Annotated in this window: 771 protein-coding genes, 5 tRNA genes, 1 other RNA gene and 8 pseudogenes (2 of these 785 cut by a window edge); 415 read left to right on the forward strand and 370 right to left on the reverse strand. The window is 59.9% G+C overall.

Annotated elements, in window-relative coordinates; translation table 11 throughout:
- Positions 1–2,637 carry the 5' portion of a carboxypeptidase regulatory-like domain-containing protein gene (locus tag MOP44_RS12965; protein WP_260796458.1) on the reverse strand. It extends 1,053 nt beyond the left edge of the window, so the window shows 2,637 of its 3,690 coding nt (coding positions 1–2,637); the start codon lies at positions 2,635–2,637; the stop codon falls past the left edge of the window.
- 389 nt (positions 2,638–3,026) lie between these two features.
- Between MOP44_RS12965 and MOP44_RS12970 the strand changes: the two genes are divergently transcribed.
- The 10 genes from MOP44_RS12970 (at position 3,027) to MOP44_RS13015 (ending at position 17,685) form a co-directional block, all read left to right on the forward strand.
- Positions 3,027–4,475, forward strand: coding sequence for an RHS repeat domain-containing protein (locus tag MOP44_RS12970; protein ID WP_260796459.1), 1,449 nt, complete (start codon positions 3,027–3,029; stop codon positions 4,473–4,475).
- A gap of 56 nt (positions 4,476–4,531) precedes the next feature.
- Positions 4,532–4,966, forward strand: a complete 435-nt coding sequence (locus MOP44_RS12975) for a hypothetical protein (protein WP_260796460.1) — start codon at positions 4,532–4,534, stop codon at positions 4,964–4,966.
- A gap of 97 nt (positions 4,967–5,063) precedes the next feature.
- Complete coding sequence (locus tag MOP44_RS12980) at positions 5,064–6,377, forward strand: RHS repeat-associated core domain-containing protein (RefSeq protein WP_260796461.1); 1,314 nt, start codon at positions 5,064–5,066, stop codon at positions 6,375–6,377.
- Positions 6,378–6,842: 465 nt separating this feature from the next.
- Complete coding sequence (locus MOP44_RS12985) at positions 6,843–7,544, forward strand: hypothetical protein (protein WP_260796462.1); 702 nt, start codon at positions 6,843–6,845, stop codon at positions 7,542–7,544.
- 54 nt (positions 7,545–7,598) lie between these two features.
- On the forward strand, positions 7,599–8,018 hold the full coding sequence (locus tag MOP44_RS12990; protein ID WP_260796463.1) for a hypothetical protein: 420 nt from the start codon (positions 7,599–7,601) through the stop codon (positions 8,016–8,018).
- Positions 8,019–8,440: 422 nt separating this feature from the next.
- On the forward strand, positions 8,441–11,515 hold the full coding sequence (locus MOP44_RS12995; protein ID WP_260796464.1) for an aminotransferase class III-fold pyridoxal phosphate-dependent enzyme: 3,075 nt from the start codon (positions 8,441–8,443) through the stop codon (positions 11,513–11,515).
- A gap of 441 nt (positions 11,516–11,956) precedes the next feature.
- Positions 11,957–16,327 carry an Ig-like domain repeat protein gene (locus MOP44_RS13000; RefSeq protein WP_260796465.1) on the forward strand — a complete coding sequence of 1,457 codons (4,371 nt, stop codon included), beginning with the start codon at positions 11,957–11,959 and terminating at the stop codon, positions 16,325–16,327.
- 23 nt (positions 16,328–16,350) lie between these two features.
- Positions 16,351–16,917: a porin family protein gene (locus tag MOP44_RS13005; protein WP_260796466.1), complete on the forward strand. Its 567-nt coding sequence runs from the start codon at positions 16,351–16,353 to the stop codon at positions 16,915–16,917.
- A 251-nt stretch (positions 16,918–17,168) separates the two neighbouring features.
- The gene (locus MOP44_RS13010; protein WP_260796467.1) at positions 17,169–17,429 is read left to right on the forward strand and encodes a hypothetical protein; all 261 of its coding nucleotides are present in this window, start codon (positions 17,169–17,171) and stop codon (positions 17,427–17,429) included.
- 118 nt (positions 17,430–17,547) lie between these two features.
- Positions 17,548–17,685, forward strand: a complete 138-nt coding sequence (locus MOP44_RS13015) for a hypothetical protein (RefSeq protein WP_260796468.1) — start codon at positions 17,548–17,550, stop codon at positions 17,683–17,685.
- Between the two features lie 179 nt (positions 17,686–17,864).
- On the opposite strand, the gene MOP44_RS13020 is transcribed toward MOP44_RS13015, so the two are convergent.
- The 6 genes from MOP44_RS13020 to MOP44_RS13045 all read right to left on the reverse strand — a co-directional run bounded on the left by MOP44_RS13020 (position 17,865) and on the right by MOP44_RS13045 (position 25,424).
- A complete protein-coding gene (locus tag MOP44_RS13020) occupies positions 17,865–19,028 on the reverse strand; it encodes a VWA domain-containing protein (protein ID WP_260796469.1) in 1,164 nt (387 codons plus the stop codon).
- Positions 19,025–21,313, reverse strand: coding sequence for a DUF5682 family protein (locus MOP44_RS13025; RefSeq protein WP_260796470.1), 2,289 nt, complete (start codon positions 21,311–21,313; stop codon positions 19,025–19,027). Before MOP44_RS13025 ends, MOP44_RS13020 begins: the two co-directional genes overlap by 4 nt.
- A 6-nt stretch (positions 21,314–21,319) precedes the next feature.
- The gene (locus tag MOP44_RS13030) at positions 21,320–22,402 is read right to left on the reverse strand and encodes an ATP-binding protein (protein ID WP_260796471.1); all 1,083 of its coding nucleotides are present in this window, start codon (positions 22,400–22,402) and stop codon (positions 21,320–21,322) included.
- The gene (locus MOP44_RS13035; RefSeq protein WP_260796472.1) at positions 22,399–23,808 is read right to left on the reverse strand and encodes a DUF5691 domain-containing protein; all 1,410 of its coding nucleotides are present in this window, start codon (positions 23,806–23,808) and stop codon (positions 22,399–22,401) included. The genes MOP44_RS13030 and MOP44_RS13035 overlap by 4 nt, the downstream gene beginning before the upstream one ends.
- Positions 23,805–25,208, reverse strand: a complete 1,404-nt coding sequence (locus tag MOP44_RS13040; protein ID WP_260796473.1) for an SWIM zinc finger family protein — start codon at positions 25,206–25,208, stop codon at positions 23,805–23,807. Before MOP44_RS13040 ends, MOP44_RS13035 begins: the two co-directional genes overlap by 4 nt.
- Before the next feature lie 90 nt (positions 25,209–25,298).
- Entirely contained in the window at positions 25,299–25,424 is a 126-nt protein-coding gene (locus MOP44_RS13045) for a hypothetical protein (RefSeq protein WP_260796474.1), read from the reverse strand.
- Between the two features lie 687 nt (positions 25,425–26,111).
- On the opposite strand from MOP44_RS13045, the gene MOP44_RS13050 reads away from it, so the two are divergent.
- Positions 26,112–26,576: a cupin domain-containing protein gene (locus MOP44_RS13050; protein ID WP_260796475.1), complete on the forward strand. Its 465-nt coding sequence runs from the start codon at positions 26,112–26,114 to the stop codon at positions 26,574–26,576.
- Between the two features lie 267 nt (positions 26,577–26,843).
- On the opposite strand, the gene MOP44_RS13055 is transcribed toward MOP44_RS13050, so the two are convergent.
- Positions 26,844–27,044 (reverse strand): hypothetical protein, encoded by a 201-nt coding sequence (locus MOP44_RS13055; protein WP_260796476.1) that lies wholly within the window; start codon positions 27,042–27,044, stop codon positions 26,844–26,846.
- 311 nt (positions 27,045–27,355) lie between these two features.
- On the opposite strand from MOP44_RS13055, the gene MOP44_RS13060 reads away from it, so the two are divergent.
- Positions 27,356–27,610, forward strand: a complete 255-nt coding sequence (locus MOP44_RS13060; RefSeq protein ID WP_260796477.1) for a hypothetical protein — start codon at positions 27,356–27,358, stop codon at positions 27,608–27,610.
- 527 nt (positions 27,611–28,137) lie between these two features.
- Here the strand turns inward: MOP44_RS13060 and MOP44_RS13065 are convergent.
- Together MOP44_RS13065 and MOP44_RS13070 are read right to left on the reverse strand one after the other, a co-directional pair.
- Positions 28,138–28,548, reverse strand: a complete 411-nt coding sequence (locus MOP44_RS13065) for a response regulator (RefSeq protein WP_260796478.1) — start codon at positions 28,546–28,548, stop codon at positions 28,138–28,140.
- 67 nt (positions 28,549–28,615) lie between these two features.
- Entirely contained in the window at positions 28,616–32,044 is a 3,429-nt protein-coding gene (locus MOP44_RS13070) for a TonB-dependent receptor (protein ID WP_260796479.1), read from the reverse strand.
- Between the two features lie 708 nt (positions 32,045–32,752).
- Between MOP44_RS13070 and MOP44_RS13075 the strand changes: the two genes are divergently transcribed.
- Positions 32,753–34,573: a sensor histidine kinase gene (locus tag MOP44_RS13075; protein WP_260796480.1), complete on the forward strand. Its 1,821-nt coding sequence runs from the start codon at positions 32,753–32,755 to the stop codon at positions 34,571–34,573.
- 325 nt (positions 34,574–34,898) lie between these two features.
- Here MOP44_RS13075 and MOP44_RS13080 read toward each other — a convergent pair whose 3' ends face one another.
- The 5 genes and pseudogenes from MOP44_RS13080 to MOP44_RS13090 form a co-directional block, all read right to left on the reverse strand.
- A complete protein-coding gene (locus MOP44_RS13080) occupies positions 34,899–35,093 on the reverse strand; it encodes a hypothetical protein (protein ID WP_260796481.1) in 195 nt (64 codons plus the stop codon).
- 14 nt (positions 35,094–35,107) lie between these two features.
- A pseudogene (locus MOP44_RS28055) lies at positions 35,108–35,632 on the reverse strand (zinc-binding dehydrogenase); the annotation flags it as partial.
- Positions 35,539–35,847, reverse strand: a complete 309-nt coding sequence (locus tag MOP44_RS28060; protein WP_390905493.1) for an alcohol dehydrogenase catalytic domain-containing protein — start codon at positions 35,845–35,847, stop codon at positions 35,539–35,541. The gene MOP44_RS28060 and the pseudogene MOP44_RS28055, both read right to left, overlap by 94 nt.
- Before the next feature lie 385 nt (positions 35,848–36,232).
- Positions 36,233–36,475, reverse strand: coding sequence for an SDR family NAD(P)-dependent oxidoreductase (locus MOP44_RS13085; RefSeq protein WP_260796482.1), 243 nt, complete (start codon positions 36,473–36,475; stop codon positions 36,233–36,235).
- Positions 36,372–36,707 (reverse strand): SDR family NAD(P)-dependent oxidoreductase, encoded by a 336-nt coding sequence (locus MOP44_RS13090; protein ID WP_260796483.1) that lies wholly within the window; start codon positions 36,705–36,707, stop codon positions 36,372–36,374. Before MOP44_RS13090 ends, MOP44_RS13085 begins: the two co-directional genes overlap by 104 nt.
- Here MOP44_RS13090 and MOP44_RS13095 point away from each other — a divergent pair.
- Positions 36,662–37,573 carry a LysR family transcriptional regulator gene (locus MOP44_RS13095; RefSeq protein WP_260796484.1) on the forward strand — a complete coding sequence of 304 codons (912 nt, stop codon included), beginning with the start codon at positions 36,662–36,664 and terminating at the stop codon, positions 37,571–37,573. The genes MOP44_RS13090 and MOP44_RS13095 overlap by 46 nt on opposite strands.
- Positions 37,574–38,260: 687 nt before the next feature.
- Here MOP44_RS13095 and MOP44_RS13100 read toward each other — a convergent pair.
- The 4 genes from MOP44_RS13100 to MOP44_RS13110 form a co-directional block, all read right to left on the reverse strand.
- Positions 38,261–39,241 (reverse strand): glycoside hydrolase family 127 protein, encoded by a 981-nt coding sequence (locus MOP44_RS13100; RefSeq protein ID WP_260796485.1) that lies wholly within the window; start codon positions 39,239–39,241, stop codon positions 38,261–38,263.
- Positions 39,238–39,645: a glycoside hydrolase family 127 protein gene (locus MOP44_RS13105; protein ID WP_260796647.1), complete on the reverse strand. Its 408-nt coding sequence runs from the start codon at positions 39,643–39,645 to the stop codon at positions 39,238–39,240. The genes MOP44_RS13100 and MOP44_RS13105 overlap by 4 nt, the downstream gene beginning before the upstream one ends.
- A 146-nt stretch (positions 39,646–39,791) precedes the next feature.
- Positions 39,792–40,094: a beta-L-arabinofuranosidase domain-containing protein gene (locus MOP44_RS28065; protein ID WP_390905494.1), complete on the reverse strand. Its 303-nt coding sequence runs from the start codon at positions 40,092–40,094 to the stop codon at positions 39,792–39,794.
- A gap of 202 nt (positions 40,095–40,296) precedes the next feature.
- A complete protein-coding gene (locus MOP44_RS13110; protein WP_260796486.1) occupies positions 40,297–41,964 on the reverse strand; it encodes an alpha-L-fucosidase in 1,668 nt (555 codons plus the stop codon).
- A gap of 642 nt (positions 41,965–42,606) precedes the next feature.
- Here MOP44_RS13110 and MOP44_RS13115 point away from each other — a divergent pair.
- The 6 genes from MOP44_RS13115 to MOP44_RS13140 all read left to right on the forward strand — a co-directional run bounded on the left by MOP44_RS13115 (position 42,607) and on the right by MOP44_RS13140 (position 48,260).
- Positions 42,607–43,047: a hypothetical protein gene (locus MOP44_RS13115; RefSeq protein WP_260796487.1), complete on the forward strand. Its 441-nt coding sequence runs from the start codon at positions 42,607–42,609 to the stop codon at positions 43,045–43,047.
- 52 nt (positions 43,048–43,099) lie between these two features.
- Positions 43,100–43,489: a hypothetical protein gene (locus tag MOP44_RS13120; protein ID WP_260796488.1), complete on the forward strand. Its 390-nt coding sequence runs from the start codon at positions 43,100–43,102 to the stop codon at positions 43,487–43,489.
- 319 nt (positions 43,490–43,808) lie between these two features.
- Positions 43,809–45,194: an ammonium transporter gene (locus MOP44_RS13125; RefSeq protein WP_390905495.1), complete on the forward strand. Its 1,386-nt coding sequence runs from the start codon at positions 43,809–43,811 to the stop codon at positions 45,192–45,194.
- A gap of 89 nt (positions 45,195–45,283) precedes the next feature.
- Positions 45,284–45,862 (forward strand): hypothetical protein, encoded by a 579-nt coding sequence (locus MOP44_RS13130; RefSeq protein WP_260796490.1) that lies wholly within the window; start codon positions 45,284–45,286, stop codon positions 45,860–45,862.
- A gap of 6 nt (positions 45,863–45,868) precedes the next feature.
- On the forward strand, positions 45,869–47,218 hold the full coding sequence (locus tag MOP44_RS13135) for a cation:proton antiporter (RefSeq protein ID WP_260796491.1): 1,350 nt from the start codon (positions 45,869–45,871) through the stop codon (positions 47,216–47,218).
- A 64-nt stretch (positions 47,219–47,282) separates the two neighbouring features.
- Positions 47,283–48,260, forward strand: a complete 978-nt coding sequence (locus tag MOP44_RS13140) for a serine/threonine-protein kinase (RefSeq protein WP_260796492.1) — start codon at positions 47,283–47,285, stop codon at positions 48,258–48,260.
- Between the two features lie 341 nt (positions 48,261–48,601).
- Here the strand turns inward: MOP44_RS13140 and MOP44_RS28070 are convergent, their stop codons facing one another.
- Entirely contained in the window at positions 48,602–48,856 is a 255-nt protein-coding gene (locus MOP44_RS28070) for a tyrosine-type recombinase/integrase (RefSeq protein WP_390905479.1), read from the reverse strand.
- Positions 48,857–48,903: 47 nt separating this feature from the next.
- Between MOP44_RS28070 and MOP44_RS13145 the strand changes: the two genes are divergently transcribed.
- A complete protein-coding gene (locus tag MOP44_RS13145) occupies positions 48,904–49,068 on the forward strand; it encodes a hypothetical protein (protein WP_260796493.1) in 165 nt (54 codons plus the stop codon).
- A gap of 762 nt (positions 49,069–49,830) precedes the next feature.
- Entirely contained in the window at positions 49,831–50,298 is a 468-nt protein-coding gene (locus MOP44_RS13150) for a hypothetical protein (RefSeq protein WP_260796494.1), read from the forward strand.
- A gap of 31 nt (positions 50,299–50,329) precedes the next feature.
- Here MOP44_RS13150 and MOP44_RS13155 read toward each other — a convergent pair whose 3' ends face one another.
- The 5 genes from MOP44_RS13155 to MOP44_RS13175 form a co-directional block, all read right to left on the reverse strand.
- Complete coding sequence (locus MOP44_RS13155) at positions 50,330–50,815, reverse strand: MGMT family protein (protein ID WP_260796495.1); 486 nt, start codon at positions 50,813–50,815, stop codon at positions 50,330–50,332.
- Positions 50,812–51,861: an ATP-grasp domain-containing protein gene (locus MOP44_RS13160; protein WP_260796496.1), complete on the reverse strand. Its 1,050-nt coding sequence runs from the start codon at positions 51,859–51,861 to the stop codon at positions 50,812–50,814. The genes MOP44_RS13155 and MOP44_RS13160 overlap by 4 nt, the downstream gene beginning before the upstream one ends.
- 237 nt (positions 51,862–52,098) lie before the next feature.
- Positions 52,099–54,504, reverse strand: a complete 2,406-nt coding sequence (locus MOP44_RS13165) for a carboxypeptidase regulatory-like domain-containing protein (RefSeq protein ID WP_260796497.1) — start codon at positions 54,502–54,504, stop codon at positions 52,099–52,101.
- 117 nt (positions 54,505–54,621) lie between these two features.
- Entirely contained in the window at positions 54,622–55,104 is a 483-nt protein-coding gene (locus MOP44_RS13170; protein ID WP_260796498.1) for a DinB family protein, read from the reverse strand.
- A gap of 120 nt (positions 55,105–55,224) precedes the next feature.
- On the reverse strand, positions 55,225–55,935 hold the full coding sequence (locus MOP44_RS13175; RefSeq protein ID WP_260796499.1) for an esterase family protein: 711 nt from the start codon (positions 55,933–55,935) through the stop codon (positions 55,225–55,227).
- 183 nt (positions 55,936–56,118) lie between these two features.
- Here MOP44_RS13175 and MOP44_RS13180 point away from each other — a divergent pair, with 183 nt between their 5' ends.
- The 4 genes from MOP44_RS13180 to MOP44_RS13195 all read left to right on the forward strand — a co-directional run bounded on the left by MOP44_RS13180 (position 56,119) and on the right by MOP44_RS13195 (position 62,062).
- The gene (locus MOP44_RS13180) at positions 56,119–57,075 is read left to right on the forward strand and encodes an alpha/beta hydrolase (RefSeq protein ID WP_260796500.1); all 957 of its coding nucleotides are present in this window, start codon (positions 56,119–56,121) and stop codon (positions 57,073–57,075) included.
- 75 nt (positions 57,076–57,150) lie between these two features.
- Positions 57,151–58,125, forward strand: a complete 975-nt coding sequence (locus MOP44_RS13185; RefSeq protein ID WP_260796501.1) for an ABC transporter ATP-binding protein — start codon at positions 57,151–57,153, stop codon at positions 58,123–58,125.
- Positions 58,118–59,149, forward strand: a complete 1,032-nt coding sequence (locus MOP44_RS13190) for an ABC transporter permease (protein ID WP_260796502.1) — start codon at positions 58,118–58,120, stop codon at positions 59,147–59,149. The genes MOP44_RS13185 and MOP44_RS13190 overlap by 8 nt, the downstream gene beginning before the upstream one ends.
- Before the next feature lie 72 nt (positions 59,150–59,221).
- On the forward strand, positions 59,222–62,062 hold the full coding sequence (locus MOP44_RS13195) for a M16 family metallopeptidase (RefSeq protein ID WP_260796503.1): 2,841 nt from the start codon (positions 59,222–59,224) through the stop codon (positions 62,060–62,062).
- Between the two features lie 69 nt (positions 62,063–62,131).
- Here MOP44_RS13195 and bla (MOP44_RS13200) read toward each other — a convergent pair whose 3' ends face one another.
- Complete coding sequence (gene bla / locus MOP44_RS13200) at positions 62,132–63,007, reverse strand: class A beta-lactamase (RefSeq protein ID WP_260796504.1); 876 nt, start codon at positions 63,005–63,007, stop codon at positions 62,132–62,134.
- An 87-nt stretch (positions 63,008–63,094) separates the two neighbouring features.
- On the opposite strand from bla (MOP44_RS13200), the gene MOP44_RS13205 reads away from it, so the two are divergent.
- From MOP44_RS13205 to rimM, 4 genes are all read left to right on the forward strand, one after another.
- Entirely contained in the window at positions 63,095–63,601 is a 507-nt protein-coding gene (locus MOP44_RS13205; protein ID WP_260796505.1) for a hypothetical protein, read from the forward strand.
- A gap of 262 nt (positions 63,602–63,863) precedes the next feature.
- Positions 63,864–64,121: a 30S ribosomal protein S16 gene (gene rpsP, locus MOP44_RS13210; protein WP_260796648.1), complete on the forward strand. Its 258-nt coding sequence runs from the start codon at positions 63,864–63,866 to the stop codon at positions 64,119–64,121.
- Between the two features lie 166 nt (positions 64,122–64,287).
- On the forward strand, positions 64,288–64,557 hold the full coding sequence (locus tag MOP44_RS13215) for a KH domain-containing protein (RefSeq protein WP_260796506.1): 270 nt from the start codon (positions 64,288–64,290) through the stop codon (positions 64,555–64,557).
- 51 nt (positions 64,558–64,608) lie between these two features.
- Positions 64,609–65,148 (forward strand): ribosome maturation factor RimM, encoded by a 540-nt coding sequence (gene rimM, locus MOP44_RS13220; protein ID WP_260796507.1) that lies wholly within the window; start codon positions 64,609–64,611, stop codon positions 65,146–65,148.
- A 13-nt stretch (positions 65,149–65,161) separates the two neighbouring features.
- Here rimM and MOP44_RS13225 read toward each other — a convergent pair whose 3' ends face one another.
- Complete coding sequence (locus MOP44_RS13225; RefSeq protein ID WP_260796508.1) at positions 65,162–65,554, reverse strand: hypothetical protein; 393 nt, start codon at positions 65,552–65,554, stop codon at positions 65,162–65,164.
- 196 nt (positions 65,555–65,750) lie between these two features.
- On the opposite strand from MOP44_RS13225, the gene trmD reads away from it, so the two are divergent.
- Positions 65,751–66,602, forward strand: coding sequence for a tRNA (guanosine(37)-N1)-methyltransferase TrmD (gene trmD / locus MOP44_RS13230; protein ID WP_260796509.1), 852 nt, complete (start codon positions 65,751–65,753; stop codon positions 66,600–66,602).
- A 74-nt stretch (positions 66,603–66,676) separates the two neighbouring features.
- Here the strand turns inward: trmD and MOP44_RS13235 are convergent, their stop codons facing one another.
- From MOP44_RS13235 to MOP44_RS13250, 4 genes are all read right to left on the reverse strand, one after another.
- Positions 66,677–68,650: a peptidyl-prolyl cis-trans isomerase gene (locus MOP44_RS13235; RefSeq protein ID WP_260796510.1), complete on the reverse strand. Its 1,974-nt coding sequence runs from the start codon at positions 68,648–68,650 to the stop codon at positions 66,677–66,679.
- A 288-nt stretch (positions 68,651–68,938) separates the two neighbouring features.
- Positions 68,939–70,288: a BON domain-containing protein gene (locus MOP44_RS13240; protein WP_260796511.1), complete on the reverse strand. Its 1,350-nt coding sequence runs from the start codon at positions 70,286–70,288 to the stop codon at positions 68,939–68,941.
- A gap of 212 nt (positions 70,289–70,500) precedes the next feature.
- Complete coding sequence (locus tag MOP44_RS13245) at positions 70,501–72,354, reverse strand: sensor histidine kinase (protein WP_260796512.1); 1,854 nt, start codon at positions 72,352–72,354, stop codon at positions 70,501–70,503.
- Positions 72,355–72,425: 71 nt separating this feature from the next.
- Positions 72,426–73,430: a YpdA family putative bacillithiol disulfide reductase gene (locus MOP44_RS13250; protein ID WP_260796649.1), complete on the reverse strand. Its 1,005-nt coding sequence runs from the start codon at positions 73,428–73,430 to the stop codon at positions 72,426–72,428.
- Between the two features lie 335 nt (positions 73,431–73,765).
- Between MOP44_RS13250 and MOP44_RS13255 the strand changes: the two genes are divergently transcribed.
- On the forward strand, positions 73,766–74,683 hold the full coding sequence (locus MOP44_RS13255) for a hypothetical protein (RefSeq protein WP_260796513.1): 918 nt from the start codon (positions 73,766–73,768) through the stop codon (positions 74,681–74,683).
- A gap of 42 nt (positions 74,684–74,725) precedes the next feature.
- Here MOP44_RS13255 and MOP44_RS13260 read toward each other — a convergent pair whose 3' ends face one another.
- A complete protein-coding gene (locus MOP44_RS13260; RefSeq protein ID WP_260796514.1) occupies positions 74,726–75,148 on the reverse strand; it encodes a hypothetical protein in 423 nt (140 codons plus the stop codon).
- Positions 75,149–75,560: 412 nt separating this feature from the next.
- Here MOP44_RS13260 and MOP44_RS13265 point away from each other — a divergent pair, with 412 nt between their 5' ends.
- Positions 75,561–76,691 carry a hypothetical protein gene (locus tag MOP44_RS13265; RefSeq protein ID WP_260796515.1) on the forward strand — a complete coding sequence of 377 codons (1,131 nt, stop codon included), beginning with the start codon at positions 75,561–75,563 and terminating at the stop codon, positions 76,689–76,691.
- A gap of 16 nt (positions 76,692–76,707) precedes the next feature.
- Positions 76,708–77,130: a type 2 periplasmic-binding domain-containing protein gene (locus tag MOP44_RS13270; RefSeq protein WP_260796516.1), complete on the forward strand. Its 423-nt coding sequence runs from the start codon at positions 76,708–76,710 to the stop codon at positions 77,128–77,130.
- Between the two features lie 55 nt (positions 77,131–77,185).
- Here the strand turns inward: MOP44_RS13270 and ppk2 are convergent, their stop codons facing one another.
- Positions 77,186–78,073 (reverse strand): polyphosphate kinase 2, encoded by an 888-nt coding sequence (ppk2, locus tag MOP44_RS13275; protein ID WP_260796517.1) that lies wholly within the window; start codon positions 78,071–78,073, stop codon positions 77,186–77,188.
- 148 nt (positions 78,074–78,221) lie between these two features.
- Between ppk2 and MOP44_RS13280 the strand changes: the two genes are divergently transcribed.
- Complete coding sequence (locus MOP44_RS13280) at positions 78,222–78,773, forward strand: DUF488 domain-containing protein (RefSeq protein WP_260796518.1); 552 nt, start codon at positions 78,222–78,224, stop codon at positions 78,771–78,773.
- A 6-nt stretch (positions 78,774–78,779) separates the two neighbouring features.
- On the opposite strand, the gene MOP44_RS13285 is transcribed toward MOP44_RS13280, so the two are convergent.
- Genes MOP44_RS13285 through MOP44_RS13305 form a run of 5 tightly spaced genes read right to left on the reverse strand, consistent with a single transcriptional unit; the run spans position 78,780 to position 81,241 of the window.
- Positions 78,780–79,700, reverse strand: a complete 921-nt coding sequence (locus tag MOP44_RS13285) for a YihY/virulence factor BrkB family protein (protein WP_260796519.1) — start codon at positions 79,698–79,700, stop codon at positions 78,780–78,782.
- Between the two features lies 1 nt (position 79,701).
- Complete coding sequence (locus tag MOP44_RS13290) at positions 79,702–80,136, reverse strand: hypothetical protein (RefSeq protein WP_260796520.1); 435 nt, start codon at positions 80,134–80,136, stop codon at positions 79,702–79,704.
- Between the two features lie 33 nt (positions 80,137–80,169).
- Positions 80,170–80,400: a hypothetical protein gene (locus MOP44_RS13295; protein WP_260796521.1), complete on the reverse strand. Its 231-nt coding sequence runs from the start codon at positions 80,398–80,400 to the stop codon at positions 80,170–80,172.
- The gene (locus MOP44_RS13300) at positions 80,397–80,840 is read right to left on the reverse strand and encodes a phage holin family protein (protein WP_260796522.1); all 444 of its coding nucleotides are present in this window, start codon (positions 80,838–80,840) and stop codon (positions 80,397–80,399) included. Before MOP44_RS13300 ends, MOP44_RS13295 begins: the two co-directional genes overlap by 4 nt.
- Positions 80,837–81,241, reverse strand: a complete 405-nt coding sequence (locus MOP44_RS13305) for a hypothetical protein (protein WP_260796523.1) — start codon at positions 81,239–81,241, stop codon at positions 80,837–80,839. The genes MOP44_RS13300 and MOP44_RS13305 overlap by 4 nt, the downstream gene beginning before the upstream one ends.
- Positions 81,242–81,547: 306 nt before the next feature.
- Here MOP44_RS13305 and MOP44_RS13310 point away from each other — a divergent pair, with 306 nt between their 5' ends.
- A complete protein-coding gene (locus tag MOP44_RS13310) occupies positions 81,548–83,077 on the forward strand; it encodes a fumarate hydratase (protein WP_260796524.1) in 1,530 nt (509 codons plus the stop codon).
- Positions 83,078–83,111: 34 nt separating this feature from the next.
- Positions 83,112–83,594 (forward strand): cupin domain-containing protein, encoded by a 483-nt coding sequence (locus MOP44_RS13315; RefSeq protein ID WP_260796525.1) that lies wholly within the window; start codon positions 83,112–83,114, stop codon positions 83,592–83,594.
- On the opposite strand, the gene MOP44_RS13320 is transcribed toward MOP44_RS13315, so the two are convergent.
- Positions 83,569–84,312 carry a hypothetical protein gene (locus tag MOP44_RS13320; RefSeq protein WP_260796526.1) on the reverse strand — a complete coding sequence of 248 codons (744 nt, stop codon included), beginning with the start codon at positions 84,310–84,312 and terminating at the stop codon, positions 83,569–83,571. The genes MOP44_RS13315 and MOP44_RS13320 overlap by 26 nt on opposite strands.
- A gap of 296 nt (positions 84,313–84,608) precedes the next feature.
- On the opposite strand from MOP44_RS13320, the gene MOP44_RS13325 reads away from it, so the two are divergent.
- The 6 genes from MOP44_RS13325 (at position 84,609) to MOP44_RS13350 (ending at position 89,768) form a co-directional block, all read left to right on the forward strand.
- Complete coding sequence (locus MOP44_RS13325) at positions 84,609–85,184, forward strand: c-type cytochrome (RefSeq protein ID WP_260796527.1); 576 nt, start codon at positions 84,609–84,611, stop codon at positions 85,182–85,184.
- A 391-nt stretch (positions 85,185–85,575) separates the two neighbouring features.
- Positions 85,576–86,463 (forward strand): hypothetical protein, encoded by an 888-nt coding sequence (locus tag MOP44_RS13330; protein WP_260796528.1) that lies wholly within the window; start codon positions 85,576–85,578, stop codon positions 86,461–86,463.
- Positions 86,463–87,584, forward strand: a complete 1,122-nt coding sequence (locus MOP44_RS13335; RefSeq protein WP_260796529.1) for a PP2C family protein-serine/threonine phosphatase — start codon at positions 86,463–86,465, stop codon at positions 87,582–87,584. Before MOP44_RS13330 ends, MOP44_RS13335 begins: the two co-directional genes overlap by 1 nt.
- On the forward strand, positions 87,581–87,760 hold the full coding sequence (locus tag MOP44_RS13340; protein WP_260796530.1) for a hypothetical protein: 180 nt from the start codon (positions 87,581–87,583) through the stop codon (positions 87,758–87,760). Before MOP44_RS13335 ends, MOP44_RS13340 begins: the two co-directional genes overlap by 4 nt.
- Before the next feature lie 481 nt (positions 87,761–88,241).
- Positions 88,242–89,288: a cyclic dehypoxanthinyl futalosine synthase gene (gene mqnC, locus MOP44_RS13345; RefSeq protein WP_260796531.1), complete on the forward strand. Its 1,047-nt coding sequence runs from the start codon at positions 88,242–88,244 to the stop codon at positions 89,286–89,288.
- Between the two features lie 63 nt (positions 89,289–89,351).
- On the forward strand, positions 89,352–89,768 hold the full coding sequence (locus tag MOP44_RS13350; RefSeq protein ID WP_449290009.1) for a DUF3592 domain-containing protein: 417 nt from the start codon (positions 89,352–89,354) through the stop codon (positions 89,766–89,768).
- A gap of 36 nt (positions 89,769–89,804) precedes the next feature.
- On the opposite strand, the gene MOP44_RS13355 is transcribed toward MOP44_RS13350, so the two are convergent.
- Positions 89,805–90,410, reverse strand: coding sequence for a class I SAM-dependent methyltransferase (locus MOP44_RS13355; RefSeq protein ID WP_260796533.1), 606 nt, complete (start codon positions 90,408–90,410; stop codon positions 89,805–89,807).
- A 495-nt stretch (positions 90,411–90,905) separates the two neighbouring features.
- Here MOP44_RS13355 and MOP44_RS13360 point away from each other — a divergent pair, with 495 nt between their 5' ends.
- The 5 genes from MOP44_RS13360 (at position 90,906) to MOP44_RS13380 (ending at position 95,334) form a co-directional block, all read left to right on the forward strand.
- Positions 90,906–91,955, forward strand: coding sequence for an aminopeptidase (locus MOP44_RS13360; protein ID WP_260796534.1), 1,050 nt, complete (start codon positions 90,906–90,908; stop codon positions 91,953–91,955).
- A 160-nt stretch (positions 91,956–92,115) separates the two neighbouring features.
- Complete coding sequence (locus tag MOP44_RS13365; RefSeq protein ID WP_260796535.1) at positions 92,116–92,598, forward strand: nuclear transport factor 2 family protein; 483 nt, start codon at positions 92,116–92,118, stop codon at positions 92,596–92,598.
- 141 nt (positions 92,599–92,739) lie between these two features.
- Positions 92,740–93,129, forward strand: coding sequence for a hypothetical protein (locus MOP44_RS13370; RefSeq protein ID WP_260796536.1), 390 nt, complete (start codon positions 92,740–92,742; stop codon positions 93,127–93,129).
- A 91-nt stretch (positions 93,130–93,220) separates the two neighbouring features.
- Entirely contained in the window at positions 93,221–94,252 is a 1,032-nt protein-coding gene (locus tag MOP44_RS13375) for a radical SAM protein (RefSeq protein WP_260796537.1), read from the forward strand.
- 98 nt (positions 94,253–94,350) lie between these two features.
- On the forward strand, positions 94,351–95,334 hold the full coding sequence (locus MOP44_RS13380; protein ID WP_260796538.1) for an aldo/keto reductase: 984 nt from the start codon (positions 94,351–94,353) through the stop codon (positions 95,332–95,334).
- Positions 95,335–95,407: 73 nt separating this feature from the next.
- Here the strand turns inward: MOP44_RS13380 and MOP44_RS13385 are convergent, their stop codons facing one another.
- Together MOP44_RS13385 and MOP44_RS13390 are read right to left on the reverse strand one after the other, a co-directional pair.
- On the reverse strand, positions 95,408–95,914 hold the full coding sequence (locus MOP44_RS13385) for a hypothetical protein (protein ID WP_260796539.1): 507 nt from the start codon (positions 95,912–95,914) through the stop codon (positions 95,408–95,410).
- A 336-nt stretch (positions 95,915–96,250) separates the two neighbouring features.
- Positions 96,251–97,027 carry a hypothetical protein gene (locus MOP44_RS13390; protein ID WP_260796540.1) on the reverse strand — a complete coding sequence of 259 codons (777 nt, stop codon included), beginning with the start codon at positions 97,025–97,027 and terminating at the stop codon, positions 96,251–96,253.
- Positions 97,028–97,191: 164 nt separating this feature from the next.
- Here MOP44_RS13390 and MOP44_RS13395 point away from each other — a divergent pair, with 164 nt between their 5' ends.
- The 5 genes from MOP44_RS13395 (at position 97,192) to MOP44_RS13415 (ending at position 101,671) form a co-directional block, all read left to right on the forward strand.
- Positions 97,192–98,154, forward strand: a complete 963-nt coding sequence (locus MOP44_RS13395; protein WP_260796541.1) for a hypothetical protein — start codon at positions 97,192–97,194, stop codon at positions 98,152–98,154.
- Positions 98,155–98,268: 114 nt separating this feature from the next.
- Complete coding sequence (locus MOP44_RS13400) at positions 98,269–99,546, forward strand: hypothetical protein (RefSeq protein WP_260796542.1); 1,278 nt, start codon at positions 98,269–98,271, stop codon at positions 99,544–99,546.
- Positions 99,547–99,796: 250 nt separating this feature from the next.
- Entirely contained in the window at positions 99,797–100,246 is a 450-nt protein-coding gene (locus MOP44_RS13405) for a DUF6223 family protein (protein WP_260796543.1), read from the forward strand.
- Positions 100,243–101,190 carry a sigma-70 family RNA polymerase sigma factor gene (locus MOP44_RS13410; protein WP_260796544.1) on the forward strand — a complete coding sequence of 316 codons (948 nt, stop codon included), beginning with the start codon at positions 100,243–100,245 and terminating at the stop codon, positions 101,188–101,190. Before MOP44_RS13405 ends, MOP44_RS13410 begins: the two co-directional genes overlap by 4 nt.
- Positions 101,191–101,230: 40 nt before the next feature.
- The gene (locus MOP44_RS13415) at positions 101,231–101,671 is read left to right on the forward strand and encodes a VOC family protein (RefSeq protein WP_260796545.1); all 441 of its coding nucleotides are present in this window, start codon (positions 101,231–101,233) and stop codon (positions 101,669–101,671) included.
- 135 nt (positions 101,672–101,806) lie between these two features.
- Here the strand turns inward: MOP44_RS13415 and MOP44_RS13420 are convergent, their stop codons facing one another.
- From MOP44_RS13420 to MOP44_RS13435, 4 genes are all read right to left on the reverse strand, one after another.
- Positions 101,807–105,013 (reverse strand): glycoside hydrolase family 2 TIM barrel-domain containing protein, encoded by a 3,207-nt coding sequence (locus MOP44_RS13420; protein ID WP_260796546.1) that lies wholly within the window; start codon positions 105,011–105,013, stop codon positions 101,807–101,809.
- 134 nt (positions 105,014–105,147) lie between these two features.
- Entirely contained in the window at positions 105,148–106,410 is a 1,263-nt protein-coding gene (locus tag MOP44_RS13425; RefSeq protein WP_260796547.1) for a nitrate/nitrite transporter, read from the reverse strand.
- Positions 106,411–106,442: 32 nt separating this feature from the next.
- A complete protein-coding gene (locus MOP44_RS13430; RefSeq protein WP_260796548.1) occupies positions 106,443–108,647 on the reverse strand; it encodes a molybdopterin oxidoreductase family protein in 2,205 nt (734 codons plus the stop codon).
- Positions 108,644–110,017: a DmsC/YnfH family molybdoenzyme membrane anchor subunit gene (locus MOP44_RS13435; RefSeq protein WP_260796549.1), complete on the reverse strand. Its 1,374-nt coding sequence runs from the start codon at positions 110,015–110,017 to the stop codon at positions 108,644–108,646. Before MOP44_RS13435 ends, MOP44_RS13430 begins: the two co-directional genes overlap by 4 nt.
- A 704-nt stretch (positions 110,018–110,721) precedes the next feature.
- Here MOP44_RS13435 and MOP44_RS13440 point away from each other — a divergent pair.
- From MOP44_RS13440 to MOP44_RS13455, 4 genes are all read left to right on the forward strand, one after another.
- Positions 110,722–111,552, forward strand: coding sequence for a hypothetical protein (locus MOP44_RS13440; protein ID WP_260796550.1), 831 nt, complete (start codon positions 110,722–110,724; stop codon positions 111,550–111,552).
- 91 nt (positions 111,553–111,643) lie between these two features.
- Complete coding sequence (locus MOP44_RS13445) at positions 111,644–113,326, forward strand: uroporphyrinogen-III synthase (protein ID WP_260796551.1); 1,683 nt, start codon at positions 111,644–111,646, stop codon at positions 113,324–113,326.
- 291 nt (positions 113,327–113,617) lie between these two features.
- Entirely contained in the window at positions 113,618–115,399 is a 1,782-nt protein-coding gene (locus tag MOP44_RS13450; protein WP_260796552.1) for a NirA family protein, read from the forward strand.
- Complete coding sequence (locus MOP44_RS13455; RefSeq protein WP_260796553.1) at positions 115,396–117,183, forward strand: sulfite reductase subunit alpha; 1,788 nt, start codon at positions 115,396–115,398, stop codon at positions 117,181–117,183. Before MOP44_RS13450 ends, MOP44_RS13455 begins: the two co-directional genes overlap by 4 nt.
- Before the next feature lie 149 nt (positions 117,184–117,332).
- Here the strand turns inward: MOP44_RS13455 and MOP44_RS13460 are convergent, their stop codons facing one another.
- Positions 117,333–118,325, reverse strand: a complete 993-nt coding sequence (locus MOP44_RS13460; protein WP_260796554.1) for a PhzF family phenazine biosynthesis protein — start codon at positions 118,323–118,325, stop codon at positions 117,333–117,335.
- Between the two features lie 275 nt (positions 118,326–118,600).
- On the opposite strand from MOP44_RS13460, the gene MOP44_RS13465 reads away from it, so the two are divergent.
- From MOP44_RS13465 to MOP44_RS13485, 5 genes are all read left to right on the forward strand, one after another.
- A complete protein-coding gene (locus MOP44_RS13465; protein ID WP_260796555.1) occupies positions 118,601–119,161 on the forward strand; it encodes a hypothetical protein in 561 nt (186 codons plus the stop codon).
- A 19-nt stretch (positions 119,162–119,180) separates the two neighbouring features.
- Positions 119,181–120,053: a DUF3108 domain-containing protein gene (locus tag MOP44_RS13470; protein ID WP_260796556.1), complete on the forward strand. Its 873-nt coding sequence runs from the start codon at positions 119,181–119,183 to the stop codon at positions 120,051–120,053.
- Positions 120,054–120,143: 90 nt separating this feature from the next.
- Complete coding sequence (locus MOP44_RS13475) at positions 120,144–120,767, forward strand: dienelactone hydrolase family protein (RefSeq protein ID WP_260796557.1); 624 nt, start codon at positions 120,144–120,146, stop codon at positions 120,765–120,767.
- A 935-nt stretch (positions 120,768–121,702) separates the two neighbouring features.
- Positions 121,703–122,065, forward strand: a complete 363-nt coding sequence (locus MOP44_RS13480; RefSeq protein ID WP_260796558.1) for a PilZ domain-containing protein — start codon at positions 121,703–121,705, stop codon at positions 122,063–122,065.
- A gap of 33 nt (positions 122,066–122,098) precedes the next feature.
- A complete protein-coding gene (locus tag MOP44_RS13485) occupies positions 122,099–122,848 on the forward strand; it encodes a response regulator transcription factor (RefSeq protein ID WP_260796559.1) in 750 nt (249 codons plus the stop codon).
- Between the two features lie 587 nt (positions 122,849–123,435).
- Here MOP44_RS13485 and MOP44_RS13490 read toward each other — a convergent pair.
- The 4 genes from MOP44_RS13490 to MOP44_RS13505 all read right to left on the reverse strand — a co-directional run bounded on the left by MOP44_RS13490 (position 123,436) and on the right by MOP44_RS13505 (position 127,618).
- The gene (locus tag MOP44_RS13490) at positions 123,436–123,915 is read right to left on the reverse strand and encodes a hypothetical protein (RefSeq protein ID WP_260796560.1); all 480 of its coding nucleotides are present in this window, start codon (positions 123,913–123,915) and stop codon (positions 123,436–123,438) included.
- 640 nt (positions 123,916–124,555) lie between these two features.
- Positions 124,556–126,031 (reverse strand): sulfatase family protein, encoded by a 1,476-nt coding sequence (locus tag MOP44_RS13495; RefSeq protein WP_260796561.1) that lies wholly within the window; start codon positions 126,029–126,031, stop codon positions 124,556–124,558.
- A gap of 286 nt (positions 126,032–126,317) precedes the next feature.
- On the reverse strand, positions 126,318–126,851 hold the full coding sequence (locus MOP44_RS13500; RefSeq protein WP_260796562.1) for a MarR family winged helix-turn-helix transcriptional regulator: 534 nt from the start codon (positions 126,849–126,851) through the stop codon (positions 126,318–126,320).
- A 191-nt stretch (positions 126,852–127,042) separates the two neighbouring features.
- The gene (locus MOP44_RS13505; RefSeq protein ID WP_260796563.1) at positions 127,043–127,618 is read right to left on the reverse strand and encodes a YceI family protein; all 576 of its coding nucleotides are present in this window, start codon (positions 127,616–127,618) and stop codon (positions 127,043–127,045) included.
- A 517-nt stretch (positions 127,619–128,135) separates the two neighbouring features.
- On the opposite strand from MOP44_RS13505, the gene MOP44_RS13510 reads away from it, so the two are divergent.
- The 10 genes from MOP44_RS13510 (at position 128,136) to MOP44_RS13555 (ending at position 142,157) form a co-directional block, all read left to right on the forward strand.
- The gene (locus MOP44_RS13510) at positions 128,136–129,293 is read left to right on the forward strand and encodes a sugar transferase (protein WP_260796564.1); all 1,158 of its coding nucleotides are present in this window, start codon (positions 128,136–128,138) and stop codon (positions 129,291–129,293) included.
- A 210-nt stretch (positions 129,294–129,503) separates the two neighbouring features.
- Positions 129,504–130,502, forward strand: a complete 999-nt coding sequence (locus MOP44_RS13515; RefSeq protein WP_260796565.1) for a Gfo/Idh/MocA family protein — start codon at positions 129,504–129,506, stop codon at positions 130,500–130,502.
- Positions 130,499–132,211 carry an aminotransferase class I/II-fold pyridoxal phosphate-dependent enzyme gene (locus tag MOP44_RS13520; protein ID WP_260796566.1) on the forward strand — a complete coding sequence of 571 codons (1,713 nt, stop codon included), beginning with the start codon at positions 130,499–130,501 and terminating at the stop codon, positions 132,209–132,211. Before MOP44_RS13515 ends, MOP44_RS13520 begins: the two co-directional genes overlap by 4 nt.
- A 9-nt stretch (positions 132,212–132,220) precedes the next feature.
- Positions 132,221–133,186, forward strand: a complete 966-nt coding sequence (locus MOP44_RS13525) for a glycosyltransferase (RefSeq protein ID WP_260796567.1) — start codon at positions 132,221–132,223, stop codon at positions 133,184–133,186.
- 119 nt (positions 133,187–133,305) lie between these two features.
- A complete protein-coding gene (locus MOP44_RS13530; protein WP_260796568.1) occupies positions 133,306–135,045 on the forward strand; it encodes a ChbG/HpnK family deacetylase in 1,740 nt (579 codons plus the stop codon).
- A 15-nt stretch (positions 135,046–135,060) separates the two neighbouring features.
- Positions 135,061–135,999: a hypothetical protein gene (locus MOP44_RS13535; RefSeq protein ID WP_260796569.1), complete on the forward strand. Its 939-nt coding sequence runs from the start codon at positions 135,061–135,063 to the stop codon at positions 135,997–135,999.
- A 37-nt stretch (positions 136,000–136,036) separates the two neighbouring features.
- Positions 136,037–137,416, forward strand: coding sequence for an O-antigen ligase family protein (locus MOP44_RS13540; protein ID WP_260796570.1), 1,380 nt, complete (start codon positions 136,037–136,039; stop codon positions 137,414–137,416).
- Positions 137,417–137,461: 45 nt separating this feature from the next.
- Complete coding sequence (locus tag MOP44_RS13545; RefSeq protein ID WP_260796571.1) at positions 137,462–139,042, forward strand: lipopolysaccharide biosynthesis protein; 1,581 nt, start codon at positions 137,462–137,464, stop codon at positions 139,040–139,042.
- A 74-nt stretch (positions 139,043–139,116) separates the two neighbouring features.
- Positions 139,117–140,328 carry a glycosyltransferase family 4 protein gene (locus MOP44_RS13550; RefSeq protein ID WP_260796572.1) on the forward strand — a complete coding sequence of 404 codons (1,212 nt, stop codon included), beginning with the start codon at positions 139,117–139,119 and terminating at the stop codon, positions 140,326–140,328.
- The gene (locus tag MOP44_RS13555; protein WP_260796573.1) at positions 140,328–142,157 is read left to right on the forward strand and encodes a glycoside hydrolase family 55 protein; all 1,830 of its coding nucleotides are present in this window, start codon (positions 140,328–140,330) and stop codon (positions 142,155–142,157) included. The genes MOP44_RS13550 and MOP44_RS13555 overlap by 1 nt, the downstream gene beginning before the upstream one ends.
- 75 nt (positions 142,158–142,232) lie before the next feature.
- Here MOP44_RS13555 and MOP44_RS13560 read toward each other — a convergent pair whose 3' ends face one another.
- The gene (locus MOP44_RS13560; protein WP_260796574.1) at positions 142,233–144,194 is read right to left on the reverse strand and encodes an alpha-L-arabinofuranosidase C-terminal domain-containing protein; all 1,962 of its coding nucleotides are present in this window, start codon (positions 144,192–144,194) and stop codon (positions 142,233–142,235) included.
- Between the two features lie 111 nt (positions 144,195–144,305).
- A complete protein-coding gene (locus MOP44_RS13565) occupies positions 144,306–145,592 on the reverse strand; it encodes an EAL and HDOD domain-containing protein (RefSeq protein WP_260796575.1) in 1,287 nt (428 codons plus the stop codon).
- Positions 145,593–145,717: 125 nt separating this feature from the next.
- Here MOP44_RS13565 and MOP44_RS13570 point away from each other — a divergent pair, with 125 nt between their 5' ends.
- Positions 145,718–145,912, forward strand: coding sequence for a hypothetical protein (locus tag MOP44_RS13570; RefSeq protein WP_260796576.1), 195 nt, complete (start codon positions 145,718–145,720; stop codon positions 145,910–145,912).
- An 11-nt stretch (positions 145,913–145,923) separates the two neighbouring features.
- On the opposite strand, the gene MOP44_RS13575 is transcribed toward MOP44_RS13570, so the two are convergent.
- Together MOP44_RS13575 and MOP44_RS13580 are read right to left on the reverse strand one after the other, a co-directional pair.
- Complete coding sequence (locus MOP44_RS13575) at positions 145,924–146,568, reverse strand: response regulator (protein ID WP_260796577.1); 645 nt, start codon at positions 146,566–146,568, stop codon at positions 145,924–145,926.
- Positions 146,561–150,328, reverse strand: coding sequence for a CheR family methyltransferase (locus MOP44_RS13580; protein ID WP_260796578.1), 3,768 nt, complete (start codon positions 150,326–150,328; stop codon positions 146,561–146,563). Before MOP44_RS13580 ends, MOP44_RS13575 begins: the two co-directional genes overlap by 8 nt.
- A 241-nt stretch (positions 150,329–150,569) precedes the next feature.
- On the opposite strand from MOP44_RS13580, the gene MOP44_RS13585 reads away from it, so the two are divergent.
- Positions 150,570–151,508, forward strand: a complete 939-nt coding sequence (locus MOP44_RS13585) for a chemotaxis protein CheB (protein ID WP_260796579.1) — start codon at positions 150,570–150,572, stop codon at positions 151,506–151,508.
- A 1-nt stretch (position 151,509) separates the two neighbouring features.
- Here MOP44_RS13585 and MOP44_RS13590 read toward each other — a convergent pair whose 3' ends face one another.
- Positions 151,510–151,725 (reverse strand): hypothetical protein, encoded by a 216-nt coding sequence (locus tag MOP44_RS13590; RefSeq protein WP_260796580.1) that lies wholly within the window; start codon positions 151,723–151,725, stop codon positions 151,510–151,512.
- Between the two features lie 410 nt (positions 151,726–152,135).
- On the opposite strand from MOP44_RS13590, the gene MOP44_RS13595 reads away from it, so the two are divergent.
- The 8 genes from MOP44_RS13595 to MOP44_RS13630 are packed head-to-tail and all read left to right on the forward strand — an operon-like array spanning position 152,136 to position 161,028.
- Complete coding sequence (locus MOP44_RS13595) at positions 152,136–153,071, forward strand: glycosyl hydrolase (RefSeq protein ID WP_260796581.1); 936 nt, start codon at positions 152,136–152,138, stop codon at positions 153,069–153,071.
- The gene (locus MOP44_RS13600) at positions 153,068–154,189 is read left to right on the forward strand and encodes an NAD-dependent epimerase/dehydratase family protein (protein WP_260796582.1); all 1,122 of its coding nucleotides are present in this window, start codon (positions 153,068–153,070) and stop codon (positions 154,187–154,189) included. Before MOP44_RS13595 ends, MOP44_RS13600 begins: the two co-directional genes overlap by 4 nt.
- 23 nt (positions 154,190–154,212) lie before the next feature.
- Positions 154,213–155,298 (forward strand): GDP-mannose 4,6-dehydratase, encoded by a 1,086-nt coding sequence (locus MOP44_RS13605; RefSeq protein ID WP_260796583.1) that lies wholly within the window; start codon positions 154,213–154,215, stop codon positions 155,296–155,298.
- Positions 155,295–156,602, forward strand: a complete 1,308-nt coding sequence (locus MOP44_RS13610) for a TIGR04295 family B12-binding domain-containing radical SAM protein (RefSeq protein WP_260796584.1) — start codon at positions 155,295–155,297, stop codon at positions 156,600–156,602. The genes MOP44_RS13605 and MOP44_RS13610 overlap by 4 nt, the downstream gene beginning before the upstream one ends.
- Positions 156,590–157,681 carry a glycosyltransferase family 4 protein gene (locus MOP44_RS13615; protein ID WP_260796585.1) on the forward strand — a complete coding sequence of 364 codons (1,092 nt, stop codon included), beginning with the start codon at positions 156,590–156,592 and terminating at the stop codon, positions 157,679–157,681. The genes MOP44_RS13610 and MOP44_RS13615 overlap by 13 nt, the downstream gene beginning before the upstream one ends.
- Complete coding sequence (locus MOP44_RS13620; protein WP_260796586.1) at positions 157,671–158,786, forward strand: CgeB family protein; 1,116 nt, start codon at positions 157,671–157,673, stop codon at positions 158,784–158,786. The genes MOP44_RS13615 and MOP44_RS13620 overlap by 11 nt, the downstream gene beginning before the upstream one ends.
- The gene (locus MOP44_RS13625) at positions 158,783–159,904 is read left to right on the forward strand and encodes a CgeB family protein (RefSeq protein ID WP_260796587.1); all 1,122 of its coding nucleotides are present in this window, start codon (positions 158,783–158,785) and stop codon (positions 159,902–159,904) included. Before MOP44_RS13620 ends, MOP44_RS13625 begins: the two co-directional genes overlap by 4 nt.
- The gene (locus tag MOP44_RS13630; RefSeq protein ID WP_260796588.1) at positions 159,901–161,028 is read left to right on the forward strand and encodes a CgeB family protein; all 1,128 of its coding nucleotides are present in this window, start codon (positions 159,901–159,903) and stop codon (positions 161,026–161,028) included. Before MOP44_RS13625 ends, MOP44_RS13630 begins: the two co-directional genes overlap by 4 nt.
- Here MOP44_RS13630 and MOP44_RS13635 read toward each other — a convergent pair.
- Together MOP44_RS13635 and MOP44_RS13640 are read right to left on the reverse strand one after the other, a co-directional pair.
- On the reverse strand, positions 160,962–161,642 hold the full coding sequence (locus MOP44_RS13635) for an HAD family hydrolase (RefSeq protein ID WP_260796589.1): 681 nt from the start codon (positions 161,640–161,642) through the stop codon (positions 160,962–160,964). The genes MOP44_RS13630 and MOP44_RS13635 overlap by 67 nt on opposite strands.
- On the reverse strand, positions 161,639–162,238 hold the full coding sequence (locus MOP44_RS13640; RefSeq protein ID WP_260796590.1) for a glycosyltransferase family 9 protein: 600 nt from the start codon (positions 162,236–162,238) through the stop codon (positions 161,639–161,641). The genes MOP44_RS13635 and MOP44_RS13640 overlap by 4 nt, the downstream gene beginning before the upstream one ends.
- Positions 162,239–162,406: 168 nt before the next feature.
- Here MOP44_RS13640 and MOP44_RS13645 point away from each other — a divergent pair, with 168 nt between their 5' ends.
- A complete protein-coding gene (locus MOP44_RS13645; protein ID WP_260796591.1) occupies positions 162,407–162,679 on the forward strand; it encodes a hypothetical protein in 273 nt (90 codons plus the stop codon).
- Positions 162,680–162,702: 23 nt separating this feature from the next.
- Here MOP44_RS13645 and MOP44_RS13650 read toward each other — a convergent pair whose 3' ends face one another.
- Genes MOP44_RS13650 through MOP44_RS13665 form a run of 4 tightly spaced genes read right to left on the reverse strand, consistent with a single transcriptional unit; the run spans position 162,703 to position 165,758 of the window.
- Entirely contained in the window at positions 162,703–163,494 is a 792-nt protein-coding gene (locus MOP44_RS13650; RefSeq protein ID WP_260796592.1) for a TIGR04290 family methyltransferase, read from the reverse strand.
- A complete protein-coding gene (locus MOP44_RS13655) occupies positions 163,466–164,275 on the reverse strand; it encodes a sugar phosphate nucleotidyltransferase (RefSeq protein WP_260796593.1) in 810 nt (269 codons plus the stop codon). Before MOP44_RS13655 ends, MOP44_RS13650 begins: the two co-directional genes overlap by 29 nt.
- A 40-nt stretch (positions 164,276–164,315) precedes the next feature.
- Positions 164,316–165,419 (reverse strand): CgeB family protein, encoded by a 1,104-nt coding sequence (locus tag MOP44_RS13660; protein ID WP_260796594.1) that lies wholly within the window; start codon positions 165,417–165,419, stop codon positions 164,316–164,318.
- A gap of 12 nt (positions 165,420–165,431) precedes the next feature.
- Positions 165,432–165,758, reverse strand: coding sequence for a hypothetical protein (locus MOP44_RS13665; protein ID WP_260796595.1), 327 nt, complete (start codon positions 165,756–165,758; stop codon positions 165,432–165,434).
- 157 nt (positions 165,759–165,915) lie between these two features.
- Between MOP44_RS13665 and MOP44_RS13670 the strand changes: the two genes are divergently transcribed.
- Positions 165,916–167,370 carry a UDP-glucose dehydrogenase family protein gene (locus MOP44_RS13670; protein ID WP_260796596.1) on the forward strand — a complete coding sequence of 485 codons (1,455 nt, stop codon included), beginning with the start codon at positions 165,916–165,918 and terminating at the stop codon, positions 167,368–167,370.
- A 25-nt stretch (positions 167,371–167,395) separates the two neighbouring features.
- Here MOP44_RS13670 and ssrA read toward each other — a convergent pair.
- From ssrA to MOP44_RS13685, 3 genes are all read right to left on the reverse strand, one after another.
- Positions 167,396–167,750: a transfer-messenger RNA gene (gene ssrA / locus MOP44_RS13675) on the reverse strand.
- A 112-nt stretch (positions 167,751–167,862) separates the two neighbouring features.
- Positions 167,863–168,258, reverse strand: a complete 396-nt coding sequence (locus MOP44_RS13680) for a hypothetical protein (RefSeq protein WP_260796597.1) — start codon at positions 168,256–168,258, stop codon at positions 167,863–167,865.
- Positions 168,255–168,707: a PCYCGC domain-containing protein gene (locus MOP44_RS13685; protein WP_260796598.1), complete on the reverse strand. Its 453-nt coding sequence runs from the start codon at positions 168,705–168,707 to the stop codon at positions 168,255–168,257. Before MOP44_RS13685 ends, MOP44_RS13680 begins: the two co-directional genes overlap by 4 nt.
- A gap of 325 nt (positions 168,708–169,032) precedes the next feature.
- On the opposite strand from MOP44_RS13685, the gene MOP44_RS13690 reads away from it, so the two are divergent.
- The gene (locus MOP44_RS13690) at positions 169,033–169,266 is read left to right on the forward strand and encodes a hypothetical protein (RefSeq protein ID WP_260796599.1); all 234 of its coding nucleotides are present in this window, start codon (positions 169,033–169,035) and stop codon (positions 169,264–169,266) included.
- 24 nt (positions 169,267–169,290) lie between these two features.
- On the opposite strand, the gene MOP44_RS13695 is transcribed toward MOP44_RS13690, so the two are convergent.
- Positions 169,291–169,881: a DinB family protein gene (locus MOP44_RS13695; RefSeq protein WP_260796600.1), complete on the reverse strand. Its 591-nt coding sequence runs from the start codon at positions 169,879–169,881 to the stop codon at positions 169,291–169,293.
- Positions 169,882–170,105: 224 nt separating this feature from the next.
- A complete protein-coding gene (locus MOP44_RS13700) occupies positions 170,106–170,471 on the reverse strand; it encodes a response regulator (RefSeq protein WP_260796601.1) in 366 nt (121 codons plus the stop codon).
- 560 nt (positions 170,472–171,031) lie between these two features.
- Between MOP44_RS13700 and MOP44_RS13705 the strand changes: the two genes are divergently transcribed.
- From MOP44_RS13705 to MOP44_RS13720, 4 genes are all read left to right on the forward strand, one after another.
- Complete coding sequence (locus tag MOP44_RS13705; protein ID WP_260796602.1) at positions 171,032–172,231, forward strand: cysteine desulfurase family protein; 1,200 nt, start codon at positions 171,032–171,034, stop codon at positions 172,229–172,231.
- A 32-nt stretch (positions 172,232–172,263) separates the two neighbouring features.
- Positions 172,264–172,749, forward strand: a complete 486-nt coding sequence (locus tag MOP44_RS13710; protein WP_260796603.1) for a hypothetical protein — start codon at positions 172,264–172,266, stop codon at positions 172,747–172,749.
- A gap of 47 nt (positions 172,750–172,796) precedes the next feature.
- Positions 172,797–173,918 (forward strand): tRNA 2-thiouridine(34) synthase MnmA, encoded by a 1,122-nt coding sequence (gene mnmA, locus MOP44_RS13715; RefSeq protein ID WP_260796604.1) that lies wholly within the window; start codon positions 172,797–172,799, stop codon positions 173,916–173,918.
- 145 nt (positions 173,919–174,063) lie between these two features.
- Positions 174,064–175,263 (forward strand): porin, encoded by a 1,200-nt coding sequence (locus MOP44_RS13720; RefSeq protein WP_260796605.1) that lies wholly within the window; start codon positions 174,064–174,066, stop codon positions 175,261–175,263.
- 332 nt (positions 175,264–175,595) lie between these two features.
- Here MOP44_RS13720 and MOP44_RS13725 read toward each other — a convergent pair whose 3' ends face one another.
- The 4 genes from MOP44_RS13725 to MOP44_RS13740 form a co-directional block, all read right to left on the reverse strand.
- A complete protein-coding gene (locus MOP44_RS13725; RefSeq protein WP_260796606.1) occupies positions 175,596–176,816 on the reverse strand; it encodes an HD domain-containing phosphohydrolase in 1,221 nt (406 codons plus the stop codon).
- A gap of 323 nt (positions 176,817–177,139) precedes the next feature.
- Positions 177,140–177,889 (reverse strand): DapH/DapD/GlmU-related protein, encoded by a 750-nt coding sequence (locus tag MOP44_RS13730; RefSeq protein ID WP_313901007.1) that lies wholly within the window; start codon positions 177,887–177,889, stop codon positions 177,140–177,142.
- On the reverse strand, positions 177,886–179,382 hold the full coding sequence (locus MOP44_RS13735; protein ID WP_260790456.1) for a M16 family metallopeptidase: 1,497 nt from the start codon (positions 179,380–179,382) through the stop codon (positions 177,886–177,888). Before MOP44_RS13735 ends, MOP44_RS13730 begins: the two co-directional genes overlap by 4 nt.
- Positions 179,379–180,935, reverse strand: a complete 1,557-nt coding sequence (locus MOP44_RS13740; RefSeq protein ID WP_260790457.1) for a M16 family metallopeptidase — start codon at positions 180,933–180,935, stop codon at positions 179,379–179,381. Before MOP44_RS13740 ends, MOP44_RS13735 begins: the two co-directional genes overlap by 4 nt.
- A 138-nt stretch (positions 180,936–181,073) precedes the next feature.
- Here MOP44_RS13740 and MOP44_RS13745 point away from each other — a divergent pair, with 138 nt between their 5' ends.
- From MOP44_RS13745 to MOP44_RS13760, 4 genes are all read left to right on the forward strand, one after another.
- Positions 181,074–182,351 (forward strand): amidohydrolase family protein, encoded by a 1,278-nt coding sequence (locus MOP44_RS13745; protein ID WP_260790459.1) that lies wholly within the window; start codon positions 181,074–181,076, stop codon positions 182,349–182,351.
- Positions 182,352–182,361: 10 nt separating this feature from the next.
- A complete protein-coding gene (locus MOP44_RS13750; RefSeq protein ID WP_260790461.1) occupies positions 182,362–182,652 on the forward strand; it encodes an Imm27 family immunity protein in 291 nt (96 codons plus the stop codon).
- A gap of 59 nt (positions 182,653–182,711) precedes the next feature.
- Positions 182,712–183,314, forward strand: coding sequence for a GNAT family N-acetyltransferase (locus MOP44_RS13755; protein ID WP_260790463.1), 603 nt, complete (start codon positions 182,712–182,714; stop codon positions 183,312–183,314).
- Positions 183,315–183,390: 76 nt separating this feature from the next.
- Entirely contained in the window at positions 183,391–185,856 is a 2,466-nt protein-coding gene (locus MOP44_RS13760) for a 3-hydroxyacyl-CoA dehydrogenase/enoyl-CoA hydratase family protein (RefSeq protein WP_260790465.1), read from the forward strand.
- A 29-nt stretch (positions 185,857–185,885) separates the two neighbouring features.
- On the opposite strand, the gene MOP44_RS13765 is transcribed toward MOP44_RS13760, so the two are convergent.
- Entirely contained in the window at positions 185,886–186,533 is a 648-nt protein-coding gene (locus tag MOP44_RS13765) for a flavin reductase family protein (RefSeq protein WP_260790467.1), read from the reverse strand.
- Positions 186,534–186,643: 110 nt separating this feature from the next.
- Between MOP44_RS13765 and phoU the strand changes: the two genes are divergently transcribed.
- Complete coding sequence (gene phoU, locus MOP44_RS13770) at positions 186,644–187,315, forward strand: phosphate signaling complex protein PhoU (protein WP_260790469.1); 672 nt, start codon at positions 186,644–186,646, stop codon at positions 187,313–187,315.
- Between the two features lie 83 nt (positions 187,316–187,398).
- On the opposite strand, the gene MOP44_RS13775 is transcribed toward phoU, so the two are convergent.
- Positions 187,399–187,899 carry a Dps family protein gene (locus MOP44_RS13775; RefSeq protein ID WP_260790471.1) on the reverse strand — a complete coding sequence of 167 codons (501 nt, stop codon included), beginning with the start codon at positions 187,897–187,899 and terminating at the stop codon, positions 187,399–187,401.
- A 157-nt stretch (positions 187,900–188,056) separates the two neighbouring features.
- Positions 188,057–189,043, reverse strand: a complete 987-nt coding sequence (locus MOP44_RS13780) for a bifunctional enoyl-CoA hydratase/phosphate acetyltransferase (RefSeq protein ID WP_260790472.1) — start codon at positions 189,041–189,043, stop codon at positions 188,057–188,059.
- Positions 189,044–189,294: 251 nt separating this feature from the next.
- Between MOP44_RS13780 and MOP44_RS13785 the strand changes: the two genes are divergently transcribed.
- Positions 189,295–190,353, forward strand: coding sequence for a tetratricopeptide repeat protein (locus MOP44_RS13785; RefSeq protein ID WP_260790473.1), 1,059 nt, complete (start codon positions 189,295–189,297; stop codon positions 190,351–190,353).
- 79 nt (positions 190,354–190,432) lie between these two features.
- Entirely contained in the window at positions 190,433–191,131 is a 699-nt protein-coding gene (locus MOP44_RS13790; protein ID WP_260790474.1) for a hypothetical protein, read from the forward strand.
- Between the two features lie 80 nt (positions 191,132–191,211).
- Here MOP44_RS13790 and MOP44_RS13795 read toward each other — a convergent pair whose 3' ends face one another.
- Complete coding sequence (locus MOP44_RS13795; protein WP_260790475.1) at positions 191,212–193,689, reverse strand: ABC transporter permease; 2,478 nt, start codon at positions 193,687–193,689, stop codon at positions 191,212–191,214.
- 389 nt (positions 193,690–194,078) lie between these two features.
- Between MOP44_RS13795 and MOP44_RS13800 the strand changes: the two genes are divergently transcribed.
- On the forward strand, positions 194,079–196,691 hold the full coding sequence (locus MOP44_RS13800) for a hypothetical protein (protein WP_260790476.1): 2,613 nt from the start codon (positions 194,079–194,081) through the stop codon (positions 196,689–196,691).
- A 71-nt stretch (positions 196,692–196,762) separates the two neighbouring features.
- On the opposite strand, the gene MOP44_RS13805 is transcribed toward MOP44_RS13800, so the two are convergent.
- Complete coding sequence (locus MOP44_RS13805; RefSeq protein WP_260790477.1) at positions 196,763–197,836, reverse strand: acetylserotonin O-methyltransferase; 1,074 nt, start codon at positions 197,834–197,836, stop codon at positions 196,763–196,765.
- 243 nt (positions 197,837–198,079) lie between these two features.
- On the opposite strand from MOP44_RS13805, the gene xylB reads away from it, so the two are divergent.
- The 3 genes from xylB to MOP44_RS13820 all read left to right on the forward strand — a co-directional run bounded on the left by xylB (position 198,080) and on the right by MOP44_RS13820 (position 202,189).
- Positions 198,080–199,555: a xylulokinase gene (xylB, locus tag MOP44_RS13810; RefSeq protein WP_260790478.1), complete on the forward strand. Its 1,476-nt coding sequence runs from the start codon at positions 198,080–198,082 to the stop codon at positions 199,553–199,555.
- A 79-nt stretch (positions 199,556–199,634) separates the two neighbouring features.
- Positions 199,635–200,888, forward strand: coding sequence for an acyltransferase family protein (locus tag MOP44_RS13815; RefSeq protein ID WP_260790479.1), 1,254 nt, complete (start codon positions 199,635–199,637; stop codon positions 200,886–200,888).
- 260 nt (positions 200,889–201,148) lie between these two features.
- On the forward strand, positions 201,149–202,189 hold the full coding sequence (locus MOP44_RS13820) for a carboxypeptidase-like regulatory domain-containing protein (RefSeq protein WP_260790480.1): 1,041 nt from the start codon (positions 201,149–201,151) through the stop codon (positions 202,187–202,189).
- Here MOP44_RS13820 and MOP44_RS13825 read toward each other — a convergent pair whose 3' ends face one another.
- Positions 202,190–202,801, reverse strand: coding sequence for a DUF2231 domain-containing protein (locus MOP44_RS13825; RefSeq protein ID WP_260790481.1), 612 nt, complete (start codon positions 202,799–202,801; stop codon positions 202,190–202,192).
- A 128-nt stretch (positions 202,802–202,929) separates the two neighbouring features.
- On the opposite strand from MOP44_RS13825, the gene MOP44_RS13830 reads away from it, so the two are divergent.
- Together MOP44_RS13830 and lptE are read left to right on the forward strand one after the other, a co-directional pair.
- Positions 202,930–203,802 (forward strand): SIR2 family protein, encoded by an 873-nt coding sequence (locus MOP44_RS13830; RefSeq protein WP_260790482.1) that lies wholly within the window; start codon positions 202,930–202,932, stop codon positions 203,800–203,802.
- A 44-nt stretch (positions 203,803–203,846) separates the two neighbouring features.
- Positions 203,847–204,368: an LPS assembly lipoprotein LptE gene (lptE, locus tag MOP44_RS13835; protein WP_260790483.1), complete on the forward strand. Its 522-nt coding sequence runs from the start codon at positions 203,847–203,849 to the stop codon at positions 204,366–204,368.
- Positions 204,369–204,385: 17 nt separating this feature from the next.
- Here the strand turns inward: lptE and MOP44_RS13840 are convergent, their stop codons facing one another.
- The 4 genes from MOP44_RS13840 to MOP44_RS13855 form a co-directional block, all read right to left on the reverse strand.
- Positions 204,386–206,782 carry an ABC transporter permease gene (locus tag MOP44_RS13840; protein WP_260790484.1) on the reverse strand — a complete coding sequence of 799 codons (2,397 nt, stop codon included), beginning with the start codon at positions 206,780–206,782 and terminating at the stop codon, positions 204,386–204,388.
- A 122-nt stretch (positions 206,783–206,904) separates the two neighbouring features.
- Positions 206,905–207,498, reverse strand: a complete 594-nt coding sequence (locus MOP44_RS13845) for a Crp/Fnr family transcriptional regulator (protein WP_260790485.1) — start codon at positions 207,496–207,498, stop codon at positions 206,905–206,907.
- 259 nt (positions 207,499–207,757) lie between these two features.
- Positions 207,758–208,249 carry a Crp/Fnr family transcriptional regulator gene (locus MOP44_RS13850; RefSeq protein ID WP_260790486.1) on the reverse strand — a complete coding sequence of 164 codons (492 nt, stop codon included), beginning with the start codon at positions 208,247–208,249 and terminating at the stop codon, positions 207,758–207,760.
- 193 nt (positions 208,250–208,442) lie between these two features.
- Positions 208,443–209,342: a universal stress protein gene (locus tag MOP44_RS13855; protein ID WP_260790488.1), complete on the reverse strand. Its 900-nt coding sequence runs from the start codon at positions 209,340–209,342 to the stop codon at positions 208,443–208,445.
- Positions 209,343–209,573: 231 nt separating this feature from the next.
- On the opposite strand from MOP44_RS13855, the gene MOP44_RS13860 reads away from it, so the two are divergent.
- Together MOP44_RS13860 and MOP44_RS13865 are read left to right on the forward strand one after the other, a co-directional pair.
- The gene (locus MOP44_RS13860; protein ID WP_260790490.1) at positions 209,574–212,114 is read left to right on the forward strand and encodes a glycoside hydrolase family 3 protein; all 2,541 of its coding nucleotides are present in this window, start codon (positions 209,574–209,576) and stop codon (positions 212,112–212,114) included.
- 158 nt (positions 212,115–212,272) lie between these two features.
- Positions 212,273–212,830 carry a hypothetical protein gene (locus MOP44_RS13865; protein ID WP_260790492.1) on the forward strand — a complete coding sequence of 186 codons (558 nt, stop codon included), beginning with the start codon at positions 212,273–212,275 and terminating at the stop codon, positions 212,828–212,830.
- Positions 212,831–212,871: 41 nt separating this feature from the next.
- On the opposite strand, the gene MOP44_RS13870 is transcribed toward MOP44_RS13865, so the two are convergent.
- Positions 212,872–213,711 (reverse strand): class I SAM-dependent methyltransferase, encoded by an 840-nt coding sequence (locus MOP44_RS13870; protein WP_260790494.1) that lies wholly within the window; start codon positions 213,709–213,711, stop codon positions 212,872–212,874.
- Positions 213,712–213,817: 106 nt separating this feature from the next.
- On the opposite strand from MOP44_RS13870, the gene MOP44_RS13875 reads away from it, so the two are divergent.
- The 9 genes from MOP44_RS13875 (at position 213,818) to MOP44_RS13915 (ending at position 223,007) form a co-directional block, all read left to right on the forward strand.
- On the forward strand, positions 213,818–214,237 hold the full coding sequence (locus MOP44_RS13875; RefSeq protein WP_260790496.1) for an EamA family transporter: 420 nt from the start codon (positions 213,818–213,820) through the stop codon (positions 214,235–214,237).
- Between the two features lie 27 nt (positions 214,238–214,264).
- Positions 214,265–214,822, forward strand: a complete 558-nt coding sequence (locus tag MOP44_RS13880; protein WP_260790498.1) for a shikimate kinase — start codon at positions 214,265–214,267, stop codon at positions 214,820–214,822.
- Positions 214,823–214,992: 170 nt separating this feature from the next.
- On the forward strand, positions 214,993–215,868 hold the full coding sequence (gene cyoE / locus MOP44_RS13885; RefSeq protein ID WP_260790500.1) for a heme o synthase: 876 nt from the start codon (positions 214,993–214,995) through the stop codon (positions 215,866–215,868).
- 8 nt (positions 215,869–215,876) lie between these two features.
- Positions 215,877–216,440: a DUF420 domain-containing protein gene (locus tag MOP44_RS13890; RefSeq protein WP_260790502.1), complete on the forward strand. Its 564-nt coding sequence runs from the start codon at positions 215,877–215,879 to the stop codon at positions 216,438–216,440.
- 6 nt (positions 216,441–216,446) lie between these two features.
- A complete protein-coding gene (locus MOP44_RS13895) occupies positions 216,447–216,725 on the forward strand; it encodes a hypothetical protein (protein ID WP_260790504.1) in 279 nt (92 codons plus the stop codon).
- Positions 216,726–216,924: 199 nt separating this feature from the next.
- Positions 216,925–217,920: a 2-keto-3-deoxygluconate permease gene (locus MOP44_RS13900; RefSeq protein WP_260790505.1), complete on the forward strand. Its 996-nt coding sequence runs from the start codon at positions 216,925–216,927 to the stop codon at positions 217,918–217,920.
- A complete protein-coding gene (locus MOP44_RS13905) occupies positions 217,913–219,178 on the forward strand; it encodes a four-carbon acid sugar kinase family protein (RefSeq protein ID WP_260790507.1) in 1,266 nt (421 codons plus the stop codon). Before MOP44_RS13900 ends, MOP44_RS13905 begins: the two co-directional genes overlap by 8 nt.
- Positions 219,179–219,185: 7 nt before the next feature.
- Entirely contained in the window at positions 219,186–220,208 is a 1,023-nt protein-coding gene (pdxA, locus tag MOP44_RS13910; RefSeq protein WP_260790509.1) for a 4-hydroxythreonine-4-phosphate dehydrogenase PdxA, read from the forward strand.
- 384 nt (positions 220,209–220,592) lie between these two features.
- A complete protein-coding gene (locus MOP44_RS13915) occupies positions 220,593–223,007 on the forward strand; it encodes a hypothetical protein (protein ID WP_260790511.1) in 2,415 nt (804 codons plus the stop codon).
- A gap of 108 nt (positions 223,008–223,115) precedes the next feature.
- Here MOP44_RS13915 and MOP44_RS13920 read toward each other — a convergent pair whose 3' ends face one another.
- Together MOP44_RS13920 and MOP44_RS13925 are read right to left on the reverse strand one after the other, a co-directional pair.
- Complete coding sequence (locus tag MOP44_RS13920; protein WP_260790513.1) at positions 223,116–225,527, reverse strand: glycoside hydrolase family 31 protein; 2,412 nt, start codon at positions 225,525–225,527, stop codon at positions 223,116–223,118.
- 211 nt (positions 225,528–225,738) lie between these two features.
- Positions 225,739–227,679 carry an RICIN domain-containing protein gene (locus tag MOP44_RS13925; RefSeq protein ID WP_260790515.1) on the reverse strand — a complete coding sequence of 647 codons (1,941 nt, stop codon included), beginning with the start codon at positions 227,677–227,679 and terminating at the stop codon, positions 225,739–225,741.
- A gap of 347 nt (positions 227,680–228,026) precedes the next feature.
- Here MOP44_RS13925 and MOP44_RS13930 point away from each other — a divergent pair, with 347 nt between their 5' ends.
- The 21 genes from MOP44_RS13930 to MOP44_RS14030 all read left to right on the forward strand — a co-directional run bounded on the left by MOP44_RS13930 (position 228,027) and on the right by MOP44_RS14030 (position 250,514).
- Positions 228,027–228,272, forward strand: coding sequence for a hypothetical protein (locus MOP44_RS13930; RefSeq protein ID WP_260790517.1), 246 nt, complete (start codon positions 228,027–228,029; stop codon positions 228,270–228,272).
- Positions 228,273–228,494: 222 nt separating this feature from the next.
- Positions 228,495–228,821, forward strand: coding sequence for a helix-turn-helix domain-containing protein (locus MOP44_RS13935; protein WP_260790518.1), 327 nt, complete (start codon positions 228,495–228,497; stop codon positions 228,819–228,821).
- A complete protein-coding gene (locus tag MOP44_RS13940; protein ID WP_260790520.1) occupies positions 228,818–229,075 on the forward strand; it encodes a cupin domain-containing protein in 258 nt (85 codons plus the stop codon). The genes MOP44_RS13935 and MOP44_RS13940 overlap by 4 nt, the downstream gene beginning before the upstream one ends.
- Positions 229,076–229,214: 139 nt before the next feature.
- Positions 229,215–230,759 carry a phytoene desaturase family protein gene (locus MOP44_RS13945; protein WP_260790522.1) on the forward strand — a complete coding sequence of 515 codons (1,545 nt, stop codon included), beginning with the start codon at positions 229,215–229,217 and terminating at the stop codon, positions 230,757–230,759.
- A complete protein-coding gene (locus MOP44_RS13950) occupies positions 230,756–232,624 on the forward strand; it encodes an aldehyde dehydrogenase family protein (RefSeq protein WP_260790524.1) in 1,869 nt (622 codons plus the stop codon). The genes MOP44_RS13945 and MOP44_RS13950 overlap by 4 nt, the downstream gene beginning before the upstream one ends.
- The gene (locus tag MOP44_RS13955; protein ID WP_260790526.1) at positions 232,621–234,138 is read left to right on the forward strand and encodes a phytoene desaturase family protein; all 1,518 of its coding nucleotides are present in this window, start codon (positions 232,621–232,623) and stop codon (positions 234,136–234,138) included. The genes MOP44_RS13950 and MOP44_RS13955 overlap by 4 nt, the downstream gene beginning before the upstream one ends.
- On the forward strand, positions 234,135–235,208 hold the full coding sequence (locus tag MOP44_RS13960; RefSeq protein WP_260790528.1) for a glycosyltransferase family A protein: 1,074 nt from the start codon (positions 234,135–234,137) through the stop codon (positions 235,206–235,208). Before MOP44_RS13955 ends, MOP44_RS13960 begins: the two co-directional genes overlap by 4 nt.
- Positions 235,205–235,684, forward strand: a complete 480-nt coding sequence (locus MOP44_RS13965) for a glycosyl-4,4'-diaponeurosporenoate acyltransferase CrtO family protein (RefSeq protein WP_260790530.1) — start codon at positions 235,205–235,207, stop codon at positions 235,682–235,684. The genes MOP44_RS13960 and MOP44_RS13965 overlap by 4 nt, the downstream gene beginning before the upstream one ends.
- A complete protein-coding gene (locus tag MOP44_RS13970) occupies positions 235,681–236,019 on the forward strand; it encodes a hypothetical protein (protein WP_260790532.1) in 339 nt (112 codons plus the stop codon). The genes MOP44_RS13965 and MOP44_RS13970 overlap by 4 nt, the downstream gene beginning before the upstream one ends.
- Before the next feature lie 712 nt (positions 236,020–236,731).
- Positions 236,732–237,067: a transposase gene (locus tag MOP44_RS13975; protein WP_260790534.1), complete on the forward strand. Its 336-nt coding sequence runs from the start codon at positions 236,732–236,734 to the stop codon at positions 237,065–237,067.
- Between the two features lie 61 nt (positions 237,068–237,128).
- Positions 237,129–237,272 (forward strand): hypothetical protein, encoded by a 144-nt coding sequence (locus tag MOP44_RS13980; RefSeq protein ID WP_260790535.1) that lies wholly within the window; start codon positions 237,129–237,131, stop codon positions 237,270–237,272.
- A 688-nt stretch (positions 237,273–237,960) separates the two neighbouring features.
- Complete coding sequence (locus MOP44_RS13985; protein WP_260790536.1) at positions 237,961–239,520, forward strand: hypothetical protein; 1,560 nt, start codon at positions 237,961–237,963, stop codon at positions 239,518–239,520.
- Positions 239,521–239,889: 369 nt separating this feature from the next.
- The gene (locus tag MOP44_RS13990) at positions 239,890–240,486 is read left to right on the forward strand and encodes a hypothetical protein (protein ID WP_260790537.1); all 597 of its coding nucleotides are present in this window, start codon (positions 239,890–239,892) and stop codon (positions 240,484–240,486) included.
- Positions 240,487–240,499: 13 nt separating this feature from the next.
- Positions 240,500–241,150: a hypothetical protein gene (locus MOP44_RS13995; protein ID WP_260790538.1), complete on the forward strand. Its 651-nt coding sequence runs from the start codon at positions 240,500–240,502 to the stop codon at positions 241,148–241,150.
- A complete protein-coding gene (locus MOP44_RS14000; RefSeq protein ID WP_260790539.1) occupies positions 241,143–242,528 on the forward strand; it encodes a Dyp-type peroxidase in 1,386 nt (461 codons plus the stop codon). The genes MOP44_RS13995 and MOP44_RS14000 overlap by 8 nt, the downstream gene beginning before the upstream one ends.
- A gap of 440 nt (positions 242,529–242,968) precedes the next feature.
- A complete protein-coding gene (locus MOP44_RS14005) occupies positions 242,969–244,111 on the forward strand; it encodes a glycoside hydrolase family 16 protein (protein ID WP_260790540.1) in 1,143 nt (380 codons plus the stop codon).
- A gap of 139 nt (positions 244,112–244,250) precedes the next feature.
- The gene (locus MOP44_RS14010) at positions 244,251–247,160 is read left to right on the forward strand and encodes a sensor histidine kinase (RefSeq protein WP_260790542.1); all 2,910 of its coding nucleotides are present in this window, start codon (positions 244,251–244,253) and stop codon (positions 247,158–247,160) included.
- Positions 247,157–247,789, forward strand: coding sequence for a response regulator (locus MOP44_RS14015; RefSeq protein ID WP_260790544.1), 633 nt, complete (start codon positions 247,157–247,159; stop codon positions 247,787–247,789). The genes MOP44_RS14010 and MOP44_RS14015 overlap by 4 nt, the downstream gene beginning before the upstream one ends.
- A 421-nt stretch (positions 247,790–248,210) precedes the next feature.
- On the forward strand, positions 248,211–248,930 hold the full coding sequence (locus tag MOP44_RS14020) for an alpha/beta hydrolase (RefSeq protein WP_260790546.1): 720 nt from the start codon (positions 248,211–248,213) through the stop codon (positions 248,928–248,930).
- Positions 248,931–249,163: 233 nt separating this feature from the next.
- Positions 249,164–249,934 (forward strand): alpha/beta fold hydrolase, encoded by a 771-nt coding sequence (locus MOP44_RS14025; protein WP_260790548.1) that lies wholly within the window; start codon positions 249,164–249,166, stop codon positions 249,932–249,934.
- Positions 249,935–249,992: 58 nt separating this feature from the next.
- Positions 249,993–250,514 carry a Dps family protein gene (locus tag MOP44_RS14030; protein WP_260790549.1) on the forward strand — a complete coding sequence of 174 codons (522 nt, stop codon included), beginning with the start codon at positions 249,993–249,995 and terminating at the stop codon, positions 250,512–250,514.
- A 285-nt stretch (positions 250,515–250,799) separates the two neighbouring features.
- On the opposite strand, the gene MOP44_RS14035 is transcribed toward MOP44_RS14030, so the two are convergent.
- The gene (locus MOP44_RS14035) at positions 250,800–250,991 is read right to left on the reverse strand and encodes a LacI family DNA-binding transcriptional regulator (protein WP_260790551.1); all 192 of its coding nucleotides are present in this window, start codon (positions 250,989–250,991) and stop codon (positions 250,800–250,802) included.
- A 393-nt stretch (positions 250,992–251,384) separates the two neighbouring features.
- On the opposite strand from MOP44_RS14035, the pseudogene MOP44_RS14040 reads away from it, so the two are divergent.
- The 5 genes and pseudogenes from MOP44_RS14040 to MOP44_RS14055 form a co-directional block, all read left to right on the forward strand.
- A pseudogene (locus MOP44_RS14040) lies at positions 251,385–251,874 on the forward strand (hypothetical protein); the annotation flags it as partial.
- A gap of 111 nt (positions 251,875–251,985) precedes the next feature.
- Positions 251,986–252,423 (forward strand): annotated as a pseudogene (locus tag MOP44_RS28075) (hypothetical protein); the annotation flags it as partial.
- 67 nt (positions 252,424–252,490) lie between these two features.
- Positions 252,491–252,847, forward strand: a complete 357-nt coding sequence (locus tag MOP44_RS14045; RefSeq protein WP_260790553.1) for a hypothetical protein — start codon at positions 252,491–252,493, stop codon at positions 252,845–252,847.
- On the forward strand, positions 252,844–253,356 hold the full coding sequence (locus tag MOP44_RS14050) for a hypothetical protein (protein ID WP_260790554.1): 513 nt from the start codon (positions 252,844–252,846) through the stop codon (positions 253,354–253,356). Before MOP44_RS14045 ends, MOP44_RS14050 begins: the two co-directional genes overlap by 4 nt.
- 748 nt (positions 253,357–254,104) lie before the next feature.
- Complete coding sequence (locus tag MOP44_RS14055; RefSeq protein ID WP_260790555.1) at positions 254,105–254,569, forward strand: single-stranded DNA-binding protein; 465 nt, start codon at positions 254,105–254,107, stop codon at positions 254,567–254,569.
- Between the two features lie 372 nt (positions 254,570–254,941).
- On the opposite strand, the gene MOP44_RS14060 is transcribed toward MOP44_RS14055, so the two are convergent.
- The 4 genes from MOP44_RS14060 to MOP44_RS14075 all read right to left on the reverse strand — a co-directional run bounded on the left by MOP44_RS14060 (position 254,942) and on the right by MOP44_RS14075 (position 258,567).
- On the reverse strand, positions 254,942–255,199 hold the full coding sequence (locus tag MOP44_RS14060; RefSeq protein ID WP_260790556.1) for a hypothetical protein: 258 nt from the start codon (positions 255,197–255,199) through the stop codon (positions 254,942–254,944).
- An 84-nt stretch (positions 255,200–255,283) separates the two neighbouring features.
- Positions 255,284–256,204: a dihydrodipicolinate synthase family protein gene (locus tag MOP44_RS14065; protein ID WP_260790557.1), complete on the reverse strand. Its 921-nt coding sequence runs from the start codon at positions 256,202–256,204 to the stop codon at positions 255,284–255,286.
- Positions 256,186–257,358 carry an NAD(P)/FAD-dependent oxidoreductase gene (locus MOP44_RS14070; RefSeq protein ID WP_260790559.1) on the reverse strand — a complete coding sequence of 391 codons (1,173 nt, stop codon included), beginning with the start codon at positions 257,356–257,358 and terminating at the stop codon, positions 256,186–256,188. The genes MOP44_RS14065 and MOP44_RS14070 overlap by 19 nt, the downstream gene beginning before the upstream one ends.
- Before the next feature lie 3 nt (positions 257,359–257,361).
- Positions 257,362–258,567, reverse strand: a complete 1,206-nt coding sequence (locus MOP44_RS14075; RefSeq protein ID WP_260790561.1) for a proline racemase family protein — start codon at positions 258,565–258,567, stop codon at positions 257,362–257,364.
- Between MOP44_RS14075 and MOP44_RS14080 the strand changes: the two genes are divergently transcribed.
- The 3 genes from MOP44_RS14080 (at position 258,482) to MOP44_RS14090 (ending at position 260,976) form a co-directional block, all read left to right on the forward strand.
- On the forward strand, positions 258,482–258,661 hold the full coding sequence (locus MOP44_RS14080) for a (2Fe-2S)-binding protein (RefSeq protein ID WP_260790562.1): 180 nt from the start codon (positions 258,482–258,484) through the stop codon (positions 258,659–258,661). The genes MOP44_RS14075 and MOP44_RS14080 overlap by 86 nt on opposite strands.
- Complete coding sequence (locus tag MOP44_RS14085) at positions 258,658–259,935, forward strand: NAD(P)/FAD-dependent oxidoreductase (RefSeq protein WP_260790564.1); 1,278 nt, start codon at positions 258,658–258,660, stop codon at positions 259,933–259,935. Before MOP44_RS14080 ends, MOP44_RS14085 begins: the two co-directional genes overlap by 4 nt.
- Before the next feature lie 72 nt (positions 259,936–260,007).
- The gene (locus MOP44_RS14090; protein WP_260790566.1) at positions 260,008–260,976 is read left to right on the forward strand and encodes a COX15/CtaA family protein; all 969 of its coding nucleotides are present in this window, start codon (positions 260,008–260,010) and stop codon (positions 260,974–260,976) included.
- A 77-nt stretch (positions 260,977–261,053) separates the two neighbouring features.
- On the opposite strand, the gene MOP44_RS14095 is transcribed toward MOP44_RS14090, so the two are convergent.
- From MOP44_RS14095 to MOP44_RS14115, 5 genes are all read right to left on the reverse strand, one after another.
- On the reverse strand, positions 261,054–262,208 hold the full coding sequence (locus MOP44_RS14095) for a M24 family metallopeptidase (RefSeq protein WP_260790568.1): 1,155 nt from the start codon (positions 262,206–262,208) through the stop codon (positions 261,054–261,056).
- Positions 262,209–262,286: 78 nt separating this feature from the next.
- Complete coding sequence (locus MOP44_RS14100) at positions 262,287–263,717, reverse strand: L-fucose/L-arabinose isomerase family protein (RefSeq protein ID WP_260790570.1); 1,431 nt, start codon at positions 263,715–263,717, stop codon at positions 262,287–262,289.
- A 33-nt stretch (positions 263,718–263,750) separates the two neighbouring features.
- Positions 263,751–263,966 (reverse strand): hypothetical protein, encoded by a 216-nt coding sequence (locus tag MOP44_RS14105; RefSeq protein ID WP_260790572.1) that lies wholly within the window; start codon positions 263,964–263,966, stop codon positions 263,751–263,753.
- 12 nt (positions 263,967–263,978) lie between these two features.
- The gene (locus tag MOP44_RS14110) at positions 263,979–265,763 is read right to left on the reverse strand and encodes a sodium:solute symporter family protein (RefSeq protein WP_260790574.1); all 1,785 of its coding nucleotides are present in this window, start codon (positions 265,761–265,763) and stop codon (positions 263,979–263,981) included.
- Between the two features lie 232 nt (positions 265,764–265,995).
- The gene (locus MOP44_RS14115; RefSeq protein ID WP_260790576.1) at positions 265,996–267,204 is read right to left on the reverse strand and encodes an ankyrin repeat domain-containing protein; all 1,209 of its coding nucleotides are present in this window, start codon (positions 267,202–267,204) and stop codon (positions 265,996–265,998) included.
- 306 nt (positions 267,205–267,510) lie between these two features.
- On the opposite strand from MOP44_RS14115, the gene MOP44_RS14120 reads away from it, so the two are divergent.
- Positions 267,511–268,722 (forward strand): pyridoxal phosphate-dependent aminotransferase, encoded by a 1,212-nt coding sequence (locus tag MOP44_RS14120; protein ID WP_260790578.1) that lies wholly within the window; start codon positions 267,511–267,513, stop codon positions 268,720–268,722.
- Positions 268,723–269,261: 539 nt separating this feature from the next.
- Here MOP44_RS14120 and MOP44_RS14125 read toward each other — a convergent pair.
- Complete coding sequence (locus MOP44_RS14125) at positions 269,262–270,230, reverse strand: GlxA family transcriptional regulator (RefSeq protein ID WP_260790579.1); 969 nt, start codon at positions 270,228–270,230, stop codon at positions 269,262–269,264.
- Positions 270,231–270,349: 119 nt separating this feature from the next.
- Here MOP44_RS14125 and MOP44_RS14130 point away from each other — a divergent pair, with 119 nt between their 5' ends.
- The 3 genes from MOP44_RS14130 to holA all read left to right on the forward strand — a co-directional run bounded on the left by MOP44_RS14130 (position 270,350) and on the right by holA (position 274,277).
- Positions 270,350–271,357 (forward strand): zinc-dependent alcohol dehydrogenase family protein, encoded by a 1,008-nt coding sequence (locus MOP44_RS14130; protein WP_260790580.1) that lies wholly within the window; start codon positions 270,350–270,352, stop codon positions 271,355–271,357.
- Positions 271,358–271,905: 548 nt separating this feature from the next.
- A complete protein-coding gene (locus tag MOP44_RS14135) occupies positions 271,906–272,877 on the forward strand; it encodes a universal stress protein (RefSeq protein WP_260790581.1) in 972 nt (323 codons plus the stop codon).
- A 236-nt stretch (positions 272,878–273,113) separates the two neighbouring features.
- Entirely contained in the window at positions 273,114–274,277 is a 1,164-nt protein-coding gene (gene holA, locus MOP44_RS14140) for a DNA polymerase III subunit delta (protein WP_260790582.1), read from the forward strand.
- A 155-nt stretch (positions 274,278–274,432) separates the two neighbouring features.
- Here holA and MOP44_RS14145 read toward each other — a convergent pair whose 3' ends face one another.
- A complete protein-coding gene (locus tag MOP44_RS14145) occupies positions 274,433–274,840 on the reverse strand; it encodes a bacteriohemerythrin (protein ID WP_260790583.1) in 408 nt (135 codons plus the stop codon).
- A gap of 283 nt (positions 274,841–275,123) precedes the next feature.
- Here MOP44_RS14145 and MOP44_RS14150 point away from each other — a divergent pair, with 283 nt between their 5' ends.
- A complete protein-coding gene (locus tag MOP44_RS14150) occupies positions 275,124–276,005 on the forward strand; it encodes a CPBP family intramembrane glutamic endopeptidase (protein ID WP_260790584.1) in 882 nt (293 codons plus the stop codon).
- Between the two features lie 105 nt (positions 276,006–276,110).
- Here MOP44_RS14150 and MOP44_RS14155 read toward each other — a convergent pair whose 3' ends face one another.
- Positions 276,111–278,687, reverse strand: coding sequence for a glycoside hydrolase family 2 TIM barrel-domain containing protein (locus MOP44_RS14155; protein ID WP_260790586.1), 2,577 nt, complete (start codon positions 278,685–278,687; stop codon positions 276,111–276,113).
- Positions 278,684–279,406, reverse strand: a complete 723-nt coding sequence (locus MOP44_RS14160) for a TetR/AcrR family transcriptional regulator (RefSeq protein ID WP_260790587.1) — start codon at positions 279,404–279,406, stop codon at positions 278,684–278,686. The genes MOP44_RS14155 and MOP44_RS14160 overlap by 4 nt, the downstream gene beginning before the upstream one ends.
- A 229-nt stretch (positions 279,407–279,635) precedes the next feature.
- On the opposite strand from MOP44_RS14160, the gene MOP44_RS14165 reads away from it, so the two are divergent.
- Positions 279,636–280,292, forward strand: coding sequence for a hypothetical protein (locus MOP44_RS14165; protein WP_260790588.1), 657 nt, complete (start codon positions 279,636–279,638; stop codon positions 280,290–280,292).
- 33 nt (positions 280,293–280,325) lie between these two features.
- Here the strand turns inward: MOP44_RS14165 and MOP44_RS14170 are convergent, their stop codons facing one another.
- Entirely contained in the window at positions 280,326–281,063 is a 738-nt protein-coding gene (locus MOP44_RS14170; RefSeq protein WP_260790589.1) for a CPBP family glutamic-type intramembrane protease, read from the reverse strand.
- A 156-nt stretch (positions 281,064–281,219) separates the two neighbouring features.
- On the reverse strand, positions 281,220–282,182 hold the full coding sequence (locus MOP44_RS14175) for a DMT family transporter (RefSeq protein ID WP_260790590.1): 963 nt from the start codon (positions 282,180–282,182) through the stop codon (positions 281,220–281,222).
- 18 nt (positions 282,183–282,200) lie between these two features.
- Between MOP44_RS14175 and MOP44_RS28080 the strand changes: the two genes are divergently transcribed.
- The 4 genes from MOP44_RS28080 to MOP44_RS14190 all read left to right on the forward strand — a co-directional run bounded on the left by MOP44_RS28080 (position 282,201) and on the right by MOP44_RS14190 (position 285,366).
- Complete coding sequence (locus tag MOP44_RS28080) at positions 282,201–282,512, forward strand: hypothetical protein (protein ID WP_390905434.1); 312 nt, start codon at positions 282,201–282,203, stop codon at positions 282,510–282,512.
- Between the two features lie 170 nt (positions 282,513–282,682).
- A complete protein-coding gene (locus tag MOP44_RS14180; protein WP_260790591.1) occupies positions 282,683–284,023 on the forward strand; it encodes a hypothetical protein in 1,341 nt (446 codons plus the stop codon).
- A 67-nt stretch (positions 284,024–284,090) separates the two neighbouring features.
- Entirely contained in the window at positions 284,091–284,831 is a 741-nt protein-coding gene (locus MOP44_RS14185; protein WP_260790592.1) for a Stp1/IreP family PP2C-type Ser/Thr phosphatase, read from the forward strand.
- Between the two features lie 82 nt (positions 284,832–284,913).
- Positions 284,914–285,366, forward strand: a complete 453-nt coding sequence (locus MOP44_RS14190; RefSeq protein ID WP_260790593.1) for a hypothetical protein — start codon at positions 284,914–284,916, stop codon at positions 285,364–285,366.
- A gap of 235 nt (positions 285,367–285,601) precedes the next feature.
- Here MOP44_RS14190 and MOP44_RS14195 read toward each other — a convergent pair whose 3' ends face one another.
- Positions 285,602–287,371 carry a sugar porter family MFS transporter gene (locus MOP44_RS14195; protein WP_260790595.1) on the reverse strand — a complete coding sequence of 590 codons (1,770 nt, stop codon included), beginning with the start codon at positions 287,369–287,371 and terminating at the stop codon, positions 285,602–285,604.
- A 133-nt stretch (positions 287,372–287,504) separates the two neighbouring features.
- Positions 287,505–288,425: an ROK family protein gene (locus tag MOP44_RS14200; RefSeq protein ID WP_260790597.1), complete on the reverse strand. Its 921-nt coding sequence runs from the start codon at positions 288,423–288,425 to the stop codon at positions 287,505–287,507.
- 157 nt (positions 288,426–288,582) lie between these two features.
- Between MOP44_RS14200 and MOP44_RS14205 the strand changes: the two genes are divergently transcribed.
- Positions 288,583–292,152 carry a glycosyl hydrolase 2 galactose-binding domain-containing protein gene (locus MOP44_RS14205; protein WP_260790599.1) on the forward strand — a complete coding sequence of 1,190 codons (3,570 nt, stop codon included), beginning with the start codon at positions 288,583–288,585 and terminating at the stop codon, positions 292,150–292,152.
- A 58-nt stretch (positions 292,153–292,210) separates the two neighbouring features.
- Here the strand turns inward: MOP44_RS14205 and MOP44_RS14210 are convergent, their stop codons facing one another.
- Positions 292,211–292,972 (reverse strand): hypothetical protein, encoded by a 762-nt coding sequence (locus tag MOP44_RS14210; RefSeq protein ID WP_260790601.1) that lies wholly within the window; start codon positions 292,970–292,972, stop codon positions 292,211–292,213.
- 340 nt (positions 292,973–293,312) lie between these two features.
- Between MOP44_RS14210 and MOP44_RS14215 the strand changes: the two genes are divergently transcribed.
- Both MOP44_RS14215 and MOP44_RS14220 read left to right on the forward strand, forming a co-directional pair.
- A complete protein-coding gene (locus MOP44_RS14215; RefSeq protein ID WP_260790603.1) occupies positions 293,313–296,318 on the forward strand; it encodes a beta-galactosidase in 3,006 nt (1,001 codons plus the stop codon).
- Positions 296,319–296,393: 75 nt separating this feature from the next.
- Complete coding sequence (locus MOP44_RS14220) at positions 296,394–297,482, forward strand: LacI family DNA-binding transcriptional regulator (RefSeq protein ID WP_260790605.1); 1,089 nt, start codon at positions 296,394–296,396, stop codon at positions 297,480–297,482.
- A 59-nt stretch (positions 297,483–297,541) separates the two neighbouring features.
- On the opposite strand, the gene MOP44_RS14225 is transcribed toward MOP44_RS14220, so the two are convergent.
- The 22 genes from MOP44_RS14225 to MOP44_RS14330 form a co-directional block, all read right to left on the reverse strand.
- Entirely contained in the window at positions 297,542–297,688 is a 147-nt protein-coding gene (locus MOP44_RS14225) for a lmo0937 family membrane protein (RefSeq protein WP_260790606.1), read from the reverse strand.
- A 307-nt stretch (positions 297,689–297,995) separates the two neighbouring features.
- Complete coding sequence (locus MOP44_RS14230; protein ID WP_260790607.1) at positions 297,996–299,828, reverse strand: eCIS core domain-containing protein; 1,833 nt, start codon at positions 299,826–299,828, stop codon at positions 297,996–297,998.
- A 45-nt stretch (positions 299,829–299,873) separates the two neighbouring features.
- The gene (locus tag MOP44_RS14235; RefSeq protein ID WP_260790608.1) at positions 299,874–300,764 is read right to left on the reverse strand and encodes an eCIS core domain-containing protein; all 891 of its coding nucleotides are present in this window, start codon (positions 300,762–300,764) and stop codon (positions 299,874–299,876) included.
- Positions 300,765–300,907: 143 nt separating this feature from the next.
- Positions 300,908–303,172 (reverse strand): eCIS core domain-containing protein, encoded by a 2,265-nt coding sequence (locus MOP44_RS14240; RefSeq protein WP_260790609.1) that lies wholly within the window; start codon positions 303,170–303,172, stop codon positions 300,908–300,910.
- A 410-nt stretch (positions 303,173–303,582) separates the two neighbouring features.
- Positions 303,583–306,573, reverse strand: coding sequence for a DUF6519 domain-containing protein (locus MOP44_RS14245; RefSeq protein WP_260790610.1), 2,991 nt, complete (start codon positions 306,571–306,573; stop codon positions 303,583–303,585).
- Positions 306,574–306,600: 27 nt separating this feature from the next.
- Positions 306,601–309,069 carry a hypothetical protein gene (locus MOP44_RS14250; protein ID WP_260790611.1) on the reverse strand — a complete coding sequence of 823 codons (2,469 nt, stop codon included), beginning with the start codon at positions 309,067–309,069 and terminating at the stop codon, positions 306,601–306,603.
- Positions 309,062–311,596 carry a baseplate J/gp47 family protein gene (locus tag MOP44_RS14255; protein WP_260790612.1) on the reverse strand — a complete coding sequence of 845 codons (2,535 nt, stop codon included), beginning with the start codon at positions 311,594–311,596 and terminating at the stop codon, positions 309,062–309,064. The genes MOP44_RS14250 and MOP44_RS14255 overlap by 8 nt, the downstream gene beginning before the upstream one ends.
- Complete coding sequence (locus MOP44_RS14260) at positions 311,593–314,085, reverse strand: baseplate J/gp47 family protein (RefSeq protein WP_260790614.1); 2,493 nt, start codon at positions 314,083–314,085, stop codon at positions 311,593–311,595. Before MOP44_RS14260 ends, MOP44_RS14255 begins: the two co-directional genes overlap by 4 nt.
- A gap of 1 nt (position 314,086) precedes the next feature.
- On the reverse strand, positions 314,087–314,497 hold the full coding sequence (locus MOP44_RS14265) for a GPW/gp25 family protein (protein WP_260790616.1): 411 nt from the start codon (positions 314,495–314,497) through the stop codon (positions 314,087–314,089).
- Between the two features lie 9 nt (positions 314,498–314,506).
- Positions 314,507–314,833 carry a hypothetical protein gene (locus MOP44_RS14270; protein ID WP_260790618.1) on the reverse strand — a complete coding sequence of 109 codons (327 nt, stop codon included), beginning with the start codon at positions 314,831–314,833 and terminating at the stop codon, positions 314,507–314,509.
- Positions 314,833–315,339, reverse strand: a complete 507-nt coding sequence (locus tag MOP44_RS14275; protein WP_260790620.1) for a phage baseplate assembly protein V — start codon at positions 315,337–315,339, stop codon at positions 314,833–314,835. Before MOP44_RS14275 ends, MOP44_RS14270 begins: the two co-directional genes overlap by 1 nt.
- Positions 315,336–316,460: a phage late control D family protein gene (locus MOP44_RS14280; protein ID WP_260790622.1), complete on the reverse strand. Its 1,125-nt coding sequence runs from the start codon at positions 316,458–316,460 to the stop codon at positions 315,336–315,338. The genes MOP44_RS14275 and MOP44_RS14280 overlap by 4 nt, the downstream gene beginning before the upstream one ends.
- Complete coding sequence (locus MOP44_RS14285) at positions 316,461–316,739, reverse strand: LysM domain-containing protein (RefSeq protein WP_260790624.1); 279 nt, start codon at positions 316,737–316,739, stop codon at positions 316,461–316,463.
- A 27-nt stretch (positions 316,740–316,766) separates the two neighbouring features.
- Complete coding sequence (locus MOP44_RS14290; RefSeq protein ID WP_260790626.1) at positions 316,767–317,474, reverse strand: hypothetical protein; 708 nt, start codon at positions 317,472–317,474, stop codon at positions 316,767–316,769.
- A gap of 6 nt (positions 317,475–317,480) precedes the next feature.
- Positions 317,481–317,705 (reverse strand): hypothetical protein, encoded by a 225-nt coding sequence (locus tag MOP44_RS14295; RefSeq protein ID WP_260790628.1) that lies wholly within the window; start codon positions 317,703–317,705, stop codon positions 317,481–317,483.
- 25 nt (positions 317,706–317,730) lie between these two features.
- The gene (locus tag MOP44_RS14300; RefSeq protein WP_260790629.1) at positions 317,731–319,764 is read right to left on the reverse strand and encodes an ATP-binding protein; all 2,034 of its coding nucleotides are present in this window, start codon (positions 319,762–319,764) and stop codon (positions 317,731–317,733) included.
- Between the two features lie 7 nt (positions 319,765–319,771).
- Entirely contained in the window at positions 319,772–321,067 is a 1,296-nt protein-coding gene (locus MOP44_RS14305; RefSeq protein ID WP_260790630.1) for a DUF4255 domain-containing protein, read from the reverse strand.
- A 5-nt stretch (positions 321,068–321,072) separates the two neighbouring features.
- Positions 321,073–321,276: a hypothetical protein gene (locus tag MOP44_RS14310; RefSeq protein ID WP_260790631.1), complete on the reverse strand. Its 204-nt coding sequence runs from the start codon at positions 321,274–321,276 to the stop codon at positions 321,073–321,075.
- 737 nt (positions 321,277–322,013) lie between these two features.
- The gene (locus MOP44_RS14315; protein ID WP_260790632.1) at positions 322,014–322,823 is read right to left on the reverse strand and encodes a hypothetical protein; all 810 of its coding nucleotides are present in this window, start codon (positions 322,821–322,823) and stop codon (positions 322,014–322,016) included.
- A gap of 2 nt (positions 322,824–322,825) precedes the next feature.
- Positions 322,826–323,335, reverse strand: a complete 510-nt coding sequence (locus tag MOP44_RS14320) for a phage tail protein (protein WP_260790633.1) — start codon at positions 323,333–323,335, stop codon at positions 322,826–322,828.
- 62 nt (positions 323,336–323,397) lie between these two features.
- Positions 323,398–325,044: a phage tail sheath family protein gene (locus tag MOP44_RS14325; RefSeq protein ID WP_260790634.1), complete on the reverse strand. Its 1,647-nt coding sequence runs from the start codon at positions 325,042–325,044 to the stop codon at positions 323,398–323,400.
- Between the two features lie 168 nt (positions 325,045–325,212).
- Positions 325,213–326,016 (reverse strand): hypothetical protein, encoded by an 804-nt coding sequence (locus MOP44_RS14330; RefSeq protein ID WP_260790635.1) that lies wholly within the window; start codon positions 326,014–326,016, stop codon positions 325,213–325,215.
- Positions 326,017–326,609: 593 nt separating this feature from the next.
- Between MOP44_RS14330 and MOP44_RS14335 the strand changes: the two genes are divergently transcribed.
- Positions 326,610–329,168, forward strand: coding sequence for an ABC transporter permease (locus MOP44_RS14335; RefSeq protein ID WP_260790636.1), 2,559 nt, complete (start codon positions 326,610–326,612; stop codon positions 329,166–329,168).
- A gap of 70 nt (positions 329,169–329,238) precedes the next feature.
- Here the strand turns inward: MOP44_RS14335 and MOP44_RS14340 are convergent, their stop codons facing one another.
- Together MOP44_RS14340 and MOP44_RS14345 are read right to left on the reverse strand one after the other, a co-directional pair.
- Positions 329,239–329,586, reverse strand: coding sequence for a helix-turn-helix domain-containing protein (locus MOP44_RS14340; protein ID WP_260790637.1), 348 nt, complete (start codon positions 329,584–329,586; stop codon positions 329,239–329,241).
- Positions 329,587–329,723: 137 nt separating this feature from the next.
- Positions 329,724–330,242: a GNAT family N-acetyltransferase gene (locus tag MOP44_RS14345; protein WP_260790639.1), complete on the reverse strand. Its 519-nt coding sequence runs from the start codon at positions 330,240–330,242 to the stop codon at positions 329,724–329,726.
- A 93-nt stretch (positions 330,243–330,335) separates the two neighbouring features.
- On the opposite strand from MOP44_RS14345, the gene MOP44_RS14350 reads away from it, so the two are divergent.
- Together MOP44_RS14350 and MOP44_RS14355 are read left to right on the forward strand one after the other, a co-directional pair.
- Positions 330,336–333,683 (forward strand): TonB-dependent receptor, encoded by a 3,348-nt coding sequence (locus tag MOP44_RS14350; RefSeq protein ID WP_260790642.1) that lies wholly within the window; start codon positions 330,336–330,338, stop codon positions 333,681–333,683.
- A gap of 20 nt (positions 333,684–333,703) precedes the next feature.
- Positions 333,704–335,830, forward strand: coding sequence for a VWA domain-containing protein (locus MOP44_RS14355; protein ID WP_260790644.1), 2,127 nt, complete (start codon positions 333,704–333,706; stop codon positions 335,828–335,830).
- On the opposite strand, the gene MOP44_RS14360 is transcribed toward MOP44_RS14355, so the two are convergent.
- Positions 335,791–335,979, reverse strand: coding sequence for a DUF5522 domain-containing protein (locus MOP44_RS14360; protein WP_260790646.1), 189 nt, complete (start codon positions 335,977–335,979; stop codon positions 335,791–335,793). The genes MOP44_RS14355 and MOP44_RS14360 overlap by 40 nt on opposite strands.
- Before the next feature lie 72 nt (positions 335,980–336,051).
- Between MOP44_RS14360 and MOP44_RS14365 the strand changes: the two genes are divergently transcribed.
- Positions 336,052–336,711 (forward strand): KdsC family phosphatase, encoded by a 660-nt coding sequence (locus tag MOP44_RS14365; protein ID WP_260790649.1) that lies wholly within the window; start codon positions 336,052–336,054, stop codon positions 336,709–336,711.
- A 5-nt stretch (positions 336,712–336,716) separates the two neighbouring features.
- Here the strand turns inward: MOP44_RS14365 and MOP44_RS14370 are convergent, their stop codons facing one another.
- The 3 genes from MOP44_RS14370 to MOP44_RS14380 are packed head-to-tail and all read right to left on the reverse strand — an operon-like array spanning position 336,717 to position 339,611.
- The gene (locus MOP44_RS14370; protein WP_260790651.1) at positions 336,717–337,082 is read right to left on the reverse strand and encodes a DUF1634 domain-containing protein; all 366 of its coding nucleotides are present in this window, start codon (positions 337,080–337,082) and stop codon (positions 336,717–336,719) included.
- A 5-nt stretch (positions 337,083–337,087) separates the two neighbouring features.
- Positions 337,088–337,924, reverse strand: a complete 837-nt coding sequence (locus MOP44_RS14375) for a sulfite exporter TauE/SafE family protein (RefSeq protein ID WP_260790653.1) — start codon at positions 337,922–337,924, stop codon at positions 337,088–337,090.
- 31 nt (positions 337,925–337,955) lie between these two features.
- A complete protein-coding gene (locus tag MOP44_RS14380) occupies positions 337,956–339,611 on the reverse strand; it encodes a ribonuclease J (RefSeq protein WP_260790654.1) in 1,656 nt (551 codons plus the stop codon).
- A gap of 146 nt (positions 339,612–339,757) precedes the next feature.
- Between MOP44_RS14380 and MOP44_RS14385 the strand changes: the two genes are divergently transcribed.
- From MOP44_RS14385 to MOP44_RS14400, 4 genes are all read left to right on the forward strand, one after another.
- Entirely contained in the window at positions 339,758–340,696 is a 939-nt protein-coding gene (locus tag MOP44_RS14385) for an alpha/beta hydrolase (RefSeq protein WP_260790656.1), read from the forward strand.
- Positions 340,697–340,765: 69 nt separating this feature from the next.
- On the forward strand, positions 340,766–341,236 hold the full coding sequence (nuoI, locus tag MOP44_RS14390; protein ID WP_260790658.1) for an NADH-quinone oxidoreductase subunit NuoI: 471 nt from the start codon (positions 340,766–340,768) through the stop codon (positions 341,234–341,236).
- A 209-nt stretch (positions 341,237–341,445) separates the two neighbouring features.
- Positions 341,446–342,342 carry a hypothetical protein gene (locus tag MOP44_RS14395; protein WP_260790659.1) on the forward strand — a complete coding sequence of 299 codons (897 nt, stop codon included), beginning with the start codon at positions 341,446–341,448 and terminating at the stop codon, positions 342,340–342,342.
- Between the two features lie 132 nt (positions 342,343–342,474).
- Positions 342,475–343,419, forward strand: coding sequence for an SDR family oxidoreductase (locus tag MOP44_RS14400; RefSeq protein WP_260790660.1), 945 nt, complete (start codon positions 342,475–342,477; stop codon positions 343,417–343,419).
- A 67-nt stretch (positions 343,420–343,486) separates the two neighbouring features.
- Here MOP44_RS14400 and MOP44_RS14405 read toward each other — a convergent pair whose 3' ends face one another.
- On the reverse strand, positions 343,487–344,830 hold the full coding sequence (locus MOP44_RS14405) for a nucleotide sugar dehydrogenase (protein ID WP_260790661.1): 1,344 nt from the start codon (positions 344,828–344,830) through the stop codon (positions 343,487–343,489).
- A 161-nt stretch (positions 344,831–344,991) separates the two neighbouring features.
- On the opposite strand from MOP44_RS14405, the gene MOP44_RS14410 reads away from it, so the two are divergent.
- Both MOP44_RS14410 and MOP44_RS14415 read left to right on the forward strand, forming a co-directional pair.
- A complete protein-coding gene (locus MOP44_RS14410) occupies positions 344,992–346,368 on the forward strand; it encodes a polysaccharide deacetylase family protein (RefSeq protein ID WP_260790662.1) in 1,377 nt (458 codons plus the stop codon).
- A gap of 60 nt (positions 346,369–346,428) precedes the next feature.
- Positions 346,429–348,501: a site-specific recombinase gene (locus MOP44_RS14415; protein ID WP_260790663.1), complete on the forward strand. Its 2,073-nt coding sequence runs from the start codon at positions 346,429–346,431 to the stop codon at positions 348,499–348,501.
- Between the two features lies 1 nt (position 348,502).
- Here MOP44_RS14415 and MOP44_RS14420 read toward each other — a convergent pair whose 3' ends face one another.
- Positions 348,503–349,441 carry a M23 family metallopeptidase gene (locus MOP44_RS14420; protein ID WP_260790664.1) on the reverse strand — a complete coding sequence of 313 codons (939 nt, stop codon included), beginning with the start codon at positions 349,439–349,441 and terminating at the stop codon, positions 348,503–348,505.
- Positions 349,442–349,548: 107 nt separating this feature from the next.
- The gene (locus MOP44_RS14425; RefSeq protein WP_260790665.1) at positions 349,549–350,022 is read right to left on the reverse strand and encodes a metallophosphoesterase family protein; all 474 of its coding nucleotides are present in this window, start codon (positions 350,020–350,022) and stop codon (positions 349,549–349,551) included.
- Between the two features lie 132 nt (positions 350,023–350,154).
- Here MOP44_RS14425 and MOP44_RS14430 point away from each other — a divergent pair, with 132 nt between their 5' ends.
- The 5 genes from MOP44_RS14430 (at position 350,155) to MOP44_RS14450 (ending at position 355,698) form a co-directional block, all read left to right on the forward strand.
- Positions 350,155–351,546: a cytochrome P450 gene (locus MOP44_RS14430; RefSeq protein ID WP_260790666.1), complete on the forward strand. Its 1,392-nt coding sequence runs from the start codon at positions 350,155–350,157 to the stop codon at positions 351,544–351,546.
- A gap of 171 nt (positions 351,547–351,717) precedes the next feature.
- Complete coding sequence (locus MOP44_RS14435) at positions 351,718–353,091, forward strand: AmpG family muropeptide MFS transporter (protein ID WP_260790667.1); 1,374 nt, start codon at positions 351,718–351,720, stop codon at positions 353,089–353,091.
- A 94-nt stretch (positions 353,092–353,185) separates the two neighbouring features.
- Positions 353,186–353,953 (forward strand): CAP domain-containing protein, encoded by a 768-nt coding sequence (locus tag MOP44_RS14440; RefSeq protein WP_260790669.1) that lies wholly within the window; start codon positions 353,186–353,188, stop codon positions 353,951–353,953.
- 57 nt (positions 353,954–354,010) lie between these two features.
- The gene (locus tag MOP44_RS14445) at positions 354,011–354,664 is read left to right on the forward strand and encodes an MOSC domain-containing protein (protein ID WP_260790671.1); all 654 of its coding nucleotides are present in this window, start codon (positions 354,011–354,013) and stop codon (positions 354,662–354,664) included.
- Positions 354,665–354,675: 11 nt separating this feature from the next.
- A complete protein-coding gene (locus MOP44_RS14450) occupies positions 354,676–355,698 on the forward strand; it encodes an alpha/beta hydrolase (protein WP_260790672.1) in 1,023 nt (340 codons plus the stop codon).
- A gap of 18 nt (positions 355,699–355,716) precedes the next feature.
- Here MOP44_RS14450 and MOP44_RS14455 read toward each other — a convergent pair whose 3' ends face one another.
- From MOP44_RS14455 to MOP44_RS14465, 3 genes are all read right to left on the reverse strand, one after another.
- The gene (locus MOP44_RS14455; protein WP_260790673.1) at positions 355,717–357,216 is read right to left on the reverse strand and encodes a glycosyltransferase family 39 protein; all 1,500 of its coding nucleotides are present in this window, start codon (positions 357,214–357,216) and stop codon (positions 355,717–355,719) included.
- 142 nt (positions 357,217–357,358) lie between these two features.
- The gene (locus tag MOP44_RS14460) at positions 357,359–357,952 is read right to left on the reverse strand and encodes an HAD family hydrolase (RefSeq protein ID WP_260790674.1); all 594 of its coding nucleotides are present in this window, start codon (positions 357,950–357,952) and stop codon (positions 357,359–357,361) included.
- Positions 357,953–358,002: 50 nt separating this feature from the next.
- Positions 358,003–358,599: a carboxymuconolactone decarboxylase family protein gene (locus tag MOP44_RS14465; protein ID WP_260790675.1), complete on the reverse strand. Its 597-nt coding sequence runs from the start codon at positions 358,597–358,599 to the stop codon at positions 358,003–358,005.
- Positions 358,600–358,751: 152 nt separating this feature from the next.
- On the opposite strand from MOP44_RS14465, the gene MOP44_RS14470 reads away from it, so the two are divergent.
- Positions 358,752–358,826 (forward strand) — tRNA-Asn (locus MOP44_RS14470).
- 5 nt (positions 358,827–358,831) lie between these two features.
- On the opposite strand, the gene MOP44_RS14475 is transcribed toward MOP44_RS14470, so the two are convergent.
- Positions 358,832–360,133 (reverse strand): tyrosine-type recombinase/integrase, encoded by a 1,302-nt coding sequence (locus MOP44_RS14475; RefSeq protein WP_260790676.1) that lies wholly within the window; start codon positions 360,131–360,133, stop codon positions 358,832–358,834.
- A 64-nt stretch (positions 360,134–360,197) separates the two neighbouring features.
- Complete coding sequence (locus MOP44_RS14480) at positions 360,198–360,476, reverse strand: helix-turn-helix domain-containing protein (RefSeq protein WP_260790677.1); 279 nt, start codon at positions 360,474–360,476, stop codon at positions 360,198–360,200.
- A 303-nt stretch (positions 360,477–360,779) separates the two neighbouring features.
- On the opposite strand from MOP44_RS14480, the gene MOP44_RS14485 reads away from it, so the two are divergent.
- The 24 genes from MOP44_RS14485 to mobF all read left to right on the forward strand — a co-directional run bounded on the left by MOP44_RS14485 (position 360,780) and on the right by mobF (position 384,584).
- On the forward strand, positions 360,780–361,733 hold the full coding sequence (locus MOP44_RS14485) for a LysR family transcriptional regulator (protein ID WP_260790678.1): 954 nt from the start codon (positions 360,780–360,782) through the stop codon (positions 361,731–361,733).
- A 186-nt stretch (positions 361,734–361,919) separates the two neighbouring features.
- A complete protein-coding gene (locus MOP44_RS14490) occupies positions 361,920–362,489 on the forward strand; it encodes a carboxymuconolactone decarboxylase family protein (protein WP_260790679.1) in 570 nt (189 codons plus the stop codon).
- Positions 362,490–362,596: 107 nt separating this feature from the next.
- Positions 362,597–364,027 (forward strand): alpha/beta fold hydrolase, encoded by a 1,431-nt coding sequence (locus MOP44_RS14495; protein WP_260790680.1) that lies wholly within the window; start codon positions 362,597–362,599, stop codon positions 364,025–364,027.
- A gap of 86 nt (positions 364,028–364,113) precedes the next feature.
- Positions 364,114–364,704, forward strand: a complete 591-nt coding sequence (locus MOP44_RS14500; RefSeq protein WP_260790682.1) for a cytochrome P460 family protein — start codon at positions 364,114–364,116, stop codon at positions 364,702–364,704.
- 43 nt (positions 364,705–364,747) lie between these two features.
- Positions 364,748–365,233, forward strand: a complete 486-nt coding sequence (locus tag MOP44_RS28085; RefSeq protein ID WP_390905435.1) for a c-type cytochrome — start codon at positions 364,748–364,750, stop codon at positions 365,231–365,233.
- A 77-nt stretch (positions 365,234–365,310) separates the two neighbouring features.
- Positions 365,311–365,898: a TetR/AcrR family transcriptional regulator gene (locus tag MOP44_RS14505; RefSeq protein ID WP_260790684.1), complete on the forward strand. Its 588-nt coding sequence runs from the start codon at positions 365,311–365,313 to the stop codon at positions 365,896–365,898.
- An 84-nt stretch (positions 365,899–365,982) separates the two neighbouring features.
- A complete protein-coding gene (locus tag MOP44_RS14510) occupies positions 365,983–367,407 on the forward strand; it encodes a sensor histidine kinase (RefSeq protein ID WP_260790685.1) in 1,425 nt (474 codons plus the stop codon).
- A gap of 292 nt (positions 367,408–367,699) precedes the next feature.
- Positions 367,700–368,032 (forward strand): hypothetical protein, encoded by a 333-nt coding sequence (locus MOP44_RS14515; RefSeq protein WP_260796650.1) that lies wholly within the window; start codon positions 367,700–367,702, stop codon positions 368,030–368,032.
- A gap of 9 nt (positions 368,033–368,041) precedes the next feature.
- Positions 368,042–368,305 carry a VirB3 family type IV secretion system protein gene (locus tag MOP44_RS14520; RefSeq protein WP_260790686.1) on the forward strand — a complete coding sequence of 88 codons (264 nt, stop codon included), beginning with the start codon at positions 368,042–368,044 and terminating at the stop codon, positions 368,303–368,305.
- Entirely contained in the window at positions 368,286–370,655 is a 2,370-nt protein-coding gene (locus tag MOP44_RS14525) for a VirB4 family type IV secretion system protein (RefSeq protein ID WP_260790688.1), read from the forward strand. The genes MOP44_RS14520 and MOP44_RS14525 overlap by 20 nt, the downstream gene beginning before the upstream one ends.
- Positions 370,656–370,672: 17 nt before the next feature.
- On the forward strand, positions 370,673–371,518 hold the full coding sequence (locus MOP44_RS14530; RefSeq protein WP_260790690.1) for a TrbG/VirB9 family P-type conjugative transfer protein: 846 nt from the start codon (positions 370,673–370,675) through the stop codon (positions 371,516–371,518).
- A 2-nt stretch (positions 371,519–371,520) separates the two neighbouring features.
- Positions 371,521–372,780 carry a TrbI/VirB10 family protein gene (locus tag MOP44_RS14535; RefSeq protein ID WP_260790692.1) on the forward strand — a complete coding sequence of 420 codons (1,260 nt, stop codon included), beginning with the start codon at positions 371,521–371,523 and terminating at the stop codon, positions 372,778–372,780.
- A gap of 14 nt (positions 372,781–372,794) precedes the next feature.
- Entirely contained in the window at positions 372,795–373,013 is a 219-nt protein-coding gene (locus MOP44_RS14540) for a hypothetical protein (RefSeq protein WP_260790694.1), read from the forward strand.
- A gap of 24 nt (positions 373,014–373,037) precedes the next feature.
- Positions 373,038–373,826, forward strand: coding sequence for a hypothetical protein (locus tag MOP44_RS14545; protein WP_260790696.1), 789 nt, complete (start codon positions 373,038–373,040; stop codon positions 373,824–373,826).
- Positions 373,827–373,837: 11 nt separating this feature from the next.
- Positions 373,838–374,107: a hypothetical protein gene (locus tag MOP44_RS14550; protein WP_260790698.1), complete on the forward strand. Its 270-nt coding sequence runs from the start codon at positions 373,838–373,840 to the stop codon at positions 374,105–374,107.
- A gap of 23 nt (positions 374,108–374,130) precedes the next feature.
- Positions 374,131–375,051: a type IV secretion system protein gene (locus tag MOP44_RS14555; RefSeq protein WP_260790700.1), complete on the forward strand. Its 921-nt coding sequence runs from the start codon at positions 374,131–374,133 to the stop codon at positions 375,049–375,051.
- 165 nt (positions 375,052–375,216) lie between these two features.
- Positions 375,217–376,026 (forward strand): VirB8/TrbF family protein, encoded by an 810-nt coding sequence (locus tag MOP44_RS14560; protein WP_260790702.1) that lies wholly within the window; start codon positions 375,217–375,219, stop codon positions 376,024–376,026.
- Positions 376,023–377,003, forward strand: a complete 981-nt coding sequence (locus MOP44_RS14565; protein WP_260790704.1) for a CpaF family protein — start codon at positions 376,023–376,025, stop codon at positions 377,001–377,003. Before MOP44_RS14560 ends, MOP44_RS14565 begins: the two co-directional genes overlap by 4 nt.
- A 496-nt stretch (positions 377,004–377,499) precedes the next feature.
- The gene (locus MOP44_RS14570; RefSeq protein WP_260790706.1) at positions 377,500–377,871 is read left to right on the forward strand and encodes a single-stranded DNA-binding protein; all 372 of its coding nucleotides are present in this window, start codon (positions 377,500–377,502) and stop codon (positions 377,869–377,871) included.
- A 181-nt stretch (positions 377,872–378,052) separates the two neighbouring features.
- Positions 378,053–378,910: a RepB family DNA primase gene (locus tag MOP44_RS14575; protein WP_390905436.1), complete on the forward strand. Its 858-nt coding sequence runs from the start codon at positions 378,053–378,055 to the stop codon at positions 378,908–378,910.
- Positions 378,907–379,260, forward strand: coding sequence for a hypothetical protein (locus MOP44_RS14580; protein ID WP_260790708.1), 354 nt, complete (start codon positions 378,907–378,909; stop codon positions 379,258–379,260). Before MOP44_RS14575 ends, MOP44_RS14580 begins: the two co-directional genes overlap by 4 nt.
- Positions 379,261–379,429: 169 nt before the next feature.
- The gene (locus MOP44_RS14585; protein WP_260790710.1) at positions 379,430–379,792 is read left to right on the forward strand and encodes a hypothetical protein; all 363 of its coding nucleotides are present in this window, start codon (positions 379,430–379,432) and stop codon (positions 379,790–379,792) included.
- Positions 379,793–379,794: 2 nt separating this feature from the next.
- Positions 379,795–381,804, forward strand: coding sequence for a type IV secretion system DNA-binding domain-containing protein (locus MOP44_RS14590; RefSeq protein WP_260790712.1), 2,010 nt, complete (start codon positions 379,795–379,797; stop codon positions 381,802–381,804).
- The gene (gene mobF, locus MOP44_RS14595; protein WP_260790714.1) at positions 381,804–384,584 is read left to right on the forward strand and encodes a MobF family relaxase; all 2,781 of its coding nucleotides are present in this window, start codon (positions 381,804–381,806) and stop codon (positions 384,582–384,584) included. Before MOP44_RS14590 ends, mobF begins: the two co-directional genes overlap by 1 nt.
- Before the next feature lie 143 nt (positions 384,585–384,727).
- On the opposite strand, the gene MOP44_RS14600 is transcribed toward mobF, so the two are convergent.
- The 6 genes from MOP44_RS14600 to MOP44_RS14625 form a co-directional block, all read right to left on the reverse strand.
- Positions 384,728–385,498: a hypothetical protein gene (locus MOP44_RS14600; RefSeq protein ID WP_260790716.1), complete on the reverse strand. Its 771-nt coding sequence runs from the start codon at positions 385,496–385,498 to the stop codon at positions 384,728–384,730.
- A 188-nt stretch (positions 385,499–385,686) separates the two neighbouring features.
- Positions 385,687–388,737 (reverse strand): DEAD/DEAH box helicase, encoded by a 3,051-nt coding sequence (locus tag MOP44_RS14605; RefSeq protein ID WP_260790718.1) that lies wholly within the window; start codon positions 388,735–388,737, stop codon positions 385,687–385,689.
- Between the two features lie 433 nt (positions 388,738–389,170).
- A complete protein-coding gene (locus tag MOP44_RS14610) occupies positions 389,171–389,917 on the reverse strand; it encodes a DUF1837 domain-containing protein (RefSeq protein WP_260790720.1) in 747 nt (248 codons plus the stop codon).
- A gap of 186 nt (positions 389,918–390,103) precedes the next feature.
- Positions 390,104–390,781 carry a hypothetical protein gene (locus tag MOP44_RS14615; protein WP_260790722.1) on the reverse strand — a complete coding sequence of 226 codons (678 nt, stop codon included), beginning with the start codon at positions 390,779–390,781 and terminating at the stop codon, positions 390,104–390,106.
- Positions 390,782–390,786: 5 nt separating this feature from the next.
- A complete protein-coding gene (locus MOP44_RS14620) occupies positions 390,787–392,199 on the reverse strand; it encodes an argonaute/piwi family protein (protein ID WP_260790724.1) in 1,413 nt (470 codons plus the stop codon).
- Entirely contained in the window at positions 392,196–393,515 is a 1,320-nt protein-coding gene (locus MOP44_RS14625; protein ID WP_260790726.1) for a DUF4365 domain-containing protein, read from the reverse strand. The genes MOP44_RS14620 and MOP44_RS14625 overlap by 4 nt, the downstream gene beginning before the upstream one ends.
- A gap of 494 nt (positions 393,516–394,009) precedes the next feature.
- On the opposite strand from MOP44_RS14625, the gene MOP44_RS14630 reads away from it, so the two are divergent.
- The 11 genes from MOP44_RS14630 (at position 394,010) to MOP44_RS14680 (ending at position 409,924) form a co-directional block, all read left to right on the forward strand.
- Positions 394,010–394,978 (forward strand): ArdC family protein, encoded by a 969-nt coding sequence (locus tag MOP44_RS14630; RefSeq protein WP_260790728.1) that lies wholly within the window; start codon positions 394,010–394,012, stop codon positions 394,976–394,978.
- A complete protein-coding gene (locus tag MOP44_RS14635) occupies positions 394,978–395,397 on the forward strand; it encodes a DUF6908 domain-containing protein (protein ID WP_260790730.1) in 420 nt (139 codons plus the stop codon). Before MOP44_RS14630 ends, MOP44_RS14635 begins: the two co-directional genes overlap by 1 nt.
- An 86-nt stretch (positions 395,398–395,483) precedes the next feature.
- Positions 395,484–397,073, forward strand: a complete 1,590-nt coding sequence (locus tag MOP44_RS14640; RefSeq protein WP_260790732.1) for a ParB/RepB/Spo0J family partition protein — start codon at positions 395,484–395,486, stop codon at positions 397,071–397,073.
- A gap of 359 nt (positions 397,074–397,432) precedes the next feature.
- On the forward strand, positions 397,433–399,430 hold the full coding sequence (locus MOP44_RS14645) for a type I restriction-modification system subunit M (protein WP_260790734.1): 1,998 nt from the start codon (positions 397,433–397,435) through the stop codon (positions 399,428–399,430).
- A complete protein-coding gene (locus MOP44_RS14650) occupies positions 399,427–400,455 on the forward strand; it encodes a PDDEXK nuclease domain-containing protein (protein WP_260790736.1) in 1,029 nt (342 codons plus the stop codon). Before MOP44_RS14645 ends, MOP44_RS14650 begins: the two co-directional genes overlap by 4 nt.
- The gene (locus MOP44_RS14655; protein ID WP_260790738.1) at positions 400,452–401,789 is read left to right on the forward strand and encodes a restriction endonuclease subunit S; all 1,338 of its coding nucleotides are present in this window, start codon (positions 400,452–400,454) and stop codon (positions 401,787–401,789) included. Before MOP44_RS14650 ends, MOP44_RS14655 begins: the two co-directional genes overlap by 4 nt.
- Positions 401,780–404,797 carry a type I restriction endonuclease subunit R gene (locus MOP44_RS14660; RefSeq protein WP_260790739.1) on the forward strand — a complete coding sequence of 1,006 codons (3,018 nt, stop codon included), beginning with the start codon at positions 401,780–401,782 and terminating at the stop codon, positions 404,795–404,797. The genes MOP44_RS14655 and MOP44_RS14660 overlap by 10 nt, the downstream gene beginning before the upstream one ends.
- Positions 404,798–404,941: 144 nt before the next feature.
- Positions 404,942–405,943 (forward strand): hypothetical protein, encoded by a 1,002-nt coding sequence (locus MOP44_RS14665; RefSeq protein ID WP_260790740.1) that lies wholly within the window; start codon positions 404,942–404,944, stop codon positions 405,941–405,943.
- Positions 405,944–406,497: 554 nt separating this feature from the next.
- Complete coding sequence (locus MOP44_RS14670) at positions 406,498–407,568, forward strand: CHAT domain-containing protein (RefSeq protein ID WP_260796652.1); 1,071 nt, start codon at positions 406,498–406,500, stop codon at positions 407,566–407,568.
- Positions 407,565–408,860 (forward strand): S41 family peptidase, encoded by a 1,296-nt coding sequence (locus tag MOP44_RS14675; RefSeq protein ID WP_260790741.1) that lies wholly within the window; start codon positions 407,565–407,567, stop codon positions 408,858–408,860. The genes MOP44_RS14670 and MOP44_RS14675 overlap by 4 nt, the downstream gene beginning before the upstream one ends.
- Positions 408,861–409,093: 233 nt before the next feature.
- On the forward strand, positions 409,094–409,924 hold the full coding sequence (locus tag MOP44_RS14680; protein ID WP_260790742.1) for a hypothetical protein: 831 nt from the start codon (positions 409,094–409,096) through the stop codon (positions 409,922–409,924).
- An 87-nt stretch (positions 409,925–410,011) separates the two neighbouring features.
- On the opposite strand, the gene MOP44_RS14685 is transcribed toward MOP44_RS14680, so the two are convergent.
- Positions 410,012–411,109, reverse strand: a complete 1,098-nt coding sequence (locus MOP44_RS14685) for a serine/threonine protein kinase (protein ID WP_260790743.1) — start codon at positions 411,107–411,109, stop codon at positions 410,012–410,014.
- A 95-nt stretch (positions 411,110–411,204) separates the two neighbouring features.
- Here MOP44_RS14685 and MOP44_RS14690 point away from each other — a divergent pair, with 95 nt between their 5' ends.
- A complete protein-coding gene (locus tag MOP44_RS14690; RefSeq protein WP_260790744.1) occupies positions 411,205–412,428 on the forward strand; it encodes a DUF4263 domain-containing protein in 1,224 nt (407 codons plus the stop codon).
- A gap of 25 nt (positions 412,429–412,453) precedes the next feature.
- Here MOP44_RS14690 and MOP44_RS14695 read toward each other — a convergent pair whose 3' ends face one another.
- Entirely contained in the window at positions 412,454–412,942 is a 489-nt protein-coding gene (locus MOP44_RS14695; RefSeq protein WP_260790745.1) for a hypothetical protein, read from the reverse strand.
- 200 nt (positions 412,943–413,142) lie between these two features.
- Complete coding sequence (locus tag MOP44_RS14700) at positions 413,143–413,631, reverse strand: sigma-70 RNA polymerase sigma factor region 4 domain-containing protein (protein WP_260790746.1); 489 nt, start codon at positions 413,629–413,631, stop codon at positions 413,143–413,145.
- Between the two features lie 213 nt (positions 413,632–413,844).
- On the opposite strand from MOP44_RS14700, the gene MOP44_RS14705 reads away from it, so the two are divergent.
- On the forward strand, positions 413,845–414,333 hold the full coding sequence (locus MOP44_RS14705) for a winged helix-turn-helix transcriptional regulator (RefSeq protein ID WP_260790748.1): 489 nt from the start codon (positions 413,845–413,847) through the stop codon (positions 414,331–414,333).
- Between the two features lie 497 nt (positions 414,334–414,830).
- The gene (locus MOP44_RS14710) at positions 414,831–415,043 is read left to right on the forward strand and encodes a hypothetical protein (protein ID WP_260790750.1); all 213 of its coding nucleotides are present in this window, start codon (positions 414,831–414,833) and stop codon (positions 415,041–415,043) included.
- Between the two features lie 495 nt (positions 415,044–415,538).
- Here the strand turns inward: MOP44_RS14710 and MOP44_RS14715 are convergent, their stop codons facing one another.
- Complete coding sequence (locus tag MOP44_RS14715) at positions 415,539–416,069, reverse strand: hypothetical protein (RefSeq protein WP_260790752.1); 531 nt, start codon at positions 416,067–416,069, stop codon at positions 415,539–415,541.
- On the opposite strand from MOP44_RS14715, the gene MOP44_RS14720 reads away from it, so the two are divergent.
- Both MOP44_RS14720 and MOP44_RS14725 read left to right on the forward strand, forming a co-directional pair.
- Positions 416,068–416,229 (forward strand): hypothetical protein, encoded by a 162-nt coding sequence (locus MOP44_RS14720; RefSeq protein WP_260790754.1) that lies wholly within the window; start codon positions 416,068–416,070, stop codon positions 416,227–416,229. The two genes, MOP44_RS14715 and MOP44_RS14720, sit on opposite strands and share 2 nt — an antisense overlap.
- A 472-nt stretch (positions 416,230–416,701) precedes the next feature.
- Positions 416,702–417,583: an Ntn hydrolase family protein gene (locus tag MOP44_RS14725; protein ID WP_260790756.1), complete on the forward strand. Its 882-nt coding sequence runs from the start codon at positions 416,702–416,704 to the stop codon at positions 417,581–417,583.
- Positions 417,584–417,732: 149 nt separating this feature from the next.
- Here MOP44_RS14725 and MOP44_RS14730 read toward each other — a convergent pair whose 3' ends face one another.
- From MOP44_RS14730 to MOP44_RS14765, 9 genes and pseudogenes are all read right to left on the reverse strand, one after another.
- The gene (locus tag MOP44_RS14730) at positions 417,733–418,053 is read right to left on the reverse strand and encodes a hypothetical protein (protein ID WP_260790758.1); all 321 of its coding nucleotides are present in this window, start codon (positions 418,051–418,053) and stop codon (positions 417,733–417,735) included.
- Positions 418,054–418,097: 44 nt separating this feature from the next.
- Positions 418,098–418,532 (reverse strand): annotated as a pseudogene (locus tag MOP44_RS14735) (HK97 family phage prohead protease); the annotation flags it as partial.
- Between the two features lie 60 nt (positions 418,533–418,592).
- Positions 418,593–419,057, reverse strand: coding sequence for a hypothetical protein (locus MOP44_RS14740; protein ID WP_260790762.1), 465 nt, complete (start codon positions 419,055–419,057; stop codon positions 418,593–418,595).
- Between the two features lie 33 nt (positions 419,058–419,090).
- Positions 419,091–419,546: a hypothetical protein gene (locus MOP44_RS14745; RefSeq protein ID WP_260790763.1), complete on the reverse strand. Its 456-nt coding sequence runs from the start codon at positions 419,544–419,546 to the stop codon at positions 419,091–419,093.
- Positions 419,547–419,662: 116 nt separating this feature from the next.
- On the reverse strand, positions 419,663–421,075 hold the full coding sequence (locus MOP44_RS14750) for a DUF3631 domain-containing protein (RefSeq protein WP_260790764.1): 1,413 nt from the start codon (positions 421,073–421,075) through the stop codon (positions 419,663–419,665).
- Positions 421,076–421,650: 575 nt separating this feature from the next.
- Positions 421,651–421,875: a helix-turn-helix transcriptional regulator gene (locus MOP44_RS28090; protein WP_390905437.1), complete on the reverse strand. Its 225-nt coding sequence runs from the start codon at positions 421,873–421,875 to the stop codon at positions 421,651–421,653.
- A 237-nt stretch (positions 421,876–422,112) separates the two neighbouring features.
- On the reverse strand, positions 422,113–422,571 hold the full coding sequence (locus MOP44_RS14755) for a sigma-70 family RNA polymerase sigma factor (RefSeq protein ID WP_260790765.1): 459 nt from the start codon (positions 422,569–422,571) through the stop codon (positions 422,113–422,115).
- Positions 422,572–422,798: 227 nt separating this feature from the next.
- Entirely contained in the window at positions 422,799–423,995 is a 1,197-nt protein-coding gene (locus tag MOP44_RS14760) for a tyrosine-type recombinase/integrase (protein ID WP_260790766.1), read from the reverse strand.
- A gap of 610 nt (positions 423,996–424,605) precedes the next feature.
- The gene (locus MOP44_RS14765) at positions 424,606–425,937 is read right to left on the reverse strand and encodes a hypothetical protein (protein WP_260790767.1); all 1,332 of its coding nucleotides are present in this window, start codon (positions 425,935–425,937) and stop codon (positions 424,606–424,608) included.
- Positions 425,938–426,253: 316 nt separating this feature from the next.
- On the opposite strand from MOP44_RS14765, the gene MOP44_RS14770 reads away from it, so the two are divergent.
- From MOP44_RS14770 to MOP44_RS14780, 4 genes and pseudogenes are all read left to right on the forward strand, one after another.
- On the forward strand, positions 426,254–429,841 hold the full coding sequence (locus MOP44_RS14770) for a TonB-dependent receptor (protein WP_260790768.1): 3,588 nt from the start codon (positions 426,254–426,256) through the stop codon (positions 429,839–429,841).
- Between the two features lie 232 nt (positions 429,842–430,073).
- Positions 430,074–430,871: pseudogene (locus MOP44_RS28095) on the forward strand (carboxylesterase family protein); the annotation flags it as partial.
- Positions 430,872–430,956: 85 nt separating this feature from the next.
- Entirely contained in the window at positions 430,957–431,799 is an 843-nt protein-coding gene (locus MOP44_RS14775) for a carboxylesterase family protein (protein WP_260790769.1), read from the forward strand.
- Positions 431,800–431,875: 76 nt separating this feature from the next.
- Positions 431,876–432,760: an SDR family oxidoreductase gene (locus tag MOP44_RS14780; protein WP_260790770.1), complete on the forward strand. Its 885-nt coding sequence runs from the start codon at positions 431,876–431,878 to the stop codon at positions 432,758–432,760.
- 122 nt (positions 432,761–432,882) lie between these two features.
- On the opposite strand, the gene MOP44_RS14785 is transcribed toward MOP44_RS14780, so the two are convergent.
- The 3 genes from MOP44_RS14785 to MOP44_RS14795 all read right to left on the reverse strand — a co-directional run bounded on the left by MOP44_RS14785 (position 432,883) and on the right by MOP44_RS14795 (position 440,680).
- A complete protein-coding gene (locus MOP44_RS14785; RefSeq protein WP_260790771.1) occupies positions 432,883–433,986 on the reverse strand; it encodes an ATP-dependent DNA ligase in 1,104 nt (367 codons plus the stop codon).
- Positions 433,987–434,079: 93 nt separating this feature from the next.
- A complete protein-coding gene (locus MOP44_RS14790) occupies positions 434,080–437,685 on the reverse strand; it encodes a TonB-dependent receptor (protein WP_260790772.1) in 3,606 nt (1,201 codons plus the stop codon).
- Between the two features lie 268 nt (positions 437,686–437,953).
- On the reverse strand, positions 437,954–440,680 hold the full coding sequence (locus tag MOP44_RS14795) for a hypothetical protein (RefSeq protein WP_260790773.1): 2,727 nt from the start codon (positions 440,678–440,680) through the stop codon (positions 437,954–437,956).
- Positions 440,681–441,293: 613 nt separating this feature from the next.
- Here MOP44_RS14795 and MOP44_RS14800 point away from each other — a divergent pair.
- The gene (locus tag MOP44_RS14800; protein ID WP_260790774.1) at positions 441,294–442,094 is read left to right on the forward strand and encodes a sugar transferase; all 801 of its coding nucleotides are present in this window, start codon (positions 441,294–441,296) and stop codon (positions 442,092–442,094) included.
- Positions 442,095–442,241: 147 nt separating this feature from the next.
- Positions 442,242–444,956 carry an SLBB domain-containing protein gene (locus MOP44_RS27875; protein ID WP_313901008.1) on the forward strand — a complete coding sequence of 905 codons (2,715 nt, stop codon included), beginning with the start codon at positions 442,242–442,244 and terminating at the stop codon, positions 444,954–444,956.
- Between the two features lie 88 nt (positions 444,957–445,044).
- Here MOP44_RS27875 and MOP44_RS14815 read toward each other — a convergent pair whose 3' ends face one another.
- The 7 genes from MOP44_RS14815 to MOP44_RS14840 form a co-directional block, all read right to left on the reverse strand.
- Positions 445,045–446,415, reverse strand: a complete 1,371-nt coding sequence (locus tag MOP44_RS14815) for a B12-binding domain-containing radical SAM protein (protein WP_260790776.1) — start codon at positions 446,413–446,415, stop codon at positions 445,045–445,047.
- Complete coding sequence (locus MOP44_RS14820) at positions 446,412–446,795, reverse strand: hypothetical protein (protein ID WP_260790778.1); 384 nt, start codon at positions 446,793–446,795, stop codon at positions 446,412–446,414. Before MOP44_RS14820 ends, MOP44_RS14815 begins: the two co-directional genes overlap by 4 nt.
- Before the next feature lie 281 nt (positions 446,796–447,076).
- The gene (locus tag MOP44_RS14825; RefSeq protein ID WP_260790780.1) at positions 447,077–447,988 is read right to left on the reverse strand and encodes a GntR family transcriptional regulator; all 912 of its coding nucleotides are present in this window, start codon (positions 447,986–447,988) and stop codon (positions 447,077–447,079) included.
- A 29-nt stretch (positions 447,989–448,017) separates the two neighbouring features.
- Entirely contained in the window at positions 448,018–448,716 is a 699-nt protein-coding gene (locus tag MOP44_RS14830) for a carbohydrate-binding protein (RefSeq protein ID WP_260790782.1), read from the reverse strand.
- Between the two features lie 221 nt (positions 448,717–448,937).
- Entirely contained in the window at positions 448,938–449,357 is a 420-nt protein-coding gene (locus MOP44_RS28100) for an STAS domain-containing protein (protein WP_390905438.1), read from the reverse strand.
- 73 nt (positions 449,358–449,430) lie between these two features.
- Entirely contained in the window at positions 449,431–450,810 is a 1,380-nt protein-coding gene (locus MOP44_RS14835; protein WP_260790784.1) for an MBL fold metallo-hydrolase, read from the reverse strand.
- A gap of 482 nt (positions 450,811–451,292) precedes the next feature.
- Positions 451,293–451,670: a hypothetical protein gene (locus tag MOP44_RS14840; RefSeq protein ID WP_260790786.1), complete on the reverse strand. Its 378-nt coding sequence runs from the start codon at positions 451,668–451,670 to the stop codon at positions 451,293–451,295.
- Between the two features lie 239 nt (positions 451,671–451,909).
- On the opposite strand from MOP44_RS14840, the gene MOP44_RS14845 reads away from it, so the two are divergent.
- Positions 451,910–452,290 (forward strand): response regulator, encoded by a 381-nt coding sequence (locus MOP44_RS14845; RefSeq protein ID WP_260790788.1) that lies wholly within the window; start codon positions 451,910–451,912, stop codon positions 452,288–452,290.
- A 58-nt stretch (positions 452,291–452,348) separates the two neighbouring features.
- Entirely contained in the window at positions 452,349–452,519 is a 171-nt protein-coding gene (locus tag MOP44_RS14850) for a hypothetical protein (protein ID WP_260790790.1), read from the forward strand.
- A gap of 547 nt (positions 452,520–453,066) precedes the next feature.
- On the opposite strand, the gene MOP44_RS14855 is transcribed toward MOP44_RS14850, so the two are convergent.
- Positions 453,067–453,156, reverse strand: a tRNA-Ser gene (locus MOP44_RS14855).
- A 185-nt stretch (positions 453,157–453,341) separates the two neighbouring features.
- Between MOP44_RS14855 and galA the strand changes: the two genes are divergently transcribed.
- Both galA and MOP44_RS14865 read left to right on the forward strand, forming a co-directional pair.
- Positions 453,342–455,876 carry a beta-galactosidase GalA gene (gene galA, locus MOP44_RS14860; RefSeq protein WP_260790791.1) on the forward strand — a complete coding sequence of 845 codons (2,535 nt, stop codon included), beginning with the start codon at positions 453,342–453,344 and terminating at the stop codon, positions 455,874–455,876.
- Between the two features lie 187 nt (positions 455,877–456,063).
- Entirely contained in the window at positions 456,064–456,264 is a 201-nt protein-coding gene (locus MOP44_RS14865) for a hypothetical protein (protein WP_260790792.1), read from the forward strand.
- 96 nt (positions 456,265–456,360) lie between these two features.
- Here MOP44_RS14865 and MOP44_RS14870 read toward each other — a convergent pair whose 3' ends face one another.
- Positions 456,361–457,863 (reverse strand): sensor histidine kinase, encoded by a 1,503-nt coding sequence (locus MOP44_RS14870; protein ID WP_260790793.1) that lies wholly within the window; start codon positions 457,861–457,863, stop codon positions 456,361–456,363.
- A gap of 58 nt (positions 457,864–457,921) precedes the next feature.
- Between MOP44_RS14870 and MOP44_RS14875 the strand changes: the two genes are divergently transcribed.
- The gene (locus MOP44_RS14875) at positions 457,922–458,638 is read left to right on the forward strand and encodes a response regulator transcription factor (protein WP_260790794.1); all 717 of its coding nucleotides are present in this window, start codon (positions 457,922–457,924) and stop codon (positions 458,636–458,638) included.
- Between the two features lie 183 nt (positions 458,639–458,821).
- On the opposite strand, the gene MOP44_RS14880 is transcribed toward MOP44_RS14875, so the two are convergent.
- Complete coding sequence (locus tag MOP44_RS14880) at positions 458,822–460,435, reverse strand: ankyrin repeat domain-containing protein (RefSeq protein ID WP_260790795.1); 1,614 nt, start codon at positions 460,433–460,435, stop codon at positions 458,822–458,824.
- Positions 460,436–460,744: 309 nt separating this feature from the next.
- On the opposite strand from MOP44_RS14880, the gene MOP44_RS14885 reads away from it, so the two are divergent.
- The gene (locus MOP44_RS14885; protein WP_260790796.1) at positions 460,745–461,092 is read left to right on the forward strand and encodes an STAS domain-containing protein; all 348 of its coding nucleotides are present in this window, start codon (positions 460,745–460,747) and stop codon (positions 461,090–461,092) included.
- 49 nt (positions 461,093–461,141) lie between these two features.
- Here the strand turns inward: MOP44_RS14885 and MOP44_RS14890 are convergent, their stop codons facing one another.
- Entirely contained in the window at positions 461,142–461,360 is a 219-nt protein-coding gene (locus MOP44_RS14890) for a hypothetical protein (protein WP_260790798.1), read from the reverse strand.
- A 55-nt stretch (positions 461,361–461,415) separates the two neighbouring features.
- Between MOP44_RS14890 and MOP44_RS14895 the strand changes: the two genes are divergently transcribed.
- On the forward strand, positions 461,416–462,795 hold the full coding sequence (locus tag MOP44_RS14895; protein ID WP_260790800.1) for an MATE family efflux transporter: 1,380 nt from the start codon (positions 461,416–461,418) through the stop codon (positions 462,793–462,795).
- Between the two features lie 72 nt (positions 462,796–462,867).
- On the opposite strand, the gene MOP44_RS14900 is transcribed toward MOP44_RS14895, so the two are convergent.
- Complete coding sequence (locus tag MOP44_RS14900; protein ID WP_260790802.1) at positions 462,868–463,926, reverse strand: endonuclease/exonuclease/phosphatase family protein; 1,059 nt, start codon at positions 463,924–463,926, stop codon at positions 462,868–462,870.
- Positions 463,927–464,253: 327 nt separating this feature from the next.
- Between MOP44_RS14900 and MOP44_RS14905 the strand changes: the two genes are divergently transcribed.
- Together MOP44_RS14905 and MOP44_RS14910 are read left to right on the forward strand one after the other, a co-directional pair.
- Positions 464,254–466,095 (forward strand): 2-oxoacid:acceptor oxidoreductase subunit alpha, encoded by a 1,842-nt coding sequence (locus tag MOP44_RS14905; RefSeq protein WP_260790804.1) that lies wholly within the window; start codon positions 464,254–464,256, stop codon positions 466,093–466,095.
- A 3-nt stretch (positions 466,096–466,098) separates the two neighbouring features.
- On the forward strand, positions 466,099–467,136 hold the full coding sequence (locus tag MOP44_RS14910) for a 2-oxoacid:ferredoxin oxidoreductase subunit beta (protein ID WP_260790806.1): 1,038 nt from the start codon (positions 466,099–466,101) through the stop codon (positions 467,134–467,136).
- A 652-nt stretch (positions 467,137–467,788) separates the two neighbouring features.
- Here MOP44_RS14910 and MOP44_RS14915 read toward each other — a convergent pair.
- The 8 genes from MOP44_RS14915 to MOP44_RS14950 form a co-directional block, all read right to left on the reverse strand.
- The gene (locus MOP44_RS14915) at positions 467,789–468,256 is read right to left on the reverse strand and encodes a nuclear transport factor 2 family protein (RefSeq protein WP_260790808.1); all 468 of its coding nucleotides are present in this window, start codon (positions 468,254–468,256) and stop codon (positions 467,789–467,791) included.
- A 31-nt stretch (positions 468,257–468,287) separates the two neighbouring features.
- Positions 468,288–468,923 (reverse strand): pyridoxamine 5'-phosphate oxidase family protein, encoded by a 636-nt coding sequence (locus tag MOP44_RS14920; protein ID WP_260790810.1) that lies wholly within the window; start codon positions 468,921–468,923, stop codon positions 468,288–468,290.
- A 263-nt stretch (positions 468,924–469,186) separates the two neighbouring features.
- Positions 469,187–470,089: a tetratricopeptide repeat protein gene (locus MOP44_RS14925; RefSeq protein WP_260790812.1), complete on the reverse strand. Its 903-nt coding sequence runs from the start codon at positions 470,087–470,089 to the stop codon at positions 469,187–469,189.
- Between the two features lie 195 nt (positions 470,090–470,284).
- The gene (pal, locus tag MOP44_RS14930) at positions 470,285–471,022 is read right to left on the reverse strand and encodes a peptidoglycan-associated lipoprotein Pal (RefSeq protein WP_260790814.1); all 738 of its coding nucleotides are present in this window, start codon (positions 471,020–471,022) and stop codon (positions 470,285–470,287) included.
- Between the two features lie 355 nt (positions 471,023–471,377).
- On the reverse strand, positions 471,378–472,718 hold the full coding sequence (gene tolB / locus MOP44_RS14935; RefSeq protein ID WP_260790816.1) for a Tol-Pal system beta propeller repeat protein TolB: 1,341 nt from the start codon (positions 472,716–472,718) through the stop codon (positions 471,378–471,380).
- A gap of 94 nt (positions 472,719–472,812) precedes the next feature.
- Positions 472,813–473,607: an energy transducer TonB gene (locus tag MOP44_RS14940; protein ID WP_260790818.1), complete on the reverse strand. Its 795-nt coding sequence runs from the start codon at positions 473,605–473,607 to the stop codon at positions 472,813–472,815.
- A gap of 123 nt (positions 473,608–473,730) precedes the next feature.
- Positions 473,731–474,159: an ExbD/TolR family protein gene (locus MOP44_RS14945; RefSeq protein ID WP_260790820.1), complete on the reverse strand. Its 429-nt coding sequence runs from the start codon at positions 474,157–474,159 to the stop codon at positions 473,731–473,733.
- Positions 474,160–474,162: 3 nt separating this feature from the next.
- Positions 474,163–475,023, reverse strand: a complete 861-nt coding sequence (locus tag MOP44_RS14950; protein WP_260790822.1) for a MotA/TolQ/ExbB proton channel family protein — start codon at positions 475,021–475,023, stop codon at positions 474,163–474,165.
- A gap of 481 nt (positions 475,024–475,504) precedes the next feature.
- On the opposite strand from MOP44_RS14950, the gene recN reads away from it, so the two are divergent.
- A complete protein-coding gene (gene recN / locus MOP44_RS14955) occupies positions 475,505–477,187 on the forward strand; it encodes a DNA repair protein RecN (RefSeq protein WP_260790824.1) in 1,683 nt (560 codons plus the stop codon).
- An 89-nt stretch (positions 477,188–477,276) separates the two neighbouring features.
- On the opposite strand, the gene MOP44_RS14960 is transcribed toward recN, so the two are convergent.
- Entirely contained in the window at positions 477,277–477,690 is a 414-nt protein-coding gene (locus MOP44_RS14960) for a response regulator (protein WP_260790825.1), read from the reverse strand.
- Between the two features lie 434 nt (positions 477,691–478,124).
- Between MOP44_RS14960 and MOP44_RS14965 the strand changes: the two genes are divergently transcribed.
- Complete coding sequence (locus MOP44_RS14965) at positions 478,125–478,922, forward strand: LexA family transcriptional regulator (RefSeq protein WP_260790826.1); 798 nt, start codon at positions 478,125–478,127, stop codon at positions 478,920–478,922.
- A 23-nt stretch (positions 478,923–478,945) separates the two neighbouring features.
- On the opposite strand, the gene MOP44_RS14970 is transcribed toward MOP44_RS14965, so the two are convergent.
- Positions 478,946–479,599, reverse strand: a complete 654-nt coding sequence (locus tag MOP44_RS14970; RefSeq protein WP_260790827.1) for a DUF4230 domain-containing protein — start codon at positions 479,597–479,599, stop codon at positions 478,946–478,948.
- Between the two features lie 151 nt (positions 479,600–479,750).
- Here MOP44_RS14970 and MOP44_RS14975 point away from each other — a divergent pair, with 151 nt between their 5' ends.
- Complete coding sequence (locus MOP44_RS14975) at positions 479,751–481,223, forward strand: YXWGXW repeat-containing protein (protein WP_260790828.1); 1,473 nt, start codon at positions 479,751–479,753, stop codon at positions 481,221–481,223.
- Between the two features lie 129 nt (positions 481,224–481,352).
- Here MOP44_RS14975 and MOP44_RS14980 read toward each other — a convergent pair whose 3' ends face one another.
- A complete protein-coding gene (locus MOP44_RS14980) occupies positions 481,353–481,805 on the reverse strand; it encodes an arsenate-mycothiol transferase ArsC (protein WP_260790829.1) in 453 nt (150 codons plus the stop codon).
- 103 nt (positions 481,806–481,908) lie between these two features.
- On the opposite strand from MOP44_RS14980, the gene MOP44_RS14985 reads away from it, so the two are divergent.
- From MOP44_RS14985 to MOP44_RS15000, 4 genes are all read left to right on the forward strand, one after another.
- Positions 481,909–482,937, forward strand: a complete 1,029-nt coding sequence (locus MOP44_RS14985; RefSeq protein ID WP_390905439.1) for a 4-hydroxy-3-methylbut-2-enyl diphosphate reductase — start codon at positions 481,909–481,911, stop codon at positions 482,935–482,937.
- Positions 482,938–483,108: 171 nt separating this feature from the next.
- A complete protein-coding gene (gene shc / locus MOP44_RS14990) occupies positions 483,109–485,115 on the forward strand; it encodes a squalene--hopene cyclase (RefSeq protein WP_260790830.1) in 2,007 nt (668 codons plus the stop codon).
- 196 nt (positions 485,116–485,311) lie between these two features.
- Positions 485,312–486,430, forward strand: a complete 1,119-nt coding sequence (gene hpnH / locus MOP44_RS14995) for an adenosyl-hopene transferase HpnH (protein ID WP_260790832.1) — start codon at positions 485,312–485,314, stop codon at positions 486,428–486,430.
- Positions 486,431–486,602: 172 nt separating this feature from the next.
- Positions 486,603–487,031, forward strand: coding sequence for a hypothetical protein (locus tag MOP44_RS15000; protein ID WP_260790834.1), 429 nt, complete (start codon positions 486,603–486,605; stop codon positions 487,029–487,031).
- Between the two features lie 283 nt (positions 487,032–487,314).
- On the opposite strand, the gene MOP44_RS15005 is transcribed toward MOP44_RS15000, so the two are convergent.
- A complete protein-coding gene (locus tag MOP44_RS15005; protein ID WP_260790836.1) occupies positions 487,315–488,190 on the reverse strand; it encodes a bile acid:sodium symporter family protein in 876 nt (291 codons plus the stop codon).
- Positions 488,191–488,324: 134 nt separating this feature from the next.
- Complete coding sequence (locus tag MOP44_RS15010) at positions 488,325–488,834, reverse strand: flavodoxin domain-containing protein (RefSeq protein ID WP_260790838.1); 510 nt, start codon at positions 488,832–488,834, stop codon at positions 488,325–488,327.
- Between the two features lie 140 nt (positions 488,835–488,974).
- Between MOP44_RS15010 and hpnA the strand changes: the two genes are divergently transcribed.
- The 7 genes from hpnA (at position 488,975) to hpnE (ending at position 496,851) form a co-directional block, all read left to right on the forward strand.
- Entirely contained in the window at positions 488,975–489,964 is a 990-nt protein-coding gene (gene hpnA / locus MOP44_RS15015; RefSeq protein WP_260790840.1) for a hopanoid-associated sugar epimerase, read from the forward strand.
- Between the two features lie 309 nt (positions 489,965–490,273).
- The gene (locus MOP44_RS15020) at positions 490,274–490,996 is read left to right on the forward strand and encodes a phosphorylase family protein (protein WP_260790842.1); all 723 of its coding nucleotides are present in this window, start codon (positions 490,274–490,276) and stop codon (positions 490,994–490,996) included.
- On the forward strand, positions 490,971–492,101 hold the full coding sequence (locus MOP44_RS15025) for a zinc-dependent dehydrogenase (RefSeq protein ID WP_260790844.1): 1,131 nt from the start codon (positions 490,971–490,973) through the stop codon (positions 492,099–492,101). Before MOP44_RS15020 ends, MOP44_RS15025 begins: the two co-directional genes overlap by 26 nt.
- An 11-nt stretch (positions 492,102–492,112) precedes the next feature.
- Complete coding sequence (locus MOP44_RS15030; protein ID WP_313901009.1) at positions 492,113–493,378, forward strand: zinc-dependent alcohol dehydrogenase; 1,266 nt, start codon at positions 492,113–492,115, stop codon at positions 493,376–493,378.
- A gap of 38 nt (positions 493,379–493,416) precedes the next feature.
- Positions 493,417–494,391: a squalene synthase HpnC gene (gene hpnC, locus MOP44_RS15035; protein ID WP_260790845.1), complete on the forward strand. Its 975-nt coding sequence runs from the start codon at positions 493,417–493,419 to the stop codon at positions 494,389–494,391.
- The gene (locus MOP44_RS15040; RefSeq protein WP_260790847.1) at positions 494,388–495,314 is read left to right on the forward strand and encodes a phytoene/squalene synthase family protein; all 927 of its coding nucleotides are present in this window, start codon (positions 494,388–494,390) and stop codon (positions 495,312–495,314) included. Before hpnC ends, MOP44_RS15040 begins: the two co-directional genes overlap by 4 nt.
- Before the next feature lie 121 nt (positions 495,315–495,435).
- The gene (hpnE, locus tag MOP44_RS15045; protein ID WP_260790848.1) at positions 495,436–496,851 is read left to right on the forward strand and encodes a hydroxysqualene dehydroxylase HpnE; all 1,416 of its coding nucleotides are present in this window, start codon (positions 495,436–495,438) and stop codon (positions 496,849–496,851) included.
- Between the two features lie 38 nt (positions 496,852–496,889).
- Here hpnE and MOP44_RS15050 read toward each other — a convergent pair whose 3' ends face one another.
- The 6 genes from MOP44_RS15050 to MOP44_RS15075 form a co-directional block, all read right to left on the reverse strand.
- Entirely contained in the window at positions 496,890–497,294 is a 405-nt protein-coding gene (locus tag MOP44_RS15050; RefSeq protein ID WP_313901010.1) for an EamA family transporter, read from the reverse strand.
- The gene (locus MOP44_RS15055) at positions 497,291–497,731 is read right to left on the reverse strand and encodes a DMT family transporter (protein ID WP_260790849.1); all 441 of its coding nucleotides are present in this window, start codon (positions 497,729–497,731) and stop codon (positions 497,291–497,293) included. The genes MOP44_RS15050 and MOP44_RS15055 overlap by 4 nt, the downstream gene beginning before the upstream one ends.
- A gap of 81 nt (positions 497,732–497,812) precedes the next feature.
- Positions 497,813–499,282 (reverse strand): hopanoid biosynthesis associated radical SAM protein HpnJ, encoded by a 1,470-nt coding sequence (gene hpnJ / locus MOP44_RS15060; protein ID WP_260796657.1) that lies wholly within the window; start codon positions 499,280–499,282, stop codon positions 497,813–497,815.
- Positions 499,283–499,345: 63 nt separating this feature from the next.
- Positions 499,346–500,662, reverse strand: a complete 1,317-nt coding sequence (locus MOP44_RS15065) for a TolC family protein (protein WP_260790850.1) — start codon at positions 500,660–500,662, stop codon at positions 499,346–499,348.
- Positions 500,663–500,694: 32 nt separating this feature from the next.
- On the reverse strand, positions 500,695–501,678 hold the full coding sequence (locus tag MOP44_RS15070; RefSeq protein WP_260790851.1) for a tetratricopeptide repeat protein: 984 nt from the start codon (positions 501,676–501,678) through the stop codon (positions 500,695–500,697).
- Positions 501,675–502,913: an efflux RND transporter periplasmic adaptor subunit gene (locus MOP44_RS15075; RefSeq protein WP_260790852.1), complete on the reverse strand. Its 1,239-nt coding sequence runs from the start codon at positions 502,911–502,913 to the stop codon at positions 501,675–501,677. Before MOP44_RS15075 ends, MOP44_RS15070 begins: the two co-directional genes overlap by 4 nt.
- 109 nt (positions 502,914–503,022) lie before the next feature.
- On the opposite strand from MOP44_RS15075, the gene queF reads away from it, so the two are divergent.
- The 3 genes from queF to MOP44_RS15090 all read left to right on the forward strand — a co-directional run bounded on the left by queF (position 503,023) and on the right by MOP44_RS15090 (position 505,798).
- On the forward strand, positions 503,023–503,424 hold the full coding sequence (queF, locus tag MOP44_RS15080; RefSeq protein ID WP_260790853.1) for a preQ(1) synthase: 402 nt from the start codon (positions 503,023–503,025) through the stop codon (positions 503,422–503,424).
- Between the two features lie 93 nt (positions 503,425–503,517).
- Positions 503,518–504,402 (forward strand): inositol oxygenase, encoded by an 885-nt coding sequence (locus tag MOP44_RS15085; protein ID WP_260790854.1) that lies wholly within the window; start codon positions 503,518–503,520, stop codon positions 504,400–504,402.
- Positions 504,403–504,553: 151 nt separating this feature from the next.
- The gene (locus MOP44_RS15090; protein ID WP_260790856.1) at positions 504,554–505,798 is read left to right on the forward strand and encodes a spinster family MFS transporter; all 1,245 of its coding nucleotides are present in this window, start codon (positions 504,554–504,556) and stop codon (positions 505,796–505,798) included.
- 18 nt (positions 505,799–505,816) lie between these two features.
- On the opposite strand, the gene MOP44_RS15095 is transcribed toward MOP44_RS15090, so the two are convergent.
- The 6 genes from MOP44_RS15095 to MOP44_RS15120 all read right to left on the reverse strand — a co-directional run bounded on the left by MOP44_RS15095 (position 505,817) and on the right by MOP44_RS15120 (position 510,622).
- A complete protein-coding gene (locus MOP44_RS15095; RefSeq protein ID WP_260790857.1) occupies positions 505,817–506,284 on the reverse strand; it encodes a nuclear transport factor 2 family protein in 468 nt (155 codons plus the stop codon).
- A 479-nt stretch (positions 506,285–506,763) separates the two neighbouring features.
- Positions 506,764–508,005 (reverse strand): flavodoxin-dependent (E)-4-hydroxy-3-methylbut-2-enyl-diphosphate synthase, encoded by a 1,242-nt coding sequence (ispG, locus tag MOP44_RS15100; protein WP_260790858.1) that lies wholly within the window; start codon positions 508,003–508,005, stop codon positions 506,764–506,766.
- 120 nt (positions 508,006–508,125) lie between these two features.
- On the reverse strand, positions 508,126–509,034 hold the full coding sequence (locus MOP44_RS15105) for an NADP-dependent oxidoreductase (RefSeq protein ID WP_260790859.1): 909 nt from the start codon (positions 509,032–509,034) through the stop codon (positions 508,126–508,128).
- A 69-nt stretch (positions 509,035–509,103) separates the two neighbouring features.
- On the reverse strand, positions 509,104–509,376 hold the full coding sequence (locus MOP44_RS15110; protein WP_260790860.1) for a GlsB/YeaQ/YmgE family stress response membrane protein: 273 nt from the start codon (positions 509,374–509,376) through the stop codon (positions 509,104–509,106).
- Between the two features lie 95 nt (positions 509,377–509,471).
- Entirely contained in the window at positions 509,472–509,903 is a 432-nt protein-coding gene (gene fucU, locus MOP44_RS15115) for an L-fucose mutarotase (RefSeq protein WP_260790861.1), read from the reverse strand.
- A gap of 68 nt (positions 509,904–509,971) precedes the next feature.
- A complete protein-coding gene (locus MOP44_RS15120; protein ID WP_260790862.1) occupies positions 509,972–510,622 on the reverse strand; it encodes a DedA family protein in 651 nt (216 codons plus the stop codon).
- A 557-nt stretch (positions 510,623–511,179) separates the two neighbouring features.
- On the opposite strand from MOP44_RS15120, the gene MOP44_RS15125 reads away from it, so the two are divergent.
- The 4 genes from MOP44_RS15125 to MOP44_RS15140 all read left to right on the forward strand — a co-directional run bounded on the left by MOP44_RS15125 (position 511,180) and on the right by MOP44_RS15140 (position 515,607).
- Positions 511,180–511,256, forward strand: a tRNA-Arg gene (locus MOP44_RS15125).
- Between the two features lie 248 nt (positions 511,257–511,504).
- Positions 511,505–514,021 (forward strand): TonB-dependent receptor, encoded by a 2,517-nt coding sequence (locus MOP44_RS15130; RefSeq protein WP_260790863.1) that lies wholly within the window; start codon positions 511,505–511,507, stop codon positions 514,019–514,021.
- 143 nt (positions 514,022–514,164) lie between these two features.
- Complete coding sequence (locus MOP44_RS15135; RefSeq protein ID WP_260790865.1) at positions 514,165–515,001, forward strand: HEAT repeat domain-containing protein; 837 nt, start codon at positions 514,165–514,167, stop codon at positions 514,999–515,001.
- Positions 515,002–515,028: 27 nt separating this feature from the next.
- A complete protein-coding gene (locus MOP44_RS15140; protein ID WP_260790866.1) occupies positions 515,029–515,607 on the forward strand; it encodes a DUF1990 domain-containing protein in 579 nt (192 codons plus the stop codon).
- A gap of 21 nt (positions 515,608–515,628) precedes the next feature.
- On the opposite strand, the gene MOP44_RS15145 is transcribed toward MOP44_RS15140, so the two are convergent.
- A complete protein-coding gene (locus MOP44_RS15145) occupies positions 515,629–516,318 on the reverse strand; it encodes a TetR/AcrR family transcriptional regulator (protein WP_260790868.1) in 690 nt (229 codons plus the stop codon).
- Positions 516,319–516,334: 16 nt separating this feature from the next.
- Here MOP44_RS15145 and MOP44_RS15150 point away from each other — a divergent pair, with 16 nt between their 5' ends.
- The 6 genes and pseudogenes from MOP44_RS15150 to MOP44_RS15175 all read left to right on the forward strand — a co-directional run bounded on the left by MOP44_RS15150 (position 516,335) and on the right by MOP44_RS15175 (position 520,819).
- A complete protein-coding gene (locus MOP44_RS15150) occupies positions 516,335–516,715 on the forward strand; it encodes a DUF4267 domain-containing protein (protein WP_260790870.1) in 381 nt (126 codons plus the stop codon).
- Positions 516,716–516,744: 29 nt separating this feature from the next.
- The gene (locus MOP44_RS15155) at positions 516,745–517,209 is read left to right on the forward strand and encodes a hypothetical protein (protein ID WP_260790873.1); all 465 of its coding nucleotides are present in this window, start codon (positions 516,745–516,747) and stop codon (positions 517,207–517,209) included.
- 241 nt (positions 517,210–517,450) lie between these two features.
- Positions 517,451–519,595 (forward strand): alpha-L-arabinofuranosidase C-terminal domain-containing protein, encoded by a 2,145-nt coding sequence (locus MOP44_RS15160; protein ID WP_260790874.1) that lies wholly within the window; start codon positions 517,451–517,453, stop codon positions 519,593–519,595.
- Between the two features lie 53 nt (positions 519,596–519,648).
- Positions 519,649–519,780 carry a hypothetical protein gene (locus MOP44_RS15165; RefSeq protein ID WP_260790876.1) on the forward strand — a complete coding sequence of 44 codons (132 nt, stop codon included), beginning with the start codon at positions 519,649–519,651 and terminating at the stop codon, positions 519,778–519,780.
- Positions 519,781–519,924: 144 nt separating this feature from the next.
- A pseudogene (locus MOP44_RS15170) lies at positions 519,925–520,433 on the forward strand (alpha-L-fucosidase).
- Positions 520,430–520,819 (forward strand): alpha-L-fucosidase C-terminal domain-containing protein, encoded by a 390-nt coding sequence (locus MOP44_RS15175; protein ID WP_260790880.1) that lies wholly within the window; start codon positions 520,430–520,432, stop codon positions 520,817–520,819. Before MOP44_RS15170 ends, MOP44_RS15175 begins: the two are co-directional and overlap by 4 nt.
- Positions 520,820–520,883: 64 nt before the next feature.
- Here MOP44_RS15175 and MOP44_RS15180 read toward each other — a convergent pair whose 3' ends face one another.
- The 8 genes from MOP44_RS15180 to MOP44_RS15215 form a co-directional block, all read right to left on the reverse strand.
- A complete protein-coding gene (locus tag MOP44_RS15180) occupies positions 520,884–521,714 on the reverse strand; it encodes an FAD:protein FMN transferase (protein ID WP_260790882.1) in 831 nt (276 codons plus the stop codon).
- An 8-nt stretch (positions 521,715–521,722) separates the two neighbouring features.
- Positions 521,723–523,210: a flippase activity-associated protein Agl23 gene (locus MOP44_RS15185; RefSeq protein ID WP_260790884.1), complete on the reverse strand. Its 1,488-nt coding sequence runs from the start codon at positions 523,208–523,210 to the stop codon at positions 521,723–521,725.
- A gap of 26 nt (positions 523,211–523,236) precedes the next feature.
- Entirely contained in the window at positions 523,237–523,899 is a 663-nt protein-coding gene (locus MOP44_RS15190) for a discoidin domain-containing protein (protein WP_260790886.1), read from the reverse strand.
- A 4-nt stretch (positions 523,900–523,903) separates the two neighbouring features.
- Complete coding sequence (locus MOP44_RS15195) at positions 523,904–525,241, reverse strand: Gfo/Idh/MocA family oxidoreductase (RefSeq protein ID WP_260790888.1); 1,338 nt, start codon at positions 525,239–525,241, stop codon at positions 523,904–523,906.
- Positions 525,235–525,819, reverse strand: coding sequence for a hypothetical protein (locus MOP44_RS15200; protein ID WP_260790890.1), 585 nt, complete (start codon positions 525,817–525,819; stop codon positions 525,235–525,237). The genes MOP44_RS15195 and MOP44_RS15200 overlap by 7 nt, the downstream gene beginning before the upstream one ends.
- A gap of 51 nt (positions 525,820–525,870) precedes the next feature.
- Positions 525,871–527,286 (reverse strand): Gfo/Idh/MocA family protein, encoded by a 1,416-nt coding sequence (locus MOP44_RS15205; RefSeq protein ID WP_260790892.1) that lies wholly within the window; start codon positions 527,284–527,286, stop codon positions 525,871–525,873.
- Between the two features lie 136 nt (positions 527,287–527,422).
- Positions 527,423–528,958, reverse strand: coding sequence for a Gfo/Idh/MocA family protein (locus MOP44_RS15210; RefSeq protein ID WP_260790894.1), 1,536 nt, complete (start codon positions 528,956–528,958; stop codon positions 527,423–527,425).
- Between the two features lie 422 nt (positions 528,959–529,380).
- Positions 529,381–530,646 (reverse strand): hypothetical protein, encoded by a 1,266-nt coding sequence (locus MOP44_RS15215; protein ID WP_260790896.1) that lies wholly within the window; start codon positions 530,644–530,646, stop codon positions 529,381–529,383.
- Between the two features lie 748 nt (positions 530,647–531,394).
- Between MOP44_RS15215 and asnB the strand changes: the two genes are divergently transcribed.
- Genes asnB through nadE form a run of 4 tightly spaced genes read left to right on the forward strand, consistent with a single transcriptional unit; the run spans position 531,395 to position 536,187 of the window.
- On the forward strand, positions 531,395–533,347 hold the full coding sequence (asnB, locus tag MOP44_RS15220) for an asparagine synthase (glutamine-hydrolyzing) (RefSeq protein ID WP_260790897.1): 1,953 nt from the start codon (positions 531,395–531,397) through the stop codon (positions 533,345–533,347).
- Complete coding sequence (locus MOP44_RS15225; protein ID WP_260790898.1) at positions 533,328–533,588, forward strand: acyl carrier protein; 261 nt, start codon at positions 533,328–533,330, stop codon at positions 533,586–533,588. Before asnB ends, MOP44_RS15225 begins: the two co-directional genes overlap by 20 nt.
- Positions 533,589–533,598: 10 nt before the next feature.
- Positions 533,599–535,176 carry a class I adenylate-forming enzyme family protein gene (locus MOP44_RS15230; RefSeq protein WP_260790899.1) on the forward strand — a complete coding sequence of 526 codons (1,578 nt, stop codon included), beginning with the start codon at positions 533,599–533,601 and terminating at the stop codon, positions 535,174–535,176.
- A 45-nt stretch (positions 535,177–535,221) separates the two neighbouring features.
- Positions 535,222–536,187 (forward strand): NAD(+) synthase, encoded by a 966-nt coding sequence (gene nadE, locus MOP44_RS15235; protein ID WP_260796658.1) that lies wholly within the window; start codon positions 535,222–535,224, stop codon positions 536,185–536,187.
- Positions 536,188–536,218: 31 nt separating this feature from the next.
- Here nadE and MOP44_RS15240 read toward each other — a convergent pair whose 3' ends face one another.
- The 4 genes and pseudogenes from MOP44_RS15240 to MOP44_RS15255 all read right to left on the reverse strand — a co-directional run bounded on the left by MOP44_RS15240 (position 536,219) and on the right by MOP44_RS15255 (position 539,687).
- Positions 536,219–536,953 carry an Ig-like domain-containing protein gene (locus MOP44_RS15240; protein ID WP_260790900.1) on the reverse strand — a complete coding sequence of 245 codons (735 nt, stop codon included), beginning with the start codon at positions 536,951–536,953 and terminating at the stop codon, positions 536,219–536,221.
- An 87-nt stretch (positions 536,954–537,040) separates the two neighbouring features.
- A pseudogene (locus MOP44_RS28105) lies at positions 537,041–538,393 on the reverse strand (Ig-like domain-containing protein); the annotation flags it as partial.
- A gap of 359 nt (positions 538,394–538,752) precedes the next feature.
- A complete protein-coding gene (locus MOP44_RS15250) occupies positions 538,753–539,073 on the reverse strand; it encodes a PilZ domain-containing protein (RefSeq protein ID WP_260790902.1) in 321 nt (106 codons plus the stop codon).
- 29 nt (positions 539,074–539,102) lie between these two features.
- The gene (locus MOP44_RS15255; RefSeq protein ID WP_260790903.1) at positions 539,103–539,687 is read right to left on the reverse strand and encodes a helix-turn-helix transcriptional regulator; all 585 of its coding nucleotides are present in this window, start codon (positions 539,685–539,687) and stop codon (positions 539,103–539,105) included.
- Positions 539,688–540,513: 826 nt separating this feature from the next.
- Between MOP44_RS15255 and MOP44_RS15260 the strand changes: the two genes are divergently transcribed.
- From MOP44_RS15260 to MOP44_RS15285, 6 genes are all read left to right on the forward strand, one after another.
- Positions 540,514–541,017 carry a hypothetical protein gene (locus MOP44_RS15260; RefSeq protein WP_260790904.1) on the forward strand — a complete coding sequence of 168 codons (504 nt, stop codon included), beginning with the start codon at positions 540,514–540,516 and terminating at the stop codon, positions 541,015–541,017.
- Between the two features lie 262 nt (positions 541,018–541,279).
- The gene (locus tag MOP44_RS15265) at positions 541,280–541,876 is read left to right on the forward strand and encodes a hypothetical protein (protein ID WP_260790906.1); all 597 of its coding nucleotides are present in this window, start codon (positions 541,280–541,282) and stop codon (positions 541,874–541,876) included.
- A gap of 140 nt (positions 541,877–542,016) precedes the next feature.
- Positions 542,017–543,042 carry a DsbA family protein gene (locus tag MOP44_RS15270; RefSeq protein ID WP_260790908.1) on the forward strand — a complete coding sequence of 342 codons (1,026 nt, stop codon included), beginning with the start codon at positions 542,017–542,019 and terminating at the stop codon, positions 543,040–543,042.
- Positions 543,043–543,096: 54 nt separating this feature from the next.
- Complete coding sequence (locus tag MOP44_RS15275; RefSeq protein ID WP_260790910.1) at positions 543,097–545,646, forward strand: hypothetical protein; 2,550 nt, start codon at positions 543,097–543,099, stop codon at positions 545,644–545,646.
- Positions 545,647–545,706: 60 nt separating this feature from the next.
- The gene (locus tag MOP44_RS15280) at positions 545,707–546,396 is read left to right on the forward strand and encodes a tetratricopeptide repeat protein (protein WP_260790911.1); all 690 of its coding nucleotides are present in this window, start codon (positions 545,707–545,709) and stop codon (positions 546,394–546,396) included.
- 550 nt (positions 546,397–546,946) lie between these two features.
- A complete protein-coding gene (locus tag MOP44_RS15285) occupies positions 546,947–548,155 on the forward strand; it encodes a DUF362 domain-containing protein (RefSeq protein ID WP_260790913.1) in 1,209 nt (402 codons plus the stop codon).
- A gap of 2 nt (positions 548,156–548,157) precedes the next feature.
- On the opposite strand, the gene MOP44_RS15290 is transcribed toward MOP44_RS15285, so the two are convergent.
- The 8 genes and pseudogenes from MOP44_RS15290 to MOP44_RS15325 all read right to left on the reverse strand — a co-directional run bounded on the left by MOP44_RS15290 (position 548,158) and on the right by MOP44_RS15325 (position 558,100).
- Complete coding sequence (locus MOP44_RS15290; protein WP_260790915.1) at positions 548,158–549,528, reverse strand: mandelate racemase/muconate lactonizing enzyme family protein; 1,371 nt, start codon at positions 549,526–549,528, stop codon at positions 548,158–548,160.
- A 95-nt stretch (positions 549,529–549,623) separates the two neighbouring features.
- Positions 549,624–550,562, reverse strand: a complete 939-nt coding sequence (locus tag MOP44_RS15295) for an RraA family protein (RefSeq protein WP_260790917.1) — start codon at positions 550,560–550,562, stop codon at positions 549,624–549,626.
- 108 nt (positions 550,563–550,670) lie between these two features.
- Positions 550,671–551,957, reverse strand: coding sequence for an enolase C-terminal domain-like protein (locus MOP44_RS15300; RefSeq protein WP_260790919.1), 1,287 nt, complete (start codon positions 551,955–551,957; stop codon positions 550,671–550,673).
- Between the two features lie 182 nt (positions 551,958–552,139).
- Entirely contained in the window at positions 552,140–552,667 is a 528-nt protein-coding gene (locus MOP44_RS15305; protein ID WP_260796659.1) for a 5'-3' exonuclease H3TH domain-containing protein, read from the reverse strand.
- Positions 552,667–553,050, reverse strand: a pseudogene (locus MOP44_RS15310) (flap endonuclease); the annotation flags it as partial. The pseudogene MOP44_RS15310 and the gene MOP44_RS15305, both read right to left, overlap by 1 nt.
- Before the next feature lie 111 nt (positions 553,051–553,161).
- Positions 553,162–553,758 (reverse strand): outer membrane beta-barrel protein, encoded by a 597-nt coding sequence (locus tag MOP44_RS15315; protein ID WP_260790921.1) that lies wholly within the window; start codon positions 553,756–553,758, stop codon positions 553,162–553,164.
- A gap of 12 nt (positions 553,759–553,770) precedes the next feature.
- Positions 553,771–557,688, reverse strand: coding sequence for a DUF7948 domain-containing protein (locus tag MOP44_RS15320; RefSeq protein ID WP_260790923.1), 3,918 nt, complete (start codon positions 557,686–557,688; stop codon positions 553,771–553,773).
- Between the two features lie 91 nt (positions 557,689–557,779).
- The gene (locus tag MOP44_RS15325) at positions 557,780–558,100 is read right to left on the reverse strand and encodes a hypothetical protein (protein ID WP_260790924.1); all 321 of its coding nucleotides are present in this window, start codon (positions 558,098–558,100) and stop codon (positions 557,780–557,782) included.
- Between the two features lie 219 nt (positions 558,101–558,319).
- Here MOP44_RS15325 and MOP44_RS15330 point away from each other — a divergent pair, with 219 nt between their 5' ends.
- The 8 genes from MOP44_RS15330 to MOP44_RS15365 all read left to right on the forward strand — a co-directional run bounded on the left by MOP44_RS15330 (position 558,320) and on the right by MOP44_RS15365 (position 567,026).
- Positions 558,320–560,434, forward strand: a complete 2,115-nt coding sequence (locus MOP44_RS15330) for a winged helix-turn-helix domain-containing protein (protein WP_260790926.1) — start codon at positions 558,320–558,322, stop codon at positions 560,432–560,434.
- A gap of 457 nt (positions 560,435–560,891) precedes the next feature.
- Positions 560,892–561,311 carry a hypothetical protein gene (locus MOP44_RS15335; protein WP_260790928.1) on the forward strand — a complete coding sequence of 140 codons (420 nt, stop codon included), beginning with the start codon at positions 560,892–560,894 and terminating at the stop codon, positions 561,309–561,311.
- 14 nt (positions 561,312–561,325) lie between these two features.
- Positions 561,326–561,841: a DJ-1/PfpI family protein gene (locus tag MOP44_RS15340; protein WP_260790930.1), complete on the forward strand. Its 516-nt coding sequence runs from the start codon at positions 561,326–561,328 to the stop codon at positions 561,839–561,841.
- A gap of 48 nt (positions 561,842–561,889) precedes the next feature.
- A complete protein-coding gene (locus tag MOP44_RS15345; RefSeq protein WP_260790932.1) occupies positions 561,890–564,142 on the forward strand; it encodes a multicopper oxidase family protein in 2,253 nt (750 codons plus the stop codon).
- Between the two features lie 85 nt (positions 564,143–564,227).
- Positions 564,228–565,868: a tyrosinase family protein gene (locus tag MOP44_RS15350; RefSeq protein WP_260790934.1), complete on the forward strand. Its 1,641-nt coding sequence runs from the start codon at positions 564,228–564,230 to the stop codon at positions 565,866–565,868.
- A gap of 6 nt (positions 565,869–565,874) precedes the next feature.
- A complete protein-coding gene (locus MOP44_RS15355) occupies positions 565,875–566,255 on the forward strand; it encodes a hypothetical protein (protein ID WP_260790935.1) in 381 nt (126 codons plus the stop codon).
- Positions 566,256–566,475: 220 nt separating this feature from the next.
- Positions 566,476–566,637: a hypothetical protein gene (locus MOP44_RS15360; RefSeq protein ID WP_260790936.1), complete on the forward strand. Its 162-nt coding sequence runs from the start codon at positions 566,476–566,478 to the stop codon at positions 566,635–566,637.
- 110 nt (positions 566,638–566,747) lie between these two features.
- Complete coding sequence (locus MOP44_RS15365) at positions 566,748–567,026, forward strand: hypothetical protein (RefSeq protein ID WP_260790937.1); 279 nt, start codon at positions 566,748–566,750, stop codon at positions 567,024–567,026.
- Between the two features lie 138 nt (positions 567,027–567,164).
- On the opposite strand, the gene MOP44_RS15370 is transcribed toward MOP44_RS15365, so the two are convergent.
- Together MOP44_RS15370 and MOP44_RS15375 are read right to left on the reverse strand one after the other, a co-directional pair.
- A tRNA-Ser gene (locus MOP44_RS15370) sits at positions 567,165–567,254 on the reverse strand.
- 97 nt (positions 567,255–567,351) lie between these two features.
- Positions 567,352–568,314 carry a hypothetical protein gene (locus MOP44_RS15375; RefSeq protein WP_260790938.1) on the reverse strand — a complete coding sequence of 321 codons (963 nt, stop codon included), beginning with the start codon at positions 568,312–568,314 and terminating at the stop codon, positions 567,352–567,354.
- A gap of 263 nt (positions 568,315–568,577) precedes the next feature.
- Here MOP44_RS15375 and MOP44_RS15380 point away from each other — a divergent pair, with 263 nt between their 5' ends.
- Both MOP44_RS15380 and MOP44_RS15385 read left to right on the forward strand, forming a co-directional pair.
- Positions 568,578–569,654 (forward strand): LacI family DNA-binding transcriptional regulator, encoded by a 1,077-nt coding sequence (locus MOP44_RS15380; RefSeq protein WP_260790939.1) that lies wholly within the window; start codon positions 568,578–568,580, stop codon positions 569,652–569,654.
- 1 nt (position 569,655) lies between these two features.
- Positions 569,656–570,795, forward strand: a complete 1,140-nt coding sequence (locus MOP44_RS15385) for an MFS transporter (RefSeq protein WP_260790940.1) — start codon at positions 569,656–569,658, stop codon at positions 570,793–570,795.
- A 48-nt stretch (positions 570,796–570,843) separates the two neighbouring features.
- On the opposite strand, the gene MOP44_RS15390 is transcribed toward MOP44_RS15385, so the two are convergent.
- Positions 570,844–572,769, reverse strand: a complete 1,926-nt coding sequence (locus tag MOP44_RS15390) for a CocE/NonD family hydrolase (protein ID WP_260790941.1) — start codon at positions 572,767–572,769, stop codon at positions 570,844–570,846.
- A gap of 116 nt (positions 572,770–572,885) precedes the next feature.
- Positions 572,886–574,820 carry a M61 family metallopeptidase gene (locus MOP44_RS15395; RefSeq protein ID WP_260790942.1) on the reverse strand — a complete coding sequence of 645 codons (1,935 nt, stop codon included), beginning with the start codon at positions 574,818–574,820 and terminating at the stop codon, positions 572,886–572,888.
- 238 nt (positions 574,821–575,058) lie between these two features.
- Between MOP44_RS15395 and MOP44_RS15400 the strand changes: the two genes are divergently transcribed.
- Together MOP44_RS15400 and MOP44_RS15405 are read left to right on the forward strand one after the other, a co-directional pair.
- Entirely contained in the window at positions 575,059–578,463 is a 3,405-nt protein-coding gene (locus tag MOP44_RS15400) for a TonB-dependent receptor (protein ID WP_260790943.1), read from the forward strand.
- A gap of 566 nt (positions 578,464–579,029) precedes the next feature.
- The gene (locus MOP44_RS15405) at positions 579,030–582,809 is read left to right on the forward strand and encodes a TonB-dependent receptor (protein ID WP_260790944.1); all 3,780 of its coding nucleotides are present in this window, start codon (positions 579,030–579,032) and stop codon (positions 582,807–582,809) included.
- A 34-nt stretch (positions 582,810–582,843) separates the two neighbouring features.
- On the opposite strand, the gene MOP44_RS15410 is transcribed toward MOP44_RS15405, so the two are convergent.
- From MOP44_RS15410 to MOP44_RS15430, 5 genes are read right to left on the reverse strand one after another with little or no spacing between them, the layout of a single operon-like run.
- Positions 582,844–583,680 (reverse strand): flagellar motor protein MotB, encoded by an 837-nt coding sequence (locus MOP44_RS15410; RefSeq protein WP_260790945.1) that lies wholly within the window; start codon positions 583,678–583,680, stop codon positions 582,844–582,846.
- Between the two features lie 23 nt (positions 583,681–583,703).
- Positions 583,704–584,588 (reverse strand): flagellar motor stator protein MotA, encoded by an 885-nt coding sequence (gene motA / locus MOP44_RS15415; RefSeq protein WP_260790946.1) that lies wholly within the window; start codon positions 584,586–584,588, stop codon positions 583,704–583,706.
- On the reverse strand, positions 584,573–585,475 hold the full coding sequence (locus MOP44_RS15420; RefSeq protein ID WP_260790947.1) for a sensor domain-containing diguanylate cyclase: 903 nt from the start codon (positions 585,473–585,475) through the stop codon (positions 584,573–584,575). Before MOP44_RS15420 ends, motA begins: the two co-directional genes overlap by 16 nt.
- Positions 585,476–585,526: 51 nt before the next feature.
- Complete coding sequence (locus MOP44_RS15425; RefSeq protein WP_260790948.1) at positions 585,527–587,038, reverse strand: ATP-binding protein; 1,512 nt, start codon at positions 587,036–587,038, stop codon at positions 585,527–585,529.
- Between the two features lie 28 nt (positions 587,039–587,066).
- Positions 587,067–588,716 carry an FAD-dependent oxidoreductase gene (locus tag MOP44_RS15430; RefSeq protein ID WP_260790949.1) on the reverse strand — a complete coding sequence of 550 codons (1,650 nt, stop codon included), beginning with the start codon at positions 588,714–588,716 and terminating at the stop codon, positions 587,067–587,069.
- Positions 588,717–589,120: 404 nt separating this feature from the next.
- Here MOP44_RS15430 and MOP44_RS15435 point away from each other — a divergent pair, with 404 nt between their 5' ends.
- Together MOP44_RS15435 and MOP44_RS15440 are read left to right on the forward strand one after the other, a co-directional pair.
- Positions 589,121–589,801, forward strand: coding sequence for a response regulator transcription factor (locus tag MOP44_RS15435; RefSeq protein ID WP_260790950.1), 681 nt, complete (start codon positions 589,121–589,123; stop codon positions 589,799–589,801).
- Between the two features lie 308 nt (positions 589,802–590,109).
- The gene (locus tag MOP44_RS15440; protein ID WP_260790951.1) at positions 590,110–592,368 is read left to right on the forward strand and encodes a DUF3300 domain-containing protein; all 2,259 of its coding nucleotides are present in this window, start codon (positions 590,110–590,112) and stop codon (positions 592,366–592,368) included.
- 158 nt (positions 592,369–592,526) lie between these two features.
- Here MOP44_RS15440 and MOP44_RS15445 read toward each other — a convergent pair whose 3' ends face one another.
- From MOP44_RS15445 to MOP44_RS15455, 3 genes are read right to left on the reverse strand one after another with little or no spacing between them, the layout of a single operon-like run.
- The gene (locus tag MOP44_RS15445; RefSeq protein ID WP_260790952.1) at positions 592,527–593,390 is read right to left on the reverse strand and encodes a PfkB family carbohydrate kinase; all 864 of its coding nucleotides are present in this window, start codon (positions 593,388–593,390) and stop codon (positions 592,527–592,529) included.
- 30 nt (positions 593,391–593,420) lie between these two features.
- On the reverse strand, positions 593,421–593,699 hold the full coding sequence (locus MOP44_RS15450; protein WP_260790953.1) for a hypothetical protein: 279 nt from the start codon (positions 593,697–593,699) through the stop codon (positions 593,421–593,423).
- A complete protein-coding gene (locus tag MOP44_RS15455) occupies positions 593,696–597,307 on the reverse strand; it encodes a glycosyltransferase (protein WP_313901011.1) in 3,612 nt (1,203 codons plus the stop codon). Before MOP44_RS15455 ends, MOP44_RS15450 begins: the two co-directional genes overlap by 4 nt.
- A gap of 28 nt (positions 597,308–597,335) precedes the next feature.
- Here MOP44_RS15455 and MOP44_RS15460 point away from each other — a divergent pair, with 28 nt between their 5' ends.
- Entirely contained in the window at positions 597,336–598,784 is a 1,449-nt protein-coding gene (locus MOP44_RS15460; RefSeq protein WP_260790954.1) for an ArnT family glycosyltransferase, read from the forward strand.
- Between the two features lie 93 nt (positions 598,785–598,877).
- Here the strand turns inward: MOP44_RS15460 and MOP44_RS15465 are convergent, their stop codons facing one another.
- The 4 genes from MOP44_RS15465 to MOP44_RS15480 form a co-directional block, all read right to left on the reverse strand.
- Complete coding sequence (locus tag MOP44_RS15465) at positions 598,878–599,561, reverse strand: LolA family protein (protein ID WP_260790955.1); 684 nt, start codon at positions 599,559–599,561, stop codon at positions 598,878–598,880.
- Between the two features lie 284 nt (positions 599,562–599,845).
- Positions 599,846–600,208, reverse strand: a complete 363-nt coding sequence (locus tag MOP44_RS15470; RefSeq protein WP_260790956.1) for a hypothetical protein — start codon at positions 600,206–600,208, stop codon at positions 599,846–599,848.
- A 40-nt stretch (positions 600,209–600,248) separates the two neighbouring features.
- Positions 600,249–601,574, reverse strand: coding sequence for a serine--tRNA ligase (gene serS, locus MOP44_RS15475; protein ID WP_260790957.1), 1,326 nt, complete (start codon positions 601,572–601,574; stop codon positions 600,249–600,251).
- Positions 601,575–601,738: 164 nt separating this feature from the next.
- Positions 601,739–602,347, reverse strand: a complete 609-nt coding sequence (locus tag MOP44_RS15480; protein ID WP_260790958.1) for a TetR/AcrR family transcriptional regulator — start codon at positions 602,345–602,347, stop codon at positions 601,739–601,741.
- A gap of 125 nt (positions 602,348–602,472) precedes the next feature.
- Between MOP44_RS15480 and MOP44_RS15485 the strand changes: the two genes are divergently transcribed.
- Entirely contained in the window at positions 602,473–603,516 is a 1,044-nt protein-coding gene (locus tag MOP44_RS15485; RefSeq protein ID WP_260790959.1) for an SDR family oxidoreductase, read from the forward strand.
- A 56-nt stretch (positions 603,517–603,572) separates the two neighbouring features.
- Here MOP44_RS15485 and MOP44_RS15490 read toward each other — a convergent pair whose 3' ends face one another.
- Positions 603,573–604,970 carry an NAD(P)/FAD-dependent oxidoreductase gene (locus tag MOP44_RS15490; protein WP_260790961.1) on the reverse strand — a complete coding sequence of 466 codons (1,398 nt, stop codon included), beginning with the start codon at positions 604,968–604,970 and terminating at the stop codon, positions 603,573–603,575.
- A gap of 181 nt (positions 604,971–605,151) precedes the next feature.
- On the opposite strand from MOP44_RS15490, the gene MOP44_RS15495 reads away from it, so the two are divergent.
- From MOP44_RS15495 to MOP44_RS15510, 4 genes are read left to right on the forward strand one after another with little or no spacing between them, the layout of a single operon-like run.
- Positions 605,152–606,117 carry an ABC transporter ATP-binding protein gene (locus MOP44_RS15495; protein WP_260790963.1) on the forward strand — a complete coding sequence of 322 codons (966 nt, stop codon included), beginning with the start codon at positions 605,152–605,154 and terminating at the stop codon, positions 606,115–606,117.
- Entirely contained in the window at positions 606,107–606,889 is a 783-nt protein-coding gene (locus MOP44_RS15500) for an ABC transporter permease (RefSeq protein ID WP_260790965.1), read from the forward strand. Before MOP44_RS15495 ends, MOP44_RS15500 begins: the two co-directional genes overlap by 11 nt.
- Complete coding sequence (locus MOP44_RS15505; protein WP_260790967.1) at positions 606,886–608,067, forward strand: sensor histidine kinase; 1,182 nt, start codon at positions 606,886–606,888, stop codon at positions 608,065–608,067. Before MOP44_RS15500 ends, MOP44_RS15505 begins: the two co-directional genes overlap by 4 nt.
- A gap of 11 nt (positions 608,068–608,078) precedes the next feature.
- Entirely contained in the window at positions 608,079–608,690 is a 612-nt protein-coding gene (locus MOP44_RS15510; protein WP_260796661.1) for a response regulator transcription factor, read from the forward strand.
- Positions 608,691–608,712: 22 nt separating this feature from the next.
- Here the strand turns inward: MOP44_RS15510 and MOP44_RS15515 are convergent, their stop codons facing one another.
- Positions 608,713–610,017: a paraquat-inducible protein A gene (locus MOP44_RS15515; RefSeq protein WP_260790968.1), complete on the reverse strand. Its 1,305-nt coding sequence runs from the start codon at positions 610,015–610,017 to the stop codon at positions 608,713–608,715.
- Between the two features lie 43 nt (positions 610,018–610,060).
- Positions 610,061–610,687 carry a carbonic anhydrase gene (locus tag MOP44_RS15520; protein ID WP_260790969.1) on the reverse strand — a complete coding sequence of 209 codons (627 nt, stop codon included), beginning with the start codon at positions 610,685–610,687 and terminating at the stop codon, positions 610,061–610,063.
- Between the two features lie 154 nt (positions 610,688–610,841).
- Here MOP44_RS15520 and MOP44_RS15525 point away from each other — a divergent pair, with 154 nt between their 5' ends.
- Complete coding sequence (locus MOP44_RS15525; protein WP_260790970.1) at positions 610,842–612,233, forward strand: serine hydrolase domain-containing protein; 1,392 nt, start codon at positions 610,842–610,844, stop codon at positions 612,231–612,233.
- A gap of 79 nt (positions 612,234–612,312) precedes the next feature.
- On the opposite strand, the gene MOP44_RS15530 is transcribed toward MOP44_RS15525, so the two are convergent.
- Complete coding sequence (locus MOP44_RS15530; protein WP_260790971.1) at positions 612,313–613,842, reverse strand: FG-GAP repeat domain-containing protein; 1,530 nt, start codon at positions 613,840–613,842, stop codon at positions 612,313–612,315.
- Positions 613,843–614,022: 180 nt separating this feature from the next.
- Between MOP44_RS15530 and MOP44_RS15535 the strand changes: the two genes are divergently transcribed.
- From MOP44_RS15535 to MOP44_RS15545, 3 genes are all read left to right on the forward strand, one after another.
- Positions 614,023–614,886 carry an alpha/beta hydrolase gene (locus MOP44_RS15535; protein ID WP_260790972.1) on the forward strand — a complete coding sequence of 288 codons (864 nt, stop codon included), beginning with the start codon at positions 614,023–614,025 and terminating at the stop codon, positions 614,884–614,886.
- 155 nt (positions 614,887–615,041) lie between these two features.
- Complete coding sequence (gene ffh, locus MOP44_RS15540; RefSeq protein ID WP_260790973.1) at positions 615,042–616,433, forward strand: signal recognition particle protein; 1,392 nt, start codon at positions 615,042–615,044, stop codon at positions 616,431–616,433.
- Between the two features lie 10 nt (positions 616,434–616,443).
- Entirely contained in the window at positions 616,444–617,106 is a 663-nt protein-coding gene (locus MOP44_RS15545; RefSeq protein ID WP_260790974.1) for a peroxiredoxin-like family protein, read from the forward strand.
- Between the two features lie 100 nt (positions 617,107–617,206).
- Here MOP44_RS15545 and MOP44_RS15550 read toward each other — a convergent pair whose 3' ends face one another.
- The 4 genes from MOP44_RS15550 to trxB all read right to left on the reverse strand — a co-directional run bounded on the left by MOP44_RS15550 (position 617,207) and on the right by trxB (position 619,993).
- Entirely contained in the window at positions 617,207–617,500 is a 294-nt protein-coding gene (locus MOP44_RS15550; RefSeq protein ID WP_260790976.1) for a DUF167 domain-containing protein, read from the reverse strand.
- Positions 617,497–618,279: a YggS family pyridoxal phosphate-dependent enzyme gene (locus MOP44_RS15555; RefSeq protein ID WP_260790978.1), complete on the reverse strand. Its 783-nt coding sequence runs from the start codon at positions 618,277–618,279 to the stop codon at positions 617,497–617,499. The genes MOP44_RS15550 and MOP44_RS15555 overlap by 4 nt, the downstream gene beginning before the upstream one ends.
- A 171-nt stretch (positions 618,280–618,450) precedes the next feature.
- Positions 618,451–618,954 (reverse strand): DUF4188 domain-containing protein, encoded by a 504-nt coding sequence (locus MOP44_RS15560; RefSeq protein ID WP_260790980.1) that lies wholly within the window; start codon positions 618,952–618,954, stop codon positions 618,451–618,453.
- Positions 618,955–619,045: 91 nt separating this feature from the next.
- Complete coding sequence (gene trxB, locus MOP44_RS15565) at positions 619,046–619,993, reverse strand: thioredoxin-disulfide reductase (protein WP_260790982.1); 948 nt, start codon at positions 619,991–619,993, stop codon at positions 619,046–619,048.
- 133 nt (positions 619,994–620,126) lie between these two features.
- Between trxB and MOP44_RS15570 the strand changes: the two genes are divergently transcribed.
- The gene (locus MOP44_RS15570; protein WP_260790984.1) at positions 620,127–620,327 is read left to right on the forward strand and encodes an allantoinase; all 201 of its coding nucleotides are present in this window, start codon (positions 620,127–620,129) and stop codon (positions 620,325–620,327) included.
- Between the two features lie 3 nt (positions 620,328–620,330).
- Here the strand turns inward: MOP44_RS15570 and MOP44_RS15575 are convergent, their stop codons facing one another.
- Both MOP44_RS15575 and MOP44_RS15580 read right to left on the reverse strand, forming a co-directional pair.
- Entirely contained in the window at positions 620,331–620,822 is a 492-nt protein-coding gene (locus tag MOP44_RS15575; protein WP_260790986.1) for an META domain-containing protein, read from the reverse strand.
- A gap of 77 nt (positions 620,823–620,899) precedes the next feature.
- Positions 620,900–622,375, reverse strand: coding sequence for an ATP-binding protein (locus tag MOP44_RS15580; protein WP_260790988.1), 1,476 nt, complete (start codon positions 622,373–622,375; stop codon positions 620,900–620,902).
- A 285-nt stretch (positions 622,376–622,660) separates the two neighbouring features.
- On the opposite strand from MOP44_RS15580, the gene MOP44_RS15585 reads away from it, so the two are divergent.
- Positions 622,661–625,555 (forward strand): IPT/TIG domain-containing protein, encoded by a 2,895-nt coding sequence (locus MOP44_RS15585; RefSeq protein ID WP_260790990.1) that lies wholly within the window; start codon positions 622,661–622,663, stop codon positions 625,553–625,555.
- 48 nt (positions 625,556–625,603) lie between these two features.
- Positions 625,604–626,674, forward strand: a complete 1,071-nt coding sequence (locus tag MOP44_RS15590) for a hypothetical protein (protein WP_260790992.1) — start codon at positions 625,604–625,606, stop codon at positions 626,672–626,674.
- A gap of 26 nt (positions 626,675–626,700) precedes the next feature.
- On the opposite strand, the gene nadA is transcribed toward MOP44_RS15590, so the two are convergent.
- On the reverse strand, positions 626,701–627,825 hold the full coding sequence (gene nadA, locus MOP44_RS15595) for a quinolinate synthase NadA (protein ID WP_260790994.1): 1,125 nt from the start codon (positions 627,823–627,825) through the stop codon (positions 626,701–626,703).
- A gap of 325 nt (positions 627,826–628,150) precedes the next feature.
- Complete coding sequence (locus MOP44_RS15600; RefSeq protein ID WP_260790996.1) at positions 628,151–628,345, reverse strand: hypothetical protein; 195 nt, start codon at positions 628,343–628,345, stop codon at positions 628,151–628,153.
- A 155-nt stretch (positions 628,346–628,500) separates the two neighbouring features.
- Here MOP44_RS15600 and MOP44_RS15605 point away from each other — a divergent pair, with 155 nt between their 5' ends.
- From MOP44_RS15605 to MOP44_RS15620, 4 genes are all read left to right on the forward strand, one after another.
- Entirely contained in the window at positions 628,501–628,995 is a 495-nt protein-coding gene (locus MOP44_RS15605; RefSeq protein WP_260790998.1) for a DinB family protein, read from the forward strand.
- An 89-nt stretch (positions 628,996–629,084) separates the two neighbouring features.
- Positions 629,085–629,729 carry a Sec-independent protein translocase subunit TatA/TatB gene (locus MOP44_RS15610; RefSeq protein WP_260791000.1) on the forward strand — a complete coding sequence of 215 codons (645 nt, stop codon included), beginning with the start codon at positions 629,085–629,087 and terminating at the stop codon, positions 629,727–629,729.
- Positions 629,722–630,522: a twin-arginine translocase subunit TatC gene (gene tatC, locus MOP44_RS15615; protein WP_260791002.1), complete on the forward strand. Its 801-nt coding sequence runs from the start codon at positions 629,722–629,724 to the stop codon at positions 630,520–630,522. Before MOP44_RS15610 ends, tatC begins: the two co-directional genes overlap by 8 nt.
- A 17-nt stretch (positions 630,523–630,539) precedes the next feature.
- Positions 630,540–631,433 (forward strand): M28 family peptidase, encoded by an 894-nt coding sequence (locus MOP44_RS15620; protein ID WP_260791004.1) that lies wholly within the window; start codon positions 630,540–630,542, stop codon positions 631,431–631,433.
- A 342-nt stretch (positions 631,434–631,775) separates the two neighbouring features.
- Here the strand turns inward: MOP44_RS15620 and MOP44_RS15625 are convergent, their stop codons facing one another.
- Positions 631,776–633,191 carry a TonB family protein gene (locus MOP44_RS15625; protein ID WP_260796662.1) on the reverse strand — a complete coding sequence of 472 codons (1,416 nt, stop codon included), beginning with the start codon at positions 633,189–633,191 and terminating at the stop codon, positions 631,776–631,778.
- 526 nt (positions 633,192–633,717) lie between these two features.
- On the opposite strand from MOP44_RS15625, the gene MOP44_RS15630 reads away from it, so the two are divergent.
- The gene (locus MOP44_RS15630) at positions 633,718–634,614 is read left to right on the forward strand and encodes a TerC family protein (protein WP_260791006.1); all 897 of its coding nucleotides are present in this window, start codon (positions 633,718–633,720) and stop codon (positions 634,612–634,614) included.
- A 117-nt stretch (positions 634,615–634,731) separates the two neighbouring features.
- The gene (locus MOP44_RS15635; protein WP_260791008.1) at positions 634,732–635,913 is read left to right on the forward strand and encodes an SH3 domain-containing protein; all 1,182 of its coding nucleotides are present in this window, start codon (positions 634,732–634,734) and stop codon (positions 635,911–635,913) included.
- A gap of 66 nt (positions 635,914–635,979) precedes the next feature.
- Here MOP44_RS15635 and aroE read toward each other — a convergent pair whose 3' ends face one another.
- Positions 635,980–637,497 (reverse strand): shikimate dehydrogenase, encoded by a 1,518-nt coding sequence (aroE, locus tag MOP44_RS15640; protein ID WP_260791010.1) that lies wholly within the window; start codon positions 637,495–637,497, stop codon positions 635,980–635,982.
- Positions 637,498–637,598: 101 nt separating this feature from the next.
- On the opposite strand from aroE, the gene MOP44_RS15645 reads away from it, so the two are divergent.
- The 4 genes from MOP44_RS15645 to MOP44_RS15660 are packed head-to-tail and all read left to right on the forward strand — an operon-like array spanning position 637,599 to position 641,578.
- Complete coding sequence (locus tag MOP44_RS15645; protein ID WP_260791012.1) at positions 637,599–639,602, forward strand: M3 family metallopeptidase; 2,004 nt, start codon at positions 637,599–637,601, stop codon at positions 639,600–639,602.
- Positions 639,603–639,649: 47 nt separating this feature from the next.
- A complete protein-coding gene (locus tag MOP44_RS15650; protein ID WP_260791014.1) occupies positions 639,650–640,060 on the forward strand; it encodes an MmcQ/YjbR family DNA-binding protein in 411 nt (136 codons plus the stop codon).
- 48 nt (positions 640,061–640,108) lie between these two features.
- Positions 640,109–640,750, forward strand: coding sequence for an NADPH-dependent F420 reductase (locus tag MOP44_RS15655; RefSeq protein WP_260791016.1), 642 nt, complete (start codon positions 640,109–640,111; stop codon positions 640,748–640,750).
- Positions 640,751–640,777: 27 nt separating this feature from the next.
- On the forward strand, positions 640,778–641,578 hold the full coding sequence (locus MOP44_RS15660) for an SDR family NAD(P)-dependent oxidoreductase (RefSeq protein ID WP_260791018.1): 801 nt from the start codon (positions 640,778–640,780) through the stop codon (positions 641,576–641,578).
- A gap of 16 nt (positions 641,579–641,594) precedes the next feature.
- On the opposite strand, the gene MOP44_RS15665 is transcribed toward MOP44_RS15660, so the two are convergent.
- Positions 641,595–642,230, reverse strand: a complete 636-nt coding sequence (locus MOP44_RS15665) for a hypothetical protein (RefSeq protein ID WP_260791019.1) — start codon at positions 642,228–642,230, stop codon at positions 641,595–641,597.
- Positions 642,231–642,580: 350 nt separating this feature from the next.
- Here MOP44_RS15665 and pgeF point away from each other — a divergent pair, with 350 nt between their 5' ends.
- On the forward strand, positions 642,581–643,687 hold the full coding sequence (gene pgeF, locus MOP44_RS15670) for a peptidoglycan editing factor PgeF (protein WP_260791020.1): 1,107 nt from the start codon (positions 642,581–642,583) through the stop codon (positions 643,685–643,687).
- 6 nt (positions 643,688–643,693) lie between these two features.
- Here pgeF and MOP44_RS15675 read toward each other — a convergent pair whose 3' ends face one another.
- From MOP44_RS15675 to MOP44_RS15685, 3 genes are all read right to left on the reverse strand, one after another.
- Positions 643,694–644,044, reverse strand: coding sequence for a hypothetical protein (locus MOP44_RS15675; RefSeq protein ID WP_260791021.1), 351 nt, complete (start codon positions 644,042–644,044; stop codon positions 643,694–643,696).
- Between the two features lie 303 nt (positions 644,045–644,347).
- Complete coding sequence (locus tag MOP44_RS15680; RefSeq protein ID WP_260791022.1) at positions 644,348–645,028, reverse strand: hypothetical protein; 681 nt, start codon at positions 645,026–645,028, stop codon at positions 644,348–644,350.
- Between the two features lie 488 nt (positions 645,029–645,516).
- Positions 645,517–647,223 (reverse strand): alkaline phosphatase family protein, encoded by a 1,707-nt coding sequence (locus MOP44_RS15685; RefSeq protein ID WP_260791023.1) that lies wholly within the window; start codon positions 647,221–647,223, stop codon positions 645,517–645,519.
- Between the two features lie 435 nt (positions 647,224–647,658).
- Here MOP44_RS15685 and MOP44_RS15690 point away from each other — a divergent pair, with 435 nt between their 5' ends.
- Together MOP44_RS15690 and MOP44_RS15695 are read left to right on the forward strand one after the other, a co-directional pair.
- Positions 647,659–651,798: a DUF3857 domain-containing protein gene (locus tag MOP44_RS15690; RefSeq protein ID WP_260791024.1), complete on the forward strand. Its 4,140-nt coding sequence runs from the start codon at positions 647,659–647,661 to the stop codon at positions 651,796–651,798.
- A gap of 249 nt (positions 651,799–652,047) precedes the next feature.
- A complete protein-coding gene (locus tag MOP44_RS15695) occupies positions 652,048–652,272 on the forward strand; it encodes a hypothetical protein (protein ID WP_260791025.1) in 225 nt (74 codons plus the stop codon).
- Positions 652,273–652,678: 406 nt separating this feature from the next.
- On the opposite strand, the gene rplS is transcribed toward MOP44_RS15695, so the two are convergent.
- Positions 652,679–653,047 (reverse strand): 50S ribosomal protein L19, encoded by a 369-nt coding sequence (gene rplS / locus MOP44_RS15700; protein WP_390905440.1) that lies wholly within the window; start codon positions 653,045–653,047, stop codon positions 652,679–652,681.
- Between the two features lie 295 nt (positions 653,048–653,342).
- On the opposite strand from rplS, the gene MOP44_RS15705 reads away from it, so the two are divergent.
- From MOP44_RS15705 to MOP44_RS15715, 3 genes are all read left to right on the forward strand, one after another.
- Complete coding sequence (locus MOP44_RS15705; protein ID WP_260791027.1) at positions 653,343–654,881, forward strand: PAS domain-containing sensor histidine kinase; 1,539 nt, start codon at positions 653,343–653,345, stop codon at positions 654,879–654,881.
- A gap of 110 nt (positions 654,882–654,991) precedes the next feature.
- Positions 654,992–655,345 (forward strand): response regulator, encoded by a 354-nt coding sequence (locus MOP44_RS15710; protein ID WP_260791029.1) that lies wholly within the window; start codon positions 654,992–654,994, stop codon positions 655,343–655,345.
- Between the two features lie 54 nt (positions 655,346–655,399).
- Positions 655,400–655,867: a hypothetical protein gene (locus MOP44_RS15715; RefSeq protein ID WP_260791031.1), complete on the forward strand. Its 468-nt coding sequence runs from the start codon at positions 655,400–655,402 to the stop codon at positions 655,865–655,867.
- Positions 655,868–656,146: 279 nt separating this feature from the next.
- Here MOP44_RS15715 and MOP44_RS15720 read toward each other — a convergent pair whose 3' ends face one another.
- The gene (locus MOP44_RS15720; RefSeq protein WP_260791033.1) at positions 656,147–658,303 is read right to left on the reverse strand and encodes a multicopper oxidase family protein; all 2,157 of its coding nucleotides are present in this window, start codon (positions 658,301–658,303) and stop codon (positions 656,147–656,149) included.
- Between the two features lie 409 nt (positions 658,304–658,712).
- Positions 658,713–661,238, reverse strand: coding sequence for a glycoside hydrolase family 2 protein (locus MOP44_RS15725; protein WP_260791035.1), 2,526 nt, complete (start codon positions 661,236–661,238; stop codon positions 658,713–658,715).
- Positions 661,239–661,537: 299 nt separating this feature from the next.
- Here MOP44_RS15725 and MOP44_RS15730 point away from each other — a divergent pair, with 299 nt between their 5' ends.
- Both MOP44_RS15730 and malQ read left to right on the forward strand, forming a co-directional pair.
- Positions 661,538–662,344 carry a class I SAM-dependent methyltransferase gene (locus MOP44_RS15730; RefSeq protein ID WP_260791037.1) on the forward strand — a complete coding sequence of 269 codons (807 nt, stop codon included), beginning with the start codon at positions 661,538–661,540 and terminating at the stop codon, positions 662,342–662,344.
- A 7-nt stretch (positions 662,345–662,351) separates the two neighbouring features.
- Entirely contained in the window at positions 662,352–663,902 is a 1,551-nt protein-coding gene (gene malQ, locus MOP44_RS15735) for a 4-alpha-glucanotransferase (protein WP_260791039.1), read from the forward strand.
- A 12-nt stretch (positions 663,903–663,914) separates the two neighbouring features.
- On the opposite strand, the gene MOP44_RS15740 is transcribed toward malQ, so the two are convergent.
- Positions 663,915–664,460, reverse strand: a complete 546-nt coding sequence (locus tag MOP44_RS15740; protein WP_260791041.1) for a hypothetical protein — start codon at positions 664,458–664,460, stop codon at positions 663,915–663,917.
- 72 nt (positions 664,461–664,532) lie between these two features.
- Between MOP44_RS15740 and MOP44_RS15745 the strand changes: the two genes are divergently transcribed.
- Positions 664,533–665,330, forward strand: coding sequence for an ABC transporter ATP-binding protein (locus MOP44_RS15745; protein ID WP_260791043.1), 798 nt, complete (start codon positions 664,533–664,535; stop codon positions 665,328–665,330).
- Entirely contained in the window at positions 665,318–667,009 is a 1,692-nt protein-coding gene (locus tag MOP44_RS15750; RefSeq protein ID WP_260791045.1) for a hypothetical protein, read from the forward strand. Before MOP44_RS15745 ends, MOP44_RS15750 begins: the two co-directional genes overlap by 13 nt.
- Positions 667,010–667,139: 130 nt before the next feature.
- Here MOP44_RS15750 and MOP44_RS15755 read toward each other — a convergent pair whose 3' ends face one another.
- From MOP44_RS15755 to MOP44_RS15785, 7 genes are all read right to left on the reverse strand, one after another.
- The gene (locus tag MOP44_RS15755; RefSeq protein WP_260791047.1) at positions 667,140–667,727 is read right to left on the reverse strand and encodes a TMEM175 family protein; all 588 of its coding nucleotides are present in this window, start codon (positions 667,725–667,727) and stop codon (positions 667,140–667,142) included.
- Positions 667,728–667,786: 59 nt separating this feature from the next.
- Complete coding sequence (locus tag MOP44_RS15760; protein ID WP_260791049.1) at positions 667,787–668,476, reverse strand: alpha/beta fold hydrolase; 690 nt, start codon at positions 668,474–668,476, stop codon at positions 667,787–667,789.
- Positions 668,473–669,432 (reverse strand): alpha/beta fold hydrolase, encoded by a 960-nt coding sequence (locus tag MOP44_RS15765; RefSeq protein WP_260791051.1) that lies wholly within the window; start codon positions 669,430–669,432, stop codon positions 668,473–668,475. The genes MOP44_RS15760 and MOP44_RS15765 overlap by 4 nt, the downstream gene beginning before the upstream one ends.
- A gap of 104 nt (positions 669,433–669,536) precedes the next feature.
- Entirely contained in the window at positions 669,537–670,055 is a 519-nt protein-coding gene (locus tag MOP44_RS15770) for a YkgB family protein (protein WP_260791052.1), read from the reverse strand.
- A gap of 17 nt (positions 670,056–670,072) precedes the next feature.
- On the reverse strand, positions 670,073–670,759 hold the full coding sequence (locus tag MOP44_RS15775; protein WP_260791054.1) for an RNA polymerase sigma factor: 687 nt from the start codon (positions 670,757–670,759) through the stop codon (positions 670,073–670,075).
- A 99-nt stretch (positions 670,760–670,858) separates the two neighbouring features.
- On the reverse strand, positions 670,859–672,337 hold the full coding sequence (locus tag MOP44_RS15780; RefSeq protein WP_260791056.1) for a dihydrolipoyl dehydrogenase family protein: 1,479 nt from the start codon (positions 672,335–672,337) through the stop codon (positions 670,859–670,861).
- A 252-nt stretch (positions 672,338–672,589) separates the two neighbouring features.
- Positions 672,590–674,671 (reverse strand): sigma-54-dependent Fis family transcriptional regulator, encoded by a 2,082-nt coding sequence (locus MOP44_RS15785; RefSeq protein WP_260791057.1) that lies wholly within the window; start codon positions 674,669–674,671, stop codon positions 672,590–672,592.
- A gap of 419 nt (positions 674,672–675,090) precedes the next feature.
- Between MOP44_RS15785 and MOP44_RS15790 the strand changes: the two genes are divergently transcribed.
- Both MOP44_RS15790 and MOP44_RS15795 read left to right on the forward strand, forming a co-directional pair.
- Entirely contained in the window at positions 675,091–675,693 is a 603-nt protein-coding gene (locus MOP44_RS15790; protein ID WP_260791058.1) for a CGNR zinc finger domain-containing protein, read from the forward strand.
- Positions 675,694–675,872: 179 nt separating this feature from the next.
- Entirely contained in the window at positions 675,873–676,472 is a 600-nt protein-coding gene (locus tag MOP44_RS15795) for a 3-keto-disaccharide hydrolase (RefSeq protein ID WP_260791059.1), read from the forward strand.
- A gap of 9 nt (positions 676,473–676,481) precedes the next feature.
- Here the strand turns inward: MOP44_RS15795 and MOP44_RS15800 are convergent, their stop codons facing one another.
- The 6 genes from MOP44_RS15800 to MOP44_RS15820 form a co-directional block, all read right to left on the reverse strand.
- Positions 676,482–677,162, reverse strand: a complete 681-nt coding sequence (locus MOP44_RS15800; protein WP_260791060.1) for a class I SAM-dependent methyltransferase — start codon at positions 677,160–677,162, stop codon at positions 676,482–676,484.
- A gap of 10 nt (positions 677,163–677,172) precedes the next feature.
- Positions 677,173–677,334: a putative RNA methyltransferase gene (locus MOP44_RS28110; protein ID WP_390905441.1), complete on the reverse strand. Its 162-nt coding sequence runs from the start codon at positions 677,332–677,334 to the stop codon at positions 677,173–677,175.
- Between the two features lie 38 nt (positions 677,335–677,372).
- The gene (locus MOP44_RS15805; RefSeq protein ID WP_260791061.1) at positions 677,373–677,795 is read right to left on the reverse strand and encodes an SRPBCC family protein; all 423 of its coding nucleotides are present in this window, start codon (positions 677,793–677,795) and stop codon (positions 677,373–677,375) included.
- 42 nt (positions 677,796–677,837) lie between these two features.
- A complete protein-coding gene (locus MOP44_RS15810; protein ID WP_260791063.1) occupies positions 677,838–678,443 on the reverse strand; it encodes a hypothetical protein in 606 nt (201 codons plus the stop codon).
- A gap of 56 nt (positions 678,444–678,499) precedes the next feature.
- On the reverse strand, positions 678,500–680,029 hold the full coding sequence (locus MOP44_RS15815; RefSeq protein WP_260791065.1) for an FAD-dependent oxidoreductase: 1,530 nt from the start codon (positions 680,027–680,029) through the stop codon (positions 678,500–678,502).
- Between the two features lie 103 nt (positions 680,030–680,132).
- Positions 680,133–680,597 (reverse strand): carboxymuconolactone decarboxylase family protein, encoded by a 465-nt coding sequence (locus MOP44_RS15820; protein ID WP_260791066.1) that lies wholly within the window; start codon positions 680,595–680,597, stop codon positions 680,133–680,135.
- A 141-nt stretch (positions 680,598–680,738) separates the two neighbouring features.
- On the opposite strand from MOP44_RS15820, the gene pdxR reads away from it, so the two are divergent.
- The 11 genes from pdxR (at position 680,739) to MOP44_RS15875 (ending at position 692,087) form a co-directional block, all read left to right on the forward strand.
- Positions 680,739–682,151: a MocR-like pyridoxine biosynthesis transcription factor PdxR gene (gene pdxR, locus MOP44_RS15825; RefSeq protein WP_260791067.1), complete on the forward strand. Its 1,413-nt coding sequence runs from the start codon at positions 680,739–680,741 to the stop codon at positions 682,149–682,151.
- Positions 682,152–682,210: 59 nt separating this feature from the next.
- On the forward strand, positions 682,211–682,840 hold the full coding sequence (locus tag MOP44_RS15830) for an HD domain-containing protein (RefSeq protein ID WP_260791068.1): 630 nt from the start codon (positions 682,211–682,213) through the stop codon (positions 682,838–682,840).
- A gap of 106 nt (positions 682,841–682,946) precedes the next feature.
- The gene (locus MOP44_RS15835) at positions 682,947–683,474 is read left to right on the forward strand and encodes a dihydrofolate reductase family protein (protein WP_260791069.1); all 528 of its coding nucleotides are present in this window, start codon (positions 682,947–682,949) and stop codon (positions 683,472–683,474) included.
- Between the two features lie 56 nt (positions 683,475–683,530).
- Positions 683,531–684,130: a hypothetical protein gene (locus MOP44_RS15840; protein WP_260791070.1), complete on the forward strand. Its 600-nt coding sequence runs from the start codon at positions 683,531–683,533 to the stop codon at positions 684,128–684,130.
- Positions 684,131–684,156: 26 nt separating this feature from the next.
- Positions 684,157–685,671, forward strand: a complete 1,515-nt coding sequence (locus MOP44_RS15845) for a UDP-N-acetylmuramoyl-L-alanyl-D-glutamate--2,6-diaminopimelate ligase (protein WP_260791071.1) — start codon at positions 684,157–684,159, stop codon at positions 685,669–685,671.
- Between the two features lie 25 nt (positions 685,672–685,696).
- Positions 685,697–687,103 (forward strand): UDP-N-acetylmuramoyl-tripeptide--D-alanyl-D-alanine ligase, encoded by a 1,407-nt coding sequence (locus tag MOP44_RS15850; protein WP_260791072.1) that lies wholly within the window; start codon positions 685,697–685,699, stop codon positions 687,101–687,103.
- Positions 687,104–687,142: 39 nt separating this feature from the next.
- Positions 687,143–687,997, forward strand: a complete 855-nt coding sequence (gene bla, locus MOP44_RS15855; RefSeq protein WP_260791074.1) for a subclass B3 metallo-beta-lactamase — start codon at positions 687,143–687,145, stop codon at positions 687,995–687,997.
- Between the two features lie 120 nt (positions 687,998–688,117).
- Complete coding sequence (mraY, locus tag MOP44_RS15860; RefSeq protein WP_260791076.1) at positions 688,118–689,251, forward strand: phospho-N-acetylmuramoyl-pentapeptide-transferase; 1,134 nt, start codon at positions 688,118–688,120, stop codon at positions 689,249–689,251.
- Between the two features lie 84 nt (positions 689,252–689,335).
- Positions 689,336–690,715 (forward strand): UDP-N-acetylmuramoyl-L-alanine--D-glutamate ligase, encoded by a 1,380-nt coding sequence (murD, locus tag MOP44_RS15865; RefSeq protein ID WP_260796664.1) that lies wholly within the window; start codon positions 689,336–689,338, stop codon positions 690,713–690,715.
- Positions 690,700–691,794 (forward strand): putative lipid II flippase FtsW, encoded by a 1,095-nt coding sequence (gene ftsW / locus MOP44_RS15870; protein ID WP_260791078.1) that lies wholly within the window; start codon positions 690,700–690,702, stop codon positions 691,792–691,794. Before murD ends, ftsW begins: the two co-directional genes overlap by 16 nt.
- Before the next feature lie 71 nt (positions 691,795–691,865).
- Complete coding sequence (locus MOP44_RS15875; protein WP_260791080.1) at positions 691,866–692,087, forward strand: hypothetical protein; 222 nt, start codon at positions 691,866–691,868, stop codon at positions 692,085–692,087.
- Positions 692,088–692,156: 69 nt separating this feature from the next.
- Here the strand turns inward: MOP44_RS15875 and MOP44_RS15880 are convergent, their stop codons facing one another.
- From MOP44_RS15880 to MOP44_RS15905, 6 genes are all read right to left on the reverse strand, one after another.
- The gene (locus tag MOP44_RS15880) at positions 692,157–693,470 is read right to left on the reverse strand and encodes an amidohydrolase family protein (RefSeq protein WP_260791082.1); all 1,314 of its coding nucleotides are present in this window, start codon (positions 693,468–693,470) and stop codon (positions 692,157–692,159) included.
- A gap of 46 nt (positions 693,471–693,516) precedes the next feature.
- A complete protein-coding gene (locus MOP44_RS15885) occupies positions 693,517–694,695 on the reverse strand; it encodes an acyl-CoA dehydrogenase family protein (RefSeq protein WP_260791084.1) in 1,179 nt (392 codons plus the stop codon).
- A 162-nt stretch (positions 694,696–694,857) separates the two neighbouring features.
- Positions 694,858–695,928 carry a DNA topoisomerase IB gene (locus MOP44_RS15890; protein WP_260791086.1) on the reverse strand — a complete coding sequence of 357 codons (1,071 nt, stop codon included), beginning with the start codon at positions 695,926–695,928 and terminating at the stop codon, positions 694,858–694,860.
- A gap of 82 nt (positions 695,929–696,010) precedes the next feature.
- Positions 696,011–696,685 carry an alpha/beta hydrolase family protein gene (locus MOP44_RS15895; protein ID WP_260791088.1) on the reverse strand — a complete coding sequence of 225 codons (675 nt, stop codon included), beginning with the start codon at positions 696,683–696,685 and terminating at the stop codon, positions 696,011–696,013.
- Between the two features lie 62 nt (positions 696,686–696,747).
- Positions 696,748–697,581: an ABC transporter ATP-binding protein gene (locus tag MOP44_RS15900; protein WP_260791090.1), complete on the reverse strand. Its 834-nt coding sequence runs from the start codon at positions 697,579–697,581 to the stop codon at positions 696,748–696,750.
- Positions 697,578–698,357 (reverse strand): MlaE family ABC transporter permease, encoded by a 780-nt coding sequence (locus MOP44_RS15905; RefSeq protein ID WP_260791092.1) that lies wholly within the window; start codon positions 698,355–698,357, stop codon positions 697,578–697,580. The genes MOP44_RS15900 and MOP44_RS15905 overlap by 4 nt, the downstream gene beginning before the upstream one ends.
- Before the next feature lie 241 nt (positions 698,358–698,598).
- Between MOP44_RS15905 and MOP44_RS15910 the strand changes: the two genes are divergently transcribed.
- Together MOP44_RS15910 and MOP44_RS15915 are read left to right on the forward strand one after the other, a co-directional pair.
- The gene (locus MOP44_RS15910) at positions 698,599–700,902 is read left to right on the forward strand and encodes an alpha,alpha-trehalose-phosphate synthase (UDP-forming) (protein ID WP_260791093.1); all 2,304 of its coding nucleotides are present in this window, start codon (positions 698,599–698,601) and stop codon (positions 700,900–700,902) included.
- A 94-nt stretch (positions 700,903–700,996) separates the two neighbouring features.
- Positions 700,997–701,827, forward strand: coding sequence for a trehalose-phosphatase (locus tag MOP44_RS15915; protein ID WP_260791095.1), 831 nt, complete (start codon positions 700,997–700,999; stop codon positions 701,825–701,827).
- Between the two features lie 66 nt (positions 701,828–701,893).
- Here MOP44_RS15915 and MOP44_RS15920 read toward each other — a convergent pair whose 3' ends face one another.
- The 4 genes from MOP44_RS15920 to MOP44_RS15935 all read right to left on the reverse strand — a co-directional run bounded on the left by MOP44_RS15920 (position 701,894) and on the right by MOP44_RS15935 (position 708,353).
- Positions 701,894–703,333 carry a sigma-54-dependent transcriptional regulator gene (locus MOP44_RS15920; protein ID WP_260791097.1) on the reverse strand — a complete coding sequence of 480 codons (1,440 nt, stop codon included), beginning with the start codon at positions 703,331–703,333 and terminating at the stop codon, positions 701,894–701,896.
- Positions 703,326–706,226, reverse strand: coding sequence for an ATP-binding protein (locus MOP44_RS15925; protein ID WP_260791098.1), 2,901 nt, complete (start codon positions 706,224–706,226; stop codon positions 703,326–703,328). Before MOP44_RS15925 ends, MOP44_RS15920 begins: the two co-directional genes overlap by 8 nt.
- 273 nt (positions 706,227–706,499) lie before the next feature.
- Positions 706,500–707,204: an L-ribulose-5-phosphate 4-epimerase AraD gene (araD, locus tag MOP44_RS15930; RefSeq protein ID WP_260791100.1), complete on the reverse strand. Its 705-nt coding sequence runs from the start codon at positions 707,202–707,204 to the stop codon at positions 706,500–706,502.
- A gap of 45 nt (positions 707,205–707,249) precedes the next feature.
- The gene (locus MOP44_RS15935; protein ID WP_260791102.1) at positions 707,250–708,353 is read right to left on the reverse strand and encodes an AI-2E family transporter; all 1,104 of its coding nucleotides are present in this window, start codon (positions 708,351–708,353) and stop codon (positions 707,250–707,252) included.
- Between the two features lie 170 nt (positions 708,354–708,523).
- Here MOP44_RS15935 and MOP44_RS15940 point away from each other — a divergent pair, with 170 nt between their 5' ends.
- The 4 genes from MOP44_RS15940 to MOP44_RS15955 all read left to right on the forward strand — a co-directional run bounded on the left by MOP44_RS15940 (position 708,524) and on the right by MOP44_RS15955 (position 712,037).
- Entirely contained in the window at positions 708,524–709,072 is a 549-nt protein-coding gene (locus MOP44_RS15940; RefSeq protein ID WP_260791104.1) for an RNA polymerase sigma factor, read from the forward strand.
- Positions 709,069–709,506, forward strand: coding sequence for a hypothetical protein (locus MOP44_RS15945; RefSeq protein ID WP_260791106.1), 438 nt, complete (start codon positions 709,069–709,071; stop codon positions 709,504–709,506). Before MOP44_RS15940 ends, MOP44_RS15945 begins: the two co-directional genes overlap by 4 nt.
- A 116-nt stretch (positions 709,507–709,622) precedes the next feature.
- The gene (locus MOP44_RS15950; protein ID WP_260791108.1) at positions 709,623–710,273 is read left to right on the forward strand and encodes a Spy/CpxP family protein refolding chaperone; all 651 of its coding nucleotides are present in this window, start codon (positions 709,623–709,625) and stop codon (positions 710,271–710,273) included.
- Positions 710,274–710,702: 429 nt separating this feature from the next.
- Positions 710,703–712,037: a flagellin N-terminal helical domain-containing protein gene (locus tag MOP44_RS15955; protein WP_260791110.1), complete on the forward strand. Its 1,335-nt coding sequence runs from the start codon at positions 710,703–710,705 to the stop codon at positions 712,035–712,037.
- Between the two features lie 171 nt (positions 712,038–712,208).
- Here the strand turns inward: MOP44_RS15955 and MOP44_RS15960 are convergent, their stop codons facing one another.
- The 7 genes from MOP44_RS15960 to MOP44_RS15990 all read right to left on the reverse strand — a co-directional run bounded on the left by MOP44_RS15960 (position 712,209) and on the right by MOP44_RS15990 (position 719,383).
- Complete coding sequence (locus MOP44_RS15960; RefSeq protein WP_260791112.1) at positions 712,209–712,631, reverse strand: hypothetical protein; 423 nt, start codon at positions 712,629–712,631, stop codon at positions 712,209–712,211.
- A gap of 105 nt (positions 712,632–712,736) precedes the next feature.
- The gene (locus MOP44_RS15965; RefSeq protein WP_260791114.1) at positions 712,737–714,131 is read right to left on the reverse strand and encodes an NAD(P)(+) transhydrogenase (Re/Si-specific) subunit beta; all 1,395 of its coding nucleotides are present in this window, start codon (positions 714,129–714,131) and stop codon (positions 712,737–712,739) included.
- The gene (locus tag MOP44_RS15970) at positions 714,128–714,460 is read right to left on the reverse strand and encodes an NAD(P) transhydrogenase subunit alpha (RefSeq protein WP_260791116.1); all 333 of its coding nucleotides are present in this window, start codon (positions 714,458–714,460) and stop codon (positions 714,128–714,130) included. Before MOP44_RS15970 ends, MOP44_RS15965 begins: the two co-directional genes overlap by 4 nt.
- Before the next feature lie 70 nt (positions 714,461–714,530).
- Positions 714,531–715,679 (reverse strand): NAD(P) transhydrogenase subunit alpha, encoded by a 1,149-nt coding sequence (locus tag MOP44_RS15975; protein ID WP_260791118.1) that lies wholly within the window; start codon positions 715,677–715,679, stop codon positions 714,531–714,533.
- A 199-nt stretch (positions 715,680–715,878) separates the two neighbouring features.
- Positions 715,879–717,657 (reverse strand): winged helix-turn-helix domain-containing protein, encoded by a 1,779-nt coding sequence (locus MOP44_RS15980; protein WP_260791120.1) that lies wholly within the window; start codon positions 717,655–717,657, stop codon positions 715,879–715,881.
- 236 nt (positions 717,658–717,893) lie between these two features.
- The gene (locus MOP44_RS15985) at positions 717,894–719,048 is read right to left on the reverse strand and encodes a DUF481 domain-containing protein (protein WP_260791122.1); all 1,155 of its coding nucleotides are present in this window, start codon (positions 719,046–719,048) and stop codon (positions 717,894–717,896) included.
- Positions 719,049–719,161: 113 nt separating this feature from the next.
- Positions 719,162–719,383, reverse strand: coding sequence for a hypothetical protein (locus MOP44_RS15990; protein WP_260791124.1), 222 nt, complete (start codon positions 719,381–719,383; stop codon positions 719,162–719,164).
- Positions 719,384–719,423: 40 nt separating this feature from the next.
- Here MOP44_RS15990 and MOP44_RS15995 point away from each other — a divergent pair, with 40 nt between their 5' ends.
- The 4 genes from MOP44_RS15995 to MOP44_RS16010 all read left to right on the forward strand — a co-directional run bounded on the left by MOP44_RS15995 (position 719,424) and on the right by MOP44_RS16010 (position 724,627).
- Complete coding sequence (locus MOP44_RS15995) at positions 719,424–720,011, forward strand: helix-turn-helix domain-containing protein (RefSeq protein WP_260791125.1); 588 nt, start codon at positions 719,424–719,426, stop codon at positions 720,009–720,011.
- A gap of 48 nt (positions 720,012–720,059) precedes the next feature.
- Positions 720,060–721,373: a sugar porter family MFS transporter gene (locus MOP44_RS16000; protein ID WP_260791127.1), complete on the forward strand. Its 1,314-nt coding sequence runs from the start codon at positions 720,060–720,062 to the stop codon at positions 721,371–721,373.
- Positions 721,374–721,510: 137 nt separating this feature from the next.
- Positions 721,511–722,386 (forward strand): class II aldolase/adducin family protein, encoded by an 876-nt coding sequence (locus MOP44_RS16005; RefSeq protein WP_260791128.1) that lies wholly within the window; start codon positions 721,511–721,513, stop codon positions 722,384–722,386.
- Between the two features lie 105 nt (positions 722,387–722,491).
- Positions 722,492–724,627 carry a VWA domain-containing protein gene (locus tag MOP44_RS16010; protein WP_260791129.1) on the forward strand — a complete coding sequence of 712 codons (2,136 nt, stop codon included), beginning with the start codon at positions 722,492–722,494 and terminating at the stop codon, positions 724,625–724,627.
- A gap of 64 nt (positions 724,628–724,691) precedes the next feature.
- Here the strand turns inward: MOP44_RS16010 and MOP44_RS16015 are convergent, their stop codons facing one another.
- The gene (locus MOP44_RS16015) at positions 724,692–725,261 is read right to left on the reverse strand and encodes a cupin domain-containing protein (protein WP_260791130.1); all 570 of its coding nucleotides are present in this window, start codon (positions 725,259–725,261) and stop codon (positions 724,692–724,694) included.
- A 65-nt stretch (positions 725,262–725,326) separates the two neighbouring features.
- Here MOP44_RS16015 and MOP44_RS16020 point away from each other — a divergent pair, with 65 nt between their 5' ends.
- The gene (locus MOP44_RS16020; RefSeq protein WP_260791131.1) at positions 725,327–726,025 is read left to right on the forward strand and encodes a TetR/AcrR family transcriptional regulator; all 699 of its coding nucleotides are present in this window, start codon (positions 725,327–725,329) and stop codon (positions 726,023–726,025) included.
- 11 nt (positions 726,026–726,036) lie between these two features.
- On the opposite strand, the gene murJ is transcribed toward MOP44_RS16020, so the two are convergent.
- The gene (gene murJ, locus MOP44_RS16025) at positions 726,037–727,623 is read right to left on the reverse strand and encodes a murein biosynthesis integral membrane protein MurJ (protein ID WP_260791132.1); all 1,587 of its coding nucleotides are present in this window, start codon (positions 727,621–727,623) and stop codon (positions 726,037–726,039) included.
- Between the two features lie 133 nt (positions 727,624–727,756).
- Between murJ and bglX the strand changes: the two genes are divergently transcribed.
- Positions 727,757–730,039, forward strand: a complete 2,283-nt coding sequence (bglX, locus tag MOP44_RS16030) for a beta-glucosidase BglX (RefSeq protein WP_260791133.1) — start codon at positions 727,757–727,759, stop codon at positions 730,037–730,039.
- A 150-nt stretch (positions 730,040–730,189) separates the two neighbouring features.
- On the opposite strand, the gene MOP44_RS16035 is transcribed toward bglX, so the two are convergent.
- The gene (locus MOP44_RS16035; RefSeq protein ID WP_260791135.1) at positions 730,190–730,753 is read right to left on the reverse strand and encodes a dihydrofolate reductase family protein; all 564 of its coding nucleotides are present in this window, start codon (positions 730,751–730,753) and stop codon (positions 730,190–730,192) included.
- 374 nt (positions 730,754–731,127) lie between these two features.
- Here MOP44_RS16035 and MOP44_RS16040 point away from each other — a divergent pair, with 374 nt between their 5' ends.
- On the forward strand, positions 731,128–732,261 hold the full coding sequence (locus MOP44_RS16040) for a DEAD/DEAH box helicase (protein WP_260791136.1): 1,134 nt from the start codon (positions 731,128–731,130) through the stop codon (positions 732,259–732,261).
- Between the two features lie 18 nt (positions 732,262–732,279).
- On the opposite strand, the gene MOP44_RS16045 is transcribed toward MOP44_RS16040, so the two are convergent.
- A complete protein-coding gene (locus MOP44_RS16045; protein WP_260791138.1) occupies positions 732,280–733,530 on the reverse strand; it encodes a glycosyltransferase family 87 protein in 1,251 nt (416 codons plus the stop codon).
- A 667-nt stretch (positions 733,531–734,197) separates the two neighbouring features.
- Here MOP44_RS16045 and rplM point away from each other — a divergent pair.
- The 4 genes from rplM (at position 734,198) to MOP44_RS16065 (ending at position 737,043) form a co-directional block, all read left to right on the forward strand.
- Positions 734,198–734,629: a 50S ribosomal protein L13 gene (rplM, locus tag MOP44_RS16050; protein ID WP_260791140.1), complete on the forward strand. Its 432-nt coding sequence runs from the start codon at positions 734,198–734,200 to the stop codon at positions 734,627–734,629.
- Between the two features lie 114 nt (positions 734,630–734,743).
- The gene (gene rpsI / locus MOP44_RS16055; RefSeq protein ID WP_260791142.1) at positions 734,744–735,139 is read left to right on the forward strand and encodes a 30S ribosomal protein S9; all 396 of its coding nucleotides are present in this window, start codon (positions 734,744–734,746) and stop codon (positions 735,137–735,139) included.
- 158 nt (positions 735,140–735,297) lie between these two features.
- Positions 735,298–736,158: a 30S ribosomal protein S2 gene (gene rpsB, locus MOP44_RS16060; RefSeq protein WP_260791144.1), complete on the forward strand. Its 861-nt coding sequence runs from the start codon at positions 735,298–735,300 to the stop codon at positions 736,156–736,158.
- A 228-nt stretch (positions 736,159–736,386) separates the two neighbouring features.
- Complete coding sequence (locus tag MOP44_RS16065) at positions 736,387–737,043, forward strand: translation elongation factor Ts (protein ID WP_260791146.1); 657 nt, start codon at positions 736,387–736,389, stop codon at positions 737,041–737,043.
- Between the two features lie 100 nt (positions 737,044–737,143).
- Here MOP44_RS16065 and MOP44_RS16070 read toward each other — a convergent pair whose 3' ends face one another.
- Positions 737,144–737,770: a hypothetical protein gene (locus MOP44_RS16070; protein WP_260791148.1), complete on the reverse strand. Its 627-nt coding sequence runs from the start codon at positions 737,768–737,770 to the stop codon at positions 737,144–737,146.
- A gap of 4 nt (positions 737,771–737,774) precedes the next feature.
- Positions 737,775–737,990, reverse strand: a complete 216-nt coding sequence (locus MOP44_RS16075; protein ID WP_260791150.1) for a hypothetical protein — start codon at positions 737,988–737,990, stop codon at positions 737,775–737,777.
- Positions 737,991–738,377: 387 nt separating this feature from the next.
- On the opposite strand from MOP44_RS16075, the gene MOP44_RS16080 reads away from it, so the two are divergent.
- Positions 738,378–738,578, forward strand: coding sequence for a hypothetical protein (locus MOP44_RS16080; protein WP_260791151.1), 201 nt, complete (start codon positions 738,378–738,380; stop codon positions 738,576–738,578).
- 123 nt (positions 738,579–738,701) lie between these two features.
- On the opposite strand, the gene MOP44_RS16085 is transcribed toward MOP44_RS16080, so the two are convergent.
- The 3 genes from MOP44_RS16085 to aceA form a co-directional block, all read right to left on the reverse strand.
- Positions 738,702–739,568: an SDR family NAD(P)-dependent oxidoreductase gene (locus MOP44_RS16085; RefSeq protein WP_260791153.1), complete on the reverse strand. Its 867-nt coding sequence runs from the start codon at positions 739,566–739,568 to the stop codon at positions 738,702–738,704.
- Between the two features lie 213 nt (positions 739,569–739,781).
- Positions 739,782–741,386, reverse strand: coding sequence for a malate synthase A (aceB, locus tag MOP44_RS16090; RefSeq protein ID WP_260791155.1), 1,605 nt, complete (start codon positions 741,384–741,386; stop codon positions 739,782–739,784).
- Between the two features lie 36 nt (positions 741,387–741,422).
- Complete coding sequence (gene aceA, locus MOP44_RS16095; protein WP_260791157.1) at positions 741,423–742,736, reverse strand: isocitrate lyase; 1,314 nt, start codon at positions 742,734–742,736, stop codon at positions 741,423–741,425.
- 252 nt (positions 742,737–742,988) lie between these two features.
- Here aceA and MOP44_RS16100 point away from each other — a divergent pair, with 252 nt between their 5' ends.
- From MOP44_RS16100 to fabG, 3 genes are all read left to right on the forward strand, one after another.
- Positions 742,989–744,614 carry a tetratricopeptide repeat protein gene (locus MOP44_RS16100; protein ID WP_260791159.1) on the forward strand — a complete coding sequence of 542 codons (1,626 nt, stop codon included), beginning with the start codon at positions 742,989–742,991 and terminating at the stop codon, positions 744,612–744,614.
- A 479-nt stretch (positions 744,615–745,093) separates the two neighbouring features.
- Positions 745,094–746,290 (forward strand): beta-ketothiolase BktB, encoded by a 1,197-nt coding sequence (gene bktB, locus MOP44_RS16105; RefSeq protein ID WP_260791161.1) that lies wholly within the window; start codon positions 745,094–745,096, stop codon positions 746,288–746,290.
- A 15-nt stretch (positions 746,291–746,305) separates the two neighbouring features.
- Complete coding sequence (fabG, locus tag MOP44_RS16110; RefSeq protein WP_260791163.1) at positions 746,306–747,088, forward strand: 3-oxoacyl-[acyl-carrier-protein] reductase; 783 nt, start codon at positions 746,306–746,308, stop codon at positions 747,086–747,088.
- A 194-nt stretch (positions 747,089–747,282) separates the two neighbouring features.
- Here fabG and MOP44_RS16115 read toward each other — a convergent pair whose 3' ends face one another.
- The 3 genes from MOP44_RS16115 to MOP44_RS16125 form a co-directional block, all read right to left on the reverse strand.
- Entirely contained in the window at positions 747,283–748,401 is a 1,119-nt protein-coding gene (locus MOP44_RS16115; RefSeq protein ID WP_260791165.1) for an alpha/beta fold hydrolase, read from the reverse strand.
- A gap of 38 nt (positions 748,402–748,439) precedes the next feature.
- A complete protein-coding gene (locus tag MOP44_RS16120; RefSeq protein ID WP_260791166.1) occupies positions 748,440–748,847 on the reverse strand; it encodes a hypothetical protein in 408 nt (135 codons plus the stop codon).
- Positions 748,848–748,995: 148 nt separating this feature from the next.
- Entirely contained in the window at positions 748,996–749,586 is a 591-nt protein-coding gene (locus MOP44_RS16125) for a hypothetical protein (protein ID WP_260791168.1), read from the reverse strand.
- 117 nt (positions 749,587–749,703) lie between these two features.
- On the opposite strand from MOP44_RS16125, the gene MOP44_RS16130 reads away from it, so the two are divergent.
- Complete coding sequence (locus MOP44_RS16130) at positions 749,704–750,300, forward strand: polyhydroxyalkanoate synthesis regulator DNA-binding domain-containing protein (protein WP_260791170.1); 597 nt, start codon at positions 749,704–749,706, stop codon at positions 750,298–750,300.
- A gap of 127 nt (positions 750,301–750,427) precedes the next feature.
- Here the strand turns inward: MOP44_RS16130 and MOP44_RS16135 are convergent, their stop codons facing one another.
- The 4 genes from MOP44_RS16135 to MOP44_RS16150 form a co-directional block, all read right to left on the reverse strand.
- Complete coding sequence (locus MOP44_RS16135) at positions 750,428–752,308, reverse strand: glycoside hydrolase family 35 protein (RefSeq protein WP_260791171.1); 1,881 nt, start codon at positions 752,306–752,308, stop codon at positions 750,428–750,430.
- A gap of 126 nt (positions 752,309–752,434) precedes the next feature.
- The gene (locus MOP44_RS16140) at positions 752,435–752,992 is read right to left on the reverse strand and encodes a porin family protein (RefSeq protein ID WP_260791173.1); all 558 of its coding nucleotides are present in this window, start codon (positions 752,990–752,992) and stop codon (positions 752,435–752,437) included.
- 128 nt (positions 752,993–753,120) lie between these two features.
- A complete protein-coding gene (locus MOP44_RS16145) occupies positions 753,121–754,965 on the reverse strand; it encodes a M48 family metalloprotease (RefSeq protein ID WP_260791175.1) in 1,845 nt (614 codons plus the stop codon).
- Between the two features lie 81 nt (positions 754,966–755,046).
- On the reverse strand, positions 755,047–756,102 hold the full coding sequence (locus MOP44_RS16150) for an energy transducer TonB (RefSeq protein ID WP_260791177.1): 1,056 nt from the start codon (positions 756,100–756,102) through the stop codon (positions 755,047–755,049).
- Positions 756,103–756,709: 607 nt separating this feature from the next.
- Here MOP44_RS16150 and galE point away from each other — a divergent pair.
- On the forward strand, positions 756,710–757,714 hold the full coding sequence (galE, locus tag MOP44_RS16155; protein WP_260791179.1) for a UDP-glucose 4-epimerase GalE: 1,005 nt from the start codon (positions 756,710–756,712) through the stop codon (positions 757,712–757,714).
- A gap of 289 nt (positions 757,715–758,003) precedes the next feature.
- Positions 758,004–758,774, forward strand: coding sequence for a DUF4184 family protein (locus tag MOP44_RS16160; protein ID WP_260791181.1), 771 nt, complete (start codon positions 758,004–758,006; stop codon positions 758,772–758,774).
- Between the two features lie 2,124 nt (positions 758,775–760,898).
- Here MOP44_RS16160 and MOP44_RS16165 read toward each other — a convergent pair.
- From MOP44_RS16165 to MOP44_RS16185, 5 genes are all read right to left on the reverse strand, one after another.
- Positions 760,899–763,187, reverse strand: a complete 2,289-nt coding sequence (locus tag MOP44_RS16165) for a penicillin-binding transpeptidase domain-containing protein (protein ID WP_260791183.1) — start codon at positions 763,185–763,187, stop codon at positions 760,899–760,901.
- A gap of 35 nt (positions 763,188–763,222) precedes the next feature.
- A complete protein-coding gene (locus MOP44_RS16170; RefSeq protein WP_260791185.1) occupies positions 763,223–763,726 on the reverse strand; it encodes an FtsB/FtsL family cell division protein in 504 nt (167 codons plus the stop codon).
- Entirely contained in the window at positions 763,701–764,663 is a 963-nt protein-coding gene (rsmH, locus tag MOP44_RS16175) for a 16S rRNA (cytosine(1402)-N(4))-methyltransferase RsmH (protein WP_260791187.1), read from the reverse strand. Before rsmH ends, MOP44_RS16170 begins: the two co-directional genes overlap by 26 nt.
- A 24-nt stretch (positions 764,664–764,687) precedes the next feature.
- On the reverse strand, positions 764,688–765,140 hold the full coding sequence (locus tag MOP44_RS16180) for a division/cell wall cluster transcriptional repressor MraZ (RefSeq protein WP_260791189.1): 453 nt from the start codon (positions 765,138–765,140) through the stop codon (positions 764,688–764,690).
- A gap of 642 nt (positions 765,141–765,782) precedes the next feature.
- Positions 765,783–766,007 carry a hypothetical protein gene (locus MOP44_RS16185; protein WP_260791191.1) on the reverse strand — a complete coding sequence of 75 codons (225 nt, stop codon included), beginning with the start codon at positions 766,005–766,007 and terminating at the stop codon, positions 765,783–765,785.
- A 143-nt stretch (positions 766,008–766,150) separates the two neighbouring features.
- On the opposite strand from MOP44_RS16185, the gene MOP44_RS16190 reads away from it, so the two are divergent.
- Positions 766,151–767,158 (forward strand): zinc-dependent alcohol dehydrogenase family protein, encoded by a 1,008-nt coding sequence (locus tag MOP44_RS16190; RefSeq protein WP_260791193.1) that lies wholly within the window; start codon positions 766,151–766,153, stop codon positions 767,156–767,158.
- Positions 767,159–767,255: 97 nt separating this feature from the next.
- Here MOP44_RS16190 and MOP44_RS16195 read toward each other — a convergent pair whose 3' ends face one another.
- The 3 genes from MOP44_RS16195 to MOP44_RS16205 form a co-directional block, all read right to left on the reverse strand.
- Positions 767,256–767,819 (reverse strand): BON domain-containing protein, encoded by a 564-nt coding sequence (locus tag MOP44_RS16195; protein WP_260791195.1) that lies wholly within the window; start codon positions 767,817–767,819, stop codon positions 767,256–767,258.
- Between the two features lie 474 nt (positions 767,820–768,293).
- A complete protein-coding gene (locus MOP44_RS16200; RefSeq protein WP_260791197.1) occupies positions 768,294–769,292 on the reverse strand; it encodes an aldo/keto reductase in 999 nt (332 codons plus the stop codon).
- 24 nt (positions 769,293–769,316) lie between these two features.
- A complete protein-coding gene (locus MOP44_RS16205; RefSeq protein WP_260791199.1) occupies positions 769,317–769,826 on the reverse strand; it encodes an O-acetyl-ADP-ribose deacetylase in 510 nt (169 codons plus the stop codon).
- A 213-nt stretch (positions 769,827–770,039) separates the two neighbouring features.
- Here MOP44_RS16205 and MOP44_RS16210 point away from each other — a divergent pair, with 213 nt between their 5' ends.
- Both MOP44_RS16210 and MOP44_RS16215 read left to right on the forward strand, forming a co-directional pair.
- Complete coding sequence (locus MOP44_RS16210; RefSeq protein ID WP_260796665.1) at positions 770,040–771,062, forward strand: LLM class flavin-dependent oxidoreductase; 1,023 nt, start codon at positions 770,040–770,042, stop codon at positions 771,060–771,062.
- A gap of 14 nt (positions 771,063–771,076) precedes the next feature.
- Positions 771,077–771,541: an AI-2E family transporter gene (locus tag MOP44_RS16215; protein WP_260791201.1), complete on the forward strand. Its 465-nt coding sequence runs from the start codon at positions 771,077–771,079 to the stop codon at positions 771,539–771,541.
- 113 nt (positions 771,542–771,654) lie between these two features.
- Here the strand turns inward: MOP44_RS16215 and MOP44_RS16220 are convergent, their stop codons facing one another.
- Entirely contained in the window at positions 771,655–772,218 is a 564-nt protein-coding gene (locus MOP44_RS16220) for a fasciclin domain-containing protein (RefSeq protein WP_260791203.1), read from the reverse strand.
- A gap of 183 nt (positions 772,219–772,401) precedes the next feature.
- Here MOP44_RS16220 and MOP44_RS16225 point away from each other — a divergent pair, with 183 nt between their 5' ends.
- Positions 772,402–772,929 (forward strand): DUF2127 domain-containing protein, encoded by a 528-nt coding sequence (locus tag MOP44_RS16225; RefSeq protein WP_260791204.1) that lies wholly within the window; start codon positions 772,402–772,404, stop codon positions 772,927–772,929.
- Between the two features lie 128 nt (positions 772,930–773,057).
- Positions 773,058–774,143: an undecaprenyldiphospho-muramoylpentapeptide beta-N-acetylglucosaminyltransferase gene (gene murG / locus MOP44_RS16230; protein ID WP_313901012.1), complete on the forward strand. Its 1,086-nt coding sequence runs from the start codon at positions 773,058–773,060 to the stop codon at positions 774,141–774,143.
- Positions 774,144–774,244: 101 nt separating this feature from the next.
- On the opposite strand, the gene MOP44_RS16235 is transcribed toward murG, so the two are convergent.
- Entirely contained in the window at positions 774,245–774,814 is a 570-nt protein-coding gene (locus MOP44_RS16235) for a hypothetical protein (protein ID WP_260791206.1), read from the reverse strand.
- Between the two features lie 280 nt (positions 774,815–775,094).
- Positions 775,095–775,481, reverse strand: a complete 387-nt coding sequence (locus MOP44_RS16240; RefSeq protein ID WP_260791208.1) for a hypothetical protein — start codon at positions 775,479–775,481, stop codon at positions 775,095–775,097.
- 313 nt (positions 775,482–775,794) lie between these two features.
- Between MOP44_RS16240 and murC the strand changes: the two genes are divergently transcribed.
- On the forward strand, positions 775,795–777,165 hold the full coding sequence (gene murC, locus MOP44_RS16245; protein ID WP_260791210.1) for a UDP-N-acetylmuramate--L-alanine ligase: 1,371 nt from the start codon (positions 775,795–775,797) through the stop codon (positions 777,163–777,165).
- A 36-nt stretch (positions 777,166–777,201) separates the two neighbouring features.
- On the opposite strand, the gene MOP44_RS16250 is transcribed toward murC, so the two are convergent.
- On the reverse strand, positions 777,202–777,372 hold the full coding sequence (locus MOP44_RS16250; protein ID WP_260791211.1) for a hypothetical protein: 171 nt from the start codon (positions 777,370–777,372) through the stop codon (positions 777,202–777,204).
- Between the two features lie 268 nt (positions 777,373–777,640).
- Between MOP44_RS16250 and MOP44_RS16255 the strand changes: the two genes are divergently transcribed.
- Positions 777,641–779,080 (forward strand): glycoside hydrolase family 30 protein, encoded by a 1,440-nt coding sequence (locus MOP44_RS16255; RefSeq protein ID WP_260791212.1) that lies wholly within the window; start codon positions 777,641–777,643, stop codon positions 779,078–779,080.
- 42 nt (positions 779,081–779,122) lie between these two features.
- Here MOP44_RS16255 and MOP44_RS16260 read toward each other — a convergent pair whose 3' ends face one another.
- Positions 779,123–780,130, reverse strand: a complete 1,008-nt coding sequence (locus tag MOP44_RS16260) for a cyanophycinase (protein WP_260791213.1) — start codon at positions 780,128–780,130, stop codon at positions 779,123–779,125.
- Positions 780,131–780,332: 202 nt separating this feature from the next.
- On the opposite strand from MOP44_RS16260, the gene MOP44_RS16265 reads away from it, so the two are divergent.
- The 9 genes from MOP44_RS16265 (at position 780,333) to MOP44_RS16305 (ending at position 793,288) form a co-directional block, all read left to right on the forward strand.
- Positions 780,333–781,604, forward strand: a complete 1,272-nt coding sequence (locus MOP44_RS16265) for a cell division protein FtsQ/DivIB (RefSeq protein WP_260791214.1) — start codon at positions 780,333–780,335, stop codon at positions 781,602–781,604.
- 7 nt (positions 781,605–781,611) lie between these two features.
- A complete protein-coding gene (gene ftsA / locus MOP44_RS16270) occupies positions 781,612–782,820 on the forward strand; it encodes a cell division protein FtsA (RefSeq protein WP_260791215.1) in 1,209 nt (402 codons plus the stop codon).
- Positions 782,821–782,846: 26 nt separating this feature from the next.
- Entirely contained in the window at positions 782,847–784,424 is a 1,578-nt protein-coding gene (gene ftsZ / locus MOP44_RS16275; protein WP_260791216.1) for a cell division protein FtsZ, read from the forward strand.
- A gap of 573 nt (positions 784,425–784,997) precedes the next feature.
- Positions 784,998–786,305 carry a penicillin-binding transpeptidase domain-containing protein gene (locus tag MOP44_RS16280; protein ID WP_260791217.1) on the forward strand — a complete coding sequence of 436 codons (1,308 nt, stop codon included), beginning with the start codon at positions 784,998–785,000 and terminating at the stop codon, positions 786,303–786,305.
- Between the two features lie 152 nt (positions 786,306–786,457).
- A complete protein-coding gene (locus tag MOP44_RS16285) occupies positions 786,458–787,429 on the forward strand; it encodes a VTT domain-containing protein (protein WP_260791219.1) in 972 nt (323 codons plus the stop codon).
- Between the two features lie 183 nt (positions 787,430–787,612).
- Positions 787,613–788,743: a cation:proton antiporter gene (locus MOP44_RS16290; protein WP_260791221.1), complete on the forward strand. Its 1,131-nt coding sequence runs from the start codon at positions 787,613–787,615 to the stop codon at positions 788,741–788,743.
- Positions 788,744–788,894: 151 nt separating this feature from the next.
- Entirely contained in the window at positions 788,895–790,520 is a 1,626-nt protein-coding gene (locus MOP44_RS16295) for a UbiD family decarboxylase (protein ID WP_260791223.1), read from the forward strand.
- Between the two features lie 111 nt (positions 790,521–790,631).
- Complete coding sequence (locus MOP44_RS16300; protein WP_260791225.1) at positions 790,632–791,516, forward strand: hypothetical protein; 885 nt, start codon at positions 790,632–790,634, stop codon at positions 791,514–791,516.
- 98 nt (positions 791,517–791,614) lie between these two features.
- Positions 791,615–793,288 (forward strand): YXWGXW repeat-containing protein, encoded by a 1,674-nt coding sequence (locus tag MOP44_RS16305; RefSeq protein ID WP_260791227.1) that lies wholly within the window; start codon positions 791,615–791,617, stop codon positions 793,286–793,288.
- A 412-nt stretch (positions 793,289–793,700) separates the two neighbouring features.
- Here MOP44_RS16305 and MOP44_RS16310 read toward each other — a convergent pair whose 3' ends face one another.
- Positions 793,701–794,090, reverse strand: a complete 390-nt coding sequence (locus tag MOP44_RS16310) for a hypothetical protein (protein ID WP_260791228.1) — start codon at positions 794,088–794,090, stop codon at positions 793,701–793,703.
- Between the two features lie 72 nt (positions 794,091–794,162).
- Positions 794,163–795,977, reverse strand: a complete 1,815-nt coding sequence (locus MOP44_RS16315; protein WP_260791230.1) for an AAA family ATPase — start codon at positions 795,975–795,977, stop codon at positions 794,163–794,165.
- 270 nt (positions 795,978–796,247) lie between these two features.
- On the opposite strand from MOP44_RS16315, the gene MOP44_RS16320 reads away from it, so the two are divergent.
- Positions 796,248–797,888: a S10 family peptidase gene (locus tag MOP44_RS16320; protein WP_260791232.1), complete on the forward strand. Its 1,641-nt coding sequence runs from the start codon at positions 796,248–796,250 to the stop codon at positions 797,886–797,888.
- A gap of 64 nt (positions 797,889–797,952) precedes the next feature.
- Positions 797,953–798,882, forward strand: a complete 930-nt coding sequence (locus tag MOP44_RS16325) for an MBL fold metallo-hydrolase (protein ID WP_260791234.1) — start codon at positions 797,953–797,955, stop codon at positions 798,880–798,882.
- A gap of 9 nt (positions 798,883–798,891) precedes the next feature.
- Here MOP44_RS16325 and MOP44_RS16330 read toward each other — a convergent pair whose 3' ends face one another.
- The 4 genes from MOP44_RS16330 to MOP44_RS16345 form a co-directional block, all read right to left on the reverse strand.
- Positions 798,892–800,523 carry a methyl-accepting chemotaxis protein gene (locus tag MOP44_RS16330; RefSeq protein WP_260791236.1) on the reverse strand — a complete coding sequence of 544 codons (1,632 nt, stop codon included), beginning with the start codon at positions 800,521–800,523 and terminating at the stop codon, positions 798,892–798,894.
- 178 nt (positions 800,524–800,701) lie between these two features.
- The gene (locus MOP44_RS16335) at positions 800,702–801,016 is read right to left on the reverse strand and encodes a hypothetical protein (protein ID WP_260791238.1); all 315 of its coding nucleotides are present in this window, start codon (positions 801,014–801,016) and stop codon (positions 800,702–800,704) included.
- A gap of 51 nt (positions 801,017–801,067) precedes the next feature.
- Positions 801,068–801,886, reverse strand: a complete 819-nt coding sequence (locus MOP44_RS16340) for a VOC family protein (RefSeq protein ID WP_260791240.1) — start codon at positions 801,884–801,886, stop codon at positions 801,068–801,070.
- 78 nt (positions 801,887–801,964) lie between these two features.
- The gene (locus MOP44_RS16345; RefSeq protein WP_260791242.1) at positions 801,965–802,768 is read right to left on the reverse strand and encodes a helix-turn-helix transcriptional regulator; all 804 of its coding nucleotides are present in this window, start codon (positions 802,766–802,768) and stop codon (positions 801,965–801,967) included.
- 168 nt (positions 802,769–802,936) lie between these two features.
- Here MOP44_RS16345 and MOP44_RS16350 point away from each other — a divergent pair, with 168 nt between their 5' ends.
- From MOP44_RS16350 to MOP44_RS16395, 10 genes are all read left to right on the forward strand, one after another.
- A complete protein-coding gene (locus MOP44_RS16350) occupies positions 802,937–803,857 on the forward strand; it encodes a CPBP family intramembrane glutamic endopeptidase (RefSeq protein WP_260791244.1) in 921 nt (306 codons plus the stop codon).
- Positions 803,858–803,883: 26 nt separating this feature from the next.
- Positions 803,884–804,327, forward strand: coding sequence for a VOC family protein (locus MOP44_RS16355; RefSeq protein WP_260791246.1), 444 nt, complete (start codon positions 803,884–803,886; stop codon positions 804,325–804,327).
- 68 nt (positions 804,328–804,395) lie between these two features.
- Positions 804,396–805,031 (forward strand): flavin reductase family protein, encoded by a 636-nt coding sequence (locus tag MOP44_RS16360; protein ID WP_260791247.1) that lies wholly within the window; start codon positions 804,396–804,398, stop codon positions 805,029–805,031.
- 68 nt (positions 805,032–805,099) lie between these two features.
- A complete protein-coding gene (locus tag MOP44_RS16365) occupies positions 805,100–805,924 on the forward strand; it encodes a TatD family hydrolase (protein ID WP_260791248.1) in 825 nt (274 codons plus the stop codon).
- A gap of 105 nt (positions 805,925–806,029) precedes the next feature.
- A complete protein-coding gene (locus MOP44_RS16370) occupies positions 806,030–806,533 on the forward strand; it encodes a YajQ family cyclic di-GMP-binding protein (protein WP_260791249.1) in 504 nt (167 codons plus the stop codon).
- A 67-nt stretch (positions 806,534–806,600) separates the two neighbouring features.
- Positions 806,601–807,590, forward strand: a complete 990-nt coding sequence (locus MOP44_RS16375; RefSeq protein ID WP_260791250.1) for a polyprenyl synthetase family protein — start codon at positions 806,601–806,603, stop codon at positions 807,588–807,590.
- Between the two features lie 24 nt (positions 807,591–807,614).
- Positions 807,615–808,280, forward strand: a complete 666-nt coding sequence (locus MOP44_RS16380; RefSeq protein WP_260791251.1) for an O-methyltransferase — start codon at positions 807,615–807,617, stop codon at positions 808,278–808,280.
- On the forward strand, positions 808,277–809,026 hold the full coding sequence (locus tag MOP44_RS16385; protein WP_260791252.1) for a helix-turn-helix transcriptional regulator: 750 nt from the start codon (positions 808,277–808,279) through the stop codon (positions 809,024–809,026). The genes MOP44_RS16380 and MOP44_RS16385 overlap by 4 nt, the downstream gene beginning before the upstream one ends.
- Positions 809,027–809,098: 72 nt before the next feature.
- Positions 809,099–809,467: a VOC family protein gene (locus MOP44_RS16390; protein ID WP_260791253.1), complete on the forward strand. Its 369-nt coding sequence runs from the start codon at positions 809,099–809,101 to the stop codon at positions 809,465–809,467.
- Between the two features lie 542 nt (positions 809,468–810,009).
- Positions 810,010–810,867 (forward strand): hypothetical protein, encoded by an 858-nt coding sequence (locus tag MOP44_RS16395; RefSeq protein ID WP_260791254.1) that lies wholly within the window; start codon positions 810,010–810,012, stop codon positions 810,865–810,867.
- Positions 810,868–810,952: 85 nt separating this feature from the next.
- Here the strand turns inward: MOP44_RS16395 and groL are convergent, their stop codons facing one another.
- Together groL and MOP44_RS16405 are read right to left on the reverse strand one after the other, a co-directional pair.
- Positions 810,953–812,623, reverse strand: a complete 1,671-nt coding sequence (groL, locus tag MOP44_RS16400; RefSeq protein ID WP_260791255.1) for a chaperonin GroEL — start codon at positions 812,621–812,623, stop codon at positions 810,953–810,955.
- Positions 812,624–812,776: 153 nt separating this feature from the next.
- Complete coding sequence (locus MOP44_RS16405; RefSeq protein WP_260791256.1) at positions 812,777–813,085, reverse strand: co-chaperone GroES; 309 nt, start codon at positions 813,083–813,085, stop codon at positions 812,777–812,779.
- 271 nt (positions 813,086–813,356) lie between these two features.
- On the opposite strand from MOP44_RS16405, the gene MOP44_RS16410 reads away from it, so the two are divergent.
- The 3 genes from MOP44_RS16410 (at position 813,357) to MOP44_RS16420 (ending at position 815,340) form a co-directional block, all read left to right on the forward strand.
- Positions 813,357–813,908, forward strand: a complete 552-nt coding sequence (locus MOP44_RS16410; RefSeq protein WP_260791257.1) for a DinB family protein — start codon at positions 813,357–813,359, stop codon at positions 813,906–813,908.
- 117 nt (positions 813,909–814,025) lie between these two features.
- A complete protein-coding gene (locus MOP44_RS16415) occupies positions 814,026–814,493 on the forward strand; it encodes a carboxypeptidase-like regulatory domain-containing protein (protein ID WP_260791258.1) in 468 nt (155 codons plus the stop codon).
- A gap of 97 nt (positions 814,494–814,590) precedes the next feature.
- The gene (locus tag MOP44_RS16420; protein WP_260791259.1) at positions 814,591–815,340 is read left to right on the forward strand and encodes an SDR family NAD(P)-dependent oxidoreductase; all 750 of its coding nucleotides are present in this window, start codon (positions 814,591–814,593) and stop codon (positions 815,338–815,340) included.
- A 90-nt stretch (positions 815,341–815,430) separates the two neighbouring features.
- Here the strand turns inward: MOP44_RS16420 and MOP44_RS16425 are convergent, their stop codons facing one another.
- Complete coding sequence (locus tag MOP44_RS16425; RefSeq protein ID WP_260791260.1) at positions 815,431–817,056, reverse strand: YXWGXW repeat-containing protein; 1,626 nt, start codon at positions 817,054–817,056, stop codon at positions 815,431–815,433.
- Between the two features lie 208 nt (positions 817,057–817,264).
- Between MOP44_RS16425 and MOP44_RS16430 the strand changes: the two genes are divergently transcribed.
- The gene (locus MOP44_RS16430) at positions 817,265–818,281 is read left to right on the forward strand and encodes an MBL fold metallo-hydrolase (protein WP_260791262.1); all 1,017 of its coding nucleotides are present in this window, start codon (positions 817,265–817,267) and stop codon (positions 818,279–818,281) included.
- A 59-nt stretch (positions 818,282–818,340) separates the two neighbouring features.
- Here the strand turns inward: MOP44_RS16430 and purQ are convergent, their stop codons facing one another.
- The 11 genes from purQ to MOP44_RS16485 all read right to left on the reverse strand — a co-directional run bounded on the left by purQ (position 818,341) and on the right by MOP44_RS16485 (position 827,524).
- Positions 818,341–819,036, reverse strand: coding sequence for a phosphoribosylformylglycinamidine synthase subunit PurQ (purQ, locus tag MOP44_RS16435; RefSeq protein ID WP_260791263.1), 696 nt, complete (start codon positions 819,034–819,036; stop codon positions 818,341–818,343).
- 31 nt (positions 819,037–819,067) lie between these two features.
- On the reverse strand, positions 819,068–819,304 hold the full coding sequence (locus MOP44_RS16440) for a type II toxin-antitoxin system HicA family toxin (protein WP_260791264.1): 237 nt from the start codon (positions 819,302–819,304) through the stop codon (positions 819,068–819,070).
- Positions 819,301–819,516, reverse strand: a complete 216-nt coding sequence (locus MOP44_RS16445) for a 2-phospho-L-lactate guanylyltransferase (RefSeq protein ID WP_260791265.1) — start codon at positions 819,514–819,516, stop codon at positions 819,301–819,303. The genes MOP44_RS16440 and MOP44_RS16445 overlap by 4 nt, the downstream gene beginning before the upstream one ends.
- Positions 819,517–819,552: 36 nt before the next feature.
- A complete protein-coding gene (locus tag MOP44_RS16450) occupies positions 819,553–819,972 on the reverse strand; it encodes an acyl-CoA thioesterase (RefSeq protein ID WP_260791266.1) in 420 nt (139 codons plus the stop codon).
- 78 nt (positions 819,973–820,050) lie between these two features.
- Positions 820,051–821,442, reverse strand: coding sequence for an RIP metalloprotease RseP (gene rseP / locus MOP44_RS16455; protein WP_260791267.1), 1,392 nt, complete (start codon positions 821,440–821,442; stop codon positions 820,051–820,053).
- A 34-nt stretch (positions 821,443–821,476) separates the two neighbouring features.
- Positions 821,477–822,631 carry a 1-deoxy-D-xylulose-5-phosphate reductoisomerase gene (gene dxr / locus MOP44_RS16460; protein WP_260791268.1) on the reverse strand — a complete coding sequence of 385 codons (1,155 nt, stop codon included), beginning with the start codon at positions 822,629–822,631 and terminating at the stop codon, positions 821,477–821,479.
- Between the two features lie 153 nt (positions 822,632–822,784).
- Entirely contained in the window at positions 822,785–823,756 is a 972-nt protein-coding gene (locus MOP44_RS16465; RefSeq protein WP_260791269.1) for a hypothetical protein, read from the reverse strand.
- A 195-nt stretch (positions 823,757–823,951) separates the two neighbouring features.
- Positions 823,952–824,788, reverse strand: a complete 837-nt coding sequence (locus MOP44_RS16470) for a phosphatidate cytidylyltransferase (RefSeq protein WP_260791270.1) — start codon at positions 824,786–824,788, stop codon at positions 823,952–823,954.
- Between the two features lie 57 nt (positions 824,789–824,845).
- Positions 824,846–825,313: an RES family NAD+ phosphorylase gene (locus MOP44_RS16475; protein ID WP_260791272.1), complete on the reverse strand. Its 468-nt coding sequence runs from the start codon at positions 825,311–825,313 to the stop codon at positions 824,846–824,848.
- Positions 825,310–825,744, reverse strand: a complete 435-nt coding sequence (parS, locus tag MOP44_RS16480; RefSeq protein WP_260791274.1) for a type II RES/Xre toxin-antitoxin system antitoxin — start codon at positions 825,742–825,744, stop codon at positions 825,310–825,312. The genes MOP44_RS16475 and parS overlap by 4 nt, the downstream gene beginning before the upstream one ends.
- Positions 825,745–825,817: 73 nt before the next feature.
- Positions 825,818–827,524 (reverse strand): SulP family inorganic anion transporter, encoded by a 1,707-nt coding sequence (locus tag MOP44_RS16485; protein WP_260791276.1) that lies wholly within the window; start codon positions 827,522–827,524, stop codon positions 825,818–825,820.
- Positions 827,525–827,750: 226 nt separating this feature from the next.
- Between MOP44_RS16485 and MOP44_RS16490 the strand changes: the two genes are divergently transcribed.
- The gene (locus MOP44_RS16490) at positions 827,751–829,232 is read left to right on the forward strand and encodes an MltF family protein (protein ID WP_260791278.1); all 1,482 of its coding nucleotides are present in this window, start codon (positions 827,751–827,753) and stop codon (positions 829,230–829,232) included.
- Here MOP44_RS16490 and MOP44_RS16495 read toward each other — a convergent pair.
- Positions 829,229–830,044 (reverse strand): isoprenyl transferase, encoded by an 816-nt coding sequence (locus MOP44_RS16495; protein WP_260791280.1) that lies wholly within the window; start codon positions 830,042–830,044, stop codon positions 829,229–829,231. The two genes, MOP44_RS16490 and MOP44_RS16495, sit on opposite strands and share 4 nt — an antisense overlap.
- Positions 830,045–830,279: 235 nt before the next feature.
- Here MOP44_RS16495 and MOP44_RS16500 point away from each other — a divergent pair, with 235 nt between their 5' ends.
- Entirely contained in the window at positions 830,280–830,657 is a 378-nt protein-coding gene (locus MOP44_RS16500) for a VOC family protein (protein WP_260791282.1), read from the forward strand.
- Between the two features lie 76 nt (positions 830,658–830,733).
- Here the strand turns inward: MOP44_RS16500 and MOP44_RS16505 are convergent, their stop codons facing one another.
- Positions 830,734–831,252, reverse strand: coding sequence for a helix-turn-helix domain-containing protein (locus MOP44_RS16505; RefSeq protein ID WP_260791284.1), 519 nt, complete (start codon positions 831,250–831,252; stop codon positions 830,734–830,736).
- Between the two features lie 198 nt (positions 831,253–831,450).
- Between MOP44_RS16505 and MOP44_RS16510 the strand changes: the two genes are divergently transcribed.
- Positions 831,451–832,053 carry an HAD family hydrolase gene (locus MOP44_RS16510; RefSeq protein ID WP_260791286.1) on the forward strand — a complete coding sequence of 201 codons (603 nt, stop codon included), beginning with the start codon at positions 831,451–831,453 and terminating at the stop codon, positions 832,051–832,053.
- 110 nt (positions 832,054–832,163) lie between these two features.
- Here MOP44_RS16510 and MOP44_RS16515 read toward each other — a convergent pair whose 3' ends face one another.
- Together MOP44_RS16515 and MOP44_RS16520 are read right to left on the reverse strand one after the other, a co-directional pair.
- Entirely contained in the window at positions 832,164–832,922 is a 759-nt protein-coding gene (locus MOP44_RS16515) for a hypothetical protein (RefSeq protein WP_260791288.1), read from the reverse strand.
- Positions 832,923–833,440: 518 nt separating this feature from the next.
- On the reverse strand, positions 833,441–834,427 hold the full coding sequence (locus MOP44_RS16520; RefSeq protein ID WP_260791290.1) for a DHH family phosphoesterase: 987 nt from the start codon (positions 834,425–834,427) through the stop codon (positions 833,441–833,443).
- 227 nt (positions 834,428–834,654) lie between these two features.
- On the opposite strand from MOP44_RS16520, the gene MOP44_RS16525 reads away from it, so the two are divergent.
- Entirely contained in the window at positions 834,655–836,631 is a 1,977-nt protein-coding gene (locus tag MOP44_RS16525) for a DUF4914 family protein (RefSeq protein WP_260791291.1), read from the forward strand.
- A 63-nt stretch (positions 836,632–836,694) separates the two neighbouring features.
- Positions 836,695–838,878 carry a glycoside hydrolase family 36 protein gene (locus MOP44_RS16530; protein ID WP_260791292.1) on the forward strand — a complete coding sequence of 728 codons (2,184 nt, stop codon included), beginning with the start codon at positions 836,695–836,697 and terminating at the stop codon, positions 838,876–838,878.
- A gap of 13 nt (positions 838,879–838,891) precedes the next feature.
- On the opposite strand, the gene MOP44_RS16535 is transcribed toward MOP44_RS16530, so the two are convergent.
- Entirely contained in the window at positions 838,892–841,426 is a 2,535-nt protein-coding gene (locus tag MOP44_RS16535; RefSeq protein ID WP_260791293.1) for a glycogen/starch/alpha-glucan phosphorylase, read from the reverse strand.
- A 123-nt stretch (positions 841,427–841,549) separates the two neighbouring features.
- On the reverse strand, positions 841,550–843,958 hold the full coding sequence (locus MOP44_RS16540; RefSeq protein ID WP_260791294.1) for a phosphoketolase family protein: 2,409 nt from the start codon (positions 843,956–843,958) through the stop codon (positions 841,550–841,552).
- A gap of 312 nt (positions 843,959–844,270) precedes the next feature.
- Between MOP44_RS16540 and MOP44_RS16545 the strand changes: the two genes are divergently transcribed.
- Positions 844,271–846,427: a serine/threonine-protein kinase gene (locus MOP44_RS16545; RefSeq protein ID WP_260791295.1), complete on the forward strand. Its 2,157-nt coding sequence runs from the start codon at positions 844,271–844,273 to the stop codon at positions 846,425–846,427.
- 580 nt (positions 846,428–847,007) lie between these two features.
- Here MOP44_RS16545 and MOP44_RS16550 read toward each other — a convergent pair.
- Positions 847,008–847,083: transfer RNA gene (locus tag MOP44_RS16550), tRNA-Ala, on the reverse strand.
- A 416-nt stretch (positions 847,084–847,499) separates the two neighbouring features.
- On the opposite strand from MOP44_RS16550, the gene MOP44_RS16555 reads away from it, so the two are divergent.
- From MOP44_RS16555 to MOP44_RS16590, 8 genes are all read left to right on the forward strand, one after another.
- Complete coding sequence (locus tag MOP44_RS16555) at positions 847,500–848,189, forward strand: RNA polymerase sigma factor (RefSeq protein ID WP_260791296.1); 690 nt, start codon at positions 847,500–847,502, stop codon at positions 848,187–848,189.
- Entirely contained in the window at positions 848,186–848,866 is a 681-nt protein-coding gene (locus MOP44_RS16560) for an anti-sigma factor (protein WP_260791297.1), read from the forward strand. The genes MOP44_RS16555 and MOP44_RS16560 overlap by 4 nt, the downstream gene beginning before the upstream one ends.
- 93 nt (positions 848,867–848,959) lie before the next feature.
- Positions 848,960–850,732: a tetratricopeptide repeat protein gene (locus MOP44_RS16565; RefSeq protein WP_260791299.1), complete on the forward strand. Its 1,773-nt coding sequence runs from the start codon at positions 848,960–848,962 to the stop codon at positions 850,730–850,732.
- Positions 850,733–850,903: 171 nt separating this feature from the next.
- Positions 850,904–851,701, forward strand: a complete 798-nt coding sequence (gene rnc / locus MOP44_RS16570; protein WP_260791300.1) for a ribonuclease III — start codon at positions 850,904–850,906, stop codon at positions 851,699–851,701.
- Positions 851,698–852,525 carry a signal peptidase I gene (gene lepB / locus MOP44_RS16575; RefSeq protein ID WP_260791302.1) on the forward strand — a complete coding sequence of 276 codons (828 nt, stop codon included), beginning with the start codon at positions 851,698–851,700 and terminating at the stop codon, positions 852,523–852,525. Before rnc ends, lepB (MOP44_RS16575) begins: the two co-directional genes overlap by 4 nt.
- An 88-nt stretch (positions 852,526–852,613) precedes the next feature.
- Positions 852,614–853,432 carry a signal peptidase I gene (lepB, locus tag MOP44_RS16580; protein WP_260791304.1) on the forward strand — a complete coding sequence of 273 codons (819 nt, stop codon included), beginning with the start codon at positions 852,614–852,616 and terminating at the stop codon, positions 853,430–853,432.
- Positions 853,433–853,999: 567 nt separating this feature from the next.
- Positions 854,000–856,567 (forward strand): AsmA family protein, encoded by a 2,568-nt coding sequence (locus MOP44_RS16585; RefSeq protein ID WP_260791306.1) that lies wholly within the window; start codon positions 854,000–854,002, stop codon positions 856,565–856,567.
- 9 nt (positions 856,568–856,576) lie between these two features.
- Positions 856,577–857,257 (forward strand): HAD-IA family hydrolase, encoded by a 681-nt coding sequence (locus tag MOP44_RS16590; RefSeq protein ID WP_260791308.1) that lies wholly within the window; start codon positions 856,577–856,579, stop codon positions 857,255–857,257.
- 44 nt (positions 857,258–857,301) lie between these two features.
- Here MOP44_RS16590 and MOP44_RS16595 read toward each other — a convergent pair whose 3' ends face one another.
- Complete coding sequence (locus MOP44_RS16595; RefSeq protein ID WP_260791310.1) at positions 857,302–858,048, reverse strand: carbonic anhydrase; 747 nt, start codon at positions 858,046–858,048, stop codon at positions 857,302–857,304.
- A 192-nt stretch (positions 858,049–858,240) separates the two neighbouring features.
- The gene (locus MOP44_RS16600; protein WP_260791312.1) at positions 858,241–861,639 is read right to left on the reverse strand and encodes a TonB-dependent receptor; all 3,399 of its coding nucleotides are present in this window, start codon (positions 861,637–861,639) and stop codon (positions 858,241–858,243) included.
- Between the two features lie 416 nt (positions 861,640–862,055).
- Here MOP44_RS16600 and rsgA point away from each other — a divergent pair, with 416 nt between their 5' ends.
- Both rsgA and MOP44_RS16610 read left to right on the forward strand, forming a co-directional pair.
- Positions 862,056–863,081, forward strand: coding sequence for a ribosome small subunit-dependent GTPase A (gene rsgA, locus MOP44_RS16605; protein ID WP_260791314.1), 1,026 nt, complete (start codon positions 862,056–862,058; stop codon positions 863,079–863,081).
- Between the two features lie 154 nt (positions 863,082–863,235).
- The gene (locus MOP44_RS16610) at positions 863,236–864,669 is read left to right on the forward strand and encodes a metallophosphoesterase (protein ID WP_260791316.1); all 1,434 of its coding nucleotides are present in this window, start codon (positions 863,236–863,238) and stop codon (positions 864,667–864,669) included.
- A 61-nt stretch (positions 864,670–864,730) separates the two neighbouring features.
- Here MOP44_RS16610 and metK read toward each other — a convergent pair whose 3' ends face one another.
- Together metK and MOP44_RS16620 are read right to left on the reverse strand one after the other, a co-directional pair.
- Entirely contained in the window at positions 864,731–865,894 is a 1,164-nt protein-coding gene (metK, locus tag MOP44_RS16615) for a methionine adenosyltransferase (RefSeq protein WP_260791318.1), read from the reverse strand.
- Positions 865,895–866,057: 163 nt separating this feature from the next.
- A complete protein-coding gene (locus tag MOP44_RS16620; protein ID WP_260791320.1) occupies positions 866,058–866,717 on the reverse strand; it encodes a GNAT family N-acetyltransferase in 660 nt (219 codons plus the stop codon).
- Positions 866,718–866,815: 98 nt separating this feature from the next.
- Here MOP44_RS16620 and era point away from each other — a divergent pair, with 98 nt between their 5' ends.
- Positions 866,816–867,952 carry a GTPase Era gene (gene era / locus MOP44_RS16625; protein WP_260791321.1) on the forward strand — a complete coding sequence of 379 codons (1,137 nt, stop codon included), beginning with the start codon at positions 866,816–866,818 and terminating at the stop codon, positions 867,950–867,952.
- 63 nt (positions 867,953–868,015) lie between these two features.
- On the opposite strand, the gene MOP44_RS16630 is transcribed toward era, so the two are convergent.
- Together MOP44_RS16630 and ftcD are read right to left on the reverse strand one after the other, a co-directional pair.
- Positions 868,016–870,583, reverse strand: a complete 2,568-nt coding sequence (locus tag MOP44_RS16630) for a glycoside hydrolase family 31 protein (RefSeq protein ID WP_260791323.1) — start codon at positions 870,581–870,583, stop codon at positions 868,016–868,018.
- Between the two features lie 241 nt (positions 870,584–870,824).
- The gene (gene ftcD / locus MOP44_RS16635; protein ID WP_260791324.1) at positions 870,825–872,324 is read right to left on the reverse strand and encodes a glutamate formimidoyltransferase; all 1,500 of its coding nucleotides are present in this window, start codon (positions 872,322–872,324) and stop codon (positions 870,825–870,827) included.
- Between the two features lie 156 nt (positions 872,325–872,480).
- On the opposite strand from ftcD, the gene hutU reads away from it, so the two are divergent.
- Both hutU and hutI read left to right on the forward strand, forming a co-directional pair.
- Positions 872,481–874,142, forward strand: a complete 1,662-nt coding sequence (gene hutU / locus MOP44_RS16640; RefSeq protein ID WP_260791325.1) for a urocanate hydratase — start codon at positions 872,481–872,483, stop codon at positions 874,140–874,142.
- Positions 874,143–874,184: 42 nt separating this feature from the next.
- The gene (gene hutI, locus MOP44_RS16645; RefSeq protein WP_260791326.1) at positions 874,185–875,426 is read left to right on the forward strand and encodes an imidazolonepropionase; all 1,242 of its coding nucleotides are present in this window, start codon (positions 874,185–874,187) and stop codon (positions 875,424–875,426) included.
- Here the strand turns inward: hutI and MOP44_RS16650 are convergent, their stop codons facing one another.
- Entirely contained in the window at positions 875,427–876,848 is a 1,422-nt protein-coding gene (locus tag MOP44_RS16650; protein ID WP_260791327.1) for an APC family permease, read from the reverse strand.
- Positions 876,849–877,109: 261 nt separating this feature from the next.
- Here MOP44_RS16650 and MOP44_RS16655 point away from each other — a divergent pair, with 261 nt between their 5' ends.
- Positions 877,110–877,622 (forward strand): universal stress protein, encoded by a 513-nt coding sequence (locus tag MOP44_RS16655; protein ID WP_260791328.1) that lies wholly within the window; start codon positions 877,110–877,112, stop codon positions 877,620–877,622.
- A gap of 73 nt (positions 877,623–877,695) precedes the next feature.
- On the opposite strand, the gene MOP44_RS16660 is transcribed toward MOP44_RS16655, so the two are convergent.
- From MOP44_RS16660 to MOP44_RS16670, 3 genes are all read right to left on the reverse strand, one after another.
- Positions 877,696–879,138 carry a glutamate synthase subunit beta gene (locus MOP44_RS16660; RefSeq protein WP_260791329.1) on the reverse strand — a complete coding sequence of 481 codons (1,443 nt, stop codon included), beginning with the start codon at positions 879,136–879,138 and terminating at the stop codon, positions 877,696–877,698.
- Positions 879,131–883,678, reverse strand: a complete 4,548-nt coding sequence (gene gltB / locus MOP44_RS16665) for a glutamate synthase large subunit (protein ID WP_260791330.1) — start codon at positions 883,676–883,678, stop codon at positions 879,131–879,133. The genes MOP44_RS16660 and gltB overlap by 8 nt, the downstream gene beginning before the upstream one ends.
- A 260-nt stretch (positions 883,679–883,938) precedes the next feature.
- Complete coding sequence (locus MOP44_RS16670) at positions 883,939–885,777, reverse strand: phosphoenolpyruvate carboxykinase (GTP) (protein ID WP_260791332.1); 1,839 nt, start codon at positions 885,775–885,777, stop codon at positions 883,939–883,941.
- A 189-nt stretch (positions 885,778–885,966) separates the two neighbouring features.
- Between MOP44_RS16670 and MOP44_RS16675 the strand changes: the two genes are divergently transcribed.
- On the forward strand, positions 885,967–887,058 hold the full coding sequence (locus MOP44_RS16675) for an NAD-dependent epimerase/dehydratase family protein (protein ID WP_260791334.1): 1,092 nt from the start codon (positions 885,967–885,969) through the stop codon (positions 887,056–887,058).
- Positions 887,059–887,124: 66 nt separating this feature from the next.
- Here MOP44_RS16675 and MOP44_RS16680 read toward each other — a convergent pair whose 3' ends face one another.
- The 3 genes from MOP44_RS16680 to MOP44_RS16690 all read right to left on the reverse strand — a co-directional run bounded on the left by MOP44_RS16680 (position 887,125) and on the right by MOP44_RS16690 (position 889,882).
- Positions 887,125–888,318 carry a zinc-dependent alcohol dehydrogenase gene (locus MOP44_RS16680; RefSeq protein ID WP_260791336.1) on the reverse strand — a complete coding sequence of 398 codons (1,194 nt, stop codon included), beginning with the start codon at positions 888,316–888,318 and terminating at the stop codon, positions 887,125–887,127.
- 106 nt (positions 888,319–888,424) lie between these two features.
- Complete coding sequence (locus tag MOP44_RS16685; protein ID WP_260791338.1) at positions 888,425–889,072, reverse strand: SRPBCC family protein; 648 nt, start codon at positions 889,070–889,072, stop codon at positions 888,425–888,427.
- A gap of 27 nt (positions 889,073–889,099) precedes the next feature.
- Entirely contained in the window at positions 889,100–889,882 is a 783-nt protein-coding gene (locus MOP44_RS16690) for an SDR family NAD(P)-dependent oxidoreductase (protein WP_260791340.1), read from the reverse strand.
- 110 nt (positions 889,883–889,992) lie between these two features.
- Here MOP44_RS16690 and MOP44_RS16695 point away from each other — a divergent pair, with 110 nt between their 5' ends.
- The 5 genes from MOP44_RS16695 to MOP44_RS16715 all read left to right on the forward strand — a co-directional run bounded on the left by MOP44_RS16695 (position 889,993) and on the right by MOP44_RS16715 (position 897,202).
- Positions 889,993–890,979, forward strand: coding sequence for a DUF72 domain-containing protein (locus MOP44_RS16695; RefSeq protein WP_260791342.1), 987 nt, complete (start codon positions 889,993–889,995; stop codon positions 890,977–890,979).
- 67 nt (positions 890,980–891,046) lie between these two features.
- Positions 891,047–891,817 carry an SDR family NAD(P)-dependent oxidoreductase gene (locus MOP44_RS16700; protein WP_260791344.1) on the forward strand — a complete coding sequence of 257 codons (771 nt, stop codon included), beginning with the start codon at positions 891,047–891,049 and terminating at the stop codon, positions 891,815–891,817.
- A 2-nt stretch (positions 891,818–891,819) separates the two neighbouring features.
- The gene (locus MOP44_RS16705; RefSeq protein WP_260791345.1) at positions 891,820–893,631 is read left to right on the forward strand and encodes a glycoside hydrolase family 15 protein; all 1,812 of its coding nucleotides are present in this window, start codon (positions 891,820–891,822) and stop codon (positions 893,629–893,631) included.
- A 91-nt stretch (positions 893,632–893,722) separates the two neighbouring features.
- Positions 893,723–895,690, forward strand: a complete 1,968-nt coding sequence (locus MOP44_RS16710) for a CocE/NonD family hydrolase (protein WP_260791346.1) — start codon at positions 893,723–893,725, stop codon at positions 895,688–895,690.
- A gap of 54 nt (positions 895,691–895,744) precedes the next feature.
- Positions 895,745–897,202 (forward strand): serine hydrolase, encoded by a 1,458-nt coding sequence (locus MOP44_RS16715; RefSeq protein ID WP_260791347.1) that lies wholly within the window; start codon positions 895,745–895,747, stop codon positions 897,200–897,202.
- 59 nt (positions 897,203–897,261) lie between these two features.
- Here MOP44_RS16715 and MOP44_RS16720 read toward each other — a convergent pair whose 3' ends face one another.
- Positions 897,262–898,017, reverse strand: a complete 756-nt coding sequence (locus MOP44_RS16720) for a hypothetical protein (protein ID WP_260791348.1) — start codon at positions 898,015–898,017, stop codon at positions 897,262–897,264.
- A 274-nt stretch (positions 898,018–898,291) separates the two neighbouring features.
- Here MOP44_RS16720 and ychF point away from each other — a divergent pair, with 274 nt between their 5' ends.
- Positions 898,292–899,389, forward strand: coding sequence for a redox-regulated ATPase YchF (gene ychF / locus MOP44_RS16725; protein WP_260791349.1), 1,098 nt, complete (start codon positions 898,292–898,294; stop codon positions 899,387–899,389).
- Between the two features lie 139 nt (positions 899,390–899,528).
- Here the strand turns inward: ychF and MOP44_RS16730 are convergent, their stop codons facing one another.
- The 3 genes from MOP44_RS16730 to rph form a co-directional block, all read right to left on the reverse strand.
- A complete protein-coding gene (locus MOP44_RS16730; protein WP_260791350.1) occupies positions 899,529–900,107 on the reverse strand; it encodes a cupin domain-containing protein in 579 nt (192 codons plus the stop codon).
- 81 nt (positions 900,108–900,188) lie between these two features.
- Positions 900,189–900,473, reverse strand: a complete 285-nt coding sequence (locus MOP44_RS16735; protein ID WP_260791351.1) for a hypothetical protein — start codon at positions 900,471–900,473, stop codon at positions 900,189–900,191.
- Positions 900,474–900,484: 11 nt separating this feature from the next.
- Positions 900,485–901,219, reverse strand: a complete 735-nt coding sequence (rph, locus tag MOP44_RS16740) for a ribonuclease PH (RefSeq protein ID WP_260791353.1) — start codon at positions 901,217–901,219, stop codon at positions 900,485–900,487.
- Positions 901,220–901,576: 357 nt separating this feature from the next.
- On the opposite strand from rph, the gene MOP44_RS16745 reads away from it, so the two are divergent.
- The 4 genes from MOP44_RS16745 to purU all read left to right on the forward strand — a co-directional run bounded on the left by MOP44_RS16745 (position 901,577) and on the right by purU (position 905,660).
- Positions 901,577–902,473, forward strand: coding sequence for a sensor histidine kinase (locus tag MOP44_RS16745; protein WP_260791355.1), 897 nt, complete (start codon positions 901,577–901,579; stop codon positions 902,471–902,473).
- Between the two features lie 65 nt (positions 902,474–902,538).
- Entirely contained in the window at positions 902,539–903,996 is a 1,458-nt protein-coding gene (locus MOP44_RS16750; RefSeq protein ID WP_260791357.1) for a sigma-54-dependent transcriptional regulator, read from the forward strand.
- Between the two features lie 150 nt (positions 903,997–904,146).
- The gene (locus MOP44_RS16755; protein ID WP_260791359.1) at positions 904,147–904,659 is read left to right on the forward strand and encodes a hypothetical protein; all 513 of its coding nucleotides are present in this window, start codon (positions 904,147–904,149) and stop codon (positions 904,657–904,659) included.
- Positions 904,660–904,799: 140 nt separating this feature from the next.
- A complete protein-coding gene (gene purU / locus MOP44_RS16760) occupies positions 904,800–905,660 on the forward strand; it encodes a formyltetrahydrofolate deformylase (protein WP_260791361.1) in 861 nt (286 codons plus the stop codon).
- 37 nt (positions 905,661–905,697) lie between these two features.
- Here purU and MOP44_RS16765 read toward each other — a convergent pair whose 3' ends face one another.
- Positions 905,698–907,638 carry a glycoside hydrolase family 97 protein gene (locus tag MOP44_RS16765; RefSeq protein ID WP_260796667.1) on the reverse strand — a complete coding sequence of 647 codons (1,941 nt, stop codon included), beginning with the start codon at positions 907,636–907,638 and terminating at the stop codon, positions 905,698–905,700.
- A 329-nt stretch (positions 907,639–907,967) separates the two neighbouring features.
- On the reverse strand, positions 907,968–908,582 hold the full coding sequence (locus MOP44_RS16770; protein WP_260791364.1) for a putative signal transducing protein: 615 nt from the start codon (positions 908,580–908,582) through the stop codon (positions 907,968–907,970).
- Positions 908,583–908,675: 93 nt separating this feature from the next.
- Between MOP44_RS16770 and MOP44_RS16775 the strand changes: the two genes are divergently transcribed.
- A complete protein-coding gene (locus MOP44_RS16775; RefSeq protein ID WP_260791365.1) occupies positions 908,676–909,206 on the forward strand; it encodes a MerR family transcriptional regulator in 531 nt (176 codons plus the stop codon).
- 131 nt (positions 909,207–909,337) lie between these two features.
- Here the strand turns inward: MOP44_RS16775 and MOP44_RS16780 are convergent, their stop codons facing one another.
- From MOP44_RS16780 to MOP44_RS16795, 4 genes are all read right to left on the reverse strand, one after another.
- Complete coding sequence (locus MOP44_RS16780; RefSeq protein WP_260791366.1) at positions 909,338–909,532, reverse strand: helix-turn-helix transcriptional regulator; 195 nt, start codon at positions 909,530–909,532, stop codon at positions 909,338–909,340.
- Complete coding sequence (locus tag MOP44_RS16785; RefSeq protein WP_260791367.1) at positions 909,529–909,933, reverse strand: hypothetical protein; 405 nt, start codon at positions 909,931–909,933, stop codon at positions 909,529–909,531. The genes MOP44_RS16780 and MOP44_RS16785 overlap by 4 nt, the downstream gene beginning before the upstream one ends.
- Before the next feature lie 181 nt (positions 909,934–910,114).
- A complete protein-coding gene (locus tag MOP44_RS16790; RefSeq protein WP_260791368.1) occupies positions 910,115–911,092 on the reverse strand; it encodes a VWA domain-containing protein in 978 nt (325 codons plus the stop codon).
- Between the two features lie 527 nt (positions 911,093–911,619).
- The gene (locus MOP44_RS16795) at positions 911,620–913,299 is read right to left on the reverse strand and encodes an energy transducer TonB (RefSeq protein WP_260791369.1); all 1,680 of its coding nucleotides are present in this window, start codon (positions 913,297–913,299) and stop codon (positions 911,620–911,622) included.
- A 126-nt stretch (positions 913,300–913,425) separates the two neighbouring features.
- Between MOP44_RS16795 and MOP44_RS16800 the strand changes: the two genes are divergently transcribed.
- Together MOP44_RS16800 and MOP44_RS16805 are read left to right on the forward strand one after the other, a co-directional pair.
- Positions 913,426–914,529 (forward strand): DNA polymerase III subunit, encoded by a 1,104-nt coding sequence (locus tag MOP44_RS16800; protein WP_260791370.1) that lies wholly within the window; start codon positions 913,426–913,428, stop codon positions 914,527–914,529.
- A gap of 316 nt (positions 914,530–914,845) precedes the next feature.
- Positions 914,846–915,199, forward strand: coding sequence for an RNA chaperone Hfq (locus MOP44_RS16805; protein WP_260791372.1), 354 nt, complete (start codon positions 914,846–914,848; stop codon positions 915,197–915,199).
- A 56-nt stretch (positions 915,200–915,255) separates the two neighbouring features.
- Here the strand turns inward: MOP44_RS16805 and MOP44_RS16810 are convergent, their stop codons facing one another.
- On the reverse strand, positions 915,256–916,308 hold the full coding sequence (locus MOP44_RS16810; protein ID WP_260791373.1) for an L-threonylcarbamoyladenylate synthase: 1,053 nt from the start codon (positions 916,306–916,308) through the stop codon (positions 915,256–915,258).
- A 113-nt stretch (positions 916,309–916,421) separates the two neighbouring features.
- On the opposite strand from MOP44_RS16810, the gene MOP44_RS16815 reads away from it, so the two are divergent.
- Both MOP44_RS16815 and MOP44_RS16820 read left to right on the forward strand, forming a co-directional pair.
- A complete protein-coding gene (locus MOP44_RS16815) occupies positions 916,422–917,012 on the forward strand; it encodes a class IV adenylate cyclase (protein WP_260791374.1) in 591 nt (196 codons plus the stop codon).
- Positions 917,013–917,109: 97 nt separating this feature from the next.
- A complete protein-coding gene (locus tag MOP44_RS16820) occupies positions 917,110–917,454 on the forward strand; it encodes an energy transducer TonB (protein ID WP_260791375.1) in 345 nt (114 codons plus the stop codon).
- Between the two features lie 89 nt (positions 917,455–917,543).
- Here MOP44_RS16820 and MOP44_RS16825 read toward each other — a convergent pair whose 3' ends face one another.
- From MOP44_RS16825 to MOP44_RS16835, 3 genes are all read right to left on the reverse strand, one after another.
- Entirely contained in the window at positions 917,544–917,909 is a 366-nt protein-coding gene (locus tag MOP44_RS16825) for a DUF6496 domain-containing protein (protein ID WP_260791376.1), read from the reverse strand.
- A 141-nt stretch (positions 917,910–918,050) separates the two neighbouring features.
- Positions 918,051–921,878 (reverse strand): chromosome segregation protein SMC, encoded by a 3,828-nt coding sequence (smc, locus tag MOP44_RS16830; RefSeq protein ID WP_260791377.1) that lies wholly within the window; start codon positions 921,876–921,878, stop codon positions 918,051–918,053.
- A 309-nt stretch (positions 921,879–922,187) separates the two neighbouring features.
- A protein-coding gene (locus tag MOP44_RS16835) for a LysR substrate-binding domain-containing protein (RefSeq protein ID WP_260791378.1) crosses the window boundary here: on the reverse strand, positions 922,188–922,746 show its 3' portion. The gene runs 359 nt beyond the window's last position; the window shows 559 of its 918 coding nt (coding positions 360–918); its start codon lies off the right edge, out of view — the gene reads right to left on this strand; its stop codon occupies positions 922,188–922,190.

Genomic DNA, 922,746 nt, shown 5'->3' on the forward strand with positions numbered 1-922,746 from the left:
GCCCACGTACGAGAGATCGATCTTGATGTCGTGCGGCAGCTGCTGCTGAACGCCCGCAGACCACTGGTCGGCGCGCGGAATCTTGCGATTCACGTTGTTGAAGATGATGCCTTGGCCCATGAACGTTCCCAGTCCCTGAGAACTGCCCACCGGCTGCAGCACCGTCGGGAACGGGTCAGCGAGCGGAGGCGCGTTGGGATCGTTGCCACGCGGAATATAGAGATCGGCCGTTGTGCCGCCGGCAATGTTGTTGGGGATATACGCCGTGTCCTGCGCAAAACCCTGCGCCGCACCGAACGCCGCCTCAGGCAGATAGAACATGCCGAAACCGCCGCGTGCAACCATGTTCTTGAAGATCTGGTATACGGCGCCAACGCGCGCCTGCACGTGGTTGTACTGAGTATTGAACGCGCCCGCCGATTGTCCGCCCACACCGGCAAAGTTAAGACCACCAACCAAGTTCTGGCAGGCAGGGCAAACAGCAGGATCGGCCGCCTGCGCGGCGCCCGCCAGGGGCGAAGTGCCGGTGGTGTTGAATCCACGGTTCATGCGGTTCTGCGACTCCGCAGGCGACCCTTCGATGTCGTACCGCAGGCCGAGGTTCAGGGTCAGGCGGTTCGACACCTTCCAGTCGTCCTGCACGTAGTAGCCCTGGTACCACCAGCGGTACAGAAGGCGCGGCGTGTACTGGATGATGCTGTTGATGCTGCTGTTGGAGGCAGCCGGCGTGCCGAGCAGCAGGCTCGCCGTCGGCGACCCGGAGGTACCGTTGTAAGCAGTCGTCGGATTGGCCTGGGTGAAGTTCGCGTTGAAAGCGAATGCGCCGCCCCCATACACGAACGATCCGCCGCCCGTACCGAACGCGATATTGCGAATGTCGCCGCCAATATGAACGGAGTGCTTGCCGTAGATCATCTGCACGCTGGGCTGGAACCCGATCACCGTGCTGACTCCGTAGCGCGGATTGCGAGTGCCGGCGTCAGGAATGTTGCTCTGGTTGCCGAAGCTGATGCGCGGAGGCACGGGCACGAAGCGCTCCGAGTTGAATCCGCCACTGAAGCCTAGCTTCGTGTCGTCAAAGTTGTAGACCGTCGAGCGATCCACCTTCTCGGTGTAGCGAGCCAGAGAGGCACGGAGATCCATGATTACGCGGGGAGAGAAGACGGTGATGCTGTCCACCACTGCGCTGTCGTTGCTGCGGCCCAGCGGATCCTGTGCGTCATAGAGCGGGCCGGTAAAGTTGTACGATCCGTGATCCACCTGGTTGCGGCGGCCGTGCGCATACCGGAAATACATGCGCTCTTTGTCGCCGAAGCTCTGATCCACGCGACCGAGGTAGTTCTTGAAATGGTCCTCGCTGGTATTCGAGCCGGTCGAGTAGTTGTTCACCAGCAGACCAGTGCCCACATTCGGCTTGGGAAACGCGTTGATCAACTGCATCCCGGGGCTGTTCTGGAAACGCGCCTGCGGGATGATGTTACCCGCAAACGAATCGCGAATGCAGCAATTCCCGTTCGCATCCAGACGGGTTGACCACGGGTCGTAAATGATGGGTTCACCGGCAGCGGAGAAATCGCCCTGTCGTTCCGCAAGCGTAGGAACAGTGGTAAGAGTGGGCGTTGGTTGGACTTCGTGGTAGCTCTCGAAAGATCCGAAGAAGAAGCTGCGATCCTTCTTGATCGGCCCGCCCGCTGCTCCACCCCAGTCGTCCAGGGTATGGCCGCCAAGGTTCTTCCCGGTGACCGGATCCACAGAATAGCGAGGCTGGCCCGCAGCCTTGTTGGAAACGGTGTTCGCATCCCACTGGTAGCGACGCAGGAAGTCGTACACGTCGCCGTGGATGGCATTGGTGCCCGCCTTTGTGGATACGTTGAAGATGCCTCCGCCCGTGCGTCCATACTGCGCGTCGTAGAAGTTGTTGATGACCTTGAACTCCTGCGTGGCGTCAATCGAGGGAATATACGCAACGTTCAGATTGGCATGCGAACGATCGCCCGCGGTGTCGGACACAGCATCGTCCGGGGCGCCGTCAATGAGGAACGAATTCGACTGGCGCAGGCCGCCGTTGATGGAGAAGTTCGCGTTGTCGCCGTTGTCGAACGGGCGCTGGAATGCAGGATTGCCCTGGAACTGGACGCCAGGAACCAGCTGCGCCAGCATGAATGGGTTACGGCCAGCCAGAGGAAGCTGCTGGACCCGTGCTTCGTCAATGAGCGCGCCGCGCGTGGCGGTGCCGGCTTCGAGCAGAGGAGGCGTGTCGCTGACGGTCACAACTTCGCTCACAGCGCCCAGTGGAAGGCTCAGATTGATCTCGATCTTGTCGCCCACATGCAGCACGACGTTAGTCTGCTGTGCGGTCTTGAAACCCTGCGCATCCGCGCTGATCACATAAGTGCCGGGGATAAGAAACGGAATGGTGTAGTTGCCATCTGCTGCCGAGGTAGCCGTGGTGACCACACCCGTCTCGATGTTTTTCGCCGAAACCCTGGCTGCGGGGATAGCGGCCGTGCTGGGGTCTTGAATGCGGCCGCTCACCGTGGCGCGCGTTTCTTGGGCTCCCAAAAAGGCCGGCGCGCAGAAACCCACAACCGCTGCGAACACGACCATCAGAATCTTTCGCGTGAAGCTCCGTGACATGTTTTTTACCTCGGGAGAAGCTTGAGACCTCGAATCGAGCAATTGAAATCGGTTCCAATTGACGAGATGTTAACCATGCGACAGCCGCGACCAAGCTGTCAATGTCATTCTTTATCGCTTCATATTTTTGTTGATAATAAACATTTTAACTCAATATATAGAAGTGGATAAGCTCCTCTGAAGGTAAGGTGGAGTCGATTCCAATATGGTTCGCTTATTAGCCTCATCGCTTCGGTGGTGATGGTGTCAGCTTCACCTGCGCGGCCACGGGCAAGCGCCAGACCATAACCGACGCCAGCGCCACCACCACTTACACCTACGACACCGCCAACGATCTTGGAACCGTCACCTACCTCAACGGCATCCACACCGGCTTTGCCTACGATCAGTTGAATCGCGTCTCCACGGCGGTCTCGCAGGTCGCGGGCTACTCCTACCAGCGCGGCCCCACGGGGAACCTGGCCAACGTCGTCGAGCTGAACGGGCGCACCGTCAACTGGACCTACGACGGCATCAATCGCCTGACCAGCGAGTCCATCACCAGCGATCCGTCAAAGAACAACGGCTCGGTGAGCTATGGCCTCGACCCTGTAGGCAACAGAACGTCGGCGTCCTCTTCGCTCAATGGAATCCCATCCGGCAACTGGAGCTTCAACGCCGACGATGAGGTCTCGAGCGAGAGCTACGACGCCAATGGCAACGTGATCGCCTCGGGCGGCAAGAGCTTCGCCTACGACAGCCAGAACCATCTCATCTCAATGAACGGTGGCGCCGTCCAGATCCTCTACGACGGCGACGGCAACCGCGTAGCGAAGTCAGCAAACGGCATCGTCACCCGCTACCTCGTCGACGACCTCAACCCCACCGGCTACGCCCAGGTCATCGAGGAACTAAGCGGCGCCGGCGTTGTTGAACGCCAGTACACCTACGGTCTGCAGCGCATCAGCCAAAACCAGCCCATCAACAACACCTGGACGATCAGCTTCTACGGTTACGACGGCGGTGGCAATCTCCGCCAGTTGACAGGCGCTTCTGGTGCGGTTACGGACACCTACGAATACGACGCTTACGGAAACCACTGGGCTTCCAGCGGCACGACGCCCAACAACATGTTCTATAGGGGTGAGGAGTACGACTCTGATCTAGGTCTCCTTTATCTGAGAGCCCGGTACATGAACCCGTTGACTGGGAGGTTTGTCTCCCGTGATCCAGACGACGGTGTTCCCACTGATCCCATCAGCCTCCACAAATATCTCTACGGCGACGCCGATCCTGTCGATTTATCCGATCCATGGGGTCTAGCTGCTGCTCCTGTCCTCCCTGTCCCTGAGCCGCCGCCTGCGCCTCAAAAACCCAACCGTGTAAGGCTTGACTACCTCATCATAATTGGCACAATTTCATTGACAGCTCACTATGCCCTGCCTCCACTCAGGAACCAGGTCAATTGCATCTTTGAAGCTGAGGGAGGTGGACTGCGTGCGGTGAGTCAATACCTCGGGGCTCCGCAGGATTTGCTCGTCGATTGGGCATCGTGTTCGGCAATATCAGGTGCCAGAAAACGAGCTCACCAGGATCCACTTCAAGGCCCGTTCCCTCAACCCAATCCGGGGCCAAATCCAGCCCAGCCCAATGGATGCAATCCTTGTCCCCCACTTTCGTGCTACTGGGAACAACAAGGAACCTCACAAGGAAACCATGGATGCCCCGGTAACGTCCATTATCACTGGTACGAGTACAATCAATCGCCTGACTGCAAGTGCCATCCAGACAGAAAGGACGCCTGCGCGCCGCCTGCCAATAGTCAGCTTTGCGGCCCAGGAGCGAAGTGGCCACTATGAGAGACATCACATCAATTATGAATGCGTATCGAGAGTGTTCTCGAAACTTGTGGAACGTGTATTTCGCTCGAAAGGAGAACGTCGGCCCTTCTCTGGACATCTATGAACCGATACGGAAGATGCTTTTTGAATCCATCGTGGTAGATGAACTCTTTTATAAGGGAACTGCTGATGGGACCGATATCCTCCCGCCTGCATTGAAGGTAGTTCCGAAGCATCGCTCCCGACTTCTCGTTAAGGCGCTAGGTAGCCAAGGCAAAGCGAATTATTGGGGAGAGGGTGGAGACTTGTACGTTAGCCCTGACGACATCACGTTGTCATTTATCGACTACTACGATTTCTCAAACATTTCGTTGCGAGATTTTCAATACTACCGTTGTAAGATTCTCCGTTTTCCCAGCCATTCCGACTACGAAGGCAGAGAGGCGCTGCTTCAAGCTATGGATGGGGGGGTATTTCACGATGAGGAGCACGATGATGATCCCTCCTAGATCGACTCTAGCGTTCTGAAGAGGGCGGGTGGCTCAGGTCTGGGGTGCCCTAGGTCTCCCGGTTTTGGAGACCTAGGAGAGATGCGAGCGCCAGACCATGACCGACGCCAGCGGCACCACGACGTACTCCTACGACTCGATGGACCGGCTGACCACCAAGGCTACGCCCGAGGGCACCCTGAGCTACACTTACGATGCCGCCGGCAACCTCGCGTCCATGTCCTCGAACCACACCAACGGCGTCTCCGCTACCTACAGCTACGACGACCTGAACCGCCTGACCTCGGTTGTGGACGCAAACCTCGCCGGAGCAGGCACCACAACGTACACCTACGACACCGCCAGCAACCTCGGAACCGTCACCTACCCCAACGGCATCCACACCGGCTTTGCCTACGATCAGTTGAATCGCGTCTCCACGGCGGTCTCGCAGGTCGCGGGCTACTCCTACCAGCGCGGCCCCACGGGGAACCTGGCCAACGTCGTCGAGCTGAACGGGCGCACCGTCAACTGGACCTACGACGGCATCAACCGCCTGACCAGCGAGTCCATCTCCAGCGACCCCACGAAGAACAACGGCTCGGTAAGCTATGGCCTCGACCCCGTCGGGAACAGAACGTCCGCATCCGCTTCGCTCAATGGAATCCCATCCGGCAACTGGAGCTTCAACGCCGACGATGAGGTCTCGAGCGAGAGCTACGACGCCAATGGCAACGTGATCGCCTCGGGCGGCAAGAGCTTCGCCTACGATAGCCAGAACCATCTCATCTCAATGAACGGTGGCGCCGTCCAGATCCTCTACGACGGCGACGGCAACCGCGTAGCGAAGTCAGCAAACGGCATCGTCACCCGCTATCTCGTCGACGACCTCAACCCCACCGGCTACGCCCAGGTGGTCGAGGAACTAAGCGGTGCCGGCGTGGTCGAGCGCCAGTACACCTACGGCCTCCAGCGCATCAACCAGAACCAGCCCATCAACAATACCTGGACGGTCAGCTTCTACGGCTACGACGGCGGCGGCAGTGTTCGCCAATTGACGAACGCTGCGGGCACGGTCACCGATACCTACGTCTACGATGCCTTCGGGAACTCTCTCCAGACCGGCAATCAGACACCGAACGTTTACCTCTATCGCGGAGAGCAGTTCGATTCCGATCTCGGCCTTTACTACCTCCGCGCCAGATATTACAACCCAATCACCGGCAGGTTCATGGGAAGGGATCCGCTCGGATGGAACCCACTGAGTACGGGGTCAGTGCACAGATATCTCTACGGTCTTGGTGATCCAGTGAATGGTTCAGACCCAAGTGGAGCTTCAGACACAACTGTCGGCAATTTCCCGATCCCTGGAGATCCGGCTCCAACGAGTCCTGACTATGGACCATTGAGACCCACAGGCGCGGTTGAATAAAGGGCTGGTAGTGGGTGCAGTTTCGCTAGGTGCAGTTGCTGGCGTACAGCAATTCGCGGAGGCAGTTGAGTGCACGTATAACACTATTGCCTCATCCTTCAAGGCAATTGTGACATACCGAGTGCCTTACTCGAGCCTAGTCCCAACTGGTCGTTGCACAAAAGGATATAACCAAGACTGCAAACCGTATTACAACGCAATTGACGCAGCCGCAGACGTGGTTAAGACCCGATATTTTGAGATGATGACTGATCCGCTGGATCTCTTCAATACAGCGTACGATACTCCCAACCCGAGCTATCCGAAGGCAGGAACTTGGATCGGTCATCAGACAGCATTTGAAAGTTCGAGAAATAGCCTGCAGAATGCAATTGACGCTGCGGAACGCCATCAATGTCCCGTTAGCCAGTACTATAAGGACCTTGCTGGGCTTCCAACACCCATTCGGCCCTTCTGGAAATGAGCATGATTGACTATCTGACTATGATGCTGAGCACGGATTGGTTCCTGCCGCATTGGCCGATGATTGGCATTGATGTGGAAGAGAGTGCGAGAGTGCCCTTAAAACAGGGGTTTCGCGAGTTGGTTCTGCAAATGATGGGAGGCGTGGATAGCTATTATCTGATCAATTTTTCGCGCCAGCGGAAGGAGGAGACAAGAGCGGAATTCGTACGGCTTGTAACAGAGTCGGGGCAACTTGATCGCTTCAGTGAAGCGATTCAAGAATGGACAGATCTGACGCACGAAGAACTAACAGCGACATGGGTCTTCACGAGGATCACGCGCGAATTGCTTGCAGGTCGCTTACCGCATTATGCGCCTGCACTTGAGCAGGAGCTTCTAGCTAAGATTCAATCCTTCATTCTCGATCCATTGGAAGATGTTGAGTTTTCGCAAATTTGCGCCGACTCACGAACAAAATGGGATCGATATACTCGAACCCTCGAACCAAGCTTACCGGGAGCGCTAGCTGATGTCGCGATTTCGGCGGTCCGCGAGCGTAATTTCAACCTGTTCTGGAACAAGATGAGTATGACACTGTCGGTTGAGGAACGTTATCGCCTTGTAGATTGGTATCGCGCAACCGTGAGATTCCGCGGAGATCGGGAGGATCTCATACCAAGGTGCATGTGCATCTACGATCGCAGAGACGAGAATAGCGGGTGATCCATTAGCTCGGTCGGCCGTGAAGAGCACGCCGCCTGTCGGCGTCGGGAGTGGGTGGACACGTCTCCCCCAGTCGCGGGCTACTCCTACCAGCGCGGCCCCACGGGGAACCTGGCCAACGTCGTCGAGCTGAACGGGCGCACCGTCAACTGGACCTACGACGGCATCAACCGCCTGACCAGCGAGTCCATCACCAGCGATCCCTCGAAGAACAACGGCTCGGTAAGCTATGGCCTCGATCCGGTGGGGAACAGAACGTCCGCATCTTCTTCGCTCAACGCAGTCCCATCCGGCAACTGGAGTTTCAACGCCGATGATGAAGTCTCGAGCGAAAGCTACGATGCCAACGGCAACGTAATCCCTTTCGGGCGGCAAGGGCGTCCGAAGATCCTCCCCACCTTCGTGACCGCGATCACATACACAGCAAGTCCGACGTCCTACTATCAAAGGGCCTTTCAGAAAGGCAGGGAGTAGTGTCTCATGTCTCATCTCCCGCAGCGATCGTTGAGAGAGCGAACCAGAATTGGTCGCGCACTGCCAAAGGAAGGCAAAAAGGGCTGTTAACTAGACTGTAACTGGGGTTACTAGAAAATTAGCTACCCCTCCCCCTGTTTTTACTTCTCCATATGTTCGCCAAAAATCGACCCAGATAATAGATTCCATTCTGTTTATCTCTCTACAAAATCTCATAGCTTCAAAAGAAGTCGTTGCGACAAGGAATGACCGATTGTAGTCTTCAGTAAATAGGTCCGTCGCGGGCCAAAGCTTGGGCCCGAGCAGTGAGTCCATCACCGGCGATCCGTTGGAAAAGGCTGCGGGCTAGGGATGCTCAGAGTTCGATGGTCATCATCGCCTCCGTCGGAGATTGAGAGGGAGATTCCGATAGAGTTGGTCCTATGAACTCAGAGGCCGGATCATCGCAAACGATTTTGCCAGACGAGGCAGTCCAACTGGTGCGGGACCTCTACGAGTTCGAAGTGAGCGCCAGTTCTCTTCCGGGGGAATATGACAACAACTTCCATATCGTCACCTCCGATGGCCGCGCTTTCGTTCTGAAAGTAATGCACTCAAGTCGTGACCGCGCCTTCATTGACATGCAGTGTTCGGCACTGACACACCTCGCCGAGCGCGCGCCCGGTCTGGCGCTGCAGAGGGTTCAGTTAACCCGCTCAGGTGAGGCATTTGTCAGGACGACTTTGCGCAACGGTGAAGAACGCTTCGTGTGGCTTCTCAGCTTTCTCCCTGGGCGCGTTCTAGCGGAGGTGCGCCCGCACACGCCCGAACTGCTTCGCAATTTAGGCAGCCTGCTCGGCCACATCGACCTCGCTCTCCAGGATTTCTCCCATCCCGCTGCAGCACGCGAGTTTAAATGGGACTTGGCACAGGCAGCGTGGATCCGCGAGTACCTTTTCCATATTGAAGATCCGTCGCGTCGGGCGCTGGTTGAACAAGTCCTCGAGCAGTATGAGAAGCAGGTGGTCCCACAGCTTCCGACTCTGAGGAAAAGCGTGATCTATGGTGACGCCAACGATTACAACGTTCTCGTAAGTTGCACGGACGGTCCATCAGGGCAGGGAATTGGCGTCATCGATTTCGGCGACATGCATCACGGGCTTGTCGTGGCCGAACCGGCCGTCGCAGCGGCTTATGCTGTCCTGGGCAAGAGCGAACCGCTGGAGGCGGCGGCCTCACTGGTGGAGGGATTTCACAGCGTGTTTCCTCTCTTGGAGACAGAGCTGGCGATCTTGTTTCCACTGATCCGCATGCGTCTTGCGGTGAGCGTCGTTAACTCGGCCCATCGCAAAACCCTTGTGCCGGACGATCCCTATGTCACCATCTCTGAAGCGCCGGCATGGGACGCACTTGCGCGGCTTGCCAACATTCACGAGCGCTTCGCGCATTACGTGTTTCGAAATGCTTGTGGTTTGCCGCCGATGCGAGGAGGACAGCACTTCCGGCAATCGCTGGCGACAATTGGAAAGACCGCAGCGTCCGTTGTGGATCTTGATCTACGCACGGAGCCGTGTCTCGTATTCGATCTGAGCGTCGCCAGCACGTTCCTGGGAGCGGATCCAAAAGCCTCACAGACGCCTGCACTGACCTTAGCCATTGAGCGCGAATTACGAGCCGCCAACGCTTCCGTTGGCGTCGGCCGGTATGATGAGCCTCGCCTCCTTTACACATCACCTCTGTTCGGGACAAACGAAAACGCTGTTGACGAACGCCGCACTGTCCATCTCGGAATTGATCTCTTTCTGGACGCTGGCTCCAACGCCCGAGCGCCGCTGGACGGCCAGGTGCACATCATTGCCGATAACCTGGCTCCGCTCGACTACGGGCCGATCGTTATCCTGAAGCACCTGACAGATGATGCAGTGGAGTTCTTCACGCTCTACGGCCACCTGTCGAAAGAAAGTATTGCAAAGCTCTCCACGGGACAGCCTGTAACTAGGGGCGAGGCGTTCGCCAACATCGGCGCCGCCGCTGAAAACGGCGGGTGGCCGCCTCACTTGCACTTCCAGATCATTACCGACTTACTGGAACTGAACGAAAAATTTCCTGGCGTAGCTCGGGCGTCGGAGCGCGCGATCTGGACGGATCTGTGCCCGGATCCCAATTTGTTGCTTGGCATTCCTTCCGAGCGTTTCCCTTCGCGAGAGCGGAGCTTGAGCGACACCCTGCTCGAAAGGCGTTCGCTAATGGGGCCTAATCTCAGCGTGTCCTACGAGCGTCCGTTGAAGATCGTGCGCGGATGGCGACAGTACCTGTACGACGATACCGGCCGGGCTTATTTGGACGTATATAACAATGTTCCGCTTGTAGGTCACAGTCATCCCAAGGTAGTGGACGCTGTGCGCAAGCAGTTGGGTCTCCTTAATACCAATACTCGCTATCTGCACGACAATGTTGTTCGCTACGCACAACGACTCACCCGGACGTTACCGGAGCCGCTCCGGGTTTGCTACTTCGTAAATTCAGGAAGCGAGGCGAATGAGCTTGCCCTCAGGCTGGCAAGGACGCACACCAACCGCGATGACATCATTGTGCTGGAGCATGCGTATCACGGCCACACGAACACACTGATTGATATCAGCCCCTATAAGTTCAACGGACCCGGCGGCAAGGGTTGCAAACCCTGGGTGCACGTGGCTCCAATTGCCGACGATTACCGCGGTATTTATCGAAGGGGAGAACCCGGCCTCGGTATCAAATACGCCGGCCATGTCCACGACATTCTGAATCGCCTCCAGATCGAAGGGAGGGGAGCTGCCGCATCCATCGCGGAAACCATGCCGAGCGTGGGCGGCCAGATCGTCTTTCCTCCTGACTACCTCGCTGAAGTCTATCGTCATGTTCGAGCCGCGGGCGCCGTGTGCATTGCTGACGAGGTGCAAGTCGGTTTCGGTCGCCTCGGCACTCATTTCTGGGGGTTTGAAACGCAGGGAGTCATTCCCGATATCGTGGTGCTTGGGAAGCCCATCGGAAATGCCTTCCCACTGGCCGCAGTGATCACCACTCCGGAGATTGCCGCCTCATTCGATAACGGGATGGAGTTCTTCAGCACATTTGGCGGCAATCCAGTCTCATGCGCGGCAGGTCTGGCAGTATTGGACGTACTCGAAGAAGAACAATTGCAAGAGAACGCGTTTCGTGTTGGCAGCGGCCTGCGGCGCAGGCTGAAGGCACTTCAAGAAAGGCATCCCCTGATTGGCGATGTACGAGGTTCCGGACTGTTTCTTGGTTTGGATCTGGTGCAGGACCGAGCCACGCGTGAAGCAGCAACCGAGCAGGCTTCGTATATCTGCAACCGTCTCCGGGAGCGCGGGATACTTACTGGAACGGATGGTCCGTTTCACAATGTAATCAAACTTCGCCCGCCATTGATCTTCTCAGACCACGACACTGAGTTGTTCGTCACGACCCTCGAGACGATCCTTGAGGAGGACCGAGCTCAACCAGGCACTCCCTAGGGGAAGGCGACAACACCTGGATCCACTCGCAACCTTTGCATCTAGCTGTCTCGTGCGTGCCTTCGAAAGGCGCCAAATCATCGAGCCCGCGATCAGGCTCAGCGGATCTGCAGGGTTTAACCCGAATAGCATCCGGGAGAATGCGCCGCCGATAAGTCCAGTGATCGCCACCGGGAGAGACCTGAAAGATGGATGTATTCGTCAGTCTTTCAGGGATCTGAAATTTAAAGTGCGGGTTCTGGACAACGCGACCTGAGCCAACGCCAACACATGGTCGACAGAAGGCGTCGGACGAGAGCTAGTTTTTCATGACCCCTTTTATCAAACAAAGCAACTAGCGTCGTAGCCCGCTCCCGCCGTCCCGCGCTCCTGCGATGCGCCGAATATCTGTTATCCTTAGCTGCTAATAATTCCTTTACATAAGTCCCCAGGGTGTTGTGCATGACAAACGTCAGGCCTTTTTGGGCTCCCGCGCTTTGTGTGTTGCTGGCGTTCTTGGCGCCAGCCGCGGTCGCTGAAACCTTCCGCAATCCTTACCGTATTCCGACGACGGTGGATCCGAGTGCGGTGGCCGCGGGCGACCTCAACGGGGACGGCATTGCCGATTTCGTTTGGGAAGACCCAAGCACCACGCCTGTCACTCTGAATGTGGCGCTCTCGCAACTCACCGGAGGCTGGCTGCCGGGCACAAGCATCACTTACCCCATTGCCGGTACGCGCGGCGCGGCGTGTTCGCTCGCGGACCTCAATAGTGACAAGCGCCTCGACCTCATCTGCGTCAGCGCCGATCAGTTCACTGCCACCATCGAAGTGTTCCTCGGAAACGGCGACGGCACTTTCCAGTCCCCCGTAACCACTGACGCCACCTTCAAATTCACTTCCAATTACGCCTCTCCAGTGGTCAGTGTGCTAGGAGACCTGAACGGCGATGGCTTTCCCGATGTGTTCGAGGAAGATGTCGCAAACTCGCACGCCCAGATCTTGCTCAGTGACGGTAAGGGCGGGTTCAAGGCGTTCCTTCCCATGTTTAACACCGGCATCAATGAAGTACTGCCCATCGCAGCGGCAGACGTGAATGGCGACGGCATCCCCGATCTTTTGTATCCGTTCGGCCCTGAGGTCGCGCTGGGCAAAGGGGATGGCACTTTCGGTGACCTCAAAGGGTATATGACGGAGAGCTACTTCGCTGCCACCTGCGTCTTCCACGACATGGATGGCGACGGTCATCTCGACGCCATCTGCGGGTACCCGGAGACGACCACCGGCGATATCACCGGGGCGACCGATCTCATAATCCTCAAAGGCAATGCCGATGGTTCGTTCAACACTACGCCCATAGCGAAGAAGACGTTCGGCACTCACCTGACGGAATTCAGCGGATTCGGCACCTTTTATGCCCCCCTTACCGTCACGGATCTCAATGGCGACGGAATCCTCGATGTGATCGGCTACTCCGGCGATGGCTTGGCCGTGCTGATGGGCGGTCCGAAACTCACCTACGGTACGCCCCAGCACTATGCCCAGGCTCTCGAACCTCAGTTCGGGATTTTCGGAGCGTTCCAGTGGCAGATGTGTGACGTAAACGGGGACGGAATCCCCGATACTGTCAGCGTTGGTCCGCACGGACTCTACATCAGCTACGGGCGCCGTGACGGGTCCTACTCGTCCCCTTCCGCTCCTGAAGTTGCGGAGACTATCGGCTATCCCACTGTGGCCGACTTCAATGGTGACGGCATCCCCGACATTGCAGCCACGGGCGACCCTGCCATCACGATCAGCCTCGGCAAAGGAGACGGCACCTTTGCCGCGCCTGTCCATCAGCCGAACCGCTCAGGCGCCATCAATTTCAGCACGCCGCTCTCCACCATGAACGCAAAGATCCTTCATGGCGACTTCAACGGCGATGGCAAAGCCGACATCATTGCTATAGGCTCCTCAGGCATATACCAGTACGACTCCTACCTCCTCTTCGGCAACGGAGACGGTACCCTTAAGGAACCCATCCTCATTGCGAACTCCTCCAACATTTACCCCATGTTCGAGCAGCTGAGCGATGCGCTCGTGTACGACATTAATGGAGACGGCCGCAGTGATTTGGTGACTACCGCGGTGGATATAGTCGGCAGCGGGCCCGGCCAGATTATCGCTGCTCTCTCAAGCGGCGATGGCACCTTCAGGGATGTCAGTTCCAGCGTGCCGGTGGACACATCGAACGGATTCGCCTCTATCTCGCCTCCTGCGCTTGCCGATTTCGACGGGGACGGCAAACTCGACGCCGTCTATGGCAGCTACCACCATGCATTCGTCCTCAGAGGCAATGGCGACGGAACGTTCAGCCAGGGTTCCTCGCCTGCTTTGGCGATTCCTCCCGTCGCCGGCGGCGACCCACAGTCCATCATCCAGCTTGTGCCTGGCGACTTCGACCACGATGGCAAGCAGGACTTCGCCGTGCTGGTGCAGTACGGCGGCTGGTCTGACCCTTATCCGACGTCTCTGCCCAAAGCAACCGCGCTCTGGGTGTTCTACGGGAGAGGCGACGGCGGATTCGATGCGCCCGTGCTTGCCTCGACCTTTGATCGTTACTACACCGACTTTGCTGTGTCTGACCTGAACCGGGACGGGCTGCCGGATTTCGTAGCGAAGACCAGCGGCACGCTGGGCGGCGGTTTCACCGTCGGCATCGTGCACTCGCGCACCGGCCGCACCTTCGCGCCTGAGGTGAACTACATTGCCGGGACCGGCCTCGCGGGAATGAGCATCGCCGACCTCAATCGTGACGGGTTCCCCGATATCGTCATCGGCAACGGAGACTACAACATCAGGGCTAGTTCCGTCACCATTCTCATGAACCTCGGCAACACTCCCGCGGTCACGGGAACCCTCGTCGCCAATCCCGAACCCTCGCCCGTCAGCCGATCGTTCACGCTCACTGCCTCGCTTCAGCCGCCGGACTCTGCCGCGTTGAGCGGCTCCGTCGCGTTTCTCGTCGATGGGCAGCCGGCGGGCTCCGGCGCCCTTACGGCCAATAAGGCGAGCGTCACCGTCCCCGCCGGGCTCTCCATCGGCTCGCATTCCATTGCCGCGACATGGGCCGGCAACTCCACGTATCCGCAGATCGACCTCACCGGAACCCATCTGGTCGTCGCCGACTCCACCACCACGACCCTCGTCAGTTCGAAGAACCCCGCCTCCGCCGGAGTGAACATCACGTTCACCGCGAGTGTGACATCCTCTTACGGCAAACCTAGTGGCGAGGTGATCTTTACGGAAAACGGTAATCCGCTCGGAACGGTCGCGCTCGCGTCCGGCGCGGCATCAGTGAGTACTTCCGCGCTCGGCGCCGGCACGCACACCATCCAGGCGGCGTACTCCGGAGACACCACGTTCGATCACAGCTCCGCTTCGATGGTCGAGACCATTGAAGCAGCGCCGTCCAATACAACGCTTGCTGCGTCGCCGAATCCCGCCTACGCGACACAGCCGGTGACGTTGAAAGCTATCGTCAGCGGCACGGGAGGAACCCTGGGCGGTACGGTTGCCTTTTTTGACGGCACAACTTCGCTGGGCAGTGCGGACGTAAATTCCAGCGGAACTGCTTCGCTCACCGTTGCATTCTCCGCGGCCGGGGTTCACGCGCTGGAAGCGCGTTATTCGGGGAACGCATATTTCAGCCCCAGCGCCTCAGCGCAGTTCGATGAGAACGTCATCCGGAATCCCACAACAGTCGCCGTTCAGGCTGCTCCCAGTCCTGGCACTGCCTTTGCCAAAATCACATTCACGGCGGCAGTCAAATCATCAACGAGTAGCACTCCGCCGTCTGGAAACGTGATCTTCACGGTCAACGGTTCGCGACTCGGCAGCGCTTCTCTGCAGGCCGGAACGGCAACCATCGATTCCTCCAGCCTCGCGGCCGGTACTTACCTCGTCACGGTGGTCTTCGGCGGCAGCGCCGCCTTCGACTCCAGCACTTCTCCGCATTTCACTGAGGTGGTCAATCCGCGTGCATCCACCACCGCAGTCACCAGCAGCGGAAGCCCGTCGGTGCTATCAACCGCCGTGACCTTCACTGCCACGGTCTCCTCTGGCACGGGCCCATCGCCCTCCGGCACCGTCCAGTTCTACGATGGTAGCTCCACGCTCGGTCTGCCCATCCCTCTGAGTTCCGCGGCAGTCGCAACCTACGCCACCAGAACCCTGGCGCTCGGCACGCACTCTATAAGCGCGGTCTATTCCGGCGATACCAACACGCAGCCCAGCCGCTCGCCCATTCTGCCGCAGTCTGTCATTGCTTACGCCGGCGACTTCTCCATCACCGTCGATCCGGGGAAGGACAGCCTCTACACAGGCGAGAAAGCCACCATCCACATCACGGTCACAAGCCACGGTGGGTTCAATGAGCCGGTTGAATTGTCCTGCGTGGATCTGCCACCTGATTCAACCTGCAACTTCAGCCCCGCATCGTTCGATAAAGGGCAGGGAACTGCAACCCTGACAATCCAAACCTCGCCCCCTCACCGCACCGCGTCCCGAACCGCCGCGCCTCCCGCGCCCGCCAGACCTGCCGGCCCGTTTGCCCTTGCCGCCATCTGTCTGCTGTTCTTGCCGCTCGGCTATAAGCGCCGCAAGCTTTTCCTTGTGCTTGTGGCGGCATTCACGTTCTTCGCGATCAACGCCTGCAGCTCCGGCGATCCCATCGGAGGCGGCACGCCGCCGGGCAGTTACAACATCCAGGTAAGCGGGGCGTACACGGCGCCCACCCCGCAGTTGCAGCACGCGGCCACAGTGGCATTGAAGGTCAAGTCACTTTTCTGATGCATGACGAAGGGGCTCCATTGATGAATTGCTCTCGATTTGCCATCTGTGTTTTAGCGGCGGCGGCTGTCTTCATGCCCATGCGTGTGCGCGCCCAGGCTGAGCCCTCCGGGTACCAGGACAAGGCCGCGCTTTGGGTCGGCGCCGACTACGCCAACTTCAGCGCCTCTTTCCCCTATCAGAGCGGGAACCGCCTCTCCGGCATCTCCACCTTTGCCGACTTCAACTGGAGCACCCACCTCAGCGTCGAGGGCGAAGCGCAGTTCCTGCACTGGGGAGGGTTCGAGAGCGACTCCGAAAACAGCTATCTCGCTGGGCCACGTTACCGCTTCAATCGCATCGGCCCCCTCCGGCCATACGTGAAAACCCTAATCGGCATCGGGCACATTCACTTCCCGTACGACATTGGCGATGCAACTTACTTCGCCGTAGCTCCCGGCGCGGGCGCAGCGTACCACCTCCGGCACCGCTGGCTCATTCGCGCCGAATACGAATACCAGTTCTGGCTCAACTCCCCCGGCTATGCCGGACAGCCCGACCATCCGTTCCGACCCAACGGCTTCAAAGTCGGCCTCGCCTTCCGGCCGTAGCAAGTCTCCCCAACAATCCCCGAAATGATCGCAATCTGGGCGGCCGGGCCCATACTGGCATGACTCCGAGGTTCATGGCCGAGTTGCAGTAGTGAAACTGCAAGCGGCTTTTGGCAACGAGTAGTTGGCTCTGGGGAGTAACGCTCGGATTGGCGCTTTCAGATGGGATGAGAAGTCCGGTCTCCGGCGGGATGCGTTAAGCTCCCAAGTTATCGACGCGCTCGAGGGCGCATGAGATAAGGAGACCGGCCATGAAGAAGGCTAGCACTACGGCATCGCGCCGGAGCGGAAAACTGCCCGATGGACAGCTGACCATCGGGCTGGATCTGGGTGATCGATCGAGTTTCTACTGTGTCCTGAACCGAGCAGGCGAGGTGATTCAGGAGGAGAGAGTCCCAACCAGCCCGGAAGCGATGAAGAAGAGGTTCGAGAAGATGCCAGCGAGTCGGATCGCGCTGGAAACGGGAACGCATTCGCCGTGGGTGCGTCGACTGCTCACCGAATTTGCATGAGCCGCTCACTATGAGTGCGGATGGAAGGGTGACGACAGCTTAGCTCGACGCGGATGTGGCAGCAACAGGTCGGGCAAGGAGAATATCTGATGTTCTCCTTCGCCCGGAGAGGATCAGTATGGCTGCCTTCGGCGGGCCGTCAAGGCTCAAGATGAACCCGCTGCGCTCGGCCTTGACCGCCACCGCAGACAGCCACAAATCGCCTGATATCCGGGCAAAGGAAAACATCAGATTTGACCTTACCCAACCTCAATAACTCTTGACATCGACCGGCCTTCTCATGGAAGACCGAAACACTCATTCATCTCGCTTTTACCCTAACGGCTTCATAAGTCCATTGAAACGCGCAATGCGTCAATGGATGCAGTAGGCGATGCCAATCGGAACACCTTTGCAAATCGAACGATTATTTCAGGCGGTGCGAGTTGCGGCGGTTCAGCCCCGCACTACGGCGAGATCATTGGCGCCTGCCCATTGGGCGATGTCCTGGTTCGTCAAGGCGGTCGCCATCAGGTCCGGGAACTGGTCGGGCGTACAGGCGAAGACGGGGCAATTCATAGCCGCGATTTTAGCGGCATGGTTCGTGTCATATGCCGCATGGCCGTCGTCAGAGAGCGCTAGCAGCACAATGACGTTCACACCCGCACTCTTCAGTTGAGCCACGCGCGCCAGCATCGATTCCGCATTGCCCCCCTCGAACAAGTCACTGATCAGTACCAGGTGGGTGCGGCTCGGTTGCTCGATGCGCTGCTCGCAGTAAGCCAGCGCGCTGTTTATGTCCGTCCCCCCACCCAGTTGCACTCCGAACAGAACCTCCACCGGATCGCTCAGTTGTTCCGTCAGATCGACCACCGAAGTGTCGAAGCAGATCAACTGCGTCTCTATGCCCGGGACAGAAGCAAGCACGGCCGCGAAAATTGACGCATACACAACCGAGGATGCCATCGATCCCGACTGGTCCACGCAGAGCATGATGCGATGCAGGTTGGTGCGGCTATGCGTCCGCCGCTGATGGCCGATCAGCGTTTCTGGAACCACGGTGGCATGTTCACGTTGGTAGTGGCGCAGATTCGCGGCGATCGTTCGGTGCCAGTCGATATCGCTCGGCCGCGGCCGCCGCGTCCTCTGTGATCGGTTGATCGCCCCCCGGATCGTGCTCACGGTCTTATGTTCGAGGCGGGCAAGCAGCTGATCCACCACGCGACGCACCACCATGCGCGCGGTTTCTTTGGTCTTCTCAGGAATCGCCGACCGAAGCGACATGAGATCTGCAACCAAGTGCACATCGGCCTCGAGCGTCGAAAGGAATTCAGGCTCAAGCATGAGCGACTTGAGATTGAGGCGCTCAAACGCGTCCTTCTGGATGACCTGCACAACGGGTGTGGGAAAAAACTCGCGAATGTCGCCGAGCCATCGTGAAACGCGCGGCGCTGAAGCGCTCAGGTTGCCCTTGCCCTTTCGCTGCGTCGACGGCGTATACAGCGCGTCCAGTGCCGCGCACAGCCGCACGTCGCTCTCGCTCAGGGTGCTGCGCTCCTCATCGCCCAGGGCCAGCTTCCAGCGGCGAAGCCGCTCCTTGTCCGAATCGCCAATGCTCATGCCGCACCCTCCTGCACATCGATCCCAAGAATCTGGCACAGCAGGGGAAGTGCCAGCGCGAACGCATCGTCTGCCGCCCCCTCAGATTGAGTCAACTGCGCCTGCTCGCGCCGTCCATGAGTGATGCGCTGCATCACGTGGCGCCGTGCAACGATGTCAAATTCAGCAAAACTCCTTCTCAGCAGCGGAAGGGATTCTATGAAATCTTGCTCCTCCAATCCGCACAGCCACGCATCAATCAGGTTCAGCAGCGGCTCGTCGTGGAGCAGCACTTCCGACCCTCCGCGCAGGAAGTTCTCAAGGAATGCTCCCGCGCGCTGAGGCGTCTCCCCGATCACATGTCGCGAGAATGCCGATTCCACTTCTTCCCCGGCCCATGTACCAAACTCATGCAGCCGGCGCAGGCTGAGCCCGGCGATGGCCGCAGAGACCTGCGGGTCATCCACCGTGCCGGAGAGATGGTTCTGCCACTGCTCAATCAGAGTCGAATCGGCAAAGAGCCGCAGCGCCTCATCGTACGACTGCATGGCCTGCACGCGCGCTGTCGCCGCCTCGTCATCAAGATTGTGCGAGGCGAGCCGCACACCCGCATTCACCTCCACGCTCAGCGCATGCACCAGCGCGCGCAGTTGTTCTTCAGGAAGCTTGCGCGCAGTGCCGTAGCGCAGCACCCGCACCAGCGGCGGCACGGCCAGCATCAACTCCGTGATCTCCGCCGCCTGCACGGCAGCCGCCTGCAGCCGCTCTATGCACGCGGTCGCGGCATCGGGTAGATCGGCAACGAGCGTCTCGCGTACCATCTCCGCGAGTTCTGAAATCGAATTCGACTTCGCGGCGCGATCGAGCTGCGCATTGCCTGCGGCCTGTTCGATGGTCCCCCCGTACACCAGCGCCTCGGCCAGCGCCACTGATAATTCCGGCGCCCATCGCAGCCGCCACACCTCGCGAAACGTTCCACGGCCTGCGTCCGCTTCCACCAGCTTGCCCCAGGGCACCTTCAGAATCAGCAGCCGGTGCAAAAGCGTAGACTTCAGCAACCCCGCCTCGCTGCGCAAATCCACGCGCTGTTCCGTCTCGACATCTTCAGGCTTGAGCCGCGTCTTCTTCTGCCACAACGCCAAGTCGCGCGCCAGCGGCATCTGCGGCACCGCGGAATCGATCTCTCCTACGCGCTCGCCAACATACAGCTTCCGCTCGATGATGCGCAGCGGCACTTCATCGCCGTGACACAGCGTGGCAAGAGCGGCCTCGCGCATCTCCTCGAGTGCCGGAACCCGCCGCTCCCGCATTGACGCCAGCGCCAGCGAGAGCCGCGCTGCTTCAATCGCCGAAGCGGTCGGCGTGAGGTAGCCTTCTTTGCGCAGCATCCCCGCAGTCTTGGCCTGCCACTGCGCCGCAAACTCCTCTGGCGTAGTGCTCGCCCGGCGCTCATACAAGCTCCATAGATGTGAGTACCATCCAGGAGAGATCACGCCGGCTCCGTACCCTGAAGCAGCACCCAGCCTGCTGTCGGTCCACGGAACCCAGGTGGCTTCCACCTTCGCCCGCGTCAACTCCTTTACTAGCGCCTTATCGCCTGACGCCGTCGCACCAGTCCGTAACGCGCTGGTGTGCCACGCGCCCACAACAGCGGCAATCTTTCCGCTGTGTTCCTTCAGCGCCTGGCGGATGTGAATCCGCATCCAGGCCTCGCGTTGCGACTCTCGCATCCCGCCTCGTTCGCTTCGTTCTTCCGGAGCGGCGGCGCGCACGGCAGTCATTGCAGCCTCGATACCCGCAAACACCTGCAGCGCCTGCTCGCCGGCCGTAGCAGCACTATCCTCCTCCAGCCGCCCCTGCTCTATCAGCGAATTCCAGAAAGCTTCTCCGTCCCCGTATCCCGCCGCCGCCGCGAGCGCGTCCAGCGGATCAGGATCGTGCTCCACCTGCATCTCCTCGGGATCGTTCTTCTGCGCGATGAGCGCGTGAATATGAATGCCGGCGGGCCAGTCGATAAAACGCGCGGGCACATCGCGCCTCAATGCCCACAGCATCGCCTGCCATTCAGGCGAGAACTCCGCCTGCGGAAAGAAGAACGCTGCATTTGCGTCGCTCGCCGCGTGCACCAGCAATGCCAGCGGCGGCTTCATCCCTGGGAGCTGCGCAAACCGGATCAGCTCATCCGCTTCGGGCGGCCCCTCAATCAGCACACACGCGGGCTCCACCGCGTCCAGCGCGCGCACCAGCAGCGCGGCCGAGCCCGGGCCGTGATGGCGAATCCCGAAGATGTGCAGCCGTTCATCCATGCCGCATCACATCACGTCGCGGATGGCGCGATACAGGTCGCCCCACTCGTCACGCCCGCGAACCACGTTTTCGAGGTACTCTTCGAGAGCGACCGTGTCCTGCACCGGGTCCTTTACCACCGCACCAACTACATTGGTCGCCACGCTCTGCGCGTCCATCATGCCATCGCCGAAGTGCGCGGCCTCAGCCCACGCGCTCACCCCCACTGAAATTGCCTCAGCCGTCGACAGCGTGCCTGACGTCGTTTTCAGCTTCATCTTGCCATTCAGCGTCTTGCCCTGGCGCAGTTCGCGGAACAGCACCACAATCCGCGCCAGTTCCTTCTCAGCCGGCTCAATCGGGGGCAGGCACAGGTTCGTGCCGATCTCCGTCACCCGCTTCACTACAATTCCGGTCTCTTCCTCGAGCGTTGCCGGAGAGGGCAGAACCACCACATTAAACCTCCGCTTCAGTGCGGAAGAGAGATCGTTAACACCCTTGTCGCGACTATTCGCCGTCGCAATCACGTTGAATCCACGCGCCGCCTCGATTGCGATATCAAGCTCGGGAATCGGCAACACCTTCTCTGAAAGAACCGTAATCAGCGTGTCCTGCACGTCCGATCCCATGCGCGTCAGCTCTTCCAGCCGCACAATCGTTCCTTCTTCCATCGCGCGCGTCAGCGGCGTCTTCACCAGCGCCTCGCGCGAAGGTCCCTTGGCCAGCAGCAACGCATAGTTCCACCCATACCTGATCTGGTTCTCGTCCGTGCCCGCGGTGCATTGAATCAGCCTCTTCGACGATCCCGAAATAGCCGCGGCCAGGTGCTCTGACACCCACGACTTCGCTGTCCCCGGCAACCCCAGCAGCAGCAGCGCGCGATCGGTCGCCAGCGTCGCCACGGCCGTCTCGATCAGCCGCCGATTGCCAATGTACTTGGCCGAGATCTCCCTCCCGTTCTTCGCCTCGCCGCCCAGCAGGTACGTGACCACGGCCTGCGGAGACAGCCGCCAATTCGGAGGCCGCGAAAGCTCATCCCCTTGTGACAGCGCCTCCAACTCTTCCGCGTACACCTCTTCCGCGCTCACTCGCAGTCTCTCGTTTGTCATCGCACCGCCTCCAGTTTTTCCAGCGTGTCCAGCAGCATTATGCCCATGTCTTTCCTATCCGGATCGATTCCATCCATCTGTTCGCGCAGCTTTTCGCGCATGCCGGCGGGACAAAGCGCGCAGAACGTCTGGATCACTTCTGTCCCTGGCTTCTTCTCGCCGTTCAGCTGATCTGACCACCACTTCGATTTCAGCACCTCGCGCGTCACGCTCTCAGGCAGCGGCCCCTCGATGCGGCGCAGCAGCCATCCCCAGTCGCCCAGCGCGGCCTCCGGCATCCAGTCGCGCGGCCGCACGATCGCTTCTACCCAGCGCGTGCGCTCCTCGTTGTCCGTAACCGACAAATCGTCCAGTCCAGACACGCTCATCCTGCCCCACGCGTCCGGCAGCTCCTTTGCAATCACCGCCACCACATCGAACCGTCGGTCCATGGTTGCCACGATCGCCAGCGCAAACAGAAGATTCGGATCATCCTTGGCCGCGGCGGACAGTTCACCAATTGGAATCTCCAACGTGCAGGACAGCTCTTCAAGCGTGACATCCGCAAACTGCTCGCGAATCCATCGGTCGGCGGTCTGAGCCTTCACATTGGCCGGTAGTTCGAGCTTCAGCGCAATCCTCCGCTTCAGCAATCCCGCCCTCTCCTTCTGGATGCGCTCCAGGCACGCCGCCAGCGCCGGATTGTTCGCAGCCGAACCGCTCAGTCGCGCAAGCAATCGATGCGCGATTGCGCGCACGCGCGGCGCCCGGTCCTTCAACGCCGCTTCAAGAAATCCTCTATCCGCTTCATTGAGTCCGGTCTGCACCGCCCCAATCAGGCGAACGCGCGCCTCGGCGCTCTCAGCGCCCCACGCCTTCTCGAGAATCTCGCGCGCCCTATCCGCGTTCTCTTTGCGCAGTTGTTCGACATACGCCAACCGCGCACCAATTGGCGCCTCAGCCCAATTCTCCACGCTCAACGCATCGTCGTCGAAGTAGCCCGTGCGGCTTTCCGCTTTCGCTTCGCGCTGTGCCCAATACTGTGCCACCACACCCAGGTACCGATTGTGCCGCCGAACGAACGCGTCCAGCCGCGGCAGATCGAATGGATGCGGCCTCAGCTTGTTCCGCGCGAAAGCGAACGCCACCGCCAACTCGGTCTCACTCGTGCACCGATTCGCATTCAGCAGCCGCAACATTTGGGCACGCACATTCTCCGGCACAATGCGCCGCGCGTCGAGCGGCCATGCTTCCACATCGAATTGCGCGGGTCCCTGTGGCATCTCAAAGCGAAGTGCCTGGCCAGCCAGGCTGAGCGCATCCAGTGGCGCGTCCGCTCGCAGCCCTGCAATCTCGGGAAGAGCCTCACGTCGTGTGCCGGCAAGCAGGGCGGGAAGAACACGAACCTGCAAATCGCGCGCATTCATTCCGCGGCCCACCTTCCCAGCGCTGTCTCCGCCACTAGGATTTGGAACTGCGTGCCGTCCCACAATCCCGCGGCGTCCATGCTCTGGAGCGCAACTAGCGGCAACGCCGACGAGAATTGCGAGCCGGCCACCGGCAGCACAGGGCCGTCCCCCGCGCACACAAACAACTGCTCACCGCTCCTTCGAACGCGCGCCCTGCGAAAAGCGATAGGCCATGCGCCGATCCACGGCTTGGCGGCAAGTGCCCGATGATAGCCACGCAATGCTTCAGCGAGCCCCTGGTCCGGGAACTCCACCGCATCGCTCGATTCCTGTGCAGGCGATCGAATCGTCGCAATCACCGCGCGCAGCGGCGCAGGCGAGCGATAAAACACAAACGTCGCCCCGAGCCGTTCTCCCAATAGGTAAGGACTTCGCCCGACACTCGTAGCCACCGGAACAAAATCCACCAGCACCGCAAACTGCGGTCCCTCCTGCCATGCCTCGCGCAAGAACCACGTCTCGACGCGTCGCAGGCGATCCGGCTGCACTTCACTGAGCGTGGCCACCACCCGCCACGATCCGCTCGCCCGCATCGCCGCTTCATCGCTCAGCAGCGCTTCTCGTGTCACGATCCATCCCACCGCCCGCCGGACATCCTCTAGCAGGTCGGCGGAGAGCTTCTCCTGCCTGCGATAAGCCTGCGCAATCACGTGCAGTTGCCCCAGTTCGCGAACCGCCATCTGCGGCCGCGCCGGCTCTGCAAGAGCATACAGGCGAGGCGGCAGAATCTCCAGCCGCGACGCCAGACTCGCAGCCTTCGCGTCCACCATCCTCTGCGCAATCACGTGGCACGCTTTGCCGGCCTGCGCTGGAAATCCCGCCAGCCCCGCTTCTACCTGGTCCGTGATCCAGTGATCCAGATCGTCGAGCCCCGCGGCAATCGCTTCCTCGCGATCCTTGCGCGTGCGCTCGCGCGCCGCGGCCGTCCGCGCCTCCGCCTTGGGATCGGCTTCGGCAGCTTCCTCCCTGCTCGCCAGTGCAATGCTCTTATCGCCGGAAGGTTCCGCCGGCTCTTTGTTATCCGCTGGCCTTCGTCGCCGAACCCAGTCAAGCACCCACTCCGGCGCAGCGCTGGTTTCGAACGCCGCCTTGCCTTCGGCGCGCAGCCACATCAACCCCAGCGCATGCTTGCAGGGAAACTTCCGGCTCGGGCAGGTGCACTTGTACCCGGTATCCGGTTCCGAAATCGTCACCCGATACGGCGTCGCGCCCGATCCCTGGCACTCGCCCCACAGCAGGCCTGCGCCATCCCCCGCCAGCCGTGACCAGAGCCCCGGCTTCAGCAGCTTCCGCGCGGCGCTCAACGATGCCTGGTCGGGTGCAATCGCTTCTATCTTGTCCAGGCTCAAGGCCGCCATCGGGGAGGTCGTCTCCAGCTATCGTCGAGAACGCTTGCGAGCTTCCGCAGAAAGCATACCGCGCCGGCCGTACGGCGATCACCTGGGCTTCTATAGCCTCGGATCCACAGGCTCGCTCTCCAGCGCCAGCACCCCGAAGACGCATTCATGCGTGCGGCGCAGCGGCTCCTTGCGCACAACCGGCTCCAGCGCCTCCATGCCCAGCGCGAACTTCAAGACAGTATATGCAAGGCCTGCGGGCACCCACCTCGAACAGTCCGGACATCCTCTTAACATCGCGCGCCCCCAGATGGTCGGGCTTCGAATTCGGTAAAAAGACGGGACCACCACTCCCTGGATCGCCCGAGCGGGGCACCAAACACAAACCCGGCGGTTGGCCGATTGCTCATTCCTTACCCTGGTCGATCAGTGCATTGGCGATTATGCTGACGAGCATCAGTATCGAGAAGCCCCTATATCGGCACCTATTCGAGGTCTTACCCCTCCGCCATCACGCGGGATGATCGACTTGCCTTGATGGCGACAGTAGAGATGCGAATCACTCGCCGTCTCGACTTGCAGGATAGCGCGAAGCCAAGAGCAATCATCTCCCTGAACGGTTGGTCGTGGGCCGTGAACGCATTTACTTCGACCGTATCTGGGACGATTTCACGGGTGATCCAACCAAACCTGACGATCCGACATGAGACTTCTACGCGGCTACGTACGCGCAGCCTGGAGGAATGCGAGCTGGATTTGCGCAGTTCAGAGCCTTCTCGCAGGATTCTAAGGACAATCAGGTTTTTGAGCAACCAAGCTGTCCATGCCCGTTTTGGCCGTTGGTAGCAACGACCGTAGGGGGAGCCGTCGTCAAGCACTCCGGTCATTGGACTGATGGAAGAGAGGCCAGCGGAAACCGTCGCTTTGATTCGAGGATTCCTTGATGCTTCGCCACAGGAGCGCTTTTCTCCTGCGGACTTCAATTTTCCGGCCGGGGGAACCAGGTACTGGGAGCTCCGGAACTCCGGCATTCAGACAGTCGTGTTGAAGGGCGACCCTGATCGCGCCGGCGTTTACACAATTATGCTGCGCGTCCCGGCTCATACACAAATCCAGGCACACTCTCATCGAGATGACCGCGTGGCCACGGTGACCTCTGGGACCTGGCACATTGGCTACGGTCACAAATTCGATAAGTCGAAACAGAAGGCCCTTCCTCCCGGGAGTTTCTACACCGAACCACCGGGCGAGACTCACTCTGCCGAAACAGGCGATGAAGCCGCGCTGGTCCAGATCACCGGATACGGTCCCTCCTCCACGGACTACGTCAATCGCGGCAACGACCCGCGAGCAATGGCGGTGTCCCAGAGTTCCTCCGGCGGAAAATAATCTCCTGATCAAGCCCCTCTCCAACAAACTCAGCAAACATCGGACTTCCAGGGGATGAAGCCTGCGTAAAAGGAGAAGGGCGTCTTCGAAAGGAAGGAATTGGAATCATGATTCTTGGACTGAGTACAAATGCATTCACGTTGCTGCATGTCACGATCAGCCTTCCTGCCATGGCGTCCGGCATTATCGTGCTTTGCGGGCTGCTCGCAGACCAACTCTATCGGCGCTGGAACGCACTCTTTCTAGCCACGGCATCTCTCACCGACATCACAGGCTTTGCCTTCCCGAAATGCCCACATTACCCCTGGGATCATTGTGGGAGTTTTGTCTTTGATCACGCTGATCTTCGCTGCCGTAGCGCTTCACGCCAGGTTTCCAATGGGTGCATAGCGAGGCATTTTCGTGGTGAGCACTACTCTCGCTCTCTATTTCAATGTCTTCGTTCTGGTAGCGCAGCTCTTCCGGCATGTTGCACTTCTCAAGACTCTTGATCCAGCCGGAGGTGGTCCAGTTTTGCTATCGCGTAACTGCTGGTGATCATCGTATTTACAAGGTCAGGAATAGCCGCGTTCAGAAGATTCACAACCGAATCGTTTACCGTCTCGCAAAGATGCCATACATCTACCCTCAATGGAATCACAAAATGAATGACCCCGTTCAACCGAGTATCCCGCAGGCGCAAATGCTCGTGGGAGTTGAGGATCGACAATGAATATCAATGCTGTTTTGACCCTGTGTCTTCCTTAGACATGGACGATGTCCGGAGCACGTCCCTCTGTATGAGCTGCCATGAGCAAGCTTCTCTGCGCATCCTGGTGGCCGAACTGCTCTATACAAATCACCTTCTTCGGTTCGAGCTTTCTCAGTCGCAGGCATTGGTCGGCCAGCTTCGACTGGTATTTGACGAGGTGCAAGTACATACAGATTCGGCCACGGAACTTCAGAGAGCGTTGAATGGCTTCGACGCTCTTCTGCATCCAGAACTCGGGTTTGGATTCGCAAGGGCGGCTTCGGTGCTGCAGCCGCACAAATAGCGTGATTCAATCTTAATCAGTTCTGCGGAACCCGCTTCCCTCCGACCATACGATGGGTCCGCGCGCCAGATTTCCTTGTGCGAGCTCCACTTTTCCCAACAGCACCAGTTCTCCTGTTTTCTCTGAGTTGAGGAGCGGCGCGGAGGCCATCCTTTGGCGAACACCCATCTCGGAGTCAGCGATTGAAGACGCGGGTGAAAACCCAATGTACTTCAGGGTAATCGCTCCGCAGAACGTGCATGTCGCGGTGTGCAATCACTTTTCGGGATACGTACACTGAAACGAGGTAGGATTTTGCCATCCACGTTGACGGAAAGTCGCCGTTTCGTTCTAGTGCCGCTCCCTGGCGGAGGTCTTCAAGAGCACGCGTCGCCCGTTATTCGTCAACCTGACGGCACACGATCGATGGGTCCTAGCCGAGTTCCCATTCCTTTTCCGGGTCGACGAGTGCATCGACGATTATGCGCTGATCGAAGCCCGGTCTAGGTCTTGGTACGAGCGAGCCGTTTCGGATTACCCGGGGTAGTTCAACCTTCAACGTGAGGGAAAAATTCGAAGCTGACAAACCCCTCGTTCAGCAGTAGTCCTTGCACCGCCATAGGAAGGTCCGCAGTGTCGGACTTTAACAAGTATCCGTGCGCTCCATGTCGCATGGCAGCTTGGATGATTTCGGGAGAGGATTCCTGGCTAACCACCAAAACTTTGGCGCCTGGGACGAGCTGTCGCACCTTTTTGAGGACTTCCATTCCGTTCAATTTGGGTAATCCGAGATCCAGCAAGATCAGATCGGGCTGGAGTTCGTGTGCTTTTTCGAGTGCTTCCAACCCATCTACGGCCACGCCGATGACTTGGCATGGAGTCCGTTCTTCCAACGCGGAGCGCAGGAACAGCCCGAACTGCGCATTGTCATCGACGATTAAAGCTTTGAACCTCGCCACCTTGTGAGGCCGTCCTCAATTCCGCTCTCCGCGGGAATCTAGAATACAGCCGGTACTTGTGTATTTCCTAGAACCTGAAGCGGAGGGCCAACTGCCCTACCCTGGGGTTTACTGCCGTGCTATCGATGATGCCGAAAGTCTGTGAGCTGAAGTTTGCGTCCGGATTGGCAAACTGCGGATGGTTGAAGGCATTGAAGAACTCAGCGCGGAGTTCAATGGAACTGCCATCCTGGGGCCATCCGGACGCAAACACTTTCGAAATTTCCAGGTCCAGATTGGCCTGTCCGGGCCCGTTTACGATGCCGGTGCTGCTGTTCCCGAATCCCGTTCCCTTTCCATCCGTACCAAAGATGGGCGGAGATGCAAAGCACTCTGTGCGGAAGTAGCTGGTCAGTTTCGATTCGACTGTGCCGCTCTTCACAAGCTGCCCTTTCGAACAGGTTCCGGATAGTTGCGCACGGTCTTCACTAATCCCAAACACGTTGTTCGCGTTTGTGTTACTGATGGTGAGGGAGCTTCCCGACTGAATCGTAGTAATCGCGGAAAGCCTCCACTTGCTCAAAATAGCACCGTGAACACCTTCGGCGGAACCAGGAATTTCCCAGGTTCCGCTGAAGATGAAGCGGTCAGGCCGATCAAAACTGGTGCGGCCCCAGCGTTGCGCAGAGGAGTTCTGGTCTCCCAGCGTTAGTGCGTTGGCGGCGGAAGTGCCATTGATGTTGGCCCCATCGGTGTCGAGCGACTTAGAGAACGTGTAGGAGCCCAGGAACTGAAGGCCGTGGTCCAGGCGCTTAGTCAGGCTCACCTCAAGTCCGTTGTACCAGAAGGCGCCCGCCGCTTCTATCTCGCGCAGGCCATCGGGGCGAATTCCAGGTACCGGCACGCGCAACCCGATGTTTGCAATGGTGTTGAAGACCGCGCCGCGAATGGGATGTTCAGGGGAGGCGGCAAGAGCTTGATTGAGTGAACGAAAACGCTGCAGATGTTCCCCGTGAGTTCCTACGTATCCCATTTCCAGCAGCCAGCCTTTTGTGACCTCAGACTGGAGGTTCAACGAGAACTGCTGCACCAGGGCCGGCCTGAACTTGGGGTCCATGGTGTTGAGAGACGATTGGCTGGTGGAAGAGTACGGCACAAACAGAGGAAAAGAGGCGACGGTGGGAAAGGGCTCTGGAAAGGGTGTACTGAAGTTGGCCTGCGCATTTGCAGGTCCGGTGGCGATGCGCGCCACCCCAAATGGCGGCGCGAGCACCGAGGCCGTAAAGGCCTGCCCTGTGGGGCGCGAATAGTAGATGCCGTACCCCCCGCGCAATGCCATGCTGAACGGGCCGGAGGGTATCTGCCAGGCGAAACCGACACGAGGGGCGAGGGCGTTCTGTCCGTCACCGTAGGTCGCGAATGCGTTGTCGGAACGGATTACCCCTGGAGGCGGAGTTCCTCGAAAATTTGAACCGACCACGTATCCGTCGACACTGCCATTGGGGGGCGGATTGGGGTCAGCTTTACTGACGTCGAAGCTGGAGTTTCTGCCTAGGGCGTCCCCATACTGGCCGATGCGTTCATACCGCAGGCCCAAATTCAATGTGAGCGATCGGTTGAGGCGATAGTCATCCTGGGCGAAGAATGAGGCCTCCCAGGTTCTCAGGTCGCGATCGAGAAGACCGTAGGCATCTGAAGACGTGTAGACGTTACTGAACGTCCCGTTTCCATTGTGGGCTGCATCGAGGCCCAGCAGGAAGTCAGGCCAGCTGAGAAAGCCCACAGATGAGTTGATTCCACCGTAGTGGAGAGGCCCGCGCAGGCGAGTGAGAGAGGCTCCGAACCTGAGCGCGTGTGCGCTGCCAATCCAGGTGTACATGTCGTTAAACGTGAAGCTTTCCTGGGTGTAGGTTCGTGGGAATGCCGTGGCCATGCTGACCGAACCCAGGACCTGAAGGCTTGGCAATTGGCTCTGATTGTTCAGGCCGCCCTCCGCCACCCCGATATCAGACCATGCAAAGGGCGCCTTCGCTTCCGTACTGCTGGCCGTGCGAACAAATCCCGCCCTGGCTTCGTTCAAGTGAGAGGCACTCATCACCCGCGTGTAGGCAACGGAAGCCACGAAGAAGGACGAGTCCCCGGGGCTCGTGAATCCGGGAGTATTTCCCACGGGATTGAAACCGTTGCCGGGAAATGTGACCAACTGATCGATTTGAGAAGTGAAGAACCGTAGAGCGATCTGATCCTTTTCCGGGGCAGCCAAGTCTACGTTGGCAAGGAATTGATCCTCGTTGAAGCGGCACGGATCAGACAACTCTGAGAATCCCTGGCTTGGCAACGGTTGGGAAGGGTCTACTGTCTGAGGATTCGGGATGAGGAAGTTTCCACCGGGAAGCTTCATGTTCAACAGTGCCAAGGCCGCAGGGTTGATGTTGGTTCCGTCGGGACTGATCGGGATACCCCCCAGAGCACCCGATAAGCCACCGAATAGGGAGCCGAGCGCAGCGGCCGACCGATCGTTGGTCAACGGAGGTTCTCGCAGGCTCGCGGTGCACGCAATCCGCGATTGTCCCGCGGCAACGCCGTTGATTTGGCGCGTTCCCTGGTAGGAACCGAAAAAGAACAGCCTCCTGTGTCGAATGGGGCCTCCGACACCGGCTCCGAACTGATTCTGCTTAAGTGCCTGGCGCGGCTGCCCCGCTCGATTGAGGAAGTAATCATTCGCGTTGAACGCCTCGTTGCGAACAAATTCAAAGAACGCGCCGTGGAAGCTGTTGCCTCCTGTCCTGGTAATCACACTGACATTGGCGCCGGCAGCACGCCCGAAAACGGCGTCATACTGCCCTGTCTGCACCTTGAACTCGTCGATGGCATCCGGATTCGGAATGGGAATTCCGCCGCTCGCGGAGCCGGTACCGAGTACGTCGGTGACGCTGATCCCATCCAGTTGCCAGTTGCTATCGTAGGACCGCGATCCGTGCACATATAAGCCATCTGCCGACGGACCGATCTGCGCCAGAGCAGTGCCTCCGGCGCCAAGCTCGCCGGCATTATATACGCCCGTAAGCACTCCCGGAGACAGACCGGCGAGCTGCGAGAAGTTTCTGGTGGCTAACGGCAGATGAATTGTTTGCTGATGATTTACGGTTCTGCCGAGCGCAGAACTATCGAGTTGAAGCATCAGAGGGTTAGCGGAAACCGTTTGCGTCTGAATCAGCCTGATCATGGCCAGGTGCAGTTCGAGGCGAAGTGTCTCTGCGACGTGAACCTGAACGCCCGGGAGCGACAATGTGTCGAGATTGGCGCCGGTGGCCTGTAGGTCGTAAATGCCGGGGGCCATGGCGGGGCAGGTGAACCAGCCGTTCACGTCCGATACGCAGGACGTCGCCTTATCGGAGTTCCTCAGCGTGAACCGCACCATTACATCGGGGAGAAGTGATCCGGAAGGGCCAAAGGTGTTCCCGGTAACCGCACCGGTTGAGGATGTCTGGGCGACAGCATGAAGTGAAGAACCCACTCCGAGTACAAGGGAGAAGGTCGCGAGACAGCTGAAGCACAGTCGAACTTGAGCAAGGGCATGGTCCCGGCGGGGCATTGGCACTCATTGTGCCGTGCTCTGTTTCAGTTGGCAAGCTGAGTCGTGGCACTGCCTGCACGAATCAAGTAAGCTGTTCGCGTGTGAATCCAGGCGGGCCGGGGCAGGTCAAGGAGGAACGCCGGGAGGTTGGTCGGCTTCGAACGCTGGTTCAACTGGCCACATGTGAGATTGGCCCCGGCAATTCAGTCGCGCATCGAGTGAGCGAATATGAAAGTCTCGCCCGCATATATTGGGCCCGCAATTCCGCAACCAGCAACGCGAAGTGATGCTGCGACCAATCGCGCCGCGAGGGGTGCTCCGGGGAGCTTGTGGCGTGCTCTTGGGGTGATGACCGTCGTCCTAGGCGCGTTGAATGGCACAGTCACGAGCCAATCCAAGCCCATTCGAAATGTTCTCATTCTCAATGAAGTGGGCAGCTCCTATCCCCTCATTAAACTAGTGGACGAAGGACTCCAACGAGGCTTTGCTGATTCGCCGTACCAGGTACACTTCTATCGCGAGTACCTGGAAACGATTCTGTTTCCGGATCCTGCTGACCAGCAGCTGATACGCGATTTTCTTGTTCGCAAGTATCAGAATCATCCGCCGGACCTGATTGTCACGGTGGGCTCTTCACCGCTGAAGTGGATGGCCGAGACGCACCAGAAGTCGTTTCCGGGCGTGCCCGTAGTCTTCTGTTTTCCGAGCGCGCCGTCGGGCGCCGATTTGTCGCTCGACTCTGGTTTCACGGGCGTCCAGGGCGACATTTCTGCTGCCCGGACGGTCGACGCAGCCTTGCGACTGCTCCCCGATACGAAGCACGTTACCGTCGTCGGTGGCATTGCGCCCTATGACCAGCAGCTGGAAGCAGCCATCAAGAACCAACTGAAGAGCTACGAAACGCGGCTGAATGTTTCCTATCTCACCGAGTTGACTCTCCCGGACTTGCTTAGGCGGCTGCATGAGCTTCCAAGCCACTCCATCGTTCTGATGTCGGCGCTGGGCCGAGACCCGGCAGGAACGACTCTCACGTCGGCTGAATTGGGACCATTGATCGTGGGAGCCAGCAATGCGCCGGTTTTCAGCATGAACGATCGGCATTTCGATCACGGCGAAGTAGGCGGTGACATTTCAAGCGCGATGGAGCAAGGCAAGCTTGCCGCCGGACTCGCAGTTCGCCTGCTCAAGGGAGAGAGGGGACTGACTCCGGTTAAGGATGCCTCCGTCTACATGTTCGATTGGCAAGCGCTCAGGCGATGGGGACTTGATGAAAGGAACCTCCCGCCGGGCAGCATTGTCAAGAACCGGCAACCCGGGTTTTGGGAACAATATAGGCGGTATGCGTTGATCGCTCTAATCGTACTGCTGTCCCAGATGGCAGTCATTCTTGCGTTGCTTATGGAGCGGGCTCGTAGACGGAGAACGGAGGCGGACCTTCGAAGGTCAGAGGAGAAGTTCTCGACGTCATTCAGACAGAGCCCTCTCGCGATAATGATCGTCAGTGCGAAGACCGGCTGTTACATCGAAGTCAACGAAAGTTTTGAATGCCAAACCGGCTGCGATCGACGGGAAGTGCTCGGGCGTACCGTTCGCGATATCGATTTATGGATGCCTCCCCAGGATGGTTCCCTATCGATGGATCAACTGCTCGCGGCCGGCTCGCTGGCGAGTGGCGAAATGCCATTTAAGAGGAAAGACGGGCAGATGCGCACAGCGCTTTTGTCAGTTGAACGGATTGAGGTAAACGGAGAATCGTGCGTCCTCTGCGTGATCGCCGACATTACCGAACGAAAGCGCGCCGAAGAAGCTCTATCGAGCGTCAGCAGGAGATTGATCGAGGCTCAGGAGTCGGAACGTGTCCGGATCGGAAGAGAATTGCATGACGACGTGAATCAGCGGGTGGCAATCATCGCTGTAAGGCTGAAGACGCTGGCCCGTGAACTCCCGCCGTCGGAGAGCCGTACGCTTCGAACCCTTGATCAAATATCAACGGACGTAACGGGTCTAGCCGCGGAAATCCAGGCTCTATCTCATCGCTTGCATTCTTCCAAGCTTGAATATCTTGGGTTGAGTGCGGCCTCAGAGGCGTTCTGCCGTGAGCTTTCGAAACAATATGAGGTCAACGTGCAGTTCCAATCTGACGAACTGCCGGACAATCTGCCCAATGAAATCTCCCTTTGCCTGTTCCGCGTCCTGCAGGAGGCTTTGCAGAATGCCGTAAAGCACAGCGGAGTACGTGATTTCGACGTGTCGCTTAGCAACAGATCCGGAGATGTTGAACTCGTGGTTCACGATTCGGGCGTTGGCTTTGACTTCAATGCCGCAAGGCTTGGTATAGGGCTCGGACTCACAAGCATGAGAGAACGGCTGCGGTTGGTGGACGGACGATTCACGGTGCGGTCCAAGTCTCAGCAAGGAACCACTGTCGTGGCTCACGTGCCGGTTGCCTCGAAAACGGTTGCCAACTGAGTTAATGGCAATTGCTCGCAATAGCGATTCCACTACGCACAGCCGCATGCGCGTCTTACCAATTCCAGCGGATATGGCTGCCGCTCCTAAGGGGAGTCGCCGTTGGAACTCTTTCTCACCTCCCCCAACGTACGGACCTCCTGTTTTCGCCGGTCCAGGTTGAAGACAACAGAAGGCCAAATCGCTCGTCCTGTTCGTCTTGACCTTCGGAACTTGGGATAGGTCCCCTGAAACGGGGTAGGATGCCGCGATCCACCTTGACCAGAAGTCGCCTACGCGCCGTTGTACTTGCGGCTCGGCGTCTCTGCGTCACCCGGCGAGTCCACTAAATCACTTTAATCACAACCTTCCCGAAGGGGTTTCGATTGAAGTGATCGAAGGCCTCTGGAAGATCGTCAAAGGCATAGGTTGTCTCAATGATCGGCTCGATACGATGCTGCTCCATAAACGCGAGAAGCCCCTCGAAGTCCGCGCGCGACCCAACGCTGACGCCTTGCAGCGAGACATTCGTACCCAGCATCCACGGAATCGCGATGGTTCTGTCACGCCGTCGATAAAGCCGATAACAGCGATATGGGCTTCAAAAGCCGATGCCGCGATGGAGTGCTGGAGAGAATTGCCACCGATGGTGTCGATGATGACATCCGCTCCCTTGCCATCCGTGAGCGCGCGAACCTGTTCTTCCCAATTCATATGCGTCGTTGAGTCGATTACATCCGATGCTCCAAGCCTCAGGAGCGAAGCGCTCTTCTCTTTGCTGCGAGACAGGGCGATCACACGATTGCCCGATGCCTTCGCAAGCTGCAGAGCAAAGAGGGAGACACCTCCGCTGCCCTGAATAAGGACATCGTCTCCTGGCACAAGTTGGCCGTGCTTGAAGAGACCAACCCAGGCGGTGAGCGCGGCTATCGGGAGAGTCGAAGCCTGCTCAGCGTTGAGGTACGACGGATACTTGATCGCGCCATTCACATGAACCACCGCGTATTCAGCGAATACCCCCGAAGAGGACCGCCGAGGGTTGCGGTTGTGGCAGCATAAGACACTTTGCCTCCGGTCCATTCCACGTGAAGCCGCGTGACAACCCGATCCCCTATGGACAGAGTACGAACCTTCTCACCAACTGCTACGATTTCGCCTGCCGCACCCGACCCGGGAATCAGGGGTAGAGGCATCGGCACGGGATAGGTTCCTTCGATAATCGCCTTGTCCCTGTAATTCAGCGAAAAGGCGTCCACGCGAAGAACGACCTCATCCGGACCAGGGTTGGAATGGATTGTTCTTCCTGGTGTAGATTGTCGCGACCAATTTCATTGATCTGCCAGACCTTCATGATGACCTCAGTTTTTGTTGCCTGAACATTGGTGGCTCCACGGAAGGCAGGCGAGGCCTTCCAGCCTCGCCCGCAGAACACTAGCTGCTGAAGCTGTCCCAGACCGAGGTCTCTTCAGCTCCAAGGCGGCCGTTGCTTTGGACCTGCAACATCCAGCACGGATACTCGGCGGGCAGCGCACTCACCGTATCGATCTCCTCCGGAGTGAGCCGTATACGGGGGCCACTGCGTTCACGGTGATCCCCCCGACCGCGCAACTCATTGGCCAGTACCGGGACGATCCCTTCGACACCGGCTTTGGAGGCGATGTAGGGCCCGTAGGTTGGGAACTACCTGGCCAGTACGCTGCTCGAGAAGGCGATAATGCGTCCGCCTTCCTTCAGGTGCTGCGCTGCCTGCGCAAATACGAGAAACGTACCGCGAAGGTTGACCGCGATGACTTTATCGAAGGCGTCCGTGTCGCCTTTCTCAATGGCCGACAACGGCATGATGCCGGCGTTGTTGACAACCACATCCACGCGGCCAAATGTTTTCGACGGTCTTCTCGAAAAGCTGCCTGACCTCTTCCACATTGCTCACATCCGCCTTCATGGCGACCGCTTCCCCATCCGCCTTGCGAATCTCGTCGACAACCCTCTGCGCCTCATCGGCCTTGCCTGCATAGTTCACGACAACGGCGAATCCGTCCGATGCCAGTCGCCTCGCGATGCTGCGGCCGATGCCGCGGGATGCTCCGGTAACAATTGCTGTCTTTAGCCATGTTCTTCTCCGTTTTCCGGGCGGCTGGTTCGTCAAGCCGGCCATACACAGAGAATGCGCTGGTCCTGCATATAAATCCAATGGATAGTACTAATATTGGATATCCGTCTAACGCAGCTTCGCCAAGCCGATCTGAACCTACTCGTGGTCTTTGTGGTGTTTGCAGAAGAGCGAAATGTATCGCGGGCCGGCAACCGCCTTTGCTCAGCCAGCCGGCGGTGAGCCGCGCTCTGCAGCGGCTCCGCGACATGTTCCATGACAATCTCTTTGTCCGCACGGCGACGGGTTACGATCTTACACCCCAGGGACACCGACTGCTGCAGGAACTTGAACTCATGCTGCCCAAGCTGGATCGCCTTTTGAGCGGCACAAGTTTCGATCCTGCTGTTGAAGAGGCGAATTTCTGCCTCGCGGTTACAGACAACGCTGCCGCCGTTCTTGTACCAATTCTTTGCCGCAAGGTTCTTCCGGCGGCAAAGAAGGTGCATTTCGATTTCATCGCCTGGCATCGAGGAAGCTTCGATGACGTTGCGCATGGTCGCGTCGATCTTGCCTTCGCTTCAAACGCCGTGGAGGCGCCACCGCCGCTGCAAGGACAGACTATCTATGAAGAGCAGTTTGTTTGTGTCGCGGATGGAAAGCGACGTCTTCCAAGGTCGCTCACACTCGAGCAGTACCTGGAGCTGGAACATATCAGCATCAGCATTCTCGGCGGCATCCAGGTATCTCCGGATAAGGCCCTGGCAGCAATGGGGCATAAGCGCAAAATAGCCATACACGTGCCATACTTCGAAGCGGCAATACGCGCCGTTCAGGGTGATGACGTGGCACCGCGGCTGAATACAGACGCGGCACATGGATGGCTTCGAGAGACGATGCGGCAGGTTGGAGCATGGGTCGCGAGAACTTGAACTACAACGAGCTGTTCGTGCAACCCTTCGACCGTCGTGACCAAGGCTATACGCTCAATGAAGATCATGTGAGTGCTCGTCGCGTTCCTAACAACATGATGCACATTCGTTGATCCTTCTGAAAGTGCCGGCTTGCTCCGCCGTCGCAAAAGAGATTTGTTTGGGACAGTGTGGAGGATCATAGGTCCAGCTCTTTGCGCTCCCGGGTGATTAGTGGCGCGGTTGGCAGCAACAAGGGATTACCTGTAATGGAATCGAGCGATGTAATCGAAGCTATTGATAACAGTCCGAGTCACTCATTCAGATCTGTTGCTTTATCGCGATGTGAATAAGCAGTGGGCCTCGTGAACGGCTCGGCCATTCATCTGGCCGTATGGTCGCCAATGCGCCCTTGTGGCTGCCCGCTGAATGTGCGTTCCGGCAGAAGAGCGGAACGCCCGTTTCTCGTCAACTTGAGCGCCCGCGGATGTACGGACGCCGTCCTCGACATGCTAGTTGCGAAATGCAACGACTGCATTCCGGACCGCTTAGGCATAACAATCTGCGTTATCGTTGGCCGATCGGATTTTGGTTTCATCGAACCCACCAACTAGTGTCCAGACTCGGGTTCCTATTTCGGGCTGAGACCGTTTCAAACCGGTCGCCCCACTTGGTCTAGCGTGACTTACCTTAGTCCCACATCCAAGTTCACTGAATGTTTTGATGGTTTAATTGCCAATATACCGCGTACCTCTGATCTCTAATTTGATACAACGGCATCAGGCTGAAGATTGTACCTTCGCGTTTGGCGCGAAATCGCATCTCTGAAATACTCGCAGGCTGTATCCATTCGACCGCATTGGTGTCGGCGCGAACTGCGATTCTTGGTAACGGATCGGGCGGGGGAATCTCCTTCGGAAATGGATCGTGAATCAGCCGGGTGGGGCCATCCTGAGGTCCGGCACCGAGATCGGCAGCCAGCACGACGGGACCGAACAATGCGGCACAAACAGTGTCATCTCCAGCGAGAGGTTCCGTCCGCAGTTCCATGGGGACACGGATGCCGATGGTATCGCCCTCCTGCCAAGTTCTACGGATGGCGAGGTACGATCCGGGGTCTGAGACTGCTTCAAGAGGACGGCCGTTGATTGTCACTTCAGCGCCGGAGGTGGTCCATGCCGGGATGCGGACGTGAATCGTCGGGATGTGGGGGCGGGATGAAGTGATTTTCAGCGTCGTGCCCTGCTCAATGGGAAATCGAGTCGATTGTTCAATTGCGAAACCTTCGTCCTTCCACTCGAGTGGCGAGGCGAGGAACTGGTTGACGTAGAGATCCGCACCGCGGTGGAAGTAGATGGTGTCAGCGAATTTGGCGGATTCCTCCGCGCCTGTTCCCGTACAACACCAGAAGGACTCTTCCGGTGTGTTGTAGTCGCGCCAGTATCCGGCCGCAAGCGGCACAAAGTACAGTTTCAGCCCTCGGGATTCCTGGGTTCCGAGCCTGCAATTGAACAGCGCCCGTTCGTAGGCGTCCATCCAGCGCGCATCGGCGGTCCACCCGAAGACGAGGCGTTTGAGTTTCATCAGGTTATAAGCCACGCAACACTCGGCGTTTTTCCACGCCAGGGTGCCCTGCAACTGTCCGGCGGGGGTTTTCCAGAACTCATCTACGCTGGTATTCCCGATCACGTAAAATTCCGGGCGGTCAGCACCTCCTCAAGGAAGTACTCGGCGATGTGACGGTAGCGGCGATCGCCGCTGACTTCATACATGCCGGCTGCGCCAATGATCTTTGGTAGGTGTGTATTGGCATGAAGGCCTTGCAGCTCGCCGCGCCGATCGGCCAGCGGATCGAGAAAGCTGGGCTGCTCGAAGAGCCGGGCAGTTTCGAGATAACGGTCTTTCCCGGTTAGCGCCGCCAGATTGACGAGCACCTCGTTCATGCCCCCGTATTCATTCCGGAGCATGCGCTGGCGCTGTTCGGTACCGATGGGCCAAAAGGAGTCTCCCAGCCAGCGGGCCATGTCTTCGGCGATCCGAAGGGCGTCGGAGTTCCCGGTGAGGACGTACATGTCCAGCATGCCGGCCATGATCTTGTGGTAGGTGCAAAAGAGTGCTCAGACTGGCCTACCAGCGGCAAGCCGCTCAAACCAATCCGTGGGGAACGCGCTCAAATTGCCGGTTCCCAACTTCTTCTGGCACTCAGCAAGGCCAGCAACGAGTTTGTCAGCACTGCTCTTCAAGACAGAATTGCAGGAGCCGGCCAGGCCATGGAGGCCGCGGAAAGAAAGTGTCCTCCATTGAAGTGCCCTCGCAGCTCGCAATTCGGCGCCTCCCAGCCGCCGTAAGGCAGGGCGCTCGAGGAGATGCCCGCCGTGGCGCGGAAGCTATAGAGGACCCAGTCCACATCCAGGGAAGCGAGGTAGCGCGCGTTGATCTCCTCCTGTTCCTGGAAAATCCCTGAAGTGAGCCGAACCGCGTTGAGCGGAAACGGCAGCGGCCTTTCGACGGAAGGGGACTGAGCAGCTTCGGACCAGACAATGGCAAAACCGGGTCCGCCCCATCAAGCAGGTTCCCGCAGCACCGGCACTTGATTTGAGAAAAGCGCGACGCGAGTGACTGATCATGATCGTTCTCCTGGTGAACAAAACGCAGCCGTGGTCACCCTCCGTTTCTGCTCTCCGCCATGTTCAGCCCCTCCTTACTCGTCATGGCATCTTCGGCTGAGATCATGCGAGAGTCGATCATGCTGCAGATGGCTTGATCTCGAACACATAAGCATAGTCGCACGGTGGCCTTTCTGGTAGTTTCACGGTGACTCGATCCGCGTTGCGCGACCACTTGAGATTGGGCTCCGATCCCAACATCCCAATTCTGGCGATCTCACCTGGGTAGTGGGGTGAATTCGAACCCAGCGACTTGATCGTCAACTCCCCATTCTCGGGCCATGCCAACGCGACTGCGTAGAGAGTGTCCCTCTTGGTGGTGAATCGGATGTCCGCTGGAACATACTTCGGAAGCGGGCCATATGCTCTCTCGACATGACCTTTGGTCGGACCCTCGCCATAAATTTTCCAGGGACGCGTGGCGTAAATGGCCTCGCTGTTCACCGCCATCCATTGGCCGAATTTATCCAGGAAAGCAAGTTCATCGTCATCGAGCCTGCCGTGACCCGGCAAGGGAATATTCAAAAGCAGATTTCCGTTCTTGCTGACGACGTCGACCAAGTAATGGACCATGAACTCTGGTGTCCGGTACTTGTGGTTCTCGTAAATCGATCTGCTGTAATGCCAAGCCCCGATACAGATGTCGGACTGCCATGGAACTTGTTCGATGTCCCCGGCTTGACTGGCTTCGTGGTCAAGCACGAGGGTACTCATTACAGCTTTCGGGACTTGCTTGATGTTGAATACGGCATCGAGCTTGCCTCCGTTGCGCCTAAGGTTGGAGTTGTAATAGTAGGCCATGATGGGAGGGGTCAACTCGGGCATGCCCAGCCACACTTTCAGTCCCAGTGGCCCACCGTCATCAAAATCCCAATCGCAGTTATCGTCAAAATAGAGTAGATCCGGATTGTATTGATCGATGACGTCCTGGACGCGCAGCATGAATTGCTCGACGAACTCAGGGCAAGGCTCGTATTTGCCATGCGGAATTCCATTCAACTGCCTGGGGTCCATCCCCTGCCACCATTTGCCTTTTCCGTCTGCTGCTGTAACCACACCATCGTAGGGCACGCCCTTGAGTGGTCCTGTTCCATCGCTGTCGTAACGAACCGGCATAAATTCGCGCCAAACGCGGCCGGGCGTCCCATGATAAGTAATTCCGAACCTGAGACCGTGCGCCCTGGCTACTTTTTCCCACGTTCCGACGATATCTTTTTTGGGGCCGACATTCATGCAGTTCCACGGCTGGTGTCGGGAATTCCAGCAGTCGAAATTGTCATGGTGGTTGCCCAAGGCAACGAAGTACTTGGCGCCGGTATTTGCGTAGAGGCGGATCAGTTCTTCCGGATTCCAGATTTCGGCCCGCCAGATGTTGCAGATGTCCTTATATCCAAACCGAGACGGATGACCGTAGGTCTTGACGTGGTAGTTGTATTGGCTGCTCCCCTGGACATACATGCCGCGGGCATACCAGTCTCCCTGCTCGGGCACGCACTGCGGACTCCAGTGAGCCCAGATGCCGAACTTTGCATCGCGGAACCAATCTGGGCATCGATAGGCTTTGAGAGATTCCCAATTGGGCCGGAAGGGACCAGTGATTCGACCACCGGTGAAGTTGGGATCTGTGTAGGTGCCCTCTTGCCCGGATGAGCCGTCCAGGGCGGACGCTTTGTCAGCAAGGGCAAGCAGAGCCGCGCTGCCCGCCACAAACTCTCGCCGGTTAAATCCGCCAGATCCATTGCTCACTGAAGAACTCCTCTCGACTAACTTTAGAGCCTGTAACAAACCCCGTCCATTTGGAGCGGCACTTTTCCGAGGAGTCCGTTATACGGCAAGTTGGCCGTTCTTCATGCCGTCATTATAGAAGCGGAAAAACTATACCAAAGTGTAGGTTGAGCAGAATCGTCGTCAACTCTAGGCTTGCGATAAAGCTGGTCCAAAGGACGCAATCGACGACCATCTGGCGCCCAGTTCAGATTCACTCTTGCGCGTTTCATCGGTCACTGACGCACGTCTCTTCCGACCTAAACAGCTACTGCAGTGCAAATTGCCTTCACCTCATGAGCTTTCCTGTCGGAGGCACACGTTGGGTACACAAGCACTTCTCGTAGAACTTCTCTTATCAGGGTTCTTCGCCGTCGCATGTTTTCGCGCCCGAGCCACCGGATTTGGGAGTGCCGGTGTCATTCCGCACACGCTATTTGCGATGACCGATCGCCTCGAGAGACTTCGCCGCTCGCGGTGGCAGTGGTTTGCAATGGTCCTGCTCCTGTTCGTGGTTCGAATGCAACGCAGCACGCCTATGGTCGCGGAACTCACTGTGCTGGCGCAGTTCGTCGTCTTTCTATGCTTGCCCACTAAAAAGACCGCGGAGGCCGTTCGGAGGCCATGATGTCAGTCTCGCCATTCGCGAAATTCGTGAAGCAGGCCCGAAGCAACCTGCGTACGGGAGATCTGTCGCGCGAACCGGTGAAATTGCTTCGATTGGAGTGGACGCCGGAGAAGGTCGAGTGCGATTGGCTCATGCGACCGGCCGACCCGTGGGATGCGTGTATTCCCGCTCCCAAAGCCAGGGAGAACCAAACATCACAGGCTCTGAAGGATGCGCTCACTTTGCGGAACATGATTTTCAAGGCTTTCCCCGCAGTCGATATGGCAGAGCTTCGGATGTTCCGGCACGATGCAGATCAGCAACTGGAGCTAATGATGACGGGCACCATCGCGCGCAACGACCAGTTCTACGAGCGGGTGTCTTCCATGGCTATGCGAGCGAAACTCTGCGGCTTTCACTTCACTCTCGCAGAGGGAGCTTTCGAGAGACGCTCCTGACTCGCAGACCGGGCCCGACAAAGAATCAACAAAACACTGATTGGAGGACGGAATGGCGGCAACAACTTCACAAGGAAAATCATTTGCGTTGTTTATCGTGGGCCTGACGGTTGGCGCGGCAGGACTCGCGTATGTAGCTTCCGGTACGGGGAAGCTGGCTCTGGTGGTTGGTCTCGCAGCATTGGCTGCGTCATTCGCTTACTTCTTGAAAATCAAGCCCGCCGAAGGCAAGGTCGCCGAGGCTTCGCAACCAGCTTTCCTGAAGCTGCTCGGATTGGGCGCGGCAATCGCCGGCTGGCTGGTTGTGTTGTTCGGCCTGCATCTGGCTCCCAGCGTCGGCGGCCGGATGGCCACCACCTTGATCGGCCTGCTGATCTCGCTTGTAGGCGTGATCGGGATTCTGCCGGCCGCCGCGAACAAGAATGCGATCTGGAAGTCGTAGAGCGCTGACGTTCCGAACCAACTCACACCTTGACGGAGATTGATTGATGAGAATTGTTCGCATTGCATCGTGTGTCTGCGCTCTGGCCTTTGTTCTGGCATCAGGCGCGGGTGTTGTGGCTCGGGCGGACGCCGCACCGTCGGCATCTGCGGCCGAGCTGAAGGATGCCGTTGGGAAGGCTCCGGTGGCTGCAACCCAGGCAAACGGCGATCCCGGCGGTATGATCACCGGAAACGCCAATGACGTTCCGGTTGCCGACAGCAAGGCAGGGCTGACACTGGGCGATCTTGCCAGCCAGATCGGTCAGAACAAGATTGGTATCAACTTCACCTGGACTCTGATCTGCGGCTTCCTTGTCATGTTCATGCAGGCCGGGTTCGCGATGGTGGAAGCGGGTCTTTGCCGCGTCAAAAACTCCAACCATACGTACATGATGAACTTCTTCGTGTACGGGTGCGGCCTGCTTGCCTACTGGCTGATAGGGTTCGCGATCCAGATGGGCGGTTCCGCCGGAAACGGAAATCTGGGTGGGCTGCAGCCGCTGAACAGCGAGCATACCCTGGCGCTCTTCGGCACGACATGGGGCATCTTCGGACAGACGGGTATGTTCCTCTCCGGTCGCGCTTACGACGTAGGCGTGATGGTGATCTTCCTGTTCCAGATGGTGTTCATGGATACGGCTCTCACCATCGTTACAGGCGCGTGCGCGGAGCGGTGGAAGTTCCTCACCTTCGCTGTTTCGTCCGTACTGATGGGCGCATTCACTTATCCGCTGTTTGCAAATTGGGCATGGGGCGGCGGCTGGCTTGCTCAGCTGGGCACAAACTTGGGGCTCGGCAAGGGCTACAGCGACTTCGCCGGCTCGGGCGTTGTCCACGCAGTAGGCGGTGTGACTGCACTGGCAGTGGCTTTGATCGTTGGCCCTCGAATCGGCAAATTCAACCGCGACGGGTCGAGCAACGTGATTCTTGGCCACGACATCTCCGCGGTTCTGATCGGGTGCTTCATCCTGGCGTTCGGCTGGTTCGGCTTCAATCCTGGCAGCACGTTGGGAGCCTCTGGCGCAGGATGCCTTCGGATCGGTTCGGTCGCAGTAAACACAATGCTGGCCGGTTGCACCGGAACCTTCGGAGCCATCCTCTACATGTGGATTCTGAAGGGTAAGCCCGATGCTTCAATGAGCGGCAACGGCCTGCTCGCAGGGTTAGTCGCGATTACTGCGCCAAGCGGCTTCGTCAATCCGATCTGCAGCGGCATCATCGGACTGATTGCCGGTGTTCTGGTCTGCATCAGTGTTGCGTTTGTCGAAAACAAGCTGAAGGTCGATGATCCTGTCGGCGCGATTTCGGTGCACGGTGCCGGCGGCATCTGGGGCGTCATCTCGGTCGGCTTATTCGCAGACGGCACCAGTAACTATGGTGGCGCATGGAATGGCGTCAGCGGCTCGGTGACCGGTTTGTTCTACGGCGATGCAAGCCAGCTCGTCGCGCAGTTGGTCGGTGTTGCGACGCTGGTCGGGTTCGTATTCAGCTTCAGCTATGCACTGAACTGGGTGCTGGATGCTCTGATGGGTCAGCGCGTATCTGCCGAAAGTGAACTTGCCGGACTCGACCTCCCAGAGATGGGGCAGCTCGGATATCCGGAGTTCGTCTTCGTCCCTGAGCCCGAGTACCTGTCCGCCACTCCCAAGATGGCCGTGGCCTAGGGGTTTTATTGCAGCACTCTCAAGCGCAGCAGGGTTACTGCCATACCCTGCTGCACCTTTTCCCTTGATCAAGGAAAGCAAATATGAATATGACGAGCGAATCAACTCTGTCTCTCTCTTCGCATCAGGAGTTATCCCCGCTGGCGGGAGACGCGTCGACATCGGTTCTTACGCGTTTTGTTCCAACCGCGACTTCAAAGCAGCTTTTTCGCATGTTCCGGGATCCTCGCGTCCTTGAAAAAGAAGAACGCGCGGATCTTGTTCGCGAACTGCGCAGCGCGGTTGAACTCGCTCCCGCTGTCGCGGAAGTGCGTGTCCTTTTTGGCATGGCTCTCTGCGTCGATCTTCAGGCTCAGGAGGCCCTCGAGCAACTCAGAATCGCGGTTGAACAGGCGCCGGACTGCTTCATCGCCCGCCTGAAATACGGTGAATTGCTGATGCGGCTCAGAATCTGCGGAAAAGCAGCAGAAGAGACGCACCAGGCCGCAAAGCTCGCTGGCAGCGCGGCGCAGTCTGAGATGGCTCGTCGCCAGGCGACTACCATCCGAACCATGATGCGCGAGGGCGTTGAGCGCGGCGGCTTCAAAGGTCTATTCCCGAGTTGGATGACACCCAAGCGTCGAGTCCGCCGATCGGAATCAGTTACAGCACTTGCGAACTCCAGGTAGGAGAGAATGCCCGCAGATCTGCAACTGGCGCTATTGATCGCCATTCTTCTTCCGGCCAGCAAAATCATCGCGTCGCTCTGCACACGACTCGGAATCCCTCCGATTATCGGGGAATTGATGGTGGGTGTGGCGGCCGGACCCGCCTGCCTGAACATGTTGCACATGCGGTTATTCAGCGGGACTCCCGCAACCGACGCATTCCTGCTGCTGGCGCAGATTGGCGGCTTCGTCCTGATGTTTATCGCAGGATTGGAAACCGACATAGAGCGCATGCGCGAAGCCGGCCCAACCGCATTTCTGGTGGCCCTGCTCGGGGTCGTTTGGCCGTTCTTTCTCGGAGCCGGAACGGCACATCTCTTCGGCATGAGCTGGAACAACGCCTGGTTCCTGGGAGGCGCCCTGACGGCAACCAGCGTCTCAATCTCTGCCCGCACCTTGATGGATGCCGGTAAGATGACCTCGCCCGAAGCCTCGGTCATACTTGGCGCAGCAGTCATAGATGATGTGATGGGTCTGTTCGTCCTGGCTTTTTTGGCGGCAGCATGTAACGCCAAAAGCTCCGCTGCATTTGGACTTGCGCCACAGGTTAGTTCATGGATTCAGACGACGTTCCCAGTCGCCGGAGCTCACCCGCTCGTGGTCGAGATCGCCCTGATCCTCCTCAGTGTCACGTCGTTTTTTGTGGTCGGCTACGGCGCAGCCAAAAAGGTCATCGATCCCCTCATCAGACTATTTCGCAAGATCGACGCCACCGAGGCTGTGACAAGCTGCGTCCTCGCGTTGATGCTTCTGTACGCAGTCAGCGCGGAGTGGCTGGGCAGCATAGCTGGGATCACCGGGGCTTATCTGCTGGGTTATGTGTGCGCCGAGGCAAAGCTAAAGACGCTTGTCGAGCGCACATTCTCTGCCATCGGCCACGGTCTCCTCGTGCCCCTGTTCTTCATATCGATCGGGTTATCCAGCAACTTCAGAGCGCTTGGAGGACACTGGCTATTATTCGGGTCTGTATTTGTGGTGGCGGTGATCACCAAGGTCGTCGGCTGTGGCACAGCGGCGCTGAGCATGGGAATGGGCTCGGTGCAGAGCCTTCGGGTCGGCTGCGGAATGATATCCAGGGGTGAAGTGGGACTGATTGTCACGGCAATGGCCGCAGGCACCGGCATCTTCAATGAGTCGGAGGTGGCCGTGATGGTTGGGGTAGTGCTGCTCACCACCCTTGTCACGCCGCTCATTATGCGAGGCGCCTTCGCCATCCATTGCCCAGAGGATCTCGACGATTCACACCTCGTAACTGCACTCGATGGGCGGCTCATCTCATCCGAGTTGTCCATGGCTGAGGTCGAGTCCCAAAGATGACCCAGGGATAGTTGGGAATCGCGGGCCGTTAATAGGACGAAGATTGTGGTCATCTGGGGTGTCTATGGTTGGAGCAACAAGCGTACTGGAAGCCGGCGATCAAATCGATTCCTATCGAATCGATGAGGTGCTGTCTCGAACCAGATCTTCAAGCGTGTTTCGCGCAACCGATCTGCGCGACGGACGAATTGTCGCATTAAAGCTTCCCGACCCCGAAATGGAAACCGATCCGTTTCTCCTCGAACGCTTTCGACGCGCGGCGGAAATCGGAGAGAAACTAGGGCACCATGGGGTGATGCGCGTTTTCAGCGAGGTGGAGCGCACGCGCGTTTACATGGTGATGGAATGGTGCGAGGGAAAGACCCTGCGGCAACGGATGGACGCAGGCAGAATTCCTCCTGATCGTGCAATGCGCATCGCCATCTCAGTGTTGGAAGGATTGCAGTATCTCCACGACAACGGAGTCGTGCACAGGGCACTCACCCCTGAGTGCATCATGGTGGCCGATAACGATGTGATCAAACTCATCGATTTCGGCCGAGCCTCAGACGCGTTATCCCGGCGGCTGACCTATACCAATCTCGCGGACGAGTTGGGCAGCGTCGACTACGTGTCTCCGGAACAGGTCGCCGGGCGCAGGTGCGACGGCCGAGCAGACATTTTTTCGATGGGTGTGATTCTGTACGAGATGCTTACCGGCAAGCTCCCATTCGAGGGCTCCTCGCCCGCGGAATTGATGAAATCACGCCTCACCGATCCCCCTATTCCGCCGAGCGTAGCCATGCCATCCATTTCACCGCACCTTCAGGAAGTTCTATACCGGGCCTTGGAGAAAGAACCGCGGAATCGATACGCACGTGCGCATGATTTTACCTACGATTTACTGCACCTCGACCAGGTCGGAATTGAGAAACGTGTTGAGCTAAGCAAATGGAACACGAAGGGCGCTCACAGGCTGCGCAAAGTCCTTCTTCTCGTTATCCTGTTGCTTCTGCCCGTGGCGATTTTGGGCCTCATGGTGCTGATGTCGCTCGCCAGGTGAACGTCGAAACAACCACCGCCTTCACAGACAGGTGTGCCTGGATCGAGCGGGGTTCTCGATAGAGGACCTCGGCGTCGACTCTCTTCGTTATGCGTCTCTAGCTTGCTGCGATGACGGATTAAGAACTGAGCAATGGCTCGAATTGCCGAGGACGCTGGGTCTTTACAGTTGAGCTTCGAAGACCCGTGGACGATCGCAATGCGCTCACCGATGGGATGATCTGATGATCAGGCCACCTTGACGCATAGTTGCCTATGCGCCTATTCCGCGGATCTTTGCTATGGTTCGATACCTATGTGTCGTTCACAGCCCCGCGGACTCCGCTGCTTGCGCCCCAGATATCATTCAGTCGTCTGAAAGGAAGCATGTCCGCGTAAGAATCGGATGTGCTCCAGTTCTCCGCCGCACGGGTGGTAGAGTGTGGCGCAAGAGCGCCTCAGATCGTGAGGCGCCACCTGAGCGAGACCCACTGTCTTCGCATACTGCTTTACGACGTGCCACACAACTCGTTTCGAAGCCATATCACCCCAGGTTTGTCCTGCCGGCAGACGCATCGAAACAATCGTCCAGTCGAAACCCCTGCCGCTGAGATCCATAGACCTATGGTCGTCTTGACCCACTCCGGCGCAGGAACCGCCCGAATATGGCCGCCTTTGCCGATGAGATCAACAACCGCCCAATGCTCCTCGCGCAGCTGCAAATTCGTGAACTCCGGATCAGTCAGTTCGGGGCGCTGCAGTCCGCAGCCAAGCAACACGGCGAGTATGGCGCGATCGCGCTTTCCTTTGAGAGTGTCAGCCGGTGGTGACCGCAAGAACCGACGAGTTTCCTCGGCGCTTTGGCTTCGCGGGGCTTTTGTGGATATTTAATTCATTCCAACAGCCTGCAGGCGAACCGGTTGCCCGTTTTACGCTCAGGTGGACTGAATTTGTGAACACTGGCCGACATATGAGTACCGATCGGGAATCGAAGACGATTGCGTTTCCTGATTTACTGATCAGACATCCACTTTGTATCCCAAAGCCAGTTCGTCGCCACATTGGCCCCGGGTTCCCCAATTGCCTTTCGGGGTTTCAAGTATGAAAGCATCGGCAGGTAGGTTGCGGATGTCGTACGCACACGCCCGGAAATAAAGGCATTCGCCTCATCAGTATTTGCATGGACTTCGCGAGATCTTATTTCCCTATTTGCCACCGCATGCAATCCTCTGAACACGATCCGTGCGGCGTGATGAACGGCACGGTTCACGGTTCTTCTCGATACACTGCCGATCCTTGTTTGCTGGGAGTGCCGGAATCTCCAATCGTAGCGGCCAGTTCCTCGTCGGGAGACCATTCAGCAATCCTCCTGGTGTTCGCCTTGCTTGGACAGCACCGCCATTCGCGAGAGAACCCTGGACGCCACTTCGCCGGCCATCAGGGATAGCACCAACCTCTGGAAGATTGGATCGAAGAGAGAATCATCGCTCCAACGACGACCGCAGGTGCCGTCAGAAGCATGGGACGGAAGCGAACCGCGCCCGCATCGACGTCGGCATTCTTCAGGGACATGCATGTTGCAGGAGGTGATCATGGTTGCCGCGGACGTGGACAACGACCTGTTCCGGAGTGGTGAACAGGTGAGCCACGGAGATGGCGAAGGCCTGTCAAACATGGCCTACCGGATCACGGCGTTATATACCGGCCGGGACGACGTGCTGGGCGGCTCGGCTGGCCTGAAGCACTTTGGCAAGCGGCGCCTGGGACGGTCAGGGCTGGACCGAACCTATCCGGTCCCCGACAACGTTTGGGACATCGACTGCACGGCCATCATTCCGAAGGTGAACGGCATTGCGACGCACGGCATTTACTTCGAACCGGGTCCGCAGAACAAGGTGTATGACCTGATGAGGGAGATTCTGCAGGGCAAGGACCGCTCCATTTTGATTCACGAGGGCTTTGTGCCGGATGGCCCTGCGCGCACGCAGCCGACCGTTGCGCCCGATGCCTTGCCGGTTACGGCTAAACCCACTCCGCCGCCGAATACGGCAACGATTTAGAAACAGGCTTGGGGCAGCGTTCCGAAGTAAGCTACGACGCGCGTTCTGCGGCGTAGACTTCCCACGGCTTGAGTTCGTGTTCGAAGCGGCCCATGTCCACGCGGGCGTCGATGCGGCGGGAGAGGAACTCGACGCCTTCGAGTTTTAGGCGAGCGCGCTGTTCGTGCGCGGCGGCTCCGCGGAGCTTGATTTCGCCGCCTGCGCCGAGGACACGATGCCAGGGCAGCGAATCGGGCGGGTCGGTGCGCAACAGGCGGGCCACGGCGCGATGATAGCGCGGGTATCCGGCTGCTGCGGCGACTGCACCATAGGTGCTGACCTTGCCTGCGGGGATGGAGAGGACCATCCGGCGGAACGCAAGGTCGCGCTGCTCGTTGGGGCGAAGGGCGTCGCGGAGGAGCTGGCGCTTGCTGCGCTCGAAGAAGAGCTGGTCCATGACTGGCGCGCTGGAAGGCGAAGCATTGGGTGAGCGTTTCTTCGGCGCGCTAGCGGCAGATTTGGATGCGGCGCGCTTCACACTTCCACGGCAGCTTCTGCAGCGGGAATAACAATCTCTGCGTTTTTCTTCGCTTTCGCTGTGTTGGGTTTCTTCGCGGCGGACTTCTTCGTCGGTGCCTTCTTCTTTGGCTCCGGCTGCATCTTCAGGAACGAGGACCAAATGAGATCGAGGTGCTGCGGGGCCTGTTTGGCTTTGGCGATGGCCAGGTCGGCGACTTCGCGGATGATCCATTCGAAGTTGGCCTGGCCGACGGAATGGAGATCGGCGTCGGGCGCGGGGTTCATGAAGTCGATGGCGTAGGGGATTCCGTTTTCGACGGCGAACTCGACGGTATTGAGGTCGTAGCCGAGGGCCTGGCAGAGCTTGAGGGCATCCTGCTCGACGCGCTTAAGGAGCTTCTTGTCATACGCGGGCGGGCTCTTGACGTAGCGCTCGTGGTGAGGCTGCCGCGGGTCATACGGCATGATGTGGACCTTCTTCTGGCCGACGACGTAGCAGCGGAAGTACTCCTGAAAATCGACGGCCTTCTGGTACATCATGCAGAGATCGCGCGACTGATCGAAGGCGTGGAAGAACTCGTCGCGATTGTGGATGTGGTGCACATCGCGCCAGCCGCCGCCATCGACGGGCTTCATGAATCCATGCTCGCCTACGTAGGCAAAGACGGAGTCCCAATCGAGCGGGTACTCGAGGTTGCGCATGGAGCGGTCGGTCGTGCCTTCGGGGTGCTTCTTGTGCGGCAGGATGACCGTGGGTGGAACGGCGACTCCGAGCTTCTGCGCGAGCGAGTAGTTGAAGAACTTGTCGTCTGCCGACCACCAGAACGGGTTGTTGATGATGAGGGTGCCGTTAAGTGCTGCGTGCTTCAAGTAGGCGCGGTAGAAGGGGATGTCGTGGGAGATGCGGTCGACAATGACGGCGTAGGGAGCGGGCTTGTCCATGTGCGCTGCGCCGGTCTGGACGAATTCGGCCTGAATGCCGTCGAGGTTGCGCGCGTTGATGTGCTCCACGAGTGCGCCGGGAAAGCTGTTTTCCATGCCGAACAGAACGCCGATCTTCTTCATGCAGTCCTCCGCGGAGTGACCGGCGGTGTGCGAGCCCCAGGAGGCGCCGATCACGAACAGTGTAAGGCAACAGGGCACGCGGTTTGTATGATTCGCCTCAGCGCCAGGGACAAGGCTCTCTCGGCCGAGAGTTGTATGGTTTCCCATCCCCGGCCTCAATGGCCGGGATGGGAGAACAACAGCAAGAACAACCGCAGATCCCTCGGCTCCGCTCGGGATGACAGAGTGTTGGAGGCACTATTTCGTTGTGCCTTCGTTCCAGTCGTAGCTGAGGGCGGAGATGACCTTGTCGAGCTTGTCGGTTGCGGCAGCTCGCTGGATTTCGAGGCTGGCGATCAGCTTGCGCGTGGCCTGGAGCTGGTCTTCGGCGTGGTTCAGCTCGTCGACAAAGCGCTTTGCGACGTCATTGCCTTTGAGAGCGGTGACGTTTTCGCGGTAGCGGGCTTCGTCGGCCGCTGCGGTCTCCTCAGCCTTTTTGGCGTCGGCGATCTTTTCGTTGATCTCGGCGAGTGCGTCCTGCGCGTCGAGCACTGGCTGCAACTGTTCTTTCGCATCCGGAACCTGCTTGATGAGCTCCAGCACAAAATCGCGCTGCTCGGGCTGCTGATGCAAATTGGCGATGGTGTACTGGGGGCCGCGTTCGTGCACCTCGAGCTTGGCCGAACTGTGCGCTGGAACGACGAGGCGGAGGCGGTAGAGCGTGGGCGTAGTCTCCGCCGCCTTTAGGTTGCCATCGAGCTTCCAGCCATCCGCGCCCGCGTGGCGCGGATGCTCAATGAGCACCACGCGTTCTTCATCGCCGTCGTTGTTGGCGGTGTAGGTAGCGCCCTGAACCTCTATCCATGTCTCAACAATCGAACCTTTTCGGATGGAGAGGTGATGGATAACACGGTAGTTGGCGCGGTCGGAGATGCCGACTCTCACGGCCTGGTCATTGGCGTAGGAGAGCAGGCGCTTCTCACCCGGATGGATGGGATCGAGCAGGCCCTGGCCGGCGAATTCGCCGCTCTCGAAGATGGAGAAGCTGCCGGCATCGAGCGTCAGCTTCGATTTGTTTTCGAGCCAGACGGCGCGCAGAGGAGAGCGCTGCCTGGGATTCCAGAGGGTGACGTGTTCAGCGGGCAGATCTTGCTGAAGGATCGGCACCATCGCCGACTCGTTTTTGTGGATGGTGACGGGCTGCGTGAGGGAGTACTGAAAGAAATCGTCGAAGGCGTTGGTGGCAACGTCGCCCTCGTTCATCGCATCTGAAGCGCGATAAACGCCGCCGACGTAACCGGTGCCCGTGCCGATGCCGCCCAAGGAGGCCATGTTTCGACCGTTCATGGCGAGGCCGCCGATGGCGGAAGCAGGAGCAGCCATGGGCATGGGCGGCGGAGCTTCGGCTTCAACGGTGACAGTCTGGGTTTCCGATCCGACCTGGAGAGTCGCGTTGACGTTGGCCGCCATCGCGTTGCCGACGCGGACCTTGTTTTGCAGGTACTGCTGGAATCCGGGCGCCATGACATTGACGTTGTAGGTGCCGGGCGGAAGAGACGAAACGCTGAAGCTGCCGTCGGCCGAGGTGCGCGCCTTGGCGACGGTGTTGCCGCCAAGGGCAGTGATGGTGACGGCGGCATTGGCAATGACCGCGCCGGACTGATCCGTGACGGTGCCGGAGATGCCTGCCTGGCCAAAGCCGATGGCGGCTTCGTGGGTCTGCGGACTTGTTTCAACACCGGTGGCGATGGCAACCTGCTGACGGCGCATGTAGAGCGGCTGCGAGAGCGGCTGGATGAAGCTTTGAGGCGATCCGGCGACGAGAGAGAGCTGCACGTTGTCCCAGTCGGCGCCGACTGTGTTGTCGACCACGGCCCAACCCTGGACGATCGCATCTGTGTTGGCGCCGGTGTGCGGGAAGACAATGCGGTAGGTGGATTTCCAGACCGGCACTTCGCTGATGTAGCTGACGCGGAGCTGGCGCTGTCCCTGGCCGAGGGCGTTGAGTGTGAGATGACGCAGGCCGGTGGAGCGAGCCGTCGATAGCAGTTCGAGATAGCGGTCGAGCTGGCCCTGAAGATTCGCATCGAGCGGGCGCACGCTAAGCGTGGGCGTGAGCTCGATGACGCGCACGGCTCCAGATGCGGCGACGACGGTGAGGAAGAACTTTTCAACCGTTGTGTCGTCGTCGCCTTTCTTTTCGGTGCGCGACTCGATGGACATGAGGCGGCCGATGATAGGGCCGCCGGATGCTCCGGTGACTTCGACGCGCTGGCCACGCAGGGCTTGAAAGAGCTCGGTGGATGTGGGGTCGTCGGTCATGCCGAGGGCGAGCGTCTTGAGCTGCTCGGCCAGCGGGGTGGTGGAATTGTAATTCACGCCGGCGATGCGGCCGCCACCCTCATCGAGCACAGTGAGCGATTGCAAGACATCGTTAAGTTGCGGCGAGGTGAAGTCGATGAAGACGCGCTGATTGCCAGTGACGGAGCCGGAGTGTTCGAAATAGCCGACGCCGTTTTTGTAGAGAACGACTTTGCGAACTGGCAGATCTTTGACCACCTGCGGTGGGGCCAACTCTCTGGGTGACGTGCGGACGAAGGCGGGCGATTCGGCGGAGGCTGCGATGGAGGCGCAAAGGCACACGACGGCGAGCAAGCGGTACACGAGGTCCCTCCCGAGTGGAGCTTCTGTCGCTGGACCCTGTGAACTGCGATGTTCCTCAGGGACGCAACATGCGGAGATCGCGTCCCATTGGAGAACTTGCAGAGAATTTCTTCAGGCCTACTGGCCGGCGATGCGCTGGAGCTGGCCGAGGTGGTTGAGATCGTGGCCGGCCATGGTTTCCACGATTGTCTGGAAGGTCATGGTTCCGCGCTCGGGATGGGTGACGGTGCGGTTGGCCGCGGCGGGCAGCGCGCTTTCAAGCATGATGAGGTTCCACTTGCGGAAGGCGGAGAAGGCGGCGCAGGCCTCGGCGGGTTCGATGCCTTTGTAGGTCGCTGCCCATTTGTCCTGGTCGAACGGCTGGATAGTGGGCGAGTCTTCCGCGAGCGTCTGGCGCAGGCGGAAGCCGAAGACGAGCTCACAGTCGGCAAGGTGCGCAACAACCTCTCCGGGGCTCCACTTGCCGGGCGCGGGAGCTTCGTAGGATTTGCCGGGGCCGATGCTCTCAAGCAGCGACCGGATGAGGCGCGGAGTTTCGCTGAGGATATCGAGGACGGGGCGGCCGTCGAGGAAGGTGGCGTAGGGATTGAGTGCGGGCATGAGTGAGTCCTCAGTTGTCAGTTTTCCGTTATCAGTTGCCGACAGACCAGTTCTCAGTTCACAGTTCAAGCCGGCGGCCCGGTCTTCTGTCCCCTGTTTCCTGGTCCCTTGTTCCCTGTTTCAAAGATAATGCTGAACCATCTGCGCCCACGTTGGCCAGTCGTGCGAGTTCCACGTGTCCCATGTGTAGAGCTTGTGGGGGATGCCTTTGTCGTTCATGATGCGGTCCATGTTCTGGTTCTGGACGAGGCATTGGTCGTCCCAGCCGGTAGCCAGCACCCAGGTGTTCTGGCGGTAGCGATCGAGGAACCACGGGTCGCTCATGTTGGGCAGGTACTGCGTGGGCTGATTGAAGTAGACGTCCTGGTCGTGATAACCGCCGAGGAAGCTGGCGATGTCGAACGCACCGGACATGGAGAGCATGCCCGTGAAGATATCGGGGTGGCGCAGCGCGGCATTGAGCGCGTGGAATCCGCCGAAGCTGCAGCCCAGCGCGACTAGGTGCTGGTTCCAGTTCTTCTGCCGGATGAGCGGAACGACTTCGTGGATGAGGTAATCGTCGAACTGCACGTGGCGTGCGATGCGCCAGCGCGGCTGCACGTTGCGGTTGTACCAGCTCTCCATGTCGACTGAGTCGACGCAATAAAACTGCAGGTCGCCTGAATCGATGCGGCCGGCAATGGCGCTGATCATATTTCGATCTTCGAATTCAAAGAAGCGTCCGCCGCTGGTGGGGAAGACGACGACGGGCAGGCCGGCGTGGCCAAAGACGAGCAGTTCCATGTCGCGCCCAAGGCGCGGGGAAAGCCACTTGTGATACTCGCGATTCATTGCGTTCTCCGCTGGTATCGTACTGCGACGTTGGTCGCCGTGCGGCGAGGCCAGATGGAATCCAAAGATGTGCGGGGAGTTGCGGCCGAAGGATCGCACATTGCTGATACTGTAGCAGCCGCCGGGTTGCGGTGTGAGCGGATCGATAAAGGATACTGGTTAGAGTATTGTTCAATTGGCTGAATGGGCTTCCCGCAGGGACTGAAGCCCTTCGTTCCAGTTGTGCTGATCGGCACGACTGAAGTCATGCCCTATTACAAAGCCGCGAGCATCGCAGAGGGATCGTTTTATTTGAAGTTGCAGGTTCAAAACGGAGTACCGCAGGGAGCGGCTGCGGGAGACCTGGAGTCGCCGCTGCATCCGCGGCTGCGGCTGCATCGTGCGTTTCACAGCCGCTTTCTGCCTACCGATCGCGATGTGATTGTGTATCTGCCGCCCGGATATGACGATCACTCGGAGCGCACGTATCCCGTGCTCTACATGCACGATGGGCAGAATCTGTTCGATCCGGCGACGTCGTTTGCGGGCCGCACGTGGCAGGTGCGCGAGCATGCGGATGCGGCGATCGAAGCGGGCGAAGTGGAGCCCCTGGTGATCGTGGGCATCTACAACACAGGCGACAATCGGCTCGCGGAATACACGCATGAACGCGACTGGCAGCGTGGCGGCGGCGATGCGCCGAAGTATGGGCGGCTGCTGACGCAGGAGCTGATGCCGTGGGTGGTGCAGCACTATCGCGTGAAGACGGATCGGGCTTCGACGGGGTTGACGGGGTCGTCGCTTGGCGGTTTGGTGACACTCTATATCGGGCTTCGCCATGCGCAGCATTTCGGAAAGCTGGCGGTGATGTCGCCGAGCGTGTGGTGGAATCACAAGAGCATCCTGGGCTACCTGAACGAGCGCGCGCCGGAGATCTGGGAGCGGCCGCGGCTGTGGCTTGACGTGGGCGAGCAGGAAGGCAAGCGCACGGTGCAGGATGTGGAATTGCTGGCACGGCGGCTCAAGGCGAACCGCTGGATTCCGGGCGAGACGCTGCACGTGGAGAAGATACCTGACGGGCGGCACGATGAGGATAGCTGGGCCGCGCGCGTAAGGCCGATGCTGCGGTTTTTGTTTCCGGCAGGGAAGCCGGAGGTTTAGCTTCGCCGGAGCCCGATAAGCATTTGGATTGCCTCCCTTATTCGCCTTCGCTACTCTTGAGCGAGGTGATCCCGCTTGGATTCCACAAAGACAATCAATACTGAGGTGGTCGGCACCGCGGGCGCTTCGCTTGCCACTACTGGGCTGCGCAAATCCTTCGGCGATGTGAAGGCGGTTGCCGGGGTCGACCTGGAAGTGGCCAGTGGCGAGTGCTTCGGACTGCTGGGACCGAATGGCGCCGGCAAGACAACCACCATTGAAATCTGCGAAGGGCTGACCGAGGCTGATGCGGGCGATGTGACGCTGCTCGGCATGCAGTGGAAGTCTCATGCGAACGAACTGCGGCAGCGCATCGGCATTCAACTGCAGGAAACACAGTTCCCGGACAAGCTGACGGTGGAGGAGACGCTGCGGCTGTTCAGAAGCTTCTTCCGCAAGGGCATCGCGGTGGACGAGGCGATCCGCACCTCGCAGCTTGAGGAGAAGCGCACGGCGCGCGTAGGCACTCTGAGCGGCGGACAGAAGCAAAGGCTGGCGATGGCTTGTGCGCTGGTTGGCGATCCGGAACTGCTGTTTCTCGATGAGCCTACGACCGGGCTCGATCCGCAAGCACGGCGGCACCTCTGGGACCTTGTGGATGATCTGAAGCACGCGGGGCGTACTATCATCCTGACGACTCACTACATGGATGAGGCCGAGCGACTGTGCGATCGCGTGGCGATCATGGATCACGGGCGCGTGATTGCGCTGGGCACGCCGAAGCAGTTAATCGCGTCGATGGGCGGCGATCACATCGTAGAGTTCGCCGTGACCGGCAATGGCGAAGGCAAGGTGGATGCGAAGGCCCTGACCGAAATTCCAGGCGTGCAGTCACATCGCGTCGATGCGGGCCTGCATCAGCTTTCAGTGACGGACCTGCACACGACGGTGCCGCGCATCTTTGCAGCCGTCGATGGAATGGGCCTTGATCTGACGGAGTTCCGCACGCACTCGGCGACGCTGGAGGATGTGTTCGTTTCGCTCACCGGGAGGTACTTGCGCGATGAGTAAGCTTGCGGAGAGCAGCCTGTTTCAGTTGACGGCGACGCGGTTCCGGCTTTTTCTGCGGGAGCCGGAGGCTTTGTTCTGGGTGTTCGCGTTTCCGATTCTGCTGGCGGTGGGCCTCGGCATCGCGTTCCGCAATCGGCCGGCAGATGTGCTGCCCGTGGCTGCGACCACCCCGCAGTTGACGCAGGCGCTGGTTGCGGACAAGGGCCTGAAGGCGACCACGATGGACGAGGCCGCGGGTACGCATGCGCTGGCGACCGGCAATATCACCCTGCTGGCGATTCAGACCGTGCAGGGCGTGGAGTACAAGTACGACGATACGAATCCTGATGCGCGCAATGCGCGGCTGCTGGTGGATCGCGCGATTCAGACAGCAGCCGGGCGTCACGATCCCCTAGCGGCGACGAATGAGCTGATTCACGAGACGGGCGCGCGCTATATCGACTTCGTCATTCCGGGATTGCTGGGCATGAACCTGATGGGCTCGGCGATCTGGGGACTGGTGTTCTCCGTGGTGGAGGGACGGCAGAAGCGCTTGCTGAAGCGCATGGTGGCGTCACCCATGCCGCGGTGGCAATACCTGGCGTCGTTTCTGCTTTCGCGGCTGCTGATGCTGGTCATCGAGGTGGCGGTATTTCTCGGCTTCGCCAAGGTCGCGTTCGGCGTGCCGTTCCGCGGCTCGCTGCTGGAGTTGGGATTTCTCTGCCTGCTGACGTCACTCGCATTCTCGGCGTTGGGGCTGCTGATTGCCTCTCGCGCCAAAACGATTGAAGCGGCCTCAGGTCTGATGAACCTGGCGATGCTGCCCATGTGGATTCTGTCGGGAGTGTTCTTCTCGGCCACGCGCTTCCCGGCGATCATTCAGCCGTTTGTGCGGGCGCTGCCGCTGACTGCGGCCATCGACGCGTTGCGCGGCAACATGTTGCAAGGCATGAGCCTGCCGCAGATGATGGCGCCCACGTCGATTCTGCTGGCTTGGCTGGTGGTGCCGTTCTTTGTGGCGCTGAAGATCTTCCGCTGGCGTTAGGAGCCCCCGCGAAGCCAGCCTTCTAGTATCATCCATGCAATTACGCCCTTATGCTCCAAAGGAGATTCAGCCTTGCGAAAGCACTCCCCGCAATTCTTCTGCGCCCTCGGCGTGCTCATCCTTGCAGGATTGAGCCTGAACGCCGGCGCGCAAGTGCAGCACAAGCTGCCCGAGATTAAATACGAGAAATACACCCTGCCCAACGGGCTAACGGTGATCACGCACGAAGATCACCGGCTGCCGCTGGTGGCCGTGGACCTGTGGTATCACGTGGGTCCGCTCAATGAGCGGCCCGGACGCACCGGCTTTGCGCACCTGTTTGAGCACATGATGTTCGAGGGCTCGGAGCATGTGGGCGAGAAGGCGCACATCAAGTATGTGCAGTCTGCCGGCGCAACGGATGTGAACGGCACCACCAACTTCGACCGCACGAACTATTTCGAGACCATGCCGTCGAATCAGCTCGAGCTGGCGCTGTGGCTGGAGAGTGACCGCATGGGCTTCCTGATGGAAGGCCTCGACCGCGAGAAGCTCACGAACCAGCGCGATGTTGTGCGCAACGAGCGCCGCCAGGGCGAAGGCCGCCCTTACTACGTCGCCGAGGAAGCGCTGTATCACGCGCTGCTTCCGAAAGAGCATCCGTATTACGGCGATGTGATCGGCAGCCACCAGGACATCGAGTCGGCGCGCATTGCCGATGTGCGCGATTTTCACCAGCGGTACTACACGCCCAACAACGCTTCGATCGCCATTGCGGGCGACTTCGATGCGGCGAAGCTGAAGGAACTGCTGACGAAGTATTTCGGGCCGATCCCCGCTGGTCCCAAGGTTGATCCGGTGACGACGAAGACTCCCCCGATCACCGCGCAGAAGCGCGTTACCGTGACCGATACGGTGAAGCTGCCGCAGATCTCGATTGCGTGGCTCACTCCTCCGGCGTTTACGCAGGACGCGTATAACGTGGATGCGGCAATGTTCGCGCTGGGCGGCGCGAAGGCCAGTCGCCTCGACACGGCGCTGGTCTACAAATCGCAGACCGCGCAGAGCGTGACGTGCTACTCGAATGCGCAGAAGCTGACGGGAATTACGGAGTGCTCCATCACGGCCAAGCCAGGCGTGAAGCTGCAAGACCTGGAAGCTACATTCTGGTCTGAGTTGGACAGGCTGCAGAAGGAGGGTCCTACGGCCGAGGAAGTGGAAGCGGCTAAGGCGCTGAACCTGACGCAGAAGATCAGCGGACTGCAGCGGCTGGGCGGCTTCGGCGGCGTGGCAGATACGTTGAACGAGTACAACCAGTACATGGGCGATCCCGGCTTTCTGGCGAAAGACGTAGCGATGGCGGAGGCTGTGACGGTGGCGAGCACCAAGGACGCTGCGGTGAAGTATTTCTCAAAGGATGCCGCGGTTGTGGTGTCGTGCGTGCCGGGCGAAAAGAAGCTTGAAGATGTTCCGCGCAGCCCTGCCGATACCGATGCGGATGTGAAGATCACGAATCCGTACACGCCGGAGTTTGAGAAGGCGCAGGAGTGGCGGAAGAACAAGCCCGCGGCCGGCTCGGCACCGGAGATTCATCTGCCGGTGCCAACGGAGTTCAGCCTCGACAACGGGCTCAAGGTGTTGCTGGTCGAAGGCCACGCTTTGCCGGTTGTGACGGCGGCGCTGGTTTCGCGCGCGGGCAGTGAGAACAACCGGCCCACCAAGGCGGGGTTGGCCACGCTCACCTCGGAGATCATGAGCGACGGCACGCAGTCGCGCAATCTTGAGAAGCTGGCGCAGGATGAAGAGCGGATCGGCGCGCGCGTGGCGGTCAATGCCGGCATGGACTCCGGCGCCGTGTCGATGAGCCTGCTGGCCACGCACGCCGATGAAGGCATGGATATCCTAGCCGACATCGCGCAGCATCCGGCGTTCCGCGCCGAAGACGTGGAGAGGCGTACGAAGCAGCGGCTCGTGCGCATCAGCCAGGAAACCGACAACGTGCAGAGCATGGCATTCCGAGTAGGGCCGAAGCTGGTGTTCGGCGAGACACCATACGGGCTCGCCGCAAACGGGACCGCGGAGAGCGTGAAGGGCTTGACGGCATCGGACATCTCGACGTTCTACGCGGATCACTATGGACCCAACGACTCGGTGCTGGTGCTCGCCGGTGACGTGACGCGCGCTGAGGCCGAGCGGCTGGCAAAGAAGTACTTTGGCGGATGGACGAGTCACGCCGCGGAACCGCCAAGCATTCCGGCGCCGCCCGCGCCAGCATCCACGCACGTGGTGATAGTGGACAAGCCGGGCGCTCCCCAGACGGCGCTCATGGCCTTTGGCGCAGGAGTGTCCGCATACTCGCCGGATACTGACGTGCTGACCGTACTCAACTACACACTGGGGGGCAGCTTCGGCAGCCGCATCAACATGAACCTGCGGGAGCAGCACGGTTACACCTACGGCGCGCGTTCTTCGTTTACCGGGTACCGCGATGGCGGCTTCTTCTTTTCGGGCGGCCTCGTACGCACGGACGTGACCGCTGCGGCCGCGAAGGAGCTAATGCTGGAGATTCGCAATTTCCCCGGCAAGCCTTCAACGGCAGAAGAGCTGGCCGCGGCCAAGGAGGCTTCAATCCGTTCGCTGCCTGGGCGGTTCGAGACCACCTCGGCGATTGCCGATGCGACCAGCGGCATTTTCGTCTACAACCGGCCGCTGGACTACTTCGCGAAGCTGCCGGCTAAGTACGAGGCGATCACGGAAGGCGATATCGCACGCGCCGCGAAGCAGTACCTACATCCGGACCAGCTCGTAATTGTGACGGCCGGCGACCGCAGCAAGATCGAGCCGGGATTGAAAGATGCCGGGCTGGGGCCGATCGAAGTGCGCGATCTGAATGGCAATCCCGTTTCGTCAACCGGAGCAGCGGCGGAACAGTAGTAGCTTATCCGCAGCACAACACAAAAGGGGCGCGGCTGATTGCCGTGCCCTTTGTCTTGCGGCGAACGATTAATGGCTGCGCTGGGATGCGTCGAAGGCCGCTTTGCCGATCTCGCCGATCACGCGCAGGCGCGTCGCTTCATCCGCACGTGAATCCGTGACAAACACGGCTACGGCAAGTTTTCGGCCATCGGGAAGGGTGATCAGGCCGATGTCGTTGGTGGCGTGAGCCAGGCCGTTGTCGACGTCGGAGGTTCCGCTCTTGTGCGCGACGATTGTTCCTGGTGGCAGCTTTGTACCGATGCGCGTCTTCTCCAGTGGCGCGGTCATAATCTCGCGCAAGAACGCGGTGTGCTCGGCGTTCAATGGCGAGTGCTCGTCGATCATGCGGAGCAGCTGAACCGCTCCTGCTGGCTCGAACCAGTTGCCGTATTGCACGCTGGTGGCGTGATGCAGGGCGTTCTCGTTATCGCGCAGGTGAAAGCCGCGGACGCCGAGCGAGGCGATGTAGCGGTCGACCACGGCAGGGCCGCCGCCGACGCGCAGCAGGATGTCGGCCGCAACGTTGTCGCTGAGCGAGACGGTGAGGCGTAGCAGCTCGCGCAGTGGGATATCGACGCCGGCCTGCGGGTACTTGTCCCAGAGCGGGCTGTAGGCGTGGGGAAGGATGCGATCGGAGGGCTCGAACCGAATCTGCTGGTCGAGCGTGAACTTGCCCTGTTCCACCTGATGCAGGATGGCAATGCCCAGCGGCAGCTTGAAGACCGACTGCATGGGTGGATGGTCGTGTTGGTTCAGGTCGCAGTTCAGATCGGAATTGGCCAGGAAACAAGCGGTGGAGACGGTGCCTTGAGCCTCACTGGCGATGGCCCGGACCTGCTGTTGAAGGGACTGCTGCGCGGTGCCGGAGGCTGCCGCCAGAAGAAGCAAGAAGGGAAGACGCATGGGTGCGAGTATAAGGAACTGTGGCGACCCGCAGAGGAATGGAACCAGGCAGGTTCCGGCTTCGTAAACAGGTTGCAGGAGATGGTGATGCGTAAGCTTGTTTCTGTTTCCGCTCTTTCTGTAGTTCTGCTGGCCGGAGTTGTGGCGCACACGGCGCCCCCGGCCAAGACCGGGCCCGGGACTCTCGTCATCGTGTTCAAGGATGGGCACCGGCAGTCGTTCAGCGTGTCCGAAATCGAGCGGGTGGAGTATCCCGCGGGGACGCTGACGGCGGGCGACCTGGGCTCCACCAAGTCCCAACTCACCGCGCGAGGCCGCTATGTGGGCAAGTGGCAGGTGGGCGACGGCGCGGGCAGCGACTTCTACATCACGCTGAACGAGGACGGGAGTGCATACCGCTCATTGGGTGATGTGCACGGGCGCTGGGTCTACTCCAATGGCGACGCGCTGATCACGTGGCATGACGGCAACGCCGACGCTATCCGGCGGGTAGGCTCGCGGTTCCAAAAGTTCGCTTATATGAACGGTAAGTCCTTTAGCGACAACCCCGACAACGTGGCCGAGGCGAAGAACACAAGTCCCAGGCCGATCTAAGAGGCAGGTGTTAGGGCCTAGGGCTTAGTGTCTAGGCGCCTGCGAGATTGGGCAGGCGCTTTTGTGTTCCTAAACCCTAAGCCCCTAAAACCTAAACCCTGCATCATCCCCGCTTGCCTCCGGACCCCACAATCGGCGATACTTAGGTGTTGTGTCTTGCGTTGGCTGGGCGTTCCGTCTGGCCCCTCGGTAGTCGGGCGCGCGGCGCCCTCCCGTGACAAGAACAGAATCAGGTACTTGAAAGGAACCGTATCTCGTGGTCATGATTCGTCTGGCGCGTTTTGGCGCCACCAAGCAGCCCTACTACCGTGTGGTCGTCATCGAGAAGGACCGCGCCCGCAACGGCCGTTCCATTGAGGTCGTCGGCACTTACAATCCGCGGACCAATCCCGCCTCGGTTGACCTGAAGCACGAGCGCATCGCCTACTGGCGCAGCAAGGGCGCGCAGTTCTCTGATACGGTCGCCAAGCTGGTGGACAAGTTCCCGGCCAAGCCGGCAGCCGAACCTACCGCAGCCTAGTTTCTTCCCTCTCCCCCTGAAACCGGGAACGGCCGGATTGTCACCCTTGGCGCTGACAGCGCATGGCCGGCCGTGTACTAATTGCTGACGGCGGTTGTGTTTTGCTGATACTATTCGGCGCACGACCAAAGTCGCCAACAATTCAGGAGAGGTCAGGGGCACGAGCATGACCCAGCACGATATGGTTGCAGTCGAAGAATTGGTTCGCGAAATCGCGCGAGCCCTGGTGGATGAACCGGCAGCCGTGGATGTTCAGTCGGTGAACCGCGAGGAAAACACCGTGCTGAAGCTTAAGGTTGCCCCCAACGACGTAGGCAAGGTCATTGGCAAGCAGGGGCGGACGGCGCGCTCGGTCCGCACCATACTTGGCGCGGTGAGCATGAAATTGCATCACCGGTATACTCTCGACATTCTTGAAGAAGACGAACAGGTCTAGCCTCAATGACAGCGGCGCCAGCCTTGCGCGGGTCCGCGCATGAGCAGTGCTGTGCCTGACTGGGTTTGGCTTGCCCGCGTGCGCAAACCGCAGGGCCGCAAAGGCGAGGTCTTCGCCGAAATCCTCACCGACTTTCCGGAAAAATTCGCCGAGCGCAAGCGGCTTTGGCTGCTCTCAGAGCGGCCAGGGGCCGCACCCTCGCGCGAAATGGAACTCATCCATCACTGGCCGCACAAGGGCGGCATCGTCCTGCATTTTGCCGGCATCGATTCAATCTCTGCCGCGGAGACGCTGGCGGGGCTGATTGTGGCCGTTCCGCACAGCGAGCGCGCCGCTTTGGCCGAGGACGAGGTCCACATCGCAGACCTCATCGACTGCACGCTGATCGATGTTTCTGCCGATCCACCGATTTCGGTGGGTAAGATCGAAAACGTCGATCGAACTGCTGGGCCTACGCCGCTGCTGATTGTGAAGAGCGCGAAAGGCGAGGTGCTGGTGCCATTCGCCAAGAGCTATCTGCGCAAAGTCGACATCGAAAATCAGCGAGTGGAAATGGCATTGCCCGAAGGACTTGTGGATCTGAACGGCTGAGCCGGCTCAGCAATCACCTTTTGGATGCGTCCGCGTGAGTTCGTTGCCAGTTTTGCTCCGCTTCCCGAGCGGCTTCTCGCACCACATCCCTGCCGAACTTCGCCCTGATTCGCTCGTCACTCACCCGGTTATAGGCGTCAGTACGGTCGAGAATCCAGTTGTTTACGATGCATCCTGTCACGGCCCTGTGTTGGATGCCATATCGGTCGTGTAGAGTGGCAGCGTACTCTGGTGTCCACGGAACAGGCAATCCGTATCCCTGCACTTCATAGTGCCCATGCCAGGTGTCCCATCGTGCGGCGAGATTTCCGCTGATGGACGCAATTGGCCAGAGGCCATAGACCCACCACACCAGCAAGCAGAAGATGCTCAACGCGGCCGCCGGAAGGATCAACCACTTCTTCATCACATTTATTCTGACTCCAAAGGAGTCGGTCCGCTTAGGTTATCCATGCTGCAGCCATCACTGACCGTTGACCAGCGTACTGAAGCCAGCGGAACAACAGGCCTTCAGTGTCATTCATGGCTGATGGCCAACATTATAGGCACCCCAAGCCGCCTCAGTGGGGATAAGCGGGGCCGCTATCATCAAGAGAACGAATATGCGCTTCGATCTGGTCACCATCTTTCCGGGATTCTTCGCCGGTTTCTTCGAGCACGGCATCGTGCGCCGCGCGCAGGCCGACGGGCTGGTGGAGATTGGTGTGCACGATCTGCGCAGCTTTACGCACGACCGGCACCGGACAGTCGATGACCGGCCGTTCGGAGGCGGCGAGGGGATGGTACTGAAGCCCGAGCCGCTGGCGCGGGCTATGGAGGCCATGGGGATCGCGCCGAGACAACAGCGGGTCCTTCGCTCCGCTCAGGATGACAAAGCTGAGGGTGAGCCCATTTCAGGTGGAACTCGCGTCATCCTCACCTCGGCGCAGGGCTGCCGTTTCGACCAGTCCGTTGCCCGCGAGCTGGCTCAACTCGACCGCGTCGTCCTGATCTGCGGGCGCTACGAAGGCGTGGACGAGCGGATCAACGAGCTCTACTGCGACATGGAACTGTCTATCGGCGACTATGTGTTGAGCGGCGGCGAGCTGGCGGCGGCTATCGTGCTCGACGCAACGATGCGCTTGATTCCCGGCGTGCTGGGCAATGAAGCTTCAGGCGAGTTCGAAAGCTTCGGCGCGGCAGACGCTTCCATCACGACTGACGTAGAGGGCGTGCCGCGCTCGCAGCACGGCTCCGGAGGCTTGCTCGATTACCCCCATTACACGCGGCCTGCCGAGTTCGCAGGCCTGCGTGCGCCCGAGGTTCTGCTGAACGGCGATCACCAGCAGATCCGCCGCTGGCGCCGCGAACAGCAGTTGCGCAAGACGCTCAGGAACCGGCCCGACCTGCTGGAGCGTGCCCCGCTGAGCGAGGAAGACCGCCGGGTTCTCGAGGCGATCAAGGAACAGGGATAGGGAATAGCGACAGGGCAGGAACGAAAAGGCCCGCGCCGGAGCGCGGGCCTTTGAGTCGAAGTCGCCCGGGAGGCTTACTGGCCGCCCTGATCCGGCTGTTGCTGCATAGCCTTGGCGTTGTAGGCAATCAGGTTCTTCTTCTTATAGGTGTCGGCCACATTCGCGGCAAACACCGAGAACGCCTCGTTGCGGCGCTGGTCGACCATCTGCTCCTTTGCCTGGTCGAAGCTCTTCTGGATGTCCTGATCCGTGGGCGCGACCTTGTCGTCGATCTTGGCCACTACGCCGGTGCGGCCGGCATTGATGGGACCGCTGACGTCGCCGGGCTTCATCTCAAAGAGCTGCGGTGCAAGCTGACCCACCGCACCGAAGTCGGGAACCTGCGCGCTCTGGCCGACGAGGTCGCTGGTCTTCACGGTGGCGCCTTCCTCCTTGGCAGCCTTGGCGAAATCGCCCGCCTTGGCCTTGTTGGCCAGCTCCTGCGTCTTGGCATTCAGCAGTCCGGGAAGTTGCTGGTTGCGGAAGTCGTCGAGCACGTGGCTCTTCCAGTCGGCGAATGTAGGCGCATGCGCCTTCGTGATGTCCGTTACCTGGAAGATGGCGAACCCCTCTCCCGTGGTCGCGGTCTGCGGCTTATCACCCTTGTTGGTCTGGAAGGCTTTCGAGACAAGCTCGGCACCATCAGGCAGCGTGGAGATCGTTCCACCTGCGGCGACCGGCGGTGTGGTTGTTAGTTCAAGGTGATGCGCAGCGGCCGTGGCCTGCAGGCCTTTGGAAGCGGCCTCCTGCTGCAGCTGCTTCGCGTAGTTGTCCTCCGCCTGCGAGACGGACTGGCGGCTCAGCGTGGCCTTGATCGTGTCCGTCACTTCAGCCAGCGACTGAGCGTGCGCGTCCTGGCGCTCTTCCACCTGGACAACGTGATAGCCGAACTGCGACTTCACGACGGCAATGTCGCCGATCTTGTTGTTGAAGATCGCCTTGTCGAACTCGGGCACCATGCGGCCGGGCTGAGCGAAACCGAGCTCGCCGCCGGAGTCCTTGGAGCCAGGATCGTCAGAGTTCTTCTTGGCGAGCTCAGTCCAGTTGCCGCCGTTGCGGAGCTGCTTCGCAATGTCCTCGGCCTTCGCCTTGGCGGCAGCGTCGGTCTTGGCGTCCGCGCCGGCATCCACCTTGATGAGGATGTGGCGCGAGCGGGCCTGCTTGGGCACCTGGTACTCGGACTGGTGCTGGTTGTAGTAGCTCTGGATCTCCTGCTGCGAGGGCTGCGGGATGCCGCCGGGAAGCTGGTTCGGCGTGAAAGCGAAGTAGGTGATGGTGCGCTGCTCGGGAACCGCATTTGCGTAGCGCGCCTGGTTCTTCTGGAAGAAGGCCTGCAGCTCGGCGTCAGACGGGTTGATAGTCTTGCGCAGGTCATCGCCGTTGATCACCGCATAGTCGAACTTGATCTTGGTGTTTTCTTTGCGGTAGCTGTCGCGGACTTCCTGATCGCCGACCGAGACGCTGGCCGTGATCAGCTTCATCAGGCGGTCAATGACGATCTGGCGGCGGATGCCGTCTTCAAAATCAGCCACCGACATGTTGGCGCGGGTGTTCACCAGGTTGGTGTAAGCTGCGTCGCCAATGTAGTTCCCGTTCGGGAAGATAGTCTGGCCCATCATGCCCGTATGCAGGAATTTCTTCACGTCGTCGTTGGTCGCCGTGACGCCGAGCTTGTCTGCTTCGGTGAGCAGGATCTGCTGCTGCACCAGCCGCTGGCCGGCCTGCTGCGTCATGAAGTTCAGAATCATCGGGTTATCCGCGTACTGCGGATACTGCTGCAGTTGCTGGCGCGCGGCCCGCTGCACTTCCTGAAGACTGACCGTGTCGCCAGTGCGGAGAATCTTGCTGTACCAGTGCGGAAACACTTCGGCGTAGGTGTCAGGGGTGGCAGCGGCGGAGTTCATCAGCCCGGGGATCAGGTAGACGACCATGCCGATGGAGGCGGCGCCAATGATGACGATGTAGATGGCCTTCGCCATCTTGGTGTCTTTCTGCAGGAAACGAATCATGAGTGGATTTTCAGACCTTCAGCTCTCTACGCGCGCAGGGCCACCGATTTCAGGCGGCAAACAGCGTGCAGTTCTCGCTCGGCGCGGTTCGATTCATTATAAAGGCAGGGAAGGGAAAGCGGGTAAAAGGGAATAGGGAGTAGGAAGTAGGGAGTAGAAAGGCAAGGGGCAGGGATTAAGCGTTAATTGAACCAGTTGCTGAGGTTGCGGCGAACGCAGAACGGGCATCCCGCTTGGGATGCCCCTTCTTGCTTTCTGTACCTTATTCCCTACTGGCTGATCCCTGCTTTACCGCCAGTAGTAGTATCCGCCGCTATAGACGTACGGGTGGTAGTAAACCGGGCCGTAGGGTCTGTAGTAGCCCGGAGGCGGTGGAGGATAGCCGGGCCGGTAGTAGCCGCGGCGATAAAGCTGCGGGCCGCCGGGGTAGAGACCCTGGGCCAGCCGCATCGCTTCTTCCTGGCTGACCGGGTCGACTGTTACTGGTGCGTTCAGGTGGAAGGTCACGAGTGCCTCGGCGGGGATCCACGCGTGCGGGCCGCCGGCTGCCGAAACGGCTGTGCCTGCGCCGCCACCGGCGACTGCTCCGACCGCTGCGCCTCCACCACCGCCCACCGCGCCGCCGATGATCGCTCCGATGAGGGCGCCACCAATGGCGTTACCCACGGTGTGGCCGGTCTTGCTGGGGCCTTTCACGCGGAACTCGTCCGATTGCAACGGATACTGGCGGCCGTCGATGTCGAGACCGGTTATGGCGAGCGCCAGTTCGGGCGAGCCGGTAAGCTGGCCGGCGTGCTTGCTCTGCGTAACCACGCCGTGCACGATAGCGCCACGCGGAATGGCCAGGTAGCCGTTCACGGCGACGTCCTGAATGACCACGAAGTCCAGCGGCTGGCCGGCGACGGCGTGCTTCTCGTCAATGGCGGCATTGGTGCGCAAATTCAGCGTTGTGCCCGGCAGAATCGTGATCGGCCCCCGGGCGATGGAGTAGCCGCGCCCGTAAGGTTGTGCATATCCCGGCGGAGGCGTCTGCGGCGGATAGTACGGTCCAGGGCCACCCGGGCGTGCGTAGCCGGGACCCTGCGGCGGCTCATACTGGCCAGGCGTCTGGCCGGTGCCGGGAGGCGGCGTCTGCACCTGAGGCTGCTGCTGCTGAGGATAATTTTGGGCCTGCTGGTTCTGGTCAGGGTAGCCCTGCTGCGGAGCCTGATCGGGCGAAGGCGAGTAGCTGGGCGGATTCTGGTTGTCGGGCTGATTTCCCGCCACGGGAGCGCTGCCCTCGTCCGGCGGAGGAACGTTATTCGGATCGTCTGCGGGATTGCCGATCCTCAGCTTGTTGTTCACTTTGGTGACACCGGCGACCTTGCCGGCAATGGACTCGGCGAGCTGCTGGTCGGCCTCGCTGGCCACGGTTCCAGACAGCGTGACCTCGCCCTGGATGGTGGCCGCGGTAATCAGGTCATTCTTAAGGGCGGCGGAGGCATCGAGGGCGTGGACAACGTCCATCTCGATCTGCCCATCCGTGCGCGAGCCCGTGGCCGTACCCGCATCTTGTGCGAGCAAAACTGACCCGGAGAGTGCCAAGGCTGCGGCGGTGGCGAGGACCTGAAATCTTATCTTGTTCAGCCGATCGTTCATATTCGTTCTCCTCTCTTGGGAGGTAAGCCGAACTTATTGCAATGCCTACAGCTTAGACGCACTGCGCCGGTTCGATGTCGTTTCTTCGAACCCCGATTCCGGGGAAAAGTTGTTCTGGCGGTTCTGCCGCGGAGTGACCGTGAACTCGCGCCGTTTCCTATGCGATAGACGCTCTGCGGCCGCCGCAGTTTACCGCCACCTCACCTCGCGCACTACCCGGCGGAACGCTGCCTGGAGGCAAGCGTTTCATCATCGGGCAGGAAGAGGTGGAACACCGTCCCGGAGGGCCCGCCATTTCCCGCGGCCCGGCTGCGCACACTCACGAGGCCTCGGTGCTTCTCGATGATCTCCTGGCTGACCCAGAGCCCGAGTCCGGTACCAATCGCTTCCTTGGTGGTGAAGAACGCCTCAAAAATGCGGCTGCGTACGTCGGGAGACATGCCCGAACCGGTGTCGGCCACCGTGAGGCGGACGCCTTCCGCCTCGCCGTTCGTCCAGCACCGCGAACGCCGAGCCCGCACGATCAGCCGCCCGCCGCTCGCGGTGGCGTCGATGGCGTTGCCCACCAGATTGGCCAGCACCTGGCGGATCTCGCCTTCATAGCAGAAAAGCGTGGCCTCCGGGTCCATCTCGCTCTCAAGCGCGATATTGAGCGTGTGCATCCGCGTTTTGTAGAGGTCGAGGATGGAGTCGACAAGCTCGCCCACGCGGGCGCGCACCGGCAAGGTCGACTGGCGATAAAACCGCAGTGTCTTCTGTGCGATCTCGGCGATGCGGCGCGTTTGGTGCTCCGCCATGTGCACGTAATCGAGGGCCGGACCGCTCAGCCCGCTGAACGTGCGCAGCAGGTAGAGCAAGTTGGTAAGGCCCTCGAGCGGATTATTAATTTCATGCGCGATGGAGGCGGCCAGGCGGCCGGTGGCGGCCAGTTTTTCGGTCTTGCGCAAGGCTTCCTCGGAACGGACGCGCTCGCTGACATCGCGGATGATGACCCCCGCCCAGCGCACCTGGCTGGGACTGGTGCTGACCGGATAGGCGCTGACCAGCCACGTCCAGGGGCCCGGGACGGTAACTCCATGGAATTCCAGGTCGCTCACCGGCTCCTCAGTGATGAAGACCTTCTGAAGCGCCTCATGAAACTGTCCGGCGACTTCGGTAGGAAAGAGCTCCTCGGGCGTGCGGCCCAGCTGCCTGCTGATCGGAATCCCCGTCAGATCGGCGAATATCTGGTTTACGCGCACAGTGCGTGCGTGGCGGTCGTAGAAGGCGAAGCCAACCGGCGCGTACGCCAGCATGGAGTCGAGAAGCGAGAGCGTGTCGCGCAGGCCGGAGCGCTGCTCGTCGACGGCTGCCACCATGCGATTGAACGCGGCGATCAGGTCGCCGATTTCGTTGCTTGTAGTGATGGGAAGCGGAAAGCTCCCGCTTGATTCTGGCGACGAAGCGAGCTCGCGCGTGCCCTTATGCAGCAGAGCCAGCGGCAGGGAAATACCCCGGGTGATAAGCAGCACCAACAACGCAGAGGCGCCGATCCAGATCAGCGCGAAGATGCCGGTCCCGCGCAGCACTCCGTCCAGTTCTTCGGTATCCCAATGGCGGTCCGACTCGATCCACGCATAGCCGTAGAGGTTGGCGCCGGAGTAGATGGGCTTCACCGATTCCCATCGGTCCTTATCGACCGTGATGACTCGTGCCTTCGTGCTGTTGCGAACCAGTGGGATTTGCGCGAGTTCTGCGGCATCGAGCGAGCGGGCGCGCTGGTCGTCGCTGCTCTCGTAGAGGGTGTTGCCCGCCGGATCGGTGACTCGGACGCGAGAGACCGACGGCGCCTGGCTCATCATGTGCGCCGATAGCGCAATCCAATCAGGGCTCTGTTTGCGCAGAGCCTCCTCGGCCTGCTCGACCACTGAGTCGGCCTGGTGCGCGAGCCGGTGCTCGGCGCGGCGATGAATATCCCGCTGCTGCAGGTTAACCAGCAGCAGGGCGAATAGACCGACGGACAGGACCTCAAGCAAGGCGAGGCCGAAAATCATCTGCCATCGGATAGAACGGGGCCACCAACGCATTCGCTGACCTCAGGGAGTTCGATCGGGGGGCGTGTGCCTCAGTGTACAGAAAACGACTTTTTCATCATTCGTTAAGGCGCCGCAAGGGCACGGGCAATCTGCTTGCCGTGAAAGCGGCCATTTTCAATAAAGATCTCATTGGTTCGCGATCCCGCCACAATGACGCCGGCCAGGTAGATTCCTGACACATTGCTACAAAGGGATTCGGAATCGCAGACGGGCAGGCGGTCGGGGCCTTCGAAGCGTACGCCAAGGCTTTCAAGGAAACTGAAGTCGGGTCGGTAGCCGGTGAGCGCAAACACGAAGTCGTTGCGAAGCACCTCGCGTCCGGCGGGCGTTTCCAGAATGGCGGTGTCGGGCGTGATCTCCACCACGCGCGAGTTGAACAAAGCGCGAATCTCGCCGTTCTTGATGCGGTTTTCGATATCGGGCTTGATCCAGTACTTTACGTGCCGGTGCATCTCCGGCCCGCGATGAACGAGTGTCACGCGCGCACCATGCCGCCACAGCTCCAGGGCGGCGATGGCGGCGGAGTTCTTGCCGCCGATGACGACGACGTCGGTCCCAAAGTAGGGGTGGGGATCGTTGTAGTAATGGTGAACCTTGCTTAGGCTCTCGCCAGGAATGTTCAGCAGGTTGGGAATGTCATAGTAACCGGTGGCAATGATGAGCTTGCGCGCGTGCAGCACGCTTGGACGGCCGAAGCGGTCAACCAGATGCGCTGTGAATGCGCCGTCGGCGCCGTCGATGTGCTCCACCCGCTGATACTGGCGCACATCGAGCTCGTAGTGTGCGGCCACCTGTCGGTAATACTCCAGCGCCTCATTGCGGGTAGGCTTGGCATGCGGGCTGGGGAAGGGAATGTCGCCGATCTCGAGTAGCTCCGAGGTTGTGAAGAACGTCATGTGCGACGGGTAGTGGAAAAGCGAGTTGCAGACGCAGCCCTTATCTACCAGGACGACTCGCAGCCCGGCCTTCTGGGTCTCAATTGCGCAAGACAGGCCTGTAGGGCCGGCGCCGATAACCAGCACGTCATACAGCGCTTCCGGCGTGGTTTTCTCGTCCGGGGCAGGCATGGTGAGGGGCCTGCGATCCGGCACGGAGTCGAGCGGGTAATCGGCCATACATATCTAGATTAGGGTACTCAGCTCGGGAGCTGTCGCAAAGCGGGACAACGTCATCGAGCCCGGCACACCGGAACAAGCCCGGGCTCCCATCGCCCTGCCAGACCTATCGCGATTACGGCAAGGGCAGCGGCCATCCTGCGCAACTCAACTTCGGGCAGACGGATATGCGGTTAACAGTGAGCCGACCAGAAGCGCGCTGCTGCGAGCAAGCTGCGGAAGACTCGGCCGCGGTGAGGCCCTGAGGGTGCGCTGAAACAGCTTGCGCATCGTGTATTCTCGTTGCCATGCACGGACAGCAGGTGGAAGGGCGAGTTGCGGGAAAGCGCGTCCCGCGGACCCGAGGCGGCGGGATCGTCGCGCTGATTGGCTTGACGATCTGCGGGTGTGCGGCTCACAGGCCGCTGCAGGTGCCTGTGGCGCAAGCTGCCGTCGTGGTCAGCGGCACGGCGCGCGAGGCTCTTCCCAACGACTATCTGCGTGTGAGCTTTCTGCCCGCAGACGTGAAGGTGACGAGCCTGGGGCGTCCTGGAGCGCTGCGCGCTTTCGTAACAGCAACGCCTCTCTATGCTCCGCCGCTCAAGCTCGCAGACCTTCCCGCCTACTCCGGCCTCGTGAACAACGACGCGAACGTTCTAGTTGCAATGCGCTGCAGGCCTCCGCAACCCGAGAAGGTGGATGCGGTGCTGGCCAGCTGGCCGAACGTGTTTGCAGCGATCCAGCGCGATGTTCCTGTGGATGCAACTGCGTGCAACGGCCAGCCTCCCGATCCGGCCACGCAGATGGCCTGCTACGCCAGGGCGTTCAGCGATCCCCCGTCGGCCGCCGTGCCGGCGTCACTTGCGCACGCGTTCAGCTATGCCGGAGCGCTTTACGATGGGCAACCGCAGCACACCGCGCTAGCCAACTGGCTGCAGTCCAACTACGGCATTTTTCCGGCGTTTGCGGGCACAGGCTATTCGGTGAAGGATTCGTACTATCTCGACAAGCAGCCGATGACGGCGCAGCAGATCCTCGCCAAATCCGTCTCGTCGGAGTACGTCCTCAAGAACGTCTCACTCGCCGATGCGGGTTGCCGGTGCATTTCGGTCGCTTCCTACACCGGGCGTTCAGCAGATCCGCTCGATCCGAATTTCATCGAGCAAGCAGGCGGCGCGGGCGAATGCAAAGCGGTGCCAAAGCTCCAGACGGGCAGGAAGAAGTAAGCTGGGCGGCACCGTGCATCGGCGGCCGCGATAACGCAGGCACTATGACGGTGGCCCGGTCTTCTTGGGCGTTTCCGTCTCCGTCTTGGCTCCGGGAGTGGCCGGCGCGCCGCTCGCAGCCTGCATCTTGTCGATGGCCCGCCCAACCCGCTTGTGGAAGCGGCGCCAGTCGGAGTTATCAGGACCGATCTGGATGATGTTGGTCTTCATTGCGCAGCCGCTATCCGTCGTCCTCAGCTCAACGCGATCGGTGAAGACCGTCAGGTTGCCGAGCACGATGAACGACGCACGCCACTCCACGTTATTCATCGACTGGATGCCGTAATCCCGTGGATTGCTGTAGAGCGTATCCTTCACCGCGCCCCACACCACATCGCAGGAGACCGGATATTCCTCGCTTGATCGCGACCAGGACGGCACGGATGATATCAGCAGAAAAAAGGCAACAAGAACGAGCTTCAACATGGCTTTCCCCGGTGAGCGAAAAGTGACAGCGACGGCGGGAGCAGCTTCGCGTTGAATTGTACGCCGACAAACCGATTTAGCGGCAAATCTCCGGAACGCAAATCTCCGGAACAAAGTTCTGCCCCTGGAGAGGCGGCCGCACGTACGAAGCCGTGCGGAACTGGATCGCGAGCGCCGTTGGCGCAGCTTGCGTGCTGAGAACGGGCTGAACCCGCTTTCAGCGTACCAGGCGCGTGACGGCTCTCACACGAACTGAAGTTTGAGCCGCTTCAGGCGATGAAGACACTGGAGATCATCCAGTGCGCCACCGTGGCGCGATGTGACCTGAATCCGGGGCACCGAAGCTGCTACGCCGCAGTGATTTCCATGGACGTGCGATTCCATGTCCCGAAGGAGTCCCATGAGACTGGGTGTGCCAGCATTCGTCCTGCTCGCCGCTTGCACGCTAAGTTCGGCGCAGACAGCGGACGAGTTAAAGAAACTGCAGTTTCACGGATTCGCCACACAAGCACTGATGGCGACCAGCAACAACAACTACCTGGGCATGGATACCCGGCACGTCAGCGCCGGCTGGACGGAGGCGGCGCTCAACATCAACGACCAGGTGAGCGAAAAGTTCCGTGCCGGGGTGCAGGTGCATTACACCCGCCTGGGCGCGTTCGGCGGCGATAACGTCAGCCTCGACTGGGCCGCCGGCGACTACCGCCCGCGCGAAGCCTTTGGCCTGCGTGCCGGCAGGGTCAAGATCCGCTGGGGTCTATACAACGATACCCAGGATTATGACCCGGGCTACCTGTGGTCGCTGCTGCCGGAGCCGATTTACGCAGTGGACTGGCGCGCCACCAACCTGTCGCAGGATGGTGTGGAGGTTTACGGCAGGCTGCGGCTGAGCGACGCCAACGCACTCCAGTACAGCGCCTACTACGGCGCCTACAGTTGGTCGCCAAATGACGGTTATATGCAGGACTACAAGGAAGGCGGGACGGTCTTCACTTCTCACCCAAGCGGCACAACGCCGGGCGGCGATCTGCGTTGGCTTACTCCGGTGCAGGGCCTCACATTGGGCGCTTCGCTGATGATTTACGATGCGCATGGCCATGTCGAGAACGGTTCTTTTCGAAGTGCCCCAGCCTATTGGCCCGCCTATTACGCGCAATACAACTACCAGAAGGTCTTCGCTTCCGCTCAGTATGCACGCGACATTGAATACGACATTTTTACGGTGGAGGCGGACCGGAGCGTGGAGCTCTCCGATGAGCGTGGCTGGTTCGTCATGGGCGGCTATCATCTGACGCCGAAGTTTCAGGCCGGTGCGTACTACACCCACTATGTGGATGCCGCTGCGGGGGACGATCACGACCCCGGCAACTATTTCGGAGACTGGGCGGTCTCCGGACGTTACGACTTGAACGCGCAGATATATCTCAAGCTGGAAGGGCATTTCATTGATGGCAATGGAGTAGGCTTCTACGAATTCAATAATCCGAGTGGTTTGGCAGCGCGAACCAATGGGGCGATAGCCAAGCTTGGATTCACGTTCTGAGCGGAAGGGAAAACAAATGAAAAGCCTGATTCGTTGTGCTCTTCTGATTTCCGCCGCCATCCTGTGCAGCAGCGCAGGTTACGGCCAGGTCCTGGTGGTCGCAAATCCCAGCGTCGCGGCCGACTCAGTCTCAAAGAGCGAACTGCGCAACGTCTTCACGGGTGCGACAACCAAGCTCAAGGATGGATCGAAGGTGAAGCCCGTGCTGCTGAAGCAGGGGCCGACCCACGCCGCTTTCGTGACCGGAGACCTGTCGTTGAGCGAAGTGGCATTGTTGGTCTCCTGGCGCGGACTTGTGTTCTCAGGCCAGGGAGTGATGCCGAAGACATTCGACAGCGAATCGGCTCTGGTAGCTTTCATCGCGGAGACGCCCGGCGCGATTGGTTATATAAACCCTTCAACGCCGCATGGCAATGTCAAAATCTTGTCGCTGAAGTGAGCTGACCCCTCAAAGCTCGCATGCAGTCGGGCCGCGGCGGCATGCGAGCCGCGGCTTACCGGTAGATCTCCGGAACAAAGTTCTGTTCCTGGATCGGCGGCCGAACGTACTTTGATTTGATCACGGCCGGGAGCGGCTTCGGCTTGGGCGTCAGGTCCTTGTATTTGAACTGCGACAGCAGATGCCGGATCACGTTGAGCCGCGCCGCCTCCTTGTTATCGGAGTTCACCACGGACCACGGCGCCTGCTTGGTGTCGGTAATCGCGAACATCTCGTCCTTGGCGCGCGAGTAGTCGGCCCAGTGTTTGCGCGATTCCAGATCCATGGGGCTGAGCTTCCAGCGCTTGGTTACATTCTCCATGCGCTCCTTGAAACGCCGCTCCTGCTCCTCGTCGCTTACAGAGAACCAATATTTGATCAGTGTGATTCCGGAGCGCACCAGCATCCGCTCGAACTCCGGACAGGTCTGCATGAACTCCTGGTACTGGGCGTCGGTGCAGAAGCCCATCACCCGCTCCACGCCGGCGCGGTTATACCAACTCCGGTCGAAGAGCACCATTTCGCCAGCGGCGGGCAGATGCGCTACATAACGCTGGAAATACCACTGCGTCTTCTCGCGTTCCGTGGGAGTGCCCAGCGCCACAACGCGGCAAATGCGTGGATTCAGCGGCTCCGTAATGCGCTTGATAGCGCCGCCCTTGCCGGCGGCGTCGCGGCCTTCGAAGATCACGACCACCCGCAAGCCCTCGTGCCGAATCCACTCCTGCAGCTTCGCGAGCTCCACGTGAAGCTTGCCTAGTTCCTTGCCATATTTGCAGTCCTGCCCGATGCAAAGGGTCTTTGTGGACGAGTAATGAGCGCTGTCGTCCAGGGGTGTAACGGAGATCTGCCCTTTGCCATTGGGGCTGGAATGACCATTCTGGCCGGCTTTCTTGTTCTTCATCGTCCCTCCTCGCGCCGCAGCTTGCAGGCACACGGACGCTTCCTTTGCTTATCGGCGTTTCCCTGAATTCGTGCGCCATTTTACCCCGAATGGAACGCGGCGCAACTATGCGTTTCGACAGTGTGCGCGCTCGCCGTACCATGGGTCTGTGTCGATCAACACGCTGTTTACCATCGGCCACTCCACCCATCCCATCCAGGAATTCATCGATCTCCTGAAGGCGCACAGCGTGGAACACCTCGTGGACGTGCGGTCGATCCCGAAGTCGCGCCACTGCCCGCAGTTCAACAGCGAGGCGCTCGGGCCGGCACTCCAAGCAGCCGGTATCGGGTACACGCCTATCAAGGCCTTGGGTGGCAGGCGCTACAGCCGAAAGGGCTCCATCAATACAGGCTGGCGCAACGCGTCCTTTCGCGGGTATGCCGACTACATGGCCACGCCCGCCTTCGCGGAGGGCCTCGAGGAACTAACGGCCATCGCCCGTCGGCAAAACACGGCTATCATGTGCGCCGAAGCAGTGCCGTGGCGTTGCCACCGCTCGCTGATCGCCGATGCCATGATGTTGCGCGGGTGGGAGGTGCTTGAGATTATGAGCGCGCAGCCAGCCAGGCCGCACAAGCTCACGCCGTTTCTCAAAGTGGTGGACGGACAGCTCACGTATCCGCCGGAAGGGCCCGAGCAAAGGGAACTCCCTCTCTAGGGCGTGTCAGGCGGCGGCATCGAGCTTGCGCTCGAGGTCGCTGCGCTTCGACTCGAATTCCGCGGCCTTCTTGTCCTCGTTTTCGATTACCCAGTTCACTTCGCCACCCACCAGAATGGCGAAGCCGGTGATGTAAAGCCACAGCATCAGGATCACCACTGCGCCAAGCGAACCGTAGGTCGCACTGTAGCTGTTGAAGAAGTGCAGATAGACACGCAGACCCAGCGAGGCCACGAGCCACATGGCTACGCCCACCGCCGCTCCCGGGGTCACCCAGTACCATTTGCGCTCTTTGAGGTCGGGTCCCCAGTAGTAGACCAGCGAGTATGACAGCAGCATGGCCGCAAACATCACGGGCCACTGCAGAATCTTCCAGGAGATGCGGAAAGCCGCGCCGAGACCAACATGATCGGCGATGAGTTGCCCGATCTGGCCTCCATGGAGCGCCAGCACCACCGCGACAATCATCAGCAGCGCGAGACCAAGCGTGAGCCCGAGAACGGTGAGTTTCTGCTTGATGATCGAGCGCGTTTCCTTGGTTCGATAGATCACATTCAGCGAAGTAATGATCGCGCTCATGCCGCCTGAAGCCGCCCACAGCGCGCCCAGAATGCCGGCGGCAAGCTTTACGCCGCTCGAATGTAGCAGGGTCTGGTTCACTACGTTGTGTACCAGGTCGGAAGCGGAACCCGGCGTCAATTGCGCCAGCGTTGTCATGATCCGGTCGCGAAGCTGCGTTCCCGATTGCGCAAAAAGGCCCAGCAACGACAGCAGGAACACGAACATGGGAAACAGTGCGAGCATGAAGTAATAGGAGAGCGAGGACGAGCGGGTGCTCAGCTCATCCTCGCCCATCTTCTTGATGCCCATCTGCGTGAGACGCAGCGGCGTAAGCCCGCCGAATTTCCAGAGCGATTGCGCTTTCATGTCACGCCGCCTCTGCGTGCGGATGCCTCTTCTCCGGCCGCTGAGGATGCTCCGGGAATCGCGTTACTTCTGCTAGCCCAGTCATGACAGCGCCCTGCAGCAGGAAGAAGCCCTTCTCCTTCTCGTCATTGAATGCCAGGAACTGCGGCATGGTGGCGAACATGGCTGCAAGGCCTGCATCGATCTCGCGGCGCGTCCTGAAGTTGATCACCCGATTCATGCCGGCGGGCGAATCGGTCAGCGCGGTGAGCGCAAGGTCGGTAGCACCGCAGATGAGCGAGGCCACTGCGGCCCGTTTGTTCCTGCGCCAGAACAGGCCGGCGGCAGCCAGGAACGATCCGGCCACCACGTAATTCACAATCGAGTGCCCCTTGGAGGAGACAGTCCGCGGAAATGGCTTGGCCGCGAGCTTCGCGACACTATTCAGCATCGACATCGAAGGTTCTCCCTGCGCGACAGAGCGGCGCGCTTATCGTTCCGTGAAGATTCCGGCGAACGCGAATCCTGAGACCAGGCCCACGCCGGCAACGATGAGCGCGGCCGGCCCGAAGTGCTTGCGTGCCTGCTTCTCCACGTCCAGCGTCTCGCGCGTCGCTGCGAGTTTGGTCTTCAGCTCGTTCGCGCGCTCGTGCAGAAGATGCCGTTCTTCCAGCGCGCGAAGTTCCAGGTTCTCAATCTGCATATGCGGCATGGTGCTCATATCTGGTTCCTCACTTCGCGCTGAATCCACACGGAATCTTCCTTCAGAACGCGCATGGTCTTCTTGGGCATCAGCTGGCGCGTCTCGAATTCGCGCTTGGCAAAGTAAGCCATCACGCCGCCCAGAATCGTCCACAGCACCGCGACCGCCGCGAACGCGATCGCCCAGCGATAAGGATTAGTGGGCAGGAACGCGACCACCAGTCCCACCAGTGCCAGCGTGAACAGCACGTAGGCGGTGAGCAGCATCGTGATGCCGACTGCCGCGAGCGGAGCCGCCACCTTGAGCATCTTCATGTTCTCGCTCATCTCGGTCTTGAGCATCGTGATGCGCGTTTCCACAAACTGCTTCAGTTCCTCTTTCGCATCGAACAGAATCGAGCCGAAGCTGCGGCCATTGTGTACATCGTGGTTGTATGTTTCGTGATTTGTCTGGTTCATGACTGACGCGACCTCCACACGCGAATCCCAACGCCCACTACGAACGCGCTTGCCGCAATAATGCCCAGCACGCGCACCGGATATTTGCGCTGCGCGTATCTGGCCACGTCGCGCGTCTGCCTACTTACTTCGCCGGTGCGCTGCGACAGGCGGGAATAGCCGTCCGCTGCCCGGCGCCGTGCTTCGCGATACAGCCGGCCCGCCGACTGCTTTGTCGTGTGCAGGACATCTCTGGCGCGGTCTATCGTATGGCCAGGGATCATCCCGAAGCCGCGCCGCGTCCGCCAGTTGCGCTCGGTTGGATTGATGGGCATCAGGGTTGGAGGTGGTGGCGGCGCTGGCAAGGTCGTCGGCCCGCTGAGCGTCTCAGTGTAAGTCTCTTCTCTGTTTGGTAGGCCCATATTTATGCACCCGCGCTAAGTTGAAGTTGGCCCTGAGTTACCGTTCTAAGCTATCTGCTGGACGTGCCAGAGCGGCTTGCCTGAGCTGCCGGGTAGGGAATCGTCTCGCTCAGCGATCCCTCCCCGGCATTATCCCCGCTCCAGATCCCGGGAGCCCTCTCGCGCTCCAGTGATCTATCTCTGCGATGCCCCTGAATTCAAGGGTGTTGCACTACGGGTGGATTCGCGCTGTTCCCGTCGCTTGTTCCGTCACCGCCTGGGATCCATTTACCCTAGAGGGGTTACCTCTTCAGGAGCAGTTCCGCAATGACCGTCATCCGCCAGCAGGACCTGATCGACAGCGTGGCCGGCGCGCTGCAGTACATCAGCTACTACCATCCCGTCGACTACATCACCAACCTTGCCAAAGCCTACGAGAAGGAAGAGTCGGCCGCGGCCAAGGACGCCATGGCGCAGATCCTCATCAACAGCCGCATGTGCGCCGAGGGCCATCGCCCTATCTGCCAGGACACCGGCGTGGTCAACGTCTTTCTCAAGGTGGGCATGGATGTGCGCTTCGCAGGACCCGACGGCGGTAGTCCAACGATGACCCTGCAGCAGATCGTCGATGAGGGAGTGCGCAAGGCCTATCTAGACCCTGAGAACACTTTGCGCGCCAGCATGCTGGCCGATCCTGCCGGAGCCCGCAAGAACACCCGCGACAACACGCCCAGCGTAGTGACGGTGGAACTGGTTCCCGGGGATGAAGTGGAGATCACGGTTGCAGCGAAGGGCGGCGGGTCCGAGGCGAAGTCGAAGTTCGCTATGCTCAATCCGTCAGACTCGATAGTGGAGTGGGTGCTCAAGACAGTCCCCACGATGGGCGCCGGCTGGTGCCCGCCCGGCATGCTGGGCATCGGCATTGGCGGCACGGCGGAGAAGGCTATGCTGCTGGCCAAGCAGTCGCTCATGGACCCCATCGACATCCAGGATCTGATCGCGCGCGGCCCGCAAACAACCGCTGAAAAGCTCCGCGTCGAGCTCTATGACAAGGTGAACAAGTTAGGTATCGGCGCGCAGGGCCTGGGCGGCCTCACCACGGTTCTCGACGTCAAGGTGCTCGACGCCCCCTGCCACGCGGCCAACTTGCCTATCGCCATGATCCCCAACTGCGCCGCCACGCGGCACGCGCATCTGGTGCTCGACGGGTCCGGCCCCGTCTACCTTGATCCGCCGTCGCTGAAGGACTGGCCCGAACTGACCTACTCGCCGCAGGGTGCACGCCGCGTCAACCTCGACACCGTCACCCGTGAAGAAGCCGCGACGTTCAAGCCCGGCGAAGTCCTGCTGCTGAACGGCAAGCTGCTCACCGGCCGCGACGCCGCCCATAAGCGCATGACCGATATGCTCAGACGCGGCGAGAACCTGCCGGTCGACTTCCGCAACCGCTTCATCTATTATGTCGGCCCCGTCGATCCCGTCCGCGAAGAGGTGATCGGGCCAGCCGGCCCCACCACCGCCACGCGTATGGACAAGTTCACCCGCCAGATGCTCGCCGAAACCGGCCTGCTCGGCATGGTGGGCAAGGCCGAGCGCGGCCCCACCGCTATCGAAGCCATTAAGGAGTTCGGCGCGGTCTATCTGATGGCTGTGGGTGGAGCTGCCTATCTCGTCTCGAAAGCCATCAAGGGTTCACGGCGTCTCGCCTTCGATGATCTCGGCATGGAAGGGATCTACGAGTTCGAAGTCGTTGATATGCCCGTTACTGTAGCCGTCGACTCCAAGGGCACCAGCGTTCACCAGACCGGCCCCGCCGAGTGGCAGCAGCGCATCGCCGGAATACCGATCCTGCAGTGAGGCACATGAACTCGGGCGTTTTGGAGGCCAAACGATGTACGAAGTCATCCTCAAGCGATTCGACAATCCCGACGAAATCCGCACGTTCGAGAAGGGCAAGTTCGAACTCGTCCACATCGGCGGAATGACCATCGGCCGCGCCACTTACGAGCCCGGCTGGAAGTGGTCAGAACACGTGGGGCGCGCCCTGGGCAAAAAGAGCTGCGAGGTAGAGCACGTGGGCATGGTGATTTCCGGCTGCGCGACGGCCGCCATGGATGACGGTCGCATCATCGAAATGCACGCCGGCGACCTGTTCTTCATCGAACCCGGACACGATAGCTGGGTTGCAGGAAACGAGCCGTACGTCTCAATTCACTTGATGGGCGCAGCCCGACTACGCCGCCAGGAAGTGATCCCCACATCCGCGAGCCAAAGAAAGGGCGCAATCCGCAGATGCGAATTGCGCCCCTTTTTTTGTTACCTGTTCCCTGTTACCTGTTCCCTGCCTTTTACTGCTTGCCGAACCGGTAGATGAATCCAGCCTTGAATCCGCGGCTGCCTTGGAACTCCGATCCAAATCCGGTGAAGAAGTACTCCGGAGCAAGGCGCAGTGCCAGGGAGGGGCTCACGTTATACTCGCCCATGACCTCCGCGCTGGCGGCGAAGGTGTTTCCGTCCGGCCACATGCCCACCGTCGTGCTGCCGTAGCCGTTCGTGTCGCCGGAGAAGTGTCCGTGGGCCAGGCCTGCCATGGCGCGCCCTGAGAACGAGAACTTTGGCTGCATGTAGAACCGGTACTGCGGCCCGGCCATGAAGTTGTACATGCTAATCGACGGCTTGGTCACGTTATAGGGATTCAGGTAAACGAAGGTCGTGCCGTAGTTGCCGCGGGCGTTCAGCGTGACGCCCAGGCGGTCGCTGTAAAAGCGCGTGAAGTCCACATTCCAGGAATAGAACGAGGTGCGCTGCAGGTCCTTGCCGGGCGTGAACCGCATATAGCCCATGCCCAGTTGAACCTCATAGAGGTGCGAGTAGGTGTCGCGAATCGCCGCGGCGCGGCGCGCTTCGCGGCGGGCCTTGAGGCGTCCCTGAACGCTCACCGAGCCCTGCTGTTCGCCGGCCGGCTTCTGCGCCTGCGGCTGGCCCTGCTGGCTGCTGGAACTGCCGCTCGTTGGGGTGTCCTGGGCGAGTGCAAAGTGCGCGGCGGGCAGTCCCAACGCTAGCAAAAGAGCAACACGGCGAAAAGAAAACATCGGTATTGGAAGTCCTCCACGGGATTACGGACGCTGCGCTCAGGCACATTTCCATTGATCCGCGCCATGCCCTGCGGCATCACGGGCGCGGCCGGCTGCAACTTGGCGCTGAGCGGCTATCCCCATAGGTATTAAATCACCTCACAGGGACCGCTGTATTGATCCGGCTCCCCTTTTGGACGCCGCGAATCACGATTCGCTTCCGGGAAATGCCGGCACCCGTCGGTCCTTCAGCCAGAATTCAGCTAAGCCCCATAGGCTACGATCAATAGCAGTTCAGGAGGGTGCGTTTCCCTATGGCCCGTTTCTTGCTCGGACTTCTCATTGGAATCATCGCGGTTCCCCTCTGCGTCTTCGCCTACTTCAAGTGGGGCAAGGTGCCTGTGGCCGTCAACGATCCGCCCTTCCCGCAGGAGCGCCTGATTACGGCCGGGCCGCTGAGCGCGCGCATCGATCGCGAACTGGTCAAGAACCCGCCTATCCAGCCCAACGAGGAGAACTTCCTCTCCGGCGCACACATTTACGCCGACCAGTGCGCCGTCTGCCACGGGTTCCACGGCAAGCCGTCTGTCGTTGGCACGCATGAGTTCCCCACGGCGCCCGCCCTGTGGGAGAAACACCGCCGCGGCGATGTAGTCGGCGTCAGCGACGATCCGCCGGGGGAGACGTATTGGAAGGTCATCAACGGCATCCGCCTCACGGGCATGCCGGCCTACAAAGACGTGCTCAACGACACCCAGGCGTGGCAAGTGAGTTTGCTGCTGGCCAACGCCGACAAGCCGCTGCCGCCCTCCGTCGTGTCCATCCTGAATGGCGAAACCACGACCCAGAGCCCGATGGGCCCTGTGCCCGTGGGGCCGGCACAAAAGTAAGAGAAGGAGATAACCATGGGACTGGGTTCGACTATCAAGAAAGTACTGAAGATCGCGCTCATGAGCCTAGGCGCGTCCAGTCCTCAGAAAAAGCCGTCTACACCGAAATCTGATTCAAAATCCGATTCCGGAGCGGTACACTGAGCGCGGTCATGATCCATGTGGCTCCTTGAGCTCATGTTCGATCTCGTTGCCGCGGCCATCGAAGCCTTCGATACTGTCACGCGTGAAGACCTGAAGAACCGCAACGATCGCGGCCTGCTCAAGAAGTCCTCTGATAAGTACGTCTGCTGATCGCGACCGTTCCCGCTCTTACTCCATTCATTTCATTGCGCCCCCTCCATTCTCCGTGCAATCATCGCTACAATTCACACGTTCCCCGGGGGTCGGAGTGCGCCGCACGGTCAGCTTCCTCCTGCTCATCTTCGCTACGCTGGCCTTGTCCACCTCCGCGCAGGTCTTTGATCTCGCGCAGGACCGTGTTCCCATCACCGAACTCCACGGCATGGTTCGCTTTCACACCGGCGACGATCCCCACTGGTCCGATCCCGCGTTCGATGATTCCCAATGGCCCCTAATTTCCCCTGACAGGAGCTGGAGCGAGCAGGGCTACAGGGATTACGGCGGGTTCGCATGGTACCGCTTCAGAGTGATGCCGGCGCCCGGCCATCGACAGCTTGCCCTTTATATCCCCGGCATACGCACCAGCTACCAGGTGTTCGCCGACGGTAACCTGGTCGGCTCATTCGGCGGCTTTCCTCCAGACGGCGTCGTTATGCGGCTACACCATCACCTGGTTCTGCTGCCCGCGGAGCACGGCGGCGAAATGGAGATCGCCATCCGAGTTTGGCACTGGCCGCATTGGGCGATGTACTTCGGCGGAGGATTTACGGCTGCGCCGCGTATCGGCGACGCCGACCAGCTCAGGTACTGGGCAATGCTCCAAGACAGGGACACCTTCTGGGAACTGTCTGCACAGGATTACCTCGCCCTGCTCAATTTCCTCTATGGTGCCGCCGGGCTGGTTTTGTTCCTCATGCGACGCAAGGAGCGCCTTTACCTTTGGTACGGCTTGACCGGCTTTTTGTTCTGCGGCTGGTCGCTCATGAACGTTTACACGGCGTCTCACGACGTGCCGGAGATCGCGAGCGAAGCGTTAACGAACGGTCTGTTCGCGACCGCAGGATTCTTCACCTTCCTGCTCTTCGTCTGGACGATGCTGGAAGCCGGCGCACCATTTGGATCTGGGTGGGAGTCGCCTGCATCGCGCTTGACCTGATGATGTGGACTCTGCCCCCGCTGCTGCGTCTGCCGGTCTCTGTCGGCAACTTCATCTTCACGCTCATCAATCTGCCCTTCACGCTGATGCCTGTGATCCTGCTCATCCAGGGGTTCAGACGCGGCCATCCCGACGCCCGATTGCTCCTGATTCCGGTGCTTTTGAACACGATTGCCAACTGGATTAATGACGCGCTTTGGGCAATCGCCACTCGCGGCGGCACCTGGATTGTGCCTTACCGCACCTTTTGGAACAGGACCTTCAGCTGGCCGTTCAACTTCGGCCTTTACGAGCTGTCGATTGCCATCCTGCTTCTTGCCATTCTTGCCGTCGTGGTGCTTCGTTTTGCCCGCTCGCGTCGCGAAGAGGAACACATGAGAGGCGAGTTGGAAGCGGCCAGGGCAGTGCAGCAGGTGCTGATTCCGGATGCAATTCCAACTATTCCTGAATTCGCAATCGAAAGCGTCTACAAGCCCGCCGGCGAAGTTGGTGGCGACTTCTTTCAGATACTCGCTACTCCTCAAGGCGGTGTGCTTGTCGTCATCGGCGATGTCAGCGGCAAGGGTATGCCCGCGGCCATGACCGTATCGCTCCTAGTCGGCACGTTCCGCACGCTGGCGCACTTCACGCAAAGTCCAGGGGAGATACTGCGCGCCATGAATCAGCGCATGCTGGCACGCTCTGCGGGAGGCTTTACCACCTGCCTGGTGCTGCGCGTCGATGCCGACGGCGCCCTCACCGTCGCCAATGCCGGCCATCTGGCGCCCTATGCCGATGCTCAGGAACTGCAGATCGAGAACGGGCTTCCGCTTGGATCGATGGCCGACGCCCAATACACGGAATCGCAGTTCAAACTGCCGCCCCGCGGCCGCCTCACTCTCATGACCGACGGCATTGTGGAAGCGCGCAACAAGAGTGGGGAACTCTTTGGTTTTGAGCGAGCGGCGAAGCTCTCTTCCGAGCCAGCAGAAAGAGTCGCCGAAGCAGCCCAGAGGTTTGGCCAGGAGGACGACATCACCGTGCTCACGATTTCGCGGGCGGCTTCCGCTGAAGAGGTGCCGGGGGCAACACGGAGATCTGCATCCTTGACCATGTCGGTAGAATCCAATGAAGCGATATGACCGAGAGGAATGAACCCGTGACCAGCAAGAATGAAGGGAAGAGTTTCTGGCGCGTGTTCTTCGACTGGTTCATTCTCTTCAGCGGCATCTCCACCGCTTCAAACCTCTCGCGCACCCGCAAGGCCCCCGTGGTCGGCCGCGGCCTTTTCCTGTTTCGCAAGCGCGAGAAGCACTGAAGTTTTCAATTTGGGATCTCGGGCCGAATCGAAACCGTCCAAAATTCCTTGTGACGCGAAGCACAGCCGGCGGTGTGGTTTCATCGCACACTGAACCCAGAGGGAGTTTTGTGTGGCTCTGATTCTGCGCCCACGCAGGATGCGCAACGGGACTTCCTGCTTCGGAGGTGGGACGTGGAGTTGGTTTTAACTGAGATCGGGGTGGTTTTCATGATCATGGCAGTCTTGGCTCCTGTGCTGGAAGCATGTACATTACACAGGTTCCCGCGGAGGACGCTCCTTCCGGGTGGGCTCGCGATGATTCTGGGAGTTCTCCTGCTGGCTGCTGCGGAATAGGCCGGCGGCTTCAAATTCCACCTAAAGTCCAACGACGTGCGGGCCCGGCGGCGATCCCGGGGAGTTTCGCTGCTTTGCGGCCTTAATAAGTCCGAATCTCCTTCCGGCCTCACACGCCGAGTGCGCGGCGTTTTAAAATCAAACTATGTCGCTGACTCGCCAACAGGCCCTCGAATACTTCCAGTCCTCTGATCTCATCGGACTGGGCATGGAGGCGGACTCCGTTCGCCGCCGTCTGCACCCCGAGGGCGTGGTCACCTACATCATCGACCGCAATATCAACTACACCAACTTCTGCACCGAGTACTGCACCTTCTGCGCCTTCTACCGGCCGCTCAAAGGACCGAAGGCCAGCGAGGGCTACATCCTCGACTTCGAGAAGATCTACGAGAAGATTGCCGAAACGGTGGAGATGGGCGGCACGGGCGTGCTGATGCAGGGCGGCATCCACCCGGACCTCAAGATCGACTGGTTCGAGAACCTGTTCACGGGCATCAAGCAGCGCTTCCCGCAGATCTGGCTGCACTGTCTGTCAGCTTCTGAAGTCCTGGCCATCGCTGAGTACTCCAACCTGGATCTGCGCACGACGATTGCGCGGCTACGTGACGCCGGCCTGGATTCAATTCCCGGCGGCGGAGCTGAGATCCTCGACGACGACGTGCGCGAGCGCATCGCACGGCTCAAGTGCCGCACCGAGGATTGGCTCAGCGTGCACCGCACGGCCCACCAACTCGGCATGCGCACCACCGCCACCATGATGTTCGGCGTAGGCGAAACCTGGGAGCAGCGCATCAATCACTTTGAGGTTGTGCGCCGCCTGCAGGAAGAGACCGGCGGATTCACCGCGTTCATCCCGTGGAGCTTCCAGCCTGGGCACACCGCACTGGGCGGTCGCGGCTGGGACGAGGCTACCTCTGTTGAATATCTGAAGGTGCTGGCCATCTCGCGGCTCTACCTCGACAACATCCTCAACGTGCAGGCGAGCTGGGTTACGCAGGGGCTCAAGGTGCTTGAGCTCGGCCTCCATTTTGGCGGCAACGACGTAGGCTCGGTGATGCTGGAAGAGAACGTCGTTAAAGCTGCGGGAACTTCGAACTGCACGACCGAAGAAGAACTGCGGCGCATCATCCGCGATGCCGGGTTCAAGCCGGTGCAGCGGGATACGCTGTATCGGACTTACTTCCTGAATTAGCTCGAGATCATGCCGGGAACATCACTGATACGACGGGTTCGCTACGTTGTCAGCCGAGCGTTTATGGCGGGCGGGGTTGGCGTGGCAGTCATTGGAGTCGGTTTCGCAATTCACACAACTCTGTTCTTGCGGAGTGCGCTGTCTGCAACGGGTACTGTCGCTGAACTTCAGTCGCTGAAAGACGATCAGAGTGGTGGGATCGTGTATTCACCCATTTTCCGATTTGCGGCAGCTGACGGCCAAACGTACACGATCACTTCAAGCACGGGATCAAACCCGCCATCGTTCGTCGTGGGGCAGACGGTTCGGGTGCTCTATGAGCGCGAGCATCCAAGCGATGCCTTGATCGACTCATTTGGGCAGCTCTGGCTCTTTCCACTTATCTTTTGTCCACTTGGGATTGCCTTTGCGGCGGCCGGCTATCTGGTGCTGAGATTCGATCGCAGGCTCACGGTGCAAATGGCCGCCACAGCCTTATAGAGCCGAGAGCCACTTTGCACCTAAGAAGCGATCTGATTACATCCCCTTCTGCAGAACCCAGGTTGTCATACATCGCTGATCCTGGACTATCGTCGTCTTCAGCGGATCCACGAGCGTTCCGCCCAGCTCTGCCGTAAGGTCCAGCAGCATCTTCTGGTCGACGAGGAACCACTCGGATCTTCCTACCGCGAAGATTCCCGGCCGCAGCTCCGGGAAGGTCATGCCGATGCGCGAGGCTAGGCGGCAGAACAGCAATCCGCCCGGGCGCAGAACGCGACCGAGCTCGCTGAGCATCGCGCGGAAGTGCTGTTCATCGCGAGCGAAGTGAAGGACCGCGCTGCATATCACCAAGTCCGCGAAGCCGTCTGGAAATGGCATCGACTCTACTGGTCCGATGGAGAAGTTCTCGGGCGGCAGGTCCTGCTGCAGGGAGGCGGCAAGCCTCCGTACCGCGCTGATGGCCGCTGGGTCGGCATCGATACCGAAGACCTCAAAGCCCTGGCGCAGCAGGTAAACGAGATTCCGGCCCACGCCGCATCCGGCATCGAGTACGCGCATTCCTGGCGTGATATTTCCGCGAAGGATTTGATCGAAGAGATAGATGTCGATCTGTCCGAACTGCTCTCGCAGGGTCTGTGTCATTCCGGTCAACTCACTTGATTTGAGCAGGATAGCCGGTTGGGAGGATCGCGTCCATCAGGGAGCCGGGCTGTGGCCTCGGAAGGTGCTAGCTTGTTCAGTTTTGGAGGTGTTTACTCGAAAGTAAAAACGAGCATTCGCTATTGCGAGGAGGGATTTTGCCTCTATGGAATCTAGTAGATTGCTATTCTATTTGGATTGTGTCCATTGCGGAATTTTTGGCGAAGATTTGGAGAAGTAAAAACAGGGGGAGGGGTAGCTAATTTTCTAGTAACCCCATTTACCTTCCAGTAACTCCAGGCCGTTCCTAGTCATGGATTTCCCAACGGGTCGATTATGACGGAACCGTGGGCGGCGACGCTGTATCGGGCGTCACAGAGTGTAGTGATGCCGCTCTTTTGTTCATCTTCCCCTTTACCGACCAACTCCGTTAACCTCGTATGAACACGCATCTCACCCAGAGGGTCCCCAGAAATCTTAGGAGCCGTAGCTTTCCGAATGCTTCAAACTGCCGCACATCTGCTCTCGCTTGCCTTTCCCGCTGAGTTCACCCCCGGCGCCCGCTCGGCCGTCCGAACCTGCCTGCGTATCCAGCCGGAAGAGAAGGTTACGCTGATCACGGACCGCGTCACTTCGGAGATCGCCGCCTCCATCGCGCGCGAGCTTGAAGAGCTGGGCTGCCGCTGGAACGGGTACATCCTTGAGGACCTGGCGCCGCGCCCGCTCACCGACATGCCGGGGGCCGTCCTGGAAGACATGGAGACTTCGGATGTCTCGATCTTTGCCGTGCAGGTGCAGCAGAACGAACTCCGCTCGCGCATGCAGATGACCGATGTGGTGAACCGCCGCCACATGCGGCATGCTCACATGGTCAACATCACGCCCGAGATCATGTGCGACGGGATGCGCGCCGATTACGACCAGGTCGACCGGCTCTCCCAGCAGGTGCTTGATCGTGTCCGCAAAGCGAAGCGCATTCGCGCCACGACGGCCGCCGGAACCGACATCACGTCTGACATGAATCCCGATTACAAGTGGTTCAAGACCTCTGGGATCATCTCGCGCGAGAAATGGGGCAATCTACCGGGGGGCGAATGCTTCACCAGCCCCGGCGAAGTCAACGGCGTCTTTGTCGTGGATGGGGTAGTTGGCGACTGGCTTTGTGCGCGCTATGGCCTGCTGGAGGCTACGCCGCTCACGATCGAGATTGCACAGAACCGCATCGTGCGCTGCTCCAGTGAGAACAAGGATCTGGAGCGCGACTTCTGGGCCTATACCCACACCGATGAGAACTCCGACCGGGTGGGCGAGTTCGCCATTGGCACCAACATCGGCGTGAAGAAGGTCATTGGGAATATTCTGCAGGACGAGAAGTTTCCGGGCATCCACATCGCCTTCGGCAACCCGTATGGCGAGCACACGGGGGCGCCGTGGCGCTCCGGCACGCACATTGACGTGGTCGGACTCGGCTTTAACATCTCGCTCGAATACACCGGCGGCGAAACCGAACCGATCATGCGCGACGGCAAGTTTCTGATCAGCGCCTGATCCTAGACTGTCCGCGTCCGGTCAAGCTTGTCCGCAAGCGGCCACAGATGATCTGGAGCGAGATGGGGAAGTTCAACAAATACGCGGGTTGCACGTTCAAAGATCTGGATCGGCGATTGCAAATGTATGTGTGGACGCAAAAAGCGTTCGAGGAGCGCCCTTGATCCGGAAATTATGGCTGTGCTCACTGCTTGTTGCATTTGCCCTCTCAACCCTGCCGGCGTCCGCGCAGACTGCCGCACATCCTGACCCCCTCTTCAACACCATCAAGGCGCAGGATGCGAAGCTGTTTGACGCTTATAACCGCTGCGATCTGGAAGCCCTGGGATCGATGGTTGGCGATGATCTGGAGTTCTATCACGATCTGACAGGGCTCTCCAAAGGGAAGGCGCCTTTTCTCGCGGCTATCAAACAGAACATCTGCGGAAAGGTGCAGCGGAGTTTGCTTGAGAACACGCTGGAGGTGTATCCGCTGAAGGGCTACGGCGCGGTCGAGATCGGGATCCATCGATTCCACCATCCCAACGAGCCGGCCAATGTGGGAGACGCCAAGTTCGTGAACATCTGGCACAACGATAATGGCCACTGGAAGATCTCGCGCGTGATTAGCTACGAACACAACGAAGGACTTCTCGCGAAGTGATCGTCGTTCTGCCTGAAAGTCCAAACTGCATGCCCGCAGCAGCGTCTCATTACCGCTGATTGCGAAGGCTGGTAGTTCTGCCGCCGATTAGCGTGTGCGCGCATCCAAGCAATACACTGAGATTGGAGCGCTCTTATCGTATTGCGGAATATCATTTCGGGGCTGCTCAAGCTGAGGCTTTTGTCCGGCGCAGGCTGGACGCGTGTCAGGCTAAGCAGGATGCTGCTGGCGCTTGTGGCTGTATGCGTGCTCAGCTCGCCCATAACCCAGCGGCTGTGGGCATGGGATGGATTTCTGCACGGTGGCCAGGACTTTGAAACCGGCGCCTTGTTGATCCTTCTCTCACTCTGCCTGGTTCTGGTGCTGGTAAGAGTGTGCAAATCAGCCTTTGAACGCATGCTCGCTGGTCTTTCGGGCAGGGCTTTCATGTGCCGCACTGCTGCGGAACTCGCTCCGCTTCGCGTGGCGCTCGCAATCCTTCCGTTAGGGTGGGACGCGCACGCTGTTTTCAGCCTGCCTCTTCAGATCTGATTCGTTTCTACCGGCTTCACCTGAGTGGCTGCCTCGCGGCCATTTGCCTGTCGACGTAGGTTTATCCGCCTTGAAATGAAGCGGAGAGGTCATGAAAAAGTCTGAGGTTGTTCGCGCTTGGGGACGCATCCTTACGGGGCGCGCACCATCTTTATCTATCGAAATCACCAAAGAATGCCCTCTGCGTTGTCCTGGTTGTTACGCGTTCGATGACGCGCACCTGGGCGGCTCAACCGGTCTGCGCGAGCTGTCTGATTTCAAGGGAGATGAACTGGTCGCCAGGGTTTTGGCCGTAGTGGATCAACACAAGCCGGTGCACCTTTCGCTCGTGGGTGGCGATCCCCTGGTCCGCTACCGGGAACTGGAGCGACTTTTCCCGGAGCTGGACGCCCGCGGCATTCACACGCAGGTGGTCACGAGTGCGTTCCGTGTCATTCCGGCGGAATGGATGCGCTGGAAAAAACTGAATATCGTGGTCTCAATTGACGGCTTGCCGGCCGAGCACGACGTGCGCCGCAAGCCTGCCACTTACGAACGGATTCTCAAGAACATTGAAGACGCTCGGGTTACGATCCACTGCACCATTACATCGCAGATCGCCGGGCGGCCGGGCTATCTGGATGAGTTTCTCGCGTTCTGGACGGTGCGCAACCAGATATCGAAAGTGTGGTTCAGCCTGTTCACGCCGCAACGCGGCGCCTCGGACGCCGAAATGCTGAGTCCTTTGCAGCGGGCCGCGGTTCTGGCGGATCTGCGCCAGTTGCGGCGCAAATACCAAAAGCTCGAAATGCCTGAGGCCCTCATTCGAGAGATGGAGCATCCGCCTGCGAGCCCGGCGGAATGCATCTTCGCCCGAACTACCGAAACCATCTCAGCCGATTTGAAGTCGCGCATCACACCATGCCAGTTTGGCGGCGATCCCGACTGCCGCCAGTGCGGATGCATTGCCTCCATGGCGCTTGCGGCGGTGGGACATCATCCTGTGCTGGGGGCGCTGAACGCCGGGCATCTGTTCAAAGCTTCGGATCGCGTGGGAAAAGTGCTCAACCGAATGCGCGGCGGCCTGGCGCAAGCTGCACCCGCGGCGCATTTCAACTCGCCTTTCAACATCCTGGAGCCTTGAAGGGCAGAAGAGGCAGACGGAGCTCCCGGAAAAAATTCAAGGGTTGGAGCGCGCTCCACTTGAAGCCTGCACTCGGACCCAGCATCTATGGTGGTGATATGGCGACAACGACGACATCGACTTCGCTTCGCACGCTCGGCAACTCTGACCTTCAACTCACACCGATAGGCTTTGGCGCCTGGGCGATCGGCGGCGGTAACTGGGAATTTGCGTGGGGCCCGCAGGAGGATGACGAATCCATCGCGGCAATTCAGCGCGCCCTCGAACTCGGCGTCAATTGGATCGATACTGCTGCGATCTACGGCCTCGGTCATTCCGAAGAGGTGGTAGCCAAAGCGCTGAAGGGCTGGTCGGGACCGCGCCCCTACGTCTTCACCAAGTGCTCGATGCGCTGGCACGAGGACCGCTCGATCTGGCGTTCATTGAAGGCGGATTCGTTGCGCGAGGAACTCGAAGCCAGCCTGCGGCGTCTGCAGACGGACGTGATCGACCTTTACCAGATCCACTGGCCGAATCCTGAGACGGAAATTGAGGAAGGCTGGGAGGCTCTGGCGCGATTCAAGGAAGAGGGCAAGGTTCGCTGGATCGGCGTTTCGAATTTCAGCGTGGAGCAGATGAAGCGCGTGCAGAAGATCGCGCCCATTACGAGCCTGCAGCCGCCCTACTCGATGCTGCGGCGCGCCATTGCAACGGAGATTTTGCCCTTCGCGCAGGCGAACCAGATCGGGGTCATCAACTACTCGCCTATGCTCTCGGGCCTGCTGACCGGCGCGATGACGGCTGAACGTGCCGCTTCGCTGCCTGGCGACGACTGGCGCCGCCGCAATCCTGAATTCAACGAGCCTCGCCTCAGCCGGAATTTGAAGCTGGTGGAGCTTCTGCGCGAAATCGGCGCAGGCCACAATGTCAGCCCCGGAGTGGTCGCCGTGGCATGGACGCTTCACCATCCGGCGGTGACCGCGGCGATTGTGGGTGGCCGAAGCCCGCAGCAGGTCGAGGGAGTTACTCCGGCACTCCACTTCCGCCTCACCGACGAGGAGTACGCCCGGATCAAGGCATTCCTGGCGGAGATCGGCGCCTGAGTCACCGGCAGGTTACCAGACAGCAAAAAGCCCGGCTGGAAAGCCGGGCTTTTTGTCTGGAGGAGGAGGGTAACTACATTGCGGCGACGAAGTCGGGGAGGATGCCCGCCGCATGATCCTGGAGGAGGGCGGTCAAGCGAGCTGCCATTCCTGCATAGAGGGCCGCGGCGCGAAACGCATTCACGCGGACTCCTTCGCTAGCCTTGGTGAATCCGTACTGTCCGAGCGCCATCAGCACGCAAACCCTGATCTGCATTGCGTCGCTGCGCAGGGTCTCAATGACGAGGCGATCAACGCCGGCGTCGTGCCGGGCGGCAAAGTCAGCCATCTCAAGCATGACACGGGAGTTCTGGTACATGACCCAGAGGCCGCGGGGGCCTTCCATGCGCTGCCAGGCGTCATCGGGAGTGGCGTTCACGCCTTCCTTCCACAGGAACTGGTCGCTGAGCTCCCGCGCGCTCCAGTCGGGCCGCAGCCGCGCCAGGAGCGAATCCCAAGTCTGATTATTGCGTCTCCGCACCGCTGCGCGCCAACGACCGAAGTAGAAGGCCAAGGCAGCAAAGGCGAGAATTTGAATCATCGGCAAGATCATCAGTGATCCCCAGATCGTTCTTTGGTAACCGCTAATCGCACACGCTTACTCGTTCGTTACGGGACGTTCACTTACTAGTAGCAGAATACGTCACCATTACGCCATATATTTTCTGTCGGTTCAAGGGTTTTTCATGGTCAGGAAGTACTCAAAAGGACTATGTACCTAGGTAACGGGTGATTACCACGGCTGGGTTAAATTCGAACACCAGGTGGGCAAGCGAACGGTCGCGCCGGGATTTTCCATGAGGCCTGCATCGCGAGAGGCGCGCTTGGATCGGGATGGAAAGTCGACATGAAGGGCTGGGTTCGCCGCTAAACCCGCCTAGCGTTTGACCTTGCGTCGTTCCTCTTCAAGGCCGACCCGACCCGCGCGGGCGGCGCCCGCTACGGTAAACAACAGGGTCTGCATACGCGGGGAGAACTCCTGGCGGGGGGCTTCCTGCTGGGAGAAGCTGATAACCCAATAGACCAGGGAGCACACGTAGCTGGCGGCAACCATAATGTCGATGGCGTGAAAGAGTGCCTGGGAGGCGTGATGGGTGTGGAGCATCGTGGCACCCAGGAGCATGAGCGAATAGAAGCCAAGTCCGGTGGCGATCTGCAACTCACGGTTGCGCCAGCCGATGCCCAGAACCTGGCTCATTGCGGCGAGCGCGAGAAAGTAGAGAATCCGCAGCGTGGCTGAGGTTTGCTGGATGCGGAGCGGAGCGACCCAATCCTTAGGCACATGCAGGCCAGCCACACCGGTGAAGGGCCATATCGCGCATCCGACAGCGATCACGCCGATTGCGATTCCGAGCAGGATTTTGCGGGAGAGCGAAGAGCGGTACGGCCGAATCACTGACCAGGTGAGCTCGATCAGGACGGCGAGGAGCACGAGCGTGTCGATCGTATTTCCGGTCACATAGTAGCGGAAATATGCCTGACTTGAATATCCGTAGCGTGTCCCGACGAACCGACTTGCGAGGTCGCTGCTGAGGTTCCAGATGCAGAAGATCAGGAAAACTGGCAGAGGGCGGGCAATGCGCCGGTGCACGAGCAGGACGATGATCACTGCTTCGAGCGCGACGCCCAGGAGCCACAGCGCGGTTTCTAACACTGATAGCCTCCGCCCTTCGATGGATCGAATGGCCCGTACGCCTCTAGGTAGACGCAGGATACTTTGAGTCTATCAGCGAAGTCAGATAATTTTACTAGGCAAATGTTGGTCCCGGCGGTGTCGGGGCAGGCGTCATCGGTCCGGCGAAGGTGGGTCCCGGCGGCGTGGGAGCAGGCGTCATCGGGCCAGCGAACGTGGGCCCCGGAGGCGTGGGAGCGGGCGTCATGGGGCCGGCGAAGGTGGGTCCCGGCGGCGTGGGAGCAGGCGTCATCGGGCCAGCGAACGTGGGTCCCGGCGGTGTCGGAGCGGGCGTCATGGGGCCGGCGAAGGTGGGTCCCGGCGGCGTGGGAGCGGGCGTCATCGGGCCAGCGAACGTGGGTCCCGGCGGCGTGGGAGCGGGCGTCATCGGGCCAGCGAACGTGGGTCCCGGCGGTGTCGGAGCGGGCGTCATCGGGCCGGCGAAGGTGGGTCCCGGCGGTGTGGGAGCAGGCGTCATCGGGCCAGCGAATGTTGGTCCCGGCGGTGTGGGAGCAGGCGTCATCGGGCCAGCGAACGTGGGTCCCGGCGGTGTCGGAGCAGGCGTCATCGGGCCAGCGAATGTTGGTCCCGGAGGCGTGGGAGCGGGCGTCATCGGGCCAGCGAATGTTGGTCCCGGAGGCGTGGGAGCGGGCGTCATCGGTCCGGCGAATGTTGGTCCCGGAGGCGTGGGAGCGGGCGTCATCGGGCCGGCGAATGTGGGTCCCGGAGGCGTGGGAGCAGGCGTCATCGGTCCGGCGAACGTGGGTCCCGGCGGCGTGGGAGCAGGAGTCATCGGTCCGGCGAACGTGGGTCCCGGCGGCGTGGGAGCGGGCGTCATCGGGCCAGCGAACGTGGGTCCCGGCGGCGTGGGAGCAGGTGTCATCGGCCCGGCGAATGTTGGCCCCGGAGGCGTAGGGGCAGGCGTCATTGGGCCAGACGCGAATACGTTGTGCGCGAACGCAAAAAGGGAACAAGTAACTACACTGCGAACAATCAATGTGCTTGAATTCATGACACCCAGGCTCCTAACAGTAAGGCTTTGTACGAAAAGAGTAACCCAGATGTGCCAGCACATATACAACAAAGGTAACTTTTTTATGATTCTTTAGGAGGTTACCGTAATTTTCCGGGGTGTATAAACCACTGAATTAGATGTGACCGGAGATGTATCTTCCTCCAAATAACATGGAGGCGGGCATAAGCTGGCCTCTTGAGGGGGGAAGGTGATCGCAGAGTTACGAGAAGCATTCAATCGCGAGTATTCGGCGAAGAAGTATGAGGCACTGCTGGACATGCTGGAGGAGCGGTGCGGATGTCGAGTGGAGTTTCGCGTGGCCGAGACGCCGATTTTTCTGGAACGGGCCTTGCTGGAAAGGATGGCGAAGCTCGGGGCGGACATGACATGCGAGCTGATCGCGGATCCGGTGTATATGGAGGCGGCGCAGCGGGCGATTCCGGCGGAGTACCGGGTGGCGGGGCAGTGCCGGCATCCGCACTTTTTGACGGCTGACTTTGCGCTGGTGCGGGAGGCGGGTGGAGAGTTGACGCCGCGGCTGGTGGAGATCCAGGCGTTTCCTTCAGTGTATGCCTACCAAGCGGTGCTGAACCGCAGCTATCTCCAGGCATACGGGCTGGATGACAAGCGGTTTGGCTGGTATCTGAGCGGGCTGGATCGTGATGGGTTCTGGGAGTTGCTGTCGCGGACAGTGCTGGGCGGGCAGGACCCGATGTATGTGGCGCTGACGGAGATCGATCCGGAACACCAGAAGACGCGGCCGGATTTCGAGATTACGGCGAAGAGGCTGGGTATCGCGGTGGTGGACATACGGCGCCTCGAGGCGGAAGGCAATAAGCTCCACTACCGCAATGCGCAGGGGAAGCTGATACCGATCCACCGCATTTACAACCGAGCGATAGCCGATGAGCTGATTGCGCGCAATGTGAAGTTGCCTTTCGATCTGACAAAGAAGTGGGATGTGGAGTGGGCCGGGCATCCCAACTGGTATTTCCTGATCAGCAAGTTCTCGCTGCCATGGCTGACGCGCAAGGGCGGGTGGGACCGGGTGGTTCCGCCGGCGGTGTTTCTGGACGAGTTCCTGAACGGCGATGGTCGGCAGAGACTGGAGGCGGCAGGGGTAAAGCTGCCGGCGGCGGGGCCGGATGCCCTGTATTCGGAGCTGCTGTTGAAGCCGCTGTTCTCGTTTGCAGGGAAGGGGATTGAGTTTGAACCGACACAGGCTCGGCTGGAGGCGATCCCCGCGGACGAGCGGAAGGGGTACCTGCTGCAGCAGAGGATGCGCTTTGAGCCGACGATCGAGACGCCGTTCGGGATGACGCAGGCCGAGATTCGGATCCTTTATCTATGGCCCGACCGGGGGACGCTGCGGGCGGCGCTGCCGCTGGTGCGGCTGGGCCGGGGCAAGATGATGGGCGTGGACCATAACAAGAACCAGGAGTGGGTGGGCGGATCGGCGGCGTTTTATCCGAAAGGCAGGGAGTAGAAGGACAGGGACAAAGGGACAGAGGGACAAGCAGGATTGCGGAGTGCGCAACGGCTTCAATACGTTCTCCTTCAATTGCGGCGTGCTCTTCGCTCCTAAATGAGTTCCGCGGTCGGCCCTCGAAAAGCCGCTGAGCGCGATTCGCGCAGTCGGTCGCGTCCGCGGGGTATCCCAGCGGTCGTCCAACTTTTGGCATGTCACATTCCTCAACCCTATCCCGTCCCAATATTGAAAACTGGGAAGGGAAACGATGAGACGAACTTTCGCCATTACTCTCTGCATTGTGGCCGCAGCCGCGCTTTTCGTGGGCCTCGTACACATCGTTCTTGTGGCGGCGCATCTCTCTGAGCCGGCAGCGAACACGGTCCACGGTCTTACGATACGGAGGTTGTGGGCCACGGCGGCGTCGTTGCTGGCCCTCGTGGCGGCGGTGGGAGGAGGGATATCCCTCGCGCGTGCGTTCAATCGCTCGCATGCGAACTCTACTCGGCGTTTCGCCTTTTCGGCTCTGATCGCTGGTTCCGTAGCTGCTGCCGCTGGCTGGCTGAATCTCGCTTATGCACGCGGCGGTCCTGGCACCGGTAATGGAGTTGTCGGCGGCGCTGCGGCCTTTGTACTGGGGCTCGTCGCCGTGGCCCTTGGCGCAATAGCGCTTGCTCGCTTTCGTCGGACGGCTCTCAATCCGAGGCAAACAACGTGAGTACCGCAACCGCGATCACCAACCCTGAGGACAGTTTCGAACCGCACCGTCGTCGTCTACTTGGTCTTGCGTATCGAATGCTCGGTTCGATGTCCGATGCAGAAGATGCAGTGCAGGAGACCTATCTGCGCTGGCACGCGGCCGACCGCACCAAGGTTTCTGAGCCAAGGGCATTTCTCATGACGACCACCACCCGAATATGCCTGGACATGCTGACCTCTGCTCGCGCGCGCCGCGAGGAATACGTGGGCCCCTGGCTGCCGGAGCCTGTCTTCGATACGGCTGCGCTCGCGCCCGACAAAGGTACAGAACTGGCCGAGGACTTATCGATCGCGCTGCTCCTCATCCTCGATAACTTGTCGCCGCTTCAACGCGCAGCATTTCTGCTGCATGACGTGTTCGATTTTTCATTCGCCGAAATTGCGATCGCCCTCGGCCGCAGCGAGGCCGCATGCCGGCAGCTTGCCTCCCGTGCTCGCGTAAACGTGCGCGCGGCACGCCCTCGCGGAACCAGCGTGTCTCCGGCACGTCCAGGCGAAATCGACCGGAAACATGCCGAACTTATGTCCGCATTCGCTGCGGCTACAGCTGCGGGAGATCTCAATGCCCTTATGCAGGTTCTCGCCGCCGACGTGCGCGTTGTGACCGATGGAGGCGGAAAAGTTCGCTCAGCGCTCAATGTGATCGAAGGCGCTGATCGCGTTGCAAATTTCCTGGTGGAGGTTACCCGCAAGCGCCCCGATGCCTGGTGGCAAGACGACTTCCGGCTGCGCATGGGCACCGTCAATGGTCTTCCCGGTCTCATTGTGGATTCTCCCGGTGGGCCGGTACAAACGACGGCGTTCGAAATTGAGCATGATCTCATTCGCGCAGTCTATGTTGTGCGCAATCCGGACAAGTTGCGCCATCTGGCCGTGGGCAGACGCCCGACCGCGGGCGAGTAAGCGAAATGTGAATGCAATCTCTATCAGCGGAGTGACTGAAATGACATCCACCCAGCCATCTCAAAATATGTCTTCGCAATCATCCTCATCCGTGGTCTCCATTGTCGGTGTGTGGGGTGTTCGCTATCAGGTCAGGGATGTTCAGCGCGCGATTTCGTTCTACACGCACATGCTTGGATTCAAGCTCGACATGCAGGCTCCGCCAGCTTTCGGCCAGGTATCGGTGAGCGGTCTCAAACTGATCCTTAGCGGCCCCGGAGCATCGGGATCCCGGCCGATGCCTGACGGGCGCGAACAGGAACCCGGTGGCTGGAATCGTGTGCTCCTCCAGGTGCAGGATCTGCCTGTGCGCATTGCCGAGCTCAAAGCTGCAGGTATGCGCTTCCGAAACGAAATGGAGGCCGGACCCGGCGGGAAGCAGATCCAGATTGAAGATCCTGATGGCAACCCCATTGAGTTGTTCGAGCCTGCCGGTCGCTAGGTGCCGCATGCGTCCCAAGTGGCGGCGCTCGAGTGCGCGCCAGTGGCGTTGTCGGCGCTGCCAGGTACGTCGCGCCGCCAGAAAAACAATGGCCGCTGCACAGGGCAGCGGCCATTGCGTTGTTTCAGTTCTCGGCTATTTGCCGGTCAGCGGCTCGAGCCGGAACTTGTATTCATATTCCTTCGCGGGTATCGTGAACTCCTTGTGCACGGGGGCGCCCCAGCTATCGTCGCCTGCGACGCCCATCTGCAGATAATCCAGATTCACGGTGATGTCGTCTGAGTACTCCACCTCGGCTGAGTGCTTGTGCCCGATGTTGACCGGCACCTTCTCGTGTTCGATCTCCGACATGCGGAAGGGCCACGCGCTGAAGTTCAGGAGCGGCATGCCTACAGCCTTCAGGCCAAAGCCCTGGTCGTCCGTGATCGACACCCAGCGGATATCGGAACGATTGCCGGTCTCCTGAGGCTCCACGTAGGGGAACCACATGCGCTCGACCGTGTCACGGTAAATGCCTACGGCCGCGCCGAGTTTGCGGTCCCAGTAGTTCTCTTGCGGACCGCGGCCGTACCACTCCACGTTCTTCAATGACCCGATTACCCGCATCTGCATGCCCAGGCGCGGCAGGTCCGGAACCGGTGTGTTGCCGGGCTTGAACGAACTCTCTACTTCCACGGAGCCATCGCCGTAGATGGTGTACACATAGTTCTGTGTCGCGCCGCCTGCCGGCAGAACATTGCGAGCCGTGATGCGGACGATGTTCGGGGCAACCTGTTCACCGTGCACGCTCACCGTGGTGCGGTGAATGCCCGCAAGCTGCCACACGTTTTGCCGCCGCGGCATCGCGTTGCCGCGATCATTATCAGTAGGCGCGCGCCAGTAATTTGGCTCCAACGGTGCGGTCAGCAACTCCTTGCCGCCCACGTTGTAGGACGAGATCGAGCCGGAGTCCATGTCGACCGCAATGGAGAACTTCTCGCTGGTCGCCACCAACTCGCCCGGAATTCTCGCGAGCGTCACCTGGGGCAGATTCTTCACGTCGCGTTCCGGGGCTGCGGCGGTTTTGAAAGGCACTGCGAACTGATCCCAAGCGACAACGTGACCTTTCGGCGCCCACGGTGTGTCCTCGGCCAACTCGAACTTCACTGTCAGCAGGTACTCCGCGCCGGGAGTGAGGCTCGGCTGCTTCATGCCCAAGTCCACTTCCTTGTCGCTCCGCGGAGCCACATCGCCCAGCGGGACCTCACCATTTTCAACTTGCTTGCCGTTCTCCTCAAGCACCCATGTGCCATGCACAAAGCCAAGGTCCTTGAAGTTGTACTTATTCTTGACGCGGAGCTTGCCGCTCAACAGGTCTACAGCTTCAACCTTGATGTCGGCATAGGATTTCTTCACTTCGGTGAGACCGGGATGCGGCGTGCGATCCGGCAGCACCAGACCGTTGGTGTTGAAGTTGTCGTCGTTCGGTTTGTCGCCGAAGTCACCGCCGTAAGCCCAATAGTCCTTGCCGTTCGCGCCTTTGCGCCGCACGCCCTGGTCCACCCAATCCCATATGAAGCCGCCGTGCGCCCACTCTTTTGACTCGAACAGGTCCCAGTATTGCTGGAAGTTTCCGGTGCTGTTGCCCATGGCGTGCGCATATTCGATTTCGAAGAAGGGACGGCCGTTGCCGTACTTCGCGTAGTAGGACTCGATGTCCTGGGGCCTCGCATACATGGGGCTCAGCGCGTCGCCGTGATGGCTGTTTCCCGGTTCAAAGATGATGTAGAACTCAGGATGGTGCTGTTTGGCCCACTGCTTCGCGGCGGCGAAATTGCGGCCGTAGCCTGCCTCGTTGCCCATGGAAAAACCGATGATCGATGCGTGGTTCTTATCGCGCTCGATGGTGCGGGTCATACGGTCCACAATGGCGTCCAGATAGTCCGGCCCATCGGAGATAGGCTGCACCTCGTTGGATCCGTATCCGTGAGATTCGACGTTGTTCTCGTCAAGGATGTAGAGCCCATACTCGTCGGCGAGGTCATACCACTCGGGCACGTTGGGATAGTGGCATGTCCGCACCGCGTTGATGTTGTTCTGCTTCATCAGCTTGATGTCCGCGATCATTGACTCGCGCGTCATCACCTGACCCAGATCCGGATCGAACTCATGCCGGTTCACGCCTTTGATCCACAGCTTCTTGCCGTTGAAGAGCATCTGGTCGCCTTTGATCTCCGACCACTTGAAGCCCACGTTCTGCGGGATCACTTCAAGCACGCCACCCTTTGCATCCTTCAGCGTGAGCACCAGCTTGTACAGGTTCGGAGTCTCCGCCGACCACTTCTTTGGGCTCTCCACTGGCTGCGCGATGTCGAGCGCAGTCTCCTTGCCCGCGGGAACCGTCAGCTTCTTCGTAGTGGTGAACATTGCCTTTCCATCGGCATCGAGCAACTTCGCTTCCAGCGTGGCCGGGGCGGCCTTTGTGCTGACGTTTTGCACCATCTCATGCAGCTTGAATGTCGCATTTTCATACTGCGCGTCAAACGGGGTCAGCACCTGGAAATCCCGCACGTGCACCGCGGGCCGCGACATCAGTTCAACGTTGCGGAAGATGCCGCTCATACGCCAGAAGTCCTGGTCCTCAATGTAGCTGCCGTCCGACCAGCGATAGACCTCAACAGCAACCGTGTTCTTCCCCGGCTTCAGATACTTCGTAATGTTGTACTCGGAGGTCATGCGGGAGTCCTGGCTATAGCCGACCTTCTCCCCATTGATCCACACGTAGTACGCCGAGTTCACGCCATAGAACACCAGGTACGTTTGGCGTCCATTCCACGCGTCCGGAATGGTGAAGTCGCGTCGATACGATCCGACCGGATCGCGCTGGTCATACGCCGTCCACGAGTGATCGTCGGGTGTTTCGGTCACCTTGGGCCAGTCCCGCTTGAACGGATACGTGATGTTTGTATAGATGGGCACGCCGTAGCCCTGCATCTCCCAGTTCGACGGGACGGGAATCTCTTTCCAGCCGCTCACGTCGTAGTCCGGCTTATAGAAGTCGACCGGCCGCAGGTCGGGCTGCTTCACCCAGTGGAACTTCCACTGGCCATTCAGCGACTGCACCATGGTGGACTCTGCGCCCGCGCGCGTGGCTGAAGCCTCATCCGCAAATGGAATGTAGTGAGCTCGCGCCGGCTCCTTGTTGATGCCGAAGACGTGGGGATTCTCCCAATCAGGCAGGGCGGCGTTGGCGCTCTGCGGAGCAGTGCCTGGGTTCTGCGAGGCGGTTTTCGCGGTTTGCGCAACGTTTACAGTTCCGGATGCAAGCCCAAGCAAAAGGCAAGAGACAGCGAGTCGGTTCATAGGTACGTCCCGATCAAAGGAGAATTGGTGCAGACGCAGCAATTCTATCCTCCCGAGCGCACGACCCTACAGCACTCTTTCGCCGCAGAGCGCTGTAGGGTAATGGATCCCGAAGCGGTGTGTTGCCAGATCAATTAATCCGCTGCAACTTCTCCGATGCGCTCCTTTGTGCCTGTTGCGCGATAGCTGAAGACGCGTGCTCGCGCGATGGCCCCGGCCGGCCAGGAGCGTTTCCAGCGAATTCCGAATTCGAGCAGCAGCATGCAAATGGTTGCGGTGCAGAAAGCGAAACAGGCTATGCCGGCGGCGTAGGTGCCGGTGAGGTCCTTGAGCATGCCGAGAAGGGAAGGCAGGAAAAATCCGCCAAGTCCGCCAGCAGCACCAACGATGCCCGTGACTATTTCAATTTCAACCGGGAAGCGTTGCGGCACCATTTGGAATACCGCTCCATTGCCCATGCCGAGCATGCCCATGACGACAAACAGCAGCGGCACCACGACCATCACGGGAGGAAGCGTGCAGACCAGCAAGAGGCAGAGTGCGACCGCTCCGAAGAGACCCAGCAACATGCGGAAGCCACCGGCTTTATCGGAGAGCCAGCCACCGACAGGACGAAGAAAGCTGCCGGAAAGGACAACGATGGTGGTGAGGTCCCCGGCCGCGATTTTGCTGAGATGGTACTGATCGTGGAAGAAGACCGACAGAAAGCTGGTCATGCCGACGAAGCCGCCGAAGGTGAGGCTGTAAAGCAGGCAGAATCGCCATGTGTCGGCCGTGCGCAGAAGAGTGCCGTAGCTGCTCCAGGGTTTGGGAGCCGCTTTTGATGGGCTGTTTCGCGCGAGCAGGAAGAAGACTGCCAGCACCGCGCAGATGGGCAGCAGAGCCATCGCGAAGACGACATGCCATCCGTAATGCTGCGCGAGGCGCGGTCCGAAGAGCGTGGCGACGAGCGTGCCGGAGTTGCCGGCGCCAGCAATGCCCATAGCTAGTCCCTGATGCTCGGGCGGATACCAGCGCCCGGCGAGTGGAAGGGCCACGGCGAAACTTGCGCCGGCGATGCCCAGCAGAAATCCAACGATGTAGAGCTGCCAGAGCTGCGACGCAAAGTGCCATCCGAGGATGAGCGGAACGAGCGTTAGTGAGAGTCCGAGGATACCGACGCGGCGGCCGCCAAATCGATCAGCGAGGAGACCAAGGATGGGACGGAAGAACGAGCCGCCTAGCAAAGGCACTGCTGTGAGAAGTCCCTTTTGCGTAGCGGACAGGTGCATCTGCTCCGCGATGAAAGGCGTGAGGGGCCCGAAGAGGACCCACACCATGAACGATATGTCGAAGTAAAGGAATGCGGAAACGAGTGTAGGAAGATGGCCGCTCTTTGCGAAAGATGTTTTCTTCATGCGGATGGCTCCTCTTGTATGCGATAGCTGGATCAGGAATGTGCTGTGGGGGACTTTTCAACGCGCACGGCACACTGCTTGAAGTTGGGCTCGCGTGAGATGGGGTCGAATGCGCTCTGCGTGACCTGATTGGCGTTGGTTTCGGCAAAGTGGAATGGCAGAAACACCTGTCCCGCGGCGATGATCTCGGTTACGCGGAGCTCGACACGATTGACGCGGCCGCGGGCGGACACGATGTCGACCCGATCGTGGGGCTTGAGATTGAGCCTGACGGCATCAGTGGGATTCATCTCGAGCCAGGCACGCGGCGACAGTTGCTGCAGGATGGAGATGGCTCCAGTCTTGGTTCGAGTGTGCCAGTGTTCGACTGTGCGTCCTGTGTTAAGCACGAAAGGGAACTCGGAAGAGGGCTGCTCGGGAAAGGGCGCCCAGTGCGTTGGGATGAGCCGCGCGCGAGTGTCTTCGGTTTCGAAATGTCCATCCGCATAGAGCCTGCGCGTGCTTGAAGGATCGTCAGGCGAGGTCGCGGTGAAGGGCCACTGGATGCCGCCGGAAGACTCGATCGCATCGTAGGTCATGCCTGAGTAGTCGCAGAGCCGGCCGCTCGATACGCGACGCCATTCCTCGAAGGCATCTGAAGGCCGCTGCCATTGCGGGAACAGCTCTTCGCGACAGCCGAGCTTGTCGGCAAGCTGGAGGAAGATATCGAAATCAGAGCGCGCCTCGGCGGGCGGGTTGACGGCTTTGTTCACTTTGCTCACGCGGCGTTCTGAGTTGGTGTAGCTGCCCTCCTTTTCGCCCCAGATGGCAGCGGGAAGGACAAGATGAGCGAGTTCTGTTGTGGGTGTGGGATGGAAGCCGTCCTGCACAACGAGGAAGTCCAGATTGCCGAGAGCGTGGCGCAGCACGTCAATGTTGGGAAACGACACGATGGGGTTTGTACCGATGATCCACAGCGCGCGGATTCTTCCGGCGACGGCCGCTTCAATGATGTCGGGATAGGCGAGCCCGCGCGCAGCAGGGATGCAGCTGGCGTCGATGTTCCAGATCTGCGCCAGCTCGTTGCGGTGGTCTTCTGACTCAAACTTGCGATAGCCGGGCAGCGACGAACTGAAGCCGGCTTCGCGCGTCCCCATGGCATTGCATTGTCCGGTGATGGAAAACGGAGACGCGCCAGCGCGACCGACGCTTCCGGTAAGCAGCGCAAGGTTGTTGATCGCGTTTACAGTCTCGGTGCCCTTGGTGCTGTGGTTCACGCCCATCGTCCATCCGATGAACGGAGCGCGCGCGCCGGCACAGAGATGAGCGACGCGGCGGATGAGAGGCTCATCAAGACCTGTGATTCCTGCGGCATACTCCAGCGTGTATGGTTCGAGGGAGCTACGCAGCTCATCGAAACCGCTGGTGTGCGCGTCGACGTAAGACTCGTTGTAGAGGTGCTCGTCGATGATGACGCGGAGCATCGCATTGATAAGCGCGAGATCAGAGCGAGGCTTGATGGGCAGATGAAGATCCGCCATCATCGCTGTTTTGGTGACACGCGGATCCACAACGATGAGCGTCTTGCTCTTGTTCGCTTCGAGGCGTGTACAGAGAATGGGGTGGTTCTCCGCGATGTTCGCGCCGATCAGCAGGATCACATCTGCGAGTTCGAGGTCTTGGTAGGCGCCGGGCGGCCCATCGCTTCCGAAGGAGCGCTTGTAACCCGCGACTGCCGTTGACATGCACAGAGTGGTGTTGCCGTCGTAATGGCGTGTTCCGATGCCGAGCTGAACCAGCTTGCCGAGCGTGTAGAACTCCTCGGTGACGAGCTGGCCGGTGCTGATGACGCCGATCGACTCCGGACCGTGCTTCTCCTGTACTGCGCGGAAGCGTTCGGCCATTGTGCTTAACGCGTCATCCCAACTGACACGAGTGAGGGCTCCGTCTCTGCGCAATAAGGGGTAAAGCGCGCGGCCTTCGGCTTCAATGGCGTAATGCTCGGCCAGGCCCTTGGGGCACAGTTTTCCGCGATTGACCGGATGATGTGGATTGCCGCGCACGCTTACTACTTTGTTCTCGCGTACGCCGAGTTGCATTCCGCAACCGACCGAGCAATAACCGCAGGTGCTGTTCACCCAGCGCTCAGCGTGTTTGCGCGCGGACGTGTAGCCGAGCACCGGATCGTCTGCGTAGGCGTATTTCGCGGCGCGGGTGTCGAGGCCACTTCTGCTGCGGAACCATTGCAGAAGGCTCATGCGGCCTCCTGCGCGAGGTAGCCGCTGGCAATGTTGCTGGGCACGACGCTTACGAAGAAGAGATAGCGTCCAATGAATTCGCCGCCAAGGAGAAGGAGAAGGCCGAGCGTGCGGAAATAGATGCTGTCGGCGGCGACGATGAAGCTAACGCCCACGATGAGCATGAAGGCCCGTAGGAGCAACTTATTCAGCAGGACGGAGGAAAGCAGCTGCCAGCTCGCGAACAACTCATGGCGCGAGGCAAAACGCAACCAGAGAAGCTTGACGGCAACGGCGGCGGCGACGGCAACAGCGGCCAGCAGCAATGCGGTGTTCAGTGCATAGTGGCCATTGCTCAAAGCATCGGCCGCTGACACTCCCAGCAGGAATGTGGTTGCGAAGAACTCGAGGAAGGTGATGGGGCTGTTCCATGCGGGCCGGCCAGGCGCAAGGTAAAGCCGGGCACTCGCAGCTACGCCGCAGGCTCCAAGGAGCACAGTGCAAACACCGAAGAAACCCACGCCCGCAAGGCGGAAGAACAGTGCCGCCGAGTAGATGGTTGCGGCGGCTGCGAACAGCGTGAAGAGGAGTACTTCCCGGCTGAGCCAGGAGCGCCGCCACATTTTCATCGCGCGAGCAGCGTAAATAGGTCTGCCCAGGTGAAGTGTGGACGCGCTGAGAGCAGCGAGCGCGACGACCAAGGCGATAAGCGCCGCTGAATCGTGCGCACCTCTTCCGACAAGCTGCATCCATGCGATCGCTCCGAAGACGCCAACTGAGAGCTGCGTAAGCACGGTCATGAAAATCAGCGGCCAATGTGCATGTTCGATGCGCAGATGTGTGATATCGACCTTGCGAAGATCGCCAGGGGCGGATTTAGGAAGGGTGATGCGAGTTGTCGACAGGCTGTCATCGGCAGAAGGCATGCCGGGCGAGTTGGCGAGGGGCTTGTACTCCGTTCGCCAGTCGGCGATGTTGACAAGCTCGATCTGGATCGCATTTTCAGGGCAGGCTGAGACGCATGCGGGGCTCTGGCCGCGCTCCAGGCGCCCATAGCACATATCGCATTTGCCCACGACGCCGCGTTCCGGGTTGTACTGCGGGACTCCGTAGGAGCAATTCCAGGTGCAGTATTGGCATCCGATGCATGCGTCGGCGCTGTGGCTCACAATGCCGGTGAGGCCATCCTTGGAGTAGGCATCCACGGGGCAGCCGGTCATGCACGTGGGCTCCAGGCAGTGATTGCAGCCGATGGAGAGGTAATGGCGTTGCGTGAAGGGGTATGAGCCTCCTTCGATCTCGCCAACGCGTCTCCAGAGAATGTCGGCGGGGTTGCCATTCTGTTCATTGCAGGCAACCACGCAGCATTTGCAGCCAATGCACTTCGTCATGTCGAAGTGGAATCGGTATTGTTCCCCGGGGCCGGGAGTTGGTAATCCGTGTTGCAATGGCGCAGCTCCACAAAATGCTCCCGCGCCGTCAGTCTCTGGTGCGACTGGCGGGAAGAAAGCGATGGCGGATTCCTGCATTCGTTCGATCAGGGGAAGTTCCACGGTAGCTCCGTTGCGCGATGCGGCGGGGTTGCGAAGAGATACACAGCGGTCCACGCGAGAGCGAATCTCACGACGCGTGCTGCGGATGCATGTTCTATGCGGTAGCTCTTCAGGGAGCCGTAGAGGTTCGCTCAGTGGAACGCGCCGGCAGACAGAGCCGGTGGGGGAAGGGAGAGCGTCAAAACGCTGCTCCGATCAGAGCGATTGCGTTGAGCATAACTGGAGATTGAGTGGTACGCAAGAGCACGGTGCACATTTGCGTAAGGACCGCATGAAGACCGTGCGCGAGCTGAATTTTGCGCTGACTCTCATACGATCCTGATGCGCGTGCGTGTAAACACCAGAGAAGGTCGCATGGTTGCATCAGGCACCGGGATGTGCCGATTGTGATGCAATCGCCTGCCAGCGCAGCCCTCGCGTTCTGCGTTTCTTCCTCTTCGTCATCCGACGGCGATCTCTCACTTCCTCATTCGATTCCATTCAGCGCACGTGGCTGTGCGCATGTGCGTTTCACCTTGTTGTCGCTTTCTTTGGAGGCTGGTATGCGCAAGCTCTTTTATGTAGTTGTGTTCACATCACTCATTGCATCGTGCTATGGGCAGGGGCGTTTCGTGGACGCGTGGCAGAAGCGCGTACGCGTGACATCGTCGCAACAGCCTGGCTGGGCAGTGCCGGTATTCACGCCTTCTTCAGGCCTGGTGCAACTGATCCGCTTTGACGCGATCCGGCAGTACTCGCCCACGCATACCACCACATGGAACGTGGATGGCGGGAAGGGATTCAACATCATTCCCTGGTACAAAACCGAACTGGATTTGAATTTGCCGCCATTCCTACTTCACGATGCCAAGAACACTGTAGATGGGCCGGGCGATTTCAGCCTGCTGCTCAAGTACCGTCTTCTCGGAGCCAATGAGATGAAAGGGAACTATTCGGTCAGCGCGGCTGTGGCGGGGTCGGTTCCCACCGGCAGCCACAAGAACGGAAGTGCGGACGGAACCGTCGCGCCGACGGTGTTTGTGGGCAAAGGCTTTCGTTCGTTCGACGTGCAGAGCGCCGCCGCGATGGCGCTTCCAACCGGGCACACTGCCGCCAGTGGCCGGCCAATCAGCTGGAATACCGCTTTTCAGTACAAGGTCAAGCGCATCTTCTGGCCGGAACTGGAGATAAGCTCCACGTTCTTCCGCGGAGGGCCGCACGACGGCAAAGCCCAGACGTTCCTGGCGCCTGGACTTGAAGTGAGCAAAATCAAGTTGACATCCAATGAAACAAGCAGGCTAGCCGTTGTATTCGGCGCGGGCGAACAGATCGCGGTGACGCACTATCACACATACAATCACGCGCTCTCGTTCACCTCGCGGCTGGTCTTCTAGTGGGACGCAGAGAAAAACTCCGATGGTAGGATAGCCTCAACGCCGCACTTCAATGGCGCAGACGCAGCGTTCAGCGGGCTATCCACATCGAATGAACATCAACCAGTCCAGCCAGAAAAGAGACACGATGCCGGCGGCAAACTTCAATGGTCTTCGAGTTCTGAGCCTGGAATCTCGTCGCGCGGTGGAGACGGCCAAGCTGATCCGCACCTATGGTGGGGAGCCGCTTGTGGCGCCCGCCATGCGCGAAGTCTCGCTGGAATCTCAGAAGCCGGTTCTAGAATTTGCCGAAGCGCTGCTGCGCGGAGCTTTCGACCTGGTGATCTTCACGACGGGCGTGGGCGTGAAGGCGCTGCTCAAGACAGTCTCGGAGCACATGGATCGCGAGCAGTTCCTTGAAGCACTGCGCAAGGTGAGGATTGCTGCGCGCGGTCCCAAGTCATCCAGCGCATTGCGCGAGTTGCAGATACCCATCTCGGTGATTGCGCCGGAGCCCTTTACATGGCGCGCGCTGATGGGTGCGCTCGAGGCGAAGTTCGGGGCAGACCTCGGCGGCATGAATATCGCGGTCCAGGAATACGGAACTTCGAATCCTGAGTTGCTGACGGCGCTCGCTGAAAAGAGCATCTCGATCACGCGTTTGCCCGTCTATCAATGGGCTCTGCCTGAAGATACTCAACCGTTGCGTGAAGCTGTGATCGCACTAGCCCACGGTCACGTGGACGTGGTGTTGTTCATGAATGCGGGACAGGTGATGCATCTGTTCCTGATGGCGGAGCGCATGGGCTACACCGACGCGCTACACGAGGGCTTTCGCACTACGGTGGTTGGATCGATTGGGCCCAGCAACACCGAGGGGTTGAATGCGTACGGAGTGGTTCCTGACTACGAGCCGACGCAATCGAAGATGGGTTTCCTCATCAAGGAACTGGCAGAACGCTCCGCAGAGTTATTGCAGCAGAAGCGAATGGCCGCTGCCTTGCATGTGCCGGACGATGCGCCGCCGCCGCCGATCAGCCCGCTGTTGACCGGTGAATCAGTGGTTGCGCCAGCCAGCAAACCAGAGGCAGTCGGAGTGGATTTTCTGCATGAGATCGGCAGTCGCATAACGGCGGCCGACCCGCTGCACGTGGTGCTGAACCGCATTGTCGATTTCGCCTGTTCGCTAATCAAGTGCGATTCGTGTTTTGTCTACGTCCTTGAAGATGATCAGCTTGTTCTGCGCGCGTCGAAAAATCCGCATTCTGACGTGGTCGATCGCCTGGGCATCTGGCTTGGGCAGGGCATCACAGGGTGGGTCGGATGGCATCGCGAGCCGGTAGCAATTCCAACTAATGCTCTGCAGGATCCTCGATTTAAGCGCTTCAGGAATCTGGCTGAGGACTCCTTCGAGGCGTTTCTCTCGGTCCCAATACTGTGCAGAAGCAAGCTTGTGGGCGTGATCAACCTGCAGCATCGTAAGCCCTACTACCACACCGATCAGGAAGTGCGGCTCCTCTCCGCAGTGGGTTATTTGGTGGGCGCAGAGTTGGAGCGAGCGCGACTTGAAAGCGAGAACTCGGAACTATCTGACCGGCTTGAATCGCGTAAGGTGATTGAACGCGCCAAGGGAGTTCTGCAGCGAGACTTCGGCCTCGATGAAGAATCTGCTTATCGCGCCATGCAACGGGAGAGCCGCCAGCGCAGGAAGTCGATGCGCGAGATAGCAGAGGCTATTCTGCTCAACGAAGATCTGCGTAAGACCCGCTTGAACGGACGCGAAGCCTCAGCGTAGCGAAATAAGGGCGCCGAGCCGAAGTCATCAAGAATTTATGTGCGTTTCCATAAAGGCGGCATGAGGATTTCATTGGCGCGCCTTGTTCGGGATCAGAGGCTGTCGTAGCATAGCTGTACGGGTGAGCCCGTGTAGCGCTCCCCGCGTCACTTCGCTTCGCGCACCATGCCGTGCTGAGGCGTTCTCCACTATCACTACCTTTGCTCCGCGTTGAGCGCTCTGAATCCCGCTATAGCTGCGGGCGTTCGGTTCACAGCAACGCATCTTCCATCACCAGCAAAGGACATCGGCATGGAATCCACGTCAACGTACCCCACCGCATTTACGTCTGATCAGAAGGAGTATCTCGCCGGATTTTTTACCGGCGTGGTGCAGCAGAGGTTCAGGCCTTTTGCGGGCATGACGCCTGAGGGGCTCATTGCAAATGATTCGACGAGCGGCGCGGTCAATCTGGCCGAAGCGGTGGAAGAGACATACCACGGCGTGCCGGTTTCCGATCTGTGCCGCGAGGAGCGTTGGAAAGCGGAAGAGAATCCGCTCGACATCTGGGAGAAATTGCTGGCCCATGCGGATGCGAATCGCGCGCCCGCCGCGGAAGACCTGTTCCGCTTCAAGTTTCACGGGCTCTTCTATGTGGCTCCCGCGCAGGACTCGTTCATGTTGCGTTTGCGCATTCCGGGCGGCAGGCTTACGTCGCATCAGATGCGTGGTCTTGCCGACATGGCGGAGCGCTACGGTTCGGGCCGCGCCGATCTCACCACCCGCGCGAACATGCAGATCCGCGAGTTCCAGCCCAGAGATATTGTGCGTGTCCTCAATACGGTACAGTCGCTGGGGCTGACATCGCGCGGAACGGGCGCCGACAACATCCGCAACATAACGGCTTCGCCAACTACCGGTATCGATCCAAGTGAGCTCCTGGATGTTTCCCCCTTAGCGGAAGGGCTGCACTATTACATCCTCAACTCGCGCGATATGTACGAGCTCCCGCGCAAATTCAATGTCGCATTCGATAGTGGCGGCTCCATCAGCGTGCTCGCGGATACCAACGATATCGGTTTCCAGGCGGTGCGTGTCGGCGGCGGGCGCAGCGTACCCGCGGGCATTTACTTTCGCGTGCTGCTGTGCGGAATCACCGGGCATTGTCAGTTCGCGGAAGACACGGGCCTCCTCATATTGCCGGAACAGGCCGTTGCAGTAGCAGCCGCGATGATTCGCGTGTTCATCGAAAACGGCGATCGCACAGATCGCAAGAAGGCGCGGCTGAAATATCTGGTGGACCGCTGGGGCGTGGAGAAGTTCATTGCTGAGACGGAGAAGCGTCTGGCATTTCCGCTCCTCCGCTGCAGCGCTGAGGAATGCGATCCGCGTAATCCGATTGATCGCGCCGGCCACATTGGCGTTCATCCGCAGCGCCAGCCTGATCTGCATTACATCGGAATCTCTGTTCCCGTCGGTCGCCTTCCGGTGGAACAGATGCGCGCCGTGGCTGCTGTCGCAGACCAATTTGGCACAGGCGAAATTCGTCTCACTGTGTGGCAGAACCTGCTCATCCCCAATGTGCACTCCAGCCGCGTTTCTGAAGCTGTGGAGCAACTTCGCGAGGCGGGGCTCGATTGCGATGCAGGTGCGGTGTTGCGCGGGACGGTCGCCTGCACGGGCAACCGTGGATGCCGCTACGCCGCCACGGATACGAAGTCGCATGCTGTGGAACTCGCCAACTTTCTCGATGCCCGCTTCCAGATACTGCAACCCGTCAATCTCCACGTCACAGGCTGCCCGCATTCCTGTGCACAGCACTGTATCGGGGATATCGGCCTGCTTGGCACAAAGGTGATGGGCGAAGAAGGCTACCAGGTTGTGATTGGAGGCGGCGCTGACAAGGACCAAGGCATCGCACGCGAGTTGATATCTGCGATTTCCTATTCCGATCTTCCGCCGCTTCTGGAGCAGTTGTTTCGAACGTACGTCGAGCGGCGAGCGGGTGAAGAATCATTCCTCGATTTCAGCCGGCGCCACACCATCGATGAACTCAAGTCGTTTCTTGTTTTGAAGGAGGCCGCAACGCGATGAGCAACAGCATTCCACAGATCCCTGACAATGCGCCGTTCAGCCCGGAACAGCGCGCATGGCTCAACGGCTTTCTCGCAAGCTTGTTTTCTTCCGCGCCTGCGGCCGCATCCGTTCCGGCCGGAAAGAGAATCGCGGTTCTCTACGCGTCGCAGTCAGGAACGGCTGAAGGGCTGGCACGGAAACTCGCGAAGGAGTTGAAGGCCCAAGGCCATACGCCTGCGGTTTCAACGCTGGTGGGATACACGCCTGCAGCCCTCGCAGCCGAGTCGCATGCGCTGATTCTAGCCAGCACCTATGGCGATGGCGATGCGCCTGACGGCGTGCAGCCGTTTTACGAGCAGTTGTGTCTCGAGCACTTCCCACGCATGGAGAAGCTGCACTACAGCGTTTTCGCGCTCGGCGACAAACATTACGAACACTTCTGCAAGTTCGGCGCCGACCTCGATGCCAAGCTTGCCGCTCTCGGCGCGAATCCAATCTGCAGCCGAGTCGACAGCGATGTGGAAGTCGAACAGCCCTTCGCGGATTGGAAAGCCGCCGTGCTGGCGCAAGTTAATAAGAATGACGCGGCGAGGATCTTCGCTCCGCCTCCTGCTGCAGCGGCAATCGCCGAGGTCAAGAGCGATGATGCGGTGAAGCCTGCCCGCGTAGCCGAGCCCAGCATTTCGCGCGACAACCCGCTGCTGGCTAGGCTTGTAGACAAGCGAAGCCTGACGAAGGGTGCTGCAGCCAAGGTGACCATCCACCTCGCGTTTTCAACGGAAGATGGCCGCCTGACCTACGAAGCAGGCGATGCGTTCGGCGTTATCCCAAGCAATGATCCCAATCTGGTTGCCGAGATTCTTCAGCGGCTGGGATTCAACGGCAACGAGCAGGTGCCGCGCGGCAATTCAGGATCGACCACTCTGCACGAGGCCCTGCTGCACAATCTGCAGATCACGCGGCTCAGCCGCAAGATCGTTCAGGAATATGCAAAGCGCGGTAACTGCGCGCAGTTGCTTGCCATGCTGCTACCGGAGGCGCAGAGCAAGCTGGAGCAATATGTCTCGGAACGCGGGCTGATCGATTTGCTGGTGGAGTTCCCCGGTGTCCTGGACGATCCGGCGGACCTGGTTGCGATGCTGCCTCGGTTAACGCCGCGGCTTTACTCCATTTCTTCCAGCCCCGCTGCACATGCCGGCCAGGTTCACGCCACCGTCGCCGTGGTTCGGTACTTTGCTAATCAGCGGGAACGCGGCGGCGTCTGCTCCACGTTGCTGGCGGATCGCACGACTCTGTCTGATCGCCTTCCCATCTATATACAGCCCAACAAGAAATTCCGTCTGCCCGCTGATCCAAGCGCCCCCATAGTCATGATCGGGCCCGGCACCGGCATCGCACCGTTCCGCGGATTCCTGCATGAGCGGCGCGCGCTTGGGCACACCGGCCGCAACTGGCTCTTCTTCGGAGGGCGCAGCGCATCGGCCGATTTTCTCTATCGCGAAGAACTCGAAAGCATGCGGGCTGATGGCCATCTAACGCGGCTTGATACGGCCTTCTCGCGCGACCAGGAGCACAAGGTGTATGTGCAGGATCGCATGATGGAGCACTCACGATTGTTTTGGCAGTGGCTCCAGGAGGGCGCCAGCGTTTATGTCTGCGGCGATGCCTCGCGCATGGCGAAGGACGTGAATGCTGCCATGCGGAAAATTGCAGAGCAGGAAGGCGGCTTTTCGCACGAGCAAGCGGAGGAGTACATGGCGCATTTGAAGGACCAGCACCGCTATCATCGCGACGTGTATTAAGGGAGACCAGGAGTCGGTGGGCGGATCGGCAGCGTTCTTCTTGAGAGGCCGGGAGTAGGAATTGGAAGAACAGGGACAGAGGGACAAAGGGACACTGGCAATGTGGCCGAATCGCGAATTTAGGAGTTCTATTCCAGGTTTCGCTCACGCTAGAGAATCGCGACTCCCTCCATCACCTTCACCGCGTATCCGCCGACGCGGACATTATGCACTCGGTCGCCGGTCTTGCTTGCCCGAACGAAAATCTCGCTTGGCCGGTTGGCCTCCACGCCTTGGCGGATCAACGCCAGTTCCTCCGGTTTGATCACGCCATACTTGACCATCCATGCGGCGGTGCAGCCGGAAGCAGAGCCGGTAGCTGGGTCCTCGCCGAAACGATCGATGTTGCGCGCCCGGAGGCAGGCGTTGGAATCGCCGGTCTCGCGGGTGACGTAGTGGAAATCCAGGGCGTTCTCGCCCGCAGCCTGCAAGTACGCGTCATTTTTGTCAAAGTCCAGGTGCAGGCTTTGCAGAGCCTTGAGTGTGCGAAGGGGCACAACTACAAAACCCAATCCCGTCGACACTGTCTGGATGGGCAAGTCTGGATCCAGATCATCCGGGCGAAGGCCGATCAACTGAGCAATCCGGGTTCGATCGTGTGTCTTGCCGAAGACCGGATCCAATTGAGTCATCTCCCCAAAGGCGCCGCGCGCGTCATCGTGAAAGACGACCGGGATCTTGCCTGCCTTGAGGTCCAGCAAAATGGTGGAGGGACGGCTGGTGCCGTGCATGCGCAAAACGTTGGCGGTGCCGAGAGTGGGATGGCCAGCAAACGGCAACTCGCCGGCAGGATAAAAAATGCGGACCTTGGCTCCTTCGCTGCGGTCAGTCGCGGTGTCTCGCGGGAACACAAACGTGGTTTCCTGCAGATTCGTCTCGCGCGCGAGGGCGAGCATCTCTGCATCAGTGAGACCACGCGCATCAGTGAACACGACTAGCTGGTTGCCCTCGAGCCGCTGGGACGTGAATACATCCATCTGCACATAGGGATAGCGGCGAGAGGTAGCAGCCGGGGTGGCAGAGGCTGCTGAGCACTGGATCAGCTGTCCGCCTGCCGTGGAAGCGGCGATACCGCGGATGAGGGCGCGTCGTGAAAGGTTCATCGGTGGCCCAGATTCTATCAGTGCATGGCCGGAAGGCCTGGCGGAAATTCGGTTCCCGAACATCTATGCGCGTTTCGTGTACTTACTGAACAAGCGGGTCAAGTTTGTCTTGAAGCCGGCCGGCAGCTCAGACCATCCCACCTCTGCGGGTTCCTCCTGGGCCTAAGAGGGCGAGCGGAGGCAACCAGCGGATCGCAGCAATGCGCCGAGTAGTTCGTCGCCATCCCACGTATGCATTTCAACGACATCCAACTAGCTCAACCATGAGAGGAAATATGCTGGCCCATTCCATCGTTCTAATCACTCATATTGCAGCCGTCTTTGTACTATGCGCGGTGTTAAGCATCGAAGCGCTTTCTTTGCGATGGTTGAGACGAGCCTCCAATTTTGGCGATGCTCACCCGTGGATCGAACCGGTTCCGCGACTGCGCATGTTCGCAATCGGGTCGGTGCTCCTCATTCAAGCTACCGGTATCGACCTCATTCATCGAACGTCATCTCTGGGGCAGGGCTGGGCACTTGTCGCCATGGGAAGCTTTCCGGTTCTCATGGCGCCGCTCGGAAACCTGACGTCCAGGCGGATGCGCATAATTCGCGCGGCGTTCCGGTCGAGAGATGTGAGCGAAAGCGAAGCCCTCCGCATGTTGCGCGCACCGTTTCTCAAAGTCTCCCTGGCTGTCCGGGTCGCGGCCTTCCTCGGGGTATTTGTTCTGGTGACGGTTAAACCGGGGGCGTGGGCCGCGGCGGGGTTTGTAGTAACCTCACTTAGTCTTGCTCTCCTCGTATCGCTTTCCCCATGGCGGCGCATGGAACCACCCATAGGGCGGAGCGTGTAAATGACCAACATGCGGGCATTTGCCGTCCTCCGCCAGAGGGCGGAACACGGCATCATCCGGACAACATACAGGTGCATCAGGGAAAGGCGTTCAAGTGACATCTCAATCCACTAGAAACAATGCTCATAGGATGGTGGCCTGCGTCAGACTTGTCCTCTGGATCGGCATATCCGGCGCGGTAATGCCTGCAACGAATGCTGCTGATTTGAATCGCGATATCGCGCGGGTGAAGACAGGTGTCTTTGAGTATCGCGACTCGGATTGCGGCAAGAATGTGGGCAATAGCAAGATCACGATTCAACGGCTCTCCGGCTCCGGCAATTTGAGATTCATGAATGAAGCGAACTTTTCGGATGGCTTCTCCGGCTTTGAGAGCCAGAGGTGGGAAGCGGTCACATCGCCGGGATTCCAGCCGATCCTGGCGCGGCTGGCATTTGTTCGCGACGAGGAGCCTTTTCCAATCTTCGATCTGAGCTACGAGTACGGCGAGGTCAAGGGCTTCCTCATGCGTCGTGAAGACGCTTCCGCTCAGCGCGCCAAACAGGCGATCGATGAGGCGGTACCTCCCGGCATCGTAGATCAGAGGATCGACTGGGGCGCGATTCTTGCCAGCGCCCTCGAACCGGGTGAGCGCATCCAATTCGACGTGTTCGACCCGGTGACCGGCGTGGGTCACGTGACTGCTGAAGTTGGGTCGGCTCAACTGATACGGGTCGCCGCTGGAACGTTCCGATGCTACCCAGTTGATTACCAAATCAAGAAGCTCAACAGGACGGAGCACTACCGGCTGTTTGTTTCTATGAGGCTTCCTCACATTATGGTTCGCGAAGATTTTCCAAACGGAGTGGTCTCGGAACTGGTACGAATCCTGGCGGCTGCTGGGGACCATTGAGTTCGTGGTTTTGCCGCGGTCCTCTCAGTATGACCGTTCCACGCGATGTGAATCAGGTGTGATGTCAGACCGGAGCAGAGCGGGGCTTGCATGGGATTTCGTCCTGCAGTGAACACGCCACTTTGGCAGAATGATCCAGTGGAAACAATCGCGATTTTTCATTCTGTTCTCGGGCTTCGGGCGGTAGAGCAGGAGGCGGCGGAACGATTTCGGTCTTGCGGCTTTCGAGTTGTACTGCCCGACCTCTACGCCGGCAGGCGCACTGAATCACTCGACGAAGGGTTCCAAGTGATGGCAGAGATTGGCTGGCCTATGATTTGCCGGCGCGCGGCTGAGGCGATGAGGAATCTACCGGATACCTCGATTCTCGCGGGCTTCTCCATGGGGGCAGGAGTGATTTCCAGCCTGTGGCGCGAACGACCCGCAAGCAGGGGAGTTCTCCTGTTTCACGGACTTGCTGAGGTCCCGAGGAATGTCAGGTCCGGTTTCAGGGTGCAGACTCATATCGCTTCTGTTGACCGATTCGTTTCTGGCGAGCAAAGAGCGCTTTGGTCTGAATCGGGACGAAAAGCCGGTCTCTCGATCGAGGACTTTAGCTACAGTGAAGCAGGCCACTTCTTCACTGATTTCAACTCGACCGATTACGACGCTGCTGCGTCGGAACTCGCATGGAAACGCGCATTGAAGTTTCTACACGAACTGAGTTTGACCTGACTCCAGCGATCGAGATTTTCGCGGATTTATTGAAGGCGTATTGGATCGAAATATCTTCAACGCAGGGGCTGGCCGATTCCTGGGAAAATTCCTCACGCTGTTTTTGAGCCACGCGCCTCTTTCCCCGATTCGCTTGCCGGGAGAATTCTCTTCAATTAGGCGTCCGCATATCGCGACGATGATTCGCTGCCATTTTTGAATGGGAAAGAATCGCTTGCCAGAGTGTAAGTAGATGGCAGAAAATGTCGTGCGTTAAACATATGGACGCGAGCCTCCCCCCTTGGAGCCGTTCGCCATGGTGTGTCGGTGTTGTGGGGCCTTCAATTCACTGCGTCGCGAGCAGCGTGTCGGCTTCTGGCAGAAGAGGTTCTTTCCTCTATTCGGTTTATTTCCGTGGGAATGCGTGTTCTGCCGGAAGGTGAAGCTTTATTTCGCGAAGAAAACGGCGAGGATGCAGGGCGGCGCGTCGAGGTGAGGCGGAGGCGCCCGTCATTACTTTGGTGTGAACTTAGCGCACGTCTTTCGTGCCAGAATTGCGTTCATTCAAATCTCCCCAAGGGAAAGGCTGGTTCTAATGCCCTCATGTTCTTTTGCCTGTAATTGCGCGCTGGAACATAACGCTGAGGCGAGTACCCGGCGGCCGATGCTCGTTTACTGCAAGCCAAAGCAGAATGCGGGGAACCCGGCATTTCGGGGCGCGTGTTATGCGCTACTGCTGGAGGCGACGCTGTGGGGAGCGGCGATGGCAACCGTCGCGGTCTATCGTGTGATGTTTCACCGCTAAGTCCGGAGTACTAAAGGCGATGCACAGGGGGCCGCACGAGGTGGGCAGGCCTGGTTACCTTTTAGCGAACTATTGTGTTCTATCCTTCGCGGTGGAAGTTCGATAGAGTCGGACTGTCCTGCTTGGACTACTGAACGGGGCAGGAGGTCGCATGGGTAGAGCCACCAAAGCGCGTGTAGCGATATTCCCGAAGAGGCCCGGGGCGCCGCCAGTGCAGGAGGTGCGCTGCGCGGTGCGGTTTCCGCTGTCGCTGCCGGTGGTGATCCAAGCGAGGCGGCGACAACACACGGCGCAGACGCGGAATGTTTCAGCGAGCGGCGTGTTGTTCGAAATGGAAAACGGGCTGCCGGTTGGAGAGCACATCAACTTCTCGCTTCGCATGCCGGGTGGCATCCTGGGTACGGCGCACGATGTTCTGGTGGATTGCACCGGACGTGTGGTACGCTGCACGAAGAGCCAAGCCCAGACTCAAGTTGCAGCCACGATCGACGAATATCGGTTTGTGGAGCAATAACTCATATTTTTCCTGGGCGGGCCATAGCAGGTTATGGAATTTCTCGAAGATACACCTGTAGGTGGAAGTGCGGACGATGCCACGAGGCCGGGGAGTATCCGCATCATCCTTGCGGACTCGCAGGCGATCTATCGCGTCGGAATCCGGAAGATATTCGCACTTGAGGACGATATTCGGGTGGTGGCTCAGGCTGATTCACTCGAGAATCTGAAGGGTGCGATCGAGCGCTTTCCTACGGATGTGGTTCTGGTGGAAGGGGCTTTGCTCGCGGCTAGCTCCAGTGCGATCGCGGACATCTTGAAGATTGCGCCGGAGATCAAGCTGATTGTGCAGGCAACTTCGACCGATGAGAGCGCGACGGTGGAGTTGTACCGGCGAGGCGTGCGGGGCATTGTGACGCGCGCGATTTCACCGGATCTTCTGGTGCGTTGCGTACGGCGTATCGCGGAGGGCGAGACCTGGATCGATAACCAGAGCGTGAACTGGGTTATTGAAGCCTATCGCGCGCAGGCGGCTTCGCTGGTGAATCCCAAGACGCAGCCGCGGCTGTCGCCGAAAGAGATGGCGATTATCGCCTGCATCACCCAGGGGAAGCGGAACAAGGAGATTGCGTTCCAACTGGGGACGACCGAGCAGGTTATCAAGAACTATCTGCGCAAGATATACGACAAGCTGGGGGTCAGCGACCGATTGGAACTGGCGCTCTATTGTCTGCATAACAAGATCATCCAGAGCGATGACGCAGATGAGAGCCTGATCGAGCAGAAGCTGGCGCGGCGATAAGTTAATAGTTAGAAGTAAGTTGTGACGCGATCCTTTGGATCGCGTTTTTTATTGGTTGGAAGGCGGCCGTCAGCCGCAGCCTGATGCGCCCAAACCGAATTGTTCTTGTGAATGCTGTTTACTCCATAGTACAAACAGGCGTTGGCTGTAATGAGTACCTTTTTCGGACCTATGTGATTTAGTAGATTGATATGTCGCGTTAGATGAGGTAGTTACGCGAAATTTGGCGAAAATTAGGAGAAGTAAAAACAGGGGGAGGGGCAGCTAATTTTCTAGTAACCCCATTAACTTCTTCGTTAACCCACGTTCGCCCTTGTTTTCCTTGGCCCGGATAGTTCGTGGAGGAGGGAAAAACGAAGCCCGCCGTGATCCGGCGGGCTTCGTTTTCCTTCTCTATATCCAGTATGGCAGATTCGATCAGTAATCGGCAATTATTTTTCCACATTGTGAAGTGATTGGAATGAGCGGTTTAGGTATGTTTTCCACACGGGAGGGGGCTTGACAGGATTTTGGCGATGGTCCGCTGAGCACGCAGATCCCGACAGCAACAGCCGCCAGTGTCTTGAGCAAAGCTGAAAGGGTGATTCTCAATGCTGCTGATTCAATGCCGCCAAGATCTGTTTGCGAAAAGACTCGTAGGGCGTCAGCACGGGGCCGCGCAACGAAATCAATCCGCCTCCACTCTCAACGATTTTCCGCGTTGCGCCATTTGAGAGCGTGAATACCAGCCTGTCAAAGGGCACACCTCTGGGTTCGGATTCGCGGAACACATCGTTGTCCTGATGCTGGTAGTACCACAACTGGAGTACCCAGGAGCAATGGAGGCGTTGCACCTCCGGCACGATATCGCGTTGCAGGGAAGCTGGTAAGACGATGATGTTGAGTTGGGCCTTGTTCCTGAGTCTCTGTCCGGCCAGTTGTTGATACATCCCAATCGCAAACGGTCCGGCAGGAGGGTCGTAAGAGCCGGCTTGATCCGGTTTTGTATCCACAATGCATAGCGAAGTTGGGGGCGGCTGCGAGAACAGGCGATTGGGCGTTGGGATAACCGCAGCCAGAGCTGCCAAGATGAACAGTCTCTTGAATCTCAGCACGATATGCCTGAGATATTTCACGTTGCAAGGGTTCCACGGGAGGCATGATCAGTCAAGCTCCCCGAGAGCTTCGCCGACTCGGCCGTTGAAGCCGTGCCCTTGTTACAAAGCCCGGCAATCCTGTTTTCAGGAAGCTGCCGCAGGGCAAGAGGATCTTTCAGGGCGGATCCTTCGCCTTCACTTCGCTGAGGGGCAGATGACAGCGCCGGGGACGGGTTCGGGAGGCCTGGATTCCCTGCTTCCACGCCGCTCGTCGCCGAGTGCCGGGAATCACAAAAGGACAAGCAAAGGCAAAGGCAACCGCAGATCCCTCGGCTGCGCCTCGGGATGACACCGCTTTGGGGGTAGCGGGCCTGGTGTGGCGGGCGTGAGTGGGATGATCCAATGCCCTGCGGCGAATTACGGCAACAGGAGCAAAGGCAAAGCTAAAGAAGGCTGGGTTCCTGGTTCCCTACGCTTTCGTGGAGGGCGCGAAAGCGTGGCGCACCCGTGGTGCATGGGGGAACTCTCGTGGGCTTGGGGGGCGTGCTGTCCCACCCTCGCGCGGTGACGGGCCATCTAGCGACGAAGACCTGTCGCCGGTGACCCGGCTGCGCACCCGGCGGCAGCTGACTTAGTCGCTGGGCACGTGCGGTGAGGGATTGTCCGCTTTATGGCTCGCAGCCGGTGTGCCGATATGGTCCGCGAGGTTAGCGCCAGTGAAGTTGGAGGTAAAACTTGCATCAATCTCCGGCAGCATTGTCCGGTTCCACGCCGCCCATTCCGCTACTAGGCGACTGTACGTGTCGGGCAGGCGTTCCTTAAGGTTGGCCCTCTCCATAGGGTCATCGACAACGTTGAAGAGGAACGTGTTATCGAGAATCTTGAGGTACTTCATATCGCCATCTCGCACCGCATGCTGGGCGTTCGCTTTGTAGCGCCAAAACACCTTGCGCGAGATGGGCGCAACGCCCGCCGTGAGGAATGGAAGAAGATCGATGCCGTCCGATGGATAGGCGGGATCGGGGGCGGTCCCGGCAGCGGCGAGAAGGGTCGGCACCCAATCCATGCTCATGGCCACCTGACTCGTGGTCTTCCCTGCCGGGAGGCGAGCGGGCCAGGAGACTATAGCGGGAATGCGCAGCCCACCTTCGAGCAATTCGGTTTTACGCCCGGTGAATGGCCAAGTATCGGCGAAGCGTTCGCCCCCATTGTCACTGGTGAAGATCACAATGGTGTTGTCGAGTATGGCGTGCGACCGAAGTGCATCGAGTACGCGACCGACCTGCAGATCGAGATCCTCCAGCATGCGCTGATAAGTGCGTTGCGAACCGCCGTCGAAGTCAGACATGGGACGCCCTACAAGCCTTCGGGATTCGCCTTCATCTTCCGGCCCTTCCCATGGCCAATGAGGTGCGTTGAAATGCAAGCTAAGCAAAAAGGGTCTTCTCTCTTTTGCATAGCGATCGACAACCTGAACGGCACGATCCCCCAGCAGGTGGGTGAGGTACCCGGCCTGTTGCACTTTGACATCCTCATCCCATAGATCATCGGAGTGAGTGAAATAGTCAACCGCACCACCGCGGAACCCATAAAAGTGCTCATAACCGCTCCGCAAAGGTCCGTATTTGGGCAATATTCCCAAGTGCCACTTCCCCACGAGGGTCGTTCCGTAGCCGGCTTTGCGCAGCAACGACGGCAAGGTGGGATGTTCTGGGGGCAAGCCGGTATCGCGATCAACCAGCGGTTCGTCGAGACCGACATCCAGCCGATCCTGATAACGTCCGGTAATCAGGGCCGTGCGCGTTGCCGAGCAGACGGCGGAGTTTGCGTAAGCTTGCGTAAAGCGCACGCCTGAAAGAGCCAGACTATCGATGTGAGGAGTATGCAAATCGGGTCGGCCATAACACGAAACATCGGCGTAACCAAGGTCATCAGCAACGATGAAAACGATGTTGGGCTTGGCCGATGTATGCTCTCCAACCAGTTTTTGAACACCGAACGCAAGCGCAGCGGCCCCCATGCCGGCTTGTCGGAGGACGGTACGGCGTGAAGTGCACGGCATATGGCTCCTGGCACAGGGAAGATCAGGCGAGAAGCTTAGCAGCATGCACGCATGATCGCCGAATCAAATAGCTGGATGCCGAAGTGCGGCGCCTCACTGTGCCCCAGTTTGGGTCAATTACCGGCTATTCGGAGGGGCAGGGGCGGCGCGGGTGAGTGAATTTCGACGCGGCCTTTGTATGTTCTGTTTCGAGGCTTGAGGATGAGTTCACGTTTCGGCGGTGAGCTCGCAAAACGCAACTGCAAGAACAACCGCAGATCCCTCGGCTTCGCCTCGGGATGACACCGCTTTGGGGAGCGGGCCTTGTGGGGAGTTCGCATTGTGTGGAACGTTACGGTTCGGGTGTGCCGTCGCAGGTGACTTTGCTGCTGGTGCCGTCGCAGGTGGGGTGGGCGCGGTCGTCGCAGTGAGCGCGGGCGCGCTCAAGGAGGTCGATGAGGGTGCGGAGGTCGGACTCGCCGAGATGATTGAGCAACTGGCCGGGGAGCTGGGAGATGGTCTCGTCCATTTCAGAGAGCAGGGCCAGGCCGGCGGGGGAGATATGGGTGAGGACGACCCGGCGGTCCTTCTTGTCGCGCTCCTGGCGGATGAACTTGAGGGCCTTGAGGCGGGAGAGGAGACGGGTGATGTCGGGGTCGGCTGTGACCATGCGGTCGCCGATGACGGAGCAGGGAAGGCCCCGGGGGTGAGCGCCGCGGAGGATGCGGAGGACGTTGTATTGCGTGCTGGTGATGTTCCAGCGGCGAGAGCCGCGCTGCATAGCTCGCTGGAGACAGTCGGCGGTGCGGGCGATGTTGAGGAGGGCTTCTTCCGCGGGGCCGCTGAAGGGGCGTTGCTGACCGATCTCGGATTTGAGACTACACACGGTGGCTCCGGGTGGAACAGGGACAAAGGGACAAGGGATTAACGAACAGAGGGACAAAGTTGCAGAGTGGCAAAGTGGCAAAGTTGCGGAGTGCAGCAGTGAAGGAGTGAGCCGGCATTCGAGAAGCCACTGCATTGATCGGTTCTCATGCGCTCATCCTTCACTATTTCACTGCTTAGCTGTTTCGCATGCTACTGCTTGGCGACGTCTAGGTCGATGGTGAGCTTGATTTCGTCGCTGACGATGTTGTCGGGGGTTTTGGCGCCGATGCCGAAGTCCTTGCGTTTGAGGGTGGTGGTGGCGCTGTAGCCGGCGTGGGGTTTCTTATCCATACCGGGGATGGGGCCGGCGGGGCCGTCGACCTCGAGCGTAACCGGGCGGGTGACGCCATGGAGGGTGAGATTGCCATTGACGGTGAGGTGGCCGGCGCTGCCGCTGACACTGGTGCTGGTGAAGGTGGCGGTCGGGAACTGAGCGACGTCGAAGTAGTTCGGGCTCTTGAGGTCGTTGTCGCGAGGCTGAACGCCGGTATCGATGGTGGTGGTATCGATGGTGACCGAGACGGTGGACTTGGTGATGTCGGAGTCGTTGAGAGTAATGGCGCCCTTGAGGCCGCCGAAGTGGCCGTTCACGTTGGACAGGGTCAGATGTTTGACGGTGAAGTTGACGCTGCTGTGCATCGGATCGATGTTCCAGGTGGAGGTCTGAGCCGCGGCGAAGGGAGCGGCGAGGGCAAGAGCGCCGAGCGTGAGAGCAAGACGATGCATGGGGAAATCCTTTCAATGAAGTCCACGTGGGCCGGTGCTTGGAGCGTTCCCACGGATTGCGTGAACGAGGAAGAAAGCCGCGCGAGGGCGGGGGAAGGGGAAGCGCTCACAGAAAGGATGCCACCGGGCAGTTGTTTGTTGCAACAACTATTTTGTGAGGGGTGTGTTTCGCAGGAAATCCGGGAAGAGGTGATGGTGATTTGCAGGGTGGATCAGGGACGCGGGCGGGGTGAGCCTTCAACGTGAAACGCGAGTAACCATTACCTCGGGTGCCGAGGTACTTAGCACTAAGGTGGAATTGAGGACCTCTGGGCAGGTTCCTATGATCCCTATATTGCAATCATCATTCTTAGCCGCGTATGCGGCCTGGAGCATTCGGAACGATTTGCGGTGCAAGCCGACGTGCGGCCGAAGAACGCGGCGCAGTCCAGACGAGAGCATTCAAGGCACCCGCACAGGCCAACCATGGAACGCGCAGCAGGCGCGATGCGATTAGTAAAGTTGCTGGAGATGGTTTGTGAGATCAGTGCGCGTTGAAGATTCCCCGAGGCGAACGAATCCGGTGCTGGAAGCGCTGGCCGGGGACCAGCGGGAGACGCTTGGGGAGAATTCGTTCCGGCGGATGATTGCCGTGGAGCGGAAACGGAGCGAGCGATCGAAGGAGCCGTTCCTGCTGCTGCTGGTGGAACTGGGCGACGAGCAGGAGCCGAAAGACAACCGGAAGGTGCTGGAACGGATGCTGGAGGCTCTGCGGTTGTGCAGCCGGGAGACCGACGTCATTGGTTGGTACAAGGAGCACAGTGCGATTGGGGTGATGTTCACGGGCCTGGTTGTGAAGGACAAGGACCTGATCCGGTCGACGCTGCTCTCACGCGTGAGCGACCTGCTGAGGAATGAGCTGACGTTCGACCAGTTCGACGAGGTGCGGCTGTCGTTCCATTTCTTTCCAGATGCGTGGGATCACGAGAAGGACGGCGATGGGCCCACGAATGTGACGCTGTATCCGGACCTGATGAATCCGCCGGCGAAAAAGAAGTCGCTGCTGATGATGAAGCGGGCGATCGATGTTGTGGCGAGCGGACTGGGGCTGCTGGTGCTGTCGCCGGTGTTTGCGGCGATTGCGATTTTGATCAAGCTGACGTCGAAGGGGCCGGTGCTCTTCAAGCAGCAGCGCGTGGGTCAGTACGGAAAGCTGTTTACGGTTTTGAAGTTCCGCTCGATGTTTGTGAACAACGATCACAGCGTGCACCAGGAGTATGTGACGAAGCTGATCGCGAACCAGGCGCAGCGGCACGGGGCAACGGGCGCGGGCGATGGGGTGTACAAGCTGACAAACGATCGCCGGATCACGCCGCTGGGAGAGTTTCTGCGGCGGACGAGCCTGGACGAGCTTCCGCAGATTTTCAATGTGTTACTCGGGGAGATGTCGCTGGTGGGACCGCGTCCGGCGATTCCTTACGAATTGGCTGCGTACCAGACATGGCACAGACGGCGGATTCTGGAGGCGAAGCCTGGGATTACCGGCCTGTGGCAGGTGACGGGGCGGAGCCTGGTGAAGTTCGACGATATGGTGCGGCTCGATTTGCGCTACGCAAATTCGTGGTCGCTTTGGCTGGATCTTTGGATTCTGGTGCGCACGCCCATGGCAGTGATTCGAGGTTCGGGCGCCTATTAAGCAAGAGACGGGCGCCTCTGCTGCACTTCTCCTAACTCCTAGCGTCTTGATCAGTTTGCGGACTCGAGAGATCGAGCCCTTTTCGACCTAGCCGAGCTCAGCGGCGCTTGACGGATAGTGATGCGGGTCACCCCGCTCACTAACTCTTCTTCTGTGATCCAAATAGAGGCATATACTGCCCTGTGAAAACCTTGAAAGCACGGTGAGCCGGTGAATTTTGGCGTGATCGGTTATGGCTACTGGGGACCGAACGTCGTGAGGAATCTTGCGACGCTGGAGGGGACCCAGGTGTTGGCCATTGCGGACCTGGATGCAGGGGCGCGGCAACGGGCGCAGCGCGCGTATCCGGCGATTCACGTGACGGCGGACGCGCGGGAGGTGCTGACATCGACAAAGATCGATGCGATCGCGGTGATTTCGCCGGTGTGGACGCATTATGAGCTGACGAAGGCGGCGCTCGAAAACGGCAAGCATGTGTTTGTCGAAAAGCCGTTTACGGCTAACACGGCGCAAGGGCAGGAACTGGTGGAATTGGCGGAGAAGCGCAACCTGAAGATCATGGTGGATCACACGTTCCTATTTACGGGGGCGGTGAAGAAGATCAGCCAGTTGATCGATGAGGGGGCGCTGGGGAAGCTGTACTACTACGATTCGACGCGCGTGAACCTGGGGCTGCTGCAGCATGACGTGAATGTGCTGTGGGATTTGGCGCCGCACGATTTGTCGATCATGGATCACCTGATCAAGGAGACGCCCGAGGCCGTCGTTGCCACAGGAGAGAAGCACCTGAACGACTATGAAGACGTGGCGTATATGACGTTGTACTTCCCGGGAAAGACGATTGCGCACATCAACGTGAACTGGCTTTCTCCAGTGAAGGTGCGGATGACGCTGATTGGCGGGGAGAGGAAGATGGTGGTGTGGAACGACCTGGTGGCTGATGAGAAGGTCAGGGTGTACGACCGGGGCGTGCAGACGACGACGCAGGAAGGCATGTATAAGCTGCTGGTGAATTACCGGTCGGGTGATATGTATGCGCCGCGGATTGAACCGGCAGAAGCGCTGACGCAGGAGCTCAAGTATTTTGTGGATTGCATCACAACGGGAACGGATCCGATTAATGACGGGCGGGCCGGGCTGCGGGTGGTGAGGATGCTGGAAGCAGCGACGAAGTCGCTGAGCACACGAGGATCGCTGGTGAAGCTATGAGTACATTCAACTGCATTGCGGATGACGTCAGGCTGGGTGTGGGCGTGAAGCTGGCGAAATTCATCAATTTGTATGGCTGCACGGTGGGCGACGGCACGAAGATCGGCACATTCGTGGAAATCCAGAAGAACGCCACGGTAGGCAAGAACTGCAAGATTTCAAGCCACAGCTTTTTGTGCGAGGGCGTGGAGATCGAGGACAACGTCTTTATCGGGCATGGCGTGATGTTCATCAACGATCGCTTTCCGCGGGCCACGAATGAAGACGGCAGCATGCAGACCGAGGCCGACTGGAAGGTGGAGCATACGCGAATCTGCAAGGGAGCGTCGGTTGGGTCGGGCGCGACGATCTTGTCGAATGTGACGGTGGGTGAAGGGGCGATTGTGGGCGCGGGCAGCACTGTGACGAAGGATGTTCCGGCGCATGCGATTGTGGCGGGAAATCCGGCACACGTGACACGGATGATCAAGCCGGTGGAGGAAGACGCGAATGCGCCGGTGCCGTTTCTTGACCTGGTGACGCCGCACGTGGAGATGGAACAGGAGCTGGTGGCGGCGTTCCGGCATTGCTTGCGGACGGCGTCGTTTGTGGGCGGCTCGCCCGTGACGGAGTTTGAGAAGGCGTTTGCGGAGTTCTGCCACACCAGCGAAGCGGTTGCAGTGAACAGCGGAACGGATGCGCTGCGTTTTGCGCTGATGGCTGTGGGCGTGGGGCCGGGCGATGTTGTGGTGACGGTGCCGCATACGTTCATTGCGACGACGGAGGCGATTTCGCAGGCGGGTGCGCTGCCGGAGTTTGTGGATGTTGACGAGCGGACGTATAACTTGTCTGCCCCGGCGCTGGAGAGGTATCTGACGACCCAGTGCGAGCGCGATGCGGCGGGGCGGGTGATCAGCTTGCGCAGTGGACGCCCGGTGAAGGCAGTCGTACCGGTTCACCTTTATGGGCAGATGTCTGACATGGACGCGATCTGCGCGCTTGCGGAGCGGTACGAGCTGGTGGTGGTGGAAGACGCGTGCCAAGCGCATGGCGCTGAGTACTACTCAGCGAAGCATGGGCGGTGGGTACGAGCGGGCGAGACGGGCGCGGCAGCGGCGTTCAGTTTCTACCCGGGGAAGAACCTGGGAGCGATGGGCGAGGGCGGCGCGGCGACAACGAATGATGCCGCGGTGGCGAAGATTATGCGCCAGCTCAGGGATCACGGGCAGGCGAAGAAGTACTACCACGATATCGAGGGATACAACGGAAGACTGGACTCGATGCAGTGCGCGTTTCTGCATGCGAAGCTGCCGCACCTGGAGGGATGGAATCGGCAGCGGCGGGAGCGGGCAGCGGAGTACAAGAGGCTGCTGGCGGAGGAGAGTGGCGCAGTGCTTCCGTTTGAGCCGGAGGGCTCGCGCGGCGTGTATCACTTGTATGTTGTGCGCACGGCGGAGCGCGATGCGTTAATTGAGCATTTGAAGCACGCGGGAATTGGGACGGGCATTCACTATCCGATCCCGCTGCACCGGCAGAAGGCGTATGCGGGGATGGGCTATGCGGAGGGTGCGTTTCCGGTGACGGAGCGCGTTGCGGCGGAGATTGTATCGCTGCCGATGTTCCCGCAACTGACGGCGGCGCAGCAGGCACGGGTGGCGGCTGAGGTGCGCACGTTCCTGGCGAAGACGCGCGAGGATCTCGCGGTGGCTGAGACCGCGGGGCGCGTGTAGGTGTTGCCGATGATGGACGAACTTCAACTCGAGGCCAGGTCGGCGGGATCCGGCTTGGCGGCTTACGTGCTGGTGACTCCGGCGCGCAACGAGGCGCAGTTCATCGGGCAGACGATTGAGGCGGTGGTTGCGCAGACGGTAAGGCCGCTGAAGTGGGCGATTGTGAGCGATGGGTCTACCGATGGAACCGACGAGATTGTGAGCCGCTACGCCGCGGAACATGCGTGGATTGAACTCGTGCGCATGCCGGAGCGGACGGAGCGGCATTTCGCCGGAAAGGCGCTGGCGGTGCGTGCCGGCGCGGAGCGCATGGTGGGGTTGCCGTACGAGGTGATTGCGAGCCTCGACGGCGATATTGCGTTTGAGGCGGATCATTTCGAATTCTTGCTGCGGAAGCTGAAAGGCGATGCGCGGCTGGGTATAGTGGGAACCCCTTATCGCGATACGGCGAACGAGACTTATGATTTTCGGTTTGTGAGCACGGATCATGTGTCGGGTGCGTGCCAGGTGTTCCGGCGGACGTGCTGGGAGGAGATCGGCGGATACGCGCTGTCGAAGGGCGGGGCGATCGATTCGATTGCGACGCTGACGGCGCGCAGCAAGGGCTGGAAGACGCGGACGTTCCCGGAGAAGATGGCGCTGCATCATCGCGTGGTTGGCACGGCGGAGAACAGCCAGATGAAGTCGCGGTTCATCCTGGGCAAGCGGGATTGGATGGTGGGCAACAGCGCGGTGTGGCAGTTGTTCCGGGGACTTCGCCAGATGACGCAGCGGCCTTATGTGGTGCGCGGAGCCGCGGTTATGGCTGGATATGTGTGGGCGGCGTGTACGGGTGTGGAGAGGCCGGTGCCGGCGGAACTGCGGGCGCTTCGGCGCAAGGAACAGATGGAGCAGCTGGGGAGGTTCTTCCGCGGAAAGACCGGCGCGGAGAGTGCTGCAAACACCGGCGAACACAGCACACAGGCGGCGCGATGAGCACCTGCGGTGCGGCTGGCCGCGGCTTCGCCGCCAGTGGCCGATTGAGGATTGTGGTTTCCCTCCCTCGCGACAGAAAGAAATCGCGAGCATAGGGCACGGGAGATTCTGGGTAGATTATGGGGCGGGGAGTTCAGATTTCGGCGGCGAGTGTGGAAGGGATTCCGCATGCGGCCGAACCGCGCTCGACGATTATTGTGAACGCCGATGACTGGGGCATGCGACTGAAGGCGACGGATCGCATTCTGGATTGCGTTCGGCATGGGTCGGTGTCGTCCACGAGCGCGATGGTGTTCATGGAGGATTCAGAACGCGGCGCGGAGCTTGCGCGCGAGTATGGCGTGGATGCGGGACTGCATTTGAATCTTACGGAGGCGTTTACGGCGAAGGATGTTCCGGCGCGGTTGCGCGAGGAGCACGTGAAGCTGATGCGGTTTCTGCGCAAAGGACGGCGTGGGAAGGTGGTTCCGAATCCGCTGCTGGCTGGAGCGTTCGAGTACGTGGTGAAGGAGCAGCTGGAGGAATTCGAGCGGCTGTATGGCGCAAAGGCGCGGCACATCGACGGGCATCATCATGCGCATCTTGCGGCAAACGTGCGCGGGCAGAAGTTGCTGCCGCAGGGAACCATGGTGCGGCGGAATTTTACGTTTGCGGCGGGCGAGAAGAGCTGGCTGAAGCTGCGCGTGCGCGCGTTCCAAGACAGGCAACTGGCGCGGCGTCATTCGATGACGGAGTATTTTTTCGACATTGCGCCGTTGGAGGAGACGAGGCTGCGCCGGGTGCTGGAACTCGCGCGGACGGCGGATGTGGAGATCGAGTGCCATCCGGAGCGCGATGCGGAGTACGACTTCCTGATGAGCGACGGACTGGCGTGGCTGGGCTATGCGGTGACGGTAACGCAGGGATATCGGCTGCGCGGGAGCCATGTGTCGAATGCACGCGTGCGTGAAGAGGATGCGGTGAAGACGCCGCATGTCGCTGTGTGCATCTGCACGTATAAGCGGCCCGCGGAGCTGAAGCGGCTGCTAAGGGATCTTGACCGGCAGAAGACCGATGGGTTGTTCACCTATTCGGTTGTGGTGGCGGACAACGATGCGGCGCGATCGGGAGAGACCGCGGTTGAAGAGATGCGGGGCGCGATGCGGGTTCCGGTGAAGTATTGCGCGGAGCCTGAGAAGGGAATTGCGAGAGCGCGAAACCGGGTGATTGGAAGTGCGGATGGGGATTACTTCGCGCTGATTGATGACGATGAGTTTCCCGAGCCGGACTGGCTGCTGACCCTCCTGAAGAGGTGCAGAGAATATGGCGTGGATGGCGTGCTCGGGCCAGTGAAGCGGTATCTCGACGACGGTGCGCCGCAGTGGCTGAAGCGGAGTTCGTTGTACGATCGCGCAGTGCAGCCCACGGGGAAGGAAGTGGAGTGGCGCGGCGCGAGGACCGGCAATGCACTGCTGAAGAGCGCGGTTTTTGCCGGCAATGAGCAGCCGTTCGACGTGAAGTTTGCGGCGGGCGAGGACCAGGATTTCTTTCGCAAGAAGATTGAGGAAGGACGGCGGTTCGTGTGGGTGTCGGACGCCGTGGTGTGGGAAGAGCTTCCGCCGGCGCGGTGGAAGCGCAGCTACTTTCTGCGGAAGGCGATGCTTTATGGATCGTATGCGGCGAAGCAGCCGGACTGCGGCGCGAAGAGCGTGTTGAAGTCGCTGGTTGCCATGCCGTTGTATACGCTGGCGCTGCCGTTCGCGCTGCTGGCGGGGCAGCACCGGTTTATGACACTGCTGGTGAAGTTATGCGATCACCTTGGCAAGCTACTTTCGCTGATGGGGATCAGACCGTTTCACGATGAGCATGTAAGCGAATAGAAAAGGGCCCGAGGCATGAAGAGGGATTTGATAGAAGTTGAAGGCCTGGAGATCAGGATCACGGGACGCCGGCTGCGGACGGCGCAGCTCGAGGGAGACTTCTATCAGTTTTTGAAGGATCCGGAGTCGGTAATTGCCGCGTTGCGAGCGACGCCTGATCGGCCGGACCTGTTTACGTTTATGCAGAGCCTTGCGGATGTCACGCCGAAGTACAAGTACCCGATGGAGTGGGACAACATGGCGGTCATCAGTGTGAGCACGTTCGACCACTGGATGAACCATCAGATCTCCGCCAAGCCGCGGAATCAAATGAGGCTGGCGGCTAAGCGGGGCGTGGAATTGCGCGAGGTGCCGTTCAGCGAAGAGCTGGTGCGCGGCATCAAGAGGATCTACGACGAGACGCCGGTGCGGCAAGGCCGCATGTTCCCGCATTACAAAGAGGATTTCGAAAGCGTTTATGCGGCCGAAGCGACGTTTCTGGATCGCGCTATTTTTCTGGGCGCATATCTGGGCGAGGAACTGATCGGGTTTGTGAAGCTGGTGGCGGACGAGGATTGGAACCAGGTGGGGATGATGAACATCCTGTCGCTGATCTCGCAGCGGGATAAAGCGCCGAACAATGCGCTGGTGGCAGAGGCGGTTCGGACGTGCGCGAATCGCGGCATTCCCAACCTGGTGTACTTCCGCTTTGCGCAGGGCAAGCGCCAACGCGGCGGTGTGATTGACTTCAAGCTGCACTGCGGTTTCAGGCGTGTGGATGTGCCCCGGTATTATGTTCCGCTTACGCCGTGGGGCCGAGCGGCGCTGCGGCTTGGATTGCATCATCGGCTGCGCGACCGGCTACCTGAGGGTTTGAGCGAGAAGCTCAAGGAATTGCAGAAGAGATGGCATGAGCAGAGAACGCTCGAGAAAGCGAGCATTGGAAAGATAAACCCATGGAGGCTTTTCGATTGATCGGGCGGGGATCTGGTCGCCGGCTCTTTCACGCTGTATGAAATACGCAGCCACCGCCATCACGGTCGTGTTCATCTGCTGGCTTTTCCAAATGGACCGGCACGAGCAGAGGCGCGCGTCATGGGTTGTATGGATTCCGGTGATCTGGTTCGGCATTATTTGCTCGCGGCCGGTGTCTGTGTGGCTGCAGCCGAACCGCGACACGAACTACGTGGAGCGTTTTACGGAAGGCAGCCCGGTTGATGCGACGGTGTATGGACTGCTCATCCTGGTTGGGCTTCTGGTGCTGAATAGACGCGCCGCACGTATGAAGCAGTTTCTCCAGTTGAACCTGCCGCTGTTGTTGTTCTTCCTGTATTGCGCAGTGAGCCTGTCTTGGTCGGACGCGCCGATGGTGGGGTTCAAGCGCTGGATCAAGGCCGTGGGCGACCTGGTGATGGTCCTGCTGGTGCTCACGGATGTTGATCCGGAGCATGCGATCAACCGGATGTATGCGCGCGTGGGGTTCGTGCTGCTGCCGATGTCGGTGCTGTTCATCGTTGCTTATCCGGCGCTTGGGACGATGTACGACGCGACGGAACACGTGACGATGTACACGGGCGTCACGACATTCAAGAACGAACTGGGTGTGCTGTGCATGGCGTGCGGATTGGGTGCGCTGTGGTCGCTGATCGGGGCGTATAAGGATCGTGCCATGATGAACCGCGGGCGGCACATGATCGCGCAGGGGATTACGTTTCTGCTGGCGCTGGGGCTGGTGATCCGCGCGGATTCGATGACGTCGTTCTCGTCGTTCCTGCTGGCGGGTGCGGTGATGGTGCTGGCATCACTGCCCTGGATGGAACGCAGGGCGCCGGTGCTGGTCGGCGTGTTTGTGACTGCGGTTGCGGCGGCGGGGTTTTCGCTCTTCCTCAGTTCGGGTGCAGGCATTCTGGAGTCGCTGGGGCGGAACTCGACGCTGACGGGAAGGACGACGATATGGAAGGCGGTGCTGGCGCAGAAGATCAACCCGCTGACGGGGGCGGGCTTCGAGAGTTTCTGGATGGGTGACCGCATGGAGGCAGTATGGTCCATGAGCCAGCGAGGGATTCAGCAGGCGCATGACGGGTATCTGGAACTGTATTTGAACCTGGGCTGGATGGGTCTGGCACTGATTGGGGTGCTGATTGTGACTGGGTTCTATGCGGGCCTGGCGCTGTATCGAAGGGATGCGCAGGCGGGACGGCTGCGCATAGCGCTAATGACGGCGGAACTGGTGTATGTGTTCACGGAGGCTGGGTTCCGGATGATGAGCCCGGACTGGTTGGCGTTCCTGCTGGCGATCACTGTGATGCCGTTGGCAGCGGCTCCCGATGCAAATGCGGTTCGCTTGTTTGAGCTGGGGCGGAGGCGCAGGGAAGTTCGCGTTCTGCAGTAGAGGGCGGGAGAGTGTGAGTGATGCACGGCAGATTGAGGAGAGGGTTTGAGGCCGTTTGACGCTAGTGGCGCATTTGCGCCGTCGGTTCCGCGTGGCGGGAAGGCGCTGCGCAGCCTGGCGGTGCGAGGCGCGGGGATGAACATCTTCTCGGGCGTGATGTCGCTGGGGATCCAGGTGGCGGCGACGGTCGTACTGGGGCGCATCCTTGCGCCGCGCGACTTTGGGCTGGTGGCGATGGTGCTGACGTTCAGTATGCTGCTGGCAAATACGCCGAACAACGGATTTATCGACGCTATTCTGCAGCGCAAAGAGATCAACGAATCGCTGGCGAGCAATCTGTTCTGGATCAGCACTGGCATTGCGGTGACGCTGACGGGTTTGTTTGCGCTGGCAGCGCCGCTGGTTGCGCGCTTCTACAACGAGCAGACGGTGATTCGCATTGCCGTCGCGCTGTCGCTGCAGATTCTTCTGACATGCGCGCCGACGGTGCATGCGGCGCTGCTACGGCGAGCGATGCTGTTTCCTTCGCTGGCGATGAACGACATTGTTGCGCGCGCGATGGGCGTGGTGACGTCGATTGTGCTGGGGTTGGCGGGTTGGAGTTACTGGGCGCTGGTGGCCGGGCAACTGATGATGTCGCTGAGCACGGCGGTGGGTGTGTGGATTCTTTGCGCGTGGATGCCGAAGAGTCCGGCGGTTGAGGAGACGCGCGATGCGCTGAGGTTCGCAGGGCATATCGGAGTCCGGTACAGCATCAACTACTTCGTTCGGAACTTCGACAACCTGCTGGTAGGTTGGCGCTTCGGCGCGAATCCGCTGGGGTATTACAAGAAGGCTTACGACCTGTTTGCGATGCCGATGACGCAGTTGGTTTCGGCCAATGCGAACGTGGCGGTGTCGGCTCTGAGCCGGGTGCGCGATGATCGCGCGCAATGGACGCGCTATGTGCTGGGCGCACTGGGGATGCTGGCGTTCATCGGGATGGCGCTGGCAGGCGATCTGACGCTGATTGGCAAGGATGTGATCCGCGTGCTGCTGGGGCCGAACTGGGGAACCGCCGGGTGGATCTTCACGTTTTTCGCGCCGGCAATCGGGATCATGATGGTGAGCGGCGTGCATGGGTGGATCCATGTGTCGCTGGGGCATGCGGAGCGCTGGCTGAAGTGGGGCATCTTTGAGTGGGCCGTGACGTGTGCGCTGTTCTTAGCGGGATTGCCGTGGGGGCCGCAAGGAGTGGCGGTTGCGTGGAGCGCGTCGTTCTGGGCGCTGACGCTGCCTTCACTCTGGTATGCGGGCAGGCCGGTGGATTTTGGAGTGATGCCGGTGGTGCGGGCGATCTGGCGGTATATTGTCGCTTCGCTGGCGGCGAGTGTTGCGGCGTATGCGGTTCTGGCGCACAGCTGGTGGCTGAGGAATCTTGAGGATACGGCCGGGGCGCTGTTGAGGATTGTCTGCGTGACGGCGACGTTCGGCGTGCTGTATCTGGCGGCGGTGGTTGTGCTGCATCGCGGGCCGGCGCCGCTGCGGACGATGGTTACGCTGATAGGCGAGCTGCGGGGGCGAAGGCGGCCGGCCACAGTCGCAAATAACACTTCGAGGGTAGTAACTGCGCCGTCAGTGGAATAGGCAAGGGTGGCGGGGGGCTGTTCTTCTTCTAGATGGGATCGTGTATCGCGGAAGCGACTCAAGGGATATTCAAGATGAAAGTTTGCATGCTCGCCTACTCGTTTTACGACGCTGATAACCGGGTGCGCCGCTATGCCGAGGCGCTGGCGCGGCGTGGCGACGAGGTGGACGCGATCGCGGTAGGGCACGCGGGTCAACCGGCGGTGGAGACGATCAATGGCGTGCGGGTGTTCCGGGTGCAGAGCCGGGTCCGGGATGAGCGGGGGCCGCTCAGCTATCTGTTGAAGATTCTGCTGTTCTTCATCCGGTCCATGTGGTTTCTCACGAAGGGTGCGTTCAGCGAGCCGTACGATCTGATCCATGTTCACAACCTGCCGGACTTCGAGGTATTCGCGACGGTGTTCCAGCGGATGCGCGGGGCGCGGGTGATCCACGATATGCACGAGGTGGTGCCGGAGTTCTACGCGAGCAAGTTCAAGATTGGCGAGCGTTCGATGATCTTTCGGCTGCTGGCCCTGGTGGAGAAGCTCTCAATTGCGTTTGCGGATCACGTGATCGTGGTGAACCACCTGGTGGAGGAGACGGTGCTGAACCGCGGCAGCGTGCGGCCGGAGAAGTGCTCGGTGATCCTCAACTATCCCGACCCACGGATTTTCTGGCGTTCTGCGCGAAAGAGGATGAGCACGGGCAGGGACGGCGAGTTTGTGATCTGCTACCCGGGCACGCTGAGCCGGCACCAGGGAGTGGACCTCGCGGTGGAGGCGGTGGGGCTTTTGCGGGAGAGGGCGCCGGGGCTGAAGTTTTTGATCATCGGCGACGGGCCTGAGCGCGAGAATCTGAAGAAGCTGATTCGGGAGCGCGGTCTTGAGGATCGCGTGTCGCTGACGGGACTGGTTCCGCTGGAGGAAGTTGCTGAGGTTATGGCGACGATCGACCTGGGCGTGGTGCCGAAGCGCAAGGAAGGGTTCGGCGATATTGCGTTCAGTACCAAGACGATGGAATTCATGGCGATGGGTGTGCCGGTGCTGGCGTCGCGCACACGGATTGATGAGTTTTATTTCGGCGGTGGGAAGGTGGAGTTCTTCGAGTCAGGGAATGCGTCCGATCTGGCGGAGAAGATTCTGGCATTGATGGATGAGCCGGAGCGGATGACGGAACTGCGCAGGAACTGCGCAGGGTTCATTGCGAAGAACAACTGGACGGCCAAAGAGGAAGAGTACTTCGCCCTGGTGGATGGGATTACGCGTAAGGCGCGGCCAATGGAGTGTGCGGCGCTGAGCATGTGATGAAGGCTGCGCGGCGGGGAATTCGGTGGTATTCGGGAACGATACTCTTGCTTGCGCTTGCGTCTTACTGCGGCGCGCAGAGCTGGAAGCCGCTTCTGGCGGAGGACCGGGGGATCGACTGGTCGCAGGCTGGAGTAGGAGTGATTCCGGCGCGGGAAGTGAACTGCGCAACACTCAAGCCCACGGCGACTCTTGAACAAATCAATGCTGCGCTAGCGGCCTGTCCTTCGGGGCAGGCCGTGTTTCTTGAACCGGGAACGTATGCGATTGGCGGGACTGTGCGGGTGCCGTCGAATGTAACGCTGCGCGGGGCCGGTGCGGACAAGACGATCCTGAACGCTACGGGCGCGGGAGACGCCGTGATTGCGATGGGGTCAGGCGGTGTGCCGTTTCGTCCTCGGGTGATCAAGGGCGGTGCGGCGCAGAATTCGACGCAGATTGAACTGGTTTCGGCTGCGGGGATCGCGGTGGGGAAGTACCTGGTGATCACGGAGCGGAATGATCCGACGTATGTGACGGCGGCGGGGAGCGGCGGTAATTGCAACTGGTGCGACGGCGGCTGGACGAAAGACGGCAGCATGGCGCGCGGGCAGATTGTGGAGGTGACGGCGGCAATCGGCAATACGCTGACGGTTGCGCCGGCGCTCTATTCGGCTTATACGTATGAGGCCGTTGCGGTGCCGTCCGCGATGGCTGCAAGCCACGCCGGCGTGGAAGACCTTCAGGTGAGGGCGAACAATACCGGATATGCGACGAATTTCCTAATGGACATGTGTGCGTATTGCTGGTTGCGCGGCGTGGAAGGGAACTACGCGGACGGCGACCATGTGACGATCCGGTGGGGATATCGCGATGAAGTACGCGACAGCTATTTCTCGAACGCGTATCTGCATGTGCCGGGCGCGCATGATTCGGATATTGTGCTGGCACTGAAGACGAGCGGGTCGCTGATTGAGAACAACATCATCGAGCGCACACATGAAGCAGTGATGCCGCAGTGGGGCGCAGCGGGGAACGTGATCGCCTACAACTACACGATGGGCGAGTTCGACAGCGATGCCGCGAATGTGATGATCGGCGGGGTGAATTATCACGGCGCGCATCCGCAGTTTAATTTGCTGGAAGGCAATGTGCTGACCGCCATCTATGCGGATTCGGTGTGGGGCAGTTCGAGCGAGACGACGGCATTCCGGAACTGGGTGGTGGGCACGAATCGGATTTGCGGGCCGGTTATGGGGCGCGGGACAGTGGATTGCGGGAAAGGGCACTATGGGTTCCAGGCGGCCAGGGCAGTGCAGTTTTCGTACCTGAGTACGCGAAATAGCCTGATTGGGAACGTGATTGGAAGCGCGCAGATGCAGGCGCTGAAGGGATATTCGACCGCGGTTACGCAGACGCCGGTTCTTGAGTATCCGGAGAAGCGCGTGTACGAGGGGGCGGTGGGGATCACGTTCGGCTACGGCAGCGCCAACGATGATGGAACGGGCGATGGATGCGGCGGCGGAATCGCGCCTTGCCATGCGGGGAAGACTTCAGCCACGACGCGGATGCATGGGAATTTCAATAACGTGAGCGGCGGGATCGAGTGGATGCCCGGTTTGATGCGGAAGCTGCCGGCGTCGTTCTACCTGGCGGGGAGGCCGGCGTGGTGGGGCGCGATTCCGTTTCCTGCGATTGGGCCGGACGTGACGGGTGGAATGGGACCGGGCGGGCACGTGTTTGGGAATCCGGCGCAGGCCTGTTACACGAAGGTTATGAAGGGAACCGATGGCGGAGCGGGGAGTCCGCTGGTGTTTAATGCGGAGCGATGCTATGGGCCGTGGAAGTGAGGGACGACCAGAAAATTGAAAGAGAAAGGCCTCCGCATTCGACGGAGGCCTTTTGGTTTGGCTTGAGTTTGTGAGTCACTGCTGAGTGAGTTCGATGACCTGGATGGAGTAGCCCGGCATGGTGTGGCGGAGGCGCGATCCCTGCACTGGGATGGTGCTCTCCACCGGAACGATGTCCTTAGGGTGATCGATGGTGTTGGTGGCCTGGGTGTCTTTCGCGCTCAGGCTGACGAGTTTTGCAGACGCGGCGAGCTTTGCGGCGGAGAAGTCGATGTCGACGGCCTGCGGAGCGGAAGAGCCGTTGACGAGCTTCAGGTAAAGCTTCTTCTTCGCGGCATCGCCAGTGATGGAGTAGAAGAACTTTCCGTCTGCGCCTTCAACCTTCGAGGCGAGAGTGTGATCGCCGATGTAAGAGCCGAACATGACCTGCGCGTAGTAGGCGGGCGAGCCGTAGCTCTTCGAGGTGTCGTAACCGATGAGGTCGGTTTCCCACTGCATCCCACCGGGATTCACGTTGACGAGCAGCGGTGCGTAAGAAGCCATGATGACGAGATCGCTGTTGCGCTCGAGGCCGGTCATCCAGGCGGCGTCGCCAAGAGCGGCGCCCATGTTGGGCGTGGGCGCACCTTCGCGCGTGGCCCATTCGCCGACGAAGACCTTGGGGCCCTTGCGGTCGGCATGATCGTAGTGTCCGCCGTCCCACTTCATTGGCGAGGAGGAATTTTCGCGGCTCGCGTCGTAGTGGTCTGCGTCCTTGAAGTTTTGCGTGGCGCGGACGTAGTAGTGCTCGTCGAGGACGTCGACGTCTTTGCTCTTTACTGGGGCGGTTGCGATCAACTTCAGATCGGGATACTTGGCACGGATTGCCTTGGCGAACTGCTCGTAGCGTGCGTCGTAGCTGCCGGAGCGATCGAACCACTCTTCGTTGCCGATCTCAACATAGGTGAGCTTGAATGGCTCGGGGTGTCCATCTTTGGCCCGCTCAGCGCCCCACTTTGTGCTGGTGGAGCCGGTCAGGTACTCGATTTCGTCGACCGCATCTTGCACGTAGGGATCGAGGTCGGCGCCGGGATTTACGTGATCGCCGTGCAGGGAGTAGCCGGCGTAGACAGCGAGCACTGGCTGCATCTTCAGGTCCTCGCACCACTCGAGGAATTCGAGGAGGCCCATGCCGTCGGTGGACCAGTAGCCCCAGGGGCTTTCGTGGCCGGGACGATCGACGCGGGGACCGATGGTCTTCTTCCAGTCGAAGTGATCGGAGATGCGGTTGCCCTCGACATAATTGCCGCCAGGGAAGCGCAGGAACTGCGGATGCATCGCGGCCATCTTCTCCATCAGGTCGGCGCGGAATCCGTTGGGACGGTTGTGGTAGGTGGGCGGAAAGATGGAGACGAGTTGCAGCCAGAGGGTTCCGGCATGACCAACGCTGATGGCGAGGTGGTTCGCGGTGGAGGCTTCGATTGCGCCGGTCTTGAGGGTGAAGTTGTACTGCTTCCAATCGGTGCTGACGCTCTCGACTTTCGCGGTGGCCAGGGCTTTGCCGGTCTGGTTGGCGACGAGGCTGACGGTGATGGGGCCCATGTCAGAGGCGCCGGCCTTCGCGTAGAACGAGCCTTTGTACTCAGTGTTGGGTTTGAGGCCAAAGCCCCACCAGCCGGTATTGATGAGGCCAGCCTGGTTCTGGGCGTCGGCCTGCTTGATTTCGAGCTTGAGGCTGGACTTGAGAGCATCGCTGGGGCCGGTGGAGGCGTCATGCTGCATGGTGGCGGAGGCGTTGCCCTGCTCAAGGAGGTACCAGTAGAGGATGCCGCTCCAGTCTCCGCGGAAGGTGGCGTTGCGGACCATCTCGGCGTAGATGCCGCCCTCGTAGGAGTAATTGATCTCCTCGGTCATGAGGCCGTAGAGCATGGGGCTGACGGGAGTGGAGGGCTGATCTGGATGAATGGAGAGGGTAATGGGATGCTGCTGCGCGTTGGCCAGAGAGGCGAGGGCGAGGGCGGAGCAGGCGAGGATGCCGGTAAACGCTTTCTGAAGCATGTAGGTTTAACCCCTGTTCGAGACTCGGGAGGAGTATATCGCACTGGCCTGGAAATGCGATTTACCGTTGCTGAGGACCGCGTTGAGGTTCCGGACGAGGGCGGGGGACTGTCAGGCAGAGGCTGCGATGATGCGATCGGCCCATACAACTGCCTCAGTGAAATCCGCCAGGAGACGACTGTTGTCGAGCCCATGTTGCGCGGCAATCGAGTCAGACTCCGGCCAGTCGCCCCGCTCATGGGATTTCAACCAGGCGAGCCGAGCCTGGATGGAGCATTGTTCGCTTGAGCAGGGACGATCGTCTCGAAGGAGTGCAGTGCGAAGCGGCTCGCTGAGCGAGAGTTCGCGGATCGCATCTTCCATTGGCAACTGCAGCATGGCAGGGAGCATGCTGAACAGGCCGAGCAGATAAGCCTGGCTGGGTTCAAAGTTTGTGCCGATGGAGCCGAGCTCGCAGAAGCGGGCGCGGATGAACGCCATTCGCAGGATCTCTTCAGGGCGGCCGGCATTGAATTCGCTGGCGATGGCGAGCCACGCGATGCGGCGGAACTGATCATCGCCGATTTTTACGATGGCCGACTTGATGGAGGTAACTTCCTGACGGGATGCCATGATGGCGGAATTTGCCAGTCTGATGACGCGGTAGGTCAACGAGGCATCGCGCTTCACCAACTCGCAGACCCTTTGCAAATCGAGAGGCTGCTGTTGCATCGCCTGAAGCAGCTGCATGTGAGCGACGTGATTGGCCGGGACTTTGCGCCTGGTGATTAAGAACGGCTTGCAGAAGAAGTATCCCTGAAAGAGCGTGAATCCTTCTCGCCTGGCCTGTTCGTACTCCTGATGGCTTTCGACCTTTTCAGCGATCAGCGCTCCAGAGAAGTTGCTGAGCCTGGCGAGCGTTTGGCGGCGTGCTTCGGCATCGGTAGAGCGGAAATCGATTTTGATGTAATCAGCCAGACCGATCAAAGGCTCCATCTCCGGCTGCCAGGTAAAGTCATCGAGCGCGATGCGGTAGCCGCCTTTCTTGAATCGGCGACAGGCACTGAGAACCTTGGGCGTTGGTTTTACATCTTCGAGAATCTCGAGTACTGCCATGCCTGGCGGCAGTGCTTCGACCAGTTTTCCCTCAAGCGCGTCGGTTGTGCAGTTGACGAAGGCTGGGAGGCCTCCGGTGAGCATGCGCACGCCGAAGACGACGGTGTTATCGATCATGGTGCGGGTGGCGTCGAGACTGGAGCCGCGGAATTCAGTCTCAGGCCCTGAACGGAACAACAGTTCGTAGGCATATACGCGTCCGCGCATGTCGAAGATGGGCTGACGCGCAAGATAGCGGACCGGAGCTGCCGCCTCTTCGGAGAGGGGCTCGAGCATTGCGTTCTTGCTGCTGCGCGTAGGCATGAGATCAAGCTGCTTATCGGATGAAGACCGCCCGATCGTTAGACGCCGAGGTAACGTGCTGATGGTTGCGGCTCGGCACAGGGAAGTGAATCAGGATTGCGCACTGTGTTTCCCAGAGGACAGAGTTGGCATCCAAGGGACCCATGACTCCCGAGGAGCTGCGGCTCGCGATGGCATTGCTGAAGATCAGCGAGGAGGTGAGCCGGCGAATTCCGCGGGAGCAACTTGCAAAGTGCAAGACGACGGAGGAGCTCTGGAAGCTCGTCCATGAACACATGGACGAATTTGACGGCGGCCAGGAGAAGGACCAACAAACCTGATTCGGAGTTCGCTACTGGTTCACTATGCCCTGGGCGATGGCGTAGCGAGTGAGTTCCGCGATGGTGCGCAGGCCTAGCTCATCCATAAGGCTGCTGCGGTGGAACTCCACTGTCTTGATGGAGATGTTGAGGCAAGTGGAGATTTCCTTGGTGGATTTTCCCTCGGCGACAAGCTGCAGGACTTCGCGCTGGCGAGGAGTGAGCTTGGTCTGGAACAGCTCTGCAGGATTTCTTCTCGGTTCAGCGCGCGCGATTTCGCCTGCCTCGCCGCCCACCAGCGGGCTTACATAGTAGCGGTCCGCGAGGGCCATGCGAATGGCTTCCATCAGTTCCTTCGCGGCGGACTGTTTGGCGACATAGGCTCGCGCGCCGGTCGCAAAGGCCGCATGAACGTAAGCGGGATCAAGTTGCTGCGTGACGAAGATCAGCCTCATCCCGGGGTGAGTTTTTGCCAGGCGGCGCGCGGCTTCGATGCCATTCATTTCGGGCATGCCAATGTCGAGCACGACGACGTCGGGCTGGAGGCGGTCGGCTTCCGCGATCAACTCACGGCCAGTGGTAGCAGTGCCCACCACGTCGAATTCGGTGCTCAGCAGACGCGACAAGCCGTCGAGCATGAGCGAGTGGTCGTCTCCGAGAAGAAGTCGTTTACGCATGGCCATCCACAGGTATGGTGACGGTGATGGTGGTGCCCTGGCCAAGGCCGGACTGCACATCGAGGGTGCCGCCGGCCAGGCGGGCGCGTTCCTGCATGGAGATCATACCGAGGCCGTGAGTCGTGGGGTCCGCATCGCGATCGAACCCGATTCCAAAGTCCATGATTTTCAACTCCACTTTACTGTCTGGCGCGCTGAGGACCACCTTTACGTGCGTCTTGCCGGCGTGCTTGGCTACGTTTCGCAGAGCCTCCTGCGCGATGCGGTAAAGCGCGATGGAAGCTTCCATAGGCACTGTATTGGGCAGATCGTGGCTGGAGTAGTTGGCCGGCATGCCCTCGCGGGCGCCGAATTCCGTAACCAAGGCTTTGAGCGCCGCTGGAAGTCCAAGGTCATGCAAGATGGCCGGATGGAGCCGATGCGACATGGTGCGCACATCGGTGTTCAGCGCGCTCAACTGCTCCCGCAAGGCCTGCAACTTTTCCAGTCCATCCTTTTTGCCTTTGCCGTTTTGGGCGAGAATCTGCTGGAGGTCGATTTCAATCAGGCTGAGCCGCTGGCTGATGTCGTCGTGCAACTCGCGGGCGACCCGCTGCCTCTCTTCTTCCTGCACCGAGAATAGATGCCCGGTAAGGCCGCGCAGTTCCTCCTGGGTGCGGTTGAGTTTGCGGGCGGCGATTGCGATCTCGCCCTCAAGGGCGTGCTTCTCCTGCGTAATGAGGCGTTCCGCTTCGCGGCGGAGGGAGATGTCCTCGATCATCAGCAGCAGAACGCGGTTGCCGTCAGTGGAGAGTGCCTGCGCCTTGATGAGAAGGGTACGGCGCTGCGCCGTGGTCGACTCGTGCTCGAACTCGAGCAGGGAACCAGCCGGGCCGCGCAGCAGGTCTTCCAGCTTTTCGCGAATACCCTGAATGCCCCATAGCAGGGTTGCCAGATCAGGCATCGATCGTCCGACCAGGTCACTTGCAGGCATCTGCGTGAGTTCGCGGAAGGATGTGTTCGCGGTGCGGACGGTGCAGTCCTGATTCAGCACCGCAATCGGCACCGGCACGCTCTCCACCACCGAACTGGCGAAGTCACGGGCGTCGACCAGTTGCTGCTGGCTGCTCCGGAGCTGATCGATATCGAGCAGGAGGACGACGAGGCCTTCAATCTTGTTGTCAGATGTACGATAAGGGCGAACGCGGAGCAGATGCCAGCGGCCTTCTTTATCCTGGACCTCCATCTCACGGGTTCCAAGCGATTCCAATACTTCATTGAGAATGGGTTCGAGATCTTCGATGCTCAACTGCAGGCGGATCTCATTGATGGACCGACCTATATCGGTGGGCCTGACGCTGAGCAGCCGCTGCATGGGCGGGGTGAACTGGCGAATCTGGAACTCGCTATTCAGCATGAGGAGCGGGATATTGACGCTGTTCAGCAGGTTGGTGAGATCGTTGCCTGTCTGCGTGAGCACGTTGTTGCGCTGCTGCAACTCGTCGTTGACAGTCTGCAGTTCTTCGTTGGCGCTCTGCAGCTCTTCCTTCGTGGTCTCAAGCTCTTCGTTGGTGCTTTGGAGCTCTTCATTGGCAGACTGAATCTCTTCATTCGCCGAAACCAGTTCCTGATTGCGGGCGTCGCGCTCTTCGACGAGCGATTGCAGGTGAAAGCGGGTGGAGTTCAGATCCTGGCGAAGCTGCGCGATCAAGCGCTCTTTCTCGTCCGCCGAGAGTTCGGGTTGGAGCACCTGCTCGGGCAGGCGCCGTTCCACTCCTCCCTTCGAGAGGGCTTGGAAAAGAATGAGAAAGCTGCGCGGCCGTGTAGAGGCGCTGGTGATGGGAAGCACGTCAATTTCGATCTGCTGCTCGCCCTTTTGCTCATCTATCAAGGTGACTTGGGTGGAGGCGGGGACGTTGTCACGGATGGCGCGCTGGGCCGCCGTGCGCACGTCATTGACGAGACCGTCTTTGAGCACGCGCAGCAGGTTCCAACTCACCGCGCCGGGAGTGATATCGAGGAACGAGGAGGTCTGACCGCGCGACTGCAGAACATTCATGCGGTCGTCGATGATGAGGCCCGGCGGTCCGAATCGCGCTAGAACAATGCGGTCGGCGGCGCGCTGTAGCTCTTGTTCAGGCCAAATGTTGTTATCGATTTCGACGACGGGCGGCCTAATCGCTCCACCCGCGTGTGTCAGGGCATAGGTGCGCGGCGGCTCGTAGTTGAATGGCAGGTGCGCGCCGGTCTTCATGTAGATCTTGTGCTTTCTGTCGACCGTGTTGAAGACGTCGCCGTAGTCGCGCAATCCTTCGGACATGCCCAGCAGCATGTAGCCGCCAGCCTCGAGAGCATAGTGGAAGGTGAGCATCACCTGGCGCTGCAACACCTGATTGAAGTAGATCATCACGTTGCGGCAGCTCAGGATATCGATGTGGGAGAACGGGGGATCTGCGCAAAGATTCTGCCGGGCGAAGATGCAGGTATCGCGAACACGCTTTGAGACCTGGTATCCGCGGTCGACCTTAACGAAGTAGCGGCGGAGCCTCTCGGGGCTTACCTCACCGGCAATAGTTTCGGGATATATCGCGATCCGCGCGGTCTCGACGGATTGGTCGCTGGCATCTGTGCCGAATATCTGGACTGGAGTATCGAGGGAATTCTGGGAGAGGTACTCGAGAACCACGATGGCGAGAGAGTAGGCTTCTTCTCCGGTGGAGCATCCTGCGCACCAGATGCGGATGGGCTTCTCGGGAGGCCGGTCCTGGAGCAGCACGGGCAGCACATTCAAGCGAAGGGAGTCCCAGAAACCCGCATCGCGGAAGAAATGCGTGACATTAATAAGGACGTCTTCCTGCAAGAGGCGGAGTTCGTCGGTCCGCATCTGAAGGAGCCGATGGTATTCGGACAGGCGATCTTGGCGCAGGAGCAGCATGCGGCGGGCGATGCGGCGGCGAACGGTTTCAGGCTTGTATAGGCGGAGATCGAGGCCGGAGAGTCCGCGCAGCAGCTGCAGGATTCTCTGAAAGGACTGCTCGTCGTCGGGGGCCGCGTGCCCGTCTTCGAGCGAGCGCACCTCGGGCCGCGTGAACTGGTGGCCGAGACGGCCGAGCTCGATGGCGATCTCAGCGGGAGGGAGAACGAGATCAACGTGGTCAGCGGCAATGGAACTGCGCGGCATGCCGGGCTGCATGGCGGACTCGGGGGTCTGGACGATGGCAATGCCACCCTCCGCCTTGATTGCCTTGAGGCCAAGGGCGCCGTCAGAGTCGCCACCCGAGAGCACAACGCCTACGGCGTGATTCTTCTGATCGGCCGCCAGAGAGTAGAAGAAGGTGTCAATCAGGCGGTACGTACGGTCTTCCGGGGACAACTCCTCGACTTGGAAATTGCCCTCGCGGATGGTGAGGCGCTGGCCTGGCTGCAGCACATAGAGGTGGTTTTGTTCCGCACGCAAGCCATTTTCGATGGGAACGACGGTCATCTTCGTGTAGCGCTCGAGAATCTCCGAGAGGAAGCTACGCTGGTTAGGCGCCATATGCGTAACCAGCACGAAGGCCATTCCCGTGTTTGGGTCGAGATTTTCCAGAATTTCGCGCAAGCTGTCGAGGCCGCCAGCGGAGGCTCCGAAGCCGACGACTGGATACATCAAGGCCGGAGCCTGTTGTTCTTCTCCAGCCGATTCAATGCGGGGAGCGAAGGGCAGATTGGGAGATGGGTCCTGCTGGCTAGGCTGCGTGGAATCTTCGGTGGCTAGGGCGCTGGTCTCGTTCGCCGGCACAAGGGCCAGCTCCGATGATTCGGAAGCCGGCTGGGGCGAGGTATCAGGGGAACTTTCTGGGTTGAGATCGTCGGGGGGCATAATCGTACTTTCAGTACATTCACTATACGCTGCATTGTGGTTGCCAAGTGGGCCTGTGAAAGTGGACTTAGTGAGAGAACTCACGCGGCTTATCGAACGGTTTCTGATGAATTCTTAACGACGGTTATGGCGCCGGGTGAGAATCTGCATCTCAGTCGGGGTGGCAGCGCGCGACATTATTGTGGTCGGGGCCTCGGCGGGCGGATTCGAGGCGCTTCAGACCCTGGCGGCAGGTTTGCCAGCCGATCTGAAAGCCGCTGTGTTCGTAACCCTGCACCAGTCTCCACATGGCGAAGGCATTCTGCCTCTTATCCTGAATCGGGCGGGCGCCCTGCCCACCTTGCATGCCGAGGACGGGATGCTCATCGAGGAGGGCCGGATCTACGTCGCCCCTCCCGACCATCATCTGATGATTCGAAATGGTTTTCTGGAACTGGGGCATGGACCCAAGGAGAACCTTCATCGGCCGTGTATCAACGTGATGTTCCGTTCCGCGGCGGCGGCGTACCGGGAGAGAGTAGCGGGCGTAGTGCTTACGGGGCTGCTGGATGATGGAGCGGCCGGTCTGTGGGAGATTCAACAGCACAATGGAACGACCATTGTGCAGGATCCGGAAGAAGCGGCTTACCGCTCCATGCCCGATAGTGCGATCCGTGGATTGAACGTTCAATATATTGTGCGGCTCGGGGAGATCGCACCGCTGTTGATGAGGCTGGCGGTGGAGGATGAACACGCGCCGGTGCCCGCCGTGCCGGATCCAGAACCTGAACCGGCTACCCAGGTTTGCCCAGAATGCGGCGGCGCGATGACGATGACCCGGATGAGCCATCTGCGGGAATTTCGCTGCCATACGGGGCATCGGTTCGGGCTCAAGTCGCTGATTGCCGAGAAGATCACGATTCTGGAGCGCGCGCTTACTGGAGCGCTGGCGCAATCAGAAGAACTCACACAGCTTCTGCGCACGGCCATCCAGCAGGGCGAAACCGAACACGGCAGCGATGCTGCTCACACCATCGAACGGCACCTTGAACAACAAGACATGCTGCGCCACCTGCTTGAAAGCGGCCGGGACACCTCCGAGATTCTTCGAGAGGCGTGATCTAAGCTTCTTCCCTGCGGTCGGTCCAGGGGCGACCAAAGGGGTCAGTCACCAGCCGCTTGGAGCGATCGAGGAGCTTGTACGACTGTTCGATGGTCTGTTGACACTGATTCAGCAACTCGATGGTTCTCGTTACTGAGACCCGCGAACGGTCAACTCTCTCGATGGTCTCTTTGAGGGCAATCTCCACGACGTTTGCAGGATATTGTCTCGACATTCCTCGTGCGGACTCCTCTGCGTGTTGGATGCGGGAAATGATTCACGCGTGAACCATGATAGCGCCGGAATGGCGCGAGGTGAACCTTGTATAGCTGAGGTGAATTTTGGAAGTGTCGTGAAAGGAAAGCAATTGTCTGAATGGGGCCTGCGGCGGCGGCCAAGGGTTATCCCCAGGTAAATAGCAGAGCCATCCCACGATGCGCCCCTTTTGCCGGCAGGGCCGCTGAACACGGGCAACCCGACTAAATGTACTTACCTCTTACGAGCACGTTGGGCCGCACAGGCTAGGGGATGAACTCATGAGAGATCCCGCATCCTCTTGTGCTGTGTCGCCGTTTGTTCGCACGAACGCACGCGGGCAGCTGACCAGGAGTGAGAGATGGCGAACGAGGGATCAGGAAAAAGGGCATGATCGAGGCTTTCGTACTGTGGAACGAGCCTAACAATCTTTCGCATTGGAACTTTCATCTCGACCCAGGCTGGCGAGGATATGCCGAGTTAGTGAAGCTAGGCTCGGAGGCCATTCGCGGCGTGAATCCTGCCGTGCCCGTTGTGCTTGGTGGAGTGTCTTCATGCGATTGCGATTTTCTGCGCAACATGGCGGCACAGGGCGTGATGGATCACGTGGATGCTGTGGGCGTGCATGGGTTCCCACTGGACTGGAATCACTGGCAGATAGACGACTGGCCTGCGAAAGTGGCGGAGGCCTACGACGTTTCCGGCAAGCCGGTGTGGGTGCTGGAGGTGGGAGCATCCTCGTTCGGCGCGGAGGAAGTGCAAGAGTTCGGACTGCGGCGCACGCTGGAACTGCTCAGCGGGCGCGTGGAGCGCATTCACTGGTACAGCCTCTTCGATCTGCCGCCTACGTGGCCGGCTGAAACACGGCATAAGGAAGCTGAGGGCTCTTCCTACTATCGGCACTACTATCTCGGTCTGGTGAAGGATGACGGACGGCCAAAGCTCGCCGAGGGCTGCTTTCCATCAGATGGTTCCGTGGGGATTTGCCAGTGGTTCCATTTCGAGGATCCGCGGTTGGATGACGCAGTGCGCTGGATGAAAGAGCGCGGGGTTCGATATTTGAGAACAGGACTGAGCTGGGCAGACGCATATCGCCCGAATGCCACGGCATGGTTTGACCGGATGATGGCGGCACTTGAGCCGTTCGATGTGGCGCTTACGTTGTGCTTTACGCCGGCGCACCTGGGCATGGAGGAGCATCACACCAGCCCTCCTCGCGATAACGCGCAATTTGCCGAATTCGCTCGATGGGCGGCGGAGCGCTATGGGCCGGCGAGCAGCAGCACCTCAGCCGCAGATGAACAGAAGAGGTTAGCCATTCTATGAGCAAGCAGATATTGATTACCGGCGGAGCTGGGTTTGTGGGGTCGCATCTCGCGGACGGGTTGTTGCGCGCAGGGCACCGGGTGCGGGTACTGGACGAGCTTAATCCGCAAGTGCATCCGGGGGGGCGGCCGGATTACCTCGCCAAAGAAGTTGAGCTGCTCACCGGCGACATGCGCGATCCCAATCGTCTGCGCGAGGCGATGACCGGCGTGGATGTTGTCTTCCACTTTGCGGCGTGCGTTGGCGTTGGGCAGTCAATGTATGAGATCAGCCGCTACATGAGCGTGAACACGATTGGCACTGCAGAACTGCTGCAGTCGATTCTTGATTCGCGCAGCATGGTGGAGAAGATTGTCGTCGCTTCTTCGATGTCGATCTATGGCGAAGGAAGGTATGTTTGTAGCCAGTGCGGACGCCACGCATCGCCACCGGTGCGGCCGGTGGAGCAACTGAAGGCCGGTCACTGGGATATGCATTGCGAAGAATGCGGCGGCGTTCTGAAGCCTGTGCCTACAGACGAGAGCAAGCCATCCGAGATCAACTCGGTGTATGCGTTATCAAAGCGGGACCAGGAAGAGCTGTGCCTGATCTACGGCAGAACCTATGGGCTGCCGGTAACCGCGCTGCGCTTCTTCAATATTTATGGAACGCGGCAGGCGCTCTCGAATCCTTACACAGGCGTCGCGGCCGTGTTTGCTTCGCGCATGCTGAACGGAAAGCAGCCGCTGATCTTTGAAGACGGCGAGCAGATGCGGGACTTTGTTCACGTGTCGGACATTGTGCGCGCCAACATGCTTGCGATGGAAAGGCCGGCATCGAATGGGCAAGTGATCAACATCGGGTGCGGCAAGCCTATCACGATTCGCGAGGTAGCGGAGAAGCTCGCCCGCAGCCTTGGTAAGGATGTATTGCCGGTGATCACGAATAAGTACCGCGCAGGGGACATTCGGCATTGCTATGCAGATATTTCGAAAGCGCGTGTTTTGCTGGGCTATGAACCGCAGATGACCCACGAAGAGGGGTTCCGTGAACTTGCGGAGTGGCTGGGCGAGCAGCAAGCCGAAGACAAGGTAGAGACGATGTTGAGTGAATTGAGTGCATATGGATTGACTGCGTGAGTAACGCGGAGAATGGAAGCGGAATGAAACTGGATGGAGCAGGCCGTTTGGTATTGATTACAGGCGGTGCCGGGTTCATTGGGTCCAATCTGGCTGAGCGTCTGCTTAGGTCGCCCGAGACTCATGTGCGGATCTTCGACAACCTCTCGCGCCGCGGTGTGGAACAGAACGTTGAGTGGCTTCGCGGCATGCAGGGAGGGAGCCGTCTTGAATTTACGCGCGGAGATGTGCGCGACGCGAAAGCAGTGCGACAGGCTCTGGAGGGCGTCACCGATGTTTTTCATCTAGCGGCACAGGTGGCAGTCACAACTTCGGTAGATGATCCGTCTACTGACTTCGAGGTGAATGCGCACGGCACATTCAATGTTCTGGAAGCTGCGCGCAGAAGCGGAAGACGTCCTTTTCTGCTGTTCACTTCGACGAACAAGGTTTACGGATCACTCGATCGCACTCCGACTGAAATTGAAGGCACGCATTACCGCGCATGTGCGAAGGGACTCCGCGGCGTGACGGAGGAGGAGCCCCTCGATTTTCACTCGCCCTATGGCTGCTCAAAAGGAACCGCGGACCAATATGTGCGCGATTACGCGCGCATTTATGACCTGCCGACTGTGGTGTTTCGGATGTCATGCATTGCCGGTCCGCGCCAATTCGGCAACGAGGACCAGGGGTGGGTGGCGCACTTCCTTTATTCGGTGCTTGAGGGATGTCCGATTTCCATTTATGGCGACGGATTCCAAGTGCGCGATGTGCTGCATGTGCACGATCTGGTTGACGCGATGCAGGCTGTTCGGCGCAACATTGAGCGCACGCGCGGGCAGATCTACAACCTGGGAGGCGGGCAGGAGCGTGCCGTTTCCATCATCGAGATGCTGCACATTATGGAAGCCCGCACCGGCAAGCGCCTGAAGCTGAAGTACTGCGAAGTACGGCCGGGCGATCAGCCCTGGTACGTGGCGGACACGGCGAAGCTTGAGCGCGATACAGGATGGCGCCCCAAGCGCAGTCTCGCAGATACTCTTGAGGCGATTTTCGACTTTTGGAAAGCGAAGCAGTCAAAGAGCGCCGCTGAGCCTCGAACTCAGGTGCTGGAGCAGGAGGTCGCATGAAGTATGCGCTTGTGAATCCTCAATGGACTTTTGAGGGCTCGACATATTTCGGTTGTCGCGAACCTCATGTGCCTCTGGAACTTCTGTCGGCGCGAGAAATGCTACGCGCGGCGGGGCACCATGTCCTGCTGATTGACGCCAATATGGAGGAGCTTGCTCCCGCAGATGTGCGGAGTAAGTTGGAGGCATTCGGAGAAGACTTTCTCGTTATTCCAACGGCGCCGTCGTATTTGTTCTGGCGATGTCCGCAGCCTGAGTTGCGCGTTCCTAAGGTGTGGATTGGTTCGCTGGCGCGAGAATCGAAGGTTGTGTTGATTGGGCCGCACGGATCTGCGACGCCGCACGCAACGATGATGAAGACGGGGGCCGATGTCGTTTTGCGCGGCGAACCCGATCAAACGCTGCCGCAACTTAGCTCCGTGCCGTGGGAGATGGTTCCGGGATGCTGCTGGCGGGATGAAGAAGGGCGCTTCCGGGTATCGGAAGGGCTTGGAACTACGGACATGAAGGCCGTGACCATGCTCGACTATTCGGATTACCCTGTGGAACGGCATACGCACCTGCATCATGTCTTTGCGGGCAATGGGGCGGATCACCTGAAGCTGGGCGCAGAAGTGGAGTTCGCACGCGGATGCCCCTATTCATGCACCTTCTGCAACAAGACGCTCTTCCGCAACCAGTTTCGCGAACGAGATCTGAGTCAGGTGCTTCAGGAGATCGATCAATTAATTGCCCGTGGAGTGGATTATGTCTACTTCATCGATGAGATTTTCGGCGTTGGCAAGCAGGTGCGGGTGCTGCTCGAGGAGATTGCGAAGCGTCCACTCGCCATTGGATTTCAGACGCGCATCGATCTCTGGAATGAGGAGTCGCTTGAATTGCTCGGGCGCGCGCATTGCGTTTCATTTGAGTGCGGGATTGAATCGATTACGCACGAGGGTCGAGAAGAATTCAACAAGCATTGCCGATTTACGACCGAGACGATCGAATCTACACTGCTCACGGCGCGGAAGCATATTCCCTGGGTGCAGGCGAATCTGATCGGCACGACTCACGACGATCCCGCGGAAGTCGCGCGCTTCCAGAGGACGCTCAAGGCTGCGGGCGTGTGGGTGAGCGAGCCCGTACCGCTATTTCCATTTCCGGGCAGTCCGCAGTATGTGCAGACATTCGGGGCGCAGCCGGATGAGGGCGCCTGGGAACGCGCGCACCAGTTCTACCTGCAGTTGTTTGGCGACCGCGGGTTCTCCGATATCCAGGATCAGCAACCACGGTCACTGGCGGAGTTGGAATGCGCGCTCTGATCACGACCGACACGGTAGGCGGTGTCTGGCGGTTCACGCACGAGCTTGCGGCGGGACTGCTGGAAGCTGGTGATTCTGTAGCGCTGGTCAGCTTCGGCCAAGCGGCATCTCCGGGCCAATCTGCTGAGTGCGCGGAACTGGCATCGCGGTGGGGCCTTGCTTTTCGTTATGTGGATTCGGATGTACCGCTGGAGTGGATGCAGCACAACGATCGATGCTTCGAAGCAGGAGATCAGCTCATCGGCGCGGTGGCGCAGGAGTTCGATCCTGACGTCTTGCATTCAAATCAGTTCTGCTACGGAGCACTTGAGATTGGTGTTCCGAAGATCGTTACTGCTCACAGTGACGTGCTGAGCTGGGCGCGAGCGTGCCGCGGGGAGACATTGCAGAGGTCGCCATGGCTGGAGAGGTATTGCGCGCTCGTTCAGCAGGGTCTGGACAAAGCGGATGCCGTGACTACGCCAACTCAGTGGATGCTGCGCGCCTTAAAACAGGGTTTTCGAGTCTCGTGTGAGAGCCGCGCGATTCCGAACGGCCGGAAGATTGCGAATGCTGTGCCCGGGAATGGACGACGGATGCAGGCGGTGACCGCGGGTCGGTTGTGGGACGAAGCGAAAGGCGTCACCTTCTTAGAAAAGGTTACCTCTCCGATGCAGCTCGTCATCGCTGGGGCGACTGACTGCGACGGGAGCACTGCACCGGAATTGAAGAACGCCACTTTAGTCGGCCCGCAGAGTGAGCGTGAGTTGCTCCGCTTGTTTCGTGAAAGCGCTGTGTACGTGTGCACTTCACGCTATGAGCCCTTTGGACTCGCTCCCCTGGAGGCGGCGCTTTGTGGGTGTGCAGTGGTGGCGCGGCGGATCGAGTCGCTCGAGGAGGTCTGGGGAGACGCGGCGAGCTACTTCCGCAATGCTGAGGACCTATCAGATATGCTTGCGTGGCTCTGGGAGGATTGCGGCAGGCTCCGAATGGCGCAGCAACGAGCTGCCGAGCGAGCCAGCCGCTACACTCGCGCTGCAATGGTCGCATCTTATCGCGCTCTGTATTCGAGCGTCGCGGAGACGGCCAGTGTCACGTAAGCTGCGGATCGCCTATTTCGCGCATTCCCTTCGCTCCGACTGGAACAACGGGAATGCGCATTTTCTTCGTGGCCTGATGCGAGGGATGCGCGCGCTGGGACATGATGCGGTGGTATTCGAGCCGCGCGCGGAATGGTCGGTGGACAACCTGCTGCTTGAGCCTCGCGGTCAGGAAACACTACGACGATTTGAGGAGGTCTATCCAGATCTGCAGATCGAGCTCTACGAAACCTCGGATGTATCCAGCCAGGGGATGTGGCAGCAACGGTTGGGGGATTTCGATGTGGTGGTTCTTCACGAGTGGAATCCGCCGGCGCTTTCGGCCGTTTTGCTCGAAGTGCGCGAGTATCTCGGCTATCGAATGCTCTTCCACGATACGCACCATCGGGCATCGTCATCGCCGGAGCAAATTCGGCTTTTCGGAGTGGATAAGTTCGACGGAGTGGTTGCGTTCGGAGAAGTATTGCGCAGGATTTATCGAGAGCGGTTTGGAATAAATCGGGTGTGGACGTTGCACGAAGCCGCAGATGTCAGCGTATTCAGACCTGTAGAAGCGCAGGGCAAGCAGCAGGATGTGGTCTGGATTGGCAATTGGGGGGACGATGAGCGCTCAGAAGAGATTCGCCAGTTCTTCCTGCGGCCCGCAGCAGAAATCCCGGAGCAACGCTTCTCGATTTTCGGCGTGCGCTATCCAGAGGGAGCGCTTCGGGAGTTGTGCCACGCTCATGTGAATTACGGCGGGTATCTGCCGAACCTTGAGGCGCCACGAGTCTACTCGGAGTCTCTGATGACGGTGCATGTGCCGCGGCAGGAGTATGCGCGGGTGATGACTGGCATTCCGACGATACGCGTGTTTGAAGCGCTGGCATGTGGAATTCCACTCATCTCGGCTCCCTGGAATGACGCAGAGGGGCTGTTCCGCAGCGGAGACTTTGCGGTGGTACGAAATGGAGCGGAGATGGCGGATGCGATGAGACGGTTTCTCGAATATCCGGACGAAGCGGCGGCGCAGGCTGAGCGTGGGCTTGAAACGGTGCTGGACCGGCACACGTGCGCGCATCGGGCAGCGGAATTGGACGGAATTTGTGAGGAGGTGCTGCGATGAAGATCTTCGCGTTCGGATCGAGCATTGTTTCGTCGTATTGGAATGGAGCGGCGACTTACTATCGTGGCTGCTACAAGTACTTGGCGCGCCGCGGCCACAGCGTCACATTCGCAGAGCCAGATGCATACGGACGCCAGCAACATCGTGATTCCGGCGACTTCTCGTATGTTGAATCAGTGGTGTATCGGCCGACGATTGACGTAGCGGCCATGTTGGAGCGCGCGGCGGAAGCCGATGTGGTGGTGAAGCACAGTGGGATCGGCGCGGATGATGAGTTGCTGGAAGCGCTGGTCTCGGAGATGGGCGCGGAGCGGCCGGTCTTCTTTTGGGACGTGGATTCGCCGGCCACGCTGGCAAGAATGCGCGCAAATGCTGGCGACCCGTTTCGCCAGGCAGTGCCGAAGTTCGACGCGATCCTGAGCTATGGCGGAGGTCCGGCCAGCCGCGACGGTTATCTTCAGTTTGGTGCGCGCGCCTACTACAGCATCTACAACGGTCTTGATCTGGAGACGCATCATCCCGTCGATCCCGATGCTGCACTGAGATGCGATGTCGCTTTCCTCGGTAATCGGCTCCCGGATCGCGAAGCGCGTGTGGAGGAGTTGTTTCTGCGGGCTGCGGAGTTGGCGTCGGGTGCGTCATTCATCCTGGGCGGCGAGGGCTGGGGCGACAAGGCGCTGCCGAAGAACGTGCGATGGATTGGGCACGTTCCAACGGACGATCACAACCGCGTGAACTGCTCGGCGGGTATGGTGATGAACATCAATCGGGCGTCGATGGCGGACTCGGGATTCTCTCCGCCTACGCGCGTTTTCGAGGTTGCAGGTGCGGGTGCATGCTTGCTTTGCGATGATTGGCCGGGTATCGATGACTGCTTTGAGCCGGGCACTGAGATTCTGGTGATACGCCGGGCTGAGGACGTGGTGCAGGCACTCCGTAAATATGACGAGAAGGCAAGGAAGAAGATCGGAACGGCGTTTCGGGAACGCGCGCTAAGGGATCACACCTACGATCTGCGCGCGGCTCAAGCTGAGCACGCGTTCATCGAGTCGCTCGAAAGGCGCAGCGGCGTAGAGCGGGCCTTTCCGACTGCCGAGAGAGTGGAGCAACCTGCATGAAAATCGTGATCTATGGACTTACGATCACCTCGTCATGGGGGAACGGACACGCGACAACTTATCGCTCGTTGGCCAAGGCGTTGGCGGAGCGCGGGCACGTAGTGCATTTTGTGGAGAAGGATGTCGAGTGGTACCGCAGCAATCGTGACTTGCCGGAGCCTGAGTTTTGCTCCGTGCAGATCTACGACGAATGGAAAGTAAGTGAGAAGGCAGTGGCGCGGGCCAGTGCAGACTCAGACGTGATTGTCGTAGGTTCCTATTTCCAAGACGCGATCGCACTAACACGCCGGCTGCTGGATGCGGGACGCGGGCCCATCCTGTTCTATGACATCGATACTCCGATCACGATGGCGGCCCTGCGCGCCTGCGGAGAGACGGAATATCTGGATGCTGCGCTCATACCGCACTATGCCGCATATTTGAGCTTTACGGGTGGGCCAGCGCTGGAAGAACTCGAGACGCGCTTTGGTTCCCCCTGGGCTGTGCCATTCTACTGCTCGGTCGATCCGGAGTTATACAAACCAACGGCATGCCGCGAGGCATTCCGATGTGAGTTGAGCTACCTGGGCACGTATGCAAAGGATCGGCAGCCGAAGCTGGACAGGCTGTTAGGGCGCCCGGCTGCGCTGATGCCGGAACGAAGATTCCTGGTGGCTGGGCCGCAATATCCCGAGTCAACTCAGTGGGGATCGAACGTGGGACGCATCATTCACGTTTCGCCCCAGAATCATCCGGCATTCTACTCGTCCTCGCGGTTTACGCTGAACCTTACGCGAGATGACATGGTGGCGGCGGGCTATTCACCCTCTGTGAGGCTCTTTGAGGCGTCTGCTTGCGGAGCGGCGATTCTGTCGGACAAGTGGCCGGGCCTCGAGACGTTCTTGACGCCAGGGGAAGAGATCTTGACCCCGAAAGATGAATTTGAAGTTAGGTCGATTCTTGTGGACACTACAGAGGAAGAGCGCCGCCGCATTGGGTCAAATGCGCGCGAGAGAATTCTTGCTGCGCATACATCTGCTCATCGTGCTCGCGAGTTTGAGGATGTGGTGGAGCGGGTTCATTCCAACAGGTCGGCGAAGCTGCGGATGCAGAGCGAGGGGCTCTCGGCCGCGAGCGTTTCATAAGCATAGATGCCTGTGGCTACGGCGGCTATAGGAAGATTGTTTGCGCGCGCGGCGGAGATATCGGCCGGGGTGTCGCCGAATGCCAGAATTGCGGCATTGTTGCTCAGACGTTCGCGAATGAGTGCTATGCCGTGACGGAATACATGTTCGCGGTATTCCAGGCCGTCGGACCATGCCCCGAGGGGGAAGAGTTCGAGTAGTTTGGCGGCAGCGAGTTTCTGCTTACCGATGCGCTCCAGATTACCGGTTGCTACACAGAGCAAGGCACCATTCTCGTGCAAATGATGAAGGACCTCGCGAACTTGGGGCAGAGTTGTGATGCAGAGATCGGCTTTTTGTCGCTCTACCTGACAACACATTGCGTCGCATAGCTCCGGCAGACGCGGCCGCCACTCTTGTGGAGAAACGCCGGCAAGCGTGAGGGCATCGCGAAGAATGCCAATGTCCGTATTCCCATGCGCGGTGACACCATCGAGATTCAACTGGCGGCCGGCCACGGTCGAGAGCGCATCGCAGAAGGCAAAGTAGTGCACGGCATCGGTGCAATGGAGTAGCGTTCCGTCTATGTCGAAGAGGTAAGCGTCGAATTGATCCCAGGCGACGGCAAGGCTCATGCTGCCATTCCGGGATTGCTTCGGGTATGTGGGAAGGCTGCAAGGGCGCCGTCGATTTCGCGCGCGACGCTGGGCCAGTCGCCCGAATCAGGCTGGCGAAACAGGCGCAGCGAAGGATACCACGGTGAGTCATCTCGATTGACCATCCAGCGCCAATCAGCTGCGTACTGGAGCATGAGGAAGCATGGCACACCAAGGGCGCCGGCCAGGTGCGCGGCTAATGTGTCGACGGTTATGACAAGATCAAGGTTCGCAATGACGGCAGCGAGCGGGAGGAGCCCGCGGTCCGCGAGCAATGATGTATCGCGCACGTGTTTGCCGAGATGCAACCGGCTCCACTCCTGGCGCACGAAGCCGCCCTGTAAATTCCAGAACTCGAATTCTGGTCTGGCGAGAATCGCGGTGAGTGATCGAAGAGGTATGGAGCGGGAAGGGTTCCACTCGCCTGCAGACCAGACGATGCCGACGCGGGGCTTACCCGATTTTGGTCCCAGTGCGCGGGCGGCGCAGTGCAGCTCTGCGTGTGGCAGTCGGAGATACTGGGTCGTGATGGGAAGGTCGCTGAGCTTGGTGCGAAAGATGTACGGTATTTCCATTAACTCTAGCTGCACATCCCAGGGCCTCGGTTGTTCTTGTGGATCCGCACCCCAGGAAAACACTTCATCGACGCCGGGGACACAGCGGATGAGTTCTACTGCTCGCGGGGCGCACTCCACCATCAGATCAGCCGCGTTGCTCCTGATTCTGGGGGCATATTGGAGGAATTGAACGGCATCGCCGAAGCCATGCAGGCAGCGTACGATAACGCGCTTACCACGCAGGCTCTCGCCAGTCCAGAACCTGTGGGGGTCTGGTGCGCGCCGCAGTCGAATCGCATCACTTTCTCGCCAGGCAGCTTCGAAATCGCCGGAGAGCATGGAGGCCAACCATCGGCCGCCGGCGCAACGATTTCGGTCAGCGCCGCCTTGCGCCTCTGCACGGTTGAAGAGGAATCGCGCGGAGGGCACATGCCGTTGTTCCAGAAGCGACTCGGCTAGCTCAAGAGTGGTGACTCGTTCACTCATAGCTCAACGTTCGTTCGGCGCATGGGATAGACACAATGCGGACCGTCTGGTGGGATTGCGATCTGTTCCCTGCGGCATAGGTAGACTTCGTTCTCAGGCTGCGATTCGATTCGGAAGCCGGATGAACGCAGCATGGCTTCTACGCAGGCGCGGTTCGGGATCCACCAGTTCGTTTCATCGTGCGAGAATCGATGCTCGACGAAGTGCATCTTCGGGTATCCCGGCTCGTCAAACGGCGCGGGTGAATTGAAGTCGTAGTTCTCTTCTACGGAAACGATGTCGAGGCTGCCGCGAGTGAGGCTCTGAAAGAGCAGCAGGTCACGTGCGACATGTTCATGAATAAGATCCAATGCGAGGAGGGGGTGACGCAGGTGGTAGAGCACTCCCATGAAGATGACGAGATCGAACTTCTCGCCGAGCGCCGCCACATCCCACACGGCCATGCGACGGTATTCGATGTTCGTGCCTTGTATCTCCGCGGCAAAGCGAGCCTGGCGAAGGTAATGTTCATCGGTGTCGATGGCGACCACGCGACCGGCTCCACGGCGCTTCATCTCGAGCGAGTAGAAGCCGGCATTGCAGCCGATATCGAGCACGGTCCAGCCTGTCATGTCGGTGGGCAAAGCATCGCGGAACGCTGCGAACTTGATCTCTGGATAGTCGCCGAGAAAGTGATTGGGTGCGGTTTGAATACCGTTGAGCCGGAGATTGTGAAACCAGGGCCCAAGAGACTCGATCTGCTTCTGAAGCAGTTGCTCGTCAATGCCGGTCTGCGGTAGTGAACTCATCTGTGGTGCTCACCTCCTTCTCTGAAATGTGCTCTGAGGCGGGTTGGTATTCGGAGTTGCGCGCGTCTTCCAGCAGGCGCATCGCAGCTCGATAGCCATCGAGAGTCCCTGTATCTACGTATTGGCAGCCCGCCCGCGTGCCGATCGCCTCCCCGCCTTCGTTGAGCCATGCATTGATAAGTGTGCCGAGGTACTCGTCACCACGCTCAGGCCGTAGCCATAATTGGTGCAGGGCGTGAAAGACGCGCCCAGGCATCTTCATTGCTCCCCATATCCATTGGGAAGGCGCGGTGCGTTGTTTCACGTGGATCTCTCGGACGCGGCCTTGCTCATCCGTGGAGACGGCATCGAACAACTCCGGACGAGTAACCGGAAAGAGCAGCAGTGCGAGCACGCCGTCCGGCAGAAGAGATAGAGCGTCCGAAGGGAACCAGATTGTGTCGGGCAGACCAATCAGCACCGCGTCATCCGGATGAATCAGTGGCGCGGCGCGGAAGACAGCATCGCAGAGGCCGCCTGGCGCGGGCTGCACGGTGTAAGCGATGTCTACCCCCCACAGGCGTGACCCATAGTATTGGAGGATGTCGGCCTTCGTGGGCGAAATAATAAAGCAGAGCCGGCTTGCGCCCGCTGCGATCATGCGTTCGACGAGGTATTCGCTTATTGCGCGTGGCCGCTCCGCGCCGTTTTCACAGCGGCTTCCCACCGGAAGCAGTTCTTTTGAAAATGCTAATGGCTGGATGCGGCTGCCAGATCCCGCGGCCGGTATGATGCCCCACATCGTGTGTTCTCCTTCTGTGCGATTGTGCGCGCCGATCAAATCAGCCTTCAGCCATTTCGGGAATTGGCGGTGACGCTGTGGCTATGCTCTGGCAGATCGACTCGAACTCGGCAACACGTTGCTCTGCAGTGTGATGCGCAAGAACGCGAGCGCGTGCGGCCTCAGCAATGCGCATGTGTTCGACGTCGGATAGGGAGAGCGCTCTCACGACATCGGCGCTGGTGGAAGCGGTCAAGATTTCTACGTCAGGTTGAAGGAAAGTCTCAAGGCCAGACCACGTATCAGAGATCAACGGTGTGCCGCACGCGGCTGCTTCAAAGATGCGGCCCGAGGGGCAGAATCCGTATTCGGCCATCGCGCGACGCGTCACGTTGAGCGTAAAGCGGGAAGACGAAAAGAATGCCGGATGCAGAGAGGGTGGCATGTGGCTCACGAAGAAGATGTTCTGAGACCATGGGAAGCTGGAAGGGTACTGTGCGCCCCCGATCAAAAAGCGCTCTTCCGGTAGTCGCCGCGCAGGGATAACAAAGAGCTCTTCGAGCATCTGCTGGCGGTCGTCGGCGTAGGTGCCGAGATAGCTGAGTGCCGATCGATACTCCTCGCATGGAGGCACCGGGAAATGCATTTCAGGGTCAACCCATCCATAGAGTGGAGCCACAGCACGTGCGCCTAGACGACCGGTCAGCTCTTCGAGAGCGCGGCCGCCCGTGTAACTCAACACGATGTCAAATTCTGAAAGCCCTTCAGCAGGGAGGTATGCGACCCGAGCGCCGATGCGTAAGGTGTCCAGTGTCACAGGAGTGTCAAGGTCATAGAACGCGCGGACCTGAGCTCGCGAATCGAGGACCAGTCGCGACGCAGCGTCGCCATCGCCGCAGTAGCTCGTTACGAGGGCTACGTCGGCGCGTGCGAGTTCGCGCGCAGCTTCTGCCTGGATGTTTTCGAACGAGTCGAAGAGCTTCAGCGCAATTCCGGGGGGCGCCTCCCAACCATCACGCGTGGCGGCGTAATATGGGACGTCACGCTCATAGAAGGTGGCCGTGTGGCCGCGGCGGCTCATCGCCTTCAGGAACCCGCGCCAGAGCGTAGCGTGCCCATTGCCCCACGAAGATGAAACAGTAAGGCCGAAGATTACGACGTGCATGGATGTCCGCACCTATGCGGCGTGTTTCTTCTTCTTGTTGGAGGAGTGCGAAGGTTCGTCGGGGTGCACAAGCTCGTTGAAGTTGCTTTGCTCTCCGTCGGCTGTCTTCTCCTGATACACAAGCTCCAGGTTGTTCTCGTCGAACTTCTCGAAGAACGCGTCCCATGAAATTTCCCGCAGATTCGAGTCTTTCTCGCCGGGAGCGTTAGGAAAATGAAGGCGTAGTATTCCTGGTTCATTACCGCTGTGAGTGCTGGCTACCTCAGTGGGCACAGCGCCGCGCTTTTCTGCCCACTTGCGAATTTCATTGTGGTCCTGCGTTGTTTTGCTCGGGGTCATACCCGTGTCTCTCGTTGAGGGTCAAATCGAACATGCGATCTTCACCTGCACCGATGCGAGGATTGAGACCTGCGTTGTATAGATTCACCAAGCATCAACGGATGTGGACAACGGGTTGTGCAGCTCAGGCATCGAAGGTCGCGGGTAAGAAATCAAAATGCCAAATCGCAATCTCGAACTCTGCATGATGGATCGATCAGGCGGCCAGGGAACTCGTATCGCGGTTGTGGGTTGTGGGTACGTGGGGCTGGTCGCGGCAGTTTGCTTCGCCGAGATCGGCCATTCCGTCATTTGTGTCGATAACGACGCCGCCAAGATTCGCGCATTGCAGGCGGGTCAAATACCCATACACGAGGAACATCTGGCTGAACTTCTGGCATTGCAGAGTTCAGCTTCGCTCAGATTCACTACGTCGATAGCCGAGGCTGTGAGGGCATCAGACGCGGTGTTCATCGCTGTGGGGACGCCCCCTCTTGATAATGGCCACGCGGACCTATCATTCATCGAGGAGGTTGCGGCCGAAATCAGTGGAGCCATCGACTCGTACAAGGTGATTGTCGAGAAGAGCACAGTGCCTGTTTATACGAGCGATTGGATCTCCAAGATCCTGCGGCGCAATGGTGTGGATCCGAGTGCAGCAGATGTAGTGTCGAATCCTGAGTTCCTTCGCGAGGGTACGGCGGTACGGGATTTTTTGTGTCCCGATAGAATCATCGTCGGGACTTGCAGCGATCAGGCATTCCGCGTGATGACGTCGATCTATGGCCCACTGCTGGACGGCAGCTATTATCGGCGGCGCGCATCTGCTGATTTTTTGTCGCACAATCCAACGGCGCCTCCACTGGTGCGGACGAGTCCTGCAAGCGCGGAGCTGATCAAGCACGCTTCGAACGCTTTTCTTGCGCTGAAGATCAGCTACGTTAACACGATTGCAAGCATGTGCGAGATTGCTGGAGCAGATGTAGATGAAGTCGCGCATGGCATGGGGCTGGACCGGCGCATCGGTCAGCAGTTCTTGTCTGCTGGGCTGGGCTACGGTGGCTCGTGTTTTCCAAAAGACCTCAAGGCTTTTCGCTCACTCGGCCATGAGATGGGAGTGGATGTGGCACTGCTCCGGGAAGTGGAGCGCATCAATGAGCGTCAGATCGACGGATTCATGGGGAAGATTCGGTCGATCATGTGGAATCTTCGCAACAAGAAGCTAGCTGTTCTTGGCCTGGCCTTCAAGGGAGGCACGGATGATGTGCGCGAATCGCCTGCCATTAAGCTTGTTCGGCAACTGCTCGCGGAAGGCTGCGAAATCGTGGCCTTTGACCCTGCCGCAATGACGACAGCGCGGAGAGTGCTTCCGGAAGAAGGGATTAGCTACGTCGACAACGCACTGGACGCGATGAATGATGCGGACGCGCTGCTGGTGCTGACTGACTGGCCCGAATTCAGAGAGATTGATCCCCAGGCAATGAAAGTACAGCTCGCGCAGCCGATCGTGTTCGATGCGCGCAACCTGCTGGACCGCGAGTTGATGATGCAGCGTGGCTTCACTTACGTCAGCATTGGCCGACCAGCTGTGGAAGAGTGCGAAGAACCGGTTGCGCTGCGAAGAAGAGCCTGAAGGTTTGCGGATGGCGGTGAAGTAATGGTGGAGGCGGCGGGAGTCGAACCCGCGTCCGAAATCGCTGTCAGCCAGGAGCGTTCATGCTTTGTCCGGTTCCGCATGTTTTCGCCTCGGGCACTCAGAACGGACAAGATGCGCCAGAAGCTAGTCCGATTGCTCTCGCTGGAAGCCGCCCGGACCGAGCCGCCCCAACCAGCCTGCTGTGCGACGCTCTGTCTCAGCCCACAGGCAAAGCCGAGCAGAACGGCTACTTAGTTAATTAAGCAGCAAGTGCCAGATTGTCGTTGGCAACTTTTGTTTTGCGAGCGATTACGGGTGCCCACACCCCGACATGCCTCCTGTGCCGCAATCGATCCCGTCGAAACCGTGACGCCCCCAATTGCTGCTGTCTGTTAGATGAAGCAGACGGCAGTTCGGTGCGAGCCGGGCCGGTGGGCCGTGCTGCATGTTCTATCTTACGCTGAAACGGGTTCAGGCCGCTGAAACGCCTCACAGCCCCGAATTGATCACCGACGACTCGATCTTCGATAGTGATCCTTGGGCGTCAAATTGGAAGTTCATGCGGAGACTGGTTTCTCTGAGCGGATTGCTGCCCTTCAGGTCCGGCACGATGGCCTGGATCAAGCGCCAGGCGGGGTAGTACTGATAGGGGATGTGGCGATTCCTCAAGGTCTCTTCGACGGCGCCCTTCGGGGTGCTGAGCGGCAGCGCGGTCCGGAGGTCGCGATCGAAGGCTCCGGGTTCGGTTTCAAGCAGCTGACGATTGCCGGCGGCAACGACCGAACGCAGCCAGTGCAGATAAAAGAGCTCGCAGCCCAGCGCGGCGAGACCAACGCTCAAAGCCGCGATCAGGGCCGCGAGCCGGATCGTACGCGCGATTGTCACTGCTTCTCGAGATCGATGGATTCGTAGGCGTGCTTCGCAATTCCAGCCCGAATCTCCGCCGGGGTCTTACCTAGCTTCGTCTGCTGATAGGCATAAAAGCCTTCTTTTGCGCAGGTGGAGCACTCGGTTCCGTGAAGCGTCTCAAAGCAGCTCCGGAGGCTGGTGTGACCGAGGGCGCGGTCGCAACGGCAGTTGCAGGGAAGCTGATAGATCACGTTTCCGACCTTGGCCGTCTGCTGGTAGACGTGCACCTGCCAGGGATAGCGGAAGTTCTCGCCGGTCAGTTTGTCGCCGGAGAGGACCGGCGGCAGAGCGCTAACTTTCAGCGGCGCCGAAGGATGGTAGGCCGGTACATCGTCCGCCGGGTTTGTCCACTGGGCGTAACTGGCCACTGTGAAGATCACCGCACTTGTGGCGAGGAGTGAGCGGCGGCTGAGAAGTTTCTTCATTCGTAAGTCTCGCTATGAGAATTGTAGACGAAGGACGGATGGCGGCGTGAGCGGCGTCAGACCCCGTTGTCTCGTGGTTTTAGCCAAAAAAAGACGGCACGAACGTTCGAGCTGTTCGTGCCGGGAGGCCAGTGACGCAAACTACTCCCGGCGCCGAAGGTGGCGGAACGTCCACCCTCATCACCGGAATAACTACACATTACTATAGATGCGGATAAATGCAAATACAAAAATCGATATTTTCTGTGGATTTCTTCTGTGAATCGACCTCAGGGTTGAGGAGTCCAATGAGCAGCAATTTCATTTTAGAAACGAGCGGTCGACAATGGACGATCCAAAACATTTAGTTTCTGAGATATCGGACAACATCAAGAGGGCAGGAACTCGTCTGCCTTCCTGGGTGAAGGTCGGCGCGTTTGCGGCTGCCTCCGCCCTGGCGGGCGGGCTGGCAGCCACATGGTTCTATCGCAAGACCCTGACGCGCGTCCAAAATGCCGAATCAGAGCCGGAAAATTCCAATTTCAGGATTCAAAACCGAAGCGTGGACGGTGATTACTGATTTTTCCGGCTTTGCTCGTTGGTCCTACATATTCCCGCCGCGACTGGCGGGGGGTACGATCCCGTTCATCCTGAGGTAGACCACCAGTTGGCCGTAGTGGTCCATCATGTGCGCGAGTCCGAATGAGGTCATTCCTGCCCGGGTTCCATGGGCTGTGGTGGTGAAGGCATTTCCTGCGGTCGTTTCATCCACAAGGGCGTGGGCCTGCTTGAACGAGTCCTTCAGGGCCTGAAGAATGTCGGCCTTGCTGGTGAGCTTCTCGATGGCATCGCTCTTGGTCTTCAACTGCTCATCGGTAATCGTCGGACCGCCGAAGAAGTACCAGTTGGCTTCGGCGATGTGCTTCACCTGGTCGCCGAACGAGCGTACTTTGGCGAATTCTCCGGTGCTGGGCACAAAGCTATATTTGTCTTCGGGCATGGCTTCGGCTAGGTCCACGAACTCCTTCTCCATGCCTGAGAGAAGCTTGCCGTAGATCTGGGCAGGGGGCTGTGCAGTGCCGACGGCGGGCTTGGCCTGCTTACTGTCTGCGCCCTGGGCAGTTGACAGCGCCGGCAGACCGGCCAAAAGACAAACTGCGAGCACGCGGCCCGCGACACGAACGCTGTTTTGCATGGAAATCCTCCGGCAGCGGCCTTCGGCATCCGCACTACGAACGGGCTCGGTCGTCAGGAAAACCGAACGGAAACGGTCCGAAGGGGATACCGAGGCATATTGCTGCGCGAGGGAACTCTAGCAGACCGGGTCCGGGTCGCACATCGCGAAGGCATGAAACGGTGGCTTAGAGGATCAGAACGGCATTGACAGCCGCTTATATGCGAAACGGTCGTCGATTGTCCTCAGGCCGCGGAGGCGCAGGTAGTCAGAAACTGCAGTATCTGTACCGGGTGAATCGGCTTGGGGAGAATCGTGTGATAGTGGCCGCGGCGAACCGACTCCTCAACCAAGCCAAAGCCGATGGCGTTGCCCGAGATGAGGAGCACCTTGCATGTTGGATACCGCTCGGAGAAGTAGATGGCGAGGTCCAATCCGTTCATGCCAGGCATGACCACGTCTGAGATCATGACATCCGGCGTGAACTCATCCGATACAACGATCGCTTCTTCGGCGGAGTAAGCGGCACGTGCCCTGTGGCCTCTGGCCTGGAGAATCAGGCACAGACTATCTGCGATCGATTTCTCGTCATCAACGACCAAGACTCGCATGGGCAAATACACCTTCTAAATAATCGAGTTCCTTGAGGAAGACGCGATGCGCGAACCTGGGTGGCTCAGGCTTCCATCACTATACACAAGGAGTTGTAGTTTTGGAATTTAGGTAAGGTAAGACAAATATTCGATTGTCGAATCATCGGAGTCTCCGTCTCATTTCATCCCCTATGAAACGAGACGGATGCCGAAGATCGCTAAGCGGCCTTACGCCGCTGCTTGCGCAAGTTGACGTGCTTGCGGACCGCGAGCAAAGGTTCGAACTGCCTGAACTGACAGTGTGTGCATCGCACGGGAACTCGAAACCTCACCAATTGGAGAACGTCAGAGAACCGAAGGCGCGAATGGCGAAATTCATCATTGAAGCAATAGGAACATTGCATGTAGACCTCCAACGGGAGCAAACTGCGTTGGCCTTAGGGGAGTGGATGACTGATATCCGAGTCTAACAGCGGGAATATTCCATCTCAACCGCGTATGCAACATTTCGCCAAGCTTTAAATCACCGCCGGTCGGGCGCTGAACTGTAGATTGACGATGCCTGCTACCCTTTCAGTATGGTCGCTTCGCCGGCAGATCCGCGGCTGACCCGGGTCTATATGGATGCCAACGCCACTACGCCTCTGCTGCCGGAAGTGGTGCAGGCGATGCATCCCTATTGGATGGAGCACTTCGGGAATGCATCCTCGATTCACTTGCATGGGCAGCAGGCTCGCAGGGGAGTGGATCAGGCCCGCGAGATACTGGCGGAGTTTTTCAACTGCCATGCTGCGGAGGTGGTCTTCAACTCCGGCGGAACCGAAGGCGACAATAGCGCTATTTTCGGGCTTCTGCGCCGGGGCGATCACTTTGTGACGACGGCGATTGAGCACTCGGCAGTGCTGCAGTCGGCTGAGAAGGTGGCGGAGCGCGGCGTCGAGGTGAGTTATATCGCGCCCCAACCGAGCGGACTCATTGAGCCGGGCGATGTACGTGCTGCGCTTCGGCCCAATACCCGGCTGATCAGCGTGATGCTGGCGAATAATGAGACAGGCGTGATCCAGCCGGTGGAGGAGATCGGAAGGATCGCCAAGGATGCGGGCGCGTTCTTCCATGTGGATGGGGTGCAGGCCGCGGGCAAGATCCCTATCGACGTGCGCAAGATTGGGTGCCACCTGCTGTCAATCAGTGGCCACAAGATGCATGCTCCGAAGGGTGTTGGAGCGATGTTTGTCCGCCGGGGAACACCGGTCGAAAGCCTGCTGGTGGGCGGGAGCCACGAACGGCGACGCCGCGCCGGGACGGAGAATGTTGCGGGGATTGTGGGGCTTGGCAAGGCGGCCGAACTGGCGATGAGCGCTCTCGAGGATGGCACGATTGAGCGGGTCGCCCGGCTGCGCGACCGGTTGGAAGACGAGATTTTGCGGCTGCCGGGTGCAGGCGTGAACGGGGCCGGTGCGGATGGAAGGCCTGTAGCTCGCGTCGCCAATACGACGAATATCTGGTTCAACAACTTGGAGGGCGAGGCGCTGGTGATTGCGCTCGATCTCAAGGGCGTGGCGGTTTCGGGTGGTTCAGCTTGCCACTCGGGGGCCACCGAGCCTAGCCACGTGCTGATGGCGATGGGCCTGGACAAGACGCGGGCGCGGGCGAGCCTGCGCTTCAGCCTGCTGAAGACCACGACCGATGCCGATGTAGACCATGTTCTTTCTGTGGTGCCGGCAGCGGTGAAGCAGCTCAGAGCGGTTTCGCCGGTTGAAGCGGGGACGCTGGGGTGAGATTCGGGGATAGTTCACAGGTCCCCGCCAAGATGACTAGACGTCGAAGAGTGATTGCGATTGTGTCCGGCCTCGTTGCGCTCGCGGCCCTACCTTTGGGGGCTGCTCTCTACGGCAGCGCGGAGCGAGGCTTGAATCCGCTCACTGCATGGACGTGCACCTCGGAAAAGAAGGGCGGCCTCAGCAATGTTTCGGGAGTAGACCTGGAAATTGAGTACACAGCGTGCGATCTTCTGGCAAAAGACGAAGCAATCAGCGTGTACGCCTCACCCTATCAGCCGGGATCCAAGCATGGAACATGGTTTCGAAAGCGGACGCTTATATTCAGGTACGATCCAAGTGGACCGGACGAGTTGCTGCCCGGTTTTGAGTCCATTGGCGCCAATCGGATACTGATTTCCGTTCCCGAGGTCTCTTCCATCTCAGTTCAGCGGCACGTCTATGGCAATACGACCGTAAACTATCACATAGGACGGATCAACTACACGAAACCTACGGGTCTGGAGCACGCTGATTAACTTCCCCGGAGTCCTTAGCTGCCGGCGCGTCATCCAATAGAGAGCAAATGCCATACAACGAGACCATTGCCGTTGCCATGTCGGGAGGAGTCGACTCGTCGACCGTTGCGGCGATCCTCGCGCGGATGGATCCCGGCACATCAGTCGTGGGGCTCACGCTTCAGCTCTGGGACCAGACGCGGCTGGCAGGAAAGCATGGAATTCCCGAGGCTCCGAAGGCCGGACGGTGCTGCTCACTGGATGATGTGTATGACGCGCGGCGCGTGGCTGAGCATCTCGGCATTCCCTACTACGTGGTGAACCAGGAAGAGCGGTTCGAAGCTGATGTGGTGCGGCCGTTCGTGAGCGAGTATCTGGCTGGACGGACGCCGATTCCGTGTTCGCTCTGCAACAACCATCTCAAGTTCGATCAGTTGCTGAAGACAGCGCGGTCGATTGGGGCGAGCCGCATTGCCACGGGGCACTACGCGATCAACGAGTATGACCCGAAGCGTGAGCGCTGGATCCTGAAGCGGCCTGCAGACCTGGCGAAGGATCAGACGTATTTCCTGTTCGGGCTCACCCAGGAGCAGCTTGCGCACACGCTGTTTCCACTGGGGCGCATGGTCAAGCCTGAGGTGCGGGCGGCAGCGCGCGAGCACGGACTGGCGCTAGCGGAGAAGCCGGATTCGCAGGAGATCTGCTTTATCCCGGGCGGCGATTATAAGCAGTTTCTGACGGCTTATCTCGAAGAGCAGGGCGAAGCGATGCCCGACACTGCGGGCGAACTGGTGACTACCGACGGCCGCGTGCTGGGGCGGCATGAGAGCATCTCTGGCTTCACCGTGGGACAGCGCAAGGGATTAAAGGTGGCTTCGCCGACGCCGCTCTACGTGATCCAGATCGACTCGGCGAGCCACCGGGTGACCGTGGGCGCCGACGAGGAACTGGCGACGCGCGAGCTTCGCGCGAACCGGGTGAACTGGATCAGCGTTGCCGAACTGAAGGCGCCGATGCGGGTGAAGATCAAGATCCGCCACCGGCACGAGCCGGCGTGGGCCACGCTTGCGCCTGCCGAGAACGGAGAGGTGACAGCGGTGTTCGACGAGGCGCAGCGGGCGGTGACGCCGGGCCAGTCGGCTGTCTTCTACGACGGAGACGAGGTTGTGGGCGGCGGCTGGATACTCTAGTCCGCGCCGACAGGTATTCAGAGTTAGTCGTCTCCGGCCTGTTGCTTTATGCACTGTTTAGGTGCGATTTATGCAGGCATAATCCGTCACATCGTATTCCTGAGACTGGCTCGGCGCGCTTCAAGCGCGAGCTGGAAGGAACACCGTGTCACGCAAATCGTTCCCGATCTCGCACGCATTCCTCCTCCTGATGTTTCCGATTCTCGCCGCGCCCATCGTTGCCCAAGATCAGCAATCGTCTCAGCCAGCACCGAGTTCGGAGCCTTCCGTTCCGGTGCCGCTGCCGACGCCTTCGATTACCGGGCCATTGCAGGGTGCGCCGCCGCATACGGTGGATTCGGGTCCGCTGGGGAAGATCAGCATCAATGGTGTGCTCACCGGATTTGGCGTGGGTCAGAGCTGTCCCGTGGCGGGAGATAGCGACGGCCATGCGGCGCTGAATAATGGCCAGGTGTGGGCGCAGAAGGTGGATGGTTGGTGGCAGTTCTACGTGCAGGCGGGCGCGTATAACGTGCTCGCGGTTGGAGCGCCGTTTCTCGCGACCGAGAAGAACATTACGGACCTTTGGAGCCCTGTGCCGGTGGCGTATCTGAAGCTGGTTCCGGCGAAGAACACGTCGATCCAGATTGGTTCGCTGCCCGCGCTGCTGGGCGCGGAGTACACCTTCGATTTCCAGAACATGAATGTTGAGCGCGGGCTGCTGTGGACGCAGGCGAATGCAATCAATCGCGGGGTTCAGGTGAACCAAGCGATGGGGAAGTTTGCAGCTTCACTGAGCTGGAATGACGGGTACTATTCGAATCGGTATTCGTGGCTGAGCGGATCGCTGAGCTACACGAACGGGCCGCACAGTATTGCGTTCCAGGGTATGGGAAACCTGTCGCAGACGGCTTACCGGACAACGGCTACGCCGGTGCAGAACAACGGAAGGATGTATGCGTTGACCTACACGTATACGAAAGGCAACTGGATCGTGATGCCGGCGTGGCAGTATGGCGATGTTCCGACGAATGCTGCGGCGGGCGTGGCGCGTGGAGCGGCGACGCAGGGAGGCGCGCTGTTTGTCAGCCGCACGTTCAAGCATGGCTTCTCGCTGGCGGGACGCGGGGAGTATCTCGGGAGCACCGGCTCGGCCGCGGAGAACTCAGTGAATCTGATCTACGGGCCGGGGAGCGCGGCCTGGTCGCTGACAGGCACGCCGGCGTGGCAGAAGAAGGTCTTCTTCATGCGCGGGGATGTTTCGTATGTGCGTGCGAGTTCGATTGCGGCGGATAGTGCGTTTGGAGCGGAGGGGACGAAGGCAGATCAAACGCGCGGAGTGCTGGAGGTTGGGTTCCTGTTCTGAGGCCGGTTGGTCGCACGTGTTAACGAGAAAGTAACATTCGGGAAATATTGACAAGGGATCGCGATGGGCAAATATGGTTTTTAATATCGTCATAAATCTTTTACAAGGAATATTTAAGCCGAAAACAGGCGAAGATATGGAGAAGTAAAAACAGGGGGAGGGGTAGTTAATTTTCTAGTAAACACCCTGCAATTCTTCGTGAGAGATCGTAGATCTGAGCACATCCGAGCACACGACACCCACATGAGCAGGTTAGCGGAAGGTGGCACCCGAGTCTGTGATGGGGGTCACGGCTGTGCTGATTCTTGCAATTGACGCCGAAGGCTCGGGAATCAGGAGGTTTTCTTTTCGGCTTCGGGGCGCGGGAGATTGCGCGGCATGGGCGCGTGGGAGATATCGAAGGTGGAGAAGCGCATGTGCCGGCCGGTGATCTCGTTGCGCAGTTCGTGCCAAAGCTCGTTGGGGATCTTGAGGAACACTTCGACGACGGCGGGATCGAATTGCGTGCCGGAGCAGCGCAGGATTTCTTCGCGGGCCACGTCGAAGCTGCGCGCCCGGCGATAAGGCCGGTCGCTGGTGATGGCATCGAGCGCGTCGGCGACGGCGAAGATGCGGGCTCCGATGGGTATTTCGGCGCCGTTCAGGCCATTGGGATAGCCGGTGCCATCGAATTTTTCCTGGTGGGCGAAGACGATTTCTGCAGCTTCGCTCAGGAACGGAATCTTGCGCAGGATGTGGTAGCCGCGCGTGCAGTGCTCGCGCATGACGTCCTGCTCTTCCTGGCTGAGAGCGCCCGGCTTGCGCAGGATGTCGTCAGGGATGGCCATCTTGCCGATGTCGTGGAGGAAGGCGCCGCGTGCAATCACCTTGATCTCGGCGGGCTTGATTCCCATGGCCCGAGCGAGTGCGATGGTGTAAGCGGTGACGCGCTTGGAGTGGCCTTCGGTCTCGGAGTCTTTGAGATCGAGCGCATCGCCGAGGGCCTCGAGGGTGATATCGTAGGAGTGCTCGAGGTCTTCCATAGCCTGCTGGAGCAGTTCGGTGCGCGCCTGCACGACCTGCTCGAGGCTTAGCTGGTAGTTCTGATTCTCTTCAAGAGCGGTGCGGTATTCGAGGGCACGGGTGACGGTGGCAACCAGGTGCTCGCGCTCGAAGGGCTTGAGCAGGTAGTCATAGGCTCCGCGGCGCATGGAGTCGATGGCAACGCTGATGTCGTGGATGGCCGATACCATCACGACCGGAATTCTGGGGAACTGGGAGCGGATACGTTCAAGCAGGGCGATGCCGTTAACATCCTGCATGACAATGTCGGTGAGTACGAGGTCGAAGGGGGCCCGTTCGAGAGCGTCGGTGGCCTCGCGGCCGCTTCCGGCGAGTTGGACCTGGTAGCCCTGGCGTTCAAGAGTGGCACCGATCATGGAACGAACCGGACCTTCGTCGTCCACCACCAGGATGTGGGGGGCGCGGCGTGTGCGCGACACGGGACGGCCCTCGCGATCCACGAGGGTGAGCGTGGTGTTCTCCGGTGCGGGCTGTGCCAAGTTCAGTGCCAAGGGCAATGTCTCCGGCCGGGCAATCCTGCCAGGCATTCGTGCGTCGTTCTTCACCCGTAACAGTTGCCGACCGGCGACGAAACTTCACAGAGGGAAAAAGGGGAACCTATTCAATCGGTGGCCCTTTTCAATTGGGGTTAAGTTTCGAGACAACGGCAACGTACAACCGAAAGTAGCACTCTGGCAAAGGATGAAAAATACCACCTTTGTGTGCCAGTCTCGAGCGCGCGTGCCATCTATCTCCAGATGGACTATGATGCGACTCCAGAGGGTTTGGTTGCCCTTCAGTTTACAAGGTTTAGGTTTCCTGCAGCAAAACTGGTCTAATCGCTTTTGCAGAGGCGATTCTTGCGCGCTTCGACCCAGCCTTCCCGGGTTACCTGCCGGCTCCGGGCGACTGCCAAGGCACCGGCGGGGACATCGCGGGTAATGCAGGAGCCGGCACCGACATAGGCGCCGTCTTCCAGCCGCACCGGCGCTACGAGGGTGGAATCGCTGCCCACAAAGCACCCCTTCCCAATCACGGTCTGATGTTTATGTACGCCGTCGTAATTGCAGGTAATGACGCCGGCGCCTATGTTGGTTCCTTCGCCCACCTCTGAGTCGCCGAGGTAGGCCAGATGATTGGCTTTAGCGCCCTTGCCGAGACGCGCTTTTTTGGTTTCGACAAAGTTGCCGATATGCGCGTCTTCGCCGATTTCGCTGCCAGGGCGCAAGTGCGCAAAGGGTCCGATCTTTGCGCCGTCAGAGATGGTGCTCTCTGCGAGCACGCAGTTCTGGCGGACGAGTACGTTATCGGCGAGGGTGCAGTTCTCAATCACCGAAAATGACCGAATGAAGCAGCCGGAGCCGATTTTCGTTTTGCCCAGGAGCTGCACGTAGGGTTCGATGACGGCTCCGGGCGCGACCTCAACTTCGGGATCGATGACGCAGGTGTCGGCGCGCCAGATGTCTACCCCGGAGTCGAGCAGCCGGCGGGCCGCGGCAGATTGTGCGGCGATACGGTCCGAGACGCGTTCGGCGATGCTGCCTTCATGAGCCACGGCGGGCTCTGTTGCGTGGTCTTTCTTCACTGCTGATCTCCTCCGGGCCCTTCGCCTGGGCCCATGCCGCCTTTGGGCGCGCCGGGAATGGTGATGTCGATGGTCTTGACGGGGCCGAGCTTCAGGGCGTCGAGGCCGGGCTGGATCTCGGATTGATTGCCGACAACAAGAATGGCGAGTTTCTCGGGGTGGATGTACTTTTTGGCAGCCGCGGTGAGGTCGGCGACGGTCACCTTGCGCAGAGCGGCCTCGTAAGTCTGGAGGTAGTCGGGCGGGTAGCCATAGAACTCGAGGCGGATGCTTTCGGAGAGCACTTTCTCCGGAGTGTCGTAGCGGAAGAGGAAGGTGTTGAGAATGTCGTCTTTGGAGCGCTTCAGCTCTTCTTCTGTAAACGGCCGAGAGTTCATGCTGGCGATCTCGTCTAGCGCCGCTTTGGTGGCGTCGACGGTGGAGGCGCTCTTGGTGAGCACTTCAACGTCGAAGGTGGCTGGGTGGTCATAGGCGAAGCCCATGCCGCCGCCGACGGCGTAGGCCAGGCCGAGCTTGGTGCGGACGGTCTGGAATAGACGGCTGGCGAATCCGCCGCCGAGGATGTCGTTCATGATGGCGATGGACGGCACGTCGGGGTTGCGGCGGTCGGTGCCGAGGCCGACGATCTGGATGTTGGACTGGTTTACGTTCTGCTTGTTGATGAAGTAGACGGCCTGATTGGGCGAGTGGAACTCGTCATCGCGCTTGGAGGCGGGCTTGACGTGCGCGAAGGGCTCGAAGGCGGCGGTGAGCTTGGCCGCCATGGTTGCGGAGTCGAAATCGCCGCCGACGCCGACGATGAGTTTGTTGCCGATGGTCTTGTCGTGCCAGGCCTGGAGGTCCTGCACGGTGACTGCGCCGATGGTCTTGAGCTCGGCCTGACGCGCGTAAGGGCTGTTGGGGCCGTAGACGAGCTTGGTGGCTTCGCGGCTGGCGATCTCGGTTTCGTCGTCGTTGCGGCGAACGATGGCAGTGGCTGCCTGCTGCTGGGCAAGCTGGAGCTTCTGCAGGTCGAATTTGGGATGGAGGAGCAGGTCCATGACGAGGGAAAAGACCTGGTCGGAGTCGCCCTTGAGCGAGTCCCATGAGAGGGAAGTGGACTCGCTCCCGCCGGCGGTCTCGATGTGCGCGGCTTTGGATTCGAGCAGGTCGTCCATCTGATCGCCCGACATTTTGGCGGTGCCGCTGGTGCGCCATGTTTCGCCGTAGAGCGAGACGAGGCCGACCTTGGCTGGGTCTTCATCGCGCGAGCCGCCAGGGATGAGGATGGTTCCGGAGACGAAGGGCAGCTCGTGGTCTTCCTGGAGGAAGATGATGATGCCGTTCTTGAGCTCGATGCGCTTCGGCTGCTTGGGCTTGAACTCCTTGAGCGGAGGGATGGGGATCTTTTCCCACGGCTTGGATTGCTGTGCGCCGGCAGGAACAAGGATGCCGACAGTGGCGAAGGCGAGGAGGCATTTGGCAGCGAGATGTGTGATGGGGAGCTTGTTCATTGCGCGCCGCCTTTCTCGCCGGCGGGCTGCTGTTGTTGAGGCTGTGTAGGTGTAGCCGTTTCGATCCAGGCGCTGGTGCGATTGCTGGATACGAATACTTTGTTCGCAACACGGCGAATGTCGGCCTTGGTCACCTTGTCTACCTTCTCGAGTTGATTGAAGAGCTCGCGCCAGTCGCCGTAGCGGGTCTGGTATTCGGCGAGGGCATTGGCGAGGCCCTGGTTGTCGGCGAGGCCGCGGAGGAGGTCGGCGCGCGTGCGGGTTTTGAACATGGCGAGCTCTTCGTCACTCACGTCGGTGGTCTTGAGCTTGTCGATTTCCTTATGGATCGCGGTAGCCATCTCCTGCGGCGTGTGGCCCGGGATGGGGACGGCGTAGAAGGCGAAGAGGCCGGGGAACTTGTCACCGGGGTAGGGGCTGAATCCTTGTGCCTCGGCGGCAATCTGCTGATCGCGCACCAGGCCGCGATAGAGCCGGGAGACGCGGCCGTTGGACATGATGTCGCTGATGGCGTCGTAGACGGCGTCGTCAGGATCTTTGTAGCTGCCGCGGTGATAGCCCTCGATGTAGAAGGGCTGCGTGTCTTCGCGGATGAAGACGGTTTTTTCGGCGAACTGCTTGGGCTCGACTGTCGTCATGAGCGGCGGCTTGGGGCCGGCGGGGACTTTGCTGAAGTACTTCTCGAGCATCGGCAGGATTTCGGCGGCCTTGACGTCGCCCACGACGGCGACGACGAGGTTGGAGCCGACGTAGTACTTCTTGTGGAACGCCATCGCTTCAGTGGCGGTGATTTGGCTGACTTCGCTGGTCCAGCCGATGCCGCTGCGGCCGTAGGGGTGTGCCACGTAGGCGGTGGCGAGGAATTGCTCGAGGAGGCGGCCGATGGGGTTGGAGTCGGTGCGCATTCGGCGCTCTTCTAGGACTACGTCGCGCTCCTTGTAGAATTCGCGCGGGACGGTCTCAGAGAGGCGGGAGCTTTCAAGCCAGGCCCAGAGCTCGAGGCGGTTTTCGGGCATTGACCAGTAGTACTCGGTTTGGTCGAGGCCGGTCTCGGCGTTGAGGCCTTCGGCGCCGTTGCGTTCTGCTACCTCAGTGAACTGGTTGGGTTCGACGTATTTCTCCGCGTCGGCTTTGGCCTGGTCGAAGGATTTCTCGAGCTGGGCGAGCTTCTGCTTGTCGGGGCCGAGGGGATTGCGGCGCTCGGCTTCGACGGCCTGCTCGGCGGTTTCGACTTTTTCGAGGGCGACTTTCTCATCGGGCCAGTCGTTGGTACCGATCTCGGTGGTGCCCTTGAAGGCGAGGTGCTCGAACATGTGGGCCAGGCCGCTCTCGCCGGAGGGGTCGTTGACGTCACCGGCATCGACGAAGGTGACGTAGCTGAAGACCGGCGCCTCGGGGCGTTCGCAGATCAGGATGGTGAGGCCGTTGGGAAGAACCTTGGTGGTGATGCGCTGCTCAAAGCTCTTGAGGTCCTGGGCGTGCAGGGCTAGCGGTGTTGCGATGGCTAAAACGGCCAATCCCGCCCAGATCCGGGGGAACAATCGGGTGATCATTCACACTCCTCGTGCCGTATGCCGGCACCTTCCAAGCTACCAAACCGCAGGGCGTGGGTGCCCGAAGTCGTTGTGAGCCGGTCAGAACCATCGCTCGCTTGATCTCGTATTCTTCTATGCACGATCTGAAGGATACTCATGCGCAAATTTTTGTTTCGCAGTCTTCTTGCTCTGTGCCTGATCGCGCTGCTGCTGGTTGCGGCGGTGTGGACGATTGAGTTTTATCCGCAGCGGAATTCGCATCCGCCGCTGAAATTGGCGAAGGGGACGCTGGCGATTGAGCATGCGCGGATTTATGTTTCGCCGACGGATGCGCCGATTGCGGATGGGACGGTTCTGATTCGCGATGGGCTGATCGCGGAGGTGGGACCGAATGTTGTGATTCCGGCGGACGCGCAGAAGGTGGCCTGTAACGGTTGCGTGGTGACCGCGGGATTCTGGAACGCGCATGTGCACTTTACCGAGCCGAAGTGGAAGTGGGCGGAGTGGAAGGCGGCGGACAAGCTGGATGCGCAGCTTGCGGATATGTTTCTGAGCCGCGGGTTTACTACGGTTGTCGACCTGGGGTCGAACCCGGCGGAGACGTTTGCGATCCGGCGGCGCGTGGAGCGGGGCGAGGTGCGCGGGCCGTATATCTATACGGCGGGTACGGCGCTGTATCCGCCGCACGGGATTCCCTTTTATTTGAAGGAGACGCTGCCGGGCTGGATGACGGCGATCATGCCGCAGCCGGCAACGCCTGTTGCGGCGCAGGCGGTGGTGAGGAGAAACCTAGGATCGGGTGCGGATGTGACTAAACTGTTCACGGGATCGTGGGTGGAGCGCGGACACGTGCTGCCGATGCCGTTGAACATTGTGAAGGCTGCGGTGGAGACGACTCACCTGAATGGGAAGATAGTGTTCGCGCATCCTTCGAACCTGGCGGGAACGCAGGCCGCGGTGCAGGGCGGCGTGGATGTTCTGGCGCATGTGCCGGACGATACGCGCGGCATTACTCCGGAGCTGTTCACGACGATGGTCAAGCAGAACATGGGCATGGTTCCGACGCTGAAGATGTTCACGACTACGGTGACGAGTGATCCGCACTATATGGATCCAATGTATGCGGAGGTATGGCAGTTCAAAGCTGACGGGGGGACGCTGATCTTCGGGACGGATGTGGGGTACATGACGGACTACTCGACCGAGCAGGAGTTTACGGAATTGGGGAAGTGCGGGCTCGGGTGGCAGGATGTACTGGCGATGCTGACGACGAGTCCGGCTGCGCGGTTGGGGCAGTCGGGGCAGAAGGGGACGATTGCGCCGGGGAAACTGGCGGACCTGACGATTCTGAGCGCCGACCCGGCGGTGGAGTTGACGAACTTCTCGAAAGTCCAGGCGGTGGTGAGGTCGGGTGCGGTGATCTGGCAACGCTAGAATGCAGAACATGGAAATTCGGCCGGAGGAAAGCCTGATCACGGGTGCGTGGGTTTTGGTGGGTGGGCGCGTGGTTAACGACGAATCGCTTGAGCGGATCCACTCCCTGGTCAGCGGTCATTTGGAGCGGGTTGCAACCGGCAACTGGGAAATCCTCTATCGCGATCCAAGGGACGGCCGTTATTGGGAAATGTTCCATCCCCACGGTGAAATGCACGGAGGTGGCCCTGCGTCCCTTCGCGTTCTCGATGTTGAAGCGGCGCGAGAGAAGTACGGTGTCGATCGTCTTCCGGCAAAATAATCTGGCAACGCTGACGTTGGATAGGGTAGGTTGTTACGCAACCGAAAAAAGCGAAAGCGATGTCCCCGATGATCGCCTTCAGCACTGTCCATCTGATTCTCCGCCCGTGGCGCGCCAGCGACCGCCTGCCCTTTGCGAGATTGAATGCGGACCTGCGCGTGATGGAGCATTTTCCGCACCCGCTTACCCGCGAGGCCAGCAACGAACTCGCAGACAAGATTGAGGCGCATTTCGAGAAGTACGGTTTTGGCGCCTGGGCCGCTGAATTGCTCACGACTGGACAGTTCATCGGCTTTATCGGCCTTAACGTGCCGACATTCGAGGCGCACTTCACTCGGCCTGAGTTTCCGGCGGTGGAGATCGGGTGGCGTCTTGCGTCCGAGTACTGGGGCAGGGGACTTGCGACCGAGGGGGCGCGCGCTGTTCTGCGTTACGCGTTCATGAAACTGCAGCTGCCGGAGGTGGTTTCGTTCACCACGGTTGGCAATCACAGGTCGCGGCGCGTAATGCAGAAGCTGGGCATGACGCACAATCCGGAGGACGATTTCGATCATCCCGAACTGGCTGAGGGCGATCCGCTGCGCAGACATGTTCTTTATCGGAAGGTGGCGTATTCGTTTGATTGGACTGAGTTGAAACAGCCAGCGGCGAAGGGCAACTGACAACTGATCACCGGCGCTGCTATTCTCGGCTCACGTTGCGGCGAATGCACCCCCAGTTCGTCCGCGCGGAGACCGCATGAGTACCAGCGCGCCGGCACCGACCCACTCGCTCAATCTTTCTGCTCAACCGCTGCTGGTGCGCCGCGCTGCTGTGCTGGGCGCGGGAACCATGGGATCGCGGATTGCCGCGCACCTGGCGAATGTGGGAATCCCCACGCTGCTGCTGGATATGGTGCCGGAGGGCGCGCATCACAAGAACAAGCTGGCCGTGCTGGCGATTGAGAACCTGGCGAAGTCGAAGCCAGCGGCATTTTATGACGCGAGTTTCGCTGATCGCATCACGCCCGGCAACTTCGAGGATGACCTGCCGAAGCTGGCCGGGTGCGACTGGGTGATTGAGGCCGTCGCCGAGAATATTGCGATCAAGCACAAGCTTCTGGAGAAGGTTGTTGAGCACCTGGGGCCGAATGCGATTCTGACTACCAATACGTCTGGGCTGCCCATCGCGCAAATCGCCAAGCCAATGTTTGCGCCGATACGGCAGCGGTTTTTCGGAACGCACTTCTTCAATCCGCCGCGGTATATGCAGCTTCTGGAACTGATTCCCCTGCCGGAGACGGATCCGCAGATTCTGTCAGCATTTGCGGCGTTTGCAGATCGGCTGTTGGGCAAGCAGGTGGTGCTGGCGAACGACACGCCGAACTTCATCGCCAACCGCATTGGGGTGACGGTGATGTTTACCGCGGCCACCTTGATGCTGCAGCAAGGGCTGACCATTGAGGAGGCCGACGCGCTGACGGGGCAGGCGATTGGATGGCCGCGAACGGGGACGTTCCGGCTTGCCGATATGGTGGGCATTGATGTGCTTGCGCATGTGGCGATGAACTTTCCGCAGGGCGCGGCGCCTGGGAACTTCTTTGATCTTCTTGCGGAGATTGTGAAGCGCGGCTGGCTGGGCGATAAGGCGAAGCAGGGCTTCTACAAGAAAACGCGCGGAGCGGAAGGCAAGGAGCAGCGCGAGGTTCTGGACCTGAAGACGCTGGAGTATCGACCTCTGGCGAAGGCTTCTATTCCGTCGCTGGAGATGGCGAAGAACGCGGCGACGCTGAAGGAGCGGCTCCGGATTTTGCTTGCGAACGATCCTGCGAAGGACAAGGCGGCGGCGTTTCTTTGGCCGCTGCTCTCGACGCTGTGGAACTTCTCAGCCGAGCGGATTGGCGAAGCGGCGAATGATGCGCCGTCGATAGACCGCGCGATGAAGGCCGGCTTCAACTGGGAGATGGGTCCGTTTGAGATGTGGGATGCGGCCGGCGTGCGCGAGACGGTGACGCGCATGAAGGCGATGCAACTGCCGGTGAGTGCGGCTGTCGAGGAGTTGCTCGACTCGGGCAACGAGCACTGGTATGCGCCGGATGGTCCGCACTGCTTCAATCCGGCGAGCGGCGCGTGGGATATGGTTCCGCGGCAGCCGGGGCATGCGCGCGTTGCCGATTATCGGCGCGGAAGGCGGCCGGTGCAGTCGTGCATTGTGCGAGCGAACTCGGGGGCATCGCTGGTCGATATTGGGGATCACATTGGGTGCATCGAGCTGCACTCGCTGAAGAACGCGATTGGTGGCGACGTGGTTTCGCTTGTGTCCTCGGTGCTGAGAGCTGATTCAGATGCGGTGCGGGATTTCGCCGGATTCGTCATCAGCGGGGACCGCGAACATTTCAGCGTGGGCGCAAACCTGATGCAGCTTCTGCTGGCTGCGCAGGAGGGCGAGTGGGACGAGGTGAATGGGGCGATCCGCGGCTTTCAGCAGATGACGCAGCTGATCAAGTTCTGTCCGCGGCCGGTGGTGGTTGCGCCGTTTGGAATGACGCTGGGCGGCGGGGCCGAGATGTGTTTGCACGCGGCGCGGCGGCAGCCGCATGCGGAAACTTATATCGGGCTGGTTGAGGCGGGTGTGGGGTTGATTCCCGGCGGCGGCGGGACGAAGGAGATGCTGCTGCGCTCGGTGGATGCGGCCGCGGCGATCGCGCCGCCTGATCCCAAGGATCCGCCGTCGCGGTTTGCGCAGTCGGCGCAGATGATTGCGGCGTTGCGGCGCACGCTGGAGACGATTGCGATGGCGAAGGTGTCTGCGTCTGCGGTGGATGCGCGCGGACTGGGGCTGTTCTCCGCTGCCGATCGCGTTACGTTCAATCGCGAGCGACTGCTGCTGGATGCGAAGGCCGAGGTGCACGCGCTTATCGAAGGTGGGTATACGGCGCCGGTGCCGCGCGCGGAGATTCCTGCGCCGGGGCTGGCCGCGCTGGCAACGATGGAGTCGGGAATTTTCCTGATGGGCGAGGCGGGCTACGCGAGCGAGCACGACCAGAAGGTGGCGCGCTGGGCGGCGTACATCCTCGCCGGTGGACGGATTACCGCGGGTTCGCTGGTGAGCGAGCAGTATCTTTTGGACCTGGAGCGGGAAGCGTTTCTGTCGCTGTGCGGAGAGCGCAAGACGCAGGAGCGCATTGGGTTCACGCTGAAGACGGGGAAGCCGCTGAGGAACTAACCAGATGTCAGGGCAAAGCCCTGACCTACCTATTTCGGACGGACGAGGTCGATGCGGTCGCGGGTGCGGACCCAGGTGTTGCCCGCCATGCGTCCGACCGCATCGAGGCCCTCGGGGTCGACGCGAAAGTCTTCGATCAGGTCTTGGCGCACGTGGAAACGGACGATTTCGCCGAGCACGATGACGCCGCCGCCGGGCTGCCGGCTGGTGTAAATGACCTGGAGGAGTTTGCATTCCATGTGCGCGGGCGACTCGGCTACGCGCGGGACGCGCACGACTTCGCTGGGAATCGGGGTGAGGCCGGCGAGTGCGAACTCATCCACATGCGGCGGGACATCCGCGGCGGTGATGTTGGCCGCGTGGGCTATGGCCTCGTTGACGACGTTCACGACAAATTCACCAGTGGCTTCGACGTTGGCGAGCGTGTCTTTGCGCAGGGCGGGATCGGCCTGTTTGCCGTGCAGCGATGGGCAGAAGATCAGCGTTGGGGGGACGGAGCCCACTCCGTTGAAAAAGCTGAACGGGGCGACATTCGGGATGCCCTCGGAGTCCACCGTGGAGACAAGGGCGATGGGGCGCGGCACGATGATACCGGTCATCAGCTTGTAGATCTGCCGTGAGGGCTGGCCGGCGGGATCGATGCTCAGCATCGGAGCAGGAGAGGCTATTTCGTTCATCTTCTTGATCGTAGAGCATGCCGCAGGCAGTAACGCGAGTGGCAACCGGCACTGATTTTCGCAGTTGTGTAACATAACATGATGCAAAATCAGTAGTCAGGGGGATTTCCGTGCCGCGCATCCACTTTCAACAGCAACTCGCCGAACTGAAGGACAAGCTCCTCGCCATGGCGGCGCTTTCGCAGCAGGCCGTGGTGTCGGCGGTGGACGCGTATCTCCAGCGGGACGAAGGGCTTTGCGATTACGTACGCCAGAACGAGACGGCCATCAACACGGCCGAGCGCGAACTGGACGAGATGGCCTACGCATTGCTTTCGCGGGAGCAGCCGATGGCGATCGACTTGCGTTTTCTTCTGGCAGTGATCAAGATCAACGGGGATCTGGAGCGGATCGGCGATCAGTCGGTTGGCATTGCGCGGCGCACGCGCGACACGCTGCGCGTGGAACGCGTGGAGCTGCCGGTGGACTTTGCAACGATGGGCGAATGTACAACCCGGATGATCCGGTCAGCGATTCAGTCGCTGCTGGAAGGCGATGCGAGGCTGGCCGATCATGTGCGCGCGATGGATGACGAGGTGGATCGCCTGAACCGACGGGCGCACGCTGACCTGCTCGACTTGATTCAGAAGGATCCGGCGCACACGCAGCAGGCGATGAATGGATTGTTTGTCGCGCGATCACTGGAGCGGATCGCGGATCATGCGTCGAATATTGCGACGGACGTGATTTTCTGGATCCGCGGGGCGGATGTGCGGCACCAGTTGAGCGTGGCGATGGATTAGAAAAGCAGCCGTCAGCTTTCAGCTATCAGCAAAGAAACAGGCGCCATGTGAAGGCGCCTGTTGTTTTTGAGGAGCGAAGGCGTTTAGCGCGTGGATTCGTAGAGGAACCAGGCGCGGCGTTCGGCTTCGTCGATCCAGTTCTCAATCATGCTGGTGGTGGCGAAGTCGCTGGCCTGGCTGGTGATCTCGTGGGCCTCGCGCAGGTTGAGCGCGAGGGCCTGGTTGTCGTCGCGGAGTTCGCGCAGCATCTCTTCGGCGGGTACGAACGGCTTCTCGTTATCGTGGATGCGCTGCAGCTTTGAGATTTCGCCGATGGAACGAAGCGTGTTGCCGCCGATCTTGCGGACGCGTTCGGCGATGTCATCGCTGATGGCGAAGACCTGCGCGGCCTGCTCGTCGAGGAGCAGATGGTAATCGCGGAAATGGGGCCCGCTCATGTGCCAGTGGAAGTTCTTGGTTTTGATATAGAGGGCGAATACGTCAGCGAGCAATGAATTTAACGCGCGCGAGATGCTCTGCACCTGTTCCGGTGTGAAACCGCCGGGGGCGACAGTGTTGGCGTTTTGGACCGCCTGAGTGGCCATGCACTCTCCTTTCATTCAAGGCGGACGCGGGGGGAAAGCTTGTGCGACCGCCGTTTCTGAGATGCCTGGGAAAGCGGTTCGGTCGCGCTGATTGATTTCAAAGCGAAAAAAGCGGCGCCGCTGGATGCGGCGCCGCTTTGCTTCAGCTGAATTGAAGTTAGACCTTGATCACAGGATGGGTGGCGTAGTGCATGAGCACGGCTACTGCGCAGCTTGTGAGGCGAGTTTCCGCCGAGTCAGCGCGGCTGGTGAGGATTGCGGGCACGCGAGCGCCGAGAACCACGCCGGCCATCTGTGCGCCGCCCAGGTACTCGAGCTGCTTGGCGAGCATGTTGCCGCTTTCGAGGTCGGGAACGACGAGAATGTCGGCCTGACCGACCACGGGTGACTCGAGCTTCTTGATCTCTGCTGCGCGGGCGCTTACGGCGGTGTCGAAGGCGAGGGGGCCGTCCAGGATGCCGCCGGTGATCTGACCGCGGTCGGCCATTTTGCAGAGAGCCGCGGCGTCGAGGGTCGACTTGATCTTGGGGTTGACGGTCTCGACCGCGGAGAGCAGTGCAACCTTGGGCTCGGGGATGCCTAGCGCGTGGGCGAGGTCGATGGCGTTCTGGATGATGTGGACCTTGTCTTCAAGCTCGGGTGTGATATTGATGGCCGCGTCGGAGATGAGCAGGGTGCGGTCGTAGGCCGGGGTGTCCATGACGAACACATGGCTGATGCGGCGATTGGTGCGCAGGCCGGTGTCTTTGTTCATGGCGGCGCGCATCAGCTCGTCGGTGTGGAGGCTTCCCTTCATGATGGCCTGGGCGTTGCCGGAGCGGCACATGATGCAGCCGAGCTCGGCGGCCCTGGATTCGGTGTCGGCCTGGAGGATGGGGTAGTTGCTGATGTCTACGCCGATCTCGTCTGCCAGCGCCTTCATTTCGGCTTCGTCGCCGATGAGGGTGGGCTCGATCAGGCCTTCCTCGGCGGCTTCAATGGCGCCCCGCAGCGCGACGCTCGAAAGCGGCCAGACCACGGCGGTGGTGATTGCGGGCAGTTCCTTGCAACGCTCGAGGAAGTTGTGGAAGACGTGATAATCAGCCGGGTGGCCCACAAGTGGGTCAACGGCCACAGCCTCAGCAAGAGGCGCAAGATCGCTCATTGTTTGTTCTCTCCCGGCCGGCATACGAGTAATTATGCGGCCATCCGAGAACATTGTCTGCTGGAAGGGTGTTCAGAGCCTGTGCTGTCGGTCACACTGCGGACTTTGGTACTGGATTGCGGGACGCGCCCGGATTCCGGATTAGCAGTCATCCACCAGAGTCAAATAAGCCGCTTGTGAGTCTCTTCGTAGCCGAGCGATGTAGCGTGCTCGTGCTGTTAGCGTAAAGGGGAAACAGAGGGAGGGCTTCCTTGGAAGGGGAAAAGCGGAGTCAAGCAGGTGATCCGAACCTGATCCGGGTCTTTGATGAGTTTGGTCGCGAGCTTTTCATCACCAAGGAACATTGGCGGACGAGTGTGCTTCCAGGCTCTCTGAAGTCAGATTGGGATTATCCTGATCGGCTTTACGACCTCATCGCTGGTTCACTCAATGATGGACTTCACGCGGATGTGCTGGCTGCGGCTGAACACCTTTACAGGATTGATCCAAAACGGGATCGGGGTGCCTGTACGTACGGTGTTGTCCTGATGAAGAACAACCGGCTGGACGAGGCCGAATCTGTCTTCCGTTCGCATATCAAAGCTTATGGCGAGGAAGGATACATACTGACAAATCTCGCCAAGGTCTTGGCAGCTCGGAACGAAGGTCAAAAGGCTCTGGATACGCTCTGGCACGCGCTTGAACTCGATCCGAATCAGGACAACGGCCTCGTCTGGTACGCATCTATCCACCGTGAGCAGATCGGGCCGAGCGGCTGGGGGCAGGCTTTGAGTCGCGTAGCCGCGCTGCCAAACAGTTGGCGGGCACAAATGTGGTTGGCGAGAGAGGCGCTGGAACGGCAGAATCTGGCAAGCGCTCTTGCGTATTACGATCAGGCGCTGTCGAGGATTGGAGGCACGGTTCCTCACGACGTGTTGATGCAGATGAGCGGTGATCTTGGTAAGCACGGCTATCTGAAGGAGTCTATTCAACTGGCGGAGCCACGATTTGTGCCGCAGGTCCACGGCCTCGCTGTTGGCAACAACTTGATCAAAGCTCATCTCGACCTGGGGCAGACGGAAGATGCCAGAAGAATCCTGGACCAGCTTTACGGGCTTAAGCGTCCGGACTATATGAAGACCTTGAGTTTTTGGGACACCGAGATTGCAAAGGCCCGTCTAGCTCGACATTCTGCGCCGAATGCGTCGCAATTAGAGGTTACGATCGCCACAGTTGAGGGGCCCGTCTGGCTGAAGTCTGCGCCAGGAGAACTCTTCGCGGAGAAACCCTCGGATGCTCTCACAATTTGCATTTCTGGGCTCCACGGTTGAACAGCCCCAAAGGTCAGAGACTATCTTATTGCAGGTCGCAGACGCGCCGGGACGGCTCAGTCGGGCACTCCCGCTGTTCTTGGCTGAACAGGTCTGGTTCGAAACGACAGCGAATGTGAGTACTCTGGTTCCGTTCGTCATGAGCGGGCCCCGAGGGTTCATGCTATCCGGGGTTCCATGGCAAGCGCAGGATGCCGCTAGATATTCACTTCAAGGCTCAATTAGCGCCAGCTTTGTTGTGGTGACGCACATCAACGGTGCAACTGACCCTTGGACGCTAGACTTGCGCATTATTCGGTCATCGGATCACGAGGTTGTTGGCAAACTCAGTGCACCCCTGGATTATGCGAAACCGGAAGATAGCATTCCTGAGCTGGCAAGGCGAACCCTGTCACGGCTCACTGACTTGACCCCTGCGGGTTTTCAGAAGACTTCCGAGATGTACAAGGTTCCGACAGGGGCGCAATTTAGGTTCTATCTTCTTCGCCTGGAGCAACTGCTTGCGATTCGGTTGGCGGGGATGGAAGGCAATGGCTCGAACTTCTTGAATGGCGAGCGCGAGATTCTAGATGGCAACCTTCAGTTGTGTCTCGATTGCCCGAGCAATGTCATAGCTCGAATGCTGTTAGCGAAAACGACGCTTGCGATGAAGAGAATCCGCCCGGAGTTGATAACGGGGTTTAAAGACAAAGTCCTGCTGCTAAACAGGAAGAACCCTCTGGCTGAACCAGCGCGAAGCGTTCTCGATCGTTTGTTTGCGGAAGCGTTTGCGGTTTGATTCTCGCTTGCAATTTACGCGGAGGGGCCTCGAAAAGCTTCGTTGCGGCCTCACCGATGCGATTCGCCGGGAACCTTGAATTATTCCGACCGCAGCGCGCTGACTGGATTTACCACTGCGGCGCTGCGTGAGGGCAGGTAGCTGGCGATCCAGGCGATGGAGAGGATGCAGGCTGTTGCGAGGCCGTATGTCCAGGGATCCATGGCGCTCACCTTGAACAGCAGGGACGACATGAGGCGCAGGGCAACGGCGGCGATCACGATGCCCGAGACCGCGCCGATCCCCGCGAGTGTGAGGCCCTGGCGGACGAACATCGCGGTGAGCTGTTCGCGCTGGGCGCCGAGGGCCATCCGGATGCCGATTTCGCGCGTGCGCTGGGAAACGGCGTAAGAGATGACTCCGTATATACCGACGATGCCAAGCAGGAGAGCCATTCCACCGGCTACGCAGAGGATGACGAGCGTAAATGAAGTGCGGGCCATCGACTTGCGATAGAGCTGGTCGACGGTGTGGGTGTTGGCGAGCGGCAGATCGCCGTCCACCGACCACACGGCCTGTTGCACTTCGCTCATGAACGCGGCCGAGCCGGAGCGCGGTGAGCGGATGATGAAGTTGACGCCGCGGCGGATCATTTCCTTGTCGCCATTGAGGTTGTTTTGGAAGAGGGGCCAGTAGATGGCGGTGGGCGCGGGTTTGTCGACGCCGTCGTCGTAGATGGACTTTGCGACGCCGATGATCTCGCGGTAGTCCTCTGTATCGGTTTCGCGCACGCGCTTGCCGATGGCGTTCTGGGCGCTGCCCCAGTACTCCTTCGCGAAGTTTTCGCTGATGAGGACGACGGGGCGCTTCTGGAATTCGTCGTCCCAGGTGATGTCGCGGCCGGCGACGAGAGGAGAGCCAATGGTGGAGAAGAGTCCCGGGCCGATGAAGCGGAATCGACGCAGCGGAGGAAGTTCGCCCTGCTTATAAGTGTGGTCTTCGGCGGCGACGGGGTTGAACCATTGCGAGCCGTCCATGGGCACGGCGGTGGAGATACCGACTGATTGCACACCGGGCAGGGAGGCGAGCTTTTGCTGGATGGCCTGCTCGGTGCGCAGGACGCGCTCGGCCTGAGCGGCTGGAATTTGCGTGTCGGGGATCCAGACGAAGAAGGAGAGCAGGCTTTTCGGATCAGAGAAGCCCGGGGAGACTTGTATGAGCGCGCGGAAGGTGCGGATCATCAGACCCGAGCAGATAAGCAGCACAAGAGCCAATGCGACCTGCACCACGACGAGGGTCTTGCGCGCGCGATGGCGCTCGCGGCTCTGGCTGAGGGCGCGGCCGCCTTCGCGCAGGCCGGTGTTGAGGTGGACGCCGGAGAACTTGATGACGGGAATGATGCCGATGACGATGCTGACGAACAGAGCCAGTCCCATGGTGAACAGAAGGACAGGCAGATCGATTCCGATGTCGTGCAGGCGGGGCAGGCCGGTGGGCGCAGCGGCCACGAGGACACGGAGCGCCGCAAAGGCAAGGCCCAGTCCGATGAGGCTGCCGACGACGCTGAGGACAAGACTTTCGACGAGCAGGCCGAGGGTGATGTGTTTGCGGCTGGCGCCGAGGGCTGACCGGATCGAAAGCTCCTGGCGGCGGCCTTCGGCGCGCACCAACAGGAGGTTCGCGACGTTGGCGCAGGCTACCAAAAGCACCATGAGGATAGAACCCATGAGCACCCAGAGCACCTTGCCCACATCCCCGATGACGACCTTCTTGAGCGGCTTCAGGTTGGGCTGGAAGTGGGCAGACTCGAACATGGCGACGGGGTATCCGGGAGGCGGCGGGAAGGAGTGCAGAGCGATGGGGAGCATGCGCGCGATGTCGGCGCTCGCCTGTTCGAGGGTGACGCCGGGCTTGAGCCGCGCAATGCCGCTTTCGTTGAAGTTGCCGAGCATGGTCTTGCTGCGATCGAACTGAATGGGCACGAATACTGAGGCTTCGTAGTCATCTAAAAAGTGAAAGTCGCGCGGAAGGACGCCAATGATCTCGCGGGCTGTTCCGTCGATGGTCATGGTCTTGCCAATTGCAGAGTTCGATCCGCCAAAGCGCCGCTGCCAGTAGCCGTAGGAGAGGACGACGGTCTTGGCAGCGTTGGGCTGGTCATCCTGGCGGGTGAACAAGCGGCCGAGCATGGGCTTGACGCCAAGAAGGGGCAGAGTCCCATCGGTAACATCGATGCTCTCCAGATGCTCAGGGTGGCCGAAGCCCGTCACCGTCAGCGCATCGTAGCGGTAGCAGGCGATGTCCTGGAACGCGGTGTTGTGCTCGCGGTAGGTGAAGTACATGAACGCGGCCATGTCGATCTCAGGCAGGTTGACACCGGGCGCGCTGTGCCAGATTCCGATCAACTGGTCTGACTGGGGATAGCTGAGGGGCTGGAGGAGCACACCGTTGACCACGCTGAAGACGACGGTGTTGGCGCCGATTCCGATGGCCAACGTCAGGAGGGTGATGGCTGTGAACAGAGGAGCCTTCGCGAGTCGGCGGAAGACCTGCTTGAGCTGATCGGTAAAGAGTGCCATTCGATACCCCCTGGAGATATTTCAGGAATGCCATGCGGGTGGATCGCTGTTTGATACGCAAGGAGGCTGCGGCTGGTTCACTGGCGTGATCCCGGGCACATCGTGCCGAGGCAAGGATGGCCTAATTTTCGTCTCGGCAAGGGTTGTCGAGATGCGATAGGATTCTCTCGATTCCAGCCCCATGGTATCGGTCGCATTGACCGTTTTTCTCTCCTGATGTTGTGGGATTTTCAGGTCCGGTGATTACCAGTTTGAAGGGATAGAAAGTGAAAAAGACCTTCGGAACAATCATTCCTCTTTTTGCCAGCCTTCTTGTTACGGTTCTAACTGCCTGTGGCGGGGGAAGCGGAAGCAAAAATCCGCCTCCTCCGACTCCGACAACTCCGACCGTGACGGTCACGCCGGCTTCGAATCCGGTTACGGTCGCGCAGTCGCTTGCGGTGAAGGTGGCGGTATCGGGCTCGGGCGGTACGGCGACGGGAAGCGTAACGCTCAGCAGCGGCAGCTATACATCTGCCGCGACGGTGCTGAGTGCGGGCAGCGCCACTATTCAGATTGCGGCAGGGAAGCTAGCGGTTGGGACCGATACCCTAAGCGCGAGCTTCACGCCGGACTCGGCGGGTTCGTCGACCTATAACGCGGCCAGCGGAACGGCTAGCGTCATTGTGAATAAGGCGACGCCCGTGGTTACGGTAACTCCTGCGGTCTCGACCATTGTGCCGGGACGAGATTTGAGCGTGACGGTGGGCGTGAGCGGCGGCACTGGGGCACCGACGGCTACCGGCCAGGTAACTGTGGCTGTGGGGACGTACACCTCTTCGCCGGCTACTCTCTCGAATGGGAGCGCGGCGCTGACGATACCGGCGAGCGCATTGTCGAAGGGGAGCAACTCGATTTCAGCGGCCTTCGCGCCCGACTCGACTGGCCAGAACATTTACGAGACGGCGACTGGAACTGGATCGGTGATGGTTGGCGTCGTGACTCCCATGGTGACGGTGACGCCGGCTTCCACAACCGTCGATACGCAGACCCCGCTGAAGGTGACGGTGACAGTCGATGGCGGCAGCAGCAATCCCACGCCGACCGGTTCGGTGGTGCTGAGCAGCGGAAGCTATACGTCGGGTGCGGCCACGCTTGCGAGCGGTAAGGCGACCATCGATGTTCCTGCGGGCTCGCTTGCAGGGGGTAGCGCGACTCTCAGCGTGGCCTACACGCCGGATGCGGGTAGTGCGGCTAATTTCGGCGCAGCTACCGGGTCAGCCAAAGTCACGGTATCGAAGATTACGCCGACGGTTACGGTGACGCCGGCTTCGACGAGTATCCGGTCTGACCAGGACCTCAAGGTGACGGTAGCGGTGGCCGCACCCACGGGCGATGCGATGCCGACCGGGTCTGTTGTTCTGAGCAGCGGTGCTTACAAGTCAAGCTCGACTGTGCTGGCTTCGGGGAGTGCGACGATCGATGTTCCGGCGGATACATTTACTGCTACAAGCGTGACGCTGACGGCGGCCTACACGCCTGACTCGGCGAGCGTCGGAATTTACAACAGCGCGAGCGGGACCTCCGCGGCGATTGCGGTAACAGCCGTGACGTCGGTTTCGATCAACCAGGCCGTGAGCGGACCGAAGGTCACGGATCAACTGTTGGGCATGAATCTTGCGGACTGGTACGATCCGACCGATCCGGCGATTCTGCCGGCCTTCAAGGCCGCAGGGATCAAGGCGGTTCGGTGGCCGGGTGGATCGTGGTCTGACAACTACCACTGGGAAAAGAACATGTTGTGCTACAGTCCAACTGCCGGTGCGCCTTTGCAGCCGGGCGGGTGGGCGCATCCCAACGGTACTTATGACAAGTTCATCAATGACGTAGAGATTCCGGGCGGGCTTGACGTTGCTCTCACGGCCGACTACGGGACTGACGCGACATGCACCAAGGGCGGCGATCCCACCGAGGCCGCGGCATGGATCACCTTTGCCGAGAAGAACGGCGGTAAGGTGAGCCATATGACGGTCGGCAACGAGAATTACGGGTCGTGGGAAACCGATCTGCACGCGAAGCCGAACGATCCGACGACCTACGCCACAGCGGTCGCGACGGGCTTCTATCCCGATATCAAGGCCGTTGATAAGAACGTGCCGGTGGGGGTGGTGGTGAACCCGGGGAATGTGCCCGACTGGGACACCATCGTTCTGGCTAACGCCAAGTACGATTTTGTGGAGTATCACTTCTATCCGCAGGGCCCCGGACAGGAGAGCGACACGTACATCACGCAGCAGGCGGCGCAGGAATTGACCAAGCAGGTCGAGACACTGAAAGCTGAGCTGAAGACGGCCGGGAAGCCTGATATGCCGATCTACGTGGGCGAAGTCGGGTCAGTCTATACGAATCCGGGAAAGCAGAGCTGGTCGATCACGCAGGGCTTGTATGCAGGCCAGGCGCTGGGCGAGATGATGAACGAAGGCGTCTCGCGGCTGACGTGGTGGATCGGTTTCGGTGACTGCAATCAGGACGACAAAGGCAAGGCGCTCGGCAACATGAGTTCGTCACTCTATGGATGGCAGACCTTCGGCGCGTATAACGTGTTTTCTGACGGGCCCAGCGACGGACCTTGCGGCGTTGGATCAGGCCCGGCGGGGACCATGTCTCCGACGGCGCGGGCGTTCCAGTTGTTCAGCAACGTCGCGGTGAACGGCGAAAGCGTGCTGACGCCTACGGTAGCGGGCGACATCACCAATGTGCGCGCCTATGCGGCGACGCATAGCGGGGGCACCGCACTGGTCTTGTTCAACCTGAACGGCACTGCGAGCGAAGATGTGAAGATAACGTTGTCGGCGCAGAGCTCGAGTTCAGACGTGCAGGTGATCACCTATAGTAAGGCCATCTACGACACCTCGAAGAATGGCAAGTGGGATCCTCCGGTGACGAAGGATATGGGCCCGCAGAGCCTGCCGGTGAAACTCACGCTGGATCCTTGGAGCATGAATGTGGTGATCATCAAGTAAGTGATCAAGTGATCAAGTGATCAGGTGGTGGATAGTGGGCGGCATTGCTCACTTGCCCACCACCAGTAGCGTTACTTTATTGCGACGATCATCGAGTCGGGTCCGACGAGGTGCTCCACATACGCCTCGCGGAAGCCGGCTTCCTTCATCCACGAGATGCCATCGGCGCCGGTGTAGTCGAATCCGCCGTTGGTCTCGATGAGCATGTTGAGACTCATTAGCAGGCCGAAGGCGTTCTTGCGGCGATCGTCGTCGATGATGCAGTCATATGCGAGGAACGCGCCGCCTTGCGGAAGCGCCTCATAGGCTTTGCGTACCAGCATTCGCTTCTGTTCCAGGTCCCAGTCGTGGAGGATGTGGCCCATCATCACGACGTCTGCCTTGGGCAGGGGCTGGTCGAAGAAGCTGCCGCCCTGGAACTTCACACGCTCGGCAAGCCCATTGGCTGCGATGTATTCCTCGAAAACGGGGGCGACCTCGGGCAGATCGAAGCCGATGCCCATCAGATGCGAATTCTTGAGCAGCACCTGGGTGAGCAAGTCGCCCTGGGCGGGGCCGATGTCGACGACGGTCTGGTACTTGCTCCACTGGAACTTGGCAGCGATGGCCATGTTCGCACCGCGACTTACGCCGGTCATACCGCGCAGGAAGACTTTGAGACGTTCGGGGTCGGCGTAGAGAGCCGAGAAGATGTCGGGCTCGCCGCGCGAGGCCTCGTTTTGCGGCTGGCCGGTGCGGAGGGCGGTCGTCAGGTGGTTCCAGTGATGGAAGAGGCGGCGGTTGGCCATCTCAAGAATGCCGCCGACATACGACGGCTTGTGCTTGTCGAGGAATAGATCAGTGGATGGCGTGTTGGAATACACGTCGCCGGAGCGATCGAGGAAGCCGAGAGCGACGAGCGTATCGAGGAAGTCACGGGACGAGCGGGGATGCAGGCCGAGGCGGCCGGCGAGCGAGTCCAGGCTCTCAGGACCCCGAGCAAGCTCGGTGAAGACTTCCATTTCGACTGCGCTGAGGAGGGTCTTGGATGCGAAGAAAGCGAGGCCTGTCTGCAGGATATGTTGAGGGCTGGGGGCGGCGGTTGCAGCGTTTATTTCGGCCGCGGGTTCGACGGTGGCTGCGCACATAGGGATGTGTCCTTTCATTTGGCTGGGAAGATTCCCGTTCGACAGTAGGGAAGTAAGCTAGTTCCCGAGGCGTAAAAGTATTTGGGTTCCGCATCTGGGGAAGTCTGGCTATGTGCGGATGCAAGCGAGTGTAGTCGCGGGCTGGGTTACGCGTCCATGATTATTCTTGCGGAGGGCACTCACGCCGTTTGCATTCCCTGCGGCGGCCCTAAGCTGATATGCTGCGGACGCTCAGGAAAACCGATTTAGGAGTGCGAATTTATGTGGTTCCTTGGAATGGATGTGGGCACGGGCGGCACGCGCGCCGTAATCGTTGACGCCAACGGAAAGCTGGTCAGTGGAGCTTCCAGCGAGCACGCGCCCTTCCGCACTCCTCACCCCGGCTGGGCGGAGCAGGACCCGGAAGACTGGTGGCGCGCCGCACAGGAGGCGATCCGGGCGGCCATTGCCGCCGCGCCCGAGCCGCGGGAACCGATTGCAGCCCTGGGCCTGACCGGCCAGATGCACGGCGCGGTGATGCTGGATGAGAACGGCGCAGTGCTGCGGCCCTCGCTGATCTGGTGCGACACGCGCACGCAGCCCGAGTGCGACTGGCTTCACCAGAAGATCGGCTACGAGAAGCTTATTGAGCTTACGTGCAATCCGGCACTGCCCAACTTTACGCTGACTAAGCTGCTGTGGGTGAAGACGCATGAGCCTGAGATCTTCGCGAAGATTCGCCACATCATGTGCCCCAAGGATTATGTGCGCTATCGGCTCACGGGCGAGTTCGCCATCGATGTGCAGGAGGCCTCGGGCACGCTACTGCTGGACGTGACGCATCGGCGCTGGTCGCGCGAAGTGGCCGAGGCAGCCGGTATTCCGATGGGATGGCTTCCGCAGGTGTACGAATCGCCGGAGGTTTGCGCGAAGATCAGCGACACCGCCGCCGGGCTTACCGGTCTCGCTGCCGGAACGCCCGTTGTGGCGGGCGCGGGCGATCAGGGTGCGGGCGCGGTGGGCATGGGTATTCTGCAGCCTGGTTCGGTCTCGGCGACGATCGGCACGTCGGGCGTGGTGTTTGCAGCGACGGCTGAGCCGACCAAGGATCCCAAGGGGCGTCTGCACACGTTCTGCCACGCGGTTCCGGGGGTGTGGCATGTGATGGGGGTGACGCAGTCTGCAGGCTTGAGTTTGCAGTGGCTGCGCAACACGTTCTTTGCCGGCCAAAGCTACGACGCGCTTAGTGAAGCAGCGGCGAAGATTCCCGCGGGTAGCCAGGGTCTGGAGTGGGCTCCATATCTGCTGGGAGAGCGCACGCCGCATCTCGACCCTGAAGTGCGCGGTGCGTTCGCGGGCATTCACAGCTCGCATACCGCGGCACACTTTACGCGTGCGGTGCTCGAGGGAGTAGCTTATTCGCTGCAGGATACATTCACGCTTTTTGCTGAACTGGGCATTCCGGTTAGCGGTATAAGGCTCGGTGGAGGCGGCGCGCGCGGTCCGCTGTGGCGGCGCATCCAGGCGGGTATCTACGGCCATGCGGTCGAGATTCTCACCGCAGAAGAGGGCGGCGCATTCGGTTGTGCTCTGATGGCCGGGGTGGGCGTGAATCACTGGGCGAATCTCGACCAGGCCTGCGGGCAGGCCATTGAGGTTGCGCAGCGGATCGAGCCTGATCCTGCGGATCGGGCTGCCTATGAGCCGGGCTACGCGAAATGGCGCGAGTTGTATCCTGCGCTGCGCAGCCTGCGATAGCGCTCTTGTCGATCCTACGGCTCCTCGCCTAATGTGGTTGCACGCGCGCACCGCCCGGTGCCGTGCCGAGGAGCCCCGGATGTCTGTTGCCGCAGCGCAAGCTTCATCCCCCATGCAAGCCGGCCAGGCCGAAACCACCATCACTGCGCCGCCTGCCGCGTCGAGTCTGATCCGCAACGTCGCGGTCGACGCTTATCGCGGACTGGTGATGCTGCTGATGATGGGCGAGGTGCTGCGCTTCGCCGAAGTATCGCGCGCATTTCCGGACAGCACCTTCTGGCGCATTCTGGCGTGGAACCAGACCCACGTGGAATGGGCCGGCATGAGCCTCCATGACACGATTCAGCCGGGCTTCACATTTCTTGCCGGAGTGGCGCTGCCGTATTCGATCCGCAGCCGCCAGCGCAAAGGCGAGAGCTTCGGACGCATGCTGTTTCACACCATTTGGCGCAGCGTACTCCTCATCGCGCTCGGGATCTTCCTGCGGTCTACGGAAGGGCCGATCACCTACTTCACGTTCGAGGACACTCTGACGCAGATTGGGCTGGGGTATACCTTCGCGTTTCTGCTAGCTTTTGCGAAGCCGCGGTGGCAATGGATCGCGACCGCGTCGATTCTTTTTGCGTACTGGCTCGCGTGGGCGCTCTATCCAGCACCAGGTGCAAATTTCGACTGGGCTGCTGTTGGCGTTCCCAATGACTGGCATCAGCACTTGTACACAGGATTTGCGGCGCACTGGAATAAGAACAGCAATCTTGGGCAGGCCTTCGACGTGTGGTTCCTCAACCTGTTCCCGCGCACCAGTCCGTTTCGATTTAATGGCGGCGGCTATCTCACGCTAAGCTTCATTCCCACGCTTGGGACCATGCTGCTGGGGTTGATCGGGGGTCGGTGGTTTGTGGAGGCCGCGCCGAAGATTCCGCTGCGCAAATTCCTGCTCGCCGCTGCTGGTCTAATTGCGCTCGGCTGCCTGTTTCACTTCACCGGAATCTGCCCGATTGTTAAGCGTATATGGACACCGTCGTGGACGCTGTTCTCGGGCGGGGTCTGCTTCCTGTTCCTCAGCGCGTTTTCGTGGATTATTGACATGAAGGGCTATCGGCGCTGGGCGTTCCCGCTCGTCGTGGTGGGCATGAACTCGATCGCGGCCTACCTCATTGCGCATCTTTGGGAGGACTTTACACAGAAGAGCTTCCAAATTCATCTGGGCGCGCGGGTGCTGAATATGTTCGGCACGGCGCTGGAGCCTCTGTTTCTTGGAGCTCTGATGCTAAGCGCGTATTGGGTCGTTCTCTACTGGATGTACCGGCGCAAAATCTTCCTGCGCATCTGAGCGGAACTCTTTTCACAACGTGTGAGAAGGCCGCACGATGCCGCTCGCCGTGCTGGTGTTGCTTCGCGTATCAGCGGTTTGCAGCCATGTGTCCCACGAAGTGAACAAATCTTCATCCGCGCTCTAAGCACGTTTCTAAATGCATCCCGTCCAAGCACTGAACCATCCTTCCCCTCAGGAGGTCTTGTCGCTTGCGCATAACAGCCCGTGCACCCAAGTGGGCACTATTAACAATAGGATTACTTCTCGCTAATTTCGGGGTGCATGTCCATGCGCAGTCAGATCGGTCCAACCGTGACGCCGCGTTTGCTCTTCCCGATGCTCCTCAGGCGCAGCAGACGGCGCAGGAGCAGCCAGTCGCCGATCAGCAGCCATCTGCGACTGCCACTCTGTCCGGCACGGTTGTTGACACGAACGGCGCTGTCATTCAAGGCGCCCGCATTACTGTGCGCAGCAGGTCCGGTGCAGAAGCACATACTGTTGCCACCGGTGGCGACGGCCAGTTCGTATTCAGCGGTATACCTGCGGGACACTATGATGTGACTGCCACCGGCGAAGGGATGTCGACCTATACCTCGCCGGAGGTCGATCTCGGCCCCGGCACCGTGCGGATCATGCCTGCCATTCAACTGCGCATTGAAGCCGCAAGCACCAGCGTTACCGTTACTGCCGATTCCGAACAAATCGCGGAGCAGCAGGTACAGATTGCCGTGCAGCAGCGCGTGCTCGGAGTCGTTCCGAACTTCTACACCACCTACGACTGGAACGCGCCTCCCATGCGCGCCAAGCAGAAGTTCAAGCTCAGCCTGCACTCCATGTTCGATCCCACTGCGTTTGTCATCATCGCGGGCGTGGCCGGAGCCGAGCAGTACAAGGATGTGTACCCCGGCTTCGGCGGTGGCTGGGAAGGATACGGCAAGCGCTATGGCGCGACGTTCGCCAACCACGTCAGTGACCAGTTCTTCGCGCATGCCCTCTATCCGTCGCTCTTCCACCAGGACCCGCGCTACTTCTACAAGGGGAAGGGCAGTGTGAGGTCGCGCGCGATGTATGCAATGTCGGCTGCTGTCATTGCTCGCGGAGACGACGGTCGATGGAAGCCGAACTACTCGAGCGTGCTGGGCAAATTCACTTCGGGAGCGCTATCCAATCTTTATTTTCCCGAATCTGACCGCGGGGCTCACCTGGTGTTCTTCAACGCGCTCACGGAACTCGGCACCGATGCTGTCGAGAATCTCCTCGAAGAATTTGTACTCAAGCCCCTCACGTCGCACGCACCGAAGGAGCATGACCAGCCGTAATCAGATGCCGGTTCCACCGGACTCGGCCGGCGCGCTGCCGCCGTTGTCCTGCTGCATGCCCATTTTGTGCTCGTAGACGAGGTTGCCGCCGAGGTGTGCTGACAAGGCCACCACGGCAAACCCTATGCCCGCCAGTGCGCGGCCGTTGTTGCGGTTGCGCTTGCGCACGCATGCGGATGCCGTGAAGAGCGCGGTGGCTCCGATGTTGAGGAGCGCATGCACAGCGCCCACCCGGCGCGGGCGTGGCTCGTCGATGTAGGCCCAGTCCGCTAGACCCGCGGCCGCTGAAGCGATTGCACCCAGCAGGCCCAGCCAGAGCGTGGCGTCTGCCGCTGCGTCCATGCCGCGGCCGGGGCACATGGCGGAGAGAGAGTCCAGCGTTACGGTCGCGGTCCAAGCCCCCACTGGCACATCAGTGATCGCGGAATGCAGCGGCTCGTGCAGCCACTCGCCCTGCAGAAATGACCGCACGCGATCGCCCGCAGGCCCCATCAGCTCAAAACTCGAGTGAATGGCTCCCTGAGCGGTCTTCTCTACTTCGGGACGAATCCAGTCCTGCCGCTCGGCCCAGCGCGCAACCGGGTCCTTGCTCACCGCAATCTCGTCTGCCATATCGCCTCCCGCGTTCTTTGATGCTGAATCTGTAATAGGAACAGCATTCTGCACAACGGTGTCTTGCTGTGGGAGCATCCTAAGGCTTGCGGCGGAGAGGCTCCCGCGATACTGCTGAGACCCTGGTGATGGCCCGCAAATCTGCGCAAACGACTGCCGACAGCGCCTTCCGGCACGAGCTACTGCCGCTTGTGCAAGCTGTGGCGGAGCACCGCCTGATTCTTTTTGTTGGGGGAGGCGTGTCGCAGAACCTTGGTGTTCCGGACTTCAAAACACTTGTCCATCACATGGCATCGGATCTCGGCTTCGCTGGCAATTACAGCGTTGCCGACTACTCAGTGGTGGCCGAAGCCTATCTGGTTAAGCACGCACAACTCGGCGCGCTGCGCAGTTGGATGGACACGAATTGGCATCCGTCCTCGATCAACATCGCGAAGTCAGAGTTGCACAATCTAATCGTCGATCTCGATTTCCCCGTGATCTATACGACCAATTACGATCGGTGGCTCGAGAAGAGTTTCGAGGGCCGCCGAAAGCCCCTCCACAAGGTGACGAACACTGCGGACCTGACGGTACCGGCCGATGGGCGCACCGAGATCATCAAGTTTCATGGCGATCTGGAGGACGACGATTCGCTCGTGCTTACGGAGAGCAGCTACTTCCAGCGGATGCTGTTTGAAACTCCGCTGGATATTCGGCTGCGGTCGGACTCGCTTGCGCGCCCCCTGCTTTTCGTCGGGTACAGCCTGCATGACGTGAACACGCGTTACCTGTTATTCCGGCTGCAGGAATTGTGGAAGAACTCGCCGCATGCGAGCCATCGCCCTATGTCTTACATCCTGATGACGGAGCGCAACCAAGCTCAGGAGATTGTGCTCAAGAGCCGTGGGGTTCTGCCCATTGCACTTGATGAGCGCGACCCCGGGCGTGCAACCACTGTGTTCCTTCGCGATCTGCTCAGGGAGGTTCGGCGCCTGCGACGCCGGAACCGACGTGGATGAGCCGGGCCGGCGAACAGGCTGTGTGCTCCGATTAAGATGGAAGCATGTGCTCACCCCTGGCAGCCTTTTGCCTTGCCGCCGTGCTGGTTCTATCCGGCTGCGGGTATCACACGCTGGGGTCGGCCACGCATCTGGCGCCGGATGTGCGGACATTGTCGGTTCCTCAATTTGCCACACGCACAGAGGCGTATCACACGGAGACAGTGATGACGCAGGCTGTTATCCGCGAGTTTGCCACGCGTACACGGCTGCACGTCACGCCTTCCAGCAGCGGCGAACCAGACGCGGTTCTGCATGGCACGATCCTGCAGCAGACGATTACCCCGCTTACGTACAACACGACCACGCAGCAGTCGTCGAGCTTTCTTATCACGATTGTCGTGTCGGTCACGCTGACGGGTCACGATGGCCGCGTACTCTACGAGAACAAGAACTACGTCTTCCGGCAGCAGTATCAATCCACTACTGACCTTGCGAGCTTCATCGACGAGAGCCCGGCGGCAGAAGAGCGGCTGAGTCGCGACTTCGCGCGCGCGCTGGTGGCCGACGTGATCGAAGGCCTCTGAGCACGAATTAGCTTCGGCTATTCATAGCGGAGCGCCTTGACCGGATCGAGCCCAGCCGCGCGGCGTGCGGGTAGCCAGCAGGCGATGATCCCCACAGTTATCAGTACTCCGGCGACGGTGAGGAAGACCGTTGGATCCTTTGTAGCCACGCCGAACGGAAGTGCACCCAGCAGGCGTACGGCGGGGATGGCCAGGGCCATGCCGAGGATCAGTCCCAGGCCAATCTGCCACAATCCGCGCTTCATCACCAGCATGAGGATGTTACGGACACTGGCGCCCAGAGCCATGCGCACGCCGATCTCCTGTGTGCGGCGGCTGCCGGCATGTGCGATCACCGCGTAGATGCCTACCGAGGCCATGATCAGGCCGATCAGCGCAAAGGTGCCGAAAACTTTCCCAAACACGCGCAGAAACCATGTCTGGTGCTCAAGGGAGGCGCTCAGCGTAGAGACGTCTCGCAACGGCAGCTCGGGATCCATGCTCTGCACCACGCCGCGAATCGCCGATGTCGGATCGCCTGAAGACTCCACCGCGATGGTCCTGCTCCCCCAGCCCCTCTGCCGGTAGGGCACAAAGATCAGCGGCTTCGGATCGTTCGAGATCAGCTCCTGGACGATATTGACAGAAACCCCCACCACCGTCACCCACTCCGTCGGCTTGTTGTCTTCTTCGAACAGCCGGAAACGCTTGCCGACCGGGTCCTGGCCCGGCCAGAAGTGCGCTGCCGTCTCCCGCGTCACGACAGCCGCAAAGTGATGCGATGCTCCATCCGTTTCGTTGAAGTCGCGGCCCTCGACGAGCGGCAGGTGGATCGTCTCGAAATAACCCGGCGAGAGCACCAGGTAAGACACCCACGGCCGCCGTCCCGGTTCGCCAATGGGCTGGCCCTCCAGCTCCATCTGCTGTCGCGCGGCGCCCATCCCTGGAGGCGACAACGTCAGCGCAGCATGACTCACGCCCGGGAGCGCCCTCAACCGTGGCAGCAACTGATCGTAGAACCGCAGCCGTGCATCGTTGTCCTTGTAGCGCGTCTCGGGTAGATCGATCCGCGCCGTCGTCAAGTGCGTAGCAGGTACTGAGGGATTGATCTCCAGGCTCGCCAGCAGGCTCCGCACAAACACGCCAGCTCCGGAAAGAAGTACGAGCGTAAGCGCGAACTGGAAGACAACCAGGGTGCCGGTGAGCCATCCCTCGCGCTGCCGGCCAACGGTGCGAGCGCCATCTTTCAGCATATTGTTGAGATTGGCGCGCGCGGCGCGTAAGGCCGGGGCCGTGCCAAAGAGCAAGCCACTGAAGATGCATAGTCCGGCAAAGTAAGCGAATGCTATCCAGTCGGGGGTGAACGCGATCCACGAAGGCCGGATGTCGCGGGTAGCCAGATCGAACCAGTGCACGCCAAAAGCCGCAAGGCCAAATCCAGCGAGCCCGCCGAGAACGCTGAGCACAACGCTTTCGATCAGGAGCTGCCGAACGACGCGCCACCGCGAGGCGCCAAGCGCGGTGCGAATTGAGATTTCGCGGTTGCGCGTGAGCGCGCGGCTCAGCATCATGTTGGCAACATTGGCGCAGGCGATCAGGAGGACAAAGCCAACGGCCGCGAGCATCAGCAGGAAGATCACACGAATCCCCCCGCCGTTGTAGCGCTCGTGAAAGGTTTGAACGCTGGCGGAGAGATCCTTGTCGGCGGGGTACTGCGCGGCGAGCCGATGGGCGATGCCATCCAGTTCGACCGATGCCTGGTGTTCGCTCACACCCGGCTTGAGGATCGCGAAACCCGTCAGGCTGTGATTGTCGCGTTTCTCCAACTCCGGCGTGGGCACGAGCGGAATCCACATGTCCACTCCGCTGGGGAACTTGTATCCCTCCGGCATCACGCCGATGATCGTGGCGGGTTCGGCATTGACGCGAACCGGCCGGCCGATGATATTGGGGTCGCTGCCGTAACGGTCTTTCCAGATGCCATAGCCGATGACGGCCACCGGGCTGGCTCCTGGCTGTGTGTCGGTTGCGGTAAAACCGCGACCCAAGATGGGGCTGGCATGCAGCATAGAGAAGATGCCGGCGGTCGCGCGCTGCAGATGATAGGGCTGCGGGGGGAGTCTGTTTTCGCTGAGGACCGCTTCTTCATCGATGGCAGCTTCAAAGGCCTCGAATGAAGAGGATTGTGCGCGATAGTCTCGAAATGCGGGTAGAGACATGCCCACCGGATTCTCGTTCGGGGCGGGATTGCGGTTGATGACAGAGACCAGGCGCGCGCCTCCCGGCACAGGCACAGGCTTGAACAGAACGGCGTTGATCAACGTGAACACCATGGCGTTCAGACCAATGCCGAGAGCCAGCGTGACCACCACGGCGGCCGAGAACCACCGATGTGACCAGATCATCCGCAAGGCAAAGCGCAGGTCGTTTCTCATAGAGACCTCCTACGGGAAGACGTATGCGAGAGTTCCGTTGTTAACGCCAGCCTGCGAAAATTCCCTTCGTGCAAACAACAAGGGGAGCCGAAATGGCTCCCCTCTGATTTCGGAGTCACGCTTTAAGCGGTTAGCTTCTCGAGTTGTTCCGGCTTGGTGATGGTCAGGCTGGCGCCGCGAATCTGGATCCACTGATCGCGGCGGAACTGATTCAGGAGCCGCGTCACGGTCTCGCGCGATGTGCCGGCCATGTTGGCGATCTCTTCATGCGTGAGCGCCATGGTGAAGCGGAGTTCGGCGCGTCCGTTCGAAGCGGCGCGACCCCAGTCGAGCAGGAGGCGAGCCAGTCGTCCCGCGGCCGAGCCTGACAACGCAAGCCGCTTGGCGTCGTGGAACACTGTCATGTACTCGCCGGAGAGCGACTGTGCGGCATGCATGCTGGCGATTCCGTGGCGCCCCAGGAAGTCAATGAACTCCTGCTTGCGCATCGTTTTCACCGAGCACGGCTCGATGGCTTCCGCAGTTACTTCGTGCGGAACATTGGCAAGCACGGCGCTGAGCCCCATGACATCGCCGGGGCCGGCGATTTTGAGGATCATCGTCTTGCCGTCGCGCGATGTGGAGGAGATCTTCACCTGGCCGAAGCAGATGATGAAAACGTTGCGCGCCTGATCGCCTTCATTGAACAGCTTGGCGCCGCGCGCGTGGCTCATCATGATTCCAATCCCATCGAAATCTTTCAGAGCCTCCGGTGTCAGATTACAGAACATCCGAAGGTGACGGTGCTCGCAATTCAGACAATCTTCCGGCGGGTGATGAGAGTGCAACGAAGCCATATTTTTTCCCGGTGACTTACTCAGAAGTATAGCGCAAGGAGACGTAAGTTCATCGGTTTTAAGCGATGAAAAGCCCTGTAGGGCCGACATGAGTGCTGTACCTCACTCGTGTGGGCCTAACCGGCTCAAAATGCTCTAATTAGCTCTCGGAAAAACGGCTGCGGCGGGTGCGCGCGCAGTGTGCAAGGCTGCACGCATGATAGGCGCGCGATACCTCGCGGGCCAGTTCTTCCAGTAATTGCATCCTCAACGGCGGATGGCTTTCGAAGGCTTTCTGCAAGGCTTCCATCGGCAACATAAGGAGCGAGCCCGCAACTTGTCCCAGCAGGGAATAGGTATGCAGGTGATCGCCCAGCGCAGCTGCCAGTTCAATCAACTCGCCGGGGCGCGCGGTGCCGAGCGTGATGCGGGAAGTCAACCGCTCGGTGCGCCGCTGAAGCTGGCCCTGGATGACCAGATAGAGCCCCGCGCACGGAGATCCCTGCCGGAAGATAACTTCTCCGGCCTCGAATGTGATGGTCTGGGCGGCCGCCGTCAGAAGGTTGGAAATGGCAGGTGGGCAGGCCAGCAGTTCCGATACCGGGTGCGCTGCCGTAGCTGCCATGATTCTTGCCCTTGCCTCTGCTGCCATAGCCGCATCTCCCCTGCTTCGGGCGCGTTCCTCGCCCCTGCGGTACGATACTGCCGCATTCCATCTGCCCGAGATTCCCTGGTTTTTCATGCAACCAACTCCGAGCAACCCAGGTTTTATCGCGATGCACCAATGCTGGCACCTGTCCGCGCGTACTCCACAGAGGAGAGGCGCGGTGAACAGGCGCAAATTGCTAACCCACGTTAGCCGCCAATTCTGCGTCGGGCTGAATCTTCTCCGTGTCCGCAGGAGCCGGAATGCAGAGCACGGGCGCGCGCGAGCTTGCGAGGAGCGTGAAGACCGTACCGTGCGGGCCCGGCGAATCGCTCTTCCGCTTGACTCCGGTTACCAGAATGCTGGGGCCGTACTGTAGCACCGCGCGCGGAATTGCGTCCTCCGGCGGGCCGTCTTTCACGATGCAGCGCACCGGGAACTCTGCGGATTCCTTGATGCCGAAATCGGCCAAAGTCGTGGCGCATGGGTTCAGGAACGCCGAAGCTTCAGCAGAGGTGCGCGCGTGTACCACGATCAAAGTACGCCTGAATGTGGCTGCCAGCGAACTCGCGACCTCGACGGCGGCCTGCTTCGCATCGTTTTGATCGATTGCCAGCATCACGGGTCCGCCGGGGATGGGACGGTTCTCACCGGCGTTCCAGTCGGCAGCTACCGCCAGGACCGGGCAGGTGGAACGGCGTACCAACTGCTCAACGATGGCGCCGACGGCAACCGGGCCCGCGCCCTGGCTTCCCTTGGTCCCGATGACGATGAGTCCTGCTTCGTACTGGCTCGCTACCTCGAGAAGCATGTCAACGACGGCACCCTGGCGGAGCTCGGAATGGCTGTGAATCCCTTCGCGGATAAGGTCGGCCACCATGTTGTCGAGCACCGAGCGCGCCTGCTCAGAGATGTGCCGCAAGACGTTCCCGGGAACGGAGTCTACGGCGGCGTATTCCAACGGATCTGCCCCATGCGCGAGCACAATGCGCGCGCCATAGGCGCCAGCCAGTTTGCGTGCGTACTCGAGGGCCGCCTCGGACGTCCCTTGCAGGTCCGTCGCAACCACGATGGTCTTCATCCTGTCGGCAAAACTCATAATTGCCTCCCGGCGTCGCAGGGCCCGCAAAGCCGCTCCATGCCCATTGTTTTCCCGAGTGTGCGCTAGTGCGAACAAGGCAGGCAGTGACACGATTCACCTGCTCTTGTGAGCCAGATCACGTATTCGGGAAAAATTGGGTTGGATTTGAACGTTTACGGTCGCAATCGACTCGGCAGTGTGTACACGGGGCTGATCGATGCATTAGGCTGGCGCGTTATGAAAAACCGAATGTCTGCTCAAACGTTTTTCACGGGGGCATTGCTGGGTCTGTGTGGATTGTTATTCGCCGGCGCGGTGCATGCCCAGGCGCCGGTGCCCGATTCGCCCGAGATCGAAGCCAAAGCTCAGGCCATGCTGTCGAAGCTCGGGCTGGAACAAAAGGTCCAACTGATCGGTGGCGTTGACAGCATGTTCACCAATGCGCTCCCTTCTATTAATCTGCCGCGATTCAAGATGTCCGATGCCTCTGTAGGAGTTCGCACCTGGGGGCCGACTACGGCTTACGCCGGCGGGGTGATGCTCGCGGCAACGTGGGATCCTGATTTCGCGCGCAAGCTGGGCGAGAGCCTGGGCAAAGATGCCCGCGTCCGAAGCGTCAACTTTTTGCTCGGACCGGGCGTGAACATTGCGCGGTCGCCCATTGCCGGACGCAACTTTGAGTATCTGTCTGAGGATCCGTACCTGAACTCAGCCATGGTCGTTCCTTATATCGAGGGCGTGCAGTCACAGGGCGTGATCGCGACGGTGAAGCACTACGCGATCAACAACCAGGAGTACAGCCGCCACGACACCGACGTTGAGGTGGACGAGCGCACCATGCGCGAGATCTACTTGCCGGCGTTCGAGGCCGCGGTGACCAAGGGGCACGTCGACTCCGTGATGAATTCCTACAATCTCATCAACGGTCAGCATGCTACTCAAAACGAGTTCCTCAACCTTAAGGTTCTCAAGGGCGAGTGGGGATTCAAGGGCGTGCTGATGTCGGACTGGGACGCGACCTACGATGGCGTGGCCGCAGCGAACAATGGGCTCGATCTGGAAATGCCATCGCCGCGCTTCATGAACGCGAAGACACTGTTGCCCGCCGTCAAGTCCGGACAGGTCAAGGAATCCACCATCGACGACAAGGTGCTGCGCATATTGCGGACCGAGTTGCGTTATGGATTCACCGATCGTCCGCAGTTCGATCCTGCGAATTCGACCTACTCCATTGCCGATCGTGCGGTGGCTCTGCAGGGAGCGCGCGAGGGCATTACGCTGCTCAAAAACGAAGGCAAGATTCTGCCGCTTGATGCTTCGAAGATCAAGACGATCGCGATCATCGGGCCGGACGCATGGCCAGCGGTTCCCGGCGGCGGTGGTTCCTCGAACGCGACGGCGTTTGAGCCTGTCAGCATTGTCACCGGCATCGCCAACCTCGTCGGACCCAACGTCCGCGTGCTCTACACCCGCGGCCTGCCGGAGATCATGGACGTCTTCTGGCAGACCAACTGGAACGGCCCCGTCCAGGTCGCCACGTATTCCAGCAAAGACTTCACCGGAACCCCGCAGACAGCCAATCAGCCGAAGATCGCCGACTACAAGAACGAATGGTGGGGACCCGCCGACAAGGGCCCGCGCAGTGTTCGCTATACGGCTTCCTACAAGGCCGACAAGGCCGGCCGGTACCTGCTGCTCGCCGACGCGGCGGGCGGCGACAAATACACCATCAGCATCGATGGCAAACAGGTCCTCCAGCAGACGCAGGCCGAGGGGCAGGTGGCCGAAACCGCCGCGCTCGATCTCAACGCCGGCCAAACCGTTTCCGTAGTCGCCGACTATAAGCCCGCCTTCGCCGGTACGCGCCTTGGCATCGGCCTGGTCAACGCCGCCAGCGTCATCTCTGAAGAAGTGAAGCGGTTTGCGTCGATGGCGGACGTGGCCATCGTCGCGGTTGGCTACAACTCCGACTCAGAGAGCGAAGGCGCAGACCGCACTTTCACGCTGCCGTTCGGGCAGGACGCGTTGCTGGAGGCTGTCGCGGCGGCGAATCCGCACACCATCGTGGCGCTCACCGCGGGCGGCGCGGTCGACACCAGCCGCTGGCTCGACAAGGTTCCGGCGCTCCTCCACAACTTCTATCCCGGCCAGGAGGGCGGCACTGCGATTGCGGAGGTGCTCTTCGGCAAGCAGAATCCCGAAGGCCACCTGCCGGTCAGCTTCGACAAGAACTGGGAGGACAATCCGTCGTACCAGTACTACTACCCCATCAAGGGCGCCGATACCGTGCTGAAGGTGCCCCAGTCCGACCGACCCGCCACCAACCTCACCATCGGTCACGTGAAGTATGGCGACAAGCTGATGGTGGGCTATCGCTACTGGACGACGACGGGCAAGCAGCCGCTGTTCCCGTTTGGATTCGGGCTCAGCTACGCCACCTTCAGCTTCGCGAACATTCAGGCGCCGTCGACGGGTAAGGCGGGCGAGCCCGTCACTGTCAGCTTCAACGTGACCAATAGCGGCAGCGTGGCAGGAGCCGAAGTTGCGCAGGTTTATGTCTCGGATCCCTCGGCGAAGGCGCTGCGGCCGGAACGCGAGTTGAAGGGCTTCGAGAAGGTGCGGCTCGCGCCCGGCGAGACTAAGCATGTTTCGATTACGCTTGACGCTCGCGCGTTCAGCTACTGGGATGAGTCCTCGCACAAGTGGACCATTGATCCAGGTAAGTTTGTGGTGCGCGTGGGCGACTCCAGCGAAAACACGCCGCTCGCCGCGGACGTCACCCTCAACTAGCCCCTCTCCCTCTCTTTGCCAACTTGGGCCTGCCGCGAATCGGCAGGCCCTTTTTCGCTCCTCAAAATACTGAATATCCTCGGAGCTCTCGCCCCCGGTCCGTGAATCAAGCTGGAACCCGATGACGGAGGTGAGCGTATAAGTTCGCGAGGTGTCTTATGCGTCGATCGATTTTGGGGGTCATTCCGGCCATTGTTCTTTGTGGTGCCGTTTCGCTTGCGATTCCGAGCTTTGGGCAGAATTCGGACTTTAACCTGAACGTCCATGCCAATTCGAATGTGACGGCAAAGGATATTGGGCTGCCGGTATACCCGGGCGCGACGCCATTCAAGGACAAGGACAGCGACTCATCGGCGGCGGACTTGCTCTTTCTGATGAACAGCTTCCACTTCAGCCTGAAGGCAGCAAGCTTTGTGACCACGGATTCGGCGGATCGAGTGCTTGAGTTCTACAAGAAACCGATGTCGAAATTCGGTGAAGTGCTGGAGTGCAGCCACGGGAAGCCGGTGGGATCGCTGACCGTGACGAAAAGCGGGCTGACGTGCGGCGACGGCAAGAGCGGAAACGTGACGGTAAATGGAAGCGACAGCGATCGCGAACTGCGGGCGGGGACGCCTGAGCAGTTCCGGATCGTGGGCGTTGAGGGGACAAAGGACGGCAAGACCAAGTTTGGTCTCGTGGCACTGGTGCTTCCGAAGGACGAGTCGAAGAAGTAAGCGGTCTCGGATCGAGTGCCTGCGGATCGGCGTAGACGTGGTTACTTCCAGGCGGCAACGACAATCCCGATGCGGACTGGTGACAATTTGAGTCCATCGGCACGGTTCTGGAAATAGAGCTGGTTGAGACCTTCGTGATCGAGCTGTTCGATCCTGCGGAAGCCGGCCTGGCGCAACTCATTGTCCATCTGCTCGGGCGTAAAGAAGAGCTGAAACGGCTCGCCGGCCGCCGCTACGCGCTCGGCCAGGCGGTCGAAGATGGCGCGCCGCTCCGGCGTTAGCGTCTCCGGTGGCAGGCTGTAGTCGAAAGCCACGCCGGTTCCTTCGGGCAGAGTTCCGATAGCCGCCAGCGTCGATCGGAACGCCTGAATTGTCAGGTAGGGAGCAACGCCTAACCAACTGAAGAAGGCCGGCGCCGACTGGTTGATGCCGGCGTCAAACAGACTCTCGAGCAGAGTTTTGTGCTCGAAATCGAGTGGGACGAAGGTGAGATTGGGCGGCAGAGCGATGCCGGCGGCAGCCAGCATCTCGCGCTTGGCGTCCTGCGTGGCGGGGAAGTCGGCCTCGAAGACGCGGAGGTCAGGGAAGGGATTGCGGTACGCAAAGGTATCGAGCCCAGCGCCGAGGATGACGTATTGGCGAACGCCCGCTGCGATGGCCTTGACGAGATGATCTTCCGCAAAACGGCTGCGTGCGGCAAGGTAGGCGCGGAAATCACGGGCCACCGTGTGCGACGCCCGTTCGAGGTCGCGTGGATAGTCCTGGCCGATCAGCTTTACGGCGACGGGATCGACGAGCACGGGCGGGTCATCCACCAACTGGTGCGCCGCGCGGCGTATGGCCACGCGCAACGCGGTTCGGCTCGCTTTCCCGTGCTGCATCTGATTGCAGAATAACGGAGCACCTGCGGTGCGGCCACCTGCGGCTTCGCCGCAAAGCGCTTTCAGGCAGTGTAGGACCGGACAGGCACGCACGTAGGATGGGCATATGAACTGGATTTTCTGGGCGCTACTTTCGGCGCTGTTCGCGGCCGCAACCGCGCTGCTGGCCAAGGTTGGCGTGGCCCACGTCGACTCGAATCTGGCTATGGCGATACGGACGACTGTGGTGGTCGTGTTTGCCTGGGGGATCGCGCTCGCGCTGGGCAAACATGGCGAGATACGCGACCTGGACCGGCGAACGATCCTCTTTCTCACGCTGTCCGGCCTTGCGACGGGTTTGTCGTGGATCTGCTATTTCCGCGCGCTGCAGCTAGGGCCGGCGTCGCGGGTCGCTCCCCTGGACAAACTCAGTGTCCCGCTGGTGATGATCTTCGCGTGGTTACTGCTGGGAGAGAAGCTGACGGGGCCGGCTATTCTGGGCGGCGCCCTTATCACTGCTGGAGCCGTCGTGATGGTGCTGGGCTAGGCGAGGCGGGCGATTATCCTTTCTTCAATGACAGATGCTTCAAGAGAGCAGGGCCATGAGCTGGTATCGGTGCGCAGGATTGTGCTGACCGGGTTTATGGGGTCGGGCAAGAGCACGGTGGGACCGCTGGTGGCGGCGCGGCTGGGATGGCGCTTTCTGGATGTAGACGACGTGATAGTGGCCGAGGCTGGCATGGCGATCAGCGACATCTTTGCGCGCCACGGCGAGCTTGCGTTTCGCGAGATCGAGCGGAATACGATTGCGCGCCTTGCTGGCGAGGATGGGCTGGTGCTTGCGCTGGGTGGCGGGGCGATTGAAGATGCCGATACGCGGGAGCTTCTGCTGCATGCGCCTGGGACTATCCTGGTTCATCTTGAGGTGGCACTGGAGACGATGCTGGCCCGATGCTCGGGTACCGACGGTGCACGTCCAGTGTTGGCCGATCGGGCGAATCTTGCTGCGCGGTATGAGCGGCGCCTGCCGCTGTATCGTGCTGCGCATGTGTCTATTGCGGCCGACAGACTGACTCCGGAGCAGGTGACGGACGCCGTGGTGCAGGCAGGCCGAGCACGGCGCTTGGTATGATGGAGAGAAGGCCCTGATGGTGTGGGGCACTTCCCTCTGAGGTTTCTCTTTTCGCCAGAATGGCGCCCCACTCGGCAATCCCGGTAAACCTTGCTCCGGCTTCAACGCCGCATGAGCATCACCATATCCCTGTCCCGCAGCCGGGGGTAACGGCTCGTCTCATATCGGACTTGCGCGAGCTGTTCAAGGTTCGGGTGACGGGACTGGTGGTGATTACCGGATGGGCAGGGTTTTACCTGGGATCGATGCAGTCGGGTATCTCGACTTTGCAACGAGGGCTGATCGACACGCTGGTGGGCATCGGGTTGGTTTCGGCGGGCGCGGGCGCGTTGAACCAGTGCCTGGAGCGGCGGAGCGATGCGCTGATGAAGCGCACGGCCGATCGGCCGCTAGCAGCGGGGCGGTATCCGCTCGGGCTGGGGATTGTTGCTGGATTGGGAGCCCTTGCGCTGGGCGGGGGCTGGCTGGCGCTTCACGCCAATTTGCTGACCGTGGCGCTGGCCCTTTTGACGGCGTTTACGTACGTGGCGATTTACACGCCGCTGAAGCGGGTGACGACGCTGGCGACGTTCATTGGGGCATTTCCGGGAGCGATGGGGCCGATGCTCGGCTGGACGGCAGCGCGCGACCAGATTGAGTGGCCCGCGGTGGCGCTGTTCGCGATTTTGTTCGTGTGGCAGTTTCCGCATTTCATGGCGATCGCGTGGATGTATCGCGACGAGTACGCGAAAGCCGGCATTAAGATGCTGCCGGTGGTGCAGCCCGACGGCTGGTCGACGTTTGTTGAGGCGCTGTTCTATGCCGTGCTGATGATTCCGGTGAGCCTTGCGCCCTGGAGATTGGGCATCACGGGTGTGGCCTATGCGCTTATCGCAGGCCCGCTGGGGCTGGTGTACCTGGCGTATACGATTCGGTTCGGGAAGATTCTGCGCACGAAAGATGCGGCGGAGAGCCGTATGGTGGCGCGCGACCTGCTGAAGGTGAGCGTGATTTATCTGCCGCTGCTGATGACCACGCTGATGCTGTGCGCCATTGCCAAACACTAAGGGACGGAATGACGACTGCGGCACAAACTGAGAAGCGCGGGCCGGTCGCTGCTGCCGGCGTGATTGCGATTCTGGCGATCAGCGTCGCGGCAACGCTGTTCCTGTTCTGGCTGATCTATGTGCATCCCGCGTCTGACCAGGCCGGCGTGCGGATGGCATTTCTGCCTGCGCTGAATGCCTTGCTGAACGGAGCTAGCGCGACGGCGTTGCTGATTGGGTTTCTGTTCATTCGGTCGCGGAAGATTGTGGCGCATCGGCGATCGATGTTGATGGCGTTTGGATTCTCGACGCTGTTTCTGATCGGCTATATCGCGCACCATGCGCTGCATGGAGATGTTCGCTATCCTGCGCAAGCCGCCTATCGCGGTATCTACCTTTCGATTCTGGCCAGCCATATCGTGCTCTCGGCGGTGGCGCTGCCGATGATTCTGATTACCTTCTTCTTTTCGCTCACCGGGCGTTTCCCGCAACACCGGAAACTGGCGCGGTGGACGTTCCCGATCTGGCTGTATGTTTCGGTTACGGGCGTGATCACTTACGTGATGCTGCGCCTGGCGATGAGTGGGAGTTAGCCTGAGATGCCGATGGTGGAGCGCGCGCCAAATCGTACGACGCGGATGACCGATGGGACGCCCGAACTGCTGAAGTGGGGCGGGTCGATCGTTGGAACCGGCGTACTTGCGGCGTTACTGCTGTTGACGGCACTAGGCGGCGTATCGCGGACCGGAGCGCATACGAACGGCGGCTGGTTCGCCCTGATCGTCGCGATGATGTGCATTCCGTTCGGCGGGCTGTTGCTGCTGCTGGGGATCGCGAAGTGGCTGCGGAATCGCTCGCTGGCGCGCGCTCGGCACTGATTGCGCCGCAGCGCGAACGTCGCGGCCCGGCGTTTATACTTTCGAAGATTGCTGGGGATCTCTGAAACGAGTCTGCCGAGGGAGACCGGCTGCTGCGGTGTTCCTGGATGGATTCGCGACAGGGCCGACCGCGCGGCTAAGCCGCGCGACGAGCAGTCGCGGCAGAGAAGATCCCAGTCATCGAGGCCACTGGCGGTCAATGCACCTTCCCATCAAGCGCACACTGGAACGCGTACCGGGCGGCATGATGACCATACCGCTCGGCTGCGGCGCCGTCATCTCCACGTTTGCTCCGCACGCGGGCAGCTTTTTCGGCTCGTTCACGGGGGCGCTGTTTAGCGGTGCGCTGCCCATTCTCGCCGTCTTTTATGTATGCATCGGGGCCACGATTTCGGTGCGATCGCTGCCTGCCGTGGTGCGCAAAGGTGGAGCGATCTTCTGCACCAAGATCCTTCTCGGCATTGCCGTGGGCGTGACCGTCGGCCACTGGATTGGCATCAATCCGATCGCCTCGGGATGGTTTACCGGCTTTTCTACTCTGGCGTTCGTTGCGGCAATAAACGATACCAACGGCGGCCTCTACATGGCCCTTATGACCCAGTACGGCCGGCCTGAAGACGCCGCTGCCTACTCGATCATGGGCCTGGAGTCCGGTCCATTTTTCACCATGGTTACTCTTGGGGTGGCTGGGCTGTCTGCGTTTCCCTGGCAGACCCTCGTCGGCGCGGTCCTGCCTATTGCCGCGGGCATGCTGCTTGGGAATTTGGATCCAGATCTGCGCCACTTCCTTGCGAACGGTGTGCACGTGCTGATCCCATTCTTCGCGTTCGCCCTCGGCGCAACCCTGAATCTCAAACTGGTATGGCGAGCGGGCGTGGCGGGCCTCGCATTGGGAATCGCTGTCCTTGTGGTCTCCGGTTTTTTCCTCGTCCTCATCGACCGTCTCACCGGAGGAAACGGCACGGCCGGCATTGCCGCATCCACCACGGCCGGCAACGCCGCGGCTGTCCCAGCGCTAGTAGCCGCAGCGAATCCACAGTACGCCGCGGCAGCCGCTACTGGCACGCTGCTCGTCGCGTGCAGCGTTATTGTCACTGCCCTCGCCGCTCCCTTTCTTACCGCCTGGTGGGCTTCGCGGAATGGCTCCCGCGGCACCACACTCGAACTCGCCGGCCAGGGAGTAGAGCGTGGCTGAAATCATCATCATCGCCGATGATCTGACAGGCGCGGCTGACTCCGCGGCAGCGTGTGCAGCGCACGGGCCCACGGCTATCGTTACGCTGGGCTTGCCGCAAGACTGCACAACCTTGCCCGACAGCGACATCTTATCCATCGATGCCAATACGCGCTGTCTTTCAGCCGGTCAGGCCGCAGGCATTACTTCCCAGATTGTTCGCGCCCGCCACGACCATCGCGCACTTCGGCCCGGCAGTCTTATCTTCAAGAAACTCGATTCGACTCTGCGCGGCCATTTCGCAGCGGAACTCGCCGCCGTTCTGAGAGAACTGAACGCGATTGCACCGGCCGGCGAAGAGCATTGCATCGTGATGGCACCTGCGCTTCCGGCGCAAGGCCGCATCACCATCGGCGGACGGCAGATCGTCGATGGCCGGCAACTCCACGAGGGCGATATCCCCGCGCAACTCGGTGCAGCGGGGCTCTCGTGCCGCATCATCGACATTGCGACGGTCCGTGCGGATGCACGCAGCCTCGAGCAGTTGATGGTCATGCTGTCGCACCAAACGGACGTGCTCCTCTGCGATGCCGAAAGCGATGACGATCTGCGCCGCATCGCGGAAGCAACCATGGTCCTGGGCGATCGGGCCGTGTGGGCAGGTTCCGCCGGCCTTGCCGCGCATTTGCATCGCGCCGGGCGACTATCTTCAACCACCGGGCAGCCGCAACAAGTCGCGGCGACCTCCAGACGCCCTACTCTGTTCGTGGTGGGCAGCGTCTCGTCCGTGTCGCGCGAACAGGCCGCGCTGCTTTCTGCGCTGCCCGATGTGACCACGTTCCGTCTCACGATGGCGTCGGTGCTGAGCTCCACGGTGAACGTCGCGCCCGTGCTCACGGCGCTGCAATCGCGGCGCGATGTGCTTGTCGCACTCGATGACAACGAGCGCTGCTCCGAAAGCGAATCGACCCTTCTCACAAAGAATGTTGCCAGGATGCTCGGGCCCTGTGCCGCGCTGCCTGGAGCAGTTGTGGCGACGGGAGGCGAAACAGCCCGTGCCCTTCTCGATGAATTGGGCATTCGCCGCCTGCGCATCGTCGACGAAGTTGAGCCCGGCATCCCCTTTTCCATGGCTGAAGGCTGGACGCGTCCGCTGCCGATCATCACCAAGGCCGGCGGCTTCGGATCATCGGGAGCACTGATCCGTTGCCGCGAGTTTCTCTCAGCGCCTGGTCACTCACCCGCGCGTATCCGCGCAGGAAGAACGTCTGTATCCTGAAAACGATATGGCAAAACCCATCATCGCCATCACCATGGGAGATGCCGCCGGCGTCGGTCCCGAGATTATCGTGAAGAGCCTTTCGCACCCGGAGGTGCACGACCTGTGCTGCCCGCTCGTCATCGGCGACGCACAGCGCCTGCGCTCCGCGGCAGAGATCACCCAGGTGCGCATCGAAGTGCGCAGCCTTTCCGATTCCAGCCTCCAGATTGCTCGCTTCGAGCCGCACACAATTGACTGCGTCGATCTTCACAACATCTCCGCCGACCTTGCGTGGGGCAGACTCGCGCGCGATGCCGGCGAGGCGGCCTATCGCTATCTCGAAGTGGCAGCGCGCCTAGCCTTGCAAGGTGAAGTTGCGGCAATCTGTACTGCCCCGCTCAACAAGGAAGCTCTGCACGCTGCGGGGCACAAGTTTCCAGGACACACCGAGCTTCTGGCTTACCTCACCGGCACGCCTGAAGTTTCGATGATGTTGACCACGCCGAAGCTGAAGGTGCTGCATGTGACCACGCACATCGGGCTCATCGATGCGATCCGCCGCATCGAGCCAGGCCTAGTCGAACGCACGATCGCCCGCGGTCACGATGCGCTCGAAAAAGCCGGGATTTCGAATCCGCGCATCGGTGTCTGCGGAATCAATCCACACGCCGGGGAAAACGGATTATTCGGCTACGGCGAGGAGGAAGAGAAGATCGTGCCCGCGATTACAACCTGCCGCAAGCTCGGTTGGAACGTCGAGGGCCCTCTGCCTGCCGATACGCTCTTCTTTCGTGCGCAGCGCGGGGAATTTGACCTGGTGATTGCCATGTACCACGACCAGGGCCACGGCCCGGTCAAGGTCCTGGGTATCGAGTCCGGGGTCAACATCACTATCGGCCTGCCTGTTGTGCGAACCTCCGTCGACCATGGGACCGCCTTCGACATCGCAGGCACCGGAAAGGCCGACGAGCGCAGTCTCATCGAGGCGATCCGCCAGGCGGTGCAGCTCGCACCCGAGTGGAAGTCGGGCAGCCTCGCCTATCGCTAATCCACTCTGGAGTTCTTGCCCATGGAGTCCAATGCCGTACGCAACCTGCAGCGCAGAGAGTTTCTAAAACTGGCTGGTGCCGCGGGGTTTTGCGGTCTTCCGCCAGCCGGTCTTGCCGCAGGTATGGGGCGCGTTTGTCTGATCATCGACCCGGAGAATTCAGGGGCGTCAAGCCCAGCGGCGAAGAGAGCCGCGGAGTGTCTGACAAAAGCGCTCAACGCAAAGGGTATAGCGCACGAACTGGCTCGGGGATCGGAACCGACAAAAGGCGCAGGTTTCTGCATTGTTCTGGCGAACTCTGAATCGCCCCTGGCCAGGGGGTTCCCTCATGCAGAACTGACCAGGGCTGAGAGTCTGCGGATCGCGCCGGGAAGAGTGGGAGGCGTGGCCGGCATTCTCGTTTCGGCAATCGATACAAGGGGATTTGTATACGCGCTGCTCGAATTGGCGGAGCGGGTGCAATATGGTGATGACCCGCTGAAGTCGCTGCAGTTGGCTGCCGCACTGCAAGACCAGCCCGCGAACGAAGTGCGTGGCGTGAGTCGCTATTTCTGCAGTGAGCTGGAAGACAAGCCCTGGTATTACGACAGGAGCTTCTGGAGCGGATACCTGGACCGGCTGGTTGCGAGCCGCTTCAACCGGTTCACGATGGCTTTCGGGCTGGAGTACGATTTTCCGCGCGGGGTGACGGACGACTACTTCCATTTTGTCTATCCATATCTCGTTGATGTTCCTGAATACCCGCAAGTGCGCGTGATTCAAGTTGCCGCCGCTGACGGAACCAGGCTGGCAACTCCGACTCCGCTTAGCGCAGACGAGCGCGCGAAGAATCTGGATATGCTCCGCTTCATTGCAGCCGAAACGGCTGCGAGGGGTTTGCAGTTCCAACTGGGCATCTGGACACACGCATACCAGTGGACAGAAAGCCCGGACGCATATCACCGTATCGAAGGATTGACGCCGGAGAATCACGCGCACTATTGCCGCGACGCACTCGCGATGATTTTGAGATTGTGTCCGGAGATTCAGGGGCTCACCCTGCGCGTGCACGGTGAGAGCGGAATTCCCGAAGGAAGCTACGCGTTCTGGCAAACGGTGTTTGAGGCAATCGCCGGTGCGGGACGGACCATCGAGGTCGACATGCACGCGAAGGGCGTGGATGAAAAGATCATCGACATTGCGGTCGCTACGGGTATGCCGGTGAAATTGGGAGCCAAATACTCGGCCGAGCATCAGAGCCTTGGATATCAGCAGGCCGACATTCGCGCGCTGGAGATTCCTCATGGGCAGTTATCGAAAGCGAATGAAGACCTGTTTCGGTTCAGTAGCGGCTCTAGAAGCTTTACGCGTTACGGCTACGCGGATTTCCTGCGCCAGGGCACGCGTTACAAGTTGTGGTTCAGGCTTTGGCCGGGAACCCAGCGGCACCTGCTCTCGGTGGATCCCGAGATGGCTGCAGCATACGGGCGCACCGCGAGCTTTTGCGGAGCCACAGGCCTGGACCTGATGGAGCCCCTGACCTTTAAAGGGCGCGAGGGCTCAGGCCAGCAGGGAGGACGTTGTGCGTACGTCGATCCATCCCTGAGTCCCAGCCAGGATTGGGAGAAATACGATCTCTATTACCGCGTCTGGGGTCGAAGGCTCTACAACCCGGATGGTGCCCCTGAGACGTGGCGCCGAGCCATGCGCACGGAGTTTGGCTCCGGCACCGAGGCGACAGAGAGCTCACTTGCGCACGCAAGCCGGATTCTTCCTTTGCTGACCTCCGCACATCTGCCTTCGGCAAGTAACCACGATCTATGGTACGAACTCCCGACGAATATGCCGATCGTGGAGGGCAGCGAGCCCTCTCCTTATGGAGACACGCCGGTCCCGAAGATATTCGGGGCCGTCAGTCCGCTGGATCCGCAGATATTTTCGAGTGTGGCCGAGTATGTGCAGTCGCTGGTTCAGGGCGCGCCAAGTGCGAAATATTCACCGATCGATGTGGCGAGATGGCTGGAGCAGTGCGTCAGCAATGCGACGCATTGGCTAAACACAGCGACACGCACAACAACCGCGCGCGGCGGGAGTGCGTTCAGGCGGATCGAGGAGGATGTGCTGATCCAGATCGGATTGGGGACGTTCTTCGCGCATAAGCTGCGGAGTGCGGTGCTCTACGATCTCTTTCAGCGAACCGAGGATACAAGCGCCGGCAATGCGGCGATCAAGCATTATCAGCAAGCGAGAGATGCGTGGTCCTCAATGGCGCAGCGCGCGAAGAACGTTTATCGCGCGAATGTGTCCTACGGCAGCATCCCGAAGCGGAGCGGCCACTGGTTCGACAGACTGCCGGAGATTGATAAGGATCTTGCCGCAATGAAGGCAACGATTCAGTTGAACCAGGCCGAGACAAGCTCCCGCCGAGGGGCGGCTAAAGAGATGAATACCCTCGCGGGGACGCGGCGCCCGATGATTTGCCAACATACGCCTCCGCAAGAATTCGCGCCGGGAGAAGTCCTTGCGTTGAGGCTCTCCGTTCCGGGCCAGGAAGGCACACACGCCTTGCGTACGGTGCGGCTTCGCTATCGGCACGTCAATCAGGCGGAGCGCTGGCAGGTGTTGGACGCGACCAGCGCAAACGGCGCGTATGCGACCGCGATTCCGAAAGAATACACAGAGAGCGGGTTTTCGCTAGAGTATTACTTTGAGCTGGCAGACGGTAACGGAAGATCGTGGATGTATCCGGCGTTCAATGAGAGTCTATCGAACCAGCCTTATTTCGCGGTCTGCAAAAGGGCCGGGCCAAGTACTCTTTGAAATCTGGGCGATGCAGCGTTGGCGATGGCATATTCGGTCCTGCTCTGCGGATTATGCTTGCGCACACATCCGCGACGTGCGCGGGGGCGCACCTTCAGATTGCGAACCTCAAGGACGAATGATCGTCACCACCTTGGAGTCCGGTTCGCTCCACGCGGCCGCTCCCTCGTGGCTCAGGGTCTGCTTCGCATCGTCCCAGTGGAGATGCGTAACTAATCCGGAGCCTTTCTCATACGCATAGGTCGTACCATCGTCAGAAAAGAGGGTGAAGTCCGAGTCTGCTCCCGGGTACACACGAACGGCAGCTATGTCCTGTTTTTCCTGGGTGCTCAGAATGCGCGTGCCGAGCGGCACAATCGAGCCCGCCCGAATGAAGAGTGGGAGCGTATCGATCGGCGCAGCAGCGGTGATGGTTTGTCCACCTTTGATCCGTTCGTTGGTCCAGTAGTTATACCAGTCACAGCCCGCCGGCAGATAAACGCGACGGCTCGTCGCTCCCTGCTCGACCACTGGTGCTACAAGGAACGCGGGGCCGAACATGTATTCATCGCGAATGTCGGCTACGTTCGGGTCATCCGGAAAATCCATGAACAGCGCGCGCATGAAAGGAGCGCCGGTTTGATAACTCCTGTATCCAAGCGAGTAAGTGTATGGCATGAGCTGATAACGCAGGCGCAGATACTTCTCGAGGATGGGTTCGGCCTCTTTGCCATAGGACCAGACTTCATTGTGGTCTCTCTCTCCGTGCGCCCTCATCACGGGCTGGAAGGCGCCCCACTGGAACCAGCGCACAAACAGCTCCGGATAGTCCTCATACCCGTCGACCGTGCCCCGTACATCCGATGCGTCCACCAGCGGCTTGTGTGCGGCGTGATAATTCGCATAAACCTGAGGTGAGAAAAAGCCAGCGATGTCCGTGTCCCAGTACGGCATTCCGCTCGCCGTAAAGTTCAGCCCCGCCGGAATGGAGCGCTTCAGCATGTCCCAGGTGGAAGTGATGTCGCTGGACCAGAAGACGGTCCCATTGCGTTGCGCGCCGAGGTATGCGGCGCGCGCGAGGATCATCACCCGCCGGCTGTCTCCAAAGTCGCGCCGGAACCCCTCATAGACAGAGGCTGTATGAAACAGCGGATAGACGTTGTAATAGCGCGCGCCGGAACCAATGTGGAAAACGTCATTTTGCGGGTCGACGTCCGGCTCCGTCTCGTCCAGCCAGATGTAATCGAACCCGTACGGCTTTACATATCGGTCTCGGATCGACTCCCACCACCACTTCGCCGCTTCAGGATTCGTGGTGTCAAGATTCGGTCCAACCTCCTTCGTGTAGCCACCTCGGTCAGGCTTCCCATCCGCCGTGAGGATCAGCCAGCCGTTCTTCAGGAGCATGTCATAGAAGCGCGTGCCCTCTGAAAAGTGCGGCCATACGCTAAGCAGCGTTTTAATACCCATCGAATGTAGTTGCCGGTTCATTGCCGCTGGATCGGGCCAGCGCGCTGGATCCAGATCCATCTCCCCCTGCTTCGTCATGTTCAGGAAATCGACGACCAGCACATCCAGGGGCAACTTGCGGTCGCGATATCCCTTCGCAACATTTAGAAGCTGTTCCTGCGTGGGATAGATCGCCTTGCTCTGGATGTATCCGTAGCTTGCCTTGGGCAGAAGTGGAGCGGCCCCGGTGAGTTGGCGGTACCCTTCATAAATTTCATCGCTCGTGTTACCCGCGATGACAAAGAACGAAACGCGCTCACCAATCTCCGAAGACCACACGTTCTGCTGATTAAAGCCAAGATCGATCGTCGTCTTCGATGGGTTGTCCCAGACCAGTCCATAGCCGTGGCTTGAGACCATGAACGGCACACATACGTTCTCGCCGCCTATCGCCGAATAGTCGTGCCAGCATCGAATGCGATGATCGCGCAGATCCAGATCACCCTGTTGCTGCTGCCCGAGGCCGTAATAGTGCTCGCCTGTGGGCGAATCGAATGTCGCTGCGATGTGGTACCCGGCATCGCCCTTTGTGTCCTTTGATTTCTCCTCGCCCTTTGCCGCATTCGGGGACATCGACCATCGCCGCATGGTCAGCAGAGGCTTGCCCTCCGCGGTGCTCACTGAAAAGGAATCGTTGTAGGTCCCGCGGCTCTCGTATCCGTAGAAGTAGCGGCCTCTCAGTTTCAGATTCAATTCATCGAGCGGCATCGGATGCGGACCCGGTAGAGTCTCCGGAGCAAGACGGACCACCATTCGGCCCGAGCGAAACACATCGTACCCGTCTCCGTCCTTTTCGCGCGTCCAGCCAGCGATCGACGGCGTACCGACGATTCCGTAGCCCGGCGCCGCAATTGCTGAAGACTTCTCTGCGCTCAGAGTGACGCGAACGATGTTAGGGCCGTATGGCTCCAGGGCAATCGTCCGATCATCGTGCTCGACGACAAACCGATTGGCCTGCTGGCCTGCTACGCATGCTGCGGAAATCACGCCAAGTATGATGACGGCGGCCAGGCGAAAACCGATTTGCCTCATTTCTTCCTGTACTCCCCTCGAACGCTAAATGGCATAAGGCTGGTAACAGTATGGCATCGCTTCACACACCCTATATCACCAGATTGCAAATGGGCGGCGCAAAGACGAGGTCGAGTGTGAACTCCGGCGCAATCCGGGCGATCGCCACTCTAGACGATCGCTGGAATGCGGATTGACGCCGGAAATTATGGAACCGGGGAGGAATCCCAATTCAGTTGTTGAAGGACCAAAGCTGGTTAGCAGCCCCGGTGACCGTTTCCTGATCCAGCCCTGTGCCGTTCAGCAGAGTTCGGGAACCGCTGCCGGAGATAGCCGCGGGAACGCCCAAAGCCAAGCCGCTCTTCTGGCTCAGCAGCTCGTAATTGCCGTTGCCCATACTGACCACCTTCCAAATCTGGTTGGAGGTGTTGGACCAATACCATTGATCGATCTTGGCTCCAGAGCTTGTCGATCCTCCGTACACGTCCATGGCCAGGCCGCTGTAGGCGCTGGTCAGGTAGATATAGTTGTTCCCCAGATTGGTCACGGTCCAGGTCTGGTTGCTACCACCGGTGGCAGGCCACATGTCCAGGTACGTTCCTGCGGTCTTGCTGAACCCGTAATCGTCGATCGTCAGACCGGTCTGATAGTTGGAGATGATGTAGTTGCCGTTGGCGATGAGGTTCGCGGTGTTGGTTGAGGTTTGTGGGATGACCACTGCCACCGAAGTGTAGGCCGGCACCGTGATGCTGAAGTTGTTGCCCACTCCGCTGATGGAACTGGAGCCAATACCGGAGTTCGGCGTGTTGGCTCCTGGGGAGAAGTTGGCGTTGCCGAAGGTGTATTTGGTGCCGATTGTGGAGAGTGCCGCCCCGGAGACGCTTATCGAAACCGTGGTGCTGTTGTTGGGATCGTCGTTGATGAGAACCACGCCGACCTGGCCGTCCGAGCGCCGCACTCCATGCGCGCGCAGCAGCGAATTGGACGAACTGGCCGAGACCAGCCGATCTCCGGGGCGCGCCACCAACGAGTCGAACTGCACGCCATACCACGGGCCGTCGGGCGTGTTCGTCGATGAATCCTCGAAGACCCCGCTATTCAATTCCTGATAGTCGACGTTCGACGCTCCCTGTTCGAACCAGGAGAGGTACTGGTCGGCGGTGAAGAGATAGGGGTAAAGTCCGCCGTTGCGGTTTGCAGCCGCTTCGGTAACCAGAATCTGAATCTGGCTGCCGTTGCCGAGGGTGTAGTACTGCTGGATGGCGGAGCGAAACGTCGAAATCTCGGAACTGACGGTCGCCGGGGCGGCCAAAACCTGCGCATCGGTTCCGTTGGGATACCAGTGATCGATCACGAAATCGAGCGTGTAGCCAGAACCCTGGAGAGCGCTGGAGAGGGCGGTCAGCACGCCCTGATTCCAACCTGGAACATACGGGGAAGTGCTGAGGTATACGCCGCACTTGATATTCGGATCGACCGCCTTCATGGCCTTGATGAACGCCGCAGCGTTGGTTCCATATGCCGAGGGCGAAAGAGCCGAGTTGCCCACGCGGGCCGACGCAGTCTGATTCAGGACGTGCAGGTCGTACTCCCAGTTAAAACCGGAGTAGTAGCCGTTGCCATAGATCTCGTTGCCGATCTCCCAGTACAGAATGCCGTCGTTGTTGGTAATGTTGGCGTACTGCACCCAGCTCGCGGCTGTGCTGGTAGTACCCGGCCCGTTGTTGGTTGTGTTCGAGCCATAGTTGATCGTGATCACTCCCTTGGCTCCGGAGGGCCGAATGAGGTCGGCGATCCAGTTGTCGAAGGTATCTCCGGGGGCGAAATAGCCACCGTTATTCAACGTGTTGTTGCTGCCGCTGATGAAGTTGAAGATGTCGGCATACGAGCCGCCAGGGTAACGGATGGCATTAAATCCGCCCGTTTTCAGCGCGGCTCCAAGCCCCTGGTTGGTCATGTAGCCGTCATAGACCGACGAGCCCACGCCATAACCACCCTGGGACGGGACACTGCCCATGTTCGACGCAGCATTGATGCTGACATTGGCGGACGTCTGGGCCGCTAGGGGCGAAGTCACAAGTCCGCAGCCGAGCAAAATCGCTCCAAGAGCAAACATGCGAACGGCGTGTGAGCGCGCGGCTTGTTGAGACGAATACGAGGGGGAGCTCATCATGAGAAAACGATTCCTTTCCGAATCGAGATGACCGGGGAATCCGGTCTTTCTTCTGTTGCCGTTTGCCAGGACCTTTCGAGAGGGAAGCGACAACGCGGAGAAGTAGAATCTGGTTTTCATATTTTTGGGAAGGTTAAACATGTACGAAGTTGTTCGCGCGTCTAATCGATCTACGGAAGCATGAAAACAAAGGCTTTAGACATGACTGTTAACAGCGCTGCGGGCACACTACCGCGGTTGTTTAACTTGCCGAGCGCGCTTGACTAAAGGTGAGCTTATGTCCGCGAGGCCAAATCCCGTCTGGGGCGGTGATGGTGTCCGTTCCAAGCGTCCAAAGCACGACCGAAATGCGCCCGGCGGCATGCCCGAGGTCGGCCAGCATTGGAGAAAGGCAGATTCTTCACATTGCGCTGGCGGAGTTCCATGCCCGCGATGACGAGTTTGCCGGGTTCGCGATACGGAAGCTGACGAAGCAGGACCGCATTGGCAACGCTGAAAACCGCGGAGCTCGTTTTCACGCCAAGGCCAATGGCGAGCACTGCAACGGCCGTGAAGAGTGGATTCCGGGCCAGGACGCGAACAGCGAGAACTAAGGTGCGCGGGGACATCGGTGACCTAATGCGCAATCGGAAACAGCATCCGGGAACGAGTCCAACCCACGTCGGCCATGGCTTGCATAGATCACCAATCCCTTGACGGTCGCGTAACGACCATTGATTGTCAGTAAAGGAAGTGAGGTGCGGCAGATGGCAAGCCAGAGATTAGGACCTCTCAATGCGACCCAAACTAAAACGAGTGTCAATGAAGCGGGTACAGTGCAGGAAGCGCTTCGGCCTTATGCCATAGCGGACAAGCTGCGCACGCTGCGATTGCGGCGCAGCATGGGCCTGGCGCAGCTTGCGGAACACACCGGCTTTTCGACCGCAATGCTCTCGCGGCTCGAGAACGGGCGGCTGGTTCCGACTCTGCCCACGCTCACTCGTATCGCTCTGGTTTTCAGCGTCGGTCTGGACTATTTCTTCAGCGATCCGAGGAAGAGGCATGTCGTGGCGGTTGTGCGGCGGAATGAGCGCATGCGGTTCCCTTCAGACCCGAATCCGCTCAGGCACCTTGGGATTTCGAGAGCCTTGACTTTCGGGTGAACGAACGCAAGTTGAGCGGCTACCTGGCGCATTTCCATGCTGTCTCCGCCGAGCAGGTCGTCGCGCATTATCACCAGGGCGTGGAACTTCTCTATCTGATCCAGGGCAAGCTGGAGATGATGATCGGAGTCGAGACATTCACGCTTCAGGCCGGAGACTCTATCTACTTCGACTCGATGCAGAAGCACACCTATCGCAGCTTGATCAAGGGAGCTTGTAAAGCAATCGTGATCACAACAGGAACGAGTCGATAGCGCTTGTCCCGGCTTAGCGTATTTCATTGGTTTACCGCGATGCAACAAACTCGCCAACTTTCTGCGCATTACGCAAGCGATTGCAATTCGATACCGCGCTTCGCCTCGATCATCGGCGGATCTCCCCTAGCGTCGAGGAATGGGCGAGTACCGAAAGTCATCGAGTAAACGAAGCGTGATCGTCGTGGGGGCGGGGCCTGGCGGCCTTGCGGCTGCCATGCTTCTTGCGCAGCGCGGCATCAGTGTTCAGGTCTTTGAAAAGCAGGACGTGATCGGAGGTCGCAACGCCGAGTTGCGCCTGGGCGAATACAGCTTCGATCTCGGCCCTACCTTTCTCATGATGAAATTCCTCCTTGACGAGCTGTTCGCCGAGGGAGGACGACGATCGAGCGATTATCTGGCCTTTAAGAAGCTCGACCCTATGTACGCTCTGAAGTTCCCCGACAAGACCATGCTGGTGCGATCGCAACCCGACGCGATGAAGGCTGAGATTGAAAAGCACTTCCCCGGTGACGGCGCGAACCTGGACCGTTTTCTGGCGCGTGAGAGCCTGCGGTTCGCCAAACTCTATCCCTGCCTGCAGAAGCAATACGGAACCGTCGCCAGCATGATGAGCCCGACTTTGCTCGCCGCGGCGCCCCACATCGCTGCCGGCCAATCCCTCTACAGCGTTCTCGGCGATTATTTCCGCTCTGAGGAACTGCGCCTCGCCTTCACCTTCCAGTCAAAATATCTTGGCATGTCTCCGTGGGACTGTCCCGGGCTATTCGCCATGATTCCCTACACAGAACACGCTCATGGCGTTTACCACGTCATGGGCGGCCTTTCGCGCATAAGCCATGCACTGGCCGACGTGGCTGCGTCAGAGGGAGCTGAGATTCACACCTCCTCGCCCGTAGCCCGCGTTCTTCTCGAAGGCCGCCGCGTCGTGGGCGTTGAACTGACAACGGGTGAAAAGGTCTTCGCCGACGACGTTGTCATAAACGCGGATTTCGGCCACGCCATGGCCACCCTGTTCGACGAGAGGGCGCTGGGCCGCCACAAACCTGCGAAGCTGCGCAAGCGAAAGTTCTCGTGCTCGACATTCATGATGTATCTGGGCCTCAATCGCACCTACGACGCGGAACATCACACCATCGTCTTCGCCCGCGACTACAAGCGGAACATTGAAGCTATTTCTCGCGGGCAGGCCTCTTTCGACGACCTGTCCGTCTACGTACGCAATTCCAGCAAGGTCGATCCTTACGTGGCGCCGTCCGGTCACTCCGCTCTGTACATCCTTGCGCCGGTGCCAAACAACATCAGTGGCATCGATTGGGACGAGTACAAGATTGAGATGCGGACGCAGGTACTGCGGACGATTCGGGAACGCACGGAATATGGAGATCTGGCCCCGTATATCCAGCGTGAACTCATCATCACTCCGCGGGACTGGGAGCGGAAACACTCTGTCTTTCTTGGCGCCACTTTCAACATGGCCCATAGCTGGGATCAGATGCTCTACCTGCGTCCGCACAACGAGTTTGAGGAGTTCTCGAATTGCTACCTGGTGGGCGGCGGCACTCATCCCGGCAGCGGTCTGCCTACTATTTTCGAGTCGGCACGCATCTCCGCCAACCTGATCTGCAAGAAATACGAAGTGCCCCACCCGACGGCAAAGCCGCTAGAGGTGGTCCTGGCATGACTTCAGTAGAAGCAGATCGAATCGTCGAACAAGCGCGGCAGGCGCAATCGCGCTGGGGAGCGCTCACAGTGTCTCGCCGCTGCGAGCACCTGTCCCGTCTTCGCCAGGCGATCTCCTCAGAATGCGAAGGCATCGCGATCACGATCGCACAGGAAACCTCAAAGCCGCTGCTCGACTCGCTCTCGGGTGACGTGATGGTGACCCTCGAAATGCTGCGCTACTACGAGTCGCACGCGCCGAAGATCCTGCGTGCTCGCCGACTCAGCAAGCCGGCCTTGTTCTTTCGTGGCATACAATTCGAAAGCCTTCTTGAGCCGTATGGCGTTGCACTTATCTTTGGCCCATCGAATTACCCGTTCCAGTTGGCGATGGTCCCCATGATCACCGCCTTGGCGGCCGGGAATGCGGTCGTGCTTAAAGTATCGGAGCGCGCGCCCGCCACCGCGCACCTGATCGCGAGACTCTGCGCGGAAGCCGGACTTCCTGCAGACGTCGTACAGGTGCTGCATAATGACGCCGCGGACTCCGCTGCTCTGATCGAGGCCCGTCCTGACGTCATCTTCTTTACCGGGAGCACCCGCAATGGGCAGATCGTGGCACTGAGCGCTGCAAAGCACATGATTCCATCAATCCTGGAATTGGGCGGGAAAGATGCCGCCCTGGTGTTTGCCGATTGCCACCTCGAGCGCGCGGTGGAAGGCATAACTTACGGGGCGTATTCGAACTCCGGCCGGGTTTGCGTTGGAACTAAGCGCGCGTTTGTGCAGCAGTCCATCTACGGCGAATTTGTGCTGCGCCTAGGGCTACGGATCGCCCAGCTCAATGTCGATAAAGACATGCATGCCGACCTCTATCCGCTCGGGGAAGAGGAATCGGGTCTGCTGTGCGAACAAGTAGAGGACGCGCTCTCCTGCGGAGCCACCCTGCAATGGCCGTTGGATCCCGCCTCCGTGGGTCGCACCCCGATATTGCTTACGGACGTTCCACCACAGTCTAGCCTTCTCACCGAGGAGAGCTTTGGGCCGGTCCTGTGCGTTGCACCGTTTCGAGACGAGGCAGAAGCCCTGGCCCTAGCGAACGCTACGGACTTCGCTCTTGGCGCCAGCATCTGGACGAGAGATAAGCACCGAGCGCGGCGCGTTGCCACGGCGCTGTCCGCCGGCAGTTGCGCGGTCAACGACGTGATTCGCATGATCGCCAACCCCCACGCCCCCTTTGGCGGCAACCGGCTCAGCGGGTATGGCCGGTACCACGGACCGGAGGGGCTCCGCGCTTTTTCCCGCAGCAAAACTCTCATGATTGCTGGTAGCCTGCGTAGCCGCGAAATCAACTGGTTCCCGTTCACCGCCAGGACCAGCAGACAACTTGCCGGCCTGCTCAAGTTCCGCCACAGCACTGCCGGACCGATATCGCGGCTGGCGCGTTTATTCCTGGCGCTGTGGCTCGGAGCAGCCTGCTTTGCGCCCACTAACGCACAGGCACCTTCCAGCACCCGCCTCGACATCACTGTCCGCCTCACCCCCGAGGCTCATGGTGAACTGGCCTACCTCGTCTTTCAATCACCCGCAGGCTTTCCAGGAGATACTGCCAAGGCAGTTCGCCGGGGATTTCTCGCCATCTCGCCCGGCACCGCTCAGGCTCACATCGCGCTCGACCTGCCGGCGGGCACGTATGCAGTCAGTGTCTACGAGGACCGCAACGCCAATCACAAGCTCGATCACAACCTATTGGGCATCCCGCGAGAGCCGGTCGGAGCCTCAAACAATCCCCGCTGGCGCATGGGCCCCCCTCGTTTTGAAGATTGCTCATTCGTCGTAGGCAACAAGCCCGAGAGCATCACGATTTCCCTGGTGGGAGGACTATGAGCGGCTCTCACGGCTCAAAGCACGTGGCGGTTATCGGCGCCGGGATCGGCGGAATGTCGGCAGCCATCATGCTCGCTCGCCAAGGCTTCGATGTGACGATTATCGAGAAGAACGACCAACTGGGTGGGAAGTTGAATCAGTTACAGACTCAGGGGTTCAGCTTCGATCTCGGTCCGTCGATTTTCACCCTTCCCCAGATGTTCAGGCCGATCTTTGAAGGCGACGGGAAGCGGCTCGAAGACTACATCGCGCTCCGGCGGGTCGATCCGCAATGGCGCAACTTCTTCGAGGACGGGACGGTGCTTAATCTCTGGGAAAATCCCGAGCGGATGCGAGCCGAACTGGCGCCTTTCGGGCCGCGGGTGATTGAAGAGTTTGAAGCGTTCGCTGCCTACTCACGCCGCCAGTACCAGGTGGTCGAGCGCGGCTATCTGGCCCGCGGCCTCGACACATTTCTCCAGTTCTTGCGCTTCTACGGCTGGAAGGATGCGCGAGACCTCGACTACTTCCGCTCCATGTCCGGAAGCATCTACAAGCGGCTGAGCAATCCCTACCTGCGCGACATCTTCGAGTACTTCATCAAGTACGTCGGCTCCAGCGCGCTCGATTCTCCGGGCTTCATGAATCTCATGCCCAATATCCAGATGGAGTTCGGCCTCTGGTATGTATCGGGCGGCCTCTATCAGCTCGCTCACGCGTTCCGCCGCCGTCTCGAGGAGTGCGGCGTCACAGTCCGTCTCGGTCAGGAAGTACTGCAAATCGAGCACGCCAACAGCAGCGTAACCGGAGTGGAACTACGCGGTCGCCGTGGTGATGTCGATTTCCTGCGTGCCGATTTCGTCGTCTCCAACATGGAAGTCATCCCCGCGATGCAGAAGCTACTCGATTCGCCCGCATCCGCCATGAAGAAGGTGAGCCGCTTCCGCCCTTCATGCTCGGGGATCGTCATCCACTTGGGGCTGAATCGCGTTTACCCGCAACTCGCGCATCACAATTTCTTCTACTCACAGGATCTGCACGCCCACTTTCGCCGAGTCTTCCGCCAAGGGAGACTTCCCGACGATCCCACGCTGTACGTAGTGGCCCCCACCCGCACCGACCCCTCACAAGCGCCGCCGGGCTGCGACAACATCAAGATTCTTCCCCACATCCCGCCCCTCGACGAAAGCCGCCTGACCACCCGCGACGATTACATTGCGTTGAAGACTGTTTGTCTCGACAAGCTCGAGCGCATGGGCCTTGCCGATCTGCGCCGTCACATTGTCGTAGAGGATTTCTGGACGCCCTTCGATATCGAAGCACGCTACGGCTCCAATCGCGGCTCCATTTACGGGGTCGTATGCGATCGCAGAAGCAACTTTGCCTTCAAAGCTCCGAAACAGAGCTCGCGCTTTCGCAACCTGTTCTTCGTCGGCGGCAGCGTCAATCCCGGAGCGGGCATGCCCATGGTCGCCTTGAGCGGCCAGCACGTCGCGCGGATGATCGCCGAGCAATATGCTGGGGAAACCGCATGATCATTCCCGCACTAATCTGCGCGCTCGGACTCCCTGCCGGCTATCTCCTGATCCGCAGGGTTCCGACGTGTCCCTCCTCTGTATCCGCCACCGGACCCAGCCTCTCCATCATCATCCCGGCGCGGAATGAAGAGCGGAACCTGCCTCGCATTCTTCGGTCGATCGCCGAATCAGGCGCCCATCCGGAACAAGTTCTGGTCATCGATGACGGGTCGAATGACCAGACAGCTCCCCTCGGTGCAGCTCTCGGCGCGCGTGTCGTCACCTCTTCCGCGAAACCCGCTGGATGGACCGGCAAATCCTGGGCATGCTTGCAGGGCGCTCAACTCGCGAGTGGCGACCTTTTGCTATTCCTCGATGCCGACACCTATTTCCTGCCCGGCGGCCTTGGCAGGATCAAATCATGCTGGCTGCGTCAAAGAGATCCCCAACTGGTCCTCTCCATCTTGCCGTTCCACGCGACTCACGCGCCCTATGAGCAGATGTCGCTCGTGTTTAACATCCTCATGGCCGCGGGCGCCGGCGGCTTCGGACCGCTTGCCGCCCCTCAGCTCTTTGGACAGTGCCTGCTGATCCCCAGGGACTTGTACTTCCAGGCAGGAGGCCACGCGGCGGTCCCCGGAGTAGTGCTTGAAAATCTTCGTTGGGCCGGCAACCTCCGCACCTGCGGAGCCCGCATTCAGTGCCTCGGAGGCGAGGGCGCTCTGCACATGCGGATGTTCCCGGAGGGTTTTCAGCAGATGTCCGAAAGCTGGGCAAAGGCTTTCACGCAGGGCGCCGTTGATTCCGGGCCCATTGTGCTCGCCACATCCATCATCGGGATTTCCGCACTGTGGTCCACAACGCTACTTTTCCTTGTGCCGCACGGCCAGGGACTCTTGGCCCTCTTGATTGTCTATCTGCTTTTGGGCCTGCAGATCGCATGGATGGCCCGGCGACTCGGCGCGTATCGATTCCTGACCTGCTTCCTGTTCCCTGTCCCGCTGGCGTACTTCTGCCTCGTCTTTGGGCGCGCGACAGCCAGGCGAGCTCTCGGCCGCACGACCACTTGGAGGGGGCGTGAAGTATGAGCGCGCTCATTTGGGCAGCCAACATCTTGGGATGGCCGTCGATCCACATCGTGATCGGCTCCGCAGCCGTGCGGATTCCGCGTTCGCACTTCGAGCACGACAACTGGCTCACCGCGCCTCGCTCCTGGGAGCACAGCGGCCGCATCTATCGCGATCTTTTCGCAATTCGTAAGTGGAAGTCCAAACTGCCCGACGGCGCACCGTGGGTTGGAGGCATGGCTAAGAGACACATGTTCGGCCGCGATGAATCCACGCTCGACGAGTTTGTCATCGAGACGCGCCGCGCCGAAATCGCGCACTGGGCAATGATGTGCTGCGCTCCGGCTTTTTTCTTCTGGAATCCTCCCTGGGCGCGCCTTGTCATGCTGGCCTATGCCATGGCAGCGAACCTTCCCTGCATTCTGGCGCAGCGTTACAACCGCCTCACTCTCGCCCGGGCGCTCCGAACCAGGAATCGCGCACTGAGTTCGCTATGAACTCTGATCACCATGCGCAGCAATCAACGGCACGACGTCGACGCTATGTCCTGCATCTCTCGTGCATGCTCGAACCGGATAGCGATAAGCGCAGATACCTCGTTCGCATCCGTCCGTCGGTTTCACGCAGCACCTTCAATCAGCCATTCGGACAGCGAGCCTTTGAAGACGATTGCGAACTTATCGCGGCTATTAACCCCCTTCTCCCTGTAGGGTCCGATGTTCGCGACGTCTTCGGTCATATCGAAGCCACGAATGGTTTCTTCTACGTTGTGTGGCTCAGTGATGAGGAAGCTCAGGGGTTGGGCTGGAACGACGAGGATACCGCCTCCTAGACAAGCCCTTTGGCTGTTGGTCTCAAGTGCTGCCCACAGTCAGTATGGAGTACCGGCGCCGATGCGCTAATCGTGGGTTAGGCTGTGTATCTATCAGGACACACAGTTCAGGGCCACAAGCGGAAGGGAGCCGGTCATGAAGGAGAAGGTACGATCTTCAGGTTTGGATGCCCATTGCCGAGACGATCGCGGTAGCAGTCCGAGAGCCGGATGGTGAGGTCCGCGGCCTAGGCACGATTCCGAACCGCGCCGAGTCGATTCGCAAGTTGATCAGAAAGCTGGGCCCGGCAGAGAAGTTGAGAGCTTGTCATGAGGCGGGGCCAACGGTTACGTTGTGTACTGGCAACTCGCCGAAGTGGGCGTTCAGTGCGAGGTGGTGGCGCCGACCTGGTACCGGTCAAGGCTGATGATCGGGTAAAGACAGATCGGCGGGAGCAGAGAAGCCGGCGGGTTGCTTTAGATCCGGTGATCTGACCGCGGTATGGGTTCCCGATGAAGGCTCCGAGGCGTTACGACATCTGGTGCGTGCTCGTGAAGCCGCCAAGCAGGACCAGATGCGAGCGCGGCATCGGCTGAGCAAGTTTCTTTTGCGCTCCGGCCAGAGTCCACCAACCGGCGTTAAACGACCCTATCTGATCTGGGTTGCGCAGCTGCGGTTCACGCAGCCAGCTCAGGAGTCCAGTCGACAGGATTATCTGCACGAGGCCGGCACATGCGTACGCGGGTGATGCGTCTGGAGCATGCCATCACCGAAGCAGTGAAGCTGGCCTCAGCCGCTTTGCAGCAAGTCATCAATGACCTGCAGGCGCTTCGCGGTATCGCAGATATCTCGGCTGTGACCCTTGCGGCCGAGCTGGGCAAGGTATCTCGTCTTGCCAGTGCTCGAGAGATGATGGGTTATTGCGGAGCGGTGCCGAGCGAAGACTCTAGTGGCAAGCGAATCAGGCGCGGGGGCATCACTAAATGGGCAATGCGCACCTGCGACGAATCGTCGGCGAAGCAGCGTGGAGCTATCGTCGGTCATCGTGCATCTGGTATGGCTTGCTGAAGGGGGCAAGAGAGCATTTCGGAAGAAGCGAAGGAAATTGCGTGGAAAGCGAAACACCGCAATGCACAAGCGATATATGAAGCTGGGTGCGGCTGGAAAGCCCCAAGGGAAGATCATTACCGTCGTCGCTCGTGAGTTGCTGGGCTTTGTCCGGGCTATTGGAACCAGGGCAGAGCTGATCGCCAGTCAGCAAACCGCAGCATAAAAAGCAAAGCAACAACCCCTAATGAGGTAAAAGCAAAGACAGTTCATCGATGAACTTCGCTATACATGTCGAGCACAGAGCCAGCAGCAGCCGAAGCAAGCTCGAAGGAAAACCCTCGTTTGGCCTATGCGACAGGCTCGATCGGACTCGCGCTAACGGTCAGAGGCAGCTCCCGACGGATCATGATTATGCGGTTCCGACCCGCGAATATCAGACTGATCAATCGTCGCCAAAGCCTACCCAGGCTGCTGCTCGCTCTTTGCTCGGGAGAAGACAAAAGCCAACGACAATTCCAAAATCTACCCCATCGATCCAGCGGAGTTGACACGGTCACTCCATATCAGACCAAGTCGCTCATCCGGACCGGCGATCTCAGGTCACAAGCGGTTGGCGATGGGAACGGCTACGGTTCAACGCTCCCACTTTGACGCATAATCGCCGTTACGCCCAGTGACCGTGAATTGGCAATAGTATCCAAGAGCACGCGTCACCCGTTTTACGGCAACTTGGATCGCATTTAGAAACTCTCGCCGAATTCCCGATATCCATCCCCGGAGCACTGCTCCATGAGAGAAGACGGAGAGCTTCCAACCGCTACTGCGGGCGACATCCTTGCAGTATCCCAACCCAACCGGATACACTTCGGTCGCGCTTCCGCTCCCCAACTTCAGTGCCACCGGAGTTCCCCATGGGCATCGAACAGTTCTTCAAGGGCCTCTTCCACCACAACGACGACGACCCCGCTACACCGGTCGCGCTCCCACCCCTTTCCGATAATCCCATGACCGCAGGTCGCGTGCTTCTTATCCACGGCTACTCCGCCAATTGGCAAGGCTTCATTCCCTGGCATGATGCCCTCAAGGCCGCGGGAGTTGACGTCACTCCTATCGCCGTTGGGAACTACGTCACACTCAACAATGAAGTCACCATCAAAGATCTTGGCGAGGCATTTGACCGCGCCCTGCTATTCACTCCGTGGAGCACCGGCACTCGCGACGATACCTTCACCTTCGATGCTATCGTCCACTCCACCGGAATGCTCGTCCTTCGCCAGTGGCTCGCGAACGATCCCTACCCGCGCACCGACGCGCGCAGTCGCATTAGTCGCCTCAAGCATCTCGTTGGCCTTGCCCCGGCGACTTTCGGCTCGCCCCAGGGTAAGCAGGGCCGCAGTTGGCTCGGCGCTCTCGTCAAAGGCAACAAAGACCTGGGCCCTGACTTCCTCAACGCCGGCGACCAGGTACTGCTCGGTCTAGAACTCGCCTCCGTCTACACCTGGGATCTGGCTCACAAAGACATGCTCTGTACGCCGCCGCTCTATGCCACTGGTCCCGGCACCCCCTACGTCGCCGTCTTCATCGGTAATACGGGCTATAGCGGCATCTCCGCCGTAGCCAATTCCCCTGGCTCCGATGGCACTGTGCGCTGGGCCGGTTGTGCTCTCAATACCCGCAAGGTTTCGCTCGACCTCCGTCGCAACCCGCAGCTCAAAGATGAGGCCGGAAAGGTCACCCGGTGCACGATCAGCCCCTGGGCCGCCGAGCGCCTCGCCGCTCCCATGATCGCCGTCGACGGCAAAAATCATGGCACGATCATTTCCGACCCCGACCCCCACGTCCGCGACTTCATCACCCGTTTCCTCCGTATCGCCGACGCCGTGACCTACAACAGTTGGGAAGCCGCTGCCCTCAACTTCGGCCAGGCCGCCCTCGACAAAATGAGCGCGGAAAGCGTCAGGGGCGACTCCGGCGGCGCCGGTTGGCAGCAACTCGTCATTCACATGGTCGATGACCACGGTGATGGCGTCTCCGACTACAACTTTCAACTTTTCATCGGCGACGACCTGAGCCAGTCCGATGACCCCGGCTACCCCCCGGTTCCTCTCATCGTCGATTCCTTTTCCGCGGACAGTAGTTACCGTTGCTTCTACATCCGCATCTCCCCCGAGATGCTGAACCTTAACGCCGAGAGCAAACCCCCAAAAAAGATGTGGATCGAATTGATCGCCTCCAGCGGCTCCGACCTTATCCACTACGAGGCCTACACCAGCGACGACCCCAATGCCCCACAGTCCCTCACCATCGACAGGCCTGGCGTCCCGCCCATCAAATTCGATATCACCGCCCTCGCGCAAGGGGCCTCTCTCCTCTACCCTTACACCACCACCCTGCTTGAAGTTTTTGTGGAGCGCGAACCTATGCCTCTCGGAATGGTCAGCACTATCTTCACATTCCCTGAGCTTATGTAAGCTCTGACGTCATAGAAAGACAATGCGGTTTGCCACGCTTTGCGCTCGGTCCATCGGAGAGGTTCGGAAAATTGGCTGCCGGAATTCCCGACCGCGGCACATCAGCAGCATTACTTCCAGGAAGCGAGCAGAGAAAATGGCAATCGAAGTCCTCTTCCGTCGATCATCTGGCGGCCGAGCCCAACGATTCGACAGTGGCAGGTCATTCTCCTTGATGTAACCCGCTCTCGATCGAACCCCTTGCGACTGTCCAGGAGTTACTAACTTACACCGAGCCGCATGTTGTCACCCAGGAGTGAATCGAATCCATATTGTCTGAAGAATTGACGCGGTATAGTATGAAGCGCATCGTTTCGGAAGGGGGCGGCGGTGACAAACATCAACGGGAAAACCTACGCCATGACGGCGATTACGCCGATGAAGCCGTGGAAGACGCCGATCCTCAAAGTTTTCTTCTTCCTCCTCGCGCACATCAAACCCCTTCAGGCTCGCCTCGTCGGCCTTTCGTTTATCCACTTCGCGCGTTGGGTCGTCATCAAACGCCAGGCGTTTCCGCGACTGGCGAACAGCCAGCCGATCGAGAACCTCTCCTACGACTACCTTCTCTTCTTCAGCAATTTCAACGGAACCTGGAACCAGTACATCGACGCGTTCGCCGATGTGCTGGCGGACGGGTTGAACCTGGTCTGGCGATGGAGCGAGAAGTTCCCCATGTCGCGCCCCGTAACCGCCTTTAAGCGATACATCTCGCTGGTTCAGTTCGACACCGACTACTACTACACCGCCTATCCGCGAGCCACTACCAATGACGTCAAGGCTGCGCACCGCGTCTGCGCCGCGGTCGAAGATCTCGGGCGCAATTGTAATGAGATGAGTCCGGCCGAGTTCTCCGCGGCGTACCTCCAGTTTCTGGTGAAAGTACAAAAAGACCTGGGATCTACCGGGGTCGGGCCCGTAGGCACATAGAACGGAGAAAGCTATGGCGAACGTCAGCGGCAGCGTCTATGGACTAACCATTTTGTCTCCGATCATCAGCGATCCCAACGCGGACATCTCGCACGACTGCGCTATCCGGGAATACCTCGCGAACTTGGCCAATGGGCCCACGGGTCCGTTCGCCAAGGTCTCCAGCACCCACATCTGCCGCTTAGTTGTGATGGACGACCTTATTTATGTTGGCACGCCCGCGAGGGAGGAACATCTGAGCTCGCAGTATCTCGTCTTCGAGAGTAACTTCGATGGGGAGTTGGAGCCATACCTTAGGACAATGGCAAAAGAAATCCCGGAGGTGGTCGAATCTGTTTGGGGCCACTGCGTGGGTTATCCTGGCCTGCTCGACGTAAACGCCTTCGTGGCGTATATGAAGAAATGCCAACTCACCACGACGTTTTACTTCGCGGATGTGAATAACCATACGGTGCAATCCACTCTGCGCGCCCTGAAGGTGCAGGCGAGCGTGGCTGACTTCATCGGGAAACACCAGGGCGAGTCTCCGTCGGAGTTGCAGGCGGCATTTCGCGTCTTTTATGAGCGTGTGCGCAATATGTCAGAGCCGGAAGCAGGGCATCACGATCCACAGGGTCACGTGAGCATCAAGCTCAACAGGAGCATTGCGGCGCAACATGGCTAAATTGAACGCTGCCGATATCCAAGGGTTTGCGATGCGCGGATATACCTTTCCGGTCGCGCGCTTCGTATTGATGGGGATTGCGAACGCCGAGGGCGGACGCGCGTTACTCCTTCGTATTCTCGACCAGGTCACGACGGCGGAGCGTTGGGATGTGAAGCCGGATTCCACACTCAATATCGCGTTCACTTACGCGGGACTGGTCCGGATGGGACTGCCGGATGCCACGCTGCTCAGTTTCCCGGTGGAGTTTGTACAGGGGATGAAGGCGCGCGCGCCAATTCTGGAGGATTCTGGAAACAGCGCGCCGGAGCGATGGGACGCGGTGTGGCGAGACTCACAAGTACACGTTTGGGTGGCGATTTACGGGGAATCGCTGGATGTGCTGGCGCGTCGCTGCGCGACTCTGCGGCAGTTTCTGCAAGAGACCGGTGGTGCGCGGATCCTCTACGAGCAGGACGCATCGGCGCTGCCTGACGCCAACGGCGGTTACAGTACCAAAGAACATTTCGGATACACAGATGGTTTCGGCAACCCCGATTTCGAAGGAGCCGACCGCAAGTCGCAGCCAGGGCAGGGAAAACTGACCGCTGATGGCAAGTGGGTTCCTCTCGCGACGGGCGAGTTCCTGCTCGGCTACCCGGATGAGGCGGGCGAAATTCCAGCAGGTCCCGTACCGCATCTGCTGGCAAAGAGCGGTACCTTCATGGTGTATCGCAAGCTTCATCAAAATGTCGCCACATTCCGCCACTACCTCGATGAGCACGGCAGCCGCTATGCAGGAGGGAAAGAGAAACTCGCGGCCAAGTTTGTCGGTCGCTGGCGTGACGGCACGCCCCTCCTGCTTTCTCCGGATAAAGAGGATCCGGCGATCGTGACCAACCCGGCGCGCAGCACAAACTTTACCTATGGTGAGGATTCCGGGGGAAGCCGGTGCCCGATTGGCGCGCACATGCGCCGCGTCAATCCGCGGGATGCTTTTGGCTTCGGCGGCGCGCTCATCAATCGACGTCGCATCATGCGCCGTGGCCTGCCCTACGGCGTCTACACGCCGCCCGACCAGCCGGCCAATGACGCCGACGAACATGGCGTGATCTTCATCGTGCTGAATGCCAGCATTTCCCGCCAGTTCGAATTTGTGCAGCAGCAGTGGATCCAGTACGGTAACGATTCGCACCAGGGAAGCGATCGCGACCCACTGATGGGCGCTCACAACGGCCAAGGCAAGTTCATGATCCAGGGCGACACCAATGCTTCGAATCCGCCCTACATGTGCACCGCGCTTCCAAGTTTTGTGGAAACGCGGGGCGGTGACTACTTCTTCATGCCCAGCCTTACCGCCCTCCGGTTGATCGCAACGAACTCGGTGGACCCCAGATAAGGCGAGCCGCATGTATCTTCTATGTCGATTGAAAGCGATGCGATACTGTTGCCAACGGTCGGTCACTCAATCATGAAGGTTTGCTCAGCAAACAGCGTATAGGTAACGTTCTTGGGGGTCATGGTAGCAACGTCGACGTTGCGCCAAGTCCCTCCGGCGGAGCCGACTTTTCGGCAGAAATCTTGCTTCTACGAATAACACGGCGATTCACCGCCCGCCGGAGGGTCGCACAAGGCAAGTGGTGACGATCACTTTCCTCCGGTAAGCCGTTTCTCGGCCAAGTGGACTGGATTTCTAAACACTCGCCGGCCGATCAAAGCTTCTCCAGCCTGCCCAAAATACCTCTTTCGAGTCTTTGCAGACGCGACACCGAATGCAATTCTGTAAAAGTAAGCCCTTGAAACGGTATGCGATGCGACGAAATATTGGAGATGCGGGAAATGGAAAACGGCGACCGTCCTACTCCCAAAGAGAAAAGTACTCGGAATGCTAGACGTTTCAGCCCGTTGGCTCGGATACGGGCAGCCCACGCAAAACAGATCGCCATTCTATGCAGTTTTCTACTTCCTCTCGCCGCTTGCCGATCTGCACAGGATCTTCAGCGTCCTTCGATTGTCTTTGTCCACACTCCGCCCAGCCAATCTGGCGGTCCAGAACTGCTGGATGACCTGAGTGGGAAAGTGATCAATGGCCCTCCCGGAGCAAAGATCGTTGCATACGCGCGCAACTCCGAATGGTGGATCCAACCATTTCGGAGCCGCCCGTTTACCGAGATTGGGTCCGATGGGAACTGGAAGACCGCTACCCATCTTGGAACGGACTACGCAGTGCTGCTGGTTTCCCCGGGGTATCAGCCTCCGGTGCGCATCAAGGAACTCCCCGCAATAGGTGGCGCAGTGCTCGCTATAGCGCTCACGAAAGGGAATGCCGGGCAATCTATTGCGCCCAAGATTCTACATTTCAGCGGATATGACTGGGCGGTGAGTTCGTCTGCGGACTATCGCGGTGGCGAATTGAGCGACTATGAGCCCTCAAATGCTTGGGTCGATGATCATGGGCATCTTCATCTCTTGATGAGCGAGGGGGAAGGCCAATGGCATTGTGCCGGTATACGTCTGACGCGGAGCCTCGGTTACGGGACCTACCGTTTCGTTGTTCAGGACACTGTCCATCTGCCGACGTCCGCAGTACTCGCAATGTTCACCCGCGACGACCGTCAGAACCAGGAAGATGGGGCGGAGATGAATATCGAGCTAAGCCATTGGGGCAAGCAAACAAACCGGAATGCTGATTGTGTCGTACAGCCATACTATGTTCCTGAAAATACCGTTCATTACAATGTCCCGGCGGGCCCGATGACGTACGAGCTCCGCTGGGAACCGGGGAACGCCACATTTCGAACCTTCTCTGGAAATTCCGAGATCTCCGCCGCACATAAAATCATGGAACACGTGTTTAAGGCGGGCATCCCCATACCCGCCGCTGAAACGGTTCACATGAACTTCTATGATTTTCACCACTCAAAAAGCGGATTGCATCACCCTGTCGAAGTTGTGGTGGAAAGGTTTGAATATCTTCCGTGATCCAATTCGGCTGCGGGCATTCGGCAGTTCTGTCGTAGTCCCGCTATTGCTCCTGACTGCGATGCCGGCGTGGGCCGTCGACAACCGACGCGGCCTCCCGCAATATATGCACGACTCCTGGGGAGCAGAGAAAGGTTTCATGGGAGGGACAATCTTTGCCATCGCTAAGTCTCGCGATGGCTATTTGTGGCTGGGCACCGAACACGGACTCGTTCGGTTCGACGGGTCCGACTTCACTGCCGTGCCGGAGCCTTTGTCAGACGGTCGTCACGCCGGCGCGGTGCGTGGTCTTGTGGAAGACGCCGACGGGGAACTTTGGGTGCGTCTCGACGGCCCCCGTCTGCTCCGGTATGAGAATGGGACGTTCGATGATCCCGTTGCAAAATTCGGGCTGACAGATGCAGCCTTTACGGCTACTTCGCAGGACACTCGGGGAAAGCTGTTGGTCTGGGGACCAAAAAACGGGACACTTCGATTTCAGAACGGCGAATTTGATCGGACATCTGCTTGCGACGACATGAACGGCATCGTGATCTCCGTTCTCGATTCGACAGATGGCACGTTGTGGCTGGGTACGCGCGACGCAGGTTTGTACCAGGTACAAAACGGCAATTGTAACCAAGTCTTCTCTGAGGTTCGGCTCCAAAGCGTAAATGCGCTTGCTGCGTCAGAAGCTGGAGGGGTCTGGATCGGGTCGGAAGCCGGGTTGTACCTCTGGGAACATGGGACCCTTGTCCCGCTCGATCTCCCCCAACAACTACGCAGGGCACAGATTTTCGCGCTTACCAGAGATCACCACCACAACCTTTGGGTTGGAACGGACCACGGCCTTTTCCGAATCAATCTTCTAAGCAGGAAAGTCACCGGCTTTCTTGGCAGCACTGCCGGAATTGAGGTCTCGGCCATTTATGAGGACAACGAAGGCGAGATATGGTTCGGATGCGGCCGCACCCTGCAACGCTTGCGTGACGGAATGTTCGCTTCGTACTTCCTGCAGGAAGGGCAGCTCAATGAGAACGGAGGTCCGATTTTTGTCGACGACGCCGAGCGCACCTGGTTTGCGCCGGTCTCAGGCGGCCTCTTCTTTTTGAAGGACGGGGCCATCCAACGCGTGTCTGTGCCGGCTCTGAACAATGACGTGATCTATTCGATCAGTGGTGGCGACGGTGAACTTTGGCTCGGTCGCCAGCAGGGTGGTCTGACTCAGCTGACACGGCGCGGCGATCAATGGGTTGCCCGAACCTACACCCGTAAAGACGGATTAGCGCAGAACAGCGTATATACAGTGGTGCGCGCACGGGATGGCGCAATTTGGGCTGGCACAGTGAGCGGCGGTCTGAGCGTACTCCGCAATGGCCAATTCAAGAATTATTCGGTCGACACCGGTCTCCGCTCCAATGCCATCTTCTCTGCGATGGAGGCCTCCGATGGAACGATGTGGTTCGCTTCACCGAGCGGACTCGTCTCTTTTGCCGGTGACCATTGGACAACATATAGTGCGAACACTGCAGAGCCGTCACCGAATGTCAGGACCGTTTTCGAAGACTCCGGGAAGGTTCTCTGGATTGGCACATCGCATGGGCTAGCCCGTTTTGACCATGGACGCATTGCAATTCCTGATGACCTGCCAGAGGCCCTCACCGAAGAGGTACTGGGCATCGGACAGGATGCCCAGGGGTTCCTCTGGGTCGCAACCGCACACCATGTCGTTCGGGTGGACCGCGGTCCACTGCTCTCCGGCACTCTCTCCGAGAAGGACGTACTCAGCTACGCGGCGGAGGATGGCCTTCTTGAAACCGAAGGAGTGCGGCGCGACCGCTGCCTCGTTTCTGACTCTTCGGGACGGATTTGGCTCTCGCGACAACATTCGCTGGCCTTCGCGGATGTGCAAGCCGCAGATGGATACCGTTGGCCTGCCAGCGTACGGATCGACTCTGTCTCACCGGGAGAAGCGTATTCACCTGGTAAGCCGCTCGACGTGCCTCCTGGAACCCGAAATATCACGTTCCGGTATTCACCAACGGCCTTATTCATGCCCGGGCGTATTCAGTTTCGTTATCGGTTGGATGACTATGATCAGGCATGGAGCCAGGACGATTCCTTGCGTCAGGTTGTCTACACGCATCTGTCTCCGGGGCGCTATACCTTCCGCATCATGGCTTCCAACGCTCTCGGAGCTTGGAATGGTCCGGAGACCGATATTGCACTCATCATTCGTCCAGCACTCTGGCAGACATGGTATTTCCGTCTGTTATGTGCTGTCGCCTTTGCGATAGCGATCGTTTGGCTCTACCGCATCCGGATGCTTCACTACAATGAGCGCCTGAACCGTCGTTTTCAGGACCGTCTGGCGGAACGCACCCGCATAGCGCAAGACCTTCACGACACCCTCCTGCAAGGTGTCCTCAGTGCATCCCTTCAGTTGGACATCGCCCAGGACCACCTGCCCGACGATTCGCCTGCGCGACCGATGCTTGGCCGTGTTCTGCAACTCATGCGGCAGGTTACCGAAGAAGGACGCGAAGCCTTGCGGAGCCTTCGCTCCTTCAATAGCGGCACAACAATCGAGACGGCATTCGCCCGTCCGCCCCAGGAGGCGGGCCTGACGCAATCGTCCACCTACAGGGTTCACGTTGAAGGTGGCCCACGTCAGCTTATGCCCGCTGTAGGCAACGAGGTGATTTTCATTGGCAGAGAAGCATTACTCAACGCATTCAATCATGCTCAGGCACGCAACATCGACGTAACTATCGAATATGGTTCGCGAGCCTTTCGCTTCCTGGTGCACGACGATGGCTGCGGAATCGATCCAGCTATTCTGAAGAACGGCCGTTATGGCCACTGGGGTTTAGCTGGCATGCGCGAACGCGCTGAGGCCATCGGTTCCGTGCTCAAGATCCAAAGCCGCGGCTCGGGCGGAACAGATGTTGAACTGACCGTCCCCGCTGTGATTGCCTTCGCTGACTTGAGGGTGCGGGATTCATGGTGGCCCTGGCGGGCAAAGAAGGACTATTCTAAGGTGCGTGAGAACAGGCAGCCGCCCCCATGAACAAACTGTCGGTTCCAATTCGTATTCTGTCCGTAGACGATCACCCGCTCATGCGCGAGGGAATCGCGGCCGTCATTCGGAATGAACCGGATATGCAGCTTGTCGCGGAAGCAGTCAACGGTGAGGAAGCGATCATTCGCTTTCGCGAACATCGGCCGGATATCGTCTTGATGGATCTCCGTCTGCCAGACATCTGTGGTACAGAAGCAGTCCGTGCGATTCGTCGCGAGTTCAGCGATGCACGCATTATCGTTCTGACCACTTTCGATGGTGACGCGGATATCCGTCTGGCCTTAGAGGCGGGTGCACAAAGCTACATGCTCAAGAGCATGCCCCGGCGGGAACTGGTGGAAGTTATTCGAAAAGTGCACGAGGGCAAGCGTCACGTGCCGCCGGAGGTCGCCGCCCAACTTGCAGAGCACATGGGCCAGGAGTTCCTCAGCCGCCGAGAAATCGAAGTCCTCGAGAGAATCGCCGGCGGCAATCGCAACAGCGACATCGCATCGATGCTATTCATCAGCGAAGAAACCGTAAAAGGTCACGTTAAGCACATCATGGAGAAACTCGGCGCAAATGACCGCACGGAAGCTGTCGCTATCGGTGTGCGTCGAGGCATTATCAGGCTTTAGCCGGTTCGCCCCCCAGAAAGGGTTGTTTTCCCTGACCTCCTGAGTGTTGTCCTTAAAAGCCCCCTTATCGGGATGGCTTTCCCCCGCTGTAAAGCAGATAGTCATTCCAGAACGGACGTTACGCGTTGGGCACTCACGATTGCCGAACGGCAAATACGCGGACTTCCTCCCAAAACATCTTCGTGACCATCAGGCTCATTTTGCCGTCAGGTCCGAACCAAACGTTCTGGCATTGGAACCGTTCGAGTACGGATCAACGAAATCGCGATGAAGAACCACCGCCCGGCTAGATTGAACTGAGCGTGAAGCGCAATCCCTGCCCGCTAAGACAAGGCCGTCTAGGCAAATTGATCAAACGAATCAGTGCAGTAACAGTCCAGGCACGCACATTCAACTTCACAACCCAGAGAGGAGTACTTCTATGACAAGTCAGCGCAAAGCGACTATCGTCTTCTGTCACGGCATTTGGGCCGATGGCTCGTGCTTCAGCAAGGTCATTCCCGCATTGCAAGCGGACGGCCATGAGGTCATTGCAGTTCAATACAGCTTGGAGTCGTTCGAAGAGGACGTGGCCATGGTTAAGCACACTCTCAACCGTGTCAGTAGCCCCGTTCTCCTCGTCGGCCACTCCTATGGCGGCGCCACGATCACCGCCTCGGGAGTCGATGAGCGCGTGGCTGGTCTCGTCTACATTGGAGCGGTTGCGCCGGACGTCGGCGAGACTGTTCAGGACCAACTCAACAAGTATCCCTCGGATATCTTTTCTCGCGTAGAGGTCGCTGATGGCTACGCCTGGATGCTTCCGAATGCGACCGAGTTCTTCTGCGGCGACCTTTCCGAGCAGGAGCAGAAACTCGTCTGGGCGACACATTTCCCACCTCACGCCGACCTCTTCACGCGTTGTGCTGTTCAGCGTACCCCGTGGAAGTCGAAGCCAAGCTGGTACATTTTGTGCCTGCAAGACCATACCGTTCACCCCGATCTCCAACGATGGGTCTCGAAGCGCATGGGAGCGACTGTGATTGAGGTCGAAAGCAGTCACGTACCGATGCTCTCCAAACCCGATGTCGTTCTCGATGTGATTCGAAAAGCTGCTGCAGCCGTGATGGAAAAGAAGGACACATTGGCGTATTCCTCTTAGGTGTGTGGGAGAGCCACCGTGACGGCGGTTTCTCCCACAACCACAATTGAAAGGACCGCCGGTCCTTGCGATTCCCATCGCTGGTGTGAATTCAGTCACGAGCTAACCTGCTGCATGCAATCGGGCAATAGCAGCAAAAACCGCAGTTTGATGCAATTCGAACTGCCTGACCTCAATCCTTGCGGGGAGCCAACCCGTGCAATTGCTCACGGCGCATAGTGCCTCGCACAGGTGTGCCCTCGGCACACGCGAAGGGCTTTATTATGGCTACTCAGCACAAGCCAAGCATCGTTTTCGTCCACGATATCTGGGCCGACGGTTCTTCTTTCAGCAAGTTGATACCGCCGCTCCAGGCCGATGGGTATGAAGTCCTTGCGTCTCAACACCGACTGGACACTTTTGACGACGATATAGAAACCGTGAGGCAAACGATAGATCGCGCGAGCGGCCCTGTTTTGCTGGTTGGCCATTCGTACGGCGGCTCGCTTATCACGCACGCTGGAACGGACCCTCGAGTGGCAGGCCTCGTCTACATCGCGGCCCTCAGTCTCGACTCGGGCGAGACCTTGCATGGGCTTCAAGCCAAGTTCCCAACTGCGGACATCTACTCGCACATAGATGTGAGATTTGGGCGCGCCTGGATGAAGCCCGATGGAATTGCATGTTTCGTGGGAGATCTGCCTGATCATGAGCAGAAATTAGTCTGGGCGACACAGAACCCGTGCGCAGCCGATTTACTTGCCGAAATCGCCGGGGGCATCGGATGGAAGTCGAAGCCAAGCTGGTACATCGTCTGCACGAACGACCGCACTCTACATCCCGAACTGCAGCACTTCATGGCAAAGAGAATGAGGTCAACCATCTTCGAGATAGCAAGCGGTCATGTTCCGATGTTGTCCCAGCCCAAAGTCGTGCTGGATGTCATCAGGGAAGCAGGCGCTGCGATTATGAATGGCGCAGAAAAGCATTCCCAGGTTCATAGTAGATCGCCGCTGGTGAGATGACTTCAGGGGCGGAGGATCTCGAGCCGCCCTTACAACTCGACTGTATCCGGAGGCAAAAATGAAAAAAGGCAACATGACAGGTTCAGGTTCCGCAACTTCCGCACCACCTGCACTTCAACTTTCGCATGAAGGTCGGCAAGAGATCGGCGAACTGCTACGTTTCTTGTTGGCGGACTTCTTTACTCTCTACATCAAGACCAAAAGCTTCCACTGGCATATGCAGGGCCCGCATTTTCGCGACTATCATCTTCTGCTTGACGAACAATCCGAAGAACTGTTCGAGGCAACCGACGCAATTGCTGAAAGAGCAAGGAAGATCGGTCAGTCCACGATTCGCTCCATCGGTGATATTGCTCGCTTTCAACGCTTGAATGACGCTGAGATCAGCGACGCTCCTCCAGTCGCCATGCTGCAAATGCTTTATGAAGACAATGCCGCATTAGCAGGCTTCATGCGCAGCACTCACCAGGTGTGCGATGCCTCAGGCGATCCTGCTACGGCGAGCCTGTTAGAGAACTGGATCGACGAGGCTGAACGTCGGTCGTGGTTCCTGTCCGCAACGGTCAAGTCTGCCTGCTAAAGCCGCCTTCCTCCTCCGTGAGTCAATGAATGGCATCAAACCATCTCTGCTAGATGTGCGATGGCTTAGCGGCCGACTGCTGTATCGGGAACTCCTCAGAGTCACTCATGACGGGCGGGAATCGCAGCGCCCGGAGATTGCCGGAGGGCATGCGTACGTCAACCACGCAGACAATCGGGCTGCGGTTCTGATGCCGAGAAGGCGAAATTAGTCACCGTACCGTATTACCCTGCAACTTGCCGAAACGGAGCGACGTGTCGGAACCTAAGTTTGCATCGAGAAGCATCACCTTCGCTGGTGGCGAGATTGTTCGCGGAGTCCTCGCGCCAGTTGGCTGGGCTGATACCCTGTCTTCCGGATTGCCTCGAGGACGCGACTGCGCAGCGGCTCGCGCACCTTGACCGTGTCGTTGAGAACGTGCGAAACAGTGCCCAGAGATACGCCCGCGAGCTTCGGGATCTGATTCATGTTTGCCATGGCTGCCTCATCTTCGGTCCTCTGCTCCGATGTCCGCGATCGCTTCGCGGTCAAACCCGGGCCTCCATGGGAAGCTGCAAATGAATCCTTTCAGCCAAGCGTAGCAGAGGTCGAAAACGCATCGTGTTGACAGCGGGTAGCGCACTCAGTCGAAAGACTTCAAAGCGTCGTCTGTGGAGACTTCCGTAGTTGCCGAACAGATGCGACCATCCGACTCGCCGTCGGCTTGCTGGGGTGCTTCCATAAGCCCTCATAACTTCGACCGCAAGGCTGAAAGTCACAAGGCATCGAGCGATCCGATTGCGGCTTTAAGCGCAATTACGATCCGGGATCACTTTACAGGTCCTATTCACACTCAAATTCCGAGCCTCGCCCGATGGAACACCTTGGACCGTGCGCGCGCGACGGCCCACGGCGTGGGCTCCACTCAACGGTGTAACTATAACGACGGGGATTTCGCCGGTTCTGACAAAGAACTCGTCACATTCAGGAAACACCGGTCTATGCAACAACTTCGGCGGCACTGTCGGCGGGCCCATCTGGAAGAACAAGACATTCTTCTTCTTCGACTACGACACGACCCGCGCCAGCAACCTGGGTACATACCAGGCCGGCGTTCCCTCTGACGCCGAGCGGGCCGGCGACTTTGGCGAGGTGTGCGGCGCGCAGGGCGGCACCTTCGACCAGAATGGCAAGTGCTCCGTGGCCCAGGGACAGATCTGGGACCCCTATAGCGGGAGCTACCAGAACGTCGAGGGCTATGGGTCGGGCGCGGTGCGCAGCGCTTACATCCCATATAACAACATCGCCGCATACTCTAGTCCGGGGAACCCCAAGTTGCCGCCTTCCCTTGAGCTACCGGCCGGGGCCGGCAATCTGATCGACCCGGTGGCCAAGAAGATGATGCAGCTCTTCCCGAAGCCATCGGCGAACATGGCCAATCCAACCATCTACGACAACTGGTCGGCCGCGGGCGCGAGCCATTCTCCCAACAATCAGTTCGAACGGGTTCATCGGCGTGCCGGCCACGTTCATCGGAGGCGGTTACTATTCCGCCGCCTTCACCAGTATCGGCGGAGATCCCTACGCCAACTACAAGCAGGGGAAGAGCACCGGGCAGGCCGGTGTAATGCTTAACAAGGTCTGGGGAGAACATGATGTCAAGTTCGGATTCGAAGGCCGCCAACACATCATGAACTACATTCAGACCGAAGCTCCCAACGGCAATTTCAATTTCGATACCGGTGGATCATCGGGATGTTTCTATGACCTCTCGCTCTGCGGCGGCGACGCCATGGCCAGTTTCATGATGGGCCAGTCGAACAGCAACTACTACGAGATCCAGGACCAGCCCGCCACCCTCGACCGCCAGTATGCCGGATACGGTCAGGATAACTGGAAGGTCAACCAGAAGCTGACCCTCAATCTTGGCTTGCGCTACGAAGTCTCTGTCCCGAGAACCGAACGGTATAACCGTCAAAAATTGGCTGGATCTCACGGTGAAGTCGCCGCTCCAGCTAGCAGGCAATGCAGGATTCGACCGCACCCTCTACGGCGGCGAAGTGTTTGCGAACTCCGACCAGCGCAGAATCGTCAACATGGACTGGAAAGACATCCAGCCTCGTTTCGGCTTTGCTTATCAATGGGACGCGAAGATCGTGATCCGCGGCGGCTATGGCATCTACTACTCGCAGCCCCGGTCCGGCGCAACAGGTGTCCAACCGTATTTGTCGGGCGGATTCAAGCAAGGCACCAGCGCGATTCTGACCTATAACAACGACGGTGCGACTTCCTACGTACACCTCAACCATCCGTTCCCCAGTGGATTGCTGCAGCCGCCGGGCGCATCGCCTTGAGCACCGACCTGGACTACAGTGCTGCCGGAGCCCTGCGCGACGTCACCAATACACCCTACGAGCAAAGCCTGAGTTTCGGCGTGGAACAGCAGTTGCCCTGGAGCCTTCTCTTCAACTTGCTTTATGCCGGCAAGAAGGGCACCCATTTCTTTTTTTCCAGCGCCAACTGGATCAACCATCTTGGAGTTGGAGTCGAAAGCCTCCCAACCGGCGAGAAGGGTGCGCTCACCAACTACGTGGACAATCCCCTCGCGGGAGTGATCACCGATCCGGGAAGCGATCTTTATTACGACCAGGTGCCAGCGTACTATTTGCAACTACCCTATCCTCAATTCCCTTGGGGGGTGAGCGTCGAACCGCCGCCGATTGCGAACTCGACGTACCACGCGCTGCAAGCAACGCTGGAGAAACGCTACCTATTTCGGCAAAGCACTCCCTCCATATGGCGGACTCCAGAAGTACTTTGCAGAGACCGAGATGGACGGCCGCTGGTGAGTCGCAGCGAATGATTAATGATCTCAGATTGTAAGCGATCCCCGCGGACGAAGCTATTTCTGCTCTAGGAGATAAGGGTTAAACGCGCATCTGGGTCCTTGCTCTCCATGTCCAGGGCGCCGATCGACGGAGCTCTGCTAGACATTCCAAATTCTCTCTGCTTCGCGTCACCTCAAGATGCGCTGTTTTGCTTACCAGAACGGACTCACTACGATCACCCTTGCAACTGATTGACTATTCGTGTGCTTGCACTGAATCTAAGACATCATTGGGAGTTCGGAATCGACTTCGATCGACTTTCCTGCGGCCGCCTCCCGATCACTCGATGGCTGGGATCGCCTGGAGTACGCCACGGTGCCGACCTGGCGGCACATGCGGTCGTAGGCGATCTCGCGGCTTGGCCTGTAGGGCAGCATTCCGCATTGGTTTTATCGCGGCCTCGATCTCCCTACGGCGCTGAAAATGATGCAGATATGCACATTTGCCGAGGGTTCCAGGCGGGAGCACTTCTACCTCGTGAAGGCCCCACCTCGTCGCGCTAAACCATTTATACTTGCGAAGACCGTAAGGAATTCAGGGAAAGGAGCGTCCGCTCAGGTCACTGACGGGCTCGGAAAACCCCTCGCTTCGTATTTTGTGACAGCGAGAATTAGCAAGGGGTACACGATTGTGACAGCCAGTTTTAACAGGGGGGGCGCGATTGTGACAGCCAGTTTTAGCAGTGACAGCGAGAATTAGCAGCGGACACATAGAAGGAGTGAGATGGCGAAGAGCGTTAACAAAGTGATATTGCTCGGCAACGTAGGCAAGGATCCTGAGATTCGTTCGACGGGGGGCGGCACCATGGTCGCGAACTTCACGCTGGCGACAACGGACCGGGCCAAAGATCAGCAGGGCAACTGGCAGGACAAGACCGAGTGGCACAACCTGGTGGCGTTCCAGCGCACGGCGGAGATCGTGCGCGACTACGTGAAGAAGGGCACCAAGCTCTACGTGGAAGGCAAGATCCAGACGCGCAGCTGGGACGACAAAGAGTCCGGGCAGAAGCGGTATCGCACGGAGATCATCGTGAACGACATTTCGCTGCTGTCGGGCCGGGATGATGCGGGCGGAGGTGGCGGGTATAGCCGAGGGTCGAATGCGGGCAGCTTTGATCAGCGGCAGCCGGCGGCTCAGGAGGACTTTGCGCAGTCGGCTGAGATCTCGGACGACGATATTCCGTTCTAGAGCTGGACCTGTTTGAATGGGTTGCGGGCCGTCTGAGGGCGGCCTTCTGTTTATAGGTCAGTAACTGTTCGACTAAAACCGGGGAACCGGGCTTTCGCTTTATGTTCAACATTTATTCGCCATAGGGGCGAAAACGTCCGGTCTGCGATATTGGTCATAAGTTATTGAATGTATTCGAGTAGTTCATTTACTACTTTATGCATGAATATACATTCTTGAATTTAACTGTTATTTATATGGTAAATACTCAGAAATCTGACTTGTAACGAAATGGCACCAGACACTACTCCCCACGTTGTCATCGTATGAAACGTGGACTCGTGTGTAAGTGACGGCGGTCGCGACTAATAGAAGCGAGCGGGTCGCCCGGAGTCAGCGCAGTTGCGCTTCAGAGGCGGGTTGAGGAAGCCGACAGATCTTGATTTGCTCATTCGCATAGGGGCAGGCAAGGTCGGCCTTCGTATCGCGCGCCAGGATAAACCCAGGTTGCGAAGAGGCCTCCAGGGCAGGTATGCGCGCCGGGCTCCAACGGGTATCGAGGTCCTTCTGAGCCTGAGTGCCCTGGGTCCATAGCTGGGTTAGATCCGGAGCGATGGATGCGCCGCCTCCGTAGAGCATGGCACGCCTCACGCGTGGCTCAAGACTCTGACTTGGGAACGCGACTGGCCGGTTCTGACGGACTGACACTTCGCGGACTGTACTTGCGGCTGCCTATCAGCGCGGAAGTGCAGTGCTGCGTTTCGCGACTGCCGGCCGATGGGCCGCGGCTTGCGCATAGTCGGCCTTTGCGGCGGCAAGTTCTGGTCCTTCCAACTGGAGGCGCGGCGGGCGCACGCGTGCGGAGCCCAGGCCGGCTTCCTGCTGCACCTGCTTGATGAGCTGAACGAATTTTGGCACCGTGTCCATGCGCAGCAGGGGCAGAAACCAGCGGTAGAGCTCGAAGGCTTCCTGCTTGCGGCCTTCCGTTGCGAAGTTGAAGAGATCGACGGACTCGCGCGGGAATGCGTTGACGAGGCCGGCGATCCAGCCAACGGCTCCGGCGTCAATTCCCTCAACAATTGCATCATCCACACCGACAAAGATGGCGAGCCGATCTCCGGTCAAAGCGCGGATCGCGGTCACGCGGCGCACGTCTGTCGAGGATTCCTTGACGGCGGCGAGACTGGGAAATTCACGCGCGAGTTCCTGAATTTGCTCGGGAGTGAAGTCGGTGCCGTAGGCCACGGGATTGTTGTAGAGCATGGCAGGCAGCTCAGTGGCTGCGAGAATAGCGGCGACATGCGCTTTCATCTCGCGCCAATCACCTTGATAGACGTAGGGCGGCAGAATCATGAGGCCCTGCGCGCCGGCCCGAGAAACTGATTGCGCGAGTGCGACTGCTTCTGCAGTGGACAACGCCGAGATTGCCGCAACCACCGGAATTTGAGGCGATACAGCTCCGGCGACGGTTTGTATCACCGAGATCTTCTCATCAAAGGTGAGAGTGGCGGCTTCGCCTAAGGAGCCCAGGCAGACCATGCCGGCGCATCCGTTATCGCGCAGCCAGCGTGCGTGTCGACCGATGAAGGCGTGATCAACTTTCAGCTCGGCATCAAACGCGGTGGTCATCGCGGGCATTACGCCTTTCCATTGCATTGCGGCTCCTTGTGATGTTCAGAGTAGCGTGTCGACTGTTTGTAACGGGATGGCAGATACGGGTCGGGTGCGATAGGTGGCTGCTTGCCACTGAAAGACGCGACGATGAGCTCTGCGGTTCCGAGCGAAGTGGTGATGCCGAGGCCTTCATGTCCTGTGGCAAGCCAGACCGAATCGTCGGCGGTCGAGGGACCGATGAGGGGCAGCTTGTCCGGTGTGGCTGCGCGGAAGCCGGTCCAGACGCGAATCGCGCTCATGGATTGCAGAGAGGGCATGTAGAGGGCCGCGCGCTGGAGCACGGCGGTGATCATGTGCTGATCGACGGCGGGATCTTCATTGCCATATTGGCGGGATGAGCCGATGAGTACTTGGCCGGTGCTGCGCGGCTGCACGTTGAAGGCGACGGAGTCTGCGCCGATGCTGTGGGCGCTCTTGAGATAGCCGAGCTCGACGAGCTGGTGACGGACGAAATTAGGGTAGCGATCGGTGATGACGAGGTGGCCTTTGCGCTTTTTAACTGGGATGTCAGCGTCGAACTGCGGAGACCAGGCACCGGTTGCATTCAACAGGCGAGGCGCTTTTAGATGCGAGCCGTCGTCGAGAACGGCTTCGCCGTTGGCCATTCGCGAAATGGAGCGGCCGACGATGAGAGTCGCGCCGTGTTGCTGCGCTTCATGGGCGAGGTGAAGGGCAACTGTCGGAGGATAGGCAACGGCATCGTCAGGCACGAGCAGCGCGCCTGCGAGGCCGGAGCGTAGGTTTGATTCACGCTGAGCAAGCTGCTGTGCGTTCAGTAGTACAGCGGGAACATTGCGGGCTGTGTAGAAGGCATGCTTGCGCTCTGCTTCGGCCATCTCCTCATCATCAGCGGCGATCCAGAGAGTACCGCGCTGCTCATACTCGCATGAAGCGGGGAGCTTGAGGCTGAGCGCGTGCCACAGAAGCTGACTGTAGCGGGTCAGCGCGAACTGAGCATCGGAATCGTCCATGACAACGATGTGGCCCATGCCGGCGGCGGTTGCGCCGCTGCCGAGGACATCGCGCTCGACGAGAGCGACGCGCATGCCTTGGCGTGCGCAGGCCGCGGCGCAGGCCGCTCCCACGATGCCGCCACCGGCGATGATCACGTCGAACGATGAGGCAGCCATGGTCATCAGTTAGCCGATTCCATCACGAAACGGATCAGTTGGATCGTAGAGGAGAGTGGATTCAGCGGTGACGAACGCTGAGCCGGTGATGCTGGGGATGACTTGTTTGCCTTCCATGCGCACGCGGCCTTCGAATACGGTGCCGAGAATCCCTTCCTGACGCCATGTTTCTCCTGGCGCGAGTTTGCCGTCGGCGATAAGGCAGGCCATCTTGGCGCTGGTGCCGGTTCCGCAGGGGGAACGATCGTAGGCCTTGCCGGGACACAGCACGAAGTTGCGGCTGTGATTGGCAGGATCGAGAGGGTCGCTGAACAACTCGATGTGGTCGATCTCCGCGCGGTTGGCGCCGGTGATTTCTGCTGAGGTGAGTGCGTTGCGCACGGCCCATGTGAAGTCCGTGAGCTGATCGACGTTCTCGAGGCGGAGATCGAATGGATGATCTTTGATGAGGAAGAACCAGTTGCCGCCCCAGGCTACGTCACCGATGATTTCGCCGAACTGAGGGACGTGTACACGGGCGTTCGCGATGTGGCGGTAGGCGGGAATGTTTTCGATAGTTGCGGTGTTCGGGGAGTCGAGTTGGACGCGCACAATGCCGACTGGAGTTTGAATACGATGCGCGCCGGGCGTGATGCGGCCGAGGTGAGCGAGGGTGACGGCGACACCGATGGTGCCGTGTCCGCACATGCCGAGATAGCCGGCGTTGTTGAAGAAGATGACGGCGGCTGCGCAATCGGGAGTATCGGGCGGCAGAATCCAGGCGCCTACGATGACGTCGGAACCGCGTGGTTCGCAAAGAATCGCGCGGCGCAGGTGGTCGTGTTCAGTGCGCAGCCGTTCGAGGCGTTTGGCGAGCGGGCCTGCGCCGAGGTCAGGGCCGCCGGAGAGCACGCAGCGTGTTGGTTCGCCGGCTGTGTGCGAATCGAGGACGACGATCTTTTGGAGAGAATGCTGGGCCGGAGTCATGGCTGGGCGGCAGTCCTGATGGCTGAATGAGGTGTTGCTCATGCGAAGTATACAGTCCGCTACAATCGGAGTCGTCGTGAGCTCGCCTATGTCTTTCGAGTCATCCGAACAAATATCGATTTCGATCAACGGGCGGACGGTTGGGGTGCGCGCGGGATCGAGTGTGGCTGCTGCGATGATGCTGGCGGGTACGGCTTGCCACACGTCTGTTTCAGGCGAGCCGCGCGGACCGCTGTGCGGGATGGGCATCTGCATGGAATGCCGAGCCACCGTGGACGGGGTTGCTCATGTGCGTACGTGCCAGGTGTTGGTGAAAGATGGCATGCGGGTAACGACCGGATGAGCGCGCGCGAGGTGCTCGTAGTAGGTGCTGGGCCGGCGGGGATGGCGGCTGCGGCTGCAGTAGCCGAGGGTGGCTGTCGGGTGCGCGTAATCGATGAGAACGCATCGGCCGGTGGGCAGATCTGGCGCGGCTATGGATCGGATCCCAAAGGCGGTGCGCCGCGCTTTGCGAGGCTGATGCAGCGATTGGCCGCTGCGCAGGTTGAGATGGTTGCAGGAACGCGGGTGGTGGCGCAGCCTGCGAAGGGTGTGCTGCGCGTTGAGGGCGATGCAGGCAGTGGCGATCTGAGCTTCGACAAGCTGATTCTGGCCACGGGCGCGCGCGAGCGATTTCTGCCGTTTCCGGGATGGACATTGCCGGGGGTGCTGGGGACGGGCGGGCTGCAAGCAATGGTGAAGGCGGGGCTGCCAATCGCGGGGAAACGCGTGGTTCTGGCGGGGAGTGGGCCATTGCTGCTTGCGGTTGCCGCGAATCTTGCGAAGCAGGGCGCGGAGATCGCGGGAATTTTTGAACAGGCGCCGATGTCGCGGCTGATGGCCTTTGGGGTGAGCCTGATGTCGCATCCGGGCAAGATTGTGGAGGGGCTTCGCTACGGCTCTGCAGTAAAGGGCGCGGGCTATCGCACGAGTGCATGGGTGACCCGAGCGGATGGAACGGATCGGCTGATGTCCGTGACAGTGAGCATCGGCGGGAAGGCGCGGGAGATCGGTTGCGATTATCTCGGCTGCGGATTTCATCTTGTGCCGAACCTGGAACTGCCTCGGCTGCTTGGGTGCGCCACGGAAGAAGGATTTGTTCGGGTCGATGCGGGGCAGCAGTCGAGTGTAGAGGGCGTCTATTGTGCGGGGGAGCTCACCGGCGTGGGCGGCCTGGAGAAGGCGCTGATTGAAGGTGAGATTGCGGGGCTTGCGGCTGCTGGCCGATCCGCTGTGCATCTGTTTCCTCGGCGTGACCGGCAGATGCGGTTTGCGCGGAAGCTGGATGAGGCGTTCGCGCTGCGCGGGGAACTAGGAGAGTTGGCAGCAGAAGACACGATTGTATGTCGCTGCGAGGATGTTCGGCGTGGTGCTCTGGAAGGCATGCGCAGCGGTCGCGAGGCCAAATTGCACACGCGCTGCGGGATGGGACCGTGCCAGGGGCGCGTCTGCGGTCCGGCGACGTTGTTCTTGTTCGGCTGGGACGCCGAGAGCGTCAGGCCGCCGATTACGCCTGCGCGCATTGAGACGATTGCCGCGGACGTCAGTGATGTTGCGTCGGCTCAAGACGTAAGGTGATTGAAATCGTGCGGGCAGGAACGTACAAACGATCTGTTCTAAACTGAAGGGTACGCTGGGAGTGTCTCTTTGGTGTCTTCTGCCGCAATTTCTGTGGATGCTGCGCGTCTTCCGTCGCCGGCACTGCGCCGTTTCGCGTGGTTTGTGCTGGTGTATTTCATTGCCGTGATTCTGTGGGGCGGGTTGGTGCGCGCGACGGGTTCGGGGGCTGGATGCGGTGACCACTGGCCGCTATGCAACGGCACGGTTGTTCAGCACTCGCCGCGACTGGACACCATGATTGAATTCACGCACCGGTTCACGAGCGGAATCTCGTTCTTTTCCGCTGTGGGACTGCTGGTGTGGACGTTTGCAGGAACGGTGAAGGGGCACCTGGCGAGGGCGGCGGCCGTTTGGACGGTTGTGTTCACGCTGGTGGAGGCGGTCCTGGGGGCCCTGCTGGTGAAGCTGGGGCTCACGGCGCAGAGCCAGTCGCCGTTGAGGGCTCCGTACCTTGCACTACATCTGACTAACACGCTGCTGCTGCTGGCGGCGCTTACGCTGAGCGCTCATCTGTTGAGCAGACGGCAAGGATATACGCGCGCGACGGTGCGGCTGGTGGCGCCGATCGGGGCTGTCGCCGCGGTCATTGTGGTGATGATGGTGGGCGTTACAGGATCGCTGGCCGCGCTTGGAGATACGCTGTTTCCGGCGCGCTCGCTGGGGGCGGCGCTGGCGCAGGATTTTTCTGCGACGAGCGGATGGCTGGTGCGCTGGCGGTGGACACATCCGACGGTCGCGTTCTTTGCGAGCGTGTTTTTGATCTGGCTGCTGGTGCGCGCTTCGAGGCGGACCGCGCATTGGGATAACCGGGGCCTCTCAGCGTTGGTCCTGGTGCTGCTGGCTGCGCAGTATGTGCTCGGCGTTCTGGACGTGGTGCTGCTTGCGCCGACATGGCTGCAGATTGCGCATCTGCTGGGAGCCGACGTGCTGTGGGCGGCGTTGGTGGTGCTGACGGCGCGCGTTGTGCTGGAGCCGGCGAAGGCAGGGAGTCGGGAATAAGGATTAGGGAGTAGAAGAAACGAGGGCCGCGATCAGTGAGGTTGATCGCGGCCCGATTTTGTTGCGGGGCTTAGGGCTTACTTAATTAGTGCGCCGGCTGCGGGATAGGCGTTGCCGTTGACTGTGGCGTTGATTACGGGCAGTTCGGGGGTTGCTGTGAGCCATTCGATCTTGCCGTCGCGCAAAAGGACCGTATCTTCCGCTTTGCCGCCCCGGATGCTGGGGTTCCATGCGAAGGCCTGGTTGTTGACCACGGTTTCAGTGCCATTCGGTGTGGCGACCCACTCGCGCTCACCGTAGCCGGTGGGTCCTCCCTGGTGATGGAAGCGCTCTTCGCCGGGATAGCCTTCGGCTGTGTAGGCATCCTGGGCAACTTTGAACAACTGCGCAGAGGTTGCGCCCACGCGCGATGCATCGAGCAGGGCGGCGTTCACGTTGGCAGCCGATTGGAATCGGGAAGCGAGTTCGGCGGGCAACTTGCCGAAGTGCACGAACCGCGTGATGGAGATGGCCAGGCCGAACTTGCGCGTGCAGAGGTTCAGCATGCCGTACTGCTTCAGGCGCGCGCCGCGAGCAACGGCGTGCTTGTATTTGAAGATGCGATCGTCGACGGCGTAGAGGTAGACCGAAGGCAGAATGCCGCGCTTGAGCAGGTTGGCGGCGGTCATTGCTTCCAGGTCGTATTCACTCATGCCGGGTTCCACGGCATCCAGCGATTCAGCAGTTGCGGCTGCTGTTTGAGCGCCGAGCCATTTGTAGCGTGCGATTTCGGTTTCGCTCAGAGACTGGCGCAGAGGAAAGAGATTCGCGGAGGTGGTGCCAGGCTGCGGCGTGTCGGATGCCAGCGGGCCGCCTGCGAGCTTCTTCGCGGATTCGAGCGTGTCGTCTGCGTACCAGGGGAAGAGGACCGGCTCGAAGTCTAGTGCGCCGAATTCTTCGTCGTGCAGACGAGGAGCTTCGTTCTCCGTGGTGAAGTAATAGCGCTTGCCCTCCGCGGTGACGAGGATGGCTGCGACGCCGGTTTCGGCCGGAGTGAGCACGCGGAGTTCGACCGCGCCGCCGGTGATCCAGGCGACGTTTTCATTGCGGCGAATGAGCACGCCTCCGAGCTTCTGGCTCTTGAGCCATTCGACCACTTTCTGATGCTTTCGCTCCAACTCATCGTTCCACGCGGATTGGGGGACCAGTGTTGTTCCGTTGACTGCTAGATCCTTGGCGATTCTTTTACTCATAAGGCCGTCTCCCTGGAGGTTCTGCTCTACGCGCGAAGGGCGTTGACCTTTGTCAACGCCCTTCGGTTTACCTTTGGCTTAGTCGTCTAGTCCCGGGTGATAGTAGCTCTGCCATCCGAGATAGTTGCTCGCGGCTTCGTGGACGGCCTTGGAGACGTCAGAGAAGTTCGCGGCGACGTGATGTTCGAAGCCTTCGCGGCAGATGTACTTGAGCAGCTTCTGCAAATGCGGAATCTCTGCGACGCCGGCGCCGCCGAAGGTCTCGAGCGGGTCATCCGTGAAGGCGCCCGGGCCGGTGTAGCCGCGGATGATACCGTTCTGATCGTCGGTGGAGTAGCGCGCGTAGCTCATGACGCCGGCCTTGACGCGGCCTACGCAGGTGCCGAAGGTGTTGAGCTTGCCCACGGTGCCGGCGATGATCTCCTGGTAGTCCATGCGGACGTCCTTGAAGAAGTGCTTGGGCAGGTTGGAGCAGTGGAAGCACACGCACTTGTTCGGGTCGGAGCCGTAGTTGTTGTTCCAATCGAGCAGGGCGGAAGGCGTCTGGCTGGCGAGGGCGAGCATGTACATGCTGAGCGTGCCGGGCACATCGACTTCGCAGGCTGACGGAATGAGATTGTTCGACATCATGCTCATGATGGTGCAGGGCACCACGCCGAAGAACTCTTCCATGGAGGTCCAGCACTGCACGGCGCTGATGGTGCAGTGGGTCTGCTTCATCCAGCCGTCAATGACTGCGCCGAGCTTCGCCATCTTGAGCAGGGCCTCGTCAGGGATGCCCTTGGTAGTGACGTAGCTCTTGATGGCGGCGAGCTTGGCCTGAGCCGCGTCGTCGTTGTCTTTCATACGGTTGATGCGGCCGAAGACCTCGGACAGATCGAGCGTGTCGACCGAGATGCCGCTCTGCTCGAACAGCCGCTCAGAGTAGCGCACCGTGTTGAACGCCGCGGGGCGCGCGCCGATAGCGCCGATCTTGAGATTCTTGAGGCCCTTCACGATGCGGCAGACGGCGGAGAACCGCTCGAGGTCAGCCTTGAATTCAGGCGAAGTGACAGCCTCCGTGTGCAGGGTGGTGAGCGAGTACTTGATGCCGTACTGCATCATGTTATTGCAGGCGCTCATCTTGCCGCAGAACGAGTCGCGGCGGACAGCAATGGTCATGTTGTCGCTGCGGTCGGGCGTAGCCTGCACAAGCACCGGAACCTTGAGGCCGGAGAGACGGATGGCGTCAACGATGCCGCGTTCTTCACCGAAGTTGGGCAGGGTAACGATGATGCCGTCAATCTCATCGGCGTGTTTCTTGAACAGCTCTGCGCAGCGGAGGGATTCATCGTAGGTCTCTACCGCGCCGTACTTCGATTCTTCGGGCGAGAGCACGATTGCCTTGGCGCCGGCCTGTTCCAGCACGGCAAGGATTTCTTCACGGCCAGTCTTGGCCAAATGATCGGGAAAAAAGCCGCGGTTGCCCACTACGATCCCGAAGGTCATTGTTCTTGCTTGTTCTGCCATGTTCAAAAACTCCTTAAAGATTGCGATTGAATATCAGTCGTTCCGTCCGGGCCGGAACTTAATGCTGTAGAAGAGCCCGAGAAGCAGCATCAGGGCGCCCCACCAGGCGGGTGCGTGCAGGTTCCAGAGCACCACATTGGCATGCTGGCCGGTGATGAGTTCGAAGACTCCGTAGGCGGCGATCAAAGCGCCATAGACACTGAGAAGAACGCCGATGAAAAACCAGATTGAGATGTGTCCTGAATGCATCTGCGGCCTCCGTTACCAGAAGTAAATGTTGAGTGCTAGAAAGACGACTCCAGCGATGACCGTCCAGAACCACTCGTTCTTATAGAACGGCACAGGTTCCTCCACCGGCAGCTTAGTGGCGCCCATCACCACGCCATCGAGTTCGGCGAGTGTCTTCGGCTTGGTGAACAAGCTGACGATGATATTGACGCCCATGGAGACAATGACCGACCAGAGCGCACGGTACATGTTCTCGGCCATGTCCCTGGCATCAGGTGAGAGCGCCACATAGCGGAGAGCCGCTGGATCGGCCTTGACCCAAGCCCACAGGCCGATGGAGGTTAGCGTGCCAAGCAGCAGTCCCCAGAAACCGCCGGACTTGGTTGCGCGCGGCCAGAGCATACCGACCAGCACCACGCCCAACAGAGGCGAGATGAAGAAGCTGAACAGGGCCTGTACGTAGTCCATAATGCCGGCCATGCTCATGACCAGGTAGGCGGTTCCGATGGAGATGATGACGCCCCAGATCGTGGCCCAGCGGCCAACCGCGACATAGTGCTCGTCCTTGGCGGTCTTGTTGATCATGGGCTGATAGATGTCGTAGGTCCAAACGGCGGAGAAGGCGCTAACGTTGCCGGCCATGCCGCTCATGAATCCCGCGATGAGGGCAGTAATGCCCAACCCCAGCAGACCGGGCGAGCAGTAGCGAACCAGCATCAGCGGCAGGACCTCGTTGTAGCTGTGCAGTCCTGATTCCGGTGTCGCCAGATTTTGCGGCACAAGGTGCATCAGGCTGCCATCAGGGTTTTGCAGAACCACCAGGCCGAGCAGGCCGGGAAGGATGACGATAAAGGGGACCGCCATCTTGAAGAAGGATCCGATGACCGGCGCCATGCGCGCAGAGCGCAGGTTGTTGGCGGCGAGAACGCGCTGAACGACAAGGAAGTCGGTGGTCCAGTAACCGAAGCTGATCGCGAAGCCAAGGCCGAAGACGATGCCCGTCCAATGAATGCCCATGGGGTTATCGGCGAAGTGCCCCATGGAGCGCCACATATGCGTGTAGTCGCCCGCAGGGGTGAGGCCGGTGGCGATGTTGTGCGCCAACTTGGCCTTGAAGCCGTTCCAGCCGCCGGATTCGACGAGGCCGAGGATAGGAACCAGCAACGCGCCGCCCCAGATCAGCATGAACTGGAGCACCTCGTTGAAGATTGCGGAGCGCAGTCCGCCGAGTGCCACGTATGCCGCGACAGCGAGCGAGGAGACGATGATGGAGAAGCTGAGATTCCAGCCGAGGACGACCTTCATCACCACGGCCATGGCGAACATGTTGACGCCGCTCATCAGCACCGTCATGAAGGCGAAGGAGACGGCGGCAACGAAGCTGGCGCCCTGTCCGTAGCGGAGCTTGAGGTAGCCGGGTACCGAATGCGTCTTGCAGACGTAATAGAAGGGCATCATCACCATGCCGAGGAAGAGCATGGCGGGGATTGCGCCGACCCAATACCAGTGAGCAGCGAGGATGCCGTACTGGTAGGCCGAACCAGCCCAGCCCATCAGTTCGAGCGAGCCAAGGTTGGCGGAAACGAAACTGAGGCCGGCGATCCATGCGGTCATCTCGCGGCCGGCCATGAAGAACTCTTCGCTGGTGTTGGCTTGGCCTTTGAGATAGAAGCCTATCCAGATGACCATGACGAAGTAGATTGCGATTACCGCGATATCCAGCGCACCCAAGTGCGCCAGTGAGGGGGCCGCCAGGGCAAGCGCGTGCGATGCGGAAGACACACTGGCGGCGAAGATGTTGGGAGCTAATCCGGACATGGACTCACCTGAACTTGGGCGTGCACCCAGGACTGTGGACGTTCGCCCTTAAGTAAATGGTTTTACTGCAGTGGTTGTCAAGGCCCAAAACGCGCAGTTCGGGACCGTGGGCGTCGGCTTGGCAGGACGGTGGAGGTCTTGACTGCGCAGCGGAGCAGAATTGTCGAGAAAGCGTTTACGCAGCTAGTTTACGGGGCTTCCTGGATTTGCGCCAGATTTCTGTCATGAATCGTCACTCCGGCGCGCCGATGCTGCGCAAAAAGGCGATGGTCTTCGTGTCACCCCCGGGGAACTTCGCAGCGTATGCCAGCGCAGTGCAGTCCACGAATTCTTCGGGCTGCTCGTAATGGCCCGGCAGATTAGCACGAATTGCGAGGTTTGCTCCGCTGGCTACAAGGAAACGGGCGAGCTCGAGACCGTAGTCATAGAACTGGCTGACGGCGTGGAACAGGGGAGTCTGCCCACCGATGGTGTTCGCATCGAGGGCAGCGGGGGCGTTCACGTCGGCTCCGCGAGCCAGGAGCATCTGAGCGGCTTTCACGTTTCCGTATTCGGCGGCAACGTGGAGGAGGGTCCCGCCACTTAAAGTCATCCGGCGGTAGCCGGTGGATCCGAAGTCGAGCTCGGGAAATCGGCGATGAACGAGAGGGGGATCCGCATCGAGCATGGCTCCCAGGATGTCGAGTCGGCCGCGGAGAAGTTCTATTGCCGCGGGGATGTTGCGCTTCGAGGTGCAGCCCGCGTCTATCAGCAGCCGCATGCATTGCGCTTGAAGGGGAGAACGGGAGTAGGTGCCGATGACGTAGTCGAGGGGGGATGGGTGGCCGCGTAGTTCGGGGAGGTGGGGGTTCGCGCCATTGTCCAGGAGCCATTTCAGGGCGAGGGGATTCAGGGTCTCGCAGGGAGCGAAGAGGATGGGGAAGTGGCCGTTCCACTCGGCATTGACGTCGGCGCCGTTGCGGACGAGGAGTTCCATCATGGGGATGCGGTGGTCGACTAGCGCGGCACGCATCAGGGGAGCGTCGCCGCCCTGGTGGATGTCGGAGCCGTGGTCGATCATCCATTGCGCGATGGCGAGGCGGGTGGGGCCGGGTGGTTCCCAAGGGACGCGGCACTCGGCTACCCAGGTGAGGGGGCCGGATTTGCCGTAGCCGAGGGGGGCGCGATGGAGGGCGGGGTTCCGCGTCATCAGGGTGCGGATGGCGTTGAAGTCATTGGTGTCGATGGCGTGCTTGAGCATGCCAATTTCGTGCAGAGATTCGACATGGTGTTTGAGCTTGGGCCAGCTGCGGAAGCCGTACTGGCGCGCGATCTGGAGCTGGGCGCCGGAGAGGGTACGGGCTGAGCCGGTGTGCAGAAGCTCTTTGGCCTGGTCTTTGAGGTGGCGGAGGTTGGGGCGGTCGGGAATCGGTCGGGGCGGGGTAGAGGGATCGGTGGGCATGGGCCTCCTTTCGTTTGCGCGCCCGGTGTCCGCATGGTTCGGGCCGAAAGAAGGTTCGGGTAGAACTTTCAGCAAGGATGGGCTTGGAGCCCTTTCCGCGGACCGGAGGCGTCCCTCACGCTTCAGCGGGATCGTAACAGATTACGAAATGGGCAGGGAATTGGATTCTTCGAACAGGTTCTTTACGGGTTTCTGTCTTGTGCGGCGGGTGGCGTGGGGACTAACGTGTTTGCTACGGGATCGGCTGCCGATTTCCCCGACTGATTCTGATTCGGTCCCGCTCCGCACGAATAAGGAGGTCTACTCATGCCGTCGAATCTGAATTCCCCTGTCACTCGCCGCAGTTTCTTCCGTTTTGCCGCCGGGGCTTCCGCGCTGGCTACGATGCCAATTGTTACGGAGGCGCACCTGGCATTTGCGCAGAGGGGGCGGCGTCTGGGTGATCCCAATCATGGGGTTCATATCGATTCGAACGAGAATCCGCTGGGTCCGTGCGATGCGGCGCGGCAGGCGATGCTGGATATGGTGCCGAAGGGCGGGCGGTACTTCTTCGACATGCAGGACGATCTGATCGATCTGTTTGCCAAGCAGGAGGGGCTCGACCGCAAGGCTGTGCGGGTGTATGCGGGATCGAGCGAGCCGCTGGCGTACACGGTGCTGGCGTTTACGAATCCGAGCCGGCCGCTGGTGATTGCCGATCCGGGGTACGAGGCGCCGATGTTCGCGGCGGAGCGGACGGGGGCGAAGGTGATCAAAGTGCCGCTCGCCGATCCGAAGGGGGCGGCGACGCACGACACGAAGGCGATGCTGGGGGCGGCAGCGAATCCGGGCGTGATTTATGTGTGTAATCCGAATAATCCGACGGGGACGTGTACGCCGCGGGCGGATATCGAGAGCCTGGTGGCGGGGGCGCCGAAGGATGCGGTGATGCTGATCGATGAGGCGTATATCCATTTGTGCGATGCGCCGCGGTCGCTGGATTTTGTGAAGGAAGGGAAGAACGTGATTGTGCTGCGCACGTTCTCGAAGCTGTATGGGATGGCAGGGATTCGGATGGGGTTCGCGGTGGGCCGACCGGATTTGATGGACAAGATCGACTACTTCGGGTCGAACTTCATGCCGATTACGGCGACGGCGGCGGCGATCGCGAGCCTGAAGCAGGCGGACCTGATCGAGACGCGGAAGAAGATTACGGCGGGGACGCGCGGGGAGACGATGGCCTGGCTGAAGGGGCAGGGGTTCGCGGTGACTCCATCGGAGAGCAACTGCTTCATGCTGGATACGCGGCGGGACGGCAAGGATGTGCTGAAGGCGATGGCGGCAAAGGACGTCTATGTAGGGCGGATCTGGCCGGCGTGGCCGACGCAGGTGCGGATCACGGTGGGGACGCCGGAGGAGATGATGACGTTCCGGAAGGCGTTCGGCGAGGTGATGGCTGGTCCGGCTGCGGCAAGGCTGGAGACGCCAGGTGCGCATGGCGGCCGGTTTGACGGCGGCGGGACTACGCTTTGGTCCTGAATTTCATTTATTTCAATGACATAGTGAGGGTGCTGGCACTCCTACCCGTCCGTTTGCACTGTTTGTGGTGCAGTGTCGGGGGGGGGGGGGAGGGGGGTACCTGCCCTTGTCCCGGCTCCCGGACGGCTATGCTCGGGGGGGGAGGGGGTACCCTTCGGCTGGAGTCCGTTCGCCCCGTTGTGCCTCGCGCCCTAGGGGCTGGCCCGCTTCGCACCATTTCTGGTGCTCAGGGGGAGGGGGTGGGGTGCCTGCCCTTGTCCCTGGTCCCGGACGGCTGGGTCGCGGGGGGGGAGGGGGGTACCCCTCGACTTGCTCGTGGCCGGCGCGGATCGCTGGGTGCGGAGCTTTGCACCAGCCGCTGATCCGGATTGGTGCGGGAGTGGTCCGGGGGTGCCTCACATGCCGATCGGGGTTTGGACACAACTCCACGCTGAACGCTGATGCGTCGCCCGAGAGACAGAGTAGTTGCCGGATGGGGGGCGCGGCTGTGATGCGGCGCACCGGTGCGTGTGATGATGCACCTGAGTCTTTACATCAGGTCAAGCGGCTCCTGACCGTTCAGGTGCGCGGAGTTCACGACGGTACTCGCCTGGCGTCATCCCAGTCACTCTCAGAAAGAGCCTGCCGAATGATGCTCCATCCTGGTATCCAACCTGATAGCAAATCTCCGCGACGCTCAGGCTGGTGGACTCCAACAACGAGCGGGCGGCCTCCAAGCGTTGTTCCTGGATCCATTTCCCGGGAGAGATTCTCAATTCCTCGACAAATCGCCGGGCGAGTGTTCTCGGCGTAACATGCAGTTCTTTCGCAAGAAAAGAAATATCAAGTTGACTGAGATTCGAATGGGCAATTCGGCGCAGCCGCTTTTCAAACGAGGTGGTCTCCAGCAGACCGGGAACTTCATACGGATCTTGAGATTCGCGTGCGGGCGGAAGGACCATCAGCTTTCTCACCAGCCGCTCTTCCTTGGAATACCCGAGGTCCCGCAGCAAGCTACTTATAAGTTCCAGACCTGCGAATGCCGCGCCGGTGGTATAGAACGAACCGTCGCGCACCAGGATCCGGGATGGCTCCCATTTTACGAGCGGGAATCGAAGCTTGACCTCTTTCTTGAGCCACCACGAGATGGTTGCACACCTGCCTTTCAGCAAGCCGAGGTTAGCCAGAATATAGGAAGCGCCGCAGGTAGCCGCGATCCTTGCCTTTTGACGTTTGGCTAACAACACCAGCGGCTTTGCACGTTGAGTTTCCAACTCCAACTCCCGGACCGATTCAAGGGCGTTCGCAGTTACGCCAGTGAGCAATATGAGCACATCCATCGTCTGCGATGGCCTGGGGTTCGCCCGGTAGAGGATCCCGGATTTGGAACGCGGGTGTTCTGTCCTCGATACAAATTCGTACGTAAACACTTCGCTTCCGCGGACCTCATTGACAGCCTGGAGGGTCTCGACCAAGGTTGAGGCAATCGCGGAGTAGAAGGCATCGGGCAAATAAAGCACGACATGCATATGGCAAGTTTTGCATAAAGAATGTCATTTTCTCCACTGGCCTGAAGTTCCCGCCAGACCTAGGCTGAATTCAGACGAAAGTGATGTCAGACGGGCACTAGCGAACAGGAGGAATTTGGGTGAAAGCATGGGTTTTGGAAGGCTTTGGACTAGATAACTTGAAGATGGTTGATGTACCGATGCGAGAGGTTGGTCCCCACGATGTTGTCGTGAGCGTGAAAGCCGTGTCTCTGAATTACCGAGACAAGCTGCTGGTGGATGGTCTCTACAATCCCGATCTGCGTTTTCCAATCACGCAGGTAGCCGATACCGCGGGCGAGGTTGTCGATGCAGGAGCAGAGGTCTCTCGTTTTCGGAGAGGCGATCGTGTAATTACCAACTATGCCACACGGTGGATCGACGGGCCGACGAGGGTCGACGATGTTGTGCATACGTTGGGAAACACGATTCCGGGCGGACTGGCTGAGTACCTGGTGATCAATGAAGAAGTGCTGGTGCACGCGCCTGAATACCTGACCCACGAAGAGGCTTCCACATTGCCGGTTGCCGCCCTCACGGCCTGGCATGCGTTAACGGTCAAACGGCAGCTAGCTCCAGGTGAGACTGTTCTCGTGCAGGGGACGGGTGGCGTATCTATCTTTGGTCTGCAACTGGCCTCAGCACTGGGCGCAAAGGTGATTGCGACATCGAGCAGCGATGACAAGCTTCAGCGAGCCAGACGGCTAGGCGCACACCAGACGATCAATTACGTCCGAACGCCGGAGTGGCACACCGAAGCCCTGAGATTGACATCGCAGCAGGGAGTGGACAACATCCTGGAAGTTGCGGCAGGTAAGACTCTCCGCCAGTCGCTCGAGGCCATCAAGCCCGGCGGACAGATCTCGGTTATTGGAGTCCTGGATGGATTTGTGTCTGAGATTCCCATCTTCACGTTGCTACAGAAACAAGCTTCGATTGTGGGTATGGTGACCGGATCGAGACGGATGTTTGAAGAGATGAATGCTGCGCTTGCAAATTTCCAGATTCATCCTGTGATCGACGCTGTGTACTGGTTCGAGGATGCTCGACAAGCCTACGACCATCTCTATCGAGGAGCCTTTGGAAAGATCGTGATCAAGCTGCGTTAAGGGCTACCGGCGCTGATAGGGCACGGGTGAGTGCGAGGGTGTGGAGTTATCTGGGCCGAATCCCGGTTTGATGAGGCAGGTTCCTGCGCCGAAGCGGACGTTCGGGATGACACGGTGCGTGGGGGAGTCGGCTTGTCTGGTGCGCATGGAGCAGCGCGGCGGCGGGATTTGAAACAGCAGATTCCCTGACGGGAATGACAGCAAGAAAAGCAAAAGCAAATGCAGGTCTTTCAACTGCCCCTTCTCCTTCGTTTCACTCTGGCTCAGGGTTCGCTCAAGATGACAGCAAGAAAAGCAAAAGCAGGTTCTTCCCCTTCGACTTCGCTCAGAGTCAGAATGACAAATTTGTGGGGGAGTGACGAGAGTGCCCAAAAGCAACTGCGGGTCCCTCGGTCCGCTGAAGAAAGCGCGCGGACTCTCGGGATGACACTTCATGGAAAGAGGACAGCATTGTGGTGACACGGTGATCCAGATCACTTGGTGGGGTGTTGTTTCGCACAGTCATGCGGGTGGAGTTGGTGCCACGCTTTTCTGTTGCGAGGTGTGCGATGGTGGAAGCGGCGGCGGAAGTGGTGGGGACGCGTTGGAGCCGGCCGTCGGTGATCCTGATGGCTACGGATCTGAGTGACCTGGATCGGCTTATGCCGTTTGCGCTGGACGAGGGTGCGGCGACGGGTGCGCGGCTGATCCTGATGCACGTGGTGTCGGCTGGGGAGTCGATGACGGCGGATGCGGCGGGCATGCCTTACTACGATCCTTCCGGTGCTGTGGATATCGCCGAAAAAGAGTTGGAACCGTGCTGTGCAATCGCGCGGAAAAGGGGTATTATCTGCGATGCGGTGATTCGCGAGGGTCACCCGGCACAGCAGATTTTGACGGCCGCCCGGCAGTTTCATGCGGACCGCATCCTTCTGGGGACCCGGAGCCGTGGGAGGGTCAGCAAGATTCTCATTGGTTCCGTGGCTGAACAAGTGCTGCGCTCGGTCAATATCCCGGTCATTACCGTGGGTCCTGAGGCTCGTCTCGCGGTGCCCGGCAACACCCCGACAAAGGTGGTGCTGCATGCCACCACACTTAGAGAGGCCTCCCGTCCGAGCGCAGTGCTTGCCAGCCAGATCGCGTCCAGCCTGGGCGCGGGGTTGATTCTTCTGCACGTACTTCCTCCGATTTCAGACATGCAGCGTAAGGGCGAGCCGACGGGGATGGACTCGGCCGCGATGATGGAGCTGCGCAAGCTGGCGGAGGAGTTGAGCCGCGATGTGCCAGCGGGCGTGACGCCGAAGGTGGTGCACGGGAATCCTTCGATTGAGATTCTGGCGGAGAGCGCGGAGCACCACGCGTGTTTGATGGTGCTGGGGGCGAGGCATCGGTCGGCGCTGGAGAATCTGACGCGGGATCGGACTATATATAAAGTGCTGGCGCATGCGCGGTGTCCGGTGATGACGCTGGAAGAGACGACGGCAGGGAACAGGGAACAGGGAACAGGGAACAGACTGCAGGGAGTAGGGAATAGGGAGTAGGGAGTAGGGACAAGAGGGACAAGGGGGATATGGGGGACACAGGGGATTAGGGGGCCGAGAGGCGCGCTCGTGAGTGGCTTCTATTCCAGATGATGTGATCTGACGCTGCAGACTTTTGTTCTTTCCTGTCCCTCCTGTCCCCCGTATCCCTTTCGTTCCTCCTGTCCCTTTGTCCCTGTTGTTTTGCTATTCTGGGGGCGCATGTTCTTGTCATTGGCAGTCGGGGGAGACGCTCGTTGAGTGGGGCGCGGTGGGGCGCGGGCTTCTCGGCTGTGGGGCGATTTGTCGCGGAGATTGAGGCTGCGACGAAGGGCGGTCCGCTGAAGCCGGGGTATGTGCTGGCGGGCGATGAGCTCTTTCTGCAGGAACGATGCCGGGCGGCGGTGATCAAGGCGTATGTGCCGCCGGATTTCAAGGACTTCTGCTTGTCGGACTTCGATCTGGGTTCGACGCCAGTTTTCGACATTCTGGATCGGGCGCAGACGCCTTCGCTGATGGCACCGTTTCAGGTGATCTTTGTGCGCAACGTGCGGAACCTGTATACGCGCGGGGCGAAGAAGGATGAGTTCGCCGCGCTGGGGCGGTATTTCCAATCGCCGAACCCGCAGGCGCTGCTGGTGTTTGTCGCGGACTTTATCCGGATTCCGTCAGATGTGCGGCGGATGGATATGGACGATAAGAGCAAGTACGAGCGGCTGACGGAGACGCTGGGCGAGCACTGCGGAATGGTTGAGCTGGCGCGCGTGCACGAAGACGACGCGATGCGCTGGGTGACGGCGACGTCGAATGAGGCGGGGAACCGGATGGATCCCGACGCGGCGCGCGAGCTGGTGGATGCGCTGGGCGCGGACATGATGATGATCGCAGGGGAGCTGGAGAAGCTGCTGCTCTACACGCTGGGGCGTGGGCGGATCACGCTGGGCGATGTGGAGACGATGGTGCTGGGGGCCAAGCAGCGGTCGCTGTATGAGCTGACCGATGCGATCAGCGCGCGGAACAAGGTGAAGGCGATTGCGCTGCTGCATGGGCTGCTGAACTCGAGCGACGCGGGCGAGGATGCGGCGATTGGGCATTTGTACATGCTGGCGCGGACGTTCCGGCAGATGCTTGTGATTCTGGAGAAGAATGTAAGGGATCAGCGGGCGATCTGGCAGGCGCTGTGGCAGGGGTTCAGGATCCCTCCGTTTGCGGCGGATGATTTGATCCGGCAGGCGAGACGGTATAAGTCGCGGCGGGATTTGACGCGGGCGCTGCGGTTGATTGCGCGGGCGGACCTGGAGCTGCGGTCGTCGCCGCCGGACAAGCGTCTGGTGCTGGAGCGGCTGGTGTACGATCTGGCGTCGGAGCCGAAGCCGGTATCGCCGTGGTCGGCGGCGCAGTTGTCGTTCAGCGAACAGTGAGGGCGGCCCTCAGGGGCTGAAGCCCCAAATCAGTTGACGGGAGCGCATGCGGGCTGCCTGAAGGCAGCCCCTGATACAAGACCTGTTCCGAATAGCTTTTCAGCAGGGTGTGAAGTCGTGCCCTTGGGCAAAGCTCGCGCAACAAGAGGGAAGGTTTAGCGGACGCCGTTCTGGTTGAGCCAGGGGCCGTAGTCGCGGTCTTCTTTCTGGATGTGGGTGGTGAGCCAGTCGCGCAGGAACATGAGCAGATCGACGTTGAGTGAGAGCTCGCCGCGTTTGTAGCGGCCGACGAAGGCTTCGACCTGTCGGGTGAGGTCCTTGTGCTTGACGAGGTGGGCCGCGAGATCGGGATACTTCGCGCGGGACATCAGGGCTTCTTCCGAGGCGAAGTGATCGTGGGTGTACCTGACGAGACGATCGAGAAGAGGGCCGGCCGCGGATTTGCCGGCGCCGTTCAGCATTGCGTCATGGAGCTCGTTGAGTGTTTTGACGAGGCCTTTGTGCTGCTCGTCCATTGCTTTCACGCCGGTGGATAGGCGGTCGCTCCAGGTCATCAATGCCATTGCGGATCTCCGTGTGAGAAATGGGGCCCGACGGGGTGTTTATCGGCGGTTGTGCGGCAGAGTTGAGGGGGTTCGCTGCGGCCCTACGGGACGCGCAAGCGGTGTGGTGGCGTTGACCGAGGACGAGTCTTCCTCCATCAGGGCGAGCGAAAAGCAACTGCAGGTCCCTCGGCCCGCTGAAGAAGACGCGCGGGCTCTCGGGATGACACAGTCATGTGGAGTATGCGACAGGATGATGGCGCAGGTGTCTGGGTGAGGCACAGATGCCTGTCACAATGGTGCTGTGCCGCATGTGACTCCTCTGTTGGTGATTGCCGCTGTGCTTGCGATGGCGCCGTATCTTGCGGCGGCGTTCTTTGCGGACTGGGCTGCGGGGCGGGCGCGGACGCTGCCGGCTATTGCGCAGATGGTGCTTCCGGCTCTGCTGTGCTTTCCGTATGTGCTGGTGTCGGTGGACGCGGGGGCGTTCAGCTGGCGGTGGCTGGCGGTGTATGCGGTTTTCCCAGCGGCGATTGCGCTAGCGGCGCGCGCGATGCCGGAGGAGGCGGTGTGGTCGCGGCTTGTCGTCCTCCTGGTGATGGGGCTGGCGGTGGATCTGCGCTGGTTTGAGCCGGCGTGGCCGGCGCATCTGTCGGTGTTCAATAAGGTGCTGCTGCTGGATGCGGGGATCTATGCGTTTGTGATGTTGCGGCCGTTGGAGGGGACGGGGTTCGATTTGCGGCTGCGCCGATGCGATGTTTCGGTGGGGTTGAAGCAGTTTTTGTTTTATCTGCCGATTGCGCTGGTGCTGGGGCTGGCGCTGGGTTTTCTGCATACGCACGCGCTGTCGTGGGGCGACGTGGTGCGACTGCCGGGGCGGTTGGCGTTTGCGTGGGTCTTCACGTTCTTCTTTATCGCCGTGCCGGAAGAGCTGTTCTTCCGCGGATGGGTGCAGAATCTGCTGGAGCGCAGGTTGGGCAGGAGTGCTGCACTGGTCTTGGCTGCGATTCTGTTCGGGCTGGCGCACTTCAACAAGCGGGCGCTGCATTTCAACTGGCGCTATGTGCTGCTGGCGGCGATTGCAGGCGTGTTCTATGGGCGGGCTTGGAGAGAGAAGCGGCGCGTGGGTGCGTCGGCGGTGACGCATGCGACGGTGGACTCGGTGTGGTCGCTGTTTCTGCGGTGACCACCTGCGGTGGGGCCGACTGCGGCTTCGCCGCCATTCGAGGCTGTGTGGGATTTGTGGTCGTCCCCGGTCCCCAAAGCGAGGGACCGGGGGCACCCGGCGTTCCTACTGTAGTTCGGCGCTGGGTTGCGCGCTGTTGGTTTTGAGAGTGACGGAGCCGTCGCTGAGGCCAGAGGTTTTGGCGGTCAGTTTGATGGAGCCGGCTTTGTGCGATGTGCGAACGACGACGAGCGCGCGGCCCTCGAAGAGCTTGCGGCGATTGCCTTGATACGCGTCGGGATCCTGGGCGTCTCCATTGCCGACTGCGGCGATGGTGCCGGGGCCGCTGATATCGAATTGAACATCGTTGGTTGCGTGCAGATCGGGGCGTCCGTTCGCATCTACTGCCTCGACAGTAATGAAGGAGAGGTCTTCGCCGTTTGCGTTGAGTGCAGTGCGATCTGCAGTAACGCGCAGCTTGGTTGACGGTTGGGCTGTTGTCAGGATGCTTTCCGCAACGGCGCGATCGCCGCGGAGGCCAACGGCTTTGAGCGTGCCGGCCGCATAGGGGACCGAGAAGACTGCTTTGAACTCCTGGTCGCGGCCGGTGGGCTTTTCACCGATGAGCTTGCCGTTCAGATAGAGCTGGACTTTCTCCGCGCCGGAGTAGACTTCGACATCGACGTTCTTGCCTTCCTGTTCGGGCCAGGTCCAGGAGGGAAGCGTGGGGTAAGTGGCCCACATGATGGCGATGATCTTTTTGCCATCGGGCTCAGGCAGGCGCACGGTGGCGTAGACGCGGTCGCCGCCGTTCCAGATGATGTCGCGGTAGTAAGACTGCGGCTTGCGGAGGCCGGTGAGGTCAAGATCGCCGCACATGGCTGCGTGCCAGGGATAGCCATGCATGAAGACTTCCATCATCGCTTTGGCGGCGGGATCGGTGTTCTTCGCCATGTCGGCCATGACGTCTTTGCCGTTGGCCATGCCGGTGAAGAGCTGATCGATGAAGCCGGTGTTGGCCATCATTCCGCCCATGCCCTCGGCCATTTTGGCCTGTTGCGGTGTGCCGTATTGCCAGGCGCCGATGCCGGATTCACCGAGGTAATCCATTGCCGTCCAGGTGAGGTCGCCAAGGATGTAGGGATTGTCGTGGGAGACCGTCCATAGCGGGAAAGCCTTGGCGGGCCAGGACTCCGTAGTGAGCATCATCCGCGTTGGCAACTGCTCGTGATCTTTTTGGTATGTGGGAAGGATGTTGTAGTTGTAGCCGGTGATGTCGAGCTGGGAGAAGACAGCCTGCGCGGTGGGCTTGGTGGTGGTGCCGGGGAAGGCGAGGGTGAGGGGGCGCGTGTTGTCGAGGGCGCGGACCTGATCGGCGAGTTGCTTTGCGAGCTCTGCGCCGCGATCGACTTCGAGCTCTGGGATTTCGTTGCCGATGCCCCAGATGACGATGGAGGGGTGATTGCGGTCGCGGAGGACCATGGATGAGATGTCCTGCTTCCACGAGGCGTCGAAGTCGTCGCCGTAATCGAATTTGACCTTGTGCGCCTTCCAGACGTCGAAGGGCTCGTCGAGAACGAGAAGGCCGATGCGATCGCAGGCATCGAGAAACGCGGGAGAGGGCGGATTGTGCGCGGTGCGCACGGCATTCATGCCGGCGGCTTTGAGGAGTTCGACGCGGCGCTCTTCGGCGCGATCGAAGGCTGCTGCGCCAAGAGGGCCGTTGTCGTGATGGACGCTTCCGCCAGTGAGCTTGATGGATTTGCCGTTCAGGAGCAGGCCGTTTTCTGCCGACCAGGAGAGCGTGCGAATGCCGAAGGGCGTGGTGACCCGGTCGATGACTTTGCCGTTTTGGCGAATGGTGGACATGGCGCGATAGAGGTTGGGTGAGTCGGGTGACCAGAGGGCGGGATTCGCCACTGCGATATCTTGCGCGGCTTCGTCTTCTTTGCCGGGCGCGAAGGCGAGCCTGGATTGTGCGGAGCCAACTTTGTTTCCTGCCTTGTCGAGCAGAGTGGTATCGACGGTGACATCGGCGGCGGTGGAGGACTCGTTTGCGACGCGTGTGTGGACGGAGACTTTGGCCGAAATGGTTGTCGCCTCGGGTGTGGTGATGAAGACACCCCAATGCGCGAGGTGAGTGGGTTCCGTCACGACGACGCGGACGTGGCGGTAAATGCCCGAGCCCGAGTACCAGCGGCTGTTGGGCTGGGCGGAGTTGTCGACGCGGACCGCGAGAACGTTCGCGCCGGAGAAGTCCAGATTGGGAGTGAGGTCGAAGGAGAACGCGGTGTATCCGTAAGCATGCGTGCCGAGTTTGTGTCCGTTGAGATAGACGGCGGCATCGCGGTATACGCCGTCGAATTCGACGCTCACGCGTTTGCCTTTCCAGGTGGAGGGAGCCTGGAACGACTTGCGGTACCAGCCGATGCCGTTAGGGAAGAAGCCTCCACCACCGCCGCTGGGATTGTCTTTGTCGGGCTTGCTTTCGATGCTCCAGTCGTGGGGCAGATCGACCGTGCGCCAGGAGGCGTCGGCGAACGCGGGAGCTTCGGCTCCACTGGGATCGCCGAGGATGAACTTCCAGCCGGCATCAGCGGCGAGTTCCTGCCGGGGTGAGTCGGGTTTCGCTGCGTGGATTGAAGCGGGCGTGAAGCATACTAGAGCGGCGAGAGCAAGGAGAAGGCGGGGCTGGAGTTTCATCGAGTTCTCTTTCTGCTTTGAACTTTGGAGGGTTTCTTTCGGGGCCGGCGTCGGGGCGGAGGTTCTGGGGCGCGCAGGCCGAGAAGGAGGATGCGAATGGTTTCGCGGAAGAGGCGATCGACGGGCTGGCCGTATTCCTGTTCGACTTTGCTGCCGAGGGAGGCGAGGCGGCGCTGCGCACCGATGACGGTGTTGATGACGGCGTGCATGGTGAGGTCGGGATCGAGATCGTGGCGAAGGGAGCCGTCGGCGATGCCGTCACAGATCAGGCCTCTGAAGGCGTTGAATCCACCGGGATTGATTTGCGACTCCAGGGTGATGAGGCGTTCGGCGGGCCAGTGGCGCGCATACATCGCGTCAAACTGCGCCATGAAGCGCACGGTGACCGAGTTGTTCACGAGTTCATCGGCCATGAAGTCGAGGAGGGCAGTGATGCGGGCCAGCGCGTTGGGCGTGGCTTCGAGGGACTGCTGCGCGCGCGCGCTGGCCTTCTGCATCACGTCGGCGATGACGGCCCAGACGATCTCATCCTTGTTGGCGAAGTACTGGTAGATGGTGGAGGGCTGAACGCCGCTGGAGGAAGTGATTTCGGCCATGGAGACGCGGTCGATGCCGCGCTCGTCGAAGAGGGTCCAGGCGGCATCGAGAATGCGGCGGCGCTGGCGCTCGCGGTGAGCGGGATAGGAGCCGGGCGGCTTTGCTGTTTTCTTTCGGGGCATGCGCTCGATTCGGATTTCGCATCACAGGTACGAAATCGAAATAATATTTCGAATTTATATAGGGATGCGGATGCGGAAGTCAAAGAGAACTTCGGAGAGGCGCCTCTTGACGGGCCGGCCCGTTATGAAGAATGCTACATAGGGCAGTGACTTGGCGGGCGGTCGTGATCCGGCTCGGACAGCGGTGAGAAGCTCTTCTCCAACATTGCGATCTTCGGAGGTTATCAGCATGCAACTTCGTCTGGTTGGAAGCCTTACAGCTCTTTCCCTGTGCGGTGTCGCGCTGTTTGCCCAAACCAGTGCACCTAATGCGCAAGAGCGATCGGAGACAACGAAGACGGTTCACCAGTTGTTCGTGGAAGATCAGGAAGACTCATCGAGCGGTCCCAATGGGGGGCCGGGGTTTACGGAGGAGGAGTACAAGAAGCGGGTGGCAGTGCGACAGGCTACTGTGCGAGCTATGTTGGCAGCGGGCGAGGTGAAGACGGGCGATGACTTCAGAGATGCCGCGTTTCTCTTCCAGCACGGTGACAGCCCCGACGATTTTTTGTTCGCGCACATTCTGGCGATGGAGGCTGTGTATCGGGGCACGACGTCGGCAAGATTCATCGCGGCGGCGACGCTAGACCGCTACCTGCAGTTCATCAAACAGCCGCAGGTATTCGGCACGCAATATGTGCTCGACCGGAATATACCGCTTGCGAAAAACAACAGCGGGCTTCCGCTTCCGTTTGGGAGGACGCTCGCGCCCTATAACGAGAGCTTTCTGTCCGACCAAGTGCGAACCGATTTCTGCGTTCCGACGCTGGCACAACAGAAGGAGAATGTCGCTCTGTTCAATGCGGGCAAGTGGCCGCGGGAGACAATGCATCCGGCCTGTCATTGATGTGTGCGTCGTCTCTTCGAATTGTGCATGGTGCTAGGGGTTGGGGAAGGGGACAGACTCGGAGATGATGGGCCGGTCGACCCAGGTGAGATAGCTGATTCCTACGCGCATGTTGTGGTCGAGGTGGCCGGGGATGGTGATGGCGATGGCGATGCCGAGGATGGCGTGTGCGACGGCGAGCGGCCAGAGGTTCTTGTAGCGCAGGAAGAACAGGCATGAGGCCAGGCCGCAGACCAGCGTGATGAGAGTCAGTACAGGGTTGGGGAGATGCGCGATTGCGAAGAGCGCGGCTGATAGCGCGGCCGCGGCTGTGGCGTTGGGGATGAGGCGGACCGATCGGGCGAGGAAGAAGCATTGCAGGATGAGTTGCTGCAGGCCGGCCCATATTGCGTACCACGCGTAATGGCGCACGAAGAGGTAGGGCGAGTGGGGCAGGCGGAGCGTGTGCAGGTGTCCTGCGACGGCGATGGAGAAAAGGGCGATGGCGCCGGCCAGGGGGATGGCCCACAGCGATTGCCGCAGGTTCTCAGTGCAGATGCCCATGGTCTTCCAGCCGTCGAATGAGAGGGCGATGACACCGATGGTGCAGACGGCGGCGATGCCCCAGAGGGCGAATTGCCAGGGGCGGGGTGTCCAGATGACCAGAAGGATGAGGCTGTAGATTCCTGCGAGTTCGAGGATGTCACGGCGGCGTCGCTGTGCAGGAGTTTGGTGACAGTCTGCTTTATATTGGGCCGTTCTTTTATATAAAAACCACTGGGTCGTACCCATACTAGTGGGATTAGATGCGGAATTGTGGCACCTGCGGTGCGGCCACTGCGCCTTCGGCGCGATTTCGGGCTGGGGTGGATTCGCGGTTTCCCACTCTGTCGGCAGGAAAAAGCCGACAGGATGGGGCACGGGGTTACTTTGCTGCGTGTCGCTTCGTTATTCGAGGAGGATGGCGGGGTCGTGGTCGTGCTTGCGGGTGGTTAGGGTGATGGCGGCGCCGAGGATGAGGGCTCCGCCGAACCAGGCGAAGGGGCCGAGGTGCTCGCCGAGGAGTTTGACGCCGAGGAAGGAGCCGAGGGCGGGCTCGATGTTGAGGAAGACGCCCGCGCGCGAGGCGGGGACGTGGTGGATGCCCCAGTTCCAGAGGAGCGTGGTGGTGGCGGTGCAGGCGAGGCCCGAGGCGGCGAGCGCTCCCCAGGCCTTGAGGCTGACGTGGGCGAAGGGAACCGGGGCGCTGTTGTTGGGGATCCAGTGGATGAGGAGGCGGGGGCCGAGGATCCAGGCGGCGAGCATAACGGTTCCAGCCACTAGGGTGTAGGCCGTGACCACTGGCGGGCTGTGACGCTCCATGAGTTTTTTGCTGATCAGCACCCAGGCCAGAGAGATGCAGAGGGAGACGACGACGAGGAGGTCGCCGCGAAAGGTGGGCTCGCCGCGAGCGGGGTGGCCGTGTGTGCCTCCGAGGACGATGAGCCCGGCGCCGATGCTGGAGCAGAAGAGGGCTACCCAACCGATCCAGTCGAGGCGCTCGCCGGCGAAGAGGGCAGCCGCGGCGGCGAGGAGGACGGGCAGAGTTCCGACCATGAGGGCGGCATGGCTGACGGTGGTGAGGGCGAGGCCGTGAAACTGCATCAGGAACTGTAGCGGCACGCCGAGGAATGCGGAGATGAGGAGCAGCTTGAGTTCGGCGCGGGTGAGGCGAACGCGATGGATGATGGCCAGGGGCACGAGGCCGGCGCAGGCGAAGAAGAAGCGGTAGAGCACCATGTACTCCACGGACATTTCGTTCATGGCGATGCGGCCGAAGAAGAATCCGGTGCCCCAGAGACAGCCTGCGAGGGCGCATGCGCCGTAGCCGAGCCAGAGCGTGCGTTGGTTGATTGCGGCGGTGGAGGGCATCTCCTTTTAGGGTCGCATATGGGGGGAAAGGCAGTGGTCAGTGGTCAGTGGTCAGTGGTCGGTGGTCGGTGGTCGGTGGTCGGTGGTCAGTGGTCGGTGGTCAGTGGTCGGTGGTCGGTGGTCGGTGGTCGGTGGTCGGTGGTCGGTGGTCGGTGGTCGGTGGTCGGTGGTCAGTGGTCAGTGGTCAGTGGTCAGTGGTCAGTGGTCAGTGGTCAGTGGTCAGTGGTCAGTGGTCAGTGGTCAGTGGTCAGTGGTCAGTGGAGCTTAGATGCTCAGGGGTCAATGAAGAGCGAAGCACAAATATCAGGCTTAGGAGGAAGCTCGCTTTGAGAGACCAGATGTGCGACTGCATCCGTGAGCGGCTAAAGGCGCGCTCATTGTGAGTTTCTCCGCGAGCGGTGAAGTCGTGCCCTGACAGGCTTTTGCGTCGGTGGGTTTTCCGAAGGGTGTGAAGCCATGACCTATCCAAGCTTGAATCGGATGGGTGAGAATAGGGGGCGATGGTGAAGGTGGTTCCTGCAGCGAGATTCTGGGTTCGGACGGCCGTGGGGCTGGTGCTCGCGGTTTCGCTGTGGGAGAGCGCTCCTGTCGCGGGGGCGCAGGATGTGTTTCCGCACGGGCTGTTTGCAGAGAAGAAGAAAAAGGCCGCGCCGGCCGAGGCTGGGACCGTACGGGCCACGGTGCAGCCGTCGTTCAGCATAGCGGCCGAGCCGCTGGGGTATTCGCAGCCGGCGTCCTTTTATCTGGGCATGCGCAGTGCGCTGATGAGCCTGGATTTTTTGGACGAGGACAGGCTTCTGTTCACGTTCAGGGTGCCGGGGCTGATCAGCCGTTCACACCGCAATGAGGAGACGGAGAACGAGCGCAAGGTGCGCGCGGTGGTGCTGCGGTTGCCGCAGGGGAACGTGGAGTCAGAGGCGGTTTGGACGCTGCACGACAAGAAGCGCTATCTCTACAACCTGGGCAACGGGAAGTTTCTTCTGCGTGACAGGGATACGGTGCAGATGGGCGATGCCTCTCTGCAGTTGAAGCCTCTGCTGCAGTTTCCGGGGCCGGTGCTGTGGCTAGAGGTGGATCCGTCGCGGCAGTTTTTAGTGACTGGTTCGAGTGAGCCGCCGACACAGGCATCGCGGCCTGGGGATGTGGGGAGTCCGGCATCGGCGCGCGGGAATGTGACGACGGATGCGCCGGGGCTGAGCGATAAGCCGGACATGGTTCTGCGCATTTTGCGACGCGAAGATGGCAAGGTGATGCTGGTGAGCCATGTGCGGTCGGCGGTGCACCTGCCGATCAACGGGCAGGGGTACCTGGAACTGCTGCGAGGCAGCGGGATGATGTGGACGCTGAACTTCAATTATTTTTCGGGGGGCAACACGCTGGTTGGGCAGGTGGAGTCGGCATGTACGCCGCTGCTCGATTTCATTTCGCCGGGCGAGGTGCTGGCGACGGGGTGCAACTCGAATGGGGATGCGAAGCTGATGGCGCTTGGCCTGAACGGGAAGAAGCTGTGGCAGGCTCCGGCGGGGTCGTCGGTGTGGCCGGTGCTGGTGACGAATACGAAGGGGACGCGGATTGGGCGGGAGTCGCTGATGGCGGGGCGGGAGATGAGCACGATTGCACCCCTGGAGCCCGAGGACATCAAAGGGCAAGACGTGCAGATTCTGGATGCGGCGACGGGAAAGCTGGTTCTGCGGGCGGCGGCCACGCCGGTGTTCGACATCGGTGGTAATGTGGCGATTTCACCGTCGGGGCGGAGGGTGGCGATCATGATGGGGAAGAACCTGCAGATTTTCGAACTGCCCGATCCAACGCCGGTTCCGGATGTGAACCTCGAACATTAACAGGACGTCGCGAGTTACTGCCAACTTTCGGACGTCCCGTGTAAACTTTCAAGCGGGAGAAAACTCTTTGGCCACGGCTGCCCTCCACTACGCTGCTGCTGCGGCCTCCGACCGCGGCCGCAAGCGCGCAAACAACCAGGACGCATTCGGCTTCTCCATCGAACATGGTGTGTATGTGGTGTGCGACGGTATGGGCGGGGCCGCCGGCGGCGAGGTCGCGAGCTCGATTGCTGTGGACGAAGTGCTGCAGGCGCTGACGGAGCGGGACCGGGAAGCGCAGGTTCCCAAGCTTGCGGAAGATGCAGTATGCGCTGCCAACACGGCGGTGTACTCGCGCGCGCAGCGCAACTCGAACCTGTCGGGCATGGGCACGACCCTGGTGGCGCTGGTGGTGGAGCAGGCGCAGGTGTGGGTGGTGAACGTGGGTGACAGCCGCTGCTACCGTTTGCGCGAGGGTAAGCTGGAACAGCTGACGCTGGATCACTCGCTGGTGGAGGAGCAGGTTCGGCTGGGCCGGATGACTCCGCATGAGGCGCTGCGGTCGCCACTGCGCAACGTGATTACACGGGCGGTGGGCACGCAGAACGGCGTTACGCCTGACTGCTTCCAGTTCGAAGCGCAGACGGGGGACTTGTTCTTGCTGTGTTCGGACGGGTTGACGCGCGAGGTTTCAGACAGCGCGATCCAGGAACTGCTGGCGGGCGATCAGCCGCTGCAGGAGCGGGCGAACCGGCTGATTGAGGCGGCAAACAAGGCTGGGGGGCGGGATAACATTACTTGCATTTTGGTGCAGGCGATGGGGCAGTGAGTGCGAGTGGATAGTGGTCCGATGTCGAAACGTCCGCATTCGCGGTCACCTCGAATTTAGATAGGTACCGTATCCAGTTGGCATGACAAACCTGTACAGGCTCGACACCCGCGACAAACCAGCATTGCTATTCACGATGCTTCGAGTATTTGCATCCGACCAGAGCCGCGTCGCGTTCGAGGGCAACCTCGCGAATACGGAATTGTTCAGGATGGAAGGTGCGTCACACGAAGAAACAGAAAAGCTGAAACGTGCGACGACTGCGCCGCAGCTCGACTTCGTTGTTCTGCCTCTCACCCTGGACCGTGTTTCCGAAATCGAAAGAGCTATCCAATCCAAAATTGCGTTCAGCGGGTATCGAGGCATCGTTCACGTTCAGATTGAAAGAAATGAGGAACTGGTGTTCGGCGCGTACGACAACTTCGACAGAGACGCCGTGGTTGTGGACGGAATACCTTCGGTCGATTTGTTGGACCAACTCGTGAGTGATCGAACGCTCAGAAGCTATGCCGCGAAATCGACGCTGCCATCATGAGCGGTGAGTCGGCGATGTAAGAGTTTTGCGGTCGGATCTGACCGTCAAACTGCAACCGCGGATCCTTCGCTGCGCTCAGGATGACAGTGCCTGGGTTGGGGTATGAGCGGAGTGCGGGCTGCCTAAAGGCAGCCCCTGATACAAAGCACCTCTCATCACGGCTTTTTAGCAAGCTGTTGAATCGCGCCCTTTTACATGCATCGTGGGCCGGTCGCCCATGGCTTACAGACTGCCTTTACGCGGTTTCGAAGTGCTTCTCGATTTCTTCTAGGGTCTTGCCTTTGGTCTCGGGCAGGAAGAGCAGGACGGTCAGGAAGTAGACCACCGTGCATCCCACGAAGACAAAGAACATGCTGGAGTAGCCGTGCTTGCCGACCACGGGCAGGAAGACGGCGGCGAGCGTGGTGGAGACTAGCTGGTTGAGGACCAGTGCGATGCTCATGCCGTTGGAGCGGATGCGGGTGGGCATGAGCTCGCTGAGGGCGAGCCAGACGCAGACGCCGGGGCCGGTAGCGTAGAACGCAACGAACAGGTAGAGACAGATGGCCATGAGCCATCCGTTGGCGGCGCTGGGTATGGGCTGCACGAAGGCGTGGTCGATGTGGAGCGGTGCGGTGCGGGCGGCGTCGAGGTCGGCGAAGGGGTTCTGGAAGAATGCCTGAACCTTGCCGCCGGGCAGGGCTGCGCCGCGGTTGACGTCGACGGCAGAAGCGGAGTCGCCCAGGGTGACGGGGATGGTGCTGCCGGTGAAGTCGCCATAGGAGTAGACGATCCAGAGGGATTGTGCGCCGGTGGGCGTGACGCTGAGGCTGCGCGTGGCCTGTTCGTCCATGTGGAAGGTCAGCTTTTGATCGGAAGTGACGAGCGGCTGCACGGCGGCGGCGACATCGACGCGGTTCTTCTCGCTGCGCATGAACAGGAGCGCGGCGACGGAGAGGGAGACGATGATGCCGGAGGTTCCGAGGAGGAAGAGGAACTTGCGGCCCTTCTTGTCGACGAGGGTCATGCCGACGGTGGTGAACAGAAAGTTCATCATGGTGAACAGGACGTAGCCCCAGTGCGCCTGTACGTCCGAGAGTCCGCTGGAGATGAGGATGTTGGTATTGAATCCGACGATGGAGTTGATGCCGGTGGCGGTGTTGCAGGAAAGGATGACGCAGGCCAGCAGGAAGGGCAGGATGAAGCGGCGCTGAAAGAGCGGCTCGCGGCGGCCATGGCTGGTGGTTTTGGAGGCAGCTTCAGAGGCGATGTCGCCCATTTCGCGAAGTTCGAGAGCGGCCTGGTCAGCGGTGCGGGAGCGCAGCAGGGCGGCGTGCGCCTGGTCCTGCTTGCCGCGGCGGAATAGCCAGCGCGGCGACTCGGAGATGAAGAAGCTGGTAATGACGAAAAGGATCCCGGGCGGCATGGACATCCAGAAGATGCTGCGCCAGGCGTGGTCCTTGACCTGAAAGATCGCGTCGGCTGAGCCGATGCGGGCAACGGAGTCGACATGGTAGCTGACCAGCACGCCGATGATGGCGGCGGCGAAGATGCCGAGGGTGAGCATCCATTGGAAGACGGCGGTGCCGCGGCCACGCTTGTCGGCTGAGAGGCACTCAGCCAGGTAGAGCGGAATGACGACGCCGACGAGTCCGCCGCTCATGCCCTGGAGGAGTCGGCCGAAGAAGAGGGCGCTGTAACTCTGCGAGAGCGCGATGACGGGGATGCTGACGGTGAAGGCGACGCCGCTGACGATCATGAGGGGCTTGCGGCCCATCCAGTCCGCGAGGATGCCGGCGAAGAGCGTAGAGAAGACGCTGCCGAGCAGGACGGCGGCGACGATGATGGAGAGCTCGCCTGGGCTGAGGTGCGATGTGGCTTCGAGATAGGGGACTGCACCGCCGACGATGCCTACGTCGATTCCGTAGAGGAGGCCGCCGAGGCCGGCTACGAGGAGTAGAAAACGGTTGTAACGTGCCAGCTTCTTATCGTCGGAAAGGGATGTCACCTGAGCTCCAGACTGCATGAGTGCTCTCGCAAAAGGAATGGTGAAAGATTACAACACGGAGGCAGGGAACAGGGATCAGGGAACAGGGAACAGAAAGCCCTGGGGCGAAGCGGCTCTTCGCCCCAGGGCTTTGCGTGTGAAGCCGTGCGCACTAAATCCGAGTGGACACGGCGGCGTGGTTGCGGGCTTCAGAGGTTTGTTCACGCCAGAAGTGGGCGGCGCCTACGAGGGGGGCCTGGTCCCAGAGGGCTGACTGGACGATGTGGAAGCCGAGGCCATCGATTTGTGCTTCCGCGGTGGGCAGGAAGAGTGAGGCGGAACGTGCGATGCCGCCGCCGATGACGACCATTTGCGGATGGAAGGGCGCGATTACGTCGCGCAACACCTGGCCGAGATGCAGGCCGAAGTTGTCGAAGACTTCGCGTGCTTCGGGATCGGTGGCAGCGGCTGCGGCGATGGCGGAGACTTCGAGGTCGCTGCCCGTGCGGGCGAGGTATTCGCCTTTGACCGCGCGGGTGGAGATGAGGTCTTCAACGGTGCCGTCGTTGTAAGGATAGTCCCAGATTTCGCCGCCCGGCGGCACGCCCGGACCCCCGGTGACCTGAGCGCCGTCGATTGCGAAGGCGCAGCCGATGCCTGTGCCAAGAGTGAGGCCGACGGCCCGCTTTGCGCCTTTGACGGCGCCTGCGCCGACTTCGCCGAGAAGGTACGCGCCGGCGTCATTAAGGAAGCGGAACTGATCGCGATTCCAACCGAAGCGCTGGGCGAGTGCGCCGCGGAGATCGCGGCGGTAGAGCGCGGTGAGCTTATGCTCCATGAGGCTCATGCCGGCTTCCGTGTCGAACGGGAAGGGTACCGCGAGGGATGCGCCGGCGATGGAGTGCTCTCCGGCTGCGGCTTGCGAGCCGAGATTGTGCAGGAGGTCAGCGAAGGCTTCGAAGGTATCGATGCCTGCGAGTGGAGCGCCTGCGACGCGCACGACTTTTAGATCAGCGAGGCTGCACAGCCCCGCACTCACGTGGCTGCCACCCACGTCGTAGGTCAGAACAAAAGTGCTGAATGATGCACTCACGCCAGAGCCGCCTTCCCTGCATAGCTAAAGTGGTCTTTCTTGGGGCCCGCCGCAGCTCTCAATCGAGGTTGGAGCGCGGTCAATGTTGGATTGATGATAACGGTATCATGGCGGCGGCACGGCAGGATAGGATGTTACGCGAATAGAGAGGACGTTTATGCTCGCTTGGCTTTCGCGCGCGCGATTGGATCTTTGCGGTTTTGGCTCTGCGGTTTTGCTGGCGCTCTCATTTACAGGGGGCAGATCTCTGCCAGCGCAGGCGCCGCCTGTGCCGCAGGAGGTGTATGGGCCGTGGAGCGCGGTGATTCTGCCGGATGGTCCGGGGCTGATGGAGCCAGCGCCGGGCGAGTGGGGCGGGCCGTCGAAGGTGTCGAAGGTGCCGAGCCAGGTGCTGACGGGCGATGCGAAGTGGTCGCTGGCGTTCTGGTTCTACGCCACTGACCCGGCGAATTCGAATGGGTTGACGCTGCTGGCGGGTATCGGCGATCCCGGAGCGAAGGACGCGCGGTACGTTGCATTCGTGGATGGGCGGATGAGTTTGTGGCTTGGCCGCGGACAGGATCGCTTTGTCACGGCTGGCGGAGGCGTAAGCGAAGGGTGGCATTTCGCAGTGGCGACGGGAGACGGCAACGCGGTTGCGCTGTACGAGGATGGGAAGGCGGTTGCGTCGTCGGGGTACTCGCAGGGCAACGTTGCGGCGCAACTATGGATGGGGCCGGCGGGAGGCGAGCATCACTTCGGCGGGAAGATTGCGTATTTGCGGATCTACGACCAGGTTCTGACGCCGGAGCAGGTCAAGCACATGGCTGCCGAGAAGCCGAACTTCGACACGCCGGAGTATACGGAGGCTTCAGCGCACTGGCCGGTGCAGGTGCGGGCGATGGCGGGACAGACGGAGCCGCAGGATCCGATGACGCTGCCGCGGAGTAAGGTGGCGCCGCAGAAGCCGGTGGCGAAAGCACTGCGTGCGGCAGATCTGAAGAGCGAGTTGGCTGGGCAAAATCCGTGGACGATTCGCGGAGGCTGGAAGCTGGCGGCAGTTCCGGATGTTGGGGCGGCGGGTGAGGAGATTTCGAAGGCGGGGTTTGCGGCGAGGGGCTGGATGGCGGCCACGGTGCCGGGAACTGTGCTGACCACGATGATTGATCGCGGCATCTATCCGGACCCTGATTATGGATTGAATAACCTGGCTATTCCTGACAAGTTGGCGCGGCAGGATTACTGGTATCGGGTGGAGTTTCCTTCGGCAAAGGAGAACGCGGGCCGGAGGATGACGCTGACGTTCAACGGCATCAACTATGCAGCGGAAGTGTGGTTGAACGGGCAGAGGCTGGGCGATGTGAAGGGCGCGTTTATCCGCGGCAGCTTTGATGTGACCGATGAGCTGGCGAAGAGCGGAATGAATGCACTGGCGGTGAAGGTGAGCCCGCCGCCGCATCCGGGGCTGGCGCAGGAAGAGTCGATCAAGGCAGGGCCGGGCGATAACGGCGGGATCCAGATGCTGGATGGGCCGACGTTTTTAGCGACGGAGGGATGGGACTGGATTCCTACGATTCGCGACCGCAACACGGGTATCTGGCAGGATGTGACGCTGAGAGCCGAAGGCCCGGTGAGCGTAGGCGATGTGAACGTGATCACGACGCTGCCGAAGGCGGATAACAGCGAAGCGGATATTGAGATTGAAGCGCCGCTGGTGGATACGAATGACAAGGGAGTGGAAGGCGAGCTGACGGCGAGCTTCGACGATGTGAAGGTGACGAAGCATCTGCGCATCGGGCCGGGCGAGACGGTGGTGCGGCTCACGCCTGCGGAGTTTCCGCAGTTGAAGGTGCAGAACCCGAAGCTGTGGTGGCCGAATGGATATGGCGATCCGGCGCTGCACCACCTCACGGTTAGCTTCGCGCAGGCGGGTGTGGGGATTGATTCGGAGCAGGAGGTTGATTTTGGAATGCGCGAGGTCAGCTATGAGTTGTCGCTGCTCGATCAGACGGGACACATGCGCCGGGTGGAGGTGCTGCCGAGCCGCACGCATGACCAAGAGTTGCCGCTGATTAACGGGAGACACGAAGGGATTCGGCGGATTGATGACAAGACGCCGGACGAGGTGTTTCCCACGGGCACGCCAGGATGGCTGCGCGATCTGCTGATGCATGCGTGGGTCCAGACACTGCAGCCGGGCGCAGAGGGATCGGCGTCGGTGCGCGCGGTTGAGGGCGGATGGCCGGGAACCGATCTGGTGATCAAGGTGAACGGGGTGCGCATTGCGGCGCGCGGCGGCAACTGGGGCATGGATGACACCCGCAAGCGCGTGAGTGTTGAGAACCTGGAGCCGTACTTCCGGCTGCATCGCGACGCGCATGTGAACATGATTCGCAACTGGATGGGGCAGAACACGGAGGACAGTTTCTACGCGCTGGCCGATAAGTACGGCCTGATGGTGTGGAACGACTTCTGGGAGTCGACGCAGACTTACAATCTCGAGACGCAGGATCCGCAGCTGTTCCTGAACAACGCGCGCGATACGATTCTGCGGTACCGGCATCATCCGTCGATTGTGGTGTGGTGCGGGCGCAATGAAGGTGTGCCGCAGCCGATTTTGAACGAGGGGCTGGAGTCGCTGGCGCGCACGCTGGATCACACGCGTTACTACACGGGCAGTTCGAACATGGTGAATCTGCGCGGGTCGGGGCCATACCAGCTGGAGCCGCTGGCGATGTATTACCGCATTAATCGCGGGTTCAGTGTGGAACTGGGAATTCCTAGTGTGCCGACGCTCGAGGGCATCAAGGCGTTTATTCCTGAGGCGGATCGGTGGCCGATTTCGGATACGTGGGCGTATCACGACTGGCATCAACTGGGGAACGGTACGGTGAAGCCATTCATGGAAGCTATGGCTACGGAGTTCGGCGCACCGACCAGCCTTGAGGACTTCGAACGCAAGGCGCAGATGATTGACTATGCAGCACACCGCGCGATCTTTGAGGGTTTTGCAGCGCATTTGTGGCAGCCGAACTCGGCGCGCATGATCTGGATGACGCAGTCGGCGTGGCCCTCGATGGAGTGGAATTTTCTGGGGCACGACTACGATACGCAGTCGAGCTTTTATGGTACACAGAAGGCATGCGAGCCTGTGCATGCGCAGTTGAATCTGGAAGATGGATCGGTGGATCTGATCAATCTGAATGCGGCGAGGTCGCTGAAGGTGCGGATGCGCGTTGTGGGCCTTGACGGCAAGACGCTGAGTGATGAGACAAGCGCGGTGCAGGCTGCGGCAAATGCGCGCACGGCGGTGGCTAAGCTCGATCTGGAGAAGATTGCGGATGGGCATGCGGTGCTGGTGAAGTTCGATGTGATGGATGAGAACGGCAAGCCGGTGAGCGATAACTTTTACTGGTGGGCAAAGCAGGAGAGCACGCTGCAGGAGTTGAGCAAACTAGGCGATGCGAAGCTGACGACGAAGGCGAGTGCCGATAGCGTGGGCGGCGAGCGGCGGGTGACGGTGAAGATCAAGAATGACGGAGCAGTGCCGGCGATCTTGATCAAGCTGACCCTCACGAATGCGGTCAACGGAGAGCGGATTCTGCCGGCGTATTACAGCGAGAACTATGTTTCGATTCTGCCGGGCGAGGAGCGGTCGGTGGAGGTTGAGTTTCCGCAAGGGAGTGAGAAGCCGGCGCTTGGGATTCGAGGGTGGAATGTCGCGTCGGGCAACATTGCGGTGCAATAAAAAATGGGCCGCGGTTTCCTCAAGCCGCGGCCCGTCAGCTGCCTTCCTCGCTGCGAATTTATGGGGTGAGAGTCTCCGTTACCACTTCGATTTCTTCGCGACGCGTTGTGCCGGGGACGTCGAGAGAACCAAGCACGACGGGCCTACCGGAGGTGAGGCTTGATGTGCCCTCGAGCATGGTCTGGCGGATCACGGGGTCCGGCGCCGTGACTCCGGCCCTCTCATCAGTGATGGCGGACTGTTCGACCTTGGTGCGAAGGGCCGTTCCTTCGATGTTTGCGTCGATGTTCAGGCCTACGTCAACGTACTGAATCTGTGAATTCTGAGAGGCGGCCGCTGCGTTGTCGCCGGTCATGCCCGTGACTAAGGGCACGCGATTGCCCTGCTTCAGTATGGTCTTCCCGCCGGATGTAACGATCAGGGAGTAGTGCTTCGTGTTGGTGCGCTTGCCGTTCTCGACGTCACTGACGTTGTAGGTGACGCGATAGATCTTCTTCGGGCGGTCGAGTTCGGCAACCATTTTCTTCACGCCCTGGAGTTCCTCGGCAGTGCCGCGCACCGTGATCGCGTACTGCGTTGCGACTCCGTAGATTCGGATGCGGGTGAAGTTGTTACGCAGAGCCGTCTGGATATCGTTGAGATCGTTCTGTCCGGTCACGTTGGAGAGATAGATGGTTTCGGATGTTTCGGGGCCTCGCGGCTCAGGGCCTTTCGACTCCGTGTTTGTTGATTGCGCGTTTACAGCGCATGGGAAGGTAATCGCAGTCAGTGCGCATGCGGTGAACACGCATTGAGCCATACGCGACCTCAGCAAGGTCATTTCCTGCCTCCAAAAGCCGTTCATCAGAGGGACGCTCCGTTGCGGCCATTCGTCCTCTCATCCGATAAGACGCGAAGATCGGGATTTCGCTCAAGAATGTTCGCGGGTGCTCGATGTTGTCACAGGGAAGAGGCTCTGCTATGGTTCGTGGGAACGATATCGCGCAGCCAAATACGGGGTGAAATGAACGCAGGGCCGCGCCTTGTTCAGGTGTTCGCCGCCGCAAGGTCGGCAGGAGTTTTCGATGTTGTCTGCATTGATTGCCCGTTTTCTTTGCTTTGGTTCCCGTTCGACAAGAATCATTCATACTTTCGCTGTTCTTGTACTTCTTCCCGCAACGATGTTCGGAAAGATACTGGTGCTGTGGCAGCCGGGATTTCCGACGGTGGGCAGTGAGCCGATGGACCGCGCGGTGCTTGCGCGCGCACTCGATGGGATGAATGCATCCTTCGTCGATCTCAAAGGGCTGAAGGCTGCGGGCGCTCTTGATCATGCGGACCTGCTGGTTCTGCCGTACGGTTCGGCTGCTCCTGTTGATGCATGGAGCGCTATCGAACATTACCTGCATAGTGGGGGCAATCTGCTGATCGTGGGAGGTCAGCCGCTGCAGGTTCCTGTGGTGCAAGCCGGCGAGAACTTCGAGCAGTTGCGCGCGCAGAACTCGTATGCCGGTGAGGTTGGGTTTCGGAACACATATGAGGTGCCGGTGGCGGCCGGCGCGCAATTCAAGTGGCGCGATGGCTACGCGCTGGGGGCTGCGCCGAAGATTCGCGCGCGGAAGTTCTTTGCGGTGGAAGGGCATCTCGACGGGCTGGGCTACATGGCGGACAAGGACGGTTTGCTCGTGGCCGCGCCGGTGATTGTTGACGACCACGTGGAAGGCGCGATGAGTGGAAGTCGTATTGTGGCGCTCGACATCGAACCGGAGGCCGGCTATTGGGGATCGGACGATGGGATTGCGCTGATGCGCACGGCCGCCCACTACGCAGCGCAGGGGGCTGTCAGCCTGAATGTGGAGACGCTTTTTGCCACGCTGCGGCCGGGAGAGTTGCCAGTGATCACGGCGCATGTGCGGGAGCCACGGTCGAGCGGATCAGGGGCCGGCGAATTGAAGGTGACGCTGAACTCGGAGCAGGGAAGTGTCGACTCCGTAACGGTGGCAGTTGCTCATCCGGCTGCTGGGGATGTCGCGATTCCGTTTCATAAGGCGCTGAGTCCGGGGTTCTATACGGTCACCGCGACGTATGGTGAGGCCGGCCAGTTCAGGGCTTATTACCAGAACGGTTTCTGGGTGGAGGATGCGAGCGCGATTGCAACAGGCGAGCGCGTGACGGCGAATGGGGATTTTCTTGCGCGTGATGGTGCGCCGTACTTCCCGGTGGGGACGAACTATTTTTCTACCGAGGGCAATGGTTGGGATTTCTCAGGTCCGCGGAATGCGGCGGTGTGGGAGCACGACTTTGCGGAGATGGAGCAGCACGGGGTGACGTTCGTTCGTACGGGTGTCTGGATGCACTTCGGGCGCTTTACGCAGGAGACGGCTGGTGGCGGAGCAAATGAACGCTTTCTGCGGAATGTTGAGGCGTTCATGCTATGCGCGCAACGACATCACATCGTGGTGAATTTCACGTTGTTTGCGATGTCACCGCGCGCGGGCGATCGCGAGTGGGGAGAGCAGGAGGGAACGCTGCCCAATCCTTATCTGGATGCTGAGGCGTTGAAAGAGGAGCAGGCATACGCGCGATCAGTGGTGGAGCGGTTCAAGGATGCGCCGTTTGTGACGTGGGATCTGATCAACGAGCCTAGCTTTTCGAACCCACGGGTGATCTTCAAAGGCAACGTACCCAATGGCGATGGTGTTGAAGTTGCGGCGTGGCACAAATGGCTGCGCGAGAAGTACAGCGGTGATTTGCGCGCGTTGGCGGATGCGTGGTCTCTGTCGGTGGTTAAGCTGGGCAGCTTCGATGATATTCCGCTGCCGGCGCAGGCGGATTTGAGCGGGGAGCGCTACGGGAATTCGAGAGAGATTCGTGCGCTGGACTACAACCTGTTCGCGCAGGACATGTTCAGCAACTGGGTCAAGAAGATGGTTGTTATGATTCGCTCGACGGGGAGCACGCAACTTATCAATGTGGGCCAGGACGAGGGCGGTGTCACCGATCGCGTGCTGAACCAGTTCTATGGCGGGGCAGGCGTGTCGTTCACGACCAATCATACGTACTGGCAGGACGATGCGCTGCTGTGGGACTCGATTGCGGCGAAGCGGCCGGGGCTGGCCAATATCACGGGGGAAACGGGATTCCAGCCGGTGTGGTATCCGGATGGTACGTGGCGCTACAACGAGTTCACGGGGTTGGGCCTGACGCTGCGCAAGTGGGCGCTGGGCTTTGCGGCGGGATCGAGTGGGGCAGTGCAGTGGGACTGGGCTCGCGAAGCTGATTTTGGGATGAAGCGGAGCGATGGCTCGTCGAAGACGTGGGAGAACCAGATGCGCGCGCTGGGCGAGTTTGCGAAGAAGGCTGCGCCAGCGGCGACCTCGTTGATTGAATCTGAAGTCGCGATCGTGCTGCCGCAGTCGCTTCAGCTTTCGGTGGAGAATCATGTTGCGCTGGAAGCGCAGCAGAACGCGGTGCGCGCGTTGTATGGATATGCACGATCGCAGGCGTATGCGGTGGGCGAGTATCAGATCGAGTTGCTGGGGCATCCGAAGCTGATTCTGCTGCCCGCGCCGATGGGAATGACGGAGAAGGCGTGGCAGGGGATTCTGGATCGCGTGAAGGCGGGAGCGACGCTGCTGGTTACGGGGCCGTTCGATGGGGACGCGCATCTGCATGCGACGGGACGGGCGCAGGCATTGGGGATCAGCTATTCCAACGTGCCGCTCACGATACGCGAACAGCTGGTGAAGTTTCCGTGGAGAGAGGAGCGGGTCAGCTTCGGCGGGATGAAGACGACGACGCTCACGCAGGGTGAGCTTGCCGATGGAACTGGGTGGATGGAGAAGAAGATCGGCAGCGGGCGGATTCTGTTTTCGCCGGTGCCGCTGGAGCTAAGCGACGATCTTGAAGTTGTCGGCAGTGCGTATGAGTATGCACTGAAAGCAGCGGACGTTGCGCCTGTGTATTCGACTGCGCTGACGGACCCGGGGATTTTGATTGCGCCGACGGTGTTTCCAAAGGCGACGATGTATGTGATCACGTCGGAATCGAACCAGGGGCAGGTGACCTTCACCGATGTGCGCAGCGGGAAGACGTTCCGCGGGATGCTCGATCCGGGGAGTGCGGCGATTGTTCTGGTCGGAACGAACGGGAATCTCAACGCATCGTGGAACTGGTCAGCACAATGAGATGGAGGGCATGGAGATAGCGACGGAACTTAGAGTGCACATGATACCCTGCTTTTGCTCATCATTATCTTCATCATGACGTCACAAAAGGGCAGTAAGACAGCGCCGGGACGTTCTACGACAATGGCCGACGTCGCCAAGCTGGCGGGCGTAGGCAAGATGACCGTTTCCCGACTGTTGAGCGGCAGCGCCAATGTTTCGAAGGAGACGGCGGAGCGTGTGCAGCGCGCTATCCGCATGCTCAATTACCAGCCTAACGAGCTGGCGCGGAGCCTGCGTTCTCCGCATTCGAAGACGATTGCGCTGATCCTGCCTTATCTCTATGATCCGTTCTTCGCTACGTGCGCGCATGCGGTTTCGACCGTGGCTACGCAGCACGGGTACTCGGTGCTTATCACCACATCGGATGAGAAGACGGATATCGAGCAGCAGCAGGTGGCGCACATGCTGCGGCGGCGGATTGACGGGATGATTATCATTCCTGCACCGAATGAGGAGGACTATCTTCGCGGCAAGGACTTCGAAAGCGTACATATCGTGACGCTCGATCGGCCGGCGACACATTCGCGCTTCGATTCGGTGCTGGTGAACAATCGTGCCGGAGCACGCGCGGGCGTGGCGCACCTGATTGAGCACGGGCATAAGACGATTGCCTTTTTAGGGCTGGCGAAGGACTTGTTTACGATGCAGGCGCGCTACAACGGATATCGCGAGGCGATGACGGGGGCTGGCCTGACACCGGAACTTTACATTGAGTGCCGGTCGAACGAAGAGACGGTGACGCTGGTGCATTCGCTGCTCACCGAGAAGAGGCCACCCACGGCGCTGTTTGCAGGGAACAATCTGACGATGCGGTACCTTCTGCACGCGCTGAATATGCTGCGCATCGATGTGCCGGGGCAAATTGCTCTAGCGGGCTTCGATGATTTCGATATAGCAGACGTGCTGCAGCCAGCACTGACGGTGGTGCGGCAGCCTGTTTACCAGGTTGGCGAGATGGCAGCCAACCTGCTATTTCAGCGCATCTCGCGCGGCGAGTATCCAGCGAAGGGGCACCGGGTGGTGTTGCCCACGGAACTCGTTATCCGCCGCTCCTGCGGCTGCCATCGCGAGTCGAGGGTGACCTTTGGGGCGAAAAGCGTGGCGGACACAACACACGAGTAGCCCGAAGGCTTCTTGAGGGTTGTGTCCGCCAACTGGGCGCTAATTATGTGACTGCGTACCTAGACCGCTCTGCGGCCAGTGATCAGGTTGATGATCAACACTACGACGGCGACGACGAGAAGCAGGTGAATCAAACTGCCGGCTATGTGAAAGCTGAACCCCAGGATCCAAAGGATCAACAGGATCACAAAAATTGTCCAGAGCATGCGTTAACGTCTCCTTTTCGATGACATGCGCGCCCTGGGGAACAACGCAGACTTTCGGGCGCCTACCCTCGGTTGGATGCAGGTTTTGGGGAGACGAGAAACATCGGCGCGCGAAAAGGCGCGCAAGGTTCGTGACTCCAATCATTTTGTGGCGGGCCCTGCCGTGAGAATGTTGATTCCGAATGCCTGACGGGCGGCATCGGTAACATCCTCGTCGCAGCCGACGAAGTACTTCCCCGCGGGAGTGAAAACAGGAGCGGCAACGTTGGCGGCCTGATCAGGCGCTCTGCCGGAGGGCGAGGCAGCTTCAGTCTTCCGAATCGTAAGCTCCTACCAGAGAAGTTCCAGGGAATACGACCGTGAAGGGAACGTCGCCGGAGATCGAACTTGCTTCCCATCGCGATAGAGGTACGGTAAGCATCGTGCCAGGGAAACCACCGCAGTTACCGGGGCAAAAATCGATGGTATCCACCACCGTGAAGGTGAGAGACGGTGTCAGCAGCAGAGTGCCGTCCGTATTCTGGATAACGTTGACAGTGCCTGTCACGCTTCGGGCATCATTGATCGCGCCCTCGGTGTTCCTTCCGACTCTGCACGATTCCTGAGTTTTGCCGATGCCGCCCGCAATCAATCCGGGCACGGTAAAGGGGTCAGTGAAAACCATCTCTCTTTCCAGCATGGCGTTGACGGTAGCGGGGTCGAGGACGCTGAAGATGTTGACGTCGATGAAGTTTCGTCCGGGAGGGAAGGTGGGCGGCGATGTTCGGAAGGCGTCTTGCAGCATCGCCCGGATCCGTTCGCTCATGGCGCGCGTCGTAAGCGAGCGAGTAAAGTCTTCTGCGTATGTCGCGCTGATGTCTCCCGCGGGGGCGGGGTTCCAAACAAAGGCGTTGAAGAGCGGCAGCGCTCTGCTGTTCGCACTCCCAATTCTGGATAAAACCGTTGCAGCATTAGCGGCACGGTCGGCGATGGCCTCAGCCTGCGTGGCGAACGGCCTGCAATAGTCATCGGGGCAGTCTGGATTCCTAGCGCAAGCGGTTCCTGAAGATTGCTGCTGCGCGGGAGGCGGGTCGTGGTGTTCCGGAGGTGGTGGGGCACCGGGGAGGAAGAGAGTAACGCGGCGGTTCGAGGCTTCCGCTCCGAAGTCGGTTGTCTCTCCCTGCATATATGCATCGATTTGTCCTTCCGGAATGCCTGGGCCGGGGTCGGCAGACGGGCTGATCATTTCAGCTTTGACCGCACTCACCCGATCGCAGGAGAGACGCCAATTCAGGGCCTGGTCACCCGGCTCGCTGGCGAACCCATCGATACGAACCCTTGGGCGTGTCCCGGCCGCTCTCCAGTTCACGACGAAATTGGCGATTTTACCTGTCGCGGTACTGTCGAGCGAGGAGCTGTTGTTGGCAAAGAGAACAAAGTCGGTAGCCGGAGGAGCAGCCGCCTGGGGCACAGTGCAACTCAGAACCTGCGGTATCTGGCTGGTGTCACCGAGGCGGCGCAGGCTTGCGTTGTCACTGTCGCCCTTCTGCTGAATCACATGAGCTAACTCATGTGCGAGCAGGCTTCTTCCGGACTCAGTATGAGGCGCGTAGCTGCCGGAGCCGAAAACGATATCGTTGCCGACCGTGTACGCAAGAGCCCGCACGGCCGCGGCTGACCGGGCTGCGTCTTCGCCCGTGTGGATGCGCACGTCTGTGAAATCCTGATTGAATCGGGGCTCGAGAAAAGCCCGCGCCGAGCGGTCAAGAGAGTGCCCAGGCGAGCGAAGGACATCGTGCACTATAGGAGGGGCTTCGCCATCCGCTAGCGTGCCTAGGGTTTTCCGTCGGACCGTCTTCTCTTCTTCATCGCACTCCTTGCATTTCCTGCTGATCTGCCGAATTGACGGCATTGTTACGGGGGGTGGCGAGGTCATGCGCATTACGTGGCTGGCGGCACGATCTGCTTCGGCTTCCAGCGGATCGTTTGCCGCGCCGATCTGGAGACCAGAATGCGAGGGCCGCGGATTCCGCGATAGACGGCGCAATGCGGCCTGATTGCCGAAGTACTTTTCAGCAGGAGCGGCAACGTTGGCGGCCTGATCAGGCGTTTGCGCCGCGTGATCTTGCGAGGCGCATGGCGATTGAGCGCGGGTTCTCATAATGTAGACGACCCTCCAAAGGGGAAGAACGGTCGTTGATGAAAGCTAAACGATTCCGGTGCACTTGCAATATCGATTTCCGAGGCACGCACACAAGGCGCATTTTGATTGCGGCAGACAGTCATTGCGATCACCTTTGCAATCGTCGATGATCTTCTTGCTGGCCTCGAGGCAATCCATCATGTTTGGCGCCTCATTGCTGTCTTTCGTGGTGTTGCAAAGCTCGATGCCGGCTCCGCGATCACAGGGGAATGCAGGCATGTTGAGATCGGGGTAGGTGCCGGGCTGCCTTTGAACGCGAGGGCAGGCCGCTGCGTTGGATTCGCCTTTGTGATCCGCACCGCCCTGCTGTGCAACATGCGCGAGCTCATGCGCGATGAGGCGATTGGGACCGGCACTGGCTCCGGGACCCAGCACGATGTCAGAGCCAGTGGCGTAAGCCAGCGCGTTGACAGAGGCTGCCGATTGTCGCGCGACCGTATCCGAGTGCACGCGCACGCTGCTGAAATCCATGCCAAAGCGCGGTTCGAAGAAAGCCCGCGTGGGGGCGTCGAGAGGCTGTCCGGGTGAGCTGAGAGCCTGGCTTACGATGGGAGGCGCGACGCCCTTGGCCTGAGCCGTGCCGTTGTTCTTAGTTTGGACTTTGTCTTCTTCCTCGCATGCGGCGCACTTGCGTTGAATAGTGTCCGCCGGTGCAGGGCCGGTCATGCGCATCACGTGGTCGGCGGTGCGATCGGCTTCGGCTTCGAGGGGGTCGTTGACCGCGCCGACCTGGAGGCTGCGCTGAATGCTGGGCGTGGTGCGCGAGAGGCGGCGCAGCATCGCCTGATTGCCGAGGCATGGAACTGGGCGCGAGACAGGCGGAGTGGTTCTTACCGCCTGTTGCGGCGCCGGCTTGCGGTAGAGCGAACGGGTTGGAGCTAAAGAGTAGCGCATAGTCACCTGAACTGAGTCAGCAGGCTAGACCGCTGACCATTCATTTCGGCCTCATTCGGTTCCGGATTCGTCTCTGCCGCAGACAATGCTGAGCCCTCAACGATGCTTCATACTCCCTCGAACTTGCGGGTTTTGCTGCGTCGTCATCTTGTTGGGGGCGGTGGTGTTGGGGCGGTGACGCCCGCGGCTGGCGGTGCGACGATACCCGGGTAAAGCGCGGCATGAACTCGGCTTTGCTGCACGCTCGAGCTCATGTCATCGACGTGCGATTTGGTGGCAGTCTGAAGGGCCGTGCGCTCGGCGTCGTTGACTATTCCCTTACAGATGCTCTCGAATGCGGCGATATCCTCATCGCTGATCCAGCCTTCCAGCAACCGATTGAGCAGACGGGCTTTCTCCGCGGTGGCGATCTTCTGGAAGTCGGCCGTAGTATGAGCCGCTACCCAGGTGCGAATGTCGGAGTCGGAGGTCAGGTGACGGGTGGGCACATCCTGATCGAGATAGCCCTCCTTGAGGGTATTGGGATTGTCGGCAGTGGTGGCGCCGTGACCAACGGAGCCCTTCGCCGGGGGCGGGGTCTGGCCGGCCCTCTTGGCGATCTCCACGGCAGCGGTGGTGCAGTTCCATTTGAAGAGGTCGTAGGGTGGGGTGCCCTTGCACAGGAGTTGCGCGAATTGGAGAGCCGCCGTGTGTTGGGCCTGCGTAAGGGTGTACTTCTTGGAGTAATCCACGCAGGAGGCGTGAGCGGTGTCAGGGTGGACGACGCACCCCGGAACAGAGGTGTGAATCACATCTGGCTTTTGAAGTGGGTTGGGATAGAACCCATACGAATACTTGGCTCCGTTCGACTCGGTGAAGACAAGATAGGTGTGGCCGACGTCGTCGCCACTCATGATGTCGTCGGAAGACTCGACATCGGTATCGATGTTCAGTTCGAGCTGCCAGTTCGTCGATGCGCCGGAGCCGGCCGCAACGTCAGGTGTTTCGCAGGCAGTACCGTAAGCGCATGACCAGACTCCGCCGCAGTGACCTGGCTTTGGCGCGCGGCTGAGAGTCGGTTCTGGGCTGGTATCAGAGTCGCCAGACTGCTGGACTACGTGGGCCAGTTCATGCGCTAGAAGGTGGGTGGGGCTGCTGGTTTCGCCTGCGCCGAGGACGATGTGATTGCCGGTAGCGTAGGCGCGGGCGTTGACCGCGTCAGCCGATTGCGCAGCGAGCGAGTCTTTGTGGATTCGCACCTGGCTGAAGTCTGCGTCGAAGCGCTTCTCGAAGAATGCGCGCGTGTTGGTATCAAGTGCCTGGCCCGGCGAACTGAGCGCATGGCTGACGATGGGAGGCGCGTTGCCCTCGGCTTCGCCTTGACCGTTGCTCTTGGTGCGGACCTTATCTTCTTCTTCGCAGGCAGCGCACTTGCGTTGAAGGATGCCCTCGGACGCGGGAGCGGGCATGCGCATTACCTGATCGGCGGCGCGATCGGCTTCGGCTTCGAGGGGATCGGTGGTGGATCCGACCTTGAGCTTGGGTTGAACGGAGTCGGGCGTCGTAGAAGGACGGTACGGTGCTTTGGCGCCGAACTTGAGTGTGAAGGAGAGGCCGCCGCCGCTGAAGTCGGGAAGCAGAACGCCATCGAGTTCGTAGGAGATGCCTCCGCCCGCGGTCTTGCCAGACATTCCTTTGGCGATTTTGGCGGCGAAGTCGGGCGCGATGTACTTCGAGAAGATGCCCCAGCATGCGCCCACCAGCTTGCCTTTGTCCAACTGGTATGCGGAGGGAAGCTTGCCCGTCATGGAGTAGTTGATGAGCTCTCCAGCCTGGATTGACTGCTGCAGGGCTGAAGGGGATGCGTCGTATGGATTCGACGTCTTCATGTCCGGAAAGCCGAGACGCAGGCCAAGGCTGAGGTTGCCGAAATCCTTTAGCGAAAGCCGCGAAGGTGCGTCGGGCGCGGGTGCGGCTGGGGCTGGTGTGGGAGCGGAAGGCGGCGGAGTGGAAGTGCCGGCGGTTGGACCTGCGGGCGCGGGAGATGGACCGGCGGGTGCGGGTGTCGCTGCGCCTGAGCCGGGGGCGGGGGGCTGAAGTCCGGGCATGAGCACCTGCAGCAGCGTGGTGTTGCCCTTCAGGATTTCGTCCCAGGGGATGGTGAGTTTGACCTCATCGGTTTTTCCCGCATCAGGTGTGGGGCTGGGTGCAGGGCCGGCAGCGGGAGTTGCGGGTGCTGGCGGGGTCTTCTTTGCGTCGGCCGGTGGGTCGCGACGGACTACAGGGCCGCTGCGCGACAACTGGCGCAGCAATGCACGATTGCCTGAATAGGCAGGTTCGGCCGAATGCGATTGTCGGTCTGGGGAACGGTGCAGTCGCTGCGCGATGTTGGGCGCAGGCGTGCGAAGGCGGTTGGCGGCTTTCAGCATTGCGCGTGCCCGGTTCCTTGTTGCTTGTCATATTGCCGCAACGGGAACTGATTGTGTCCAGGTGAAATGGAGTGTACGAGTTTGCGCGCAGGGCAAGACTCAATAGAAGCGAAGGATATGCCTGGCTCTGCTTTTTGGGATGCCTGCATAAGTCTCGCTCCGGATCGAGCTCACTCGTTTCCAGATCCTCCGCATAACTGCGCGCTCAGGCCATCGATCCGGCGAAGTTACTCGGAACCGAAAATGGAAAAAGGAGCTGTTAGACAGCCCCTTTCCTTGTTTGCTCCAACAGGCGTCGAACCTTCTAACGTGCAACGCACGCTATCCTCTCCGGAGGTGAGAGCAGTCAAGTAAAGGTACTGTGATTTCAAAGATGAAGTCAACATCTATCTTGCGTTGATTTCACCGCATCAAGGGACATTGTCAGTGACCCTAAAAGGCCCGGTCCAGTTGGTCGAAGTTGAGACGTTGTCGGCGGCCTTCCACAGGTAACCTGCGGGAGCCTGCCTGGTGTTGGCCTGCACGAAGATGCCGAGCGTGAAGCGAAGCATTGCGTTGCGTTCGACGAGCACGCGACGGCCGAGGACACCTATTACCTTGATGGCGTAAATATCCTGGCCGGCGTTGGCTCCCCGGATAAGCTCCACGTGATTGTCATTGATAACTGCGCTTTCAACGCCGCCCAGAAAGATGCCGTGACGGTCGCCGGTCATCTCCGGCGTGAGGCGGACGATGACGGTGTTGCCAGAGATCTGCACTACGCTCGCCTGCAAGCCGGAGACATAGGGAACAGCCTTGCGGTTGCTGAGGCCCACATGGATTCCCTGCGCGGTGCCGTCGATGGTGTTATTCAAGATGCGGACGTCATTGGCTACGCTGCCGGCTATGACGATGCCCTGTGAAGAGGTCGAGTAGAGGGCGGGCAGAAGGTTGCTGACGTAGTTCCGGAAGCCCGGCGCGACGGAGTCGGGAGCCTTGAACGCCGCTTCCGCTATCTGGTGCACTGCGGTGTGCACTTGGCCTGCGGTGCTGGACTCATTGAGGTTGGCTTTGCGAAGAGCGTCGGTCCAGACGTTGGTGAGTTTGTCGCTGCTGATCATCTGCAGCTTGAGATTGCCAAAGGAGGCGGTAACGTGAGCGCGGCCTACGTCGCCCAAGTTGACATGAGGCAGTGCGGAGATTTGGAACTGGGCGCCGGTTGCCTGAGCGTTGGGTGCGACATCGGCTTGCTTTTCCTGGGGTGCGGCTTCCGGCGCGGCATTCGCGGGCAGAGCAGCCTTCTCAGGTGCAGGCGCTGAAAGGGGCGCGTTCGCCTGGGTGGTTGTAGCAGCGTCGGTCTTCTTGCGGAGGAGCCGGCGCTTGTCTCTTGTCGTGGTGGCGGGTGCGGTGCTGATGATGGACATCCCGTGGATGAGCTGTTTCTTCAAGCGCGACGAGAGGTAGACATTGTCGCGGAGATCGCTGTATTTGATGTTTCGCAGTATCGGGGCGGTGATGAGGTAGTTGCCCTCGATCTGCGCGCGATCGGCGTTCACTACCAGTATTCCGACCTGAAAGTGCCCTACCCGAAACTCGCTGTTGAGGATGCGCAGGTTGTAGTGTCTCTGCGCAAAGCGCGGGAGGTCGACTGCATTTGTCAGCGTGGTGGCAGCCGGAGCAGGGTTGTACACGGCGATGCAGGAAGCGGCGCGCAGGTCGGCATCAGCGCAGACCACGATGACGCGTTCGATGTCCACCTGTTCGCAAGCGCGAATGGTGATCGCACCCTGAAGTCCGACAGTGGCGGCATTGTTGGAGAAACCGGCCGCCCCGGCGGCGACGGCGATATCGGACAACACGACGTTGGGACAGTTGTCGAATTCGAATACCACTTCGAGGCTAGTCCCAAGAATTTGAGTTCCCGCGCCTGCCCCGGTGATCTTGACGCCGATGCGGGAGAAGACGATGGTGCTGTTCGCCTTGTAGGCGCCCGGCTGGAAGCAGATGCTGAGCGCCTTAGCGTTTGCCATAGCTGCTTTGAGCACAGTGGCCCAGTCCTCATTTGGGCTCAGGGTCAACTCGCAGCAGGTGCAGTCGCCGGCATCGATGAGCGGCTTGAAGTGATTGCGGCAATCGTCGAGGATCTGCCATGATGCCGCCGCGGCGCCGGCGACTTGTTGCACGACGGCCAGATCGCAAAGCCATTGGCGCGGACCGTCGGGGAGCTGTTGTCCCTCGAGGTAGCGCTGAGGGTAGACGCTTTGTGGAGTGTTGGGCCGGACGGCGAAGCACCAGTAGGGGCGGGATGCGAGCGGGGCCGGGGGCAGAGCTGCCATCTTGATTGTGACGGCAAGGCCGGAGTCGGAGTCGAGCTGTACGGCCGTGCCGGAGGTGAACGATGCGGTGCCCTGCCACAGGCGGACGAACACCGTGTGAGTGTCGCTGGGCAGCGTGGTGCCGGAGGGTAGAGTCAACTGCTGCGAGGCGGGATCGTAGATGGTTCCGGCGCCGAGGGTGACGATCGTTCCATCCGGCGCAGCGACGTAGTTCTGTTCAGCGGCTTTGCCCAGCACCATGGTCGTGCGCAGGATTTCGATCACCTGCTTCGGTTGCGGGGTGTGCGCTGCGTCAATGGGCGCCTGAGTCAACTTGAGTACGTTGGAGCTGACCACCTTAGCGCGATACAGGAACGAAGCGTTGTTCCAACCCCAAAGCAATGTGCCGTGGTTTCCGGAGAAGCTAGAGACGGCGACGCGCACGAGTTGGTTGTCCGAGCCTAGATAGCCGCCCTGCGCGGGAGGACAGCAGGGATTGGTCGATTGCTTGGGCGGGAAGAAGCTCACACCAAGGGTGGCGGCGTACTTCAGCTCGCGCGTTGCCGGGTCCAGGAGCAGGCCCTTGCTCTGAAGGTTCTTTTCGAGATCCGCTTCCGCGGCGGCGCAGTCCGAGTCAGTAGTGGGAAGGAGCACGAGATGCTGCATCAGGCGCGTGCGCGCGGACGTGTCGGGGCCGCCGAGGGCGACTTCGCGCAGGGCTTGATCTTCAGTGGCGGAGATGCTCTGCTCGGTGACGAGCAGGGCGGCAAGTGCGTTCCCCTGGATGGTGGTCTGCTGCGGCTGATCGAGCCACTCGGGCTGATTGCTGAAGGGAACGGGCTGGTCATTGTGCAGGCGCCAGCCGCCGACGTACATCGTGCCCTTCGAAGCGACGAGACCGTCGGTTGCGTTCCAGGAGACCTTATATCCGTCATCCGGTGTGCCAGCGGGGCCGACGACCTCGATTGTCTCTACACGGAGGGCTTCACTGGCGATGGCGGATTCTTCGTTGACATCCGCTTCGAGCGTGACCCGTCCCTGTTGAGCGACGACCGATCGATAGCCGCGCGATGGATCAAAACTGATACGTGCAAGATCGCTTCCCACAGTGTCACTCCTTCTTGCTGGACGTGCTTAATCCACGTCGATCCAGACCGGCAACTGGCCGATCGGGGAATACTCTTCAAATTTCAGTGCGAGGCCGCGTCGCTTGAGCGGAATGCCTTCGAGGCAGTAGACGCCCATTTCCGAGCCGTTCTGCGCGCCTTCAAGAATGGTGCCGGGTTTCGCTGGCTGAGCATTGGGATCGCCGCAGCCCGAGCCGCCGTGACCCGGAGCGAGAATCTGCGCGTCAGCGTCGCTGCGCAGCTTGGCGTACTCGGGGTTGCCGAAGGCACGCGATTCGAAGATCGGCGCGCCGGGGGTGATCTCAACCGAACGATAGGGCTGGTGCAGGTTGCTGCCCTTGGCGTAAGCGGTGAACCGCACGCAGCCTGCCTGCGGATCCTCTACCGTGGCAAGTCCGTCGAGAATGCTCTCCGACGCGCTGAGCCGGTGCGTGTAGGAGGCTCCGAGGACGGTGCAGCGCGAGAGCGAGACATTTCCTTCAGCGAAACCGAGCGCGAGATCTGCCAGAGCTAGCGGCCATGCTTTTTCAGCTTCGGCGGCCGTGAACTGCTGGATGGCTGCTGTCATGGCTGCGATGAGAGCCGAAGATGGGATGGTTCCAGGCGTGTAGCTGTTCAAGTCGGATATGAGAGCTGAATTGCCCGTGACTGCTTTCTTCGCGAGCGAGTTAGTTTGGTACTTAAGTGAGGCGGCCAAACTGGCGGAATCGAAGATGGTGGGATTGTTGAGCGTGCCTGTCTTTGCGACGGTGTGCGAAGGGATGGATTGCAGGATGCAGTCGCTGGCAGTCATGCTTTCAATGGCGCCGCCGAAACGGGTGCGAATGGGGCCGACGATGGTGCGCTCGAGGATCAGGTTCGTAACGGAGCCTTCGACGTAGAGGGTGACAGGCGCGAGCGGCATGCCATCGATCGCGGTTCCATACATGGGCAGGGGATTGGGCGGCGGGCCCGGTTGCTCGTATGGGCAGGGGATGGGCGCCGCATAGGACGTGCCGGGATCGAGCGTCATCATGCGCAGGTAGACCGAGTCGAACGAGCCCTGCAGCACGATGTCTGCGCCCTGCAGCAAAAGGCCTTCGAGGACAAGTACAGTGGGATTGCCCGACGCGGCGGCCTGGCCGACGATGGTCCAGGTTTGCGGCGCGCCGGTGGGCCAGCGGAGCACGGGGCGTTCGCCGCTTCGAGCAGCGACAACTACGGTTGCACCAGCAGGAACCGTGAGCGTTTGGGTGGGACCCGCGTAGGTGAGGGTGTCGGCGATCTCGATGTTGGCATCGGCGGTAACTGCCGCAAGCGCGCTGTCGATGTCGCTGCCGTTGCCGCCGGAGATCGTTGTGGTGACTTCGGGGATGGGCAGATCGTTGAGGATCTGAGTGTTGTAGCCTCCGGCACCGATTTCGGATGCGAGTCCGAAGTTGTAGCAGACTGCCAACGTGCCCACGGGTTGGCCTCCGACGAAGCTGAAGCGGCCGGCGCTGGGCTGGATGGCGAGCTGCGACAGCGGCAAGGCCGCGCCCGAGCCGGCAGCGATCAATCCGACGGAGAAGGCTTCCGGCGTAAATGTCGCGGGGTAGAGCTTGTCGGGCACTGTGGCCCACAAGGTCTCGCGAATAGCGACGGGAAGTTCCCATTCGTCAGGAGAGACCCAGTGCTCGCCCCATGAACCTGCCTCCGCGACGCGCTGCGAGGGTGCAAAGAGTGGAATGGCGCGACCCGTGGGGTCAAACGTGAGGCACGGCGGATTGGCTCCATTGCTGACCGGCGTGGCGCCCGCGATGGGAAAGGCCTTGAGCCACCACAGAAACACGCCGAGGTTACGGATGTTGAAGTGGCCAAGTGTCTGGCCTCCGGCGCGAAGGTCGGCTGTGTAGAAGTACTCGTCGAATGCCGAACCCGTGTTGCTGGCTGGGTAAGTTTTGCGGAGGTCAGCGAATCCGCCTGCCGGTGTACCACTGTATGCGCCGATGAGGCCTTCGGCGATTTCAAGCGCATTGCCGGTGAATCCGACTGGGCCGGTGATGGGATTCTCGATCTGATAGCTCAGAGGCGGATCGAATTGATGGCGCGTGCGGCCAAGTCGACGGAAGAACTCGACTACGCGCGCGTCGCGGGAGGCGATATCGGCGGCCAGTTCTTCGAGTACGCCGACGGTGCCGGCTCGGCGGCGGTAATAGACGGTCTTCGCGACGTCGATGCGCTGCGCGGCTGAGTCGAGGCAGGCCACGAGCCGCGTTGCTACGAGATCGCCGATATAAGGGATGCCCCAGTCGTCGCAGGTTTCAATGGATTGGTTCTGACCAAGGCGGTCGATGTTGCGGCGTACTACGGCTGCCTGTGCACCGATGCGATTCACCAACTCCTGCAGAGGACCGGGCGCTCCGTGCACCGGGCCGGTATCCATCGCGCGATAGATTGCTGGCAACATCTGCCAGAGCCGATCTGCGTACCACTGTGCGTATCCGTCGCTAATCATTGGCGGACACCTCCGTGGTGGTGGGAGAGAAGTCGCTGGGGTCGAGGGAGAAGTAAGCTCCTTCGCCGGGGCTGTGCAGCGGTCCGGAGTCGACCGCACCATTTACGGTGAACTGGCTGGACTGAATGCCGACCACCCCGGGGACCGCGAGGCACGCGGCTTCAATCGTGCTGTCAAAGAGCGACTGGCCGATGCCGATCTGCGGCGGCGAGAACAGGCCGGTGATGGGATCGCAGAGAGCGGCAGTGAGATTTGCCTTGATGGCATCCGAGTCCCAGCCCGCGACGATGACGAGTGCCATGGTGAGAGTCACGGTCATCTGTTTAGCGGCGAGCACGGTGACGGGCCGGTTCTGGTCGCCCTCAGCGGAGAGAAGTGCCTGCACGGATGTCGCGACGTTGGCTTCGCCGGCCACGTAGACGGTTACGCAGGCGCGCAGATTGACTGCATCCCACGACCACGTGGCGGCAGCCATCGTCACTCCGGGAGCCTGTGCAGCGATAGCCTGGTAGTCAAAGACCGATACGGCCCGATTGAAGGCCAGTACGGAGCGGGGTGCATATTGCTTGAGCAGAGCCGCGGGATCGGGATCGCTACCTCCGCTGACTGCAACGGGATTCACGATGGTCTGCAGGCCGGGATAGCTCTGTGCGATGACAGTCAGCTTGCCAGCGGGCGGAGAACTGGCGCCCGCGCCAATGCGATACGTCGCGATCACGTTGTTGTTGCCGGTGGTGAGGCGAGCGCCGTTTACTCCGTCGCCGAAGTCGACCCAGGTATTCTGGCTTGAGTCTTCGCGCGTGACAAACACGCGCGCGTCGGCAGACTGGCCGTAGAAGCTCGTAACCTCGGTCCACGGTTCGCCGTTTACGGTGATCGTGACGGTGCTTGCGTAGCCCGACGTTGGGTTCGCGAGATACGTCACCGGCGATTTGGCGAGCTTGAAGGATTGGCCGGACTGGGTTGCATCGCCGCTGCCAAGGATTTCTTTCGAGACGGTCTGCCCACGGGTTACGGAGAGCAGATTGAAGTAGACGTAGAATGGCGGTTGCAACTCCGGCGAGAGGGGTATCGGCGTCGAGTCGGGCCAGGTCACGCTGAGTGTGTCCCCGCTTCCGACGCCGGAGGCAGCGTCTCCATTGCCATTGCTGTCGGCTAGCAAAATTTGCTGCGTGCCTGCGGACGGGAACTGCGCGGGCGAGATCGCGTCAAGGTCTCCCGTGCCGTTCCAGGGTTGCGGCGGTTGATCGATGAGAGTCCCGACTTCGACCCATCCGAAGAGAATTGAGACCGAAGCGGAGCTGACCGAATTCAGCCATGAATGGATGCCGGAAGCCAGTGTCAACTGCGTGTGAAGCACCGGAATTGGCGTCGGCTTGCCTGAGCCTCCGGCACTGACCGAGGTCGGTGAGCCGGCAGAGCAGGCGTCCCCCATCATGTCGGTTGTCGAATGCACCTGCACGACCTTGGGGTCGGCGTTCGGCGCAGTGAAGACGAGATAATGGTTCGGCCGGATCTCACGCGCCAAGCCAGCCAATTGAATGGTCTTGCCACTCGCGTTGTAGGCGGAGCCATTCACGGTCCAGAGGGGAGCGCTCTGATTTGGCTTCCTCAGGCGGGCATTCGCAGCGGTCATTGCGCCCGGTGTTGAGGCGGAGACAAACGTGAGCTGCGTTTGCTTACCGCCGGTTGGCGCGGACTGCACCGCGGGCGCCGCTGAGAGCGTGATCAATGTGGGGGCTGTTGTGGAGTCGCGAGGGCTGAGCAGAAGCACGTCGCCGTTGCTCAGTGAAGTGACGCTACCTTTGAGGAGAATTCCGTACTGCGGCGTGGTCTGGTACTGCCCATGTGCCTGGTGTTGCTGTTGCGCCTTAACCTTCTTGGCTTTCTTGTAGGTGTACAGCTCCTCCTCGTACTGTATGCCGCCGATGGAGTACTCTTCCCAGGAGATGCTTCCCAGATCGGCGATGAGGTTGGGCGGAGGCAGCGCGGGCACGCGATCTGGAAGGCCGATCGAAGTTGCCTGCATGAGCTCAAAGGTTTGCGGCGACTGGCCAGGACCGGGTTTGCTCTGGAACTGAAGGCCCTTGGGCAGAGTTACAGTCTGACCCGGCAGCACGCTTGGCGAGACAAGTGCGGCGAGTGTGCCTGTGGCGCCGATGGCCGGGCGAGGACGATAGCCGAGAATCTGGATCAGTTCGGCGGGCGTCTCAGGCAACTGCGCGGTGCGCAGGTAATCTTCATTGGCGATGCGTTCGTTGTAGAAGGTGAGGATGTCGGATAGATACGCCCACCATTCGACCATCATTACACCGAGATCGGCTACTGAGGGATCTGCTCCGTCTGTCTGCCACGCGGTGAGCGACTGCTCGAGGGGAGGCTGACCGGGAGGAGCAAGCAGAGGCGTAAGCAGAGCGCGACGGAACGAGTTGAAGTCGCCGGCGCGAAACGCGATCTCCGCGAGGCCAGGCAGATTCGTCAGCATCGAGTTGGCCGCATTGCATGTGCAAACGGGTGTTGTGCTCATCGTCCACCCTCCGGGAAGACTCGAATGGTGCCGCGCTCCGGATAATCGGGATCGTTGGCGACGCGCAGAATCTGATTCGATCCGAACTGCAGAACATCAGGCAGAGGCTGGAACACGTTGCTCGCGCCACGCTGCCGGTACTCGATGTCGAGCACGCCGTTCACGCCGTCAACGCTTTGGATGGCCGCCTCGAGATTGCTGCGATACAGCGGCGTGCCGAACGTGAAGCGATCGGCGAAGAAGAAGCCCGCGGTTCCGTCGGGGAGCTTGGCGTCAGCAAGACGCGCCAGCACGCCGGCTTCGACATCACTGGACAACCAGCCATCCTTCACGCAGACGGTGATCTGTAGGTCAATCGACATGAGGGTAGGCGGCGGCGCATAAGACTCGTAGCCCGCGAGGCGTCGGCGATTGAGCAGATCGATCAACTGCTCCTGCTCGGCGAGCGTAACGTTGGCGCCGCTCGACTGGCCGGCCCCGGGATCGACGGTGGTGAACACCGTAAGCCAGCTTCCCGTCCAGCGGAAACTGGTTCCGGCTTTCAGGACCCACGGTAACTTCTCCGCTGCTGCCTCATAGTCTGACGGAATCACGGCGCGAAATTGCGACGCGCGAAATGCCTGTGGCGCCATGCGCTGGATGTGCTGCGCGGTCTCGGCGTCTGCGCCGTTTGTGACGGCGAATGGATTGCGCACGCCGCTGAGATAACCCGATGCGCTGGGGGCGACGTTCTGGATGGCACCGGCAGCGAGGTTGCCAGCTGCTCCCATGCCGATGCGATAGGTGACGCTGAAGACATCGCCTTCGTTGAGATCCGTTCCGAATGTGCCATCGCCAAAGCGCAGCGTGTCGCCCTGGTCGCCGTCATATTCCCATTGCGTGGGTGTGCCGAAGTTGTCTGTCGCTACCACACGCCACGCTGCTGAATCGACGGTGAAGGCCGTTTCAGTCGCGGTGGCGTCGAGAAGGCTGGTGGCGAACTGGAAGCTATCCGGCTCGGGCAGCGTGCGGTTCAGGATGATTTCAGGAATGGGCTCGGCAAGATCGGGATCAATGGATGAGTCGTTCGCATTTGCCGAGGGCAACCACGCGAGCCGTCCTGATTTGGCGCTGGAGCGCGACAGGGGATACCGGAATACCCAGTTCGGCGCGGAGTCGGTGCCGTTCGGCCCGTAGCGCGCGATGGCGAGAGGCATGGCGATGGCGCCGGCGGGTGCGGATCCGATGGCGAAAGTCTCAGAGAACCGCTGACCCTGGGTGGCGTGAAGCAGGTTGCCCGCGAGATGGGTCAGAGTCAGGTCGTGTTCGCGCTTCAGTGCATCGGCAGGACCCCAGGTGATGAACGTAACTGGAGTGGGTGATCCGCCGGTGAGATAAAGCGGGTCCCAAAGCTCGGTGGCGCTGGTCAGGTTGACGACTTCGCGAATGCTCTCGCCAGGCAGATCGGTCTGGATCAGCAGAGGCATCGGATTGTTTGCCAGAATCTGTGCCTCGAACTTGTAACCGTGGTTCAGGATATACATCTGCGTGGAACCACACTTCAGGCATTGCTGATCGTCGTCGAACCAGTAGGGCTGGATGCCATCGTTCCAGAGTGGAGAGACCGCGTAGCTGGTCTTGTCATTCAAGCTGGTGCCGATCTCGAAGGGGACGATGACTCCGTCAGGCGTCATCGCGCTGATCAACTGTCCGGCCGGAACGGTATTGCCTACTACATTGCATTGCACGGTGGTGGAGGCTGAAAGCGCAGGCGTGGGCTCGTAATCCACCAGGCGCGCCATGTTGACTAAGGAGCGGCGCTGCGTCGCGCTCAGGAGCGAAGCTTCCGCGGCCACGCGGTCCTGCAGGTAGCTCAACTCATCGGCAACCTGGCAGAGAGCTTCCATGAACATGACACCAAAATCGGCCTCGGAACGCTCCTGCCATGATGGATAGCGCTGCGCAGAGAAATCAGTGAGGGCGAGCTTGAAGCTCTGGAAATCTTTTGCGGTATAGTCGATGGCCGGAAGCGGAGGATCGTCGGGCGCGCAGCAGGTACTCTTCGGATTGCAATCGAAATCCGATGGGCACAGCACCTTGAACGAGAAGGTCGCGCTCGAATACATCGGATCCAGCGCTGGCAGGGGATCGAGAGTGTTCGGGGGCCCGGAGGCACTGGGCGTATCGGTCGTCAGGGTGAGTGTGTAGGTCGAGAAATCGCCGGGCTTGTCGACGTGAACAGCCAGGACGGGGCGTCCCGCTGGATCGACTGACCAGTCGCTCGGGTGGACCTCCCTGGTGTTGATCCCCTGAATGCGATCGCCACCGGAGATGGTCGCCTGAACCTCGGCCGGCGAAGCGGGCTTAATGTCGACCGTGTTGAGGAAGTGTACATAGAGGGTCTTCGCGTCCACAGACTTCAACTCAACGAAGTCGATGCCGTTGACGACGAACGGAGGTCCGATGACCTTCACCAGGCGGTTGCGCGGTTCTGTGAGTGGTTGCGTCATCTCATATCACCTGCACCTCGGTTTGTGTCACGGACTGCGTTTCGATCAGCACGTAAGTGACCTGTATGGCGATAGCGCCATCGGGCAGCGGAGGCCCGGAGACCGGACCACCTGTTGTGCTGTTTGCCGTTCGCACAGTCACGTCCTTCACTGTGATCTGATTGGCGAGCCAAAGGTTGAGCGCCTGCGTTACAAGCAGCTTTGTGGTTGCGCCTAGCGAGGAATTCATCGGTGCGAAGAGAAGCCTGCGCAAACCAGCACCGAACGTGGGCAGGCACACGCGCTCGCCAGGGTCGGTGAGTAGAATCTGGCGGATCATTTGATCGACGTGGCTGGCGTAGTCGGTCTGCGCAGCCTGGCCAGAGGCAGCATCGATTGCAAACGGATAACGTATGTCGCGCCGTATCGTCATCGTGCCTCCTCAGAGCCCTTCCACTAGTGGCTGTGTGTTCTGAATCAAAACTGTGCCTTGCGGAGCCTGCGTGGCGGCAAGACAGAGCCCTACGCTGGCCTCGTTCAAGGCGAAGTCGCCGCCGGCTTTGACCTTTGTGCATGCCTGGACCCACTGCACGGTTACGCACGGGCTGGCCACGGTGCCAATCACGAAGGGGCATCCGGCGATGGTGCAGGTGTCTGACATGCGCAGCACGGGAGACGAAGCTGTCGTTTGCGACTGTCCTGGCACCGCTGTGACGGTGCCGCCGTGCGGGCACATCATGGTGCTCGCGGATGTGAGCAGTGCGGGCACTAGGTCACCTCCAGTGCGCCATTGTTGACGTTCACGCCGCTTGCGCCGATGGCTACGCTGCTCGAGCCTGACGTGCAGGTGATACCGCTCGAGTCGAGAACGACTGTGTTCTGCTGCGCGTCCGTCACGGTCACGCTGCCGGCATTGTTGTCGATCGCCAGGGAGCCACCCGTAGCGATGATGCTCTTTACGTCCGCGCTAGCCGAGGAAGGGATATCACCGGAGGACCAATACATGCCGACCCAAATGGGATAGGAGACATCGCCGCCCTCGAACTCGATCCAGACGCCGCTGCCCACTTCAGGCAGCATCACGAATCCCACTTGCGGTCCGGCATAAGGCACGCACGGCATGCACCATCCAGTGCCGGTCTGGGGCAGCACGGAAGGGACAGCCGCCTTGACGCGCATTGTGGATGCGTCCACATCAGTCACCACGCCTCGATACTTTCCGTAGTAGCGGTTGCGCACGCGGTCCATCAAATCCTGCAGCAGGGGATCGCTCATAAGCCAAGTCCTCCAAGCGGTCCAGCGCTGGGCGGAGCACCAACAGCATTGCGCATCAGCACAAAGTCCATGGTGTGTTTCTCCGCGGTGATCTTGTGGCGAACGCTCCAGACAAAGTACTTGCCTGAATGAAGTGAACCGGCGGCGTCCAGTTGAACCACTGTGCCTGCGCGCAGGATGGAGCCGACGCGGCCCACATCGGCAGTGCCCTGGCACCGCACGAACCAGCCGGCTTCTCTGAGGACCGATTGCGCGCGCTCGGTCAATTCCTGGCCGTCATCCACCGTCGTGGTCAGCAGCGAGGTGACAGTCGTTCCGACAAAGTCCGATAGGCCCTGCGCTTCCATCGGGTCCAGGCCGGAGTCGCTTGTGGTTCCGCCGGCGCCGTCCGGACTGCTATCGGTGAACAAGGTCTGCATGGCAAGCGTCGCCGATGGGCGCATCACGTCCCACGTGATGTCGACCGCGTCGATGGTTGCCGCGGTTGAATCATTCAACGTGAGCGTGACTGCGGGATCACCATCGAGCGATGGCTTAGCGAACGAGCCGGTGCGCTGGCCCGGCGTGTCAGTGCAATAAACGCGGAAGAGCTTGCCGTTCCTTCTAGCCAGACGGCGCAGAAACTGCGCGTCGGTGGCACGCTGCATCAGAGTGTGGCCGTCGGATGTGTGCGCCGGCGTGTCGTCGTCGGTGTTTGCGCTGTCAGGAGTGAAGCCGTAGTTGCCGAAGATGGTGTTGGCGACTGCGCCGTCGGTTACGTCGGCCCACTCTTTCACGTTCTCTGTGGTGTTCATGAGCCAGGTCGCGTCCTGCCCCCACACCTTAAGGGTGCTGGAAACGGTCCCTGTGTCGAGATGAGTGGCATGCGACAGTACATAGCCATCGAAGAGGCACTGGACTTGGCCGTCTTTCGCGGCTGCTGTGATGGCGATATTCGACAAGGGCGCGAGACGCGTATCGTTGGGGAGATCGTAGTCGCCCGCATCGGTGCGCTTGATCGGCAACGTGATCGAGAGTGCGCCGGGCATGTCTACGTTCTCCTCTATATCCAGTTCCGACATTGCCGTGGACAGGTCATTGGCGGCCTGCCCGGCAATCAAAATGGTGAAACTGCTCGCCATTTAAACGCCCCCGCGCGGAATCCCAATGAGCGGACGCGCTTCAAGGGCTGCGGCGACGGGCGTGCCATTCGCATCGCAGAGCTTCCAGAACAGCGTCGGGTCCTTCAGATAGCGCGCGGCGATCAGGTCGAGCCGATCGCCTTGCACCTTGGTGTGGTAACCAGCCAAGGGCAACTGTGACGGCGAACGCGACAATCGCGTCGCGGTGACCACGCGGCCATCGCGCAGTGTCACGGTGTAGGGAACGAGTTTTGCGTAACGGCTATTGGTGGCAAACATTGTTTCTCCTCATACTCGTATTCCCTGCTAAACCGGCAACATGCCGACGATCGATTCCACGGCGTTGGCCAGGTTGGCGATGGCCAGCGCTTCACGTAGGCCGGCTGTGTAGGTGGCGGCCATGTTGGCCAGGGTGCCCAAAGGCCCATCGACGAATTGCAGTTCGGGCGGCGTTAGGACCTTCAGCGTGATCTGCGCCTCCGCATGCGTGGGGACCAACAGAGTGCCGTCGTAGAGCTTCTCAGTGAACGTCAAGGCCGTCACGCGCACGGGCGCAATGCGTCCAGGGCCCCAGACAAATAGAGTTGTGGGCAACTGCGAAGCTGGAACCGCGGTAGCTGGCGGAGGACCACCTCCCAGCCCGAGAGCGGAGGAGACGGAGCCGATGAGTCCGCCGCCCGGAGGGGCGGTGGGGAACAGAAGCATCTCCAACGCCGCAATGCGCGGATAGACGCCGCTAAGCTTGGCGAGTCCGGCGGTGATGGCGCTGCCATCGGCGATGGTGTCGCCGGCGTCCATCGCGAGCGTGAACGAAAACTGTTCCTCGGGCGGTCCAGTGATCGCGAGCGGATTGCTCGGGCTCTGGCCGGGTGAGCTGACGCCGCCGGTCTTCGCCGGCGTCCAGGTGTGCGTCATCGTCTCGGGGTTGTACTGAAAGAGGATGACGTTGGGCAGAGGTATCGGGAAGCTCTCCATGAACTCGATCAGTGCGCCGCGAAGGTACTGTCCAGCCATGCTGTTTTATCCGATCTGCCGCAAGAGTGAGTTGACTATTTCATCCGCAAGTCGCGGTAGATTCCTGCTCGTTGCCTGTTCATTCAACTCCACGGTCAAGTCGCCGAAGTCGCCTGCGTGCGGCTTCGTTTGTGCGAGCCCATCGCCTACCTGCTTGGCGAGTTCCTTCGCGTTCTCGGTGCTGAGCCCGGGAATATTGAGCACCAGACGCTCGATGTAAATGTCGTCCATCGTCAGCTCCTCGCCTCGAAGGTGTTCATAGGAGTGCTCCGCGGCCAAGCGAGGTCCGCATCAATTGCCCTTGTTTTGCATACTCACGCAGGGCTGAAGTCTCAATCTGTTCCATGCCGATTTTCTTGCCGGCGCCGCGTGCCAGAAATGCCGCTCCCAGCGCGATTGCCTTGATCTGCGCGCCGTTCAGGTCCATTTCTTCGGCGAGCAGGTCGAAGTCGATGTCCTCAGTGATGCGTTCGCCGCGGGCTGAAAATTCCGGCAGTGATTTTTCCCAGAGGACGCGGCGCTCCCGCTTGTCGGGGGGAAGGAAATCCATGACGAAGCGAAGGCGGCGAAGGAATGCAGTATCCAAATCGTTCTTGCGGTTGGTGGCCAAGATTGCGATGCCGTCGAACTGCTCGATGCGCTGCAGGAGGTAGTCGATCTCGATGTTGGCGAAGCGGTCATGCGAGTCCTTCACCTGCATGCGGCTTCCGAAGAGCGCGTCTGCCTCGTCGAAGAACAACAGCGCGCCTGAACGCTCACATGCGTCGAACACATTGCGCAGGCGTTTCTCGGTTTCGCCAATGTACTTGTTTACGACGCCGGCTAGATCAACGCGATAAAGCTCCAAGCCAAGCGAACGCGCCAGCACCTGTGCCGCCATTGTTTTGCCGGTACCGCTGGGCCCCCCAAAGAGCGCGGATATTCCCTGACCAAGATGCGTTAGGCGTGAGAATCCCCACTCTTCGTACACCTCCCAACGCAGCAGCACCTGGCCTTCGAAGTCTTTGAGCATTTTCTGCAGAGACGGCGAGACCACGAGATCATCCCACGTGTACGGGCAGGCGAGCGGCTGCATCAACTCGCCGTGCGCCTCGGCCGCGCGCCGCAAAGCGATATAGACGGCCTCCTTCGAAGCGGATTGCGCCACCAGGCGGATTTCGTTTGGCGTCAGCCTCTGCACGCGCACGATAGCGGGCGGCTCAGCGTCACTCCAGTGCGACCAGCATTCCAGGCGCTGCGCGGTCGGCAGCGGATCCAGCACGAAGCGATGTGTTGCGCTCAACGATTGCTGTGCGCCACGCAGACAGCGGGAAGCGAGCGCTTTCAGTTCGGCGTTCTCCTGCGGTGTCAGTTGTTCGGCATCGCGCCAAAAGAGGACTGCACCCGAGGCGTGCGCCAGACGAATGGCCTGCACCAGCGCGTCGAGCCGTGATTCTCCAGGCGTCGAAGACGCTCCGGGCAACAGCGCGGGAGTCACCGCCAGAAGAGGACAGTCGATTGCCGCAGCATATTGGGCGGCCAAGGTCTCGCGGCCTGATCCATCGGGGCCGATGAGGACCAACTCCAGATCGCGTCCTTCGCAGAGCAGGCTCTCTGGAGTGAGTTCGGCGAGCATCTTGCCCAGCAATTGCGGATAAAGACATGGCAGTGAGCGCGCATACTCCGGTGGAAGCATGCGCGTCGAGCGATCGAGTGAGGGATCAAACCAGCGCTCGGCTTCGATGGACAACACCACCGCAGCATCGATCTGCCACGGAGTGGTGGCGCGCAACGCCGGCTCGCCATGCGCCGGGTGCGCCAGCCGCCAGCGAAGGAGGCTGCTCATGGGCGCCGGTCCTCCGCTCCAGCCGAACAGCGCTGCCGCGGCTGCCGCGGTAGGTTGATTCGCGCGCGTGTCGTCGGCGAGGTAAGCAAGGGCTCGTCCGAGGTGCGGGTCGAGTTCGCAGGCCACGCACAGCGCGAGGAGATCGCGCTCCGCTGAGGTTAGTCCGAACTGATCGCCGAGCTGCTTCCAGAAACTCGATGTCTCGAGTGCTTTGCCGGCAGCAGATGCAGCCCTCACAAGCTCGCGGTTGTTCTCTTCGCGACAGAAATTCTTATAGCGCTCTTGCGCGTGGCGCGGATCAGCGAGAATGCGACGCACTTCGGCGGGTGGAATGGCCAGGCCCTGATCCGGGCTGGTTTCACCCTGCGCCCACAGATGCTCCATCCACGCAGTGCGCAGCTTGGCGCAGGCGCGCACTCGCGCTTGAATTGCATCCGAGGTTCGCATTGGCGTCCGTTTGGTCATGCAGCGGTTATGGCACCTTTACCCACCACCCGGGTGGGGCCTCGATGTTGTTCACGATTACGCGGACGGGCATGTAGGATCCTGACGTCAGACCCGCTGCGGGAAGTTCAAATGCGATTGCCCCCGTTCCTGCGTTCACAGTGGCTACGCCGGGAGCTACCGCTCCGCCTATCGTGAGCGCAGTTTGATCGATGAGCACTGATGTGTGTCCGGCGACGAGTCCGCTGGCCGAGAATGAGTAGACATGCGAAGGATCCGGTTTGAGTTCCGTCTCTCCCGGCCCAATTCCGAGCACCTGCGGAGCGATTGAGATCGGCAGCGGATTGCTGCGGAAGCCTGCGCCGGTATGGCCCACCGTGATCTGGTAAGCACCCGGAGGCGGTGTATTGGTGAGCGTTGTGCCGGACGCCGGGGTTGCTCCATACGTCGTCGGCAGCTGCACTACAACCTCATCGGCGTTGCCTGCAGTCCCGGAGGCTGCTGCTCCGAAGACGCGCCACGATGCTGGTAGCGGCCACTCTGCGCCGCCGCCAGATGGACTCAGATACACCGTACCTGCATCAGCCTGATCCAAGCCGCTGCCGAGCAGTCGGACGCTCTCACCTGCCGCCGCTCCGGGCTGCCCGGCGAGAGAGACGACCTGCGAAGGATGGGCTGCAATGGGCGCCACGCGGTACGCGACCTGTCGACTTAACTCGAACAAGTGCGGTTCCGGTTCTGGAGTAGGCGAGATGAAGTTGAGGTCGGGGCTCACGCTCAGCGAAACCTCGACGGGCGTGCGCATGTCCTCGACCGGAGGCAGATCGGGAGCGAGGAAGACGATGGCGACCCGGAACATGGCCGAGAGGCGGATAGGCACGGTGATTGCCTGCCACAGGCGGCTCATCTCTTCGATTGAGTCAGCCTCCACGGTTACGGAGAACTCCGCCGTCGCGCTCTTGTAGATCGGGTTCGCGTGGAAGTAGGCCAGCGCCACACTCATCAGGTACTGCTCCATATGCCAGTTCTTTTCTGAATAGCTGGTGAGCAGATACGACAAGTTGAGACTCAATGGCTGCGAGGTATTCAACTGCGCGCGCTGCCCCTGGACGGGCGTATTTCTCCAATATGGGTCGCGGCCCACGTGCAGGAGGTAGAGACTCAAAACGTTTGTGCCGTCAGTGCGCGAAACGGCCGGCATCAGTCCGGATACTTCGAACGGAAAGTGATTTTGTACATAACGCGGCGAGGCTTTGATCGCAGCAGTGAGCTGCGAGATGAGCAAGTGAGTGACCTGCGCGAGATCCTGGACGCTCCACGCCATCGCCGTTATCCCTGAACCAATCCGTAGCTCCAGTCGAGCCCGCGAGCCAGCGGTTCTGCTGCGCCGGAACGTCCTCGTGCCTGTGCCACTGCGTTGTTCTGCGCCACATTCTGAGTCATCGCCACGGGCTGCGGGACGACGGGCTGCGGCAATACTGCGCGTATCTCAACAGTGCCGATGTGCACCCGCGGGCCCTCAGTCGACCGCACCTCGGGCTTCTCTGTCTTTTGTTTCGCGGCCTGCACTTGAGGGGGCGCAGCAACCTCGCTCGCTTGTTGGATATCTTTGCGGTTTGTGACCTCCTCCTGGTGAGCGAGCTGTGATGACGGTAGCGCATCCTTTGTAGGCTTCGAAGTCGCGATGGGCTCCTGAACGGACTCACGCGGAGAAGGCGCATGGATTTGTTGAGCGGTTTGCCTTTCAACAGGCGGGAGTTCGTTCCGCAGTGATTGAGTGATGCGCGGAGTCTCAGGCTCTCTGCTATCTGCAACAACTTTGTGACGCTGCGCACGCATCGGCTGTTCGGACGCGCGCTCTTTATGTGCAGAGTGCATCTGTGGACTTGCAGAGACGGATCGAGCCTCGAGATGCTGAGCAGGCTGAATGGCTTTTCCCGGTTCTGCGCTCGGGCGGGGCGAATTCAATTGGTGTGTGACGTTGCGTTGCGACTCACCCGCAAAAGAATCGGCGCTCTCGTGTCCTCCTGCAGGATCAACTGGCGATTCGATAGCTGAGCGCATTCGGTTCGCTGGAGCTTGCTCAGAATCTCGCGCGAGAGGCGTCAACTTGTTGTCCGGGAAGTTGAATCTGTCTTCAATGATTGGCACTTGCGGTGCAATCTCGTTAGTGTCTGCCGAAGAGACAGGACGAGCCGTCAGCACGGTCGCGCCGATTGGGACCGGTTGCGCGAGCTGTTGGAAATAACTGTGGTCGCCACTCTTGCTCTTCATACGGCCACCTGTTCCCGGCGGCGAATTGTATCTGCGTAGGCTCGCCTGCGCCGCTGCGGCATGGCGAGGATGGAGGCCTCATCCCAGTGATAAGTGGCCGCGATTGCGTCCGTTTCTTCATGGATGCTCGCGGCCTGATTTTCCAATTGGTCGATCACCAGCCGAGGAACATGCAGCATCATCGTCAGCGATTCGCCGCACTCTGGGCAGTTTCCCGCCAGCGGACGCGATACAGCAGGCGCCATCTCTTCCATCACTCGCTCCGCTCGTCTTCGGTCACGCGTGTTCGCCGCATCGATGCATCGTTTCGCCAGCAGGGACGCTCCATCCGCGCTTGTCATTGCGAGGAACTGGTCCTCCACGGTCGGCAGCCGAAAACGCACATCCTGTCCGTTGTCTCCAGGCAGAACATGCCAGCGCGCGTCGTCAGCCGGGCGTACTCTGCGCGGCGAGCGAGGACGCGCCTCATCGAGAAACGCCGAGATGGAGAACTCCAGTTCCATGCGCACTCCGCACGCGTGCGATCGGTCGCGAAATACGCACGCCACCTTGTCGCCAAAAAGAAATCGCCTCAATCCCAGGAGGGCAGTTTCGAAGTCAGTGACGGTTAGAGTCGCCCAGTATTCCGGCGTGCGGCGCTGAAACGGCGCTGCCGCGGCATTCTCGGACTCTTTCACCAATGCCAGCCGCGACAACGCCACAAGAGCACGCTCCAACAGGTCACCTGAGGCCTCGAGAATCGCCAGGTCGTCATTACCGTCGGGTGCCTGAAAGCGCAGCTCCAGCTCGCTCACCGGCAGCTTCATGACTACTTCTCCTGAGGTTCAGTCAGCGAGGTGTCCTGTTCCCATCCCTCGTTTTCGAGCTTGATGTGCTCAATTGCGATTGCGTTTGATCCGGCATCGAGGTCAGGGAGCGCCTGATACTCCGACACCCAGCAGCGATGCACGAAGAACCGCCACACCGGCTGGCCTTCCTCATTGAGAAGGTCGATGCGGACCTCCTTGCGGAGATTGGCCAGCGACTGGCTCGGGGAGCCTTTGTCGAGGACCTGCGAGGCGTTGGCCCAGGCGACGAAGTCCTGGTCCTGCGTCAGGCCGCGCTCCAGAGTGATGGCTTCATACTTGGTGCGACCCAGGCCTTTACGGATGATCGGATCGCCACCGGATTTGTACTCGACCACATCAGAGGACCGCTTCAGCGATCCCACTTTGCTGACCACCGCGACCGGAGAGGTCGATTGCCCGAAGTACACCAAAAAGCGGTAGCTCTTGTACGGATCGAAACGATTCACATTCACGGTAAACGGTTTACCCATAAAGCTTGCTCTCCTTGGCTGAACTTGAGTTCAATGCTGTCTCACTCGCAGACTGCCGGGCGTCAGGATGTCTGCCCGGCTAGCTGCGAAATGGTGATCACCACGAATTCAGCCGGCTTGAGAAGCGCTACGCCGACCACGATATTGACGATGCCCAGTTGCTGATCTGCGGGGGTTGTTGTGGTGGAGTCGCACTTCACCTGGAAGGCCTCGCTCGGTGTGGAGCCCTGCAGCGCCTGCTGATTGAAGAGCGCCAGCAAGAATGCCTCGATCGACGCTTTGATGGCCAGCCAGAGAGGCTGATCGTTCGGCTCGAACACCACCCACTTCAGGCTGCCGATCAGTGATTGCTCAATGAACAGCGTCATGCGCCGCACGGGCACATACTTCGACTGCGCGAAGGCCATGTCGTCGGCGACCAGGGTGCGCGCGCCGTACACCACGGTTCCGGTGCCGGTAAAGCTGCGCAAGCAGTTGATAGAGTCCAGATTCAACACGCCCTGCTGCATGTCGTTCATCACGCCGCTCGCCACGGGGCCGGTTGTTCCCAGCAGGGAAGTGCCAATGCCCGCAGGTGCTTTCCACACTCCGCGGGAGGCGTCGGTCGCGGCATAGATGCCTGCTACGTATCCGCTCGGCGCGACTTCCATAGGGCTTCCGCTCACTGGATCCGTGCTCTTCAGGTAAGGGAAGTAGAGCGCGCCGTTCTGGCTCAGAGGTACTCCGCCCATCATCGAGGCAATGCTGGGTAGCGGGCTACCTGGGATTTGGAATGCCGTCGCCTGTGCGGGCGGGTCCACGATGGTGAACGCGCGCTTGCGCTCTGCGAACGATAGCGCAGCGCTCAGCACAGTGTTGTCGGCCACGCCCGGAACAAGCAGCAAGTTGAAGATCTCTACGTTGTCCAGCGACGAGTTCGACTCAAAGACGGGCAGGAAATCGGCCGCCGCGAAGCTTCCGCTGAATCCCGCGGGCAGTCCGGCGGGAGCAGAACCAAGCTGGACGAGCGTAAAGCTCGCCGGCCCTGGCGGAACCGGGAGTGCCGGCGATGTGTATGGGAACGCGGTGCCGTATGATGTGCCGCTCATCGGTTGCACTGTGACAAGGTTTGAAACTCCGTTGATCACAGCGTCGATGCTCTTTGGTGCCCCCTGTGCAATCGAGATATCGAGCCCGCGGTAGACTTCAACGCGCGTCCCATAGGTAATCACGAGATCGAACAGGGTGTAGACGGTGGGTGCGGCGGCCGTGGTGCGCAGGTTTGACACCTTGGCCGTCATCGTCACCTGATCGGTTGGCTCCAACGCGTGAAGTTCAATTCCGATTGTGGGAGCGCTCGAATCCGGCACCAGGGTCGCCACCGGGCAAAGGTCTCCCGTATCGCTGCCCCACGTTATCGGCCCGCCAGTTCCCTGAGCCGAGGGCTGCAGTCCCACGACATAGGCGTTGTTCCCACCGTTCAGGAAGAACGCATAGACCGCGCGTGCCACGTTGGCGTCATACAGACCGCTTGAATAGAGGCCGCCAAAGTTCGCTTCGTAGTCGCTGAAACTGAACAACTGCACGGCGGTGTTGAAAGGGGCCTTCGTCTTGTAGGGATGGGTGTAGCCCACAAAGGCAGTGATCGACGTGGGCGCCGGCGAAATGGTTTGGGTACTGAGCGGCATCTCCTGGATGTAGATGCCCGGGTACGAGTAAGCAGTGGACATGCGCAAACCTCGCTGGTGAAGTCAAATGCCTTCCCAAGTCCTGAAGCGGACAAGGGACTGATCAGCCGCGGGCCATGCCCGACAGGTCGATGCCAAGGGCCCGGAAACCAAATCGGATCCGCAATGGAGTGCGGAAAAGCGCAACCGGCCTACAAAGAAAGTGGGTACTCAGGACAAGAGGCTTGCTGAAGCCGTATGGCCAGCCGCCCCGCCCTTCAGCGTTATTGAACCTGCCGCGGGAAGTGGTCCGCTTTGTCCGCTGAAAGTGACCAGATAAGCGAATGGATTGGTCGCCGAAAGCGACGACAATTTGACGTCCGTTTGAGTCTTTGTCCAACTGACGGTCAGCGTAAAGGTTGTCGGTGGGGCTCCTGCATCCGGCACGATGTCGAGCTTGATCAGTTGCGCATCGGCCGCAGGGTCCTGGCTTGTGGCAGCCAGGGTAAACGCAGTCTTGGAAGAATCGGCCGCTTCCGGTACGGCAAGATTGAAGTCCGGGCCTGCGCTGATCGCGCCTGAAAACGTCCCCGGCATCTCGCCGGTACCCGGATCCGATACATAAACGAGGCCTTCCGCAGCACCAGCGCTGGTGCCCAGTGTCGTGCCGATGAGGGCCGGCGTCATGTCTTTATACACTTCTTTCGCGGCAACCGTGATCGTCACAGTTCCGGCCGCTGGTGATGGGCTCGAGAAAGAGATGGTGATCGAGTTCCCCCCGGTGCCAGCATGCGCCGCGGTTGCGGTCAGCGAAGGCGGAGTGGCAGGCGTTGTCGACGCGGAGACCGCGCCCTGCAATACCAGCTTGGCCAGCAGCGCGGGAACTAGTGTTGCATTGGCGCCGAAGTGAGGCCACGATGATGCGTCCACTCCGTTGGGAGTGACGAAGATCTGGTTCAGGGGGATTTCCAGCTGGTTCTGGTTGACGTCTACAAAAGATACCGGGCCTGTGCCCGCGATCGAATAGTAGGCCATACGATCCACTCCCTGTTTGGAAACCGCCGTGCGGGAACACGACAGCTCGCGCTCTCAATAAAGGGAACAGCCTGGAACTAAGCAGTACCGAGGAAGAAGGAACAGCCAGAGACAACAGAAGAAGGAAAACCGTGGGACGCTGCGGTCTCATTGCACCGGGTGCTTCGACGCCCGTCTGAGTGAGCCGCGAAAGTGTGGTTTGCTGCCGCGACGTTTTATAGCACAAACGCCTTTCGAAAACATAGAAGAATATTCCGAGGTCAAATTTCAGGCTCGCATTGAATGGCGAGTCCCCGACCAGGAACATACGAAAGACTGTGGTGTTCATCCCAGTTTCGTGACACCGTCCGTGGCCTCCAAAAGAGATTGATCGCCGATCCCATGCCGAGAATACCGCCGGGCCGATGTAGAGTCGGGTCATTAGGGTGATGTGCCTGCCGCGGAGCGTCCGCCTTTGAACACTTAATCTCGATTGTGAACGCCAACCCTACCGTCCACGCCTGCTAAGTCCTTGATTTCAAGTTCGCGGCGAGAACCTCCTTTGGTCCGAGACATGCTCTCACTATCTGCAAGCCGACGTGTGGAGGTTGGAAATGACGGTTCTGTTTCAGGATGTTGCATATGCATTCCGGCAATTGCGCAAGACGCCTGCATTTACCGCCACGGTGCTGCTCACGCTTGCGATCGGCATTGGGGCCAACTCGGCCGTGTTCACGCTGGTGAACGCCATCCTGCTACACAACCTGCCCGTAACAGATCCCAAGACCCTGATCCGGATAGGCGACAAAGACGACTGCTGCGTCAATGGCGGCTGGAACGACAACGGGGACTACTCCCTTTTTGCCACAGACACCTACTACATGTTCAAAAGGAGCCTGCCGGAGTTCGAGGAATTAGCAGCGATGGAGTCCGGGTACGCCTGGCGGCCCATCACCGTCCGCCGCTCGGGACCGCAGACCGTCGCAAAATCCTTCACCGGAACTTTCGTCTCAGGCAACTACTTCCGCGTCTTCGGCCTATCACCGGCTGCGGGTCGGCTCTTTGTGGATGCCGACGACCAGAAGGGTGCGCCCATTACCGCTGTGATGAGTTATGACGCATGGATGCAGGACTATGGCGGCGACCCGGGTGTGATCGGCGGCGCGTTCTACATCAATACCAAGGCCGCGACGATTATCGGCGTGGCTCCGAAGGGGTTCTACGGCGACCGCATCGATACCAATCCGCCCAAGTACTTCCTGCCCATGAATACGATGGACACGGTCATCGGCGCTCCATACTTCAACGATCCAGACTCGCAGTGGGCCTACATCATCGGCCGCATCAAGCCGGGAACCTCTGTGCCCGCCCTTCAGTCCAAAGCAAGCGAGTTGCTTAAACAGGCCTATGCGCCGCTCAAGACCTTCAGCGATCAGCGCGCAAAGAAGGTGCTCCCCCTCACCCACGTGGTGCTAAGCCCAGGCGGCGGGGGCATTCAGAACATGCAGGATGGTTACAAGGACCACCTCAAGCTGTTGCAGTGGATTGCGGCGCTTGTTCTCCTGGTCGCCTGCGCCAATATTGCCAATCTGCTTCTGGTCCGGGGGATGAGTCGCCGCGCGGAACTCTCCGTCCGTTCAGCGCTGGGTGCCCAGCGCCGTCGCATTGTGCGCCAGCTTTTGACGGAGAGCGTTCTGCTCTCCGGAATCGGCGGTCTGCTCGGCCTTGCAGTTTCTTACCTCGGAGCCCACGCGCTGCTGGCGCTTGCCTTTCCCGATCAGCACAACATGCCCGTCGCTGCCTCGCCTTCGCCGATGGTCATCGGATTCGCCTTCGCACTTTCGCTGGTCACGGGAATCCTTTTTGGACTTGCGCCAGCCTTGATGGCCGCCCGTACGCAGCCTGCTGAAGCCCTGCGCTCCAATGCCCGTACCACAGCACATGGAGCGTCTTTTTTGCAGCGGTCGCTCGTTGTTCTCCAGGCCGCCCTTTCCCTCGTGCTGCTCGTGGCGGCGGGTCTTTTTGCGCAGAGCCTCAACAAAGCCCAAAACGTGGACATGAAGCTCGATACCACCAACCGTTACATTGCTCACATCAATCCGCAGGCGGCGGGTTACAAAAACACTGAGGTCGAGCCCCTTTATCAGACAATCGTCGACCGTTTCCATGGCATCCCAGGCGTTGTCAAAGTTGGACTTTCAACCTACACGCCGATGGAGGAGAACAATTGGTCGTCTGGCGTGAAGGTCCAGGGAGAGCCGGACAGGAATAAGGGTGCGTCGTGGGTGAAAGGCACGCCGGAGTATTTCGATTCCGTTGGCACTCACATAGTCATGGGGCGTGGCTTCACGGCGCAGGACACTCTGAAAGCTCCGTCAGTCGCCGTAGTCAATAAGGAATTCGTCAAGCAGTTTTTCGACAACAGAAATCCTATCGGGCATCATTTCGGCTTTTCCGGAGTTTCCAAAACCCCGCAGGATGGGGCGCACGAGATTGTCGGGGTGGTAGAAGACACCACATACACCAGCGTTTACTGGAAGGACCATGCCATGTATTTCCTGCCGCTCACGCAGCGGGCTGGACTCGCCAACGACGCTGACCCAGACAACTCTATCGACAAAGACCTGTCGATGTACGCCGGAGCAATCGTCATCCAGACGGCGCACCCCATTGATGGCTTTGAAAAGGTCGTGTCCGACACACTGGGCAGTATCAATCCCAACCTCACGATCGTGAAGTTTCAGACTTTCAAACAGCAAATTGACGACCGCTTCATCGAAGAACGGCTCATTGCTCGTCTGACCTCGCTTTTCGGCGTTCTCGCCTTGCTGCTCGCTGGAATAGGCCTCTACGGCGTAACCGCCTATACCGTGGTGCGCCGCACACCGGAGATCGGCATCCGCATGGCTCTGGGGGCGGCTCGCGGCCGTGTCATCAGGATGGTGATGCGCGCTGCAATGCTGCAGACCGTAGCCGGCCTCATCATTGGCATTCCTGTAGCGGTCTTTTGCGTGCGCTATGTGAAATCGCAGCTTTATGAGATCACCAGCGTGAATGTGCCGGTCATGGCGGTTGCCATAGGAGTATTGATACTGGCGGCTGCTATTGCCGGCATCATCCCGGCGCGGCGGGCGGCCTCCATCGACCCAGTGCGCGCCTTGCGCATTGAATGAACTGCTCGGAGATACAGAAATAGAACTGGCCTGGGCAAGCCTTGGATCGCAGATCGACGTGAGTAAATCCCTAGCGCGTAGCTGTCGTGGCGAACTTGCGGACCATGGCCAGCAGCAGTTTGCGGTCGCTGTCGTTGAGATTCGACGAGTAGCGGCGGATCTGTGAAAGGAACTTGAGCTCGTCATCCGAGAGCTTCTGTTTATTCATATGTTGGCCGAGGGAGTCTTCGGCGAAGAATTGCGAGATGGGCAAATCCAGGGCGACGGCGATCTTGGATAGCGTGTCGAGCGATGGAACGGTGTGGCCGTTTTCGACTCGAGATAGATAGCAACGCAGCAAACCCGTCTTCTTTTCGATATCGCCCTGCGAGAGGCCACGCTGCAGGCGGTGGGCGCGGATCGTTGTGCCGATTTTCATATGGGGGATCTTCCTGATTACGGCCGCGATGCGGACTGGCCGGGATGTGAAATGTTGACACAATAGTTAACATGCAAACCGGGCGAATGCAAGGAAAATATTGATGAAACTGTGAAGTAGTAACAGGTTGAGAGCTATCAAACGAGGTGTTTTACAAGATAAGCGAGATCGGGAATCGGGTTGTCGTTATAGGCGGCGCAGGGAGTGAAGCCCATATCGAGATAGAGGCGGTGGGCGGCGGGCATGGCGCTTGGTAAGGTGTCGAGGTAAACGGCATTGCGTTCAGCGGTTTGCGCGCGATCGAGGACGGCTTGGGTGAGAGCGCGGCCCAGGCCGGAGCCGCGGGTTTGCGGGACGATCCAGAGGCGCTTGAGTTCCCAGGAATGATCAGCGAGAAGCCCGGGGGCGGGCCGCCAAGCGACAAAACCGGAGGGTAGGTCATTCATGAGCGCGAGAAGCGAGCCGCCGCCGATATCGCTATAGCTGCCGGGTAGATTCGCAGCTTCCTCTTCAAGCGAGGCGAGACAGAAGCGGGCAGCAGCGGGGTTGCTGACGACAAATCGGCCGTAGTCGAGGAGGAGTGCGCGAGCGGAGGCGATAACGTCTGGGTTACTGGCGGGTGTGAGGTCGATGAAATTGGGTTGGGCCGGCGCCATTTACGAAGTTTAAGACAGTTGAGAGTGCCGCGGGTAAACCTTGGCCGAGGCGCGTCCGTCTGTTTGAGTACGGGTTAGGACCAGGGAGACTGGATGAGGCGGGCGGCTGGACGGGCGATGGTGGCGGTGTTGTGCCTTGCGGTGGCGGCCGCCGGGGCGCAGGTTACTGGCCCGCCCCCGACCGTCGGCCCCACGAGAGAGGCGGCCCCCGCAGTTGCCAGCGGAAAGTTGCACGGTGTGGTGAAGAGCGGGAGTGTGCCGCTGCCGGGCGTGACCGTGACAGCGCAGAACACATTGACCGGGAAGCGCTATTCGACCCTATCGGATGTGACCGGCGCGTGGTCGATGGCGATACCAGTGAACGGGCGGTATGTAGTCCGAACGGAATTTGCGGGATTTGCGCAGGGCGCAGGCGAAGCGCTGCTGAATGCGCAGAGTCACGACGCCGAGGTGAAGCTGGATCTGATGCTGGCATCTCGGGCGGCGGCCCAACAACAGCAGGAGGCTGCGCAAGGCGATCAGGCGGCGCAGGCGATCCGTCAGATGGCAGCAAACGGGCCTCAGGCGTTGAACCTGATGAACGCGATGACCGGGGCGGGAGATGCGGCGACGGCCGGGACGGGAGGCGCGGCTGGCGCGGCGCTGCCTTTGATTGCGGGGAATTCGGATTTCGCGGGTGAGTCAGTGGCGGTGAGCGGGCAGGCGGGGCAGGTGAGCCCGGTGGCCGGCGTCGACATGGACCGGCTGCGCGACACGATGGAGACGATGCGATCGCAGTTCGGCGGGGATGGCGTGCAGGGTGGCGGGCTGTTCAGTGGAGTCTCTGGTGGCGGTCCGATCATGATGGGCGGCGGTCCTGGCGGGTTCGGCGGCCCTGGAGGATTTGGCGGGGGACGCGGCAACTTCAGGAACTTCAAGCCGGGGCAACCACACGGAGCAATCTTCTGGATGGGATCGAATTCGGCGCTGAATGCCGAGCCATTCAGCCTGCGCGGGCAGCAGCAGGAGCAGCCGGCGTCGGGAACGAACCGGTTCGGGCTTACCTTCATGGGGGCGCCGTACATTCCGGGCCTGACGAAACCCAGCGGGAAGGACACCGTGTTCCTGAACGTATCGGGGTCGCGGAATTCGAGCCCCATGGATCAGTACGCGACAGTGCCGACGGAGGCGGAGCGCGCCGGAAACATTCCGGGTTTGAGCGGGCCGATCACGCCGGTGAAGGAAGCAGAAGCGCTCCTCAACTACATTCCGCTGCCGAACTTGCCGGGTGATACGCAGAACTATCATCTGCTTACGACGCAGCAATCGAATACGAATCAGGTGGGCGTACGGTACATGCGCGGGATCGGTGCGAACGCCACGCCCTTCGGGTTTGGCGGCCGTGGCGGGGGTGGCGGCCGCGGCGGACGGACCCAGACACAAGGGCTGCGGCAGAGTATCAACTTCAATTACAACTGGGCGCACTCGGCCAGCGATGATGTGAATATCGAGCCGATTCTCGGGGGGAAGACGGCGTCGGACTCAAATTCATTTCAGGCGGGTTACACGCTGGGCAAAGGAAAGCTGACGAGCATCTTCAATGCAAGCTGGAATCGCACCGATGCGAAGGTAAAGAACTTTTTCACAAATACCACGGATATTGCGACGCAGGTTGGCGTTCTGGGGCCGGACGGCGGGCCGCTCAATGCAAGCCCTCTCAACTGGGGCTTGCCGTCGGTTACCATGTCGAGTTTTTCGGGGATCGACCAGGTGCAGCCAACTTTTTCGATTCAGCAGACAATTTCGGTGTCGGAGACGCTGGCCTGGATTTATGCGAAGCATAACTTCCGCTTTGGCGGGGATTACCGGAGAGTGCATCGCGACTTTCTGGGCGGGAGCAATGCGACTGGAACCTTCTATTTCACGGGGTACTACACCGGGTCTGCCCTGGGAGACTTTTTGCTCGGCGAGGCGCAGCAGACTTCGATTGCCGCGGCGGAGAGCAAGAGCTATCTGCGAGACAACGTCTTCGACTTATATGCGCAGGATGACTGGCGGGTTAAGCCGGGTGTGACTCTGCTCTATGGACTCAGGTATGAGTACTTCTCGCCGTATACGGAGAAATACAACCATCTATCGATGGTGGATACGAATCCGGCAGGAGCATTTACGATGGTCGGCCAGGTGCAGGCCGGTGGAGCGAGTGCGAACTACGGTCAGCTTCCGGATTCTCTGGTGCATCCGTACGGTCTGGCGATGGCGCCGCGGCTTGGCTTGGCGTGGCACGTGCCCAAGCTGAAGCAGATGGTGGTGCGTGGCGGCTATGGGATGAACTATACGGTCACCCAGTATTCGACGTTTGCGCAGTCGATGGCATATCAGCCTCCGTTTGCCAATCAGCAGACGAACAGCGCGGCGGTTTCGTGCCCGGATGCGCATGTTGCCTGCTACACGCTTGCGAATGGCTTTCGCGGCGCAAACGCGATCGGGAACTACTCAGTGGATCCGCATTACCGGCTGCCCTATGTGCAGGTGTGGAATGTGGATGTGCAGAAGACGCTGCCATGGGGAGTGGTGTTGAACGTTGGCTACAGCGGGTCGAAGGGTTCCAATCTCGACGTGAAGATCGCGCCGTGGGCGACGCCTCAGAGCCCGCTGACGAATCCAGACAAGGTGCCATTCTATTTCGAGCAATACGGCGCATCTTCGCATTTAAATGCGGGCACGGTGCGAGTGAACAAGCGGCTCTCGAGCGGAATTGCACTGGGAGCAAATTACCAGTACTCGCATTCGATTGACGATGCGGGCTCTGTGGGCGGAACAGGCAGCGTGGTGGCGCAGAACTGGCAGGACATCGAAGCGGACATGGGTAACTCGAGCTTCGATGTGCGGCACAAGGTTAGCGGGACTTATCTGTACGAACTGCCGTTCGGAAAAGACAAGTTCTACTTCACGACGGGGAAGATGTCGCACATTCTCGAGGGCTTCTCGATTTCGGGGAGTTACACGTTCGCTACGGGAACGCCGCTTACGCCGACGCTGCAGGCCAGCCAGTCGGACGTCGGCCGGGCGGTTACGGGAACCGGAAGGCTCGATCGCATGCCCGGTGCCTCGCTCATGCAGGGTGGGGGTACGCTGCACCGCTGGTTTAATACCGATGCATTTATGGTGCCGGTGCCGGATGCATACGGCAATTCGTTCGGGACGGCTTCGCGGAATCTGATTCCAGGACCGGGGATTGTGCAGAACAACATGTCGCTTTCAAAGACCATGCAATTGGGCGATACGCGCAGCATGGAGATCCGCGCGACCGCGGACAACGTGTTCAACACCGTTCAGTACACGGGCGTGGATACTACCTATGCAACAAGCCATGACTCGAATGTGGCGAACGCCTTCGGACAAGTGACGTCGACAGGTGCTATGCGGTCGTTTCAATTTATGGCAAGGTTTCGCTTTTGAGCAGGGTCAGGGTGACTTCAATGCGTGAGTTGGTGCGCAAGGCGTTGGCGGTGGTGGCAGCGATAAGTTTGCTTGCGCCGGGAGGAGCACTGTCGTCGGCGCAGCAGGACCAGAATCAGCCGGCTGGAGGATTCGTTATTCACGCGAATGCAGAGCTGGTGCTGACCAATGTTGTAGCGCGGGATGCAAAGACCGGCGAGGTGGTACGCGATCTGAAGCAGAGCGACTTTACTGTTTTTGAAAATGGCAAGAAGCAGGAGATTGCCTCCTTCGATTTTCAAAGCGTAGAAATGGCGACTCCGCTGAGCGAGGCGACGGTAAGCGGGCTAGCCGCTGGAGGCGTCGGTGACAAGGCCCTCAAGGTTGCGAAGCCTGAGGAGTTGCGGAATCACAGGCTGATCGTCTTCTTCTTCGATCTGACGTCGATGCAACCGGAGGACCTGGATCGCAGCGTGGATGCGGCGAGGGAGTTTCTCAAGAACAAGATGTCGCCGGCGGATTTGATTGCGCTTGTTTCGCTGGGCGACACGCTCAAGGTGGACCAGGATTTTACGGCCGACAAGGACGCGCTGATCGCCGACGTGGGGATTTACAACGGCACCGAAGGGCAAGGGTTCGCGCAGGGCGCAACGGCTAACTCGAACCAGACAGAAGATACAACGGGTTATACGCCGGACGAGAGCGAATACAACGACATCAATACAGACCGGGAGTTATTTGCGCTGCGGGCAGTGGCGAAGTCGCTCGAAAAGATACAAGAGAAGAAATCGCTCCTGTATTTCTCAGGCGGCATCTCGCGCGATGGGATTGAGAATCAGGCGTCCCTGCGGGCGGCGGTGAATGCCGCTGTGCGCGCGAATCTGGCGATTTATAGCGTTGACACCCGTGGGCTGCAGGCGGTTTCGCCGGTAGGCGATGCGTCAACGGGGAGCTTGCGCGGGCAGGGCGCGTACAACGGTGGCGCGCTCGCGAACAATATGAGTGCGAACTTTGCGTCGCAGGAGGTGATGGCGACGCTGAGCTCAGACACGGGCGGGAAGGCGTTCTTCGACTCGAACGATTTTGCGCCGGCGTTTGCACAGGTGCAGAAGGACACCTCGGCTTATTACGCGATCGGGTTTCACTCGACGAATCCTCTACGCGATGGGAAGTACCGCAAGCTGACAATCAAGGTAAACCGGCCGGGCGTGAAGCTGGAATATCGGCAGGGGTACTATGCGCCGGCGGACTTTGCGCACTCGGTTAAGGGGGACCGTGAGCAGCAGTTAGAAGAGCAGTTAGCGAGCGACTTACCAGCGACGGATATGTCGGTGTATCTGGATGCCATGTATTTCCGGCTGGAAGAGAACCGGTTTTACGTGCCGGTGTCTCTGGTAGTGCCGGGGTCGCAGATTCCCTTTGTGAAGGGCGGCGATAAGGACAAAGCAACGCTGGACATTATCGGCACAGTGATGGACGAGGTGAAGCGGCCCATCGGACGGGCGCGCGAAACGGTGAAGCTGAATCTCGATCGGGCCGTGGGCGCGCGGCAGAAGAATATCCAGTACACGACCAGCTTCAATCTGCCGGCGGGGAAGTACCACCTGAAGTTTGTGGTGCGTGAGAACCAGACGGGACGGATGGGGTCGTTCGAGGCGGATATTGCGCTGCCCGAGATGAAGAAGCTGCCCCTGAAAATGAGTTCCATCGTGCTGGCGAGCGCGCGGCAGCCGTCAAAGCATGACAGTCCGCTGGTGCGAAACGGCGAAGAGTACGTGCCGAATATCAGTCATGTGTTCCGCCAGGATCAGCATTTGTATCTCCTTTATGAGGTGTATGGGCCTGCGAAGGAGAAGCTTGCCGAGAGTGCGCCGAAGGGGACGAAGGCCGGCGTCAACGTGCTAAGCAGCCTGGAACTGCTGCAGGGGGCGGCGAAGGTGTATGAGACGCCCGTCGTAAAGGCCACAACCATCAATGTGCCGGGACGCGAGGCCGTAGCGGTGGAACTGGATGTTCCGCTGAATGGGTTGAAGCCGGGACAGTATGTGTGCCAGCTGAACGTAATTGACGATGCGGGGGGAAGCTTTGCGTTTCCTCGATTTGCGGTGCTGGTGAGAGAGTCGGTAGCTCAGCCTTCCGCGTTGGGATCGGGATCAGGTGGGCACTGACTGCCGGGTACGTTGACATGGTCGTAGGGGCAATGGCGGCAGGCGTTGCCACAGCAGTAACCGCGCTTCCGGTGGTATGCGGCGGTGAAAACAAGTAGCCCGTTTTCGATGTAGTAGTCTTCGGGGTCGAGAAGCGGCGGCGACGGCATGCTGCTTCTATTGTCGCGGATTCCTTCCCACCCAGGAAGAGGATGGACCGGCCAGCCGCCTAGAATAGTCCTATGAGTTTAACGGCAACTGAGCGGGCGCGGCGGATCAAAATCATCATCTTCGACGTGGATGGAGTGCTAACGGATGGCACCATTTGGCTGGTGCCTGCACCGGGCGGAACGAGTGCAAAGGTGGATCAGCACATGGCGTCGGCCGATGGTGTGGGTTTTGGCGTGTCATCCGCAACGATGATGGAGGCCAAGGGCTACTCGGCTCATGATGGTGCGGGCATTTCGCTGGCCCGGATCGGCGGGCTGAAGTGTGGCGTCATCACCAAGCGCATTTCAGAGACGGTTGCTACGCGCATGCGCGATCTGAAGATGGACTACGTCTACATGGGGCAGGCGTTCAAGATGCGGCCCATCCGCGAAATCATGGAGAAGGAAGGCGTGACGCTGGAAGAGATTGCTTATGTGGGCGACGACGTGATCGATCTTCCTGTGATGCGGCAGGTCGGCTTCGCGGTAGCGGTTGAGAATGCGCGCGAGCAGGTGAAGGCCGAGGCGCATTATGTGACGAAGCATGCCGGCGGATATGGCGGAGGGCGCGACGCCGTGGATTTCATCCTGGACGCGAAGGGGATTCTGAATAACTGCATCGAGACGATGATTGACGAGTCGAATCCAATCTCACCGTCGATGGACATTGGGAATGGCGTCGAACGCGCCTGATCGAATCAGGTGGCGTGCAGAAGGCTGATCACTAGGATGACGAGCACGATGGCGCTGACTGCGACGTAGAGTCGGTCGCGCTCGAGAGCGAACCCAATGACAGCGAAGACGACGCGGGCTACGGGCGTAGCGATAAGGAGCAGCAGGCCGAACTGAATCAGTCCAAGACTGTTGAACTGGGTGGCAAGCTTGAAGATGCCTCCGACCGTGCGGAGATCGGCTGACTCTTCAATGAAGTTGTGGAAGCTGATGTGGCCGGCATAGTGCTGCGCCAGGTAGACCAGCGCTCCGATCGTGACAAGACCAGCGGCGAGTAACACTCCGACGCGGAGCAGATTGCCCATGATGGTTTCGAGACGGCGATCGTCCATGGGCGCTAAACCTTTCCCGTGATGCCGTTGATGATCATCTCAATCGCCATAACGAGGATGACCACGCCGAAGACGATGCGCAGGGTGCGCACCGGGGCGTGGACAAGGACCTTACTGCCGAGGAAAGCTCCGGCAAGAACGCCGAGCATGACGGGCATTGCGACGCGGGGGTCTATATAGCCGCGACTCAGGTAGACTCCGGCGCTTGCAGCGGCTGTGACTCCAATCATGAAATTGCTGGTGGTGGTGGATACCTTGAAGGGAATGCGCATGGCGCGGTCCATGGCGATCACCTTGACCGCTCCGGAGCCGATGCCAAGTAGGCCGGAGAGCGCTCCGGCGCCGAACATCAGGCTGAAGCCCGTTTTAACGTTGCGGACGCCGTATTCACAACTCTGACCGTTTTCGGGATAGTCGCCGGCGAGGCGGAGGCGCGCGCCGAGGGCGTCGGATTCCGCTGGGCCGCTGCCGTGATGGCTGCCGAACAGGGACTGCCATGCCGATTGAATCAGTACGACGCCGAACACGATCGCGATGATGTGAGTGCTGGTGAATGCGGCCAGCCACGCTCCGGCAATGGCGCCGATGGTAGTGGCGATTTCAAGGAACATGCCGATGCGGACGTTAGAGAAGCCCTCGCGCACGTATGCCGCGGCCGCACCCGAGGAAGTGGCGATGACAGAAACCAGCGATGCGCCGATCGCGTATTTGATGTCAACGCCAAGCAGGATGGTGAGTGCGGGAACAACGACAACTCCGCCGCCAAGCCCGGTGAGCGCTCCCAGGAAACCTGCGAGGAGCGAAATGGCCCAGACAGCGACGGTGAAGGTCAGGACAGTCATGTTGGAGCGCTGTGGTTGCTCGGTTAGCCGTTCAGATTTCCAGGATGACGGGCATGATCAGCGGACGGCGGCCGGTGCTCTTCTGGATCAGACGCTTGAGATCGACTCGCACCTTTTCCTTGACCATGCCGTAGTCGGTTTTCTCCTCACCGCTGAGGCTGTCCAACGTCTTCATGACGCACATGCGCGCTTCTTCGGTGATGTCGCCTGCGGCGAAGCCGCGCATCACAACTTCCGGTGTGCGCTCGACGATTCCGGTCCGCTTGTTGATGGCCAGGATGGCGAGCACGATGCCGTCTTCCGACAAAATGCGGCGATCGCGAATCACGAGATCCTCGACAACATCAATTGACGAGCCGGAGTCGATCAGTACGCGGCCGGCGGTGACCTTGTCGATTTTGCGCGCATCGTCCCGATCGAGTTCGAGCACGTCGCCGTCTTCAATCACGATGGCGTGCTCGACCGAGCCGGTCTCCATGGCGATCTGTGCGTGGCGGCGGAGGTAGCGGTAGTCGCCGTGCACGGGGATGAAGAATTTCGGCTTCACCAGGTTGATGAGCAGGCGCATCTCTTCTTGGCTGCCGTGTCCGGAGACGTGGATTAGTCCGTGCGAGCCGTCATCGTAGATGACGTTGGCGTCGCGGCGGTAAAGGTGATCGATTACGCGGAAGATACCCTTTTCGTTGCCGGGAATGATGCGTGAACTGAGGACGACGGTGTCGCCTTTATCGACGCGCGCATGCTTGTGGTTGTCCACGGCCGCACGGCTTAGGGCGCTCATGGGTTCGCCCTGCGTACCGCTGATGAGCACCATAAGCTGGTCGACAGGGTAGTCCTTCATCTGGCCGGGGTTGATGACCAGGCCGGTCGGGACGTCGAGATAGCCGAGGTCCTGAGCGATCTCAGTGCTTTCAACCATGGAGCGGCCGATGATGCAGACCTTGCGCTTGTGCTCGCGCGCCAACTCCATGGCGATGCGGATCCGGTAGATGGAGGACGAAAAACAGGAGAAGAACAGCTTCTTACGCGCGCGCGAAAAGATTTCATCGAGCCGCGGGCGGACAGCGCGTTCCGAGGGCGTATAGCCTGGACGCTCCACGTTGGTGGAGTCCTGCAGCAGGGCGAGAACGCCGCGCTTGCCATACTCGGCGAAGGTGTGCAGATCGAACGCGTGGTCGTCGAGCGGCGAGAGATCGATCTTGAAGTCACCGGTATGGATAACGATGCCGACCGGCGTCTCGACGGCGAGAGCAACACAATCCACCAGGGAATGCGTGACGCGGATGGGCTCGATAATGAACGGTCCAATGGTGAACTTCTGCTTGGGCGCGATCTCGATCAGTTCGGTCTCGTCCAGCAGGTGATGCTCTTCAAGCTTGCCCTCCACATAGGCGAGGGTGAACTCGGTCGCGTAGACGGGAACCTTGATTTCGCTGAGGATCCACGGCAGGCCGCCGATGTGATCCTCGTGGCCGTGGGTCAGGACGATGGCGCGGATTTTTTCCTTGTTCTCGACGAGATAGGTGATGTCCGGCACGACGATGTCAACCCCGAGCAGCTCGCTCTCGGGGAACATGAGGCCGGCGTCAATGACGAGGATATCGTCTTCCCACTGCAGGGCAAGGCAGTTCATGCCGAACTCGCCCAGTCCGCCCAAAGGTATGATTTTCAGCTTGTTAGTCTGCATCGCGTCCAACTTAGATCGTAACAGGGAAAAGGGATAAGGGAGTAGGGATGGCAAACCGGGCCCAAGTTGCAGGGAAGACCGGGCGAGGGCAAGCGGGTCGGGGAGCAGTGACTTAAAATTGGGCGGACACCCTGTTGGAGAGACGAATGCGGAAGACGATGGCGGTATTGGCTGTGCTCTTGACGATCTGCGGGTTCGCGGGCGCTCAGCAGAAAGAACCTTGCGCCACCCCGGGCGAAAACAATGCGTGGCTAGGGATTGAGACAATCCGGCTGTGGCCAGGCGATGCGCCCCAGGCGAAGGGCAGCGATTGCTGGGACGTTCCGACGCTGACCATTGTGCGGCCCCAACCGGGACACGGAAATGGGTCGGCGGTAGTCGTGCTGCCGGGCGGCTCCTACGCGCATCTGGCGGCAAACCTGGAGGGCCGGCAGGTTGCGGACTGGTTCACGTCACGGGGGTTCACGGCGTTCATTCTGCAGTACCGGCTGAGCTCGCATGGATATCTGCTGCCGATTCCACTGCTGGATGCGCGGCGGGCGGTGCAGACGGTGCGGGCGCGGGCAACAGATTACAAAATTGATTTGAATCGCATAGCCATCATTGGGTTTTCGGCGGGAGGACATCTTGCGGCCTTGGCCAGCGTGCAGCCGGCACCTGGCGATCCCGCGGCGGCGGATCCGCTGGAGCGGGTTTCGAGCCGGCCCAATTATCTGATTCTGGGGTATCCGTGGATTGGGGCGATCTCCAGCGATACTTCGCACCTGAGCTACTGCAAATTGTTCGACGTCATGGACCGGTGCGAGGCACTGCGTGCGGCGTACTCTCCTGATCTCTTTGTCACGAAAGAGACCCCGCCGACGTTCTGGTGGCACACAGCCGATGACGGGCTGGTGCCGGTACAGCAGGGACTGCGCTTCTACGAGGCACTGCTGAAAGCCGGCGTGCCGGCCGAAGGCCACATTTTTGCGCATGGGCAGCACGGGACTGGGCTCGGCACGGGCGATCCCTCACTGGACCAATGGCCTGCGCTGCTGGAAACGTGGTTGCGCAAGCAGGGGCTGATTCCGGCGGTGATCAAATAGAGCAAAGGCGGGTCCTTGGCTGCGGTCAGGATCACCGGTCTTACGGGACCCGCATCGTATACTAACCGTATGTCGATTGTGCGCAATATCGCGGGCATTGCGAAGGGCATGAGCATCACGTTCGGCGAGATGCTGCAGCCCACGCAGGTGGAAAACTATCCCGACGGTCCCGGCCCGCTGCGTGGCGCCAAATTCGAACAGCGCTACCGCGGGGCGCACGTTCTGCAGCGCGACGAGAACGGCTTGGAAAAGTGCGTGGCGTGCTTCCTGTGCGCTGCTGCCTGCCCCTCGAACTGCATTTACATCGAGGCAGACGAGAACACCGAGGAAAAGCGAATCTCGTCGTCCGAGCGGTACGCGAAGGTGTACAACATCGACTACAACCGCTGCATCTTCTGCGGTTATTGCGTCGAAGCTTGCCCGACCGATGCCATCACGCATGGGCACGGGTTTGAGCTCGCCACGCTGAACGCCACCAATCTGGTGATGCGCAAGGAAGACATGCTGACGCCATTCCAGGCGCGGACGGAAGAGAAGTAACCCTGACGTCGCACCGAACGCTAAGTTACGTCCGCCCGACGACAAAAGCCCGTCGAAGTTAGCAGGCCTCAAAAATAATTCTGCCTGTCTCCGAAACTTTCGCGACTCCACTGGGTCCGCGAGTGTATTCGCGTCTCTCGTCTCGTGGGTGATTGAAAAGTCGAAATGCCGGGCGGCTTTCCTTGGGGCCGTCTATCTGGAGGCAGGTTATGAAATGCACCTCTCTGGTGCTGTTCTCCGTCCTGCTTGCGCCGCCGCTCTTTGCGGACGCTGGCGAACACATCATTCCGGCTGGCTCTCTGATTTCGTGCACGACCGATGAGCCAAAACTCTCCTCTAAAAACACGGCTGTGGGCGACCCGGTGCTGTGTCATCTGGCACATTCGGAACGCTACGGGCGAGCCACCCTGCCGTATAACAGCTTTCTGGTTGGACACTTCGAAGAGTACAAAGATCCCGGCCATTTCGTAGGCAAGGGATACATGGAACTGCGGTTCGATCAACTCGTGATTGAGCCCGACGTCGAAGTTCCAATTGATGCGCGCGTGGTGGATGTGCCAGGTTATCGCGTCGACACATACGGGCGCATTCTCGGAAAGGGCCACGCGGTGCGCGACGCCGTCCTGTGGTCGATTCCGGTGCTCTGGCCCATCGATCTGCTGATGCTACCTGCGCGCGGACCCAGGCCTACGCTGAAGCAAGAAACCCGGATGACCCTGAAGATCATGGACAGCTTCGCAGTGCCAAATGCTAAGCTACCCTATACGGATCCGTACGGTCTCAGGCATCGCGATCAGTCGTACGATGAGCCCCCGGTGCAGCAACAGCAGCCGGTGCAGCAGCAGTCCTATCAGCCTCCGCCGCAGCAGTATGCGCCGCAACCCCAATACACGCCGCAACCGCAATATCAGGCTGCGCCCACGTACAACTTCTATCAGCAGCCTCCGGTGGTGATTCAGCAGCCTCCGCAGGTAGTGGTCATGCAACAGCCGCCGACGTACGTCTACACGCCTCCCGCTCCGCCACCGCCCGTTTACGCGTATGGATATGGATATGGGCCACCGGTGTGGGGCGTGCGCGGGGCCTACTTTTATCGAGGCTGGTGAAAACCGGGACGAGAGCGCGACTCGACTGGTTCCATTCGGCGGATATGAGTACTTTGCACCACGCCGCCCGTCGTGACCTTTTAGACTGAACCTTGCGGTCTTTGGACGCGAGTAACAGTTGGAGAAGGCACGTTGGCTAAATATCTTGTGACAGGAGCGGCTGGTTTCATCGGCCGTTCCATTGCGGCGGCGCTCCTGGCGCGCGGCGAGTCGGTGCGCGGCATCGACAATTTCATAACAGGCAGGCGCACGAACCTGGTCGGCATCGAAACGATGGAATTCATCGAGGGAGATCTGGCTGATCCTGCGGCGTGCGCACGCGCATGCAAGGGTGTCGAGGTTGTATTCCACGAGGCCGCGCTGGCATCGGTACCACGGTCAGTGGCCGATCCGGTAGGCACAAATGTGAACTGCGTGGATGCAACTCTGAACGTGCTCGTAGCTGCACGTGACGCGGGCGTGCGCCGCGTGGTGTATGCGGGATCATCGTCGGCTTATGGCGACACGCCGACTCTGCCGAAGCATGAAGAGATGAAGCCGAGCCCTATCTCGCCGTACGCCGTGGCGAAGCTCGCGGGCGAGCACTATCTGGCCTCGTTTACACGTGTGTATGGGCTGGAAACTGTGACACTCCGTTACTTCAACGTGTTCGGGCCCTACCAGGATCCCACGTCGCATTACTCCGGCGTGTTGGCCATCTTCTGCCGCAAGATGCTGAAGGGCGAACAGCCCACGATCTACGGAGACGGCGAGCAGAGCCGCGACTTTACCTACATCGACAACGTGGTACATGCGAATCTGCTTGCGGCCGAGGCGCCGGCTGATAGGGTCTCGGGTGAGATGATGAATGCCGCGACCGGCCGGCGAATCACGCTGAATGAAACGTTCAAGGTTCTGCGTGACCTGACCGGGCACAAGGGCGAGCCCGCCTACGGTCCGGCGCGCTCCGGCGATGTGCACGATTCGCTTGCGGATATCCGCAAAGCGGAAGAGCGCATGGGGTACAAGCCCCTGGTGGATTTCCGGGAAGGATTGCGCAGGACCGTGGATTGGTATCGGGAGAGTGAAGGGCTTTAGTAAGAAAGTGTGACAAAGGGCGCTCGGATTCGAGCGCCCTTTCGCATGTTCGGAGTCACGTGCGCGATCAGCAGCGCACGATCTTATCCGACTGAATCCCCTTGGTCGCGTTCCGAGTGTCGATCACCAACTTCGCGCGATTGACGATGTCCTTATAGTCATATGTGGAGTGATCAGTGACGATGAGGACAGCATCGAATTGCTCGATATTGTCGAGCGGCGTGTTCTCCATGTTGAGGTCGTAGTGGCGGCCGCGCCCCACGTGCGGGAAGAACGGATCGTTGTAGAAGACAGTAGCGCCCTTCTGGCGCAGCAACTCGATGATCGTGAGCGAGGGTGACTCGCGCAGGTCGTCGATGTCTTTCTTGTACGAGAGGCCGAGGACAAGGATCTTCGAACCGTTCATCGCCTTGCGGTGATCGTTGAGCGCGGCAGCGGTCTGCTCGATAACGAAGTAGGGCATGCCGATGTTCACTTCCCCGGCTAGTTCGATGAACTTGGTGCGGAAGTCGTATTCCTTGGCCTTCCACGAGAGATAAAACGGATCGATGGGGATGCAGTGTCCGCCAAGCCCGGGGCCGGGATAAAAGGCCTGGAAGCCGAATGGCTTTGTCTTGGCGGCATCGATGACTTCGTGCATGTCGATGCCCATGCGCATGCAGAGCTGTTTCAGCTCGTTCACCAAGGCGATGTTCACGCAGCGGTAGATGTTTTCAAGAAGCTTGGTCATCTCCGCCACGGCAGGGCTTGATACGGGAATGACGCGGCGGAAGATGGAGCCGTACATGGCGGTGGCGAGTTCCACCGCGCCGGGATCGCAGCCTCCAACAACTTTGGGGATGTCGTGCCGCGCGACGGTGTCGTTGCCGGGATCTTCGCGTTCGGGCGAGAAGGCCACATGAAGGCCGATATCACCGACTGACCGAGCAACCTTAAGCCCGTGGGGGTTGCCCTTCTCGAGCAACGGGACGACTATCTCCTCGGTCGTGCCGGGATAGGTCGTGCTTTCCAGCACGATGAGCTGACCCGCTCGCACGTACGGCGCGATCGATTGCACGGTGCCGGTCACGTAGCTCAGGTCGGGCTCGTGGTACTCATTGAGTGGCGTGGGTACGCAGATGATGACCGCATCCATGCTGGCCACCTCTGAATAATCAGAAGTCGCGCTGAACCCGGCTCTTTGTGCCTCCTGGATGTGTTCAGGCAGAATGCGGACAATGTAGGATCCACCGGAGTTGAGGGTCTCGACCTTGCTCTCGGCAATGTCGAAGCCGGTGATGCGGAACCGCTCGGCGCTGAACAGAAGTGCAAGCGGCAGACCGACATAACCCATGCCGACAATGCCTATACGAGCTTCACGGGACTCAATGCGCTGCTTCAACTCAGGCAGCGAGGTGCTGATGGTGGACATAGCGTAATTCTAATTCCTCTGAATTTACTTGACCGAGTATCAAAGCTATTGCAATCGGGTCTGTCGCACAATCGCCAACGTGAGTGAGCACGGTACGGGTATCGTGTGAGCGCGCGCGTCTTGCCCCTGCGGTAGACAGGTTAGAGTTGTGGGATATAAGGATGACCGCAACGGGAGCACTTCGAATCTCAGACGAGGCACGGCTCTACGGGCTGGAGGAACTGTCCCGCCGCGCTGGCCTGCACGACCATGACTGGCAGGGCTGGCGTATCGACGCCAATCCAGGCTCCCTGATTCTGCGCAGGAGAGATGGTGCAGGCCAGATCGTCTTTCCGGCATCGAAGACCGAGCTGAGCAGCGGACGGGTGGTGCGAAAGAGTTGGTTCAGAGAACCTGACGCCCACCTCGGCGGCCCGGTACCCGAATTCATTGTGCCGTTCTGTTCCGCGGAGTCCAAGGCAGGCGAGTCGCTGTTTGTGGAGACTGCGCCGGGGGAATTCCGCTGTACGGAAGACCTGTTGGCCTCGGCGGCGTTGGTGCTATCTCGATACGAGGAGATCGTGTCTACGGAACGAGATGAGCACGGGCGCTTCCGATCCGCAAACGGAGTAGCAACACGCGACGGGTATCTCGACCGGCCCATCGTGGATGAGTGGGGACTGGCGCTAGAGCAGATCATTCAGGCGATGGAGCCCGGGTGGCGCGCGCCAAAGCGAACAGTACGGGTAAAGGTGAGCCACGATGTGGACCTCATCGGGATTCCCTTTCGCCTGCGCGAGCCCGCGGTGCAGATCCTGGCGCGACGTCAGTTCGGCGCGGCCATCCGCGATCTGCTGAGCGGATTTACCGGAGTGCTGCCAGGCTCGCTGGGGCAGGTGATGGAGATCTGCGAGCAGGTGCAGACACGAGGGCTCAAGTCTGCCCTTTACTGGAAAGCTTCGGCGCGCACGGCCTTTGACAGCGGCTATGACATCGATGATCCCCGCGTAGCACGCGTGATGGACTGGGCGCGTGCGCACGCAATCGAAATGGGCGTGCACCCGGGCTATTACACATTCGGCAACCCAGAGGAATTGGCCGCCGAAGTGGACCGGTGCCGGCGGGCGGTCGGTGAGGGCGAGATGGGCGGCCGGCAGCATTACCTTCGCTGGTCGCCTGACACGTGGCTGCACTGGGAGCAGTGCGGGATGGCGTACGACAGCTCAGTAGGATTTGCCGATTGCGTGGGATTCCGCGCCGGAACATGCTGGCCGTACCGACCATGGTTGTGGAATGAGAACCGACGGGCGAAGCTTCTGGAGATACCGCTCGTCGTCATGGAGCAGTCGCTGGTCAGCCCGCAGTACATGGGACTGCCGCCGGAAGCGAGCTCGGAGGCCGTGAGAGGGTTGTTGCGCAGATGCGCAAGCGTCGGCGGCGTGTTCACGCTGCTGTGGCACAACAACTGCCTTGGTGATCCCTACTCCAAGCACCTGCCTGGTATATTCGACGCGCTGGCGGGCCTGGAGAATCACGACTGGAGAAATGAACAGGGGTAGCCCAGGTTGACCCCGGCTAGAATGCACCCAGCCGTTTCAGCAGTTTCAGGGTAGGCTGCGATGACCGTCTCACAGGCTGTTGATACCCACAACCTGATTCTGGAATCCCTCCCGCCGGAGATGCGTAGCGATCCGGCGATCAACTCTCTCGTGTCCATCCTTGAGCGGTACCTGAACCCGGCCGACCTCGCTGAGCGGCTGGACGCCTTTGTTGCGCTTAAGAGGTGGGTATCGACAGGCAAGGGTGTCTCCGGCGCGACCAGGCCACGGCTCGGTAATTTTCTTACGCTCATCGAATCGCAGACGGAGCTGCGCAAAGCGTTTCAGGCGGCCAGTCGCCAGGTTTTGACCGAACTCCGCTCAGTGGAATTGTTCGCCGAAGCGGGCCTGCAGCCGCACGCGGGACTGTGGTCCGAGACCATTCGCCGCATTACGCAGCGCATTCTACCCTCCGCGCAGAGCGAGACTGATCTTCGCTGGCTAGTGGTTCGACTCTATCCCACAGCCAAAGACATCGACAGGCTGTTCGAACTGCCGGACGAACAGTTCGAGCGGATGGCGCGGGCTCTTTCTCCGGCAGAGGACGCGGCGGCGTGGGCTGTTCAGCGATCCGACCTGACGCAGGCTTTCCAGTTGCTCGCTGTCCATATAGCCGGCCTTGGGTTGTCGCCGGAGATGCGTGCGCGCAGCACGCCCAATGCCATTGAAGAGTCGCCCTATTACCGGATCCAGCAAGCGACAGCAGAGTTGGTGAAGCAGAGCGGAACACCTGACACGATCCGTGAGTGGCGCACGCAGGCACATCGCATCCGCGAAGAACTTGAACACGCGCATCTGCGCATGGAAGACGCGGGCGTGAGCACGGCGCTTGTATTTGATCTGCTCACCATCGAGCGGGCGCTTAACCGCATGCAATGCATCGCCGTGCTGCTCTTTGTGGCGGAACCTCATGAAGCGATCGTTGCGGTCAAGGTCCTGCTGGATGACGTGATGAATTCCCGCCGTGACGAGCTAAGCGTCCGCGGATTGTTGCGCGAGAACACTGCGCTGCTGGCGCGCAAAATCGTCGAGCGAACCGGGAAGACAGGCGAGCACTACATCGCAAATACGCGCAAGGAATACCGCTCCATCTGGAAAGCGTCCTTGGGCGGCGGACTATTGACCGTGCTGACCGCGGCGATCAAGATGCGTGTGGTGGAGGCGCATTTTCCACCATTCGTCGAGTTCATGGCGGCCGGCATGGACTATGCGCTGAGTTTCATCGTCATGCAGCATCTGCATCTCGCGCTTGCCACCAAGCAGCCGTCAGTAACCGCAGCAACATTTGCCGGAATCGTGCGTACCTCGCAAGGCAAGGAGCGGCTGGAGCGAGTGGCGGAGTTCGTGAGCCGAATTGCCCGGAGCCAGCTGGCGTCGGCGATCGCCAATCTCATTGCCGTGGGCGGCGGGTGCGTGGCGTTCGCTGAGCTGTGGTTCTATATTTTCGGAAGCCGTTACCTTGATGTTCAAACGTCAAAGTATGTCTATTTCACGCTCGACCCGTTTGGATCAGGCACCATCATCTTCGCGGCCATCACCGGCCTGATCCTGTGGGTCTCGGCGCTTGCAGGCGGCTGGATCGAGAATTTCTTCAAGTTCAACTCCATTCCGCTTGCCATTGCGCAGCATCCGGCGGGTCACACCTTTGGCCAGCAACGCATGAAGAGGCTGGCGAATTTCATCGACGCCAATATCTCAGGCTGGGGCACATGCATTGTGCTTGGCTTTGGTCTGGGTTTCGTTCCAGCGCTCGGAAAATTTCTTGGTGTTCCGCTCGATGTTCGCCACGTGACGCTCACGACCGGAACACTTGCGCTGGCCGCGGCGAGTTTCGGAAAAGACTGGCTCTATCGCGGTTGGTTCATCTACACGGTCTATGGAGTTGCTGTCACCTTTGTTGTCAACCTCGGCGTGAGCTTCTCCATCGCCGCATCCGTCGCCTTGCGAGCGTATGGGGTACCGGGGAAGGAGCAGTGGAGATTGCTGCGGCATACGATCAAGAGCTTCTTCCGATCGCCGGCGAGGTTCCTGTTCCCCCCGCGGATCAACGTCGAGACGAGCGAAGCCGACCGCGCCGGGCACCAGGCTTCGTAATCTAGTGCGCGTGGCGATGTTCGGGCTTCAAATCAGGCAATGTGAGGTGGACTAGCTGCACCGGATCGACTGCAGAGCCTGACCACTTCGCTTCAAAGTGTAGATGAGGCCCGGAGACGCGGCCGGTGGCTCCGCTCAGCCCCATGGTCTGCCCCTTGCGCACGCGCCGGCCTTCGTGGACATCGATGCGCGACAGGTGCATGTAAACGGTGAAGAGGCGCTGGCCGTGGTTAATGATGACGATGTTGCCCTCGTAGAACATCGATCGCGCCAGCACCACGACGCCCGAATTAGACGCGTGGACCGCTGTGCCCTCCTTCGCTGGATAATCAGTCCCAAGGTGGCGGCTGGTCTTCTCCTCGTTCATCAGGCGTGTCTCGCCGAAGCTTGGCGTAGCAGGCGCTTCAATCGGTTCGGCAAATCCGCCTGACCAGAGCGGCCGCTGGATGTCGCGGGCGAAAGCCCTTTTCTTGAGCAGGTCGTCGTGGGCAATCTGCTTCTGTTCCTCGGGGCTGGGCTGCACGTATTGTTCCGGAACCTGGACGTTCCCAGCGCTCGCGTTGATTGGCTCGATGGTCACTCTCTTCGTGGCGCTCGCCCAGCGGCCGGTTCGCAGGTGCGCACTGACCTTTACTTCGTAGGGTCCGGGCTGCGTGTCAAGATCGACGCCGGCGAGGGCGTACCAGAGATGCGGCTTTTCTCCGCGAAAGAACGTCAGGCGCTTGCCGTGCCACGTGCCGGTGACCTTGATAGCAGGTGCCGTGAGTTCGCAAGTAACAAAAAGCGGGGATCCCTGCTGGGGCTGGTCCGGCTGCCAGAAGACGTTCTTGATGGGATCCGGGTGCGGCTCAGCCGCGTGCTGCGCGAATGCTGCAACGGCGAATGAGAATAGGAGGGAGACCAGCGCCGCGCGAATGACACGGGAAGAGGAACAGTTCATCTGTCTTCAACCTGCGGACTTGGGGTACTTCCGCATAGACGTTGGGATGCGAAGACCGGATCGTGAGATGCCGCACCGCGAAGTAGCTTGCGCCGCGCGAAGGAACTTCAGTTACTCAACGGAACGTTCAGAGCAACAATCTCAGCCTCGACACCCCCGTCGTCGCTTACGTGCAGGTATCCCATGGTCACCGCGAGATTGAATCGCCGCGGCCCGCAACTGCCTGGGTTGAAATAAAGCACGTCCTTATGGCGACGGATCTCCGCCTTGTGGGAATGCCCGAACAGCACAGCCGCGAACTTCGCCGCGGCGGGGTCCAGGTGCAGAGTGGAGATGTCGTGCAGCAGGTAGATGTAGGCGCCATCGAAGAGCAGGACCTCGGTCTCAGGCAGGCGGCTGCATGGGCCGCTCTTGTCGATGTTGCCGCGAACGGCCGTGACCGGAGCGTACTCGCGGAGGGTATCGAGGATTTCAGGATCGCCCACGTCACCCAAGTGAAGGATCGCCTCAGCGCCTCTGAGTTTCGGCAGAACCTCGGGGCGCAGCAGGCCGTGTGTGTCGCTGATGACGGCGATCTTCAATTCGTTCCTCTCAACAACTCTGATGCTGCAATCCGATTGCGTCGAAATGGATTAGATGCCCGATTCCAAGGAGATGCCTTTCCGCTAAAATTCGGGACAGAGCGCATGGATGCGGGCGCTTTCACGACGGCCATGTCTGTTATAATTTCGCCCAATGCGGCTCCCCCAGTGCTCGCCGGTCCCACGCCGCCGCAACAGCGTTTGCCTCTCTTCCAATACCTGCGAATCGTCCGCCGCAATTTTATCGAAGCGCTCGATGAGGGCATGTACCAGGCCCCGATTATCCAGCAGCGCTCGGCCGTCTCCCGCAGCTTTATCGTCAACGATCCCGCTGGCGTGCGCCGCGTCCTGCTTGAGAACGCTGCCAATTACCCTAAGGCGCCCGTGGAGCACCGCATCCTCGGCCCCGCCATGGGCAACGGTCTCATTCTGAGCGACGGCGAAACGTGGCGCGCACATCGACGCATCATGGCACCCGCCTTCGATCACCGCACCAATGAGCGCTACGCGCCGGTGATGGTGGACGCGGCGCGCAAAACGGCCGCGCGATGGGCTGCGCTGCAGCCGGGCGCGATTGTAGAAGTGCAACACGCAATGATGGAACTGACGCTCGACATCATTGCGCGCTCCATGTTTGCCGCGGACAGCGACAGCATCGTGTCGATCATCCGGGAAGGGTCAGATCGCTATCAGGAAGTCATGATGGTTGGCCTGCTCGAGTTTGTGCCTGCCATCGGCCCTCTATGGAGCGCGTGGAAGGGCTTACGAGGACGGGCTATCATGCGCGATTTCGACCGTGCGATGTTCGACCTCATTGGCGCGCGCATGAAAACCGGCGCGAACGCGAATGGCGATTTGCTCGACAGGCTTATCTCCTCGCGTGATGAAGAGAGCGGCTCCGGAATGAGTGCGCGCGAGGTCCGCGACCAAGTGCTGACGATCTTCGTGGCGGGGCACGAGACCACCGCTCTGTCGCTCATGTGGACGTGGTACCTGCTGTCGATGCATCCCGAACACGAAGCCAGAATGCACGCGGAGCTCGATGCGGTTCTGGGTGGCCGCGAGCCCGCTTGGCCCGACGTGGGGAAGCTGGTGTACACGCGGATGATTCTGCAGGAATCGATGCGCCTCTATCCTGCGGTGCACACACTGGCGTTTCGAACCGCACTCAAGGACGACGTTTTGTGCGGCATGCCTGTCCCTAAAGGCTCACTCGTCACCATCATCCCCTGGCTCATTCATCGGCATCGGAAACTCTGGGAGAATCCCGATCGCTTCGATCCCGAGCGGTTCACGCCTGAATCCATCGCGCGCCGCGAGCGGTTGGCTTATCTGCCGTTCGGCTTCGGACCTCGCATCTGCATAGGCGCGTCGTTCGCAATGACCGAGGCTGTGCTCATCCTCGCCACGCTCGCCCAGCGGTTCCGGTTGCGTGTTGCGCCGGGGTGCAGCGTGGAGCCGCATGCAGTGTTCACTCTTCACGCGAAGAACGGGATGCAGATGACGGTGGAACCGCGGGGTTGATCCCGTTTCCAAGCAGGCACGGGGGCGAATGGGCGTGCTGGCACTCATGTTATGTTAGCTCTGTCAACGCATTCAAATCGCGCGCGGCAAGCACTTCGCTGGAATCGCATCCATTCCTTCATTCAAATATCTGAATAGAGCAGACGCGGAACAGGATACCGGAATATTGAGATGAAGGAATCGGCCCGAAACGACGAACGAGGCGCTGGAGCAAACTGGCGTCGCGCGTGGGCAGCCTATACGGATCGACGCGTGCTGCAAGTGCTTGCACTGGGATTCTCGAGTGGCTTGCCGCTCCTCCTCACCTACTCCACTCTTCAGGCATGGCTTGCTACAGTCGGCGTGCGTCGCTCAACGCTGGGCGCCATAGCCCTGGTTGGCACGGCTTATTCCTTCAAATTCGTATGGTCGCCGCTTATCGATCGCGTCCCGCCCCCGATACCTTTGGGACGCCGGCGCGGATGGGGAATCACCATTCAGGTTCTTCTCATCGCGGCGATTCTCGCTTTGGGCTCCTGCGATCCGAAGCATCACCTGCCGCGCATGGCCGTTCTGGCCGTCGCTGTCGCCTTCCTGTCCGCGAGTCAGGACATCGTCATCGATGCCTGGCGCGTCGAGAGCCTTACCCTTGATCAGCAGGCCCCCGGAGCCGCCATGGTTCAATCCGGCTACCGCATCGGCATGCTGGCCGCCGGTGCCGGCGCCCTGTTCATCGCGGCGTCCGCAGGGTGGTTCGCGGCCTACGCCACCATGGCTGGGCTGCTCAGCGTGGGATTGCTGGTGTTTTTCTTCGCTCCTGAGCCGAAGGTGCCTTCAGAGACTTCTTATCAAGCACGATCGATATGGAGTACGATCGGTCACGCTTTTTTCAAGGCCGTAATTGCCCCTTTTGGCGACTTCATGCGCCGGCCGCTCTGGCCCGTCATCCTGATCGCGATCTTCTTATACAAAATGGGCGAAGCGATGGCGGGAGTGATGTCGACCCCACTCTACATATCCCTGGGATTCACGCTCCCTGAGATTGCGACCGCGTCGAAGATATTTGGATTTTTCTCGATCGTGATTGGGGCGTTGATAGGCGGCGTGGTCACGACTAGGTTTGGAATTCGCACGGCCCTGATCCTTTGCGGCATTCTGCAGTCCATCGGCAATTTGTTTTTCGTATTGCAGGCAATGGGTGGGCATCGGATCGGCTATCTTGCATTGTGCGTCACTGCCGAGAATCTCACCGGGGCCATGGCTGGAACCGCGTTGATTACATATCTCTCCAGCCTCTGTTCGCCTGCTTTCACGGCGACTCAGTTCGCGCTGCTCTCCTCGCTCGCATCGCTTAGCCGTACGGTGATTGCCTCTTCGGGAGGAGTGTTGTCCGAGAAGATCGGCTGGGTGCAATTTTTCCTGCTTACCAGCCTCGTCGGATTGCCCTCCATCCTCCTCTTCTTCTGGATCGGCCCGCGCAATGGCACCCGGAATGGCCGGCTCACCCAGGCGCTCAGCGACACAGATGATCTCTCAGAAGAGCCGATTCCCGCTCCGAAGCTCTAAACTGCAGGCCCGTTTTTGTGACGATCTCGGAAAGAGGCGTTCCCTTCCACGGCACGCGAGCGACTTGGGCGCCAAACCGGGGTCTAATGTATACATGATGTCCCTCCGAGTCTGGGCTCTTGTATTTCTTAGTTCAGTTGCGGCCGTGTGTGCCGCCCAAGCAGGTCCGCGGCCCGCAGCGGCCGAGCAGTTGTTCGCCCTGGCCAATCAGTCGCGCGCGCAGGTGGGCGCTGATCCGCTGAAGTGGGATCGCGCGCTCGCCGAAGCCGCGATGCGACATTGCCAGCGCATGGCGCAGGAAGGCCCCATTTCGCATCGCTACAGCGGCGAAGCAGACCTGACAGAGCGAGCGGCGGCAGCCGGAGCGCACTTCGGGCTCATCGAGGAGAACATCGCCGCCGGTGATTATGCATCGCAAATTCATGAAGGCTGGCTGAACTCCCCCGGCCATCGCCGCAACCTGCTCAATCCTCAGGTGGATCATGTCGGCATCGCCGTCATCGAGTCGCACGGGACCCTCTACGCGGTGGCTGACTACTCGCGCGGCGTGCAGGCGCTCTCCCCTGCCCAGGTGGAGTCGAAGATCGGCGAGCTTCTCCACTCGACCGGCATCATGGTCCATCAGGACACCGCCGAGGCCCGCGCCGCTTGCCGCCTCGACCGTGGACTCCCCAGCATGCCCGGAGGAAGCGCGCCACAGTTCGTCATGCGCTGGCAGGGCGCTGACCTGGACCATCTGCCGCAGGAACTCGCGTCGCGGGCCCGCTCCGGGCGATATCACTCGGCCGCCGTGGGCAGCTGCCCGCCGCGCGGTGAGGTGGGCGGGTTTACGGCGTATCGCCTGGCCGTGCTGCTGTATTGAGATAGTCAGTTGCTGGAAAAGGCGAATCCCCAGCAGCGCCCGAGCCATCCATCAGCCATGAGAGTCCTCTCCGTTAATTGCGGTCTGCCCCGCGAAGTCGACTGGCACGGCCGCACCGTGACCACTTCCATCTACAAGGAGCCAGTCGAGGGCCGCGTCCCGTTGCGTACGCTGAACCTCGATGGCGACCGGCAGTCGGATCTCACGGTCCATGGTGGCAAAGACAAAGCAGTCTATTGCTATCAAATTGAGCATTACCAATACTGGCGAGAGGAACTACCTGGCCGCGCTCTGCCCTTGGGAGTCTTCGGCGAAAACTTCACTGTCGAGGGGCTGCCCTCTGAGCACGATATTTATGTGGGCGATCGGCTCTCGATCGGCAGCGCTGAGGCAGTCGTCACGCAACCACGCCTTCCCTGTTACAAGCTCGGCATCCGGTTTGGAGCAGACACGATGGTTAAGTGGTTTCTCGACGCCGGACGCACGGGATTCTATCTAGCCGTAACCCGCGAGGGCGACGTCGGGGTCGGCGACGAGATCACGCTGCTCGGCAGGGCCCCGAAATCTGTGCCCGTTTCTGAGATCACCCGTCTCTACATCGCGAAGAGATTTAATGATGACGATGCGCTGCAGGTTCGCCATGCGATCAGTGCCGATGCACTGCCGGAAAGCTGGAAACAATACTTCCGTGAAAAGCTGGCGCGCCAGTGATGAATCCAGTGATGAAGCTTCTCGTCGGCGCTCTGAGCCTTGCGATGGCCTCGCTCACCGCGAATTCGCAGAAGTTCGTCTGGCAGCCATCGCCGGGCCACACGCAGATTCCCATATGGCCGGGCAAGGCGCCCGATCCGCAACCGGTCCGCGGCCCTGAGATAGCCGAGCGGGATCCCGCCTCGCTGATTGGCGGCAAACCCGCAACAGGCATCAGCAACGTGACGCGGCCCACAATCACCGTCTACTCGCCGGCAGAAAGGAACACAGGTGCCGCCATCGTCGTCTTTCCTGGAGGCGGATACCAGATGCTGGCCATCGACCTCGAAGGCACCGAGGTCTGCGACTGGCTCGTGCCCAAAGGGATCACCTGCATCCTGCTCAAGTATCGCGTCACCGACGTCGGTCCCTATCCGAAGTCCGGACCCTATCCTGAGTCGCCCATGGCCCTTGAAGATGCGCAGCGAGCCGTTGGACTCGTGCGCTTCCACGCCGCAGATTGGAACATCGATCCACACAAGATTGGAGTGCTTGGCTTCTCAGCCGGCGGCCATTTGGCCGCTGCCATCAGCAATCATTTCGCCCAGCGTTTGTACCCCGCAGTCGACGCGGCCGACAAGTTAAGCTGCCGGCCCGATTTCGCCGTGGCCATCTATCCGGGGCATCTGAACCTGTCCGCCGCGGAGTGGGATGCGCGCCAGGGCACGAAGAAGTTCAGCGCCCTGCATGCGCCCAACGCCGATCGTGAAACGAGCCTCAATCCCGACCTCCATGTCACGAAGGAGACTCCGCCGACGTTTCTGCTGCAGGCCGAAGATGACCGCGTCGACAGCGTCTATGATTCGCTGACCTATTTCCTGGCTCTGAAGAAGGCCGGCGTCCCGGCGGAGTTGCACGTCTACGCACAGGGCAATCACGCCTTCGGTCTGCGGCGGACAAAACTGCCGATCACCGCGTGGCCCGAATTGGTGGAAACATGGCTGAGGACGATCGGTATGGCCGGGACAGTGGGTTCGCCAACCCGCCCCCAGTGAGATCGTAATGTGCCGTACTCATCCGAAGCGCTGGTTCGTCCGCCAGAACTCCGGCCAGCCCTTCTTCGGCGGACCGCAGACGTAAATGTCGGGGTGATCATCGCTCTCTTCGTTGTGAATCCCAAGCGTGTTTCCATTGTGTCCCGCGACTCTACATCCGGTGAACTCGCGATCCACCTGGCGCTGAGACCATCCCACAACGATCAGTGTCGACGGTTGTTGCTGCGGGTAACTGCGCAGGTAGAACGAGTTCGTCAGACTGATGGGCGGCGGTAGTTGATACGCTCCGCCAAGATTCTCAATTGCGCCGGCCTCGCCGTAGTTGCCGGTGAGAATACCGAAGCTCGCGCGCTGCTCAGGGGTGAGGGAATCGCGCGCTGCGGCGATGGCGCGGTTCATGTCATCCCAGCCAAATTCCTCGCGCAGGTCGCTATTGTTTTTCAGGGCGAAGTCGCGCAGTCGGCCATCAGGCGCAATGGGCACGAGAATCGCCAGTAGGAAGGCCCCCATCGCCGCTACGCACGTGAAGTAAGCGGTCGCCACCGTCCGCTGCGCCCACGTGGGGCGGCGCGCCAACCAGCCCTCTGCAGCCGCGCAGCCCATCGCGATCAGGGCGGGATAGGCCTCGGCTACATAGTAGAAGCGGCCCTTATTGACCCAGAAAACGAGCACAGGCACGGCGTACATCCAAGCCAGCACGCGATATCGACTGGATCGCGCAAAGGCGATCAGGCCGGCGATCCAGACAGGCGTGGCGAAGAGATTGGCGTCCAGCAGGAACTGATACTTCCAGTAGCCCTCAGCGCGGCCTTCGCCCACGTCGCGCGCGTGAATGTGTTGCAGGAACGTGTAGGAGATGAAGTCGTGGCGAGCCAGCCAGACAATATTCGGCAGGAATAGCAGAAGCGCCACTCCTACGCCGGCATAGAACCAGGGACTCAGGAACCATCGCCGTGCTCGCGTCAGGGCAAGACCCGCAAGAAGCCCGGCGACGAAAAAGACTGTAGAGTACTTCGTCATCAGGCACAGGCCGATGGCCGCGCCGATGGCGATCCACCAGCGAGGATTTTCCGACTTGAGCAGCCGGATGACGAACCAGCAGACGAGCACCCACCACAGATAAGAGAAGGTCGTGTATTGGAACTCTGTGGCCTCGAAGATCGGCAACCCGGAGAGCCCGACCGTGATGGCAGAGGCAACCTGCGCCAGGCGATTGCCGCCGAGGTCGCGTGCCATCAGCCCACTCACAAAAATGACAATAGCTTGCCCGATCACAGAGGCAAGACGCAGGCCGACGAGCGACACTCCGAACAGGCTCAGGCTCACGCGCTCGATGAAGGGCGTCAGCGGCGGGTAGGCAACGAATCCCCAGTCAAGATGCCGGGCGTCCGAGAGAAACTGCAACTCATCGCGATGGAAGCCATAGCGTCCGTTCGTCAGGACGTGCGCGATCGCAAATACCGCGGCGATGCCGGCAAGCAGAAGGGCGTCGGAACGGCGCTCCTCTGCTGCGGACAACGCGGTCTCGGTAGATTTTGCCGAAGCGAGAGGGAGCATGGGCCGCCTGTGGTTCAGGAGTGACTACGATGCCCGGAGAATATCAGTTCCGAACGCGAGCCTAGGGAAAATGGAAGCCAAGCAACTGCCGGATATCTCGTCCCTAACCCCGTTCAAGAGGCTGCGGCACCTTAACGCTGACCATCCCGGCAGCCGTAGCGGCTTCAATCCCGAGATCCGTGTCCTCGAAAACCAGGCACTCGGCTGGAGGCACGCCAAGGCGCTCTGCAGCCAGCAGAAAGGCGTCTGGCGCAGGCTTGCCGTTCTTGTAGTCCTCGGCGCAGACCAGGGTGTCGAACTTGTCTAGCAGGTTTACCGCGCCAAGTGAAGCCGTGACAGAACTGCGGCGGCTTCCGGAGACCACTGCCATGGGGATGTGCCCATGCTTAGCGTCTATGTGTTCCACGACTTCAGGAATTGGCTGCAGGGTAGGGACGAGCTGATGGTAGAGGGCTTCCTTGCGCGCGGCTAGTTCTTCGACGGGCATTTCCAGCCCCTGCATCTCATTGAGCAGGCGGATGATTTCGCGGATTGGCCGGCCGCCCCAGGCGTAGAAAAGTTCTTCCTCATACTCGGCGCCGTGCTCGGCAAGCGCCTTCTTCCACGCTTTGTAGTGCAGCGGCATGGAGTCAACGATGGTCCCGTCGCAGTCGAAGAGATAGGCGCGGAACGTGCCCGCCGGAAGTTCAAGTCTCATGAAGGAAGTTGATTTCTCCTTCCTTCATCGTATCGCGCTGGAGAGCTTGATCACTTGAGCCCGTGAACGGCAACCGCGTCAGCCGGCGGCGCCGCCTGCGCTTCGACGCCGCCTTCGCCGGGCTTGGTGGGCTCCATGCGCAGCGCATTGTTGAAGCGGTTGAAGTAATTGAATAGCCCAATAGCGCAGAGCAATTCGACGATCTCTCCCTCTGAGTAGAAGGTCCGCAGTTCGGCAAACTGCTCGTCGGTGACCGCGTTGGCGTTGCGCGTGACGGTCTCAGCCAGCCAGAGGGCTGCCTTTTCGGCAGGAGTGAAGTCCTCGCGGCTCTGCCACTCGGCAAGATGCGATAGCTGATCATCCGACCACCCCAGACCGCGCGCAAGCACGGAGTGGCTGGCCAGGCAGTAGGGCGTCTCGTTCACCTGGCTGGTCCTGACGATGATGAGCTCTTTGAGCTTCGTGGAGACCGTCCCGGTCGAGAGAACAGCCGCAAAGTGGTCCTGCATGGTAGCGAAGATCTCGGGCCGGTGCGCCATCACGCGAAACATATTGGGCACATTGCCGCGCTGGGCGAAGACTTTGTCGTAACGAGCGGCAATTTCAGGGGATACGTGGCTGCGGTCCAGGCGGGAAATGCGCGACATGAGGCTCCTTGGCGTTCGAGTCCATTATGGCACCGCGGTCGGAGTTCGGCTCATGCCGCGGGCGCAAGAGCGTGCGGCTGGGAGGGACGACGGATTTTGACCGGGAGGGCAAGGTCTGGTACTTTGGAAGTGGACAATCAAGCGCCAGACACTCCTCAGTAGCTCAATGGCAGAGCATTCGGCTGTTAACCGAAGGGTTGTAGGTTCGAGTCCTACCTGAGGAGCCAATCTTTCAAGCACTTACGACATTCCTTCCTTCAGCGCTTGGTCCAAGTTGGTCCAACTGAGTTTCGACCTTGACGGTTCTCCTCTTCGGAGTCGCGTCGCTGATCGGTGTCACCTTCCCATCAAGAATTGCAGGTTTCCAGTCCGCGAGGATTTCCATCGTGCGGGAGTTCATCGCGTTCAGGACGCTCGTCTCGATCGTCTGTACGTAGACATCGCCCGTCGTGCGGATGCTCGCGTGCCGTAATGCACCCTGCGCATCCTTGAGCGTGCCGTGGTGCTGCAGGTTGGTTCCCAGGGTCCGCCGCATCACTTGAAATGTGATGAGGCTTTCCGGGATTTCCAACTTCTTCGCGATCGGACGAACCCGCCACCGGAGGAAGTTCTTGCCCCACCGTGGTACCGCCTTGCCCTTCCGCTCGCCCCGACCGAAAGTCGGGAACATTAGAGCGTCAGGAGACGGGTCGGGGCTGAGCTTCTTCCATGCTTCGATGACCGGTCGGACTTGCTCCGGAACTCCTATCGGTGCCCGGCTCGACCGGTTTTTCAGTCGACCAGGGTAGAAGCGTCCCTCGAATGCCGTTCCGTGCGGAACCAGTGTTGTACCCGTCCAGGACTTCCATTGAAGCCCGAGAACCTCACTGGATCTTGGCCCACAGAAAATTCCGACGTACATCAGGCACAGATCGTGCAAGTCATGGATCTTCCCGATGAGCTTCAGGATTTGATCCTGCGTCATCACGGGTTTTTCGACTGGTTTGGTCTGCGGCATACTCACGTCTTCTGCGGGATCGGTTGCGAGAAATTTCAGCTTCTTCGCCGTCTGCATGATCGAGCGGATGTTGATGTGGCAGTGGCGAACCACCGACTGCGAATATTTTGTTGCGAGTTTGTTAAGCCAGACTTGGATCTCGAAGGTTCCGAGCTGGTTCAGAGGAATTCGCCCAAAGTGCTCCACCAGATAATGCTTGATCTCGTACGTATTGATCTTCCGGTAGGCCGGGCTCCAGGTACCTTCTCGCATCGGCAGGTATCGCTCTTCGACGAACCATTGAAATGTTGCGGTTTCATCGGGAATGATGCCGGGCGAAGTCTTCGCGGGAATTCCTGTCTCTTTGAGTATCAGCGAATGCAGCATTTGCTCTGCTTTCCACTTCGGCGTACCCGCCTTTGGGCAGAGCGGAACGTTGCGACGCTTTCCAACCTCCTTTCCTTCCTCATTTCGCAAATACACCGTGTATTTGCCGTACCACATTTTCACCTTCTGCCCTCTCGGGTAGACGGTCCCTTTCTGATACTTCATTGCCATGGCTGTTCTCCTATAGCCCGGCACCGTTCCCTGATCGTGGAGAACAATTCAATCATCCACCAAACTAGGAGCGGCGGGAAGAGGGCTGCGTATTAAGTTCGGCCATAAAGATTGCGACGTCAGCAGCTCGATAGCGAAGAAGCTTCCCCAGCTTTACGCCGGGAATGCGGGGTGAACGTCTGGTTGTGTGGTCGCGGATGAAGCGTTCCGATACGCCCAGCTTGGCGGCCACTTGGCGTGCATCGAGCAAGCGATCATCGTCTCGATCTGACGTGGCAAATTCTTCCGTTTCGGATGCGGGTGTGGTGGTTTGCATTGCGGTCCGGGCCGTGGCAGTTGCCATGGTTCACCTCGGGCAAGTCAGCAGATTTGCGTCCGTCGCATATCGAGCGCTGTCGTGCTTCGAGCGCTGGTATCCGACTCTGCAACAAGCCTCCTGTGATCTCGATTCTTTGTCCAAGACTTTGCACCAATAGGACTATTGGTTTTATCTATCGCGATCTCAACTCAGTCGGAACAAGTGGGTACCTGAAGGTGCCCGATTGACAGTCTTGATTCATCCAAGGGACTCTGATTTCGTCGCTGATTTCCACAGGGGCCTGCGCGGTGTGCTTCTGCCAAACCCTCAGCCCAGGAGTTCAAACCTGTGTCGGACCTACTTGAATTCAGGCTTCTCAAGTTCATCGTTGCGATTGCGGAAACGGCCAACTTTACGCGGGCTTCCGAGCGGTTATTCCTCGCCCAGCCAACACTGAGTCAGCAGGTCATTGCGTTGGAAGAAGGGCTCGGAGTTCAGATTTTTGTTCGACGGCGTGAAGGGGTCAGCCTAACGCCCGCCGGGCAAATGCTCTACGCCTATGCGCAGGAGGCGTTGGAACTGCGAGACGAAATCGTAGGTGCAGCACGCGCGATGGATCGAGGCGAAATACCAGTTCTGCGCGTGGGCTTATCGACCTTTATCAATCCTGATTCCGTGCAATCTCTGCAGCAAGCGTATACCCGTCTATTCCCTGATAGCCCCATTCAAATGGCAGGTGGTCATCCGGTTCAACTCCTTCAGAGAATGGAAGAGAAGGCGCTTGACGCTGCAATCCTCCCGCTTCCCGTGACCGGAACAAATTGGGTTGTGTCGCATGTCGCATCCGATCCTCTTGTCGTCTGTATGAGAGCGGATGATCCTTTGGCGTCGAGCCGAGAGGTGCAACCATCCGAGTTGGCTGGTCGGCTGAAGGTATTTCGCGACCCGGAAACTCATCCCGCCGCACACCATCGACTCATGGAAATGCTGCTGGAGATCGGGATTCGACCGGAAGCCTCCTGCCTCGCGGCAACACCGGCGGATATTCAGATGATGGTCCAAAGCCGGTGCGGTTTGGCTCTCGTTGACGAGAGAACTGTACTGCCTTCAGATCTCACGTTGAGGCCAATTGCGGGAGCCAAGTGGACCGCTGACACGGCCTTCGTACATCACGCGAGCGCCAATCATATTGCGCTCTCGATTCTCCTTCGACATCTTCCCAAAGCCAAGCGGACGACCACTCGCAAGATGCCGTTACGCCAGCACCCATTGAAGCCGATCCAGTTGGAACTGATGGCATAACGAGCGGATGCGCTAGTTTTTATGGTTGGTGCATACGGCTGAGTGCGTGGCTCGTGCCCAATGATCGGTAAATTCAAAAATCTGCAGGACCCCCCTAGACGTGCTTGACAATAGTACCGAATGATCGGTACAGTATGATTCAAGTGAGCGTAGGGCCACGGACACTGCCTATGCCAACGGAGAAACATGACCCTCATTCCCCTGCACACGAAGGAAACAGCTCCCGAACAAGCCAAACCGATCCTTGAGCGATATGAGAAGAACATCGGACTGATCCCCAATCTGTTCCGATTGCTCGCGCACAGTCCGGATGCCCTCAAGGGTGTCGCCGACCTGCACGCTGGGCTAGGCAGGAGCCTTGGCGCCAGAACTCGCGAACGCATCCACATCATGACCGCCGAAGTCAATGGGTGCGACTACTGCCTAACAACCCACACATATCTCGCAGGTAAATTCACGAAGCTGACTCCCGAGGACATGGAACTCAATCGGAAGGGCCACTCCACCGACCCGAAAGCCGATGCCGCTTTGCAGTTTGCCTACAAGGTGGCCAAATCGCGGGGCCATATCGAGGCCGCCGATTTCGAAGCCGTACGAGCTGCCGGCTACACCGATGCGCAGATTGTTGACATCGTGGCAGAGATTGCGTTCAGCTTCACAACCAATCTTTTCGATAACACTTTCAAGACCGACTTTGACACCGGGTTTCCTGTACTCCATACCCACTACAACGAGTTGGAAGGCGCAGCAAAGTAAGCGAAGGTGAATCGCCACTTGCTCACGCGCATGCAGGCCCATGTCTGCAGAGTTCCAATGTGGGCGACACGTCCACAGTGCTTCCCAACAGATTCAGGAGATTCCCAATGTCCGCAACGACCACATACAAGACCATCTCTGTCGCCGATCGTCGCAGCGGCTCAACTCTCAACCTCTTCTACCGCGAGGCGGGACCGCAGGACGCGCCCACGATTCTCCTGCTGCATGGATTTCCGAGTTCCAGTCATCAGTATCGCGGCCTTATGGACCGGCTCGCCGGTAAGTACCACGTGATTGCTCCGGACCTGCCGGGTTTTGGCTTCTCAGACGCTCCGCCGGGAGAGACCTTTGGCTACACATTCGACCACCTGGCGGAGATCATGGAAGGCTTCACCGACGCTCTGAACCTCACCCGGTATGCACTGTACGTGTTTGACTACGGCGCACCGGTTGGTTTTCGTCTGGCTGTCTCCCGTCCGGAGCGTGTGGCCGCGCTGATCTCGCAGAATGGCAATGCCTACGAGCAAGGCCTGAGTGATGGCTGGAGTCCAATAAAGGCTTACTGGGAGAAACCAACCGAGGAAAACCGGAACAATCTTCGCGCTTTTTTCCAGGCCGGTACGACGCAGTTTCAATACCACCACGGCGAGGCGGATACCACGCGGATCGCCCCGGAAAGCTACACACTCGACCAGCATTTTCTGGACCGGGCCGGAAATGACGAGATTCAGCTGGATCTGTTTGGCGACTACAAGTCGAACGTTGCCGCCTACCCGAAGTTTCACGAATACTTCCGTACGCATAAGCCAGCCACACTCGCCGTGTGGGGCAAGAACGATCCGTTCTTTCTTCCGGCTGGTGCGGAGGCGTTCCGTCGCGATCTACCCGAGGCTGAGATCCGCTTTGTCGACGCAGGCCACTTCGCGCTCGAAGCCCATCTCGATGAAATTGCGCAGATCGTCGGCGTCTTTCTCGCTCGCACGCTCGACGCCGAACAGGGGAAGGCTCTGTTCGGAGAACTCAACATGAACTCGGTTCCGGTCGGTGGCAAGGATCTGGTTAGAGGGATGGCCGATGTCTTTGGATTCGTGCCTAACCTCGGCTACGCATTGGGCGTGGAACCTGCCGTGCTCGATGTGTACATCAAGATGCTGCAGGCTCTCGGTCAGACCGTGCTCGATCCGATTGCGCAGCAGGTTGCGCTTGGCGCCGCGAGCCATGTAAACGGCGCGGAGTATGCGATTGCAGTTCACGCCACCCTCGCGTCCAAGCTCGGTGCCTCGAAGGAAATCGTAGACACCATCCGGAATGGCGGCTCATTTACCGATCCGAAGTTGGAGGCGGTCCGCAGATTCACCGCGGCGATTGCCTCTAAGAGGACACAGGTTTCTGACAGCGATGTGAAGGCACTCCTCGCGGCTGGCTACGACCGCCGGGCTGCTGTCGCACTGGCGTTGGCTGCGGGCGCCAAAACTCTCGTCAACGCGGTCGCGCACTTGGCACGTCCCTGCCTGGACGAGGGCTTCCAGGCGAAATAGAACATCCCATCGTTGATTGAATGTCTTGGAAAGCGGGCTATCCCTCTCGTCGATCCCAACGATCCCCAACCAAAGGAGCTACGGAGATGAAGATCCTCAAGACGATGTGTCTTGCCGTTATTGGCGTTGCAGGCGTAATCGTGCTGGCCGTTAATGGCCCTATGGCCAGAAGTGCTGAAGCGAAGCAAACAAAAGTGGGAAGCTCCGTCGTTGACGCACGGGGCAGCCTGCATGTCCCAGAGGACTACCGCACCTCTTACCAGTTCCTGGGCAGCTGGGCGCTCCCCGCAGAGACCGGCAAGAGTGTGAAAGAGATCCACAATGTTTATGCTTCTCCCGGCGCGATTGATGCCTATCGAAAGACGGGACATTTCCCGGAAGGCGCGGTGTTGGTCAAAGAAAGATTTCATACCGCCACTCAGCAGATGACACCCGGCACTGTGAGTCACGCCGAAAAGCTCGTCGGCTGGTTCGTGATGGTAAAGGAAAGCAAAAACGTTCATCCTGACAACAAGCTCTGGGGTGACGGCTGGGCCTGGTCCTATTTCGACAGCGCTAATCCGCTAAAGACGACGTCTACCAATTTCAAAGTAGATTGCTTGAACTGCCACCAGCCGGCACACGCCACTGATTACATCTACACCCTCGGATACCCACCACTCGCGCGTGCGCATTAAAGTGCGTGCGCGAGCGGAGGATTGGATGCTGGAGGTAAATCGCATGCGCAAAAAAGCAGTTCTCATCCCAGTCTTGTCTCTCGCTGCCGTCGCACTTGTGGGAGCATCTCTCGCTGCGTCCTTCGATTTGAGCGCGGTGCCGGAGCCGGGGAGGGTCGAAACGACCGTCGCGAACGAGGCCAAGAACTTCCTCGTTCATCGCGAAGCACGAAGATCATCTATCAAAGAACCATCTCTGACTCAAAGCGACTTGGACAATGCCCAAAACGTCTTCGGATCAGAGTGCGCGACTTGTCATGGGAATGATGGGCGCACGCCGACGGATATTGGGCGCGGTTTGTACCCTCGTGCTCCGGATCTGGGAAACGATGAGGTGCAACACTGGTCTGATCCCGAAATGTTCTGGATCATCCGAAATGGACTCCGCCTGACCGGAATGCCGGCATTCGGAAAGCAACTAACGGATCAGGAAACCTGGAGCCTGGTTCGGTACTTGAGAACATTGAGGACTTCGACGCCAAAGTCGTGACCTTTGAGGACGCGACTCGATCGCCTCATTGCTGTAAACTGTGTGGGAAACGAACGTTCTGTACAAAGAGGCGTCCCATGCCTGCAGCTCTGGATGCGAAGGAAAAAGCGGAAATCGTAGATCGCCTGTTCGTCGTCTTTCAAGATCATGGGTATGAAGGGGCATCGCTTGCCGATCTTTCCCGCGCAACTGGGCTGGGGAAATCGAGCCTTTACCATCACTTTCCGGGAGGAAAGGAACAGATGGCCGAGGCGGTTTTGGAGAAGGGCAAGGCGTTTATTCAAGCCGCTGTTGCTGATGTGGCGAAGTCGGCCGAGCCTCTTAAAGCGCGCGTTCGGAGGATCGTTGCGGCACTCGATCAGCTCTACGCGAACGGACGTAATCCTTGCGTTCTAGGCAGACTCGCGGTTTCTGAAATCGGCCCTAAAGGCCGCCAGCTAGCGCACGATATTTTTTCCATCTGGACCGATGGAGTTGCTCACCTTGCTCGCGAGACCGGGATGTCACAAGTCAGGGCTCGCCAATTCGCCGAAGACTGGATCGCGCGCGTGCAGGGATCGCTGATCTTGTACGCAGCAAACGGTGACTGCTCGCCATTCGAGCGAGCGATGAATCAACTCCTGGAACTTGCAAAAGAAAAGCTCCCGCCAGACAAGAGATCTTAGTGATTGCCTTGATCCGGCTCCTCGCGTCGAAAATGATTCGAACCTCCAGGACGTGCAGCTGAAGAGCACTCCCGAGAATCTACGATGGCTTTTCAAGTCCCCTCCACTTTCGAAGATCGCATTGCGGCTCTTCAGTCCATCGAAGAGCTGAAGGGCCTTGCACCAGAAGAATTGGCATGGATCGCTAGCGCCGGGAATGAACGATCGGTGCAAGATGGGGATCTGGTCTTTTCGCAGGGAGCGCCTCCACACCATCTCATCTTTATCCTTGCCGGCGAAGTAACGATTAAACGGCACAGGTCAAGCCCGGTTTCGGTGCTTACCGGCAGAACAGGCCGGATCACCGGGAAGACGCCTTTTTCACGTATCCGAGCATGGAGCGCAGAGGGCCGGGCCTCGGGCAACGTCTGGTTGCTCGAACTTCATGAAACCGCATTCCCAGCGATGCTCACAGCAATTCCGTCGATGACTGAACGAATAGTCAGGCTGCTGATTGATCGCAACCGAGAGTACACAAGGGCCGAAGAACAGATCGGAAAGCTGTCTGCCCTGGGCAAACTGGCGGGCAATCTAGCCCATGAGATGAACAACCCAGCTGCAGCCGCGAGAAGCGCTGCGCTCGCGCTAACTCAGGATACAGATACTGCAGGAAGCGATGTGCGCTATCACCTTGGCCTGAAATGTCCGGACCAGGTTGTTCTCCACTCGTACACCCGTGGACTAGATGTAATCCGATCAAAGATAAAGTTAGGGCATGGTCCAAAAAGCTCCCTTGAAGTGACTGAGCTCGAAGAGTCCATGGCAGATTGGCTCAGAGGAAAGGGCTTCGAGGATGCCTGGAAGTTGGCTCCCATTCTTGCTGAAGCGGGTTTGTCCATCTCTGAGCTCCAAGAATTCTTGGCTCCTGTCGCCGCAGTGCTCTACCCGCTAGCTTTGCAGGACCTTTTCAATACAATCAGCCGAGATGCCGCCATCGCGACAGTGACTCAGGCGACCGGGCGGATCTTTCAGGTTGTTACTGCAGTAAAGAACTATTCCTACATGGATCGACAGGCACTGCAGAAGATCGACCTAGCCAAGGCTCTGGAGGACGTTTTGATGATGTTTCAGCCTCGCTTAATAAATGTGACAATCAAGAAAGAAATCCAGCCGGACCTGCCACTTCTGGAAGGGTATGGGGCTGAATTGAATCAAGCCTTCTTCGCTCTAATTGAGAATAGCCTCGACATCCTGGGGAACCGTGGGCTGCTTACTCTCGCAGTGAAACTCCAAGGAGATGAATTCCTTGTCGAAGTCGGAGATGATGGCCCCGGTATTCCGGAAGATGCTAAGGACCGTGTCTTCGAACCGTTCTTCACAACCAAGCCCTTGGGTTCTGGTTTAGGGCTTGGGTTGGACACCGTCCAGCGTGTCGTAGCCAAGCACTTCGGGACCGTGGCCTTTGACACATCTGCTTCCGGCACAGTCTTCCATGTTCGGCTACCCATCGCACGTGCAGAGATCTACTGAGCCCACACTGATTTCAACGGTAATGAATCATGAACTCTCGTTGAGCGCATCAGCACCGAATCACTCATCTAGCGGAAGCCGAACAGCTCTGCTTTTGGTGGTGAATTGTCGAGCACTTCGTGCGGCCCGATCTTCCGACACGATCTGCTATTGGTCGGAGCAATAGCACTATAGATAAGAAGTCTTGGACGAAATTTCTGTGTGGCATTAACTTCCGAAACATGACGGCGAACAACATTGCCGTCCGGAGGAGCAAATGCCCCAAACATCCCATCCGATTCTCCCGGCCGCAATGAAGCGGGAACGATTCATCTCCAAGCCAACTCACTACCGTCTTGCACGCCTGTTTGTCCCCTACCTATTTGCGGCGGCATTTGCCACCGTAGCCCAAGCCCAGGGAACGATGGACTTCTCTGGCGCGCAAACACTCATGTCAACCTTCAAAACGTTCGCGATGTACGCTGGCGCTGTCATCTGTCTCGGAGGCCTCATCTTTGCGGGAATCCGCATGATGAGCGGTCGGTTCCAAGACGCAATTCCTGGTCTCTTCGGCGCACTGTTCGGCGCCGGAGTGCTCGGATGGGGCGCAGGATGGATCGGGTCTTTGACCGGTCAGTCCATGTGAGGTGCGCCTATGACCAAGCGGGGAGAGCCGTTACCAATCAATCAGGCGCTTAACCGGCCACGAGCCAAGCTCGGATTGGACCTCAGCGCATGGATGGCGATTGTCTTCGTCTGCGTAACGGTTTTCCTCGTTGGGTTTCGTCTCTTGGCGATGATGGCGTTCCCCACGCTCGCAATTGCTGCGTGGCTCATCGTCCGCAAACACCCGAAGATGTTTCAACTCTGGGGCCTGAGCCTCAACCAGAAGTCCTACTATGACCCGCGCAAATACTGAGCACGCCAAATTCGTTCCGTGGTTCGCAAAGGCCGGAGCCGCGTGCAGCATCGTTCCGATTGCACGCTTCATTGGCCCGAATATCTTCGCGATGAAGGGCGGCGGCTACGGATGCCTGTTCACGCTCGCGGGCATCGACGAAGAGAGTCTGACCGATCAGGAACTCGAATCGCGGATGCGTTCGATTGAAGGCGCGTTGCGGGCACTCCCGGAAGATTCGTGCCTGTATCAGTACACCCGCGTGATGTCCGGGTATGAATTGCCCCGGCAAGCGACGTACAGCAATCCTGTCACGCAGGGATTCGTCGATGACCGTCTCGACTTTCTTGAGAAGACCGCAGGGTTCAGACGCATTGACCTTCACTGGTGTTTCACTCTGGAACCGTCCAAGCTGAAAGCCTTCGAGCGTAAGCCGCAAGAGACATCCGTCGACAATTCACGGATGCTTGCGGAGCTTCAGAAGTCGGCAACGATTCTGGAAGGGCATCTCGGCGCAATGCTAGGGATGCGGATGCTGGACAAGAACAGTGCATTTCGGTTCTTTTCCTATCTCTTCAATTTGGAAGAATGGGCGGCTCAGTCACAGCTCCGTGATGACACAGGGATAGACCGCCAGATCGTCGGCAATCCCATCGCCTGGCATAGCGACCATCTCCGCGTCGGGAAACGCTACGTGCAGATGTTCTCGCTCAAGACAACCCCGGACGCTTCCCGGCCCTGTCTCTTCTCCGGATTGCTGACGCTTGATTGCGACAGCGTGCTGTGCTCGACGTGGCGGCCGAAATCAACAGCCGCCGCGCGGCATGAGATCGACGCACAGGAGAAATTCATCTCTTTCTTCAAAGTCGGAGTCTTGGCGCGCGTGATGAGCGGGCGAGATGTGGCCTCCCTCGAAACCGGGGCCGCAGCAAAGGCCGCGAATAGCAGTGTCGATGACCTAAGCCTTGTCATTCGTGAGTTGGATAAGAAGGCACTGGGTGAATATTCCCTACGCCTCCTCGTGGCCTCCAACAGCGCGGAACAACTACGCGCTACCGCGCCCGTCGTGCATCGGATATTTGTCGATGCACGGGCGCAGGTGATCGAAGAGACGCTTGGCAACCTCTGTGCGTTTTATGCCATGTTCCCCGGCAATGGGAAATTCAATGTTTTTCCGATGTGGCTTTCCGAGGAACACCATGCCCGGCTGTCTTCGGTATTTGCGCCATATATCGGCCATCCGCACTCGGAAGATCTCGACTCCGAATATCTCAACGTCTTCGAGACACGCTCACGAACGCCATTCTTTCAGGACGTGTATGTGGACGGAGTGCGCGTCATGCTCATTATCGGGCCTACAGGTTCAGGCAAAAGCGTGATCGGCAATGCGACCGTTGCGTTTGAGCAGAAGTATGAGGGCTTCACCTACATCTTCGACATTGGAGGTAGCTACGAGAGCGTCGTCGAACTGTACGGCGGGCGCGTAGACCGCATCGGCAAAGATGGCCCGCGCGTTGCGCTTTTCGCTCAGGAACCGACCGAGAGCAACATCAAGTTCCTGTACAGCTTTATCAAGCTGCTTCTGACTAACGGCGGCGCAGAGCTGGAGCCGGAAGACGATGATGTGATTCACAAGGCCGTGCAGGATATCTACCTGCTCGACCCCGAGAATCGCCGCCTATCCAATCTCTTCTTGCCCAAGAAGCTCGACCGCTACCTGTCGAAATGGGTTGGAAGGGGCGTGTATAGCGCCATCTTCGACAACGTGGAAGACAGCCTCTCGCTTTCCCGCGTCCAGTGCTTTGACTTCCAGGGCGTGAACAACGTGCAGAATGCTGACCTCATTGAGCCGCTGATGGTGTGGCTGCTCCATCGCATTAACGATGTGCTGTACGATCCCGCGAACCTCGGGGTACCGAAGCACATTCTGATCGAGGAGATTTTCTCTTCAATGAAGAATCGCCAATTGCTCGAAGGTGCTCTCGCTTCTATCAAGACTGCACGCAAGAATCTTGGCGGCGTGACCCTGATAGGGCAGTCGGCGGAAGATCTTGGCAAGAACGCCGATTCCATTGTGAACTCCTGTACTTCCTTTATGTTTCTGAGAGACGCGACGTTCAACCGCAAGCGGTACGCCGAACTGTTCAAGATGACAGAACAGCAACTCGCTCTCTTAGAGAGCTTGCGAGACCGCGAAGCACTCTACATTCGTCGCGACGGGCTCACGAAGGTCGTTTGCTTCAATCTCGACGCACGCAGCTATGCGACGTTTTCCACGAAGCCAAAGGACCGGGTCCGCCGGTCGAAGTTGATCACCAAGTACGGACTCGCCGAGGGCATCACGAGGTTCGCCCAGGGCGAGTCTGCCTAACTGAAAGGACCAGAGAAATGAGAGCACCGATCATTACCTTCATCGCCTGTGGACTTGCATTTGCTGCCACCGCCGCCCTTGCCTCTGGCCCCGGCACTCCCGATGCCAAGCACCTCCAGCCCGATGCGCCGCGCACCATTACCGTGTCCGAGGCGGATACGCCGCCTGTGGTCCGCGCCGGGCTTCTGCAATCGACACTCATCCTGCTCCCTGCCGAAGAGAAGGTAGCGAACGTTTTTGCCGGCGACACGGTGGATTGGGTGTTTGACGGCGGTCATGTCGCCAGTCGCTTCATTAGCATCAAGCCGAAAATCGCAGGTAGCACGACGGACGTTCATATCGTCTCTGACCACGGCAATGAATACACGCTCCAGTTGCGGGAAGTTTCCGGCGACGACGATCCTCACTTCGACTCCAAAATCTTTGTTGCGCCAGGAGACAAAGCCGCGAAGGACAAACTGGCCGAGATGCCTGTCTTCGTGCCTGCCGCTGAACTGGACAAAGTCAAGCAGGAGGCGGCAGTTGCGCAAGCGGCCGAGGCCATCTCGCTGAAAGCGGAAAAGACACAGGAAGAGGCATACCGCAGTCAGTATCCCGCCTCCCTCCACTTTGACTACGCGTGGGATAAATCGAAGGGTAAAAACCTTGGCTTGCAGGAGATATGGCGCGACGACAAGTTCACGTATCTACGCGGGCAGTTTCAGGAGACGCCCGCTCTGTACGAGGTGAAGGACAAAAAGCCGTCGCTGATCAACTTCGATTTCTCGAACGGCCTGTACACGGTTCCGAAGGAGTTGGACAACGGCTATCTCGCCATCGGCAAACAGAAGGTGGAGTTCCATCGCACCGCGGAAGCGAGGTAGCCATGCCGGAGCCGAATCAAAACGTTCCCTTAACCATCCCTGAACAGCCGGAGTCGAAGCCTCCCCTGCGAAAGAGTATGCCGGTCGTTATCGCTCTGATCGTCATCATCGGGCTTATTGGCATCGCCAATGTCTCCAGTTTGTTGAGCGGCAACAAGAAGAGTGCTCCCACGAGTGCATTGCCCATGCGCCCGGCAGCACCGAACGCACAGCAGGTAAACAGCTTCGAGTCGCAGCAACAGTTGCAAGCGCAGCGCGATGCGGAGGCGCGGCAACATCAACAGGAACTTAACGCAGCGCTTCAACAGCTCCAGCAGACCGAAGGCGCGCCCGGTCCAGAAGCCGCGGGCGCACCACCGATGACAACCGCGCAGCGTTCGGCGATCTACGGCGACAGTCCCAATGCCCCACAGCGCACGTCGAATATGTCTCAGGCACAGGCTGAGGCCAAGCAGAAGCAGCTTGCAAAGGAAAAGCAGCAGCAGGATGCAATCAATAGTGACACCGTAGCGATTGACTTCGAGCACAGCAGCACGTCCCCGGCGACGGTGGAGGGCGCGCAAGGGACGGCTGCTACCGCAGCCGGCGGCCCGGCTCCTTCAAAGCCTGTCAACGCAGAGGCCAAGACGGACAACAAAGGCAACGCGATGTCCGGGTATGACTTCGATGCCTATGATGGCCGCCTGTACCGCATCTTCGAGGGAACGGTGCTTGAGGGTGTCGTGACCAATCACATTGATGGAGGTTTCAGCGGCCCCATCATGGTTTCGCTCACAACCGACCTCTACTCCCATGACCACCAGCGGCTTCTCTTGCCGCAAGGCACGCGCCTCCTGGGCGATGTGCAGAGCGTCGGCAACGTCCAACAGCGCAAGATGTTCGTGACCTTCCATCGCGCTATCTGCCCTGATGGATTTTCGCTGGAGTTCGCCAAGTACATCGGCCTCGATCAGATCGGGACGACCGGCCTTGCCACGAAGGTGGACCACGGTTATTTACAGGCGTTCGCCGCCGCCGCCGCTATTGGTGGATTAGGAGGCCTGGCACAGATCGGGAATGGTGGCAGCGTTCTTGACCCTTCGGTACAGATTCGGAACGGGATCTCCGAGCAGTTGGCCGTCGAAGGGGAGCAGGTGTTGAATCACTTCCTCAATCGCCTGCCAATCATCACGCTCAAGGAAGGTTCACGTGCTCGCGTTTACATCGGCACGGACTTGTTGATTCCTGCCTACGCGGAACATCGCGTCGATCCGACGTTATAGAGAGGAGCGTTGCGATGAATGACCGTTATGGGCATCTGCTTCTGCTTCATCGCTTGTATCAGGTCTCCGGGACTATCGGTGCAATCGTGCTCCTTCTGCTTCTTGGGACAGCCACAGGAAGAAGCACGCTTGTGCGGCTCTACCTTCAGTCCGACGAGGCGATTACGAACGCAGAGCATATTCACGCATTTTCTATGGACAGGCTCGACCCTACCTGCCCGCAGTGCATGTAGTTCAACCCAACCACAGGAGGCTTTATGAAAGTCACACTGACCAACCGCCGTAAATGGCTTGTCGGGGCAGGCACGGCATTGCTCCTCACCGCGACGCCCGGCTTCGCTCTGTTCGGAATGGGGGATATTGTCTTTGACCCCACCAGCTACGGCAGTCTCGTCTCGCAGCTGACAACGCTTCAGACGCAGTACAACATGCTGAAGAACAACATCATTCATTTCTCAGCAAAGCAACAGTGGCAGACAACGCTTCATGCTCTCGACAATGTGAACGTTGCGAACATGTTTGGTGAAACAGCAGGCATGAGCATCGCGCTCAACACCAACTCATCGTCGGCGTCGAGCACGGCATGGAAGGCCGCTACCGTCGCGTTGAACGGCAGTTTGCCTACCTACGTTGCGAGCCAGTCCCTCGGCGGCTCTCGTACCTCACAACTTGCCTTGATTGAGACCTCTGATTCTGTCTCTCCGGACTGTCTCACCGCGGTGGGGCAGTACCGCAGCGACAGAAGCAGTAACATCACGGCCAACAATTCGCTGCTGGCGCAGCAATTCGATGGCAGTGATGGCACAAACAGTGAAGTCCAGCAGCTCAATCTACTAAACGCGGCGGAAGCGCAGAAGGCCGCCGAGATGCAGTCTCAGGGCAGGTTGCAAGCCTGTCTAGCGTCACAAATGACGCTTGCCAATATGGAGCGTCGCAACGCCCATGTCGAAGACCTAAACACCGCCGTCTTCGTCCAGCAGCAGCGTTCAGCCAATGACACCAGCGCATCCAATGAGGGTAGGACCTGGAGTACCTATCTGCCATAAGGGAGGTGTCAATGCTGAAAGCGATCAATACAAAAATCCTGCTCGCCATCCTAGCAGCTCTCACCGCTATCGGAGGCGCAATTACCTACCAGCGGCATGAGGCGGCGAAAGCCGCCGCTGCCGCTGCCAAAGCCGCAGCCATCCTTCAGCAACAGCAGAAGGAGTCCGAAGAACGGAAGGCCGAAGATGAGGCGTTTCGCCGGCGTGTCGAGGCGGACAAGAAGAAGCACAATTCCGCTGCCGCAAAAGAGGGTAAGACCTGGCAGAAGTACATTCCTTAAATGTCACCGAGGGGAGGGGCGATATGGTTTCCGTGGCTCTGTTAGCGCAAGCACTTCCGAGCGCGAGTTCCGGCGTCGACTGGCTCTATCAGTTCACCAACAATCTCACCAATCTGACGACGCAGAACGGTGGTGCGCTTACGCAGCTTGGGCTCACGGAACTGGCTTGCATCTCGCTCTTCACTCTCATCAGCATGGTCGTGAATTGGAATACCCAGACCATGACACTGCGTTTTCACGCACAGCCCATCCATGCGGGTGATTTGGTGAACTTCTTGGTTCGGCTCACCGTCTGCTGCCTGCTCGAAAATTATTGGGTGAATCCGTTCCCCGGTGCAACCTTCGGTATCAACCACTTCTTTTCATATATAGCTCAGGCAATGGTTGCGGCCTTCGATCAGAACGCGCTCGACAACTTGCTCCAGCTACTCAAGACCGCTGGTGACAATACCGCGATGCCGTCGCTCGTGGCCCCGGTGCAAATCCTTTGCTATTTCGTCGTGCAAGGGCTACTCGGCATCGCGTCCGCCATCCTATTTGTGATCAACTGCAGCGCGTTCATCCTCTATGGCGTGACGGCGCTATTCGGCCCGATCTTTGTTCCGTTGTTGATGACGAAGACTTTCCGCGCGAAGTTCTTTCACTTCCTCGATGTGCTAATCAGCTTTGCCATGATTCGTGCCGTAGCAGCCGCCTTCATCTTCGTATGGGGCGGGTTCATGAATGGCTTCATCCAGCAGACGTTCAATGGAAATTATTCGATCGAGATGTGGCTTGCCAACCTGATTCCGTGCATCATGGTATTCGTCGCCTTCATTGTGAACATGCTCTTTATCCCGAGCATGACGCAAGCGATCTTTGGTGGGGCGGCGGGAATGGCTGAAAGTATCACGAAAGTCGTCGGCACGGCGTCGTCCTTGGGGATGACAGCAGGAGGAGGCTAGAGTCTATGTTCCGCTTCGCATTGCAAGTCGCGTTCATTCGTCGCGTACTTCAGGCGCGGATCATCAGGCTCATGCTTCTACTTGTATTCCTCGGCGCAATTGCCGCCGGGGCCGTTTACACCTTCGTGATTCTTCAAGCGGTAACGCAAAGGAGCCATTCTCCCCATGTCCACCCAAACAGCAGTCAATGAGCAACCGATCTTGACGCCGGAGCAATCCTTGCTTACGGATCAGATTGGCAACGAGGTGTATGCCTCACATTATGCCGAACGAAGGGCCTATCGGCTGATCCTCACCTGCGGCACAGTTCTGCTTTGCGGCTCCATGTGGCTGAACTTATCCTTGGCCCGTCGCCCACTCGTAAACAGGTATATCCGCATCGACGAAATGGGCCGCGCCCAGGCCATCCAATACAGCGATTTGAACTACAGCCCGCGCGAGGGCGAGATTCGGACGTACATAACCGACTGGGCAAATTACCGCTACACGATTGGGCGCGATACCATAGCCAAGAAATACCCGCTCAACTACTACTTTCTGTCCGGGAACCTCGCCTCGCAGCTGATGACCGATGACAACCAGAATCATCTGGTCTCGCAGGTCGTGGGCGGCCAGATCGAGCAGAGTGATGTCGAGGTGAAGAACGTCACCATTACCTCGATGTCGCAGGAGACAGTGCAGGGTGCTTTGATGGCCCGGGGAACGGCGCTGCTGGCTCTGGATAGGCTCTACTCGCCAAGCCACTCGCGGGAGCCGAGAACGGAGCATTGGATGCTCAGTCTGACCTACTACCTGAATCCCAAACAGGTCAGCGATCAAGCCAAAATCTACCCGCAATATGAGTTCATAAACCCGCTGGGCCTTACGATTACAGAGTTCCACGAAAATCGCGTCTCGGTCGATCCGATTGCACCCGGCGCTTCGGCTCCGGCCACTACCGGGAGTGCTTCGACAACAGCAGGAGCACTGCGATGAGCTTTGAACTGATATTGCCGTTCTTTCCCGACGAACTGCGGTCACTCTTACTGGACACGTCCATCTCGGATTTGATGATTAACGGGACAACCGGCATCTATGCGGATCGTGGCGGCGTGATCGAAAAGATCACCCTCTCCACGCCCTATACAAACGACCGCTTGCAGGCCGCAATCGAACGTGTCGCCCGCATCCTTGGACAAGACCTCACCAGCCAGAATCCAATCCTCAATACACGGCTGCCCGACGGCTCCCGCGTAGCTGTTGTAGGGTCTCCATCTTCTATCAATGGACCGACGTTCACTGTCAGAAAATTCAATCGCTGGTTCACGTCCGATGAACTCATTAAGTCCGGCAGTCTTCCAGAGCAGATTCGTGACACCGTGATCGGCTTTATCGCAGGGCGAAAGAATGGCATTATCAGCGGCGGGACCGGTTCGGGTAAGACGACTCTGATGAAGGCTCTGCTTGATCATGTCCCTCTGCATGAACGGCTCATCGTTATCGAGCAACCGGCCGAGTTGAAGCTGACCCATCCAAACGCCGTCAGGTGGGAGGCGGTCGATGCGATTCCCGGCCAAGTTGCTGTGACTCAGAGCCAACTTGTAGCCGCTGCTATGCGCCATCGTCCCGACCGCATCATCATGGGCGAGGTCCGCGACGAGTGCGGCTATGACCTCCTACAAGCAATGAATACGGGACATGGTGGAACACTCTCCACGATTCACGCGAAGAGCGCATGGGACGCGCTGAATCGTCTTTCTGACCTTGCCCTGAGTGCCCGTGCCAATCTTAACCACTCATTCATCCGTTCCGAGACGGCAGAGGCTATCGACTTCGTCCTGTACTGCGAGCGCGATCATGCGGGCAGACGCAGGGTACGCGAGCTTATTGCCGTGAAGGGGTACAGCCACGCGGAACAATCCTTCGAGACAGAGCAACTCTATCTGGCTTCCTCTGCGCTAGCGGTGGCATGAAACGCGGATGGAATCAAAATCGTTATGGTGCTTCACACAGACAAATCGGAGCCACATCTTTCGATCAGAAGGTGTGCGCTTGAGCATGACGCAGACCAGCTAAAGAAATTCGGGTTCAGCGCCCAATTGCGGCTCTTCGCGGAAATCCTGGTGGGAGTGAGCGAACCGCGGTTGCCGGTTCATGGCATCGCCAGAATGCGCGCTTGGAGGATTGTTCAGGCGGGTGTCTCCGGTATGTATCCCGCCTTCTGCATGGTCATTGCTTCGGGGTCAATCCGACGCCCGGCGGCAGGCTCGTTCTTCTGCTTCGGCTTCCACCCCACCACGCAACAAGCGCGTGCCGAGGCCTCGGTGTTGCGCCGCCTTCGGTTACGGTTTCCGTCCGTGACGGACCCTCCGTAAATGCAGAACTTCGGCCTTGGGAGTCGGACCCACTCGCTGGGCTTCGCCAGGTGTGACCCGAGCAGATCGGGAATCTCAAAACGGAGACACAATCATGTACCTGAACAAAGTAATCCTAATGGGCTTTCTCGGCGGCGATGCAGTTCTTCGCACCGGCAAAAGCGACAAGCAGTTCACCACACTCTCCCTTGCAACCAAGGAGTCCCGCAAGGACAAAGAGAGCGGCAAGTATAACGAGCGCACCGAATGGCATAACCTCATCGTCTTCGGCAAGCTGGCCGAGTTCGCTGGCAAGCTCAAGAAGGGCGCTCACATCCAGATCGAGGGAAAGATTCAGCATTCTGAATATAAGGGTGTGAAGACCGACACAATCCGGGTGACATCCATCCTCAAGCTAGACCGCGCAGAGCGGGTTGCCGCAGAGGAAGAGTTCGATGAAAGCTCCGAAGAGGACGTGGCCGCGTAGGTCCATTTCCCCGCGCAAGAAGCCCGGCGCAAGCCGGGCTTCTTTACTGCCAAAGGTCCACACAATCTTTCTCGCGAGAGGTGCCGCTATGAGTCAAATCGCTACCCGTTTCCTGAGACGCTGCTTTGCTCCCGAAGAGACCGTTGCAATCCTGCTTCGCAACCAGGATGCCGCAGTCCCCATGCAGCGTGTCGTGCGATTGGAGCAGGCTCTTGAAACCCGATACATGGCGTGGCTCTCATTTCAAAACCAACATGGTCGCAACAATATCTATATCGCTGCGAATCCACTTCGTCCTGGCAGCCGGAAGCGCACCAAAGAGTGCATCGCTTTAGTCCGGCATTTGTACCTCGATATCGACGAAGAAGGGGATGCTCGTCTCGCTGCACTCCGGGCTTCGGAGTTGGTTCCGCCGCCGACCTCCATTCTCTCAACATCGCCCAGCAAGTATCAGGTGCTCTGGCGCGTCGAAAGCTTTAACTTTGTGCAGCAGGAACGGATGCTCAAGTTGCTCGCTATCGCCTTCGGGGGCGATCCCGCTTGCACCGATTGCAACCGCGTCCTGCGTATCCCTGGCTTTCTGAACCGGAAGTATGATCCGGCCCACGGAGTCACGGTCGAACATCCCGACGATTCCATCTGGACTCCCGATGACTTCCATCTGGACGCAGGCGTAGTCAATGCGCTGCTTGTTGCGCGGGAGATTTCACCCAGCAAGTCTCAATCGAAACATAGCAATTCGGAGAACGATTGGGCGTGGGTTTCCCACGAGCTTGCCCATGGTAAAGACGCCGCGAAGCTGACCCGGGAGCTGGCTTCACGCCGCTCTGACAAACCCAATCCGCTGTACTATGCGCAGCGTACCGTGGATGTTGCTTCGGCCCGTCTTTGGCTAATAGAAGGCATCCGCTTCGACGACGTCATTACGATGCTCGAATCACGCCGTCGCTTCGAATTTCCCGCCGCACTTTGTTCCGCTCGTGCGCGGGAAATTGCGGCCACGGCAGAAGGCATGATCGCCCGTAGAAAGTCCGCTTGATTTCAGCCCAAAAGGAGAACCCAATGCCACTACTCGAAATAACCCAAACTCGCCACGTCAGCGCCTCGATTCGTCTCACCGATTCGACGGCTTTGTTGGTCGATCAGTACGCCGCCTTTATCAAAGCTCCGGCAGACAATGTCGTCGAGGAATCGCTGAAACATGTCTTCGCCAAGGACCGCGATTTTCAGGAGTATTTGAAGTCGCCACAAGCGCAACGGATTACGCCCACGCTTCGGGTGCGTCGAGGCAATGCCAATGATGGCGCGGAAGCTACGACGAAAAAGCCGGTTTCCGTGGCTCCAATGGCACCCCAAACAGCGGCAGTTGCGGCGGGATTGAAGGCATGATCCTCCATCTACATCCTTGGCAGTACGTAAGCGGTGCTGCGCACCGGGTGTATCTCGACACTCCACCCCTCACAGGGTCGTGCTGGGTGCACTTAGGTGCACCTGTTTAGAACCAGCCACATAGCAAATTCGGGTGCACCTGGGTGCACCTGAGATTTCGAGGTATTTTATGGCGATTCTCGATACAGAAAATGCCGCAATTTTCGAAGACGGCAGCGCGGCTAACCGGGTATGCCCTGTGACTGTAAAACTCACCCAGGACGAGCATCGTGAGGTCACAGAACATGCGGAGGGATTGGGACAGGCCCGAAGTGAATGGATGCGGGACGTGATTCTTCGTGAGCTGCGAGGCAGATCGGCCGATCCACTCTTGGAGGAAGTCGTGGGCATACGTCTCCTGCTCATCAATGTTCTCCGCCCGCTCGCGAGTGGACAGCAGATGCCTTCGGAAGCGTTCGACAAGCTGCTTGAACTGATCGGTACCCGAAAGGTGGAGATCATCCAGAAGATGGTCTCCGCAGGGAGGAGCTAAAGATGCCAAAGACAATATGGGGCCGCAAAGAGACGATCATTTGGCCGCAGAACAAACCGATCTACACCTATGCCGCTATCTTCGGCGGAATCGCTCTGACGATGCTGTTTGTATATGGGTGGCTTCGCTTTCTCACGGGGCCTCTGCAGTGGTTTTACGCACCAGTCTATGTCCGCACTTCTTTCTTCGGCAGCTTCAGCCGGACACACAGAAGCGAGTACCGGATGCTCTTTCTCACTGGATATGGACTGAAGCCGGCGCCTGCGATGAACAAAGATGTCGTACATGGAAGTACGCTGGAGCCCGGTGGCCGCGGCATCCCTCTGGCGCTGTCTTCGGCGGCGCTTCAGCTTGGCAACGACTTGCTTTTCCGCGGACCGGTACGGAGCTACCAGGATGCCCGGCTCCATGAGTACCTGAAAGACGCCGTCTATGACGGACGGGAGCTCTCGGCGCTCTTGAAAGCGCCTGCCTTGTGCGCCTCTGGAGTCTTTCTCCTCATGCTGCCATTCGCTCTCACGCTTGATGTGAAGCGGCAGAAGGCTCTGAAGTATGGACGGCGTTTGAAGGGCCCGGAGCGACTGACGCCCCAGGAATTCAACAAGACTGTGAAGGGCAGCGGCATCGGCTTCAAGACCGACGGCATGAAAGAGATGATTCGGATTCCTGCCAAGGCCGAAGCTCAGCACATGCAGATCATCGGCGATACCGGGGCGGGTAAGTCAGCGATGCTTTTTCAGGTGCTCCGGCAAGTGCGGGGCCGGGGAGATTCCGCTATCGTCTATGACCCGGCACGCGAGTTCGTGAAACGGTTCTACGACCCATCGAGGGGTGACGTGATCCTAAATCCTCTCGACAAGCGCTGCCCTTATTGGGGCCCTGCCGAGGAGTTGCGCAGCCGTTCCGAAGCAAAGGCTCTGGCCGCGTCTCTCTTCCAGCCGCCGCAGGATCGGAAGGGCGAATTCTTCATCGAATCCCCGCAGAAGATCTTTGCTTTTCTGATGGCCTATGGGCCGACGCCGGACGAGCTTGTCCAGTGGATGTCGAACCCGGATGAGATCGACCGCAGACTCAAAGGAACCGAGCACGCCCATCTGATTGATCCACGAGCCCATCAGCAGCGTGCTGGTGTCCTCGGCTCTCTCGGCTTGGTCGCAGACAGCCTGCGATTGCTGCCGAAGAGAGAAGAGGGCAATGGCGCATGGACGGCAACGGAATGGGCGGAGAAGCGGCAGGGTTGGATCTTCATTACCTCGCTTCCAGCGGAGCGTGAAGCGTTGCGGCCTTTGCAGAGCTTGTGGATTGACTGGCTGGTTTTGCGATTGCTGAATGAACCCACCAAAGACCAGAAGCGGGTCTGGTTCGTCATTGATGAGCTGGCGAGTTTGCAGAAGTTGCCGCAGCTTCACACGGCGATTACCGAAGGGAGAAAGGGGCGCAACCCGGTCGTACTTGGCTTTCAGGGTAAGGCGCAACTGGAGTACTTGTATGGGCATTTGGCGGAAGTGATGCTGTCGCAACCCGCGACGAGCGTTTGGCTCACGACGAAGGAGCCGAATGCCGGAGAGTGGGTCTCGAAATTCATCGGTAAGGTCGAAATCGAGCGGCTGCGCGAGACGCACTTCGACGGCACAAGAGCAGGGCGCAATTTCACTATTGATAGACAGGTTGAGCCGCTGGTGTTGGAATCCGAAATCTCCGGCCTCCCCGACTTGCACGCATTTATGAAGTATCAGAACTATGTGACGTACTTCTCTTTTCCGTACTTCAATATGCCGGAGGTTGCGGAGCCCTTTGAGCTACGCGAACGCCGGGACGACAAGCTGCCATACGATCCCAAGGCAGCGCGCGGCAGCAGACCGGAGTCGGAATTGAAGCAGGAGCCGGAAACCGCTACGCCCGCACCTGAGCCAAATGAGCTTTCGACCGCGCGGTCAATTCAACCCGAACTCATAGCGATTCCCGATACCCATGAGGAACACGTCGCAGTTCAGGACGGATGGAGTCTCTAATGCTGAACATCTCGAAGCCGCTCTCAGCAAGTCAGGCTCAGACCTACCATGCCAAGGAGTTCACCGCCGCCGAGCAGAACTACTGGAAGCAGGGCGACACCATCCAGGGGGAATGGCACGGCATCCTCTCGGAGGAGTTCGCCCTGTCGGGGTCCGTTGGCGCGGAGGAGTTCGCTCGTCTTTCCCAAGGCCAACACCCACAAACCGGTCATCAGTTGGTCCTCCATCGCACTGTCCATGAATATAAGAATGCGGATGGCAAGATGGTTTCTCCAGTCGAGCACCGCGCCGGCTGGGACGCGACATTCTCCGCGCCGAAGTCCATTTCACTGACAGCCCTGGTCGGCGGCGACGACCGTGTACGCGAGGCACATCGGGAAGCTGTCAACGTCGCACTGAACGAATTGGAGAAATACACACAGGCACGGATCGGCGGCAATAGTCCCGCCGAAACCACCGGGAAGTTTGCCGCTGCCAAGTTCGAACACGATACCGCTCGCCCCGTCGATGGATACGCCGCGCCGCAGCTCCACACGCATGTCGTCATCTTCAATATGACTGAGCGTGAGAACGGCAAAATGCGGGCATTGCAGCCGCACTCCTTGTTTGAGAGTCAGCAGTTCGCCACCGCTGTTTACCAATCCCATCTCACATACACACTTCGCGCACTCGGTTATGAAATCGAACCGGGCAAGAGCGGAGCACCGGACATCAAAGGCTACACGCAGGAATATCTTGATGCCTCCAGTCCGCGTCGCCAGCAGATCGAGGAAGCTCTCTCCCGCAGTGGTTTCGCGGGCGCAGAGGCGGCACAGATTGCGGCGCACAATACCCGCGACAAGAAAGTCATCCTCTCACCCGATCAAATCTTGGAAGCGCATCAACAGATCGCCGATGAGTTCGGCAACCAGGCAGCCAAAGTTGTGGCCTCAGCCAGGGAGCGGAGCATGGAACACGCTCAAGTGCGACCAGACCCGGCGCGCCATCAGCAGGTGCGTGAAGCCATCACCTTTGCCCGCGATAAGAGCTTTGAGCGCGAAGCCGTCATCGACGAACGGGCTCTCTATGTCGATGCTTTGCGACGGGGGATGGGCGAGATGACTTACCGTCAGGTCCGCGCCAATTTCGAGGCACGTGTTGCCTCCGGCGAGTTCAAGCAAGTTTCCGCGAACGCGCACGAGGCCTGCCGCCGGTTCACCACTGCGGCAACCATCAAAGCCGAGAAGGAAATTGTCCAGCGAGTACAGGATGGACAAGGCCGTGGGTCGCAAATCATGGCAATCGAGAGCGCGGTTCCTCTCGTAGACTCACGTCCCACTTTCACCCCCGCGCAGAAGAGAGTTGTCGAGGAAGTTCTCACCTCGTCCGACCGCATACAGGGACTACAAGGACGAGCAGGAACAGGCAAAACGTCGGTTTTGGAAACCATACGTCAAGGGGCCGAGATGAACGGCTATATCGTGGAGGGTCTTGCGCCAACATCACGGGCTGCCAAACAACTTCGCGACGCAGGTATTAAGGCGGATACATTACAACGCTTCCTGGCAGCCGGCGGTCCGCAGGTTTCCGGCGATCCTGGGAGCAGCCACCTCTACATGGTCGATGAATCCTCTCTGGCATCGACGCAACAGATGCGCGACTTCCTGAACAAGATCGAACCGCAGGATAGAGTCCTGCTAATTGGGGATACACGCCAGCATCAGGGAGTCGATGCCGGAAAGCCTTTCGAGCAGTTGCAGCAGGCAGGCATGAAGACTGTACAGCTTGACCAAATCATGCGCCAAAGAGATCCTGAATTGCTGAAAGCCGTCGAGCATCTGTCCAACCACGAGACCGCTATCGGTGTCGAACTCCTAACACAGCAAGGACGCATCACAGAAATTGTTGACCCGGAGCAGCGTGTTGCTGCGATCGCAAAACAGTACGCGGCGCACCCTGGAAACACTCTTGTTGTTTCGCCCGACAATGCTTCGCGACGGGCCATCAATCAGGCGGTGCGGCAGGAATTGCAAACGCTTGGCATCATTGACGAAACCGATTATTCTGTGCGCGTTCTCGTTCCCCGCAACGATATGACCGGGGCTGATCGCGAATGGGCCGCAAGTTATCAGCCCGGAGACGTCCTGCATTACGTGCGTGGCAGCAAGGAGCACGGCATCGAGGCCAGAAGCTACGCCCAGGTTGTCACGACGAACCCGGCAGAAAATCTTGTTGCCGTGCGAAAGCAAGACGGCCAGCAAGTGACCTATGACCCGTCACGCCTTCGCGGCATCGCCGCTTACCGTGAAATTGAGCGAGAGTTTGCCGTAGGAGACAAAATTCAGTTCACTGCACCATCGAAGGACTTGCAGGTTACCAATCGTGATCTCGGCACCATTCAGAGTATCGGGGAAGATGGCAAGATCAGCGTCCGAATGGAGGGCTCAAAGAACAGGGATGTACGCTTCGACGCCGCCGAGATGCGCCACTTCGATCACGGCTATGCCGTGACCTCACACAGCTCGCAGGGACTCACCGCAGAGCGTGTCTTGATCAATATGGACACGGAGGTCCACCCCGAATTGATAAGCAGCCGCTTTGCATATGTCTCTGTCTCTCGCGCGTCGCACGAGGCACAGATTTTCACCAACGATGCGTCCAATCTCGCTGAGAGTCTGAGCCGCGATGTGTCCAAGGCCTCTGCCATTCATTTCGGCGCAAGCCAAGTTCCAGTTGTGGCCGCAGGGAAGACGACGGCGTTAACAGAGACGCGATCTGTTGGCCTTGGATTAGGTCTATAGGGTTCAGGAAAATAGTCTTTCGACGACCGAGTGGACGCAATTCATCGTCGAAATTGACTATGCCATGCAACGCACTTACAGGGGAAGCCGAAACCATTCCCCAAGGTCCTGAGCACTGCTCGAGGCATCGATCAGAGTGTCGCTCAGGTGGCCGAATTATATTGTGGGGGCCAATACTCATCCACCACCGAAGGAGTCATCGCGGCGTTCTCCCACTTCAATTTTCTGCGCAGGCCGAAGGCTACTCGGTGTTCTCGGTCATACACGTCCAAGTAACGCGCATAGCCATAAATGTGAATCGTGAATTCGCCCGACACCATTCGCTGAGACAGCTCACTCATGCTGTAGTCGGTCTCTATTTGCACGAAGTGGCCTATCGAATCATTGGGGACAAGCAAGCGTGTAGCAGGAGCCTGCTCCTCCCGATATTTAGGCTCTTCTCTCGCTTGAGATCCATACTCCTGCAATACAGCTCTTGCTGATATTGCCTGGAGCTGAGCCGGTGTGACCCCAACATTTGTAATGGCGAGCTTAAGCTCCCGCATTGCTCGCTCGCCCTCGACCTTGATTCTGTTGCGATAAGAGTTCACATCCAAGGGTTCAGGTTTCACAAGAAGCCATGCTCGTTGGCCCTTGAGCACAGCTTCTGCATTCAGCGTTGCTGCCTTCGTTTGCCGGTAGAGGAAGAACACCGATGCGAAGCCACCACACGCGACAAGCACGTTAAACACAAAAGGCAACCAGAAGTGCCATGAGTTGTCGTTGAGCAGTGAAACTGTATAGACCGGTGCGTTTGGCTGACTCGCCCTAATTGTGGGTTCAGGAGCAGCCGTATCTTTCCGTACAGGACTCGATTGACCAAATGTCAGACTTATCCCGAAGGCCAACAAACAGAGCAGCGCGAGACGCTTCATAATTTCCATCCAGATCAGATGTGTGCCATCTTATCCTCTCAAAGCATAAGCGGAACCGCCTCCATTTCTCCATTCGCGATACGAGGCACTTAAGCTGCTACCTCCGATTAGCCAGGTTTCGCAAAGTACTTGCCCGCTCGACCTAGGGACACGATCCACCGGCACTGCGACTGTACTCCACTTGATCGTCAGTTGAGCGCGTGAGTGGCTGGACCGTAGAGGTTCAACAGCAACCTTCCGTCATCGCCGGTTGCCGCTTCTATATGCCACGCAGTACAGTCGAACGGCGTTGATATACGACCCACCGGCCACAAGCTACTGTTGCAAACCATTCCTGTGCCGTCTGCCTTGGGGATGATTCTGACGAACGTTTTTGACGGTAGAGGGATTCCATTCCATTGGACATCGAGAGCCATTTGCAGATGCTTCCACCCTCGCGGCGAATCGATGTCCTCTCGCGTCACGAACCGATTCCACAATAAGTACTGGTCTTCTGTATCCCAGAAGTCCTTTTGTGCCAACAGTTGTTCATTTTTCGAGAGCCAAAGTTTCGCTCCGAAAATGTCCTTGAACTGCGCGGTCGCTTTCTCGGTCGCCCAGACAGCAGCAGTGCGCGAAGCCAAGCCCAACTGGCAGAGAAGAGCTGCAGGCTGGCTGCTTACGCCGTAGGTAAATGCCAGTGCCGGTCCTTCACCCAACTCGGTAAATCGGGGATGCGCCACCGCAATCGCCTGCACGCGCACGGCCTCTGCGGCCCACACCAGTTTGAAAGATATGGCATCCTGCAGGAATACCTGTATCCGATTGGCGTCATGTCCAGTCCTATCTTTCAGAATCTCCGCCGACGGAACTCCAGCGATCCATTCGTGAAGTGCAGTTTCCCAGGACTCCGGCAACGTTCTCACGCCAAAAAACGGATGCCCGAGCACAACCTTTGCAAAACGGACAGCAGCTGCCCCTGCGAGCTTCGCGTCGGCAGCTATAAAAGCGGAGTGCAACTCCGCCAAACTGTCGATTAACTCGTCGCGATGGTTGTCGAGAAACAGACCCGGTTCCGTGCCGAGTCCCGAGGCATAAAGTGCGGATCGCTGCTGTGCAGAAGTTCTGTTCCATAGCCACGTCGCTCGCGAAATCAGCACATTGCGCTCCACCGACTGCGTCGGTTCATTATGCCGATTTAGCGTCCTCCTCCAAAGAGATCCGTTGAGCATTTCGTCGAGAAGGGTGGTGATCTGAGTAACATCCGCGCCGAGTTGATCGATTGTGGATAGGATTGCTACATCCAGGTCGGCAAGATCAGCGGACAAACGCTGCGTCGTTGCTTCAGTCTCGTCGTCTTCTTCGTCATCCGTCCCAGAAAGGCGCGGGTCATCCCAGAGTGTCGGGTTGTTCAGAATGTACTCTGAGAAATCCTTCGGCTGGACCCCAAGCAAAGAGGCAATTCGATGAACCAAATTCATAACAAGACGCGCAAGTCCACTCACAAGGCGCTGTCCAGTCGATGCCTCGATGAGATCAGAAAAATCTTTATGCAAGCGGTCTCTCTTGCTCGCGTCAAAGCTAGGGAGCACCGCAATCCCGTCGAGATCGACGAATGCTCGCCCTACTCTCCCTAGCACATTGGAAAATTCCGCCTCGGGGATGCATTTCCACTGACCCTGCTCGTATCGTTGAAGCGATCGAAAGACAAGAACACTACACGATAGATCGAGACCTTGAGCGAGAGTTGGAGATGCGATCACGACGCTGAGCTTTCGTTGATGTAGAAGCTGTTCGATAGCACTCAAGAACGGCCTGGGAAGCGCTCCGTGATGAACGCCAATCCCTGCCTCAAGCGCACTGTATGCACAATGAGACTTGCCAAGCCATTCACGCCCAATCGCCGCAGCGAACTCAAAGTCGGACGGCGCCAATGGACGAATATGCTCTAAATAACCCTGTTTCGATGCCTGCAAGAATGCCTTCGCCAAACTCTCCGTCTGCCTGCGAATGGGACAGTACACGAGAATGGAATGGCCATCTCCAGCGAAGGCATCCACTGTCGCGACATGAAACTCCGCTTCGTCGTCCGGGAACTTCTTACGTCGTCGTCCTTTCGCTGCACGGATCTTTACGAAATTCGGCACAAAGGCTTCTTCTTCCCGAAAGTTCAAGCGTGCAGACTCAGATGATGTCGCCCAATCTAGCGTCGCAAGGCGCTGGCGAGTGGGACGCCACGAGACCTGGACCGCAGCTCCGGGATCATCACTGCGCAGCCACTTCGTGAAGTCTTCAAAATACGGATCTTCCGAATTGAACATTGCAGACAGACAGACAATGCGCCTTTGCTGGGCATCGCCCCTACGCAGCAGTTTTTGAACTAGCGCCTCGTATCGAAGCTCGCGGCTTCCGAGGCCGATCATATGACCTTCATCGAAGACAATCAGGCCCACATCATCCAGAACCGCCGGGTCTTGACGCATCGCGAAATCAAGTTTCTCTGGCGTTGCCACAACGATATTCGCACTGGCCAAGGTTTGAGAGTCCGCTATCGTCGCGCCAGCCGCACCGTATAAGGAGGTCACGGAAAATCCGAGCGGCACAAAAGAACGGGAGAGAACCCGTTCGACCTGAGCCGAGAGAGCACGCAATGGCGTCACATAAACTACGCGCTTTCGACTCGCTAGGGTGCACAGGATGCAGAGTTCGGCGATTCGCGTTTTGCCTGCGCTTGTTGGAAGAGCAATCACCAGATCATCCGTTAGATCGATCGCTCGCTTGGCAGCTTCGAGCTGCGACGGCCACAATTCCATTTGAGGAGGACGCCTCACGCTCATCTGAGCGATGAAATTTGTACGCAATCCAGGCCAATCTTCCTGCCCGGCGCTTGGACCATCCTGCGGCAAACGCTGATGCAGGTTGGAGTCCCAAAGGTCTTCCAGAAGATGCAAAGTGAGTGTTGCAACCCACCAAGTTGAAAGTTGGCCGCTCTGCGAAGAAGCGGCGATAAGCCGCCTCAGCATATCTATTGCGCTCTGAAATAGCTCTCTATTCCCAAAGAGCAATCCCGAGTCCGCTGTTCCAATTGCCCAAACGTAGGCATTGGTCGCAGCAATAACAACTGCGTCATCCGTATCGAACTCATCTTCCGGGTCTAATAGACGCGCCGCGATCTGGTCGTCGCTCCTGGCTGCATCCGAAAACCAGACGATCACTTGTTCCCGAAGGATGGTCATATCCTTTCGGAGAATCAATGCCAAACAACGTTCCTGAGTGGATAGGTTCGCTTCTAACGCAGGGATCGGAAGCATGGAGTACGAGCGGGCTGCATATCCTGCCAAGTGGAACGCTGTTGCGCTAACGACCAGATGCCGGCCCCTGTCTCGACTCTCTCCCGTATCTCTGCGCACCGCCGACTCAATCGCCTCTGCCGCAACACGGAAAGCATCCGATGTGCGGAGCGCGGCACCTGGCTCCCGTGTTCGATTCGCGTCGCGCAATTCGAGAGCAAGGGCCAGAACTCCATACCCGAAATCCAATAGATCAAGGGTCAGTGACGGAGTGAACGCGGGGGAACCCAGCGGCAGTACTCCGTCTCGCCAGAGAAGCCCACGGGCCAAGCCCCGGGCGAGGAGCCGTCCCCTTGTCGCCGGAGCAGTCAGCTCGTTCAATTGTTCAACAATCGTTTCGACGTTATTTGCCATCTACGGTGTAGACCGCCTTCATGAAGTCTGCATAGGCCGATAACCTGATGGCCGCGTGCTGTCGCTGAATGCCTTTGACCTTTGCCTTGGGGCACTTTGCAAGAGATGGAGTCGGATCGTTACCGCCAAGTGCGAAAACCATTTGGGTGAGGTTCTTGGATGGAAGCGGGTCCTTGGTCTGAAGCTCGCTCCACATCTTTGCTTCATCGTCCCTATTTTCTTCAAAGAGTCGCTTCGTGATGAATGCTAGAGTAGATGGGTTAGGTCGCCCGTCGAAGCCATCAAGGCCATTGCTAGCTTCGGTGACGGCACTGTCCCCGAATTGATTCCGGCTCTTGCATTCACATTTCAAAATCCTGCGGGGATTGCTTGTGTAGTTGAGTCCCAGTACATCATTTCCGTGCATTGGCATCTGCCGGTCGCTTTTCCACTTCAGCTTCTTAATAGGGACCGTGAATTCCGTCTGCGAGTTTACGTATTCCGTGGCCAGCAGTTCTCCCAGGTCTCCAGATTGAGTGCGCTTGTTCGTGGGAAGACTATTTTTGATGACGGCGGAGGCTTTCTCGTAGCCCCCTAACTTTAGGACGGTCGCTTCTCCCACGAAGTGATCCGCCATAAGGGGTTTCAGTAAATCTAGACCGATCTTCTGGCCGTTGTTCTTTTCGACAAAGTAGTCGATCCCCGTGCCGGACGGGGAACCAGGCTCCAACCATTTTGAGAACAGGTCGCTTGGCACAGGCAAATCCTGATCAGCAGAGTAATATTTGCGTTGCCGTCCATCTTATTGTAATCAGGCCACATACGCCAAGGGTTCTGGCCTGGCGGTTACGAACAATCGCGCAACCCGGAATTTGGGGAATCTGAGGAAAGCAGTGTAGAGACAGTGACCGAGTTTACAAATCCTGATCAGGTTGTCATCCGTTCAGTTTTTGGCCAGATGATGAGAATGCGATTCATCCTCGAACTCACCGACAACCGACTTCCCGAACTTGGCCCACCGATCATTCTCAATCAGTGTGGATCGAACGACCTCGATGTCCTCTGCGCCACCGACTCCCTTCAGCACAGATTTGACCGATTCGGCAACTGACCGCGGCATCCACGGACTCAGATACACACGATCGATACAAGAGAGCGGAATGTCGATATCGATATAAGACCTAGGTTTACCCTGATCCTCAAAAATCACACGGTATTCCGATTCTGGCTTGAATGGAGCTCTCTTCATGAAGGGAAGGTTTGTGATTCTTTTCGAAGTTTGCGCTAGTTCATTCAGGGAAATGTATGAAACTCGTCTCCCTCTGATCCCGTCGTACTGATTCAACTCCGCCAAGAGCTCTTCTTTGTAGAAACTGATGCATACGCCACTCGAACCGGAAGCGAACACGCTCCAATGATGATAGGTCTCGGTCTCCTGAGAGAAGCAGACTGCTAATAGGGTAGCGAGCTGCTTCTTCTCCTTATACAGGCGCATGAAAAGCGAGTCGTTCCTATCATCCCAACTTTCTGGATCAAGAAAGGTCAGCGCCTTCTTAGAGAGAAGGTATATGAGAGACGGCAGATTACTATAGCGTCGCAGGAATTTCTTCGTCAGAGGCATTCAACTCACATGTAGAAACAGTAGCGCGGTTCGATCCGTTGATTATCCTGGCAGTGTTTGAGGACATTACCCACACTCTGCGCTGCCGTGAGAGTCAGAGGCATACCGCCGTCGAACTGGGTACTATTCCAATTCATCTTCGTCAACGCCAGAATCTCTTTTGCATGACCCAGCGGCGTCTGGTCCCCTGCTGCGATCTTGATAGAGACAGGTTTAGGAACGTACATACCAGGATATGTTTCAAAGAACGGCACGCTCCCTTTCGTATAGAGCACTCCGCTCCGGCCGCTTGTTTGAAGGAAGGTGCCGCGTAGTGGCGGGTAGACCCCGTCTCGGTAGAGACGGATCTCCGAGTCATTGACATGGACGAGGTCGTAGATGTCGATACGCGCTTCTTTGATAGCCTTTCTGGCCCCGGCTTCCTCTTCTTGAGAGAAAGGGGAACTCTTGTGGATGACCACGCGAGCCGGTAAAGTGCGATGAACATCACGGTATTTTGCCAGCGCATCGGTGATCAATGCCTGGCAATCGTCTCCAGACAGGTGCGGCTGCCTGTCGTCTTTCGAGAGCGAAGCAGACCCGCCGCGGACGACAACACCCTCTCCAAGTTCATTAAAGACCTGGGCCATGCTGGTGGTGAGCCGCGATCGGTCCAGACTTTCAAAGAAACTGATGCCGACGAAGCAAGCGGAGAACTGGGAAGAATCACGTACCAAGCGCCAAGGGGTGCCCCCAGCCTTGTAATACAAGGCTGAAAAGATGTTCCAAGCACGGGTTGCTTCGTCCTGCAGAGGGCGAGGTATGCCGGTTCTTTTGAGTTTCCGGGCCTTTGATTCATCGTATGTGCTGGGCAGGATCAGCTGGATCGGAATCCGCCATTGCATCGTTCTCGCCTTAAGCAGATGATGAAGGTCTTTCCGCCCCGGACTCTTCCTCTCTTCATAGACCATTTCCAGAACTTCCACGGGAAGCGCGCACACTATGACATCGGGGTTGCTGTTTTCCGCCAAAAATTCCACTTCCTTGATGAAAAGATCGACCGCCCTTTCGACTCGGTCTGCGATAGTAGCCTCATTCGAGACTGTTTCCAAAGAGGTGTTGGTAAGCGTCCGCGCCAACGAGGCATCCGCAACGAAGGCGCAGCAGAAAGAGCTTGTCGAAGAAATGGGCGGAAATGCAGGAAATAAATTGGGCTGCTTCGTTTGCTTCTGTGCCACGCCCTGAGAGCACTTTTCGAGCCAGCGAGTGGTTCCTTCAACGGTCTCGGTCGTGCCGATCAGTCCTACTCTGACTTCCTTCGGCGCCCGCGAAGACTGAAGATCAAAGGGGCCATAGTCGCGGATGCCGAAGCGGATATCGACATGACGATTGCCGCCACCGAATTCGAGTTCTGGTTCTTCGAGAATCGTAAGATTCATAGTTCTAGCTCTGCCTGCTCCTCTTGATCTTCGGCAAAAACGGTCTCTTGGCGATCTTTCTCTTCCCGTTTTACCCAGTCCGCATCCTCGAAGCCGCTATCGGCGATGAACTGCATCAAGGGATAAAACTTGAGCAAGTTGTGTCGGCTGAACAACGTGTCTTTCTGGAGAAATTCGGCCCACATGAACACCTGGCCGTGTACGGCCTGGTTGTTCTCCAATCGCTTGATGCCGCTCAGAGCGTCCGCGCTGAATCGACTATCTCGGTAACCGTCTTTAGTGAATCGATAGGTTGGCGTGATTTGCAGAAACCAGTTTCCATCCAACTCCAGAAAATGCCCAAAGAAGGCCACATGTCGGAAGTACGAGGTGCGCTCAGGATCGAGTTTGGATTGATACCGCTTGAACACCTCACGGCTGGCGTTCTTGCGTCTGCTGCGGTACTTCCGCTTGCGGTCGCTCAGATCATCGCTGGCCCGGTGAAAGTAAAACTTGTCCATATTGGAAAAGTGGATGTCATCTTCACGCAGCTGGTCCTGCAACGTGACGTTCAGCAACTCAACGAAGAGCTTTTTTCTGTCCGCGTCGTGCGTCATCGACCATTCGAAGGTAAGATCGCTCTCGACTGTGCCGACATCGACAATATCCTGCCACTGCGTAGAGGAAAGATCGTGAAACGAATACACGACGGAGCCATGAATGGTGAATCCTCGACAAACATCTCGCCCAGATGGCTTGGCGAGACTAAAGAGATGGTCTAAGGCTTGCTTCCGGGCTGGGAACGTTGTGCGGGCATGGTAATACCGCTCCGGAAACTGGGCCACCGGCAACAAGTCCGTGAAAATGGTCTCCTGTTTTGGGGTCGTTCCCAAATATAGGCCGCCATCGTCGGGGAGAGCCAGCTTGCGGAGGTCGTGCTTGGCAGTTTGGTCGAAACCGTGTTGAGCTTTCACGAAGTGCATCTTGCGCGAGGCCCTGCGAATCGGATCAGAGAAGTAATCCTTTACCGAGAGCCAGTACGCTTCATCCGTTCTTGGCCGCGAATAGACCAGGATTACGGGGAGATTTCCTTTGAGCCAATAGCGAAGATCCCGTTCACTACATGTGTAGGTCAACTCCGTTGCGGTCTCACCCTCAAAAGCGCCATCGGTAGCTTTGCTTTGCACGGAGAGGATCAGATTCGTGACCTCGGCATTTTCATTTCGAATCTCTAAGCGGCCGTCAATGCCCGCTTCAACGCCTCCACTTGGGTACCAGAGATAGCCCATTTCCAAGATGCGCCGCTCGATGAGGTTAACTCCTCGCGCGCCGATCATGTCTGAATTCCCGATCTTCTTTGGGAGAGTCCGACTCGGTTTTACCATCTCAGCTCTGATTTAGTTCATTTTATTGCACAAGTTTTGTTGCAGCTCTAAAAATCCAACCTGTTGTGATCTAGACAATGCCGGGAGGAAGTCTCCTCCCGCACTGCGACCGCGCTGCGTTCTCCGCTCCCCACCTCTGCGGGCCTGTTCCTGCCCGCAACGCCGGCCCTGAAATCCATGCGGGAAAACTCCTAAATTTCTTCTTTTATCGAGTGCCCGCGCTTCATGCGGCTTTGTGGCAGAGCCGGTCGGAACCCGTCAAGGGTCTTCGCTGACGCTCGATGAACGGCAACAAACGCCGCCCTTGACCGAACCCGCCTCGCCCCTGCCCGCCGCGCAAGACATGAAGCGGGGGCACTCAACAAAAGAAATTTGGTTGAGAGCCACAGGCGAAATGCCCTCCTTCAGAATCTCGCCCACGCGGGCAGCACAGGAGAGCAAATATCATGTCCATCACCAACAGCGTAGCTACCAACCCCACGCCGCACAGGAAAAATGCGGCGCAGCCCATTCGCAGCGATTCGCCTTATCAGGGACGCACGGCGCAGAAGGACAACCCTACACAGGCCATCATCCGGCAGGCCGTGGACTTCCTCATCGAGCAGGTGCAAGCAGGTAAGAGCGATACCCTGACCGCGTATCTAGCGGCTATGTCGCGGTTCCGCAACTACAGCTTCGGAAACATTCTCGCCATCGCTCGCCAACGGCCCACGGCAACCCGCGTTGCAGGCTACGGGGCATGGAAAGAACTGGGCCGGTTCGTGAAGAGGGGGGAGAGGGGCATTCAGATACTCGCGCCAATGACTGGATACCGCCGCAGGAAGGACGGTCCGGAGCGAGAGAGCGACGAGAAGCCGCGCCAGGTCCTTATTGGCTTCCGCGCGGTTCACGTTTTCGATGTTTCGCAGACCGAAGGCGCAGACCTCCCAGAGTTTGGAATCGCCGTCACTGGTGAAGTGGGCGAGTATCGTGACCGTTTGCGGGATTTCCTCGCCGAAAGGGCTATCGAGCTTGTTTATAGCGAAAACATCGCGCCAGCGTTTGGTGTTAGCTACGGGGGCAAAATCGCCCTGCTCCCCGGCCAACCGCAAGCGCAGGAGTTTGTGACTCTGGTACATGAGGCGGCACATGAGCTTTTGCATCGGACGGAGCGGCGCACCTTCACCACGCCCACCGTGCGCGAGACGGAAGCGGAGGCCGTGGCCTTTGTTGTCGGCCAAGGTATCGGCTTGGAGATGGGCACCTCATCAAGCGACTACATCCAGATGTATAGCGGCAATGCCACGCTCTTAGCTGAAAGTCTTGAGGTCATCCAGCGTACGTCCGCTGTGATTCTCAGCGCCTTGCAGCCGCCTGTAAGCAACGAGACGCAGTCAACCGCGCCCGCCACCGATGCACTTGAGGAGGTGGCGTGATGCAGACTTTGCTTCGCATCCTAGAGCGGGCCGGAGGCTACCGGCGTTCGCTCTACCTCAAGGTCGAGAACGCGCCCTATATGGCGCTTGTGATCGAGGCGGTAGGAGAGCCAGGGCCGCTCGGGCTGCCCTCAATCTCCGTTGCCCACTACGGCGAACAGAACGGCGACCTGATGCGCGACCCGGAGATGTGCTTCGAGCTAGTCAACCCTCTTGGCTGTGGTTTGTCTCTTGACCCGTATTACTGGCGCAACGACTACGTCGGCGTTGAGCAGTGGTCCCGTAATCTCGTGCGCGGGAACTATGTTGCTCTTGTTGAATTGCACCGCCAGCATCAACGCTTCGCCGCCGAGTGGGACAAGAACCTCAAATTGCAGGGGTTTGCTGACGCCTTCGTGGACAAGTCTATTCGCGGCTAGTCCTCTCCATGTGCGGAGCGGAACAGCCAGCGTGTCTTCGCTCCGCGTGTCCTCATCCTTAAACCGCTCGAAAGGAGCTTATCACCATGACCACTACGGCAATCAACACTCCCGAATACCGCGATGTGCCTCTCGCGTTGCTCGTTCCATCTACCACCAACCCCCGCCGCCGTTTCGACGAGGCGTTTCTAAGGGAACTGGCCGCCAGTATTCAAGCAAACGGCGTTCTGACCCCGTTGCTGGTTCGGCCCAAGGACGAACATCTCGAAATCGTCTTTGGCGAACAGCGTTACCGTGCCGCGCAGATAGCCGAAGCCGCAACCATTCCGGTTCGCATCCGCGAGATGAGTGATGCACAGGTGTTGGAGGCGCAACTTGTCGAAAACCTCCAGCGCCGCGACGTTCACCCGATGGAAGAGGCGCAGGGCTTTAAGGCCCTTCTCGACTTGGAGGAACCGAAGTACAGCATCGAGCTCATCGCCTCTCGCACGGGCAAGTCGGCGGTGTTCGTGGCAACCCGCCTCAAGTTGGTTGACCTCATCCCGGCTGTGGTCGATGCGTTTTATCGGGACGAGATCGGCGTGGGACACGCGCTGCTTTTGGCACGGCTCCAGTCCGGCCAACAGGAACAGGCCCTTGCTGCTTGCTTCCGCGAGGATTGGACGGCTGGCGGCAAGGCCAAGCGCATTCTGCTCCCGGTCCGCCACCTGCAAGGCTGGATTGAACAGAATGTCTTGCTTCTCCTCAAAGACGCGCCGTTCAACAAACGTGACGCGCAGCTTGTCCCGGCGGCGGGCAGTTGCCTCGAATGCGCCAAGAGTACCGGACATAGCAAGCTGCTGTTTTCGGACTTCGGCAAGCAGGATGCTTGCAGTGACCCTGCCTGCTATCAGGCCAAAGTTAGCGCACACGTCGCAAAGACCATCGCCGCAAAGCCGGAATTAGTACAGATCAGCACTGCCTATGGCGGTCAGAAGGAAGGCAGTCCAGTACTGCCACGCAACAAGTACACCGAGCTTCACAAGCCGACCAGCAAGGAGGATGCCAAGCGTTCTGAGTTCAAGGTGTGCAAGCACACCGCCGAGGCCATCATCACGGAAGGCAGCGGCGTCGGCACTTTACAGAAGGTCTGTGCCAATCCTTCCTGCCCAGTGCATCGTCCGAAGCAGCAGCGCAGCCGCGAGGATGAGAAATGGAAGGCCGAGCAGGAGAAGCAGCGCAAAGAGCAAGCCATCGCGAATGCGACGGGGCTCCGCGTTCTCGCGGCTGTGAGTGCTGCTGTCCCTGTCCGTCTGATGAAGCGTGACCTGCTTTTCGTTCTTGAGAAGATGGTCATTCTGATGGATGAGCGCCACGTCGAGTCCCTTGCCCGGCAGCACGGCCTCCGGCAGAAGCGTGATGAGGGAGGCATTGCAAAAGCGTTCAGTGCCTTCCTTCGCCGTGCCGACGAAGGAACACTCTCGCGGATGTTAGTGGAGGGGGCAATCCTGCTTGCCGCGACGAAAACGAATCCGGCAGTCGTTCTGCGCGATGCCGCCGCCGCTTACAAGGTGGACACCGATGCCATCGCAGCCAAGGTCAAGCAGGAGTTTGCCGCGAAGATGAAGGCGCAGGCTGCGCGAAAAGACATACAGAAGCCGCCCGCCAAGGTCGCCAAGAATGCCGCAGCGGCTTAACGGGAACCAATTAAAGCAACTCGCGGAGCCTGATTTCCCAGACTCCGCTTTTTTTCTATTCGTTGCCCGTCTTCCCGCCCCCATTTGCGCTCCGCAATAGCCGGAGGCCATATTTATCCCACCCGACGGGCAGGCGCTGTCCCATGCCACAGCTCAATCTGACGCGAAACCAATTGCAGATCCGACGATACGGTTGCTTCCTAGCCACCTTTACACGAGAAAGCTGGATGAGCGACACTTTGACCTGTAATTCATTTGAAATCTTGGCCCGAAGGCTGTGCGCTAGCCACATGAAACCCCACGGATGACGACGTAAGAGCCAAAGGGACTCAGCTCGGGTCGCGCCTTGAGGAAGAATCTTGTCGAACTTCAGTGAGCGAGTCTCATTTATCTGGTCGGTTGCCGACCTGCTTCGTGGTCCGTACAAACCAGCACAATATGGCAAGGTGATCCTGCCTCTGACGGTCCTGCGCAGGCTTGATTGCGTTTTGGAGCCTACCAAACAGAAGGTTTTGGACAAGGCAGCATCCCTCAAGGCGAGCGGCATTAAGGACATTGAGCCGATCCTGAATAAAGCCGCTGGACAGAAGTTCCACAACACCAGCAAGTGGGACTTCCAGAGGCTCAAGGGCGACCCGGATAAGATTTCGACCAATCTGGCTCACTACATCAAGACCTTTTCCTCGAAGGCGCGCCAGATCTTCGAGTTTTTTGAATTTGAGAAGGAAATTGCCAAGCTGGCAGAGGCCAACCGGCTTTACCTCGTCGTTTCCAAGTTCGCTGAGATTGATCTTCACCCGTCCGTCGTTCCGAACTATGAGATGGGTTTGATCTTCGAGGATCTGATCCGGCGCTTCAATGAAGCGTCGAACGAAACTGCTGGCGATCACTTCACTCCGCGTGAAGTGATCCGTCTGATGGTCAACCTGCTCTTCACCCCAGATTCCCAGGTCTTGCGGACTCCCGGCACCATTCGGACCCTGTATGACCCGGCCTGCGGAACCGGGGGCATGCTCAGCGTGGCTGAAGAGTTCCTTCGCGAGTTAAATCCGGACGCAAAGCTCGAAGTTTTCGGCCAGGACTACAACAACGAAGCCTTCGCCATCTGCTGCTCCGACATGATGATCAAGGGGCAACATTCGGACAACATCAAGTTTGGTGACAGTTTTACCCAGGACGGTCTCGCGGGGAAGAAGTTCGACTACCTGCTTGCCAATCCTCCCTTCGGCGTCGAGTGGAAGCCGCAGGCCGACAAGATCATCGCCGAGCATGAGGAGAAGGGATTCGATGGCCGGTTCGGTCCCGGCCTTCCGCGCATCAATGACGGTTCGCTCCTCTTCATCATGCACATGATCGCGAAGATGAAGGCGGAAGGGTCGCGCCTGGCCATCGTCTTCAACGGCTCGCCCCTATTCACCGGCGACGCCGGATCGGGTGAGAGCGAAATTCGCAAATGGATCATTGAGTCCGACTGGCTGGAGGCAATCGTCGCTCTGCCCACGGAAATGTTCTACAACACCGGCATCGCCACCTATATATGGATACTCACCAACCGCAAACGCCGTGAGCGCCGCGGCAAGGTCCAGCTCATCAACGCAACCGATCTTTATGTGAAGATGCGCAAGAACCTTGGCAACAAGCGCAACGAACTCTCTAACGAGAACATCGCAGAGATTGTCGATTTGTATGGCGACCTCACGAAAAATGGCCGCTCAAAGCTCTTCGACAATCGAGACTTTGGCTTTCACCAGATTACGGTTGAGCGTCCTCTCAAGCTGGCGTTCCAAGTTACGCCGGAGCGCATCGAGGCGCTCAAGGAAGAGAGCGCCTTCCAGAAACTGGCAACCTCCAAGAAAAGAGGTCGCGAAGGAAAGAGCGAGATCGATGCGGGGCAAGCCCTCCAGCTTGGAATCGAGCAGATGTTGAAAACGATGGACGCTTCCATCGTGGACAAAAACCGTTCCGGGTTCGAAGTGCGTCTGGTTTCTGCAATCGACCAAGCCGGAATCAAGATTCCCGTGCCGGTCCGTAAAGCCATCTTCAGTGTCATGTCCGAGCGCGATGAATCGGCCGAGATTTGCCGCGATGCGGACGGCAACCCGGAACCCGACGCCGAAATGCGTGACTACGAGAACGTACCGTTGAAAGAGGACATCCACGACTTCTTCAAGCGCGAGGTTCTGCCGCACGTGCCCGACGCTTGGATCGACGAGTCGAAGACCCGCATCGGCTACGAGATTCCTTTTAACCGCCATTTCTATGTCTTCAAACCGCCGCGTCCGCTCGACGAGATCGATGCCGAGCTGAAGACCGTCGCCGGCCGCATCATGACTATGCTGGAGGGGCTGGCCGAATGAGCGAAATCCTCGATCCACGCAACGGCGCGCCCGAAGAGCAGGGCTTCGCCGAGATTGTCCGGCTGATCGATGCTGGCCAGAGCCGTGCGCTCCAGGCGGTCAATACGGCGCTGATCGACCTTTACTGGCAGATAGGTGAATCCATCAGCCGACGGCTAGCGACAGCCGAATGGGGCGAAGGCACCGTAGACCGGCTGGCCGCGTTCATTGCCCTGCAGATCCCAGGCGTGCGCGGCTTTTCTCGGCGCAATTTGTTTAGAATGAGACAGTTCTATGAGGCTTATCGAGACAACCAAATTGTGTCACCACTGGTGACACAACTGCCGTGGTCTCATCACCTCATCATTCTGGGCCAAAGCAAGCGGCCGGAAGAGCGTGAGTTCTACCTCCGCATGGCAGTTCGGGAGCATTGGTCCAAGCGCCAACTCGAACGCCAGTTCAAAGCTGCGCTCTTCGAGCAAGCGGTTCTCAATCCGCCAAAAGTGTCGCCAGCGGTGGCACAAATTCATCCAGAGGCGCTCACCATCTTCCGGGATAGCTACACCCTTGAGTTTCTCGGCCTACCGCCCGAGCACTCCGAGGCCGATTTGCACCGCGGCCTGATTGCTCGTATGAAGGATTTTCTGCTCGAACTCGGCCACGATTTCTGTTTCGCCGGTTCGGAGTACCCACTCCAGGTCGGCGGTCAGGATTTCGCCCTCGATTTGCTCTTTTATCACCGGGGATTGAATGCGTTGGTCGCCATTGAACTCAAGGTGGGCCGCTTCGAGCCTGAGTATCTCGGCAAGCTCAATTTCTATCTGGAGGCGCTGGACCGCGACGTGCGTAAGCCGCACGAGCGGCCCTCCATCGGCGTGCTTCTTTGCGCAAGCAAGGACGATGAGGTGGTCGAATATGCCCTCAGCCGGAGCCTAAGCCCGGCGCTGGTTGCCGAGTATCAGACTATGTTGCCCGACAAACAGCTTCTCCAGGCGAAGCTCCACGAGTTCTATCGGCTCAATGCCTCGGAAGGAGACGAGGCATGAAGCTGCCGCGCTACACGAAATACAAAGACAGCGGGGTGAAGTGGCTGGGGCAAGTGCCGGAGCACTGGGAACTGCATCGCGTCAAGTCTCTCTTCGAAATCAAGAAGAGAATTGCTGGTAAAGAGGGATATGACGTCCTATCTATTACTCAGCGCGGTCTTCAAATACGTGATGTTGAAAGCAATGATGGTCAGCTCGCTGCGGACTATTCTAAGTACCAGTTCGTGAAGCCCGGAGATTTTGCCATGAACCACATGGACCTTCTCACGGGCTATATCGACATATCGGGGACGTTTGGAGTGACAAGTCCTGATTACCGAGTTTTCTCAACGCGTCCAACAGCGACCATTCATGACCGCTATTTCCTTTACTTGTTCCAGAATGCTTACAGGGAAAAGATCTTTTACGCCTTCGGTCAGGGAGCTTCTCATTTAGGACGCTGGCGATTGCCAGCCGATCAATTCAACAATCTCGCTTTGCCAGTGCCGCCCAAAGAAGAGCAGATCGCAATTTGTTCCATACTCGACTATGAAACCGAGAAAATTAACGTTCTGGTCGAAGAACAGCAGCGCATGATCGAGTTGCTGACAGAGAAGCGGCAGGCCATCATTGCCCACGCCGTCACCAAGGGCCACAACTCTTCTATGCCGATGAAAGCTTCTGGCATCAAGTGGCTGGGGTCCATACCCGCAAATTGGGAACTCTCGCGACTGAAGAACTGTTGTTATGGAATTGTTGATTGCAAAAATCGAACACCGGAGGAGAAGGTCGACGGCGGCTTTTTCGTAGTTCGAACAACCTGTGTTAGGAACGGAACTTTTTGTTCTGACGGTGGGTATTTCACTGATGAGAAAAGCTATGTGGAGTGGACAAAGAAAGGAACACCCAGAGAAGGTGATGTCCTTTTCACCCGTGAAGCACCCGCCGGTGAAGCATGCCTAGTCCCTAAAGACTTGGTGTTCTGTCTCGGACAAAGGATGATGTACCTGCGACCTGACACAGACAAGATACTTAGCGAGTACCTACTCTACAGCATATACGGCCCATTGATTCGAGGCAGAATCGACGCGAAATCGAAAGGCAGCACCGTCAACCATTTGCGCGTAGGCGAGGTTGGAGAACTCCCGATCCTTGTTCCCTCAATTCCAGAGCAACGTGAGATAGTTCGCGAACTAACTGCCCAACTGAGCACGTTATCTTCGTTGATGGCACATGCGGCTCACGCCATCGCACTACTTCAAGAACGTCGTTCTGCCCTCATCTCCGCAGCTGTGACCGGACAGATAGATGTGCGCAACTACCGTCCCGAGGAGGCTCATGCCGTATGCCAGTAGATCACAAAGAGAAGGCCTTCGAGTCGGCAATTGAGCATCATCTGGTCACATGCGCTGGTTACGTCAAAGCCGAGCAGGGCTGGTTTCATCAGGAGCGTGCTCTCGACCCGACGCAGTTCCTTCCTTTCATTCAGGAATCCCAACCAAAGATATGGGAGCGGTTGCGCAAGCTGCTGGCCGAGCGCACCGAAGAAACGCTGCTCGACGATCTAGCCAAGGCGATGGACACGCGCGGCTCGCTCGATGTGCTACGCCATGGCTTCAAGTGCTACGGCGAGCCGGTCAAGGTCGCATACTTTAAGCCAGCCACGCGCATGAATCCCGACGATCTGGCCCTATATCAGAAGAACCGCCTCACCGTAGTCCGTCAACTTCTCTTCAAACCGACAAGCTCGCAGGCGCTGGATTTGACCCTCTGCCTCAACGGCATCCCTGTGGTCACCGCAGAGTTGAAGAATCCGATGACCGGCCAGGACGTGCAGAGCGCGATGTACCAGTACAGGAATGACCGCGACCCGAACGACCTGATCTTCCAATTCAAGAAACGCGCGCTGGTCCACTTCGCCGTCGATCCCGACCTGGTCTATATGACGACGAGATTGGCAGGGAAAAGCACCTACTTTCTTCCTTTCAACCAAGGCGACGGTCTAGGCGCGGGCAATCCGCCGGCCGCCGCGGGCAAATATAAGACTTCGTACCTCTGGGAGGAGGTCTGGCAGCGGGACAGCTTGCTCGACATCCTTGGCCGCTTCATGCACCTGGAGGTGACGGAAGCGGAAGTCGGCGGCAAGAAGATCAAGAAAGAGACAATGATCTTCCCGCGCTATCACCAGCTCGACGCCGTACGCAAGCTGGAGAGCACAGCGCGCCAGGAGGGTGCCGGCGCAAACTACCTGATCATGCACTCCGCCGGTAGCGGCAAGAGCAATAGCATTGCGTGGCTGGCGCATCGGCTCTCAAATCTGCACGGCGAGAACGATGAGCGTGTCTTCGATTCGGTGATTGTGGTTACGGATCGCCGCGTCCTTGACCAGCAGCTGCAGAACACAATCTATCAGTTCGAGCACCAGAGCGGCGTTGTGCAGAAGATCGACGAGGACTCGACGCAGTTGGCGGAAGCGCTCAAGTCCGGCGTGCCCATCATCATCACCACACTTCAGAAGTTCCCCTTCATCACAGACAAGGTCGTAGACCTGCCCAATCGTATGTATGCGGTCATCGTGGATGAAGCGCACAGCTCGCAGACCGGCGAAGCAGCAGCAGAACTGAAGGGCGCGCTGGCGGGCAATGCCCTCAAGGAGAAAGCAAAGCAGGAGGCAGAAGAAAGAGGGCTCGCCGATTACGAAGAAGAGATCGTCAAAGCGATGGTGAAGCGCGGTCGTCAGCCGAATCTGAGCTTCTTCGCCTTTACCGCCACACCGAAGTACAAAACGCTGGAGACCTTTGGTCGCAAGGACGGGAGCGGCAAGCCGCAACCGTTTCATGTCTACTCCATGCGACAAGCCATCGAGGAAAAGTTCATTCTTGATGTTCTGCGCTACTACACGACGTACAAGACATACTTCCGGCTGATCAAATCCATCGAGGACGATCCAAAGCTGGACAAGAAGAAAGCTGCCCGTGCGCTCGCGCGCTTCGTCAGCTTTCACCCATACAATCTGGCGCAGAAGACGGAAGTGATGATTGAGCATTTCCGTACGTTCACAAAGGCAAAGATTGGTGGGCGCGCAAAGGCGATGGTTGTGACCGGTTCTCGGGAGCACGCTGTCCGCTACAAGCAGGAATTCGACAAATACCTCGCAGAGAAGGGCTATCACGACATCAAGGCGCTGGTCGCATTTTCAGGAACGGTGGAACTCGACACGGGCGACGAGTACACCGAAGTGGCGATGAACAACGGAATTCGCGAAAGCCAGTTGCCCAAGGAGTTCGCGAAGGATTCATACCAGGTCTTAATTGTTGCTGAGAAATACCAAACCGGTTTCGATCAGCCGTTGCTGCACACGATGTACGTAGACAAGCGTCTGGACGGCGTGCAGGCCGTACAGACTTTATCCCGCCTGAATCGCACGCACGCCGGCAAGGAAGACACGTTCATCCTCGATTTCGTCAACGAGGCGGAGGACATCAGAGAAGCGTTCAAGCCTTACTATGAGATCCCGGCGATCGATCAACAGGTCGATGTGCAGCAACTCTACGGGCTCCAGAAGAGCCTAGCCGATGAGCAGATTTACTGGGCGAACGAAGTTGAGGAGTTCGCAAAGGTCTTCTTCAGACCAAAGCAATTTCACTCGCAGACAGATCACGCAGCGATGCATCGCATCCTGAACGGTCCTGTAGAGCGGTTTGAAGCTCTGACCGAAGAGAAGCAGGAACAGTTCCGCAGCAACTTGGTCGCGTTCCGGAACCTGTACTCGTTCATGTCACAGATCATTCCGTTCCAAGACGCCGATCTTGAGAAACTCTACGCCTTCGTTCGGCTGCTTGTGCCACGCTTGCCGAAGCGTGGCATTGGCCCGGCCGTGGTGCTTGAGGATGAGGTGGCCCTTCGCTTTTATCGTTTGCAGCAGACGAGTGAAGGTTCAATCGCTCTAGCGGCTGGCGAGCGGGGAACTGTCCCCGCGCCTACAGCAGTCGGTACGGGCAAAGATCGTCATGAACAGGTCGAGCTTTCTCGATTGATCGATGTCGTTAACGAGCGATTCGGAACTGACTTCAAGCCAGCTGATCAATTGTTCTTCGAGCAGATCAGAGAGGAAGCGATATCCGACACCGCAATCCAGCAGGCCGCTATGGTCAATTCTCTGGAGAACTTCGGATACGTATTCGACAAGGCGCTCGAAGACAAGTTCATTGATCGCATGGACCAGAACCAGGAGATCTTCGCTCGCTACATGAACGACAAAGACTTTCAGCGTGTGGTGGCTGATTGGATGCGGAGACAGGTTTATGACGAAGTGCGTGCTCAGACATCAGAGGGTGTACCCGCGCGGGAACTACGTACTTAAATCAAAAACTGATCTGGCACTGGGCTGATCGACTCTTCAGTCGGTAGACCTTTCAAATCAATAGAGTGGCCGCAGTCGTACCGCAGGCAGTTGTCCGGATTTGAAGTTTCTGCCATGATTGACAACAAGTGAACGGGTTCTGCTATGCGACTTGCTCTTCCCCCAAGCCTTCGCATCGCTTCCGGTTTGCTTTTGGCCGCCCTGCTGAGCATTGTCGGGTATCAAGTCTTCCTGCGCATATCTCATTCTCCAGAGGCGCTGCTGAAGCGAGCCGACGATCTGTCATGGCTCAATAGCTGGATTGCAGCGGCTCCTCTTTACCATCGCGCCGAACTCGAATTCAAAGAAAAGGGCGATACGTCACGGGCGCTCTACGCGCATGTCAGCCAGGTACTGGCGCAGAGCGAATCTTCCAGAACAATTCCGAGTCAAATTGCGGAATTGCGAGGCGACCTGAACCGCCCGGAAGCGAGCGATCCGGAAACCCGTCTGCGAATTCTTACCATTCTGGGGATGCTGGAAACAAACTACGATGCCGGCATGGCCCGTGATACCTGGTCGCAGGTTGGGTCAATCTCAATACGGCGGCAGCATTATCTTCTTGCCTCGCGCGCGATTGGTGAACAGGGAATCGCGGCGTTCCTGCTTGGGGATCTTGCGACGGCGAAGAAGGATGTCGAGAAGGCATGGATGGTGGCGAAGGTTGCCGATCCTGCCGCCCACATCCGTTATGCCAGCATGTACGGCACCGGTCTAGTCGAACTTCACAAATACAAAGAAGCGCTTGGGCCACTCAACGAAGCGATCAATGTCGCCAACAAAACTCGTGACGCGGCCTATCCGTCGATTGCCATCAATGCCAAAATCGAAGCGCTCAGCGGTACCGGCCAAAGTGAAAAGGCACTTGCGCTCGCAGACGACGCGATGAAGAAGATTGCGGAGCTTCACTTGGCTGGTCACTTGTATGAGTTTATCAGGTGCGGGCACGCGTCTACGAGGAGAAGAACGACTGGAACGAAGCGATATCGGACCTCAATCAGTCCGTTCAATACGCAAAACAACTCTCATATTGGCGTGGGATCACCCAGGCAGGCGGCTTGCTTGCGGAAGCATACCTGCACCAAGGAAATCTCCAGTCCGCTTTAGCAGCCATCAACGAAGCCATCGATGCAAACAAGCAAATCCCGGATGAGCTGTACCAGGTCCCCAAGAATCTGGCGATCAAAGCACAAATCCTTGCGCGGCTAGGCGATATCCGAACCTCCAACGACCTCTATGAAAAGAGCGCAGATTTGCTCGACGCGCTTCTCAGTAAAGTTCCAACGCCGACGGTTGAACGGCAACTCTTGAGTGACCTCAGCACCGTGTATTCCGGCTATTTTGCCTCGTTGTGCAATCAAGACCGGATCGCCGACGCATTTCGAGTGATCGAGCGCGCTCGTGGTCGCGTCGAAGCGCAGGGACTTTCAGATCATGTGCTCGTTGTTCCACAGCAACCGACGCCGGCTGATCTCCGACTGACCGCGCTCAACGTACAGTTGCTCGACACTGACGACCCGATAAAAAGAACGAGCGTGCTTGAAGAAATTTACACCGCAGAACAGCAGCTCGGTGGGCACGTCAGCCAAAGCATCCCCGCTCCGGTTTCTCTGAGTGCGCTGCAGAAAGATCTATCCCCGTCCGATCTCTTCATCGAATATGTGTTGGATAATCCAGTTTCATACGCATTGGCGGTAACGGATACGACGGTTCGGCGCTACGAATTGCAAGGCAGAGATCAGATCGAGCAAGACTCGGCACAGTATCGTTCCGAAATCATCAAACGAGGAATTGACCCAGCGCTTGCCGCGAAGCTGTTTCGAGAACTGCTTGCCCCAATTCAGGAATATAAGCAGAAAACTCACCTTGTAGTGGTTCCCGACGGAAAGTTGCATCTGCTTCCGATCTCAGCCCTGGCAGATTCGGGCCAATATGTTCTGGCTTCGCATAGCGTTAGCGTGGTGCCATCCGGTTCAGTACTGGATATGCTGCAGCACCGCAGAGTTCGAACAGAGCAAAAGGAACTTCCGTATGTCGGAGTGGCGGCGTGGATATCCAAACCGCCACCGACAACTCTGCTTGCCACCATCCGCCGTGCGGTTTCGGGGCCAGAGAGGCGAGAGCTGGTCGCACTGCCCGAAAGTCGCAATGAAGTAGAGACCATTGCAGGCGATCTTCCAAAGCCCAGCACCGTTCTCCTCGGCGATCACGCGACAAAAACGGCATTCGAACGGCTACCGCTCAATCAATATGCGGTCATTCACCTTGCGCTACACGGCTATGCCGATCCTGAGTTCCCCGACCGATCAGCCCTCGTCTTTGCGCCACGTTCCTCACCCGCGGACGACGGCCTACTCCAGGTACGGGAGATTCGTACTCTGCCACTGAACACCGACCTCGTGACACTATCGGCTTGCGATACAGGAGTCGGTCCGGTAGGGGAAGAGGGCGTGGCGAACGTCGTCAATGCGTTTATCGAGGCGGGCGCACAAAGCGTGGTTTCTACGCTCTGGGAGATGGAAGATCATTCCACCGCGCAACTCATGATTGCCTTCTATGGAAATCTTAGCCATGGAAAGACGAAGGTAGAAGCTCTGCGCGAAGCGCAGCTCGGATCATTGAAATCTGGAGACTCGCCATACTTCTGGGCCGGGTTCGAACTTGATGGCGAGCCAAACGCACCGCTCTTTGCTAGTTCGAAATCAACTTCCTCGTTGAGGAGCAGTCAATGACAACAAGTGTCGCTGCGGTTGCGCAGATGCCAACCGAGCTTTCGGCTGAAAACAAGCACAGCATTCTTGAAAATGTTCTCAGCGCTTTACGGAAGCGGTTTTACTCGCCCGAGAAGTTGAATCGTGACTGGCAGGCAGCAGTACAAAGGCACAGAGCCAAAATAGAGTCCGCTCCTACCGCTGATGCGTTCGAACAAGCTGTGAGCGACCTACTCAAGGAGCTAAATTCCTCCCACCTGGGATTTTTCCATCAGAGTGCGCGGAGGGCATCGAGTCGCGCAGCGCTCAGTGCAACCTACTTGGCCGACGAAACGGCTTACGGAAAGCGGTGGATCTTTCAAGATGTTCACAGCGGAGGGGCGGCGGCTATAGCGGGCATTGAGCCAGGCAATATTCTCCTGACTGTCAACGGCGAGGAGATCATTCCGCCTGAGCACCCGGTATTCCCGATGGGCAAGCAAACCAATGTCGAGCTGATTGACAATCAGGAAAACCGGCGAATGGTGATGGTGGACGTAGCTAAGCCGAAAGGCAAGAAACTCCACTTCATCGAACCGACACTTGTCGAAGCGCGGCGACTCAAAGAGGGTATCGGCTACCTGAAGATAGCCATGTTCCCCGGCATGGTTGGAGTTGTTGTCGCCAATCAGATCACGGATGCAGTCCATTCCTTGGGAGCAGTCGATCGGTTGATTATCGACCTCCGAGGAAACACTGGGGGTGGAATCGGCGCTCTTCGAGTGATGAGCTTGCTTACCTCAGAGAGAATTCCGGTCGGCTTCGCTCTCGATAAGCGCCGCACAACTGGAGACCTCAACCACGAGAGACTAAGCTTTCCCCGGTTCTCCCGGATTCCATCGAATACGAAGGCACTTTGGCCTCTGGCGTTGCGCTTTGCTCCAGCGATGCTCACCAAGAAGCCAATTGTCCTCGAAACCGAAGGCCTCGCTCCACAGCAGTTCCACGGACGTATCGTTTTGCTGGTCGATCGGCATACCGCCAGTGCGGCAGAAATGATCGTCGCCTTTGCACGGGAGAACAACCTTGCAACGATCGTCGGCGAGAAGACGGCTGGCCGCCTGCTGTCAGCCACGTCCGTCAAAGTAGGAAACGGATTCCGCCTCGCACTTCCAACTGGGGCATATCACACGTGGCGAGGATCTGTTCTTGAAGGAACACCAATCGAACCAGACCGTCTCGTCGAATTTGATTGGCGGGACAGACGTCGAGGCAATGATGGGCAACTCAACTTCGCAATCGAGTGCTTGCAAACATTCTCGAAGGCTGGTTGAGAAGGTGGCAAAGATCCCGGTCGACGATCTTTCTACGCCTCGGTGAGTGACTTGGGCGATTTGGGGCCAACAGTGAAATTCTGAGGCACCCACTGGCGAGAACGGTGTTTCCCAACGTAATCCTCGAAGTCTGCAATCAGGCTCATGCTCCCGAAGCCGTTCACGCCCATCGCTCATCGCCGTAGAATCTAGATCTCGGCACTGATTGTGTCTCGCAGAGCGATGAGGGCATTTTGAAATACGGCAAGTTAAACCAACGGACGAATCTCATCCCAACATTGGTAATGACCTATTTTGATGGCGCTAATAAGGCCGACAGCACGCAATACGATGTGATTACTTTGGCTTCTGTTTCAGGGACAAAGCACGAATGGCATCGCTTCAACAGAGAGTGGCGGCAGGTACTCAACAAGCATCGCGCCGCCTATCTGCACGTCACCGACGCTATAGGTCAAAAGAACGATTTCGGGAAGTGCTGGAATACGAGACGCCGAGACGCGTTCATTATGGATTGTGTCAAGGTGATCGGACGCCACATCGCTCGCCCGATTCGATACAACGATCCTGGCCGACTCGGGCTTTACCCGCATTCGATCACAATTAAGTTAGCGGAGTTCATTAAAGCCCGGCAGGACAATCGGGGCGTTCCCAGTAGCGCCAACGAAGTGTGCGCGACACAGGCCGTTTTCGATTGTATGAAGTGGGGATTCGATGGGCTGGGTGCACAGAACATTCACCTTTACTTTGACCAGGGAGAGCCTTTTCGAGGCCACATTTGCGACCGCGCAAACAACCCAAAGGTATTGAAGCAACTCCCCTTCTTGGCCAGGGTCACGAAGATCACTGATCGCGATATGAGGGTGACGCCCGCATTGCAGTTTGCTGACCTACTTGCGTGGTGTGTCAGCCACAAAACCGATGTGCGCACAAAATGGCACGAACGGCTCCTTAAGAACCCCCATGAAGAATATTTGGTTGGTTATGACCAATTAGTTAATCCGCTTCCAAAGACAGTTGAATTAGTTACGAAGTGGAAGCTGCCAAAACGAAGGGCTCATCCGTAAATCTCTTCCAAAGTGGGGGAGAAATTCAAAGTCACCTCCAATTAATCGATTTTCGTTCGCGCATCAACTTTTACGCGCCGCTAACGACTATTGAGGCTTTCGCATCCACAGATCCTTCGCGCCCTTCACGAGGTCGGGCCTGAAGAACTGCACATGCCCGCATACGTCGCAAAGCGCGATCATGAAGAAATTGTGGCTGTATTGGGCCGGTTGGGGACTCATGACAGGAGCAGTTAGCCCCCATGACTGCGGAGCCTCGGTATTCTTCCGGAGATCTTCCGGGCCATTCAGGAATTTGTACTCTCCCTGCCCGCAGAAGGCGCACGTGTGGGGAAAATCAATCAGGATGGGCCTCCCGTTCGCCTCAAGAATGCGAATCAGCCGCGTCACCGCTTCAGCGGCAACTTTGGCATCAGGATACCGGGCGCTCGGATTGTGGACAATCATCCTGTCCAGCAGCTCGTGGACGAGTTCATATTCGCGGCGGTTAACGAGACCTTTGCCCAGCTGATTTCGAGCTGAGCGATGATCCTCACGGTCAAACGGTCTGGTACCGGGAAACATCGAGTGCAGCACTTTGCCCAGCGAATACACGTCACCGGTGGGCGTCACATCTTCGAGACGTCCATCTCGCGTTTCCGGTGCGCCGAACCAACGCGGACCGGCGACCTCCATCGTCTCAGTCACGCGATCATCGTCAGTATTCTCGTCGCCCAGAAGAAAGCACAGGCCGAAATCGCCGACGACGGGCTCATCATTGCCGTCGAGAAAAATGTTCCGCGGCTTGATATCGCGGTGCACTATGTTTTTCTCGTGGGCGTGCGCCACGCCTTGGCAGATGCCGAGGAACCTGCGGAGCGTTTCCATCACGCTCAATTTGGGCGCGGCGTCGAGGCTGCCGTTTTCACAATACGGCGTGACCAGGTAGGGCGCGCCGCGCTCGTCCGCTCCGTAGTCTACGATTCTCAGAACATGCGGGTCATCGAACTGGCGCAGCGCCTCGATCTCTCGCTTGAAACGTTCCTGACGCTCTGGTCTGCGCGCTTGTCCCGGAGGCATCGTCTTCATCACATAGAGTCCGCCGTCATCGTCGTCTATGCACTTCACTATCTGTGCATCGCCCTGGCCGCTCTTCGAGAAAGTCTTTCCGGTGCGCTTCCACGAACTGAAGTTGCCGATTTCCATGTAAGGTCCTGATTCCGTAGGGCCCTAGCACGTACTTCGTTACTCATGAAATAACCAAGTATGCAGGCCAGTTGCGGGATAATTGTGATTGTTGCATGAACATTCTATTCACAACGACCGGTCATTTTGAAGACCGCGACCATGCCCTGCTCGTCAAGACGCTTCGCGACCAGAAGCACATTGTCGAGTCGCTCCCCTTGGAGCGGCTCATGGGATATCTAAAATTCGACCCGGTCAGCCAACGCGCGGCGGTCGATGCGATCCTGTGCAAAGCCGACACCGACCCGGAGACGATTGCGACGTACACGCTCCCGCGCGTGTTGAAATTAGCCGCGGAATTCCGTAGGTTGCCGGAGTCCTGCGCCATGCGCGATGGACGCAAGTGGAAATCCATCCCGTTCATCGCCATTTCTGACCAGCCATACCATTTCGGCTATCCCGACGAGATACGAAAGCTGAATGTAACGATCATCCACCCCACTCCCTACCCGCAGGAAATCATCTCGCAGGTAAAGGACACCGTCGACGAATACCTCAAGCGCATCCTCGAAGATTACCGCCAACTCGGCATTATGTTCACGTTCGAGAAAGGTCGGGCTAAACTCGCGCCAGCTCTCAAGAAGAAAGATCCGGAGATGGAGAGCGCCTACTACTACGCACCCGCAGACCGCCGCAATCACCGGGGATGGGTCACTGTTATGCGGGACAATGAAGCCATCGCCGCCGATGTCGAGATATTTCAACGGCTCCTCGAGATGAAGGTCAGTGAACGGGAGATGCAGAGATTCTTTGAAGAGAACCCGTTCTTCCTGTCGCAGCTGCGGTTGGGCATCCAGACGCCACATCCTTCCTACCGCACTCATCGCTGGTCGCCGGATTTTGCCTTTACGTCAATCCTCGGCGCGTCTGACCTGCGAGATATTGATCTGCTCGAACTCAAAGGCCCCGCCGAAGAGCTACTTAATCAACACAAGAATCACCCGGGATTCACGGCGCTCCTACATAAAGCGATCGACCAGATCCGCGATTACGGCGAATACGTCAATCATCCGGAGAACTACCGCAAAATGATGCGCCAGTTCGGCTACATCCCGCAGTCGGCGCGACTCGCCGTGGTCCTCGGGCGCGATTATGACGACAAGGAAAGGATGGTGTGGGTTGATAAGCGTCGCCGGCAGAATGTCGATATTGAGATCATCACCTATGACAAAATCCTCGAAACGCAGGCCAATCAGCTCAGCCCCATCATCACGCCGACGATGACGGAAATCACATCCCTACGCTTCGGCGGGGCTGTTTCGACCAATTTCCTCGGCTGATTTCCGCGGGCACGGGCGTGATTCATCACTTAATCTGAAGCGGGTAGTAGTACGCGGCTTGGTCCTGTTCGTGTGTGGTTGAGAGGAAGTATTGGCCAGCCTGGGCTTTGCTCAGATCGATGCTGGTCAAAATTTGCTCCTTCTCGCCGTTTGTTGCTGTGAGGGCAAGACCCTCAGCGACTACACCATTGCCGCTCTGGTCACGAGTGATCGCGACCAGATACTGGCCGGGAGCACTATGCCGTGGCAGCACAATCGTGAGATTGATGTGAGCCGCGGGCAATAACACAGACTGTAATTGACCTGCCTGTTCGCCGCGAACAGTTCCAGCGTCCCAGAGGTCCACCGTTTGAGAAACGGCTATGGCATTATCTGTCGTCGGCGTGTGGCGGGTTGTGTATATTCCAACGAGCACTGCGGTCACGAGAATGGCGCAGGAAGCGGCAACTGAAGCGATCATGACTTTCCGCCGACGCGAGCGCTGCTCTTGTCGAATAGCAAGAAGCTTGCTCATGCACGTGGGGCAGGTTGCCGCGTGATCTACACGCGGATCGGAAAGCGATATTTTGGGGGATCTTCGTGCCAAGTCCCGGAGAAAGATCTCGTCAGGACATGGGCCTGAGGGACTCGTTTCCCCTGCGAGTACTCTTCGCTGATGTTGCTGCGCAATCCATTGCTCAAACCGGTCTTCAGCGTCTGAGGACCGGCGCCAGCTCAGCCGCATTTAGGGGACTCTCCAGGTTGGGATAGATCATCAAGCAGCAACCCCAACTCACGGAAGTATGCCTTGCGGACCTCCGAGTAGTCCATTTCCAGGTCACGACCGATCTCTCGCCACGAATATCCGAGCCAGCGCCAATTGATGATGCTTTGAGCAAATGGCGACAGCTTGGCGAAAATCTCACTCGCGTAGATGCGTTGCTCGATTTGTGGCTGTGCGGCACAAACAGCTTCGAAGTCCGATGCCGAACCGCTTGCGCGTTCGCGCCTTTGCTTGAAAGCCAGGTGTTTCGCCTCGCGGCGAATCTCGCTTTTTACCCGAGCGTTTACCTTTGCCGAGCTGGCATCGGGATGACGGGTAATGTAATCGGTCGCGTTTCGGACGGCGTGCTCCATCAGATCATGGGCGATGTGGGCGTCATTGAGGAATGTCCAGGCGCATAGAAGCGCGTAGGGCCAGGCTGCGTTAGCAGCGGCCTCCAAAACCTGATCAGAAGGAGGGTGTCCAGTCGTGCAGGCCCAACTCCACGTCAGCACTTGCCAGCTGCGACCATTAGGCGGCATTCGGGAGCATTTGCCCGGAGGGGGAGGAACCACCAGGTACCCGTAGTATAGGCGAGATCTCGCAAAAAAACTTCAATTTCGCCCCCACACTTGGCCCTCGGAAATGCCTTTAGTAGCTGCAGGACTTCTGGCGTGCAGCGGACATCGACATCACGAGCAAGCGAAGATCTTCTTCGGGAAGATGACCGTGATTCGTCTGGGCGTCTCCTCGCGGGCGCTCAACCTGCAACCGTCTTCGCGATCGATCAAGCTCGAAGGCAAACGTACCCGTTCTCGGCCTGCGAGGAGTTGGCCGCCAAGTTCGCGATCACCTTGGTTGAAGGGAAGTGGAGGGCGCCGATCCTCCGGCATCTCCAGAGTGGTCCCATACATTTCGGAGAACTTAAAAGAAGGCTTTCGCCAGTCTCAAAGAAAGTGCTGAATCAGCATCTTCGGCAGATGACAAAAGACGGACTCATCACTCGTACAGACTTCGCCGGCAAGGTGCCGCGGGTGGAATACTCGTTGGCGAACCCTATCGGGTACTCGGTTTTGGAACTGCTCAAGGCGATTGCTGAGTGGGGAGACAGACACTACCCACAGATGAAAGACGACGAAACTGGCGTCGCGTCGAGAGGTTGAATGTGGGTGGAAGAATGCGCTCCGCTATTGATCTACGAGAGCGAAAAGCCCTGGGATGAAGTACCTTCGCGCTCTTTTCTTTCCAGAATAGCCAACTGGAGGCACGACACTCGCATCTCATCGCGCACGCGATTCGCGGAGTAACTCCTTACGGATCAGTTGTGGTGGCGCGTTGGACCTCTCTGAGCCAATGGCACACCGATGAATCTACTTTGAGCGTCCTGAGGATCGAAGCTCAACCCGGTGGAAATCTTCTCCTTTTATTCGCCTATACTGGTCATGATGTTCCATGCTCCTTCAGGCCTTTATCCGTTTGTTGTTGCGTGCAAGGAATGCCGACGGAACATCCCTGCGCCGGTGGAAACTCTGCCGGACTCCTGGATCATTGCTAAATGCCCGCTGTGCGAGGAGCAACGCCGCTACTTGCCCACAGACATTTTCCAAGGACGACTTTCGCATGAACTCGTTGGGAAGTTTCGGCGCGCTGGAGACGTCAAATGGGCGAGATGAAGCGGGCAATCGCCCGCGAAGAACAGGACCGTCGGAATCAGGATCGCTTCGCCAGCACCGTCGTCATTGCCGCGTCGATCATCGCGGCTGTTCGTTTGGCGCGAGACGATATCGGATATTCGTCTCCTCGCGTCTATGCGGCCATTTCTGACAGCGTCAGCTTGGCACGGAAGATCTTGCAACGAGTGATCGGTGGATGAACTCGCTTCGGTGCGGCCTACATTTGGTCCGATTCTTCCACGATCAGGTAGTGAGAACCGGGGGGCTGTGTTGAATTCTTGGTCCAGAATTTGGTCCAATTGCGTGCCGTAGAGGCTCCGATCGTTCCTCTTGGCTCCTGTCTACTCCGTTGAAAACATGTGTACTCCGAGGTTTATCATTCGGCTGTTAACCGAAGGGTTGTAGGTTCGAGTCCTACCTGAGGAGCCAATCTTCATGTTCTAAGCTATTTAATTTCAGTTATTTATAGATAAGAAAACCTGCCAGTGTAAACAATTATTACAACAATTGTTTTTCTCTGTATGAGCGCTTCGGGTGCCATACCCCCACCCTTCATTTCGCGAGTGTATACACGCGAGCAGGCGTTGCGGTCTGGGAGCGCTTTCGATAGGACTATTTGACCCCCATATCCCCCTACGCTGCTCGTTCCCGCGCTTGGCGTTCGACTCCATGCGTCGCGAGAGCACCTATCGATGCTAAGCATGGTTCAAAACGAGAAGGTACAGTACGAGCAACGCAAACAGCGCCGTAATCAGGACACACTGCGCAGCCAATGTCCAGTTCGCCTTGGTTTGGAGTGCGCCGTGGATGCTCTCAAGCGCATCCCGCCATCGACGGTTTCGGCGAAGATAGAACGTGATAACGTGCTCATCCGAAAACTCTTCAGAGGAGAGTTTTGACAGGTCTGTCGCTTCTCGCATCTGGTTGACAGACTCGAATGGAACGATAATGTCTTTGACGCGGAGCGCAACCGCCGACAAGATTACTGCGACCAGAGAAAGGGCGGGCGGCAGCACCACCACGAGAACTTTCAGACCTCCGGCCTTCATGAGCGCGACCACATAGCCGTCTTTGAAAAAGCTGGCCACGGCTGCCAGCACTATGCCGCCAACAGTCGCGGTCCCCTGAGCTTTAGCATCGATTCCTGAGAAGCTCTTGTAATAGTCGTCATATTCTTTGGCAGCTGCATCGCAGGCGCTGATTGCAACACTGACCTTATCCGCCATGGGCGTGCTCCGAAACGTTCACCTTTTCTTCGCGGCTTTCTTCGCGGCCTTCTTCGCGGCTTTCTTCGCGGCCTTCTTCGCGGCCATCTTCATGGGCTTCCTTGCAGCGGCCTTCTTCGCCCCACGCCGTGACACCGGCGTGAATATCGGGGTGTCATGATCATGCAGGTAGCAGTAGAGACTCCCCTCGGAAGCGAGTCTCTCGCACCGAGCGCCTGATAGCGTGTGGCCAAGGCAAATGATCGCCATCCGACGTTGACTGTCCTCTGTGAGATTTTATGTAACCTTTGTACCTCAGTGTGCACGCCTCTGCAATGGCGTTCGTGCATCGGGCTCTATGGGGTGACTCTCATGTGCTAACGTCCCCCTACATTGCATGCGGTCCGAGTGCGATACGATTGAGGCAATCTTCAGACGCCCCACCCGACCTATCGAGCAGGAAACATTATGTGCAGACTTCCATATCTGATCTTGGTTGCAACTGTCCTTATCTCACCAGCAACCGCCTTCGGTGCGGCATGAACGCGGTGTAAGCCATGAAGAGTTCGGGATGCGGAGGGCCGCACCAATGGGACATAAATAACGAAGAGTCTTGTGTCGACGCGACTATGCTTTATCCGACTCGGAGGTAAATGGTGACAATCGTTGCCGGATTCAAGTGCGATGGGGGCATCGTTCTTTGTGCTGACACTCAGGAAACGGCAGGCGCTGCAAAGAAGAACGTCACGAAACTGCAAGTCCACCACGGTTTCTTTAACCCGTTGTCGGGGGAAAAGGATCGGCGATTCGCCGCTGCGTTTTGTGGGGCCGGGGACGGACCTTTCATCGACAAACTCTTGAATGAAGTTTGGGCGGCCATTAGGTGGTGTGAATCGCTTTCCGACGCATGTGTGATTGCCGAGTCAAAGATCAAAAGCACGTATGAGGAGTACGGAAGAATCTTCCAGAACGGCCTTTGCCCGCAAGTCGACTTGCTGTACGGGATCACGATGGACGAGTTTAGCTGCCTTTTTTCGGCGACCGGTCCCGTTGTAAATGACGTGACCGACTACATCTCAGGCGGCGCAGGTTACTACCTATCCGATTTCATAGCCAGCAGAATGTATTCGCCAAGTATGAACGTAAAGCTGGGCGTCACTCTGGCTGCATACATCCTCCTCCAGTGCAAGGAACACGTCGAGGGCTGCGGCGGTGAAAGCCATATCGCGGTTCTCAGAGAGAGCGGAAAAAGTGGTTACGTAGCGACCTCCATCGTCCAAGAGATAACTGATTTTCTCTACGAGTCGGATCCTGAAATCGGCAAGTTCCTGCTGTCCGTAGCTGACCTTGATGTGTCACAGACTTGTCTCAATAAGCTGACCAAGGATCTTACAAAAACGCTCACATCGAAGCGCGCTTTTCACATCGACCGACTCGGGAAGTACCGCCAGTTCCTACGGGCTAACGACGAGCAGTTAGGGCTAACCAAAGAGCGTGATGAGCTGAACATAAGCGAAGATCATCTTGGCATATAGGAAACCATTGGGGCCAGCATCCGGCCAGCGCGCTGTTGGGCTCGGGCGCGGGTTTGAACGCCCAAATCGCCTCCGGCTGCACGGCGGGCCCGTACAGCGTGAGCAAGGGGAATGTAAGGCGGGCCAGCGTTCGCCAGCCCGCTCTGTTGCTACTCTGCCTGAACCGCAGAGCGGGTAGTGATCTGCTCCCGCTCGCCTGCACTTTTGCCGATACGCTGCTCCAGCTTCGCCGCATCGATCCCTTTGCCCTTGGCGTAGGCTTTGAACTGCTCAAGCGTACAGGGGTTTCCGTCGATCATGAATCGCGTCTCACGCCCGTTCCGTTTGAGCACCCGCGTTTCGGGTGGTTGCATTGCCGCTCTCGGGAGCGCGTCAATCAAGGCCAATTCCAACTGATGAAGTTCCTCGCAATCTGCGCCGCCGAGGCGGGTGAGTTCGACGCTTCTCATCATGTCCTCGACGATGTCCACATGCTCTCTTGCCATGAAACAGTTCCTCCTTGGAGCGTTGCCCGTCAGATAGTGACGGAGGTTGATGGATAGGCCGGTGTGACGACCGGGCTACAATCGATGAGGCGCGACAGGTTGAGAATCGTACGCTTGACCTGGCCGTTTGGAGCGACGTTCCACACGTCCTCAGCCACAACGAATCCGAAGCTGCTGCCTACAACATCTCCGCGCTTCACAAGTTCGTAAACGTCGCGGCCCACCGTGGTATCGGGCAGGTCGCAGCTATACAGCAGGCCACGAGCATCAACGCTCACCCGTGCCGTGCCGCTTGCCGTGCGCCCGAGCAGCTTGTGGGCATCGTGGTTGAACAGAACCAACACGTCCGGCTTTGTTCTCAGTACTCCATCAAAGGCGTGATGGTCGATAGTCTCGATGAACCCAATGTCGTCGCTCGGGCTGTCGAAGCGAGCAGCATAGCCCGCAATCTTCTTCGCCATTGCCTGTAACTCCTTTCTGGTTGGAGCGGGCCCGCAAGCTCACGGCCCCGGCCCGCATTCAGGTCAGTTCCCGTTAGGTGCAAACCCAGCTGCTACATAAGCCGCACAGAGATCCTTGCGGTTCTTTTCCCATGCTGCGTTAGCTTGTTCCACACGAATCCGTGCGGCAGCGGCGGACTTGGGACGTTCCTCACGTTCCGCCCAATTCAACTCGTTTTGCGCTCCATTGAGTTGGATCGAGAGTTGAAGGTTCTCGCAGAGTAGCTTGTCGATGCTATGGATTTGGTCCTGCGTCGGCGCGAACTCTTTGATGAGCTCAACTTCACCGTCAACGTAGGCAATCACGGCTTCCGCTTTTGTTAGCGCTGCCCGGACTCGCTTTGCCTTATCTGGGTACTCAGACCACAGCCGGAGTAGTCGCTTGTGCGTGTCAATTCTGCGCTGCATGTGGGTTTTGAGTTCTGCGAGTGATGCGAGTTCGTGCGCATTGCTCGTTTTCCTTTTCTCCAATTCGATGAAAGCGCTCATAGCGATCCTCATGTTCATGTTGGTTGGTTGTTGTCATTCTGCGGAACGGCCCGCAGAGCCTCGGCCATATACATGCCGCACGAACTCAACGTCTTCCGCGAGTCCAAGCCGATGCACAAGGGTTTCGCCGTAGATACAGGCGATAGTGAAGCCCGTCTCCGCCAGCAGCTTCGCGAACGCAGGAGCATCGCAGGGCCAGTCGTTCGCGTCCCGGCACCATCTGTTGAAGTCCCGATAGAGCGACGCGAGGTTCGTGCTAAATCGGTCGCTCACTTGGCACCGCTCAGTGAGCCATTGGGTGAAGTCCTCGGCCCATTCATCGGCGGCAGTTTTCGGGCGGCTCAGGTACGCGATTACTTCGGCCCTGTGCAGCTTCAACTCCGCTACGAAGGGTGCCAGCCGCTCTGCTGGTCTGCCTAGCAGCTTCCCGCCTTCGATAATGAGCACTGCGCCTGATTCGGCGACTCGTTTGATCAGTTCGGCAACCATGCTTCTGCCTTTCCAAAAGGCGTAACAATGCGTAACGGCGTCACGAGCCGCACCAGTTGTGGTGATTCCGTGTTTCGTGTGTTTGGCGTGTTACGGCACAGAGTTGCGACGGCAGCCTATAGTCGCAGCCACTCCTCTTCGCTCGTGACGGGCGTGCCGTGCTCCGGATCAGGCAGTAACAGGGTTTCAGCCAGCACTGAGGCGGTGTGTGACGATGTGACGGCCGTTACGGGGTCTGCAACCACCGAAGCGCAGAACCTGGCCCACGCATCCTCGAAGTCGGTCCGTAGATAACCTTTCGCTGTACCGCTCCCGATCCGAAGGGTGCGCGGAGCGATGCGATACTTACGAAGTTCCTTGGCGAGTTGGTGCGACCTCATCGGCTCGTGTCGGAATCCCCACGCGATCCATGGCCGCTCGTCTAGCTGGTGCAGGTACTCCAGCACGTCAGCGGTGGTCAGCCTGTCGGTGCGTCTCTCATCGAAGTGCGCCCGAATGTCAGACAGTAGCATCGCCCCGAAGGACTCGGTAGCTTCCGCGTTACTTGCAAACGCTAGCCGTATGGCTCGCAAGACTCGGTTATGCCACGCTTCACCCGCTAGTGACGCAATTGTCAGCAACGGCCGCGCTGTATCATTCTGTCGCCCGTCAAAACCAGAGACTTGTCCGTAGCGGAAGGCGGCACGAAGCACTGGCGTAACGGTTTTCGACCAGCGCTCGATCATCTCGCGGAGTGGCAATGCTTCTGCCTCTGCTTGTTCGGTGTCAAATGACCGCACACGCTCTCCGGCGGTCCTGCGTCTCATTTCGATACGGATCGAGCGGGAGGCTGTGGTGTCGTGCAGGTGGTTGCCTATACCTGCAAACACTTTGGGGCAGTACACCGCGAAGTCGCGCAACTCGTTATTCTTCCCGTCGCACTTCGTTACGACTCCGTAACGCACGAAGCCTTCGTTGAGGATGCCTTGCAGGGTAGCGGCAAACTCGGGGTTGCTCGCCAACTGCGCATCCATCTCATCGAGGAAAAGGGTTGGTCTATCCTTCGCATCGGCAGCTCTTTCCCGGTCAATGACACGCACCAATGCGGCGGCTGTGATTCCTCCTGCCCTGCGAGGGTTGTGCGCAAGCACGCGCAGCACGTCCATCAACAAGGACTTTCCACACGCCTTCTCCGCTGCGGTTACGAAGATGTATGGTGTGAAAAACGAGAACTGGAAGACGTAAGTGTGGAGAACCCAGACGGCAAGAATCGCCTCTTGATTATCGTGCAAGACGACATAGCGCCGAATGAATGCCGCGATCTCGTCCAGAAGCCCAGCCGTGTAGTCTTCGCGCAGGTCGAATAATTCTGCGGGCCAGCCGTTCCAGACCGGCAACCTGTCTGCCAATGAGTCCGACACTGCGCCTGCCGTTATCTGATCCCCACGCATGAGGGCTTCATTCAAAGCAGTTTGCAAGTGCTCTATCTCTCGTTCGGCCTTATCTTCCCCGAAGACATCCTGTCCCAATTGCCGTACATCGACATCCATCGCATTTCCCTTCTGCGCCTTCGCGCTTCACCGGGTGCTTTCCACCCTCAGTTCGGCCCTGTGAAGGGCTTCGCAAGCATGGGCAAACGCTTCTGCCGTAGCGTCGTCTTCGGGGTCTTGGGCTAGCGCCTTGCCTAAAGAGTTGGCCACTATCTGCGCGCGCTGCATACACCGCATTGCCTCGCGCTTTTCCGCTGCTCTGCGCTCGCGCTCGGATTCTCTACACTCGTGCTCCGCTCGCATTTCAGCTATCTGTTTGGGCGATGGCGGCGGGCCGGTGAACAGATCGCGTCGTGATAACCCGAGTGCCGACAAGATGCCGTCTGTTGTACATCCGCCAAAACAGTGCAAGAGCACGCGGCCATCTTTGCCCTCTCGAATGTAGAGTGAAGGTGATCTGTCGTCGTGCGCGGCGCATTGAGCCTTCCACCTCCCGGGGCCGAGCGGTTGCGCGTTGACGAGTGCTCCGAAGTCGCGAGCGGTCATGTCTTCCCTTTCTGCGCTAAATGACGAGTGGTTTGCTGGGCCGCGGAGTGCACGGACACAGCCCAGCAAAAGTGAGGCGAGGCCAAGACCTACGCAGCTTGTGCGAATGATTGGTGGCTGTTGATTCGCTCGGCAATCCAGCTGTTGATACTCGATGCCGTCCACCGGGTGCTGTTCATCCCCAATCGCACCCCCATCGGAAACTCTCCCCGTGCCATCAGACGGTAGATTTGCGACCGACTCAGGCCGACGCGGGTGATAACCTCGGGTAGCCTCAAGAAGCGTTCCTCGGTACTCGTCATAGTGATCCTCATTGCCGTGAATGCACACGGATGCGATGCGCCAGCGTCGCGGGCGCGTTGATAGATTCCGGGCAACAAAAAACCGCCCTCGAAGGCGGTCTTATGTGCGCGGGTTGTGGGTGCTATTGAGTTACGTGCTGCGAACCAGCAGCCTGCTGCGCGGCACCGTGGCGACCCAGCCGAGTGCGCGGGATCTCGTGGTGTCCCTTTCCCCTCTCATACTGTTAACCCGTATGACAGGGCTATTTCTTACGTCGCTTTCAACTTTATTTGCTTCTTCCAGCGGTGGCATCTCTGATCGAGCGTATTGCGACTGACACCCAGAGCTGTGGCGATCTCCGATGGACTGAAACCCTCGGCCTTGAGTTCAAAGACCTGCCTCGCCTGCTCGCTCGGGAACTGAATCTCAGGGTGCCGGTCGTTGCCAGCGTAAAGCTCGTCAGGTAAGGGGATGCTGCGATTCGCTTCCTCCATCGCTTTGAACATATCCGCACGAACCCCTCGGATGATGTGGTTAACCCATGCGTGAAAGGGAGCAATCGGCTCATAGTGAGATATACGCTGAAACACTCTGATCGTTACCGTCTGGGCTGCATCCTCATCGTAGAGCCGCCGGTACGCGAGCATCCGTACATATCGCAAGAGATCCTCGGTGTCACCGCTTGCCTGCAACTCATCTATTTTCTGGCAAAGTGCTGTGTACTGCACCGATCCACCTCCCGGCAGAATCTCCCGTGCCGTGGGTGTCTCGGTCGCGTTCCCCAACGGAATTAGGAATGACTACAGTCTGCGACGCGCTGGGAGTGTGCCTATGTGATGGAGATCACGAACCAGCAAGGGTGAGTCCGGCGCAGTGGTACAGAGAAACCGTCCTGTGTGGGTGAAAAAGCCGCCCCGAAGGGCGGCTCGGTTTGCTGCTGTATGAATGTGGGTGATCAGTTAGCTCCTGCGATCTGGAGAGCTTTAGCCAACTCATTATCTAGGTAGTCTGCCCATGCTTGCATCATTTCGCGGCGCTGGGGAATGTAGAGGGCGTGATTGTAGGCGGCGCTCACGGCATTAACGGCTGCATGAGCCAGCTGCAACTCTATATGCTCATGGGGCCACCCCTGCTCATGCAGCAGCGTCGATGCAACACCCCGAAATCCGTGTCCTGTCATCTTGCCCCTGTACCCCATGCGCTTTAGCGCGTTCGAGATTGTTCCCCCGCTCATGTGTCCTCTGACGCCGGGAAATAGGTACTCGCTGTTCTCGTTCTCTCGCCGCAACCGTTTGAGCAGGTCGACAACCTGACGCGAGAGCGGGACGATGTGGGGCCTGTCTTTTTTCATGCGCTGTGCGGGAATGTCCCACCGCGCGTCGGCGAAGTTGACCTCGTCCCAGCGCGCCCCGTTCAACTCGCTGGTTCTAAGAAACGTGTAAGACATCAACCGCATCGCCATGCTCGTTTGTCCGCCCCGATAGCCGCCATAGCTGTTGATTGCGGCCAAAAGCGCAGGTAGCTCCTTCGCGTTTACGCGAGCGTGATTGGTCTTCTTCACAGGCTTGAGTACGTCTGACGCTCTCACATCGGCCGCCGGGTTGCGCTGTGCCAGCCCATTGGCGATTGCATATCGAAATACCTGACTCGTAACCTCAAGTGCTCGCCGCGCGATTTCACAGGCCCCTCTTGCCTCAATCGCTTTCACCATTTCGATCACTTCGGGTGCTTCGATCTTAGCGATGGGCCGGGAGCCAATTGCGGGCAGAATGTCGGCTTTGAGTCGGCTGTCCATTGTGACGACGTAGCGGGCGCTCTTGTGAGGCTTCCAATGCTCGTACCACAAACCGGCAATGTCGCCGAATGTGTCACCCTTTGCCGATTGCTTCTCTGCCTTCCGCTGAGCGGCTGGGTCAATGCCGTTATCCAGTGCTCGCCGGGCTTCTATGTGCTTCTCGCGGGCTTTTGCGAGCGTTACGACCGGGTACGCTCCGAGCGCCAGTCGCTTCTGCTTTCCCTCGAAGCGGTAGGCGAATCTCCACAGCTTCGCGCCATTGGGCTGTATTAGAAGAAACAGGCCGTGCCCGTCGGCTACCGTGTATGCGATTTTCGCTGATTTGGCGTTTCGCAGTGCCGTATCTGTCAGCTTCATTTCGTTCTCTCCCGCCGCTGTTCGGCATCAACAACGACACCAAGAATACAACAAAAATAGCAACAAAACAGGCGCGCTTGTAGAGGATTATATGGAGCGCTCTGGGATGGGGTTTTCGTGTAAACGCAAGCAAAATAGAATCTTACATATAACCTATGGGACAGCTCGGAATGCGCTGAAACGAAGGTTTGACTAATACCTGAGGAGCCATATTTATTACCGCATAAAATGCTGCACTTTATTGACTTCCTCTGGAAGCTATCCCTACGATTGTCCTAAACCTGCTGCGAGGCCTTCTAACGCGCCCAACATCCGGCTGGGAGAGGACAGGCCTCATGACCTTCACGGTCTTTCGGCGGCACAACCGGCCGGCGGATGGTGGAAGATTCGACGATTCATGTCGTCGCATCGGCGCGAGTCCGCGAGCAGCGCACGGAGATTCACGCGGGAACGAGGACGGAAGGACTCCGCTCCTCCTGCTGCCATCATCGCAACGCACTTTAAGGATGAAGGCGCAAAGATGTCAATGTAAATCATTTCTGTATTGGACTTAAGACTGAAATGGTTGATCGTTTGCGAGTCTTTCGATGACCGCTCCACGTCTCGGATTTCACCAGCAAGTCAGGCGCAGCACGTGCGGCGGCCCGGACTTTGTGTCAATAATCTGCGTTTCAATGACGACCTCAAAGTTCCTTCTGTTTCGGCAGGAGCGCACGCTCGCCAAGCTGGCGGACAGCCTGTCTGTTGCGATGAGTTCGCTCGCGGCGAGGGTGCCATCGTTGCCGAGTCCTGCTTCGATCAAGACGGGGACACCAGTTGTCACGTCATCTACTTTTGCGATCACCGCATAATCGCTCTTCCAGTCTTTGAAAGGGGTACCGAGATCGGCGGACCATCGAGTTCCGGAGTGCTGATTATCAACGATGGAGGCAACGGGTTCCTTCCCCGCACCAGAGCCGGGCGGATTGGACACTTCGATCCTGTACGGCAGATCCTTTGTCAGCCGAATGGTCCACGGGTTATCGATAGCGCCGATGAGGATGACCGGCTGGCGCCTAAGGTCTGCGAGTGAGACCTGGTCGGCGGCGACGACACGGAATGGGATCTCCTTCTTGCCTAGCAGAGCGGCCATGGAGGAAAGGACGGCGGCGTCGTCCAAAGCGACAATCTGCTTTCGAAGAACCATATCGACGAATGCCTGCCCATCCTTTGAGACGGCACCCGTGGCCGGGAGCTGGTGGGTATCGATACACACCAGGACGGGGCTTCCCGGGTGAAGGAATGAGTTCCATAAATCGGGCCCGCTATTCTGCGAATGGTCTCTGATCATCAGGACAGCCAAGGCAGCGCCGATGATCAGAGTCGCCGCAGCAGCCAGATAGATGAGCCGCGTGCGAGAGATCGTGGTTTTTGGAGAGGATTCGGGCGCCGTGTCCGTCGGCGGAACAGTTGCAGGAGTCTCCAGCCTCACCTCAGGCGATGCTTCCGCAGTGCTGGACCTTCCGCTGGACAACTCGACAACGGAGGCATTCTCCGCTTTTCTGGCTTTCCGAGGCGCTTGGAATTTGAATTCAGGTACGTAGGAGCCGCGGGGCAGTTCGATCTGAACTGGGTGGGGGCCAGCAGTTTCGCCGTAGTATTGCCCGAGGCGTTTGCGAACCTCGTTCGCCGTGACTCGGACGATCGAATCGTCGCCGGTGTCGTAGTCGCTGGTTCGCTCGAATACGGTGATGCCAATGGTCCGCTCTTTCAGTTCACCGGCGTTCCCGCTCAGAGTCTGGATCACAACATAATGCAGAAATCGCTTGCATCGGCCGCTCTGGGCAAAGATTGGAGCCTTCAGCAGGGTGTCCAGTTCCGACCTGACAGCGGCCTGGAATTCCGCGCTGAACGGGGCGCGCTCGACTCCTCCGTCTTCGATCAATAAGCCGGTATTTGGCATATTCCCTCCGATGTTCCCTGAGCGGGCCAGCCCGCGGATGTTAGCAGATTCGGACTGGATCAGTCCCATTCAGCTCTTAACCCCTCCGGGTGATCTGGTAAAGAAAACAAGCACTTAGCTGTCGATAACGTCTTAACGTGCCGCCGAAACCGTTCAGAACCTTGCTCAGTGTCGTATGAAGCGGATAGGGTCGTCTCCGTTTTCAATGAGAATAGATTTCTCAATCGGAATCCGCTTGATCAATGACAACTAGTTTCCGTCCTTACACCCCAGGAAATCAAGCGCGAACCAATGAAAGGAATTTCAGGAGGCTCACATGAGAAGTATCCGCCTTGTTCTGGGACTTGCCGTCCTGCTTGCCATGCCATGCATGCTCTTCGGGCAGGCAGGCGCAACCGGAACAATCCTGGGAACTGTGACTGACAGCGGCGGCGCAGTTGTGCCGAACGTCAAGATCACGGTAACGAACACCGCAACCAAGGTTTCCTTCCAGACCCTCACGAACAGTGCGGGTGACTACAACGCACCTGCATTAAATCCCGGCACTTACACCGTCAGTGCCGAAGCCGCCGGCTTCCAAAAAGCTGTTATTTCGTCCTTTGTGCTTACGGTGAACCAGCACGCTCGAGTGGACCTTTCTCTTAAGCCCGGGGCGGTAAGCGAGACGATTACCACTACGGCACAGGCAGTCGCGCTAGATACCGACACCGCGGAACTTTCCAGCCTCGTCAGCCAAACGCAAGTTGAGAACCTGCCGTTGAACGGTCGCAACTTCATGCAGCTTCTGCTGGTGGGAGCGGGAGCCGTCACAGTGGGCGGCGAGCAGGGAACGATGCGCCAGGGGCAGGGCAACGCGATCAGCGTGAACGGCGGCCGTCCCGAGGGCAACAACTACACGCTCGACGGACTGGTGAACACAGACGCAGCCCTGGTGACTCCTGCCGTAGTTCTTTCGCAGGACGCCATTCAGGAATTCAAGGTTTCGAGCGGAACATACTCCGCGGACCAGGGATTCAGCGCGACGCAGATCAACATCGTGAGCAAGAGCGGCACCAACAACCTGCACGGGGCGGCATTCTATTTCGTTCGCAACGACGCATTCGATGCCAAGCCGTTTCCCACCGCTTCAGTGCAGGGCGTGGACAATCCGGTGCTACGCCAGAATCAATTCGGATTTGTCGCCGGCGGCCCGATTTTCATCCCCAAGCTGTATGACGGACGTAACAAGAGCTTCTTTATGGCCAACTACGAGGGTTGGCGCATCACCAATGGCATTGTGCAAGCTACCGAAATGCCGAATCCCGACATACTGCAGGGCAACTTCTCGGCCGAGCAATATGTAGCGCCGGCGGGTTCGGGCCTTACTGGCGGACCGTTGCCGGCCTATGGAACAGCGGATTGCAGCAAGCTATTGTCGTTGGGCGGGAATTGCATGCCGGTCAATCCAGCAACGGGGCAGCCATTCCCGAACAATACGATCCCCTCGGCCCTGCTGACCGGCAACGTTGGCACTGTTGCCGTGAAGCACGGATTCTGGCAGACGCCGACCATCGACAATCTACCTGAAGGTGCGGGCGTGGTGAATTACGTCAAGGGGGTTGGATTCCCGCTGCACCAGAATCAGCAGTCCTATCGCGGCGATCAGAACCTCGGCAAATTTGGATCGGTATTTTTCCGCTATACCGATGCCAACTACAACAACAAGGCCTTCTACAACTCGCAGGACCTGGTCAACGGCTACGAGATCTACCTTCAGAGCCAGACGAGCTGGACTGTATCGCACACGGTCAATCTCGGATCGACGATGGTGAATAACTTCCGGTTCGGGCATCTTTCGGCGAACGCGCCGCAAGGGGGCCCGCAGATCACATCCGATGCTGTTTCGGAACTGGGACTATCCGGAACCTTCACGACGTTCACGGCGCTCCAGCAGACCTGGCCCAATGTGGCTTTGAATAGCGGCGGGTTCGGCAGTGGCGGCGGATCGGTCAATTCCTATACCGGATCCGAGGGGCCGACTTGGGAATACGCCGACTCTTTCAGCTGGGTGAAGGGCAAGCACACCCTCGGTTTCGGTGCCGATTACAGGCGCTGGCGGCTGATCCGCAACCTGGATGATGACTTCTATGGGGATTGGACCTTTAACGGGGCAAACGTCCAGCAGAACGGCACGAACTGCCCGAACAAAACGGGCCTGTGCGGAACCGGCAACGCAGTTGCCGACATGCTGCTGGGCTACTTCAGTGGCGTTGCCGGTTACGTTCCCGGTCCATTGAGCCCCAAAGACACCGCGGGCAATCCTCAGGACCACGTCTTCAACTACTTCGCTCCCTATGTTATGGATGACTGGAAGGTGACGCCGAAGCTCACTTTGAGCATGGGGCTTCGCTGGGATTACCGTGCCGCGGCGTATGAGGCATCGAATCACTTCTTCTGGCTCGACACCAAGAACCCTCAGGGCGGCCTTTGCTATGCGGACCCGGTTCTCAGCAAGAACGGAGTTGCACCGGGGGCAGGTTACGACGGGGGTCCGATTCTGCGCTATTGCGGTTCCGTTCCGCATGATGGGCCGAAGACGCCCTTTGCGCCGCGGTTCGGCGTGAATTATCGCATCACGCCGAAGACAGTGTTTCGCGGCGGTTATGGAATCTTCTTTGACTCCGCCGAAGGCCGCGAGATCGACAACTCGGCCGACATCTACCCTTACAGCATCCGCAACAGCCTGACACCCAGCACGAATCCCAGTGTGGCAAAGTTGACCAACAACATGTTCCCGGTTTACTCCACGCTGGGTCCTTTCCCGGTATCGACGCTTACGTTCCTCGCTGTGATCGAATCGGACAATCCACTGAACCCATACGTTCAGTCGTGGACGGCGGGCGTGCAGCGTGAAGTGGCGAAGAACACCACGCTCGAGGTGAACTACATCGGCACCCACGCGATTCACCTGCTCGACCGTCGACAGATTGCGCAGCCAAACGCAATTCCCTCCGAGAGCCTCGCTTTCTGCCAGCAAGAGGTCGACGGTGTCTTCGTAAACCTCAAGACGGCTCCCTGCAGCAACTCCAGTCGGCTCCCGTATCCCAACTTCGTCAGCATCTACATCAACAGCGACTGGCACGGCTACTCGCATTACAACGGCATGAACGTGAAGTTCGAGCACCGCGCTAATGACCTGGCTGCGACAGCCGTTTACACGTGGGCGCAGAGCAAGGACGATAAGTCGGCTGCTGCTGGCGTTGGCGCAACGGGTGCGGGCTTTCAGGGCTTCATGGACAATCACCATCCGGAGCTTGATTACGGACTGTCAGACTTCGACGTCGACCAGAGGTTCGTGACCAGCTACGTGTATCAGCTTCCGTTCGGGCGCGGAAAGAAGTTCGCGTCGGGTGTAAATCGCGCTGTGGATCTTGCCATTGGCGGTTGGGAGACTACCGGCATTGCCACCTTCCAGGCCGGCTTCCCCTACAGCGTCACAGCGAACGACCTTGGTGGAGTGCTGGGAACCTTCTTCCAGCGCGCCAACAGGACGAAGGGCTGCGACATTAAGAGCAACCTCTCGAAGCCGTATCAGCGCATCAACTTCGACTGCTTCACACAGCCCGCCCTGGGTGTCTATGGCAATACGCCCCGTAACTGGCTGCGTCAGCCTGGCATCAACAACTGGGACATGGGGATAGGCAAGACTTTCCACATTGCCGAGACAGTCGGATTCAAACTCACGGGCGACTTCTTCAATGCCTGGAACCACCACCAATACAACATTGGAACCGGCGCCCTAATCGGCAGTGGATCGGGTGGAGGCTCGTCAATCAGCAACTCCATTACTTCAACTAACGCCGGTCAGATCACGGCCGCGTCGGCTCCCCGAATTATCCAAATCAGTGGGAAGCTGACCTTCTAGTTCGTAACCATAATCCACGCCGCCGCCACTTCGACCCTTCCTGTGGCGGCGGTTTCCTTCACATGTGATTGCCGATACCTGTGCTCGCTCGCACAGAGTGCGATCTGCTGCCCGAAGATCTCCATTGAGCGAAAGAACTGCTTCCCGGAAAACGGGAGAAAGAGAACTTGTGAACTCGTTTGGACGAATGCAAGGTGTTGTGACTCGCCGCAGTTTTCTGGAGCAGGGCTCAATGGCGTTGGCTTGTGGTTTGACAGCCTCACCGCAAGTTGCGTTGGGAGATGTGCAAGAGACCCAGACCGTCGAGGTGCAAACCACCTATGGTCGGATGCGCGGCCAAAAGGTGAAGGGGCTTTCGACATTTAAGGGAATCCCTTATGGCGGATCGGTTTCCGGCGCGGATCGATTTAAGGCAGCTCCGCCGTTGCAGCCATGGACAGGAGTCCGCGATGCTTTCAGGTCCGGGCCACCATCTCTGCAGTCACCCAAGCGTCCCTCGTTCGGGACCAGCGAAGGCATGCCCGCGGAAGATTGCCTCTACCCGAACGTATGGACGCCCGCCGCGGATGGCCGCAAACGGCCCGTTATGTTCTACAGCCATGGCGGCGGCTTCACCGTAGGTTCGGGCGGAGCTCCGTATCAGGATGGCGGCAACCTGGCTCGCGCCTGGGACGTGGTGGTTGTGGCAACGAATCACCGTCTTGGCTTGATGGGCTTTCTCTATCTCGGCGAACTTGGCGGTGAGGAATATGCCACCTCAGGCAATCAAGGTCTGCTGGACATCTGTGAGGGCCTCAAATGGACACGCGAGAACATCGCAGCATTTGGCGGCGATCCCGACAACGTAATGATCTTCGGGGAGAGCGGAGGTGGCGCGAAGACATCTTGTCTCTATGCCATGCCGGCAGCCGCGCCGTACTTCCACAAAGCCTCGATTGAAAGCGGCCCCGGCATCCGCATGTTTCCTCGCGACATGGCCGCGGAAACCGCGATGATGGTTCTCAAACAGCTAGGACTACAGAAGAGCGAATGGCGCAAGCTGCTGGAGATACCGGGCGACAAACTACTTTCAGTTCAGTTGGATCTTGCACGGAATCCCGGCGGCCCCTCTCACCATGAATGGTGGCCGAAAAGGCATTGGCGGCGGCGGCCGGCCCGGCGGCTTCGGCCCCGTGGTGGACGGGACGATTCTGCCCCATCATCCCTTCGATCCGGACGCCCCAGCGATCTCCAAGGACAAGCCGCTCCTCGTCGGGTACAACCGCGATGAGACGATCTTTTTCTTTATGGAATCGCACAACACCAATGTCTTCAACCTGACTGAGGCGGCGCTGAAGGACCGGCTCAACAAGGAGTTCGGCGCCCATGCTAACGAGGTTTTCAGTGCGTATCGGACAAGCCGTCCGGGCGCGTCGCCTACTGACTTGTACATTGCCATTAGCACGGCCCGGATGATTGGCTTCGGTTCAATCACCATCGCAGAGCGCAAATTTGCGCAACACCGCGCCCCCGTGTACGCCTACATCTTCACCTATCAGTCGCAACGGATCGTTCCTGGAACGCAACACAAGGTCGGCGCCGCACACGCGCTGGAGATTGCTTACAAATTTGATCTCATCCAGCCTGCCGAAAATACTCCACCCTCGGACCCTCAACAGACGGCTACACGCACCATGATGGATACCGGGCCGGAGAGCGTGAGGACGAGTTGCACGGGCCGCCAGCCTATTTCACATCCGATTGGAGTGCTGCAGAAGCATCTGTCCGAAAGCTGGCGGAACTCGATCCGCTCACGGTTGCCCCAGGGCACGGCAAGCCGATCGCAGGCCCTGAGGTTGCTGCATCGTTGCGAGCACTGGCAGCACATTTCGAGCAGGTCGCGGTGCCCAAGAACAGCCGCTGACCAGTTTCCCAGCGCTGTGAATCTCAGGTCTGTCCCGAATCCACCGCAACGATGAGCAACTCACCCCACGTTCCGGCACATCCATGCTCCTGCAAGGCAGCAATCTCGATTCAATCCGGAGCGTTCCTGCGATGAACAATTCACCCCACGATCCACGCGAAGCCGGACCCAAACCACCATTTCCGCAGCAGCCGCAGGCGCATCCGGGCAGCGTTCGAAAGATGAACCCGGCCGCGGATCACGGCGAAGAGTCGTATCGTGGAACCGGCAAGTTGAACGGACGTGTCGCCATCATCACCGGCGGCGACTCTGGAATTGGCCGCGCCGTCGCAATCGCCTTCTCCCGCGAAGGAGCCGATGTGGTCATCTCATTTCTGCCTGAAGAACAGGCGGATGCAGACGACACCGCTTCCGCCATCGAATGCGGCGGTGGCCGCGTTTTAAAGGTCCCGGGCGACCTGCAGCAGCTTGACTACATAAAGCAGCTCGTCTCGAAAACGATCGACAAATTCGGCCACCTCGACATCATCGTGAATAACGCGGGCTACCAGATGTCCCACGGCGATATCGAGGAACTGTCGCCTGAGGAACTGGACCACACGTTTCGCACAAATGTATTCGCAACGTTTCTGCTGAGCCAGACCGCGCTCAAACACCTGCAGCCCGGCGGCGTCATTCTGAACACAACCTCCATCCAGGCATATGATCCCAGTCCTCAACTCACCGTCTACGCTGCCACGAAAGCCGCGATCCTCAGCCTGACGAAAAGTATTGCCGGGCTCGCTATGAAGAAAGGCGTCCGTGTGAACGCCGTCGCCCCTGGACCCGTGTGGACACCGCTCATTCCCTCCACCATGCCTGAGGAAAAGGTGAAGGAATTCGGATGCAATACGGATTTCGGTCGTCCAGCGCAGCCCGTTGAGCTAGCCAAAGTTTTCGTGTTTCTAGCGTCAGACGATGCGAGCTATGTGACCGGTGAAGTCTACGGCGCAACGGGCGGGCGTACACCTTATTGATTTCGTTTCCTTGGTATTCCTCCACATGGATGCAACGGGATCTTCTAACCCGAGCGACTCTCCCAGCAGTTTCCAGGCATCCTGCTCCGCGGTCGATGCTGGTCTTCGCCCACACGTACAAACTAGCGGCTCCCGAGAAAGATCTCGCTCAATTCTTTCGGAGGCACCACTTCAAGCTGCTCATACGTGCAATCCTCAGGCTTCTTGTCAAAGCGCCATCGCCGAAACTGCGCCATGTGACGGAACCGTCCGCTCTGCATGTGCTCGTATGCCACTTCAGCCACAAGCTCCAGTCGCAGCGGCTCCCACGACAGGTCCTTTCCCTGGCTCCAACGGCTCTGGCCACCCGGCCTCCTGTGCGTACTTCCGTCGGTCTCCATCTCGTTATTCCACGGGTGGTGTTCATTCGCACCCTTTCGATAAGGCTTCAGATAATCCACAAGCTCATAACGCGTCTCCATCGGAAAGCTACCGCAAACACCCACATGCTGCAACACGCGCGACTCGTCGTACAGTCCCAGCAAAAGCGACCCAATCGCTGGCCGCGAGCTCTTTCGATACCAGCGGAAGCCAGCCACAACACAATCGCAGTCGCGCTCATGCTTCACTTTGATCATGGTCCGCTTGTCCGAATCATAGGGGCTCTCTTTGGCCTTCGCGACCACCCCATCAAAACCCGCTCCCTCAAAACGCTGGAACCAATCTTGTGCCTGCTGAAGGGCATCGGTGGCCGGAGTGACATGAAGCGGGGGTTTTGCCTTCGCAAGAATCGCCTGGAGTCTCTCGCGCCGCTGGCTGAACCCTTTCTGCCTCCAGTCATGTGTGCCCTCCGCAAGTAGATCGAAGAACACCACGGAAGCGGGCGTCCGCTGGCTAAGCGTTTTCACGCGCGAGGCCGCCGGATGGATCCGCAGTTGAAGCGCATCAAAGTCCAGAGCGCCGTCCGTGGAGATCACAATCTCTCCATCCAGAACACACCTCTTCGGCAGTTGCTGCAGCAGGGGTGCGATCAACTCAGGGAAGTAGCGATTCAACGATTTCTCGTCGCGGCTCTGAAGCAGAACTTCGTCTCCATCGCGAAAAACCAAAGTCCGAAAGCCGTCCCATTTGGGCTCATAAATCCAGTCAGGGCCAGTCGGTAGCGTATCGACGCGCTTGGCCAGCATCGGCAGGACGGGTGGATGTACTGGCAGGTTCATAACGTTAGCGCGGCCATGCATTTCCATGCAGAGTTTGGATGCCGAAGCGTTTGCGTCTGAAGGTAAAAGAAAACGGCGCGGGCTGCTTGCCCGCGCCGTCCGTGTTTGTCTGTGTCCGATTTAGAACTCGACTCGTGCGGCAACCTGCCCAGTGCGGGCGCCGCCGAAGTCCGAACTGATCGAATTAGAGATCAAACCGAAGCTCGGGTTGCTCAGGTCCGTAATCGGATCGCCGAGGTTGGTGTGGTTGAGAACATTGGTGAAAGTGCCTTCCACCCTGGCGCGCACGCGCTCGGTGATGCTGAACGATTTGCTGAGTCCAGCAGACAGGTTCACCAGCCCTGGGCCTTCCACTGAGCCGACATGGCTATTGCCGAACCGGCCGATCGGCAGTGGGTGCGGTCCGATCGGCTGGAACGAGCCGTCCTCCTGTGGCATGAAGCCGGCCCCCGTCAGGCATGCATTGCCAGATGTCCATGTAGGATCGCCCGGGCATGCGAACGCCGTGGCATTGGTCCAGCCAAAGCGGTTCTGCCCATGCGGACGCGTGCTGACACCGACGAGCTGGTCAGGGTGCTGATTGCGATGACCACCATCGAAGCTCCCGGTGCCATCACCAAAGGAGCCGTTGAGCCCGGAACCAGTACCGGATGGATCACCCTGTCCGTTCGGGAAGTACGGCGTGAGATAGGGCCCAGTCTGAACCGTGAAGATGGAAGAGAGCCGCCATCCACCCACCACAGCATCGGCTGCGCGCCCCATGCTTCCGCCAATCATCCGTCCCCGTCCGATCGGAAGATCATAGAGAGCGGTTGTGTTCCAGCGCAGGCGCCGCGTGCCATAGGCATCGCCGAAATCCACATGCCGGTCGAGGATCGACGTCGCACGCTGGCCGCCGCCTTCGCCGCCGAACCCGTTGTTGGCCGGGCCCTGGTTGTCGGCAAGGTTCTTCGCCCAGGTAAACGTGGAATTGAACTCCAGTCCATTCTGGAGACGGTGCGAGCCATCGAACTGCAGCGAGTTATAGCTTGCGTTGGCACCCGTAGCGCGGGTATTGATGCGACCCCAGTTGGGGAATACGCGCGCGCTGATCGGCGCGTTGAAGGCTGAAACCGTGCTGGAGAAGGGGAGTGTGTTTTCGTCCGGCGCCCACACGAGCTGGCGCGTGTTCGAGCCGATATAGCTCACGCGGCCGGCATATCCGGAACCGAAGTCATGATCCACACTCAGCGCCCACTGTTCGGTATAAGGATCTTTCCAGATGGTGCTGTTCGCCGTGCCAAAGTAGTCGGTGCCGTAGCAGTTGGTGCAGCCGTTGCCGCCGGCGCCAGGATGGACCTGCGGCCACTGGAACCCGATCGCGTGCGTACTCGGATCATAGGTGTTCGAGAATTGCTGCGTATACGCCTGCACGGTGCCGGTCAGCGAGTAGAAGCTCGAGCCCAGCATGTTGATGTTGTAGATGCTGAAACCTCCGCGGATCGCCCACTTGTCGTTCGCAAACGGCCGATACGCAAAGCCCAGGCGTGGCATGAACCGCAGGTGCGGAACCTTCTTCAGACCGGAGGGAAAACCGGCATCGCTGTTACCCTGCACCTGCATGCAGGCCGCGCCGTTGATCGTTGCGTTGTTGGTGTTGTGCACACCATCGGGATTGCAGGCGTTGGCGCTCGCCAGGAAGCCTTGCGCAAGCAGATCCTGCTTGCCCTGCGGGTAAATCACCCGGCCGGACTTGAGCACAGACGGATCGAAGTTGCCGATATCGCCGAACTTGTCGTAGTAGCCAGGGTGGAGTTCGTAACGCACGCCATAAATCAGCGTCACGTGCGGATTGAGGCGCCACTCATCCTGCGCGAACAGGTGATAGTGCCCGGAGAGGCCGTCATTGTCCTGGCGCACCACGTCATAGAAGCTGTTGTTGGGAAGGCCAAGCAGGAAGTCGGCGAAGTCCACGCCCGTGAACATGCCTGCGCTGCCTTTGGAGTTGAACGTGTATGTGCCGTAGTTGTCCGCGCCGTTGAAGCCGAGTGGCGTGATGGCCTCAAGCTGCTCAATGTCGCCGCCGAACTTCATCGCGTGCTTGCCCTTGATCCAGGTCAGCGTATCGGCGTACTCGTAGGTGAATGACTTGTTCAGCCCTGTGAGGCGGTCGGCATCCAGGCTCTGGATATTGTTGAAGTCCATCTCAGGGATGCCGTTGTAGAAGAGATTTTGCAGCCCCTGCCAGCCCTGCTTCACCGTCCAGTCATGCCCGTTGAACGGATTGGATCCACCCGACGTGTACCGCGTGAATCCGAAGCCGCCTTCGTTGATCAGGCTCGGCGTAAGCGTCCAGTTGGTGTCGACCTTGAGCACGCGGCTCTGGCTGTTGTTGATCGACGAAGGCAGGTTCAGGATCTGCTCTTTGTTGATTGGGAAATTCTTCCATGTGAAGCGGCCCCAGATCAGAAACTTCTGGTTGGCGCCGAAGTACTGATCGCCGCGCACGTCGAACTGGTTGGAATGGCCGCTGCCATCAACGTTCGCCTGGTAGTTGGCTTTGCCATCGTCGGTGTAGAGCGTGGGGTCGCCTACGTTCGGATCGGGATAGAACTGCTTCAGCGTGTTTGCCGCAATCTGGCTGATGGCTGAAGTGGGAATCTGCTTCCCGTAGCTGGTGCCGTTATAAGGATTGCGCAGCCCGGCGAATCCCGCTGAAACATACTTGCTGAAGTCACCCTGCTTCATCAGAGTGCTGGGGACCTTCTCGTTGATGGTGACTTGCGCCGGATGCCGCCACCCTTCATAACCGCCGTAGAAGAATGTGTGATTACGGCGGATAGGACCGCCGATGCTGCCGCCGAAAGTGTTGCCCGTAATGTCAGCCTTGTTTGTGGTGGTCGGATACGTATAGGGGATCGCGTTAAACGCCGAGTTCTGGTAGTACCAGAAGCCCGACCCGTGGAAGGCGTTCGTACCGCCCTTGGTGGTCACAACAATCTGAGCGGGGTCGCCATATTCCGCATTCGCCATCACACCGTCCGAGCGAATCTCAGAGATGGACTCAGTGGAAGGGAACGAATCCTTGATGAAGCCGCCGCCCGCCGGATCCTTCAACGTGATTCCGTCGACCGTGACTTCAACCTGGTAGGGGAGAGCGCCCTGGACCGAGATGCCCGAAGCATCATCCTGCACGCCGGGCAGCGTGCCCAGAATGCCTGCGGCGCTCGTTCCGCTGAAGCTGGCGCGCGTGTTCACGGGCAGATTGGTCGCAGCGTCCGCCGTGAACGTGCCGCTGATCGTGGGGTTGTCGGTGTCAATGGCGGTAGCGTTTTCACCTGTCACTTGGACGGACTGCTCGACAGCGCTGATAGCCAGAGCAACGTCGATGCGGAGTTCCTGCCGCACCGCGAGCGTCACGCCTGAAATCGACCACTTGGCGAATCCGTTCGCCGCCACCTTCACGGAGTAGTGTCCCGCAATTACGTTCGAGAACAGATAATCGCCTGTGGCATTCGTCATCGTTTCGCGCGATGTGCCTTCGTCCATGTTGGTCAGCGTGACGCTTGCGCCGCTGACCACGGCTCCGGCCGCGTCTTTCGCTGTACCGAAGATGGAGCCTTGGGTTTGCGCCCTGCCATCGATCGAAAGCGCTGCCAGGGCGAACACGAACACGGTGATCACTCCTAAGCGCTCGATAAGCGAACGAAGGGTTTCCCGTGTCTCGATCCTGGATGGGTACGTCATGTACTGCCTCCTGAAGTGGATGAGTTTTGGTTTGAGCTGTGGTTGGGGTCCGAAATGATGTGCGTAAACCGGCGCAGCCAACGCAGTCGGGCCGCAAAAAAGGATTCGGAGATGAACCCAGGGGAATACTTCAGTTGGTCTATGTATCGATTCCAGCCTACGAAGGGCGTATTAAAGAGGCGGGTAAATTATGTAAACGGACGTTTAAAAGCGTTGTCGTGCTTGTGGATAAGCGCGCCCATTTTAGGACGCGCCCAGCAAGGTCGAATCAGTCGTCTGTCTTAGGCCGTTGCAACCGGTGCGACGACTTTTCAAGTTCCTTGCGGATTTCATCCGCGTCATCCACATCGCGCAATGCCGCTGCCTCCGCCTTCGTCTTCGGTTTTGCAAACTTCGCCTTTGACGGAACGAAGACATGCTCATCCGCCTGCACCGCTGCGAACGGCTCCATGTGCGGATGATCATCAAAGATCCCGCTGATCTCACCCGCCAGCGCATCCTCCAGGTTTAGAGGCCCCACACCGAGAAGTTCGTCGATCGTGCGCGTGATCGACCCCATGCTGGTGTGCTGGTGACTGATGAATCCTGGCTTGGCCCACGGGCTTGCGATCATGAGAATGCTGCGATGAGCATCGACGTGATCGACCCCCCCCTGCGCATCATCTTCGGTGACGAAGACAGCCGAGTCCTTCCAGATCGAAGTGCCTGAGAGGAACGCCACAATTCGGCCCAGCGCAAGGTCGTTATCCGCGACATATGACGCGCGATACGGATAGCCATCTTCAGGCCGCGGATCGGCGGTGTGATCGTTGGGCAAGCGAATCACGATGAGCGCGGGGACCTTTCCCGAAGCGAGCCGACGCCGAAAATCGCGCTCGAATTCCGTTGCCCTGAATTGATCCGGAATGCCGAGATTGAACGTTGGGTAGTGCCGATCGGTCGCTTCGAACATCGGCTTCGGAACAGGCGTGTTGAGAAACAGCCTTTGTCCTTCCGGAGCAGCTCCATCCATCTCGTCGGCGCCCTCAAGCTCTATGCCTTCTCCATAATTGAGAATGCCCAGCGACCCATGTCCCGCAGAAGCGATGTGCTCCCACAACGTGCCAAACTGAGGCTCATCTTCGGGCATCGGCGCGTCAGCCCCGCCAAAGAACGCGCGTCGTCCCGGCTGCGCTGCGAACGCATCGTCATGGCGCCTGCCCCCGTACCCAGAAGTCCAAGCCGTGTTGAAGTAAGGCGTCGGATTGATGCCGACTACCCACCGATGCCCATCTGCCGACACATCCGAGTCAACGTAGAAGTTATCGCTCATCGCATACCGCCGCGCGATCGCGTGCAGATTCGGCGTTACGCGAAGTTCCATTTCCGCCTTCGCATTCCCGGCCGGGGTGCGCTGCTTGCGCGGCCTCGAATCGTTTTCCGTCACCCAGCCCTCCATGCCGTAGCGCGCAAGCGAAGCATCGCCATTCGAGCCAGCAACATCCCCCAGCACTTCGTCGTAGGTCCGATTCTCGCGAATCACCAGAAAGCAGTGCTTCAGATGCGGCAGCGGTGTGTGATTCGCAATCGCCGCAGTGTTTCCCGCTACCACCGTATGCGTCAGAACCTCAGGGGAGGGAAGCGATGCAAGCGGAATCACGCTCAAACTGCCCGACTCCAGCGAGCCTATATAGGAAGGCGAGTTGGGACTATGCTGCGAGCCTCCGTTCGGCCCCGCACCCTTACCTTTCGTATTGATCACGTACAGAGTCTTGCCGCCAGGAGCGAGCTCGATCGCCGAAGGATTCCAGCCCACAGGAATGTGTTCCAGCACCTGCATCGAGGCCGCATCGAGCACCGCGACCGCATTGATGCCGGATTCCGCGACGTACACCCGATTGTTCCGAATCGCGATACCGCTGGGCATCACCCCCCGCAACGGTCGTCCCCCCGCGTCGCGAAATCGTGCGTCGTCGAAAGGCGAAAGATACGCTTGCGCCAGCACCCGCGTCCCATCAGCCGAAACCCTCACCACTTCGTCTTCATGTGCAAGCGATACGTAGACGGCATCCGCCTCAGCTGCCACGCCTGTCGGAGCAGCTCCGCCCACGGTACCCTGCTTCGCCTCAGTAATTCGCTCGCCCAGTCGCAGCCGAGCCGAGATCGCCGGATGCTCTAAGTCGCTGATGTCGTACGTCCAGAGCGAACTGCCCTGGTCGGAATTTTCGTCGCCCAGCCCGGGAATCTGTTTCCCTTCCACCGTCGTGCCTTCCCGCGCTGCTTTTGACGGATAGCCGACTGCAGGGAAGTGCAGACCCGTTTCCAGCGGGTGATCGCGATCCGCGCCGGGCACGGTCTTGTATTCGAAGAGGCCCGTATTGGTGACATACATGCGCTTGCCGTCCGGCGAAAGCGCCAGCCCGAACGGATAAGCCCCGGTCGCAACAGAACCGAGCACCGACAGCCGATGCGAATCCACAAGGACCACGCGCCAGTTCCCCTGGTCCAGAACATAGAGCGTGTTTCCGTCGCTAGACACAACCAGAGTCGCCGCAAACGAAGATTTGTAAGTCTTGCTCCCAGAATCCCCGTCGAGGGAGATCTCGCCGGTCGCCTTCCAGACTGTCGTCGAGTAGGTCCGGATCTTTCCGGAATCCCCCGTCGCGACGTAGAGCGTTGCTCCATCCGGCGAATAACCGAGCCCTGCATGCACTTCGACCGCCGGATCGTTATTCTCTTCCGCGGGCATGCGCCGCACAGAAGGGTGCTCATCATTCGGGCCGTCGATCACATTCAATGCAAAAGGGAATCCGATAGAGGGTGCGGCAATCTGCGCGCCGTCTGGGCGAACGGCTAGCGCGAATGGATACGGGGCAAGCGGAATCCAATTCCCGGCAGGATGGATTTCGCGGCCGTTAGGGAGTGTGGCGGCAACGTCTATCTGGGCAACAGATACGCACGGAAGAGCGATCGCAGCGCAAACCAAGAGCGCAGCCAGTGTTCTCGAAGAGTGCATGGTGATAAGTATGCGAAAGAAATGTGAATCCAGGATTGCAAATCCTCTCGCCTTCTACCCGAAATCAACCACGCGGCGCGGACGCGCCGGGAATAAACCGGAAATGAGGCGGCGGACTTCTGTCGTGCGCCGCGCTCAAGGATTCACCGTCAGGCAAACCCAGCGGCAAGGCAACTTCTGCATACCGAATCGAATCCCATTGTGATCCAGTGCGGGTTGCCAAAATCACGATGTGCCGAGTTTGCTTGTTCAAACAGGAAACCCAACTGAGGTAGCTCTACAGATACCTGGTGAGTCCACAAAATTACTGCTAACGTCAAATGCACCAGCACGATCAAATAGGTACGTAATCCAGCTGTCCCGCAGGGTGGAGTGTTAACACATTAGTAATTGTCCCGCTGCAACGCTTCTGTTACTATTGGGCCGATCGACCTAAATAGGCTCTCTAATGTTTGCTGCGAGACTCGTATTGCGGGTCGTGTAGTTTTTTCGTCAGACGGTACCCCAGGATGGACCGCGGCGGCTTTTTTTGAAGTGCCCTTTTTTTATTTTTTTCCCTGTGTGTTGCACCAAGTCTGATGGGCATTAACTTCTTGTTTTTGGGCTAGGCCTGATGACATCACTTCCTTCTCTCATTGAAGCGCAGGACGAATCCGTTCGCGAAGTCAAGCGCTTAACGCTGGTGCACTCCACCAGTTTCTCTAGACACGATGCTGCAAAAATCGCCACCGGGTCGTTATGGTGCCTCTCCAGCGGGAAGCGAGCCTTTGACATTCTGGTCTCGTCAGCGATCCTGCTGGTTGGCGGCATACCAATGCTGCTCATTGCCCTCATGATCCGCCTCACCTCGAGGGGGCCGGCCATCTTTTCGCAAAAGCGGGTGGGGCAGTCCGGACGGCTCTTCTCCATTTTCAAATTCCGCAGCATGGTCGTTTGCGCCGACGAATGCGGTTCCGGGTTGACTAAGTCAGGCGACTGCCGAGTTACCCCCATCGGCAAATGGCTGCGCATGATGAAACTCGACGAGCTTCCGCAGTTCTACAACGTCCTTCGCGGCGACATGAGCATCGTCGGGCCTCGCCCCAAGTTGCCCCAGTTCGCTGATGACCGCGATCTTGCCTATCGCCCCGGCATCACAGGTGCGGCATCGCTGGCATTCCGCCGCGAAGAGGAGATTCTCGCCTCCGTTCCTGCCGATCAGGTCGAGGTCTTCTATCAGCAGCGCATCAAGCCCCTCAAAGCTATCATTGATGCTCGCTATTCCGTGCACGCCACGTTCCAATCGGATCTGCGAATCATTCTCTCGACCCTCTGCGCGAGCTTCAACAACGAGCATGCGGCGGCATTGCAGGCTCACGACATCGAGCCGCTTGGACGGTCTGCTGCGAAACCCGTTACCGTTTTGCGCTATTAACAGCTTATCCGCGTCCCATTGGTCCGCAGTCGGTATCACTCCTTGGGCTCTAGCTGGTATTCCCGATACCCGGTGCATTCCGGGTGTCGGAAGAGCCGCTCGGCATGCTTCTTCTGCCACATTCAGCGTGCTAGACTCATTTGTACAATGGAACTTTTAGGCTTTCGGGCGCCTCGCGCTCAATTTGCAGCCGGCGTTGCTGCAGTTACATTCTTTGCAATACTTACAGCCTCCGCACAGCTTCCAGGCGACACTTCCAATCCGCAGAACAGCCAGCAGCCGAACTGCTCCGATCCTGCTCAGGCCGCGACGGCCGCTTGTTCCTCTCAGTTGGATCGTCAACCCACGACCAGCCCGTATTCCCCCGTATCGCCCGTCCCTGAAGTTCCATCCTATTATTCTGATCGAGAGAGTCCTCGCCAGAGCGTTCCCAACCTCTTACAGCCGAAGACGCCCCCCGAGCCGCTCACCGAGTTCCAGCAGTTTGTTGCTTCCAGCACCGGCCAGGTTCTGCCCATCTTCGGTGCTGACCTCTTCCGTCAGGTCCCCTCCACATTTGCGCCCCTAGACCTGACCCCGGTTCCCTCCAGCTATGTCGTCGGTCCCGGAGATGAACTGCGCATTCGTGTCTGGGGCCAGATCACCTTCCAGGCCAATGTCCGCGTAGACCGTTCAGGTGAGGTTTACTTGCCCCACATCGGGCCAGTCCATGTCTCCGGACTTGCCTTCTCTGAACTACAGGGCCAACTGCAGAGAGCAGTGGGCGCACAATACAAGAACTTCAACCTCACCGTCGATCTCGGCCAGATCCGCGCCATTCAGGTCTATACCTCCGGACAGGCACGTCACCCCGGTCTCTACACCATCAGCGGCCTCAGCAGCCTCCTTGACGCATTGTTCGCAAGCGGAGGCCCCTCCGTCCGCGGCTCGCTTCGCCGCATCGAGCTGCGCCGCGACGGCAAGCTCGTTTCCGTATTCGACCTCTACACCCTGCTCACCGCTGGCGACCGCAGCACCGACGTGAAACTGCAATCCGGCGACGTCATCTTTATCCCGGCCGTGGGCCCCCAGGTGGCGGTCACGGGCAGCGTCCGCAATTCCAGCATCTATGAATTGAAACCCGGTGAAACCCTCAAGGACCTCCTCAGCGATGCCGGCGGACCCTCTGCCGTCGCCGCCGCTACCCGCATCTCCGTCGGCCGCATTGCCGATCATAAAGATCTCCGTACCGTCGACGTTGCCTTCGATGATGCCGGCCTCAGCACTCCTCTCGCTGACGGCGATCTCGTCCATGTTTATTCCATTGTTCCGCGCTTCCAGCAGACCGTAACCCTGCGCGGCAATCTTGCCAACCCCGGCAAATTCAGCTGGCACGATGGCATGCGCATCAGCGACCTCATCCCCGATAAAGACTCGCTTCTCACTCGCAGCTATTGGTGGAAGCGCGCCCAGCTCGGCCTGCCCGCCCCCGAGTTCGAGCCATCTGACAATCTCTCGGTACTCCGTCAGCCCACCGAGCCGCTCACCCTGCCCCCCCCTGGTTCTCGCCGCGCCATCGCCAGCAACTGGCCCTACGGGCAGAATCTGCCCTACCCCCCGGGCGACCCCCGCAATCTGGCATACCAGCAGCAGTATCAGCAGCAAAATCCCCAGCAGGGTTATCAACAGCAGGACTACCAACAAAGTTTCACCCAGCAGGGCTACTACCCCCAGGACTACGATGCTCAGCAGCAGCTCCAGCCTGGGCAGCAATACCCTACCCAGGGCGGCGTCGCTCCCTACCAGCGTCGTGAAATGCAAATCGCTCAGGGCAGCGGCCTCGCGGAAGGCAGTGAAGATCAGGACTCCAACGCCCAGACACTAGACGGCGTTCCCCGGCGGCCGCGCACAGAGGTTCGCTTCCTCGCCCCCGAAATCGACTGGGACTACGCCGTTGTCGAGCGCATGAACCGCGATACCCTGAAGACCCAGCTCATCCCCTTCGATCTCGGGCGTCTCGTGCTTCAGCACGATGACTCCCAGAATCTAGCCCTTCAAGCTGGCGACGTCGTCACCATCTTCTCTGAAGCTGACATCCGCCTTCCCATCGCGCAGCAAAGCAAGCTGATCAAGCTTGAGGGTGAGTTTGCCCATGCCGGGTCCTACTCGGCCCAGCCCGGTGAGACGCTCCGGCAGCTTGTCCAGCGCGCTGGCGGCCTCACCGACCACGCGTATCTCTACGGCTCCGAGTTCCGCCGCGAATCCACGCGCCGCCTCCAGCAGCAGCGCATCGACGACTACATTCGCAGCCTCGACATGCAGATGCAGCGCAGCAGCCTCGCCTTTGCAGCATCCACTTCACAAGCGGAAGCCGCCGCTGGCGTCTCCGCGCGCACCAACCAGCAGAACCTCATTTCGCAACTCCATCAGATGCGCGCCAGCGGCAGAATTGTCCTCGACTTCAAGCCGGACAGCTCAGGCCTTGACCATATTCCTGACGTCGCCCTCGAAAACGGTGACACCTTTATCGTTCCCTCGCGGCCGGTAAACATTAACGTCATCGGCGCCGTTTATGACCAGAATTCCTTCCTGTTCAATCCAACGCGAAACGTGAGCCAATACTTGCATCTCGCCGGCGGACCAAGCCGCAGCGCCGACGCCAAGCATGCCTTCATCATCCGCGCCAATGGCGAGGTCGTCGCCAAAGAAGCTACCTCAGGGATGTGGTCGAATCCTTTCCCCAATCTGCTCCTCTACCCTGGCGACAGCATCGTGGTGCCCGAAAAGGTCTACAAGCCTTCCGCGTTGAAAGGCGTTCTCGATTGGTCTCAGGTCTTCTCCCAGTTCGCACTTGGTGCAGCATCACTCAGCGTCCTTCACTGATCCAGCTTCGGCACGCCGATCAACCCGGTCGGCCATCGCCTGAGAACGAAGCAAAACGGCAGGCCCTCAAGCCTGCCGTTTTGAGCTTCTAATTCGCTCGGCACGCATACGCACGCGAATCTTCACCAGCGCGGACCTTTGTCCCCCGCTCACACACCCTTCTTCGGTAGTTGCGATGAAACTCCGCCCGCCGCGCCTTTGTGACCTCATCGGAGTAAATGCGGCTCACCAGGCTCCGCATCCCCGCCTCCAGCTCCGCGACGCTCATCTTCGCCGGCTGAAAGTTCACGTCGAATAGAGTGCACAGCTCCCACGCCTCATCCCGCAGAATGCGCCCTTCCTGCTTCAGTCGCGCATACAGCGGAGTCCCCGGAAACGCCGTCTGCACCGTGATCTGAATGTCATACAGTCCGCTCTTCTGAACGAACTCCCAGATCGCCTCGAACGACTCGGGACCCGATCCATCAAGGCCCAGAATGAAACAGCCGTTCACCCTCACACCTCGATCCTGAATCTTGCGAATCGCCTCCAGGTACGACTCCACCTTGCGCGCTTTCCAGTTCGCCCGCTGCTCCACTCCATCGACTCCTGAGAACGTGGTCCCTTCGAACCCGATCAGTACCTCCGCGCAGCCCGCGTCGCGCAGCATATCCAGCAGTTCGGCATCATCCGCGACCGAAAGATCCGTCTCCGTAAACCAGCGAATATCCTCCCTGGCAACGGCGCGCAACAGCTCCTTCGAATGCGCCTTGTTCACGAATGTGTTGTCATCCGCGAACTCGATGAACGGCCGCGCCCACAGCGACTTGATGTTTCTTATCTCATCAATCACGCGCTCCACCGGCTTGACCTTGTAAGTCGGCGAGATGCGAATAGATGCCGCGCAGAACTCGCATCGAAACGGGCAGCCTCGTTGCGTTTGCACGGTAAGCCGGTTATACCGCTCGATCTCCAGCAGATCGAAACGCGGCATCGGCGAATCCGCAAAGCTGTAGTGTGTTCCCCGCGCATCGTACACTGGCTTCAGCGTTCCGCTGCGCAGGTCCTCGACAATTGCAGGCCACAGCGGCTCGCCTTCGCCAATCAGCACGGCATCGGCGTGGCGCAGCGCTTCCATCGGCAAGGCGGTCACATGCAGACCGCCAAGGATCACCCGCGTTCCCAGCGCCCGATAGCGATCCGCCAGTTCGTAAGCCTCACCTATCTGCGCAGAGAAACTCGAAATGGCCACCGCATCAAATTCCCGCGGCACCCCGTCAACCTGCTTCACATCCGCGACCTCAAGATACTGAAGATCAACATCCCAGGGCGTCAATCCGGCAAGCGTCAGGAGACCCAGGCTGGGCAGCGATGCGATCACCCGGCTCCGCTCCACAAACCCAGGCAGCGTCAGTCCTAGCGCCGTGAGTTCGGTGTTATGCGCGCGAACTCCACTCATGGCAATCAAACCGAGTTTCATCGTCTCCACCATCCCATAAGAATTGAAAGGATCCCCGCCGTCACCGATAACACCGGAATGGGAAACAGATGCCGCAGTGGCTTCCGCCAAGCCGAGAGGAAGCAGCACACCGGCATCGTGATAGCGCCTGCCATTAGACCCCACGAAGCAGTCGCTAGCCAGTTGCCGCTCAGGTTTAACTGAATCGCAGTCGCGGCGAAGAGCAGATTCAGAAATCCCAGCCCGAAGAAAGAGATGTGCCCCAGTCGTGTCAGACGCCTTCGATACGACCCGTATCCTCCCATCCAGTCGTCACGATGAAAGAGCAGCCCGATCACCGCGCCCGAAAGAACACCGGCCAGCATCCCCACCCACCCGCCAATCAGATTTGTCACCGGCATCGTCATCCTCTCTGCGCGACCTGGCTGCAAGGAGCAACACCTTTCTCAGCCCCGTACGACAACGGTTCTGAAGGCACGATTCCAACCAGCGCCGATCCATAAGCCTCGAACGCCGCAATAATGGCTGAAACAATCAAGCTGTCCCACTTGGGCGAAACCACAGAGCGCACCATCCGAATTCACCTCCTCTGAGGAAGAGCGAATGATGCGAGCTTAGCTATATGTCAGTGTGGGAAGTGACCGCTCCGTACAGTTTCGCGAGTGTCACAAAAACGCGCTATCTAGCGAAAGCGGCTCAGTTCGGCGTGGGCAGCATCTGCGAGGAAAGGAAAAACAAAAATACGCGGCCCCTCAGGGAGCTTGCCTCCGGCCGCCGTTAGTGCATCGCAGATAATCGCTGCCGTCCCGTCGAGACCCCGCACCCAGCGCGGTCGAGCGGCATTGCGCAACACGAGCCGCTCCGGCTCCACGCCCGCGGCCTCCAGCACCGTGCGCGCAATTTCGACGAAGTCCGGCCACCGTGAAGCGACACCGATGAGCCCGCCCTTGAGAGAAGGTAGCCACGAATCGAGCCACGCGCGCGCCGATCGAATCTGCAGCGTGATCAGTTCCACGCCGGCGGGCAATGCGGCGCGCACGGCATTTGCCTGGCTCGGCCGGCACACCGGAATCGCCGCCAGAAGCGTTTCAGCTTTTGCGCAGTCTTCAATCGACGCGCTCGACACCGGCATCTTCACAACCTGCCTAAGCTCGGCAAGCAGGATCTCGCGAACCTCCGCATCAGGATCGACGAGCAGGAAGTGGTCAGGCGGCGGAGACTCCAGCCACCGCGCAACACGTCGCCTTACATCGGCGGCAGGCAGGTTGAGCTCGCGAACGGCGCGGAAAAAACCGGCAATATGCTGGTCGAGAATCTGCTCCGGCGTTGAAGGCCGTACAGCGTTGTTCTTCACGTAAACGCCGCTGCCATGCCGGTACTCAGTCCAACCCTCGCGCTCCAACTGGCGATACCCGGCACTCACAGTATTCGGATGAATGCTGAATCGTCGAGCCAGCTCGCGCGTGCTCGGCAGACGGTCGCCCGCCGAGAGGTCGCCGCTCAAAATGGCCAGCACCACCTGTGTCACCAGTTGGCGATAGATCGGTACCTCGCTCGCAGGTGAAAACCAAAGCCGCACAGGCAAACCTCGCATCCGTTCAGGATCAACAACACATCGCGTTGCTAACGAGCCGCAACGAAATCAAAATAGGCCAGGTTCATGTTGCCGTCCGTCAAAATGTGCACCGTCAAGACATTCCTGCCCTTCGTGAGCGGAACCGTGAAGAGCTTCGCAGCCAGATTCCAGTGATGCCACTGACGCCAGGCCACGGGATCAGCCCCATCATAGGTCGTCGCGATTCGCAGCGGTCCCGTAGCGTCCTTTCCATTCACGTCAATTGCGATTGTCCCACCGCGATTCGAAGTGTAGAGAAGATCCGCTCTGTAACTTCCCGCCCGCTCTGCCTCCACAGTGATGTTGAACCACTCGCCCGGCTCCGTCCACCCAACGTAGAGCAGATCTCTCGGAGGAACGACCTTCTCGAACGCGTTGTCATCGATCCGGTCTGGCGCCCGCTCGAACTTCGTGTACGACGTGTCTACTCCCTCGTGAATACGAAATTCATTCAGATAGCTCCCATCCGCTGGATTCAACTCGCCGCTCCCATGATTCTGCGCATCGGCGTCGTGATAGGCGACCCCCTCGCCTCCCAGGTCGTAATAGGCGCACAGCACGCGCCCCGGCACTTTCTGTGCTCCATCCTGATAGCGGCCATCGTGATACGGCATGCCTTTGTACTGGCTCAGAAACGCCGGTGAGAACCCGCGACCTGCCACCATCGGCGCGAGCGCCAGCAGCGGCGCCGCCGCCAGGCAGAACATTGAGAATCTCCGACTCATATCCAATCGTTATATACGCTGACCGCAATGCTATCGGGTGTACAGTTCCCCCAGGGATACTCGCACCCATGACGCCAGCTTCAGCCGCAGCCCAGCGGCCAGCGCGAACTCATTGCCGCCACGCAAGCCGGGGGAATCACTCTGATCGCACCAGCCCACAACGTCTTGATCGCAACAAGTGACAGCGCACACGCTCGAGCAAATTACATCACTATCGGCAGGACTGAATCGAGCTTCGTCAGCTTCAAAAGCTCCAGATCGCGCGGTGTGCAGCCTGAGACAGACCACCGAACCCCTTTGTTCCGCGCTCTCACATAGAGCCCTGCCAACAGGCCCATGCCAAGCGAGTCCATGTATGGAACGCCCGACAAGTCGAAACTCTGCGAGGTTACCTGCGCGCCTGCAGGCTGAGTCTCGAAGAGTTTGCGGAATGCATCAGGTGACAGGGAGCTATGCATGTCTCGCGCTGTGAAGGGGCCCTTCAGTCGAAAAATAATCGAGCCCTGCTCCTCTCCTTCAACCACCTCGACAGAGAAATCGCGGCTCTTCCAAATCTGAGCAGCGGAGCTGGAAACTTCGGAACTGGACAAGCGAAATTCCTTTCCATGCGAAAGATTGAACATCACTCATTCCGGCTGGCCCGGCCAAACCCCTGCACAGCGGCCAGCCATGCAGTGAAGCTGCGCCTGAATCTCACTAGGTAATTTCCGGAAATGCCGTTTGCCACGCGTCGAATCCGCCTGTCATGTTCGCGATGTTTTCAAACCCCATGCGTTGCAGCAGGCTGGTCGCGGCCGAGCTTCGGTAGCCCCCCTTGCAGTGAACAAACAGCATGCGCGAGCGGTCAAGTTCGGCTGTCCGCGTCGGCAACTGCCCCAGCGGAATATTTATCGATCCAGCCAGGCTGCCAGTGCTGCGCTCGCCGGCTTCACGAACGTCAAGGATCGTCGGAGATCCATCCTCCCTCGCGCGCCACTCGGCCACTTCCTGCACAGACACCTGCGGCACATAATTCACCGCATACCCGGCCTGAATCCATCGGACAAGGCCACCTTGCAGAAAGCCAATCACGTTCTCCATGCCAACCCGCGCCAGGCGCGTGCGCGATTCTTCAATCGCCTTTTCGTCCTCGGTCACCAGCACTACGCTCGCGGCAAGACCGATAAGCCGGGCGGCCCAGGATGCGAATTGTCCCGAGAGTCCGATGTGCACTGAGCCCGGAATGTGGGCACACGCAAACTGCATCACAGGACGCGTGTCCAGCACCACAGCTTCTGGGTCTGCCATAGCCCGCCGCAATGCTTCCGGTGTCAGCCCCTCGAGTGGTTTCTGATCAGACAGTGATGCCGCGCCCGCGCGGTTGCGCTGCACTTCATCGTGGAAGTAGGCTGGCCGCGCCGGCAGGTCGCTCGTCAACAACTCGACGAACTGCTCCCGCGACTTGGCTTGCAGCGCATAGTTCGACCTCCGCTCGCGCCCAATGGTCGAGCTCGCATCGGCACTCATCTGCTTGCCGCACAGCGATCCCGCCCCATGCGCCGGATACGCCAGCGCGTCGTCAGGCAACAGCAGCAGCTTTTGATGGACACTGTCGTACAGCATGCCGGCCAGCTCTTGTGGCGTGTGTCGATCTGACAGGTCAGGCCTGCCCACATCGCCCACAAACAGCGTATCCCCCGTCATCACCGCAAACGGCTGCGGCTCTTTCGCGGGATCCACCGCCGCTATGCAGATGCTCTCCTCGGTGTGCCCCGGAGTAGCCATCACGCGCAGAAGCCCTGAACCAAACAGAATCTCCTCACCATCCGCTAGTGATCGGTGCGCGAAACCCGCGCCCGATCCCTCTCCCAGGCAGATCGTCGCACCCGTCCTCTCGGCCAGCTCCACGTGGCCGGAGACAAAGTCGGCGTGCAGATGTGTCTCGAAGATCCAGCGAATCTCGACGCCGCGGCTTCGGGCGGCCTCCACGTATATATCCACATCTCGCTGCGGATCAACGACAGCAGCCTCCCCACCATCCCAGATCAGGTAAGACGCATGCGCCAGGCAGCCCAGGTAGAAGCGATCGATTTCCATGTTCGTCTCCGCTCAGTTTGGCTTGCCGGCAATGCGGAGACACGATTTGGGTGGGCGCCGGCGCTGCCGGGCCTCTTCTCCTGCAACGGAATCAGGAGCCGTGTCATTCATGCGCAGCATGTGCTCTCGTGCCTTTCAATGAGATTGCTCTACGTGGCCCGGTGTGATCGGTCCCTAATAAACAGTTCTCTCGAACAGGCGCCCAAACCGCTGTCGCCAGCAGCCGAGAAGCTCTGCGCCTCGCAACAACGTCAGCATGCACTCGAGGGAAGAACCAGGGGAAGGTTTTTCAATACTAGCGCGCGCTCCCGGGCGCGTCCAGCGAGAATCTCAGGCATCCCCACTTCACAGATGCAAAAGGCGGAAAAGAGCGCCCGATGCCCATCGCCTTGAAAGCAGAAAGGCGCCCGTCTACCTGAGTCTATGAATTGACATGCTGTCGTCGATTCGGCGGAGCTTGGATGTTGCGATATCAGCTCCGATCATCGTCGCTGCGCCTTCCACGGATCGGCAACGAGAAGCCAAATGACCGCGACAATCACGTAGGCGTAGAACCCCAAGGCAAGGATGCCGATTGCCGCCTGAAACAATCTTGGGAAGAGGTTGTACAGGCCGATCACGGCGAGGATCAAACCGGCGATGACGCCAAACTGGAAGAACATGGCTTTCACCTGCCCCGAATTAACTAGCCAGCAAATGCCCCAGACAAGGCCGATGATGAGGGCCACCGGCAGCGAGGAGTACCAGTACGCAACCGCAGCGTAGACGCAGCAAATAAGGGAGAACCACTTCCTGGTGTCCTTGTTGCCCAAGACAATGGATGCGAGGAGGACAGCGATCAGACCTTCGCCGGGATTCATGAGAGCGGGTCCTTTACCTACATCCTTCCAGTAAGAGATACGCGATCTAAGACGGGGAGTTCATAATAAGCATCCCGTAAACATCGTGGGGACGACCGGCCGACGGGGATTCTGTGCAAGTTTTGCAACGCCAGCACCTCAGGCTATGGACGAAAGTTGTGCGGGGTTCTCCCGTCTTGCGCTATACACCGCACGGGAATGCTTTGTCATAATTCCTTAGGTCAAAGGACCCCACGAAGATGACCGCCCAAGCTCTACGTGTTCTCGTCCTAGACGATGAGAAGGTGATTGCCAATAGCCTTACCGCCATCCTTCGCACACGAGGCTACAAGGCCCAAGCGGTCTACAGCGCTGCGGGAGCAATGACGGCGGCCAAGGACCTGATTCCTGATACGGTTATCTCCGACATCATGATGCCGGAGATGAACGGCATCGAGTTGGCCGCGTACTTCGCCGTACACCACCCGGCCTGCAGGGTTATGCTCATGTCCGGCGATACCGCAGCTCCGGACCTACTCCGAGCGGCGCTACGCCACGCTCAATCACATTCGACCTATCACAAGACTGTCGGACCGATCGAAATCCTCCAAACCCTCGCCGCCTTTGCCCCTTCGGCCTAAGCAGCCCTGGAGTCGATCGCGATCTCGACTTCCCGCGTTCAACAGCATCCAAACTTGCATGCCGAAGGACTTGTTTCAGGAACACGTCGAGCTGATCGCTAAGCACGAACAGGAGTTCCTCGATCGACGCACCGCCCGAGAACGGTTCGGCGACCTAATCGCGGGGGGAGCGGGCAGCGTGACCTTGGTCTGCGTGCATCTGGCAGCTTTGCGCTTTGGATTGGCTTAAATCTTGCCTCGGGTTTCAGGCATTTCGATCCGCCGCCGTTCTCTGTTATCGGCAATCGTGGCGCTCGAAGCGATTCTCCTCGCGAGTTTTCATCCTCATGCGCCAGGTGCGGATCGGGCGCAGGTCAGAGAACGAGAGCACCTGATGCTTCAGGTGCTTCTGTTGACCGAGAAAGAAGTGACTGCCGCGCTGGACCTGAGCAGGCAGATTGCACGCCAAGTGGGGCTGGGCATGTGGCGGAAAGACCCCAGGTGCAAGAGCTGAGTCAGCGCACGCCAATCGACGACGTGGCGCAAACCATTCGGGAGAAGCTCGCGGGGGAGTGAGGGGGCGAGCTGCCTGCTTTTCGGATGAGGCTTTGAGGTTTCTTCCGACCAAACGGCCCCGGCTGGAGAATCGGGCCTCTGCCGGGTAGCTAACTTTCGCTCGATTTAGCTCGATTCTTGGTAGAAAGGGGGGCAACACGGAGTACAAGGGAGAAACAGCGGCTTCGGGCAGCCTTTGCATCCGGCTGATTAGCTGACTCGGAAGCTTTTGCCTGGCATGCTGGCGGAGAGAGTGGGATTCGAACCCACGTTAGAGTTTCCCCTAAACACGCTTTCCAAGCGTGCGCCTTCAACCACTCGGCCATCTCTCCAATAGGGTGGTCTACTTCTTGAATTTACCATATCGCCCGCTGCCCCAATCGGCCGCGCAACGCTGCACAGCAGGCGGCTCTGAAACCGTTTACATCAGTCCGCCACCTCATTTATAGTTCGCTTGCTCACACGCTCCCACTCCCGCGCAGCGCGAAGCGAAATCTCTCCCATCTCAGGGGTCTCTATGCCTCCCATTTCTCGTCGTGATCTTCTCTCCTCCGGCCTTGCACTCTCTGCCTCCTCTCTGCTCGCCCGCTCTGCCTGGGCGCGCACTGCCGCTGCCTTTGCGGATGCAACCAACGCGGCAGCGCTGCCCGCTGTCGCCCCTCGCGAGCAGCTCCTCTTCGACTTCGGTTGGAAGTTCACCTTCGGCCACGGCTCCGACCCCGCGAAGGACCTCGGCTTCGGCGTCGATCAGGGCGACTTCGCCAAGACGGGCGACTTCAAATTCGCCAAGTCCGGCTACGACGACTCCAAGTGGCGCTCCTTGAATCTCCCCCACGACTGGGGCGTAGAGCTGCCCCTCGTCCACGACGACGAGCTGATGTCGCACGGCTACAAGCCCCTCGGCCGCCGCTACCCCGAAACCAGCGTCGGCTGGTACCGCCGCGAGTTCGAGGTTCCCGCTGCCGACAAGGGCCGCCGCACCTGGGTCGAATTCGACGGCGCATTCCGCTCCGTCATCGTCTTCGTGAATGGCTGCTTCATCGGTCGCAACGACAACGGCTACGCGCCCTTCCGCTTTGACCTCACCGACTTCCTCGCCTACGGCGAGAAGAACTACATCGTCCTCCGCGTCGACGCCAGCTTCGGCGACGGCTGGTTCTACGAGGGCGCCGGCATCTATCGCCACGTCTGGCTCACCAAGATGGACGCCGTCCACCTCGGCAACTACGACAGCTGGATCCGCCCCACGCTCAACGGCAACGCCGCGACTCTCGCGCTCGCCACGACCGTGAAGAACGACAGCGCCGCGCCCGCCAATGCCAAAGTGACCTGGAAGATCCTTGATCCCTCCGGCAAGCAGGTAGCTACCGCCGAAGCAGCCGCGCAATCTATCGCCGCCGACGGCTCCGCAAACTACACTGCCACGGCCAAGCTCTCCGCTCCCGCTCTCTGGTCTGTCGACACACCCAATCTCTACACCGCTATCGTCCGCGTCGAAGCCGACGGCAAAACCCTCGACGCTGAGAAGGTCACCTTCGGCATGCGCACCGCGCAATTCACTGCGGACAAGGGCTTCTTCCTCAATGGCAAGCCGCTCAAGATCCAGGGCACCTGCAACCACCAGGACCACGCCGGCGTTGGCGCGGCTCTGCCCGACTCGCTCCAGTGGTTCCGCCTCGCTGTTCTCAGGGAGATGGGCGGCAACGCTGTCCGCACCTCGCACAACATGCCCACGCCCGAGTGGGTCGAAGCCTGCGACCGCATGGGCATGATGATGATGTGCGAGACGCGCCAGATGAGTTCCAACCCCGAAGGCATGGCGCAGCTTGAAGAGATGGTCAAGCGCTATCGCAACTCCCCATCCATCATCCTCTGGGGAATCGGCAACGAGGAATGGCAACTTCAGAACACTATGTCTGAGCAGGGCGCGCGCATCGGCGCCGATATGGTGCGCCGCTGCCACGAACTCGATCCCACGCGCGTCGTCTCCGCCGCCGTCAATGGCGACAACGAGAAAGGCGTCTCCACCGCGCTCGACATCATCGGCTTCAACTACAACCTCAAGTTTCCCGACAAGTACCACGCCGGTCATCCCAAGATGGCCTGCTATGGCTCCGAGACATCGAGCGCCATCGGCACTCGCGGAATCTACACGACCGACAAACTCCGCAACTGGGTCAACTCCTACGACGGCGTCGTGCCCTGGGGCGAGACCGCCGAAGAATGGTGGAAGTTCTATGGCACGCGCGACTGGCTGGCCGGTGGCTTTGCCTGGACAGGCTTCGACTACCGCGGCGAGCCCACTCCCTACAAGTGGCCCTCCATCAACTCGCAGTTCGGCATCGTCGACATGTGCGGATTCCCCAAGGACAACTACTTCTACTACAAAGCCTGGTGGGGCAAAGAGCCATCGCTGCACCTCTTCCCTCACTGGAACTGGGAAGGCCGCGACGGCGAAGAAGTGAAGGTCTGGGTCTACGCCAACACCGACGAAGTAGAACTCTTCGTCAACGGCAAGAGCCAGGGCAGCCAGAAGGTCCCGCAACTCGGCCACGTCGAATGGAAGGTGCGCTACGAGCCTGGGTCGATTGAAGCGCGCGGCTCGAAAGGTGGCAAGGTCATCCTCACTGAAAAGCGCGAAACCACCGGCGCTCCCTCGCAGATCCGCCTCACGCCTGACCGCACCACCATCAACGCCGATGGTGAAGACGTCGCCGTCATCAAGGTTGAAGCTCTCGACAAGGAAGGCCGCTTCGTCCCCACCGCTGACAATCAACTGTCCTTCAGCGTCTCCGGCGAAGGCCGTCTCATTGGCGTCGGCAATGGCGATCCCAACTGCCAGGAGAGCGACAAGGATCCAAAGCGCTCACTCTTCAATGGCCTCGCACAAATCATCGTCCAGTGCACAAAGCACGCAGGCGACATCCAAGTCGAAGCGTCAAGAGACCCCAAGGCCGAAGACCGTGCAGAGCTGATGCCCGCAAAGCTGACCATCACTACACGCCAGGTGGAATTGCGCCCGGCTGTGCCCGTCACGGGCGCTCACGAGTAGCACAATCCTTCCGTGCCCCATCGACGAGTCTTCGTCGATGGGGCACGGGCGACAGGGTGGGAAACCACAACTCCCACCGCCTTTTTATTAGTCCCCGACCACCCCAATCGATTTACTCAAGCGCTTTACGAATTCCTTACGAATCCTCCCCGAAGTCCTTACACACATCGCCCCTACACTCTCCAGCATGACGGGATTGTTATTAGCCGCGATTCATGTGCTTGAAGTCATCTTCTTTGTCGGACTGGCGGGCTCAGCCATCGTTGTCCTGATCAGCTTCGTCGAGGACTTCGAGGTCCTCCTGCATCGCGACAAACCCAAGGCGAGACATCGTGAACAGACCGACGCGCCCCAGACGCACCCAGGCGCCCTCCCCAATCTGTCCTAGAAAATTCTCGATACGGCTGGGGCGCTGGACGGTGTACCTGAATGGGGGCCTCCGATTTGGCGCCATTTTTTGCGCCAGAATCTCTTCGCATCAAGATCAGCTAGGCAGCTCACGCACCGTCGGTGCCGCCGCGCGCGCATCCTCCTGCGCCTCAATGACCGGCTTCAGCGGAATCCAGAAGCGAAACGTCGCTCCTTCACCCAGCGTGCTCGCCGCCTCAATCGCGCCACCATGCGCTCTCAACAGTGCACGCGCAATGGCCAGCCCCATACCCGATCCCTTCCCGAACTTCGCCGCTCTGCGCCCGCGATGAAACTTCTCAAAGATCAACGGAAGATCGGCCGGATCAATCCCCGGCCCGTTATCGCGCACGCTGAATTCAAGCCGCTCCTCCGCACGCTTCGTGCTGAGCACAATCCTGCTCCCCTTCGGCGAATACCGCGCGGCGTTCTCAAGCAGGTGCCGAAGCACGCGCCCCATCAAACGAGCATCGAAGAGCGCTGGCGTATCACCATCACCCGGCTCGATCTCCACAACATGCCCCTGCAGCGCCGACCGCGAGTGATCCGCCGCATTGCGCAACAGCGAAATCGGAAGATGCGGCTGCTCGTTGATCTTCAGAACCTTGCTGTCAATCTCCGCCATCTCCACCGCTTCGCCAATCAGGTGGTCGAGCCGCGAAGCCTCTTCATCCACAATCGCTGCCAGGTCCAAGCGCGTGGCATCATCCAACCCGATGGGCTCCATCAGCGTTGTTGCCGCCGCGCGTATCGAGGTAAGAGGTGTCCGCAGTTCATGCGTGAGCGAGTCGATCAGCGCCCCACGCAGTCTCTCGCTCTGCCGCGAGGCCTCCAGCCGCGCATTCGCCGCAATCGCCATCGCGCGCGTCAACGCAATCGCCACCTGTGCGCAGACGGCCGTGGCCAGTTCGCGCGACAACGCCTGCGGCCGCCACGCCAGCGCGCCCACCGATCGCGATCCCACCAGCAGCGCATGCGCTTCAAACTCGCCCTCCAGCGTGCTCGCCGCACTCTCCGCGCGCGCCTGCTGACGCATCGCCGCTGCAAGCTCATCCCCAATGCCTTCTACCGATGCGTGGAACTTCTCCTGGTCACGCATGTACAGAACCACGCGCTCCAAGCCAAAGGTCCGTTCCAGCAGCCCCGGCAACTCCTGCGTCAGAGCCGCTGCATCCTCGCGCAGCATCATCTCCTGACTGAGCGTGTAGAGCCGGTCGATCTCCGCGCGCCGCTGCTCTGCCTGTTGCGCCTCTCTCCGCGCCCGTTCCGACACACGCCCCGCCACCAGCGAGCTCGCCACAAACGTGATCACCGCCACCCATTCCGCGCCGCTTGCAATGCGGATACTGTGATACGGCGGCAGAAAGTTGTACTCAAACAGAAACGCGCACAGCAGCGCCACATACAGCGAGATACGTATGCCCACGCGTGTCGCGGTCCACACCACGATCACCAGAAACGTCAGTCCTGCCGTGGTCGAACTCGCTCCCAGCGCGTCCATGCTCAGCGTCAGCGCGATCGCTGCCAGCGTAGCGCCGGCTGCGCGAAGCAGAGTCCGCGAATCCAGTCCAATCTTCATTCCTATGCAAAGGAATCATACGCGCTGAACTTCGCGCGGACGATAATGTAAGCTGCCCATGGAACCCCTGATGACGCCAAACCGCATCCTGGTCATTGACGACGAGCCCCAGATCACGCGCGTGCTGCGCGCGGCGCTCGCGGCGCAGCGCTTCGAGGTGCGCACCGCCAACGATCCCGAAGAGGGCCTTCGCATCTTCAACGAGTGGCAGCCCGACCTTGTCGTCACCGACCTCATGATGCCCGAGATGAGCGGCGTCGAACTCTGCCGCGCCATCCGCTCCAACTACGAAACCCCCGTCATCGTCCTCAGTGTCCGCGAGCACGAGCAGTCCAAGATCGAAGCCCTCGATGCCGGCGCCGACGACTACGTCACCAAGCCCTTCAGCATTCAGGAACTGCTTGCACGCGTGCGTGCTCATCTCCGCCGCGCGCCCGAGCGCATCTCAGCGTCCGTTGAGGCAGGAGACTTCGTCGTCGATCCCGACGCCCACTCCGTCGTACTCAACGGCAAGGCCGTCCACCTCACCCCAACCGAGTTCGACCTGCTGTTCTATCTAGCGCGCCACGCCGGCAAGGTTGTCACCCATCGCAACCTGCTCCGCGCCGTCTGGGGCCCTCAGGCCACGCAGCAAAACGAGTACCTCCGCGTCTTCATCGGCCAGCTCCGCAAGAAACTCGAAGCCGACACCGGCAAGCAATACATCCAGACTGAACCCTGGGTCGGCTACCGCTTCCTCCCCGAAGGCTTCCCCGAAAAAGACCGCGACGACTAACTGAGTCGAGCCCACGACCTCCCGTGCCCCATCCTGTCGCCTGCCCGGGGTCCCCATCGACAGCTCTTCGCCGATGGGGTGGTTGCGGGCCGACAGGGTGGGAGACCACGAACCCCGTCCAGACGCTCTTGTCTTTGCCATTGCACTTGCTTTTCTTGCTGCCATTCCGAAGGGAATCTGCTTTTACTCCGTCGGCCCATACTTCCGGATCAACTCGTCCGCCTCCGCATACCCAGTAGGCACCTCAATCCCCACGGTCGACGCCCCCGCCTTCAGCAAGGGCTCAACCCACTCCGGAGTGCGCCGCCTTTGCCAATACGAACTTGTGCATGCGCGAATCGCGAGTTGCAACGCGGTGAGGCCATCGCCGTCGCGAGCCTCAAGAGGAGCGCCACGCGCGATCAGCAGCCGCATCGTGTCAGAGTTTCCATGCCATGCTGCAACGTGAAGAGCGGTGGAGTTACGCGGCGTGCCAAAGTAGGCATCGCCGAAGTAAAGCGCATCCGCCTGCACCCCCACATCCAGCAGGCACCGAACACCCTCCGTGTTCCCCACGCCCGCAAACGCACCAAGCAGATCGCCTTTGTGCACCTCGAACATCGCTCTCGCCCCTGGGTCTGTCTTGAGCAACTCCTCGGCCCGCTCCCGATCCGCCAAAGCGCTCGCCGCCGCAATTCCATCAAAGCCGCGCAACTGCGTGTCGACCCCGCGCTCCGCCAGCAGCTTCAGCACATCGCCGCGTCCGCGCCGCGCCGCCATTTGCACAGCGTTGCCGCCGTCGTGCTTGTTGGGCAGCAGCGGATCGCCGCCGTTGTCCAGCAGCAGCCGGATGATCTCAATCCGGTTGTCCCTCTGCACCGAGTGCTGCAGAGCGCTTGTCCCCCAGTGCGGAATGAAGTTCGGATCGCACTTGTACTCCAGGGCAAGCTGCATTCCCTCGTAATCGTGCCAGTCCGCTTTGCGACAGAGGATCCACGCCTTTCCCCTTTCATCCACCTTGCCGCTCTTCAATAGGATCTCGAGCACCGTGTTGTCGTAGCCTTCCGGCACATGATACGGAGTCTCCCCGTCATTCGGATCCGCGCCGCGATCCAGCAGCAACTGCGTCACTCCCGGATGATGCGCAGCCCCCGCCGCGCCGTACAGCGCCGACTCCCACACTTCAGGATCTCCCGCGCGCCACGGCTTCTCGTACCACCCTGCGTTCGGATCAGCCCCCGCGTCCAGCAGCGCTCTCGCCGTGCTCACGAACGCATCACTGCGCGCCGCATCCAGCCGCAGATACCGTGAGAAGCACAAATGGCACAATGCATCCCAGCCATAAGGGCCGCCCTTCTGCGTCGCCAGCGAACCATCCCGCGCAACAAACTCGCGCACCGCGGCCTCATCTCCCAAAGCCGCGGCGGTGAAGATATTCGCGCCAGCCACCTGTGGATAGCGCGCAACGATCGCGTTGGCCTCGTCCAGCGTTCCTCCTGAATGCGACGTGCCATCCCGCGGCACCAGCGCCGCTCGCAGAAACGCGTCCACCGGATCCGCCAGATCTGCGATGTCAGCCGCGATCCGCAGCCGCTCAACCTCGGCCGCAAACTTCGGCCAGCTCTCAAAGCCGTGTTCGCGCGCCAGCACCAGCTGCGCATCGGCAAGTGCGACGCGCCCCTCCGGCGTCTGCGGATGGTGCGCTCGCACGCGCGCCAGCGCCTCGGCATCGTTGTTGCGGCAGGCGCGCGCCAATTCCTTAGCCTGCTTCTTATACTGTTCGAGATTCGGACGGACGGGGAGTTGCTTTTCAGGCATACGAAGCTCCTTTCGGCATCGCCCTCAGGTCCGCATCGACGGGCGAGAAAGAAGTTTCGTTGTCTTGGCTTGCAGTAAGGTGGGCACGGCCCTTTCCGCGGACTGGATGCGCCCTTCGCGCTGAAACCAACATACCCAGCCCCTCCCGCCGCGTCAAGAACTCAGAAATAGTTGCGGGACCCCACCCTGATAGCGTTACAGTTCTTAGCTGACAGAATTGACGGGGGTTTTACCCGCCGTACCGCACTAGACTCGGTACCGGGGATTCTGCCGATCGTCAGTTGTTTCTATGCCGCAAGGGAGAACGTTATGGACCTGAAGATGCACGCTCGGGAAGTTAAAGGAATCATGGTCATCGACCTTGGTGGCCGCATTGTCATGGGCGAAGCATGCGCCGCCCTTCGTGACGAGATCCGCGATCAGATGAGCCATGGATTTAACAAGATTCTGCTCAACCTGGCCGACGTCAGCTACATCGACTCCGCTGGCCTCGGCGAACTGACCGGCGCATACACCAGCTCCAAAAACCGCGGCGGCCAGCTGAAGCTCATGAACCTCACCAAGCGCGTTCATGACCTCATGCAGATCACCAAGCTCTACACGGTCTTCGATGTCTACGACGACGAGGCATCAGCCGTCGCATCCTTCGCCTCATAAGGCAGACCCGGCGTCCCCCGCCGGGTTCGTCCTTGAAAACTGATTCGACCTATCGCTCGTTCATTTCTTCGCGGGTGAAGTGTCGGCCTGCTCTGATGTGGCGCAGGTTATCCATCGTTGCTTCAAAAATGCGATCGTCCCCTTCACCCGTAGTAAATCGGACGAGCCATTCGCGGAAAAACGTATTTAGTGTCTTCCCCTGTGCGCGGGCCATCTCGCGTGCTTTCTCGATCAGGTCGTGATCCGCGCTGAGTGTCACGTTCTTCATACGCAATTCAGTGTAGTTGCATTCGTCCACCGCCGATCCTCGTTAAATTAGAACAATGCCCCAGCTCGCCACACAGTCCGAGTGGAAAAGGGAACTACGCGCCATGACCGCGCTCGCCCTCCCGGTCGTCCTCAGCGAGCTCGGCTGGATGCTCCAGGGCATCGTCGACACCATCATGGTTGGCCATCTCGGCCCTGAAGCCATCGGCGCCGTCGCCATTGGCAACGCCGTCTACTACGTCCCCTCCCTCTTCGGCATTGGCCTGCTGCTCGGCCTCGACACTCTCGTCGCCCAGGCCTACGGCCGCGACGACCACGACGCCTGCCACCACTGGCTCGCCCAGGGCGTCTATCTCGCCTTCATCGTGAGCCCGCCGCTCATGATCCTGCTCGCCGTTGCCAGCCTGTTCTTCGGCCACGTGGGTATTCACGCTGAAGTCGCCCTCCCCGCCGGAATCTACCTGCGCGTCATCATCTGGGGAACCCTCCCCCTCCTCCTCTACGGAGCAGCTCGCCGATACCTCCAGGGCGTCGGACAGGTCCGCGTCGTCACCGTAACCCTGGTCCTCGCCAATCTCCTCAATTGGCTCGGCAACTGGGTGCTCATTTACGGCAAGCTCGGCGCGCCCGCCATGGGTGTTCCCGGCTCCGCCCTTTCCACCGTCTTCGCCCGCATCGGCATGGCAGCGGCCCTCCTCGGCTTCGCCTGGCGCTACGAGCACAGCCGCGGACATCCGCTCTTCGCCCGCTGGGCAAAACCGAGCCTGCTGAAAATCAAGCAACTGGCGCGCCTCGGCGCTCCCGCAGCCGGCCAGATCGTCGCGGAAGTCGGCGCCTGGAACCTCGTCACCTTCGCCGCCGGCTTCCTCACCCCCGTCGAGCTCGCCACCCACACCATCGCGCTCAGCTATGCCAGCCTCACTTACATGGTGCCCCTGGGCGTCGGCGCGGCCGCAGCGGTCGGCGTCGGCCATGCCATCGGAGCCGAAGATCGCCCCCGCGCTCGCCGCGCCGGCTGGCTGGCCCTCGCGCTGGGCATCAGCTTCATGTTCCTGGCTGGAATCGTCCTCTTCCTCGCGCCTCGTCCCCTCATCGCCGTCTACACCACAGATGCGCGCGTCATGGAGACCGGCCCCACCCTCCTGCTGATTGCCGCCGCCTTCCAGATTTTCGACGGCGTCCAGACCGTTGCCACCGGCGCACTCCGCGGCCTGGGCGAGACACGCGTGCCCATGATCGCCAACCTCATCGGCTACTGGCTCATCGGCCTGCCCCTCGGCTTCGTCCTCTGTTTCTGGTTCAAACGCGGCGTCTTTGGTCTCTGGATCGGCCTCACCCTGGCGCTGATCATCATCGCCGCGATCTTGCTCCATCGCTGGAACAAAGACAGCTCCGCACAACGCTCCACTATCCAGGGGCAGCATTCGCTTCAATAATGCTTGATTCGGATAAGCTCCATCCTGCGCGCCAGGGAGAATCGCGCGCAGGATGGAAGCACAAGCCTGAAGCTAGTTATGTCCGAATTGAAGGTGGGCACGCACGCCGGCGTGATCCGATGGCCACAGTCCACCGGTCTTATCCTGATGTGCCGCCCCCGCCTGGCTCAGATTCAGCGGCCGCACGTTCCCCTTGGTCCAGATGTAGTCGATCCTCTGAAACGCAGTGGCGTTGTTAGCGCTCGAATCGAGCAGCGGCCACGTCGGCGCAGCAGCAGCATTCGGATAGCGGGTCCACCACGCATCAGTGAATCCAAGATTCATCATCTCGTGCCACGTCGCGATGCTGGCGTCCTTCCCCAGCGCGTCCGCATTGAAGTCCCCGGCGATCACCACCGGCATATTCGTGTTGGCTGGCCCCGTCGCCAGTTCATACGCCTGCGCCTCCTGGATCAGCAGCGTCGCTGGCGCCTGCGCAACATAGCTCTCCAGGTGCGTCACAATGAACCGGAACGGCTGTCCGTGCAGCGTCACATCCGCCGATCCCCACCCACGCGTCACGTTGAACGAGCCTCCCGGAGTGCTCACGGGCAACAGCGTTGGGAAAATGCCCCACTGCACGTTCGCGATGCCCATCCCAGGTTCATCACGGGCCAGCATCACATCCGTGTCCTGCAGAAAAACGTAGTTGGTCAAGTCCGGCAGCGGCCCCGCCAACTGAAACTCCGGAACAATCCCGACAACCTTGTACTTCTGCCCCTGCGCGGCCAGCGCCGCCACCAACTCCTGCAGCATGTCGTAGCGAACCACAGGGTTTGAAGGAGGACCGACAAGCCACGTGGACACCTCCTGCAAACCCACCAGGTCAGGCTGGTTGATCGCAATCTGGTGAGCCACAGCCTGCATCCGCAGCGGGGGATTGCTCGCGTCTACAGCGTTCAGAGTGATCTGGACCGCCGCCACAAACTCCGCCGGAGTCTGCGCGGAAAGCACTTCCAAGAAATCCGAGCCCTCGTTGACGTTGTAGGTCATTACCTTGACCGTGCCATTCTGGGCAGCCACGGGCATGACCAGCAGGGCCGCAACAGCAAGCAGCCCGAAGACGCGATTCCATCTGGAATACCGCTGCATTCGATCCTCCCATTTGGGCAAGGGTACGCTCCAACGGCTCTAAAGAATAGGTTATTAGCGTCGTGTATGGGAACGCCCCTCACCCGCTACCGGTTTAACGCTCCTGCAATTTCACGTCAGTAATAGCCATCACGTCAATGGGTGATCTGCTCCCAATCATCCCGAAAGAACGTGCAACTTGCGATACGTTGTCTTAAAATATGGGAGACGGAGTAGTAAGTCTCGAGATGCCACGCTGCCACGTCGCACTCCGCAAGTGACTATAATCACATAGGAGCTACAAGGTACTCTCCGCAACGAATCTCATCGGAAGGGAATCCCGCCCAAATGGCGACTGGAGACCTGGTCCTGGGTCAAGAACAGGGCCGCACAGACGCGCGCCAGCGCGTAGTTAACGACTTCAGCATCAACGTAGCAACGGTGAACGGGTCCGGCTCGCAATCCGCCAATAGCGTACTGCTGAAAAGCATCTTCGGAATGGGCGTTCCTGTCAGTGGCAAGAACCTCTTCCCGTCGAACATCGCCGGACTTCCCACCTGGTACACCATCCGCGCCAGCAAAGACGGGTACGTCGCCCGCAAGCGCGATACCGAAATCCTGGTGGCCTTGAACCCCGAAACGGCGAAAGACGACATCCTCGGCCTCCCCGCCGGCGCAGTTGCCATCTACGAGGAGAACCTCAACCTCGCCCAATATCGTAACGACGTCGTCTGCTACGCCGTCCCCTTCGACAAGATCACTGCATCCGTCTGCCCTGAGGCCAAGCTCCGCAAGCTCGTCAAGAACATGGTCTACGTGGGCGTCGTCGCGCAACTCCTGTCCATCGACCTCGACATCGTCGAGAAGTCGGTTAAGAAGCAGTTCGCGAAGAAGCAGAAGGTATTTGATCTCAACTTCGGCGCAGTTAAGGCCGGATGGGACTTCGCCGCCCAGAAGCTCGTCAAGCACGATCCCTTCGTGATCGAGCACATGAACGAGACCGCCGGCAAAATCATCATCGACGGCAATGCCGCCTGCGGCATGGGCTCAGTATTCGCGGGCGTCACCGTCGTCGCGTGGTACCCCATCACTCCGTCCACGTCGCTGGTCGAAGCCACCACAGACATCCTGAAGAAGTACCGCGTCACCCCCGAGGGCAAGGCCACCTTCGCTGTCGTTCAGGCTGAAGACGAGCTCGCCGCTATCGGCATGGTGCTCGGCGCAGGCTGGGCTGGCGCTCGCTCCATGACCGCCACCTCAGGCCCCGGCATCTCCCTCATGGGCGAGTTCGCCGGACTCGGCTACTACGCCGAAATCCCCGGCGTCATCTTCGACGTGCAGCGCAGCGGCCCCTCCACCGGCATGCCTACCCGCACCCAGCAGGCCGACGTGCTCTCCACCGCCTTCCTCTCCCACGGCGACACCAAGCACATCCTGCTGTTCCCCGGCTCCGTCAAGGAGTGCTTCGAGTTAGCCGGTGAGGCCTTCGACATCGCTGAGCGCCTCCAGACCCCCGTCTTCGTGCTCACCGATCTCGACCTCGGCATGAACAACTGGATGTCCGACCAGTTCGAATATCCAACCAAGCCCCTCGACCGCGGGAAGGTCCTCACCAAGGAAGATCTGGACAAACTCGGCAGCTTCGCACGGTACAAGGACGTCGACGGCGATGCCATCGGCTGGCGCACCTTGCCCGGCACCATGCATCCCAAGGCTGCCTACTTCACCCGCGGCTCCGGCCATAACGCCAGCGCCGGATACACGGAGAAGCCGGACGAGTACCAGTACGTCGTCGATCGCCTCACCCGCAAATTCGAGAGCGCACGTACCATAGTTCCCGCTCCGCAGATCGTAAAGAACGGCACGTCGAAGGTCGGCTTCATCGCCTACGGCAGTTCCGACTACGCGGTGCTCGAGAGCCTCGACCAGATCAAGGCCGAGTACAAGACCGACGTCGACTACCTCCGCGTCCGCGCCTATCCGTTCGCGCATGAGATCCACGACTTCATCGCGTCGCACGAGCGCGTCTACATCATCGAGCAGAACCGCGATGCACAGATGGAGAGCCTCCTCAAGCTGGACCTTCCAGCCGACCAGGTCACCAAGCTGCGCTCCATCCTCTACTACGCCGGCCTGCCCCTCGACGCACGCAGCATCACCGACGAGTTCGCCACGAAGGAGGGCCTCTAATCCATGGCAACCGCGACACCCACTCCTAAGACCAATCGCATCGGCCTTCCCATCCTCGAGTACCGTGGCGGCAAGTCCACGCTCTGCGCCGGCTGCGGCCACAACGCCATCTCTGAGCGCATCATCGACGCCATGTACGAAATGGGCGTAGAGCCCGAGCGCGTCATGAAGATGAGCGGCATCGGCTGTTCCTCCAAGAGCCCCGCCTACTTCATGAGCCGCGCGCACAGCTTCAACAGCGTGCACGGCCGCATGCCCTCGGTCTCCACCGGCGCGATTCTTGCGAACCACACCATGACGACCATCGGCGTCTCCGGCGACGGCGACACCGCCTCCATCGGCATGGGCCAATTCGTGCACCTGCTGCGCCGCAACCTGCCGATGATTTACATCATCGAGAACAACGGCGTCTACGGCCTCACCAAGGGCCAGTTCTCCGCGACAGCGGACCTCGGCTCCAAGCTCAAAACCGGCGTCATCAACGACCTTCCGCCCATCGACACCTGCGCCCTTGCCATCCAGCTCGGCGCAACGTTCGTTGGCCGCTCCTTCTCCGGCGACAAGAAGCAGCTCCTCGCCATGCTGAAGGCCGCCATCGCGCATAAGGGCACGGTGATGCTCGACGTCATCAGCCCCTGCGTCACCTTCAATGATCACGAAGGCTCCACCAAGAGCTACAAGTTCATGCAGGACCACGACGAGCCCGTCGCCGAAATAGGGTTCGTGGCCAGCTTCGACGACATCGAAGTCGACTACGACTCGGGCCAGGTCTACGACGTCGAAATGCACGACGGCTCCAGCCTGCGCCTCCGCAAGCTCAAGGACGACTACGACCCCACCAGCAAGGCGAACGCCGTCCGTACGCTGATGGAGGCGCAAGCAGACCAGGAAGTCCTCACCGGCGTCTTCTACATCGACACCCAGAAGCCCAGCTTCATGGACCTTCTGAACGTCGTCGACCAGCCCCTCGGCACCCTCCCAGAATCCCAAACCCGCCCCCCCAAGTCCGCCTTAGAGCAGCTAATGGCGAACCTGCAGTAGGGCAGGGAACAGGCACTAGACAACAAGGCCCCGCAGCGATGCGGGGCCTTTCATTTATCCCTCACTCAGAAGGCTTAGTGCACGAGCATGTGAAAGGGCATGACTTCAGTCGTGCCGATAAGGGCCCCTCCTCCACAGACCTGTCATCCCGAGCACAGCGAGGGATCCGCGGTTGCTTTGTATTACTTCCGACCAGACGGCGATACTTCCGCTGGCGATACCTCTTCCGGGCTGTAAAATGTAGTCAATTCAGCGTCCGAGGAAAGCAATGGGGACAGTCCGTGAGTGGCTAGAAGCGCTTGGAATCGGAATTCCCTGGGGTGCGTTCATGGCCTGGTGGGACGCGCATGATTTGACCGAGAGTCTTCCACGTCGAGAGCGCGTTTGGCGTCTGGTGCACTGGGCACCGATGGGACTCTGGTTTGGTCTCTTGACTACTTTCGGATGGCGGCGAGCATTTCATCCGCCACTATTGTTTATTTCAGTCGGACTGCCCCTTGGCACGTTCATCGTGACAAGGGTTTTACGCGGGAAGCGCCGCGTCGTGTCGAACCGCGTTTGAAAATTCACACTGCAGGGGTTCCCCGGGTCTCCGGTTTTGGGACCTGGGAAACCACAGACTCACCCCAGCCCTCCGAATTACTTTTGAATATCAGAGTCCCAGCGCACTCAACCCAGGATGATCATCCGGCCTCCTGCCGAGCGGCCAGTGAAACTTCCGATCGGAAGCCTTGATCGGGAGTTCGTTAATGCTGGCATGCCGCGCAGACATCAATCCATTCTCATCGAATTCCCAATTCTCATTACCGTAGGCGCGGAACCAGTTGCCCGAATCGTCATGGCACTCGTAGGCAAAGCGCACCGCGATCCGATTCTCACGAAATGCCCATAGTTCCTTGATCAGGCGGTAGTCCAACTCTCGGATCCATTTCCGAGTGAGAAAACCAACGATCTGTTCTCTTCCCGTTGGAAACTCCGCTCGATTTCGCCATCGCGAGTCAGGAGTGTAGGCGAGAGAAACCTTCTCCGGGTCTCGCGTGTTCCACGCATCTTCAGCCAGGCGGACCTTCTGGATCGCAGTCTCCAACGTAAACGGAGGCAGAGGGGGACGTGAAGACATCAGGTGTGCTCCTTCCCATTCGGGGTGAACTTCAGTTTCCAGTTCGGACGCGCGCCTTCTCCAATTCCTGGCGCAATGCCTGATTCTCTTTTTCGAGAACGTCAATCCGTTCCTCGATCCCGTGGACAGCCTCGCGAATCTCTTCGGCGGTATACCGCGGAGTTATGTGCTGGGGACAATTCCAGTCATAGGCGTCAACGTGAATGAGGAACACCCGCTCAATCACCGCCTTGTATCCCGGCATCCGGACGCGTTCGATCCATTCGCTCGCTGCTTCTCCTTCAAGCACATCGACACGCCCCAGAATCTTGAGCCGCGCCTGGCGGGGATAGTCGACCAGGATCATGGCCACCCTGTTATCGGTGAGCAAATTTCCTGTACTGATGAACTGCTTGTTGCCCCGGAAGTCACCCAATGCCAGCGTGTGATCGTCGACCACCTTGAGAAATCCTTTTGGGCCGCCGCGATGTTGAACGTACGGCCATCCCGTTGCGCCTATCGTCGCCCAGTAAAAGCTGTCCCGCTCAGCGAGGAACTCGATCTCAAACTCGGTTAGGTGAGCGGAGGAGTCATCCGATTTCGAGAACCTCTCATACTGTCGTCGACTGCCGTATCGCTCCTGGAGTTCTTTGACGACCGGCGTGAACAGCAGCGAACCAAAGCTCATAACACCTCACGGGATCGGGGCAGGGAAGATGGCCCCGGTCTAACAGCGCGAAATGCCGCGTATCGAGAAGATGCGTTTCGACGCTGGTCGATCCTTTATGTGGAGTAGCGCCCAAGATCGGCTACCGGGGTGGGACGCCAACCGGGCTGTCGGCTCCGTGCGCATCGCGCCCAGAGGAAGGCAGTTTCTCGACGGTCTTGTCTTCTAAATGGCTCTATATAAGATATTTACACGCACAAGGATGTAGGGACAAACCGAAGACTTCAGCGAGGCGCCGAAGCCGTGATCTTGACCCCCATCCCATTCAGCTTCGTCCGCGCCTGTGCCGCTTCCGGCGTTTGCGGATGCTTCCGGATCAGCGCCCGCAGCTCCTCAATCCCCGGATTCCGCTTGTTCTGAGCCAGCAGCGAGAGTCCCTTGTGCAACTGCGCCGCGGGAGCCTTGTTGCTGGTCGGAAATCCCTCTAGAACCGAGTTGTACGACTTGATGGCATTGCCGTAATCCTGCTGCCGGTACGCAATCTCGCCTAGGTAGAACTGTGCCTGCCCCGCCAGGTCATCGTTTGGGTAGTACTGAATGATGTCCTGGAACTCGCCCTGCGCCACGTTGTACTTTGCGCTGTTGAAGTCGCGCACCCCGGCCTGAAACGTGTCCTCTAGTGGAGGCGCTGCGTTTGCCGCCGGACCGGCCTGCGCTCCCGGACCCGGCTGTCCGGCTCCCCCCTGCGGAGCCCCCTGACCACCCGGCGCCGGCTGCGCGTTCTGCAACTGCGTCTGGATCTGGTTCAGCGCGTCCTGCAGCTTGCCCACACGCGACTTCAGCTCATCCACCGAGTCGTTCAGCGACTGCACTGAAGCCGCGCTCGAGTCGATCTTGCCGCTCATCGCCTCGTTCTGCGACGCCAGCTTCTGTTGCAAGTCAGTCACCGCAGCCGACATGCGATTGGCGCTGTCGGTGCTCTGCTCCACCAGGTGCTGAATCACCCCAAAGCGCGAATCCATCGTCGATTGCAGACGCTGCACCATGTCCAGCAACTGCTGCACCTGGGTCTGCAGTTCCACAATCTCTTTCGAGACCGCGTGAGCGCGAACCGGAGCGAAATTCACCGTGGCGGCAAGAACAGCGATGGCCAGAAGACGGGTAGAGAACTTGCGAATCGAATGCATGCATTCACCTGCTTGGTGCCTGAAAGTTGTGGCAGCGGAACGTGACGCGCAGATTGCCAGGTATCAGTATAAAAGCCGCGGTCCACGCGCTCGCTAAAGAGGCGTGGACCGCTCCCCCATGGACCGTCGCGAAGCCGATGCTCCGCTCACATCGATAGACGGGGCAGCAGCGAACCGCCGCCCTATCCCGCCGGTCTACTTATCCAGCGCGAAGCCGGCGCGGCGATTCTGCTGCCAGCACTCTTCGGTGGACTCGCTGCAGAACGGCTTCTCCTTGCCGTAGCTGATCACGCGCAGCCGGGTTGCCGCCACGCCGGCATTCACCAGCGCGTTGCGCGCAGCCTCGGCGCGGTTCTGGCCCAGCGCAAGGTTGTACTCGTTCGATCCCCGCTCGTCGCAATAGCCGCCGATTACCACCTTCACATTCGGGTGGCTGTTCAGATAAGCCGCATCCTGCGACAAAGTGCTCTGCCCGTCGGCGCGGATGTCCGCCGTGTCGTAGTCGAAGAAGATGTCGTGCACACTGGCGCGGAACTCTTCTTCCTCGCTCATCGTGTTGCTCGGCACCGCCACAGCGGGCTTCTGCTCCACAGTCACGCGGGCGGTGGCATCAGCCGTGCCGCCTTCACCGCGAGCCACCAGGTGGTAGCTGGTCGATGCGGTGGGCGAAACCGACTTCACGCCCGACGTCGGCACATCGCCGAGGCCGTCGATCGAAACGCTGGTAGCGTCCGTCGTCTTCCATGTCAGCTGAACCTGGTCGCCTGCCGAAATGCTCGAAGGCGTAGCCGTGAGCTGAGCAGTTGGAGCAGGTGCGGCCGGCGGAGCCTCTGCTGCTGGCGGCACGGGCTTTTCCTTCTTCTTGCAACCAGCAATGGCAACCAGGGCGACAAGCAGAAAAAGCGGAACGACAAGACGAAATGTTTTTTTCAATTTGCACTCTCCTTCGGCGGATGTTAAGGGAGCAACTGTTTCAGAACCGACCATGTACAAACCTGTTATGGGCGATGAGAGACCAACTGCCTCAGCGAACAGGGGAGCGGCCCGCGCCTGGACGGATTCAGGAGCTGCATGATTTAGAGCTTGCGCCCGGCCCATGGAACTAATCAGAACGACACACCCATCATAGCGCTGGCAACTGTATGTTGTTGCAGTAAACGGTGCGGAGCTGCCCGCGGATGAACCTTTTCGCACAGGGTATCAATCGAAGGTTCCTGCAGGTCCAGAATGTGACACGCGGAACAAGTTTAGCCAAGGCAGGGCACGTCCCTGCCTCAGCGCGAAGCCTCTACTTCCAACTCCAGTTAGGCATGAAGTTCTCGCCGCCGTGCGTCAGCTGCTGCTGCTGCGTGCCATCGGCCAGCATCGACCAGATCTGCGCCTTGTGACCCACCGTGCGCTCAAACACAATATGCCGCCCGTCGGGCGACCACGACGGAAAATCATTAGACCCCGAATCATGCGTGAGCTGCATCCAGCGCTTCGAGGCAATGTCCATCACGTAGATGTCCTGCCCGCCCGGCGCGCCCGGCCCGTACTTGCGATTCCAGCTGAACGTCAGCATCGCGCCATTCGGATGCCAGCTAGGCGAGATCGCGTACCCGCCGTCCGTCATGCGCTGAATGTTAGAGCCGTCCTGATCCATGATGTAGATCTGCGGCAGCCCGGTCCGCCCGCTCACCCATGCGATTTGCGCGTTGGTGCGGGGGTTCCAGGTGGGAGAGACGTCGGGTTCGCGGAACGACGTGAGCTTACGCAGATTTCCACCGCTCGCGTCGGCAACCCATATCTCCGGGTTCCCGGTTCGTCCGGACGAAAAGGCGACCTTCGATCCATCGGCTGCCCATGCTGGCGAGAAGTTGTTGCCACCTGCGGACCCTCCCGGGAAACTCACAATCCGCCCAAGCTCGAGCGAATACATCCGAATCGCCCACCCGTCCTTGCCCAGGGAACAAAACGCAATTCGGTTGTTGTCCGGTGAGATGCGGGGAGATATCGAAGTGCTGCCCAGATGTGTAACTTGGTGCTGATTCTGCCCGTCGTAGTCCATCGCCCAGATCTCCTTCGTCCCTGTCCTGTTGGAAACAAAGTAGATCTTCGTCTCTGCAATACCGTTAATCCCGCCGCCCAGCCGCTCGATAATGGCGTCGGCAAAGCGGTGCGCCACCGTCCGCGCCATATCCTGGCTGGCCGCCTCGTTGTACTGCTGCGTCAAAACCTGCGGGCTCTGCGTGTTGCGCGTGTCGTCCAGAAACCCAGTTACAGACAGCCGCCCGTTGTTGCTCTGCAGTGCGCCAAACGCCACCATCTCCGCCAGCGCAGGAGCAGCCGACCACTGCCCGAGATTCATCTCCTGCTGCGATCCCGGCGTCCCCTGCGGCGCCATCGACTTCGACACCAAATCGAAGATGCCCGCATTCTGCAAGTCGCTGAACAGCGTAGCGTCGAACGTCGCCTTCAACGCCGGCGTCTGCGGGTCGGCGCCCACGGGCTTGAAATCAGCCGCGCCCAGCCGGATGCGCGCATTGCCCAGGTTCGTTCCGGCGTGAACCCAGTCCTGGGCATACGTTGGAGCGGTAAGAAGAATCAGGGCAACAAGCGTCAGAAGAAACAGGGGAAACTTCTTCATAGGTATTCCTTCCTGAAATATGAGGGATAGCGGACGGGGCGTGCTACGAGGCTGGCGATCGAACATGCAGGATGCCCTCGATCGTGTTGCAGAATCAGTACTCACAATAATACGAAACGTTCAAAGTACTGCCGTTGTAACCGTTGGGAAGCGCACCGAATGTGTCAACGCGCTGCACGGCGCGCAGGCACGATCTGTCCAGCGTCGGGCTGCCGCTCGATCTGTCCAATTGCGGATTGCCCGGCTGGCCGTTCCTCGAAATCGGAAAGGTGACGAAAACGCGCGCACCTTTCGGAGTTCGCGGGTCAACTTCAAACTTGTTCCACGCCTGCGACATCTTGCGATTGATGCCGTCCACATACCACGCAAATCGCGTTCCGAAATCACCCTGCGTAATCGACGTCGGCCCCGGATTCGTCTGTCCCTGCACTGCACGCGGCAAATTATTCGCAGCCATTTCGCCGTACTGCGCCTTGTTCTGTGGCTGCGGCTGCGCCACCTTCTGCTGCGTCTTGGGCGGCGTAGGCTGAGGCTTCGGTGGGGGCGCCTTCTTGTCCTGGATCGGAATCGTCTGCTCATCCACCTTAGGGGCGACGGTCTTCGGCTCCGGCGGCGCAGGCGCTGGGCTAGGCTTGTCCGTTGCCAGCACGTTCTGGTTCGGCGGTACATCGCTTGGTAGCGGAATCGCGCTCGATACTAGATTCACCGCAATCGCGCCGCCCACATTCGGCCCGCCCCACAGGTTGTGCGAGATGTTGACCAGGTAATAGGCCGCGATCGCCCCCGCCAGTGCGAGATGCAGCAACACCGATCCCGTAGCCGGCGCGGCGATCGGCTCGCCCGTCAGCTCTCGTTCCAGGTGTTCTTCGCGCTCAAGCAGGACGCTCATAATTGGCAGGTCCGAATGGTAGTTCCGGCGGTGAGTCCGGGCTGGTAGGTCCGGGCTTTAGCCCGGACATCAAATCAGATCTCAAAAACTCTCAGGGGGCTTTAGCCCCTGAGCATCCCAAAACTACTTGCCGCTCTTATCCAACGGCTGCGTCACAATCGAAATATTCGTGATCCCCGCCTGTTTGACTGCGTCCATCACGCTGGCGAAAGCGCCGAAAGTCACGCGTTCGTCGGCGCGCAGATAAATCACCTGCTTCACCGTGTCGCCGCTGCCACTGGCGTCATGCAGTTTCTGCCCCAGGTCGTGGATATTCACCGGCGAGTCGCCGAGAAACACATTCGAGTCGCGATCGATGGTGACCACAAGCCGCTGCTCGGTGATTTCCTTCACCGTGCGTGTCTTCGGCACCGCCACTTCGATACCCGATTGCAGCACCGGCGCCGTGATCATGAAGATGACCAGCAGCACCAGCACAACGTCTACCAGCGGTGTAATGTTGATCTCCGCCAGCGAGGACTGGGTCCGGCCGTTTGCTGTCGTAAAAGCCACGGTCTAACCTCGCGAAGGAAGCTCTCGGCCCGTCTCCGAAAGCGGCCGTGAGTAGGAAGTTCCACCTGCCGGGCTCGAATACGGTCCCGGCTGCACGGGTCCCGCCTGCGGTGGCGGAGCGGAAGGCCGCACCTGGATCTCTTCCAGTGAATTCAGCAGCTCGCGCGAGAAGTCATCGATAGCCGAAGCAAACACGCGAATGCGCGCGGCGAACTGGTTATACGCCACAACGGCAGGCACTGCGACAAACAATCCAGCGGCCGTCGTGATCAGCGCTTCCGCAATGCCCGGCGCAACCGCGCGCAGCGTGGCCGCGCCCGCAGTGCCCAGTCCGTGGAACGCTTCTACGATGCCCATCACGGTTCCGAACAAGCCCACAAACGGACTAACCGCGGCGATTGTCGCAAGCCACGACAGGCGGCGCTCCAGGCTCGTCACAGCTTCACTCGCTGCCGTCTGCGCGCTGCGCTCCAGCGGAGCCAGGTTGCGCGGTGGGCCTCCTCCGCCGGTCTGCCGTTTGTACGTCTCGTAGACGTCTTCAAATACCTGCGCCAGCGGGCTGTCCTTGTAGTCGCCCGTGATCGCCGCAATTTCCTGAAGCCGCGTCGCCTTGCGGAACGTCCGCACGAAGCGCTTGCTGGCGTTCGTCGCTGTGCGGAATGTTGACCACTTGCGGAAGATGATCGTCCACGAATAAAGGCTCGACAGCAGCAGGACAAGCAGCACCCCGATCGCAACCGGGCCGATCTGGCTCATCAGGTCCATCAATGAGCTCGCTCCGTGCGCAAGCCCACCGTCTACCGGCGCTGAAGCGGCATCATTCTGTAACAGAAAAGCAAAGGCTAGAGGGGTAAAAATCGCCATTCACCTCATCATTAACGGTATCAGACGCACGAAGGCCATCCAAGTTACCCAATTAGATGCGTCGAGCCGATAAACCCATGGCTAATACCCTGGCGGCAGAAAATTTGGCAGGCACAAACAAAGTGAAAGGGCACGACTTCACAGCTTGCTGAAAACTGTCTAGAAGAGGTGCTTCGTATCAGGGGCTGCCTTCAGGCAGCCCGCATGCCGTTCCCCTGATCCCTCGGGGGCTTCAGCCCCCGAGGGATGCTGATCGATAGCGGATAGACGCTTAGTCATTGCAAAAACCGATTCGCCGCAGCGCCAGAGTCCTCATCAAGCTTCGTATCTGGACTTCTCCTTTCTCGCAGTCTCGTTGTCCTGGCGGTTCTGAAAATTGATAGACCTGATTCACTGTGTTTGATAGCACCCGTCGGCCACAACCCGAAGCAGCCCCGCACATGCTATGCTGCGCTCGGATAGCCACTGCCCCAGACAGAAAATGCTCATAGAATTACGCGCAGAGAACTACGCAGTCATCGATCACGCCATCGCGGTCTTCGGGCCGGGGCTCAACCTGCTCACGGGTGAAACCGGTGCAGGCAAATCCATCCTCGTCGATGCGCTCGCGCTTCTCATGGGCGGCAAGTCCTCTGCCGAGGTCATCCGCCATGGCGCAGATCGCGCTGTCGTCTCCTGCGTTTTTGAAGCCACTGCAGGCGCTGAAGCGATCCTCGAGGAAAACGGCATCGACGTAGAAGGCACTGAAGTCATCCTCCGTCGCGAAATCCTCACCAGCGGGAAGGGAAGAGTCTTCGTCAACAACCAGCCCGCCACGGTCGCGGTGCTCAAGCAACTCGCTCCCGAACTCGCGCTCGTCCACGCCCAGACCGAAACGCTCGTCAGCTTTGACCAGGGCCAGCAGCGCCACCTGCTCGATCGCTTCGCCGGCATCTCGCTCGAAGCCGTTAACGAGGCGTACACAAAGTGGAAGCAGGCCAGCGACAAACTCGCCGACCTTCTCGAAGGCGAGCAGGACCGCCTCCGCATGGTCGATCTCTGGACCTACCAATCGAAAGAGATCGACGCCGCCAAACTCGAGCCCGAAGAAGACGAGGCGCTCGAGACCGAAAAGCGCGTGCTCGCCAACGCTGAAAAGCTCTACGCCGCGGCCATGGGCGCATTCGATCAACTTTACGAAGGCGGCATCTCCGTTGAGGTCTGCCTGCGCGCCGCCATCAAGCACGTGGAAGAGCTCGCGCGCTACGACGGCAAGTTCAACGAGTCCGTGCAGCAACTCAAATCCGCCGGCGCGATCGTCGACGACGTCGCCACAAGCCTGCGCGATTACGCCGAAGGCATCAATGCTAGCCCCGATCGTCTCGCCGAAATCGAAGACCGCCTCGCCATCATTGACCGTCTCAAGCGCAAATACGGTAAGACTGTCGCCGAGATCCTCGCCTTCAGTGAAGACGTCGCCCGCAAACTCTCTGAGGTAGAAGACCGCGACGAAATCCTGAAGACTCTTCGCGCCGAAGTCGATCGCACCGCAGCGGAATATCGCAAAGCCGCTGCTGCGCTAAGCATCGAACGCAAAGCCGCGGCGGCGCGCCTCGCCAAGCAGGCCGAAGCGCAGATCAACTCCCTCGCGATGAAGGTCCGCTTCGAAATCGAAGTTGCCGCAAATGAAGAAGAGCAGAACTGGTCCGCCGCGGGCTGGGACGAAGTTGAATACCGCATCGCCACCAACGCCGGCGAGCCGCTGAAGCCGCTGCACGAAATCGCCTCAGGTGGCGAAATGAGTCGAGTCATGCTCGCCCTCAAAGTAGCCGTCGAAGAAACCACGTCGAAGAACAAGCGCAAGACGCCCACGCCGCGCACACTCGTCTTCGATGAAATCGACATCGGCATCGGAGGCCGTGCCGCAGAAGCTGTCGGTCAGAAACTGAAAGCTCTGAGCCGTGGTCAGCAGATCCTCTGCGTCACGCACCTGCCACAGATCGCCGCCTTCGCCGATCAGCATTTCCTCATTGATAAGCGCGAGAGTGGCGGCCGCACCAAAACGCAGATCCGTCTCCTCGATCAGCGCCAGAGCACGCATGAAGTCGCGCGCATGCTCTCCGGCGCCACAGTCACGGAGACAAGCCTCCAGCACGCCGCCCAAATGATCGCCGCCAGCAAATAGGTATACGCAGTCGGAACGAGGCATCAGCCGAGCGCTCCAGAACGGGCGCCTTCTATTCCCTGTTCCCTACTCCCTATTCCCTGTATTTTTCAATTTGGCAAATGACTCGCATCGATCGGCGGTGCCGACAGCATATTAGCCACCGTAGCCAGCATGAACGTCGGGTGCAGCGGCTTGGCCAGGATCTCGAAGAGGTGCCCCTTCTTCTTGGCCTCTTCCAGCAGCCCGCCCGTGCCCGGCTGCCCGCTGAACAGCAGGAAGTGCACATCGGGATAGCTCGCCTTCAAAAAAATGGCGAACTCAATCCCGTTCATCCCCGGCAGCACCACATCGATAATCGCGAGGTCGGGCTTCCACTCCTCAAGCGTCTCCAATGCCTGCTCGGCGGAGTAGGTACTGCGCGCGTCGTAACCATTCGAAGAAAAGATCAAAGCCAGCGTATCGGCGATCGTCTCTTCATCGTCGACCACCATGATTTTGCGGCTGCCTGGAAGGCCTGGCATGTTCTTGCTCCTTGCCGCGATCGCCAGCTCATCTACCTCGCCTAGGGTTGCCGAAATGAAAACGTTCCCAGGTGGAGTGGCAATGCAGATATATCAATTGAAGACCCAAATGAAAGCTGTATTACTCAAATAAAGGTTCGCGATTACCAAAGAGCCGATGGGCACCCCTTGCGGATATTTCCGTTCCGGCGCATGCTTACCGCAAAACTAGGTTTGGCGTCTAACTTGTAGAAAAACCCCGCCCGGCGTTCCGGTTGCCGGTGCGGCTTACAAATCGGCGTTACTTCCCGGGTTCGCGGTGAGTTTTAGCTCTCGCGATTCCCACTGGACCGTTAGATGCGCGCAGATTCCTGCTAGGATACCTGCACGGGCCCCAGAAACTGTTTCCATCGAGGAAATTCCATAGATGGAACAACTTACGGGAAGGTCAAAGCTTGAAACCGGAGTATTCAATAACGGCACAGCCATCCCTCGTGCCGGAGTGGGCAGATCGAATTCTGCGCCTCATTTCTGACCTCAAGATCACCCAGGCGCGCCTGGCTGAACGCCTCGGGGTTTCGCCCGCCACCGTATCCCGCTGGATTCAGGGAAAACACGAGCCCACGGCCGAAGGGTATGTCGCCCTCGGCAATCTGGCCCCGCGTCCCGATGCCGTCTACTTCTGGGAGCGCGCCGGCATGGACGTTGCCAACCTGCCCGACACCAGCCTCCACCGAGTCGCATCCTCGCTTCGCGTCAACCTCGACGAACTCAACGTCGTCGCCGGGAAGCGAGTTTCGAAGGAACTAACCGCGGCCTCGGGCGCTGTGGCAATTCCGCTTCTCCACGCCTCTGCCTATGGAGATCCGATTCCACCCGGTGAAAACGTTAGTCTCGCTGAAGTGGAAGTCGAAGAGCTGATTCTGGCTCCCCTCGCCTGGTGCCCCAATCCCGAGCACATGATCGGCATGCATCTTCAGGGCGATTCCATGATGCCAGTTGTCCCGCCCGGCTCCATCCTCTTTGTCGATACCTCGGCCACCGATCGCGATCAACTCGACAAAAAGCTTGTCGTCGTCTCGCATCGAGACCTCGGCTTCAAGGTGGCGCGCCTCCAGCGGCTTGAAGGAACTGACCTGCTCATTTCGGCAAACCACCGGTATCTGCCGCTCGACGTGAGCAACGCTTCCAAGTGGAAGGTGTTTGGCCAAATCCTGTGGTGGGTCTCGCGCGATACCGTCCCAGCCGCGTAGATAACGGCAATTTGTCGCAAGTCTTACTTCACGTCCACTTTCTTGAACCCCAGCGCGTAGAGCAGGCCCGTTACGGTTACGCGCGCGTTGTCGCGGGCTTTGTCCAGGATCTTATCGTCCAGTGCGGCCTGCCTGATCTGCTCCTCGGCCACTTGGCGCACCTGTGACTCAAGATTCGGATCAGCAGGAACCAGCAGCCCGGTCGTGCGCTGATACACACGGCTTCGCGTGTTATCGATACGCGTCACCAGGATCTGCGCCGCGGGTAAACGAACCTGCGCCGAGTCGCCATTCACCTGCACGTCATTCTTGCCCAGCTGCGTCAGGTCTACGCCGGCAATCACGTCGCCGTGCGCGATAAACAGCATGCGGTCGCCCGCAAGGAAGTTGGGAACCCCCGGCGTATCCTTGTTGGCCTCGACGATCTTGTCCACGGTGTAGTTCACCGACTCTAGCCGCGATAGCTGCCGTATCTTCTCCACCACCGCCGTTGCCGAGGTATCAATGTGCGTGATGCGGCCGAAAGTTCCGTTGCCGAAGGACCATATACCGGCCCGCACGAGAAGGGTCGGTACCAGGACAATCACAACAAAAACGGCAAGCAGCACAGATCCCACCAGCACCACCCACAGGGCGCGGCTGCTGCGGTTGGGATTCGCGTTCTCAAGATCGCTCATGGAGGATTCGATGCCAGCTTAATCCCAGCTATCGCCGGGCCGCAAATCCGTCGGCCGAAAGCCTCCTGCAACTTTTTCCATAACCTGGGTTTTTAGGAAGGTAACCTGCACCGGACTCAAAGGCTGCAGGGGGTTCAAGGAGGACAGTTCCATGCGGCGCTTCCAATCAGTTCGACTCTTTCTCTTCGCTCTGCTGCTCGCGGTTGTTCCGGTCTCATCGGCACACGCCGGAGTGTTTATTAGCGTGGGCATAGCGCCTCCTCCTCTACCGGTCTATGTGCAGCCTCCATGCCCCGAGCCGAACATGATTTGGACTCCCGGCTACTGGGCTTATGACTACGATCAGGAGCAGTACTACTGGGTTCCCGGCGCGTGGGTGCCGGCTCCCTACGAGGGCGCCCTGTGGACGCCTCCTTACTGGGGCTGGAGCAACGGCTTCTACGCCTTCCATACCGGATATTGGGGCCCCGTCGTCGGCTACTACGGCGGCGTTAACTATGGCTTCGGCTACATGGGCGTCGGCTTTGCGGGCGGCGAGTGGCATCACGATCATTTCTTCTACAACACTGCCATCGTCAACGTGAACCGCACCTACATTCACAACACCTACATCAACAACACCATCGTTCACGAAAACACCATCGTGAACAACAACCACATCGCCTACGCCGGCGGCCCGCACGGAATTCAGCACATGCCCACGCCTGAAGAGCGCCACGCCATGCAGATGCCGCATGCGTCGCCCACCCGCTTCCAGGAGCAGCACATGCAGCAAGCGCGCTCCGACCGCCAGAACTTCTTCAACGCGAACCATGGCAATCCGCGCACCGTCGCCGTTGCCCGCCCGCTTCCAGCCGAGCACATGCAGGCGCCGACTGCCGTAGATGCCCGCCGCGGGCTTCCCACGACCGGCAACCCCCGTGGCAACGCTCCGGAGACTGGAAACCGGACCATCCAGCCGGCACAGCCGGTCAACCGGCCGCAAAACACCATGCCGCCCAACATGCGTCAGAACGAGAACTCCCGCATCACCGCAGCGCCTGTGAACCAGCCGCAGCATGGATTCGCCGGAATGCAGCAGGCCCAGTCGCAGCAGCAACACACCATGCAGCCGCAGCGCATGCCCAACGAAAACCCGCAGAACAACCGGCCGCAGCAGCCTGCCACGCAACAGCTCTATCGTCCCAACATGCCGCAGGCTCAGCCGCAGCAGCAAAACCGGCAGCAGGCGCAGCCCCGCTACGACTCGCCATCGCGCATTCAGCCGATCCCGTCGTACCACCCGGCTCCGCAGGTGCAGTCTCGTCCAGAGCCTCAGCAGCAATACAGGCCTCAGCCGCAGCAGCAGTATCGTCCGCAGCCTCAGCCGCAGCAGCAATACCGCCCGCAGCCGCAAGCCCAACCTCAATACCGGCCGCAGCCTCAGCCCCAATACCGGCCTCAGCCACAACAGCAGTATCGGCCTCAGCCTCAGGCCCAACCTCAATACCGGCCTCAGCCTCAGCCTCAGTACCGGCCTCAGCCTCAGCCACAGCAGCAGTACCGCCCGCAGCCGCAGCAGCAGCGCATGCCGGAGTTTCATCAGGCCCCCCAGCCGCAGCACGAGTCCCGGCCGCACCGGTAACTCTCGGACAAATCAAGTCAAAAAAGGTCAGCCGCTTCTCGCAAGGAAGCGGCTGACCTTTTTTGCTGTTGGGCGAGTTGTATCACAGGGCTTAGTCCCCGTCGAGGACTCGCCTTCGCAGTAGTGTATTCAACGGTCTGTCCGCTCGCTCGCCACGCCGAGTGCCGCCACCAGCGTGTCAATCCGCTGCCGTATCACTTCAAACGTCTGCTGAACCTTTTCCGGTATCTCGGCCTCAGGAATCGGCCCGACGTCTTCGACTTCCCATACCTCGACTCTTTGACGGGCGTACTCGATCCAATCCGCACAAAACCGGCGGTGCTCAGATTCCATAAGAACAAGTACGTCGGCTGCGCGCACCAGGTCCTCCGTCGTCCGCTGCCAATTCGCCGACGCAAAGGAGCCGAGGCCGAACTGGTTCAGCACGTCGGCTGCGTAAGGCGAGATAGCCGCATCTCCGTCCCTTCCGGCCGCTATACCGCTCGAAGAAACATGTACGCCCAGCACGCACCGGGAGGTGCAGTAAGCCTCTGCCAGACGGCTGCGGTAAATGTTGCCGGTACAAACGAAGTGGATTCTCATTGCGAGGACCAGCATAGAATCGCACGAATGGCTTCCCAGCTTCTCTGCTTCACTCTTTCGCTGGAGAATGTGCAATTAACTTGCCGGTTGGTATACTTGTAGTGTGACTTCCACTGCCCTCGAACCCATCTCGAACGGTGCCGGTACCGGAGCTTCCCCCTCAGACAAGCGCGTTCTGCTCCTCAAGCCGCGCGGCTTCTGCGCGGGCGTGGTGCGCGCCATCGACATCGTCAACATCGCCCTCGAAACCTTCGGCGCGCCCATCTACGTTCGCCGCGAGATCGTGCATAACCGCCACGTTGTCAATGAGCTGGCGGAAAAGGGCGCGATCTTCGTCCATGAGATCGACGATGTTCCCGACGGCCACCGCGTGATCTATTCCGCGCACGGCGTCTCGCCGGCGGTTCGCGAACGCTCCAAGGGGCGCAATCTCAAGGTCATTGACGCCACCTGTCCGCTGGTCACCAAGGTTCATATCGAGGCGGTCAAGTTCGCAAAGCAGGGTTACTCGCTGGTGCTCATCGGCCACCGCGACCACGACGAAATCGAGGGCACACTGGGCGAGGCTCCTCAGGTGACGCAGGTCGTCTCCAGCGCCGCTGAAGTCGACAGTCTCCAGGTTCCCGACCCCAACCGTGTCGCCTACCTGACCCAGACCACGCTCTCGCTGGACGAGGCGCGCGACATCATCCACGCGCTCAAGGAAAAGTTCCCCAATATCGTCGGCCCGCACTCGCAGGACATCTGCTATGCCACTGAAAACCGGCAGGTTGCGGTGCGCAACGTGGCGCATAACGCCGACCTGGTGCTGGTCGTGGGCTCCACCAACAGCTCCAACTCCAACCGGCTGGTCGAAGTTTCGCGCAATCTCGGCACCAAGGGGTACCTCATCGATGACTCCCGCGCCATCGACCCCGCGTGGCTTGAAGGTGTTAATAATGTTGCAGTTACGGCCGGAGCGTCAGCCCCTGAAGTGCTGGTGGAGGACGTGGTGAATTATTTGCGCCAAAACGGCTATGCCAGCGTCGAAGAAGTAGAGGTCATGCCGGAAAATGTTCGCTTCGGCCTGCCTCCCGAGATCGTGCAGGCGATTGGCGGTGCAGGCGGCAACGAAGCTGTTCCTGTCCGCTGATTTCACCTAGAAAGCGGACCACTCGGCCGCATATTTCGATTTCTATGTTTGCGCGTCGACCGACGGGGCGGTTCATGTACATTGGCATGAAAGCCGGAAAACCTGTTTGGCCGCGCAACGTACTCAATCCGGGATTTTCCGGTGCAGTAACCGAGGCATTCTGAAGAGCGCATGAGTCAACCGCAGGGGACACAACACGTCACGGCTCCCCGTTTTGGCCGCCTTGACGCGGATCTGGAAGATGTAAAGTCATCGGTCCTGAGAGCAGCGGACTATATCCTCTCGCGTCAGCATGCGGACGGCTACTGGTGCGGCGAGCTCGAGGCCGACTCCATGCTCGAAGCCGACTACATCTTCCTTCACACCTTGCTCGAAAGTGGAGACCCCGGCCGTCTGCGCCGCGCATTCACTGAGATGATGCGCTACCAGAACGACGACGGAAGCTGGAGCCTCTATCCCGGCGGCCCCGGCAACATCTCGCTCACCGTAAAATGTTATTTTTCAGCCAAGCTCATGGGCTTGAGCAAAGACGACCCTGCCATGGTGAAGGCGCGCGAATGGGCGCTTGCCAACGGCGGCGTAGTCGCGTGTAACACCTTCACCAAGATGTACCTCTGCGCTCTGGGCCAGTACGACTACGATGCCGTCCCCGCTGTCCCGCCCGAGATCGTCTTGTTCCCCAAGTGGTTCTACTTCAACATCTACGAGATCTCCTCGTGGTCGCGCTCCATCCTCGTGCCGTTGGCCATCATCTACGCCAAAAAGCCGTTCAAGAAGATTCCGGCCGAGCAGGGAATCGACGAGCTCTTCGTCGAAGGACGCGACAAGTCGAAGCTCCGCCTCCAGTGGGACAGGAAGAAGTGGTTCTCCTGGCGCAACTTCTTCATCGCCACCGATCGCCTTGCACACTGGGCTGAAGCCGTCCACCTCCGCCCCGTCCGGAAGATGGCGCTCAAAAAAGCCGAGAAGTGGATGCTCGAACGCTTCGAGATGACCGACGGCCTTGGCGCCATCTACCCCGCCATGCTGAACGCAATTCTGGCGCTGCGCTGCCTCGGCTACTCGGAAGACGATCCGCAGGTCATCCGCGCGCGCGACGAGTTCGAAAAGCTCGGTATCGAAGAAGCAGCCAGCGACGTCATGCCGGAGCCGACCTTCCGCATGCAGCCCTGCGTCTCTCCTGTGTGGGATACCGCGCAAGCCGTATTCGCGCTGGGCGAGGCAGGCGTGCCCGCCAACGATCCCCGCATGGTCAAGGCCGCCGACTGGATGCTCTCCAAAGAAGTCCGTCATAAGGGCGACTGGTCGGTGAAGGTTCCCAACACCGAACCCGGCGGCTGGTACTTCGAGTTCAACAACGAGTTTTATCCCGACACGGACGACACGGCGCAGGTTCTCCTCGCGCTGAACAAGGTGAACCACCCCGCGGAGCGCCGCCAGATCGATGTGTGCCAGCGCGCCATCGCCTGGGAATTCGCCATGCAGTGCCGCAACGGCGGCTGGGGCAGCTTCGACAAAGACAACACGAAGATGATCTTCCAGTACATCCCGTTCGCCGATCACAACGCCATGCTCGACCCGCCGACAGTCGACATCACCGGCCGCATGCTCGAAATGCTTGCCGCCTACGGCTACACCCAGGAAGACAAGCGGGTGCAGAAGGCGATCAGGTTCATCCTCAAGGAGCAGGAGCCGGACGGAAGTTGGTTCGGTCGCTGGGGCGTGAACTACATCTACGGAACATTCCTCGTCCTGCGCGGCCTTGAGGCCATCGGCTTCGATCACAACGAGCCGCAGGTGCAGCAGGCAGCCGAATGGATCCGCATGGTGCAGAACTCCGACGGCGGCTGGGGCGAGTCGTGTGGCACCTATGACGACCCCAACACGCGCGGCGTAGGCGTCAGCACTCCTTCGCAGACGGCCTGGGCGCTGCTTGGCCTTCTCGCCGCAGGCGACGACCGCTCCGACTCCATCGCCAAAGGCGTCCGCTGGCTCCTCGAGCGGCAGCGCGAAGACGGCGGCTGGGACGAATCCATGGGCGAAGGTGCGCGGCGCGAGAGCATCATCACCGGCACCGGCTTCCCCAAAGTGTTCTACCTGGCATACACGATGTACCGGCAGTACTTCCCGCTCATGGCGCTCACCACGTACCGTCGTGCCATGGAGCGCACGGCGTGAACATGAATTGGGACTGGTAGGTCGGGGCTTCAGCCCTGACAATCAAGCCAGCCCTCACCGATGGGGATTTAGCCCCTGAGGTTTTTATGCAAGGGCGCACAACGCAATCGCGCCAACACTGCAAGAATGAATCGAGGAACTACTGATCACTGACCACTAATCACTGATCACTGGTTTCCGGAGGATTAGACACACGATGGCAGTTCCGATCTCCCAGATGTGGACGGTTGCAAGCTACGTGCTGAAGAAGCGCTTCAGCGGGCAGAAGCGTTACCCGCTCGTGCTCATGCTTGAGCCGCTCTTCCGCTGCAACCTGGCCTGCGCCGGCTGCGGCAAGGTGCAGTATCCGCCGCACGTGCTCAAGCGCATGCTCAGCCCCGAGGAGTGCTTTGCTGCCGTCGAAGAGGCTGGCGCGCCTATGGTGTCCATCCCCGGCGGCGAGCCGCTGCTTCACCCGCAGATCGTCGAGATCGTCAACGGCCTCATCGCGCGGAAGAAGTACATCTACCTGTGCACCAACGCGCTCGAACTGAAGCGGCGCATCCACGAGTTCACTCCCTCCAAGTACCTCACGTTCTCGGTCCACCTCGACGGCCAGCGCGACCACCACGACTTCTCCGTCTGCCGCGAAGGCGGATGGGACCTCGCAGTCGACGGCATCAAGGAAGCGGTGAAGCGCGGCTTCCGCGTCACCACCAACGCCACCTTCTTCGACGGCACCGACCCCAACAGCGTCCGCGCCTTCTTCGACGAAGTCATGGACATGGGCGTCGAAGGCGTCGTCCTCTCGCCCGGCTACAGCTATGAGAAGGCGCCCGATCAGAAACACTTCATGGGCCGCGCCCGCGTCCGCCGCCTCTTCCGCGCCATCCTGTCGAACCGCAAGCCGAACTGGAAATTCAACATGTCGCCCCTCTTCCTCGAGTTCCTCATGGGCGACCGCAAGTACGAGTGCACCCCATGGGGCTCACCCGCCTACAACATCTTCGGATGGCAGCGCCCCTGCTATCTCCTTCAGGACGGCTACGCCGACAGCTTCAAGGAACTGATGGAGACGACGAAGTGGGAGGAGTACGGGGTCGCCAGCGGCAATCCCAAGTGCGCTAACTGCATGGTGAGCTGCGGCTATGAGCCAACGGCGGTCATCGAGGGCTTCGGTAGCCTGAAGGGCTTCTGGGGCATGGTCCGCGGCACGTTCTCAAAATACAAGGATCCGCACGCGCAGAAGCTCCTGGCCGAATGGAAGACCGAGCCCCACGCGCCACTGGTCCAGATCGAAACCACAAATCGCTCTCTCGAAGAAACCAACGCATAAGGTAGGCCGGGCTTTCAAGCCCGGCATTTCGACAGGGCACAAATCCGCTGGGCTTTAGCCCCTGAGGTATTAGGCCTCACCGGCCACGAACCACGGGAAAGGGCACGACCTGACTCTAGCCCGACACGAGCACCGCTAACCCCGCTAGCTCCGCTAGCACCGCTTGGTACCCATGACCGCAGAAGTCCAGAAATACACACTCGAACAGATTGAAGCCCTCGAAGTCGCTCCCGGCTTCGAGCATGAAAAGCTCGAAGGCTGGGTGCCCTCGCTCGCCAGCGATGAAGAAGTCCGCGACGCGCTCGAGAAAGCATTCGACTACCGCGGCGATGTGACCATCACCACCAAATCGGGAGACAAGATCGAAGCCTACGTCTTCAATCGCCAGACCGGCGCCACGCTCCAGGACTCCTTCATCACCTACTTCGCGCCCAACGTCAACGGCAAGCTCAAAATGAGCTACGCCGAAATCGCACGCCTCGAATTCAGTGGCAAAGATCGCGCAGCCGGCAAGCACTGGGAAGACTGGGTCAAGGCCTACAACGAACGCAAGGCCGCCGGCGAAAAAGACATCGCCCTCCATCCCGACAAACTGGAGTAAGCGAAGTGACAGGCAAGGTGCAGAGTTGCGGGTGTATCGCTCTCCCGGTGGAACTCCAGGCGAAGACCGGCTTATATCCCGGCGCCACTTTTGCCATTGAGTCCACGGGCCGCGATGGTCTGTTGATTCGCACCCTTGAGGCAGGTAAGCCCGCTCAGCATGTCTCAGGCGCTACGTGTGGAGTATCTCAGCCCGAGTAGATCAGGCGTGCGCCACCACCTCGCCTTCGATAACTCCCGCCTCTGAGCCATCATCATCGAGGCAACGCGCGACATATAGCGCCTTAGCTGGAGACGAGTCGATCGCCGGTCTCTGAGGCCGCTCCCCGGGCCCGTCCGCTCCAACGAGTCCATCGAGCATAGACGATCATCACCACCGCAGCTACCAGCGCATAGCAGGCAATCGCCGGAATCGCGTGTGTTGCACGAACATATTGCCCTGACAACAGTAGGGCGAGCCCGGCATGGCGATTCGTGTTTGAAATCGCGAAGGTCTCCTGGATGACTGGATCCTTCAATCGCATCAGCCACACGGCAAGCATGCATCCCAATGCCAGCAGGAGCGCCACAACCGGAACCATCGGACTGGTCTGCATCAGTTCCGGCTCCAGCTTCCACAAAATCAGCACCAGAAACGCGGTGAGCAGCACGTTTCCCAGCATGTTCAGCGGCGCCTGGATCTTCTGAGCCACGCGCGGAGCGAGCCTTGCCACAACCATTCCCGCTGCCAGCGGTATGAGCTGTTTCTCCAGGATCTGCCAAAGCATTGCCGTGGGTGGAACCCAGATCACTCGGTGGTATAACCGCCCGGCCACAAACACGATCAGGGGAATCATGATCGGGATCATCAGCGCCGCCCAAAGCTGATAAGTCGCCGCCAGGTGCATGTCGAAGCCTTTGCGGGCGAGATTGCGCGTCAGCAGCGGTGCGCCGGGCGCTGCCCCCACAAGGAAGATTCCCGCCAGTTCGCCTCGCCCCAGTCCGAAGACATGCCCCAACGCTAGAGCAAGAAACGCCGGAATGATGAATGTGGCAAGCAGTAGCCGCAGCCATGCCAGCCAGGTCAATCGGCGGATCGTCGCGGCCAGTTCCTTCAGATCGAGGCTCAAGCCCACAGAGATCATCAGGATTGCGACGACAATCAGGATCAGGATGCTCATCAGTTGATTCCCGGATAAGGCTCGCGCCCTGCGCGATCACTAAAGGAGACCATCGCCCATTCCGAACTGAACAACGACTGGCAACTCGGGCAGAGGGGATTTTGCGCTGTCCTCGGCCACTCCCTCGCGCACAGCTAATGCGTCATCGTCTGCAGCTTCTCGGCAAGCTCATGTGCCCATGCGCCCACCACGTTCCAATCCCGCGCGTCGCTTGCCGGAATCTTCTTGAGTGTCCAATTGAATGGGAATTGCAATTTCGTCGGGTCCCACTTGCCGCCCACAACCTTGCGCGCCACGGGATGCAGCCACGGCACCCGCGCCAGCTCTCGATCCAATTGCTCCTCGGCTGACTGGAACTGCTTCTCCTGCGCCTCCACGGGCCCGGGTACCAGCAACGCGACCGGTACTCGCGAGAGCTCGTCATGCCACACGGCAAGAAAGTGCCGCGCCTCCTTGTGCAGCTTGCCGATGTAGAGCGCCGCGGCCACCACCACGGCCGAATACGGCCGCAGCTCCTTCACTTCGCCCACCGGCCGCACTTCGGCGTGAACGCCATCGCGTTCCAGGCACTCCGCCAGCTTCCGCGCCGTCTCGGCCGTCGAACCATATCGGGTGGCATAGGCCACCAGAACCCTTGCCTCCATGGCCCCTCCTCCGTGTAACGCGGAAGCGTAGCGCGAAGCCCGCCGCCTACGCTGTGACGGCGCATACGTCCAATCCAGCTCCGCCCACTGGCCGGCGGTACTCCATCCGACCGACCGTTTAGACTGAAGACTCTCGGTTTATGCGGATCTTCGTTACAGGCGCTACTGGATTCGTCGGCCACCACGTGGCCCGTGCTCTCGCGGATCAGGGCGCCGATCTGCGCCTGCTCGTCCGCAAAAGCAGCAATCTTGCCAATCTCGAAGGCATCAAGGGCGATACCCGCGTTGGCGACCTGGCCGATCCGGAATCCCTGCGCGTTTCGCTCGCCGGTTGCGATGCCGTGGTGCACGTAGCCGCCGACTATCGCCTCTGGATTCCGAACCCTGCCGACATGTACCGCGCCAACGTCGATGGCACCCGCGAGCTCCTCCGCATGGCCCGCGAGGCCGGCGTCCGCCGCGTCGTCTACACCTCCAGCGTCGCCACCATGGGCTTCCGCACTGACGGCATCGTCATCAACGAGGACTCGCCCGTCTCCATCGGCGACATGGTCGGCCACTATAAGCGCTCCAAGTTCCTCGCCGAGCAGGAGGCGATCAAGGCAGCCGAAGCCGGCCAGCAGGTCATGGTGCTCAATCCGACCACCCCCATCGGTCCCAACGACGCCAAGCCCACTCCCACCGGCCGCATCTTCGTCGACTTCCTCAACCGCAAGTTCCCCGCCTACATGGACACCGGCCTGAACCTCGTCGACGTCCGCGAGGTCGCCCGCACACACGTCCTCGCGCTGACCACCGGCACGCCCGGCCGGCGCTACATTCTCGGCGGCGAGAACCTCACCCTCAAGCAGATCCTCGACAAGATGGCGGCAATCACCGGCATTCCATCCCCGCGCACCAAAATCCCGTTCGGCGTCGCCGCCACGTACGCTTTTTTCGAAGAACTGATCACAGGCAAGATCCGCGGCAAAGAACCCCGCGCTACTCTGGAAGAGGTCCGCATGGGCCGCAAGAAGATGTTCGCCTCAAGCGCCCGCGCCCAGCAGGAACTGGGATTCAAGATTCTGCCGGTCTACCCGGCCATGCGCGCGGCCATCGAGTGGTTCCGTGCGCATGAGTATGCGCCGTAAGCACAGCGGAAGGGCTGCATGAGTCGAACTAACAAGGATTCAGCCGCGAATACGAGACGAGATATTGAGGTCAGGCTAGTAGGGGATGCGTTTGACATTCTCCTCAGGGGAGAGATGATCCACACGCAGATCTCTGAGCGTACGCTCAACGATATCCTGTGCGTCAGATGGGGCTACTGTGGCTCCGAATTCGAGGAGATTCTGCGGGAGGTTCGCTCTGTTGGCCGAAAGATTATCCTGTTCTAGAAACGTGGATCTTCGCCAGTCGGATCCTTGGAGTCCGGTGTTGAGCAAAGGCCAAATCCCCGCATGACCCGCGTCGCCATCATCGCCGCTCTTCCCGGTGAGCTCAAGCCTTTGGTCCAAGGCTGGCCGCACTCCACGCGCAACGGCATCGACTTCTGGGCCCAGCGAGACGAGGAAGAAGAGTGGATTGCAGCCTGCGCCGGCGCCGGCCAGGCCGCCGCCACCCGTGCCTTCGGCGCCCTTGAAGAAGGCGGACCCATCGACCTCGTCTTTTCGGTAGGTTGGGCGGGCGCCCTGCGGCCCGAGATTGTCGCGGGCACGGCTCACAATATGGCCGGCGTTTACGATGTACGCACCGGCGAGCGCTTCAACTGCGACGCCGATGCAGGCCCCCTATGGCTTGCGACCAGTCCAGTTGTCGCCAATGAAACAGAAAAACTTAGGCTCGCGTCGGCCTATAAAGCCGCTCTCGTCGACATGGAAGCCGCCGCCATCGCCCGCCTCGCCGCGATGCGCGAGATCCCGTTTTACTGCATCAAGGGCGTCAGCGATACCCTGAACGCCCACCTGCCTGACCTGAACCCCTTCATCGCGCCCGACGGCAAGTTCCGCATGGGCAGTTTCATCCTTTTTGCCGCGATCCGGCCCTGGTACTGGCCTGCGCTCATCCGGATGGGCGAAAATAGTAGAAAGGCTGCCGCTTCCATCGCCCAGTCGCTGCTCGAGTTTCTCGATGCAGGAGGTCACGTCAGGAACCCGAATGGCTACCCAAATCTCAAGCCCTGAGCTCAGCATTCCCCGCCAGCTCCCAGCCACCATGCGCGCTGTAGTCTATCGCGGAATCAATGACATGCGCATCGAAACGGTGCCCGTTCCCGAAATCGGCGCCGGCGAGCTGCTGGTCAAGATCGCAACCTGCGGCATCTGCGGCACCGACCTCAAAAAGGTCCACTACGGCTCGCACTCCGCCCCACGCATCTTCGGCCACGAAATGTCCGGCATTGTCGTCGCACGCGGTGAAGGCGTGACGAAGTTCGAACTCGGCGAGCGCGTCGTCGTGCATCATCATGTGCCCTGCTACGAGTGCTATTACTGCCGCAAGGGAACCCCCGCCCAGTGCCCGCTCTACAAGAAGACCGGTGTTACAGCGGGGTTCGAGCCCTCCGGCGGCGGCTTCGCCGAGTACATCCGCGTAATGGACTTCGTGGTGAACAACGGCGGCGTCGTGAAGATCCCCGACGGTGTCCCCTTCGAACAAGCCGCGTTCGTTGAGCCCGTAAACACCGTGCTCAAGGGCGTCAAGATGCTCGACCTCAGGTCCGATGACACCGTTCTCGTCATCGGACAGGGCCCAATCGGCCTAATGCACGCAGCCCTTTGCCTGCGCACCGGCGCCAAGGTGCTCACCTCCGATCTCTATCCCGAGCGCCACGCCATCGCGGCACGCTTCGGCCTCAAGCATCCCATCGATGCAGGCAAGGAAAACGTCGTTGAGCGCGTGTTTGCCGAGAGCGAAGGCCGCGGCGCTGATGCCGTGATTCTCGCCGTCGGCGGCAAGGCGCTCATCAAGACCGCCATGGACGCCTGCCGGCCCGGCGGTAAGGTAATGCTTTTCGCCCAGACCCAGCACGAGGAAGCCATCTTCGATCCCGGCGCCGTCTGCATGGACGAGAAGACCCTGATGGGCTCCTACTCGTCTTCCTTCGACATTCTCGACGAAGTCACGGATCTGGTCTTCAACGGCTACCGCAACGGCTTCGACCTTACGCAGCTCATCTCACACCGCTTCCAGACCGAAGACGCGGTCGCAGGAATCGACATTGCCTCCCACCCCAAGGCCGATTCGATGAAGATTATGATCGAACCGGTGCTCGGCGCGGGAGCACAGTAACGGGAGGAAGGATGCCAGGCACCGTAAAAGCCGCAATCCTCCGCGGCCGCCAGACGGTTGAATCCGTCGTCGAAGGCGGCCGGAAGAAGGTCGAAGACGTCGTCGAAGGAGGCCTCAACACCGTTGAATCAGTCGTCGAGGCCGGCCTCAACACCGTTGAGACTGTCGTTATTGAAGGCCGCAAGAAGGTCGAATCCGCCGTCAGCCTGGGCCGCAAGACGGTCGAACATGCCATTGGGCGCAACACCATGCGCGCCGCCGTCCTTCACGGGCGCGAAGACATACGCATTGAAAGCGTGCCCATTCCGCAGGCCGACCCTGGCGAGATCATCGTCCAGGTGGGTGCAGCTCTAACCTGCGGCACAGACCTGAAGGTATTCCGCCGCGGCTATCACGCGCGCATGATCGTGCCTCCTGCGCTCTTCGGGCACGAACTCGCCGGCACAGTAGTCGAAGCCGGCAAAGGTGTAGAGGACTTTGCGCCCGGCGATCGCGTCGTTGCGCTTAATTCCGCCCCGTGCGGTAACTGCTACTTCTGCAAGCGGGACCAGGAAAACCTTTGCGATGATCTGCTCTTCAACAATGGAGCCTACGCCGAGTACATCCGCATCCCGTCTCGCATCGTCGCCAAAAACACGCTGCGCATTCCCGATCACGTTCCCCTCGAGCATGCCGCGCTCACCGAGCCGCTGGCCTGCGCCGTGCACGGCTTTGAGGATTCCCGCCCCCGCCGCGGTGACACCGTCGCGGTAATCGGCGGCGGCCCGCTCGGACTGATGATCCTCCACGTAGCCGCCCTCGCCGGATGCGAAGTAATCGCCATCGTCCGTCACGACGGCCAGGCGGAAGCCGCCAAGCAACTCGGCGCAGCGCACATCGTGCAGACGCGCAGCATCCGCCAGGCCATCCAGATGACCCGCGCACTTACTCACGATCGCGGCGTCGACATCGCCATTGAAGCGGTGGGCGTGCCCGAAGCGTGGCAGGAAGCCGTAGAGCTTGTGCGCAAAGGCGGCACTGTGAATTTCTTCGGCGGATGCGCTGTCGGCACGCACGTCTCGCTAGACACCAACAGGCTCCACTACAACGACATCACGCTGCGCGCCACGTTCCACCACACCCCGGCCATCTGCCGGCAGGCGCTCGATCTCATCGCCAGTGGCCGCTTCCAGGCCGGAGCCTTCATCACCGGCCGCGCGCATCTCTACGAGCTCAACCGCGTCTTTGAGAAGCTGATGAACCGCAGCCACGAAATCAAGACCGCCATCGTCCCGTAACCCGGCTCGCTGACATGCTGACTCGCTAAAATATGCCTATGGACACTGCTGCCCAACACGATGAGCTGATCGCCCGCGGTTGGGCTGCGCTGCCTCCTGCATATCGCATCCCCGATGTTGCGCCCACACTCGACGAAGCGCGCGCCTACTGCAAGAACCTCGCGGAATCGCACTACGAGAACTTCCATGTAGCGTCGTGGTTTCTGCCCAAGGCCCTGCGCCCGCACTTCCACGCCATCTACGCGTACTGCCGCATCTCTGACGACCTCGGCGATGAAGTACCCGATCGCGCCGCGGCCCTGGCACTCCTCGATCTCTGGGGCCAGGAGCTCGATGCCTGCTACGAAGGCCGCGCTCGCCACCCGGTATTCGTAGCTCTGGCCGAGACAATCCGTGCGTGCAGTATTCCCAAGAAGCCCTTCGCCGATCTGCTAGTCGCCTTCCGTCAGGATCAGACCGTCACGCGTTTCGCCAGCATAAATGAAGTGCTCGCCTACTGCGAGTACTCGGCAAATCCCGTGGGCCACTTGGTGCTGTATGCGTGCGGCGAAGTGACTCCCGAGACGCAGGAAGAAAAATTCCGTCTGTCCGACGCAACCTGCACCGCCTTGCAACTCGCGAACTTCTGGCAAGACGTGCGCAGCGACTACCAAATACGCAGCCGCGTGTATCTTCCGCAGGATGACATGCAGCGCTTTGGCGTGACCGATGCGACGATCGCCGCCGGCGTGGCCACGCCCCAATTCCGCGAACTCCTTACGCACGAAGTCGACTACGCGCGCAGCCTCTTCGAACAGGGCCTTCCGCTCATCGGTATGGTCGACCGCGAACTCGCCGTAGATCTCGATCTGTTCAGCCGCGGCGGACTTGAGATCCTGCGCGCCATCGAGCAGCGCGACTATGACGTGCTGAGCGCGCGCCCCTCCATCAGCAAAGCCTCAAAGCTGCAGCTCGCGTTGCGCGCAATCACGGGCAAATTCCTGCCATTCTTGCGTTTGGGGAAGGCAGCGTGAGTACGGCCGTGGTATCCGCTGAGCCCGGCATCGATCAGTCCTATGCGGTTTGCCGCGACATCGCCAAGCGCGAGGCGAAGAATTTCTATTACGCCTTCGTGGCGCTACCCGAGGCGCGGCGCAACGCCATCTGCGCTATTTACGCCTACATGCGTAAGGCTGACGACCTGGCCGATGACGAGAGTCTTTCGCGCGAAGAGCGCATGCGGCAGCTCGATGCATGGCGCACGGAATGGCACGCCGTCAGCCGCGGCGCCGGCACGAGTGATCCCGTCTTTGTTGCCACCCGCGATGCCGTGCAGCGTTTCCGGATCCCGCTCTCCCTGCTCGACGAACTTGTCGCTGGCACCACGATGGACCTGGAGCACGCTGCTACAGACCATCCCGACACGTACGCCACGTTCGATGATCTTTATCGCTACTGCTATCTCGTCGCATCGGTCGTAGGCCTGGTCTGCATCCGCATATTCGGCTACTCCGATCCTGCGGCGGAAAAGCTCGCGGAAGAAACCGGCATCGCCTTCCAGTTGACCAACATTCTCCGTGACGTCGCAGAGGATACCGAACGCAACCGCGTCTACCTTCCGCTCGAGGATCTGGCCGCGCACAACATCTCGCTTGACTCGCTGCTGAAGCGCAACGCGGGCTCTCCTCCGAGCGCGAACGAGCGCGCTCTCCTTGCCGACATCGCCGCGCGTGCCGAGAAATACTACGCGTCCGCGAAGAAGCTACTGCCGCTCATCGACCCCGAGAGCCGTCCAGCGCTTTGGGTGCTTGTTCGCATCTATCACCGGCTGCTCATCCGCATTCGTCGCGCGGACTACGATGTGTTCTCGCGCCGAGCCAGCGTGCCCACGTTCATCAAACTCGAGATCCTCGCCGTCGGCATGCTGCGCATGGGCTGGGCGCGCCTCACGGGCTAACGCTGTAATCAAGGCTCCCGCATCAGCGCGGCACGGACTGCGAAAATGTGAAAGGGCACGAGTTTACTCGTGCCGTAACGCGCATTAGAAATAGCTGGGGCTTTAGCCCCTGAGGGACTTCTTGCTCGATGCGGATCAAAAGGGAAGTGTAGCGGTCATCGGCGCAGGCGTCGCCGGAATGGCCGCTGCCTGCTCGCTTGCCGAGGCTGGCTATCGCGTCACACTGATCGAACGCCGCGGCTATCTCGGCGGCCGCGCTTCCTCATATCTCCACCCCGGCGTTAACGAGGTCATCGACAACTGCCAGCACGTGCTCTTCGGCTGCTGCACAAATCTCATCGGCTTCTATCAGCGCATCGGCGTTGCCGACAAGATTCACTGGACGCAGCACATGACCATGATCGAGCCAGGCGGACGGCAGTCGCGTCTTGGTCCGTCGAAGCTGCCGTTGCCCGCGCCGCTGCATGGCGCCCTAAGCTTCCTGCGCGCAGATGCCTTCACGCTCGCCGACAAGATCGCCCTGGGCCGCGCCTTCTCAGCCATGATGCGTCCCGACGCCCAGCATGAAGATAACGAATCGCTGGCCGATTGGCTCCGTCGTCACAAGCAGACCGCCGGCGCAATCAATCGCTTCTGGCGCCTCGTGATCGCCAGCGCGCTCAATGCCGAGCTCGAACACATTGCCGTGAAATATGCGGCGAAGGTCATCCGCGAGCTCTTCATGAACTCCGCATGGGCCGGCGCGATGGGCATGGGCAGCGTGCCGCTGAGCGAACTGTATGCAGGTGCGGAGCGCTACCTTACCGAGCGTGGCTCACAAATCATCTACAACACCAACGTCGAATCGCTCGCCTGGAATGAATCGACACACAAGTGGACGGTCCTCACGCGAACCGGCGACATACTCGCGGACTATGTCGTCGTGGCCCTGCCGTTCGAGGCCTTCGGCAAGCTGCTGCCCAACATGCCCGCCGCACCGGAAGCAACAGCCCTGCAACAGCAAATCACGCAGCACGAGCACTGGCCCATCTGCAGCGTGCACCTATGGTTCGATCGCCAGATCACTGATCTCGATCACGCCGTGATGCTCGACCGCGAGATTCACTGGATGTACAACAAGGGAAAGATGCAGCCCTGGCGCAACGTCAAAGGCAGCTACGTTGAACTGGTGCAGAGCGCATCACGCGCATTTGCCGCGCTCCCTCGCGAGCAGGCCATCCAGCAGGCCCTCCAAGAACTGAAGGAGTTCTTCCCCGCAGTACGCAACGCCAAGGTGGAGAAGGTTGCCCTGATCAAGGAAGTGCGAGCCACATTCGGCGTTCCGCCCGGCATCGATACGGCGCGGCCGGGCGCGCAGTCTCCCTGGCCAAATCTATTTCTGGCTGGCGACTGGATCCAGACCGGCTGGCCGTCCACGATGGAGAGCGCCGCCCGCTCCGGCCACATCGCCGCCGAAGCCCTCACCACGACCGCAGGTAACGCGCAGAGCTTCCTTATTCCCGACCTGCAACCCCGCGGCCTGATGCGTTTTATCTAGCTCCGCCAGCTACGCTAACCCGCTAGCTCCGCTGCAATTCAATGCGCCAGCAGATACACCCCAATACACACAAAAACCGCCGATGCCCACCGCCGCTTGTCGACATTTTCCTTCAGGAAGATCTTCCCCGCCACCGCGTTCGTCACCAGTGTGAGCGACGCCGAAGCGGGCGCCACCAGGCTCAGGTTCAGATGATTCAGCGCCAACAGAAGCGAGAAAAACGCCAGCGCCAGGAACGTTACGCCGGCGAAGAACAGCGGGCAGGTGACCACAGCCTTGATCGCACCCTTCATCCCTGAATGCGCGCGAATATCATCGAGATCGCCGATCGACTTCATCGCCGCAGCCGTCAGCACTTCGCCCGTGGTGGACAGCAGCACCACCGCAGCGATCATGCCGGCAGCGGCCCACGGCCCTGTCCCAGTTGGAGACGCAAGCATCATCGGGTAGCCTCCTCTTCCACTGCTGCGGCGGGCTGCGCCGCCGGGCGCTCCGTCACCGCCGGCCCCTGCGCGACGAACCCGACACCGACCGTGATGAGAATGACGCCTGCCCACCGCTGCCACGACACCGACTCATGCAGCCAGAACTTCGCGAACAGCGCGACGATCACGTTTCCGAACGCCGTCGCCGGGAGTACGAATGTTAGATCGGCCCATGAAAGAGCCGTGAGATAGCTCGCGAAGAATCCGATCAGCAACACAATGCCGATGGCGATCCACGGTGTGAACACCGCCGCGATCAGCGTCCCGGGATGCGCCAGTGTGATCGGCGCCAGATGTGTCATGCCGCGCGACAGGCAGGTGTCGCCCAGCGGCGCGCTCAGCGCGACGAGGCCCAGGATCATCCATTGATTCGGAGTAAGGCGATGTTGCGCCATGTGCAGTGCGGCCCTCAGCCGCAAATGAAAGAAGGGCGGACGCAGTGCGCCGCCCTTCGCGTTGATTACAACAATTTCACTCTATGCGCCGGCGCTGACGGCCTGTGCGTCGGCCTTGCTTCTCCGCGCTTCCTTCACCTGCTTGTTGCGCTGCGACCGGAGCTTGAGGAACGCCTTGGCTTCAACGTAGAGGCGCGGTACATCGCGGTTCACAATCGCCTTCCACACCACGCGGAACGCCGCCTTCGGCCTGAAGTAGTACTCGTCGTAAAAGCGGTGCACCATCTCCATCACGTAGTCGACAGGCAGGCCTGGGTATTCAATGTGCGCCATCTGGTGCCCGCCGCCGTCTTCCATCTTCTCGTTCGTGATAAAGCCGCCCGCCTTCGCGAACTCGTAAAACTCGGTGCCGGGATACGCGTGCGCAATCGACACCTGGATCGTTTCGCAGTCCAGCGTCTTGGCGAAGTTGATCGTGTTGCGGATCGACTCTTTCGTTTCGCCGGGCAAGCCGAGAATAAAGTCGCCGTGGATCACCAGGCCCAGGTCGTTGCAGTCCTTCGCAAACGCGCGCGCGCGCTCAACGGTGGCGCCCTTTTTGATGTTCTTCAGAATCTGCGGATCGCCCGACTCAAAGCCGACGATGAGCAGGCGGCAGCCCGCGTCCTTCATGGCCTTCAGCGTTTCGCGGTCCGTCGTCACACGCGAAGTGCAGCTCCACGTAAGATTGAGCGGCTTCAGCTTCTCGCAAAGCTCAATCGTCCGCTGCTTCTGAATGTTGAACGTGTCGTCGTCGAAGAAGAACTCCTTCACCTCGGGGAAGTTCTCCTTGGCCCACTTGAGCTCGGCGGCAACGTCGTCAGTCGAGCGCTTGCGCCACGCGTGGCCTGAGAGCGTCTGCGGCCACAGGCAGAACGTGCACTGCGCCGGGCAGCCGCGCGTGGAGTAGAGCGCGATATACGGATGCAGCAGGAACGGGACGTTGTACTTCGTCACGTCCATGTCGCGCTTGTAGATCTTCGTCGCCCACGGCATCGCGTCCAGGTTCTCCACCTGCGGGCGATCGGGGTTGTGGATGATCTTGCCGTCCTTCTTGTAGCTGATGCCCAGAATCTCGCTCAGTGGCTTGCCCTGCGCAAACTCCACAACGGAGTAGTCGAACTCTCGTCGGCAGATGAAATCCAGCGCTGAGCACTCGTTCAGCGCGCGCTCGGGGTCGGTGGTCACCGGCGGTCCCACAAACGCAACCCGAATCGACGGATTCGCAGCCTTGATCGCTTCGGCCAGGCGCTGATCGCCCTCCCAGCCCACCGTCGAGGTGAAGAGCACAAGGAACTCGTAGTCCTTCGCGATCCTGATCGTCTCTTCCGCCGACACGTGATGCGGCGGCGCGTCCAGCAGACGCGAGCCCTCCAGCATGCCCGCCGGGTAAGCGAGCCAAACCGGGTACCAATACGACTCAATCTCGCGCGTCGCCGGCCAGCGCGAGCTGGCGCCACCGTCGAAATTCTCAAACGAGGGCGGGTTGAGGAAGAGGGTTTTCAAAGGCATTGACATTCCCTTCAATTTTAACATCGAGCAGTTTTTCAGCGCTGCAATCGATGGTTAAGTGCCCTATTTTGTGTTGACTTCGTTCAGCCAGTCCTGCATGTGGCCCAGGGCCCTGATAAGGTTCAGCCGCGCCTTCGCCAGATTCAGATCTGATTCCTGCACATCCAGGTATTTCTGGCGCTCGTCGATCAATGCAAGCTGCTCCTGCGTGGGAGACATCTGTGCTTGAGCGCCCGGCCCCGCACCAGCCCCGTTTCCGCTCTGCATCTGCGTCTGCACTGTCTTCAGATCGTCAGCGGCGATCTCTTGCCTCAGGCTTGAGACTTCAGCCTGGGCCTGCAATTCACGCAGCGTGCCGGTGAGCTCCGCGATTGCCACCTCGTTCTGGCGCGCAGCCTGCTCCGCCTCTGCCGTGGCGCGCAGCGCATCGGCAGTGGACTCACGCCCCTTGGCACGATGCACCATATCGAACAGCGGCACCTGCACGTTGAACCCCGAGGTGAAGTTGTTGGCGGGCAGGTCTTGTTTGAAGTAGTCGTTGACGTTGTTGAGAATCGTTGTATTGCGGTTGTACTGCGCGAAGAAGCTCAGTTGGGGAATATAGTTCGTTTCCTTGTCGCCGGCTGCCTGTTGCTGCCGCGCCCGCGCCGAGAACCGGGCCGCATCCATCGCATTCAACACGTTGTGCCCGTCTCCTGGACTGATCTTCGGTATCTCCGGAATGCTCGCATGGTCCGCTCGAATGGCGCCGTCGGGCAAACCCGTCAGCGCGGCAAGCTGCTTTGAGAGCGTGGCCGCCCGTGTCTGCAGGTGCAGCAACGCCAGCTTCAAATTCGCAGCGGCAAGTTTTGCTACAAGCAGAGAACGGAGTGGATCGACCCCGGCCTCGGTACGCTGCTGCTCGATCTCCACCAGCTTGTTGGCGAACTCCTCCTGCTGTTGGGCCGAGACGATCTCCGAGTTCACAGTATCCAGTTCGATGTATGCGTTGCTCGCGTCAAGCGCAACCTGTTCGCGCGCGTCCTTTAGCCTCGATTCCGCCGCGCGCCAACCACTACGGGCTGCGTCCATATAGTGCTTCTGCGGAATGCTGAACACCAGTGATTCCACCGTCATCGAATAAATCGAAGGCGGCTGCCCCGTGAAACCCACCGACGGGAACGCCGGAATCCCCGTGCCGAAGTTGACTGATGGGATGTAGGCGTCCCTGGTCTGCTCGTACGCAGCCTTCGCTTTGGCAACATCAGCTTCCGCCATCTTCACGGCCGTGCTGTCGCGCTGCGCCAGGTCAACAACCGTCTTCAGCGACACCTGCGCATGAGACATGGCGGCGCAACCGAGAGCGCCGGCAACTGTGACCAGTCGGCTGAGTCGAGCCAACGAATTGTTCCCCTTCAACTCCATGCGTCGGGTCAAATCTTCAAATCCTGTGCAGGTCTGTAGCCGCTGGCCATTCCCAGCGCCGCAGTGCGCTCCCTTGCCGCGCCTGCCGCGTCGCCTGACTGCTTGTATAACCGCGCGAGCCACGTGTGCGCCTCGAATGCCGGGGCTTCCTCAGTCTGACTGGCCGACGCGAGATACTCCTGCAGCATCTTGATGGCAAGCGCCGGATTTCGGTTCGCCTTGATCAGCACCGACGCTCCATTGAACAACGCAACGCCCGCATGCCTGTCGCGATCCGCTGCGGCCTTTCCGCTCTGCAGTGCAGAGTCCATCTCCTCATACCGCTTGTTCTTGCGAAAAAAACTGGCCAGGCGCATCCACTGGAACGCCGGATGCTGGCTTGCCGCAATGGCTAGCCTGAACTCGCGCTCGGCTCCTACGTAATCGTGGTTCTCCTGCGCAATCGCAGCGCGAAGCTCATGCGCGCGCGCCGGATCCACCTTGTCGAGTTGCGCGGCCACGCCCTGGGCCTTGCCCGTTCCTCCGCCCACCACGCCCGGAGCCGAGTTGTAGAACTCGCCCAGATCGGCCAGCGCCTCCGCATTCTTTGGATCGAGCTGCACCGCCTGTTCGAACTCCGCACGCGCGCGCTTCGCGAGGTTATACGCCGTGACAAACGATGCGTTGTCGGCTCTCTCGCCAAGCACACGCCCCAGCCACAGGTGATTCATCGAGTTCTGCCAATCCAGCGCCACGGCGCGCTCGCACTCGGGCTGCGCAGGATCCCACTGCTCCAGCGTGAACAACACCCTGCACCGAATGCCATGCGCTTGCGCTGAATCCGCATCGGGGGAGGGAAGCGACCGCAGAATCGAAATAGCCAAATCGGCCTGCCCCGCCTGCAGCGCTGCATTTGCGTCGGCCACGCTGCTGGCGCCCGCCTGCGCGGGTGCTGCACACGCTGCCAACAACAGCGCGATCGCCGCAAATACTACTGAGCTGAGACCCCTCACTTGACCGGCCTGATCGGCACGCCTTCCTGCAATGGCTGCCCGCTGATGGATCCGGTTGCCACCCAATCGCCCGCATTCAGCCCCGAGAGGATTGCCACCTGGTTCAGATTCATCGTTCCGTAAGTCACCGGCGTCCGCTTCAGTTCGTTATCGATCATGCGGAACACGTACGGCTTTCCGTTTTCAACGTGCAGCGCTTCGCGAGGTATGCTGAGCGCGTTTGCCTGGCTTGACGTAGTCACCGTGACCGTCACATTGGTGTCAGGCAACAGGCCATCGGTATCGTCGTCCACCGCGATCAGCACTTCGCCCACGTTCCGGGTGCCGTACTGGGTAATCGTCACCGGAACGCGTTCAATGTGCCCCTTCCAGACTTGGCCCGGCTTGGCATCCCACTTGATCAAAGCCTGCTGTCCAACCGACAGAGTCCCGATCTCGGGCTCGTCGAAATAGGCCCGCACCCGCTCATGTTTCAGATCGGCTAACTCGAGAATCAGCTTGCCTTCCTCGATGAAATCGGTAGGCTTGGCGGCGAGTGTGTAGATCGTGCCCGAAGCAGGCGCCCGCACTATCGTCTTGTTCTCCACGTCGCGAGCCGCAGCCAGGGCAGCCTCTGCGTCACGTATCGCAGCCTGCGCGCGATCAACGTCGCCCGGCGTATAGCGGTTCTTCGAGCCGTTCTGGCTGGCTTCCAGCGCAGCCGCAGTCGACTGCAGGCGCTGCCGCGCGGCCGCCACTTCGCTCGAAGATGCCGCGCCCGTGGCCTGAAGCTTGGTCAGCGCATCCACATCCCGCTGCGCCTGGTCGTGTTCAATCTGCGCGCGCGTGATTTCAGAAGAAGATGCCTGCCGCTCTGCGAGGGTGCCCCCGTGCTGGGCAGTTTCAAACAATGCCTGCGCCGTTCTCACGCCGCTCTCGGCCGCAGCCACACGGGCGCGCGCTTGGATGTCATCCAACTTGACCAGCACCTTTCCAGCGTCCACATGATCGCCGGTCTGCGCATACACGGCCTTCACCGTCGTCGAGATCGGGCTGAACTCCTGGTACTTCATCTCCGGCTCAACCCTTCCGTTGGTGCTGATCGTGCTCTCCAGCGACTGGTGCGCAGCTTCAACCACGCGCACCTCCAGCCGATCGCGGGTAAGCGATCGCACCGAGAAGAAAACCAGTATGAGGATCACGCCGGCGCCGAGCCAAACCCAGCGCCAGTCCAATTGCTTGCTCTCTTTAGCCATTCCTAACCTAGGTCAGTATATAAGACACATGAGTGAGGTCGAAGATGCGCGAAAATCCATAAAAACGAGCAAGTTGGCCCCGAATTTTTTCAATCCGTACAATGGGAATATGGCAACAACGCAACCCCGCTACACTGACGATCACGCCAAGGCCGGACTCGACTTCGCCTTCCCCGCGATCGAAACATGGCAAAACCAATTCCCCGGCTACGTCATCGAGATCGACGATCCCGAACTGACCTCCGTCTGCCCCAAGACCGGCCTGCCCGACTTCGGCACGCTCATCATCCGTTACATGCCGCGCGAGCGCTGCCTCGAGCTCAAGTCGCTGAAGGAATACCTCTTCTGCTACCGCAACCTCGGCATCTTCCAGGAAAACATCTGCAATCAGGTCCTCGAAGACATCGTCAAGGCCACCGACCCGATCTGGGCCGAAGTCAAAGGCGTTTTCCGCCCCCGCGGCGGCATCGGCACCACAGTCGTAGCCAAGTGGCCCCGCCCGCAGGAATGAGAATTCATTTTCTGCCCCGCTAATTTCTGAGAAACTACCTGCAGCGGCCTCTTCGGTCCCCTTACCGGCCTGGCCTTGCAGGAGGGTCCCACAATGAGCGCCACCCCAACCGCTCCGCAGTCCGCCGAAAGTCCTCTTTCTAGCCAACCCCTCTCGAGTTTGGAGCAGTGGGACGACTTCGTAGCCGACCGCTATCGCGAAGGCAAGTCCGAGGAAGAATTCCGTGTCTACGACAAAGCCGCCAATCCCGGCGTTGCCGAGTTCTACCGTCTTAACCACGAGAATCAGACCGTCGCCTTCGTCCTTGAGAAAGAGAAGCAATACTTCTCACTTCAGAAGGGCATGAAGTCCATTTGGGAGGCGGCTGAGTTCCTCAACACCATGGTCGACGACAGCGATCCCGATACCGACCTCACCCAGATCGAGCACCTCCTCCAGACCTCCGAGGCCATCCGCCGCGATGGCCACCCCCGCTGGATGGTCCTCACTGGCTTCCTGCATGACCTCGGCAAGTGTCTCTGCCTTTACGGCGAGCCGCAGTGGGCCGTCGTCGGCGACACCTTCCCCGTCGGCTGTGCCTGGTCTCCCGACATCGTCTATCCCGAGTACTTCGCCAACAACCCGGACCGCCATGTGCCGGAGTACCAGACCGAGCACGGCATCTATGAGCCCCATTGCGGACTCGACGCCCTGCACATGTCCTTCAGCCACGACGGCTACATCGCCGAAGTCATGAAGCCCTACTTGAACATCGAAGCGCTCTACATGCTGCGCTATCACTCGTTCTATCCGTGGCACAAGCACGGCGCGTATCAGCACTTCACCAATGATCAGGACCGCGCCATGCTGCCATGGGTGCTCAAATTCAACCAGTACGACCTCTACTCGAAAGGCCACACCAAGCCCGACGTAAAGGCCCTCAAGCCCTACTACGACGAGCTATTCGCAGAGTTCTTACCGGCAAAGGTCGCCTGGTAGCCGCCGAGGAGCCGGCACACTCCGGCTCCAGCACCCCTCTGTAACCTTGTAACTCCGTCCCTTTTCTCCGAGCCGGCGCAGAAGCCGAAGGGGCGTACCGGTCTTTCTGATCCCTGTTCCCTGTTCCCTGATCCCTGTATTCTGGTCCCACGTGGCCACCCTGACTCAACCCGTCCAGCGCTCTCGGTTCAGCCCAGCCCTCGTCACCCTGAGCCTGCTCATCGGCCTTAACCTCCTCAATTACATCGATCGCTATATCCTCCCCGGAGCCCAGTCCCTGATCCAGAAGGAATTCGGCTGGAAGGATGAGCAGATCGGATTGCTTACGACCGCGATGTTCGTGGTCTATATGCTGTTCGCACCTCTGACAGGCTGGCTGGGCGATCACTTTAGCCGCAAGCCGCTCATCGTGGGCGGCGCGATCCTGTGGAGTCTCCTCACGCTGTGGACGGCATGGGTCCACGACTACACGAGCATGTTCGTGCGGCACGCGCTGGTAGGTGTCGGCGAGGCCTCGTTCGGCATCTTTGCGCCCGCGGTGTTGTCGGACTTTTATGACGAGCGAAGCCGCAACCGCATCCTGTCGATCTTTTATTTGGCCATTCCTGTGGGAGCGGCAATTGGAGTCACATCAGGTGGTGTGCTCGGCAGCAAATATGGCTGGCGCACCCCCTTTCTCGTATGCGCGATTCCCGGCTTCCTGATTGCCGTGCTTTACGGGTTCTTCGGCAAGGAGCCCAAGCGTGGGAGCAGTGATCACGTGAAGGCGACGGCCGACCGCGCGACGTTCAGGGGTTTATTCAGGAACCCGGCATTTCTCACGGCGACCTTTGGGCTGGCCATGCTGACATTCGCCATGGGCGGCATCTCGACCTGGATCGCGCAATTTCTCGAGCGCTTCACGGGCATGTCAACAGCGGCAGCGGGAACCTGGGTCGGCGTCGTCACGGTCATCGACGGTATTGCCGGCACAGCCGTCGGCGGATTCATCGCACAGCGCTGGCTCAAGACCAATCACAAGGCTCTCTATCTGCTTTCGTTCTGGAGCGTCGTATTGACCATTCCCTGCGGCGCGCTGGTCTTCTTCGGGCCGCGTAGCTGGGCTCTGCCGTCGCTCTTCGCAGCCGAGTTCTTCCTCTTCCTTAACACCGGGCCGCTCAACACGGCCATCGTCAACTCGGTGTCGGCGCCGGTGCGCGCCACCGCGATCTCCGTCAACCTGTTCTGCATTCATTTTTTCGGGGATACGTTCTCCCCGGGAATCATCGGCGCAGTCTCGGATCGTACCAACCTGCGCCTCGCGCTAGGCGTCACACTGGTCTCGCTGCTCGTGTCAGCCGTGATCCTCGGTTCCGGCGCACGCTTTGCGCCGCGTCTGCAAGAGTCGCGAACCTAGCGGAGCGACCTCAGGCAGTCACTTGCAGGGAACCGCGGTGTCCTGCGCGGCAATGATCTGCCACTTGCCATTGCGCTTCAGCCAGGTGTCGGTCCATACCAGGCAGCGCCCCACGTCCTTGCCGTCAGCGCCGGTCTGCGTTGCGCGCTCGCTCCCGTAAACCATCGCCAGGCTGTCGCCGAATAAGCGCACCTTAGCGCCATCGAGCTTGCAGTCGCGAGCAGACCGCGACTGATCCCCCGCCATCTCCTTGGCACGGTCGTAGCGCGAACCATCCGGAGCGGTGCCCCAGAAGTCCTCGGCCACAATCGTCTCAGCAATCCGGTTGTGATCGCAGCTTGCCTCGGCCCACTTGCGCTCCGCGTCAATCATCATTTTGGCGGTGGGGTCGCCTGCATCAGCCCAATGCGACTGCTGGGCGAAAGCTGGAATGGAAGCGCCAAGCACACCCAGCGCAAGTGCCACCTGCAAAGAGCTGATCTTCATCGTGCCTCCGGGAAGTAAGAGCACCATAGCAGATTGAAGCTTAGAACCGGCGCACACAGGTGACAGCCGTCACGGAAACGGCCCCCGAATCGCGCTAGCCTCTTCTTGGGCATTGGTGTGTCCAGGCCGCATACCCCGCACACCCAACCTGAAACGAGGAACAAACGGGGAGTAACTAATCAGGAACTGTAGTTACTATAAAATTAGCTACCCCTCCCCCTGTTTTTGCTTCTCCAAATATTCGCCAAAATCGGCGTAATCCCCACAATAAACTAACGATAGCGATATACTGAATTCCATAGGACCAAAATACATTGTCTAAACGAATGATGCGGAATTATACTTCGCAGTAAACACCCCAATTCGGCGCTTGGCCAATCGTCGTGTGTCGCCGGTGTCTGCAGTCAGACGCAACAGGCGCTAAGGACAAATGGGCGGCTTGCTTGGCCGCCCATTGAATCTCTTTGCAGCAACCTGATCTATGCGCCGACCAGCTCTTCCTGCTTCTTGCCGTAGTGGCTCACCACGTAGTTGTCGAGGATCTCCTTGAACTCGGCCACGATGGTGTCGCCATGCAGCGTTTTCAGCAGTTTGCCGTCGACGTACACCGGAGCCTTAGGCTCCTCGAACGTGCCAGGCAGGCTGATGCCGAGATTGGCGTGCTTGCTCTCGCCGGGGCCATTGACTACGCAGCCCATGACCGCGACCTTCAGCTCTTCCACGCCCGGATAGGTCTTGCGCCACTCAGGCATCGACGTGCGCAGGTAGTTCTGAATCTGCTCCGCAAGCTCCTGGAAGTAGGTGCTGGTCGTGCGTCCGCAGCCGGGGCAGCTCGTCACCTGCGGCATAAAGCTACGGATCTGCAGAGACTGAAGGATTTGCTGTGCGGCGAGCACTTCTTCGGTCCGGTCGCCGCCGGGCTTTGGCGTGAGCGAAACGCGAATGGTGTCGCCGATGCCCGCGAGCAGCAGCGGGGCAAGGCCTGCGGTTGAAGCAATCAATCCCTTTGCGCCCATGCCGGCTTCCGTCAGTCCGAGGTGCAGCGCGTAATGGCACCGCGAAGCCAGATTCGTGTAGACGTCTATCAGGTCGCGTACGCCCGAGACCTTCGCCGACAAAATGATTTGATCGTCGCGCAATCCGTAGCGCTCGGCGGCCTTGGCCGAGTCGAGCGCACTCACCACCATCGCTTCCATCATCACGTCGCGCGCCGGCAGCGGGTTCGCCGACTTGGAGTTCGCATCCATCATGCGCGTGAGCAGAGCCTGGTCCAGCGAGCCCCAGTTCACGCCGATGCGGACCGGCTTCTGGTTCTCGACCGCGCACTCCACCATCGTGCGGAAGTTGTCGTCGTCCTTGCGCCCGATCGAAACGTTGCCCGGATTGATGCGGTACTTGGCCAGCGCGCGGGCGGTAGCGGGATACTTCTTCAGCAGGAGATGGCCGTTGTAATGGAAGTCGCCGACGATGGGGACCGTGATGCCGCGCTTGTCGAGCCCTTCCACAACGTGGGGAACGGCCTCGGCGGCCTGTTCATTATTGACCGTGACGCGGACAATCTCGGAGCCCGCAAGGGCGAGGGCGGCGACCTGGTCGATGGTGCTCTGAACGTCGGCAGTGTCGGTGTTGGTCATCGACTGCACGACGACGGGGACCTCCCAGCCGACCCGGATCTGGCCGATGCGGACCGTGGGAGTCTTTCTCCGCTGAATCTCTGGCATAGAAACCTCAATTCCAGTTTACTAGGAACGCTGTTTCTAGTGGTCAGTAGGTCGCGACGAATGCGTGGATAGGCCCGCGACTCAGGCGGTTCAATTCTTTGCAGATGAACCAGATGCGGCTCACGGAACGAGGATGATCTTGCCTCCCACGCCGCATTTCTCGGCAAGCTGGTGTGCCTCCTGTATGTGGCTCAAGGGCATGGTTCGCGCAATCGGGATGGAAAACTCCTTGCGCGCCACGTCCTCAGCGAGCTGATAGAGCCGCGAGGCGTCGGGAGCGGCCATGAAGGCTTGGAAGCGAATGTCGAACTTGTCCGCGTTTTCCGGCTTTCCCAACACTGATCCCAGCACTCCGCCACTGCGGATAGCCCTTAGCAGGCGGCGAATAGTCGGGCCGCCGACAGTATCGGCGATCGCGTCGAGGTCCATCAGGCCCTCAATCTCGTTTTCATCATCGATGGCTACAGCGCCGTCGGATCCGAGGGCGGCGGCCTGGTCGCGTTCGGAGGCGCGAACTCCCGCCAGAACGCGCAGGCGATGCTTTCGGGCGACGTGCACCGCGGTTCGTCCCACGCCACCTAGAGCGCCGGTCACAAGCACAGTTTCGCCGGGCGCAGCCTTTACCGCTCGCTCGATTAACTGTGCGCCCGTCGTAGTCACCAGCGGGAGAGCGGCCGCCTCTTCGAAGCTCAGGGAATCGGGGATCGGCGCCAGCACGTCCGCCTTGGCCACGGTGCATTCGGCGTAAGTGCCGTTCGCAAGCGCCATCACCCGCATGCCCTTAGGGAAGCCCGTGACGTTGCGGCCCGAGGCCACCACCTCGCCGGCGAGGTCGCGGCCCAGGATGGCCGGAAAATCGACTGGCATGCGGGCTTTGGCCGCGCCGCTACGAATCTTCCAGTCAACAGGGTTGATGCTGGTGGCCCGCACGCGCACCAGCACTTCGTTCTCGCCGAAATCCGGCACATCCGTGTCTTCAAAGCGGAGCTGTTCCGGACCGCCGTATTCGTAGAGTAGAACCGCCTTCACGCAGGACCTCCGTCGGGGTAAATGTCTCCCCATTCGAGTCCCGCGAGCGGTGATGCGTTGCCCTCCGAGCTAGAGATTCGCTGCTCGATTTCCAGTGATGAGCCGGACGATTAGCGTGAGGAGCACTGCTCCAATCACGGCGATGACGATGCTGCCGATCATGCCGTGCGAGCCGGTTGTGCCAAACCCGAAGAAGCTGGAAACCCAGCCGCCGATGAGGGCGCCGATCAGGCCGACGACCATGTCCATGATGAAGCCGAAGCCGGAGCCCTTCATGAGCTTTCCGGTGATCCAGCCGGCGATTACGCCGATGATGATCCACGCGATGATTCCATGACCCATTGCATTTCCTCCTGAATTGCTTTGGATGCAGGCTTTTTGCCTGAGCCCGAATGCGATTACCAAAGGAAGAGTGCGGGTAGAGGTGCAGGCCTAGTTCAGCGAATAGGTGTGACGCCCTTTTTAAGGATCAGGTTGCCATACTTGCGCAGTTCGCCCGTCATAACGATGCTGAATGCTGTGCGGGCCCGGCCGTAAAAAGCGTGCCGCTCAATGCGCATCGGGTTGGCAGCGGCGGGGACGTGGCGGTGAACCACTTCCATGTAGTCGCTCTCGACCGCGGGATCGAGTGCGTCGCCGGTAACCACATCCATCATGATGAGCGGCGGCGCGTAGGAGTCAAGCTCAAAAAGGGGGAGTATGCCTTCCAGCAGAGTACGAATGGGGACACCATCGGCGCGAAGGACCTGCGGCCCGAGCGAGTGCCCGGGAAAGTGCGCGTCGGCCAGGACGATCTCATCGCCGTGTCCCATGCGGTGCAGGACTGCCAGCAGTTCGGGGCTGATAAATGGCGAAATTCCTTTGAGCATCGACGGTTCTCCACGATAACAAGTTGTGGAGAATCATAGCGGATGGGGATGGGGCGGCGCAGACTCGGCTAGGCGGCCCGACGAGATTCGGCACGTCTGCCGCCACATTCGGGGCCGAACTGCTGAAGGCGCTTTTTGCGGCGTCTCCAATAGATGTACCCGATTGCGAAGATGGAGCCCGAAACCACCCACGAGACCTTCTCGATATAGCCGGCGAGCGAGTCAATCTTGCTGGCGGAGAAGTAGGCGATGACCGCGACCGAGGTGACCCAGGTGACGGCGCCCAGGGCGTTATAGAGCAGGAAGGAGCGCCACTCCATGTTCAGGGCTCCTGCAACAGGACCGGCGACGGTGCGGAGACCGACGACATAGCGCGCCCAGAAAATCGTTGCGCCACCGTGGCAGCGCATCTGGTCGCGGGCAGTGGCAATGTCCTCGCCCATGTTGAATTTGCGCTCCAGCCAGCCAAGAAGTCGAGGTCCGAGCCAGCGCCCGGCGAAGAACCCAACGTTGTCGCCGACCACCGCGGCCGCGGTAGCCACGAGGATCACCAGCAGCAGATTGAGTTCGTGAGTCTTATGGGCGATGAAGGCCGAGTACATCAGGATGGTCTCGCCAGGCAGGGGCAAGCCCGCGTTTTCGCCCAGAAGCCCTGCGGAGAGTGCGAGATAGCCCCATCGGGCAAGCAAATCCTGAATACACGCGGCGAGCCATTCCATGACGGGTTAGGTTGAAGATACTCGCCGTGTGGTTGTTTCGAGGAACCGGTTGGAGCCTGCTCCATAATCCATCGCACTTCGGCCAGGGAACAGCGGGAAGCCGCGACGCATGTCCTTTCCTCAGAGGCTCAAGGCTTCAGCGCGGACGCAGGAAGGCCTCCCAGCGGGAGCTTTTGCGTCCCGCCTCGGACTTTGGTCTTTGCCGCGCTCGCGCTTTCATGAAGCAAAGCGCAATCAGTCCCAACGCCAATGCAAGAAGGGCGAACACTGCATACTCGGCTGCGGGAGAATAGCCTGCCTGGTAACCGGTGACTCGTATCGCTGCCACCCACGCGAGAATTGGCATAGTGTCGCTCCGTCACTCCGTGAGAACCCGGGAACGTGTCTGGAGTTGCTACCGAGACCGCGGCTAGTAAAAGGGGCGATCTGCGGATGCGGAATCAGGGGCAGGCCCTTCACTTCCGAGGGTAGCTGAGGCCAGATGGAGGTGCCGCGCTTCGTAGAGCGCTGGTATGCTTGCAATCAGGCGGGTTTTCTTTCGCCTGATCAACATAAGTGGCCCCGTAGCTCAGCTGGATAGAGCGTCGGTTTCCTAAACCGCAGGTCGGCTGTTCGAATCAGCCCGGGGTCACCACAATTTGAAAATCGCCAGGATGCTCGGGAAGGCGGTGAAAATCCGCCACTGCCCCGCAACTGTAAGCGCCGTCCGCACCTCGATCGTCTTTTGTCTGGGTGAGGATGAAAGCCAACGAAACCACTGAAGGTGAGTCTCCGCTCGGCACGGGGCAAGGCTCGAATTCGGGAAGGTGGCAGGCGCAAGTCAGGAGACCGGTCCTCGGCGCGCAACCGCTTTGCGTCCCGAGGGGGACGCCAGGAGCCGATATGACCTTGGCACGTTTTCGCGGCCGCTTCTTTCATCGCGCCGCTCGACTCTCCGCTTCCACTTTCCTCCTGTTGACTCTAGTGTGCACATCGGCCTTTGCCGCCTCTGTGCGCGGAATCGTGACCGATGCGACCGGCGCCCGCGTCAGCGGGGCAACCGTTGTGCTTCTGCAAAACGGCGAAGCGGTGGGCTCGGCCGTCTCCGGCGCCGACGGCAGCTACCAGATCACTACAGGTACCCAGGGGCGCTTCTTCCTGCTGACCAATGCCAAGAGCTTCCGTCAGCTCGAGACGCCGGTCTTTTATGCGAAGCAACTCGACACGATCGAGCGCAACATCGTCCTCGAACCCGAATGGGTCCGCGACTCGATCGTGGTTACCCCCACGGGAACGCCGACTCCTCAGCCGCAGACCAGCTCAGCGACGGATGTGATCGGACCGCTAGATATCGATCTGCGTACCGATCTTGTGAGCACGCTGCCGCTGATGCCGGGAACAAGCGTCATGCAGATCGGACAGCGCGGATCGCAGTCGTCCCTGTTTGTGCGCGGAGGCGATTCCGACGCAACGATGGTGCTGGTGGACGGCGTTGAGGCCGGCGACCTGGGCGGGCGCTTCGATTTCGGTACGCTGCCCGCAACGGGCGTGGAGCGGGCGGAGGTCTACCGCGGTACCAATTCAAATCTATATGGAGCAGGCGCGCTGAGCGGCGTAGTCAACCTGACGACGCCCCGGGGTACGACGCCGTTCCCGTCGTTCTTTCTGCGGGCCGACGGCGGAAACTTCAACACGCATCACGAAGAAGCGACCATTGCGGGAGCGCACGGCAAGCTAGATTACCTGGGCACCTATAGCTGGCTGCAGACCTCGAACGCACTGCCGAACGACCAGCACCACATGGGCGCTGCTGCCGGGAACCTGGGATACCAACTGAATGCGAAGACACAGATTCGCGGCACTGCGCACTACAACGTGGCGGCGACCGGAATCCCCAATGCGTGGGACTTCTACGGTGTAGCCGACGATGGCACGCAGAAGGACCAGGACATCTACGCCAGCGGCTCCATTGATCACCAGACAACGGACAGCTTTCACAACGTGGTGCGGTATGGGCTGGCGCGGAAGCGCGAGCAGTCGGCGCTCTGGAACGCATCGGGCGAGTACGTGCTGAACTACGACGGATTCGGCGACAACGCATACCTGGGCAGGCAGGTCACCATACGGGGTGCGAACGGCGCATCTGCCACAGGCCGGGCCATTCTCGACTACGACCAGGCGTACCCCTTCCAGTATCACCTTGTATCGAACCGCGACGAGGCTGCCTACCAGGGCGATTACCGTTTCACGCCACACCTGATGGGGCTCATCGGATTCCAGTTTGAAGATGAGCACGGTGCGGAGATTGTGCCGTCGTATGGCACGAACGAGACAACGGAGCACCAGAACTACGACTACTCCGCGGCGGTGCACGGAGACTTCAAGGGGCGCTTCTTTTACACGCTCGGCGGAGGCTTGCAGCACTACTCGCTGTTTGGCGTGGAGACCACGCCGCGCGCGGGCTTCACTTACTATGCGCTGCGGCCGCGTACGGGGACATTTAGTGGAACGCGTGTGATGTTCAACTTTGGCGACGCGGTGCGCGAGCCCGCACTGACTGATGAGTTCGGTTCGCTTTATCACTTCCTGGTAAGCAACGGCTTCGGCAGCGTAGCGCAGCAGTTGCACATTGGACCTCTGACGGCGCCGCGAGGCCGTATGTACGAGGGCGGCCTGGAGCAGGCGTTTCTGAGCGATCGCATCCTGTTTCGCGCACGGTACTTCCATAACGAGTTTGGAAAACAGATCGAGTATGTGGGCGGCCATCTGCTGCCGAACCTGATTCCGGGACTCACGGATGCCGATAAGCAACAGCTTGAGTCGGCTTTGGGCTTCTACTACACGAACGACTATGGACTCACGGTGAACACGCAAGCGTACTGCGCGCAGGGATTTGAATCAACGTTGGAAGGCGGCATCGGGTCCACGATCTTCCTGCGCGGCGGCTACACCTATCTCGACGCGGTGGTGCAGCGCTCGTTCAATAGCGACAATGAAGCGCTCACGGATGGATTTGCGCCAACATGGAACGGCATTCCGATCGGAGCGATTTCGCCACTGGTAGGAGCGCGGCCTTTCCGCCGGCCTCCGCACACCGGCTTTTTCACCGGCACCTATGCGCGGCATCCGTTCACAGGGATCGTCAACATGTCTTTCGCCAGCCGTAGCGATGACTCGACCTACCTCTGGTATCAGGATTCTCAGGGAGGCAACAGCCTGCTGCTCCCGAACCGCAATCTCGACTACGGCTACGCAAAGATCGACGTGGGCGGCAGCTACCAGATGAAGTCGTGGATAGCGTTCTACGGGTTGATGGAGAACCTGACCAGCAATCAACACATGGGACCCATCGGGTATCCCACGCTGCCGTTCACCGTGCGCAGCGGCGTGAAGCTTCAGTGGGGCCGCGAAAGCAAGTAATTGATTCAACAGCACCAGGGCCGCGGAGAATGTCCGCGGCTTTGCTGTTTCTGGTAGTTCTGCCAGCATCCATCGGGCTCTGTGGAAACCTACCCTGAATTGCTGTTATTCCTTCAGCTTCCGCAGAGAGACGAGGGCTCACGATGGTTCAATCCAGATCCAGATATGGTTTTGTGGCTGCGGCCGTTTGCACGCTCCTGATGTGCGGTCTGTGCGCGCCTGCTCGCGCGCAAGGGCACATCGACAAGGCCTGGGACATTCTCAAGAAGGCCGCATCCGATTCGAACACTGATAAGCGCGCGGCCGGGGTCGCCGTGTTGGCACTACTCCAAGGAGATTCCGAGGCGCAGGCGATGGCCGAGAAGGCACTCAGCGACGAGAAGCCCGTGGTTCGCACCGCCGCCGCGAATGCACTGGGCGCGATGGAAGCGAAGAGTGCGATTCCGGCGCTGAAAAACGCAATCAGGGACAAGGATGTATCTGTGGTCTTAGCCGCCACGCACGCGCTCTATGTGTTGAAAGATCCTACGGCCTACGAGGTCTACTACGCCGTGTTGACCGGGCAAAAGAAAAGCGGCGGCGGCCTCATTGACGATCAAAAAAAGATGCTCAGCGATCCCAAGAAGATGGCGCAGCTCGGGTTCGAGCAGGGCATTGGATTCATTCCTTTTGCCGGACTCGGGCTGACCGCGCTGGGCATGATCACGAAAGACGACACGTCGCCGGTGCGCGCGGCGGCGGCCAAGGTGCTAGCAAAGGACCCCGACCCCAAATCGGGCGACGCCCTGGTAGATGCGGCCTTCGACAAGAGTTGGATCGTGCGGGCCGCCGCATTGAATGCTATCTCCGAGCGCGGTGACTTCACGCTGGGGCCGCGCATCGAAGCCGGCATGGACGATGAGAAGGAGCAGGTGCGCTACATCGCAGCCGCAGCGGTCATTCACCTGCAGGACGTGAGGACATCGACGGTAGGGAAGTAATGCGGCTGCCGCTGCGATACTGGACTCGTGTTTTCGCTAACGCGACCGAATCAAGACACAATTGATGTTGCGCTGAACCGGGCGGCTGGGCTGCCTGCCGCATGTCCCAATCTGCTGAGTTTGCGCGACGGGCTGACGGCCACCAAGCCGCCCTGGGGATTCGCGCACGATGTTTCCCTCTCGCAGATTGGAAAGGGAGAGAGTGCATTCGCGCGAGCGCGCCTCGCGATGGAGCAGTGGGCGGAGTTCGACCTGGGCTGGGTGCGGGTGGCGAATCCCACTGCGGATGTGCGCAAGGGCGAGTTGGTCGCGGTTGAAGCGCACACGGTGGGCTTGTGGTCGCTGAATCTGAGCCGGATTGTTGAGACCGTTAACACGCCCGACCGGATCGGATTTCTGTATGCTACGACCGCATTGCACATCGAGGAAGGGCAGGAGCGGTTTCTGATTGAGCTCGACCGCTCGTCGGGGCGGGTGCTGTACCTGATCGAAGCTGTTTCGCGGCCGCGGCATTTGCTGGCGCGGCTGGGCTGGCCGCTGGGCCGGGCGATGCAGAGCAGGTTCCGCCGGGACTCGCATGCCCGGATGCGGCGGTCTGATCGGTGAGGCGGTGGTCTCGGCGCAATTTCACCTGGACGCGGTAAAGAGCACGACGAGGGCTCGCAGACGCTCCTTTTGAAGTCTGCGCGGAAACCGTCCGGTTCTGGTTAACTCGGCTATCCCGTGGAGATTCGCCCAAAACAGCTCTGCAACGATCTCGGGTTTGTCACTCTGCTCCTTGAACAGCTCCAGGAGTTGCGTGAATCCGAATCGCAGTTCCGCAGGCGTAGCCATTTCACCGAACGGAACGCTCAGCCCGATTGAAAACATCACCTCGTACATCGCGGGCGAGGCCTCTGCGAAGCGAAGATAGGCAGCCGCGACCGATTCGACCGCAGCTCCTCGTTTTGCCCGTGTGCGCGCCCTCTCCAAAACCAAGCCGATTTCCTTGAAACCCTCGATGGCAACCGCGGCCAGGATGGTCTCGCGGCTTTCGAAGTGAGAGTACAAGACGGGCTGACTGTATGAAATCTCATCCGACAGCCGCCGAATGGTTACGCTGGGCCACCCCTCACGCTCCGCGATCCGCCGTGCCGCCGTGATGATCTGTTCTCGCCGGGCCTGCTTCTCACGTGATTTTCGGCCTGCTATGCGGTCATTCGCCATCGTCGGTCTTTCCAGTGATAGGAATTCTAGCGCTGTTAAATTGTACGGCCGATTTGTGCATCTTTTCGGGATGGGCCCAATCATACCTAGCATTGCTAGTTTTTCTAGCACAAGAAAAGGATACGCTATGCACAACACCATCCCGCTTATTCTGGCCGTTCTCATTGCCGCCGGAATTATCGTCATCGGCTGCTTCTACGTTGCATCTCCTGAAGGAATATCAAAAGATTTTGGCCTGAGGCCAGCTGCACCGGATGCCGACACCCGTGCGTGGCTACGTCTCAAAGGAATTCGTGACATCGCTTCGGGACTAGTGGTCCTGACCCTGATGCTGGCTGCCGACCACCGCACAGTGGGAATCGTGATGCTCGTATTTGCAACCATACCCTTCGGCGACATGGCCAACATTCTTGTTTCCGGCGGAAGGAAGGCGACGGCGTTTTCCTTCCATGGCATCACCTGCGCAGTGATGCTTGTCGCCGGCCTCTTGTTGATCCACGCCATCTGAACCGAAACCATCACAAGAGAGGCATAGACATGACTCAATGGATGATCTATCTGGCAGTCCTGCTCGGAATTGTCAGCACTGCGGCGGTATTCGGCACGGACATGTTCTTTTTGACGATAGGCCGTGCTGCGCTCTGGCGGACATCCGCGGCGGCAGGAACCGAGGTCATGGGCTTCTTCCATTTGTTTGCCGATGCGCGGATGCCGATCTGGGGCGTCGTGGCAACCCTGTCCAACATTGTTTTGGCCGTGATGAGCGGGAGTGCGCAGCGCTGGTTTTATCTCGCATCACTCCTGATGCTGATTCTCTTTGTCGTTATCTACGCCCGGCTGTCGAAACCGATTAATCAGGTTCAAACCAAAGCGGCAATGGCAGGGCTGCCACTTGAGAACGCTCGAGAACTACAAGCGGCCTGGGATCGATCGCTATTCATCCGTGCCCCGCTGCTCGTTGTGTCACTGGTCGCGCAGTGCCTGGTGCTGTTGGCAAGTTGAGGCATGGTGGCCGGCTAACAGCGCCGCATGCAGGCGCACCGCGTTCCTGATTCTACCGGGTGCAGAAAAAACGCTTTACACAAGGGGGGGCATCTGTTTCTCTTCTCTGTGGAGTCTCTGGCGGCTCTAGAAGGGTGCTCGAACAAAAGTACGTCACGGACGGCTGGTTGGGTAACCGAAATGCACGATGATGAGCGTGCCTCCGCCAGAGCATATCTCGGCCACTCACAGGGAGCATTGCATGGTGAATCGAAGAATCGGTGCAGCCGCCGCCCTCTTGTTCAGCGGAGCACTCGCCTCCGTAGGCGCCCAGCAGAACCCGCCCACTCCGCCGCAGCAACTGAGGGTAGCGATTGACACCCAGCAAACCGCCCGGCCCGTTTCGCCCTACGAATATGGCATGTTCATCGAGCACATCGGCGCGCTGATCTATCGCAGCCTTTGGTCGGAGATGCTGGATGACCGAAAGTTTTACTTCCCCATCAAGCCGGAAGAACCCCAAGCTGCCGCGCCCGCCCAGGGCGGCCCATTCCGCAACATGCAACTGCGGAAGTGGCATCCCATCGGTCCTGCGGAAGCAGTGGTGATGGACAAAGAGCATCCGTTCGTCGGCGAACAGAGCCCGCGCATCGAACTTGACGCATCCTCGCCGCACGGCATACGACAGTCCGGTTTCACCCTCGTAAAAGGGAGGAAATATACCGGCCACATCTGGCTGCGCGCCACACTGGGCGCAAAGATGAAGATCGCGCTTGTCTGGGGTGAAGGCGCCAACGATCGTCAGGTGGTCGCGGTTCCGCCTCCTTCAAACATTTATAAGGAAGCGTCTTTCAACTTCGTAGCCGGAGCTGACACCGAGGCCGGCGCATTCGAGATCACCGGGACAGGCACGGGCAGCTTTCATGTGGGCGCCGTTTCGCTCATGCCAGCAGACAATGTCGATGGGTTCCGCCCTGAGGTCATCGCGCAACTGAAGCAGCTGCATTCGGGATTCTGGCGGCTGCCGGGCGGCAATTTCATCTCCGATTTCAATTGGTATCACTCAGTCGGCCCGCGCGATAAGCGGCCGCCCAATTTCGACTACGCATGGAACGCCATGCAGACGAATGATGTCGGCATGGATGAACTGATGACGTTCTGCAAACTTATCGGCGTCGAGCCTTACATCACGGTCAATGCTGGATTCGGTGATGCGCACTCGGCTGCCGAAGAAGTGGAGTACATGAATGGCGCCGCCACTACGCACATGGGTACGGCGCGCGTCCGTAACGGACATCCCGAGCCATATCACGTCAGATTCTGGAATGTCGGCAATGAGCCGTACGGGCAATGGCAACTGGGGCGCACCGATCTGAAGTACTACCTGATGAAGCACAACGAATTCGCGAAGGCTATGCGCGAGGTCGACCCATCGATTACGTTGCTGGCCTCAGGTTCCATGCCGGAGGAGGCGATTCTGGAAGGCGTCGCCGCCGACTGGCACATTCCCTTCGATCAGGCCGGTATCTGTTCCGACGCGGATTGGACCTGTGGCTTCCTCAAACACGACTGGGGCAATTTCGACGGCATCACAGAGCACTGGTACACGCGGGCCGGCACGCACTGGGACCGCGAGCGCGCTGAGAAGGGCATCAAGGTCGGCCGTCTCGAAGCTGGTCTCGTACCCGACGACGAAACGAATCTCGACTGGGTTCGCCGTCCTTCCGACCGCGTTCGCCTCAAGGCCGAAGAGTGGCAAGAATATGAGAAGCAGTTCCCCGAAATGAAGACGAAGCAGATCTTCATGTCGAATGACGAATACGCTTACACCGGCGGCCAAACCGATCTGAAACTTGCGCTGGCCTACGCCATGGTGCTGAATGAAATGCTGCGCGAAACAGACTTCCTGCGCATGACGGCGTTCACCATGGGCGTTTCCACGCTCGACTTCAACCAAACCGCCGCGACGCTGAACACTAATGGACTCCTTTTCAAACTGTATGGCGAACTTCTCGGCAGCGGCTCCATTCCTGTCGCGCTCACGGGTAACTCTCCGCAGTCGGTTCCCACGCAACACATGATCGGGGACCTTCCGCGAACCAGTGCCGGCAGCCCAACCTATCCGCTGGATATGTTCGCGGCGCTCAGCGCAGATCGCAAGTTCCTAACGCTGGCCGTTGTGAATGCCACGGACTTCGAGCAGAGACTGGATCTCAGCGTGAATGGATTGCGGCTGAGCGGCAATGCAAAGCTGTGGCGCATGACCGGCAAGACTCTGGATGCCGCGAACAAAGTGGGACAACCGCCGCAGGTGGAAGTGAAGGAATCGGCAGTCAGCGGAGCACCATCGACGCTAGCCGTCGCGCCGATAAGCGTGGAGATTTTTCGGTTCCCAGTCGGGCAGTAAGCGTTGCGCGGATCCGCCGTGTCAGCAAGGAATCCTTGAACAGGAGTGTATGCGTGCAGCGAAGAGATTTCTGCAACTTGATTGCGATGTCTGCAGCCTCAACGGCTCCGCCGGGATTTGCCCAGGCGTCGCCGGATAGCCAGTCCGCATTGCCGGAAGGATTCAATCACTATGCCCACGACTAAGCCGAGTTCTGTGCATTGCCGCCTGAGAAACGGGTCTTCTACAAAGTGAGCGGCGGAAAGATTGTGGAGACGAAGCTGGACGAGTCCAATTGGCAGCAGCCGGCATGGAACTACAATCCGGCTCCCTCGCCAATTGCTGGCGGTATGTGGGACGACGTGCCTCTGAACTCGCCGGTTTTGGGACTCGCCGGCGACGGCCCGTTCCAGCCTTCTTGGGATTCACTGCTTGAATACGAGGCGCCCGAATGGTACCAGGACGCGAAGTTCGGAATCTGGGCGCACTGGAGTCCGCAGTGCGTGGCCGAAGCCGGGGACTGGTATGCTCGCAATGTTTATGTCGAGGGGCAGCGCCAATATGAATATCACCTCGATCATTACGGGCCGCCATCGCGCTTCGGATACAAGGATCTCTGCGCTCAATGGACGCTTCTGAACTGGCAGCCCGACGAGCTAATCGCGCGCTATAAAAAGCTGGTGCCAGAATCTTCGTAGCGCTCGCCAATCACCACGACAACTTCGACGCGTGGAATTCGAAACACCAGCCGTGGAACTCAGCGGCTATTGGTCCGCATCGCGATGTCAAAGATGTTCCCGATCGCCTTGCAAAAGCCGTCGTTGCCGATTATGAACGCGGGCTCACTGCCGAGGTGTGACCTCGTGGATGGAGGTCAATGGCGAAGCCATCTATGAGACTCGATCGTGGAAGATCTCCGGCGAAGGTCCCAACATGGTGAAGGCCGGATCCTTCCAGGGTGGTAGCGTCAGCAAACTCGGAGAGAAGGACATCCGCTTCACGCGCAACAAAGCGAACAGTGTCGTCTACGCTATCGTGCTCGGTTGGCCTGCAGAGCCGATTCTCATCAGCTCACTCGGCTTATCAGCGAAGACCAGCCCGGGTAAGATCGCGCGCGTGGAGTTGCTAGGAACAGCGGAGCGATTTGAATGGAGGCAACAAGCGGATGCCCTTCGCGTGGCACTTCCAAAGTCCTATCGGCCGCGGGTGGACTACGCTGCCGCGCTCAAGGTGATGCTTGCGTAAAGCCACCGCAGGGCTGTCCGAGACCCGGGAACTGCTCGATTCGTTGAGCGCAGAGAAGTACCGCCTATGAGCGTATAGGGAGCGCACGGCTGCCGATCGGACGCACGCCATTTTCTGTATCTAGAAATGCCAGCCAGGAGTGGTTCGGAGCGAGAATCTCTTCCAGCTCCGGTTCGCTGAGAACCATGCAAGCGGTGGAGAGGGCATCGGACTCGGCGGCGCTATCGGCAATAACCCAGGCCCGAAGTTGGCGTGACGCGGGTTGGGCCGTGCGGGGGTCGAGAATGTGCGCTCCCTTGACGGCGACGCCTGAGCCGCTCAAGGAAATATCCGTCAGAAAGAACCGCTCGGAAGCATTGTCTTCGCCCAAGCCGCAGGACCAGCCCGGAGCTCCGGGTGGTGCATCCCCCGCGAGAATGCTGCTGCCGCCTGCCACCAGCAAGAACGAGCTGATATCCCAATCGCGAAGCAGCTCGGCCATGCGGTCGAGAGCAAAGCCCTTGCCGATCGCGCCCAGGTCGAATTCAAGTCGGCCGCTCAGGCACGTGATGGACAACTCGCCAGGCACCAGATCCCACCCAGAAAGCGAGGCCTGAGTCTTCAGCGCGCCAGGCGTGGGACAGAAGGCTGTGTGTGTGGCCTCTTCCATTCGCTTCGCGATCTGCAGGCAGGCGAAGGCCGGCTCGCTCAAACGCATCTTTTCACCGGGGGCGAGATGCGCAGCACGGGCGATGTCGCTGTTGGTGCGGAAGCGGCTTAAGCAGGATTCGAGCGAATTGACGAGATCGAATGTGGCCTGTGCGGCCTGTGCGGCGTACCCTTTTTCGTCATGGACGATGCGCACTTGAAAGTGAGTCGCCATGGCGGCATGATTGAACTGGTGAATGTCAGGCATAACACTCTCTATTTGGGCGCAGGGATCCACAACAGGATGAGCACATTTGGACGTACGCCGAAGAAGTCGGGACGCAGATCTCGCAATTGGTCGGTGTATTGTTGCGAGGCTTCGTTGGAGGTGATGTAGAAATCGGCGTCGGGCACCTGCTGGCCTGGCTGGTAAAAGCCGACCTGATCAAACTGGCGGAGATACCAGGGTAACGGCCACGGGTCCGACGCGATGACTGCAATGCGTGGCCTGGCTATCCCGCTCTTGTGCGCCAGATCGTGGATCTCTGCCTCGAGGCCGAGAATGTCTTCCGTCGTGTGCGCATACGCATAGGGGTTGGCTTCGTCGGCCGCATGGAGGAAAACGCGCTGACGCGTGTCGTGAGCGATCAACACCGCGGCAATCACAGCAAGAGCGCCCGGGAGAGGGTATGCAGCGCGCGGTCCCAGTGTCGTCGCGATCCAATGCCACACCGACTCGGTGGCTTTAGCAGCGAGCAGAGCCAGAGGCAGCCAGAGATTCAGCGCCAGCCATGGTGTTTTGTAGGGGATCGAGCTATAGATGATGGCGATGAAGAGCCCGTAACAGGCGAGCAAGCGGTACGCTGAAGCGTCGCGCTTCCGGATCGCGAGGACAAATCCGATGCAGGCGAGCGCGCACAGCAATCCGCCGGACCAGCCGCCGGTGAGAAGCCTGCCGTAATACCAGAACGCCTTTTCGTGGCCCTGGCCGGCCGCACGCGACAGAGCATCCGGGGCCACCTTCGCCAGGGTTGTCAGCCCCTTCCAATTTGTGCCGAACCCCGTGAACAGCAGGAGGGCGAGCGCAAGAAAAGCGCCAAGCGCGGAGAGTGGCGGAGCGGCGCGCCAGCGGCCAGCCGGTCGATCGTGCCGCGGATTCAAAAGCCAGGACGCAAAACCTGCAGCGGCGAGCGCGAACCAATGCAGGACAGAGGTCTCTTTGCAGGCAAACATCAACGCGGCGCAGGCGCCGGCGAGAGCGGCATAGCCGACGCTGCGCGTTTTCGCGGCTCGCCACCCCGACAGGATCAGGCCGATGGTCGCTGCGCAGAAGAGCGATTCATGGATGAAGTATCTGTCGTAGTAAACGGGTAGGGGAGCGACCGCTAACAGCAGCGCCGCCAGCATGCACGGGATAAGACCGAAGAGATCGACAGCAGCGCCGAAGAGAAGAATGGTGATGGTTCCGGCCACCACCGGTATGAGGCGTAACTTCGATTCCGTTAGATCGGCGAATGATCGGGCGCCTTGCAGGCGCACTAGCGGTAGGGCCAGTGTCGCCAGCGCGGGACCGTGGCGGTCCTGCGGGTCATAGGTGTACTTTTCGCCTGCGAGTAATTGGCCGACGATATAGGCGTTCACGGCTTCGTCGGTGTGCATGGGCCGCGTGCCCAGTTGCGGCAAGCGAACCGCCAACCCGATCAATGCGATGAAGAGAAAAGCGAGCCAGCGGGACCAAAGCCGCCGCGGGCTCGCTTTTTCCATCCAAACGTCTTCCGGGGACACCGAACTCAGGCGGGTTTGCCCCACACTTCAACCTCGATGTAGTCGTTCAGTTTGTTAGTAGTGTTCCCGTTGCTGTAGAAGCGGACATAGCGCCCCTTCGCGCCTTTGGCGTCGATCAGCTTGCCTTGGTAGGTCTCCACGTAGTTCTGATCCTTGCCTGGGCCCGCGCCAACCTCGTTCTTGAAGTCGTTGTTGAAAATGGTGGTCACGCCGGACTTGAATGAAGCGTCATCGGAGACTTGCGCAACAACATCGCGATAGACGCGCGCCTGCGAGTGGAAGTGCCACAGCAGCACGGCATAGATGTTCGCGCTTTTGCCGAGGTCGATCTGGAGCCACTGCTTGCCGGGGCCGAGTTCCACCCAGGAGCCTTCATCGCCAGCCTTGTCGCCATCTGTGACGAGGTCCAGCGTCCCTACCACGGGATTCTCGTCGCTTGCTGTGACCTTCTTGCCCTTTGCCAGGTTGACTGAACCCGCGGGGATCATGAAATCAGGTCGCTTGCCCTTAAGCGGTGGCTCGAGATTCGGAACATTAAGCGGAACCGGGGTGCCGACGAAGAGCGGCTTGGGAAGCTGCGTCTTCAACGGAACCTTGTCCTGCGCCATTGCGGCAGCGGCTACAACTAAGACGGGTACGAGGGAGTAATTGCGGGAAAGAATCTTCATAATTTCAGGCTCTCACTTCTTCATCGGTGATGTTGATTTTCTTCTCGGCGGCAACGGCTTCGTTTGCTTTGTGAATCACGTATTCGCTCGAGAAAGCTTCATCGGCGGGGCAGTTCAATTTGCCCTTGCCGCGGACAGCGTTGAAGAAATTTTCCAGATGCGGCTGATGCGGCGGCTTGTTGAAGAACACCGGAATCTCGTACTCTGCCAGCGCAGCCGTTTCGCGCACATCCACTTTTGTTGCGTCCGCGGCTACTGGTTTCGCCTTCACGTAGCCCTTCTGCGCCAGGTCGTCCCACGAGACTGCCGTCGCGCGAGCCTCGCGATAAATGGCGCAGATCGCGGGATCTTCCGACATCCTGATGGTGCCGTCGTCGCCCATGAACTGTTCGAAGTAGCCGCCGCCCGCACTAGTCGTCGTCTGCACCTGGTAGAACGCACGCGCAACTGCCGATTCCACGGGATACTCGTATATCACCATGGCGTTGTCGTACCAGTCGTGGTTTTTGAAGTAATCCAAACCACCGCTGGCCGTTACGGATTTCGGCGTAGTGCCGAGCCACCAGTTGAAGATGTCGATCTGGTGCGCACCAAGGTCGGATAGCGGACCGCCGCCAAGGCCCTTGTACCAGCGCCAGTTGCGGAACTGGTGCATGTCCTTGAAGCCGTATTTTGCGAGCATGCTGGCCGGCATCTCGTACTTCTTTGGCCACCCGAAGTCCTCTTTGACCGCGCGATTCCACTGCCCCTGGATGGCCGTGAGGCGGCCGCAGAACTGCGCCTCGTGGAGCAGCCGGTTCAGCGTGAAGACATACCTGGGATTACTGCGGCGCTGATGACCAATCTGCAACAGCTTTCCGGTTTCGCGCATGGTCTTCACCATCGAGCGCGCACCTTCAATCGTGTTGCTCATCATCTTTTCGCAGTACACATGCAGACCCGCCTTGAGGCAGGTGTTGGTCATCGGCGCATGCCAGAAATCCGGCGTCGCGATGAGAACAGCCTGAAGGTCCTTTTCCTTCGCGAGCAGGTCTTCGTAATTCTCGTAGGTGTGAACCTGGTTACCGAGCTTCTGCAGGTAGCGCTCACCCTCGCCGCGGTGATAGTCCCAGATGTCGCACAACGCCACGAGCCGCACGCCCTCGATATTGAGGAGCGACTCAAGCAGAACCTTGCCCTCCTCGCCATAACCGATGAGGGCAACGTTGATGGTGTTCAGTGATGACTTGGGGACGGCTGCTTTCTGTTCGTTCGCGTCGGACTTGCAGCCTTCCAAGAGCATTGCAGCGCCCGCCACCGCGGTCGCGCTGATAAATTCACGACGATTCAACTTGTCTACCATTTCTTGAGGACCGCAAACCTGTTATGACGGGCGAGCACAAAGGCCGCCGCCACCAGAAGAATGTGAATGCCAAGGTATGCCACGCCGTCGTTCTGATCGATGAGAACCAGGCCCACCGTGAGCGCAACGAATAGAAGCCCTTGCACGAGCAGCGACACGCGCGTACCCAGGCCGATGATGAGCATCAATCCGGTAAGAATGAACGCCGGACCAAGCAGCTTGTCGAACGCCACCAGAGCAAATTTCGGGAACAGCGGCTCATGAGCGAACTTGTCTCTGAGCCCCACAGGTATTCCCGCGTAGTTGGCCAGCGCGTATGACTTGACGTTCACGTTGACCATTACGCCGCTGGCGTCCGGTTGCCCGGTGGCAGGGTCGATAAGCGGCATTGCCACCGATTTGTACGCCGCGTATTTCTGAATGCCTACGAACAGCGCGCGCGCGCCCAGCCACAGGCGCAAGCCCCAAAATGCAAGGGTGTAATCCCATTGGGCTGTGCGCCCGGAATCCAAATTTAACTGACTCAAGTTTGTCCTCTGCCCGTTGGCGATCTCGGGCTCAACTGCCGATTTGTTCACGAAGCCTCCGCCACAAAGCAGCGGGAAGTCCCCACCGCTTCTGCGCAGTTCTTAGCTCATCTTCCAGGGACCGCGATACTCGCGCGTCATCAGCTTGCTCGCTTCAGGATCGCCGATGATCTTCTCTTCCTTCACGTCCCAGCGGATCTTCTTTCCCGTGAGCATCGAGATAAGGCAGAGATGACCGGGAATCGCCGAATGGTGCCCGATCTCCACGGGTGTAACCGTAGCCTGCCTGGTGCGAACGCAATCAAGGAAGTTCTGCATATGGTCCGTGGAAGTGTAGAGCTTCACCTTGCGCAGTTCGCGCGGCAGATACTTGCCTTTCTTCCAGTCCGGGTTCGACGCATCAAAGCCGCCACGATCCACCCATACCCAGCCCTCGGTGCCGATCCACTTCACGCCTGTCTTGATGTCGTGATGGCCGCCCGCAATCGTCATCGTGATGTTGCGCGGATACTTCAGTTCGAATCGATACTTCGGCGCGGTGTTCCAAACCGCATCGCGGGGCGGCAGTTCGCCGCTGCCCTCCACTTCCGACGGGCCGGACAGATCGAATCCAAGGCCCCAGTGCGCGATGTCGCAATGGTGACCAATCCAATCCAGCAGCTGGCCGCCGCCGGTGTTGTAATTCCACCGCCACGACTTATGCGAACGCGCCCTGATGTAAGGCTCCATCTTTGAGGGGCCGACCCATGTCTCGTAATCCAGTTCTTTTGGGGGATCAGTGACAATCGCATTCCAGGCCGGTGTTCCCGGAACAATCTGTTCGAAAGGCGTGGGCTGCGCTCCGGCGGCGGTGATCTTGGCCATCGCGTCTTTGGCCACGCCGTCAAAATCCGCATTGCCGCCCGGTAGCCCGACTTCGACGTGTGTCACCTCGCCGATCAGTCCGCTCCGCACAATCTCCGCAGCCTTGTGGAACATGGGAACCGACCGCTGCCATGAGCCCATCTGCCAGACGATCCCGTTCTCCTGAACCGCGCGCACAATGGACTGCTGTTCGGCAATTGTGTGCGCCAGTGGTTTTTCACCGTAGATGTCCTTCTTACGCCGGGCCGCCTCAGTCGCGACGATCTCATGCCAATGGTCCGGCACGGCAATCATGACGGCATCAATATCCTCGCGAGCAAGCAACTCACGATAATCGTGATAGCCCTTGCAGTCTTCATTGCCGTAAGTCTCGTTGATCTTTTTGACCGCGGCTTGAAGATGATTGGCATCGATATCGCACGCGGCGACCACCTGGCAGTCCGGCAGGTTCAGGAAAGCCGAGGTGTTCCCGGGCCCCTGCCAACCCATGCCGATGACTCCCAGGTTGATGCGGTTGTTGGGAGAGGTCGTCGATGTCTGCGCAGCATAGCCGCGCATCACCGCCGGAAGAACCGCAGCAGTCCCTGCGGTCTTCAGGAAGCGCCGGCGATTAAACGGGCGAAGAAATGGTCCAGAACCAGATTGTGAAGGCATGGATATCCGAAAACCTTTTCATTCTGTGGAATCAAGTGACGTTTTATCATCTTTCCAATCTGCAGGTCCAACCGTCATGCGGCAGACTTCAGATCAGACTGATTCAGCGCAGGTTGCGTGCCGTCCGTAATCACAGTTAGGAGAGCGCCCAGCCGGAACGATTTTGCCGCCGAATGAACTGCGCAGCCTCAGGACAATTCTTCGCTTCCATCTTGTGCGAGTCCCACTCGATTTTTTTGCCGGCGCGCAGGGCCACACACCCAAGCAGCAAGATCTCCGTCATTGGCGCGGCAACGTCGAAACGCGAGTAGCAATTCTGCGGCTTGTTTTCCTTGATCGCCGTCAGCCACTCCTGCGCGTGGGCAAGCACACCCCCACCGCCTTTCTTGCCGCCATCTGGATTGCGCGGAATGCGTTCCGGGAACTTCGCCATCGCCGGGTGCTTCAGGTAATGGACGAATTTCTGGTCGCCCTTGAGCTTCACGAAGAAGCTTGTTCCGTAGTCATCCGGCGAAAAGACAGCGCCGCCATCTCCCAACAGCAAGCAGCCGCTTTCGGGTACGTCTCCGAGCAGCGCGACGATATCCGCCGTGAGTTCGGCAGGCGGCTTGTTGGTCAAATCGTGACCGCCTCGCAGAGTCTCATTCGGCTGGCCGCCGTCGTACCACCAGAGAGTCATCGGATCGTGCTCGACTTTCCTGGTGCGATGGAAGAAACTCGGGTGCTCGAGTGGTACGTGCCCGGTGCGCTTGGGAAACGCGTAGCGGATCTTGGAACCCACCGGATAAGACTCTTTGTTCATCGTGCCGAACGGCATGGCTTCAACTTCAGTGGGCGCGCCGAGATCGAGAGCGCGGAACGGCATGTTGACGGTGTGGCATCCCATGTCGCCCAGCGCGCCGCAGCCAAAATCCTGCCAGCCGCGCCAGTTGAACGGCTCGTAAACTCCGTAGCGTCCGTCCGGCTTCCGGATACCCACAAACGGCCGCACTGGGGCCGGCCCAAGCCAGACGTCCCACTCCAGTGTTGCGGGAACCGGATCTTCTCCGGTCGGACGGTCCATTGCCTGCGGCCAAATCGGGCGGTTCGTCCACACGTGCACCTCGTGCACGTGTCCGATGAGTCCGTCCTGTATCGTCTCCACCCCGCGGCGCAGGCCGTCGGCGGCGCTGCCCTGGTTGCCCATCTGCGTAACCAGCTTGCGATCGTGAGCCATCTTCCGCAGGTAGCGCGCCTCGTAGATCGTCTGCGTCAGCGGCTTCTGGACGAAGATAGCCTTGTTCCTTTTCATCGCCGCCGACGCCACAATCGCGTGCATGTGATCCGGCGTCGAGACCGTCACCGCATCGATCTGGTGATCCATCTGGTCCAGCATCTGGCGGTAATCTCTGTAAAACTTCGCGCCCGGATACTTCTGCGTCTGCGTCTCGTATGCCTCAGAGCCAGCATCCACGTCGCACAGTGCGACAATGTTCTCTCCGGCGCAGGCATCGGTGTCGCTCCTGCCTTTGCCGCCGATTCCAACACATGCAATGTTCAGCTTGCTGTTCAGGTTCTGTCCGCGCAAAAGCGCAGGCACGCCGAACGCGAACGCTCCGGCTGCCAAAGAACTGGTTTTAATGAACGAACGGCGGTCCACACACAATTGCGGCTGAGATTCAGGATTTTTCATGATGTCTTTTGGGTGTTTTTCAACTTACGCAAAAGCATACACTCGACCACACCCTAGCGAGCAAGATTCCCGTGACACGTTGTTATTTATTGCTTGGGCCCAGCTGGAGCTTACTTAAAGTCCAATTATCAGCCGGGCTCACGGATGGTACCTGTTCTCGACGCCCTTGTGCAGTGTGTTCTACACAAGACGTCGTGCATTTCCTGAGACTTCTCAGCGGTTAAGATCTGCGGCTTGCTTCCGCCCGTGTGTCTCCATTTTCCGCGGGCGGTTGTGCTGCACTCCGATTAACTCCAATTTCTAGTACAGCTCTCGACACAAAATGGGGCACAAGATCGCCTCATGCAATCATCGTAGGAGGCGTCAACGTTTCCACGGAGTTCAAGACCCTTCTCCAACGCCTAAGTTTCTTCGTCATCCCTTCAGTGAGCAGTTCGGTCGACTACGGCAAGTTGGGCCGAGTCGCGGACGACGGCATCTTCGGGTGGCGGGGCCATCGAGCACTCGCGCAGGAAGTCGTCATAGCCGGGGCTCCATCGGAGCGTCTGCAAGATCGGGTCGCACCAAAAGGCGAGGCTCCAGAGCGAACCTTCGCGATAAGAGACCGTTAGACGTTCGAGGGCGGGCCGAGTCTGCTCGAGTCCGGTCTGCACGATAGCGATGGCATAGTGATTCTGCTGGCTTGTCCGAGGCTGCTGGAGCAGATCGATCACCTCGCGAGCGCTATCAACCTGTTTTGAGGCAGCGTAAGCATACCCGAGAGACCCGAGAACTACGGCGTTGTCAGGATGGGCGAGAGTCAGTTGTTCAAGTCTTTCAACGGAATGGTCGATGGGCAGCGTCTGCGCCCACGCCAAGGCTTCCAGACTATCTATCAAAGGCCCACGACGTCCCATCGAGCGACTCTCTTCGGCCGATCGAAGCGCGTCACCTCCACTACATGTGAGGTACACACCCCAACAGTCGAACTCATTCCATAGGGCATTGAGCGGGTTCTTATGCCCAGCCTCGCGGAAGCAACAGGCCGCCTGCTCGACCTGGCCCTCGGCGAGGGCAAGCAATCCCATGGCGACTTGAATTCGCGAGAGGAGTGAGAGATCCGATTGCGCGCTTTCGAGCAGCCCGCGGGCGCTTTCCCAATGGCGATCGACGCAGACCTTGAGGAGTGCGGAGACCAGCATAGCTTCAGGGAGAGCGGGGTCGAGGCCAAGGGCGCGTTCCAGCGCAGCGCGGCTCGTAGGGATCCTGGTTTCTCCTTTCCCCGGGCCGAGAAGAGCTTCAAACAGCACGGCCGAAGCAAGTCCGGCATATGCAGCTGCATTCGTGCAGTCGAACTCAATGGCTGTCGCCAGGGCGCTGGTGATGCTCTCGAGGTTCCGGAAGGAAAGATCGCGCCACATCATCCGGGACAGCGCCACCAACTCCGCGGACCGCAAGCGGGAGCGTTCAGGAATGACGGAGCGGTCCTCAGCGGGCGAGCTGTCGGCGGCGAAGGCCTTCAAGAACGGAATCGGTGCATGACTGAGAGTTGAGGGAGCGTTGCCATGGTCCGCAGGCGCTCTCTGCCTTAGCCAGGCGTCCAATTCATGGGTATAGGCAAATACCGAACCGGACGTGTTACCGATGCGCTGAATGGGGAGGCCGTGCTCCTCGTGCCAGCGCTGCACAGTCCGGATACTACGACCCATATGCTGGGCAATCAATTTCCAGGAGTCCAGCCGTCCCGAGCTTCCTGACATCGACCTATATCCTCTTGCGCCGCGGTCATGGCGGAATGGTTTGCCATGCCAGTGATCCACAGCAGGCTGGCGAGGTGATTGAGAAATCCGCCTCGTTAGTTTTGTGTAGATAACTTAGGTAAAAGCGTCCTGAATGTAAAACGTTGCTCGCGGTAATCTTCAGTCGCTGCAGCGTAGAGCTGTCTATTTGCATAGAGCAAAGAGTTCCAGAGTCGTTTGGGAGAGTGTAAGGAATTATGGATGCATTTTGGGTGAATGTCCAGCGGTTTTAGCGCAAATTGCGTCGAATCGCGACAAGATGACAAGTTGCGCTTCGATAGTTCACAACTTGGCGCATTTTGTCGTCATTTGTGCCTATGCACATGGTTGGACCTGCACTAGGATGAACCCCACTTACAACTTCAACAGTTACGGGGGCTCTTGAGGTCCGGGGAGCGCAGGGGCGAGAAATAGTTATGGAAGCCAGTTTGAGGTATAGATATTCGGTCCCTTATAGTCCGAAAAGCCAGCGTTCGACACCTCGTCACTTAGACATAAGAAAAAGTTGCGTCGTTCTGCCTTCTTGCGAAGAGAAAAGGGTCTGGAAGAATCGCATGCGCGTGATTCAGAACGACCCGCTCTTTTTTACTTATTTGTATGTCCAGATCGGGCTGGGAGAGCGCAACCCCATCGTTCTACCGGAAAGAGGGGCACTGGAATGTGCGGCATCGCCGGAGTTCTGAGTCTCAATGATCGGGTGATTGACCGGGCGGAGCCCGCGCGCATGATTTCGCTGCTCCGCCATCGGGGACCGGACGCCTTCGGTATGTATGTCCGTAAGCAAGTGGCCCTGGCCCATGCGCGCCTGAGCATTATCGACCTCGACGGGGGGGCGCAGCCGATGGGCGCTACCGATCATTCCGCATGGCTGACGTTCAACGGCGAAATCTACAACTATGTGGAGCTGCGCGAGGAACTGGCATCCAAAGGGCATTGGTTTCGCACTGAGTCCGACACTGAAGTGATCCTGGCGGCCTACCAGGAGTGGAACGAGGATTGTGTAAACCACTTCAATGGCCAGTGGGCGTTTGCCCTGTGGGATTGTGGCCGCGAGAAGTTGTTTCTGTCCCGCGACCGAATGGGCGTGCGGCCTCTCTATTACGCGCGGACTGCGGATTCTTTTTTATTCGCTTCTGAAATGAAGGCAATCCTGGCGTCGCGTGAAGTTTCGGCTGAGGTCGATCTTCAGGCGTTAGACCAGACCTTTACATTCTGGAGTCCATTGGCTCCCCGAACAGCGTTCCGCGATATCCGTCAGGTACCGCCCGCAAGCTCAATGGTGGTCCAGAAGGGAGAGATTCGCACCTGGCGATACTGGAGGCCTTCTTTCGAGTGGGAGGAGGCTGCCGATGCAGCCGCGGAGAAGCGGTTGAGCGACGAGCTGTTTAGTCTGCTATATGACGCCACTCGAATCCGGCTGAGATCGGATGTGTCGGTAGGGGCATACCTGAGCGGGGGCATTGATTCGACGGTAACCACGGCACTGGCGAAGTCGATTGTGAAAGACCGTCTGCGGAGTTTCTCAATTACATTCGACGACCCGGAGTTTGACGAGAGCCGTTTCCAAAACGAAGCCAGTGCTTTCCTTTGCACCAATCACACCTCCAGCTGCTGCACGCCGGTCGATATCGCCAGGGTTTTCCCGGAAGTGGTGTGGCACACGGAGCAGCCGATTCTGCGCACGGCCGCGGCGCCGATGTTTCTGCTGTCGAAGCTGGTGCATGACAGCGGCTTCAAAGTGGTCTTGACGGGGGAAGGTTCCGACGAAGTACTGGGCGGTTACGACATCTTCAAAGAAGCCAAGATCAGGCAATTCTGGGGCAAACAGCCGGACTCGCGGTGGCGCTTTCTACTTTTGAAAAGGTTGTATCCCTATATGCATAATCTGCGCCGGCAGCCGGCCAGTTACCTGAAGAGCTTCTTCCGGGTGACCCCGACAGACCTGCAGAATCCATTCTTCTCGCATCTTCCGCGATGGGATTTGACTGCGAAGATCAAGGGATTGTTTTCGGCGGCGGTTAAAGATGCACTCGGAGGTGCGCCGGCCACGGCGGAGCTTCAGGATGCCTTACCGCGGGGATTTGCAGGTTGGGATTGCTTTGCTCGGGCTCAATATCTCGAACTCGAGCAGTTGCTGCCGGGGTATATTTTGTCTTCCCAGGGGGATCGGATGGCTATGGCACATTCCGTGGAGTGCCGCTATCCCTTCCTGGATTATCGGGTGGTGGAGTTCGCGAATCGCCTGTCGCCCAAATTGAAAATGAAAGCATTGGATGAGAAGCATCTTCTCAAAAAAGCGCTCCGTGGATGGATCCCACAGTCGATCATCGGCCGTCACAAGCAGCCATACCGCGCGCCGGACGGCAAGTGCTTTTTCAGCCCTGATGCTCCCGAATATGTCCAGGAACTCCTCTCGCCTTCCGCGTTGAACCAGCACGGGATTTTCGACCCGCGAAGCGTGTCTTTGCTGATCAATAAGTTCATAACCGGTCGTGCGATCGGAACGAAAGACAACATGGCTCTCATTGCGGTGTTATCCACACAGCTTTTACTTCAACAATCCGTTCATCAATCTCTGGAGATGACAAGCTATGCAGCTCACACAAATTGACCAAGATGTTGAGGACTTTGTCGTAAAGAATTTTTTGTTTGGCCAGCAGGACGGCCTTACGCCGGATGAATCGTTGCTGGAGAGGGGAGTGCTCGACTCCACGGGAGTTCTCGAACTCATCGCGTTTCTCGAAGAACACTACGCGATCAAGGTTGAGGACGACGACGTGACGCCGGACAATCTGGATTCAGTTGCAAGGATTTCTGACTTTGTCAGCCGGAAGCTTGGATACAGCGGTTGAGGAGTAACGAATGCAGGTCGAGGAATTCCTAGAGGATAGCGCACGCGTATTCCCGTCGAAGGTGGCTCTGATCTGTGGCAAGAGCCGCTACACGTATGCCGAGATCGACGCCCAGGCGAACCGGGTAGCCGTAGCGCTGCTCGAGGCGGGGGTGCAACGCGGCGACCGCGTGGTGGTGTTGCTGCCGAATACTGCGGAAACGGTGATCGCATTATTCGGAATCTTGAAGGCAGGAGCAGTGTTTGTGCTCCTCAATGCGACAACCAAGCCTGACAAGCTGATGTACATCGTGAACAACTGCCAGGCCGTAGCCCTCGTCGTGGACGGCGCCGGTTGGGCAATTGCGCAGAAAGCGTCCGACGTGATGCCCAGTATTGGAATCGTGCTGGTGGCGAGATGCAAGTCGGACCTACCGACAGCTGCAGGTGGAGGGAGGGTCATCAATTTCGAGGCGGTGCGATTGGGGGCGCAGCGCGTGAAGGCTCCGCCGAAGACTTGCATCGATATTGATCTCGCCGCGCTTGTTTACACGTCCGGAACGACCGGCCATCCCAAGGGCGTGATGCTCACTCACTTGAACATGGTGTCTGTTGCGACATCCATCGCCACTTACCTGGAAAACACGAGCGACGATGTGGTGATGAATTTCCTGCCGCTGGCGTTCGGCTACGGCCTTTATCAGGTATTAGTGATGTTCAAAGTGGGTGGGACCGTAGTGCTACACGACTCCTTTGCGTTTCCACATGTGGTGCTCGATCTTATGGAGCGGGAACGTGTAACAGGTCTGCCAATTGTTCCCACCGTGGCAGCTTTGCTCCTGCAGATGGATATTTCGAGGTACGCTTTGCCGCAGCTCCGATACATCACCAACGCTGGAGCGGCGCTCCCCGTTGAACATCTGCGGCGGCTCCGCACCTTGTTTCCGAAGGCGAAGCTGTATTCCATGTACGGGCAGACCGAATGTCAGCGAGTGTCGTACCTCTCTCCGGATCAGCTCGATGTGCGGCCGGGGTCAGTGGGACGTGGGATGCCGAATGAGGAGGTATTCATCGTCGACGAACAGGGGCATCGGGTGGGACCCGGCGTTACAGGGGAGCTGGTGATTCGGGGATCCCATGTGATGCGAGGTTACTGGGAGTTGCCCGAAGAGACTGAACGCCGTCTTCGGCCTGGTCCACTGGCGGGTGAGAAGGTACTGTACAGCGGCGATCTGTTTCGTGCCGATGAGGAAGGGTACCTGTACTTCGTAAGCCGGAAGGACGACATCATCAAAAGTCGCGGCGAGAAAGTGAGCCCGAAGGAAGTTGAGGACGCCATCTGCAGGTTGGAGGGAATTGCGGAGGCGGCGGTGATCGGTGTGCCCGATGCCTTCCTTGGGAGCGCCATCAAAGCGATTGTGAAGCTTACGCCAGGAGCACACCTGACCGCGCAGGACATTCTTCGTCACTGCGCGGGGCACCTGGAGGATTTCATGCGCCCGAAGTACGTGGAGTTCGTGGAAGCCGTGCCCAAAACCGAGAACGGCAAAGTGAGCAAGCGTCTGTTGGCCGAGCGGGAGACAGAGATGGCTGGCGCTTCGAGCAGATAGAACCGATGGATCAGCTTAGAAAGGAAGATCATGTCCGCAGCAATTATGGAATTTCATGAACTCCTCAGAATTGATTGCGCACGCGAGGTAGAGCGCATCGTGTCCTCCATTCGCCAATTAGTACCGAGAGAGTTTCGTCGCAAGGGCGCAGTGGTCGGTTTGTCGGGAGGCATCGACAGCAGTGTTGTTGCAGCTCTGTGTACGCGCGCGTTAGGACGAGACCGTGTTTTAGGACTTTTCATGCCGGAGTCCGAATCGGCGGAGGAAAGTCTGAGCTTGGGCCGCCTGCTTACCGACAGCTTAGGCATCCCGTCCGTTTCGGAGGAGATTACGCCGATCCTGGCTGCGTCCGGCTGTTATCGGCGGCGCGATGATGCGATTCGCACCATAGTTCCCGAGTATGGGCCCGGGTATCGCTGCAAGCTGGTGCTCCCTGATCTCATTGGCGCCGATCGATACGCGCTGTATTCGGTGGTGTTGCAGTCCCCGCGCGGAGAGACCACGAAGGTGCGCCTTTCACTCGACGCGTATCTGGTGATCGTGGCGGCGAGCAACTTCAAGCAGCGAACGCGCACAATGCTGGAATACTACTATGCGGACGCGCTGAATTTTGCCGTAGCCGGAACACCTAACCGTCTCGAATACGAACTCGGCTTCTTCGTAAAGGGAGGCGACGGCGCCGCGGACTTCAAGCCTATAGCGCACCTATACAAATCGCAGGTGTATCAACTCGCTGAGTATCTCCAGATCCCGGAAGAAATCCGTCGCCGGCCTCCCACTACCGATACCTATTCGCTTCCGCAATCGCAGGAGGAGTTCTATTTCAGCTTGCCGCTGGCAGATATGGATCTATGCCTCTATGCGAAGGACAAAGGGATGACAAGTGCGGAGCTGGCCGCTGTGTCAGGATTAGCGGTGGCCGAGATCGAGCGCGCATGGTCGACGATCGACTCCAAACGAAGGCACGCCACCTATCTGCACAAGGCTCCGGTCACATTTGCAGCTGAATGAGGGCGCTTCCTTCGCTGTAAGCAGAGACTAGTTAGTCGCCAGTCCCGCAACTGCATATTCCGCGTCCGCTTCCGAGCTGCTTCACAAAGCTACACTGCGCCTGAACGCTGTCGAGGAACTCGTTCGTAGTGTCAGAGCCGCTGAGAGTTGTCTCCGTCGCGTATACGGATGGGCCTGAAGTCTGTGTGTGGGTCAACCATCCGGTCCCCGCCTTTGCACCGGAGATCGCTGCCGGATCGCAGGCCGAGTTCGCTCCCTGGTCTGCGGCAACGACCATTATCGAGCCCGCAACAGGTGATACTTGAGTCAGGGGGTTGGATCGAAGATCCTGATTTAGTGAGAGTGTCCGCAACCCTCCGCTGGAGACTGTGCAGCCACAGCACTCGGTGAGTTGCTGGTCTTCATTGAACACGTACACCATGGAACAGGATTGCAGGTGGCCATCACCGCTTGCACTGATCCGCAACGTCGAGTCCGGTGCGCCGGCCTCAGCCGAGAAGTAGGTTGTGAATACGACAGGCTGGACGACAGCGGTGGCTTCCGCCACCATGCCGAGGGACTCGGCTTTGATCTGCGCTGTCCCCGCATGGAATCCCAATGCATTTCCCTGTTGGTCAACTTCAACTATCGAAGCATCATCCACCGTCCACACAGTACTGGACGTGACATCGCTTATCAGTCCATCGGAAAAAGTGCTGATTGCCTTCAGCGGGAGACTGGAGCCGGCTCGCAGGTGAATGGGGTTGGGTGAGATCGAGATGCTCAAGGGTACTGCGGCGGTCACCTCGGCTGCAGCGGACGCGGTTAACCCACCAAGAGTCGCAGAAATGGATGTAGATCCAACGCCGATCGCCGTGGCGAGCCCGACGGAATTGATCTCCAGAATCGAGGCATTGCCGCCACTCCACTTGGCGGCGCTTGTCACATTCTTCGAGGTTCCGTCGCTCATAGCTGCGCTCACGGTTAGTCGCTGTGTTTCGCCCTTGGGCAAGGAGAGCGAGATCGGCGAGATCGAAATGCTCAAAGGCACTGCTGCGCTAACCTCGGCGCCCGCTGATGCGGTCAATTCACCTAGAGTCGCTGAGATGGATGTAGAGCCAATACCCACACCCTGGGCCAGCCCGGCGGAGTTGATTTCCAGAATCGAGGCGTTACCGCTCTTCCACTTCGCGGCGCTCGTTTCATCCTTGGAGGTTCCATCGGTCAGAGCGGCGTTCAGCGTTAGTCGCCGTGTTTCCCCCTTAGCCAATGAGAGCGATATGGGCGAGATTGAGATCTTAGAGGGAACTGCGGCAGTGACCTCGACTGCAGCGGATGCGGTGAGTCCGGCAATAGCTGCTGAAACCGAGGTGGATCCGATGCCAACCGTTTTGAGGAGGCCAGTGGAGTTGATTGCAATAATGGCGGTATTGCCGCTGCTCCATTTCGCAGTGCTCGTTTCATCCTTCGAGGTCCCGTCGCTCAGAACGGCGCTCACAGTCAGTTGCCGCGTTTCTCCGCTGGCAAGAGAGAGCGGGTTGGGCGAGATCGAGATGCTCAAGGGCCTTGCGGCGGTGACCTCGACGGTCGCGGATGCGGTTAGCCCACTGAGAATCGCTGAGACGGATGTAGATCCGACGCCCACAGCCTTGGCGAGCCCGATAGAATTGATCTCCAGAATTGAGGTGTTGCCGCTGCTCCATTTGGCCGCGCCCGTTTCATCCTTCGAGGTTCCGTCGCTCAGAGCGGCGGTCACCGTTATTTGGTTTGTTTCGCCCTTAGGCAAGGAGAGCGGGTTGGGCGAGATCGAGATACTCAAGGGCACCGCGGCTGTGACTTTCACTGTAGCGGATGCGCTCAATCCACTGAGAGTCGCTGAGATGGATGTAGTTCCGACGCCGACTGCTTTGACAACACCGGCGGGCTGGATCTGCAGAATTGAATCATTGCCGCTGCTCCACTTCGCGGCGGCTGTCTCATCTTTCGAGCTCCCGTCGCTGTAGACGCCAGTGAGTGTTGGTTGAAGAGACTGCCCCAGCGCCAGCACTGACTTCTTCAGATCAATTTGCAAGCTATCTATCTTCGGAGCGGAGGAGGAACCAGGCCGGGCAAAGAACGCCCCGCCACCGCATCCAGTGAGTGCGTTTGCACAACAGATTGTCAGAGCAATAGCTAAAATGAGGTGCTTACCACGCCCCGCAGCATACCGACTGGTTGTTCTTGACATAGCCTAAGCCTCGCGGATCGATCCACTATGCCTAACCCAAACGGATTACTCCGTAGGTACCCAACAATGATGGACACCTTATCCGAGAACAAGTGCCCATAGAGTTTAGCCGCTGCGAGTTAGTTCACTTGGAATAGCCTGAAAGGCTTAGTTGGCGCATGCTGACTGAAGAAGATGCCTTGGTACTAGCGGAGTTGCACAGCGGAAATGTGTGGATCCAGACCTTCGCTATTCCTGTTGGCTGACGAGAATGCATGCCAGGCGGTTCGGTGGGACGAGTCGCGTGCTTCTCGATCGCTTCAATAAGAAAACCAATTAGCGACTCCGACGTGGCAGGCTGCGCTGAGGAGTGTGGTGATTCACAGCAAAGCTTCGAGACCGGAGATGTATCCTCTGATATCCTCGCTTTGCTGGCGCGTCCAGCGCACGTGCATGAGGGTCGGTATTCGGATCCCCGAATCGCACACTGGAAACTCGCAGCGGACGATCGCAAGCGGTCGAATGGGCTGGAATGTCAGCAGGCAGAGGCCATTGGTACTGACATTCTGAATACGTCCGGGCTTAGTCGTGGCGCTGCCCAACTCAGGTTCATCACAGCCGGGCAACTCCCTTACAAGCACGTCAATGTTCTGGGGATAGCGCTTCTCGCGACGGCGCTCGACCTTTGTCCCGGCTTTCATAGGACATCATATGTAATCTATACGTGTCCCTAAGTAAACTGCTCAGATGAATTAGGTCGATCATGTGTCTCCTCCGCCGTATCGGGCTGGGATCCAAATACCTTGCCCACAATCCCGGAACGGGTTGACACGTCCATTTTGAACATGACAAGCCGGAGAAAGGCCTTCACGGTGTTGGGGCTTATCCTCATCCGCGACGCGATCTGCTTACTCGTCAGTCCTTCAGTCAAAAGAGATACTGTCTGGAGTTCGCGAGGCGTCAGGCCGAACTGCTCCGTCAGTCCTATCAGACCGCCAGGCCCATGAGAATGCCGCTCTAAAAGAACAACGTAATTCATGGGCTCATTGGTCCCGATCTGCCAGTCGCATCGGAAGGCCCTGCATGTGTATTTACGCTGTCCGGAGACGATCTCATGGACAAAAATAGGCTCCGCTCGCCCGTTGCTTTTCAGCAACCAAAACGTGATTTTGTCGCGGATGAACAGCATTGGCTGATGGATCTTGTTCGGGTCGGTGGGAAATGCAAGGATCTGAAGAGCGGCCGTATTGAACGCGACCGGACAGATCGCCCGATTTATAAGTATGAATCCAGGAGTGGTGTGTACTATTTGCACCGCTGCCTCCCATTCGATCACCTTTCGTCGAACGAGGCCTGCGTCACACGTGGTCGACCTGAGTGCGATTCGCCCACTCATTTCCAGTGTTGGGATTTAACCCATTCAGATCAGAGTCCGTGGGACGTACGAGGAGCTTAGACATAGACCGCCAAAAAGTCAACATAAATTATGAATGCTAAATTGTTCCGGCGTAACGACCAATTAAGGTCTCGGCTACTTACGACGGCGGGCATGTGGTGTCGTGACATATATCACGCCATTCCATTCCTCCCTAAAACCTCAATGATGATCTTATAGGTTAGGCCAATCGGGTAATTGCTAGAAACATGCGGAGGTGCTGGAATTCGGTGTTTGGAGAAGCCCCGTGTTGAAAGTGGCGGAAGTCGAGCGTCGCATAAGTGTATTGTGGAACCGGAAACTCTCGACCACAGTAAGTGGATTCCTGCGGTCTCAAATGGCCACTGTTTTCCCGTTCCTTCTTCTGGTGGTTATAGGTCGCGCACAGATAACGCAGTCTACAGCTGATCGGCCAAGCGAATCCCAACTAGAACTCCCCACACCGCAGCTCTGCGAGGGGCATCCCAGCGACAGAACCCGGACACTCTCGCTGGGCGGGCAGTCGTTTAGTTCAGAAGGTCAGGCGAGAGCGTCACAGGATTTATCATCCGAGCAAAACGAGCTCCCAAAGCCGAATGAGCCACAACCGAGCGAGCAGGCGACGAGCGCTGCAGGGCAGAATATCGCGAAGAACGCTGGCGGCCATGCGGCTCCGATGGTGACATATGCTGGTGGCTTGATCACGGTGCGACCCGGGGGCTCCACAATGCGAACAGTTCTGCAGGCCATCAGCGGACGGGCGGGCATAACACTCGATCTCCCGGCTGCAGGACTTGATAGCAGGATCTTTGATGAGCAGATCGGTCCCACGCCGGTCCGAGAGGCGCTGCTTCAAGTGCTCTACGGTTCCGGGCTCAATTACATCATCCAGTACGCGTCCAGCGATCCGCCCCTCGTGAAGAGGCTTGTGGTGAGTGCACAAGCAGAGCACGCCAGCGCTGCAGACCAGCAAATAGCGAGCGGCAATGGCATCAAGCAGGCGCCGAAGATGGAGATCGCAGATCAGGCATTCGATGGAGGGAGCGAGGAGCAGCCTCCAGAGGAGTCGCAGCCACTCATTTCTGGCCCAGCGCCAAACGTGCCGGGTGTCCCGGCGAACTTCAACCTCAAGGAAGCTGCTGCCCAGGCCCACAAAACGCCGGGAGAAATCCTTGATGAAATGCAAAAGCGTCAGCTTGAGATTCTGCAAGCTCAAACGCCGCAACCATGAAGGCTCGCTTACATAACGAAGTAGTTAGACGAGTGTCATAAATGTAAAGCGGCCATGGCGATGGTCCGACCGCAGGTGGTGTGCGTGCGTACCATTTGGAAGATGTGTTTGCGAGACAGAGAGTAACTGATGACCCATAGGGGTTAAGGCATTCGGGGCTACGTCAATTGGGTACTTGCATTACAGAAAACACCAAGTAGAGTTAGGCACTGAGCGCCGACAGATGTAACTCAACGGGTTAAGCGGCGCAAGGAGGAATGGGATGAGAATCAGTGGTCTGAAGCTGCTGGCCTTCGCTGCGGCGGTCACTTGTCTCGCCTTTGCGAGCGTGGGCTGGGGACAAACTACGGACGTCTATAGGCTCAACTACTTCGCCAACAACGGCGTTGCGGGGGTACCCACCGCGACAGTCCGGATCGACAACCCCGGGGTGACGGGTGGCACCCTCTGCTCGTTGATTTACGTGTTCAACTGGGATCAGCAGATGGCAGAATGCTGCGGATGCAAGAACACACCAAACGGGCTGCGTACGTTAGACGTATTCGCTGATCTGACTGACAACCCGCTGACGGGCAGAATCCCGACGGAGGGCGTGATCAAGATCGTGTCGGCAAAGAACAATGGCTGCAACGCCGCTGCGAACGTGAGTCCTACGCCCAACCTCAGGGAGTGGGCAACACACGTTCAGGCCGTAAGGGTGGGAACCGCCACCACGTACCCGATCACCGAGACCGAGTTCACGGATTCGGTTCTTGGCGCGACTGAGCTCGCCAACCTGCAGGCGCAGTGCGGCTTCATCGGGATTCTGGGGAGCGGCCAAGGCGTGTGCACTTGCGGCCGTGGGGACTCTACGCACTAACCCATGCTGCACCTACGAAGGGTGGATTCTAAACCGCTTCGTGTCGTGAGGTTATTTGACAGTACAACCCCAGGCGGGACTAAAGACCCGCCTGGAGTTCTTTTCCGGAATTGCATTTCAGCACCTTTCAGGAGACAGCCATGATCTTTGCCTGCTGCCGGCGCCTGGTCATCATTGTTCTTGCGAGTGCCTGTGGAGTTCTGTTCGCACAGGAATCTGTCCAGCAGCCCGCCGCTAACATAAGCGGGACGGTGCTTACCCTTGGAGAACTTGAGGCCACGCAATCCGGCAAACTTCTCCAGGCCCGTTATCAGCATTACTTGAGCGAACGCAAAGCACTGGAGGATGCGATTGATGAGCGTCTCCTGAAGACGGAGGCGGAGAAGAAGAACGTCTCACTGGATACGCTGATGGATACGGTAGTATACAAGGGTATCCAGGATCCCACTGAGGATCAGCTCAAGGTCTATTATGAAGGGCTCGAGACGCAGGATACATATGAGAATGTACGGAGTGCGGTACTTCAGCATATTCGCGAGCTACGACGGTCCAGAGCGCGTGCGGCTTATGTGGCGGAGTTGCGAAAGAATGCGCAAATCAGCATTCTGCTGATGCCTCCTACGGCTGCTGTGAATACCGAAGGCGCATTCACGCTCGGGAAGAGCAACGCTCCCGTGACATTAATTGAGTTTGCCGACTATCAGTGCCCGTACTGCCAAACTGCAAATCCTCAGATACAGCGGCTCAAAAGGGAGTTTGGCGAGTCACTCACGGTCATTTTTAAGGATTTCCCGCTTCCCATGCACGCCAGCGCACAGAAAGCCGCTGAGGCCTCCCGATGTGCTGGTCAGCAGGGGAAGTTCTGGGAATATCATGACACCCTGTTCAGCACCCGGCTGCTTAGCCCGGACGATCTGCGCGATCACGCGCGCGTCCTAAAACTGGATACGGATCGATTCGACAAGTGCCTGGCCAATGGAGATGAAGCCGGTGCGGTGAAGAAGGACTTCCAGCAAGCCAATGCTCTTGGTCTTAGCGGAACCCCGAGCTTCTTTATCAATGGGCATTTCTTCAGCGGCGCGATGGACTATGCAGCCGTCAAGGAGTTTATCAATCAACAACTCAACGGCGTGACGTCGAAGCAGCAGATGCTATCGCAGAAGTAGCAAAGCCACACACGCGCGTCACGAAAAAGGAGCCGGCAAACCGGATGCATGCTTATGAATTCCGCAAAGCGCATCGCGCGCATCGCCCTGCTGCTCGGAGCCTGGGGGGCACAATGCCTGATGGCATCGGTGCTGGTTGCTCCATCCAAAGTGACGGTTAATCCCGGCGACACCCTTCAGTTCTCGGCCACAGGCGATCCGCTCGGCATCTACCTGTGGAACCTGTCAGGACCGGGTTGCAGCGAGGACTGCGGCAGCATTACATTCGGCGGCCTTTACACCGCCCCGGTTGTGGCCCCCGCATCTCAGCCCATCATAGTGAGTGCCACATCGTATTTCGATTTGTCTCAATCGGGGAGCGCCGCGATAACAATCACTAGCCAAAATGTTATCTCGGTTCAGGTGTCGCCCTCGCAGGCCAGCCTTGAATTGGGTCAGCAGCAGCTCTTTACGGCGACTGTGTCTGGCACAACGAACACTGCTGTGACGTGGAGTGTGTCCGGACCGGGTTGTACCGGCGCCGCATGTGGCACGATCACTTCCGGCGGCCTCTATACGGCTCCTGCGACCATGCCCAGCATTGCAATGATCCAGGTGACCGCGACCTCCAAAGCTAATACGAGCAGATCCGGTACGTCGACTATCGCGTTGCTTTCTTCCATTGCAGTGAGCGTTAGTCCGAAGACTGTAAGCCTGTATCCGAACAAAACGCAACAGTTCAACGCCACCGTGACCGGTAGCCCTGTAACGACGGTGACGTGGAGCATTCGCGGCGATGGTTGTTCTGGAAGCGCCTGCGGCATGATTACATCCGCTGGTCTCTATACGGCTCCGGCTACGCCGCCCAGTTCTCCAAAAGTCACAGTGACCGCTACAGCGACCGCCGACCCGAAGGCGCTTGGAAGCGCCGTGGTTACATTGCTCACGCCTCCAGCCATCACTATTTCGCCCAAGTCGGTGAGCATTATCTCAGGGGAGCATATTCAGTTTTACGACAAGGTGACCGGTACAACACAGACGGCTGTCACGTGGTCGGTGAGCGGCACGAGTTGCCCTGGAACGGCTTGCGGCACGATCTCGGCAACAGGTCTCTACACATCACCGTCGAACCTGTCCGCTCCGTTGGAGGTTACCGTTAAGGTAACTCTCACGGCTCTGTCGTCTGTAAGCGATGTTGCCAAGGTGAGCATCGTTCGAGCGAACAATGCAAAATTGGCCGGGCATTATGCGTTTTACCTGAATGGGTTCGATGCGAATGGAATCCAGCAATGCGCAGGCACAATATATGCCGATGGCAAAGGCACGATTCTTTCGGGTTTTGAAGATACAAACGACATAATCAACCCGTCCACCCGCATGGCAATCAGTGGAACCTACCAAATAGGATCCGACAACCGCGGGTCGATCACGGTGAAAGGCCCCAACGGGACTCAAACGTTGGACGTGGTGCTGAATGCCGGGGGAACCAGGGGCCGGTTGGTCTCCATCGATCCGAAGGGGGTTCGCAGTTCCGGAACGATCTACCGTCAGTCAACGTCGGCATTCGATGCTTCCGCACTTGACGGAGGGTATGTGTTCAGCCTCGTGGGCCAGAACAAAGCAGGGGGGCGCATTGGGGCTCTCGGGCTGTTCTTCCCAAATGGCTCCGGGTTCGTTGCAGGATGCGGAATGGATGTAAATGAAGCTGGAGGCGCAAAGGTCGCTTATGGAACCTACTCCGGAATCTATAACTACGACACGGACGGGCGGGGGACGATGACCTTGATTATCCCCGGGTTCATGGATGAAACATTCAACTTTGTCTTCTACATCATTTCGTCAAATCAACTGCTACTGCTCTCGACGGATCCTCTAAGCGACTCGACTCCGATCTTCAGTGGACAGGCCATCGCTCAGGACGAGTACGCATTCAGTGCGGAACAGTTCATTGGAACCGCGGTGTACGGGGTGAGTGGCAAAGCGCAGGGCAGAGGAGACGTGACGATAGGACGCCTCAATTTCCAGACCGGAGATTCAGTGATTGGGAACTACGACAGAAATGCGGCTGGGACGGTTACTTATGCAGGACAGACGACCGGAGCCTACAGCGTACAAATTACCGGACGCGCGACGATGGTCTTTTACGATCCGGGCGATGATTCGACATCCACGTGGGTGATGTATGCCGCGGGGCGGGATACGGGATTCATCTTGGATATGTCATCGAACGCCGTCCGAATCGGTGAGATCACTCCGCAGGATACGCCGCCCTTTTCGAACGCATCGCTGGTGGGCACTTTCCTGGTTGGATCGGGCGAACCGATTGTGAAGCCCGCTCCGCTTTACATCGGCTACATGAACTTCGATGGCAGCGTGAGCAAGCAGGGGAATGGCGGGGTTACCGGCATGGAAGACGTGAGCCTCGCATCGTCGCTTTTGACGAATCAGACAGTCAGCGGTACTTACTCGATCTCGGTTCTGGCAAGCGATGGGCGGGGATTGATCGAGTTAAGCGCCCCGTCCACGAGCACTTATCAACTGTGGCTTACCGGTATGACCAAGGCTCTGGGCGTGCAGGTGGACTCGACCGTGGTCAACCCCGCGATTCTCTACATTGAACAGTAACGGGACTGCTTGGCGGACGGGTTCTGCGATGCTTCCCGTCCGCCGAGATCGGGGGATTCAATGAAAAGGACGTATACTCTGGCAATCCTTTTGGGTGCTGCCCTGCTTGGTGGATATTTGTGCTCAGCACAGGAAGACGACACCGCTAGATTAACGAAGCAGGCGATGGCCGGAAATGCATCGGCGCAGGTCCAGCTGGGCATGAAGTATGCCATGACGATGCATCCGGATTTTACCGAAGCGATGAAGTGGTTCCGGATGGCTGCGGATCAGGGGTCGGCAGATGGGCAACTTCATCTCGCCGCAATGTACGACATCGGAGTCTCTCCGCAAAATCCAACGGAGGCGGTGAAATGGTACGCGTTAGCCGCAAAGCAGGGACAAAAGGATGCGGAGTTCCGTCTCGGCCAGATGTACGATAGCGCACGCGGCGTGACACAGGATTATGCTCAGGCCGCTGAGTGGTACAAGAAGGCCGCTGCGCAGGGAAGACTCGACGCGGAATACCGCCTAGGCGAGATGTATGAAAGCGGCCTGGGTGTGAAGCAGAGCTATACCGATGCGATGCACTGGTATCTGGGCGCTGCGTCGAAAGGCCGTCCTGAGGCGGAATATAGACTCGGTTATCTGTACGAGATGGGTTTGGGAACAAAGAAGGACAAGCAGCAGGCGATCGCCTGGTATCAGAAATCCAGTGATCATGGATTTCCCGATGCCACCCAGGCGCTTAGAGCACTGGAAGTGCAGTGATCTTCGACCGCAGAAGTCTCTGAAGCCGGAGCACTGAAGAACTATCGCGAGGCTATCGGGGAATCCCGCTGTCGTTATGATGTGCGGCATAGGGCTAATTCGAGACAATGACAGGCTGCTTCCAACGACAAGCAGCGCGGGAGAGTAGCAGATATCCCTCGGCTTCACGCGGCCCGACCACTCATAGACATACAGGTCAGTGAAGCGTCGCCTATCAGCCACCAAAGTACTATAGGTCTCGCGGTCGGTCTTTGGGAGACTTACATCTCTCCGCGTCGACCCGCTAGCCATTCAAATGACACGCTGAGGCGCCGGACGCCTATGGCTAGGGAAACGGATTCGTAATCACACGGTTCGTCGGAGACACGCCTGGTTGTGAGCCTGCGGTCCTTGCCGATACGGCGTACTCTCGACAATGCCGGACCGCATCGCATTTGGGACATTCTGATAACCAGCAATTCCCCCTTCCACGGGTTCAAGCAGCAGGCGGCACTGCAGATAACTTCCAGAGCATTTGGACTGCCGCTACCAGGCGGCCACGGATGGCTGCATGGGTTTACTATCTACACCAGTGCAAATTGAGAACGGCTCGGTGGGCGATATGAAAGCGCATCTCAATCGGAGAGAACTGATTCAACGTCTCGGCGCCGCAGCAGCGGGGCTGTATCTCGCACCGGCGCGGCTTACTGCATCGACGCCAGCGCCCATTGCACCGGTCGCCATCTCGAGATGCTCCAGCTACGGCCCGGAAGTGGTCAGCGCGCTAGCCTCGATGTTCGATCAGCTAGGCGGCCTTGCAAAGCTCGTCAGCGGCAAGACGGTGGCGATCAAGATCAACGTTACGGGAAGCTCCACGGAGCGTTTCAGGGGCCTGTCGCAGGGGCAGACCTACTGGGTGCACCCGCAAGTTGTAAGCGCCACGGTTCACCTGCTCGGCCAGGCTGGTGCACGGCGCATACGGCTGCTCGAAAGCCCAACCTCTTCGAAGGTGCATACGCTCGAGGAGTTCATCTCGCAGGCTGGGTGGAAAGTGTCCGAGCTCACCAGCGCCGCTCCCCGCGTGGAGATGGAGAACACAAACTTCGCCGGCCCTTCGAAACAGTACGTGCGGTTCGCCGTACCCGGTGGAGGCATGTTGTTCAAGGCATATGACCTGAATCGAAGTTACGAAGACTGCGACGTGTTTGTGTCTCTGGCCAAGTTGAAGGAGCACACTACCGCAGGTCTGACTGGATCGATGAAGAACCTGTTCGGCATCACTCCCACAACGATCTACGGCGAAGGCGCAGGGATTGATGAGCCGAGCCAGGAGGCGGCCGGCGGACGATCCATGCTGCACAACGGCAGCCGTCAGCCTTCTAAGAGCGCGCTGCCCGAGTTGAATCCGCACTCGCCGCGCGATCCCGGCTACCGCGTACCGCGCGTGACCGTCGACCTGGTTGCAGCGCGGCCCATTCACCTGAGCATCATCGACGGCATTCAGACCGTCGCGGGTGGCGAAGGCCCTTGGGCCCGGCAGATGCGGACAGTTCCTCCCGGTCTGCTGATTGCCGGCACAAATTGCGTGACGACCGATGCCGTTTGCGCGGCGCTGATGGGCTTTGATCCCATGGCAGATCGGGGCACGCCACCGTTTGAGAATTGCGACAGCACGCTGAAGCTTGCCGAAGAACTGGGCATCGGCACACGCGACCTGAGACGCGTTGAGGTGATCGGTGTGCCCATTTCCAAAGGCCGAATCGACTTCCGCAAAGTGTAAGGCTAGCTGAAGATGGCGTCGTCCCAGGATTGGGGCTCGTCCCACGTCGGTGTCGGCTCGAAATATCCAGTGCCTGGTTTCAAGTGGCGCTTCACCTCGTCATCGTTCAGAGTGATGCCCAGGCCGGCTGTATCCGGTACCTTTATAAAACCCTTGTTCACTATGGGTTTGTCGATACCGTTTACCAGGTCCTGCCAGAACGGCACATCCAGAGAATGGTTCTCCAGTGCGAGAAAATTTCTCGTCGCCGCAGCGCAGTGAACGTTCGCCATGCATGCCACCGGCGTGCCCGCAAAATGCATAGCCATGGGAAGGCCGTAACGGAAGGCCATGTCGCCGATGCGGTGCGTCTGGAGGATACCGCCTGAAGTAGAGAGGTCGGGGTGGATCTTATCGACCGCATGTTCCCTGCAGAGCGTCTCGAAATCGGAGAACTGGTAGATGTCTTCGCCGGTCAGGATCGGAGTGGGGCTGGCTTCCCGAATCTCTTTCAAGAGATCGGTGTAGTACCAGGGAACGACGTCTTCCATCCACTCCAGATTGAACTTCTCGTACGCTTTTCCAAGGCGAATGACGGATTTCACGCCGATGTGACCCAGGTGGTCCATCGAGAGAGGCATGTCATAGCCGATGTTGTCGCGCACCGCCGCAACATACTCGCAGAGCCTGTCGATGCCCTTATCGGTGACTTCGGTGGCCGTAAACGGATGAGGCTGATCGCGCATTTCCCACTTGCTCATGCCTTCAGGACGCATCACCGTGCCGGCGATACCATCCAGGACCTCGATGCCCAGATCCATCTTCATCCAGGTCAGACCCATCGCTTTGCGCTCTTTGGCGCGCAGCCCGTACTCTCTCGGTTCTCTTGATTCCGTGGTGTCGGCATAAATGCGAATCGTGTCGCGCCACTTGCCGCCCAGCATCTGGTAGACGGGGATGTTGTACACCTTTCCTGCGATATCCCAGAGCGCCATCTCCACGGCGCAAACACCGCCTGCCTGCCGGGCGTTGCCGCCAAACTGCGCAATCTTCTGAAAGAGGAAGTCGATGTTCAGCGGATTTTCGCCCACGATGCGGCTCTTCAGCACCATTGCGTATTGCGGGCCGGCAATATCGCGCACCTCGCCCAAACCGTAGACGCCCTGGTTGGTGTCGACGCGAATAAGCACACAGGGGCTCGGTCCGGGCTTGACCACGACGGCGTAGCGCATATCTGTGATCTTCAACGCCGAGGGGCTCGAGGCTGTGTTTACATTCCTGAGAGCGGGCTCCGCAGGCTGCGCGGTTCGGCCGAGTGCAGCGGCGGCCAGAGCCGCCAATGAAGACTTGAGAACACTACGACGATTGAACCTGCCAGCGCCGAACATATGCATAGATCAGTCTCCAGAAGTTTTGAGATTCATCCTAACCCGAACGGCGAGGTTTAGCTTGCGTGTCGACGTGATGGCCAGCGAAACACTTAGGTAGTTCAATTCTCCGGATGGGATAGCGCTTTCGCCAGCAACGCGTCGAATTCACTCCTCGGCATCTTCAATTTGTCAGGGTGGGCATCGATCCACTTCGCGAAACCGTCATACTTCTTCGCGTTCCAGCCGCCCTCGAACTCGGCCCCGTTCTTGCCTTCCTGATTCAACTCGAAGTTGTAGTCATCTTTGAGTGCGGTGAATTCAGCAGTGCTGATCGCCTCTTCGGCCAGAATGGCGGGGATGAACAGCACTCCCTCTGGCTTCGCGAGAACCAGATCGCCCGGCAGCACAACCGCCCTTCCAATGCGGATGGGTGCATTGATCGATGTCAATTCCATTTGAGCCCAGGCGGAGGGATCGTATCCGCGATAGAAGCCATTAAAGTCCGGAATCTCGCGGTTCTCTTCCTGATCGCGAATACCCGCATCGAACACGAAGCCCGTGTGAGTGTGCGCGGCAATTCCGTTGCCGAGGTTAGAACCGATCAAGGTGCCTTCGATGATCTTGCCGAAGCCATCGGCCACGTACACGTCTCCAATCTGCAGTTCGTTGATCGGCCACATGTTTGTGCCCCCCACTCGGCCCTCCGCCTTACCCTCAGCGGTGATTGCGTGCGCCATATCGGGCCGGAGCGGCATGTATTGCGCGGTGACTGCACGTCCAGCGAACGGTTTTTCGATGTGGAGAGCCTGCCAGCCCGCCTCGAATTGATTCTGGTATCCCTTGGAGCGGAGGAAGTCCCATATATCTTCGATCGACATATCCACGGCGCGCTTCAGCAAGGTGTCCGACACCTTGGGCCGGCCGTCGGGGAACCGATCCCCGTGCCAGTCCGAGGTATAAAAGAGCATCTGGTCGTGGGTCATCTTCACCTGGGACGTTGCTGGCAACGCCGCAAGCGACGCGCACAGCAACAGGGTCAAAGCGAATAGGTACTTCATGCGATTCTCCGTCGTAAAAATGTCTTAGGCGATCTTGGAACCAATATCGTTGGTGTTATCCAGAACTCACGGCGGCAGCGACGCCGGCCCTCGCCTGCCATCTCGACTCTACTGCTTGATGACTGTGCCGTCCCGCAGTCGGATCTCTCCCCAGCCGCCATTCAAAGGGCTCGAGGTGAAAGGAGATTTCGCTGCCACTTTGTCATCAATCTCGATGCCCCACCCGGGCTTCTCACTGACCCAGAGATAGCCGTCTTTCATCTCAGGACATCCCTGGAAGATGGCCTGCGTGCGCTCGTTGAAGGGCGTGTATTCCTGGATGCCGAAGTTGTAGCTCACCAGATCAAGGGTGGCATTGGCCATGTGGCCGACGGGAGAAACATCTCCGGGCCCATGCCAAGCGGTCTTCACTTCATACTGCTCGGCGAGGATAGCAATCTTGCGCGCCGGACTGAAACCACCCACCTGGGAAAGATGTACGCGAATGTAGTCGATCAATCGCCCTTCGATCAGCGGCCGCCACTCATGCGGAGAGTTAAAGAGCTCGCCCATCGCGATCGGGGTGGCGCAGTTCTGGCGGATCTGCCGGAAGTATTCGAGATCTTCAGGAGAAAGCGGGTCTTCAAGAAAAAACATTCGATACTGCTCGGCTTCCTTGCAGAACTGCACCGCCTCGTTAGGCGTAAGGCGCTCGTGCATATCATGGAGGAGTTCAATCTCTTCGCCAAGTTCTCTGCGGCAAAACTCAAGCAGTTTCAAATTGCGGCGCATGGCGAGCGCGGGGTCGAAGAGCGGTTGGTCGTGCAGAGCCTTGGGGCGCTTATCGCTCGAATGTGCCGCGCCATAGCCCGACATGCCGGGAAGCTCCACCTGAACGCGCACGTGGCGGAATCCCTGATCAATGTATTTCTTCGCTGCATCCACCACGTCCTGATACTCGGCGCCGCTGGCATGCGTGTAGCAGTCCACTGCCTCGCGGCATTTGCCGCCCGCAAGCTGATAGACCGGCATTCCGGCCTGACGGCCTTTGATATCCCATAGTGCTTGGTCAATCCCGCTAAGTGCGTTGTTCAGTACGGGACCGTTCTTCCAATACGAGCTGTCGTAGCAGGACTGCCAGATATCTTCGATCCGATCCGTCGTCTTGTTGAGCAGGAATGGCTTGAGATATTTCTCAACCGCAGGCCTGACCAGATCTGCTCGCTGCGTAAACGTGGCGCAACCGTAACCGTAGAGTCCGGGTTGATCCGTGGTAATCTTCACCACCGTCAGCCGGAAACCTGCAGGCTGGCACTCAATCACGCTGATGTCTTTAATTCGCGGCTGTGGGGTCGCCCGCGTGGCCCGCGCAAATTGTTCCTGCGCTTTTACTGAGCGCGGAGCGAGGGCGAGCATTCCCGTTCCTGCGATCGTCCTTAAGAAATCACGCCGGCCTGCATGCATGTCTCCCGCCCTCCCCCAATTCACTCTCCAACCCTCGAAAGGCACACGCCAAAGATGCGAATCCGAGCAGGGTGATTCTGATTCGGCTTTCGAAGAGACGCCAGTTTACCACCACGTTGAACAGCAACCCCGCGTCATTGGGCGGCCGGATTGTGAGGAGTTTCGCGTTTTGCCGTTCTTCTGCTCGGGTGCTTGGTTGTTTCCTGGACCACAGCGGCGCCCAGTCGTTTGCCTATCCGGTCGAACGCTGGAGTAGGCCCCCGCCACCGCAGTTCATCGATCGACTCAAAGACCGGAACATGGGTGCGTAAAGTAGCCAGATCGCGAAAGAGCAGGGCCGCTTCGTAATTCTCTCGGAGGTTTTCGGGCAATTGCGCGGACGCAGCAACCTGCACGTGCCACTCTCGAGCACTGCTTGGAATCTGCTCGATATGCCTGAAGCGCGAAAGCACGGAAGCTGTACTCTTCGCGCCCCATCCGGGCAGTCCCGGATAGCCATCCGCGGCATCGCCGACCAGGGCGAGATAATCCGGAATTGATTGAGGCCCAACGCCGAACTTCGCGAGAACTCGGGCTCGTCTCTGACCAGCTTTTGGCGACGGTCCAGTTGCACAACGCGCTTTCCACGACCGCAGTGGGCCAGGTCTTTGTCCGGAGTGCAAATGATCACCTGCTCCACTTGAGAATCAGCCTCCGCCTTGGCTGCTGCGGACGCGAGCGCGTCATCGGCTTCAAACTCAATCATTGGCCACACCAAAATCCCTGCGGCCGTGAGCGTCTCCTCGAGCAGTCCGAACTGACTGAGCAACTCGGGCTCGATGCCCTCGCTAGTTTTGTATCCGGGCCAGAGGTCGTTTCGGAACGACTCGATCACATGATCAGTCGCTACCCCGACGTGCGTAGCGCCGCTCTTGATCGTGCCCAGGATGGATCCAAGGACGCCGCGCACTGCGGCGACCTCGCGGCCCTCCGCATCCTTCGCACACGGGAGCGCGTGGAAGTGCCGAAACAACTCAGAGGTCCCATCAACCAGGTGTACATGCATCCAGAAAACCAGAAGCCAGCATACACCAGTCGTGAACCTTGCTTCTGAACCTCGGGTCACCCGCTTCAGTCCTGCTGAGCGGCCGCCGTGAACTGCGCAGCCGGCAGCGCTTCAGCGCCGGCTGAAGTGAAAGGCTATACCAGTACTCAGTTGAAGAATGTTCTGGTGATCGTTCTGTCCGTTATGAAAGAGCGTGACAAGATAGTCGGCCTCGACCGCGCGCCAGGAGATGCGGCTCTCTGGACGCAGTCGCAGATCCAGGCCGCCGCCCACATTGGAAGCAAACACTACAGAAGGGTTCGCTGCGGCAGTGTTTCCTTCCACCAGGCTGCCTCCAGCATGAGCGCCCCCGGCCAGCACCTGGCCGAAGGGCTCCAGGCGTCCCGTCGGAAGAACATGCCTGTAGCGCACACCCGCTGTGAATGTGGTCAGCGTCAGATCGTAATCGTGTGCGGCGATCTTGCCGGCATGGCCGGCGGTCACGTCTCCTGCGAGAGAGAAGTGGCCGCCAGGCAGCGGATAGGCGAAAGAGGCACGGCCCCCTTGTGGAGAGAAGCAGCCACACTGGTCCACGGGGGCGTTGGATCGAAGGTAGGTATATTCCAGGCTTAACTCGGGGCCCGAGCTTACGGGGCGGGCGGTAGACTGTGCTGCCGCAGTCATCGAGGTTGCGGCGATGGCCAACAGAAGTGCGAATCGTATTCTCATGGGCATTCTCCTTTAATTCACCGTCAACTGGACTGTGGTGGTATGCACGTCGGAGCCGCTACTCGCCGTGACAGTGATGATGGAGGTGACGCTGGTGCGCGGCAGGGCAAAACCTCCGCCGCAGCCGGTCACTGCGGCAGCCGCGGCCAGCGAAGCGAGAACAATCAGGCCCACCTGCATGCGGCGCGACCACTTCCCTCGCAGTCGTTTAGGAATAGCGAAGAAGAGCAGCGCCAATGCCGGTGAGCCTATCGGCCACAGCGGCTCGAGGCCGCGATACGCAGCCATCGTTGCTGCGGTTTGAATCGTCATGACAGAATCCGCGGTGCCGCTGCCCGGTGTGACCGACGCGGGAGAGAAACCCGCAGTAGCTCCAGAGGGGAGCCCGGAAGCTGACAGCGTGACTGCTTTGTTGTATGGCCCTCCCGTTGTTCCCACGGTGAGGTGAAATTGGGCTGAGCCGCCGGCCGCGATGGTGGCCGTCGACGTGGTTGCGGCGACGGTGAAGTCGCCTTGCTGCACGGCTACTCCCGTTCCCGAAAGACCCGTGCTTTGCGGCGAGTTGGCAGCGTTGTCCGTCACGAGCAACGTTCCGGGCAGCGATCCTATGGCGGTCGGTGTAAAGACCACGCTGACGGTACAAGTCGCGCCCACGTCGAGAGAACTGCCGCACGTAGTGGTCGCCGAGTAGTTCGCGGACGCGATGGCGGCTTGCGGTCGTACCTTGCCCGATACGCTGGGCTGACTTTCCGAGAGTGACACGGTAATGCTGGTCAGCGGTGCGGTCCCCGTGTTCTTCACCGTGATCGACTGAGCGGTGCTGCTGGATCCCTGGGTCTGACTGCCGAACGCCAGCGAGCCAGGTGTGAGTGTTACCACTGGCGCGGCAGGTGCGGTTCCGGTTCCGGTGAGGGCCACTGTGGGAGCGTCGCCGCTGGTGTTGCTGCTGACTGACAGTGTTGCGGACTGCGCGCCGGTCGTCTGCGGCGTGAATACAATCGCAAGTGCGCAGCTTGCGCCAGCGGCCAGGGAACTGCCGCAGGTGCTTGTCTGGGTGAAGGAACTCGAGCCGGTGATAGGAAATCCGGTCAACGTGAGCGTGGCATTGCCGGTATTCTTCAGCGTCACGGTCCGCGCGCTGCTCGAAGTACCTGTTGTTTGATTGCCGAAGTCCAGAGATGCCTGATTGAAAGTAGCCACCGCCGATGTCTGAATCGTGTACGTGGCGGAGGCGACCGCGCTCGTCGTGTAGCCGCTGCCTGCCGCAATAGCCTTTATGGTTTCTGTAGCAGATACGGCGACCGGGCTCGTGTAGTTGGCGGAACTCGTCGTAGGAGCGGAGCCGTCAATGCTGTAGTAGATAGTTGCGCCTGTCGTCGAACTGCTGATCGTTACGCTCTGTGCGGTCGAGTAAGTGCCGCCTGCCGGGGAGAAGGTTGGTGCGGCAGCTTGAGCCAAGTTGATCGTCTGCGTAAGCGAAGCACTGCTCGACGAGAATCCTGAATCGCCCTGATACGCGGCTTTCACGGTGTGCGTGCCTGCCGTCAGTGTCGACGTGTTGTAAGAGGCAGCGCCCCCATTCAGCGCTATGGTATCTACATCGGTGCCGTCAACGCTGAATACCACGTTGCCCGTTGGTGTCGTGCTTCCTGAGGACGCGTCAACTGTAGCGTCGAAGATCACCTTCTGGCCAACCGTGGCCGGATTTGCGCTGGAGGTGAGTGTCGTCGTGGTCGCAACGGCGGCCGGATTGGTGTCGAAGGCGGCGACGAATCCGGTGGTGGCGAATTCGCTACCTGTCTTGTTGGTGGTCTGGAAGGCTCTGCTGGTTGCCGGGAAATCCCTGGCGACGGTGCCGCCTGCGACAAATGCGTGGCCTGCCGCATCGATGGCAATGGCGTCTCCGAACGTGCCTTTCGTGGCGCCGCCCAGGCAGGTAGAGTAGGCCAGCGCGGTGCCGGCTGCATTGATGCGGGTGATAAAGGCCGATCCGAGAGTGGCAGCGGTGGATTGGAATGCGTCTGCAGTTACAGGGAAGCCTGGCAGCGTGTCGCCGGTGACGTACGCTTCACCGGCGCTGCTGACTCGAAGGCTGCGGACGCCGTCGTTGAATTGCGTCGAGGGCGGTCCAAGGAACGTGGAGTAAACAAGAGCCGAGCCTGCGGCGTTGAGATGGGTGACAAATCCCGCGCCGCTGTGGCCGGCGCCCTGAAACGCGCCCGCGGTCACGGGAAAGTCGCTGGACTCTGAGTGGCCGCCAACATAGACGGTGCTGGCACTGTCAACCGCGATTGTCTTGACAATGTCTTTCGTGCTTCCACCTAAGTAGGTGGAGTAGACCAGGGCGGATCCGGATGGGTTCAATTTCGAAACGAAGCTGATGGCGTTGGGTGCAACGTTGGTCTGTTGGAATGCGCCGGGCGTCACCGGAAAATTCTGGGATGATGTCACACCGCCTACGTAGGCGTTACCGGCGGCGTCCAGGGCGATGGCGTTTCCCGAGTCGTAATTCGCGCCGCCCAGGTAGGTGGAGTAGACCAGCGCTGTGGCCTTGGCATTGAGCTTGCTGACAAAGGCGGAGCGGAAGCCGGGGATCGTGGTTGCAAACGCGCCCGGCGTCACGGGAAAGTCATGCGCCGTGGTTGTTCCGATAACGTACACATTGCCGGAACTATCCAGGGCAATTCCGCTTCCCTGTTCTCCCCCGAAGCTGCCGCCCAGGAAGGTGGAGAACACCAGCGCCGAGCCGGTAGTGTTGAGTTCGGCAATGAACGCGGTGCCTCCCGACGTTAAGCGCGCGGCCTGAAATGCACCGGTTGTAGTGGGGAAATCGGAAGAGTTGGTGAGGCCGGTGACGTATGCATTGCCCGCGGAGTTCACCACAATCGCATTCGCGTTGTCATTATCGTCCGATCCGCCAAGGTAAGTGGAGTAAACGAGCGCTGTGCCGGTGGCGTTGAGCTTGGTGATGAAAGCCTGGGTGCGGTTTGCGGACTTCTGGGCGGTCTGATAGCTCCCCGATGTCACCGGGAAATCGGCGGAGGATGTGGTGCCGGTAATGTAAGTATTGCCGGAAGCATCGACCGCGATGCCCAAAGCCTCTTCCCCGGTGCTACCGCCCAGGTAAGTGGAGTAGACGAGAGTGGGGTCGATCACCAGCGGAAGGTCACAATCGTAGTCACCCAGCGCAAAGCCAACCGAGTTTTGCGCCAGGAGCCTGAAGCGCCCCGAAACCCGCCGACGCTTGCCTTCCTCTTCCTGGTAGACAGTCGGCGCGTGAAAGACGATCTTGCCGTTCCGTGCCCACACCGTCAGATCGCCGTTGGCAGCGAGTTGAAGCCTGCTGGCTCCTGCGAACTGCAGGCGAATCGCTTCAGGGTTGGCCTTTGGCGCAACCACAAAGTCGTACTCGAGCTGCTGCTGATTGCCGTAGTAAACGAGATCGACACCCGGATAAACTCCTGCGAACTCCACTTTCGCAAAGGTAGGGACCCCCGACTGCCAGCGAGAGGGATCGTTGCCGCGGAAGTAGTTCACCGTACCCGCAAGCGGTTCGACTCCATGCGGCTCAGCCAAACCATTCGCTCCCAGCAACTGCATCCGGAGCACGTCCGTTTTGGCAGGGGAGGGAAGATGGCTGCCCGCAACTTTACGGGTATCGCTAGAATCAGGCGTGCGAAGCGCCAGGACTGCTTCCTGTGAGGTCAGAAATACTCCGTACCCGCTGCCCCGGGCCAGGAACCGGACCCGCGGATCCGTCTGGCCGCGATTGACCTCAAACGCGAGGGGCAAATGGCCGTAGCTGCTCGCAACACTGCTCCGCTGCGCAGCGGTTTCAGGCAGGTTCTGCGCCGAACTCGCCATGACGCCAAGCCCGACAAACATAAGCATGGATACGGCTGTCGAACGACCTAGAGATATCGAGAACATGGGACTCTCCTCGTTGCAAGCGTGAATGAGTTGGCGCGCCTCCACCGTCCGGCGGAAAACTGCCGTTAACTACTCAAATCGACAACTCTCTTTAGCTCAAGTGGAGTGAGGGCTTGCAGACCCAGCACTCCGCCGAAATTGAAAACGTGCAGTGCACATCACTTCGTTCCGCGCTCGAGCGGGCGGCAACCGGATCGAGCGCCATCAATGCCAGGGCCTCGCTCAGGCGCAGCATCTCCGTCGACCCACAGGTCGAGCACCGGGAGGGCCTCTCCTCATGCTTCTCCGGTGCCCCGCGGATGCTTGCCCCGCCTTCGTTGCATGGCTTCGCTCCCCCACCCGCCGGAGGAATGCCGAAGACGGACAGCTCGCGGCGCTCAATAAGAACCTCGATCCTTCGCCTTCTCTTCAAGGCACCTCCGCTCGGGTTCCTGGTCCGCCGGCAAGCCGTTGTCGCAATCCCAAGGGCTTGGTACCCTAGGGCAGCTAACCTGTATCTCGAACCCCCGGGGCCCGAATCTCTTCCGATCTGTGCGAAGTTCTCGCAAATCCCTGGCCGCGATGTCCTTAATCCGGCTCTCAACGGTTCTCAATTTTCCTCACCTTGCACAACGCGTTGAGGGAATTAGGCTTGATCCGATTCGAAGGATTTGAAATACGCCCGGCAGCGCGTTCCCTCACGTGGAACGGGCAGGCGATCGTCTTGCGCTCGAAGACCTTCGACCTGCTCCTCTACCTCGCGCAACATCCTCATCAGGTCGTCACCAAAGACGAGCTGATGGCCGCCCTGTGGCCGGATTCGTTCGTCGAGGAGAGCAATCTCACGCAGCAGATTTTCCTCTTGCGGAAAGCCCTGTCGGAAAGCGGCCAGGCGGAGCGGATCGTTGTGACGGTGCCTGGGAAGGGATATCAGTTCGCGGCCGCAGTGGAATCACCTCCGGTGTCATCCCAGCAGCTCCGCTCCGGCGAGTTGAGGATGAACGCGGTACAGTCCGTCACCCGGATGGTGATTGAGGCCGAGGAGGAAGAAGACCCACCTCCGCCGCAGGTGCGTTCGGAAGCTCGGGTGTCTCGGCACTGGCGTTTGGTTGCGGTAGCGACCGGGGTAGCCGTTATCGCCACCGGCCCATTCCTCGCCTGGAACAGATTGCATTCCACTCCGCCGCCGCACATTGCCGCTTACACGAAGATCACGCAGGATGGCCGCCCCAAATCCATTGGTGGAACTGACGAAAGCCGAATTTACTTCGAGTGGGAAGACACGGGAGCCATCGCCCAGATTTCAGTCTCCGGCGGCGCGACTGCTCCCATCCAGGTTCCGCTCGAACATCCTCGCATTGGAGAAGCGTCGCCGGATGGATCCACCCTGCTGTTTACCTCCGAGGGCAAAGGAAAGGGCCCCGCCGATTCGCTCTGGGTAGTTCCCGTGCTTGGAGGCTCTCCCCGCCGCCTTGTAAACGCGGTCTCATCCACGTGGTCGCCTGACGGAGAGAAGGTCGTATACGGCACCGCCAACGGAGACATTGGTATTGTGCGGCGCGATGGAACAGACGCGCACCGCATTGCCTCGGTGGGCGGTTACCTGAAGTCGCTGGCATGGTCGCCCGACGGCAGCGTGATCCGATTTTCCAGGGACGGGTTGCTGTGGGAGATTTCCGCCGATGGGAAAAACCTGCATCAGCTTTTGCCGGGTTGGGGCAAATCGCCTACTCAGTGGAGCGGCAAGTGGGCTCCTAACGGACTGTTCTACTTCGTCGCCGATGACCAGATTTGGCTCTCCGATGAGCGGCGAGAGGTAGGTCGCACTGCCGCGATCCTACCCATTCAGATGACGTTCGGGCCAACGGTCTGGGACCGGCCGATGCCTACCCAGGATGGCAAGAAGATCTATGCCTCGGGTCGCAGCAAGCGCGGTGAACTTGTCCGTTTCGACGCGAAATCCCGGCAGTTCCAGCCCCTCTTGGCAGGAATGTCGGTAGAGTTCGTCACCTATTCGAACGATGGCAAATCGGTGGCCTATGTTTCCTACCCCGAGGGCGTTCTTTGGCGCGCCAATCAAGACGGCAGCAACCCTATCCAATTAACTCAACCTCCCGAGTATCCGAAGTCCATACGCTGGTCGCCCGACGGATCGCAGATTGCCTTAGTCGATCGCACCCCGAAGGGCGTAAACGCCATTTATCTCGTGCCCTCCGACGGAAGTGGAGAGTCGCGGCGCTTGTTGCCGTCAGATCTAAACGCGGAAACGGACCCAAGCTGGTCGCCAGATGGCCGCAAGATTGTCTTCTCCACCTCGCCGAATGTGGGCGCAAGTGCGAAGTCCAGTGTGTGCATCCTCGACATCGCGTCAGGTAAGGTCGACGTCATGCCCGATTCCGATGGCCTCGTGGTGCCTCACTGGTCGCCTGACGGCCGGGTCATCGCCGCGATGACTCTCGACACCATGGGTATGAAGCTGTTCAACATCGCCAGCGGACAATGGGCACCCTTGAACACCGGCGCAGTTGCTTTCCCGGAATGGTCGCACGACGGCAAGTCAATTTACTACGTAAAGTGGGGAGACAGCCCGGCACTCCTTCGCATTCACATCGCCGATGGCAGGCAGGAGACAGTAGCCGATTTGAAGGGCGTCCAATATACCGGCGTTTACACCCTATGGATGGGCCTCGACCCAGCGGATGCGCCGATGATGCTGCGTGACGCGGGCACTGACGACATCTATTCTCTGGCCCTGCAGTCGCAATGAAGCCGTGGGGTACCGAAAGGCAATACGATCCCAACTCAGTCCTCATCTGGAGCAGCCACGCTCTAACTCCCCACACCTATTCAGAGGCGGAGAATTAGGAGTGTTTGCTGTCCGAGCGTGAAATCACTAGCAAGCGATTACTCAGCGATTTACTTCTCTCACTCGAGAGTGAAATCCTAAGATATTTCGATTGACAACAATGATGTAAGTGTTACCCTCTCTTTGTTCCTCGAGATACCTAACAACATAAACCCTGTGAGGAGACCTGATCCTTGCGCACTGGTGCGTCACGCAGATGCGAGATTAGGTGTCTCTTGAAGAGTGACTCTTTCCCCTTTCTTTCCTTCTTCAGATTGCGTCTAACGATCGCAGCAGGCAACACCCTTCCGGCCTCGACACCGCGCTGAGCAGGGTCAAGCTGCCCATTGCGTCGGGCTGTCCATGAAAAGGAGAGGTCATGCAACAAAGTGCATCTTGCGGAAAGTGGACCTATCGCAGTCTGCTGAACGATCCCGACGGGTCCCTCGAATTCAGCAAACTCGAGTTCGGCGAAGGGACGCTTCAGATTGATACTGCCGGATCTGCAGGACTGACCGGCACAATTGGCGGCACCGGGTGGGCGCTGTCTCTCTGGGGGTGCGCAGGCAACGGTTCCCCAGCGCAGGTTCGATTCCAAGGCAAGGGAGAAGTGAATGGCGAGCCCTGGGTCTACGACTACATCGGCTGGCTCGTGCCCGTCTGGCCCAACAGCACCAGCAAACAACAGCGGACGGCGATCGTCGGCTCCGTGGTGAGGACGACACCTCACACGAACGGTTCGGGAGGAATTTCGCCGGCGGGTGTAGTCGCCTCCTTCTACGCGATGCGTGCGAGCTGAGACGAGACAACAAGTTGGAGAGACCGGGCGATGGCAACAGAAAAGCTCAACGTAGTAATTTCGGGCAGGGACCTCCGAACGACAACGCTTATCTCGAGTTCCTCAAGAAGCAGGCCGACGGTGCGCAACTGGTTTGCTCCGTGTGCACAGTCGCGGTCTTCCTGGCCGGCGCGGGCCTGCTCAACGGACATGTGGCCAGTACGCACTGGGCCTACAGGCCCGGGTTGCGCCTGTTCCCGTGCCATGTGGTCGACGACTACAGGAGATACGTGCAGAGCGGCAATCGTGTGACCGGAGCCGGGATTTCATCTGGCCTTGATGAAGCGCTCTACATCGTGGGTCTGCTTTGCGGCGTGCGCGTCGCGCGCGATGTTCAGTTCAAGATGCAGTACCATCCCCAGCCCGCTTTCCATTGCGGTGATCCGTCGGACACAGACATCAAAGATGATCCGCAAATGATTACCGAGATTGCGGCCGCCTGGGAAGTACAGCAAGCCGTTGAACAAGTGGCCGCCTGGATGAAGAGCTAAGCCATTTCAAAACTTGACGCGGTTCTACGCCGCGGATTTGGAGAAGGAATGAACAAGTTACGCAAGAGAGTGATTCCTCCCGTTTGCATCACAGTGTTGACCTTGGTAACCGCCTTTTCCCTGCACGCACCCTTACTGCTTGCTCAGCAGGCTGCTGCTCCTCACGTTTTTGTCCAGCCGCCTACGCTGGAAGAAACGGCGCCGGCCACAATCGGAGCAAGCAAAGCGCTGCGGTTCACGGCTCCAAGGGAAAAAGAACCCTGCAATCCGCAGGGCGACATTCGCCGTGACGGCAACGATGTCTACGTCCGCCTCGACTACATGCGGGCCAAGTTCACGATTAACAATCCGGATCCGGACGACCCCTATGGCGGCGAAGATCCCGTGGAACTGCGGTCGTTCGGCGGCTGCCATGCGGGCCCCACCGTCGAGTTGTTGCCAGGCAACACCCTGCACTTCGACCTACACAACAATCTGAGCACCGATGATCCCAGCTGCCTGCCTAACCCTCCGGCGGGTCTGTTATTGCCTCCTGGTGTAGGCTGCTTCAACACCGTGAATCTTCACACGCACGGCCTGCACGTCTCACCCGCGGGCAACAGCGATAACGTTCTGCTCAGCATTGCGCCGCAGACTCACTTCCCCTATGAGATCAACATCCCGAGCGATCATCCCGCCGGCACGTTCTGGTATCACGCCCACAACCATGGGTCCACCGCGGTCGACGCTGCCAGTGGCGCCGCAGGCGCACTCATCATTCGCGGCACTCGCCAGTACAGCAAGAAAGTATTGCCCGACGGAAGCCATCCGCAGGCCGACATCGACACCGTCCTGAATGAGGCACCGAATGTGCCCATGCCCGAAAAGCTCTTTGTGTTGCAGCAGATTCCTTATGCCTGTTTCAGCAATCCGTCGCTTCAAGGCGGCCCGTGGCAAATGATCTTTACCACCAACGGACTGTACACCACCAACAGTCCGTCGAAAGGCGCGAGCAGCCCCGCCAATTCACCATGGGTTTGCCCTAAACCTGACGGCATCAATCACGCTTCAGTCGGTGTCATTGAGAACTTCAGTTTGCAGATGTTTTCCGCATCCATCTGGGACACGAACGGCCGATTCACCTCGATTAACGGTATTGTCCAACCCACCATCGAGGTGCCCGCGGGAGAGATCCAGCGCTGGCGCTTCATACACGCGGGCATCCACGACACGGTCAATCTCCAGGTCGTTCGTGTGACTCACGTGCCGGTCAACGGGCCTGGCAAGCTGATGGCTGCTGCAGATGCAATGGCGCAATCTGCTCTGCGCGGGAACCGTATCCAACAGGAAGCCGCCGTGTTGGCGCAGTGCGTTGCCAATCAGAATACGCTGATTCCGCAATTCGAGATCGCTGTCGATGGCCTTACTCGCACCCACATGAAAACCATCGGATACGGCAACGACAACGCCTCGAATTATCTGCAGCCCGGATACCGCAGCGACGTGCTTGTGGTCTTTCCCGAGGATGGGGACTACTGCCTGCTTGACCAGGCTGCCCCCAAGTCGCAGCGGTTTGATCCCACTACAGGCAACGGGGGTGGTGCGGGCCCTTCAAAACCCCAGTTGCTCGCCTACATTCATGTGCGGGGAGGGACAGCCGTCACCGAGAACCTCGAAACATACGTCAAGAACACCCTGTATAACGCTAACCCCCAGCTTGGCGACGATGAAGTCAGGAACCAGCTGAAGCAAGGTGACCTCACTGCCTGGGCGCCGTTCTCAAAGGATTTCCCTGCGCCATCGCCCAGCACGCCCGTCCAGCAGGCGTTTTTCAACATCACCAGTCAGGGACAATTTCAGGTCAACAACGCCTCATACGATCCCTCTGTGGTCAACATCACCCGCCAGGTCAATACCTCCGACGATTGGGTTTTGAGCGCCGGCGGCGAACCGCACATCTACCACATCCATGTGAACCCCTTCGAGATCATGGATGTCCTCAAGGTTGAGAAGGACGGCAAGAAGCGTTCCATCTTCGATGCCAATGGCCATTGCCGTAAGGATCTCCCCACCGACGAGCTGGAAAACCAGTACTGCAGCATGTACCACGTCTTTCGTGACACAGTGTTTGTCCAGAACGGATACGAAGTGCACACACGGACGTACTACGACCGCTACATCGGCGAGTTCGTGATTCACTGCCACATCCTGGATCACGAGGATGCAGGCATGATGCTGAACATCCAGATCGTGCCCAATCTGAACCTGCCGGGTGGCGGCATGGTCATGAGCGGCATGCAGCATGGTGCTGCCCAACCCTGATCGGCGTTCAGTCGGCGCCAAACCGATTGAGCGCTTTCCTTGCGATCGATCAAGACGATCCAAATTTGTTAGCCAAGGTGAAACGATGACACTACAATTCGCAGCATCTTCCCGACGCACATTCCTCAAGACCGCAACTGCCGGCGCGGCAGCGGCGGCTTTTGCCGGCCCGTTCGCATTGGCAGAACCGCGCGCCAAATGGACTCGCTGGAACGTAACCAGTCCGCAAGGCCAGAGGGCTCTCGCCACTTACAAGCGGGCTGTCGAAAAGATGATCAAACTTCCACCCGACGATCCGCATAACTGGTTCCGAAACGCCTTCGTTCACCTGATGGATTGTCCGCACGGCAATTGGTGGTTCTACGTATGGCATCGTGGCTACCTCGCGAATTTCGAAAAGATCATCCGCAACGTGAGCAGCGATCAGAGTTTTGCTATCCCCTACTGGGACTGGACCGCGCTGCCCGAGATACCCGCTCCGATGTTCGCCGATGCACTCACGCCGCGGAGTCCGGCGTTCCTTCCCTACAACAAGGACCTCGACACCTTCACCGCCTACATCAAAGCGCCGCTGAACAAGTACTGGGACACGTTGAACTCCGATCAGCGGGCCCAACTGGACAAGCGCGGGTATAAGTCGTTCGACAATCTATGGAATGACGTTGACGGCTACGATCCGAAAACAAAGAAGGTGGTGCCCGGCAACATCGGATTCGCTGCCAATGCAAGATCGCGCTATCTCACCGCTGGCAATCCCAAGCTCAACAATCGCACCGCGTTCGATGTCAGCCTGCCGACACTCAACTTCGGCCTCGCAGCACCGGACTTCATATCAACCGCTGCAGAGATGAGCTTCAACAGCTCCCAAAAGTCCTCTCACAACGACCCGGCGGGGGGCACCGGAAGTTTCTTCTCAACCCTCGAAGGCCTGCCGCACAACCAGATTCACAACTACATCGGCGGAGTTGGCCCCTGGGATCCTGGCCCTTACGGCAACATGACCAATTTCCTGTCGCCGGTGGATCCAGTCTTCTTCCTGCATCACGCCAACATCGATCGCCTGTGGGATGTTTGGACCCGTAAACAGATGAAGCAGGGTCAACCTTACCTGCCCACCGGCTCCGATTGGAGTTCCTACAAGGACGAGCCATTCCTCTTCTTCGTCAGCGGCGATAGAAAATACCTCACCAACGGCAAAGCCGAGGAGTACGTTTCCATGGCTCCCTTCGATTACGACTACCAGCCCGGCTCCGGTGAGGACGTCATCGTCAGCGCGGCTCCGCCAACGCTCAAGTCTGCGCCGCCGATTGCCGCCACGGTTCAAGCCAACTCGGCAAGCCTCTCCCTGCCCAAGGCGGCGCTTCGCTCTCACCTGGCGCAGCCCAACGTATCCAGGCTGGCTGCACTGATCACCTTGCCGCACCCGGCGCCAGATGGCAGCGAGCGCGAATTCGACATCGTGGTTGGCGCTCCAGCAGGCATAACGCAGGCCGACCCTGGCAGCCCGTACTATGCAGGAACCATTTCGTTCTTCGGCAATATGGTCAGCATGCCTGAGATGGAGATGGACTCTACCTTCGTGGTGCCGCTGCCGCACAATAAAGGGCTGCTCACCTCGGCAAACGCGGCCGCCGAAAACGTCCCCGTGAGCGTTCGCGTCCTGCCATCAAGCGGCAAGGCCGGCTCTGCTCCCGTTTTGAAGTCGGTAGTAGTCAAAGCCAGATAGGGAACTATGTTTGTTCTGCATCTGCTGATGGCGGTTTTCTTGTTGGGATACTCTGCGGATGGAAGTCCGACCCGCAGAGTGTCCCTCACGCTGCCCCACCCCCCTGCTACCGGCGAAACCATCTGGCTCAAAGTCGAAGTCGGGGAGATCGGCCACAATCAAGTTCACGTCACCACATCCAGTGGGCGGGAACTCGGGACCATTTCAACCTACGGCGTCAAATCAGGAAAGCCGGCGGGGACTTATACCTTGCCGGTGCCGGCAGATGCAATGTCAGGCACTCACCTGACTGTTCTTCTCTCTATTATCCAAGGCCGGACGGAACACGCCGCCAGTCTGCGTGAGGTGAAGGCGGTCAGCATCGGCCTGCGACCGGCAAAACCATAGCTGTCCTGCGATCCTGTTGATGGCAACGGCTGAGAATAGAAGCCATATGGCGGAGGGAGAGGGATTCGGATTTCCGAGCTGTACTGAAAACACGTAACTTATTCTGTTTTCAATGCCGCTACAAACGCACAAAACGGTGGAAACGCGGCTTCGGAGTACGTATTGAGTACACGGAATTTCGAGGGCGTTCGCGGCAATTGTGAAGTGCGATCATAGAAGCATGGGATTCAAGGAAAGCTTATTGCGCGGAAGAATTGATGGGCTGAAGAAGAATATTGCCCGTTGTGAGGAGCGTGGCGAAGACCCGCAACGCATCAAGAACCTCAAGGAACTCCTCGCTGCTACGGAGCGTGAACTCGAACAGCGAACGAACCCGAAGTAGAGCGAAGTCGCATCGGGCTTTTCTGGGGATAACTGCGCCTTGCAATTTCCTGCCAGTTTGCTTTAGTGAAGTGGGTCGTTCTTTGAAAACTTGGGGCAACAATCAACAAAATGCCAGACCATAGCGCGAACGTTGCGATGCACCCGAATGGGTTGCCGATCGAAGAAACCGTTTCTCATATTAGGCGAGGAATAAAAGCGTATGCGGTCTTAACAAGGGACTGCTTGAAAGACCATCCGCATTGGAAGAGCGAAACGGATGGAATCGAAGATCCTGCGGAGATGAAGGCGAACCTTATGCTCTGTTATCGCCATCTCGAAGATGTCGCAATGCGATTAGGAAAAGTATTGCAAGCGAAAGACGGCGGGAAGTCGGTCTACGACAAATAAAAACTAATCGCCCCAAGTTTTCAGTGAAGTGTATCGAAACGATTTGCTTTCACCAGCTTGCAGCATATCTAAGTACGTATTAGGTACACGAAAAACGACGAAACCGCGCTAACATGCGCGATTTGTTGTACTTGTAACTGGCGGAGGGAGAGGGATTCGAACCCCCGGTACCCTTTCAGGCACAACGGTTTTCAAGACCGCCGGTATCAACCGCTCACCCATCCCTCCGCGTGGGTTGGTGGGGACCCCACCAGTTTACCGCAATTGCGCATTTTTCCCGCGGCGGCACATCGCGGCGCGCTTGCCGTCCATCTGCCGGACCGGCCTAACGCCCCGCCGGCAGATCGAAGCTGTACATGAACGAGAAGGAAAAAATGGGATAGATGTGCACAACATCAAGGTTATGGCGCCACTTCTTCAGCGCGTTATCTAGACTGCTCTGGAACGCCGCTCCGACGGGAGTGCTTGTATCCGCCACGTTGCTGCATTGAGTCTGTTGCTTGTCTTGGCACACCCAGCCCGACACGGCAACGTTCAGCGTCGGCGGGCCGGCAAAAGCCACGCCAAATTCCGACGGGAAAGACCAATGCCGATGCGAGCGGGGAATGAAGTTCCCGAATCCGCCGGTGGCGGTGAATGCAGGCGTGTGGGAGTGCAGGCCGAGATCGGCCTTTCCGGTCAGTGGCGTTGCGCCTGTCACCGAGTTCTCTGTCGCCGAATAGTATTCCTTTCCGTCGATGGTCACCTTCGTGCCGCCGGTCAGGTTGACATCCGCGGAAATGCGATTGCCGTCGTAGAAGCGCAGACCGGGGCTGAGGCGCCAGACGCTCTTTGTGGGATACCAATCCACCGAAGCGCCAAGGGTGGCAAGATGAAAATCGCCATTCACGTTGAAGCCGTTGATCTCCATGTGGCCGGTGTTGTAGAAGAACCAGCTCGAGTCAACGCGCGCATCCAGGCGCTCGCCCAGAATCACGACGCCTTTTGCCCCGATGCCTCCAGGCGAGATTCCGCTGCCAATGGCGAAACGTGAAAGGAATCCGAAGTGCTCCTCCATGCCCGGCGGTGTGAATGGTGCTTCACGTCCCGCCGGTGAAGGGGCGGGCGGATCAGGAAGCCCCCCTTCCGAAGAAGAGAATGCCACTGGCGAAAGCGGCTGAGACGCCACAGGAGCCGGGGTGGGAGAGGGGGCGGACGCGAAGTACTGTGCGTCCATTTGGCTGGCGGAACCGAGCAACAAAACTGCCCACGCGCAGCTGAAAAAGGTCAGCAGAAGCGGCTTTCTCACGATCAATTTCCTTTTGCTTTTATTTGGGGCCTGGGGGAAAAGCCACTGCAAAAGAGGGGACTCGCTGCCGTGGGTTTTTTTGAACTCGTGCTCTAAACGTATCTCAAATCCTATTTCGAGACCAGGGCGCACGCAAGAACCCAGATGTGGATCATTGGCTGACGATGTTCCCATGTGGTACATCCCTCAATTCGTTGTTGCATGATTGCGCCAGGCTTATTGATACTGCGTAACTTGATACGAGAGTGTTACAAAAGGAGTGCATGACCAAGCGTTCCAAACCGGGCGCCGGTCCGCTACCGGGCCAACCCATCAGCCTGCGAACCCTGGGCGAGTATCTCAACCTATCCCCCGCCACAATTTCGCTCGTTCTCAACAATGCCCCGGGGGTACGGTCCATACCGCAGGAGACGCGCGATCGCGTCATCGAGGCCGCGGCCAAATTCGACTACCGCCCCAGTTTTTACGCCCGCTCGCTGCGCAAACGCCAGAGTTTCTCGGTCGGTGTGCTCGTCCCTGAACTCAGCGACGGTTACGCAACCGAGGTGCTGGACGGGGTCGAGGAATTCCTCATCGAGGAAGGTTATTTCTATCTCACCGCCAGCCACCGCCGCCGCCCCGACCTAATGGAGGAATATCCCCGGCTGCTCATGGAGCGCTCCGTCGAGGGGTTCATCGTCATCGATACGATTCTGGAAAAGACGCTCGCGTTGCCCACTGTTGTCGTGGCAGGCCATCGTCCCATCGAAGGCGTTACCAACGTGGTGCTCGATCAGAGACGGGCCGCCGAACTGGCCTTGCGTCATCTCTATCAATTGGGGCATCGCAAGATTGCGTTCATGCGTGGCGGCAGCCACAGCGCAGACGCTGATGAGCGCTGGGAATGCCTGATGTCTGTGGCGCGCGACCTGAAACTCACCGTCAGCCCGCAACTTTGTGTGCAGCTCGAACTCCGTGTGTCCACGCCCGAACTGGGATTTGGTCCTACGAATGAACTCATCCAGCTCGGCGCGGAATTTACCGCGCTGGTGGCTTACAACGACATTGCCGCAATCGGTTCCATTCGCGCCCTCATGAATCATGGGCTGCGCGTGCCTGAAGATGTGTCGGTGGTCGGCTTCGATGACATTCAGGGAGCCGCCTTTCACAATCCGAGCTTGACGACCATCCGCCAGCCGCTTCGGCAAATGGGAATCGTCGCTGCACGCATCCTTCTGCAGCGGATTCGCGGCCAGGCAACATTCCCTGATGTCGTGCCGATCCATCCCGAGATGGTGATTCGCGAGTCCACGTGCCCTCCCGACCCAAAGCGCGCGCGTCCCAAGGCAAAGCCGGCCTGACATGGCCGTCAGACTCTCAGACGCCGCGACGCTTGGCGTGCTTCACGCTGGATTCGCTCTGACGGGCGTGCTGCACGCCATCGGCGGCGCCCTGCTCCCCTCCATCACGCAAGCGTTTCACCTGAGTGACAAGCAATCGGGCCTGCTCTTCTCCCTCTATTTCTTGGGTACGGCACTCGGCGCCCTGTTTTGCGTTGGCCGCTACGCGCAACTCATGGGCGCGGGTTTCCTCGTGCTCGCTGCTGCCTGTGTGGGCATCGCGCACGCAAATCTGGAGTTATTGCGGCCGCTCTTCTTCGTGCTCGGAATCGGCGTGGGCATACCTATGAGCGCGGTGAGCATGTTTACAGGTCGCAAGTTCGCCGACCGCAGCGCCGCTCCGCTCACATTCTTAAACTTCAGTTGGAGCGCCGGCGCGTTGCTGGCCCCGCTGCTCGCCGCGCAGCTGTTGTTGAAGCACACCTACCGCGATGCGTACCAGGCCTTGGCGGTAGCTGCGTTGGCCGCATCAATTGCATGCTGGATTGTGTTGCAGGACCCACCTGCAAGGCCGGCGCCAGAGCGTCACTCAGGAATTCGCAACGTCGGCTGGATCGTCCTGTTTTCGGTGCTCACGTTTCTTGAGGTCGGCATCGAGAACACCACCGCGACATGGCTGGCCACCTACTCCATGCGCGGCGAGAGGGTAGGCGCTGCCGGAGGCGCCGCTTCCTCCGCGCTCTATTGGACAGGCTTCCTCGTCTCGCGCGGATTGTTCTCGCTCGTGCTTCTGCGCAGGGACTCAAAGCGCATTCTGCGCGGAGCAGTCGCCGTTGCTCTGATTGCCGCGGCATTGCTGATCGCGCTTCCTGGTTCAGTCGAGCGTGGCTTCGCCATGCTTACGCTCGGCGCTGCCCTGGCGCCCGTGTTTCCGCTCATGCTCTCGCGCTTCTTTGCTCGCGCGGGTAGCGCTTCCGACTCGCGATGGATTCTTTCGATCTGCGGCTTTGGAGGCTCGGTCTTGCCATGGCTCACCGGATGGCTTTCGGGCTCCTTCAGCAGCCTGCGTATCGGCCTCGCCACAGCGCCAGCGGCGCTGGTGTGCATTCTGCTTCTGCTGCCGCTCGCTTTGAACGATCGCGCTCGGCAGCACGCCACCTGAAAAACGGGGAGCCAAAGCTCCCCGTCGCCACTATGCACGCGCACCTATTTACCTCGCGGGCATCACCATCACTTCCACTCCGCTCGCCGCATCCTTTTCGCGGAACACCTGCTCGGTCGCCTTCTTGAAATCCTCAGGCTTGGCGTGCGGAATATCCGTGAACGTCTGCGGGTTGCGATCGGTCAGCGGGAACCACGAGCTCTGCACCTGCACCATGATGCGATGCCCGCGGCGGAACGTGTGGAACAGGTCCGGCATGGTGAAGTCCACCTCCGTCTGCTTGCCCGGTGTTAGCGGCTCCGGCTTCTCCCAGCTGTTGCGGAACTTCGCGCGCATCGGCTCGCCGCGCAGCAACTCCTGGTAGCCGCCCATCCGAAGTGGCGGCTCGTCAGTCACTCGCTTGTTGGGCCGGCCTTCGGCGTCACCGTAGTCCTCGGGATACACGTCGATCAGCTTCACCACAAAGTCCGAGTCCGTCCCACTGCTTGCGATCTTGAGCTTAGGCGAGATCGGCCCCGCAATCGTCACATCTTCCGTCAGCGGATCCGTCTGATACACCAGCACATCCGGCCGATAGCTCGAGAACCGCTGATCATCTACCATGTAGCGCTGGGGAACCGTATCAGTCGTGTAGCCAACAAACGGCACCGGATGATTCGGATCGCTCACATACTCATCTACGCCCTTCGCGTCCGCAGGCGCATCGAAGCTGAGCTTCCCGCCCGCATGGAAGTAGAACGTCTTCGCCTTCGCTTCCTTAGGGGGCCACTCCTCAAAGTGCCGCCACACGTTAGTTCCCGTCTCGAACACGACGGCCTTCGGCTGCGCACCCGCGCTCTTGCCCTTCAGGTAGTGTTCAAAGAAAGGGAACTGCACACTCGCATGGAAGTACTCGCTGGTCTTGGCGTTGAACTGGATATCGCCCAGATGACTTCCTTCTCCGCGCGCCCAGCCGCCATGCACCCACGGTCCTTCCACAAGCGTCGTCGGCGTCTCCGGATTCATTTTGCTGATCGCGTTGAAGGTGCGATACGGCCCGCTCAGATCCTCCGCGTCGTACCAGCCGCCCACCACCAGCACCGCGCATTTCACATTCTTCATGTGCCGCGACAGATCGCGCGCCTGCCAGTAGCTGTCGTAGGTGTCGTGGTTCATCTGGTCGTTGAACAGCCAGTTCGATCCTTTCAGATACTGCGCTTCGAGATTCGCGAGGTTCCCCGCATTCAGATAGAACCTGTACGTATCCGGCGTTCCAAAATCAAACGGTACGCTCTGGTGTGGCGTCTGCGGTTGGCTCTGCGGCTTGAAGAAGGCATAGAACCCGAAGTTCGCCGACAGCATGAACGCGCCGCCGTGATACGCGTCGTCCCCCTTGAACAGATCCGTCATCGGTGCCTGCGGGCTTGCCGCAACCAGTGCCGGATGCGAATCGATGATCGAAGCCGAAGTGTAAAAGCCCGGATACGATATCCCCCAAATACCCACCTTACCGTTGTTATGGTCGACATTCTTCAGCAGAAACTCAATGGTGTCGTATGTGTCCGACGAATCATCTACATCTTGCGGCGACTTCTTATCGTCGATGTGCGGACGCATCTCAATGAACTCGCCTTCACTCATGTAGCGGCCGCGCACATCCTGATACACGAAGATGTAGCCGCCCTTCTCGAACTCGTCCGAAGGCCCGAGGTGTGCGGGATACTTGTCCTCACCATACGGGGCGACACTGTACGGCGTGCGATCCATCAGGAATGGGTACGGCCCGGGATCGGCAGGGAAGGCCGACGTCTTCGGCACATACACAGCAGTGAACAGCCGCTTGCCGTCGCGCATCGGGATCCGGAATTCGTACTTGGTGTAGTGCGATTTGATAAAGTCATCGCCCGACACCTTTGTCTCTTGTGCAGGAACGCACACCACAGCCAGCAAAATAAGAGCGAACGCGCCGACCCACCGATGCAGGGAATTGAACATTTGTCCTGAGACCTCTCTTGACACAACAGACTACTGCATCGGCGCCGGCCGCTCCGAATGCAAAAATGCCCGCGCCATCATCAACCAGACGCGGGCATCCCGAATCAATCCTGAAGCTACAGGCCCGATTCTTCCTTCTTGGTCTCGGGCGCCTTTTCCGGCGTTGTCAGCGGCTTCGTGATGTCATCCAAATACGCGGACGTTCCATCCACGCGCTCCAGGACAGGGAAGCGCTCGCCGTCGTGATAGTCGATCTCGGCATTCGTCACGTACGTGTCCGACTGCACAATCAACTTGATCGGCTCACTCGTGCCCTTCGCACCCTTGATCGCATCGCGCAGCATCTCTGCAGAGAACACCTGTCCGTTGATGGCCATGATTTTCTGTCCCGGCGCTAGGCGCGCCTTGTCCGCAGGCCCATTCCAGCGCACATCGGCGATGCTTCCATCTGCGCCGATCCGTAGCCCAAGCGAATACCAGCAATCCACGCCGCCGCCGCGTCTGCCGCCAAGCGACGATATCGTCTTTTCCGAGGCGCTGGGCTTGTCCTTGTACACCAGCTTGTAACCGCCACGCTCAATACCCGCAAGATCTGCACGCGGATTGATCCTGTCCACGCGATCGTGCAGGAACGTCGCCCAGTCATACTTCACCACCTGGTTCAGATCCGCGACCAGCTCGTCGAACGTATACGTCACAATCAGCGGCCCAGTATTGCCGCCCTTCGCCAGAAAGATCTTTTCGAAATCGTCCAGCGACTTCTTGTTGTCCGTCATCTTGCGGATCAGCGTATCCGCATCCAGCCAAAGTAACTCGCCTTCCTGGTAGTAGTCCTGCCCGCGCCGCCAGTTTGACCACGCCGGATTCCCTCCGCGCAACACGCTGGCGGCAATCGCGGTATCTTCCGTCGAACGCCACTCGCGGCCCGGCTTGGTATCGAGATTCGCTGCGCTCATCGCCAGCAAATCGCGATACTGCGCCTGCGACTTCAGCCCCGATCGCGCCGCCAGCACGTTGCCCAGATACTGAGTCATGCCCTCATAGACCCATAACAGGGCGCCCTGCTGCGGCGTCGCAAAGTCCGGCTGATACAGTCCCACTGGCCGGCGATATTTTCCATTCCACGAGTGCGTAAATTCGTGCGACAGCAGATCGGCCTCGGCCAGTTGATGCGCATCGTCCGCAAAACCCTTCTCGCCCACGCCGTTGTCTGACGATTGCCCATGTTCCAGGCCTTCTCCGCCTGCCATGTCCGACAGCGTCAACAGGAAGTGGTAGACGTTGTAGTGATGCGATGCATACTCGGCATCGGCCTCACGCACCAGGTTGTTGATCTCTGCCAGTGTGCTCGGCCGCAGGTTCGAGTCCTCCGGCTGATCTGAAACCACATCGATGTAGTGCTTCGGCGAAATCGTCGGCGCCAGCGCGAACTCGTGGAAGTACTGCCCCGCAATGACAGGCGAGTCTTCAAGTTGCTCCACATTCGTCACCGCGAATTTCGTCGTGCTTCCCGTCGCCGGCATCGGCCACGCCGAAGCTCCTTCCGGCTGCAGCGCCGTTCCCACACCCCACCCGTCCGGCACCTTCAGCGATGGCTGAACCGGAATATCACGCACCGGAATGTGCGCAGGATAGAGCAGAAGCTTCTCCCACTCCAGCACCGCCATCTTGGCTGACACGCGCCCCGTCACAATGCAATCCAGATGCGCATGCAGCGTAGTCGCTCCCTTGGGGATTGTCACGTGGAATTCGTACATGTCAACATCGTCGCGCCGCCACTCAACCGGTTTGCCATCGCTCGAAAACACAACGCCGGTAATGTCGCTGACCGGACCAGTAGGCCGATGATTTCCCGGAATCCACCGTGGCGTGGTCAGCGTAAGGGGACCCGGCGTAACCGGCAGATCCACTTCGGCGTGATAAATCTTGCGAGGAGCGTCCGTCAGGTCGGCAATGATTTGAATGGGAGGTTTTTGCGCAAAGGCGATCGGGCATACACTGGCGCACACAAAAACAGCGAGCGATAGCTGGGGGATGCGGAATCTGTGCATAACAGTAGCCTAACTGATGGATGACCCCGCGTTCGCCGGCCAATTTAACCGTATCTTTATGCGGCAAACATTTGAAGTTAAGGCCCGAAAAGCAGAAAATTAAATTACAGGGCCATGCTTTACCACTAAAACCAATCTGTCATCCAGTCACAATAAGACAACAAGCCTGCAAGTGTTCTTCCTCTGCCTGCGTTAAGCCGCAGTGCATTTGATGCGAACCATCTTGGAGACCGAAAAGATGCGAACTACATCTCTGCCTCGCGCAGCATTCCTGCTGTGTGTCTTGTCATTCTTCCTTTCCATAGCAACCATCTCCGGCTACGCGCAGACAGCGGGTGCCGGAACCATCTCCGGCACCGTGATGGATGCGAGCCAGTCAGTTGTTTCAGGCGCATCCGTAACCGTGTTGAATTCTGACACCGGCGCGACGCGCACGTTCACCACCAACGATCAGGGAATCTACGTCGCCCCGTTCCTGCAGCCCGGCCACTACACCGTCCAGGCAAGCGCTGCCGGTTTTGGCAAGGTCAATGCTACCAATCTCACGCTCCTCGTCGGCCAGACCCTGACCATCAACCTCTCGCTCTCGGTCGAGTCCGCAAGCACCACCGTCGAGGTCACCAGCGAGACACCTCTGCTCGATACCGAGAAGACTGAAGTCTCGCAGGTTGTCGATCAGCACATCATCCAGAATCTGCCCGTAAACGGCCGCAACTGGAGCGATTTCGTTCTGCTCACGCCCAACGTTGTGCCTGACGGCGGCAGCGGCCTAGTCAGCTTCCACGGCATCAGCGGCCTCTACAACCAGAACTACGTCGATGGCGCCAACAACAACCAGATGCTCTTCTCTGAGGCGCGCGGCCGCTCCTCGGGTGCTCCCTTCGTCTACAGCCTCGACGCCATCAAGGAGTTCCAGGCCCAGACGTCGACCTACTCAGCCGAGTTCGGCCAGGCAGTCGGTGGGCAGGTAAACGCCATCACCAAGAACGGCACCAACAACATGCATGGCGACCTGTTCTATTACCTGCGCTATCCCGATCTGAACGCCCTCGATCCCATCAGCAAGTGGTCGGCCCTATACAACAACGGCAATCCCTTCCTCCTCACGCAGCCCATCCACCAGCAGCAGGAGTTCGGCGGCAGCGTGGGCGGTCCCATCAAGAAGGACAAACTCTTCTACTTCTTCACCTATGACGGCTTCCGCCGCGTCGGCCGGGTTCTCTACTACCAGACGAACAACGTAACGACCACTCCGACCGGTAGCTACACCGATACGTCGACCATCTCGCCGACGCAATGCCCGCTGTTACGCGATGCCCAGGGCAATCTCACCAACACGCCGGCCATCACGAGTGCCCAATGCCTTTCCGCCATCAAGTTCCTGCAGGACCTCGGCGGCGGCAGCGGTGAGCCTCCCTCGCGCTACGCCCGGGAGAACCTCTTCTTCCCGCGCCTCGACTACCAGCTCAACGACAAGAACCTTCTCTACGCGAACTTCAACTTCGCCAACTTCGACAGCACCAACGGCTACGCGCCCAACCCCACGTACTCCAACAGCTCGGCCAGCACCAATGGACCCACCAGCTATCACGAGCGCTTCTTGATCGCGCACTGGACCTCCACTCTGAGCAGCACCGCCGTCAACGATTTCCGCTTCCAGTGGGGACGCGACCTCGAGACCGCCGGAGCCAATGCCCCCGGACCCAGCATCGGCATGGGCGCCGAAACCTACGGCATGCCCAACGCGCTGCCTCGTATCGCCGAGCCCGATGAGCATCGTCTGCAGTTCACCGATGTCTTCAACAAGGTGCACGGCCGTCACACGTTCAAGTTCGGCGGCGACGTCAACCTCGTCCACGAAATCATGATCAACCTCTTCCAGGGCGGCGGCATTTACAGCTATTCGGGCAACGTTACACAAGAGTTCCAGAACTGGGCTGCCGACGCATTCGCCGGTCAGGCAGGCGACATCGACCCCTACGCCGGTTCCCACTACAACTCATTCGTCCAGACCATCGACCAGATCAATCCTGCCAAAAAGGCCGGCGCTGACGACTTCTGGATGAAGATGTATGACGGTTTCGCTGAAGACACCTGGAAGCTGCGTCAGAACCTGACGGTCAACCTCGGCATTCGCTACGACCTGCAACTCACCCCGGACCCTGAAGTTCCCAACACAACCTCCGCTCTCGCCGAGCACTACAACAAGACCATCAAGAACGTGGCCACCCGCGTGCAACCGCGCTTTGGCTTCTCCTGGAACCCCTACAAGGGCACCGTCGTCCGCGGCGGATACGGCATCTTCACCGGCCTCAACCAGGGCAGCACCTACTACGCCATGCGTGTCGAAAACGGCATGTATCAGATCAACTACAACTTCTCGGGCTGCAACCAGTGCCTGCCTTCCAAGGGCGTCCCTGCTACGCCGGCCACGCTGCAGTTCCCCGATGTTCCATTCCTTCCGCCGGGTCCGGCGCTCTCCGGTGCCCTGCATCCCGATGGAGGCACAGCCCCCACCGTTACTCCCATCAGCGGCAAAGGGTCGGCCAGCTTCCACGGCCTCTCGCCTGATTTCGTACCGCCCATCACGCACGAGTTCGCGCTTGGCGTCGAACAGGCTATGCCCGGCAAGTTCACTCTGAACATCGGTTATGTCGGCTCGCGCGCTCTGCGCCTCCCCGTCTTCCTCGATGGCAACCTCGTCGGACAAGCCCCGCACGGAATCCGCAGCTACAACGTGACTGACCGTTTCGGCAAAACCACCCAGATGACCGTGCCTTACTACCTCGCCACTGACCGCATCGATCCGACGCTGACCTCCATCAACGCCGGTTTCAGTGTGGCTAACGCCTGGTATCACTCCATGGCCGTCACGGTCCGCCGTCCCTTCAACCACGGCTTCGAGGTCCTTCTGAACCACACCTGGTCTAAGTCCACCGACGACGATCAGGTGCAGGGCGCCTTCGGCACCTTCTACGGCGGCAACCCCGTCCTCGACCCCAACAACCTCAAGGCCGAGTATGGTCGCTCCGACCTCGACGTCCGCAACCGCTTCGTCGGCACCCTCCTCTGGAAGCCCACCATCACCAGCGACAACCCCTGGGTACGGCACGGCGTCAACGGCTTCACCTTCTCCGGCACCGCGACGGAAGCCACCGGCTTCCCCATCGTCGCCAGCATGAGCGCTCCGTCTGCGGTCCTCAAAAGCAGCACCCCGTCCGCAGCCGACGGCAACATCTTCGGTGGAGCCATGAGCTCCAGCTCGGGCGCGCCTACCACTGGCCGTCCGCCGCAGATCCAGCGCAACAGCCAGCCCGGACCCGGAATCCACAACATCGATTTCCGCGTCACTCGCGACATCCCCATCCACGAGCAGATCTACCTGCAGTTCATCGGGGAAGCCTTCAACGTCCTCAATCACACCCTCGTTTCGGGCGTCGCAACCACCTACTCCACCCTGAGCTACCCCGGAGCGAACGGGTGCCCGGCCACCTCGGCGGCACCGACGGATTCCCAGTTCGCCGGTTGCATCACGCCGTTCGTAGCCAGCAACCCCGCTTCGGTGTTCGGTGCTCCCACCAGCACCAACAACCTGCTCTACGGACCACGCCAACTCCAGCTCTCCGCCAAGCTGTTTTTCTAAGGCGAGCGAGCTCGGATCATCAAGTGGCCGGCGCCTCGTGTGCCGGCCGTCTCTTTTTTGCTCCCTGAACCCGTCGCCGCCCGGTGTCCAGTCCCTCTTCATGGAATCCTTATCGCCCGGGTGCTAAAACTATCTAAAGTCAGCGCGTTGTGCACCCTGGGGATGACCGTCTGGCGTTGGTCCCCTTGGGCTTTGGGACGGCTAGTCAGCACGGAATTGCACCATGTTTATCCGTCCTGCCCCCCGATTCCGATCGCGCCAGTGGTCCTCCTGTCCGCTTCACAACACTTGACAGGTCTGAGGCACATTGTTGTTGAATTGCAGTCAAACATCGGTCAAGATATTGACTAATCTTGTCTTGACCCGCTCTGAGGTTCAGGCCCAAAACCGCAATTCTTTCTCCTTTAATATTGGAATTAGTGGGCCCCCCAGAAGTCGGAGCAAGGTCGGTAACCACGAACTACAAGTAGATCAAGGCGATGCGGAGGCCCCTTCTCTTCATCGCATGCGACCAATTTCATTGCTGTGGCGGGCATCAAGGCTGCAGTTAATTTGGAGGAACCGACGTGAAAAGATCCCTATGGGGTTGGGTGCTTCTTTGCATCCTCTCCACTGCTTCCCTTGTCTTCTCCCAGACGGCAACAACCTCATTGCGCGGCGTCATCAAGGACCCCTCCGGTGCTCTGGTGCCCGGCGCTACGGTGACCATCACCAATGGCGCCAACGGCCAGTCGTTCACCGCGAAGGCGGACGCTTCCGGTGTTTACCAGTTCCTGCAGATCCCGCCGGCTAAATACACCATCACCGTCACTGCGGCCGGATTCGGTGATCAGTCCAAGACTGCAGAACTGCTGGTCAACCAGCCCGCCAACATCGACTTTGCTCTCGGCGTGCAGGCCGCAACGGTTACAGTCGACGTCTCAGCAACCGCCCAGACCCTCAATGTCACCGACGCCTCGCTGGGCAACTCCACTGACAACGCGACCATTCAGGCGCTGCCCTCAGAAGAGCGCAACGTACCAGACCTGCTTTCGCTCCAGCCCGGCGTGCTTTTCCTGCCTGCTGCGAATATTGGGGCCAATGATCCCCGCAGCGGTGCCGTTAACGGCGGGCGCTCTGACCAGGGCAACGTCACCATCGATGGCATTGACGACAACGACCAGGTGAACGGCTATGCCTTCACCGGGGTACTGCGCCAGACACAGGACTCCATCGAGGAGTTCCGCGTCGTCACAGGCAATTCCAATGCTGACACTGGCCGCTCCTCCGGAGCCCAGGTCTCCATGGTCACAAAGTCCGGCACCAACAAGATTCACGGCGCCGTTTACGAGTACAACCGCAACGGCCTCGGCGTGGCAAACGACCCGCTGGTGAAGCAGGGCCAGCTCAATTCCGGCCAGTCCAACGTGCCCGGCAAACTAATCCGTAACATCTATGGCGCTGATCTTGGCCTGCCGCTGAAGAAGGACAAGATCTTCTTCTTCGGTAACTGGGAAGCTTATCGGCGTCGTGAATCGTCACCGACGACACGCACTGTGCCAACAGCCTCCTATCAGGCCGGCACGATCACCTACTTCGACACCCCGAACACAACCAAATCTCTGTCGATGGGTGATATCACGGCTCTTGATTCAGGCTGCAAGGTCTGTAACACCGCCGAATATCCCTTTGGAGCTGGTCCCAATCCCAACGCGCTCGCTCTCTTCAACTCCTTCCCGGCCGCCAACGGAACAGCATCGGGCGACGGACTGAACGAAGGCTCCTTCACGTTCGCCTCTCCTCAGCCTGTAGACCAGAACACCTACCTCGCACGCATGGACTTCGCCCCCTCCGACAAGCACCGCCTGTTTGTCCGGGGACAGCTTCAGAAAGACACCTCAGGCGACGTCGAGCAGTTCCCCGGCCAGGGCCCCTCCACCACCTTCACCTCCAACAACAAAGGCATCATTGGCGGAGATGTCTGGACCATCAATACCCATCTCATCAACGACCTTCGTTACGGCTACATCCGCCAGGGCGGCAGTGCCTCCGGCGTCGGCAAGGGCGACTATGTCAGCTTCCGATTCCTTGACACACCGACCTCGCAGAGTCGCACCACCGTCTACAGCGTCCCGGTCAACAACCTCGTCGACGACCTGAGCTGGACCAAGGGCAGCCACACCCTCGGGTTCGGAGCCAACTGGCGTCTCATACACCAGAACCACTCCACCGACGAGAACTCCTACTCGAGCGCGACTACCAACCCCTACTGGCTGTCGGGCAATGCGCCGGGTGCAGGAGGTGTTGACGGAGGCTTCCTCAACTCATATAACATCGCCTTCGCCAATATGGTCGGTACGGTTCCGGCCCGCAATGATGTTGTGAACTACAGGATCACCAGCGTCACACAGGGCTCGCTCCTTGCCGATGGCACTGCCATCCAGCGCCACTTCTCCTCCAACGAACTCGAAGGCTACATCCAGGATGCATGGCGTATTCGGCCCAATCTGACCGTCACCTACGGCGTCCGTTATTCCTATCTAGAGACGCCTTGGGAAACCAAGGGCCAGCAGATCGCGCCCACGATCGACACCCATGCATGGGCTCGGCAGCGTGAGCTAGCCGCCGAGCAGGGCCAGATCTATGAGCAGGATCTCCTCTTTGCTCCCACCGGCAAGTTCTACAACAAGGCGCCTTACTATCCGGCCAACAAGAAAGACTTCGCTCCTCGGCTCGCCATCGCCTACAGCCCCGACACCAAGACTTCTATCCGCGCGGGCTTCGGCATGTACTACGACCACTTCGGTGAAGCCCTGGTCAATGACCTCGACGCCCACGGCTCCTTCGGCCTTAGCTCGTCCCTCACCAACCCATCGGCCGGAGTCTTCAAAATCGAAGGCGATTGCGCCAATCAAGCGGACTGCAGCCATCCCGGTGCCCCGCGCTTCATGGATCGCCACACGCTGCCCAACATCGCCCACCCGACCCCGGACGCGACCACGATCTTCCCTTACCTCTATCCAAACAACTCCTTCAGTATTCAGACCGGCCTCGACAGCCGCATCAAGACCCCGTACTCGGAGTCAATGGACCTGTCCGTGCAACGCGAGTTGCCCGCCGGGTTCATCATCGAAGGCTCCTATGTCGGCCGCCTCGGACGCCGGCTCTTGCAGAGCATCGATATCGCTGAGCCCGTCAATTACCACGATCCTTCCGGCGGAGGCGACTACTTCACCGCTGGAGCAGCGCTTTCCAAGCAAGCGGACCTTCATGGCGGCGACTACGGCGGTGTGGCCTGGTACAACAACACCGGCGAAACAAAAGCACCAGTCCACGTACCTACCATCCAGTGGTTTGAAGATGTGTGGCCCTTCATGAAGGGAACGGACGAGCCCGGAGAAAGCGCCACGGATGCCATCTACAACAACGAGTGGGCCCCGTATCGCTATAGCTACGGCGCCACTACCTCAACCTCCGACATCGACTTCTACTGCTCGTACGGGTGCCCCGATGGTTGGCAGCCGCGCATGTGGCAGGATCAGTTCGCCACCCTCTACGTGCTCGGCAGCGTAGGCGCCAGCTACTACAACGCTGGACAAATCACTCTGCGGCACCCCATGAGCCACGGCCTGCAGATGGACGTCGCCTATACCCTGTCCCACTCCATCGACATGGGCTCGGACAACGAGCGCGCGACCCTTCGCAACGGTGGTACGTTCTCGTTCATCCTCAATACCTGGAAGCCTGAACTCAACCGTGGCAATTCTGATTTCGACACCCGCCAGCTTGTGACGGTCAACGGTCTCTATCTGCTTCCCTTCGGACGTGGCAAGGCCGTGGCCGGCAACGCCAACGCATTCCTCGACGCCATCATCGGTGGCTGGCAGTGGTCGGGCCTCGCTCGCTGGAGCAGCGGCCTGCCGTTTTCCTTCTTCGAGCCCGGCTGGAGCACCAACTGGGAAATCGAGAGCTTCGGCGTTCGGAGCGGTCCCATCAAGACTCACAAGCACCGGGACGCCGATGGCAACATCCAGTACTTCGACAACCCGGATGCCATCAACAGCCAGGTCTACTGCGGCGGTTGCGGCGGCGGAAACATGCGCCTGCCGTACGCGGGTGAAGCCGGCGAGCGCAATGTGTTCCGTGGCGATGGTTACTTCAATATCGACTCGGGAATCGCGAAAACCTGGAAGACGGGCGACTTTGGAGCCATCCGCTTCGCGTGGGAAGTCTACAACGTCACCAACTCCGTGCGTTGGGATCCCGCTTTCATCAACACCGGCCTGACCGGCGGCCAGCTAGGCGTTGCCACCAGCGTGCTCACCGTTCCCCGCCGCATGCAGTTCGGCCTTCGCTACGACTTCTAACCTTCAACCCATCTGCAATCCAAGCCGGAGGAGCTCAAGCTCCTCCGGCTTTCTCTTTCGGCGCAGGCGATTTGGCCGGCACTGCCTCGGGCGCCTTTACCGCCTCCCGCGACGTCCCTGCCACCGCGGGAAGGGAAGCCGCCGTACCCCCCTCGTTCTTCACCAGAATCGAAATCCTTCGATTCGACGGATCAAACGGATTCGACTTCACCCGCAGCATCTGGTCCGCATAACCGCGCACCTGCGTCACCTGGTCCGCGCGTACGCCCGCCTGCTGCAGCAGTCGTCGCGCCGAGTTGGCGCGATCCGCTGACAACTCCCAGTTGCTATATGAAGTGTCGCTCGAGTAGGGTGCCGCGTCGGTGTGGCCTTCGATCAGCAGCGCATTCGGCAACTTCTTCAACTCGCCCGCAAGCAGGTTCAGCAACTCCTGCCCGCTGCCGCTCAGCCCCGCACTGCCGCTCTGATAGAACGTGCCATTCTTGCCCTCAATCAGCTCGATCCGCAGCCCCTCTGCGGTAATCGTGATTTCGATCTGCTTCGAAAGCTTTTCCAGCTCCTTCTTGGCCTTGATCTCTTCCTCAAGCTTGTCCTTCAACAGCCGCAGTTTGTCTTCGTTCGCAACCACCGATACGCCGTTGCCATTCATCGTTGTGCCCAGCAGGTTCGCCGTTCCTTTTGGATCGTTGAAATAACCCGCCACCGCCTTCTTGATCCTGTCGCTCGAGTTCATCAGCCACAGCACGATGAACAGCGCCATCATGGCGGTCACAAAATCGGCATACGCCACCTTCCACGCGCCGCCGTGATGGCCCCCGTGGCCGCCCTTCTTCTTGATAACAATGATGGGCTGCGCCTTCGTACTCGACATGCGCTTCTCCCCTCCGCTTCCCGTCAGGCCGCCGCCGGAGCGCCGGCAGCCGCCGCGCTCTGGCCCTTGCAGTGCTTCTCCATCTCATCGAACGTGGGCCGCACATGCGCCGGAATTGCCCTCCGCGCCATCTCAATCGCGATCATCGGCGCCGACCCCTTCAGGAACGACAGCAGCAAAACCCGCAGCACATGCAGATAGCTGTTATGCTCATCGGCTGCCTTGGTCATGTTCGAGGCCACCGGCCCCAACACACCATAGCAAAGCAGGATGCCCAGAAACGTGCCCACCAGCGCCGCCGCTACCTTGTGCCCAATCTCCTCCGGAGGCCCGCCCAGAGCGCCCATCGTGATCACCACACCCAGCACCGCCGCCACAATCCCTAATCCCGGCAGCGCGTCGGCGGTCGTCGAAAGCGCACTCACCGGTTGCGTGGCGTCATGATGATGAACCTCCATGTCGAGCTCCATCATCTGGTCCATGTCGAACGGCTCCACGCCCCCGGTGATAGCCATGCGCAGCGTGTCGCACACAAAATTGCGCGCATGATGATCCGCCAGAAACTCCGGATAGTTCTTGAAAATCGCGCTCTTGTCCGGCTTCTCAACGTCTTCCTCCACGCTGAGCAATCCCTCTTTGCGCACCTTGTTCAGGAACTGGTACATCATCTTCAGCGTGTTCAGGTAACGCCCCTTGGCAATCCCCTTGCCCTTGATCACTCCAAGAATTCCCGCCACAATGCCCTTCAGAATATGCAATGGATTGGCCACCAGCAGCGTCCCCGTCGCCGCTCCGGCAATGATCAACAACTCCGCCGGCTGTACCAGCACCCCCAGGTTCCCCTTCTCCATCAGGAACCCGCCGATCACCGCGCCGAAGACAACCAGAATCCCTATGATCGCGAACATGCAAACCTCCCCGGCGCCCACGTGACCCGATTGCCACCCGCATGTGCGCTCGTCTCCATCCCTTCCCGCGCCCGATTCAAAACTTCCGCAAGCGCCTCACCCGGCTCCGCCTTAGACGCTCCCACGCTCACCGTGAGCGTCAGCCGGTCGCCCCACCAGCGAAAATCCGCCGTGCGCGCAAGTCCTGCCAGCAGCTGCGCATGATTCGCCAGCACCTCGCCACTCGCCTCGTGTGAAAGCACCAGGAACTCGCCGTCTCCCCAGCGCCCTACCTCTTCGCCTGCGCGCAGATGATTGGCCAGCGTGCGCTCCACGTTCTCCAGCATCGCCTCGCACGCCCGCGCCCCATGCGTTTTGCGCATGGACTCCGCCTGATCCACCGTGATCCACAGCAGGCCCAGCGGAACCGCCTCATGCACAAACCGCTCATACTCCGTTTCAAGGTGATCGCGAAGCTCAGCCTGGCTCGCCCTTACCTCCGAGCCCTCGCTGGTATCGCCATGGGGAAGGGCATTGGCATGTTCTGAGGGATGAAACACCATCGCCGTGCCGATCCGCCCGCCCAGCGGATCGCGCAGCACCAGCCTGCGAGTGATCGCCGGGATGTCATGCCCCTGCTTGTGCTGCGCGTGCACCAGTGTCCCGCGCGCCAGCAGCGGACTGCTCGCCGGCGCCATGAGTAGTTCGCTGCGCTCGAACAAGCCGCACGCTGTCAGCGGTTCGAGCCCCTGCGGAAGCTCGCGTCCGATTATCCCCGCGTTAGGATGTCCGGTGATGATCTCTGCTGCGTGGTTCCAGAACACCACGCGATCCGCCTCGTCCAGCAGCGCCAGCCCCTCGGGATACACCTCAAGGGCAGCTTCCACCAGTTCTGCTCGGTCGGCCATCGCTGCCTCCCCACCCTTTCATCGGCAGCGGAGGCAGCAACTTCATTCAGATCAGGCGTGCGCTGTTGTTTTCAAAGCGCGCTGTGCGTAATTCCCGCCGCGCCGCGGCAGACGAACAATAAACCGCGTGTCGCCGGGCTTCGACTCTACCGCGATCTGCCCATCGAATTTCTGCGTCACGATGCGATGCACAATGTCCAGCCCAAGCCCCGTTCCCGACCCCTGTGGCTTCGTCGTGAAGAACGCTTCCCAAATATGCGGCAGAACCGCTTCAGGAATCCCCGCGCCCTGGTCGCCGATGCTGATCACCAGCCACTCCGGCTCCGTCCACGTCGCAATCTCGATCTTGCCGTTGGCTGGCGACGCGTCTGCCGCATTGTCGATCAGGTTAGTCCACACCTGCGACAGCGCCGAGCCGCGCGTCTCAATCACTGACGGCGACGCATCAAATCGCTTCTCCACCTTGATCTGCTTGATGCGCAGCTTATGCCCCAGAATCGTCAGCGTGCTCTGCAGGCTATCGTGCACGTCCAGATCGCGTGCCGGTGACTTCTCGTCGTACGCAAACTTCTTCACAGCCGACACCAGGTCCGACACCCGCCCCAGACTCTCCTCGATCGTGCACACCTGCTTCATGCTCGACACCATCGCGCCTAGCCAGTTGAGCACATCGGAAAACGGGCCGCGCTCGAAGAAGACCTGCGCGCACTGCAGTTCCGAAGTTTGAAAACCCATCTCTACCAGGGCCGGTCCGATCGTCCACGCATTCTCGACGCCGGCAGACTCGAGCCACTGAGATAACTCTTCTTCCGCATCGGCCTGATCGACGCTGCTGAGTGCCGTGAGGCGGCAGCTCTGCATTGTGTGCCGCAGCAACTCCTGGATGCAGCTAAGCTGCTCGGCCGTCTTGGGCTTCGCACCAATGCGAACCCCAAGTTCCTGCAGGATGCGCAGGTTCTCGCGCAACTGCGCGGCAGATCGCTTCGCAGCCGAACCAGGATTGTGCAGTTCGTGCATCAATCCCGCCGCCAGCGTGCCCAGCGTCACCAGTTTCTCGCGATGCAACGCCTCTACCTGGTAAGCGGAAACACGCTCGGACATGTCGTGCACAATCATCTTGCGCACTGCCGGGCAACAGGACATCACGTCCCAGAACTGCTGCTCTGAAAGCCGCACCAGCACCGAGTCCTCAACAGCGCGAATAAAGAACGTCGACGACTCCTTGCCATACAGCAGCGGAGTCTCGCCAAATCCCTCGCCAGCCTTGGCAAATCCCACCGCTGTCAGCGATCCATCCTGCTCCTGGCGATCGGCGCGCAGCTTGCCTTCCAGCACCACCGAGTACCACAGGGGAGACTCGCCCGGCTTGCAGATGATGCTTTCCGCCGGGGCAGTCACCCGCATCAGCGGCTCTGGGCCGTTCAGCACTGAAAGGTCTGATTCAGCAAAACGCGGCAGGGCCTTCAGCGCTGCTTCCACTGCCGCAAATTGCACGTCTTCCGTTTGCACCGGCTTGCCGTCCACCGGCCAGTTCATGCCCGGTTTGTCGCTTTCCTGAGCCACTGAGTCCCCTTGCCCCCCGTCCCCGCTCTTAGAATCCGGCGAGGTACTGGTGAATAAACTGCACGGCGATCGAGCCTTCCCCCACCGCCGATGCCACGCGTTTCACCGATCCGTGGCGCACATCCCCGGCTACAAATACTCCGGGAACGCTCGTTTCCAGAAGAAACGGCTCGCGAGTCTCCTGCCACTCCGGCGGCAACTTGCCGTCGTTGCGCAAATCGGGCCCCGCGAGAATAAAACCCTTCTCATCGCGCAGAATTGCCGGTGGAAGCCAATCCGTACGCGGCGCAGCCCCGATGAACACGAAGAGCGATTCAGCCTTGACCTCCTCTTCGCCATTTGGTCCGCGCAGCCGCAACCCCTCCAGATGCTCCTCGCCAATGGCTCGGATGACCTGCGTTTGCGGCCTCAACACAATATTCGATGTGCGACCGATCTCATCGATCAAATATTTCGACATGGTTGCCGCCAGACCCGGTCCGCGCACCAACATGGTCACTGTTCGGGCATATTTGGAGAAATGCAGCGCGGCCTGCCCTGCCGAATTCGCGCCTCCCACCACATAGACGTCCTCATCCTTGCAACTGGGAGCCTCCACCAGCGCCGCCCCGTAGTAGATACCCCGGCCAGTCAGCCGTTCCGCGCCCGGAACGTCCAGCTTGCGGTACTGAACACCCGGAGCCAGAACCACCGCATGCGAGGAAACTTCGCGGCCATCGCTCATGCAGATAAAGTTGTACTGCCCATCGATGCGCAGCCCGGCCGCCCGTTGCGTGACGAACTCCACGTCAAAAGCCTGCGCCTGCAACAACGCGCGCTGGCCCAGTTCGGCACCCGTTATCCCCTGGTGGAAGCCCAGGTAGTTCTTGATCAGTGAAGTTGTTCCGGCCTGCCCGCCCGGCGCCTCCGGCTCAACTACCAGCGTACGCAAGCCCTCGCTCGCACCGTACACCGCCGCCGCCAGTCCCGCAGGTCCGCCTCCCACCACCACAAGGTCGTAAAAATCCTTGCTGGCCTGGATCTTCAGTCCCACGCGCTGGGCCAGCTCCTCGGGCGAGGGCGCTGCAAGCGATGCTCCGTCCGGAAACAGCACAACCGGGAACTCAGCCGACTCGAGCTTCCGCTCCTGAAGCAGCTTCGAGCCCTCTTCCCCGTCCACGTCCAGCCAGCGGTAGGGCACATGATTGCAACTCAGGAAGCTGCGGATCTCGTGGTCCCGCGCCGACCACCGATGGCCCAGCACCGTAAGCCCTTCAAACCGCGGCCGGTAGCCCAGCCTCCAGCTCTCCAACAGATCGCTGACTACCGGGTACAGACGCTCCTCAGGTGGATCCCACGGCTTGTTGAGGTAGTAGTGAATGCGCGCGCTATTGATCGCCTGGATCGCCGCCTCGGTATCGGCATACGCCGTCAGCAACACCCGCCGCGCCTCGGGATAAACCTCTCGTGACCGTTCCAGCACCTGCACGCCCGTCAGCCCCGGCATGCGCTGATCGCTGATCAGCAGCGCCACGTTTTCGTTACGTTCCTTTACCTGCGACAACGTGTCCAGCGCGGCCTGGCCTCCGGCAGCGCGCATCACGCGGTAATCGGCCCCATAGCGCCGGCGCAGATCCTGCACCACCGCCTCAAGCACATTCACGTCATCATCCACGGCCAGAATGATTGGTCTCGCCATATCTCCAGTGTACGGGCCCCCGCAAGCCATCTCGAGCGAACACCACGACCCCTGATGCCCCACCCTAGTGCCTGACCCTCACCCCTGAGCCTCGGCCCTCGCCAAGCTCCCACATCCACCCCATTCGTGGGATTTTTTCTTTTGTGACGGCCGTGACAGACTGTAAGCTCGTAAACGAAATACAGACAGTTAGCGGAACAAGCACCAAATTGGTACCGGGCTGAGTGAGCACGGGGCCGATACGCGTATTTCAATTTCGGCAGAGAAGGGAATTGGGGGACTGCCGATATGGTGCAGGGGGAAGCTGAATTTCCAAAGCGGCACAGTACGGCACGGGTCTGTCGGGCCGGCATGATCGGCTCAGTATAGACGCGCGCGTTGTCGCGGCGGTTGAGGCGCACACTATGAAGAAGATCATTCTCGCTGATTCCCAGGCCATTTTCCGGGCAGGGACGGCAAAGGTTCTGGCAGCCGACGACGATTTGCGCATCATTGCTCAATGCGCGGACCTGGAACGGCTGTTCCACGCCATCGATACATTTCCCGGATCCATCATTCTCTTTGCGGCCTCTCTGAGACCCGACCTGCTCCAATTGCGTCGGCGTCTTGAGAAGGCCGGCAGCAGGGGCATCGTCATCGCCGAGAACAGTGAAGCGGCCCAGGTCTACGTGCAGCAGGGCTTCCGCGGTGTGATCTTTCGGAATGTCACCGGCCAGGCTCTCGTCGACTGCGTCCGCCGCGTCTCCAACGGCGATACCTGGATTCCACCGCAACTGGCTGCCGTGAGTCCCGTGGACGAAGACGTCGTCGGCACCCGCGTCCGAGACCGCCTCACCCCCAAGGAAATGCGCATCGTCGCCCTCATCGTACAGGGCTGCAAGAACCGTGACATCGCCCTTCGTCTCAAAACCACCGAGCAGGTCATCAAGAACTATCTCCGCTCCATTTACGATAAGACCGGCGTTTCCGACCGCCTCGAACTCGCCCTGTTCACCATCCATCACCGCGCCCTCGCCGCAGCAGCAGCGGAAATGAGCACCAAGATGGATGCCGAAGAACAGGCCGCCACCGGCGCCGTCGCCTGACCTGCCACAAACCATTTCGCCAGGAACAACGGGGTTCCGCCAATACGCGGAACCCCGTCGATCTTTGAAGGCTATCGAAAGGGGGCCCGATGGTGCGTGGTTTAGGCGACGCAGACTTGCTGGTCTAATAGCACTCCATTCTTTCCATTCCAGTCGCGCAACTATTCCCTCCCGCCCGGGTCTACGCCTTCAACCCTGCGACCGCCTGCCTCCGGAAAGAACCACCCCCGGGAAGACGTGAGCAGAGTACGGGGGTTTCCTGGCAACGGCCTTGTACGCGATGGCGCGCGCCCGAATGTGAGGCGGTAATGACCACTAGATTATTTTTGACCCTGGCTCTGGCGGCTGGAATACCCGCCTTCGCCGCAGCTCAGAATCCCGACAACCCGCCCCAGGCTGATCCGCAGGTCTCCGGCCCCGCCCAGCTCACCGACGTTCAGTCCGGCTCACCCCAGGGTTACCTCGACCCCAACTTCGCCAACAAGCCGCACGCCGGTACCCCCCTCCCGTCCGACGGTTCCGCCACGGCGGCCCCACCCCCCTCCAGCCCGAATCAAGCCCCGAACTGGTACAAGGACTCGCCCCAGGCCTACGATCACGGCGCCTCCAAGCCTCGCCATCTTCGCGCCCCCAAGAACCGCCCCCAGGTCTACGACGACACTCAATCCGAGCCCGCCCCATCGAGTGAAGTGGCCCAGGAGAATCCGCCCGAACAGCCTCAGGAGCTGCCGCCCGCACAGTCCGACGACGAACCGACCCCCCAGGTCCAGCCCCTCCCCCGCTACTACGGTGGCCAGTCCAGCCAGCAGCAATATGACCAGCAGCAGTATCAAGACCAGCAGGCCTACGCCGGCCAGCCTCAGCAAAACTATCAGCAGCCCCAGGACTACGCATACCAGGGCGAACCTGATTACCCCCAGGACGACTACGGCTCTGGAGCCGTACAGCCCACTCAGCAACCCCTCGGCGCTGAGCAGCTTGAACAGCTCGTAGCCCCCATCGCGCTCTACCCTGACCAGCTCGTCGCCCAGATCCTCACCGCCTCCACCTATCCCGCACAGATCACCGCGGCCGACCAGTTTGTTCGCTCCATGAACGGTGCCCAGCCCGAGCAGATCGCCCAGGGCGCCAACGCGCAGACCGGCTGGGACCCGAGCGTGAAGGCCCTCACCGCTTTCCCCCAGGTCCTCGCCATGCTCGACGGCAACCTGCAGTGGACCGCCGCCCTCGGCAACGCCTATTACAACCAGCCGCAGGATGTCCTCGAGACCATCCAGCTCCTTCGCCAGCGCGCCCAGCAGGACGGCAACCTCCAGAGCACCGCGCAGCAGCAGGTGATCCAGCAGCCCAACTACATTCAGATCGAGCCCACCAACCCCGAATACGTCTACGTCCCCAGCTACAACCCGTGGTACGTTTACGGCGCTCCCATCGCCCCCTACCCCAGCTTCGAATTCGGTGACTGGGGCCTTTACATCGGCGGCGGAATCGGTTGGGGCCTGCGCTTCGCAGTGGCTCCGTTCTTCAACTTCGGTTTCGGCTTCGGATACTGGGGCCTTGATTGGGCCAGAGGCGGCTGCCTCTACAACCACGGTTATTATTGGAGCCACAGCCATGAGGTTCGCGACTGGGGCTTCGCCCACGGCGGCCGCCGCTGGGACGGCGGACGCAGCGGTTGGAACCACGGTGGCTACGGTGGCCGCGACTACGCCCGCTTCGGCAACTACAACCACGAGCCCATGAACATCCACGGCGCCCCCGGGCCCCGTAGCGGCGGTCACTCCTTCTTCGGCGGCTCTCAGCAGGAACTACACCGCATGCAGCCGGCCCGCCCCATGCAGGGTTACGGACACATGCAGGGCGGCTTCACGCGCCCGCAGTCTCCTGGTCAGCAGGCCTTCAGCCACCTACCCCCCGCCAACGGCCGTCCCGAGCAGTTCCGGGGCCGCACCCAGCCATACGGCGGTCAGCCCTTCTCCGGACGCCAGCCCCTTGCCGGCGGCCCCCAGCCCTTCCGCGGTGGCTCTCCTGGTTTCGGCGGCCGTAACGAACCCTACTCCCGCCCTCAGCCGGTCGCCCCGTCTCCCCGCCCCGGCAATGGCTTCGGTGGCTACCCCCGTCCGAACCAGGGATACATGGGTCGCCCCGCCCCGCTTCAAACCTACCGCGGCCCCCAGCAGAGCTACTCCGCTCCCCGCCCGTTCGGCGGCGGATCCAGCGGATTCGGCCAGTCCTACGCCCGTCCCCAGCAGCCCAGCAACCACTCGTTCTTCGGTGGCGGCGGACGCAGCGCGCCCAGCTTCGGCGGTGGCGGCCACAGCTTCGGTGGAGGCTCCCACTCTTTCGGTGGCGGACCCTCCTTCGGTGGTGGAAGCCATTCGTTTGGTGGTGGTGGCGGTCACTCCTTCGGAGGCGGCGGAGGTCACTCCTTCGGAGGCGGCGGAGGTCACTCCTTCGGAGGCGGCGGCCATTCCTTCGGTGGGGGAGGGGGACACTCCTTCGGCGGCGGTGGAGGCCACTCGTTTGGAGGCGGCGGTCATTCCAGCGGCGGCGGCCACCACCGCTAGCCCGAAAAGAATCTAGGGTGCCCCAGGTCCCGGGGTCCCCAGCGATCGGTCTTTGTCGCTGGGGTGGAGATCCCCGGTTTTGGGACCTGGGAAAGCACAAAGCTCCCACAGCCGAGCTTTTGCTCTTCTTTCTCTCATCCCCGCAGGGGATCTCCTTTTCATACCCAGCACCCAATTCCCAACCCCCGGCACGACCGCGTAGCCACTTCCGCCGCTCTCCGCAGCGAACCCTCAAAATCACCGCTCTCCGCAAAATAGAAACAGAACGCCCCGTGCAGCACATCCCCGGCGCCCAGCGTATCCACGGCCTCAACCGCCTCAATCGCAATCTCAAACCGCTGTCCGCGATCTAAACCAACAATTGGCCTCGCCCCACGCGTCACCGCCACAAACGGCACACCCTGCGCGGCGAACCACGCAAGCGTCTTCTCCGCATCCGCAGCCACGCCCGGCATCGCAAACCGCTCACTGCAAATCGCCGCCGTCAGCATCGGAGCCAGCACGTCCGTCCCCGGCTTCCAACTCCCGCCATCCAGGCACAACGCCGTTCCACCATCCCTCAGCGACCGCAGCAGCGGCAGAGTCTCGCTTAAATGGAATCCATCCGTCAGAGCCACCGCCGGCGCATCACCCCACGCTGGATCCCATCCGCCATCAAGCGGCAGCACCTGCACCGGCGATACAGGCGGATTCACAATCGTCCGCGTCGCCGCAGCCGCATTCACCAGCACAGTTGTCAGAGGAGTCTCGTACCCATCCGCCGCCAGATCCACCAGTTCGATCCCACGCAGATCCAGCTCCGCGCGCGCCATCTCTGCCCACGGCCCCGCACCCACCGCGCTCATCAGCGTTGCGCGTCCACCCAGCAGCGCATGCGTAATCGCCGCATTGCAAGCCGGCCCGCCCGGCGCTACACGAAACGCCCGCGCAAACACCTTCGTGTCTTCCCGCGGCATCGCATCGAGCCAATACAGCGCATCGACCGTCGTCCGCCCTGCGAAGAGAATGTGCGCACCCGTCATTCCATGATTCCAATTTCGTTCACTGTTCCGTCAGTTCCGCGGATAAGTATGGTATGTGCCAAGACGAATGAACTGGCGGTTAGCAAGAGTCTCTTCCAGCATCTGGTTCAACTCATCCCCCTGATCGCGTTCCGGATCTGGCTCGATCACCCGTGAAATAGAGAGGAGTTGCCAATCATATGTGTGCAGGTACGATTCGACTCGTTCGACTGCGTTTTCCGACGAAGACGCCCAAAGCGTGACGTTGATGAATCCGAACGCGCCGTCCATCGCGACCTCAGCGGTCACCAGCCACACAGTCTCGCTCACTGCGTCTCCGTGAGCGCCTCGGTCTGCTTGCTCATTTTCGCCGTACGCTCCAGCTTGTCCCAGTTGAACGGCTTCCCATCAATCGCCCGCTTAATCGTCTTGAACAAGACAAGCGAGAACAATTGTCTGTAGCTGAACCGCTGCAGCCAGATATGGAACAACAGCCAGCCATCTCCCTTGTTCGCCGGATGTCGCCGCTCCAGACTGAATGCCACCGCCGACGTAAAGAAGTCGATCACCAGGAACGTCAGGAAATACACCAGCAGCTTCTGGAAATTCGCCGCCGATACCGACTCCGGATGGAAGTGGCGATCCCAGAAGTAGTGCAGGATCCCAAACACAAACATCAAATCGATGAATGGTGACACCAGCGGCAGCAGCATCTGGAAAATCAGAATATTCGGCAGCGCAAACAGCCCCATCGCCTTGTTGCGCAGAAACGCCGCGCGATGCTTCCACACTGCCTGCAGCGTTCCGAACGACCAGCGGAACCGCTGCCGCATCAGCCCGTTCGCGTTAATCGGAGCTTCGGTAAACGCCAGTGCACGATCTTCGTACGTCACCTTCAGCCCATGCTCCAGCAGGCTCATTGTCAGATCGGCGTCCTCAGCCACGGTATTCACTGGATAGCAGCCGGCTTCCTTCACCGCCTCGGTGCGCCATGCCCCAATCGCACCCGGAACCACGGTCACCACGTTGAACAGGTTCAGCGCGCGCCGTTCAAAATTCTGGCTCGTGATGTACTCCAACGCCTGCCACCGCGTCCAAAGGTTCACGCGATTGCCCACCTTCGCATTGCCCGCCACTGCGCCAATCTCCGCATCTTCAAAGTGCGGAATCAGCTTCGAAATCGCATCCGTGGCAATCACCGTATCGGCATCAATGCCCACGTAGATGCCTTCATCCACATGATCCAGCGCATAGTTCAGCGCCGCGGCCTTGCCGCCGTTTGCTTTCTCTAGCACAGTCACATGCCCGGCCTTGATCTCCGCCTCGTACGCCTCGCGCGCAACTTCCGCAGTGCGATCTTTTGACCCGTCGTCGATCACGATCACGCGAATGTTGTCGTAGTCCGAATTCAGCACAGACCGGATCGTGCGCACGATGACCTTCTCTTCGTTGTAAGAAGGTACCAGCACCGCCACGCGCGGATGGAACCCCGGTGACGCCTCGCGATGCGGCCGCCGCAGCCGGTCGATGATGGCGAAAATGCCCACCAGCACCAGCCGCGCGCTCATCAGGATGTCGCCCAGGAAGAACACGTACACGATGAAGTTGAAAATGATCGCCAGCACTGAGAACGCCACAGCATCGGGCCATGCGCGCACCTGCTGCCAGAAGCCGAGCTTCGGCATCACGTCCGCGGTGGACTTGCCCATCAGCTCCGATACCTGCACGAACTCGTAGCCGTGCGCACGCAGCGTATCGATCAGCACCGGCAGCGCCGCCACCGTGACTGAGCGGTCGCCGCCGCCGTCGTGCATCAGGATGACCGATCCGCGGAACTGCGGCTTCGTCTTCATCCGGTTCAACTGATCCAGCACCGACTGCGCAATCTCCTGCGGCGTCTTCTTAATCCGCTCGTCCCAATCATCGGTGTCGATCTTGTTGCCGACTACCGTCAGCCCATTCTGCTGAATGCGCACCACCGGCGCGGCCTGGTCGTCCGTATCCGGCTCTTCATCAATGTCGTACGGCGGCCTGAAATACAACGGCTGCACGCCCAGCTTGCTCGCAAACAAGCGATTCGTCAGGCTAATTTCAAAGTCGAGCTGCCGCTGCGAAATTTCGCTGATGTCCGGATGCGAGTACGTGTGATTGCCAATCTCGTGCCCTTCACGCGCCACGCGCTCCATCACGTTGATGTGCTGCTGCGCCTCCTCGCCAATCATCATGAATGTGGCGTGCACGCCCCTCTGCTTCAGGATGTCGAGAATCCTCGGCGTCCACTTCGCGTCGGGGCCATCGTCAAAACTGATCGCTACCTTGTTGGGGTGATACCCGTACTGCCGGATCGTGTACGTATTGGGATACACGTCCATGTGTTCGTCCACAATCAGCTTCTTGCGCGGATCGGGCTCGTCGGTATCCACCTCCACCGTGCGTTTGCCCACCTTCGGCAAACCGGTCACCTTAATAATGTCGCCGTCGCCCTCCGTGTCCACGTCATGCCCCGGCTGCACTGAGCCCAGCGCCTGCAGAGCCTGTGCACTGCTCGGCTTGTCCCACACGTTCCACAGCGACGAGTCTTCCGATCCCAGCCGCCACAGTGCAAACGTCTGAATGCCGAGCTGCCGCGCCGCCCGCATCTGGTTCAGCACTGTCACCGCATCCAGGAACCACACCACGTGCCGTTCCTGGCTGTCTTCATCGATGTACTCAAAGTGCGGGTTCAGCGTGTCGTAGTCGATGTTCAGATCTGCGTCCGCATCCGATGCCCGCTGCCACACGTCCGAAACCGACAGGTCCTCCGTATCTACAACCTGCGGCTTCGGCGCTTTCCCCTTCGGCCTTCCGCGCCTGTCCTTCGGCGCTTGCGGCATCGACATCGTCCAGTCGTACCCGTAATTGCCGATTGCGCAGATGATCTTCTCGCGCGGAACTACCTTGAGCGCGCGCTGCAAGTTAGCGGTGAACCAGTTCTGTGCGGCGATCGGCCCCGGCTCGCTCTCCACCTCGTGCTGGTCATAGTTCATCAGGATGATGCCGTCTGAATTGGCCGCTACCTGCTGCAGCGTCGGGTCGTCGGCGCCGGTGCCCAGGTTCACATAGAGCTGAAGCTTCCGCGCCCGCAACTGCGCGTAGATCTCCTGAATGAACTGCACATACGCCGGCATGCGGTTGTCGTTTAGGCTCTCGAAATCCAAAGACAGCCCGCGATAGGCCGGCAGCGCCGTGAAGAACCGCATGATCTGGTTCTCGAGCGCCGCCCGCTTGGCATCGTCGGCCAGCATGTCCCCAATTGCCGGATCCCACTTCTGCGAGTGTGGATTGAAGTTGTTGACCAGAGGAAAAATCTCCGTGTCAACCTTCGTCTCCTGGATCACGTGCTTGATCTTGTTCAGGTCGTCAGGATCGTGTACCGTGCTCCCGTCGATGACCTTGAACTCCTGCAGCGTGTTCTCGCCGCTCATCGCCATCAGTTCCGGATCAGGCGCATTCACATGCAGCCACTTCGGAAACAGCAGGTCGATCTGGTGCACATGCTCCTTGAACGACGAGTAGCTGGTCGCATCGTCCGGCACATAGAACGCCGCCCTTAGCCCTTCACCCGTGTTCAGCGCCACTTCCGAGGGCTTCAGGTTCGTCTTGCGCCGCGTTGGCTGTGGCCGCGCGCCCTTCAGCAGCGGCGTCCGGTCACGTCCGCCATGATACGAGCGGTAATCCAGCGCTTTGTAGTTATGCTTGTGACTTGGAAGTAGTAGCTCCGGCAACGGCTGCCCGCGTAGGCTGTTGAAGACAAATCCGGCCACCACAAGCGTCGTAACAACTGCAATCGCATCAAGAACGCGGCGAAGTCGCTTCCACCGCTTGCGGTCCGGGTCGTAAAAAATTTGCTTTTCAGCCATCGGCAGCCGATCTTCCCACGTGCGCGAAAACCTCTTCACAGTCTAGGCTATAGAGTAACGAATCTATATGGAACCCGCCTCCTCCAGTCAATCGACGTCGCGCCGAGCTGGCATCGTTCGGGTTCTCTCCATCGTGTCCACCGTCTGCGCTCTTCTCGGCGGAGCGGTGCTTCGCTTCTGGATGATTTACAACTTCTTCGAGGTCCGCGACGACTCCCAGCTCTACGGCGGAATCGCCAAGAACCTCCTGCTTCACCACCGCTACGCCATCACCGACGGCAGCGGAGCCCTGCACGACACGCTCATTCGCCTGCCCGGGTACCCGCTCTTCCTCGCTGCCTGCTTCCGCGTTTTCGGCATCGAAAACTACTTTGCGCCCGTCTGCATTCAGATCCTCGCCGAGCTTGGAGGCTGCGTCCTCCTCTCCATGCTCGCCTGGCGCCTCACCCATCGCCTCTCCGCCGTGCAGGCCACCCTCTGGCTCTCCTGCCTCTGCCCCTTTACCGCCATCTACGCGGCCGAGCCGCTCACGGAAGCGCCCACCCTGTTCTGCATTGCAATAACCATGTGGGCCGTGGTGCGGTTCCGCCGCTGGGGCGACTGGCGTTCCGTGCTTGCATTCACATTCGCCGTCGCTTCCGCAGCGCTCCTCCGGCCCGACGGCGCGCTCGTCGGCCTCGTCTTTGCACTCCCCATGCTCGGGGGAGCCCGCGATCGCCTCGGCTCAGGTGGATGGCGGTCCTTCTATGGCGCAAGCCTCGGTTATGGAGAGCTGCGCAAAGTCATCGTCTGCATCGTGCTTGTCCTCGTGCCCTTCGCCGCCTGGACTTGGCGCAACTGGACCACCTTCCAGGTCTTCCAGCCGCTCGCACCCCGCTACGCCACTGACCCCGGCGAACCCACGTGGCCCGGCTTCCAGAGCTGGATGAAAACCTGGTGCATCGACTTCACATCCACCTACCAGATCTACTGGAACATGCCTGGCCCCATCGACGTCAGGAACGTACCTTCCCGCGCCTGGGATTTCCCCGAACAACAGGAAGAAACCCTCCAGCTCTTCGCCGATTACCACGCCAACGGGGACGAGTTGTCTCAATCCCTCGACGATCGCTTTGCCCAGCTCGCCAACCAGCGCATCAGAGCCGACTCGTTTCGCTACTACTTCGAGCTCCCGCTCCTGCGCGTCGGCGATATGCTCTTCCGTCCCCGCGTAGAAAACCTCCCAATCGATCTCGATTGGTGGCATTACGGCAACCACCGAGCTGAAACGCGCTTCAGCTGGTTCTACGCCGGCCTAAACGCGCTCTACTTCCTCCTCGGATTCATTGGCCTCTGCTTCCGCCCCCCGCTCGCAAAGTGGATGCTCCTCTACTTCGTCCTCCGCTGCCTCCTGCTTGCCACCATCGAAGCCCCCGAAGCCCGCTACACCATCGAGTTCTTCCCCATGCTCTTCGTCCTTGGCGGCATCGCCATCGCCCGCTTCGTCCCCCAAAAGCAAACGGCCCAGGCGCTCTAAGCACCCGGGCCACGTAACTGCACTTGCTTTTCTTTCTGTCATTCCCGAAGGGAATCTGCTTGCCACCTAGGGTAGTGCCGAATCGCCAACCCGCTATCTCTTGATGTATTGAGTTTTCGAGTTCGTAGGAAAAGTAAACGCATCCCCCGGCAACGACGCATTCAGCTTGATATTTGAATAGGTACACGTCCGCGACTGCCCCTGCCCTTCATCGAAGAACTGCTTCATGCTGATGCCGCGCGTCGTATCCATCCACACAATCACCTTGGGCAGGTTCTTGCGCACGCCTGGATCCTTCGCCACCAGCTCGAGCTTCGCCGTCTTCACGCCCGCGATGGTCTCATCGCCGTCGTAGGTGATCGTCCACTTTTCCTCGAGGTCTTTGCCGCTCGCCCCAAACCCCAGCGCCAGGTAGCTTTCGAACTTGCCCGCTTTCGTCAGGGTTGTCACCTGGTTCAGCGCGCCACCCTCCCAAAGCTTCATTTCGCCGCCTGAAAACATATACGTCTTCGGCACCGGCCGCCCATCCACCTGCTGGATATGCGCAGCCATCTGGAACGACTTGTTCTTGCGCTCGTAGTACACCGCTCCCGTCTGCTCTTCCGTCTCGGGAATCGGATCGGTCATCGCGTTCACAATCTTGAAATCGGCCGAGGTGGAACGAAAACTGACTGCCGCAGCGTCCAACTTGCGCAGCACTGAATCCAGGTCATCAGCGCGCATCGCGGGAGCCCCAAAAACCGTCACCGCGACCAGCACGACAAGAAACTTGCGCATACCCTTCCTTTCCATATCTTTGACGCGCCATGCCGGCACAAAGAAACACAAATCCGCCGGCTCGGGCTAGCCAGACCCTTCGTTTAAGTTGAGAGTCTGTCATTCTGACCCTGAGCGGAGCGAGCGGGGAAGAACCCATTTTGTGTCTTCCCGCCGGCGATTTCCGAAGAGCATTCGCTGTCTCCGGGCATCTAGCTGTGCCCTATCAGATCAAACCCAGGTACGCCCGGTAAGTCGCCCCGAACCATCAGGCGGCGCTGCCGCAGCGGCCCCACCGTAGGTGGTTAGCGGTGGGCCCAAACCTTCCAAGCCAGCGGATTCCCGGCCGCATCGCGCGTCAGCTGCCACCGGTCCACAAACACCGAATCCCCCGCCACCGGTTCCACCGCCGCCCGCAGCGCCTTCTTGACAGCTTTATCCGAATCCCCCGGTGTCGCGCTCACATCCCTCGCTGGCACCGTGATGATCATTCCAAACTTCCCGTCACTCGCCACCGTCATCGGATCCCGCGGAAAGTCCAGCACCGCCGGCTTGTCTCCGTAATTCCATAGATGCGGCGTGACAAAGATAAACAGCAGAATCAGCGTCACCATCACGTCGTAGTGAAAGTTTCCGCGCGGATACGTCCAGTAAAAATAGCTCTTCAAAATCCGACTCATCTCAGCCTTACTGATCACTGACCACTGATCACTGACCGCTTATGATTTCCAGCCCGCCCATATACGGCCGCAGCGCATCCGGCACCACAACCGACCCATCGGCCTGCTGATAGTTCTCCAAAATTGCCAGCCAGGTCCGTCCAACTGCCAGGCCGCTCCCGTTCAGCGTATGCACAAACTCGCTCTTCGCCTTGCCGCCCGCCGGCTTGTAGCGGATATTCGCCCGCCGCGCCTGGAACCCCTCAAAATTCGAGCACGACGAAATCTCCCGGTACAACTGCTGTCCCGGCAGCCACACTTCCAAATCAAACGTCTTCGCCGACGAGAACCCCGTATCGCCCGTGCACAGCAGCATGCGCCGATAGGGAAGTCCCAGCGCCTCCAGAATCTCCTCGGCATCCCGCGTCAGCCGCTCGTGCTCCGCGTCCGACTCCTCCGGCTTCACAAATTTCACCAGCTCCACTTTTTGAAATTGATGCTGCCGGATGATCCCCCTCGTATCCTTGCCCGCCGCGCCTGCCTCCGCCCGGAAACAAGGCGTATACGCCGTCAAAGCAATAGGGAGCCGCGCCTCGTCCAGAGTCTCGTCGCGATACAGGTTCGTTACCGGCACCTCGGCCGTGGGAATCAGCCAGTGATCCGCGTCCCTGAACTCGCCCTTCGCCGCACTCTCCGCATCCGCATCCGAACACCGGAACAGATCCTCTGCGAACTTCGGCAACTGCCCCGTCCCGAACAAACTCCGGCTGTTCACCATAAACGGCGGCAGTACCTCGGTGTACCCATGCTTCGCCGTGTGCGTGTCCAGCATGAACCCAATCAGCGCTCGCTCCAGCCTTGCGCCCGCGCCCATGTAGACCGCAAACCGCGCCCCGCTCAGCTTCGCCGCGCGCTCCAGGTCCAGAATCCCCAGGCCCTCGCCCAGCTCCCAGTGCGGTTTCGGCTCGAAGTCAAACGCGCGCTTCTCGCCCCACGTCTTCACAACGACGTTGTCTTCTTCCGACCGCCCTACCGGAACCTCGTCCCGCGTCAGGTTCGGAATGCTCGCCAGCGAGAACCGCATCTGTTCATCCAGCGTAGCGGCGCGCTTGTCCAGCTCGTCCAGACTCTCCTTGAGCTTCCGCGTCTCCTCCATCAGAGCCGACGCGTCCTGCCCCGTCTTTTTGAGCTGCCCCACCTGCTGGCTCAGCTCATTGCGCCGCGCCTTCAGCGTCTCGGCCTGCGTAATGGCCTGTCGCCGCTCCTTATCTAGAGCATGAAAATTCCCCAGTAGCGCCGCCGGATCGGCCCCGCGCGCACGCAGTTTCTCTTCCACTAGGGCTAGGTTTCCCCGAACAAAATTCAGATCGAGCATGACTCACCAGTTTACCAGTCGCTCACTCCATGGACGTGTCATCCCGACAGTCCGCGCGTTTTCTTCAGCGGACGGAGGGACCTGCAGTTGTCCTTCGCCGGGTGCCCAGGTCTCTCGCTTCTGGAGACTTGGGAGGGACTTCCAAGACACCACAGAACCCACTATTACTCCGACTCCTCAGCAACCGCCGCCCAGACCGTCTCCGCAATCCGCATCAGCGTAGCCTTCGAGAACGCCCTCGGCGCCTTCGCCAAATCCGCCGCAAGCCCCAAGGTCAGGCTGGTCACAGCCTCCTGGGGAAGGTCCTTCATCACTCCGCCCTTCTTCTTCGGCTGCAGCAGCTTGAGAATCGGTGCGAAATCGGAATCCGCCTCCTCCGCGTCCCCCGCGGGCGAACAGTAGGGCGAATTGAGGTACTGATCCAGAAAGCGCGTTTCACGCAAGTGCGTGCGATAGAAGCGGTACGCATTCAGCCACACCAGCAGCAGAGCCTCGCGCGGCGGCATCTCCGCCCTCACGCCTTCCAGCAAAATATCGCGCTTGCTTGCGCGCACCCGCTGGTAGATCGCTCGAATCAACTCGTCCTTGCTCGGAAAGTAGTGATAGATCACCCCCGGGCTGGCCCTCGACCGCTTTGCCAGAGCAGACATCGGAGCCTGCAGCCCCTGCTCCACCACCAGGTCCAGCATGGCCTCCAGAATCTCTTCGCGCCTCGATGGTTCGGGACCGGCAGACTCGGGGCCGGCGACCTCGGGCTTGATTTTCTTCGGCATTGTCTGTCGGCACCTTCTAGAACGATCATTCTAGCAGTTCGAAAAATCTGAATCGACTAGAACGAACGTTCGATCTAAAGGAGCATACCGGTCCGTAGCGCCATTTCCGCAATCAGGAGTTCCACATGAGTACAGTTCTCGTCACCGGCGGCTCAGGTTTTATCGCCGGCCACTCCATCCTGCAACTGCTCGCCCAGGGCCATCAGGTCCGCACCACCGTCCGCGACCTCAAGCGCGAGAACGACGTTCGCGCCACCCTGCGCCGCGCCGGCGCCGACCCCGGCAACCAACTCACCTTCTTCGCCGCCGATCTCAACAGCGATACCGGCTGGCCCCCGGCCGTCAGCGGTTGCGACTATGTCCTCCACGTCGCCTCCCCCTTTCCCCCCGGCGTTCCGCGCCATGAAGATGACCTCATCGTCCCCGCCCGCGAAGGAGCCCTTCGCGTCCTCCGTGCTTCTCGCGACGCTGGCGTTAAACGCGTCGTCCTTACTTCCTCTTTTGTCGCCATCGGCTACGGCCACGAGAACCACACCGCTCCATACAACGAACACGACTGGACCGACCCCAACGCCCCCGGCCTTACGGCCTACGCCAAATCCAAGACCATCGCCGAACGCGCTGCCTGGGCCTTCATCTCCCGCGAAGGGGGATCGCTTGAACTGTCCGTTATCAATCCCGTCCTCGTCTGCGGTCCGGTCCTTTCCGCGGATTACGCGGCGTCCATCATGCTCGTCCAGAAACTCATGGACGGAGCCCTGCCCGGCTGCCCGCGCCTCAATTTCGGCATTGTCGACGTCCGCGACGTTGCCGACCTCCACATCCGCGCCATGACCCGCCCCGCTGCCAACGGCGAGCGATTCCTCGGCGCCTCCGGAGACTTTATCTCCCTCCAGGAGGTGGCGAACGTCCTCAAGCAGCGCCTCGGCCCCGCGGCCCGTCGCGTACCCACCCGCGAACTGCCCAACTGGCTGGTCCGACTCTTCGCGTTCGCCGACCCATCGGTCCGCCTCATCCTGCCCGAACTGGGCAAACCGAAAAACGCCACCGGCGAAAAAGCCCGCCGCCTCCTCGGCTGGAATCCGCGTTCCCGCGAAGACGCCTTGGTCGCCACCGCCCAGAGCCTCATCGACCTCGGCCTACTGAAAGACTCCCCCCGCGCCGCGTGAAGCCCGGGTGCCCGAAAGACGGGTGCCCGGGGGCCCATTCTTGGAAACCTTATCGGTTAGTCAGCTGCCCTCGAACCACTGACTCCAGTCTGCGCAGACACCGCCGCGGACGGTCGCGCCGGACCAGCTTCGACCTGTTCCTGCCACCCCGGTAGCCGCTGATCTCCCGTAATCAGGCGCGCGCTCCGCGTAAAGCTGAAGTAGCTCCAAACCCATGTGAACAAAACGGCTATGCGGTTCCTGAACCCGATCAGGAAGAAGATGTGCACGGTGAGCCACGTGAACCAGGCCGGAAATCCGCCCATGTGCGCCTTGAACGGCCACTTCACATCCGCGACCGCCGACATGCGTCCGATCGTAGCCATGTCGCCCTTGTCGAAGTACCTGAAGGCGGGTCGCTTAGCCCCCTTCAGGTCGGCGCTGATCATCTTCGCGACATGATCCCCCATCTGCATTGCCGGCTGCGCCACCCCGGGAACCTGCTTCCCGTCTTGAACAAAGTGCGCCAAATCGCCCAAAACAAACACATTAGCCAGATTGGCTGGATTGAGTTGATCGTCTACGATCACGCATCCGCGCTTATCCGTCTCCCCTCCCAGCATCTTGCCCAGCGGCGAAGCCTGCACACCCGCCGCCCAAAGAATGACCGCAGCCTCAAGCTTTCCAAGAGGACGCGGCCCACCAGTCTCGACCCAGCCAGGCTCAATTCCCGTCACGTGGCACCCCAGGTGGACCTCAACCCCCAGGGCCTCCAACTCCTTCTGCGCCTTTGCACTCAGATCCGGCGGATACGCAGCCAGCAGCCGCTCACCGCCATCGAGCAGCAAAACCTTTGCTTTCTGCGGATTGATGTGCCGGAAGTCGTGCTTCATGTAGTACTGCGCAATGTCGCGGATCGCGCCCGCAAGCTCCACGCCCGTGGGTCCGCCGCCAATCACCACGAAATTCAGCGGCGGATGCCACCCGTGCTCCTGCATGTGCCGCTCTGCTAATTCGAAAGCCAGCAACACCCTCCGGCGAATCTCCGTAGCATCCTCAACCGTCTTCAAACCCGGCGCAGCGGCTGACCACTCTTCGTGCCCGAAATAAGAGTGCGTAGATCCCGCTGCCACGACGAGATAGTCATAAGGAATCTGCGCGCCGCTCTTCAGTGCCACCGACTGCTTCAATGTATCGATCCCAATCACCTCATCCATCAGAACTTGCGTGTTCTTCTGGTGCCGCACAATGCTGCGGATGGGCGATGCTATGTCGGCCGGGGATAGAACCGCCAAAGCCACTTGATACAGAAGGGGCTGGAACGTGTGATGGTTGCGACGATCAATGATCGTAACCTCGACGGGAAGATGAGCCAGCGATTTCGCGGCGTGGATGCCGCCAAAGCCGCCTCCGATAATGACCACACGCGGCTGTTTGCCCGGAAGTTGTTGAAGCGGTTGAGCTAACTGTGTCACAGCGCGCCTCGCTTTCTACCTATTGCAGATGCGCCAACATGCGAATTGGTTCAAATGCCTTTTAGCAACATGACATCTGTCACATCCGAATCGTGACATTCTCCACTGGGTCTGCGCCCGCTTCCACGCGATCCTGTCTTTGCCGCTGGAGGCTGACTCCGAGTGGCAAAGAGGAGACGCGATGGCGACAGCCGATGTTTATCCTTCGCAGAGTTCCATAAGTGCCGCAGCGTGGACCGGTCCTAACGCCACGGTCGCGAACCTGCACTCCGTCACCAAGAAGTATGGAAAGACGACGGCGCTGGACAACTTTTCCTTCCGGCTCGCGCCCGGTGAAGTGGTCACGCTGCTTGGTCCCAATGGCGCCGGAAAAACCACCGCCGTCCGGCTCCTTCTGGGGCTCATCGCACCCAACGCAGGAGCGGTCAGCGTCCTCGGCCGCGATCCCCGCGACGCCGATGCCCGCACCCGCACCGGCGCGATGCTGCAGGTGGCGCGCGTGCCGGAAGTGCTTCGGGTTCGCGAACTCATCGACCTGTTCCGCAGCTACTACCCCCAGCCGCTGCCGACAAAAGAAATCGTCCGCATCGCCAAGCTCGAAGGCCTGGAAAACCGCCTCTTCGGCAAGCTATCCGGCGGCCAGCGCCAGCGGACGCTTTTCGGTCTGGCCATCTGCGGCAATCCCGACCTGGTCTTCCTCGACGAGCCCACCACCGGCATGGACATCGAGTCGCGCCGCGCGCTCTGGGACGAGGTCCGAGCGCTCTCCGCTGCCGGAAAGGCCGTCCTGCTCACGACGCACTACCTCGAAGAAGCCGACGTGCTCGCGACGCGCGTGGTCGTCATCAATCGCGGAAAGACAATCTGCGAAGGCACTCCGGCTGATATCCGCCGCCGCGTATCGGGCCGCCGCATTCGCTGCGTCACCCAGCTCGATCACGCGTTCCTGGCCACTCTGCCCACCGTCTCTGACGTGCGCCAGGACCGCGAGGCGGTAATCGTCACCGCGGAAGCCGCGGAGGACGTCGTCCGCGAGATGCTGCAGCGTGATCGCACCTTGAGCGGCCTCGAGATCCTGACCCCGGCTCTCGAAGACGCCTTCCTTGCCCTCACCGCCGGCCCGAAAGGAGGCCACCATGAGCGCTAATGCCATCGCCCTGCAGCCGCCATCACGCTTAGCTTTCCTGAGCCGGATCTTCGCCAAGGAGATTCAATACGAGTTCGTAAAAGCCCTGCGCATCAAAGCGTTCTCACTTTCGGTGCTCGGCTTCCCCATCATGTTCTATCTGCTGTTCGGCATATCCAACCGCCGTACCGATTACGCGGTTTATCTCATGGCTAGCTACGGCTGCATGGGCGTTGTGTCCGCGGCCCTGTTCGGCATCGGCATGGGCATTTCCATGGAGCGGGCGCAGGGATGGCTCGAATTGAAACAGGCCAGCCCCATGCCGCGCCTCGCCTACCTTGCCGCCAAGATCGTAAACGCCGCTGCGTTCGCGCTCATCATCGAGATAGTCCTCATCGCTCTCGCGCTTACCCTTGGAGGCGCGCATGTCACCGTCATCCAGGCCGTCCGGCTCATTGGAGTGGTCCTGCTGGGCTCGGTGCCCTTCGCCGCCATGGGCCTGCTGGTGAGCGTCCTGGTGCCCGCCAATTCCGCACCCGGCATTATCAACCTGATTTATCTGCCCATGTCGTTTGCTTCCGGCTTCTGGATGCCGATCACCATGCTTCCCCATTGGCTGCAGACCATTGCACCCGCATTGCCCACCTACCACCTGGCTCAGCTGGCGCTGAACGTGATCGGCATGGCGCAACCGGGATTGATGGCCACGCACGTGCAGGTTCTGGCTGGATATACTCTGGTGATGTTTGGAGCGGCATGGATGATCTTCAACAGGAGCGAAGCCAAGGCGTGAGCGCAACCGATTCCAAATCGGACGAACCCAGGGCAGCCTTCGGCCGCAGCGTGAGACCCGCGCAAAACCTGGTGGGCAGCATTCGCAGTACCGATGCTGCCCTGCGCGAGCGCACCTTCGTCGGCATGCATCAGCATAGGCGCCGCTGGTTCGACTTCATCTGGCTCATCTATTCCGTGTTCTTCTTCATCCAGCCGGTGGAGCGGAACTCGCGCCCCTACTGGGTTCAGTTCGCGGTAGTCTACGTCGTTTTCCTTGCCCTCTACGTCGGCGTCATCTATGCCCGCTCACGCCGTACCGCGTACCTGTTTCTGGCTGGCCTGGCAGTGCTTGGAGTCTGGTATTTCCCCATCAATCTCAGTGCGTCAGGGATTGTCGTTTACGTCGTCGCCCTTGCGCCGTTCGTAACGGACTCACTTGCTGTCTGCATCGGCATCTTCATTTCCATCTCGGGGGCCCTGATAGCCGAAGGGCTGCTCTTACACGTGAATCCATGGGCCTGGGGATTCCCGCTCTTCATCTGCCTCGCTGTCGGTTCAGCGAACACCGTGGCTGCGCAGCGAATGAGGGCGAACCAAAAACTGAGTCTGGCGCAGGAAGAAATCGAGCATCTTGCCAAGGTCGCTGAGCGCGAACGCATCGCGCGCGACCTGCACGACGTGCTCGGCCACACGCTGTCACTCGTGGTCCTGAAGTCCGAACTTGCCGGCAAACTGCTGGATCACAATCCCGAACGCGCTGGCAAGGAGATCCACGAAGTGGAGCAGATCGCGCGCACCGCTCTGGCTGAAGTCCGCGAGGCGATTCGCGGCTACCGCGCCGAGGGTCTTGCTGCCGAACTTGACCGTGCCCGGGCTACACTCGACGCCGCAGGGGTGACGCTCGACTGCGCGTCCAGCGCGCCAAAGATGCTGCCCGCACAGGAGACGGTGCTTTCGCTCATCGTCCGCGAAGCCGTGACCAACATAGTACGCCACGCGCATGCCAGCCATTGCCACATCTCGCTTGAACAGCGCGGCCGGCAGATCGTATTGGGAATCGAAGACGATGGCCGCGGCGGAATCCGCCAGGAAGGTAACGGCCTGCGCGGCATGCGCGAGCGCGTGGAATCCATCGAAGGCCGGTTCCATATCCTTTCGGAGAACGGGACACGGCTTGTCATCGAAGTGCCGGCATAGGTCGCGAAATGATGAAGAAGATTCAGGTGGTTCTCGCGGAAGATCAAGCCATGGTGCGCGGGGCGCTGGCAGCGCTGCTCGAAACCGAGCCCGACATCGCGGTCTGCGCCAGCGCTGCCAACGGGCGCGAAGCGCTCACCGCCATCGCGAAGCAGAAGCCCGATGTGCTGGTCACCGATATCGAGATGCCTGAGATGACTGGCCTCACCCTCGCCGGGGAAGTCCAAAGCCGCTTTCCCGAAACAAAAGTCGTGATCCTCACCACTTTCGCGCGCCCCGGTTATCTGCGCCGTGCCCTCGACTCAGGCGCGAAAGGCTATTTGCTGAAGGACTGCCCCTCTGCGGAACTGGCCGATGCCGTTCGCCGCGTGCATCGCGGTCTGCGCGTCATCGATCCCGGCCTGGCCGCCGAAGCCTGGGACTCCGGCCCTGATCCGCTGACCGAACGCGAGCGCCAGATTCTGTGGCGCGCCGGCGAAGGCAAATCAAGCTCTGAGATAGCCGAAGAGCTGCATCTCTCCGAAGGCACGGTGCGCAACTACCTCTCCGAAGCCATCAGCAAACTGGGCGCTTCAAACCGAGTGGAGGCCGCGCGACTGGCTCGAGCCAAGGGTTGGCTCTGATCTCCGTCGTTGCGGCCTTTAGTCAGGCTTCTTCGATGCCGCGCTCGAGCTTCCGCGATAAGAAGATGCTCGCGATGCAGAACCCGAAGAACAGGTAGAAGCCGGGCAGGATCTTCGAGGCATCGGTTGGGATCACCACCTGCTGAATGTTGGGCATTTGGCGCAGGCCATCCCATGAACTCGTGATGACGCCGTTGAATGCCACGAACGACATGAAGATGGCGAGCACCATGACATCGGCCATCGACCACTTCGACAACTCGAATGCAAAGATCTTTACCAGCCGGTTGGTGCGCAATAGCACCGGCCGAATGAGACCCGCGCCCAGCGCTAGCATCTTCAGCGTGGGGAAGACAACGCTGAAGAGAATGACGAGCACGCCGACCAGCTTCATCTCTGGCCGGTCCATGTGGATGAGTGTGTCAAACACCTCAAGGACTGTCTTGCTTCGGTAGTAGAGCGATTGGTCGCGGAACTCGATGGGCGTGCCGAGCAGCGTTGCGTCCACTTTGCTGACGCGGACCTCGACTTCAAGCATGGGACTGAGTACGCCCGCGGCCGCCATGGTGATGCAGAACAGCATGAGCACTATGACAGCGCCGCGCGAAAGGCGGCCTCTGCTGGTCATCAGGAGGAGAAACGCGAGCGCCGCCGATGCGAGGACGATGAGGTAGTCACGGGTCAGTTGTGTGTCAGCCGCGGCGATTTGTTTCGAGAGAGTCGCCTCGCATGCCACGCCGTCCGCGCACCCATAACGCTTCAGGATGGCGTTGTAGGTGGTCATGTCGGTGGGGCTGAAGGTGTTCTTGACGGCGTCGGCCAGCACGCCGCGGATAGAGTCCTGAAAGCTCTTCTCGACGTCCGGCTTGGTCAACTGCGCCATCACCACGCTGGTGTATTCGGGCACATGCGGGCGCAGCGAGGTGACGATCATATTGACGATCATCGGATTGGCGCCGGGCTTCTTCGTTTTTGGATCGGGCGCAGACATCTGCGTCTTGACGTTGTCGAGTAGCGCATACAGCGACCGCTCGACCATAGGCCGCAGGCTTTTGCTTTGCGTCTTGAGATCGAGCTTGCCCACCTGCGCCTGCAGCATGGGCCCTATGATGTCGCGCCACTGGTCAGCGCTAAGGATGCCGTAGCGCGCATGCGTGATCTCGGCAAGATCGCTGCGGAGGTCGCGGCGCGCCGCCAGACCATCGACGGTCTTCCAACTGAACCAGATGGCCGGCAGAAGGAGAAGCGCGCCGACGGCGAGGCGAAGGGTTGAGAAAAGTGAGCGTTTGGCCGGTGCTGGAGTTGTGGGTGTGCCCGCGTCTTCCACGATGGTGACGAGTATAAAGCCCGGCTCTCGGTTGTGATGCTGGTCAGGCCGCGGGACCCAGCAGCGGAACGAACCGGCGATCGCGCTCTTCGTACTGCTCGATGCGCCCGGTGAGGATGTCGTAATACCAGCCGAAGACCTGAAGCCTGCCAGCGGCGATCGCCTTTGCGACCGTGGGATGAGACTTGAGATTGCTGAGCTGGGCCACAACGTTGCCGCGAATCAGAGAGCAGAGTTCGGCGTGGTCGCCGTCGGCAGGATTTAGCGGCTGCCGATGACTGAAGGCGCCCTCCACGTGGTCGAGCCAGCGCTTGGCGCGGGGCAGTTTTTCGACGGCCGTCCGGTTAAGAGCCGCCTTGATGGCGCCGCAGTCGGAATGGCCGCAGTTAATGATGTAGGGCACCTTGAGAACTTCCACCGCGTACTCGATCGTTGCGGAGACGCCATCGACGTCATTCATGGAAACCGGGACGACATTGCCGATGCTGCGGCTGATGAACAGGTCGCCGGGTTCGGTGCCGAGGATGAGATCGGGGACGATGCGGGAATCAGAGCAGGTGATGAAGAGCCACTCGGGAGCCTGGCTTTCGGCAAGCAGATGGTAGTGGCTGCGGCGTTCGGGGAAGACGTCTTTGAGGAACTTGCTATGGCCTTGGATCAGTCGTTGCACGTGCGTTGACCTCCAATTTCAAGGGTAGCGCATGCAGAGTGGGCAAGTGATCGCGCGAGCGAGTGATCACCTGCCGGCGATTGGTCGGGCTCCAATCACCTGACCGCTTGATCACCTGATCACCTGATCACATGGCCACCTGTATAGTGGGGCCATGTTGAAGATTGGTTTTGTTGCTGCTGTGGTGGCTTGCGGTGCGGCGATCGCGTGCGCTGCGCAGACGGTGGATACGATCGATCCGGCGCTGAAGTCTCGCATTGACCGCATTGCTGCTGGCGTAATGGAACAGCACGGCGTGCCGTCTGCCTCGGTGGCGGTGGTGCAGGGCGGCAAGCTGGTGTACACGCACGCGTATGGAAAGGCGCACGTCAGTCCCGACAAGCCCGCGACACCCGATATGCGCTACTCGATCGGATCGATCTCAAAGCAATTCACCGCGGCGGCAATTCTGATCCTGCAGGAACAGGGCAAGCTGAAGCTCGACGACGCGGTGGGCAAGTATGTGCCGGGACTGACGCGGGGCGACGAGGTAACGATCCGGCAGATTCTGTCGCATACTTCGGGCTATCAGGATTACTGGCCCGAGGACTACCTGATGACGCCGATGATGAAGCCGACGACAGCGCAGTACATCATCGACACATGGGCGAAGAAGCCGCTGGATTTCGAGCCGGGCACGCAGTGGCAGTACTCGAACACGAACTACGTGATTGCCGGAATGATTGTGGAGAAGGTGTCAGGCCAAAAGCTGATGGAGTTCCTGGCCGAGCACATCTTCCATCCGCTAGGCATGAAGAGCGTGTGGGATACGGATCAGGAGAAGCTCACGCAAACCGATGCGACGGCCTACATTCGCGCGGCACTCGGGCCTCTTCGCGCAGCACCCAAAGAAGGCCGCAACTGGATGTTCGCAGCCGGCGAGCTGGCGATGACGGCGCACGACCTCGCGCTGTGGGACGAGAGCATGATCGCACGCAGCGTGCTGAAGCCCGAGAGCTACAAGGAAATGTTCACCGAGGTGAAGCTCAAGGACGGCAAGGGCACGCATTACGGGCTGGGTGTGGAGGTCCTCGATCATGATGGAAAGCTGGAGATCGAGCACAGCGGTGAGGTAACGGGATTCGTGTCCGACAACATTGTGCTGCCGGACGATGGCGTAGCCGTGGCGGTGCTGACGAATCACATGGCGAGCGGCGCAGGTCAGATTGCGAGCCTGGCAGCGGATACAGTGGCCGGCGCCAAGCGCTCGCCGGCCGAGGAGCAGACGCTGGCGATGTATCGGGGATTGCAGAACGGCCAGATTGATCGCAGCCTGCTTGCTCCGAATTTGAACGACTACTTCGATACGCAGACCGTGGACGACTTCAGGAACAGCCTGGGACCGCTGGGTGAGCCACTGACGTTTCGACAGACGGGCGAGAGCCTTCGCGGTGGCATGACCTTCCGCGGATTCCGGATTGTGTATCCCACACGCACCTTGCGGCTGAGCACGTACACGTATCCCGATGGCAAGCTGGAACAGTTTCTGGTGGAGCCGGGGAACTGAAGACAGCGAACAGGCCACAGCAAACACAAACCGGGGTCAGACGCGTGCCTGACCCCGTTTGTTTTCAGTTGACGAGCTACTACTTCACGGTGATGGTTTCAGAATGTTTGACCAGCCACTGATCCCAGCCCGCGGCGTAGACATCAAGGCGGTGGGACCCGGAACTCAGCGCTACGCTGGCGTTGAGGAACGTGTAATTGGAGAAACTGTGGAATTGCTCAGCGACTTTCTTACCGTCGACCCAGACTTCGACATCACGCATGGGCACGGTTCCAGAAGCGCCGATGGCGAAGCTTACCGGTGAGCTGGCTGCCGTGCCATAAGCGGGCTGGCAGATATTGATGCCTCGGCTGGACGAGGGCGCCTGGCAGGTGGGGAAACTTCCCGCTGTGGTGTTGAGCATGGTGGTGATGCGGGAGCCGTCGCAGCGGTCGTCCTCGCATTCGGTGACGAGCAGGTCCGCCTTGGTGTCGGCATTGGCGCGAAGAACCTGGGGCGGGTTCGGAATCGGGTAAAGGACACCATTGATGAACTGAGATGAGAAGACAGTCTGATCGGCGTTGTAGCTGGAGTTGGGATTGCGGGTAAGCACGTCGACGTAGAGCGGTCCGGAGTTGGTGTTGGAGCAGTCGTGTTCGCGAACGATGATGTCGTTCAAGCCGTTGCCATCGAGGTCGGCGACGGAGGCTGGGCCGTCGACGCAGCGGCTCACCGGCACGTAGGTACGGCTGGAGAAGGTGCGCGTGGCATTGCCGTAGTCAACGAACACACGGTTCTTATACGCCACCGGCTGGGTGGCCAGGATGTCACTTTTAGCGTCGCTGTTGACATCGCCGACAGAGAAGTTGACGAAGGCCTGGTTGGTGGGGGTGCCGGCCGGCGGTGTGAAGGTGATGGTCGTGGAAGCTGGGAAGTGCCCTGTGCCATCGCCGAAGAGGACATAGGCCTGATTGAGGTTGACGGTGTCCGGAAGGAGCAGGTCGGCCTTGCCGTCGCCGTCGAAATCGCCTAGCTGGGGAGAGCCGCCGTTGACACCCATGGACGGGCCGGTGGTGAAGCCGCCATTGCCGTTGCCGAACCAGACGGTGAGGCGACCGGCAAACACGAAGGCGATATCGGTCAGGCTGTCGTGGTTGAAATCACCGGCCACAGTTTCGGCTGCGTAACTCCCGTTGTTGTTCGCGGTGAAGGTGAATGTTTTGGTGAGCGTGAACTTGCCGTTCTGGTCGTTCTGGTAAAGGTAGAAGTGCCCGTCATACGCGCTGACGAGAATGTCGATAGCGCCATCGTTGTTGAAGTCGCCGAGCACAACCTGCTCAATACCGGTGTTGGGATCGATCTGGTAAGAAGTGGCGGGACCGTAGTAACCGTCAGCGGTGGCAAGCTGAACGGCGAAGGTGTTCTGGCCTCCCATCTCGGGATGGTAGGCGAACACCAGGTCTTCGCGACCATCGTGATTGAGGTCGGCGTGCTGGTAAAATGGAGTGCCTCCACCGAAGCCCGAGGCATTGTCCTGGCTGTGGCTCTGAAAGGAGAGGGTGGCTGGGAAGGTGACGGCGGGAAGGGCAAGGATCACCGCCAGGCGGGCGCACAACATGGCTAGCCGCATAGGTCACGACTCCAGTTTCTACGGATTTCGCTCTGAAATACTGAGGGCGTATAGGAACGTACACGCGTGGGATGCGGGCCAGCAGCAGCCCAGGTTGCTTCGAGAGCCGAAAACGGATGCTTCTCGCGCATTTATCGCTACACTGGAATCGACCTGTTTTGGTTCGCACCGGTTGAGAAAATGAGTCTTTCTACCACCGCCACTCGACCGAATTCCGCTCAGCGCTTCGCTTTCAGGTTGGCGCTTGCGTGCGGCAGCCGGGCGATTCAGGCGCGCGACCGTGTTCTGGGTCGTATGCCGCGCCGCTCTGAGGAAATGCCGGGTCTGTCATGCACTCCGCTTGTGATTGAGAGCGGAAGCAGCCTGCTTGATGCGGCCTATGTCGAACCTGCATCCGGGCCCATCCAAGCATCGGTACTCATCTGCCACGGCATCGGCGAAGTTGTCCGCCAGTGGATTCCCATTCAGCAGTTGCTAGCCGCGCGCGGTGTCGCCTCGCTCGTTTTCGACTACTCGGGGTATGGGCGCAGCACCGGCCGGCCCGAGGCGGAACAACTGGAGCGCGATGCCGTTTCCGCTTTTCGGCGCCTGCGTGAACTGGCTCCGCCAAGGCCGTTGGGCGTGCTGGGTTTCTCGCTCGGCTCAGGCATAGCAGCGGCGGTTCTCTCCCTTATGGGCGTCGACCGACTGGTGCTTTGCGCTGGGTTTCCGTCGTTTCGAGAAGCGGCCCGGAGCGTCGGCGTGCCTCCGTTCCTGGAGTGGCTGGTGCCGCCTATCTGGTCTGCCGAGGCGTCATTGCGTGGGTCCGACGTGCCCGTGCTCGTCGTCCACTCCACGCATGACCGATTGTTCCCGGTGCGGATGGCGCATGATCTCGTCGCCTGCTGCGGTCCCGGGTCGCAGTCGATCCTGGTGCCGGGCCTCGCACATAACGAGCCCTTCTACAAGCCGACGATGACATACTGGAATCCGATTGCGGACTTTCTCATTGATCCTGTCTTGCCAGCTTCGTCTCAAGTCCAGGAGTCCGTATTGGCGCGATAAAGGCGGCGAAGCCGCAGTCAACCCCCCGCAGGTGGCCTACCGATGCGCCAGGGGCTGCCGAACAGGTGCTTGCCAGCAGGATGAAGGCGGCGAAGCCGCAGTTAGCCCCACCGCAGGTGGCGCGGGTGGTGGTTCGGTACACTTGAAGAGTCGCTATGTTTGAGAACCTTACAGAAAAGCTGCAGCGGGCATTCAAGCACCTTCGCGGGCAAGGCACGCTGACCGAAGAAAACATCCAGGAAGCAATGCGCGAGATCCGCGTTGCGCTGCTGGAGGCAGACGTCAACCTGAACGTGGTCAAGGAGTTGATCGACCACATCCGCGATAAAGCCGTAGGCGCGGAAGTGATGACGGCCCTGTCGCCAAGCGAACAGGTCATCAAGATCGTGCGCGACGAGTTGATCGCGCTCTTGGGCAAAGACACGGCCCGCTTCAAGTTCGCGCCGCAGCCGCCCACGGTCATCCTGATGGCCGGCCTGCAGGGTTCCGGTAAGACCACCACCACCGGCAAGCTGGCCGCGTGGCTCAAAAAGGGCGGCCATCGCCCGATTCTCGTATCGGTTGACGTCTATCGTCCGGCGGCGCGTGAGCAGCTCAAGGTTGTGGCCAAGTCCATCGACGCCAAGATCTACGAAGGCGACCTGAAGGGCGAGCAGCCTGGCTCCAAGCTCGTGGAGCGGCTCGCCAACGAGGCGCGGCGCGAGGCGCGCAACTTCGGCTTCGACACACTGATCGTCGACACCGCCGGCCGTCTGCACGTGGACGAAGAGCTGATGACCGAGATGGAGCAACTCAAGAAGCTGCTCAACCCGCAAGAGATCCTGTTCGTCGCCGACGCCATGACCGGCCAGGACGCGGTGAACTCGGCGCAGGACTTCCACAAGCGGCTGGGCCTGACGGGCGTGGTGCTTACCAAGATGGACGGCGATGCCCGCGGCGGCGCAGCCCTATCGATCCGTCACGTGACGGGACAGCCCATCAAGTTCATCGGTACCGGCGAAAAGCCGGATGCCTTCGAGCCGTTCCACCCCGATCGCATCGTGGGGCGCATTCTCGGCATGGGCGACATTCTGTCGCTCGTTGAAAAAGCCGAGGCCACGCTCGACAAGAAGAAGTCCGAGGAGTTCGCGAAAAAGGCGCTACTCGGCGATGGCTTCACCCTCGAGGACTTCCGCGACCAGCTCAAGCAGATCAAGAAGCTGGGATCGATGGAGTCTATCCTGAAGATGCTGCCCTCGGTTGGCCCGTTCGCGGGCATGCAGCAGGCCGCCAGCCAGGTGGATGAGAAGCAGTTTGTGCGTCTCGAGGCGATGATCAACTCCATGACGCCGCACGAGCGCCGAAACCACGACATCATCTCCGGCAGCCGCCGCAAGCGCATCGCGGCAGGCTCGGGCACGAGCGTGCAGGAAGTGAATCAGCTCCTGCGCCAATACGCGCAGATGGCCAAGATGTTCAAGTCGATGGGCAAGGGCGGCCTCGCCAAGCAGATGATGCGCGGCGGCATGGGCGCACTGGGAATGGGCCGGCAAAAGTTCGGACGGTAAGCAAGAGCAGATGACGATCGCGAGCCTGCAGGACCAACTCGACGAGATCACCGCGAACACGCGCGGCCTTGTTCAGCCGGAACGCCTGGCGATCAGCGAGCGCGCCGTGGAGGAACTGCTGCTGACCGGAATCGAAGAGCGAATTCTACCGGTGGGCGCGACTGCGCCGGAGTTCAAGCTGAAGGATTCGAACGGCCGGTGGGTGCGCTCGGCGGACCTGCTGGAGAGCGGGCCGCTGGTCATCAAGTTCTTCCGCGGCCGCTGGTGTCCCTATTGCGTAACGGAACTCGAAACGTGGCGCGACCTTTATGGACAAGTGCGCGAACGCGGCGCTCTGCTGGTGGCAGTCGGGCCGCAACTTGAACGGCAGAGCGACTTCATGGTGGGCCAGCACGGCTTGCCATTTCCTATCCTGACCGACGCCGGCAACAAGGTCGCTGAGCAGTTCGGCCTCGTCTACACGCTGCCCGAGTACATGCGCGACTACTATCGCTCCATCCTCGTTAACATCCCGTTTGTGAACGGCGATCAGAGCTGGCGCCTGCCGTTGCCGGGAACATATGTCATCGGCAAGGATCGCAAAGTGATGTATGCCGAAGCGCATGCCGATTTCCGCGTTCGCCCTGAGCCGGACGAAGTGCTGACGGCAGCAGTTGCCGCGCTCGGCCGTTAGAGACTCGAGCTGCTCGCTCCACCACAGAGTTGTCATCCCGAGCGCAGTCGAGGGATCTGCGGTTGTCTTTAGCGAACTCGCTGGAAGTCACGACCTCTGCTCACAAACCCAGAACAGCCCGCACACCCTCTATCGAAACGCCCCTCAGCAGAAACACCTTGCTCCGGTTAGTCTCGCCCGCGATCAGCACGACATCCCTGCGCGCAATCGAGAACAACTCAGCGAGAAACGCAGTCAGCGCTTCGTTGGCACGGCCTTCAACGGGCGGCGCGTGCACGGCAATCTTGAGCTGGGCGGCTGCGCCTTCGCCGTAAATGCCGGAGAGAGCGGTCTTCTTCGCGCCGGGCTGGGCCCGCACAGCCAGGGTTACGCATTCCGCGGTCTCGCGGATCACTCGACGAAATCCTCGGGGAAGGCGGCACGCTGCGCCTCCATCGGTGGGCGCTTGCCAAACAGCGCGGTGCCAATGCGGATGCGCGTCGCGCCTTCTTCGATAGCGATCGCGAAGTCACCGCTCATGCCCATCGAGAGCACATCGAGATTCAGGCGCTGATGCGCGGCAGCCCAGCGGTCGCGCCACTCCCGCAGAGAGCGGAAGCAGGCGCGGGTTTGGCTTTCGGGTACGCCCCACGGAGCGATGGTCATCAAGCCACGGCAGTGCAGCGAGTCAAGGCCCGGGAGGGTTTCCAGCAGAGCGGCAGCTTCAGAGGATTCAGGATCGATGCCTGCCTTGGTTTCCTCCTCGCTCAGCTTCACTTCGATGAGGACGGGTAGCCGCTTGTGGAGCTTAGCCGCAGCTTCATTGAGTCGTTCTGCGAGGCGGAGGGAGTCGAGGGAGTCAATGGCGTCGAAGAGCTCAGCGGCTTTGGCGGCCTTGTTCGACTGCAGGTGGCCAATTAGGTGCACAAGAATGGGCGTGTCGGATGCGGCAGTAGCGCCATTGACACGCAAGGGAGCGAGCTCAGCCGATTTGCCCGCGAACTCCTGCACCCGATTCTCGCCGAAACTACGCAGGCCGAGACGAGCTGCTTCGAGGATGGTCGAGGCTGGATAGGTTTTGGAGACGGCCATCAGCTCCACTTCGCTGCGCTTGCGACCGGCGCGGCGGCAGGCGTCATGAATGGCAGATTCGATGCGCTCGAGGTTTTCGCGAAGTTGAGCTTGTTCGATCAAGAGTTCATTCTAGCTGTTGCATGGTGGTGGGATAGGTCAGGGCTTCGCCCTTTCGTCCCGGAGGCACGACATGAAAATAGCCCAGGAGAAGCGCGCAGCGCGCACTCCTGGGTAACCGGTTGCCTCAAATTTCCCGCGTGCCGTAGGTACGCGAAGATCCAGCGGCGCCCGTTACTTTTCAACCAGATTGGAATCCGTACGTTCCGAACTCTGCATCCGCCCGTAGGCGCTGTCCAAGCGCCCGGTGACGGGCGTGTGTGCAACTCCGGCGGCGAGGCCGAAGCGCGGCATGTTCACGTAGACGGCTTCGTGGTTTCCGGGCTGGACGACGAAAGTTTCGTGCCAAATGCCTACCGCTCCGTTGTTCCCAATCGCGCGATTGAAAGCAGCCCACGCGGGGAGGTGCAAGCCTTCCTTCATCTTGGCGTAGGAGTGCAGGTGCTCGAAGCTGCGCCAGTATTGAATGTTGACGACGCCGCGCCAGTAGAGCGCGGTTTCTACATGCAGGAGGCCAAGCTCGGGACGCTTTTTCAGCTCGGCAATCATCGGCGGCATGGCTTTGGCCACCTGCATCCACTTGCCGAATTGGAAGAAGCGGTTCACGCGCATGCCGATGAGGAAGACCACGAACGGCTCATCGGTGCGGGCGGTATAGCGGCCGGGGAAGATCGGCATTCGAACCTCCGGATTCAGCTCTGAGCCTATAGCCACCAGCCGATAGCGAACTCACGGCAGCTGCAAGCTACTGGCTCCCAATTACAAGCTGTTAGCGGCCGTGCTCTTCCAGGTACTTCTCCACTTCCAGCGCAGCCATGCAGCCGGTACCCGCTGCAGTGATGGCTTGGCGGTAGCGGCGGTCCTGCACGTCGCCGCAGGCGTAGACGCCGGGGACCACGACTCCCTTGTGTGTGGTGAATACGTTGTTCAGCGTGAGGACGTAGCCTTCGGGGTCGAGATCAATCTGGCCGTGGAAAGCCTTGGCATTCGGCTCGTGACCGATGCCCAGGAACATGCCGCTGACCGGCAGAACCGAGCGGGTGCCGGTGACTACGTCTTTGAGCGCTAGGCCTTTGACTTGGTTGTCGTCCACGCCGAGGACTTCTTCGACGATGACGTTGGTGCGGAGCTCGATATTCGGGTGGGCCATGGCGCGCTCGAGCATGATCTTGCTGGCGCGGAAGGTCTCGCGACGGTGCAGCAGGTAGACCTTGCTGGCGAAACGGGTGAGGAAGAGAGCCTCCTCCATGGCGGAGTCGCCGCCGCCAATGACCGCGATCTCAAGTCCGCGGAAGAAGAACCCGTCACACGTGGCGCAGCTTGAAACGCCGTGGCCGATGAGGGCCTGCTCGCTCTGGAGCCCGAGCCACCGCGCGCTGGCGCCTGAAGCAATGATCAGTGAGCGCGTGTGGATCTCGCCGATCGATGTCTTCAGCTTGAACGGGTGCGCGTGCACATCGACGGAGTTGAGGTGGGCCACCTGGAACTCGGCGCCGAAGCGCTGGGCCTGCTTCTTCATGTTGTCGATGAGCTCGGGCCCCTGGATTCCCTCCGGCCAGCCCGGGAAGTTTTCGACCAGGGTGGTGATGGAGAGCTGTCCGCCGGGCTCGTGGCCTTCAAGGACGAGCGGCTTGAGGTTGGCGCGGGCGGCGTAGATGGCCGCAGTGAGGCCGGCGCAGCCGGAGCCGATGATGACGGTGTCGCGAGTTTCGATCATTCCGAATTTCCAGTTCGAGGTTCAGGTTCGATTGTAGCCGGGCGGAACGGGAGTATCCCGGACGTCGCGACAGATTAGAAAACCCTCATCCGTGAGGATTCCCTCATCTGCCCCCGCTATTAAGATGAAGCACATGGCGAATCTGACTCTTGTGTACGGATTGCGGCTGCTTCCCGAAGGCGAAGTGAAGCAGGTTCACGACGCCACCCTCGAGCTGGTGAACGGGAACGAGGCGCATGTGACGATGCATGTGCTGGAGGGCTCGCGCGAGCAGATCGAGGCGCAGCTCAAGCAGAGCCTCGACGCGTTCTTCGACTTCTACCCCGAGATCTGAAGCTTAGTGTGCCTGCTCAAACTCGTAGGTGCCGCCGTCGGCCATCACTGCCAAAAACAGGTGGCCATCAGCGAAATGGTAGGAACGCACGTTGCCCCAGTCCTTTGTCAGACGACTGGTGAGGTCGGCTGCCGGGCACATCGCGCGCGTAAGGGCTAGGGGACCGAACTCAAGTTGTCCTGGTTGCGGTGCCTTCCAGGTTCCGCGCCCGCGATTGCAGTCGATCCGCACGGTGACGCTGCCATCCGCGGCGAAGGAGACCTGGTATTTGGATCGGTCGAGGGCCGTGAGCACTTTTCCGTTGCCGCCCACGAATTTAACGAGCTGCCAGCTTGTGCCGGCGGGCCCGGGCTGGGTAGCTTCCACCGGGATAGCCCGTGCGCTGACATCCATCTTTTTGGCCGCAGCGGGAGCTTCCTGGGTAAATGCTGTGGTGAGAGCAAAGGCAACGAAAAACGCGAGGAGACCCAGGATGCGCAAAGGCATCAGTGTCATGGTTCCTCCGTGAAATGCCGCCATGGTAAGCCGCAATCGGAGGGGAAACTACCGTAAGAATTACCAGCGCCAGCGGTCTAATGGACTTGGGCTGCTGTGCTCCTTTGTCGGGGCGTGTCGGTCGGGCGTTTGACCCGCAGATTGTCGAGCGCGTAATCGATGTAGCGTGATTCCATGCGCGGCGGCTGCTCCATGAAGCGGCAGGTGGCCACGATCTGGTCCACGATGAACTTAGGCTGGTAGGCCGCCAGCTCAAGGCCTTTGTCGATGGTGATGCGATCCACAATATAGCGGAATGTCTCCTCGGTGAGCTCCAGGCCGTGCTGCGCGCACTCGTTCTGGAAGATACGGTAGTAGCGCCCAACTTCGGGGCCTCCGACTTCAATCTTGTAAGGAAGGCGGCGCAGGAAGGCGGGGTCCATCAGGTCTTCGGGGTCGAGGTTGGTCGAGAAGATAACCAGCTCCTCGAACGGCATCTTGAAGCTCTTGCCGGAGTTGAGCTTGAGGAAGTCGAAGCGGCTTTCAAGCGGGACGATCCAGCGGTTGAGAAGGTTGGTCGGGCTGACGAGCTGGCGACCGAAGTCGTCGACCAGCAGGCAGCCGCCCAGCGCCTTCATGTGCAGCGGCGCTTCGTAGTAGAGGCCCACATGGTCCCAGCGCAGATCGAGCATCTCAAGAGTGAGTTCGCCGCCCACAATGATGAAAGGGCGCTTGCACGGAACCCAGCGCAGGTCGGGCTCGCTCATCCGGATGAAGCTTTCGCTTTCCTGGCCGATCCCCGCGGGCGCCACCTGGAGGTGAACGCTGGGATCGAAGAGGCGGATGATCTGGCCCTCGATCGCGATGGCGTACGGAATGTGGATGACGTCCTGGAAGACTGAGGCGAAGCGCAGCGAGACGGTGGTTTTACCGTTCCCGGGAGGCCCATACATGAGAATGGCGCGGCCCGAGTTGAGGGCTGGGCCGGCCTGCTCAATGACATCGGGAGCCATTTCGAGCGAGCCCAGGGCTTCCTTGATGCGGGCCATGGTGACGACTTCGTTCGTGGGCTTTTGTGCGTTCACCTGGTCGGTGTAGGCCTCGATTGTGACCGGGGCGGCGCCTGAGTAACGGGAACGCTCGAGAGCTGCCAGGGCGGTCTTGCGGCCGGTATCCGTGAACATGTAGGCCATGTCGAGCAAGTTGTCGCTCGCGCGGCGGCCGAGGGTCTGGAGGTAGATGCGATCGACGGCGGTCTGCACCAGGTCAGCCACGATGTGGTACGGGAGCTTGATGGAGTCGATGAACTGGCGAACGGTCTCGAGGCGGCCGACAAAGATGTTCTTGAGCAGCAGGTCTACGAGTTCGCTTTCGTCGATCCCTGTGGCGGCGATGCTCTGCGGCTCGACGGGGATGCGGTTGATGAAGCTGGAAAGGGTGCGCTGATCGATGGCGCCGATGGCGACGAGGTTCTCGCCGAGGCGTCCGCCATTCTCCCGCCCGAATTCGAGCGCGCGCTCAACGTCTTCTGTAGTGACCCGCCGGGCGCGAACCAGCAGATCTCCCAATCGCATTACGGTTCCCATGTCTTCTCTCGGGTGGTGCGTAAACTTGACCCCGGTGGCTGCGGCACACTGCCGCGCAGAAGGCGCGTGCGTTCACACGGGGAGAGTGGTTTACATTCTAGCGAAAGAACTGTGCTGCGAACCTGCATGACCAGGGTACTTGAATGGTACGAAAGGGTTATTGCTTCAGCGAGAAGACAGGAGGATGGGGTGGCGGAACATTAGAAGTTTCCAACCTTCCGACTCTTAGCAGGGTCTCAGAAATGCACCGATGCGGCCGAGGAGAACATCTCCATGGCCTCAACTCATCGCCGCCTGTCCCTCGCAGCCCTGCTGACCCTGAGCCTGCCCCTGCCGCTCGCTGCCGGTGGGCCCCGCCTGGTGGCCGGATCGACTTACTTCGATCTTTCGGTGATGGGAAAGCCCATCCGCTGGCCCACCGGCCAGGTCAACTACTACGTGGATCAAGGGCCGCTGAGCGCGACGGTCACGCATGCCCAGGCCGTGACCATGGTGGATGCCGCGGCAGCGTTGTGGAGCGGGGTGCCGACGGCGGCGGTATCACTGATAAACATGGGGCCGCTGCGGGAGGATGTGAGCGGATTAGACACCGTTGCGGGCAATGGTGACCTGGTTGCGCCCAACGATGTCGCGGCGACAGCTACAGACAAACCCATCGCGGTCGTTTTCGATGCCGACGGGTCCGTGATCGACGCGGTGCTCGGCTCGCAGGCCAGCGATCCGATGAGCTGCAACACCACAGGCGTGGTGGTGTGGACTGACGGCATCAACACGGATGCCACGCTGGCCCACGCGGCAATCGTGCTGAACGGGCGCTGTACCAATACCGCCAGCCGCCTGAAGATGATGACGTTCCTGCTGGAGCGAGCCTTCGGGCTGGTGCTGGGGCTCGGACATTCGCAGGTCTATCCGGATGCACTGCGCCAGTCGCGCCCCGAGCAGGCGCAGGCCTGGCCAGTGATGCAGCCGCTATCAGGTGTGTGCGGGCAAGGCGGCGGGCAGTGCATCCCCAACCTCCACACGCTGCAATACGACGACGTTGCCGAGTTGAACCGGCTGTATCCCGTGACGGCGGAGAACCATGCGGCATTCCCGGGCAAGATGTTGACCGCGGCCAATACGGTCTCGATCACCGGAAACATCACCTTCCGCGCGGGAACCGGAATGCAGGGAGTGAACGTAGTCGCCGTGCCGCTGGACCCGGACAGAAATCCGCTCTATCAATACACGGTAACCGCTGTTTCGGGCACATTGTTCAGCGGCAATCATGGCAACCCGGTGACCGGCTGGACCGATACGAACGGCACGCCCCTGTCGCAGTATGGTTCGGCGGATCCGGCGGTGCAGGGGACGTTCGACCTGAGTTACATGCCACTGCCGCCGGGGATGACGTCGGCCAGCTATCAGATCACGTTTGAACCCATCGATCCGCTGTACATAATGGAGATGACGGTTGGGCCGTACTACTGGGGATCGCCCGACCCTTCAGGCACGCTGAGCCCAATGACTGTGGCGGCCCTAGCGGCCGGTGCGTCGACGAGCCTGACGATCAACGTGGGTGACTCAGCCAGCGGCGGCTACAGCGATGCGATCTCGACCGAGCAGGCGCCGCGGCTTCTGCCCACCAGCGGATTCTGGTCAGGGCGCCTGAGCCAGGTGGGCCAGGGGGACTGGTTTAACTTCCCGGTGCGCGGCAATCGGATGCTGACCATCGTGACGCAGGCGGTGGATGAACGTGGGCTACCGACCGACGCGAAGGCTATGCCCTCGATCGGCGTGTGGGACGGCTTCTTCCCGGTGGGAGCGGCCTCCGTAGGTTACGGGCCAGCCTTCAACGGATTTGCGGCGGGCGAGACGTGGCTGCGCGTGGCCACCGAGGGCGATGACGTGTTGAGGGTGGGCATCGCTGATCTGCGCGGCGACGGACGGCCCGATTACGCCTACAACGGCTGGGTGCTCTATGCCGATTCGGTGGAACCGTCGCATCTGCCCGCATCGGGCGGGCCCATTGTAATTCGCGGGCTGGGCTTCCGCGCCAATGATACGGTGCTGGTGGGTGGAAGGGCGGCCCAGGTCACGAGCGTGTCGCCGAACGAGATCACTGCCATCGCTCCTTCGGCAGAAAAGGGAAGAACTGGTTCTGTCGATGTGGAGATCGACGACTTGCCGCTTTTCTATGCGGCGTCGATCATTGGGGGCGGCATCAGCTACGACGCGGGCAGTGGCGACTCTCTGGCGCTGGTGACTGCGCCATCGAACACTATCCCGATTGGCGTTCCGACAGCGTTTACCGTGACCGCGCTCGCGGGAGACCTTCAGCCTGCCCACGCCGTCACGGTCACCTATCGTGTGCAGAGTGGAACCGCGAAGCTGGCCTGCGGAAGCTCTTCGTGCTCAGTGACCACGGGCGGCGACGGCAGCGCCAGCATGAACGTCACGGCTATGGATGGAACGAAATCGGTGGTGGTGGCGAGCCTCACCGACGGCGCAAACGTGAAGGCGAATTTCACAGGCGGGACGCCGCCAACGCTGGCGGCCATGACGCCTTCGCTGTCGATCGCCGAGGGTGCCTCGGCGACGTGGACGACCGAAGCGCTGGTGTTAAAGAGCGGTGTGCCGCTGTCGGGTCAGACGGTAACGTGGCAGACAGGATCGGGGATCAGCGTTGGATCAAGCAAGCAGGCTACCTCCAATGCGGCCGGCATCGCCGCAAAGTCCTTGAGCGTGGGTCCGCTGAGCCCGGGAGGCTCCGCCACGGCAACCGCCTGCGTCAACGGCACGGCCCAATGTGTGACATTTACCGCGACGGGTGCACAGCCCGGATCGGCCACGGTGGAGGCGGTCGGCGGCACACGGCAGAGTCTTTCCGCGGGCGGCACTCCGGACCAGATTATGTTGCGGGTACGCGATACCACCGGGAATCCAATGGCGGGCGCGACGGTGACGCTGGCGCAGGCTGTCTATGCCTGGGCTCCGCCGTGCCCTCCGCATGGGCGCTGCGCGCAGGCCGAATTGCTGGCGAATCAGACTGCCTCTGCGACCAGCGCGATTGACGGCACGGTGACGTTTGCGCCAGCATCGCTGGCGGGTGCTGCCGTCAACGTTTCTGGCATTGCTGCTACAGGCGATGCGAGCACAGTGGGCGTTGTGATCGAGATCCATCCGTGAGCTTCCGGAGCCTTGCTAGAATGGTTCGCCATCCTGGGAGTCATGCTCATGGTCCGGAAATCATTCGCATTCTTATGTCTGCTGATAGCTGCTGTAACCGCATCCGCGCAGGTGCTCGAAACCAAAATCTGCGACGTTCTCGCCCACCCGTCGGCGTTCGATGGCAAGGTTGTTCGCCTGACCGGAACCGTCATTGCGGGCTTTGACGAGTTCGCGGTGAAGAACAACTCGTGCAACCAGGCCATCAACTCTATCTGGATCACCTATCCCGCGGGAACGAAGGCTAAGGCCGGACCCGCGGCAATGCTCACTCTGCAACTGGCGAAGAACAGCCCGGGTGATCAGGCAGCGCCGAAACGCACGCCCGTGACGCTTGACGCCAACAAGGACTTCAAGCAGTTCGATTCGCTACTCTCGGCGCAGGCAAAGTTTATGGGCAGGTGCCTTGGATGCGTACGGTCCACCGTAACGGCCACGCTGACGGGCCGCATCGACGCCGTCGATCAACCAGCACTCGAAAGAACCGGCAAAATGTTCACCGCGGTCCGCGGCTTCGGAAACCTGAATCGCTATCCGGCTCGAATCGTCCTTCAGTCTGTATCGAACGTCATACCAGGCGACATCGACTATTCAAAACCGGCGACCCTCGGCGACGGACAAGTCGAACTCGGCCTGACAGCCGATCTGCCGGCGCGTGCGGCCACTGCATTCGGCGCGGAAGGCGAGCAGAACGGCGTGGGCGTTGATTTCGATGTTACAAATACGCTGCGCAAAGACGATGGAGGGAAGGGAAGCGTAGACTCGCCCGACGGGCTGCTGCTCGCGGTTTACCTGGATGGAGACCGCCTGAAAGAGCTTGCGCTATCCGAGGCCATGGCCCACATGGGCACGCACATTGCAGATTTGCGCGAGAAGCCGAATGGGCGCAGTCTGTCTAAATTGGAGGCGCACGCCTGGTCGGCGACCATTCTGGCGGCGGTGAACCAGGGCGAGAAGCTCCTTACGCTGCCCGGTGGCTACGTTCTATGGAACCAGTCGTGGTCTGAAGCCGAACGGCAAAAGGCTCTGCCCGGCGCCCTCAGCGGATTCCTGACGGACTGGGCGGGATTCGGCCGCTAGACCGAACCCTGCCCTTGCCGCATTCGCTATCCTTTGATCTCGAGCATCCGGTCGAGCGCCACTCTTGCCCAGTGCTTGACGTTGCGGCGGACCTTGATCTGATTCACCACGCGGCCTTCCACCAGGTTTTCGAGAGCCCATGCCAGATGCTGCGGACTGATCCGGTACATCGTGGTGCAGAGGCAGCCGGTGTCGTCGAGCGTAATGATCTTCTTGCCCTTGTCCGCAAACCGCTTGGCAAGGCGATTGACCAGGTGGATCTCGGTCCCGATCGCGAACATGCTGCCTTCGGGCGCGTCCTCGACGATCTTGATGAGGCGCTCGGTAGAGCCGAGGGCGTCGGCTTTCTGGCAGACCTCCCAGCGGCACTCTGGGTGCACAATAACCTGGATGCCGGGGTACTTGGCGCGGACCTGATCGACGTGGCTGGGCAGAAAGCGCTGGTGGACGGAGCAGTGCCCCTTCCACAGGATGACGCGGCTAGACTCAAACGCTGCCTTCGTCTGGCCTCCCTGAAGCGCCCAGGGGTCCCACACGGTCATTTCGTTGAGGGGAATGCCCATGGCATACCCCGTGTTCCGGCCGAGGTGCTGGTCCGGCAAAAACAGGATCCGCTTGCCCCGGGCAAAAGCCCACTCAAATGCGGCCCGCGCGTTGGATGAGGTGCAGACCAGCCCCCCACGCTCACCGCAGAAGGCCTTGATGGCTGCGGTGGAGTTCATGTAGGTGAGCGGAATCATGTCCTCTGTCAGGCCCATCGCTTCAAGCGCTTCCCAGCATGCTTCCACCTGCGAGATCTCAGCCATGTCCGCCATGGAGCAGCCGGCGTTCAGGTCCGGCAGAATGACTTCCTGCCCCGCCTGTCCGAGCACATCGGCGCTCTCCGCCATGAAGTGCACGCCGCAGAAGAGGATGTACTTAGCGCTGGTTTCAGCCGCGGCCTTGGATAGCTTGTAGCTGTCGCCGGTGAAATCGGCGAAGCGGATCACTTCGTCGCGCTGGTAGTGGTGGCCGAGGATCACAGTGGAAGCGCCGAGCTTCTGCCGGGCTGCGGCAATGCGCGCATCCATGGTGTGGTCCGGGAGCGTGAGGTAATTTTCGAGACTGCAAACGGACTCAGCCGCCTGGGCCTCTTCGAGTACAAGAGTCAAGATGTTCCGCCTTCAGTCCATTCCAGTTTTCGCCGGTCAGGACGGGGTTGTTGAAAGCTAGGACGCTGCAGTGGAAGCGCTTCTTCCCCTCCCACGGGGTTGTTGCAGCATTCAAATAGTTGACGCATCTCCCAGGGTGATCGATTCATCAATCGTGCATGCGGGCGTTGCGGCTATTTGATGTTATTGTAACCCTCTCGTAATACAGATCACAAATGCGGAGTATAGAGAACGGAAGCATGAACAAGGGACAGAGAGACAACGAAGACTGCCGGGCAGACCTCTGTCCCGGGTTCGCGATCTAGGGATCGATTCCGTCGCCGGCTCAGGAACCGACTGTGGGATCGTAGGGGTCTTCGATGAGGAAGGGGCAGGTGGTCGTGATGGTCTGGACCACATTGTTGCCCGAAGCGTCAGAGAAGCTCCATTTGAATTTCAGGATTCCGTGTTCGATGGACAGTAGACGAGCGTCGGCGTACGTGGACTTCTTACCGTTGGAAAACACCGTAATATGAGCCATTTACCTGACCTTTATTCAAGTGCCCCAAATGGAAGCAGGGGCGATGGTTCAATTCTCCGCCGCAGTGCTTCCGTGCTGCCGTATCGGGAGTCACAAAAGGCTGGGAACATGGTCAGAAGGGCGAACGATAAAGGGACCGAGGAGGGTTATCAGCATTGAGCGAGCTTGAGCAGATTCTCTTGGGGGATGCATATGCGGCTTCTCCTTCACACATTCTGGAAGGGTTAAGCGAGGAGCTGGTTCACCGCAAGCCGGGGCTGGCGCCGCACTCGATTTATGAGGAGCTGTGGCACGTCGCGTTCTGGCAACAGATCACGCTGGACTGGATCAACTGCCGGGAAACGCCGTTTCCGGCGAGCCCCTCGGATGGTTTCCCAACTGTGCAGGACATGGAGCTCGAGAGCTGGTCGGCGCTCTATCGGCGGTTCTTTCAAGGGGCCAGCGAGGCTGTGGAGGCCACTCGCAGCGAGCAGCGGCTGAACCAGATCGTGCGCTGTCCCTCACGGCCGGGGATGCCGGTACGCGAGATGTCAGTGCGCGACCAGTTGGAGAACATGGGTGCGCACAACGCGTACCACCTGGGCCGGATCGTGCTGCTGCGGCAGCTGCTGGGCGTGTGGCCGCCGAAGTCGGGTGGATTCTCCTGGTGAAGCTCTTGCCAGTCTCTTCGTGATGGGCGGCACTCCTGTTGAAGCCAGCGTTTGTGAGTGCTGCTTGCGGACAGGTATCATGATGCTTCATGGTTGCACCTCCACCAGTTCAACTCTCGACCATCGGCATGTGGGATTCCATGTTCCTCATGCTGCTGGCCCTCGTCGTGTTCGGGCCGCGGCGTCTCCCGCAGATCGGCCGCCAGATCGGCAAGCTGATGTATGAGTTCCGCAAGGCTTCCAATGATTTCAAATTCCAGATGGAAGAAGAGTTGCGGGTTTCTGAGGAAGCAGACCGCCGCAAGAAAGAAGAAGAAGAGCGGGCGCGGCAACTGGCGCTGAGCCCCCCGGCTCAGACACAGACCATCGATGCGCAGGCGGACATCGGGGCAATGGAACAGGCATCGGTTTCCGCGCAGCCACCTGCGGTGGGGCTGACTTCAGAAAATCCCGTCGAGTCAGCAGCGTCATCCGATAGCTCTGCGGCAGAGACGGAAAACAGAATCTACCCCCGCATTAATCCGCCTTCGACCGGAGAAACTGTGGCAGCCTCGCGCTATGGCGCGAACGGGCAGGTGGCGGAGCCCGCCGCGACGCAAGAAACGGCGACCGACGCCGGCGTGACCGCCGAGGCGAACATCGGGGCCGAGCCTGCTCCTTCGGCCGGCGAGTCGCCTGCGACCGGACCCTCTTCAGACCCCAATCGAACGGAGACCGTAAGCCAGCATGGTTGATGCGGCGGACGCAATTGGTAAAGCGCGGGCGGCAGTGAGCGAGCGTGCCGAACTCCCAGGCATGAGCCTGATGGAGCACCTGGATGAACTGCGGAAGCGGATCATCCAGTCTGCTGCCTTTCTCGTTGTTGGCATGATCCTGGCGTGGATCTTCCGCGAGTGGCTGCTGAAGATCCTGCAACTGCCGCTGTTGAAGATCGGCAAGTCGCTGGTGTTCACGCATCCCATGGACGCGCTGAACCTGAACCTGCAGGTGGCGCTGCTGGCGGGTGCGATTTTTGCCAGCCCACTCATCCTGTATCAGGTGTGGCTTTTCATCGCCCCGGGACTCTACCAGAACGAGCGCCGCTTCGTGATCCCGTTCATGGTGGCCACGGTGGGGCTGTTCCTGGGCGGCGCGAGCTTTGGCTACTTCTTCGTGCTGCCCGGTGCCATGAAGATCCTGGTGCTGGGCTTTGGGCACGACTTCACGTCGATGATCACCATCGAGGACTACAGCAGCTTCTTCCTCTCGGTGATTCTGGGGCTGGGGGTAAGCTTCGAGCTGCCCATCTTGATCTTCTTCCTGGCGATGTTCGGGATTGTGAGCCCGCGGTTTCTGTGGAAGAACATTCGTTACGCCATCCTGGCCGTCTTTATTGTGGCGGCCATTATCTGCCCAAGCCCGGACCCGTGGACGATGTGCATTTACGCGATCCCGATGTTGAGCCTTTATGTGCTGGGAATTGGCGTGGCGTGGTGGGTGCACCCCGAGCGGCGCAAGAAGAAGGAAAAGGCCGCGCAGGCCGGCTAATTAATAACGGGAGCCCGATGCGACTCGCAAAATTCATTGCAGGGTTGATCTTGTTTGCGCCGATGGCGGCGCGCGCCCAGCACTTCGATGGCGCGAAGGCGTATGAGTACACGCGCGAGTTTGCCGGCATCGGGCCGCGCTGGGTGACGAGCCAGGGGCACACCAAGGCCGAGAATTATCTGCGCGCGCACTTTCAGCACGATCAGCTCGAACAAGATACGTTCATGGCCGACACCCCGATCGGCCCGGTGAACCTGCGCAACTTCATCGTGCGCTTCCCGGGCAAAAAGCCTGGCGTGATCGTGCTCGGCACCCATTACGAGACGAACTATCCGCTGCGCAATATCAACTTCGTCGGCGCGAACGATGGCGCGGCGACTACCGGGCTGCTGATGGCCATTGGGGACAAGCTGCGGGCGCAGACCGCGGGCGGAAAGCAGCTCGACGGCTACTCGGTGTGGCTGGTGTTCTTCGACGGCGAAGAGGCCTTCCAGACGTGGTCGCAGTCGGACTCAACTTACGGCAGCCGGCATCTGGCGGCCAAGTGGGGACGCGACGGGACGCTGGGCAAGGTCAAGGCGTTCATCCTCACGGACATGATCGGCGACAAGGACTTGGACATTCAGCGCGAATCCAATTCAACCGGGTGGCTCGTGGACCTGGTCCGTCAATCGGCGCACAAGTATGGCTACGACCGCTACTTCTTCCAGACCGAGGAGCCGGTGGAAGACGATCATCTGCCGTTTGTGAAGCGCGGCGTGCCCTCGGTCGACATCATCGATCTCGACTACGGGCCGAACAACAGCTATCACCACACCGCACAAGACACGCTGGACAAGGTGAGCGCAAAAAGCCTCACGATCGACGGAGATGTAATTCTCGAGACGATCCGGCTGATCAATCAGCGATAGAGGTGGCCATCTGCCCTGATCTGGAGCTGAACTACTGGGCTTTGTGTCCGGGCATGACTTTAGTCGTGCCGATAACGCCTAATCAAATCCTGCGGCTTTGCAGGCTGCGGGAAAAATTCATGTGGGCGGGCTTTGTAACAAGGGCACGGCTTCAGCCGGGCCGATAAGGCCGATAGAATATGTTGGGCTTCAGCCCCTGCTATGCCGGAATAACCGGCAGCCTCTTTAGCCCCTGTCCGAATCCAGGACACTTGTTCAGCTCTAGTACCTCACCGCGGCCGCAGCGTGGGTGAGGACACAGGTGCGACAGCCGGTCTGGAGACGGGCGCTACAAGGCGATGCTTACGGCGTGATCTCGGTGGGCGTGACTTCTGTGCCGTTCGGCCGGAATACCCAGTGTAGATCCCAAGTGCTCGACGCCGCTTGCCCGTGAATCTTCGCCGGGTGGAAGCGCCATTTGCGGGCCGACTCGAGGGCCAGATTGGCGAAGTAGCGGCTGCGGCCGTCCGACACGATCGAGGCGTTCATTACATTGCCGGAGTGGTCGACGGCGAGCTTGATTCTGACTTCAACTTTGCCGCGAATACCGCGTGCAGCGCGCTCGGGGATTTCCGGCGTGACACGCTGGGCCACTTCGCCCTTTACGGTGGGCCCCGAAGGCTGCGGCAGCGCTTTGGGTTCCCTGGCGGCAGGGTCCGCGGTGGCGGAGTCGTCGGGCGGCGGCGCCAGGGTCGGTTTGCTGCGATGCGAGTAGGCTAGGATCCCGACGATCAGCAGGAACAGGAGCGCCGCGCCTCCGAAGAGATACGCCAGCGGAAAAGGCCGGCGGGGCTCATCGTCCTCAAGCGCGCGCAGGGACTTGCGGAGTGGCGGGCGGCCGGGCGCTGGCATCGCCTCGTGAGTTTCGTAGGCGAGCGGAAGCTGCTGAGGCTTCTGCGCGGCCGTGGCCGCGGAGGCGGCGGCTGCAGCGAAAGCTGGGGCGGGAGCGGCTGCTGCTCCGGTGAGCAGTGAGCGAATCTCGGCCAGCGTGCAGCGCTGCGCGGGATCGAATTGGAGGCAGCGGCGGGCGATCTCGGCGAATGGCTGTGGAACCGCGGCGGGCACCAGCGGATCGCGGCCTGAATCGCGGACCCATGAGGGGCGATGCTGGGTTAGTGCTTCGACGATGGTGACACCGAGGGACCAGAGGTCTGCTGCGGGTGTGAGCGGCCCCAGTTCGGTTTCAGGGGCATCGTAGAGGCCCGCCCCGCGTTCGGTTGCAATAGAGAGGCCGGCGGGCTGGATTGTGTAAGGCGAGAGCTTGAGCTGTTCGCCGACAACGAGGATGTTCGCGGGCTCAAGGCTGCCGTGGACGAGTCCTTCGCCGTGCAGGAAGGCGAGCGCATCGAGGACAGGCGCAAGCATCTCGCCTGTTTCGGCAGCGGTGAGCGGGCGTTCCGGCAGGATCTGGCCGAGCGCTTCTTCGGGCATTTCCGTGACGATGTAGATGATTTCGGAACCGTCGATCTGGGCGCGGCCACACTCGAAGATGCGGAGCAAATGGGGATGGTTCAGGGCGGTTGCGAGTTGCCAGTTGCGAAGTCGCTCCTCGGCGGCTTCATCCTGGACTTCGGAGACAAGGATGGCGGCCCGCTGCGCGCCGGGAAGCTCCGTGCGGAACACATCGTCCGCGCCGATGCTGCCCAACCACTCATGCAGGGGAAGTCTATCGTCGATCTGCTGCCCTACACCTCTACTCTTAAGCACCGCTGTATCCATGACCACAGGCCGATTGTAAGGGATTGCAGAACGCCAAGAGCTGGCGGCGAAACCAGTTAGTAAAGGCATTCGCACCGATCGGGCAAGGCGATGAGACGCTTCTCTGGTCCATCTTTCCGAGCCCACCCGGAAGAAACATCTTCGCTCTTTTCACCTTGACTGTCATACCTAAACGACACGTGACAGCCATCACGGACTCTGTCTCCTCAAACCGCTACTATCCTTTCAGGGTTGTGCTTCCTACAGGGAGTGCGGCCCTTTGAAGTATCAGCGGGAGTTTACTAGAAAATTAGCTACCCCTCCCCCTGTTTTTACTTCTCCATATATTCGCCTTTTCGAGGCATTTCCAAAGGTAAAGTGTTAACACGATATGAGTTATTGGCAATACCAAAATCCATAGATATTCCCGTCCCATTTTGGGAATCGAATTCAAAAAGTGACTTAGCAGTAAACATCCGGAAGCTCAGCACTCTCCAGCGGTTCGCACGCGACGCATCTGCCGCGTCCCATCCTGTAGCATCCCTTTATGATCGGTGGCGGAGAGTGGAGCTGGTGGATCGGCTTTCATATCGCGGTTGTGGTGCTGTTGATCGCCGACTCATTCCTACCCGTTCACAAGCAGGACCGCCGCTCGCACGTGCTGAGCTGGCTTTGGACCGCATGCCTGGTGCTGATGGCCTTCGCCTTTGCCGGCTGGATCTCGATGAAAGAAGGCCACGCCACGGCATTGCAATTCGTGGCCGGCTACACAATCGAGATGTCGCTGAGCATCGACAACCTGTTCGTGTTCCTCGTGATCTTCCAGGGATTCCAGGTGAGCGCGAAAAGCCAGCAGAAGGCGCTGGTGTGGGGCGTGGGCGGAGCCATCGTGCTCCGTGCGTTGTTTATCGCGCTGGGCGTCACGCTGCTCCACCACTTTGAATGGATCACCTATGTGTTTGGCGCAGTTCTGTTGTGGGCCGGGTGGCGGCTGTTGAGTCAGCCGGCGCATGGCGTGTTGCCGTCGTGGCTACGAAAGATGCACCCCAAGGAAGGCTCGCTGCTGCCCATCATTTTGGCCGTTGAAATGACCGATGTGATGTTTGCCATCGATTCGATTCCGGCTGTGCTGGCTGTCTCGCGCGATCCGTTCGTCGTGTACACCTCGAACATCGCGGCCATTCTCGGACTGCGGTCGCTCTACTTCGCAATGTCGTCGCTGCTGGACAGGCTGCGCTATCTGCACTACGGCCTCGGCGTGCTGCTGGGGTTTGTGGGCCTGAAAATGATCACGGCCAAGTGGATCGATGTGTCGATCATCACCTCACTCGTCGTGATTGGAGCCATCCTCGCGATCACAACGATCGCTTCGCTGATTGCAGGCAAGGGCGAAAGCGGCAAAGGGACAGAGGGACACAGTGGCGGAGTGGAATCTGGCGAGTGACGGGTGCGCGGTGCATCCGGTGCTATGCTCGAAGTGAATCCTGCTGTGAATTCGCGTCCTACATCTCTCTCCGGCACCGGCAAACGGCCCCTTCTGGTTGCAGTTTCATGCGCGCTGATGAGCATTGCGGCGGCCCTGGCCGGTTGCAGTCGCATACATCCGCAAAAACAAGAGAAGGTGTGGGTGGTGGCGCGGCAGACGTATCTGCATGATCGCGTCGCGGCTGTCTCGAATCGCGTTGGCCAGGTGACCAATGGCGAGCAGCTCGAGGTGCTGGAGCACGGACGCCGCTTCCTGAAGGTCAAGACTCCTAAGAATGAGATCGGGTGGATCGAGCAGCATGCTGTCATCGACCAAGACGATTACGACCAGTTCGCCAAGCTGGCGGCGGAGCACAAGAACGATCCAGTAGTGGCATCGGCGGTGCTGCGCGATGACGTGTATCTGCATTCCGCTCCGGGTCGGGATACGCAGCGGTTCTTTCTGCTGCCGGGCAATGCGAAGGTGCAGTTGCTGATTCGGGCGTCAGTGGAGAAGCTGCCGCCGGGAGCGCACAGGCCAGCGCCGAAGCCGGATGCGACTGCGAACGCTGCGGCCGGTCAGCCCACGTCCGAGAAGCCTGCTGCGCCTCCACCGTCGCCGGCAGTTCCCAAGCTGGCACAGCCCAAGACGGCCGCGCCTGCTGTTCCGGCAGCTCCTGCGCCGCCTCCGGTGATGGAAGACTGGTGGCTGGTGAAAGATGCGAGCGGCAACTACGGCTGGGTGCTTTCCGGGCGGATGGATGTGGACGTGCCGGACTCGGTGGCGCAGTACGCCGAGGGGCAGCGCATTGTGGGCGCGTATGTGCTCACCACCGTTCACGACGAGAACAGCGATCTGCCGAACCACGAGGTTCCGGAGTACGTGATGCTGCTGGAGCCGATGAAATACGGCCTACCGTTCGATTACGACCAGGTGCGCGTGTTCACGTGGAGCCGCAATCATCATCGGTATGAGACGGCGTTCCGGCTGCGGCCCATCCAGGGATTTCTGCCGGTAAATGTCACTAAAATTCCGGGGCCGACGAAGGATGGAGCGATGGTGCCGGCGTTCGGCGTGAAGATTGCTGCGGATTCCGATGTGAGCATTGACCCGCAGACAGGCGTAGCCCGGCCGGCGAATCTGCGGACCATCAACTTTGTGCTGCTGGACACAGTCGTGAGGCGCGTGGGGCCGGATATGGCTCCCATTCCGGCGATGCACTCGGCGGATGAGAAGAAGAAGGACGCGAAGAAGGTGGCCGCAAAGAAGCGCAAATAACGGACGCGCTGAGAAGCGGGTCGTTTGCCTTCGGCTCAGGATGACAAGTTGAGTTGATGCTGGCGCTCAACCGCGGCGCTTCAGTTCGCGTTCGACGACGCGGCGCATTTCGTCTTCGGGCGGGGTTTTGCCGGTCCAGATTTCGAACTGGCGCGCGCCTTGCTGCACGAACATTTCAAGGCCGCTGATGGTGGCGATGCCGCGGGATTTTGCCAGCTTGAGTAGTGGCGTTTCCAGCGGGTTGTAAACCATGTCGAAGACGAGATTTGTGTTCAGCTCGTTTTCGGAGACGGGAAGCGCCTGCTTCGAGTCCTTCATGCCGCAGGGCGTCGAGTTGATGATCGCGTCGAAGTGATGTCTTGCGAGCTGCTCGTGCTTGAGGGCTTTTGCTTTGGCCGATCGCGCGAGGGCAACGGCGTTCTCATGGGTACGGTTGATGACAAAGACTTCTGCGCCCTGATCGACGAGGCCGAAGACGGCGGCGTGGGCTGCTCCGCCGGCGCCGAGGACAGCGATGCGCGCACCTTTGAGCTTGATACGGCGTTCGAGGGGGCGGACTACGCCGGCAACATCTGTGTTATAGCCATGCAGTTTCAGATCTCCGCCCACGCGCAGGGTGTTGCAGGCGCCGATGCGCTCGACCAGCGCGTCCATGGCAGCCAGGTGCGGCATGACCTCCTGCTTGAGCGGCATGGTGACGGCAGCGCCGGCCATGGGCAGCTCGAGCATAAGGTTGAGCAGATCCTGCACAGTTCGCGTCTTGAGCGGCAGCAGGACGGCGTTGAGGGCTTCGCGCTTGAACGCAGTGTTGTGCATCAGCGGCGAGAGCGAGTGTGCGATGGGATTGCCGGCAACGCCGAAGATGCGCGTTTCGGAGTTGAGATTGTGGGCGCTGTAGAGCGCGCGCATGGTCTTCGCGGTGACCTGGCCGGGAGCAGTTTCGGTTCCGTCGCCGAGGGAGGCGAAGGTGAATGCGCCGCCGGCGCGAGGCCCCAGCACGCGGCTCACCAGGCCTTCTTCACCCATGGCAATGCCGAGAATGCGCGAGGATGCGGAACGGTCTTCGACGAGGCGCAGGACGGCGAGGTTGTCGGAGAGTGTCTGCGCTGTGGCGACGACTTTGACGAAGTCGGGTGCGAACGACGCGATGCGGTCGGCTGCACGTTCGACGGCACGCGTTCGTGAGAAGTCGTGAAAGCTGACGATGAGTTGCGCGCCGGCCTTACGCAAAGCGCCTCGAAAATTTTCGAGCTGTGCTGGTGCGGCTTCTTCGGCGGATTCGATTTCGAGGTCGACGATTTGGCAGCCGGCGCGCGCGGCTTTGAGCAGGATCGACAGCTCCTCATCGAGAGAGCCGGTGAAACTGCCGCTGTTGGGCTTGCGCCGGCAGGTGGCGATCGCGGTGACGTTGTGCTCCGCGAGGAACCTCTTCAGGCGTGGTAATGCGGAGGTGGGCGAAGCGAGCGAGTCGAGGCGGAATTCGAGGAAGCGCGCGTCTTTGAGGGCCAGGGCGGCACGGGAGAACATCTCGGCGGGGGTGTTGGCCTGGATAGCAACGCAGATTTTGGGCAGGCGCGATGTCATTGGTCTTCTGGGCATTATCGCAAAACGACGAGGGTCCAGACCGTTGTGGGCAGACCGCCGGCTTAGTGTGGCAACCTAGATGGGTTGGAGGTTATTCGTTCATGTCCCTCGATCCGATGGCTATCGTCCATGTTTGCGGAGAACTTCACGTGTGGGAAGCGGGCGGCGCCGCGTCGCCTGAGAACCTGACGGCCTGGGTGGATCAGAGGCTGAAGACGCATGAAGCGGCGCTTGAGGCGCTGCTGGCTATCGACCGTCCGCGCACGCCGGAGAACACACTGCGACTGTATGACGTTGTGGTGGAGCAGCTCAGCTTGGCAGGAGCGCAGGCTGGAATTCTCAATTCGGTCGCGCCGGACAAGGCGGTTCGTGACCAGGCGCAAAACGAGGCGCAGCGAGTGGCGCAGGCGGGCAGCGCGTTGAGCCTGAATCGCGCGGTCTATGATGCGCTCGCGGCCATGGACATCGAGCACTGCAGTGCGGCGACGAAGCATTACGTCAATCGCACGCTGTTGGGTTATCGGCTGGCCGGCGTGGACAAGGATGAGGCGACGCGCGCGCACCTTCAGGCGCTGCATGAGAAAGCGACGCGGCTCTCGCTGGAGTTCGGCCGCAATATCCAGGAAGGCGGAAAAACGATCACGGCGACGGCTCAAGAATTGACTGGCCTGCCGCAGGATTATTTGGATAGGCACCCGGCCGGTGAGGATGGCAAGATCACGATCACGACGGACCAGCCGGACATGCAGCCGGTGATGACGTTTGCCGCGAGTCCGGCGCTGCGTGAGCGCATGTTCCTGGCGTATAACACGCGGGCTTATCCGCAGAACAAGACGGTGCTGGAACAACTGCTGGCGACAAGGCAAGAGATCGCGAGCGTCCTGGGATTCCGGAGCTGGGCAGATTTGGCGACCGCCGATCAAATGATGGGCTCAGCCGCGAATGTGCGTGAATTCCTGCACAAGCTTGACGAGGCCAGCCGCGATGGGGCGCGCCGCGAACACGAGATGATCATGGAGTTCGCGCGCAAGCATCAGCCGGGGCTGAAAGAGATTGACAGCACGAGCCGCGGCTATTGGTACGAGCAGTTCCGGCGTGCGGCATTCGACTTCGATTCGCAGTCAGTGAGGCCGTACTTCACCTACAAGCAGGTGGAGGCAGGCGTTCTCGACACGGCGGCGCGGCTGTTCAAGGTGGAGTTCAAGCCGTCGGATGTGCCGGGCTGGGACCCTGCTGTCACAGTGTTCGAGGTCTTCGAGCACGGCAAGCGCGTGGGCCGGTTCTATCTCGACATGCATCCGCGCGAGGGAAAGGACAAGTGGTTCTCGGCTGCGCCAGTGGTGACGGGTGTGAAGGGGCGGTACCTGCCGGAGGCCGCGCTGATCTGCAACTTCCCCGGCGGCGAGGGAAGCGACCCCGGGCTCATGCAGTACAACGATGTGGTCACGTTCTTCCATGAGTTCGGCCACCTGATGCACGCCATCCTCGGCGGTCATACGGAGTGGGCGGGGCTTTCAGGATTCGCTACGGAGGGCGATTTCGTCGAAGTGCCCTCGCAGATGCTGGAAGAGTTCTTCCGCGATGAGAAGCTGCTGCAATCGTTCGCGCGGCATTATCAGACCGGCGAGGTGCTGCCTTCGGAGATCATTCACAAAATGAAGGCGGCAAGCTCGTTCGGTCGCGCCGATGGCATGCGTCAGCAGATTTACTACACGACCATTTCGCTCGATTTGCATGATCAGGATCCCGCAAAGATTGACCTCGACAGCATGGTGCGCGACCTCTATACGCGGCTGCTGCCGTGGACGTGGCTCGATGGCAACCGCATGTATGCGAGCTTTGGGCACCTCACCGGCTATTCCTCGAACTACTACACGTACGCGTTTGACAAGGTGATTGCGCTAGACTTCTTCGCGCAGTTCGATCCGGAGAATCTGATCGACGGCGAGACCGGCGGACGCTATCGACGCACGGTGCTGGAGCAGGGTGGATCGAAGCCGGGGCGCGAGATGGTGCGCGACTTTTTGGGACGCGACGAGGACTTCTCGGCGATTGCGCGGTGGTTGAATGAGGAGTTCGAAGAACAAGCAGTTCACAGTTCTTAGTTCTTAGTTCGTAGTTCACAGTTCATGGTCATGAGACACGGACAACTGTGAACTATGAACTGCGAACTGCGGAGCATGCCATGGATGCCAACGATTTTCGTCGGATTGCACTGAGTCTTGAGGGTGCTGAAGAGGGCTCGCATTTCGGGCAGGCGGACTTTCGCGTGGGCGGCCGCATCTTCGCTACTCTAGCTGCGGAGAAGCAGGGCTATGGCAACCTGATGCTCACGCCGGAGCAGCAGGCAGCGTTCGTGGCGGAGGCGCCGGAGATGTTCCTGGCCATTCCGGGTGGATGGGGCCGCAATGGCGCCACGCACGTGCGCCTGGCTGCGGCTAATGAAGATGTTCTTCTGGGTGCTCTGCGCAGTGCGTGGAAGCTGCGTATCGAGAAGAATCAAAAGGTGGGCAGGCGTTCCGTTAGCGTGAAGTCGGCCAACAAAACCAAAGCCAAAAAATAATGGAGCTGCCGCTCCGGGAATCGAATCTGTCGCGCAGAGGAGTTCGCAATGAAGGTTGGAGTTCTTGGTTCGGGTGTCGTCGCGCAGGTCATCGCTGCGGGGTTCGCAAAGCATGGACATGAGGTGATGATCGGGTCGCGTGATCCGGAGAAGCTGGCCGAGTGGAGCGCACAGAATCCGAAGGCTTCGCGCGGGACATTCGCCCAAGCTGCTCAATTCGGTGAGGCGATTGTGATCGCGGTGAAGGGCAACGTTGCATCCAGCGCCCTGATGCTGGCCGGCGCCCAGAGTCTGGCGGGCAAACCTGTGCTCGACGCCTGCAATCCGATTGCGGACGCGCCGCCCGTGAATGGCGTGCTGAAGTTCTTCACCGGGCCGAACGAGTCATTAATGGAGCACTTGCAAAGGGAGTTCCCTGATGCGCATTTCGTGAAGTTCTTCAGCTCAGTCGGCAACATGCAGATGATCAACCCGGAGTTTGCCGAGGGCCGGCCCACCATGTTCATCTGCGGCAATAACGACGCGGCGAAGAAGACTGCTGCCGGTTTCCTGGACCAGTTCGGCTGGGAGACAGCCGATATGGGCGGCGTTGAAGCGGCACGGGCAATCGAGCCGCTGTGCATGCTCTGGTGCATTCCCGGTTTCCTGCGCAACGAGTGGACCCACGCCTTCAAGCTGCTGAGGAAATAGCATGCCTGCGCCCAATAGACTTGGTGCATGGCTTCCGTTGAGGAATTTCGGAACAGATGGGCGCTGGTCACCGGAGCGAGCGCGGGAATTGGAGTGGCGCTGGCGCGCGAGCTCGGTTCGCATGGCGCGAAGCTGATCTTGACTGCACGGCGCAAGGAGCGCATGGAGGCCCTTGCTGCTGAACTGCGTGGACGAGGCGTCGAGGTTCTCATTGTTGCGGCGGATTTGAACTATCCCGCTGCGCCGCGGCAGATTTACGATGCGACAGAAGGCGCCGGCATTTCCGTCGATATTCTCATCAACAACGCGGGGCTGGGGCTCTATGGCGCCCTGCACACGAATCCAATCGAGCAGGAACTGAGCCAGATTCGCGTGAACTGCGAGGCTATGGTGAGTATCGCGCGGCTGTTTGTTCCGCGGATGGTGGAGCGCGGGCGCGGCTGGGTGCTGATCACGGCTTCTACCGCGAGTTTTCAGCCTGTGCCGTACATGTCGACGTACGCCGCTAGCAAGGCCTTCGACCGGTTCTTCGCTCTAGGCCTGGCGCAAGAAGTAGCGCGATATGGCATAAAGGTCACGGCGTTATGCCCAGGACCCACGGAAAGCGAGTTCTTTGATGTTGCCCGCGCCGGCATCTTCAGAAAGCGAGGCATGCAGCCCGCGGAGGAAGTGGCGAGGTTGGGAATTGCAGCGATGGCGCGGGGCCAGCGAACCATGGTGCCGAATCTGAGCGGGCGCATGACGGCGTTTGTGGTTCGGTTTGTTCCGGTGGGGGTGATTACCTATTTCGTTGACAAGCTGGCGAAACCCAACGCATCGCCGCACTGATTGAGACGGCCTCTCCTCAGCCTTTGGGCGGCGCGGAGGGCAGGGTCGTGCTTATGCCGCTTGGCGAGAAGGAATTGTAGAAGCGAACGACGTCCTGCTCATGGCGCGCCTTAGTTGAGGGGAAAAGCGCCATCAGCGTATAAAGGCGATCGTTCACCAGAACGAAACGTGCTTGCAGCAGGCCTCCTCCGGAATTTTTCGCGGTGATGTCGCGTGCGGGAAAGCCCTGGTCGACGGTCTTGCTCTCAGATGCGAGGGTGGTCTGGGTACGGGCCAGCATGCCATCGCGTGCCTGGTCGAGGGTCAGATCGGGCGCGCGATGATTTACTCGTGCAACGGGCGGATTATCGCTCCATGCGAGCGCGAACATGGTGTCGGCGTCGGGGCTTGCATAGAGCATCCTGACCGGTTCGGTTCCACCCAGCTCGTTATATGCGGGGATCTGGGTCTCTTTCGGGTCAGCGGGCAACTCGACCTTGAAGCCGTCGTCGGGCCTGCTGATGGTTTGCCAGCTCATCTGGGCTGAGCCCGCGACCTCATTACCGGCACCGGATAGGCCCCCAGCGCCCAGCCTGAATCCGCGGTAGAAATAAAAGTATGCTCCCACACCCGCGAGGACGAGGACCAGCGCGATCACGTGCCAGCGCTTCATGGATAAAGTGTGCCACAACTCCTTTGCTTTTCTGCAACTTGATTCGGATCGGGAGTCACCTCTCTGCGTGACTTTTGACACCCGAAGAAAATCACGAAAAGAATAAGCAACCGTTTGCGGGAAGCAGGCGTCCAAACAGATAACAAGCAGAGGCTTCCCCGATTTATGGCCCACCAAAGAAAGGTGTTCCATCCTTATTGAAGGTCTCAGTGATGAGACCCCTTCTCCAATCCCCCTCCAGGATCCCCTCCTATTGAAAGCCTCTCGAGCGGGCCTGCCGGAAGGCAGGCCCAATTGCTCCGCTCCCTCCCGACCAACTTCTCAATACCTCCATCGATAAAATAAAGAAGATGCCGTCATCTTCCCATCCTTCCCCGCGAGCGCGCCGCAAAGCCGCCGATTCCGTGAAGGCTTCGAGTTTGATCGAGCCCGGACAAATCTCCAGTAACATCGACGAAGTCGACGCGCTGTTCCAAATGGCGGGTCTGAGCCGCAGCCGGCGCGAGAAGCCGGCCGGGGTTGGCCGCCGCGCGCGCTTTCAGGACAAGACGCCTGAGGAACTGCGTCCAGCGATGCCTGTCGTAGCTGCGGCTCCGAACGGGGTTGAATGGATTCCGGTGCCGGCGTGGCAAAAATTCGAATGGCTGTGGCATGGATTTTCGACCCGTCGCGGCGGTGTAACCACCTGCTACGCACCCGAGGGTGGCGCTGGCGAACTCAACCTGACCTTTACCCCTGAGGATGCGCGCGAGAAGGTCGAACAGAACCGGCGGCTGTTTGTGGAGGCCATTACCGGCGAAGCGGACACACCGCTGGTGACGCTGCGCCAGATTCACTCAAGCGTGCTGGTGCTTGCCGGACCGGGTTCGGCGGAGCGCCGATGCAAGGGCGACGGGCTGATGACGGACCGACCGGGCATTCTGCTGGGCGTGCAGACGGCCGATTGCACTCCGGTTCTGGTGGCCGATCGCAAGCGCAAGGTTGTGGCCGCATTTCATGCGGGCTGGCGGGGGACTGTTAAGCGCATTGTGGAGAACGGTATCGGCCGGATGCGGCTCGAGTTCGGGTCGCGACCTGAGGATTTGATTGCCGCGGTGGGACCGGGTATTGGCCCTTGTTGCTATCAGGTTGGGGAAGAGCTTCTGTCGGAGTTCGAGTCGCAGTTTGCGTATGGGCGCGAGCTGTTCCACGAGGTGTATAACTCGGACCCCGTCAAGACGAAGTACCCGATGCTGTTTCTCACGCAACGCGCGCCGGGTCATTCACCCATTGGGCCGAGTCTGCATCTTGATGTGGCGGAGGCCAACAGACGGCAACTGCTGGATGCGGGGCTCAAGCCCAGTGCAATCGCGATGATTGGCGGGTGCACGAGCTGCCATCGCGAGCTGTTCTTCTCGCACCGGGAGTCACGTGGCCGCACGGGACGCATGCTCAACTTGATCGGGATTGCTGACTGAGGCTGCCTACTCTTTGCCGCACATGGGTATCGCAGGGCCGGACTGGGTCTCTGCGTCGGTCGGAGCGGTTCCGTCGATGGCGAACGCGGCGTCCTGCACCTGGGATGGTTTGGGCGGGGCGGCGTAGCAGGCTTTGCCCGTAGTCGTATCCAAAACCAGTGGATAGCCGAAGTAGGCGACGTAGTGATGCGCGGGCTTGTGGCGGCCGGCAACGAAGGCGGCTACTCCAACCAGAAGGACTGCGGCGGCGACAGCCCAGGAGGGCATGCGCAGAGGCCGGCGAAGGCCGTTCGCGAGAGTGCGGAAGACGGGCGAGACAGAGCGGACAGCAGGTTTCTCAAGGGTCAGGACGGGCATGAAACTCCTAAGAAGATGAGCGCCTTAGACCTGATCTTTCTTATCTGCAGGTGAACCCTATCGTGCGGGAGGGGCGCGGATATTCGGGCTTTCAGATCATGATAGCGAAAAACGAGTTCTCATTAAACAGGTAGTGACCCAAAAGTGGCACCTGCGGTGCGGCCAATTGCGGCTTCGCCGCCCTTCTTGCCTGGGGAGGGTAATCGGATTTTGGGCAGGGATCTCCTGTGGTGCGTCTGGGCGTGGGGTGAAGCGGCAGGGGTTCTGGGTCTCAGTGGGTCTCCTTCTTATCATTTCAGGAAGTCAGGCACCTGCGGTGCGGCCAACTGCGGCTTCGCCGCCCTTCTCGTTCAGGGGAGGGGGTGGGGGTGCCTGGACCAGAGCTTTCCTGACTGATGGATCGAAGAGCGCGGGTACCGCTTCTGGCGGGAGCTTGCCGGCGAAAAGATCTTTGATGATCTGATCTATCTTATTTTGAGATGCTTGCGGTGCGGGTCGTTTAGCTTGGCCGTTCTTGCTCATGGGGAGGGGGGTGGGGGGCACCTGCGGTGCGGCCACTGCGTCTTCGGCGCCCTTCGTGCCTAGGGGGGAGGGGGGTGCGGCTGAACGAGATCGCTCCCCGGTCCCCAAGGGCGAGGGACCGGGGGCACCCACCTTGGTTTGGGCGCGGGCTTCCTTGTCGGCCTGGAGGCGGGCGCGGCGGGAGGTGATGGCGACCTGAGCGGCGTAAAGCAGTTTGGTGGCGTGGGACGGGTCGATGGCGCCGATGGCGAGGCCCTGGGCTACGCAGGCGATGAAGGCGTCGACGTTGTCGGGGGTGGAGAGCCAGGGGAGTGCCTTGCGGTAGGCCTTGCCGGCGTAGTCGCGCTCCCAGACGCCCGGATCGACGGGGTCTTTGCAGTTCTTGCGGGTGAGGGCTTCGCGCCAGGCGTTGACGCAGCGTTGGACGGCAGAGTTGATGGTAATTTCGTCGGGTTGAGGCATTTAGCGTTTCCTTTAAGTGCGAGAGATTTGGCGCAAAAGAAAATGCCCGCCGGATTGGGGTCCGGCGGGCACTGTTTTTGCTCCTATATCTAGGCTAGCAAATTGGAACAGTAATCGGCAATTAGTTTTCCACATTTTGGAGCTTGTGGATTCATGGGGTTAGATAGGTTTTCCACATCCCGGGGGCTTGACAACGTTTGGAGAGGGGATCCGCCGGGGGAAGCGGGTTATTCCCTTTGCCTTTACTGCGTTCAGGGTCAACGGCAGAATGACAAATTTGTGGAGGAACGCCGCCCCTAAGGGGCTCCGGGGAACATTTGGGCCGCTTACCCTGGGACATCCGTCCCGGGCTATTGTCGCGCCGTCCCTTCGGGACTTGTCAGGTGGCGCTAAGAGTTGCGCTTTTTGGATGCGAACGAGTTTTCAGAAGGCGCAAAGAAAGGAGGCGCTGCGGCCTCCTTTCCTTGTGAGTCGTGCGTGGGCGAAATCTACGGGCCCATGCTGTCGGGAGTGCAGACGCTGTTGTTGCTGTAGGCAGTAGGCGGGCTGGGCGGAGTGGCCCAGGGCACATTGGTGAAGTCGAAGAAATCGGTGAGGTCGGGCTGAGCGGCGTCGCGGCTGGTAAGGTGCGCGCCGGAGCCGATGAAGCGGTTTTCGACGAACTTGATGACCGCGGTGTGATCCATGGGGATGTGCGAGACGTAGTGCTTGCGCGTGAAGGGCGAGACGACGAAGTTGGGCAGGCGGAAGCCGAGCTGGGCAGCGAAGCCGTCGACGGCGGGCGCGTCAGTGGGCGCAGCGCCGGGGTAGATCTGGGGCAGGTCGCAGTGCGTTGTGGCTGTGCCGCCGGGCGGAACGCACGGGTTGTAGCTGTCGGCATTGACGGCGATGGAGGAGATATCGGGCACGGAGCCGACGGAGGCGCTGGTGAAGTCGTTGGAGTGGCCGGGCACGGGCGGTACGTGGTCGTAGGGGCCGCCGCCCTCGTCGTAGCTGAGGAAGAAGACGGAGTCTTTCCACGACACACTCTGCATGAGGGCGTCCACGATTTTCGCGACGGCGGCCTGGCCATCGAGCACGGATTGGCCTGAGCCGGGATGCTCGTCGCTGTGGCCGTAGCCGGGCTCGATGAAAGCGAAGGAGGGCAGCGTGCCGTTGGTGACGTCAGTGAAGTATTGCTTGAGCGGCGCGATGTGCGTGGGGTCGATGCAGAAGGAGTTGCTGGAGTCGCCGACAACGCTGGAGGGCTGCGTGGGCGCGGTGCAGGCAGCGCCGGTGGGGTTGAGGTAGTAGTACTTCATCGAGTATTTGAGGTAGCCGAAGGTGGTGGCGGGACGCAGGGAACTACCACCGGTGGTGCAGGCGTCGGGATCGGTGCAGTCGCCCTGGGTGACGCTGTAGTAGATCTTCCAGGAGACGTTGGCGTTGTCGAGCTCTTCGAAGATGGACTTGATGTCGAGTTTGCCGAAGTGATCGTCGGAGCCGGGATCAAGGACGAGACCCTGGGTGGTGCCGCCGGTCATGGTGGCAACGCGGTTGGGAGTGCTCTTGGAAGAGACAGGGGAGAACCAGCGGTCGGAGAGGGCGAACTGCGATGCCATGTAGTAGTAGTAGTTGAGAAAATCCTGGTCGTAGTAACCCATGGCGCGCTGGCCGGCGGTGTCAGTGAATGACTGGCCCTGGCAGGTGCCGGAAGTGATGCAGCTTTTGGCGAAGCCTTCGGCGTCATGGACGAAGCCATCCATGAGCATTTTGCGCGTGGTGGAGAAGTCGTAACGGTTCACGTCACCGTAGCTCTCTAGATAGCCGGAGGATTCGTCGTCGACGCAAGAGCTCTTGAGCTTGAAGAGCGGGAAGGACTGGCCTTCGTCGTTCTGATTGGTGGTGGTGCTGAGCTTGTCGTCGATGCCGTCGACGGTGTAGATCTTGCCGTCGTCGCCGGTGGCGAAGCCATGCGCCTGGCGATAGGGGTTGAGCATGCCGAAGTAGTTATCGAAGGAGTGATTTTCCTGCAGCATGAAGATGACGTGATTGATGTCCTTGATGCTGCCGCCGGATGAGCCGGGAGGCGTGGGGGATCCGGTGGGCGGATTGCCGGAGGAACCCGTGAGGCTGGAACATCCGCTGAGTAAAAGGCTGAGGGCGGCGGCGGCGAGAGCAAAGCAGGGAAATCTCTTATTTGTAGAGGACATCATCGAAAGGCTGTTCTCCTCGGTGCCGAGGCACGATGGGATGAGCCAAGAGCAGCAGGGATCAATCAAAGCAGTGCAATTGAAAACGACGCTTGGTTGCCGGCGGTCGTCGCCGCCTTAGAACCCCAGATGGATAGTGAGATGCCGTCCGCAGGGGCACTGTTGGTCTTGCGGAGGGCGGCAGGGGCGGTTCGGAAAGTGAAGTACCTGTAAACCTATGCAGTTGCGGCGGGCGCAGGATGCGAGGTGAATGGAGGCAGGGCCAGAAGATCGAAGCCGATTCCAGGGCGGCTGGGTATCCGGTAACTGCAGCGAGTTGTAGGCAATTTGCGATTCGATTGCAGCGGGTATACCTTGAAGTCACCCTTTTACCTAGAGGAAACCCCTGTGTTGCACCGTCGTTTTCGGCATTTCCTGCCTGCCCTTGCACTGGTCATTGTGTCTGCGAATTGTGTGGCGCTGAAGGCGCAGCAGGCAGACGCTCCCTCCCCTGCGGCCCATTTCACACGCGCGGCGAAGGATCTCTTTACGGCTGCGAGCGCGGTTCCGGGGGACGGCGCGAATATTGCGATCCTCGAGGACGATGACTCGTACACGTTTGACGAGCAGGGGCGCATGACGCACGTGGGCTACACGGTCTACAAGGTGCTGACGGAGAAGGGCGCCGAGGCGTGGGACTCGATCTCGATTGGCTGGGAGCCGTGGCATGAGGCTCGGCCCGAGATCAAGGTGCGGGTGATTACGCCGGATTTCGCGGAGCATGCGCTGGACCCGAAGAATCTGAATGAGACTCCCGCGCGCGAGGGTGACTACAAGATTTACTCGGATGGCAAGCGGCTGCACGCGCCGTTCCCGGCGATTTCGGCGGGTGTTGTGGTGGAGGAGGAGTACGTCGAGCGCGAGACGCAACCATTGTTTGCGGCGGGGCGCACGGGATGGACGACCTTCGGGCGCGAGGATATTCCGGTGGAGCACAGCCGGCTTGAGTTCGACGCGCCAGCGAGCCTGCCGTTGCGGACAGCGACGCTGTTGATGAACCAGAAGCCGCAGCGCATTGAAGCCAACGGACGCGTGAAGCTGATCTACGACGTGCCGCGGCTGGAAGGCGTTCCGGATGGTGATTCGAGTCTGCCGTCGGATGTGGCGCGATTCCCGCAGGTGAGTTACTCGACGGGCGCTTCATGGCAGGCGATGGCGACAGAGTATTCGAAGCTTGTGGACAGCCGTGCAGAGGCTGCGGCGGTGCAGAGCCTGGTGGATGGGCTGATCGCGGGCAAGAAGACGGCGGCTGAAAAGGAAGCGGCGCTGCTGGACTATCTGGATCGGCAGGTGCGGTATACGGGGATCGAGTTTGGCGGAGCGGCGATTATTCCGCATGAGCCGGCGGAGACGCTGGGCAAGAAGTACGGCGATTGCAAGGACAAGGCGACGCTGCTGGTGACGATGCTGCGTGCGGCGGGGATTCCGGCGTATGTGGCGCTGTTGAATGCGGGCTCGCGGATGGATGTTCCGGCGGAGCTGCCGGGCATGGGGCTGTTCGATCACGCGATTGTGTATGTGCCGGAGATTGCGGCGGCGAATGGCCAGCCCGCGTTGCCTGCGGTGTGGATTGACGCGACCGATCGCTATGCGCGCCTGGGGCAGTTGCCGATTGCGGACCAGGGAAGGATGAGCCTGATTGCGCGGCCGGAGACGACGGCGCTGGCGCAGATTCCGCTGGCGAGCTCGAAGGAGAACACGCTGCTGGAGTATCGCACCATCACGCTGAGCGAGAACGGGCCGGCGACGGTGGTGGAGAAGACGCAGCCGAAGGGCGTATATGAATCGCGCTATCGCTCTTACTATGCGGACAAACCGGACAAGGATACCCGCGACAATCTGACGAGCTACGTGAAGGCGCAATATGTCAGCGACAGCCTGACCACGGTGGAGCGTAGCGATCCCGCGGACCTGGCGAACCAGTTCGAGCTGACGGTGGCTTGCGAGAAGGCGAAGAGGGGATATACGTCGCTGACCGGTGCGGACGCGGCGATTCGCTATGAGGCGCTGTTCTTCCGGCTGCCGGAAGAGCTGACCACGAAGAAGGACGACGATAAGGATAAGAAGGATGCGACGTCTTCGCGTACCTCGGACTGGCAGCTGATCGAGCCGTACGTGGTGGACCTGAGCTATCGCGTCGTTCCGCCGGCGGGTTTTATTCCCAAGGAATTGCCGAAGAGCTCGACGATCACGATGGGTCCGGCGACGCTGAGCCAGACGTTTTCGACGGACGAGAATGGCACGGTGCTGGCGCATCTGGTCTTCGATACAGGGAAGCGGCGCTACACGGTGGCCGAAGGGAACGAGTTACGTAACAAGGTATCGGACCTGACCTCGGGGCCGCCGATCATGCTGTCGTTTGAGCCGAAGGGGGAGCGGCTGCTGCGCGAGGGCAAGGTGCGCGAGGCGCTGGCGAGCTATCGTGCGCTAGTGGCGCTCCATCCGAATGAGGCTGTGCATCATCTGCAGGTTGCAAACGTGCTGCTCGATGCGGGTATGGGCGGCGCGGCGCGCGAGGAAGCGCGGCTGGCGGTGAAGCTGGAGCCCACGTCGGCGCTGGCGCAGAAGACGCTGGCACAGATTCTGAAGCATGACCTTGTAGGGCGCAACATGCGGCCGGGCAGCGATCTTGCCGGTGCTGTGACGGCGTTTCGCGCAGCGGCGAAGCTAGATCCAGATGACAACTCGACACTGGGCGATTTGGCGATCCTGCTCGAATACGATCCGGTAGGTCGGCGCTACAGCATGCAGGCTCCGCTCAAGGATGCGATTGCGGAGTACAAGACGATTGGGCAGGACAAGCTGAATCAGCTCGATCTGTCGAACAATCTGGCGTATGCGGAGTTCTACGCCGGCGATTATGCGGCCGCTTGCAAGACGGCGGAGACACTGAACCCAGAGCCGAAGGCGCTGATCGCGGCGTGCGTTGCCGTGCAGCAGGGGGCCAAGGCCGGCATGGCCGAAGTGAACAAGCGCGCCAACGATGACAGTAGCTTCAAGGATACGGCGCACACCGCCGGCGAGATGCTGATGAACGTGCGGCAGTATCCGCTGGCTGCGGATTTTCTGCAAGCGGGTGCGGCAGGCGATAACGCGGCACAGGCGATGGGATTGGCGTCGCTGCTGCGCGATGCGCACCACCATGAGGATCTGAAGTTCGATAACACTCCGCAGGACCTGGTGAAGCGATTCTTCCTGTTGTCGATGGATCCGAATTTGACCATGGCCAAGCTCGAGGCGCTTTCGTCAAAGAGCGCGCTGGCGGTGGTGGCGAAGGAGGATCCGGAGGAGATCAAGAAGGCGCTGGAATCGGGGCGGCAGTTGAACTCGCAGCTGGCGCGCGAGGGATCGTTCCTGGACGTGACGCTCGACATTTTGGCGCAGGCGTTCGATCCGAAGGTTGAAGGCGACGATGCGATGGGGTATCGGCTGAAGGTGCAGATTCCGGGCGGCAGCAACATGACGTTCTTCGTGGTGAAGGAGGACGGGCAGTACAAGCTGCTGGACAGCTCGCAGGAGCCGAACAATATCGGATGGGAGCTGCTGGAGCGCATTCAGGCGGGCGATTTGCGCAGCTCGAAGGTGCTGCTGGACTGGCTGCGCGAAGATATGCATCTGGAAGGCGGCGATGATCCGCTGGGCGGGCCTGTGTTTCCGCGTTTCTGGACTCGGGGAGCCGCGCCCGACGCAAACCGGATGAAGCTGGCCGCCGCATCGCTGCTGGTGTCGTCGCGGTCGACGGCGGAGCGCGGGATTGGGATTCTGGAGCCTGCGTTGAAGGTGGCGACCACCGAGCGCGAGAAGCAGAATATCGAAATTGCGCTGAGTGCGGGCTACTCGCTGAAGCAGAATTTTGCGGCGCAGTTGACGGAGGCGAAGGCGCTGCTGGACCAGGTGCCGGAGTCGCGGATGGCGTATCTCAATAACGTTGAGGCTCTGCTTGGGTTGCAGCGCTACGACGACGCGATGAAGCTGGCGGACGATCGGTTGAAGCTGCTGGAGAACGATCCGGATGCGCTGCGCTCGAAGACGCAGATCGAGACGGCCCGAGGTAACTACGCGGCTGCGCGCGTGTGGCTGCAGAAGCTGAGCGACCTCGGGCGCGAGGATGCCGAGGTGCTGAACGAGAACGCATGGCTGGCGCTCTACACCGGCAAGATCGACGATAAGGACATTGCGGCGGGGATCAAGGCGACGCAGCTCTCCAAGGACAATCCGCACATTCTGCACACGCTGGCGTGTCTCTACGCCGAGGCAGGGAAGACCAAGGAAGCGCGGGACCTGCTGTTGCGGTCGATGGACGAGCTGAATCTGGACGAACCCAATGATGACTACTGGTATGCGCTCGGGCGGATCGCTGAACAGTATGGCGAACGCGACGTGGCGATCGCGGACTATCGCAAGCTGGAGAAGCCGAAGGAAGTGCTGTCGATTCCGACGTCGAGCTACGAACTGGCGCAGATCCGGTTGAAGGCGATGAACGCCGGGACTCAGGCCGGGACGACGTCGGCACAGGCAGCGAACGGCAAGATGCGGTGACGGTGTCAGAGGGCCGACGCGATTACGCTTACGGAAAATTTACAGGTTTTTGCGTGTTTGCGTCAGCTTGCGGACATAACCAAAAGCAACTTATCTGCGGCTCCTCGCACCTGAGAAGTAAAGAGGGCGTAGCACCGCGCAAACTTGCAGAAATAATACTTTTAACATTGTAATTACAGAGTTAAAACGCCCCACAGAACGACCCGCTTGCCCTTGGAAAAGAGTAGATACATTGGAGGATTTTGGGCTATGGGCCGAAGATATTGCCGAACGTGTGAAGCACTGAAAGAGTTTTATTGGCTCAAAGTGAATCAGTTTCTGCTCGCCGTTCGGACCAGCTCGGCGTGGCCCCAGCGCCGCCGCCTCGATGATGAGGAGTTGCAGGCGCTGAAGGATGAGTCACTGGCCGCCTTCCGTGAGCTGTTGCGCCATGCAAAGGCCTGCTATGGGCTGGTGCGGGATGAGGCGGCTTGAACGAAAGCCCGAAAAGCTTATTAGTGGACGCTGTCCGGCACGACTGAAAAGTCCGCGCCCTTTCACATGTCCCTGTGCGGTTCAGCGTCGCTTCGGCTATCGGTAAGCATTCCTCGGGGGCTAAAGCCCCGGTTCAACCAGTGGAGAGGCATTTGGGCTGCCTGAAGGCAGCCCCTGATACAAGCTCTGTTCCGAATGGCCTTTTTCAACAAGCTCTGAAGTCGTGCCCTTTCGCGCGGCCCGAGCATCATTTCAGGACGGATTCCCTTCGCGAATGACAGAAAGAAAAGGAAAAGCAAAGGCAAAAGCGGGTTCTTCGCTGCGCTGTTAATGACAAGGTTGTAAAAGGACAAAAACAACCCCGGCACGATGGCCGGGGTCGGGGTAAAACCTGTGGAAGGGCGGGTTAGGCCTTGGCGGCCACCTGGCGCTCGACTTCCTTGAGACGGGCAGCCTTGCCGCGGAGTCCGCGGATGTAGAAGAGCTTGGCGCGGCGGACCTTGAAGCTGCGGATCTTTTCGACCTTGTCGACTACCTTCGAGTTGAAGGGGAAGATACGCTCCACGCCCTGGCCGAAGCTCATTTTGCGGACGGTAAAGGTTCCCTGGGGTCCCTTGTTGATGGCGATGACCAGACCCTCAAACGCCTGCAGGCGTTCCTTCTCGCCTTCCTTGATCCTGACCTGGACGCGAACCTGGTCGCCGGGAACGAACTCGGGGAGATCGGTGCGCTTCAGCTTATCGGCGAGGCGCTGCATAACGGGATGAATAGACATGGTTTCTTCCTGCGGTTGAACTCAGAATTTCCAGTTTATCAGAAGGTTGGGTTTCGCGCCTAATCGGAGTGGTGGATTTGGACCGCGGGTCGAATTTATCGGTTTACGACCGGACTTACCAACCGCGAAGTTGCACGGCTGCATCCTACATTTAATACGCCATTTTGGTGTGATGGGAACAAGTAAATGATTTTTGAAGGGCCCCGAAATTCTGTCTTATTGAAATCCGTTCAATCCATAGTCGCGGGCGGGCTTGCGTACGCGCCCTGCTCGGATGCGCGCGGGAGGTACTGACATGCCGCCCATGCACAATTCCGCCGCGCGCCGGGAGCGGCGGGTTACGGAATATTTGCCGAATAATCCGCACCTTCATTTGGGGGCGTTGGTCAACTCCTCCGATGACGCAATCATCAGCAAGAATCTGGATGGAATCATCCTGAGCTGGAACCCGGCGGCTGAGCGGCTGTTCGGCTATTCGGCGGAGGAGATTATCGGGAAGTCGATCCTGACGCTGATTCCGCCGGAGCGGCATCACGAAGAGGAGATGATCCTCGACAAGCTGCGGGCGGGCGGGCGCCTCGAGCATTTCGAGACGGTGCGGATGCGCAAAGGTGGGGAGCGATTTCCGATTTCTGTTACGATCTCGCCGATTCGTGATGATAGCGGTAAGGTGATCGCGGCATCGAAGATTGCGCGCGACATCAGCGAGCGCAAGCGGATGGAAGAGAGCCGGTTCCGGCTGGCGGCGATTGTGGACTCCGCGGATGACGCGATTATCAGCAAGGACCTGAACGGTATCGTCCAGACCTGGAACCGAGGTGCGCAGAAGATCTTCGGATACACGGCTGATGAGATGATCGGGCAGCCGATTCTGCGGCTGTTTCCCGACGAACTGAAGTATGAGGAGGACGAGATACTCCGCAAGCTTCGCGCCGGCCAGCGCATCGACCACTACGAGACCGTGAGGAAGAGGAAGAACGGGGAGCCGGTAGAAATATCGGTGACAATCTCGCCGATTTGCGATGAGACGGGGACGGTGATCGCCGCATCGAAGATTGCCCGGGACATCTCGGACAAGAAGCGCATGGAGCGGCTGCTGCTGCAGTCAGAGAAGCTGGCTGCGACCGGCAGGATGGCAGCGGCGGTGGCGCACGAGATCAATAATCCGCTGGAGTCGCTGATCAACCTGATTTTCCTTGCGCGCCAGAACAGCGCGCCGGACAGCAAGGCTTCAAAGCTTCTTGCGACCGCGGAGGAGGAGATGGAACGGCTCTCCCACATCGCGCGGCAAACGCTGGGCTATTACAAGGACACGGGCTCGCCGACCAACGTGTACCTGCATGAACTGATCGAGAACCTCTTGACGGTTTACAACGCGAAGATGATGTCCGCGGGCATAGCGCTGGACACGCGATTCAACGACATGCAGAAGATCACAGTGAGCAAAGGGGAGATGCTGCAGGTCTTTTCGAACGTGATTGCCAATGCGATTGATGCGATGCGAGAGGGTGGGGTGCTAAAGATTTCGACGCGCAGTTTGCGGAGCGCGTCGAAAGACGGGATCCAGGTGGTGATCCAGGATAACGGCCAGGGAATTGAGCAGGAGAACCTTCCGAAGGTATTCGAGCCATTCTTCACAACCAAGGGTAATGTCGGGACGGGAATCGGGCTGTGGGTGACGAAGGAGTTGCTGGAACGACGAGGCGGCCAGATCTCGATAGCGAGCAGCAGGGCCCCAGGCGACTCGGGGACGACGGTCACGATTTTTATACCGTTCGCCATGCCCAAGAGTATCGACGAGATGGAGAAAGACGCCAATCCGGTTGAGGTTTGAGAATGGTGGGAACGCTTTTCGGTTCAATCTTTTTATTGGACCAATCGAGAGACAGCGAGGTCTCTCTTCTTGGAAGTCCGAAAGATCAAGTAGATTTCGCTACCGGCCGGATGAAGGTGCTGGTAGTTGACGATCAGCCACTGATCGCCGACACGCTGGCGGAGATTCTGGAAAATGCCGGTTTCGAAGCGTTATCGGCGCATGATGGCTGGGAGGCGCTGGCTCTGGCTGAGCGCCTCCGGCCTCATTGGGTGATTTCGGATGTGCTGATGCCGCGGATGAACGGCGTGGAACTGGCGATCACGGTGCAGCAGAAGTATCCGCGGACTGCCGTACTGCTGTTTTCGGGGCAGGCGGGTATCTCCGATGTTCTGGAGGAAGGCAAGCAGCGCGGTTACGAATTCGAGCTGATTGCGAAGCCGATTCACCCACTGAAGCTGATCCAGCGGCTGAAGCAGATGTGACCGATCTGCGGAAAGTTCAGCGGCCGGCGATGCGCGCAATTTATATTGGCGCTCATGACAGAAAAGAGAGAATTCCTGCGGCATACGCTGGCTGCGCTGGCGTACCGCGCCAACCGCGCGCTTGAAGGCGCGCCGGATGAGTTTGCCGACTTTTCGGGGTGCGAAAGAACGCCAGCGCAGATCGTGGCGCACATGGGCGATCTTTTCGACTGGGCGCTCAGCGCGGCGGAGGGCCAGCAGCGCTGGAAGGTGTCAGAGCCGCTGCCTTGGGCGGAGGGGAAGGCGCGGTTTTTCGCGGCGCTGACGGCGTTCGACGCGTATCTGGCAGGGCCGGAGCCGGTGCATGCAGAGCTGGAGCGGCTGTTCCAGGGGCCGGTGGCCGACGCGATCAATCACGTGGGGCAGTTGGCGATGATGCGACGGCTGGCGGGGTACAAGATCCGCGGCGAGAATTTCTATGTGGCGGATATGAAGGCCGGGCGGACGGGGGCAGAGCAAGCGGCGGCGGTCAGGACGTTTTGAGCACCTGCGGTGCGGCCACTGCGCCTGCGGCGCCATTCGAGGCTGGATGCGTTCTGTGGTCTCCCATCCTTGGCGCAAAGACAAAGACGCGGCAAGGATGGGCACCCGGGCTCGTGGGCGGACGCGCAAAAAGCAAAGGCAAGAACAACCGCGGATCCCTCGGCTTTGCCTCGGGATGACACCGGTTTGGGAGAGCGGGCATGGTGCGGCCCTCGTTGGCATCCTTCCCCGGTCCCCAAATGCGAGGGACCGGGGGCACCCGGCAGTCGGGCGGCTGGGTTATTGGTTGGCGATGACTCGGATGTGGGCCATCATGCCGCCGTCCTGGTGCTCGCCGATGTGGCAGTGGTAGACGAAGTCGCCCACCTCGGCGAAGGGGATCTTCACGCGGATGGTGCCGACCTTGCAGGCGCCTGAGCGCCAGGTTGCTACGGAGCCATCGCAGTTGGCGCCACCGGTGGGGAGCGGTACGTTGTCCATCAGTACCCCGCCGTCCCCTTGCGGGGCGTTGTTGGTTTCGACGGTGAAGCGGGTCTGGTGCAGGTGGAAGTTGTGGGTTTCGCCGGCGACGTTGACCAGCTCCCACTCCTCGGTGACGGGCGTGTTGCCGGATGCGAGCGGGAGGCAGACGTTGATCTTGTCGGCATCGAAGGCGGCGATGTCCTGGAATGTGCCGGGGACGGGATTGCCGCCGGCATCGACTTCTTCATAGCCGAGACCGAAGCCGTCAGGATTGCTGCTGGGAACGCCGAAATAGATGCGGCGGCGGTGGCCAGCGGGGAGAGCGCTGCAGTCGGGTGAGGCGATAGAGGGGACGGGTTTGGCGAGGTCCGCCAGACGCGTTTGGGCGGAGCCGATCTGGGCTGCGGTGAGGGGGCGGGCTCCCGCAGCCGCTTTGCCGGATGCGATGAGTTGCGCCTGATGGAGCGGCACAGCGGCGCCGATACCGGTGAATGCTGCTGCGACGGGAGCACCGAGAAGGCCGGAGGCGGAGAGCATGTGCGCTGCGACGCGGCGGACGGCTACGCTTCCGGGCAGGCTTGCGGGTGCTGCGGCGCGCGCCGAGGATGTGCTGCTGCCTTTCGCAAACGTGATGTGGGCGAGGTTGGCGGAGGGCCAGGAGTCGCCGTCATCGCCGGTGGTGTAGGTGCGGGTGCGCAGCGTGGCGGTGGAGGACTTCGATGAGGGCGGCGCGATCCAAATTTCAGCGCGCGAACTGGGCAACATGACGAGGTGCGTGGCGCAGACGGGGGCGGCCGATCCTGAATTGGAGGCCGCGCAGGGGACAGCGTCGACTTTGCCGCCGGTCAGGGCGCGTATCTGGTTAGAGCTGGAGCCGGGAGGGGGCGCGAGGGCTACGCCGTCAAGCGAGACGACCTGAAACTGGACGGGGTTGTGGGTGGTGTCGTCTTCCATGACGAGGTCGTACGAGCGGCTGGCGCCGGAGTTGAGGAAACGCCAGATTTCGCCGGTGGATTCGGGGACGGAGAGCTCAGGGTACTGCTTGCCGTTGACAGTGAAGAACCATTTGCCGCCGGTGTAGTTGGGACCGGGATCGGGGCTGTGGGAGAAATCGGCGCCGTCGCAGGAGCCGTTCCGGGTCTCGCCGGCAACGGGATCGGGCTGGCAGAAATCGGCATCGAGCTGATCCTGGGCATCGCCCTTGGCGAGTACCTGCATGTCTTTGAGGACGATGTAGTGCACGGGGAGGCTGGAGGCTTGGGCGTTGGGCAGCGACAGGTAGTCGCTGACTGAGCCGATGCTGATGGTGCCGGAGAGGCCTTCGGTGACCTGGTTTACGCCGAGGCCGTGGACGTGGGGATGGAACCAGAAGAAGCCGGAGGGGTGATCTTTGGGGATGTAGATGTCGTACTGGATGGGCTTGTCGGTGGCGGTCTCGTCGGGCATGACCATGGAGGGGAGCTTGCCCGCGGGGTAGCCGAGGACGTAAACGTAGTCGCCGTAGGTGGGGTCAGAGGCGTCCGCTTTGCGGGGTTCGACGATGAGCCCGTGGGTGTGGAGATTGACGGGATTGGCGGCCAGCATCTCGTTCATCATGGGGTCGTCGCCGTGGGCGTTCTCGGCGTCGTCTGGCGCGGGCGGCAGGTGATTGATGAGCTTGATGCGGAGGTGGTCGCCGGCGGTGAGCTGAAGGCGGACGCCGCCGTAGGGCGCGGCGGTTCGCGAATCGGCGGGACAGTTGTCGGGCTCGGCATCCGAGGTTTTGCAGACGGCGAACACCCAGGCGGTGGGCTGGAATGAGCCGAGTGTGGCGGGAGTTGGCTCGGCGACCATGACGAGTTCGAGCACGCCGTTTCTGCTTGTAAATACGGGCGGATCAGGGAAGGGAGTTTGTGATTCGTTGGACTTTGTGCTGTCGCTGCAACTGGAAAGCAGGCACAGCAGGGCTGCAACCACCAGGATCTTTCGTGTCAAAGCTAAGTTCCCCCAGAGAGTTCGATTAAGACGGGACGGTGTTGAGTTGTACCCAAGATGACGAAATTGTCATCTTGGTGTCCGCACGAATGCGATATCCGACTTAATTAGTCCGATATAAATGGAGACTAATTTGGTCGGATATGCGTGTCAAGCACCTGCGGTGCGGCCATTGCGCCTGCGGCGCCCTTCGAGGCTGGGGGAGGCGTCGTGGTCTCTCACCGTTAGCGCGCGTTAAGGATGGGGGACTGGGGCGGACGCGAGAAAAGCAGATTCCCTGACGGGAATGACAGAAAGAAAGCAAGAACAAGAGCAGGTTCTTCACTCCGTTCAGAATGACAAATCTCGCAGTGCAAAAAACGAAGGCCGGAGCGGATCGACGCTCCGGCCTTCGTTGGTGTGTTCGGGTTTACTGACGGAGGTTTTCGGTCTGGAAGGGGAGGCCGGTCTCGGGGGATTGCATCGGGTCGGCGTCCTTGTTGGGGGCGATGGAAACGCCGGCGGCGGAGGCCGGTTCGATGGTGGTGTTGAAGCCGTCGAGGAGGATGAGGGCGTCTTCGCCGTGGAGATCTTTGAGATCGGCGTCGATGTTGATGGTGCGGCTTTCGCCGGGGACGAGCGAGACGTAGTTCTCGTCGTAGAAGACGGGCAGCACGCGCTCACCGGACTTGCGGCGGAGCTGGATGTGGGTCATCAGCGCGATGTTCTTCGACGGGTTGCGCAGGGTGACGGTGATGCGAGCGCGGCCGGACTCGTCGTGGCGGCTGAGCTCGGATTGCAGCGTGACGGGAGCGAGCTTGCTGAGGTCGGTGAGGTCGTCGGGGTGGGGGTCAGTGTTGGCGCGCCAGTAGAAGTTGGTGGAGAGCAGCTTGCCAGTTGAGTCGTGCAGGTCGAGCTTGACGAAGTTGACGTTGGAGGTGCTGGCCGGGAATTCGATGGGGCCAATGGAGGTGGCGAAATCGGGCGGCGCGGTGAAGTGGCGCTGGTACTGGAGGGCTACGGAGCCGTCGAGGTTGTAGACGGAGACGTCGGCGACGGCGTTCTCAAGCGGCGTGGGCAGGTTGTTGATGATCTGGACTTCGCCGTTGGCCTGGTTGAACTGGATGTGCTGGAGCTCGCCGGCCGAGCGGGTACCGAAGAGCGATGCACTGGGCTCGAGGTCGTAGTGGTAGAGCTGCCAGACGAAGCTGGGCTGCGCGGGCGCGGACATCCAGGTGATGACGGCGGTGGTCTGGTGGAAGAGCTGGGCGTTGCGGCCTTCGTACATGGCGCGGTAGGCCTCGTAGTTCATGAGCTGCGCCTTGCGGACGAAGTCGGCGAGGTTTCGGACCTTGCCATAGCGGTCCTCAAGCTGGCCCTTGTATTTGTCACCCCACTGCGCGCCCTTGGCGAAGTCGTGCTCGGCCCAGTCGTCGGTGATGGTCTCCCAGTCTTTCTGGGGCATCATGCCCTTGATGGATTCGAGGGTGGGGACGGAGAGGGAGCCGGTTTCGGTTTTGAAGAAGTCGTCGGTAACGATGTAAAAGTCGCGGGGAGCGCGCCAGTGGTAAGGGCCGTTGGAGCGGACGCCGGCGCCCGATGTGGAGCTGGGCTGATAGCGGCGGGTGGGTTCGAGTTCGGCCATCAGCTTCTGGAGCTCGTCGTCGATGGACTTGGGCGGGAATCCCTCGTTACGCGCGCACCAGACGGCGATGGACGGGTGGTTGCGATAGCGGAGGATTTTGTCGCGCACGTTGGCCATGTAGGTGGCGAGGTCTTCGGGGTCGGGGCCGTCAGAGGGATTGGGCTGGAAGAACTCGTCCCAGAGCAGGATGCCGTATTTGTCGCAGAGCTCGTAGAAGTCGGGGCCGGTGGACTGGCCGACCCAGTTGCGGATGAGGTTGAGGTTGGCGAGCTGGTGGAGATGGATTTCGGCATCAAGGCGCTCGCGGGGGATGCGCTTGAGCATTTCGTCGAGGCCCCAGTCGCCGCCTCGGATGAAGACGCGCACGCCGTTGACGCTGATGGTGAGGTTTTCGGAATCGGGAACGGAGTAGGAGATTCTGCGGATGCCGAAGGTGACGTCTTGCGCGTCGGATGTGGCGTTGCCGGCGTCGAAGCTGAGGTGAAGCGAGTAGAGGTTCTGCGGGCCGTAGCCGTTGGGCCACCAGAGGCGCGGGTTGTCGATATGGAGAGCCGGTGTGGATTTCGGATCGAAGGTGACTTTCTGCGAAGAGTGCGCGGGAATCTCAACAGGCTGCTCGAAGTGAATGCTCTCTATGTCGCCTTTGAGGACGCCTTTCTGCGGCTGGTCGGTGACATTCTCGACGGTGGCCTGGACGACGACGTCGGAGGAGTCGGTGCGCGGCAGGGGGAGGTCGGTGGTGACGAGAGGGTCCTTCACGAGGACGGGGCCGGTGGCGGAGAGGTAGACCTTTTGCCAGATGCCGGTATCGCGGTCACGGATGGCGGGGAGCCAGTCCCAGCCGATGGTGGAAAGGAAGGTGGGGCCGTCGAGCGCGGTGATGCCGCCGTTCTGGCCCAGGCCGTTTTTCAGCGTGTGCTCGTGAGGCACGCCGGGGTGGGGCTGGGGGGTCACGAGAACAGCGACGATCGCCTTCTGGCCGGGCTTCACGCGATCGGTGATGTCGAACTTGCCGCGGATGAATGCGCCGCGTGTGGTTCCGATCTTTTTGCCGTTGACCCAGATTTCGGACGAGTAGTTGATGCCGTCGAAGTTGAGCCAGACGTGATGGCCGGCGTAGTCGGCGGGGATGTCGATGACATCGCGGTACCAGTAGGAGGTCTTATTGAGGGACTCGGGGATGATCTCGGGGCGGTTGTTTTCGCCGTAGGCTGGGTCGGGGTAGACCTTGTTGTTGACAAGGGTGGTGAGAACGGTGCCGGGGACGGTGGCGGTGTACCAGTCTTTGGCTTTGAAGCTGGCGGAGGCCACTTTTTCGGCGGAGTCTTTGACTCTGGCGGAGTCTTGGAGCTGCCAGCCGGAGGTGAGGGTGACGGAGGAGGGAGGAGCGGGGCGAGTCTCGGATTGGGCGGCTGAGAAATGGGAGAGGAGTGTGAGTGGGACCGATATCAAGGCAAGGTACAAGGGCTTTCGGGTAATCAAGGAGGCTTCCTCACTCTTTGAAATTTTCGCGAGCGGATGGAGCTGTGCGCGATGGACTCTGACATTGTAGACGCGGAGGGCGGGCGTGGCTTTACTGGGGCAGAATAGCTTCAGGCGGATGAACAGTCATGAGAGAGAAAATTGCAGACTTCTACGAGCCGCTCGCGGCGGTGTATCACCTGATCTTCGAGGACTGGGATGCGTCGATTGCGCGGCAGGCGAAAGTGGTTGATCGCCTGATTCGGAACGAACTGGGTCAGGCGCCGCTGCGCATTCTGGATTGCGCATGCGGGATTGGAACACAGGCAATTGGGCTGGCTCAGCTCGGGCATTTGCTGACGGCATCGGATGTGTGCGACGCCGCAGTGGAGAGGGCGCAGAAGGAGGCTCAACAGAGAGGGCTCACGATTGCATTTCATGTTTCCGACATGACTGGGTTACGCGAGATCGAAGAGAGCGGCTTCGACGCAGTGGTGGCTCTCGACAATGCCCTGCCACATTTGGAGAAGGATGAGCTGAGCGCGGCCGTTCAGACGATGGCTGGCAAGCTCCGGGATAGCGGCCTGCTGCTTGCGAGTATGCGCGACTACGACAAGCTGATTCTCGAGAGGCCGTCGGTGCAGGGACCGACGTTTTATGGCGGGGTGGTTGACCGGCGGATCGTGCACCAGGTTTGGGATTGGATTGCTGAAGACAGATACAGGGTGCATATGTACATCACAGAGAAGAACGGTGGGGCTTGGCGCTTGCACCACTTTGTGGGAGAGTATCGCGCTGTGCTGCGGAACGAGGTGAGGGACACGCTGGCGGAGGCGGGATTCGACCAGATACGGTGGCTCATGCCTGAGGAGAGCGGCTTCTATCAACCACTGCTGGTGGCGCGCAAACAGCGTGAACAAGAGGCGGCGGGGAAGCGGGCGGAGCGCATCGGATAATGGTGACATGAATTTCCAGCGTTCTTCTGGCATTTTGTTGCACGTCAGCTCCCTGCCTTCTTATGGCGGTATTGGCGATATGGGGCCGGCCGCGTATGACTTCATCCAGTTTCTTGCCGATGCGAAGCAGCATGTGTGGCAGGTGTTGCCGCTATGTCCGACGGGATATGGGAACTCGCCGTATGCGAGCTCGTCGGCGTTTGCAGGGAATCCTTATTTGATCAGCCTGGAGTTTCTATCCGATTGGGGTTGGATCAAGGGCGAGCGCATTGCGGGGCTGGCGGGGCGCGGCGGGGCGGTGGATTTCCACGAGGTGGAGACGCGCAAGCTGCCGCTGCTGTATGAGGCTGCGGGGAATTTTCTGGATGATGGCGCGGGGCGATGGCCGGAACAGTGGAAGCAGTTTGAGGCGTTCTGCAAGGCTGAGGCGAACTGGCTGAAGGACTACACGATGTATGCGGTGCTGCGCGCGAAGTACAACACGGGCGCGTGGACGGCGTGGCCGGAGCAAGTGCGGAAGCGCGATGACGCGGCGCTGGATGAGTTGGTGCGGGAGCATGGGCGGGAGCTGGCGTTGGAGCGGGTGCTGCAGTTTGCGTTTGCGCTGCAGTGGGGGCATCTGCGCGAGGCCGCGGCGAAGCAGGCGATACGCATTTTGGGCGATGTGGCGATTTTTGTCAGCATGGATTCGGCGGATGTGTGGGCGCACCCGGAACTGTTTGAGCTGGATGCGGACCTGAAGCCGGTGCGCGTGGCGGGCGTGCCGCCGGATTATTTTTCGGCGACCGGGCAGCGGTGGGGCAATCCGCTGTACCGGTGGGATGTGCTGCGTGAGCGCGGGTTCGACTGGTGGATTCAGCGGATGGCGAGAGCGCACCAGGTGTATGACATTGTGCGGCTGGATCACTTCCGGGGGTTCGAGGCGTACTGGGCGATTCCGGCAGAGGAGGAGACGGCGATCAACGGCAAGTGGGTGAAGGCGCCGGGGATGGAGCTGTTCCAGGCGCTGGAGCGCGCGCTGGGGCCGCTGGCGATTGTGGCGGAGGACCTGGGGCTGATTACGAAGGAAGTGGATCAGTTGCGGATGGACGCGGGGTTTCCGGGGATGCGCGTGATGCAGTTCGGGTTCAGCGACAAGGGCGCGCATATGCATTTGCCGCACCAGTACACGCTGGATACGGTGGCGTATACGGGCACGCACGATAACGACACGACGCGCGGATGGTGGGACAACGCGGGCTCGGCGGAACGCAAGGCGGCGAGGGCGTATATCGGAGAGCCGCCGCATCGTGACGGGAAGGCATGCCCGGTGTGGCCGATGATTCGCGCGGTGCAGGGGAGCGTGGCGCAGCTTGCGATTGTGCCGGTGCAGGATCTGTTCGAGATGGGGTCAGAGGCGCGGATGAATACGCCTGCGGTGCCCGCGGGGAACTGGAGCTGGCGCGCGCCGGAAGGCCGGTGGACGAAAGAGCTGGCGGAGAAGCTGGCGGCGCTGGCGGAGGTTACGGATCGGGAGAAGGACCCGTTGGAGAGGCAGGGAGTAGGGAATAGGGAGTAGGGAATAGAAAAGCTAGCGCGAGAGGTCGAGGTATTCGAGGGCCGGCTCTTTCGGGAACGAGTGGATGGCTAGCATCTTGTAGATCAGGGCGAAGGCTTCTTCTTCGGAGAGGCATGATCCGAACTTGCGGGTCTTTCCGTTTAAGTCGAAGCAGATGATGCCTGGATAACTTGGCTGACCCATTCCGGTAATCGGGCGATATCGGAGATCGTAAATTTCGCTCGTTGCGAAGGACCTTTGACGGATCTCCATGCCGGCAAGCGTGTAAGTTAACTTGAGCAGGGAAGGATCGAGTGTGAGGGCAATGCGCCCGAAGAGGCTCCACATTATCGTTCCAAATGTATATACGCCGGCAATCGACCAGAGTGTCAGCCATAGCAAGAATGGCGAGCCGCCGTTTTCCCATTTCTTTCCGAAAAGTTGAGTTCCTCCATATATCCAGAACGTGAGCCAACCACAGAGGAACAGCGTTCGCCACCCCCCCATCCAGCCGGGGATTTCAATGCGAATGCCATTCGTGGTTCTCTCCCAAGTTAGTTTGCCGCTGAGTCTTTCCATGGAGTCTGGATCATCTTAACTTGAGCGCGCCGGGCTTTGTCTGCGTCTGCTTCCTTGTTATTCTTGCCGCACATGGAAACTGCTGCGATTCAGACGCACGGGCTCACACGGCGGTTTGGCGAGTTGACCGCTGTCGATAACGTCACATTCAGCGTGGCGCAGGGACAGTTCTTTGGATTTCTGGGGCCGAATGGGGCGGGCAAGTCGACCACGATCAAGATGCTGACTGGGTTGCTGGAGCCGAGCTCCGGGTCGGTTGAGATTCTGGGGCAGCCGTTCAGCGCGAACGCGCTGGACCTGAAACGGCAGATTGGCGTGGTTCCGGAAGGTATGGCGCTGCTGGGGCGGCTGACTGCGCCGGAGTACCTGCGATTTGTAGGGCGCATGTATGGGCTTGATCGCGAGACGACGAATCGGCGGGCCGAGGAACTGCTCGAGTTCATGCAACTGGCGAACGAGAGCCGCAAGCTGGTTACGGATTTTTCGCACGGCATGCAGAAGAAGCTGGCGCTGGCCGCTGCGGTGATCCATGGGCCGAAGGTGTTGTTTCTCGATGAGCCGTTCGAGGGCGTGGACGCGATTGCCGCGGGGATGCTGAAGACGATGCTGCATGGGATGATTCAGCGCGGCGCGACGATTTTTTTGACGACGCACGTACTGGAGATTGTGGAGCGCCTGTGCAGTCACGTGGCGATCATCAGCCAGGGACGGCTGGTGGCGAATGGGTCGATTGAGGAACTGCGCGCGGGTGTTGCGAGCAGCGTGCCCGGAGCGGACGGTAGCCAGAAGCTCACGCTCGAGCAGATTTTTCTGTCGATTGTGGGGGCGGGCGGAATGGAGCCGGCGCAGGAGCTGTCATGGCTGGCTTAGCCGAATCGCTGAATGGCATCGCAGGATCGAACGGACCGCTGAGCAAGAGGTCGCGCGCGCAGTATGGGGCGCTGGCGCAGATGCGGTGGAGCGCGTTCAGGAACACGATCCGCTCGACGCGGGGGGCGATGGAGCTGGGCGCACGCATTGTTACATCGGTGGTGTTTTCCTGCATGGGGCTGGGGATTGCGTTTGGCCTGGGCGCAGGCGCGTATGCGATGGTGGCGCATGGTGATGCGAAGTTTCTGCCATTTTTATTCTGGTCAGTGTTCGTGTTGTGGCAACTTGTTCCGATTACGATTGCGTCGTTTCAACAGCAGTTCGACATGGCGGGGCTGCTGCGGTTTCCGGTGAGCTTTGGTTCGTTCTTTGTGCTGAATCTGCTGTTCGGGTTGATTGATGCGTCGACGATTGTGGGCGCGTTTTGCTGTGCGGGATTGTGGATTGGGATCACGCTGGCGCGGCCGGGGCTGTTCGCATGGGCGGGGCTGGCGCTGCTGATCTTCGCTGCGTTCAATGTGCTGCTGGTGCGCACGATTTTTGCGTGGATCGACCGGTGGCTGGCGCAACGGCGCACGCGCGAGATCGTGATGGCGATTTTCTTTGTGTTGATGCTGGGGCTGCAGCTGCTGAATCCGGCGTTGCACACGAGCGCGGGGAAGGCGCCGTTCAGTCCGGAGACGCGCGCGGCATTTCTGCACTGGATGCATGCGGCGAACGGGGTGCAGCGCTGGCTGCCGCCGGGGATGGCGTCGATGGCTGTGCAGAAGGGCAGCGAGCATCTGCCGCTGCAGGGACTGGGCGCGCTGTGCGGCATCGGGCTGTTCGCGACGGTGACTGGGGCGACGCTGGCGACCCGGCTGAGAGCAGAGTATCGCGGCGAGAACCTGGGCGAAGGGCCAGCGAGAGCGAAGGCCGAGCCGAAGGGGCGCGAGTGGTCGATTGGCGGATCGGGTCCGATTGCTGCGGTTTTCGAGAAGGAACTGAGAACGCTGCTACGGGCGATTCCGCTGCTGTACCAGGTGGGTTCGCCGATCTTCGTTGTGTTCGTACTTTCGACTGTGAATCGGAACAACAAGCTCAGCTCTGGGCATTTGCCGCTGGGATTGTTGCTGGCTCTTGCGTACGCGATTGTGGGTTTCACACAACTGATCTACAACAACCTGGGCGGCGAAGGGCCGGGCATTCAGTTGCTGTTTCTTTCGCCTACGCCGATTCGCACGGTGATTCTGGCGAAGAATCTTTTTCACGCGGCTCTGTTCGGGATCGATGCAGTGCTGGTGTCGATTGTGGCGTGCTGGACGGTGGGGACGCCGGCTCCGGATGCGCTTGCGGCGAGCGTGGCGTGGGTATTGTTCGCGCTTCCGGTGCATCTGGCAGTGGGGAACGCTTTCTCACTCATGATGCCGTACAAGATCAACCTGAGCCGCATTGGAAAGCAGAAGGGATCGCAGGCCAATGCGCTACTAAGCCTGCTGGGGCAGGCGATCACGCTGGGTGCAGGCGTGGGTGTGTTCGCACTGTGTGACTGGGCCGGCAAGCTGTGGCTGGCGATTCCGATCTTCCTGGTGCTGGCCGTGGGGGCGGTCGCTTTCTGGATGCATATGCTGAGCCGCGTGGATGCGATGGCGAATGCGCGGCGCGATGAGCTGATCACGACGCTGGTGAAGGCCGAGTGAGCACCTGGCACCTGCGGTGCGGCCAGCTGCGCCTTCGGCGCCAATTGAGGCTGAATGAGAGTGGCGGTCTCCCACCCTTGCGACAGAAAGAAGTCGCAAGAGCTCTGGGGCGAGCGCAGGGGACAACCGGTCAAACCCTCCTGGCGCCAGGGGGCTCCGGCTGCAGATGGAGGAGTACGGCACCACACACGATTCCGAAACCCCACTGCGCAAATTTAAGAGATACCAGCATCGCGGTCGCAAAGAGCACAAAGGCGATGATTGTGCGCACTTTTGCTAGTCGACGCGAACGATGCGAAATCTCCTCAAGTTCGGCGTGTGTCAGCGCGTGGTGCTCGAAACTGAGGTAGGCCGCTTCTACGAGAACAAAATCAGTTGCATACACGAAGACCGGAACTGCAGCAAGACGGGTGTCGGCAACCCAAGCAGTTGTAAAGGGCACCAACGATACGGCAAACAGATGAGCGAAATTGATCCAAATGAGGCGTGCGGTCGGCTCTTCAGTGAAACGCAGCAGGTGATGATGATTGAGCCAGACGATCGCAACGAATACATAGCTGACCAGGTAGCTCAAAGCGGTCGGCCAGAGCGGCCAAAGAGCCGCGAACGTGGGATGTTCAGGCGGCTTCAGGTCGAGGACCATGATGGTGATGATGACGGCGAATACAGCGTCTGAGAATGCCGCCAGTCTCTCGATTGTCGCTTTCCTCTGAGGCATACCCGCTCCGTTTTTCCCTTAGGGCCCGATTAACTATTCCTTCTCGCAGCGCAGCTTGCTCAGGCTAGACCGGCGGCTTCCAAAATGATTTCAACAACCAGATTCGGAGCCGTGTACATGGGCGTGTGATCAACGCTGTGTGAACGGACGCGAGCAGCCATGCGCTCGGCCATGAAGCGCTGGTTTTCCGGCGCAATCATGCGATCTTCGCCGGCGATCAAAAACCACGACGGCACAGTCTTCCATGCGGGCGCCGGCGCCTTCTCTTCAATGCATTTGAGGCTAATGGGCCGCTGAATCGCTGTCATGATCGCGAGTTGGTCTGGTGTGGCCTTGTGAGCCACGGCATGCGTGAAGCCTTGTTCCGGCATCCAGATGAACCCGTGTGCATCGGGTTGTAGCTGCGGTGCGTCAGGATGGGGACTCGTGCGATAGAAAACATCTGCGACAGTTTCACCTTCATCCGGGGCCAGGGCGGCTATGTATACCAACGAGTTCAGCCGGTCGTGATCAGCCGCGGCTATCACGGCGCCGGCGTACGCGTGTCCGACGAGCGTAACAGGACCATCCGCTTTCTCGATGACGCGCCGAAGCGCGGACGCATCATCGGAAAGGGAAGTGAGCGGAAGGGGCGCGGCAATCACGTGCAGGCCGGCCTTTCGTAAAGGAACAATCACGTTGCTCCAACACGATCCATCGGCCCATGCGCCGTGAACCAGAATGGCAGTTTTGGATCGGGGAGAATTCATCGACCGGGCACCTCTCCCACGTCGCGGACGATGCCATTTGCTTGCAGGAATTCCTTCATGGTTGCAGCGATTTCGACTGCATGCGTCTCGATCGCAAAATGGCCAGTGTCGAGGAATTGAACCTGGGCGTCTGGGAGGTCTTTGCGGTACGCTTCGGCTCCGGCAGGGATGAAGAATGGATCATTCTTGCCCCAGATTGCGAGCAGCGGCGGTTTGGCACGCCTGAAATACTCCTGAAAGTTTGGATAGAGCTTCACGTTCGACGCGTAATCGAGAAAGAGATCGAGTTGTATGTCCTTGTTGCCGGGCTGTTCGAGCAGCGCTGCATCCAAGGTGTACGACTCAGGAGCAATGCTCTCTGGATTTTCGACACCGTGGGTGTATTGCCAGCGCGTTCCTTCGAAGGTCAGAATGTTCGCGCGGAGCACATCGCGGTTTTCGGGCGTGGGCTCGGCCCAGTATTTTCTGATTGGTCCCCACGCGTCGCCGAGGCCTTCTTCGTATGCGTTGCCATTCTGGGAGATGATCGCAGTCACACGCTCCGGGTGGGCCATCGCAAGTCGAAGGCCTGCTGGTGCCCCGTAATCGAAGACATAAATCGCATAGCGCTCCAACTCGAGCGCTTCCGTGAAGGCCGCGAGAGTGTTGGCCAACGCGTCGAATGAATACGAATACTTCCGGTCCTTGGGTATCTCGGTGAATCCGAATCCTGGCAGATCGGGCGCGATGACGCGGTATTCATCTGCGAGACGCGGGATGAGATCGCGGAACATGAACGATGAGGCGGGAAAGCCATGCAGCAGGAGCAGCGCTGGTGCGGTCACATCTCCGGCCGAACGATAGAAGATCTGCATTCCATCGGCTTCGACCTTTTGTACGGATGTTACGGGCACGACGGGTTCAGGTCCGTTGAATCCGTCGGTTTCGGCGGTTTGTTCTAAAGAAAATCGGCTCATATGAGTTCCTTCTCGGGTGCGGGTCAGGAAATCGGCGAGTTGATGATCACGTGCTTATTGACTGTTGTTTAGTACGTTTGCTCTGCCGAAACACATGGTCCGGCTCAGGCCCCTACGCGTGCGGGTGGATTGCTTCGTGATTGCATCTGTTCATGGACCTCTTTAGCCGCAGCAATGCTCGAGAGATCTTGCTTCAGGAGGTAAAAAGAAACGGCAAGCAGGACAACATCTTTCATTAAGAAAGCGACATTCCCGACCATAGCGGGAAACCCGCCGGCCGATGGAGCCCAGCCATCAGGCATGAACGGGATGATGGTGACGGTGCAAAGAAATGTCACGACGGATCCCAGGGCGCCCAGGACTCCAAGCTTCCGATTCCAGAAGCCGGCTAGTAAGAGGGCTCCGAACAGCCACTCGGAAACGCCGAGGAAATACGCCGACCCCTTGATGCCGAACACCGAGTACATCCAGGAGATCAACGGCCCATGCGTAAAGAACGGAATCAGACCCTGCGCTTCATAGTCGAACCACTTCTGATAACCAAAGAAGAAGTAGATGATGACCATTGAAGCCCGAACGAGATGGAGGTCTGTATCGCCCTGGAAGAGGCGCATCTTTGCCATGCGACTGATGAGCGGGTTCATATTGTCTGTCCTTTCCTTGGTGACGTCGTGCGTTGTTGCCCTTTGCGACTGTTTGGGAATCGGCCTTCAAAGCCACGGCACGAACTGGATAGCTTCAAACGTGCCCGATGAAGTCGCGTTTTGGCCGCGGCCTCGGAGATCTTGAGCGCTCTGCTGATTTCCTTGATCGAGGAGTCGCTTTCCATCCGCATCTGAAGGGGCTTTCGCAGGTGATCGCTTAAGCTTCGGATGGCGCGGAACAACACTATCTGACGCAGGCGCCGTACATAGGCTTCTTCGGGATCCGGTGCTGAGTCTCTGATCTCGATAAGCACGGGCTCCGCTGTGGTGTCGGGCTCCGGATCGAAGAGTACTTCGGGGCGGGACCGCCGCCTACGCAAGATCATCAATGCCGAATTGATTGCGATCCGGGTCAGCCAGGAATACACATCTGATCTGCCTTGGAACGTGTGCAAGGCTAAATGCGCGCGCAAAAACGTGTCCTGGAGAGCGTCTTCCGCGTCGTGCGAATTTCTCGTGATGGCAAAGACGGTTCTATAGAGCCGCCTTGAGTAAATGGTGTGCAGGTCTGCCAATGCTAGATGCGAGCCTCGAAGGTCTTCCGCCGGACGCTCATCCTTATTCACATCCTCGTGTTCGAAAGCGGGAGGGCAGTTGCAGCCTGGATCATGCAGGGGAGTCATTCTTGAATTCCTTCAGTGGGTTTGCGTGGTGGACACCGACACGCCGCCTGACGCATGTCATGCAGCATCAGCGTCGATACAAATGAGTGTCGACTCCGATTACGCGGGAGCAGACGCGTCAGCCGTACGCGCTAGAGGCGTTTCTGCGGAATCGACTGGGTTGGAGGAGAACAGCGGTATCAAGCCCTCAACGAGTGTGGGGTGGGTCAGAACCGCATCGCGCAAGCGTGTGTAGGGCAAGCCGGCGATCATCGCTATCTGCACCGCGGACATGATCTCTGCCGCTCCCACGCCGAACGCCGTGAATCCGAGGATGCGATCGGTTCCAGGTTCGATCAGGGCTTTCAGGAACCCTCGGGTCTCAGACAGCGTGCGAGCCCGCAGGTTTGCCTCCATCGGAATCTTGAACAGGCGGTAAGGGATGCCGCTGGCCTTTGCCTCTTTTTCGTTCAGCCCAATGCGTGCCAATTCAGGATCGGTGAAGAGACAATATGGAACCTGCCGGCCGGAGGTTACATGATCAATTCCGTTGATATTGTCGTGTACAACTCGGAAGTCATCGACGCTGATGTGCGTGAACTGAGGGCTACCCGCGACTTCGCCAATGGCCCAGACATCGGCCGCGGTCGTCTGGAGACGGTTGTTGACTTTGATATAGCCGCGATGGGTAAGCTCGATCCCGGCGTGCTCCAGTCCAAGCCCCTGCGTGTTGGGCGTCCGACCGGCTGCTACCAGGACATGACTGCCCGTTAGTGTTCTTCCGATTCCATTCTGCTCGGTATGTACGGATACCGAACCTCCGGAGGTTCCGGATACATGCCTCACGTGGGTCCCGAGACAGAGTTCGATTCCTTCGTCGATAAACAGGAGGCGAAGAGCATCGGCGATGTCCTCATCCTCCTGAGGCATCAACTGAGGCCGGCGGCCGACCACGGTCACGCGGCTCCCGAAGCGCCGAATGGCTTGCGCCAGCTCAAGGCCGACGTAGCCGCTCCCGATGACAATCAGATGTTCAGGAATTTCGCCGAGCTCGAGTGCCTCGATGTGCGTGAGGGATTTCGATTCAGCCAGGCCGGGAATAGATTCAATTGTCGCCCTGGTGCCTGTGCTAACGATCACGTGGGTGCCGTGCAGTTGACGGGTACTCCCGTCCGGAAGGGTTACCGCTAGCGTTTTCGGAGCGGTGAAGCGTCCCTCACCGAGAATGAATTCGCTGCCGGTCTTGCGATAGTTGTCGAGATAGATGTCATTGAGACCGCGCACCATCGCTCGTTTGCGTTCACGCACGCCGGTCATGTCGATGGTGAATCCGCGGTGGACGATGCCGAATTCTTCGCTACGGCGGAAGAGAGACGCTACGTTCGCGCTGTGGATGATGTTCTTGCTCGGCAGGCACGCAATGTTGGGACAAGAACCGCCAATGTATTTCCGGTCAATGACCGCGACGCGCTTGCCTTCGCCGGCAAACGTCCATGCTGCCAGGGTTGAGCCAGTTCCGCCTCCCAGGATTACCAGATCGAAATGCTCGGTAGTGGGGAATTTGCCGGGATGGTTGGAAGAGATCGTTTCGGTCTGCATGCCCCGGTAATAGTGCAATCGAGTTGCCAGAGCAGACGAACATAAAACGGGCGGCGGCAGATATGGCTTAGCCGCTTGTGATGCTGGATGTTACGTGCGTTCGGGATCTCGTTCACACAGAGGCGAAGCGAGACGGACTGGAGTTCAATCTCTAACAGTGACGGACATCCGTCGCGTGTTCCGTCGTGCTGTCCGTTGGCATGACTGCGCTATACCACTCACGAGGGCAAAATCAGGAGCCAGAGATTCAGGCTACTGTAGCTGCCTCTCCCGGAACCTTTGAGGTGCAGAGGCCGGGCGCGTCATCCGATACTTCCGCATTTTATAAACAAGCGACGTCCGTTTCATTCCCAGGCGCGCCGCGGCGCCATTGCGGCCACCCACCACCCAGTTGCTCGCCTCGAGGACCCGGAGGATATGATCCCGTTCGAGTTCTTCGAGGCCTGTGATGGGGACGTTTGATCCTCGTGGAGCACTGAATGGCTCCAGCTCGGACGTGGGTGCGCGCAGCACGGTGTACGGCGATAGAATCACCGCTCGCTCGATGAAGTTCTGCAACTCCCGAACATTCCCAGGCCAGCGATACCGGATCAGTGATTCCATCGTCTCGGAAGGTATCTCGTCGATTCTTTTGTTCATGCGTCGCGAATACATGAATATGAAATGTTGAACGAGCCGCGGAATGTCCTCGGTCCGCTCGCGAAGCGCCGGCACATGAATGGGAAACACTTTGAGCCGGTAATAGAGGTCTTCGCGAAATGTGCCCTGTTTCACCATGGCGGCCAAGTCTCGATGGGTGGCTGCAATCAACCGGACGTCGACCTTGTGCGTGTAGTTGCTTCCGAGTCTCTCAAACTCCTGCTCTTGCAGCACGCGAAGCAGCTTTGCCTGCAGTTCTAAGGGGATATCGCCGACTTCGTCAAGGAACAGGGTTCCTTTATTGGCGAGTTCAAAGCGTCCGGTTTTCTGCGCAACTGCTCCCGTGAATGCGCCTTTCTCATGACCGAATAATTCGCTCTCCAGAAGTCCGAGCGGAATGGCCGCGCAGTTCAGTTTGACGAAAGCACGTTCGCGCCGGCCGCCGAGGTTGTGAATCGCACGCGCAATGAGTTCCTTACCCGTTCCGGTCTCGCCCATGATGAGTACGCTCGAGCTTGTGGGAGCAACGACCGAGACCAGGTCGAGCGCAGCCTTCAGAGCCGGACTATCACCGACGATTTCTGCGAAGTCGGCGCGAATCTCTTCTTCGAGATAGAGTCTTTGCCTGGTTTCTCTAAGCCGGTCTTCATTCGCCCTCTCGAACTCCAGCGCATTTTCTACAGCAATTGCGACCTGTCCGGCCACTTGCTGAAGAAACGAAAACTCGTCCTCGGTGAAAGCCCTTTCCGAACGGCTGAATGCTCCCAGAACGCCGATCACACCCTGGCGGCCGATCAGAGGCAGCTCGCACCCCGATCTCAGGCCTTCGGCCATTACAGTTTCGAAGCACTGTTGACCTTCCCTGGTGCCGAAGATTTCCGGATCTCTTTTGAAATCCTCGATGCAATGGATGAGTTGATTCTTACCGCAGAGGAACGCTTTGCCGCAGGTCGAGCCCGTGATGGGCACGAGCGCCCCATCGTTGATGGCGCCCCGGCCCTGCGGATTGTATAGAACTCTAAGGCGCAATAGACCGCTCTGTCCGCTGGGCAGCAGCAAGGCGCAGAAATCGCAGCGCGTTACCCTGAGCAGATTGGTCGAGAGCGCCTCCAGCAGATGCCCCAAGTCGAGCTTGGAAGTCATGCTGTTCGTGATGCTGAGAAGCAGGCGGAGCCGATCGCGCTCATGCTTCAGCTTTTGCTCATTCATGTGCCGCTCAATGGCGATGCCGGCGATGTGGCTGGCGTTGTCGATCATCTGAAGGTCGGACTGACCGGGGCTGCGCGCCTCGCGATACAGAATGGCGAATGTTCCGAGGACCCTGCCGTCTTTTGTGAACAACGGGCGCGACCATACAGAGCGGACGCCATAATGCAGAACGCGGTCACGGTAGTCGTCCCAGATTGGATCGATGAGAATATCGCTGACATATACCGGCTCTTTGCGATACACCGCGGTTCCACACGACCCGCCCTTCGGACCGATCAACATGGGCCCTACGTGGCCGTCGAAGCCCGGAAGGCTCGGTGCCGCTGCACAGCGGAGTTGCGTTCCATCTTCATCGGGAAGCCAGATCGTACATAATGTGCCATCACCACGAGACTCAACCCGTTCAGCGATGATGGTCAGCACTTCAGAAAGCGGCGATCCGGCGAGGATCAACTTGAGAATATTCAGTACGATCTCGTTTTCCATGTGACCTTCTTCTGACGCCGCGCCGCGTCACACGCACAAAAGATCCCAGGCGGGTGATAGTCCAACCAGCCTGTGGGCACTTAATTGCAGAGGGAAGTACCCGGGCTGTCGACAATCCGCTGTAGCGGGATTCTCAGACCGAACTGACCGGACTGAAGGCGGAATCGTCTCGATGGTCGCTCGGGGCTGTTCGGCGGGGAAATTCATCTAAGTAATCATTGGCGCTCTGGTGTCGGGCGGTGTCAGAACGCCTCGGAAAAAATCTCTGTTCAGCCCATGCACGCCGAAGGAATTCTACGACGGTTTCCGGCGGCGTCCGGGAAAGGGGGGCAGAACACGGCACTGACAGGGTACACCCGGAGCCATGTAACTTGTCAACCGCAGAAACATAGGTTACATTTGCGCCGAGGTCGAATCCTGTGAAGGCATCGCTGCCAAAGCGACCAGCAGACAGCAGCCCACCGTTTCTGGCGGGTGATGTCGCACTCGATTTCCTCAACACGCGCGTGAGTATCGGTGGAGAAGTCCAGGATTTGCTACAGACGGACGCGGATGTGCTTGGCTGGCTTGAGAAGGCCGGATTCCCCGTCTCGAAGGCTGCAATGCGAAAGGTGCCTCGATCGCTTTTGCAGGACACTAGAGACTTGCGAGAGAATGTGCGCTCGCTTGTAGAGAAACGAAAGGCGGGCCGCTGGGGAGATCCTTCAGTGCTCAATAAGTTTCTCAGGTACGCGCAAAGTCATCCCCAACTTGAATGGAATGATCCGCGACAGCCCGCGCTTGCGCGAATACGGAATCAAGACAGGCCAGGATGCATTCTGGCACCGGTTGCTGAAGCGGCGGCTGTGCTCCTCAGCTCGGCTGATTTCAGCCTCGTGAAGCGGTGCGAGGGCGAGGACTGCCTACTGTGGTTCTCCGATCAGACCAGATCCCACCATCGCCGCTGGTGCAGCACCAGGATATGTGGGAATCGCTACAAGGTGGCTGCCTTTCGGAAGCGTCAGCAGGGTCGCGTCTCCTGAGGAACGGTGGGACATACGAGAGTGAGACGAACTATGATTTCGGCGATCAGAAAAAGGAGCCCAGCGAGAGCATGAACTTACATACCAGAGGCCGTTTCCGCATTCTCAATTCTCGGCGTCTGTCGACTGCGTGTGCTGCTTGTGCAGTTTTCATCTGCGTACTCACCGCCGCTTTTCTTATGGAGGCAGATGCTCAGCGAGCGGGCCAAACGATTCCGGGGGAAGACTGGGTGCAGCTCTTCAATGGCAAGGACCTTTCAGGATGGACACCGGTGGGCGCCGAAAGCTGGAGCGTTGAATCGGACGGCGTGCTCCACGGTAAAGGACTCACCAAAGCCTATGGCTATCTTGAAACCAACAGAGACTACAAGGACTTCCAGTTATCCTTGCGCTTCAAGTGTGTTGGCGATGGAAACAGCGGCGTGTTCTTCCACACTGCTTTCAAGCCGAACTCCGTCGATACCACGCAGGGCATGCAATTTGAGATTGACTGCACGATGATGCATCACACCGCGGGCGTGTATGCGGAAGATGGCCGCGGGTGGGTGGTATGGCCGGCGCCTGAGAATGAAGGCGTGGTTCGCAGAGGGGACTGGAACGACTACTTTCTCGAGGTGGTCGGAAACCGCTACCGCTCGCGCCTGAATGGCGTGCAGATGGTGGACTACACCGATCCGAAGCCGGGCGCTCCCGACGGACGCATTGCTTTGCAGTTGCATGCCGGCGGCGAAGGGAACATGCAATTCAAGGACATCTGGATTCGAGATCTGTCAAAGTAGTGAAACTTGTCATGTATTGCCATGCTTTGCGCGTTCGTAGACGTGAATATTGACCGCGCCCGTCACTTCCATGCGGGGATCTAATCGTGCGATCCTGGCCGGCACAGTGGATGCGTCTATATGTCGGGCCGACGGCCCCATGAGTACCATTGCTTCCACATCGTTGTGCTGCAACTTCATTTTCCATTGGCAGCGTTTCGCATCCAGAAGACGGAAGGATGGATGCAGTGATTTTGAAATACGCCACTCCTTCCTGGGATCGACGGTCAGCATCCCGATTGCATTACGCACTTCCTGCATATGCTGGTCTGCAGGGAAGGCTACGACTAGCCGCCCTTCGCGATGCAACGTGCGAACAAGCTCCGGTACCGGTCTGGGCGCGAAGATGTTCAAGGCTAGATCGACTGATTCCGATTTGAGTGGTAGCTTCTCGATCACATCTGTGACCACGGCATCAAGGCGCACGTGGGCCCTGGCCGCACGCCGCGCAGCAAATTTCGACAAGTCGAGTGCGAGGCCCACGGTGAGAGGCAGGGCCTCCAGAACATGCGCTATGTAATAACCGATTCCGGCACCGGCTTCCATAACGAAGCGGGCATCAGACGCATGCGTCTTGCAAGCTTCGACGATGGTTTCAGCCAGGGGAAGAAAATGGCGCTCGCCCAGGAATTTCTCCCTGGCGGCCACCATCTCTGCGGAATCAGCGAATACGGACGTGAGGCATGTTTGCGACGAGATTCACGTACCCTTGCCGGGCAAAGTCGAACGAGTGGCCAGCCGCGCAGCGTACGCCCGCAACTTGCGACTGCATTTCGCCTCGGCAGAGGGGACAGAGCAGCGTTCGGATCGTCATCAGTTGCATGGAGTCATTTTAAGACAGATTGCTCGAAGTGCCGGCAATTAGATGCCGGACTCACAGCGGTGCTTAAGGCTACGAGCCTCAGTCCTGACGTAGTTCGTTATCAACCTGGAGAACACCTTACCCACGATGTTACCCAGCAGACCGCTGGAGGAGAATGAAAGTTCTACCTCGGTACTCGCTTCGCGCTGCGTGATGCGATGGTCAGCGACCATAGCCGCGCCTGGAAACCGCTGAACCCAGGTGAATCTGCGGTCGGGTACACACTCAGTGACTTGATAAACTGCGGGACGAAGCCTCGGTTGTACGACCCGGTAGCGAGCTCCTACGACCATTCCACTGTTGCCCAGTGGCTTGATCTCGAGAACGGTGGGCGTCCACTCGTGCCAGCGCTCAACGTCAGCAAGAACCTTCCATACGATTGCCGGCTCCGCCGAGGTAACGAAGTTCTCTGCGACTTGCATCTTGCTCCACTCCTTAGCGTGGTGTGTATGATCGGTTGACCATCAACCCGGTGCCGAATGAGACGCTCGGGAGCTTAGTGCCCGGATGCATTGCTCGCGGATGCGCCACAATTCCGGCGTGCTGTATTGGCCAAGCGTGAGGCGCGTAGACCACGCCTCTAGAGCACACTTGTGAAGCCACACCTTGTAGTCAGTGATTTCATCGGGCTCAATGGTCTCCTCCAGCAGGAAGTGCTGGATTGGCTTTCTCCCCTGGGTATGCGGCAAGCCGGTCAAGTCGATTCGCTTGCCACGAAGGCGCAGATAGCAGTGCGCCTCTGGCAGGGAAGAAAGACCGAATGGTTTAAGGACCTCACCCACTCCCGGCGTGTTGTGGCCTGACATTTCGTAGATGCCAACAATCAATTTCATTGAAATGTGCTGCTCGTTCGCGAGCCGCTGCATCAGCGCGTGTTTTGTACTGCACGTGCCGCATTCCTCGTCCAACACTGCGAGCGGACACTCCGGGCGCGCGTTTCTTGCATACGGGAGCGATTGCACCAGGCGCGCCGCCTCTCGCAGATCAGAAATTCTCCACCTGATAAAAGCGCGCGAAATCTCACCTGAGTTTCGAAAAGGAATCGGCTCGACGCTCTTCCATGTGTGCATTTCGACTGGATTGGAGTGTGTCATATTCAAATCCCATCATCTTCGGGAATAGGCGATTACGAGTGAGGTGTACTTTGATGGCCTTGAGAACCCTGGCTCGATGGCGTGCTCGCGCGGGATTGGTCCGTCATCCGCATCAGGAGAGATCGTACTGTTGCGATCGTTCGTTCTCCGGCATCCCGGGCCGTTGAGAATGCGAGGTAACCGTCCGGTCTGGTTAGCTGGACGACCTCTTTTTGCGTTGTCTTGACTTTCAGGATTGGATTGAACTCGCCAGCCAGCGATTCTGCAGAGCTCCACAGATTGGGCGACACATCCTGTGGGAGAAGGAGCACAAATTCCGCCCCGGGAATCTGCCCGCTGCGCATGAAGTCCTCAAACACTCGTTCTCCTTCACCCTCGACGATGGGACTTCCTGCATATGCAATGCCCAGGCCCGACAATCTGTTCACGAATGCATGTTGGAAAGTTGAGAGATGCGAAACAGCCGGGATCAGGGAATCGCGCAGAAATTGTGCGAGGACATTGGGTGTCCCCATGACTTTTGTGAGATGATCCGTTGTCTCGATCACGTCAGTGATAACGGGAAGACGCTCTTCCGAGTAGCTGTCGAGCAGTTGTTCGCTCCCGTCGCCACGCAAAGCCATGTCGAGCTTCCAAACCAGATTCCAGGCATCGTGCAGGCCTGTATTCATTCCCTGGCCGCCGAAGGGGCTATGAATGTGAGCCGCATCGCCGGCGAGGAATACACGGCCCTGGCGGAGCTGTGAGGCATGACGGTGATGAATCCGGAAGTAACTGCTCCAATGGAGCGCGTGAGCCTGAATTTCTCGAGGCGCTCGCTCGGCGAGCACCCGTTGCGCCAGTTCAAGGCTCGGAGCATCGCCTTCAGGATGGTTGATTGTAGCGACGATCCGGCGGCGGGTTGCGCTCATCGGGAAGATCGCTACAGCGCCCTCTGTGCTTGGACACAACTGCATCTCGTTGGCGGGAAGTTCCTGATTGGTTTCGATGTCTGCGAGCATGAATGGCGTGTCGTAATCGCCGCCCTCGAGCGTGATGCCCAGAGACTTGCGCACGCCGCTGCGCGCTCCGTCGCAGCCAACAACAAATGCGGCGCGAATATTCTCGCGGACGCTGTCCCGTTCGACGATGATTGAGACAGCATCAGTCGATTGCTCCAATGAAACGAACGAGGTGTTGTAGTCGACAGCTCCGCCGCCTGTTTTAAGCGCCTCGGCCAGCAGGCTTTCGGTTATATTTTGCGGGACCATCGCGACATACGGATAGGGAGTCTGCTCCGGCTCGAAGCGAATGCGCGCCAACGTGCGATCGTGCGACATGACCGCGACCGAATTGACTCGATTAGCTGCCTCAAGGAACGCGGGGACGAGACCCGCCATGTCAAAGATCTCGAGGGTCCTGGGGAAGATCGCCAGTGCTTTCGAGTGCTCCGACTGGCCCGAGCGGGCTTCGATGATTCTGTAGCGCAGATTGCGACGCGCGCACTCGTTCGCCAAAAAGAGCCCGACCGGTCCAGCGCCTACGATGAGAATGTCGATTTGGTTGGGGGAAGTGTGAGTCATGTTATGAATTCCTGATGCTTGGATGCGGAGCCGCACCGCTCGCAAACGGCTCTGCAGGGTATATACGCGCCAGGGGAGCGGCAGGTTTCGGGTCGCCGAACCTTTAAACGCGCAGAGCCTTTGGATCGTACGCGCCAGGTATTGTCCTGAATCCAACGCAGATGCGATTCCAGCCATTAATGGCAACGATCGCCATGGTCAGGTTCACCAGTTCCAACTCGGAAAAGCGCTGTCGAGTCTCTTCATAGACGTCGTCCGGCGCCCGCGTTTCGCTGATCAGGGTAAGGGCCTCGGCCCATGCAAGGGCGGCTCGTTCGCGGTCGGTGAAAAAGGGCGTTTCCCGCCACGCGTTGAGAGCATAGATTCGCTGTTCGGTTTCGCCATCAGCACGGGCGTCCTTGGTATGCATATCGATACAGAACGCGCAGCCGTTGATTTGGGAAGCGCGGAGCTTGACGAGCTTGAGAAGTCCCGGTTCGAGTCCTGAATTCCTGACGTAGGTTTCAAGTGCAGCCATGGCGCGATAGGCCTGAGGTGCAACTTTATGAATGTCCAGCCGAGAGTGCATCCAATTTCCTCCTCACACGTCCACGTTAAGCGGTCCATGGCTGCCCAAACGAACCATAATTGAGATATGGAGTAGACCACTTTGCCCAAGAGGGAAACATTTCAGGATCTTCCACTGCGACCGCGGAGAGCGGACACGGAGATGTGGCGCTGGCTCCGTGATGAGCTTCGTCATGCAATTCTGAGCGGCCGTCTCAAGCGCGGCACCCGCATGCCTTCAACCCGCGGACTTGCGCAGCAGTATGAGTGCGCGCGCGGAACCATTGTTACGGCATTCGGGCATCTGCTGGATGAAGGCTATCTGGACACACGCAAAGGTGCGGGGACATTTGTTGCGCTCGCGCTTCCGGAGGACCTGATGCCGGGCCCTCGCGCGCGTGTGGCTCCCGCGAAGCGTCCGTCTGTTGCAGGGTTGTCGAAGAGGGGTGAAGCAACAGTGACACAGGTCTCGATTCTGCCTGCTTCGCGTTCTGTCGGCAAGGCGTTTCGCGGTTGGGAGCCGGCGATCGATCTGTTCCCTATCGATCTGTGGGCGCGTCTCACAGCGCGGATTGCACGCCGGGCTCCACGCTCGTTCTACGGGCAAGGTGACGCGCGCGGTCATGCTCCTTTGCGGAAAGCCATCGCAGAATATGTGGGGAGCGCACGTGGCGTAAGCTGCACTCCAGACCACATCGTCATTACGGCCGGCGCTCAGCAGGCGTTTGATCTTTGTGCGCGTCTGCTGCTTGATCCAGGTGATGCGGTGTGCATGGAAGACCCCGGATATCCAGGGGCGGCCTCGGCCTTCAAATCGGCCGGCGCTCGCATTGTTGACATTCCGGTTGATGGCGAGGGGCTGCGCGTCGATCGTCTGTTCACGCACTCGGGCCGTATCAAAGCTCTGTATACGACTCCTTCAAATCAGTTTCCGCTTGGTGTCACGATGGCACTTAACCGGAGGTTACAGTTGTTGCGGTGGGCGCTTGAGCGGGGTGTCTGGATCGTCGAGGACGAATTCGATGCAGAGTATCGCTACTTCGGGCGGCCCGTGCCCGCCTTGAAGAGCCTGGATGAAAGCGGATCGGTGATCTATATCGGAACCTTCACCAAGATGCTGTTTACCTCGCTGCGGCTGGGATTTGTCGTTCTTCCCGATTCTCTCGTAGACGCATTTGCGGCGGCTCGATGCGTTACGGACAGGCATTCGCCTACGTTGCAACAGGCTGTCCTTGCCGAGTTCATTCTCGAAGGACATTTCGGTCATCACATCCGTCACATGCGCCAGGTCTATGCGGAGAGGTGTGAGGTACTGGTTGAGGCCGTAAAAGGCAATCTCTCTGGAAAGCTCGATGTGTCGATGGCCTCGTCGGGTATGCGAACCATCGGTTGGCTGAAAACGAAGGAGAAAGACTCCGTTACGGCTGCGCGTGCGCGCGCCGCAGGATTGGAGGTAATCGGGTTGTCGCAGTTCACGCGGCGAAATTCCCTGCCGGGTGGACTGCTGCTCGGGTTCGGAGGGTGCCCGCCGGGCGAACTGCGTCGAGGCGTCGACGTCCTCGCATCGATTCTCTGACGGCAACATCAAAGCCAAGAGGCATGGCTGCCCGTGGCAGACTGACTGGGGCTGATTGAATGACAGAATTGATTGACCCGAAGTTGTTTTCGGACGACGTGATGATGAAGAAGTTTCGCTTCATCGTTGAGCTCGACAAGCTGAAAATGGTGTTCCGTCGAACTCTGCTTCTCGACAAATCAAGGACAGAAAATGACGCGGAGCATAGCTGGGAAATGGCAACCATGGCCTTGGTCCTTCATTCGTATGCCGAGCCTGGAACGGATCTGCTTCGCGTGCTCAAGATGCTGCTGATTCATGACCTGGTGGAGATCGACGCGGGCGACACTTATGTGTACGACCGGGTCGGGATCCGCGATCAGCCGGAACGCGAGTCTGCGGCGGCCTCGCGCATCTTTGGACTGCTTGAAGATCCGGAAGGCGCGGAACTTCATGCGTTATGGAGAGAATTCGAGGATCGCATCACCCCGGAGGCACGTTTCGCACGCGCCCTCGATCGACTGCAGCCACTGTTTCACAATTACTGCACCGCAGGGCAGGTATGGCGCCAGAACGCTATAAAGGCGTCGCAAGTACGACAGGCGATGCAGGTGATTCGCGAAGGCTCCGCAACGCTTGGACTGTTTGCCGATCGGCTGATCGACGCTTCCGTTGAGGAGGGCTATCTCGCAACGAGCGATGAAGGTTGATGCTGACAGCGAGACCGATGAACCTATTCCGGATCACTTGATGATTCGACCACCTGTCAGCTGACGGCGTCACAGGTGTATGAATGGAGCTATCCTTGATCCGCGTATGCGCAAGCTCGTCTACAGCGTGGCCATGAGCCTGGACGGCTACATCGCCGGCCCCCGCGGCGAGTTCGACTGGATCACGCCCGACCCGGCCATCGACTTCAAAGCGCTCTTCAGCCGCTTCGACACGCTCCTCATGGGCCGCAAGACCTACGACCTGATGCGTACCGGCGGCCAGACAGCCGCAAGCATGGGCATGAAGTCCGTCTACGTGGTCTCCAGCACCCTTGATCCCGCCGCCCACCCCGATGTACAGATCTTCCACGACCGCATCGCCGAAACCGTCGCCGATCTGAAAGGCCAGCCCGGCAAAGACATCTGGCTTTTCGGCGGGGGAGTCCTATTCCGCTCCATGATCGATGCCGGCCTGGTCGACATCGTTGAACTTGCCGTGCTCCCCATCCTCCTTGGCTCCGGCCTTCCCGTCATTCCTGAAGGCCGCCGCACCCATCTTCATCTCGAAGAGTCGAAGCCCCTCCCCAGTGGCACGCTCCTGCTGAAATACTCAGTCTCCGCGGCTGTCGAGTGACCACGGGATGGCTGAAGACCTCTGTGCAAGCATCCAAATGTTCGAGGTAAGTCAGAATGCGTGCAAAGGTCGCGTTCGCGCTCGTGGTCACCAGCTTCTACGCAATTGCAACCGGCTGCAAACCAGCAGTCGATCGGGCACCCTTCAAAGCGGCAATCAACAAGTCGCTTAACGGCAAGCACGAGTGCGTCTGGCCTGATGCCATCAAGCTGCCCGCCGAAATCGACCCTTCCAAAGACGATCGGATCCGCGACTTTACAGCCCTCGCCGACGCCGGCCTGCTCCTGCGCGAAACGGTAGTGAAGGGCCAGGCCCTGGCCGGCACCAAACAGACCGCCAAATTCGACCTCACCGATCAGGGCCACTCCTCCTGGTCACCCGACCCCAATCGGCCCGGTTATGGCAACTTCTGCTTTGGACACTTCAACGTCACAACGATTGACGAGGCCACTCCCAACGCTTCGTCCGATCCGACGCAATACACCGTGAACTACCACTACGAGGTCGAGGGCATCCCCGCGTGGGCTCGCACTCCTGAATCGATGAGGGCCTTCCGCAAGGTCGCTGCGGATACCGCCATTCAGGCATCGACCGCTACGCTGGTCAAAGGCTCTGACGGAGCTTGGGAAGTGCAGCGGGCTCCAACCTCGCCATAGCCGAAGCGCTCCCCGCTCCTACTACAATGAACCTCGACATGCAGTGGAACGATCTCGTCCAGGAAGTCACTCACGTCGGCGCTCAGGGCGACAGCACGCAGCCCATCACCGGCATTGAATACGACTCGCGCCGCGTGCGCGCAGGCTCCGTCTTCGTCGCCATGAAGGGCGGCTCAACCGACGGCAACAAGTTCGCCGAGAAGGCCATCGCCTCCGGCGCCGCCGGCATCCTCACCGACTCCTCCGTCACCTTCGACCACCTCATCGTCTACCACCCCGAGATCCCGATCCTCGAGGTCGAGCATGGCCGCCGCGCGCTGGCGCAAGTCTCTGCCGCATACTTCGGCCATCCCGAGCGAAGCCTCGCCGCCACCGGCATCACCGGCACCAACGGCAAAACCACCACGGCCTTCCTGGTCGAGTCGCTGCTGAACTCCGCTGCACGCACCTCCATCCTCATCGGCACCATCGAGTACCACGTCGCCGGCGAAGTCCGCCCCTCCATTCACACCACGCCCGAGTCGCGTGATGTCTTCGAGCTCCTCGCCGAGGGGGTCTACCGCGGTGCAACCGAGCTCGTTACGGAAGTCTCCAGCCACGCCCTCGATCAGGGCCGCGTCGCCTCTATCCCGTTTGACGTTGCCGTCTTCACCAACCTCACGCGCGATCACCTCGATTACCACCAGACCATGGAGAAGTACTACGCCGCCAAGCGCCTTCTCTTCGATGGAACGGTCTATCCCGCGCCGCGTGTCGCCGTCATCAACGCACACGATGAGCGCGCCCGCCAGCTAGCCGCCGCCGCACGCCGCGCCGGAGCCGAAGTCCGCACCTACGGCATCGGCCAGGGCGACTGGCGCGCCGTCGACCACAAGCTCACTCCCGGCGGCGCGGCCTTCACGCTCGAAACCCCGGCCGGTTCCGCGAAGGTAACATCGCGCCTCGCCGGCGAAGTCAATATTCTGAATCTCCTCGCCGCCGTAGCCGCCGCCCACGCGCGCGGACTGACCTTCGATCAGCTCGTCACCGCGATTCCAACTCTTCAGCCGGTTCCCGGGCGCTTCCAGCCCGTCGATGCAGGCCAGACCTTCACTGTCATCGTTGACTACGCTCACACCGACGATGCGCTGCGCAATCTCACCGGCCTCGCGCGCCAGATGCTTGGCGGCTCCGATGGCCGCGTCATCACAGTCTTTGGCTGCGGCGGCGACCGCGATCGCACCAAGCGCCCCAAAATGGGCGCAGCCGCGGGGGAGGGAAGCGACATCGTGATCGCTACCAGCGACAACCCGCGCTCTGAAGACCCGCTCGGCATCCTCGCTGAAATCGAGCCCGCGCTCAGAGCCACCGGAAAGCCCTATATCGTCGAGCCTGACCGCGCTGCAGCCATTCACCTTGCCGTGAGCAAAGCCAAGCCGCACGACATCGTCCTCATCGCCGGCAAGGGCCACGAGAAGGAGCAGATCCTCGCCGACCGCACCATCCCCTTCGACGACGCCGAAGTTGCCCGCGCGGCTCTCGCGGAACTCGGTCAGCACTGAGCCCAATGGGATAGGCTTAGACACGATGAAGCTCACTCTCGCAGAAGCAGCGATGGGCGCCGGCGCGGTGCTCGATGCTCCCAATGTGCCGAACGCAGGCAGCGTCCTCCTGCAGGGCTATTCCATTGATTCGCGCACTATTGCTCCTGGAGAGCTCTTCTTCGCCGTGAAAGGCGAGCGCTTTGATGGTCACGATTTCATCACTGCCGCAGTCGAACGTGGCGCTGCTGCCGCTGTCGTGTCGCGAGCCCGCGCTGCATCTCTGTCCGACTTGACCCTTGCCGTTCCATTGCTCCTCGCCGACGACCCGCTCACCGCGCTGCAATCGCTTGGCACGCACGTGCGCCGCCGGTGGGGCAAGCGCGTCATCGCCGTCACCGGCTCGGCCGGCAAAACTACCACCAAAGACGCCATCGCCGCCGCTCTCGGCGCGAAGTTTAACGTCCTCAAGTCGAAGGGCAATCTCAACAACAACTACGGCCTTCCGCTCCAACTGCTGCGCATCGAGCCCGAACACGAGTGCGCTGTGGTCGAAATGGGCATGAACCATGCCGGCGAGATCGCCGCGCTCGCTCGGATCGCCAGCCCCGATTGGGGCGTGGTCACCAACGTCGGCATGGCCCACGCGGAAAACTTCGCAGATGGCCAGTCCGGGATCGCGCGCGCCAAGTTCGAACTCGTCGAGTCTCTCCAGGCCTCCGGCGTCGCTTTCCTCAACTGCGACGATCCCTACGTCTCGCAGTTCGGCCGCGACTTCGCCGGGCGCGCTGTCTACTTCGGCCGCGGCCCCTGCGCCGATCCGCAGATCATCGACGTGGCAGAAGACGAGCACGGCCTCAACATCCGCTATCGCGCTGGAGACGACGAGCACACGCTCGCCCTAAAGCTCGTCGGTGCACACAACGCCATCAATGCTATGGCTGCGCTCGCCGTCGCACGCGAGGCCGGAGTGGAAATCGAATCCGCCGCCGCAGCGCTCACCGCGCTCACTCCCGGCGATAAGCGCGGCGAAACCATCGCGCTGGCAGGCGCCACTATCCTCAACGATGCCTACAACTCCAACCCTGAGGCACTGCGCTCCATGATCCGCACCCTCGCCGTGCGGCCTGCGCAGCGCCGCATCCTCATTGCAGGCGAGATGCTCGAACTCGGCGAACACGCGCCGCGCCTTCATGCCGAATGCGGCAAAGCCGCGGCCGAAGCCGGCATCGATCTCGTAGTCGGCGTTCGCGGCAACGCGAACCACATCGCCGCCGCGTCCTGCATGGCCGGCGTGCCCTCGCTGTTTCTGCCTGACGCCGAGACGGCAGGCCACTGGCTTGCCGAGAACCTCCGGCCCGGTGACGTGGTCCTCATCAAGGGCTCCCGCGGCGTCCGCCTGGAACAAGCTATTGAAACGGCGAAGCAGATGCTCGCGCAATCGGGACGCTGACTCACCAGGAACCTTAAAACCTTACCCCGAGCAGGAAACATGCGCCTCAAACTCGTCATCCTCGCCCTTCTCCTCCTCACGCCTCTTGCCCGCGCCGTCGATCCAACCTGGACCCACGCCTTCCCGCCCTTCCGCATCGCCGGCAATCTCTACTACGTCGGCAGCGAAGAACTCGCCGCCTTCCTCATCACAACGCCGCAGGGCAACATCCTCGTCAACAGCAATCTCACCTCCTCGCCCGCGCAGCTCCGCCACAGCGTCGAAAAGCTCGGCTTTCGCTGGTCTGATACGAAGGTCCTTCTCATCAGCCACGCGCACTCCGATCACGCGGCCGGCAGCGCCGCCATCCTTCAGCAGACGCACGCGAAGTATGAGGTCATGGACGGCGACATCCCAGCCATCGAATCCGGCGGCCGCAGCGACTTCGCGCTCGGCAAGCAGAAGCAGTACCAGTACCCGGCCGCGCACGCCGATCGCATCCTCCACGACGGCGATACCGTTTCGCTCGGCGGCACAGTTCTCACCGCGCACAAAACTGCCGGTCATACGAAAGGCTGCACCACCTGGACCATGGACGTCACGGAGGCCGGCAAGACGCTCCATGTCGTCATCATCGGAAGTCCCAACGTACTCTCAAGCTACAAGCTGATCAACAACAAGGCTTACCCGCAGATCGCCGACGACTTCCGCCACCAGTTCGAACTCCTACGCGCCCTGCCCTGCGACATCTTCCTGGGCGCGCACGCGTCCTACTTCGACCTGAAACAGAAGTACACCCGCCTCCAATCCGGCGACAAGAATGCCTTTATCGACCCCGCCGGCTACAAGGCCTTTGTCGCCGAAAAGCAGCGCGACTTCGAGTCGGCGCTCGAAAAGCAAACCCGAAAGAATTGAGAAGGTTCCGGTTCTGGTACCTTTGGCGGCGAAGCCGCAGCCGTCGGCACTGCAGGTGCTTGTAAAATCAAGCCTGAACTCCGCCTAAGACCAACCGGGCCAATTGGCTCTGGAGGCTACTTGCTCTACTGGCTCCTATATCAAAAGCTCTATCCGTTCTTTCATCCGTTCCGTATATTCCGTTTTCTTACGTTCCGTACGGCCTTTGCCTCCGGCACCGCGCTCCTCATCGCCCTGCTGATCGGCCCCTACGTTATCCAGAAACTCCAGGAATTCCAGATCGGCCAATACATCCGCGAAGAGGGACCCAAGTCCCACCAGAAGAAGTCGGGCACGCCCACCATGGGCGGAGTCCTCATCGCCATCGCCGTCCTGTTACCCACGATCCTCTGGTCCGACCCCGCCAACCCGTTCGTCTGGATCGCCGTTTTTTCCACTCTTGCCTTTGGAGCTGTCGGCTTTGCGGACGACTACATCAAGGTCGTTAAGCGCCGCAACCTCGGCCTCACCGGCCGCGCCAAGCTTCTCGGCCAGGGAATCGCCGCCATCTGCGTCGCCGTCGCTCTCATCGTGCTGCAGCAGTTCAAGATGTTCTCGACCTCGCTCACCGTGCCATTCGCCAAGAGCCTTCGGCCCGACCTGCTCTGGCACTGGCCCATGCACATCCACTACATCGGATTCCTCGCCTTCCTCCCCTTCGTCATCTGGGTCGTATTCGTGCTCATGGGATCCACAAACGCCGTCAACCTCACCGACGGCCTCGACGGCCTCGCCATCGGCTGCACCATCATTGCTGCCGCCGCACTCGCCGTTCTCACTTACGTCAGCGGCCACGTTGTCTTCGCCGACTACCTTGAACTCCAGCGCATGCCCCTGGTCGGCGAGCTGACAGTCTTCTGCGGCTCCATGGTCGGCGCTTCCATCGGATTCCTCTGGTACAACGCCCATCCGGCTGAAGTCTTCATGGGCGATGTCGGCTCGCTCGCACTCGGCGGGGCCATAGGCACGGTCGCCATCATCATTCGGCAGGAACTGCTGCTCCCGTTCATCGGGGGCATCTTCGTGATTGAGGCCGTCTCGGTAATGCTGCAGGTTGGCAGCTACAAGTTGCGCAAAAAGCGTATCTTCAAGATGGCGCCTCTGCACCACCATTTCGAGCAGCTCGGCTGGAGCGAATCCAAGGTCATTGCCCGTTTTTGGATTCTGGCCCTGGTGTTTGCACTGTTTGCACTCACCACATTGAAATTGCGCTAACGCCCGCGACCTCGCAGCCGGCTCCGGTGCACAATAATTACGCGCGGGCTGCAGCGGTTTCACTTCTCAGGATCGAAAGCCATGATGGATCTAAAAGGGAAAAAGGTTCTCGTCGTAGGTCTCGGCAAGTCCGGCCTGGCAGCCGCCCTCTTCCTGCGCCGCCGCGGAGCCCAGGTCACCGTATCCGATGTCCGCAGCGCCGAAGCGCTCGCCCGCGAAATTCCCGCCCTCATTCAAGAGGGAATCGCCGTTGAAGCTGGCGGCCACGGCCTTCTTACCTTCCGCCGACAGGACCTCATCGTCGTCAGCCCCGGCGTGCCCGTCGACACGCCCGAGCTCGTTCAGGTCCGCAGCTTCGGCCTCCCCGTTATCGGCGAGCTTGAACTCGCCGCCCGCTTCCTGCAGGGCAAAGTCCTAGCCATCACCGGCTCCAACGGCAAGACCACCACAACCACTCTCGCCGGCGAGATCCTCAAGGAGTCCGGACTTCCCACTCTCGTAGGCGGCAACATCGGCGTCCCCGTCGTGGCTCTCATCGACGACAGCAAGCCCGAAGGCTGGTCGGTCCTCGAGGTCTCCAGCTTTCAGCTTGAGACCACCAACGAGTTCCATCCCGCCATCGCCGTGATCCTCAACATCACACCTGACCACCTCGACCGCCACGGCACCTTCGAGAACTACGCGTTGGCCAAGGAGCGCATCTTTGCCCGCCAGACCGCCGACGACTTCCTCGTCCTGAATGCCGACAACCCGCGCGCCGCGGAAGCCGCCAGCCGCGCCCCATCGAAGGTCTACTGGTTCTCCGCTCACCACTCCGTCCCGCAGGGCGCATGGGTCGAGAACGGTCAAGTCGTCTTCCTCGTCTCTGAAGGCGGTCAGCCCGAGCCCATCCTGGCCGTCGATGCCATCCCGCTCAAGGGCTTGCACAACGTCGAAAACACCCTCGCCGCAGTCTGCGCCGCACGCCTCGCCGGCTGCCCGGCCGCCTCTGTCCGCAGCGCGGTTGAGAAATTCAAAGCCGTCGAGCATCGTCTCGAATTTGTTTCCACCATCAACGGCGTGGATTTCTACAACGACTCCAAGGCCACCAACGTCGACGCCACCGAGAAGGCCATCGCCGCATTTCCGGGCGGGATTCACCTCATCCTTGGCGGCAAAGACAAGAACTCTGACTACACCGCCCTCGCGCCGCTCCTTCGCGAGCGTGTCCGCGCCGTTTACACGATCGGCTCCGCTGCCCAAAAAATCGAGTCGCACCTGCGCGGCGTAGTTCCCCTTCACTCCTGCCAGACTCTCGACAACGCCGTAAAGTCCGCTGCCAACGCCGCGCGGCCCGGCGACATCGTGCTGCTGGCTCCCGCCTGCTCCAGCTTCGACCAGTTCGAAAGCTACGAGCATCGCGGACGCGTCTTCAAAGAGCTCGTTCATGAAGCTCAGGGTTTCAACATATGCCAGCACGCGTAGGCGTCGATAAGTGGATCTTTTTCACCACCCTGCTGCTCGTCTCGGTAGGGTTGGCGATGGTCTTCTCCGCCTCCGCCGTCGTCTCGCAGGAGAAGTACCACTCGCCCTACATTGACGTACTGCGTCAGGCGCTGTGGGCGCTGGCCGGCGTGTTGTCCATGATTGTGTTGATGCGCGTCGACTACACGCGCTACAACTCGCCTAAGTTTATCTACCCGGCCCTCTCCATCACCACGCTGCTCTTGGTCCTGGTGTTCTTCTTCAAGAACTCTCACGCTACCCATCGCTGGATCCGCTTCGGCGGCTTCTTCACGTTCCAGCCGTCGGAGCTCTCGAAGCCCGTCCTCATCCTTTTCCTCGCGTGGTTTCTCTCTACCCGTCTCGACAGGATGCGCGACTGGAAAAACACCATCCTTCGCGGCGTCTTCATGCCCATCGTCTTCGTGCTCCTCGTCGTCAAGGAGCCCGATCTCGGCACCGCCCTCGTCCTCTTTGGCGTCACGGCGCTCATGCTCGTTCTTGCCGGCATGGAGTGGAAGTACCTCCTCATCGGCTTCGGCGCCGCCCTGCCGCCGCTGCTCGCGCTGCTCTTCCTCGTCTCCTGGCGAGCGCAACGCATGTGGGTCTTCCTCCATCCGGATTCCGACCCCAAGGGCGCGGGCTTCCACATCAACCAGTCGCTCATCGCGGTCGGCGCAGGCGGTTTTACCGGCCGTGGCTTCATGGAAGGCATGCAGAAGCTCTTCTACCTCCCTGAGGCCTCCACCGATTTCATCTTCGCCAATATCGCCGAAGAACTCGGTTTCATCGGTGCGATGGTCATTGTCGTCCTCTTCGGAATTTTCGCCGTCCGCGGCCTGCGCGTGGCGTTCAAATCGCAGGACCCCTTCGCCCGGCTCACCGCTTTCGGGCTGACGGTGGCGATCCTGCTTCAAGCGTTCTTCAACATCAGCGTCGTCCTCTCGCTGGTTCCGACAAAGGGTATCCCGCTCCCGCTGATCTCCAGCGGAGGCACCAGCCTCTTCGTCACGCTATCCGGCATTGGCATCCTCCTCAACATCTCCCGCAAGGTGGATTGAGCCACCGCATTCGCTAAACTGGTGTTACGCTCAAACCGTCGCGAATTTGCCTGAGAGAAAGGGGCAGGGAATTGAACGAATTCGGCCCCGCCGTCGTACTCGGACTCATCTTCGGATTCATGTGGGGCATCGGCTGCTCGCTCGCCATCATGTACTCCATCTTCCTCGGCGGCTACCGCAAAGCCATCAAGGAATCTCTGGCCAGCCCTCAGCCGCCCCGCTACGTCAAAGCTTTCGAGAAGATCCAGGCCAAGCGCGCCCGCAAATCCGCCGAACCCCACGCGACCTCGTGACCTCGCTTCCAAAGAAAATGGCGTGGCCATAAAGCCACGCCATTCGACAATCACCGCTTATTCTTTGCATCAGTCCTGCCGCGCCACCACTCCGCCCTTCATCACGAAGCTCACCCGCGTCGTCGCCGAGATATCTTCCAGCGGATTCCCCTTCACCGCGATCACGTCCGCCAGAAAGCCCGCGTTCAGTTCGCCAATCTGGCCTTCCCAGCCCAGCAGCTTTGCCCCGTTGATCATGTCGGCCTGGAGCACCGCCGCCGGCTTCATCCCATACTGAACCATCAGCTCCATCTCCCGGGCCTGCGTCCCATGAGGAAACGGGCCCACATCCGATCCAACAGCGAATTGAACGCCGGCGGCGAGCTGCTTCTTGAACTCGGCGATCTTGTAGTCCAGCATCTCGGCCTCGACCGCCGCCTGGTCCTGCGAGTCGCGGTGCTTGGCAAAGTACTCCATGATGGCGAACGTAGGCACCGCGAAGATGCCCTTCTGCTTCATCAGCCGGATGGTCTCGTCGCTCAACTGTGTCGCATGGTCAATGGACGCCACACCCGCCTGCGCCGCATAGAGCGTTCCCGGCTCGCCCATGGCGTGCACGGCCACAACGGTGCCCAGACGCTTCGCTTCCTTCACCGCCGCGGACAACTCTTCCGCCGTGTACTGGTAGCGCGTATGCAGCACTCCGCCGATCATCTGGTCCGGGCCGGTCTCATAGATCTTCGCGAAGTCCGACCCTTCCTTGTGCTGCTCGCGCATTACTTCAACGAGTTGCTCCGCATTATTCGCGTAGTCCGCATTCGACAGCACATGCTGCGCCGGGTTGTAGCGGTTCGCGTCCTCATGGCCGCCGAGAATATCGATGGCATTGCCGCTCACGCGCAGTCGTGGCCCCGGAATCATGCCCTGATCGATCGCGTTGCGGATCGAGCTGTCGGCCGAGCCCGCGCCTTCCGTGCCCATGTCGCGCTCGGCCGTAAAGCCGGCCATCAAGTCGGCCTTTGCTGCCTGCTCGGCCAGTATTACGCGCCAGGGCACCGACTCTTCAACGGTCTGCAGATCTTCCGCGCCCGGATGCAGGAACAGATGAATATGCGCGTCAATCAAGCCGGGCATCAGTGTCGCATCGCCCAGATCGATGATTTTCGCTCCCTGCGGATGGTCAACGGACTTGCCCACCGCACGAATGCGCTCGCCCTCGACGAGCACCTCACCCGGCGAGATCACGGTTCCGCCGCGCACATCCAACAGCCGCGCCGCATGCAGCACAACAGGCGTGCTCGCGGCCTGCTGCGACCGAGCGCCAATTGGAAGAAGGCCCAGAGAGAGGCCCACGCACACACTGGCACGGCCGAATAAAGCTATCCCATGAACAAGCTTTGGCATGGTACGACTATGCCGCACCTTGCCTCCCCTTGTCGATGGATTTGCCTCAGTACGCGCCGATGCCTGTCAGGTTGTGCCCCAGAATCAGCGTGTGGATATCATGCGTTCCCTCGTAAGTCTTCACCGACTCGAGGTTCATCATGTGCCGCATGATCGGATAGTCCTCCGTGATGCCATTCGCACCGAGAACATCACGGGCCATGCGGGCGCACTCGAGCGCCATCCACACGTTGTTCCGCTTGGCCATCGAGATATGCTCGTGCCCCACGGTTCCGGCATCCTTCATGCGGCCCACGTGCAGGCTCAGCAGCTGGCCCTTCGCGATCTCGTTGGCCATCCACACCAGCTTCTCCTGCACAAGCTGGTGTCCGGCGATCGGCATGTTATGGAATTGTTTCCTGGTCTTGGAATACTGCAACGCTGTGTCAAAGCACGACATCGCCGCGCCCAGCGCGCCCCAGCTGATTCCGTAGCGCGCCTGATTCAGGCACATCAGGGGACTCTTCAATCCGCCCGTACCTGGCAGCAGGTTCGCTTCGGGCACATGCACGTCCTGCAGCGACAGCCCGCTCGTCACCGAGGCCCGCAGCGACCACTTGCCATGTACGTCGTATGCCTTGAACCCTGGCCGGTCCGTCTCGACAAGGAACCCGCGCACGCGATCGTCCTCATCGTCCACCTTGGCCCAGATCACTGCTACATCAGAAATGTGCCCCGAGGTGATCCACAGCTTCTCGCCGTTCAGCACGTAGCCGTCGCCGGATTTGCGCGCCGTGGTCTTCATGCCGCCAGGGTTCGAGCCATACTCCGGCTCCGTCAGCCCAAAGCAGCCGAGCTTCTGTCCCGAAGCGAGTGCGGGCAGCCACGTGTTCTTCTGCTCATCGGAGCCGAACGTGTAAATCGGATACATTACCAGTGCCGACTGCACGCTCACAAAGCTGCGGAATCCGGAATCGCCGCGCTCCAGCTCCTGCATCACCAGACCGTACTCCACGTTCGACATCCCCGCGCAGCCGTAGCCATCGATGGTGGCGCCAAAGAACCCCAGCTCGCCCATCGTCTTCACCAGCTCGCGCGGGAACCGTCCTTCGCGGAAACACTGCTCGATGATGGGAACGAGGTTGTCCTCGACGAAGTCGCGCGCCGTCTTGCGCACCAGCAGTTCGTCCTCGCTGAAGGAGGAATCGAGATGAAGAAAATCAAAGCCGTGAAATTTGAATCCCATGTCGCACCTGCCGTTCTTGATCTGGGCCCAAACCAGCAAGAGTAGCACATGCGGGCGGACATAGAGGCAGAGCACGGGCTGGGGTAGTCCCTCAGCTGCAATTTGTTTTGAAAGGGCACGACTTTAGTTCCGTCGTAAATGCGTGGGATAGAAATGAGGGCTTCACGCCGCCAGCTTAGCTTTCTCCTCCAGCAGATGGAGCACATCCAGTTCTTCCTGTCGCAGCTCGTGCGGCGTCTTCGCCACCTCCGCCTTCACCTGGTCCTCGAAGGCCTTCACCATCGTGCCGCTCATGTAGCTCTCGATCACCCGGGGATGCACATAGCACTTGCGGCACACAGATGGCGTGTTTCCCAGCCGCTCTGCTACCGTCTTGATCGCTTCCACCACGTTCTTCTTCGTCTGCGCCTGGGTTTCGCTGGCCTCGAACTGCCGCAGCAGGGAACAGGCCAGCACCGTCCCGGCCCACGTGCGAAAGTCCTTCGCGGTGAAATCGTCTTCGGTGATGGCGCGCAGATAGTCGTTCACATCCGACGCATCGACTGACCGGTGATTGCCCTCCTCATCGATGTACTGGAACAGCTCGTAGCCCGGCACGTCCTGGCACTTCTTCACGATTCGGGCGAGCTGGCGGTCCTGCACATCAATCGAGTGCATCTTGCCGCTCTTGCCCTTGAACTTGAAGTGAACCTTCGACCCTTCGACATCCACGTGCTTGTTGCGCAGTGTGGTCAAGCCGTAGGACTGGTTCTCCTTGGCGTATTCCTCGTTGCCGATGCGGATGAATGTGGTCTCGAGCAGCCGGACGATAGTAGCTAGGACCTTCTCGCGCGGCAGCCCGGATAGCGCAAGATCGCGCTCAACCTGGTCGCGGATCTTCGGCAGCGCCGCCCCGAACAGCTTCATCCGTTCGTACTTGGTTTCATCGCGGACCTCGCGCCATCGCGGATGATACCGGCTCTGCTTGCGCCCGCGGGCATCACGGCCTGTGGCCTGTAAGTGGCCGTTCGCGGCCGGGCAGATCCACACGTCCGTCCAGGCCGGCGGAATGACCAGTGACTTGATGCGCCGCAGCGTATCTTCGTCTTTGATCCGCTTCCCGTCGGTGTCGAAATACTGGAAGGACTTGCCGCGTTTTTTGCGCGTGAATCCCGGCTTTGCGTCCGTTACGTAACGCAGCCCGGCCTGCCTGGAGCTCTGTATTGGGTCGGTTATGATCTCCAGCGTGGCCATGGTCCCCGGGGAAACTCGAATGCTCTGCACAGCTTGGATGCCTGGTGCGCACCTGTCGTCAGTTTCGCGCGACGGATTCTGCTCATCCTGCTTTGCGCAGCGCCTGGCCTCTGAAGAGATACCGGTCCAGGAAGTTCGCACAGTGCATCAGCAATTCCATCTGCGCTGCGCCGCTGAGCCAATGGGTCTGATGCGGGAAGATCTTCACCTCGTGGGTGATGTTCTTCTGTTCCAGGATGGCCTGCAGCTTGTATGCCTCAGCCACCGGCACAATATCGTCACGGTCGCCATGCAGAACCAGCGTGGGAGGCATGCTTTGGGTCATGCGGTCCTCCCATCCCAGCGGAACTCCGCCTGAGAGCTCGACCACCGCGCGAATGCGCTTGTCCTCGATGCCGAGTGCCACAGCCAGGTATCCGCCCAGAGAGATACCCAGAACGCCGATCCGGGTAGCCTCCACGCATGCGCGGTTGGCGACATAACTCACCGCGTCCTGGATCGCCGTCAGCCAGGCAATAAAGTGCCTGCCGTCAAGAATCTCGGCCATCGTCGCACGGCTGGTCGTCGTCTTTTCGAAGTAGTGCGGAGCATAAATCGCTACGCCCGCTTCCCGAAGAGTGGGAGCGAACCGCTCCATCCAATAGCTGGCGGCTCCGCCCGATCCATGCAGCACCAGAAGCGCGGAATGCGTACCATCCGGCTCGGGTTCGAATTGATCTATATGTATGTTGTGGGTCCCGCTAATGTATCGAGCCATAACATAAACAGATGCACCGTTGCCTGATAAGGCTGGAAGCACCGTCTCTAACGGCCGATTGGCTATTCCAGAAACTCGCGCACAAACGGATCTTCACTGTGAACAAGGTCGTGCAGCGAGCCATCGAAGAGGATCTTCCCGTCGTTCATCATCAGGAACGTGGTGTTCTGATCCGTTTCGCCCTCAGGCAGTTTCACCATCGCGCCTTTGTCCGAGTCGAACCGGTGCGTGCACATGGTGAATGCGTCCTGCAGCCGATGCGTCACCATGATTGACGGCGTTCTGTAGAAGTCCCTCTGCTTCACGATCAGTTCGATAATCGTTGTCGACGTGACCGGGTCCAGCCCTCCCGTCGGGGAATCGTACAACAGCAGTTCCGGCTGCCGGATCAGTGCCCTCGCGATGGCTACGCGCCTGCGCATACCGCCTGAGAGGCTGCCTGGGAAAAGCGAAAAGGTCTGTTCCAGTCCTACGAACCGCAAAGCCTCGAGGACCCGGCTGTCGATCTCTTCGTCGGGCACCTCTTCCTGGATTAACTGGTACGCCACATTGTCGCGGACCGTCAGCGAATCAAACAGCGCACCCTCCTGGAAGACCATACCCGTGCGCAGGCGCAGCGGAAACAGGTCGCGCTCCCGCAGTTGCGAGATGTCATTGCCCAATAGGACAACCTGACCGGAATCCGGGCATATCAACCCGTTGGCGGTCTTCAGCAGCACGCTTTTTCCAACGCCTGCGGGACCCAGCAGGACGCGCGTTTCCCGAGGGCCAACGGCGAAACTCACCCCATCCAGCACGTCTGGCCCGTTAAACGAGATGTGCACATCACGAAACTCCACGACCGGCTGCGCAGCCGCTTCGTCCTGGTGCATCGCCACTGCGGGAGCTTCGTTCATCGGCTGAAGATGGACACCATCAGGGTACTGATGAGCAGGTCGACGAAGATGATGAGGACGGATGCGAACACGACGGCCTTGATGGTCGATTGACCTACGCCCTGTGTTCCGCCGGTTGTCCGCATCCCGTAGAAGCATCCGATCGAAGCAATGATGAAACCGAAGCAGAGAGGCTTGACGAGGCCCTGTAGAACATCGCCAAAAGCGAGGAACTGGTAGGCCTGCGAGAAATACTGCCCACCGTTCTGGTGATTCATGAACACCGTCACCGCGGCGCCCCCGAGAATGCCGCAGAAATCCGCCACAATCGTCAGGAAGAACAGCATTACGATCGTTGCGTACACGCGGGGCGTCACCAGCTTGCGCATCGGGTCCACGCCGAGCGCGCGCATCGCATCAATCTGTTCCGTCACTACCATCGAGCCCAGTTCGCTGGCCATTGAGGAAGCGTTGCGCCCCGATACCATGATGCCCGTCAGCACCGCGCCCAGCTCGCGGATCATTGACAGGCTCACGAACCGGCCCGTTACCGCCGTTGCGCCGAACGCTGCCAGCGTCGCCGCCGATTGCACTGCGAGAACGCCGCCGGTGAAAAATCCCGCAAACAAGACAATCATCGTGGAACCGACGCCAATGATGTCTGCCTGCAGAATGAAATCGGACCAGTAAACGGGCGCGCTGAATAGATTAAGAACAGCCCGAAGCGAGAACAGGGTGTAATCCTGAACCGTGAGTACGAATTGTTTGGCGGTTCTATCGATCCTGTCTAGCGCCATCGAATCCCGTTCGTTTGCGGAACACGGCCGCTCGGCTCGGCGCGCTGCTCTCCACGACAGGATAGCGCATCTCGTCCGCTCGCCCTACACTGTTGGCAGGTCCTTCGCGTGGACGATTCTCCCGCAGCTTGAGACAAGTAACTGATCTAGCTGCCCGTTTTCAGCATCTTACTATCTGGCCCACAACGCGCGAACAGGTGATGTGTAGGCGTTCGTGCCCAAAAGTACGGAGGTATAGGGGATGCGCCATTTCCGCATGAGGTTGATTCTCGCTCTGATCGTGGGGATCACTCTGCTTTCTCTGGCCTCCACCTATTTCGAGGTTCTCGCCCGCAAGCATGCACTGCGCAGCGAGTTGGAGCGCCGCACTGGATGGCTCGGCACCAGTCTTCAGCCCTACATGGAAGAGGCTCTCGCGACCGGCGCCACGCCGCAGATCGCGGCGGTTGCGCAGGAACTGCGCCGTCACGAGGAATCCATCGGCCTCGCGATCTACGACACGAAGGGCAATCTCCAGGTCTTCGACGGACCGGAAGCCCTCATACGGAGCCTTCCTCCGGAGGCCGTTCGCAAAACCATAAAAGAGGGCGCAAACTCGAGCCAGTTCGGCCGCACCGGCGATCAGTACTGGCTGCAGGAAGCGATCCCGCTTCACGTCAACGGTCAGCCAGCCGGCGCTCTGGTTGTACTAGAGGATGCCGGATACATTCGGCACGAAGCCTCGGCCGTATGGCAGCAGACATTTTTGCGCATTTGCGCGTCTGTAATTCTCATTGTGGGCGTCACGGTTTTAATGATCCGCTGGTTTCTCATGCGGCCCATCACCAGGCTCGCCGAGCGGCTCCGCCTTCTTCGCATGGGCAATCCCGAACACGGGATTCTTGATGAAGTCGACGACCTGAGCCTGTTCACGCCGATCGCGCGCGAAGTCGAAAACATTACAGAAAGCTTGATGGAAGCCCGCGCCGCCGCGGCTGCCGAAGCACGCTTGCGCGAAGCCGGCGAGAACCTCTGGACTGCCGAGCGCCTGACCGTCCACGTGCGCCAGCACGCCGGCTCTGGCCAAATCTTCGTCGTGTCCAATCGCGAGCCCTACATGCACGTGCGCCAGGGCAAGGAGACTGTCTGCATGGTCCCGCCCAGCGGCCTGGTGACTGCCATCGAGCCGGTCCTGCGCGCGTGCGACGGCGTGTGGGTAGCGCAGGGAAGTGGCAGTGAAGATCGCCTGTTTGTGGACAGTCATGACCGCCTCCGCGTTCCGCCCGACGATCCCAAGTACACGCTGCGCCGCGTCTGGCTCTCGGCCGAAGAGGAGTCGGGCTACTACGACGGATTCGCGAATGAAGGCCTCTGGCCGCTCTGCCACATCGCGCATACGCGCCCCATCTTCCGCGCCTCGGACTGGGAGTGCTATCAGACCGTCAACCGCAAATTTGCGCACGCCCTGCTGCATGAGATGGAGGACACAGAGGAGCCCATCGTCTTTGTGCAGGACTATCACTTCGCGCTGCTGCCGCGCATGATCAAGGCGGTTCGGCCCGATGCCCGCGTGGCCATCTTCTGGCATATTCCGTGGCCAAATCCTGAAGCCTTCGGCATCTGCCCGTGGCAAGCGGAGCTTCTCGACGGCCTGCTCGGCGCTGATCTCATCGGCTTCCACATTCCGCTTCATTGCAACAACTTCCTCGACACGGTGGATCGCGTGCTCGAGTCGCGTACAGATCGCGAGCACATGGCTGCGCGACGCCGTGGGCACACCACTATCATTCGGCCGTATCCCGTCAGCGTAGCCATTGATCCCACTGGCACCGATCGTGCCGCCTGGAGCCGCACCAGCGACGAGTTGCTGCGCGAGTTCCACATTAAGGCCGACAAAATCGTGCTCGGTGTGGACCGCATGGACTACACCAAGGGCATTGTCGAGCGGCTCCAGGCTTTCGAGCGCCTGCTGGAAGACCACCCGTGGCACCGCGAACGCGTCACCATGGTGCAAATTGCCGCTCCCAGCCGCACGCGTATCCCCAGCTATGCCGATCTGCGCCGCCGGGTCGAAGCTACGGTGGAACAGATCAACACTCGATTCGAGACGCCTGACTGGCGCCCCGTTCTGCTCATAGAGCGGCAATGCAGCCACGAAGAAGTTTCTGACTGGTACCGCGCCGCCGACATCTGCCTGGTGACATCACTGCACGATGGCATGAATCTTGTAGCGAAGGAATACCTCGCAGCTCGCGACGATGAAGACGGCGTGCTTGTGCTGAGCAAGTTCACGGGCGCCGCAGTCGAGCTGCGCGATTCCCTCATCGTCAACCCGTACGACATCGACGGAGTCGCCGATGCAATCCATCGCGGCCTCGAGATGAATGCTACCGACCGCCGGCTTCGCATGCAGCGCATGCGGCGGCATGTTATGGAGCATAACGTATACCGCTGGGCGGCTACCGTTCTCGGTGACCTCCGCGAACTGCGCATCGAGACCCCGGACGTCCGGCAGGAAACCATGGTGTTGCAAAGGGCTGAAAGCGCCCAGCGCAAGCGCGCCTAGATCTAGCTAGAAACAACGTGGGAGCCCGCCCGCCGGCGGATCCTTCGCTAAGGAAAGTAGAACCCCAATGGATATTTTCCAAGAGGCGAAACCAGTGACTGAAGAAGCCACCAAGACGCTGCAGAACTATTTCGCGACTTTCACCCCGGGAACCCGGCCCCTTCTCCTCCTCGATTACGACGGCACGCTCGCGCCGTTCCGTGTCGATCGCTCCAAGGCCCGTCCTTACACCGGCGTACGCGAAGCCATAGCCAAGATCATCCACCAGGGCCAGACGCGCCTGGTCATCATCACCGGCCGTCCCGCTCGCGAGATTGGACCGCTGCTGCGCGGCTTTCCGCCTATCATTGATCAACCCATCGAGGTCTGGGGATTGCACGGCTCCGAACGTCTGCACGCCGACGGCCGCCGCGAGCTCGAGGAAGCTCCGCCCGCCACGCAGCGCCGCCTGGACGAACTCCGCGAATATCTGCGCCACAACAATCTGGGCGGCGAATTCGAAGACAAGCCCAATGCCGCTGTGATGCACTGGCGCGGCGCCTCACCGCGCACCGCCAAGTTCATTGAGATGCGCACGCGCGAGCTGTTCGAGCCCATCTCGCGCCTTGACGGGCTGATGCTCCTGCAATTCGAGGGTGGCCTCGAGTTGCGCGTCGGTCGCGACAAGGGCGCTGCAATTCGCACTCTGGTAGGTGAGATGCCGGCGGGAACGCCCGTTGCGTACGTTGGTGACGATGTGACGGACGAGGCGGCTTTCATAGCGCTCAATCAAATCCCTGCGCCGCACCTGAGTGTGCTCATGCGCGGTGAGCCGCGCGAAACCGCAGCGAATCTGTGGCTGCGCCCTCCGTCAGGTCTGCGAGGTTTCTTGAAGAGGTGGTACAAGGCGCTTCAGAACGAAGGCCGGCGCAAGAAGGTGGCGTGAAAAGACAGTGAGTAGTGATCAGTGGATAGTGGATCTATGAACCACTGATCACCGCTCACCGCCTTTCTACTCTCGCCCGCGCTTCCGAATCTCGATGTTTAGCCGCTTAATCTTCTGATTCAACGTCGACAGCGGGATGCGGAACTGCTCTGCTGCGTCGGTCTGATTCCAGTTGCAGCGTTCCAGTTTCTCCACGATGATGCGGCGTTCGATGTCTTCGAGGATGTCGAACAGTGAGGCATTCGGGTTGTGTTCCAGTAGCGCATCCTGGAAGCTCCGGCCCGTGATGTGTCCCGGCAGCAGGTCGCTCCCGATCATCGGTCCCGACGACAGCACCACGCCGCGCTCGATGCAGTTCTCGAGCTCGCGCACATTGCCTGGCCACTCGTAATCCATCAGCGCCCGCATGGCATCGGTCGAGAGTTTCCGCGGCGGCAGTCCGTTCTCATTGCAGTAGAACTCGAGGAAATGCTGCACCAGCGGTGGAATATCCTCGCGACGCGCCCGCAGCGGCGGCAGATCCACCGTGATCACGTTGAGGCGGTAGAACAGATCCTCGCGGAACCGCCCATCGCGCACGGCCTGCCTCAGGTCCACATTGGTGGCTGCAATAATGCGCACGTCCACCTGGATCTCCTGGATACCGCCCAGGTGCATGAAACGCCGGTCCTGCAGCACGCGCAGGATTTTCGCCTGCGTGTCCATTCCCATCGTCGCAATCTCGTCGAGGAACAGCGTGCCGCCGTTCGCGACTTCGAACAGGCCCTTCTTTGATGCGATAGCCGAGGTGAATGCGCCCTTCACGTGCCCGAACAGCGTCGATTCCAGCAACTCCGAGGGCATCGCGCCTGTGTTGATCGGAACGAACGGCTTGTCTTTACGCGGCGAATTCGCATGAATCGCCTTCGCGATCAGCTCCTTGCCTGTGCCGCTCTCGCCCTGAATCAGAACCGTGGACCGGCTCGGCGCCACCTGTGCCACCAGGTCGAACATCCGCAGCATCGTCTCGCTCTTGCCCACGATGTTGGTGAAGTTATAGCGCTGCTTCAGCGTGCGCTTGAGTTGCAGATTCTCTTCTTCGGCCTTGTGGCGCGCGATCGCCGATCGCATATCGGCCAACAGCTTTTCATTGTCCCACGGCTTCTGGACGAAATTCTCCGCGCCCGCGCGGATCGCCTCTACCACGTTATCCACCGTACCGTAGGCGGTAATCATGATCACGGGAGTCTCGGGCTGCCGGTCCTTGATCATCGGAAGCAGTTCAAGGCCGCTCTTGCCGGGGAGCGCGAGGTCAAGCAGCACCAGGTCGAAGTTCTCCAACTCCAGGATGCGCAAACCCTGCTCGCCATCCGCGGCCATCTTGACCGAATAGCCTTCGAGCGTCAGCAGCACCTCCAGCGAATCGCGGATGCCCGCCTCGTCGTCAATTACCAGGATGCTTGCGATAGTGGTGTTGCCATTCGACGTCGTCGCCGAAACGTTCAAAGGAAGATCGACTTCAGGCATGGACTGAATTCCTTAAAAGGGGAAACTCAAGGTGAAAAGTGGTGCCGGCGCCAATGGCGCTCTCCACATGGATTTTGCCTGCGTGCTCCTGGATGATTCCGTAGGACACGCTCAGTCCCAGCCCCGTGCCGCGCTTGCCGCCCGGAGCCGGTATCGTCTTGGTCGTAAAGAACGGATCGTAAATGCGCTTCATGTGTTCCGGTGAGATACCCGATCCGGAGTCGCTCACCACCGCTTCCACGTGGCCGTTCACCAGCGTGGTCACGCGCAGGTTGCCGCCGCTCGGCATCGCTTCCTTTGCGTTCAAAAGCAGATTCAGAAATACCTGTTGCAGCTTGCCCGCATTGCCGTGAATCGGCGGCAAGTCCGGGGTCAGTTCCATATCAACGTGGATCTGCGCGGTCTTGAACTGGTGTTCCAGCAGCGACAGCGTGTCGCGGATCACCTGGTTCAGATTCGTCGCCTTCATCTCGGTCGTGGAGGTCCGGGAGAAGTTGAGGAGTCCGTTCGCGATCTCGGCCGCTCTGAAGCTCTGCTGCGTAATCTTTTCGAGCACGGGGCTCAGTCGCGCATCGCCGCGCAGTTGCTTGGCAAGCATCTGCGCGTAGCTTGAAATTACCGCCAGCGGTGTATTGATCTCGTGCGCCACGCCCGCAGCCAGCAAGCCGATCGAGCTCAGCTTGTCAGCCTGCGCGAGCTGTCCTTCAAGCGTCACGCGCTCAGTGATGTCATCCACGAGCACGATGCGGCCCACCGGCACAAACTCGCGCGAGAGCAGCGGCGCTACGGCAATGTTCGCGGTGCGCTGCTCGCCGGCCCGCGTGATCAGCCTGAACTTGTAGAGGTTGTGCACGCCCGCTTCATTCTTGAATGAGTCCAGCGCATCACAGACCTCCGCGGGAAATACGGAACGAAGCACCTGACCGAGCACCTCACCGCGGCTCAGCGCATACATGGCTTCCATCTGCGCGTTCCAGCTCTCGATCCGGTCATTCAGGTCGACCGCCAGGATGCCTACGTTGATGGATTCGACGATATTCTCGTTGAATTCCTTCAGCCGCTCGAACTCAGTAATCTTCGCTTCAAGCCGCGAGTACAGGCTGGCGTTCTGCAGTGCGATCCCGATATACCCGGCCAGCGACTCGAGCAATTCCACGTCCTCGCTGGAGAGGAAGTCGCCCCCTACCGTGCGGCCCAATCCGATCACCGCAATCGTCCGCGTTGCCGATCCGTCCTGCACCCTGCATGGCAGATAGTAGTTCAGGTCAAGCAATGCGGCCGTCTGGCGCTGCCCCTCAGGCAGATGCAGTGCCTGCTGCGCGTTCTCAAGGAAGATGTGAGAGTGGTCCTGGTTCTGGTCGAAGTCCAGGAACCCAAGCTCCAGCCCGGCCAATCCCGCGCCATCCTGCAATGCGCGAACCTCGGATTGCAGACCGTGGCTCGCAGCCAGGCGCAGCCGGCCGTTCTCGCCAGCCAGGAACATGGCCACGCGAGACACCAGAAGCGTGCGCGGCAGCCGCTCCACGATTGATTCCAGCAGCGCCTTCAGGTCTGTCTCGGAACTCAGCCCGCGGCCGAACTCGATGAGGGTCTTGCGATAGTCATATTTATGGCGGTCGAACACTCGGTCGACCCAGCTCTGGATGCGCCGCTTCAATGGCTCAAAGAACGCTGCAACGAGAAGAATGGCAATGCCGCCGCCCCAGTCGCGGAACGACTCAGGCAGATTCTTGTGTGCCAGATCTGCCACCAAGGCAAGGATTCCAAAGTATCCGCCGAGGATCAGGCCCGTCGCCAGCGTGTACGCCACGCCGCGCTTGAAGATCAGGTCCGTATCCATCAGCCGATAGCGGACGATGGCCCAGCTAAACGTCAGCGGAAGGAAGATCAGCGAGAGTCCGGCGAGCTTGGTGAGGATTGCTGGGATGCGCAGGTCGAAGAGGAATGGGATCGCGCTCAGCAGAGTGAACGGCAGCACTGCGAGCAAAGTGCCGCGGGTAAGCCACTTCAACTGCTGGCGCAGCAGGGGAGTGTTCGCGCGGGCGTAGCTGCGCAGGAATAGGGCAGTCGCGACCAGGTAGAAGAAGGCGTCGTATGCCACTCCCGCCTGGTTCAGCCGGTGCATCAGCAGCCCGGTGGCCTGCCAGCGGGTGAAGGCACAAATCCACAAGCCCAGCAGCACGATTCCCGGAGCGTAGATAACGGGTAGCAGCCAACGCCGTGGCAGGCTGCGCAGGCGCTCTTCGGGGAATGTCAGCGCAAAATGCAGAAACAGAGCCGGTTGCAGCGATTCGGCCAGGACGTTACACCAGAACACGGCCCAATCAACCGCATCCAGCTTTCCGGTATACTTCAGCGAGTAAAGTGCAAACGATACAAGACAGAAGAGATAGAAGTGCGTTGCGCGCGGAGCAGTCCAGCGCCGGAACAGCACATACATGCCGATGGCGAGGTAGATCAGGCCGATCACCCGCAAGGCTTGCGCCAGGCTGCGATCAACCGGCTCCGGTACCACCGGGATGGGCGTATCGAGCTTAATGCCGTCGCGCGTGATGGAATAGCGCGCCGTGCCGTAGACGCCCGTCCGGTAAAGTTCCCGCACCTGGTCCGACAGGCGGTGCACCGGAACATCATTTACTTCAGTCAATAGATCGTTTGTTTTGAGACCGTATCTGTCGCCCGGGCCGCCCGGCAGAACCTTGTCCGCGATGAGGCCGGCACCGTTCGCCGCCTCCGACCACCATACGCCGTCATCCGGCTGCTGATTCCGGACCTCGGTGTCCTGCATCAGGTTCCACGCCGCAAGCAGCACCAGCCCCACCGTCATAATGGCGAGGAGCGTGGCTTGCAGGCGGTTCGATAGGTTGGTCTCCATAGCGGGGTGCCTGATCAAGAATTCCTTATGCACGTACCTTGCCACGCGGCAGGGGCCCGGGAGTGTGGTCGAGGAACTCCGTCCACATTGCTGAGAACATTCACGATATGGACGTACTGGGCCCGGTTAAGTCAGCCAATTTCGCGCACAAGCGGCGAAATAATGCAGAAATATGGAACCAGTATACAGAAAGATGAAAGCAGCTATGGTATTCGATAGTGCTTTACAAAACAATCGCTTACGGTAGTTTCCTCGACGGTTTTCCAGATTTCGTAGACGCTCAGAGAGTAACTATTTCTGTCCATAGGTGGCCTTCGGACCGTGCTTGCGCAAATAATGATGCTGTCCCACGTAAGCAGGCAGCCCCGCTTCGGCCGCGCCAAGAAGCACGCTCCGGAACGCCAGCCGCGCGATGTATTCCAGCACGTCCGCATGCTCCACCGCTTCCATGGGCGACTTGCCCCAGGCGAACGGTGCATGACCGGCCACCAGCACGCCAGGCAGAGCAACCGGGTCTAGCCCGCCTTCTTTGAAGCGCCGGGCGATCACCGCGCCGGTGTTCCGCACATAGGCTTCGTTCACCTCGGCCTCGGTCAGGGGATCGGTGACGGGAACGGGCCCGTGGAAGTAGTCCGCGTGGGTGGTTCCGAGGAAGGGAATCGGCCGGCAGGCCTGCGCCCAGGCGGTCGCGAACTCGGAATGCGTATGCACCACGCCGCCAATCTGCGGGAACTCCCGGTAGAGGAGCGTGTGAGTGTCGAGGTCGCTGGAAGGCCGAAGACTACCCTCCTTAATCCTTCCATCCAGATCGGTGATGACCAGGTCTTCGGGCTTCATCGTGGCGTAGTCCACGCCGCTCGGCTTGATGACCACAAGCGGCTCCTGACCGGAGCGATCGATACCGCTGACATTGCCAAAGGTGTGGGGTGCCAGGCCGCGACGGGCGATCTCCTGGTTGGCCTTAAGAACCTCTTCGCGAAGCGTGGGAAGGAGCATGAGAAAGCCTCTGTAGAAAGCGTTTTCTCTCCCAGCCTATCACCGTCAAACGGTGACTGGCCGCTCCACCTTCGTCACGGTCTCGACTGGCACCTCCGGCCCCAGCCAGACTACGAAGAGCTCGTATCCCACCGAAAGAACCACGGCCCCCACGAACATCCCGATAATGTTCATCGCCACGAAACCGCCCAACACGCCGAGGAACACTACGAGCATAGGCACTTTGCTGCCTCGCCCCAGCAGGATTGGCTTGAGTACGTTGTCGATCAGTCCCACCACAACGGCCCAGCCCAGATAAATCACCGCCGCAGTTGTAGATTTGACGGCAAACACGAAGATGACGGATGGGAGGAGCACCAGCATGCCCACCTGCAACACCGACGCAATCAGGAACAGTACCGCCCAGAGTCCAGCGCCGGGAAGTCCGACCAGCCAGAAGCCGAGACTTGCCAGTAAGGTCTGGATCACCGCCACGCCGACAATCCCGTTGGTGACGCTCCGCACGGTCGAGCCTACAAGGAGCTTCATGTCGTTGCCGCGAACGCCAAAAATCCGGGCAAAGAGCCGGTCGGCAAACTGCACGGCAACTTGGTTCTTCGCTATCAAAAATCCAGCCAGCACGATGCCTATTAGCAACTGCACCAGCGTTCCGCCTATGCCGGCGGTTGCCGAGACTACCGCCGGAACCCTGCTCTTGATCTCTGGCGAGTACCGGTTCAGTGCTTCGGGCAAATTGGTGGAAAGCAGCGTCTGCAACTCTTCCAGCTTGTGTCCTACTACCGGCACTTTCAGCAAGGCGGTTGGCATGGGAATGTCCACGTGACCTGACTTGATCTGTTTTGTCAGTGTGCCCACCCCATCGGCCAGTGTTCCGGCTAGCAGCACGGCGGGCACGATGAGCACTGCCATCATCACCAGGGTACAGAGCACCGCCGCCAGCGTATTGCGGCCGCCCATCCAGCGCGCCAACATTCGATAGCTGGGAAAGACCGCAATTCCGATGATGATTCCGGCAACGATGATCTTGAGGAATGGCAGCAGCAAGATGTAGCAACTGACCGCCATTGCCGCAATCAAGCAAAGACGGAGGAAGACCTCCCGAGCCTGGGCAAAGCGTTCGTTTTGGTCGAGGAGCAAGCGGGTGGTCATGGGCGAACCCTCCGTCGAATGAAGGTACCCCTCAGCAGACCAGCAGGGGGCGCTCAGTGCGACTGCCAAAATTGCTAGCGTTGAGCCGCAGCCCCATCGAATTGAAGTGCACTGTAAACTCGCTGGCAGGCCCGCCGTCTACCAGAGTGATGGCAGCCGGGATTCTACCAATGTCGATGGAAACGGCCCAGGAGATCGCCTCCGAGGATTTCTCGCAGGTCGTCACCTCGCATCGTCAGCAGATCTTCAGGTTTCTGCTAGCCTCCACGCGCGACGTGGATCTGGCCGAAACCCTGACGCAGGAGTGCTTTCTCAAGGCGCATCGCAATTGGGCAGGGTTTCGCGGCGAGTCCAGCGTGCTGACGTGGTTGATGCGCATCGCCATCAACCTGCAGAAGGACCACTGGCGTAACCGGCGGCTGCAGTTCTGGCGGACCACCCGCACTAATGCGGTGGACGTGGACGAGGCCAGCGAGTGGCTGCCCAGCGGGGAGAGCTCCCCTGAGCAGCAGGTGCTCGCGCGGGAGCGGGTGAAAGGCGTTTGGCTGGCAGTGGAGAAGTTGAGCGGACGGCAGAGGTCCGTATTCCTTCTGCGGTTCGTGGAAGAGATGGAGATCGCCGAGATAGCGGCGGCGACGGGCCTCAGCGAGGGAACCGTAAAGGCGCACCTGTCGCGCGCTACGGCGAGGGTTAGGGAGCAGTTGGGAGGACGGAAATGACGGAGCAGACGAACCAGGTTAACCCGGTAGATACGGATATTGACGATCCCGTGCTGCGCTCGGCGCTTGGAGACTTTCGCGCTAGCCTACATGCCTGGAGCGATGCCGCCTACAACCGTCCCCGTCCGGCCCTGTCTTCAGCTCCGCAGGCGATTGCCTGGCGCCGCGCCATCGGGTGGGTTCTGAGCCTGATCTTGTCGTTCGGCATTCTGGGGACCGCGGCTTATGAGCGCCATCACAGCCAGATCATTGCCCAGGAAAGACAGCATCAGCAGGATCTTGAGCGGCAGCGGCTGGCAGACGAACAGCGCGCCCGGGAGAGCGCGGCGGCCACGGACACAGAGGACCTGATGGCGGCGGTAGACAGCGCTGTTTCCCGCCAGGTGCCGGCGGCCATGGCGCCGCTGGCGCTCACGGCAGACGAAATCCAGTAGCAAACAACGGCAGTAAAGGTCTGGATCCCCTGGGAACGGGGCTGGGGATTCTTTGTACTCAGCAGGTTAGATCGCACACGAAGAACAAGAACCATTCAGGATCGAGGAGAGAGGAAATGAAGGCACACAACCTAATACAGACAGCATTGTTGATCGCGGCCTTGGCTGCAGGCGGACTCCAAGCGGTGGCGCAGGCACCGGACGCGGCACCGGGCTCCGGCTTTGGCGAGCACCGGCCGCCGATGGAGCGCGCGCTTGGCGCCCACGGGCCGCACGGCCGATGGTGGAATGATCCGCAGGTGATCGAAAAGCTGAACCTGACCGATGACCAGCGCAAATCGATGGACGACATTCTCCAGCAGAATCGCGATGGGCTCATCGATAAGCGCGCCGGCGTGGAAAAAGCTGAAGGCGCTTTGGAGCCACTGATAAGCGCGGATCAGCCCAACGAGTCGGCGATCCTCGCGCAGATTGACAAGGTGGCGCAGGCCCGGGCGGAGCTCGAAAAGGCCAACGCGCGCTTCCTGCTGGCACTGCGCGCCAAGCTCTCGCCGGACCAGTGGAAGCAACTGCAGGCGATTCGGAGCGAACGGCATCGCGGCCCCGGCCCGGCCGGTACACGCGGCTGGCGGAGGGGTGGTCCGGGCCCCGGCGGCCCTGGTGCGGGACCGGCAGGATCTCCCCCACCTCCCGGAGGGCCGGAGCCGCAAAGCTTTCTAAATGAGCTGCCTGCCCCCGGCCAGCCGGCCATTACGGACGCGTTTTAGAGCGTGGTACATCTGCTCGCCGGATTTTGCATCACATGGTATAGGCAGAGAGCAAAATACGGTTGAAGCCAAAAACCGGTGGCGGCGGGATTCAATCTCGCCGCCGTTTTTTATGTGCGGGCAAAGACGGAAACCAAGTCTGCGGGCCAGTGTGCGAAACCTGCACACTAACTGACTTGAATCGGCACAGCGAGTGGCCGGGATTGAGACACCCCTTGACTCGGCTTGAAACACATCTGTTCTAACGCTGGACAAAGTGTCTCAAAAAGAATCTTCACTCCATGACTAAAGTTATTCCGGCTCGCTCCGATGAAAGGGGTGGATGCAGCAAAGCCCAAGGCGCTCAAGAAATCGCCGGCGGGTGCGGCAGGATCGACCGGAACTGGTCAGACCGCCGGCGAAGCGAGCATCAAAAAGGAGTGAGCTTCCATGGCCCTCGGTGTATTGAACAACCTGTCAGCGATCTATGCTGAGCACAATCTGAACAACACGAATACGAGCCTGCAGAGCGTTCTCCAGCAGCTCTCTTCGGGTTCCAGGATTAACTCGGGCGCAGACGACGCCGCCGGCCTTTCTCTCGTGAACGGCCTGGGGGCGAACGCCAAGGCGCTCACCCAATCGGCTACCAACGCTACGGAAGGCGTGGGCCTTCTCCAGGTGGCCGACGGAGCGCTCTCGCAGGTGACCAACCTGCTGAATCGCGCCATCACTCTCGCGACCGAAGCTTCCAACGGCACGCTGAACGCCTCGCAGGCAGCGGCGGCCGATCAGGAATACCAGTCGATCCTGTCGGAGATCAACAACATCGGTTCCACTACGACTTACAACCAGAACCAGGTCTTCACGGGGTCGACGGTCAACATCTATACGGGAGACTCGTCGAGCACGGGCGCTTCAATCGACAGCCTTTACTTCGCACAGCTCAGTTCCACTTCGATGGGCGACGCCAACGGCACCATCTCTTACGGTTCCGGCCAAAGCACCTTCGTGGATCTGACCGCCAGCGGAGCTGGCGCCAACGCCCAGACCACCGACTCCATCACGGCCGGGAGCACCATCACGTTCACGATTCTTCAGGCCAACGGCACCACGGTCACAAAGAGCGTTTCGACTGGTGGCACCACCCCCTACAGCAACACCGTTGGTGGCATGATCCAGGCCATCAACAACGCGGGGCTGGGCGTGACGGCGACATTCACAACGCGCGCTGCGGCCGGCGTGGTCGGCGGTACCGGAACCGATACGGGCATCCAGATCTCCGGCACTTTTGTAGGCTCAGGTACAGGTCCCACCGCAGCCGGATATCACGTCGGTGTCGATAACAGTACCGGAACCACGATGAAAGACACGCAGGCCGGCGTCGCTCAAGGTGCCGCGCAGAACTCGGTCAATGGCGGATTGAGCAGCGGCATCGCTACTCTCAGCTACACTGCCGCGGCGGGCGGCTCGACGAGCCTCGCCGGTACCAAGCTCACCACGACGGCATTTGCTCAAGGCGCTTTGTCGCTCCTCAATGCCGCAGTCTCTTCGGTCGCATCGCAGGACGGCTACATCGGCGCGCAGATCAACACGCTGAACGCCATCAGCCAGGTCATGAGCACGCAGCAGGAGAACATTGTCTCGGCGCAGAACGCCATCCAGGCCACCGACTATGCCTCCGCGACTTCAGCAATGTCGAAGTACCAGATTCTGAGCCAGACGGGCATTGCAGCGCTGGCCCAGGCCAACAGCATGCAGCAGGAAGTGACCAAGCTTTTGCAGTAATCAAGCAGTACTGAAGCACTTTCGAGAAAACCCAGGGACAGGGCGGCGGCAAGCACAGCTTGCCGCCTATTTTGTTGGAAAGGGCAGGGAGTCGGGGATAGGGAGAAGTGGATAGGAACTGCATAGGCCCAGAGGGGAGAGTTGCGACTCCCTCTTCCCTAATGCATGTCCTTACTCAATTTTGTCGCACTGATCGCGGTAGCACCACTGTGTCGGAGTGCGGCCAGCGGGTCCGCCAAAGCGAACCTTCAGTGGATCGTCGGAGCCGATGCCGTAGGAGATCACGTGCCGTCCACCCTTGGAGGCTGGTTCGTCGAAAGATCTAACCTCTGCCCGCACGTTGCCATCGCTTGCTTGCCGGAAAAGCGCCAGAATGTCGTCCTCGGACATGTTGGCGCGGAGTTGGCCAATCAGGCTGTCATATGGCGTGGGATCAGGATGGCGGTTTAGTGGCCGCCATGACAGGTAGACCGAGAGACACGCAGCGACTGTTGCAGTAACGAACAAGGCGATCCAGACAATCCGCTTGCGGTTTGTGCCTTCTTCGAGCTCGTCGACGCTGCGAGCAGCTCCCTCAGTTTTCCCCGGAAACATACGTCAGCCTCGGCGTGCACCCGTTCTTCAAGGATTTTCCTGTGGGTAGGAAGCTAACACATCCAACCAACCGGCACAACGTTATTTAGGTTTGCCCCATGCGGCCTAAACGTGCTGCACCGCCTGTGCCAGGTGGGTCAGGCTCGATTTGGCATCTCCGTAGAGCATGGAAGTGCACGACTTGAAGAACAGCGGATTCTCGAGGCCCGAGAAGCCGCGCCCCTGCCCGCGTTTCAACACGATTACGCTTCGAGCGCGATCCACCTCAAGGATCGGCATGCCCGCGATCAGCGACTTCGGATTGTCGCGTGCGTCGGGATTCACCACATCGTTTGCGCCGATCACCACTGCAACATCAGTCGATGGAAATTCCGGGTTGATTTGCTCCATCTCATACAAAGCCGAATAGGGCACATTCGCTTCGGCAAGCAGCACATTCATGTGTCCCGGCATGCGTCCCGCTACTGGATGAATCGCATACTTGACCGTCACGCCGCGCTCCTCAAGCATGTCGGCCAGCTCACGCACCGCGTGCTGGGCCTGCGCAGTTGCCAAACCATACCCGGGAACGAAGATGACGCGGCTGGCAAACGCCAACTGCATGGCCGCGTCGTCCAGCGAGATCTCGCGCATCACGCCGCCGGCGGAATGTGTTTCCTCCGCGATCACCGAGCCGAACCCGCCGAACAGCACATTGGTGATAGACCGGTTCATCGCTTTGCACATCAGCACTGACAGAATGAATCCCGAGAAGCCGTCGAGCGTGCCGGCGATGATGAGCACGTTGTTTCCGAGCACAAATCCTGTTGCCGCCGCCGCGAGGCCAGCATAGGAATTCAACAGCGACATCACGACAGGCATATCCGCCGAGCCGATCGGAATCACCAGCATCACACCAAACAGGAACGCAATGCCGAGCATGCTGTAAAACACCGCGCTTGCTTCAGGATTGAACCAGAAGTAGAAGAAGCATCCTGCCATCGCAGCCGCGGTCGCGAGGTTCACGATGTTCTGCCCCTTGAACTGGATCGGTCTGCCCGGAACAATGCCCTGCAGCTTGCCCGCCGCAATCAGCGAACCCGTCGTTGTGAGCGCGCCCAGGATGATTTCGAATCCGAGTGCGCCACGCTTCACCGGGCCAAGCTCGTTGATGTTCACCAGGAACTCGCCAATACCGACCAGCGCCGCCGCCAGCGCGCCGAACGCGTGTGAAAGCGCGGTTCGCTGCGGCATCGCCGTCATCGGCACAGATACAGCCATCCACGCGCCGATGATGGATCCGAGGCTTAGACCGGCGATGATCCACGTCCATGAGATGATGTGCCCGCCAATGAGCGTTCCCACTACCGCGGCAAACATGCCGCCTTCCGCAAGGAACATCCCTCGCCGCGCGGTGTCAGGGTGCGACATCATCTTCAGCGAAAGGATGAAGAGAATCGACGCGATCAGGTACGTCGCTTCCATGAAATACATCGAAGGAGAGTAGGTGGCGAAATTCACTTCGCTTCCTCCTTCTTCGCGGCCGCCGCGCGGTTCTTGAACATCTTCAGCATGCGATCCGTAATGCCGAAGCCGCCCACCACGTTGATGGTGGCGGTAGTCACGGCCACGAAGCCCAGAATGTGCGCAGGCAGCGGATAGCCCTTTGATCCCGCCAGCACCAGCGAGCCGATCAGCGAAATGCCCGAGATGGCATTCGTGGCCGACATCAACGGCGTGTGCAGCAGGGGGGGCACGCGGCTGATGACCTGGTAGCCAAGAAACGCCGCCAGCGCGAACACGTATACGGAAGCGATCAATACAGCGGGACTGAAGACATTCGCATTCATCAGAAATCTCTCTGGTCGAACTTGATTGGCCTGTAGCGGTTACATTCGGGTGCTGCGCGATGGCTGATGGCTACGAGCTACTGGCTATCGGCTCCAGCAATTTCGCAACTCTCGGATTAACTGGCTTGCCCTGGTGCGCCACACACGCCCCGGCCAAAACTTCATCCGTCAGGTCGATCGCCAGCTCGCCCTTCTTCACAATGAGCCCGAGGAAGTTGAGTACATTGCGCGCGTAGAGCTTGCTCGCATCGACTGGGACCTCGGCCGGCAGGTTCAGAGGCGCCAGCAGCGTGACTCCATTGATCTGCTGCGTGACTCCGGGCTTGGTGAGCTCGCAGTTGCCCCCCGCGGGAGCAGCCAGGTCCACCAGCACCGCACCCGGCCGCATCGCTTCCACGGCCTCGCGTCGGATGAGCCGCGGTGCCGGCCGTCCCGGCACTTGCGCGGTGCTTACGATCACGTCGGAGTGAGCCGCGGTCTTCGTAATGAGGTCCCGTCCGCGATCGAGAGCCTCCTCGGTCAGCTCTGCCGCATATCCGCCGCCGCCCTCGGTATTGATTCCTCCCAGGTCGACGTCGAGGAACTTTGCCCCCAACGATCGCACCTGTTCACCTGCTGCAGCGCGCACGTCATACGCTTCGACGACCGCGCCCAGTCTGCGCGCCGTAGCGATGGCCTGCAGCCCCGCCACGCCCGCGCCGATCACGAACACCTTGGCGGGCGGAACCGTTCCCGCCGCCGTCATCAGCATGGGAAAGAGGCGCGGCAGCCGGTCGGCCGCCATCACGATGGCCTTGTATCCAGCTACCGTGGCCATCGATGAGAGGGCGTCCATCGACTGCGCGCGCGTGATGCGCGGAACCAGTTCCATGCTGAACAGCGTCGCGCCGCGCTCGATCGCAGCCTGCAGAGCCGAGGACGCGTCGAGCGGCTTCAGGAAGCCGATCACCACGGCGCCTGCTTTCAAGCGAGCCTGGTCGGCGGGGTCAAGCGCATTCACCCCTGGCAACACATCGGCGCTGGCCAGCAGGTCGGCCCGATTCGTCGTAATAGTGGCGCCTGCTTCGGCATAGTCCGCATCCCGGGCGCCCGCTGCCGCGCCCGCACCCGCTTCAACCGAAATATCGATCCCCTGAGCTTTCAGTCCCTTAAGACTCTCAGGCAAGAGAGCGACACGCGACTCGCCGGGAGACGTCTCCTTCAAGATCCCTAGTAACACGGGTGGCCTCCACAATGGACCAGGAAATGAGGAATGAACAGACAGTTACCACTAGTTGCGGGCAATGTCCATGTTGATTACTCGAAATTATTGAGCACAGTGGGTCTGGAATTGTGTGACATCGGTCACCGCAGGACGCCTCGCTGCGTGCAGGCTCTTGAATCTAGGCTGCTTTACATGCACTTTTTCGTCAGCGCACTCACTGCGGCAACGGCTCGGGTGTGGCCTCAGCGATCTCTGTCGCCGCGCATTCCATCGCCTCGAGCTGCGCCCGCATGGCCTGGAACTCCGCCAGGTCATGCAGCGGTTTCAACCGCGGGTCCGAGAGCATGGCAAAGAACCAGGGGCAGCGGTCCTCGTCTCCAGCGCGAAGTTCGGCCATCGCGCATTCGCAATCGCCCAGCGCGGCATAGGCCGGCGAGGCGAAAGATCGTACTACGTAGCGTTCATGGCTGAGCCACTGCAGGCGCTCCAGCCAGTCCTCAGCCGCATTCCGATCTCCGTTGCAGGCCAAGGCGTAGGCGTGGACGGCAATCGCCATATCGAAATACGGCGTCTGCTGTGCCAGCTCTTTCGTGAGGGAGATGGCGCGCTCCGCTTCACCGTTGAATGCCAGAATCGCGCCGCCATACAGCCGGCCCGCCACGTGATCCGGACTGAGATCAAGACACCGCGCCACCTGCCGCATGCTTTCGCCGTTTTTTCCGGAGAGGTGATAAACCAGCGCCAGTTCCGCATTCAACCACGGCGAATACGGGTCCTTTTCGACCGCTGCACTCAACAATCCTGTGGCTTCGCTGAAGCGGTGGCGGCTGGCTGCAAATAAAGCGCGAATGCGTGCTTCCCACGGGTCGAATGGGCGATTGATGCCGCAATCGAACATGCTCTGTGCGGCGGTCAGGTCACGATCCACGTGGAACTTCATCCATGCCAGCGCAGGAAGAATCGCCGCGCGCGCATCCTCGTGCTCCCTCAGCGACTCGGCGATATGCTTGACCTGCTGTCCGGCAATTCGAGGCGCTGTATAGCCGAGAAGTTCCTGCGTCACGGTGGCGCGAACGATGTCCACGCGCGCCTGCAGCAGTCCCGGGTCCAACTCAATCGCGTGATGCAGGTAACGAAGCCCGTCCTGCATCCTGTGGGGCTCCGTCGACTGCCATTCGTAACGGCCGCGCAAAAATGTGTCGAACGCGCGGCTGTGGTGATCTGAACCGCTCGGTACAGACGAAGGTGTTTCGACGTTGACGCCAGATCTGAAGGCAAGCCGTTCAACAACCATCTCTTGCAGAGCGGCCGCACGATCGCGCGAGACTAATGCATCTTCCACCCAGATCTGCGTCCCGTCCTCTATGCGAATCAATTCCATGCGCAGGCGAAAATGCCGGCCCAAGATCTGCACGGTTCCCGTCAGGACCAGATCCGCCTGCAGCGCTTCACCCACCTGCTGGGCGCTCATACCTTTGTCGGCGAGCGTGAACGCTGAATCGCGCGCCAGCATTGAGAAGATCTGCGGCCGTAACGCCGTCAGCCTTGCGGTAGCATCTTCGGCTACCGCTTGTCCCATGTGCTCCGGCACGTTCGGCCCGCAGGAAAAAGGAACCAAAGCCAGACGAAGCAGCGCTGGATCGGCAGCCGTAGACATAACGTCCTTCTCCACCTCTCCGGTGAGGCGGTATCCCTGCTTGTAGATTGTCTGAATGCGGTCTTCAGCTTCGAGCCTCGCGCGCAGCGACGAGATGCATCGCGGAATGCTGTCGGCTGTGACGTGAACGTCTCCCCAAACCGTGTCGCGCAACTGCTGCGGAGTGACGATGTGGCCGGCATGCTGAAGTAGCAGCCGCAGGGCGGCAAGTTCCTTCGCGGGAAGATGCACCGGAACCTGGTGGCGGAGAAGCGTACCGTCCGGTTCGAGACAGTAGTCTCCAAACCTGAACCTGGGTCCTGTGCCTCGCGACGAGTCGACTGCAGATAGATTCATCGGAACCACACATTCCGAGATTGCGCATCCATTATCCATCCCTTCAGAGAAACGGCAACTGTCAATCTGACAGACCGATCCTGCCGCGTAACAACATGCTCAATCAGTTGTTCGACGGATCAAATTCAATGAAGTGTGTGTGTTCTATCTCACACATGTGGGGTAAAGGTGCTGGACAGTTCTTCGCAAAGCAGCCTTCGGCCGCGCATCTTTGAAGCGAGCGGCCGAAGCGGACTTCAGTACTGTGATTTGATCGCGTACGTGAGGCCCATCGTGAATTGGAAGGAGTTGCGCTTGGTGGCGGGCACCGTCGCCGGAGGGTTGTTCAGATAGCTGTCAATCGTGCCGACGGAGAATCCGAAGTTTTTGTAAGCGGTGAAGGCTACAGTATTCGTTTCGTTCGCCGAGTAAGCGCGCGGCACGTTATACGAAGGGATATAGGCAAGCTCCTGCGTGTATGTGAACGGTTTCGTGTGAAGAATGTAGTTGAACGCGAACGTAGAGCCGATCAGGTCCTCGGTGGTGCCCGTTGTCCCGGTGATGAATTGCTGCCTTTCGTATTGCACCGTGCCCTTCACGTCGGCCTCGTGCCGCGGAGTGCTGAAGAGGGTCCAGCCCAGTCCGCCGCCGTAGATCTGCTGTAGTTGCAGGTTCTGCGCGAAATTGTGATCGAAGGCGGTCTGCGCTAGCGCATACATCTTTGGCGAGAAGTATTGGTCGCGTTCCGCGTCTATGTGAAAGATGGCAGACTTGGTGGTCGGCACGCCAGGTTCAGTGATCTTGCCGTAGGAGCCCTGGAAGTCGAACATCGTGCGATTGCGCGGATCGAGCCAGTTCACAGTCGGAACCAGCCGCACCAGGCTCAATGCGCCCGACACCGTGTACTGATTCTGCGTGGCCTGCACCAGCGTTGCACCGGCGGTTGCGGCGCCATTCCATCCCTTGAAGAAGCTTGGCTCGTGGAATTGCTTCTGAATGGTTGCTGTATCCACCACGTACGCTGCGTTCGCAACCGGTATCGACGCCGGCGTTGGCGCCGCATCCGCCGCATGAAGCGTGATCGACTGGTTCGCTACGTCCACTGAGCCAGTGGGAATCTGCGCCGCCGCGCCTTTCTTGTGGCTCAGCTTCACACCCTTTTGCAGCACGCCGAACTGATCGGCAGAATGCATCTCCTTGACGTGGTCCCAGCTTACGTCCACATCGCCCAGCGCCTCCGAGTGAAACGTCACCTTGCCGCCGGCGACCTTCACCAGCTTTCCATGGAGCGTGTCGCCGTTGCTCAGCACCAGCACATCGCCGGTTGCATCGGGAGCACCTGCGCCCGCCGCTGCACCGGAGGCGAATGCGGGGCGGGGAAGTGCGGTTGCGGACACGAAAGTAAAAAGCACGATGGCAATGTAGATAGAGCAAAAGCGAGAAACCTTAAGCAAGCAGTTCATCGGCACTTTCCTTTTAATGAGGTAGTGAGGTGGAAAACGGGGGGAAACCGACCTTGGGTCGATCACTTTGATGCAAAACCTGCCTGCAACCGTTGCAGGCGGAATACGTTACAAGCATGTGAGCCGGCCCGGCGCATTGCATCTGCAAAAAGCAGCAGTTCTTCCCGCAAAGTGATGAAGCGCACTTGAAGGTGCAGAAATTCTTCAGAATTCCCTCCAGATATCGGCTCCGCGCCTGGTGCATTCTGCCGGAAGAAAGGCTGAAAGCCAATGCCGAAATCCATCTCGTATGCTGTGTGGTCGCTCCAAACTTATGCCTTGGGAATGAAACTGCGGGCGCTGCGCACCAGAAAGCGCCTTACCCTCTCGCGGTTGGCAGCCGAGACAGGCCTCTCCACCGCCCTGCTCTCCAAGCTCGAAACCGACCGCATGATTCCCACCCTGCCCACGCTTGCCACCATCTGCCGCGTCTACGGCGTAGGGCTCAGTTACTTCTTCAATGAGCCGGAACGGCACGCGCTCTCCATAACCCGCAAAGCCCACCTGCAGGGAAACGCCCGCAGCTCTGACACTGCCCGCACCATCCCTCTCACCGCGCCGGGCCAGGGTGCCCGGATGCATGCCGAAATGGTCGAAGTTACCTCGGCCGCACCGCTCTCGCTGAGCGAACCAAATGACGAGACCTGCGGACTGATCTACGTCATTGAAGGCAAACTGGAGTTCAGCGCCGGCGGCATGAACGAGCTGCTCGAAGCCGGCGACTGCGCCTACATTGAGAGCAATATGACGCTCGCTTGGAGCACCAGCGGCAAGCAGCGCTGCCGCGTCCTCATCGTGAAGCCGCCTGTCGAAGCAGGAACTCCGCCCCGGGAACACGCGTCGCACTATACGACCGCAGAGCCTCCCCGTTAGGATGGTCTGGTTCCAACAAGGACGGGCATGCGACCTAACCTGAATCTGATGAAGGCCACCCTGACCGGTGCGCTCGGCGGACTTCTCTTCGGCTTCGATACTGTTGTGATTGCGGGCGCTATCGATGCCCTCGTCAACCTCTATCACCTGAGTCCGCAGTATAAGGGGTTCACTGTTGCCATCGGCCTTGTCGGCACCGTCATCGGCGCGCTCGGCGCGGGACAGATCGGGCAGCGCCTGGGCAGTCGCGAAACCCTCCGGCTCACCGCGATCCTCTACGTCATCTCCGCCGCCGGATGCGCCTTCGCCTGGAACTGGGATTCCTTCCTCGTTTTCCGCTTCATTGGCGGCCTCGGCATCGGCGCTTCCTCCGTCCTCGGCCCCGTCTACATCGCCGAGCTCTCACCTGCCAAGTGGCGCGGCCGCTTTGTCGCACTGTTCCAATTCAATGTCGTCTTTGGCATCATGCTGGCTTACATGTCGAACTACGTCATCCGCACCATGCACCTGGGCGCAACCGAGTGGCGTTGGCAGGTGGGCGTCGCCGGCGTGCCGGCGGTCGGCTTCCTCATCATGCTCTTCGGCATTCCGCGCAGCCCGCGCTGGTCCGCCTCCCGCGACCGCATCGACGAAGCCCTTGAGGTCCTCCGCCTCATGGGCGACCCGGACCCCGAAGCCGAGCTTGCCGACATCCGCTCCGCGCTCAACGAGGAACACGCCACCGCCCACGAGCGCGTCTTCCAGTTCAAGTACCGCTTCCCCCTCTTCCTTGCTATTTCGATAGGCGCGTTCAACCAGCTTGCCGGCATCAACGCCATCCTTTACTACATCAACGACATCTTCGCCTACGCCGGTTACAGCACCCTCTCCGGCGATCAAAAGGCCATCGCCATCGGCGCTACCAACCTCCTCTTCACCATGATCGGCATGAGCGTCATCGACAAACTCGGCCGCAAGACGCTGCTGCTCATCGGCGCGGCCGGAACCGCCCTGTGCCTTGCCGGTGTGGCTGGCATCTTCGCCACTCATGCCCACCAGGGCATGCTCGTCTGGATCCTCGTTACTTACATCGCCTTCTTCGCGCTTTCCCAGGGAGCCGTGATCTGGGTTTACATCGGCGAAGTCTTCCCCACCTCCGTCCGCTCCAAGGGCCAGGGAGTGGGTTCGGCCAGCCACTGGTTCATGAATGCCGCCATCGCGATGGCATTCCCCATCGTGGTCAACTCCATGAGCCCGGCTTCGCCTTTCATCTTCTTCGCGGTGATGACAGCCGTGCAGTTCTTCACTGTCCTGTTCTTCTATCCGGAGACGAAAGGCCAGACCCTGGAGGACCTGCAGCGCAAGCTCGTCCACGCTGGTTAAGCCTGTGAACCTACATTCCCTTGGGAACCCCGGCGCCCATTTTTGACGATGGGCTTTGGGAAGGGAGACACAACCCAGGGATGCAGCCGTGATCCAAATCACGTCCCTGAACGCCTCTCCCGACGTATATGTAGGGTGTGAGCCCAGTTCGCGAACTCGATGCCACGCAGGTGAGGGAAGTGGTGGAAGCAGCGCTCAGCGTCCTGCGCGAACGCGAGCCCGTGCACGTCTCCCCCTCCGTTGCCGTCAACTCCTTCGAGGCTGATGGCCTGCGCGCCGAGATCATCGCCGTAGGTCGCAAGCTGTGGGAGCGCAAATACGTTGACGGCGCAGGCGGCAACATCAGTGCGCGTCTCAACTCCGAGTACGTGCTCTGCACCCCCACCATGCTCAGCAAAGGCGACCTGCAGCCGGCGGACATCTGCCTTACCGACCTCGAAGGCAACATCCTCGCCGGCGACCGCCTCCGCACCAGCGAACTGCTGCTGCACCTCGAGATCTATCGCTTCAACCCACGCGCCCGCGCCGTCGTGCATTGCCATCCGCCGCATGCCACAGGCTTCGCCCTCACTGGCTCCGCTCCGCCCAACGGATACATGTCGGAGTTCGAGTTCTTCATCGGCCCCGTTGCCGTAGCGCCATACGAGACCCCCGGCACCCCTGGCTTCGCCGAGACCATCCGCCCCTTCGTGCACGACCACAACACGATCCTGCTCGCCAATCACGGTATCGTCTGCTGGTCTGACACCGTCACACACGCGGAGTGGCTCGCTGAGATCCTCGAGACCTACTGCACCATGTATCTGATCGCGCAGCAGGTCGGCCGTCCGCTGCTGCCCATCTCCGAGCCGAAGATGCAGGAACTGCTCGCCGCCAAACGTCGCCTCGGCTGGCCCGATGCGCGATTTAGTCCCTTTGTAGAGCCGCCGTCCCCTCCTGCCAACCCGACTGATCTCGATCACCTGGTCGAGCGCGTCCTGGCCCGCCTCGATGCGCGTGACTGCTTGCGTTAGCCCCTCGCTGACCCTCAACTATCTTCAAAATACTCGTACCCGCGTGAAGCAATCTTTAGTCAAATCAGTGTTTGCCGACACTGATCTGGGCTGGACCTTCGGATAATGAGACTTCATAAAAGCAAGTTGGGCTCCTTGCGACTGAAGATCGCTTTACATGTTGTCTTCATTGCCCTCCAGATTGGGTCCATCGCCCTTCGTTCAGGCGGAGCGCAGGCACAGCCCAACCTCAATGGACGTATCACTCTGGACGTAGTGGTCACCGATGCCGCAGGCAAGCCCGTTTCCAGCTTGCAGTCTCGAGACTTCCGCATCTTCGAAGATGGTGCCGAGCGGCAGATCGCCACGTTTGCTGGACCCGACCTGCATGCGCGGGCCCAGAATGCCCCCACGCAGATGATCATCGTCATCGACTCTCTCAATAACGGGTTCACTGAGATGGGCTTCATGCGGCAGGGACTGGTGAGGTTTCTCCGTGAGAACGATGGCCGCCTGGGGCAACCCACTACGATTGCCCAACTCACTCCCTCCGGCATGAAGATCCTCTCTCAGCCATCGCGCGACGGCAACGCGCTGGCCAACATCGTGAACGGACTCGGAGCAACAGTTAAGCCGCGCGGACTTGATGTACTTGAACTATCCCTCAACGCTCTGGTCGCACTGGCTACCAGGGAGACAGGCGTACCGGGACGAAAGCAACTGGTCTGGCTCGGTCCTGGATGGGCTACTCCGCTGCCACCGCAGGGGGCGTTCACCAAGGCCGATGTACGCGACCAGCGCACCTACTACGCGGTCGCAGTGCAAATTGCAAAGCTACTGCGGGCCGCACGCATCGTGCTTTACGGCGGCTATTCGGGTGGCGAGTATTACAGGCGTGATTATCTGAAACCGGTGAAAAAGCTATCGGACGTGGATGCCAGGGCGCTGGCTCTGAATGTCCTGGCCATCAAGAGCGGCGGCAGAGGGGAACTGCCGCAGACCAATCGCGATAGCGTAGTCGCCGACATGTTGGATAACTTCGCCGCCGAAGCCAACACGTTCTATTCACTTTCGTTCGATCCGCCAAAGCATGCAGCCAACGAGTACCACGAAATCCGCGTGGCAGTGAACGGCGCTGGACTGACCGCACGCACCATCATCGGATACTACAGTGAGCCGGAGAACCCCTCGCCTGAGCCCGCAGTGCGCGCGACGGCCCCCGAACAAAGTCCTTCGGCAGACGAGCATACTGTCCGGAAGTTCGTCACTGTGGCGGAACTCATCGCATCACTCGACGCGCTGAAGGGCCAAAGCGACGCCGTCGCGGCCCGCGAGATCGAGCATCTCCAACTCACTGAGCGATTGAGCAGCGCAAAGTTCGCTTCACTCAGCAGCCTGATGCCCGGAGAAAAATCGAAGGCGGCATTGACGGCGCTTGTGGACTCATCTGTATTTCTCATGCCGCCGGCTAACGAGATTCCAGCTCTTGCTGCGCCTGATCTGGTCGCCCAACGACGGATCGTTTCCCTTGCCGTGAACTACCTGGGCCAGGTTGTTCCGAAGCTGCCGAACTTCTTTGCCCGGCGGACAACGGTCCGCTTTGAAGGCCTCCAGACCGTCGCCAAGAACGGAGCTGCTCCACAGGACCATCCTCCACTCCGCCGGGCGAATGAGGAGACAGTGACCGTTCTTTATCGCGATGGAAAAGAAGTGGTAGGCAACGGTCGCGACAAGGCCGATGCGCGGCAAACCGAGCTTGTCACGCGAGGCATCTTCGGCCCGGTGCTCTCAACGGTCGTCGTGGACGCTTCCCACGGGGACATGAAGTGGAGTCACTGGGAGACCGGGCCAAACGGGGCGATGGCAGTATTCGCATACAACGTGTCGGAGGCCCAATCGCATTACCAGGTCTCTTCCGCGGCTCTCTTGAACACCAGCGGCAGTACGGCTGGATTCATTACGGCATATCACGGAGAGATCGGGATCGACCCCGCATCGGGAACGATCCTGCGATTGGCCCTTCAAGCGGACCTGGCTCCCGGCCCGCCCCTGGATCGCGCCGACATCATGGTGGAGTATGGCGCAGTGGAGATCGGCAGCAAGGACTACATCTGCCCCTTGCGCAGCGTGTCATTTTCGTCTGAGGGATCGCCTGCGAAGAACGGCGGCCCTGCGGGCACGCGGTATGCAACTCGCCTGAACGATGTCGTGTTCGACAACTATCACGTCTTCCGCTCGGACATGCGAATCGTGCCGGAATAGGCCCGTTACCTCCGCCGGGACTTGCGCCGAAGCGGAAGCCACATCGACCTCCGCCTTGTTTTCTCTACTTGGGCGCCGGCCCCAGCGACACGATATCGCACCGCGAACATATCTTCTGGAACTCCGCAATGAACTCGGGACTTCCGGGCGTTGTCCGCTTCAGCAACTCATCCATCGCCGGAAACATTTGCTCGAATCCCGCCGGAGCGCCTGTGCCGATCACGTGCACCGGCACGTTCCCTCGATTGCCTTGGGCATGCGGCTTCCCGCGCGGCATCACACCCAGCGAACCGGGCCCGAGTTCGTGCCACCTACCATCGGTGTAGAGCGACAAAACTCCGTCGAGCACGTAGAACTGCTCATCGGTATTGGGATGGTAATGGTAGTGCGTCATAAATCCGGGATCTTCCCGGAACCGGCCCATCCACCAGGTCCCGTTCGTGTTCTCTCCCGTAGCCATTAGCCGGGCCTCGCCGCCGCCCGCCAGTTTGTAGATCCGCGCATCCTCGGGGCCCGCGATCATCAGCGGCATCCCTCCCATCGGCTTCACATCTCCCATCGCAAGTGCCTCCTTTACCGGCGCTGCTCCCAGCGCGGCGATCGACGACATTTCCAGAAATCTCCTTCGGTCCATGATGCTCTCCTTGTTTAATTGCACATGTGTGCAATAACTGCACGCATGTATAATTAGCAGCATCGATGGCCCGCGTCAACAAAAATCGTCCGCAGCCCCCCGCACCTCCTCCGGAGCCTGCAAGCTCCGGCCGCGTAGCCCAGCGCAACCGCACACGTGCGGCCATCATCGACGCCACAATGCAGCTGATGGCGGGCGGTGCCACGCCTTCCATGTCGGAGATAGCGGCCGCTGCTCAGGTGTCGCGGCGCACGCTTTACATGTATTTCCCCACGCTCGAGCAGCTGCTCATTACTGCCACACTTGGCGCGCTCACCCGCGATACGATCGATCACGTGCTCGCCGGGTTTACCTCTCATGACCCTGCGCAGCGTGTCGAGGAACTCAGCCGTGCGCTGGGTGCTTACTCATCGCAGTCGATGCACCTGGGGCGCGCCCTGATCCGCCTTACTGTGGAGGGAACAGAACCCGCAGCGGGTGGGCCGCGGCGCGGCTATCGCCGTGTGCAATGGATCGAGCACGCTCTTGCCCCAGCGCGGCCGCTGCTCTCCGCAGACGAATTCGAGCGTCTCGTCTCTGCTTTGTGCGTTCTCATTGGCTGGGAACCCATCATTGCACTTCACGACGTACGCTGCCTCAACCAGAAGCAGACGGACGATGTACTCGCATTTGCGGTCCGCGCCGTAGTCGAAAAGGCCCTGAGAGAAGCGACGAAACAGCCCCGCCAACCGAACCAACGTGCGTCCCGCCGCGGACAAAGTTGATGTCGGCGGCGTTACCGCCGCCGACCCAGCAATCGGTTGATCGCGCCCATATTGCCGATGCCCATCGCCTGCGTTACGCCAAGGTAGAGCGCTCCATAGACCGCCAGCACAACCGGCCCCACCAGCCGCGGGTCATGGAAAGGAAGCAGCCGCCTTATTCCCACCCCCGCTAGGCCAGCGCCAATCGCCACTGCCCACAGCCGCACGATCCTGCCTGCGCCCGAGGGAACCTCGCCAATGCGCTTGTGCATACCCCGCCGCAGCAGCAGGAACTCCAGCCACCCAGCGATTCCCGCCGACAGCGTCAGTCCCGCCGTCCCCCATCGCTGATCGATTCCCAGCATCCTAGGCAGCGGAAGCGCGAACAAATACCCCAGCCCCAGCGTCAGCGCCACGCGAATCATCGCGAAGTTCAGCGGCGTCCGCGTATTTCGCAGCGCGTAGAACGCCGACGAATACAGCCGCCCCGACGTCGACGCCAGCAGTCCCACAGCCGAGCACGCCAGCACGCCCCACACGAACAGCACATCTCTATGCTGGAACTGGCCCGACCGATAAATCAGCGCAACAATGACATCGCCCAGCAGCACAAAACCCACCGCCGACGGAATCACGAAGAACGCAATCTGCTGCAATCCCGCCGTCAGCCTCTGCCGAAGCGCCGCGGAAATCTCGCTCCGCGAACCCAACTCGGCAGACATCGCTGGCAGCTCTGCAGCCGCCACGGCCATGCCGAACAAACTCACCGGCAGCGTGTACAGCGTCTGCGCGTAACCCAGCGCCGACACCGCGCCAGTCCCTAGAAAACTGGCCAGCCACGAATCGATATACGCGCTGATCTGCACCACGCCGCGGCTCAGAAACACTGGGAAGAAGTTCTTCGCCACCGTCCGTACATGCTCGCCCGCATGCAGCCGCACCCGCAGTGGCCAAAGGAACTTCAGCACCGTGGGAACCTGCGCGGCAAACTGCAGCCCGCTGCCCACCACGGAGCCCATCGCCAGCAGCACAATCAAATCCGCGCCGCGATGACGCTGGCCGCCCCACAGCAGCGTGGCGATCATCGCCACGTTCCACATCACCGGTGCAGCGTACGACAAAAAGAATTTGCGGTGGCTGTTCAGAATTCCCAGGCACCACGCCGACAGCACCAGCAGCGCCGCTCCCGGAAACAGAATCTGCACCAGCTTGATGGTCAGCAGCCGCTTGTCACCGTGAAAGCCCGGCGCGATCAGGTCGATCAGCCACGGCGTGGCGAAGATCCCCACCACCGTCAGCACACTGGTGAGCAGCACCAAAATCACGAAAACCGCTTCCGCGAGTTGCGACGCCTCTTCGTGCCTGTCTTCCGCGTTCAGCCGTGCATACACCGGGATGAACGACGCGGACAGCACCCCTTCGCCAAACAGATTCTGCAGAAAATTAGGAATGCGGAACGCTGCCCGGAACGCGTCCGCCGCGTCGGTGTTGCCGAAATAATGCGCAAATACGCGGTCCCGCACCAGCCCGATCAGCCGGCTCAGCAGAATGCCCGAAGCCACGGCCATCGAATGCGCCCGTGTAGAGGATTTCTTAATCGATGTAGATTGCTCGCTCAAAACACGATTATAGAGAGGAACCGTCAGCCGTATTCCGCCCTGCGCCAGTCACCTGATCACTTGACCACCTGACCACTGACAACCCCACCCCTGCCGCCGTATTCTCTTGCTTCACTTTCAGTGAGGCATTCGCATGTTTCGAAAAACAGCGCTCATTCTTCTTGTGCTCGCAACCGTCGCCAAAACCTACGGCCAGGCCATCAGCCGCGACGAATCCGAGCAACGTGCTCAGGCCCTTCTCAAGCAGATGAATCTTGATGAAAAGGTGGGTCAGCTCAATCAATCTGCAGGCATCCAGATGCCTATGCTCGGATCCGAAAAGCCTGACACCCTCATCGAGCAGGGCCGAGTCGGCTCCATCCTCTGGCTCACCAACGTGAAGGAGATCAATCGCCTGCAGCACATCGCGGTTGAGAAATCCCGCCTCCACATTCCCATCCTCTTCGCATTCGATGTCATCCACGGCTATCGCACGGTGTTTCCGGTGCCGCTCGCCATGGCCTCTTCGTGGGACCCGGGTGTTGAGGAGCAGGCACAGCACTTCGCCGCGCAGGACGCCCGCGCCGCCGGCATCGAGTGGACCTTCACCCCCATGGTCGACATCGCCCGTGATGCGCGCTGGGGACGCATCGTCGAAGGCGCAGGTGAAGATCCTTACTTGGGCAAAGCCATGGCCGCCGCCCAGGTGCGCGGCTTTCAGGGCGATCAACTCGGCCCCGACTCGGTCCTCGTCTGCGTCAAGCACTTTGCTGGATACGGCGCTGCAGATGGCGGCCGCGACTATGACTCCTCGTACATTCCCGAAGAGCTCTTCCGCAATGTCTATCTCGCTCCGTTCTACGCGGCGGCGAAGGCAGGCGCCGGCTCCTTCATGTCTGCTTACATGGACTTGAATGACGTCCCTGCCAGCGGCAACAAGTGGCTGCTTACTGACATCCTCCGCAACGAGTGGGGCTTCAAGGGCTTCCTCGTCTCCGATGCCTTCGCGGTGGGTAGTCTGCAGGTTCACGGCTACGCGAAGGACCCCAGCGATGCCGCTTACAAAGCCATCACGGCCGGCCTCAACATGGACATGGCGAGCCAGACCTACACCAAAAATCTCGCCCAGCTCGTAAAGGACGGCAAGGTCACCGAAGCCCAGATCGACGCAATGGTGCTTCCCATCCTCGCGGCCAAATATCAGCTCGGCCTGTTCGACCATCCCTACGCCGACGAATCAAAGGTCGAAGCCACGCTGAACCGTCCCGAGGGCCTCACCCTCGAGCGCAAGCTGGCCGCGCGTTCCATGGTGCTGCTGAAGAACGATAAGCAGACGCTGCCGCTCAAGACCTCGATCAAGAAGATCGCGCTCATCGGTCCTCTCGGTGACTCTACCCACGACATCGAAGGCGGCTGGACCGTCGAAGGCCTCTTCGGCAACGGCTCCAAGAGCCACCCCGTTACCCTGCTCGCCGGCCTCAAGAACAAGCTACCCAACGCGCAGATCTCCACCGTCTCCGGCCCCGAGCTCTCGCGCGTCTTCCCGGGTCTTCTCGATCAACTCGCCGGTAAGAAGGTACTGCCCCCGCCCACCCCGCAGGAGACGGCCGACTGGATCGCCAAAGTCAAAGCCGCCGCTTCTGACGCCGACCTGGTCGTCGCTGCCATGGGCGAAATCGCCAGCATGAGCAGTGAAGCTTCATCGCGCGCCACGCTCGACCTCCCTGGCATCCAGCAGCAGATGCTTGAAGCTGCAGTCGCCACGGGCAAGCCGGTTGTGCTGGTGCTGCTCGCCGGCCGTCCCCTCGACATCCGCTGGCCCGCGGAGCATGTGCCCGCCATCCTTGAAGCCTGGTATCCCGGAACCGAAGGCGGCAACGCCATCGCGGACGTCCTCTTTGGCGATGTGAATCCCGGAGGCAAGCTGCCCGTGAGCTGGCCGCGCGTAGCCGGCGCCGAGCCCCTCTACTACAACCACAACCTCACTCACGAGCCAGAAGACCGCCCGCAGTTCACCTCGCGTTACTGGGATATCCAGTCCAAGCCGCTCTACCCCTTCGGATACGGCCTCAGCTACACAACCTTCAAGTTCGCAAACCTCAAGCTGAGCCAGGCCAGCATCGGAACCGACGGCAGCACGCAGGTTTCGGTCGAAGTGACGAATACAGGCTCGGTCGCGGGAGATGCTGTCGGACAGGTCTACATCCACCAGCGCTGGGGATCGGCTTCGCGCCCCGTGCGCCAGCTCAAGGGCTTTCAGCGCGTAGCCCTCCAGCCCGGCGAAACCAAAACGCTGACCTTCCCCCTGGGCAAGGATGAGCTCGAGTTCTGGAGCCCGCAGACCAAGAACTGGGTGGTTGAGCCAAGCACGTTCGACGTATGGGCGGGTGAGGATTCCACCGCCCCCCTCCACGCCGAACTGACCGTCACGCAATAAACCTCCCGTGCCCCGTCCTGTCGACATCTTTCTGTCGACAGGGCGGGAAACCACGAACCACACCCAGCCGCTAGAGCGTTCCCGCACTAACCGAGGGTGCCCCATTTCTCGAGCAGTCTCACCGATCGAGAAGTGGGAAGCCACAAACCCTCACCCCTTCGTCGCCGCATAGTGCAGTTCCACAAACCCATTCTTATAAGCCGTCACATTCTTCAAACCCCACCTGCTCTGCTGCATCTCCCCGAACAGCCTCAGCCCATCCCCCAGCAAAACCGGCGCCACAGTCAAACGAATCTCATCCACCAGCCCCAGCTCAAGAAATCGCTGCGACAACATCGCCCCGCCCACCAGCCAGATGTTCCTGAATCGCGGCGCAAGCCTCTCTTCCAAAAGCGCCTTGAGATCGCCCGAATAAAACTCGACACTCGCCCGAGCCGAGGTCAACTCCCTTGAAGTCACCACAACCGTCGGCGTATCGCCATACACCCACCCCAGCTCCAGCGCATGCTGATACGTATGCGAGCCCATCACATAGCAATCGATGGTCTTCACGAACGCCTCGGCCTCTTCAGTTGAAACCGTAGCTCCCGCCTCGTAGACAGCTCCGGAGTCCTCCAGCCACGAGACGCTGTTGTCCTTCCGTGCGATAAACCCATCGAGACTCGCAACCATATGCAACGTCACGCACATTCCGGCATCTCCCAAGGTCGTCATCCCCTCCGGCGCGAATTAAAACAGCTTCTGTGATACCATCAAGTTACGCTCAGTTGTTTGGTCGTGAGCGGCGCGGTAAGCGCCAACACAGAATTTCCCCCAAGCCCCTACAGCGTAACCCCAAGAGCAGCCGGTGATGTTCCGGTCTGCATGAGTTCTTCCGCCGCATTCGTTTTGCGCGGGTTGGGGTAGTCGCCGGCAGCGTTGCCGTGCGGCTGTTCACAGCGTGGGTCAGCTTCAGCTCCGCAGACACGGATGCTGCTTCCTCTTACGCAGATTGCATAGTTCGGCGTGTGCATACATGTGCGCCGGCAAACTCGGGTTCCACGTGTGGCCGTTCGGGAAATGGGCCGCCGGAACTCCAGGATCCTATTTTGTCCAATCAGTTTTCTCAGTTCTCCATCTCGCCGGCGCTGCTGGCGAAGCTCAACCACAACAAGTTCACCACCCCCACGCCCGTACAGGCCGGGGCAATTCCGCCCGCTCTCGAGGGCCGCGACGTGCTCGCCACCGCCCAGACTGGCACCGGCAAGACGCTGAGCTTCCTGCTTCCCATTATCGAGATGCTGCAGAAGACCCCCGAAAAGACCGCCAACGCGCTCGTCCTGTTGCCCACGCGCGAGCTCGCCATGCAGGTCGAAAAGGCGTACCGCACCATCCGGCCGAGCGCTAACGACATGGTCGCGCTCGTTGTCGGCGGCCTCGCAGAGGGTCCGCAGCTCGACACCATTCGCCGCGGCGCCCGTCTCATCGTTGCCACCCCGGGCCGCCTTGAGGACTACATCAAGCGTCGCCTCGTCAAGCTCGACAACATCAAGATGCTTGTCTTCGACGAAGTCGACCGCATGCTCGACATGGGCTTCCAGCCCGCCATCGCACGCATCTGCGCCGAGCTTCCCAAGCAGCGCCAGACCCTGTGCTACTCGGCCACGCTTGAAGGCCAGGTGAAGGACGTCGCGCAGAAGTACCTCACCAACCCGGTCCGCATTGAGATCGGCAATGTCTCCAAGCCAGCCGAGAGCGTTGACCTGCGTGCCTTTGAAGTCACGAAGGAGAACAAGCAGGAACTGCTCGAGCACCTGCTCGGCCAGGACCAGGGCAGCTTCCTCGTCTTCGTGCGCACCAAGCACGGCGCCGATCGCCTCGCCCACCGCCTCAGCCGCTCCGGCCACGCCGCCACCCAGATCCACGGCGACCGCTCCCAGTCGCAGCGCAACTCTGCACTGCGCAGCTTTACTGAGGGCAGGCACCGCGTGCTGGTAGCCACAGACGTCGCCGCCCGCGGCATCGACGTCAAGAACATCGCCCACGTGGTCAACTACGACCTCCCCAAGCTGGCCGAAGACTTCGTGCACCGCGTGGGCCGCACCGGCCGCGCCTCCCGCAAGGGCGTAGCCAGCACCTTCGCCATGCCCGATGAGAAGCGCGAACTGCAGAAGATCGAAAGGGCGCTTTCGATTCAGATGAAGCGCTACCGCGTCCGCTCGGCTGAGACAGCCGTGGCCTAACGGGAAGGGAACAGCAAATTAGAGAGCCGGGGCAGAGATGCTCCGGCTTTCTGCTTCTATGCTGCCGCGCGTCGCGTAGAGATACCACACCAGCCATGCGGGCGTGGTCCACATGAAGTACGGCGTCTTCATCTCCACGCCGGCCAGCAACTCCAGCAGGGCCGCGCCGGCAAAGAACGCAATTGGCACCAGCGATCGCTTGCGCTCAACCGCGGTGTACACACCGGCCAGCAATGCCGGCAGCAGCATGCATTCGTCCGTGAGGAACCCATAAGGCGCGCACATCGCGGCCACCAGCAGCACAATCATTCCGTGGTCGCCCCAGTTCCACTGCTCGCGGCGCGTCCAGAAGTACCAGCCGGCCCATGCGCATGCCAGGATGAGCGGTACGAACTGAATCCACGTGCTATGCGGGCTGATGGCAAAACGCAGCGCGACACTTAGCGCTGGAATGCGTTCCGACGCGGCCTCGCCCGCGCGCATGAACGAGAGGTACTGATTCACCGCCTGTGGATCGATAGCGAGAGCAATGCCCAGCGCCGCAGTCACTGCCCCGACGCATCCCACAGCCACGCGCCACTTACGCGCAGTCACAATCCAAAGCGCCAGCACAACGCCGACCGGCACAAACAGATGCGGCTTGAATGTGCACAACAGCAGGGCTGCGCCCGCCAGCATCGGCCGCCTCTGTTCAGAGTACAAAAACAGAACCACGCCCAGCAGCAGAAACATCCCAAATTGGCCCGCCATCAGGCACGCCAGCGCCGGCGCAAAGCCGATCGCTATCAAGTGGTACGAACTCCCCGGCTTGCCATGCATCAGCCAGACCAACCAGATTGAAGCGCCAAAAGAACCTATCAGCAGAATCAGCCACGCAATGAGCGCGACCTTGGGGCTGACTAGACCCAGCGGTGCCACCAGGGGAAGCGCAACCGGAGGATTGCGCATCACCAGCACCATCGCATTCCGATCCCGCCCGGCGTTCACCTCGAGTTGCCGCACCGCCTCAGGATCGTACGGATTCCCGCCCTGCACGGCCAGGCTTCCGGCCGCCCAATAAGAAATGAAGTCGCGCTCTGCTGCGTTGCGGTCGCTGAGCCCCATCACGAAGAGCGTCAGCACATACCCCACGCCCGCCAGCAGGATCGCACCCGCGGCTACTTTGCGGCCAACGGACGATTTCCCGCTCTGCTCGTCCGCCGTAGATGAGGTGGCGCCAGCCAGTTTGACTCCCTCGGTGCTGCTCGTATTGGTCTGTTCAGAGGACATCCCTTAAGACTCGGCCCGCAAATGCCCTCGTTCAATATGGGCGCTTGAGGACTGGCTTGTGAATGTTTCCGAAGTAACAAAAGTAGCAAAAGGAACATGTTACGCAAAGCACAATCCGAATGCGCCTGCGGATTCCACTAGGATTCTCATTGCCGGGCTGCTTTACCCGGCGGATCAGGTCTGCGCTGGCCCCCACCGAAAAGGCGTGTCCAAGTCGCCGGAGCTGAAAATGTGTACCCGATCAATGCCGGAGGCCCAACACCGATACCGATCTCGCGCATCCTGCGGCCCATCTCGCCGAAGTGTCATTTCGTTGACTCCGTACCGCAAATCGCGTATTCTGGAGTCCTTGTGCGGTGTTGCGCCTGGGGTCTGTGTATGTAGTCCCGGACCCGGCTGATAGAGCCCCCTCCCAAGGGAAGTTCCATCAGCGCAGGCCACCTTCTGTTGAATCCGCGAATCACGGGAGTCAGCAGAGCCAGGAGCCCAAAGAGGGCAAACCCCGCAGCCTTGGGCGTACCCAGGGAGCTATCCTCACCCGAACAGGTTTGTTTGGCGAGTGGGTGCAGTTTTAACCCGTGCATTTTGCATGGGATCACGCGCTTTGCGCGACGTATTTCGCGGCCGGCTGTGGGCTCGGTCAGGAAGTGTTAGAGGCAGGAGAAAAATGTCGACCTTTGTTCCGAGCGGCAAAAACATTGACCGCAAGTGGTATGTGGTAGATGCCAGCGGCCAGACTCTGGGCCGGCTGGCCACCAAGGCTGCCAGCGTTCTGAGCGGCAAGCTGAACCCCCAGTATGTGCCGTACATTGACATGGGTGACCACGTCATCGTGATCAACGCCGATAAGGTTCGCCTTACCGGCCTCAAGAGCCAGAGCAAGGTCTATCGCCGCTACACCGGCTTCCCCGGCGGCCTTCGCGAGGAGTCGTTCACCCGCCTGCTCGCCCGCAAGCCCGAGAAGATCCTCGAAGAGGCCATCAAGGGCATGCTGCCCAAGACCAAGCTCGGCCGCCAGATGGGCACCAAGCTGAAGGTCTACCGCGGCGACAAGCACCCCCACGACGCGCAGAAGCCCGTCGCGCTCGAAGTGGCGTAGACGCCGGCAGCTTGTAGCCGGCAGCCCGTAGCTGAATATAGCGGGCCACGAATGATTGAAGTTTCAAGGCGAGCTAAGGGCTACAGGCTCCTGGCTCCAGGCTAAGAGGATTGAATGGCAGATCTGGTTCAGTATTACGGAACGGGGCGTCGCAAGTCGGCGATCGCCCGTGTCTTTCTGCGCCCCGGAACGGGCGAGTGGAAGGTAAACGGCAAGGCTTTCGACGTGTACTTCGTCACCGAGCAGCAGCGCGCCGCAGCCAAGAAGTCGCTGGCTGTCGTTGAGATGGCTGCAAACTTTGACGTGGTCACGACGGTTCGTTCGGGCGGCGTAGCTGCCCAGGCCGACGCAGTCAAGATGGGCGTCGCCCGTGCACTCATTGAGTTCAATCCCGAGCTGCGCAAGGCGCTGAAGGCCGAACTCCTGCTCACCCGTGACGCTCGCGTCAAGGAACGCAAGAAGTACGGACAGAAGGGCGCCCGTAAGCGGTTCCAGTTCTCGAAGCGCTAAACCGCTTCAGCTATCCGCCGGTAGCCTGTAGCCCGTAGCTCCAGTTCTGAGCTTCAAGCTGCGGGCTCCAAGCTACCGGCTCAACCTATCTCCCGCATAAGCGGGTTAAATTCGGGCGCTGGCATCGACCACCCGGATGCAATCCACGAAGGAGGCCAATGGCCACGATCACAATGAAGGAGCTGCTCGAAGCTGGTGTTCACTTCGGGCATCAGACCAAGCGCTGGAACCCCAAGATGAAGGAATACATCTTCGGCGAGCGCAACGGTATCTACATCATCGACCTGCAGAAGACGCTCAAGCTGTTCAAGGATGCGTCTAAGTTCGTTACCGATCTGTGCGCCGGAGGCAAGACGATCCTTTTCGTCGGCACCAAGCGCCAGGCCCAGGATGCCGTTGCTGAAGAAGCCGGCCGCGCGGGCATGCCCTACATCAACAACCGCTGGCTCGGCGGCCTGTTGACCAACTGGGTGACGGTGCAGAAGTCGGTGAAGCGCCTTCAGGAACTCGATGACATGGCTACCGATGGCCGCTACGACCTGCTGACCAAGAAGGAAGTGATCCGCCTCGAGCGCGAGCGCAAGCACCTTCAGGCAAACCTGGCCGGCATCAAGAATATGAAGCGACTGCCTGACGCATTGTTCGTGGTCGACTCGAACAACGAAGCTATCGCCGTGAAGGAAGCCCGCAAGCTCGGCATCCCGGTGGTCGCCGTTGTCGATACGAACTGCGATCCGACCGTGGTCGACTACGTCATTCCTGGCAACGACGACGCCCTGCGCGCCATCCGCCTGTTCACCTCGAAGATCGCCGACTCGGCTGCCGAGGGCGTGAACCTGGTGGGCGACAAGATGTTCGCCGAAGAGGCTCCCGCGGCTCCGGCCGATGAGACGGCGGCGGAAGCTACCTCCACTGAGGACATCGACCTCGAGACGGCCCTCGGCAGCGGCATCCGCAAGGCGCCCGCAGCCGTCGCCGCCCTCATGGAAGAGGCCGAGGCTGCCGAAGGCGGTCATTAATACTCGTCTGCGCATAACGCGTGCATGATCGAAAGCGTGGCCGCGCAGTCTTCGGGGCCACGCTTTTTCTCTGCGCGGCAGAAGTCTCGTAACACGGCACGACTGGTAGGCCAGGGCTGGTAGGTCAGGGCTTCAGCCCTGACAATCCGCAGGCAGGATGATTAATGATGGGGCCTTAGGCCCCTGCGGGAATCCAAAGGCGATTGACCCGAGATTAGGAAAAGAGAGATGACAGTGAGCGAGAAGAAGATCGACGCAAAGATGGTAAAAGAGCTTCGCGACATGACCATGGCTCCCATGGGCGACTGCAAGAAGGCGCTCGAGGAAGCCGGTGGCAACATCGAAGAGGCTGTGGTGGTGCTGCGCAAGCGCGGCATGGCCTCGGCGGCCAAGAAGGCTGCCCGCTCCACGAACGAAGGCGCCATCGGCACCTACATCCATGCCGGCGGCAAAATCGGCGTGCTGCTCGAACTCAACTGCGAGAGCGACTTCGTGGCCCGCACTGAGGACTTCAGCGACCTGATGAAGGACATCGCGATGCACATCGCCGCCAGCGATCCGCGCTACGTGAAGCCCGAGGATGTCACCCCCGAGGACCTCGAGCGCGAGAAGGAGATCTACCGTGCCCAGGCTGCCGCTACCGGCAAGCCCGCTCCGGTGATCGAGAAGATCGTCGATGGCAAGATGGCCAAGTTCTATGAGGAAGTCTGCCTGCTCGAGCAGCCCTTCATCAAGGAGCAGTCCATCTCCATCAAGGAACTGATTGCGCAGAAGGTCGGCAAGCTCGGCGAGAACATCACGATCCGCCGCTTCGCCCGCTTCAAGGTTGGCGCGCCCGACTGGACCGTCGCCCAGACCAAGGCCGTCGAAGCCGCTGCCGAATAACCTGGATCCCAATCAACACTCAAAAGGCCCGGAGCAATCGCTCCGGGCCTTTTGCTTTGCAAACAGCCATTCAGTTTCGCGAAACTATCCAGACGCCTTCCTATGCATCTTTCCCGAACCACAGCTCAAAATGACGAGGGCGCGCCGTAGACGACGGAAGCGATACGTATTGCCCGTTGGCCTGAATGCCTGCCGCGTTCAGCGTCTGGACAATTCGCGAAAGGTCGCCTCCGTTTTCGTCCGCTCGCTGAAAATACCTTACCTGAGTGGGATTGGGGGCCTTGTTTCCGACGTACTCGATCCCGGGTACTATCAAGCCCGCTGCTCTCAAACTGGCAGCCGCCTTCTCCGCGGTCTGGCGTTGATCCTCTCTGGCTATGTGAATATAGACCCGGGCAGGAAGGCTCGACGTGTCAACAGAGGGATTCGACAGTGCCTGCTTCACCTGCTCCGGCGGAATTGCCGCGACAACGGCATTTAAATCGCTAACCCGCGTCTCAAGGCCCTGCAGTGCCGTCTTTTTCGCAGCAATATCTTTGTCTAGACCCTCGATTTGCTTATGGCGATCAGCCAGTGCCGTATCCAAAGAGCGAATTTGATAAGCGCCGTAGACGAGGGAACCTAACACCACTAGTCCGGACACCAGCGTCAGCAGGGTAGCCGTGCGGGCAGACCTCCGCGCTTCGTGAAATTCTGGGCGACTCAATTTGCTGGATAGTTCGTCCATAGAATTAGAGCTTTCCGAACACTCGATTCAAAATGTCAGTCCACATCTGCAGTAGCCGAGCCGAAGTCAGCGCAATGAGCCCGCCTGAACCGCAAACGAGCGTCACGGCAGCCGTATCCACCTTCTTGGCGACGAAGAACATATTTGCGGCCGCACCAATCAGAACCGCAAAGGTAACGGCATTCAGAGCCAGGTGCACTCCTCGCTCCAACGCAAACATCTTAAATATCTCTTTGGCTACCTCAAGACGATCACGCTCTGTAGCCTCTGTTTGAGGCGGCAATGGGTTTTGGCCTCCCATCTTTCGACCTTTCCAAAGGTTTCGGGTGTTAGGAGTATGAGACATTTTTGCAGTCTTGAAAAGACTTTCCTTATGCCTCCTCCCTCAGCCCGGGCGAGTGCGCCCGGACATTTTCGGACCGAATCAGTCCGCAAAAATGGGACGCTCCGGGCGGCTCCCACGCTGCTGCTGGAGCCGCTTCGGACTCGATTCTGTTTTGCGGCGCTTTCTTGCGATTTTTGGACCTTTGTCACCGAATTCGCGGATCAGTCTGTGCTAATCTCTGCTGACTGGGCCGATACCGGGATCACTCGCCGGAGGGCTTTTATGCAATCTCTTACGCAAACCGTTCCTACCGCACATCCTTCCGTTCCTGTACGCCTGGTACTCGAGTCGTTCGATTCGGGCGAGGAGTGCAGCTTCCAGCATTGGATGAATGTCTGGAAACTCGTTGACGAAGGGGATGAGGAATCTGAAATCGCCGAAACCCAGCTCCTGCCGGAACCAGAACCAGCCGCCTGGAACTGATCGGAGCTCCAACACCTTGGGCTAACGAATCAAGGGTCACATTTGCGACAAGCAAAAGAGGCATTCTCGCCCGAGAATGCCTCTTCGCGTTTCACTCACAACTACCCACTACCCACTACTCACTCAGAAATGCAGTCCCCCGCCGCAGATCAGCACCTCGCCCGTCACGTAGTCCGACAGCGGCGAGCAGAAGAACAGCACTGCACCAGCAGCTTCCTCCGGCGTGCCCAACCGCCCCAGCGGGCATGCGCTCTTCACCGAGTCCAGCATCGCCTGCTGTACCCCCAGTTTGATCTGGTGGCCGTGCATCTCCATCTGTGCGATATCGGCGCCAAGCGCCTGCGTCATACGTGTCTCAATCAGCCCGAACCCAACTGAATTCACATTCACGTTGTACCGGCCCCACTCCTTCGCCAGTGTCTTGGTCAGCCCAATCACGCCTGCCTTGCCGGCCGAGTAGCCCACCTGCCCTGGATTGCCGTCCGTGCCCGAGATCGAGGTGATGTTCACCACCTTGCGCATCACGCGCTGTCCCGACGCAATTTCATGCTTCGCAGCGTCGCGGATATACCCGGACGCGGCCCTCAGAATCCGGAACGGCGTCACCAGGTGAATCTCCAGCATTGCCTGGAACTGCTCGTCTGTCGTCTTCTGGATCACGTTGTCCCAGCTGTATCCGGCGTTGTTCACGATAATGTCCACTCCGCCAAACGTGCCCAGCGTTGCCTCCACCAGTTCGCCAGGCACCAGCGGATCCGTGAGATCGCCCTGGAAATGCCCCACGCGCGACGAGTCGCCCAGATCCTCCGCGGCCTGAACGAGCATCTTTTCGTCGAGGTCGCAGATCATGACGGACGCCCCGGCCGACACCAGCCGGCGTGCGATCGACTTGCCGATACCCCGACCGGCTCCTGTGACAATGGCGGTTTTGCCTTCCAGCGAGAAAGGCGCTTCAAAGGCCCGGACGGTTACGGTTTCAGTGATGCTCATGGCTCTGCGGTCCTGTTCTAAGGGAAATGTTGCAATGCAGCGCTGCAATGCTGCAATGCAGTATAACCCTCAAGATGCAGGATCGTCCCCTCGAGTTTTACGATTTCTTAACCACCGGGACCATCAGGCAGATAAAAGAACGAGGAACGGAAGGATCGCCGTATCCCTCCGTTCCGCGCCGTTCGGCCATAATGTGAGTCTATTTATATCTATTTAAACCAGATCCTCGTAAGCCATCGTGGTCAGGAACTCCCGGAACTCCCCGGTGCTCAGCTCCCGCAGCAATTCCGCCGCCCTCGCAAACTTGCTCGCCGCAAACCGTTCCGTGCCCATCGCATCCCTCGCCTGCCGCAGTACGTCCGCGAGAATCGCGTCGTGCATCTCCGCCGTGATCGTGCGGCCATCGTCGAGCTTCGCGCCATAGCGAATCCACTGCCAGATTTGCGTGCGCGAAATTTCCGCCGTCGCCGCATCTTCCATCAGGTTGTAAATCGGTACGCAGCCATTGCCCCGCAACCACGACTCCAGATACTGCAACGCAACATCAATATTGCGCCGTAGCCCCGCCTCGGTGATCTTGCCCTTCGGCATCTCCACCAGGTTCTCCGCCGTTATGCGCGATTGCGCTAACGCGGGCGGCTTAATCTGATTCTTCTCCGGCATGTACTCGTCGAACACAGCCTTCGCCACCGGCACCAGCCCCGGATGCGCCACCCACGTTCCGTCGTGCCCCGCGCGCACTTCACGCAGCTTGTCTTCGCGCACCCGCTGCATCGCCTCGTCGTTGGCCTGTGCGTCATTGCGAATCGGAATTTGCGCCGCCATTCCGCCCATCGCATGAATCCCGCGCCTGTGGCACGTGTGAATCAGCAACTCCACATACGACGCCAGAAACGGCTGCGTCATCGTCACATCGCTGCGCTGCGGCAAAACGCAATCAGCATGGTTGCGGAGCTTCTTGATGAAGCTGAAGATGTAGTCCCACCTCCCGCAGTTCAGTCCCGCCGAGTGATCGCGCAGCTCATACAGAATCTCGTCCATCTCGAACGCAGCCGAAATCGTCTCGATCAGCACTGTCCCGCGAATCGTACCAACCGGCACGCCCACATACTCCTGCGCAAACACAAACACGTCATTCCACAGCCGAGCTTCCAGATGGCTCTCCATCTTTGGCAGATAGAAGTAAGGCGCCGAGGCCCGATCGAGCAGAATCTGGTGGTTGTGAAAGAAGTACAGTCCGAAGTCGAACAGCGATGCCGACATCGGGCGCCCTTCGAGACGCATGTGCTTCTCCACCATGTGCCAGCCACGCGGCCGCACAAACAGCACCGCAGGGTCCGGCTTCAGCTCATACACCTTGCCCTCGGGCGAGGACCAGCTGATCTTCCGCCGATTCGCATCGCGCACGTTGCGTTGGCCTTCGATGCAGTTCGCCCACGTCGGAGAATTGGCATCTTCAAAATCCGCCATGAATACATTCGCGCCTGAATTCAGCGCGTTGATCACCATCTTCCGCTCGGTCGGCCCTGTAATCTCCACGCGCCGATCCAGCAGTTCATCTGGAATCCGCGCAACCTTCCAATCCGCATCGCGGATCGCCTCCGTCTCCGCGAGGAAAGAAGGGAAGCCGCCGCGGTCATAGAACGCCTGCCGCTCACGCCGCTTTTCCAGCAGCGCAACGCGCCGCGCTTCGAATCGTCTATCCAACTCGCTGAGAAAAGCTACAGCTCCGGGCGTAAGAATCTCGCGCTCCCGCTCCTCGAGCGAGAGCGCAGCTTCTGAAATTGGGGCAATCGTCGACATTCGTACGTCATCCATCCTTTGATTATCGATCCGGTTGATGAAGTGCGAAGACTACGCCGTCGCCTGCTGCTGCTGCGGAACCTCGTGATCGTACGGATCCTCGAACTGCTCTTCTTCCGTCGATCCCGGCAGCGCGCACGTCGAAATATTCCCCGACGCAATCGTCGTCGCCACCTGGTCGAAATACCCCGTCCCGACAAAGCGCTGATGCTTCACCGCGCCGTAGCCATGCTTCTCCGCCATTTCAAACTCGTGCTGTTGCACGCGTGAGTAGGCCAGCATGCCTGTTTGGCTGTACTCATGCGCCAGCTCGAACATCGATAGGTTCAACGCATGGAACCCCGCCAGCGTGACGAATTGGAACTTGTACCCCATCGCCGCGAGCTTCACCTGAAACGACGCGATCTCCGACAGCGTCAGCTTGGCGCGCCAGTTGAACGAGGGCGAGCAGTTGTACGCAAGCAGCTTGCCCGGGAACTGCGCATGAATCGCCTCAGCGAACCTGCGCGCATCTTCGAGATTGGGCTCCGACGTCTCGCACCAGATCATGTCGGCATGCGGAGCATACGCCAGCCCGCGCGCAATCGCAGCATCCAGTCCGCCGCGGAACGAATAGAAGCCCTCCACCGTGCGTTCTCCGGCGATAAACGGCCGGTCCGCCGGATCGCAATCGCTCGTGATCAACTGCGCCGCATCCGCATCTGTGCGTGCAATCAGAACCGTGGGCACATTCATCACATCCGCAGCCAGCCGCGCAGAAATGAGCTTTTGCACCGCCTCGCGCGTCGGCACCAGCACCTTGCCGCCCATGTGCCCGCACTTCTTCGCGGAAGAAAGCTGATCCTCAAAATGCACTGCGGCGGCGCCCGCCTCAATCAGCGCCTTCATCAGTTCGAATGCATTCAGCACGCCGCCAAATCCAGCTTCTGCGTCAGCCACAATAGGCAACATCCAATCGATGGACTTCTGTCCCTCGGAGTGAGCCACCTGGTCAGCGCGAATCAGCGCGCTGTTGATCGCACGCACCACCGCAGGCACACTGTTCGCTGGATACAGGCTCTGATCCGGATACATATTCCCGCTCAGATTCGCATCGGCCGCAACCTGCCATCCGCTCAGATAGATCGCCTTCAACCCGGCAGCAGCCATTTCAACAGCCTGGTTGCCTGTCAGCGCACCCAGCGCCGGCACATACGATTCGCGATGAAGCATCCGCCACAGCTTCTCGGCACCGGCGCGGGCTAGCGAGTGCTCCACATGAACAGTACCCCTCAACCGGTTCACCTGTTCGTGCGTGTAAGTGCGGGTGGTCCCATGCCAACGGGGTGAGTTCCAGCCGTTGATGCTTGTCGTATGATTCTCCATCGCTTTCCAATCCTCCATGCTGGCCGGCATTTGCCGCAGCGCAGCAATATGTGTTCGAGTAAAGCGCGAAGAAATCGGACTGGCAAGCTCCACTGATCCGATTCGGACATGTGGACAACAGTTCCCGCCTGGAGCGATAATCCCCGCTGCGAGAGTCCGACAAAGGTATGAGCCACGCCGCTCTCATACTCGACCGTCGCGCCCCTGCCCGCGCTCGACCGTTTCGGGCTAATCACCACGGAGGATGCTGCAATGCCTCTAAGCCGCCAGTTTGCCGACGATCTCGCCACCGCACTCTGCCAGCGCCGCATCAAGCAGGGAATCGCCATGCTCGATGCAGCCGAAAATGAACTGCAAAAGATCAGCCCCGACTGGCCGAATTCAGCCCGCCTTCTTCTGCTGCTCGCGCAATGGGTCGACCTCGGTTATCGCGATTACCGCTTCCTCGATAGCCTCCTCGAGCGGTTTCGCGGCAACGGCAGAGCGCGCCTCAGCGTTGCGGATTATCTTCGCCTGCGCATGGCCGAAGCCTTCACCAGTCTCGCCCGCGGCGACAGCGATGCCGCCATCGAAGCGCTGGAACTCGTCCTGCATACCCTGCACGACCTCGGCGAAGAGTCCGACTGCGCACTAGCCCACTTCTGGATCGGCCGTGCTCACCGCAAAAAGGGCGAATACGAAAAATCTCTTGAGCACATCGCCCGTGCGCGTGAAATGGCACAAGGACATAACGACAAAATGTTCACCGCCGTCGTGCAGGTTCAGGAGAGTTGGCTGCTGTTCCAAAAAGGCCTCACCCGCGAAGCCATGCAGATTCTCGCCAGCGCCGAAACTGTCCTTCGCACCACCGACCACTACGTCGCGCTGGGCAACATCGAGTCCGCGCGGGGCCGCATCGTTCGCCGCCTTGGCGAATACACGAGTGCGCTCGAGCACTTCAAGCGTGCGATGGATCTGTACGCGCGCCGCGATGCCAACCATCTCAACCTGGCCCGCGCCCTGGTCAATGCTGCGTATGTGCGCCGCCTGCTGGCCCTGCAGATTCGCAAGCGCATCGATCGCCAAGCCCAGTCCGGACGCGCCCGCGGCGCCGCTCACAAGGCCACGCCTGCTTCCACTGAGTCCCTCCGCGCTCGCTACCAGGAACTCTCTCTGCAGGCCATGGAAGACCTCAATCGCGCGCGCACCATTTACGATCTGCATCGCCACGCGGACGGCATCGGCAAGGTCACTCTCAACCTCGGCTATCTGCACCTCGACCGCGGCGACATCGATCGCGCCACCCCTGAAGCCGCCGAGGCTTATCGCATCGGCCTCCAGCAAGGCGATCACATTCTCATGGCTCGCGCCCGCATTCTCGAAACCGCCATCGAAAACGCGCACGTCGAAGAACAGACCGGCGAAGACGTTGACGTTGCCGTCCATGCCAACCGCGCGCGCGAATACAGCGACGAGGCGCTGAAGCTCGCGCACGGCACGCAGAATCTGCGCCTGCTAGCCGGAGCCTGCATCGCCCGCGGCATCACCGCAGCCAACGACTTCTTCCAGGACTGGGAAGAGGCGCGCAAATGCGCGGCCGAAGCAACGCGCCTCATCGGACCCGGCGAAAACGATCACCTGGTCGAAGATCTCTCCATGCTCAAGTCGCGCATCGTCCAGGCCTCCGGCATCAACGACACACTGCGCGGATGGTCCGAAGGCATGCTCGGCAACAAAACGTTCCAGCAAATCAGCGAGGAATTCGCCGAAATCGTCATCCCTAAAGTCTGGATTCGCGAAGGCAGAAAGATCGCGCGTGTCGCTGCCCGCCTTTCCATCTCGCCCAAAAAAGTTCGCCGCATTCTTCGCAACGCCGGCACCGTCGAGCCCGGCATGTGATCCGCCTCCCACCCCGTTATCACTTGGTTAGCAATTGAGGCCGAGTGATTAACAGGCGCGTTAACTGGGAATAATTCGGGTTGACGCGTTTCTTGAATTGGACTACTGTGACCTGTTCCGCAATGAGGCTGGTCCGCTCGCCAGCTTATTCGCATTCATGCCTACTGGAACCCTCCAGCCCTGCGTGGACGACCCCAGGCGAACGTGCGTCGGAGAGCAGGGAAGTCTGGATGTTCTTACGTTCTTTAGAGTAGTTCCCGCTGACGCTTAATCCGACCCACAAAGGGCTCTTCCAGGTCCGCGCACTTCGTGGGCCGGCGAACGTGCACCGTCTTATTGGACTCCCGCGTGGACCCCGCAGGGCAGCTCTGCGGCGGCTCCGCTTCTTCTCGGCTTCCGGCACCATATCAGGTCCAAGTCTGACGCACTCGTGGTGTGCGACAGGAGAGCTGTTGTCACACGGTCGCAGGCAGAAAGTGATGATCTCCATGGTAGAGCGCGAAATCGTTGTACTCGGCGCAGTGCGTACAGGCATCGGCAAATTCGGCGGCGGACTCAAAGACCTTCCGCCCACTGTGCTCGCCGCAAAGGTTCTTGAGGAATCCGTGAAGCGGTCCGGAGTCACTCCCGACTCAGTCGGCCACGTGGTCTTCGGCAACGTCATCCACACCGACCAGAAAGACATGTATCTGTCGCGGGTCGCCGCGGTGCGTGGCGGCCTTCCCGTCAGCACACCGGCGCTCACCCTCAACCGCCTCTGCGGCAGCGGCCTTCAGGCCATCGTCACCGCGTCTGACATCATCTATCGGGGCCAGTGCGACACCGCAGTAGCCGGCGGCGTCGAGTGCATGAGCCGCGCCCCCTACTGGATGCAATCCATGCGATGGGGCGCACGACTCAATGACGCAAGCGCCTTCGACGCCCTCGTCGGCGCCATCACTGACCCGTTCGAAAACGTCCACATGGGGATCACGGCGGAGAACATCGCGCGTCGCTTCGACGTCTCGCGTGAAGCCCAGGACTGCCTTGCCGTCGAAAGCCACAAGCGCGCAGTCGCCGCTATCCAGGCCGGCTACTTCACTGAGCAGATCGTCCCCATCGAACAGAAGGTCAAAGGCGGCGTAACCCAGTTCGCGCAAGATGAATCTCCCCGCGCCGATGCCACGCGCGAGAACCTCGCCAAGCTGAAACCGGCCTTCGCAAACGATGGCACCGTCACGCCGGGAAACGCCTCCAGCATCAATGATGGAGCGGCAGCCGTCACCCTCATGGAGCGCAATGCCGCCGCAGCCGCCGGCCTCAAACCCATGGCGCGCCTTGTCGACTACGCCGTCACCGGCGTCGCTCCAGACATCATGGGCATGGGACCCGTCACGGCGATCCGGAAAGTCATGGACCGCAGCGGCCTTTCCATCTCCGACATGGACGTGATCGAACTCAACGAAGCATTCGCCGCGCAGGCCCTCGCCGTGCAGCGCGAACTGCAGTTGCCCTTCGAGAAGGTCAACCCCAACGGCAGCGGTATCTCACTCGGTCATCCCATCGGAGCCACTGGCGCAATCATCACCGTCAAGGCTCTGCATGAGCTGCATCGCACCGGCGGAAAGTTCGCTCTCGTCAGCATGTGCATCGGCGGCGGGCAGGGAATTGCCGCCATCTTCGAAGCTCTCAACTAGGAAAGGAGGACCCCAATGGCGACCGAAGTACTCATCGAACCGAAGCTTTCATTCCATCGCCCTCTTGAACACAAGGTTGCACTCATCACCGGCTCTTCGCGCGGAATTGGCCGGGCCATTGCCAAAGAACTTGCCGAGCGTGGGGCCTCTGTTGCCATTAACTATCGCAACAACTTCAGTTGCGCGGAAGAAGTCCGCAACTCAATCCGCGAGAACGGCGGCGAGTGCGAACTGTTCCAGCACGACATCTCTGACCGGCTTCAGGCCCGCGCACTCGTGCGCGACGTGCTTGACCGCTACCAGCACGTCGACATCCTCGTTAACAACGCCGGCATCACGCGCGACAAATCCATCCGCAAGATGACCGACGAAGACTGGGCAGAAGTTATTGAGACCAACCTCAATGGCGTCTTCTACTGCACCAGCGCCGTACTGCCCAACATGATCGAGCAGAAGTACGGCCGCGTCGTGAACATCGCCTCGTTCGTCGGCCAGGCCGGAAACTTCGGACAGGCAAACTATGCCGCCAGCAAAGGCGGAATCATCGCCATGACCAAGGTGCTCGCGCTCGAGCTCGCCAGATACAACATCACCGCCAACGTCATCTCCCCGGGATTCACTGAAACCGACATGCTCGCCGGAGTGCCGCCCAACGTCCAGGATCAGATCAAGGCGCGCATTCCTATGGGCCGGTTTGGTCTGCCTGAGGAGACAGCAAAAGCCGTTGCTTTCCTCGTCTGCGACGGCGACTACATCACCGGCCAGCAGATCAACGTCAACGGCGGCATCTACATGTAAGGAGTGGAGCCGCGCAAAACTCGGCAGGCACCGGCCTTGTGAAATGGCACGACTTCAGTCGTGCCGAAAAGGCTCAAAAATGGGTGGGGCTTTAGCCTCTGAGGGATGTTTCCAACTCCTTGTGGCTCACAACAAAAGGCCCATCTCCGTCGGCGCTACTCACCCGACGAAGATGGGCCTTCCAATCTAATGTCCTACTTCGACCGCTCGCCCAGCCACGTCTCAATATGCGGCCAGGTCGTGCGGTGCGCGGCGCTGCCAGCCATGATGCCGATGTGTCCGCCATGTATCCGATAGAGCTGCTTGTCCTGGCTCGACACCTTGTGCATGATCGCTTCCGACTGGCAGGGCGGCGTAATGTGATCGCCCTCCGCAATCACCGTCAGCAGGTTCGCGTGGATCCGGCTCAAATCCACCGCCTCATTGCGGATCTTCAGCTTGTTCTGAATCAGCAAATTGTTGCGATAAAAATCCGTAATAAGCTGCCGATACGCCGCGCCCGCCATCGGAATGTTGTCGGTCACCCACGTGTTCATCGCCTGCCATGCAGTTACCGTGCGCGCATCATCCAGGTTGTCCCACAGCTTGCAGTAATTGCCCACCCAGTTCTCAACCGGTTTCAATGCCTTGGCGCCATAATCGATCATCTCGCCCGGCATATTGCCATAGGCCGCCAGCACCTTCTCCAGATCGAAGTACCGCTCGTCCGTCCACTTGGCGAAGGTTAGCCCGTTGCGATTCGTGAAGTCCAGCGGCGCCGTCAGCAGCAGCAAATTGCGCAATCCTTCATCGGGATGCATCGCAGCGTAAATCGTCGTCAGAATCGCGCCGATGCACCATCCCAGCATGCTGAATTCATTGCAGCCTGAGATCTGCTTCACCTTGCGAATCGCCCGCGGAAGGTACTCGACCGCATAGTCCTCGAGCTTCATGTTCTTGTCTTCAATGCCCGGGGTTCCCCAGTCCAGCAGGTAGACATCGTACCCGCGCCCCACCATGAATTCGACAAAGCTATTGCCCGGCCGCAGGTCCAGAATGTACGGCCGGTTCATGATCGCGAACACCAGCAGCAGCGGAACGCGATGCCGGTGTCTCATCTCGGGCGGGGAGTCGTACCGGTACAGCTTCGCCTTGTTCAGCGCCCATATCTGAGTCTTCGGGCTCTGCGCAATGGCGGCCTTGGTATTCACCACGCGGCTGAACCTTCGCATCCGTTCTTCGAACGCGGCAAGCTCAGCCATCATCGACTTCCCGCCCGTCGCTGCTTTTTCATCCGCTACGTGGCTGTCCACTAATTCGCCCGCTTTCTTCAATCCCCGAGGGGGAGCAAACGGAGCCCCGGACGACGTTCTCACTTGTGAGGTTTGCCGGCCGGCCGCTCGCGGCTATCCGTTTGCTCCGCGGGTGGCGTCGGTCGCATCTTCGCGAGCAGTTCCAGCACGCGATCGAGCTTCGCATCCAAGTCATCCACCCGTAGTTCCATGTTCGTAAAACGCTCCGCAAGCGACGCCACCTCCTGCCTCGACGGCAGGGAAAGCTGCTGCACCGCCTGCAGCATTGACTTCTCCAGTGCCTCGCGAATCGGGGTTGTCGCCGTCAAAGACCAGTCCAGCATGGCGCCCGTCGCCTTCGAATAGGCCTCCGAGTTCACCGCTTCCACCATCGTCTTTGACATGGCGTCGAGATACGCATCGCGCATCTCGCGAAACGGTTCAAAAGGATCGTACGTTGCGGCCTTCTCGTCCTTCACTTCTGCCATAGGGACACCTCAACTCACACAATTACCCATTTTCGCAGCTTGCATTGTCAGTGACGGCCGCAACAGCATCACGTTCCGTCGGCGCACACGCATCAGGCCCGGGCCGCTAGGTCCGGGCAGGCAGGTCCGGGTTTTAGCCCGGACACTCCTAATGCGTAACCAAATCCAGCATCTCCTTCTGCGCTTCCACAAACGAATCCACGCCGCGCTGGAACGATGCCACTGCCGAATCCGTCGGAACGCCGGCCGCGCCCATCTGCTGGCGCGTCGCTTCCATCACGGCCTTGGTCTGCGCAACCGTGGTCTCCACTACCTTCTTCTGCGCCGCAACCGACCGCTCCATCGCCTGGTTCGTCATATGGATCGCGGCCTCGGTCGCCTTGTTCGCCACCGACGCGCGGTCCTTCACCGACTCGATCAACGCCCGGTTCTGCTCCACCGCCAGGTCAATCGCATGCTTCTGCGTATCCGCGAAACGCTCGAACATGCTCGCAGCTACATCCAGCAACGGCAGGCGCGCGCCACCCGGCATCTTCTGCGCCATCTTCTTCCAGGTTTCGATCGTCTCTCCGTTATGCTGCACTGCAATATCGATGAACCGCTTCTGGATCTCCGCAATGCGGTCGATTCCGCGGCCGTAGAGGGTAACGAAATTGTCTCTTGCCTCGGCGGCCTCACGAACGGGCTCGCGGGCGTCTTCCACAACGGCTTCCTTGCCGGGCTTCGGCATCTGGCTCATGTGCTCCCTCCTCGTATGATTGCTCATGCTGCAAATTTTGCTGCATTGCAGCAAATCCATCCTACTCCCTTTCTTCAGCCTGTCAAGGGCCAATTGCCATAAAATGGGAAATCATCTATGGCATCCGACACCGTTCTCATCAAAAAGTACGAAAACCGCCGCCTCTACGACGCGACTAACAGCCGCTACGTCAATCTCGAAGAGGTCGCCCAGCTCGTGCAGCAGGGCTACGACGTCCAGGTTGTCGATGCCGCCTCGGGCGAGGACATCACCCGCCTCATCCTCACGCAGATCATCGCCGAAGGCGCCAAGACATCCGACTCCAATTTCCCCCTCGACATCCTTCGCCAGATGGTCATCGCCTCCGGCCGCGCCAGCCAGGAGAGCGCTGTCCGCTACACCAAGGCCATGCTCGACCTCTACCAGAGCACCTATCGCGCCATGGTCCCGACTATCAACCCATTCGATTTTCTGCAGAATCCGGTCCCGGGAGCCGCCGCCTCTGATCCCGCAGCCGCGCAACCCGCAGCCGGCAACAACAAGCCTGCAGCTTCCGCACCATCTCCTCAATCCGAAGAACTGCTTCAGCTCAAAGCGCGCCTCGCCGAGCTAGAGAAGGCCATCTCGTCCATGGGTTCGCAAAAACCTGCCCGCCCCGCGCCAAAGAAGCCTCGCAAGCCAGCTCCGAAAAAAGCTTCTTCCCGCAAGAGATAGTCCTGCTTTCGCCACCGAGGTGTCATCCCGACAGTCCGCGCGCTTTCTTCAGCGGACGGAGGGACCCGCAGTTGTCTTTGACTCGCTCGAGGTAATCCCAGTCGAAGCCGCCGCGAGTCGCTCGATGCTACTGCGCTGCAGCATTCCCCGCCTGCTTCGCAGACCACACCGGCTCCGCAACCCCGCGCAGCTTGATAGGCGCCGGCAGCTCCGCATAGTCAAATACCACCACGTCGTTCTTTCCCGCACGCAGCCACGGCGCCGGCACAAACAGCGACCGCTGCGGCCCGATATCCCACACGCGCCCCACGTTGTGCCCATTCACCCACACGAACCCCTTCGCCAGCGCACTCGTGTCGAGATATGTGTCCGCAACTTTATCGAGCGTGAACGAACCACGATGAAACCAGGGCCCCCGAGCCGCACTTCCGGTCGTCCCCCAATGCTGAATCTGATCGGAAGACCCCATCGGCAGCGAATAAATCTTCCAGCCCGTCAGCGCCCGTCCACCCAGCGTGACCGGATCAATAATCCCCGCGCGCCCATCCGTCAAACGCGCCCCAAAATTCACGCGCCCTGTATTCTCGACGAGCAGATCCAGCACGTGCTTGCCCGCCGGCACATCCAAGGCAACCGATGTCTGCTTCTTCATCCGATCCGCCGTGCCCGCGAGCTTCTGATCCACATACACCGTAGCGAAGTCCCGCACCTCGCCCAGATTCAAGTCACCCTTCGCAGGCCCCGTGATCTGCGTCCGATACAAAATGTATCCATACGTCTGGCCCACGGCCTCCATCGGCTTCGGCGCATCCGCGTCAATCGGCTTCGGCAAGTTGTCCCACAACGACGCCGACTCATTCAGCGCAAACTCCGGCACAGTCGCCATCGGCAACTCCGGCGGCAGCGGCGGAGGCGCAACGCCGGTGTGCTTCTGAATCACATCGCGAAGCAGGAAGAACTTCTTCGTCGGCCGCCCCGCCTCATCCAGCGCCGCATCGTAGTCGTAACTCGTCGTTTGCGGATAGTAGTGCCCGTTCGGCCCCGCATCGAAGTTTGCGCCATTCATGAATCCGAACGTTGTCCCGCCATGAAACATATACAGGTTGATCGAGTTCCCCTGGCTCAGAATCCAGTCGACCTCCTTCGCCTGCTGCTCCGCATCCGTGTGCGCGTGCTGCTTGTTGCCCCAGCTATCGAACCACCCATCCCAGTACTCGCCTGTCATCCGCGGCTGTCCCGGCCTGAGCTTCGCCAGTTTTGCGAAATCGTTCTGCGCCTCGCCCGGCCCGAAGTTGATCACCGCCAGCACGCCCGGCAGCGCATCGTTCGGCAACTGATCCGCGCCGTCGGATGTATACATCAGCCCCTCACCCAGCCCCGCTTTGATCAGCGTCTGGTGCACGTGCTCCATGTACATCTTGTCCTGCCCAAACGATCCATACTCATTCTCGATCTGCACCGCGATAATCGGCCCGCCGCGCGAGACCTGCAGCCCTGCGAGCTCCTTGCCCACCCGCATGAGATAGCGGTCTGCGGCTTCCAGATACTTCGCGTCAAGCGTACGCACCTTCACCGCCGGATCGGCAAACAGCCATGCCGGAAATCCACCCGCCTCCCACTCCGCGCACACATAAGGACCCGGCCGCACAATCACGTTCAGCCCCTCTTCCTGCGCCATGCGGATGAACGCCGCCACATCGAGCTGCCCGCTAAAGTCGAACACGCCAGGCTGCGGCTCATGCAGGTTCCAGAACACGTACGTCTCCACGGTGTTCAGCCCCATCGCTCGCGCCTTCTGCAAACGATCGCGCCAGTACTCGCGCGGCACCCGCGGGTAGTGAATAGCGCCGGAGATGATCTGGTAGGGCTTGCCGTCACGAACAAAGTGATCGCCTTCGATCGTCACCGGCAGAGTGCGAGGCGCCTGCGCCAACACTCCGCAATTTAACGCAACCACGCCGCTCAGCAGCGCCGTACCCATCATCGCCTTCACAAATGCAGTAGACACACGCAACCTCTCTCGCTCGGAATTCTACCCGCCGCCACGCAGACAAAGAAAAGCGCCGCACGGTCTCCCACGCAGCGCTCGACTCCAGGCTACTGATGCCTGACCACTGAAAACTGACAACCGCCCTCAGAACACCCGGTATGACATGCCCACGCTCACGCCATACGGCGACAGCGATTTATTCGGAATCCACACAGGCCAGTACTGATACTCAAAGTCCACGGGCCGCAGAGTCAGCTTGCGCGTCAGCTTGTAGTCAAACGTGCCGCCGAACGCCAGCGCCGTGAACGATCCGCTCTGGTAAGCGTCGAGTTGCGAGAAATGCATCTTCCCCAAACCCACAAGCGCCTTGCCGTAGAGCTGCCCGCGCCGTCCCACCCGGTACACCGGCACGCGCGGACCAATCAGGTAGTTGTCCTGCGTCTCGCCGAAGTATCCATTCCAGCGCATCCAGCGTCCCTCTGCTTCCAACTGGACCCAGTGGCTGAAGTGGACGTCGACGTACGCTCCGCCGCCAATCACAGGTTGATTCCAATCGCCGGGCATGAAGCCGCTGGCCATGCCGCCCGCGTTGATGTAGAGGCCGCCACCGTCCATTGCTTCCACGGCCTGCGCGCTGACAGATCGCTGTCCCGCGATCGAAAGCACAAAAAGAATGAAAACCAGAATCACAGATCTATTCATGGGCAAAGCCTTCTACAAAGCGAAATTGGTGCAAGGACATGTAGTTCTTTGGATGGTCGATCTGCTAAACGAAGATGGCCGGGAGGGGCACTCCCGGCCATTCTACCGAACCGCTAGGCCTTGGATTGTTACTGCGGCGTAGCGGGCTGTTGTTGTTGCTGCTGCTGAGCCGAGGTATCGCCCGCCGCCGGCTGCGCTGCAGCAGGAGGCGGCGTAGACGTCCCAGTCGGGTTCTGATTCGGATCCCCGCCAGGTTGCGCTCCCGGGCTTGCCGAATTCGGCGCCACATTCGACGCGTTGTAACGCTGCAGCTTGAAGTACACAGGCGTCACCTCAAGCGGCATCTTGTCGCGCGGATTCATTGGAGCGTAACGCTTCGCATTCAGCATGTGCACGCGATCGTCCCACGGGTCGGTCTTCAACCAGCTTCCCAGCGGGAGCGCCGGAACCTGTGCCAGGTCGTCCCAGTTGATCTTCGGCGACTGGTGCGACAGATCGCTCATCCACGGCGTGCCGTCCGCACGTAGGAGGCTGTCGCCCAGCTTCGGAGTATTCAGGTTCTTCAGCACCTTGCCGCGATCCTGAAGCTGCGTCCAGAAAAGCCCGGCCTGGGGCAATTGATCCTTGTACATCGACGCCTGCAGATACTGCATTGCCCGCTTCTGCGCATCGTCGTTGTCATGATCGGTGTGATACATGTTGATGCGCTGGAACGTCGACTCATCGGGGAAGAGAAGCCGATCGTTGAACGCGTAGCGCGTATCGATGTGATGCCCCATCACGATGTGCGCCAGCTCCATCGCTATAACTGAAGCAATCGTGGCCTCATTCGGCATCGAGTCGACCAGGCCCTTGCTCACAATGATCGTGTTGCCCACCGTCGTCATTTCAATCGTGCTGGTCAGCATCACGCGGCAGCGCACCGGAGTGGTGAACGCCAGATTGTTCGGAACCGCCAGGTTCGTCACAATCTGCTCCAGCACCGTCTGCTCGTAGCCGCCCTGCGTCGGCGGAGCCAGCAGGCCTGCTTCAGTCAGACGATCGAGCACGTTGTTCTCGGCCTGCAGAACCCACTCGCGCTGCGCCTGCAGTGGGCTCACATCCTGCGAGTCCTCGCTCTTATCCTCGGCCTCGTCCACCTTCACGCTGACATTCTCGCTGTCGCGCGTAGGCAGCTTCAGGCTGTAGCCCCAGAAGTGCGTCTGCGCCTTCAGGCCAACACCCTTTTCGCCTTCCGTGCGCTGCGACTCTTCCACGTACACGGCCACCGGCAGCCAGATGCCCGGCTGCACATTCATGCGCCAGCTATCGAAGTGGAAGTAGTACTTCGAGGAATCCTCATTGGTCGGTGGCGTGAACGTGCCGTTGAAGCGGACAATGTTTGCGTCCTCATCCTCAATCCACACGCGCCCGTAGAAGCGCCCCTGCCCATTGGTCTTCGGATGAACGTCGAACACCCAGGTCCGCACCGTTCCCAGAAACTCGCGCCTCACATAGCTGAACTGGTAGTGGTTCTGGTCGAATGAGCTCGGATCCAGGAACATCATCTCCGTGAATCCCAGCGGATTGTAGGTGAACTTCGTGTCCAGCCCCAGCGCCTTCGTGAGGCCTGAAATCGAGCCAACCGAGTTCTTGAACCAGCCGCCCTTTTTCTTGTTCTCGCGGGGCTCGTAAGCGCGGTCAAAAAATCCCTTTCCGAAATCAACCCGGCTCAGCATGTACGTGTCGGAGATAGGAACCTGGTAGAGCTTCTGGTCCGGCTTCGTGTCCTGGATGTAAGTCTCCACCAGCGGCGTGCGCTGCTGGATCGCCTTGATCAGAACTTTCTCGCGCTCAACCGACCTCTGGACCAGCGCCGCCTGTTCTGGCGTGAGCTGGTGAGCCATCTCATATTTCGGCTGCTTTTTCGCGAACGCTAAAGGAATGCAAAGCGCTGAAATCAGCAGGCAAAAGGGGATCTTCCTATACGTCATTTCATGCTCCTGCCGGAGGTTGTGGAGCTGCCGCTCAGCAGACCTGCCATCTACCCCGGCTGATTTTGTATCGCAATGATATCAAGCCAATTGGAACGTGATGGTAATGTTCGTTGTTAGATCCACCGCCTGGCCGTTGCGAGTGGCCGGACGGAAACGAATCTGCTGGGCAACACGGCGAGCCTCCTCATCCAGCCCGTGTCCCAGCCCATGCACGACCCCTTGGATAATTACCTGCCCATTTGCCGTGAAAGTAACCCGCAGAACTACATCGCCCTGCACCCTGAGCTGGCGGGCCTCGGCCGTGTACTGCACCGGCGGCTTCGACAGCACTTCGAGATTCGTTGACTTGGGAACCGCGTTCGCCGCCGGAGTCGCCACCGCAGCCTGCTGCATCGCTGGAATTCCCGCCGATGCGACCTTCCCGCCGCCGTAGGCCGACGTTCCGTTGCCGGTACCCGTCGCTCCCGGAATTCCCGCCGATGCTACGTGGCCAACCACGCCGGCATTCGATCCGGACTTCGTTCCATTGCCGATCCCGGTCGATCCCACTACGCCGCGCGGCGCAACAGCCGGCCCGTTCATCCCGCCATAGGGATTGCCAATTGCCGCCACCGTCGCCGGCTTGGTCGCTCCCGGATTCGGCGTCACGCCGAACGTCTCGCCCAGATGTACGGGCGCCGTCGAAGGCTTCACTTGGGTAACCTGCGCCGGCGCCGCTGCCGTCAGCGCCGCCTTCGGCTGCGGAGCCAGAATCACCGAGGGCTTCGCCTCCTTCACCACCGGAACCTTCATCTTGGCTTCCAGATTCACCGGCTTCACATCCGGCTTGGGTTCCGGCTTGGGCAAATTGATCTTTGGTGCTTCCAGCTTCACCTCGGGCTTCGGCGGTTCTATCTTCGGCGGAGGCGGAATTTTCAGCTTCATGGGCGGAGGCGGCGGAGTCGTCGGGAAAATAAGCTCCGTCTGCTCAAACTTGTGCGTCTCAATGACACGCTTCGCAGTCATTCCGATGTACAGAACCACGCCAAGAATCGTCAGGTTGATAGCGGCGCTGGTTATAAAAGACGCAGGACTCTTTTGCGGCTCAGGCAGGAGCCCGAAATTCGCCCTGATTGGATACCCATTGCTGGACATGTTTTAATCCTCGTCGTAATCGAACACGGCGACAGGGCAAATCTCCCGCCCTGCGGCAAAAAAGTCGGTAGCTTCTGGCTGCATGCTCGCGTGCTTTGATCCCCTCCGACCTTGGAGATCCGGCGTCTCATGCGTGCACTTCATCGCCTGAACGTAATGAGCTTGACCTCGGTCCCAGTCCGGTTGATTTAGAGGTTTCATCAATCTGCCAGGGCCCGCCCATGGGTTGCGGAATCCAACTGCCCTGCCCAATGAAACACTATCCCCATGAAGTCGGATGGGGAATTCGGGGAATCTGTTGTACCCAAAATAGATCAGGCGGTTACCGGTCGGCATCCCTGAAATGTGGTAGATACGCCCGCTCTCTCGATTTACCTTCGAGTCAACTCGGCCAAGTTCAAGAAACATCAGGCGCTCCGCGTACACTTATCCAAGGCGTCTGAGGCATCAAATCGCGAGAGTCAGGAATTACCAGGCCGGCTCAACTCCATTTTGCCTTTTAATTGAAGGTCTTTTGAGGGGGATTCAAGACCATCCCGGAGCCCGCCTGTTTGGTTTAATAGACTCAGACTAAATCATAACCGCTCTACCGAGGGAAAGGTTTTTTGTGAAGCTTCTTGTAACCGGTGGTGCAGGATACATCGGAGGCACGGTCGCCGGCCTCCTCGTTGACCGCGGTCATCAGGCGGTCGTTTTTGACAATCTCAGCCACGGTCGACAGGACCTTCTGCCTCAGGGCGTTGAGTTTATCCTCGGCGAGCTGGCCGACCGCTCCCATCTCGAGCGCATCTTCACCGAAGCAAAAGAGCAGGGAAGTCCCTTCGACGGCGTCCTGCACTTCGCCGCGCTCATTGAAGCTGGCGAGTCCATGGTCAAACCGGAAATTTACTTCCGTAACAACACCGCCTCCACCCTCAGCCTCTTTGAGGCCATGCTCTCCAGCGGCCCCCGCAAGCTCGTCTTCTCCTCCACCGCGGCCGTCTACGGCGAGCCCGAAGTTGTCCCCATCCCTGAAGACGCCCGCCTCCAGCCCACCAACACCTACGGCGAATCCAAGCTGCTCGTCGAGCACATGCTCCGCTGGATGAACCAGATACACGGCCTCCGCTACGCCTCGCTCCGCTACTTCAACGTCGCCGGCGCGCCGGAAAGCGCGGACGGCGGCATCACCCGCGGCGAAGCCCACGAGCCCGAGTCGCACCTCATCCCCCTCATCCTCGACGTCGCCCTCGGCCGCCGCCAGTCCATCCGCATCTACGGCGACGACTACCCCACCCCCGACGGCACCTGCATCCGCGACTATATACATGTCTCCGATCTGGCCGACGCCCATCTGCTCGCCCTCGACGCCCTCGAATCCTCGAGCCGCCTCATCTTCAACCTAGGCAACGGCAAAGGCTTCAGCGTCAAAGAAGTCATCGAGTCCGCCCGCCGCGTCACCGGCCATCCCATCCCCGCCGAACTCCACCCCCGCCGCCCCGGCGACCCCGCCTTCCTCGTAGCCGGCAGCGAAAAAGCTATCAAAGAGCTAGGCTGGAAACCCCGCTACACCCAGCTAGACGACATCCTCCGCACCGCCTGGGCCTGGCACCAGCAGCGCTACAACAAATAGCCACAAGGTCCGGGCACCGCCCCGGACCCGACTCATCCCCGTTCCCTACTTCGTCAGTGCCCCGTATCAGGGGCTGCCTTCAGGCAGCCCGCATGCCGATTCCCTGTTTCGACCGGGGCTTTAGCCCCCGCGTAACGCTCCCGGACAGCCGAAGGGACCCCGAATCTCACCGGCCACTCATCAGGGCACGATTAGTCAGACGGGTGCCCCATCCTGGCTTTGCTGGGGTGGGAGACCACGATCCCGACGGATGCCTGCCGGAAAGCAGGCGATACTCCATAATTCAAAGATGCCCTTCACCTTCGCCCACGCCGCTGCGGCGCTACCGTTTCGCCGCACGAAACTCATCGCGTCGGGCGTCGTGATCGGCTGTTTTGCGCCTGACTTCGAATACTTCGTGCGGCTTGCTCCAAAGGGAGGTTTCGGCCATACACTGCCCGGTCTCTTCGCGCTCGATCTGCCACTTGGTTTGGCCGTCTTCTGGCTGTTTCACAAATACGCCAAACACCCACTCTGGTTGTGGTCGCCGAACGGCGTTCGTCGAAGGGTGAAACTCGATTCACGCACCGCGCCCTTTCAAGGTGTCGCTCAGATTGCGCTCGTTTTGGTCTCGATTCTCATAGGAGCAGCGACACATATCCTTTGGGATTCGTTCACGCACCGTTCCTTCTGGCCTTACCAGCATTGGATTTTTCTGCGCTACACGGTGCGGTTGCCCATTGCCGGGTCAGTGCCGTATTACAAACTGCTCCAGCATGCGAGCACGGCCATTGGAATGATCGTGCTTTGGATCTGGTTTGTGCGGCAGCCCAGCAACGCTCCGATCGATCTACCCAGGTCCGGGAGCGCGAAGGCCAATGAACGGATCGCCTTCGTGTCTGTATCTGCGATCGCGCTCGCAGGAGGAATACTGCGCGCTTTTGCGGGTGCGGGAGTCCCCAGCGGCCTGCATCGAATTGAGACTTTCTCCGCAGACGCCGTCATTACGACCATTAGTTTGTTCTGGCTCGGAACAGTGATCTTTGGCGTCCTCCTACACAAAAGCAGCAGCCAGACGTAGCCTGCCTCAGCCGATTCCGGTTGCGCCCATCCAAGCTTTGAGGGCTTCCCCATCCTGGCTCTGCTGGGCTGGGAGACCGACGGTCAGCCTTGGATCGAGATCCGCGAAACCATGTCTTGCATCTCCACAACGCGGAAGGTTCATCCCCCAGAGGCTTGGCGGGCTTTGTATCAGGGCCTGACTTTAGTCAGGCCGCAAATTGCTCCAAAGACTCTCTAGGGCTTTAGCCCCCGACGCGACATACCAAGTCGGAATTACTCCAGGAACTGGCTTGCCATTATGCAAGCACGAAAAACGCGCCCCGGCAGTGGCGCAACGAAACTAGCCTAGGCCAAGTCTGAGCAACGCGAGGACTTGGCCTGGGTCAGGCGACCACACCCGCCGCGCGTCCCGTGGGTTCGCGCCGAACGCAGTTCGCTTTTTCCAGCTGCCAAATCGACCCGTGATCGCCATCACGGAACTTCCCACCGATTCTGGCTCATCATGGACACTCACTGTCTCCGGGACGGTACAGGAAATCTTTGTCCCCTCGCCCTGGCGGCGGTCAGAAACCATGTCTCGCCTCCTCCAATCCGGAACTTCGTCCGCACTGGGACCCCTGCTATGCGGAGCAATACAGCCGCCGAACCCAGGCTGGGGACACCCCCCCACCCCCCCGCTATGCGGAGCAATACAGCCGCCGAACCCAGGCTGGGGACACCCCCCCCACCCCCCCGCTATGCGGAGCAATACAGCCGCCGAACCCAGGCTGGGGACACCCCCCCACTCCCCCGCTATGCGGAGCAATACAGGAGAGCCAAGAGGGCATGGGTTTACTCGAACATCAATACCCCCCCTCCCCCTCCCAACCAATAGGCAGCGATATAAAGCTTGCGATCTCTTTACCTAAGCCGTTCTTTATAAATAGTTTGTTTGGAAGAACGCAGAATGGTCCCAGCCAGGCGATCGCTGGGCGGCTGCATCGGGAATGGAAGGAACATTATCGAGGAGTTAACGCCAGCCACGCCCTGAGAGATGGCCACGCGTGCACAAGATCCATCATCGGAATATGATTCAAGTTGCACCCCGCTGAAAGTCCGGGCGCATCAAATATCGACGCGCAGTTTCCCGCTTAGACGGAACCGCCAGGAGCATTAGTTGGGTATCTTTGACGAGTCCGAGAGGGATAGAACCAGAGGTAGCCGAGCTGCTCGCCGGTCATGGCCTCTCTCCGCGCGCCTTCTCGTCGGAGCATTGTTCGTCTTGAACATTCTCCTGGCAGTGTTTCTCGTAAGAACCGAAGGTAAGAAGCCCGGAGCAGGTGCAATCTCCACTCCGCCCACAGTTCAGGGGCCGAAGCCAGGTTCCACACCGCAGCCCGAGGCGCCGTCCGATCAGGGGTTAAGCCACGATAAGGGGTCCAGCAGCGATCTGAACACTCCCCCTGTCGAATCCAAGCCAGCCGACTTGCCCAGCATCCCGGTGGCGAACCGCCCGCACATCAAAGCAGTGCCTAAAGCGCTGCGAGCCAGCAGAGCCCGCCGCGCGGTACCGTCAACCCCGTCGAGGCATGCCGTGGTTTACCCTCCGCGCGAACCTGTCGCTCGGACTCCGGCTCCTGTTCCCAATCCAGCAGCAGCGTCTTCGGGGGCGACTGCCAATGTCGCACCGCCTGCCCGCCCCCAATCCTTCCGTTTCCCTGATGCGGGCGTCTCTCGTAGCGCAGCGCCACATCCCAACGCCCCCGCAACATCGCCTCTTCACCCTTCAACGATCGACCAAGGGCTCACTGCGAAGGGAGCCAAGTCCGGTTCAGTGGCCAACGTGGCCTCGGTTCGGCTTCCAGGTATGGAAAGGGGATTGGTGACACCGAAAACGCCTGTAGCGCCAATTGCCCATAAAATCGAGATTATTCCCCGGCCTGCCGCGAAGCCTGAGAATTGCGGCGACGAGAAAACCTTTGTCGCCTGCCCCAAGCTGAAGACCCGGTACGAGTACGACACGCCTTTCACCTCTGAAGCCCCCTGACAATTCGGCAAGACTCATCGTTGCGCTCTTCGCACTGAGGGCGGGCGCAACCGTGTTTTTGCGGAGGTTCGCGGTGACAGAGCTATTCACCGTGCACGTATTGAAAGCATTAGCGGATCAGTGCGAGCCGCGGACGACGACTTTGGTGCCTGGTGAAACCATAGCTCCCGGCGAAGGGGCTTGTTCCCGGATCGTGCCGCTACCGGCTAGCTGAACTTCGAGCCCTGCACCGGCTGCGGTTTCGATCACCTGGCGCATCGACATCCCCACAAACGACGGCACCTTCACCTGCTTGGTCTGCTTGACCACAACCTCGCTCACCGTGATCGTGCGAGGCTGGCCTGCGGACGATGATCTGGCGGGCGCTACCGCCGCAGTTGTCGTCGACTGGGCGACCGGAGCAGCCGTCGAAGCCGCTGGCTTGGCACTAACGGTCTGAGCCGCCGGCTGAACCGCCTGAGCAGTCTGATTCCGCAGCGCGTCGTCATTGGGCAGATCGTTCACCGCTGCATAAAGCGCGTTGATGTCCTCGCCGGTCTCGTCGTGATCGTCCTCGCGGGTCGGTTGGTGGGTCTCCTTGGGAAGCTTGCCTGGGCGCACCGGCTCATCGTGCGGCACGCCCAGGTACTCCAGCACCTGCTGCGCGACCTCTTGAAACACCGGCGCTGAAACCGCCGCGCCGTAATAAGAGCCGGCCTTGGGGTTATCCATCACGATGGCCACCGCGATCACCGGATTGTTCACCGGCGCAATTCCCGCAAACGATGCGATGTGCATCGTCTTCGAATACGTGTGCGTGGCCGGATCGACCTTCTGCGCGGTGCCCGTCTTGCCGCCGGAGGAGTAGCCGTTGAGCTGCGCGCTCTTGCCCGTGCCGTTCAGCACCACGCCTTCCATCATCTTGCGCATTTGCGCCGCGGCCAGCTCGGAGATCACCCGGCGCGCGCCCTGGGGCAGGGGATTGGGCAGGTCCTCATTGAGCCGTATGGGCTGAGGCGTCTGTTGGGCCACAGACTTGTCGGCCGCGGTCTGTATCTGGGCGGGCATGAGCACATGCGGCGGCAGGTAGGTTCCGCCGTTGGCGATGGTCGACACCATCGAAACCAGTTGCAGCGGCGTCACGCCGATCTCCTGGCCCATGGCGACAGAGCCGATCGAGGACCCGCTCCACTTGTTGACCGGGCGCAGCAAGCCGCGTGTCTCGCCGGGTAGCTCGACACCTGGCTTCTGCCCGAATCCAAATGCGCGCACGTAGTTGTAGTAGCGATCCTGGCCCACTTTGAGCGCCATCTTGATCGCGCCCACGTCACTCGATTCCTCAAGCGCCTTCTGCACGGTAACCAGCCCCATGTGCTCGCCCTGATTATCGTGGATCACGCGCCCTGCGAGGGTGATCGATCCGCCCTGGCAGTCCACCATGTCATCGGGCTTGGCTACGCCTGCATCAAGCGCCGCCGAGTACGCCACCAGCTTGAACGTCGAGCCCGGTTCATAAACATCGCTCACCGCGTGGTTCTTCAACAGAGCTGGCGTCGTGTGCCGATACTGGTTCGGATTGAAGGTGGGACGGATTGCCAGCGCCAGAATCTGCCCCGTGTGCACATCTTGAATCACGACCGTTCCGTTGTCGGCGTGCACGCGTTCCATCGCATGATCGAGAGCCCGCTCAGCCAGGAACTGAATATTCGAGTCAATGGTGAGAACGAGATTCTGCCCCGGCTCAGGCTCCTTTTCCGTGGAACCCAGCACCTTGCGTCGCGCGTCCATGGCGGTGAACATGCGCCCCGGCACGCCGTGCAGCGGGCCTTCAAACTTCTGCTCCAGCCCGCCGAGCCCCGTATCATCGGTACCCACATAACCGAGCACCTGCGCGGCAATCTCGTTGTCGGGATAGAAGCGCTCGAACTCCTTCTGCGTATAGAGCCCCTTCAGGTTGAGCGCCTTCACCTTCGCGCTGGTCTCGTTCGAAACGCGCCGCGCAATCCACGCAAACCGCCCGCCCGTATTCAGGCGATTGAGGATCTGGTCTTCAGCAGTTTGCCCGTCTGCGGAGTCAGTGTGCACGATCGCGGCAAGCCGCCGCGCTGCTTCGTCCTTGTCGTCAATCTCGCTGGGGTCCGCATACCAGGAGTCGACCTGCACGGTCATCGCAAGTTCATGCAGATTGCGGTCATAGAGCACACCGCGCCGCGGAGCTACTTCAAAGGTGCGCTGCTGCTGCTTCTGAGCGCGATCAATGTACTCCTGGTGGCGCAGGATCTGGAGATAAAAGAGACGTCCGGAGATGGCAGCCGCCCAAACGAAGAAGAACAGGCAAATGAGCCAAAAGCGCGCTACCCGGAGAGGGATAGCGCGCGCGATGGTAGTTCGACTACGGTTACGATTGCGAAGGGTTGCGGCCTCCATGGGCGTTGCTCCGGGGAACTGTGAATGCGCCTTGCTTATTGCACCGGCGGAGCCGGGGCATTGATCTGGGCCAGTGCCGGAGCCGAGGCGTCGACGCGAGCGCTGGGATGGACCACTTGTCCAGGCTGCGGCGCCGCAAGCCCGAGCTCGCGTGCTTTCGTGTCGATACGCGAAGGCTGCGTAAGCTGCGCCTCGCTCAGTTTGAGCTGGCGATTCTCTTCCCGTAATTGATCTATCTGCTGCTTCTCGGCCTCAACGCGATAGGAGCGCTCGATGGCGCTGAAGTGCTGCAGACCGTAGATCATGATCAGAGAAAACAGAACTGTGACGGCCGCGGTGAAGACGCGCATCTCGCGCACGCGCACCGGATCGGGCGCCTTCACCAGCCGTGAATTATCGAAATGCTTGCTGAAATAAAACTCGGGCGTGCGAACGCCGCGGCGACGCAGCGCCTGCTGCGCCATCAGCTCGCTATTGCGCTCGCTGACGCGGGCCGTCCAGGTGCGGCCGACTTCAAAGGTTGTGGTTGCTGCCGCCATGTCTGTCTCCTAGCTTCTGGCCCCTGATGCCCGGTGCCCTGATCCCTGTCTTTTCCGCCGCTCTCAACTTCGCGCTGCGCGAGCGCGGATTGCGCTCAATCTCTTCTTCTTCCGCCGTCACCGGCTTCTTCGTCAGGATCGTCCAGATCCCCTTCTGCGCTCCCTCGCGCAGGCTGTCCTTCACAATGCGATCTTCCAAACTGTGGAAGCTGATGACGGCCATTCGTCCGGAGGGCTTAAGCAACTTTGGTGCGGCCTCCATCAGTGACTTGATCTCGTCCAGCTCGCGATTCACATAAATGCGTAATCCCTGAAACGTCCGCGTTGCCGGGTGAATCCGATCTTGTTTCATTGCCGGGGCGGCGGCTCTGACAATTTGCGCTAACTGCGCTGTCGTCGTTACCGGCCGCCCCCGAACAATGGCTCTGGCGATTCTCCGCGACCTCCTTTCCTCTCCGTATTCGTAGATAAGGTCTGCCAGCTCTCGCTCGCTCGCCTCATTTACCACCTGTTCGGCGGTCTCGCCCCGGCGCGTGTCCATCCGCATATCCAAGGGCCCATCCGCCATAAAACTGAATCCTCGCGTTGCCTCATCTAGCTGCAGGCTGCTGACCCCAAAGTCCGCCAGCAGCGCGTCGACCGATCCGTCAGCCAAATGCATCGGAGCCGAACTGAACGCGTCTCCGATCAACTCGACCTGCGGCGCCTGGCTGCCGAGCTCTGCACGAACCGCATAGAGCCGCGCCGCCGCCAACTCCATCGCCTGCGGATCGCGGTCGAAGGCGATCAGCTTGCCTTGCGGCCCGAGCCCCCGAAGAATTTCGGAGCTGTGCCCGGCGAGCCCGAGGGTGCAATCGACCACAGTGCTGCCTGGCTTCACAGCCAAATAGTGCAACGCTTCCTTTAAAAGAACCGGCACATGGCGTTCTCTTTCCATGCGCTCCCCCTGGGGGGATTCCATCTACTGCTTCCGGCGGGTAATATCCGCCAGCTTTCCAAAGTCTTCGCGGGTCAGCTTGTTGCCCAGCACCGTCTGTTCAAAACGCTTGCGGTTGTGGACGGCGATATAGCTGCCCATCCCGATCACCGCTGCTTCCTCATCGTCCAGTCCAGCAGCGCTCCGCAAAATCTGCGGAATCAGCAACCTGGACTGCGCGTCCATTTCAACCTGCTGGCCGTAGTAGCTCGTAATGCTGAGATACTTCTGTACGGCTTCTTCCATCTCGCTCGATTCCGCGAGCTGCGCTTCCCGCTTTTCCCACTCCGGCAGCGGCCAAACCTGGGCGCTCTCCCCGTCGGTGCTGGTGACGTAAAACTGGGACACGCTGCCGGCATCCACCAGGGCCTTGAAGGCAGAAGGGAGCTTGAGCCTGCCCTTCTCGTCGACCTTGGCCGGGTGGTTGCCGCGAAACATACTTTCACCTACTAGAACTAAGGCTGAATCTCTAAATCCGGCGATTCATCGGTTACTGCGGTCCGCTTAACGGGCAGGTTCCCCAGAATGCCCAAGAAGCGAAAACTTACGAAGGTGGTCGAATTTGGGAGTACTCTTGCCTTAAGTTCGAAGAAACCGTTCCACAAAACTCTCTTTTGCTCCCTTTTCTCCCACTCGAATGAGATCATAGCCCAGCTCGGCAGGTTGTCCAACAGGAAAATGCCGGACTGTGAGCGTTCCTTCCCAGCAAATCAGGACAAGCGGTCTAGTTGGGTAACAGGGTTGAAGCGACCACTATATGTAGTGTTTATGGATTTGGTTCGACCTAAGCGGCAGACTGTTGGCAGCAGGGGGGATCGGGTGTATTTACACTGGATCCCGCGCACTCCGGGTGAACTGAATGGGAACGCTATTGAACTCGGCAGCTGAGTTGGGCAGCGGGGAAGAGGATCAGAAATCAGAAAACAGGGAGTGGGAAAACACCAAAGCAAAGGCGGGTTCTTCGCCTTCGACTCGGAGATAACAGAGTGCCGGGGGAAGCAGTCAGAAGCCGTGCTGAGGTGCTCGCGGCCAGGGACGGTGTGTAAGCGGCCACGAAAAACCCGCACTCGGCGGGCTTATTTATCCGAGTTTTTCGATCTCGGCTTCAATCTGCTTGAGAGCAGCTTCCAGCGCCGCGCGGCGGCCCGGGTTCGACGTTCGCTGCGAGAGGATATTCTCGCGCTGCAACTCGAGCGACTGCTTCTGACGCGCGCGATGCGTGCGGTCCTGCTCTGCTGCCCTTTTGGCATCCAAGTCAGGGTATACAGACCCGGCATGCGCAGGCGCATGCTCAATGCTTGCCATCTGTTCCTCCACCGATTTACTTTCCCAACCGCGAGCCATATATCCTCTATTTTACGGGTGTTTTGGTTTCGGGCGTCTCACTTTACTGGATTAGGCTGCTTAAGAAGCAATAAGATCATCGAGTTACGCATCTAGGAGACAGCATGCACGTCTGGCAAATTTCATCGTTCGGCATCGATTCTCTGGAGTTTGTAGAGAGGCCGGATCCGCAGCCGGGCCCAGGCCAGGTCGTCGTACGCGTGCATGCCATCTCGTTCAACTACCGCGACCTGATGATGGTGAAAGGTCTTTACAACCCCAAGCTCAAGCTGCCCCGCGTCCCATGCTCTGACGGCGCTGGCGAAGTGGTTGCCGTGGGCTCCGGCGTGACGCAGTGGAAGCCGGGCGATCGTGTGGCTGGCATTTTCATGCAGAACTGGATCGATGGGCCTCCCTCGCCGGAAAAGGTGAAGGGCGCACTGGGCGGAGACGTCGACGGCATGCTGGCCGAGTACGTGTTGCTGGGCGAGGACGGGCTGGTCGCAATCCCCGAGCACCTCAGCTTCCAGGAAGCGGCGACGCTGCCATGCGCGGCAGTTACAGCCTGGAACGCGCTATGCGCGGGCGACCTGAAGCCCGGCGGGACGGTTCTGATCCAGGGCACCGGTGGGGTCTCGATTTTCGCATTGCAGTTCGCGCGATTGAAAGGCGCGAAGGTACTGGGCATCTCCGGCAACCAGGAGAAGCTCAACCGAGCCTTCGATCTGGGGCTGGACGCGGGCGTGAACTATAACGAGGTTCCGGAGTGGGACCGCTGGGCTATGGAGCAGACCGGGGAAGGCGTAGACCTGATCGTCGAAGTAGGCGGCCTGGGTACATTGCCGCGGTCACTGCGCGCGCTACGTATGGGTGGAACGATTGCGCAGGTGGGAGTGCTGACCGGCGTTGCGGCTCCGGAACCGCTGCCGCTACCGGCGATCCTGCACAAGCAGGCGCGGTTGCGGGGCATCTACGTGGGATCGCGCCAGGACTTCATCGACATGAACCGCGCCATTTCGTTGACCCAGCTGCGGCCGGTCGGAGAAGACTTCCCGTGGAGTCACGCACGCGAGGTGCTGGCCAGGCTCGAAGAAGCCAGCCACTTCGGCAAGCTGGTGATGACGATCGGTTAGAAGAGATTAAAAGTCCAGGCATTAGGAAATACAAAGCCCCGGAGCCACTGATGGCGCCGGGGCTTTCTATTGACTCTACAAACTTTGTGCGGGGCCTTTACTCGCCTGCAGCGGAGGAGTGCTTATTGGGCTTGACTTCAAGCTCGTTGACTACCTGCTGCACGTTGGGAATTTTCTTCGCCAGTTTCTCTACTTCTTCTTTCTGTTGAGCGGTCTTCACAGAGCCCTTGATCTCGAGCGTGCCGTTCTTGGCGGATCCGCGGATGCTCTGATCGTCGAGGGCCTTGTGTGCCTTGATCGCGGCCTTGAAGTTGTCTTCAATGCCGTTGTCAACGTTCGATGCTACAGAGCCAGCCTGGTCAGCGTTGGGAGGACGTACGCCGATTTCGTTGGCGATTTGATAGTCGGGGGCGGCCTGCTGCGCGAGAGTTCCGGCCTGCTGCTTCTGGTCGTCGGTGGCTACGTTGCCTTTCAGCGTCATTACGCCTTTTTCGCGATCCTGCGAGACGCTTACCTCACCGAGCGAATTGGTCTTCAACGAATTGGTGACTGCGTCTTTCTCGTCGGCGTGATTGGCGTGACAGCCGGCGACAGTCAGCGTGCCGGCCAGAACCGCAGCCGAGGAAAAAAGCAGCCCGCGGCGAAACAGATTGAAATGCATTTGTTTTTGTCTCCTTTCGGAATACCTACCGGGAGACTGAGATGGAGTTGCGCTCCAGAAAGGTTTGTTCACGCTTCAAGTGCGCAGGGACCTGAGTCAAATGGATAGCCAGCTTGTCTGTTTACCGGATAGTAACTTTTTGGATTGCTTCGCTATTTCATCGCCTCGTAAATATATTGTTTCATGTAGATGGATTAACTTATTTTATTTGAGTTATTTATCGATAAAAATGAGCCTAAAAAGCGAACGTACGGAGAAGTAAAAACAGGGGGAGGGGTAGCTAATTTTTTAGTAACCCTTCCGTTATTCCTACAGAGGCCGCTGAGACCGAATAGGCTGCTAGCCGAAAAATAGGGTAGCGCGATTTGCGGGCGGGCGCCGTGATGGCCGTCACTTGTATCGCGAGTTCTCGGCTGCCAGTTTCAGTTGATTGCGGCAAGGACCCACTCCCGGGGTCCGACACTGCCTCATGCTTTACGCAAAGCCGAGGACGGGATGTGGTTGATAGGGTTCTTCGAGAGATTTGATCTCTTCGGGCGTGAGCTTCAGAGCCACTGCTGAGACTGCGTCGGCGAGATGATGGGGTTTGCTGGCGCCGACGATGGGAGCCGTCACAGCAGGTTTCTGGAGGAGCCACGCGAGCGCGATGGTAGCCATGGCCGTGCCGCGTTGCGCGGCGATCTCGGCAAGGCGATCAACGACGCGTTTGTCGTCCTGCTCGGTGCGCGAGTACATGGAGTTGCCGAACTTGTCGGTTTCAAGGCGCTTCGTGGTTTCGGCAGCCCAGGGCCGCGCTAGGCGGCCGCGCGCGAGCGGACTCCAGGGCAGCATGCCGATGTTCTGATCGACGCACAGGCCGGCCATCTCGCGCTCTTCTTCGCGATAGAGCAGGTTGTAGTGGTTCTGCATGGAGACGAAGCGGGTCCAGCCGCGCAGGTCGGCGAGGTAGAGCGATTTTGCGAACTGCCACGCATGCATGGAACTGGCGCCGATGTAGCGAACCTTGCCGGCCTTCACCGCGTCATGCAGGGCTTCCAGTGTCTCCTCAATGGGCGTTTCGTAGTCCCAGCGGTGAATCTGGTAGAGATCGACATAGTCGGTCTGAAGCCGGCGCAAACTCTCGTCGAGCTCAAAGAGGATGGCCTTACGCGAAAGGCCTCTGCCGTTGGGCTCCTCGCGCATGAGACCGTGAACCTTCGTAGCGATTACAACCGACTCGCGGCGCACATTGGCTTTGATAAAGTTGCCGAGCACAATTTCGCTGTCGCCGCTGGAGTAGACATTCGCGGTGTCAAAGAAGTTGATGCCAGCATCGAGCGCCTGCTGGAAGAAAGGGCGGCTTTCTTCTTCGTTCAATGCCCACGCCTGACGACCAGGCTTGAGCTCGCCGGTTGCGGGCGAGCCGTAGGTCATGCATCCGAGGCAGATGCGCGAGACTTTCATTCCGGTCTTGCCGAGGTTTACGTAGTCCATTCGTGAGTTCTCAGTTCGCGGTTCTTAGTTCACAGCTGAAAGAAGGTCGTCGTAGATCTTGCGCGTCTCGTCGCCGAAGCAGACGAATTCAACGCGCTCCACGCCTGTGCCTTCGATGTTGGTGCGCACGGTTTGGATGGCGATTTTCGCGGCGCGGTCCGAGGGGAATCCATAAATGCCAGTGCTGATGGCGGGAAAGGCTATGGACTTCACGTTGAGTTCGCGCGCGAGTTCGAGGCAGCGCCGATAGCAACTCGCGAGCAGGTCGTCTTCGTTGTGGCCACCGCCGTTCCATACGGGGCCGACGGTGTGAAAGACCCACTTCGCGGGGAGACGAAAACCGGGAGTGGCTTTGGCGTCGCCGGTTTTGCAGCCGTGCAGCTTTCGGCACGCCTCGAGCAACTCAGGGCCAGCAGCGCGGTGGATGGCGCCGTCGACCCCGCCTCCGCCGAGAAGGGAACTGTTGGCTGCGTTGACGATTGCGTCGACGTGGAGTTTCGTGATGTCGCCGGAGACGGCAAGCAAATCAGCCATAATTCTTCGATCCTCGCGGGGTCTGAAGGTCGATTATTCAGTCTGCCGATCGCGCAGCACGCGTCAGGTGGTCCTCACCCTGCTCTTCGCCCCTTCAGTTCAATTTTTCGGAGCGTCCCGCGACACTTTCTTGGTGAACCATCGGCAGTATTGCACAGTGGGGGGTTCTATCAAGCATCGTCTCGCGGGCTGGGGAATCTAAGGAACTGAATGATGAATGGTCTTCCTATTTCCGTATTAGATCTTGTCGGCATGAAACCCGATGAAAACCCTGCGCCCGCTATTGCCCGGTCTGTCGATCTTGCCCAGCACGCTGAGGAGTGGGGCTATAAGCGATTCTGGCTCGCGGAGCACCACTCGATCGACGGCCTGGCATGCTCTGCGACGGCCGTACTGATTGGACACATCGCGGGGAAGACGAACAGCATTCGCGTGGGCAGCGGGGGCATCATGCTTCCGAACCATGCGCCGCTGGTGGTCGCGGAGCAGTTTGGTACGCTGGAGGCGTTGTATCCCGGGCGCATCGATCTTGGGCTGGGGCGCGCACCAGGCGGAGACTTTCATACCATGCGCGCGCTAAGGCGGAGCCTGCAGCAGTCGGGAGACGATTTTCCGGAGCTGCTCGAAGAGTTGAGGACGTATCTTGGGCCGGTTCGTGCTGGGCAAGCAGTGAAAGCGACACCGGGGCAGAACAGCAATGTGCCGATTACGCTGCTGGGTTCCAGCTTGTTCAGCGCGCAGCTAGCCGCCCGGCTAGGGCTGCCGTTTGCGTTTGCCGCGCACTTCGCGCCCGAGTATCTGTATGCCGCGGCCGATCTGTATCACCGCGAGTTCAAGGCGAGCGCGGCGCTTGAGAAGCCTTACATGATGGTGGGCGTGCAGATCATCGCGGCCGAGACGGATGGCGAAGCGCAGCGGCTGTTCACTACTCCGCAGCAGCGTTTTCTGCGGCTGATTCGTTCGCAGCCCGTGGAGTTGCTGCCGCCAGTGGATTCGATGGATATGCTGTGGACCGACTTCGAGCGGGCGGCGGTGATGAGCAAGCTCGGCGCAGCCATTGTCGGATCGAACGCGACGGTGAAGGAAGGCATCGAGCGGCTCGTTGAGCGCACCGGCGCATCGGAGATTATTGTGGCGACTGACACGTTCACGCATGAGGCGCGACTGGAGTCTTACAAGCGCGTCGCGGAAGTGGCGCGAACGGTTGAATCGGCGCCGGTGTCGGCGGGTTTGTGATTCGATTAGCAGCGATGGATTTCGGAGATCATCTACGCACAACGGGTGGGGCGCTGAAGAACTGGATTGTGGCCCAGTTCATCGACTCCGTTTGTGTGGGAGCGCTGTGGCTGATTGGGTTGTGGATTCTGCATGTGCCGCTTGCGCCAATGTGGGCGTTCATCGCGGCGGTGCTGCAGATTGTGCCGCAATTTGGGGCGATTCTGGGGCTGCTAGGGCCAGTGTTGACGGCAACTATCAAGTGGATGGATTGGGAGCATCCGCTCTACGTGCTGGGGTTGTACGCGGTGATTGCGGTAGTAGATGGATTGCTGTTGCAGCCTTACATCATGCGACGAACGGCGAAGGTGCCGCTGTGGGCATCCGTGACGGTGCCGATCTTGTTCGGAATCATCTGGCCATTCTGGGGTGTGCTCGCGGCTCCGCCGCTGCTGGCAGTGGTGTATGCGTACAAGGCGCGGCGGAAGAGCGCAGGATGACGGCGGCGGATTCTGTTGATCCGCCGTCTGTTTACCTCAGGGGCTAAAGCCCATACTTCATGCCGGGCCTGGATGTCGGGGCTAAAGCCCCGACCTACCAGCCCTGACCTAACCTAGTTCGGCATCAGGACGGTGTCGACGACGTGGATGACGCCGTTCGATTGATACACGTCGGGAATGGTGACGGTAGCCATGTTGCCCTTCTCGTCGGTCAGCATGATCTTGTCGGTCATCCATGTGGCGGTGAGAGTTTCGCCCTGCACGGTCTTAAGCTCGGCTTTGCCATGGCCGGCTTTGATCTTCTTCTCGAGGTCGCTGGCGCTGATACGTCCCGCAACCACGTGATAGGTGAGGACCTTGGTGAGCATGTCCTTGTTTTCGGGCTTTAGCAGTGTGTCCACCGTGCCCGCGGGTAGCTTCTCGAAGGCTTCGTTCGTGGGCGCGAAGACGGTGAAGGGGCCGGCGCCTTGCAGCGTGTCGACGAGGCCGGCGGCCTTAACAGCAGCGACCAAAGTAGTGTGATCCTTTGAGTTCATCGCGTTTTCAACGATGTTCTTTGTGGCGAACATGGGCGCGCCGCCTACTTCGGGATCCATCTGCGCTCGAGCGGCGGGGAAGGCGATGGTGAATGCAACAGCCGCGATTGCGGCCATGATGAGTTTGCGGGAGTGGAGCATGGTGGGTGTGACCTCCGGTGAATTTCGACTACACACCCAGAACGCAGCCGGCGACGAAGTGGATTGCCCGCGAATCTCAGGGATTGGTTGCGATCAACAATGCGCGGTGAACTCGATTCGCCGGCCTCACGTAAGATATTCGTAAGGGTTCGGTGCAATCCAGAATTCTCCGTTCCGCCCAACATGACGGGAACATCCCAGATCGTCAAAAAATCGCCGAACCACCACGCGGGCCTGATCCTGATTGCCGCCTACAAGATTCTGTGCGCACTATTGTTTGTGCTGGTGGGCGTGGGCGCGCTGAGGCTTCTGCACAAGGATGTGGATGATTTCGCGTGGCATGCGCTGGTGGAAGTTCTGCACTGGAACCCCGAATCACGCGTAGTCAGCTTCCTGCTTGAGCGGGCCGAACTGCTGGACGATCCGATGCTCAAGCGTATCGGTTTTGGCGCGTTCTGTTATGGAGCAGTGTGCGTCGCAGAGGGGATCGGGCTTTATCTCGAGAAGGTGTGGGGCGAAGTACTCACGATCCTGATCACCGCGTCGTTTCTGCCGTTTGAGATTCATGAGCTGTTTCGGCGCGTGACGCCGGTGCGTGTAAGTTTGCTGGCGATCAACCTCGTGGTGCTCGGATATCTGTTGTACCTGGTCGGTGAGAAGGGCGCGCGCCGGGCGAAAGAGAGACACGCTTTCACAAACAAAGCTGTCTAGTGTCAGTTTGTAGATCGTTGTTGAGCCTTTAAAGGCAGTTCTTCTGGCAATCCGTCCGCACTGTGGCGGCCCCAACTCGCCAAACCGTGACGTGCCCCGGTACGATCGAATTTGAAAGGCTTGCTCTCTTGTCCCAGATCCGCGTTCTCATCGCCGGCGGAGGAACCGGCGGCCACATCATTCCTGCTCTCGCAGTTGCGCGCGAGCTGGAGGAACGCCATGGTGCGGAAGTTCTCTTTGTGGGAACGCCGCGTGGCCTCGAATCGCGCCTGGTTCCAAACGCCGGATTCAAGCTCGAGCTGATCAAGGTAGGCCAGCTCAATCGCGTTTCTCTTCAGACGCAGATCCGCACGCTCTTCGACCTGCCGCTCGCGGCCGTCTCTTGCTTCCGCCTGCTCTGGAAGTTCCGACCGGGCGTTGTGCTCAGCGTGGGCGGATACGCTTCAGGTCCCGCGGCCGCAGCTGCTCTCCTAAACGGCACCCCGGTGATGGCTCTCGAGCCCAACGCGATGCCGGGACTTGCGAACCGGCTCATCGGCCGCCATGTCAAAGCTGCGGCCGTCAATTTTCCCGCGGCCGGGCGCTACCTGCGCAATGCGGAAGTGACCGGGATCCCTGTCCGGCCTGAGTTCTTTTCGCTGCCAGCGCCGCCGCCAATGCCGCCGCGGCTTCTCATCTTCGGTGGATCGCAGGGTGCACGGTTGTTCAATAACACCATGCCGAAAATCGTGGCGGAGCTGTTTCAGGCGGTACCGGGGCTCTCAGTACTGCACCAGTCCGGCCCACGGTTCCTGGCCGAGACAGAAGCCATGTACCGCGCCAGCGGAGCTGACCCCCTGTTCTGGTCCGTCAAGCCATTTCTCGATGACATGGCGTCGCGCTTTGCCTGGGCCAATATCGTTCTGGCCCGCAGCGGAGCTTCCACGGTCGCTGAGCTTGCCGCTGCCGGCAAGCCTTCGCTGCTGGTTCCGTTTGCCGCCGCTGCCGATGACCACCAGAAGCGCAATGCCGAGGAGATGGTCCGAGCCGGAGCCGCGGCGATGCTTGAAGAGACGGATTTGGCGGAGCCTAAGAAGCTGCTCGAGGTGCTGACCGGATTGCTGCGTGATCCTGAACGCCTGGCAGCGATGTCTGCCGCGGCGCGAACCCAGGCCCATCCAGATGCTGCGCAGCGGATCGCTGCCAAGCTTGTCCAGCTGGCTAAGCGGCCGTAGCCGATTCCGGTGAGCCGAAACGAAAAAGGCCCATCCGCCGGAAACGGACAGGCCTTCTTCTCCCCAGGTAACTCGGTTACTACTCAGTGAATAGCAGGTGACTATCGGTGACCGCCGCCACCGTGGAAACCACCGCCACCGTGGAAACCACCGCCACCGCCGTGGAAGCCTCCGCCGCCGTGGAAGCCTCCGCCACCGTGGAAGCCGCCGCCTCCGCCATGGAAGCCGCCTCCGCCGAATCGGGCTCCGCCACCGTTAAACGGATGTGCTACGCCGACGCCGCCGTGGAAGCGATAGCCCGGCCCACCGCGATAGCCATATCCCGCGCCGTGGTAGGGACCCCAGCCGCCGTGACCCCAGCGGCCGTCATGCCCCCAGTAGCCGCCGTGACCCCAATAGCCGTGTCCATAACCCCAGTGATACCAAGGACCAGCTCCGATGAATACGCCGCCTGTAAACCAGCTCGGGCCGTAATAGCCGTAAGGCGCGCATGCATACGGGTAGTAAGGGTAGTAGCCCCAATCGCATACCGGCGGGCCGTAAGCCACAGGTCCTGCCACCACCGCCGGTCCGATTCCAACACCCACGCCCACTGAAACCTGGGCGTTCGCCGTCATGGACAGCGGCACCAAAATAAGAGAAGCCAATAAGATAAGACGCCAGCTCCGCATAAACACCTCCTTGTGCCACCCTGCCCTGATGATTCGTACCCTCGAAGGACCCGGTGCGGAAACCCTGCTTCCGCTCAGCACCTGCCAGTGACGACCCTTCCAGTCATCCCGGCTTCCAGTTCATTAAGACAACAACTTCCGGTGAAAGTTGCGGTGCACCATGCCAGATGGTGAATCCCCCTCGCTGCCGCGTGGAACTGTCGTTTTGTACCTATGCGCCAAAACGGCCTCTCCAGTTTCGGAGAGGCCGCCCTTCCGCAGATCTGGGAAAAGTTACTGCTTACCTGCGGAAATGGTCCCCATCGCGATCCCATCCACGGTGTTCGCCACGGTCGTGGTCCCAATCGCGGTGGCGGTCCCGATCTCGATCCCAGTCGCGGTGGCGATCCCAGTCGCGGTCGTGGCGGTAGTAGTAGCCCCCGCGGCGGTAGTCGTCGCGGTCATAGTAGCGGGCGCCCGCATAAACCCACTGCCCGGGAACCCAATAGCCGCCCGAGTAGTAGCCGGCTGTCCATTCGTATCCGGGGCCAGGGCACGGAGGGACGTAGGCTGTCGGGCCGCCGACGTATACGCCGAAGCCGACCTGCGCATGGGCTGCGGTCGTTCCCAGGCCCATGGTTCCGGCCACCATCGCAGCACCCAACATCCATTTGCCAAGCTTTTTCATGACTCCTCCTCCGTGGGCCCGCTCGCTTCTTTTGCGAAACCCTTTCCGGCTCCGGGCTCCCTGAGGCTTGGCTCTTGCTTGCCTCAGTGCCCGCCGGTTATGTCACTCCTAAACAGCGGTTTTGAAAGGATGTTGCGGTGCTGGCACGAAAATAAAAGGCGCAACTTTTGGAACAATCAAGGGTCATACGACGAGCCTTTTGGCCCGTAGCCTGTAGCCAGTAGCCCAGAGCTTGTGGCCAGAGAAGCTACTGGCTGCCGGCTACAGGCTGCGGGCTCGCCCTCTACTGTTACTCTGAGTCTTCGTACCTCCCATGTTCGCTACATCTCAGCACGCGCACTTTATCGGAATCGGCGGAATCGGCATGAGTGGCATCGCCGAGATCCTTCTCAACCAGAACATGAAGGTTTCAGGTTCCGACCTGCGCCGGACTCCGGTGACGGATCGGCTGGCCGCGCTGGGCGCCATCATTTATGAGGGCCACGAGGCGGGCCACGTCGGCAACGCGACTGTTGTGGTTACGAGCTCGGCTGTGCACGCGGATAATCCCGAGGTGCAGGAAGCGCGGGCTCGCAAGATTCCCGTGATTCAGCGAGCGGAGATGCTGGCCGAGCTGATGCGCCTGAAATACGGCATCGCCATTGCCGGCATGCACGGCAAGACAACGACGACCTCAATGGTGGCGAGCGTGCTGAGCGCGGGTCAGCTGGACCCTACGGTAGTGGTTGGCGGCCGTGTCGACGCGCTGGGCTCGAACGCGCGCCTGGGCACAACTCAGTACCTGGTAGCGGAAGCCGATGAAAGTGACCGCTCGTTTCTGAAGCTCTCGCCCATTCTTGCCGTGGTGACCAATCTCGACCGCGAGCACATGGACACCTACGGCGACATGGAAGACGTGGAGCGCGCGTTTCTGGCGTTCATGGATCGCGTTCCGTTCTACGGCGCTGTGACCGCATGTCTGGATAATCCGCAGCTAGCGGCGATTTTGCCGCGCGCGCAGCGGCGGGTGTTTACCTATGGCGTAACGCGCGAGGCGGACTATCGATTGGAACCGCTGGCGGCTGAGCCCGGCTCGTTCTCCCGATTCCAGGTGTTTACGGCAACGGGAACACTGGGGCCGTTCGAGCTGCATGTCCCGGGCCGTCACAACGTGCTGAATGCTACGGCGGCCGTGGCTATCGGCCATCAGCTTGGCGTGACGCCGGACAAGATTGCCGAGGGGTTGCGGAATTTTCGTGGAGTGGATCGGCGCTTCCAGCATCGCGGGAGCGGGCGCGGCGTGGCGGTGGTGGACGACTACGGTCATCATCCCACGGAGATTCGCGCGACTCTGGCCGCGGCGCGGGAGTGCGGCTACAAGCAGGTGCATGTGGTGTTTCAGCCGCATCGCTATACGCGTACCGCCGACCTGATGGACGAGTTCTCTGGTGCGTTTACGGATGCGGATACGGTGTTTGTGCTGCCCATCTATGCGGCGAGCGAGCAGCCGATTCAAGGTGTAACGGCTGAGCGCCTGGCACACCGGATTGAAGGCCCGCGCGTGCAATTCGTGCCGGATTTTCCGGCTGCGATTGCGGCGGTGACGGCGCGCGCCGAGGATGGCGACCTGATTATGACGCTTGGCGCCGGCAGCGTGAGCCAGCTGGCGCCGCAGATCGTGGAGAAGCTGAGCGCGGGCTCCTAGCTTCTGTCGCTCGAAGCCCGTTCGCAAGCGGCAAGGCTAGGCGCCCTGGTTTCCGCGGTCCCAGGTCCACAGTTCCGCGAATTCCTCTTCTTCCGCGTCCTCGAGAGTGGGCTCTTCCATCGGTTCTGCTTCGAGCCGGCGAAGGGCGGCCTCGTCAGGGGCGGTCAGGAATTGATTCACCTCAGGGATTCGAAACGATGTGCTCATAAGGTTCTGCCCTCCTCGGCGTTTTCGTTCTCCGGCTAGGGAGCAATGCAACATTCCGAGTAAAGCGCACCCTTCTTGCGAGATCAAATGGAGCGGTCCGAATCGGACGAGTGGCCGAAGCTGCCGAGGTCCAGCAGGTAGGCGCGTACGCACCCGGCTGGTCTGGCAGACGGGGCAAATCGCCTTTGCGCAAACGTTTTACCGCGCGCGGTCTCGGGAGCTATTATGCCTCCGGCAATCCATCCGTGTTTCGCAAGGAGCTGTACTCATGTCCACGCGTTCCCGCCGCAGTTTTCTTAAGACCGCCTCTGCCTCGGCCGCCGTTCTATCGCTGGGCCGCCCGCGCCTGTTCGCCCAGCCATCTTCCACCGTCAAGGTGTGGAGCACCTTCCGCGACCGCCGTCATACTGCTGCCGATCCGCTGACGTGGAAGCCGGTTTCGCAGGTCAGCGCGCAGGCTGTCGTCCTCAACACCGCCGATACACGCCAGGAGATTCTCGGCTTCGGCACGGCCCTGACGGACTCATCCTGCTACGTGCTCAGCCAGCTTTCGCAGGCGGATCGCGACGCGATCCTGCACGACATCTTCTCGCCGGACGAAATGGCGATGAACGTCTGCCGCACCTGCATTGGCGCGAGCGATTACGCGCGCACGCTTTACAGCTTTGACGAGAGTGACGAGCCGGATCCGGAACTAAAGAAGTTCTCGATCGACCACGACAAGGAGTACTACCTGCCGGTGCTGCGGGAGAGCCGCAAACATAATCCGGAGCTGTTCCTGTTTTCATCGCCGTGGAGCCCGCCGAACTGGATGAAGCCCAACAAGAGCATGCTGGGAGGCGCTATCCGCAAGCAGAGCTTCGATCCATATGCGCGGTACTTTGTGAAGTTCCTGGAGGGCTACAAGGCCGAGGGCCTGACCATCAATGCCGTTACGGTGCAGAACGAGACCGACGCCGAGCAGGAAGGCCGCATGCCCGCCTGCTTGTGGGCCCAGGAGCAGGAGATGGAGTTCGCAGGCAAGTTCCTCGCGCCGGCGATCAAGAAGGCCGGGCTGGATACCAAGGTCTGGATTCTCGATCACAACTACTCGCTGTGGGGGCGCGCAATTGATGAACTGAGCGACCCGAGTGTTTATGACGCTGTCGATGGCATCGCGTGGCACGGATACGTGGGCGAGGCATCGGCCATGAGCCGCGTGCACGATGCGTTCCCGAAAAAGAACATGTACTGGACCGAAGGCGGGCCGGATTATACGCAGCCCGACTATCTGACCGATTTCGCGACCTGGTCGGAGACCTTCAACGGCATCCTCAACAACTGGGCGCGGTCGATTACGGCGTGGAATCTGGCGCTGGACGAAAAGGGGAAGCCGAACATCGGGCCGTTCTCCTGCGGTGGGACGATCAGCATTGAGGGCGGCACGGAGAAGGGCGGCAGCCACAAGGTCACGAAGAGCGGGCAGTACTGGGCATTCGCGCACTACTCAAAGCACATCAAGCGCGGAGCGAAGGTGTTCGCAACCAATGGCGTCGCGCCCAATGCCCAGAGCGCGAAGGTCAGCTACAGCGGGTTTGTGAATCCGGATGGCAAGCATGTGCTGGTGGTGGCGAATCGCGGGGCGCAGGAGCGGGTGCAGTTCGTGATGGGCGGGAATGCCGTGGAACTGGACGTGCCGGCGGATTCGGTGCACACGTTGGAGTGGTGAAGAACAGGGAATAGGGAATAGGGAGTAGGGGCGGCGGCGCGGTCAGTAGATCACGCCGCCGTGCTGCATGGATGTGATCTGGCCGTTCTTTACGTTGAGTTGGTAGGCGGTGGATTCGCCGGTCCAAGTCTTGAAGTTGAAGGTGTGTCCGGGTGGAACTTTCTGGACCGCGTATGGTTGCCACGTCAGCGGCTGATACGGCATTGCGATGCCGGTTCCTTTCGGAGTGTCGATGAAGTAGGCGCCGCCGCGGCCGATGACGCTCGCTGAGCCGTCCGGTTCGAGCAGCACTGCGGCCTTTTCTTCGATGCCGATGCCGCGCGTAACCGGGGTGCCTGGTGTGGCGTTGAGTCGGGCCAGAAACACCAGTAGGCGGCCCATGCGGTCGCGCCGGACGAAGTGCGTGTCGGTGATGATGCCGTTCAGGATCGGAATCCGCAGGAAATTTTGGGTCAGCGTAATGCGCGAACCGAGGGGGTCGCTCAGGGCGAGCTTGCCGCTCAGGTTCGGATCGTCGGGCTTGTCGCCTTGCGCGGAGTAGGCCCACTCGCCCATGACGGCTAGGCCGGCGCTGGTGCCGCCGAGCGGGATGCTGCGGGCGATGTCGTCGTTGAGCGCATCCTGCACAGGAGACTTCATCCAGAAGTTGATGTAGTTGGCTTGATCGCCTCCGGCGATGAAGATGGCTTCGGCGGCGCGGATGGTTGAGGCGGCAAAGGGATCTTCGGCCGCTGCGCGATTGGGAAGGATCAGCGTGGCTACGGAGTTCAGTTTGGGGCACAATTGCTGGACGTAGGGGTTGTAGTCGTCGTCGCCCGTGGCCCGAAGTATGAGGAAGTCGCCTCCGCCGGCGCGATTGCAGAGCCACTGGAAGGCCTCATCCAGATCGGTGCCGCCGCCCATCAGTGCGTAGCCTGCGCGCGGGTGGGTTGTCGTAGCATCCGCCGGGCTGCCAGCGCGGAAGTACTTGTAGGCGTGCTCCGATTGCGCAAGGCAGGGAAGGGAAACTCCGACCAGGGTAGCGGCAATCAGAGCCAGAATGCGATTCATTCCGCCAGCTTAATGCAATCGCGGCGGGTCCATGCCCAGGCGATCACGTTATATGTTTCCCTAAATCCTGTGTTTCTGGTCACTTTTCCCTGTCTCTGGTTTTTGCCGTTTACGCATGGGGTTCCCCCCTGTTTTGCACCAAGTAATCCACTTCTCCCCGCCCTATAGTGGACTCTGGCGAATCTCACGACCAGCTCACGGCGTGGCTCAACGCAGTCCCAAAATCGGCAACCTCTCATGGGAGGACCAGACGTCCGAGGAGTCTCGCTTCCGGCGCGTACAGGAAGTCTCGCCCCGGGCAGGCCGGAATCCTTCAGGCCGCAACCTGCCTGGGATGCCGGTCGAGATGGCGGATCCTGATGACGACGAAGAGCTTCCGCGCCGCAAGCGCCAGTTCGAGAAGCCTTCCGGCCCCTGGTATAAGCCGGTCTCCAAACTGGGCCGCGTGCTGCTGGCCAGCGGAGCAGTGCTGGTAGTCGGTGCTCTTGTGACCGGCGTGATCATGATCAAGAACGCGCTCGAGCGTGACGGCAGATTCCGCATCGCGGGAACCGAGAATATACAGGCCGCAGGAATGAGCCAGGTTTCGCGCGCCGATATCCTGCCCATCTTTGGCGCCGACATTGGCAAGAACATCTTCTTTATTCACCTGAGCGAACGCCGCAAGGAGCTTGAGCAGATTCCGTGGATCAAGAGCGCCACCGTGATGCGTATCCTGCCTGACCGGATCCGTGTGTCAGTGGTTGAGCGGACGCCCATCGCGTTCGTGCGCGAGGGCCAGCAGGTGGAGCTGGTGGACGCCGACGGCGTGCTGCTCACCATGTCGCCCGAGGGCATGACGCAGCACCACTACTCGTTCCCGGTGGTTACGGGCATCGATCCGCGCGATGCCGCGGCCGCGCGTAAGACGCGCATGGCGGTGTATCAACGGCTGATTGCCGACCTGGACTCGACCGGCCAGAACATCTCACGGCAGATCTCGGAGATCGATCTCACTGATCCTGAAGACGCGCGGGTGACCATGCAGGACGATCCCACGCTGCTGCACTTCGGCGATGAGCAGTTCCTGGAGAGATATCAGCGGTACAAGGCTCACATTGCAGAGTGGCGCAGGGAGTATCCGGACCTGACGGCGCTGGACCTGCGTTATGACAGCCAGGTTGTGCTGAAACGGTCGCCGGGAGCAGGCGCATCGCCAACGACTGTGAGTGCAGCGGACGGTAAGCCGGTTGCGGCTTCGCAGGGGACCACGGCTACGGCAAGCGCGAAGCCTTCGGCTCGCCATGTCGAGGCGCCCGCGCAAACGCAGGCCGCAGCCAAGTCCGAGCACAAGGTCCAGCCGCATCACGCCAAACCAGCGCCCAAAACTGCGGCGCAGCGGGAAAAGGAAAAACGCCAGGCGGCACACAAGGCCGCACTGCTGCATCACCAGCACGCAATGAATGCAACCGCTGTAACCCGGCAGGGACAATGAGCACACGATGAGCCAGAACCAGGACAATCTGATCGTAGTGCTCGACGTGGGCAGCGCGCATACGCGCATCTTGGCGGCCGACCTGAATGAGGGCGCGCTGCGCTATCGCGGGCATGCGGCAATGGAATCGGCCGGCATGCGCAAGGGACTCATTGCTGACCTCGGTCCCGCCGCCCGCGTTGTCAAAGCGGCAACCGAACATTGCGAGCGCGTGGCCCGCGCCAATATCGACGAGTGCGTTGTGGGTGTTGGCGGCCCGCATATTCGCGGCCTGAATACGAATGGCGGATTCGAACTGGGCAGCCGTATGCGCGAGATTACGCGCGAAGATGTTCGCACCGCCGTGGAGCGTGCCCGCGCTGTGGAGCGCCCGCCGGACCGCGAAATCCTTCATTTGCTGCCTCGCCAGTTCATCGTCGACGATCAGCCCGGCGTCTTCGATCCGGTAGGGATGGTGGCAGCGCGGCTCGAAGTCGATCTGCACATCGCCACTTGTTCGGGCTCCGCCCTGCAAAGTACCGTGACATGTGCCAATCGCGCTGGGCTGGAAGTCACGGAGGCTGTGCTCGAGTCAGTCGCTGCGGCTGAGGCTACGCTCTCAGCCGACGAGCGGGAATTAGGCGTCTGCTTGCTCGATATCGGCGCTCACTCCAGCGACCTGGTTGTGTTTTTCGAGGGCGCCGTCGCGCATACGTCTTCGGTGCCAATTGGTGGCGCTCACTTTACGAACGATCTCGCCGTGGGACTACAGATGCCCCTCGGAAACGCCGAACAGTTGAAACGGCAATACGGCCACTGCGTGGTGACGGCCGTGCCGCAAAACGCAGAGGTTGAGATCGCCAATCCTAATCCGCAGAAGCTTTCGCTGCGCCTGCTGGCCGAGATTTTGGAACCGCGTGCCCGCGAGCTGATGTATTTCGTCAAAGAGAGCCTGCGCAACGGAGGCGTGCTTGACGCGCTGGGCGCGGGCTGTGTTCTAACCGGCGGCGGAGCCATGCTGCCGGGAATGCTGGATGTTACCGAGAGCCAGCTTCGCGTACCGGCCAGGACGGGAATGCCGGTAAGGCTCTCCAACATGCCGGGCGAGCTGGCGCATCCGAGCTTCTCGACGGCCATCGGCACACTTTTATATGCACACCGCACGCGCGTGACCCGCGCCGCGGAGAACAACGGATTGCGCGCCAAACTGCGCGCCATCTTTGCAGCGAGCTTTTAGAGAGTCAGCAGGAGGCCGGGAGTCTTATGGAAATGTCAGCACAATCCGGGGAAATGCGCATCCAGTATCACGATGAGACGCCGCGTGGCGCGCGGATCAAGGTCATCGGTGTGGGCGGCGGCGGCGGAAACGCCGTAAACCGCATGATCCAGGCACGCATGGAAGGCGTGGAGTTTATTGCCGCCAACACAGACGTGCAGGCGCTCAAGTCCTGCCAGGCCCCGGTCAAACTGCAGCTCGGCGTTCGCCTTACCGCCGGATTGGGCGCGGGCGCCAACCCGGACGTGGGCCGCCGCGCCGCGCTGGAGGACTCGGAAAAGATCATCGAGGCGCTTGAAGGCGCGGACATGGTCTTCGTTACCGCCGGGCTTGGCGGCGGCACCGGCACCGGAGCCGCGCCTGTCATCGCCTCCCTCGCCAGCGAGATGGGCATTCTCACTGTGGCAGTGATCACCCAGCCGTTCGGCTTCGAGGGCAAGCGTCGCCTGCAGCAGGCCCAGCGCGGGCTGAAGGAGCTGCTTGAATCCGTCGACACCATGATCGTGATTCCGAACGAGAGACTGCTCGCCGTGGCCAAGGACGCGGGCTTCTTCGAGTCGTTCCGGATCGCCGACGACGTTCTGCGCCAAGGTGTACAGGGCATTTCCGACATCATCACGATTCCCGGAATCATCAACCGCGACTTTGCGGACGTAAAGACAACGATGGCCGGCATGGGACACGCGGTGATGGGAACGGCGGTCCGCTCGGGCGAGAGCCGGGCGATCGAAGCGGCGCAGGCCGCCATGGCGTCGCCGCTGCTCGAAGCTGGCGCGATCGATGGAGCGCGCGGCATCCTCATCAACATCACCGGTTCCAGCGCGTTGCGGCTGTCGGAAGTCAACGCCGCGTCGTCGCTCATCCAGGAAGCGGCCCACGAAGACGCCAACATCATCTTCGGCGCGGTGCTTGACGAAAAGATGGGCGACGAGGTCAAGATCACGGTCATCGCGACCGGATTCCGCGACCAGATGCCGGAGCGCCGCGCCCGGATGCTAACGGTGGAGGAAGCGCCGGTGGTGTCGGTTCCGGTGCTTTCGAGCGAGAACTGGATGCGCGAGCCTGAGCCCGTTTCGATGATGTCCGCCCCCCCGGCGACGGTTCAGGTACAGCAGGCGGCGTATGCACCCGCGTCGGTCCGGCAGTCGGAGGCAGTTGCGATCTCTCCCGAACCCGAGTCGGTTTCCGTTCAGGCGGCGCCTGCCCCCGCCCCGGCTCCGGCGAGGTTTATGAGTGAGATCGACGAAATGGAGGAGCCCGCCCCGGTTCCGGTACGCGATGGATCGACGGAGGCGCCCCAGTCCAAGGTCGAGCTTGAGATGCAGGCCTTTGATGAGCTTTTTGCCGATACCGCGCCGCTTGGGCCGGCCCGACCACGCTTCGCCGAGGTTGGCGAGGAGCCGCCTTACAAGCCCCTGCCGCGCGACTATGCGACCGACCTCGGCAATGGGGTTCGTCCAGCGACTCCGGCAGAACAGCCCATGGCGGCGCTGTATGCCGAGAAGCGCGACGAGATGGAGCGGGACCTGGATGTGCCGGCATTCATGCGGCGCATGCAGTTCTAAATGAGTCTGGTTACGAATGGAACGGATTCTGCGCAGCGCAGCGTAACCTGAGAGAATTCTGAATCTTCGGCTCTTAAACCGCCCGCCGAATTGCACCGCAGGCGGGCAGAATGGCCGACGCAACAGGGCCGGGTTGACTATCCCGGCAACCGGTACCACAGGCTTGGAGAATCCTGCAGCACGGCTCCATAATCAGAAGAGCGGCGGATTTTATCCCGGCACAGGCAGCGCGGAATACGTTAGCGGAGTCCAACTACAAAGCTGAAGTGTTCTGCGTCACAAGGAATTTCATCGGGTCGAGAGAGATTAGCTGTATATTCGGGTTAGAACCTCCAGCCTGATGAGTTTTTGGATTTTGCGGCCCCTTGGCTGAACCTGTCAGGTCCACCAAGCCTGCCGCGGCAGAGCCCTTCGGCGCACGATCAACCAGCCGGAAAGCTCAAATGAGAGGGATCGAAGTCTTTTTGCGGTGAATTGCGCTAGATCCCGCAGATGGAACGCAGTACCAGGGTAGTGCGCCTCCCCCAAGGCGACGCACGACAAGAATCCATTTGTTGAGAGGATGCCGGCTGGATGAGATTGTCCTGCGCATTGATTTTTAGCTTCGCCTTGGCGGGAACCGGGGCTGCCTCAGCGGCCGGCCTTGACGCGCCGCACACCATCCACCACAGCAGATCGCAGCACTTGGTGGAAACCCACAAGACTCATCACGCTAGTGCGCACGCAACGGTGCACCATTCGGCGAAGGCCGCACCCAAGGCCACTGCGAAAGCTGCGCCCAAAACTGCGACAGCTCGCCGCACCCGGCACTCTGCCAAGGCAGGCAATGGTGCTGCCACCATTCGCCGCGCCAGCCTGCACGGGCGCCGTCATTATTATGGTGAGCGGTTTACGGCCAGTTCATTTGCCGGCGCCGACCAGTTCTCCGGTGACATCACCACCGGAGAAGACCCGATCGTGCGTCAGGCCGCCATTGACGCCCTGGGGGACATGAACGGGACCGCCGTGGTCATCGATCCCTCGAATGGTCGGATTCTGGCGATGGTTAACCAGAAGCTGGCGCTTTCGCCGGGCGCTGAACCGTGCTCCACCATCAAGATCACGGTGGCTATGGCGGCTCTTTCCGAGGGCCTCGTCACCCGCGACACCATGGTCCAGCTCCCGGGCTTCCGCATGAACATGACCCAGGCGCTTGCCAAGAGCAACAACCTCTACTTTGAAGAGCTTGGACGTGAGCTCGGCTTCGAGCGCGTGAAGCACTATGCCAATGAGTTCGGCCTGGGCGAACTGGCCGGCTGGCATATCCAGGGCGAACAGCTTGGCGAGTATCCTGACCATCCGATTCCGGCCGCCGAGGGTGGTGTTGGAAAGATGTGCAGCTTCGGGCAGGGTGTTTCCATGACCCCGCTCCAGCTCGGTGCCTACGTTGCGGCCCTCGCGAATGGCGGAACCCTGTACTACCTCCAGCATCCCACCACGGCCGCAGACATTGCGGCGTTCGAACCGCACGTCAAGCGCACCTTGGACATCGCCAAGTACGTGCCCGAGCTTCAGGACGGCATGGCCGGAGCCGTGGAATACGGCACCGCCCGCCGCCTGCGCGCCAGCTTCACGGAGCTGCCGGTGTTCGGCAAGACCGGCACCTGTTCCAACAACGGCACCCGGTTCGGTTGGTTTGCTTCGTTCTCTGAGGCGCCACAGGGCAGCCTTGTGACCGTGTTCTTCCTCGAGGGCGGCCGGCCCACATTCGGTCCGCGCGCCGCGGAACTCACCGGCGCGTTCTACCGCAACCTCTGGGATCACAATTACTTCATCAACAAGCCCGTGCAGGCGACGGCTTCGGCCACTCCGGCGGAGTCGACTCAGGGCGTCGAGCAGTAGGCAGATTCTCTCTCCGACGAAGGGCCGCCACGAAGGCGGCCTTTTCGTTTGCACCCAATCTTTATTTCGCACATCCCATAAGCAGACGGCTTCCCCATTGCTCTTTACCCGGGCAAACGCTACTTTATCCTTTGCTGCTGTACCCTGAGATCATGGCGCTTCCCACGCACATCCTTCTGACATACGGTTACCTGCTGTTGTTTGCGTGGGTGCTGATCGAGCAGCTTGGCGCGCCGCTGCCGACAATTCCGGCATTGCTCGCAGCCGGCGCTTTGTCCGCTCAGGGGCAGCTCAGTCTGACAGAGGTGCTGCTGTTGGGTCTGGCTGCGTGCCTGATCGCGGACAGCAGTTGGTTTTTCATTGGTCGGCGGTACGGCCACCACGTCCTGAACCTACTTTGCAAGATGTCGATGGAGCCGACCTTGTGCGTGCGTCGCACACAGCTCCAGTTCGGCCGGCGCCGCAAGGTCACGCTCCTGATCGCCAAGTTTATTCCGGGTGTCGCGCTGCTCAGCGCTCCAGTTGCCGGGCAGGCGGGCATGAGCTACGGGGAATTTGTGCTCCTCGATGGACTTGGGGCCTTGATGTGGCTGCTCGCCTGGCTGTGGGGTGGCCGGCTTTTCGGCGACGCCCTCAAGCGCGATCCCAGCTTGCTCGATTGGGTAGGACGGTTCTCCGGAGCTCTGCTGGTGATCGGCATCGCGGGGTTCATCGTCGCGCGAGTGATGCGGCGGCGGGTGCTGCTGCGCCAGATGGCGGAATCGCGCCTGGAACCCGAGGAACTCTACTCCCAGATCCAGGACGGCGAAGAGGTTTACATCGTCGACCTCAGGCATCCGGTTGAGCAGTTGACCGATCCGTTTGTGCTGCCGGGAGCGCAGCGCATCGCTCCCGACGATCTGACTCATCGGATAGGGGAGATTCCGCGTGACCGTGACGTGATCCTCTACTGCACGTGTCCCAACGAAGAGACGGCGGCGCACACTGCCATGAAGCTCCACAAGCTTGGTGTTGAGCGGGTTCGTCCATTGCGCGGCGGTTATCAGGCGTGGAAGAGCCTTGGGTATCCGATGGAGGCCATTCCGCCGGTCAATCCGCAGGCCACGCTCGTTCAGCTGGGATAGCGGGACGCCTGCGGGACCCTTCGAGCGAGAGAGTTCTCACCTTATCTAGTATTCGACATTCATGCGGAGCTGGGAATACCAAGCGGCGGGCGATCGCAAGCGCTTTCCTTCGTTGAGCGGAGCCGGGCCCGAGGCGTCAGTCTAGACTGACGACAGCAGCAGACCTTCGCAGGAGGAGCTCGATTGCCCGCAAACCACCTGTCTCTGCTGTTCTTTCAGTTGGGCGCAGCGATCATCGGGCTGGCTATTCTGGCGCGGCTGGCGAGCCGGTGGGGATTTTCGTCTATCTCCTTCTATCTGCTGGGAGGGCTGGCCTTCGGCAAGGGCGGGTTGGCGCCTCTCGACGTGTCCAAAGCGTTCATTCGCGACGGAGCCGAGATAGGCGTTCTGCTTTTGCTCTTTATGCTTGGGCTGGAGTACTCCGGTGCTGAGCTGCGGCACAACCTGAAGAGCGGAATGAAGGGCGGGGTGATCGACCTGCTGCTCAATTTTCCGCCGGGATTTGCCGCCGGACTACTGCTTGGATGGGGCATCTTGCCGTCTGTTTTGCTGGGCGGTGTGACGCTGATCTCTTCATCGGGGATCATCTCCCGCGTGCTGACGGAGCTGAAGCTCACCAACGCTCCTGAAACGCCGAGGGTGCTTGCCATCCTGGTTCTCGAGGACCTGATCATGGCGGTGTATCTGCCGCTGGTGGGCGTGCTCATTGGGGGCGGCGGAGCGATGCACATCGCCCTCTCAATCGCAGTGGCCACCACGGCGGTTGCGCTGGTGCTGTTCATCGCCACCCGATACGGCGAGCGGTTGAGCGCACTGGCGGCGCACACCTCTGACGAGGTACTCCTGCTTACGTTGCTGGGGACCATCCTGATTGTGGCTGGGGGGGCGGAGAGCTTGCAGGTGTCGGCGGCAATCGGCGCGTTTCTCGTAGGTATTGCGGTGTCTGGCCCTGTGGCTGAGCGGTCGTATCGGATGGTGACGCCGTTGCGCGATCTGTTCGCGGCAATTTTCTTCTTCTTTTTCGGGCTGGAAATCGATCCGAAGAGCCTGCTGCCGGCGCTCCCGGTGGCGCTGGTTCTCGGTGCTGTAACAGCGGGAACAAAGATCCTGACCGGCTACTGGGCTACGCGAGGCACGGGAATCGAAACGCGATTAAGGCTTCGCGCCGGCTTGACGCTGGTCTCGCGCGGAGAGTTTTCAATCGTGATTGCGGGATTGGGCGTGGCGCTCGAGCCGAAGCTCGGGTCGCTATCCGCGGCCTACGTGCTGCTGATGGCGGTACTGGGGCCGGTTGCGGCGCGCATTGTGAAATGAATCCGCGTTGCCGTCGCTGGCGGTCACGTTGCGGAGGCCATTCATTTTGGCCCGCGGCAAGTTTGGCGCGCAAAGTGCCTACAAGCACATAGTCGGAAGAGATGCCTTCGATTGTGACGGCTTAGTATGAGGGGTAGGGGAGTGGACTCGATTGGCTTACGACGATCTGCGCGACTGGATCAGAACTCTAGAGAAGAACGGCGAATTAAAGCGCATCACGGCAGAGGTGTCTCCGGAACTGGAGATCACGGAGATCACCGATCGGATCACCAAGAGGGGCGGCCCCGGTGGAACTGCAGGCGGCCCGGCACTGCTGTTTGAGAACATCAAAGGGCATCCGGGGCACAAGGTGTTCATCAACCAGTTCGGCAGCGAGCGCCGCATGGCGATGTCGCTGGGCGTCAACAAGCTGGATGAGATTGCCGAGCGCATCAGCGGCCTGATGAATATGAAGCCGCCTTCGGGCGGATTCCTGGACAAGCTGAAGATGCTGCCGCAATTGGCGGAGCTGGGGAATGTGTTTCCCAAGACGGTGAGCGCGCGCGATGCCAAGTGCAAGGAAGTGGTTTTGAAAGGCAAGGACAACGGCGGGCGCGACAACTTCGACCTGCGGCAGTTTCCGATTCTGAAGTGCTGGCCGCACGATGGCGGGCCCTTCATCACGCTGCCCTGCGTGCATACACGGAATCCCAACACAGGCAAGCGCAACATCGGCATGTATCGCATGCAGGTCTATGATGGGCAGACCACCGGCATGCACTGGCAGCGGCAGAAGGTGGCCGCTGAGCACTATCGTGAAGCGCTGCGCAACGCCGCTGCAGGGGCGGCTACTGCCGACGAGGCGTCGGCGCGTGTGGCTGCAATGGCAGAGACGGCGGGTGGCGCAGTGACCGTTTCTGACGGGCCGGTGGGTGGATTGCCGCAGGTGGCGTTCGGCAACCTGAAGGGATCGCGCATGGAGATTGCCGTTGCCATTGGCACTGATCCGGCAACGACGTTCTCGGCGATTGTTCCGGCGCCTCCAGAAGTTGAGGAGCTCATGATTGCCGGCTTCCTGCGCGGCAAGCCGGTAGAGATTGTGAAGTGCGAGACCGTCGATCTCGAAGTGCCGGCGCATGCCGAGATCGTGCTCGAGGGCTATGTGGAACTGGGCGAGCTGCGCACCGAGGGCCCGTTCGGCGATCACACCGGCTTCTATACGATGGAGGACTTGTATCCGGTCTTCCATCTGACGTGCATCACGCATCGCAAGGATCCGATCTATTCCGCGACCATTGTGGGCAAGCCGCCGATGGAAGACGCGTGGATGGGCAAGGCCGTGGAGCGCATCTTTCTTCCGGCGATGAAGATGACGATTCCGGAAATTGTGGATGTGCATTTGCCGGTGGAAGGCGTCTTCCACAATCTCATGCTCGTGTCTATCAAGAAGAGCTACCCCGGCCAGGCGCGCAAGGTGATGAACGCGATCTGGTCGCTGGGGCAGGCGATGTTCACCAAGTGCATCGTGGTGGTGGATGAAGACTGCGACGTGCAGGACGTGGGTGAAGTCGTGCTACGCGTTGCGAACAACATCGATCCCGAGCGCGATATTCAATTCACGCTTGGGCCGGTGGACTCGCTTGATCACGCGAGCCGGTTGCCGAACTACGGTTCTAAGATGGGCATCGACGCGACGCGCAAGTGGAAGGCTGAGGGCTTCGAGCGTCCATGGCCCGCGATGATCGAAATGGACCGCGAGACGAAGGCGCGCATCGATGCAATCTGGGACAAGCTGTGAGAGACAGGGATCAGGCATTAGGGATTGGAACGGCCGGGCGGTGTTGAGGGAGTAAACTCCGGCGCCCATTGCGCCCGATGCTAGCGACGTGACCTGATTTACTCTGAATGCATGCGCAGCTTCTCCCTCAGGCTGTTCTTGTTTGCGCTGATGGCCTGCGCCTTTGCGGCGCCGCGGCTGGCGCAAGCGCAGGGCGATCCGGCATTTCACTGGGTCGACTTCCGCTCTGACGCAGATCAGTCTGTGATTGTGTGGGTCACGCGTGCGCTCTCCAGCGAGAAGTGGACTGCGATCCGCGAGATCGGTGTGCTCTACGATGCTGCTCTGGTTGTGACTACAGAACGCAGCGCCCCTGACGCGTTGCCTTCTTCGGATACGTTCCAGCTTTGGAGCGTGAACCTCACTACCAAGCTGAAGACTCCTCTGCTGAAAGGCGTGAATCTGCGCTGGGTCGACTGGCTTGAACTCCGCGAGGGTTCGCCGCGCGAGTTGGCTGCGTTGTATGACGATTGCCGGGATTGCGCCGTGACGACGTACTTCACCGCGTTCCACTACGACTACGCGCAGCACATCATCGCGGCGCGATGGATTCGCGGCGGGCAAACGGTTCCGGTGTGGGGCACCGCGCCCGCGGGCGTTGATCTCACCCAGATGTATGCGGTGCTGGCGCAGCCTGATGGCCAGCAGTATCTCGCAACGTGGCTTCACTACGATTACGGCAAACAGAAGTCGCCGGACGATTACGTTTATCGCTTCGGTGTCAATCCGTTCAACGGTGTGGAGCAGACTGCCGTGATGACGCGCAAGGAAGGCGAGGAACTCAAGCCTAAGCTCTGCGCGGCTCAGAACGTGCCGCAGGGCATGTCGCGCGGTCAGGATTCACAACTCTGCGATCCATTCAGAGCCAAAGCGGAGCGGCGCCCCACAACCACGCCTCCAGCCAATGCGCAGGGCCGATCTGTACCGCCGGGCTCACATCCAGCCCCGAAGAAGTAGCTGCATTCGGCTGATTGCAGGGTGCTTGCGCAGGTTCTTACCTAGAAACAAAACCTTCTCTTAGAGCCGCATCCAACCACGCTTATGAGGTGATGCGGATGAAAGGCTTCCCCAAACTCGTTTTCGCATCCGCGCTGCTGGCATTTTTAGTCGCGGCCGGCGGATGTAAGAGTAATCAGAATCAGAGCCAGAATCCGAATAGTGCCGATCAGAACACTGCGACAGACCAGAGCACCAATCAGGATCCGGCCAATGCAAATGTAGCGCCCGTATCGAACGCAAGCGACAACACGGCGGCACCGAGCGGCGCGTATAGCGCGCCGAATGATCAGCAGCCGGCCTACATCTCACGTCGAGCGCCGACCCCGCGATCGCGATCCGCGAGCGGTGAGTACGCAAGCGACGCAACCCAACCCGATCAATATCCCGATCAGTATTCTTCCGGCGGCAACTACGATAGTTACGACAATAACAACTACAGCGACTATGAGACGCCGGTTGCGTATTCTCAGCAGCCTCCGCCGCCGCTTCCCGCCTATCAGCAGCCGCCGTGCCCCGGCGAGGGATATATCTGGACTCCCGGGTCATGGCAGTGGGATAACTCGCAGGGCTATTACTGGGCTCCCGGAGCATGGGTGCTGGCGCCGTACACGGGCGCGCTGTGGACGCCAGGCTGGTGGGGCTTTAACAGCGGCCGTTACGGGTGGCATCGCGGATATTGGGGACGGCACGTCGGCTACTACGGCGACATCCCTTATGGCCATGGCTACAACGGCTACGGCTATGAAGGCGGCTATTGGCACGGAAACGACTTCGCCTACAACCGCGCCGTGAACAACGTGAACACCACCGTGGTGAAGAACGTGTACGAGTACAGAGTCACAAACATCAACGAGAACACCACGCGGGTCAGCTACAACGGCGGAAACGGCGGCATCCAGGCTCGGCCGCGCGCACCAGAGATCGCGGCAATGCGCGAGCAGCACAATCCTCCCATGTCGACGCAGATGCAAATCGTGCAGCAGGCACAACGCGATCGCCAGAACTTCGCGAGTTACAACAACAACCGCCCGCAGATGGTGGCCGTCTCGCATCCTGTTCAGGCGGACCGCGATGTGAAGCCACCGGCCCCGGTGCATTATCAGGCGCAACAACCCATACAACAGCATCGCGCACAGCAGGAACAACAACAGCGAGCGCAGCAACAGCAACAGCAGCGTACGCAGCAGGAACAACAACAGCGAGCGCAGCAACAGCAGCGCGCACAGCAGGAACAACAACAGCGAGGGCAGCAACAGCAGCATGCGCAGCAGGAACAAGCCCAGCGAATGCAACTGCAGCGCGCCCAGCAACAACAACAGCAGCATGCTCAGGAACAGCAGCGTGTACAACAGCAGCACCAGGCAGAGCCTAACCGGAATCAGCCCGTGCAGGGGCATCAGGCAGCGCAGCAGATAAACCGTGCGCCCATACCTGAGCAGCGTCCGCAAATCAGGGCGGCTGAGCCGGCCCGTCCTGCGGCGCAGGCGCAGCGTCTCGAGCAGTCCCATCCAACTTCACAGCCGCAGCACCTGGGAGCGCAGCATCCCGTGGAGCCGAACCGGCCGCAGCAGAATAGGCCCGAGACTCCACAGGCGCACCCCGCTAATCCGCACGCGGAGCAGCCGCACGCAAATCAGCCGCGGCCGCAGCAGGAGAACAAGGCCAGACCAGAACAGCAGCACAAGACTGAGCAGCAGAAGAAGCAGGAAGAGAAGCAGCATCCGCAATAATGCGTCGTGAAGGGGCGTCGCGCCAAAAGCAAAGAGGCTTCTTCCGTGGCGGAGAAGCCTCTTCGTTTTTACCGGCATGTCTCTGGGAAGAAAGTATCAGCGCCGGGTATGAATGCGTGCCACCAGCCAGTTAAAAAGAACCCGGAGCTACGCTCAGGTGTAGCTCCGGGCTGGAGTGAGTTCAACGCTCAGCTTAGCCTTGCGTTGATGCTCAGCCTCTGCCTAGCAGCGTCTGCGCCGCTCAGGCATCTCGTTTGCTCCGGCCGGAGAGTAAGTGCCGGCGGATGCGGAAGGATCGAGAACCGTTCGTGGTGCATTGCCCGTCACAATTCTCTAAAACGAAGTTAGCGATTGCGGTTCCTGTGATGCGTCAAGAAGGCGTCAAGAAAACGTGGAGATTCCATCCCACGCTTTACTCGCCTGTAATGACGCGCTCCTGGTCCTTGTGATGCTTATGAGACTTGGTCATGTGCGCGGTGGTCTTCGCATGAATCTGAATGGTGTCGAGGATGTAGTCCTCGCCATTCACATCGAAGCGCAGCACTATGCGGGAGTCTGAAGGATCCTTGACGCCAGGCTCAAGCACGCTTACCAGGTGCTTCGTGCCGTCGTGCTGCTGCAGGGTAACGAAGCTACCGTTGATGCCCTGTTGCACGTCATAGGCGCCTGCGGGGAATGACTGGCCGTTTGCTGAGAAATTGAAGGGGACGTTCACCTTCTCTGCATTGGCTGTTTGGCTGGCGAGCGCTGCGATCGCGGCAACCGCCGGGACCAGAAACCATTTCAACATTGTGGACCGCATCCGTGTGTCCTCCATGGAAAGCACATTAGCGGTCCGCAAAAACAAATGCGTCAAAGGTCCGTGGAGAAACCGTCAAGCTTTAGCAGATGTAGAACGCGAGATACGAGCAGCGTCAATGTCGTGCGAATCATGCGACCACATCAGCTCATCGTAAACGTCCTTTGACGCTGGGAGCAGGCCATTGCGCGTTGTGTAGTTGCTGAGTCGTGCGATTTGCTGATGCAGGTCCGCGGCCTCGCTGAAAGCCTTCATTTCGAGCGCACGCTGCGCGGCAATCCGTAGCATCGCCATCGCGTTCGACCAGTCACCCGCGGCTTCATAATGTGCCGCAGCCTCGCGCGCGATAAGTTCATCACGTCCGTAGAAGATGGCTCGAAGGCGATCCGCCACACGCGCATGACGTGCTGCGCGGCGTGCGGCCGACTGCCGCTGGTAAAGCACTTCGCGAAACATCGCATGCGCGAAGACATAGAAACTTGACCGCGTGCCATCCGGCAGTTCGTCCTCGCCTGCCCGCTTCACAAACGACACGCGCCTTACAAGTGCATCGCATGCTTCTTCGGCAGTGGCAACATCTTTTCCCAGCGCGGCTGCGACCATCCACGCCGGGAATGCGACAGTTGCCAGACTCGCGGCCTCGAGCAGTTGTTGCTCTTCTTCGGAGAGATGTTCGATCTCAAGCTCGATCATGCGCGCCAGTTCGCCGGGTGTTGCCGCATCCTGCTCCAGAGGGCGCAACTCCCATCGCGTGTCATCGCCGTTGTCAGTGCGTGTGAGGAGCTTCTCTGAGATGAGATGCTCCAAGATCGCGAACACAAATCGTGGATTGCCTTCCGACTGCAAGTGAACAAACTCATGCAGACCTTCGGGCAATTCTTCCTGCCCGAGCCGCGCGCGTAGCACTTTGGCCACGGACGATTTTGAAAGCCGGCCCAAACTGAGGTGCGTACACAGGCGCCGAAGACACAGATCATGCATAAGGCGCGTAAGCGCCTCGGCCTTGGAGCCGGTACGCGGTGAAACGGTAACCACGATCATCAGCTTCGCTGGCCCCCGCCTGCGCGCCAGCGCCGACAGCACTGCAAGCGTTGAATCGTCAGACCATTCCAGGTCTTCCAGAATCAGCAGCAGTGGCCTGTCCATCGCCATATCTTCAAGGGCAGCGCACAACTCGCCCGGTACAGGGGATGCGCCCAGATCCGCTTCAATATCTGGGGCTGCAGAACCTGCGGCCTGCTTGCGCAGAACCCGGCGGATCGCAGAATCCGGCGCCGACTCGGAGCCGCAGCGAAAGGCATCGGCCAGCGGGTAGTAGTCCTGCTTGCCTGCGAACCCTGGAACGCATTGACCGAACGCAGCTGTTGCCACTTGCGCCGCTTCCACGATTCCGCGGAAGGCATCAATCAGCGCGCTCTTGCCGATTCCGCTTTCGCCTGTGATAAAGACGATCTGCCGTGCACCGCTCGCCGCCTGCTGCATGGTGGCTTGCAGGCAAGCCAACTCTGAATCGCGGCCAACGATATTGGGCGCTGGTGGTGTTGTCACAGCGAGCGGTGTCGCTGCGCCTGCGGAACTGGCCACGCCTTCCGTTATGTTCGCTATGAAACAGTAGCCGCGCTTGGGCAATGACTGGATGAAACGCGGATTACGCGCATCGTCCTCCAAGACTCTGCGGAGATCGAGCATATACGTGCGCAACACCTGGGGCTGCACGTAGGTTTCAGGCCACAGCGCATCCAGCAGCTCATCATGGCTGACGAGCCGGCCAGCATGCTCCACAAGATAACGCAGCACAGCGAATGGCTTTGGCGGCAGCGCAATGCGGACGCCCGCGCGCCACAGGCACTCGTTGAGCGTATCGAGCGTGAAAGTGCCAAATTGTTTCAAAACGCGGGGGACCCTCCGGGGAATCTGACGCAGATTTGATGTGCACGTTATGTGCCGAATCCATAATCTTGCATACCGGCTAATCCATGATACGAAGTGGACTCAAAGATTGCCCACGCGGCAGCGCCGCTGTTCATTTTCGAACACCCGTGTTCAGATACGCGCATGCCCAGGCGATGGTTCATCCGACGGCGAGCGCTCAACCTCTCGTTACAATGGATTCGTCTGCACCGTTCGGAGATTCGATTGGATTTGGGAGGGCCCTGGTTCATGAAGGCAGTCAGGCTCGGCGTGTGCGTCGCTGTTGTAGCGACTGCAACTTTATTCGCTATTGAAAGTGTGGCCGCGCAGGAGCGCAACCGGGAGCAACAAAGCCCGAACCCACAAGAATCGAATGTGCGCAATCCTGAGCCGGCGCGGCAGGCGCGTGAGCAGAGCAGCCAGGGCGCCGACCAGAAGAGCAATGAGAATGCGCCCATTCCGCCGGAACGGACATCCGTAACGCATCACGATTCCACGCTCGGCGGCAAGTCGTTGCGTTACACAGCGACCGCCGGCACGTTGCTCATCCGCGACGAAGAAGACAAGCCTTACGGCAGCATGTTTTATGTTGCTTACACCCTCGACGGTGCGCAGGCCGGCTCCCGGCCGGTGAGCTTTCTCTATAACGGAGGACCAGGCTCGGCTACCCTGTGGCTCCATATGGGTTCGTTCTCGCCGGTGCGCATCCAGACCGACAGCCCCAAGGCAACTGCCGGTCCGCCGTTCACCCTTGCGCCCAATCAGGATTCGCTGCTCGACAAGACCGATCTCGTCTTCGTCGATGCGCCTCTCACCGGCTACTCGCGCGCGGTGGGCAAGGGGCAGCCGAAGGACTTCACCGGCGTAGACCAGGACCTGCGCGCCTTCGACCGCTTCATCATTCGCTGGATCAGTGTGAACCAGAGATGGAATTCGCCGAAGTTTCTCATTGGTGAATCGTATGGTACTACCCGTTCGGCCGCTTTGGCTGACATGCTGGGTAACGATGGCGTGCAACTCAACGGAGTAGTGCTGATCTCATCGATCCTCAACTACAACGTGCGCGCCGGAGGTTACGACACCATTTACATCGGCAACCTGCCGAGTTATGCGGCAGCGGCGTGGTACTTCAACAAGGTGCAGAACAAGCCCGCCGACCTGGCCGCTTGGGTGCAGCAGGCGCGCGACTTCGCCAGCGGGCCGTACGCGCATGCGCTGTTCCAGGGCGACAGGCTTTCGGCTGCGGAATTGGATTCCGTTTCGAAAGAAGTGAGTCGATTCACGGGTCTCAGCGAGCAGTATGTGAAGGAAACGAACCTTCGCATCTCGCCCACGCGCTTCCGTAAGGAAGTGCTGCGCGATCAGCGCCTCACACTCGGCCGCTATGACATGCGCTTCGAGGGCGAGGACGTGGATGCGGCCGGCGAGAATCCCAGCTACGATGCCTCCGACACAGGCATCAGCGGCGCATTCGTTGCGGCGCTTCATAATTATCTGGAGACGGAACTGAAGTACGACTCGACCGATGCGTACCGTCCCAGCGCAGGCTCGATCGGCCAGTGGGACTGGAAGCATCGACCCACCAGCGGCGGCGGCTTCGGCGGTCCCGGCGGCGAGCAGTCGCAACCCTACGTGGCGGCCGACCTGGCCAGCGCCATCCGCAAGAATCCGCACCTGAAGGTCTTCTCGGCCAACGGCTACTTCGACCTGGCCACGCCGTTCTTTCTCACCGAGTTCGACCTGAATCACATGCAGCTTCCTGAGGAACTGCGAGGTAATGTGCAGTACAGCTACTATCCTTCGGGTCACATGATCTATCTCAACGTGGACGCTCTGCATCAGTTGCGCGCGGATCTGGAGAAGTTCATCGGGGACGCTGTGAAGCGGTGATGAGCGGCTGGTGATCAGGTGCAAGCCTACTCTGCATAGGCTACTGAATGAACGAAGGGCATGCATGCGAATTGTTTCGACGATCTTTGCTGCGATTATCGTAGCGTCAACTTCGCATTGGGTGATTGCCCAGGCCGACACGCCCGCATGGTGTAAAGCGCTGCCGCGGCCAGAGTACAAAGCAATCGAGCGCGTACCGGTGCACGACTCGTGGTTCGAGGTTTACAGAGTCGCGCGGGACGTGCTTGCCATCTACGAGCCGCATCAGTCCGAAGAGACCATCGGCTATCTCATCCTCGGGCAGAAGCGCGCGCTCATGTTTGACACAGGGATGGGCGTCGGCGATTTGAAGTCGCTCACCGCGCAGCTCACGCATCTGCCTATAGTCGTGCTCAACTCCCACACGCATAACGATCACGTTGGCGATAACTGGCAGTTCGACACTGTCTATGGAATGGATACCGATTTCACGCGGCAGAACGCGCGTGGCTCGCGCGAGGATGCGCAGGCCGAGATTGCACCTGGCGAAGTCTGCGGCACTTTTCCAGTCGGATTCGATCGCAGCAAGTATGCAACCAAACCCTGGAAGATCGCGAAGTATATCCACGATGGCGAGCGGATCGATCTGGGCGGTCGGACGATAGAAGTCATCGCTGCGCCCGGTCACACGCCCGATTCAATCACGCTCTTCGATCGCGCGAATGGCCTGCTGTTTACCGGCGATACTTATTACCCTGGCGCCATCTGGATTTATCGGCCCGAGACTGATCTCGTTGCTTACGGCAAGTCCGTGCACAGGCTCGCTGCGCTCGCACCGCAGGTGAAGATCGTCCTCGGTGCGCACAATGTTCCGGTCGCTTCGCCTGCTGTTCTGACGCAACTTGCGGCCGCATACGACAAAGTGCGAGCCGGCCAGGTGGCGTCCGAACCGGCCGGTGATGGCAAGGTGATCTACAAAGTGGACGGAATTGCGTTCCTCATGCGCAAGCCATGAACGCCGTCGTCACACCGTATATTGCGCCACCGATTTCTTAACGCGGTCCACCATCGGCGACAGACCCGCAATGAGATCCGTAGCCGTGTGCACCGCGCCTACATTCTGCTCCGTCATCGCGGCCACCTGATGGATGTTGCTGCTGATTTCATTCATCGCAATGGTCTGCTGTGACGATGCACTTGCAATCTCCGATACCCGCTTGACCGCGCCGCTCATGAGGCCGTCAATGCCGACCAGCGTAGTGTGGGCCTCCCGCACCAGCGACACGCCATCGTCGACCTTGCTCGTTCCCGCGTGCATTCCGGTGATGGCGCGATCGCTGTCACCCTTGATCGTGCTGAGAAGCTCGTCAATCCGGCCGGTGGCAGCGCGCGTGCGATCGGCAAGGCTGCGCACCTCGTTTGCGACGACGGCAAATCCACGTCCTGCCTGCCCGGCACGCGCAGCTTCGATGGACGCATTCAACGCCAGAAGATTCGTCTGCTCGGTGATCTCGCGAATCAGTCGCGCCACTTCGCCCACTTCCGCCGAACTGGCGCTTAGCGCTTCCACGTCGCGCGCCGCATCCTTGATCGCATTACTCAGATCACCGATTCGCGTTACAGCCTGCTCTGACAATCCAGCGCCCTCTGTCGCCCTTGAGCCCGAATCAACGACAGCACTCTCGGTGGTCTGCAGGTGTTCCGACACTTCGCGAATGGTGAGCTCGAGCTCTGCCGTAGCCGCCGCCACACTTGACGTGGACTTGTTCTGCGATTCCGCCGCGCTCTGGATTTTCAGAATGGAGTCGAGGATGCGCTGCGTTCCCGTCTCAACCGGGCCCACGGCATCCTGAATGCACTGGAACGTTGACTGTACCCATGTGAGCAACAGAGTGAGCTTGCGCGAAATCGGCTCGTCTGCCATTCCCATCGCACCGGTACGCGTCAAATCGCCCGTCGAAAGAATGTGGTCGAGCTGCGACTCAATTCCCGCCAACCTCCGCCTGAGCTTCGGCAGCGTGTAGGCGCCACCCAACCCCGCAGCAACGCCTGACAAGCCGAACACAATGGCCGCGGCAATGCTCAGCCAGCCCTTGTGCGCGGTAAAACTCAGGGCAATGCCTGCGCAGGAAGAAAGCAGCGTCAACGCGAGCGCAATGCCCATCTGCCTTCCTGGCTGCGCGATTCGCTCGACCCACTCGGGACGCACCCGCACCACGCGTCCTTCTTCGATGCGCAGTGTTCGGTCACCCTCGCGAAGGCGCCGGTAAGCGTCGGCAGCCGCCTGAATCTGCTCCCGCGTGGGCTTTCCCCGCAGCGATTGGAATCCTACGACCCGGCCGTTTTCCCGCACCGGAGAGATGTTGGCCACCACCCAGTAGAATCCGCCGTCCTTCCGCCGATTCTTCACCACTCCCTGCCAGGGCCGGTTCGCTTTCAGAGATCTCCATAAGTCCGCGAAAGCCTCGGCCGGCATATCGGGATGCCGCACCAGGTTGTGCGGCTTGCCCAGCATCTCTTCCACCGCGTAGCCACTGATCTCGGCAAAGACCCCATTAACGTGCGTGATCCTGCCCTTCAAATCGGTTTGCGAATAGATGAAAGCATTCTCGGGAAGGAAGGTCTCAACATTGCTGACATAAATCCCTTGCTTCATGCGTTCTCCTGCCGTCCTGAGCCAGAGCTCGCATGGAGTGCCTCCGCTATTCAGTCCCGCAGAGGATCTCTGCACAGTCAGACTGCGCTCAGTGGCGTAACGAGCCAGATAGCTTATCGGCAGTGAAGAGCAAGTGTATGGTATTACCAGAGTCTGGCCGAGGGTGATTTGTAAACCCTTAGAAGCCGCCCTGCGTGGGCCCGAACCACGAACGCGCGTCGGCGCGGAACAACCCGTAAGCGAACAGCACGAGCAGGGTCGAGTGCACAATCAACTCTTGCGGTGGATGCCCGAAGCTGATGGCAACGTGAAAGGCCATCCAGGCAACGGCCAGCCAGCGCGCCCAGTTGCGGCCGCGCAGCACGAAGAAGCCGGCGACAAGGCCCAGTACATTCACGGCCGCGGCGAGAAACGCATCCCTGTGGCTATCTGGATGCGCCATGAAGTTGAGCCACGCGCCGTAGAGACCAAACGCACCAGACAGCATGATCAACACGGAAATAACGATTATCGGTAGAGGCGCTCTCTTCATAGTGTCTCGCAGTTACAGCGGCTTTCCAATTTCCCAATGATGTCCGAACGGATCAACGAGGCGGCCCACGCGCCAGCCGTAATCCTGGTCCGTAACAGGATGCACGACCGCAGCGCCGGTGTCGATCGCGCGCTGAAAGGCGCTGTCCGGATCGTGCACCGTCAGCACCATGCGCACGGTTCCGCCGCCCAGTGTCTCCGGACTGAAGTTCTTGTGCTCCGGCGACTCATCCGCGACCCAGAAGCGCGACTGCCCCACTCCTAACTCCGCGACCACAGCGCCGTCGGGAGCCTCTATTTGGAATAGCACCTGCGCGCCGAATGCATCCATATAGAATTCGACAGCAGCCTTGCCTCGCCTCACAGAAAGCATGGGCGCAACGTGCGCTGGGGCCGTGACTGGATTGGCTACGTCCGCTCCCCATTGCGCGGGATACAAATCGTGAGCGTGCCGCGAGAACAGCCAGTGATGCCCGGCGAGATCGCGTGCTGCGTATTGGAACTCGCCATACACCGTCTCGTGCGGCTCTTCCAGAATGCGCGCACCCGCGGTCCTGGCTCGCTCGCAATGCGCTTCCACATCGTCGATGAAAATGGTCAGGCTTTGCGTTCCGTAGCCGAGCTGGTCGGGCAGGGAAGTCTCGAGGCCTGCGCGCTTGACCATCAGGAACGCGTTGCCTGCGCGCACTTGGGCGCCGCTCACGGGATCGCCGTAACGGTAGTGCTCCACGAAACCAAAGGCGCGGCTCAGCCACGCGAGCGCCTCTTCCACGTCGTGGTAGGCGACGTGCGGCAGCACCGTGTCAGTTGGGACGGAACGATTGAAGTTCATCTGCCAGTCCTAGGGGGACGATTCGTGCTCCAGCCAAAGAATAGGCCAGCGACCAGCGGCCTGTATTGTAAAAAAGCGTCACTGCGCGACGATCGGGATGTGATTGTTGCGCGCCGCGGAATGAGGTTTGTAGCCCGATGGAGTGATATCGGCAAGCTCGCGAAAATCGTGCACCAGATGCGACTGGTCGTGATAGCCATGCTTGGCTGCCAACATGCTCCAGTCGGGCGGCGCGCTGGTGCGGATCGATTTCAGGACACCCTGGAGGCGGCGTACGCGGGCGTAGCGCTTGGGCGTGAGGCCCACTCTATTGGTAAAGCGTCGCTCGAATTTCCGCGGCAACATGCCAAGCCGCGCAGCTACCTTAGCAACGCGCATGCCACGCTCGAGTGCACCGATGGCCCAGGCAATAGCGGGATCGAAGGAGTCGTCAAGGTGTCGCAGAAGCAGGTTCTCCAATACATCGAAACGTGCCTGCGGAGTGGGTGCGTCGAGCAGTTGCTCGCGCATTGAGGTTGCGATCCAAATCGCATCCAGATTCACTACATGGTTGCATGCCTCGCTGGCGGGAGATGCGAGAAAATGGCCTGCGCCGCCGGGGCGAAACTGGACCGCGGCAAGCCAGTGCATCTGCCGCGTATCGAGGATGAGGGACTGCGCGTGAGGGCCGGCGAGCACCGCACCGGAATGGCGAATCTTGAGGGCTGGATTTGCGCGATCGTAGGTGCGGAACTCGTCTTCGGCAAGATTGACCATCAGGTGAGCCTGGCCGTTGGGCACAATGCGTTCGAGGCCCATGGGCAGGTTGGCCTCGTGATAATGAAACGATTTGATGAACGGCAGCAGGCGCGGGGATCTGGGGCGTGCAGTGACGGTCAGCATGGGGTTGAGGTTAGCACGTTGGAATTTTCAAGCGGGCGACAACAGACTGTGCACGGGCTCCCAGTCCCGGGGAACAGAAGGGCCGTTGCAGATAACTCTATCGGATTGGCGCGCCCGTTTCGACGAATTTCATTGGCCGCGATTGAGGGATATTGCTAACGTGAGGCCATGACTGGTGAGAAGAACGCGCGGCGTTTGCGAACCGCATTTTTCGGCGAGCGCGGCATCCGGCCGGGCTGGCTGTTTGCCATCTTCGTCGCGCTGAATTATCTACTGGGGCCGATCCTCGATTACGTGCTGCCGAAGATTCATTTTCCCGCCTGGGACATGACCTGGCTCGGCATGACCAGCAACGAGTGGCTCAACTTCGCGGCCGTTGCGCTGCTGACGCGGGTGATGTGCCGCATCGATCGGACGCCGTTCTCCTCCCATGGCCTGAGTACGTCGCCCGGATCGACGCGCCTTTTCGCGCAGGGAGTTGTGTGGGGTATTGTGCCCTCGATCATCATTGTGATCCCCATCTGGCTAGCGGGTGCGTGCTCGTTCCACGGGCTGGCGTTGGCTCCGGCTGAGCTGATCAAATATGCCGCTTTATGGGCGCTCGCATTTCTGGGTGTCGGGTTCGCAGAGGAATTCACGTTCCGCGGCTACGCGCAGCAGACTCTGTCCCGAGCGATCGGTTTCTGGCCGGCCGCGGCCATTCTGTCCAGTGTGTTCGGCCTGATGCACCTGATTTTCAAGCCGAACGAAGGCTGGATCGATCCGCTATCGGTGGCATTGTATGGAATGTTCTGGTGCCTGACGTTGCGCCGGACGGGAACGTTGTGGTTCGCCATCGGATTTCACGCGGCGTCCGACTACACCGACATGGTCGTCTTCGCCGAACCGAACACCGGTAACGCGGGGAAGCCGCTGCCGGGCCATCTGCTGAACGTGGAGTTCCACGGCCCCGCTTGGCTCACTGGAGGTCCGCGCGGAACCGAAGCCAGCATGCTGGTGTTCGCGATCCTGGCGCTGCTGTTCTACTTCTTCCACAAGGCCTATCCGGCCAAACGCGCAGTGGAAGAGGGAGTGCTCATCTCGAACTGACTCGTCGCGATACGATGGAAGGCATTATGCGTCCCCAACCTCTGATTACCGTCTCCGATGTCGAAGCGAGCAGCCGGTGGTACCAGCGCCTGCTCGGATGCCGCAGTGCTCATGGCGGCAGTGCCTATGACCAGCTTGTCCATCACGGCGAGCTCGTGATGCAACTGCACAGCTTTGAGGTGGAGCACCACCACGGGCGGATCGCCGATCCCGACGACAAGCCCTATGGCAACGGCGTGCTGCTGTGGTTCGAGGTAGACGACTTCGATGCCGTGATGGAGCGCGCCGCCGAGATGAACGTCACGATCGTGATGCCGAAGCACCGCAATCCGCCGGCCAGCGAGGGCGATGGCGGCCCCAACCACTGGGAGTGCTGGATGCGCGATCCGGATGGATACACGGTCGTAGTGGCGAGCCCGTATGGAACGGCGGATGGATCCTGGAAACCGCCTGCGAACATTTGGGGCTGAGCGCCGGTCAGGGCAAAGTCACAGGCGGATAAAAACATCCGCTACGACCTCGCGGTCATCCCAAGGACATGTCCCATTCATTTGAGCATTCGGACTTCGAGACAATCGCGCCGAAGATTCTTTACTTCGGAAATCCGGTCGCACTCATCAGTTCGCTGAACGAAGACGGTACACCGAACCTTGCTCCGATCTCGTCCTTCTGGGCCCTCGGCTGGACCATGACCTTGGGGCTTCTCTCCGACACCAAGACTCTTCAGAACCTGAAGGCTCAGCCGGAATGCGTTGTGAATCTGCCATCGCCTGACATGTGGCGGCAGGTGGAGGCGCTCGCTCCCCTGACAGGCCGAAATCCCGTCCCCGAAGACAAGCGTGAGAAATTCCGTTTTGAAAGGGACAAGTTCGCCGCGGCCTCATTTACCACGATGCCCAGCGAGGTAGTTTCAGCACCGCGGGTGCGGGAGTGCCCGGTGCAACTCGAAGCCGTCACGCGTTCCATCCATGAGCTCTCGGGAGAGTCGCGGATTCAAAAACTGGGTGGCGCGGCATCGGTCGAGATCGAGATTCTTCGAGTTCACGTACGCCGGGATTTTGTCGTTAACGGCCACTATATAGATCCTGCCAAATGGCAGCCTCTCATTTACAACTTTCGCCATTACTTCGGACTTGGTGAGGAACTCGGCAGCACGTTCCGGGCAGAGGTCTGATAAGCGCTCGCCTTGTTCCGTAAAATGAACTCGAAGGCTCGTCAATTCTTACCGAGGGAATTTCGAACTTGCTCATCGATTCGCACGCACACCTCGACAGTCCGCGTTACACCGACGATCGCGCCGAAATGCTGCGCCGTTGCACCGAAGCGGGCGTGGGCGCGGTGCTTTCCATCGGCATTGGCGAAGGTCCCCAGGAGATGCACCAGGCACTCGATATCTGCCGCGAGTTCAACGGCCAGCCCGGCATGCCGCGGCTTTACGCGAGCGCAGGCATCTATCCGCACTCGACGGTAGACGCCGACGACGCGGCCATTGCAAAGCTGGATGGGCTGTTGGCTCAGCCTGAAGTCATCGCCTGCGGCGAAATCGGCCTGGACTACTATCACGAGGGCGCGGCGCACGATGTGCAGCGCGCGGGCTTGATCCGCCAGCTTGAAGTCGCGGCGGCGCGCAAGCGGCCGATCCTGATTCACTGCCGCGGCACAAACGAGACCACCGATGCATGGAACCATCTGTTTCTCGTCCTCGATACGTACTGGCGGCACACCGGCCTAGGTGGCGTGATGCACTGCTTCGGCGCGGGATGGGACGAGGCGAAGCGCGCGCTCGACATGGGCTTCCTGATCTCGTTCGCCGGCAACGTCACGTATGCCAAGGCGCAGAACCTGCGCGACGTGGCCGCGAAAGTTCCACTCGACGGCATGCTCGTCGAGACCGATGCTCCGTGGCTCGCGCCGGGTCCCATGCGCGGCAAACGTAACGAGCCAGCGATGGTGACGCATACGGCCCAGACGCTGGCAGAGGCGAAGGGCGTAACTGCCGAAGAGATCGCCGCGACGACAACTGCCAACTTCGCAAGGTTGTTCAAGCTGGAAATGGAGTTGGTCTGAGCGGTCCCCAAAGCCCACTTTGTGTGACAGAGCACACCCCTGGCGTGGGAAACTGATAAAGGTCACGCGCGGCTGAGCTTAGGCCGTCGCGCATTGAGGTACGGTATGGCTCAGGACAATTCGTTTGACATCGTAAGCAAGGTCGAAATTCAGGAAGTGCGCAACGCCATCGACCAGGCCCTTAAGGAAATTCACCAGCGATTCGACCTGAAGGACTCGCACTCCGAGATCAAGCTTCAGGAAGCCGACAAGGAGATTCAGCTTGCCTCAAAGGATGAGTACAAGCTTGAGGCCGTGAAGGAGATCCTCGGCCAGAAGCTGGTGAAGCGCGGCGTCTCGCTCAAGAACCTGACCTACGGCAAGGTTGAGCCGGCCGCAGGTTCCAGTGTCCGTCAAAAGATCACGCTCCAGCAGGGCATCCCGGGAGAGAAGGCCAAGGAGATCGTGAAGCTGGTTAAGGACTCAAAAAAGAAGGTACAGGCCAGCATTCAGGGCGATACTGTGAGAATATCCGGCAAGGACCGCGACGACCTCCAGGCCATCATTGCGCTTCTGCGAGGCAAGGACCTGGGCGTCGACCTGCAGTTCACCAACTACCGGACCAATTAGCATGGCTGATTCCCGGCAACTTCCCTGCAGCAAGCCGGAACCAGAGAAACGTGGAAAGCGGAACGATTTGAGCACACTGGCGATAGCGACGGCGAGGGAAGTATTCGACCTGCTCCGGGATGACCTTGTGGCCATCGAGCAGGAACTGGGCCGCGACGCCGCGTCGAGCGTCAGCACCATCACGGAGATCGCTGAGTATCTCCGCGAGGGCGGAGGCAAGCGGATCCGCCCGAGCCTGTTGCTGCTTGCATCGCACATGCTCGGCTTTTCGGGGCCCAACGCCATTCGCCTGGGCGCGGTGGTTGAAATGGTCCACACGGCTACGCTGGTTCACGACGACATCATTGACGGCGCCGACACGCGCCGCGGCCGCCCTTCCGCCAATACCACGTGGGGTAATGAGAAGTGCGTCCTTGCAGGCGACTGGCTTTACATGCAGGCCTTTAAAGTGGCACTTGAAGAAAAGAACCTCAAGGTACTCGATCTGCTCATCGGTCTCACGCAGCAGATGGTTGAAGGCGAGCTGCTGCAGATCCAGAAGCTGGGCAAAGCCGTCAGCGAGGCCGAGTACTACGATCTCATCTTCCGCAAAACTGCCTGCCTGTTCTCAACGTCCATGCGCCTCGGGGCAGTCCTGGCCGGAGCTACAGACCAGCAGGAGGCCTCAGTAGGCGTCTATGGCCGGGCGGTAGGCCTGGCTTTCCAGATCGTCGATGACGTCCTCGACCTGACCGCGACCGAAGAAGTCCTCGGCAAGCCGGTGGCCAGCGACCTGCGCGAAGGCAAGGCGACCCTTGCGGTGATCCACTCATTTGATCACGGCACGGCGGCGGAGCGGCAGGCCATCCAGCGCGTGCTCGACGATCGCAGCTTCGAGAACGTCAGCCGGCAACAGATCAAAGACATCCTCATCCGCAACGGCTCCGTGACGTATGCCATGAGCGTGGCTGACCGCTATGCCGAGCAGTCTCGGCAGGCGCTGAAATCCATGCCGGATTCGGACTTTAAGCGCGCACTCCTCTGGGTGCCGGATTTCGTAGTCGCACGCGAAAAGTAGACTCTCCATTCCTCGGGGATTGAATTGGAAAAGATCTGGGCTGAAGTCGACGACTACCTTGGCAATCTGCTTGCGCCGCACGATCCGGCGCTCACGAGGGCCCTCGATGCGAATCAAGCGTCAGGCCTCCCATCCATCGACGTGCCTCCGCTTCTCGGCAAATTCCTCGATGTGATCATCCGCATCTCGGGCGCGCGCCGCGTTCTGGAACTCGGCACGCTGGGCGGCTATTCGACGATCTGGATGGCCCGCGCCCTGCCGCCTGACGGCCAGCTCATCAGTCTCGAAATCGAGTCCAAGCACGCCGACATCGCGCGCGCAAATCTTGAGGCAGCGGGCGTAATGGAACGCGTCGACATTCGTGTCGGCCCCGCGATCGAAAGCCTGAGAGCCTTGCTCGCAGCCGGCGCCGAGCCATTCGATCTCATCTTCCTCGATGCCGACAAGCAGAGCCTGCCTGAGTACCTGGAATGGTCGCTGAAGCTCTCGCGCCCCGGCACTGTGATCATCGCCGACAACGTCGTCCGCGACGGCAAAGTCGTCAATTCGAAAACTGATGATCCGCATGTCCGCGGCGTGCAGCGCTACCTGGAACTCGCCGCTAAAGAGCCTCGACTGAGCACCACGGCGATGCCGACTGTCGGCGCGCGCGGCTACGACGGCTTCTCCATCTCCGTGGTCCTCAAGTGAAATCGATAGCCAAAGCGGAGCGGCTTCTGCATCTCCTGCAGACGTTCCGCCGGCATCGCTATCCCGTGCTCGGCAAGGATCTCGCAGAAGAACTCGGCGTCAGTCTGCGCACGCTCTATCGCGACATCGCCGCGCTGATCACGCAAGGCGCAAAGATCGATGGCTCACCCGGCGTGGGCTATCTGCTTCGCCCCGGATTCCTTCTGCCCCCGCTCATGCTCACGCAGGAGGAGATTGAGGCCCTCGTGCTGGGATCGCGCTGGGTCGAGCAACGCGGCGACCCGGCATTGCAGCAGGCTGCCAAAGACCTTCGCGCCAAAGTGGAATCGATTCTGCCCACCGACTTGCGGCAGGACATGATCTCCTCTGGCTTGATGATCGGCCCGTCGCGCGATAAGCCAATGGCCGATCGCGAACTCGCCCTCATCCGCAAAGCGATCCGCAATGAGAGCAAGCTCGACATGCGCTACGTGGATACTGCCGACGAAGAGACCAGCCGCACAGTCTGGCCGTTCGCTCTCGGCTGGTTCGACCACGCGCTGATTCTCGCGGCGTGGTGCGAGCTGCGCCAGGGCTACCGCCACTTCCGCACCGACCGCATTCGCCAATTCACCGCGCTTGGCGAGCGGTATCCGCGCAGCCGTCGCGCCCTGCTCCAGGAATGGCAGGCCAACCGGGGAATCCCGCTCGAAAAGACGCAACGCAATCCCTCAGCGCAATCCACGCGCACTGCTGACAGAATCTGACACGCCCCGGCTCTAGCCTTCGTGTGTGGCCGCAGAAAGCGGCGAAATCTGAAACACGAAGGAGATTCCCCAATGGCAACCCCCAACTTCATCATGCTCTACGTTGCCGACGCGAAGAGTAGCGCCGACTTCTACCAGACCATCCTCGGCCGCAAGCCTGTCCAGTATTCAGAGGGCTACTCGATGTTCGTGCTCGACAACGGCTTCAGGCTGGGATTGTGGAAGCGCGGAACGATCGACCCGCCGGCGGAAATCTCGGCAGGCTCTGGCGAACTCGTCTTCGAGGAAACCAGCGATGCCGCGGTAGACGAGCGCTTTGCCGAGTGGACCGGGCAGGGAACTGTAGTCGCCCAGAAGCCCACGCGCATGAGCTTCGGGTACACCTTCGTTGCGCTTGATCCGGACGGCAACCGGCTCCGTGTCTACAAGCTCGCGCAATGACCCAAAAGGGGTACGGCCCTGATCCGTTTCAGCGCCGTACTTTCAATAATTTAATTGACTCCGGATCGGTTTGGGATTAGCTTGTGGAAAACCCAGAGTTTGGCGTTGTTTACTCCCCCAAACGACTCCGAGGTGTAGTTGTGTGTTGTCCAAAATGCGATTCTGAAGCCCTTGCTACCGTCCCGGCCGAAATCCGCCTTTACAGGAACGGCCCCCGCACCCTCAGCCACCCACCCATGTCGCCGTCGCCTGACATTGTTGTCTGCCTCGACTGCGGCTGGAGCGAATTCTCTATCCCGAAAAGTTGGCTCTCCGCCGGATGGCTCAGTTCATTGCGGCCAGAGCCGCCAGCCCTGCCGGCACCGATCCCGTTCCCAGCAGTAGCGCGCTCCGCCTGACTCGCGACAAAACAAAAAGGCCCTCAGCTGAAGCTGAGGGCCTTTGAAGTTCAGCACTGGTGCACACGCATAACGAATCGGTGCGTGCCGCCTTGCAAATGTGCGCCTGCTGTGACATTCTCCTCCCGATTCCCTCAAAGGAGAATGATGGAAGCGAAGCAGAAGTTCCGCGCCGCACAGGTGTCCCTTTGTGTTGTTCTCACAGCGTTCGCGGACTGTCCGCTGCTCGGCCAGCAGCCCTCGCCGTCCTCCGATTCGGCGGCTACGAGCGCGCAGGATGACCCGCTCGTCGGCCTGAGTCCCGAGAATCGCGCTCTCTTCGATACGCTTCGCAAAGCGGCTCAACAGGGCGACGAGGCAAGTACACTGGCATCCGGCAAGAAGCTCCTGCCGGCCCTGACACCGGGCACTCGGCTATGCAACTTTGTCACCGGGCTCACCGCAGGTTCAGCGGTTGAGACGGGGGATACCGACTATGCCCTGACTCTTCTAAAGCCGCTCACCGAGGCAAACCCCGACGACTGGCGTTCGGCCTCTCTTCTGGCGCGAGCTTATGCGGAAAGCGGTGACAAGACGTCCCGCGACAGGCAGGTGGCTCATGTGATCGAGCTGCACAAGAAGAGCGCGGATCCAGACTTCGCAAAGCTGCATGTTTTCCCGATACAGAAGGTCGCGCTCCACTCCGGGTATGCCGTGTTTCTCTATCCGTTTGAGCCGTTGAAGCCGTACAACACGTATCTGCTGGCTCTGGTCTACTCGAAGGAAGACAAGCTGGATTATCGCCTTGAACTTGGTAGCGAGGACGCGGACCAGGCGTTTTTCAAGGCGAAGCATCCGGGCGAGAGGCGTTTCTCGATCGACTCATACAGGAGAGATGCCGGCAACGAGAACGGGCCGGAATCACAGGCTCTGCATGGGTTCATCGATGGGGTGTTCAACTACGACACTATGCGCGACCGCATGGTGCAAGCCGCGAACGATGTGAAACCGTCAGGCAAATAGCAAAAGGCCCCCAGCCGAAGCTGAGGGCCTTGATGTTTGGGTGAGGCTTTGGCGCCGAAGGCGCAGTTGGCCGCACCGCAGGTGCTTAGTACATGCCGTCCATGCCGCCGCCGTGGCCGCCGGCCGGAGCAGCCGACTTCGGCTCGGGCAGCTCAACCACCAGAGCTTCGGTGGTCAGCAGCAGTCCGGCGATCGAAGCCGCGTTCTGCAGAGCGGTGCGGGTCACCTTGGTCGGATCGATAACGCCCGACTTCACCAGGTCTTCGAACTGGCCGGTGGCCGCGTTGTAGCCGTGGTGGGCGTCCTTCGACTCCAGCACCTTGGCGACAACCACAGCACCCTCTTCGCCGGCGTTTGCGACGATCTGGCGCAGGGGCTCTTCGAGCGAGCGGAGCACGATCTGTGCACCGATCTTCTCATCGCCCGTGAGGGTGTCAATAAGCTTCTTCACAGCCGGGATGGTGCGGACCAGGGCCACGCCGCCGCCGGGGACAATGCCTTCCTCGACAGCCGCACGGGTGGCGTGCAGTGCATCTTCCACGCGAGCCTTCTTCTCCTTCAGCTCGGTCTCAGTTGCAGCTCCAACCTTGATGATGGCAACGCCGCCCACGAGCTTGGCGAGGCGCTCCTGCAGCTTTTCCTTGTCGTAGTCGGAGGTGGTCTTCTCGATCTGCGAGCGGATTTCCTTCACGCGGCCGTCGATGTCGGCAGCCTTGCCGGCGCCGTCCACGATCGTCGTGTTGTCCTTGTCGATGGTCACGCGCTTCGCACGGCCCAGGTCCTCGAGCTTCACGCCTTCCAGCTTGATGCCCAGGTCCTCAGTGATGGCCTTGCCGCCGGTGAGGATCGCGATGTCGCCGAGGATCGCCTTGCGGCGGTCGCCGAAGCCAGGAGCCTTCACAGCAGCAACATTCAGCGTGCCACGCAGCTTGTTGACGACGAGCGTAGCGAGTGCTTCGCCTTCCACGTCCTCAGCGATAATCAGGAGCGGCTTGCCGCCACGGGCAACCTGTTCCAGCAGGGGCAGCAGATCCTTCATCGCGCTGATCTTCTTCTCGTAGATCAGGATGTACGGATCGTCGAGAACAGCCTCGAGGCGCTCCGCATCGGTCACGAAGTAGGGGCTCAGGTAGCCGCGGTCGAACTGCATGCCGTCCACGGTTTCGAGGCCGGTGTGCATGGTCTTCGACTCTTCGATGGTGATGACGCCGTCCTTGCCCACAACCTTCACCGCGTGCGCAATAATCTCGCCGATCTCAGCATCGCCGTTGGCCGAGATGGTGCCAACCTGCGCAACCGAACCCTCGTCAACCGGCTTCGACAACTCGCCGAGCGCGCCGTGGTTGATGAACTTGCCTTCCTTGTCGCGGCTGCCCACGATGGTGGACACAGCCTTGTCGATGCCGCGCTTCAGCGCCGTCGGGTTCGCGCCTGCAGCCACCGTCTTCACGCCTTCGCGGAAGATGGCCTGAGCCAGAACCGTCGCAGTGGTGGTGCCGTCGCCGGCGACATCCGAGGTCTTCGAAGCGACTTCCTTTACGAGCTGCGCGCCGACGTTCTCGAGGGCGTCCTTCAGCTCGATCTCCTTGGCCACCGTCACGCCGTCCTTGGTGATGGTGGGCGAGCCAAACTTCTTCTCAATTACGACATTGCGGCCCTTGGGGCCGAGCGTTGCCTTCACGGCATCCGCGAGCGTGTTCACGCCGCGCAAAATCGCCTGGCGGGAATCCTCACCGTGCAGAATCTGCTTTGCCATTGCTCTCTCCTAAAACAGTGATCAGTGTTCAGTGAACAGTGATCAGTGATTCAATCTCTCAATCAGCTTTGGCCAGGATTCGAGGTCCAAGGTGGCGATGCTTCTGACCACTGACCACTGATCACTGACCACTGCGAGAACGCGCGAAGCGCGCTAGCGCTTGACGATGCCGAGGACTTCTTCCTCGCGCATGATCAGGAACTCTTCGCCGTCAATCTTGATTTCGGTGCCGGAGTACTTGCCGAACAGCACACGATCCCCCGCCTTCACATCAAGCGGGAAAACCTTGCCTTCGTCGTTGCTCTTGCCCTTGCCCACGGAGATTACTTCGCCTTCCTGCGGCTTCTCCTTGGCGCTGTCAGGGATGATGATTCCGCCACGGATGGTTTCGCCCTCTTCAAGACGGCGAACCAGAATGCGATCGTGGAGCGGGGTGAAGGTGGTCGTAACTGTTGCTGCCATTGCTTCGCTTCTCCTTCACACGCGATCGGCTCTACCTGCTGCCCGGTCGCGGAGTTTAAAATGGGATTTACTGCTGAACTCTGCGAACGCAACACGCTTCAGCGTGGCCAGGCGACCCGAAAGAAGCAGTCAGCCCGGGAGTCTGCTAGCACTCTTGCCTTCCAATTGCTAACATAGGCAACCCCGCGGACTCTTGTCAAGCCCCTTTGGGAGAATGTGAGTGAGATTCACTCATCTTTCATGACCCTGTAAGACTTTGGAGGTCCCGCTCTTGAAACTCGCTGCCGTCTTTGAAGGATGGGAAGGCTATCAACAGAGCCTCGAACACGCTATTAGCCCATTGAGCCCGGCTCAACTAGACTGGCGGCCGGCGCACCATCTTCGCTCTCTGGGCGAGGTGATCCGGCATATTGCTCTGGGCCGCATCACCTGGCTTGCCCGCATGCAGCCGCCTGAAATCGAGGTCGTAAGCTCCCAGGTCTCGCGCTGGCAGCAGGATGGCGACGGAGAGCAGCATGTGGACGAAACCGCTGTCCCCTCCGACAGCCCCGAAGTTCTGTCCCACTGGCTTGCGCTCTCCTGGCGGCCCATCCAGGCGTCTCTCGCCACCTGGTCCGTCGACGACCTCTTCCAGACCTATCCGCACCGATTCGACGGCAAGGTGTACTCCATATCGCGCCAGTGGACCCTCTGGCGTATCCTCTCGCATGACCATCATCACGGCGGCCAGATCGCTACGATGCTGGCTATCCAGGGCATCTCAGCCCACGAACTGCGCGCCCTGGGCGGCCACATCGTCGCCCCGCCCCTAGCAACGGAATAGCGGAGCCGCCTGACCGTCGAATCGCAGATCACTCGACCAGTTGATCACCCGATCGCTTGGCCAGCCGCTCCCCGTCCGCCTCGCCCGCCGTCCAACACAACAGGTACAATAACTCCCATGCATCGCCGTAATTTTCTGTCCTCAGTCGTGCTCCTGGCTGTCTTCGGCTTGGTTTTCGGAACCTTCTCCTCCTCTGCCCAGGACAGCAAGCGTGGCCGCAAATACAAGGCGCCCCCGCCGACCTCCAAGATCGAAGTGACCGTGCTGAAGGACGCTAACGGCAAACCCATCGAGAACGCCGCCGTCATCTTCCACACCCTCAACGATCCCGGGAACATGGAGCTCAAATCGAACGAGGACGGCAAGGCCACCATCGACGTGCTCCCCATCGGCGAAACGGTTCGTCTCCAGATCATCGCCAAGGGCTTCCAGACCTACGGTCAGGACTACAAGATCGAGAAGGATCAGATGGCCATCGAGATCCGCATGAAGCGCCCCGGCGAGCAGTACTCCATTTATAAGGACCACGCCGGCGACAAGAAGGACGACGCCGACAAGCCGGCCGAGAGCTCCAAGCCGCAGTAAAAGTTCCCAGTTCGTAGTTCGCAGTTCACAGATTTTGGCGCACAGCCGCAGCCGTTCGCGTTCCCTTTACGTGACTGACAACTGAAAGCTGACGACTATGAACTACGAACTGCGAACTGCGAACTCGCTCTTGGGAAAGTCCGCTCTCGTCACCGGAGGTGCCAAGCGCATCGGCCGAGCCATTGCGCTGGCACTCGCCGGCGCCGGCGCTGACGTCACCATCACCTTCCGCGGTTCCGGCGATGAAGCCGTTGAGACCGTCGATGCAATCGAGCAGCTTGGCCGTCGCGGGTTCGCCTTGGAATGCAACGTGCGCTCCCAACAGTCGGTCCGCCACGCCGTCGCCTCTACCGTCGCAGAGCACGGCCGCCTCGACATCCTTGTCAACAACGCGGCCATCTTCGAGTCAGCCGATCTCGACCAGATCACGCTCGAGCAATGGGACGCGATCTTCGAAACCAACACCCGCGGCCCGTTCCTTTTCGCGCGCGAAGCCATCCCGCACCTGCGCGCGACGCGCGGCCGCATCATCAACATGGGCTCCCTCGGCGGACTACATCCATGGGCTGATCACGGGCACTATTGCTCATCAAAAGCTGCCGTGCACATGCTGACCAAGTGCATGGCAAAGGCCTTCGGACCCGAGGTCGCCGTGAACGCCGTCGCCCCGGGCTGGATCGACATGGACGCTGAGCCCACCGAGCAAACCAGGCGCATGGTCACGAAAACCCCGCTCCGCCGCACCGGAACGCCCCAGGACATCGCCGCAGCGGTCCTCTACTTCGCTTCGAGCGCCAGCTTCATCACCGGCCAGATCATGCCTGTCGACGGCGGCCTCGGTCTCTGAATCCCGTCCCTACTCCAAATGAAAACCCGGAGAAGCATTGCTGCCTCTCCGGGTCCGACAAATGTGTTGCTTGAACGAAACGCAACCGCTCTACTGTTGCGGTGGACGTTCCTTCGGATGCTGCTGCGGCTGAGGTTTCGGCTGCTCCTGTTGTCTTTGCCGCGTGACGTTCTGCTGTTCTGAACGGCGCTGTTCTGCCTGCTGCTTTTGTTGCTGCTGCCGCTGCTGTGCCTGCTGCTGCTTCTCGGCGTTCATCTCCTGCCTGGCGGCTTGTTGCTGCTGTCTCTGCTGTTGCTGCTGCTGTTGCTGCCGCTGCTGAGCTACCCTCTGCTGCTCTTCATTACGCTGTTGCGCTTGCCTCTGCTCTTGCGCTCGCTGCTGCGCCTGCTGCTGGGTCGCTCGCTGTTGTTGTTGCTCCTGCCGCTGCTGTTGCTCTCTCTGCTGAGCCTGCTGCTGAACCGCTCTTTGCTGCTCCTGAGTGCGCTGCTGTGCTGCCCGCTGTTGCACCTGCTGCTGTTGCTCACCCTTACGTTGCTCAGCAGCCCGTTGCTGCTCCTGTCGCTGTTGCTGAGCTTTCTGCTGCTCCTGGTGTTGCTGCGCTGCTCGCTGCTGCTGCTGGTTCCGCTGCTCGGCAGCCCGTTGCTGTTCCTCGTTGCGCTGTTGCTCTTGATTGCGCTGTTGCACCGCTCTTTGCTGCTCGTTGTGCTGCTGCGCCGTCCTCTGCTGTTGTTGCTCCTTGTTGCGCTGCTGCTCGGCAGCCCGCTGTTGTTCCTGGTTCCGCTGCTGCGTCGCTCTCTGTTGCTCGTTGTGCTGTTGCGCGGTCCTTTGCTGTTCCTGGTTGCGCTGCTGCACCGCTCTTTGCTGCTGCGTTGCTTTCTGCTGCTCGGCGGCTCGTTGCTGTTCCTGCTCGCGCCGTTGATTGGCAGCATTGGCACCGTTGGGTTCGTTGCCACTCCCTCGCTCCGCTCGGTTGGCAGGCGGATGATACGGCGCTCCCGCCGCCTTGGCCGGCACCACAGCGCGACCGCGGAACTCCGCCGGACGGGCCGTTGCCGCTATCGGCGGCCTTCCCTGATTCCTCGAAGCTCTGAACTCGGGATTGGACCGTGCCATCGTGCGGTTCTGAATCTGCGGCTGCGCCGGAGGGAAGTGCCGCTCATGCATTACGCGTTCTTCCTGCGGAGTGGCGCGCATCATAACGCCGCCCTGGCCGCCGTTGTAGCTCACGCGGTTCTCGGTGCGGTTCACGATGACGGTCCTGTCCTCGTACACGTTGCGGACGTTCGTCACATTCACGTTCGTCACCGCGCGGTTGTAGTAGAAATGATCGTTTTCCCATCTGCCGCCTTCGTATCCACGGCCAGAGTACCCGTATCCATAATCGATGCCACCGTAGTAGCCGACCTCGTTTGCCCAATAGCCATCGTGGAACCGATAACCGTCGTTATCCCAGCCCCACCATGCGGGGGTCCACAAGAGGCCTCGCTGGGGCGCCATCACCCAGGTTCCGGGAACCCAGTAGTAGTCCTCGATGTCGGAGTCATAGGCCCAGTATCCAGGCACCCACATATAGCCCTCTCCGGGGCACGCGGGCTGCTCGTAAACGGGTAGCGCGGGAGGCGCGAAACTGACGCTGATCGAGAGCTGCGCTGCTGCGGGTCGCCACAGAAGCAATCCCAGCATCGCGCAAAACGTGATCCGTAGAATACTTTTCATAAATCGTTCCTTCTCGGGGAAATAATCAAGCCGGAATAAATCGGAACGATGAAGTATTTGGGGGCCCGCTCGCCCTATGGGATCAGCGCCGCCTCGCGAGCTGTCGCGGCATTAAGCTTCGATGGAGGAGCCGCGTAATGGAGTTGCCGCTTAGTCATTTTCGCCGTGCTCCAACGAATCCCTCGGCGCGTAATTCCATCTCATAGCAATGAGTTATCTGGTGCCGGCCCGGCGCGAAAGCCGCCGCTTCCTGAACCCTGTGCCTACGGAGGTAGGCGGCCTTTCCGTCATGTTCAAGATCGGCCCGGAGTTCTTTCTCGGCTCGAAAGCGCGCTCGCCAAAGCACCAGCTCGGCCCATTCAAGACTGATCCACGCATCTTCGACGAACTCACTCGCACCGGCCTGCGCGTCACCTGGTTCGGGCACGCGTCTTCACTGGTTGAACTCGATGGCATCCGCATCCTCATCGACCCCGTATGGGAAGAGCGCGCTTCACCAACAACCTGGTCCGGCCCAAAGCGATTCTTCGCGCCAACGCTGCCGCTTGAGCAGCTCCCGCCCATCGACGTAGTGCTGATCTCTCACGATCACTACGACCACCTCGGCGCCGGGACCATGCGCACGCTCGCGAACCTGCCTGCCACGCGCAGCGCACGCTGGATCGCCCCGCTCGGCGTCGGTTCCATCCTCGAAGAAATGGGCCTCGATCGCGCCCGCTGCAGGGAACTCGACTGGATGGACACCGTGCATGCGGGCCCCATCGCCATTACAGCTCTGCCCGCGCGCCACTTCTCCGGCCGCAGCCTCTTCAACCGAATGCAGACCCTCTGGGCCTCGTTCGCGCTCATCGGCCCCACCCGCCGTGTCTACTACGGAGCCGATTCCGGCGAGTGGTCCGGCTTCGAGGAGATCGGCGCGCGCTTCGGCCCCTTCGATCTCACGATGCTCGAGATCGGCGCGTCCAATCCGCTCTGGGCGCAGATCCACATGGGGCCCGAAGGCGCCGTGCGCAGCTTTCGCGCGCTCGGCAGCAGCGGACTGCTGATGCCCATTCACTGGGGCCTGTTTGACCTCGCCCTGCACCACTGGCGCCAGCCGATTGAATACATGTTTGCAGTGGAAAACCTGAAGCTGTGGTCGCCCGCACCCGGCCAACCAGCAGAGGTAATCAAGGGCGATGAACTCCGCTCTAACTGGTGGAAGCCAGAAGCCAGTAGCCCGTAGCTGGAAGTCGGTAGCGGTAGGGCTAAGGCTGCAGGCTATAAGCTACCGGCTGTTCTTCTCTATTTTGCCGCCAGAGCCCCCACCATCGACTCGAAGATCTTCCATCCATCCGCCGAGCCCAGCAGCGACTCGCTCGACCGGTCCGGATGCGGCATCATGCCCAGCACATTGCGGCCTTCATTGAGAATGCCGGCGATGTTGCCGAGCGACCCGTTCGGATTCGCCTCGGGCGTGATCTCGCCCTCGGGCGTCGCATACCGAAACGCAATCCGATCCTCCGCCTCAAGCCGGCGCAGTTCCTCAGGCGTGCAGAAGTAGTTGCCTTCCATGTGCCCGATGGGAATCTGCAGCACCTCGCCCTTCTGCAGCGTACCGGTGAACGCGCTGTTCGTCGTCTCGGTGCGCAGGTGCACCTGCTTGCAGATGTACTTCAGCCCGGCGTTGCGCATCAGCGCGCCCGGCAGCAGTCCGGCTTCGGTCAGAATCTGGAACCCGTTGCAGATGCCCAGCACCAGCCCGCCCTTGGCCGCGAACTTCTTCACCGACTCCATCACCGGCGAAAAGCGCGCAATCGCACCCGTCCGCAGGTAGTCGCCATAGGCAAAGCCGCCCGGCACCAGGATCGCGTCCACACCCTGCAAATCCGGCGAATCGTGCCACAAGAACGTGACCGGCTTATGCGCGATGCTCTCGATCACGTTGTAGGTATCGTGATCGCAGTTCGAACCCGGAAAGACCGTAACGCCGAATTTCATACCTTTAGGTTATCAGGATCGATGCCGCGATCTAAAGTTGGCCGATCAGGTCTTCCAGCAACATTGATCGCGCTCGCGCCACCTCAGACACGATGCCGTGCAGCGTGCCTTTCTTGAGTGGATCATGATTGGGCACCGAGACGGAGTGCTGCGGAGGCCCATCGTGACGAAGCCGGATATGACTGCCTCTTTGGCGGAGTACCTGGTATCCGAGGTGCTCGAGAACGCGAATCAGCCGTGAAGCCGAAACGTCCCCTGGTAATTTCATGCTGCCTCAAGAGGGACCAGTTCGTCCTTGATGAAGTGTAGTTGGACGATCTTCGGCTTTACGTCCTCATCTTCAAAATGCAGTGCAGTGACCTCGCGGACGTTGTCGCGCAGCTCGTCCCAGGTTTCAGCTTCAGTGAAGATGGCGTAGCCCAGCGCACGGGCCGTATAACCGCCTTCTTCCGCCTCGCGAACTTCGAAAATCACTTCCATGGCCATAGGATACGCGATTGCAAAAAGATCGCTCGACTATTCCATCAGCTTCCGCAGCGCCGCCGCATAATCATGCGGCAGATGCTGCTTCTGCATATTCTCGTCGCAGACCACGTGCGTAGTCTCGCCCTCAGCCAGCAGATGCGCGTGTTTGTCGTCCGCGTTCTTGCGCAGGATGCGATAGGCAAACTTCAGCACGGCTCCGCGCAGCAGTTCGGGGCGTGTCTCGATCAGAATTTCGTCGTCATACCGCGCGGGCGATCTGTAACGGCAGTTGGACTCTACCACCGGAAGGATCAGCTTGTGATCCTTCTCCATCTGGCTGTAGGCCAGGCCAAGCGAGCGCAGCAGCTCCACGCGGCCAATCTCGAACCACACCAGGTAATTGGCATAGTAGACAATGCCCATCTGGTCGGTTTCGGCGTAACGTACGCGAACGTGTGAGGTAACAGGCATAAGAGCAGGCAGTAGGGAGTAGCAAATAGGGAGCAGGGGTTTTCTAATCCCTATTCCCTAATGCCTAATCCCTGTCTTTCACGGGTGTACGTGATTAAACCACGGCAGTTTCGTCACGTCGTTGAAGATCACGAAAGCGAAGAACACTACCAGAACCACAAACGCAGCCTGGTAGATGCGTTCTTTCACGGCCATGCTGATGTCGTGGCGCAGCACGCTCTCAATCAGCAGCAGCAGAATCAGCCCGCCATCGAGAATGGGGAAGGGCATCAGGTTCAAAATGCCGAGATTGATGCTGATGGCCGCGGCCGTATAGAACTTCGGGAACCAGATGTCGGTCTCTGCGGCCTGGCCCGCCATGCGCGCAATGCCCACCGGCCCTGAGAGCTGCGACATCGCCACCTTGCGCGTGAACAGCCGCCCCAGCACTTCCACAATCAGCGTCGAGTTGTACTCGCAGAAGCTCTTCGACTTCGCCACTGCCACGCGAATCGGAACGGGCTGGCGGCGCATCGGCGGATTCACCGCCGCAAACCCCAGCCTCCAATTCGAATCAGGCTGCTTCTCCGGCGTAGCATTCAGCGTTATGTGCTGTCCGTTCCGCACCACTTCCAGCGCCATCGTCTTGCCCGCGTAGGCCTTCATATAGGCCAGCAGCGTGCCGACATAGTGGAACGGGTTGCCGTCCACCGATACGATCTGGTCGCCCGCCTTCAGCCCGGCCTTCTCCGCGGGAGTGCCCGGCTGGACCTCCTGCACCTGGATCGGCCCCTTCATCACCTGCGGCTCAATGCCGGCGTCGCTGAGGTCAACCGCGTACTCGCCCTTGGGCAGCGATGGAATCTGCAGTGAAAGATTGATCGGCGTGCCGTTGCGGTCCACCGTTACGGGAACAGTCTGGTTCACGTTCAACTGCGACTGGTTATCCACCTGGATCCAGTCAGGATTCTTCACGCCGTCGAAGCTCGTAATCAAGTCGCCGGTCTGGAAGCCGGCATGCGCCGCGCTTGAGTCGGGCGCAACCCACTCGATGTTCGCCGTCGTCACCTGGTGCTGCGGAACTTCGTTGATGAATCCGTAATAGAACACCATCAGCACGAAAGCCAAAATGAAGTTGGCCACCGGGCCTGCCACGCCGATCAGCATGCGCTGCCAGCGCGGATGATTGGTGAACGATCCGGGGTCGTAGTCAGGTCGGCTCGTATCCGGCGCATCGCCTGCCTGAATCTGGTCCGGCGTCTCTCCCGTCATCTTCACGTAGCCGCCCAGAGGCAGCAGGCAGACCTTGTAGTCGGTGTCGCCTCTCTTGATGCCGAACAGCCGCGGCCCAAAGCCGATGGAGAACGCCTCAACCCGCACGCCGCACAGCTTGGCAACGGCGAAATGTCCGAATTCATGGACCACCACCATGATCCCGATCAGGACAATGAAAGCGAAAACGGCGACTACAACTGTATGAAGATCCTGCATAGAAGAAAAACGTATCCTTTGGCGCCCCGGGAGGTTAGTTCAACAGCGCACGAGCTCTTTCCCGTGCCTGCCGGTCTTCGGCCAGGACCTCGGCAATGGTCGCCGGGTGCGTCTCCGGGGTGTCAGCGAGCACTCTTGCAATTGTATCTGCTATCCCGGTAAATGGGATGCGGCGGTCCAGGAAGGCCTCCACCGCAACCTCATCGGCGGCGTTCAGCGCGATGCAGTGCGCCCCGCCTTTTTCCGCGGCCTCAAACGCAAGCCGCAGGCAAGGGAACCGTTCAAAATCCGGCGGATCGAAGTCCAGGTGCCGCAGTGCCGCCAGATCGAACGTCAGGTTCGACGCCGGCCGCTCCGGATACGCCAGCGCGTACAGAATCGGCAGGCGCATGTCGGTCACCGAAATCTGCGCCAAAATCGACCCATCCACATACTCCACCAGCGAGTGCACCGTCGATTGCGGATGCACCGTGACGCGAACTTGGCTCGGAGGTACATCGAACAGCCTGCAGGCCTCGATCACCTCGAGCCCCTTGTTCAGCATCGTGGCGGAATCGATCGTGATCCGGCGTCCCATCACCCACGTTGGATGCTTCAGGGCCTGCTCCGGCGAAATGGACGCGAACGCCTCAATCGGAGTCTGCCGGAACGGCCCGCCCGAAGCCGTCAGCCAGATGTACCTCACTTCCTTGTGCTCGCCCACCCGCATGCACTGGTGCACCGCGTTGTGCTCGCTGTCGATCGGCAGAATCGGCACGTTCCCCGCCCGCGCAGCCGCCGTCAGGATCTCCCCGGCGGCAACCATGCACTCCTTATTGGCGAGCCCCACTGGCTTTCCGGCCAGGATCGCCGCGTGCGTCGCCTCCAGGCCGGCTACGCCGACGATAGCGGAAACCACAAAATCGGCGTCAGCATGCGTAGAGCAGGCGACCGTCCCTTCCGTGCCGTGTGCCACGTCAATGCCCGAAGCCCCCGCCTCGCGCAGCCGCGCCGCTAGCTGGTCCGCCAGCTCAGCGGTCGCCACTGAGACCACCTTCGGCCGCCAGTGCACCGCCTGCGCAAGCGCCTCATCGACGTTACGGCCTGCCGCCAGCGCCGTCACGCTGTAGCGCTCGGGAAACTGCTCAACGATGGAGAGCGTGCTTTGTCCAATGGAGCCGGTCGAGCCGAGAATCGCGAGTCGTTTCAATGCTTTGTTCGCTTCCAATCCGAGAAAGTGCTTCCCTCCATGATAAGGGCAGTCGCTGCGATCTGACCGCGGTCGGACCTCGGCGACTGCCGCTGCGCTGAACGGCGGCGGGCGCCCGTGCGCGTACACGGGCGCCGGGCTCTCTGTGTTGCTTTAGATCGCCTTTAGTTCCGCCACCGCATCCAGATACAGCGGAATTTCTTTGTTTAGATGATGTGCCGCATTCAGCACGACTTTGTGCGCGACCCCGAGCCGCGAATTCGCCCAGCCCAGCGGATCGAGCGCGCCGATAATCTGGACCTGCTTCTTGCCCACTTTGGGCAGAGCGCAAATGGCGCTAAGCAAAACGATCGTTACCTGATCCAGTTGCGTGATCGGAGCCTTCTCACAGAAGAGCTCGCCCAGTGCACCGCTGAGGACCATGTTGCCTTTACTGTGTCCAACCAGAAATTCCAGGTGCGGCAATCGCCCGTCACGCAGCAGAGCTTTCACTGATTGAATCGTTGGTCCGCCCCCAAGCGAGTCCACCGTCTCAATCATGGGCAGCAGACCGAGTCCGGCGACCAGCGAGGACAACCCGCGCCGGGTATTCTCCAGCGCGAACTCGAGCTGGTTGGTCTCGCGGAAATACAGCGCTCCACCCACGGCTTCGTTGAGCAGCTCACGGAGGCCGTATCCTGCAACCACCCCCGCAACCGGGATACCCCTGGCGATACAAACGTCCCGTGCAAGACCCACAGCTCCAAGAACGGAGCTGCCGACACCCGGTACACAAAGCCCTCGAACTTCTTCGCGCGCTCTCTCTCCGTCGTCCTTGCTCGGCGAAAGGAACTCGTAGACATCGGCAAAGAACTTCGGGTCTTTGCCTGGAGCCACGTAGACGATCGATCCCGCGATCACTGTCCCGGCCCGTTTTGCCCAGGCGTGAACGGCCTGTGCGTCCGTTTTGCTCACGTTGTAGAAATACTCGTCCGCCAGCTCGTTGAATGGGTACACCGAGGATTGAACGAGGTGCTTGAGAGTTTGCGTCCTCAATCCCGGCGGAGGAACGGACGGCTGTCCGTTCTGCGTTGGATCGGGCGGAGACGTAGATGGAAACGAAGGAGGATGGATGACTGATGCCATGATGGTCCCTCCATGTTGCGTTGTAGCCGCACCGCTTGCCGGTGCAGCCGGTTGCAAGCGCTGTGGCTTGCCGGAGGCGACGAGTGATGTGGAGACATTCTAAGCCCGAATTCGTGCGCGAATGCCCTTGAGCACAAGCGCCCGTGACGGCGGACACATCGGCCAGGTCATTTCCTGGTGCGCCAACCTCGTTGTTTAAAACGAATGGTGAATGAGCTGGACGTACCACAGTGTCGGCGCAGCCAGCAGCAGCGCATCGATGCGATCCAGCACGCCGCCGTGTCCCGGCAGAATCGTCCCTGAATCCTTCACGCCAGCCGAGCGCTTGAGCGCCGACTCAGCAAGATCGCCCACCTGCGCCACCACGTTCAGGAATGCCGACAGCACCAGCCAGTACCAAACCGGATCCTCAGAGAACGACAGCGCCATCGTGTTGAAGTGCGTACTCAGGTAGTCTGCCAGCGCGAGCAACAGGCCAGTCACAGCCACGCTGCCCACCACAGATGCCACCGCGCCCTCCCACGACTTGTTGGGGCTGATCGAAGGCGCCAGCTTGTGCCGTCCCCATGCACGCCCCACGTAAAGGGCAGTCGTATCTCCCGCCCAAACTGCGCAGAACAGAAACACCAGCAACGACGGCCCATTCGACTGCTGCTTCAACGCCGGCAAAGACACCAGCGTAAGACCCGTGTAGAGCAGCCCAAACACTGAGCTTGATGCGTCCGGCAGCACCCGGTTGATAGGGCTCAGGAACGTGCACCACAACAGCAGAAACAGCGACAGTATCCCGAGGGTAGGAGCCACCTGGTCCGGCCATCGATACGAAGCTACGAACAACGCCACAATGGCCACGCCCACAACGAGGCGCGGCGGATCGGCCCCGAGCTCCTTGGCCAGCCCCAGATATTCCCACCCGGCCAGCGCGGCCACAACCGCAGTGGCGGCCACAAAAAGCCATTGCCAGTGCGGCGGCAAAAACACAATCACGAAAACAATGGGGATAAGGACGGCGGCCGTGATAACTCGTTTCATTCTTGCGTTTGAGAATACAGCACCGGGGCAGGGCATTCGCCGCGGCTCACGGGCGCCTCAACCTCTGCCGAGTCTTGGGTCAAAATCGAACTTCGCGGGCTCAGCGATCTCGACCTTGTCGAAGTCGGGGTGCGCCGGGTTCAGCAGATAGTTCCACTCTTCCGGCACCACCACGCTCGGCACCCGAAACACTGCGCTACCGGCGCCCTTGATCCATTTGTCTCCGATCGCTTGCGTGCTGCGGGGCGGCGGATTTTCGCGCCAGTCGGACGGAATCTCGCCCGGCTCCAGTTTCCTCAGGAGCCGCTCATCGAACTCTACGCGACGCAGCACATAGCGCTTCAGAACCCGCGGCGAGTCCAGGTGCACCAGCATCTCCAGTGCCGCCAGTGCCCGCGACCCGGCGGTATACACCACGGCCACGCCCGCCGAATTCCACCGCCCGCCATAGAGCCGCGCGCCTTCTCCGCTGAACGCCTGGGCCGTATGGCGCTCATGCACAATCCGCCACCCGGAAAGCTTCAAGAAAAGACCCCGTGCTCAAGCCGCCCTAGCAGGTTCTCCACCTCGCGGGCTCCAATCTCCGTCCGCGCATAATCGAGCGGGCTCTGCCCGGCCAGTGCCTGCTTCGGTTCCCGCAGCCACTGCCGCGCCTCGCTGCTCTCCCAGTCAAACAGTGCCAGGGCCTTCTCCAGCAGGCGGGCCACTCGCACTACCCGCTCGGATTCGTCCGGGCTCAGCCGCCCCGCCGTCTTGCGCCGGGCCAGCGTGCGCGCCGGAATGCCCAGATGAGTCGCCAAATCCGGAAGCGCCAGCCCCAACCCCAACGACAGCGACTCCATTGCCCTGAGGGGCAAGCCCTGCTCAATCTCGCGAATCAGCCGATTGGTGTCGGTTGACCCCGCTCCCATCATCGATTCGGTGATAAATCCGCGTGCCGCGATCGCTCTACTCATAAGGAGCATCCTATCGCAGATTCATGCCAAATGGCAAATATATTGCGCCATTTGGCAGAACTGGGCAGACAGCTCAGGCGATCACTTCGGCCTCGGTCGGAACCTGCTCGCCCAGGTACTTCGTCACTGCCGTTTCAAGGTTGAAGTGCATGCCTTCGCGCCCCAACGCCTCGCCCAACGATGATCGCTGCACCACGGAAAGAACCTCGGGGTTCATGCCCACGAGCCAAAGGCGAACGCCGCCCTCCCGCGATTTCCTCTCCGCCTCACCCAGCATCTTGAGTGCCGTGTACTCGAGGTCGAAGATGGCGCGCATATCGAGAGCGACGACCCGGGGCTGTACTTCCTCGATTTCGTGCCGGACTTTGTGCGCCAATTGCTCTGCGTTCGCGAAGAAGATTCGTCCTTCGGGCCGCAGGATCAGCAGCCCCGGGAAGCTCTCATCTTCGGGGTGTTCATCGCTGCGCGGCCGGAAGATGTTTGTCCCAGGCTTGCGGCCCAGCCGGTACACATGTGGATTCGCAACCTGGTAGGCGAGCCCAATAATCGACGCGATGATCGCCACGATGATGCCTTTCAGCGTCCCCACCAGCATTACGCCCGCAAAGGCAATCAGGGCCCAGATGAACTCCGTGCGGCGCACCGCCAGAATCTCCTTGAACTCCTTCGGCTTGATCATGCTGACCGTATAAACAATGACAACCGAGGCCAGCGTGGCATTCGGCATCATGGCGATCAGCGGAGCCAGCAGCAGCATCGTCACCAGCGTCATGGCCGCGGTCACAAGCTCAGCCATCTGGCTTCGCGCTCCGGCAAGCCGATTCACAGCGGTCTGACTCGTTCCGCCTCCACCCGGCATTGCTCCCAGCAGCGCCCCGCCAGCGTTGGCAAGTCCAGTCGCGAACAGTTCCCGGTTCGCCTGCGGCATCGGCTCGTCGTTCGCAGCAAAGGCGCGTCCTGCCGCAATAGTCTCGGTAAAGCTCATCAACGCTATCCCGAGTGCACCCGGCCATAGTTGGCTGGCCATATCAAGCGACGGAGCCGTGAACGACGGAAGCCCCTTAGGAATATTCCCCACCACGCTTACGCCGTGCGCGGTCAGATGCAGGAAATAAGCGCACGCGATCCCGCCCCCCACCGCAATCAACGGCGCTGGAATCTTGGGCGTGTAGTGTTCCATGGCGATCAGCAGCGCAATAGTGATTACAGCAACGCTCAGCGTGATGGGATTCGTCTCCGCCACGCTGCGGATCGTTGCCAGCACGTTGTGCAGAAACGTCCCCTTTTCGATGTGGGTGCCGAATAGCTTCGGAGCCTGGTCCAGGATGATCACCACGCCGATACCCGCCTTGAATCCGATCAGCACCGGCTCGGAAATAAAATTCGCCACAAAGCCCAGCCGCAAAAAGCACGCCGCGACGAGCATTGCGCCCACCAGCAGCGTCAGCGTCGCGGCGGCGCGTAAAAGCGCGGCCTGATCTCCGCCCGGCGCAACCGCGCTCAGCTCTGCGGCGGTCAGAATCGCGATTGTGGATGACGTGCTGACGCTGAGCACGCGCGAGGTCCCAAGAATCGCATAGATGATCATCGGCACAAACGCCGTGTAGAGGCCGACCTGCAGCGGCAGCCCCGCCACGCTCGTATAGGCCATCGATTTGGGAATGACTACCGCCGCCGCCGTGAGTCCCGCAATGACATCGGGCCGCAGCCAGTCACTGCGATAGGAGGTCAGCCACTCCGGCAGACCGAAGCGGCCGCCTTGCTTTGCATCTGAAGACATGCGCACTCCTCACCGGACTCACATCGTCCGCGCCGAAGCCAAAGGTCACAGGAATCCAATTTGGAGAGAATGTCTCCGGCGCGCGCCTCCATGAACTAGGAGAAATGCCAGTTCAGCAAGCCGTCGTGCGTGTCTCTCAGCAGCCGGTCAGTCCCCGAGGCGATGTCACAGAAGCTGCATCTTTTGCCAGATGCTATTCGGAGAGCCCGAGGATAGATTCCGCGCCATGAAGACCCACAGTCGCACCTTGGCTGTTTCCTTGCTCTGTGTTGCCTTCGCTTGCCCTTTCTTCCCCCACCTGGACGCTCAGGAGAAAGCATCAGGCAGACAGCAAATTACGCCTCCAACGGAGACAAAGCTCTGGACGGGCGACATCGACGAGTTGCTGAAGAAGCGGGTCATCCGCATCGGCGTTCCATACTCCAAAACCTTCTACTACACGGTCAAAGGCGTGCAGTACGGAACCGCGTACGAAACCGGGAAGGAACTGGAGAAATATCTCAACAAGAAATATCCCCAGCCCACCAAGAACCTCAAGATCCTGGTGGTCCTGTTCGTATTGCCGCGCGATCATGCGGCGGACATGCTGCAGAAAGGCAAGATCGATATCCTGGCCGGCGCAATTTCTGTCACCGATCAGCGCAAGATGCTCGCCGACTTCTGCGACCCCATCTACACCGGCATCAACGAAGTAGTGGTCACCGCTCCCGGCGGCCCGCAAATTACATCCGCCGACGACCTCTCAGGCAAGACCGTCTCTGTCCGCAAAATATCCAGCTACTGGGAACACCTCGAGGCTCTCAATCAGCGCTTCAAGACCGAGGGCAAACCAGAGGTGAAGCTGCAGGTCGTCCCCGACGATCTCGGTGACGAAGATCTGCTCGAGATGGTCAACTCCGGCCTGTTGCCCATGACGGTTGTGAGCGACTGGACCGCGAAACTCTGGAGCAAACTGCTACCCAAGATAGTGGTGACTGATACGGCCATCAGCACCGGCGGCACAGTCGCCTGGGCCATACGCAAGGACTCTCCCAAGCTGATGGCTGACCTCAATCAGTTCTTCACCACTCACAAAGAGGGAACCGCATTCGGCCGCGAACTCGTCTCGCGATACGTGACAAGCGGCTACATGCTCAAGCAGGCCGTCTCTCCCTCGGCCATGAAGAACTTCGAGGCCACCTCCGCGCAGTTCCAGAAGTACGCAGCCGAATACGGCACCGATTACATGCTCATGATGGCGAAGGGCTATCAGGAGTCAGGGTTGAATCAGAACGTGAAGAGCCCGGTGGGCGCCATCGGCATCATGCAGCTCATGCCCGCCACCGGCAAATCGATGCAGGTGGGCGACATCACTCAGCAGGACGCCAACATCCACGCCGGCATCAAGTATTTCCGCCAGACCGAAGAGAAGTACTTCGGCAACGAACCTATGGATGAGCTGAACAAGGTGCTCTTCACCATGGCCGCATATAACTGCGGGCCGAACCGTGTGAAGCAGCTGCGGCAGGAGGCTTCGGACAAAGGCCTCGATCCCAACATCTGGATCAACAATGTGGAAGTAATCGCCGCGGCTCGGGTCGGCAACGAGACGGTCAGCTACGTCTCGAACATCTACAAGTACTACATCGCCTACAAGCTGCTCGCCGAGCAGGAGGAGCAGCGCAAAAAGGCCCGCGAGTCAATTGCGGAAACTCCCGGGGGCTTTTAGCTGACGGCGATTTTGTACTGCTCGGCCTCTTCGTCGGTGGCCAGCACGTTATCGCCAAGGCCGCCAAAGCGCCGTTCGCGCCGCTGGAAGTCGGCAATCGCCTCCAGCAAGTGGATCCCGCGGAAGTCGGGCCACAGGCGATCCGTGACAAAGATCTCTGTATAGGCGATCTGCCACAGAAGGTAGTTGGAGATTCGCATCTCCCCCGAGGTCCTGATCAACAGATCGGGATCGGGCATATGCGCTGTGTAGAGATGGCGATGGATGTCCTCTTCGGTGATGTGGCTGGGCGCGATGTGCTTGTGCTTCATCTCCGCCACAAGGCCGCGAATCGCGTCCACCATCTCTGACCTGCCGCCGTAGTTCAACGCCAGCGTGAGCGTAGTGCCGGTGTTGCGTGCTGTCGTCTCCGCCGCCCACTGCATCGTGTCCTGCACTCCCGCGGGCAGCTCGTGCGTCCGGCCGATATAGCGGATGCGCACATTGTTGTCCATCATGCGCTTCACATTGCCCTCGAGATAACTCTTGAGCAATCGCATCAGGAAGTTCACTTCGGCGCGCGGACGGCGCAAATTGTTTTCCAGCGAGAATGCGTACAGCGTCAGCCAGGGCAGCCCGATGCGCGACGCCGTCTCTGTGACCATCTGCACGCTCTTGGCGCCCTGCTGATGACCCAGAAAGCGTTTCAGCGACCGCGAGCCCGCCCAGCGCCCATTGCCATCCATGATGATGGCCACGTGTTGGGGCAGGCGTTCCGGTTTGAGCGTGTCATAGACCGCGCGCTCCTCCGGTGTGAGCTCATGAATTCGCAACGTGCCTGCTGGGTGCAAAGAGATCTGCCTCTGGATAAGGGCTCGCGCTGTTCAACGGCTGCCTGCAATAGAGCCCTGCGCCAAAAAGAACGCTTAACTCAGTGTAACGTCAGCGGCGCGCGCTGCGAACCGGATGACGACCATTTAATTTGCGATGCAAAGTCGAACCTTCGAGGTGGCCGGCAACCAATGCAAATTCGGGACTTAATGGGCAAACCGGGTATACCATGCCGCCATGTTTCTTGGAACACATTTACTGCTCTATAGTCGCGACCCGGAGGCCGACCGGGCATTCCTGCGTGATGTCCTGGAGATCCGCGCGGTAGACGCCGGTGAAGGCTGGCTAATCTTCGGCCTGCCGCCTGCGGAAATGGGAATTCATCCGGGCGAATCGCACATTGAGCATGCCGGAACAAATCTGGCTGCGAGCACCGTGTACCTGATGTGCCGCGATCTGCGCGCAACAATGATGAATCTGGAAATGAAGGGCGTGACCTGTGGCCCCGTCCAGGAAGCCGGTTGGGGCGTCGTCACATCCATCCCGCTGCCCGGCGGCAGCAGTCTGGGCCTATACCAGCCGCGTCATCCCCTGGCCATCGAAACGCCGCAGTAGGTGCGGCGCAAGCCCCGGACACGCTGCATGAGCGCGCCCGGAGCCGTGCCTGAGGAGAGGAGGTCGCGGCCTTTCGCTAGGCGGTGCGGCGCTGTCCCGTGGCTTTGTCGCGCAGCGCACCCATGAACAGCGTGCGATGCAACGAGTCCATCCGCGGCAACAGCGAAGCAATTTCCGCCAGGAAAGGATCCGCCAGAATCGAGGTGACTTCTTCCTCGCGGCGGCTCCGCGTATCCCGGACCAGCTGGCACACGTCGACCTCGAGGGCATCAGCCAGGCGCTCCAGCGAGCCCAGGGTCGGAATCGCCTTGCCGTTCTCGATCTTCGAAATGTAGGTGCGGGGCACCTGCATCCGGCCGGCCAGTTGTCGCTGGCTCAGATGCCGAGCACGGCGGATATCACGCACCTGGTTAGCCACCTGCAACCCGGCTTCGGTCGTGGTGGGCTGGCGGTCCGGTACAGGCACCGGCCCCAGTACAGGTACTTCCTCGATGTCGAGGGGTTTGTGGCAGCGGCGGCACATTGAGTTGCTGGTGCGGAACTGAACCAGCGCGCAATGTTCGCAGCGGACAACTTCACGTGAATCGACGCTCACTAAAGTAGTCGCCATCGTATTGGTGCGGAGAGCCAGAGCGGGTTCTCCGGGGTGCATTTCTGCACCACCATATGTGCTACTGTCGGGGGAGTGAACCATAATTGTCAAGTAGAAACTTGGGGTCGCCCCTAAGTTTTCCCCATCATACTCTGAAAAACCCGAAGAAACACGAACCAAATTTGCAACATGGGAGTAAACATGACCGAGCAGAACCAGTACGGGCGCGAACAGGCTCTCAGCCTCTTACGGGAATGGACCCAGAGTGACAGCCTCCGCAAGCATGCCCTGGCGGTTGAGGCCTGCGTCGCGGCCTACGGAGAGGCCGAAGCCGATCGGCTGGGACTGTCCGGCGCCGAGCGCGAGAGCCTGCTGAACCTGTACTCGACCACCGCTCTGCTCCACGACTTCGATTACGAACGCCACCCCTCCCGCGAAGAGCACCCGTTCGTCGGCGTCCGCGAACTCGAGCGGCAAGGCTGGCCCGTGGAACTGCGCACGGCCATCCTCGGCCACGCGGAGTATTCCGGCACGCCGCGCGTCACCCACCTCGACAAGGTCCTGTTTGCCTGCGACGAACTCGCCGGCTTCCTGACCGCCTGCGCGCTGGTCAAGCCCACCAAAGCCATCGCCGACGTAGAGGTCCCCAGCGTGAAAAAGAAGATGAAGGACAAGGCCTTCGCCAAGGGCGTCAACCGGCAGGACGTGATCCAGGGCGCCGCGGAACTCGGCGTCGATCTCGATGCCCACATCGCCTTCTGCATCGAGGCGATGAAAAAGCGGGCCGCCGATCTGGGCCTTTAGAGCCTGCGGAAAAGCTCTTCCGGCGACGAATTTTCACGCGGCTTCCAGGATGCGGAATCTTCAGCAATGGGAAGTATTGGCGGTGACTCGCCCACGATAATGCGCAACTCTCAGGGCTGAGGCAATCCACTGCCAAATCTACCAGCGTTCGCGTTCATCCTCGCGACGTATTCGGCATCGCGTTGGGCTTGCGCCTGTGCTAAGCGAACGAAGGCCCCGGGGCTGTCGCTCAGTAGCTCATTTCCGTGATGGCGCAACGCGTCCGAGACGAACTGGAACCAAGCGTCAACATCTCGTTCTGTGCTTAAGTGAATGGCTTGAGGAACTGATTTGTAACGCTGATCCCCACAGAGGTACAGCAAGTCTTCAAGCCAGAAATCGCCCAAATCACCCCGTCTCATCGAGAACGAGAGGCTAGATTGCGTCGCCCAGCCAATCTCAAGCACTACGGCTCCGCGAGTTATACGCATGCCTGTCGGCTGCTCATCCGCAACAGTGAACCCATACTGATCAAACAAGAAGTCAAAGCGGCTACGGAGAACCGCAAGCACTCCGAGGTGTCCATCTGGTGGGATCGGTATTTCGGCTATTTGTCCCAGCAGTGTCTCAGCCCGATCCAGAAGAGGCCGGTAACGCTCTTCGGCTCCCGCAGCAGAAACGCACTCGCGCAGCTTCTGAAAGAGCATTAAGTCGCTCTCCGAGCGAACGCGATAGTTGACCCGGGTGTCCCCCGCAACGGCACGCTGGCCGAGGTGGCCCAGATCATCCATAGCTTCGTAAATGTCGTTTTGCAGTGGCCCTATGCCCCTCTCCGCCTTCAGTTGCGAAACCGACGACTCTAGGGCCGCAAGATTCTCTTTGAGAGTCATTTGCCGGGAAATCCTCAGGCGATCATATCGCGTTCTGGGCGAGTGGTTGGCGATGCGGAAGTTTGGCGGTCCAGCGGGCCGCCCCAGCAGGTTACGCTCACCTGCCACGACGAGCTGCATCACCTGTGATGGCCAACACAGTCCGGGCGTCACCTTCCACGGCATACTTAACCTCTTCGGCCATGACCTGCTTACCTGATCCTCGTTTTGAGTCCGCCCGTTCCGTTCGTGCTCCCCTCAAAACGGCTAGTAACTAGAAAGGTATTGGGGTTACTAGAAAATTAGCTACCCCACCCCCTGTTTTTGCTTCTCCATATATTCGCCAAAATTTCCGTATTAAGCAGATTTTAAGCAAGATGGTCGTATCCAGAATTCCATAGACACAAAACAACTTGTCGCAACAACTAATTCCCAAATTTACTTGCCAGTAAATAGGCCAATGTCGCTTCATTCGAGGTCGGCTGACGAGCCAGACTGCTGGTCCCAAGACCAGTGCGAGCCGACGATTGCGAAAGCGATCAAAGCGGATTCTTAGCCCGCAGCTCCGCCACAATCTCCGCCGCCGCTTTGCGTGCCTCGTCCTCGCGGTCGGGCGGGAAGCTGATGGCGCCCACGCGCGCATGTCCGCCTCCGCCGTAGCGCTCGCAGACCTGGGCCAGATTCACCATCTTCGCGGGATCGGCCTTGGTCCACGGGTTCGAACCCACTGCGACCTTGGTCCGGAAGCTCGACTTCGACAAGCCGATCGAATACGTCGCCTGCGGATGCAGGTAGTACGGGATGAACTTGTTGAAGCCCTCAGTCGGGTGGTCCGTGATATCGAAGAAGATCGTGCCGTCCCGCTCTTCGCTGCGGCTGCGAATCAGCGCGATGTCGCGCTCGTGGCGTTCGAGCAGCGGCGGCAAAAGGTCGGCGACAAACGGCTGCGCCAGCACCTCGCTCAGCGGCATCTCCGTCAGCAGCGGAATCAGCCGCGGAATGAACGTCGGGTCCTGAATCGACTCGATCACCAGCGTCAGCTTCATCGCCGGCGCGGCCATTTCAACTGCGCTCTCCGGGCTTTCGTAGAGCGCGCCGTCCACGATGTTGGCCCAGTGAATCAGATCGGCAACCGGCTTGGTGTCGAAACCGAAGCGCGTAGCGCCGATATGGGCGAGAAAGCTGGTGCAGGATGTGTAGGTCGGGTCGAAGAACTTGCGGGACGCGCACGTGGGGTCCTGTTCGCAAGCCTTGAAGTGGGCCTGATCCTGCGGCGTGAGGAAAGCCGAGAGGTGGTGGTCGAACCACCAGGTGATGCGCGGCGAAGCCGAGTACTTGAAGTCGACGATGGCGTTCTCGTCGCCCGTGAACTGCGCCTCGTCAAACAGAGCGCCCGCGCGATGCACCAGGCCGTGATACTCGTAAGCTGCGTCCGCCGCGATGCATTCGCGGTGAAAGCGGGTGAACAGCGAGGCCGAGCAGGCTCCATCGAAGCATTTGTCGTGATAGAAGACGCGAACCCGCAAAAGTGGCTACCTTCCTCAGAAAGAAAAAATCAAAAGGACCAGAACTGTTAAGGATCAAGGGCAGGGCTGCTTGTGTCAAGGCGGCTCAGGCCGTCGCGCGAACGTTGGTCATGCAGCGTGATGGGGCTCACTGCCAAACGTGTACGCCAATGCAATAAAGAACTGGGGATTCCTTGGCGCAAGGTCGCGCGCACTCCCTGAACGAACCCACAGAAAGTGAGCCCGCCATGGCCGTTGCAGCCCTAAGCCTCGGTGTCCTTGATTTCCAGTCCTGCTGGGCCGACCTCGATCTCCCCGCCCACGTGCGGGAGGTGCTCAGCGCCGCGCCCCTCGTGCAGACTCCCGAGACGCGCTCCCAGCTTCTCGACTGGGCGCTGGGCCGCACCACCGGCGAGACCGACTGGACCCTCGGCAACCGCTACGATCATGGCGTCTACGAGGCCTACTTCCAGACGCCTGGCCACGGCCGCGTCTGCGAAGCCATCATTACCAAGGCCCGCAACGGACTGGCCATCAACTTCCCTGACCCCGCCATGCGCCGCCGCGACCCCGACGCCATGGTCATCGGCGACTCTTCCCCAACCGATAAACCCACGTACGCAGAAAGGTTCGGGAGAACCTTCGACGACACGCGCCAGCAGACACTCGACTGGCTCAAGACTCAGGAACTTGTCGCCATGCCGTTCTACGCGGGCGAGGACAAGCTCGGATACGGCTCGCTCCTGATCGTTCCGCGCCAGGCCTCGTTCTTCGCTGCCGCGCTGGCCGATCTCCAAGGCATGATCCCACGCAGCCAGGTGCCCACGAATTTCCGCATCACGGGCGGAGTGCTCTTTGTCGCACCACCATTCCGCCACACCCACTTCGGCGGAAAGCAAATCGTTGTGCACCACCGCAGTGAGAGCCACCAGGAAGTGTTTGCCTATAACCTCTATCCCGGCCCCAGCGCGAAGAAAGGCGTCTACTCCATGCTCCTCGACATCGGCGAGCGCGAGGGTTGGACGACCAACCACTGCGCGGCGGTCGCCGTCATCACGCCTTACGAGAACCAACTCATCCTCATGCATGAAGGCGCCTCCGGCGGCGGCAAATCCGAGATGACCGAGCCCGTCCATCGCATGGAAGACGGCCGCCTCCTCATCGGCCGCAACGTCATCACCAAAGAGGAGCGCACCCTCAACCTACCTGAGGCCTGCCACCTGCGCCCCATCGCAGACGATATGGCCTGCGCGCACCCGAGCTACCAGGGCCGCAGCGGCCGTCTCACCATCGCCGACGCGGAAAACGCCTGGTTCGTCCGCGTGGATCACATCCATGAGTATGGAACCGCACCGAACCTCGAGCGCCTCTGCATCGATCCGCCCGAACCCCTCGTCTTCCTCAACCACTACATCGTTCCCGGCGGCACCTGCCTCACCTGGGAGCACGTGGAAGACGCGCCCGGCAAGCTCTGCCCCAATCCCCGTGTGATTCTGCCCCGCCGCATGATTGCCGACATTGCCGCCGGACCGCGCCCCGTCGACGTCCGCAGCTTCGGTGTCCGCTGCCCCGCGACCCACAAAGACGCCCGGCTCTACGGGATCCTTGGCCTCATGCATGTCCTCTCGCCGGCGCTCGCGTGGCTCTGGCGGCTCGTCGCCCCGCGCGGTCACGCCAACCCCAGCATCCAGGCCTCCAAGTCGAAGGAGATGCAATCGGAAGGCGTCGGCTCCTACTGGGCGTTTGCGACCGGCCGCCGCGTGGATCAGGCCAACCTGCTGCTGCGCCAGATTGTCGACACGCCGGAGACGCGCTACGTGCTTATCCCCAATCAGCATATTGGCGCATGGAAGGTCGGCTTCATGGCCGAGTGGATCGCCCGCGAATACCTGGCCCGCCGCGGCAGCGCCAAGTTCGGCCGCGAGCAGGTGGACGAAGCCCCCTGTGCGCTGCTCGGATATATCCCCAGCCAGCTTAAGGTGGAGGGCTCCATCATCCCACGCGTCTTCCTGCGCGTGGAGGAGCAGATCCAGGGCGGCCTCGATGTCTACGAGGAAGGCGCTCGCCAATGGCGCGAGTTCTTTGCGAAGGAACTCCAGCAGTTCCTGGTCCCAGAACTCGATCCGCTAGGCCGCACCATCATCGAAGCATGCCTTGCCAACGCCACGCCCGACGACTACCGCCGCCTGATCCCTCACCCCATGTTCCGCGACGAGGATCACTGAAAGCTAAAGGAATCTGATTTCGTAATTGGCGAATCGCACTTCATGCGGAGAGAATGTCTTGCAATGTTTCGGACAGGTTTTCCGCTTCTCTTCTTCACCGCAGCAGTGGCGGCGCTCAACTCCGCGGATGCCGCCACGCCGCGGCCGCCTGATCCTTCCATCGCCACTTCTGACATCGTGCTCTCGATCAACGCCTCCGACGCCGGTCCCAAACTGACCTGGATTCAAAGCCTCTCGGGAACTGGTGCCGCCAACCTGGCAGAAGAGCCGCTGCCCGCTTCAGTCGAGTTCGACGGCGCGCAGACGCCGCTCACGTGGAAGCACAATGAATCGCTCGACACCATCGAACCGCACAAAATCGCACTCGTCTACGAATCGCAAAATCCCCACCTGCGGCTCGTCTGGAAATGGGAAGCGCGTGCCTCCTTCGGCCCTGTCGAGCACACCATTACCGTTAAGAATCTCGACACCCGCGAAGTCTGGCTCCCGATGATCGATTCGTTGCGCCTTGCGTTCCATGCGGAGCCGAACATCGCCTATCGCCACTTCTACGTCGAGAAAGGCGCCGACAAACCCTCGCCACAAGGTACGCACCTCGAGACTATCTCCGGCGGCTACAAGTGGACCGGTACATCCTCCACCTACGGCGACCGGCAGGCGGGCGAACCTCGCGAAATCATCCCCGCCGAATTCGTCTTCTCCGATACTTCGTGGACACAAAACTGGTACGCAGGGATCGAGTTCGGCGGCCGCACCCGCATCTCCGTCGAGCGCGCCAACAACCGCATCACCACGGCGCTCGGACTCAATCCCGCACCCGGCCCATTCCGCACCCGACTCAATCCCGGCGCCACCTTCGAAACCCCCACCGTCTTTCTCGGCGCATTCAGCGGCGGCCCCGACAGCGCAGCGAACCAGCTTCGGCCGTGGGTCCGAGCCGTCCTCGGCAACCAGCTCACATGGCGGGATCCGCACTATCCGTACGTGGTCAACAACAGTTGGGGTAGCGGCATGGCCGTCGACGAACCCCTCGCTCTGCGCATGATCGGCGAATCGAAAGAGCTGGGCGTGGAGATGTTCCACATCGATGCGGGCTGGTTCCGCGGCGTCGGCGATTGGTTTCCCGATCCAAAGAAGTTCCCCCACGGGCTCGCCCCCATCGCCGATGAAGCCCACAAGCAAGGCCTTCGCTTCGGCATCTGGGTCGATTGGACGCAGGCCGCGCTCGACACCCAACCCGGTGCGCTCAACGTCCGCGATCCGAAGGTTGCCAACTGGCTGGTCAACGACGTCGCACCAGACTGGAAGCCTGAAGAGTTCAAGGGGCAGACCATCGACATCGGCGTCCCCGCCGCCGGCGATTACGCTCTTAAAGAAGTCAACCGCATTATCGACGACTACCACCTCGACATGCTGGAGCACGACGGCTACCTCGTCGCCGAGGGCTGCACGCGCTCCAACCACCCCCACGCGCCGCCCAACCGCAGCACTATGAAAGTGGTGCACGAGTGGGGAGGCGACTTCGTCACAGCCGATAACTCCACGGATGTCAGCTATCACGCAACGCGCGCTTACTACGACATCTACGCGCGCACCCGCGCCGCGCATCCCGGTCTGATCTTCGAGATCTGCAACGACGGCGGCCGCATGGTCGACTTCGGTTCCGCCGCGCATGGCGACTACTTCTCCATCACCGATAGCTACGACCCGCTGTCAAACCGCCGCGCCTTCTACGACACCAGCTACATGCTCCCCCCGGCCATGCTCGAGAGCTACGTCGAAAAGTGGCCAACGCCGCGGCGTGAAAACTTCCTCTACATGTTGCGAAGCGGCATGATGGGCTGGCTGACGCTAATGATGGACACTTCCGCGTGGACGCCCGCGCAACACGAGACTGCGAAGCAGGCGATCGCCCTCTACAAAGAGAAGCTGAGGCCGCTCATTCGCGATGCCGAGATATTCCACATCACATCGCGCCCTGACGGCGTGCACTGGGATGGCATCGAGTACTGGGATCCCGCATGCGGCGAGGGCGTCGTGTATGCCTTCCGCGGTAGCGTGCCGAACGAGCCGCAGCATGAGTTCACCCTTGACGGCGTCGACCCCGCGCAGAAATACAAGCTGCATTTTCAGGATGCAAGCTCTCCCGACCGCACTGCGACCGGCCGCGAGCTGATGCGGGGGCTCAGCGTGAATCTGCCGCAGCCGCTCAGCTCAGAGCTGGTCTTCTTTAGCGCGATCCAGTGAGCCGCGCCAGGCATTAACGGACCGGGCAGGGCTTCGCATCCCAGATCTCTGCCGCGTATTCAGCGATGGTTCGGTCAGAGGAAAACTTCCCAGAGCCCGCGATGTTGAGGATGGCCATGCGCGTCCATGCGTCTGGGTCGGCATAGAGCTTGAGCAGGCGCTGGTCGGCCTCAATGTAAGAGGTCAGGTCCGCGAGGTGCATGTAGAAGTCGCCGCCCGTAAGAAGCGTCTTGCGCAGTGGCTCGAAGATGCCTGGCTCGTTCGCGCTGAAGTGGTCAGAGAAGATGAGATCAAGCGCCGCGCGAGTTTCGGGCTCATTCTCGTAGTGCCACTGCGGGTTATACCAGCCTCGGTTGTCAGCTACCTGATCCGCGGTGAGTCCGAAAAGGAAGAAGTTCTCCTCGCCGGATTCTTCGGCCATCTCAATCGTTGCGCCGTCGCGCGTGCCAATCGTGAGCGCCCCGTTCATCATGAACTTCATGTTGCCGGTGCCGCTGGCTTCATAACCGGCGGTGGATATCTGATTGGAGACCTCCGTCGCAGGTATCAGCCGCTCGGCCAGAGACACCCTGTAATCGGGGAGGAAGAGCACCTTCAGCCGCCCTCGTACTACTAAATCGTTGTCGATCACGGCGGAGATGTTATTCACGAGCTTGATGATCAGCTTGGCAAGCGCGTAAGCGGGCGCAGCCTTTCCGGCAAAGAAGAAAGTTCTCGGCTGCATTTCGAGATCAGGATTTTCGCGCAGCCGATTGTAGAGAACGATGATGCGCAGCGCATCGAGCAGCTGCCGCTTGTACTCGTGGATGCGCTTAACAACGCTGTCGAAGATGGTGTCAGGGTTGACAACGACTCCTTGAGTGGTTCTGAGCCACGCGGCAAAGCTCGCCTTTGCACCACGCTTGGCGCCGCGAACGCGGCTGCGGAATTCGGCATCATCGGCAAGAGGCGTCAGCTTGCGCAACTCGCTGAGATCTGTGATCCAGCGGTCGCCGATGGCGTCGGTAATGACTGCAGACAGTGCGGGATTGCAGAGCAGCAGCCAGCGCCGCTGCGTCACACCGTTTGTCTTATTGTTGAACCGCTCCGGGAGCATGTCGTGAAAGTCTCTGACGGTTTTGGTACGCAGCAGCTCGGAGTGAATCGCGGCAACTCCGTTGGTGCTGTGCGAACCCACAATTGCGAGATTGGCCATGCGGATCTTGCGCGTCGAACCCTCTTCCACCAGGCTCATGCGCGTAACGCGTGCTTCATCTCCAGGGAAGCGCTCACGGACAGAGTCGAGGAAACGGCGATTGATCTCGTAGATGATTTCGAGGTGGCGCGGGATGAGCATCTCGAACCACTCCAATGGCCATTTTTCTAGAGCCTCAGGAAGCAGCGTGTGATTCGTGTATGCCAGCGTTCGTTGCGTGATGTCCCACGCCTCGTCCCAGCCGAGACGCGCATCATCGAGCAGGATGCGCATGAGTTCGGGAACAGACAGCGTTGGATGGGTGTCGTTGAGCTGAATGGCCGCCTTATCGGGAAAAGCATGCCAGTCGTCATTCGCAGCGCGGAAACGCCGGACGAGGTCGCCGAGTGAGGCTGCGACGAGCAGGTACTGCTGGAAAAAACGTAACGCTTCGCCCCTCATTGTAGAGTCGTCCGGATAGAGAACGCGCGTGATGGTCTCAGCTGCGAGACTGTCAGCGAGAGCAGCGATGAATTCTCCCTTGCTGAAGCGATGGAAGTCGAAGTAATCGGGAGCAGCGGCAGCCCACAATCGAAGCGTATTGACGGTTGTGCCGCCGTATCCGACGATGGGACGGTCGTAGGGAATGGCGATGAGCGTGGAAGGCTCGTTGCTCAGCACCTTAAGACGTCCATCTTCCATATGGAAGGAACAGTTCAGCTTCACTTCGATTGCTTCATCCGGCCGAGCCACTTCCCATGGGTCGTTGTACCGCAGCCAGTTGTCAGGGCGCTCCACCTGCCAGCCGTTGTCGATGGACTGCTTGAAGATGCCGTATTCGTAGCGCAGACCGTAGCCCATGGCAGGAAGCTGCAAAGTGGCCATGGAGTCGAGGAAGCAGGCCGCCAGGCGACCTAGGCCGCCATTGCCGAGGCCCGCGTCAGGCTCCTCTTCAAGAATGTTCGTCCAGTCGATGTTCTTCGACTTGAACACCTCGCCTGCGACGGAATCGAGCTGGAGATTGCGAATGTTATTTCCCAGAGCGCGGCCCATCAGGAATTCCATTGAAAGGTAGTAGACGCGTTTCGCATTCTCGCGCTGGTACGTCTGCTCAGTCCGCACCCAGCGCTGCGAGAGAACATCACGCACAGTGCGCGCAACCGCTTCATACTGCAAACGCGCGTTTACGGACTCTTCGCCCACCACGTTGTCATGGAAGAGATGGCGATCGTAGAGAGCGTCGGCGGATCCAGAGAATCCGACAGGCCCGCAGGCATAACGATCAACAAGTTCCTGTGGAACCACGGCCGATCTGGAGACTGCAGTTTCGCCGTCCAGCTGGGGCAGATTGCTTACTACGGTCGATTCGCTCATTGAAACGTCCTTCTCGTCCCATTCCTGTATTCGGAAATCTACTGTTGGACCAGGTGCTCCCGGCCGCATGGCGCCGCGCTGCGGCCGGAGTCCGGCCTTGCTAAATTGCTTCAGACCGTGGTCTCACGCCGGCCACATCCATTGGTCCTCTTCCGGCTTGTCGATGCCGTTTTGATAGGCGTAGTCGATGCACTCGATCTGCATGTTGCGCAACTCTTCTTTGGCGTGCGCGCCCGTAGCCTGCAGCGACGGAACCCTGTCGATCACATCCATGGCAAGGCTGAAGCGATCGATCTGGTTCTTGATAGCGAGATCGAGCGGCGTGTTGATGTTGCCCTTTTCCTTGTAGCCGCGTACGTGCAGGTTCTTGTGGTTGCAGCGGCGATACGTCAAGCGATGGATCAGCCACGGATAGCCGTGGAAGTTGAAGATGATCGGCTTGTCTTTGGTGAAGAGGCTGTCGAAGTCATTGTCAGACAGGCCGTGCGGGTGTTCGGTGCAGGGCACAAGCCTGTAGAGATCGACCACGTTGATGAAGCGGATTTTGAGGTTGGGGAAATGCTTGCGAAGCAGCACAACCGCGGCGAGCGACTCCTTCGTGGGAATGTCGCCGGCGCACGCCATCACGACATCGGGCTCCACCCCCTCATCGTTGCTGGCTTGCTTCCAGATGCTGAGGCCCTTGGTGCAGTGGACGATGGCCTCTTCCATCGTCATGTACTGCAGGTGCTTCTGCTTGTCCGACACGATGACGTTGATGTAGCCGGTGCTGTTGAGACAATGATTGGCTACGCTGAGCAGAGAGTTGGCGTCGGGCGGCATGTAGATGCGGCACACCTCGGGGCTCTTGTTCACCACAAGATCGAGGAAGCCCGGATCCTGGTGCGTGAAACCGTTGTGATCCTGGCGCCAGACGGTCGACGTAATGAGCAAATTCAGCGACGAGATCGGCGCCCGCCACTTCTGCTCGAGCGACGAAGCAAGCCACTTCGCGTGCATGTTGAACATCGAGTCGATCACGTGCACGAAGGCTTCATAGGTTGAGAAGAAGCCGTGCCGGCCGGTCAGCAGATAGCCCTCAAGCCATCCTTCAAGCGTGTGCTCTGACAGCATCTCGAGCACGCGGCCGTCAGGAGCAAGCTCGCCGCCATCCGCGTCCACGGGCAGGTAATCAGCCAGCCACAGTTTCTTGCTGGCTTCGTAAATGGCGTCGAGCTTGTTCGAGGTGTTTTCGTCGGGGCTGAAGACGCGGAAGCTGTGCGGGTTCTCACGCACAATATCGCGCAGGAACCACGCGAGCGGACGGGTGTTCTCCGCGGCCACGCGGCCTGACTGCTTGACTTCGATGGCGTAGTCGCGAAAGTCCGGCAGGCGCAGAGACCGCCGGATGAGACCGCCGTTGGCGTGAGGGTTAGCGCTCATGCGGCGCGTTCCGGTCGGCGCAAGCTCCTTCAGTTCGGGAACAAGGCGCCCCGAAACGTCGAAGAGCTCTTCAGGCTTGTAGGAGCGCAGCCACTCTTCGAGAAGCTGGAGGTGGGCCGGGTTCTCGCGCACGCCTGCGAGTGGAACCTGGTGTGCCCGCCAGAAGCCTTCTACGTGATGCCCGTCCACTTCCTTCGGCCCTGTCCAACCTTTGGGGCTGCGCAGCACGATCATGGGCCAGCGCGCTCGTTGCGGATTCCCGGAGGCCCGGGCTTCGCCCTGGATGCGCCGAATGTCGAGCACGCACCGCTCCATGGTGGCAGCCATCTTCTGGTGCATCTCTTCAGGGTCGGAGCCTTCAACAAAGTGCGGAGTCCAGCCATATCCCTTGAACAGGCTCTCCAGCTCTTCATGCGAAATCCGCGAGAGCAGCGTCGGATTGTTGATCTTGTAGCCGTTCAGATTCAGGATGGGAAGCACCGCGCCGTCCCGCACAGGGTTCAGGTATTTGTTGGAATGCCACGAGGTAGCCAGCGCGCCAGTCTCCGACTCGCCATCGCCCACCACCACAGCGACGATGAGATCGGGATTGTCGAATGCCGCGCCGAATGCGTGGGAAACGCTATAGCCTAGTTCGCCGCCTTCGTGAATGGAGCCCGGAAGCTCCGCTGTGCAGTGGCTTCCTATGCCGCCAGGGAATGAGAACTCCTTGAAGAACGTCTTCATCCCGGCAACGTCTTCGCTCTTATTTGGGAAGACTTCAGAGTAGGTGCCTTCAAGGTAGACCGGCCCGAGCACGCCGGGTGCGCCGTGCCCCGGCCCCGCGAGGAAGATGGCATCCAGGTCGTATTTCTTTATGAGGCGATTGAGATGAATGTAAGTGAAGCTCAGCGCCGGGCTCGCACCCCAATGGCCCAGAAGGCGGCTCTTGATCTGGTCTTTGTGGAGCGGTTCACGAAGCAGGGGATTGTCGCGCAGATAGATCATTCCCGCGGCAAGGTAGTTGCAGGCTCGCCAGTAGGCATGGATATTCCGAAGTTCTTCGTCCGAAAGGGTGTGAGCGGTTGTGCCCGCTACGGCAGCTTGCGGCTCAAGCGATGTAGCACTCATTTAATTCCTCCGGTTGTCTCCGCTGCAGAATAGTGACTGGGCTGCTGAGGAGTTGTGATGACGTTCACAGAGGGTTTGGCGGCTATTCGTTCTCAACGCCGATGATCAGGGGCCAGGGCGGGGAAGAACACTGTCAAAAATGGTAGGACGGCCGGCTCCCGGGCGATTCAACGCTAGATGAATCAGCGCTGAGTTCTCTCCGCCGGTAAATGTGATCGTCGTGTATCCTACACTCCATCGGGCAACTTCCTGAATGATCGAACCTTAGATGAAGGAAGATTAATAGACCCCTCTGGCCCCCGAGGTTTGGAGATGGCGGAAATTCCTTCCCCGGATGTAACGCAATCGCGGGACATGGAGTCGACGCGTCCGCTGGCGGAAGAACGCCGAACGGCGCAGGCGATCGATGTCGACTGTGTCCATCCCCGTACGTGGGGCGATTTCCAGTTATTGCAGAGGCTCGGCCGCGGCGGCTTCGGCGAGGTGTTCCGCGCCTGGGATCCCATGCTGGAGCGCGAAGTCGCGCTGAAACTGCTGCTGCCGCGCGGCCAGGATGAAGAACAGCAGTTTGCCACGCTGATCACGGAGGCCCGGGCGATCGCCCGTGTGCGCCACTCCAACATCGTCTCCGTCTATGGTGTGGATCGCCGCGAGGGGCGCGTCGGCTTCTGGAGCGACTACGTTCGCGGGCAAACTCTGGCCGCCTGGATCGCGGCGTGCGGTCCTCTGAATGAAGAGGAAGCAGCCAAGGTTGGCATGCAGCTTTGCAATGCCCTGGCGGCCGTGCACAACGCGGGCCTTCTCCATCGCGATATCAAGCCGGGCAATGCCATGCGCGACCAGGATGGGCGGGTCCTGTTGATGGATTTCGGCCTGACCCAGGAACTGCTCGCGACGGCTTCGCTTGCTGGGACACCGGGCTACCTGGCGCCGGAATTGCGCGACGGCCAGCAGGCAAGCGCGCAAAGCGATATCTACGCAATGGGAGTTCTGCTGCGATTCTTGCTCTCTGGCTCGCCGGTGCCACTTGTGCCTGCACCCGGCAAGCAGAAGACGCCATCCCGTTTGCAGTTGATCATCGCGAAGGCAACGGAGATGGATCCGAAGGCGCGATTTGCGAGCGCCGATCAGATGGCGAAGGCCCTGGGCGAGATTGTTGCCGCGCCGGCGCAGAGGCCGCAGACCGTCTGGTCGAAGTGGCTGTCGCTGCCTTGGCTCGTCGTTCTCCTGCTGGCGCTAGGCTTTGTTTTCGGGCCTCGATTGTTCAGGAAGGTAGATTCCGGTGTCGGCCCCGCCGCCGGAACGCCGGCCTATGCAGATTACCTCGCGGCCAACGAGGCGCTCGGCCGATATGACAAGCCGGGGAATACGGACAAGGCCATCAGCCTTTACCAGGCGGCACTGAAGAATTCCCCGAATTACGCCCTCGCGGAAGCGGGCCTGGCACGCGCCTACTGGCGCAAATTTTCGGATACGTCGGAAAGCAAGTGGGCCGATCAGGCGACTGAGGCTGCAGGACGCGCGGCCCAGATGAATCCCAATCTGGCCGCAGTGCAGATGACACTCGGGTCGATCCACGTGGACCAGGGCAAGTTTGAAGTCGGCGTGGACGAATTGCAGAAAGCGGAAAATCTCGACCATCGAAGCTCTGACGTGCATGCGGCGCTGGCCGAAGCCTACCGGCAGCAGGGCCGCCTCGATGACGCGAAGAACGAGTTTCAGACAGCGATGGACCTTGATCCGGACAACTGGCGATGGCCGTATCTGCTCGGCGCGCTCCAGATCGACTCAGGAGATTTGACGGGAGCGGAAAAGAATCTGAAAGCCGCGCTGGCGAAAAGTCAGGATAATGCTCGGATCTTGTATGACCTCGGAATTGTTTATCGGAAGCAGGATCGCTTAGCAGAGGCCCAGAACGTATTGGAGGGGTCTGTTGAACTGGACCCGCGACCGAATCCCGTGACCGAATTGGGTAATGTTCTGTTTCAGAAGGGAGACTATGCGGGGGCTATCCAGAGATTCCAGCAGGCAATAAAGATCAGCGAATCGAAGTATGGGGCCTGGGGCAATCTGGGCACGGCATATCTCGCTAGTGGTGAGGGGACCAGAGCTGATGAGGCCTTCAGAAAGGCCATTGCTCTTGGATTGGCGCAGGCTGCTAAGACTCCCGAGGATTCATTTGTCGTCTCAGTGCTTGGATACTACTACGCAAATATCCATGATCGCGATCATGCGCTGCCCTTGATGCGCAAAGCAGTTGCTTTGGCTCCAGGCGATCCTGATGTCCTTGAGCGGGTTGGAGAGGCTTATGAACAGCTTGGTGATCGTCAGCAGGCGCTCGCGTTCCTCGAGAAGGCATTGAAGCAAGGCTATTCTGCCAGCTACGCCAGGTCAGATCCGGCACTCAAAGCTCTTCGGCGTGACCCTAACGCCCCGTCTGCGATTCGCGAGTCCAATTCCTCTCGTTAAAAGGGGCAGATGGAGTGGATCAAATGACCAAGCGAGTGGCGAAGCCAGACGACCGCATCGCTGTCAGCCGCACCGGCCGGGTTTATAGCGATAGACAAGAACTAAGGTTGGCTCCTCATTCCGATTGACATCTATGCTTTGCATTTCCGATGATTCGTTCCAGCCCCAGTGTTCACAATCACTTCACGACACCTTCGGGCCTCCCCCCGGAAGGAAAGGAGGCGGAAACCATGGCCACTCCCAGTAGTTCCAACAATGCGCCAAAAAGCGCCAAACCGAAAAAGACCAAACTGACCCCCAACAAGGCAGCACTCAAAACCAGCACTGCCAGCCAAACAGGCCGGTAGGTGTCCCCAGGGAGAAGACGGAGGCGGCCGGAAGGCCGCCTTTTCGTATGCGTCTTCCAAGTCATCCCCCGGATGGGTGGCGTGGAGAGTGGCCTGCAGCGCGAAGGAGTTCATCATTCCTCTCGGTTTCCGTGCCGGAGCGGCGCCCAACACGGAAGATGCCTTAGCCGCAGCAAAGCTCGACGAGATGAGCCGTCTCGAGCGAAGTTTCCATGTTTTGAGGGGATTTAAATTGGTGGACCTGATCGGGATCGAACCGATGACCTCTTCCATGCCATGGAAGCGCGCTCCCAGCTGCGCCACAGGCCCACTCTTGGGGAACCAACTTCCTTATTTTCGCCTGTGTGGCCACTTTCGTCAATGTGCCGAGTCCGGTCCGAATCGGACGACCTAGAACACGGGCGGACGAAACCGCGGGACGAACTGGATCTACCTAAATAGCACCGCAGCATGAACATTCGACCGTGACCGGGAACACTTTGCCCCCTCTCGGTGTCTAAGAAAATAAGGGGTACGGAATATTCAGCAAACCAGCTGGTGTCCTGCCCCACGAACCCGAAAACGAGGCTGCGGAATTCGCCGTACGGGATTCCAGACCCTCAGTAGTACCCCGGGAGAGCAGTTGCGGATTACTCGGGCGAGTTGTAGTGATCCATGCGGGCAGGCATTTGATGCGTCAGATGCCAAACGTGCATGAATTGCGGTAAGGTGGGAGGACACTGGAGTTGCAGGCGGATCTCACCATGGGCAATATCGCCAGCGCGCTGACGCTTCAATCGGAGGAGGCGGCCCTCTTAGCTGAGTTGCGGGCCGGCTCCGAAGAAGCGTTCTCGTGGCTTATCGCGCGCTACCATCAGCCGATCTATTCGCTTCTGGCTCGCACGGTGCAGAACCGCGCCGACGCCGCTGACCTTGCCCAGGAAGTCTTCGTGAAGGTCTTCCGCGGCGTGCACAGTTTCCACGGCGAGTCTTCTTTGCGCACCTGGATTTACAGGATTGCGTTGCGCGAAGCCTCGAACCAGCGGCGCTGGTGGATGCGTCACTGCCAGCAGGAAGTGCCCATCGAGCAGGAGATCGCCGAAAGCGATACGTCATCTCCGATCCGGTTAAAGGAGATGCTGGTCGACCCAGCCGAATCGCCCTTCGATGCCGCCGTGCAAGCTGAAACCCGGGCTCGTGTCGAAGCCGCGCTGGCTAAGGTGCCTGAACCCTTTCGAACTACCCTGATCCTGCGCGATATAGAGGGCTTTGTGTACGAAGAAGTGGCGGAAATGCAGGGCGTGAACCTGGGAACTGTGAAATCGCGGCTTGTGCGCGGACGCGCCTGCCTCAAAGCGATTCTCACGGCGGAACAGGAACAGAATGCCCCTGCGCGCACAATGCCCGGTTTGCCCCTTGGAGAGGAGGCAAGATGAACGGCTGCAGTGACTTCCAGACAAAGTTCTCTGAATATCTCGATGGTCGGCTTACAGGGTTAGAGATGCAAGCCGTGTCCGCGCATATCGATTCCTGTTCCGGTTGTGCGATGGAATGGAATTCGTTGCGCCGGACGCAGGTAGCTCTGGCGGCGCTGGGACCCGTGCCGGAGCCTCCAGATCTTGCTCTCCGCATTCGCGTGGCGGTTAGCCAGGAACGTGCCCGCCGCGCCAGAAGCCCTTTACAGACCCTGAACATGGCGTGGCAAAACACCATAGGTCCATTCCTGCTGCAGGCCGCCGCGGGATTTGCTTCCGCCGTCCTGCTCATCGGAACCGTCGCGGTCATGGTGGGTATCGTCGCCCAGCCGCAGAAAGCTCAGGCTGGTGACGAGCCGCTCGGCGCGGCCACGGCTCCGAGACTCAACTATTCAATTGCCGGCACCGGCGACAACGACATGGCAGCCTTGCCCAGCCCGGTCGTAGTTGAGGCGTATGTAAATGATTCCGGTCAGGTTTACGACTTCAATATCATCTCGGGCCCCAACGATGCCGCCACCCGGTCCGAAGTCGAGAACCTGCTGCTTCAGTCGGTGTTCACCCCCGCCAAGTTCTGGGGGCACCCCGTGCGCGGCATCGCGGTCCTGTCGTTCTCGGGCGTTTCAGTCCGCGGCTAATCCTTAAATTCAGGCCGGGGTATACGGATCAGAAACCCTGGGACGTTTGACCCTGCCCGGTAGTCTAACTACCATTCAGGCAGGGTTCATTTCATGTCGCTTTCGCTCCGTTTTTCCGCCGCGCTTGCTTGCGCGTGCCTGTTCACGCTTCCTGTCGCGGCCCAGTCGGGCCAGCAGCAGTCCTCTTCATCTTCGGCGCAGCTTCCCAACCCAGCCCAACAGCCGCAGGAGAAAGCCCCCTCGCTCGTCGATCCGGCCGGACCCACGGTTTCGCTTCTTCCCTCAGAGCAGTTGTTCCTTATGGCCTCGGCGCTGAACGCCTGTGGCTACGATGAGGGGCTCGAGCAGAGCGACCCCATCCGGGCCAAAGTGCGTGACGAGCTGAATCAGGCGTTCGCCAGAAGCGAGGACGCCCGCAACGCCCGCGACAAGGTCTGTCTTTACATCGCCCAGCACAAAATGACCGGGACTGTCCGCGACATCGGCCAGTATGTGTCGCTTGCTCTCTATCTCACACCTCCGCCGGAGCTCGAGACCTCGGTCGAGCTCACCGAGATGCCTCCCGACGCGGTGCAGGTGGCGGAGATACTGCCTTCGCTCCGGACTTTTGTCCAGACCACGAATCTGCACGGAATCTGGCTGGCCACGCACCGCAGCTACGACGAAATAATTGACCGATTCCACGACCCGTTGACCAGGATGATCGTCAACACCGATCTCTACCTCAAGCAGCCGGCCGAGACCTACACCGGCCGCCGCTTCGTTGTCGTCGTAGAGCCGATGCTGAATCCCCACACCGTGAATGCCCGCATCTACGGTACGGATTACGTCGTGGTCCTTGCGCCCGAGAACGGCAACATCCGCATGAACGACGTGCGGCACGTCTACCTGCATTACATGATCGAGCCGCTGCTCTATGCGCGCGCCAATGCGATCGATCGCGCTCAGCCGATCCTGAAGGAGATCCGCGAGGCGCCACTGGAATTCCGCTACCGCTCCGACACAGTGCCATTGACGGTGGAGTGCCTCATCAAGGCAATCGAAGCGCGGACCATGGACACCGGCATTCCGGATTACAAGCTCCCGGCGGGCGTTGATCGCAGCCAGATGCCCAGGTACGAGCGCGAGCGTCAGGTCGTCCAGCAGAAGCAGGAGACGGTACGCCAGGCCGCGGTGCAGCACGACATGAAGCAGGGATTCGTCCTAACTCAGTACTTCTACGAGCAGATGATTCAGTTCGAACGCGATCCCGCCAGCTTGAAGGACACCATCGGCGAGATGGTCTATTCGATGGACATCGATCAGCAGGTGCACCGGGCCCGGCAAACACAGTTCGACCAGCAGGCAGACGAAGAGGTACTGTCGCGGCCCAAGCACAAGAAGGTCGAGGGGCTTGATCTGGCAGAAGCCAAATTGCAGGCTGGCGACGTGATTGGCGCGAGCGCCCTTGCCCGGCAATATCTTGCGGAGCGGTCTGACAGCCTTCAGGCAGTTGCGGATGCTGCACGAGCAAATTTCGTGCTGGCGCGGGTTGCAGCGATGACCGGGCATCCCGGTGAGGCGGTTACGCGCTTCCAGAATACCCTGGCCACAACCAAGGAGCCTAGGCTGCTCGCTTGGTCGCACATCTACCTGGGCCGCATGCTCGACCTCGATTGCAAGCGCGATCAGGCGCTGTCAGAGTACAAACTGGCTTTGGACAACCGCGATGGCCAGCAGGACACCCGACTGGCAGCCGAGCGGGGAATGAAGGCCGCCTACTCGGTGAAAGGACATTCCTGTTCGGAGGATGATGCGGACGACTCCGGCAGTGCTTCGACCCCACCCGGCGCGGCGCAAGGTCAGCCTGCGACAAAACCACAATAAGTCTAGGCAGATTGACAGAACCGGCACAACAGGAACCCGCGTCTAATACCTGTACCGGCGAGCGTTCCGCGCGGTGTTCTTATCTATTAGTCTGAACAGCAACTGAGACGTCGGCATCCAGCAGACATGGATGCTCCAAACTGGGTCATAAGACCACTCACCGGGGTCCACGTGCAAGCGAACTTGGGCGAATTGGAATCGGCTATCGGTTACAGCTTCAAGAACCCTGATCTGCTGGTGCGCGCTCTTACGCACCGCTCGTTGGCTAACGAGCAGACCCAGCAGGAGGGCGACGGGGCAACTCTGCGCGATAACGAACGCCTCGAGTTCCTCGGAGACGCGGTGTTGGGCCTGGCGGTGGGTGAGGCAATTTTTCTCAAGTATCCGGACTGGCAGGAAGGCGAGCTGACACGGGTTCGCGCCCAGTTGGTAAGCCGGCAGCACATGGCCGAAGTTGCCGCAGAGGTGGAGCTTGGAAAGCACCTGCGCCTGAGCCGAGGCGAAGATCGCACGGGTCTCCGCCGCAAGAACACCGTCCTCTCCAACACCATGGAAGCCGTGCTGGGCGCTATGTTCCTCGACGGTGGACTGGAGGCGGTGAGGGGGTTTGTGCAGCGGCGGGTGACGGGCCGGGCAGCGGATGATTTGGCGAAGGAACTGCGTTCCGGGGCGGCGCTGGGAAACTACAAGTCAGCGCTTCAGGAGCATCTGCAGGGTGCACGCCTGGGAGCTCCGGTGTACAAAGTTAAGAGTGAGAGCGGCCCCGACCACCGCAAGCGGTTCCTGGTTGAGGTGCGGCTCAAACCCGCGGAAGGCGAACCAGGTAAACCGCTGGCCCGGGGACTGGGAAGCACCAAGAAGCACGCGGAGCAGGATGCGGCGCGGAGGGCTCTGGCGCGGTTGAAAAAGACGCGTGCCGACGACCCGCAAAGCGATGCCGCAGCAGTAGAGGAGTCAGCAGCAGAATGAGCAGTCCCGCCCCGGTCACCGGCCACCCAGTGGAGCAGAAGCTTCCCATGGTCGGCAATGCACGGCAGCACGCATTCGCACACCTGAGGGTGAATCTGCCATCGGTGCCCGAGGCATTCGGGTCGCTGCTGCGCACAGTGGTGGTGGCGCTTTTCCTACTCACCTTTGTCCTGCAGCCCTTTCTGATTCCCAGCGAAAGCATGGAGCACACCCTGTTGGTGGGCGACTTCCTGCTGGTCAACAAACAGATCTTCGCTCCCGCTGGCAGGCGAAGCAGCCTCGAGAGATTGATCCTCCCGTATCGCGACGTGAAGCGCGGCGATATCGTCGTGTTCCACCACCCTAACCCCCCACTGCTCATCAAGCGGGTGGTGGGTGTTCCGGGAGACCGCATCCGGATGGAGGACGGCCGCGTTGAGGTGAACGAGGCTCCGCTCGCCGAGCCCTACGCGGCATTCGAACCGGCGGCGGCCAATCCGTTCCGCGACAACTTCCCGGCCCGCGTGTACACCGATCCCAACATCAATCCCGACTGGTGGCGGCAGATGCAAAAACTGACCCGGAACGGGGAGTTGGTGGTACCGCCGGGCATGTACTTCATGTTGGGTGATAACCGCAACCACAGCGAAGATTCGCGCTTCTGGGGACTGGTGCCGCGGGAAGCAATCATCGCGCGGCCGTTGGTGATTTACTTCTCGCTGGAGCGGCCATCGACCACGGATGTTGAACAGGCATCGGATGATAGACTCGGACACGACAGGGAACTTTCCGCCCGCCTGACCGGCTTCGCGCGATGGAAGAGAATCTTCCGGATAGTGCATTGACGCCAGTCGTCAGTGATCAATTTTCATTTGTCAGTGAACCGGCGTGAACCGGAAGCCGTATTGCCGCTGTGAGAGATCGAGCCAGAGGATGAATAAGAAGAATATGGCGACCGCCACTGAGACGCCCGCCACGGAAAACGCCGAAAAGCACGTGGAAGAAACCCCCTTTGAAGCGATTGCTAGCATCTGTTCCGTGCTCGTGGTCGGCCTTTTCATCCTCACGTTCCTGGGGCAAAACTTCGTCATTCCGTCGGGTTCGATGGAGAACACGCTCTTGGTGGGCGACCACCTGCTCGTCGACCGGATCACCCTCTCCCCGCCCGCCAAGTGGATGCCGCTGGTCCACTACCGGGAACCGAAGCACAACGACATTGTCGTGTTCATCAAGCCGGTGATGGACGAGGTAAACGGTGAATACCAGTACCTCTACCTGGTGAAGCGCTGCATCGGTATTCCGGGTGACCACATTCATTTGCATGAGGGCATTGTTTACATCAACGGAGTGGCGCAAGCTCCCCCGCGTGAGGGCAAGATGACGCCTGCCTCCGATCCAGTATTCCTGGACGAGTTCCCGGCGGTTCCGCCGGTCGCCCAGCCAGGCTCCACTCCGGAATCGTGGGCCATCGACTTCCCCAATCACTTGAAGGATGGCGACCTGGTCATTCCCCCCGGCATGTACTTCATGATGGGCGACAACCGGCACAACTCCCTCGATTCGCGCTACTGGGGCTTCGTCCCGCGTGAGAACATCGTAGGCCGCCCGCTGTTCAACTACTGGTCGTTCGACACACCTGAGAATCAGTACGAACAGGCGGGAATGGGCGCCAAGATCGCCTGGATGGGCCATGTAGCGATTCACTTCTTCACCGATACGCGCTGGAACCGGACGCTGAAGCTGATGCATTAAGAGACGATCGGGAAAGGGAGCAGAGAAGCGCGCGGCCATCACGGGCAGCGCGCTTTTCCTTTTCCGCCAGGGTTCACAAGCGCCCTCGCGTCAAGAGCTGCCGTCACATCGACATATGCTTTTTGTCGTGACGGCCGAGCTGTGTGACGGCTGGCACAGCCTGTTGATCCGCCTTGCTTCACAATCAATACTCCGGCAGTATGTTTCGAATGGTCGATCAGCGCTATGTAGTCTGTAGGGAAATCCGTACAACCAATCGAGGCAGGTTGACCAGAAAAATAACAGATAAAATCAAATACATCGTGTCGCGACATTTATCGATCCATAGATCTTATTTGAAATCTTAGGTATACGAACACTGCCTAGATTCAGACTTTCGCCCCTATCGCGAATAAATGACGAAAATAAGGCGAAATCGTCCTTAGCTCCTTGCGAGCATCTCGATACTGAATGGTAAACACCGCTCAGGTCAACTCTGAGAAGCCAGAAGGAACCGGTCCGGCGCAGTTTAGCCCAGGAGGGACCGGCCGCCGCAGCGGGCCTCTCCGCTCAATTACGATGGGAGGGATGCCCGAACATCTCCAAGCCTCGAGGAAGCGACGGACGAAGTTGTGGTTAGCTCTCGCGGCGGTGTTCTTTCTTCTCGCTCTTGTTTTCGTTCCCCCCTACATCAGCCTGAACAACTACAAGGCCCGCGTGACGCAGTCCGTGGCGGCGGCGCTGGGACGCCCGGTACGGTTATCGGAAGTCGAGCTGCGGGTGCTCCCGCGCCCGGCGTTTCTGTTGACCGATCTGACAGTGCAGGAGGAGCCCGCATACGGCGTAGAGCCGGTGCTCCATGCCAACCAGGTCACGGCCGCCATTCGCCTGTCATCGCTGTGGCAGGGCAAGCTGCAGATCAGCCGCATCAGCGTCGATGAGGCGAGTCTCAACCTGGTGCATATGCCCGACGGCGCGTGGAACCTGGATTCGCTGTTTCGCAACGCAGCGGCGGGCAGCAAGAAGGACCAGGGCCGTCAGCAGCCTCCCTATCTCGAGGCCACCAACTCCCGAATCAACATCAAGGACGGAATCGAGAAGCTACCGTTTTCCCTCCTAAGCGCGGACGCCTCGATGTGGCGCGAGTCGAACGGCAACTGGCGCGTGCGCCTGAAGGCTCAGCCGGCGCGTACTGACGTGAGCCTGGACTTGGCGGACACGGGCATCGTTCGCATGGACGCGACTCTGCTGCCCGCTCCGCAGCTCAGCCAGATGCCCCTCCGTGTTGATCTCGACTGGCGAGAGGCGCAACTGGGGCAGCTCTCGCGTCTGGTGCTCGCGTCGGATCAAGGCTGGCGCGGTGACCTGACCGGCGAACTGCACCTGGATGGCACCGCTGGCTCGGCCAAGGTTCAGTCGCGGCTGCGCGCCTCGGGTGTGCATCGCGCCGAGTTTGCGCCGGAGACGCCAATGGACTTCGACGCGACCTGCGGGTTCACGCTGCACTACAACGACCGCAGCGTGGAGAAGCTGTTGTGCAACAGCCCCGTGGGCGATGGGCGGGCGCGCATTACCGGAAGCTTGCCCGGCGGCGGGCAGCAGCCCAAAGTGACGGTCGAACTTGATCGCATTCCGGCACAGGCCGCGTTGGACCTGCTGCGAACGATGCGGAGCAGCATCGATCCCAGTCTGCAGGCGGCGGGAGCGGTAAGCGGACACATGACCTTCGATCCTGCCGCAGCCGCCGCCGAGAACGCGGCGCAGTTGGCGTCACAGTTAAAAAAGACTGCGGGACGTTCGAGGGCGGCGCAGGCGCGCGCTGCGGTGGGATACCTGACGGGCACCTTCACCGTGGCAGGGCTGCGTATCTCCGGCGAGGCTTTGAGCAAGCCGATCCAGGTAGCCAGCATGACGCTGGAGCCAGCGCCGGAACAGCCCGGCCAACCGGCAGCTCTAGAAACCACCGTGAGCATTCCCGCTGGTGGACCCGCTCCGCTCGCGTTGACCGCACGAATCGCCCTGAGCAGCTTTGAGCTCGGTGTGCATGGAACGGCGGCGGTACCACGGCTACGCGAATTTGCGCATGTGGCCGGCTCCGATGCCGAGCCCATTCTGGCGCAGCTGGCAGGCGATCCCGCGGCGCTCGATTTCACTGCGCACGGACCGTGGGTACCTCCGCCGGATACGCGTCTGGCGCTGTCTCCGGAGAACGGCCCGGCGCGGCCGCCGCGATCGGTTGAGACCAACGGCACAGTGTCGCTGAAGAACGCGAACTGGAAGCCCGCGTTTCTGGCCAATCCGGTGATGATCTCGGCGGCAACGCTGCATTTGGAAAACGGCAAGATGCGCTGGGATCCGGTTGAGTTTTCTTACGGAGCGGTGAAGGGAAGCGCCACGCTCGCGCTGCCGCTGCCGGAAAACTGCGCAGATCCGGACGGATGCCCACCGCAATTCACGGTTCATTTTGCTCAACTGGATGCGGCAGAGGCCGAGGCTGCACTGCTGGGAGTGCGTCAACAGGGCTCCGTGATCTCCACGCTGATCAATCGAATTACACCGAACTCGGCTACTTCCGTGTGGCCGCGGCTGGAGGGCACGGCCACGGCCGATTCGCTGGTGATGGGACCCTTCACGCTGAGCAATGCGACGGCAGGGTTGAAGGTGTCTGCAACGGGACTCGATGCGCGGGCATTCCAGGCAAACTTGCTGGGCGGGACGCTCTCCGGGAAAGTGGCGCTCACGACCGGCGACAAGCCAGAGTACGAAAGTGAAGTGTCGTTCACAAATGTCAATCCTGCACAGTTGGGGCAGCTTGCCGGGTTGAAGCTGAGCGGCGGCACCGTGAGCGGCAGCGGGAAACTGGAGCTGTCCGGGTTCACCGATACGGACTTAGCCAAAGCGGCCCAAGGCACAATGCACTTCGAGTGGCAGCACGGGACCATCATAGGTCCTGGTGTGCCGCCGGTTTTCACGCGCTTCGATAAGTGGAGCGGCGATGCAATTGTTGCGGACGGTGGGATGAAGCTGCAGAAGTCCGAGGTTCAGCATGGAAGCCGCAAGACCCCGGCGGATGCGACTGTGACATTCGGAACACCGGCGAAGGTGAGCTTTGCCGCCACGGAGCAGGCCGCAAAGGAGAAGCCCTCGCGCCCATAGAATAGAAGCATGGCACTATCCGTTTCTTCCTCCCCTGTTACAGTCACGTGCAAAGCAGTTTTGTTCGATATGGACGGGATCTTGATCTCGTCCATCGGGTCAGTTGAGCGCAGTTGGACCAAGTGGTGCAATATGCGCGGCGTTGATCCCGCCTATGCGATCAGCGTCATCCACGGTCGGCGGGCGATCGACAGCCTCCGCGTGGTGCGGCCCGATCTCGATGCGGAGAAGGAACTCGAGATCCTCGAGGACCTCGAATGCGAGGACGTGGATGACATCATCGTGCTGGCAGGCGTGTGCGACCTGCTGAAGGCTCTTCCGCATGAGCGCTGGACCATCGTGACGAGCGCAACGGAGCGGCTGGCAAAGGTGCGGCTCAAGGAGGCGAGGCTGCCGGCGCCTGATCACTTCGTACATGGTGACAAGGTCGCGCAGGGCAAGCCCCATCCTGCGCCGTTTTTAGCGGGAGCGGAGATGCTGGGCGTTGCGCCGGAAGACTGCGTCGTCTTCGAAGATTCGGCGTCGGGCGTGGCCGCCGGCAAAGCCGCGGGCTGCACAGTGATCGCGACGTTGTTCACGCATCCTGCAGAAGAACTGGCGGATGCGGATTACATTGTGCGCGACCTGACGGGCATCGCAGTCAGGTCCACAGCAGATGGGTTCACCATCACCTTCACAGAGCGGAGGTAGCCACACTCTAACCCTGCAGGTCTGTTTTTCGACGGCCCGGCGGATTACTCGTTGGCCTCGATGCGGCGGCCGTGCGCGTCCTGAACAGGGCGTGAATTCAGCTTCTCGATTCCGCTGAAAAAGCGAAGCTGCTCGCGGCTCACCGGCAGGTCTTGTTCCATCACATACCAGCGCACTCCTTCGGTGCAGGGAGGCGTAGTCAGCGAGCCCATGTAGGTCCAGTAGCCGCGATCGGCGGGAAGCATGCCGGCGGGGTTGATCTGGGGCACGTCGTTCTTCTGACCGATAGCAGTAGGCATCTTTGCCCATAGTGTGGCCAGCGTGGCATTGGCCTGGTTGGGGTCCTCACGGAAACGTACACCCACAACAACCAACTTGCCGTCGGCACTCTGGTGGACGAGGTGCACGTCCATGTCGTCGAGCTTGCCCTTGACCGACTCTTCCGCCGGGTGATGGAAGTGATACTGAACCAGATCGAACCGTACACCGGCAATGATGATGTAGCTGCCCGGGTGAGGCGTAATCATCACCGTGTGGCCACTGTTTTCGATGGTGCCCGCGCTCGCCATGTAATGAAATTCGATCTGCGGCAGGCTTTTGTTGAGATGCGCTCCGTGGATGTCGATAGGCGACTGCTGCTTGCCGTCAGAGCATGCGTGGAAAGCGGGATCGAGCTTGCCCCAGTTCACCGGTCCCTCTTTGCCCACATACTGCCAATGCGGGTCTTCATGCTGGGCGGCGGCGATGCCGGTGACGGCAATGAGGCAAGCGATCAGAACTGAAATCCGCATTTTATCTCCGTACATAAAGGCGAGTGTCTGCAACGGAATTGTATGGTGTGAGACGCGGCGGAGCAAAGAATGTGTGTAGCTGATCAGGTGGCCAGGTGATACGTGATCCGGCTCTGACGCGGAAGCCCCCAGACAAGACGGCCATCCCAAGAGGTGGGATGGCCGCCAGTGTTGTTGTGGCTTCGCTGCCGTTTAGAAGTCGAGCTTGACGCCAAGCTGCATCTGGCGCTGGCTGTAGACGAAGTTCGAGTTGGCGTTGGTGATCGAGCCGAAGCCCTGCTGGCCGGTGATACCGGTCGATCCAGCATCGAACGGGTTGTACTTCAGATTCGAGCCGGAGATTGAGTAGGCGGTGCTATTCACTCCCGTGACGTTGATGTGGTTGAGGAGGTTGAACGCTTCTGCGATGAGCTCGAAGTTGAAGCGCTCGCTGACGCGAACATCCTTCTGCACGCGCACGTCTGTGGAGATGGTGTTCGGCTGGCGCATCGTGTTACGGCCGAGCTGGAGCAGATATCCGGAGTTGCCGGAGCCCGCGACGCCCGAGGCAGCGGCGCCGGGAATGGTGCCGCTTACGCCCGCGTTGTAGGGCAGGCCGTTCTGGATCTGGACGATCGGGTTGATGTGCCATCCATCCGCAACGTAACGCTTCCATCCGTTGGAGTTCGGCAGCGGATACGCAAGCAGCGCCCACGCTACGAAGCGGTTGGGAACGTTGAACGTCGAGTTGCCGTAGTTGGCGCGCGCATTGCCGTTCGGGTCAAACCAGTTGTTGGTACTGGGGCTGGTGCTCTCGTTCTGGTTGTAGTCCAGCGCGTGCGACCAGGTGTAGTTGGCGTCGAACGTGGCGTACTTGTTGCCGCGGTTCTGCACGTCAACCGCGAGGCCGTTGTAGCTGGAGTTGATGTTGCTGACCACCTCAGTGATGGAGCCGTAGTTCGGATTGACGTAGGGCTTCACATAGTAGGTGACAGGAATCTGCGTACCGCAGGCCAGAGGTCCGCAATTCGTGCCGCTCGCGCTGCCGGTCGAGTCAGTGATGGTGAGGGTGCTCTGCTTGCGCGTGGTGGCGTCGAGATTGATGTTCAGGAAGTTGGGAAGCTGGCGAGCCAGCGCGCCGATGTAATCCAGCGAGAAGAAGGTGCCGTGCCCCATGTCGCGCTGGAAGCTCAGGTCGAACTCATTCACCGAGGGACTTTGGAAGTTCTTGGCGAAGAAATCGATGCTGGGCGTGGGATAAGCGCCGTTATTAGGAATGATCCGCGGGAAGGCCGGCGCCGTGGCGCCATCCGGGATCTTTCCAAAGACGCTGGGGATGGTGTACTGACCCTTGGGGCTGCCGGTGGACTCGTAGGTGTTGAGGACGATGCCGTTCAGGATGCGTCCGAAGTAGAGGCCGTAGCCGGCGCGGAACACGGTCTTGCCGGTGCCGAACGGATCCCACGAAAGACCGACGCGAGGACCGAAGTTGTTGGTGTCGCTTGGCTGGTTTCCGATCTGCGCGCGGTCATCCGTGAAGGGGCCCTTGCCGTTGATGGCGGTGTTGAGCAGCGAACTCGAGACCAGCGCCGGGAACGGCGGCGGCACATGCTCGTAGTCATAACGGAGGCCGACATTGAGCGTGAGACGCGGAGAGAGCTTCCAGTCATCCTGCACGAAGAAGCCGTAGTCGAGGGTGGAAATGGAGAACTTCGGCGTGCCGAGTCCCTGGGTGAAGCCGTAGTAGCAGGCGTATTTGCCGGTGCCGGTTTCAGTCTGCTTCGAATCGCAGGTGCCGCTCGGCTGCAGGATATCGGCGAAGAAGTTGGAGAAGTAGGTGTAAGTGTAGACGCCGTTGCTCTCGTAGAGATTGTCGACGGTATCGCTGTTGCGGACAAGGTCGAAGCCGAAGCGGATGTTGTGGCTGCCGTGCTGCCAACTGGCGGTGTCGCCTACTTCATCCTTCCACTCCGCGGGATACGCATTACGGAATGAGTAGTAGGGCATACCGCCGGTGAAGCCACTGTTGCTGGAGCCGCCGTAGATGGCGAGCTGCACCGGCGTTCCGGTGGAGTTGTTCAGGTAGGTATCCGTGAAGGTTGTGTGAGGCTGTTGGCCCTCGTTGTTCAACTCGCGTCCGTACTGGAAGCGGAGTTCGTTGGAGATGCTGTTGGTGATCAGGCTGTCGAGCTTGGCAAAGCCATAGTCGAGCTTGACGAAGTCGGTGCCGAAGGTGTCGCGCGCGTAGTTGTTGGAGGTCTGTGTCTGCACGCCACCCGGCGAATCCCAGCGAAGACGGTGATAAAGGAAGCTGGCGTGATGCTTGTCGTTGATCTGCCAGTCGAGTTTGGGCGTGTTGAGAACTTCGTCGCCGGTACGGGCCGTGGTGCCGAGGTCGTCGAGAAGGCCGGGGTTGTGCAGGCCGGTGAGCGACGAGACGGCGCTTCCATAAAGAAGCTGGTCGAAGTTCCGGGCTCCGAGGAGGTAGTTGCCACCGAAAACGCGGTTGGCCAGAGCCTGCGCTTCCTTGTCGCCGGCAGTGCCCTTGTTGGAGTCGAGGTCGGCCCAATAGCTGAAGAACGACGCGGGGTTCGACGGCTTAGCCACACCCGGGAAATTGCGCTTGTACTGGTCGTATGCATAGAACCAGAACAGCCGGTTCTTGAGGATGGGACCGCCCGCGCCGAAGCCCCAGCGCTTGCGCCAGTCTTTAGGCGCGAAGGGAACGCCGGTGACGATCGTCGGAGGTCCTCCGCCGGCGGGCTCAGTCACGCTCGTGAACGTAGTGAATGGATTGATGGCGCCCCAGTCGTTATCGCGGTCGAGGAAGTAGGCCTGCCCGTGAATGTCGTTGGTGCCGCTCTTGGTGACGGAGTTGATGACGCCCCCAACCGCGCGGCCATACTCAGCCGAGTAGACTCCCGTATTCACCTGGAACTCCGCGATGCCAATCTGCGAGGTGGAATAACCCTCGCGGGTGCGTCCGCGCTCTTCAGAGAAGAAGGCCTGGTTGTCATCGACGCCGTCAATCTGGACGTTGTTAAGCAGCGGGCTGATGCCGCGGAAGACGATCAGGCCGAATCCGTTTGCGTCCGATGTGGCGCCGGGCGTGAGCAGTGCCAGGTCAGACCAGCGGCCGCCGTTCAGCGGTAGATTGAGGATTTCCTTCGAGGTAAGCGTCTCGGAGATTTCGGGCGACTCGAACTTGATGACCGGGGCCTCGCCGGAGACCTGGACGGTTTCGGTGGCTTCTCCGGTGTGCAGCGATGGATGAAGCTCGGTGAGGGAGCCTACGGTCACGGCCACGTCGGTGGCCTTGTATTCGGCGAAGTTCGCCGCAGAGATGGTGACGGTGTAGCGGCCGGGCTGCACCAGCGGGGCCTTGAAGTAGCCGCTGTCATCGCTCGTTAGCTTGATTTCGGCATTGGTGCCGTTGTTGTGCAATACGACGGATGCGCGCGGGACAGCGGCCCCGGACGGATCAAGAACCGTTCCGGCGATGGCACCCTGTGTAGTGGTCTGGGCAAATAAGTCAGCCTGAAGGCAGGAGAGCGCAGCAATAAGAAGCGCAAGGCACACTGCTGCCCTGCGCAGACGAGCTATGAAGGTCATTGGTTCTCCTAAAAAGAAAGCGTCGTTAATTAGTTTTTTGAACTGACCCGTTCTGCCGGGCTTCAGTGTCCCCTGGGTTCTACGCGAGCAGAATCGCGAGTCGCTGGCCCGATCCATCTTGGGGTGGAACGACTGCATACGATCTAAGGGCGATGCGCCTGTTGGAAGCGCTCATGCCATCCGAAAGCATAGCGGCCGCTGTTTACAGGGGAATGAACGCGTGCCTGATGGCGAGACGCTCGCAGGGTTGGAGCGTGCGATTACGCTTGCGTGCTTGCCGAGGCCGATGTAGCTTTGAAACGATTCTGGAGCGCCGCTGACAGTCATTGTCTAATTCGTCCTCTCACACTGCCTCACCCGGAAGCTGGCGGTGGGGTGTGTTCCTCGTGTTGTGTCAACCGAGAGGATGAACCGAAGTGAATCTCGAACAATTGGGATGGAGTGATTTCTTTGCGCGGCAATGTGCAACTGGCATTCCCGCGCGCGTTGCGTTCGCGTGCCGCGAGCAGTTCATTGTGTGGACCGAGAGCGGCGAAGTGGATACGGAGCCCAGCGGCGCGCTGCGACATGCGTCGCAGCTCTGGCCGGCCGTGGGCGACTGGGTCATGCTCCGCGACGATGGTCCGGTTATCGACCGGGTACTGGAGCGGCGGACGACGCTCTCGCGCAAACAGCCAGGTAGCGAGTCCAGCGAACAGGTATTGGCGGCAAACGTTGATGTTCTGTTCATCGTGAGCGGGCTCGACCATGACTACAATCCGCGGCGCTTGGAGCGCTATCTCGTAGTCGCTCGCGAGAGCGGCGCAACGCCGGTCATCGTGCTCAACAAGGCGGATCTTGCGGGCGAGTTGGGCTTCGACCTGGAGGAATTGCTTCGGCTCACACGCACGCTGGCCGGGGGTACAACGGTGTTGCCGCTGAGCGCGATGACGGACGCAAGCCTCGATGTGCTGGGCGCGACAATGTCGCCGGGTGAGACGGCTGCGATGGTCGGCTCCTCGGGGGTGGGGAAGTCGACCATCCTCAACCGGCTGTTGGGGGCCGAACGACGGAGAACGATGGCGGTGGGCGCAAGCGATGATCGAGGGCGGCACACAACCACCGCCCGCGAGCTTTTCGTCATGCCGGGTGGCTGGCTCCTGATCGACATGCCCGGACTGCGTGAGGTCGGCCTCTGGTCGGCGGAACAGTCGGTGGATGCCGGCTTTGGCGATATTCAGGAACTGGCCGCAGCATGCCGCTTCCGTGACTGCACGCATTCTGGGGAGCCGGGGTGCGCGGTAGCCGACGGTGCAGTGGACCAGGCGCGGCTCGCGAATTATCAGAAGATGCGGCGCGAGGTTGAGTACCTGAAGCGAAAGGCGGACCCGGAGCTGGCGCGGCAGACGCGGGCGAAGTGGAAGGCCATTGAGAAGTCGGTGCGGAGACATCCGAAATGGTGAGAACAGCGAACACGGAACAGAGAGCTGGGGCAAGGGCCTGAAGGCAGTCTCGGGTTGCGCCCGGTTTGAGGACAATTCCCCTGGAAGGATCTGACGCTCGAGCCTGAATTGCCGATATTTTTCGGCAGAGCGCTTCACTCGTGAAGGAGAGCAGATGCTTCATTTGCCGAAGGACCGTCCCGGGGAGTTATTGGAGCTGCTGTCGCGGCGCAGATTTCTTGAGCTGGCGGGAGTGGGCCTGACCGGCTTCTTGTGGGGCTGCAGCAATCGCACCAACATTGAGGGCAGCACCAGCTTTCCGGTACTGGCCTTTTCCGATCTGCATTTCAATCCGCTGTACGACACGAGCCCGGAGCTGCTGGCGAGGCTGGTGGCCTCGAATGCCGGCGAGTGGAAGTCTATTTTCGAGGGATCGAAGATTACCGCTCTGTCAGCGCCCGGGGCCGACACGAACTATCCGCTGTTCAAGCTGGCGTTGGAGAGCATCAAGAAGAATCGCGGAACGAGTCCGTTAATCCTCTACACGGGAGATCTGCTGGGGCACGACATCTCCTACTATCTCAACCTGTATACGGGGATCACCGATCCGGCTACGCTGCAGGGCTTCAGCGACAAGACGCTCTCGTTTGTCACGCAGGAGATACGAGCCGCGGCGGGGGAGGCCCCGGTGCTGTTTGCCGTGGGGAATTGCGATTCGTATACCGGCTACGGTCCGGATAGCGCATTCCTCGCGAACAACGCGCAAGCCTATTCTTTGAACCTGCTGAAGGGCGCGGCGGACGAACAGAACTTTCTGGCCAGCTTCCAGACCGGCGGTTACTACACGGCGGAACCAGCCGGGCTGAACGTGATGGTGATTGCGCTGAATACCATCGCATTCTCGCCGTCTGTGCAAAACAAGGATGGTAGCGAGAACAATGCCGATGCTGTGGACGCGCAGCTTGCGTGGTTCGATACGCAACTCGCGGCGGCCGAGACGACGGGCAAGGAAGTGTGGCTGCTCATGCATGCGCCGCCGGGCGCCGATGAGTGCACCACGGCGAAGGACGTCAATCCGCAGGGACACCTGGCCAGTTCCACGATGATGTGGGAGCCCAACTACCAGGCGAAGTTTTTGGAGACGGTGGGGAAGCACGAAGGAGCAATTGCGCTGACGTTCGCTGGTCACACGCATATGGATGAGTACCGGATCATGTCGGCAGGGAATGTGGTGGAGATCATTCCGGGAGTGAGCCCGTGCTTCGGAAACGATCCGGCGTACCGGGTCTTCGACATCGAAGAGGGAACGCTAGCGCCCACGGACTATAGGGCGTTCCACTGCGATCTTGCAAACACGGCTCCAGCGTTCGACAGTTACTACCAATATTCGAAGGCGTATCCGGTGAACGGAACGCTGGGGCAGTCGCTGGAGGCGCTGCAACCGCAACTGGCAAGCAGTGCGGCGCTGCAGAAACGTTACCGCGGGTACTACTACTCGGGAAACAATGCGGCGAGCCCGATCACCGATGTGAACTGGCCGGTGTACTGGGCCGGGATTGACGAGATGTGGGCGCAGGATTTGGCCAACGCGGTGAATTCGTATTCGTGAGGCCGCAAACAAAAAGGGACCCGGCAAACGGGTCCCCGAAGTGTTCATGTATTGATGGAGTTTACTTGGCGACTGCTGCGCCCTTGGCCTGCTCCGCGAGGGCGGCGGCCTTGTCGGTCGCTTCCCAGCTGAACTCGGCCTCGTTGCGGCCGAAGTGGCCGTACGCCGCAGTCTGGCGGTAAATGGGGCGCCGCAGCTTGAGGTGCTCAATGATGCCCTTGGGCGTCAGCGCGAAATTCTTGCGGACGAGGGCGGTGAGCTCCTTGGCGCTGAGCTTGCCGGTGCCGAACGTCTCGACGAGCACGCTGACCGGCTCGGCAACGCCGATCGCGTAGGCGAGCTGGACTTCGCAGCGCTCGGCCAGGCCGGCAGCCACGATGTTCTTGGCGATGTAGCGTGCCATGTACGCAGCGGAACGGTCTACCTTTGTCGGGTCCTTGCCACTGAACGCGCCGCCGCCGTGACGGCCCGCGCCGCCGTACGTGTCGACGATGATCTTACGGCCGGTAAGGCCGGTGTCGCCCATGGGGCCGCCGATGACAAAGCGGCCGGTGGGATTGATGTGATACTTGGTGTTCTCGTCGAGCAGCTCGGCCGGGATGACGGCTTGGATGACGTGCTTGAGGATGTCGGCGTGGAGTTCCTCGTTGGTGACGGTCTCAGAGTGTTGCGAGGAGATGACCACTGCGTCCACGCGGACGGGCTTGTGGTTCTCGTCATACTCGATCGTGACCTGGCTCTTCCCGTCAGGACGCAGGTAGGGCAGCTTGCCGGACTTGCGAACCTCGGTGAGGCGGCGGGTGAGCTTGTGAGCTAGCGAGATGGCGGCCGGCATTAGCTCGGGCGTCTCGTTGGCGGCATAGCCGAACATCATGCCCTGGTCGCCGGCGCCGCCGGTATCCACGCCCTGAGCGATGTCGCCCGATTGCTTGTTGATCGTCGAGATCACGGCGCAGGTGTTCGAATCGAAGCCATAGGTTGCGTTGTCATAGCCGATGGACTGAACCACGCCGCGGACGAGCGTCTGGAAATCGACGTAGGCCTTGGTGGTGATTTCTCCAGCGATGACGACGAGACCGGTGGCCGTGAGGGTCTCAGCGGCTACGCGGCTGTAGGGATCCTGCTCGAGGCAGGCGTCCAGAATGGCGTCGGAGACCTGGTCGGCAATTTTGTCGGGGTGACCTTCCGTCACCGATTCCGACGTAAACAAGAAACGGTCGCTCAATGCAAACTCCTCCCCGGTTAGGGGTCGATCTGACTGGACTTTGAAGTGCTGAAAACACCAGCCTGCGCCAGAAGGCTTTGGGCCCACGGGTGCATTCTTCCATGCTAAATGCGGGGAAGGGTAGCGGGCCAAGCAATCGCAGCGAAAGGGGAGATGCGGGCGGTCAGCGGGGTCTGGCGGCAGTCGAACCGTGTTTTCGCGCCGCCGAGACTGACTTGGCGGGGGCTCGGACGGGTTTGCCGGCGGGCGCCAGTCCCATGGGGTGCAGAAGCTTCCAAACCTGCCACTCTTCGGCCGTTATCTCCCAGATTTCAGAGGGCAAACGGCCGCTGACGTAGTCGCGCGGCTCGAGGTGGATGACGCGCATGCCCATGCGCTGGGAGATGCGGCGGGACCCCCGGTTCGCCACGGCCTTGGGGGCTCGGAGCCGGGCCTGTGCAAGCTTGTCAAACCAGAAGTCATTCGCCCAGGCGCAGGCCTCAGTCATGTATCCGTGGCCGCGGTAGTTGGGATCCAGCCAGAAGCCGCGGTTTTCGTCCTCGCTCAGCGTAAGGGTGATCAGGCCGATGACTTGGTCGGGGTCGGTGCGCAGGCGAAGGCTCCAGTGCCAGGCCTCGCCGCGCTCCATCGCTGGCAAAGCGGAGTCGCGGATAAACTGCTCCGCCCCATCGGACGGGTAGGGCCAGGGGATCTTGGCAGCGAGATACTTGACGACCTTCCACTGAGGGAAGAGACGCTGGATCTGTGGTGCGTCTTCTAGTGAAAGAGGGCGTAGGATGAGGCGATCGGTACGGCCTTCGGGAATGGTGGTCGGGGGAACCATGGTCCATAGTAGCGCCTGGGATGGGACTAGGCACAGAGACAGAAAAGCCCCGGTCAGCTAAAAGCTATCCGCGATAATGAAGGAGAACGGAGAAGACTTTGCGATCTGGATTTGTTGCCATCCTTGGCCGGCCTAATGCTGGCAAAAGCACGCTGCTGAACGCGCTCACGGGCGAGAAGGTGGCTATTGTCACGGCCAAGCCGCAGACTACGCGCAACCGAATTGCCGGGGTGGTCGAGGTGCCGGCGCGAAAGGGGAAGCATCCGGCCGCGCAGATCGTGTTCGTGGACACGCCAGGCGTGCACAAGCCGGGATCGCAGCTCGACCGCCGCATGCTGCAGGAGGTCTACGAGGCGCTGGAGACGCGTGACGTGGTGCTCGCGCTGGTAGATGCGTCGAGGCGGGTGAAGCTGCAAGAGCAGGGAACAGGGAATAGGGAACAGGGAACAGAAGAGCAGGGCGTAGGGAGCACGCATGAGGGAGAAGAAGGCCAGCATATCCTTCTCTCCGCTCAGGATAACAAATCTCAAAAGAGGGAGAAGAAGCCCTCATGGGCATCCGAGGATGAGTTTCTCTTCGGGCTGGTGCGGAAGCTGGATTGTCCCGTGTTCCTGGTGCTGACCAAGATTGACCTCGTTCCGAAAGATCAGTTGCTGCCCATGATCGACGCGCTGATGAAGCAGTACAACTTCGCCGAAGTCATCCCGGTGAGCGCGCGCAAGAAGGACGGCCTCGACCGGCTGTTGGCGCGCATTGTCGAAAAACTGCCGGAAGGCGAGCGCTACTTCCCCAAGGACCAGTACACTGATCAGCCGACCCGCTTCATGGTGGCGGAGCTGATCCGCGAGCGCGTTCTTGTCGAGACCGGCGAGGAAGTTCCGTACGCGTCGGCGGTTGTGATCGAACGGTTTGAAGAGCCGCAGCCCGAGCCCGTTACGCCAAAGAAGAAGGGACCGCAAAGGCTTCCCCTCACTCGGATCGCAGCAGCAATCTACTGCGAACGCGACGGGCAGAAGGCAATCCTGATCGGCAAGGGCGGATCGAAGCTCAAGGAGATCGGAACCGGCGCGCGTAAGCAGATCGAGTCCCTGCTGGGTACACGCGTCTACCTCGAACTTCATGTAATCGTGGAGCCCGGCTGGCGGGAGTCCAAGCGCTTTGTCGAAGAACTCGACTGGCGCAATCAGTTGGAGAGGCTGGCCGAGAAGACGCCCGGATCCGGGGATGACGAGTAGCCGGAGGGCCCATTCTGCGCGGCGATGATCTTCCGCGCAGGATGAACCACAATGATTCGCTCTCTAGTATGTGAGCTGCAACTCCAAGCCCGAGCCCGTATCTGGCACCAGCGCAATAACGCGATGATGCTCGGCGTCGTAGGCGGTTGAGATCTGTAGGGCCTTGGCCGAGCCGTTGAGCGGAGCCGTGCTCGCCTCGACGGCGGGCTTGCTGGCGCCGTAGACCTCCACCTGCAGGAGCTTCCACCACGGGGCAAAAGTCCCCTTCGGCTTGGCCACCATGACCACGATGCCCTTGTCGACGAGGCGGCAGGTGAACTCCTGGCGCAGGAAGTCCCCCTTCTTGTAGGCGAATGACGTCCCATCGTCAAGGTAGAGGCTGCCGGTGCAGTCTTTGTTAAAGCCGATGGGCGGGTAGACGCGAAGGGTCAGCGGCCCCTGCGGCTTCTCATCGGTGCTTTGCACAAGCGGCTGCTCGGGGATAATGGCTCCGGCGCGAACGAACACCGGCAGCGTGTCGAGGTTGCGCTGCTCCTGCACGCCTGGAGGTGCTTCGGTGTTATCGATAGCCTTGTGCGGGGTTGCCGCCTCAATCCTCGCGCCGGTCCAGTAGTCATACCAGCCAATAGACGGCAGGCTGACAAAATAGCTGTCCATCTCGTCAGGGAACGGGCTGTTGGCTACCAGGATGTCGCGGCCGAGCAGGAACTCGTTGTCGATGGTGGGGTCGACGGGTGCAGCGGCCGCTCCGGCATCGCCTGGGAATTCAAGAAACAGCGGCCGAATGATGGGCAGCCCCGTGCGGCTCATCTCTTCCGCCGTGGTGTAGAGGTATGGCAGCAGCCGATAACGCTCCTCGATGTAACGACGCCGGATGTTCAGGTCCTCAGGCGTGCCGTTTTCCCAGGGCTCCTGTGGATTGGTACCCTTGGCCGTGTGATCACGATCGATGGGCTGGAATGCAGCAATCTGCAGCCACCGCGTAAGCAATTCCGGTTGCGGCGAGCCCGCGAATCCGCCTACGTCGGCGCCGGCCATGGCAAATCCGCTCAATCCTAAATTGAGCAACTGCGGCGTGGTCTGGCGGAGATGGTTCCAGGTGGCCGAGTTGTCCCCTGACCAGGTCACCGCGTAGCGATGACCGCCGGCATAGCTGGCGCGCGTCATCACAAACGGGCGCGAATTGGGATCGAGCTTCAGCAGTCCTTCGTAGGTACCGCGGGTTTGCTGCATGCCGAAGATGTTGTGGATCTCGAGATGCGGCGCCGTGCGGGTGATGAACCCAGGTTCCTCAATGCGGTGGACCGTATCATCGGGCATCGTCTTCGACGGAACGAGGAACACCGATGGCTCGTTCATGTCATTCCAGAAGCCGGCGACACCCTGCTTCACAAAATCCGAATAGAGCGTTCCCCACCACTCGCGGCTCGGCTTGTGCGTGAAGTCCGGGAAGACGGCCGGGCCTGGCCAGACGACGCCGGTATAGATCGAGCCGTCGGGATTCTTCACAAAGTGGTCGCCCGCCTTGCCTTCGTCATACGGCTTGTAGCCCGCGTTGGGCAGGTTGGCAATGTGCAGATCGGTGATGACAACCGTCTTGAAGTGCTCCGCCTTAAGATCCTGGACCATCTGCTCGAAATGCGGGAAGGTCTGGGGATCGACGGTGAAGGGCCGGTTCTTGACCTGGAAGTCGATGTCGAGCCACAGCACGTCGGAAGGGATGTGTTCCGAGCGCAGCCGATTGGCGATGCGGCGGACCTCAGTCTCCGGGTAATAGCTGTAGCGCGACTGCTGGAAGCCCAGAGACCAGAGCGGCGGCAGCGGGGCTTTGCCGGTGAGCCAGGCCCACGACTCGACGACCTGCTTCGGCTCGGGTCCGTACAGGATGTAGTAGTCGAGCGGGCCGTTCTCGGAACCGAACGAGTAGGCGTCGCGGTACTCCTTGTTGAAGTCGAATGAGGTGCGCCAGGTATTGTCTAGGAAGACCCCGGCCGCGACTCCTCGCCGCAGGGTGATGAAGTAGGGGATGTCCTTGTAGATGGGATCTGTGGACTCCTGCCAGCCGAACGCGTCGGTATTCCAGTCCGTGAAGGCCTCGTTGCGGCGATCGAGCGGGCCGGGCTTGTCACCCAGACCGAAATAGTGCTCGTCGGCGGGCGACTTCAGGTATACACGGAAAGAATTGCCGTGGTACTCGATCGGGCGGCTTGGGAAGTCCTCAAGAATTACGCGGCCGGCGAGATCGGTGACATGCAGTTCGAGTGGGTCCTTATGAATAGTGACGTGCAGCTTGGCGGTCTTGAATCCGACGGCTGCCCCGGAGTTCTCCGGCGTAACCTGGACGGACGCAGTGCGGGACTCAGGCAGGACAGCCCAGGAGGCGTCTTCAGGCAACTGGCCGGCTGCGCCGACGCGCACTCGCAGGACATCATCCCGCAGCGCCGTAATCTGCATGATGGCAGAGCCGGAGTGAATTTCGATGCCAGTTGGAATGGGCCGGGAAGCGGTAACCCGGTCAAGGCGGACGAATGCCTGCTTTTGAGGCGTTTCGACTGCCAGTATCGCTTGTGTGGTTGCGGCTAGAATCAGAATTCCAAGTACAGCAAAAAGAAACCGTCTTGCGGTTGGCACTCAGCACCTCATTTGGGGGCTAAATTGAACCATCCTCAAGAGAATACTTGATTTGAGGTGCGGGACCGCTCGATTTCGGGCAACCTTTTCCGCTGGCGCGGAACGAAAGGACTTGACACAGGGTTCGTGTCATAGTTACATGAAAGTCACCGACGATCCTGGGGGGGAATGGGCCACACTCACCGAACGAGTGGCCACTATCCGCTTCCCCTGAAACTCCCGACAATCTGACCTGAAGAGCTCAGTCGGCTTGCGTTCTGAGCGCCGCTGCCAACTCCTGTGTGCGCGAGAGGAATTCCTGCTCGTCCGTGGTCTCAGCCTTCATGGACCCGAGGTTGATGTCGACGTTAGCCAGCGCGCCGGTGAGAGCGGCATTGGCGAGTGCGGCGGCCGTGATGAGATCGGAAGCCATGTTCGGATTCGTGATGGGTTTGAGCCGGTCGACCATCTTTGCGATGGCAGCCACGCGCTCCGCCACCCCCAGAGGCACCGTGGTGGCGGTTTGCAGGGCGGCGTTGATGATGCGATCGCCGTCTGCGGATTCGCGGGCGGCCTTATAGGCCTTCATGACGAAGTTGTAGGACTCGGCATCGGCGTCGATGGCCTGCTTGAGCTCTTCGCGGAGCTGACCCAGCTGGGCGATAGCCTCGCTGAGCTGCGACTCAAATTGTAGGTAAGCCTTCTTTCCGCGCGACATCGCGGCTACCATGTGGGCGAGTCCGGCGGCCATGGCTCCGGAAGCAGCCGCAGCGCTTCCACCGCCGGGGGTGGCGGTGGGCGCGGCGAGCTGCTCGATGAAGGGCTCGACACCTGCGCGTAACCCGCCGACAGCTGTCTTGCCGGTCATGACCGACGCGAGCCGGTTTTCCAGGATCAGCGATGAGTCGAAGTTCTCGACCTGCAGGAACCACTCCGCTGCTTGTTCTAGCGCGAGTTTCGGGATGAGGCCGACGATCTCGCTTGAAGTGGGCACGACGCCGTACCGCGCCGCTTCGCGTTTCACGAATTCGAAGACGCGATGGATGGGCGTTTGCTCGAAGTCGGTGAGGTTCATCGACACCTGCGCTTGTCCGCGGACCAGGAAGCCGGCACCCTTCACGAACCGCAGACCCCCCGTGGAGAAGCGCACGGCCTTCGCAATCTTCTTGGCGATATCAACGTCTGCGGTGTTGAGGAAGATGTTGTAGGCGACGAGAAATTTGCGAGCACCCACGACAGTAGCGCCCGCGGTGGGGTGTACCAGGGGCTCGCCGAAGTCAGGCTTGCGCGCAGGGTTCGTGGCGATCTCGTCACGAATGCCTTCGAACTGCCCGCGGCGAATGTTCTCGAGATTTTGGCGCTCGGGAGAGGCGGCCGCGGCTTCGTAGAGGTAGACGGGAATGCTGAAGCGCTTGGCGATCTCCGCGCCAACGTGCTTCGCCATGGCGACGCAATCCTCGATTGTCACCCCTTCAATCGGGATGAACGGCACAACGTCGGCGGCGCCCATGCGGGGATGCGCCCCCTGGTGCTGCGTAAGGTCGATGAGCTCAGCAGCTTTTCCGACGCCGCGGATGGCAGCCTCCTGGATAGCTTCGCGCTCGCCGACCAGTGTAATGACGCTGCGGTTGTGATCGGCGTCCATCTCACGGTCGAGCAGATGCACGCCAGGAATCTTCATGGCTTCAATGATGGCGTCAACCTTGGCCTTGTCGCGGCCTTCGGAAAAATTGGGTACGCATTCAACAAGAGTGTTGGGCACGAGTTGAGGATAAAGCGGCGAGGGAGCGCGGGCAATCGGAGATGCCGTCCGGGAGTCCGGATCGAAAGAGAAATCCACGGTAGATGTAGATTCATGTGGTGGATTCGTCCTTAAAGCAGGAGAGCGGGACGCATATGATGGCGATGAGGGTTGATTATGAGCGTGATGACAACGGCTCCGGTGATTCGCGCGCCGCGGGGCGGAAAGCTGAACTGCAAGGGATGGCAGCAGGAGGCGGCCTTGCGCTGCCTGATGAACAACCTCGATCCCGCAGTGGCGGAGCGGCCGAGCGACTTGGTGGTCTATGGCGGCATTGGCCGGGCGGCGCGCAACTGGGACTGCTATCACGCGATTGTGCGCGAGCTTCAGAGCCTGGGCAACGAAGAGACTCTGCTGGTGCAGAGCGGCAAGCCTGTCGCGGTGTTTCCCACGCACGATATGGCGCCGCGCGTGATCATCGCCAACTCCAATCTCGTCGGCAAGTGGGCGAACTGGGAGCATTTCCACGAGCTCGACCGCAAGGGCCTGATGATGTACGGGCAGATGACCGCGGGAAGCTGGATTTACATCGGTACGCAGGGCATTCTCCAGGGAACCTTCCAGACGTTCGCGTCCATGGCTGACCGGCACTTCGGCGGTTCGCTGAAGGGAAAGCTTGTCGTCACCGGCGGCATGGGAGGCATGGGCGGCGCGCAGCCGCTGAGCGTAACGCTGAACGACGGCGTAGTCCTCTGCATCGAGGTGGACCCCACGCGGATCCAGCGTAGACTCGATACGCGCTACTGCGATGTGCTGGCGGAGACGCTCGATCAGGCGCTCGAATTGTGCGAAGCAGCCCGGCGCGAAGGCCGCGCGCTAAGCGTGGGCCTGGTGGGCAACTGCGCCGATGTGCTTCCGCAAATTGTCCGGCGGGGCGTCCAGGTAGATGCGGTCACCGACCAGACCAGCGCGCACGATCCGCTGAACGGATACGTGCCTCAGGGGTTCACGCTCGAGCAGGCCGCGGAACTCCGCAAAAGCGATCCGGAAGAATACGTGAGGCGGTCTACTGCATCCATGGTCGTGCACGTCAACGCGATGCTCGCCTTGCAGCGTGCAGGCGCGGTAGCGTTCGACTACGGCAACAACATTCGGCGGTTTGCGTTCGATGCAGGATGCGCGGACGCCTTCGACATTCCGGGATTCGTGCCGGAGTACATTCGGCCGTTGTTCTGCGAGGGCGCTGGGCCGTTTCGCTGGGTAGCGCTGAGCGGCGACCCCAAGGACATTGACCGCACCGACGAACTAGCCCTAGAGCTTTTCCCCGACAACGAAATTCTCAACCGCTGGCTGCGTTTGGCGCGCGGACGATTTGCGTTCCAAGGACTGCCGGCGCGCATCTGCTGGCTCGGCTATGGCGACCGCGCAAAGATGGGCGAGGCAATGAACGACCTTGTCCGCAAAGGCGAGCTCTCGGCGCCAGTCGCCATCGGTCGCGATCATCTCGACACCGGCTCCGTCGCGAGCCCCTACCGCGAAACCGAGAAGATGCTCGACGGTTCAGACGCAGTCGCCGACTGGCCCATCCTCAACGCCCTCCTCAACACAGCCTCTAGCGCATCCTGGGTGAGCTTCCATCACGGCGGCGGTGTGGGCATGGGCTACTCGCTCCACGCGGGCCAGGTGACGGTGGCCGATGGAAGCGAGAATGCCTCCCGGCGGATTGCGCGCGTGCTGAATAATGATCCGGGAATCGGCGTCGCCCGCCATGTGGATGCGGGTTACGACATCGCGAAGAAGACTGCGCGGGAGAAAGGTATTCGGATTCCAATGGAATAGGCGCATGGACGAAGCGATCGAAGGGAAGAGGGCTCTGCGGCAGTGATCAAGGCGATCGTCAATATCGGGCAGTTGGTCACACTGGCGGGGCCGGCACGGCCACGCGTGGGCGCGGAGTTGCACGAGGTCGGCATCCGCGAGAATGCGGCCCTACTGCTTGAGCATGGCCGCATTGCTGCGGTCGGATCCTCTGACGAAATCCGGTCCAAAGTGCCGCTTCATGAAGTGCTCGACGCCCAAGGTCGCTGCGTCACTCCAGGCTTTGTCGATGCGCATACGCACTTGGTCTTCGCCGGCAATCGCGCAGATGAGTACGAGAAGCGAATCGCAGGCGCGACCTACCAGGAGATCGCCGCAGCCGGCGGCGGCATTCTGCGCACCGTGCGGCTAACGCGCGAGGCGAGCGAGGATGAGTTGCTGGCGTCCACGCGTCGCCATCGCGACTGGATGCTCCGCGGCGGCACCACGACCATCGAGGCGAAGTCGGGCTACGGCCTCGACCACGACACAGAGCTGAAGATGCTGCGCGTGATTGCGCGGCTGAATGAGGAAGGCCCGGCTCATCTCATCCCAACTCTTCTCTCTGCGCACACCGTTCCTCCCGAGTTCATCGACCGCCGCGCTGAGTACATCCGCTGGGTCGCAGAGGACCTGATTCCCAAAGTGGCAGCCGCTGGCCTGGCCCGCTACTGCGACGCCTTCTGCGACGACCACGCCTTCACAGTAGATGAGACGCGCGTAGTGCTGGAGTCCGCAAAACGACATGGGCTGGGTCTGCGGATTCATGCCGAGCAGTTCCGGCCCGGCACAGGTGCTGCGCTCGCCGCCGAGCTGGGTGCGGCCACGGCGGATCATCTCGAAACCGTAATGGATGAGACGCTGGCACAATTGCGCCAGGCAGGCGTGCAGCCCGTACTGTTGCCTGGCTCCGTCTTCGCGCTGAGCCGTACGCAGTACCCGCCGGCGCGCAAGATGGTGGAGGCCGGGCTTGCGATTGTGCTGGCAACGGACTTCAACCCAGGATCATCGCCGGTTCCCTCGATGCCATTCATGCTTTCACTGGCGTGCTTGCAGATGCGGCTCACACCGGCAGAGGCGCTGACCGCCGCAACGATCAATGCAGCCCACACCCTGGGCCTCGGCGCAGAGATCGGCTCGCTCGAGAAGGGTAAGCGCGCTGATTTCCTGATCCACGAATTTACTGATTATCGTGAGCTAGCGTATTTCATCGCGGCTCCGGCACGGCCGCGGGTGTTCATCGGAGGCGCTGAAGTCGCGACTTAATCAGCCCTTCACCGCAATGTCTTGCAACGCGCGGCGCATGCGCATGCGCCCTATCAAAAAGATCAACACGCCCGCTCCGATGAGGATGCCGCTGCCTCCTACGACCTTCAGCACCGCGAGCGGCTTGTTGGGCTCGTCGGCGGAGGGGATCACCGAGAGCACGATGGTTGCGCTGGTGCTGATGATGCCGATGATGGCGAGCATGATCGCAACGGGCTTGCCACCAGGTACTCGGCGCACCTCTGGCCCTGCAGGGCGCGATTGCAGGCGGATCATCGCGCCGAACAGCATTAGATAGGGAATGAAGTAGGCGATGATCGCCATGCTGACCAAGACGTCGTATGCACCGCGTACAGTGGTGCCGGCCTGGCTGGCGAGAGCCACGATAACTCCTGCGAGCCCATAAAGCCCAATGGCGACGTAGGGCGTGCGGTATCGCGTGTGGACCTTTCCGAACGCGGGCGGAAGGTAGTGATCGATTCCTGCGACGAAGGGCAGGCGCGATGTTGACGAGAGATACGCCGCCGCACCGCCGACCGAATTCAGTCCTACGAGCAATGCGACGGGCGCGATGAGCCACTCGACATGTAGGCGCGAGCTAAGCAGCGCCACCCCATTGATGAATCCGTCAGGCCCGGCCACGGCGGAGCTGGGCAGTGCAATCAGCAGGGCCGTAGTTCCACCGATGTAGCCGAGTGCGAGCACGCCGCCGCCCAGCAGAATGGCCCAGGGGATGATCCGCCGCGGGTTTTCGATCTCATCGCCCATGGCGGACCCGGCCTCCACTCCGCCAAATGCGAAGAAGACGCTCGACCAGAAGACGGCATTGCCCAAAGTGAAATGCGGCGTGAGACTTGCCATACTGAATTGATTCGCTGAACCAAAACGGAAGTACGCAATCACGGCGAGCGAAACCAATGCGATCAATGGCAGTACCGCCCCAATGGCGCATAGGTTGTTGAGCCATTTGCCCAGGTTCAGGCCGCGAATGTTAATGAACGTGATGATGCCCAGCCACGCGACCGAAAAGCTGATGAAGTAGAGCGGGTCGGTAGCGAGGCTGCGCGCGCCGCCCCCGAAAGCGAAGAGTGTGGAGGCTGCACCAAAATAGAGCACGCCCGGAAAGTAAGGCAGGTTGCTCATCAGGTACGTCCACGCGGAGATGAACCCCGATGCGTCGCCGAAGGCCTCTCGCGTCCAGATGTACAGGCCGCCCTCCTCTGGAAAGCGCGAGGACAGTTCCATCACGCTTGCAGCCAGCGGAACGAAGAAGCAGAAAAGCGCCGCGATCCAGACGAGCAGAATACTGGGGCCGGCCGCCGCGGCCATCGCCGTCCAGCGGACGCTGAGTCCGCTGACCACGTAAAACAGGAAGAGATCGCGAAATCGGATGGTGCGTTTGAGCGCGGGAACAGCGGCCATTTAGGGCGGAGCATAACAGACCACCTGCGCTGCGGCCAATCGCGTCTTCGGCCCGTTCTACACTTGGTCAAAATCTTCTGATTGGCCATTGCGGCGGTTCCGGGCGTTAGCGCCGACGACTGATCCCCGGGATGTGTAGTCGCTCCGCAGTGCGTCGGCAAACGGCGTGTCGCAGGTCACGGACCCGACCCGGTGGGAGGGCGATATCATCGTGTGCGAACAATCTGCGGCCTGCGCGGCCGCCCCTAAAAGGAGAACTCAATGGCCCCATCGCAGGCAGCAAGCGTGATTCCTGGCAAAATTCTTGTTCCGATCGACTTCAGCCCCTCATCGCACCAGGCGCTCGAAGCCGCTACCGAGCTTGCCGAGAAGTTCGGCTCGAAGCTCTATCTTCTGCATGTTGTCCCCGAATACCCGGGTTACGCGCTGCCGGAGAGTGTTTCGCAGCAGTCGATCATCAGCGACGGCAAGCAGAAGGCCGAGGAGCATTTTGAGGTCTCCATGGCGGGATTGAAAACCAAGGGCGTCCAGGCTACTTCGCATGTTGAGGTAGGAAGTGACGTGGCCGGAAGCATCCTGGATGCGATCGACCGCGAGAACGCCGATCTGGTGGTGCTCACTACGCACGGCCATTCGGGCTGGTATCCGCAGGTATTCGGATCGGTGGCGGAGAAGCTGGTGAAGCTCGCGACTGTCCCAGTGTTTCTGCTGCGCAGCCCTAAGCCGGAGAGTTCGGCCAAGGTTACCTACAGCGGCATGATGGAGTGGTGGTAAAGCAGGGAACAGGCATCAGAAATAACGGCCCGGGGATCGCAAGATCACCGGGCCGTTTCTTTGGAAACGCGGTCTACGCGTGCAAGCGATGCCGGAGGAGGGCAGGTTCCGCGGTCTCGGCCAGGTATTTGTCGACAGCTTCGGCGGCCTTGCGGCCTTCCGAGATGGCCCAGACGACGAGCGACTGTCCGCGGCGCATGTCCCCGGCGGCAAAGATGCCTTCAACCGACGACTGGTAGTCCGTGGTAGCCACGTTACCGCGTGCGTCAAGCGCAAGACCGAGTTGCTCGATCATGCCGTTGCGCACCGGCCCCAGGAAGCCCATGGCCAGCAGCACCAGGTCCACATCCTGCGTGAACTCAGATCCCGCAGTGGCTTCGAACTTCGGCGGCGGACCCACACGGCACGCGTGCACCTGCTTCACGTTGCCGTTTTCGTCGCCGGTGAAGTGAAGCGAGTTGATGGCCCAGTCGCGAATGCCGCCTTCTTCGTGCGCGCTTTCCGTGCGCAACTGCAGCGGCCAAAGCGGCCACGGCGTTGAACCAGCACGCGACGCAGGCGGCTTGGGCATGATCTCCCACTGATGCACGGAGAGAGCGCCTTGGCGGTGGCTCGTGCCCAGGCAGTCCGCGCCCGTGTCGCCGCCGCCGATGATCAGCACGCGCTTGCCCTTGGCGCTGATCGCGATGCTGTCGGGGACGGTGTCGCCCTCGTTCCGGCGATTCTGCTGCGGCAGGAACTCCATGGCGAAGTGAATGCCCTTGAGCTCACGGCCCTCAATCTTCAGGTCGCGCGGCTGCTCGGCGCCGCCGCACAGCAGGATAGCGTCGTAATGCTCGGTCAGCGTTTCGACTGGGATGTTTACACCGACATGCGCATTGGTCAGGAACGTCACGCCCTCGGCCTTCATCTGTGCGATGCGGCGATCGATGACGTGCTTCTCGAGCTTGAAGTTGGGAATGCCGTAACGCAGCAGACCCCCGATGCGGTCATTCTTTTCGTAGACGGTGACGGAGTGGCCGGCGCGCCGAAGTTGCTGTGCGGCGGCAAGACCAGCGGGGCCGCTGCCGACGACAGCGACGCGCTTGCCGGTGTTGTGCTCAGGCGGTTCGGGGCGGATGAAGCCTTCATCCCACGCGCGCTCCACGATGCTCTTCTCGATGAGCTTGATGGAGACGGGCGGCTCGGTGATGCCGAGGACGCAGGCCGCCTCGCACGGAGCAGGGCAGATGCGGCCCGTGAACTCAGGAAAGTTGTTAGTCGCGTGCAGACGGCGGATAGCGGCTTCCCAGCGATTGTTGTAAACAAGGTCATTCCAGTCGGGAATGATGTTGTTCACGGGGCAGCCGGTATGGCAGAAGGGTACGCCGCAATCCATGCAGCGAGCGGCCTGGTCCCGCTGCTTTTCTTCAGGGAACGGATTGTAGATTTCGAACCAGTCCTTGATGCGCTCCTCAGGTGCGCGGCGCGTTGGCTGTTCGCGTTCAATTTCAAGAAAGCCGGTAACTTTACCCATGGTGTACCTCTGCCTTTTCCAGGCGGGGCACGCCCAGAACACGCTTGTATTCGTGCGGGAAGACCTTGATGAAGCTGCCTTGCGCCTTTTCGAAGTTATCCAGAATCCACGCGGCGCGCGGGCTCCCGGTCAGGTCGCGATGGCGCTCGAGCAATCCGCGAACGAGAACGATGTCGTCCGGGTTCGCCAAGGGCTCGAGATCGACGCTCGCCTGGTTGCAGCGGCGTGTGGCGAAGTCGCCGGCATCGTCGTAGACATAAGCGATGCCGCCGCTCATGCCGGCTGCGAAGTTGCGGCCCGTTGAACCGATAACGAGCACCGTGCCGTTCGTCATGTACTCGCAGCCGTGATCGCCAACACCTTCAACAACCGCCGTGGCGCCGGAGTTACGAACTGCGAAGCGCTCGCCGGCGATGCCATTGAGGAAGACTTCGCCGCTGGTGGCGCCGTACAGAACCACGTTGCCGACCAGGATGCTTTCTTCAGGAAGGAAGCTCGACGTGCGGGGCGGATAGGCGATGATGCGGCCGCCGCTCAATCCCTTGCCGAGATAATCGTTCGAATCGCCTTCGAGCTCGAGCGTCACGCCGGAAGGAACGAATGCGCCAAAGCTCTGACCCGCCGAGCCGTGGAACTTGAAGTGGATGGTCTCGTCGGGCAGGCCTTCGGAGCCGTAGCGGCGTGCGATTTCCCCACCCAGCATTGCGCCCACCGTGCGGTGAATGTTGCGAATGCTGAAGCTATGCTTGACCAGCTTCTTCGACTTGAGCGCAGGCGCGGCTTTCTCGATCAACGCGTGATCCAGCGCCTGGTCGAGGCCGTGATCCTGCTTCTTCACGCAGCGGCGCGCCACGCGCGAGGGAAGTTCCGGCAGGTAGAGGATCGCCGAAAGGTCGATGCCCTTGGCCTTCCAATGCGCCTCGGCGAGAACGCTGTCGAGCTTGTCGACCCGGCCCACCATCTCGTCGAAGGTGCGGAAGCCGAGCTTCGCCATGTGCTCGCGCACCTGCTCGGCGATGAAGAAGAAGAAGTTGATGACGTGCTCAGGCTGGCCAGTGAACTTCGCGCGAAGCACCGGATCCTGCGTTGCGATGCCGACTGAACACGTGTTCAGGTGGCACTTGCGCATCATGATGCAGCCCATCGTGATGAGAGGCGTTGTGGCAAAGCCGAACTCCTCCGCGCCAAGCAGCGCGGCGATCGTGACGTCGCGACCGGTCTGCAGCTTGCCGTCCGTCTGTACGCGGATGCGCGAGCGCAGATCGTTCAGCAACAGTACCTGCTGAGTCTCGGCAAGGCCGAGCTCCCACGGAAGACCAGCGTGCCGAATCGAGCTGAGCGGCGAAGCGCCGGTGCCGCCCGAGTCGCCCGAGATCAGCACCACGTCGGCGTGCGCCTTCGAAACGCCCGCGGCCACTGTACCCACTCCCACTTCGGAGACGAGCTTCACGGCGATCCGCGACTGCGGATTGACGTTCTTAAGGTCGTAGATCAACTGCGCCAAATCTTCAATCGAATAGATGTCGTGATGCGGCGGCGGCGAGATGAGCCCCACGCCGGGGATCGAGTGCCGCGTCTTCGCGATCACTTCATCCACCTTGTGGCCCGGCAGCTGTCCGCCTTCGCCGGGCTTCGCACCCTGCGCCATCTTGATCTGCAACTCGTCCGCGTTGACCAGGTAGTTCGTCGTCACACCGAAGCGTCCGCTGGCAATCTGCTTCACTGCGCTGCGACGCGAGTCGCCGTTCGCATCGGGCTTGAAGCGGGCTTCGTCTTCGCCGCCCTCACCGGTGTTTGACATGCCGCCGATGCGGTTCATCGCGATAGCCAGCGTCTCGTGCGCCTCCTTGCTGATGGAGCCGTACGACATGGCGCCGGTCACGAAGCGCTTCACGATCTCCTTGGCCGGCTCCACTTCTTCGATCGCAATCGGGTGCTCGGCGTACTTCAACTGCAGCAGGCCGCGTAGCGTACAGAGCGTGCGGTTCTGCCCGTCGATGAGATCCGTGTACTCCTGGAACGTAGCGGGGTTGTTGGCCCGCACAGCATGCTGCAGCTTGCTGATGGTCAGGGGATTCAGCAGGTGATACTCGCCGTTGACGCGATATTGATACTGTCCGCCGACCACCAGCTCAGTCTCGGAATCCGTGAGCGGCTGGAAGGCGAACGAGTGCTTCATCTGCGCCTCGCGCGCCAGCACGTCGAGTCCGACGCCCTCAATGCGCGAAGCCGTTCCGGAGAAGTAGGCATCGACCAGCGCTTTATTTAGGCCGACTGCTTCGAATACCTGCGCGCCGCGATAGCTCTGCAGCGTGCTGATGCCCATCTTTGAGAAGGTCTTCAACAGGCCCTTGTTGATGCCCTTGACGAAGTTCTTCTCGGCCTGGTTGCCTGTCACGTTGTGCGGCAGCAGCCCGCGACGCTTGAGGTCGTGCAGTGTCTCGATGGCAAGATACGGATTGATCGCGCTCGCGCCGTAGCCGATGAGTAGTGCGAAGTGCATCACCTCGCGCGGCTCGCCGCTCTCAATGATGAGCGCGACCTGGGTGCGGGTCTTCTCGCGGACAAGCCGATTGTGCACGGCCGCCATCGCAAGCAGCGAAGGAATCGGTGCGTAGGTCGAGTCCACGCCGCGATCAGAGATGATCAGCAGCGTGTATCCCGAAGAGACCGCATGGGATGCGCGGCTGGCGAGATCGTCAAGCGCCTGCTTCAAGCCCTTCTCGCCATCTTCGGCGCGGAACAGCGCAGGCAGTGTGGTCGCGAGCAAGTCGCCGGAAGACACCCGGCGCAGCTTTTCCAGGTCGCGATTCGTCAGAATCGGATGCGGCAACTTCAGCGTGTGGCAGTTCTCCGGCGTCTCTTCCAGAATGTTGCGCTCGGTGCCGATGTAGCTGATGAGCGACATCACCAGCTCTTCGCGGATGGGATCGATCGGCGGGTTCGTGACCTGCGCAAAGAGCTGCTTGAAGTAGTTGAACAGCGGCTGTGGGCGGTCGGACAAGCACGCGAGCGGCGTGTCAGTTCCCATCGAGCCTACAGGCTCTTCGCCCTTCGCGCCCATGGGCGCAAGCAGAATGCGGAGGTCCTCTTCGCTGTAACCGTAGGCGCGCTGGCGGCGCAGCAGCGTCTCAGGGTTCGAAGCAATCACGCGCGAAGGCTCAGGCAACTGGTCGAGCGTGACCTGTTGCTCCTGCAGCCATTGCGCATAGGGCTTGCGCGCGGCCAGTTCCTTCTTGATTTCAGCGTCGGCAATGATCCGCTTCTGTACCGTATCGACCAGGAACATGCGGCCCGGCTGCAGGCGGCCCTTCTTGCGGATGTCCTCGGCGGGCGCGTCGATTACGCCTGCTTCCGAAGCGAGAACGACGATGTCGTCCTTCGTAATCATGTAACGGCCGGGGCGCAGCCCGTTGCGGTCGAGCGTCGCGCCAATCACGCGGCCATCCGTGAAGGCAATCGCGGCGGGCCCGTCCCACGGCTCCATCAGCGATGCGTGGTACTCGTAGAACGCGCGCTTGTCCTCGTCCATATCAGGATTGCCGGCCCACGCTTCGGGGATCAGCATCGCCATGACATGGGGCAGGGAACGGCCGGACTGGAAGAGGAACTCGACGGCATTGTCGAGTGAAGAAGAGTCGCTGCCGTCCGGCACGATCACCGGGAAGAGGTCTTCAATCTTCTCGCCGTGCAGCGGATGCTCCAGCACGCCCTGGCGTGCGTTCATCCAGCTCACGTTGCCGCGAATCGTGTTGATTTCACCGTTATGCGCCACATAGCGGTACGGATGCGCCAGTTTCCAGCTTGGGAAGGTGTTGGTCGAGAAGCGCTGGTGCACCAGCGCAAGCGCGCTCTTGACAAGCGGATTGGCAAGCTCGAAGTAGAACTTCTCGATCTGCGGGGCCAGCATCAGGCCCTTGTAGATGATGGTGCGACACGAGAACGAAGGAATGTAGAAGAATTCCTTGTCTTCAATGTCCGACTCGCAGATCTCGTTCTCCGTACGGCGGCGGATCTTGTAGAGAAGACGCTCGAACGCCTCCTCGTCAAGTCCCTCGGGCCGGCGCACGAACAGCTGCTCTATATAAGGTTGCGAAGCGCGCGCTTCGCGGCCAATGGCATCGCCATTCACCGGCGTGTCGCGCCAGCCAATCACCGTCGCGCCCTCTTCGTTCGCAATCCGCTCAATCACGCCTTCGCACTGCAGGCGGCTGTGCTTATCCACGGGCAGGAAGCACATGGCCACGCCGTAACCGCCTTCTCCAGGCAGAGGCATCCCCAGTTCGCCGCACTCGCGTGCAAAGAACACGTGCGGAATCTGAATCAGAATTCCCGCGCCGTCCCCGGTCTCGGGATCGCATCCCGCTGCACCGCGATGGGTCAGGTTGATCAGAACTTCGAGGCCCTTGCGGATGATCTCGTGGCTCTTCTCACCACGAATGCTGGCGACCAGGCCCATGCCGCAGTTGTCGTGCTCGTTCTGCGGATGATAGAGCCCTTGAGCGTCAGGTACACGAATACCGCGATCGGATGATTGCATAGAAAACCCTTTGCGATCAGATGCGACGGCATAGGAATGATGCCGTCAGGAGCTAGATCAATTACCGATGCTCGTGCGATGTCCGCCGAGGTTTCAGAGGTTCAGCGTGCCAGCGTCCTGAATAGGTGGCTCCGAGTGGTGCTGGAATTTTTAATATAACCGAAATGATCGTCAAGACAAAGAGCGAATTCGCGTAAAAAGTCAATCAAAAGCCCCGCGGACTGTGCATCCGCGGGGCCTTTTTGGGTCACGGCGCGTAATTACAGCCTATATATCAACAACTCGCGCTCGTAGATCATTTCGGGCGGCAGGTGGTCGTGCAGGTCGATAAAGAGTCCTTCGTGCCCGATGATCTCCTGCTTCCAGGCCTCGCGATCGAACTCCATTAAGTTGTCAAAGGTCTCCTGCGGGAATTCCAGGCCCGACCAGTCAATGTCGTCGTAACGCGGCACCCACCCGATGGCTGTTTCGCGTCCATGTGTGCGCCCCTGCACGCGTTCTACAATCCAGCGCAGCACACGCATGTTGTCGCTGAACCCCGGCCACATGAACTTGCCGTTCTCATCCTTGCGGAACCAGTTCACATGAAAAATGCGTGGAGTACGATCAAGTCCGCGCTGCATCTTGAGCCAGTGCCGGAAATAGTCGCCCATGTGGTAGCCGCAGAAGGGCAGCATCGCCATTGGATCGCGCCGCACCTTGCCCACGGCTCCTGCCTGGGCTGCCGTCGTCTCCGATCCCATAGTCGCGCCGATGTACACGCCACTCGACCAGTTGAATGCCTGGTACACAAGCGGCAGCGTCGTCGATCTGCGCCCGCCAAAGACAATAGCCTCGATGGGCACGCCATTCGGCGACTCCCAGTCGGGGTCCATCGTGGGACATTGCCTTGCCGGAGCGGTGAAGCGGCCGTTGGGGTGCGCCGCGGTGCGGCCGGTCTGTTTTGCAATCTCAGGCGTCCAGCGCTCCCCACGCCAGTCTTCACACTCGGCCGGTGGTGTGTCGGTCATGCCTTCCCACCACACCCCGCCTTCCGGCGTGAGCGCGACATTGGTAAAAATAGAGTTTTTCGCCAGCGTCATCATTGCCATCGGGTTCGTCTTCTTGCTCGTTCCCGGAGCGACGCCGAAGAACCCCGCCTCTGGATTGATCGCGCGCAGGTTTCCATTCTTGTCGGGCCTGATCCACGCGATGTCATCTCCGACGGTCCACACCTTCCAGCCCTTCATCGCCTTTGGTGGGATCAGCATCGCGAAATTCGTCTTGCCGCATGCCGACGGAAATGCCGCCGCCACATACGTCTTCTCGCCCTGCGGATCTTCCACGCCGAGAATCAGCATGTGCTCAGCCATCCAGCCCTCGTCGCGCGCAATATTAGACGCGATGCGCAACGCGAAGCACTTCTTCGAGAGCAGGGCATTGCCGCCGTAGCCCGATCCGTACGACCAGATCTCGCGCGTCTCCGGGAAATGCACAATGTACTTCGTCTCGTTGCACGGCCACGCCGGATCGTGCTGTCCTGGCTTCAGCGGCATGCCCACCGTGTGCATACAGGGCACAACACGCACCTCGTCCTTGTCGATCTCGGCAAACACCGGCGCGCCGATCCGAGCCATAATGCGCATGTTCACGACGACGTAGGGAGAATCCGTGAGCTGTACGCCGATCCCCGACATCGGCGAGCCCACCGGTCCCATGCTGAACGGCAGCACATACATCGTCCGCCCTTGCATGCAGCCTTTAAATAGCTGCTTCAGGCGCCTGCGCATCACGAACGGATCTTCCCAGTTGTTAGTGGGGCCCGCGCCGTCCTTCGAGAGCGAGCAGATGAAAGTGCGGTCTTCGACTCGCGCCACGTCGCTTGGCGACGACCGCGCGTAATAGCAGCCCGGCCAAAGCTTTTGATTCAGCTTGATGAATGTGCCCGCCCGCACCAGGCGCTCGCACAAAAAGTCGTACTCTTCCTGCGATCCATCGACCCAGTGAATTGCATCGGGACGGCAGAGCTCCGCCATCTTCTCCACCCAGCGGATCAGGTGCTTGTTTTTCGTCAGGACTTTCGTACCCAGGGCCGAGTCAACCGCGACAGACGCTTTCATGAACGGACTGCGCTCCTCCCCGCCATTTTAACCGCGAAAGATAGAGGCATGTCCGATTCGGACGACCGGCTCCATCGCTCCAGCGTGCGTGCGGTTCCCTTAACGCAAGATCGTCGGGCAAATCAACCGCAAAGCCTATTCGAGCATCGGAATGAAAGGATGGAAGTGTCTGCGCGGCGAGGGCCCTGCATGTCCATGGATACAGAGAATCAGACCAAACATATCCTTATTACCGGCGGAGCCGGATTCATCGGCGCCAACTTGGTCGCGCATCTGCTCGCTGCGACCGACGCCCGAATTACCATCTTCGACAATCTCTCCCACCCCGGCGCAGAACTGAACCTGATGTGGCTCCGTTCGCAGGCACACGCCACACGCCTGCGCTTCCTGCGCGGCGACGTGCGCAGCGCAGTTCGTATCCGAGATGCCGCGCGGGACGTCGACGAGATCTATCACCTCGCCTCCCGTTGCGAAGGCACCTCCGAATCGCGGGAAAACTTCGACACGAACGTGACCGGAACCCTCAACGTGCTTGAGGCCGCACGCGGCTCCAGTCGCAGACCGATAGTCTTCTACATCTCAACTTCAAAGGTCTACAACGCGATCAGCTCCGATGCGCTGCAGCAGCAGGGAAATCGGCTGCAGCCCGTCGACCCTGATTTCCAGGGCATCTCCGAACGCGCGCAGGCGAACTTCGCCCTCCCCACTGTCTGCTCACGCGCCACGGCGGATCATCACGTCACCGACTACGCGCGCTTCTACGACGTGCCCACCCTTGTCCTCCGCGCTGATACGGTCGCCGGTCCCCGGCAGTTCGAGAAGGCAGGCCGGGGCTGGGTCTCGCACCTTGTTTACTCGGTCCAGGCCGGGCGCCCCGTTACCGTCTATGGCAGCGGTCTGCAGGTACGCGAAGTCCTCCATGTCTCGGATGTGGTGAGTGCCTTGATGGCCGCGCGCGATTTCCGCGCAGTCACCACCGGCAATGTCTACAACATCGGCGGCGGTCCCGCCCACACGGTTTCCGTGAACGAGATGATCGAGTTAATCGAGCGCGTTTGCCACCGGCAGGGCCAGGTGCATCACGCACCGGCAAGGCCCGAAGATCCCCTGTTTTTCATGTCCAACAGTTCCAGGTTCAGAACCGTCACAGGCTGGTTCCCGCGCCGGTCGCTCGAGCAGACGGTGCGCGACATCGCCGCGTTCTGGCACGCGCAACAATCGCGGATCCACCTCACTTCAAGGCCCATGCGTGCGGTTCCACAGCATCGGCACGCCGCCTGAACTTCATCTGACAAAAGGAAGAGCTCCCCAAGTTGCCCTGAGGAGCTCTTCTCGTTGCGCAGCGTTTTAAGCAGCCTTCTTCTCAGCCCACGGATCGATAACGATCTTCGTCACCTTGTCCTTCTTGTCGCGCCAGATCTTGTACATCTCCGGCGCCTCATCCAGCGTAATGCGATGCGAGATGAGGAAGGTCGGATCGATCTGCCCCTTCTCGATGCGCTCCAGCAGCGGCTTCATATACTTCTGCATGTGCGTCTGACCCATCTTCATTGTCAAGCCTTTGTTCATCGCCGCGCCAAACGGAACCTTGTCCAGCAGCCCGCCATACACCCCCGGAATCGACAACGTTCCACCTTTGCGCACACCAATGATTGCCTGCCGCAACACGCCGGGCCGGTCGGTTTCCATGAACAGGGCCGTCTTCACCTTGTCGTACACGTACTGCAAATCGTTGGAGTGCGCCTCCATACCCACGGCGTCAATTGCACAATCAGGTCCGATGCCTCCGGTGAGATCCTTCAACGCCGTCAGCACGCTCACGTCTTCCTCGGAGTAGTCCACGGTGATGGCCCCCAGCTTCCGTGCCAGTTCTAGCCGCTCTGGGAACCGGTCGATCGCGATCACCCGCGCTGCGCCAAGCATGAATGCGCTTGAGATCGCGAACAGCCCTACCGGACCGCAGCCCCAAACCGCAACCGTGTCGCCCTCTTCGATATTCGCGTTCTCCGCGGCCATATAGCCAGTCGGAAAGATATCCGAGAGGAATAGCACCTTCTCATCAGGAAGATCGCTCTCGATCTTCAGCGGCCCCACGTTGGCGAATGGCACTCGCACATATTGCGCCTGACCTCCGGCATATCCGCCCAACATATGCGAATAGCCAAACAGACCCGACGGCGTGTAGCCATCTAGGGTCTCCGCGATGTGCGCATTGGGGTTGGTGTTGTCGCACAGCGACCATAGCTGCTTACGACAGAACAAACAATTCCCGCAAGAAATCGTGAACGGCACAACCACGCGATCCCCCCGCTTCAAGTTCGTCACATCGCGGCCGACCTCCTCCACAATGCCCATGAATTCGTGTCCCAGAATGTCGCCCTGCTCCATCGTGGGGATAAAGCCATCGAACAGGTGCAGGTCCGACCCGCATATCGCCGTCTTCGTGATCTTCAATATCGCATCATGCGGATTGAGCAATGCCGGGTCCGGCACGTTCAGCGTCTCAATCTTGCTCTTTCCCATCCAGCAAACTGCCTTCATCGTCCACTCCTTTTTCCAGGTATGCCCCGTGCCTCATCCTTGCGATTTATTTTTGTCGCAAGGGTGGGAGACCACGATGCTGGATAACCCTCAAGTTGAAAGTCGTTCAGCTCGCGCGCTTCAATCCCGGCGGCGTCTTGATGTGCTCGCCGTACAGCTCGGCTTTGAGGTTCCCGCTCATGCCGCGCGGCCCATGCGGCTGTCCCTGCGTGCGCGGAATCTCGCCCGTCTCCATAAACGCCTTGAAGTGACGCAGGTTCTCAATCACCGACTGCTTCGGGTTGCGATTTCTGACGGTATCGATCGCGGTCTTCGCCTTGCCCTCGCCGAACTCCTGCAGATAGGTGATCAGTGTTCCGCGGCCGCCCGGCGCTTCGTCGAAGATCACCTCGCCGGCGTTATAAGCGTCTCCTTGAATGGTGCGCCAAGCGATGCGCTTGCCCGGTTCATCCTGCATCAGCTCTTCATCCCACTCGGTCGTCTTCCCATCCACGTCCCAAACCCAGTGCGAGATCTTGGGACCAGTGATGCGCACTTCCTTGATCTGCTCCTGCCACAAGGGCACAGCGTTGTAGTTGCGCCACAGTTCGTAGCAGTCCAGCGGGCTGGCCTGCACCAGCGCCGTGGTGCGCACCCACGTCTTGCCGTCCATGTCCGCGGGCGGCGGCATATACCGGCCGTTCTCAATCACTCCGGCGCTGCCCACACGTGGCAGGTCTTCCCGGTTCGGAGTCTCTCTCAATGCATCTGCCATAAACGTCTCCAATGCTTGAAACTAGCTCTACTTCTCGTCCAAGGGCCGCGCCATCTTCTCGTGCATGGCGCCCTTCACTTCTCCTGGAATCGCATTCGCCAGCTTGCCCTCGATCTTGGTCTTCAGCGATGCCGCATACACATGATCCTTCTCGGCGAACAACGCTTCGAGCCCTTCTTTCGCCACATCGTCAGGCTGGCTCTCGCTCTTGCCTTCGCTGCCGACCTTCGTGTTATCCATGCCGGCACGATGAAAGAAATCCGTATCCGTAGGTCCCGGCTGCAGCGCCGTCACCGTCACGCCCGTGTCCTTCAGTTCGAAGCGCAGACTGTGCGCGAACGACAGCACGAAAGCCTTCGTCGCCGCATACACTGCCTCACGCGGCGCCACCATCTCGCCCGCGATCGATGACGTGAACAGGATCCTGCCCTCCCCGCGCGCAGTCATCTGCTTCACCACGTACTTAGCCAGGTGAATGGTGCTGGCGCAGTTCAGGCTCACCATATCCAGCTCCTCATCCAGGTCCGTATCCTTGAACAACCCGCCCACGCCAACACCGGCGTTGATACAGGCAACATCGACCGGCTGCCCTAATTCCTCGATCTCTTCCCACAGCTCATCCACGCCATCTGGAGTAGCCAAATCAACTCTGGCCTCCAAAACGTTGCGCCCTAACGCCCGAAACGTCTCGGCCGCTTCCGTCAGCCGCTCACCAGCCGAGGCCACCACCAGGTCGTATCCCCGCCGCGCCAGCTCCACGGCCAACTCATAACCAATTCCGCTTGAAGCACCCGTTACAACAGCAAGCATCCCCACTCTCCCTTTTCGCAACCGGCACAATCCGGCCGCGACCGTATCCTGCCTTTTGCCACTCGCTGTGATGCAGGAAGAGAGAAAAGAGCAGCCACCAGAATCCGATAGTGCGAAATGACCTTCCACGCCTTGTCTTTGCAGCCAATCATCAACAACTTACCTGGCATCCAAATCAGCAGGCGGACACCAAGTGCATGGCAGCTCAGGGCGACATTCGCATCGGCATCTCCGGCTGGCGCTACAAAGGCTGGCGCGGCAGCTTCTATCCCGAGAAACTGCCGCAACGCGCCGAACTGGAGTACGCTGCGCGGCATTTCAACGCCATTGAGCTGAATGGCTCCTTCTACTCCCTCCAGCGCCCGGAGCACTTCGCCCGCTGGTATGACGAGACCCCGCCCGGCTTTGTCTTCTCCGTCAAAGGCTCGCGCTATGTAACCCACATGCTGCGCCTGCTCCGGATTGAAACCGCTCTTGCCAACTTCTTCGCCCAGGGCGTGTTGCGGCTTAACGAGAAACTTGGACCCATCCTCTGGCAGTTTCCGCCGCAGGTGAAGTTTGATCCAACTCGCTTTGCTGCCTTCTTTTCGCTGCTGCCGCGCACCCACGCTGAAGCCGCCGACCTCGCCCGCCTGCACGACCACCGGCTCGACGGCCGCGCCTACCTGGATGTTGCGAAGGACCGCCCCATGCGCCACTGCGTCGAGATCCGTCACGACAGTTTCGTCAGCACCGACTTCATCGCGCTGTTACGCAGGCACCGCGTCGGCCTCGTGGTCGCCGACACAGTCGATTGGCCACTGCTCATGGATGTCACCGCCGACTTCGTTTACTGCCGCCTGCATGGCAGCGAGCAACTCTATGCCAGTGGCTACGAACCCAAAGCCATTTCGGATTGGGCCGATCGCGTCCATCGCTGGTCCACAGGTCAGGAAGTGCACGACGGCAATAAGGCGTGCGCTAAAGACGCTCGCCTCCGAAGAACCCGCGACGTCTACGTCTTCTTCGATAACGACGCCAAGGTGCGCGCACCATTCGACGCGCAGGCGCTCACCAAAGCGGTCTCCCGCCTATCGTCACTCCAGCTTGCATCGTGATGCGACCCTCTGCCGCCGCACCCCGCATCTAACCTCGCGTGGCAGTCATGTGCCACGGGGAGCGTTCATGCGTGGTTTGAAGGGTAAGGTCGCCATCATTACTGGAGCCGGTTCCGGCATCGGGCAGGGAATCGCCAAACGCCTCGGCTGCGAAGGCTCCAAGGTCATCGTCGATTACGTCGGCACACCAGAGGGTGCCGAAGAGACCGAGCGCGCCATCAAAGAGACCGGAGGCGAAGGCGAGATCGTCCGCGCCGATATCACGAAGCTCAACGACATCAACTGCCTCGTAAACACCGCCTGGGACCGCTTCGGCTCCGCCGACTTCCTCATCAACAACGCCGGCGTCGAGAAGAAATCCGAATTCTGGGACACCACCGAGCACGATTACGACCTGGTGATGAACGTTAACCTCCGCGGCCCGTTCTTCCTCACGCAATCCTTCGTGCGCCGGCTCCGCGATGCGAAGAAGCCCGGCCGCATCGTTAACATCAGTTCGGTCCACGAAGACATGGTCTTCCCGGGCTTCGATTCCTACTCCTGCAGCAAGGGCGGCCTGCGCATGCTCATGCGCAATCTCTCGGTCGAACTCGGGCCGCTCGGCATCACTGTGAACAACGTGGCTCCCGGCGCCATCGCAACCCCCATCAACAAATCCCTGCTCGCGAACAAAGAGCAACTCAACGCGCTGCTCAACAACATCCCGCTCGGCCGCATGGGCACGCCTGACGACGTCGCGGGCCTCGTTGCATTCCTTGTCTCTGAGGACGCGGCCTACATCACCGGCTCAACCTTCGTCGTCGATGGCGGCCTGATGCGCAATTACCGGGAACAATAACCATGCCCTCACGGATCGAGGACTACGCGCTCATCGGCGATTGCGAAACCGCGGCCCTGGTCGACAAGAAGGGCTGCATCGACTGGCTCTGCTGGCCCGACTTCTCGTCGGAAGCCTGCTTCGCCGCTCTTCTCGGCAGCTGCGAAAACGGCTATTGGTGGATCCGCCCCGATGACGGCGAGTGGACCACCACGCGTTGCTATCGCGACCACACCCTGATCCTCGAAACCACCTTCAAGCATTCCGGCGGCACGGTAAGGCTCATCGACTTCATGCCGATCCGCGAGCGCTTCTCCGACGTGGTCCGCATCATCGAAGGCGTCAGCGGCAGAGTGCGCATGCGCATGGACCTTGCCCTGCGCTTCGACTACGGCCGCACCGTACCGTGGGTCACGCGCATCGCGAACGGTGTTCGCGCCGTCGCCGGCCCCAACCTCGCCATGCTGCACGCTTCTGTCCCCGTCCATGGCGAGGACCTCAAGACCGTCGCCGAATTCGAAGTAAAGCAGGGCAACCGCATCTGGTTCACGCTTACCTACGGTGAGTCGCACCGCGACGACCCCGATCCCATCGACGCCGCGCAGGCCCTCAAAGACACGGAGCAGTTCTGGACCGGATGGGCCGGCAAGCTCGAATACGAAGGCAAGTATCGCAACATCGTCGAGCACTCGCTGATCACGCTCAAGGCCATGACCTTCCGCCCCACCGGCGGTGTCGTCGCGGCCATGACGACATCGCTGCCCGAGTTCATTGGCGGCGTGCGCAACTGGGACTACCGCTACTGCTGGCTGCGCGACACCACCTTCACGCTGCTCGCACTCACCGCCGGCGGCTACTATGACGAAGCCGCCGCCTGGCAGGACTGGCTTTTGCGCGCGCTCGCCGGAAGCCCCGATCAAATCCAGATCATGTACGGGTTGCGCGGCGAGCGTCAGCTCATCGAGTGGGAAAGCGATTGGCTCCCCGGCTACGAAGGCTCGCGCCCCGTGCGCATCGGGAACGCCGCGGCCACTCAGGTCCAGCTTGATATTTACGGAGAGATGCTCGACTGCTTCTTCCACGCGCAGCAAAGCATGGGTCGCCACGCCGAGCAGGATTTCCGCATCCTCGTTCTTCTTCTTGAGCACCTCCAGCAAATCTGGCCAGACCCCGATGAAGGAATATGGGAGACGCGCGGCGGCCGTCGGCAATTCACTTACTCGAAGATGATGGCCTGGGTGGCGTTCGATCGCGCCGTCAAGCTTGCGGAACAACTCAAGTACCGCGCTCCCGTAGACAAGTGGAAGAAGATCCGCGACGAAATCCACCAGCAGGTCTGCGCACAGGGATTCAATCAGAAGAAGGGCTGCTTCGTGCAGTCCTATGGCTCCGATCAACTCGATGCCGCTCTCCTGCTCATGCCCCAGGTCGGCTTCCTCCCCGGCACCGACCCACGCGTAAGAGCCACAGTGGAAGCTATCGAGCGCGAACTCATGCCCGGCGGCCTCGTCCTGCGCTACGACACCTCAAAGGTAGAAGACGGCCTGCCCCCCGGCGAAGGCGTATTCATCGCCTGCAGCTTCTGGATGGTATCGAGCCTCAAGGCCATCGGCCGCGAGAACGACGCGCGCAAGCTCTTCGAGCGACTCATCACGCTCCGCAACGACGTTGGCCTGCTTTCGGAGGAATACGACCTCAAGGCCAGACGCTTGGTCGGCAACTTTCCCCAGGCCTTCTCGCACATTGCTCTGGTTGTTGCTGCAACAGATCTGGAGCGCGGAGAACAAGTCACCGGTCTGTCAAGAGACGCCGGCGCTGGCGCAGTTCGCGGATGAATTTCTGCTTCCCATCCTCGGCCCGGGTGTTGCAATAATCTCCTAGCACCAGCAGCACCCAATCTGCTCCATCCCTTCCGAGGTCTAACAGATGCACCTCTGTCGCGCTTCTCTGGCCTTTGCCGCATGCGTAACGCTCGTCTCTTGTGCCGCCCAAACCAGTGCCCAGACCGACCAGAAGCCTCAATATCCCAACTACCCCAGCGAGACCCCCGCGAACTTCCAGCCGGTCACGTCCTCGTTCGATTACGAGCGCCGCACGGCTGAGATCCCCATGCGCGATGGAGTCAAGCTGCACACGGTCATCATCCTGCCCAAAGGCGCGAAGCATGCTCCCATCCTGTTCACGCGGACGCCCTACAGCGCCGACGCGCAGACCAGCTACGCCCCCAGCCCGCACGAGGAGTCCATCCTCTGGGGCTATGACAATGCTGTCGATGTGATCGTGCAGGGCGGATACATCCGTGTCATTCAGGACATCCGCGGCAAGTACGGCTCCGAAGGCGACTACGTGATGAACCGGCCCATCCACGGCCCGCAGAATCCCACGCCCGTCGACGAGTCCACCGACACCTACGACACCATCGACTGGCTGGTGAAGAACATCCCCGAGTCAAACGGCAAGGTCGGCATCCTCGGCATCAGCTATGACGGCTTTCTGCCGCTGATGGCGCTCATCCATCCGCACCCCGCGCTCAAGGTGGCCGCGCCGATGAACCCAATGGTCGATGGCTGGATGGGCGATGACTGGTTCCACAACGGCGCATTTCGCCAGCAGAACATGCCCTACATCTACGAGCAGGCCGCCACCCGCGCCAACACCGCCAAGTGGTGGAGCGGCAGCTTCGATGACTACGACCTCTACATGCGCGCCGGCTCTGCAGGCGAACTCGGCCGCCAGCACGGCCTCGAGCAGATCGGCTTCTGGAAGAAGGTTCTCGCGCATCCGGCATACGACGCCTTCTGGTCCGACCAGGCGCTCGATAAAGTGCTCGCCGCCGACTTCAAGTCCGAAGGCATCAAGGTGCCATTCATGCTTGTGCACGGCCTCTGGGATCAGGAAGACATTTACGGCCCCATGTCGGTCTACAAGGCTGTCAAGCCCTTCGACAAGGAGAACAAAGTCTACATCACCCTCGGCCCCTGGTATCACGGCCAGGAGATCGCCAAAGGCTCATCCCTCGGTGCGGTGCAATTCCCCACCGACACCGCCGCTTACTGGCGCATGCACGTGCTCGCCCCCTTCCTCGCGCACTATCTGAAAGACGAAGCGCCCGCCATGAACATTGCCTCCGTCACAGCCTATGAGACCGGCGAAAACCAGTGGCAAGCGATGCCGGCGTGGCCCGTAGCGCCGAAGTTGAAGCCCCTCTATCTGAACTCCGGCTTCAAACTCAGCTTCACTTCTAACTCCGCTGACTCTTCTAGCTCCGCTGCCTTCGACGAATATACCTCCGATCCTGCCAAGCCCGTTCCGTTCCGCGCCCGCCCCAACCAGCCCGTCGGTTACGAGCCGCCTGTCACCACGTGGGAATACTGGCTGGTCGACGATCAGCGCGAGCCCTCCGGCCGCACCGACGTCCTCACCTACACCACCGATGTGCTCACCGGGCCCGTGCACATCCAGGGACAACCCGTCGTGAACCTCGTCGCCTCCACCAGCGGCACCGACTCCGACTGGGTCGTCAAGCTCATCGACGTCTACCCAGACGAGTACCCCGCAGACCCACAGATGGGCGGCTATCAACTCCCGATCGGCATGGACATCATCCGCGGCCGCTACCGCGAGAGTTTCACCAGCCCCAAGCCCATCGAGCCCAACAAGCCCCTCACCTACCGCTTCAACCTGCCGCCCGCGAATCACGTCTTCCTACCGGGCCACAAAATCATGGTGCAGGTGCAATCAAGCTGGTTCCCGCTCTACGACCGCAACCCGCAGACCTACGTCGACAACATCTTCTGGGCCAAACCCGACGACTACAAGAAAGCCACCCAGCGCGTCTATCATGCACCCAGCCAGGCGAGCGCCATCGAGTTACCGGTCGTCGATCAGAAGTAGATTCACTCGATGCGCAGAATCTCCGTGCTACTGTGTTGCGGGAGGATTTCCACGTTGAACTTCGCTCGCAACGCTCTCCTCGCTCTCCTCGCAGGCTTCATCTCCATAACCGCGCAGGCTCAGAATTCTGCTGAAACTCAGCAGCACATCCAGCGAGTTACTTCAGGACTTATTGGCGGCATCGTCCTCAAGGGACACGAGAGTGAAACCCGCACCCTGGCCGATCGCATGAAAGAGCTCAATGTTCCTGGCGTAAGCATCGCCGTCATTCACAACGGCAAAATCGAGTGGGCGCGCGGCTTCGGCACACGCGACGGTTCCGGCACCCCGGTCGATGCCCAGACCATGTTCCAGGCTGGATCGATCAGCAAACCACTTGCCGCAATGGCGGCCCTTCATCTTGTACAGACCGGCAAGCTCACCCTCGACGCCGACATCAACACCTACCTGACAAGTTGGAAATTTCCCAGCGATCCCATCGCCGCCGGCAAGCCCGTCACTCTTCGCGAACTGCTCACCCACACTGCAGGAACCACCGTGCATGGCTTCCCCGGCTATGCCAGCAAAGATCCGGTGCCGACGCTCATCCAGGTGCTCAACGGCGAAAAGCCCGCCAACACGCCCGCCATCCGCACCGAACAGCCTCCCATGAAGGAATGGAAATACTCAGGCGGCGGATACACCATCATGCAGCAGGCCGTCATCGACGTCACCCATGAGCCCTTCCCGAAACTGCTGCACGACACCGTTCTCGCTCCCATCGGAATGACCCGCAGCACCTACGAGCAGCCTCTGCCCGAGAGCCTCCGCGCCAACGCCGCCACACCCTTCCGCGGAGACGGCAAGCCCGTCGAAGGCGGCGCGCATACCTACCCTGAAATGGCCGCCGCCGGCCTCTGGACCACTCCAACCGATCTCGCCAAATACGCCATCGAAGTCGAACTCTCGCTCGAGGGCAAAGCGAATCACGTACTCAATCCCGATATGACCCGGCAGATGGTCACGCCCGGCATGGGCCACTGGGGCCTCGGCCTCGAGATCGGCGGTGCGGACGCCGATCCCTATTTCTCGCACGGCGGAGCCAATGAGGGATTCCGCAATATCTTCGCTGCCTACGAGAAGAACGGCGAAGGCGCTTTCGTCATGACCAACGGTGACAACGGCGGCCAGCTCGGGGATGAAGTCATGCACGCCATCGCGGCCGAATACCACTGGCCCGATTGGCATCCGACGGTGCGCACCGCGATCCAGGTCGATCCCAAAATCCTGGCTACCTACGTGGGGACCTACGCTCTCTTTCCCAACTTCGATCTGGTCGTAACTGTGGAGAACGGCCAACTGATCACCCAGGCGACGGGTCAGCCCAGCTTCAAGATGTACGCCGAGACCGAGACAAAGTTTTTCCCGCTGGTTTTCCCGGCCGAACTCGAATTTGTGAAGGACGACAAAGGCGCAGTCAACGCCGTCATCCTCCACCAGGGCGGCCACGACATGAAAGCTCCAAAGAAATGAGCCCTACACAGCGCGTGTATCACGCACCGGGCCAGACGAGCGCATCGAACTGCCAGTCGTCAGCGAACCCTGGCGCCCGTCCAGCGTCTACCTGAGCTCGGTCCTGGGAGCTTCACCGCGGAACCACCATGATGACGCTGCCGGATTTTTCTCCACACCTGGGGCAGAAATTCACTCACAGTATTCGAAAGCGCCCGTCCCCCAAAGCCCTCAGCGGTTCGTATCAGCGCATGCTGCCAGTCTGCTTCACTGTCGGTGCGCCACAGATTCGAGAGAAAGTTGTTGCCAACGGTGGCCGCATACCTCGCCTTTGCCAGATGCCGTTGCCCATCCGGTTCGTAGGCGCGAAACGTCAGGTCCACAATGTTCTCTACCCGCCGCCCAAAAGGACGCCCTTCCGCGTGGAAGTATCGCGGGTCCTCTCCCCACGCCGCTCCCAAGCCCGCTTCCATCAGGTTCCCCATAGAAACGCCCGTAAGACGCATCCCGTATCGCTTCCCGAAGCCTTCCCAGTGCGGCCCGTATTCGGTGGGTGTGTCCATCGCGGTGCCGAGCCCCGCAGAGAAAAGCCCTCCTGTCAGGCTCGATGGCCCAACCGTCGAAATCGCGAACCACTCGACCCTCTGCTTGCCCGTGATCGATTGGTATTCAGCACCGGTCTGGGGAGCCGCCTCAACGCGAGGCGTCAGTGTGAATCGAGCCTTCTGCGCCTCCAGCTTGGACGGCGTTTGCCCCGGTTGCGCCGATCCCGGCAACGTTGCCATGAGCCAGACACACCACGTCGCCAGCAGAATAATGACTCTCTTCTTCTTCACTCTTCTATCCAGAATGTTCAGGTATTCGATACTGCAGGCATCTCCTGTCACACGAGTCACCAACCTGCTCCCTGCCTCTTTCTTTCGATGCCCATTGCAGCCGAACAGGTCGTGTACACGATCGCGCCCAACATCGGCGATAATAGATACAGGACGTTTATTGCTAAGCCGATAGCAGGTTCTATCCTCTTCCCGCGCGGACTCCTAAACTCAGGTCTCCCAGGAAATCTCACGGCATGGCACCCGTCACCCTTAGAAAAGGACGCCTCACTCCATGCCGTTAAACTGCGGAATCGTCGGTCTGCCCAATGTGGGCAAGAGCACCATCTTCAACGCCCTCACCGCTGCCAAGGCGCAGGCCGCCAACTACCCCTTCTGCACCATCGATCCCAATGTAGGCATTGTCTCCCTGCCCGACGAACGCCTCGACCGCATCACCCAGTTCGTCAAGCCCAACCGCACCGTCCCCACCACCATGGAGTTCATCGACATCGCCGGCCTCGTCGAGGGCGCCAGCAAGGGCGAGGGCCTCGGCAACCAGTTCCTCGGGCACATCCGCGCCACCGACGCCATCTGCCACGTCGTTCGCTGCTTCGAAGATCCCAACGTCATCCACGTCGCCGGCAGCATCAATCCCCTCCACGACATCGACATCATCAACACCGAGCTGCTACTGGCTGATCTCGATACCGTGGAGAAGCGCTGGGCCAAATCCGAGAAGGCCTCCCGCAACAGCCAGGATGCAAAGGTCAAAGCTGACTTCGAAGCCCTTAAAAAGCTCAAAGACGCCCTCGAGGCTGGCCGTCCGGCCCGCGTTGTCGACCTCACCGAAGAAGAGCGTGCAGCGGCCCGCGAGCTCTTCCTCATCACAGCCAAGCCCGTTCTCTACGTCGCCAACGTCGACGAAGCCGGCCTGAAAGACGGCAACCAGTGGACCGCCGCCGTCGAAAAGCGCGCTGCCGAAGAGGGTGCGCAAGTGGTCCGCATCTGCGGCGCCATGGAAGCCGAAATCGCTCTGCTTGAACCGCACGAGCGTTTGGAATTCCTGGAACACATGGGCCTCACCGAACCCGGCCTGAACCGCCTCATCCACCAGGCCTACAAGCTCCTCGGCCTCATCACCTACTTCACCGCCGGTGTGCAGGAAGTCCGCGCCTGGACCATCCCCGATGGCTCCAAGGCTCCGCAAGCCGCCGGCGTCATCCACTCCGACTTCGAACGCGGCTTCATCCGCGCCGACGCCTACCACTGCGACCTGCTCTTCACCTACGGCAGCGAGCAAGCGGTCAAGGAGAAAGGCCTCTACCGCTCCGAAGGCAAGGACTACGTCGTAAAAGACGGCGACATCCTCTTCTTCAAATTCAACGTGTAAGCACCTGCGGTACGGCTACAGATCGTGCTTTAGGTAGGTCCGGGCTGGTGTGTCCGGGCTTCAGCCCGGACACACACCGCCGCCAATTACACCGGGCCCTTCAGGCCCTGAGGTATCGGGTCGGGCTAAACAAGCGCCTTTATCCCTTCTTGAACGGCGACGGCCCCACCCACTCCATGTCATAGCGGTTCATGTACTCCGCGCTCGCCGCCATTTTGGCGTCGCCCTTCGCATCCCGGAAATACGCTTCCATCTTGCCCGCCGGCGCAAAGCCAATCAGCATATGGCTCGCCGGCACAACCGAAGAGAATGTGTGCGGAACCCGCCGCGGAGCCAAGATCGACTCACCTGGTTGCAGCGTGAGACGCTTCTCGCCGACGATGAAAGCGACCTGCCCTTCCATCACATAGAACCACTCTTCCTGATTCAGGTGCATGTGCAGCGGCGGTCCGCCTGGAACCAGGTTCCGATGCTCGATCATGAACAGGTTCCCGGCGGTCTCCTGCGTGCCCACTTTGAAGGCAAGTTCGCTGAACCCCAGCGAATGCAGCGCCCCGAAGCGGTCCTCTCCGGCAGACACAGGGTGAAGCTCTAAACCCGCGGCCGCACCACCCGACGCGGTGACCTGTCCAGCGAAAGCGGAGTGAGCCATCAAGTTGGAAAGAGCTGCAGCCGGAGCGGCGGCAGCGGCTGCGCGAAGAAACGAACGGCGGCGCATAGGCGTAGTTGTCCTTGAAGGGAATGCGGGGAAGTGAGGGAAGTGTAACAGGCCGGCCGCGAAATCAGCATCTCTCAGAGTTCACTTGCCGCGCAGATTCCGCACCAGAACTTGCACTGCGGTGCCGATCGCCCACAGAATTGCCGCGTTCAACAACAAGCCGGGGCCTGCAAGGGCCATATCGCGATGCGACCACGGCATTGCCAGCATCAGGAATGGAATCCAGTCCAGGCCGACTTTACTTGGCTCGGTTGTGAGCATTGTGATGACGAACAGTCCCACAGCCATGCCCAGATAGATTCCCGCCAGCCATAAACCGAGTCGCGGCCTGCGCCGCGCCCGGATTGCCGCGCGTTTAACCGTCATTGCACCTCCAATCAGGAGGTCTGCAGCACCGCCCGCTGCGCCGCGAAGATCTCCTTCAGACCGGCCTCGGCCATATCGATCATCTCGTTCAACTGCGCCCGCGAGAACGCTTCGCGCTCGGCCGTGGCCTGCGTCTCCACCAGCCCGCCGTTCTCCGTCATCACCACGTTCATGTCCACCTCGGCCTGCGAGTCCTCCTCGTAGCAGAGGTCGAGCAACGGCGTACCCGCGACGATCCCAACCGAAGTCGCCGCCACCAGTTGCTTCATAGGCGACTGCTTCAGCGTTCCCGCCTTCACCAGCGCATTCAGCGCGATCCCCAAAGCCACCGCCGCACCCGTGATCGCCGCCGTCCGCGTTCCGCCATCTGCCTGGATTACGTCGCAATCAAGAATCACCGTCCGCTCGCCCAGCGCGTGCATATCCACTACCGAGCGCAGACTCCGCCCGATCAGCCGCTGAATCTCATGCGTTCGCCCGCCAATCTTGCCCTTCTCGCTCTCCCGCGGCGAGCGCGTCACCGTCGACCGCGGCAGCATCGCGTACTCGGCCGTCACCCATCCCCGCCCTGAGTTGCGCAGCCATCCCGGTACCCCCTGCTCGATCGTGGCATTCGTCAGCACGCGCGTGTTTCCAAAGCTCACCAGAACCGAGCCCTCGGCGGTCTGCACAAAGTTGGGAGCCAGAGTCAGCGGCCGAAGTTGAAGAGGCCCCCGCCCGCCGGGACGAAAAAAAGGTGTCTGCATAGGTCGATTGTAAGTGCCAGCGTCTGGTCAATTTCCCCAGCTGCACCAGTCGTTCCCGCATCGGGAATTTCAGCCAAACTGCCGATCCAATCCGGGAATGACCTAATCCGCTGAATGCAAAGCAGATACGTTCAATCGCACAGGCCGGTCGTTCCATTTCGGGACAAGCCCTCACGAATCCACAGCCCCGCCACCCCTTCTTCATGCAAGTAAGTTTCTTCTTAAGAACCACTTAGGGAAAGTGTCCTGGTTTGGCACACCGCGTGTATTAGGAAGGGACAGCCACCCGCAGCGAAAACCTGAATCGGGAATCCACAACAGGGTTCATGGATCGGGGCGAGGCGAAAGGAACAGCCCATGCAGCAGATCGAAACCAGCCAGCAGGAAACCAGCAGCACAGCCCGCTCCAGCCAGCGCATCGTCGCAGTCGTCGAAACCCTCGCCGCCATGAAGCATCGCGGCGGCACAGTCTCTGAGGTGGCTCACGACGCGCGCAATATGGTCACCGCCCTCGCTCTTTACTGCGACCTGCTCGCCGAGCCCGGCGTACTGGCCGAGAGTCATGCCCACTATGCCAACGAGTTGCGCCTGGTGGCCGCCGCCAGCCGTCGTCTGGTCGAAAAGCTCATGAGCCTCGATCTCAGTGACAGCACCTGGCTTGAACCAGTCGCTTCCGACGGTTTCCTCCCCCAGAACCGGCTGTCCGCCCGGCCAACCAGCCGGGCGGGCAGCCTGTCGGATCCGGTACCTCAGGATCGGATCGAGAACCTGCAGCAGGATCTGCTCGACAACTACAACCTTCTCGACGCGCTCACCGGCCCCTCCGTCGCAATTGGCATCCGCACCGAAGGCGGCGCTCGCCCCGTGCGCCTCAGCAGGGAAGATCTGACCCGCGTACTCGTCAACCTGGTCAAAAACGCTGATGAAGCCATGGGCAAGACCGGCACCATCGAGATCACCCTGCGCGAACTGCCCGGCGCACACGGCAAAATTGCCACCGCCGTCCTTGCTGTCGAGGACTCCGGTCCCGGCATCCGCGAAGATATGCTTGAAACCATCTTCGACTCCGGCTACACCACGCATGCCCACGACACTGACGATGCACCGGACGGCGGCTGGCCCGCCACGCACCATGGACTCGGACTCGCCATCACGCGTTCACTTGTTGAAGCAGCCGGAGGCACAATCCGCGCCGCCAACCGCCCCCAAGGCGGAGCGCAGTTCACCATCGAGCTGCCCGTAAGCGATCAATAAAGCCGGTCAATTCAGGCGAGAGGCAGTAACCACCGTCACATTTTTGGAATTACGAGGCGTCTACAATGCTGGCAACAGTCTTCGATACAAAAACCATGGAGTTCCTATCCCAAGCCGGGGAGCCGGCGGTACCTCTGCACCTTCTCGTGGTCGATTCAGATCCCGCGGTGCGCTCAGCCTGCGCCGAGATCGCTTCGAGCCTGGGCTATGTTGTCGAGTCCACCGGCGACCTCAGCAACGCCCGCAGCATGTTGCGCGGCCATGCCGCCGACATCCTGCTCGCCAACCTGCCTTACAACTCGACCAGCGGTCTGGAACTGATCTCCGAAGTCAAGCTGCTTTACCCGCAGACCGCCGTCATCGCCATGACCGCCTCCGGCTCGGTGAACGCGGCCGTCGAAGCCATGCGCTGCGGCGCCTCCGACTACCTCACCAAGCCATTCGCCATGGACGAGCTCTCCACCGTTCTCGACCGCGCCGCCTCCGCGCAGCTGACCGACAACGCCACACGCCAGCTTCGCGAGCAGCTTCGCTTGTCGCAGGGCCTGGGCGCCATGATCGGCCGTTCCGGCGAGATGGAGAAGCTCTACCGCATCCTCTCGAAAGTGGCTCAAAGCTCGCACCCCGTCCTGATCCTCGGCGAAAGCGGCACCGGCAAGGAACTCGTCGCCCGCACCATCCATGCCTACGGCCTCAACGCACAGAAGCCGTTCCTGCCGGTCGACTGCGGCTCAATCGTGCCCACCCTAATCGAGAGCGAGCTGTTCGGCTACGTGAAGGGCGCATTCACCGGCGCCAACCGGTCCAAGGACGGCCTTCTGGTTTCGGCCGAAGGCGGCACCGTTTTCCTCGACGAAATCGGCGAGCTATCCCTTGATCTACAGGCCAAGCTGCTGCGCGCACTTCAGGAGCGCGAAGTCCGCCCCGTCGGCGCAACGCACCGGGTGCCCATCAAGGCCCGCATCGTCGCCGCCACCAACCGCAACCTGGCGGAGATGGTCGAGAAGGGCCAGTTCCGCAAAGACCTCTTCTACCGGCTCAACGTGGTCAACCTCAAGCTGCCATCGTTGCGCGACCGCCGCGAAGACATCCCGCTGCTCGCCGCACACTTCCTCGATCGCATCAGCCGCGAGCACGGTCGCAAGTTCACCCTCAGCGATGAGGCCCTGCGCACCATGATGCGCTATGACTGGCCCGGCAATGTCCGCGAACTCGAGCACGCCGTCGAGCGCGCCTGCACGATGTCCTCCGGCCCAATCCTGCACCTGGGCGACCTGCCGACGCAGTTGCAGAATCATGGCCTCGAATCGCGCCGCGCCACCACGGCCGGCGATGATGCGAACGAGTCCGCGGGCCCGCAGCTCATGACCCTCGCGGATATGGAGAAGCAGGCCATCCTCTCCGCCATCCGCACCCTCAATGGCGACAAGCTGCAGGCCGCCCGCCTGCTCGGCATCGGCAAGACCACCCTCTACCGAAAGCTGAAAGAGTACGGCATCGCCGACCCCCTGAACGACGAGTAAGACAGCCGTCAGCCATCAGCCGATCCCTCTCACTTGCAGACGATCCCTTGATGGCTGAAGCCTCGCTTGCGACATCAGGTGACCACCTGACCACTCGGCCACCTGATCACTGTGAACTGCGAACTACGAACTAAGAACTGGGGTGTAAACATGAGCATTCTTCTCATAACCGGTATGGAAGGCGCGCGCAACTGCGCAGACGTAATCGCGAAGAACCTGGGCAGGGAAGTGGAAGTCGCTGAAGGCCGCAAAACCGCGCTCACCCTGATGCGCCAGAAAGAGTTCTCCGCCGTGGTGGTAGACGACACCATCGCCGAATGCGACCCGGCAGCCGCTGAAGCCATCTGGGAGCGCGCCGGCCTCGCCATTCCGCTGCAAATCAACTTCGCGCTCTCCGGAGCCGCCCGCGTCATCCGCGATATCCGCGCCGCTCTCCATCGCCGTGAGCGCGAGAAGATCCTCGCCCGCAGGGCCGCTGCCGCTGCCATTGAGTCCGAGCTCAAATCCACCGTAGCCGGCCTGCTCCTGCAATCCGAGCTAGCCCTCTCCGGCAGCGACGCTGCCTCGCCCGTCGCCGAGCGCCTCCGCACGGTCGCCGATCTGGCCGGCAGCCTCCGCCGCCAGCTCGCCGCGCCCGCGGCCGCCCGCGACGCCTCCATCTAAACAGCCTTCATACCGAAGCCGATTCGCAGCACGCGCCTCTACCGGAACTTCGACGCGCACTCGAGGTTCCGGCCCCTTTTTCCCTATCGCCCCGCTTACCGCTCTTCAGCCCCGCCGCGTTCATCCCGTACTCTGTCCTTATGTCCGACTCCGCGGTCCTCCTCATCGACTGCCCTGACCGGCGCGGCCTCATTGCCCGTGTCTCTTCGCTGCTCTACGAGCACGGCGCCAACATCCTGCATGCCGACGAGCACAGCGACGAGGTGCTCGGTCTCTTCTTCATGCGCATCGAATTCGCGCTGCAGTCCGATGGCCTCACCATGGACCTCGACAACTTCCGCGCCGCCTTCACACCCATCGCCACCGATCTCAACATGAACTGGAGTCTCACCTCCAGCGCCGAACGCCCGCGCGTGGCCCTCTTCTGTTCCCGCTATACGCATTGCATGAACGACTTGCTGCAGCGCTGGTTCTCGGGCGAACTGCATTGCGACATACCGCTCATCATCTCCAACCACTCAGACGCCCAGCTGCTCGCCGACTTCTACGGCATCCCCTTCGAGCACGTGCCCGTAACCGCCGACGCCCGCGCCGCAGCCGAAGCTCGCCAGCTCGAACTCCTCGCCGCCAACAACATCGACCTCGTCGTCCTCGCCCGTTACATGCAGGTGCTCTCGCCCGAATTTGTCGCGCAGTACCCATCGCGCATCATCAACGTGCACCACTCGTTCCTGCCTGCCTTCACCGGCGCCCGCCCCTACCACGCCGCCCACAGCCGCGGAGTCAAGATCATCGGCGCTACCAGCCACTACGTCACCGCAACTCTCGATGACGGCCCGATCATCGAGCAGAACGTAGCCCGCATCACCCACCGCGAGCAGGTCGAAGATCTCATCGCCAAGGGACGCGACCTCGAGCGCAGCGTCCTCTTCCGCGCCGTCAAATTGCATCTCCAGCGGCGGATCCTCTGCTACAGCAACAAGACCGTCGTATTTGATTAACCCGAAAGCCGCTCGAACGAGCATGCCTCCCAGGCCACTAACTTCCCGGGATAAACCGAATCGCGCAGCCGCCCCCGCCTGCCAGATGCAACGTGAGCGTCTCGCCGGCCGATACCTTCTGCTTGCGGATCGTCACGTGCTTCGGACGTTGCTCGGCATCCCCACCATCTTCATAGATTTCTGCCGTGTAACTGCCGGTCCCGAGAAAGCTCAACGGAACGTGCAGGTCCCGTGCTGTCCAGTTCGTCAAGCTCCCCAGATACCATTCGCGGCCCGCCTGGCGTGCGATCGTTACAAACTCGCCCGGCGTTCCGTTGAGCACCCGCGTCGCGTCCCACGTCGTCGGAACATCCTTGAGAAACTGAAACTCCGGCTGGTTCGCATAGGCCGAAGGCGCGTCGGACACCATCGCCAAAGGCTCTGTCAGCACGACATAAAGCGCCAGCTGTTGCGCTCGCGTGCCCGTCACCATCGGACTCAGATCACGCGCTACAAATTCCTCCTCAGTCACGTTGTTGAAGCCGCCGGGCGTATAGTCCATCGGCCCGCTCAACATACGCGTGAAGGGGAACGTCGCGCGGTCCACCGGACCATCTCTCCGCCCTGCCTTGTTTTGCTCCAGCCCCAGTACCGCTTCATAGTTCAAAACGTTGGGGTAGGTTCTTTCGATCCCCCACGGTTGGGTAGCGCCATGAAAGTCCACCATCAAATGATGCTCGGCGGCCAGCTTGGCCACGTCGTAATACCACTGGATGCCCTCCTGATCGTTCCGCAGAACAAAGTCGATCTTTACGCCGGCCACTCCCCACTTCTCGTAGAGCGGAAAGGCTTCTTGCATCTGCGCCGCGACATACTTCGAATACAGCCAGATCCACACCTTCACATTCTTCTTCGCGGCATAGCGCACCAGCTCCGGAACATCCACGTTGCCCCGCATCTTCAAGATGTCCTTGCCTGACCAGCCCGCGTCCAGCATCATGTACGGAAATCCCGACTCCGCGGCAAAGTCGACGTAATACTTCATGTTTTCCGTCGTGTATGCCGGCTTTCCGTCCGCTCCCAGATCGCCATTCCACCAATCCCATGTAGCCTTCCCAGGACGAATCCAGCTTGTGTCCGTCACGCGATTCGCAGGATTGAGATCGGTGAAAACATTTGACTCGACTAACTCCCCGGGCGTGTCGCCAAGCAGGATCACGCGCCACGCTGAGTTGTGAGGAAGGCTCGCATCCACCGCAGGCCCGTGCCCGTCGTTGCCTTTCTCGCTAACCGGAGGCGAAATCCTGCTGACCAGATAATGGCCCATCCAACTGCCCGTCGGATTCTCCAGGTACATCGCGGCATTCCCTTCAAGGTAGGCCTCTCCCACTGCAGCCCAGGCCACGCCCGGCAGGTGCATCACCATCGGCGCGCCGTTCAGAATGTGGCTCGCAACGCCGCCCTGATTGCTCAAGGCACTCAAAGCCATCGGAACGTACTCGCTCTCGTAAGCGCTTTCGTAGTTAGGCAAACGCAATGCCCACGCAAAAGCGTCCGTCACCGGTCGAAACTCGGTATCCTCCTGTGCGAGCTGATAGCGGGCCAGCGCAGCTTGTTCGGGAACGTGGTATCGAAACGCCACTGCGCCGTTATAGACGCGCGCCTCGATATCGAACCTGCGCCCGGGGCTTGCGCTCTCCATCGCATGAACGATGAGGCTGTTGTAAGCGTCGTGGACCGAGGAAGCTTTTCCAGCGAGCAGCCGGTAATCGTCAACGCCGGAACCCGGTGTTGTACTCGCGATGTGCACCGCGGCGCCAAGCGGCGGCTGATTCACCAACTCCAGGCGAAGGGCTGAGTCTTCAAACACCGGCTTCTCGCGGAACGAGACCGAATAAACAAGCTGCCCACTCTGCGCCGCCTCCTGTCCCTTCTGCGGCTGCACGCTGAAATGCAGCTTGATCCGGTGATCGGGGGAAGCTACCTCACGGGATTCGATTGCGCGCGGTTTACTGACGCACCACTAATGAGCAAAACAGCGAGAACAGACCAGGCGGAATATTTCTGTCGCAATATGTTTCTCCTTGGGAACGATAAGAATAGGGCATCCAGGCAAGCGCCGTCCCAGCCCATCCGCAACCGCCGCCATCCAGCGCGACCAGGCAACGAACCTTGGATTGGCGCTTTTGTAAACAAGGGCACGACTTCAGTCGGGCCGACAAGGCAGGATGAAAAGTATGGTGGCTTTTTCAGCCCCTGCTACTCCACTCCGGCCCAACATCTGACCTCAGCTCGGGAACGCGTACATGGTGCCTGCGCGGTGATCGATCACGCGCCTGTCGGCTCGTTGTCCTCGGCATCCACCCACTCTGCGCCACATGCTTCGCAGTGCCATGCCGCCTCGCGCGGCGGCACGGGAACCGACAGGACGTAGAGCGCCACAAGTGACCGACCGCTTTCTGTCCCGCCGCCCAGTGTGATCTCAGCCGATCCGCACTTTGGGCAGGTCGGCTGCACATATGTTTCTTCCTCGCCATACGTGATTGTTGCCGGAACTTCCTGATCCAGAATCTCCAGTGCAGCCGCTTCGTCCTGTTCATCCACCTGCAATCGCATGCCGCCGACTGAGTTGGATAGGAACCAGTTCATCCGCACAATATGCTCGTCTGCAATCCAGGCCGAAATACCCGCGGATTCCAGCAGCGAACGCCCCACCATTGCCTCCGTCAGGTCACGATAACGCCGCACCGTCACCAGGTGACGGAACTCCGGTTCCTCCGGGTCTTGCACCAGCGGCGGCTCGAGCCCGCGTCGCGCAAACTCCGCACGTAATGCGGCCTGTGCAGTCTCGAGCAAACCATCGTAGGAGTGGGCCAGCTCCATGAGTTCCGTTTCACTCATCTGTGCGTATTGCGCTGCTAGTTCTTCAGGGCTGGGTGTCATGCACGGAATCCTAACAGGAATTCCCCCGCGCCAATTTCTTGCCCCCTCCTCTTGACCTGTCTATAACTGTAGGGTTCACAGTGGAGATGGACGATGTTAACGGTAACCAAACTCGCCCGGCAATGCGGCATCAGCCGCACCGCCCTCCTTTACTACGAATCGATCGGTTTAATCCGCCGGCCCGCGCGCACGGGCGGCAATTACCGCTGTTACAGCCAGGCCGACGCGGAGCGGCTTCTCGAAATCCGCGCCTACCGCAAAGCCGGCCTCACACTCGACGACATACGCGCGATCTTTGCATCGCGCGGTCGCCAAACCGACGCGCGCAAGGTGCTCCAGCGGCGCCTGGTCGAACTCGACGCCGAAATCGGCTCCCTGCGCGCCCATCAGCAGGCAATCCTGCGACTGCTGGGCCACAAGGCCCTGGGAAAGGCTGAAATGATCACCAAGGAAAAATGGGTCTCCATCATGAAAGGCTGCGGCTTCACTGAGGACCAGATGAACGGCTGGCACGCCGAGTTCGAGCGCTCCGCCCCCGAAGAACATCAGGAGTTCCTCGAGTTCCTTCACATCCCCGAAGCCGAAATCAGAACCATCCGCCAGAAGAGCCGCACCGGATTCTGAACGCAAACGGAAAGGGCGCGGCTAGTCCGCGCCCCCTGCCGTTCACAGCTTCTGACCACCTGACAACCAGACCACCAGACCACCTGATGACCCATCACCGATCACTGATCACTGACCACTGATCACTCGCTTCACCCCTCGTCCGAGAAGATCGCCTCAATCGGCATCTCGAACAGCCGCGCCAGCCGGAACGCCAGCGTGAGACTCGGATCGAACTTCCCCGTCTCAATCGCGTTCACTGACTGCCGCGACACCTCCAGCCGCTGGGCCAGCTCGGCCTGCGACCAGTTCCTCTCCGCGCGCAGCACCTTGAGACGGTTTCTCATCGATACCTCATCCACACAAACGGTGTGGCGAGCCCGGTAAACACCCAGAACATGGGAAAGATCCACACCATGCTCAGGTGCGGTGCGTGGGCGAAGTCTTCCAGGTAGCCCCACACGGTCGTGGAGGCGAGAGTGAGCCCGATCCCCGCCAGCAGGGATTGCACCATCAATTCACGCTGGAAGTCGTCCTTCTCCTCTGACAGGTAGAGCCCGGTCACTACGAGCATGCCCATGATCGGGAACGCAGGCAGGGCTGCGACAAGGTAGGCCAGTGGGCCCGACAGATGGCCGAACCGGAATCCGACGCTCGCGCCTGTCGTGACCACCAGGCACAGCAGTGCACCCACAAATGTACGAACGACATAGGTTCGTTGGGCAGTATTGGAAAGCGTGCATGTCATATGAGCAAGTCTCCTTTGCATAATGACAAGCAAACTTTACTTTAATATGCAGCTGCTGTCAAGTCTTATTTACATCTTTTCGATTGTCTGCATTTTCCCGCGCGATGTGCCTTGGCATCACAGAGGTGAAGCTGCCTAAGTTCATTGGGCTATGGTTGGAAGGCATCGCCGTAGAGGACGATCAGGGAATAGGTGCTACGTATTGCTGAAAGTAGCGCAACGCTGCTTTTGAAGTGTCTTGGGGCATTCTGATCTTCACCTTGCGGACTTTCCCGTTGCCGGAAGTGTTCGCCGATGAGTATTGCAATGCGAACTGGTTGTGGATGGCCCAGGCGATCGCCTTGACGCCGATGGGGTTCTTCTTCCTGTCGTAGGCCGGAGCAACGATACCGCCGCTGAATTCCGTCAGTATCCGAAGGGCTCGAGCGCTGAACCGCAACTCAGAGCCGGAGTAGTCTCCAGGATGTCCACTAGCGGTGTTGATGGCGTAGATGATGGGGCTGGACGGATAGGAGATTCGAAACAGAAGTTGCTCAAAGTTCAGCATGGAAGCGTCGTCTTCGCCGTCGGAAATAAGCACAATCGCCCGCCGCTTGAACTTTGCATTCTTCGCGAAATAGGTCTCGGTGGCCACAAGCGCGTCGTAGACGGCCGACCCTCCGTGCGCCTTCAGATTGTCGAAGATCCCTGACTGAAAGGCTGATGCTGGAGAAAATGTGAGGTTGAGATTTGCCTGATCCGAGAAGGTCGCCAGCATGACTTCACTGCCCGAAGGCAGGCTTGTGACCAGATCCACAAGAGAATCTATGACCGGATCGTGACCTTTGCAGGTGGCGTTGGGCTCAATCTGCACAGGGCAGGCCGAGCCGGAGAGATCAATGAGAAGGGCTAGCGAGACCGGTGTGTCTGACCCGGAGAGAGACAGAATGGTTTGGGGCGTTCCATCCTCCAGGATTTGAAACGCTGTCCGGTCAGTTTGGGGCTGCGGCTGCTTTTGTTTGTCTAGGACCAGCACATTGAGGTCGGTGAGAGGCCACGGGTCGCTGGTGGCTGAGAGCGGCTTTGAGGCGGTGCCAGCATCCGAGCGAGGTGGTTTCTGCGCAAGCCCGATGAAAGTGCATAGGGAGATTGCGATGATCAGCAGGTGCGGAACTCGCATCTGGCCCTCCTGTTTTTTGGGGAAGGACTAGTATATAAGACAGAAATCGCGCCAATCGAAAGGGGTACCGGACCGTGCGTCATGCTTTAGGGGGATGTGAATTTTCGCGAATTCCTGGGCAATACTGCGACGGGCGCCCGCCTGCGCGAACGCGTGCTTACCCCAGGAGTCAAGTTTCGTTTGTAACCCCTAACCCCTAGCCCCCTTAGGCCGGTGACCGTCATCACATACTCCGACCCATGCAAGCGCTACTCTCCAATCGAGGGCTGCACTCCGTTCAGGGAGCGCGGCCCTTTTGAAGTATCAGACAGGGGTTACTAGAAAATTAGCTACCCCTCCCCCTGTTTTTGCTTCTCCATATATTCGCTTTTCAGGCGTGATTTTTGGATAACTAATTCAATTTACTTAACTTAATGGAATACTAAATTTCATAGGGACTTTCGCCCAAGTGTAGATAATCAAACAGACAATGTTACTTGATAGTAAATAGATTGCGGGCTGCCTTCAGCATTCGGCTTCCGCTTCTCTCACCGAGCCTCTGAAGTGAACTGCTTATTCACCTCGTGTCCTTTTATCTCGAACGCATTCTTCGGCACCGAATCGCTCGCTCCGGCGATATCCGTGACCCGGATATGCATCACCGCCGCGGCATCATGCGACACATCGATCCGCCGCGCCAAGTGCGCGTTCTGGTAGTTCACAAACTCCGAGCGTAGTGCTTCCATGCCCGCTCCATACGTCTTCACAAGATTCCCGTTCGTATCGAACCAGAACCCGCGCGCCTCTGGATCAAGCTTCCCCTCCGAGCTCTCGTACCCGCTCAGCACGCGGATAGTCTTTCGATCGCCCACCATCCCCGATTGCATCCGCCAGTCCGACTCCACAAACGAGTCCATCGCAGGAATCGGCTCCATCAGTCGAAACACCAGCAGCAGCAACTGCGCGTCCGGGCCGTCCACTTGCTCGTACAGCTTCGACCCGTTGCGCGCCCTCACCAGGTGGCTTGATCCAAACGTAGCCTCGCGCCGCCACTTGTCCGCCGCAACCCACAGATCTCCATAGTGTCCCGTGTCCACCGAGCCCGCGCTCGACCGCGCCTGAAACTCCGCCTTCAGCATGTACGGAAATCCCGCTCCACCAGAAGGGAAGTCGAGTTGCCGCCCGCGTTCGAAGTAGTTGCGCGCGCTCTCAAAGGCCTCCGTTCCTGTCGGCCGAGCGGTCTTGAACGCCAGCGTGATCCTCGACAGCACCTGCACCGCTACGCCATCAATCACGAAAGGCTTAAACCGCATCGCCGCAATCTGCTCGTGCGCCGCGCCGTTCATTGCCGGATTGTCCGAAACAATCGTCCCAATCTCGCGCACCTTGCCCGCCCTGTCGATACTCACTTCTGTAGTAAGCACGCCCTCCAGCGGCCCATCCTTCGGCATCGGCCACGATATGTTCTGAGCGACGAGGTTCTCTCGCGTCGTCAGCTCATTCATCAGAACCGTATTGATCGGCTCGTCGCCATCCGGTGCACTTGCGTCGAACCACCCGCCCTGCACCACGCTCAGGTCCTCGAGCAGGACGATCTTCGCGGTCACCTGCGGCGACCCCACATTCACCGTCCGCGCCACCGTCAGCTTGTGGAACTTCGCATAATCCTCGAACTCGCCACTCCAGCCGAACCCGCCAGCGCTAAGCAAAAGCCCGCTGTCGTCCCGGATCGAGACTCCCGCGCCCATCGTCTTCTGCACCTGCCCGTTGCTGCTCGCAATCGTCCAGGCCAGGTAAGTGCCGCCCGTCTCATGGCGGACCTCCGCTCCCCGGATCTGTGCCAGCAGATCATCCGACATGGGCACCGGCCGCACAATCGCGTCGGCCGTTTCCCGCAGCCACTCCGGAAAGTAGTCGCCTTCGTCCTTCTGCCAGATCTTCGACCCGTTCACGATCTGCACCTGGTGGAACTCCGGTGAGCGAACCTCCCGCCGCCACTGATCCGGCGACCTCCACCAGATCTCCACTTCACCCGTGCGCCCCGAATCCTTATCGCGTTCAGAACTCGGCGCAAGCGTCGCCTTCAGATGGAACGGCGGCGTGCCCCGCTGATCCAGGGTGCACTGCTCCACCGCCTTCAGAATCCTCTTGACGGTATCTTCAGCGCGGCCCTGAGGCGCGCACGCGAGCGTGCAGAGGAGAAGCAGAAAAGCCCAGCTTTTGCGCATGGAACCCACTCTACATCAGCGGGATCTATTTACGCCCGAGGCCAGACGTGCAAGCAAGTGATCCAGTATTCAGCAGTTCACCGGCCCACTTGATCACCTCACCACCTGACCAACTAGACTCGTAGAGTGAGCTTCCGCGAATTCCTGGGCAACACGGAGACGGTTAGCCGCCTGCGCGAGGGTGTGCGCATGGGGCGGATTCCGCAGGCCATGATCCTGGCTGGTCCTCGCGGAGCAGGGAAGTACACGCTGGCCTTGATGCTTGCCCAGGCGGTCAACTGCCTGCAACCCACTGAATCCGACGGCCTGCCCGACTTCTGCGGACGCTGCGAGAACTGCACCCGCATCGCCGCCGCCCGTGACCTCGAAGAGCGCGTCGCCGAAGCCATCGCTGCGCGCGAAGATATGCGCGACGCCGACAAGCGCGAAACCCGCATCATGATCCAGACGCACCCCGACATTCTCGTGGTGCCCCCTGATCCGCCGCAGCTCATGATCAAGCTCGGCCAGGTGCGCGACGTCATTCACGCCGCCTACTTCCGTCCGCCCGTCGAAGCCAAACGCTCGTTCACCATCTTCACCTGCTCGGCGTTCATGAAAGAGGCGGCCAATAGCTTGCTCAAAGTCCTGGAGGAGCCGCCCGCGCACACCTCCCTTATCCTCCTCGCCGAAAACCCTCAGGAACTGCTGCCCACTATCCGCTCCCGCGCCATCCTGCACCGCATCGGTGCAATCCCCGCTGCTGACATCGAAAGCCTGCTCAACGAGCGCCGCCCGGACCTCAAGCCCAGCGACCGCAAGCTCGTCGCTCGCCTCGCTGAGGGTGCCGTGGGCCGCGCTCTCAAGCTCGACCTCGCCGCCTACCTCGCCAGCCGCCAGGACGCTCTCATCATCCTCCGAACCGCACTCCGCGATCCCGACTACTCTGCCCTCTTCCGCGCCACGGAGACCTACCGCGCTGGCGCGGACGGCCAGGAGAAGACCGTCAACCTGCTCCGTGCCCTGGGAGCGCTCGTCGAGGACCTGCTGCTGGTCGTTGCCGGCACGCCGCAATTCATGCGCAACATCGACATGGCCGCCGAACTCGAGCGCCTCGCCGCCGGCCTCACCATCGACTGGATCGATGGAGCCGCCCGCGCCATTGGCCAGGTTGAATCCGGCATGCGTCGTAATCTCCTGCGCTCGCTTTCGCTCGATGCCATGGCCGTCAACCTCGAAGCATCGCGGTAGCCTTCGGGCCCAATCACTGCCCGGTCCGCTCTCTGTCCTATTCACATCATTTTGTCGTTATCCCGCGGCTAACGGCTGTAAGATAGAGCAACTACACTTCCATGTCCCGCATCTTTTAACTACAAGCATCCCCATGACCGTCCCACTTGTGGGAAGATCGTGCCTCCGGCAGAACAATGCCATCTGCACACTTTTGGCCCGTCTACTTTTCTACGGGTCTTGGTTCACGCTTCAGGAAAGAACCGCATCTTACCTCTCGATTCCCTAGTGAGCGAAGGCTCAGCGCAGTTTCCAGACGTACAGGAAGGAAGAACGTATGAGTTCGACTTTTACTCCCATGGCCGAGACGGGCCTATCTTTGCCGCCTGCAGACCGTCCAGTTTTACGCAAGAACCGGCGCTCAGCCCCTGCCGCTCCGTTCCGCTTCTCCGCTTATAGCCATCTGGATCACGAAGACACTGAACACCGTCAGGCAGAGCTCTTCTACCTGCAGAAGCAGATTCAGTCGCAGACGCCTATGGTCATCATCCTTGAAGATGGCGAGCAGATCGAAGGCTGCATTGAATGGTACGACCGCCACACCCTGAAGGTCAGGGGCCGTCAGCGCGTCCTTATCTTCAAATCGGCCATCAAGTACATGTACAAGCACGGGGAAAACGGCGGAATTTAGGCGCGCCCACGAATCAGAGGTGCACGAGGTGCCCGCTCCCGGGCCCGGAGCCAACGTCAATCCTGAGGATGAAACGAAGCCTTCCTCAACCGGTCCCGGATGGCGGCGCCAATCCCATCGCCCGGCGGCACGGGGCACACAATCACCTCGCACCCTGCTCGATCCAGCGCGCGCAATCCGGCATACAAACCAGCCGCCAGCTCTTCCATCGAATCCCATCGTCCCCACTCGAACACCTCTGCCCCGGCGAAATTACCCCACTCAGCGGGTAGCATCACTCCTACCCGATGCGCGCCGAACCGGCCCACCACTTTCTCCAACTCCGCAGGCGATCCCTCTACAAGAATCAGCTTCGCCCGCGGCGCGTAATGCCGGATCCCGACCCCCGGGGACGGCAACGCGGCAGCCTCCGCTCCCGGCTCGATCAGGGGCGCGCGATGCACCTCCACCTTGCCCGCGACAGCGCGAATCTGCTCTACCGTAATCGCTCCTGGTCGATAAATCACCATCGGCGACTGACATGGATCGATCACTGTCGACTCCACGCCATGTTCCGCCGGCCCCGCGTCCAGAATTGCGTCAATCCTGCCATCGAGATCGTGCAGCACATGCTCCCCCGTCGTCGGACTGGTATGGCTGAACAGGTTCGCGCTCGGCGCCGCTACCGGCACGCCGGCCTCTTCAATCAACCGGAACGCCACTGGATGCGCCGGCATTCTGACACCCACCAGCGGCCGACCCGCCGTCACCGCATCCGGAACCGCCTTTGACCGCGGCAGCAGCAGGGTCAGGGGTCCCGGCCAGAACGCCACCATTAACTTCCGTGCCGCCTCCGGAATCTCAATGACCAGCGGTGCCAGCATCGGATTGTTCTCAACCGGCCCGGCCACATGAACAATAACTGGATCCCAGGCCGGCCTTCGCTTCGCCGCAAAAATCCGCGCGACAGCATCGGCATCCAGCGCATTCGCACCCAGCCCGTACACCGTCTCCGTTGGCAGCGCAACCAACCCGCCCGCACGCAGAATCCCCGCCGCGCGCGCGATTTCCTCGCGTGCTTGAGCACCTTCCAAATGCGCCGGATCGACCCGCAGTCTAAGCGTATTCACTGCTTCTATTCTCGCCTGCCGAGCCGAGCCCTTTGTCCCTCTTTCCCTTCGTGCCCTGTATTTCGTTCTCTGATCCCTGTTCCCTGGTCCCTGCCGTTCCGTATACTCACAGGATGGTAGCCGTGGAAACCGAGATCAAATTCCGCGTGCAAGATCCCGCGAGCCTCGCCGAGCGCCTTCCGGCCGCCGGCTTTCACCTCGACACCCCGCGCTCGTTCGAGAGCAATACGCTCTACGACACGCCGGACCGCCAGTTGCGCAGCCGCACCGAGATCCTGCGCATCCGCAGCTACAACGGAAAGACTGTTCTCACCCATAAGCGTCTCCCCGACGACCGCCCCGGTGAGGACCGCCACAAGCATCGCATCGAGACCGAAACCCAGGTGACTGACGGCAACGCACTCGCCGAGGTATTCCGCTCTCTCGGCCTCACACCTGCCTTCCGCTACGAAAAGTGGCGCAGCGAGTGGAGCGACGGCGAAGGCCACTGCGTGATCGACGAGACCCCCATCGGCAACTTCGCCGAGCTCGAGGGCACGCCTGATTGGATCGACCGTACCTCCGCGCGCCTCGGTATCGCTGATCACGAGACCATGACCCTGAGCTATGGCCGTCTCTTCGAACTATGGCGTGAGGAGCATCACTCCAACGCCGAACACCTCACGTTCGAAGCGATTCAGGGAGCCGCCCCAGCTCAATCCTAAGAAAACTCTGATCACGCAGACCGGGCTGTGATTTATCTCATGTTTCCAGCGTGTGCGCCGATGAACTCCGCGTATTCACTTACAGCGGAGGATGTCCATGAGACCGTCGCGTTTCCGTTTGATTGCCACTGCATCTTGCAAAGCTGCGGCATTTGCCTTGCTTTTTGCCCTTGCTATTCCTGCTCGCGCGTCAGATGACCGCGCCGTCAAGCAGCGTGTTCCGCCTGTTTATCCCGAGCTTGCCAAGCGCATGAAGATCACCGGCGAAGTCACTGTGGAAGCCACCGTGGACCCCGAAGGCAAAGTCACCGATGTCAAGGCCATCAGCGGCAGCAAAACTCTGAGCCCCGCCGCGGAAGACGCTGTCCGCAAATGGAGATTCGTTCCCGGGCCGGACGTGTCACACGTCGATGTGTCAGTGAAATTCGAAATGGCGCAATAGCGTCTGGCGCGTTCCCTGAAGCGCGTCGACAGGCGGCATCCAACTCTGGCCGGATGCCGCCTTCCGCTTTGCTGCGGCTGCGCGCCGCGTTATGCCGCGCGCTTCTTGGGTGGGACCTTCTTGCCTTCACGCCGTGCTTCCGACAGGCCAATCGCGATGGCCTGCTTGCGGCTCTTGACCTTCTTGCCGCTGCGACCTGACTTCAGCTTGCCGCGCTTGAACTCGTGCATCTCCCGCTTCACATCGTTGCCGGCTGACGGCGAATACTTCCGACGCGAAGAAGAGGACTTCTTCGACGCTGACTTGCGGCCAGTCGATTTCTTCGCAGAGCTCTTCTTTGTGCTCGTGCTCTTGCGCGCGCTCGACTTCTTCGAACTGCTCTTCTTTGTGCTGCTCTTCTTCGCGCTGCTCTTTTTCGTGCTCGATTTCTTTCTGGCTGTCTTCTTCGTTGCCATGAACTATCCTCCCTCGCAATCAGATGGTTCCGCGATTCGAGACAGTTGTATGCAGGTCAGGCAACCCGTTGCGAATTGTGCAAAAGAAAAGCGCGCCGGAAACGAAACCCGGCGCGCATGCATGAACAAGTTTGATCGCGTCTATGCGGTAGCCCTCTGCGGCTCATGATGGCTGAGCTGCACGCTCACCACCTTCGATACACCAGGCTCCTGCATGGTCACGCCGTAAATCATGTCTGCCGAGTGCATCATGCGCTTGGAGTGCGTCACCAGCAGGAACTGCGTGTCCTTGCTGAGTCCGTGCAGAAGATCCGCAAGCCTCCCGACATTGGTTTCGTCCAGCGCCGCATCCACTTCGTCGAGCACGCAGAACGGACTCGGTTGGAATTGGAAGATGCCGACCAGCAGTGAGATCGCAGTGAGCGCCTTCTCGCCGCCCGAGAGCAGCAGCACATTCTGCAGTTTCTTGCCGGGCGGCGAAGCCACGATGTCGAGTCCGCTCTCGGCCGAGTTCTCCGCGTCGGTGAGCCGCAGGAACGCCTGGCCGCCGTGGAAGAGCCGCGTGAACACATTGGCGAAGTTCTCGTTGATCTTCGCAAACGCCTCGTCGAACTTCTGCCGCGAAATCTGATCGATCTCCTTGATGGTCTCCTGCGTATTCTCAATCGACTCGATCAGGTCCTTGCGCTGCGTTTCAAGGAAGCCATGCCTGTCGGCCGTCTCCTTGTATTCGTCCAGCGCCATCATGTTTACCGGACCCATCTGCTCGATTCTCTGTTTGAGCCCTCGGCACTCGTCTTCCTGCGCCGTCAGGGCCTCGCCTTCAATGTGCGCGATCTCCTTGTCTTCGCGCAGCACCACGGCCTCGACGTTGACCTCTGCCAGGCAGCTTGCCTCCAGGTGTTCGAGGTCCGACTTCAACTTCGCCAGCTCGCTTGCGCGATTTGCACGGTCATCACGCAACTGATCCAGCCCGGCGCGACCAGTCTTCAGCTGCGTCTCGAGATTGGCGAGCTGATGACGAAGTTCCTGTGCCTCGGCCGCAAGAGCCTGTGCCTGCGCCACCGCCTCAGCCCGAACCGCCGTCAGTTCTTCCTGCCGCGCCGACAGCGTCTCGCTTTCGCGAATGCGCTGCTCGCGCTCCGCTTCGGCCGCCGCACGTTGCTGCTCGATCGCCAGCACGCGCCGTTCGAGATCCGCATGCAGCCGGTCAATCCGCTGGAAGGCAGCCTCTGCGCCACGCCGACGCTCTTCCAGCCCAGCCAGTTCGGCAGTCAACTGCGCTGCTTCCTGCTGCAAGCCTTCGCGCTTCTGCCGGATCTCAACCAGCGCGGCCTGCTGCGCATCGAGCGACAACTCCGCCTCGCCGTGCTGCTGCTCCAGCCGAACAGCTTCGTCCCGCTTCTGATCGATCAAGGCATGTTTTGCTTCGCGAGCATCCTTGTTGCGCGCCGCCTGCAGCGTCCATTCCTGGAAGCGTCGGTCAATGCGCTGTACTTCCGACTCCATCTGTTTCAGCGCCGCGCCCTGGTTGGCCATTTCGCGCTCGGCCTGGCGACGTTCTTCGCTGCGCTCTTCCAGTTGGCGCGTCAGGTCCTCGATCGTGCGGGTGAGGGAAGCAGCCTGTGCCTCCGCTTCGCCTAGAGCAGCTTCAACCGCGGCGAGCTTCTTCTCTGTCTCGCGCAGGTCGCGCTTGAGCGCCAGCGGGCCTTCGCTCGCCGGCTTGCCGCCCGTCACCGTCGTGTTGTGGAAGCACTCACCGCCCGGCGTGAGGAAGAACGCCTTGGTGTATTGCTCTGACAACTGCTGCGCCAGTCCGGTGTCTTCGACAATGTAGCCGTTCTTCAGCTTCGGCAGAATCGCCTCGAGCGAGCGGCCGAACCCGTTGAGCACCTTGATCGTGTCCTTCAGCGGAACGATCCCGTTGCCGCGCACATCCTCTTCGGCTTCCACACGCGCCATCAGCGCCGCTGGGTTCTCAGGGTGCACCAGGAACGTCGCGCGCCCATCCACGCCCGACTTGAGCATGTTCACGCCATGCTCAGCCGCGGTCCAGCTATTGACGACAAGATAATTCAGCTCGTCGCGCAGGAACTCATCGACCACATCTTCGTGCTCGCTGCTGACTTCCAGGAAATCCGCCAGCGTTCCCACCGGAGCCATGCCCTGGCCCAACGCGCCCGGCTTCAGCAACTGCCGCACCGTGTTAGTCGAGTAGCTGTGGTTCCTGATCAGCGACTCAAGCGAATTCTTCCGCCCACCCAGCGAGGCATGTTCGCTGCGTAGTTGATTCGCCTTCGCACGAACTCCGTTCTCTTCCGCGCGGCGCGCCTGCAACTGCTCCCGTAGCGAAGCGATCTCGCCCTCCAACTGCTTCAGCCGCTCCGTCGAAGATTCAAACGTGAGCCGTGCTTGTCCGCTCTGTACGCCGAGGTTTTCAAGCTCGTTGCGCGACTGCCCCATCTCGGCTTCGAGCCGTTCCGCCTCGCGCTCCAGCGCTGCCAGACTCTCTTCGGCCTGCGCGGTCGAGTTGCGCGCATTGCCGGCCAGCGTCAACAGATGCATCACGTGCCGCCGATTCGCCTCAAGCTGCCGCTCGGCATTGAAGACTTCCTCCTGCGCGGATCGCGCCTCCTGCTGGCGCGCCGCAACCTTCTGATGAAATGCCCTCGCGTCGCCGGAGGCGCTTTCAAGGAACGCATGCTGCTGCGCGCGCTCCTCTACGATCCCGGCCAACTGCGTCCGCGTCTGCTCGGCCTCTGCTGTCGCCGCCGCCATGCGTGCTTCGAGATCGGCTACGCGCTCAGTGTTGCCGCGCTCCCGTGCCGCCGCTCGCTCCAGCTCGACAGCAGCACTGTTGGCGCGCGTCTGGGCCTCCTGGCCGCCCTTCTCGATCTCGTACCCGCGCTCGGTCAGCGTGTGTTGGCTGGCTTCCATATCGCCAATCTCGCCCGCCGACACGTTGATCTTCTCCGTCAGCTCCGCGATCTCCGCATCCAGTCTCGCCTGCTCGGAGTCCATGTGCGCCATGCGGCTCGCCAGCACAACGCGCAGCTTGGCGCGCAGTTCATCGCGAACCTGCGCAAAACGCTCCGCCTTAGCGGCCTGACGCTTCAGCGAGTTCATCTGACGCGTGACTTCCTCAAAAATGTCGTCTACGCGCGCCAGGTTCTGCTTCGCCGATTCGAGCCGCAACTCCGCCAGACGCTTCTTCGTCTTGAAGCGCGTAATTCCCGCAGCCTCTTCGATAATGGCGCGGCGATCGTGTGGCTTCGAGCTCAGCAGCTGGCCGATGCGCTCCTGTCCGATAATCGCGTAGCTCTCCGGCCCCAGGCCCGTGCCCATGAAGATGTCCTGGATATCGCGCAGGCGGCACAGCTTGCCATTCAGCAGGTACTCGCTCTCTCCCGTTCTGAACAAACGCCGCGTAATGACGATCTCGCCCTTCGCAAACGTCCGCTGAAACTTGCGCCGCCGGATTTTCAGGACCACCGCCTGAAGCCCTTCCTGCGCAGCCTGGGCATTTTGCGCCGCCGCAGTATCGGCCACTTCCTCTTCCTGCGACTGCCCTGGCTGCTCGGCAGCGACAATCTCGTCAGACTCGGCTGCCCGCTGCTTCCGCAACGCCTCCTCGTCCCAGTCGGTCGGCTCCTGGTCGACGGTCACTTCCGGCTCAACGGGGATCGGCCCCTCGTACGACTCGGGATCCACCATGGTCAGGGTCACTTCCGCCATGCCCAGCGGCTTGCGGTCGCGCGTGCCCGCAAAGATGACGTCGGACATGTGCGTGCCGCGCAGCGTCTTGGCACTCTGCTCGCCGAGCACCCAGCTCACGGCGTCCAGGATGTTCGACTTGCCGCAACCGTTCGGACCCACAACCACGGCCATGCCCGTGCCCGACACTGTTAACTCCGTGCGGTCGCAAAAGCTTTTGAAGCCGAGGATCTGGACTTTTTTCAGTTTCAGCATGCAATCTCCATCTAGCCGGGGGTCTATACGGCCGCTCTGCACAACCCATAGGGCAATCAGCTGGGGGAACAATAAACCACGTCAGATTGCCTTTGATTGAGACTCTACGAAGCCCAAAACGCAGGGTCAACCGGTCCAAGGCGGGTTTTTGTGGATAAGAGAGTACAGAATTCAACTTAAGGAAAATTAGGTCTACTTTAGGCTTCTCTTCGGCTTTTCTACCCGAATTGCAGCCCGGTTTTCAACAGGCAGACCCATCGAGCGGACTCAGGTTGGTAACTGCTTACTCTCAGCTATAGCCTTCTGCCTTCATCTGGGGCAGCAATAGCTGAGGCCTGATAGCTGATGGCTGACGGCCGCTTTTATGACTTTTTCCAACGCACGCAACGCCTGCGGGCGTGGGAAACCGGGACGGCTCGCAAGCCGAATGGAGCGCGCTGTTTCCCGGGCCAGTGGCCGTACGGCAATCTCCAGCCGGCCCAGAGAGTCTGCCGCTAGGAACGGAATCAGCGTAGTTCCATATCCGGCCGCCACCAGGTTCACCAGCGTTTCCAATGTTGCCGCTTGCATGGACGACTGCAGGGCGTTACGGGTGGATTTGCCACCGCACGCTTCCAGCGCCTGCGTAGCGAGGCAGTGGCCCTCAGCGAGCACAAGCAACTCGCCGGCAATGGCCTTCTGCTCTACCGATTTTGCGCCGGAGAGCCGATGATCCACTGGCAAGGCTGCTAACAATGGCTCCTTAAATAGCTCAATCTCCGTGATCTCTGGAGCGTCCGTCTCGGTCGCCAGCAAAGCCGCGTCGAGCTTGTGACTGCGGAGGCCCTCGATCAGCGCGCGCGTCTGATCCTCCCAGAGTTCGATCGTC

The organism is Occallatibacter riparius, from assembly GCF_025264625.1.
GTDB lineage: Bacteria > Acidobacteriota > Terriglobia > Terriglobales > Acidobacteriaceae > Telmatobacter > Telmatobacter riparius.

What these genes read in the sequence shown, in the direction of transcription:
- parS (WP_260791274.1), bottom strand. Translation starts at nt 825,744, where the DNA reads ATGAGTAGAGCGATCGCGGCACGCGGATTTATCACCGAATCGATGATG.
- pdxR (WP_260791067.1), top strand. Translation starts at nt 680,739, where the DNA reads ATGTGGCGCTGGCTCCGTGATGAGCTTCGTCATGCAATTCTGAGCGGC.
- MOP44_RS16700 (WP_260791344.1), top strand. Translation starts at nt 891,047, where the DNA reads ATGCGTGGTTTGAAGGGTAAGGTCGCCATCATTACTGGAGCCGGTTCC.
- MOP44_RS15185 (WP_260790884.1), bottom strand. Translation starts at nt 523,210, where the DNA reads ATGGAAAAAGCGAGCCCGCGGCGGCTTTGGTCCCGCTGGCTCGCTTTT.
- MOP44_RS14305 (WP_260790630.1), bottom strand. Translation starts at nt 321,067, where the DNA reads ATGGCGTGGAGCGTCCAGGATCTCGCGCAGGTCACTCACTTGCTCATC.
- MOP44_RS14055 (WP_260790555.1), top strand. Translation starts at nt 254,105, where the DNA reads ATGGCGAAGAGCGTTAACAAAGTGATATTGCTCGGCAACGTAGGCAAG.
- MOP44_RS13285 (WP_260796519.1), bottom strand. Translation starts at nt 79,700, where the DNA reads ATGAAAGCGCAATCGCTCTGGAAATTCGGCGGGCTTACGCCGCTGCGT.
- MOP44_RS13745 (WP_260790459.1), top strand. Translation starts at nt 181,074, where the DNA reads ATGCGCAAATTTTTGTTTCGCAGTCTTCTTGCTCTGTGCCTGATCGCG.
- MOP44_RS15950 (WP_260791108.1), top strand. Translation starts at nt 709,623, where the DNA reads ATGAAGGCACACAACCTAATACAGACAGCATTGTTGATCGCGGCCTTG.
- MOP44_RS15535 (WP_260790972.1), top strand. Translation starts at nt 614,023, where the DNA reads ATGAGTCTTTCTACCACCGCCACTCGACCGAATTCCGCTCAGCGCTTC.
- MOP44_RS13310 (WP_260796524.1), top strand. Translation starts at nt 81,548, where the DNA reads ATGACCGTCATCCGCCAGCAGGACCTGATCGACAGCGTGGCCGGCGCG.
- rpsP (WP_260796648.1), top strand. Translation starts at nt 63,864, where the DNA reads ATGATTCGTCTGGCGCGTTTTGGCGCCACCAAGCAGCCCTACTACCGT.
- MOP44_RS15660 (WP_260791018.1), top strand. Translation starts at nt 640,778, where the DNA reads ATGGCTTCCGTTGAGGAATTTCGGAACAGATGGGCGCTGGTCACCGGA.
- MOP44_RS13485 (WP_260796559.1), top strand. Translation starts at nt 122,099, where the DNA reads ATGGAATTTCTCGAAGATACACCTGTAGGTGGAAGTGCGGACGATGCC.
- mqnC (WP_260796531.1), top strand. Translation starts at nt 88,242, where the DNA reads ATGTCGCTGACTCGCCAACAGGCCCTCGAATACTTCCAGTCCTCTGAT.
- MOP44_RS14360 (WP_260790646.1), bottom strand. Translation starts at nt 335,979, where the DNA reads ATGCCGTCGCCGCCGCTTCTCGACCCCGAAGACTACTACATCGAAAAC.
- MOP44_RS15835 (WP_260791069.1), top strand. Translation starts at nt 682,947, where the DNA reads ATGCGCAAGCTCGTCTACAGCGTGGCCATGAGCCTGGACGGCTACATC.
- MOP44_RS15980 (WP_260791120.1), bottom strand. Translation starts at nt 717,657, where the DNA reads ATGAATCTATCTGCAGTCGACTCGTCGCGAGGCACAGGACCCAGGTTC.
- MOP44_RS28100 (WP_390905438.1), bottom strand. Translation starts at nt 449,357, where the DNA reads ATGTTCAATCTTTCGCATGGAAAGGAATTTCGCTTGTCCAGTTCCGAA.
- MOP44_RS14410 (WP_260790662.1), top strand. Translation starts at nt 344,992, where the DNA reads ATGACCGCAACGGGAGCACTTCGAATCTCAGACGAGGCACGGCTCTAC.
- MOP44_RS15630 (WP_260791006.1), top strand. Translation starts at nt 633,718, where the DNA reads ATGATCGGTGGCGGAGAGTGGAGCTGGTGGATCGGCTTTCATATCGCG.
- MOP44_RS14715 (WP_260790752.1), bottom strand. Translation starts at nt 416,069, where the DNA reads ATGGCGGATAAGGTCAGTGTTGCAATCAGCGCCTGCGATGCAGCTGCC.
- MOP44_RS15715 (WP_260791031.1), top strand. Translation starts at nt 655,400, where the DNA reads ATGACAGAAAAGAGAGAATTCCTGCGGCATACGCTGGCTGCGCTGGCG.
- MOP44_RS14375 (WP_260790653.1), bottom strand. Translation starts at nt 337,924, where the DNA reads ATGACTGTCCTGACCTTCACCGTCGCTGTCTGGGCCATTTCGCTCCTC.
- MOP44_RS14535 (WP_260790692.1), top strand. Translation starts at nt 371,521, where the DNA reads ATGCCGGAGCCGAATCAAAACGTTCCCTTAACCATCCCTGAACAGCCG.
- MOP44_RS13085 (WP_260796482.1), bottom strand. Translation starts at nt 36,475, where the DNA reads ATGTGGAAGAGGTCAGGCAGCTTTTCGAGAAGACCGTCGAAAACATTT.
- MOP44_RS16255 (WP_260791212.1), top strand. Translation starts at nt 777,641, where the DNA reads ATGTCCACGCGTTCCCGCCGCAGTTTTCTTAAGACCGCCTCTGCCTCG.
- MOP44_RS14250 (WP_260790611.1), bottom strand. Translation starts at nt 309,069, where the DNA reads ATGATTAGCGACGGATACGCACAGTGGTACGCAGATCGGCTCTGGCAG.
- MOP44_RS16805 (WP_260791372.1), top strand. Translation starts at nt 914,846, where the DNA reads ATGAGTTCGACTTTTACTCCCATGGCCGAGACGGGCCTATCTTTGCCG.
- MOP44_RS15005 (WP_260790836.1), bottom strand. Translation starts at nt 488,190, where the DNA reads ATGAGCATCCTGATCCTGATTGTCGTCGCAATCCTGATGATCTCTGTG.
- MOP44_RS13145 (WP_260796493.1), top strand. Translation starts at nt 48,904, where the DNA reads ATGGCCGCCTTTGCCGATGAGATCAACAACCGCCCAATGCTCCTCGCG.
- MOP44_RS15295 (WP_260790917.1), bottom strand. Translation starts at nt 550,562, where the DNA reads ATGAAGTACCTATTCGCTTTGACCCTGTTGCTGTGCGCGTCGCTTGCG.
- MOP44_RS14345 (WP_260790639.1), bottom strand. Translation starts at nt 330,242, where the DNA reads ATGGCGCCGGCCCAACCCAATTTCATCGACCTCACACCCGCCAGTAAC.
- MOP44_RS16530 (WP_260791292.1), top strand. Translation starts at nt 836,695, where the DNA reads ATGTTTCGGACAGGTTTTCCGCTTCTCTTCTTCACCGCAGCAGTGGCG.
- MOP44_RS14820 (WP_260790778.1), bottom strand. Translation starts at nt 446,795, where the DNA reads ATGCCGGTGACAAATCTGATTGGCGGGTGGGTGGGGATGCTGGCCGGT.
- MOP44_RS13550 (WP_260796572.1), top strand. Translation starts at nt 139,117, where the DNA reads ATGAAAGTTTGCATGCTCGCCTACTCGTTTTACGACGCTGATAACCGG.
- MOP44_RS14125 (WP_260790579.1), bottom strand. Translation starts at nt 270,230, where the DNA reads ATGCATGTCGTGCTTTATTTGCCCGATGCCTTCTACTCCGCGATTGCC.
- MOP44_RS15465 (WP_260790955.1), bottom strand. Translation starts at nt 599,561, where the DNA reads ATGCGCAAGTTTCTTGTCGTGCTGGTCGCGGTGACGGTTTTTGGGGCT.
- MOP44_RS14350 (WP_260790642.1), top strand. Translation starts at nt 330,336, where the DNA reads ATGAGGCGGGCGGCTGGACGGGCGATGGTGGCGGTGTTGTGCCTTGCG.
- MOP44_RS14160 (WP_260790587.1), bottom strand. Translation starts at nt 279,406, where the DNA reads ATGCCCCGAAAGAAAACAGCAAAGCCGCCCGGCTCCTATCCCGCTCAC.
- MOP44_RS14650 (WP_260790736.1), top strand. Translation starts at nt 399,427, where the DNA reads ATGAGCGAAATCCTCGATCCACGCAACGGCGCGCCCGAAGAGCAGGGC.
- malQ (WP_260791039.1), top strand. Translation starts at nt 662,352, where the DNA reads ATGAATTTCCAGCGTTCTTCTGGCATTTTGTTGCACGTCAGCTCCCTG.
- MOP44_RS15350 (WP_260790934.1), top strand. Translation starts at nt 564,228, where the DNA reads ATGACACTACAATTCGCAGCATCTTCCCGACGCACATTCCTCAAGACC.
- MOP44_RS14440 (WP_260790669.1), top strand. Translation starts at nt 353,186, where the DNA reads ATGATGTCCCTCCGAGTCTGGGCTCTTGTATTTCTTAGTTCAGTTGCG.
- purQ (WP_260791263.1), bottom strand. Translation starts at nt 819,036, where the DNA reads ATGAAATTCGGCGTTACGGTCTTTCCGGGTTCGAACTGCGATCACGAT.
- MOP44_RS16750 (WP_260791357.1), top strand. Translation starts at nt 902,539, where the DNA reads ATGCTGGCAACAGTCTTCGATACAAAAACCATGGAGTTCCTATCCCAA.
- MOP44_RS15030 (WP_313901009.1), top strand. Translation starts at nt 492,113, where the DNA reads ATGCCAGGCACCGTAAAAGCCGCAATCCTCCGCGGCCGCCAGACGGTT.
- MOP44_RS13250 (WP_260796649.1), bottom strand. Translation starts at nt 73,430, where the DNA reads ATGCCTGCCCCGGACGAGAAAACCACGCCGGAAGCGCTGTATGACGTG.
- MOP44_RS14775 (WP_260790769.1), top strand. Translation starts at nt 430,957, where the DNA reads ATGAATGGTGGCCGAAAAGGCATTGGCGGCGGCGGCCGGCCCGGCGGC.
- MOP44_RS16165 (WP_260791183.1), bottom strand. Translation starts at nt 763,187, where the DNA reads ATGGAGGCCGCAACCCTTCGCAATCGTAACCGTAGTCGAACTACCATC.
- MOP44_RS14105 (WP_260790572.1), bottom strand. Translation starts at nt 263,966, where the DNA reads ATGCATTCAGGACACATCTCAATCTGGTTTTTCATCGGCGTTCTTCTC.
- MOP44_RS13775 (WP_260790471.1), bottom strand. Translation starts at nt 187,899, where the DNA reads ATGGCCACTCAGGCGGTCCAAAACGCCAACACTGTCGCCCCCGGCGGT.
- MOP44_RS14655 (WP_260790738.1), top strand. Translation starts at nt 400,452, where the DNA reads ATGAAGCTGCCGCGCTACACGAAATACAAAGACAGCGGGGTGAAGTGG.
- MOP44_RS13060 (WP_260796477.1), top strand. Translation starts at nt 27,356, where the DNA reads ATGAGCTGCCATGAGCAAGCTTCTCTGCGCATCCTGGTGGCCGAACTG.
- rplS (WP_390905440.1), bottom strand. Translation starts at nt 653,047, where the DNA reads ATGTCTATTCATCCCGTTATGCAGCGCCTCGCCGATAAGCTGAAGCGC.
- MOP44_RS13535 (WP_260796569.1), top strand. Translation starts at nt 135,061, where the DNA reads ATGAAGAGGGATTTGATAGAAGTTGAAGGCCTGGAGATCAGGATCACG.
- MOP44_RS15365 (WP_260790937.1), top strand. Translation starts at nt 566,748, where the DNA reads ATGCCAGACCATAGCGCGAACGTTGCGATGCACCCGAATGGGTTGCCG.
- MOP44_RS15560 (WP_260790980.1), bottom strand. Translation starts at nt 618,954, where the DNA reads ATGCCGATCTTCCCCGGCCGCTATACCGCCCGCACCGATGAGCCGTTC.
- MOP44_RS14405 (WP_260790661.1), bottom strand. Translation starts at nt 344,830, where the DNA reads ATGTCCACCATCAGCACCTCGCTGCCTGAGTTGAAGCAGCGCATTGAG.
- MOP44_RS14665 (WP_260790740.1), top strand. Translation starts at nt 404,942, where the DNA reads ATGCGACTTGCTCTTCCCCCAAGCCTTCGCATCGCTTCCGGTTTGCTT.
- MOP44_RS16590 (WP_260791308.1), top strand. Translation starts at nt 856,577, where the DNA reads ATGGCACTATCCGTTTCTTCCTCCCCTGTTACAGTCACGTGCAAAGCA.
- MOP44_RS15285 (WP_260790913.1), top strand. Translation starts at nt 546,947, where the DNA reads ATGGGTTTACTATCTACACCAGTGCAAATTGAGAACGGCTCGGTGGGC.
- gltB (WP_260791330.1), bottom strand. Translation starts at nt 883,678, where the DNA reads ATGCAATCATCCGATCGCGGTATTCGTGTACCTGACGCTCAAGGGCTC.
- MOP44_RS13385 (WP_260796539.1), bottom strand. Translation starts at nt 95,914, where the DNA reads ATGATTCAAATTCTCGCCTTTGCTGCCTTGGCCTTCTACTTCGGTCGT.
- MOP44_RS15085 (WP_260790854.1), top strand. Translation starts at nt 503,518, where the DNA reads ATGAGCGCCACCCCAACCGCTCCGCAGTCCGCCGAAAGTCCTCTTTCT.
- MOP44_RS15705 (WP_260791027.1), top strand. Translation starts at nt 653,343, where the DNA reads ATGCCGCCCATGCACAATTCCGCCGCGCGCCGGGAGCGGCGGGTTACG.
- MOP44_RS14170 (WP_260790589.1), bottom strand. Translation starts at nt 281,063, where the DNA reads ATGGGTACGACCCAGTGGTTTTTATATAAAAGAACGGCCCAATATAAA.
- bktB (WP_260791161.1), top strand. Translation starts at nt 745,094, where the DNA reads ATGATCTCCATGGTAGAGCGCGAAATCGTTGTACTCGGCGCAGTGCGT.
- MOP44_RS13245 (WP_260796512.1), bottom strand. Translation starts at nt 72,354, where the DNA reads ATGCGTTGGTGGCCCCGTTCTATCCGATGGCAGATGATTTTCGGCCTC.
- MOP44_RS15270 (WP_260790908.1), top strand. Translation starts at nt 542,017, where the DNA reads ATGATCTTTGCCTGCTGCCGGCGCCTGGTCATCATTGTTCTTGCGAGT.
- MOP44_RS16430 (WP_260791262.1), top strand. Translation starts at nt 817,265, where the DNA reads ATGAGTTATCTGGTGCCGGCCCGGCGCGAAAGCCGCCGCTTCCTGAAC.
- MOP44_RS14175 (WP_260790590.1), bottom strand. Translation starts at nt 282,182, where the DNA reads ATGCCCTCCACCGCCGCAATCAACCAACGCACGCTCTGGCTCGGCTAC.
- MOP44_RS15665 (WP_260791019.1), bottom strand. Translation starts at nt 642,230, where the DNA reads ATGAAGCGCTGGCACGTGATCGCGCTGGTCCTCGTCCTCGCGGGTGTG.
- MOP44_RS16545 (WP_260791295.1), top strand. Translation starts at nt 844,271, where the DNA reads ATGGCGGAAATTCCTTCCCCGGATGTAACGCAATCGCGGGACATGGAG.
- MOP44_RS16730 (WP_260791350.1), bottom strand. Translation starts at nt 900,107, where the DNA reads ATGCGCCGCCGTTCGTTTCTTCGCGCAGCCGCTGCCGCCGCTCCGGCT.
- MOP44_RS14800 (WP_260790774.1), top strand. Translation starts at nt 441,294, where the DNA reads ATGACATCACTTCCTTCTCTCATTGAAGCGCAGGACGAATCCGTTCGC.
- ispG (WP_260790858.1), bottom strand. Translation starts at nt 508,005, where the DNA reads ATGCCAGAGATTCAGCGGAGAAAGACTCCCACGGTCCGCATCGGCCAG.
- MOP44_RS15190 (WP_260790886.1), bottom strand. Translation starts at nt 523,899, where the DNA reads ATGAAGATTCTTTCCCGCAATTACTCCCTCGTACCCGTCTTAGTTGTA.
- MOP44_RS14620 (WP_260790724.1), bottom strand. Translation starts at nt 392,199, where the DNA reads ATGAATCTTACGATTCTCGAAGAACCAGAACTCGAATTCGGTGGCGGC.
- MOP44_RS15900 (WP_260791090.1), bottom strand. Translation starts at nt 697,581, where the DNA reads ATGAACGAAGCTCCCGCAGTGGCGATGCACCAGGACGAAGCGGCTGCG.
- MOP44_RS15435 (WP_260790950.1), top strand. Translation starts at nt 589,121, where the DNA reads ATGAAGAAGATCATTCTCGCTGATTCCCAGGCCATTTTCCGGGCAGGG.
- MOP44_RS14925 (WP_260790812.1), bottom strand. Translation starts at nt 470,089, where the DNA reads ATGCATTCGATTCGCAAGTTCTCTACCCGTCTTCTGGCCATCGCTGTT.
- MOP44_RS16345 (WP_260791242.1), bottom strand. Translation starts at nt 802,768, where the DNA reads ATGCTGACCGTCACTGCACGCCCCAGATCCCCGCGCCTGCTGCCGTTC.
- MOP44_RS13640 (WP_260796590.1), bottom strand. Translation starts at nt 162,238, where the DNA reads ATGGAAATACCGTACATCTTTCGCACCAAGCTCAGCGACCTTCCCATC.
- MOP44_RS14825 (WP_260790780.1), bottom strand. Translation starts at nt 447,988, where the DNA reads ATGCGAGGTTTGCCTGTGCGGCTTTGGTTTTCACCTGCGAGCGAGGTA.
- MOP44_RS13600 (WP_260796582.1), top strand. Translation starts at nt 153,068, where the DNA reads ATGAGCAAGCAGATATTGATTACCGGCGGAGCTGGGTTTGTGGGGTCG.
- MOP44_RS16775 (WP_260791365.1), top strand. Translation starts at nt 908,676, where the DNA reads ATGTTAACGGTAACCAAACTCGCCCGGCAATGCGGCATCAGCCGCACC.
- MOP44_RS15585 (WP_260790990.1), top strand. Translation starts at nt 622,661, where the DNA reads ATGGCCTCAACTCATCGCCGCCTGTCCCTCGCAGCCCTGCTGACCCTG.
- MOP44_RS14340 (WP_260790637.1), bottom strand. Translation starts at nt 329,586, where the DNA reads ATGAAAATCGGCACAACGATCCGCGCCCACCGCCTGCAGCGTGGCCTC.
- MOP44_RS13040 (WP_260796473.1), bottom strand. Translation starts at nt 25,208, where the DNA reads ATGGCGGCCTTGAGCCTGGACAAGATAGAAGCGATTGCACCCGACCAG.
- MOP44_RS13610 (WP_260796584.1), top strand. Translation starts at nt 155,295, where the DNA reads ATGAAGTATGCGCTTGTGAATCCTCAATGGACTTTTGAGGGCTCGACA.
- MOP44_RS15960 (WP_260791112.1), bottom strand. Translation starts at nt 712,631, where the DNA reads ATGTTTCCGGGGAAAACTGAGGGAGCTGCTCGCAGCGTCGACGAGCTC.
- MOP44_RS13840 (WP_260790484.1), bottom strand. Translation starts at nt 206,782, where the DNA reads ATGAGAAACGACCTGCGCTTTGCCTTGCGGATGATCTGGTCACATCGG.
- MOP44_RS16705 (WP_260791345.1), top strand. Translation starts at nt 891,820, where the DNA reads ATGCCCTCACGGATCGAGGACTACGCGCTCATCGGCGATTGCGAAACC.
- MOP44_RS13295 (WP_260796521.1), bottom strand. Translation starts at nt 80,400, where the DNA reads ATGAGCACCATGCCGCATATGCAGATTGAGAACCTGGAACTTCGCGCG.
- MOP44_RS16250 (WP_260791211.1), bottom strand. Translation starts at nt 777,372, where the DNA reads ATGAGCACATCGTTTCGAATCCCTGAGGTGAATCAATTCCTGACCGCC.
- MOP44_RS13615 (WP_260796585.1), top strand. Translation starts at nt 156,590, where the DNA reads ATGCGCGCTCTGATCACGACCGACACGGTAGGCGGTGTCTGGCGGTTC.
- MOP44_RS14520 (WP_260790686.1), top strand. Translation starts at nt 368,042, where the DNA reads ATGACCAAGCGGGGAGAGCCGTTACCAATCAATCAGGCGCTTAACCGG.
- MOP44_RS15620 (WP_260791004.1), top strand. Translation starts at nt 630,540, where the DNA reads ATGCGACTCGCAAAATTCATTGCAGGGTTGATCTTGTTTGCGCCGATG.
- xylB (WP_260790478.1), top strand. Translation starts at nt 198,080, where the DNA reads ATGTGGTTCCTTGGAATGGATGTGGGCACGGGCGGCACGCGCGCCGTA.
- MOP44_RS14525 (WP_260790688.1), top strand. Translation starts at nt 368,286, where the DNA reads ATGACCCGCGCAAATACTGAGCACGCCAAATTCGTTCCGTGGTTCGCA.
- MOP44_RS13360 (WP_260796534.1), top strand. Translation starts at nt 90,906, where the DNA reads ATGCTTCAAACTGCCGCACATCTGCTCTCGCTTGCCTTTCCCGCTGAG.
- MOP44_RS13140 (WP_260796492.1), top strand. Translation starts at nt 47,283, where the DNA reads ATGGTTGGAGCAACAAGCGTACTGGAAGCCGGCGATCAAATCGATTCC.
- MOP44_RS15460 (WP_260790954.1), top strand. Translation starts at nt 597,336, where the DNA reads ATGGAACCCGCCTCCTCCAGTCAATCGACGTCGCGCCGAGCTGGCATC.
- MOP44_RS15680 (WP_260791022.1), bottom strand. Translation starts at nt 645,028, where the DNA reads ATGCCTCAACCCGACGAAATTACCATCAACTCTGCCGTCCAACGCTGC.
- ppk2 (WP_260796517.1), bottom strand. Translation starts at nt 78,073, where the DNA reads ATGAAGAACAAGAAAGCCGGCCAGAATGGTCATTCCAGCCCCAATGGC.
- MOP44_RS16215 (WP_260791201.1), top strand. Translation starts at nt 771,077, where the DNA reads ATGGATTTCGGAGATCATCTACGCACAACGGGTGGGGCGCTGAAGAAC.
- MOP44_RS16785 (WP_260791367.1), bottom strand. Translation starts at nt 909,933, where the DNA reads ATGACATGCACGCTTTCCAATACTGCCCAACGAACCTATGTCGTTCGT.
- MOP44_RS14710 (WP_260790750.1), top strand. Translation starts at nt 414,831, where the DNA reads ATGGGCGAGATGAAGCGGGCAATCGCCCGCGAAGAACAGGACCGTCGG.
- MOP44_RS16420 (WP_260791259.1), top strand. Translation starts at nt 814,591, where the DNA reads ATGAACTACGAACTGCGAACTGCGAACTCGCTCTTGGGAAAGTCCGCT.
- MOP44_RS14575 (WP_390905436.1), top strand. Translation starts at nt 378,053, where the DNA reads ATGCAGCGTGTCGTGCGATTGGAGCAGGCTCTTGAAACCCGATACATG.
- MOP44_RS15055 (WP_260790849.1), bottom strand. Translation starts at nt 497,731, where the DNA reads ATGGCGCAACATCGCCTTACTCCGAATCAATGGATGATCCTGGGCCTC.
- MOP44_RS16310 (WP_260791228.1), bottom strand. Translation starts at nt 794,090, where the DNA reads ATGCGGTCCACAATGTTGAAATGGTTTCTGGTCCCGGCGGTTGCCGCG.
- MOP44_RS15380 (WP_260790939.1), top strand. Translation starts at nt 568,578, where the DNA reads ATGACCAAGCGTTCCAAACCGGGCGCCGGTCCGCTACCGGGCCAACCC.
- MOP44_RS13595 (WP_260796581.1), top strand. Translation starts at nt 152,136, where the DNA reads ATGATCGAGGCTTTCGTACTGTGGAACGAGCCTAACAATCTTTCGCAT.
- MOP44_RS13590 (WP_260796580.1), bottom strand. Translation starts at nt 151,725, where the DNA reads ATGTCGAGACAATATCCTGCAAACGTCGTGGAGATTGCCCTCAAAGAG.
- MOP44_RS16755 (WP_260791359.1), top strand. Translation starts at nt 904,147, where the DNA reads ATGAGCATTCTTCTCATAACCGGTATGGAAGGCGCGCGCAACTGCGCA.
- MOP44_RS13450 (WP_260796552.1), top strand. Translation starts at nt 113,618, where the DNA reads ATGGAATCCACGTCAACGTACCCCACCGCATTTACGTCTGATCAGAAG.
- MOP44_RS16300 (WP_260791225.1), top strand. Translation starts at nt 790,632, where the DNA reads ATGCGCAGCTTCTCCCTCAGGCTGTTCTTGTTTGCGCTGATGGCCTGC.
- MOP44_RS28110 (WP_390905441.1), bottom strand. Translation starts at nt 677,334, where the DNA reads ATGCAACTGATGACGATCCGAACGCTGCTCTGTCCCCTCTGCCGAGGC.
- MOP44_RS14065 (WP_260790557.1), bottom strand. Translation starts at nt 256,204, where the DNA reads ATGCAATGGAAAGGCGTAATGCCCGCGATGACCACCGCGTTTGATGCC.
- MOP44_RS16085 (WP_260791153.1), bottom strand. Translation starts at nt 739,568, where the DNA reads ATGAGCATCACTGAAACCGTAACCGTCCGGGCCTTTGAAGCGCCTTTC.
- hpnH (WP_260790832.1), top strand. Translation starts at nt 485,312, where the DNA reads ATGGCAGTTCCGATCTCCCAGATGTGGACGGTTGCAAGCTACGTGCTG.
- MOP44_RS14585 (WP_260790710.1), top strand. Translation starts at nt 379,430, where the DNA reads ATGGCGATTCTCGATACAGAAAATGCCGCAATTTTCGAAGACGGCAGC.
- MOP44_RS16485 (WP_260791276.1), bottom strand. Translation starts at nt 827,524, where the DNA reads ATGTCTTCAGATGCAAAGCAAGGCGGCCGCTTCGGTCTGCCGGAGTGG.
- MOP44_RS14095 (WP_260790568.1), bottom strand. Translation starts at nt 262,208, where the DNA reads ATGAGTAAAAGAATCGCCAAGGATCTAGCAGTCAACGGAACAACACTG.
- MOP44_RS13865 (WP_260790492.1), top strand. Translation starts at nt 212,273, where the DNA reads ATGCGTCGATCGATTTTGGGGGTCATTCCGGCCATTGTTCTTTGTGGT.
- MOP44_RS14070 (WP_260790559.1), bottom strand. Translation starts at nt 257,358, where the DNA reads ATGACCATGGCTGCCTCATCGTTCGACGTGATCATCGCCGGTGGCGGC.
- MOP44_RS14765 (WP_260790767.1), bottom strand. Translation starts at nt 425,937, where the DNA reads ATGCCAAATACCGGCTTATTGATCGAAGACGGAGGAGTCGAGCGCGCC.
- MOP44_RS14725 (WP_260790756.1), top strand. Translation starts at nt 416,702, where the DNA reads ATGGTGACAATCGTTGCCGGATTCAAGTGCGATGGGGGCATCGTTCTT.
- MOP44_RS13855 (WP_260790488.1), bottom strand. Translation starts at nt 209,342, where the DNA reads ATGAGTTTTGCCGACAGGATGAAGACCATCGTGGTTGCGACGGACCTG.
- MOP44_RS15110 (WP_260790860.1), bottom strand. Translation starts at nt 509,376, where the DNA reads ATGGGTCATGGAATCATCGCGTGGATCATCATCGGCGTAATCGCCGGC.
- MOP44_RS14205 (WP_260790599.1), top strand. Translation starts at nt 288,583, where the DNA reads ATGCTCGCTTGGCTTTCGCGCGCGCGATTGGATCTTTGCGGTTTTGGC.
- MOP44_RS13305 (WP_260796523.1), bottom strand. Translation starts at nt 81,241, where the DNA reads ATGGGCCTACCAAACAGAGAAGAGACTTACACTGAGACGCTCAGCGGG.
- MOP44_RS15945 (WP_260791106.1), top strand. Translation starts at nt 709,069, where the DNA reads ATGACGGAGCAGACGAACCAGGTTAACCCGGTAGATACGGATATTGAC.
- MOP44_RS13900 (WP_260790505.1), top strand. Translation starts at nt 216,925, where the DNA reads ATGCACCTTCCCATCAAGCGCACACTGGAACGCGTACCGGGCGGCATG.
- MOP44_RS15010 (WP_260790838.1), bottom strand. Translation starts at nt 488,834, where the DNA reads ATGGAGGCAAGGGTTCTGGTGGCCTATGCCACCCGATATGGTTCGACG.
- MOP44_RS13750 (WP_260790461.1), top strand. Translation starts at nt 182,362, where the DNA reads ATGGAAATTCGGCCGGAGGAAAGCCTGATCACGGGTGCGTGGGTTTTG.
- MOP44_RS16445 (WP_260791265.1), bottom strand. Translation starts at nt 819,516, where the DNA reads ATGGAAGTGATTTTCGAAGTTCGCGAGGCGGAAGAAGGCGGTTATACG.
- MOP44_RS13000 (WP_260796465.1), top strand. Translation starts at nt 11,957, where the DNA reads ATGACAAACGTCAGGCCTTTTTGGGCTCCCGCGCTTTGTGTGTTGCTG.
- MOP44_RS16465 (WP_260791269.1), bottom strand. Translation starts at nt 823,756, where the DNA reads ATGGCATCAGTCATCCATCCTCCTTCGTTTCCATCTACGTCTCCGCCC.
- MOP44_RS15625 (WP_260796662.1), bottom strand. Translation starts at nt 633,191, where the DNA reads ATGGATACAGCGGTGCTTAAGAGTAGAGGTGTAGGGCAGCAGATCGAC.
- MOP44_RS15485 (WP_260790959.1), top strand. Translation starts at nt 602,473, where the DNA reads ATGAGTACAGTTCTCGTCACCGGCGGCTCAGGTTTTATCGCCGGCCAC.
- MOP44_RS13875 (WP_260790496.1), top strand. Translation starts at nt 213,818, where the DNA reads ATGAACTGGATTTTCTGGGCGCTACTTTCGGCGCTGTTCGCGGCCGCA.
- MOP44_RS15760 (WP_260791049.1), bottom strand. Translation starts at nt 668,476, where the DNA reads ATGAATTCTCCCCGATCCAAAACTGCCATTCTGGTTCACGGCGCATGG.
- MOP44_RS15265 (WP_260790906.1), top strand. Translation starts at nt 541,280, where the DNA reads ATGAGAATCAGTGGTCTGAAGCTGCTGGCCTTCGCTGCGGCGGTCACT.
- MOP44_RS13005 (WP_260796466.1), top strand. Translation starts at nt 16,351, where the DNA reads ATGAATTGCTCTCGATTTGCCATCTGTGTTTTAGCGGCGGCGGCTGTC.
- MOP44_RS13440 (WP_260796550.1), top strand. Translation starts at nt 110,722, where the DNA reads ATGCGCAAGCTCTTTTATGTAGTTGTGTTCACATCACTCATTGCATCG.
- MOP44_RS16355 (WP_260791246.1), top strand. Translation starts at nt 803,884, where the DNA reads ATGCGTCCCCAACCTCTGATTACCGTCTCCGATGTCGAAGCGAGCAGC.
- MOP44_RS15800 (WP_260791060.1), bottom strand. Translation starts at nt 677,162, where the DNA reads ATGGTGGCCGCCAGGGAGAAATTCCTGGGCGAGCGCCATTTTCTTCCC.
- MOP44_RS15250 (WP_260790902.1), bottom strand. Translation starts at nt 539,073, where the DNA reads ATGAAAGCCGGGACAAAGGTCGAGCGCCGTCGCGAGAAGCGCTATCCC.
- MOP44_RS15685 (WP_260791023.1), bottom strand. Translation starts at nt 647,223, where the DNA reads ATGATGTCCTCTACAAATAAGAGATTTCCCTGCTTTGCTCTCGCCGCC.
- aceB (WP_260791155.1), bottom strand. Translation starts at nt 741,386, where the DNA reads ATGGATGACGTACGAATGTCGACGATTGCCCCAATTTCAGAAGCTGCG.
- MOP44_RS12995 (WP_260796464.1), top strand. Translation starts at nt 8,441, where the DNA reads ATGAACTCAGAGGCCGGATCATCGCAAACGATTTTGCCAGACGAGGCA.
- MOP44_RS15315 (WP_260790921.1), bottom strand. Translation starts at nt 553,758, where the DNA reads ATGAGAATACGATTCGCACTTCTGTTGGCCATCGCCGCAACCTCGATG.
- MOP44_RS15525 (WP_260790970.1), top strand. Translation starts at nt 610,842, where the DNA reads ATGTTGAAGATTGGTTTTGTTGCTGCTGTGGTGGCTTGCGGTGCGGCG.
- MOP44_RS14210 (WP_260790601.1), bottom strand. Translation starts at nt 292,972, where the DNA reads ATGACCTTGCTGAGGTCGCGTATGGCTCAATGCGTGTTCACCGCATGC.
- ffh (WP_260790973.1), top strand. Translation starts at nt 615,042, where the DNA reads ATGTTTGAGAACCTTACAGAAAAGCTGCAGCGGGCATTCAAGCACCTT.
- MOP44_RS13260 (WP_260796514.1), bottom strand. Translation starts at nt 75,148, where the DNA reads ATGTTGAAGCTCGTTCTTGTTGCCTTTTTTCTGCTGATATCATCCGTG.
- MOP44_RS16185 (WP_260791191.1), bottom strand. Translation starts at nt 766,007, where the DNA reads ATGGCAAGCATTGAGCATGCGCCTGCGCATGCCGGGTCTGTATACCCT.
- MOP44_RS13665 (WP_260796595.1), bottom strand. Translation starts at nt 165,758, where the DNA reads ATGACCCCGAGCAAAACAACGCAGGACCACAATGAAATTCGCAAGTGG.
- smc (WP_260791377.1), bottom strand. Translation starts at nt 921,878, where the DNA reads ATGCTGAAACTGAAAAAAGTCCAGATCCTCGGCTTCAAAAGCTTTTGC.
- MOP44_RS15495 (WP_260790963.1), top strand. Translation starts at nt 605,152, where the DNA reads ATGGCGACAGCCGATGTTTATCCTTCGCAGAGTTCCATAAGTGCCGCA.
- MOP44_RS14745 (WP_260790763.1), bottom strand. Translation starts at nt 419,546, where the DNA reads ATGGTTGCCGAACTGATCAAACGAGTCGCCGAATCAGGCGCAGTGCTC.
- MOP44_RS16340 (WP_260791240.1), bottom strand. Translation starts at nt 801,886, where the DNA reads ATGAACTTCAATCGTTCCGTCCCAACTGACACGGTGCTGCCGCACGTC.
- MOP44_RS14970 (WP_260790827.1), bottom strand. Translation starts at nt 479,599, where the DNA reads ATGAGCGATCTTGAGAACGCGAATCCCAACCGCAGCAGCCGCGCCCTG.
- MOP44_RS16125 (WP_260791168.1), bottom strand. Translation starts at nt 749,586, where the DNA reads ATGAGCCAGATGCCGAAGCCCGGCAAGGAAGCCGTTGTGGAAGACGCC.
- MOP44_RS28070 (WP_390905479.1), bottom strand. Translation starts at nt 48,856, where the DNA reads ATGGATCTCAGCGGCAGGGGTTTCGACTGGACGATTGTTTCGATGCGT.
- MOP44_RS16370 (WP_260791249.1), top strand. Translation starts at nt 806,030, where the DNA reads ATGGCTCAGGACAATTCGTTTGACATCGTAAGCAAGGTCGAAATTCAG.
- MOP44_RS13765 (WP_260790467.1), bottom strand. Translation starts at nt 186,533, where the DNA reads ATGAACGAAATAGCCTCTCCTGCTCCGATGCTGAGCATCGATCCCGCC.
- MOP44_RS16280 (WP_260791217.1), top strand. Translation starts at nt 784,998, where the DNA reads ATGAGATTGTCCTGCGCATTGATTTTTAGCTTCGCCTTGGCGGGAACC.
- MOP44_RS16670 (WP_260791332.1), bottom strand. Translation starts at nt 885,777, where the DNA reads ATGAAAGCGTCTGTCGCGGTTGACTCGGCCCTGGGTACGAAAGTCCTG.
- rsmH (WP_260791187.1), bottom strand. Translation starts at nt 764,663, where the DNA reads ATGGAAAGAGAACGCCATGTGCCGGTTCTTTTAAAGGAAGCGTTGCAC.
- MOP44_RS14460 (WP_260790674.1), bottom strand. Translation starts at nt 357,952, where the DNA reads ATGAGACTTGAACTTCCGGCGGGCACGTTCCGCGCCTATCTCTTCGAC.
- MOP44_RS14155 (WP_260790586.1), bottom strand. Translation starts at nt 278,687, where the DNA reads ATGAAACTCCAGCCCCGCCTTCTCCTTGCTCTCGCCGCTCTAGTATGC.
- MOP44_RS13170 (WP_260796498.1), bottom strand. Translation starts at nt 55,104, where the DNA reads ATGCCCGCACTCAATCCCTACGCCACCTTCCTCGACGGCCGCCCCGTC.
- MOP44_RS16825 (WP_260791376.1), bottom strand. Translation starts at nt 917,909, where the DNA reads ATGGCAACGAAGAAGACAGCCAGAAAGAAATCGAGCACGAAAAAGAGC.
- MOP44_RS16285 (WP_260791219.1), top strand. Translation starts at nt 786,458, where the DNA reads ATGGCGCTTCCCACGCACATCCTTCTGACATACGGTTACCTGCTGTTG.
- MOP44_RS13030 (WP_260796471.1), bottom strand. Translation starts at nt 22,402, where the DNA reads ATGACAAACGAGAGACTGCGAGTGAGCGCGGAAGAGGTGTACGCGGAA.
- MOP44_RS15385 (WP_260790940.1), top strand. Translation starts at nt 569,656, where the DNA reads ATGGCCGTCAGACTCTCAGACGCCGCGACGCTTGGCGTGCTTCACGCT.
- MOP44_RS13710 (WP_260796603.1), top strand. Translation starts at nt 172,264, where the DNA reads ATGACTAGACGTCGAAGAGTGATTGCGATTGTGTCCGGCCTCGTTGCG.
- MOP44_RS13290 (WP_260796520.1), bottom strand. Translation starts at nt 80,136, where the DNA reads ATGTCGATGCTGAATAGTGTCGCGAAGCTCGCGGCCAAGCCATTTCCG.
- bla (WP_260791074.1), top strand. Translation starts at nt 687,143, where the DNA reads ATGCGCCTCAAACTCGTCATCCTCGCCCTTCTCCTCCTCACGCCTCTT.
- MOP44_RS14540 (WP_260790694.1), top strand. Translation starts at nt 372,795, where the DNA reads ATGAATGACCGTTATGGGCATCTGCTTCTGCTTCATCGCTTGTATCAG.
- MOP44_RS13255 (WP_260796513.1), top strand. Translation starts at nt 73,766, where the DNA reads ATGCACGGACAGCAGGTGGAAGGGCGAGTTGCGGGAAAGCGCGTCCCG.
- MOP44_RS15880 (WP_260791082.1), bottom strand. Translation starts at nt 693,470, where the DNA reads ATGCCAAAGCTTGTTCATGGGATAGCTTTATTCGGCCGTGCCAGTGTG.
- MOP44_RS14870 (WP_260790793.1), bottom strand. Translation starts at nt 457,863, where the DNA reads ATGAAGATTGGACTGGATTCGCGGACTCTGCTTCGCGCAGCCGGCGCT.
- MOP44_RS15955 (WP_260791110.1), top strand. Translation starts at nt 710,703, where the DNA reads ATGGCCCTCGGTGTATTGAACAACCTGTCAGCGATCTATGCTGAGCAC.
- ftsA (WP_260791215.1), top strand. Translation starts at nt 781,612, where the DNA reads ATGAGCCAGAACCAGGACAATCTGATCGTAGTGCTCGACGTGGGCAGC.
- MOP44_RS13015 (WP_260796468.1), top strand. Translation starts at nt 17,548, where the DNA reads ATGGCTGCCTTCGGCGGGCCGTCAAGGCTCAAGATGAACCCGCTGCGC.
- MOP44_RS14515 (WP_260796650.1), top strand. Translation starts at nt 367,700, where the DNA reads ATGAAGCGGGAACGATTCATCTCCAAGCCAACTCACTACCGTCTTGCA.
- MOP44_RS13435 (WP_260796549.1), bottom strand. Translation starts at nt 110,017, where the DNA reads ATGACGAAGTGCATTGGCTGCAAATGCTGCGTGGTTGCCTGCAATGAA.
- MOP44_RS13655 (WP_260796593.1), bottom strand. Translation starts at nt 164,275, where the DNA reads ATGTGGGGCATCATACCGGCCGCGGGATCTGGCAGCCGCATCCAGCCA.
- MOP44_RS16235 (WP_260791206.1), bottom strand. Translation starts at nt 774,814, where the DNA reads ATGCGGAGCTGGCGTCTTATCTTATTGGCTTCTCTTATTTTGGTGCCG.
- MOP44_RS15000 (WP_260790834.1), top strand. Translation starts at nt 486,603, where the DNA reads ATGACCGCAGAAGTCCAGAAATACACACTCGAACAGATTGAAGCCCTC.
- MOP44_RS16020 (WP_260791131.1), top strand. Translation starts at nt 725,327, where the DNA reads ATGGCCCGCGTCAACAAAAATCGTCCGCAGCCCCCCGCACCTCCTCCG.
- MOP44_RS13460 (WP_260796554.1), bottom strand. Translation starts at nt 118,325, where the DNA reads ATGAACCTTTCACGACGCGCCCTCATCCGCGGTATCGCCGCTTCCACG.
- MOP44_RS14750 (WP_260790764.1), bottom strand. Translation starts at nt 421,075, where the DNA reads ATGGATGTCGATGTACGGCAATTGGGACAGGATGTCTTCGGGGAAGAT.
- MOP44_RS13055 (WP_260796476.1), bottom strand. Translation starts at nt 27,044, where the DNA reads ATGCCGGAAGAGCTGCGCTACCAGAACGAAGACATTGAAATAGAGAGC.
- hutU (WP_260791325.1), top strand. Translation starts at nt 872,481, where the DNA reads ATGAGCGTGATGACAACGGCTCCGGTGATTCGCGCGCCGCGGGGCGGA.
- MOP44_RS14630 (WP_260790728.1), top strand. Translation starts at nt 394,010, where the DNA reads ATGTCCATCACCAACAGCGTAGCTACCAACCCCACGCCGCACAGGAAA.
- MOP44_RS16305 (WP_260791227.1), top strand. Translation starts at nt 791,615, where the DNA reads ATGAAAGGCTTCCCCAAACTCGTTTTCGCATCCGCGCTGCTGGCATTT.
- MOP44_RS13670 (WP_260796596.1), top strand. Translation starts at nt 165,916, where the DNA reads ATGCCAAATCGCAATCTCGAACTCTGCATGATGGATCGATCAGGCGGC.
- MOP44_RS14590 (WP_260790712.1), top strand. Translation starts at nt 379,795, where the DNA reads ATGCCAAAGACAATATGGGGCCGCAAAGAGACGATCATTTGGCCGCAG.
- MOP44_RS16770 (WP_260791364.1), bottom strand. Translation starts at nt 908,582, where the DNA reads ATGACACCCAGCCCTGAAGAACTAGCAGCGCAATACGCACAGATGAGT.
- MOP44_RS12980 (WP_260796461.1), top strand. Translation starts at nt 5,064, where the DNA reads ATGACCGACGCCAGCGGCACCACGACGTACTCCTACGACTCGATGGAC.
- MOP44_RS16140 (WP_260791173.1), bottom strand. Translation starts at nt 752,992, where the DNA reads ATGAATAGATCTGTGATTCTGGTTTTCATTCTTTTTGTGCTTTCGATC.
- rseP (WP_260791267.1), bottom strand. Translation starts at nt 821,442, where the DNA reads ATGCAGGATCTTCATACAGTTGTAGTCGCCGTTTTCGCTTTCATTGTC.
- MOP44_RS16490 (WP_260791278.1), top strand. Translation starts at nt 827,751, where the DNA reads ATGAAGACCCACAGTCGCACCTTGGCTGTTTCCTTGCTCTGTGTTGCC.
- MOP44_RS14280 (WP_260790622.1), bottom strand. Translation starts at nt 316,460, where the DNA reads ATGGCGAGCAGTTTCACCATTTTGATTGCCGGGCAGGCCGCCAATGAC.
- MOP44_RS15730 (WP_260791037.1), top strand. Translation starts at nt 661,538, where the DNA reads ATGAGAGAGAAAATTGCAGACTTCTACGAGCCGCTCGCGGCGGTGTAT.
- MOP44_RS13860 (WP_260790490.1), top strand. Translation starts at nt 209,574, where the DNA reads ATGTCTGCTCAAACGTTTTTCACGGGGGCATTGCTGGGTCTGTGTGGA.
- MOP44_RS16130 (WP_260791170.1), top strand. Translation starts at nt 749,704, where the DNA reads ATGGCATCCGACACCGTTCTCATCAAAAAGTACGAAAACCGCCGCCTC.
- MOP44_RS13635 (WP_260796589.1), bottom strand. Translation starts at nt 161,642, where the DNA reads ATGAGCCTTGCCGTCGCCTGGGATCAATTCGACGCTTACCTCTTCGAC.
- MOP44_RS14895 (WP_260790800.1), top strand. Translation starts at nt 461,416, where the DNA reads ATGCCCCAGCTCGCCACACAGTCCGAGTGGAAAAGGGAACTACGCGCC.
- MOP44_RS14920 (WP_260790810.1), bottom strand. Translation starts at nt 468,923, where the DNA reads ATGAGCTTTGGTTCGCTGCTGTTCACGCCGGTCGTCAAAGAACTCCAG.
- bglX (WP_260791133.1), top strand. Translation starts at nt 727,757, where the DNA reads ATGTTTCGAAAAACAGCGCTCATTCTTCTTGTGCTCGCAACCGTCGCC.
- MOP44_RS14475 (WP_260790676.1), bottom strand. Translation starts at nt 360,133, where the DNA reads ATGGCAATGAAGTATCAGAAAGGGACCGTCTACCCGAGAGGGCAGAAG.
- MOP44_RS15895 (WP_260791088.1), bottom strand. Translation starts at nt 696,685, where the DNA reads ATGGCTCGATACATTAGCGGGACCCACAACATACATATAGATCAATTC.
- MOP44_RS13525 (WP_260796567.1), top strand. Translation starts at nt 132,221, where the DNA reads ATGATGGACGAACTTCAACTCGAGGCCAGGTCGGCGGGATCCGGCTTG.
- MOP44_RS13035 (WP_260796472.1), bottom strand. Translation starts at nt 23,808, where the DNA reads ATGAATGCGCGCGATTTGCAGGTTCGTGTTCTTCCCGCCCTGCTTGCC.
- MOP44_RS13520 (WP_260796566.1), top strand. Translation starts at nt 130,499, where the DNA reads ATGAGTACATTCAACTGCATTGCGGATGACGTCAGGCTGGGTGTGGGC.
- MOP44_RS13565 (WP_260796575.1), bottom strand. Translation starts at nt 145,592, where the DNA reads ATGCCTACGCGCAGCAGCAAGAACGCAATGCTCGAGCCCCTCTCCGAA.
- MOP44_RS16000 (WP_260791127.1), top strand. Translation starts at nt 720,060, where the DNA reads ATGAAGGCCACCCTGACCGGTGCGCTCGGCGGACTTCTCTTCGGCTTC.
- MOP44_RS16015 (WP_260791130.1), bottom strand. Translation starts at nt 725,261, where the DNA reads ATGGACCGAAGGAGATTTCTGGAAATGTCGTCGATCGCCGCGCTGGGA.
- MOP44_RS14500 (WP_260790682.1), top strand. Translation starts at nt 364,114, where the DNA reads ATGAAGATCCTCAAGACGATGTGTCTTGCCGTTATTGGCGTTGCAGGC.
- MOP44_RS15675 (WP_260791021.1), bottom strand. Translation starts at nt 644,044, where the DNA reads ATGCCCGTCCTGACCCTTGAGAAACCTGCTGTCCGCTCTGTCTCGCCC.
- MOP44_RS13355 (WP_260796533.1), bottom strand. Translation starts at nt 90,410, where the DNA reads ATGACACAGACCCTGCGAGAGCAGTTCGGACAGATCGACATCTATCTC.
- MOP44_RS16415 (WP_260791258.1), top strand. Translation starts at nt 814,026, where the DNA reads ATGCATCGCCGTAATTTTCTGTCCTCAGTCGTGCTCCTGGCTGTCTTC.
- MOP44_RS16585 (WP_260791306.1), top strand. Translation starts at nt 854,000, where the DNA reads ATGCCCGAACATCTCCAAGCCTCGAGGAAGCGACGGACGAAGTTGTGG.
- MOP44_RS16325 (WP_260791234.1), top strand. Translation starts at nt 797,953, where the DNA reads ATGCGAATTGTTTCGACGATCTTTGCTGCGATTATCGTAGCGTCAACT.
- MOP44_RS13965 (WP_260790530.1), top strand. Translation starts at nt 235,205, where the DNA reads ATGAGCGCGCTCATTTGGGCAGCCAACATCTTGGGATGGCCGTCGATC.
- MOP44_RS13430 (WP_260796548.1), bottom strand. Translation starts at nt 108,647, where the DNA reads ATGAGCCTTCTGCAATGGTTCCGCAGCAGAAGTGGCCTCGACACCCGC.
- fucU (WP_260790861.1), bottom strand. Translation starts at nt 509,903, where the DNA reads ATGCTCAAAGGAATTTCGCCATTTATCAGCCCCGAACTGCTGGCAGTC.
- MOP44_RS14260 (WP_260790614.1), bottom strand. Translation starts at nt 314,085, where the DNA reads ATGACGCAACCACTCACAGAACCGCGCAACCGCCTGGTGAAGGTCATC.
- MOP44_RS15025 (WP_260790844.1), top strand. Translation starts at nt 490,971, where the DNA reads ATGGCTACCCAAATCTCAAGCCCTGAGCTCAGCATTCCCCGCCAGCTC.
- MOP44_RS14640 (WP_260790732.1), top strand. Translation starts at nt 395,484, where the DNA reads ATGACCACTACGGCAATCAACACTCCCGAATACCGCGATGTGCCTCTC.
- MOP44_RS14315 (WP_260790632.1), bottom strand. Translation starts at nt 322,823, where the DNA reads ATGAAGCTGCCGGTGAGCGAGCTGGAGCTGCGCTTTCAGGCACCCGAC.
- MOP44_RS14790 (WP_260790772.1), bottom strand. Translation starts at nt 437,685, where the DNA reads ATGACGTACCCATCCAGGATCGAGACACGGGAAACCCTTCGTTCGCTT.
- MOP44_RS14275 (WP_260790620.1), bottom strand. Translation starts at nt 315,339, where the DNA reads ATGAGCGATCCCCTGCTGCAGGATTTGATGGACCGCGTGCGCAACCGC.
- MOP44_RS13690 (WP_260796599.1), top strand. Translation starts at nt 169,033, where the DNA reads ATGGACGATCCAAAACATTTAGTTTCTGAGATATCGGACAACATCAAG.
- queF (WP_260790853.1), top strand. Translation starts at nt 503,023, where the DNA reads ATGGCAACAACGCAACCCCGCTACACTGACGATCACGCCAAGGCCGGA.
- MOP44_RS13825 (WP_260790481.1), bottom strand. Translation starts at nt 202,801, where the DNA reads ATGGCAGACGAGATTGCGGTGAGCAAGGACCCGGTTGCGCGCTGGGCC.
- MOP44_RS15205 (WP_260790892.1), bottom strand. Translation starts at nt 527,286, where the DNA reads ATGCCTTCACAATCTGGTTCTGGACCATTTCTTCGCCCGTTTAATCGC.
- MOP44_RS14430 (WP_260790666.1), top strand. Translation starts at nt 350,155, where the DNA reads ATGTCTGTTATAATTTCGCCCAATGCGGCTCCCCCAGTGCTCGCCGGT.
- MOP44_RS16535 (WP_260791293.1), bottom strand. Translation starts at nt 841,426, where the DNA reads ATGAGCGAATCGACCGTAGTAAGCAATCTGCCCCAGCTGGACGGCGAA.
- MOP44_RS13805 (WP_260790477.1), bottom strand. Translation starts at nt 197,836, where the DNA reads ATGAAAGGACACATCCCTATGTGCGCAGCCACCGTCGAACCCGCGGCC.
- asnB (WP_260790897.1), top strand. Translation starts at nt 531,395, where the DNA reads ATGTGCGGCATCGCCGGAGTTCTGAGTCTCAATGATCGGGTGATTGAC.
- groL (WP_260791255.1), bottom strand. Translation starts at nt 812,623, where the DNA reads ATGGCAAAGCAGATTCTGCACGGTGAGGATTCCCGCCAGGCGATTTTG.
- MOP44_RS14445 (WP_260790671.1), top strand. Translation starts at nt 354,011, where the DNA reads ATGAGAGTCCTCTCCGTTAATTGCGGTCTGCCCCGCGAAGTCGACTGG.
- MOP44_RS15335 (WP_260790928.1), top strand. Translation starts at nt 560,892, where the DNA reads ATGCAACAAAGTGCATCTTGCGGAAAGTGGACCTATCGCAGTCTGCTG.
- MOP44_RS14625 (WP_260790726.1), bottom strand. Translation starts at nt 393,515, where the DNA reads ATGATCGGCGCGCGAGGAGTTAACCTCATCGAGCGGCGCATCTTGGAA.
- MOP44_RS14020 (WP_260790546.1), top strand. Translation starts at nt 248,211, where the DNA reads ATGACAAGTCAGCGCAAAGCGACTATCGTCTTCTGTCACGGCATTTGG.
- MOP44_RS16450 (WP_260791266.1), bottom strand. Translation starts at nt 819,972, where the DNA reads ATGCCTGTTACCTCACACGTTCGCGTACGTTACGCCGAAACCGACCAG.
- MOP44_RS15280 (WP_260790911.1), top strand. Translation starts at nt 545,707, where the DNA reads ATGAAAAGGACGTATACTCTGGCAATCCTTTTGGGTGCTGCCCTGCTT.
- MOP44_RS14465 (WP_260790675.1), bottom strand. Translation starts at nt 358,599, where the DNA reads ATGTCGCGCATTTCCCGCCTGGACCGCAGCCACGTATCCCCTGAAATT.
- MOP44_RS28080 (WP_390905434.1), top strand. Translation starts at nt 282,201, where the DNA reads ATGGGGGGAAAGGCAGTGGTCAGTGGTCAGTGGTCAGTGGTCGGTGGT.
- MOP44_RS15020 (WP_260790842.1), top strand. Translation starts at nt 490,274, where the DNA reads ATGACCCGCGTCGCCATCATCGCCGCTCTTCCCGGTGAGCTCAAGCCT.
- MOP44_RS14885 (WP_260790796.1), top strand. Translation starts at nt 460,745, where the DNA reads ATGGACCTGAAGATGCACGCTCGGGAAGTTAAAGGAATCATGGTCATC.
- MOP44_RS13115 (WP_260796487.1), top strand. Translation starts at nt 42,607, where the DNA reads ATGATGTCAGTCTCGCCATTCGCGAAATTCGTGAAGCAGGCCCGAAGC.
- MOP44_RS14890 (WP_260790798.1), bottom strand. Translation starts at nt 461,360, where the DNA reads ATGAAGAACGTGACACTCAGCGCGGATCACGACCTGATCGAGAAAGCA.
- MOP44_RS13205 (WP_260796505.1), top strand. Translation starts at nt 63,095, where the DNA reads ATGCGTAAGCTTGTTTCTGTTTCCGCTCTTTCTGTAGTTCTGCTGGCC.
- MOP44_RS14770 (WP_260790768.1), top strand. Translation starts at nt 426,254, where the DNA reads ATGAGAAGTATCCGCCTTGTTCTGGGACTTGCCGTCCTGCTTGCCATG.
- MOP44_RS16360 (WP_260791247.1), top strand. Translation starts at nt 804,396, where the DNA reads ATGTCCCATTCATTTGAGCATTCGGACTTCGAGACAATCGCGCCGAAG.
- MOP44_RS15815 (WP_260791065.1), bottom strand. Translation starts at nt 680,029, where the DNA reads ATGACTCACACTTCCCCCAACCAAATCGACATTCTCATCGTAGGCGCT.
- MOP44_RS15410 (WP_260790945.1), bottom strand. Translation starts at nt 583,680, where the DNA reads ATGTCGAGTACGAAGGCGCAGCCCATCATTGTTATCAAGAAGAAGGGC.
- MOP44_RS13475 (WP_260796557.1), top strand. Translation starts at nt 120,144, where the DNA reads ATGGGATTTCGTCCTGCAGTGAACACGCCACTTTGGCAGAATGATCCA.
- MOP44_RS15850 (WP_260791072.1), top strand. Translation starts at nt 685,697, where the DNA reads ATGAAGCTCACTCTCGCAGAAGCAGCGATGGGCGCCGGCGCGGTGCTC.
- MOP44_RS16195 (WP_260791195.1), bottom strand. Translation starts at nt 767,819, where the DNA reads ATGCATTTCAATCTGTTTCGCCGCGGGCTGCTTTTTTCCTCGGCTGCG.
- MOP44_RS15430 (WP_260790949.1), bottom strand. Translation starts at nt 588,716, where the DNA reads ATGGCGAGACCAATCATTCTGGCCGTGGATGATGACGTGAATGTGCTT.
- MOP44_RS13425 (WP_260796547.1), bottom strand. Translation starts at nt 106,410, where the DNA reads ATGAAGAAAACATCTTTCGCAAAGAGCGGCCATCTTCCTACACTCGTT.
- MOP44_RS15795 (WP_260791059.1), top strand. Translation starts at nt 675,873, where the DNA reads ATGGAGGCAGATGCTCAGCGAGCGGGCCAAACGATTCCGGGGGAAGAC.
- MOP44_RS14085 (WP_260790564.1), top strand. Translation starts at nt 258,658, where the DNA reads ATGAGCGCGCGCGAGGTGCTCGTAGTAGGTGCTGGGCCGGCGGGGATG.
- MOP44_RS14100 (WP_260790570.1), bottom strand. Translation starts at nt 263,717, where the DNA reads ATGGCAGAACAAGCAAGAACAATGACCTTCGGGATCGTAGTGGGCAAC.
- MOP44_RS13650 (WP_260796592.1), bottom strand. Translation starts at nt 163,494, where the DNA reads ATGAGTTCACTACCGCAGACCGGCATTGACGAGCAACTGCTTCAGAAG.
- MOP44_RS15970 (WP_260791116.1), bottom strand. Translation starts at nt 714,460, where the DNA reads ATGAATGCGAATGTCTTCAGTCCCGCTGTATTGATCGCTTCCGTATAC.
- MOP44_RS15575 (WP_260790986.1), bottom strand. Translation starts at nt 620,822, where the DNA reads ATGACACTGATGCCTTTGCGCATCCTGGGTCTCCTCGCGTTTTTCGTT.
- MOP44_RS13980 (WP_260790535.1), top strand. Translation starts at nt 237,129, where the DNA reads ATGCACAAGCGATATATGAAGCTGGGTGCGGCTGGAAAGCCCCAAGGG.
- MOP44_RS15570 (WP_260790984.1), top strand. Translation starts at nt 620,127, where the DNA reads ATGGCGAATCTGACTCTTGTGTACGGATTGCGGCTGCTTCCCGAAGGC.
- MOP44_RS14285 (WP_260790624.1), bottom strand. Translation starts at nt 316,739, where the DNA reads ATGTTTGCCACCAATAGCCGTTACGCAAAACTCGTTCCCTACACCGTG.
- MOP44_RS14830 (WP_260790782.1), bottom strand. Translation starts at nt 448,716, where the DNA reads ATGTTCTGCCTGGCGGCGGCGCCGCTGCTGGCGCTCGCGCCGATGGTG.
- MOP44_RS15195 (WP_260790888.1), bottom strand. Translation starts at nt 525,241, where the DNA reads ATGGTAGACAAGTTGAATCGTCGTGAATTTATCAGCGCGACCGCGGTG.
- MOP44_RS16525 (WP_260791291.1), top strand. Translation starts at nt 834,655, where the DNA reads ATGGCCGTTGCAGCCCTAAGCCTCGGTGTCCTTGATTTCCAGTCCTGC.
- pdxA (WP_260790509.1), top strand. Translation starts at nt 219,186, where the DNA reads ATGGCAAAACCCATCATCGCCATCACCATGGGAGATGCCGCCGGCGTC.
- MOP44_RS13160 (WP_260796496.1), bottom strand. Translation starts at nt 51,861, where the DNA reads ATGAAGAAGATCGGCGTTCTGTTCGGCATGGAAAACAGCTTTCCCGGC.
- lepB (WP_260791302.1), top strand. Translation starts at nt 851,698, where the DNA reads ATGAGCAGTCCCGCCCCGGTCACCGGCCACCCAGTGGAGCAGAAGCTT.
- MOP44_RS14450 (WP_260790672.1), top strand. Translation starts at nt 354,676, where the DNA reads ATGAAGCTTCTCGTCGGCGCTCTGAGCCTTGCGATGGCCTCGCTCACC.
- MOP44_RS16350 (WP_260791244.1), top strand. Translation starts at nt 802,937, where the DNA reads ATGACTGGTGAGAAGAACGCGCGGCGTTTGCGAACCGCATTTTTCGGC.
- MOP44_RS14335 (WP_260790636.1), top strand. Translation starts at nt 326,610, where the DNA reads ATGACGGTTCTGTTTCAGGATGTTGCATATGCATTCCGGCAATTGCGC.
- MOP44_RS13890 (WP_260790502.1), top strand. Translation starts at nt 215,877, where the DNA reads ATGACGACTGCGGCACAAACTGAGAAGCGCGGGCCGGTCGCTGCTGCC.
- MOP44_RS13235 (WP_260796510.1), bottom strand. Translation starts at nt 68,650, where the DNA reads ATGATTCGTTTCCTGCAGAAAGACACCAAGATGGCGAAGGCCATCTAC.
- MOP44_RS15480 (WP_260790958.1), bottom strand. Translation starts at nt 602,347, where the DNA reads ATGCCGAAGAAAATCAAGCCCGAGGTCGCCGGCCCCGAGTCTGCCGGT.
- MOP44_RS15180 (WP_260790882.1), bottom strand. Translation starts at nt 521,714, where the DNA reads ATGCCTGACATTCACCAGTTCAATCATGCCGCCATGGCGACTCACTTT.
- bla (WP_260796504.1), bottom strand. Translation starts at nt 63,007, where the DNA reads ATGCGTCTTCCCTTCTTGCTTCTTCTGGCGGCAGCCTCCGGCACCGCG.
- tolB (WP_260790816.1), bottom strand. Translation starts at nt 472,718, where the DNA reads ATGAAGAAGTTTCCCCTGTTTCTTCTGACGCTTGTTGCCCTGATTCTT.
- MOP44_RS14880 (WP_260790795.1), bottom strand. Translation starts at nt 460,435, where the DNA reads ATGCCTGAAAAGCAACTCCCCGTCCGTCCGAATCTCGAACAGTATAAG.
- MOP44_RS13495 (WP_260796561.1), bottom strand. Translation starts at nt 126,031, where the DNA reads ATGCTGCTAAGCTTCTCGCCTGATCTTCCCTGTGCCAGGAGCCATATG.
- MOP44_RS16075 (WP_260791150.1), bottom strand. Translation starts at nt 737,990, where the DNA reads ATGTTTGCGTTGGAGCGAGGAGTGCACCTGGCTCTGAATGCCGTTACC.
- lptE (WP_260790483.1), top strand. Translation starts at nt 203,847, where the DNA reads ATGTGCTCACCCCTGGCAGCCTTTTGCCTTGCCGCCGTGCTGGTTCTA.
- fabG (WP_260791163.1), top strand. Translation starts at nt 746,306, where the DNA reads ATGGCGACCGAAGTACTCATCGAACCGAAGCTTTCATTCCATCGCCCT.
- MOP44_RS16510 (WP_260791286.1), top strand. Translation starts at nt 831,451, where the DNA reads ATGACCGAGCAGAACCAGTACGGGCGCGAACAGGCTCTCAGCCTCTTA.
- MOP44_RS15130 (WP_260790863.1), top strand. Translation starts at nt 511,505, where the DNA reads ATGACCTTGGCACGTTTTCGCGGCCGCTTCTTTCATCGCGCCGCTCGA.
- MOP44_RS13995 (WP_260790538.1), top strand. Translation starts at nt 240,500, where the DNA reads ATGGCGAACGTCAGCGGCAGCGTCTATGGACTAACCATTTTGTCTCCG.
- MOP44_RS14875 (WP_260790794.1), top strand. Translation starts at nt 457,922, where the DNA reads ATGGAACCCCTGATGACGCCAAACCGCATCCTGGTCATTGACGACGAG.
- MOP44_RS13180 (WP_260796500.1), top strand. Translation starts at nt 56,119, where the DNA reads ATGGGCTTCCCGCAGGGACTGAAGCCCTTCGTTCCAGTTGTGCTGATC.
- MOP44_RS13375 (WP_260796537.1), top strand. Translation starts at nt 93,221, where the DNA reads ATGAAAAAGTCTGAGGTTGTTCGCGCTTGGGGACGCATCCTTACGGGG.
- MOP44_RS13755 (WP_260790463.1), top strand. Translation starts at nt 182,712, where the DNA reads ATGTCCCCGATGATCGCCTTCAGCACTGTCCATCTGATTCTCCGCCCG.
- MOP44_RS14255 (WP_260790612.1), bottom strand. Translation starts at nt 311,596, where the DNA reads ATGAGCACAACACCCGTTTGCACATGCAATGCGGCCAACTCGATGCTG.
- MOP44_RS16240 (WP_260791208.1), bottom strand. Translation starts at nt 775,481, where the DNA reads ATGAAAAAGCTTGGCAAATGGATGTTGGGTGCTGCGATGGTGGCCGGA.
- hpnJ (WP_260796657.1), bottom strand. Translation starts at nt 499,282, where the DNA reads ATGCCTTTGAAAACCCTCTTCCTCAACCCGCCCTCGTTTGAGAATTTC.
- MOP44_RS16735 (WP_260791351.1), bottom strand. Translation starts at nt 900,473, where the DNA reads ATGACGGTTAAACGCGCGGCAATCCGGGCGCGGCGCAGGCCGCGACTC.
- MOP44_RS14915 (WP_260790808.1), bottom strand. Translation starts at nt 468,256, where the DNA reads ATGTCTTCACGTCCCCCTCTGCCTCCGTTTACGTTGGAGACTGCGATC.
- MOP44_RS13130 (WP_260796490.1), top strand. Translation starts at nt 45,284, where the DNA reads ATGACGAGCGAATCAACTCTGTCTCTCTCTTCGCATCAGGAGTTATCC.
- MOP44_RS15645 (WP_260791012.1), top strand. Translation starts at nt 637,599, where the DNA reads ATGTCCCTCGATCCGATGGCTATCGTCCATGTTTGCGGAGAACTTCAC.
- serS (WP_260790957.1), bottom strand. Translation starts at nt 601,574, where the DNA reads ATGCTCGATCTGAATTTTGTTCGGGGAAACCTAGCCCTAGTGGAAGAG.
- MOP44_RS14295 (WP_260790628.1), bottom strand. Translation starts at nt 317,705, where the DNA reads ATGGACGACATTTACATCGAGCGTCTGGTGCTCAATATTCCCGGGCTC.
- MOP44_RS16035 (WP_260791135.1), bottom strand. Translation starts at nt 730,753, where the DNA reads ATGACGACCTTGGGAGATGCCGGAATGTGCGTGACGTTGCATATGGTT.
- MOP44_RS14320 (WP_260790633.1), bottom strand. Translation starts at nt 323,335, where the DNA reads ATGGGTAAACCGTTTACCGTGAATGTGAATCGTTTCGATCCGTACAAG.
- MOP44_RS14545 (WP_260790696.1), top strand. Translation starts at nt 373,038, where the DNA reads ATGAAAGTCACACTGACCAACCGCCGTAAATGGCTTGTCGGGGCAGGC.
- MOP44_RS16065 (WP_260791146.1), top strand. Translation starts at nt 736,387, where the DNA reads ATGACAGTGAGCGAGAAGAAGATCGACGCAAAGATGGTAAAAGAGCTT.
- MOP44_RS16675 (WP_260791334.1), top strand. Translation starts at nt 885,967, where the DNA reads ATGTCCATGGATACAGAGAATCAGACCAAACATATCCTTATTACCGGC.
- aroE (WP_260791010.1), bottom strand. Translation starts at nt 637,497, where the DNA reads ATGACATCGCGCCTGCCCAAAATCTGCGTTGCTATCCAGGCCAACACC.
- MOP44_RS13480 (WP_260796558.1), top strand. Translation starts at nt 121,703, where the DNA reads ATGGGTAGAGCCACCAAAGCGCGTGTAGCGATATTCCCGAAGAGGCCC.
- MOP44_RS16660 (WP_260791329.1), bottom strand. Translation starts at nt 879,138, where the DNA reads ATGGGTAAAGTTACCGGCTTTCTTGAAATTGAACGCGAACAGCCAACG.
- MOP44_RS14550 (WP_260790698.1), top strand. Translation starts at nt 373,838, where the DNA reads ATGCTGAAAGCGATCAATACAAAAATCCTGCTCGCCATCCTAGCAGCT.
- MOP44_RS14510 (WP_260790685.1), top strand. Translation starts at nt 365,983, where the DNA reads ATGGCTTTTCAAGTCCCCTCCACTTTCGAAGATCGCATTGCGGCTCTT.
- MOP44_RS16330 (WP_260791236.1), bottom strand. Translation starts at nt 800,523, where the DNA reads ATGAAGCAAGGGATTTATGTCAGCAATGTTGAGACCTTCCTTCCCGAG.
- MOP44_RS13240 (WP_260796511.1), bottom strand. Translation starts at nt 70,288, where the DNA reads ATGAACGATCGGCTGAACAAGATAAGATTTCAGGTCCTCGCCACCGCC.
- MOP44_RS14300 (WP_260790629.1), bottom strand. Translation starts at nt 319,764, where the DNA reads ATGACCAAACGGACGCCAATGCGAACCTCGGATGCAATTCAAGCGCGA.
- MOP44_RS15600 (WP_260790996.1), bottom strand. Translation starts at nt 628,345, where the DNA reads ATGGCTCATATTACGGTGTTTTCCAACGGTAAGAAGTCCACGTACGCC.
- MOP44_RS14900 (WP_260790802.1), bottom strand. Translation starts at nt 463,926, where the DNA reads ATGCAGCGGTATTCCAGATGGAATCGCGTCTTCGGGCTGCTTGCTGTT.
- purU (WP_260791361.1), top strand. Translation starts at nt 904,800, where the DNA reads ATGTCCGACTCCGCGGTCCTCCTCATCGACTGCCCTGACCGGCGCGGC.
- MOP44_RS13735 (WP_260790456.1), bottom strand. Translation starts at nt 179,382, where the DNA reads ATGAACAAGCTCCCCATCACACATCTCGCTGCCAAATGCCTCCTCGCC.
- MOP44_RS16225 (WP_260791204.1), top strand. Translation starts at nt 772,402, where the DNA reads ATGACGGGAACATCCCAGATCGTCAAAAAATCGCCGAACCACCACGCG.
- MOP44_RS13795 (WP_260790475.1), bottom strand. Translation starts at nt 193,689, where the DNA reads ATGGCACTCTTTACCGATCAGCTCAAGCAGGTCTTCCGCCGACTCGCG.
- MOP44_RS15075 (WP_260790852.1), bottom strand. Translation starts at nt 502,913, where the DNA reads ATGGCTAAAGAGAGCAAGCAATTGGACTGGCGCTGGGTTTGGCTCGGC.
- MOP44_RS15320 (WP_260790923.1), bottom strand. Translation starts at nt 557,688, where the DNA reads ATGTTCTCGATATCTCTAGGTCGTTCGACAGCCGTATCCATGCTTATG.
- MOP44_RS13150 (WP_260796494.1), top strand. Translation starts at nt 49,831, where the DNA reads ATGGTTGCCGCGGACGTGGACAACGACCTGTTCCGGAGTGGTGAACAG.
- nadE (WP_260796658.1), top strand. Translation starts at nt 535,222, where the DNA reads ATGGAATTTCATGAACTCCTCAGAATTGATTGCGCACGCGAGGTAGAG.
- MOP44_RS13630 (WP_260796588.1), top strand. Translation starts at nt 159,901, where the DNA reads ATGAAAATCGTGATCTATGGACTTACGATCACCTCGTCATGGGGGAAC.
- MOP44_RS14840 (WP_260790786.1), bottom strand. Translation starts at nt 451,670, where the DNA reads ATGAATCCCGGCGAAGGTCTGATCGCTGTCCTCCTCGCATCCATTGTC.
- MOP44_RS13930 (WP_260790517.1), top strand. Translation starts at nt 228,027, where the DNA reads ATGCGCCCGGCGGCATGCCCGAGGTCGGCCAGCATTGGAGAAAGGCAG.
- MOP44_RS13555 (WP_260796573.1), top strand. Translation starts at nt 140,328, where the DNA reads ATGAAGGCTGCGCGGCGGGGAATTCGGTGGTATTCGGGAACGATACTC.
- MOP44_RS15530 (WP_260790971.1), bottom strand. Translation starts at nt 613,842, where the DNA reads ATGCGGCTAGCCATGTTGTGCGCCCGCCTGGCGGTGATCCTTGCCCTT.
- MOP44_RS13975 (WP_260790534.1), top strand. Translation starts at nt 236,732, where the DNA reads ATGCGTACGCGGGTGATGCGTCTGGAGCATGCCATCACCGAAGCAGTG.
- MOP44_RS13960 (WP_260790528.1), top strand. Translation starts at nt 234,135, where the DNA reads ATGATCATTCCCGCACTAATCTGCGCGCTCGGACTCCCTGCCGGCTAT.
- MOP44_RS14635 (WP_260790730.1), top strand. Translation starts at nt 394,978, where the DNA reads ATGCAGACTTTGCTTCGCATCCTAGAGCGGGCCGGAGGCTACCGGCGT.
- MOP44_RS15765 (WP_260791051.1), bottom strand. Translation starts at nt 669,432, where the DNA reads ATGAGCCGATTTTCTTTAGAACAAACCGCCGAAACCGACGGATTCAAC.
- MOP44_RS13540 (WP_260796570.1), top strand. Translation starts at nt 136,037, where the DNA reads ATGAAATACGCAGCCACCGCCATCACGGTCGTGTTCATCTGCTGGCTT.
- rph (WP_260791353.1), bottom strand. Translation starts at nt 901,219, where the DNA reads ATGCAGACACCTTTTTTTCGTCCCGGCGGGCGGGGGCCTCTTCAACTT.
- MOP44_RS15260 (WP_260790904.1), top strand. Translation starts at nt 540,514, where the DNA reads ATGCGAACAGTTCTGCAGGCCATCAGCGGACGGGCGGGCATAACACTC.
- MOP44_RS14330 (WP_260790635.1), bottom strand. Translation starts at nt 326,016, where the DNA reads ATGGCCTACTATTCGATCGCGGGCACAGGCCCGGTATCTTTTGTAGAC.
- MOP44_RS13955 (WP_260790526.1), top strand. Translation starts at nt 232,621, where the DNA reads ATGAGCGGCTCTCACGGCTCAAAGCACGTGGCGGTTATCGGCGCCGGG.
- MOP44_RS13880 (WP_260790498.1), top strand. Translation starts at nt 214,265, where the DNA reads ATGACAGATGCTTCAAGAGAGCAGGGCCATGAGCTGGTATCGGTGCGC.
- MOP44_RS13575 (WP_260796577.1), bottom strand. Translation starts at nt 146,568, where the DNA reads ATGCGTAAACGACTTCTTCTCGGAGACGACCACTCGCTCATGCTCGAC.
- lepB (WP_260791304.1), top strand. Translation starts at nt 852,614, where the DNA reads ATGAATAAGAAGAATATGGCGACCGCCACTGAGACGCCCGCCACGGAA.
- MOP44_RS14845 (WP_260790788.1), top strand. Translation starts at nt 451,910, where the DNA reads ATGACCGCCCAAGCTCTACGTGTTCTCGTCCTAGACGATGAGAAGGTG.
- MOP44_RS16500 (WP_260791282.1), top strand. Translation starts at nt 830,280, where the DNA reads ATGTTTCTTGGAACACATTTACTGCTCTATAGTCGCGACCCGGAGGCC.
- MOP44_RS14560 (WP_260790702.1), top strand. Translation starts at nt 375,217, where the DNA reads ATGTCCACCCAAACAGCAGTCAATGAGCAACCGATCTTGACGCCGGAG.
- MOP44_RS16150 (WP_260791177.1), bottom strand. Translation starts at nt 756,102, where the DNA reads ATGTCCAGCAATGGGTATCCAATCAGGGCGAATTTCGGGCTCCTGCCT.
- MOP44_RS14565 (WP_260790704.1), top strand. Translation starts at nt 376,023, where the DNA reads ATGAGCTTTGAACTGATATTGCCGTTCTTTCCCGACGAACTGCGGTCA.
- MOP44_RS13350 (WP_449290009.1), top strand. Translation starts at nt 89,352, where the DNA reads ATGGCGGGCGGGGTTGGCGTGGCAGTCATTGGAGTCGGTTTCGCAATT.
- MOP44_RS13560 (WP_260796574.1), bottom strand. Translation starts at nt 144,194, where the DNA reads ATGCTTCAGAAAGCGTTTACCGGCATCCTCGCCTGCTCCGCCCTCGCC.
- MOP44_RS15805 (WP_260791061.1), bottom strand. Translation starts at nt 677,795, where the DNA reads ATGCAAGTCGCAGAGAACTTCGTTACCTCGGCGGAGCCGGCAATCGTA.
- MOP44_RS16790 (WP_260791368.1), bottom strand. Translation starts at nt 911,092, where the DNA reads ATGCGAGTTCCGCACCTGCTGATCATCGCAATCTCCCTATGCACTTTC.
- MOP44_RS14905 (WP_260790804.1), top strand. Translation starts at nt 464,254, where the DNA reads ATGGCGACTGGAGACCTGGTCCTGGGTCAAGAACAGGGCCGCACAGAC.
- MOP44_RS14685 (WP_260790743.1), bottom strand. Translation starts at nt 411,109, where the DNA reads ATGGAAATCGGCAACTTCAGTTCGTGGAAGCGCACCGGAAAGACTTTC.
- MOP44_RS28090 (WP_390905437.1), bottom strand. Translation starts at nt 421,875, where the DNA reads ATGAGGATCACTATGACGAGTACCGAGGAACGCTTCTTGAGGCTACCC.
- MOP44_RS15225 (WP_260790898.1), top strand. Translation starts at nt 533,328, where the DNA reads ATGCAGCTCACACAAATTGACCAAGATGTTGAGGACTTTGTCGTAAAG.
- MOP44_RS13380 (WP_260796538.1), top strand. Translation starts at nt 94,351, where the DNA reads ATGGCGACAACGACGACATCGACTTCGCTTCGCACGCTCGGCAACTCT.
- MOP44_RS13315 (WP_260796525.1), top strand. Translation starts at nt 83,112, where the DNA reads ATGTACGAAGTCATCCTCAAGCGATTCGACAATCCCGACGAAATCCGC.
- MOP44_RS15635 (WP_260791008.1), top strand. Translation starts at nt 634,732, where the DNA reads ATGAGCATTGCGGCGGCCCTGGCCGGTTGCAGTCGCATACATCCGCAA.
- hpnA (WP_260790840.1), top strand. Translation starts at nt 488,975, where the DNA reads ATGCGGATCTTCGTTACAGGCGCTACTGGATTCGTCGGCCACCACGTG.
- MOP44_RS16170 (WP_260791185.1), bottom strand. Translation starts at nt 763,726, where the DNA reads ATGGCGGCAGCAACCACAACCTTTGAAGTCGGCCGCACCTGGACGGCC.
- MOP44_RS16470 (WP_260791270.1), bottom strand. Translation starts at nt 824,788, where the DNA reads ATGAAACGAGTTATCACGGCCGCCGTCCTTATCCCCATTGTTTTCGTG.
- MOP44_RS15745 (WP_260791043.1), top strand. Translation starts at nt 664,533, where the DNA reads ATGGAAACTGCTGCGATTCAGACGCACGGGCTCACACGGCGGTTTGGC.
- MOP44_RS14365 (WP_260790649.1), top strand. Translation starts at nt 336,052, where the DNA reads ATGAGTTTAACGGCAACTGAGCGGGCGCGGCGGATCAAAATCATCATC.
- MOP44_RS15500 (WP_260790965.1), top strand. Translation starts at nt 606,107, where the DNA reads ATGAGCGCTAATGCCATCGCCCTGCAGCCGCCATCACGCTTAGCTTTC.
- MOP44_RS16425 (WP_260791260.1), bottom strand. Translation starts at nt 817,056, where the DNA reads ATGAAAAGTATTCTACGGATCACGTTTTGCGCGATGCTGGGATTGCTT.
- MOP44_RS15885 (WP_260791084.1), bottom strand. Translation starts at nt 694,695, where the DNA reads ATGGGATTCAAATTTCACGGCTTTGATTTTCTTCATCTCGATTCCTCC.
- MOP44_RS15710 (WP_260791029.1), top strand. Translation starts at nt 654,992, where the DNA reads ATGAAGGTGCTGGTAGTTGACGATCAGCCACTGATCGCCGACACGCTG.
- MOP44_RS16070 (WP_260791148.1), bottom strand. Translation starts at nt 737,770, where the DNA reads ATGGACGAACTATCCAGCAAATTGAGTCGCCCAGAATTTCACGAAGCG.
- MOP44_RS13340 (WP_260796530.1), top strand. Translation starts at nt 87,581, where the DNA reads ATGACCGAGAGGAATGAACCCGTGACCAGCAAGAATGAAGGGAAGAGT.
- MOP44_RS13215 (WP_260796506.1), top strand. Translation starts at nt 64,288, where the DNA reads ATGACCCAGCACGATATGGTTGCAGTCGAAGAATTGGTTCGCGAAATC.
- MOP44_RS16560 (WP_260791297.1), top strand. Translation starts at nt 848,186, where the DNA reads ATGAACGGCTGCAGTGACTTCCAGACAAAGTTCTCTGAATATCTCGAT.
- MOP44_RS13190 (WP_260796502.1), top strand. Translation starts at nt 58,118, where the DNA reads ATGAGTAAGCTTGCGGAGAGCAGCCTGTTTCAGTTGACGGCGACGCGG.
- MOP44_RS14660 (WP_260790739.1), top strand. Translation starts at nt 401,780, where the DNA reads ATGCCAGTAGATCACAAAGAGAAGGCCTTCGAGTCGGCAATTGAGCAT.
- MOP44_RS14910 (WP_260790806.1), top strand. Translation starts at nt 466,099, where the DNA reads ATGGCAACCGCGACACCCACTCCTAAGACCAATCGCATCGGCCTTCCC.
- MOP44_RS14120 (WP_260790578.1), top strand. Translation starts at nt 267,511, where the DNA reads ATGCCGTCGAATCTGAATTCCCCTGTCACTCGCCGCAGTTTCTTCCGT.
- MOP44_RS13870 (WP_260790494.1), bottom strand. Translation starts at nt 213,711, where the DNA reads ATGCAGCACGGGAAAGCGAGCCGAACCGCGTTGCGCGTGGCCATACGC.
- MOP44_RS13950 (WP_260790524.1), top strand. Translation starts at nt 230,756, where the DNA reads ATGACTTCAGTAGAAGCAGATCGAATCGTCGAACAAGCGCGGCAGGCG.
- MOP44_RS15590 (WP_260790992.1), top strand. Translation starts at nt 625,604, where the DNA reads ATGGTCCGGAAATCATTCGCATTCTTATGTCTGCTGATAGCTGCTGTA.
- MOP44_RS13760 (WP_260790465.1), top strand. Translation starts at nt 183,391, where the DNA reads ATGAGTACCAGCGCGCCGGCACCGACCCACTCGCTCAATCTTTCTGCT.
- MOP44_RS16045 (WP_260791138.1), bottom strand. Translation starts at nt 733,530, where the DNA reads ATGTCCTCTGAACAGACCAATACGAGCAGCACCGAGGGAGTCAAACTG.
- MOP44_RS15440 (WP_260790951.1), top strand. Translation starts at nt 590,110, where the DNA reads ATGACCACTAGATTATTTTTGACCCTGGCTCTGGCGGCTGGAATACCC.
- MOP44_RS14505 (WP_260790684.1), top strand. Translation starts at nt 365,311, where the DNA reads ATGCCTGCAGCTCTGGATGCGAAGGAAAAAGCGGAAATCGTAGATCGC.
- MOP44_RS15290 (WP_260790915.1), bottom strand. Translation starts at nt 549,528, where the DNA reads ATGCATATGTTCGGCGCTGGCAGGTTCAATCGTCGTAGTGTTCTCAAG.
- MOP44_RS16260 (WP_260791213.1), bottom strand. Translation starts at nt 780,130, where the DNA reads ATGAATCGCATTCTGGCTCTGATTGCCGCTACCCTGGTCGGAGTTTCC.
- MOP44_RS13300 (WP_260796522.1), bottom strand. Translation starts at nt 80,840, where the DNA reads ATGAACCAGACAAATCACGAAACATACAACCACGATGTACACAATGGC.
- MOP44_RS16220 (WP_260791203.1), bottom strand. Translation starts at nt 772,218, where the DNA reads ATGCTCCACTCCCGCAAACTCATCATGGCCGCAATCGCGGCTGTTGCA.
- MOP44_RS16010 (WP_260791129.1), top strand. Translation starts at nt 722,492, where the DNA reads ATGAGACTTCATAAAAGCAAGTTGGGCTCCTTGCGACTGAAGATCGCT.
- motA (WP_260790946.1), bottom strand. Translation starts at nt 584,588, where the DNA reads ATGTTCGCGATCATAGGGATTCTGGTTGTCTTCGGCGCGGTGATCGGC.
- MOP44_RS15655 (WP_260791016.1), top strand. Translation starts at nt 640,109, where the DNA reads ATGAAGGTTGGAGTTCTTGGTTCGGGTGTCGTCGCGCAGGTCATCGCT.
- MOP44_RS16685 (WP_260791338.1), bottom strand. Translation starts at nt 889,072, where the DNA reads ATGGCAGATGCATTGAGAGAGACTCCGAACCGGGAAGACCTGCCACGT.
- MOP44_RS13850 (WP_260790486.1), bottom strand. Translation starts at nt 208,249, where the DNA reads ATGGCAGCAGAGGCAAGGGCAAGAATCATGGCAGCTACGGCAGCGCAC.
- MOP44_RS16320 (WP_260791232.1), top strand. Translation starts at nt 796,248, where the DNA reads ATGAAGGCAGTCAGGCTCGGCGTGTGCGTCGCTGTTGTAGCGACTGCA.
- MOP44_RS14215 (WP_260790603.1), top strand. Translation starts at nt 293,313, where the DNA reads ATGTTCGGAAAGATACTGGTGCTGTGGCAGCCGGGATTTCCGACGGTG.
- MOP44_RS16795 (WP_260791369.1), bottom strand. Translation starts at nt 913,299, where the DNA reads ATGCGCAAAAGCTGGGCTTTTCTGCTTCTCCTCTGCACGCTCGCGTGC.
- MOP44_RS14115 (WP_260790576.1), bottom strand. Translation starts at nt 267,204, where the DNA reads ATGCCCACCGATCCCTCTACCCCGCCCCGACCGATTCCCGACCGCCCC.
- MOP44_RS15230 (WP_260790899.1), top strand. Translation starts at nt 533,599, where the DNA reads ATGCAGGTCGAGGAATTCCTAGAGGATAGCGCACGCGTATTCCCGTCG.
- MOP44_RS16205 (WP_260791199.1), bottom strand. Translation starts at nt 769,826, where the DNA reads ATGGCTGATTTGCTTGCCGTCTCCGGCGACATCACGAAACTCCACGTC.
- MOP44_RS14480 (WP_260790677.1), bottom strand. Translation starts at nt 360,476, where the DNA reads ATGGCAACTGCCACGGCCCGGACCGCAATGCAAACCACCACACCCGCA.
- MOP44_RS14570 (WP_260790706.1), top strand. Translation starts at nt 377,500, where the DNA reads ATGTACCTGAACAAAGTAATCCTAATGGGCTTTCTCGGCGGCGATGCA.
- MOP44_RS15910 (WP_260791093.1), top strand. Translation starts at nt 698,599, where the DNA reads ATGCGCCATTTCCGCATGAGGTTGATTCTCGCTCTGATCGTGGGGATC.
- MOP44_RS14490 (WP_260790679.1), top strand. Translation starts at nt 361,920, where the DNA reads ATGACCCTCATTCCCCTGCACACGAAGGAAACAGCTCCCGAACAAGCC.
- mnmA (WP_260796604.1), top strand. Translation starts at nt 172,797, where the DNA reads ATGCCATACAACGAGACCATTGCCGTTGCCATGTCGGGAGGAGTCGAC.
- MOP44_RS16610 (WP_260791316.1), top strand. Translation starts at nt 863,236, where the DNA reads ATGCTTCATTTGCCGAAGGACCGTCCCGGGGAGTTATTGGAGCTGCTG.
- MOP44_RS16540 (WP_260791294.1), bottom strand. Translation starts at nt 843,958, where the DNA reads ATGAGTGCTACATCGCTTGAGCCGCAAGCTGCCGTAGCGGGCACAACC.
- MOP44_RS14265 (WP_260790616.1), bottom strand. Translation starts at nt 314,497, where the DNA reads ATGACGATACGGCGCGACATACGTTATCCGTTTGCAATCGATGCTGCC.
- MOP44_RS14240 (WP_260790609.1), bottom strand. Translation starts at nt 303,172, where the DNA reads ATGCTGAAAGCCGCCAACCGCCTTCGCACGCCTGCGCCCAACATCGCG.
- MOP44_RS14145 (WP_260790583.1), bottom strand. Translation starts at nt 274,840, where the DNA reads ATGGCATTGATGACCTGGAGCGACCGCCTATCCACCGGCGTGAAAGCA.
- MOP44_RS14785 (WP_260790771.1), bottom strand. Translation starts at nt 433,986, where the DNA reads ATGGAAATGCATGGCCGCGCTAACGTTATGAACCTGCCAGTACATCCA.
- murD (WP_260796664.1), top strand. Translation starts at nt 689,336, where the DNA reads ATGGATCTAAAAGGGAAAAAGGTTCTCGTCGTAGGTCTCGGCAAGTCC.
- MOP44_RS13740 (WP_260790457.1), bottom strand. Translation starts at nt 180,935, where the DNA reads ATGATCACCCGATTGTTCCCCCGGATCTGGGCGGGATTGGCCGTTTTA.
- MOP44_RS15820 (WP_260791066.1), bottom strand. Translation starts at nt 680,597, where the DNA reads ATGCACTCTCGGCTGGACATTCATAAAGTTGCACCTCAGGCCTATCGC.
- MOP44_RS15890 (WP_260791086.1), bottom strand. Translation starts at nt 695,928, where the DNA reads ATGGCCACGCTGGAGATCATAACCGACCCAATACAGAGCTCCAGGCAG.
- MOP44_RS15210 (WP_260790894.1), bottom strand. Translation starts at nt 528,958, where the DNA reads ATGAAAAATCCTGAATCTCAGCCGCAATTGTGTGTGGACCGCCGTTCG.
- MOP44_RS28085 (WP_390905435.1), top strand. Translation starts at nt 364,748, where the DNA reads ATGCGCAAAAAAGCAGTTCTCATCCCAGTCTTGTCTCTCGCTGCCGTC.
- MOP44_RS16745 (WP_260791355.1), top strand. Translation starts at nt 901,577, where the DNA reads ATGCAGCAGATCGAAACCAGCCAGCAGGAAACCAGCAGCACAGCCCGC.
- nuoI (WP_260790658.1), top strand. Translation starts at nt 340,766, where the DNA reads ATGTCGATTGTGCGCAATATCGCGGGCATTGCGAAGGGCATGAGCATC.
- MOP44_RS14720 (WP_260790754.1), top strand. Translation starts at nt 416,068, where the DNA reads ATGGGCGTGCTCCGAAACGTTCACCTTTTCTTCGCGGCTTTCTTCGCG.
- MOP44_RS14230 (WP_260790607.1), bottom strand. Translation starts at nt 299,828, where the DNA reads ATGAGAACCCGCGCTCAATCGCCATGCGCCTCGCAAGATCACGCGGCG.
- MOP44_RS13685 (WP_260796598.1), bottom strand. Translation starts at nt 168,707, where the DNA reads ATGAAGAAACTTCTCAGCCGCCGCTCACTCCTCGCCACAAGTGCGGTG.
- MOP44_RS15215 (WP_260790896.1), bottom strand. Translation starts at nt 530,646, where the DNA reads ATGGGTCGTAGTATCCGGACTGTGCAGCGCTGGCACGAGGAGCACGGC.
- MOP44_RS16515 (WP_260791288.1), bottom strand. Translation starts at nt 832,922, where the DNA reads ATGACTCTCAAAGAGAATCTTGCGGCCCTAGAGTCGTCGGTTTCGCAA.
- MOP44_RS14530 (WP_260790690.1), top strand. Translation starts at nt 370,673, where the DNA reads ATGAGAGCACCGATCATTACCTTCATCGCCTGTGGACTTGCATTTGCT.
- MOP44_RS13325 (WP_260796527.1), top strand. Translation starts at nt 84,609, where the DNA reads ATGGCCCGTTTCTTGCTCGGACTTCTCATTGGAATCATCGCGGTTCCC.
- MOP44_RS15990 (WP_260791124.1), bottom strand. Translation starts at nt 719,383, where the DNA reads ATGGATTTCGGCATTGGCTTTCAGCCTTTCTTCCGGCAGAATGCACCA.
- MOP44_RS13945 (WP_260790522.1), top strand. Translation starts at nt 229,215, where the DNA reads ATGGGCGAGTACCGAAAGTCATCGAGTAAACGAAGCGTGATCGTCGTG.
- MOP44_RS14940 (WP_260790818.1), bottom strand. Translation starts at nt 473,607, where the DNA reads ATGAGCGTCCTGCTTGAGCGCGAAGAACACCTGGAACGAGAGCTGACG.
- MOP44_RS15785 (WP_260791057.1), bottom strand. Translation starts at nt 674,671, where the DNA reads ATGGAAAACGAGATCGTACTGAATATTCTCAAGTTGATCCTCGCCGGA.
- MOP44_RS16655 (WP_260791328.1), top strand. Translation starts at nt 877,110, where the DNA reads ATGGCCCCATCGCAGGCAGCAAGCGTGATTCCTGGCAAAATTCTTGTT.
- MOP44_RS13415 (WP_260796545.1), top strand. Translation starts at nt 101,231, where the DNA reads ATGACATCCACCCAGCCATCTCAAAATATGTCTTCGCAATCATCCTCA.
- MOP44_RS13420 (WP_260796546.1), bottom strand. Translation starts at nt 105,013, where the DNA reads ATGAACCGACTCGCTGTCTCTTGCCTTTTGCTTGGGCTTGCATCCGGA.
- MOP44_RS13815 (WP_260790479.1), top strand. Translation starts at nt 199,635, where the DNA reads ATGTCTGTTGCCGCAGCGCAAGCTTCATCCCCCATGCAAGCCGGCCAG.
- galA (WP_260790791.1), top strand. Translation starts at nt 453,342, where the DNA reads ATGCCTCCCATTTCTCGTCGTGATCTTCTCTCCTCCGGCCTTGCACTC.
- MOP44_RS13695 (WP_260796600.1), bottom strand. Translation starts at nt 169,881, where the DNA reads ATGCAAAACAGCGTTCGTGTCGCGGGCCGCGTGCTCGCAGTTTGTCTT.
- MOP44_RS13225 (WP_260796508.1), bottom strand. Translation starts at nt 65,554, where the DNA reads ATGAAGAAGTGGTTGATCCTTCCGGCGGCCGCGTTGAGCATCTTCTGC.
- rpsB (WP_260791144.1), top strand. Translation starts at nt 735,298, where the DNA reads ATGGCCACGATCACAATGAAGGAGCTGCTCGAAGCTGGTGTTCACTTC.
- MOP44_RS15610 (WP_260791000.1), top strand. Translation starts at nt 629,085, where the DNA reads ATGGTTGCACCTCCACCAGTTCAACTCTCGACCATCGGCATGTGGGAT.
- MOP44_RS14435 (WP_260790667.1), top strand. Translation starts at nt 351,718, where the DNA reads ATGAAGGAATCGGCCCGAAACGACGAACGAGGCGCTGGAGCAAACTGG.
- MOP44_RS14225 (WP_260790606.1), bottom strand. Translation starts at nt 297,688, where the DNA reads ATGCTCTGGACAATTTTTGTGATCCTGTTGATCCTTTGGATCCTGGGG.
- MOP44_RS16210 (WP_260796665.1), top strand. Translation starts at nt 770,040, where the DNA reads ATGAATGGTCTTCCTATTTCCGTATTAGATCTTGTCGGCATGAAACCC.
- MOP44_RS14695 (WP_260790745.1), bottom strand. Translation starts at nt 412,942, where the DNA reads ATGAGCAAGCTTCTTGCTATTCGACAAGAGCAGCGCTCGCGTCGGCGG.
- MOP44_RS13925 (WP_260790515.1), bottom strand. Translation starts at nt 227,679, where the DNA reads ATGATGAGCTCCCCCTCGTATTCGTCTCAACAAGCCGCGCGCTCACAC.
- MOP44_RS14235 (WP_260790608.1), bottom strand. Translation starts at nt 300,764, where the DNA reads ATGCGCTACTCTTTAGCTCCAACCCGTTCGCTCTACCGCAAGCCGGCG.
- MOP44_RS15135 (WP_260790865.1), top strand. Translation starts at nt 514,165, where the DNA reads ATGGTTCAATCCAGATCCAGATATGGTTTTGTGGCTGCGGCCGTTTGC.
- MOP44_RS14815 (WP_260790776.1), bottom strand. Translation starts at nt 446,415, where the DNA reads ATGAAACTCGGTTTGATTGCCATGAGTGGAGTTCGCGCGCATAACACC.
- MOP44_RS15390 (WP_260790941.1), bottom strand. Translation starts at nt 572,769, where the DNA reads ATGTTCAATTCCCTGCATCGGTGGGTCGGCGCGTTCGCTCTTATTTTG.
- MOP44_RS15775 (WP_260791054.1), bottom strand. Translation starts at nt 670,759, where the DNA reads ATGACTCCCCTGCATGATCCAGGCTGCAACTGCCCTCCCGCTTTCGAA.
- MOP44_RS15920 (WP_260791097.1), bottom strand. Translation starts at nt 703,333, where the DNA reads ATGCCTGAAGTCGATCTTCCTTTGAACGTTTCGGCGACGACGTCGAAT.
- aceA (WP_260791157.1), bottom strand. Translation starts at nt 742,736, where the DNA reads ATGGAGAATCATACGACAAGCATCAACGGCTGGAACTCACCCCGTTGG.
- MOP44_RS13920 (WP_260790513.1), bottom strand. Translation starts at nt 225,527, where the DNA reads ATGAGGCAAATCGGTTTTCGCCTGGCCGCCGTCATCATACTTGGCGTG.
- MOP44_RS14325 (WP_260790634.1), bottom strand. Translation starts at nt 325,044, where the DNA reads ATGTCCACTGCTTACTCGTACCCGGGCATCTACATCCAGGAGATGCCG.
- MOP44_RS15155 (WP_260790873.1), top strand. Translation starts at nt 516,745, where the DNA reads ATGACTCAATGGATGATCTATCTGGCAGTCCTGCTCGGAATTGTCAGC.
- ftsZ (WP_260791216.1), top strand. Translation starts at nt 782,847, where the DNA reads ATGGAAATGTCAGCACAATCCGGGGAAATGCGCATCCAGTATCACGAT.
- MOP44_RS14675 (WP_260790741.1), top strand. Translation starts at nt 407,565, where the DNA reads ATGACAACAAGTGTCGCTGCGGTTGCGCAGATGCCAACCGAGCTTTCG.
- MOP44_RS13505 (WP_260796563.1), bottom strand. Translation starts at nt 127,618, where the DNA reads ATGCATCGTCTTGCTCTCACGCTCGGCGCTCTTGCCCTCGCCGCTCCC.
- MOP44_RS16145 (WP_260791175.1), bottom strand. Translation starts at nt 754,965, where the DNA reads ATGACGTATAGGAAGATCCCCTTTTGCCTGCTGATTTCAGCGCTTTGC.
- mobF (WP_260790714.1), top strand. Translation starts at nt 381,804, where the DNA reads ATGCTGAACATCTCGAAGCCGCTCTCAGCAAGTCAGGCTCAGACCTAC.
- MOP44_RS16780 (WP_260791366.1), bottom strand. Translation starts at nt 909,532, where the DNA reads ATGAGAAACCGTCTCAAGGTGCTGCGCGCGGAGAGGAACTGGTCGCAG.
- MOP44_RS15400 (WP_260790943.1), top strand. Translation starts at nt 575,059, where the DNA reads ATGCGAACTACATCTCTGCCTCGCGCAGCATTCCTGCTGTGTGTCTTG.
- MOP44_RS15935 (WP_260791102.1), bottom strand. Translation starts at nt 708,353, where the DNA reads ATGACCACCCGCTTGCTCCTCGACCAAAACGAACGCTTTGCCCAGGCT.
- MOP44_RS15940 (WP_260791104.1), top strand. Translation starts at nt 708,524, where the DNA reads ATGTCGATGGAAACGGCCCAGGAGATCGCCTCCGAGGATTTCTCGCAG.
- MOP44_RS14180 (WP_260790591.1), top strand. Translation starts at nt 282,683, where the DNA reads ATGGTGAAGGTGGTTCCTGCAGCGAGATTCTGGGTTCGGACGGCCGTG.
- MOP44_RS13985 (WP_260790536.1), top strand. Translation starts at nt 237,961, where the DNA reads ATGGGCATCGAACAGTTCTTCAAGGGCCTCTTCCACCACAACGACGAC.
- MOP44_RS13530 (WP_260796568.1), top strand. Translation starts at nt 133,306, where the DNA reads ATGGGGCGGGGAGTTCAGATTTCGGCGGCGAGTGTGGAAGGGATTCCG.
- trmD (WP_260796509.1), top strand. Translation starts at nt 65,751, where the DNA reads ATGCGCTTCGATCTGGTCACCATCTTTCCGGGATTCTTCGCCGGTTTC.
- MOP44_RS14135 (WP_260790581.1), top strand. Translation starts at nt 271,906, where the DNA reads ATGGTGGAAGCGGCGGCGGAAGTGGTGGGGACGCGTTGGAGCCGGCCG.
- rplM (WP_260791140.1), top strand. Translation starts at nt 734,198, where the DNA reads ATGTCGACCTTTGTTCCGAGCGGCAAAAACATTGACCGCAAGTGGTAT.
- MOP44_RS14835 (WP_260790784.1), bottom strand. Translation starts at nt 450,810, where the DNA reads ATGGAAATCGATCGCTTCTACCTGGGCTGCCTGGCGCATGCGTCTTAC.
- MOP44_RS16650 (WP_260791327.1), bottom strand. Translation starts at nt 876,848, where the DNA reads ATGGCCGCTGTTCCCGCGCTCAAACGCACCATCCGATTTCGCGATCTC.
- MOP44_RS14740 (WP_260790762.1), bottom strand. Translation starts at nt 419,057, where the DNA reads ATGAGCGCTTTCATCGAATTGGAGAAAAGGAAAACGAGCAATGCGCAC.
- MOP44_RS15905 (WP_260791092.1), bottom strand. Translation starts at nt 698,357, where the DNA reads ATGGCGCTAGACAGGATCGATAGAACCGCCAAACAATTCGTACTCACG.
- MOP44_RS16120 (WP_260791166.1), bottom strand. Translation starts at nt 748,847, where the DNA reads ATGGCAGAAGTGAAGGACGAGAAGGCCGCAACGTACGATCCTTTTGAA.
- MOP44_RS15445 (WP_260790952.1), bottom strand. Translation starts at nt 593,390, where the DNA reads ATGACGGGTGCGCACATTCTCTTCGCAGGGCGGACGACGGTCGATGCG.
- MOP44_RS13845 (WP_260790485.1), bottom strand. Translation starts at nt 207,498, where the DNA reads ATGATGAGCCACGCGCGCGGCGCCAAGCTGTTCAATGAAGGCGATCAG.
- MOP44_RS13700 (WP_260796601.1), bottom strand. Translation starts at nt 170,471, where the DNA reads ATGCGAGTCTTGGTCGTTGATGACGAGAAATCGATCGCAGATAGTCTG.
- MOP44_RS14035 (WP_260790551.1), bottom strand. Translation starts at nt 250,991, where the DNA reads ATGGCAAACATGAATCAGATCCCGAAGCTCGCGGGCGTATCTCTGGGC.
- murC (WP_260791210.1), top strand. Translation starts at nt 775,795, where the DNA reads ATGTTCGCTACATCTCAGCACGCGCACTTTATCGGAATCGGCGGAATC.
- MOP44_RS15095 (WP_260790857.1), bottom strand. Translation starts at nt 506,284, where the DNA reads ATGAAGATCAGCTCTTTGCAGGTGGCACTTGCGCTGGGTGTGCTTGGC.
- MOP44_RS14030 (WP_260790549.1), top strand. Translation starts at nt 249,993, where the DNA reads ATGAAAAAAGGCAACATGACAGGTTCAGGTTCCGCAACTTCCGCACCA.
- MOP44_RS15845 (WP_260791071.1), top strand. Translation starts at nt 684,157, where the DNA reads ATGAACCTCGACATGCAGTGGAACGATCTCGTCCAGGAAGTCACTCAC.
- MOP44_RS16820 (WP_260791375.1), top strand. Translation starts at nt 917,110, where the DNA reads ATGAGACCGTCGCGTTTCCGTTTGATTGCCACTGCATCTTGCAAAGCT.
- MOP44_RS16180 (WP_260791189.1), bottom strand. Translation starts at nt 765,140, where the DNA reads ATGTTTCGCGGCAACCACCCGGCCAAGGTCGACGAGAAGGGCAGGCTC.
- MOP44_RS13445 (WP_260796551.1), top strand. Translation starts at nt 111,644, where the DNA reads ATGAACATCAACCAGTCCAGCCAGAAAAGAGACACGATGCCGGCGGCA.
- MOP44_RS14760 (WP_260790766.1), bottom strand. Translation starts at nt 423,995, where the DNA reads ATGAAGCTGACAGATACGGCACTGCGAAACGCCAAATCAGCGAAAATC.
- MOP44_RS14420 (WP_260790664.1), bottom strand. Translation starts at nt 349,441, where the DNA reads ATGAACTGTTCCTCTTCCCGTGTCATTCGCGCGGCGCTGGTCTCCCTC.
- shc (WP_260790830.1), top strand. Translation starts at nt 483,109, where the DNA reads ATGAGTCAACCGCAGGGGACACAACACGTCACGGCTCCCCGTTTTGGC.
- MOP44_RS13120 (WP_260796488.1), top strand. Translation starts at nt 43,100, where the DNA reads ATGGCGGCAACAACTTCACAAGGAAAATCATTTGCGTTGTTTATCGTG.
- MOP44_RS15780 (WP_260791056.1), bottom strand. Translation starts at nt 672,337, where the DNA reads ATGCAGACCGAAACGATCTCTTCCAACCATCCCGGCAAATTCCCCACT.
- MOP44_RS15750 (WP_260791045.1), top strand. Translation starts at nt 665,318, where the DNA reads ATGGCTGGCTTAGCCGAATCGCTGAATGGCATCGCAGGATCGAACGGA.
- MOP44_RS16405 (WP_260791256.1), bottom strand. Translation starts at nt 813,085, where the DNA reads ATGGCAGCAACAGTTACGACCACCTTCACCCCGCTCCACGATCGCATT.
- MOP44_RS16390 (WP_260791253.1), top strand. Translation starts at nt 809,099, where the DNA reads ATGGCAACCCCCAACTTCATCATGCTCTACGTTGCCGACGCGAAGAGT.
- MOP44_RS16815 (WP_260791374.1), top strand. Translation starts at nt 916,422, where the DNA reads ATGGTAGCCGTGGAAACCGAGATCAAATTCCGCGTGCAAGATCCCGCG.
- MOP44_RS15420 (WP_260790947.1), bottom strand. Translation starts at nt 585,475, where the DNA reads ATGGCCGACCGAGCAGAACTGGTGGAAGCTGCCCTTGAGGTGTATCCC.
- ftsW (WP_260791078.1), top strand. Translation starts at nt 690,700, where the DNA reads ATGCCAGCACGCGTAGGCGTCGATAAGTGGATCTTTTTCACCACCCTG.
- MOP44_RS13175 (WP_260796499.1), bottom strand. Translation starts at nt 55,935, where the DNA reads ATGAATCGCGAGTATCACAAGTGGCTTTCCCCGCGCCTTGGGCGCGAC.
- MOP44_RS15580 (WP_260790988.1), bottom strand. Translation starts at nt 622,375, where the DNA reads ATGCGATTGGGAGATCTGCTGGTTCGCGCCCGGCGGGTCACTACAGAA.
- recN (WP_260790824.1), top strand. Translation starts at nt 475,505, where the DNA reads ATGCTCATAGAATTACGCGCAGAGAACTACGCAGTCATCGATCACGCC.
- MOP44_RS13020 (WP_260796469.1), bottom strand. Translation starts at nt 19,028, where the DNA reads ATGAGCATTGGCGATTCGGACAAGGAGCGGCTTCGCCGCTGGAAGCTG.
- MOP44_RS13025 (WP_260796470.1), bottom strand. Translation starts at nt 21,313, where the DNA reads ATGGATGAACGGCTGCACATCTTCGGGATTCGCCATCACGGCCCGGGC.
- MOP44_RS15275 (WP_260790910.1), top strand. Translation starts at nt 543,097, where the DNA reads ATGAATTCCGCAAAGCGCATCGCGCGCATCGCCCTGCTGCTCGGAGCC.
- MOP44_RS14415 (WP_260790663.1), top strand. Translation starts at nt 346,429, where the DNA reads ATGACCGTCTCACAGGCTGTTGATACCCACAACCTGATTCTGGAATCC.
- MOP44_RS13625 (WP_260796587.1), top strand. Translation starts at nt 158,783, where the DNA reads ATGAAGATCTTCGCGTTCGGATCGAGCATTGTTTCGTCGTATTGGAAT.
- MOP44_RS14000 (WP_260790539.1), top strand. Translation starts at nt 241,143, where the DNA reads ATGGCTAAATTGAACGCTGCCGATATCCAAGGGTTTGCGATGCGCGGA.
- MOP44_RS15300 (WP_260790919.1), bottom strand. Translation starts at nt 551,957, where the DNA reads ATGCTCGCCCTCGCTCCGCGCTCAGTAAAAGCGCAGGAACAATTTGCG.
- MOP44_RS13830 (WP_260790482.1), top strand. Translation starts at nt 202,930, where the DNA reads ATGGCCCGCAAATCTGCGCAAACGACTGCCGACAGCGCCTTCCGGCAC.
- MOP44_RS16620 (WP_260791320.1), bottom strand. Translation starts at nt 866,717, where the DNA reads ATGGTTCCCCCGACCACCATTCCCGAAGGCCGTACCGATCGCCTCATC.
- MOP44_RS15360 (WP_260790936.1), top strand. Translation starts at nt 566,476, where the DNA reads ATGGGATTCAAGGAAAGCTTATTGCGCGGAAGAATTGATGGGCTGAAG.
- MOP44_RS12985 (WP_260796462.1), top strand. Translation starts at nt 6,843, where the DNA reads ATGATTGACTATCTGACTATGATGCTGAGCACGGATTGGTTCCTGCCG.
- hpnC (WP_260790845.1), top strand. Translation starts at nt 493,417, where the DNA reads ATGGACACTGCTGCCCAACACGATGAGCTGATCGCCCGCGGTTGGGCT.
- MOP44_RS15150 (WP_260790870.1), top strand. Translation starts at nt 516,335, where the DNA reads ATGCACAACACCATCCCGCTTATTCTGGCCGTTCTCATTGCCGCCGGA.
- MOP44_RS14355 (WP_260790644.1), top strand. Translation starts at nt 333,704, where the DNA reads ATGCGTGAGTTGGTGCGCAAGGCGTTGGCGGTGGTGGCAGCGATAAGT.
- MOP44_RS16690 (WP_260791340.1), bottom strand. Translation starts at nt 889,882, where the DNA reads ATGCTTGCTGTTGTAACGGGTGCTTCAAGCGGAATTGGTTATGAGTTG.
- MOP44_RS13705 (WP_260796602.1), top strand. Translation starts at nt 171,032, where the DNA reads ATGGTCGCTTCGCCGGCAGATCCGCGGCTGACCCGGGTCTATATGGAT.
- tatC (WP_260791002.1), top strand. Translation starts at nt 629,722, where the DNA reads ATGGTTGATGCGGCGGACGCAATTGGTAAAGCGCGGGCGGCAGTGAGC.
- MOP44_RS13605 (WP_260796583.1), top strand. Translation starts at nt 154,213, where the DNA reads ATGAAACTGGATGGAGCAGGCCGTTTGGTATTGATTACAGGCGGTGCC.
- MOP44_RS14015 (WP_260790544.1), top strand. Translation starts at nt 247,157, where the DNA reads ATGAACAAACTGTCGGTTCCAATTCGTATTCTGTCCGTAGACGATCAC.
- MOP44_RS14075 (WP_260790561.1), bottom strand. Translation starts at nt 258,567, where the DNA reads ATGCCCATCCCGCACAGCGGTCCGCGCGGCTCGCCTGAAACAGACGTG.
- MOP44_RS13320 (WP_260796526.1), bottom strand. Translation starts at nt 84,312, where the DNA reads ATGTTTTCTTTTCGCCGTGTTGCTCTTTTGCTAGCGTTGGGACTGCCC.
- MOP44_RS15050 (WP_313901010.1), bottom strand. Translation starts at nt 497,294, where the DNA reads ATGATGCTTGCGTCTCCAACTGGGACAGGGCCGTGGGCCGCTGCCGGC.
- MOP44_RS13080 (WP_260796481.1), bottom strand. Translation starts at nt 35,093, where the DNA reads ATGCTGGGTACGAATGTCTCGCTGCAAGGCGTCAGCGTTGGGTCGCGC.
- MOP44_RS16565 (WP_260791299.1), top strand. Translation starts at nt 848,960, where the DNA reads ATGTCGCTTTCGCTCCGTTTTTCCGCCGCGCTTGCTTGCGCGTGCCTG.
- MOP44_RS14190 (WP_260790593.1), top strand. Translation starts at nt 284,914, where the DNA reads ATGACAAACCTGTACAGGCTCGACACCCGCGACAAACCAGCATTGCTA.
- MOP44_RS15995 (WP_260791125.1), top strand. Translation starts at nt 719,424, where the DNA reads ATGAAACTGCGGGCGCTGCGCACCAGAAAGCGCCTTACCCTCTCGCGG.
- MOP44_RS27875 (WP_313901008.1), top strand. Translation starts at nt 442,242, where the DNA reads ATGGAACTTTTAGGCTTTCGGGCGCCTCGCGCTCAATTTGCAGCCGGC.
- MOP44_RS14005 (WP_260790540.1), top strand. Translation starts at nt 242,969, where the DNA reads ATGGAAAACGGCGACCGTCCTACTCCCAAAGAGAAAAGTACTCGGAAT.
- MOP44_RS15770 (WP_260791052.1), bottom strand. Translation starts at nt 670,055, where the DNA reads ATGGCAAAGATGCGCCTCTTCCAGGGCGATACAGACCTCCATCTCGTT.
- MOP44_RS16200 (WP_260791197.1), bottom strand. Translation starts at nt 769,292, where the DNA reads ATGGACTACGTAAACCTCGGCAAGACCGGAATGAAAGTCTCGCGCATC.
- MOP44_RS16600 (WP_260791312.1), bottom strand. Translation starts at nt 861,639, where the DNA reads ATGACCTTCATAGCTCGTCTGCGCAGGGCAGCAGTGTGCCTTGCGCTT.
- MOP44_RS15840 (WP_260791070.1), top strand. Translation starts at nt 683,531, where the DNA reads ATGCGTGCAAAGGTCGCGTTCGCGCTCGTGGTCACCAGCTTCTACGCA.
- MOP44_RS13465 (WP_260796555.1), top strand. Translation starts at nt 118,601, where the DNA reads ATGCTGGCCCATTCCATCGTTCTAATCACTCATATTGCAGCCGTCTTT.
- MOP44_RS16080 (WP_260791151.1), top strand. Translation starts at nt 738,378, where the DNA reads ATGCAATCTCTTACGCAAACCGTTCCTACCGCACATCCTTCCGTTCCT.
- MOP44_RS13895 (WP_260790504.1), top strand. Translation starts at nt 216,447, where the DNA reads ATGCCGATGGTGGAGCGCGCGCCAAATCGTACGACGCGGATGACCGAT.
- MOP44_RS16710 (WP_260791346.1), top strand. Translation starts at nt 893,723, where the DNA reads ATGCACCTCTGTCGCGCTTCTCTGGCCTTTGCCGCATGCGTAACGCTC.
- MOP44_RS14495 (WP_260790680.1), top strand. Translation starts at nt 362,597, where the DNA reads ATGTCCGCAACGACCACATACAAGACCATCTCTGTCGCCGATCGTCGC.
- MOP44_RS15510 (WP_260796661.1), top strand. Translation starts at nt 608,079, where the DNA reads ATGAAGAAGATTCAGGTGGTTCTCGCGGAAGATCAAGCCATGGTGCGC.
- MOP44_RS14615 (WP_260790722.1), bottom strand. Translation starts at nt 390,781, where the DNA reads ATGCCTCTGACGAAGAAATTCCTGCGACGCTATAGTAATCTGCCGTCT.
- MOP44_RS14555 (WP_260790700.1), top strand. Translation starts at nt 374,131, where the DNA reads ATGGTTTCCGTGGCTCTGTTAGCGCAAGCACTTCCGAGCGCGAGTTCC.
- MOP44_RS14780 (WP_260790770.1), top strand. Translation starts at nt 431,876, where the DNA reads ATGAACAATTCACCCCACGATCCACGCGAAGCCGGACCCAAACCACCA.
- MOP44_RS13780 (WP_260790472.1), bottom strand. Translation starts at nt 189,043, where the DNA reads ATGAGCGATCTTGCGCCTCTTGCTGAGGCTGTGGCCGTTGACCCACTT.
- MOP44_RS14165 (WP_260790588.1), top strand. Translation starts at nt 279,636, where the DNA reads ATGCAACTTCGTCTGGTTGGAAGCCTTACAGCTCTTTCCCTGTGCGGT.
- MOP44_RS14110 (WP_260790574.1), bottom strand. Translation starts at nt 265,763, where the DNA reads ATGTCCGGATTAGCTCCCAACATCTTCGCCGCCAGTGTGTCTTCCGCA.
- MOP44_RS15395 (WP_260790942.1), bottom strand. Translation starts at nt 574,820, where the DNA reads ATGCACAGATTCCGCATCCCCCAGCTATCGCTCGCTGTTTTTGTGTGC.
- MOP44_RS14195 (WP_260790595.1), bottom strand. Translation starts at nt 287,371, where the DNA reads ATGCAGTCTGGAGCTCAGGTGACATCCCTTTCCGACGATAAGAAGCTG.
- MOP44_RS14690 (WP_260790744.1), top strand. Translation starts at nt 411,205, where the DNA reads ATGAACATTCTATTCACAACGACCGGTCATTTTGAAGACCGCGACCAT.
- trxB (WP_260790982.1), bottom strand. Translation starts at nt 619,993, where the DNA reads ATGATCGAAACTCGCGACACCGTCATCATCGGCTCCGGCTGCGCCGGC.
- MOP44_RS13970 (WP_260790532.1), top strand. Translation starts at nt 235,681, where the DNA reads ATGAACTCTGATCACCATGCGCAGCAATCAACGGCACGACGTCGACGC.
- MOP44_RS14395 (WP_260790659.1), top strand. Translation starts at nt 341,446, where the DNA reads ATGAAATGCACCTCTCTGGTGCTGTTCTCCGTCCTGCTTGCGCCGCCG.
- MOP44_RS14600 (WP_260790716.1), bottom strand. Translation starts at nt 385,498, where the DNA reads ATGAAGCGTCTCGCGCTGCTCTGTTTGTTGGCCTTCGGGATAAGTCTG.
- MOP44_RS13270 (WP_260796516.1), top strand. Translation starts at nt 76,708, where the DNA reads ATGAAAAGCCTGATTCGTTGTGCTCTTCTGATTTCCGCCGCCATCCTG.
- MOP44_RS14795 (WP_260790773.1), bottom strand. Translation starts at nt 440,680, where the DNA reads ATGCACTCTTCGAGAACACTGGCTGCGCTCTTGGTTTGCGCTGCGATC.
- MOP44_RS13405 (WP_260796543.1), top strand. Translation starts at nt 99,797, where the DNA reads ATGAGACGAACTTTCGCCATTACTCTCTGCATTGTGGCCGCAGCCGCG.
- rpsI (WP_260791142.1), top strand. Translation starts at nt 734,744, where the DNA reads ATGGCAGATCTGGTTCAGTATTACGGAACGGGGCGTCGCAAGTCGGCG.
- MOP44_RS13455 (WP_260796553.1), top strand. Translation starts at nt 115,396, where the DNA reads ATGAGCAACAGCATTCCACAGATCCCTGACAATGCGCCGTTCAGCCCG.
- MOP44_RS15755 (WP_260791047.1), bottom strand. Translation starts at nt 667,727, where the DNA reads ATGCCTCAGAGGAAAGCGACAATCGAGAGACTGGCGGCATTCTCAGAC.
- MOP44_RS16680 (WP_260791336.1), bottom strand. Translation starts at nt 888,318, where the DNA reads ATGAAGGCAGTTTGCTGGATGGGAAAGAGCAAGATTGAGACGCTGAAC.
- MOP44_RS16100 (WP_260791159.1), top strand. Translation starts at nt 742,989, where the DNA reads ATGCCTCTAAGCCGCCAGTTTGCCGACGATCTCGCCACCGCACTCTGC.
- MOP44_RS14385 (WP_260790656.1), top strand. Translation starts at nt 339,758, where the DNA reads ATGCGGAAGACGATGGCGGTATTGGCTGTGCTCTTGACGATCTGCGGG.
- MOP44_RS14220 (WP_260790605.1), top strand. Translation starts at nt 296,394, where the DNA reads ATGACGTCACAAAAGGGCAGTAAGACAGCGCCGGGACGTTCTACGACA.
- ychF (WP_260791349.1), top strand. Translation starts at nt 898,292, where the DNA reads ATGCCGTTAAACTGCGGAATCGTCGGTCTGCCCAATGTGGGCAAGAGC.
- MOP44_RS15695 (WP_260791025.1), top strand. Translation starts at nt 652,048, where the DNA reads ATGGGCCGAAGATATTGCCGAACGTGTGAAGCACTGAAAGAGTTTTAT.
- MOP44_RS13075 (WP_260796480.1), top strand. Translation starts at nt 32,753, where the DNA reads ATGGCCGAGACGCACCAGAAGTCGTTTCCGGGCGTGCCCGTAGTCTTC.
- MOP44_RS16190 (WP_260791193.1), top strand. Translation starts at nt 766,151, where the DNA reads ATGCACGTCTGGCAAATTTCATCGTTCGGCATCGATTCTCTGGAGTTT.
- MOP44_RS16160 (WP_260791181.1), top strand. Translation starts at nt 758,004, where the DNA reads ATGCCCTTCACCTTCGCCCACGCCGCTGCGGCGCTACCGTTTCGCCGC.
- MOP44_RS15345 (WP_260790932.1), top strand. Translation starts at nt 561,890, where the DNA reads ATGAACAAGTTACGCAAGAGAGTGATTCCTCCCGTTTGCATCACAGTG.
- MOP44_RS15810 (WP_260791063.1), bottom strand. Translation starts at nt 678,443, where the DNA reads ATGCACACATGGAAGAGCGTCGAGCCGATTCCTTTTCGAAACTCAGGT.
- MOP44_RS13660 (WP_260796594.1), bottom strand. Translation starts at nt 165,419, where the DNA reads ATGCACGTCGTAATCTTCGGCCTTACTGTTTCATCTTCGTGGGGCAAT.
- MOP44_RS14380 (WP_260790654.1), bottom strand. Translation starts at nt 339,611, where the DNA reads ATGCAGACTAACAAGCTGAAAATCATACCTTTGGGCGGACTGGGCGAG.
- MOP44_RS13095 (WP_260796484.1), top strand. Translation starts at nt 36,662, where the DNA reads ATGTTCTTCTCCGTTTTCCGGGCGGCTGGTTCGTCAAGCCGGCCATAC.
- MOP44_RS15740 (WP_260791041.1), bottom strand. Translation starts at nt 664,460, where the DNA reads ATGGAAAGACTCAGCGGCAAACTAACTTGGGAGAGAACCACGAATGGC.
- MOP44_RS13135 (WP_260796491.1), top strand. Translation starts at nt 45,869, where the DNA reads ATGCCCGCAGATCTGCAACTGGCGCTATTGATCGCCATTCTTCTTCCG.
- MOP44_RS14850 (WP_260790790.1), top strand. Translation starts at nt 452,349, where the DNA reads ATGCCGAAGGACTTGTTTCAGGAACACGTCGAGCTGATCGCTAAGCAC.
- MOP44_RS15830 (WP_260791068.1), top strand. Translation starts at nt 682,211, where the DNA reads ATGACAGAATTGATTGACCCGAAGTTGTTTTCGGACGACGTGATGATG.
- MOP44_RS14950 (WP_260790822.1), bottom strand. Translation starts at nt 475,023, where the DNA reads ATGGCGATTTTTACCCCTCTAGCCTTTGCTTTTCTGTTACAGAATGAT.
- MOP44_RS15545 (WP_260790974.1), top strand. Translation starts at nt 616,444, where the DNA reads ATGACGATCGCGAGCCTGCAGGACCAACTCGACGAGATCACCGCGAAC.
- pgeF (WP_260791020.1), top strand. Translation starts at nt 642,581, where the DNA reads ATGCCGTCATCTTCCCATCCTTCCCCGCGAGCGCGCCGCAAAGCCGCC.
- MOP44_RS13010 (WP_260796467.1), top strand. Translation starts at nt 17,169, where the DNA reads ATGAAGAAGGCTAGCACTACGGCATCGCGCCGGAGCGGAAAACTGCCC.
- MOP44_RS14960 (WP_260790825.1), bottom strand. Translation starts at nt 477,690, where the DNA reads ATGCCAGGCCTTCCAGGCAGCCGCAAAATCATGGTGGTCGACGATGAA.
- MOP44_RS16595 (WP_260791310.1), bottom strand. Translation starts at nt 858,048, where the DNA reads ATGCGGATTTCAGTTCTGATCGCTTGCCTCATTGCCGTCACCGGCATC.
- MOP44_RS16440 (WP_260791264.1), bottom strand. Translation starts at nt 819,304, where the DNA reads ATGAAATTACCAGGGGACGTTTCGGCTTCACGGCTGATTCGCGTTCTC.
- MOP44_RS14010 (WP_260790542.1), top strand. Translation starts at nt 244,251, where the DNA reads ATGGGAGGGACAATCTTTGCCATCGCTAAGTCTCGCGATGGCTATTTG.
- MOP44_RS14975 (WP_260790828.1), top strand. Translation starts at nt 479,751, where the DNA reads ATGCGGCGCTTCCAATCAGTTCGACTCTTTCTCTTCGCTCTGCTGCTC.
- MOP44_RS14865 (WP_260790792.1), top strand. Translation starts at nt 456,064, where the DNA reads ATGACGGGATTGTTATTAGCCGCGATTCATGTGCTTGAAGTCATCTTC.
- MOP44_RS14370 (WP_260790651.1), bottom strand. Translation starts at nt 337,082, where the DNA reads ATGGACGATCGCCGTCTCGAAACCATCATGGGCAATCTGCTCCGCGTC.
- MOP44_RS13335 (WP_260796529.1), top strand. Translation starts at nt 86,463, where the DNA reads ATGATGTGGACTCTGCCCCCGCTGCTGCGTCTGCCGGTCTCTGTCGGC.
- araD (WP_260791100.1), bottom strand. Translation starts at nt 707,204, where the DNA reads ATGCTCCTTCCCACGCTTCGCGAAGAGGTTCTTAAGGCCAACCAGGAG.
- MOP44_RS15355 (WP_260790935.1), top strand. Translation starts at nt 565,875, where the DNA reads ATGTTTGTTCTGCATCTGCTGATGGCGGTTTTCTTGTTGGGATACTCT.
- MOP44_RS15120 (WP_260790862.1), bottom strand. Translation starts at nt 510,622, where the DNA reads ATGGAATGGCTCGCCGCGTGTATTCAGGATTTGCTTGCCCGATGGGGC.
- MOP44_RS13090 (WP_260796483.1), bottom strand. Translation starts at nt 36,707, where the DNA reads ATGGCCGGCTTGACGAACCAGCCGCCCGGAAAACGGAGAAGAACATGG.
- MOP44_RS14290 (WP_260790626.1), bottom strand. Translation starts at nt 317,474, where the DNA reads ATGGCTGGACAGTACCTTCGCGGCGCACTGATCGAGTTCATGGAGAGC.
- MOP44_RS14980 (WP_260790829.1), bottom strand. Translation starts at nt 481,805, where the DNA reads ATGAGAATCCACTTCGTTTGTACCGGCAACATTTACCGCAGCCGTCTG.
- MOP44_RS16395 (WP_260791254.1), top strand. Translation starts at nt 810,010, where the DNA reads ATGATGGAAGCGAAGCAGAAGTTCCGCGCCGCACAGGTGTCCCTTTGT.
- MOP44_RS15160 (WP_260790874.1), top strand. Translation starts at nt 517,451, where the DNA reads ATGGTGAATCGAAGAATCGGTGCAGCCGCCGCCCTCTTGTTCAGCGGA.